834 protein-coding genes, 16 tRNA genes, 8 pseudogenes and 2 riboswitches (2 of these 860 cut by a window edge) are annotated in these 922,746 nt (G+C 56.5%); of the genes and pseudogenes, 429 read left to right on the top strand and 429 right to left on the bottom strand.

The genetic code is table 11. From position 1 onward, the window contains the following. The 4 genes from htpG to HF679_RS12690 all read left to right on the top strand — a co-directional run. On the top strand, window positions 1-443 hold the 3' portion of the coding sequence (htpG, locus tag HF679_RS12705) for a molecular chaperone HtpG (RefSeq protein WP_123755743.1). Its footprint begins 1,432 nt before the window's first position; 443 of the gene's 1,875 nt are visible here — the last part of the coding sequence; its start codon lies beyond the left edge, outside the window; its stop codon occupies window positions 441-443. A gap of 211 nt (window positions 444-654) precedes the next feature. Continuing rightward, entirely contained in the window at window positions 655-1,299 is a 645-nt protein-coding gene (gene adk / locus HF679_RS12700; RefSeq protein WP_123755744.1) for an adenylate kinase, read from the top strand. Between the two features lie 127 nt (window positions 1,300-1,426). Continuing rightward, window positions 1,427-2,389: a ferrochelatase gene (hemH, locus tag HF679_RS12695; RefSeq protein WP_123755745.1), complete on the top strand. Its 963-nt coding sequence runs from the start codon at window positions 1,427-1,429 to the stop codon at window positions 2,387-2,389. A 63-nt stretch (window positions 2,390-2,452) separates the two neighbouring features. After that, window positions 2,453-3,757: an inosine/guanosine kinase gene (locus HF679_RS12690; protein ID WP_123755746.1), complete on the top strand. Its 1,305-nt coding sequence runs from the start codon at window positions 2,453-2,455 to the stop codon at window positions 3,755-3,757. Between the two features lie 106 nt (window positions 3,758-3,863). Here HF679_RS12690 and ybaL read toward each other — a convergent pair whose 3' ends face one another. Further along, window positions 3,864-5,540 (bottom strand): YbaL family putative K(+) efflux transporter, encoded by a 1,677-nt coding sequence (gene ybaL / locus HF679_RS12685; RefSeq protein ID WP_123755747.1) that lies wholly within the window; start codon window positions 5,538-5,540, stop codon window positions 3,864-3,866. A 291-nt stretch (window positions 5,541-5,831) separates the two neighbouring features. Further along, window positions 5,832-7,052, bottom strand: coding sequence for an MFS transporter (locus HF679_RS12680; protein WP_123755748.1), 1,221 nt, complete (start codon window positions 7,050-7,052; stop codon window positions 5,832-5,834). A gap of 163 nt (window positions 7,053-7,215) precedes the next feature. Here HF679_RS12680 and ushA point away from each other — a divergent pair, with 163 nt between their 5' ends. Next, window positions 7,216-8,868, top strand: a complete 1,653-nt coding sequence (gene ushA, locus HF679_RS12675; RefSeq protein ID WP_123755749.1) for a bifunctional UDP-sugar hydrolase/5'-nucleotidase UshA — start codon at window positions 7,216-7,218, stop codon at window positions 8,866-8,868. 482 nt (window positions 8,869-9,350) lie between these two features. On the opposite strand, the gene ybaK is transcribed toward ushA, so the two are convergent. The 7 genes from ybaK to HF679_RS12640 form a co-directional block, all read right to left on the bottom strand. Further along, on the bottom strand, window positions 9,351-9,830 hold the full coding sequence (gene ybaK / locus HF679_RS12670) for a Cys-tRNA(Pro)/Cys-tRNA(Cys) deacylase YbaK (RefSeq protein ID WP_123755750.1): 480 nt from the start codon (window positions 9,828-9,830) through the stop codon (window positions 9,351-9,353). 201 nt (window positions 9,831-10,031) lie between these two features. Further along, the gene (locus tag HF679_RS12665; RefSeq protein ID WP_123755752.1) at window positions 10,032-10,826 is read right to left on the bottom strand and encodes a TraB/GumN family protein; all 795 of its coding nucleotides are present in this window, start codon (window positions 10,824-10,826) and stop codon (window positions 10,032-10,034) included. 51 nt (window positions 10,827-10,877) lie between these two features. Next, the gene (gene copA / locus HF679_RS12660) at window positions 10,878-13,379 is read right to left on the bottom strand and encodes a copper-exporting P-type ATPase CopA (protein WP_187042103.1); all 2,502 of its coding nucleotides are present in this window, start codon (window positions 13,377-13,379) and stop codon (window positions 10,878-10,880) included. Between the two features lie 120 nt (window positions 13,380-13,499). Further along, entirely contained in the window at window positions 13,500-14,213 is a 714-nt protein-coding gene (locus tag HF679_RS12655) for an MgtC/SapB family protein (protein ID WP_123755754.1), read from the bottom strand. A 61-nt stretch (window positions 14,214-14,274) separates the two neighbouring features. Continuing rightward, entirely contained in the window at window positions 14,275-15,294 is a 1,020-nt protein-coding gene (locus HF679_RS12650; protein ID WP_123755755.1) for a nucleoside hydrolase, read from the bottom strand. Next, window positions 15,269-16,300, bottom strand: a complete 1,032-nt coding sequence (locus HF679_RS12645; protein ID WP_123755756.1) for a LacI family DNA-binding transcriptional regulator — start codon at window positions 16,298-16,300, stop codon at window positions 15,269-15,271. The genes HF679_RS12650 and HF679_RS12645 overlap by 26 nt, the downstream gene beginning before the upstream one ends. Window positions 16,301-16,406: 106 nt before the next feature. Then, on the bottom strand, window positions 16,407-17,801 hold the full coding sequence (locus HF679_RS12640; RefSeq protein WP_123755757.1) for an MFS transporter: 1,395 nt from the start codon (window positions 17,799-17,801) through the stop codon (window positions 16,407-16,409). Between the two features lie 294 nt (window positions 17,802-18,095). Here HF679_RS12640 and cueR point away from each other — a divergent pair, with 294 nt between their 5' ends. Then, window positions 18,096-18,506, top strand: coding sequence for a Cu(I)-responsive transcriptional regulator (gene cueR / locus HF679_RS12635; RefSeq protein WP_123755758.1), 411 nt, complete (start codon window positions 18,096-18,098; stop codon window positions 18,504-18,506). Here cueR and HF679_RS12630 read toward each other — a convergent pair. Both HF679_RS12630 and HF679_RS12625 read right to left on the bottom strand, forming a co-directional pair. Continuing rightward, window positions 18,503-18,967, bottom strand: coding sequence for an NfeD family protein (locus HF679_RS12630; protein ID WP_123755759.1), 465 nt, complete (start codon window positions 18,965-18,967; stop codon window positions 18,503-18,505). The genes cueR and HF679_RS12630 overlap by 4 nt on opposite strands. Then, window positions 18,964-19,881 carry an SPFH domain-containing protein gene (locus HF679_RS12625; RefSeq protein ID WP_123755760.1) on the bottom strand — a complete coding sequence of 306 codons (918 nt, stop codon included), beginning with the start codon at window positions 19,879-19,881 and terminating at the stop codon, window positions 18,964-18,966. Before HF679_RS12625 ends, HF679_RS12630 begins: the two co-directional genes overlap by 4 nt. A gap of 139 nt (window positions 19,882-20,020) precedes the next feature. Between HF679_RS12625 and fetA the strand changes: the two genes are divergently transcribed. Further along, entirely contained in the window at window positions 20,021-20,698 is a 678-nt protein-coding gene (gene fetA / locus HF679_RS12620; protein WP_187042102.1) for an iron efflux ABC transporter ATP-binding subunit FetA, read from the top strand. After that, window positions 20,685-21,467 (top strand): iron efflux ABC transporter permease subunit FetB, encoded by a 783-nt coding sequence (gene fetB / locus HF679_RS12615; protein ID WP_123755762.1) that lies wholly within the window; start codon window positions 20,685-20,687, stop codon window positions 21,465-21,467. The genes fetA and fetB overlap by 14 nt, the downstream gene beginning before the upstream one ends. Before the next feature lie 91 nt (window positions 21,468-21,558). On the opposite strand, the gene HF679_RS12610 is transcribed toward fetB, so the two are convergent. From HF679_RS12610 to tesA, 3 genes are all read right to left on the bottom strand, one after another. Beyond that, window positions 21,559-22,413 carry a thioredoxin family protein gene (locus HF679_RS12610; protein ID WP_123755763.1) on the bottom strand — a complete coding sequence of 285 codons (855 nt, stop codon included), beginning with the start codon at window positions 22,411-22,413 and terminating at the stop codon, window positions 21,559-21,561. Between the two features lie 183 nt (window positions 22,414-22,596). Continuing rightward, complete coding sequence (locus HF679_RS12605) at window positions 22,597-23,406, bottom strand: SDR family oxidoreductase (protein ID WP_187042101.1); 810 nt, start codon at window positions 23,404-23,406, stop codon at window positions 22,597-22,599. After that, the gene (gene tesA, locus HF679_RS12600) at window positions 23,396-24,019 is read right to left on the bottom strand and encodes a multifunctional acyl-CoA thioesterase I/protease I/lysophospholipase L1 (RefSeq protein ID WP_187043054.1); all 624 of its coding nucleotides are present in this window, start codon (window positions 24,017-24,019) and stop codon (window positions 23,396-23,398) included. Before tesA ends, HF679_RS12605 begins: the two co-directional genes overlap by 11 nt. Here tesA and ybbA point away from each other — a divergent pair. The 3 genes from ybbA to HF679_RS12585 all read left to right on the top strand — a co-directional run bounded on the left by ybbA (window position 23,990) and on the right by HF679_RS12585 (window position 28,414). After that, window positions 23,990-24,676, top strand: coding sequence for a putative ABC transporter ATP-binding protein YbbA (ybbA, locus tag HF679_RS12595; protein WP_123755766.1), 687 nt, complete (start codon window positions 23,990-23,992; stop codon window positions 24,674-24,676). The two genes, tesA and ybbA, sit on opposite strands and share 30 nt — an antisense overlap. After that, window positions 24,673-27,087: a putative ABC transporter permease subunit YbbP gene (gene ybbP / locus HF679_RS12590; RefSeq protein WP_154143531.1), complete on the top strand. Its 2,415-nt coding sequence runs from the start codon at window positions 24,673-24,675 to the stop codon at window positions 27,085-27,087. Before ybbA ends, ybbP begins: the two co-directional genes overlap by 4 nt. A gap of 181 nt (window positions 27,088-27,268) precedes the next feature. Further along, on the top strand, window positions 27,269-28,414 hold the full coding sequence (locus HF679_RS12585) for a porin (RefSeq protein WP_123755768.1): 1,146 nt from the start codon (window positions 27,269-27,271) through the stop codon (window positions 28,412-28,414). 51 nt (window positions 28,415-28,465) lie between these two features. Here the strand turns inward: HF679_RS12585 and mnmH are convergent, their stop codons facing one another. The 5 genes from mnmH to ppiB form a co-directional block, all read right to left on the bottom strand. Then, window positions 28,466-29,542, bottom strand: a complete 1,077-nt coding sequence (gene mnmH / locus HF679_RS12580) for a tRNA 2-selenouridine(34) synthase MnmH (protein ID WP_123755769.1) — start codon at window positions 29,540-29,542, stop codon at window positions 28,466-28,468. Between the two features lie 161 nt (window positions 29,543-29,703). Next, the gene (gene purK / locus HF679_RS12575; RefSeq protein WP_154143529.1) at window positions 29,704-30,780 is read right to left on the bottom strand and encodes a 5-(carboxyamino)imidazole ribonucleotide synthase; all 1,077 of its coding nucleotides are present in this window, start codon (window positions 30,778-30,780) and stop codon (window positions 29,704-29,706) included. Then, a complete protein-coding gene (purE, locus tag HF679_RS12570; RefSeq protein ID WP_128878885.1) occupies window positions 30,777-31,286 on the bottom strand; it encodes a 5-(carboxyamino)imidazole ribonucleotide mutase in 510 nt (169 codons plus the stop codon). Before purE ends, purK begins: the two co-directional genes overlap by 4 nt. Window positions 31,287-31,405: 119 nt before the next feature. Beyond that, window positions 31,406-32,128 carry a UDP-2,3-diacylglucosamine diphosphatase gene (gene lpxH, locus HF679_RS12565; RefSeq protein ID WP_187042100.1) on the bottom strand — a complete coding sequence of 241 codons (723 nt, stop codon included), beginning with the start codon at window positions 32,126-32,128 and terminating at the stop codon, window positions 31,406-31,408. A 3-nt stretch (window positions 32,129-32,131) separates the two neighbouring features. After that, the gene (ppiB, locus tag HF679_RS12560) at window positions 32,132-32,626 is read right to left on the bottom strand and encodes a peptidylprolyl isomerase B (RefSeq protein ID WP_123755773.1); all 495 of its coding nucleotides are present in this window, start codon (window positions 32,624-32,626) and stop codon (window positions 32,132-32,134) included. Between the two features lie 173 nt (window positions 32,627-32,799). Here ppiB and cysS point away from each other — a divergent pair, with 173 nt between their 5' ends. Further along, on the top strand, window positions 32,800-34,185 hold the full coding sequence (cysS, locus tag HF679_RS12555) for a cysteine--tRNA ligase (protein ID WP_154143528.1): 1,386 nt from the start codon (window positions 32,800-32,802) through the stop codon (window positions 34,183-34,185). Window positions 34,186-34,231: 46 nt separating this feature from the next. Here cysS and ybcJ read toward each other — a convergent pair whose 3' ends face one another. Together ybcJ and folD are read right to left on the bottom strand one after the other, a co-directional pair. After that, window positions 34,232-34,444 carry a ribosome-associated protein YbcJ gene (ybcJ, locus tag HF679_RS12550; protein ID WP_123755775.1) on the bottom strand — a complete coding sequence of 71 codons (213 nt, stop codon included), beginning with the start codon at window positions 34,442-34,444 and terminating at the stop codon, window positions 34,232-34,234. Window position 34,445: 1 nt separating this feature from the next. Beyond that, on the bottom strand, window positions 34,446-35,312 hold the full coding sequence (gene folD, locus HF679_RS12545; RefSeq protein ID WP_123755776.1) for a bifunctional methylenetetrahydrofolate dehydrogenase/methenyltetrahydrofolate cyclohydrolase FolD: 867 nt from the start codon (window positions 35,310-35,312) through the stop codon (window positions 34,446-34,448). Window positions 35,313-35,668: 356 nt separating this feature from the next. Here folD and HF679_RS12540 point away from each other — a divergent pair. Together HF679_RS12540 and HF679_RS12535 are read left to right on the top strand one after the other, a co-directional pair. Continuing rightward, window positions 35,669-35,745: transfer RNA gene (locus HF679_RS12540), tRNA-Arg, on the top strand. A 291-nt stretch (window positions 35,746-36,036) separates the two neighbouring features. Next, complete coding sequence (locus HF679_RS12535) at window positions 36,037-36,462, top strand: hypothetical protein (RefSeq protein ID WP_123755777.1); 426 nt, start codon at window positions 36,037-36,039, stop codon at window positions 36,460-36,462. 328 nt (window positions 36,463-36,790) lie between these two features. Here the strand turns inward: HF679_RS12535 and HF679_RS12530 are convergent, their stop codons facing one another. Next, on the bottom strand, window positions 36,791-37,141 hold the full coding sequence (locus HF679_RS12530) for a DUF1304 domain-containing protein (RefSeq protein ID WP_187042099.1): 351 nt from the start codon (window positions 37,139-37,141) through the stop codon (window positions 36,791-36,793). A gap of 170 nt (window positions 37,142-37,311) precedes the next feature. Here HF679_RS12530 and HF679_RS12525 point away from each other — a divergent pair, with 170 nt between their 5' ends. The 3 genes from HF679_RS12525 (at window position 37,312) to HF679_RS25025 (ending at window position 39,345) form a co-directional block, all read left to right on the top strand. Then, the gene (locus tag HF679_RS12525; protein ID WP_123755779.1) at window positions 37,312-38,598 is read left to right on the top strand and encodes a citrate synthase; all 1,287 of its coding nucleotides are present in this window, start codon (window positions 37,312-37,314) and stop codon (window positions 38,596-38,598) included. 141 nt (window positions 38,599-38,739) lie between these two features. After that, window positions 38,740-38,952: a hypothetical protein gene (locus tag HF679_RS12520; protein WP_123755780.1), complete on the top strand. Its 213-nt coding sequence runs from the start codon at window positions 38,740-38,742 to the stop codon at window positions 38,950-38,952. Window positions 38,953-39,180: 228 nt separating this feature from the next. Then, a complete protein-coding gene (locus tag HF679_RS25025) occupies window positions 39,181-39,345 on the top strand; it encodes a YnfU family zinc-binding protein (protein WP_217426878.1) in 165 nt (54 codons plus the stop codon). 56 nt (window positions 39,346-39,401) lie between these two features. Here HF679_RS25025 and HF679_RS12515 read toward each other — a convergent pair whose 3' ends face one another. Continuing rightward, the gene (locus HF679_RS12515) at window positions 39,402-40,271 is read right to left on the bottom strand and encodes a GNAT family N-acetyltransferase (RefSeq protein WP_123755781.1); all 870 of its coding nucleotides are present in this window, start codon (window positions 40,269-40,271) and stop codon (window positions 39,402-39,404) included. A 399-nt stretch (window positions 40,272-40,670) separates the two neighbouring features. Between HF679_RS12515 and HF679_RS12510 the strand changes: the two genes are divergently transcribed. The 11 genes from HF679_RS12510 to lysS all read left to right on the top strand — a co-directional run bounded on the left by HF679_RS12510 (window position 40,671) and on the right by lysS (window position 56,704). Next, complete coding sequence (locus HF679_RS12510) at window positions 40,671-41,474, top strand: alpha/beta hydrolase (protein WP_154143526.1); 804 nt, start codon at window positions 40,671-40,673, stop codon at window positions 41,472-41,474. Beyond that, window positions 41,462-41,833 carry a RidA family protein gene (locus HF679_RS12505; protein ID WP_123755783.1) on the top strand — a complete coding sequence of 124 codons (372 nt, stop codon included), beginning with the start codon at window positions 41,462-41,464 and terminating at the stop codon, window positions 41,831-41,833. The genes HF679_RS12510 and HF679_RS12505 overlap by 13 nt, the downstream gene beginning before the upstream one ends. A 55-nt stretch (window positions 41,834-41,888) precedes the next feature. Next, window positions 41,889-43,082, top strand: coding sequence for an aromatic amino acid transaminase (locus tag HF679_RS12500; RefSeq protein ID WP_187042098.1), 1,194 nt, complete (start codon window positions 41,889-41,891; stop codon window positions 43,080-43,082). Between the two features lie 11 nt (window positions 43,083-43,093). Next, window positions 43,094-44,503, top strand: a complete 1,410-nt coding sequence (locus tag HF679_RS12495; RefSeq protein ID WP_187042097.1) for an amino acid permease — start codon at window positions 43,094-43,096, stop codon at window positions 44,501-44,503. Between the two features lie 306 nt (window positions 44,504-44,809). Further along, window positions 44,810-45,730, top strand: a complete 921-nt coding sequence (locus tag HF679_RS12490; RefSeq protein ID WP_123755787.1) for a Kdo(2)-lipid IV(A) acyltransferase — start codon at window positions 44,810-44,812, stop codon at window positions 45,728-45,730. Window positions 45,731-45,815: 85 nt separating this feature from the next. After that, window positions 45,816-46,442 carry a CatB-related O-acetyltransferase gene (locus HF679_RS12485; RefSeq protein WP_154143523.1) on the top strand — a complete coding sequence of 209 codons (627 nt, stop codon included), beginning with the start codon at window positions 45,816-45,818 and terminating at the stop codon, window positions 46,440-46,442. 242 nt (window positions 46,443-46,684) lie between these two features. After that, the gene (cadC, locus tag HF679_RS12480) at window positions 46,685-48,247 is read left to right on the top strand and encodes a lysine decarboxylation/transport transcriptional activator CadC (protein ID WP_154143522.1); all 1,563 of its coding nucleotides are present in this window, start codon (window positions 46,685-46,687) and stop codon (window positions 48,245-48,247) included. A gap of 513 nt (window positions 48,248-48,760) precedes the next feature. Further along, window positions 48,761-50,098: a cadaverine/lysine antiporter gene (gene cadB, locus HF679_RS12475; protein WP_123755789.1), complete on the top strand. Its 1,338-nt coding sequence runs from the start codon at window positions 48,761-48,763 to the stop codon at window positions 50,096-50,098. An 82-nt stretch (window positions 50,099-50,180) separates the two neighbouring features. After that, a complete protein-coding gene (cadA, locus tag HF679_RS12470) occupies window positions 50,181-52,328 on the top strand; it encodes a lysine decarboxylase CadA (RefSeq protein WP_123755790.1) in 2,148 nt (715 codons plus the stop codon). A 58-nt stretch (window positions 52,329-52,386) separates the two neighbouring features. After that, a complete protein-coding gene (gene dtpD, locus HF679_RS12465) occupies window positions 52,387-53,850 on the top strand; it encodes a dipeptide permease DtpD (protein WP_123755791.1) in 1,464 nt (487 codons plus the stop codon). A gap of 1,336 nt (window positions 53,851-55,186) precedes the next feature. Then, window positions 55,187-56,704: a lysine--tRNA ligase gene (lysS, locus tag HF679_RS12460; protein ID WP_123755792.1), complete on the top strand. Its 1,518-nt coding sequence runs from the start codon at window positions 55,187-55,189 to the stop codon at window positions 56,702-56,704. Between the two features lie 90 nt (window positions 56,705-56,794). On the opposite strand, the gene HF679_RS12455 is transcribed toward lysS, so the two are convergent. After that, entirely contained in the window at window positions 56,795-57,325 is a 531-nt protein-coding gene (locus HF679_RS12455; protein ID WP_187042096.1) for a phospholipase D family protein, read from the bottom strand. A gap of 550 nt (window positions 57,326-57,875) precedes the next feature. On the opposite strand from HF679_RS12455, the gene HF679_RS12450 reads away from it, so the two are divergent. From HF679_RS12450 to HF679_RS12440, 3 genes are read left to right on the top strand one after another with little or no spacing between them, the layout of a single operon-like run. Further along, window positions 57,876-58,799 (top strand): sugar ABC transporter substrate-binding protein, encoded by a 924-nt coding sequence (locus HF679_RS12450; protein ID WP_123755794.1) that lies wholly within the window; start codon window positions 57,876-57,878, stop codon window positions 58,797-58,799. Window positions 58,800-58,832: 33 nt separating this feature from the next. Next, entirely contained in the window at window positions 58,833-60,317 is a 1,485-nt protein-coding gene (locus tag HF679_RS12445) for a sugar ABC transporter ATP-binding protein (RefSeq protein WP_123755795.1), read from the top strand. A gap of 19 nt (window positions 60,318-60,336) precedes the next feature. Next, the gene (locus HF679_RS12440) at window positions 60,337-61,359 is read left to right on the top strand and encodes an ABC transporter permease (RefSeq protein WP_187043053.1); all 1,023 of its coding nucleotides are present in this window, start codon (window positions 60,337-60,339) and stop codon (window positions 61,357-61,359) included. 54 nt (window positions 61,360-61,413) lie between these two features. Here HF679_RS12440 and HF679_RS12435 read toward each other — a convergent pair whose 3' ends face one another. The 8 genes from HF679_RS12435 to HF679_RS12400 all read right to left on the bottom strand — a co-directional run bounded on the left by HF679_RS12435 (window position 61,414) and on the right by HF679_RS12400 (window position 69,862). Further along, entirely contained in the window at window positions 61,414-63,111 is a 1,698-nt protein-coding gene (locus HF679_RS12435; RefSeq protein WP_123755797.1) for a sensor domain-containing diguanylate cyclase, read from the bottom strand. A gap of 306 nt (window positions 63,112-63,417) precedes the next feature. Next, a complete protein-coding gene (locus HF679_RS12430; RefSeq protein ID WP_187042095.1) occupies window positions 63,418-64,638 on the bottom strand; it encodes a Zn-dependent hydrolase in 1,221 nt (406 codons plus the stop codon). Further along, complete coding sequence (locus tag HF679_RS12425) at window positions 64,635-65,117, bottom strand: L-2-amino-thiazoline-4-carboxylic acid hydrolase (protein WP_123755799.1); 483 nt, start codon at window positions 65,115-65,117, stop codon at window positions 64,635-64,637. The genes HF679_RS12430 and HF679_RS12425 overlap by 4 nt, the downstream gene beginning before the upstream one ends. A gap of 17 nt (window positions 65,118-65,134) precedes the next feature. Then, window positions 65,135-66,292, bottom strand: a complete 1,158-nt coding sequence (locus tag HF679_RS12420) for a branched-chain amino acid ABC transporter substrate-binding protein (RefSeq protein ID WP_123755800.1) — start codon at window positions 66,290-66,292, stop codon at window positions 65,135-65,137. A gap of 27 nt (window positions 66,293-66,319) precedes the next feature. Beyond that, window positions 66,320-67,039 (bottom strand): ABC transporter ATP-binding protein, encoded by a 720-nt coding sequence (locus HF679_RS12415; protein WP_123755801.1) that lies wholly within the window; start codon window positions 67,037-67,039, stop codon window positions 66,320-66,322. Continuing rightward, window positions 67,032-67,799 carry an ABC transporter ATP-binding protein gene (locus HF679_RS12410; RefSeq protein WP_123755802.1) on the bottom strand — a complete coding sequence of 256 codons (768 nt, stop codon included), beginning with the start codon at window positions 67,797-67,799 and terminating at the stop codon, window positions 67,032-67,034. Before HF679_RS12410 ends, HF679_RS12415 begins: the two co-directional genes overlap by 8 nt. Further along, the gene (locus HF679_RS12405; protein ID WP_123755803.1) at window positions 67,796-68,902 is read right to left on the bottom strand and encodes a branched-chain amino acid ABC transporter permease; all 1,107 of its coding nucleotides are present in this window, start codon (window positions 68,900-68,902) and stop codon (window positions 67,796-67,798) included. Before HF679_RS12405 ends, HF679_RS12410 begins: the two co-directional genes overlap by 4 nt. Window positions 68,903-68,911: 9 nt before the next feature. After that, window positions 68,912-69,862 carry a branched-chain amino acid ABC transporter permease gene (locus HF679_RS12400; RefSeq protein WP_187042094.1) on the bottom strand — a complete coding sequence of 317 codons (951 nt, stop codon included), beginning with the start codon at window positions 69,860-69,862 and terminating at the stop codon, window positions 68,912-68,914. Between the two features lie 171 nt (window positions 69,863-70,033). Between HF679_RS12400 and HF679_RS12395 the strand changes: the two genes are divergently transcribed. The 6 genes from HF679_RS12395 to HF679_RS12370 all read left to right on the top strand — a co-directional run bounded on the left by HF679_RS12395 (window position 70,034) and on the right by HF679_RS12370 (window position 77,072). Further along, window positions 70,034-70,963 (top strand): LysR substrate-binding domain-containing protein, encoded by a 930-nt coding sequence (locus HF679_RS12395; protein ID WP_123755805.1) that lies wholly within the window; start codon window positions 70,034-70,036, stop codon window positions 70,961-70,963. Between the two features lie 212 nt (window positions 70,964-71,175). Next, the gene (locus HF679_RS12390) at window positions 71,176-73,056 is read left to right on the top strand and encodes a beta-glucoside-specific PTS transporter subunit IIABC (RefSeq protein ID WP_154143517.1); all 1,881 of its coding nucleotides are present in this window, start codon (window positions 71,176-71,178) and stop codon (window positions 73,054-73,056) included. After that, entirely contained in the window at window positions 73,053-74,477 is a 1,425-nt protein-coding gene (locus tag HF679_RS12385; protein WP_187042093.1) for a glycoside hydrolase family 1 protein, read from the top strand. Before HF679_RS12390 ends, HF679_RS12385 begins: the two co-directional genes overlap by 4 nt. Beyond that, entirely contained in the window at window positions 74,474-75,313 is an 840-nt protein-coding gene (gene licT / locus HF679_RS12380; protein WP_123755808.1) for a BglG family transcription antiterminator LicT, read from the top strand. The genes HF679_RS12385 and licT overlap by 4 nt, the downstream gene beginning before the upstream one ends. Before the next feature lie 150 nt (window positions 75,314-75,463). Next, window positions 75,464-75,802 (top strand): helix-turn-helix domain-containing protein, encoded by a 339-nt coding sequence (locus HF679_RS12375; RefSeq protein WP_123755809.1) that lies wholly within the window; start codon window positions 75,464-75,466, stop codon window positions 75,800-75,802. Then, complete coding sequence (locus tag HF679_RS12370; protein ID WP_187043052.1) at window positions 75,792-77,072, top strand: type II toxin-antitoxin system HipA family toxin; 1,281 nt, start codon at window positions 75,792-75,794, stop codon at window positions 77,070-77,072. The genes HF679_RS12375 and HF679_RS12370 overlap by 11 nt, the downstream gene beginning before the upstream one ends. A gap of 108 nt (window positions 77,073-77,180) precedes the next feature. On the opposite strand, the gene HF679_RS12365 is transcribed toward HF679_RS12370, so the two are convergent. The 5 genes from HF679_RS12365 to HF679_RS12345 form a co-directional block, all read right to left on the bottom strand. Beyond that, window positions 77,181-78,185, bottom strand: a complete 1,005-nt coding sequence (locus HF679_RS12365; RefSeq protein WP_123755811.1) for a LacI family DNA-binding transcriptional regulator — start codon at window positions 78,183-78,185, stop codon at window positions 77,181-77,183. A gap of 30 nt (window positions 78,186-78,215) precedes the next feature. Continuing rightward, window positions 78,216-79,616, bottom strand: coding sequence for a sucrose-6-phosphate hydrolase (locus tag HF679_RS12360; protein WP_123755812.1), 1,401 nt, complete (start codon window positions 79,614-79,616; stop codon window positions 78,216-78,218). After that, complete coding sequence (locus HF679_RS12355; protein WP_123755813.1) at window positions 79,616-80,986, bottom strand: sucrose-specific PTS transporter subunit IIBC; 1,371 nt, start codon at window positions 80,984-80,986, stop codon at window positions 79,616-79,618. Before HF679_RS12355 ends, HF679_RS12360 begins: the two co-directional genes overlap by 1 nt. Before the next feature lie 126 nt (window positions 80,987-81,112). Further along, window positions 81,113-82,630, bottom strand: coding sequence for a carbohydrate porin (locus HF679_RS12350; protein WP_123755814.1), 1,518 nt, complete (start codon window positions 82,628-82,630; stop codon window positions 81,113-81,115). Window positions 82,631-82,796: 166 nt separating this feature from the next. Next, window positions 82,797-83,720: an aminoimidazole riboside kinase gene (locus HF679_RS12345; RefSeq protein ID WP_187042092.1), complete on the bottom strand. Its 924-nt coding sequence runs from the start codon at window positions 83,718-83,720 to the stop codon at window positions 82,797-82,799. Between the two features lie 248 nt (window positions 83,721-83,968). Between HF679_RS12345 and HF679_RS12340 the strand changes: the two genes are divergently transcribed. The 3 genes from HF679_RS12340 (at window position 83,969) to HF679_RS12330 (ending at window position 86,196) form a co-directional block, all read left to right on the top strand. Further along, the gene (locus HF679_RS12340; protein ID WP_123755815.1) at window positions 83,969-84,610 is read left to right on the top strand and encodes a helix-turn-helix domain-containing protein; all 642 of its coding nucleotides are present in this window, start codon (window positions 83,969-83,971) and stop codon (window positions 84,608-84,610) included. A gap of 99 nt (window positions 84,611-84,709) precedes the next feature. Beyond that, complete coding sequence (locus HF679_RS12335) at window positions 84,710-85,054, top strand: DUF3302 domain-containing protein (protein WP_123755816.1); 345 nt, start codon at window positions 84,710-84,712, stop codon at window positions 85,052-85,054. Continuing rightward, complete coding sequence (locus tag HF679_RS12330; RefSeq protein WP_123755817.1) at window positions 85,054-86,196, top strand: HlyD family secretion protein; 1,143 nt, start codon at window positions 85,054-85,056, stop codon at window positions 86,194-86,196. Before HF679_RS12335 ends, HF679_RS12330 begins: the two co-directional genes overlap by 1 nt. A 46-nt stretch (window positions 86,197-86,242) precedes the next feature. Here HF679_RS12330 and HF679_RS12325 read toward each other — a convergent pair whose 3' ends face one another. From HF679_RS12325 to HF679_RS12315, 3 genes are read right to left on the bottom strand one after another with little or no spacing between them, the layout of a single operon-like run. Beyond that, complete coding sequence (locus HF679_RS12325) at window positions 86,243-87,046, bottom strand: ABC transporter ATP-binding protein (RefSeq protein WP_123755818.1); 804 nt, start codon at window positions 87,044-87,046, stop codon at window positions 86,243-86,245. Further along, the gene (locus HF679_RS12320) at window positions 87,043-88,125 is read right to left on the bottom strand and encodes a FecCD family ABC transporter permease (RefSeq protein ID WP_123755819.1); all 1,083 of its coding nucleotides are present in this window, start codon (window positions 88,123-88,125) and stop codon (window positions 87,043-87,045) included. Before HF679_RS12320 ends, HF679_RS12325 begins: the two co-directional genes overlap by 4 nt. A 6-nt stretch (window positions 88,126-88,131) precedes the next feature. Continuing rightward, a complete protein-coding gene (locus HF679_RS12315; RefSeq protein ID WP_187042091.1) occupies window positions 88,132-89,253 on the bottom strand; it encodes an ABC transporter substrate-binding protein in 1,122 nt (373 codons plus the stop codon). A 268-nt stretch (window positions 89,254-89,521) separates the two neighbouring features. Between HF679_RS12315 and HF679_RS12310 the strand changes: the two genes are divergently transcribed. From HF679_RS12310 to HF679_RS12300, 3 genes are all read left to right on the top strand, one after another. Continuing rightward, window positions 89,522-89,944, top strand: a complete 423-nt coding sequence (locus HF679_RS12310) for a hypothetical protein (protein WP_123755821.1) — start codon at window positions 89,522-89,524, stop codon at window positions 89,942-89,944. Between the two features lie 203 nt (window positions 89,945-90,147). Further along, window positions 90,148-90,651: an RcnB family protein gene (locus HF679_RS12305; protein ID WP_123755822.1), complete on the top strand. Its 504-nt coding sequence runs from the start codon at window positions 90,148-90,150 to the stop codon at window positions 90,649-90,651. A 250-nt stretch (window positions 90,652-90,901) separates the two neighbouring features. Further along, a complete protein-coding gene (locus HF679_RS12300) occupies window positions 90,902-91,684 on the top strand; it encodes a hypothetical protein (RefSeq protein WP_123755823.1) in 783 nt (260 codons plus the stop codon). A gap of 62 nt (window positions 91,685-91,746) precedes the next feature. Here the strand turns inward: HF679_RS12300 and HF679_RS12295 are convergent, their stop codons facing one another. Continuing rightward, complete coding sequence (locus HF679_RS12295; RefSeq protein ID WP_123755824.1) at window positions 91,747-92,334, bottom strand: YSC84-related protein; 588 nt, start codon at window positions 92,332-92,334, stop codon at window positions 91,747-91,749. A 535-nt stretch (window positions 92,335-92,869) separates the two neighbouring features. On the opposite strand from HF679_RS12295, the gene HF679_RS12290 reads away from it, so the two are divergent. The 3 genes from HF679_RS12290 (at window position 92,870) to HF679_RS12280 (ending at window position 95,929) form a co-directional block, all read left to right on the top strand. Further along, window positions 92,870-94,048 (top strand): M20 aminoacylase family protein, encoded by a 1,179-nt coding sequence (locus HF679_RS12290; RefSeq protein ID WP_187042090.1) that lies wholly within the window; start codon window positions 92,870-92,872, stop codon window positions 94,046-94,048. A gap of 19 nt (window positions 94,049-94,067) precedes the next feature. After that, window positions 94,068-94,844 (top strand): ABC transporter substrate-binding protein, encoded by a 777-nt coding sequence (locus HF679_RS12285; protein WP_123755826.1) that lies wholly within the window; start codon window positions 94,068-94,070, stop codon window positions 94,842-94,844. A 131-nt stretch (window positions 94,845-94,975) separates the two neighbouring features. Then, complete coding sequence (locus HF679_RS12280) at window positions 94,976-95,929, top strand: aldo/keto reductase (RefSeq protein ID WP_154143513.1); 954 nt, start codon at window positions 94,976-94,978, stop codon at window positions 95,927-95,929. 58 nt (window positions 95,930-95,987) lie between these two features. Here HF679_RS12280 and HF679_RS12275 read toward each other — a convergent pair whose 3' ends face one another. The 4 genes from HF679_RS12275 to HF679_RS12260 form a co-directional block, all read right to left on the bottom strand. Then, on the bottom strand, window positions 95,988-96,779 hold the full coding sequence (locus HF679_RS12275; RefSeq protein ID WP_187042089.1) for a MoaF C-terminal domain-containing protein: 792 nt from the start codon (window positions 96,777-96,779) through the stop codon (window positions 95,988-95,990). Between the two features lie 23 nt (window positions 96,780-96,802). Next, window positions 96,803-97,585, bottom strand: coding sequence for an SDR family NAD(P)-dependent oxidoreductase (locus HF679_RS12270; RefSeq protein ID WP_187042088.1), 783 nt, complete (start codon window positions 97,583-97,585; stop codon window positions 96,803-96,805). A gap of 88 nt (window positions 97,586-97,673) precedes the next feature. Beyond that, entirely contained in the window at window positions 97,674-99,407 is a 1,734-nt protein-coding gene (locus tag HF679_RS12265) for an arylsulfatase (RefSeq protein WP_123755830.1), read from the bottom strand. A 74-nt stretch (window positions 99,408-99,481) separates the two neighbouring features. Next, complete coding sequence (locus HF679_RS12260) at window positions 99,482-100,672, bottom strand: anaerobic sulfatase maturase (RefSeq protein ID WP_187042087.1); 1,191 nt, start codon at window positions 100,670-100,672, stop codon at window positions 99,482-99,484. A 416-nt stretch (window positions 100,673-101,088) separates the two neighbouring features. Between HF679_RS12260 and HF679_RS12255 the strand changes: the two genes are divergently transcribed. The 3 genes from HF679_RS12255 (at window position 101,089) to HF679_RS12245 (ending at window position 104,196) form a co-directional block, all read left to right on the top strand. Continuing rightward, window positions 101,089-101,772 carry a helix-turn-helix transcriptional regulator gene (locus HF679_RS12255; RefSeq protein ID WP_154143509.1) on the top strand — a complete coding sequence of 228 codons (684 nt, stop codon included), beginning with the start codon at window positions 101,089-101,091 and terminating at the stop codon, window positions 101,770-101,772. A 119-nt stretch (window positions 101,773-101,891) separates the two neighbouring features. Further along, window positions 101,892-103,079, top strand: coding sequence for an MFS transporter (locus HF679_RS12250; protein WP_123755833.1), 1,188 nt, complete (start codon window positions 101,892-101,894; stop codon window positions 103,077-103,079). Between the two features lies 1 nt (window position 103,080). Continuing rightward, complete coding sequence (locus HF679_RS12245) at window positions 103,081-104,196, top strand: class II histone deacetylase (RefSeq protein ID WP_123755834.1); 1,116 nt, start codon at window positions 103,081-103,083, stop codon at window positions 104,194-104,196. A 21-nt stretch (window positions 104,197-104,217) separates the two neighbouring features. On the opposite strand, the gene HF679_RS12240 is transcribed toward HF679_RS12245, so the two are convergent. The 4 genes from HF679_RS12240 to HF679_RS12225 all read right to left on the bottom strand — a co-directional run bounded on the left by HF679_RS12240 (window position 104,218) and on the right by HF679_RS12225 (window position 108,151). Then, window positions 104,218-104,805 carry a DUF3156 family protein gene (locus HF679_RS12240; RefSeq protein ID WP_123755835.1) on the bottom strand — a complete coding sequence of 196 codons (588 nt, stop codon included), beginning with the start codon at window positions 104,803-104,805 and terminating at the stop codon, window positions 104,218-104,220. Beyond that, a complete protein-coding gene (locus HF679_RS12235) occupies window positions 104,783-106,282 on the bottom strand; it encodes an APC family permease (RefSeq protein WP_123755836.1) in 1,500 nt (499 codons plus the stop codon). The genes HF679_RS12240 and HF679_RS12235 overlap by 23 nt, the downstream gene beginning before the upstream one ends. A gap of 188 nt (window positions 106,283-106,470) precedes the next feature. Then, window positions 106,471-106,836 carry a cupin domain-containing protein gene (locus tag HF679_RS12230; RefSeq protein ID WP_123755837.1) on the bottom strand — a complete coding sequence of 122 codons (366 nt, stop codon included), beginning with the start codon at window positions 106,834-106,836 and terminating at the stop codon, window positions 106,471-106,473. Between the two features lie 13 nt (window positions 106,837-106,849). After that, window positions 106,850-108,151: an NAD(P)/FAD-dependent oxidoreductase gene (locus tag HF679_RS12225; RefSeq protein ID WP_123755838.1), complete on the bottom strand. Its 1,302-nt coding sequence runs from the start codon at window positions 108,149-108,151 to the stop codon at window positions 106,850-106,852. A 146-nt stretch (window positions 108,152-108,297) separates the two neighbouring features. Here HF679_RS12225 and HF679_RS12220 point away from each other — a divergent pair, with 146 nt between their 5' ends. Next, the gene (locus HF679_RS12220; protein WP_187043013.1) at window positions 108,298-109,791 is read left to right on the top strand and encodes an aldehyde dehydrogenase family protein; all 1,494 of its coding nucleotides are present in this window, start codon (window positions 108,298-108,300) and stop codon (window positions 109,789-109,791) included. Between the two features lie 26 nt (window positions 109,792-109,817). Here HF679_RS12220 and HF679_RS12215 read toward each other — a convergent pair whose 3' ends face one another. The 3 genes from HF679_RS12215 to HF679_RS12210 all read right to left on the bottom strand — a co-directional run bounded on the left by HF679_RS12215 (window position 109,818) and on the right by HF679_RS12210 (window position 112,439). Then, entirely contained in the window at window positions 109,818-110,939 is a 1,122-nt protein-coding gene (locus tag HF679_RS12215) for a fimbrial protein (RefSeq protein ID WP_123755840.1), read from the bottom strand. A 386-nt stretch (window positions 110,940-111,325) separates the two neighbouring features. After that, window positions 111,326-111,562 carry a fimbrial protein gene (locus HF679_RS25020; RefSeq protein WP_410003356.1) on the bottom strand — a complete coding sequence of 79 codons (237 nt, stop codon included), beginning with the start codon at window positions 111,560-111,562 and terminating at the stop codon, window positions 111,326-111,328. Then, window positions 111,540-112,439 (bottom strand): fimbrial protein, encoded by a 900-nt coding sequence (locus HF679_RS12210; protein ID WP_187043012.1) that lies wholly within the window; start codon window positions 112,437-112,439, stop codon window positions 111,540-111,542. The genes HF679_RS25020 and HF679_RS12210 overlap by 23 nt, the downstream gene beginning before the upstream one ends. 654 nt (window positions 112,440-113,093) lie before the next feature. Here HF679_RS12210 and HF679_RS12205 point away from each other — a divergent pair. From HF679_RS12205 to HF679_RS12180, 6 genes are all read left to right on the top strand, one after another. Then, on the top strand, window positions 113,094-114,179 hold the full coding sequence (locus HF679_RS12205) for a YncE family protein (protein WP_187043011.1): 1,086 nt from the start codon (window positions 113,094-113,096) through the stop codon (window positions 114,177-114,179). A 58-nt stretch (window positions 114,180-114,237) separates the two neighbouring features. Next, a complete protein-coding gene (locus tag HF679_RS12200) occupies window positions 114,238-116,436 on the top strand; it encodes a TonB-dependent receptor (protein ID WP_123755843.1) in 2,199 nt (732 codons plus the stop codon). 141 nt (window positions 116,437-116,577) lie between these two features. Continuing rightward, the gene (pheP, locus tag HF679_RS12195; RefSeq protein ID WP_123755844.1) at window positions 116,578-117,954 is read left to right on the top strand and encodes a phenylalanine transporter; all 1,377 of its coding nucleotides are present in this window, start codon (window positions 116,578-116,580) and stop codon (window positions 117,952-117,954) included. 187 nt (window positions 117,955-118,141) lie between these two features. Further along, entirely contained in the window at window positions 118,142-119,347 is a 1,206-nt protein-coding gene (locus HF679_RS12190; RefSeq protein ID WP_187043051.1) for an MFS transporter, read from the top strand. A gap of 15 nt (window positions 119,348-119,362) precedes the next feature. Beyond that, a complete protein-coding gene (locus HF679_RS12185) occupies window positions 119,363-120,391 on the top strand; it encodes a sugar phosphate isomerase/epimerase family protein (protein WP_123755846.1) in 1,029 nt (342 codons plus the stop codon). After that, on the top strand, window positions 120,388-121,539 hold the full coding sequence (locus HF679_RS12180) for a Gfo/Idh/MocA family protein (protein WP_187043010.1): 1,152 nt from the start codon (window positions 120,388-120,390) through the stop codon (window positions 121,537-121,539). The genes HF679_RS12185 and HF679_RS12180 overlap by 4 nt, the downstream gene beginning before the upstream one ends. Window positions 121,540-121,577: 38 nt before the next feature. Here HF679_RS12180 and HF679_RS12175 read toward each other — a convergent pair whose 3' ends face one another. Next, window positions 121,578-121,994 (bottom strand): Exc2 family lipoprotein, encoded by a 417-nt coding sequence (locus HF679_RS12175; protein ID WP_123755848.1) that lies wholly within the window; start codon window positions 121,992-121,994, stop codon window positions 121,578-121,580. 252 nt (window positions 121,995-122,246) lie between these two features. On the opposite strand from HF679_RS12175, the gene HF679_RS12170 reads away from it, so the two are divergent. Then, a complete protein-coding gene (locus HF679_RS12170) occupies window positions 122,247-123,227 on the top strand; it encodes a LacI family DNA-binding transcriptional regulator (RefSeq protein ID WP_123755849.1) in 981 nt (326 codons plus the stop codon). Between the two features lie 3 nt (window positions 123,228-123,230). On the opposite strand, the gene HF679_RS12165 is transcribed toward HF679_RS12170, so the two are convergent. After that, window positions 123,231-124,475: a mechanosensitive ion channel family protein gene (locus HF679_RS12165; protein WP_123755850.1), complete on the bottom strand. Its 1,245-nt coding sequence runs from the start codon at window positions 124,473-124,475 to the stop codon at window positions 123,231-123,233. Window positions 124,476-124,550: 75 nt separating this feature from the next. After that, window positions 124,551-125,978 carry an MFS transporter gene (locus HF679_RS12160; protein ID WP_123755851.1) on the bottom strand — a complete coding sequence of 476 codons (1,428 nt, stop codon included), beginning with the start codon at window positions 125,976-125,978 and terminating at the stop codon, window positions 124,551-124,553. Between the two features lie 109 nt (window positions 125,979-126,087). Between HF679_RS12160 and HF679_RS12155 the strand changes: the two genes are divergently transcribed. Both HF679_RS12155 and HF679_RS12150 read left to right on the top strand, forming a co-directional pair. Next, entirely contained in the window at window positions 126,088-126,966 is an 879-nt protein-coding gene (locus HF679_RS12155; protein ID WP_123755852.1) for a helix-turn-helix transcriptional regulator, read from the top strand. 18 nt (window positions 126,967-126,984) lie between these two features. Continuing rightward, a complete protein-coding gene (locus tag HF679_RS12150; protein WP_123756224.1) occupies window positions 126,985-128,028 on the top strand; it encodes a DUF2157 domain-containing protein in 1,044 nt (347 codons plus the stop codon). Here HF679_RS12150 and nfsB read toward each other — a convergent pair. The 3 genes from nfsB to HF679_RS12135 form a co-directional block, all read right to left on the bottom strand. Continuing rightward, on the bottom strand, window positions 128,025-128,678 hold the full coding sequence (gene nfsB, locus HF679_RS12145; RefSeq protein ID WP_154143501.1) for an oxygen-insensitive NAD(P)H nitroreductase: 654 nt from the start codon (window positions 128,676-128,678) through the stop codon (window positions 128,025-128,027). The two genes, HF679_RS12150 and nfsB, sit on opposite strands and share 4 nt — an antisense overlap. A gap of 120 nt (window positions 128,679-128,798) precedes the next feature. Further along, on the bottom strand, window positions 128,799-129,179 hold the full coding sequence (locus tag HF679_RS12140) for an MmcQ/YjbR family DNA-binding protein (protein WP_187043009.1): 381 nt from the start codon (window positions 129,177-129,179) through the stop codon (window positions 128,799-128,801). After that, a complete protein-coding gene (locus HF679_RS12135; RefSeq protein WP_123755855.1) occupies window positions 129,179-129,760 on the bottom strand; it encodes a TetR/AcrR family transcriptional regulator in 582 nt (193 codons plus the stop codon). The genes HF679_RS12140 and HF679_RS12135 overlap by 1 nt, the downstream gene beginning before the upstream one ends. A gap of 189 nt (window positions 129,761-129,949) precedes the next feature. Between HF679_RS12135 and HF679_RS12130 the strand changes: the two genes are divergently transcribed. From HF679_RS12130 to HF679_RS12120, 3 genes are all read left to right on the top strand, one after another. Next, window positions 129,950-131,050: an MBL fold metallo-hydrolase gene (locus tag HF679_RS12130; protein WP_123755856.1), complete on the top strand. Its 1,101-nt coding sequence runs from the start codon at window positions 129,950-129,952 to the stop codon at window positions 131,048-131,050. A 32-nt stretch (window positions 131,051-131,082) separates the two neighbouring features. Continuing rightward, window positions 131,083-131,424: a RamA family antibiotic efflux transcriptional regulator gene (locus tag HF679_RS12125; protein WP_123755857.1), complete on the top strand. Its 342-nt coding sequence runs from the start codon at window positions 131,083-131,085 to the stop codon at window positions 131,422-131,424. Window positions 131,425-131,545: 121 nt separating this feature from the next. Next, a complete protein-coding gene (locus tag HF679_RS12120) occupies window positions 131,546-133,138 on the top strand; it encodes an alpha/beta hydrolase (RefSeq protein ID WP_154143500.1) in 1,593 nt (530 codons plus the stop codon). On the opposite strand, the gene HF679_RS12115 is transcribed toward HF679_RS12120, so the two are convergent. After that, on the bottom strand, window positions 133,097-133,345 hold the full coding sequence (locus tag HF679_RS12115; protein ID WP_123756225.1) for a DUF1158 domain-containing protein: 249 nt from the start codon (window positions 133,343-133,345) through the stop codon (window positions 133,097-133,099). The genes HF679_RS12120 and HF679_RS12115 overlap by 42 nt on opposite strands. Before the next feature lie 502 nt (window positions 133,346-133,847). On the opposite strand from HF679_RS12115, the gene HF679_RS12110 reads away from it, so the two are divergent. The 3 genes from HF679_RS12110 to HF679_RS12100 are packed head-to-tail and all read left to right on the top strand — an operon-like array spanning window position 133,848 to window position 140,813. Next, entirely contained in the window at window positions 133,848-136,571 is a 2,724-nt protein-coding gene (locus HF679_RS12110; RefSeq protein WP_187043008.1) for a cation-transporting P-type ATPase, read from the top strand. 56 nt (window positions 136,572-136,627) lie between these two features. Beyond that, window positions 136,628-137,707: an efflux RND transporter periplasmic adaptor subunit gene (locus tag HF679_RS12105; RefSeq protein ID WP_187043007.1), complete on the top strand. Its 1,080-nt coding sequence runs from the start codon at window positions 136,628-136,630 to the stop codon at window positions 137,705-137,707. Between the two features lie 13 nt (window positions 137,708-137,720). Beyond that, window positions 137,721-140,813 carry an efflux RND transporter permease subunit gene (locus tag HF679_RS12100; RefSeq protein ID WP_154143499.1) on the top strand — a complete coding sequence of 1,031 codons (3,093 nt, stop codon included), beginning with the start codon at window positions 137,721-137,723 and terminating at the stop codon, window positions 140,811-140,813. 72 nt (window positions 140,814-140,885) lie between these two features. Here HF679_RS12100 and HF679_RS12095 read toward each other — a convergent pair whose 3' ends face one another. Next, complete coding sequence (locus tag HF679_RS12095) at window positions 140,886-141,611, bottom strand: phosphodiester glycosidase family protein (protein ID WP_123755862.1); 726 nt, start codon at window positions 141,609-141,611, stop codon at window positions 140,886-140,888. A gap of 319 nt (window positions 141,612-141,930) precedes the next feature. Between HF679_RS12095 and HF679_RS12090 the strand changes: the two genes are divergently transcribed. Genes HF679_RS12090 through HF679_RS12060 form a run of 7 tightly spaced genes read left to right on the top strand, consistent with a single transcriptional unit; the run spans window position 141,931 to window position 149,971 of the window. Then, window positions 141,931-143,595, top strand: a complete 1,665-nt coding sequence (locus HF679_RS12090) for an ABC transporter substrate-binding protein (RefSeq protein WP_154143498.1) — start codon at window positions 141,931-141,933, stop codon at window positions 143,593-143,595. A gap of 18 nt (window positions 143,596-143,613) precedes the next feature. Continuing rightward, on the top strand, window positions 143,614-144,567 hold the full coding sequence (locus HF679_RS12085) for an ABC transporter permease (protein ID WP_123755864.1): 954 nt from the start codon (window positions 143,614-143,616) through the stop codon (window positions 144,565-144,567). A gap of 2 nt (window positions 144,568-144,569) precedes the next feature. Then, on the top strand, window positions 144,570-145,463 hold the full coding sequence (locus HF679_RS12080) for an ABC transporter permease (protein ID WP_123755865.1): 894 nt from the start codon (window positions 144,570-144,572) through the stop codon (window positions 145,461-145,463). A gap of 3 nt (window positions 145,464-145,466) precedes the next feature. Beyond that, entirely contained in the window at window positions 145,467-146,510 is a 1,044-nt protein-coding gene (locus HF679_RS12075; protein ID WP_123755866.1) for an ABC transporter ATP-binding protein, read from the top strand. Further along, entirely contained in the window at window positions 146,500-147,510 is a 1,011-nt protein-coding gene (locus HF679_RS12070; RefSeq protein ID WP_154143497.1) for an ABC transporter ATP-binding protein, read from the top strand. The genes HF679_RS12075 and HF679_RS12070 overlap by 11 nt, the downstream gene beginning before the upstream one ends. 18 nt (window positions 147,511-147,528) lie before the next feature. Further along, window positions 147,529-148,713 carry an amidase gene (locus HF679_RS12065; protein WP_154143496.1) on the top strand — a complete coding sequence of 395 codons (1,185 nt, stop codon included), beginning with the start codon at window positions 147,529-147,531 and terminating at the stop codon, window positions 148,711-148,713. Next, window positions 148,703-149,971, top strand: coding sequence for a Zn-dependent hydrolase (locus HF679_RS12060; protein ID WP_123755869.1), 1,269 nt, complete (start codon window positions 148,703-148,705; stop codon window positions 149,969-149,971). Before HF679_RS12065 ends, HF679_RS12060 begins: the two co-directional genes overlap by 11 nt. A 306-nt stretch (window positions 149,972-150,277) precedes the next feature. On the opposite strand, the gene HF679_RS12055 is transcribed toward HF679_RS12060, so the two are convergent. Next, window positions 150,278-151,741 (bottom strand): PLP-dependent aminotransferase family protein, encoded by a 1,464-nt coding sequence (locus tag HF679_RS12055; RefSeq protein ID WP_123755870.1) that lies wholly within the window; start codon window positions 151,739-151,741, stop codon window positions 150,278-150,280. Window positions 151,742-151,976: 235 nt separating this feature from the next. Here HF679_RS12055 and HF679_RS12050 point away from each other — a divergent pair, with 235 nt between their 5' ends. Genes HF679_RS12050 through HF679_RS12035 form a run of 4 tightly spaced genes read left to right on the top strand, consistent with a single transcriptional unit; the run spans window position 151,977 to window position 154,951 of the window. Beyond that, window positions 151,977-152,828 carry a transporter substrate-binding domain-containing protein gene (locus tag HF679_RS12050; RefSeq protein WP_123755871.1) on the top strand — a complete coding sequence of 284 codons (852 nt, stop codon included), beginning with the start codon at window positions 151,977-151,979 and terminating at the stop codon, window positions 152,826-152,828. A gap of 47 nt (window positions 152,829-152,875) precedes the next feature. Further along, window positions 152,876-153,517 (top strand): amino acid ABC transporter permease, encoded by a 642-nt coding sequence (locus HF679_RS12045; RefSeq protein ID WP_123755872.1) that lies wholly within the window; start codon window positions 152,876-152,878, stop codon window positions 153,515-153,517. A gap of 14 nt (window positions 153,518-153,531) precedes the next feature. Beyond that, the gene (locus HF679_RS12040) at window positions 153,532-154,197 is read left to right on the top strand and encodes an amino acid ABC transporter permease (protein ID WP_187043006.1); all 666 of its coding nucleotides are present in this window, start codon (window positions 153,532-153,534) and stop codon (window positions 154,195-154,197) included. Further along, complete coding sequence (locus HF679_RS12035; RefSeq protein ID WP_123755874.1) at window positions 154,190-154,951, top strand: amino acid ABC transporter ATP-binding protein; 762 nt, start codon at window positions 154,190-154,192, stop codon at window positions 154,949-154,951. Before HF679_RS12040 ends, HF679_RS12035 begins: the two co-directional genes overlap by 8 nt. Before the next feature lie 324 nt (window positions 154,952-155,275). Here the strand turns inward: HF679_RS12035 and HF679_RS12030 are convergent, their stop codons facing one another. Beyond that, window positions 155,276-156,040, bottom strand: coding sequence for an SDR family NAD(P)-dependent oxidoreductase (locus tag HF679_RS12030; protein ID WP_123755875.1), 765 nt, complete (start codon window positions 156,038-156,040; stop codon window positions 155,276-155,278). Window positions 156,041-156,346: 306 nt separating this feature from the next. Here HF679_RS12030 and HF679_RS12025 point away from each other — a divergent pair, with 306 nt between their 5' ends. Further along, window positions 156,347-157,684 carry an aspartate aminotransferase family protein gene (locus HF679_RS12025; protein ID WP_123755876.1) on the top strand — a complete coding sequence of 446 codons (1,338 nt, stop codon included), beginning with the start codon at window positions 156,347-156,349 and terminating at the stop codon, window positions 157,682-157,684. A 55-nt stretch (window positions 157,685-157,739) separates the two neighbouring features. Here the strand turns inward: HF679_RS12025 and HF679_RS12020 are convergent, their stop codons facing one another. From HF679_RS12020 to HF679_RS12000, 5 genes are all read right to left on the bottom strand, one after another. Continuing rightward, on the bottom strand, window positions 157,740-158,444 hold the full coding sequence (locus tag HF679_RS12020; RefSeq protein WP_123755877.1) for an ABC transporter ATP-binding protein: 705 nt from the start codon (window positions 158,442-158,444) through the stop codon (window positions 157,740-157,742). Beyond that, window positions 158,431-159,267, bottom strand: a complete 837-nt coding sequence (locus HF679_RS12015) for an ABC transporter ATP-binding protein (RefSeq protein WP_187043005.1) — start codon at window positions 159,265-159,267, stop codon at window positions 158,431-158,433. Before HF679_RS12015 ends, HF679_RS12020 begins: the two co-directional genes overlap by 14 nt. Continuing rightward, complete coding sequence (locus tag HF679_RS12010; protein WP_123755879.1) at window positions 159,260-160,093, bottom strand: ABC transporter permease; 834 nt, start codon at window positions 160,091-160,093, stop codon at window positions 159,260-159,262. Before HF679_RS12010 ends, HF679_RS12015 begins: the two co-directional genes overlap by 8 nt. After that, window positions 160,093-161,142: an ABC transporter permease gene (locus HF679_RS12005; protein WP_227540126.1), complete on the bottom strand. Its 1,050-nt coding sequence runs from the start codon at window positions 161,140-161,142 to the stop codon at window positions 160,093-160,095. Before HF679_RS12005 ends, HF679_RS12010 begins: the two co-directional genes overlap by 1 nt. A gap of 160 nt (window positions 161,143-161,302) precedes the next feature. Next, on the bottom strand, window positions 161,303-162,871 hold the full coding sequence (locus HF679_RS12000) for an ABC transporter substrate-binding protein (RefSeq protein WP_123755880.1): 1,569 nt from the start codon (window positions 162,869-162,871) through the stop codon (window positions 161,303-161,305). A 210-nt stretch (window positions 162,872-163,081) separates the two neighbouring features. Between HF679_RS12000 and HF679_RS11995 the strand changes: the two genes are divergently transcribed. Further along, window positions 163,082-163,786: a GNAT family N-acetyltransferase gene (locus HF679_RS11995; protein ID WP_123755881.1), complete on the top strand. Its 705-nt coding sequence runs from the start codon at window positions 163,082-163,084 to the stop codon at window positions 163,784-163,786. 87 nt (window positions 163,787-163,873) lie between these two features. Here HF679_RS11995 and betA read toward each other — a convergent pair whose 3' ends face one another. Genes betA through betI form a run of 3 tightly spaced genes read right to left on the bottom strand, consistent with a single transcriptional unit; the run spans window position 163,874 to window position 167,629 of the window. Then, window positions 163,874-165,538, bottom strand: a complete 1,665-nt coding sequence (gene betA, locus HF679_RS11990) for a choline dehydrogenase (RefSeq protein WP_187043004.1) — start codon at window positions 165,536-165,538, stop codon at window positions 163,874-163,876. A 14-nt stretch (window positions 165,539-165,552) separates the two neighbouring features. Then, window positions 165,553-167,025, bottom strand: a complete 1,473-nt coding sequence (gene betB / locus HF679_RS11985) for a betaine-aldehyde dehydrogenase (protein WP_123755883.1) — start codon at window positions 167,023-167,025, stop codon at window positions 165,553-165,555. A 10-nt stretch (window positions 167,026-167,035) separates the two neighbouring features. Beyond that, entirely contained in the window at window positions 167,036-167,629 is a 594-nt protein-coding gene (gene betI / locus HF679_RS11980) for a transcriptional regulator BetI (protein ID WP_123755884.1), read from the bottom strand. A 128-nt stretch (window positions 167,630-167,757) separates the two neighbouring features. Between betI and HF679_RS11975 the strand changes: the two genes are divergently transcribed. The 3 genes from HF679_RS11975 (at window position 167,758) to HF679_RS11965 (ending at window position 170,699) form a co-directional block, all read left to right on the top strand. Next, complete coding sequence (locus tag HF679_RS11975; protein WP_154143490.1) at window positions 167,758-169,791, top strand: choline transporter; 2,034 nt, start codon at window positions 167,758-167,760, stop codon at window positions 169,789-169,791. Between the two features lie 222 nt (window positions 169,792-170,013). After that, window positions 170,014-170,166, top strand: a complete 153-nt coding sequence (locus tag HF679_RS11970; protein WP_049267697.1) for a Hok/Gef family protein — start codon at window positions 170,014-170,016, stop codon at window positions 170,164-170,166. A gap of 380 nt (window positions 170,167-170,546) precedes the next feature. Continuing rightward, the gene (locus HF679_RS11965; protein ID WP_049267697.1) at window positions 170,547-170,699 is read left to right on the top strand and encodes a Hok/Gef family protein; all 153 of its coding nucleotides are present in this window, start codon (window positions 170,547-170,549) and stop codon (window positions 170,697-170,699) included. A 64-nt stretch (window positions 170,700-170,763) separates the two neighbouring features. Here the strand turns inward: HF679_RS11965 and HF679_RS11960 are convergent, their stop codons facing one another. Genes HF679_RS11960 through HF679_RS11945 form a run of 4 tightly spaced genes read right to left on the bottom strand, consistent with a single transcriptional unit; the run spans window position 170,764 to window position 175,506 of the window. Next, window positions 170,764-172,329: an FGGY family carbohydrate kinase gene (locus tag HF679_RS11960; RefSeq protein WP_187043003.1), complete on the bottom strand. Its 1,566-nt coding sequence runs from the start codon at window positions 172,327-172,329 to the stop codon at window positions 170,764-170,766. Further along, entirely contained in the window at window positions 172,280-173,698 is a 1,419-nt protein-coding gene (locus HF679_RS11955) for an L-fucose/L-arabinose isomerase family protein (protein WP_187043002.1), read from the bottom strand. The genes HF679_RS11960 and HF679_RS11955 overlap by 50 nt, the downstream gene beginning before the upstream one ends. Window positions 173,699-173,729: 31 nt before the next feature. Next, the gene (locus HF679_RS11950) at window positions 173,730-174,683 is read right to left on the bottom strand and encodes a transketolase family protein (protein WP_154143487.1); all 954 of its coding nucleotides are present in this window, start codon (window positions 174,681-174,683) and stop codon (window positions 173,730-173,732) included. Next, window positions 174,676-175,506 carry a transketolase gene (locus tag HF679_RS11945; protein ID WP_154143486.1) on the bottom strand — a complete coding sequence of 277 codons (831 nt, stop codon included), beginning with the start codon at window positions 175,504-175,506 and terminating at the stop codon, window positions 174,676-174,678. The genes HF679_RS11950 and HF679_RS11945 overlap by 8 nt, the downstream gene beginning before the upstream one ends. Window positions 175,507-175,820: 314 nt before the next feature. Between HF679_RS11945 and HF679_RS11940 the strand changes: the two genes are divergently transcribed. Continuing rightward, window positions 175,821-176,774: a sugar-binding transcriptional regulator gene (locus HF679_RS11940; protein ID WP_049267702.1), complete on the top strand. Its 954-nt coding sequence runs from the start codon at window positions 175,821-175,823 to the stop codon at window positions 176,772-176,774. A gap of 90 nt (window positions 176,775-176,864) precedes the next feature. Here HF679_RS11940 and HF679_RS11935 read toward each other — a convergent pair whose 3' ends face one another. From HF679_RS11935 to fepA, 6 genes are all read right to left on the bottom strand, one after another. Beyond that, window positions 176,865-177,953 carry an ABC transporter permease gene (locus HF679_RS11935; protein ID WP_049267704.1) on the bottom strand — a complete coding sequence of 363 codons (1,089 nt, stop codon included), beginning with the start codon at window positions 177,951-177,953 and terminating at the stop codon, window positions 176,865-176,867. Window position 177,954: 1 nt separating this feature from the next. Further along, complete coding sequence (locus HF679_RS11930) at window positions 177,955-179,481, bottom strand: sugar ABC transporter ATP-binding protein (protein WP_187043001.1); 1,527 nt, start codon at window positions 179,479-179,481, stop codon at window positions 177,955-177,957. Next, window positions 179,478-180,089: a DUF2291 family protein gene (locus tag HF679_RS11925; protein WP_154143484.1), complete on the bottom strand. Its 612-nt coding sequence runs from the start codon at window positions 180,087-180,089 to the stop codon at window positions 179,478-179,480. Before HF679_RS11925 ends, HF679_RS11930 begins: the two co-directional genes overlap by 4 nt. 12 nt (window positions 180,090-180,101) lie before the next feature. Then, window positions 180,102-181,043, bottom strand: coding sequence for a D-ribose ABC transporter substrate-binding protein (locus tag HF679_RS11920; protein ID WP_049267707.1), 942 nt, complete (start codon window positions 181,041-181,043; stop codon window positions 180,102-180,104). A 117-nt stretch (window positions 181,044-181,160) separates the two neighbouring features. Beyond that, on the bottom strand, window positions 181,161-181,820 hold the full coding sequence (entD, locus tag HF679_RS11915) for an enterobactin synthase subunit EntD (protein ID WP_187043000.1): 660 nt from the start codon (window positions 181,818-181,820) through the stop codon (window positions 181,161-181,163). 68 nt (window positions 181,821-181,888) lie between these two features. Beyond that, on the bottom strand, window positions 181,889-184,114 hold the full coding sequence (fepA, locus tag HF679_RS11910; RefSeq protein WP_123755897.1) for a siderophore enterobactin receptor FepA: 2,226 nt from the start codon (window positions 184,112-184,114) through the stop codon (window positions 181,889-181,891). A gap of 209 nt (window positions 184,115-184,323) precedes the next feature. Between fepA and fes the strand changes: the two genes are divergently transcribed. The 3 genes from fes (at window position 184,324) to entF (ending at window position 189,771) form a co-directional block, all read left to right on the top strand. Next, window positions 184,324-185,577 (top strand): enterochelin esterase, encoded by a 1,254-nt coding sequence (fes, locus tag HF679_RS11905; protein ID WP_227540131.1) that lies wholly within the window; start codon window positions 184,324-184,326, stop codon window positions 185,575-185,577. Between the two features lie 98 nt (window positions 185,578-185,675). Next, complete coding sequence (locus HF679_RS11900) at window positions 185,676-185,879, top strand: MbtH family protein (RefSeq protein WP_123755899.1); 204 nt, start codon at window positions 185,676-185,678, stop codon at window positions 185,877-185,879. A gap of 10 nt (window positions 185,880-185,889) precedes the next feature. Continuing rightward, entirely contained in the window at window positions 185,890-189,771 is a 3,882-nt protein-coding gene (gene entF, locus HF679_RS11895) for an enterobactin non-ribosomal peptide synthetase EntF (protein ID WP_187042999.1), read from the top strand. Window positions 189,772-189,881: 110 nt separating this feature from the next. Here the strand turns inward: entF and fepC are convergent, their stop codons facing one another. The 3 genes from fepC to fepD are packed head-to-tail and all read right to left on the bottom strand — an operon-like array spanning window position 189,882 to window position 192,669. Then, window positions 189,882-190,676 (bottom strand): iron-enterobactin ABC transporter ATP-binding protein, encoded by a 795-nt coding sequence (gene fepC, locus HF679_RS11890; RefSeq protein WP_154143480.1) that lies wholly within the window; start codon window positions 190,674-190,676, stop codon window positions 189,882-189,884. Beyond that, window positions 190,673-191,665 carry an iron-enterobactin ABC transporter permease gene (gene fepG / locus HF679_RS11885; RefSeq protein WP_187042998.1) on the bottom strand — a complete coding sequence of 331 codons (993 nt, stop codon included), beginning with the start codon at window positions 191,663-191,665 and terminating at the stop codon, window positions 190,673-190,675. The genes fepC and fepG overlap by 4 nt, the downstream gene beginning before the upstream one ends. Continuing rightward, entirely contained in the window at window positions 191,662-192,669 is a 1,008-nt protein-coding gene (gene fepD / locus HF679_RS11880) for a Fe(3+)-siderophore ABC transporter permease (protein WP_123755903.1), read from the bottom strand. The genes fepG and fepD overlap by 4 nt, the downstream gene beginning before the upstream one ends. A 237-nt stretch (window positions 192,670-192,906) precedes the next feature. Here fepD and entS point away from each other — a divergent pair, with 237 nt between their 5' ends. Next, the gene (gene entS / locus HF679_RS11875; protein WP_123755904.1) at window positions 192,907-194,148 is read left to right on the top strand and encodes an enterobactin transporter EntS; all 1,242 of its coding nucleotides are present in this window, start codon (window positions 192,907-192,909) and stop codon (window positions 194,146-194,148) included. Window positions 194,149-194,196: 48 nt separating this feature from the next. On the opposite strand, the gene fepB is transcribed toward entS, so the two are convergent. After that, the gene (gene fepB, locus HF679_RS11870; protein ID WP_154143608.1) at window positions 194,197-195,096 is read right to left on the bottom strand and encodes a Fe2+-enterobactin ABC transporter substrate-binding protein; all 900 of its coding nucleotides are present in this window, start codon (window positions 195,094-195,096) and stop codon (window positions 194,197-194,199) included. A gap of 247 nt (window positions 195,097-195,343) precedes the next feature. Between fepB and entC the strand changes: the two genes are divergently transcribed. From entC to HF679_RS11835, 7 genes are all read left to right on the top strand, one after another. Beyond that, window positions 195,344-196,519, top strand: coding sequence for an isochorismate synthase EntC (gene entC, locus HF679_RS11865; protein WP_123755906.1), 1,176 nt, complete (start codon window positions 195,344-195,346; stop codon window positions 196,517-196,519). A gap of 9 nt (window positions 196,520-196,528) precedes the next feature. After that, window positions 196,529-198,136 (top strand): (2,3-dihydroxybenzoyl)adenylate synthase EntE, encoded by a 1,608-nt coding sequence (gene entE / locus HF679_RS11860; protein WP_123756227.1) that lies wholly within the window; start codon window positions 196,529-196,531, stop codon window positions 198,134-198,136. A 13-nt stretch (window positions 198,137-198,149) separates the two neighbouring features. Continuing rightward, on the top strand, window positions 198,150-199,001 hold the full coding sequence (locus HF679_RS11855; protein WP_123755907.1) for an isochorismatase: 852 nt from the start codon (window positions 198,150-198,152) through the stop codon (window positions 198,999-199,001). Next, on the top strand, window positions 199,001-199,756 hold the full coding sequence (gene entA / locus HF679_RS11850; protein ID WP_123755908.1) for a 2,3-dihydro-2,3-dihydroxybenzoate dehydrogenase EntA: 756 nt from the start codon (window positions 199,001-199,003) through the stop codon (window positions 199,754-199,756). The genes HF679_RS11855 and entA overlap by 1 nt, the downstream gene beginning before the upstream one ends. Beyond that, window positions 199,757-200,170: a proofreading thioesterase EntH gene (gene entH / locus HF679_RS11845; RefSeq protein ID WP_123755909.1), complete on the top strand. Its 414-nt coding sequence runs from the start codon at window positions 199,757-199,759 to the stop codon at window positions 200,168-200,170. A gap of 950 nt (window positions 200,171-201,120) precedes the next feature. Then, the gene (gene cstA, locus HF679_RS11840) at window positions 201,121-203,226 is read left to right on the top strand and encodes a pyruvate/proton symporter CstA (RefSeq protein WP_123755910.1); all 2,106 of its coding nucleotides are present in this window, start codon (window positions 201,121-201,123) and stop codon (window positions 203,224-203,226) included. Between the two features lie 49 nt (window positions 203,227-203,275). Next, entirely contained in the window at window positions 203,276-203,473 is a 198-nt protein-coding gene (locus HF679_RS11835) for a YbdD/YjiX family protein (protein ID WP_032688939.1), read from the top strand. A gap of 9 nt (window positions 203,474-203,482) precedes the next feature. On the opposite strand, the gene HF679_RS11830 is transcribed toward HF679_RS11835, so the two are convergent. Then, a complete protein-coding gene (locus HF679_RS11830) occupies window positions 203,483-204,226 on the bottom strand; it encodes an SDR family NAD(P)-dependent oxidoreductase (RefSeq protein WP_123755911.1) in 744 nt (247 codons plus the stop codon). A 60-nt stretch (window positions 204,227-204,286) separates the two neighbouring features. Continuing rightward, on the bottom strand, window positions 204,287-205,384 hold the full coding sequence (locus HF679_RS11825) for an oxidoreductase (RefSeq protein ID WP_187042997.1): 1,098 nt from the start codon (window positions 205,382-205,384) through the stop codon (window positions 204,287-204,289). A gap of 182 nt (window positions 205,385-205,566) precedes the next feature. On the opposite strand from HF679_RS11825, the gene HF679_RS11820 reads away from it, so the two are divergent. The 4 genes from HF679_RS11820 to HF679_RS11805 are packed head-to-tail and all read left to right on the top strand — an operon-like array spanning window position 205,567 to window position 210,381. Then, entirely contained in the window at window positions 205,567-207,048 is a 1,482-nt protein-coding gene (locus tag HF679_RS11820; protein WP_123755913.1) for a sugar ABC transporter ATP-binding protein, read from the top strand. Then, window positions 207,045-208,043 (top strand): ABC transporter permease, encoded by a 999-nt coding sequence (locus tag HF679_RS11815; RefSeq protein WP_123755914.1) that lies wholly within the window; start codon window positions 207,045-207,047, stop codon window positions 208,041-208,043. The genes HF679_RS11820 and HF679_RS11815 overlap by 4 nt, the downstream gene beginning before the upstream one ends. Window positions 208,044-208,062: 19 nt before the next feature. Beyond that, a complete protein-coding gene (locus HF679_RS11810; RefSeq protein WP_123755915.1) occupies window positions 208,063-209,127 on the top strand; it encodes a sugar ABC transporter substrate-binding protein in 1,065 nt (354 codons plus the stop codon). Window positions 209,128-209,136: 9 nt separating this feature from the next. After that, window positions 209,137-210,381 carry an LVIVD repeat-containing protein gene (locus tag HF679_RS11805; RefSeq protein ID WP_123755916.1) on the top strand — a complete coding sequence of 415 codons (1,245 nt, stop codon included), beginning with the start codon at window positions 209,137-209,139 and terminating at the stop codon, window positions 210,379-210,381. 55 nt (window positions 210,382-210,436) lie between these two features. On the opposite strand, the gene mtnK is transcribed toward HF679_RS11805, so the two are convergent. Beyond that, a complete protein-coding gene (gene mtnK, locus HF679_RS11800) occupies window positions 210,437-211,636 on the bottom strand; it encodes an S-methyl-5-thioribose kinase (RefSeq protein ID WP_123755917.1) in 1,200 nt (399 codons plus the stop codon). A gap of 103 nt (window positions 211,637-211,739) precedes the next feature. Between mtnK and mtnA the strand changes: the two genes are divergently transcribed. Then, on the top strand, window positions 211,740-212,768 hold the full coding sequence (gene mtnA, locus HF679_RS11795; protein WP_123755918.1) for an S-methyl-5-thioribose-1-phosphate isomerase: 1,029 nt from the start codon (window positions 211,740-211,742) through the stop codon (window positions 212,766-212,768). Window positions 212,769-212,866: 98 nt separating this feature from the next. On the opposite strand, the gene HF679_RS11790 is transcribed toward mtnA, so the two are convergent. Both HF679_RS11790 and mtnC read right to left on the bottom strand, forming a co-directional pair. Continuing rightward, on the bottom strand, window positions 212,867-213,409 hold the full coding sequence (locus tag HF679_RS11790) for a 1,2-dihydroxy-3-keto-5-methylthiopentene dioxygenase (RefSeq protein ID WP_123755919.1): 543 nt from the start codon (window positions 213,407-213,409) through the stop codon (window positions 212,867-212,869). Further along, a complete protein-coding gene (gene mtnC, locus HF679_RS11785) occupies window positions 213,406-214,095 on the bottom strand; it encodes an acireductone synthase (protein WP_123755920.1) in 690 nt (229 codons plus the stop codon). Before mtnC ends, HF679_RS11790 begins: the two co-directional genes overlap by 4 nt. Window positions 214,096-214,265: 170 nt before the next feature. Between mtnC and HF679_RS11780 the strand changes: the two genes are divergently transcribed. Continuing rightward, window positions 214,266-215,411, top strand: coding sequence for a pyridoxal phosphate-dependent aminotransferase (locus HF679_RS11780; RefSeq protein ID WP_187043050.1), 1,146 nt, complete (start codon window positions 214,266-214,268; stop codon window positions 215,409-215,411). Here HF679_RS11780 and HF679_RS11775 read toward each other — a convergent pair whose 3' ends face one another. The 4 genes from HF679_RS11775 to dsbG all read right to left on the bottom strand — a co-directional run bounded on the left by HF679_RS11775 (window position 215,412) and on the right by dsbG (window position 219,209). Then, window positions 215,412-216,038, bottom strand: a complete 627-nt coding sequence (locus HF679_RS11775; protein ID WP_123755922.1) for an IbrB-like domain-containing protein — start codon at window positions 216,036-216,038, stop codon at window positions 215,412-215,414. It lies immediately after the preceding gene. Beyond that, entirely contained in the window at window positions 216,023-217,246 is a 1,224-nt protein-coding gene (locus HF679_RS11770; protein WP_123755923.1) for a phosphoadenosine phosphosulfate reductase, read from the bottom strand. Before HF679_RS11770 ends, HF679_RS11775 begins: the two co-directional genes overlap by 16 nt. Window positions 217,247-217,337: 91 nt before the next feature. Beyond that, a complete protein-coding gene (locus HF679_RS11765) occupies window positions 217,338-218,267 on the bottom strand; it encodes a LysR family transcriptional regulator (RefSeq protein ID WP_123755924.1) in 930 nt (309 codons plus the stop codon). A 195-nt stretch (window positions 218,268-218,462) separates the two neighbouring features. After that, window positions 218,463-219,209, bottom strand: coding sequence for a thiol:disulfide interchange protein DsbG (gene dsbG / locus HF679_RS11760; protein ID WP_123755925.1), 747 nt, complete (start codon window positions 219,207-219,209; stop codon window positions 218,463-218,465). 408 nt (window positions 219,210-219,617) lie between these two features. Between dsbG and ahpC the strand changes: the two genes are divergently transcribed. Next, window positions 219,618-220,181, top strand: a complete 564-nt coding sequence (ahpC, locus tag HF679_RS11755) for an alkyl hydroperoxide reductase subunit C (RefSeq protein ID WP_123755926.1) — start codon at window positions 219,618-219,620, stop codon at window positions 220,179-220,181. A 242-nt stretch (window positions 220,182-220,423) separates the two neighbouring features. Next, on the top strand, window positions 220,424-221,989 hold the full coding sequence (ahpF, locus tag HF679_RS11750; protein ID WP_123755927.1) for an alkyl hydroperoxide reductase subunit F: 1,566 nt from the start codon (window positions 220,424-220,426) through the stop codon (window positions 221,987-221,989). An 86-nt stretch (window positions 221,990-222,075) separates the two neighbouring features. Here the strand turns inward: ahpF and uspG are convergent, their stop codons facing one another. From uspG to dcuC, 4 genes are all read right to left on the bottom strand, one after another. Beyond that, a complete protein-coding gene (gene uspG / locus HF679_RS11745) occupies window positions 222,076-222,504 on the bottom strand; it encodes a universal stress protein UspG (protein WP_123755928.1) in 429 nt (142 codons plus the stop codon). Between the two features lie 210 nt (window positions 222,505-222,714). Then, on the bottom strand, window positions 222,715-223,125 hold the full coding sequence (rnk, locus tag HF679_RS11740; RefSeq protein WP_123755929.1) for a nucleoside diphosphate kinase regulator: 411 nt from the start codon (window positions 223,123-223,125) through the stop codon (window positions 222,715-222,717). Window positions 223,126-223,308: 183 nt separating this feature from the next. Further along, window positions 223,309-224,106, bottom strand: a complete 798-nt coding sequence (rna, locus tag HF679_RS11735) for a ribonuclease I (RefSeq protein WP_123755930.1) — start codon at window positions 224,104-224,106, stop codon at window positions 223,309-223,311. Between the two features lie 85 nt (window positions 224,107-224,191). Further along, entirely contained in the window at window positions 224,192-225,562 is a 1,371-nt protein-coding gene (dcuC, locus tag HF679_RS11730) for an anaerobic C4-dicarboxylate transporter DcuC (protein WP_123755931.1), read from the bottom strand. 290 nt (window positions 225,563-225,852) lie between these two features. On the opposite strand from dcuC, the gene pagP reads away from it, so the two are divergent. Both pagP and cspE read left to right on the top strand, forming a co-directional pair. Continuing rightward, window positions 225,853-226,428 carry a lipid IV(A) palmitoyltransferase PagP gene (gene pagP / locus HF679_RS11725; protein ID WP_370453884.1) on the top strand — a complete coding sequence of 192 codons (576 nt, stop codon included), beginning with the start codon at window positions 225,853-225,855 and terminating at the stop codon, window positions 226,426-226,428. A gap of 194 nt (window positions 226,429-226,622) precedes the next feature. Beyond that, complete coding sequence (gene cspE, locus HF679_RS11720) at window positions 226,623-226,832, top strand: transcription antiterminator/RNA stability regulator CspE (protein ID WP_004859511.1); 210 nt, start codon at window positions 226,623-226,625, stop codon at window positions 226,830-226,832. Window positions 226,833-226,889: 57 nt separating this feature from the next. Here cspE and crcB read toward each other — a convergent pair whose 3' ends face one another. Continuing rightward, on the bottom strand, window positions 226,890-227,276 hold the full coding sequence (gene crcB, locus HF679_RS11715; protein ID WP_154143473.1) for a fluoride efflux transporter CrcB: 387 nt from the start codon (window positions 227,274-227,276) through the stop codon (window positions 226,890-226,892). Between the two features lie 82 nt (window positions 227,277-227,358). Between crcB and HF679_RS11710 the strand changes: the two genes are divergently transcribed. Together HF679_RS11710 and tatE are read left to right on the top strand one after the other, a co-directional pair. Then, a complete protein-coding gene (locus HF679_RS11710) occupies window positions 227,359-228,147 on the top strand; it encodes a deaminated glutathione amidase (RefSeq protein ID WP_154143472.1) in 789 nt (262 codons plus the stop codon). 130 nt (window positions 228,148-228,277) lie between these two features. Next, window positions 228,278-228,484, top strand: a complete 207-nt coding sequence (tatE, locus tag HF679_RS11705; protein ID WP_123755934.1) for a twin-arginine translocase subunit TatE — start codon at window positions 228,278-228,280, stop codon at window positions 228,482-228,484. Window positions 228,485-228,715: 231 nt separating this feature from the next. Here tatE and lipA read toward each other — a convergent pair whose 3' ends face one another. The 15 genes from lipA to leuS form a co-directional block, all read right to left on the bottom strand. Then, window positions 228,716-229,681, bottom strand: coding sequence for a lipoyl synthase (gene lipA, locus HF679_RS11700; protein ID WP_123755935.1), 966 nt, complete (start codon window positions 229,679-229,681; stop codon window positions 228,716-228,718). Window positions 229,682-229,851: 170 nt separating this feature from the next. Beyond that, a complete protein-coding gene (locus HF679_RS11695) occupies window positions 229,852-230,820 on the bottom strand; it encodes a YbeF family transcriptional regulator (RefSeq protein WP_123755937.1) in 969 nt (322 codons plus the stop codon). 143 nt (window positions 230,821-230,963) lie between these two features. After that, the gene (gene lipB / locus HF679_RS11690; protein WP_123755938.1) at window positions 230,964-231,605 is read right to left on the bottom strand and encodes a lipoyl(octanoyl) transferase LipB; all 642 of its coding nucleotides are present in this window, start codon (window positions 231,603-231,605) and stop codon (window positions 230,964-230,966) included. A 101-nt stretch (window positions 231,606-231,706) separates the two neighbouring features. Next, complete coding sequence (gene ybeD, locus HF679_RS11685) at window positions 231,707-231,970, bottom strand: DUF493 family protein YbeD (RefSeq protein ID WP_041144576.1); 264 nt, start codon at window positions 231,968-231,970, stop codon at window positions 231,707-231,709. Between the two features lie 113 nt (window positions 231,971-232,083). Further along, a complete protein-coding gene (dacA, locus tag HF679_RS11680) occupies window positions 232,084-233,283 on the bottom strand; it encodes a D-alanyl-D-alanine carboxypeptidase DacA (RefSeq protein ID WP_123755939.1) in 1,200 nt (399 codons plus the stop codon). A 143-nt stretch (window positions 233,284-233,426) separates the two neighbouring features. Further along, window positions 233,427-234,545 carry an endolytic peptidoglycan transglycosylase RlpA gene (rlpA, locus tag HF679_RS11675; protein WP_123755940.1) on the bottom strand — a complete coding sequence of 373 codons (1,119 nt, stop codon included), beginning with the start codon at window positions 234,543-234,545 and terminating at the stop codon, window positions 233,427-233,429. Window positions 234,546-234,555: 10 nt separating this feature from the next. Continuing rightward, window positions 234,556-235,668, bottom strand: a complete 1,113-nt coding sequence (gene mrdB, locus HF679_RS11670; protein ID WP_123755941.1) for a peptidoglycan glycosyltransferase MrdB — start codon at window positions 235,666-235,668, stop codon at window positions 234,556-234,558. Continuing rightward, window positions 235,668-237,569: a peptidoglycan DD-transpeptidase MrdA gene (gene mrdA, locus HF679_RS11665; RefSeq protein ID WP_123755942.1), complete on the bottom strand. Its 1,902-nt coding sequence runs from the start codon at window positions 237,567-237,569 to the stop codon at window positions 235,668-235,670. The genes mrdB and mrdA overlap by 1 nt, the downstream gene beginning before the upstream one ends. A 27-nt stretch (window positions 237,570-237,596) precedes the next feature. Then, on the bottom strand, window positions 237,597-238,064 hold the full coding sequence (rlmH, locus tag HF679_RS11660) for a 23S rRNA (pseudouridine(1915)-N(3))-methyltransferase RlmH (RefSeq protein WP_015584895.1): 468 nt from the start codon (window positions 238,062-238,064) through the stop codon (window positions 237,597-237,599). 3 nt (window positions 238,065-238,067) lie between these two features. Further along, a complete protein-coding gene (gene rsfS, locus HF679_RS11655) occupies window positions 238,068-238,385 on the bottom strand; it encodes a ribosome silencing factor (protein WP_123755943.1) in 318 nt (105 codons plus the stop codon). A gap of 221 nt (window positions 238,386-238,606) precedes the next feature. Continuing rightward, on the bottom strand, window positions 238,607-239,236 hold the full coding sequence (locus HF679_RS11650; protein WP_123756229.1) for an adenosylcobalamin/alpha-ribazole phosphatase: 630 nt from the start codon (window positions 239,234-239,236) through the stop codon (window positions 238,607-238,609). An 85-nt stretch (window positions 239,237-239,321) separates the two neighbouring features. Beyond that, window positions 239,322-239,972, bottom strand: coding sequence for a nicotinate-nucleotide adenylyltransferase (gene nadD / locus HF679_RS11645; protein ID WP_187042996.1), 651 nt, complete (start codon window positions 239,970-239,972; stop codon window positions 239,322-239,324). Next, window positions 239,965-240,996, bottom strand: coding sequence for a DNA polymerase III subunit delta (gene holA, locus HF679_RS11640; protein WP_123755945.1), 1,032 nt, complete (start codon window positions 240,994-240,996; stop codon window positions 239,965-239,967). Before holA ends, nadD begins: the two co-directional genes overlap by 8 nt. Then, window positions 240,996-241,586 (bottom strand): LPS assembly lipoprotein LptE, encoded by a 591-nt coding sequence (gene lptE / locus HF679_RS11635; protein WP_123755946.1) that lies wholly within the window; start codon window positions 241,584-241,586, stop codon window positions 240,996-240,998. The genes holA and lptE overlap by 1 nt, the downstream gene beginning before the upstream one ends. Before the next feature lie 14 nt (window positions 241,587-241,600). Then, window positions 241,601-244,183, bottom strand: a complete 2,583-nt coding sequence (leuS, locus tag HF679_RS11630; protein WP_123755947.1) for a leucine--tRNA ligase — start codon at window positions 244,181-244,183, stop codon at window positions 241,601-241,603. A gap of 220 nt (window positions 244,184-244,403) precedes the next feature. Here leuS and HF679_RS11625 point away from each other — a divergent pair, with 220 nt between their 5' ends. Continuing rightward, window positions 244,404-244,889 (top strand): zinc ribbon-containing protein, encoded by a 486-nt coding sequence (locus HF679_RS11625; RefSeq protein WP_174508387.1) that lies wholly within the window; start codon window positions 244,404-244,406, stop codon window positions 244,887-244,889. A 54-nt stretch (window positions 244,890-244,943) separates the two neighbouring features. On the opposite strand, the gene HF679_RS11620 is transcribed toward HF679_RS11625, so the two are convergent. The 8 genes from HF679_RS11620 to HF679_RS11585 form a co-directional block, all read right to left on the bottom strand. Then, window positions 244,944-245,669, bottom strand: a complete 726-nt coding sequence (locus HF679_RS11620) for an amino acid ABC transporter ATP-binding protein (protein WP_123755948.1) — start codon at window positions 245,667-245,669, stop codon at window positions 244,944-244,946. Beyond that, window positions 245,669-246,343, bottom strand: coding sequence for a glutamate/aspartate ABC transporter permease GltK (gltK, locus tag HF679_RS11615; RefSeq protein WP_123755949.1), 675 nt, complete (start codon window positions 246,341-246,343; stop codon window positions 245,669-245,671). Before gltK ends, HF679_RS11620 begins: the two co-directional genes overlap by 1 nt. 2 nt (window positions 246,344-246,345) lie before the next feature. Next, window positions 246,346-247,086, bottom strand: a complete 741-nt coding sequence (locus HF679_RS11610) for an amino acid ABC transporter permease (protein ID WP_123755950.1) — start codon at window positions 247,084-247,086, stop codon at window positions 246,346-246,348. A 163-nt stretch (window positions 247,087-247,249) separates the two neighbouring features. Continuing rightward, window positions 247,250-248,188, bottom strand: coding sequence for an amino acid ABC transporter substrate-binding protein (locus HF679_RS11605; RefSeq protein ID WP_123756232.1), 939 nt, complete (start codon window positions 248,186-248,188; stop codon window positions 247,250-247,252). Window positions 248,189-248,575: 387 nt separating this feature from the next. After that, on the bottom strand, window positions 248,576-250,114 hold the full coding sequence (lnt, locus tag HF679_RS11600) for an apolipoprotein N-acyltransferase (protein WP_123755951.1): 1,539 nt from the start codon (window positions 250,112-250,114) through the stop codon (window positions 248,576-248,578). Window positions 250,115-250,136: 22 nt separating this feature from the next. Further along, on the bottom strand, window positions 250,137-251,015 hold the full coding sequence (corC, locus tag HF679_RS11595; protein WP_123755952.1) for a CNNM family magnesium/cobalt transport protein CorC: 879 nt from the start codon (window positions 251,013-251,015) through the stop codon (window positions 250,137-250,139). A gap of 100 nt (window positions 251,016-251,115) precedes the next feature. Beyond that, complete coding sequence (ybeY, locus tag HF679_RS11590; protein ID WP_123755953.1) at window positions 251,116-251,583, bottom strand: rRNA maturation RNase YbeY; 468 nt, start codon at window positions 251,581-251,583, stop codon at window positions 251,116-251,118. Then, window positions 251,580-252,626, bottom strand: coding sequence for a PhoH family protein (locus HF679_RS11585; RefSeq protein ID WP_123755954.1), 1,047 nt, complete (start codon window positions 252,624-252,626; stop codon window positions 251,580-251,582). The genes ybeY and HF679_RS11585 overlap by 4 nt, the downstream gene beginning before the upstream one ends. On the opposite strand from HF679_RS11585, the gene HF679_RS11580 reads away from it, so the two are divergent. Next, complete coding sequence (locus HF679_RS11580) at window positions 252,619-252,792, top strand: hypothetical protein (RefSeq protein ID WP_174508389.1); 174 nt, start codon at window positions 252,619-252,621, stop codon at window positions 252,790-252,792. The two genes, HF679_RS11585 and HF679_RS11580, sit on opposite strands and share 8 nt — an antisense overlap. Here the strand turns inward: HF679_RS11580 and miaB are convergent. Then, window positions 252,780-254,213 (bottom strand): tRNA (N6-isopentenyl adenosine(37)-C2)-methylthiotransferase MiaB, encoded by a 1,434-nt coding sequence (miaB, locus tag HF679_RS11575; RefSeq protein WP_123755955.1) that lies wholly within the window; start codon window positions 254,211-254,213, stop codon window positions 252,780-252,782. The two genes, HF679_RS11580 and miaB, sit on opposite strands and share 13 nt — an antisense overlap. Window positions 254,214-254,513: 300 nt before the next feature. Between miaB and ubiF the strand changes: the two genes are divergently transcribed. Further along, window positions 254,514-255,689: a 3-demethoxyubiquinol 3-hydroxylase gene (gene ubiF, locus HF679_RS11570; protein ID WP_123755956.1), complete on the top strand. Its 1,176-nt coding sequence runs from the start codon at window positions 254,514-254,516 to the stop codon at window positions 255,687-255,689. Window positions 255,690-255,789: 100 nt separating this feature from the next. Here the strand turns inward: ubiF and HF679_RS11565 are convergent. The 12 genes from HF679_RS11565 to nagB form a co-directional block, all read right to left on the bottom strand. Next, window positions 255,790-255,864 (bottom strand) — tRNA-Gln (locus tag HF679_RS11565). Between the two features lie 34 nt (window positions 255,865-255,898). Then, window positions 255,899-255,973: transfer RNA gene (locus HF679_RS11560), tRNA-Gln, on the bottom strand. 45 nt (window positions 255,974-256,018) lie between these two features. Continuing rightward, a tRNA-Met gene (locus tag HF679_RS11555) sits at window positions 256,019-256,095 on the bottom strand. Between the two features lie 21 nt (window positions 256,096-256,116). Continuing rightward, a tRNA-Gln gene (locus tag HF679_RS11550) sits at window positions 256,117-256,191 on the bottom strand. 37 nt (window positions 256,192-256,228) lie between these two features. Further along, window positions 256,229-256,303 (bottom strand) — tRNA-Gln (locus tag HF679_RS11545). 109 nt (window positions 256,304-256,412) lie between these two features. Next, window positions 256,413-256,497 (bottom strand) — tRNA-Leu (locus tag HF679_RS11540). Between the two features lie 9 nt (window positions 256,498-256,506). Continuing rightward, window positions 256,507-256,583, bottom strand: a tRNA-Met gene (locus HF679_RS11535). Window positions 256,584-256,809: 226 nt separating this feature from the next. Further along, window positions 256,810-258,474: an asparagine synthase B gene (asnB, locus tag HF679_RS11530; RefSeq protein ID WP_123755957.1), complete on the bottom strand. Its 1,665-nt coding sequence runs from the start codon at window positions 258,472-258,474 to the stop codon at window positions 256,810-256,812. A gap of 279 nt (window positions 258,475-258,753) precedes the next feature. Then, window positions 258,754-259,506: an HAD-IIA family hydrolase gene (locus HF679_RS11525; protein ID WP_187042995.1), complete on the bottom strand. Its 753-nt coding sequence runs from the start codon at window positions 259,504-259,506 to the stop codon at window positions 258,754-258,756. 46 nt (window positions 259,507-259,552) lie between these two features. Continuing rightward, entirely contained in the window at window positions 259,553-260,773 is a 1,221-nt protein-coding gene (locus tag HF679_RS11520; RefSeq protein ID WP_123755959.1) for an N-acetylglucosamine repressor, read from the bottom strand. Between the two features lie 7 nt (window positions 260,774-260,780). Continuing rightward, complete coding sequence (gene nagA / locus HF679_RS11515; RefSeq protein WP_123755960.1) at window positions 260,781-261,929, bottom strand: N-acetylglucosamine-6-phosphate deacetylase; 1,149 nt, start codon at window positions 261,927-261,929, stop codon at window positions 260,781-260,783. Window positions 261,930-262,054: 125 nt separating this feature from the next. Continuing rightward, window positions 262,055-262,855 (bottom strand): glucosamine-6-phosphate deaminase, encoded by an 801-nt coding sequence (gene nagB / locus HF679_RS11510; RefSeq protein ID WP_123755961.1) that lies wholly within the window; start codon window positions 262,853-262,855, stop codon window positions 262,055-262,057. Between the two features lie 312 nt (window positions 262,856-263,167). Here nagB and nagE point away from each other — a divergent pair, with 312 nt between their 5' ends. Continuing rightward, a complete protein-coding gene (gene nagE, locus HF679_RS11505; protein WP_187042994.1) occupies window positions 263,168-265,189 on the top strand; it encodes an N-acetylglucosamine-specific PTS transporter subunit IIBC in 2,022 nt (673 codons plus the stop codon). Window positions 265,190-265,367: 178 nt separating this feature from the next. Further along, window positions 265,368-267,035 (top strand): glutamine--tRNA ligase, encoded by a 1,668-nt coding sequence (gene glnS / locus HF679_RS11500; RefSeq protein ID WP_174508393.1) that lies wholly within the window; start codon window positions 265,368-265,370, stop codon window positions 267,033-267,035. A gap of 129 nt (window positions 267,036-267,164) precedes the next feature. On the opposite strand, the gene HF679_RS11495 is transcribed toward glnS, so the two are convergent. Then, window positions 267,165-267,824, bottom strand: coding sequence for a DUF1345 domain-containing protein (locus tag HF679_RS11495; RefSeq protein WP_154143459.1), 660 nt, complete (start codon window positions 267,822-267,824; stop codon window positions 267,165-267,167). A 227-nt stretch (window positions 267,825-268,051) separates the two neighbouring features. Then, window positions 268,052-268,237 (bottom strand): annotated as a pseudogene (locus HF679_RS24880) (methionine synthase); the annotation flags it as partial. Between the two features lie 64 nt (window positions 268,238-268,301). Here HF679_RS24880 and chiP point away from each other — a divergent pair. Beyond that, window positions 268,302-269,705, top strand: a complete 1,404-nt coding sequence (chiP, locus tag HF679_RS11490) for a chitoporin ChiP (protein ID WP_123755966.1) — start codon at window positions 268,302-268,304, stop codon at window positions 269,703-269,705. Between the two features lie 47 nt (window positions 269,706-269,752). Further along, complete coding sequence (gene chiQ, locus HF679_RS11485) at window positions 269,753-270,085, top strand: ChiQ/YbfN family lipoprotein (RefSeq protein WP_123755967.1); 333 nt, start codon at window positions 269,753-269,755, stop codon at window positions 270,083-270,085. A gap of 73 nt (window positions 270,086-270,158) precedes the next feature. Here chiQ and fur read toward each other — a convergent pair whose 3' ends face one another. From fur to ybfF, 4 genes are all read right to left on the bottom strand, one after another. Continuing rightward, window positions 270,159-270,611, bottom strand: coding sequence for a ferric iron uptake transcriptional regulator (gene fur, locus HF679_RS11480; protein WP_123755968.1), 453 nt, complete (start codon window positions 270,609-270,611; stop codon window positions 270,159-270,161). Window positions 270,612-270,903: 292 nt separating this feature from the next. After that, window positions 270,904-271,434, bottom strand: a complete 531-nt coding sequence (fldA, locus tag HF679_RS11475) for a flavodoxin FldA (RefSeq protein WP_174508395.1) — start codon at window positions 271,432-271,434, stop codon at window positions 270,904-270,906. A 149-nt stretch (window positions 271,435-271,583) separates the two neighbouring features. Then, entirely contained in the window at window positions 271,584-271,877 is a 294-nt protein-coding gene (gene ybfE / locus HF679_RS11470; protein WP_174508396.1) for a LexA regulated protein, read from the bottom strand. A gap of 133 nt (window positions 271,878-272,010) precedes the next feature. Beyond that, window positions 272,011-272,784: an esterase gene (ybfF, locus tag HF679_RS11465; RefSeq protein ID WP_154143458.1), complete on the bottom strand. Its 774-nt coding sequence runs from the start codon at window positions 272,782-272,784 to the stop codon at window positions 272,011-272,013. A 183-nt stretch (window positions 272,785-272,967) separates the two neighbouring features. Here ybfF and seqA point away from each other — a divergent pair, with 183 nt between their 5' ends. Both seqA and pgm read left to right on the top strand, forming a co-directional pair. Continuing rightward, window positions 272,968-273,516 carry a replication initiation negative regulator SeqA gene (gene seqA / locus HF679_RS11460; protein WP_123755971.1) on the top strand — a complete coding sequence of 183 codons (549 nt, stop codon included), beginning with the start codon at window positions 272,968-272,970 and terminating at the stop codon, window positions 273,514-273,516. A 32-nt stretch (window positions 273,517-273,548) separates the two neighbouring features. Further along, window positions 273,549-275,189 carry a phosphoglucomutase (alpha-D-glucose-1,6-bisphosphate-dependent) gene (pgm, locus tag HF679_RS11455; RefSeq protein ID WP_123755972.1) on the top strand — a complete coding sequence of 547 codons (1,641 nt, stop codon included), beginning with the start codon at window positions 273,549-273,551 and terminating at the stop codon, window positions 275,187-275,189. 90 nt (window positions 275,190-275,279) lie between these two features. Here the strand turns inward: pgm and kdpE are convergent, their stop codons facing one another. The 6 genes from kdpE to kdpF form a co-directional block, all read right to left on the bottom strand. After that, window positions 275,280-275,957: a two-component system response regulator KdpE gene (gene kdpE, locus HF679_RS11450; RefSeq protein WP_123756234.1), complete on the bottom strand. Its 678-nt coding sequence runs from the start codon at window positions 275,955-275,957 to the stop codon at window positions 275,280-275,282. Window positions 275,958-276,025: 68 nt separating this feature from the next. Next, on the bottom strand, window positions 276,026-278,713 hold the full coding sequence (kdpD, locus tag HF679_RS11445) for a two-component system sensor histidine kinase KdpD (protein ID WP_187042993.1): 2,688 nt from the start codon (window positions 278,711-278,713) through the stop codon (window positions 276,026-276,028). A gap of 1 nt (window position 278,714) precedes the next feature. Next, window positions 278,715-279,290, bottom strand: coding sequence for a potassium-transporting ATPase subunit KdpC (gene kdpC / locus HF679_RS11440; RefSeq protein WP_123755974.1), 576 nt, complete (start codon window positions 279,288-279,290; stop codon window positions 278,715-278,717). Window positions 279,291-279,300: 10 nt separating this feature from the next. Continuing rightward, window positions 279,301-281,349, bottom strand: coding sequence for a potassium-transporting ATPase subunit KdpB (kdpB, locus tag HF679_RS11435; RefSeq protein ID WP_123755975.1), 2,049 nt, complete (start codon window positions 281,347-281,349; stop codon window positions 279,301-279,303). A gap of 20 nt (window positions 281,350-281,369) precedes the next feature. Further along, complete coding sequence (gene kdpA / locus HF679_RS11430; protein ID WP_187042992.1) at window positions 281,370-283,049, bottom strand: potassium-transporting ATPase subunit KdpA; 1,680 nt, start codon at window positions 283,047-283,049, stop codon at window positions 281,370-281,372. After that, window positions 283,049-283,138, bottom strand: a complete 90-nt coding sequence (gene kdpF, locus HF679_RS11425) for a K(+)-transporting ATPase subunit F (protein ID WP_123755977.1) — start codon at window positions 283,136-283,138, stop codon at window positions 283,049-283,051. Before kdpF ends, kdpA begins: the two co-directional genes overlap by 1 nt. Window positions 283,139-283,447: 309 nt before the next feature. On the opposite strand from kdpF, the gene HF679_RS11420 reads away from it, so the two are divergent. The 3 genes and pseudogenes from HF679_RS11420 (at window position 283,448) to phrB (ending at window position 285,707) form a co-directional block, all read left to right on the top strand. Next, the gene (locus HF679_RS11420) at window positions 283,448-283,654 is read left to right on the top strand and encodes a DUF2517 family protein (protein WP_123755978.1); all 207 of its coding nucleotides are present in this window, start codon (window positions 283,448-283,450) and stop codon (window positions 283,652-283,654) included. A 109-nt stretch (window positions 283,655-283,763) separates the two neighbouring features. Beyond that, window positions 283,764-284,237: pseudogene (locus HF679_RS11415) on the top strand (YbgA family protein); the annotation flags it as partial. A gap of 27 nt (window positions 284,238-284,264) precedes the next feature. Next, entirely contained in the window at window positions 284,265-285,707 is a 1,443-nt protein-coding gene (phrB, locus tag HF679_RS11410; RefSeq protein WP_187042991.1) for a deoxyribodipyrimidine photo-lyase, read from the top strand. Here the strand turns inward: phrB and dtpD (HF679_RS11405) are convergent. Then, window positions 285,679-287,157: a dipeptide permease DtpD gene (gene dtpD, locus HF679_RS11405; RefSeq protein ID WP_154143452.1), complete on the bottom strand. Its 1,479-nt coding sequence runs from the start codon at window positions 287,155-287,157 to the stop codon at window positions 285,679-285,681. The genes phrB and dtpD (HF679_RS11405) overlap by 29 nt on opposite strands. A gap of 270 nt (window positions 287,158-287,427) precedes the next feature. Here dtpD (HF679_RS11405) and HF679_RS11400 point away from each other — a divergent pair, with 270 nt between their 5' ends. From HF679_RS11400 to HF679_RS11355, 10 genes are all read left to right on the top strand, one after another. Continuing rightward, complete coding sequence (locus tag HF679_RS11400; RefSeq protein ID WP_123755982.1) at window positions 287,428-288,171, top strand: type 2 GTP cyclohydrolase I; 744 nt, start codon at window positions 287,428-287,430, stop codon at window positions 288,169-288,171. Between the two features lie 14 nt (window positions 288,172-288,185). Beyond that, complete coding sequence (pxpB, locus tag HF679_RS11395) at window positions 288,186-288,842, top strand: 5-oxoprolinase subunit PxpB (RefSeq protein ID WP_123756235.1); 657 nt, start codon at window positions 288,186-288,188, stop codon at window positions 288,840-288,842. After that, window positions 288,836-289,768, top strand: coding sequence for a 5-oxoprolinase subunit PxpC (pxpC, locus tag HF679_RS11390; protein WP_154143449.1), 933 nt, complete (start codon window positions 288,836-288,838; stop codon window positions 289,766-289,768). Before pxpB ends, pxpC begins: the two co-directional genes overlap by 7 nt. Then, window positions 289,758-290,504, top strand: coding sequence for a 5-oxoprolinase subunit PxpA (pxpA, locus tag HF679_RS11385; RefSeq protein WP_187042990.1), 747 nt, complete (start codon window positions 289,758-289,760; stop codon window positions 290,502-290,504). The genes pxpC and pxpA overlap by 11 nt, the downstream gene beginning before the upstream one ends. 71 nt (window positions 290,505-290,575) lie before the next feature. Then, window positions 290,576-291,301, top strand: coding sequence for a DUF969 domain-containing protein (locus HF679_RS11380; RefSeq protein WP_123755985.1), 726 nt, complete (start codon window positions 290,576-290,578; stop codon window positions 291,299-291,301). Continuing rightward, on the top strand, window positions 291,298-292,293 hold the full coding sequence (locus tag HF679_RS11375) for a DUF979 domain-containing protein (protein ID WP_187042989.1): 996 nt from the start codon (window positions 291,298-291,300) through the stop codon (window positions 292,291-292,293). The genes HF679_RS11380 and HF679_RS11375 overlap by 4 nt, the downstream gene beginning before the upstream one ends. Window positions 292,294-292,302: 9 nt before the next feature. After that, on the top strand, window positions 292,303-292,947 hold the full coding sequence (gene pcp / locus HF679_RS11370) for a pyroglutamyl-peptidase I (protein WP_187042988.1): 645 nt from the start codon (window positions 292,303-292,305) through the stop codon (window positions 292,945-292,947). Window positions 292,948-292,971: 24 nt separating this feature from the next. After that, window positions 292,972-293,763, top strand: a complete 792-nt coding sequence (nei, locus tag HF679_RS11365; protein WP_123755988.1) for an endonuclease VIII — start codon at window positions 292,972-292,974, stop codon at window positions 293,761-293,763. Window positions 293,764-293,970: 207 nt separating this feature from the next. Then, complete coding sequence (locus tag HF679_RS11360) at window positions 293,971-294,309, top strand: type II toxin-antitoxin system RelE/ParE family toxin (RefSeq protein WP_123755989.1); 339 nt, start codon at window positions 293,971-293,973, stop codon at window positions 294,307-294,309. Next, on the top strand, window positions 294,309-294,647 hold the full coding sequence (locus tag HF679_RS11355) for a helix-turn-helix domain-containing protein (protein WP_187042987.1): 339 nt from the start codon (window positions 294,309-294,311) through the stop codon (window positions 294,645-294,647). Before HF679_RS11360 ends, HF679_RS11355 begins: the two co-directional genes overlap by 1 nt. Window positions 294,648-294,814: 167 nt before the next feature. Here HF679_RS11355 and HF679_RS11350 read toward each other — a convergent pair whose 3' ends face one another. Continuing rightward, a complete protein-coding gene (locus HF679_RS11350) occupies window positions 294,815-296,101 on the bottom strand; it encodes a citrate synthase (protein WP_187042986.1) in 1,287 nt (428 codons plus the stop codon). 637 nt (window positions 296,102-296,738) lie between these two features. On the opposite strand from HF679_RS11350, the gene sdhC reads away from it, so the two are divergent. From sdhC to pnuC, 26 genes are all read left to right on the top strand, one after another. After that, window positions 296,739-297,143 (top strand): succinate dehydrogenase cytochrome b556 subunit, encoded by a 405-nt coding sequence (gene sdhC, locus HF679_RS11345; RefSeq protein ID WP_187042985.1) that lies wholly within the window; start codon window positions 296,739-296,741, stop codon window positions 297,141-297,143. After that, window positions 297,137-297,484, top strand: coding sequence for a succinate dehydrogenase membrane anchor subunit (gene sdhD / locus HF679_RS11340; RefSeq protein ID WP_123755993.1), 348 nt, complete (start codon window positions 297,137-297,139; stop codon window positions 297,482-297,484). The genes sdhC and sdhD overlap by 7 nt, the downstream gene beginning before the upstream one ends. Continuing rightward, entirely contained in the window at window positions 297,484-299,250 is a 1,767-nt protein-coding gene (gene sdhA / locus HF679_RS11335) for a succinate dehydrogenase flavoprotein subunit (protein WP_123755994.1), read from the top strand. Before sdhD ends, sdhA begins: the two co-directional genes overlap by 1 nt. A gap of 15 nt (window positions 299,251-299,265) precedes the next feature. Continuing rightward, entirely contained in the window at window positions 299,266-299,982 is a 717-nt protein-coding gene (gene sdhB / locus HF679_RS11330) for a succinate dehydrogenase iron-sulfur subunit SdhB (protein WP_123755995.1), read from the top strand. Between the two features lie 370 nt (window positions 299,983-300,352). Continuing rightward, window positions 300,353-303,160, top strand: a complete 2,808-nt coding sequence (gene sucA, locus HF679_RS11325; protein WP_123755996.1) for a 2-oxoglutarate dehydrogenase E1 component — start codon at window positions 300,353-300,355, stop codon at window positions 303,158-303,160. Between the two features lie 14 nt (window positions 303,161-303,174). Next, window positions 303,175-304,398, top strand: coding sequence for a 2-oxoglutarate dehydrogenase complex dihydrolipoyllysine-residue succinyltransferase (gene odhB / locus HF679_RS11320; protein ID WP_123755997.1), 1,224 nt, complete (start codon window positions 303,175-303,177; stop codon window positions 304,396-304,398). A gap of 116 nt (window positions 304,399-304,514) precedes the next feature. Then, window positions 304,515-305,681 carry an ADP-forming succinate--CoA ligase subunit beta gene (sucC, locus tag HF679_RS11315; RefSeq protein ID WP_123755998.1) on the top strand — a complete coding sequence of 389 codons (1,167 nt, stop codon included), beginning with the start codon at window positions 304,515-304,517 and terminating at the stop codon, window positions 305,679-305,681. Then, the gene (gene sucD / locus HF679_RS11310; protein WP_123755999.1) at window positions 305,681-306,550 is read left to right on the top strand and encodes a succinate--CoA ligase subunit alpha; all 870 of its coding nucleotides are present in this window, start codon (window positions 305,681-305,683) and stop codon (window positions 306,548-306,550) included. Before sucC ends, sucD begins: the two co-directional genes overlap by 1 nt. Before the next feature lie 838 nt (window positions 306,551-307,388). Beyond that, window positions 307,389-308,957, top strand: coding sequence for a cytochrome ubiquinol oxidase subunit I (cydA, locus tag HF679_RS11305; RefSeq protein ID WP_123756000.1), 1,569 nt, complete (start codon window positions 307,389-307,391; stop codon window positions 308,955-308,957). Window positions 308,958-308,972: 15 nt separating this feature from the next. Next, complete coding sequence (cydB, locus tag HF679_RS11300) at window positions 308,973-310,112, top strand: cytochrome d ubiquinol oxidase subunit II (protein ID WP_123756001.1); 1,140 nt, start codon at window positions 308,973-308,975, stop codon at window positions 310,110-310,112. A gap of 15 nt (window positions 310,113-310,127) precedes the next feature. Next, window positions 310,128-310,241, top strand: a complete 114-nt coding sequence (gene cydX, locus HF679_RS11295; protein WP_004100325.1) for a cytochrome bd-I oxidase subunit CydX — start codon at window positions 310,128-310,130, stop codon at window positions 310,239-310,241. Further along, window positions 310,241-310,534: a cyd operon protein YbgE gene (gene ybgE / locus HF679_RS11290; protein WP_123756002.1), complete on the top strand. Its 294-nt coding sequence runs from the start codon at window positions 310,241-310,243 to the stop codon at window positions 310,532-310,534. Before cydX ends, ybgE begins: the two co-directional genes overlap by 1 nt. A 160-nt stretch (window positions 310,535-310,694) precedes the next feature. Then, window positions 310,695-311,099 (top strand): tol-pal system-associated acyl-CoA thioesterase, encoded by a 405-nt coding sequence (ybgC, locus tag HF679_RS11285; RefSeq protein WP_004859689.1) that lies wholly within the window; start codon window positions 310,695-310,697, stop codon window positions 311,097-311,099. After that, on the top strand, window positions 311,096-311,788 hold the full coding sequence (tolQ, locus tag HF679_RS11280; protein ID WP_123756003.1) for a Tol-Pal system protein TolQ: 693 nt from the start codon (window positions 311,096-311,098) through the stop codon (window positions 311,786-311,788). The genes ybgC and tolQ overlap by 4 nt, the downstream gene beginning before the upstream one ends. Before the next feature lie 3 nt (window positions 311,789-311,791). Next, window positions 311,792-312,220 carry a colicin uptake protein TolR gene (tolR, locus tag HF679_RS11275; protein ID WP_123756004.1) on the top strand — a complete coding sequence of 143 codons (429 nt, stop codon included), beginning with the start codon at window positions 311,792-311,794 and terminating at the stop codon, window positions 312,218-312,220. A 103-nt stretch (window positions 312,221-312,323) separates the two neighbouring features. After that, window positions 312,324-313,637 (top strand): cell envelope integrity protein TolA, encoded by a 1,314-nt coding sequence (gene tolA, locus HF679_RS11270; protein WP_187042984.1) that lies wholly within the window; start codon window positions 312,324-312,326, stop codon window positions 313,635-313,637. Window positions 313,638-313,766: 129 nt separating this feature from the next. Then, the gene (gene tolB, locus HF679_RS11265) at window positions 313,767-315,059 is read left to right on the top strand and encodes a Tol-Pal system beta propeller repeat protein TolB (RefSeq protein ID WP_123756006.1); all 1,293 of its coding nucleotides are present in this window, start codon (window positions 313,767-313,769) and stop codon (window positions 315,057-315,059) included. Between the two features lie 34 nt (window positions 315,060-315,093). After that, window positions 315,094-315,618: a peptidoglycan-associated lipoprotein Pal gene (gene pal / locus HF679_RS11260; RefSeq protein ID WP_004859700.1), complete on the top strand. Its 525-nt coding sequence runs from the start codon at window positions 315,094-315,096 to the stop codon at window positions 315,616-315,618. A gap of 9 nt (window positions 315,619-315,627) precedes the next feature. After that, a complete protein-coding gene (gene cpoB / locus HF679_RS11255) occupies window positions 315,628-316,419 on the top strand; it encodes a cell division protein CpoB (protein ID WP_123756007.1) in 792 nt (263 codons plus the stop codon). Window positions 316,420-316,581: 162 nt separating this feature from the next. Next, window positions 316,582-316,657 (top strand) — tRNA-Lys (locus HF679_RS11250). 27 nt (window positions 316,658-316,684) lie between these two features. Then, window positions 316,685-316,760 (top strand) — tRNA-Val (locus tag HF679_RS11245). A gap of 3 nt (window positions 316,761-316,763) precedes the next feature. Beyond that, window positions 316,764-316,839 (top strand) — tRNA-Lys (locus HF679_RS11240). A 47-nt stretch (window positions 316,840-316,886) separates the two neighbouring features. Beyond that, a tRNA-Lys gene (locus HF679_RS11235) sits at window positions 316,887-316,962 on the top strand. 130 nt (window positions 316,963-317,092) lie between these two features. Then, window positions 317,093-317,168, top strand: a tRNA-Lys gene (locus HF679_RS11230). Window positions 317,169-317,388: 220 nt separating this feature from the next. Continuing rightward, window positions 317,389-318,432 carry a quinolinate synthase NadA gene (gene nadA / locus HF679_RS11225; RefSeq protein ID WP_123756008.1) on the top strand — a complete coding sequence of 348 codons (1,044 nt, stop codon included), beginning with the start codon at window positions 317,389-317,391 and terminating at the stop codon, window positions 318,430-318,432. Between the two features lie 36 nt (window positions 318,433-318,468). Then, on the top strand, window positions 318,469-319,188 hold the full coding sequence (gene pnuC, locus HF679_RS11220; protein ID WP_123756009.1) for a nicotinamide riboside transporter PnuC: 720 nt from the start codon (window positions 318,469-318,471) through the stop codon (window positions 319,186-319,188). On the opposite strand, the gene zitB is transcribed toward pnuC, so the two are convergent. After that, entirely contained in the window at window positions 319,185-320,123 is a 939-nt protein-coding gene (zitB, locus tag HF679_RS11215) for a CDF family zinc transporter ZitB (protein ID WP_123756010.1), read from the bottom strand. The two genes, pnuC and zitB, sit on opposite strands and share 4 nt — an antisense overlap. 522 nt (window positions 320,124-320,645) lie before the next feature. On the opposite strand from zitB, the gene aroG reads away from it, so the two are divergent. Next, the gene (aroG, locus tag HF679_RS11210) at window positions 320,646-321,698 is read left to right on the top strand and encodes a 3-deoxy-7-phosphoheptulonate synthase AroG (RefSeq protein WP_123756011.1); all 1,053 of its coding nucleotides are present in this window, start codon (window positions 320,646-320,648) and stop codon (window positions 321,696-321,698) included. A gap of 89 nt (window positions 321,699-321,787) precedes the next feature. On the opposite strand, the gene gpmA is transcribed toward aroG, so the two are convergent. The 7 genes from gpmA to modE all read right to left on the bottom strand — a co-directional run bounded on the left by gpmA (window position 321,788) and on the right by modE (window position 329,596). Beyond that, a complete protein-coding gene (gpmA, locus tag HF679_RS11205) occupies window positions 321,788-322,540 on the bottom strand; it encodes a 2,3-diphosphoglycerate-dependent phosphoglycerate mutase (RefSeq protein WP_123756012.1) in 753 nt (250 codons plus the stop codon). A 257-nt stretch (window positions 322,541-322,797) separates the two neighbouring features. After that, window positions 322,798-323,841, bottom strand: coding sequence for a galactose-1-epimerase (gene galM, locus HF679_RS11200; protein WP_123756013.1), 1,044 nt, complete (start codon window positions 323,839-323,841; stop codon window positions 322,798-322,800). Beyond that, on the bottom strand, window positions 323,835-324,983 hold the full coding sequence (gene galK / locus HF679_RS11195) for a galactokinase (protein WP_123756014.1): 1,149 nt from the start codon (window positions 324,981-324,983) through the stop codon (window positions 323,835-323,837). The genes galM and galK overlap by 7 nt, the downstream gene beginning before the upstream one ends. A 2-nt stretch (window positions 324,984-324,985) precedes the next feature. Further along, window positions 324,986-326,032: a galactose-1-phosphate uridylyltransferase gene (gene galT, locus HF679_RS11190; protein ID WP_123756015.1), complete on the bottom strand. Its 1,047-nt coding sequence runs from the start codon at window positions 326,030-326,032 to the stop codon at window positions 324,986-324,988. Window positions 326,033-326,041: 9 nt separating this feature from the next. Further along, on the bottom strand, window positions 326,042-327,058 hold the full coding sequence (gene galE, locus HF679_RS11185; protein WP_123756016.1) for a UDP-glucose 4-epimerase GalE: 1,017 nt from the start codon (window positions 327,056-327,058) through the stop codon (window positions 326,042-326,044). A gap of 206 nt (window positions 327,059-327,264) precedes the next feature. Continuing rightward, window positions 327,265-328,740 (bottom strand): molybdate ABC transporter ATP-binding protein ModF, encoded by a 1,476-nt coding sequence (modF, locus tag HF679_RS11180; protein ID WP_123756017.1) that lies wholly within the window; start codon window positions 328,738-328,740, stop codon window positions 327,265-327,267. A 67-nt stretch (window positions 328,741-328,807) separates the two neighbouring features. After that, window positions 328,808-329,596, bottom strand: a complete 789-nt coding sequence (gene modE / locus HF679_RS11175; protein WP_123756018.1) for a molybdenum-dependent transcriptional regulator — start codon at window positions 329,594-329,596, stop codon at window positions 328,808-328,810. Window positions 329,597-329,749: 153 nt separating this feature from the next. Here modE and HF679_RS11170 point away from each other — a divergent pair, with 153 nt between their 5' ends. From HF679_RS11170 to modC, 4 genes are all read left to right on the top strand, one after another. Continuing rightward, the gene (locus HF679_RS11170; protein ID WP_123756019.1) at window positions 329,750-329,899 is read left to right on the top strand and encodes an AcrZ family multidrug efflux pump-associated protein; all 150 of its coding nucleotides are present in this window, start codon (window positions 329,750-329,752) and stop codon (window positions 329,897-329,899) included. Between the two features lie 144 nt (window positions 329,900-330,043). Further along, a complete protein-coding gene (gene modA / locus HF679_RS11165) occupies window positions 330,044-330,817 on the top strand; it encodes a molybdate ABC transporter substrate-binding protein (protein ID WP_123756020.1) in 774 nt (257 codons plus the stop codon). Then, the gene (gene modB, locus HF679_RS11160; RefSeq protein ID WP_123756021.1) at window positions 330,817-331,506 is read left to right on the top strand and encodes a molybdate ABC transporter permease subunit; all 690 of its coding nucleotides are present in this window, start codon (window positions 330,817-330,819) and stop codon (window positions 331,504-331,506) included. Before modA ends, modB begins: the two co-directional genes overlap by 1 nt. Before the next feature lie 2 nt (window positions 331,507-331,508). Further along, entirely contained in the window at window positions 331,509-332,567 is a 1,059-nt protein-coding gene (modC, locus tag HF679_RS11155) for a molybdenum ABC transporter ATP-binding protein ModC (RefSeq protein ID WP_123756022.1), read from the top strand. Here modC and HF679_RS11150 read toward each other — a convergent pair whose 3' ends face one another. Next, window positions 332,568-333,386 carry a pyridoxal phosphatase gene (locus HF679_RS11150; protein WP_154143444.1) on the bottom strand — a complete coding sequence of 273 codons (819 nt, stop codon included), beginning with the start codon at window positions 333,384-333,386 and terminating at the stop codon, window positions 332,568-332,570. It abuts the gene before it with no gap. Window positions 333,387-333,769: 383 nt separating this feature from the next. Here HF679_RS11150 and pgl point away from each other — a divergent pair, with 383 nt between their 5' ends. After that, window positions 333,770-334,765 carry a 6-phosphogluconolactonase gene (gene pgl, locus HF679_RS11145; protein ID WP_187042983.1) on the top strand — a complete coding sequence of 332 codons (996 nt, stop codon included), beginning with the start codon at window positions 333,770-333,772 and terminating at the stop codon, window positions 334,763-334,765. A 385-nt stretch (window positions 334,766-335,150) separates the two neighbouring features. On the opposite strand, the gene HF679_RS11140 is transcribed toward pgl, so the two are convergent. The 5 genes from HF679_RS11140 to HF679_RS11120 form a co-directional block, all read right to left on the bottom strand. Continuing rightward, window positions 335,151-335,780 carry an NrsF family protein gene (locus HF679_RS11140; protein WP_187042982.1) on the bottom strand — a complete coding sequence of 210 codons (630 nt, stop codon included), beginning with the start codon at window positions 335,778-335,780 and terminating at the stop codon, window positions 335,151-335,153. After that, on the bottom strand, window positions 335,767-336,324 hold the full coding sequence (locus HF679_RS11135; RefSeq protein ID WP_187042981.1) for an RNA polymerase sigma factor: 558 nt from the start codon (window positions 336,322-336,324) through the stop codon (window positions 335,767-335,769). Before HF679_RS11135 ends, HF679_RS11140 begins: the two co-directional genes overlap by 14 nt. A 16-nt stretch (window positions 336,325-336,340) precedes the next feature. After that, the gene (locus HF679_RS11130; RefSeq protein WP_123756027.1) at window positions 336,341-337,573 is read right to left on the bottom strand and encodes a protein-disulfide reductase DsbD family protein; all 1,233 of its coding nucleotides are present in this window, start codon (window positions 337,571-337,573) and stop codon (window positions 336,341-336,343) included. Window positions 337,574-337,588: 15 nt separating this feature from the next. Then, entirely contained in the window at window positions 337,589-338,161 is a 573-nt protein-coding gene (locus HF679_RS11125) for a peroxiredoxin (protein WP_123756028.1), read from the bottom strand. A 186-nt stretch (window positions 338,162-338,347) separates the two neighbouring features. Next, window positions 338,348-339,631 (bottom strand): putative acyl-CoA thioester hydrolase, encoded by a 1,284-nt coding sequence (locus HF679_RS11120; protein ID WP_187042980.1) that lies wholly within the window; start codon window positions 339,629-339,631, stop codon window positions 338,348-338,350. Between the two features lie 261 nt (window positions 339,632-339,892). Here HF679_RS11120 and hutI point away from each other — a divergent pair, with 261 nt between their 5' ends. The 6 genes from hutI (at window position 339,893) to HF679_RS11090 (ending at window position 347,819) form a co-directional block, all read left to right on the top strand. Beyond that, window positions 339,893-341,236: an imidazolonepropionase gene (gene hutI, locus HF679_RS11115; RefSeq protein ID WP_187042979.1), complete on the top strand. Its 1,344-nt coding sequence runs from the start codon at window positions 339,893-339,895 to the stop codon at window positions 341,234-341,236. Continuing rightward, complete coding sequence (gene hutG, locus HF679_RS11110) at window positions 341,233-342,189, top strand: formimidoylglutamase (RefSeq protein WP_154143441.1); 957 nt, start codon at window positions 341,233-341,235, stop codon at window positions 342,187-342,189. Before hutI ends, hutG begins: the two co-directional genes overlap by 4 nt. Before the next feature lie 56 nt (window positions 342,190-342,245). Next, entirely contained in the window at window positions 342,246-342,971 is a 726-nt protein-coding gene (locus HF679_RS11105; protein ID WP_123756238.1) for a histidine utilization repressor, read from the top strand. A gap of 142 nt (window positions 342,972-343,113) precedes the next feature. Then, window positions 343,114-344,799, top strand: coding sequence for a urocanate hydratase (gene hutU, locus HF679_RS11100; RefSeq protein WP_123756031.1), 1,686 nt, complete (start codon window positions 343,114-343,116; stop codon window positions 344,797-344,799). 1 nt (window position 344,800) lies between these two features. Then, complete coding sequence (hutH, locus tag HF679_RS11095) at window positions 344,801-346,333, top strand: histidine ammonia-lyase (RefSeq protein ID WP_123756032.1); 1,533 nt, start codon at window positions 344,801-344,803, stop codon at window positions 346,331-346,333. 97 nt (window positions 346,334-346,430) lie between these two features. Continuing rightward, window positions 346,431-347,819, top strand: coding sequence for an amino acid permease (locus tag HF679_RS11090; RefSeq protein WP_123756033.1), 1,389 nt, complete (start codon window positions 346,431-346,433; stop codon window positions 347,817-347,819). Window positions 347,820-347,920: 101 nt separating this feature from the next. Here HF679_RS11090 and HF679_RS11085 read toward each other — a convergent pair whose 3' ends face one another. Both HF679_RS11085 and bioA read right to left on the bottom strand, forming a co-directional pair. Further along, entirely contained in the window at window positions 347,921-348,397 is a 477-nt protein-coding gene (locus HF679_RS11085) for a kinase inhibitor (protein ID WP_123756034.1), read from the bottom strand. A gap of 69 nt (window positions 348,398-348,466) precedes the next feature. After that, on the bottom strand, window positions 348,467-349,756 hold the full coding sequence (bioA, locus tag HF679_RS11080; RefSeq protein ID WP_123756239.1) for an adenosylmethionine--8-amino-7-oxononanoate transaminase: 1,290 nt from the start codon (window positions 349,754-349,756) through the stop codon (window positions 348,467-348,469). An 85-nt stretch (window positions 349,757-349,841) separates the two neighbouring features. On the opposite strand from bioA, the gene bioB reads away from it, so the two are divergent. Genes bioB through bioD form a run of 4 tightly spaced genes read left to right on the top strand, consistent with a single transcriptional unit; the run spans window position 349,842 to window position 353,490 of the window. Continuing rightward, the gene (bioB, locus tag HF679_RS11075; RefSeq protein ID WP_123756035.1) at window positions 349,842-350,882 is read left to right on the top strand and encodes a biotin synthase BioB; all 1,041 of its coding nucleotides are present in this window, start codon (window positions 349,842-349,844) and stop codon (window positions 350,880-350,882) included. Continuing rightward, window positions 350,879-352,036, top strand: coding sequence for an 8-amino-7-oxononanoate synthase (gene bioF, locus HF679_RS11070; protein ID WP_187042978.1), 1,158 nt, complete (start codon window positions 350,879-350,881; stop codon window positions 352,034-352,036). Before bioB ends, bioF begins: the two co-directional genes overlap by 4 nt. Further along, the gene (bioC, locus tag HF679_RS11065; protein ID WP_187042977.1) at window positions 352,020-352,775 is read left to right on the top strand and encodes a malonyl-ACP O-methyltransferase BioC; all 756 of its coding nucleotides are present in this window, start codon (window positions 352,020-352,022) and stop codon (window positions 352,773-352,775) included. The genes bioF and bioC overlap by 17 nt, the downstream gene beginning before the upstream one ends. Beyond that, window positions 352,768-353,490 carry a dethiobiotin synthase gene (bioD, locus tag HF679_RS11060; protein ID WP_187042976.1) on the top strand — a complete coding sequence of 241 codons (723 nt, stop codon included), beginning with the start codon at window positions 352,768-352,770 and terminating at the stop codon, window positions 353,488-353,490. The genes bioC and bioD overlap by 8 nt, the downstream gene beginning before the upstream one ends. Here bioD and HF679_RS11055 read toward each other — a convergent pair. After that, window positions 353,432-354,154 (bottom strand): ABC transporter ATP-binding protein, encoded by a 723-nt coding sequence (locus tag HF679_RS11055; protein WP_123756039.1) that lies wholly within the window; start codon window positions 354,152-354,154, stop codon window positions 353,432-353,434. The genes bioD and HF679_RS11055 overlap by 59 nt on opposite strands. A gap of 736 nt (window positions 354,155-354,890) precedes the next feature. Here HF679_RS11055 and uvrB point away from each other — a divergent pair. Next, window positions 354,891-356,912, top strand: coding sequence for an excinuclease ABC subunit UvrB (gene uvrB, locus HF679_RS11050; protein WP_123756040.1), 2,022 nt, complete (start codon window positions 354,891-354,893; stop codon window positions 356,910-356,912). A gap of 218 nt (window positions 356,913-357,130) precedes the next feature. On the opposite strand, the gene pmrB is transcribed toward uvrB, so the two are convergent. The 4 genes from pmrB to yvcK form a co-directional block, all read right to left on the bottom strand. Beyond that, window positions 357,131-358,240 carry a two-component system sensor histidine kinase PmrB gene (gene pmrB, locus HF679_RS11045; RefSeq protein WP_154143438.1) on the bottom strand — a complete coding sequence of 370 codons (1,110 nt, stop codon included), beginning with the start codon at window positions 358,238-358,240 and terminating at the stop codon, window positions 357,131-357,133. A gap of 4 nt (window positions 358,241-358,244) precedes the next feature. Then, window positions 358,245-358,916 (bottom strand): two-component system response regulator PmrA, encoded by a 672-nt coding sequence (gene pmrA, locus HF679_RS11040; protein ID WP_123756042.1) that lies wholly within the window; start codon window positions 358,914-358,916, stop codon window positions 358,245-358,247. Beyond that, a complete protein-coding gene (gene eptA / locus HF679_RS11035) occupies window positions 358,913-360,559 on the bottom strand; it encodes a phosphoethanolamine transferase EptA (protein WP_187042975.1) in 1,647 nt (548 codons plus the stop codon). The genes pmrA and eptA overlap by 4 nt, the downstream gene beginning before the upstream one ends. Before the next feature lie 113 nt (window positions 360,560-360,672). Then, on the bottom strand, window positions 360,673-361,578 hold the full coding sequence (yvcK, locus tag HF679_RS11030) for a uridine diphosphate-N-acetylglucosamine-binding protein YvcK (protein WP_154143435.1): 906 nt from the start codon (window positions 361,576-361,578) through the stop codon (window positions 360,673-360,675). A 210-nt stretch (window positions 361,579-361,788) separates the two neighbouring features. Next, a riboswitch (molybdenum cofactor riboswitch) is annotated at window positions 361,789-361,927 on the top strand. Here yvcK and moaA point away from each other — a divergent pair. The 6 genes from moaA (at window position 361,915) to HF679_RS11000 (ending at window position 365,501) form a co-directional block, all read left to right on the top strand. Further along, complete coding sequence (gene moaA, locus HF679_RS11025) at window positions 361,915-362,904, top strand: GTP 3',8-cyclase MoaA (protein ID WP_123756045.1); 990 nt, start codon at window positions 361,915-361,917, stop codon at window positions 362,902-362,904. It overlaps the preceding riboswitch by 13 nt. 147 nt (window positions 362,905-363,051) lie before the next feature. Then, window positions 363,052-363,564 (top strand): molybdenum cofactor biosynthesis protein B, encoded by a 513-nt coding sequence (moaB, locus tag HF679_RS11020; protein WP_187042974.1) that lies wholly within the window; start codon window positions 363,052-363,054, stop codon window positions 363,562-363,564. Between the two features lie 3 nt (window positions 363,565-363,567). Next, complete coding sequence (gene moaC, locus HF679_RS11015; protein WP_123756047.1) at window positions 363,568-364,056, top strand: cyclic pyranopterin monophosphate synthase MoaC; 489 nt, start codon at window positions 363,568-363,570, stop codon at window positions 364,054-364,056. Further along, the gene (gene moaD, locus HF679_RS11010; RefSeq protein ID WP_123756048.1) at window positions 364,049-364,297 is read left to right on the top strand and encodes a molybdopterin synthase sulfur carrier subunit; all 249 of its coding nucleotides are present in this window, start codon (window positions 364,049-364,051) and stop codon (window positions 364,295-364,297) included. The genes moaC and moaD overlap by 8 nt, the downstream gene beginning before the upstream one ends. Before the next feature lies 1 nt (window position 364,298). After that, complete coding sequence (gene moaE, locus HF679_RS11005; RefSeq protein WP_123756049.1) at window positions 364,299-364,751, top strand: molybdopterin synthase catalytic subunit MoaE; 453 nt, start codon at window positions 364,299-364,301, stop codon at window positions 364,749-364,751. A gap of 45 nt (window positions 364,752-364,796) precedes the next feature. Continuing rightward, on the top strand, window positions 364,797-365,501 hold the full coding sequence (locus tag HF679_RS11000; protein WP_123756050.1) for a Bax inhibitor-1 family protein: 705 nt from the start codon (window positions 364,797-364,799) through the stop codon (window positions 365,499-365,501). A gap of 77 nt (window positions 365,502-365,578) precedes the next feature. Here HF679_RS11000 and clsB read toward each other — a convergent pair whose 3' ends face one another. Together clsB and HF679_RS10990 are read right to left on the bottom strand one after the other, a co-directional pair. Continuing rightward, entirely contained in the window at window positions 365,579-366,817 is a 1,239-nt protein-coding gene (gene clsB, locus HF679_RS10995) for a cardiolipin synthase ClsB (RefSeq protein ID WP_123756051.1), read from the bottom strand. Further along, on the bottom strand, window positions 366,814-367,575 hold the full coding sequence (locus HF679_RS10990) for an endonuclease/exonuclease/phosphatase family protein (protein WP_123756052.1): 762 nt from the start codon (window positions 367,573-367,575) through the stop codon (window positions 366,814-366,816). Before HF679_RS10990 ends, clsB begins: the two co-directional genes overlap by 4 nt. Before the next feature lie 131 nt (window positions 367,576-367,706). Here HF679_RS10990 and HF679_RS10985 point away from each other — a divergent pair, with 131 nt between their 5' ends. After that, window positions 367,707-368,144, top strand: a complete 438-nt coding sequence (locus tag HF679_RS10985; RefSeq protein WP_123756053.1) for a YbhQ family protein — start codon at window positions 367,707-367,709, stop codon at window positions 368,142-368,144. Between the two features lie 47 nt (window positions 368,145-368,191). Here the strand turns inward: HF679_RS10985 and HF679_RS10980 are convergent, their stop codons facing one another. From HF679_RS10980 to cecR, 5 genes are read right to left on the bottom strand one after another with little or no spacing between them, the layout of a single operon-like run. After that, window positions 368,192-369,298, bottom strand: a complete 1,107-nt coding sequence (locus HF679_RS10980; RefSeq protein ID WP_154143434.1) for an ABC transporter permease — start codon at window positions 369,296-369,298, stop codon at window positions 368,192-368,194. A 48-nt stretch (window positions 369,299-369,346) separates the two neighbouring features. Continuing rightward, entirely contained in the window at window positions 369,347-370,480 is a 1,134-nt protein-coding gene (locus HF679_RS10975; RefSeq protein WP_174508437.1) for an ABC transporter permease, read from the bottom strand. Continuing rightward, on the bottom strand, window positions 370,470-372,209 hold the full coding sequence (locus HF679_RS10970; RefSeq protein WP_123756056.1) for an ATP-binding cassette domain-containing protein: 1,740 nt from the start codon (window positions 372,207-372,209) through the stop codon (window positions 370,470-370,472). Before HF679_RS10970 ends, HF679_RS10975 begins: the two co-directional genes overlap by 11 nt. Further along, on the bottom strand, window positions 372,202-373,197 hold the full coding sequence (gene hlyD / locus HF679_RS10965) for a secretion protein HlyD (RefSeq protein ID WP_123756057.1): 996 nt from the start codon (window positions 373,195-373,197) through the stop codon (window positions 372,202-372,204). Before hlyD ends, HF679_RS10970 begins: the two co-directional genes overlap by 8 nt. Beyond that, complete coding sequence (gene cecR, locus HF679_RS10960; RefSeq protein ID WP_123756058.1) at window positions 373,194-373,871, bottom strand: transcriptional regulator CecR; 678 nt, start codon at window positions 373,869-373,871, stop codon at window positions 373,194-373,196. The genes hlyD and cecR overlap by 4 nt, the downstream gene beginning before the upstream one ends. Window positions 373,872-374,155: 284 nt before the next feature. On the opposite strand from cecR, the gene rhlE reads away from it, so the two are divergent. The 3 genes from rhlE to ybiB all read left to right on the top strand — a co-directional run bounded on the left by rhlE (window position 374,156) and on the right by ybiB (window position 378,931). Then, window positions 374,156-375,550, top strand: coding sequence for an ATP-dependent RNA helicase RhlE (gene rhlE / locus HF679_RS10955; protein ID WP_187042973.1), 1,395 nt, complete (start codon window positions 374,156-374,158; stop codon window positions 375,548-375,550). 225 nt (window positions 375,551-375,775) lie between these two features. Beyond that, window positions 375,776-377,920 carry an ATP-dependent DNA helicase DinG gene (dinG, locus tag HF679_RS10950; RefSeq protein WP_187042972.1) on the top strand — a complete coding sequence of 715 codons (2,145 nt, stop codon included), beginning with the start codon at window positions 375,776-375,778 and terminating at the stop codon, window positions 377,918-377,920. 42 nt (window positions 377,921-377,962) lie between these two features. Beyond that, the gene (ybiB, locus tag HF679_RS10945) at window positions 377,963-378,931 is read left to right on the top strand and encodes a DNA-binding protein YbiB (protein ID WP_187042971.1); all 969 of its coding nucleotides are present in this window, start codon (window positions 377,963-377,965) and stop codon (window positions 378,929-378,931) included. 121 nt (window positions 378,932-379,052) lie between these two features. On the opposite strand, the gene ybiJ is transcribed toward ybiB, so the two are convergent. The 6 genes from ybiJ to HF679_RS10915 all read right to left on the bottom strand — a co-directional run bounded on the left by ybiJ (window position 379,053) and on the right by HF679_RS10915 (window position 384,476). After that, entirely contained in the window at window positions 379,053-379,313 is a 261-nt protein-coding gene (gene ybiJ, locus HF679_RS10940) for a DUF1471 family protein YbiJ (RefSeq protein ID WP_123756062.1), read from the bottom strand. Between the two features lie 285 nt (window positions 379,314-379,598). After that, a complete protein-coding gene (locus HF679_RS10935; protein ID WP_123756063.1) occupies window positions 379,599-379,865 on the bottom strand; it encodes a DksA/TraR family C4-type zinc finger protein in 267 nt (88 codons plus the stop codon). Between the two features lie 263 nt (window positions 379,866-380,128). Next, a complete protein-coding gene (gene ybiX / locus HF679_RS10930) occupies window positions 380,129-380,806 on the bottom strand; it encodes a PKHD-type hydroxylase YbiX (protein WP_123756064.1) in 678 nt (225 codons plus the stop codon). 45 nt (window positions 380,807-380,851) lie between these two features. Next, window positions 380,852-383,140, bottom strand: coding sequence for a catecholate siderophore receptor Fiu (locus HF679_RS10925; RefSeq protein WP_187042970.1), 2,289 nt, complete (start codon window positions 383,138-383,140; stop codon window positions 380,852-380,854). Window positions 383,141-383,429: 289 nt separating this feature from the next. Then, window positions 383,430-383,696 carry a YdgH/BhsA/McbA-like domain containing protein gene (locus HF679_RS10920; RefSeq protein ID WP_123756066.1) on the bottom strand — a complete coding sequence of 89 codons (267 nt, stop codon included), beginning with the start codon at window positions 383,694-383,696 and terminating at the stop codon, window positions 383,430-383,432. Between the two features lie 165 nt (window positions 383,697-383,861). Then, on the bottom strand, window positions 383,862-384,476 hold the full coding sequence (locus HF679_RS10915) for a flavin reductase family protein (protein WP_123756067.1): 615 nt from the start codon (window positions 384,474-384,476) through the stop codon (window positions 383,862-383,864). A gap of 95 nt (window positions 384,477-384,571) precedes the next feature. Between HF679_RS10915 and rlmF the strand changes: the two genes are divergently transcribed. Continuing rightward, entirely contained in the window at window positions 384,572-385,486 is a 915-nt protein-coding gene (gene rlmF / locus HF679_RS10910) for a 23S rRNA (adenine(1618)-N(6))-methyltransferase RlmF (protein WP_123756068.1), read from the top strand. 52 nt (window positions 385,487-385,538) lie between these two features. Here the strand turns inward: rlmF and ybiO are convergent, their stop codons facing one another. The 6 genes from ybiO to rhtA form a co-directional block, all read right to left on the bottom strand. Further along, on the bottom strand, window positions 385,539-387,761 hold the full coding sequence (ybiO, locus tag HF679_RS10905; RefSeq protein WP_123756069.1) for a mechanosensitive channel protein: 2,223 nt from the start codon (window positions 387,759-387,761) through the stop codon (window positions 385,539-385,541). 111 nt (window positions 387,762-387,872) lie between these two features. Continuing rightward, on the bottom strand, window positions 387,873-388,595 hold the full coding sequence (gene glnQ, locus HF679_RS10900; RefSeq protein WP_123756070.1) for a glutamine ABC transporter ATP-binding protein GlnQ: 723 nt from the start codon (window positions 388,593-388,595) through the stop codon (window positions 387,873-387,875). After that, entirely contained in the window at window positions 388,592-389,251 is a 660-nt protein-coding gene (gene glnP / locus HF679_RS10895) for a glutamine ABC transporter permease GlnP (protein ID WP_100684049.1), read from the bottom strand. Before glnP ends, glnQ begins: the two co-directional genes overlap by 4 nt. Window positions 389,252-389,400: 149 nt before the next feature. Next, complete coding sequence (gene glnH, locus HF679_RS10890) at window positions 389,401-390,147, bottom strand: glutamine ABC transporter substrate-binding protein GlnH (RefSeq protein WP_123756071.1); 747 nt, start codon at window positions 390,145-390,147, stop codon at window positions 389,401-389,403. A gap of 402 nt (window positions 390,148-390,549) precedes the next feature. Beyond that, window positions 390,550-391,053 carry a DNA starvation/stationary phase protection protein Dps gene (gene dps, locus HF679_RS10885; RefSeq protein WP_123756072.1) on the bottom strand — a complete coding sequence of 168 codons (504 nt, stop codon included), beginning with the start codon at window positions 391,051-391,053 and terminating at the stop codon, window positions 390,550-390,552. A 245-nt stretch (window positions 391,054-391,298) separates the two neighbouring features. Further along, the gene (rhtA, locus tag HF679_RS10880; protein ID WP_123756073.1) at window positions 391,299-392,186 is read right to left on the bottom strand and encodes a threonine/homoserine exporter RhtA; all 888 of its coding nucleotides are present in this window, start codon (window positions 392,184-392,186) and stop codon (window positions 391,299-391,301) included. 353 nt (window positions 392,187-392,539) lie between these two features. Between rhtA and ompX the strand changes: the two genes are divergently transcribed. Further along, on the top strand, window positions 392,540-393,049 hold the full coding sequence (ompX, locus tag HF679_RS10875) for an outer membrane protein OmpX (protein WP_123756074.1): 510 nt from the start codon (window positions 392,540-392,542) through the stop codon (window positions 393,047-393,049). A gap of 90 nt (window positions 393,050-393,139) precedes the next feature. Here ompX and HF679_RS10870 read toward each other — a convergent pair whose 3' ends face one another. Both HF679_RS10870 and mntS read right to left on the bottom strand, forming a co-directional pair. Further along, window positions 393,140-394,717, bottom strand: a complete 1,578-nt coding sequence (locus HF679_RS10870; RefSeq protein WP_187042969.1) for a phosphoethanolamine transferase — start codon at window positions 394,715-394,717, stop codon at window positions 393,140-393,142. Window positions 394,718-394,985: 268 nt separating this feature from the next. Beyond that, window positions 394,986-395,111, bottom strand: a complete 126-nt coding sequence (gene mntS / locus HF679_RS10865) for a manganase accumulation protein MntS (RefSeq protein WP_123756076.1) — start codon at window positions 395,109-395,111, stop codon at window positions 394,986-394,988. Between the two features lie 181 nt (window positions 395,112-395,292). Here mntS and mntR point away from each other — a divergent pair, with 181 nt between their 5' ends. From mntR to HF679_RS10840, 5 genes are all read left to right on the top strand, one after another. Beyond that, a complete protein-coding gene (gene mntR / locus HF679_RS10860) occupies window positions 395,293-395,766 on the top strand; it encodes a manganese-binding transcriptional regulator MntR (RefSeq protein WP_123756077.1) in 474 nt (157 codons plus the stop codon). Next, window positions 395,763-396,875, top strand: coding sequence for an anion transporter (locus HF679_RS10855; protein WP_123756078.1), 1,113 nt, complete (start codon window positions 395,763-395,765; stop codon window positions 396,873-396,875). The genes mntR and HF679_RS10855 overlap by 4 nt, the downstream gene beginning before the upstream one ends. A 107-nt stretch (window positions 396,876-396,982) precedes the next feature. Next, window positions 396,983-398,023, top strand: coding sequence for an aldo/keto reductase (locus HF679_RS10850; protein WP_187042968.1), 1,041 nt, complete (start codon window positions 396,983-396,985; stop codon window positions 398,021-398,023). A gap of 175 nt (window positions 398,024-398,198) precedes the next feature. Beyond that, on the top strand, window positions 398,199-399,575 hold the full coding sequence (locus HF679_RS10845; protein ID WP_123756080.1) for a glycoside hydrolase family 1 protein: 1,377 nt from the start codon (window positions 398,199-398,201) through the stop codon (window positions 399,573-399,575). A gap of 101 nt (window positions 399,576-399,676) precedes the next feature. Beyond that, window positions 399,677-400,393, top strand: coding sequence for a GntR family transcriptional regulator (locus tag HF679_RS10840; RefSeq protein WP_123756081.1), 717 nt, complete (start codon window positions 399,677-399,679; stop codon window positions 400,391-400,393). A gap of 159 nt (window positions 400,394-400,552) precedes the next feature. Here HF679_RS10840 and HF679_RS10835 read toward each other — a convergent pair whose 3' ends face one another. The 4 genes from HF679_RS10835 to HF679_RS10820 all read right to left on the bottom strand — a co-directional run bounded on the left by HF679_RS10835 (window position 400,553) and on the right by HF679_RS10820 (window position 403,422). After that, complete coding sequence (locus HF679_RS10835; RefSeq protein ID WP_123756082.1) at window positions 400,553-400,969, bottom strand: type II toxin-antitoxin system HigA family antitoxin; 417 nt, start codon at window positions 400,967-400,969, stop codon at window positions 400,553-400,555. Beyond that, window positions 400,966-401,277 (bottom strand): type II toxin-antitoxin system HigB family toxin, encoded by a 312-nt coding sequence (locus HF679_RS10830; RefSeq protein WP_123756240.1) that lies wholly within the window; start codon window positions 401,275-401,277, stop codon window positions 400,966-400,968. Before HF679_RS10830 ends, HF679_RS10835 begins: the two co-directional genes overlap by 4 nt. A gap of 245 nt (window positions 401,278-401,522) precedes the next feature. Next, window positions 401,523-402,437 (bottom strand): L,D-transpeptidase, encoded by a 915-nt coding sequence (gene ldtB, locus HF679_RS10825; protein ID WP_123756083.1) that lies wholly within the window; start codon window positions 402,435-402,437, stop codon window positions 401,523-401,525. A gap of 202 nt (window positions 402,438-402,639) precedes the next feature. Next, window positions 402,640-403,422, bottom strand: a complete 783-nt coding sequence (locus HF679_RS10820; protein WP_187042967.1) for a tyrosine-protein phosphatase — start codon at window positions 403,420-403,422, stop codon at window positions 402,640-402,642. A gap of 176 nt (window positions 403,423-403,598) precedes the next feature. Between HF679_RS10820 and HF679_RS10815 the strand changes: the two genes are divergently transcribed. After that, on the top strand, window positions 403,599-405,194 hold the full coding sequence (locus tag HF679_RS10815) for an ABC-F family ATPase (protein WP_123756085.1): 1,596 nt from the start codon (window positions 403,599-403,601) through the stop codon (window positions 405,192-405,194). Window positions 405,195-405,501: 307 nt separating this feature from the next. On the opposite strand, the gene HF679_RS10810 is transcribed toward HF679_RS10815, so the two are convergent. Both HF679_RS10810 and HF679_RS10805 read right to left on the bottom strand, forming a co-directional pair. Next, window positions 405,502-407,868: a TIM-barrel domain-containing protein gene (locus HF679_RS10810; RefSeq protein WP_187042966.1), complete on the bottom strand. Its 2,367-nt coding sequence runs from the start codon at window positions 407,866-407,868 to the stop codon at window positions 405,502-405,504. A gap of 14 nt (window positions 407,869-407,882) precedes the next feature. Then, complete coding sequence (locus tag HF679_RS10805) at window positions 407,883-409,184, bottom strand: MFS transporter (protein WP_123756087.1); 1,302 nt, start codon at window positions 409,182-409,184, stop codon at window positions 407,883-407,885. A gap of 283 nt (window positions 409,185-409,467) precedes the next feature. Here HF679_RS10805 and HF679_RS10800 point away from each other — a divergent pair, with 283 nt between their 5' ends. After that, a complete protein-coding gene (locus HF679_RS10800; RefSeq protein WP_187042965.1) occupies window positions 409,468-410,559 on the top strand; it encodes a LacI family DNA-binding transcriptional regulator in 1,092 nt (363 codons plus the stop codon). On the opposite strand, the gene HF679_RS10795 is transcribed toward HF679_RS10800, so the two are convergent. Together HF679_RS10795 and HF679_RS10790 are read right to left on the bottom strand one after the other, a co-directional pair. Beyond that, window positions 410,556-411,821: a DUF1479 domain-containing protein gene (locus HF679_RS10795; protein ID WP_154143596.1), complete on the bottom strand. Its 1,266-nt coding sequence runs from the start codon at window positions 411,819-411,821 to the stop codon at window positions 410,556-410,558. The two genes, HF679_RS10800 and HF679_RS10795, sit on opposite strands and share 4 nt — an antisense overlap. Window positions 411,822-411,960: 139 nt before the next feature. Further along, a complete protein-coding gene (locus HF679_RS10790) occupies window positions 411,961-412,776 on the bottom strand; it encodes a Cof-type HAD-IIB family hydrolase (RefSeq protein WP_123756088.1) in 816 nt (271 codons plus the stop codon). A 681-nt stretch (window positions 412,777-413,457) separates the two neighbouring features. Here HF679_RS10790 and HF679_RS10785 point away from each other — a divergent pair. Continuing rightward, entirely contained in the window at window positions 413,458-413,607 is a 150-nt protein-coding gene (locus HF679_RS10785; protein ID WP_187042964.1) for a hypothetical protein, read from the top strand. A gap of 39 nt (window positions 413,608-413,646) precedes the next feature. On the opposite strand, the gene HF679_RS10780 is transcribed toward HF679_RS10785, so the two are convergent. The 4 genes from HF679_RS10780 to moeA form a co-directional block, all read right to left on the bottom strand. After that, window positions 413,647-416,079, bottom strand: coding sequence for a formate C-acetyltransferase/glycerol dehydratase family glycyl radical enzyme (locus tag HF679_RS10780; protein WP_187042963.1), 2,433 nt, complete (start codon window positions 416,077-416,079; stop codon window positions 413,647-413,649). A gap of 4 nt (window positions 416,080-416,083) precedes the next feature. Further along, complete coding sequence (locus HF679_RS10775) at window positions 416,084-416,983, bottom strand: glycyl-radical enzyme activating protein (RefSeq protein ID WP_187042962.1); 900 nt, start codon at window positions 416,981-416,983, stop codon at window positions 416,084-416,086. Window positions 416,984-417,137: 154 nt separating this feature from the next. Then, window positions 417,138-417,893, bottom strand: a complete 756-nt coding sequence (gene moeB, locus HF679_RS10770; protein WP_187042961.1) for a molybdopterin-synthase adenylyltransferase MoeB — start codon at window positions 417,891-417,893, stop codon at window positions 417,138-417,140. After that, window positions 417,893-419,128, bottom strand: coding sequence for a molybdopterin molybdotransferase MoeA (moeA, locus tag HF679_RS10765; RefSeq protein ID WP_187042960.1), 1,236 nt, complete (start codon window positions 419,126-419,128; stop codon window positions 417,893-417,895). Before moeA ends, moeB begins: the two co-directional genes overlap by 1 nt. 238 nt (window positions 419,129-419,366) lie before the next feature. Here moeA and iaaA point away from each other — a divergent pair, with 238 nt between their 5' ends. The 5 genes from iaaA (at window position 419,367) to gsiD (ending at window position 425,655) form a co-directional block, all read left to right on the top strand. Next, complete coding sequence (gene iaaA / locus HF679_RS10760) at window positions 419,367-420,308, top strand: beta-aspartyl-peptidase (protein ID WP_123756094.1); 942 nt, start codon at window positions 419,367-419,369, stop codon at window positions 420,306-420,308. A gap of 12 nt (window positions 420,309-420,320) precedes the next feature. Then, window positions 420,321-422,177, top strand: coding sequence for a glutathione ABC transporter ATP-binding protein GsiA (gene gsiA / locus HF679_RS10755; protein WP_154143419.1), 1,857 nt, complete (start codon window positions 420,321-420,323; stop codon window positions 422,175-422,177). A gap of 36 nt (window positions 422,178-422,213) precedes the next feature. After that, window positions 422,214-423,755 carry a glutathione ABC transporter substrate-binding protein GsiB gene (gene gsiB / locus HF679_RS10750; protein WP_123756096.1) on the top strand — a complete coding sequence of 514 codons (1,542 nt, stop codon included), beginning with the start codon at window positions 422,214-422,216 and terminating at the stop codon, window positions 423,753-423,755. A gap of 66 nt (window positions 423,756-423,821) precedes the next feature. Beyond that, complete coding sequence (gsiC, locus tag HF679_RS10745) at window positions 423,822-424,742, top strand: glutathione ABC transporter permease GsiC (protein ID WP_123756097.1); 921 nt, start codon at window positions 423,822-423,824, stop codon at window positions 424,740-424,742. Between the two features lies 1 nt (window position 424,743). Then, window positions 424,744-425,655, top strand: a complete 912-nt coding sequence (gsiD, locus tag HF679_RS10740; protein ID WP_187042959.1) for a glutathione ABC transporter permease GsiD — start codon at window positions 424,744-424,746, stop codon at window positions 425,653-425,655. A 101-nt stretch (window positions 425,656-425,756) separates the two neighbouring features. Here gsiD and rimO read toward each other — a convergent pair whose 3' ends face one another. The 4 genes from rimO to HF679_RS10720 form a co-directional block, all read right to left on the bottom strand. Beyond that, window positions 425,757-427,064, bottom strand: a complete 1,308-nt coding sequence (rimO, locus tag HF679_RS10735; RefSeq protein ID WP_187042958.1) for a 30S ribosomal protein S12 methylthiotransferase RimO — start codon at window positions 427,062-427,064, stop codon at window positions 425,757-425,759. Between the two features lie 198 nt (window positions 427,065-427,262). Beyond that, complete coding sequence (locus HF679_RS10730; protein WP_154143416.1) at window positions 427,263-428,525, bottom strand: anaerobic sulfatase maturase; 1,263 nt, start codon at window positions 428,523-428,525, stop codon at window positions 427,263-427,265. A gap of 76 nt (window positions 428,526-428,601) precedes the next feature. Beyond that, window positions 428,602-430,290, bottom strand: coding sequence for an arylsulfatase (locus HF679_RS10725; protein WP_123756101.1), 1,689 nt, complete (start codon window positions 430,288-430,290; stop codon window positions 428,602-428,604). 432 nt (window positions 430,291-430,722) lie between these two features. Beyond that, window positions 430,723-431,961, bottom strand: coding sequence for an oligosaccharide MFS transporter (locus HF679_RS10720; RefSeq protein WP_123756102.1), 1,239 nt, complete (start codon window positions 431,959-431,961; stop codon window positions 430,723-430,725). A gap of 403 nt (window positions 431,962-432,364) precedes the next feature. Here HF679_RS10720 and HF679_RS10715 point away from each other — a divergent pair, with 403 nt between their 5' ends. Beyond that, complete coding sequence (locus HF679_RS10715; protein ID WP_123756243.1) at window positions 432,365-432,748, top strand: biofilm formation regulator BssR; 384 nt, start codon at window positions 432,365-432,367, stop codon at window positions 432,746-432,748. Between the two features lie 126 nt (window positions 432,749-432,874). Then, entirely contained in the window at window positions 432,875-434,008 is a 1,134-nt protein-coding gene (locus HF679_RS10710; protein ID WP_370462469.1) for a PQQ-dependent sugar dehydrogenase, read from the top strand. Here HF679_RS10710 and HF679_RS10705 read toward each other — a convergent pair. Further along, the gene (locus HF679_RS10705) at window positions 433,969-434,595 is read right to left on the bottom strand and encodes a glutathione S-transferase family protein (protein ID WP_187042957.1); all 627 of its coding nucleotides are present in this window, start codon (window positions 434,593-434,595) and stop codon (window positions 433,969-433,971) included. The genes HF679_RS10710 and HF679_RS10705 overlap by 40 nt on opposite strands. A gap of 486 nt (window positions 434,596-435,081) precedes the next feature. Here HF679_RS10705 and HF679_RS10700 point away from each other — a divergent pair, with 486 nt between their 5' ends. From HF679_RS10700 to HF679_RS10690, 3 genes and pseudogenes are all read left to right on the top strand, one after another. Continuing rightward, window positions 435,082-435,381, top strand: a complete 300-nt coding sequence (locus HF679_RS10700; RefSeq protein ID WP_123756105.1) for a hypothetical protein — start codon at window positions 435,082-435,084, stop codon at window positions 435,379-435,381. 397 nt (window positions 435,382-435,778) lie between these two features. After that, on the top strand, window positions 435,779-435,937 hold the full coding sequence (locus HF679_RS10695) for a hypothetical protein (RefSeq protein WP_154143414.1): 159 nt from the start codon (window positions 435,779-435,781) through the stop codon (window positions 435,935-435,937). A 3-nt stretch (window positions 435,938-435,940) separates the two neighbouring features. Next, a pseudogene (locus tag HF679_RS10690) lies at window positions 435,941-436,249 on the top strand (MliC family protein); the annotation flags it as partial. A gap of 194 nt (window positions 436,250-436,443) precedes the next feature. Here the strand turns inward: HF679_RS10690 and HF679_RS10685 are convergent. Next, window positions 436,444-436,836, bottom strand: a complete 393-nt coding sequence (locus tag HF679_RS10685) for a hypothetical protein (RefSeq protein WP_148060394.1) — start codon at window positions 436,834-436,836, stop codon at window positions 436,444-436,446. 84 nt (window positions 436,837-436,920) lie between these two features. Between HF679_RS10685 and dacC the strand changes: the two genes are divergently transcribed. Next, window positions 436,921-438,123 carry a serine-type D-Ala-D-Ala carboxypeptidase gene (gene dacC / locus HF679_RS10680; protein ID WP_123756107.1) on the top strand — a complete coding sequence of 401 codons (1,203 nt, stop codon included), beginning with the start codon at window positions 436,921-436,923 and terminating at the stop codon, window positions 438,121-438,123. Between the two features lie 28 nt (window positions 438,124-438,151). Here dacC and deoR read toward each other — a convergent pair whose 3' ends face one another. Together deoR and ybjG are read right to left on the bottom strand one after the other, a co-directional pair. Continuing rightward, entirely contained in the window at window positions 438,152-438,910 is a 759-nt protein-coding gene (gene deoR / locus HF679_RS10675) for a DNA-binding transcriptional repressor DeoR (protein WP_123756108.1), read from the bottom strand. A 70-nt stretch (window positions 438,911-438,980) separates the two neighbouring features. Then, window positions 438,981-439,574, bottom strand: coding sequence for an undecaprenyl-diphosphate phosphatase (ybjG, locus tag HF679_RS10670; protein WP_123756109.1), 594 nt, complete (start codon window positions 439,572-439,574; stop codon window positions 438,981-438,983). Between the two features lie 320 nt (window positions 439,575-439,894). On the opposite strand from ybjG, the gene HF679_RS10665 reads away from it, so the two are divergent. Further along, on the top strand, window positions 439,895-441,133 hold the full coding sequence (locus HF679_RS10665; protein WP_123756110.1) for an MFS transporter: 1,239 nt from the start codon (window positions 439,895-439,897) through the stop codon (window positions 441,131-441,133). A 46-nt stretch (window positions 441,134-441,179) separates the two neighbouring features. Here HF679_RS10665 and HF679_RS10660 read toward each other — a convergent pair whose 3' ends face one another. Beyond that, window positions 441,180-441,992, bottom strand: coding sequence for a Cof-type HAD-IIB family hydrolase (locus HF679_RS10660; protein WP_123756111.1), 813 nt, complete (start codon window positions 441,990-441,992; stop codon window positions 441,180-441,182). Next, the gene (locus HF679_RS10655; protein WP_123756112.1) at window positions 441,992-443,194 is read right to left on the bottom strand and encodes an MFS transporter; all 1,203 of its coding nucleotides are present in this window, start codon (window positions 443,192-443,194) and stop codon (window positions 441,992-441,994) included. The genes HF679_RS10660 and HF679_RS10655 overlap by 1 nt, the downstream gene beginning before the upstream one ends. Before the next feature lie 151 nt (window positions 443,195-443,345). Here HF679_RS10655 and HF679_RS10650 point away from each other — a divergent pair, with 151 nt between their 5' ends. Continuing rightward, complete coding sequence (locus HF679_RS10650; protein WP_123756113.1) at window positions 443,346-443,891, top strand: TetR/AcrR family transcriptional regulator; 546 nt, start codon at window positions 443,346-443,348, stop codon at window positions 443,889-443,891. Between the two features lie 12 nt (window positions 443,892-443,903). Here the strand turns inward: HF679_RS10650 and HF679_RS10645 are convergent, their stop codons facing one another. Beyond that, window positions 443,904-444,707 (bottom strand): DUF6216 family protein, encoded by an 804-nt coding sequence (locus HF679_RS10645; protein ID WP_123756114.1) that lies wholly within the window; start codon window positions 444,705-444,707, stop codon window positions 443,904-443,906. A gap of 418 nt (window positions 444,708-445,125) precedes the next feature. Next, window positions 445,126-446,811 carry an aspartate:alanine antiporter gene (locus HF679_RS10640; RefSeq protein ID WP_123756244.1) on the bottom strand — a complete coding sequence of 562 codons (1,686 nt, stop codon included), beginning with the start codon at window positions 446,809-446,811 and terminating at the stop codon, window positions 445,126-445,128. A gap of 265 nt (window positions 446,812-447,076) precedes the next feature. On the opposite strand from HF679_RS10640, the gene HF679_RS10635 reads away from it, so the two are divergent. Continuing rightward, a complete protein-coding gene (locus tag HF679_RS10635; protein ID WP_123756115.1) occupies window positions 447,077-447,460 on the top strand; it encodes an inner membrane protein YbjM in 384 nt (127 codons plus the stop codon). 6 nt (window positions 447,461-447,466) lie between these two features. On the opposite strand, the gene HF679_RS10630 is transcribed toward HF679_RS10635, so the two are convergent. Further along, window positions 447,467-447,730, bottom strand: coding sequence for a GrxA family glutaredoxin (locus HF679_RS10630; RefSeq protein WP_004859945.1), 264 nt, complete (start codon window positions 447,728-447,730; stop codon window positions 447,467-447,469). Window positions 447,731-447,929: 199 nt separating this feature from the next. Between HF679_RS10630 and HF679_RS10625 the strand changes: the two genes are divergently transcribed. The 12 genes from HF679_RS10625 (at window position 447,930) to HF679_RS10570 (ending at window position 459,088) form a co-directional block, all read left to right on the top strand. Further along, on the top strand, window positions 447,930-448,217 hold the full coding sequence (locus HF679_RS10625; RefSeq protein ID WP_123756116.1) for a YbjC family protein: 288 nt from the start codon (window positions 447,930-447,932) through the stop codon (window positions 448,215-448,217). Continuing rightward, window positions 448,201-448,923, top strand: a complete 723-nt coding sequence (nfsA, locus tag HF679_RS10620) for a nitroreductase NfsA (protein WP_154143411.1) — start codon at window positions 448,201-448,203, stop codon at window positions 448,921-448,923. Before HF679_RS10625 ends, nfsA begins: the two co-directional genes overlap by 17 nt. 112 nt (window positions 448,924-449,035) lie before the next feature. Then, on the top strand, window positions 449,036-449,938 hold the full coding sequence (rimK, locus tag HF679_RS10615) for a 30S ribosomal protein S6--L-glutamate ligase (RefSeq protein WP_123756118.1): 903 nt from the start codon (window positions 449,036-449,038) through the stop codon (window positions 449,936-449,938). An 88-nt stretch (window positions 449,939-450,026) separates the two neighbouring features. Next, entirely contained in the window at window positions 450,027-450,506 is a 480-nt protein-coding gene (locus tag HF679_RS10610) for a YbjN domain-containing protein (protein ID WP_123756245.1), read from the top strand. A 349-nt stretch (window positions 450,507-450,855) separates the two neighbouring features. Beyond that, window positions 450,856-451,968 carry a spermidine/putrescine ABC transporter substrate-binding protein PotF gene (potF, locus tag HF679_RS10605; protein WP_123756119.1) on the top strand — a complete coding sequence of 371 codons (1,113 nt, stop codon included), beginning with the start codon at window positions 450,856-450,858 and terminating at the stop codon, window positions 451,966-451,968. A 190-nt stretch (window positions 451,969-452,158) separates the two neighbouring features. Continuing rightward, window positions 452,159-453,292 (top strand): putrescine ABC transporter ATP-binding subunit PotG, encoded by a 1,134-nt coding sequence (gene potG / locus HF679_RS10600; protein WP_123756120.1) that lies wholly within the window; start codon window positions 452,159-452,161, stop codon window positions 453,290-453,292. A 10-nt stretch (window positions 453,293-453,302) separates the two neighbouring features. Next, entirely contained in the window at window positions 453,303-454,256 is a 954-nt protein-coding gene (gene potH / locus HF679_RS10595) for a putrescine ABC transporter permease PotH (RefSeq protein ID WP_123756121.1), read from the top strand. Continuing rightward, window positions 454,253-455,098: a putrescine ABC transporter permease PotI gene (potI, locus tag HF679_RS10590; protein WP_123756122.1), complete on the top strand. Its 846-nt coding sequence runs from the start codon at window positions 454,253-454,255 to the stop codon at window positions 455,096-455,098. The genes potH and potI overlap by 4 nt, the downstream gene beginning before the upstream one ends. 75 nt (window positions 455,099-455,173) lie before the next feature. After that, window positions 455,174-455,647 carry a YbjO family protein gene (locus tag HF679_RS10585; protein ID WP_123756123.1) on the top strand — a complete coding sequence of 158 codons (474 nt, stop codon included), beginning with the start codon at window positions 455,174-455,176 and terminating at the stop codon, window positions 455,645-455,647. Window positions 455,648-455,689: 42 nt separating this feature from the next. Then, the gene (rlmC, locus tag HF679_RS10580; RefSeq protein ID WP_187042956.1) at window positions 455,690-456,820 is read left to right on the top strand and encodes a 23S rRNA (uracil(747)-C(5))-methyltransferase RlmC; all 1,131 of its coding nucleotides are present in this window, start codon (window positions 455,690-455,692) and stop codon (window positions 456,818-456,820) included. A 76-nt stretch (window positions 456,821-456,896) separates the two neighbouring features. Further along, complete coding sequence (locus tag HF679_RS10575) at window positions 456,897-457,613, top strand: response regulator transcription factor (protein WP_123756125.1); 717 nt, start codon at window positions 456,897-456,899, stop codon at window positions 457,611-457,613. Next, window positions 457,610-459,088, top strand: a complete 1,479-nt coding sequence (locus tag HF679_RS10570; RefSeq protein WP_123756126.1) for a sensor histidine kinase — start codon at window positions 457,610-457,612, stop codon at window positions 459,086-459,088. The genes HF679_RS10575 and HF679_RS10570 overlap by 4 nt, the downstream gene beginning before the upstream one ends. 58 nt (window positions 459,089-459,146) lie before the next feature. Here HF679_RS10570 and artJ read toward each other — a convergent pair whose 3' ends face one another. The 6 genes from artJ to HF679_RS10540 form a co-directional block, all read right to left on the bottom strand. Continuing rightward, entirely contained in the window at window positions 459,147-459,878 is a 732-nt protein-coding gene (artJ, locus tag HF679_RS10565; RefSeq protein ID WP_123756127.1) for an arginine ABC transporter substrate-binding protein ArtJ, read from the bottom strand. A 218-nt stretch (window positions 459,879-460,096) separates the two neighbouring features. Then, window positions 460,097-460,765 carry an arginine ABC transporter permease ArtM gene (artM, locus tag HF679_RS10560; protein ID WP_123756128.1) on the bottom strand — a complete coding sequence of 223 codons (669 nt, stop codon included), beginning with the start codon at window positions 460,763-460,765 and terminating at the stop codon, window positions 460,097-460,099. Beyond that, a complete protein-coding gene (gene artQ / locus HF679_RS10555) occupies window positions 460,765-461,481 on the bottom strand; it encodes an arginine ABC transporter permease ArtQ (RefSeq protein WP_032688654.1) in 717 nt (238 codons plus the stop codon). The genes artM and artQ overlap by 1 nt, the downstream gene beginning before the upstream one ends. 6 nt (window positions 461,482-461,487) lie before the next feature. Continuing rightward, window positions 461,488-462,219, bottom strand: a complete 732-nt coding sequence (gene artI, locus HF679_RS10550; RefSeq protein ID WP_123756246.1) for an arginine ABC transporter substrate-binding protein ArtI — start codon at window positions 462,217-462,219, stop codon at window positions 461,488-461,490. 20 nt (window positions 462,220-462,239) lie between these two features. After that, entirely contained in the window at window positions 462,240-462,968 is a 729-nt protein-coding gene (artP, locus tag HF679_RS10545) for an arginine ABC transporter ATP-binding protein ArtP (protein ID WP_123756129.1), read from the bottom strand. Between the two features lie 223 nt (window positions 462,969-463,191). Further along, on the bottom strand, window positions 463,192-463,710 hold the full coding sequence (locus HF679_RS10540) for a lipoprotein (protein WP_123756130.1): 519 nt from the start codon (window positions 463,708-463,710) through the stop codon (window positions 463,192-463,194). A 226-nt stretch (window positions 463,711-463,936) separates the two neighbouring features. On the opposite strand from HF679_RS10540, the gene HF679_RS10535 reads away from it, so the two are divergent. Further along, window positions 463,937-464,881, top strand: coding sequence for a hypothetical protein (locus tag HF679_RS10535; RefSeq protein ID WP_261803003.1), 945 nt, complete (start codon window positions 463,937-463,939; stop codon window positions 464,879-464,881). Window positions 464,882-464,932: 51 nt separating this feature from the next. Here the strand turns inward: HF679_RS10535 and HF679_RS10530 are convergent, their stop codons facing one another. Both HF679_RS10530 and yahO read right to left on the bottom strand, forming a co-directional pair. Next, window positions 464,933-466,120, bottom strand: a complete 1,188-nt coding sequence (locus HF679_RS10530; RefSeq protein WP_123756131.1) for an OmpP1/FadL family transporter — start codon at window positions 466,118-466,120, stop codon at window positions 464,933-464,935. Window positions 466,121-466,424: 304 nt separating this feature from the next. Beyond that, window positions 466,425-466,697, bottom strand: a complete 273-nt coding sequence (yahO, locus tag HF679_RS10525) for a DUF1471 family periplasmic protein YahO (RefSeq protein ID WP_004859987.1) — start codon at window positions 466,695-466,697, stop codon at window positions 466,425-466,427. Window positions 466,698-467,109: 412 nt separating this feature from the next. Here yahO and HF679_RS10520 point away from each other — a divergent pair, with 412 nt between their 5' ends. Beyond that, window positions 467,110-467,940: an N-acetylmuramoyl-L-alanine amidase gene (locus HF679_RS10520; protein WP_123756248.1), complete on the top strand. Its 831-nt coding sequence runs from the start codon at window positions 467,110-467,112 to the stop codon at window positions 467,938-467,940. Window positions 467,941-467,947: 7 nt separating this feature from the next. On the opposite strand, the gene HF679_RS10515 is transcribed toward HF679_RS10520, so the two are convergent. From HF679_RS10515 to poxB, 4 genes are all read right to left on the bottom strand, one after another. Then, the gene (locus HF679_RS10515) at window positions 467,948-468,961 is read right to left on the bottom strand and encodes an NAD-dependent epimerase/dehydratase family protein (protein ID WP_123756132.1); all 1,014 of its coding nucleotides are present in this window, start codon (window positions 468,959-468,961) and stop codon (window positions 467,948-467,950) included. Window positions 468,962-469,057: 96 nt separating this feature from the next. Continuing rightward, complete coding sequence (locus HF679_RS10510; protein ID WP_123756133.1) at window positions 469,058-470,491, bottom strand: SDR family oxidoreductase; 1,434 nt, start codon at window positions 470,489-470,491, stop codon at window positions 469,058-469,060. Window positions 470,492-470,500: 9 nt separating this feature from the next. Then, complete coding sequence (gene ltaE, locus HF679_RS10505; RefSeq protein ID WP_187042955.1) at window positions 470,501-471,502, bottom strand: low-specificity L-threonine aldolase; 1,002 nt, start codon at window positions 471,500-471,502, stop codon at window positions 470,501-470,503. Between the two features lie 150 nt (window positions 471,503-471,652). After that, window positions 471,653-473,371, bottom strand: a complete 1,719-nt coding sequence (gene poxB / locus HF679_RS10500) for a ubiquinone-dependent pyruvate dehydrogenase (protein WP_123756135.1) — start codon at window positions 473,369-473,371, stop codon at window positions 471,653-471,655. A 152-nt stretch (window positions 473,372-473,523) separates the two neighbouring features. Between poxB and HF679_RS10495 the strand changes: the two genes are divergently transcribed. After that, a complete protein-coding gene (locus HF679_RS10495) occupies window positions 473,524-473,958 on the top strand; it encodes a DoxX family protein (RefSeq protein ID WP_123756136.1) in 435 nt (144 codons plus the stop codon). A 72-nt stretch (window positions 473,959-474,030) separates the two neighbouring features. On the opposite strand, the gene hcr is transcribed toward HF679_RS10495, so the two are convergent. The 4 genes from hcr to aqpZ form a co-directional block, all read right to left on the bottom strand. Further along, window positions 474,031-474,999 carry an NADH oxidoreductase gene (hcr, locus tag HF679_RS10490; protein ID WP_123756137.1) on the bottom strand — a complete coding sequence of 323 codons (969 nt, stop codon included), beginning with the start codon at window positions 474,997-474,999 and terminating at the stop codon, window positions 474,031-474,033. Window positions 475,000-475,010: 11 nt separating this feature from the next. Further along, the gene (gene hcp / locus HF679_RS10485) at window positions 475,011-476,663 is read right to left on the bottom strand and encodes a hydroxylamine reductase (protein WP_123756138.1); all 1,653 of its coding nucleotides are present in this window, start codon (window positions 476,661-476,663) and stop codon (window positions 475,011-475,013) included. 210 nt (window positions 476,664-476,873) lie between these two features. Next, window positions 476,874-477,773, bottom strand: a complete 900-nt coding sequence (locus HF679_RS10480; RefSeq protein WP_187042954.1) for a lysine exporter LysO family protein — start codon at window positions 477,771-477,773, stop codon at window positions 476,874-476,876. 129 nt (window positions 477,774-477,902) lie between these two features. After that, entirely contained in the window at window positions 477,903-478,598 is a 696-nt protein-coding gene (gene aqpZ, locus HF679_RS10475) for an aquaporin Z (RefSeq protein WP_123756140.1), read from the bottom strand. 396 nt (window positions 478,599-478,994) lie between these two features. Between aqpZ and HF679_RS10470 the strand changes: the two genes are divergently transcribed. The 3 genes from HF679_RS10470 (at window position 478,995) to macB (ending at window position 483,841) form a co-directional block, all read left to right on the top strand. Then, a complete protein-coding gene (locus HF679_RS10470; protein WP_123756141.1) occupies window positions 478,995-480,653 on the top strand; it encodes an ATP-dependent endonuclease in 1,659 nt (552 codons plus the stop codon). A gap of 129 nt (window positions 480,654-480,782) precedes the next feature. After that, window positions 480,783-481,898: a macrolide transporter subunit MacA gene (gene macA, locus HF679_RS10465; RefSeq protein ID WP_187042953.1), complete on the top strand. Its 1,116-nt coding sequence runs from the start codon at window positions 480,783-480,785 to the stop codon at window positions 481,896-481,898. Further along, the gene (macB, locus tag HF679_RS10460; protein ID WP_154143402.1) at window positions 481,895-483,841 is read left to right on the top strand and encodes a macrolide ABC transporter ATP-binding protein/permease MacB; all 1,947 of its coding nucleotides are present in this window, start codon (window positions 481,895-481,897) and stop codon (window positions 483,839-483,841) included. The genes macA and macB overlap by 4 nt, the downstream gene beginning before the upstream one ends. Before the next feature lie 68 nt (window positions 483,842-483,909). Here macB and cspD read toward each other — a convergent pair whose 3' ends face one another. Further along, the gene (cspD, locus tag HF679_RS10455) at window positions 483,910-484,131 is read right to left on the bottom strand and encodes a cold shock-like protein CspD (RefSeq protein ID WP_123756144.1); all 222 of its coding nucleotides are present in this window, start codon (window positions 484,129-484,131) and stop codon (window positions 483,910-483,912) included. Between the two features lie 325 nt (window positions 484,132-484,456). On the opposite strand from cspD, the gene clpS reads away from it, so the two are divergent. Together clpS and clpA are read left to right on the top strand one after the other, a co-directional pair. Beyond that, the gene (clpS, locus tag HF679_RS10450) at window positions 484,457-484,774 is read left to right on the top strand and encodes an ATP-dependent Clp protease adapter ClpS (protein WP_004860017.1); all 318 of its coding nucleotides are present in this window, start codon (window positions 484,457-484,459) and stop codon (window positions 484,772-484,774) included. Window positions 484,775-484,804: 30 nt separating this feature from the next. Continuing rightward, entirely contained in the window at window positions 484,805-487,084 is a 2,280-nt protein-coding gene (gene clpA, locus HF679_RS10445) for an ATP-dependent Clp protease ATP-binding subunit ClpA (RefSeq protein ID WP_123756145.1), read from the top strand. Between the two features lie 142 nt (window positions 487,085-487,226). Here clpA and HF679_RS10440 read toward each other — a convergent pair whose 3' ends face one another. The 4 genes from HF679_RS10440 to HF679_RS10425 all read right to left on the bottom strand — a co-directional run bounded on the left by HF679_RS10440 (window position 487,227) and on the right by HF679_RS10425 (window position 492,956). Beyond that, a complete protein-coding gene (locus tag HF679_RS10440) occupies window positions 487,227-489,662 on the bottom strand; it encodes a fimbria/pilus outer membrane usher protein (RefSeq protein WP_227540128.1) in 2,436 nt (811 codons plus the stop codon). A gap of 186 nt (window positions 489,663-489,848) precedes the next feature. Next, complete coding sequence (locus HF679_RS10435; protein ID WP_187042952.1) at window positions 489,849-490,505, bottom strand: molecular chaperone; 657 nt, start codon at window positions 490,503-490,505, stop codon at window positions 489,849-489,851. A gap of 109 nt (window positions 490,506-490,614) precedes the next feature. Further along, complete coding sequence (locus HF679_RS10430; RefSeq protein WP_123756148.1) at window positions 490,615-491,145, bottom strand: fimbrial protein; 531 nt, start codon at window positions 491,143-491,145, stop codon at window positions 490,615-490,617. 656 nt (window positions 491,146-491,801) lie between these two features. After that, window positions 491,802-492,956 (bottom strand): fimbrial protein, encoded by a 1,155-nt coding sequence (locus HF679_RS10425; protein WP_123756149.1) that lies wholly within the window; start codon window positions 492,954-492,956, stop codon window positions 491,802-491,804. Window positions 492,957-493,439: 483 nt separating this feature from the next. Between HF679_RS10425 and HF679_RS10420 the strand changes: the two genes are divergently transcribed. Continuing rightward, window positions 493,440-494,204: a transcriptional regulator gene (locus tag HF679_RS10420; protein ID WP_123756150.1), complete on the top strand. Its 765-nt coding sequence runs from the start codon at window positions 493,440-493,442 to the stop codon at window positions 494,202-494,204. Next, on the top strand, window positions 494,201-494,647 hold the full coding sequence (locus HF679_RS10415) for a hypothetical protein (protein WP_123756151.1): 447 nt from the start codon (window positions 494,201-494,203) through the stop codon (window positions 494,645-494,647). The genes HF679_RS10420 and HF679_RS10415 overlap by 4 nt, the downstream gene beginning before the upstream one ends. Before the next feature lie 133 nt (window positions 494,648-494,780). Here the strand turns inward: HF679_RS10415 and infA are convergent, their stop codons facing one another. The 5 genes from infA to trxB all read right to left on the bottom strand — a co-directional run bounded on the left by infA (window position 494,781) and on the right by trxB (window position 500,944). Next, window positions 494,781-494,999 carry a translation initiation factor IF-1 gene (infA, locus tag HF679_RS10410; RefSeq protein ID WP_002211347.1) on the bottom strand — a complete coding sequence of 73 codons (219 nt, stop codon included), beginning with the start codon at window positions 494,997-494,999 and terminating at the stop codon, window positions 494,781-494,783. A gap of 510 nt (window positions 495,000-495,509) precedes the next feature. Further along, window positions 495,510-496,214, bottom strand: coding sequence for a leucyl/phenylalanyl-tRNA--protein transferase (aat, locus tag HF679_RS10405; protein WP_123756152.1), 705 nt, complete (start codon window positions 496,212-496,214; stop codon window positions 495,510-495,512). 158 nt (window positions 496,215-496,372) lie between these two features. Beyond that, the gene (gene cydC / locus HF679_RS10400) at window positions 496,373-498,094 is read right to left on the bottom strand and encodes a heme ABC transporter ATP-binding protein/permease CydC (RefSeq protein WP_123756153.1); all 1,722 of its coding nucleotides are present in this window, start codon (window positions 498,092-498,094) and stop codon (window positions 496,373-496,375) included. After that, entirely contained in the window at window positions 498,095-499,861 is a 1,767-nt protein-coding gene (gene cydD, locus HF679_RS10395; RefSeq protein ID WP_187042951.1) for a heme ABC transporter permease/ATP-binding protein CydD, read from the bottom strand. Between the two features lie 114 nt (window positions 499,862-499,975). Then, window positions 499,976-500,944, bottom strand: coding sequence for a thioredoxin-disulfide reductase (gene trxB / locus HF679_RS10390; protein WP_123756155.1), 969 nt, complete (start codon window positions 500,942-500,944; stop codon window positions 499,976-499,978). A 531-nt stretch (window positions 500,945-501,475) separates the two neighbouring features. On the opposite strand from trxB, the gene lrp reads away from it, so the two are divergent. The 9 genes from lrp to HF679_RS10345 all read left to right on the top strand — a co-directional run bounded on the left by lrp (window position 501,476) and on the right by HF679_RS10345 (window position 515,199). Next, window positions 501,476-501,970 carry a leucine-responsive transcriptional regulator Lrp gene (gene lrp, locus HF679_RS10385; RefSeq protein WP_002439523.1) on the top strand — a complete coding sequence of 165 codons (495 nt, stop codon included), beginning with the start codon at window positions 501,476-501,478 and terminating at the stop codon, window positions 501,968-501,970. 135 nt (window positions 501,971-502,105) lie between these two features. Further along, window positions 502,106-506,176 (top strand): DNA translocase FtsK, encoded by a 4,071-nt coding sequence (ftsK, locus tag HF679_RS10380; RefSeq protein ID WP_187042950.1) that lies wholly within the window; start codon window positions 502,106-502,108, stop codon window positions 506,174-506,176. Window positions 506,177-506,298: 122 nt separating this feature from the next. Beyond that, window positions 506,299-506,910, top strand: a complete 612-nt coding sequence (lolA, locus tag HF679_RS10375) for an outer membrane lipoprotein chaperone LolA (RefSeq protein WP_123756157.1) — start codon at window positions 506,299-506,301, stop codon at window positions 506,908-506,910. Window positions 506,911-506,918: 8 nt separating this feature from the next. Beyond that, on the top strand, window positions 506,919-508,262 hold the full coding sequence (locus HF679_RS10370) for a replication-associated recombination protein A (protein ID WP_123756158.1): 1,344 nt from the start codon (window positions 506,919-506,921) through the stop codon (window positions 508,260-508,262). Window positions 508,263-508,354: 92 nt separating this feature from the next. Beyond that, entirely contained in the window at window positions 508,355-509,647 is a 1,293-nt protein-coding gene (gene serS, locus HF679_RS10365) for a serine--tRNA ligase (protein ID WP_123756159.1), read from the top strand. A gap of 199 nt (window positions 509,648-509,846) precedes the next feature. Next, window positions 509,847-512,285, top strand: coding sequence for a dimethylsulfoxide reductase subunit A (gene dmsA / locus HF679_RS10360; protein ID WP_154143397.1), 2,439 nt, complete (start codon window positions 509,847-509,849; stop codon window positions 512,283-512,285). Window positions 512,286-512,295: 10 nt separating this feature from the next. Further along, the gene (locus HF679_RS10355) at window positions 512,296-512,913 is read left to right on the top strand and encodes a DMSO/selenate family reductase complex B subunit (protein ID WP_123756161.1); all 618 of its coding nucleotides are present in this window, start codon (window positions 512,296-512,298) and stop codon (window positions 512,911-512,913) included. A gap of 1 nt (window position 512,914) precedes the next feature. Beyond that, window positions 512,915-513,778 (top strand): dimethyl sulfoxide reductase anchor subunit family protein, encoded by an 864-nt coding sequence (locus HF679_RS10350; protein ID WP_123756162.1) that lies wholly within the window; start codon window positions 512,915-512,917, stop codon window positions 513,776-513,778. Window positions 513,779-514,050: 272 nt separating this feature from the next. Then, entirely contained in the window at window positions 514,051-515,199 is a 1,149-nt protein-coding gene (locus HF679_RS10345; protein ID WP_123756163.1) for an MFS transporter, read from the top strand. A 120-nt stretch (window positions 515,200-515,319) separates the two neighbouring features. Here HF679_RS10345 and pflA read toward each other — a convergent pair whose 3' ends face one another. The 4 genes from pflA to ycaO form a co-directional block, all read right to left on the bottom strand. Then, on the bottom strand, window positions 515,320-516,060 hold the full coding sequence (gene pflA, locus HF679_RS10340) for a pyruvate formate lyase 1-activating protein (protein WP_123756164.1): 741 nt from the start codon (window positions 516,058-516,060) through the stop codon (window positions 515,320-515,322). A 320-nt stretch (window positions 516,061-516,380) separates the two neighbouring features. Then, window positions 516,381-518,663, bottom strand: coding sequence for a formate C-acetyltransferase (gene pflB, locus HF679_RS10335; protein ID WP_123756165.1), 2,283 nt, complete (start codon window positions 518,661-518,663; stop codon window positions 516,381-516,383). Window positions 518,664-518,714: 51 nt separating this feature from the next. Then, window positions 518,715-519,572 (bottom strand): formate transporter FocA, encoded by an 858-nt coding sequence (focA, locus tag HF679_RS10330; RefSeq protein ID WP_123756166.1) that lies wholly within the window; start codon window positions 519,570-519,572, stop codon window positions 518,715-518,717. A gap of 375 nt (window positions 519,573-519,947) precedes the next feature. Continuing rightward, window positions 519,948-521,708: a 30S ribosomal protein S12 methylthiotransferase accessory factor YcaO gene (gene ycaO / locus HF679_RS10325; RefSeq protein WP_123756249.1), complete on the bottom strand. Its 1,761-nt coding sequence runs from the start codon at window positions 521,706-521,708 to the stop codon at window positions 519,948-519,950. 486 nt (window positions 521,709-522,194) lie between these two features. On the opposite strand from ycaO, the gene serC reads away from it, so the two are divergent. From serC to HF679_RS10265, 12 genes are all read left to right on the top strand, one after another. Beyond that, entirely contained in the window at window positions 522,195-523,283 is a 1,089-nt protein-coding gene (gene serC, locus HF679_RS10320; RefSeq protein WP_123756167.1) for a 3-phosphoserine/phosphohydroxythreonine transaminase, read from the top strand. Window positions 523,284-523,355: 72 nt separating this feature from the next. Then, window positions 523,356-524,639, top strand: coding sequence for a 3-phosphoshikimate 1-carboxyvinyltransferase (gene aroA / locus HF679_RS10315; protein ID WP_123756168.1), 1,284 nt, complete (start codon window positions 523,356-523,358; stop codon window positions 524,637-524,639). A 202-nt stretch (window positions 524,640-524,841) separates the two neighbouring features. Continuing rightward, the gene (gene cmk, locus HF679_RS10310) at window positions 524,842-525,525 is read left to right on the top strand and encodes a (d)CMP kinase (RefSeq protein WP_154143396.1); all 684 of its coding nucleotides are present in this window, start codon (window positions 524,842-524,844) and stop codon (window positions 525,523-525,525) included. A gap of 128 nt (window positions 525,526-525,653) precedes the next feature. After that, the gene (gene rpsA / locus HF679_RS10305; RefSeq protein ID WP_004860074.1) at window positions 525,654-527,327 is read left to right on the top strand and encodes a 30S ribosomal protein S1; all 1,674 of its coding nucleotides are present in this window, start codon (window positions 525,654-525,656) and stop codon (window positions 527,325-527,327) included. Window positions 527,328-527,477: 150 nt separating this feature from the next. Next, window positions 527,478-527,765 (top strand): integration host factor subunit beta, encoded by a 288-nt coding sequence (gene ihfB, locus HF679_RS10300; RefSeq protein WP_004100704.1) that lies wholly within the window; start codon window positions 527,478-527,480, stop codon window positions 527,763-527,765. A 210-nt stretch (window positions 527,766-527,975) separates the two neighbouring features. After that, window positions 527,976-530,240 carry a ComEC family protein gene (locus HF679_RS10295; protein WP_187042949.1) on the top strand — a complete coding sequence of 755 codons (2,265 nt, stop codon included), beginning with the start codon at window positions 527,976-527,978 and terminating at the stop codon, window positions 530,238-530,240. Window positions 530,241-530,276: 36 nt separating this feature from the next. Next, on the top strand, window positions 530,277-532,025 hold the full coding sequence (gene msbA, locus HF679_RS10290) for a lipid A ABC transporter ATP-binding protein/permease MsbA (RefSeq protein ID WP_123756171.1): 1,749 nt from the start codon (window positions 530,277-530,279) through the stop codon (window positions 532,023-532,025). Beyond that, window positions 532,022-533,011, top strand: coding sequence for a tetraacyldisaccharide 4'-kinase (lpxK, locus tag HF679_RS10285; protein ID WP_154143394.1), 990 nt, complete (start codon window positions 532,022-532,024; stop codon window positions 533,009-533,011). Before msbA ends, lpxK begins: the two co-directional genes overlap by 4 nt. Window positions 533,012-533,043: 32 nt before the next feature. Further along, window positions 533,044-534,273 carry a winged helix-turn-helix domain-containing protein gene (locus HF679_RS10280; protein ID WP_187042948.1) on the top strand — a complete coding sequence of 410 codons (1,230 nt, stop codon included), beginning with the start codon at window positions 533,044-533,046 and terminating at the stop codon, window positions 534,271-534,273. A 103-nt stretch (window positions 534,274-534,376) separates the two neighbouring features. Beyond that, the gene (gene ycaR / locus HF679_RS10275; protein ID WP_123756174.1) at window positions 534,377-534,559 is read left to right on the top strand and encodes a protein YcaR; all 183 of its coding nucleotides are present in this window, start codon (window positions 534,377-534,379) and stop codon (window positions 534,557-534,559) included. Next, window positions 534,556-535,302 (top strand): 3-deoxy-manno-octulosonate cytidylyltransferase, encoded by a 747-nt coding sequence (kdsB, locus tag HF679_RS10270; RefSeq protein ID WP_123756175.1) that lies wholly within the window; start codon window positions 534,556-534,558, stop codon window positions 535,300-535,302. The genes ycaR and kdsB overlap by 4 nt, the downstream gene beginning before the upstream one ends. A 139-nt stretch (window positions 535,303-535,441) precedes the next feature. Beyond that, window positions 535,442-536,335 (top strand): YcbJ family phosphotransferase, encoded by an 894-nt coding sequence (locus HF679_RS10265; protein WP_123756176.1) that lies wholly within the window; start codon window positions 535,442-535,444, stop codon window positions 536,333-536,335. Here HF679_RS10265 and elyC read toward each other — a convergent pair. Beyond that, window positions 536,312-537,091: an envelope biogenesis factor ElyC gene (elyC, locus tag HF679_RS10260; protein WP_123756177.1), complete on the bottom strand. Its 780-nt coding sequence runs from the start codon at window positions 537,089-537,091 to the stop codon at window positions 536,312-536,314. The genes HF679_RS10265 and elyC overlap by 24 nt on opposite strands. A 121-nt stretch (window positions 537,092-537,212) precedes the next feature. Here elyC and cmoM point away from each other — a divergent pair, with 121 nt between their 5' ends. The 7 genes from cmoM (at window position 537,213) to HF679_RS10225 (ending at window position 547,818) form a co-directional block, all read left to right on the top strand. After that, complete coding sequence (cmoM, locus tag HF679_RS10255; protein ID WP_123756178.1) at window positions 537,213-537,992, top strand: tRNA uridine 5-oxyacetic acid(34) methyltransferase CmoM; 780 nt, start codon at window positions 537,213-537,215, stop codon at window positions 537,990-537,992. A 3-nt stretch (window positions 537,993-537,995) separates the two neighbouring features. Then, window positions 537,996-539,318, top strand: coding sequence for a chromosome partition protein MukF (mukF, locus tag HF679_RS10250; protein ID WP_032688584.1), 1,323 nt, complete (start codon window positions 537,996-537,998; stop codon window positions 539,316-539,318). Then, on the top strand, window positions 539,299-540,003 hold the full coding sequence (gene mukE / locus HF679_RS10245) for a chromosome partition protein MukE (RefSeq protein WP_123756179.1): 705 nt from the start codon (window positions 539,299-539,301) through the stop codon (window positions 540,001-540,003). The genes mukF and mukE overlap by 20 nt, the downstream gene beginning before the upstream one ends. Beyond that, window positions 540,003-544,451 (top strand): chromosome partition protein MukB, encoded by a 4,449-nt coding sequence (gene mukB / locus HF679_RS10240; RefSeq protein WP_123756180.1) that lies wholly within the window; start codon window positions 540,003-540,005, stop codon window positions 544,449-544,451. Before mukE ends, mukB begins: the two co-directional genes overlap by 1 nt. 183 nt (window positions 544,452-544,634) lie before the next feature. Then, window positions 544,635-546,425 (top strand): L,D-transpeptidase, encoded by a 1,791-nt coding sequence (gene ldtD / locus HF679_RS10235; RefSeq protein ID WP_187042947.1) that lies wholly within the window; start codon window positions 544,635-544,637, stop codon window positions 546,423-546,425. Between the two features lie 180 nt (window positions 546,426-546,605). Further along, window positions 546,606-547,157 carry a YcbK family protein gene (locus HF679_RS10230; RefSeq protein ID WP_123756250.1) on the top strand — a complete coding sequence of 184 codons (552 nt, stop codon included), beginning with the start codon at window positions 546,606-546,608 and terminating at the stop codon, window positions 547,155-547,157. Between the two features lie 13 nt (window positions 547,158-547,170). After that, a complete protein-coding gene (locus HF679_RS10225; RefSeq protein ID WP_123756182.1) occupies window positions 547,171-547,818 on the top strand; it encodes an MBL fold metallo-hydrolase in 648 nt (215 codons plus the stop codon). A gap of 63 nt (window positions 547,819-547,881) precedes the next feature. Here the strand turns inward: HF679_RS10225 and HF679_RS10220 are convergent, their stop codons facing one another. The 4 genes from HF679_RS10220 to pncB form a co-directional block, all read right to left on the bottom strand. After that, window positions 547,882-549,072: an amino acid aminotransferase gene (locus HF679_RS10220; protein ID WP_123756183.1), complete on the bottom strand. Its 1,191-nt coding sequence runs from the start codon at window positions 549,070-549,072 to the stop codon at window positions 547,882-547,884. Between the two features lie 186 nt (window positions 549,073-549,258). Continuing rightward, on the bottom strand, window positions 549,259-550,344 hold the full coding sequence (locus HF679_RS10215) for a porin (protein ID WP_123756184.1): 1,086 nt from the start codon (window positions 550,342-550,344) through the stop codon (window positions 549,259-549,261). A gap of 590 nt (window positions 550,345-550,934) precedes the next feature. Further along, window positions 550,935-552,335: an asparagine--tRNA ligase gene (gene asnS / locus HF679_RS10210; RefSeq protein ID WP_123756185.1), complete on the bottom strand. Its 1,401-nt coding sequence runs from the start codon at window positions 552,333-552,335 to the stop codon at window positions 550,935-550,937. A gap of 166 nt (window positions 552,336-552,501) precedes the next feature. Next, window positions 552,502-553,704: a nicotinate phosphoribosyltransferase gene (pncB, locus tag HF679_RS10205; protein ID WP_123756186.1), complete on the bottom strand. Its 1,203-nt coding sequence runs from the start codon at window positions 553,702-553,704 to the stop codon at window positions 552,502-552,504. Window positions 553,705-554,033: 329 nt separating this feature from the next. On the opposite strand from pncB, the gene pepN reads away from it, so the two are divergent. After that, complete coding sequence (gene pepN / locus HF679_RS10200; protein ID WP_154143382.1) at window positions 554,034-556,649, top strand: aminopeptidase N; 2,616 nt, start codon at window positions 554,034-554,036, stop codon at window positions 556,647-556,649. A 54-nt stretch (window positions 556,650-556,703) separates the two neighbouring features. Here the strand turns inward: pepN and ssuB are convergent, their stop codons facing one another. Genes ssuB through ssuE form a run of 5 tightly spaced genes read right to left on the bottom strand, consistent with a single transcriptional unit; the run spans window position 556,704 to window position 560,950 of the window. Next, window positions 556,704-557,477, bottom strand: a complete 774-nt coding sequence (gene ssuB, locus HF679_RS10195) for an aliphatic sulfonates ABC transporter ATP-binding protein (protein WP_123756188.1) — start codon at window positions 557,475-557,477, stop codon at window positions 556,704-556,706. Next, window positions 557,474-558,265, bottom strand: coding sequence for an aliphatic sulfonate ABC transporter permease SsuC (ssuC, locus tag HF679_RS10190; protein ID WP_123756189.1), 792 nt, complete (start codon window positions 558,263-558,265; stop codon window positions 557,474-557,476). The genes ssuB and ssuC overlap by 4 nt, the downstream gene beginning before the upstream one ends. 12 nt (window positions 558,266-558,277) lie before the next feature. After that, window positions 558,278-559,423 (bottom strand): FMNH2-dependent alkanesulfonate monooxygenase, encoded by a 1,146-nt coding sequence (gene ssuD, locus HF679_RS10185; protein WP_123756190.1) that lies wholly within the window; start codon window positions 559,421-559,423, stop codon window positions 558,278-558,280. Next, on the bottom strand, window positions 559,420-560,382 hold the full coding sequence (locus HF679_RS10180) for a sulfonate ABC transporter substrate-binding protein (RefSeq protein ID WP_187042946.1): 963 nt from the start codon (window positions 560,380-560,382) through the stop codon (window positions 559,420-559,422). Before HF679_RS10180 ends, ssuD begins: the two co-directional genes overlap by 4 nt. Then, entirely contained in the window at window positions 560,375-560,950 is a 576-nt protein-coding gene (gene ssuE, locus HF679_RS10175; RefSeq protein WP_123756192.1) for an NADPH-dependent FMN reductase, read from the bottom strand. The genes HF679_RS10180 and ssuE overlap by 8 nt, the downstream gene beginning before the upstream one ends. Before the next feature lie 250 nt (window positions 560,951-561,200). On the opposite strand from ssuE, the gene pyrD reads away from it, so the two are divergent. Next, a complete protein-coding gene (gene pyrD / locus HF679_RS10170) occupies window positions 561,201-562,211 on the top strand; it encodes a quinone-dependent dihydroorotate dehydrogenase (RefSeq protein WP_123756193.1) in 1,011 nt (336 codons plus the stop codon). A gap of 292 nt (window positions 562,212-562,503) precedes the next feature. Further along, complete coding sequence (zapC, locus tag HF679_RS10165) at window positions 562,504-563,046, top strand: cell division protein ZapC (protein WP_123756194.1); 543 nt, start codon at window positions 562,504-562,506, stop codon at window positions 563,044-563,046. An 11-nt stretch (window positions 563,047-563,057) separates the two neighbouring features. Here the strand turns inward: zapC and HF679_RS10160 are convergent, their stop codons facing one another. Then, window positions 563,058-564,167 carry a YcbX family protein gene (locus tag HF679_RS10160; RefSeq protein ID WP_154143380.1) on the bottom strand — a complete coding sequence of 370 codons (1,110 nt, stop codon included), beginning with the start codon at window positions 564,165-564,167 and terminating at the stop codon, window positions 563,058-563,060. 98 nt (window positions 564,168-564,265) lie between these two features. On the opposite strand from HF679_RS10160, the gene rlmKL reads away from it, so the two are divergent. The 6 genes from rlmKL (at window position 564,266) to rmf (ending at window position 572,187) form a co-directional block, all read left to right on the top strand. Next, window positions 564,266-566,371, top strand: coding sequence for a bifunctional 23S rRNA (guanine(2069)-N(7))-methyltransferase RlmK/23S rRNA (guanine(2445)-N(2))-methyltransferase RlmL (gene rlmKL, locus HF679_RS10155; protein WP_123756196.1), 2,106 nt, complete (start codon window positions 564,266-564,268; stop codon window positions 566,369-566,371). Between the two features lie 12 nt (window positions 566,372-566,383). Beyond that, the gene (locus HF679_RS10150; protein WP_123756197.1) at window positions 566,384-568,291 is read left to right on the top strand and encodes an ABC transporter ATP-binding protein; all 1,908 of its coding nucleotides are present in this window, start codon (window positions 566,384-566,386) and stop codon (window positions 568,289-568,291) included. A 14-nt stretch (window positions 568,292-568,305) separates the two neighbouring features. Further along, window positions 568,306-569,574 (top strand): membrane integrity-associated transporter subunit PqiA, encoded by a 1,269-nt coding sequence (pqiA, locus tag HF679_RS10145; protein WP_123756198.1) that lies wholly within the window; start codon window positions 568,306-568,308, stop codon window positions 569,572-569,574. Further along, window positions 569,564-571,201 (top strand): intermembrane transport protein PqiB, encoded by a 1,638-nt coding sequence (gene pqiB, locus HF679_RS10140; RefSeq protein ID WP_123756199.1) that lies wholly within the window; start codon window positions 569,564-569,566, stop codon window positions 571,199-571,201. Before pqiA ends, pqiB begins: the two co-directional genes overlap by 11 nt. After that, on the top strand, window positions 571,201-571,764 hold the full coding sequence (gene pqiC, locus HF679_RS10135) for a membrane integrity-associated transporter subunit PqiC (RefSeq protein ID WP_154143377.1): 564 nt from the start codon (window positions 571,201-571,203) through the stop codon (window positions 571,762-571,764). Before pqiB ends, pqiC begins: the two co-directional genes overlap by 1 nt. A 255-nt stretch (window positions 571,765-572,019) precedes the next feature. Beyond that, window positions 572,020-572,187, top strand: a complete 168-nt coding sequence (gene rmf / locus HF679_RS10130; protein ID WP_004871568.1) for a ribosome modulation factor — start codon at window positions 572,020-572,022, stop codon at window positions 572,185-572,187. A 67-nt stretch (window positions 572,188-572,254) separates the two neighbouring features. Here the strand turns inward: rmf and fabA are convergent, their stop codons facing one another. Beyond that, window positions 572,255-572,773 carry a bifunctional 3-hydroxydecanoyl-ACP dehydratase/trans-2-decenoyl-ACP isomerase gene (gene fabA / locus HF679_RS10125; protein WP_123756201.1) on the bottom strand — a complete coding sequence of 173 codons (519 nt, stop codon included), beginning with the start codon at window positions 572,771-572,773 and terminating at the stop codon, window positions 572,255-572,257. Between the two features lie 69 nt (window positions 572,774-572,842). Then, window positions 572,843-574,600, bottom strand: coding sequence for a Lon protease family protein (locus tag HF679_RS10120; protein ID WP_187042945.1), 1,758 nt, complete (start codon window positions 574,598-574,600; stop codon window positions 572,843-572,845). A gap of 184 nt (window positions 574,601-574,784) precedes the next feature. Here HF679_RS10120 and matP point away from each other — a divergent pair, with 184 nt between their 5' ends. Beyond that, window positions 574,785-575,237: a macrodomain Ter protein MatP gene (matP, locus tag HF679_RS10115; protein WP_123756203.1), complete on the top strand. Its 453-nt coding sequence runs from the start codon at window positions 574,785-574,787 to the stop codon at window positions 575,235-575,237. A gap of 119 nt (window positions 575,238-575,356) precedes the next feature. Here matP and ompA read toward each other — a convergent pair whose 3' ends face one another. Then, entirely contained in the window at window positions 575,357-576,427 is a 1,071-nt protein-coding gene (gene ompA / locus HF679_RS10110) for a porin OmpA (protein WP_123756251.1), read from the bottom strand. A 352-nt stretch (window positions 576,428-576,779) separates the two neighbouring features. Then, entirely contained in the window at window positions 576,780-577,289 is a 510-nt protein-coding gene (gene sulA / locus HF679_RS10105) for an SOS-induced cell division inhibitor SulA (RefSeq protein ID WP_123756204.1), read from the bottom strand. A 328-nt stretch (window positions 577,290-577,617) separates the two neighbouring features. On the opposite strand from sulA, the gene HF679_RS10100 reads away from it, so the two are divergent. Then, complete coding sequence (locus tag HF679_RS10100) at window positions 577,618-578,241, top strand: TfoX/Sxy family DNA transformation protein (protein ID WP_123756205.1); 624 nt, start codon at window positions 577,618-577,620, stop codon at window positions 578,239-578,241. On the opposite strand, the gene yccS is transcribed toward HF679_RS10100, so the two are convergent. Beyond that, window positions 578,229-580,364: a YccS family putative transporter gene (gene yccS, locus HF679_RS10095; RefSeq protein WP_123756206.1), complete on the bottom strand. Its 2,136-nt coding sequence runs from the start codon at window positions 580,362-580,364 to the stop codon at window positions 578,229-578,231. The genes HF679_RS10100 and yccS overlap by 13 nt on opposite strands. Window positions 580,365-580,381: 17 nt before the next feature. Next, window positions 580,382-580,828, bottom strand: coding sequence for a YccF domain-containing protein (locus HF679_RS10090; RefSeq protein ID WP_123756207.1), 447 nt, complete (start codon window positions 580,826-580,828; stop codon window positions 580,382-580,384). Window positions 580,829-581,075: 247 nt separating this feature from the next. Between HF679_RS10090 and helD the strand changes: the two genes are divergently transcribed. Further along, window positions 581,076-583,130, top strand: a complete 2,055-nt coding sequence (gene helD, locus HF679_RS10085; protein WP_187043048.1) for a DNA helicase IV — start codon at window positions 581,076-581,078, stop codon at window positions 583,128-583,130. Window positions 583,131-583,159: 29 nt separating this feature from the next. Here the strand turns inward: helD and mgsA are convergent, their stop codons facing one another. Beyond that, on the bottom strand, window positions 583,160-583,618 hold the full coding sequence (mgsA, locus tag HF679_RS10080; protein ID WP_123756253.1) for a methylglyoxal synthase: 459 nt from the start codon (window positions 583,616-583,618) through the stop codon (window positions 583,160-583,162). Between the two features lie 154 nt (window positions 583,619-583,772). Here mgsA and HF679_RS10075 point away from each other — a divergent pair, with 154 nt between their 5' ends. Further along, window positions 583,773-584,186: a CoA-binding protein gene (locus tag HF679_RS10075; protein ID WP_154143373.1), complete on the top strand. Its 414-nt coding sequence runs from the start codon at window positions 583,773-583,775 to the stop codon at window positions 584,184-584,186. Between the two features lie 44 nt (window positions 584,187-584,230). On the opposite strand, the gene hspQ is transcribed toward HF679_RS10075, so the two are convergent. After that, on the bottom strand, window positions 584,231-584,548 hold the full coding sequence (hspQ, locus tag HF679_RS10070) for a heat shock protein HspQ (protein ID WP_123753647.1): 318 nt from the start codon (window positions 584,546-584,548) through the stop codon (window positions 584,231-584,233). Between the two features lie 59 nt (window positions 584,549-584,607). After that, entirely contained in the window at window positions 584,608-585,810 is a 1,203-nt protein-coding gene (gene rlmI, locus HF679_RS10065) for a 23S rRNA (cytosine(1962)-C(5))-methyltransferase RlmI (protein WP_123753648.1), read from the bottom strand. 189 nt (window positions 585,811-585,999) lie between these two features. Here rlmI and HF679_RS10060 point away from each other — a divergent pair, with 189 nt between their 5' ends. From HF679_RS10060 to yccX, 3 genes are read left to right on the top strand one after another with little or no spacing between them, the layout of a single operon-like run. Continuing rightward, on the top strand, window positions 586,000-586,554 hold the full coding sequence (locus HF679_RS10060) for a kinase inhibitor (RefSeq protein ID WP_123753649.1): 555 nt from the start codon (window positions 586,000-586,002) through the stop codon (window positions 586,552-586,554). 30 nt (window positions 586,555-586,584) lie between these two features. Then, complete coding sequence (locus HF679_RS10055; RefSeq protein ID WP_187042944.1) at window positions 586,585-587,373, top strand: helix-turn-helix transcriptional regulator; 789 nt, start codon at window positions 586,585-586,587, stop codon at window positions 587,371-587,373. A 51-nt stretch (window positions 587,374-587,424) separates the two neighbouring features. Further along, window positions 587,425-587,706, top strand: coding sequence for an acylphosphatase (yccX, locus tag HF679_RS10050; protein WP_123753651.1), 282 nt, complete (start codon window positions 587,425-587,427; stop codon window positions 587,704-587,706). Here yccX and tusE read toward each other — a convergent pair. Beyond that, window positions 587,703-588,032, bottom strand: coding sequence for a sulfurtransferase TusE (gene tusE / locus HF679_RS10045; protein ID WP_187042943.1), 330 nt, complete (start codon window positions 588,030-588,032; stop codon window positions 587,703-587,705). The two genes, yccX and tusE, sit on opposite strands and share 4 nt — an antisense overlap. Window positions 588,033-588,120: 88 nt before the next feature. Further along, entirely contained in the window at window positions 588,121-588,780 is a 660-nt protein-coding gene (yccA, locus tag HF679_RS10040; protein WP_123753653.1) for an FtsH protease modulator YccA, read from the bottom strand. Window positions 588,781-589,048: 268 nt separating this feature from the next. Between yccA and HF679_RS10035 the strand changes: the two genes are divergently transcribed. Continuing rightward, window positions 589,049-590,677 carry an ABC transporter substrate-binding protein gene (locus tag HF679_RS10035; RefSeq protein ID WP_154143369.1) on the top strand — a complete coding sequence of 543 codons (1,629 nt, stop codon included), beginning with the start codon at window positions 589,049-589,051 and terminating at the stop codon, window positions 590,675-590,677. Window positions 590,678-590,821: 144 nt separating this feature from the next. Further along, window positions 590,822-590,909: transfer RNA gene (locus HF679_RS10030), tRNA-Ser, on the top strand. 135 nt (window positions 590,910-591,044) lie between these two features. Here the strand turns inward: HF679_RS10030 and HF679_RS10025 are convergent. The 3 genes from HF679_RS10025 to HF679_RS10015 are packed head-to-tail and all read right to left on the bottom strand — an operon-like array spanning window position 591,045 to window position 592,996. Continuing rightward, a complete protein-coding gene (locus tag HF679_RS10025) occupies window positions 591,045-592,073 on the bottom strand; it encodes an aldo/keto reductase (RefSeq protein ID WP_154143367.1) in 1,029 nt (342 codons plus the stop codon). A 37-nt stretch (window positions 592,074-592,110) separates the two neighbouring features. Beyond that, entirely contained in the window at window positions 592,111-592,407 is a 297-nt protein-coding gene (locus tag HF679_RS10020) for a YciI family protein (RefSeq protein WP_123753656.1), read from the bottom strand. 13 nt (window positions 592,408-592,420) lie between these two features. After that, window positions 592,421-592,996: an NAD(P)H-dependent oxidoreductase gene (locus HF679_RS10015; RefSeq protein WP_123753657.1), complete on the bottom strand. Its 576-nt coding sequence runs from the start codon at window positions 592,994-592,996 to the stop codon at window positions 592,421-592,423. A gap of 137 nt (window positions 592,997-593,133) precedes the next feature. Here HF679_RS10015 and HF679_RS10010 point away from each other — a divergent pair, with 137 nt between their 5' ends. Together HF679_RS10010 and HF679_RS10005 are read left to right on the top strand one after the other, a co-directional pair. Further along, window positions 593,134-594,042, top strand: coding sequence for a LysR family transcriptional regulator (locus HF679_RS10010; protein ID WP_187042942.1), 909 nt, complete (start codon window positions 593,134-593,136; stop codon window positions 594,040-594,042). Window positions 594,043-594,228: 186 nt separating this feature from the next. Continuing rightward, the gene (locus HF679_RS10005; protein ID WP_187042941.1) at window positions 594,229-594,963 is read left to right on the top strand and encodes an SDR family oxidoreductase; all 735 of its coding nucleotides are present in this window, start codon (window positions 594,229-594,231) and stop codon (window positions 594,961-594,963) included. A 138-nt stretch (window positions 594,964-595,101) separates the two neighbouring features. Here HF679_RS10005 and HF679_RS10000 read toward each other — a convergent pair whose 3' ends face one another. From HF679_RS10000 to HF679_RS09980, 5 genes are all read right to left on the bottom strand, one after another. Then, the gene (locus HF679_RS10000; RefSeq protein WP_123753660.1) at window positions 595,102-595,377 is read right to left on the bottom strand and encodes a putative quinol monooxygenase; all 276 of its coding nucleotides are present in this window, start codon (window positions 595,375-595,377) and stop codon (window positions 595,102-595,104) included. Between the two features lie 18 nt (window positions 595,378-595,395). Next, window positions 595,396-596,634: a cytosine deaminase gene (gene codA / locus HF679_RS09995; RefSeq protein ID WP_187042940.1), complete on the bottom strand. Its 1,239-nt coding sequence runs from the start codon at window positions 596,632-596,634 to the stop codon at window positions 595,396-595,398. Then, entirely contained in the window at window positions 596,631-597,866 is a 1,236-nt protein-coding gene (locus HF679_RS09990) for a PucR family transcriptional regulator (protein WP_187042939.1), read from the bottom strand. The genes codA and HF679_RS09990 overlap by 4 nt, the downstream gene beginning before the upstream one ends. 2 nt (window positions 597,867-597,868) lie before the next feature. After that, entirely contained in the window at window positions 597,869-599,131 is a 1,263-nt protein-coding gene (codB, locus tag HF679_RS09985; protein ID WP_123753663.1) for a cytosine permease, read from the bottom strand. A gap of 195 nt (window positions 599,132-599,326) precedes the next feature. Then, window positions 599,327-599,725 (bottom strand): winged helix-turn-helix transcriptional regulator, encoded by a 399-nt coding sequence (locus HF679_RS09980; protein ID WP_123753664.1) that lies wholly within the window; start codon window positions 599,723-599,725, stop codon window positions 599,327-599,329. 103 nt (window positions 599,726-599,828) lie between these two features. Here HF679_RS09980 and HF679_RS09975 point away from each other — a divergent pair, with 103 nt between their 5' ends. From HF679_RS09975 to HF679_RS09960, 4 genes are all read left to right on the top strand, one after another. After that, window positions 599,829-600,878 carry an NAD(P)-dependent alcohol dehydrogenase gene (locus tag HF679_RS09975; RefSeq protein WP_123753665.1) on the top strand — a complete coding sequence of 350 codons (1,050 nt, stop codon included), beginning with the start codon at window positions 599,829-599,831 and terminating at the stop codon, window positions 600,876-600,878. Between the two features lie 418 nt (window positions 600,879-601,296). After that, window positions 601,297-601,905 (top strand): methylthioribulose 1-phosphate dehydratase, encoded by a 609-nt coding sequence (locus tag HF679_RS09970; protein ID WP_123753666.1) that lies wholly within the window; start codon window positions 601,297-601,299, stop codon window positions 601,903-601,905. Between the two features lie 51 nt (window positions 601,906-601,956). Beyond that, window positions 601,957-603,444 carry an FGGY-family carbohydrate kinase gene (locus tag HF679_RS09965; RefSeq protein ID WP_123753667.1) on the top strand — a complete coding sequence of 496 codons (1,488 nt, stop codon included), beginning with the start codon at window positions 601,957-601,959 and terminating at the stop codon, window positions 603,442-603,444. Between the two features lie 5 nt (window positions 603,445-603,449). Continuing rightward, window positions 603,450-604,478 carry a 2-hydroxyacid dehydrogenase gene (locus tag HF679_RS09960; protein WP_123753668.1) on the top strand — a complete coding sequence of 343 codons (1,029 nt, stop codon included), beginning with the start codon at window positions 603,450-603,452 and terminating at the stop codon, window positions 604,476-604,478. Between the two features lie 40 nt (window positions 604,479-604,518). Here the strand turns inward: HF679_RS09960 and HF679_RS09955 are convergent, their stop codons facing one another. The 5 genes from HF679_RS09955 to HF679_RS09935 are packed head-to-tail and all read right to left on the bottom strand — an operon-like array spanning window position 604,519 to window position 609,986. Further along, complete coding sequence (locus tag HF679_RS09955) at window positions 604,519-605,460, bottom strand: carbohydrate kinase family protein (RefSeq protein ID WP_123753669.1); 942 nt, start codon at window positions 605,458-605,460, stop codon at window positions 604,519-604,521. 11 nt (window positions 605,461-605,471) lie between these two features. Then, window positions 605,472-606,473 (bottom strand): ABC transporter permease, encoded by a 1,002-nt coding sequence (locus HF679_RS09950; RefSeq protein ID WP_123753670.1) that lies wholly within the window; start codon window positions 606,471-606,473, stop codon window positions 605,472-605,474. After that, window positions 606,473-607,459, bottom strand: a complete 987-nt coding sequence (locus tag HF679_RS09945) for an ABC transporter permease (protein WP_123753671.1) — start codon at window positions 607,457-607,459, stop codon at window positions 606,473-606,475. The genes HF679_RS09950 and HF679_RS09945 overlap by 1 nt, the downstream gene beginning before the upstream one ends. Then, window positions 607,456-608,961 (bottom strand): sugar ABC transporter ATP-binding protein, encoded by a 1,506-nt coding sequence (locus tag HF679_RS09940; protein ID WP_154143589.1) that lies wholly within the window; start codon window positions 608,959-608,961, stop codon window positions 607,456-607,458. The genes HF679_RS09945 and HF679_RS09940 overlap by 4 nt, the downstream gene beginning before the upstream one ends. Window positions 608,962-609,005: 44 nt before the next feature. Further along, complete coding sequence (locus HF679_RS09935) at window positions 609,006-609,986, bottom strand: sugar ABC transporter substrate-binding protein (RefSeq protein ID WP_123753673.1); 981 nt, start codon at window positions 609,984-609,986, stop codon at window positions 609,006-609,008. Between the two features lie 415 nt (window positions 609,987-610,401). On the opposite strand from HF679_RS09935, the gene HF679_RS09930 reads away from it, so the two are divergent. After that, window positions 610,402-612,711 (top strand): molybdopterin-dependent oxidoreductase, encoded by a 2,310-nt coding sequence (locus HF679_RS09930; protein WP_187042938.1) that lies wholly within the window; start codon window positions 610,402-610,404, stop codon window positions 612,709-612,711. A 212-nt stretch (window positions 612,712-612,923) separates the two neighbouring features. After that, complete coding sequence (locus HF679_RS09925) at window positions 612,924-613,661, top strand: GIY-YIG nuclease family protein (RefSeq protein WP_123753675.1); 738 nt, start codon at window positions 612,924-612,926, stop codon at window positions 613,659-613,661. Window positions 613,662-614,304: 643 nt separating this feature from the next. On the opposite strand, the gene HF679_RS09920 is transcribed toward HF679_RS09925, so the two are convergent. Together HF679_RS09920 and HF679_RS09915 are read right to left on the bottom strand one after the other, a co-directional pair. After that, window positions 614,305-614,757 carry a GNAT family N-acetyltransferase gene (locus HF679_RS09920; RefSeq protein ID WP_123753677.1) on the bottom strand — a complete coding sequence of 151 codons (453 nt, stop codon included), beginning with the start codon at window positions 614,755-614,757 and terminating at the stop codon, window positions 614,305-614,307. A gap of 152 nt (window positions 614,758-614,909) precedes the next feature. Beyond that, window positions 614,910-615,797 carry a LysR family transcriptional regulator gene (locus tag HF679_RS09915; RefSeq protein ID WP_123753678.1) on the bottom strand — a complete coding sequence of 296 codons (888 nt, stop codon included), beginning with the start codon at window positions 615,795-615,797 and terminating at the stop codon, window positions 614,910-614,912. A 97-nt stretch (window positions 615,798-615,894) separates the two neighbouring features. On the opposite strand from HF679_RS09915, the gene HF679_RS09910 reads away from it, so the two are divergent. Continuing rightward, a complete protein-coding gene (locus HF679_RS09910; protein ID WP_187042937.1) occupies window positions 615,895-616,953 on the top strand; it encodes an SDR family oxidoreductase in 1,059 nt (352 codons plus the stop codon). A 26-nt stretch (window positions 616,954-616,979) separates the two neighbouring features. On the opposite strand, the gene HF679_RS09905 is transcribed toward HF679_RS09910, so the two are convergent. The 3 genes from HF679_RS09905 to cysI all read right to left on the bottom strand — a co-directional run bounded on the left by HF679_RS09905 (window position 616,980) and on the right by cysI (window position 619,888). After that, window positions 616,980-617,543 (bottom strand): RNA polymerase sigma factor, encoded by a 564-nt coding sequence (locus tag HF679_RS09905; RefSeq protein ID WP_123753680.1) that lies wholly within the window; start codon window positions 617,541-617,543, stop codon window positions 616,980-616,982. A gap of 5 nt (window positions 617,544-617,548) precedes the next feature. Continuing rightward, the gene (locus HF679_RS09900) at window positions 617,549-618,034 is read right to left on the bottom strand and encodes a hypothetical protein (protein WP_227540083.1); all 486 of its coding nucleotides are present in this window, start codon (window positions 618,032-618,034) and stop codon (window positions 617,549-617,551) included. 159 nt (window positions 618,035-618,193) lie between these two features. Then, on the bottom strand, window positions 618,194-619,888 hold the full coding sequence (cysI, locus tag HF679_RS09895; RefSeq protein WP_187042936.1) for an assimilatory sulfite reductase (NADPH) hemoprotein subunit: 1,695 nt from the start codon (window positions 619,886-619,888) through the stop codon (window positions 618,194-618,196). A gap of 484 nt (window positions 619,889-620,372) precedes the next feature. Here cysI and HF679_RS09890 point away from each other — a divergent pair, with 484 nt between their 5' ends. Next, a complete protein-coding gene (locus HF679_RS09890; RefSeq protein ID WP_123753682.1) occupies window positions 620,373-620,996 on the top strand; it encodes a TetR/AcrR family transcriptional regulator in 624 nt (207 codons plus the stop codon). 48 nt (window positions 620,997-621,044) lie between these two features. Here HF679_RS09890 and HF679_RS09885 read toward each other — a convergent pair whose 3' ends face one another. The 5 genes from HF679_RS09885 to HF679_RS09865 form a co-directional block, all read right to left on the bottom strand. Continuing rightward, window positions 621,045-621,650 (bottom strand): membrane integrity-associated transporter subunit PqiC, encoded by a 606-nt coding sequence (locus tag HF679_RS09885; RefSeq protein WP_187042935.1) that lies wholly within the window; start codon window positions 621,648-621,650, stop codon window positions 621,045-621,047. Then, complete coding sequence (locus HF679_RS09880) at window positions 621,647-623,281, bottom strand: intermembrane transport protein PqiB (RefSeq protein WP_187042934.1); 1,635 nt, start codon at window positions 623,279-623,281, stop codon at window positions 621,647-621,649. The genes HF679_RS09885 and HF679_RS09880 overlap by 4 nt, the downstream gene beginning before the upstream one ends. Then, window positions 623,278-623,901, bottom strand: coding sequence for a paraquat-inducible protein A (locus tag HF679_RS09875; protein ID WP_123753685.1), 624 nt, complete (start codon window positions 623,899-623,901; stop codon window positions 623,278-623,280). Before HF679_RS09875 ends, HF679_RS09880 begins: the two co-directional genes overlap by 4 nt. Then, a complete protein-coding gene (locus HF679_RS09870) occupies window positions 623,891-624,517 on the bottom strand; it encodes a paraquat-inducible protein A (protein ID WP_187042933.1) in 627 nt (208 codons plus the stop codon). Before HF679_RS09870 ends, HF679_RS09875 begins: the two co-directional genes overlap by 11 nt. Before the next feature lie 87 nt (window positions 624,518-624,604). Beyond that, window positions 624,605-625,267, bottom strand: a complete 663-nt coding sequence (locus HF679_RS09865; RefSeq protein ID WP_123753687.1) for a DUF3313 domain-containing protein — start codon at window positions 625,265-625,267, stop codon at window positions 624,605-624,607. A 359-nt stretch (window positions 625,268-625,626) separates the two neighbouring features. On the opposite strand from HF679_RS09865, the gene HF679_RS09860 reads away from it, so the two are divergent. After that, complete coding sequence (locus HF679_RS09860; RefSeq protein ID WP_154143588.1) at window positions 625,627-625,974, top strand: DUF6404 family protein; 348 nt, start codon at window positions 625,627-625,629, stop codon at window positions 625,972-625,974. Window positions 625,975-626,159: 185 nt separating this feature from the next. Continuing rightward, entirely contained in the window at window positions 626,160-626,639 is a 480-nt protein-coding gene (locus HF679_RS09855; protein WP_123753688.1) for an RrF2 family transcriptional regulator, read from the top strand. Between the two features lie 69 nt (window positions 626,640-626,708). Here the strand turns inward: HF679_RS09855 and oqxB are convergent, their stop codons facing one another. Further along, complete coding sequence (oqxB, locus tag HF679_RS09850; protein ID WP_123753689.1) at window positions 626,709-629,861, bottom strand: multidrug efflux RND transporter permease subunit OqxB; 3,153 nt, start codon at window positions 629,859-629,861, stop codon at window positions 626,709-626,711. A 23-nt stretch (window positions 629,862-629,884) separates the two neighbouring features. After that, window positions 629,885-631,060 (bottom strand): efflux RND transporter periplasmic adaptor subunit, encoded by a 1,176-nt coding sequence (locus HF679_RS09845; protein WP_187042932.1) that lies wholly within the window; start codon window positions 631,058-631,060, stop codon window positions 629,885-629,887. 343 nt (window positions 631,061-631,403) lie between these two features. On the opposite strand from HF679_RS09845, the gene HF679_RS09840 reads away from it, so the two are divergent. From HF679_RS09840 to HF679_RS09805, 8 genes are all read left to right on the top strand, one after another. Next, complete coding sequence (locus HF679_RS09840; protein ID WP_187042931.1) at window positions 631,404-631,763, top strand: helix-turn-helix domain-containing protein; 360 nt, start codon at window positions 631,404-631,406, stop codon at window positions 631,761-631,763. A 350-nt stretch (window positions 631,764-632,113) separates the two neighbouring features. Further along, window positions 632,114-632,932 carry a transporter substrate-binding domain-containing protein gene (locus tag HF679_RS09835; protein WP_174508622.1) on the top strand — a complete coding sequence of 273 codons (819 nt, stop codon included), beginning with the start codon at window positions 632,114-632,116 and terminating at the stop codon, window positions 632,930-632,932. A 10-nt stretch (window positions 632,933-632,942) separates the two neighbouring features. Continuing rightward, the gene (locus HF679_RS09830) at window positions 632,943-633,602 is read left to right on the top strand and encodes an amino acid ABC transporter permease (protein WP_123753693.1); all 660 of its coding nucleotides are present in this window, start codon (window positions 632,943-632,945) and stop codon (window positions 633,600-633,602) included. Continuing rightward, complete coding sequence (locus HF679_RS09825) at window positions 633,599-634,240, top strand: amino acid ABC transporter permease (protein ID WP_123753694.1); 642 nt, start codon at window positions 633,599-633,601, stop codon at window positions 634,238-634,240. Before HF679_RS09830 ends, HF679_RS09825 begins: the two co-directional genes overlap by 4 nt. Window positions 634,241-634,271: 31 nt before the next feature. Then, the gene (locus tag HF679_RS09820; protein ID WP_123753695.1) at window positions 634,272-635,057 is read left to right on the top strand and encodes an amino acid ABC transporter ATP-binding protein; all 786 of its coding nucleotides are present in this window, start codon (window positions 634,272-634,274) and stop codon (window positions 635,055-635,057) included. Then, window positions 635,054-636,301, top strand: a complete 1,248-nt coding sequence (locus tag HF679_RS09815) for a M20 family metallo-hydrolase (protein WP_123753696.1) — start codon at window positions 635,054-635,056, stop codon at window positions 636,299-636,301. The genes HF679_RS09820 and HF679_RS09815 overlap by 4 nt, the downstream gene beginning before the upstream one ends. A gap of 2 nt (window positions 636,302-636,303) precedes the next feature. After that, window positions 636,304-637,005, top strand: coding sequence for a DUF1989 domain-containing protein (locus HF679_RS09810; RefSeq protein WP_174508563.1), 702 nt, complete (start codon window positions 636,304-636,306; stop codon window positions 637,003-637,005). 59 nt (window positions 637,006-637,064) lie between these two features. Continuing rightward, on the top strand, window positions 637,065-637,652 hold the full coding sequence (locus tag HF679_RS09805; protein WP_123753697.1) for a cupin domain-containing protein: 588 nt from the start codon (window positions 637,065-637,067) through the stop codon (window positions 637,650-637,652). 55 nt (window positions 637,653-637,707) lie between these two features. Here HF679_RS09805 and HF679_RS09800 read toward each other — a convergent pair whose 3' ends face one another. Beyond that, window positions 637,708-638,184 carry a nucleoside deaminase gene (locus tag HF679_RS09800; RefSeq protein ID WP_187042930.1) on the bottom strand — a complete coding sequence of 159 codons (477 nt, stop codon included), beginning with the start codon at window positions 638,182-638,184 and terminating at the stop codon, window positions 637,708-637,710. After that, window positions 638,181-639,500: a nucleobase:cation symporter-2 family protein gene (locus HF679_RS09795; protein WP_187042929.1), complete on the bottom strand. Its 1,320-nt coding sequence runs from the start codon at window positions 639,498-639,500 to the stop codon at window positions 638,181-638,183. The genes HF679_RS09800 and HF679_RS09795 overlap by 4 nt, the downstream gene beginning before the upstream one ends. 106 nt (window positions 639,501-639,606) lie before the next feature. Here HF679_RS09795 and HF679_RS09790 point away from each other — a divergent pair, with 106 nt between their 5' ends. Further along, the gene (locus tag HF679_RS09790; RefSeq protein ID WP_123753700.1) at window positions 639,607-640,521 is read left to right on the top strand and encodes a LysR family transcriptional regulator; all 915 of its coding nucleotides are present in this window, start codon (window positions 639,607-639,609) and stop codon (window positions 640,519-640,521) included. 49 nt (window positions 640,522-640,570) lie between these two features. Here HF679_RS09790 and HF679_RS09785 read toward each other — a convergent pair whose 3' ends face one another. Continuing rightward, window positions 640,571-640,783 carry a hypothetical protein gene (locus HF679_RS09785; RefSeq protein WP_154143340.1) on the bottom strand — a complete coding sequence of 71 codons (213 nt, stop codon included), beginning with the start codon at window positions 640,781-640,783 and terminating at the stop codon, window positions 640,571-640,573. Between the two features lie 540 nt (window positions 640,784-641,323). On the opposite strand from HF679_RS09785, the gene HF679_RS09780 reads away from it, so the two are divergent. From HF679_RS09780 to HF679_RS09745, 8 genes are all read left to right on the top strand, one after another. Then, entirely contained in the window at window positions 641,324-642,661 is a 1,338-nt protein-coding gene (locus HF679_RS09780) for a maltoporin (protein ID WP_123753702.1), read from the top strand. Window positions 642,662-642,672: 11 nt separating this feature from the next. After that, window positions 642,673-644,868 (top strand): CBM35 domain-containing protein, encoded by a 2,196-nt coding sequence (locus HF679_RS09775; RefSeq protein ID WP_187042928.1) that lies wholly within the window; start codon window positions 642,673-642,675, stop codon window positions 644,866-644,868. Between the two features lie 146 nt (window positions 644,869-645,014). Further along, complete coding sequence (gene manA, locus HF679_RS09770; protein ID WP_187042927.1) at window positions 645,015-646,184, top strand: mannose-6-phosphate isomerase, class I; 1,170 nt, start codon at window positions 645,015-645,017, stop codon at window positions 646,182-646,184. A 564-nt stretch (window positions 646,185-646,748) separates the two neighbouring features. Continuing rightward, complete coding sequence (locus tag HF679_RS09765) at window positions 646,749-646,952, top strand: hypothetical protein (RefSeq protein ID WP_123753705.1); 204 nt, start codon at window positions 646,749-646,751, stop codon at window positions 646,950-646,952. 12 nt (window positions 646,953-646,964) lie between these two features. Continuing rightward, window positions 646,965-647,360: a hypothetical protein gene (locus HF679_RS09760; protein WP_123753706.1), complete on the top strand. Its 396-nt coding sequence runs from the start codon at window positions 646,965-646,967 to the stop codon at window positions 647,358-647,360. Window positions 647,361-647,464: 104 nt separating this feature from the next. Further along, window positions 647,465-647,746 carry a hypothetical protein gene (locus HF679_RS09755; RefSeq protein ID WP_187042926.1) on the top strand — a complete coding sequence of 94 codons (282 nt, stop codon included), beginning with the start codon at window positions 647,465-647,467 and terminating at the stop codon, window positions 647,744-647,746. A gap of 310 nt (window positions 647,747-648,056) precedes the next feature. Then, window positions 648,057-648,476, top strand: coding sequence for a translesion error-prone DNA polymerase V autoproteolytic subunit (locus HF679_RS09750; RefSeq protein WP_123753708.1), 420 nt, complete (start codon window positions 648,057-648,059; stop codon window positions 648,474-648,476). 2 nt (window positions 648,477-648,478) lie between these two features. Beyond that, a complete protein-coding gene (locus HF679_RS09745; RefSeq protein ID WP_123753709.1) occupies window positions 648,479-649,744 on the top strand; it encodes a Y-family DNA polymerase in 1,266 nt (421 codons plus the stop codon). Between the two features lie 103 nt (window positions 649,745-649,847). Here the strand turns inward: HF679_RS09745 and HF679_RS09740 are convergent, their stop codons facing one another. Further along, complete coding sequence (locus HF679_RS09740) at window positions 649,848-650,339, bottom strand: cold-shock protein (protein ID WP_154143332.1); 492 nt, start codon at window positions 650,337-650,339, stop codon at window positions 649,848-649,850. A gap of 213 nt (window positions 650,340-650,552) precedes the next feature. Next, window positions 650,553-651,092 carry a DUF2058 domain-containing protein gene (locus HF679_RS09735; RefSeq protein ID WP_123753714.1) on the bottom strand — a complete coding sequence of 180 codons (540 nt, stop codon included), beginning with the start codon at window positions 651,090-651,092 and terminating at the stop codon, window positions 650,553-650,555. A 416-nt stretch (window positions 651,093-651,508) separates the two neighbouring features. On the opposite strand from HF679_RS09735, the gene HF679_RS09730 reads away from it, so the two are divergent. The 7 genes from HF679_RS09730 (at window position 651,509) to HF679_RS09700 (ending at window position 657,927) form a co-directional block, all read left to right on the top strand. After that, entirely contained in the window at window positions 651,509-652,525 is a 1,017-nt protein-coding gene (locus tag HF679_RS09730) for an iron ABC transporter substrate-binding protein (RefSeq protein WP_123753715.1), read from the top strand. A 23-nt stretch (window positions 652,526-652,548) separates the two neighbouring features. Then, a complete protein-coding gene (locus tag HF679_RS09725; RefSeq protein ID WP_187042925.1) occupies window positions 652,549-654,123 on the top strand; it encodes an ABC transporter permease in 1,575 nt (524 codons plus the stop codon). Between the two features lies 1 nt (window position 654,124). Further along, window positions 654,125-655,156 (top strand): ABC transporter ATP-binding protein, encoded by a 1,032-nt coding sequence (locus HF679_RS09720; protein WP_187042924.1) that lies wholly within the window; start codon window positions 654,125-654,127, stop codon window positions 655,154-655,156. Window positions 655,157-655,579: 423 nt separating this feature from the next. Next, entirely contained in the window at window positions 655,580-656,632 is a 1,053-nt protein-coding gene (locus HF679_RS09715; protein ID WP_123753718.1) for a DarT ssDNA thymidine ADP-ribosyltransferase family protein, read from the top strand. An 8-nt stretch (window positions 656,633-656,640) separates the two neighbouring features. Next, complete coding sequence (locus HF679_RS09710; protein ID WP_154143326.1) at window positions 656,641-657,354, top strand: DUF6977 family protein; 714 nt, start codon at window positions 656,641-656,643, stop codon at window positions 657,352-657,354. A gap of 14 nt (window positions 657,355-657,368) precedes the next feature. Beyond that, on the top strand, window positions 657,369-657,614 hold the full coding sequence (locus HF679_RS09705) for a hypothetical protein (protein ID WP_154143324.1): 246 nt from the start codon (window positions 657,369-657,371) through the stop codon (window positions 657,612-657,614). Further along, a complete protein-coding gene (locus HF679_RS09700; protein WP_187042923.1) occupies window positions 657,607-657,927 on the top strand; it encodes a hypothetical protein in 321 nt (106 codons plus the stop codon). The genes HF679_RS09705 and HF679_RS09700 overlap by 8 nt, the downstream gene beginning before the upstream one ends. Before the next feature lie 291 nt (window positions 657,928-658,218). Here HF679_RS09700 and HF679_RS09695 read toward each other — a convergent pair whose 3' ends face one another. The 3 genes from HF679_RS09695 to hpxD all read right to left on the bottom strand — a co-directional run bounded on the left by HF679_RS09695 (window position 658,219) and on the right by hpxD (window position 660,805). Next, the gene (locus tag HF679_RS09695; protein WP_227540084.1) at window positions 658,219-658,563 is read right to left on the bottom strand and encodes a hypothetical protein; all 345 of its coding nucleotides are present in this window, start codon (window positions 658,561-658,563) and stop codon (window positions 658,219-658,221) included. 216 nt (window positions 658,564-658,779) lie between these two features. Beyond that, window positions 658,780-659,754 (bottom strand): PDR/VanB family oxidoreductase, encoded by a 975-nt coding sequence (locus tag HF679_RS09690; protein ID WP_123753722.1) that lies wholly within the window; start codon window positions 659,752-659,754, stop codon window positions 658,780-658,782. A gap of 13 nt (window positions 659,755-659,767) precedes the next feature. Beyond that, window positions 659,768-660,805 (bottom strand): molybdenum cofactor-independent xanthine hydroxylase subunit HpxD, encoded by a 1,038-nt coding sequence (gene hpxD, locus HF679_RS09685; RefSeq protein ID WP_123753723.1) that lies wholly within the window; start codon window positions 660,803-660,805, stop codon window positions 659,768-659,770. A 127-nt stretch (window positions 660,806-660,932) separates the two neighbouring features. On the opposite strand from hpxD, the pseudogene hpxR reads away from it, so the two are divergent. Continuing rightward, window positions 660,933-661,881, top strand: a pseudogene (hpxR, locus tag HF679_RS09680) (LysR family hpxDE operon transcriptional regulator HpxR). Between the two features lie 25 nt (window positions 661,882-661,906). Here the strand turns inward: hpxR and hpxO are convergent. Further along, window positions 661,907-662,992: pseudogene (hpxO, locus tag HF679_RS09675) on the bottom strand (FAD-dependent urate hydroxylase HpxO); the annotation flags it as partial. A 12-nt stretch (window positions 662,993-663,004) separates the two neighbouring features. Further along, window positions 663,005-663,346 carry a hypothetical protein gene (locus HF679_RS09670; protein WP_187042920.1) on the bottom strand — a complete coding sequence of 114 codons (342 nt, stop codon included), beginning with the start codon at window positions 663,344-663,346 and terminating at the stop codon, window positions 663,005-663,007. Between the two features lie 50 nt (window positions 663,347-663,396). Here HF679_RS09670 and uraD point away from each other — a divergent pair, with 50 nt between their 5' ends. Both uraD and uraH read left to right on the top strand, forming a co-directional pair. After that, the gene (gene uraD / locus HF679_RS09665; protein WP_123753727.1) at window positions 663,397-663,897 is read left to right on the top strand and encodes a 2-oxo-4-hydroxy-4-carboxy-5-ureidoimidazoline decarboxylase; all 501 of its coding nucleotides are present in this window, start codon (window positions 663,397-663,399) and stop codon (window positions 663,895-663,897) included. Next, window positions 663,894-664,220, top strand: coding sequence for a hydroxyisourate hydrolase (gene uraH / locus HF679_RS09660; RefSeq protein ID WP_123753728.1), 327 nt, complete (start codon window positions 663,894-663,896; stop codon window positions 664,218-664,220). The genes uraD and uraH overlap by 4 nt, the downstream gene beginning before the upstream one ends. Window positions 664,221-664,260: 40 nt before the next feature. On the opposite strand, the gene guaD is transcribed toward uraH, so the two are convergent. Both guaD and HF679_RS09650 read right to left on the bottom strand, forming a co-directional pair. Further along, on the bottom strand, window positions 664,261-665,574 hold the full coding sequence (guaD, locus tag HF679_RS09655) for a guanine deaminase (RefSeq protein WP_187042919.1): 1,314 nt from the start codon (window positions 665,572-665,574) through the stop codon (window positions 664,261-664,263). Window positions 665,575-665,686: 112 nt separating this feature from the next. Next, window positions 665,687-667,180 carry an NCS1 family nucleobase:cation symporter-1 gene (locus HF679_RS09650; RefSeq protein WP_123753730.1) on the bottom strand — a complete coding sequence of 498 codons (1,494 nt, stop codon included), beginning with the start codon at window positions 667,178-667,180 and terminating at the stop codon, window positions 665,687-665,689. Between the two features lie 144 nt (window positions 667,181-667,324). On the opposite strand from HF679_RS09650, the gene HF679_RS09645 reads away from it, so the two are divergent. The 3 genes from HF679_RS09645 to puuE are packed head-to-tail and all read left to right on the top strand — an operon-like array spanning window position 667,325 to window position 669,732. Beyond that, window positions 667,325-668,044: a GntR family transcriptional regulator gene (locus tag HF679_RS09645; RefSeq protein ID WP_123753731.1), complete on the top strand. Its 720-nt coding sequence runs from the start codon at window positions 667,325-667,327 to the stop codon at window positions 668,042-668,044. Further along, window positions 668,041-668,784, top strand: coding sequence for an allantoin racemase (gene hpxA / locus HF679_RS09640; RefSeq protein ID WP_123753732.1), 744 nt, complete (start codon window positions 668,041-668,043; stop codon window positions 668,782-668,784). The genes HF679_RS09645 and hpxA overlap by 4 nt, the downstream gene beginning before the upstream one ends. A 15-nt stretch (window positions 668,785-668,799) precedes the next feature. Continuing rightward, entirely contained in the window at window positions 668,800-669,732 is a 933-nt protein-coding gene (gene puuE, locus HF679_RS09635) for an allantoinase PuuE (RefSeq protein WP_123753733.1), read from the top strand. 884 nt (window positions 669,733-670,616) lie between these two features. On the opposite strand, the gene hpxZ is transcribed toward puuE, so the two are convergent. Genes hpxZ through hpxW form a run of 4 tightly spaced genes read right to left on the bottom strand, consistent with a single transcriptional unit; the run spans window position 670,617 to window position 674,175 of the window. Next, window positions 670,617-671,003 carry an oxalurate catabolism protein HpxZ gene (gene hpxZ / locus HF679_RS09630; protein WP_123753734.1) on the bottom strand — a complete coding sequence of 129 codons (387 nt, stop codon included), beginning with the start codon at window positions 671,001-671,003 and terminating at the stop codon, window positions 670,617-670,619. Further along, the gene (locus tag HF679_RS09625) at window positions 671,000-672,397 is read right to left on the bottom strand and encodes an AtzE family amidohydrolase (RefSeq protein ID WP_187042918.1); all 1,398 of its coding nucleotides are present in this window, start codon (window positions 672,395-672,397) and stop codon (window positions 671,000-671,002) included. Before HF679_RS09625 ends, hpxZ begins: the two co-directional genes overlap by 4 nt. Then, complete coding sequence (hpxX, locus tag HF679_RS09620) at window positions 672,394-672,582, bottom strand: oxalurate catabolism protein HpxX (protein WP_123753736.1); 189 nt, start codon at window positions 672,580-672,582, stop codon at window positions 672,394-672,396. The genes HF679_RS09625 and hpxX overlap by 4 nt, the downstream gene beginning before the upstream one ends. A 9-nt stretch (window positions 672,583-672,591) precedes the next feature. Beyond that, on the bottom strand, window positions 672,592-674,175 hold the full coding sequence (hpxW, locus tag HF679_RS09615) for an oxamate amidohydrolase (RefSeq protein WP_123753737.1): 1,584 nt from the start codon (window positions 674,173-674,175) through the stop codon (window positions 672,592-672,594). 288 nt (window positions 674,176-674,463) lie between these two features. Here hpxW and hpxU point away from each other — a divergent pair, with 288 nt between their 5' ends. From hpxU to HF679_RS09575, 8 genes are all read left to right on the top strand, one after another. Beyond that, the gene (gene hpxU / locus HF679_RS09610; RefSeq protein ID WP_123753738.1) at window positions 674,464-675,303 is read left to right on the top strand and encodes a MurR/RpiR family transcriptional regulator HpxU; all 840 of its coding nucleotides are present in this window, start codon (window positions 674,464-674,466) and stop codon (window positions 675,301-675,303) included. Between the two features lie 213 nt (window positions 675,304-675,516). Continuing rightward, window positions 675,517-676,302 carry a transporter substrate-binding domain-containing protein gene (locus HF679_RS09605; protein WP_187042917.1) on the top strand — a complete coding sequence of 262 codons (786 nt, stop codon included), beginning with the start codon at window positions 675,517-675,519 and terminating at the stop codon, window positions 676,300-676,302. Between the two features lie 9 nt (window positions 676,303-676,311). Then, window positions 676,312-676,977 (top strand): amino acid ABC transporter permease, encoded by a 666-nt coding sequence (locus HF679_RS09600; protein ID WP_123753740.1) that lies wholly within the window; start codon window positions 676,312-676,314, stop codon window positions 676,975-676,977. After that, entirely contained in the window at window positions 676,977-677,633 is a 657-nt protein-coding gene (locus HF679_RS09595) for an amino acid ABC transporter permease (RefSeq protein WP_174510340.1), read from the top strand. Before HF679_RS09600 ends, HF679_RS09595 begins: the two co-directional genes overlap by 1 nt. After that, the gene (locus HF679_RS09590) at window positions 677,614-678,351 is read left to right on the top strand and encodes an amino acid ABC transporter ATP-binding protein (protein WP_123753742.1); all 738 of its coding nucleotides are present in this window, start codon (window positions 677,614-677,616) and stop codon (window positions 678,349-678,351) included. The genes HF679_RS09595 and HF679_RS09590 overlap by 20 nt, the downstream gene beginning before the upstream one ends. Window positions 678,352-678,364: 13 nt before the next feature. Continuing rightward, complete coding sequence (locus HF679_RS09585; RefSeq protein WP_123753743.1) at window positions 678,365-679,606, top strand: pyridoxal-phosphate-dependent aminotransferase family protein; 1,242 nt, start codon at window positions 678,365-678,367, stop codon at window positions 679,604-679,606. Beyond that, window positions 679,603-680,865: an allantoate amidohydrolase gene (hpxK, locus tag HF679_RS09580; RefSeq protein WP_123753744.1), complete on the top strand. Its 1,263-nt coding sequence runs from the start codon at window positions 679,603-679,605 to the stop codon at window positions 680,863-680,865. The genes HF679_RS09585 and hpxK overlap by 4 nt, the downstream gene beginning before the upstream one ends. Window positions 680,866-681,169: 304 nt before the next feature. Further along, entirely contained in the window at window positions 681,170-682,075 is a 906-nt protein-coding gene (locus tag HF679_RS09575) for a GGDEF domain-containing protein (RefSeq protein WP_123755434.1), read from the top strand. A gap of 12 nt (window positions 682,076-682,087) precedes the next feature. Here HF679_RS09575 and HF679_RS09570 read toward each other — a convergent pair whose 3' ends face one another. After that, complete coding sequence (locus HF679_RS09570; protein WP_154143306.1) at window positions 682,088-682,921, bottom strand: AraC family transcriptional regulator; 834 nt, start codon at window positions 682,919-682,921, stop codon at window positions 682,088-682,090. A gap of 252 nt (window positions 682,922-683,173) precedes the next feature. Here HF679_RS09570 and HF679_RS09565 point away from each other — a divergent pair, with 252 nt between their 5' ends. After that, window positions 683,174-683,941, top strand: coding sequence for a phytanoyl-CoA dioxygenase family protein (locus HF679_RS09565; RefSeq protein ID WP_123753746.1), 768 nt, complete (start codon window positions 683,174-683,176; stop codon window positions 683,939-683,941). 134 nt (window positions 683,942-684,075) lie between these two features. Here HF679_RS09565 and HF679_RS09560 read toward each other — a convergent pair whose 3' ends face one another. From HF679_RS09560 to HF679_RS09540, 5 genes are read right to left on the bottom strand one after another with little or no spacing between them, the layout of a single operon-like run. Further along, a complete protein-coding gene (locus tag HF679_RS09560) occupies window positions 684,076-684,417 on the bottom strand; it encodes a PTS fructose-like transporter subunit IIB (RefSeq protein ID WP_123753747.1) in 342 nt (113 codons plus the stop codon). Between the two features lie 15 nt (window positions 684,418-684,432). Next, window positions 684,433-685,308, bottom strand: coding sequence for a [formate-C-acetyltransferase]-activating enzyme (locus HF679_RS09555; RefSeq protein ID WP_123753748.1), 876 nt, complete (start codon window positions 685,306-685,308; stop codon window positions 684,433-684,435). Continuing rightward, the gene (locus HF679_RS09550) at window positions 685,274-687,571 is read right to left on the bottom strand and encodes a formate C-acetyltransferase (protein WP_154143302.1); all 2,298 of its coding nucleotides are present in this window, start codon (window positions 687,569-687,571) and stop codon (window positions 685,274-685,276) included. The genes HF679_RS09555 and HF679_RS09550 overlap by 35 nt, the downstream gene beginning before the upstream one ends. Before the next feature lie 53 nt (window positions 687,572-687,624). Beyond that, on the bottom strand, window positions 687,625-687,945 hold the full coding sequence (locus HF679_RS09545; RefSeq protein ID WP_154143300.1) for a PTS fructose-like transporter subunit IIB: 321 nt from the start codon (window positions 687,943-687,945) through the stop codon (window positions 687,625-687,627). Window positions 687,946-687,965: 20 nt separating this feature from the next. Further along, a complete protein-coding gene (locus HF679_RS09540; protein WP_154143586.1) occupies window positions 687,966-689,042 on the bottom strand; it encodes a PTS fructose transporter subunit EIIC in 1,077 nt (358 codons plus the stop codon). Window positions 689,043-689,352: 310 nt separating this feature from the next. On the opposite strand from HF679_RS09540, the gene ptsP reads away from it, so the two are divergent. After that, window positions 689,353-691,854, top strand: a complete 2,502-nt coding sequence (gene ptsP, locus HF679_RS09535) for a phosphoenolpyruvate--protein phosphotransferase (protein ID WP_123753752.1) — start codon at window positions 689,353-689,355, stop codon at window positions 691,852-691,854. Between the two features lie 87 nt (window positions 691,855-691,941). On the opposite strand, the gene HF679_RS09530 is transcribed toward ptsP, so the two are convergent. Next, on the bottom strand, window positions 691,942-693,027 hold the full coding sequence (locus HF679_RS09530) for a tartrate dehydrogenase (protein ID WP_187042916.1): 1,086 nt from the start codon (window positions 693,025-693,027) through the stop codon (window positions 691,942-691,944). A gap of 82 nt (window positions 693,028-693,109) precedes the next feature. Here HF679_RS09530 and HF679_RS09525 point away from each other — a divergent pair, with 82 nt between their 5' ends. Continuing rightward, a complete protein-coding gene (locus HF679_RS09525; RefSeq protein WP_261803002.1) occupies window positions 693,110-694,099 on the top strand; it encodes a LysR substrate-binding domain-containing protein in 990 nt (329 codons plus the stop codon). Here the strand turns inward: HF679_RS09525 and HF679_RS09520 are convergent. The 4 genes from HF679_RS09520 to puuD form a co-directional block, all read right to left on the bottom strand. Beyond that, on the bottom strand, window positions 694,096-695,376 hold the full coding sequence (locus HF679_RS09520; RefSeq protein WP_187042914.1) for an NAD(P)/FAD-dependent oxidoreductase: 1,281 nt from the start codon (window positions 695,374-695,376) through the stop codon (window positions 694,096-694,098). The genes HF679_RS09525 and HF679_RS09520 overlap by 4 nt on opposite strands. A gap of 2 nt (window positions 695,377-695,378) precedes the next feature. After that, on the bottom strand, window positions 695,379-696,866 hold the full coding sequence (gene puuC, locus HF679_RS09515; protein WP_123753756.1) for an aldehyde dehydrogenase PuuC: 1,488 nt from the start codon (window positions 696,864-696,866) through the stop codon (window positions 695,379-695,381). Between the two features lie 256 nt (window positions 696,867-697,122). Continuing rightward, complete coding sequence (puuR, locus tag HF679_RS09510) at window positions 697,123-697,680, bottom strand: HTH-type transcriptional regulator PuuR (RefSeq protein WP_123753757.1); 558 nt, start codon at window positions 697,678-697,680, stop codon at window positions 697,123-697,125. A 25-nt stretch (window positions 697,681-697,705) separates the two neighbouring features. Then, window positions 697,706-698,458 carry a gamma-glutamyl-gamma-aminobutyrate hydrolase gene (gene puuD, locus HF679_RS09505; RefSeq protein ID WP_174510323.1) on the bottom strand — a complete coding sequence of 251 codons (753 nt, stop codon included), beginning with the start codon at window positions 698,456-698,458 and terminating at the stop codon, window positions 697,706-697,708. Window positions 698,459-698,684: 226 nt separating this feature from the next. Here puuD and HF679_RS09500 point away from each other — a divergent pair, with 226 nt between their 5' ends. After that, a complete protein-coding gene (locus HF679_RS09500) occupies window positions 698,685-700,103 on the top strand; it encodes a glutamine synthetase family protein (protein ID WP_123753759.1) in 1,419 nt (472 codons plus the stop codon). Window positions 700,104-700,457: 354 nt separating this feature from the next. Further along, window positions 700,458-701,849, top strand: a complete 1,392-nt coding sequence (locus HF679_RS09495) for an APC family permease (protein WP_123755435.1) — start codon at window positions 700,458-700,460, stop codon at window positions 701,847-701,849. A gap of 96 nt (window positions 701,850-701,945) precedes the next feature. Here the strand turns inward: HF679_RS09495 and HF679_RS09490 are convergent, their stop codons facing one another. Continuing rightward, window positions 701,946-702,068 carry a small membrane protein gene (locus tag HF679_RS09490; protein WP_187042913.1) on the bottom strand — a complete coding sequence of 41 codons (123 nt, stop codon included), beginning with the start codon at window positions 702,066-702,068 and terminating at the stop codon, window positions 701,946-701,948. Window positions 702,069-702,313: 245 nt separating this feature from the next. Between HF679_RS09490 and HF679_RS09485 the strand changes: the two genes are divergently transcribed. After that, window positions 702,314-702,538, top strand: coding sequence for a hypothetical protein (locus HF679_RS09485; RefSeq protein ID WP_123753762.1), 225 nt, complete (start codon window positions 702,314-702,316; stop codon window positions 702,536-702,538). A 20-nt stretch (window positions 702,539-702,558) separates the two neighbouring features. Here HF679_RS09485 and HF679_RS09480 read toward each other — a convergent pair whose 3' ends face one another. After that, window positions 702,559-703,308, bottom strand: coding sequence for an SDR family oxidoreductase (locus HF679_RS09480; RefSeq protein WP_123753763.1), 750 nt, complete (start codon window positions 703,306-703,308; stop codon window positions 702,559-702,561). A gap of 102 nt (window positions 703,309-703,410) precedes the next feature. On the opposite strand from HF679_RS09480, the gene HF679_RS09475 reads away from it, so the two are divergent. Further along, entirely contained in the window at window positions 703,411-703,770 is a 360-nt protein-coding gene (locus HF679_RS09475) for a winged helix-turn-helix transcriptional regulator (RefSeq protein ID WP_123753764.1), read from the top strand. A 109-nt stretch (window positions 703,771-703,879) separates the two neighbouring features. Next, a complete protein-coding gene (gene agp / locus HF679_RS09470) occupies window positions 703,880-705,127 on the top strand; it encodes a bifunctional glucose-1-phosphatase/inositol phosphatase (RefSeq protein WP_123753765.1) in 1,248 nt (415 codons plus the stop codon). An 80-nt stretch (window positions 705,128-705,207) separates the two neighbouring features. Here the strand turns inward: agp and HF679_RS09465 are convergent, their stop codons facing one another. Both HF679_RS09465 and wrbA read right to left on the bottom strand, forming a co-directional pair. Further along, complete coding sequence (locus HF679_RS09465; RefSeq protein ID WP_123753766.1) at window positions 705,208-705,435, bottom strand: YccJ family protein; 228 nt, start codon at window positions 705,433-705,435, stop codon at window positions 705,208-705,210. 20 nt (window positions 705,436-705,455) lie between these two features. Further along, window positions 705,456-706,052, bottom strand: coding sequence for an NAD(P)H:quinone oxidoreductase (wrbA, locus tag HF679_RS09460; RefSeq protein WP_123753767.1), 597 nt, complete (start codon window positions 706,050-706,052; stop codon window positions 705,456-705,458). Window positions 706,053-706,431: 379 nt separating this feature from the next. On the opposite strand from wrbA, the gene HF679_RS09455 reads away from it, so the two are divergent. After that, window positions 706,432-706,605 carry a general stress protein gene (locus tag HF679_RS09455; protein ID WP_004860412.1) on the top strand — a complete coding sequence of 58 codons (174 nt, stop codon included), beginning with the start codon at window positions 706,432-706,434 and terminating at the stop codon, window positions 706,603-706,605. Between the two features lie 149 nt (window positions 706,606-706,754). Here HF679_RS09455 and rutG read toward each other — a convergent pair whose 3' ends face one another. The 7 genes from rutG to rutA are packed head-to-tail and all read right to left on the bottom strand — an operon-like array spanning window position 706,755 to window position 712,175. Continuing rightward, entirely contained in the window at window positions 706,755-708,074 is a 1,320-nt protein-coding gene (gene rutG, locus HF679_RS09450) for a pyrimidine utilization transport protein G (protein WP_123753768.1), read from the bottom strand. A gap of 21 nt (window positions 708,075-708,095) precedes the next feature. Next, on the bottom strand, window positions 708,096-708,590 hold the full coding sequence (gene rutF / locus HF679_RS09445) for an NADH-dependent FMN reductase RutF (RefSeq protein WP_187042912.1): 495 nt from the start codon (window positions 708,588-708,590) through the stop codon (window positions 708,096-708,098). Window positions 708,591-708,599: 9 nt separating this feature from the next. Further along, the gene (locus tag HF679_RS09440; RefSeq protein WP_154143288.1) at window positions 708,600-709,190 is read right to left on the bottom strand and encodes a malonic semialdehyde reductase; all 591 of its coding nucleotides are present in this window, start codon (window positions 709,188-709,190) and stop codon (window positions 708,600-708,602) included. Window positions 709,191-709,203: 13 nt separating this feature from the next. Further along, window positions 709,204-709,989: a pyrimidine utilization protein D gene (gene rutD, locus HF679_RS09435; protein ID WP_123753771.1), complete on the bottom strand. Its 786-nt coding sequence runs from the start codon at window positions 709,987-709,989 to the stop codon at window positions 709,204-709,206. Continuing rightward, the gene (rutC, locus tag HF679_RS09430) at window positions 709,986-710,381 is read right to left on the bottom strand and encodes a pyrimidine utilization protein C (protein ID WP_123753772.1); all 396 of its coding nucleotides are present in this window, start codon (window positions 710,379-710,381) and stop codon (window positions 709,986-709,988) included. The genes rutD and rutC overlap by 4 nt, the downstream gene beginning before the upstream one ends. Further along, on the bottom strand, window positions 710,374-711,084 hold the full coding sequence (rutB, locus tag HF679_RS09425; RefSeq protein ID WP_123753773.1) for a pyrimidine utilization protein B: 711 nt from the start codon (window positions 711,082-711,084) through the stop codon (window positions 710,374-710,376). The genes rutC and rutB overlap by 8 nt, the downstream gene beginning before the upstream one ends. Next, window positions 711,084-712,175, bottom strand: coding sequence for a pyrimidine utilization protein A (gene rutA, locus HF679_RS09420; protein WP_123753774.1), 1,092 nt, complete (start codon window positions 712,173-712,175; stop codon window positions 711,084-711,086). Before rutA ends, rutB begins: the two co-directional genes overlap by 1 nt. A 284-nt stretch (window positions 712,176-712,459) precedes the next feature. Here rutA and rutR point away from each other — a divergent pair, with 284 nt between their 5' ends. After that, complete coding sequence (rutR, locus tag HF679_RS09415; RefSeq protein ID WP_123753775.1) at window positions 712,460-713,098, top strand: HTH-type transcriptional regulator RutR; 639 nt, start codon at window positions 712,460-712,462, stop codon at window positions 713,096-713,098. Here rutR and HF679_RS09410 read toward each other — a convergent pair. Both HF679_RS09410 and putA read right to left on the bottom strand, forming a co-directional pair. Next, entirely contained in the window at window positions 713,095-713,490 is a 396-nt protein-coding gene (locus HF679_RS09410; protein ID WP_123753776.1) for a lysozyme inhibitor LprI family protein, read from the bottom strand. The genes rutR and HF679_RS09410 overlap by 4 nt on opposite strands. Before the next feature lie 141 nt (window positions 713,491-713,631). Beyond that, window positions 713,632-717,594: a trifunctional transcriptional regulator/proline dehydrogenase/L-glutamate gamma-semialdehyde dehydrogenase gene (putA, locus tag HF679_RS09405; RefSeq protein ID WP_123753777.1), complete on the bottom strand. Its 3,963-nt coding sequence runs from the start codon at window positions 717,592-717,594 to the stop codon at window positions 713,632-713,634. Between the two features lie 423 nt (window positions 717,595-718,017). Here putA and putP point away from each other — a divergent pair, with 423 nt between their 5' ends. Continuing rightward, a complete protein-coding gene (gene putP, locus HF679_RS09400) occupies window positions 718,018-719,526 on the top strand; it encodes a sodium/proline symporter PutP (RefSeq protein ID WP_123753778.1) in 1,509 nt (502 codons plus the stop codon). A 139-nt stretch (window positions 719,527-719,665) separates the two neighbouring features. Further along, window positions 719,666-720,100, top strand: coding sequence for a DUF3574 domain-containing protein (locus HF679_RS09395; RefSeq protein ID WP_123753779.1), 435 nt, complete (start codon window positions 719,666-719,668; stop codon window positions 720,098-720,100). 55 nt (window positions 720,101-720,155) lie between these two features. Here the strand turns inward: HF679_RS09395 and HF679_RS09390 are convergent, their stop codons facing one another. Next, window positions 720,156-721,340, bottom strand: coding sequence for a NupC/NupG family nucleoside CNT transporter (locus HF679_RS09390; protein ID WP_123753780.1), 1,185 nt, complete (start codon window positions 721,338-721,340; stop codon window positions 720,156-720,158). 272 nt (window positions 721,341-721,612) lie between these two features. Here HF679_RS09390 and efeU point away from each other — a divergent pair, with 272 nt between their 5' ends. From efeU to phoH, 4 genes are all read left to right on the top strand, one after another. Continuing rightward, window positions 721,613-722,452 carry an iron uptake transporter permease EfeU gene (gene efeU / locus HF679_RS09385; protein WP_123753781.1) on the top strand — a complete coding sequence of 280 codons (840 nt, stop codon included), beginning with the start codon at window positions 721,613-721,615 and terminating at the stop codon, window positions 722,450-722,452. Between the two features lie 47 nt (window positions 722,453-722,499). Continuing rightward, window positions 722,500-723,627, top strand: a complete 1,128-nt coding sequence (gene efeO / locus HF679_RS09380; protein ID WP_123755436.1) for an iron uptake system protein EfeO — start codon at window positions 722,500-722,502, stop codon at window positions 723,625-723,627. A 4-nt stretch (window positions 723,628-723,631) separates the two neighbouring features. Next, window positions 723,632-724,915, top strand: coding sequence for an iron uptake transporter deferrochelatase/peroxidase subunit (gene efeB, locus HF679_RS09375; protein WP_154143282.1), 1,284 nt, complete (start codon window positions 723,632-723,634; stop codon window positions 724,913-724,915). 511 nt (window positions 724,916-725,426) lie between these two features. Further along, entirely contained in the window at window positions 725,427-726,215 is a 789-nt protein-coding gene (gene phoH, locus HF679_RS09370; protein WP_174510337.1) for a phosphate starvation-inducible protein PhoH, read from the top strand. 86 nt (window positions 726,216-726,301) lie between these two features. Here the strand turns inward: phoH and HF679_RS09365 are convergent, their stop codons facing one another. The 3 genes from HF679_RS09365 to HF679_RS09355 all read right to left on the bottom strand — a co-directional run bounded on the left by HF679_RS09365 (window position 726,302) and on the right by HF679_RS09355 (window position 729,676). Next, window positions 726,302-727,543: an MFS transporter gene (locus tag HF679_RS09365; protein WP_187042911.1), complete on the bottom strand. Its 1,242-nt coding sequence runs from the start codon at window positions 727,541-727,543 to the stop codon at window positions 726,302-726,304. 971 nt (window positions 727,544-728,514) lie between these two features. Further along, window positions 728,515-728,602: transfer RNA gene (locus HF679_RS09360), tRNA-Ser, on the bottom strand. 213 nt (window positions 728,603-728,815) lie between these two features. Beyond that, window positions 728,816-729,676, bottom strand: a complete 861-nt coding sequence (locus HF679_RS09355) for a pirin family protein (protein WP_123753785.1) — start codon at window positions 729,674-729,676, stop codon at window positions 728,816-728,818. A 114-nt stretch (window positions 729,677-729,790) separates the two neighbouring features. On the opposite strand from HF679_RS09355, the gene HF679_RS09350 reads away from it, so the two are divergent. Beyond that, a complete protein-coding gene (locus tag HF679_RS09350) occupies window positions 729,791-730,696 on the top strand; it encodes a LysR family transcriptional regulator (protein ID WP_187042910.1) in 906 nt (301 codons plus the stop codon). A gap of 37 nt (window positions 730,697-730,733) precedes the next feature. Here HF679_RS09350 and HF679_RS09345 read toward each other — a convergent pair whose 3' ends face one another. Together HF679_RS09345 and HF679_RS09340 are read right to left on the bottom strand one after the other, a co-directional pair. After that, the gene (locus HF679_RS09345) at window positions 730,734-732,911 is read right to left on the bottom strand and encodes a TonB-dependent siderophore receptor (RefSeq protein WP_187043047.1); all 2,178 of its coding nucleotides are present in this window, start codon (window positions 732,909-732,911) and stop codon (window positions 730,734-730,736) included. 990 nt (window positions 732,912-733,901) lie between these two features. Next, window positions 733,902-733,989 (bottom strand) — tRNA-Ser (locus HF679_RS09340). A 247-nt stretch (window positions 733,990-734,236) separates the two neighbouring features. Between HF679_RS09340 and ghrA the strand changes: the two genes are divergently transcribed. The 5 genes from ghrA (at window position 734,237) to ymdB (ending at window position 737,912) form a co-directional block, all read left to right on the top strand. Further along, complete coding sequence (gene ghrA, locus HF679_RS09335; protein ID WP_154145270.1) at window positions 734,237-735,175, top strand: glyoxylate/hydroxypyruvate reductase GhrA; 939 nt, start codon at window positions 734,237-734,239, stop codon at window positions 735,173-735,175. Between the two features lie 85 nt (window positions 735,176-735,260). After that, a complete protein-coding gene (locus HF679_RS09330; protein ID WP_154145269.1) occupies window positions 735,261-735,998 on the top strand; it encodes a phosphatase in 738 nt (245 codons plus the stop codon). Between the two features lie 22 nt (window positions 735,999-736,020). After that, window positions 736,021-736,575, top strand: a complete 555-nt coding sequence (locus HF679_RS09325; protein ID WP_123753790.1) for a molecular chaperone — start codon at window positions 736,021-736,023, stop codon at window positions 736,573-736,575. Between the two features lie 91 nt (window positions 736,576-736,666). Continuing rightward, complete coding sequence (locus HF679_RS09320; RefSeq protein ID WP_174510087.1) at window positions 736,667-737,179, top strand: DUF1097 domain-containing protein; 513 nt, start codon at window positions 736,667-736,669, stop codon at window positions 737,177-737,179. 208 nt (window positions 737,180-737,387) lie between these two features. Continuing rightward, window positions 737,388-737,912, top strand: a complete 525-nt coding sequence (gene ymdB / locus HF679_RS09315; protein ID WP_123753792.1) for an O-acetyl-ADP-ribose deacetylase — start codon at window positions 737,388-737,390, stop codon at window positions 737,910-737,912. 73 nt (window positions 737,913-737,985) lie between these two features. Here the strand turns inward: ymdB and mdoC are convergent, their stop codons facing one another. After that, on the bottom strand, window positions 737,986-739,146 hold the full coding sequence (mdoC, locus tag HF679_RS09310) for a glucans biosynthesis protein MdoC (protein WP_123753793.1): 1,161 nt from the start codon (window positions 739,144-739,146) through the stop codon (window positions 737,986-737,988). 251 nt (window positions 739,147-739,397) lie between these two features. On the opposite strand from mdoC, the gene mdoG reads away from it, so the two are divergent. The 3 genes from mdoG to HF679_RS09295 all read left to right on the top strand — a co-directional run bounded on the left by mdoG (window position 739,398) and on the right by HF679_RS09295 (window position 743,767). After that, window positions 739,398-740,951: a glucans biosynthesis protein MdoG gene (gene mdoG / locus HF679_RS09305; RefSeq protein ID WP_187042909.1), complete on the top strand. Its 1,554-nt coding sequence runs from the start codon at window positions 739,398-739,400 to the stop codon at window positions 740,949-740,951. Continuing rightward, window positions 740,944-743,472: a glucans biosynthesis glucosyltransferase MdoH gene (gene mdoH / locus HF679_RS09300; protein ID WP_123753794.1), complete on the top strand. Its 2,529-nt coding sequence runs from the start codon at window positions 740,944-740,946 to the stop codon at window positions 743,470-743,472. Before mdoG ends, mdoH begins: the two co-directional genes overlap by 8 nt. 67 nt (window positions 743,473-743,539) lie before the next feature. After that, window positions 743,540-743,767: a YceK/YidQ family lipoprotein gene (locus tag HF679_RS09295; RefSeq protein WP_123753795.1), complete on the top strand. Its 228-nt coding sequence runs from the start codon at window positions 743,540-743,542 to the stop codon at window positions 743,765-743,767. Here the strand turns inward: HF679_RS09295 and HF679_RS09290 are convergent, their stop codons facing one another. The 3 genes from HF679_RS09290 to HF679_RS09280 all read right to left on the bottom strand — a co-directional run bounded on the left by HF679_RS09290 (window position 743,768) and on the right by HF679_RS09280 (window position 746,573). Continuing rightward, the gene (locus HF679_RS09290) at window positions 743,768-744,154 is read right to left on the bottom strand and encodes a MysB family protein (protein ID WP_004860482.1); all 387 of its coding nucleotides are present in this window, start codon (window positions 744,152-744,154) and stop codon (window positions 743,768-743,770) included. It abuts the gene before it with no gap. 91 nt (window positions 744,155-744,245) lie between these two features. Then, on the bottom strand, window positions 744,246-745,496 hold the full coding sequence (gene mdtG, locus HF679_RS09285; RefSeq protein ID WP_123753796.1) for a multidrug efflux MFS transporter MdtG: 1,251 nt from the start codon (window positions 745,494-745,496) through the stop codon (window positions 744,246-744,248). 156 nt (window positions 745,497-745,652) lie between these two features. After that, entirely contained in the window at window positions 745,653-746,573 is a 921-nt protein-coding gene (locus tag HF679_RS09280; protein ID WP_123753797.1) for a Kdo(2)-lipid IV(A) acyltransferase, read from the bottom strand. A 210-nt stretch (window positions 746,574-746,783) separates the two neighbouring features. Between HF679_RS09280 and HF679_RS09275 the strand changes: the two genes are divergently transcribed. Beyond that, window positions 746,784-747,848 carry a rhodanese-related sulfurtransferase gene (locus HF679_RS09275; protein WP_187042908.1) on the top strand — a complete coding sequence of 355 codons (1,065 nt, stop codon included), beginning with the start codon at window positions 746,784-746,786 and terminating at the stop codon, window positions 747,846-747,848. Here HF679_RS09275 and HF679_RS09270 read toward each other — a convergent pair. From HF679_RS09270 to mdtH, 7 genes are all read right to left on the bottom strand, one after another. Further along, a complete protein-coding gene (locus HF679_RS09270; protein WP_123753799.1) occupies window positions 747,834-747,947 on the bottom strand; it encodes a DUF2770 family protein in 114 nt (37 codons plus the stop codon). The genes HF679_RS09275 and HF679_RS09270 overlap by 15 nt on opposite strands. Window positions 747,948-748,042: 95 nt before the next feature. Further along, window positions 748,043-749,155, bottom strand: coding sequence for an N-methyl-L-tryptophan oxidase (gene solA, locus HF679_RS09265; RefSeq protein WP_123753800.1), 1,113 nt, complete (start codon window positions 749,153-749,155; stop codon window positions 748,043-748,045). A 127-nt stretch (window positions 749,156-749,282) separates the two neighbouring features. Continuing rightward, window positions 749,283-749,537: a biofilm formation regulator BssS gene (bssS, locus tag HF679_RS09260; protein ID WP_123753801.1), complete on the bottom strand. Its 255-nt coding sequence runs from the start codon at window positions 749,535-749,537 to the stop codon at window positions 749,283-749,285. 387 nt (window positions 749,538-749,924) lie between these two features. Then, window positions 749,925-750,176 (bottom strand): DNA damage-inducible protein I, encoded by a 252-nt coding sequence (gene dinI, locus HF679_RS09255; RefSeq protein WP_123753802.1) that lies wholly within the window; start codon window positions 750,174-750,176, stop codon window positions 749,925-749,927. 71 nt (window positions 750,177-750,247) lie between these two features. Beyond that, window positions 750,248-751,294: a dihydroorotase gene (gene pyrC / locus HF679_RS09250; RefSeq protein WP_123753803.1), complete on the bottom strand. Its 1,047-nt coding sequence runs from the start codon at window positions 751,292-751,294 to the stop codon at window positions 750,248-750,250. A 122-nt stretch (window positions 751,295-751,416) separates the two neighbouring features. Continuing rightward, the gene (locus HF679_RS09245; protein WP_123753804.1) at window positions 751,417-751,977 is read right to left on the bottom strand and encodes a lipoprotein; all 561 of its coding nucleotides are present in this window, start codon (window positions 751,975-751,977) and stop codon (window positions 751,417-751,419) included. Between the two features lie 113 nt (window positions 751,978-752,090). Continuing rightward, window positions 752,091-753,299, bottom strand: coding sequence for a multidrug efflux MFS transporter MdtH (gene mdtH / locus HF679_RS09240; RefSeq protein WP_123753805.1), 1,209 nt, complete (start codon window positions 753,297-753,299; stop codon window positions 752,091-752,093). A 229-nt stretch (window positions 753,300-753,528) separates the two neighbouring features. Here mdtH and rimJ point away from each other — a divergent pair, with 229 nt between their 5' ends. From rimJ to murJ, 4 genes are all read left to right on the top strand, one after another. Next, entirely contained in the window at window positions 753,529-754,113 is a 585-nt protein-coding gene (gene rimJ / locus HF679_RS09235; RefSeq protein WP_123753806.1) for a ribosomal protein S5-alanine N-acetyltransferase, read from the top strand. Window positions 754,114-754,122: 9 nt separating this feature from the next. Further along, entirely contained in the window at window positions 754,123-754,770 is a 648-nt protein-coding gene (locus HF679_RS09230; RefSeq protein WP_187042907.1) for a YceH family protein, read from the top strand. Further along, window positions 754,770-755,693 (top strand): Gfo/Idh/MocA family protein, encoded by a 924-nt coding sequence (locus HF679_RS09225; protein ID WP_123753808.1) that lies wholly within the window; start codon window positions 754,770-754,772, stop codon window positions 755,691-755,693. The genes HF679_RS09230 and HF679_RS09225 overlap by 1 nt, the downstream gene beginning before the upstream one ends. Before the next feature lie 112 nt (window positions 755,694-755,805). Then, window positions 755,806-757,341 carry a murein biosynthesis integral membrane protein MurJ gene (murJ, locus tag HF679_RS09220; RefSeq protein WP_123753809.1) on the top strand — a complete coding sequence of 512 codons (1,536 nt, stop codon included), beginning with the start codon at window positions 755,806-755,808 and terminating at the stop codon, window positions 757,339-757,341. A 52-nt stretch (window positions 757,342-757,393) separates the two neighbouring features. On the opposite strand, the gene HF679_RS09215 is transcribed toward murJ, so the two are convergent. Continuing rightward, window positions 757,394-758,608, bottom strand: a complete 1,215-nt coding sequence (locus HF679_RS09215; RefSeq protein WP_154145265.1) for an MFS transporter — start codon at window positions 758,606-758,608, stop codon at window positions 757,394-757,396. A gap of 16 nt (window positions 758,609-758,624) precedes the next feature. Between HF679_RS09215 and HF679_RS09210 the strand changes: the two are divergent. Continuing rightward, window positions 758,625-759,649, top strand: a pseudogene (locus HF679_RS09210) (LysR family transcriptional regulator). Window positions 759,650-759,725: 76 nt separating this feature from the next. Here the strand turns inward: HF679_RS09210 and rne are convergent. Then, complete coding sequence (gene rne, locus HF679_RS09205; protein ID WP_187042906.1) at window positions 759,726-762,926, bottom strand: ribonuclease E; 3,201 nt, start codon at window positions 762,924-762,926, stop codon at window positions 759,726-759,728. 822 nt (window positions 762,927-763,748) lie between these two features. Here rne and rluC point away from each other — a divergent pair. Further along, the gene (rluC, locus tag HF679_RS09200) at window positions 763,749-764,702 is read left to right on the top strand and encodes a 23S rRNA pseudouridine(955/2504/2580) synthase RluC (protein ID WP_187042905.1); all 954 of its coding nucleotides are present in this window, start codon (window positions 763,749-763,751) and stop codon (window positions 764,700-764,702) included. A 34-nt stretch (window positions 764,703-764,736) separates the two neighbouring features. On the opposite strand, the gene HF679_RS09195 is transcribed toward rluC, so the two are convergent. Together HF679_RS09195 and HF679_RS09190 are read right to left on the bottom strand one after the other, a co-directional pair. Further along, complete coding sequence (locus tag HF679_RS09195) at window positions 764,737-765,939, bottom strand: MFS transporter (RefSeq protein ID WP_123753814.1); 1,203 nt, start codon at window positions 765,937-765,939, stop codon at window positions 764,737-764,739. A 163-nt stretch (window positions 765,940-766,102) separates the two neighbouring features. Continuing rightward, on the bottom strand, window positions 766,103-766,687 hold the full coding sequence (locus tag HF679_RS09190) for a Maf family protein (RefSeq protein WP_123753815.1): 585 nt from the start codon (window positions 766,685-766,687) through the stop codon (window positions 766,103-766,105). 141 nt (window positions 766,688-766,828) lie between these two features. Here HF679_RS09190 and yceD point away from each other — a divergent pair, with 141 nt between their 5' ends. From yceD to ltrA, 15 genes are all read left to right on the top strand, one after another. Then, complete coding sequence (yceD, locus tag HF679_RS09185) at window positions 766,829-767,350, top strand: 23S rRNA accumulation protein YceD (protein WP_123753816.1); 522 nt, start codon at window positions 766,829-766,831, stop codon at window positions 767,348-767,350. A gap of 16 nt (window positions 767,351-767,366) precedes the next feature. Beyond that, window positions 767,367-767,540: a 50S ribosomal protein L32 gene (gene rpmF, locus HF679_RS09180; protein ID WP_000290724.1), complete on the top strand. Its 174-nt coding sequence runs from the start codon at window positions 767,367-767,369 to the stop codon at window positions 767,538-767,540. A gap of 142 nt (window positions 767,541-767,682) precedes the next feature. Further along, on the top strand, window positions 767,683-768,780 hold the full coding sequence (plsX, locus tag HF679_RS09175) for a phosphate acyltransferase PlsX (protein WP_123753817.1): 1,098 nt from the start codon (window positions 767,683-767,685) through the stop codon (window positions 768,778-768,780). Between the two features lie 54 nt (window positions 768,781-768,834). After that, a complete protein-coding gene (locus HF679_RS09170) occupies window positions 768,835-769,788 on the top strand; it encodes a beta-ketoacyl-ACP synthase III (protein WP_123753818.1) in 954 nt (317 codons plus the stop codon). Between the two features lie 15 nt (window positions 769,789-769,803). Further along, entirely contained in the window at window positions 769,804-770,733 is a 930-nt protein-coding gene (gene fabD / locus HF679_RS09165; RefSeq protein ID WP_123753819.1) for an ACP S-malonyltransferase, read from the top strand. Between the two features lie 12 nt (window positions 770,734-770,745). Next, window positions 770,746-771,480 carry a 3-oxoacyl-ACP reductase FabG gene (gene fabG / locus HF679_RS09160; RefSeq protein ID WP_123753820.1) on the top strand — a complete coding sequence of 245 codons (735 nt, stop codon included), beginning with the start codon at window positions 770,746-770,748 and terminating at the stop codon, window positions 771,478-771,480. 210 nt (window positions 771,481-771,690) lie between these two features. Then, window positions 771,691-771,927, top strand: coding sequence for an acyl carrier protein (gene acpP, locus HF679_RS09155; protein WP_000103754.1), 237 nt, complete (start codon window positions 771,691-771,693; stop codon window positions 771,925-771,927). 86 nt (window positions 771,928-772,013) lie between these two features. Further along, window positions 772,014-773,255: a beta-ketoacyl-ACP synthase II gene (gene fabF, locus HF679_RS09150; protein ID WP_123753821.1), complete on the top strand. Its 1,242-nt coding sequence runs from the start codon at window positions 772,014-772,016 to the stop codon at window positions 773,253-773,255. A gap of 130 nt (window positions 773,256-773,385) precedes the next feature. Then, complete coding sequence (gene pabC, locus HF679_RS09145; RefSeq protein WP_187042904.1) at window positions 773,386-774,195, top strand: aminodeoxychorismate lyase; 810 nt, start codon at window positions 773,386-773,388, stop codon at window positions 774,193-774,195. Between the two features lie 2 nt (window positions 774,196-774,197). After that, window positions 774,198-775,220, top strand: coding sequence for a cell division protein YceG (yceG, locus tag HF679_RS09140; RefSeq protein WP_187042903.1), 1,023 nt, complete (start codon window positions 774,198-774,200; stop codon window positions 775,218-775,220). Then, window positions 775,210-775,851, top strand: coding sequence for a dTMP kinase (gene tmk, locus HF679_RS09135; protein WP_187042902.1), 642 nt, complete (start codon window positions 775,210-775,212; stop codon window positions 775,849-775,851). The genes yceG and tmk overlap by 11 nt, the downstream gene beginning before the upstream one ends. Next, the gene (holB, locus tag HF679_RS09130; protein ID WP_123753825.1) at window positions 775,848-776,852 is read left to right on the top strand and encodes a DNA polymerase III subunit delta'; all 1,005 of its coding nucleotides are present in this window, start codon (window positions 775,848-775,850) and stop codon (window positions 776,850-776,852) included. The genes tmk and holB overlap by 4 nt, the downstream gene beginning before the upstream one ends. A 10-nt stretch (window positions 776,853-776,862) precedes the next feature. Next, window positions 776,863-777,648 carry a metal-dependent hydrolase gene (locus tag HF679_RS09125; protein ID WP_187042901.1) on the top strand — a complete coding sequence of 262 codons (786 nt, stop codon included), beginning with the start codon at window positions 776,863-776,865 and terminating at the stop codon, window positions 777,646-777,648. 304 nt (window positions 777,649-777,952) lie between these two features. Further along, on the top strand, window positions 777,953-779,386 hold the full coding sequence (ptsG, locus tag HF679_RS09120; RefSeq protein WP_123753827.1) for a PTS glucose transporter subunit IIBC: 1,434 nt from the start codon (window positions 777,953-777,955) through the stop codon (window positions 779,384-779,386). Window positions 779,387-779,974: 588 nt separating this feature from the next. Next, on the top strand, window positions 779,975-781,201 hold the full coding sequence (gene ltrA / locus HF679_RS09115; protein WP_261803000.1) for a group II intron reverse transcriptase/maturase: 1,227 nt from the start codon (window positions 779,975-779,977) through the stop codon (window positions 781,199-781,201). Window positions 781,202-781,351: 150 nt separating this feature from the next. Here the strand turns inward: ltrA and fhuE (HF679_RS09110) are convergent, their stop codons facing one another. After that, window positions 781,352-783,523 (bottom strand): ferric-rhodotorulic acid/ferric-coprogen receptor FhuE, encoded by a 2,172-nt coding sequence (gene fhuE, locus HF679_RS09110; RefSeq protein WP_199733649.1) that lies wholly within the window; start codon window positions 783,521-783,523, stop codon window positions 781,352-781,354. A 358-nt stretch (window positions 783,524-783,881) separates the two neighbouring features. Here fhuE (HF679_RS09110) and hinT point away from each other — a divergent pair, with 358 nt between their 5' ends. The 8 genes from hinT (at window position 783,882) to HF679_RS09070 (ending at window position 790,004) form a co-directional block, all read left to right on the top strand. Then, window positions 783,882-784,238, top strand: a complete 357-nt coding sequence (gene hinT / locus HF679_RS09105) for a purine nucleoside phosphoramidase (RefSeq protein ID WP_123753830.1) — start codon at window positions 783,882-783,884, stop codon at window positions 784,236-784,238. Window positions 784,239-784,241: 3 nt separating this feature from the next. After that, window positions 784,242-784,616 (top strand): YcfL family protein, encoded by a 375-nt coding sequence (locus HF679_RS09100; RefSeq protein ID WP_123753831.1) that lies wholly within the window; start codon window positions 784,242-784,244, stop codon window positions 784,614-784,616. Between the two features lie 21 nt (window positions 784,617-784,637). Further along, window positions 784,638-785,273: a penicillin-binding protein activator LpoB gene (lpoB, locus tag HF679_RS09095; RefSeq protein ID WP_174510096.1), complete on the top strand. Its 636-nt coding sequence runs from the start codon at window positions 784,638-784,640 to the stop codon at window positions 785,271-785,273. Continuing rightward, on the top strand, window positions 785,254-786,072 hold the full coding sequence (gene thiK, locus HF679_RS09090) for a thiamine kinase (protein WP_187042899.1): 819 nt from the start codon (window positions 785,254-785,256) through the stop codon (window positions 786,070-786,072). Before lpoB ends, thiK begins: the two co-directional genes overlap by 20 nt. Window positions 786,073-786,103: 31 nt before the next feature. Next, window positions 786,104-787,114 (top strand): beta-N-acetylhexosaminidase, encoded by a 1,011-nt coding sequence (nagZ, locus tag HF679_RS09085; RefSeq protein WP_154143624.1) that lies wholly within the window; start codon window positions 786,104-786,106, stop codon window positions 787,112-787,114. Between the two features lie 26 nt (window positions 787,115-787,140). After that, window positions 787,141-787,683: an alpha/beta hydrolase YcfP gene (ycfP, locus tag HF679_RS09080; RefSeq protein ID WP_154143625.1), complete on the top strand. Its 543-nt coding sequence runs from the start codon at window positions 787,141-787,143 to the stop codon at window positions 787,681-787,683. A gap of 233 nt (window positions 787,684-787,916) precedes the next feature. Continuing rightward, on the top strand, window positions 787,917-789,221 hold the full coding sequence (locus HF679_RS09075; protein ID WP_174510064.1) for an NAD(P)/FAD-dependent oxidoreductase: 1,305 nt from the start codon (window positions 787,917-787,919) through the stop codon (window positions 789,219-789,221). Window positions 789,222-789,464: 243 nt separating this feature from the next. Beyond that, window positions 789,465-790,004 (top strand): glycine zipper 2TM domain-containing protein, encoded by a 540-nt coding sequence (locus HF679_RS09070; RefSeq protein ID WP_123753837.1) that lies wholly within the window; start codon window positions 789,465-789,467, stop codon window positions 790,002-790,004. Window positions 790,005-790,060: 56 nt separating this feature from the next. On the opposite strand, the gene HF679_RS09065 is transcribed toward HF679_RS09070, so the two are convergent. Further along, the gene (locus tag HF679_RS09065; protein ID WP_187042898.1) at window positions 790,061-792,247 is read right to left on the bottom strand and encodes a TonB-dependent siderophore receptor; all 2,187 of its coding nucleotides are present in this window, start codon (window positions 792,245-792,247) and stop codon (window positions 790,061-790,063) included. A 244-nt stretch (window positions 792,248-792,491) separates the two neighbouring features. Beyond that, window positions 792,492-793,127, bottom strand: coding sequence for a TetR/AcrR family transcriptional regulator (locus HF679_RS09060; protein ID WP_187042897.1), 636 nt, complete (start codon window positions 793,125-793,127; stop codon window positions 792,492-792,494). Between the two features lie 246 nt (window positions 793,128-793,373). Here HF679_RS09060 and bhsA point away from each other — a divergent pair, with 246 nt between their 5' ends. Further along, on the top strand, window positions 793,374-793,631 hold the full coding sequence (bhsA, locus tag HF679_RS09055) for a multiple stress resistance protein BhsA (protein ID WP_123753840.1): 258 nt from the start codon (window positions 793,374-793,376) through the stop codon (window positions 793,629-793,631). A 242-nt stretch (window positions 793,632-793,873) separates the two neighbouring features. Here bhsA and HF679_RS09050 read toward each other — a convergent pair whose 3' ends face one another. Together HF679_RS09050 and mfd are read right to left on the bottom strand one after the other, a co-directional pair. Beyond that, window positions 793,874-794,836 (bottom strand): L,D-transpeptidase family protein, encoded by a 963-nt coding sequence (locus HF679_RS09050; protein WP_187042896.1) that lies wholly within the window; start codon window positions 794,834-794,836, stop codon window positions 793,874-793,876. Window positions 794,837-795,010: 174 nt separating this feature from the next. Then, a complete protein-coding gene (gene mfd / locus HF679_RS09045; protein WP_187042895.1) occupies window positions 795,011-798,457 on the bottom strand; it encodes a transcription-repair coupling factor in 3,447 nt (1,148 codons plus the stop codon). 281 nt (window positions 798,458-798,738) lie between these two features. On the opposite strand from mfd, the gene lolC reads away from it, so the two are divergent. Genes lolC through cobB form a run of 5 tightly spaced genes read left to right on the top strand, consistent with a single transcriptional unit; the run spans window position 798,739 to window position 803,673 of the window. Then, window positions 798,739-799,938 (top strand): lipoprotein-releasing ABC transporter permease subunit LolC, encoded by a 1,200-nt coding sequence (gene lolC / locus HF679_RS09040; protein WP_123753843.1) that lies wholly within the window; start codon window positions 798,739-798,741, stop codon window positions 799,936-799,938. Beyond that, entirely contained in the window at window positions 799,931-800,632 is a 702-nt protein-coding gene (gene lolD, locus HF679_RS09035; protein ID WP_123753844.1) for a lipoprotein-releasing ABC transporter ATP-binding protein LolD, read from the top strand. Before lolC ends, lolD begins: the two co-directional genes overlap by 8 nt. After that, window positions 800,632-801,876 (top strand): lipoprotein-releasing ABC transporter permease subunit LolE, encoded by a 1,245-nt coding sequence (lolE, locus tag HF679_RS09030; protein ID WP_187042894.1) that lies wholly within the window; start codon window positions 800,632-800,634, stop codon window positions 801,874-801,876. Before lolD ends, lolE begins: the two co-directional genes overlap by 1 nt. Before the next feature lie 46 nt (window positions 801,877-801,922). Beyond that, window positions 801,923-802,834 (top strand): N-acetylglucosamine kinase, encoded by a 912-nt coding sequence (gene nagK, locus HF679_RS09025; RefSeq protein WP_187042893.1) that lies wholly within the window; start codon window positions 801,923-801,925, stop codon window positions 802,832-802,834. Between the two features lie 14 nt (window positions 802,835-802,848). Continuing rightward, window positions 802,849-803,673: a Sir2 family NAD+-dependent deacetylase gene (gene cobB / locus HF679_RS09020; RefSeq protein ID WP_123753847.1), complete on the top strand. Its 825-nt coding sequence runs from the start codon at window positions 802,849-802,851 to the stop codon at window positions 803,671-803,673. Window positions 803,674-803,754: 81 nt separating this feature from the next. Here the strand turns inward: cobB and HF679_RS09015 are convergent, their stop codons facing one another. The 3 genes from HF679_RS09015 to HF679_RS09005 form a co-directional block, all read right to left on the bottom strand. Continuing rightward, on the bottom strand, window positions 803,755-804,057 hold the full coding sequence (locus tag HF679_RS09015; protein ID WP_123753848.1) for a pentapeptide MXKDX repeat protein: 303 nt from the start codon (window positions 804,055-804,057) through the stop codon (window positions 803,755-803,757). A 61-nt stretch (window positions 804,058-804,118) separates the two neighbouring features. Then, complete coding sequence (locus HF679_RS09010) at window positions 804,119-804,907, bottom strand: molybdopterin-dependent oxidoreductase (protein WP_154143629.1); 789 nt, start codon at window positions 804,905-804,907, stop codon at window positions 804,119-804,121. A 10-nt stretch (window positions 804,908-804,917) separates the two neighbouring features. Beyond that, window positions 804,918-805,529, bottom strand: coding sequence for a cytochrome b/b6 domain-containing protein (locus HF679_RS09005; RefSeq protein ID WP_187042892.1), 612 nt, complete (start codon window positions 805,527-805,529; stop codon window positions 804,918-804,920). A 313-nt stretch (window positions 805,530-805,842) separates the two neighbouring features. Between HF679_RS09005 and HF679_RS09000 the strand changes: the two genes are divergently transcribed. Beyond that, the gene (locus HF679_RS09000) at window positions 805,843-807,471 is read left to right on the top strand and encodes a long-chain fatty acid--CoA ligase (protein ID WP_187042891.1); all 1,629 of its coding nucleotides are present in this window, start codon (window positions 805,843-805,845) and stop codon (window positions 807,469-807,471) included. A 47-nt stretch (window positions 807,472-807,518) separates the two neighbouring features. Here HF679_RS09000 and potD read toward each other — a convergent pair whose 3' ends face one another. The 4 genes from potD to potA are packed head-to-tail and all read right to left on the bottom strand — an operon-like array spanning window position 807,519 to window position 811,297. After that, window positions 807,519-808,553 carry a spermidine/putrescine ABC transporter substrate-binding protein PotD gene (gene potD, locus HF679_RS08995; RefSeq protein ID WP_123753852.1) on the bottom strand — a complete coding sequence of 345 codons (1,035 nt, stop codon included), beginning with the start codon at window positions 808,551-808,553 and terminating at the stop codon, window positions 807,519-807,521. Beyond that, entirely contained in the window at window positions 808,550-809,341 is a 792-nt protein-coding gene (potC, locus tag HF679_RS08990) for a spermidine/putrescine ABC transporter permease PotC (RefSeq protein ID WP_123753853.1), read from the bottom strand. The genes potD and potC overlap by 4 nt, the downstream gene beginning before the upstream one ends. Continuing rightward, on the bottom strand, window positions 809,338-810,195 hold the full coding sequence (gene potB / locus HF679_RS08985) for a spermidine/putrescine ABC transporter permease PotB (protein ID WP_123753854.1): 858 nt from the start codon (window positions 810,193-810,195) through the stop codon (window positions 809,338-809,340). Before potB ends, potC begins: the two co-directional genes overlap by 4 nt. Then, entirely contained in the window at window positions 810,179-811,297 is a 1,119-nt protein-coding gene (gene potA, locus HF679_RS08980; RefSeq protein WP_123753855.1) for a spermidine/putrescine ABC transporter ATP-binding protein PotA, read from the bottom strand. The genes potB and potA overlap by 17 nt, the downstream gene beginning before the upstream one ends. Window positions 811,298-811,572: 275 nt before the next feature. On the opposite strand from potA, the gene pepT reads away from it, so the two are divergent. After that, on the top strand, window positions 811,573-812,802 hold the full coding sequence (pepT, locus tag HF679_RS08975) for a peptidase T (RefSeq protein WP_123753856.1): 1,230 nt from the start codon (window positions 811,573-811,575) through the stop codon (window positions 812,800-812,802). A 114-nt stretch (window positions 812,803-812,916) separates the two neighbouring features. Here the strand turns inward: pepT and HF679_RS08970 are convergent, their stop codons facing one another. The 4 genes from HF679_RS08970 to HF679_RS08955 form a co-directional block, all read right to left on the bottom strand. Further along, window positions 812,917-814,038 (bottom strand): cupin domain-containing protein, encoded by a 1,122-nt coding sequence (locus HF679_RS08970; protein WP_187042890.1) that lies wholly within the window; start codon window positions 814,036-814,038, stop codon window positions 812,917-812,919. Between the two features lie 122 nt (window positions 814,039-814,160). After that, a complete protein-coding gene (gene phoQ / locus HF679_RS08965) occupies window positions 814,161-815,627 on the bottom strand; it encodes a two-component system sensor histidine kinase PhoQ (RefSeq protein WP_187042889.1) in 1,467 nt (488 codons plus the stop codon). Next, window positions 815,624-816,298 carry a two-component system response regulator PhoP gene (gene phoP / locus HF679_RS08960; RefSeq protein WP_123753859.1) on the bottom strand — a complete coding sequence of 225 codons (675 nt, stop codon included), beginning with the start codon at window positions 816,296-816,298 and terminating at the stop codon, window positions 815,624-815,626. The genes phoQ and phoP overlap by 4 nt, the downstream gene beginning before the upstream one ends. A gap of 180 nt (window positions 816,299-816,478) precedes the next feature. Continuing rightward, window positions 816,479-816,916: a winged helix-turn-helix transcriptional regulator gene (locus tag HF679_RS08955; RefSeq protein ID WP_123753860.1), complete on the bottom strand. Its 438-nt coding sequence runs from the start codon at window positions 816,914-816,916 to the stop codon at window positions 816,479-816,481. 118 nt (window positions 816,917-817,034) lie between these two features. Here HF679_RS08955 and HF679_RS08950 point away from each other — a divergent pair, with 118 nt between their 5' ends. Beyond that, window positions 817,035-818,249: an MFS transporter gene (locus HF679_RS08950; protein WP_154143631.1), complete on the top strand. Its 1,215-nt coding sequence runs from the start codon at window positions 817,035-817,037 to the stop codon at window positions 818,247-818,249. A gap of 116 nt (window positions 818,250-818,365) precedes the next feature. Here the strand turns inward: HF679_RS08950 and purB are convergent, their stop codons facing one another. From purB to rluE, 5 genes are read right to left on the bottom strand one after another with little or no spacing between them, the layout of a single operon-like run. After that, window positions 818,366-819,736 (bottom strand): adenylosuccinate lyase, encoded by a 1,371-nt coding sequence (gene purB, locus HF679_RS08945; protein WP_154143632.1) that lies wholly within the window; start codon window positions 819,734-819,736, stop codon window positions 818,366-818,368. 3 nt (window positions 819,737-819,739) lie between these two features. After that, the gene (gene hflD / locus HF679_RS08940) at window positions 819,740-820,381 is read right to left on the bottom strand and encodes a high frequency lysogenization protein HflD (RefSeq protein WP_187042888.1); all 642 of its coding nucleotides are present in this window, start codon (window positions 820,379-820,381) and stop codon (window positions 819,740-819,742) included. A gap of 60 nt (window positions 820,382-820,441) precedes the next feature. Next, the gene (mnmA, locus tag HF679_RS08935) at window positions 820,442-821,548 is read right to left on the bottom strand and encodes a tRNA 2-thiouridine(34) synthase MnmA (protein WP_148060366.1); all 1,107 of its coding nucleotides are present in this window, start codon (window positions 821,546-821,548) and stop codon (window positions 820,442-820,444) included. Between the two features lie 56 nt (window positions 821,549-821,604). After that, window positions 821,605-822,063, bottom strand: coding sequence for an NUDIX hydrolase (locus HF679_RS08930; protein WP_187042887.1), 459 nt, complete (start codon window positions 822,061-822,063; stop codon window positions 821,605-821,607). A 20-nt stretch (window positions 822,064-822,083) separates the two neighbouring features. After that, window positions 822,084-822,734 (bottom strand): 23S rRNA pseudouridine(2457) synthase RluE, encoded by a 651-nt coding sequence (rluE, locus tag HF679_RS08925; RefSeq protein ID WP_187042886.1) that lies wholly within the window; start codon window positions 822,732-822,734, stop codon window positions 822,084-822,086. Between the two features lie 234 nt (window positions 822,735-822,968). Here rluE and icd point away from each other — a divergent pair, with 234 nt between their 5' ends. The 6 genes from icd (at window position 822,969) to HF679_RS08895 (ending at window position 828,361) form a co-directional block, all read left to right on the top strand. Further along, entirely contained in the window at window positions 822,969-824,219 is a 1,251-nt protein-coding gene (icd, locus tag HF679_RS08920; protein WP_123753867.1) for an NADP-dependent isocitrate dehydrogenase, read from the top strand. Window positions 824,220-824,416: 197 nt separating this feature from the next. Next, window positions 824,417-824,665 carry a DUF4282 domain-containing protein gene (locus HF679_RS08915; protein WP_123753868.1) on the top strand — a complete coding sequence of 83 codons (249 nt, stop codon included), beginning with the start codon at window positions 824,417-824,419 and terminating at the stop codon, window positions 824,663-824,665. A 250-nt stretch (window positions 824,666-824,915) separates the two neighbouring features. Continuing rightward, the gene (locus tag HF679_RS08910; RefSeq protein ID WP_123753869.1) at window positions 824,916-825,653 is read left to right on the top strand and encodes an SDR family NAD(P)-dependent oxidoreductase; all 738 of its coding nucleotides are present in this window, start codon (window positions 824,916-824,918) and stop codon (window positions 825,651-825,653) included. Window positions 825,654-825,666: 13 nt separating this feature from the next. Continuing rightward, window positions 825,667-825,876 (top strand): tautomerase family protein, encoded by a 210-nt coding sequence (locus HF679_RS08905; RefSeq protein ID WP_123753870.1) that lies wholly within the window; start codon window positions 825,667-825,669, stop codon window positions 825,874-825,876. 61 nt (window positions 825,877-825,937) lie between these two features. Beyond that, window positions 825,938-826,870, top strand: coding sequence for a LysR family transcriptional regulator (locus HF679_RS08900; protein WP_187042885.1), 933 nt, complete (start codon window positions 825,938-825,940; stop codon window positions 826,868-826,870). A 120-nt stretch (window positions 826,871-826,990) separates the two neighbouring features. Further along, the gene (locus HF679_RS08895; RefSeq protein WP_261802999.1) at window positions 826,991-828,361 is read left to right on the top strand and encodes an MFS transporter; all 1,371 of its coding nucleotides are present in this window, start codon (window positions 826,991-826,993) and stop codon (window positions 828,359-828,361) included. A gap of 164 nt (window positions 828,362-828,525) precedes the next feature. Here the strand turns inward: HF679_RS08895 and HF679_RS08890 are convergent, their stop codons facing one another. Then, window positions 828,526-829,452, bottom strand: a complete 927-nt coding sequence (locus HF679_RS08890; protein ID WP_187042884.1) for a LysR family transcriptional regulator — start codon at window positions 829,450-829,452, stop codon at window positions 828,526-828,528. A gap of 177 nt (window positions 829,453-829,629) precedes the next feature. Between HF679_RS08890 and HF679_RS08885 the strand changes: the two genes are divergently transcribed. From HF679_RS08885 to HF679_RS08875, 3 genes are all read left to right on the top strand, one after another. Next, window positions 829,630-830,745: a metallophosphoesterase gene (locus HF679_RS08885; RefSeq protein ID WP_227540089.1), complete on the top strand. Its 1,116-nt coding sequence runs from the start codon at window positions 829,630-829,632 to the stop codon at window positions 830,743-830,745. A 129-nt stretch (window positions 830,746-830,874) separates the two neighbouring features. Further along, the gene (locus tag HF679_RS08880) at window positions 830,875-831,714 is read left to right on the top strand and encodes an SDR family oxidoreductase (protein WP_123753874.1); all 840 of its coding nucleotides are present in this window, start codon (window positions 830,875-830,877) and stop codon (window positions 831,712-831,714) included. A 224-nt stretch (window positions 831,715-831,938) separates the two neighbouring features. Next, entirely contained in the window at window positions 831,939-832,676 is a 738-nt protein-coding gene (locus HF679_RS08875; protein ID WP_187042883.1) for a metallophosphoesterase, read from the top strand. Between the two features lie 9 nt (window positions 832,677-832,685). On the opposite strand, the gene HF679_RS08870 is transcribed toward HF679_RS08875, so the two are convergent. Next, window positions 832,686-833,540 carry a LysR family transcriptional regulator gene (locus tag HF679_RS08870; RefSeq protein ID WP_123753876.1) on the bottom strand — a complete coding sequence of 285 codons (855 nt, stop codon included), beginning with the start codon at window positions 833,538-833,540 and terminating at the stop codon, window positions 832,686-832,688. A 99-nt stretch (window positions 833,541-833,639) separates the two neighbouring features. Here HF679_RS08870 and HF679_RS08865 point away from each other — a divergent pair, with 99 nt between their 5' ends. The 3 genes from HF679_RS08865 to HF679_RS08855 all read left to right on the top strand — a co-directional run bounded on the left by HF679_RS08865 (window position 833,640) and on the right by HF679_RS08855 (window position 836,118). Further along, window positions 833,640-834,509, top strand: coding sequence for a DMT family transporter (locus HF679_RS08865; protein ID WP_123753877.1), 870 nt, complete (start codon window positions 833,640-833,642; stop codon window positions 834,507-834,509). A gap of 19 nt (window positions 834,510-834,528) precedes the next feature. After that, a complete protein-coding gene (locus tag HF679_RS08860; RefSeq protein WP_123753878.1) occupies window positions 834,529-835,446 on the top strand; it encodes a M14 family metallocarboxypeptidase in 918 nt (305 codons plus the stop codon). Window positions 835,447-835,587: 141 nt separating this feature from the next. After that, window positions 835,588-836,118, top strand: a complete 531-nt coding sequence (locus HF679_RS08855; protein ID WP_154143635.1) for an anti-virulence regulator CigR family protein — start codon at window positions 835,588-835,590, stop codon at window positions 836,116-836,118. Window positions 836,119-836,187: 69 nt separating this feature from the next. Here HF679_RS08855 and HF679_RS08850 read toward each other — a convergent pair whose 3' ends face one another. Continuing rightward, window positions 836,188-836,934: an SAM-dependent methyltransferase gene (locus HF679_RS08850; protein ID WP_187042882.1), complete on the bottom strand. Its 747-nt coding sequence runs from the start codon at window positions 836,932-836,934 to the stop codon at window positions 836,188-836,190. A gap of 10 nt (window positions 836,935-836,944) precedes the next feature. Further along, window positions 836,945-837,202, bottom strand: a complete 258-nt coding sequence (locus tag HF679_RS08845) for a YjhX family toxin (RefSeq protein WP_123753881.1) — start codon at window positions 837,200-837,202, stop codon at window positions 836,945-836,947. A gap of 438 nt (window positions 837,203-837,640) precedes the next feature. Beyond that, a riboswitch (Fluoride riboswitch) is annotated at window positions 837,641-837,709 on the top strand. Between the two features lie 78 nt (window positions 837,710-837,787). On the opposite strand from HF679_RS08845, the gene HF679_RS08840 reads away from it, so the two are divergent. After that, complete coding sequence (locus HF679_RS08840) at window positions 837,788-838,693, top strand: DHHA2 domain-containing protein (protein ID WP_123753882.1); 906 nt, start codon at window positions 837,788-837,790, stop codon at window positions 838,691-838,693. Window positions 838,694-838,724: 31 nt separating this feature from the next. Here the strand turns inward: HF679_RS08840 and arsC are convergent, their stop codons facing one another. The 6 genes from arsC to HF679_RS08810 all read right to left on the bottom strand — a co-directional run bounded on the left by arsC (window position 838,725) and on the right by HF679_RS08810 (window position 843,859). Further along, window positions 838,725-839,150 carry a glutaredoxin-dependent arsenate reductase gene (gene arsC / locus HF679_RS08835; RefSeq protein WP_123753883.1) on the bottom strand — a complete coding sequence of 142 codons (426 nt, stop codon included), beginning with the start codon at window positions 839,148-839,150 and terminating at the stop codon, window positions 838,725-838,727. Window positions 839,151-839,159: 9 nt separating this feature from the next. After that, the gene (locus HF679_RS08830; RefSeq protein WP_154143637.1) at window positions 839,160-840,452 is read right to left on the bottom strand and encodes an arsenic transporter; all 1,293 of its coding nucleotides are present in this window, start codon (window positions 840,450-840,452) and stop codon (window positions 839,160-839,162) included. Window positions 840,453-840,496: 44 nt separating this feature from the next. Then, window positions 840,497-840,817 carry a metalloregulator ArsR/SmtB family transcription factor gene (locus HF679_RS08825; protein ID WP_123753885.1) on the bottom strand — a complete coding sequence of 107 codons (321 nt, stop codon included), beginning with the start codon at window positions 840,815-840,817 and terminating at the stop codon, window positions 840,497-840,499. 205 nt (window positions 840,818-841,022) lie between these two features. Next, on the bottom strand, window positions 841,023-841,871 hold the full coding sequence (locus tag HF679_RS08820) for an aminoglycoside phosphotransferase family protein (RefSeq protein WP_154143638.1): 849 nt from the start codon (window positions 841,869-841,871) through the stop codon (window positions 841,023-841,025). 52 nt (window positions 841,872-841,923) lie between these two features. After that, window positions 841,924-842,664: an SDR family oxidoreductase gene (locus HF679_RS08815; RefSeq protein ID WP_123755440.1), complete on the bottom strand. Its 741-nt coding sequence runs from the start codon at window positions 842,662-842,664 to the stop codon at window positions 841,924-841,926. A 274-nt stretch (window positions 842,665-842,938) separates the two neighbouring features. Continuing rightward, complete coding sequence (locus HF679_RS08810; protein ID WP_261803015.1) at window positions 842,939-843,859, bottom strand: Abi family protein; 921 nt, start codon at window positions 843,857-843,859, stop codon at window positions 842,939-842,941. A 337-nt stretch (window positions 843,860-844,196) separates the two neighbouring features. On the opposite strand from HF679_RS08810, the gene HF679_RS08805 reads away from it, so the two are divergent. Beyond that, window positions 844,197-845,357, top strand: coding sequence for an IS30 family transposase (locus HF679_RS08805; protein WP_187042672.1), 1,161 nt, complete (start codon window positions 844,197-844,199; stop codon window positions 845,355-845,357). 55 nt (window positions 845,358-845,412) lie between these two features. On the opposite strand, the gene HF679_RS08800 is transcribed toward HF679_RS08805, so the two are convergent. Together HF679_RS08800 and HF679_RS08795 are read right to left on the bottom strand one after the other, a co-directional pair. Beyond that, window positions 845,413-845,865: an NUDIX hydrolase gene (locus HF679_RS08800; protein WP_123753888.1), complete on the bottom strand. Its 453-nt coding sequence runs from the start codon at window positions 845,863-845,865 to the stop codon at window positions 845,413-845,415. Continuing rightward, complete coding sequence (locus tag HF679_RS08795) at window positions 845,862-846,659, bottom strand: AraC family transcriptional regulator (RefSeq protein ID WP_123753889.1); 798 nt, start codon at window positions 846,657-846,659, stop codon at window positions 845,862-845,864. Before HF679_RS08795 ends, HF679_RS08800 begins: the two co-directional genes overlap by 4 nt. A gap of 117 nt (window positions 846,660-846,776) precedes the next feature. Here HF679_RS08795 and HF679_RS08790 point away from each other — a divergent pair, with 117 nt between their 5' ends. Then, entirely contained in the window at window positions 846,777-847,502 is a 726-nt protein-coding gene (locus tag HF679_RS08790; RefSeq protein WP_123753890.1) for a type 1 glutamine amidotransferase, read from the top strand. A gap of 58 nt (window positions 847,503-847,560) precedes the next feature. Here the strand turns inward: HF679_RS08790 and HF679_RS08785 are convergent, their stop codons facing one another. Next, window positions 847,561-848,406 carry an oxidoreductase gene (locus HF679_RS08785; RefSeq protein ID WP_123753891.1) on the bottom strand — a complete coding sequence of 282 codons (846 nt, stop codon included), beginning with the start codon at window positions 848,404-848,406 and terminating at the stop codon, window positions 847,561-847,563. A 105-nt stretch (window positions 848,407-848,511) separates the two neighbouring features. On the opposite strand from HF679_RS08785, the gene HF679_RS08780 reads away from it, so the two are divergent. Next, entirely contained in the window at window positions 848,512-849,432 is a 921-nt protein-coding gene (locus HF679_RS08780) for an AraC family transcriptional regulator (RefSeq protein WP_123753892.1), read from the top strand. Window positions 849,433-849,472: 40 nt separating this feature from the next. On the opposite strand, the gene HF679_RS08775 is transcribed toward HF679_RS08780, so the two are convergent. The 4 genes from HF679_RS08775 to fhuE (HF679_RS08760) all read right to left on the bottom strand — a co-directional run bounded on the left by HF679_RS08775 (window position 849,473) and on the right by fhuE (HF679_RS08760) (window position 853,336). After that, window positions 849,473-849,850, bottom strand: coding sequence for a RidA family protein (locus HF679_RS08775; RefSeq protein WP_123753893.1), 378 nt, complete (start codon window positions 849,848-849,850; stop codon window positions 849,473-849,475). Between the two features lie 82 nt (window positions 849,851-849,932). Beyond that, window positions 849,933-850,334 carry a VOC family protein gene (locus HF679_RS08770; protein ID WP_123753894.1) on the bottom strand — a complete coding sequence of 134 codons (402 nt, stop codon included), beginning with the start codon at window positions 850,332-850,334 and terminating at the stop codon, window positions 849,933-849,935. Between the two features lie 174 nt (window positions 850,335-850,508). Beyond that, window positions 850,509-851,027 (bottom strand): GNAT family N-acetyltransferase, encoded by a 519-nt coding sequence (locus tag HF679_RS08765; RefSeq protein ID WP_227549960.1) that lies wholly within the window; start codon window positions 851,025-851,027, stop codon window positions 850,509-850,511. Window positions 851,028-851,131: 104 nt separating this feature from the next. Then, entirely contained in the window at window positions 851,132-853,336 is a 2,205-nt protein-coding gene (fhuE, locus tag HF679_RS08760) for a ferric-rhodotorulic acid/ferric-coprogen receptor FhuE (RefSeq protein ID WP_187042881.1), read from the bottom strand. 566 nt (window positions 853,337-853,902) lie between these two features. Here fhuE (HF679_RS08760) and HF679_RS08755 point away from each other — a divergent pair. Next, window positions 853,903-854,991 (top strand): YncE family protein, encoded by a 1,089-nt coding sequence (locus HF679_RS08755; RefSeq protein WP_123753896.1) that lies wholly within the window; start codon window positions 853,903-853,905, stop codon window positions 854,989-854,991. Between the two features lie 98 nt (window positions 854,992-855,089). Here HF679_RS08755 and HF679_RS08750 read toward each other — a convergent pair whose 3' ends face one another. Together HF679_RS08750 and HF679_RS08745 are read right to left on the bottom strand one after the other, a co-directional pair. Further along, complete coding sequence (locus HF679_RS08750) at window positions 855,090-856,544, bottom strand: UbiD family decarboxylase (RefSeq protein ID WP_187042880.1); 1,455 nt, start codon at window positions 856,542-856,544, stop codon at window positions 855,090-855,092. A 10-nt stretch (window positions 856,545-856,554) separates the two neighbouring features. Beyond that, on the bottom strand, window positions 856,555-857,133 hold the full coding sequence (locus HF679_RS08745) for a non-oxidative hydroxyarylic acid decarboxylases subunit B (RefSeq protein WP_123753898.1): 579 nt from the start codon (window positions 857,131-857,133) through the stop codon (window positions 856,555-856,557). A 97-nt stretch (window positions 857,134-857,230) separates the two neighbouring features. Between HF679_RS08745 and HF679_RS08740 the strand changes: the two genes are divergently transcribed. Together HF679_RS08740 and HF679_RS08735 are read left to right on the top strand one after the other, a co-directional pair. Continuing rightward, window positions 857,231-857,704, top strand: a complete 474-nt coding sequence (locus HF679_RS08740; RefSeq protein ID WP_123753899.1) for a MarR family winged helix-turn-helix transcriptional regulator — start codon at window positions 857,231-857,233, stop codon at window positions 857,702-857,704. Further along, window positions 857,695-858,708: a GlxA family transcriptional regulator gene (locus HF679_RS08735; protein ID WP_123753900.1), complete on the top strand. Its 1,014-nt coding sequence runs from the start codon at window positions 857,695-857,697 to the stop codon at window positions 858,706-858,708. Before HF679_RS08740 ends, HF679_RS08735 begins: the two co-directional genes overlap by 10 nt. 31 nt (window positions 858,709-858,739) lie before the next feature. Here the strand turns inward: HF679_RS08735 and HF679_RS08730 are convergent, their stop codons facing one another. Then, complete coding sequence (locus HF679_RS08730) at window positions 858,740-860,125, bottom strand: MFS transporter (protein ID WP_123753901.1); 1,386 nt, start codon at window positions 860,123-860,125, stop codon at window positions 858,740-858,742. 265 nt (window positions 860,126-860,390) lie between these two features. Continuing rightward, window positions 860,391-861,308: an aromatic amino acid DMT transporter YddG gene (gene yddG / locus HF679_RS08725; RefSeq protein ID WP_187042879.1), complete on the bottom strand. Its 918-nt coding sequence runs from the start codon at window positions 861,306-861,308 to the stop codon at window positions 860,391-860,393. A 394-nt stretch (window positions 861,309-861,702) separates the two neighbouring features. Between yddG and HF679_RS08720 the strand changes: the two genes are divergently transcribed. From HF679_RS08720 to HF679_RS08705, 4 genes are all read left to right on the top strand, one after another. Next, the gene (locus HF679_RS08720; RefSeq protein ID WP_123753903.1) at window positions 861,703-862,605 is read left to right on the top strand and encodes a dihydrodipicolinate synthase family protein; all 903 of its coding nucleotides are present in this window, start codon (window positions 861,703-861,705) and stop codon (window positions 862,603-862,605) included. A 9-nt stretch (window positions 862,606-862,614) separates the two neighbouring features. Continuing rightward, the gene (locus HF679_RS08715) at window positions 862,615-864,114 is read left to right on the top strand and encodes an aldehyde dehydrogenase (RefSeq protein WP_123753904.1); all 1,500 of its coding nucleotides are present in this window, start codon (window positions 862,615-862,617) and stop codon (window positions 864,112-864,114) included. 236 nt (window positions 864,115-864,350) lie between these two features. Then, window positions 864,351-865,040, top strand: coding sequence for a GntR family transcriptional regulator (locus HF679_RS08710; protein ID WP_123753905.1), 690 nt, complete (start codon window positions 864,351-864,353; stop codon window positions 865,038-865,040). 241 nt (window positions 865,041-865,281) lie between these two features. Beyond that, entirely contained in the window at window positions 865,282-866,601 is a 1,320-nt protein-coding gene (locus HF679_RS08705) for an NAD(P)/FAD-dependent oxidoreductase (protein WP_187042878.1), read from the top strand. Between the two features lie 115 nt (window positions 866,602-866,716). Here the strand turns inward: HF679_RS08705 and asd are convergent, their stop codons facing one another. The 7 genes and pseudogenes from asd to HF679_RS08675 all read right to left on the bottom strand — a co-directional run bounded on the left by asd (window position 866,717) and on the right by HF679_RS08675 (window position 873,962). Next, complete coding sequence (gene asd, locus HF679_RS08700) at window positions 866,717-867,835, bottom strand: aspartate-semialdehyde dehydrogenase (protein ID WP_123755442.1); 1,119 nt, start codon at window positions 867,833-867,835, stop codon at window positions 866,717-866,719. Window positions 867,836-868,218: 383 nt separating this feature from the next. Then, a complete protein-coding gene (locus HF679_RS08695; RefSeq protein WP_123753907.1) occupies window positions 868,219-868,581 on the bottom strand; it encodes a DUF4406 domain-containing protein in 363 nt (120 codons plus the stop codon). Window positions 868,582-868,588: 7 nt separating this feature from the next. Further along, window positions 868,589-868,726: pseudogene (locus HF679_RS24875) on the bottom strand (GDP-mannose pyrophosphatase); the annotation flags it as partial. Between the two features lie 338 nt (window positions 868,727-869,064). Next, window positions 869,065-869,278, bottom strand: a pseudogene (locus HF679_RS08690) (integrase); the annotation flags it as partial. A gap of 173 nt (window positions 869,279-869,451) precedes the next feature. Further along, complete coding sequence (locus HF679_RS08685) at window positions 869,452-871,491, bottom strand: alkyl/aryl-sulfatase (RefSeq protein ID WP_222618231.1); 2,040 nt, start codon at window positions 871,489-871,491, stop codon at window positions 869,452-869,454. Between the two features lie 251 nt (window positions 871,492-871,742). Continuing rightward, window positions 871,743-872,903 (bottom strand): IS30 family transposase, encoded by a 1,161-nt coding sequence (locus tag HF679_RS08680; RefSeq protein ID WP_187042672.1) that lies wholly within the window; start codon window positions 872,901-872,903, stop codon window positions 871,743-871,745. 270 nt (window positions 872,904-873,173) lie between these two features. Further along, window positions 873,174-873,962, bottom strand: coding sequence for an arylamine N-acetyltransferase family protein (locus tag HF679_RS08675; RefSeq protein ID WP_187042877.1), 789 nt, complete (start codon window positions 873,960-873,962; stop codon window positions 873,174-873,176). A 98-nt stretch (window positions 873,963-874,060) separates the two neighbouring features. On the opposite strand from HF679_RS08675, the gene HF679_RS08670 reads away from it, so the two are divergent. Then, window positions 874,061-875,497 carry a PLP-dependent aminotransferase family protein gene (locus tag HF679_RS08670; RefSeq protein WP_187042876.1) on the top strand — a complete coding sequence of 479 codons (1,437 nt, stop codon included), beginning with the start codon at window positions 874,061-874,063 and terminating at the stop codon, window positions 875,495-875,497. A 140-nt stretch (window positions 875,498-875,637) separates the two neighbouring features. On the opposite strand, the gene HF679_RS08665 is transcribed toward HF679_RS08670, so the two are convergent. Beyond that, window positions 875,638-876,546 (bottom strand): LysR substrate-binding domain-containing protein, encoded by a 909-nt coding sequence (locus tag HF679_RS08665; protein ID WP_123753922.1) that lies wholly within the window; start codon window positions 876,544-876,546, stop codon window positions 875,638-875,640. Window positions 876,547-876,711: 165 nt separating this feature from the next. On the opposite strand from HF679_RS08665, the gene HF679_RS08660 reads away from it, so the two are divergent. Genes HF679_RS08660 through HF679_RS08650 form a run of 3 tightly spaced genes read left to right on the top strand, consistent with a single transcriptional unit; the run spans window position 876,712 to window position 878,432 of the window. After that, on the top strand, window positions 876,712-877,242 hold the full coding sequence (locus tag HF679_RS08660; RefSeq protein WP_123753923.1) for a sugar ABC transporter: 531 nt from the start codon (window positions 876,712-876,714) through the stop codon (window positions 877,240-877,242). A 7-nt stretch (window positions 877,243-877,249) separates the two neighbouring features. Next, complete coding sequence (locus tag HF679_RS24980) at window positions 877,250-877,576, top strand: hypothetical protein (protein WP_187042875.1); 327 nt, start codon at window positions 877,250-877,252, stop codon at window positions 877,574-877,576. A 13-nt stretch (window positions 877,577-877,589) separates the two neighbouring features. Then, window positions 877,590-878,432 (top strand): MBL fold metallo-hydrolase, encoded by an 843-nt coding sequence (locus HF679_RS08650; RefSeq protein ID WP_123755444.1) that lies wholly within the window; start codon window positions 877,590-877,592, stop codon window positions 878,430-878,432. A 193-nt stretch (window positions 878,433-878,625) separates the two neighbouring features. On the opposite strand, the gene HF679_RS08645 is transcribed toward HF679_RS08650, so the two are convergent. The 3 genes from HF679_RS08645 to HF679_RS08635 all read right to left on the bottom strand — a co-directional run bounded on the left by HF679_RS08645 (window position 878,626) and on the right by HF679_RS08635 (window position 881,336). Continuing rightward, a complete protein-coding gene (locus HF679_RS08645; RefSeq protein ID WP_123753925.1) occupies window positions 878,626-878,997 on the bottom strand; it encodes a VOC family protein in 372 nt (123 codons plus the stop codon). Window positions 878,998-879,354: 357 nt separating this feature from the next. Continuing rightward, window positions 879,355-880,497 (bottom strand): phytanoyl-CoA dioxygenase family protein, encoded by a 1,143-nt coding sequence (locus tag HF679_RS08640; protein ID WP_123753926.1) that lies wholly within the window; start codon window positions 880,495-880,497, stop codon window positions 879,355-879,357. Window positions 880,498-880,505: 8 nt separating this feature from the next. Continuing rightward, window positions 880,506-881,336 (bottom strand): SDR family oxidoreductase, encoded by an 831-nt coding sequence (locus HF679_RS08635; RefSeq protein ID WP_123753927.1) that lies wholly within the window; start codon window positions 881,334-881,336, stop codon window positions 880,506-880,508. Window positions 881,337-881,449: 113 nt separating this feature from the next. Here HF679_RS08635 and HF679_RS08630 point away from each other — a divergent pair, with 113 nt between their 5' ends. Next, window positions 881,450-882,463, top strand: a complete 1,014-nt coding sequence (locus tag HF679_RS08630) for a LacI family DNA-binding transcriptional regulator (RefSeq protein WP_187042874.1) — start codon at window positions 881,450-881,452, stop codon at window positions 882,461-882,463. A gap of 76 nt (window positions 882,464-882,539) precedes the next feature. Here the strand turns inward: HF679_RS08630 and HF679_RS08625 are convergent, their stop codons facing one another. The 7 genes from HF679_RS08625 to HF679_RS08595 form a co-directional block, all read right to left on the bottom strand. Next, on the bottom strand, window positions 882,540-883,694 hold the full coding sequence (locus HF679_RS08625; RefSeq protein WP_123753929.1) for an MFS transporter: 1,155 nt from the start codon (window positions 883,692-883,694) through the stop codon (window positions 882,540-882,542). 79 nt (window positions 883,695-883,773) lie between these two features. Further along, window positions 883,774-884,376 carry a TetR/AcrR family transcriptional regulator gene (locus HF679_RS08620; protein WP_123753930.1) on the bottom strand — a complete coding sequence of 201 codons (603 nt, stop codon included), beginning with the start codon at window positions 884,374-884,376 and terminating at the stop codon, window positions 883,774-883,776. 166 nt (window positions 884,377-884,542) lie between these two features. Then, complete coding sequence (locus HF679_RS08615; protein ID WP_123753931.1) at window positions 884,543-885,115, bottom strand: TetR/AcrR family transcriptional regulator; 573 nt, start codon at window positions 885,113-885,115, stop codon at window positions 884,543-884,545. A 96-nt stretch (window positions 885,116-885,211) separates the two neighbouring features. Further along, window positions 885,212-886,075, bottom strand: a complete 864-nt coding sequence (locus tag HF679_RS08610) for an arginase family protein (protein ID WP_154143650.1) — start codon at window positions 886,073-886,075, stop codon at window positions 885,212-885,214. Between the two features lie 233 nt (window positions 886,076-886,308). Then, the gene (locus tag HF679_RS08605) at window positions 886,309-887,073 is read right to left on the bottom strand and encodes an inositol monophosphatase family protein (RefSeq protein ID WP_123753933.1); all 765 of its coding nucleotides are present in this window, start codon (window positions 887,071-887,073) and stop codon (window positions 886,309-886,311) included. 9 nt (window positions 887,074-887,082) lie between these two features. Beyond that, window positions 887,083-888,102, bottom strand: a complete 1,020-nt coding sequence (locus HF679_RS08600; protein WP_187042873.1) for a LacI family DNA-binding transcriptional regulator — start codon at window positions 888,100-888,102, stop codon at window positions 887,083-887,085. Next, window positions 888,099-888,869 carry an MBL fold metallo-hydrolase gene (locus HF679_RS08595; protein WP_315970245.1) on the bottom strand — a complete coding sequence of 257 codons (771 nt, stop codon included), beginning with the start codon at window positions 888,867-888,869 and terminating at the stop codon, window positions 888,099-888,101. Before HF679_RS08595 ends, HF679_RS08600 begins: the two co-directional genes overlap by 4 nt. A 160-nt stretch (window positions 888,870-889,029) precedes the next feature. Here HF679_RS08595 and HF679_RS08590 point away from each other — a divergent pair, with 160 nt between their 5' ends. From HF679_RS08590 to HF679_RS08575, 4 genes are all read left to right on the top strand, one after another. Then, the gene (locus tag HF679_RS08590) at window positions 889,030-890,079 is read left to right on the top strand and encodes an ABC transporter ATP-binding protein (protein ID WP_154143652.1); all 1,050 of its coding nucleotides are present in this window, start codon (window positions 889,030-889,032) and stop codon (window positions 890,077-890,079) included. A 29-nt stretch (window positions 890,080-890,108) separates the two neighbouring features. Beyond that, a complete protein-coding gene (locus HF679_RS08585) occupies window positions 890,109-891,248 on the top strand; it encodes an extracellular solute-binding protein (protein ID WP_123753937.1) in 1,140 nt (379 codons plus the stop codon). A 68-nt stretch (window positions 891,249-891,316) separates the two neighbouring features. Then, entirely contained in the window at window positions 891,317-892,150 is an 834-nt protein-coding gene (locus HF679_RS08580) for an ABC transporter permease (RefSeq protein ID WP_187042872.1), read from the top strand. Further along, window positions 892,147-893,007, top strand: a complete 861-nt coding sequence (locus tag HF679_RS08575; protein ID WP_187042871.1) for an ABC transporter permease — start codon at window positions 892,147-892,149, stop codon at window positions 893,005-893,007. The genes HF679_RS08580 and HF679_RS08575 overlap by 4 nt, the downstream gene beginning before the upstream one ends. A gap of 293 nt (window positions 893,008-893,300) precedes the next feature. Here HF679_RS08575 and HF679_RS08570 read toward each other — a convergent pair whose 3' ends face one another. Then, the gene (locus HF679_RS08570; RefSeq protein WP_123753939.1) at window positions 893,301-894,494 is read right to left on the bottom strand and encodes an MFS transporter; all 1,194 of its coding nucleotides are present in this window, start codon (window positions 894,492-894,494) and stop codon (window positions 893,301-893,303) included. A 141-nt stretch (window positions 894,495-894,635) separates the two neighbouring features. Then, a complete protein-coding gene (locus HF679_RS08565) occupies window positions 894,636-895,772 on the bottom strand; it encodes an alpha/beta hydrolase (protein ID WP_123753940.1) in 1,137 nt (378 codons plus the stop codon). A gap of 172 nt (window positions 895,773-895,944) precedes the next feature. Between HF679_RS08565 and HF679_RS08560 the strand changes: the two genes are divergently transcribed. After that, window positions 895,945-896,835 (top strand): LysR family transcriptional regulator, encoded by an 891-nt coding sequence (locus HF679_RS08560; RefSeq protein ID WP_123753941.1) that lies wholly within the window; start codon window positions 895,945-895,947, stop codon window positions 896,833-896,835. Between the two features lie 178 nt (window positions 896,836-897,013). On the opposite strand, the gene HF679_RS08555 is transcribed toward HF679_RS08560, so the two are convergent. Then, a complete protein-coding gene (locus HF679_RS08555; protein ID WP_187042870.1) occupies window positions 897,014-898,189 on the bottom strand; it encodes an MFS transporter in 1,176 nt (391 codons plus the stop codon). Between the two features lie 82 nt (window positions 898,190-898,271). On the opposite strand from HF679_RS08555, the gene HF679_RS08550 reads away from it, so the two are divergent. Beyond that, entirely contained in the window at window positions 898,272-898,772 is a 501-nt protein-coding gene (locus tag HF679_RS08550) for an Lrp/AsnC family transcriptional regulator (protein ID WP_187042869.1), read from the top strand. Window positions 898,773-898,944: 172 nt separating this feature from the next. Beyond that, window positions 898,945-899,502, top strand: a complete 558-nt coding sequence (locus HF679_RS08545; protein WP_261802997.1) for a histidine phosphatase family protein — start codon at window positions 898,945-898,947, stop codon at window positions 899,500-899,502. Between the two features lie 70 nt (window positions 899,503-899,572). Here the strand turns inward: HF679_RS08545 and argC are convergent, their stop codons facing one another. Further along, the gene (gene argC, locus HF679_RS08540; protein ID WP_187042868.1) at window positions 899,573-900,493 is read right to left on the bottom strand and encodes an N-acetyl-gamma-glutamyl-phosphate reductase; all 921 of its coding nucleotides are present in this window, start codon (window positions 900,491-900,493) and stop codon (window positions 899,573-899,575) included. A gap of 112 nt (window positions 900,494-900,605) precedes the next feature. On the opposite strand from argC, the gene HF679_RS08535 reads away from it, so the two are divergent. Then, window positions 900,606-901,493: a LysR family transcriptional regulator gene (locus HF679_RS08535; protein WP_187042867.1), complete on the top strand. Its 888-nt coding sequence runs from the start codon at window positions 900,606-900,608 to the stop codon at window positions 901,491-901,493. A 6-nt stretch (window positions 901,494-901,499) separates the two neighbouring features. On the opposite strand, the gene HF679_RS08530 is transcribed toward HF679_RS08535, so the two are convergent. Beyond that, complete coding sequence (locus tag HF679_RS08530; RefSeq protein ID WP_187042866.1) at window positions 901,500-902,381, bottom strand: LysR family transcriptional regulator ArgP; 882 nt, start codon at window positions 902,379-902,381, stop codon at window positions 901,500-901,502. Window positions 902,382-902,482: 101 nt separating this feature from the next. On the opposite strand from HF679_RS08530, the gene HF679_RS08525 reads away from it, so the two are divergent. Further along, window positions 902,483-903,301, top strand: a complete 819-nt coding sequence (locus HF679_RS08525; RefSeq protein WP_187042865.1) for an arginase family protein — start codon at window positions 902,483-902,485, stop codon at window positions 903,299-903,301. A gap of 12 nt (window positions 903,302-903,313) precedes the next feature. Here HF679_RS08525 and HF679_RS08520 read toward each other — a convergent pair whose 3' ends face one another. Both HF679_RS08520 and HF679_RS08515 read right to left on the bottom strand, forming a co-directional pair. After that, the gene (locus tag HF679_RS08520; RefSeq protein WP_187042864.1) at window positions 903,314-904,357 is read right to left on the bottom strand and encodes a GIY-YIG nuclease family protein; all 1,044 of its coding nucleotides are present in this window, start codon (window positions 904,355-904,357) and stop codon (window positions 903,314-903,316) included. Window positions 904,358-904,544: 187 nt separating this feature from the next. After that, complete coding sequence (locus tag HF679_RS08515) at window positions 904,545-905,882, bottom strand: short-chain fatty acid transporter (protein ID WP_187042863.1); 1,338 nt, start codon at window positions 905,880-905,882, stop codon at window positions 904,545-904,547. A 474-nt stretch (window positions 905,883-906,356) separates the two neighbouring features. Between HF679_RS08515 and HF679_RS08510 the strand changes: the two genes are divergently transcribed. From HF679_RS08510 to HF679_RS08500, 3 genes are all read left to right on the top strand, one after another. Beyond that, window positions 906,357-907,928, top strand: a complete 1,572-nt coding sequence (locus HF679_RS08510) for a sensor domain-containing diguanylate cyclase (RefSeq protein WP_187042862.1) — start codon at window positions 906,357-906,359, stop codon at window positions 907,926-907,928. 120 nt (window positions 907,929-908,048) lie between these two features. Next, window positions 908,049-908,294: a YmjA family protein gene (locus HF679_RS08505; protein ID WP_123753951.1), complete on the top strand. Its 246-nt coding sequence runs from the start codon at window positions 908,049-908,051 to the stop codon at window positions 908,292-908,294. A gap of 28 nt (window positions 908,295-908,322) precedes the next feature. Further along, window positions 908,323-908,931, top strand: a complete 609-nt coding sequence (locus HF679_RS08500; protein WP_123753952.1) for a histidine phosphatase family protein — start codon at window positions 908,323-908,325, stop codon at window positions 908,929-908,931. Between the two features lie 22 nt (window positions 908,932-908,953). Here HF679_RS08500 and HF679_RS08495 read toward each other — a convergent pair whose 3' ends face one another. From HF679_RS08495 to fecI, 9 genes are all read right to left on the bottom strand, one after another. Continuing rightward, window positions 908,954-910,738, bottom strand: a complete 1,785-nt coding sequence (locus tag HF679_RS08495) for a sensor domain-containing diguanylate cyclase (RefSeq protein ID WP_187042861.1) — start codon at window positions 910,736-910,738, stop codon at window positions 908,954-908,956. An 84-nt stretch (window positions 910,739-910,822) separates the two neighbouring features. Continuing rightward, window positions 910,823-912,010 carry an HD domain-containing phosphohydrolase gene (locus tag HF679_RS08490; protein ID WP_154143661.1) on the bottom strand — a complete coding sequence of 396 codons (1,188 nt, stop codon included), beginning with the start codon at window positions 912,008-912,010 and terminating at the stop codon, window positions 910,823-910,825. A 393-nt stretch (window positions 912,011-912,403) separates the two neighbouring features. Then, window positions 912,404-913,171: a Fe(3+) dicitrate ABC transporter ATP-binding protein FecE gene (fecE, locus tag HF679_RS08485; RefSeq protein ID WP_123753955.1), complete on the bottom strand. Its 768-nt coding sequence runs from the start codon at window positions 913,169-913,171 to the stop codon at window positions 912,404-912,406. Then, a complete protein-coding gene (gene fecD / locus HF679_RS08480) occupies window positions 913,172-914,125 on the bottom strand; it encodes a Fe(3+) dicitrate ABC transporter permease subunit FecD (RefSeq protein WP_154143663.1) in 954 nt (317 codons plus the stop codon). Next, complete coding sequence (gene fecC / locus HF679_RS08475) at window positions 914,122-915,120, bottom strand: iron-dicitrate ABC transporter permease FecC (RefSeq protein WP_123753957.1); 999 nt, start codon at window positions 915,118-915,120, stop codon at window positions 914,122-914,124. Before fecC ends, fecD begins: the two co-directional genes overlap by 4 nt. After that, window positions 915,117-916,019, bottom strand: a complete 903-nt coding sequence (locus HF679_RS08470) for a Fe(3+) dicitrate ABC transporter substrate-binding protein FecB (RefSeq protein ID WP_123753958.1) — start codon at window positions 916,017-916,019, stop codon at window positions 915,117-915,119. Before HF679_RS08470 ends, fecC begins: the two co-directional genes overlap by 4 nt. A 91-nt stretch (window positions 916,020-916,110) precedes the next feature. Beyond that, window positions 916,111-918,441, bottom strand: coding sequence for a TonB-dependent Fe(3+) dicitrate receptor FecA (gene fecA, locus HF679_RS08465; RefSeq protein WP_187042860.1), 2,331 nt, complete (start codon window positions 918,439-918,441; stop codon window positions 916,111-916,113). Between the two features lie 97 nt (window positions 918,442-918,538). Further along, the gene (gene fecR, locus HF679_RS08460; protein WP_187042859.1) at window positions 918,539-919,486 is read right to left on the bottom strand and encodes a ferric citrate uptake sigma factor regulator FecR; all 948 of its coding nucleotides are present in this window, start codon (window positions 919,484-919,486) and stop codon (window positions 918,539-918,541) included. Next, complete coding sequence (fecI, locus tag HF679_RS08455; protein ID WP_187042858.1) at window positions 919,483-920,004, bottom strand: ferric citrate uptake sigma factor FecI; 522 nt, start codon at window positions 920,002-920,004, stop codon at window positions 919,483-919,485. Before fecI ends, fecR begins: the two co-directional genes overlap by 4 nt. Window positions 920,005-920,793: 789 nt before the next feature. Here fecI and lpxP point away from each other — a divergent pair. From lpxP to HF679_RS08440, 3 genes are all read left to right on the top strand, one after another. Continuing rightward, on the top strand, window positions 920,794-921,708 hold the full coding sequence (lpxP, locus tag HF679_RS08450) for a kdo(2)-lipid IV(A) palmitoleoyltransferase (protein WP_123753962.1): 915 nt from the start codon (window positions 920,794-920,796) through the stop codon (window positions 921,706-921,708). 91 nt (window positions 921,709-921,799) lie between these two features. Next, window positions 921,800-922,438 (top strand): leucine efflux protein LeuE, encoded by a 639-nt coding sequence (gene leuE, locus HF679_RS08445; protein WP_174508991.1) that lies wholly within the window; start codon window positions 921,800-921,802, stop codon window positions 922,436-922,438. A 126-nt stretch (window positions 922,439-922,564) separates the two neighbouring features. After that, window positions 922,565-922,746 carry the 5' portion of a DUF2534 family protein gene (locus HF679_RS08440; protein WP_123753964.1) on the top strand. The gene runs 82 nt beyond the window's last position, so 182 of the gene's 264 nt are visible here — the first part of the coding sequence; it begins with the start codon at window positions 922,565-922,567; its stop codon lies off the right edge, out of view.

Raw genomic sequence — 922,746 nt, 5'->3', positions numbered from 1 at the left:
AAGCCTTCCAGTCAGTGGCGAAAACCGACGAGTCGCTGGAAAAACTGGCCGATGAGGTGGATGAAAGCACCAAAGAGGCAGAAAAGGCGCTGGAGCCGTTTGTTGACCGCGTGAAAACCCTGCTGGGCGAGCGTGTGAAAGAGGTCCGTCTGACGCACCGTCTTACCGATACCCCGGCTATCGTCACCACTGACGCGGACGAAATGAGCACCCAGATGGCGAAGCTGTTCGCCGCTGCGGGCCAGTCCGCGCCGGAAGTGAAGTACATCTTCGAACTGAACCCGGCGCACCCGCTGGTGAAACGCGCGGCGGATACCCAGGAAGATGCCCGGTTCAGCGAGTGGGTTGAGCTGCTGCTCGATCAGGCCCTGCTGGCGGAGCGCGGTACGCTGGAAGATCCGAACCAGTTTATTCGCCGGATGAATCAGCTGCTGGCATCGTAATCTCCCTGCTGTTTGCCCTCAGCGGCCCCGACTCATCAGAGACGCGGGCCGCTGAGGGCCTCTTCTCAGATCGTCTAAAATCTGCCTTTCAGGCAAAATAAACCCTCCATTAACCGTTTCAGCCGCTCTGCCTTCCTTGAGCCATCTGCGTTCTGGTGGTATGGTTTATCGTTTTTGAAAAATTGAATCGACTTTTGAGGGGATTTTCGTAATGCGTATTATTCTGCTTGGCGCTCCGGGCGCGGGTAAAGGAACTCAGGCTCAGTTCATCATGGAGAAATACGGTATTCCGCAAATCTCTACCGGTGACATGCTGCGCGCTGCTGTGAAATCTGGCTCTGAGCTGGGTAAACAGGCGAAAGACATCATGGACGCAGGCAAGCTGGTAACCGACGAACTGGTTATCGCGCTGGTGAAAGAGCGTATCACTCAGGAAGACTGCCGTAACGGCTTCCTGCTGGACGGTTTCCCGCGCACCATTCCGCAGGCTGACGCTATGAAAGAAGCGGGTATCGCGGTTGATTTCGTACTGGAGTTTGACGTACCGGACGAGCTGATCGTCGATCGCATCATCGGTCGTCGCGTACACGCAGCTTCTGGCCGTGTTTACCACATCAAATTCAATCCGCCGAAGGTGGAAGGCAAAGACGACGTGACCGGTGAAGACCTGAGCACGCGTAAAGATGACCAGGAAGAGACCGTACGTAAGCGCCTGGTGGAATACCATCAGATGACGGCTCCGCTGATCGGTTACTATCAGAAAGAAGCTGAAGCGGGCAACACCCAATACGCGAAAGTCGACGGCACCAAAGCGGTTGCTGAAGTCCGCGTAGAACTGGAAAAAATCCTCGGTTAATCCCGTTGGTTCTCATCCTGCCACGGCGGGATGAGAACACCTCTCATTCTACCTTTTTCTATGATTGGTTCCGTTTAGCGCCATTTCAGCTACAATTGTCAGCGATTCAAATGGTTAAGAGGCGGTAATGCAGCAGACGAAAACAGGTATCTTGTTAGCCAACTTAGGCACTCCCGATGCGCCCACGCCCGATGCGGTGAAGCGCTACCTGCGACAGTTTCTCAGCGACACGCGCGTGGTGGATACGCCTCGTCTGCTGTGGTGGCCGTTACTGCGTGGCGTGATCCTGCCGCTACGTGGACCGCGGGTCGCAAAACTATATCAATCGGTATGGATGGAAGAAGGCTCTCCGCTGCTGGTCTACAGCCGCCGGCAGCAGCAGGCGCTGGCCGCACGTTTACCCGATACGCCGGTGGCCTTAGGCATGAGCTACGGCTCGCCTGCGCTGGAAAGCGCGGTAGATGAACTGCTGGCACAGGGCGTGAACCATATCGTGGTGCTGCCGATGTATCCGCAATACTCCTGTTCCACCGTGGCGGCGGTGTGGGATGAACTGGCGCGCATTCTGGCCAAAAAGCGGGCGGTTCCGGGCGTGTCGTTTATTCGTGATTACGCCGATGACACCAGCTACATCAAGGCGCTGGCGGAAAGCGTTCGTGCCTCGTTCGCGGTGCATGGCGAGCCCGATGTGCTGCTGCTCTCCTATCACGGGATCCCCCAGCGCTTTGCCCATGAAGGGGATGACTACCCGCAGCGCTGTCGCGATACCACGCGTGAACTGGTGTCGGCGCTGGGTCTTTCACCGGACCGCGCCATGATGACCTTCCAGTCGCGCTTTGGCCGCGAACCATGGCTGACGCCCTATACCGACGAGACTTTAAAAATGTTGGGGGAGAAGGGGGTCAAACACATTCAGGTTATCTGTCCGGGCTTTGCTGCCGACTGCCTCGAAACGCTGGAGGAGATTGCGGTACAGAATCAGGAAATCTTCCTGGAGGCTGGCGGGCAGAAATATGAATACATTCCGGCGCTCAATGATAACGACGCGCATATTGAAATGATGGTGGACCTGACGGCGGCATATCGCTGATCGTGCGTGGCGCGGGGAATATGCTATTATTCCTCGCTTGTCCACAGCCACTAAATCACCACTATGAAATTTCCCGGTAAACGCAAATCCAAACACTATTTTCCCGTTAATGCGCGCGATCCGCTGCTGCAACAAATTCAGCCGGAAAATGAATCTAACATCGCCTGGGTGGTGGGTATCGACCAAACGCTGGTCGATATCGAAGCGAAAGTCGATGAGGCGTTTATCCAGCGCTATGGCCTGAGTGCCGGCCACTCTCTGGTGATTGAAGATGACGTCGCCGAAGCGCTGTATCAGGAACTGCTCCGCGATAACCTGATTACCCATCAGTTTGCCGGTGGGACGATCGGCAATACCATGCACAACTATTCTGTGCTGGCGGATGACCGCTCGGTGCTGCTCGGCGTCATGTGCAGCAATATCGAAATCGGCGGCTACGCCTACCGCTATCTGTGCAACACCTCCAGCCGTACCGACCTGAACTACCTGCAAGGCGTGGACGGGGCGATTGGCCGCTGTTTTACTCTGATTAGCGATGCCGGCGAACGCACCTTTGCGATCAGCCCGGGCCACATGAATAAGCTGCGTCCGGAAAGTGTCCCGGAAGCGGTGATTGCTGGCGCCTCCGCGCTGGTGCTGACCTCTTATCTGGTGCGCTGCAAGCCGGGTGAGCCGATGCCGGATGCCACGATGAAAGCCATCGAATATGCCAAAAAGCATGACGTCCCGGTGGTGTTGACGCTGGGCACCAAGTATGTGATTGCCGACAACCCGGAATGGTGGCAACAGTTCCTGACGGAGCACGTCTCCATCCTGGCGATGAACGAAGAAGAGGCGGAAGCATTAACCGGCCTGTCCGATCCGCTGCTGGCCTCCGATAAGGCGCTGGAGTGGGTGGATCTGGTGCTGTGCACTGCGGGGCCTGCGGGCTTGTATATGGCTGGTTTCACCGAAGAGGAAGCCCGGCGTAAAACCCAACATCCGCTGCTGCCAGGGGCGATTGCCGAATTTAACCAGTTTGAATTCAGCCGCGCCATGCGTCATCAGGATTGTGAGAATCCGCTGCGGATCTACTCGCATATTGCGCCCTACATGGGCGGCCCTGAGAAAATCATGAATACCAACGGCGCGGGTGATGGCGCGCTGGCGGCGCTGCTGCATGACATCACGGCTAACAACTATCACCGTAACAACGTTCCGAACTCCAGCAAGCACAAGTGCAAATGGCTGACCTACTCGTCGCTGGCGCAGGTGTGCAAATATGCTAACCGGGTGAGCTATCAGGTCTTAAACCAGCATTCGCCGCGCTTAAGCCGTGGCCTGCCGGAACGGGAAGATAGCCTGGAAGAGGCATACTGGGAACGTTAAGTGCGTTGTCCCCTCGCCGGGCTGGAGGGGAACTACAGGGACAGACATCCTTTGCGCAAGCGCCTCTCCGTTCTGGAGAGGCCTGCTAAGACGCCGTAAACAACCGTTATCCGGTGACCACTTCACCTGCCGGCGGCGTTTCCAGCAGCAGCAGCATCGCGCGGGCGATTTCTCGCTCGCCCATGACCACCTGATTCGCCCCACGTTCGGTAATATAGTCCACTTCATCATCGTAATGGGCGCGGGCAATAATTTCGATGTTCGGGCATTTCTCTCGCGCTGAGGCGACGATCTCTCCGGCCTCATAGCCGTTAGGGATGGTCAGCAGCAGCCAGCGGGCACAATCCAGATGCGCCAGATTCATGATCTCTTCATTGGCGGCATTGCCCAGCACGGCGCGGATACCCCGTGCGCGCAGTTCGTCCACCCGGGTGCGGGAGGTTTCGATCACCACCAGCGGGATCCCCTGGGCCATCAGTTTTTCACCCAGCAGACTCCCGACGCGCCCGAAGCCGACCAGCAGCGCGTGGTTGCATATATCGACCGGAATTTGTTTCTCTTCTTCGAGGACTTCTTCGAGGGTTTGCTCGTCGAGGGTTTCGGTTTTATCGAGGTATTTTTCCAGCAGGGTGAACAGCACCGGGTTGAGCATGATCGAGATAATCGCCCCGGCCAGCACCAGATTTTGCCCGGCCTGCGGCAGCAGATCCAGCGCCATACCAAGCCCGGCCAGAATAAAGGCGAACTCACCGATTTGCGCAAGGCTGGCGGCGATAGTCAGCGCAGTGCGCGGCGAGTGGCCGAACATCCGCACGAGGAAAAAGGCAGCGACAGACTTACCGAAGATAATGATCACCAGGGTTGCCAGGACCGCCAGCGGCTGTTCCAGCAGGATCATCGGGTCGAACAGCATGCCAACGGAGACAAAGAACAGAACCGCAAAGGCATCACGCAGCGGCAGCGTATCGTGCGCGGCGCGGTGGCTGAGTTCGGATTCATTCAGCACCATGCCGGCGAAGAAGGCACCGAGCGCGAAGGAGACGTCGAACAGCTCAACCGCCCCGAAGGCGATGCCGAGCGCCAGGGCCAGCACCGACAGAGTAAACAGTTCGCGGGACCCGGTGGCGGCGCTGCGGGACATAATCCACGGCACCAGACGACGGCCAACCAGCATCATAATGGCGATAAAGGCGATCACTTTCCCGATGGTGATGCTCATATCGACGGCCAGCGAGGCCAGGCCGACGTCGCCTTTTTCTGCCATCCCGGCGACGGCGGGCAGCAGAACGAGGGTCAGCACCATCACTAAATCTTCGACGATCAGCCAGCCGATGGCGATTTGCCCTCGTTGACTGTCAATCAGTTGCCGTTCTTCCAACGCGCGCAGCAGCACCACGGTACTGGCGGTAGAAAGACACAGGCCAAACACGATGCCGGTCATCAACGACCAGCCTAGCACGGCTGACAGCGCCATACCCAACAGCGTTGCCACAGCTATCTGGGCAATCGCGCCGGGAATGGCGATGGACTTTACCGCCATCAAATCCTTTAAAGAGAAGTGCAGCCCGACGCCAAACATCAACAAGATGACGCCCAGCTCGGCCAGTTCTGGCGCTAGCTTGGTATCGGCAACGAAGCCTGGGGTAAAGGGACCGGATAACACACCTGCTAACAGATATCCCACCAGTGGAGAAATACGTAACTTATTGGCAATCATGCCGAATATAAAAGCGAGGACCAGCCCGCCGACAATGGTGGTGATAAGCGGTGTTGCGTGGTGCATTCCGTCTCCTTGTATGTGGTGAGCCAGTCCATTTTCAGGCACTGCATCCATCAGGCGCCTCTGCGTTCGCTTTGAACTAACCCGAATGATTTTGCGTATAAACCTAAAAAACCGAGTAATAGTTTATGACAGTTTTGGCTGTTTTGTTTATGAATAATTGTTGAATTATGCAGAAAAAGGGAATTAGCACGCAAAAAAGCACAGACGGGAAAACGACGGCAGATAATACGCAGAAGTGCTGATGGTATCAGGGATGTTGGCGGCCAAAGTTTCACTTTAGCCGCCGGATATTTAAGATTTATGGCGGTTGTCAGGGAGGAATATCGTCAATATGCCGATAAGTGGCAGGAAAGCGCAGATTTTATAGACCAGTTCGATACTGGTATGGTCCGCTAACAGCCCCAGCACCGCGGCGCCAAGGCCACCCATCCCAAAGGCAAAACCGAAAAACAGACCAGAAACCATGCCGATACGCCCCGGCATCAGCTCCTGAGCGTACACTAAAATAGCGGAAAACGCCGACGCGAGGACAAAACCAATAATCATGGTTAAAATCCCGGTCCATTCCAGCGTGGCATACGGCAAAATAAGGGTAAAGGGCGCGACGCCGAGGATAGAGCCCCAAATAACATATTTACGCCCAATTTTATCGCCGACAGGCCCGCCAATCACCGTGCCTGCCGCGACGGCAAACAGGAAGATAAACAGGTGAATCTGGGCATTCTGGATCGATAATCCGAATTTATGCATCAGATAAAAGGTGTAATAGCTGCTAATGCTCGCCATATAGAAATATTTCGAGAAAATCAGCATCAGCAGGATCCCGACCGCCAGAATCACCTTATTCTTTGGCAGCGGGCTGGCGACGATAGTCTTAGGTTGGCCTTTATTCATTCGGTGCTGCGCGGCATACCAGCGGCTGACTTGCAGCAGTACCACGATAGCCAGCAGCGCGGCCAGAACAAACCAGGCGACGTTGCCTTTGCCGTAGGGAGCGATAATCACCGCCGCCAGCAACGGACCCAGTGAGCTACCGAAGTTACCGCCCACCTGGAACAGCGACTGAGCCAGACCGTGACGGCCACCGGAGGCCATGCGTGCCACGCGCGACGACTCCGGGTGGAACACCGACGAGCCGATACCCACCAGCGCGGCAGCGAGCAGCACCATCCCGAAACTTCCCGCCAGCGCCAGAAGCACCAGGCCGCAGAGCGTGAAGCACATGCCGACGGGCAGCGACCACGGCATCGAGTGTTTATCGGTCCAGTAGCCGACCACCGGCTGCAACAGCGAAGAGGCCAGCTGGAAGGTCAGGGTGATCATGCCGATCTGCACGAAGGTCAGGGAAAATTCCGACTGTAGCAGCGGGTAAAGCGCCAGAATCAGCGACTGGATCATATCGTTAAGCAGATGGGAAAGGCTGATAGCCCCCAGGATGCCAAATGACGTGCGTGCTTTTTGCGGCGCAGCAGCGGGGCCGGATAAGGGTTGGATAGTCTGATTCGTCGCCATAGGTTCACTTAGAGAGTGTTATTGTGGATGCAGGTGTAATTATTATCTGACTAACATACCTGCCCCTAAGGTTTGAAGGAAGTCTCAATTCGGAAAACATATTTGTCAGGGGATGTAACTCGCTATACTTTCAGCACTTGTATATTGAGTCAGGGAGAGAGAGATGCATTTTTTAAAACGGAGCGTGGCGCTGGGGTTACTCGCCGCGCTGTCGCTGGGGAGCTTGTCTGCACAGGCTTACGAGCAGGATAAAACCTATAACATTACCATCCTGCATACCAACGATCACCATGGCCATTTCTGGCGTAGTGACTACGGGGAATATGGTCTGGCCGCGCAAAAAACGCTGGTGGACGGTATTCGCAAAGAGGTTGCGGCTGAGGGTGGCAGCGTTCTGTTGTTATCCGGCGGCGATATTAATACCGGCGTACCTGAGTCGGATCTGCAGGACGCCGAGCCGGATTTTCGCGGCATGAACCTGATTGGCTATGACGCGATGGCGGTGGGGAACCATGAGTTCGATAACCCGCTCAGCGTGCTGCGCCAGCAGGAAAAGTGGTCTAAATTCCCGTTCCTTTCTGCCAACATCTACCAGAAAAGCACCGGCGAGCGGCTGTTCAAACCCTGGGCGCTGTTTAAACGCGGTGGATTGAAAATTGCGGTCATTGGCCTGACTACCGATGATACGGCGAAAATCGGTAACCCGGAGTATTTCACTGATATCGAATTCCGCAAGCCGGCGGATGAAGCCAAACTGGTTATCCAGGAGCTGCAGCAGACTGAAAAACCGGATGTGATCCTGGCGACCACCCACATGGGCCACTATGACAACGGGAATCACGGTTCGAATGCCCCGGGCGATGTCGAAATGGCCCGTAGCCTGCCAGCGGGATCGCTGGCGATGATCGTCGGCGGCCATTCGCAGGATCCGGTCTGTATGGCGTCGGAGAATAAAAAGCAGGTCGATTATGTGCCGGGAACGCCGTGCGCGCCGGACAAGCAGAACGGTATCTGGATCGTTCAGGCCCATGAGTGGGGCAAATACGTAGGCCGCGCGGATTTTGAGTTCCGCAACGGCGAAATGAAGCTGGTGCACTATCAGCTGATCCCGGTCAACCTGAAGAAGAAGGTCACCTACGATAACGGCCAGAGCGAACGCGTGCTCTATACGCCGCAAATTGTCGAGAACCCGCAGATGCTGTCACTGCTGACGCCGTTCCAGAATAAGGGCAAAGCGCAGCTGCAGGTGAAAATCGGCAGCGTCAACGGGCATCTTGAGGGCGATCGCAGCAAGGTTCGTTTTGTGCAGACCAATATGGGACATCTGCTGCTGGCGGCACAAATGGCGCGCAGCAATGCCGATTTCGCCGTAATGAGTGGCGGCGGTATCCGTGATTCCATCGAGGCGGGCGACATCACTTATAAAGATGTGATGAAGGTGCAGCCGTTCGGCAACGTGCTGGTGTATGTCGATATGAACGGCCAGGAAGTGACGCAGTATCTGACGGCGGTGGCGCAGATGAAGCCGGATTCCGGTGCTTATCCGCAGTTCGCCAACGTCAGCTTCGTGGCGAAAGACGGCAAGCTCAATGATTTGAAAATCAAAGGTGAACCGGTCGATCCGGCGAAGACCTACCGTATGGCAACGTTGAGCTTCAACGGGACCGGCGGTGATGGCTATCCGCATATTGATACCAAACCCGGCTACGTCAATACCGGGTTTATCGATGCCGAAGTCCTGAAAGAGTATATTCAGAAGAACTCGCCGCTGGACGCGGCAGCTTATGAGCCGCAAGGCGAGGTGAGCTGGCAGTAACGCCGGAGGCACTCCCCGGTGGCGCTACGCTGACCGGGCTACGGCTTGTGCGGTTTTGGGTTTTGTAGCCCGGACAGGCGCTTGCGCTGCCTCCGGGAATGCCCCGGTGGCGCTGCGCTGACCGGGCTACAGGTCTGTGCGGTTTTGGGTTTTGTCGCCTGGACACGGCGCCTGCGCCGCCTCCGGGAATGCCCCGGTGGCGCTACGTTGACCGGGCTACAGGCCTGTGCGGTTTTGGGTTTTGTCGCCCGGACAGGCGCCTGCGCCGCCTCCGGGAATGCCCCGGTGGCGCTACGTTGACCGGGCTACAGGCCTGTGCGGTTTTGGGTTTTGTAGCCCGGACAGGCGCCTGCGCCGCCTCCGGGAATGCCCCGGTGGCGCTGCGCTGACCGGGCTACAGGTCTGTGCGGTTTTGGGTTTTGTAGCCCGGACAGGCGCTTGCGCCGCCTCCGGGGTTTTCTGATGTATGCGCGGGGGCGAGATTAATCGCGACGGGCGATATCGGCGAAGGTGGCCCCAAGGGTCTTCGCCAGATCACTGGCCGCCAGCTCAATATCCAGCCCGCGTTTGCCGCCGGAAATATAGATGGTGGCAAACTCCTGGGCGGGGGCATCGATTACCGTTGGCAGGCGCTTTTTCTGCCCAAGCGGGCTGATACCGCCCACCAGATAGCCGGTGACGCGCTGGGCGACCATCGGGTCTGCCATATCCACTTTCTTTGCGCCCAGGGCTTTGGCCACCTTTTTTAAATCCAGCTGCCCGGCCACCGGCGTCACCGCCACGGCCAGATGCTTCATATCCCCGTTCACCGCGACCAGCAACGTCTTATATACCTGGTCCGCATTCAGCCCCAGTTTGCGCACCACCTCGTCACCAAAGTTGGTTTCATTGGGGTCGTGATCGTAGCTGTGAATCTTAAAGGCAATCTTGTTTTTTTCGAGTAACTTAACGGCGGGAGTCATATCTGTCCTTCTTACCAACCGATCTCAGGTGCGCTCAGGATACGCCTGTCGAATGTGTAAAAAATAGTACTATCTTGCGCAATAGTATTGGCAGTGATGGTTACTTTGAGCGACAATCGAACGATCCGGAATGTAAATTCCGGGATAATAATAATGATGAAATTCCTCTTTGACGGGCCAATAGAAATATTGGCCATTTTTTTACGTCAGCATATCAGGCAGATTTCCTTCCCCGTATAAATGCAGCGCGCCAACGGCGACGACATAGCGCCCCGGCGGCAGCGCCAGCAGCGTCTCGCGCCACGCCAGGTTGCGCTGGTGCATCAGCACATCGTACAGCGACTGGCTGAAGGTGGTCGGCAAAACGGTGGCACCTTTGGCCGGCGGTTGCTCCAGCCACCAGCCGATCATCACCTGCAGAAGACGGGCGTTAGTGTGCCAATGGGTCAGAGTGTCGTCCAGCAGCGCCAGCCCGCCATCCGGCAGGTCGCGCAACAGCGCAATCTGGCTGTCGGTGCCTTCAAGCTCCATCACCCGCACATGATGCTCGCGCGCCGCCATCAGCAACTGGTAATCAATACCGTAATCCGGGCGCAGTCCCAGCTTCTGAGCCTGCGTTGCCTGCAGGACCATGGCGACCTGCCACAACGGCTGGCTGTCAAACAGCGCCGTCGAAAGCCCCATTTCCGCCGCGCGGGCTTCCAGCTCAACGATCTGTTCCGCGGTTAAGCGCTCCGCAAGGGGAGGACAGACGGGAAGGTCGCTGAAGGGGGTTTCGTTGCCGGAAATATCCGCCTCGACGATGAGCGCGTCGGCCTGGCGAATTTTTTTCAGCAGTCTGGCAGGGGGAGGGGACATGTCGCGGGTGCCCATATGGATACTGCCAACCAGATGCAGATAACGCTTTCCGGGAAGGGTGATATCCAAAGCAGGCCAGGAATAAGACGAGCCGACGGCGGCTCGCCACAGCATTTTTATTCGGTTTAACAGGCCCATACGCGCTCCGTAGTGTGAAGCCTTCATGCTAGCGCGTATGGGTTATAACATCTAGTCTTTCGGTTTAAAGCGCAGCAGACGGTTGGCGTTGCTGACCACGGTAATGGACGACAGCGCCATGGCTGCGCCCGCCACTACCGGGTTGAGCAGAGTACCGGTCAGCGGCCATAAAATCCCGGCAGCAATCGGAATACCCAGCGAGTTGTAAACGAATGCCCCCAGCAGGTTCTGCTTCATGTTGCGCAGCGTGGCTTTCGAAATGGCCAGCGCATCGGCAACGCCGTTCAGACTATGGCGCATCAGGGTAATCGCCGCGGTCTCAATGGCTACATCGCTCCCGCCACCCATCGCAATTCCGACGTCAGCCTGGGCCAGTGCCGGGGCATCGTTGATACCGTCGCCCACCATCGCCACCTGGTGTCCCTGACTTTGCAGACGCTTGATCGCATCGGCTTTACCATCCGGCAGCACACCGGCAATGACCTCGTCAATGCCTGCCTCTTTGGCGATGGCGTTGGCGGTTGTCGGGTTGTCCCCGGTCAGCATTACCAGACGGTAGCCCTGGCGATGCAGGCGAGCCAGCGCGGCGACGCTATCGCTACGCAGCGGGTCACGAATGGCGAACAGCGCAGCAACCTGGCCATCAACCGCCAGCAGTACCGGCGTGGTCCCTTGCGAGGCCTGGGTGGTTATCTCGTGCTCCACCTCGGCGGTGGCAATGTTCTGTTCATTGAGCAGTGCCTGGTTACCCAGCAGCAGCGTGCGATCTTCCGCTGCGCCGCTGACCCCCAGCCCGCGCAGGGTCCGGAAGTTATTGACGATCGGCAGCTGGCTGTCGGCCGCTTTTTCCAGAATCGCCCGGGCCAGTGGGTGGCTGGAACCTTGCTCCAGCGCCGCCGCCAGGCGCAGTGCGGTGGCCTCATCAATGTTGGTAAAGGTTTTCACCGCCACCACCTGCGGTTTACCTTCGGTGAGGGTACCGGTTTTATCAAACACGATAGTATCCAGCTGACTGGCGCGCTGCAGCGCATCGGCGTCGCGGACCAGTACGCCATATTCAGCGGCGCGACCGACCCCGGAGATAATCGACATCGGTGTCGCCAGGCCCAGCGCACAAGGACAGGCGATAATCAGCACCGTGGTAGCAATTACCAGGGTGTAGACAATTTGCGGCGCCGGCCCGAAGAAGTACCAGATGGCCGCGCTGAACAGCGCAATCGCCACCACTGCCGGCACGAACACGGCAGAGATTTTATCCGCCAGCTGGCCGATTTCCGGTTTGCTGCTTTGTGCCTGACGCACCATGCGAATAATACGGGCGAGGGTGGTCTGGCTACCGACGGCGCTGGCGGTAAAGAGCACGCTTCCGTCCTGAACAACCGTACCGGCATGCAGCGTATCGCCGTCCGCTTTCTGTTGGGGGATCGGCTCGCCGGTCAGCATGGCTTCATCCAGCCAGGCTTCGCCCTGACTTATCACTCCATCTACCGGGACGCGGTCGCCGGTGGTCAGGCGCAGGGTCATCCCCGGCTGCACGTCAGCCAGCGGTACGCTTTTTTCGCCTTCTTCGGTGACAACCCGTGCCGACGGTGGCGTCAGGTCGAGCAGTTTTTCCAGCGCTTTGGAGGAGCGCTGGCGGGCGCGGGCCTCCAGCATATGGCCAAGGTTAATCAAACCGATGATCATCGCGCTGGCTTCATAATAGAGATGGCGCGCTTCCATCGGGAACCACTGCGGCCACAGGTTGACGCTCATCGAGTAGAGCCAGGCGACGCCGGTTCCTAGCGCCACCAGCGTATCCATGGTGGCGGTGCCGTTTCTCAGGCTTTTCCACGCGCTGCGATAGAAGTGCCCGCCGGCAAAGACCATCACCGCCAGGGTGACCAGGCCGATAACCAGCCACAGGGAACGGTTATCGTCGGAGACCATCATGTTGTCGCCGATCATCCCCCAGACCATCACCGGGACACCGACCAGCAGCGCGACTATCGCCTGCCAGCGAAAACGTTTCATGGTGGCGATGGCGGTTTCCTGCTGCCGTTCGCGGCGTTCCAGGTCATCTTCGATCGCTTCTGCGCCGTAGCCGGCCTTCTCCACCGCCTTGACTAATTCAGTGGCGGACGCGCTGCCCATAATCAGCGCAGTGCGTTCCGCGAGGTTTACCCGTGCCTGTACCACGCCCGGCACCGCGGCAAGCGCGTTTTGTACCCGGGAGACGCAGCTGGCGCAGCTCATGCCGTTGATCAGCAACTGTTGACTGTCATCTTCATCATGGGCTACCGGAAGCTCAGAAGAGGCCGCTGTCAGTGCTTCCGACGGGGTTATCGATTCCGCCAGCGGTTTAGCCTTTGGGTGGCTGAGCTCCGCGCCGTATCCGGCTTTCTGAATGGTGTCGATTAACGCCTCTGCGCTGGCGCTGCCGGTAATGTGCGCTTCGGTGATGGTCACCTCTGCCTGTTCAACGTCAGGACGTTGCTCCAGGCTCTCTTTAACGCGTTTGACGCAATGACCGCAGCTGAGGCCGTCGAGCGTCAGGTCGATAGTGTTAGACATACTAAATCTCCTGTATAATTACCCGGTCAATGACTGACCGAACCAACCCTTTCATCGAGTATTATGAAGGTTAAACCTTCCAGCAAGGGGAAGGTCAAGGTGTTTATGTGGGGGACGTTTTTAGTGTTCCAGCGCAATCGCGCAGACATGTTCTAGAGAGGAAAGGTTGCTGTACAGTTCGGGTAAGGTCATTTTTCTTCTAATTATTACTTTGAGGTTGACCTCTATTTTTCCTTTTTTTAAATCACGAATCGTGATGGCTTCGATAATATTTTTTTGCTGCGTAATACTCTCTATTAGCGTTTTTAAGCCGGATTTTTCATCAAGAATAATACGGATTTTTACTTTACCGGGTGACTGGTTTTTAGTTTGTAAAAAGATGACGAAATAACTGAGCTTGATTGCCAACAGGAATAATCCTGTGGCGAGAAGGGCATGAAGATAAAAACCCGCGCCGCTGGTAATGCCTACTCCTGCGGAAGCCCATACTATTGCTGCTGTCGTCAGCCCGGATATCGCATCATCATGTCGGTGGAGGATCACGCCCGCGCCGAGAAATCCGACGCCGCTGATGATCTGTGCCGCTAGTCGCATAGGATCGCTGCGGATATTGACAGAGATCTCAGCGTAATATTCTGCTGATTGGATCGAGACGATCGTCAGAACGCAACTGGCTACGGAAATAATCACGCAGGTTTTAAAGCCAACCGGCTTACCTTTTGATTCTCTCTCCAGGCCGATGATTCCACCGAGAATAAAAGCCACACCAATTTTGCATAGCGTAATGAAAATAGATTCTCCCCCACCGGATAAGATGGTCGCTAACGTATTCATTTTTCCTCCATAAAAACCTGCCCGCGAAGCGCATGACATTCCTCTTGCCAATGCCGGAACACTAGGTGTTGTAACGGTGAATATAGTGTTCGAGCAGCGCCAGAAGATGGTTGTTATCGATACTTTCGAGAATGCGTATTGTCGTGCCTTGCGGTTCGGGGATACCTACATCCAGGCGCAGACCATCACGCCCATAGCGGCAGGTCATACCGCGAGTGATGCCTTCCAGAGAGACATCGAGGTAATCTTCTGTCGTCGTCGCCATTGTCGGATCAAGTAACCAGGCAACGGTTAAAACATCATGAATCCAACAACCGGGCAGGTTACGGGTTTGCATTGAGTAGGTGATCCACGGGCGAATGGTCTGGGCCAGGTAGCGGCTAAGTCCGTTTTTTACCGCTGTCAGACGATCCAGATCGCTATGAAGCATTTGTGTTTTCGTGGTGACATCCATCGGCACCAGTATGACAGGTGCACCGCTGGTGAGGACGCAGTGTGCCGCCTCAGGATCCAAACCAAAATTTGTGTCCTTTATATAGCCCGTAACGTTGAACACCCCTCCCATGATCACGATGTTTTTAACCTTATGAACGATTTCGGGATAGAGTTGCAGCGCCATTGCCACATTAGTGAGTGGCCCGGTGGCAATCAGTGTTATCTCACCGGGATAATTGTAGATTAGCTCGCCAATGGCTTGAGGCGCCAGAGGCCGCACGGCATGGCACGTTGGTGGCGGGGGGACGTCTGACCATAGCTGGCGTAAGCCAGAGCGATCCACGCCATGGTCGAGTTTTTCGCGCCAGGGGTGCGGGTCTTCTCTAAGGGCTCGGGCGGCGCCGCGGTAAACCGAAACGGAGATATCTAACTGTTGGACGAGGTCTCTGGCGACGGCGTAGCCGGTTTCTACCGGTGTATTACCTGCCACAATGGTGATCATTTCCAGAGTAATTTGCGGTGCGGCAATCGCCAGCGCCAGTGCCAGACCGTCATCGATATTGGCGCCCGGAACACCGTTTCCCGGATCGCAGTCGATAATCACGCGCATGGATTCATTTTCATCTTGTCTCAGGTTGTACTTCATTTCCCTGGCAGCCACACGACTCTCCCACTTGTAAATAAAACTCAAATTCAACGCGGCGAACCTTGCCATCCCAATTTTTCAGCATGTCGACCGCCGCCCGAGCCATTTTGTCGACGGGCTGGCGGACGGCTGTTAAGGAAGGGACGTTGTAAGCCGATTCTTGTGTTGCATTAAAACAGACCAGCGCTACATCTTGGGGAACACGCAGCCCGTGCTCTGCCAGCGCGCGTAAGCAGCCGAGTGCCTGCTGCTCATTAGTGGCGAACAATGCACGCGGAGGATTACCCTGCAACATACGCTTTGCCGCTTCATAGCCTCCAGCCCGCGTATAGTTGGTCGAAAAAATCCAGGCCGGAGTGACAGCGAGCGACGATTCTTCCAGCGCTAACTGCCATCCCCGAATACGATCCTGGGTGTTGAGCATTTCACGCGGGCCACAGATAATGCCGATATCGCGGTAGCCGTGATCGATAAGATGTTTCGTCACCTGCCAGGCCGCCAGCTGTTCATCCACCTGAATAACGCTGACGTTTAATCCAGCATCGACGCGATCTAACATCACGCAGGGGGTGCCGCTTTGCTCAATCAACTCAATATACGGATGCCGGTCAACGCTGGTATAAATCAGACCGTCGACCTGGCGATTGAGCATATTGTTGATCAGTTCACGCTCACGCCCACTGTTGTCGCCAGCATCCCCCAGCAGGAGAACTTTTCCGTCAGCAAACGCTTCGCGCTGCAGGGCGTGTGCCATGGAGGCAATAAACGGGTTTGAGATATCCGGAGCCACAAGCCCATAGGTTTGCGTGCTCCCCGAAGCCAGAGCGCGGGCGATACCATTGGGTCGGTAACCGGTTTTCTTAATCGCCTGCAATACGCGTTGTCGGGTTGCTTCAGCGACGGGGCGTGGACCGTTATTAATAACGTAACTCACGACGGCGACAGATGTTCCCGCCTCTTTTGCGACATCGGAACGTGTTACGCGTTGTGAATGTGATTGGGTCACGAGGCACCTACCTGGTTGAGTTCAGAGCATTCTCTTTTCCGCACAGCATAAGGTGTTGTAACCCAAAAATCTTCGGTAAAGAGCGCACACCCACCGTTCTCTGCGCTCAAATTGCGTCCTCGGGTAAATTGAGATCCCGTCCGCGCGTTTCTGGGGCGAAAAAGGTGGTCACCAGACCAATGGTGGCCATCAATGAGAAGTAGACTGCAATAGGCCACCAGTGTCCGTAGAACGAGAGCAGCGCCGAGGCCACCAGCGGCGCGGTACCGCCCGACATAATCGAGCCCAACTCTTTGGCGAAGGCCATTTTGGTATAGCGGTTAGTTACGCCAAAAAGCTCAACGCCCCAGGCCGCCTGGACACCGAAAATACCCAACGAAGCGAGTCCCATACCGGTAATTATGGTGGGGATAACAATCCACGGTTCACGGGAGTCGAGGAGCATAAAGGCCGGAAATGCGTAAAGGATCAGTAATAAACAAAACCAACGATAGATGATGCGTCTGCCGAAGCGATCGGAAAGCCAACCCGCCAACGGAATAATGGCAAACCCCAGAATAGACGCGATAAATACCGCCACCGTTGGGACCGATTTATCAACCATCAGAACCTTTGCGACATAGCCAATGATAAAGCCCTGAGCGAGGTAGGAAGGGCCATTTTCGCCGATGCGTAAGCCGACCATCATCCAGAACGCACGGGTACGCCGCCAGAAGCTACGAGTGTCGTGCTGTTTCATTTCCTGGCCGCGGAGCAGCGATTTTTCACGTTCAGCTCTGAGAAGCTCTTTTTGGCGTTCAAAGACCGGTGTTTCACGTATATGGCGGCGAATGAACAGCGCCGTCGCGGCGATGAGAATGCTACAGAGGAAAGGAATGCGCCATCCCCAACTGAGCAAAGCATCTTTGTCCATCTGTAATACGATGAGCCAGACCAGAGAAGCCAGTAAGGTGCCGCTGTTGGAACCGAGAGCAATAATGGAAGAGACCAGACCGCGGCGCTTCACGGGGGCGTATTCACCAAGCATCACGGTGCCGCCGGAAAGTTCTGCTCCGGCCCCTAGCCCTTGAGAGAATCGCAGAATAACCAGGCATGCTGGTGCCCATACGCCAATTTGCGCGTAACTGGGAATTAAGCCGATTAACATAGTTGATAATCCCATCAAGCCGATGGTGATCACCATGACAATTTTACGACCGTGCCGGTCGCCTATCCAGCCAAACAGAAGCGCGCCGATGGGGCGAGCAATAAAACCAACGGAATAAGCGGCAAAGCTGGAGAGAAGCGCCATGACAGGGGTGGCTTGTGGGAAAAATACATCGCCAAAGATAATGCCAGCGGCAAGTCCGTAGAGGGCAAAATCGGCATATTCCATTGTCGTGCCTAACCAGCAGGAAAATGTCGCTCGCCAGAATTCCTGGCGCCCTTCGGGTGTTTCCAGACGCTCTTGGGCAGCCTGCTGGCTGTCAGTCAGGGGAACAGAGGATGAATGTGTGTTCATAAGAACTCCTTGAAGTAAGCTGTCGACAAAAGTCACAGGTTTTAACTTTTTGAATTCTACTCGCGTAGATATTGTATTTTTCGCATAAATTAATAATTCTACCCGCGTAGAATTAAAAGATAAAAGATTCAAAATTGCGAAAACGATCACTTATAACAGGCGATTGTTACAAAAAATGATGCTCCGGACGCGCTACTCAGAAAAGAGGGCGGTTTTCTGAGACGTTGCGTGGTGGGCGATGGAGGGAAGTGGGGTATAATGATGCTCTGTAGGCGGCCAACTGGTGGAGGACATGTGAATATCAGCGATGTGGCAAAAAAAACCGGCTTAACCAGTAAAGCGATTCGCTTTTATGAAGAGAAGGGGCTGGTCACGCCGCCGCTGCGCAGCGATAACGGCTACCGTAGCTACAGCCAACGGCATCTGGATGAACTGACCTTACTGCGCCAGGCGCGGCAGGTTGGGTTTAATCTTGAGGAGTGTCGTGAACTGATCTTTCTGTTTAACGATCCGTCGCGGCATAGTGCCGACGTCAAACGACGGACGCTGGAGAAAGTGGCCGATATCGAGCGGCACATCAGCGAATTGCAAAGTATGCGCAGCCACCTGCTGGCGCTGGCGGAATCCTGCCCCGGCGATGACAGCGCGGATTGCCCGATTATCGACAATCTTTCCGGCTGCTGCCATCGCAAGGCCCAGGCTTAGCCGCGAGGCGTCACGGCGCGGATCCGCAGCGTAATCCCTTCAACGGCCAGCACCTCAATGCGGCTGCCGGCGGCAAGGTCTTCATCGGCGATCACCGGCCATGAGCTGTCGCCGATGCGAACATGACCGCGTCCGTTCACCAAAGCATTCTCCAGCATAAAAGTGCGGCCAATCAGCTGATTTCCTCGCTGATTGAGCTGCGCGTCGGCGGGCTTCTGTCGCGCCACCTGCCTGCGCAGCCAGTGCGACCACAGCCAGGCTGCCAGCATAGTCAGGGTGGCAAACAGCGTCCCTTGCCACTCCCAGCCGAAAGGTAACATCCAGGTCAACAACCCGGTGATCACGCCAGCGACGCCGCTCCACAGCAGATAGCCGTTGCCGCCCAGCATTTCCGCCGCCAGCAACAGCCCGCCGAGGCTCAGCCAGAACAGATGCGGGTGGGCAATAATGAGCGCAATCATGATTTTTTCCGTTCGCCGGACCCTTCTTTGATCAGTTCACTGATCCCGGCAATCGAGCCCATCAGGCTGCTGGCATCAAGCGGCATCATCACCACTTTGCTGTTATCGGCGGAACCAATTTTCTGCAGCGCATCGGTATATTTCTGGGCAACGAAGTAGTTAATGGCCTGGATATCCCCGGAGGCAATCGCCGATGAGACCATCTGCGTCGCGCGGGCTTCCGCTTCGGCGGAACGTTCGCGGGCCTCGGCCTGCAAGAAGGCCGACTGGCGTTCACCTTCCGCCTTAAGGATCTGCGACTGTTTTTCCCCTTCGGCCTTGAGGATTTCCGCCTGGCGTATCCCTTCGGCTTCAAGAATGTAGGCACGTTTGGTACGCTCGGCCTTCATCTGGGCGTTCATCGAGGAGATAAGCTCCGCCGGCGGGCGCACGTCGCGAATTTCGACGCGGGTAATCTTCACGCCCCACGGGTTGGTGGCTTCATCGACAATATGCAGCAGGCGGGTGTTGATGCTGTCGCGCTGGGAGAGCATTTCGTCGAGCTCCATCGAACCGAGGACCGTACGAATGTTGGTCATCGCCAGGTTGATGATGGCGAGCTGCAAATTACTGACCTCATAGGCCGCTTTTGGCGCGTCAATAACCTGAATAAAACAGACGGCATCGATAGTGACGTTGGCGTTATCGCGGGAAATGACCTCCTGCGAGGGAATATCCAGCACCTGTTCCATCATATTAATTTTACGGCCGATGCGGTCCATAAACGGCACCACCAGACTCATGCCTGGCTGTAGCGTCATGGTATAGCGGCCGAAACGCTCGACGGTCCACTGGTAGCCCTGCGGGACAATTTTTACGCCGGCGATCACAATAACCAGTGCGACAAAAATGAGGACTGGGATAAAAATCAGCATCAAAAACCTCCTGTTTTATAGCCTGATGACGCGCCGGGAAAAAAAGCGCATGTTTAAACTGAGTATATCTTTCTCCTCATCCTGGTGAAAGAAAAGTGGAGTAAACTACCAGAGTTTTGCAAACTTAAGTGGATCAATAATGACGGACAATAACGCTATTTTGCGTCTTGAAAATGTGGGTTTTCGCAGCGATGAGACGATCATCCTGAATAATATCAATCTTCAGCTTCGGTCGGGCGAATTTACGCTGATCACCGGACCTTCCGGCTGTGGAAAAAGTACGTTGCTAAAAATTATCGCGTCGTTACTTAGCCCAACGTCGGGGCACCTTTTTTTTAAGGACCGGGATATTACGACGCTCTCCCCGGAAACTTACCGCCAGCAGGTCTCTTATTGCGCCCAGACCCCGGCGCTGTTTGGCGACTCGGTGTATGACAATCTCATATTCCCCTGGCAGATCCGTCAGCAGCAACCGGACCCTGCGGCGCTGATCGCTGATTTACAGCGCTTCGATCTTGCCGCGAATACGCTAGAAAAATCGATCCACGAGCTTTCCGGCGGTGAAAAACAGCGCGTGTCGTTAATCCGTAATCTGCAGTTTCTGCCGCAGATTTTACTGCTGGATGAGGTGACCAGCGCGCTGGATGAAAACAATAAACGCAACGTCAACGATATTATTCATGGTTATGTGAAGGAAAAAAATATGGCGGTGCTGTGGGTCACCCACGATAGCAATGAGATTGCCCATGCCGATGAAGTGATAACCTTGCAGCCGGCGGCGGGTAATGTTCAGGAGGTGAGCCATGAACGGGCATAATATTACCAATGAGTCGCTGGCGCTTTCGATGGTTCTGGTGTTGATCGCTATTATCGTGAGCTATCGGGAAAAGCTGGCGCTGGAAAAAGATATTATCTGGAGCGTGTGTCGGGCGGTGGTCCAGCTGATTATTGTCGGCTACGTTCTGAAATATATTTTTAATGTTAACCACGTACTGCTGACGTTGTTAATGGTGTTGTTTATTTGCTTTAACGCGGCGTGGAATGCGCAAAAGCGCAGTAAATATATTGATAAGGCCTTTATATCGTCATTTATTGCGATTACCACCGGCGCCGGGCTGACGCTGGCGGTGCTGGTCTTTTCGGGGTCGATTACGTTTGTGCCGATGCAGGTGATCCCCATCGCCGGCATGGTGGCCGGCAACGCGATGGTGGCGGTCGGGCTGTGCTACAACAATATGGGCCAGCGCTTTAGCAGCGAGCAGCAGCAAATTCAGGAGAAGCTCAGCCTTGGTGCCACGCCGAAAATGGCGGCGGCAGGGCTAATTCGCGACAGCATTCGCGCCTCGTTGATACCGACGATAGATTCGGCCAAAACGGTTGGGCTGGTGAGTTTGCCCGGCATGATGTCGGGGTTGATTTTTGCCGGGATCGACCCGGTGAAGGCGATTAAGTATCAGATTATGGTGACGTTTATGCTGCTGTCGACCGCCAGTCTTTCGACGATTATCGCCGGGTATCTGACCTACCGGAAGTTCTTCAACGCTCGCCATCAGCTGGTGGTGACGCAGTTGAAAAAAAGTGCATAAGTTACAGCCCCGGAGGCGGTGCCGGGCTACAGGGTAAGATCCGTAGCCCGGTCAGCGAAGCGCCACCGGGGAGACGTGCGGGGCGTGACGATCAGTACAGCAGGGAATAGAGCTGACGACGGTACTTCGCGGCTAACGCGTCGCCGGTACCCAGCGCGGCAAGGATCTCCTGCAGCATTTTACGAACCTGGCCGTCACCGGCGTCCAAATCTTTCTGCAGGTGGCTGAACAGCAGCGCCAGCGCTTCGTCGTTACGACCGACCTGATGCAGCTGCAGTGCCAGTTGGGCCGCCAGGGACGCATCATCGGGATTCTGTTCAACCTGCTGTTGCAGCTGCTGAATTTCCGGGGTGTCCGCGGCCTGTTTCAGTAGTTCAATCTGCGCGACCAGCCCCTGGAAACGGGTGTCCTGATCCTGCATCGGCACGGTTTTCAGCACCGCTTCGGCTTCGTCAGAGCGCTGTAGCTCGATCAGCGTTTCCGCCAGCAGCAGGCCAATCTGGCTATCCTGATTTGACAGCTGCCACGCGTCTTTCAACAGCGGCAGTGCTTCCAGATATTTCTCTTCCTGCATCAGCGCCAGCGCCTGCTGGGCTTTGAGTTCTTCTTCACGCGGCAGGACTTTATCCAGCAGCGCGCGGATGGCCGATTCCGGCTGCGGGCCTTCGAAGCCGTCAACCGGCTGGCCGTTCTGGAACAGGTAAACCGTCGGGATAGAGCGCAGGCCAAACTGAGAGGCGAGCATCTGCTCGGCGTCGCAGTCCACCTTCGCCAGGGTAAACTGACCGTTATATTGCGCGGCCAGTCCTTCCAGAACCGGCGTCAGCTGCTCGCAGTGCTGGCTGCGTGCTGACCAGAAATAAAACAGTACCGGCGCAGTCGTGGATTGTTCCAGCGTCTGGTGCAGGTTAGCTTCGGTGATATTGATAACATTCTGTACTGACATGAGCGCATCTCTTTAGTCGATTTTGGGTATACCCTTCATCCTTCAAGCTGCCTGGGTGTTGGCTGCACCCGTTCACCCCAGTCACTTACCTGTGTAAGCTCCTGGGGATTTACGGCTTTGCCGCCTACAAGCAACTCGAATTATTTTGGGTATATACATGGGGGCGGCAGCCGGAGCTTCAACTCAGCCCTGAATAATTTTGTCCATCATCCGCGTGGGCAGCAGACGCTTAAGCAGCGTCACCGCGTGGGTCACCATGGTGACCGGGTAGCGCAATTTTGGTCTCTCGCTGGTGAAAGCATGGCGCACTTTTTCCACTACCGCTTCCGGGCCGAGGGTAAAGCGTGCGGCGATACCCGGGTTTTCCACCGGCTTGTCGCGTTGGGTCTGGTTCACGTTCGTGGTAAAACGGGTGCTGATGGGGCCGGGCTCAATCAGGCTGACCTTAATGCCGCTGTAGCGCAGTTCCATGCGTAGCGCATCGGACCAGGCTTCCAGCGCATATTTGCTGGCCGCGTAGGCGCCGCGACCGGGGCTGGAGATGATCCCCATCACCGAGGAAGTCATAACAATGCGCCCCTCGCCGTGTGGCTCCATGGCCGGCAGCAGCAGCATCGTCAGCTGATGGGCACCAAAAAAGTTGGCGGAAAACTGCGCTTCCATCTGCTGACGGCTGATGGTGGCGAGCGGGCCATATACCCCGTATCCGGCGTTGTTAAACAGGCCGTACAGACGGTTGTTGGTCAGGGCGATGACCTCTTCGGCGGCGCGCTCCACGCTCTGGGGATCGTCGAGGTCCAGCAGCACACCGGTCAGCCCGAGGGTCTGCATGTGCGCCACGTCTTCCGCTTTGCGGCAGGCGGCCAGCACGTTAAAGCCCTGACGTTTTAAATCGAGCGCGCTTTCAAGACCAATACCGCTGGAACAGCCGGTAACTAAAACCGATTTTTGCATAACTTTACCTGCAAGCGACGCCTGAGGATCAGGAGTCATGATTAACTAAGGGAGCCAACCGGGTTGCCATCCAGTCGGCAATAAAAGGCTGGGCATCACGATTAGGGTGGATCCCGTCATCCTGCATCCATTGTGGTTTCAGATAGACCTCCTCCATAAAAAAGGGCAGCAGAGGAATATCAAACTCTTTGGCCAGGGCCGGATAGATAGCGCCAAAGGCTTCATTATACCGACGGCCATAGTTCGCGGGCAGGCGAATTTGCATCAGCAGCGGCCGGGCGTTGGCGGCTTTGATATCCTGGATAACGGTACGCAAAGTTTGCTCGGTTTGCTGCGGCGGGAAACCGCGCAATCCGTCGTTGCCGCCTAGTTCGACCAGCACCCAGCGTGGTTGATGCTGTTTGAGCAGCGCGGGCAGTCTTGCCAACCCTTGCTGCGACGTGTCGCCGCTGATGCTGGCGTTGATCACCGGCGTTTTGTCCTGCCACTTGTCATTGAGCAGCGCAGGCCATGCGGCGGTGGCCGCCATCCGATAGCCAGCGCTAAGGCTATCGCCAAGCACTAATAGCTTCTCTGCCGCCGTGGCGCGGCAGACAAAAAAAATCAAAAACAGGAAAGGCAAATGCCAGCGGAAAACATACTTGAAGTTCATCATCTTAAGAAGTCCGTCGGTCAGGGAGAGCATCAGCTTTCCATCCTTACCGGAGTTGAGCTGGTTGTCAAACCGGCGCAGACCATCGCCCTGATTGGCGAGTCGGGTTCCGGTAAATCAACGCTGCTGGCCATTCTTGCCGGGCTGGACGATGGCAGCAGCGGTGAAGTCTCCTTATTGGGGCAGCCGCTGCATACTATGGATGAAGAGGCGAGGGCGCGCCTGCGCGCGAAGCATGTCGGCTTTGTCTTCCAATCGTTTATGCTGATCCCAACCCTTAACGCCCTCGAAAACGTTGAACTGCCGGCACTGCTGCGCGGTGAGACCGACAACCAGAGCCGGGGCAGCGCCCAGGCGTTGCTGGAGCAGTTGGGACTGGGCAAACGCCTTCACCATCTTCCGGCGCAGCTCTCTGGTGGCGAGCAGCAGCGGGTCGCGCTGGCCCGTGCCTTTAACGGTCGCCCGGCCCTGCTGTTTGCCGACGAACCGACCGGTAACCTTGACCGCCATACCGGCGACAAAATTGCCGATCTGCTGTTCTCCCTCAATCGCGAACACGGCACCACGCTTATCCTGGTGACCCACGATCCGCTGCTGGCGGCCCGTTGCGATCGACGCCTGCGGCTGGTGGATGGCCAGTTACAGGAGGAAGCATGATTGCCCGCTGGTTCTGGCGCGAATGGCGTTCGCCTTCGCTGCTGATCGTCTGGCTGGCGTTAAGCCTGGCGGTGGCCTGCGTGCTGGCGCTGGGGTCGATAAGCGACAGGATGGAAAAGGGGCTCAGTCAGCAAAGCCGCGAATTTATGGCCGGGGACCGCACGCTACGCAGTTCACGTGAAGTGCCCGCTGCATGGATTGACGAGGCGCGCCGGCTCGGCCTGACCGTCGGCGAGCAGCTCAATTTCGCCACCATGACCTTTGCCGGCAACACGCCGCAGCTGGCGGATGTGAAGGCGGTGGACGATACCTATCCGCTTTACGGCAAGCTGGATACCCAGCCAGCGGGCCTGAAACCGCAGGCCGGCAGCGTGCTGCTGGCGCCGCGTCTGATGGCGCTGCTGAATCTCAAAACCGGCGATACCATCGATGTGGGTGACGCCACGCTGCGGATTTCCGGCGAGGTTATTCAGGAGCCGGATGCCGGGTTTAACCCCTTCCAGATGGCGCCCCGGCTGATGATGAATACCGCCGACGTGGCGAAAACCGGGGCCGTGCAGCCCGGCAGCCGCGTCTCGTGGCGCTATAAGTTTGCCGGGAGCGCGCCGCAGCTGGCGGCCTACGAACAGTGGCTGCTGCCAAAACTGGGGCCGGAACACCGCTGGATTGGCCTCGAACAGGATGACAGCGCCTTAGGCAAATCGCTGGAGCGCTCGCAGCAATTTTTACTGCTGTCGGCACTGCTGACGTTGCTGCTGGCGATTGCCGCAGTGGCGGTGGCCATGAGCCACTACTGCCGCAGCCGTTACGACCTGGTGGCGATCCTCAAAACCCTTGGCGCCGGGCGAGCGCAGCTGCGTAAGCTGATCGTCGGTCAGTGGCTGATGCTGCTGGCGCTGGCGGTGATTACCGGCGGTGCGCTGGGGGTAGGGCTGGAGCAAATCTTGCTGGTGATGCTAAAACCAGTACTGCCGGCTGCACTGCCGCCGGCCAGCGGCTGGCCGTGGCTGTGGGCCATCGGCGCGATGGTGGTGATTTCGCTGCTGGTGGGGCTGCGCCCGTATCGGCTGCTGCTGGCCACCCTGCCGCTGCGGGTATTGCGTCAGGATGTGGTCGCCAACGTCTGGCCGCTGAAGCGCTATATTCCGCTGGTCTGCGTGATTGTGGTGATCCTGCTGGCGTGGCTAATGGGCGGCAGTCCGTTGCTGTGGGCGGTTCTGGCGGGAGCGGTGGTGCTGGCGCTGCTGTGCGGCCTGCTGGGCTGGGGGCTGCTGTGGCTGCTGAAGCGGGTAACGTTGAAGGCGCTGCCGTTACGCCTGGCGGTGAACCGTCTGCTGCGCCAGCCGTGGTCGACCCTGAGCCAGCTGGCGGCGTTCTCGCTGTCGTTTATGTTATTAGCGCTGCTGCTGGTGCTGCGCGGCGATCTACTGGATCGCTGGCAGCAGCAGCTGCCGCCGGAAAGCCCTAACTACTTCCTGATTAACATCGCGCCGGAGCAGGTCGACCCGGTGAAAGCGTTCCTTGCCGGACATCATGTGACGGCCACCGAGTTTTATCCGATTGTACGCGCCCGCCTGACGCAAATTAACGGTCAGTCGGCAGAGGGCAATAAAGACGAAGCGCTGAACCGCGAGCTGAATCTCACCTGGCGCAGCGAGCGGCCGGACCATAACCCACTGGTGGCCGGTACCTGGCCGCCAAAAGCCGGGGAAGTGTCGATTGAAGAGGGGCTGGCGCAGCGGCTGGGCGTGAAGCTCGGCGACAGCGTGACCTTTACCGGCGATACCCAGGATTTCAGCGCCAGGGTAACCAGCGTGCGGAAGGTGGACTGGGAGAGCCTGCGGCCAAACTTCTTCTTTATTTTCCCGCCCGCAGCGCTCGATGGTCAACCGCAGAGCTGGCTGACCAGCTTCCGTTGGGATAACGGCACGACGCTGTTGACCCAGCTTAACCGCGAATTCCCGACCGTCAGCCTGCTGGATATTGGCGCTATTTTGCGTCAGGTGGGCCAGGTGCTGACTCAGGTCAGCCGGGCGCTGGAGGTGATGGTGGTGCTGGTTACCGCCTGCGGCATTCTGTTGCTGCTGGCACAGGTGCAGGTGGGCCTGCGCCAGCGCTATCAGGAGCTGGTGGTCTGGCGGACGTTGGGGGCCGGGAAAACCCTGCTGCGAACCACCTTATGGGCGGAGTTCGCGTTGCTGGGGGTGGTCTCCGGAATTGTCGCCGCCATCGGCGCGGAGGTCGCGCTGGCGATGTTGCAAACGAAGGTGTTTGATTTCCCGTGGACCCCTGACTGGCGGCTGTGGGTAATGCTGCCGCTGTGCGGGGCCTTCCTGCTCTCGCTGTGCGGCGGCTGGCTGGGCTTACGCCTGTTAAAAGGCAAGGCGTTGTTCCGCCAGTTCAGCCACTAATTTCGTGACAGTTTGATGATGCGCCGGCAGAAATGCTGGCGCATTTTTTTTAAGGGCACAAAATGATAAGTGACTGATTTTTAACAGCACTAAACATTAAAAACCCGACAACACGTCATGCCAATTCGCGGTTAATATTCAGCTTGAAACTATAAGGTTGCTTATTACTCAAGGAAAAAGCATGGCACATAAAATAAAAACGCTGGCGATAACGATCGGCGCAACACTGGCGTTAACTTCTTTTGCATCCCAGGCCGAAATTACGCTGCTGAAGCAGGACCCGCAGGCCGGCGATCCGCTGAGCCGCCTGAACTTTACCGTCGGCGGTAGTATTCGTCCGCAGTTCAACATGATGTCTGGCGACGGTGACAAGGGATCCTATAAACGAAACGGCTTTGATGGCGGGACTCGTTTTCGCTTTGCTGCTGACTACTATCTGTTTGATGATATTAGCTGGATCAGCTATTACGAGCTGGGGGTGAATATTCCGGCGCTGTTTGACTGGGATAACCACTACGCGGAAGGCGCCAATGACACCTCACGCCGTATGCTCTATACCGGGCTGAAGAGCGACACCTGGGGGACCTTAACCTACGGCCAGCAAAACAGCATTTATTATGATGTGGTTGGGGCGAAAACCGATATCTGGGATTACGACATGGTGGCCCAGGCGCCGGGGAACGGGATCAACGGCGATTACGATGGCTCCTACCGTTCGCGCAATATGCTGAAGTACAAGAAAAGCGCGGGCGATGTCGATCTCTATGCCTCTTATCTGTTTGAAGATAATGAATATCTGCCGGGAAATGGCCTGCGCTATAAGCGTAAAGGCGGCGGTTCGGTGGGCGTGGATTATCACATCACCAAGGACCTGACCTGGGGTACCGCGTGGAACTACACTCGCGCCGAGATGCGTGACCCGTCAACCTCGGACAACAAAACCTATGACCAGAATATCCTCGGTACCGCGCTGAGCTGGAAACCGGATAACTGGACCTTCTCCTTCGGCGGCGGCTGGTATCAGAACTTTATGACCACCAAGAAAACCGACGTTTATGATTATTTCGCCGGGGATGCCTGGGGGATTGAGTATTTCGCCGGTTATACCATTCCGGTTGGTCAGTACGCGGTGAAAACCATTCAGCCGTACTTTATGGGTGACCGCCTGGAATACGTCAACGGCCGCAACTATCAGCGCATTGATAACGGTCTGGGGATCAGCGTCCAGCTGGATTATGGCTTCCGCGTCGATTACGAACACGTCTTTACGTCCAGCACCGACAACCTGGGAGATATGAACCTGGTGCGTCTACGCTACGACTTCTAAGTCACCCTCTATCCCGGCTGGCGCTGCGCTCAGCCGGGATGCCGGTTTATGCTAGTTATCCAGCCAGGCGGCGACCTCGTGCCAGCTGCCGCGGAAGATAATGTTGCTCGCTTTTTTACTCAGCTGATAGCGATACATCGGATCGTAATACTCGTTCAGCAGCGGAACCAGCCAGGCGAAATGGGCGTCGGTGCTGGCGCTGCGTAACTGCTCCGCCAGCGCCCCGTCGAGCAGGGCGGTAAGCTGGGCAAAACGCTGCAGCCCCAGGCGGCGGCGAATGGCAAACAGACCGTGATGCAGATATTCACTGTATTCCTGCCAGCCTTGCTCCTCTCCATATGCCGCCATAAAGTCACGGTGCATACGGTCAAAATACTCTTCCCGCAGGCGCTCCAGGCGGATATCAAACGGGTCTTCCACTACCGCCAGCGGCGATTGCGCCATCCGGTTACGCATACACTCCGGCAGATGGTTGGCACCAATCATATGGCCTTCATCTTCCAGCACCCACCGACGATGCTGTTCGGCCTTTTTCAGCATCTCGACGGCCAGGTGATTTTCAAAGGTGGCCTGAGCGTACTGCTTGCGCAGGGTACGGCCGAAGGATGAACCGCGATGATGGGCGAGGCCTTCGAGGTCGATGCCGTCGGGCCGGGAGCAAACCAGCTGGGTCTTGCCGTTGCCGGTGCAGCCGCCGATCAACACGATCGGGCGCTGGACCAGTTCTTCGGTGGACTGGATCGCGGCCTGGCGCAGCGCTTTGTAGCCGCCGACAATCAGCGGGTAGTCAATCCCGGCGTCGCGCAACCATTGCTGCACGATGTGCGAGCGCTGGCCGCCGCGGGCGCAGCACAGATAGCCTTGCGGATAACGCAAGCAGGCTTCACGCCAGGCGGCGAGGCGGCTTTCCCGAATCTCGCCATGAACCAACTGATGGCCCAGCGCCAGCGCGGCATCCGCCCCCTGACGTTTATAGCAGGTGCCGACGGCGGCGCGTTCTTCGTCGTTCATCAGCGGCAGGTTAAGCGCCGCAGGCAGCGCGCTTTGCTGGAACTCTACCGGGGCGCGGACGTCAATGAGTGGCGTATCCGCCGTGAGAATGGCGCGGTAATCCGTCCCATTTTTCATGGGTCATCCTTTTGAAGTCAAAACTGAAAGCATTTTTAAAGCAAGGAGGGGATTCTACGCGCCAGATGGCATGCCGGGGAAGGGTGAAGATCAATTCCCCGGCAAATAGCCGTTATCATCCGGGCGGCAGAGGCGTAGCCTGCATTAGCCGCCCGAACGGCTCAGGAGAGCGAGGTGAGCTGAGACTGCGCCCAGAAGATGCCGCTTGCATACTCCGGCGGCAGGATCGGTTTCAGGGCTTCCAGGGTGGCGCTCAGGCGATCGGTGTCGCTGTCGGTCAGGTTCAGGTGCCCGACTTTGCGGCCCGGACGCACTTCTTTGTCGTACCAGTGCAGATGTACCAGCGGCAGCTTCAGCCAGTCGTAGTTCAGATCGGTCCCGATCAGGTTGATCATCACTGAAGGGCTGTTCACCACCGGCGGCGGCAGCGGCAGGTCGGTAATAGCCCGCAGATGCAGCTCGAACTGGCTGATAGACGCGCCGTTCTGCGTCCAGTGGCCGCTGTTGTGCACGCGCGGCGCCAGCTCGTTAATCAGCAGGCCTTCGGCGGTGACAAAGCACTCCATCGCCATCACGCCCACGTAGTTCAGTTCGTTCATGATGGCGGTGAGCATACTTTCCGCCTGGTCCTGCTGGCGGGCATTCGCCTGCGGGAAGGCCACGCTGGTACGCAGAATGCCATCCTGATGCAGGTTGCGGGTCAGCGGGTAGAACACCGTGCTGCCATCGTGAGCGCGGGCGCCCACCAGCGACACTTCGCCAGAAAAGTTGATGCCCTGTTCAACGATGCATTCACCGTAGTTTTCGTCCGGCAGCTGCGCGATGTCGTCTGCACGCAGGCGCCATTGCCCACGTCCGTCGTAACCGCCGACGCGACGTTTCACAATTGCCAGTTCGCCAAGACGCGCAAATACCGCCGGCCATTCATTTTTATCCGCCAGCAGTTGCCACGGCGCAGTGGCCAGCCCCAGCTTATCAAACAGCTGTTTTTGCGTCAGACGGTCGGCGATGATCGGGAAGACGTCGCGGTTAACAAACGCCGGGTGGCGTGCCAGCTCGCGGGTCAGCGCCGTTTCCGGCCAGCGTTCGATTTCAGCGGTGATCACGCTCTGCTGAAACGGCACCGCTTCAGGGTCGGCTTCGAGGCCGACCGGCCAGACGGCGATACCCAGCGGCTCACCGGCCTGGCGCAGCATGCGCCCTAACTGACCGTTGCCGAGGATGCAAACCTGCTTCATGCCGCACCCCGCGGGTCCGGGTTTTCGAGGACTTCATCGGTCTGGGCCTGGCGCCAGGCGCTCAGGCGCTGATGCAGCTCCGCGTCGTGCTGTGCCAGAATCTGCGCGGCCAGCAGGGCGGCATTGGCAGCACCGGCTTTGCCGATGGCAAGCGTACCAACCGGGATCCCGCGCGGCATCTGAACAATAGAGTAGAGGCTGTCGACGCCGCTTAACGCCGCGCTCTGTACCGGGACGCCTAATACCGGCACCAGGGTTTTCGCCGCAATCATGCCCGGCAGATGCGCCGCGCCGCCCGCTCCGGCAATAATCACCTGATAGCCGTTGCTTTCCGCGCCTTCGGCGAAGCTGAACAGTTTATCGGGCGTCCGGTGTGCGGAGACCACTTCAACATGGTACGGAACGTTCAGGGCATCAAGGATTTCTGCGGTAAACTGCATGGTAGCCCAGTCGCTTTTGGACCCCATCACGATGGCGATACGCGCCGAATTATTGCGGGAAGACATGCGTCTTAAAACTCCTGTGGGTGTGCTTCACACTGCTTTAGAGGCCACAGAGAATAACATGATCTTTCGGTAAGGAAAACGGTTGCGTCACCTGAGAAGCGGTGAAAATGCGGCGGAAATTAAAACGGGAACGGGATCAGTTCGACGTCGTCTTTAGTGACTTTGACCATCGAGCCTTCGCTGTGCCAGGCGCCGAGGACAACGCGAAACGCCGGCTGGTCGTTGGCATCTAACGTATGGATCGCCGGGCGGTGCGTATGCCCGTGAATCAGCCACTGTACCCGATGGCGCTGCAGGGTATCGACCACGGCCTGCGGGTTAACGTCCATTATCTCCAGCGATTTGCTGCTGTTGGCGGCTTTGCTGTCGGCGCGCATTCTGGCGGCGATGCGACGACGAATAAACAGCGGCAGGGCCAGAAACAGTCGCTGGATCCACGGCGTATGCACTTTGGCACGGAACGCCAGGTAGCCGGCATCGTCGGTGCACAGTGTGTCGCCATGCATAATCAGGACCTGACGACCGTAGAGGTCAAGCACCTCTTCTTCATCCAGCAGCGTCATGCCGCAGGCGCGCGCGAAGCGCTGGCCGACGAGAAAATCGCGATTGCCGTGAATAAAGTAGCAGGGCACCCCGGACTGGGTTAAGGCATTGATCGCTTCAGCGATCTCCTGATGCAGCGGGTTGGGGTCGTCATCGCCGATCCAGGCTTCAAACAGATCGCCAAGAATATACAGCGCATCCGCCTTGCGGGCTTCACCGGCTAAAAAGCGTAGAAAACCGGCGGTGATCGCCGGTTCTTCTGTTTGCAGATGCAAATCCGCAATAAAAAGTGTCGCCACGAATTATTCGCTAACGGTGACGCTTTTGATCACAACATCTTCTTTCGGCACATCCTGATGCATGCCGCTGCGACCGGTTGCAACTGCTTTGATTTTGTCGACTACGTCCATGCCTTCAACCACTTCGGCAAATACGCAGTAGCCCCAACCCTGCAGGTTTTCACCAGAGAAGTTCAGGAAGTCGTTATCAGCCACGTTGATAAAGAACTGTGCGGTAGCGGAGTGCGGCGCCTGAGTACGGGCCATTGCCAGAGTACCACGGGTGTTTTTCAGACCGTTGTTGGCTTCGTTCTGGATCGGGGACTTGGTGTTTTTCTGCTCCATGCCCGGCTCAAAGCCGCCGCCCTGGATCATGAACCCGTTGATAACACGGTGGAAAATGGTGTTGTTGTAGAAACCTTCGCGGCAGTAGTCCAGGAAGTTTTTAACTGTTTCCGGCGCTTTGTCGTCAAAGGTCTTGATTACGATATCGCCATGATTAGTGTGGAAAGTAACCATTTTTGCATCCTGTTCCGGTGATTGTGGTGCTTAAGCCCGTAATTGGGCATGACATAGGGGGCTGTTATAGCATAACCGCAGGGTTCGATCACCTTGCATTGTGTGCTGCTTCGGGGTTGAATTAAGGTTAGAATACGCGACTTATATCCACACACGTCTACACGGAATCTTCGATGTTAAAAATTTTTAATACACTGACGCGCCAAAAAGAAGAGTTTAAACCTATCCATGCCGGGGAAGTGGGCATGTACGTGTGTGGAATTACCGTTTACGATCTCTGTCATATTGGTCATGGCCGTACTTTCGTCTCTTTTGACGTCGTGGCGCGTTATTTGCGTTTTCTTGGCTATCAGCTGAAGTACGTGCGCAACATTACCGATATCGACGACAAAATCATTAAGCGCGCTAATGAGAATGGCGAAAGCTTTGTGGCGCTGGTCGATCGCATGATTGCTGAAATGCACAAGGATTTCGATGCGCTCAATATTCTGCGTCCGGATCTTGAACCGCGCGCCACCCATCATATCCCCGAGATCATTGAGATCACCGAGCAACTGATTGCCCGTGACCATGCCTATGTGGCGGACAACGGCGACGTGATGTTCTCGGTCCCGACCGATCCGAACTACGGCCAGCTGTCACGCCAGGACCTCGACCAGCTGCAGGCCGGTGCCCGCGTTGATGTGGTTGACGTGAAGCGCAACCCGATGGACTTCGTTCTGTGGAAAATGTCGAAAGAGGGCGAGCCGAGCTGGCCTTCCCCGTGGGGCAACGGTCGTCCGGGCTGGCACATCGAATGTTCAGCGATGAACTGCAAGCAGTTGGGTAACCATTTTGATATCCACGGCGGCGGTTCGGATCTGATGTTCCCGCACCACGAGAACGAAATCGCCCAGTCGACCTGCGCGCATGACGGCGAGTACGTTAACTACTGGATGCACTCCGGGATGGTGATGGTTGACCGCGAGAAGATGTCGAAATCGCTGGGTAACTTCTTCACCGTGCGTGATGTGCTGAAGTATTACGACGCCGAGACCATTCGCTACTTCCTGATGTCCGGCCACTATCGTAGCCAGCTGAACTACAGCGAAGAGAACCTCAAGCAGGCACGTTCGGCGCTGGAGCGTCTGTACACCGCGCTGCGTGGAACCGACCCGTCGGTCGCAGCCAGCGGCGGCGAAGCCTTTGAAGCGCGCTTTATCGAGGCGATGGATGACGATTTCAACACCCCGGAAGCCTACTCCGTGTTGTTTGATATGGCCCGTGAAGTGAACCGCCTGAAGACGGAAGATGCCGCGGCGGCGAACGCCCTGGCCGCGCATATGCGCAAGCTCTCCGGCGTGCTGGGGCTGCTGGAGCAGGAGCCAGATCTGTTCCTGCAAAGCGGCGCTCAGGCTGACGACGGTGAAGTGGCGGAAATCGAACAGCTGATCCAGCAGCGTCTGGATGCGCGTAAAGCGAAAGACTGGGCGGCGGCGGATGCGGCGCGCGATCGTCTGAACGAGATGGGGATCGTGCTGGAAGATGGCCCACAGGGTACCACCTGGCGCCGTAAGTAAGCGCTAAAAAAATGCCCGGCAAGCCGGGCATTTTTATTTTTCAGGTTCAGGCGGTTACGGTCACGCTCTGGCCTTCAAAACTCACCGTCTGGCCGGCGACGATTTTGCAGCGTTTGCGGGTTTCTACCGCACCATCTACTTTCACCAGACCTTCGGCAATGGAAATTTTTGCCTGCGCGCCGCTTTCACTCCAGCCTTCCAGCTTCAGTAAATCGCACAGTTCAACGTGTGGGTGCTTGCCCAGAGAAAAGTTTGCCATCTCAGGCCTCCTGTATGTCGTGATATTCTTCGCACGCCTGCAGCGTGTTCTGAATGAGTGTTGCAACGGTCATCGGGCCGACGCCGCCAGGCACTGGGGTAATGTAAGAGGCGCGCTCTGCGGCGTCTTCGAAGACCACGTCCCCGACCACTTTGCCGCTTTCCAGACGGTTGATACCGACGTCAACAACGATAGCGCCTTCTTTGATCCACTCACCCGGAATAAAGCCTGGTTTACCAACGGCGACGATCAGCAGGTCGGCATTTTCGACGTGCTGGCGCAGGTTTTTGGTAAAACGGTGGGTGACGGTGGTGGTGCAGCCCGCCAGCAGCAGCTCCATGCTCATCGGACGACCCACGATGTTTGACGCCCCGATAACCACGGCGTTCAGGCCGTAGGTGTCGATGTTGTAACGCTCAAGCAGGGTGACGATGCCGCGCGGCGTGCACGGGCGCAGACGCGGGGCGCGCTGGCACAGACGACCGACGTTGTAAGGGTGGAAACCGTCGACGTCTTTGTCCGGGGCAATGCGCTCCAGCACTTTGACGTTGTCGATGCCCGCAGGCAGCGGCAGCTGGACCAGAATACCGTCGATGGTGTTGTCGGCATTCAGGGTATCAATAAGCTCCAGTAATTCCGCCTCGCTGGTGGTTTCCGGGAGATCGTATGAGCGGGAGATAAAACCCACTTCTTCACACGCTTTGCGCTTGCTACCGACATAAATCTGCGATGCCGGGTTGCTGCCGACCAGCACGACGGCTAACCCTGGGGCGCGTTTTCCGGCCGCGGTGCGAGCCTTCACTTTTTCCGCAACCTCAGAGCGTACCTGCTGCGCAATCGTTTTACCGTCAATAATTTTTGCTGCCATCAGAGAGAGGATTCCATCTGTATCGTAACGAAAGGGGGATGCGGATATTTTGTCAGAAGCCAGCCCCGCTGTCAGTCCTCGTTTAAGATTTTATCCCTCTTTGACAGAACAGAAGGCTAAAGACACTCTTTTTATCAGGGGTATTTGGCCGATAAATGGCCTGTTTTGACGGTTTATTGTCGAAAATGGCGAAGAAGTGCTGAAAATCGGCGTTGGCTGAACTTTGACCAACCTTTGCAGTATATCCAGGCAAGTTAGCGTTATCGCGGCAGTATGATGGCAAAAGGCATTGACTCACCGAGCGTTGACCGTATAATTCCAGGCGGTTTCACTCCACGAAACTCCCGCATTTTAATGCGCCCTTAGCTCAGCTGGATAGAGCAACGGCCTTCTAAGCCGTAGGTCACAGGTTCGAACCCTGTAGGGCGTACCATTTAATCTCAATGTTATTGCTAATATTTCCCCACCGAGCTTTTCTCCTTGTGTCGTATGTGTGTCGTATGTGTGTCGTTAACATCAAACATCACCGCAATTTCTCCGGCCTGCATCCTCTACAACCAACCCTGATAACAACCATCGATGTTGCAGAAAAATCTTAATGAAACCCCCTCTGTGGCATGACTTACATCAACGTCTGCCTTTTTCAGATCGCGGATATTCGCTCGCGGATTAACAGGCCATCAGAGCCGACGTCCACAACTGAAAACACGTTAATGAGGGTTGCATGAAAAAGTTAATCGTTATTGCATCAATGGTGTCGGCGCTGGCCGGTTGCTCAAGTGAAGCCTCCCGGATGGCAAATTGTGAGGCGAAGGGGGTTAGCCGGGATGCGTGCTATATCGCAGAACAGAATCGCCAGGCCGCGATCATGAACGCGGCGGAAAAACAGGCCTTAGAAAATGCCCAGGCCATGTATCCACAGAAAGCGCAGGCAGCCAAAAAATCTGTCGCGTTTACAAAACACTATGACGGAATGACGATTAAGCGTGACGCGACGGGCATCCTGACGGTGGACGGCAAGCCTGCCGCGCAGGATGAGGTGAATGCAAAAGCGACGACCTATTCCCAGGGGCTGTACACCATCATTGCCTATACGACCGGCAAAGTGGCGGTGATGAAAGAGGGGCAGTTTTTAGGCTACGCAAAATAGGCTCACCTTCTGGTTATTAAACCGCCTGCGGGCGGTTTTTCTCTGGCTGTTCGCGGCAGTTATCATCCATAAATCGTATTGTTTACTCTCCTTGTGTTAGCTGTTGCCCGCCTGACCGCTGTTTTCCGTAAGATGATAAGCTTAAATCAAATTTTTTGTGAACTATCTCAACGAATTACGGAAAGATCATGCTCATGATAAAAATAAGAATGGTCGTGCCAGGGAGGCAACATATGAACACACCTCTTTCCGTTATTCTGTTCATCCTGCTTGCTTTCGCGGCATTGATTGAATTAGGCATTCTTTAGCACGCCGATCTTGCACCAGGCTAGCGAACGCACAGCGCAATCAGCGCTGCCACCGCAGGCAGCGCCTGCACATACAGTATTTTCCGACTGGCGGTCGCGGCACCGAAGATCCCGGCGACAATCACGCAGATCAGAAAGAAAACCTTAAACTCCAGACCCTGCTCTGCGCCCCACAATCCCCACAACAATCCGGCGGCTAAAAAACCGTTGTACAGCCCCTGATTGGCGGCCATCACCCGGGTATCGCGGGCAAAGTCGGCGCTGAGGTTAAAGGCCTTGCGGCCGGTTTTGCTCTGCCATAAAAACATCTCGAGAATCAGGATGTAGATATGAATGGCGGCGACGATAAAAATAAGCGTATCGGCTAACACGGCGATCCTTACTCAGTGATGATCATATTGATTGGCTAAAACCCGCTTTTTATCACGCTTTTAACCGTTTATATCAAAGAATAGCCGCAGCACTCTGGCTATGTTGGAAATTCGGCCTGAAGAATGGCTTCAGGGTGCTCACGATATGCTGCAGAGGGGGAATTGAAAAGATGGGGACTACGCCAGTAACACTTTCTTTGGATGGGCAGCAGTCCATCCCCCTGAATACAGTGTCCGGAACGCTGGGGCAGGTAGGTCTCGATGCCCGGGCGCTTGCATCGTCAGGAATGTGCAGCTTCGACCCCGGCTTTAGCAATACCGCCGGGTGTGAGTCGGCCATTTCCTATATTGATACCGAAAACAGCATCCTGCTGCACCGGGGTTATCCGGTCGATCAGCTGGCCCGGCAGTGCGACTTCATTGAGGTCGCCTGTATTATGCTGCAAGGGGAGGCGCCGGATGAGGCGAACTATCAAGCCTTCCGGGAGAAAATTACCCGTCATACGCTGGTCCATGAGCAGATGTCGAAAATGTGCAGTGGATTTCGCCGCGATGCCCATCCGATGGCGCTGATGTGCGCCATGGTGGGGGCGCTGGCGGCGTTCTACCATGATGTGCTGGACGTCGAAAATCCGGACCATCGCGCACTGGCTGCCACCCGCCTGCTGTCCAAAATGCCGACCATCGCGGCAATGAGCTATAAGTTTTCTATCGAACAGCCGGCGGTCTACCCGAGGAACGACCTGGCGTACGCCGGGAATTTCCTGCATATGCTGTTTGCGATCCCGGCGGAAAAATACGTTGTGAATCCGGTGATTGAGCAGGCGATGAACCAGATCCTGGTCCTCCATGCCGATCACGGGCAGTGTGCTTCCACCACCACGGTACGGGCGGCGGGCTCCTCCGGAGCTAACCTGTTTGCCTGCGTGGCGGCCGGTCTGGCCTCCATGTGGGGGCCGATGCATGGCGGCGCCAACGAGGCGAGCATGCAGATGCTGGACGCTATCGAGAGCGTGGACCAGGTGCCGGCGTTCATGAGCAAAGCGAAACGGGACCCGCAGGCCTTCCGTCGCCTGGGCTTTGGTAATTCACGTTACAAACATCTCGATCCGCGGGCCGCGATCCTGCGTGAAACCTGCCATCGGGTGCTGGCGGAGCTGGGAATGTCCGATCAGCTGCTGCAGGTGGCGATGGCCCTTGAAGAGGTGGCGCTGACCGATCCGTACTTTATTGAGAACGGCCTGTCGCCGAGCGTCGATTTCTACACCGCGGTGATCCTGAAAGCGATGGGGCTGCCTTCTTCGATGTTTGTGGTCATTACCGCCGTCGGGCGCACTCTGGGCTGGGTTGCGCACTGGAACGAAATGCACGAAGCGCCGTTGAATATCTACCGTCCGCGGCAGATTTACACCGGGGAAGCCCCCCGGGACTACGTCTCGCGCCGCGCGCAAAAATAGCGTCGGTACGCGTTTGCCACAGTCCTGGCGCCGGTGAGGCAGGCGCCAGGGCCGCAAGGGAATTATCGTGTATCGCGGTGATGAACGGCATCATAGCGCCTATAATTTATAGTGGTAGATGGTCGGTTGGAGGTAAATCGCATGATTACGCACCCGGAAGTTCGGCGCTGGGCATCGGTGATGCTGATGTCGGCGCTGCGCGGAGAGATGTCCCAGGAGGAAATATTGACCCAGGTTCATCGGATTTGTGAGAACCATGGTTCAGCATGCCTTGAAGACGTTATCGATGAAATTTTAATTGAAGCAGGCCGGATTGGATCTGGACACAGTGACGGCACCTTGTATAGGCACTGATATAATACATTGATATTGAAAAGATAACGGTCGCCGTTGTGCGACCGGCGTATGGCATGACCGCGCAAAAACGCCTTTCGATCGGAGATGGTACGCGTCTTGTTTCCGCCATCCTCACCATCTCCTGATTTTTTCTCCCTGTTTCGCTGCGCCATCGGCAGTATGGGTTGTGTGTTTTTTAATCAGCCAGTGCTATGATAAACCACACTCAATCAGCGGGTAAGGTCTATGTCATTCTTTGATAACGCAGTGAAGCGTTTTCGTTCCTCTGCAGGGACGACGGTAAGATGTCCGGAATGCCGACATAAATCACGGCATCCGCTCAGCAAGGTTAAAAACGGTGCCGCCCTGATGTGCCCACGTTGTAAATCGTTATTCGTGGTCACGCCCTGACGGATTGACGCCCGGCCGTTCACGCCGCCCGGGCAGCATGAATGGCTGAATGGCGCTCAGGCGTGCGCGAGGGTGGGGAACATCAGTTTACGGTCTTTGAAAATATTCTCTTTTGCTGAATAGATGAACAGAAAATCATCGATCTCTATCTTGTCATATTCACCCGCCCGGTCTTCCTTCGGGGTAAAACCTAAAATAACCTGCCGGGTCTGATCCGAGGCCAGTTCATTCACGATGGTGGACATCGAACTCGTACTGTCACAGAAAATATCAAAGCACAGCAGCGCATGTTCGCTCTGCATCGCTATCGCCACGGCTTTATTTTTCTCCGAGTAATAGATGCAGTGTTTCATAAACGCTGAACAATAAAACATCAACAACCCGAAGTTATTGTGCGCGGTGAGTTGAGAAAACGGATTGGATTTCTGGTAGTAAGATTTAAGAAGTTCAACATCGCCCGCGTTATCCATATCGAGCTTGTGAAAATCCCCGGCGGTCGGCATAACCGGCAGGGTGTACTGGTATTCATCCGTGCGCTCAAACCCAAATCTTGGATAAAAATCAACGGTGGTGGAGTTGGCAAACAGAAAAATCCCGTCGACGCGGTCCTGCCAGTCCGCCAGAATCTGGTTTATTAACTGGCTGGCTAATCCTTTTTCCCGATGGTCGATGGCGGTCATGACGGTGCCAATCTGAATATAGCGCCTGGGCTGGCCTTGCCACTGCAGGTCAATGATATTGGCGGAGGCATTGGCAATGACTTTATTATTATTGTCGACGAAAGCATAAGGAATATAGGATTCAGTCCAGTAGCCTTGCTTGTACCATGCCTTAAAAGAGAGATCAAAGGTCTTAATGGCTAAGTTAATGAAGCTGTTTCTTAAGACATCATCATGGACAAGCTGCTTAACTAATTTATATTTCATTGGTCTGCATCCCATTCTATATATTTTAAGACCCGACATTGCTACGGCCAAATTAATATCAAAATAATGGCTCATTTAAGCTGTTGAGTATGGACGTTTCCCGGTGTTTGCACAATCGGGACACCCTTAGCGGTGTCTCAGGACGTTGACTCGGTCACAGTACGATGGCGTGGAGGAGGTCAACAGCAAGATGTCGGTGGCGAAAAGTGAATGGTGACACCTCATCAGTCCCCTCTCAATGGCCTAATCACCCGGGAAAAGTTTCACTGGTAAAACTTATTCAGGCGAAAAATTAAATTCTATTAACCTTCACGCATTCCACTTTAACCACGCTTGACAATAAATTTTCTCATTGCTAATAGTTAAGCCACATCTTAAATAATAAACAAAGTTTAATATATGAAACTCAGCGTCGGAAGTTATGACAACAGCACCACCGTAGATAATGAAGCGGAAATACTGGCTGACTTTCAGCGGCGGAGTCAGTTGGCTTATCAACGTTGCGAAAATATCATGACTTTTTCTTATGGTGAAAAGGCGCGGGAGCGTATTGACTGGTTTATTTCTCCGAAAGAGAAAGCGGGAACCATTGTATTTATCCACGGTGGCTACTGGCAATCCTGTAATAAAGAGGATTTTGCCTTTATTACCACCGGCCCGCTGGCGCTGGGTTTCGATGTGATGCTGGTGGAATATTCGTTAGCGCCGCAGGCCACGTTGACGATGATCCACCATCAAATTGGCGCGGCGCTGGATGCCATTGCTCGCCAGCCGGGCGTGGCTGGCCCGGTGTATCTCAGCGGTCACTCTGCCGGTGGGCATCTGGCAGCCTGCTGGCAGGCACATCCGGGCGTGGAGGCGGTGCTGGCGATCAGCGGAATTTTTGAACTCGAACCGCTGCTGACCACCGCGGTGAATCACCAATTACAGCTGACGGCGCAGGAAGTGCGCGAGCTTAGCCCTCTGCGCCATGTGCCGGCACAGGCCGCGCCGCTGACGCTGTTTTACGGGAGTCGCGAGCGACCAGAGCTGATAGCACAGAGTGAATACTATGCCCAACAGCTGTGCCAGCAGGGAAGGTCGATCGGGAAAATGGCAATAGAGAATGCCAATCACTACTCCATCCTTGATGCGCTGTTTGCCACTGATGGCGCACTTTTTAGCGTACTTTGCAATTACAGGAAGCCTTTATGCGAGACGTAATTCAGACCGACCTGCCGGATATCGGCCAGCCCTTTTCCTGGGCGACGCGCGGTGGCGGGATGCTTTTTACTGCACACGGCCCGGTCCGCACCGATGGCACCATCGAAACCGGCGCGGCGGAAAAGCAGATCACATTGACCTTTGATAATCTCGCCCGCACGCTTCAGGCGGCCGGGAGTCATAGCGATAATGTATTACAGGTCATTATTTATCTTACCGATGTTAATGATGTGGCAATGCTGGATGATATTTACCGGCGTTATTTCAATGCACCTTATCCGAACCGTTCTACGGTTATTGTGGATAAATTAGTGGTGCCCGGCATGAAAATAGAGATCACCGTCAGCGCGACGGCCTGAAAACAACAATAAATATTCACCTGCTGGCCATAATTAATTATGGCTAAGGATACCTATGTTCTCAGAAATTAAACCATCGACTCCCGATCCTATTATGTCGCTGATGGAAGCGTATTTGCAGGACCGCCATCCGCGAAAAGTGAATTTAGGCATTGGCTTATATTACGACGAGCGCGGGGCGATTCCGCTGATGGGGGCCGTTAAGCAGGCAGAGCAGCGACTGCTTGCTTTGCAGCAGCCACACGGTTACCCGCCGATTGAAGGCAGTGCGCGCTTTGCCAGCCAGATCCAGACGTTGTTGTTGGGGCCAGGCGCTGCGCAGCACGCGCTGGCGACGGTACAAACCGTGGGCGGTTCGGGGGCATTGAAGCTGGCGGCAGACCTGCTCGTGCATTTTTTACAACGGAAAGAGATTTGGGTTTCCGACCCGACCTGGGCCAACCATCAGGCCATTTTTTCCGGCGCGGGGCTTCAGGTCAACCATTACCCCTATTTCGACAACCAGAGCGGCGAATTGCGCTTTGCCGAGATGCTGGCGGCCTTGCAGGCGTTGCCCGCCGGGACGGCGGTGCTGTTACATCCGTGCTGCCATAACCCGACCGGCACCGACCTGAACCCCGGCCAGTGGCAGACCCTGCTGACTATGATGCAGACGCAGCGGCTGTTGCCATTCTTCGATATCGCCTATCAGGGCTTTGGCGCCGGGCTGGAGGAGGACTGCTATGCGCTGAGGCTGGCGCTGGAGAGCGACCTGGATTTTATCGTCGCCAACTCGTTTTCGAAAAACATTGCCCTGTACGGCCAGCGAGTCGGGGGACTGACGGTTCGCTGCGCCAGCGCCAGCGAAGCTGCAAATGTGCAGGGGGCGCTCAAAACCCTGATCCGCCGGAGCTACTCCTGCCCACCGACCCACGGTAGCCGCATTGTTGAAACGATATTAGCCGATACGCAACTGTGTCAGCAGTGGCAGGCGGAGCTCACCACCATGCGCGAGCGGATCCAGCAGATGCGCCAGCGTCTGTCCGCCGGGCTGGAGCAGGGTGCCTCTGCGCTGGACTACCGGCGCATCCGCGATCAGCGTGGCATGTTCAGCTATACCGGCCTCAACGAACGCCAGGTCAGCGAACTGCGTGAACGCTATTCCATTTATCTGGTGGCCCCAGGGCGGATGTGTCTGCCCGGCCTTAATGGTGACAATATTGATTACGTCACCGCCGCGATCCTCGATGTCACCACCGCCCGTCGCTAAGGCAGGAACCGATGAAAGATCGTAAGCGTTTTGATGAGATTGCGCAGCGCCAGGACGGGCTGCAGAAGCAGCTGACCGCCGGGCAGATGTCGATGCTGGCGATTGGCGGCGCGATTGGTACCGGGCTGTTCCTCGGCAGCGCCTATGCGATTCAAATGGCCGGGCCGTCGGTGTTGTTGAGCTACCTGATTGGCGGCGTGATTGCGCTGCTGCTGATGGGCTGTCTGGCGGAAATGACCTCAGAGCATCCGACCCCAGGCTCCTTCGGCGACTATGCCGAGTTTTACCTGAGCCCGCTGTGCGGATTTCTGGTGCGTTACTCCTACTGGTCTTGCGTGGTGCTGGCGGTGGGGACCGAAGTTACCGCGATCGGGATGTATATGCAGTTCTGGTTCCCGGATACGCCGGTCTGGCCGTGGGTGCTGTTGTTCTCTGCCGTGGTTATCGTAATTAATGTCATCGGTGTGAAATGTTTCGGTCAGGTGGAGTATGCGCTCTCGACGGTTAAGGTGCTGGCGATCGTGGCGTTTATCCTGATTGGCCTGGGGATCCTCGCTTTCTCGGCTAACCCGACCTACGGCCTGCACAATTTTACCGCCAGCGGCGGGTTTATGCCGTTCGGGGTGAGCGGCATGTGGTTTGCGACCATTGTCGCTATCTTCAGCTATCTCAGCATCGAAATGATCGCCGTGGCGGCTGGCGAGGCGAAAAACCCGGTAGTGGCGGTGAAGTCGGCGTTTAAAGGGACCATCCTGCGCCTGTTTATCTTCTATATGCTGTCGATCGCGCTGATGCTGGCGATTGTGCCGTGGCGTCAGTCCGGCACCAGCGAAAGCCCCTTCCTGGTGGCGATGAACGTGATTCATCTGCCGTATGCCGGCGGTATTTTTAACTTTATTGTCCTGATTGCGGCGCTCTCGGCGATGAACAGCCAGCTGTATATCACCACCCGCATGATGTTCTCATTGTCGCGGGCCCGCCAGGCACCGGCCGGATTTGGGCGGATCAGCGCGCGTGGGATCCCGGTGAACGCGCTGGCTATCTCGTGCGTCGGGATCATGATCTCCATCGTGCTGAGCGTGCTCTACCCGCAGCAGGCGTTTGCCGCCATGATGTCCATTTCGGTCTATGGCGCCTGTTTCACCTGGCTGATGATCTTTATTACCCATCTGTTCTTCCGTCGTCAGCACCGGCAAACGGCGTTGAAGTTTCGGCTGTGGGGCTATCCCTGGACTCCGCTGCTGGGAGCCAGTCTGATGCTGGCGCTGCTGATCTCCACGGCGTTCACCGATTTCTTCCGCATGACGCTGTGGTTCGGCATTCCGTTTACCGTGCTGCTGATCGGGATCTATTACTATAGCCACCGTTCGCGGACGGTTCTGACGAGCCTGCCCACGGCCGATGCGGATCGGGTGCAGTAAATTCGCCGTTCGCCTCCGTGAGGGGGCGAGCGGATGTTCACGTTGTTGAATGACAGCCACAGAAAATAATTAAGATATTTTTATGTGGCTGGCGATATGCTATTTCACGAATGACTGAATAATTTAATTAATAATAAATTTGTTACACACAACAGAGTATCCTGCGCCCGGTTCAGCGATATAATTTTATTATTATTCGCGACGACAATATTGCCATCGATTAAATAAAACCGCCTCCGCTGTGGGATACCCCGCGTGCGCCATGCCATGTTGTCGTCTTCCTTATATTGAATAAGCAGGAATGCCATGTCGCCTTTACCGCAATTTTCACTCTCTTTTTTTCGCCCGAAATACTGGCTGATATGGCTGGGGGCGGGTCTGCTATGGCTGGCGGTGCAGCTGCCTTATCCGCTCATCTACCGCCTGGGCACGGCGATGGGGCGCCTGGCGATGCGCTTTATGAAGCGTCGCGTCAATATTGCCGAGCGCAATTTCGAGCTGTGCTTTCCTGAGATGAGCGCCGCTCAGCGCCATGAGATGGTGCGGCAAAATTTTGAATCCCTGGGGATGGGGCTGATGGAAACGGGCATGGCGTGGTTCTGGCCTGCCAGCCGCATTGCCCGCTGGACCGAGACCAGCGGCGTCGAAGAAGTGATTAACCTGCAGCAACAAAAGCAGGGGGTGTTGCTGATCGGCGTGCATTTCTTGACCCTCGAGCTGGGGGCGCGGATGTTCGGCATGCATACGCCGGGCGTTGGCGTATACCGTCCCAACGATAACCCGGTGCTTGACTGGTTACAGACCCGCGGGCGGTTACGCTCAAATAAGACCATGCTGGATCGCAAAAACCTGAAAGGGATGGTGCGGGTTCTGAAAGAGGGGGAGATCCTGTGGTACGCGCCGGACCATGACTATGGCCCGGAAAGCAGCGTGTTCGCGCCATTTTTTGGCGTCGAGCAGGCGGCCACCACGACCGGCACCTGGATTCTGGCTAAAATGTCTAAAGCGGCGATCGTCCCTTTTGTTCCGCGCCGCAAACCTAATGGTGGTGGTTATGAATTGATCTCGTTGACGCCAGAATCTACCCCGCCGCTTGAGAGCGCAGAAAGCACGGCCAGCTGGATGAATAAAATTATTGAGCAGTGCATCCTGATGGCGCCAGAGCAATATATGTGGCTTCATCGGCGTTTTAAAACCTGCCCTGATGGTGTCCCTTCACGCTATTAAGTGGTTGTTCCGGCGTCGAATCTTTTAGCTTATGATGATTCACCTGCATGCAGTCATCATATAAAAAGCAAGAAGGAATGCCACGATGGCAGACAAACACTGGGCGATAACCGAACGCCTGCACAAGACGGTCAAGAACCCGAATATAATTATTCATGGGACCCATAGCTACTACAGCGATTTTTGGGATCGGGGCTTTGAACGTTGCGTCGTGCGTCATCTGCATGACGATAGTGCCAGCGAGGAGTGGGGGCCGCTAGGCCACGTCGATAAGCTCATTATCGGCAATTTTGTCTGCATCGCCGCGGAAGTGGTCATCCTGATGGGCGGCAACAGTACCCACCGGCTCGACTGGATCAGCTTCTATCCGTTTACGGCTTCCGTCAAAGAGGCCTATCAGCCTCGCGGCGATACCGTGCTGAAAGATGGCTGCTGGATTGGCATGCGGGCGATGATTATGCCGGGCATCACGATTGGCGAAGGGGCGGTGGTGGCCGCGGGGGCGGTGGTGACTAAAGATGTCCCGCCTTATACGGTGGTGGGGGGCAACCCGGCCTGCGAGATTAAGCGGCGTTTTCCTGAAGCGGATATCGCGCGACTGTTGAAGCTCCGACTCTATGAATTACCCGAAGAGACGTTACTGCAGCTTCAACCGCTGTTATCCAGCCCGGACATTGGCGCGCTGGAACGCGCGGTGGCACAGTATCGATAACCGCACCTTCTGGTGCTATAACGGCACTTCCGCGGCGGTATCGATCGGTAATTCTGAACGGTTTCTTGATAAAATAAACAGGAGTTAATCGGTTGTTGATTGCGATGTCTGGGTATAAAAACTGGATAAGTTAAATAATTGTAGATTGATATAACGCGTTCAAGGTAATGACCCCTATCATTATTAGGTATGGGAAATGTGCTATCATCGCGCCTTTCCCTCTTCGTTTTGGGCGCTTTTTTATGCAACAACCTGTTGTTCGCGTGGGAGAATGGCTGGTTACCCCCTCCGATAACCAAATTAGCCGGAAGGGGCGTCAGCTTACTCTTGAACCGCGTTTAATCGATCTTTTGGTCTTTTTTGCTCGCCATCCTGATGAAGTTCTCAGCCGGGACGAGCTCATTGATAATGTCTGGACCCGTAACGTGGTGACCAGCCACGTCGTAACACAAAGCATTTCTGAGCTCCGTAAGTCGCTGAAAGATGGGGATGATAGTAGCCCCGAATATATTGCGACGGTACCCAAGCGCGGCTATAAGCTCACGGTACCGGTGATCTGGTGTACGGAAGAAGGGGAAGCCCCCGCGCCGGTTATCTCTCCGGCGATGCCTGCTCCGCCGACCGCCACCGCCGCTGCCGCCACGGCTGTGGCGAGTGAACCTGCTGCGCCCGTACTCTCTGACGAGGGGCTGCACAGTCAGCCGACGCCGGTTAAATCAGAAAAACGCCGACGCATCACCACCTTTGGCGTCTGGATCCTGTTCCTGCTGGCTCTCGGGACCTGCGTGGCGTTGGTCGCGCTGTCGACGATGGAGTCGCGACCGCCGGTGACCAAAGCCCGCCTGCTGCTGAACCCGCGTGATATCGATATTCACCTGCTGAAAGGCGGCTCCTGTACTAACTGGGCGTCGCAGCACGCCTATGCGGTGGGCTTAGGCAGCCTGGTGGCGACCTCGCTCAACACCTTCTCGACGTTTATGGTGCATGACAAAACCGACTACAACATCAACGAGCCCAGCAGTTCGGGCAAATCGTTGACCATTGAGTTCGTGAACCAGCGCCACTATCGCGCGCAGCAGTGTTTTATGTCCGTGCAGATGGTCGATAACGCCGACGGCTCGATGATGATGGACAAGCGTTATTTCATCACCAGCGATAACCAGCTGGCGATTCAAAACGATCTGTTGAGCAGCCTGTCGGAAGCGCTTAAGCAGCCCTGGTCCGATCGCATGCAGGCGATGCTGAAACAATATCAGCCCTCGCACAGTACGGCGCTGACTCAGTTCTACGAGTCACATCAACTATTAATGAACGGCGATGTTGATTCATTAGGTAAGGCCAGCGCACTGCTTGACGATGTGACCAAAGACTCACCGGAGTTTTGTTATGCCTATGCCGAAAAAACGCTGGTTGATGTTTTACGCCATTCGCAGCAACCGTTGAATAAAGAACAGCTCAACGCGCTGTATGCTGAAATCTCACGGGTCGGCGAGATGCCGGGGATAAAAAACATGGCGGTATTTTATCAAATTAAAACAGTGGATCTCTTAGGTCAGGGTAAAGTCGACGAGGCGTATGAAGCTATTAATACCGGGATCGATCTGGAAATGTCGTGGGTGAATTACGTGCTGTTAGGCAAAGTCTACGAAATGAAAGGAGAGAACCGGGAAGCAGCCGATGCCTATCTGACCGCGTTTAATTTACGTCCTGGTGAAAACACACTGTACTGGATTGAAAATGCGGTATTCCAGACCTCAGTGACCCGCGTCGTGCCGTATCTCGATAACTTCCTCTCTGCAGAATAGGAGCATATCCCATAAGGCGAATATTGTTGCAGCCAGTTTGGACACGGACAGAGCGAAACCACCGGAGCGTACACGAAGTACGTGAGGATGGTGAGCACTGCCCAGGGCCAAAATGGCAAATAAAATAGTCTAATGGGATAAGTTCTAAGTAAACCCTCATCATGCGCAATATTATGAACATGATGAGGTTAAATTTATGTTTCTTCTGAGAGCTTGAGTTGTTATATCTATTGAGCAATAAAATCCCCTCCAATAACACAATTCCAACATCAAACCCCATCCCTAACTAACTGTTTTTAATCAATGTTTATCTTTTTATGATATCAACGTGTCATCCTGATATGTTGCCATAAAAATGTCAAAATATCATTTGTCTGATGTTTGTAGTTATTTCACTTTATCTTTAGGACTTTTTACCTATGAATCCTTAATCTGGTTGGCAGTTGGTCGGGTCAATTAAAGGTTCTATATCATGATCTGTACCTCCAAAATAAACTTAGGAGAAAAGCAAACATGAGTTCTGCCAAGAAGATAGGGCTATTTGCCTGTACCGGCGTGGTCGCTGGTAATATGATGGGGAGCGGTATTGCACTATTACCTGCGAACCTTGCCAGCATCGGTGGTATTGCTATCTGGGGTTGGGTTATTTCTATTATTGGGGCAATGTCGCTGGCTTATGTATATGCTCGACTGGCAACCAAAAACCCACAGCAGGGTGGCCCAATTGCCTATGCCGGGGAAATATCTCCCGCGTTCGGTTTCCAGACCGGTGTCCTTTATTATCATGCAAACTGGATTGGTAACCTGGCAATCGGTATTACCGCCGTCTCTTATCTTTCGACCTTCTTCCCGATTCTGAATAACCCGATTCCAGCCGGTATCGCGTGTATTGCGATCGTCTGGATATTTACCTTCGTGAATATGCTCGGCGGTACCTGGGTCAGCCGTCTGACCACTATCGGTCTGGTGCTGGTATTAATTCCGGTAGTGATGACTGCGGTTATCGGCTGGCACTGGTTTGATGCCGCTACCTATCAGGCGAACTGGAACACATCCAGCACCCCGGACAGCCACGCGGTTATCAAAAGTATTCTGCTCTGCCTGTGGGCCTTCGTGGGTGTTGAATCCGCGGCCGTTAGTACCGGTATGGTGAAAAACCCGAAACGTACCGTTCCGCTGGCAACCATGCTCGGCACCGCGATGGCGGGTGTGGTTTATATCGCAGCAACTCAGGTTATCGCCGGTATGTACCCTGCAGCTCAGATGGCAGCTTCCGGTGCACCGTTCGCGATCAGTGCTTCGACTATTCTCGGTGGCTGGGCTGCGCCAGTGGTTTCCGCCTTCACCGCCTTTGCTTGTCTGACCTCTCTTGGTTCCTGGATGATGCTGGTGGGCCAGGCCGGTGTACGTGCCGCTAACGACGGTAACTTCCCGAAAGTGTATGGCGAAGTTGATAACAACGGTATCCCGAAAAAAGGCCTGCTGCTGGCCGCGGTGAAAATGACCGCGCTGATGGTGCTGATCACCCTGATGAACTCCAGCGGTGGTAAAGCCTCTGACCTGTTCGGTGAGCTGACCGGTATCGCCGTACTGCTGACCATGCTGCCTTACTTCTACTCCTGCGTTGACCTGATTCGCTTCGAAGGCATCAACATTCGCAACCTTGTCAGCCTGATCTGTTCCGTACTGGGCTGTGCGTTCTGCTTCATCGCCCTGATGGGTGCAAGCTCCTTCGAACTGGCCGGTACCTTTATCGTCAGCCTGATCATCCTGATGTTCTACGGTCGCAAAATGCACCAGCGTCAGCACGAAAATGACAACACTGACAGCTCTGCCGCCAGCGCACATTAATCAGTAACCCCTTTTCCTGGAGCTCCTTCCTGCACCTGTCATCTCGTGACGGGAGGGGCTCTCCATATCTGGAGATTCGACTATGAACGTTATCGCAATCATGAATCACATGGGCGTCTACTTTAAAGAAGAGCCTATCCGTGAACTGCATCGCGCCCTTGAACGCCTGGACTTCCGTATTGTCTATCCGAACGACCGCGAAGATTTACTGAAGCTGATCGAAAATAACGCCCGCCTGTGCGGCGTGATCTTCGACTGGGATAAGTACAATCTCGAACTGTGCGAAGAAATCAGCAAACTGAACGAATATATGCCGCTGTATGCTTTCGCCAATACTTACTCTACCCTGGACGTCAGCCTTAACGATCTGCGTATGCAGGTGCGCTTCTTCGAATATGCACTGGGCGCCGCCGATGATATCGCTGATAAAATCAAACAGAATACCGATGAGTACATCGACACTATTCTGCCGCCGCTGACCAAAGCGCTGTTCAAATATGTGCGTGAAGGCAAATATACCTTCTGTACTCCTGGCCACATGGGCGGTACCGCCTTCCAGAAAAGCCCGGTAGGCAGCATCTTCTATGACTTCTTCGGTTCTAACACCATGAAGTCCGATATCTCGATTTCAGTTTCTGAACTGGGTTCACTGCTGGATCACAGCGGCCCGCACAAAGAAGCGGAAGAGTACATTGCGCGTGTCTTCAACGCAGAACGCAGCTACATGGTGACCAACGGTACTTCAACCGCGAACAAAATCGTCGGTATGTACTCTGCACCAGCCGGCAGCACCGTGCTGATTGACCGTAACTGCCACAAATCGCTGACCCATCTGATGATGATGAGCGACATTACGCCGATTTACTTCCGTCCGACCCGTAACGCTTACGGCATCCTCGGTGGTATTCCGCAGAGCGAATTCCAGCACGCGACTATCGCTAAACGCGTGAAAGAGACGCCGAACGCTACCTGGCCGGTACACGCCGTTATCACCAACTCCACCTATGATGGTCTGCTGTACAACACCGACTTCATCAAGAAAACGCTGGATGTGAAATCCATCCACTTTGACTCCGCCTGGGTGCCTTACACCAACTTCTCGCCAATCTATGCCGGGAAATGCGGGATGAGCGGTGGCCGTGTTGAAGGGAAAGTGATTTACGAAACCCAGTCCACGCACAAACTGCTGGCGGCCTTCTCTCAGGCTTCGATGATTCACGTAAAAGGCGATGTCAACGAAGAGACCTTCAACGAAGCCTATATGATGCACACCACCACTTCTCCGCATTACGGTGTCGTGGCGTCAACAGAAACCGCTGCCGCAATGATGAAAGGCAACGCCGGTAAACGTCTGATTGATGGCTCTATCGAACGTTCTATCAAGTTCCGTAAAGAGATCAAACGTCTGAAAGGCGAGTCTGAAGGCTGGTTCTTCGATGTCTGGCAGCCGGAACATATCGATGGCCCGGAATGCTGGCCGCTGCGCTCCGATAGCGCATGGCACGGTTTCAAAAACATCGATAACGAACACATGTACCTCGACCCGATCAAAGTCACTCTGCTGACTCCGGGGATGAAGAAAGACGGCACCATGGGCGAGTTCGGTATTCCGGCCAGCATCGTGGCGAAATACCTCGACGAACACGGCATCGTGGTTGAGAAAACCGGTCCGTACAACCTGCTGTTCCTGTTCAGCATCGGTATCGACAAAACCAAAGCACTGAGCCTGCTGCGTGCTCTGACCGACTTCAAACGTGCGTTCGACCTGAACCTGCGTGTGAAAAACATGCTGCCGTCACTGTATCGTGAAGATCCTGAGTTCTATGAAAACATGCGTGTTCAGGAACTGGCGCAGAACATTCACAAACTGATCGCGCACCACAACCTGCCGGACCTGATGTTCCGCGCATTCGAAGTGCTGCCGGCCATGGTGGTAACACCGTACGCTGCGTTCCAGAAAGAGCTGCACGGTAAAACTGAAGAAGTGTATCTCGAAGAGATGGTTGGCCGTGTCAATGCCAACATGATCCTGCCGTATCCTCCGGGAGTTCCGCTGGTGATGCCAGGTGAAATGATCACCGAAGAGAGCCGTCCGGTCCTGGAATTCCTGCAGATGCTGTGCGAAATCGGCGCCCACTACCCGGGCTTCGAAACCGACATCCACGGTGCCTATCGTCAGGCGGATGGTCGTTACACCGTTAAAGTGCTGCAAGAAGAAAACAATAAGTAATTGAAGCTCCAAGGGAAGTGGCTTGCCACTTCCCTTTTTTCACGCTGCAGGAGACCTCATGAAAACACCCTCACAACCGCGCGCGATCTATTACATCGTAGCGATCCAAATCTGGGAATACTTCAGCTTTTACGGCATGCGTGCCTTACTCATCCTCTATCTCACCCATCAACTTGGCTTTGATGACAGCCACGCCATCAGTCTGTTCAGTGCTTACGCTTCTCTGGTTTACGTGACCCCCATTCTCGGCGGCTGGCTTGCCGACCGCCTGCTCGGTAATCGCACGGCAGTTATTGCCGGTGCGCTTTTGATGACGCTCGGCCATGTGGTGCTGGGCGTCGAATCCGATGCCACCTGGAGCCTGTACCTCGCGCTGGCGATCATTATCTGCGGCTATGGTCTGTTCAAATCCAACATCAGTTGCCTGCTTGGCGAGATGTACGCCACCGACGATCGTCGACGCGACGGTGGTTTTTCACTGCTGTACGCGGCGGGGAACGTCGGCTCCATCGCGGCGCCGATTGCCTGCGGCCTGACAGCGCAATGGTACGGCTGGCACATCGGCTTTGCGCTGGCGGGGATCGGCATGTTTATCGGGCTGCTGATTTTCCTGAGCGGCCATCGGCATTTCAGCCACACCCGCGGCGTCGATAAACAGGCGCTGTGCGCGGTGAAATTTGTGCTGCCCACCTGGGGCTGGCTGGTGGTGATGCTGTGCGTCGCGCCGGTTTTCTTCACGTTGCTGCTGGAAAACAACTGGTCTGGCTATCTGCTGGCTATCGTCTGCGTGTTTGCCGCCCAGATGGTGGCGCGGATCATGATCTCCTCCCCGGAACACCGCCGGGCGCTGTGGCAAATCGTACTGCTGATGCTGACCGGCACCCTGTTCTGGGTTCTGGCGCAGCAGGGCGGTAGTTCGATCAGCCTGTTTATCGATCGTTTTGTCGATCGTCATCTGTTGAATATTGAAGTGCCGACGGCGTTGTTCCAGTCGGTGAATGCGGTGGCGGTGATGGCCGCAGGGGTGGTGCTGGCATGGCTGATGCGCCCGGAAGGCAGCACCCGCTCGGCGTTTCGCGTCTGGCTGAAGTTTGCTTTTGGTCTGGTGCTGATGGGCTGCGGATTTATGGTGCTGGCCCTCAACGCCCGCCACGGTGCCGCCGATGGGCAGGCCTCAATGGGGCTGATGGTCACCGGGTTGGCGCTGATGGGCTTTGCCGAGCTGTTTATCGACCCGGTGGCGATGGCGCAGATCACCCGTCTGAACATGCCGGGGGTGACCGGCGTGTTGACCGGGATTTATATGCTGGCGACCGGAGCGGTGGCCAACTGGCTGGCGGGGATCGTGGCGCAACAGACCACCGAATCCCAGCTCAGCGAGACGGCGATTACCGCCTGGCAGCATTTCTTCTCGCAAATCGGGGAGTGGACGCTGGGGTGTGTGGCGGTGATTGTCATCCTGGCCTTCGGCGCGGTGTGCAGCGTGGGTAAACGCCGGGTCACCGACGGCGCAAGCCTGTAGACCGGTCAGCGTAGCGCCACCGGGGAACCCTGGGAGCAAACCGGCGGTTGTCCCGGAGGCGGCGCGTAGCGCCTTGTCCGGGCTACCAATAGCGCAAGCCCGTAGCCCGGTCAGTGTAGCGTCACCGGGGAATCCTGGGGGCAAACTTGCCGCTGTCCCGGAGGCGGCGCGTAGCGCCTTGTCCGGGCTACCAATAGCGCAAGCCCGTAGCCCGGTCAGCGTAGCGCCACCGGGAGAATCTTGGGGGCAAACTGGCTGTTGTCCCGGAGGCGGCGCGTTGCGCCTTGTCCGGGCTACCAATAGCGCAAGCCCGTAGCCCGGTCAGCGTAGCGCCACCGGGGGAATCCAGGGGGCAAACAGGCCGTTGTCCCGGAGGCGGCGCGTAGCGCCTTGTCCGGGCTACCAATAGCGCAAGCCCGTAGCCCGGTCAGCGTAGCGCCACCGGGGAATCCTGGGGGCAAACTTGCCGCTGTCCCGGAGGCGGCGCGTAGCGCCTTGTCCGGGCTACCAATAGCGCAAGCCCGTAGCCCGGTCAGCGTAGCGCCACCGGGGGAATCCAGGGGGCAAACAGGCCGTTGTCCCGGAGGCGGCGCGTAGCGCCTTGTCCGGGCTACCAATAGTGCAAGCCCGTAGCCCGGTCAGCGTAGCGCCACCGGGGGAATCCAGGGGGCAAACAGGCCGTTGTCCCGGAGGCGGCGCGTAGCGCCTTGTCCGGGCTACCAATAGCGCAAGCCCGTAGCCCGGTCAGCGTAGCGCCACCGGGGGAATCCAGGGGGCAAACAGGCCGTTGTCCCGGAGGCGGCGCGTAGCGCCTTGTCCGGGCTACCAATAGTGCAAGCCTGTAGCCCGGTCAGCGTAGCGCCACCGGGGAAGCCAGGAGGCAAACCGGCGGTTGTCCCGGAGGCGGCGCGTAGCGCCTTGTCCGGGCTACCAATAGCGCAAGCCCGTAGCCCGGTCAGCGTAGCGCCACCGGGGGAATCCAGGGGGCAAACAGGCCGTTGTCCCGGAGGCGGCGCGTTGCGCCTTGTCCGGGCTACCAATAGTGCCCGGCGAGGCGCTGGCCGATCTGCGTCTTGCATCATTCATCTGTTAGGAGGAGGATATTCTGGCGAGATGGCGAGCCAGTGAATGAAAAAGCTTTAATTCTGTAATTGCTGAGTGATATCAGCCTTAAGTAAAGCCAGGATCGTAAATATTCTATCGTTCGCTCTTTGGCGGTGACGTCAGAGATCGGCGGCGTACTGGTGCAGAGACCCGCACGCACCAGGCTGCGCCGGATAGTGGCCTGGTTCAATTTATCGAAGCAAGATTGAAAGCAGGGTTATGAGGAACCAACATGTCTGAACAACAAGCACAAAGTGCCGATGAGGCAATTGACCTTAATAATGAACTGAAAACCCGCCGTGAAAAGCTGGCTGCGCTGCGTGAGCAGGGTATCCCGTTCCCGAACGATTTTCGTCGTGACCATACGTCTGACCAACTGCACGCTGAATTCGATGGCAAGGATAACGACGCGCTCACCTCGTTAGATATTGAAGTCTCGGTAGCGGGTCGTATGATGACGCGCCGCATCATGGGGAAAGCCTCCTTTGTTACCTTGCAGGACGTCGGTGGCCGCATCCAGCTGTACGTGGCGCGCGACGATCTGCCGGAAGGCATCTACAACGACCAGTTTAAAAAGTGGGACCTTGGCGACATCATCGCCGCCCGCGGTAAGCTGTTTAAAACCCAGACCGGCGAACTCTCCATTCACTGCACCGAACTGCGCCTGCTGACCAAAGCCCTGCGCCCGCTGCCGGATAAATTCCACGGCCTGCAGGATCAGGAAGTTCGCTATCGCCAGCGCTACCTGGATCTGATCGCTAACGACGAATCGCGTCACACCTTTAAAGTCCGTTCGCAAATTCTCGCGACGATGCGCCAGTTCATGGTCGCCCGCGGCTTTATGGAAGTCGAAACCCCGATGATGCAGGTGATCCCCGGCGGGGCGTCTGCTCGTCCGTTCATCACCCATCACAACGCCCTGGATATGGACATGTACCTGCGTATCGCGCCGGAACTGTACCTGAAACGCCTGGTGGTTGGTGGCTTTGAGCGGGTGTTCGAAATCAACCGTAACTTCCGTAACGAAGGGATCTCCGTTCGCCATAATCCAGAATTCACCATGATGGAACTGTACATGGCGTATGCGGATTACAAAGATCTGATCGAACTGACCGAATCGCTGTTCCGTACGCTGGCACAAACCGTGTTGGGTAAAACGCAGGTGCCTTATGGCGATCAGACCTTCGATTTCGGCAAGCCGTTTGAAAAACTGACCATGCGTGAAGCTATCAAGAAATACCGCCCGGAAACCGAAATGGCGGATCTGGATAACTTCGACGCGGCGAAAGCCATCGCCAAATCCATCGGTATTAATGTTGAGAAGAGCTGGGGCCTGGGCCGTATCGTCACCGAGATCTTTGACGAAGTGGCAGAAGCGCACCTGATTCAACCGACCTTTATTACCGAATACCCGGCAGAAGTTTCTCCGCTGGCGCGTCGTAATGACGTTAATCCGGAAATCACCGACCGCTTTGAATTCTTCATTGGCGGACGTGAAATCGGTAACGGCTTTAGCGAGCTGAACGATGCGGAAGACCAGGCGCAACGTTTCCAGGACCAGGTTAACGCGAAAGCGGCCGGTGACGACGAAGCGATGTTCTACGACGAAGACTACGTGACGGCGCTGGAGTATGGTCTGCCGCCGACCGCGGGTCTGGGGATTGGTATCGACCGTATGGTGATGCTGTTTACCAACAGCCACACCATCCGCGACGTGATCCTGTTCCCGGCGATGCGTCCGCAGAAATAAACTGCTCTGAAAGATCACGCCCCTTGCGCACGCATGGCGAGGGGCGTTTCTGAACATCCCCCACGCATAATCCTGCCATCCTGCGCAAAGTTAACCGGCGTAGGCCACTCCCTGATCCCAGCGGGATTGCCAGTGGGCGATAAACTGCCGGGTCAGCGCCTGCTGATGATGGATAACCACGACGTTTTCGCTGTTCTCCGTTTCGGCGGACGGGGCATAGTTAAACGATCCGCTTTCCACGGTGTCGCCATCGGCAATCATCATCTTGTCATGCTGAATGTGATAGTGGCCGTCTACCCGCAGCGCCACGCCGCCCTCAACAACATATTGCATCATGGCCTGGCTGGCCTTCACGCGATTGCGTTTTTTATCGACCACGATCTGCACTTTCACCCCGCGGGCCTCGGCGGCCACCAGCGCGCGGGCAATATCCGGCGCCTGAAACGCGTAGGCGATCATCTGGATCGAGGTGTGGGACTGATTGATGGTTTGCAGCACCAGCGCCCGGGCCGAGCCTTCTGGTGAAAAACCCACTTCAATATCTGGCGCGGCCTGCGCCAGCGCGGGCAGGGCGAGCGCCACGGTCAGGAGGGCGAGCTTAAGCGAAAATCGACGGGACATGGCAGGTTGCCTGCACGAAATAATGACGGAAGCGAGCAGTCTATGCCTCTGCGCCAGCTTTGGGAATCTCACCGTCACGGCGGGGTGAAAATAGTGCCTGACGTTTCAATTAACCCTGTAGTTAATGTGAGAAATCTTGTTTGCTCAAATGCCACCTTCCGGGCGCTGACTTATGCGCAATCTGTAACCTGCCTCTCATTTTTTGCTCGTTTATGCAGCAATGTTAGATATCTGTCAAAGTTCTGTTACCAGGCGGTTTTAAAATTTTCATTTCAGTTATTTAATTATAAAAGTTTCATATTTGATGTTAATGAAACAAAACAACTGAATTGAGGCTGTCGACAAATCGCATGGTTAATGAACTGCTGTTTTAATAATTCATTAAAAATCAACTGAATTTAGCAGTAATCATAAACATGAACAAAAACAGGGCTCTCAGAGGTCGTCCCTCTGTTCCTGGCGTCGATCGGCATCAGAAAGCAACATGACGAAATGAATTTTTCATTTTATCTCAATGCACCGGCATATCACCGAACCCCAAGGATCAACTATGAACATCAAGAAAACGATTGTTGCCTCTTTGTTAATCTGTATGTTGCCCGCCGCCGTGATGGCCAAAGACCTTTCCGTGGGCGTCTCGATGGCGCTTTTCGATGATAACTTCCTGACTATTCTGCGTACCGCGATGCAGAAAGAGATGCAAAAAGAGGGCGTGAAATCGCAGGTTGAAGATGCCAAGGGCGATGTCGCGCAGCAGCTTCAGCAGGTGCAGAACTTCATTGGCCAGGGCGTTGACGCGATCATCGTCAACCCGGTCGATACCAACGCGGTGAAACCGATTATCGACCAGGCCACTAAAGCCGGTATTCCGCTGGTGTTCGTTAACCGTCGTCCACAGGTGCCGCTGACCGACAAAATGGCCTACGTCGGCTCCGATTCAGTGCTGGCCGGTCGTCTGCAGATGGAAGCGCTGGCGAAAGCGATGAACGGTAAAGGCAACGTGGCGATTCTGCTGGGAGACCTGGCTAACGAATCTACCCGCGACCGCACCAAAGGGGTGGAAGAGGTGGTCGCGAAATACCCGGATATTAAAATCGTCCAGAAACAGACCGCCAAGTTTATGCGCAACGATGCCGTGGACGTGGTGAGTAACTGGATGACCAGCGGGGAAGATATTCAGGCCATCGCCTCCAACAACGATGAGATGGCGATCGGTGCCCTGCAGGCGCTGGGCAGTAACCCGAACCACATCCTGATTGCCGGCGTCGACGGCACCCCAGACGCATTACAGATGCTGAAAAACGGCAAGATGATCGCCACTATTTTCCAGGACGCGAAAGGGCAGGGCGAAGGCGCGGTGGATGCGGCGGTGAAACTGGCCAACGGCGAGAAAGTCGAAAAAATCATCGATGTGCCTTACCAGCTGATTACCAAAGAGAATATGTCTGACTTCGTCAGCCGTAACCAAAAATAATCGGGCCGGGAACGGCGGTACGGAGGGTGAAGTATGAACGCTTTTGCACTTGAAGCCGAAGGTATCAGCAAGTTCTTTCCCGGCGTGAAGGCGCTCGACAATGTCTCATTACGCGTGCGCCCGGGAACGGTGCACGCGCTGATGGGGGAGAATGGCGCTGGAAAATCCACGTTGATGAAGTGCCTGATCGGGATCTACCGTCCCGATAAAGGCGCGATTCGGGTGAAAGGCGAGCCGGTGCAGTTCCAGGATACGATGGATGCGCTGCGCTCGGGGATCTCGATGATCCACCAGGAGCTGAATCTGGTGCCGCATATGACGGTGGCGGAAAATATCTGGCTGGGCCGGGAGCCGATGAAATACGGCTTTGTCGACCATCGCCAGCTGACCCGCCAGACCCAGGCGCTGCTCAACAAACTGAATATCCGCCTCTCCGCCGATGCGCTGGTGGGCGACCTGAGCATTGCCGCCCAGCAGATGGTGGAGATTGCCAAAGCGGTGTCGTGGAATGCCGATATCGTGATTATGGATGAACCGACGTCGGCGCTTACCGAAGGGGAAGTGGCCCACCTGTTCACGATCATTCGTGATTTACGCGAGCAGGGCAAAGCCATTATCTACATCAGCCATAAGATGGACGAGATTTTCACCATCACCGATGAAATTAGCGTCTTTCGCGACGGCGCCTGGGTCAGCAGCAAACAGACGGCGGAATTTACCCGCCAGTCGTTAATTACCCAGATGGTGGGCCGCGAATTAACCCAGCTGTTCCCGAAATTCAACAACACCATTGGCGAGGATGTCCTGACGGTTCGGCATCTGTCGCGCAAAGGGTATTTTGATGACATTAACTTCAGCGTCCGGCGGGGGGAGATCCTCGGCGTGGCGGGGCTGGTCGGTGCCGGGCGCAGCGAGGTGATGGAAAGCCTGTTTGGCATGACCCACTTTGACAGCGGCGACGTGCTGATTGATGGCCTGCCGGTCACGATTAGCTCGCCTTCCGTGGCGATTGAAAAAGGGATGGCGCTGCTGACCGAAGACCGCAAAAAATCCGGGCTGTTCCTGGTGCTCTCGGTGATGGAGAACATGAGCATCGTCAATATGCCGGAATATGTTGGCAAGAGCGGGTTCGTCAAACATATGAAGATGGCGGAAGACTGCATGGAACAGATCCGCCGTCTGAATATTAAAACCCCGACTATGGATCAGATTATTAATAACCTCAGCGGCGGCAACCAGCAGAAGGTCCTGATTGCCCGCTGGCTGTTAGCGCAGCCGAAAATATTAATACTCGATGAACCGACCCGCGGCATTGACGTGGGGGCGAAAGCTGAAATTTATCATCTGATTAGCGAGCTGGCGAACCGCGGTGTCGCCGTCATTATGGTCTCTTCAGAACTCCCGGAAATTCTTGGCATGAGTGACCGCGTGATGGTCATGCACGAAGGGCGGATCACCGGCATCCTCAATAAAGACGAGGCCGATCAGGAAACCATTTTGTCGTTGGCATCCCATTGAGGCGTAGAGAATGAGCAATATGAAATTGACCGCAGCACCGGCAACTGAGCGTCCCTCTTTTCTGGGGAATTTGCGCCATAAACTGCCGAAAGATACCGGAATATTTATCGTCATGGTGGCGATTGCCCTGACCTTTGAAATCGCCGGCTGGTTTGTCCGGGACCAGTCCTTCCTGATGAACACCAACCGACTGATTCTGATTGTTCTGCAGGTGGCGATTATCGGGATTATCGCCGTCGGGGTGACGCAGGTCATCATTACCACCGGGATAGACCTTTCCTCCGGGTCGGTGATTGCCCTTGCGGCCGTGGTGGCGGCCAGCCTGGCGCAGACTTCGGATAGCCTGTCGCCGATGTTTCCCGCGCTGGTGAATCTGCCGGCGGTGATCCCGATTTGCGCCGGGATTGGCGTCGGGCTGCTGTGCGGGTTAACCAACGGTTTTCTGGTCACCCGCACCGGTATTCCGCCGTTTATTGCCACCCTCGGGATGATGGTTTCTGCACGTGGTCTGGCGCAGTACTACACCCAGGGAAACCCGATTAGCTTCCTGTCTGACAGCTTTACCTCGATTGGTCAGGGCGCGATGCCGGTGATTATCTTCTTCGTGATTGCCGCCCTGTTTCACATCGCGCTGAAGCACACCCGCTACGGTAAATATGTGTACGCCATCGGCGGCAACATGACCTCGGCAAAAGTGTCCGGCATCAACGTGAATAAGTATCTGGTGATCGTCTATACCATCGCCGGGGCGCTGTCCGGCCTTGCCGGGGTGGTGCTGGCGGCGCGCGTCAGCAGCGGCCAGTCGAGCATGGGCATGTCCTATGAGCTGGACGCCATTGCCGCGGCGGTGATCGGCGGCAGTAGCCTGATGGGCGGAGTCGGGCGAATTACCGGCACCCTGATTGGCGCGATGATCCTCGGCTTAATCAAAAGCGGCTTCACCTTTGTCGGCGTGGATGCTTACGTTCAGGATATTATCAAAGGGATTATTATCGTCGCCGCGGTGACGATCGATATGCGCCGTAACCGCAAGAAGCATTGATCGACCGGGCCGCAGAACCTGGCGTGATGCCGGGTTCTGCGGTTCAGGCGGTACTCAGGGGAGGCCGCAAATCCGGTCGCGGCCGCTGTTTTTGGCTTTATACAACTCGCTGTCGGCCTGCGACAGCAGCTCGGTCAGCGGGCACTGCCAGCCCCGGGAGACCCCGAAACTGGCGGTGACTTTAAAGGTGTGATTCCCGGTGGTATGGAACGTCAGCTTGCGGATTTCCTGCTGAATAGTGCTGGCGTAGCGGGCAACCTCATCCGCGGTTTTGGCTAACAGCAGCACCGCAAACTCTTCTCCCCCAAGACGGCCCACCACGTCCTCCGGGCGGCTGCACTTCTGCAAGGTATTGGCGAGAGCCACCAGCACTTCATCACCCATCGGGTGCCCCCAGTTATCGTTAATCGACTTAAAGCGGTCGACATCCAGCATGATTAACCACGCCGGAAGCGCCTTGCTGGACTGGCTGATGCGGGCATTGGCCTGGTTGGTAAAGGCCCGGCGATTATACAGGTGGGTCAGCGGGTCTTCTTCCGACTCGCGCTGATATTTACGGCTGAGCAGGGCATCTTCATGCAGTTTCTCCCCTAAAGTGCCCAGCGAGGAAAACAGTTCCTGCACCTCTTCGGCGGTGTCGTCATCGATCTGCACATGCAGCTGTTTACCCGCAATCAGCGCCGCGGCGATATCGTTTAAGCGCAGAATCGGTCGTAACACCCGGGAGCGAATGTAGAAAATCATCGCGATGGTCAGGGCATAGATCAACCCAAGCACCACCAGTCGTAACAGGAAACTCCGCAATGCCTGGTGCTCGGTAGCGGTGTAGTGATCTTTCACGCCGGTCATATAGGTATCGAGCAAATTATCGAAGGCGCTGAGGCTGGCGTGGTAGCGGGTGGCAAAACCTTCGGCATCCACGCTGTAGGGCATACCATTATCACTCTCAGTTTTTAGCTGATTAATTAAGGCAATACCCTCTTTTTCGAAGGCGCGGCGCGTGCTATCCAGCTTACTCTGGAAATGCGGCAGATAGGTGGATTCATCGCCCTGGGTTTGCAGGATCCACCAGGCGGTATTGATTCTCTCGATGCCACGGATCAGCGCTTCCCGGTTGGTCTGGGGGATTGGGGTGTCCGTGGCGAGCGGGATCAGCACCTGTGAACCGAGCCGGCCGGTGGCGTCCCGCAATTCCCCGAGCGCCTGGGCGCGCAGGATCGGGCCGAGGGCGCTGGGTTCCAGCAGCAGAAATTCAGAGGTCCGCTCAAACAACGCTTTATGGTAGAAGTCGGTGGCCACCACCATGTCGAGAATGGTGTGGTTGGCGGTATCCGGGTCGCTCAGTACCTGGGTACGGAAAGTACTGGCAAGACGACGGGAATGTTCCAGTTGCTGCACCATATCGGCCATCAGGGCCGGTGACAGCAGGTCTTTTGGGATCGTCTGCAGGTCGCGGTCGGTGATTTTTCGGTGTTCGATAAGCGCCTGCCAGCGTTGTTCTTTTTCTGCCGCCGGGCTAAGCACCAGCTCGTTGACAAAGGCACGCTCGCCGGCGAGGTCGTTGGAGACCTGCAGCACGCGGTAAAAAACGTCAAACTGAATGACGTTGTTATGGGCGCTTTTCCACATCGACCAGGAGCCGGAAAGTAGCCAGAAGGACGTTATGGTGGTTAAAAAAATGGTCGCCAGCGCGGAGCCCCAGATATAGCGCAGGACATTGGACGACGTTGTGGATTTCTTTTTTGTTTTCACACGAACCCGAAGCGTCAGCAGTAAAAAAGAACAAATTGAGCGCGGTTACACGAAATCACCACGGCGAGCGATGGCGCTATGAGCGCTCAGTGACTCTACTATATGTTATCTATTGCCTGATCTTAGCAGAAAATACAGAAATAAATGTGTTTTAGGTCATCGGGTTAAACAATATAACTTATTGTTTTGATTTGGTTATGCTTGATGTTGCCGATCCTTTAGCGCAGGGCCGAGCGTCGTGGTGCAACGGAGTGACGTCATGGCACCGCGTGGCGCCATGACGATAAAGAGACTGGATGGTGACTTTTATGACGCGGCGAGCAGCAGGCTGTGCAGCAGCACGTTGGCCCCTTTCTCTGCCCAGCCGGGCTGAATGTTCTCCGCTTCGTTATGACTCACTCCCTTCTCGCAGGGGATAAAAATCATGCTGGCGGGCGCGACCTTGCTGATATAGCAGGTATCGTGACCGGCGCCGGAGACCATCGGTCTGGCGCTGTAGCCGAGTGCCGCGACCGCCTGTTCGCTACGGGCGAGACACCCGGCATCAAAGGCAATAGGGGCATAATCGAAAATCCGCTCGACGTTTGCCGTCACGCCACGCGCTGCCAGCGCTTCAGCGGCACGATGCAGCTCCCGCTCCATGGCTTCCAGCGCCGGGGTTTGCGGATGGCGAAACTCGACGCTGCATTCCACGCGCCCCGGCACCACGTTGCGCGATCCCGGTATCACCTGCGCCATGCCGATAGTCGCCCGCCCGTCGGGGTTGTGGGCGATGCCGATTTGCTCAACCGCCAGCGCCAGTTCGGCGAAGGCGGTCAGGGCATCGCGGCGGCTGCCCATCGGCGTGGTTCCGGCGTGGGCGGAAAAGCCGTCCAGCGAGACGTTGAACCAGCGTTGACCCATCGCCGCGTGGACGAGGCCGATATCAATGCCTTCCTGTTCCAGGATCGGCCCCTGTTCGATATGCACTTCGTAGCAGGCGTGCAGCGGGAAGGCGGCGGTAGGACGTTCGCCGCGATAGCCGATAGCCTCCAGCGCCGCGCCGACGCTGATGCCGTCGCGGTCTTCACGGGCCAGCGCGTAAGCTTCGCTGAACTGCCCGGCCCAGACCCCGGAGGCGAGCATCGCCGGTGCAAAGCGCGCCCCTTCCTCGTTGGTCCAGTTGACCAGCAGGATATCGCGTTCGGTTTCAACGCCGCGCTCGTTGAGCGTGCGCAGCGCCTCCAGCCCGGCCAGCACGCCGTAAATGCCGTCATAGCGGCCGCCGAGCGGTTGGGAATCGACATGCGAACCGGTCAATACCGGGGCCAGCTGCGGATTTTTACCGGCGCGGCGGATAAACATATTGCCCATGCTATCGACTTCGCAGGGAAAACCGGCCTCCCGCGCCCACTCGCGCAGCAGGTCGCGCGCCTGGCGATCCTCGTCGCTGAGGGTCAGCCGGGTCACGCCGCCGGCCGGGGTGGCGCCAATCCTCGCCATCTCGTTCAGCGTTGACCACAGGCGCTCGCCGTTGACGGTTATCATGGTTTGTCCTTTTTCACGCGATAGCGGAAGTCGCAGCACTTTCCGCCCTGCATAATGGTGGTGGTGCGGGTCAGCTCCACCTCCGGCGCGTAGCCGACGATAAATTTGTCATCGCGGGCGCAGGAGAGCAGGTGACCAATCTCTCCCAGCCCCATCTCGTGATACATCTCGGCGTAACGGCAGCGGTTAACGTTGTAGTTATACTGCTGGTCGTCGGCGTCCAGTACCTTGACCTCCAGGGCGTTGTCTTTCTCCCACAGATATTGCAGGGCGACAAAGCTCTGGATATTCGCGCCGTCAGGCTCCTGGCTGGCAAAGGTTTTTCCCGCCTCAATGGCGGCGTTTTCAATGGCTTCACCGATGACCGCCTGGGCGCGCGCTTTACCTATCTCGCGCACCAGGATGTCGTAAATCGGCTTGATTATTTCAGCTTCAATTTTGCGGCGGGCGAGAATGCCCAGCTCATTATTATCACTCATCACATTGCCTCACTGCGTTACTGCGTTTTTGCGCCACCGAGTACGGTTTGCGGCTGCCATTTACCGTCGACGACTTTGTAAACGGTAAAGCTTGGCGCTTTCAGGTTGCCCTCTTTATCAAAGGCGATTTGTCCGGTGACGCCGGAATAGCTAATGGCACGCAGCGCCGGCAGGTAGTCGGCCGGGTCGACGGAGTCGGCTTTTTCCATGGCGGCGACCAGCACGCGGGTGGCGTCGTAGGCAAACGGCGCGTGCAGCTCGATATGGGTGTGATAGCGCGACTGGTAAGCCTGCTCAAAGGCTTTGCCGCCGGGCATCTGATCGACCGGCAATCCCGGCTCCAGCGCGACCACGCCGTCGCCTTCTTTCTGCGCCAGCTGGAGGAAGGTCTGGCTGACGAAACCGCCCGCGCCCATCAGGGTGGCGTTCATGCCCAGTTGTTTGATGCGGCGCGCCAGCGGAGCGGCCTGGCTATCGACGCCGCCGAAGAAAATCAGATCGGCGTTCTTGCTGCGGATCGCGGTCAGGACGGCGCTGAAGTCGATGGTTTTGTCATCGACATACTGACGGTCAACGATGTTGATACCCTGCGCTTCCAGCGACTTAATAAACTCATCCGCCAGCCCCTGACCGAAGGCGGTACGGTCATCGATAACCGCAATGCGCTTGGCCTTCAGGGTTTGTACCGCGTACTGTCCGGCAAACTGGCCGCCGTCATCGTCGTGGCCCATTACGCGGAAGCTGGTGTCGAAGCCCTGTTTGGTATAGGCGTGCCCGGTCGCAACCGGCGCCACCTGGGCAATCCCGGCATCATGATAGACGCGCGCGGCGGGAATACTGGTGCCGGTGTTCCAGTGACCGACCACGCCGGCGACGCCGCTGTCGACCAGGCGCTGGGCGACGGCAACGGCGGTACGCGGGTCGGACTGATCGTCTTCCGATTGCAGCTTGAAGGTTACCGCCTTGCCGCCGATGGTCGGGTGCTGTTTGTTGATATCGTCAATGGCGAGCTGCGCGCCGTTTTCCAGGTCCTTGCCGATACGCGCGGAAGGGCCGGTCAGCGGGCCTGCCAGGCCTATAATCACGGTTTCTTGCGCCTGCGCCCATACGGCGGATGAGGCAAAACCACTGAGCAGAATAGCGGCGCTGAGCGCACTGATTGTTGCTGTTTTCATTGTTTTTCCCTGAGGCTGGTTGGTGTGTTAAGCGGGCATTTCGCCCAAATAAATCTGTGCAATCCGGTCATCGGCCAGCAGCGTCTGCGACGGACCGCGCTCGACGATGCTGCCGCTGTCCATAACCCAGGCGCTGTCGGTTGCCTCCAGCGCCAGACGGGCGTTCTGCTCAATCAGCAGCAGGGCCACGCCACGCTGGCGCAGGGTGGCAATCACCCGGAAAATGTTCTCTACCATCAACGGCGCCAGACCCATCGACGGTTCGTCGAGGATCAGCAGACGCGGCTGGCTGAGCAGGGCGCGGTTGAGCGCCAGCAGCTGTTGTTCACCGCCGGAAAGCAGTCCGGCCAGCTGATGCTGACGTTCGGCAAGGCGTGGAAAAGCGGCGAAAATATCGCTCATTTCCTGGCGGACCGCCGCGCTATCGCGACGTAGCCAGGCGCCCATTTGCAGGTTTTCCAGCACCGTCATACGGGCAAAGATGCCGCGACCTTCCGGCACCATCACCAGCCCTTCGCGCAGCAGGGCGTCGGCCCGGCGCTGGCGTATCGGCTTGCCATTAAACAGGATGTCGCCGCTAAAGGGTTCCAGCCCGGTAATGGCGCGAACGGTTGAGCTTTTGCCCGCGCCGTTGGCGCCAATAAGCGTGGTTTGCTCGCCTTCTTTAACGCTAAAGGAGACGTCGCGTACCGCCTGGATACCGCCGTAATGGACGGCAAGTTGGTTAACGGTTAATAAATCAGACATGGGCATTGCCTCCCAGCCAGGCGGCGATAACCGCCGGATCGCGGCGGACGGTATCCGGCGTGCCGCTGGTTAAGGTTTTGCCGTAATCCAGCACCATCAGGCGATCGCAGATCCCCATCACCAGCTTGACGTCATGCTCAATCATCAGCAGCGTTTTACCGTCGTTGCGAATCCGCAGCAGCAGTTCGCCAAGCGCCATCTTCTCGGCGGCGTTCATGCCGGCGGCGGGTTCATCCAGCGCCAGCAGGCGCGGTTCGGTAGCCAGCGCACGGGCAATTTCCAGCCGCCGCTGGTGGCCATAGGCAAGGTCGCAGGCGCGGTAGTGGGCGAACTGTGCGATGCCGGTATACTCCAGCCAGTGCCACGCCAGCTCGCGGGTCTGCGCCTCTTCGGCACGGGCGCGTTTATGGCGGGAGAGGGCGGCCCACAGACCATTGCGGGTACGCACGTGGCGGCCCACCATCACGTTTTCCAGCACCGACATCTCGTTGAACAGCCGCACATTCTGAAAGGTACGGGCGATCCCGGCGGCGGTGACCTTCTCGATATTTTTCGGCGAATAGGGCTCTCCGGCGATGGCAAACTCGCCGCTGTCCGCCGGGTACAGCCCGGTAATCAGGTTGAAGCAGGTGGTTTTGCCTGCGCCGTTGGGGCCAATCAGGCCGTAGATTTCGCCGTCATCGATCGTCAGCGACACGTTATCGACCGCCGTCAGGCCGCCGAAGCGCTTGAACATATGGCGCACGCTTAACAGGCTCATGCTTTGGCTCCTTGATGGCGCGCGGGCCAGATGCCCTGCGGGCGTAACAGCATCACCAGCACCAGCGCCAGGCCATAAAATAGCTGGCGCAGAATTTCCGGGTCGATCAGCACCTCGCCAAACAGCGCCTGCTGTAGCGGGGCGGCCTGGCTACGCAGCAGCTCCGGTAGCGCAGTGAGCAGCACCGCGCCGAGGATCACCCCCGGAATGTGGCCCATCCCGCCCAGCACCACCATCGCCAGCACCGCAATCGATTCCTGCAGGGTGAAGGATTCCGGCGAAACGAAGCCCTGAAATGCGCCGAACAACGCCCCGGCGACGCCGCCGAAGGAGGCGCCGATGGCGAAGGCCAGCAGCTTGTAGTTGCGCAGATTAATGCCCATCGCGCGGGCAACGTCTTCATCTTCACGAATGGCGTGCCAGGCACGGCCGATACGTGAGTGCTGCAGGCGCAGACAGACGAAAATAATCGCCACGATGACCAGCATCAGCAGGTAGTACCACAGCCACAGCGCCGGGACTTTAACGCCGAACCAGTGATAGACGCCGCTAAACTTCAGGCCGAACAGATTCAGCGTATCGACCCCGGAAATACCTTTGGCGCCGTTGGTGATGTTGACCGGGCGGTCGAGGTTGCGCATCAGAATGCGGATAATTTCGCCGAACCCGAGGGTGACGATCGCCAGGTAGTCGCCGCGCAGCTTCAGCGTTGGCGCGCCGAGCACGATACCGCAGCCCGCCGCCACCAGCGCGGCGAGCGGAATAATCACCAGCCACGAGGTGTGCAGGCCATCCGGGAACCACTGATTTAAGACCGGGAATACTTCCAGCAGATGCGGCGAGGCCAGCAGTGCTGCCAGATAGGCGCCGACGGCGTAAAAGGCGATAAAGCCCATATCCAGCAGGCCGGTGTAGCCGACCACGATGTTCAGCCCCAGCGCCAGCATGATGTACAGCAGGGCGAAGTCGATGACCCGCACCCAATAGTTACCGCCGAGCTGGCTGGCGACGATGGGGGCGACCAGCAGCGCGCAGATGAACAGGGTCATGCCGGACCAGAAGCGGCGGGAGACGAGAGGGGTATCGAGTTGTGCTGTTGTCATTGTTCTCTCCTAAGCCCGGTGCGCGACGCGTTCGCCGAGCAAACCGGCAGGGCGGAAGACCAGCACCAGAATCAGCACCATAAAGGCAAAGATATCCTGATAGTTGCTGCCGAAGACGCCGTTGGTCAGGTCGCCGAGATAACCGGCGCCCAGGGATTCGATCAGGCCCAGCAGCAGGCCGCCGACCATGGCTCCGCGAATGTTGCCGATGCCGCCGAGTACCGCGGCGGTAAACGCTTTAATGCCGGGCAGAAAGCCCATCGAGAAGCTGGCATTGCCGTAGTTGCTGGCCATCATCACCCCGGCCAGGGCCGCAAACGCGCCGCCAATGGCAAAGGTCAGGGCAATAATGGCGTTGGGGTTAACGCCCATCAGCGTGGCGATACGCGGGTTTTCCGCCACCGCGCGCATGCCGCGGCCCAGGCGGGTAAATTCCACCAGCAGCCACAGGCCGAGCATCACCGCCAGCGCCAGCGCGACGGTGACGATGCCGGTCACGGTGACGATCGCCGGCGGGTGCCCGGCGCTGCCGTGGGTCACGGCGATCGGGTCCATCGGCAGGATCTGCGGGAACATTAGCGGGTTACGGGACCAGACGATCATCGCCACGGTTTGCAGCAGTACCGAAACGCCGATCCCGGAGATCAGCGGCGCCAGGCGCGGCGCGTTGCGCAGGCGACGGTAGGCAAAGCGCTCCACCGCCATGGCCAGCAGGCCGCAGATGATCATTGCCAGCATCAACGCCAGCACCAGTTGCGCCAGCGGCGACAGACCGGGGAAATGGGCATTCAACGCATTCATCCCGGACAGCGTGGTCAACGCGCCGACCATCAGGATATCGCCGTGGGCGAAGTTAATAATCCGCAGAATGCCATACACCATGGTATAGCCGAGGGCGATTAGGGCGTAGATGCTGCCGAGCATGACCCCGTTTATAAGTTGTTGTATGAGAGTGTCCAACTGAATAACCCGACAATGTGCTCAAATTACGGCTACCATCTAATAAATGAATTAAATTGTAAAATACGGATATATTCTTTCTTATGAAGTTTGTGATTATTTGTATCTTTATGATTTTTAATCATATTAAATGAGCGGCAAAAACGTGGACTGCACTAAGAAAATCAACATATGAAAAAAACAGAATCATTGGCGGGGCCGGAACTCACCACCGAAAGCACGTTGACCAACGATCCGCCGCTGCGGGCGGTGCGCGCGTTTGAGGCTATCGCCCGTCTGGGCAGCGTGACGCAGGCCGCCCGGGAGCTGGCTATTTCACCCTCGGCGGTGAGCCATCAGCTGAAAGTGCTGGAGGAGTACCTGCAAATTTCGCTGACCGAAAGGCAGGGCCGGCGGCTGACCCTGAGCCAGCAGGGGCGGGAGTATTACCGCTCGATCCGCGCGGCGTTTAATGTGCTGCGCCAGGCCACCGAGCATCTGGTGGATCAGGTGCAAACTCAGCAGGTGACGATCAGCCTGATCCCGCTGTTCGGGATGGGCTGGTTTATTCCTCGCCTGCCGTCTTTTGTCCACGCCAACCCCCATACCGAAATCAACGTGGTCTATGCCAACCATCGTAACTATCTGAGCGATGCATCGGACATGTCGATTCGTTTTGGCGACGGGCAGTGGGCCGGATATCAGAGCGAAAAGTTGATATCCGGCAGAATGGTGCCGGTATGCAGCCGGGCGTTTATCCGCCTGCACGGGCATATCGATACGCCGGAACAGCTACTGCAGATGCCGTTGCTCCATGACGAGGAGCGCACGACGTGGAACCAGTGGTTTGTTCAGCAGGGGGTGAAACGCCCGCCGCGCTCGACGGGGCCGCTGTTTGAAGATGGCCTGCTGACCCTGGCGGGCGTTCAGGCGGGCCTCGGCTGCGCCCTGATGCGCGAACCGCTGATCGCGCCCTATCTGAACAGCGGCGAGCTGGTGAAAATCATCGACGCCACCATCGAGGATGGCCGGGATTACTACCTTTGCGTGCGCCAGGACAGCGATATGACGGCGAACGCGAAACTCTTGCAGAGCTGGTTACGCCACCAGGCTCTGGGTTGATATTGACTTAAGAATTTACTTAATCCAGTTCACACTTTTGTTCGGTCGCCATTGAAATCGGTAAAGGCCGCTGAGATAATCCGCCGAAATAACCCATTTTTATGATGGCGTGCTACTGCGAAAGCAGGCAAGACCAAAATAGGAATGCTCTCCCGTATATGGGGAGCGTCTCTGTTTTGGTCTTTTTTTTTGCCCCAACACCAGGGAACACTATGAACTATAACGAAACAGCAGAAAAAATCCTCCACGCGGTGGGCGGTGCGGAAAATATCCGTATGCTCACCCACTGCGCAACCCGGCTGCGCATGGAGTTTAACGACCGCGCGCAGGTCAACGATGCACAGATTGGCACCATTCCCGGCGTCATCAGCGTGGTGGAGAAGGGCGGCCAGTTCCAGATTGTCATCGGCAATGAAGTGCAGCAGGTGTACCGCCTGCTCAATAAAGCGCTGCCGGAGAAGAAAAACCCGGCAGGCGGCGATAAAAACGCCAAACCGGCCGGTATCGTCGCGCGCATTATCAGCGTCATTTCCACCACCTTTACCCCGGTTATCCCGGCGATTACCGGCGCGGGGATGATCAAAGCGCTGCTGGCGATCCTCAAACTGACGGGAGCGATCAGCGAAACCAGCTCGACCTGGCAGTTGCTGAATATCATTGCCGACGCCGCCTTCTTCTTCCTGCCGGTGCTGCTGGCCTACGGGGCGTCGCTGAAGTTTGAATGCAACCCGATTCTGGCGATGACCCTCGCCGGCGTGCTGCTGCATCCGGGCATCGGCCAGATGCTGGCGGCCGGTAAAGCGGTCGATTTTGTCGGCATCAACGTGCTGCTTTCCGATTACGCCGGGTCGGTGCTGCCGATCATCCTGACGGTGTGGCTGATGTCGTGGGTGGAGCGCTTTGCCGAAAAAGTGTCGCCTTCGATTATCAAGTTTTTCATCAAGCCGATGCTGATCCTGTTGATCACCGCGCCGCTGGCGCTGGTGGTGGTGGGGCCGGCGGGCATTTTGCTTAACGATCTGGTGGCCGCCGGAGCAGGCGCTATCGACCGCCACGCCAGCTGGTTAATCCCGATGCTGATGGGCACCCTGCAACCCTTCCTGATTATTACCGGTACCGCCTGGGCGATGACGCCGATTGCCACCGGGCAGCTCAGTAAAAATGGCTTCGAAATGATTAACGGCCCGGGGATGCTGGCGTCGAACGTGGCGATGGGCGCGGCGACGCTGTGCGTGGCGCTGAAAACCAAAAATAGCAACCTGCGCCAGCTGGCCTCGTCATCTGGTTTTACCGCGCTGCTGGGGATCACCGAACCGGCGCTGTACGGGGTGCTGCTCAAGTTCCGCCGCGTGATGATTGCCGCGATGATTGGCGGCGGCTGCGCCGGGATGTACGCGGGCTTTAGCGGGCTGGTGCGCTACGCCTTTGTCTCGCCTGGCCTGGCGGCGCTGCCGGCGTTTATCGGTGAAAACCCGATGAACATCGTCCATGCGCTGGTAACCTGCGCGATCTCCATTGTGGTGACCTTTACCCTGACCTGGTTTATCGCCTTTAAAGATGCGCCCGAGGAGCAAGATGCGGCTGAGCCGACGCCGCCGCCTGTCATCAGCCCGAAAAACGATGGCGACATCGAGGTGCTCAGCCCGCTGCGTGGTCAGGTCGTGCCGTTAAGCGACGTGAATGATGACGTTTTTGCCAGCGGCTTGCTGGGGCAAGGGGTCGCGATTCGCCCGCAGGAGGGATGCCTGAAAGCGCCGTTTAACGGCAAGGTGATGATGTTTCTGCCGTCATGCCATGCGGTTGGTTTACAAAGCGAAAGTGGGCTTGAACTGCTGGTGCATATCGGGATTGATACCGTTAACCTCAACGGCCAGCACTTCAGCTCCTCGCTGAAAGTCGGGGATGTGGTGGAAGCCGGGCAGGAGCTGATCCGCTTTGATATCGCCGCCATCGAGCGTGCCGGATACGATGTGATTACCCCGGTGGTGGTGGTCAATGGCGATGAACATTGCCAGCTCAGTGTTACCGCCGCCACACAGGTGAATTATGGCGAGTCGCTGATGGTGCAATCCGCGAAGGAGGCTCAGGCATGATCTACCAACAGCAGGCCCGATTCCCGGACGGTTTTTTGTGGGGAGCTTCGACCTCGGCCTATCAGGTCGAGGGGGCGTGGAACGAAGACGGTAAGGGACCGTCAGTTGTCGATATGCTCAGCCACCCGCCGGGCACGGCGGATTTTCGTGTCGCCAGCGACCACTACCATCGCGTGGAGGAGGATGTTGCTCTGATGGCGCAGATGGGGCTGAAGGCCTACCGCTTTTCGGTGGCCTGGTCGCGGGTGATCCCCGACGGCGACGGCCCGGTTAACCCCGCCGGGCTGGCATTTTACCACCGTCTGATCGACGCGCTGGTCCGCCACCAGATCACGCCGATCGTCACGTTGTACCACTTTGACCTGCCGTGGGCGCTGGAGCTCAAAGGGGGCTGGATGCGTCGCGAGACCGGCGAAGCATTTGTCCGCTATGCCCGGCTGCTGTTCAACGAGTTTGCCGATAAAGTACCGCTGTGGCTGACGATCAACGAACAGAACACCATGATCCTCCACCCAGGCGCAATTGGCGTACCTGCCGATCGGGCGCTGCCGGACAAAAAGGCGCTGTACCAGCATAACCACCATATGATGCTGGCTCAGGCGCAGATCTTTGCCCTGTGCCACCGTGAGTTTCCTGGGCTGCGCATCGGCCCGGCGATCAATACCACCTCGATGTACGCCGGCAGCTGTAAACCGGAAGATGCCATCGCCGCGCATAACTGGGAAACGCTGCGCTGCTGGAGCTTTCTCGATGTTGCGGTGCACGGGCGCTACAACGCCCTGGCGTGGGCCTATCTTGAGGATCGCGGCCTCGCGCCGGAAATGCTGCCGGAAGATGCTTTAATTTTACAGCAGGGGCGCCCTGATTTTATCGCCATCAACTACTACTCGACGGCCACTATCGTGGCCAGCCGGGGAGACGGCAATGATGTCGCGCCCCGCGCCGGCGATCAGCAAATTATGCTGGGGGAAACCGGGGTGTATCGTCCGGCGGAAAATCCGTGGGTCGATAAAACGCCCTACGGCTGGGTGGTGGACCCGGTCGGCCTACGCCTGACGCTGCGCAAAGTGTGCGAGCGCTACGGCCTGCCGATTCTGATCAGCGAAAACGGTATGGGGGCGCCGGATAAGCTGGAGCACGACGGGACGGTGAATGATGATTACCGTATCGCTTTCCTTGCGGCGCATATCGAGCAAATGCGCCTGGCGATTGCCGACGGCGTCGAGCTGATGGGCTACTGCCCGTGGGCGGCAATTGACGTGGTCAGCACGCACCAGGGCTATGCCAAGCGCTACGGGTTTATTTATGTCGACCGCGGCGAGGAGTCGCTGAAGAGTCTGCAAAGGATCCGCAAGCGCAGCTTCTGGTGGTATAAGGATGTCATCAGGCAAAACGGCAACCACCACGAGTCTCAACCATGATTGTTCAGAAGGTGCTCAATAATAGCCTTGTGCTCTCTGCCGACGACGATAACCGGGAGGTTATCGTTATGGGGAAAGGTATTGGCTTTAACAGCCGACCGGGGGATGAGATAGCGGCGGAGAAGATCGAGAAGCTGTTCGTGACCCAGACGCTGGGCACGCGCAGCGGCTATCTGGAGGCGCTGTCGGCGATCCCGGATGAGGTGATCGAAATGGCGGCGATGATTCTCTCCCGTGCCAATATGCAGCTGGCCAGCAAGGTCCGCGAGCAGATTTTCTTTACCCTCGCCGACCACCTGACGTTTGCCATCGAGCGCAGCCGCAAAGGGATCGCCATTCAAAACCGCCTGCTGCCGGAAGTCCGGCGCTTTTACCCGCAGCAGTTCCGCATCGCCAGCGAGGCGGTGACGATTATTCGCCAGCAGTACGCCATTGAACTACCGGAAGAAGAAGCCGGCAATATCGCGTTTCATCTGGTCAACGGCCAGAGCGAGGGCGATGACGTGGCGCAGACCATGCAGTCGGTGAAAATGCTGAAGGATATTTTTAATCTTGTGCAGTATCACTTTAAGCAGGAGATAGACACCGAATCGATTAACTACTCGCGCTTTCTGGTCCATATGCAGTTCTTCCTGCAGCGTTTACAGGAAGGGGAACTGGACGGCGCGCGGGACAGTTTCCTGCTGGTGCAGGTGATTAAGGAGTACCCGGAAGCCTACCGCTGCGCGCTGCTGATCCGCGATTACGTCAAGGCCCAGCTCGATATGACCCTCGGCGGGAACGAGCTGCTGTGGCTCACCGTCCACCTGGTGCGGATCACCGGCCTTGATGCATGAATTTGTTCTATTAATAGTGCGTATTATTAACTTTTGAGTCATTTATAGGACATCATTACATTGTGCCTGCTTCAGTCGGTTGAATTGTGATGTTCTATAAACAGGATATACTTGCAAGATATGCGCTATTAATAAGACAAGAGATTCACCATGGCAAAGCCTTCAGCTCGAACCTACTCCCGTTACAGTCGCGATGCTGCCCGACTGCTGGGTATGATGATCCGTACCGCACGCATCGAATCCAAACTCACCATTGAAGAGCTGGCGGAACGTGCCGGCGTATCGCGCGGGCTCGTCTATCGTGCTGAAGAAGGGGATATGGGATGTGCGATTGGTGCCGTGTTTGAACTGGCGACCATCGTGGGGGTGCCGCTGTTTACACCCGACAGATCGGCTATGTCATTGCATCTCGCAAACGCCGAGAAAACGCTGTCGCTGATGCCACGCGCAGTCCATCACTCAAGGAAAGAGATAAATGATGATTTCTGATAATCATATTGCACAGGTGTATGTCTGGATCTGGTTTCCCGGCGCCACGGAGCCGGTTGTCGCAGGCGTATTAAGCAGGGATAACCATCGTTTTATCTTCAACTACGGTCGCAGTTATCTGGAGCGAAAAGAGGCGATAGCGGTTTATGCGCCGGAACTTCCGCTGGTCAGAGGCGCTATTTTCCCTGCGCCAGGCTTACTGCAGGCGAGTGCGTTACGCGATGCTGCACCTGACGCCTGGGGGCGGAGAGTGATTCTGAACCGGCTGATGGGGGCACAAGGGAGAAATAGCGATCCCAACACGCTGGATGAAATGACCTACTTACTTGAGTCCGGCTCTGACCGGATTGGTGGCCTTGATTTCCAGCGTTCATCGACGGAGTACGTTCCACGTTCGCCGCGAGGGGCATCGCTTGAAGAACTTATGCAGGCCGCGTCGATGGTGGAAAACGGTATACCGTTAACCGTTGATCTTGAACAGGCGTTATTTCATGGTACTTCACTTGGTGGCGCGCGGCCAAAAGCGATGATTGAATTCGGGGAGCGTAAATTTATTGCCAAATTCTCTTCTTCGACGGACACCTATAACGTTGTTAAAGGTGAATATATCGCCATGCGCCTGGCTGCCAGCGTTGGTTTAAATGTTGCACCTGTTCTCTTTCGTCATACAGCCGGTAAAGATGTTCTGCTTATTGAGCGTTTCGATCGCCTGCGAAGCCAGACCGGATGGCAGCGTCGCCTGATGGTTTCTGCGCTGACCATTTTGGGCCTTGATGAGATGATGGCAAGGTATGCAAGCTACGAGGAGCTGACGGATATCATACGCCAGCGTTTTAGCGCACCTAAAGAAACGCTACGGGAACTGTTTGGTCGTCTCGTCTTCAACGTTATTTGCGGCAACACCGACGATCATGCCAGAAATCATGCGGCATTCTGGGATGGTAAAGCGCTTAGCCTGACGCCTGCATATGATATTTGTCCTCAAGGACGCGCAGGCAATGAAGCCACGCAGGCGATGCTGATCGTTGGTGAAAATCGGATGAGTAATCTTGCCGTATGCCTGTCGGCAGCTTCCCGATTTTTGCTGAGTGAACGTGAAGCCACTGAGCTTATTTCGCATTATCTCGAAACGGTCCGTATGAACTGGAAAGCCATTTGCGATGAGGTAGAACTAAGTGAAGTAGATAGAAAACTATTTTGGGGAAGGATGTTCCTCAATCCGTTCATTTTTGAAGGTGCGCCGGAAGTGATGATGGCACTACGCCAGTAGCGTACTCGACGCATTCGATGCCGCGTCAGTTTAACGCGGCAAAGTCAATTATCTGCTAAAGACTCATCTGACGTTTTTCAATGCCATCACTCACATCGCGCGGGTAAATCAACGATGGCGAATTTGCAGCGTCGCCGGCAGGTAGCGCTGTAGCGGCTCGGGCGTATTGCCCTCAATCAGCTGGCTTATCAGATCGTAGCAGTGCCAGGCCAACTGGCGGTTATCCTGCTGCACGGTGTCGATACGCAGCGACAGCGAATCGTACAGATAGTGGTCGTCGAAGCTCGCCAGATGGATCCCGGAATCCAGTAAATGGTGCTGACTCATATAGCGCAGCACCCCTTCCAGCAGGCCGCAGGCCGCAGTGAACAGTGCCTTTGGCGGTCGTCCAAGGCGCGCGCAGAGCGCGGCAAACATCTCGTAGCCGGAGCTGGGATGATAGTTGCCGTTAATCACCCACTCGGGGCGGAGCTCCACCCCGGCGTTCGCCAGCCCTTGGGTAAAACCGGCCAGACGATCGCGCGATGGCGACAGCCGCGGCTGCCCGCCGAGGAACCAGAATTCGTCGCGATGCTGCGGCGCAATGCGCGAAATCAGTTCCGCCGTCGGGCTGACGGAGTCGGTCATCACCAGCGGCAGCGTGCTCTCGCTGGGGCAGCGGTCAAACAGCACCACCGGCAGCTGCTCGCTGAGCTTGAGGTAATCGGCATCGTTGTGCATGCACGAGGCGACAATCAGCCCGTCAACCTGGCGGGCGATCATGTTATTGACCACCATGCTCTCCTGGGCCGGATTTTCATCGGTGCAGGAGATGAGCAACTGAACGCCGGCCTCGCGGCACAGCATTTCCAGTTCGTGGGAGAAAACGGCAAACCCGTAGTTAGTGATTTCAGGGACCACCAGGCCGATGGTATGGCTACGGTTATCCCGCAGCGAGCGGGCGTGAATACTGGGCTGGTAATGTTGTTCGCGGGCGATCGCCAGCACACGGTCGCGGGTTTCCTGCGCCACGCGGAGCTCTTTACCGCGACCGTTCAGCACCAGGCTGGCGGTCGCCTTTGAGACACCCGCCAGCTCGGCGATATCTTTAATAGTAACGCGTTTGGTTTTCATCACGACAGCATGCGCCTGAAAGTAAAACGCTTATACTACCATGCATGACCTCAGCGACCAGTAGCAGAATGTCGCCGGCGTCGCACCGCTGAACACCACTTCCCCTGGATAGCGCGGGAAGAAGCGGCTGCTCATCACCCCCGCACCGTCATTAATAAAGATTTCCACGCTTGAACGGTCGATGAAAATCCGCAACGTCTGAATATCGCCGCGCCAGTAGCGATAGAGCATCTCGTCGCTGACGAGGCTGCGTCGCGCGAGACGAATGCCGTGGGCATCGCGCTCCAGCGTTAACGCGCCGCCGAAATCGATGCTGAACGCCGCGTCGCCGGCGGTTGCCAGTTCGATTTCCATCGGTTCCAGCGGCAGAGGCTGCGGCTGCCAGCCGTGGGCGTCGCCGCGCAGGGCGGTCAGCTCGCGCAGCGGGCGTTGATACAGCGTGCCGTTGTGCCACTCCAGCTCGCGCAGGCAGGTCATCTGATGGATCCAGCCGTTAGCCAGCGTTGGCTGGTGCATCTCTTCGCCATCCGGCACCCCCATCCAGCCGACCAGCACCCGACGGCCATCGGGGGTCTGCATGGTTTGCGGGGCATAAAACTCGAACCCGGCATCCAGCTCGTGCAGCTCACCGTGGCTGAAGCGGGCGCTGGCGTAATCGACATCGCCGGCCATCCACACCGCCGGGTAGCTATTGAGAAAACGTTCCGCCTCGCGGGTGACGCCCTGCGGGCAGCAAATCAGGATCTGCTGGTCGCCGAGGGGAAACAGGTCCGGGCATTCCCACATATAGCCCGCGTCGGTGAGGTGGTTGATCCCGTAGCCCGCGATTTCGCCTTCGTGAGTCCACTGGTGCAGGTCGGGGGAGCTGAACAGCAGCACTTTGCCGTGCTTTTGCCGATCCTGAGCACCCAGCACCATGTACCAGCGGCCCTCGTGCTGCCACACTTTCGGGTCGCGCACGTGCCCGGTGTAGCCCTCCGGCAGCGGCAGCACCGGGCCGAGTTTGCTGAAGGTGCCGTCGGCATTTTCCGTCGCCAGGCACTGCCAGGCGGTCCGGCTGCCGTCGCTGAATTTAACGTTGCCGGTGTAGCACAGGGTCAGCGTCCCGTTGTTATCCACCGCGCTGCCGGAATAGCAGCCGTTACGGTCATACTCTTCGTCGGGCATCAGGGCGATCGGTTCATGCTGCCACTGCAGCAGGTCGGCGGAGCTCCAGTGCGCCCAGCACTTAAAGGTATGGTCGCAGGCGAGGGGGTTCCACTGATAAAACAGGTGGTAGCGACCGTTGAAGGTCACAAAACCGTTGGGATCGTTCATCAGCCCGGTCACCGGCGCATGGTGCCAGCGAGGATAGTGCTCGTCGGCCAGCGCACGCGGCTGGCCTTGCATAACGGCCTGCAAAATCGCAGGCAGCCGTGAGGGAAGTGACATTATTCAGCGTCCGTTTTGTATTTCAGCAGCAGAGAGACGGTAAAGGCAACGCCGAAGGCGATAACCATCCCAATAATGTAGTTCAGCAGCGAACTGGCCTGCACGATCGCCATGCCGGGGATCGCCGTCAGGCCCACCGCCGTCATATAGACATGCATGGATACCACCCAGGCACCGCCCGCCGCGCCGCCGATTAACGCGGCGATAAACGGCTTCACAAAGCGCAGGTTAATCCCGAAAATCGCCGCCTCGGTGATCCCCAGCATCGCAGAAAATGCCGACGGCAGGGTAATGGCTTTGATTTTGGCATCTTTGGTTTTAAACCACACCGCCAGGCAGGCGCCACCCTGAGCGACGTTAGCCATGGCCCAAATCGGCAGCAGGAAGTTCACGCCGATGGCGGGATTGCCCAGCAGCCCGGCCTCGATGGCGTGGAAGCTGTGGTGGATCCCGGTAATAACGATAACCGAATAGAGACCGCCAAACAGCAGCCCTGCCAGCCAGCCGGCATGGGTAATCAACGTGCTGAGAATAAACGAAATGCCGTCACCCAGCGCGCGTCCGGCCGGGCCGATAATCAGCAGGGCGATAAAGCCTGAAATGATCACCGTCAGGAATGGCGTGAGGATGAGATCCAGCGCGTCAGGGATCACCCGGCGCAGCTGCTTCTCGACGATGCTCATAAACCACACCGCCAGCAGCACCGGGAACACCGTCCCCTGGTAGCCGATCATCGCCACTTCCAGACCAAAAAAGTTCATGCTGTGGAAACCCGCCGCGACGCCCCAGGCGTTGGTCAGCGCCGGGTGGGTCAGAATGCCGCCGAGCGTCGCCCCCAGATAGGGGTTACCGCCAAACTCGCGGGCGGCGGTAAAGCCAATCAATATCGGCAGAATAATAAACGCCGCCGAGCTGCACATATCGAGAATAATGTAGATCGCGTTGCTCGGGTCGACCCAGCCGTAGGTTTTGACCATCCCCAGCAGGCCCATCAGCAGGCCGGAGGCGACGATCGCCGGAATGATCGGCACGAAGATATTCGACAGCAGGCGGGCGATGCGCTGGAACGGATTCAGTTTTTTCGCCGCCATGTCGGCGGCTTCCGATTTGCTGGATTCGCCAACCCCAGCCACCTGGATAAAGGCGGCGTAGACTTTATTCACCACCCCGGTGCCGAAAATAATCTGCATCTGTCCGGCGTTACGGAAACAGCCTTTTACCCCTTCGATTTTACCGATGGCCTGCTGATCGGCGAGCGAGTCATCGACCAGCACCAGACGCAGGCGCGTGGCGCAGTGCGCGGCGCTGGCGATATTTTCCTTGCCTCCCAACAGGGGAAGCAGCGAGCGGGAAATGTGTTCAAAATCCATAGTACCCTCTGAATGTATTAGCTATTGTTTCCGTATTCACGGGGGCGCAGTGTCTGCGTCATTATTGTTCCGGGGCGGCGCATGGTGCTCGCTGCCCCGGCTTGCTCTGGTGTCAGGCGTGGTTTATCAGAACCAGGTTTCCATCTGCATACCGAACGACCATTCGCCGCCGGATTTAAAGCCGCTGCTGCCCAGCGAGTCGTCGCTGGCGTAATTATCCAGTTTTTTGCTCCAGTCCATCCACGAGGTGTAGAAACGGATCTCCGGGCGGGTGAAGAAGTCACCGATGTTACCGACCTTGAAGGTCGGGGCGAAGGTGAGTTTATAGAAGCTGCCGTTCACCGCATTACGGTCGTTATAGCCTTCCGGTTTGAGATCCATGTACTGATAGGTGCCTTCGTAAGCGAGGGCGAAGTTCGGGTTGATCTCCTGAATCAGGCGCATGTTGACGGTGGCCCACTGGTAGCTGTCGCCATCGACATAGCGATCCTTACTGCTCTGGGCGAGGATTGCCGGAGCGATAGCCCAGTTTTTGCTGATCGGCGTGGTGCCGTAGCTGGCGAAGCGCCAGGTATTGGCTCCCGGACGCAGGGCGCCGTCGGAACCGATGCTTTTGACCTCAGCCCCCAACCCATGCCCGTAGAGCAGGGCGGTTTTGCTGGTCCCGTCACGCAGGCCGTAGAAACTGTCGTTGTGCAAACCGAGCACCGCATGCACCCCGGTATTTGCCGCGTCCCCTTTCACCAGATTGCCGTTGGTATCTTTGCGATCGTCATTGTCTTTCGCCCGCAAGCCGCTGACCATCATCTGCACCGGCCCGGCGAAGTTGTTCATGGTGACGATGTAGTTCTGGACGCTGTTGCTGGCCTCATCGATATCGCCGAAGTTGCGCCCGTACAGCGAGAGGTTGCTGCGCAGGCTGTCGTTCCACTTCACGTCATAAATCCCGCCGCCGGTCCCGGCGAGGAAGACCACGTCGGAATCGATCCAGTGAATATCGAAGTTGTCGCGGTCGAAGCGTTTCCCGGCCCACAGGGTGGATCCTTTGAACGGGCCTTCGAAGGTGGGCAGGTTGCCCAGCTCGACAAACGCCTGGCGAACGTTGAGATCGCTGGTGCTGGCGGTCCAGTCGTTGTAGGTGGTTTGTCCGTCGGCCACCATCACTTTGAAGCGGGTCGTCGCGCCGTTCTCCAGAGTCTGTTTATGCTCGAGATTCATTTCAACGTAGGTGTCGGCCTGGTTGCCCAAACGGCCGATGGCCCCGCCGGTTTCCCCAGCCGGCGTCATGTAGGCCCCGGACTGGGTGCTGGCGCCGGAGTCGTTCATGATCACCCCGGAACGGGCATAGCCATGGAACTCAAAGCCGCTGGTCTCGGCGGATTTTTTCTCCAGCTTCGCGGTGCGCTGTGCGACCTCCTGGGTGGTGTCCTGGGTTTGTTGCTGTTGCGTGGTCAACTGCTGGACTTTTTTCTCTGCCGACTCGGCGCGGTTTTCCGCCGTTTGTGCGCGGTTTTCTGCATCCTGCAACCGTTTTTCCAGCGCGATTAAACGCGCTTCGATGCTGCTGAGATCGGTCTGCGCATGGGCTGAGCCGGCGCCGGTTAGCAAAGCGATAAGAACTGCGAGTGTGCTTTTTCTGAACATTCTGGTCGCATCCCAAAAGTGAAAATGAAGATTATGTGTTTTTGCTAAACCGGTTTAGGCGCTATGTTAAACGCGATAATTGCGCGCTGTGAATATAATTTGCTAAACCGGTTTAATAATTGTGATGGATGCAACAAAGTGGGCCGCGATGGGCGGCCCGGGGGGATCAAAACTGGCGCTGAAGATCGTGCTGATAAGGCAGGGCGGTCATTGCCCCTTTGGCGGTGGTGGCGAGCGCCCCGCAGGTCTGCGCGAGGGCGATGGTGGGTTCCAGCGCCTCCAGCGTCTGCGGCATCCCATTGGCGGCAAGGCTGGCGAGCAGCCCGGCGACAAACGCATCTCCTGCTCCGGTGGTATCGACGCTGACCACCGGCTTAGCGCTGAAGTGCACCAGCTTCTGCTGGAACACCGCCAGCACGCCGGCTTTTCCCTGGGTGACCAGTAGCAAATCGGGTTGGTAGCGCTGGCTCAGAATCGCGACGCCCTGGGCTAAATCAGGGCTGCCGCTGATCAATTCCAGCTCCTCTTCGGAGAGCTTCACCACATTCGCCAGGCCCAGGGCGCGGTCGAGACAGGCGTGCAGCTGCGCCGGGTCCTGCCACAGGTCCGGGCGGATATTGGGGTCAAAACTGACCCGTCCGCCGGCCTGTTTGATCTGCGCCATCGCCGCGAAGGTGGTGCTGCGGCTGGGTTCGGCACTGAGGGCGATAGAGCAGACGTGCAGCCACTCGTTGGCGGCAAAGGTCGGCAGGTCGTCCGGCTGCAGGAACAGGTCGGCGCTGGGGCGGACCATAAAGGTGAAGCTTCGCTCGCCGCCGGGGTCAAGCTCGACCACCACGGTGGAGGTGCGGTGGTGCTCGTCGAGCCGCATATGGCTGACGTTGACCTGCTCCTGCTGCAGGGTTTGACGCATAAAGCGGCCAAAAGGGTCGTTGCCGACGCGGCCGATAAACCCGCTGTGGCCGCCGAGGCGGGCGATCCCCACCGCCACGTTGGCAGGTGCGCCGCCGGGACATTGCAGCAGGCGACCTTCCGATTCCGGCAGCAGATCCACCACGGCGTCGCCCAGTACCCATACGTTCGTTTTCATATTCATTCCACCTTCTTGCTAAACTTAATTAAAACGGTTTAGCTAATTAAAGCATAGCCCGCCAGCGATCGGAATGCCGGGGCTGATAAAGTGCGAGGCAGGGCAAGAAACGAGCCTCTGGAGGCGATAAAACAAGACGATAGCGGCAGAACTCCAGCTGTGGACTTTTACTGCCTGAGGTTCTTCTGTATATTTTCTACAGCAATGATTTGCCCGCTGCCGGTTGGTAAAGGAGAGCGCACGAAAAGATGACGAGTCGTTTTGGCAATATCCACTCTTTTTACCAGACGCTGGAACTCACGACCCACTTGCCTGAGGTTATCGCCTGTGGTGAGTCTGTGGAACTGGCCGCCGGCGACCGTTTCCAGCCCGCAGAGGGGTTTATCTACTTTGTGCTGGAAGGGAAAATGACCCTCGCCGTTGACGATGAGCAAAACCTGTTGGGGATTGTTATCGAAAATATGCCGCTGGGGTTACTGGAGTACTATTGTCCGTCGGTCAAATTAGTCTATCAGTGCCTGGAAAAATGCCGGTTTACTCAAGTGGCGGTCAGCGACTTTGAACGTATTTTCTTCCACTCGTCACCGCAGTATATGAAAGAGCTGGCGCAGATTCTGGTTTACATGAGCGTCTTCACCCTGGATGCCAGCAACGAAAGGGGCAATCTGTCTGGGTTTCAGACCATCAAATCGATGTTGTCACGCTATTTGTACCGCAGCGAAATTGATACCGGAAAGCGTGAAAGCTTGTCCGCGTTTATTATTAAACGAACGAACCTTTCAAGAAGCTATGTCTATCAGGTGCTGGCGGCGTTGAAAGCGGGGGGATATATTACGGTGAAAAAAGGGCAGCTTATTTCCATTGACCGGAAAATCCCTGAAAAATTCTGATTAATAACTGAGCGGGAAATAACAATTAATTATTTCCTGGTATCACTACGCCTTAATTCAGTTTTCCATTTATTTTTAAATTTTCTCTGGAGTTATTCTATGACCCTGGATTATGTAGCATTGGCTATCCTGGTTGCGGTAGTCCTGATCCTGTTTTACGGGGTAATTGTTATTCATGATATCCCTTATGAAATTGCGAAAAAAAGAAACCATCCGCATCAGGATGCGATTCATTACGCCGGGTGGGTGAGCTTATTTACCCTGCACGTGCTGTGGCCGCTGCTGTGGATTTGGGCCACCCTGTGGCGCGATGACCGGGGCTGGGGCATGAAAAGAATCGAAGAAAACCAGGACGATCTGCATCAGCGCTTAGAAACGGTGCTGGCCCGCCTTGACGGGGTACAGCAGGAATTAACGCTGCTGAAAGAAAAGGAGGCAAAATAATGGAAACGTTAATGCTTCTGACCTATGCCGCGCTGTGTATTGCGATATTTAAAATATTCCACATTCCATTAAATAAATGGACAGTACCGACCGCGGTATTGGGCGGCGTGATACTGATTGGCGGCGTGATTTTTGGTATGAACTATAACGCGCCGTTTACCGAAGTGGGGAATCAGGTTTTTCGTACCGTCCCGATTGTTTCGCAGGTGCGCGGTCGTGTCTTAACGGTGCCGGTGAAAGCCAACCAGATGCTGCATAAAGATGACATCCTGTTTACCATCGACCCGACGCCGTATCAGTCGAAGGTCGATGATCTGGAAGCGCAGGTGAAACAGGCCAGCCAGAACGCGCTGTCGCTGAATTCCGCACTGAACAGCGCGCAGGCCAACCTCAATAAAGCGGTGGCCGAACGTGACCAGGCGCAGCGCGAATATGCGCGTTATCAGGAAGGGCACAACAAAGGCGCCTTCTCCGATCAGATGGTGGATACCCGTCTTCAGACCTGGAAAGCCGATGAGGCCAGCGTTAAAGCCGCCCAGGCTGAAGTGGTGCGGGCGAAGAACGATTTGAACTCGGTTGTGAAGGGGGAGAATACCACCGTCGCCTCGCTGCTGGCGCAACTGCGCAAGGCCCAGTTTAAACTCGACAACACCGTGGTGCGCGCACCTTCCGACGGCTATGTCAGCACCGTTGGCCTGCGTCCTGGCACCATGTCGACCGCGCTGGGACTGGCGCCGGTGATGACGTTTGTGCCGATGGTGGCACCTGCAGATCGACTGTACGTGGCCGCCTTCCGTCAGAACTCGCTGCAGCGCCTGGAAAAAGGCGAAACGGCTGAGCTGATGTTCCCGGCGATCCCGGGCACCGTCTTCCAGGGCGAAGTGGCCGCTGTGCTGCCGGCAATTGGTGAAAGCCAGTTCCAGGGACAGGGAAAACTGCTGACGACCGCGGCGCTAAACACCCAGGGGCGTGCGCTGGTGGTGATGAAGGTCACCGACGATCGCTTCAAAAACTATAAGCTACCGCAAGGGGCGACGGTTGAAGCGGCGGTCTACTCCGACCATATGAAAGAACTGCTGCTGATCAGAAAGATCCTGATCCGCATGAAGAGCTGGGAAAACTATCTCTATCTCGACCATTAATTGACAGACGACGAACGGCCCGGGCGACAAAACCCGGGCCGTTTGCTTATCCCGCCGGGATTGCCAGACCGTCAATAATCACCTGCATGATCCCCTGAGAACAGGGTTCCACACGGCCGCGAACGCCGTACACCGCCGCTAAAATCTCCGGCGTAATCACCTGCGACGGCGGGCCGTCGGCCAGCAGCCGCCCCTCTTTTAACATCACCATATGATCGGCATGCCGCAGGGCAATATTAATATCGTGCACCACCACCAGGGTGGTGATATGCCGACGGCGGGTCTCCTTGCGCACCAGGTCCATCACATGAAACTGGTAATTTAAATCTAATGCGCTCAGGGGCTCATCGAGCAGCAGTAACGCCGGCTGGCGGATCAGCGACTGTGCCAGACCGACGAGCTGTTTCTGCCCGCCGGAAAGCTGATCGAGATAGCTGAGCGCCAGGTGCTCAATGCCCAGCAGGCGCAGCAGGGACATCACTTCTGCCGGGTTATCGGCCTGATGAAGGCCGCCCGCCGCACGCTGGGCGACGATAATCGACTCCAGCACATGCAGATGTACCCCGGCCGGCAAGGTTTGCGGCAGATAGACCACTTTTTCCGCTCGCCGGGCGAACGGCAGCGTCAGCAGGTTTTCCCCGGCCAGCGACAGCTCTCCCGTGGAGGGGCCAAGACCCGCAATGGCCCGCATCAGGGTTGATTTCCCGCTACCGTTAGGGCCGAGCAGGGCGGTGATTTTGCCACGTGGCAGGTGGGGAACCGTGAGGTCGCGGATCACCTGGCGTTTTGGATAACCGGCGTTGAAATGGCCGATCGTCAGCCCGGTTGGTTCTGGAGCATGCTGGCTCATACGTTCCCCCGATGGCGCAAAATAATGCTCAGGAAGAAGGGGACGCCGACCAGCGAGGTCACGATGCCGACCGGAATAATGGCGCCGGGGAGCAGATTTTTTGAGGCCACCGACGCCAGCGAGAGCACCAGTGCCCCGATGCAGGCGCTGGCGGGGAGATAAAACCGATGGTCCTCGCCAAACATCAGGCGCGCGATATGCGGGGCCACGAGTCCGATAAAGCCAATCGGCCCGACGAAGGCCACCGACAGCGCCGACAGAATACTGATGCGCAGCAGCGTGGTCAGCCGCAGGCGACGGACGTGAATACCAAAGCTGACGGCCCGGTCTTCACCGAGGCGCAGCGCGGTCAGTTTCCAGGCGTTGAGCATCGACAGGGGCATCACCACCGCCAGCACCGCCAGCAAAATCCCGACCTTTTGCCACGAGGCGCGATCGATGCTGCCCATGGTCCAGAACACCAGGCCCTGAAGGGTATCTTCGTTGGCGACAAACTGCAGCATCGACACCAGCGCGTTGAAGGTAAAGACCAGCGCGATACCAAACAGAATCACCCCCGAGGTCGCGACCTGGGTCCAGCGGGTGATGCCGTCCAGCAGCAGCGCCGCCAGCAGGGCGAAGATAAAGGCGTTGGCCGAAACAAACCACTGGGCGGGGATGCCGGGAATGCCGATCCCCAGCACGATAGCCAGCGCCGCGCCAAATGCCGCCGCCGAGGAGACCCCGAGGGTGAAAGGGCTGGCGAGGGGATTATTGAGGATGGTCTGCATCTCGGCTCCCGCCAGCCCCAGCGCGAGGCCAACCACCACCGCCATCAGCGCGTAAGGCAGGCGGATATCCCAGACGATCACCTGGGTTCCGGCGCCGGTGCTGCCGGGAGCGGTCAGGGTTTGCCACAGGGTATGCAGCGATATGCCGGACGGCCCGAGGACAAAATCGAGCAACAGGGAAGCGACAATCAACAGCAGCAGCACCAGCATCAGGCCGAGGCGGCGGCGCAGGATGCGGCGATAGTGCGCCATGACGTCATCCGCGTCGATGGTCGCCGTGCGGATACCGGGTTCAGTGGTTGAACTCATGCGGGGTTACTCACCTTGTTTCCAGGAAAAGACGAACGGCAGATCGGGCAGCGTAGTGAAATGGCGCACGATGTAGTGGTAGGTCGCATTCGAATCGAGGGTGCTAAAGGGCTGCGGATAGATATCTTTCGCCAGATACTCCATCCCCACGATATTCCACGGGTGGTTGTAGAAATGATGGTAAACCCCGTAAGCGTGCTGGCCTTTTACCGCCGGGATATTGCTGACGCCGGTGCGTGACAGCAGCGTCTGAGCCTGGGTATTGACCGCTTGCGGGCTGACCTGATAACCCAGCGGCAGCACCTGGCTGTTGCCGCGTTTTGAGCCGGTCATGATGTAAGCGTCGGGCTTCATGCTGATAATTTTTTCCAGCGACACAAAGCCGGAGGCGCCGGGCAGCACCTGTGAGCCAATATTGTTGGCGCCCACCGCCTCGACCAGACCGCCCCAGCCGCTATGCCCGTGGGTGAAGCAGCAGGCATCGCTATTGCCGGCCAGCGCTTCGACAAACACCGTCGCTTTCGGGGTGATAGCCGCCGTTTTCTGCACAATGGCCTGCAGATGCTGGCGGTAGTAGTCGGTATAGGCTTTGGCGTTGCTTTCGCGGTTGAGGACCTGGCCTAGCAGGTCGATACTGGGCGCGGTGTCCCTGGCCGGGTTGATCTCATAATCGACAAACAGCACCGGTATATTCAGCGCCGCCAGCTTGCCGATGATGCCGCTTTCGGTCAGCGCCGGCTTCGCGCGCAACTGGGCAATCATCAGGTCCGGCTGGCGGGAGAGCACGCTTTCCAGGTCGACATTGCCTTTGTCGCTGAACCCCATATCCAGAATGGCGGCCGACTGCGGCCACTTCTGCTTGAGCATTTCCCAGGTGGCAATATCCTGTTTTTTCGCGAGATTATTCCACGCCACCACCCGTTTAAACGGGTTATCGCGGTCCAGCAGCGCCAGCGCCATCAGATCCCGTCCGTCCTGCAAAATAATGCGCTGCGGTTCATGCTGGAGGGTAATGGTTCGGCCGTCGAGGTCGGTGACCGTAAGCGGATACTGACTGGCATAGCTCAGCAAAGGAGTGCCGATGAGTGCGTTGAATAATATGAGCGATCTTACTGATTTCATTGCCATAAATGAGTACCGTTGCGAATTTATAATAGAATGATTTTGATAATTATTCGCGTATGAAAATAAACGGCAGGTATATGGCCATGGATTTTAATGGAATGTTACAAACTTACTGGAAGGTATACGCCCGTACCGGAATGTCGAAAGGTTTAGCCTGAAAACGGGTGAATGCGGCCAGAAATAGTTTTAAGAACTATCCCTAAAGTCATGACCGGAATGTTATGCCATTCTGTAGGTGACTCATAACATTAAGAACGTTAGAGAGGACATGATGAAAAAAGCAATAATTGCATTATCTGCGATTCTGGTAGCAGCCCCGGTTTTTGCTGCGACAACACACGCAACTGATGATACCGTCGCGGCGGCTCATGAACAGGCGAATACCGCCAAGGAAAAACTGCATCAGGCCCAGAACGAGGGCGATGAGCTGAAGCTGAAATCCGAACATGCGGCGCAAGGCAAAAGCGATAGCGTCGGCAGCCAGGTGAGCGAAGGCGCTCAAAAAACCTGGAATAAGACCAAGGAAGGGACGGAAAAGGGCTGGGATAAAACCAAAGAAGGCACGGAAAAAGGCTGGAATAAAACCAAAGCCGCCACCGAAAAAGGGTGGGATGCCACCAAAGACGGTGCAGCTAAAGGCTGGGACGATACCAAAAAGGGCGCTGAAGACTTAAAAAATAAAGTCACTGAATAATCAACGTCTCTGAATCCGTACTGAAGATGTCCCTGATAAAGGCCGCGAAAGCGGCCTTTTTTATTGGCGATCGTTTTTCCCGGCTCGCCGTAGCGGCTATTTTCACGCGAATCCAATCTGCCAGGAATCCTCCTGGATATCCTGATACTCACTATTCCTCCACATTCTGGCGGTAAAAATAAAGCCATATCAGGAGGTGTACTATGAAAAAGATGATTTCTCTGGCCGTCATGTTAGCTTGTGCATTCAGTTCACTGGCCTACGCCGATGGCCCGAATGACAACTATAAACCTGGCCAACAGCAAGAGTGGCAGAAGGGCGACAATCGTGGTGGCCCGGATGCTAATCGCCAGCAGGGGCAGGGTAATAATGGCCCGCAGGGACATGGTGACAACCGCTATCAGGGCGGCGATAACCGTGGCCCGGATCGCGACCAGCATGCCGATAATCGTGGGCAAAGTAAGCCGCATCAGGATCGTCATGAGCAAGACCACTTTGCGTGGAATGGCCATGATTTCCGTAAAGGACAGCCGGCACCGGAACATTACCGCGGCAATGATTATCGGGTGAATGACTGGAACGATCGCGGTCTGCCTGCACCCCCGCAGGGCCAGCACTGGTCCTATATTGACGGCAACTATGTGCTGATTGCGGCGGCAAGCGGCATCATTACCTCGATTCTGGTGAACGGGCTATTGTCGCACTAAGCGAGAGTCAGCCAGTATTTCACGTCATCCCCCAGGGCAGCCTTGTGTTATTTGACGAGGTTGCCCTTTTACAATGTGAGCTTACGCAAGCGGGTATTTTGCCATTTTCCCCGAACGCACCAGAACGATACACATCGCTTATCGTCTGCAGCACCATAATCCACTGAAATAACATTAAATCCCGCCCTGGCCCTTCCCGTTGTCATAAATCGTCTACGCTTCAAATAACCTCTTCGACTCTGGTATATCAATGAAAAATATAGTGGCTTTCAGTGCACTGGCTTTGCTGGCAGGTAATAGCTGGGCGGCGGATAGCGGCGGCAGCGCGGCGCAGGCCAACAACCCGCTTGCCAACATGACCGCATTCAACATGCAGAACTACTATATTGGCGATGTCAGCGGCACAAACAAAGACGCCAATCAGTTCTGGTTCCGATACGCGACCCCCTTTTCTTTAGGGCAGAGCGACTGGTTGCTACGTGCATCGCTGCCGGTCAACACCTATCCTGCTCCTCCGACCGGCGGCCACAAGACCGGCGTTGGCGATCTTAACCTCTTTACGTCCTGGCTCATTGATACCGGCAACCCGGCGGTGAGTTTTGGTTTCGGGCCACAAATTACCGCGCCTACCGCCTCCGATGATGCCGTTGGATCGGGGAAATGGTCCGGTGGTCTGGTCAACGTGCTGTTTGATGCCAGCAGTCCAACCTTCCAGTATGGTTATCTCGCGTCGTGGCAACATAGCTTTGCCGGCGATGATGATCGTAGCGATGTTAATCTGGCTACGTTTCAACCGTTCCTTTTCTACCAATTGGGGGGAGGGACTTACCTTCGCTCTGCGCCGATTTGGGTTTACAACCTTCACAACGATAACTACAGCGTGCCGCTGGGGCTGGGGATTGGCCAGGTGATAAAACACCAAAAAACGGTATACAACTTCTTCATTGAGCCACAGGGTAGCGTTGCCGACCGTGGCCCGGGGCAGCCTCGCTGGCAAATTTTCGCCGGACTTAATCTGCAGTTCCTGAACTAAATGATACCGGTCGCTGGCGCAAGAGGCTGCGTGACAACCTCTTGCGCTGACCATACCGATGATTACTTATTTAGCTCGTCATCTGGCCAGTATTTATAGCCATTGAGCATCGCCTGGGCGGCCAAGCCTTTCTCGGTGATTTCGTACACATTCACCTTCGACGGCAGCGAAGCGGTATCTTTGGCGATGCCGTTGGCCGACGCGGCGACCGGGGCGACGCCTTTATCGTCATATTTGGCGGCCGCGTTAGCATCGGCACCAACGACGTAGCCCTGGGTGATAAAGTGATTCAGCGCCTCTTTATCATGGAATACCAGCACGGTCCGCTGCTGCTTCACGCCCACGCCCAGACCCGCGCCGCCCTGCGCCATTTTCATATAGGTATCTTTGCCGGTGTGGGTATTTTTCACCACGCCATAGCCGCTACCAAATCCGAAGACCAAAATTTTGCTGCTGTTGCTGGAAAATACCGCATAGCCGTCGGAGTGCTGAATATCGCTGCGCGCTTCCGGGTGCAGCGTATAGAGTTTACTCAGCGTTTCACTACGTATTTTCTGGATACTGGCGCGCTGCTGACTGGCAGTGTCGCCCTGTGCGCTACAGCCGGCCATCGCCAGCGCTGATGCAATGATAAGAGCCTGATATTTCATTGTTAAGTTCTACTGTATTCGGCAGGTCATTCATAAAGCGCTGTCATTATCTCTCACTCGCTCACGGGGCCTGCATAACGCCACGGGGCGAGCGCGTCTGTGCATCCTGCAACCATGACGCTGCTTGAGTTCATCCCTGCTAATGACACGCTGATTTAAGACCGATAATCGTAGAGTAAAAACGCGTTAATAATCCAAGTATTAAAAGTTTATATTTAAACTTAGCCTTAACCATGGTCTGTTTAACTGAATATTGCGTGATTTGTGTTGTGGATATTCCGTGATGGCTGGCGGTGTTTTGGCAACTTCATTTCTGACGACGCTGAAAGATAACATGCTGAATAATCATGAGTAAATGCGATGAGGTCGGCTGCAGAAATCAGAAATCCTACTTGCATTAAATAGTTATCCAGATAAGTTAATTGTCTGAACCTGTTCGTTGACGCTACTGCTTCCGACTTTCTCGCTCCCCAGCAACCGTTTGTCTGAAGCCTGATTTATTCAGGACATTTATTCCTTATTCCCGGAGACCGGCATGACCGATTTTGTGATTCCAGAAATTAAAGCCGCTGAAGATGAAATGATTGCGATCCGTCATTATTTACATGCCCATCCGGAATTAAGTCTGGAGGAGTTTAATACCAGCGAGCTGGTGGCGGAAAAACTGGCGGAATGGGGCTACGCGGTCACTCGTGAATTGGGTAAAACCGGAGTGGTGGGCTCATTAACAAAAGGCCAGCCGGGGCGCACGATTGGTCTGCGCGCCGACATGGACGCGCTGCCGATCTTTGAAACCACCGATCTGCCGTGGGCCAGCACCGCTCCTGGAAAAATGCACGCCTGCGGCCATGACGGTCATACCACCATCCTTTTGGCGGCAGCGAAGTATATTGCCTCGCCAGCCTGCCAGTTTAACGGCACCGTGCACCTGATTTTCCAGCCGGCGGAAGAGGCCATCGGCGGGGCGGATCTGATGATTAAAGACGGTCTGTTTGAACGCTTCCCCTGCGATAGCGTTTTCGCGCTGCACAATATGCCGGGGCTGCCGGTCGGCAAGCTGGGCTTCTATGCCGGTAACTTTATGGCCTCGGCGGATACGGTGAAGATAACCATTCACGGCTACGGCGGTCACGGCGCTCACCCGGAACGTGCCATCGACCCGATTGTCGCCGGCTCGGCGCTGGTGATGTCGCTGCAAAGCATTGTTGCCCGCAACGTGCCGCCGGGAGAAACCGCGGTTGTCACCGTCGGGACTTTCCAGGCCGGTATTGCCTCCAACGTCATCCCGGAAAGCGCGGTGATGGAGCTGACCGTGCGCGCGATGAAGCCGGAAGTGCGCGATCTGCTGATTAAACGTATCCATGAGATCGCCGAGTTCACCGCCAAGAGCTATGGCGCAACCAGCGAGGTTGCGGTCTACGACTCTTATCCGGTGCTGACCAATAGCGACGCGGAGACGGCGTTCGCCAAATCGCTGGCGCTGGAGGTCTTTGGCCCCGAGCAGGTGCTGCCTTCGGTGGCGCCGATGAACGCCAGCGAGGATTTCGCCTTTATGCTGCAGGCGCGTCCCGGCTGTTACTTCCTGCTGGGCAACGGCGAGAAGGGCGGTAAAGGGAGCTGCATGGTGCATAACCCTGGCTATGACTTTAACGATGACATTATTACCACCGGCGCGTCATTCTTCGCCCGGTTAGTTGAAACACACTGCCGTTGATCTCTGGAGCTGATAAAAAATGAAAAAATCTCTTCTGCTGTGGGTTGCGCTGATGGCCTCAACATCGGCGCTGGCCGCAGGGCAAAAGGAAATTCGCTTTGGCGTCGATCCCACTTTCGCGCCCTTTGAATGGAAAGACCCGCAGGGCAAGCTGGCGGGGTTTGATATTGATTTAGGCAACGCTATCTGCGCGCAGCTCAAGGCAAAATGCGTGTGGGTCGAAAGCAATTTCGACGGCATTATCCCGGCGCTGAAGGCGCGCAAATTCGACGCGATTCTCTCCGGGATGTATATGACCGAAAAGCGTAAAGAACAGATTGGCTTTACCGATAAACTGTATAACGGCCCGGTGTTCCTCGTGGCGCGCAAAAACACCCTGACGGGCAACACGCCAGAGCAGCTGAAAGGCAAAACCATCGGCGTGGAGCAAGGGTCGGCGCAGGAAACCTACGTCAACCAGCACTGGCGCCCGGCGGGCATCAATATCGTGGCCTATCAGGGAGCTGACAGCGTGGTGCGGGATCTGGAATCCGGGCGTATCGATGGCGCGGTGCTGTCCGGGATGATGGCGGACTATAGCTTCCTGCAGCAGCCTCAGGGCAAAGATTTCGCCTTCGTCGGCGGAAGTTTGCAGGATAATACGCTGTTCGGTGCCGGCGCGGCGATTGGCCTGCGCAAAGAAGACGACGCCCTGCGTCAGGAAATTAACGGCGCGATTGCCACCATTCTGGCCGACGGGACCTATAAAAAACTGTCGGGTAAATATTTTAGCTTTGACGTCTATTCCGGAACATAATGTGGTAATGCGTCCGGCGGGCACGGATTAGCCCGCCTCAAGATTCCTTTTCTTACTATCCCATGATTGTCCTTTCCAGCCCTTGCGGTGTACCGAAGGATGCAGAATATAAGCGATAAGGAGTGAACGGCATGAATACACGTCCCTTGGGCAAAACCGGATTTTCCATCGCCCCGCTGGTCTTTGGCGGCAACGTTTTTGGTTGGACCTGCGATGAGAAAACCAGTTTTGCCATTCTTGATGCTTTCGTTGATCACGGCTTTGACGCCATTGATACCGCCGATGTCTACTCCCGCTGGGTGGATGGCAATCAGGGCGGCGAATCTGAAACCATTATCGGCCGCTGGTTGCAGGCGCGTCCCGGCATGCGCGATAAGGTGAAAATCTTCACCAAAGTGGGGGCTGATTTAGGGCTTCCAGGGCAAAAAGGGCTGAAGAAAGCCTGGATCCAACAGGCTGTGGAAGCATCGCTGCGTCGTCTGAACACCGATTATATCGACCTCTATTTTGCTCACTGGCCGGACCCGGAAACCCCGCTTGCGGAGACGTTAGAGGCGTTTCATGGCCTGCAGCAGAGCGGGAAAATCCGCGCTACCGGCGCGTCCAATCTCGATGCGCTGCAGCTTTCCGCCGCGCTGGAGGTGGCACGCAAAGAGGGGCTGCCGGCCTGGCAGGTGCTGCAACCGGAGTACAATCTTTATCACCGTTCGGCGTTTGAAGGGGCGCTGTGCGACCTGTGCACCACGCGCGATATTGGCGTCGTCACCTACTACAGCCTGGCCTCCGGTTTCTTAACCGGTAAATACCGCCAGCAGTCCGATCTGACGCAAAGCCAGCGCGGCGGCGGCATTGGTAAATATCTCAACCCGCGCGGTATGCGCATTCTCGATACGCTGGACGAGGTGGCCGCCCAGCACAAGGCGAAACCCGCCGAAGTGGCGCTGGCCTGGCTGATGCATCGTGAAGGGGTGAGTGCGCCGATCGCCAGTGCGACCAGCGTGGCTCAGGTGGAAAGCTTTGCCCGTGCGGCACAGCTGACGCTCAACGCCGCGCAGCTGGCGCGTCTGGAAATTGCCAGCGCCTGACCTACGGCACCGGAGCCAGCCGGCTCCGGTGTTTCAACGTCAGTCCCGTTATCGCCGGTTATGACCGATGCGTCGTGACATTGAGGATCTCCGCGCTGGCCCCGACCGGGAAATTACTCAGCGCGGAAAAATCGCTGCCCTGATAGCCGAGGATCTTGCCGTCGGTGCGCATCTGCTGAAGATCGATCAGGATCACCCCTAACGTCGGGATGATTTTTTCCCGCCAGACGAACAGCGTCAGATCGTCTGCCACCTGCACATAATGACAGCGGTCGACATCCGCCAGCCCCTTTTCCACTCCATCCAGACACTGCCAGGCATAGAAATTATCGTTGAGATAAATATGCTCGTAGCGCTCGGTCGGGCTGTAGGTGTACTGGTTGCGCATCCCCACCAGCGCCCCGGTGAACGCCGGCAGCGGCCCCGGCTCGCGGTTCAGACGCGCAAAATGGAAACTCACCTCAACCGCCGTCAGCGGCAGACCCTGCTCGACGCGGCTGAAGGCATCCAGGCGAGCGGCTTGCTCGGTGGGCAGCGCGCCGTAAACCAGGGTGGCGTTGTGCTGCGTCAGATTGCACACCGCGCTGATGCTGGCGTGCTGCCGATCGGGATCGAGAAAGTCGATAAACAGTACGTCGGGGCGCAGGGCGGTGATGCGCCCGGCAACCGGCTGCCCGTTCCAGATAAGGTTGTGTGCATCGGCAATCTGCAGCTGATGGCGGATTCCGTCCGGCAGATAAAAGGTCAGAGATTCCCCGCTGGGTAACGTGGCGACGGGCAACACGTTGCCGTGCGGGGCAAAACCATCGGCCAGGGCGCCGACCTGAATAAATACGGCTTCTGCGGTCATGTGAGTTCCTTTTTGCTTATTGACTAAGGGGAAGAGAACGCCAGGGTCGGGACATCCACCGCGCTGGCGCCGCCGTCGGCAACCAGGGTAGCGCCGCTGATGATCGATGCCTGCGGGGAGCACAGAAACTGACAGGCGAGGGCGATCTCCTGGGCGCTGGCGGGACGGCGCAGCGGCACATCGCGGCACACCTGGCGATAGGCCTGCTCAAGGCTGATGCCCTGAGCGGCCATCAGCGGCTGCATTTCCTCGTCGGCCATCGGCGTGGTGACCCAGCCGGGGCAGATAGCGTTGGCGCGTACCCCCTGCGGGCCATAATCCCTGGCGACTGAGCGCATCAGGCCGATCAGCGCGTGTTTGGCGGTGACGTAGCCGCAGGCCTCGGGACCGGCGGCGAGAGAAGCGATCGAGGCGACAAACAGCACGTTGCCACGACGGGCCATCAGCGACGGCAGGCAGGCGCGGACGCTGGCGAAAGCGCTGTCGAGATTGCTCTCCAGCGCCTGACGCCACTGCTGGTCGCTGGTCTGCGCCGCCGCGCTGTTGCCCATTCCGCCGGCGCAGCACAGCAAGACGTCGATACCGCCCTCTTGCGCGAGAATGGCCGGCAGCAGATGGTGCTGCCAGTCGCTACCGCTGGCGGCATCGCCGGTCAGCGCCAGCGCGCCGGTCTCCTGTGCCAGCGCCTGCAGAGGGGCGAGGCGGCGTCCGATAATAATGACCGTATCGCCCGCCGCCGACATCTGCCGCGCACAGGCGGCGCCGATGCCGGTTCCACCGCCGGTTACCACCACCACTCTAGCCATTCTGTTTCTCCCGTTACCTGCGTTTTTCCTACCTTAAAAAGGGGGCCAGATCCCGGCTATCGTCCGGAAGAACGAGAGCCGGGGTCGTTCAGTTGCCCTGGCTCACAGGAATGGCCTGCGGGGCTGGAACGGCCTCCATGGTCTGGGGATCGACGGCGAGATAGCGGCCGGTTTTGCTGTCAATACCGGCGTAGTCAATCAGCTTGCCGTCGGCGTGGACCACCATGGTGCGTTTGGCAAACGCCGCATAGGCATCGCTCATCGCCTGCACCCGCTGCGGATATTGCGCCGCGACATCGTGGGTCTCCAGCGGGTCGAGTTTAAGATTGAACAGCCCCCATGGCGCATCGCCGGCCTGCGGGAAGGTTTTCACCAGCCGCCGCAGCTTCCAGTCGCCGTCAACCCAGGCGGCCTGGTTATGCAGTTCGACGCCGTAGGAGGAGCGTGGCGGCTGCTGGGTTTCGCCGGTCAGATAGCGCTTAAAGCTGACGCCGACCATCGGCAGCACCGGTTTTTTCGCCAGCGGTTTAGTGGCATCGATACCGGCGAACTCATATAAGGTCGGGGCGACGTCGTACACCGCCATGGTGGAGGTGTCGATCTTACCGTTATGCACAATTCCGGGAGCGGAGATCATAAAGTCGGTGTTGATCCCCCCCTGGCCGCTGGTGGTTTTGTGGTAGCGGGCGTAAGGGGCGTTGCTGACGTTGGCCCAGTGCGGGCCGTAGGAGACGAACGAGCCTTTACGCCCGATGTTCTGGTAGCTGTTGTCGAACTGCTTCCAGAACGACGGTTCCGATTCGTAGTAAAAGCCTTCCGCCGGGTTGGCGCCGTTATCGGTTAAAAAGAGCAGCACGGTGTTTTTATCACGCCCGGTCTGCTTCAGCGTCGCCATCACCGAGCCTATCTGCGCGTCCATATTGGCGATCATCGCCGCGTAGACCTGCATCACTTTGGCGGTGTATTTTTGCTGCTCCGGCGTCAGTGCTTCCCACTCTTTATCGAGATCGAGGCCAGGAAGCGGCGTGTCGTCATGGAGGATCCCCAGCGCCTTCAGGCGGGCAATGCGCTGGCGATAGACCTCGGCGTAGCCCTGTTCATACTGGCCTTTAAAACGTGCGATCCACTCGTCCGGCGCCTGCAGCGGGTCATGGGGCGCGGTAAAGGCCAGCCAGGCGAACACCGGCTGTTCCGACGGGGTCTGTTTGATCCACTCATTCATCTGGCTGGCGTAGGCTTCGCTGGAGTAAAAGTTGTCGGGGAGCGACACGCGCTGGCCGTCGCGGGTGTAGTAGGTGTGGAACGCCTCGACCGTGCCCAGCGGTACCGCGTCGTTAAAATGGCTGGTGCCGCCGCCCATAAAGGCGAACGAGTGGCTAAACCCGCGGTCTTTCGGCGTGGCGCCGGGCACGAAACCGAGGTGCCATTTCCCGGCCATCAGGGTGTTATAGCCGGCATCTTTAAAGCGTTCCGCCATGGTGGTGACGCGGTCGGTGAGGCGCAGCTCGTAGCCCTCTTTACCGATGGTGCTGTCGTACCACCACATGCCGCCCATACCCGCCTGTTGATTGGTATTGCCGGTTAACAACATCGAACGCGCCGGGGCGGACATCGGCGAGGTGTAATACTGGCTCATACGCACGCCCTGTTCGGCCATCGCCTGCAGGTTGGGCGTCGGGATTTCGCCACCAAAGGGGCTGATATCGGAATAGCCCATGTCGTCGGCGATAATAACGATCACGTTGGGGCGTTCGGTTTGCGCACTGTGCGCTGCGCCGGAGAGGATCATGCCCAGGGTGGCGGCCACTGCTGTTTTATTCACTGCGTATTCTCCTGTACTGGCTCGGAAGGTGGCGCACCCGCTAAGCAGACGGCGCGACACGGGAGTGGTATCGGTTAGCCAGCAGGCTGCTGGCTGTCGACAAAGGCGGCTCGCCAGGCCCGCAGGCCGTTCATGTCCCGGGAATACGGGCGCAACGGGGCGAGGATTGCGTTAAAAAAGCGGAAGTAGCCGGCACACAGCCGGTTGTAACCGGCGTCGTTGAGATGGGCGGGACAGCCGCCCTGGCAGACCATATTCACCGGGCAGCTCTGACACTCCCGGCGGCGGCTTTTTTCGCGCCCGAAGGGCAGGTGCGTGGCGCTATCGACCGCCTGGGCCAGCGTCTGTTCGCTGAGCGCGCCGAGGTGATGACGGTCGTTAATCAGATGGTCGCAGGCGTACAGCTGGCCGTCTGGCTCCATCACCAGATTGCTGCCGCAGCGGGCCGCGTGGACGCAGGTGGCGCTGGTATGGGTGAAGTATTGCCCCCACGCCTGTTCGATATTCATCACGAACACCCGCCCCATATCGCAGCGTTTGCGCCACTGATGCCAGACCGCCACCATAAAGCGTCCCCAGTTGTCGGCGCTCAGCTGGTAGCCCTGCTGCAGGGCGTCGCCTTCGCTCATCAGCGGCTGAAATTGCAGATAGCGAGCGCCCAGGCTGACAACGTGGTCGTAAATGGCGGCCGCATGGCGGGTCATCGCGTCATGTACCACCACCAGTAAATTGAATTCCACCTGATGCTGATGCAGCAGGGCGATGCCGCGCAGCGCCGCCGGATAGCTGGCCTGGCCGCGCTTATCCGGGCGGTGCTGGTTTTGCAGCGCTTCGCTACCTTCGAGACTGACGCCAATCGTAAAGCGATGCTCATGAAACAGGCGGCACCACGCATCGTTGATTAGCGTCGCGTTGGTTTGCAGGCTGTTGCTGATCGTCACTCCCGGCGGGGCATACTGCTGCTGTAGCGCCAGCGCTTTTTTATAAAAGCTCAGGCCGGCCAGCAGCGGCTCGCCGCCTTGCCAGACAAAATTGATCTCCCGTGCGCTGGGGGGCTGGGCGGCAATATAGCGGCGAATAAACGACGCCAGCATTGCATCGTCCATTTTTTGCACCGGGGTGTCGCCCTGCGGGTAGTAACAGTAGCGACAGGCGAGATTGCAGGCCGGGCCAATCGGCTTGATCAGAATATGAAAGGGCACCGTTGCCCGGGGTTCAATGGCCAGCGGAATTTGCTGCTGGCGTAGCGCGGCGATATTCAGCATCAATGGCTCCGTATTTATTTTTCCGGCGAACGCTATTATTTGGGCAGCACAAAGCTGCGCTTCCGGGAATGGTTAAGCAGCGGATAAGAAAATATTTATTAGGTATAGAGTAGCGCTTAAAAAAATCACTCGTTCTAAAGGACGAGTTACTGATAAAAAAACGGCGGGAGCAAAACCCTGACGCGGCGAGCGGCCATTAGGTTAATAACTTTTGTTTATGTTTTAATGTAATGTCGATAACAACACGGTATGTGGATTATTAACTCTTTAATTAACAGTGTGTTGAATAATTTTTTGCAACCCATATCACACTGTTAATATGTTAATGATTGTGTTACTTAAATGTGAAATGTATGCTTCATCTATCTGGTCTTCATCCGCGTTTAACGCACTTTCACCTCGACGGGAGGGGAATCATGTCTGCTTTATTAAAAGCCAGTCGTAATGATGCGATAATTGCCCGTTGTTTACAGACTATTTCACAGTTAATTCCACTGTCATCGGCGGTTTTTTATCGGGTTAATCAGCGTTTAACACCCGAAGACTATATTTTGCATAATATTTCGGCCAATACGCATCAACAATATCTGGAATGTTTTCAGCCGCTGGACCCGCTGCTGCCATCCCGCTTTAGCCACCAGGCGATTACCATGGCGGCGATGACGCCGGGGGTGTGCGACCGCCACCGTCACTATTATCACGAGTTTATGCTGCCGAATAACGTCCGCGACATGACGGAAGTCTTTATCCGCCGCGACCGACGCATAATTGCCGGTATCTCCTTAATGCGCGACGCGCCGTTCTCCAGCGAAGAGCGCCTGCGCGCCCAGGCGGTACTGCCGCTGGTGGAGCTGGCTATTCACGACTGTCTCGAGCAGGAAGATGACCTGCCAATGATGCTGACCGCCAAAGAGCGTGAAGTGGTCGGTATGGTGCGCGAAGGGGCCAGTAATAAGCTGATCGCCCGCCAGATGGATATTTCGCTCTCCACCGTGAAAACCCACTTACGCAATATTTTCGCCAAGACCGACGTGGTCAATCGTACCGAGCTCGTTTCCCGAACCTGGATGCCATCCGCTCAGCGCACGCTGCATCTGTAATCTGACTCATCGCATCCCGCGCGCCGCCGTCAATGGCGGTATTTTCCTGATGCCAGACGGTATCACTCCCTGGGCTATTGTCCGGGGGGCGGTTTTTTTTGACTGGAGCACGCATCACGATGTCGAGTACACCCGTTACTGAAAACAGCTTATCCCGGCCGACCGGCCTGGTATTTACCGCTCGCCTGCTGTGCGCCATCGTGATTTTTGCCGCGATTGCGCCGGGGATCCTGATGACCGCTCCGGCGGTGGCCGCGCAGTTAGCCAGCGAGTGGCGACTGTCCCCCGGGCACATCGGCTATCTGTTCTCGGCTGAGCTGGGAGCGATGAGCCTGGCGACCCTCCCGGCATGGTGGTGGATGAGCCGCCTCAACTGGCGCCGCGTGGCGCTGGCGGCCGGAGTGGTGTTTTTGCTGGCGAACCTGGCCTCGGCGGCGGCAAGCCACTATGAAACGCTGCTGCTGGCCCGCTTTATCGCTTCGCTGGCCGGCGGCACGCTGATGATCCTGTGCATCAGTTGCGCGGCGGGCACCGCCAATCCTTCGCGGGTGTATGCCTTCTGGGTGCTGGGCCAGCTGCTGCTGGGAATGGTGGGACTGTTGATCCTCCCCGGTCTGTTTGCCAGTTTCGGTCTGAAGGTGGTGTATCTGATCCTCGCCGCCATCATGCTCTGCTGCCTGCCGCTGGTAGCGGCATTTCCACCGCGCTTTCAGCCGATGTCGGCATCCCGCCGGCAGCCCGCCGTCGCGCCGCTGCGTAAGCTTCTCGCGGTGCTGGCGGTCCTGACCTTTTATATCAGCCTCAGCGCGGTATGGACCTTTATCGGCACCATCGGGAGCGCGGCAGGCCTGACGGCGTCGCAGATTGGCCTGGTCCTGGCGGTGGCGACGGTGTTCGGCATTCTTGGCGCCGGCGGCGCGGCCTTACGCGGCACGCAGCGCCCGGACCGCATGGCGGTCTGGCTGGGCTACGGACTGCTGATCCTCAGCATTGTTCTGCTTATCAGCCACCCGCTGCTGCTGCGCTTCGCGCTGGCGGCGGTGCTGTTCAAATTCACCTGGACCTTTGTCCTGCCGTTTATTCTCGCCCGCGTCGCCGGGCTGGATAACAGCGGCCGCTTGATGAACAGCATCAATCTGGTGATTGGCGGCGGTATGGCCGCCGGTCCGGCGCTGGCCGGGACGCTGCTGCAACATTTTTCCAGCGCCGACGCGCTGCTGGCTGCGGCAGGCGGCTGCGCCTTGCTCTCGGCAGGATTGATTCTGGCGGCTTCGCCCGCCGGAAAGCGTGATCTAACAGGAGGATAGAGTGAAAAGAAAAACCGGTTTCTTCTTTGATGAGCGTTGTTTCTGGCACAGCACCGGCCTGCATGCGGTGACCTTACCGGTCGGGGGCTGGGTACAGCCGCCGGCAGGGGGAGGCCATGCCGAGTCGCCGGAGACTAAGCGGCGAATGAAAAACCTGATGGATGTTTCGGGTCTGACCGCCCAGCTGCAGCTGTACAGCGCGGCGGCCGCGAGCGAGGAGGATCTGCAGCGCATTCATCCGGCCCATTATCTTGAGCGCTTTAAGGCGATCAGCGATAACGGCGGCGGCATGCTGGGGAAAGAGGCACCGCTGGGGCCGGGCAGCTACGAGATAGCCGCGCTGTCTGCCGGGCTGGCCAGCGCCGCGGTAGAGGCGGTATTACGCGGTGAACTGGATAACGCTTACGCGCTGTCGCGGCCGCCGGGACACCACTGCCTGCCTGACCAGTCGATGGGCTTCTGTTTCCTCGCCAATATTCCCATTGCCGTGGAGCGGGCGAAGGCGTTGCATGGCCTGGGCAAAGTGGCGATCCTCGACTGGGATGTGCACCACGGCAACGGGACGCAGCATATCTATCTGCAACGCGACGATGTCCTGACTATTTCGCTGCACCAGGACGGTTGCTTCCCGCCAGGCTATGCCGGGGAAGACGACTGCGGCACCGGCGCGGGCGAAGGCTATAACATCAATATTCCGCTGATGGCCGGCGCAGGAGACGACAGCTGGCGCTATGCGCTGGAGACCATCGTGATCCCGGCGCTGACCCGCTTTGAACCGGAGCTGATTATCGTGGCCTGCGGCTACGATGCGAACGCCATGGACCCGCTGGCGCGGATGCAGCTGCACAGCGACAGCTTCCGCGCGATGACTGAACAGGTACAGGCGGCGGCGGATCGGCTGTGCGACGGTAAGCTGGTGATGGTGCATGAAGGGGGCTACGCCGAATCCTACGTGCCGTTCTGCGGGCTGGCGGTGATGGAAGCGTTGAGCGGCGTGAGAACCGCGGTGGAGGATCCGCTGCTGGAATTTATTCAACAGCAGCAACCGCGTGAAGCATTTAGCGCTTTTCAGCGCCAGGCGCTTGATACCCTGGCGCGTCAGTTTGGCCTGAACTAACGGCCCCACGCTTCTCCGCAATCAGCGCGGAGAAGCGTTCTCCTGCGAACGCTCTTCTGTTGTTAGCGTCTCCTGCATCCACTGATTGACCGCCTGATGCATCATGCTCATGACGCTCAACAGCAGCATGCGCTGCTGCTTTTCGAGGCGCAGATAGCGGCGCAGCGGCGGCATTTTGCAGACCACTTCACTGGCGGCCCACGGCTCAATGCAGCAGCGCCAGCGCTGGTCGTCGAGGGTAAAGGTAAAGCGGCGATAGTCCAGTTCGCTGAGCGTTTGCTGCAAGCGGGGAAAACCGTTGAGATAGCGGGCGAGTTCAGCGGCGGTTTTACTGCCGCGAAAGGTGACCGGCTGGCGTTTCAGCCAGCCGGATTGATGGGCGCGGATCTTCCCCTGAGCGGGCCGGGAGACCGGCCCCTCAACGACAAATTCGCAACTGTGAATGCTCGCCATAAACAGCCGTTTCTGGCGAACGCTGACGGTGACATCGGTGCTGGCGTTAAGGTGCAGTACCGCGCTGCGCTCGCTGAGCTTTTCGCCTGGCCAGCCGGCGAGATCGCGCTGGACTGCATTCATTAACGGCGTGCTAAATGAGGGGACGGAGGACATCGGGCGTCATCTCCCCATGGTTTTGTTTCTCATAGTTGCCGATGGCGCGTTCCACCACCTCTTCGACGGGCACCGGGCGGAATGGGTTAACCCGCTGAACGCACACCGTCCAGAACAGCGCGTAGGCGGCGGTCAGCCCGAGCATGATGCCGAACGGCACCAGCACGTCGCGGCTGTCCATGCCCGGCGGGGTGATGTTGATGATGGCGATAATAATCCCGACGCTGGAGATAATCTGCGGCAGCGGAAACCACGGTGAGCGATAGGCCCGCGGCAGGTCCGGGCGGCGGATACGCAGCAGCACCACCGACAGGGTCACCAGCAGATAGGCCACGCCCCAGGCGCAAACGGCGGCGAGGATCAGCGGAACGATCCGGTCGATATCGCCGTTCAGGTACCAGGCGTGCAGGCAAGGGATCGCCACGCCGATGGCAATGGCGATGACCGGCGTCTTAAAGCGCGGGTGCAGCCAGGTGAGGAAGCGGGGCAGGGCGCCGTCCAGCGCCATCCCGTAGATAATGCGCGGCACGGCGGCCATCAGGGTGTTGATGGTCGCGCAGCCCGCCAGCAGCAGCCCGACGCCGAGCCAGTACTGGCCCGCATGGCCCATCACCCGCTCGGCAAAGGCCGGGATCGCCATCGGCGTATCCAGCAGATGGACGTTGGTCGCCGCATCCAGCACCACGTTTTCGACCTGGCGGTTAATGGCCGCGCCGTAGATAAACATGCAGCTGGCGACGCCGAACAGACCGAGCGCCATGGCGCGCGGAATGGTGCGGTGGGCCTGTTTAATTTCCGGGGCCATCGGCGTGACCAGTTCGCAGCCGACGAACATAAACATCGCCATGCCGATATAGCCGAACAGCCCGGAGAGGTCGCTGACGTTCAGCGGCGTTCCGAACCAGCCGGAAAGGTGGGTCACCGGCGCCATAAAAATACCGCACAGGCCGAAGATGGTCAGGGTGCTCCACATCCCGAAGGTCAGCACCACTTCCACCTTGCCGAAGATCTCCACGCCAATGGCGTTCAGCAGGCCGAACACCACCACCATCCCGACGCCCACCATCCAGGTGTTCTGGTGCACCGCCATCTGGCTGCTGATGGATTCGAAGTTCACCAGCGCCATCACCCCGGCGAGAATGGTTTCTGCGGTTCCGGCAAAAATATGGACGATCAGATAGGCGCACAGCGCGCCGGTGATCGCAAAAAAACGCCCCATCCCACAGGCGATATAGTCATACACCGAACCGGTGGTGGGGATCAGCGTGGCCGCCTCGGCAAAGGTGGTGACCTGTGCCTGCATCATGATAAACGCCAGCAGCACCGCCAGGGCAAAGGTGTCGCCGCCCATGCCAAAACCGCTGGTCACGGTGAGGATCACCGGGCTGGCCATAATCAGCCCGACGGAGCTGGCGAGGGTAGTGGGAAAGCCGACGACGCCGCGTTCGAGATGGCTGGCGAGTCTTTTACTGAACATAGTCAACCTCTGCACAAAATAGGGAAGGGCAGGGAGTGGCGCAAAGCAAGCACCATTCCGGATAGTCATAATTTAGGTTGGCATCCGGCTCAATGAATATCGTCCTGAAGGTGGAGAACGGCGGTTGATTCTGTGATGTAGAGCAGATGCTACTCCCCGCCGCCGTGCGCCGGGGAGTAGCGGGGGCATTAGCGGCTTTCGACGTTGGCCAGGTAGTGCTTAACGAAGCGCGGCGTCAGGATTTTCCACTCCACTTCAGTGCCCTGTTTGACAAACCAGCTGTCGCCCGCCACGAAGCGCTGTGGCTGGCCGCCGGCGACGGTCAGCTCCACTTCGCCTTCGAGGACGGTGGCGTGTTCGGTAAACGGATAGGTCATGGTAAAGCTCCCCTGGGTGGAGGAAAACAGACCGCAGGTAAAGGGGTCCTGCGGTTCACCGTAAATCATGGCGCCCGCTACCTGCGGATCGCCGGCGGTCGGCGTCGCGCCCAGCAGGCTGACGCTGCCGATAGGCTGCAGTTCGGGAACGGGTTGATCGAGTTTAAATGCGTGCATGATGTTCTCCTGGTTAACTCCGGCCTTTCCAGTAACCGGCGGTTTGATGCATCAGTTTTCCGGCGGTGACCAGCAGCGTGCGCAGGCTGTCACGACCGTGGATTGTCGCGTGGGGAATGCTGCTCATCAGGCGGTAGCGATCGGAACCGCCATTGATGCCCTCGGCGAGAATTTTGCACACGATGTGCGAGGGGGTAACGCCGAAGCCGGAGTAACCCTGAACGTAGAAGACGTTATTGTGCTCGCGCAGGGTGCCGATCTGCGGGAACAGGTTGGCGCTGCAGGCCATCGGGCCGCCCCAGGCGAAGTCGATTTTGACATCCTTCAGATAGGGGAAGACCTCCGCCAGCAGGGTGCGGTTCCAGGCGGCGAAATCGTTGGGCGTATACTCAAGATAACGGGTGGCGCTGCCAAACAGCAGGCGGTTTTCCCGGGTAATGCGGTAGTAGTTGATCACCGGGCGAATATCGCTGAAGGCGCCGCGCAGCGGGCTGATGCGTTCAATCAGCGCATCGGACAGCGGCTCGGTCGACACCTGATAGGAGTAGGTCACCAGGGTCTTGTTGTAAATCTCCGGCTCCATATTGTTGAGGAAGCTGTCGCAGGCCCACAGCAGTTTGGCGGCCTTGACGCTGCCCATCGCCGTGCGGACGCGGACCGTTTTACCGTAATCCACCTCAACCACCGGCGAGGATTCGAAAATCTTCACCCCCAGCGAGTGCGCCGCCTGCGCCGACCCCAGCAGCATATTCAGCGAGTGGATCTGCCCGCCGCCCATGTGCTTGAGCGCGCCGCAGTACACGTCGGAGCCGACTACCTGCTGCACGTCGCTGCCGGTATAGAGGGCGATATCTTCATCCGGGGTGGCGGCCTTGAACTCTTTCTCCCACTGGCGCAGCGTCTTCAGCTGACGCTGGTTGTAGGCCAGATAGCCGTAGCCGGGGACGAAGTCGGCGTCGATATTGTATTTTTGAATGCGCTCGCGAATGATCCCCGCGCCAAGGTTAGAGATTTTAAACAGCGTCTCCAGCCCCTCTTTCCCCACATGTTTTTTTACTGCTTCAATGTCGTGACCAATACCGGCCATCACCTGGCCGCCGTTGCGCCCGGTGCCGCCGTAGCCTAAATGGCGGGCTTCCAGCACCACCACGTTGGTGATGCCCTGTTCCGCCAGCTCCAGCGCGGTGTTGATCCCGGAAAAACCGCCGCCAATGATCACCACGTCGGCTTCGATATCGTCCTGCAGCGCCGGAAAATGCAGCTGGTATTTTTTGGTGGCGCCATAGTAGTTCAGCGCATCGATTTTGATATTCATAGCGTTACCCTGTCTCGCCTGGCTAAGGCACCCATCACAGCATGGCGGCGGGGGGCTGAATATCGTCCGAAAGAATGACGTACTTTAGAACGATAGGCTGCGCGAACCGGATGTGGTGGGATGGGGAACATTTTCTGAAACCACGGATGCCACCGATGAGCGACGTAACCTTGCTTGCTGAAGTAACCGCGTTTTTACGCCAACCCCACGGCCAGTTTATTGCCGGGGAAGCCTTGCCGGGCAACGGACCGACGCTGACGGTCGTCAATCCCGCCACCGGTAAAGCGATAGCGAACGTGACATCCGCGAATGCGGATCAGGCGGCCCAGGCGATGGCGAGCGCCAGCCAGGCGTTTGCCGTCTGGCGTGAGATGCCGGCGCTACAGCGCGGCACGCTGCTGCTGAAACTGGCGGACCAGCTGGCAGCGCATCGTGAGGAGCTGGCGCAACTGGAGAGCCTGTGCTCCGGGAAAACCATCTCCCTGGCGCGGATGCTCGAGCTGGATCAATCGGTGGCGTTCCTGCGCTACTTTGCCGGCTGGGCCGGGAAAGTCACCGGGGAAACCCTGGATGTGTCGCTTCCGTCGATGGCCGGCGAGAAGTACACGGCGTTTACCCGTCGCCAGCCGCTGGGCGTGGTGGTGGGGATCGTGCCGTGGAATTTTTCGATCATGATCGCTATCTGGAAGCTGGCGGCGGCGCTGGTGTGCGGCTGCACCATCGTGCTGAAGCCGAGCGAATATACGCCGCTGACCCTGCTGCGGGTGGCGGAGCTGGCCAAAGCGGCAGGGATCCCCGATGGCGTGATCAACGTGGTTAACGGCGCCGGGGGGGATATCGCCCAGCGGCTGATTACCCACCCGGCCTGTGCGAAGGTCAGTTTTACCGGTTCGGTGGTCACCGGCGGGAAGGTCCAGCAGTCGGCGACCGGGGCCGGGAAACGCGTCACTCTGGAGCTGGGGGGTAAAAATGCCGCCTTGTTCCTCGACGATCTCACCCCCGAAGCGATGGCCGACGGCATTATCGAAGCGGGCTATCTCAACCAGGGGCAAATCTGCGCCGCCGCCGAGCGGTTTTATCTGCCGGAAGGCAAGCTGGATGCGGTTCTTGAGCTACTGAAACAGCGACTTTCAGCGCTGCGTCCCGGCTCGCCGCTGGACGAGCAAACGCCAATGGGGCCGCTGGCCAACCGGCAGCAGTTTGAGAAAGTCCTGCAGCTGATTGAGACGGCGCGGCAAGAGGGCGACACCATCGTCTGCGGCGGCGAAGCGCTGCCCGGCGAGGGCTATTTTGTCCTGCCGACGGCGGTGAAGGTGCGTAGCGAAAACAGCACCCTGATGCAGGAAGAGACGTTCGGCCCGGTGTGTAGTTTTATCGGTTACCAGAGCGAAGCGGATGCGCTGTCCCGCATCAACGCCTCGCCGTTTGGCCTCGCCGCCAGCGTCTGGTCGGATAATATCCGCAAGGCGCTGCGCTACTCTGAGGCGATTAACGCCGGGATCGTCTGGGTGAACATGCACACCTTTCTCGACCCGGCGGTGCCGTTCGGCGGCATGAAAGGGTCGGGCACAGGGCGTGAATTCGGTAGCGCGTTTATCGATGATTACACCGAACTGAAATCGGTGATGGTGCGCTACTAATGTGCGGCTGACCTGTTACCGGAGTGTCAGTAATAGTTAACCGTAAACGTGACGCGCCCATCCGCCTTCCCTGAACTAAATGCCGATGATGTCTTAACATAACGCGCAACAAGTGGGTAGGTTATTGTACTGTCGCCCGTTTTAGGCAAATTAACGACAGACGGGCGGTTAAAAGCAAAAGGTTCAGGGGATGGTGTACCGGGCGTACCATGAGCAATCTGTATACCAACACCTCTGGCCGATTCATCGGATGGCGTAATATTAATCACGCCATTTTCTGCATCAAAAATACCGTTCACAGGCGCAAGGCTGATGCTGATCTGGTTATTGGTTGTGGGGGGAATATCACCCGTGGCTAAATTGACCCGACTATAAGCCGAGTGATAGCCCGAAAAAACAGGGCAATCGGTCAGTCTAATCGATGCGTCCACCCACGGTGTGCCATCGGCGGCGGAGAACACTGACGCGCTATGTGTCCCCAGAGGAACTTTGACATCCGGCGTCGTGCAGGTTCTGGCTGAGACATTGATTGAGCCCGATAACTGATAACGTCTGGCGATGATCGGGAAGTTTCCAGCCATATTCGACCCTGCTTCATAGTATTTCACCATGCTCGGGAACGAGGAAGAATCAATGGTGTAATTTCCGGGAGGAGTATTACCTATTTTCATTAATGAAATATCAAAGATGCTGGACATGCCAAAATAAAATGCTTGATTTTCGGTGGTGGTAATTAGATTCTCAAACGCCATCACGGGGGATTCTTTTGTCACGGCTTTTCCGGCATACCACACGGCAATACCAACGCCGGGAATATTGGTTTCATATATTTGGCCGCCGAATGGCGACCCGGACCAGGAAGATAAAGGGAAATTGACTGACTCTAAACCTAACATCCATTTAACACTGCCGCTCTCAGGGGTCGGTGAACTACATTTCAGATGTAATTCAATCGGAGCGGAAATGGTACCGCCATATAACACGGTGCCTAATGGCATGTCGGGTCCGATGGTTATATTATTTGCAATGATGCTTAACGTTTCTTTTTTTTCAGGAATATCCTGCTGACATTGCACTATTGCGTTAGCCCATGGCGAGCACAGCATAGACAATGACAATAAATATTTAATGTGAAAATTAAAACGCATAAAAACTTTATCTCCAGGCTGAATTTTTTGTATTTGATTGCGTTATCTTCAGGTGTTGCGTCATGATGTTTTGGGCAATTTTATAGCTTAATGAATATTATTTTGCGTATGTTAGTGGCTAGAGAGAGAAAATGAAATTGAAGTTTTGTTTTTTATTCTTAATAAATCTTTGGTTAATAGTGAATCCACTATTGGAGGGCGGTTGGTTTTTGTTATTAATCGTATTTTTTTGAATGTTTTTTTACTTCAGACTGGCGCTGGCAGGGGGCGAAGCATGCGATAAATTATGGCAGATGTCTCAGCAGCAGCTCCCGTCAGGTGGTTTGTATCAAAAGTAGTAAAGCAAACAATCAAAAGCTGATCTTTGGCGGTAATTAAACGCTCAGCTATTTATATGCAATGGTAAAAGTGACTTTTCCGTCAGCCTTTCCTGGCCTGAGGCGTTCATTCGTTTGAATATAGCGGGCTGCCAGCGGAAACGTCATGGTGCTACCCGCGCTGGATATATCTTGCTGGTAAGGATTACCAAATGTTACCAGCCGGGATTCCGCGCTAGCCACTGACCCCATTCCTATTTGAATGCCCACGCCGCTGGCTGAATTATCGCCCTCCGCGACGGACATAATGCCGCTGTTGCTGTCGATGGCCGCGGACTGGGGGGGAGAGACTAACGGTATATTTATTTTTGTAGACCGGTTCGCTCAGACTAGCGGTTCCGCCATTATCCAGATTATGGCCTGCGCGATAACCGTAAAAATTGTCGCACCCCGTCATCCGGATGCTGGTATCTTGCCACTCAGTACCCGAGCCCTTTCCGCGAAAATCTCCCACGCTCCAGGTACCCATCTCTACGGCGACATCCGGCGTGGTGCAGCTGGGGGGGGGCACGGTAATACTGCCGGTAAATGGCATTGCCATTGTCGTGACCATGAAACCATCCTGACCGAACAGTTCCGAATAAACGGGAAGTGAGGCTCCGATGATAGTTCCCGGGGTAATCGGCCCGGTTTTGATTAAATACATAATTGATGCGGCATTTACTATGCTGTCACCGTTCCAGATACAATTACTAGAGTTAACACATACTGCTGCTGCGTGCGGAACATCATAAACGGTGTAACCGCTATTTAAAGCAAACCCCACGCCGGGCATGGATGTCTTAAAAACTACCGAGCCGACAGGGACGGGGGGGTTAAAGTCTTCGGCTTTGCCCAGAGTGCCAGCCGATGTTGCCATTTTCTGTAAGGTATAAAACTGGCCCTGCTCAGTACATTTTATGGCTACCTGAATCGGACGGTTGAATACCCCTCGATAAAGTATGGTACCTAGCGGCATATCGGCTGGTGCAGATACTGTGGCATTCAACGCTACAGTACCGATTATCGGTGAAGCTGGTACGGAAAGGTCTGAACGCTGCACCATTTCGCACGAAGCATAGACATTTCCCCCTGCCAGGCAGGCCGTCAGTCCCAGCAAAATTTTGATTCCAGTATTTATCACAGCACAACTCCCTTGTCCGTTGGTGGTTCTTCACCACCTGCTGCGGGGCAGAAACTGCCGCTCTGTTATCCGCGCATTACTACAACTACAGCAGTCTTATATTGGCGTTGAACGTTAACAGCTGTGCCAGAGAAATAAACTGAAATTAACTTTAATTGTATTAACCTGGTGTCGACTCTGCCCGGAGTAAGGTGATGAGCGGTACAATGCAGGTGAGTTTATTTTATCTTTGGTCTTCTTAACTTTTCTTGGGATTGTTTATTTTATTTGAGTTTATGCGGGAAGCATATCTACTTCGCTTTGCCAGATTCCTTATATCACAGGCGTTGGGCTGCGCCTCTGAATAGCGCTAAACCGGCAGTCGACCCCGCGGTAATCTGGCGACAAAACTATCGACATATCATGATGTAAATTAAAAATATTATCGTTTTTACCTCTTAATCAGGGTGATTGCACTTGCCTGAGAGTCGATAATGCGTATAGTTCTCATTCTTCTTTTTGTTTGCAGGCTAGGCATGGACTGACCTGCGCCAGTGACTTGCTCACAGGGAAACAGCGAAGGCACAGGGTGGAGCTCACTCTCGTCAGGCCGGAAAATCATAATATCGGCGCGGAGCTACCACTGGCTCATTGATTTTGTTAAGGATCTCCACAATGAAATACACCATACCGGTATTAGCTCTGGCGATTTCTGCTGTCTTAAGCGGCTGCGCTGCTAACCGCTCCGCCCCTGTCACCCCGCCTGCGGTAGAGAAAACCACCACCACCACCGCCGCACAGCCGCTGAAGCGCGAGCTGGCGGAGGGGCTGTACGAAATGGCGCTCAGCCCGAAGGGCGATGCCCTGTACGTTGCCAGCGCGGAAGGGTTTAAAGATGTGCAGGGCGGGGCGGTGTACAAGCTCGACCCGAAAACCCTGAAGACGATCGGCCTGAGCTACACCGACCTGAAAAACTTTGCGGTACAGATAACGCCAGACGGCAGCACGCTGTTCGTGACGAACTCGCTGGATGGCGGCATCAGCGCCATCGACACCGCTACCGGTAAAGTGAAAAAACGCCTGCTGTTCAGCGAGCGCAATGACAAAGACCTGCCGTACGGCGCGCGCCAGATCCTGCTGCTGGATAACACCCTGTATGCCGGCGCCGTTGCCGATCCGGCGCAAATCTGGGTGGTGGATGCCACCACGCTGAAGCTGAAAACGCGGATTAAAAACACCGGCAAATGGATGACGGGTCTGCACTATTCTGCGCAAACCGGACGTCTGTATGCCGCCAACGGCAGCGGTGAAATTCTGGTGATCAACCCGCGCACTAACCGCATTGAGCAGCGCTGGAAACCGCTCGGCGATAAGCCCGCGTTGTTGCTGAACCTTGCCGAAGACAGCAAGACCGGCCGCCTGTTCGTCACCGACAACTCGAAAGCCAAAACCACCCTGGTGCTGGACATTCATAGCGGCAAGGTGATTAAGCAACTGGACGTGGGCGACTCGCTGGCGGTGCAGTTCAACCCCGTACGCAATGAGATTTATATCTCCCAGCGCGAATCCGGCAAGGTTATCAGCCTCGACGGCACCAGTTATGCCCTGAAGCACAGCTGGGCGATCCCGGCGAACCCGAACAGCCTGCTGCTCTCCGCCGACGGCCAGACGCTGTTTGTCACCGTCAAACAGCCGTTTAACAAAGATCATTCGACCAAAGGCCCGGACAGCGTTGTCCGTATCGACCTGAACGCGAAATAAGAAATTCGGGCCCGGCAGCGGGCCCTTTGTTTTACTTTCCTCACCGATGGGACACATTATGCATACCTCTCACTATCCGGCTTTCCCGCTACGGAAAACGCTGCTGGCGTTAACCATTGGCGCGATCGCCCATTCCGCCACGGCGGCGGAAAACGACGCCGAGCGCAAGAAAACAGAAGAAACGATGGTTGTCCAGGCGGTTCCCGACAGTGATTTTAAATCTGGCGGCGATCTGGCGGTGCCGGCTTATCTCGACGGACAGGTAGCGAACGGCGGTCGTCTTGGGATGCTGGGTGAACAAAACGCGATGGACGTCCCGTTTAGCATCATCGGGTATACCTCTAAGCTGATTCAGGACCAGCAGGCGCACACCATTACCGACGTGGTGAGTAACGATGCCGGGGTCCAGCCGGTACAGGGCTATGGTAACTACGCTGAAACCTACCGTATTCGCGGCCTCAAATTCGATGGCGATGATATGACCCTCAGCGGGCTGGCTGGCGTGGTACCGCGTCAGGTGGTGGATACCGCCATGCTTGAGCGGGTAGAAATTTTTAAGGGGGCGAACTCTCTGCTTAACGGCGCCGCCAGTTCAGGCGTTGGGGGGATGATTAACCTCGAGCCTAAGCGGGCGGAAGATACCCCGACGGCTCACGTCGGTGTGGATTACACCTCTGATTCTCAGGTTGGTGGTTCGCTGGATTTAGGGCGCCGCTTTGGTGACGATAACCAGTTTGGCGCACGGGTAAACCTGGTGCATCGCGAAGGTGAGGCGGCGGTCGAGAATGACAAGCGCAGAACCACCCTGGCCTCTATTGGCCTCGATTATCGCGGCGAACGTCTACGGAGCTCTTTTGATTTTGGTTATCAGAAGAAAACGTTCCATGGCGGTCCGATGGGAATCAACATTTCTGCTGTCGATTTTATCCCGCGCCTCCCGGGTAATACCCATAACTACACGCAAGACTGGGCCTACAGCGATATCGAAAATGAGTTTGGTATGCTGAGAGTGGAGTACGACATTGTCGATAGATGGACGGCCTATGCGTCGCTGGGCGCTCAGCATGCCCATGAGATTGGTTTATACAGCGCGTCTAAGTTGATCGATCGCGAGGGTAACGCCACCGCGGGACGCCTGGATACCAACCGCTACATTGATACCGCCAGCGGTATGGCCGGAATACGCGGGGAGTTTGCTACCGGTTTTGTCTCGCACAAAGTGAACGTCGGCTATTCGGCGAAAACCCAGAACGATAAAACGGCATGGCGGATGTCTAAAGCTGCGGATAACCCGCAGGTAAATATCTACGATACCCAGCAGGTTGCCCCTCCCGCGAACTCATCTTTCGGCGGTGACTATTACGATCCGCTCACCAGCGGTCGTACCCGTTCGCAGGGCTGGTTGCTGAGCGATACGCTGGGCGTGCTGGACGATACGCTCCTGTTTACCGTTGGCGCACGTCATCAAAAAGTGGTGGTGCGTAACTACGACAAAACCACCGGTTTGCAAAGCGATGCGTATGACGACAGCCGCTGGATGCCAACCTATGGGGTGGTCTACAAGCCGTGGGAGGTTATCTCTTTATACGCTAACCATACCGAAGCGCTGCAGCCGGGAAGTAATGCTCCGACCTCCGCGACCAACTATGGTGAAAGTATCGGCATCATTCACTCCAAACAGAATGAAGTCGGGGTGAAGGCTGATTTTGGCCGCATTGGCGGCTCGCTGGCGCTGTTTGAGATTAAAATGCCCTCAGCATTCCTTGATAGCCAGAAACACTATGGCCTTAACGGCGAGCAGCGTAACCGCGGCGTTGAATTTAACGTCTTCGGCGAACCGATGTATGGCCTGCGCCTGAATGCCAGCGCCACCTGGCTGGAAGCCGAGCTGTCGAAAACCAAAGATGGCATCAACGATGGTAAAACCGCGATTGGCGTACCGGGATTCTATGCGGTGCTGGGCGCAGAGTACGACATCAAGCCCATCGATGGCCTGACCGCAACAGCCCGCCTCAACCATTCCGGATCGCAGTACGCCGATCAGGCGAACACCAAGAAGATCGATAGCTTCACCACCCTCGATCTCGGCGTGCGCTATCGCCTGGCGCTGAACGAGAATCAGAACCAGATGACGGTGCGTGCGGGCGTGGATAACGTGACGGATGAGAACTACTGGTCCGGCGCGGATGACAGCGGAACCTATCTGTTCCGTGGCGAACCACGGACGTTCAAAGTGTCGGTAGGCTACGACTTCTAAGTCACTATGCAGGAGCGGGCAGGTCTGCTCGCTCCTCGCTATCGAGTCATCCACGAACGAAGCCAGCGCATCTGTAACTTGAAGTAGGGCCAGCAGAAGTGTAAAAAGGTGCCCCTTCATAAAAACTAACAGGTGACCGACGTGAAAGACGCGTCAACGCAGCCAGATACCGCAGCAGATAGCGGTCCGGCGCTTCATCGCGGTTTACAGAACCGACATATTCAGTTAATTGCTCTGGGCGGTGCCATCGGTACCGGTTTGTTCCTTGGGATTGGTCCGGCGATTCAAATGGCCGGTCCGGCGGTGTTAATTGGCTATGCGGTCGCCGGGATCGTAGCGTTTTTGATCATGCGCCAGCTTGGCGAAATGGTGGTGGAAGAGCCGGTATCCGGATCCTTCGCCCACTTTGCCTATAAATACTGGGGCCCGTTTGCCGGTTTCCTCTCCGGCTGGAACTACTGGGTGATGTTTGTGCTGGTGGGCATGGCGGAGCTGACCGCCGCCGGCATCTATATGCAGTACTGGCTTCCCGATGTCCCCACCTGGGTCTGGGCCGCGGCCTTCTTCGTGATTATCAACGCCGTTAACCTCGTGAACGTCCGCCTGTACGGCGAGGCGGAGTTTTGGTTTGCGTTGATCAAAGTGCTGGCGATTATCGGCATGATCGGTTTTGGCCTGTGGATGCTGTTTGGCGGCCACGGCGGCAGTAAAGCCGGCTTTGATAATCTGTGGCGTCATGGCGGTTTCTTTGCCACCGGCTGGCATGGCCTGGTGATGTCGCTGGCGGTGATTATGTTCTCCTTCGGCGGCCTGGAGCTGATCGGTATTACCGCGGCGGAAGCGCAGAATCCGGAAAAGAGCATTCCGAAGGCGGTCAACCAGGTGGTGTACCGTATTCTGCTGTTTTATATCGGTTCGCTGGTGGTCCTGCTGGCGCTCTACCCGTGGGTAGAGATCAAATCCGACAGCAGCCCGTTTGTGATGATTTTCCACAATCTTGACAGTAACGTGGTGGCTTCTGCACTGAACTTCGTCATCCTGGTGGCATCGCTGTCGGTCTATAACAGCGGCGTTTACTCCAACAGCCGGATGCTGTTCGGCCTGTCGGTTCAGGGCAACGCGCCGAAGTTTCTCGCTCGCGTCAGCAAGCGCGGCGTGCCGGTCAATTCGCTGATCCTCTCCGGGGTGATCACCTCGCTGGTGGTGCTGCTGAACTACCTGCTGCCGCAAAAAGCGCTGGGTCTGCTGATGGCGCTGGTGGTGGCGACGCTGCTGCTGAACTGGATCATGATCTGCATGGCGCACCTGAAATTCCGCGCCGCGCAGCGACGTAAAGGCCGCGAGTCGAAGTTCAAAGCGCTGCTGGCGCCGGGTGGCAACTATCTGTGCATTGCTTTCCTGGCATTGATCCTGGTGCTGATGTGCACCATCGACGGCATGCGCCTGTCGGCCATTCTGCTGCCGGTCTGGATCCTGTTCCTGTTTGTGGTCTTCAAACTGCTGCGCCGTCCGGCGTAATATCTCTTGCCCCGGCATCCGTCGGGGCACTCTGCTTATTATTGTGATCGTCTTCGCGCTTAACGCATATCGCTAAGGATCTTCTTTTTGTAATCGATTACTTTCTATTTCGAGATGTTTTGTAATCGATTACTTTTTTGAGGGTGTGAACATGGTATCCACAAGTGAAGGTCGTGAAAGTGCCTGCGTGCAGCACCGGTTTCTGGTGCCGCGTTTGTCGTTAATGATGTTTATGCAGTTCTTTATCTGGGGAAGCTGGTCGGTGACCCTGGGGCTGGTGATGACCCGCTACGATATGGCGTTGCTGATTGGCGATGCGTTTTCTGCCGGGCCGATTGCCTCGATCCTGTCGCCGTTTGTGCTGGGGATGCTGGTCGACCGCTTCTTTGCTTCGCAGAAGGTGATGGCGGTGATGCACCTGGCGGGCGCGGTGATCCTGTGGTTCGTCCCGCAGGCGCTGGTGGCGCAGAATGGCGCGCTGCTGATCGGCCTGCTGTTTGGCTATACGCTGTGCTATATGCCGACGCTGGCGCTGACCAACAATATCGCCTTCCACAGCCTGAGCAACGTCGATAAGACCTTCCCGGTGGTGCGCGTCTTCGGCACCATCGGCTGGATCGTTGCCGGGATCTGTATCGGGGTCACCGGGATTTCTGACACCACCACTATCTTTAATCTGGCGGCGCTGTGCTCGGTGGTGCTGGCGGTCTATAGCCTGACGCTGCCGCATACCCCAGCACCGGCCAAAGGCATCCCGGTGAAATTTCGCGATCTGTTGTGCGCCGATGCTTTCGCGCTGCTGAAGACGCGCCACTTCTTTATCTTCTCGCTCTGCGCCACGCTGATCTCTATTCCGCTGGGGACCTACTACGCCTATACCGCCTCTTATCTGGCGGATGCGGGCGTGGCGGACGTCAGCACTGCGATGTCGTTTGGTCAGATGTCGGAAATCGCCTTTATGCTGGTGATCCCGCTGCTGTTCCGCCGTCTGGGAGTGAAGTACATGCTGCTGGTCGGGATGGCGGCGTGGTTTGTCCGTTACGCCTTCTTTGCTCTCGGCGTGAGTGAAGAGGGGCGCTTCCTGCTCTATCTCGGCATCCTGCTGCACGGCGTGTGCTATGACTTCTTCTTTGTCGTCGGCTTTATCTATACCGACCGCGTGGCGGGGGACAAGGTCAAAGGCCAGGCGCAAAGCATGATCGTCATGTTTACCTACGGCATCGGCATGCTGCTGGGCTCGCAAATTTCCGGCGCGCTGTATAACCAGCTGGTGGCCGGGCAGACCGTGCCGCAGGCGTGGGTCACCTTCTGGTGGATCCCGGCGGTGGCGGCTGCAGTTATTGCACTGATTTTCCTTTTCTCTTTCCAGTACAACGAGAAAGAGCAGCACTGATTTTAAGGAGGTGGTATGAAAACGATCAAGGGACCGGGGATTTTTCTGGCACAGTTTATCGGGCCGCAGGCGCCGTTTAACACCCTGGACGGGATCGCGGCCTGGGCCGCCGGGTTGGGTTATCAGGCGCTGCAGATCCCGTGTAATCATCCGGCGATTTTTGATGTCGAGCAGGCGGCGGCGAGCCAGATCTACTGCGATGATATTCGCGGGCGGCTGGCGGAGCATGGCCTGACCATCAGCGAGCTGTCCACGCATCTTGAAGGGCAGCTGGTGGCGGTCCATCCGGCCTATGACGCGGCGTTTGACGCATTCGCACCGGCGGCGCTGCGCGGTCAGCCGCAGGCGCGGCAGCAGTGGGCGGTGGAGAAGGTGCGCCAGGCGGCTATCGCCTCGGGGCGCTTAGGTCTGCAGGCCCACGCGACCTTCTCCGGCGCGCTGGCGTGGCCGCAGTTTTATCCCTGGCCGCCGCACAACCCGACGCTGATTGATGAGGCCTTTGATGAACTGGCGCGCCGCTGGCGGCCGCTGCTCGATAGCTTCGATGAGCAGGGGGTCGATCTGTGCTACGAGATCCATCCCGGCGAGGACCTGCACGACGGCGTAACCTTTGAGCGCTTCCTGCAGCGGGTGGATAACCATCCGCGCTGCAATATGCTCTACGATCCCAGCCATTTACACCTGCAGCAGATGGACTATCTGGCCTACATCGACATCTATCATGAGCGGATCAAAGCCTTCCACGTCAAAGATGCTGAATTCCGCCGCGACGGGCGCAGTGGGGTTTACGGCGGCTACCAGAACTGGCTGCAGCGGGCCGGGCGCTTCCGCTCGCCGGGCGACGGGCAGATTGATTTCAAAGGTATTTTCAGCAAGCTCACCGAGTACGATTTCGACGGCTGGGCGGTGCTGGAGTGGGAATGCTGTCTGAAGGATGCTGAAGCCGGGGCGCGTGAGGGCAGCGAGTTTATCCGCCGCCACATCATTCCGGTCTCCGGGCGGGCGTTTGATGATTTTGCCAACGGCAAGGAGGCGCAAGGATGATTCAGGTCGGCATTATTGGCACCGGGTTTATTGGCCCGGCACATATCGAGGCGCTGCGCCGGGTGGGGGATATCGAGGTCGTGGCGCTGTGTGACAGCGACCTGTCTCAGGCGCAGCACAAAGCGCGGCAGCTGAATGTCGCTCATGCTTACGGGCAGGTTGAGGCGCTGCTGGCGCATCCGGGATTGCAGGTGGTGCATAACTGTACGCCGAATCATCTGCACGCGGAGATTAACCGTCAGGTGCTGCGCGCCGGGCTGCATCTGTTCTCGGAAAAGCCGCTGTGTATGCTGCCGGAGGAGGCGCGTGAGCTGGTGTCGCTGGCGGAAAGCGCCGGCGTGGTGCACGGCGTGAGCTTTGTCTACCGCCAGTTTGCCATGGTCCAGCAGGCCGCCAGCATGGTGCGCGAAGGGCAGGTCGGGCGGCTGTTTTCAGCGCACGGCAGCTATTTGCAGGACTGGATGCTGTGGCAAACCGACTACAACTGGCGGGTGGAATCGGCGCTGGGCGGTGCCTCACGGGCGGTGGCGGATATCGGCTCCCACTGGTGCGACACGGTACAGTTCATGACCGGGAAACGCATCACCGAGGTGATGGCGGATCTCTCCATCGTCTGGCCGACGCGCCAGGCGGCGGTTTCGGGCGAAGCAACCTTCAGCCAGCCGGGAGACGATCGGCAGCATGAAGCGCGGCAGGTGGATACCGAAGATATGGGGTCGGTGCTGTTTCGCTTTGAGGACGGCAGCAAAGGCTGCTTTACCGTATCGCAGGTCAGCGCAGGGCGAAAGAACCGCCTGGCGGTGGAGTTAAACGGCAGCCAGTGCTCGCTGGCGTGGGATCAGGAGGTTCCGCAACGCTTGTGGATTGGGCAGCGCGCGCAGCCAAACCAGTTGCTCAGCGACGATCCCGGACTGATGCAGCGCGATGTCGCCGCCAGCGCCCATTTTCCCGGCGGCCATATCGAGGGCTGGCCGGATGCCTTTAAAAATATGATGCTGAGCTTTTATCAGGCGGTGCGTGCCGGGAAGATGCCGGAGGCAGAGCAGCGGCGATTCGCCTCGTTCTATGAGGGGGCGGATGTGATGTACATCATTGACGCCATTCTGCAAAGTCACCAGCAGCAGCGCTGGGTTCGCGTCGCGCGATAGCAGGCAAACGTTGCGCCACCGGGGTGGCGCAGTGGGCGTTATTTCACCCCGAGATAACCATCCAGATAGGCGCCGGAAAGTTCGTTGCCGAACAGCACGGCGTCTTTATTTTCCATCTGATGTTCCCATTTATCGCTGCTGTTGCCGTTAAAGGCGTGCTGCGTCTGGCTCCCCTTGGCGATTTGCTGCTTGATCGCCTCGGCGTTGCTGCGGGCCGCGCTTTCGCTGACGCCGCTGCTCCGATCCTTCTGACCGCGCTGATACGCCTCGGTGAAGGTCGGGAGATTGAGACGATAGTTCTCCTGGCGGTTCACGGCGTAATTGCCGCCGACAAAATCGGAACGGTGGGCAACGAAATAGTAGGCGTGACGCTCTGGTGACGATTTAGACGAGGTACAGCCGGTGAGCGCAATGAGTGAACAGCCGATAGCGAGAAGCGTAATTTTAATCTTCATGGTGGCATCATCCTTAACGTAGTTATTATGTCAGGCCAGGCGGTAAAACAGCACCGTCCCGGCGCTCAGGTTTACGACGCTATCATCGCGCTGACCGCGCCCGGAAAATAGCCCCGATTATTTGTTGTTTTCCCCGTAACGGCTGGCGACAGGTCGCGGTGAACATCGCGATTTCTCCCGCCACGCCTCCATCGACGGCGTATTTATGATAGCCTTCGCACAATAACTTTTATCGCAGGAAATGCAGCCGTTATGTCAATTCAGAAGATTGCTCGCCTGGCGGGGGTGTCGGTGGCCACCGTCTCACGGGTGCTGAATAACAGTGATACCGTGAAACCGAAGAACCGTGAACGCGTGCTGCAGGCGATAAAAGAGAGCAATTATCAGCCGAACCTGCTGGCGCGCCAGCTGCGCACGGCGCGTAGCTACATGATTCTGGTGATGGTGTCGAATATCGCCAACCCTTTCTGCGCGGAAGTGGTGAAGGGGATTGAAGAAGAAGCGGAAAAGCACGGCTACCGCATTCTGCTGTGTAATTCGGGTTCCGATCTGGCGCGCTCCACTTCGGGGCTGAGGCTGCTGTCGGGCAAAGTGGTTGACGGTATTATTACCATGAATGCCCTTGCCAGTCTGCCGGAGCTGACGATGATGATCGGCGAGGCGCCGTGGGTGCAGTGCGCTGAATACGCCGATAGCGGCACGATTTCCTGCGTCGGCATCAACGACATTGATGCGGCGCAAGGGGCGGTCTCACGCCTGGCGGAGAGCGGGCGCCAGCGCATCGCCCTGATCAACCACGATCTGAGCTATCGCTATGCTCGCCTGCGCGAGCGCGGGTACAAAAACGTCCTGCATGTCCGGGGAATGGGCTATCAACAGGTGGCCTATGCCAGCGATCTCAGCGCCGCCGCGGGTAAAGCCGCCATGGAGACGCTGCTGGCTGCGAAAGAGTTGCCGGATGCGGTGTTTGCGGTGGCAGATTCGCTGGCGGCGGGGGCGTTACGCGCGATAGCCCAGGCCGGGCTGCGGGTGCCGGACGATATTGCCGTGATGGGCTTTGATGGCACTGAACTGGCGGAGATGGTCTCGCCGCAGCTGACCACCGTTGAACAGCCGTCCCGCGAGATTGGCCGCGAGGCGGTGACGCTGCTGCTGAAGAAAATCGATAATCCTGATGCCGCTGCCGAGCGGGTGATGATGGACTGGCGCGTCATTGACCGCGCCAGTACCTGATCGTTAGCTTCTGCCCACCGCCACTAACGAGCGGATATCGTTGCCGGTCGGCGACTGGTGGATCCGCAGGCCAAACTCGTCAACCACGGCGAAGATGTGGTCGAAAATATCGGCCTGAATTTCCTCATACTCGGCCCACACAACCGTACTGGTGAAACAGTAAATTTCGATCGGCAGGCCGTCGGCGTCCGGCGCCAGCTGGCGAACCATCATCGTCATATCTTTGCGCAGCCGCGGGTGATTGCGGAGATATTCCTGCAAATAGGCGCGAAAAGTACCGATATTGGTCATCTTACGCAGATTCAGCACCGAACTATCGGCGGCGTGCTGCTGATTCCACTCGCTGATTTCCTGATGGCGAGAATCCATGTAGGGCTTAAGCAGTTTTGCCTGAATTAAGCGCTGCTGCTCCTGTTCATCAAGGAAATGGATGCTGGTGGTATCGATATTCAGGCTGCGCTTAATGCGCCGACCGCCCGAGGCGGACATGCCGCTCCAGTTTTTAAAAGAGTCTGAAACCATCGACCAGGTAGGGATGGTGGTAATGGTGTTATCCCAGTTACGCACCTTCACGGTGGTCAGGCCAATATCAATTACCGCGCCGTCGGCACCGTATTTCGGCATCTCCAGCCAGTCGCCGAGTTTCAGCATGTCGTTGGCGGAGAGCTGAATCCCGGCTACCAGGCCGAGGATCGGGTCTTTAAAGACCAGCATCAGTACCGCGGCCATGGCGCCCAGGCCACTGATCAGAATCGCCGGCGACTGACCAATCAGCAGCGAAATCACCAGAATGCCGATGATGATGGCGCTGACCAGCTTAATCCCCTGGAAGATCCCTTTGAGCGGAAGCTGCGAAGCGGTGGCGAACTTCTGCGATAGATTGAACACCACATCGAGCAGTGAAAAGAAAGAGAGCAGGGCATAGATCATCACCCACAGCTGGGCGGCGGTGGTGACGATATCGGCAGCTTCACTGCCTTTTTGTAGCCACAGTACCGCCTGAACGTTGACGATAATCCCTTGCAGGGTAAAGGCGAGGCGGTGAAACAGTTTGTTCTGAGTGATGATTTGCAGCCACAAATGGCTACTGGCCCGCGCGCGTTTTTCGAAGGCGCGCAGCACCACTTTGTGCAGAATGAAATGAACGACGATCGCCGTCAGTAAAATAATGCCGAAGATAATGACGAGTGAAGTAGTTGCGGTGATTTTGATGCCTAATGCGGCAATTTGCGATATTAATTCCTGCATAACGTCTCCTGTACATCCAGCAGGTATGATGACCGCTGGATGTATATTATGCAAATCAGACGTGATGCGCCGGGTTTACGAGGCCGCTGCCACCGGGTGAACGCTCAGATGGCGGCGCAATCGCAGGGCAATGGCGCCTAATATCAGCATCATTACCACCTCGACGGCCAGGAAGTCGATCAGCGCCTGGGGATAGTTACCGCCGCTGCGCTGAGCGAGGGTTAAAAACAGCGAGCCGAGGATCGCCGGGCCTAACCCCAGCGTTGCCTGCTGGAGGGTGCTCAGAATGGCGCTGCCGGCACCGGCATCGCAGGCGCTGATGTCGCGCATCCCGATACGATAGAAGCTATTAACGATCAGCGCCTGGCCGTAGCCGATAAGCGCGGTTGACGGCACCATCGCCAGCGCGGCGGTGTGCAGGCCGAAGTGTTGAACGGTGGCGATCAGCAGCAACAGACCGGCTATCTGTACCCCCAGCCCGGTCAGCAGAATGCGTCCCATGCTGTAGCGCGCAATCAGCTTCGGCGCGTACAGCGCCGAGACAAAATAGGCGACCCCAAGGGCGATAAAGCTATTGCCCGACTGCCACGGGGACATCCCCAGCCCGGACTGCATGGTCAGCGCCATGCAGAACATAAAGCCGGACCAGGCGCTGAAGAACAGCAGGGCGATCGCCATCCCGAAGCGGATGCTGGTGAGCTTCAGCAAGCGCGGAGGCAGCAGCGGCTGCTCGCCGCGCTGCTGTTTACGCAGCGCGCTCATCCGCATCCAGGCCAGCAGCGGCAGCACCGCCAGCAGCATCAGCTGTAACGTCCAGGGCCAGTGCAGCTCCGGGCCCAGCGCCATCGGAAACAGCAGGCAGCAGAGGATCAGCGCCAGGCTGAAGGTCCCCTGCCAGTCAATGGCGGCGTGGGCCTCGCGGCGGGTTTCCGGCACATAGCGCTGACTAAACGCCAGCACCAGCAGGCAGATCGGGACATTAATAAAGAAGGCGTTACGCCAGCCCAGCCCGGCGATATCCGCCGATACCAGCCAGCCGCCGCCCATCTGCCCGACGATAAAGGCAATCCCGCCGATCCCGCCGTACAGGCTGATGGCGCGGGCATGGGCGGTCCCTTTCAGGGTAACGTGCAGGGTGGCGAGAACCTGCGGCACGATCAGCGCCGCCCCTGCGCCCTGCAGCGTGCGGGCCGCCAGCAGTTCGCTGATGGAGCCCGCGATGCCGCACAGCAGGGAGGCGAGGCCAAACAGCACTACGCCCCACATAAACAGCCGGCGGCGGCCGTAGTTATCTCCTAGCTTGCTGCCCATCGCCAGGCACACAGCAAACGAGACGCCGTACAGCGCCACAATCAGCTCCAGTTGGGTGGCGCTGGCGTCGAGGGAGTGGGTAATCGAATCCAGCGCCACGTTAGTAATTGAGGTGTCGATCAGCGGCAGCATCTGACCGGTCAACAGCAGCAGTAAACCGGCACGGCCGGGTGAAACAGCAGACGAATTCATCGGATCGCTCCATTGCGTCATTCAGCGGATGGTCGTAGCATTACCGATAAATTAAACGGGTACCAGTTCCTGTCTATACTGGTATTGGTACTACCATGCTGGAGGAAATATGACGGGAATGCCGCAACGGGAAGCTCTGTCGATCGCCCCCGATGACAGCCGTAAGCAGCTGGGGGCATTTCTGCGCGCCCGCCGCGAGAGCCTGGATCCGCAGCGGCTTGGCCTGCCGCGGGTCGGACGGCGGCGCACGCCGGGCCTGCGCCGTGAGGAAGTGGCGATGCTGGCGGATGTCGGCGTCACCTGGTACACCTGGCTGGAGCAGGGGCGCGAGGTGAACCCGTCGGAAGCAGTGCTGGTGGGGGTGGCGAACGCCCTGCAGTGCAGCCCGCTGGAAACCCGCCACCTGTTCGTGCTGGCCGGACTGACGCCACCGGAGGCGCCGTCGGCCGTGGTCTGCGATGCCATCAGCCCGGGAACCCGCCGGCTGATTGACAGCCTGATGCCGCAGCCGGCGAGCATCCAGAAACCCAACTTCGATATCGTCGCGTGGAACGACAGCTTTTGCCGCCTGATGGGGATTGATTTCGCTCAGCTTGCCGAAGAAGACCGCAACTGTATTTACCTCTATCTGACCAATGACACCTGGCGCTTCCGCATCGAAAACCGCGATGTGCTGCCGACTTTTGTCTCCTATTTCCGCGCGGCGATGGCCGAGCATCGGGGCGATCCGCTGTGGGAAAATAAACTGGCGCGCTTCTTCGCCGCTTCCGCCGAGTTCGAAGCGCTGTGGCACCAACGTTATGAGGTCCGCGGCGTGGAGAATCAGGTCAAACACTTCAACCATCCGCAGCTCGGGCGTTTCAGCCTGCAGCAGATGTACTGGTATTCCGCCCCGCGTAATGGCGCACGGCTGCTGGTTTACCTGCCGATGGACGAGTCGGGCGAACAGGCGCTGGCCTGGCTGGATAAGCAGGATGCCCTCTACTGATAACCACAGGGAATGCAGATGAACGTAACCAGAAAACAACATCGGGTGATTGCCCGGGCGCTGGATGAGTGGCAGGCCGCCGGGACGTTGAGCGAGGCAGAACACCAGCGGCTGGCGGGCACGTTGCAGGTGACGCCTTTTGACTGGCAGCGCCTGAGCCGCTATGCCTTCTGGACGGCGCTGGCCTGCCTGTTGATTGCGTTGGGCAGTCTGTTTGCCGATAACGAACTGCTGGCGTGGCTGGCCGTGATGTTCCGCGACTCGGCGCTGGCGCGCATCGTGCTGCCGGCGGCAATTGCGCTCGGCTGCTACCTGTGGGGCTTTCGTCGCCAGCGGCGGGAGCAGCACTGGCACTACAGCACCGAGGCGATTCTGTTTGTCGGCGTGGTCTTTACCGCGGTGGCGATTTGGCAACTCGGCGAGCGGCTGGATAACGGCAGCGGCCACATCGCGCCGTTGTTTCTGGTGGGCTGCGCCATTTATGGCGCCATTGGTATCGCGGCCCGCTCCGGGCTGGTGTGGCTGTTTTTTCTGCTGGCGCTGGGTAACTGGTTTGGCGCGGAAACCGGCTACGTATCGGGGTGGGGCGCTTACTGGCTAGGCATGAGCTACCCGCTGCGCTTTGTGCTGTTTGCCGGCGTGATGCTGGCGCTGTGCTGGCTGTTGCGCCACTGGCTGCAGCAGCGTCGGCTGCTGACCGTCAGTAAAGCGATGGGGTTGACCTGGTTGTTTATCGCCCTGTGGATCCTGTCGATTTTCGGCTATCACGACCCCGACCGCTGGTACAGCATTTCTCAGGCGCAGCGGCTGCCGTGGGCGCTGTTATTTGGCATAGCGGCGGGGATCTGTATCTACATCAGTCTGAAAACCGAAGACGCGATGCTGCGCGGATTTGGCCTGACGTTCCTCGGCATTAATCTCTACACCCGCTTTTTCGAGTATTTCTGGGAGAGCATGCACAAGGTGGTGTTCTTCCTGATCCTGGCGGTGTCGCTGGCGATCCTGGGCCGGTATGCAGAAAAAATCTGGCACGCCGGCGAGCGGCGTGCGCGAGAGGGTTAAATCTCGGTGATGGTCGTCGCCTGCGGCAGGCGTGATTTCGGCAGCGCGGCGTTGAAATCTTCGACGCTGTGGTGGCCCACCGGGACGATGACCACGCTGGTGAAACCTTGTTCGGTTAAGCCAAATTCGGCATCGAGGATTGCGGCATCGAAGCCTTCTACCGGCACTGCGTCCAGCCCCAGGGCCGCCACGCCGAGCAGGAAGTTACCGACGTTAAGGTAAACCTGTTTCGCCATCCAGTGATTGTCGTCCTGCAGCTCTTTGCGGTGCATATCGGCAAAGAACACGCGGCCTTTATGGTTCGCGGCTTTGGCTTCCGGGCTGGCGAAACGGCCGTCGGCCTCTTCCTGGTCAACCACGCGGGTCAGCCAGGCATCGTCCATTGCGGTCTTCGCACAGAACACCACCACGTGAGAGGCATCGAGGATTTTGCGTTCGTTGAAGACGTAGGTGCCGCTGGCGGCTTTCGCGACCCGCGCTTTCCCTTCGTCGGTGCTGGCGACAATAAAGTGCCACGGCTGAGAGTTGGTGCTCGACGGGCTGAATTGCAGCAGGGTTTTCAGGCTGCTGGCTTGCGCCTCAGTCAGTTTTTTCGAGGCATCAAAGGCTTTTGTGGAGTGGCGCTTTAAGGCAACGGAGATGATATCCATAACTCTTCCTCACTATTTCATGCTCAAGTTAACCCGTCCCTGACGGAGCGGTTAGTGACAGAAGAGTACAGCGAAGGCGAGGGAATGATAAGAGACAAAAATGCGATAACACTTATCGTGTTAGCCTGAAAATCGCTCCGGGCGCAGCCGTTTCTGATCTCGTTTTGCCAGCTTGTTCACCACCTGATGCCAGGAATCATCAACCAGTTCGGCCAGCAGATTCTCACTGATATCCTCACCGGGCACGACCGTGATCCAGTGCTTTTTATTCATGTGGTAACCCGGCTCAATGCTGCGGTAAATCTGTTGATTGAGCAGGGATTTTTGCGGCTCGGCTTTCAGATTGACCAGCGCACGACCGCGCAGGGTCACGGTGATCATAAAAATGCGCCCGCCAACTTTAAAGACGTCGTACTCCGGGCCAAACGGCCAGCAGTGCTCGGTAAACGGGTAGGCCAGGGCCAGACGATGGGCGCAAGCGTGCAGCGAAGTATTATCCATTACTGTTCTTTCACGTGGAGGGCCAGCCACATGGTTTCAAACCCGAGGGCGATGATTTCAGGCGCCCGTTTCACGTCATGGCTGGCAAATTCAATGGTGGTTTCCGCCAGCGAAAGGAACAGCGCATCGCCAAAGGCGCTGAAGGTTTCGCTCTGAAAGACCGGTTTGATGGAGGTCTGGCACATCTCGTTGAGCTCAGGAAACATCTCTTTGACCTGGTTCCGGGTTTCATCGGTGATGCGCTCGCTCAGCGACATCCGGCGGATCGCTTTGTGCTCCATCGGATGACGGATGCTCCAGTCGATATAGCTGTTCCAGATGTTGCGGGCGTTCTCTTTCGGCCGCTTTTCGTTTGGCGTCAGCTTGCCAATCATCGACTGGACTAAGCCGCTCTTGATGGTGAGGTACAGTTCGTTGAGCAACTCATCCTTGGTGGCGAAATAGCGGAACAGCGTTCCCTCGGCAACCCCGGCGCTGCGAGCAATGGCGGAGGTTGAGGCGGCGATGCCCGACTGGGCAAAGGCGGCGGTTGCGGCCTCCAGTAACGCTTGCTTTTTATCTTCACTCTTAGGACGAGCCACTACAATTTACCTCACATGTGATGAAACCCCGATCTAAGCATGCCTGGACATGGCACTGCAACGGTGTATGTCAAAATTTGAAAATCGTCTTGACGACTTTCGCTGCTTTCCTAATAATGAGTGCTTACTCACTCATAATCAAGTGTTATCACACAACCCTCAGGATAGAGGGTTTCATCTGGTCAGGTTATGAACCGTGTCACTCTAAGCGTGGTCGCCATCATGTTATTAGCCTCAGCAACCGCTTTGCCGTTTGTGTTAAATGCCGGGTTTGGTCGTGCGCCGCAGGGTGCTCAGCTCAGCCTGGTGGAACAGTCGCCGAACTATCGTGACAACCAGTTCCATAATCAGCTGCCCACGCCAGGCTTTACCGGACAGAAAAATATGCTGGCCGCGTGGTGGGAATTTCTGGTCGTTAAACGTGAAAATGCGCGCCCGGCGCAGCCGCTGCCGCTGGTGAAGACCGATCTTGCCAGCCTGCCGGTAGGGCAGGATGTGATGGTGTGGCTCGGCCACTCTTCCTGGTATCTGCAACTGGCCGGGAAGCGGATCCTGATCGACCCGGTCTTCAGCAGCTACGCCGCGCCGTTCTCCTTCCTCAATAAAGCCTTCTCCGGGGACTATCCCTGGCGGGCAGAGAACATGCCGGAGATCGACCTGCTGATTATCTCCCACGATCACTATGATCATCTCGACTACGCCACCATCAAAGCGCTGATGCCGAAAATCAACCGCGTGGTGACGCCGCTTGGCGTCGGCTCGCATCTGCGTTACTGGGGCATGGACGGGGCGAAAATCAGCGAAGCTGACTGGAACGAAGCGGTGCCGGTCAGTGATGAACTGACGGTTCATGTACTGCCGGCGCGTCATTTCTCCGGGCGTGGGCTGAAACGTAATCAGACTCTGTGGGCCAGCTTTATGTTCGTCACCCCGCAGCAGAAGATTTACTACAGCGGCGACAGCGGCTACGGCCCGCATTTTAAAGCCATCGGCGAACAGTTTGGCGCCGTGGATCTGGCGATTCTGGAGAACGGTCAGTACGACCAGGACTGGAAATACATTCATATGATGCCTGACGAAACGGCGCAGGCCGCCGACGATCTGCGCGCTCGCGCGGTATTGCCGGGGCATGCCGGGCGTTTCGTGCTGGCAAAACACAGCTGGGACGACCCGTACATCAAGCTGGCTGCGGCGAGCAAAGACCGACCATGGCGGCTGTTAACGCCGATGCAGGGCGAGCCGGTTTGGGTTGCCGATAACACACAATCATTTCATCGCTGGTGGCAGTAATTGCCAGTGTGCTTCAACGGGGGAGAGAACTGATGACTATTTCAGCTCAAGTCATTGAGACGATTGTCGGCTGGATCGATGACAATCTGCATCAACCGCTGCGTATTGACGATATTGCTCGCCACTCCGGTTATTCGAAATGGCATCTGCAACGTCTCTTTTTACAGTACAAAGGGGAGAGTCTGGGGCGCTATATCCGCGAACGTAAACTGCGGATGGCGGCGCGCGACCTGCGTGACACCGATCAGCGGGTTTATGACATCTGCCTGAAATACGGCTTTGACTCGCAGCAGACGTTTACCCGCATTTTCACCCGCACGTTTCATCAGCCGCCGGGTGCCTACCGCAAAGATAACCACAACAGCGCCCACTAACTGACCGCCGCCGGGTAACCGGCGGAGCGCCAACGGACTTGCCATTACTTGATGTGTTATTGCAAATCATTACCATTTGCATTAGCGTTACTGCTAAATTCTGACAAGAGTAAACCGGGCGATGAAGATGGCATGGAGTGGTCTGCAGGTAGGGGTGAGTGCACGGCCTGCGGCGGCGATCGACGGCGATTCCCCCTCTCTGCAGGGGGAGTTACAGGGAAAATTCGATGCCAGCGGTGAAGTCTGTTTTGACCTGCCGATGTTGGGTGAGAATTACGTCACGGCGACGATTTACGGCGTAACCGACGCCCGGTTGCTGGATGAACATAACCGACGCCTGCGCACGCTGCTGACCGACGGGCCGCCGGACGGCGAGCAGCAGCTGCTGTTTTCTCTGCCGGTGAATCGCCCTTCGGCGTTGGTTTTCCACGGCCAGGAAGGGGCCAGCTGGCGTTTTTGCTGGCGGATGAAAGAGACCACCGCGCTGAGCAAAAGCCAGACCCAGGATCCCATCAGCCCACGTTTGCAGGCGCTGAAGCAGACCCTGGCGACAGGCGGTTCTACCGCGGCTTTCTGGCAGGAGCGTGAGCTTGAAGGTACGCCGATGGTGGAGCCGGTAGAGGCGGGGCACAAGCGGGTCACTTTCCTGTGGCGTGGAGCGAAGAACAATGTCTTCCTGCTGGGATCGCCGGCGGGGGAGCACGACCCGTTATTCCGACTTGGTGGTTCTGACGTCTGGTTTCGCAGCTATGTTGTCCCGGCTGATACGCTGATGCAGTATCAGCTGGCGCCGGATGTGCCGCAGGTTGACGGGGAAGGGGATGAACTTCGGCGAGCGATTCTGATCAGCGCTCAGGCCGATCCGCTCAATCCACACACCGTCAACCATGCCAGCGATCGCTGGGGCCGCCATTCTTTGCTGGCGCTGGATCCGGCGCGCTATTGTACTCCACGGCGGATGGCGCAACCGCTGCGCTACGGCACCCTGACTCGCCACCACCTGCGCAGTGATTTTCTGCAAAATACCCGGGAAGTGCGGATCTATCGGCCACGTCTGCCGCAGCCCGCCCGCTGGACGCTGCTGCTGCTTGATGGCAAAACCTATCAGGATGAATACCGCTTTGCCAACGTGCTGGACAATCTGATTGCCCACCATATGCTGCCGCCGGTGAACGTGGTGTTTATCGATAGCCTCGATCAGGCGCGACGGATGAAGGAGCTGCAGCCGAATCCCTTCTTTGCCGACTTTATGGCCCATGAACTGCTGCCCTGGCTGCGTCAGCAGGGGCTGAACCTGACGCGGCAAAAAACCGTGGTGGCGGGCTCCAGCTACGGCGGGCTGGCGGCGTCGTGGGTGGCGCTGCGCTATCCGCGCCAGTTTGCCAATGTCCTGAGCCTGTCGGGGTCTTACTGGTGGGCGCCAAAAGATGAAGAGGCCTGCTGGTTAACCCGCCAGTATCAACAGTCGCCGCGCTACCCGGTGCGCTTCTGGCTGCAGGCAGGGCGGTTTGAGACCTCAGGGCCTGACGGCGGGGTCTTCAGTCATACCCTCGCGTTTGAGCAGGCGCTGCGTGAAAAAGGCTATCGGGTCAGCTTCCATCCGTCATCCAGCGGCCATGACTATGCGGCCTGGTGCGAGGCGCTGGTGGCCGGGATGCGTGATTTTACCGGCCTAGCGATCCAGAGAAAACCAGCGACGCCAGATCCAACGTAATACCACATACTCGATCGTACCCAGCACCAGGAACCACAGGCAAAAAAGCAGGGTGTAAAACTGGTTGAGATCCATCAGATGGAAGGTATCAACCAGCTTTTGCGCCAGCGTCAGCCCGAGTGAGGGGGCTGGCAGCAGTAAACATGAGAGCAGGGCCAGCAATAAAATACCGGCGGCAGACAGTAGCGTTTCGAGCGGATGCTTCATTATTTTGTTAATCATCAGTTAAAAAACATATTGTCCGGGAAAAGACCGGTTAACGCAATATACTTTCCCTCGTTATTATTTTACGTCATTCGTCGTAGCTCTTATATTATTTATTCCCACCTCTTCGTTAATAATTTGAGTGTTATTTGTAATTAAATTAATAGCATTAAAATGTCAGTTAACGTCATTATCCGGTCATCAGTTTTACAAAAGTATAGGTGCTATATCCCACCAGGGTAGCGATAATGATGGCTAGCAGGATGTACAGTGCCAGGCGGCGTCCGCGGTAGATTCCAAACATATTAACCTCGTTTGATTAGGGTTTAATATTACTCTGCGATATTTGCTATGAAGAATTAACTTATCATAGTTTTTTAATTTTGCGGGAGTTTAAATATTGCACTAAATCACGTTTGTTCGTGTCCGCTTGCGATGTATTTATTCATTGGCCAGAAATGATTTCAGGCTTTCCGAATCACGGAATTTAAAAGGAAAACTTATTTTGACCAAAATGATGAACTCTAATAATACAACACCCGCCGGTGATGCTACGCCTCGGCAGGCGTACCAGCAGAGCGTTGACGAGGTGCTGACCCAGAAAAAAAGCCGCGCTGAGGGCCTGTCTGGCGCCGACGCGGCTGAGCGCCTGAAATCTTTTGGCCCTAACGCCTTACCTGAAAAGAAAAGCAAGCCGGCCTGGCTGCGTTTCCTCGCCCACTTTAACGACGTCCTGATCTTTGTCCTGCTGGCCGCCGCCGTGCTCACGGCCGCGATGGGGCACTGGGTGGATACCCTGGTGATCCTCGGGGTCACGGTGATCAATGCGCTGATTGGCCACGTTCAGGAGAGCAACGCCGAAAAATCGCTGCAGGGTATTCGCAACATGCTGTCGAGCAACGCGCGGGTGCAGCGTAACGGCAAGCACGAAACCCTGCCGACTCGCGAGCTGGTGCCGGGCGATATCGTCATTCTGCGGGCGGGCGACCGCGTGCCGGCGGATATGCGTCTTATCGAAACCCACAACCTGCGGGTGGAAGAAGCGATCCTCACCGGCGAATCGACGGTGGTGGATAAAACCACCGCCGCGCTGCAAGGGGAGCTGCCGCTCGGCGACCGTACCAACATGCTCTTTTCTGGCACCACCATCAGCGCCGGCGGCGGCGTGGGGGTGGTGACCGAGACCGGGCAGGATACCGAGCTTGGGCACATCAACCAGATGATGGCCGGCATCGAGAAGCACCGCACGCCGCTGCTGGTGCAGATGGATAAGCTGGGTAAAGCGATTTTCGTCATTATTCTCGCGATGATGGCCGCCCTGTTTGTCTTCAGCCTGGCGCTGCGCGATATCCCGATGGGCGAGCTGCTGCTGTCGCTGATTAGCCTCGCGGTGGCTGCCGTACCGGAAGGGCTGCCGGCCATTATCTCCATTATCCTCTCGCTGGGCGTTCAGGCGATGGCGCGTAAACACGCCATTATCCGTAAGCTGCCGACGGTCGAAACCCTGGGGGCGATGACCGTGGTCTGCTCGGATAAAACCGGCACCCTGACGATGAACGAAATGACGGTGAAAGCGATTATCACCGCCGACTGCTGCTATCGCGTGGAAGGGAACAGCTACGAGCCGCAGGGCAATATCTATCTCGAGGGCAGCGACGAGCCGGTGCAGATTAAAGCGGGTAGCGTACTGGATACCTATCTGCGCACCATCGACCTGTGTAACGACAGCCAGCTGGTGCAGGACGCGCGCGGCCTGTGGGGGATCACCGGCGGGCCTACCGAAGGGGCGTTAAAAGTACTGGCGGCGAAGGCAAAACTGCCGGCGGTGGTGACGCAGCTGGTGGCGAAAATTCCGTTCGACTCACAGTACAAGTACATGGCGACGCACCAGAAAATCGACCAGCAAGAGCGGGTGTTAATCACCGGCGCGCCGGACGTTATCTTTGCGATGTGCCGCCAGCAGATGACCAAGCAGGGAGTCGCCCCGTTCGAACTGCAGTACTGGGAGAATGAGATTTCTCGTTTCGCCAGCCAGGGGCTGCGCATGGTTGCCGCCGCGTGCAAACCGGCAGTCGCTGGCAGCACCACGTTGACCCATGATGACCTGCGCGAGGGGCTGGTGTTCCTCGGTATTGCCGGGATGATGGATCCGCCGCGTCCGGAGGCCATTGATGCTATCCATGCCTGCCAGACCGCCGGGATCCGCGTGAAGATGATCACCGGCGATCACCCGCAGACGGCGATGAGCATTGGCCAGATGCTGGGGATCACCAACAGCAGCCAGGCGATGACCGGCTATCAGCTGGAGCATATGGATGACCGCGAGCTGGCAAAAGCGGCGGTGGCGTACGACATTTTTGCCCGCACCAGTCCGGAGCATAAACTGCGGTTGGTGAAAGCGCTGCAGGAGAGCGGCGAAGTGGTCGGGATGACCGGTGATGGCGTCAACGATGCCCCGGCGCTGCGCCAGGCCGATGTCGGTATCGCGATGGGCATCAAAGGGACCGAAGTGACCAAAGAGGCCGCCGACATGGTGTTGACGGACGATAACTTCGCCACCATCGCCAGTTCGGTCAAAGAGGGGCGTCGGGTCTACGACAACCTGAAGAAAACGATCCTGTTTATCATGCCCACCAACCTGGCGCAGGGGCTGCTGATTATCATTGCCCTGCTGGCGGGGAACATCATTCCGCTGACGCCGGTATTGATTCTGTGGATGAACATGGCGACCTCCGCCACGCTCTCCTTCGGCCTGGCGTTTGAAGCCGCGGAGCGCAACGTGATGCATCGCCCGCCGCGTAAAACCGGCCAGCACGTGATGGATGCCTTCGCCGTCTGGCGCGTGGCCTTCGTCGGCACCATGATTGCCGTTGCCGCCTTTATTCTTGAGGCCTGGCTTGCGCCGCGCGGCCATAGCCCGGAGTTTATCCGTACCGTGTTGCTGCAGATGCTGGTCACCGCCCAGTGGCTGTACATGATTAACTGCCGCAGCAGCGACAGTTTCTCGCTGAATGTTGGCCTCCTGCGCAACAAAGGGATCTGGATGGTCAGCGGCGTGCTGCTGCTCCTGCAGCTGGCGATTATCTACCTGCCGTTTATGCAGACGATGTTTGGCACCGAGTCGCTGCCGCTGCGCTACTGGCTGATCACCCTGGTCATTGGCCTGGGGATGTTCCTGGTGGTGGAAGTTGAGAAGCGTCTGACCCGCCCGTTACGTAAAACCGTCTGACCTGCCAGCGCCCTCGCCATCCGGGGAGGGCGCTGCACCATCCGCAAGGAATCGCAATGAGAAACATCATGCGCCTGGTCCTGGTGACCGTTGGCCTGGCCGGTTACGCCTTAACGGCGACCGCAGCCCCCGCAACTCCGGTCCGCGCGACCGCTGTCGAACGCCAGTCATATGCGGCTGAGCGCCAGATCCCCGGCCGTATCGAAGCCATTCATGACGTGGACATTCGCGCGCGTACCGAAGGCAGTATTGTGCAGCGCCACTTCCAGGACGGGCAGTACGTCAAACAGGGCGACCGGCTGTTTACCCTCGATGACGCCCAGCCGCGCGCCGCGCTGGCGCTGGCCAACGCCGAGCTGAAAAGCGCCCAGGCGTCATTACGTCAGGCCCAGCAGCTACTAAGCCGCTATCAGCAACTGAAAAATAACCACTCCATTAGCCGTAACGATGTCGATAACGCCCGGATGCAGCGCGATGTTGCCGCTGCCGCCGTTGAGCAGGCCAAAGCCCGCGTGACGACGCAGCAAATCACCCTCGATTACACCCGCATCGACTCCCCGGTGAGCGGGCGCATCGGCCACAGCCGCTTTCACGTTGGCAGCCTGGTGGGACCGGGCAGCGGCACGCTGGTCGACATCGTGCAGCTTGACCCGGTTCGCGTCTCTTTCGCCCTGGATGAGGCTGCGTTTTACAGCAAAGCCGGGCAGCACGCCGATATCAGCGCGATGAAGCAGGCGTGGGTCGCGCAGATTGCCCCCGAGGGGACGCGTGAGGAGGGGGTGTTGACCTCCGTTGATAACCGGATCGACAGCCGCACCGCCAGCGTGGTGCTGCGGGCGGAATTCGCGAATCCGCAGCATCGCCTGCTGCCGGGCGGCAGCGTGTCGGTGATTTTCAGCCCGCGTCAGCCGCAGGAGAGTCTGATGGTGCCGGTGGCGGCCGTCCAGCAGGATGCGCAGGGGTTCTTTAGCTGGGTGGTGACGGATAACGCCACCGTCGCCCAGCGTCGGTTAACGCTCGACGGGCAGCAGGGACAGCAGTTTGTCGTGACGAAAGGGTTGAACGCCGGCGAGCGGGTGGTGACGGAAGGCGCTCAGCGCCTGCGTGACGGCGCCAACGTGCAGCTATTGAATTAGGGAAGGTGAAAGGATGCTGACGTTTTTTATCCGCCGTCCTCGTTTTGCGATGGTGATCGCGCTGCTGCTGACGTTTGTTGGTGCGGTGGCGCTGAAGGTGATTCCGGTTGAGCAATATCCACAAATTACGCCGCCGGTGGTGAATGTTAGCGCCAGCTGGCCTGGCGCCAGCGCGGCGGATGTGGCTGAGGCTATCGCCGCGCCGCTGGAAACCCAGCTCAACGGCGTGGACCATATGCTGTATATGGAATCCACCAGTTCCGATGAGGGTAACTACAGTCTGAGCCTGACCTTTGCGGCCGGTACCGATGCCGATCTGGCGGCCATTGACGTGCAAAACCGCGTCTCCCAGGCGCTGGCGCAGCTGCCTGCCGACGCGCAGCAGAACGGGGTGCAGGTGCGTAAGCGGGCGAGTAACCTGCTGATGGGCGTCAGCCTCTATTCACCGCTGGAAACGCTCTCGCCGCTGTTCGTCAGCAACTATGCCAGCACTCAGGTGCGGGAAGCGCTGGCCCGTCTGCCCGGCGTCGGCGAAGTGCAGATGTTCGGCGCCCGCGACTACAGCATGCGGATCTGGCTGCGGCCAGATCGCATGAACGCTCTCAACGTGACCACCGATGATATCGCCCAGGCGCTGCGTGAGCAGAACGTGCAGGGAGCCGCCGGCCAGGTCGGGACGCCGCCGGTGTTCAACGGTCAGCAACAAACGCTGACCATCAACGGCATCGGGCGACTGAACGATGCGCAAAGCTTTAGCCAGATTATTATCCGCAGCGGCGAACTGGGACAGCTGGTGCGCCTTAGCGACGTGGCGACCATCGAACTGGGGGCGCGCAGCTACAGCTCCGGGGCGCAGCTAAATGGCAAAGACTCTGCCTATCTCGGCATCTACCCGACGCCGACGGCGAACGCCCTGCAGGTGGCGACGGCGGTGCGCGCCGAGCTGACCCGCCTGCACAGTCGTTTCCCGGCCGATATGACCTGGGAGGTGAAATTCGATACCACCCGCTTTGTGGCGGCGACGATCAAAGAGATCGGCGTCTCGCTGGCCCTGACCCTGATGGCGGTCGTGGTGGTGGTCTCGCTGTTCCTGCAGAGCTGGCGGGCCACGCTGATCGTCACCCTGGCGATTCCGGTGTCGCTGATTGGCAGTTTTGCCGTGCTTTATCTGCTGGGCTACAGCGCCAATACCCTGAGCTTATTCGCCATTATTCTGGCTCTGACCATGGTGGTGGATGACGCCATTGTGGTGGTCGAAAGCGTCGAGACAAAGATGGCGGAAGGGTTTGGCCGCCAGGAAGCGACGGCGCAGGCGCTGCGGCAGATCGCCGGGCCGGTGATTGCCACCACCCTGGTCCTGCTGGCGGTGTTTGTGCCGGTGGCGCTGTTACCGGGTATTGTCGGCGAACTGTACCGGCAATTTGCCGTCACCCTGTCGACGGCGGTAACGGTATCGAGCGTGGTGGCGTTGACCCTGACGCCGGCGCTGTGCGCGCTGCTGTTGCGCCCACGACCCGCTCAACCGGCGGCGTTCTGGCGCGGGTTTAATCGTGGTCTTGATCAGGTCCGCGATGGTTATGGCGCGCTGATCGGGCGGATGAACCGTCGTCCGTGGCTGGCGATGATGGCGACGGCCACTGCCGCCGCGGTGGTGGTGTTCAGCTTTATGCATATGCCGAAGGGATTTTTGCCGCAAGAGGATCAGGGTTACTTCTTCGCCAGCGTGCAGCTGCCGGAAGCCGCGTCGCTGGAGCGCACGGAAGCGGTGATGACCCAGGCGCGCGAGCTGCTGCTGGCGAACCCGGCGGTCGAGGATGTGATTCAGGTTTCGGGTTTTAATATCCTTAACGGCACCAGCGCGTCCAATGGCGGGTTTATTTCAGTGATGCTGAAAGCGTGGGATCAGCGGCCGCCGCTGGAGACGGTGATGGACAAGCTGCAGGGCCAGCTGCTGGGAATGCCGGAAGCGACGATCATGACCTTTGCGCCGCCGACGCTGCCGGGGCTGGGGACCGCATCTGGTTTTAATTTACGTATTCTGGCCCAGGGCGGGCAGTCTCCGGCGGAGCTGGAGCAGGTGACCCGTCAGGTGCTGCAGAAAGCCAACCAGCACCCGCAGCTGAACCGGGTGTTCACCACCTGGAGCAGCAACGTGCCGCAGTTGACGCTCAACGTCGATCGCGATCAGGCTGCGCGGCTGGATGTGCCGGTATCGCGGGTCTTCAACAGCCTGCAAACGGCGTTTGGCGGCACCCGCGTCGGTGATTTCAGTATCAACAACCGGGTGTACCATGTGGTGATACAAAACGAGATGCAGTGGCGCGAGCGTGCGTCGCAGATTGGCGAGCTGTTTGTGCGCAGCAACAGCGGCGAGCGTATTCGACTGAGCAATCTGGTGACCATCACGCCCACCGTGGGCGCGCCGTTCATCCAGCAATATAACCAGTTCCCGTCGGTATCCGTCAGCGGTTCGGCGAGTGAGGGCGTCAGCAGCCGCACGGCGATGAACGTGATGGAGCAGATTTTACAGGCCCATCTGCCGCAGGGGTATGACTACGCGTGGAGCGGGATCTCGTGGCAGGAGCAGCAAACCGGGAACCAGGCGGTGTGGATCGTGCTGGCGGCGGTGGCGATGGCGTGGCTGTTCCTCGTGGCGCAGTATGAGAGCTGGACGCTGCCGGCCAGCGTAATGCTGTCGGTGCTGTTCGCCATCGGCGGGGCGCTGTTGTGGCTGTGGCTGGCAGGGTACGCCAACGATGTATACGTGCAGATAGGGCTGATATTGCTCATCGCCCTCGCCGCCAAAAATGCGATTCTGATCGTTGAGTTTGCACGGGCCAGGCGAGAGGAGGGGATGTCGGTGGTCGACGCCGCCCGCGAAGGGGCCACCCGGCGTTTTCGCGCGGTGTTGATGACGGCGGTCTCGTTTATCATCGGGATTGTGCCGATGATGCTCGCCACCGGCGCCGGGGCCCAGAGCCGACGCATTATCGGCACCACCGTTTTCAGCGGCATGCTGGTGGCAACGGTGATTGGCATCGTGTTTATCCCGTCGCTGTTCGTACTGTTCCAACGCCTGCGCGAGTGGGGCCATCGGCGGATGTAGGTGGTGTCACCTGGATTAGCCCGGCCTGCGCTTCGCTGGGCCGGGCTATGATCTAGTGATGGGGCGTTTCGGTTATTTGCGTTCTACCGCGATCAGGGTGACGAACGGGTGGTACTGCCACGGGATGCTGCCGCCTTTCTGGTACATCTTTGAGATGGTGCCGTCGAGATAGAGCATCTGGCGCACGTTGAGGGTTGACTGCGCATAGCAGGCGAAATCATAGAAATTGGTTTCGCGCTCGCTCAGCATAAACACCACTTTGCCCTGGCGGTTAATTCCGACGCCGTTGCGCAGCTTGCGTGAACTGGCGGAAGGCTTCAGCCGCCAGTTGATCTTGCCGTTTTCAATTAACATCGGGCCGGACTGCACGGCGTAGCTAATGGCGGGAGAGGGCTTAAATTTATCGAGGCTGGCGATCCCTGCTTTTTGCCCCTGAAGATAAAATACTCCGCCGGGACGGATAAAAAAGTTACCGCCGCCGGAGGCGCGGTTCAGCGGAACCTTCTGCACCCCTTTTTCGATATACAGCCCCAGCGGCGCGTAGGCCTTATCGTAAATGCCGCCGTTCATCGCCATCTGGATACGATCGGCCTGCGGGCTATCTGCCAGTAACGCACGCAGTGAGCCAAAGGCCTCGCCATCCGCTTTTTTCCAGTACATCACAATACGCTCGCGCTGCGGATTGACGGTATAGCTTTGCAGCGTCAGCGCGGGGTCGGTGAGGGTGCATTTCCCGCTGGCAACGGCGGGCAGAGAGACAAGCAGTAACGGCAGAAGGGCAGAGAAGCGCACGGTCATCGGGTCCTTAAGATCGGCAATAGCCGGCAGTATATCCAGTCCTGAATTAATAACAGGATAAAAATGATGAATTTATTTTATATAAAGTCACGCACCGTGATGATATCGGGTGCAGGAAAATCGGCTGGTGCAATTCTGCAACAGAATTCCCGCTGGCGGTGCAAAAAGATAAGTCAGGTTTATTTTTAAAATAAAATCATTGAGATAATATAAGTCATCCTTATTTTACCCCTTATTTTCTACTTATTTCACGGCAATTCAGATCTGGTATGCATCTTGCCTGTTAAATAACGAATATTTATTTAACAGGGACCATGTGATGCTGATGAAAAAATTATGCTTACGCCAATGCCGTCTCGCCGTCGCGGTCAGCGGGGCGCTGGCGCTGCTTGCCGCGTTACCTGCCCACGCCTCGACGCTGCGGATCGCCATGACCGCGGCCGATATTCCTCTGACCCTCGGCCAGCCCGATCAGGGTTTTGAAGGGAACCGCTTCACCGGAATTCCGCTGTACGATGCCCTCGTGGAGTGGGATCTGTCACAAGGTGAGAAGCCAAGTGGCCTGGTACCCGGCCTGGCGACGGAGTGGCACGTTGACCCGCAAAATCAGAGCCGCTGGATCTTTACCCTGCGTCCGGGCGTCAAGTTTCATGATGGCACTGAGGTCAATCCCGATGCCATTGTCTGGAACGTCGATAAAGTGCTGAACAAAGCCGCGCCGCAATATGCTCCGGGCCAGATTGGCAATACGCTGTCGCGCATGCCGACCCTCACCGGCGCGGAAAAAATTGATGACCACACCGTCGCGCTGACCACCTCGGAACCGGATGCGCTGCTGCCGTACAACATCACCAACTTGTTTATCGTCTCGCCCACCGCCTGGCAGAAACTGTATGACGCGGTACCGGCCAGCACCGGCGATACCGCCGCGCGCAGCAAGCTGGCCTGGACCGAGTTTGCCGCCCATGCGGTGGGCAGCGGCCCGTTCAAAATGGAAAAACTGGTTCCCCGCCAGCAGCTGATCCTCGATAAAAACCCCGACTACTGGAATAAAGATCGCATCCCAAGAGTGGATAAAGTGGTGCTGATCCCTCTGCCGGAGGCCAACGCCCGCACCGCGGCGCTGCTCTCTAAACAGGTTGACTGGATCGAAGCGCCGGCCCCGGATGCGGTGGACCAGATTAAAGCCCAGGGCTTTAAAATCTACGCCAATACCCAGCCGCACCTGTGGCCGTGGCAGTTCTCCTTCGAAGAGGGCTCCCCGTGGAAAGATATTCGGGTGCGCAAGGCCGCCAACCTGTGCCTGAACCGCGCCGAGCTGAAAAGCTACCTTGGCGGTTACATGACCGAAGCCACCGGCGTTTATGAAGCCGACAGCCCGTGGCATGGCAAGCCAACCTTCCAGATCAAATATGACCCGGAAACCGCCCGCAAACTGATGACCGAAGCCGGATTCAGCGCCAGTAAACCGCTGCACGTTACGGTGGCGACCTCAGCCTCCGGCTCCGGGCAGATGCAGCCGCTGCCGATGAACGAATACATCCAGCAGAGCCTGAAAAGCTGCTTCTTTAACGTCGATATCAAAGTGAATGAGTGGAACACCCTGTTCACCAACTGGCGTCTCGGGGCGAAAGATCCCTCGGCGAAAGGGATCGATGCGATCAACGTCAGCGCCGCGGTCAACGATCCCTACTTTGGCCTGATCCGCTTCTCCACCGCCAAAGCCTTCCCGCCGGTCGCCACTAACTGGGGCTATTTCTCCACTCCGGAAACCGAAAAACTGGCCACCGCAGTGAAGCACGCCTTTACCCCGGCGGAGATGGACAAAGCCGCCGGTGAACTGCACGCCGCGCTGGTCGATCAGGTGCCGTTCCTGTTCGTCGCCCACGACGTTGGGCCGCGGGCGATATCTCCGGCGGTCACCGGCGTAGTCCAGCCGCAAAGCTGGTTTATCGACCTCAGTCTGGTGAGCAAGAAAGAGTAATCGTAACGGGAGCTACCGATGATCAATACGCTGCTATATCGCATCCTGCTGGCCATCCCCACCATGCTTGGGGTGGCGGTGATCTGTTTTATGCTGGTGCAGATAGCGCCGGGGGATCCGCTGGTCTCGGTGATGCCGCCGGATGCGTCCGAAGCCCTGCGTCAGACCTTAATGCAGGCCTACGGCTTTGATAAACCGCTGCCGCTGCAGTTTGTCCACTGGCTGTGGCGGGCGCTGCACGGCGACCTGGGGATGTCGGTGGCGACCGGAAGGCCGGTGATCGGCGAAGTGATGACCGCCGTCGGCTACTCGCTGCGCCTGGCGTTGCTGGCGACGGTGATCGGCTTTGTGCTGGGTAGCCTGTTTGGCTTTGTCGCCGGTTACTTCCGCAACAGCATTATTGACCGTCTGGCTTCGGTGCTGTCGGTGTTTGGCGTCAGCGTGCCGCATTACTGGCTGGGGATGCTGCTGGTCATCGTCTTTAGCGTTAAGTTCGCGCTGCTCCCGGCGACCGGCGGCGGGCCGATTGGCGAAGTGGGCTGGCAGTGGGACTGGGAGCACCTGCAGTTTATGTTGCTGCCGGCGATCACGCTGTCGGTGATCCCCACCGGGATTATTGCCCGCACCGTGCGTTCGCAGGTGGCGGACATTCTCAGCCAGGAGTTTATCGTCGGCCTGCGCGCCCGCGGGCTTAACGAGTCGCGGATCTTCCTGCACGTGGTGAAAAACGCCGCGCCAACCGCGCTGGCGGTGATGGGGCTGCAGGTGGGTTATCTGATGGGCGGCTCGATTCTGGTGGAGACGGTCTTCTCCTGGCCCGGCACCGGCCTGCTGCTCAATACCGCCATTTTCCAGCGCGACCTGCCGCTGTTGCAGGGCACCATCTGGGTGCTGGCGCTGTTCTTCGTGGTGCTCAACCTGCTGGTGGATATGCTGCAAACCAGCCTCGACCCGCGCATTAAGAGGAGCTGACGATGGTGGATACTGTGACCCCCAAAAGCATGGCCGTGACGCCCGTTACCCCCGCCAGACAAGGCTACTGGCGCGGCGTTATGCGCCGTTTACTGCGCGACCCCGGCGGCGTCTTCGTCGGGGCCATTATCCTGATCCTGTTGGCGCTGGCGCTGTTTGGCCCGTGGCTGATCGTAAAAGATCCGTATCAGACATCGATGTTTTTACGCCTCAAGCCGATCGGCACCGACGGTTTCCCGCTGGGTTCTGACGAACTCGGGCGCGATATGCTGTCGCGGCTGATCCTCGGCACCCGTCTGTCGCTGTTTATGGGCATTGTGCCGGTGGTCTTCGCCTTCTTTATCGGCGGGGCGATCGGCATTATCGCTGGCTATGCGGGCGGGAAAACCAACACCCTGATTATGCGCACCGTCGACGTCTTCTACGCTTTCCCTTCGGTGCTGCTGGCGATAGCGCTCTCCGGCGCGCTGGGGGCGGGCATTGGTAACGCGCTGCTGTCGCTGACGCTGGTGTTTGTCCCGCAGGTGGCGCGCATCGCTGAGAGCGTCACCGCTCAGGTGCGGCATATGGACTATATCGAGGCCGCCCGGGCCACCGGCGCCAGCGCCTTCACCATCATTCGCGTTCAGGTGCTGGGCAACGTACTGGGGCCGATTTTCGTCTTCTCCACCGGGCTGATTTCGGTGTGCATGATCCTCGCCTCCGGGTTGTCGTTTCTTGGCCTCGGGGTGCGTCCGCCTGAGCCGGAGTGGGGATTGATGCTGAATACCCTGCGCACGGCTATCTACACCCAACCGTGGGTGGCGGCGCTGCCTGGCCTGATGATCTTTATTACCTCCATTTCGTTCAATATCCTCGCGGACCGCCTGCGTGCGGCAATGGCGATTAAGGAGTAAGCGATGCAACCCTTTATCAATACCGACCTCGGCGGGCCGGCCCAGCCGCTGCTGAAGGTCAATAATCTGCTCAAGCACTTTCCCGCCGGCGGCGGCAAAGGCCGCGACGTGGTGCAGGCGGTGGACGACGTCAGTTTTACGGTGCTCAAAGGCGAAACCCTCGGCGTGGTGGGGGAGTCGGGCTGCGGGAAATCGACCACCGCGCGCCTGCTGATGCAGCTCCTGAAACAGGACAGCGGCGAGCTGATCTTTGATGGTCTGGAGGTCGGCTCATCGCGCCTGCCGATGAAAGCGTATCGCCGCCAGGTGCAGATGGTGTTTCAGGATAGCTACGCCTCGCTGAATCCGCGCATGACTATGGAAGAGAGCATTGCCTTCGGCCAGCGGGTGCATGGCGTCAGCGCCAAAGAGGCCAGCGAATATGCCCGCTATCTGCTGGCGCATGTTGGTCTTGAACCGGGGCGTTTTGCTCACCGTTATCCCCATGCGCTCTCCGGCGGCCAGCGTCAGCGCGTGAATATCGCCCGCGCGCTGGCGATGAAGCCCCGGTTGGTGATCCTCGATGAAGCGGTCTCGGCGCTGGATAAATCGGTGGAAGCTCAGGTGCTGCAATTGCTGCAGGAGCTGAAGCGCACCCTCGAGCTGACCTATGTGTTTATCAGCCACGATCTGCACGTGGTGCGCTGGCTGTCGGACCGCATCCTGGTGATGTATCTCGGTGAAGTGGTCGAGATTGGCCCCGCGGAACAGCTGTTTACCGCCTCGGCCCACCCCTATACCCGCGCATTATTAAGCTCGATGCCGTCGATGGACCCGCAGCATCGCACTCTGACCTCGCCATTGAACGGCGATCCGCCAAGCCCGATTTCCCCACCCTCCGGTTGCCGCTTCCATACCCGCTGTCCGCATGCCAGAGCAGTGTGCTCGCAGGTGAAGCCGAAGCTTGAAAACATTGGCGAGGGGCATCAAAGCGCCTGCCTGATGGCGCAACCCGCCTCGCCCTGGCATCAGAACATCGCCATCCAGGAGGTGAGCCATGTCGCATGATGCTTATGTCCACATCCGCGATCTGCGGGTCGAGTTTCGCCGCGATGGTCAGACGGTCAACGCGGTCAACGGCGTCTCTTTCGATGTGCAAAAAGGCGAAGTGATGGCGCTGATTGGCGAATCCGGGTCCGGAAAAAGCGTGACCCTGCGCGCCCTGATGCGCTTGCATCCGCCGAAAAGCAGCGTCCTTTCCGGCATCCTGAAAGTCGGGGAGGAAGAGGTGCTGACCATGAGCGCCTCGCAGCTGCGACGCTACCGTGGCGCGCGCTGCGCGATGATTTTCCAGGAGCCGCTGCTGGCGTTCGACCCGGTCTACACCGTCGGGCAGCAGATTGTTGAAGGCCTGCGTCGTCATGAAGGGCTGTCGCGTCAGGCGGCGCGGGAGCGGGCGCTGGAGGCGTTGCGTCAGGTGCGCATCCCCAGCCCTGAGCGGCGGCTGGATGCCTATCCGCACGAGATGTCCGGCGGGATGCGCCAGCGGGCGATGATTGCCCTCGCGCTCTCCTGTAATCCGCAGCTGCTGCTGGCGGATGAGCCGACCACCGCGCTGGATGCCACGGTGCAAATCCAGATCCTGATCCTGCTGCGCGAGCAGCAAAAGCAGCGCGATCTGTCGATTATCTTTGTGACTCACGACATCGGCGCGGCGGTGGAGATCGCCGACCGGGTGGCGGTGATGTATGCCGGGCGCATCGTCGAGGAGGCGTCGATAGAGGACATTTTATATCGTCCTCGCCACCCATATACCCAGGTGCTGCTGGGCAGCCGCCCGAAAGAGGGGCTGAAGAAGGGCGATGAGCTGCATTGCATTCCCGGCGCGCCACCGGATCTCTCGCAGCTGCCGCCCGGTTGCGCCTTTGCCGAACGCTGCCCGCACGCGCAGCCGGCCTGTACGCAGAGCCAGCCCGCCACCGAACAGGTCGGGCCGCGCCACGTGGTGAGCTGCCATCGCTGGCGGGCGCTGAGCCCGTCCGTTGAACATCGGGCGCTGTACGCCTGAAGCACAGAGGAAACCACTATGCAGGATGATCTTCGCGCCTTTATGCCCTATCCGGCGCATCCGGTGGCCCATGCGTTAAGCGGGCCGCTGAGCGGGATGACCTTTGCGGTCAAAGATTTGTTCGATGTGGCGGGCTACCCGACCGGCGGCGGCAACCCGCATCTGCTGGCGCTGTCTGGAATGAAAAATCGCACCGCGCCGGTGGTGCAGACGTTGCTGGACAACGGCGCGCGCTTTATCGGCAAAACCCACACCAGCGAGCTGGCGTACTCCATGAGCGGGCACAACGTGCATTACGGCACGCCGCGCAACGGTGCCGCGCCGAACCATATTCCCGGCGGCTCGTCGTCGGGGTCGGCGTCGGCGGTGTCGAATGACGCCTGCGATTTTGCTCTCGGCACCGATACCGGCGGGTCGGTGCGCACGCCGGCCAGCTACTGCGGATTGTACGGCCTGCGACCAACCCACGGTCGTCTCTCCCTCGACGGTTGCCAACCGCTGTGCGCCACTATGGATACCTGCGGTTTCTTTGCCCGTTCAGCCGCGGTTTTCTCCGCCGTAGCGGATTGTCTGCTGGGCGAGGCGTCTGTGGATATCGCGAATGTGCAGCTGGCAAGCCACGATGGCCTGTTTTCCCACCTGCCGCTGCGCAGCCTGCAGGCGCTGCAGCCGGTGCGTCAACGAATCAGCCGTGAGTTCGGGCCGGTCACCGCGCTGAGCGCGCCGCTGCCGGACGTGGACGAGATCTATCTCGCCTTTCGCCAGATTCAGGGCTACGAGGCGTGGCAGTCGCAGGGCGAGACCATTGAGCGTTATGGCCTGCAGCTGGGACCGGACGTGCGTGAGCGCTTCTTCTGGGGTAAAGCGGTGACCAGCGCCCAGTTTGAAGCTGCCTGCCAGCAGCGCGAACGTTTTAGCGCCTGGTGGGACCAGCAGCTCGGTGATGCGGTGCTGGTGATGCCGACCGTTCCCGACGGGGCGCCGCTGCTGACGGCGCAGGCGGAAGAGATCGAAGCGGTACGCCGTCTTTCTCACGATCTACTGTTAATTTCGGTGATGACCCGACGGCCGCAGGTGACGCTGCCGGTCGCTCAGGTGGGCGGTTTGCCGCTGGGTATCTCACTTTTAGGGCCGCGCGGCAGCGATCGTCTGCTGGTCGCGCTGGCCAGCGCATTGATGCAAGGAGACCAATATGAGCAGTGATGTCCTTTTTACTCCCGTAACCGAGACCGCCGCCTGCCGTATTAATGGCGAACGTCTGTGGGATTCTCTGATGACGCTGGCGGAAATCGGCGCCACGCCGAAGGGCGGCTGCTGTCGCCTGACCCTGACCGACCTCGACCGTCAGGGGCGGGATCTGGTGATTGGCTGGGCACAAGCGGCCGGGATGCGCGTCACCGTGGATAAAATCGGTAACGTGTTTATGCGCCGGGAAGGGCGTAACCCAGCGCTGCCGCCAGTGGTGTCCGGCAGCCACATTGATACCCAGCCAACCGGCGGTAAATTTGATGGCAACTACGGCGTGCTGGCGGCGCTGGAGGTGGTGCGCACCCTGAACGATCTGGAGATGGAAACCGAGGCGCCGATTGAAGTGGTGTTCTGGACCAACGAAGAGGGGTCGCGCTTTGTGCCGGTGATGATGGGCTCCGGGGTGTTTGCCGGGGTCTTCCCGCTGGAGACGATCTACGCCGCCAGGGATGCAGAAGGTAAAACCGTCGGCGAGGAGCTGGCGCGGATCGGCTATATCGGCAGCGAGACGCCGGGGGATCATCCGATTGGTGCCTACTTCGAAGCGCATATCGAACAGGGGCCGATTCTGGAAGATGAAGAGAAAATTATCGGCATCGTGCAGGGCGTGCTGGGGATCCGCTGGTACGACTGCGTGGTGACCGGCCAGGCCTCCCACGCCGGGCCAACGCCGATGCGTCTGCGCCAGGATGCGCTGCAGGTGGCGACCCGCATTATGCAGGAAGTGGTGGCGATTGCCGGGCGTAGCACCGAGGGGCGCGGCACGGTAGGGATGGTGCAGGTCCATCCGAACAGCCGCAACGTGGTACCGGGTGAGGTGACGTTTTCTATTGATATGCGCAATCTCAGCGATGCGCTGGTGGATGAGATGGATTGCCAGCTGCGGGCTTTTATCGACCGCGTCGAGCAGGAGAGCGGGCTGACGGTGGCGCTGAAAGAGGTGAGCCACTATCCGGCGGCACCGTTCCACCCTGAATGTCAGGCGGCGATTGCCGGGGCTGCGCAGCGTCTGGGGTATCCGGCGCGGGAGATTGTCTCCGGGGCCGGGCATGATGCGGTGTACATGAGCTATCTGGCGCCCACCGGGATGATTTTTATCCCCTGTAAGGACGGTATCAGCCACAACGAAATCGAGTATGCCTCACCGGAGCATGTTACCGCCGGGGCGAACGTGCTGCTGCAGGTGATGCTGCAGTACGCGAAAGCGGTATAGGTGACGCCTGACACCACACCCGGTGGCGCTGCGCTGACCGGGCTACGGGGTCATCGCCGTCTGGGGGTTGGCAACCTGGGCACCATTCCCCGGTGGCGCTGCGCTGACCGGGCTACGGGGTCACCGCCGTCTGGGGGTTGGTAACCTGGGCACCATTCCCCGGTGGCGCTGCGCTGACCGGGCTACGGGGCTGCTGCGGTCTGGGGGGGACACACCCGGAGGCGGGCTACGGGGCTGCCGCCGTCTGGGTTTTGTAGCCCGGACAGGCGCAACGCGCCGCCTCCGGGAGAGGTACTGTGGCGGCCGCTAACCCATCTGCGCCAGCTGCCCGCGCAGCACGTCGACCCCTTGCTCGATGGCGTCGGGGTTAATGGCGTGGAACCCCATGCGGAAGAAGTTACCCGGTGGCGCCTCGCTAAGAAAATGCCGCGCGCCGGGCTCAATCAGCACGCCGGCGTGGGCGGCGCGCCAGGTCAGTTGCTGGGTGTTGATCTGCTCCGGAGTCGCCAACCAGAAGGCGTTGGCATGTTCGCTGCCGGCAATAATCCGGCACTCCGGCATGTAGTGTTGCAGGGCATTATGCAGGCGATCCCAGCGCTGGGCGGAGTCGTAATGGTAGCGCCGCAGATGGGTTTCGTAGTGACCCTGGGCGAGGAAATGGGCCATCTGATATTGAATATTGGTCGGCGGATGACGATACACCAGCCGGCGTAATGCCCGGGCTTCGTCAATCAGGTCCGGGTCGGCGACCATAAAGCCCAGCCGCAGGCCCGGCGACAGCGCTTTTGACAGGCTGCTGACGTATACCACTCTGCCGCTGCGGTCGCTGGCCTTCAGCGCCGGCAGCGGGTTGAGCATAAAGTTACTTTCCGAGTCGTAATCATCCTCAATAATCACCGCGTCGTGGCGGGCGGCATGTTCCAGCAGCTGGCTGCGTCGCGCCTTGCTCATCGCTACGCCGGTCGGCACCTGGTGGCCGGGGGTGACGTAGTAGTAATCGCAAGGGGCGTCGTTAAGGACAATACCTTGTTCATCCACCGGGTGCGGCACAATATCGGTATCGGCGAGCAGGAAGGTGTTGATGGCCTCACGAAAACAGGGATTCTCCACGCCCACGCGGGTCTTCGCTGACATCAGCAGGCGGGTCAGTAGGTACAGCGCATTTTGCGAACCGAGGGTAATCAGGATCTCATCCGGCGCCGCCACAATCCCGCGCTTCGGCAACACCCGGGTGCGGATCTGCTCAATCAGCATCGGCACATCCTGGTCGATATGGTCCACCACCCATGCCGGGTCACGCACGCCGCCGTGCAGCCAGTTGGCCGCCGAACGCCAGGTAGCCAGCGGGAACTGGCGGGTGTCCGGCTGCCCGTAGATAAACGGATAGCGGTAGTTCATCCAGCCCGCCGGTTTGAGAATCGACTCCTGCTGGCTGGGGGTGATCTGCAGTCGCGTGCCCCATCGTGGTGCAGAACTCTCGCGTGGCGGTGCAGTATCCATGGTCGCGGCAGGGGAATGCTGGTAATCCGGATGCAGATAATACCCGCTGCGCGGGCGGCTGATCAGATAGCCCTCGTTCACCAGACTTTCAAACACCAGCGCGGTGGTATTGCGTGATACCCGCAGCTGGCTGGCCAACTGGCGGCAGGAAGGGAGCGGGGTGTCGGCGGAAAAAATCCCGCCCAGAATGGCGTTAATCAGCGTCTCGCGCACCTGCTCCTGCAAACCGCGGTGCGGGTCGAAATCAACGTGTAACAGGTGTCGGATCATGCTCAGCTCCTTACGCAAACGCGTGCTACAGGAACTGGAGCAAATTCCATACCACCCTGAAATTGACTGACACATCCCCGTAGCGAATCTGGCTCTATCGAGAAATTTAAAACCGTCTCTACATTAAAAATGTATTCATCAGCCGCGGACCGGAACGTCCATCGGCACATATTTTGCAAAACCTTTTCATGTTCGGGAATGAACACGTCTGGCGAATTAATTTAGGGGTGGATTGATGAAAAAATCATTAGGTTCAATGTGTCTTGGCGCCGTAATGGCAATGGCCTTTTCTTATCACGCAGTCGCCGCAGATCTTCCGGAAATTGAAAAATCCGGCACCCTGAAAGTCGCGACGGAAGATGATTACGCGCCTTTTAACTTTATGAATAACGGCCAGGCCGATGGCTTCAACAAAGATATGCTAGATGAATTGCGCAAATATGCAAAATTCCATGTTGAGCAAAGTATTTTGCCGTGGACCGGATTATTAGCGGCGGTATCAACCGGCCAGTACGATATGGCGTTAACCGGGGCGGTGATTACCGACGACCGTCTGAAAGTGTTTGATTTCACCCCGCCGTGGGCGTCCGCCCAGCACTATTTTGTCAAACGTGCCGGTGATAATTCGCTGAATACCATTGCCGACCTCAGCGGTAAAAAAGTGGGGGTTCAGGCGGGAAGCGCGCTGCTGGCGCGTCTGCCGGAGCTGAAAGCGATGCTCGAGAAAGGCGGCGGCAAGCTGGGGCCGGTGGTGGAATACCCTTCCTACCCGGAAGCCTACGCCGACCTGGCTAACAAGCGCCTCGATTACGTGATTAACGTGGTCATTTCGGTTAACGACCTCGCAAAAGCCAAACCGAAGGTCTTCGCCAAGGGATTACCGGTGTCTGGTCCTGGCTATATGGCATGGCCGATTCCGAAAAACTCACCGCAGTTGTTGGCCTATATGACCAAATTTATGAACCATATGCGTGAGACCGGCAAGCTCGCCGAGCTGCAGAAAAAATGGTTTGGCGAAACCTACGATGACCTCCCGACAGAGCCGATTACCAACCCGGAACAGTTCCATAAGCTGGCTGGTTTCTGACAAATTGCGGCGGGTAACCGCCGCGTGTTAATGCGAAGGAGGGCCCTATGGACGCAATTTCCTGGCAGTTACTGATTGAAGGCGCATGGACGACCCTCTGGATTTCGGCTATTGCGATTACTTTTGGCGTTATGATCGGCCTGCTGATTGCGCTGGTGCGGATGTTACGCCTGCCGGTTATCGATCAGCTGCTGGTGGTGTATATCAGCCTGGCCCGCGCCACGCCGCTGGTGACGCTGGTGCTGTTTCTGTTTCTCTCGCTGCCTACCGTGGGGATCAACCTCGATAAAAACATGGCGGCTATTGTCGCGCTGACCCTCAACACGTCGGCATTTAACGCGGAAATCTGGCGTAACGCCTTCCGCACTTTCCCTCGTGAGCAGCGCGAAGCGGCAGAGTCCGTGGGGATGGGGCGCTGGGCCTATTTCCGCTACATCATGTTGCCGCAGATGTGGATCGAGAGCCTGCCGGCACTGGTCAACGAAATGTCGTTCCTGATCAAAGGCAGCCCGGCGATCGCGGTGATCGGCGTGGTCGATTTGACCCGCGTGACCAACCGAATTTCATCCGTCACTTACGAACCCTTGTCGCCGATCCTTGCGGCGGGTCTGCTGTACGTCGTGCTTATCGGTACGCTGCTGAAATTGCAAAGCATCGCGGAACGCAAAGCTAAACGCCTGGCGCGATAATCACAGGAGGATCTATGAATCAATGGGCCGTTATCTGGTCAGTGCGCGACAGCTTTATCGCGGGATTGCTCGCCACCCTTGAGCTTTTTATTACGGCGGCCGTTGTTGGATTTATCGCCGGCATCGTCTTGTGCTATTTAACCGAATATCAGAAAAAGACCCTGAACCGGTTAATTATTGGCTTTGTCAGCTTAATGCGAGCTATTCCTTTTCTGATTCTGGCCTATTTGCTCTATTACGGATTACCGGAAGTCGGGATCAATATGGAAGCATGGACCGCCGGGCTGATTGCGTTAATTATCTACCACGGCGCCTATTTCTTTGAAATATTGCGCAGCCAGCGCCGGGTATTTTCCGGGGGCTATATCGAAGCCGCCGTCGCCCAGGGTTTTTCGCGTTATCAAATATTCCGGCGAATTATTTTGCCGAATATCGTCTCATCAGCATTACCGCTACTGGGTAACCAGCTGATTATTTGCCTGAAGGATACGGCTTTTTTGAGCATTATTACCGTTCAGGAGATTACCGCCGCGGCCAACAGCGTCCAGGCGACCTATTTCATCCCGTTTAACGCGTTTATTGTCGCCATTGCGTTGTACTGGGCCGTCAGCATTGTGCTGGAGCTGCTGATCAAACGACTGAGCGCTCTGGGAGCCAAAAGAGGAATGAGTCATGCCTGATACAACGGCTGTGAGTATTAAAAACGTCTCCAAGCAGTTTGATAATATTGAGGTGCTGCGCGACATCAACCTGACGGTTGAAAAGGGGTCAGTGGTGAGTATTTTAGGCTCGTCTGGCTCTGGTAAATCGACGCTTCTGCGCTGTATGAACTGGCTGGAGCAGCCGGACCGCGGCGAGATCCACATCGGCGGCCAGCGTCTGGGGATTGACGAACAAAACGGTAAGGCCATGTCCCACCGCCAGCTGTCAAAGATTCGCGAGCGGGTGGGGATGGTGTTCCAGAGCTTTAACCTGTGGCCGCACCTGAGCGTGCAGCAGAATGTCAGCGAAGCGCTGCTTCGTGTCAAAGGCATGAAGCGCGATGAGGCCAATGCTATCGCCCTGCAGCAGTTGGAAAAGGTGGGGATGGCGCACAAAGCCGATGCCTGGCCGATTACCCTGTCCGGCGGACAGAAACAGCGGGTGGCGATTGCCCGTTCGCTGGCGATGTCGCCGGAGGTGATTCTGTTTGATGAGCCGACGTCGGCGCTGGACCCCGAGCTGGTCAATGAGGTGCTGGGGGTGATGAAGGCGCTGGCGGCAGAGGGATACACCATGGTGGTGGTGACCCACGAAATGGATTTTGCTCGTCAGGTGTCAGATGAAGTGGTGTTTCTTGAAAAAGGATTGCTGATTGAGAAAGCGCCGCCGGAGAAGTTTTTCACCAACCCGGATTCCGAACGCGTCAGACAGTTTTTACAAAGCAGCCGCTAATCAATGCAGTAGCCCGGACAGATGCTTGAGGCACCTGTCCGGGCGACAAAACCCAAAACCGCACAGTCCGTAGCCCGGCCAGCGCAGCGCCACCGGGGTATTCCCGGAGGCGGTGCAAGCGCCTGTCCGGGCTACAAACCCCAAAACCGCACAGTCCGTAGCTCGGTCAGCGCAGCGCCACCGGGGCATTCCCGGAGGCGGCGCAAGCGCCTGTCCGGGCTACAAAACCCAAAACCGCACAGTCCGTAGCCCGGTCAGCGCAGCGCCACCGGGGTATTCCCGGAGGCGGCGCAAGCGCCTGTCCGGGCTACAAACCCTAAAACCTTAATCGCGGTCAATGGCGAACGGCTGCCAGGCCTGACGTACCGGCATCACTTCAACGCGGTTGATATTCATATGGTCCGGCAGGGTGGCGATGTAAAACATCTGTTCGGCAATATCCATCGCGCTCAGCGGGGTGGTGCCGCGATACAGATTATCCGACGCCGCCTGGTCGCCTTTGGTGCGCACCAGGGTAAATTCCGTCTCGGCAATGCCCGGAGCCAGGTCGGTGACGCGCACGCCGGTTCCGAGCAGGTCGCAGCGCAGGTTATAGCTAAACTGCTTCACAAAGGCTTTGCTGGCGCCATATACGTGGCTGCCCGGATAGGGCCACTGGCCAGCGATAGAGCCGATATTGATGATGCTGGCACCGGCGCCGTGGTTAATCAGCGTCGGCAGCAGCGCATGAGTGACGTTCACCAGCCCGGTGACGTTGGTATCGATCATCGTTTTCCAGTCTTCCAGATCGACCTTCTGCGCCGGCAGCGGCGACAGCGCCAGCCCGGCGTTATTGATAAGCGTAGTCACATCGGCAAACTCAGCGGGAAGCGCCGCCACCGCTGCCGCCACCGCGTCGCTGTCGCGGACGTCGAGTTCGATAATATGCACCGGGACTTGCGCGGCGAGCTTATCCTGTAATGTCTTCAGCCGCTCGACACGACGCCCGCTGAGGACCAATGACCAGCCCGCCTCGGCAAAGACCTGTGCTGCCGCTTCTCCAAATCCCGAGGTTGCCCCGGTAATAAACACCACTTTGCTTGTTGTCATCTCATGCTCCTGTGCAGGTTGTCGTCCCACCATATGCTCTAAATAATTCGAGTTGCTTGTAGGCGGCAAGGCCGTAAATCCCCAGGAGCTTACTCAGGTAAGTGACTGGGATGAACGGGGGCAGCCAACACCCAAGCAACTTGAAGTATGACGAGTATAAAAACGCTCACCCGACGGGCACAGAGCCAGTCGCGCTATGGCGATGTGACACGGTGTCACATCATTTTCCTCGCACTGGCTCTATCCGTTTTCCCGCTGTGCAGCCAATGATGAATCCAACAACAACGACATGAGAGAGGGCAGGGTATGAAGCTGGCATTACAGAACGATGTTACGGTAAGCAACGATGAAGTACGCCAACTGGATCGTGCTTATGTCTTTCATTCGTGGTCGATACAGGGCAATGTCAATCCGCTGGTGATTGCCGGGGCTAAAGGCTGCGAGCTGTGGGACTACGAAGGCAATACCTACCTTGATTTCAGCAGCCAGCTGGTCAACGTCAACATCGGCTATCAGCATCCTCGCGTGCTGGCGGCCATGAAAGCGCAGATGGATGAGCTGGTGACCATTGCGCCGGCCACCGCCAACCTGGCGCGCGGCGAAGCGGCCAAACGCATTGTCGAGCTGGCGCCGGAAGGCTTCAGCAAGGTGTTTTTCACCAACGCCGGGGCGGACGCAAACGAGAACGCCATCCGGATGGCGCGGTTGTACACCGGGCGCGATAAAGTGCTGTCGGCCTACCGCTCCTACCACGGCAATACCGGTAGCGCGATTGCCGCCACCGGCGACTGGCGTCGCGTACCGAACGAATATTCACGTGGGCACGTGCACTTCTTTAACCCGTACCTCTATCGCAGCGAATTTAACGCGCTGACGGAAGAGGAAGAGTGTCAGCGTGCGCTGGCCCATCTGCGCAGAATGATCGAGTGTGAAGGCCCGACCGCCATTGCCGCGATTCTGCTGGAGTCGATTCCGGGAACCGCCGGGATCCTGGTGCCGCCTGACGGTTATATGCAAGGCGTGCGGGCACTGGCCGATGAGTTTGGCATCGTGCTGATCCTCGATGAGGTGATGGCCGGGTTTGGGCGTACCGGTAGCTGGTTTGCCTTCGAACAGGACGGCATCGTGCCGGATCTGGTGACCTTCGCCAAAGGGGTGAACGCCGGGTATGTACCGGCAGGCGGGGTGTTGATCAGCGAGCCTATCGCCCGCTACTTTGACGACCATTTCTTTGCCGGGGGGCTGACCTATTCCGGCCACCCGCTGGCGATGGCGGCGATTGTCGCCACCATTGACGCGATGAAAGAAGAGAAAGTGGTGGAGAACGCGGCGACCATCGGTAATGAAGTGCTGCGTCCGGGGCTGGAAGCGCTGGCGGAAAAACACGCGATTATCGGTAATGTGCGCGGCCGTGGTCTGTTCCAGGCGCTGGAACTGGTCAGCAATCGTGAGCAGAAAACGGCGTTAACCGCCGCGGATATGGCGGCGATTAAAGGCGCGTTAACCGAGGCCGGTCTGCTGGCGTTTGTGGTGGAAAACCGTATCCACGTGGTGCCGCCATGCACCATCAGCGCCGAGCAGGTGGCGAAAGGGCTGGCGATTTTTGACAGCGTCTTCACCCGCTTTGCCAGCCTGGCGAAGTAACTTCCGCGCAGTACGATTCCCGGGTAGCGGCGTCAACGCCTTACCCGGGAAAACCTTACCCCATCCGATGTTCACCGTTCACCAGCGCTTCGCGATCGAAGAAGCGCTGAATCACCCCTTGCGCCATAAAGGCCGCCCGGTCTGACATATGGGCAATCACATCGGCATCGTGACTGACCAGCAGATAGGTCATTCCGTGCTCCTGTTTCAAGCGGTTCAGCAGATTCAGAATTTCCGCCTGCACCGACATATCCAGCGCCGAGGTTGGCTCATCCAGTAGCAGGATCTGCGGGCGCAGCAGCAGGGCGCGGGCAATCGCCACGCGCTGACGCTGGCCGCCGGAGAGCTGATGCGGATAACGTTGGACGGCATCCGCCGGCAGCCCTACCTGTTCCAGCGCGGTGGTCACCCGCTGCGTAATCTCGTCGATACCATGAATTTTCAGCGGCTCTGCCAGGGTGCGCCACAGCGTATGATTGGGATGCAGCGACGCGTAGGGATCCTGAAATACCATCTGCACGTTGCGCCGCAATGCCCCCTGAAAACGCACGCCGGGGGTGATGGCCTTATCGAAGAGCTCGACCCGGCCATGCCACTCGCGCTGAAGACCGGCGAGCACCCGTAAAATGGTCGACTTCCCGCAGCCGGAGGCACCGATCAGGCTGAAGGTTTCCCCCGCCTCAACGCTGAAACTGGCGGCTGAAACCGCCGTTTTATCGGCAAAATTGACCTGCAATGCATCGAGATTAACGACTGCCATGTGCCGCCTCCGTAAAATCCAGGGTTCTGTCGAGCGTCGGCAACATCTGGCCATAGGTGCCGGCATCGGGGCGGCAGGTCCAGAGCGTGCGGGTATAGGGATGGGTCGCCTGAGGCAGTTCCCGCGCCGGCATCTCATCCACCTGCATGCCCTGATACATCACCAGCACCCGATGGCAATGTTCCGCCACCAGCGGCAGATCGTGGCTTATTAACAGCATCGCCATTTGCCGCTGTTCGCACTGTTCCACCAGCAGTTCGAGTATCTGATTACGCAATCGGGAGTCGAGCGCCGAGGTGGGTTCGTCGGCAATCAGCACTTTCGGGTTGTTAAGCAGCGCGATGGCGATCATCACCCGCTGGCCCATCCCGCCGGAGAGCTCGCCGGGATAGCGGCTGAGCACCGGGAGATCGAGGCCGACGGCATTTACGGCGGCTTTTACCGCCTCCAGCCGGGCGCGGCGGCTCAGGCGCTGATGCAGCGTTAACGCTTCTTCCAGCTGCGCCTGAATGCTTTGCACCGGGTTCAGCGCATAGCGTGGGTCCTGTAAAATCATGGCGATATCGTTGCCGCGCAGCGCCCGCCAGCCGCGGTCGTTGAGGGTCAGAAGGTCGTGACCCAGCACGTTCAGCGTCTCGGCGCTGACCACTCCCGGCTTGCGTACCAGCCCCATCAGGGCGCGGGCGGTCATGGATTTGCCCGAACCGGACTCGCCCACCAGCGCCAGCCGCTCGTTGCCGAGGCTAAAATTGACGTTATTCACCACCCGGGCGGCAGGGTAGTCGATGCACAGCCCGCGAACGGAGAGTCGGGTATCAGTCATGTTGTGGCTCCAGAACATCGCGCAGGCCGTCGCCCAGCAGGTTAAATGCGAGGCTGGCAATCAGGATCACCGCGCCAGGGGCGGCGGCAATCCACCACTGATCGAAAATGACCTGCATGCCGTCGGCAATCATCGCCCCCCATTCCGCCATCGGCGGACGCGCGCCGAGGCCAAGGAAGCCCAGCCCGGCGGCGGCAAGAATAATCCCCGCCAGGTCCAGCGCCAGCCGCACGATAGCCGAAGGCAGGCACAGCGGCAAAATATGGCCGACCAGCAAGCGCCAGCCGCGAATTCCCATCATTTCGGCGGCGGCCAGATAATCGCTGTGGCGCAGGCGTTGAATTTCGCTGCGTGCCTGACGGGCATAGGCCGGCCAGGTGGTGAGGGCCAGCGCCAGCGCGCCGTTAACCAGCCCCGGCCCGAGCATGGCGACAAAGGCAAAGGCGAGGATCAGGCGCGGCATCGACATCACCACGTCGGTGAAACGCATCAGAACCCGCTCCAGCCAGCCGCCGTAATAGCCGGACAAAATCCCCACCAGCAGACCGACGGGCAGGGTGATAAGGGTGACCAGCGCCACCAGCCCCAGCGCCGGGCGCGCGCCGTAAATCAGACGTGACAGCAGGTCGCGGCCATAGCTGTCGGTGCCGAGCCAGTGCTGCGCTCCCGGCCCCTGCAACCGCGCGGCGGCATCCTGCCAGTTGGGATCGAGCGGCGCCAGCCAGGGGGCGAACAGCGCCACCAGCAGCAGCAACGTGATAATCACCAGCCCGCAAAAGGCGGCGGGGGAGCGACGCAGGCGACGCAAAAACAGATAGGCCGGCATCAGCGCACCCTCGGGTCGGTCAACCGGACCAGCAGGTCGGTGAGGTTATTAATGAAGACAAAACTCGCGCCAATCAGCAAGGTGCCGCCCATGATGGCGGTGGTATCGCCGGCAAACAGCGCGGTGGTCAGGTAGCGGCCAATTCCCGGCCAGGAGAAGACGGTTTCGGTTAGCACCGCCCCTTCGAGCATCGAGGTCCAGGCCAGCGCGATCACCGTCAGCAGGGTGCCACGGATGTTGGGCAGCACGTGGCGCAGCAGAATCGTCATCTCGCTGGCGCCTTTGGCGCGGGCCAGCAGGATGTACTCTTTGTTCATCTCGCTAAGGCAGGCGGAGCGGGTCAGGCGGGTAATGCTGGCCAGCGAATAGTATCCCAGCAGCAGCACCGGCAGAAGCAGGTGGCCGATGGCGTTTATGAACGCGGCTTTATCGCCTGAGAGCCAGGTGTCGATCAGCACGAAGCCGGTCCGGGGCTCGACGGTATATTGATAAATGTCGTCCAGTCGTCCGGGGCCTGGCGTCCATTGCAGCCTGGCGTAGAACAGCGCCAGCATCAGCAGGCCGAGCCAGAAAATGGGCACCGAGTTGCCAATCAGGGTAAAGGTGCGAACCGCCAGATCCCACGGCGACCCCACGTAGCGCGCGCACAGCACGCCGGAGATAACCCCAAGCAGCGCGCCGACGATCAGCGCCAGCGTGGCCAGTTCGAGTGTGGCGGGAAAGGTGGCGAGCAGATCCTGCAGCACCGGCTGGCCGGTGGAGCTGGCAATGCCCAGATCGCCGTGGGCCAGGTTGACCAGGTAGTGCCAGAACTGCACCGGCAGGGCGCGGTCGAGTCCGAGCTGGTGGCGAACCTGATCGTAGGTAGACTGGCTGGCATGATCGCCAACGATTTGCAGCACCCGGTCAACCGGCGACAGCGCCGAGAGCGCAAAGGTCACCAGCAGCAGACCGAGCAGGGTCAGCGCCAGGGTGAACAGCCCCTGAAACAGCGCGAGCAGAGGGCGCGCGCTGCGCCGCTCTGCTCTGGTAGGTAAAACAGCAGACATGGTTATTCCGTCGGTAAAAAATGCAGTGTTATCAGCTGGTGCGATCCGTTGTAGCCCGGTCAGCGTCGCGCCACCGGGAAAACATAAGGTATCGGGCCTGCGTTCCCGGAGGCGGCGCGTTGCGCCTGTCCGGGCTACCTGATCGTACCTGCCCCAGGCGTTACTTGGTTACCCGGTCATACCAGACCATGTCGGCGTTCAGACCCTGCTGATAACCTTTGACGTTATCGCGGACCACGATCTGGGTTTTCCCTTGATCAACGAAGACGTAAGGCGAACTGCGCTGCAACTCTTCCTGCATTTTTTTATACAGATCGAGGCGTTTTGCCGGGTCCGCTTCGGCGACTGCGGCCTGGGTCTCTTTGTTCAGCTGCGGGATCTGCCAGCCGTTCAGGCCGGCGACGGTGCTGGATTTACCATCATTCCATGCGAAGGCGCTGGCGTTGGAGTGGGCGTCGAAGTAGTCAGGGATCCACAGACGAATCGCCGCCTGGTGCTGCTTTGCGCGCACCCGGGCATACACCTGGCTACCGGCGGCCGGCAGCAGATCGATCTTCACGCCGCCCTGAGCAAAGCTGGCCTGCATCGACTGGGCGATGGTGATGAACGGTGGTTTGTTTTCAACATCAAGGGTGAAGTGGGCATCTTTGATCCCGGCTTTGGCGAGGATCGCTTTGGCTTTCTCAGGGTCGAATTTAAACGGATTGTTGTCCAGCGCGCCCGGCAGACCGACCGGCAGGAAGCTCTGATGGACGAAATACTGGCCCTTGAGCAGATCTTTGGTGATGCCGTCGTAATCCACCAGCCAGCGTGCCGCTTCCCACAAGGCCGGGTTTTTCAGCAGCGGGTTGGCGCTGTTGCCGGTGTTGAACGCCAGGTAGTTCTGCTCGGCGGACGGGATACTCAGCACCGTGACGCCCGGTTTGCCCTGCAGAGCCGCTATCTGATCGGCCCCGAGATCGCGGGCAACGTCGGCATCGCCCTGTTGAATCAGCAGGCGGCGGGACGCCGGGTCGGGGACGTTCTTAATAATCACGTTTTTCAGCTTCGGCGCACCGGTCGGCGAGCTGTCGTTGGCTTCCAGCACGATGGCCTGATGCGGTTGATAGACGCGCATTTTGAACGCGCCGCTGCCCGCGGAGTGCATTTTCAGCCAGCTGTTGCCGAAGTCGTTATCTTTGACGTTCGGGGCCACCAGCTTTTCATCGACGATGGAGGCGATCGGCGTGGAGAGGATATTCAGCGCAACCGCCGGGCTGACGTCGGCGGTCCAGTGCAGCTCCAGCGTGTGGTCATCCACCTTTTTCAGCTGGCTGGCGATGTTGTCCGGCTGCCAGCCGAGCACGTTGAGGATAAAGGCCGGGGACTTATTCAGTGTGACCGCGCGGGTGTAAGAGAAAATAATATCTTCCGGGCGCAGCGGGTTGCCGGAGGCAAATTTAGCGTCGGGCTTGAGCTTGATGGTCAGCGTTTTGGCGGCCGGATCTGCCTGCCAGCTTTCCGCCAGAATCGGGGTGATTTTTTCAGGGTTGTCGCGGTCCGGTTGAACCAGGCGCTGATAGAGGCTCGGCACCGTCTGAATACTGGACAGCTCATTGGCTTCCGCCGGGTCGAGGCTGACAATATCGTCGAGTCCCTGGGCAACGACCAGGGTAGTTGGCGGTGTAGCGGCATGGACGCTGGCGGAGAGCGCGGTCAGTACCAGTAAAGGCAGCAGTTTTTTGGTCATGAGCAATCCCTGAAAAATGTTGTTTTGATTATTTATGCTTCGCTACGTTAGGCCGCTTCACTGCCGTCGTAAAGTCAAAATACCGATAAGCTTATGCGGAAAAAGAATAACCAATACGCTTGAGTTATAAACGAAAAAAACGGTGGCGTGGTTTCCGGGCACATTGCAACTTGATATAACTATTTGGTTACCAATCAATGGGGTAAGGTCATGCCGGAAATGAATCAGTATGGTCAGTGGGTGAACGACAGGGTCGCCGACTGGCAAGGCGCCTGCGTCCTGAAGCGTCTGCCGCTGGGCGGGCGTTTTTGTCTGCTGGAACCGCTGGACGTGCGTCGCCACGCCGCCGATCTGTTTGCCGCCTACGCGCTGGGCGATGAGAGCGACTGGACCTGGCTTGCCAGCACACGGCCAGAGAGCCTCGAGGCCACCGCCCACTGGGTCGCCGGGAAAGTGAACGATGACGCGCTGGTGCCGTATGCGGTTATCGACCTGCATACCAGGCGAGCGGTGGGGCTGGTCAGCTATATGGCCATCGACCGCGCGATGGGGACGGTTGAAATCGGCCATGTTACCTGGTCGCGGCAGATGAAAAATACTGCGCTGGGGACGGAAGCGATGTGGCTGTTGCTGCAATACGCCTTCGAGCAGGGCTATCGCCGGCTGGAGTGGAAATGCGATTCGATGAATGTCGCCTCGCGGCGGGCGGCGGAGCGGCTGGGATTCACCTGGGAAGGGTGCCTGCGACAGAAGTTGGTGCGTAAAGGACGCACCCGCGACAGCGATCAGCTATCGATTATCGATAGTGAATGGCCGGCGCGGGATGCGGTGCTGCGCAGGTGGCTGGCCGCAGATAATTTTGATGCCGATGGGCGACAGCTAAAACGGCTGGAAGCGTGTCGCGATTGCGCGTGATTTTCTGGCATTGCCGGGCAAGGCGCCCGGCATGCATATCAGCATGGTTCAGCCGCGTTCAACGTGACGTCGACACCGTCGCCATGCTCAGCGTCGAACCGGCGCGCCATTAGCGACATAATAGGCCGCCGTGCTTTTCGGCAGCGGCTGACGGCCGCGAATGGCGTCGGCCATTTTTTCGCCAATCATGATGGTGGTGGCGTTAAGATTGCCGGTAATAATCTGCGGCATAATCGAGGCGTCGACCACCCGCAGTCCTTCCAGCCCGTGCACCCGGCCTTCACCATCGACCACCGCCATCTCGTCGTAGCCCATTTTGCAGGTGCCGCAGGGGTGGAAGGCGGTCTCCGCGTGGTTGCGCACGAACTCATCCAGTTCAGCATCGCTCTGACAGTCCAGGCCCGGGCTTATCTCCCTACCGCGATATTTATCCAGCGCCGGCTGATTCATGATGTCGCGGGTAATGCGAATCGCGTCGCGGAACTCCTGCCAGTCCTGTTCGCTGGACATATAGTTAAACAGAATCGCCGGATGATCATGCGGGTCGCGCGATTTGAGCCGAACGTGGCCGCGGCTTGGGGATCGCATGGACCCCACGTGGCACTGGAAGCCGTGTTCCTTCACCGCGTTGGAGCCGTTGTAGTTAATCGCTACCGGCAGGAAGTGGTACTGGATGTTCGGCCAGGCGAACTCATCCCGGCTGCGAATAAATCCGCCCGCTTCAAACTGGTTGCTGGCGCCGACGCCGGTGCCACCGAACAGCCACTCGGCGCCGATTTTCGGCTGATTCCACCACTGTAGCGCCGGGTAAAGCGACACCGGCTCTTTGCATTCGTACTGCAGATACATCTCCAGATGATCCTGCAGGTTTTCACCGACGCCGGGCAGGGCGTGGACCAGCGGAATAGCGAACTGACGCAGCAGCTCCGGGTTACCGACCCCGGAGCGTTGCAGGATCTGCGGTGAGGCGATGGCGCCCGCGCAGAGCAGCACTTCTTTATTGGCGGTGGCTGTTGATGGCGCGGTGCTATCGCCCTCCAGCCATTCGACGCCAACGGCGTGCTTGCCGGCGAAAATAATATGATCGGTCAGCGCGTGGGTGCGGATAGTCAGATTAGGACGCTCGCGGGCCTGGTCGAGATAGCCGCGGGCGGTGCTGGCGCGACGCCCCTGCGGCGTCACGGTGCGATCCATCGGGCCAAAGCCCTCTTGCTGATAGCCGTTAAGGTCCTCGGTACGCGGATAACCGGCCTGCACGCCAGCTTCCACCATTGCATGGAACAGCGGATTGTTGTCCTGCTTTGGTGTGCCGACGCTCACCGGGCCATCGCCGCCGTGATAATCGTTGGCGCCGATATCGCGGGTTTCCGCTTTGCGGTAGTAGGGCAGGCAGTCGAGGTAGCTCCACTGGGCCAGCCCCGGCGCGGTGGCCCAGTTGTCGAGATCCATGGCGTTGCCACGGATATAGCACATGCCGTTAATCAACGAGGATCCGCCGAGGCCTTTTCCGCGTCCGCACTCCATGCGGCGGTTGTTCATATGCGGTTCAGGCTCGGTCTCGTAGGCCCAGTTATAACGCCGGCCCTGTAACGGAAAGGCCAGCGCGGCGGGCATCTGGGTGCGGAAGTCGAAACGATAATCCGGGCCGCCTGCTTCCAGCAGCAGGACGGTGGTGTCGGGATCTTCCGTCAGTCGTGTCGCCAGTACGTTGCCGGCGGAACCGGCACCAATAATGATGTAGTCAAATTGCAAAAATGACCTCCTGGTTAAAATATGGATTGAAACTGACCCATCTCAACCTGGATGGATTTTACCTGGGTGTAGTTCTGCAGAGTCTGCACGCCGTTTTCGCGGCCAATGCCGGAGTGCTTGTAGCCGCCAACCGGCATCTCCGCCGGGGATTCACCCCAGCTGTTGATCCAGCAAATACCCGCTTCCAGCTGGTGGATGATGCGGTGGGCGCGGTTGAGATCCGGGGTGACGACACCGGCGGCGAGGCCGTATTCGGTGGCGTTGGCGCGGCGAATCACTTCGGCTTCATCGTCGTAGGTCAGAATCGACATCACCGGGCCGAAGATCTCTTCGCGCACGATGGTCATCCGATCGTGACAGTCGGTAAATACCGTCGGGGCGACCCACGCGCCGTGGTCGAACGCGGCCCCTTTCAGGACATCGCCGCCGCACAGCAGACGGGCGCCTTGCTGTTTGCCGCTCTCGATGTAGCGCAGCACGTTTTCGCGGTGCGGGAAACTCACCAGCGGCCCGAAGTTGGTGCTTTCCTCAAACAGATCGCCGGGGCGAATGCGCGCCACGCGGGCGAGGATTTTCTCTTCAAATGCCGCTTTAAAGCGTGTCGGAATAAACACGCGGGTGCCGTTGGTGCAGACCTGGCCTGAGCTGTAGAAGTTGGCCATCATTGCTATGTCGGCGGCGAGGTCGAGGTTAGCGTCCTCGCAGACGATCAGCGGCGATTTGCCGCCCAGCTCCATGGTCACTTCCTTTAGAGAGGAGGCGGCGGAGTTGGCCATCACTTTTTTGCCGCTGGCGATGCCGCCGGTAAAGGAGATTTTGGCGATATCCGGGTGCTCGGTGAGATACTGCCCGGTTTCAGCGCCGATCCCCGGCAGCACGTTAAACACGCCTTCCGGCAGGCCCGCTTCACGGTAAATTTCCGCCAGCTTCAGGGCGCTGAGCGGGGTGACTTCGCTCGGTTTAAAGATCATCGCGTTACCGGCGGCCAGCGCCGGGGCCGATTTCCATAAGGCTATCTGGATCGGGTAGTTCCAGGCGCCGATCCCGGCGACCACGCCCAGCGGTTCCCGGCGGGTATAGACGAAGGAACTCTCGCGCAGCGGGATCTGGCTGCCTTCCAGCGCCGGGATCAGGCCTGCGTAGTACTCCAGCACGTCAGCGCCGGTGGCGATATCAACGGCGGCGGTTTCGCTCAGCGGTTTGCCGGTGTCGAGGGTTTCCAGACGCGCCAGTTCGTCATTGCGCTGGCGCAGAATATCGACCGCGTTGCGCAGAATGCGCGAGCGTTCCATGGCGCTCATTGCCGCCCAGATTTTTTGCCCTTTCTGGGCGCTTTTTACCGCCCGGTCGACGTCTTCGCGACCGGCGGCCTGGACGACCGCCAGAACTTCCCCGCTGGCGGGGTTGATGGTCTCGAAGGTTTTACCGCTGGTGGCGGAAACATAACCACCGTGGATATAAAGCTGTTGTTCGGCCATTCGGGACATGGGTCCTCCGTTAGTGAGAAGTCGGTGGCAAATACTGGCTGATGAAGTGTTCGGCGAGCGTTTCAGCGCGGGCTTTATCCAGTGGATTACCGCTTAGCGCCGCGCGTAGCCACAGCCCGTCGATCAGCGCGGCAAGACCGTAACCGGCCTCCTGCGCCGCTTCGCGCGGCAGGGCGCGCTGGAATTCATAGACAATGTTCGACAGCAGGCGCCGGCTGCAGACCTGCTGCAGGCGATAGAGCATCGGTTGATGCATGCTGCTGGCCCAAAAGGCGAGCCAGGCTTTCATCGCCGCGTTGCTTATCTGGCTGTCATCGAAGTTGCCCGCTACGATGGCGCGCAACCGCTCCTGTGGAGAGGCTGCGGGCAGGGCGTGCAGGCGGCTCAGTACCGCCTCGCGCAGCTGGCCGGTGATATCACGCATCGTCGCTTCCAGCAGCCCGTTCTTATCCTTGAAATAGTGGCTGATGATGCCGGTGGATACCCCAGCCCGTCGGGCAATCTGCGCGATGGTGGCATCGTGCATTCCCACTTCATTAATGGCGGCCAGCGTGGCGTCAATCAGCTGCCGCTGCCGTATCGGTTGCATCCCCAGTTTGGGCATATTTCAGACTCTATTCATCAGCTTTGTTTATATATTAAAGCGGTTTTTGATTGGACGTTCAATATAAAGTGTGTCTTAATTGTTGCGGATTTTGATTCTAATAGTTGCAAAAACAGTAAGGAGAATGGATGACAGACCTTTCGCCGAGCAGAGAAAAGGACAAAGTCAATCCGGTGGTTTTTTATACTTCCGCGGGACTGATTTTGTTGTTTTCCCTGATGACTCTCTTCTTCAGCGATTTTTCCGCGGCCTGGATTGGCCGTACCCTGAACTGGGTTTCAAAGACTTTTGGCTGGTATTATCTGCTGGCCGCGACGCTGTATATCGTGTTTGTGGTGTGCATTGCCTGCTCGCGCTTCGGGTCGGTGAAGCTCGGGCCGGAGCACTCGAAACCGGAGTTTAGCGTGCTGAGCTGGGCGGCAATGCTGTTTGCCGCCGGGATCGGCATCGACCTGATGTTCTTCTCTGTCGCCGAGCCGGTGACCCAGTATATGCAGCCGCCGGAAGGGGCGGGGCAGACCATGGAGGCGGCGCGCCAGGCGATGGTGTGGACGCTGTTTCATTACGGGCTGACCGGCTGGTCGATGTATGCCCTGATGGGGATGGCGCTGGGATACTTTAGCTATCGTTATAATTTGCCGCTCACCATCCGCTCTGCGCTCTATCCGATCTTCGGCAACAAGATTAATGGTCCTATCGGCCACAGCGTGGATATCGCCGCGGTTATCGGGACGATTTTTGGTATCGCCACCACTCTTGGGATTGGCGTTGTGCAGCTCAACTACGGCCTCAACGTGCTGTTCGATATTCCGGATTCGCTGGGGGCGAAAGCGGCGCTTATCGTGCTGTCGGTGATTATCGCGACTATTTCTGTGACCTCCGGGGTCGATAAAGGCATTCGTATTCTTTCCGAGCTGAATGTGATGCTGGCGCTGGGGTTGATTCTGTTCATCCTGTTTATGGGCGATACCGAGTTTCTGCTCAATGCGCTGGTGCTTAACGTCGGCGACTATGTGAATCGCTTTATGGGCATGACGCTGAACAGTTTCGCCTTCGACCGCCCGGTAGAGTGGATGAACAACTGGACCCTGTTCTTCTGGGCGTGGTGGGTTGCGTGGTCGCCGTTTGTCGGGCTGTTCCTGGCACGTATTTCGCGCGGGCGCACCATCCGTCAGTTCGTGTTGGGGACGCTGATTATTCCGTTCACCTTTACGTTGCTGTGGCTGTCGGTGTTCGGCAACAGTGCGCTGTATGAAATCATCCACGGCAATGCGGCCTTTGCCGCAGAGGCGGTCGCGCATCCGGAGCGCGGCTTCTATAACCTGCTGGCGCAGTATCCGGCGTTTACCTTTAGCGCTTCGGTCGCGACGATCACCGGCCTGCTGTTTTATGTCACCTCCGCCGATTCCGGGGCCTTGGTGCTGGGCAATTTCACCTCGAAGCTGAAGGATATCAACAGCGATGCGCCTAACTGGTTACGGATTTTCTGGTCAGTGGTGATTGGTTTACTGACCCTCGGGATGCTGATGACCAACGGTATTTCCGCCCTGCAGAACGCCACGGTGATTATGGGACTGCCGTTTAGTTTCGTGATCTTTTTCGTGATGGCGGGATTGTATAAGTCATTGAAGGTGGAAGATTATCGCCGCGAGAGCGCCAATCGGGATACTGCCCCACGTCCGCTGGGCGTGCAGGATCGTCTGAGCTGGAAGAAGCGCCTGTCGCGTCTGATGAACTACCCCGGTACGCGCTATACCCGCCAGATGATGGAGACAGTGTGCTTCCCGGCGATGGAAGAGGTGGCGCAGGAGCTGAAGCTGCGCGGCGCTTACGTCGAACTGAAAAGCCTGCCGCCGGAAGAGGGGGACAACCTGGGCCACCTCGATCTGCTGGTTCATATGGGCGATGAGCAGAACTTTGTTTATCAGATCTGGCCGCAGCAGTATTCCATTCCCGGCTTTACCTACCGGGCGCGTAGCGGCAAGTCGACCTACTATCGTCTGGAAACCTTCCTGCTGGAAGGAAGCCAGGGCAATGACCTGATGGACTACAGCAAGGAGCAGGTGATCACCGATATTCTCGATCAGTACGAGCGCCATCTGAACTTTATCCACCTGCATCGCGAAGCGCCGGGCAACAGCGTGACCTTCCCAGGGATGTAGGCCGTCTGAACGTTTTCTGAAAAATGATTTTAGCTGGTTAAATAGACAGTGGTATACGCAGGGAAGCGTATGATGACGGCGGGTGCCTGAGGCTTTCTGAGTTCAGGCTGAGGTGAGGATTCAGAAAGACGAAGCCCCAGGAGATGTTCCCATCAACCTGAGGCCTACAATCCAAACCCAACACGTTGGATAGTAGCCTCTTCTTCGCATGGAGGCAACGAGATGCTGACAAAGTATGCCCTGGTGGCAATCATGGTGTTATGTCTGACGGCACTGGGATTGACGTTAATGGTGCGCGACTCGCTGTGTGAGTTAAGTATCAAAGAGCGTCATATGGAGTTTAAGGCCGTTCTCGCTTACGAAACGAAGAAGTAGCCGGTATGCGGGGAGCAATCCCCGCCTATCCGCAGGCTGGGTAAGGAACCTTCAGGCACCTTTTTTAAGCGTTCTGTCATGGCGCAAAACATCGCTTTTCAGGCCGTATTTCACGGCTCCATTCAGTTCATGAAGACGGGATCTTCTCTGAATTCCAGCCAGTCTGAACGTTTTCTGAAAAATGATTTTAGCTGGTTAAACAGACAGTGGTATGCGCAGGGAAGCGTATGATGACGGCGGGTGCCTGAGGCTTTCTGAGTTCAGGCTGAGGTGAGGATTCAGAAAGACGAAGCCCCAGGAGATGTTCCCATCAACCTGAGGCCTACAATCCAAACCTAGCACGTTGGATAGTAGCCTCTTCTTCGCATGGAGGCAACGAGATGCTGACAAAGTATGCCCTGGTGGCAATCATGGTGTTATGTCTGACGGCACTGGGATTGACGTTAATGGTACGCGACTCGCTGTGTGAGTTAAGTATCAAAGAGCGTCATATGGAGTTTAAGGCCGTTCTCGCTTACGAAACGAAGAAGTAGCCGGTATGCGGGGAGCGATCCCCGCCTATCCGCAGGCTGGGTAAGGAACCTTCAGGCACCTTTTTTATGAAACGAGTTGTGGACGGGTCAACGCTACCGCCGATTGCCACTCTGTCCAGCGTGTGAGCAACCGCTTGTGGCGAATCATATCGGGTTGAAAGCTCAGGTGTTCCGGTAAGTAAGCACGCAGCGCTTGCGTGGGGACCAGCAGCAACACTTTACGAGCCAGCAGTGCAGCCCCTATCGCGGAGAGCTCCGCCACATCACTGCGCATCACGGGGCAACCCAACAGATCGGCCTGATACTGCATTAGCCAGTCATTTTTAGTAGGGCCGCCATCAACCATCAACGCCGTTAAGGCAAAGTCATGATGCTGATGCATTGCCGTGGTCACATCGGCGATCTGATAGGCAATTGATTCCAGCGCGGCACGCACCAGGTGGGCTCGCTTGACGCCCCGACTGAGGCCGCGAATCACCCCTCGCGCATTTTCATCCCACCAGGGGGCTCCCAGCCCGGTGAGAGCTGGCACAAAATAGACACCCAGGGTCGAATCAACGGAAGCCGGGAGCTGTGTTAATTGCCGGGTTAATTCCTGCGGTTCTAACAGATCCAAACCGGTGCTTTCTACCATCCAGGCCACGGCATCGCCGGTGTGGGGGATATTGCCTTCCAGACCATAAACGAGCTGTTCGCCATCATGCCAGGCAACGGTGGTAGCCAGTGTGCTGACGCTGCCCTGAGCTGAATTAACCGGGGCCATCACCGACGTTCCGGTACCGTAGGTTGCTTTCACGCCGCCTGCTGCTCCCAGGCCGTGAGCAAACAGCGCGGCGTGCGAGTCGCCGATCATGGCGAGCAGCGGAATGCCATCGGGAATGCCTTTACACCCTCGGGTATAACCGAAGAGCCCGCTGGAAGGGCGAATAGCAGGCAGCGCCTGGCGCGGGATGGCGAAGATCGCCATCATCTCGTCATCCCACTCTGCGGTGTGCAGATTAAAGAGCTGCGTGCGTGAGGCATTGGAATAATCACAACAGAAAGCCTCACCGCCGGTTAAATGCCATAGCAGCCAGCTGTCGACCGTACCCAGACAAATTTCGCCCCGTTGCGCCAGGGTAACGCCGTCCGGAACCGACTCGAGCAGCCAGCGCATTTTCGAGGCGGAAAAAAGAGGGGCGATGGGCAGGCCGGTTATCGCTTTTATCTGCGCCTCTTTTCCTTGCTGTCGTAAGGACTGGCAGAAGGCAGCTGTCCGCGAACACTGCCAGCTGAGCGCCGCGTGCAGCGCTCGTCCGCTCTCCCGATACCATCCGACGACGGTTTCACGTTGGTTACTGATGGCCAATGCCGCGACATGCTCAGCACCTACTGCGGCGATTGCCTGGGAGACAACGTCAATGGATGCCTCAATCAGCAGTTCCGCAGATTGCTCCACCCAGCCCTCCTGAGGCGTGGCGATGGTCAGGGTTCTGGAAAAAGAAGCCAGTACTTTCCCCTGGCTGTCGAGCGCCACCGCTTTTGCATTAGTGGTGCCCTCATCGAGGGCAATAATAATCTCTTTCCTGGCCACGGTTGCCTCACTGATGAAGATAGGTGTTAACGCCGAGGTAGCGCGTAAAGGCTTCATGCAAAATGTCGGCGCTGGCGGAGTGGTTCATCGCAACATGGTGTTCAAAACCCTGACGACAGATCCACGCCAGCAGGTTTTCTAATTGCGGGACCTCAATCACCGCCCGGCAGCCCACGGTATCCAGCGGGTCATCCACAGAGCGACCTTCACCAACATAGGCTTTAATTTCACCGGTCAGGTCATCGGTGCTCAGGCGGAAGTAGGTCAACGGACCGCTCTTCAGGCGGCCGTGTACGGCGCCGCAGGTATTTTCTTTGCCGACGGTAGTGCCGATGATATCGGCCGTGCCCATGTGTGGGGATTCCAGACTGGAGGCGGCGAAGTTACCGCAGTGAAACAGGACGCACTTATCGCGATCGTCGCCGAAGTTGTTATTCCAGTCGGCGATAGACGCGGGATTCAGGTTAGTGCTGGCCAGCGCATACATCGACAATGCGCCCATCACGTCAACCTCGCAGGCGCTGGGCATCAACTGCCCGGACATGACGCTCATGATTGAGCAGACGTTGATGCCTAGATTTTCCTGCAAGGAGGTCCAGCACTGAATCGCGGTGGTATCGATATCGTTAGCGAGAGCCCATTCGCTGATCACCACGAACAGTTTCGCCATGGTAACCAGTTTATCTGCGGGAATACCGCTGGCATCGGCATTGTCGAGCAACAGCCGGCGCTTTTCATCGACCCGAATATCGTCATCGCGCAGCTGTTTAATACGGGTAAATACTTCGGAAAGGTCCAGCGTTTCAACGGCAATCCCCAGACGCTCGAGCAGCTTTTCGCTGTAGCGAACCGTATTGAACCCTGCGGGACGTGCACCGATAGCGCCGACGCGAACGCCGCGCATGCTGCTGACAACCCGGCATATTTGTTCGAAGCGTTTCAGGTCTTTTTCAAATACTTCGCCGCTTAAGGCGCAGACGTGCTGAGTTGTCAGCGTAAAGGGGATGCCGTATTGCCGCAGGTTGTTGCACAGGGATATTTTGCCGCAGAAACTGTCGCGACGCGTCGCCAGCCCCATTTTATCAAGATTATCCTCTTCGGCCTGCACCAGTACCGGAACGTTCAGCCCGGAAAGGCGTAGTGTTTCTGCGATCGCTTTTTCATCACCAAAGTTGGGCAGGAGTACCACCACGCCGTGAATGTTCTCGCGGTGCGTACGAAACAGTTCTGCGCAGATTTTCGCATCCTGACGCGTTTCAACACCGCCTAACTCCGTTTGCGTGTCATTGAGCAGAATGGTGTTAATACCGAGACGCTCAAACAGCGCTATCGCCTGAGCGCGAGCCTCTGCAACCAGATAGCTCGGGAAAAAACCACGGTTACCAATAATAATGCCCATGGTCAGTTTTTGTGGGATTCGGGACATTGCGTGTTCTCCAGTAAGATGTTCGGTCTTGTTATTTTTTTAGCTGCGCCTGAAGCAGGGCGGTGGCATGTTTTACAATGCCCACGGCATCAATTTCATGGTGTGATCGTGTGGCTGCGCGATCGGCGGCGATCGCATATCCGCCATCCGGGATCCCCAGTCGATGTAACGGAATAGCACATCCCGCTTCCGCAAGGACTTCGGCGACCAGGCTGCCGACGCCGCCGTTAATATTATGTTCTTCGACGCTGACCACGGCGCGATGCGGTTTGAGGATCTCCAGCAGCAGGCCGGTATCACAAGGGCGAATAGACGGTACATTGATAACCGTGGCATCAATACCGTTTTCTGCCAGTTGTGTGGCCGCGGTGACAATTTCATGCACGGTGGATCCCATCGCGACTAACGCCACGTCGCGGCCATGACGCAGCACATCAATCTTGCCAGGCGCAAATCGATAATTCTGGTCATGAAGCTCAGGCAGTGCCTTGCCATCAAGGCGGATGTAGACCGGGCCTACATGGGCCAGGGCATAGTCGATAATCTGCCGGCACTCAACCGGGCAGGAGGGGGCATAGATTTCGATATTGCCAAAGCCGCGGAGCACGGAGATATCATCAATACTATGGTGGGTACTGGCCAGCGGGCCGTAACTGGCGCCGGCGTTGAGGCCAAATAATTTAACATTGGTATTGTTATAGCAAACGTCGACTTTGATTTGCTCATTCGCACGTGAGATCAAAAACGGTGCGGCGTTGCAGGTTACGGCGATTTTTCCGCCGAGTGCCAGGCCAGCGGCGGTGCCTACCAGCGTTTGTTCGGCGATGCCGACGTTTACCAGGCGGCCTGGGTATTTATTGGTAAAGGGTGATATTTTGGCGGTCGAGGTTGAATCGGCAACCACCGGCACCAGGTCTATGCCGCGTTCAACAGCATCAATAAAGGCATTCACCATCACAGTGGCGAGATGTTCGCTATTACTCATCTTTCAACTCCTCCAGCGCCAGTTCGATTTCTTCACCTTTCGGCACTCGATGGTGCCATTCAGGGCGTCCCTGAATAAAAGAGACGCCAGCCCCTTTGGTGGTATTAGCAATGATGACGTGGGGTTTACCGTTAGGTTGTAGGGCTTCCAGGGTGGCGACAACGTCGGCCATTTCGTTGCCATTGCATTGGGTGACTTCCATACCAAAGGCGCGCCATTTTTCATCCAGCGGATCGGTATTCAGAATGTCTTTGGTGGGACCGGCCAGTTGCAGGTTGTTTTTATCATTGATAATAAAAAGGTTATCTAACTGGTAGTGCGCCGCAACCAGCGCCGCTTCCCAGTTACTGCCCTCGGCTAGCTCACCATCCCCGGTGACGACGAAGACCCGACGCTGGCTATTATCTCGCTTTGCCGCCAGCGCAATGCCAACGGCAACGGGGAGTCCATGTCCCAGCGCACCGGTGTTTAATTCAACGCCCGGTGTTTTGTGGCGTACGGGGTGACCCGGCAGATGTGAGTCGGCATGTTGATAGGTGGCAAGCCAGTCTGTGGGAATATACCCGGCTTCAGCCAGCACACAGTAATACCCGCCCACAGCGTGTCCTTTGGACTGAATATAGATATCTCTCTCGTCGCTGTTTTTCTGTTCCGCAGAGCAATTAAGGATGCGGAAGTAGAGGGCGGTCAGCAGCTCAACCTGCGACAGGTCTGCGCCCGTGTGCCCGCCCGCGGGGCTCTCAGCATTCAATACAATGATACGGCGACGAATCGACCGTGCTTTCTTTTCTAAACCCTCGATGGAGAGTGAAAACGGATTCATAGAACACCTCTTGAATGTTGATTCCATTGTGAATAAATATTCAGTCAGGGCGTAAAAAGCGTGCGATGGCTTAGATTGAACCTGGTGGCCGATGAAATTCGCCGTACTTTTAGCGCGATGAATATATATTCAAGACTGATTTAATATTCATGATTGTAAGATATGCCCTGTCAAAAGGTTTGTCTATGGCTTATCCCGGCAATTTTCTAAGAAAAGAGAAAACGATCACATTTGGCGGCGACGCAAAACAGCGGCAGGCTTGTTATCTATTCAATGATGCATAAAAATACGAGGATGAAATTAAGGGGAATGCCATGTCGAAGCAGGATGAACAACGCTTACTGGTGAAGATTGCCACGCTTTACTATAGCGAAAACAAAAAGCAGTCAGAGATAGCGTCGTTGCTGCATCTGTCGCAATCTTTCGTCTCAAGAGCATTGACGCGTTGTCAGAAAGAAGGACTGGTGAAAATCACCGTTGTCCAGCCGACCAATATTTTCGTTGAGCTGGAAAAAGAGATAGAACAACGATTTGGCATTCGTCAGGCGATAGTTGTGGATGTGGGGGAAGGGGCGAGTAACGCGCAAATCAAACATGCGATTGGTAGCGCGGCGGCGCACTATGTTGAAACCCGTCTGCGTCCGGAAGACTTGGTGGGGATCTCTTCCTGGAGCAGCACTATTCGTTGCATGGTGGATGAGATGCATCCGCAAAGCATTCGGGCGGCGGGCGTTATACAGCTGTTAGGTGGTGTCGGGCCAAACGGCAACGTTCAGGCGACCATTCTGACGCAACAGCTGGCGGCCCATCTTGGCTGCCCGGCGTGGCTGTTGCCCTCGCAAAGTATTGAACACTCGGTGGAAGAACGCGCCAGGCTGGTAAACAGTCCTGACGTGGCCGTGGTGGTGGATAAATTTGCCCAGGTTGATGTGGCTATCGTGGGGATCGGTGAACTTGAACCCTCACAGCTGCTGAAAAACTCGGGTAACTACTATAACGAAGAGATGTTGAAGCTACTGGCAAAGCGAGGGGCAGTAGGGGATATATGCCTTCATTATTATGATGCCGCCGGTCAACCAGTATTAAGTCATGAAGAAGATCCGGTGATAGGGATGGAGCTGGAGCAAATTCGCGCCTGTCAGCATGTAATTGCCCTGGCAGGCGGGGCGGAAAAGAGTAATGCGATTCACGGTGCACTGAAAGGGAACTATATCGATGTGCTGATTACCGATTTCTCGACCGCTCGCCGCTTGATTAAATCTTCGTAGCTGTGCCGTTACGACCCTTTCGCAGATTCAGGCCAGAGAAAAACTGACCTGAATCTGTCGAAAGATAGCCCCGTCGCGGTCACTTGCCTTCTATTTTCCTTCTATTGCCGTTTTTTGCGCGACCACCGCTGCCTTTTGCTGCATCCGGTTTTGCATCTGATCGATAATCACCGCCACAATAATCACGATACCTTTAATGACCATCTGCCAGAATTCACTGACCCCCATCATTACCAGCCCGTCGGCGAGAAAGCCGATTACAAAGGCGCCAATAAGCGTGCCCAGAATCGTTCCGCGCCCACCAGCGAGGGAGGTCCCGCCAAGGACGACCGCGGCAATCGCGTTCATTTCAAACGCGGTACCGTTCGCCGGGTGGCTGGCTAATAATTGGGCAGAGACGACGATGCCGGCAATTGCGGCGCACAGTCCGGAGAGGGTATAGACCAGGATTTTAACCTGTTTGACCTTCACGCCGGAGAGTTCAGCCGCACGTTCATTATCGCCAATCGCGTAAACATGGCGGCCAAAAGGCAAGCGCCGGGCGATATAGGCAATAATCAGCGCCAGCACGATCATCATCCAGATGGCCCATGGAATACCAAATAGCGTTCCCGCGCCAATTTCATCAAAACCGGTATTGCCAAGCTGTGGGTTCCCGGCAAGTCCAGGGAAGGTTTGCCCGTCCGAGGTAAGCATTGCCGTGCCCCGCAATACGTACATCGTGCCCAGCGTGCAAATAAAGGGCGCCACATTATAGCGGGTAATTATCCAGCCATTAACGGAACCGATAAGCGCGCCAATCAGCAAAACAATGGGCACGATGACCCAGACGCTGGGGAAGATGGCGATGCCAAACATCGGCAGCACAATCCCTTTCGTGATAAGCCAGCCGGCGATCATGCCGCACAAACCGAGCGTGGCGCCAATCGACAGATCGATCCCGGCGGTAATAATGACAAAGGTGATACCAAGCGCCAGAAAGGCATTGATAGCAATATGCTTAATCATGATCACCATGCTGCCGGCCGATAAAAAGCCCGGAACCGTCATCGTGAAAAAGCCCACAATTAAAAACAAGGCAATGAAGGTACGTAATTTCAATAACAGTAGCAGGATGTTTTCGCGAGAAAGTGATGTCCCACCACGCGGCGACAGGGCCACCGATTGTGTTGTTTTCATATTAAAACCCCTGAGCACTTGCTGAGACCAGCGCGGATTCTTCGGCCCGATCACGGGTAATGTCGGCAGTCAGTTTGCCGCCGGACATCACCAGGATACGGTCGGAGACCGCCATAATTTCTTTGAGATCCGATGTTGAGAAAACCACTGCGATACCTTGTTCAGATAGCTGCACCATCATGCGAAAAACGTCCGCTTTAGCGCCAATATCAATACCGCGAGTTGGTTCATCGAGGAACAGCACCTTTGGATTGGTTAACAGCGAACGGCCAATCACCACTTTCTGTTGGTTCCCTCCGCTCAGAGCCTGGATCTCAACTGCCGGGGAGGAGACTTTAATCGACAAATTGCCAATGGTGCTGGCAACAACGGCTTCCTCTTCTTTGTCTGCGATAGTGAGACCGCGCCTCAGGCGCCGCCACAAACTGGCGATGGTCAGATTATTGGCAACGGAGGAGATGGGAAAGATGCCGGTGCGTTTACGATCTTCAGGCACCAGGCTCATGCCCATCCGTATCCGATCCGCGGGGGTTAAGCGCTGCGGTACGGGCTTACTGTCGAGCCAGAGTTTGCCGAAATAGTTGCGCTCGGTACCCAGCATGCATTCAAACAGTTCGGTGCGTCCGGCGCCCATCAAACCGTAAATTCCGACGATTTCTCCGGCGTGAACTTTAAAACTGACGTCGTTGACTACCGTGTTCCCGGCGGCATTGACGCAGGTAATGTTCTCCGCCTCTAATAACGGTGCTCCGAAGGTGCGATCGGGTGCCAGGAAGTTACTGACAGGGTCGCTGCCCAGCATTTCCCGAACGATCCATGGCACGTCGATATCCGCCACTTTGGCTTCCGACTGGAACTTGCCGTCACGCAGGATGGTGATGACGTCACCAATTGCCATCAGCTCTTCCAGACGATGTGAGATATAAATGATCGAAACTCCCTGGCGGGTGAGTTCACGGATGACGCGAAACAGAATTTCTACTTCGGTTTTACTGAGGGCCGATGTGGGTTCATCGAGGATCAAAATATCCGCATCTTCCGCCAGCGCCTTGGCGATTTCGATTAACTGCTGCTGGCCTACCTTGAGATTGCCGACCAGTTCGCGAGCCGAGATCGGCTGATCCAGACGTTGTAATAACGCTTCCGCTCGCTTCTCCTGTTCAGCTTCGTTAATTGGCGCAAGGCCATTTTGCAGCTCACGGCCGAGAAAAATATTCTCGGCGACGCTGAGGTTTTCAAACAGGTTCAATTCTTGATGAACCATCCCGATACCGTGAGCCGCGGCCTCACGGGTGCTGGCGAAACGTACCGACTGGCCGTTAAGCTGCATCTCTCCCAGACTCGGTTGCTGAACGCCGGCCAGGATTTTCATTAACGTCGACTTGCCTGCGCCATTCTCCCCAATAATGACGTTGACCTTACCTCGCCAGACGTTGTAGTCGACGCTGTCCAGCGCCACGGTGCCCGGGAACAGCATTGATATCCCGCGGGCGCGCAGAATAATGTCATCAGTGGCAGGGGTGCTCATGGCCGTACCTCCTGTTTCAGTTCCAGCGCGGCGGCATCCTGAGGAGTACCGTGATTCAACGTGACCGCAAAACGTACGCTGACCGGTTTGCCCACCCAACTGGCGTCGATTTTCGGTAACTGCTTCGCCGCTTCCCGGTTATAGGCGCGCGAAAGCTGCGCAAATTGCACCTGATTGGTGAAATCTTCAAACTTAAAGCCGCTGGCATCGCGGATAGCGTTACCTTTCATCACCGGACCGGTCTGGATGGTGAGGGGCTGACCATTGATGCTGACGGTGATGTTTTGTTCACGCGGGTTACTGTCGTCGAGCTTCACAATCGGCGTCACGAGATGGATAAAAACACTCTCCTGAGAATTTGCTGATGATGTTAAATGGCTTCCCAGCGTCGCCGCATCAAGCGCGTGTCGGGAGGCTGGATCAATCACTCGGGTTTGCCAGGTTTGTTGCGCGATCTGCTGTGGCGTCTGATTATCGAAGCTGTGCTTCGCATTGGGGTCGGCAGGCAATATTGGCTTGCCGTTTTCATCCAGATCTACCACCGTGCAGGCCGTCAGCAACAGGGCGGCGCACCCGGTTAGCACGCCCCCCCATTGTTTTAAGAACATAACGTCTCCGACTTAATTGCTGAGGTTAAACATGCTGAGTTTGTTGGCATTGGAATCATCAATCAGGATGCAATCCATCAGCTGTTTTTCCTCTTTTTGCGCTTTGCCGTTTTTCAGGAAAAAGTCCGCCTGCTCAACGGCCATTTGCGCTTGCTTCCAGCCAGGTTGCAGTACCGTGGCTTTGATGTTGCCTTTATTGATGATGGAGTCGCGGGTGTAGTCACTGCCGTCGAAGCCGACCACGATGACATCCTTTTTCCCGGCAGCTTTCAGCGCGGCTTCCGCACCGAGCGCCATGGTATCGTTACCCGAAATCACGCCCACGATGTCCGGGTTCGTCTGGAGAATGGCTTCCATTCGGGTGAAGGCTTCGGTCTGGCTCCAGTTAGCGGTCTGCTGGGCGACCATCTTCATATCGCTGTAGTCGTCCAGCACATCGTGGTAACCCTGAGAGCGAACGCTGGCGTTGGTGTCTGACTGACGGCCAAGCAGCTCAACATATTTCCCTTTGCCCCCCAACAGTTTTGCGAATTTCTCCGCGCCGAGCTGTGCTCCCTGGTAGTTATTCGACACGATCTGCGCGACGGCGATGCCGGTTTTGTTGATTTCACGATCGATTAAGAACGCCGGTACCCCAGCGGCTTTGGCTTTCTCAAGCGGGCCAACCGTGGCATCCGCACCGGCGTTATCAAGGATTATCGCTTTGGCCTTACGGGCGATAGCGGTCTCTATCAACTGGTTCTGTTTGTTGACGTCATCATCGTGGGAGGCAATGAGCGTGCTGTAGCCAAGCTCTTTGGCTTTTGCTGCGGCGCCGTCGGCTTCCGCTTTAAAGAACGGATTATCGTGCGAAGGGGTGATGATCGCGATCAGGCCATTATCGGCAGCATACAGCGAGCTGCAAGCCGCTAAGGTCGATGCGAACAGGACAGACTTAACAAAGGTAGATTTCATCTTTTTCTCCACATTGAATATTTATTCAATAATGATTTATTATTCGAGATAACGATAAGTCTGACTCGAGAAGCTGTCTATGCTTTGCGCAGGTAATTTTTTAAAAGGAGAAAAGGATCACGCTTCGTCGGGGGAGAGGGTGCAGGTTATGAGATGTCGATCGATTTGTAACCAGTTGACGGAAATGATGATATTCCCAAGATACGGGAAAACACTCGCCTGTAGCTGTAAACGTAGCGTCGTGGCATCCAGGGAGATAACCTGCGCGGCCTGAAAGTCGGCAAACTTCTGGCTATGGGACGACCACGCCTTAAACCCGCTCTCCTTTGCCGAAAACGCCAGCGTCAGGGCCAGTTCAAAGGGCAGTCCGCTCGCGTTTAGCACCGCGCGCTCCGCCGGGTTGATAATGCTGCTTTCCAGCTCCGACGCCAGAGACGGCGAAAACAGCCGTTCAATATCAACGCCGACCGGACACTCAGAGACCACCGCCAGCGCGCTATGTTCGCAGTGACTGATGCTGCCGTACCACGGCGCGGGCCACAGCGGCTGGCGCTGATCGCCAATCCCAGGGATCGCTTTTACGCCCACTTCCCGCAGGGCGTAAGCTGCGGCGATACGGCCGGCAAGATGCTCGGTCTGCCGTTTACGCACGCCGTTAGCGAGCCGGGCATGGTGAGGGAGCCACAGGAGATCGGTGGCCTGAAACGTCGCCGGATCGAAATCAACCCGCATAAGCGAGTGGCCGGCAAGCTGAATGATTGCGTGTTGGATTTGCATCGAAGGATGTTAACAGATTCCTCCCTCCGCCCTCCATGAGAAGAGGGCGGGGGAGATCAAGCGGACAATCAGAAGTGGGTATTAACGCTCATGTACCAGGTACGACCCGGTTCGTTGAAAGTCTCAGCCCCTGCGCCGTACATATAGCCGGTCGCGCCGCCGGTGGTCTGGGCATTACCGGCACGCCAGTGACGCTTGTCGAAGACGTTATCCACGCCGCCGGTCAGGCTGACATATTTGGTGACGTCCCAGGTCGCGCTCAGGCCGAGGATGCTATACGGGCTAACCTCGTTTTTCTCGCTGCCGGTGACCGGCTGACCTTTGTAGTTATATTTCTTCGGCTGCTGCTTGCCGTACCAGGTGAAGGTCGACTGCACGGAAACGTCTTCCTGAATCTGCCAGCTCAGAGTGGAGTTCAGCGTATATTCCGGAATAATCGACAGACGATCGCCGGTGGTTTTGTTCTTACTCTGCAGCATATAGGTGATGTTGTTGGTCCAGTTCACCGTTTCCGTGACCGGTACGTTCAACGTGCCTTCCAGACCTTCAACAACCGCTTTCGGGACGTTTTCCCATTTGTAGAGATCGGTGCCGCTACCGTTGGTGTAAACCGGCGAATAGCCCGCTTCAATCTTGTTACGGTAGTCGTTGCGGAACCAGGTGACGCCCGCCAGCCAGCCATCGCGTTTAAACTCGAGGCCAACTTCTTTGTTGATGCTGGTTTCTGCTTTCAGGTCTTCATTACCCTGCAGGTAGCAACCGGCCTGGCTCGCGTAGCAACCCTGGCCGCGGCTGTAGAGAATGTAGTTCGGGTTGGTCTGATACAGGCTCGGCGCTTTGTAGGCGCGGGCGATGCCCATTTTCAACGTGAAATCATCCCAAAGCCCCTGGGACAGGTTCAGGGAAGGACTCCAGTTATTGCCGACAATGCTGTGATGATCGAATCGCAGCGCCGGCGTCAACATGGTGGTGTCGGTCAACTCCATGTTGTCTTCAGCAAACAGAGAGAAAATCTCGGCTTTCGAGTACGGGCTACGACCGGTGCTGTCGTAACCTGGGATGGTCCCGCCCATAAAGGTTTGGGTGTTTGACGCCTTATCCTTCATGCGCTGCTGGTTCCATTCGGTGCCCAGCGTCAGGTTCTGATTGACCCACAGATCGAACGGAATGCTGATTTCGCTGTGCAGCATCACGTCGGACAGGTCGATATCAGAGAACTGATTGCTGCTGAAGATCCCCTCGGTTCCCCCGGCCAGACCTTCACCTTTACGTGAGTTGCGGGTATGTTCGTACTGCGCCCAGTTGCTGGTGGTAATACCGTTATCCCAGGCACCGTTCCAGGTCACCGAGTAGGTGTTACGGTAGATACGGTTGGTCTCTTTACCGTAGTTCTCTTTCACCAGGTCGTTGGAGTTGGTGTTCTGCGTATCACCGGAGTAGAGGTTGCCCTGGCGGCTGTAGCCCGCTTCGAACTCCAGGGATTGCATCGGCGCGAAATCCCAGCGCACGACACCGTCGATATTCTTGTTTTTAACCCCTTCGCGCCCGGCGGGCAGGGTATCGGAATAAATGCCGGTACGCTCGGACTGATGGCCCTGGTTGATGTCCCAGGCATCAGCCTGAGTTTTGTCCAGGTTGCCCAACAGGCGGAAGCTGAAATCGCCGCCCAGCGGGCCGCTGAGGCTGAAGTTGGTACGCTTGGTGGAGCCTTCGTCTTTATGCTCCGGGGCGTTCATATAGGTGTTCCATGAACCGTGCCACTCATCGCCACCTTTTTTGGTGATGATGTTGACCACGCCGCCTGCCGCGCCGTTACCGTAGCGGGCGGCGGCCGGGCCACGAATGACCTCGATACGCTCGATCATTTCTGGCGGAACCCAGCTGGTGTCGCCGCGGGTGTCGCGCTCGCCGCGCCAGCCCAGGCGCACGGAGTTACGGCTGGTGACCGGTTTGCCATCAATCAGGATCAGGGTGTTTTCCGGGCCCATGCCGCGAATATCAATCTGACGGTTGTTACCGCGCTGGCCGCTGGTGGAGTTACCGGTCAGGTTGACGCCCGGCATGGTACGAATGATTTCTGAAACGTCGCGGGCCGGTGGACGTTTACGAATTTCATCGGCGGTGATGGTCGAGACGCCAGGCGCCTGCAGGTTTTGTTCGGCGGCAGTCACCACCATGGTTTCTTCGGTGGCCGTTTTTTGGCTATCGAGGGTCTCTTCTGCGCACAGCGGGAAGGCCGCACCGTAAATTCCCAGGTTGACCAGTAAGGTCAATGATTTGATTTTGTTATTCATTTTACGTCCTGCTTTTCGTTGCCGCCTTCCCCTGAAGTCCCATCCCACCGGGAGGGGAGGCCGCAAAAAATGTCGTCAGTTGAGGGCCCAGGCATTCCGTCGCTAACCGAATGACCTTCGCTGACCTGTGTAATTAGAAGTGACTCTCCCAAAGGGCGGTAATACGCTATTGCAAATGCAAATAGTTATCAATAATATTATCAATAAAAATTACGTTTGTTGAGAAAAATCACGATAAACATAGGGTTAATAACGGGATGTTAATAACAGGAAGTGATGAATGGTGGCAGACGCTCTCCGGACCGCAGTCCGAGGCCTGTGATGACCGCTGTTTAGTGACATTCTGGTGGCGGGATCCGGCGGGTGGCGAAGAGACTTCCTCGACCCGGCGAGTGTGGATTTACATCACCGGCGTGACCGACCATCACCAGAATGCCGTACCGCAAACCCTAACGCGTGTGCCTGGCACCGATGCCTGGCGCTGGCAAACGACCCTGTCGCCGACCTGGCGCGGCAGCTACTGCTTTATTCCCTCCGACCGTGAAGACGACTTCGCCCCTGAGATTTTCAACGCCGGCAGCCCGGACCGCATGCTGTTGCGCGAAGGCTGGCGCAAACTGCTGCCGCGGGCGATTGCCGACCCGTTAAACCCCCAAAGCTGGAAGGGCGGGCGCGGCCACGCGGTGTCGGCGCTGGAGCTCCCGCAGGCGCCGGAACAACCCGGCTGGTCGCCGCGCAACACTCCCGCGTCTGCGCCGGTTTGCATTGAATGGCGCAGCGTCAGGCTGGGCAACACCCGGCGGATATGGATTTACACCACCGGCGATGACGCGCCCGAAGAACGCCCGCTGGCGGTGCTGTTGGATGGCCAGTTCTGGGCCGAAAGCATGCCGGTCTGGCCGGCGCTGGCCGGGCTGACACGCGAAGCAAAACTGCCGCCGGCGGTCTACTTGCTGATTGATGTCATTGATAACGAACATCGTGGCCGGGAACTGCCCTGCAATGCGGATTTCTGGCTGGCGGTGCAGGAAGAGTTATTACCCCAGGTGCATCACATCGCCCCTTTCAGCGACCGCGCCGATCGTACCGTGGTCGCCGGGCAGAGCTTTGGCGGTCTGGCGGCGATGTTTGCCGCGCTGTACTGGCCGGAACGCTTTGGCTGCGTCCTGAGTCAGTCGGGATCCTACTGGTGGCCGCATCGCGGCGGCGCCGGAACGGGCCTGCTGATTGAGCGTCTGAGCCAGGGGCAACTTCACCCGCAGGGGCTGCGGATCTGGCTGGAAGCCGGTGAGCGTGAGCCGCTGATTTTTCGCGCCAACCAGGCGCTTTTATCGCAATTACAACACACACAGCAGACGATTTTCTGGCGTCAGGTTGACGGCGGGCACGATGCGCTTTGCTGGCGTGGCGGGCTGACGGCAGGATTAATCCAGCTATGGCAGCCGTTGAGCCGCGACCACTGACAAAGCGCGCTTCAGACTCAACATCATTGCGATGACGCGATGGCGGCAGCCTGCGCCAAAGTACCGTGAAGGATGGCGAGTAGAGACAGGAGTTTGGTATGCAATTCAGCAACCCCTTCGATAATCCGCAAGGGCAGTTTTATATTCTGCGCAACGAACAGCAGCAGTACAGCCTGTGGCCGCACCACTGCGCCCTGCCGCAAGGCTGGACGGTGGTCTGCCCACCGCAGCCCTCAGAGGCATGCCACACCTGGCTGGCCGAGAACTGGACAACCCTCACCCCCGCACACCATGCACGCTAAGGAGTCGAAGATGACCACTCGTTTACCGCTGGTGGCGGCACAGTCCGGGATCTGGATGGCGGAGCGGCTCTCTACGCTGCCCGGTGCATGGAGCGTGGCCCACTATGTTGAACTGCGCGGCAACCTTGACCCGGCGCTGCTGGGACGCGCTATCGTCAGCGGTCTGGCGCAGGCCGATACCCTCAGCATGCGGTTTTGCGAAGATAACGGCGAAGCCTGGCAATGGGTCGATGAGCGCCGTACTTTTGCTGAACCTGATTCTCACGATCTGCGCGATGCGCACGATCCCCATGCCGCCGCGCTGGCGCTAATGCAGGCCGACCTTGGACAGAATCTGCGGGTCGATGGCGGCAATCCCCTGGTGTGTCACCAGCTGATACGGGTGGCGGATGATTGCTGGTACTGGTATCAGCGTTATCACCATTTACTGGTAGATGGCTTCAGTTTCCCAGCGATTACCCGCCAGATCGCCGCGATTTACCGTGCCTGGCAACGTGGAGAAGAGACGCCTGCATCTCCCTTTACGCCTTTCGCCGAGGTGGTGGAAGAGTACCAGCAATACTACGGCAGCGATGCCTGGCAGCGGGATAAACAGTTCTGGATGGCGCAGCGAAAAGCGCTGCCGTCCCCGGCCTCGCTCTCGGCTGCACCGTTGGCTGGACGTGCGACCAGCACCGACATCTGGCGGTTAAAACTGGATGTTGACGCCGGTCTGTTCAGCCGCCTGGCGACCAGCCTGCCGCAGTGCCAGCGTGCCGATCTGGCGCTGGCGCTGACGACCCTGTGGCTCGGTCGCTTATGCAGCCGGATGGATTATGCCGCCGGGTTTATCTTTATGCGGCGTATGGGATCCGCGGCGCTGACCGCCAGCGGCCCGGTGCTTAACGTGCTGCCGCTGGCGGTGCATATCGACGCTCAGGAAACCCTCGCCGAGCTGGCGCTGCGTCTGTCCGCACAGCTGAAAAAAATGCGTCGTCACCAGCGTTACGACGCTGAACAGATTGTCCGCGATAGCGGCAAAGCCGCCGGTGATGAGCCGCTGTTTGGCCCGGTGCTGAACGTTAAAGTCTTTGATTACATTCTGGATATTGATGGCGTTGAGGCCGTGACCCACACCTTAGCGACCGGCCCGGTCAACGATCTCGAACTGGCGCTGTTCCCGGATGAGTCCGGTGGCTTGTCGCTGGAAGTGCTGGCCAATAAAGCCCGCTATGACGAAGCGACGCTGCGCAACCACGTGGCGCGCCTGTCTGCGCTGCTGGCCCAGTTTGCCGCCGATCCGGCGCTGCGCTGCGGTGAAGCCAATATGCTGTCACACGACGAAACGGAACAGCTGGCGCAGGTCAATAATACCGGCGTCGCGCTTCCGGTGACCACGCTGAGTGCGCTGGTCGCGGCGCAGGCGGAGAAAACCCCGGATGCCCCGGCGCTGGTGGATGCCCGCTGGCAGTTTAGCTACCGCGAAATGCGCCAGCAGGTGGTGGCGCTGGCGCAATTGCTGCGTGAACGCGGTGTGAAACCGGGCGATAGCGTGGCGGTGGCGCTGCCGCGATCGGTGTTCCTGACCCTCGCGCTGCACGGTATCGTCGAAGCCGGTGCAGCCTGGCTACCGCTGGATACCGGCTATCCGGACGACCGTCTGCGCATGATGCTGGAGGACGCGCGTCCGACCCTGCTGATTACCTCTGAGGATCAGCTGGCGCGCTTTAGTGATATTCCGGGCCTTGAAAGTCTGTGCTATCAGCAGCCGCTGGCGGCGGGCGATGCCGCGCCGCTGGCGCTGTCACAGGCCGATCACACCGCCTATATCATCTTTACCTCTGGTTCCACCGGGCGCCCGAAAGGGGTGATGGTGGGGCAAACCGCGATCGTCAACCGCTTGCTGTGGATGCAGAATCACTACCCGCTTAGCGCCGACGATGTGGTGGCGCAAAAGACGCCATGCAGCTTCGATGTGTCGGTCTGGGAGTTCTGGTGGCCGTTTATTACCGGCGCGCGGCTGGTGATGGCGGAGCCGGAAGCCCACCGCGATCCGCTGGCGATGCAGCAGTTCTTTGCTCGCTACGGCGTGACCACGACCCACTTCGTACCGTCGATGCTGGCCGCGTTTGTGGCCTCGCTGGATGGCGAAAACGTCGCGACCTGCCGCACGCTCAAGCGCGTCTTCTGCAGCGGCGAAGCGCTGCCGACCGGGCTGTGCCGCGAATGGGAAGCATTGACCGGCGCACCGTTACACAATCTGTATGGCCCGACGGAAGCGGCGGTGGATGTGAGCTGGTATCCGGCCTGTGGCGCGGAACTGGCGGCGGTGACCGGCAACAGCGTGCCTATTGGCTGGCCGGTGTGGAACACCGGGCTGCGCATTCTTGATGCCAGCATGCGTCCGGTTCCTCCTGGCGTGGCGGGCGATTTATACCTGACTGGTATTCAGCTGGCACAGGGATATCTGGGCCGTCCGGATCTGACCGCCTCGCGCTTTATTGCTGACCCGTATGCCGCCGGCGAGCGGATGTACCGGACCGGCGACGTGGCGCGCTGGCTGGAGAACGGCGCGGTGGAGTATCTCGGGCGCAGCGACGATCAGCTGAAAATTCGCGGTCAGCGTATTGAGCTGGGTGAAATCGATCGGGTGATGTCTGCGCTACCGGATGTTGCCCAGGCGGTGGCGAATGCCTGCGTCCTCAATCAGGCGGCAGCAACCGGGGGCGATGCCCGTCAACTGGTGGGATACCTGGTATCCGAGTCCGGGCTGCCGTTGGATACCGCGGGGCTGAAAGCGCGTCTGGCCGAGCAACTGCCGCCGCATATGGTGCCGGTGGTGCTGATTCAGCTGGCGGAACTGCCGCTGAGCGCCAACGGCAAACTGGATCGCAAAGCGCTGCCGCTGCCGACGCTCGGCAACGAACAGCGCGGTCGTCCGCCGGAGGCGGGGATTGAAACCACGGTGGCCCAGGCGTTCAGCCAATTGCTGGGCTGTGAGGTCAACGATATTGACGCCGACTTCTTTGCCCTTGGCGGTCATTCGCTGTTGGCAATGCGCCTGGCGGCGCAGCTCGGCCGTGAACTGGATCGTCAGGTCACTCCAGGGCAGGTGATGGTGGCGTCGACGGTCGGAAAACTGAGCGCGCTGCTGGCTTCCGATCTCAGCGATGAACAGGCCCAGCGCCTGGGCTTCGATGCGATTCTGCCGCTGCGGGTGAGCGACGGACCAACATTGTTCTGTTTCCATCCGGCGTCGGGCTTTGCCTGGCAGTTCAGCGTGCTGGCTCGCTATCTCAGCCCGCGCTGGTCGATTACCGGCATTCAGTCGCCACGACCGGAAGGGCCAATGATGCGCGCGGCCTGTCTGGATGAAGTTTGCGAGCAGCATCTGCAAACGCTGCTGGCACAGCAGCCGCACGGGCCATATTACCTCTTCGGCTATTCCCTTGGAGGAACGCTGGCGCAGGGCATCGCCGCCCGTTTACGCCAGCGCGGCGAAGCGGTGGCCTTCCTCGGTCTGCTGGATACCTGGCCGCCGGAGACGCAGAACTGGGCGGAGAAAGAGGCCAACGGTCTGGATCCGGAAGTGCTGGCGGAGATCGATCGCGAGCGCGAGGTCTTCCTGGCTGCTCAGCAAGGGCAGGCCTCCGGCGAGCTGTTCAGCGTGATCGAGGGCAACTATGCCGATGCGGTACGTCTGCTGACCACCGCGCACAGCGCGAAATTCGACGGCAAGGCCACGCTGTTTGTCGCGGAGAAAACCCGTCAGGAAGGGATGGATCCGCAGGTGGTGTGGGGTCCCTGGGTGGGAGAGCTGGAGGTCTTTAGCCAGAACTGCGCCCACGTGGAGATTATCTCGCCGCAGGCCTTCGAATCGATTGGCCCGGTAGTGCGGGAGATTCTGGGGTAATCCTGAACCGGTTCCCGGATAGCGGCGCCAGCGCCTTATCCGGGCTACCGTATCCACATGCCATCACTGAACGTAGCCCCGGTAAGCGCAACGCAACCGGGGATGTTTGCTTAACGGCGTCCCAGCGGTACGACCAGCGGGGTGTGGGCGACCGGGTCGTCGATGATCGTGCAGCGCAGGCCGTAAATCTGTTCGATTAGCTCAGCAGTAACAATCTCTTTCGGTGCGCCCTCGGCGACGATTTTTCCGTCGCGTAGCGCAATTAAATGGGTCGCGTAGCGGCAGGCCTGGTTGAGGTCGTGCAGCACCGCCGCCAGGGTATATCCCTTCTCGCGATTCAGCTCGCTCAGCAGCTCCAGCAGATCGATCTGATGGCTGATGTCCAGCCAGGTGGTGGGCTCATCCAGCAGCATAATGGCGGTTTCCTGCGCCAGCACCATTGCAATCCATGCCCGCTGCCGCTGTCCCCCGGACAAGGTATCGACGCTCTGTTGTGCCAGCTCGGTAATGCCGGTGGCCTTCATCGCGTTGTTGACCGCCTCATCATCCTCTTTACGCCAGCGGGTAAACATCGGCTGATGCGGATAGCGACCGCGGGCGACCAGTTCCTGCACCGAAATATCGCCAGGCGTAGTGGCATTCTGCGCCAGCAGGCCGATGCGTTTCGCCACTTCTTTACTGGCGTAGCGCTGGATCTGCTCGCCATCGAGATAAACGTGGCCGCTGACCGGGGTCATCAGGCGGCTCAGGGTTCGCAGCAGCGTGGATTTGCCGCAGCCGTTGGGGCCAATAATCGCGGTGAAATGGCCGTCAGGAATGGTAACGTTCAGCGATTCGGCGATGATCTTTTTGCCGTACGCCAGGGTGAGCTGGTCGCCACGCAAACGGGTCGTTTCAGCGGTCATTTTTTGCGGGACTCCTGAATTAACAGCGCGATGAGATAAATGCCGCCGAGACTGACGGTCACGACGCCCACCGGTAATTGATAGGGCATAAACAGACGCTGGGCGCTGTAATCCGCCAGCGCCAGCAGCAGCGCGCCGCAGAGCGCCGATTGGGTTAATCCCCAGCGCGCGGTGCCGCTCAGGCGGCGGGCGATATGCGGCGCCACCAGAGCGATAAACGAAATTGGCCCGGCCAGCGCGGTGGCGGCGGCGGTGAGCACCACCCCTACCAACATCATCAGCAGACGGGAACGTTCAACCCGCACGCCAAGCGCGCAGGCGGTGTCATCGCCCATTTCCAGCAGGCGCATGCGGCGAACGAGCAGCGCGGCACATACCAGCATCAGCATAATCAGCGGCGCGGAAGGCCAGGTTTTACCCCAGGTCAGGCCATTGAGGGAACCGGCATTCCACAGCCCGGCGGAGAGGGCGGTTTCCAGCGAGGCGCGCAGCAGCAGCCAGGTGTTGAAGGCAACCAGCATCGCGCGCACGCCGATACCGATAATAATCAGACGAAATGTTTCAATGCCGTTGCGCCACGCCAGCAGCCAGACCACCAGCGCCGTCAGCACGCCGCCAACCATCGCCGCCAGGGCGATAGCCGTCAGGTTCTGGCCGAACATCACCATCGCCACCAGCACGCCGCTCCAGGCGCCGGTATTGAAACCCATCACATCCGGGCTGCCGAGGGGGTTGCGCATCAGTGACTGAAAAATAGCGCCGCTGACGCCAAGGGCCGCGCCGATAAGCAGCGCCATCAGCACCCGCGGCAGACGCCATTCGGTCACTACCATGGTGATATTGCGCGGCGCATCCCCCAGCAGGGCGGAAACGACCTGATTGATGCTGAGCGGCACCAGACCGCTACCGAGTCCCAAAAGCGAGACGATCAGGCTGGCGGCAAGCAGAATCAGGCAGCTGAGCAGCAGGCGGCGGGAAGGCGTTTTCACATTGCACCTCCACGCGACTGGCGGCGTACCAGCCAGATCAGCACCGGCGCACCGATAAAGGCGCTGACCACCGATACCCGGAGTTCACCGGGGACCAGCAGGCGGCCGAGGACATCGGCAAACAGCAGCAGGGCAGGAGTGGCCAGTAAGGTTACTGGCAGCGACCAGCGATGGTCCGCGCCCACCAACCAGCGTGACATGTGCGGCATCATCAGGCCAATAAAGGCGATGGGGCCAACCACCGCGGTGGCGCTACCGCAAAGCACGGTAATGGCCAGCAGGCCGATAAACTGGGTGCGAGCGACCCGGCTGCCGAGCGCGGTGGCGGTATCGTTACCAAGGCTCAGGCTGTTCAGCGCCCGGCTTAACAGCAGGGTGACGGCGGCGGCGATCAGCACCGGAAGCAGGACGATTTTCAGCGTTTGCAGGGTGCGGATATCCAGCGAGCCGGCCTGCCAGAAACGCAGCTGGTCATAAACTTCAGGGTTGAGTAAGGCAATACCGTTGGAGAGTCCTTCCAGCACGGCTGCCAGCGCCACGCCGGCCAGCGTCAGGCGCACCGGGCTGAGCTGGCCGCCTCCCTGGCTGCCGGTAAAGGCCACCAGCAGCGAAGCACCAAACGCGCCGCAAAATGACATCAGCAGCTGTTCCTGCGGAGAGTGGATACCAAACAGCGCCGCCCCCAGCACGATGGCAAAGCTGGCGCCCGAGTTGACGCCGAGTATGCCGGGGTCGGCCAGTGGGTTACGGGTCAGGGTTTGCATCAGCGAACCCGCCAGGCCCAGCGCGGCGCCTGCCAGCAGCCCCGCCAGGGTTCGCGGCAGTCGGGCATCGAGTACGATGGTGCAGTCGGCGGTGCGGCAGGTACCCGAAAGGGCATCCACAACGACGTGCAATGGAAGCGGTTTGGCCCCGACGAGCAGACTGAGGGCGATAGCCACGGCTAAGACGAGTAACAGACCAGGTACGGCAACGGCGCGCACCCTGGTCACAGGAAACGACATAATTCACATCCCTGATATGATAATGATAGTAATTATCGTTATCGATTCTATTCAGTTATGTTAGCATGGCCGCCCACAAGAATGGTATACGCAAAATCAATCAGAATGCATCGCGGCGCCACACGCACACCTGCCTGGAAGTAACGCTAACCGTATGACCGGGTTAAAAAAGTGCAGCCAACAAAGACGCAGCCTGAAGGATCGCGCGTAGATGGAAAATAATAACAAGGCGCTGTAATGAACCGACAATCCCGGCTGCTGAACCTCAGCCTGCTGAAGACCCACCCGGCGTTTCGCGCCGTCTTTATTGCCCGTTTTATCTCAATCTTATCGCTGGGCCTGCTGGGCGTGGCGATCCCGGTACAAATCCAGATGATGACCCACTCGACCTGGCAGGTAGGGCTGTCGGTCACGTTGACCGGCTGCTCGATGTTTGTCGGTCTGATGGTGGGCGGAGTACTGGCGGATCGCTACGAGCGTAAACGGTTGATTCTGCTGGCGCGTGGCACCTGCGGAATCGGGTTTGTCGGGCTGTGTCTCAACGCGCTGCTGCCTGAACCCTCGCTGATAACGATTTATCTGCTGGGCATCTGGGACGGTTTCTTTGCTTCGCTCGGGGTCACGGCGCTGCTGGCGGCCACACCGGCGTTGGTGGGGCGCGAAAACCTGATGCAGGCCGGGGCGATCACCATGCTGACGGTACGCCTGGGCTCGGTGATTTCGCCGATGATCGGCGGTCTGCTGCTGGCCACCGGCGGCGTGGCCTGGAACTATGGCCTCGCGGCGGCAGGCACCTTTATTACCACCTTGACCCTGCTGCGCCTACCGCTGCTGCCACCGCCGCCGCAGCCGCGAGAGCACCCGCTGAAGTCGCTGCTGGCGGGGCTGAAATTCCTCTTCAATAGTCCGCTGATCGGCGGGATTGCACTGCTCGGCGGCCTGCTGACAATGGCCAGCGCGGTGCGGGTGCTGTATCCGGCGCTGGCCGACGGCTGGCAGATGTCAGCCTCGCAGATCGGCTTTCTGTATGCGGCGATCCCGCTGGGGGCTGCGCTTGGGGCATTGACCAGCGGTCAGCTGGCGCAAACCGCCCGGCCGGGCGCGCTGATGCTGATGACCACGGTCGGCTCATTCGTGGCGATTGCGCTGTTCAGCGTGATGCCGGTCTGGGCGCTGGGGGCACTGTGTCTGGCGCTGTTCGGCTGGCTGAGCGCCATCAGTTCGCTGCTGCAGTACACCCTGATTCAGACCCAGACGCCGGAAGCGATGCTCGGGCGTATTAACGGCCTGTGGACCGCGCAGAACGTCACCGGCGACGCCATTGGCGCGGCCTTGCTGGGCGGGCTGGGGGCGATGATGACCCCGATGGCCTCGGCGAGCGCCAGCGGCTGGGCGTTAGTGATTGTCGGCGTGATATTGATGGGACTGCTGAACGAACTGCGTCGGTTCCAGCGCCCGGAAGCGGTCAGCGAAAGTTAAGTCGATGGAAATATCCCAGCCAGGCGTTGCGCCAGCCGGGAAGGGACGTTAGCCGAACAGAGAAGAGAGACGCTGCAGCACCAGCATGGCGCTGTAGTAATCAAGACGGAAGGTTTCGATACCGAGCGGATAAACGCGCTTGTTCTCTACCGCCGGCAGGTGCGCCAGCAGCGGGTTGCTGTAAATCGCCCCGGCATCTTTCTCGTCACCGGCAAACAGGAACAGGCTCTGGCCGTTGAGTCCCGCCGCTAAATTCTCCCCGCCTAACTGTACGATGTCGTGGCGTTTCCCCTGGCTCTGGCTGGCATGCAGCCCCTCAGGCAGGGTGGCGAGGGTGAAGCCCAGTTGTTCAAGCATCTGGCCCTGGGCAGATGCCGGTGTCCACAGGTTGGCAGTATGGGCGGCGGCGGTATAAACCAACGCGCTTACCGGCTGCGGCGGCAGTTTCATCTGTTGCTTCAGGGTGGCGAGCTGCTTATCAAATTCAGCAATACGCTCGGCGGCCTGCTTCTCCTGGCCGGTGATGTGTCCGAGGTCGGTCAGCAGCGCCTGCCAGCTTTTATCATCGTAGTTAATGATAAGCGTCGGGGCGATGGTCGACAGCTGGTCATACAGCGCCAGCGCAGAATCACCGCCGGTGGCGCTAATCAGGATCAGGTCCGGCATCTGTGACGCCACCGCTTCGGCGCTGGGCTCGCCGATATACAGACGCGTCAGCTTGCGCGCTTTGGCGACGCTGCTCCACTGGCGCAGGAAACCCTGGTCGTCAGCTACGCGGTTGTTTGGCGTGGTGGCGCCGCTGGCGACAACCGGCGCATCGATGGCCAGCAGGGAGCCGGTGAGGGTCACGCTGGTGGAGACGATCCGCAGAGGTTTGCTTTCCAGCGTATGCACGCCGTGGCTATCGGTTATCTGGCGCGGCCAGTCGGCGGCCAGCACTGAGGACATTCCTAAAATGGTCAGCCCGCAGGCCAGCAAGGTACGGCGGCAAAAAGTGGACAAATTCACGAATTCGCATCCTGATTAGGTTGAAATAAATGCGTCTCATTTTCAACTTTGTACCGTGCGGATGCAAGTCTAAGTAGCACAACATGCTGTTTGTATGGTTGACATGCCAGGCAATACCTTTTAGGTTAGCCAACCAAAATATAAATGATAATTATTCGTAATATCTTTATCGTTTTTGGAGGATGATATGGAAACGTCACTGGCCGAGGATGTGCGGGAACAAAAAATGACCCTGTCAGCGGAAAGCTTCTTCTTTATGTCGCCGTACCGCAGTTTCAGTACTGCGGGATGTTTTAGCCGTTTTAACCATTCTGCTGCGGATGGCGCGTCGCTCGACGGCACCTTCCAGCATAAGATGGCGGCTGCATTCCGGGAGGCGAAGGCCGCCGGGATCCGTAAACCGGTGATGGTCGGCGCCATTCCGTTTGATACCCATCAACCGTCTGAGCTGTTTATCCCCGAGCGTTGGGAAAACTTCTCCCGTACCGCAAAGCAACAGTCTGCACGCTACGCGTCGGTTCAGGCGCCGATGGACGTGGTGGAACGCCAGGAAATTCCGCAGCAGGATACCTTTATGGCGATGGTCGAACGCGCTGCCGCGCTGACCGCCACGCCGGAAGTCGACAAGGTCGTCCTGTCGCGACTGATTGATATCACCACCCGCGATCGCGTCGACAGCGGTGCGCTGCTTGAGCGCCTGATCGCGCAAAACCCTGCCAGCTTTAACTTCCACGTGCCGTTATCGGATGGCGGCGTGCTACTGGGCGCCAGCCCGGAGCTGCTGCTGCGTAAAGAAGGCGAGCATTTCAGCTCCCTGCCGCTGGCCGGTTCGGCCCGTCGTCAGCCGGATGATGTACTGGATCGTGAAGCCGGCAACAAACTGCTGGCGTCAGGAAAAGATCGTCATGAGCATGAACTGGTGACCCAGGCGATGAAATCGGTACTGGCACCGCGCTGCCGCGAGCTGTCGCTGCCTGACTCGCCACAGCTGGTCAACACGCCGACTCTGTGGCATCTGGCGACGCCGATTGAAGGCACGGCGCTGGCACAGGAAAACGCGATGTCGCTGGCCTGTCTGTTACACCCGACCCCGGCCCTCAGCGGTTTCCCTCACCTGGTGGCGAAACGCCTGATTGGCGAACTGGAACCGTTTGACCGTCAGCTGTTTGGCGGCATCGTCGGCTGGTGTGATGACGAAGGTAACGGTGAGTGGGTGGTGACGATTCGCTGCGCCCGTCTGCACCAGCGCACGCTGCGTCTGTTCGCTGGCGCAGGGATTGTCCCGGCCTCTTCCCCGCTGGGTGAGTGGCGCGAAACCGGCGTCAAACTGACGACCATGCTGAACGTGTTCGGCTTGAATTAAGAGGCGATGATGATTGAATTTACCCGCTGGCCGGAGAGCTTTGCCGCCCGCTATCGCGAAAAAGGTTACTGGCAGGATCTGCCGCTCACCAATCTGATTACCCGCCACGCCAATAACGACGCTATCGCGATTATCGACGGTGACGCCCGCCACAGCTATCGCCAGTTTAATCAACAGGTGGATAACCTGGCCTCATCGCTCCAGCGCATGGGGTTGAAGCGTGGCGAAACCGCGCTGGTGCAGCTCGGTAACGTCGCCGAGTTCTACATTACATTGTTTGCGCTGCTGCGCATCGGGGTGGCCCCGGTGAATGCGTTGTTCAGCCATCAACGCAGCGAACTTACTGCTTACGCCAGCCAGATCGAGCCGGCGCTGCTGATTGCCGATCGCGAGCATGCGCTGTTTGCCGACGACCAGTTTCTGAACGGTTTTGTGGATCAACATGCATCGGTGCGGGTGGTACTGCTACGTAACGATCGTGGCGAATACGATCTGGCGGCGGCGATCGCCCAGCCGGCGGATAACTTTATTGCCAACCCCACGCCTGCCGATGAAGTGGCCTTTTTCCAGCTCTCCGGCGGCAGCACCGGCACGCCCAAGCTGATCCCGCGCACCCATAACGACTACGACTACAGCATCCGCCGCAGCAACGAAATTTGCGGCATCAGCGCCGGGACACGCTACCTGAATGCGTTGCCCGCCGCCCATAACTACGCGATGAGCTCGCCGGGTTCCCTTGGGGTGTTTCTCGCCGGCGGTCAGGTGATCCTGGCCAACGATCCCAGCGCCACGCTGTGTTTCCCGCTGATTGAGCAGCACCAGATCAACGTGGCATCGCTGGTGCCACCGGCGGTTAGCCTGTGGTTACAGGCGATCCGCGAAGGGGCCGGCAACCAGCAACTGCGTTCGCTGGAGCTGCTGCAGGTCGGTGGCGCGCGCCTGTCGGCGACGCTGGCGGCGCGGATCCAGACCGAGATTGGTTGCCTGCTGCAGCAGGTTTTCGGCATGGCGGAAGGGCTGGTGAACTACACCCGTCTCAACGACAGCCAGGAGCGCATCATCAATACCCAGGGCTGCCCGATGTGCCCGGACGATGAAGTCTGGGTGGCGGATGCCGAGGGTAACCCGCTGCCGCGCGGTGAAGTGGGCCGTCTGATGACCCGCGGGCCGTACACCTTCCGCGGGTATTACAAAAGCCCGCAGCACAATGCCGATGCCTTTGATGCGGACGGTTTCTACTGCTCCGGGGATCTGATCTCGATCGACGAGGACGGGTACATCACCGTGCAGGGACGTGAGAAAGATCAGATCAACCGCGGCGGCGAAAAGATCGCGGCAGAAGAGGTGGAAAACCTGCTGCTGCGCCACCCGGAGGTGATCCATGCCGCGCTGGTCAGCATGGAAGATAACCTGCTGGGCGAGAAGAGCTGCGCCTGGCTGGTGGTCAAATCCCCGCTGCGCGCGGTGGCGGTGCGCCGCTTCCTGCGTGAGCAGGGGGTCGCAGAATTTAAACTTCCGGATCGCGTGGAGTGCGTAGATGCGCTGCCGCTGACGCCGGTGGGCAAAGTCGATAAAAAACAATTACGTCAGCAACTGGCCGAACGCAAGCCGGGCTGAAGGAGAAGACAGAATGGCCATCCCTAAATTACAGGCTTACGCATTGCCGGAAGCGAACGATATCCCGGCAAACAAAGTGGACTGGCGCTTTGAGCCGTCCCGAGCCGCGCTGCTGATCCACGATATGCAGGAGTATTTCCTCAATTTCTGGGGCGAAGACAGCGCCATGATGGCGAAAGTGGTCGCCAATATTGCCGCCCTGCGTGACTTCTGCAAACAGAACGATATTCCGGTGTTCTACACCGCCCAGCCGAAAGACCAGAGCGATGAAGATCGCGCGCTGCTCAATGATATGTGGGGACCGGGCCTGACCCGTTCACCGGAGCAGCAGCAGGTGATTGCGGCACTGGCGCCGGATGAAGACGACACCGTGCTGGTCAAGTGGCGCTACAGTGCGTTTCATCGTTCGCCGCTGGAGGCAATCTTAAAAGAGAGCGGCCGCGATCAGCTGATCATTACCGGCGTCTATGCCCATATCGGCTGTATGACTACCGCCACCGACGCCTTTATGCGGGATATTAAACCGTTCTTCGTTGCCGATGCGCTGGCTGACTTTAGCCGTGAAGAGCACCTGATGTCGCTGAAGTATGTGGCCGGTCGCTGCGGTCGGGTGCTGATGACCGAAGAGCTGCTGCCGCTGCCGACGTCGAAAGCGGCGCTGCGGGCGCTGATTCTGCCGTTGCTGGATGAGTCCGATGAACCGATGGACGATGAAAACCTGATCGACTACGGGCTGGATTCGGTGCGCATGATGGCGCTGGCCGCGCGCTGGCGTAGAGTGCACGGCGACATCGACTTCGTGATGCTGGCGAAAAAACCGACCCTTGATGCCTGGTGGGCGCTGCTCAGCCGTGAGGTGAAATAATGGCCGCGCTGGATTTTCAGGGACAGACCGTGTGGGTGACCGGCGCCGGTAAAGGCATTGGTTACGCCACGGCGCTGGCATTCACCGAGGCCGGGGCTAACGTCACCGGCTTTGACCTTGCTTTTGAGGGGCAGGACTACCCGTTTGCCACCCAGATGCTGGATGTCGCGAATGCGCAGCAGGTGGCTGAGGTGTGCGGACGACTGCTGGCGGAGATCGCCCGGCTCGATGTGCTGGTCAATGCGGCGGGCATTTTGCGCATGGGGGCTACCGACGAGCTGAGCCAGGAAGCGTGGCAGCAGACCTTTGCGGTCAACGTCGGCGGCGCCTTTAACCTGTTCCAGCAGACGATGGCGCAGTTCCGTCGTCAGCAGGGCGGGGCGATTGTTACCGTGGCTTCCGATGCGGCGCATACGCCGCGCATCGGGATGAGCGCCTATGGCGCCTCAAAGGCGGCGTTGAAAAGCCTGGCGCTGACCGTCGGCCTGGAGCTGGCGGGATCCGGCGTCCGCTGTAATCTGGTCTCTCCGGGCTCCACCGATACCGATATGCAGCGCACGCTGTGGGTCAGCGATGATGCCGAGCAGAGCCGTATTCGCGGGTTTGGTGAGCAGTTTAAGCTCGGGATCCCGTTGGGCAAAATTGCCCGCCCGCAGGAGATTGCCAGCACCATCCTGTTCCTCGCTTCCGCTCACGCCAGCCATATCACGTTGCAGGATATCGTGGTCGATGGCGGCTCGACGTTGGGGGCATAAATGGCCTGGAAACGTCAGCTGACGCTGGAGGCGCTGAATGCGACCAGTGAAAATACGATGGTGGCGCATCTGGGGATTATCTATACCCGCCTGGAAGACGGGTTGATTGAGGCGGAGATGCCGGTGGATGCCCGCACCCATCAGCCGTTTGGTCTGCTGCACGGCGGAGCGTCCGCGGCGCTGGCGGAGACGCTCGGGTCAATGGCCGGCTGGCTGATGACCGAAGAGGGTCAGTGCGTGGTCGGCACCGAGCTGAATGCCACCCACCATCGGGCGGTATCCAGCGGTCGCGTGCGCGGCGAGTGCCGTCCGCTGCATCTCGGGCGGCAGAGCCAGAGCTGGGAAATTGCGGTGTTCGATGAACGCGGCCGCCGCTGCTGTACCTGCCGATTGGGCACCGCCGTACTGGGTTGATTCCCCGGTGGCGCTACGCTGACCGGGCTACGGGTCACCGCTGTCTGAGGGAGGGTGGCCCGAACATCCACCCAATGAACATACTCTGCGGTTGATCTCCCGGTGGCGCTGCGCTGACCGGGCTACGGGGCACCGCTGTCTGAGGGAGGGTGGCCCGAACATCCACCCAATGAACATACTCTGCGGTTGATCTCCCGGTGGCGCTGCGCTGACCGGGCTACGGGTCACCGCTGTCTGAGGGACGGTGGCCCGGACATCCACTCAATGAACATACTCTGCGGTTGATCTCCCGGTGGCGCTACGCTGACCGGGCTATGGGTCACCGCTGTCTGAGGGCGGGTGGCCCGGACATCCACTCAATGAACATACTCTGCGGTTGATCTCCCGGTGGCGCTACGCTGACCGGGCTACGGGCCACAGCTGTCTGAGGGACGGTGGCCCGGACATGCACCCAATGAACATACTCTGCGGCTGATTCCCGGTGGCGCTGCGCTGACCGGGCTACGGGTCACCGCTGTCTGAGGGAGGGTGGCCCGGACATGCACCCAATGAACATATTCTGCGGCTGATTCCCCGGTGGCGCTGTGCTGACCGGGCTACGGGTCACCGCTGTCTGAGGGCGGGTGGCCCGGACATGCACCCAATGAACATACTCTGCGGCTGATTCCCGGTGGCGCTGCGCTGACCGGGCTACGGGGTCACCGCTGTCTGAGGGCGGGTAGCCCGGACAAGGCGCGTCGAGCGCCGCCTCCGGGAATCAACCATGATGCAGTTGCAGATTATCCTCCCCTGTTTACATTCATTTTCCTGCCAGAAGTGATCTCGCTAGCAATGTGAGATAAATCCTTGTCTCTGCACGACATCTGTATGGTTTCAACGTTGTTAAACTCCGGGTTGTGTTCTAGAAACAAAATGTAACATTCTGATTACTCTACCGGTGGAACGCTACGATGAATAATTCAGGGAAATATTTCTTCTGGGCATTGCTCTCCGTTGTTGGAGCCTTTGCTCTTGGCTACATCGCCTTAAACCGAGGCGAACAGATCAATGCGCTATGGATTGTCGTCGCGGCTGTCTGCATTTATCTGATTGCCTATCGCTTCTATGGTCTCTACATCGCCAAAAACGTGCTGGCGGTTGACCCCACGCGCATGACGCCTGCGGTGCGGCATAACGACGGTCTCGACTATGTCCCGACCGATAAGAAAGTGCTGTTCGGTCACCATTTTGCGGCGATTGCCGGGGCCGGGCCGCTGGTGGGACCGGTGCTGGCGGCGCAGATGGGCTACCTGCCGGGGATGATCTGGATCCTCGCCGGGGTAGTGCTGGCCGGTGCAGTACAGGACTTTATGGTACTGTTTGTCTCCACCCGCCGTGACGGCCGTTCCCTTGGGGAGCTGGTGAAAGAGGAGATGGGACCGACCGCCGGGGTACTGGCGCTGGTGGCCTGCTTTATGATCATGGTGATTATCCTCGCGGTACTGGCGATGATCGTCGTTAAAGCGCTGACTCACAGCCCGTGGGGCACCTATACCGTCGCCTTCACCATCCCGCTGGCGATTTTTATGGGGGTCTACATTCGCTACCTGCGTCCGGGACGCATTGGTGAAGTGTCGGTGATTGGCCTGGTGATGCTGGTGTTCGCGATTGTCTCCGGCGGATGGGTTGCGGAAAGCCCGACCTGGGCACCGTGGTTTGATTACACCGGCGTCCAGCTGACCTGGATTCTGGTGGGCTACGGCTTTATTGCCGCCGTGCTTCCGGTGTGGCTGCTGCTGGCTCCGCGCGATTACCTCTCTACCTTCCTGAAAATCGGCACCATTGTCGGGCTGGCGATCGGGATTCTGATCATGCGCCCGACCCTGACTATGCCTGCCCTTACCAAATTTATTGATGGTACCGGCCCGGTGTGGTCCGGCAGCATGTTCCCGTTCCTGTTTATTACCATCGCCTGCGGCGCGGTATCCGGCTTCCACGCCCTGATCTCCTCCGGCACCACGCCGAAAATGCTGGCCAACGAAGGCCAGGCCTGCTTCATCGGCTACGGCGGTATGCTGATGGAATCCTTCGTCGCCATCATGGCACTGGTGGCTGCCTGTATTATCGACCCGGGCGTTTACTTCGCCATGAACAGCCCGATGGCGGTGCTGGCACCGGCGGGCACTACCGATGTGGTGGCGTCTGCTGCGCAGGTGGTCAGCAGCTGGGGCTTTAGCATCACCCCGGATACGCTACGCCAGATAGCCAGCGATGTGGGTGAGCAGTCGATTATCTCGCGCGCCGGTGGCGCACCGACGCTGGCGGTGGGGATGGCCTACATCCTGCACGGCTCGTTGGGCGGGTTGATGGATGTCGCCTTCTGGTATCACTTCGCGATTCTGTTCGAAGCGCTGTTTATCCTGACCGCGGTTGACGCCGGTACGCGTGCGGCGCGCTTTATGCTGCAGGACTTGCTGGGTGTCATAAGTCCGGGGCTGAAGAAAACCAACTCGCTGCCGGCGAACCTGCTGGCGACCGGGCTGTGCGTGCTGGCCTGGGGCTACTTCCTGCATCAAGGGGTGGTTGACCCGTTAGGCGGCATTAACACCCTGTGGCCGCTGTTTGGTATCGCCAACCAGATGCTGGCGGGGATGGCGTTGATGCTGTGCGCAGTGGTACTGTTTAAGATGAAGCGCGAGCGCTATGCGTGGGTGGCACTCCTGCCGACGAGCTGGCTGTTGATTTGTACCCTGACCGCCGGCTGGCAGAAGTCGTTTAGCACCGACACCAAAGTGGGCTTCCTGGCGATTGCCAATAAGTTCCAGGCGATGATCGACAGCGGCAATATTCCGCCGCAGTACACCGAATCGCAGCTGGCACAGCTGGTGTTTAACAACCGTCTGGACGCCGGCCTCACCATCTTCTTTATGGTGGTTGTGGTGGTGCTGGCACTGTTCTCGATCAAAACCGCGCTGGCGGCGTTGAAAGAGAACAAACCGACGGCGAAAGAGACGCCGTACGAGCCATTGCCTGCCGATGCGCAAACGCTGGGCACTCAGACCAAGAGCGCACATTAAGATGTTGCCCCTTTCCGTTCGCGGAAAGGGGCCGTTAAGAGAGACCACTATGTTTGATACGCTTTCAAAAGCCGGGAAGTACCTGGGCCAGGCGGCGAAAATGATGATTGGCGTGCCCGATTACGATAATTATGTCGAGCATATTCGCCAGACCCATCCTGAGCAGACGCCGATGACCTATGAAGAGTTTTTCCGCGAGCGCCAGGATGCCCGATACGGCGGCAAAGGGGGGGCGAAGTGTTGCTAAGCCACCCTCTCAGGCATTAAGTCCCCCATCGACATCCAGACCGGTGCCGGAAATTTGCCCGGCGGCCGGGCTGGCCAGAAATGTCACCGCGGCGGCGACATCGTCCGCCTGTCCATACTTCCCTAACGCAATCATCTGACGCTGTGACTCAGCCTGTTCACCGTGGGCGGGATTCATATCGCTGTCGGTTGGGCCTGGATGTACGAGGTTAACGGTAATGCCGCGCGGGCCGAGGTCACGGGCGAGGCCGCGGGTCAGCGAATTGAGGGCGGACTTGGTCATGGCGTAGACCGCAATTCCCGGTGAGGCCACGCGGTTAGCGAGACAGCTGCCAATGTTAATAATCCGCCCGCCGTCGGGCAGATGCGGCAGTGCCGCCTGAGTCGCGACGACGACGCCACGGATATTGACGTTGATCAGCGCATCGATATCTTCCAGAGACAGCGACTCCAGCGGGCCGCCGCGGGCGATCCCGGCGTTGTTCACCAGAATATCCAGCCCGCCAAGGGTGGCAACCGTCTGGGCGACGGCCTGCTGAATCGCCTGAGCGTTGGCGCTGTCGGCCTGAATCGCCGCGCCCTGGCGGCCAAGGGCGACGATCTCGTCGGCCACTTCCTGCGCTTTCCCGGCGGACTTTTCATAAGTAATCACCACATCGGCACCCGCCTGCGCCAGTGATAACGCAATCGCACGACCGATGCCGCGACTGGCTCCGGTGACCAACGCCTTTTTACCCGTTAAATCGATCTGCATGATGACCTCGTACAATGAGTGGGAGAACCATCATTAGGTATAGAGCGAGTTCGCGCGGCGTCAATGTACCTGTCTGCGGAGGTTTTCCACTTTCTCAAAGGCCGCCGCCAGCCGCTGTGCACTGAGCGCCACCGGCAGGAAGTGAATTGACTCCACCGGGCGCAGGGTATGCGCAATCACCTTGTCCAGCTCATCCCGGTTGTGGATATCCACGTCCAGCTCCGCCAGGGTGGTGGGCAGGTTGAAGCGACGGTAAGCATTCACCAACTGAGCCAGAACCTCGTCCTGATCCAGCAGGGCGCTCTGCACCAGAATGCCGTAGGCGACTTTGGTGCCATGGAGGAACTTCTCGGTCTGCGGCAGTACCGTCAGGCCGTTATGTACCGCGTGCGCGGCGGCAACGCGGGTATAGCGCTCGCCTAAACCGCCGACCATTCCGCCTCCGGCAATGATGGCATCGGTCACATCGCGAAACGCCTGCGACAGTTCGCCGCGCTGCTGGTCCGCCAGGGCGGTTTCGCTGTTTTCCAGCAGCACGTCGCGGATCGCCAGCGCAGCGTTAATCCCAAGGCGCACGGTCAGCGGTAGGGTGTCTGGTTTCGGTGCGAGGACCACCGCTTCGTACCATTTCGCCAGGGTATCGCCGATGCCTGCCAGCAGATATTCCGCCGGGGCATTGAGGATAATCTCCGGCTCCACCAGTACCAGGAAGTTGGCATCGTCGAAGATTTCAAACTGCAGCGCCTGGCCGGCATCGTTGTACCACACCGACAGCGGGGTCCAGGCGGCGCAGGTGGCGGCGATGGTCGGGATGGCCACCACCGGCAGGCCCAGGCGTCGGGCCAGCGCTTTGACGGTATCGAGCAGCGCGCCGCCGCCGATGCCAATCACCACGCGACGATCGTTGCCGGCCTCATCGACCAGACGCGCGACGTCGCTTTCGCTGCAGTGCCCTTTAAACAGCACCTTTTTGGCCCCTTCGGCGTGAAATGCCGCCGGCAGGAAGGATTCCGCACCGGCGATGGCGCGTTCACCGTAGATCCAGATTGCCCGGGAGAGCTGCTCGTCGCTGAAAAAATCGTGCAGCCGGGCGAGGCTACCGGGATGGGAGAAATAGTTGGCCGGGCCGGGTACCACACGGATATCGCTGTTGCTCATGAACGCTGTCCTTATTTCGTTTTGCTAACCTGATGTTATGTCTGGACATCCGGATGGCTAATATTATTTCGTTTTATCTTATGCCTTTTACGCAGTTGTCAGTCAAGGGCAGCTGTGAAAAATTCGTTAAATCAGAACATTAATGACAAAGGTTGCGGGGGACGGCAGTGAATCGTCTGGAGATGAACAGCATTAACCTGGCCTTTTCCGGCTTCAGGGCGCTCAGTCAGGTCGCCTTCACTCTGCGGGGCGGGTCGGTGCATGCCTTGACCGGCGCCAACGGCGCGGGGAAATCGACGCTGATGGCGGTGCTGTGCGGTACGCACGCCCATTATGAGGGTGAGATTGTTATCAATAACCAGCCGGTGAGCATTCGCTCCCCACGGGATGCGAAGCTGCTGGGCATTCACCTGGTGCAGCAAGAGGTGGATGTGGCGCTGGTGCCGGGCCTGACCATTGCGGAAAACATCATGCTGGATCGTCTGGCGGAGCCGGGGTTGCGTTTTCGCTGGCGTCGGGTGCGCGAGCAGGCGCGTGAAGCGCTGGCTCAGCTGGATATCAGCCTCGACGTGCGCCGCACTATCGAGAGCTGCACCCTGGCAGAGAAGCAGCAAATCCTGCTGGCCCGCGCGCTGTCGCATCATTGCCGCTTTTTGATTCTTGATGAACCCACCGCACCGCTGGACCAGCATGAAAGTGAGCGCTTGTTCACGGTGGTGCGTCGCCTGCAACAGCAGGGGATTGGCGTGGTGTTTATCTCCCATCGCATTCACGAACTGAAAGCGATCTGCGACACCCTGACGGTCCTGCGCGACGGCAAGCTGATTGAAAGCGGCCCGATGGCGGATCTCAGCGGGGAGCAGATCGTCGAGAAGATGCTCGGCCACGAACTGCAGGATATTTTCCCGCCGCCGCGCCCGCCCCACAGCGAAGAGATTCTGCTGCAGGTCGAGGGGCTGCACGACGAGGGGTTGCTGCAGGATATTTCACTGCGTCTGCGCAAGGGCGAAATCCTTGGCATCGCGGGCTTAGCCGGGGCCGGGAAAACCGAACTGTGCAAAGCGCTGTTTGGCGCCAGTAAAAGTCGTTTGAACCACGGCGAGCTGAACAGCCAGCCATGGCGGCCGCGTGACCCGGCGGATTCGGTGATGCGCGGGCTGGCGCTGGTGCCGGAAGAGCGGCGCAAAGAGGGCATTTTTATCGATGAACCGATCGGCATGAACCTCGCGGTCAGCGCCGATCGCAGCTTTTCGCGCTGGAGCCTGTTCGGGCATCGCCAGGCGTGGCGCTGGGCGGAGGAGGTGATCGCCCGCGTGGGTATTCGCACCACCGGCCCGGCCCAGACCCTGCGCCGCCTCTCCGGCGGGAATCAGCAGAAGGTGGCGATCGGCAAATGGCTGCGCGGCAGCGCCAACGTCCTGATCTTCGACGAGCCGACCAAAGGCGTCGATGTGAAAGCAAAAACCGACCTGTTCACCCTGATCGACGGGCTGGCACGAGAGGGAAAAGGGGTGATCTACGCCTCGGGTGAATTCTCAGAGCTGGTGGGGTTGTGCGACCGTATTTGCGTGTTGTGGGACGGGCGCATCGTGGCAGAAATACCGGGCGCTGAAGCCCGGGAAGAGACACTTCTTTATTACTCCACCGGAGGAGCAGCAGCGTGAGTAAGGCCCTGGCAGTGAACGCGACGGTATCGGGCCGTCAGCGGTTTTTTGATTTTCTTTATAAGTGGGGCATGTTGCTGACCGTGGTGCTGCTGATTGCGGTGTTTGGCCTCGCGTCGGACAACTTCCTCGACCCGTTCAACATCATTAACATTTTGCGCTCCATCGCCATCGTGACGGTGATTGCGATCGGCGTGTCCATTTCGCTGACCATCGGCGGTTTTGACCTGTCGGTGGGGTCGACCGCCTCTCTGGCCAACGCGTTGGTGATTTCGCTGTTTGTCTGGCACGGCTTCGGCACCACGGAAGCGATTGTGGTCACCCTCGCGCTCTGTACGTTGGTGGGGCTGTTTAACGCCTTTTTAATCGTCATTCTGCGCATTCCCGACATGCTCGCCACCCTTGCCAGCCTGTTTGTTATCCAGGGCGTGGCGATGACCTACAGCTACGGCGGCTCGATCACCGAGAACATGGTGTTGCCGAGCGGCGATATGGCGGAAGGGACCATTCCGGCGGCCTTTGGCGCGCTGGGGCAGGTTCCGACGATTGTCATTGTCATGCTGGTGGTGACCGTGATTGCCCAACTGGCGCTCTCTTTCACCACCCACGGGCGCAGGATGTACGCTATTGGCGGCAATCCTGAGGCCGCGCGTCTCTCCGGCCTGCGCATTACCCGCTACAAAGTGGCGGCCTACGTGATCGCCTCGTTGCTGGCGGGACTGGGCGGCATTTTACTGGCATCGCGTATCGGATCTTCTCAGGTGAACGCCGGCGGCGGTTACCTGATGGATGCGGTGGCGGCGGCGTGGATCGGCTTTTCGCTGGCGGGCTCCGGCAAACCGAACGCGCTGGGTACGCTGGTGGGGGCGGTGATTCTTGGCGTCCTCTCCAACGGCCTGGTGATGCTGTCGGTGCCGTACTACGCGATGGACATTATTAAAGGGCTGGTGCTGGCTGGCGCGCTAGCACTGACCTACTTTCAGCGCCGCACATAAAAATGACAGGGTAAACACCATGAAAAAGATAACGTATTCACTCATCGCATTGGGGTTGTTCAACTCTGCGGCGGCCTTTGCTGAAACCCCGACGCCGGTCCCGGCGGCCATTGCCGGGCATGAAGGGCCGATTCGTATCGCGGTCATTCGCAATCTTGGCTCCGACGATAACACCACTCAGTTTGTCTCCGGGGCGATTCAGGAGGGCAAAAAGCTCGGTTTTAAAATGAGCACCTTCCTCAGCAACGGCGATGACGCCAAATTCCAGGACTTCGTGAATCAGGCGATTAGCCAGAAATACGACGGCATTATTCTCTCTCAGGGGCGCGATCCGTACTCTACCGCGCTGGTGAAAAAGGCGGTGGATGCCGGTATCAAAGTGGCGGTTTTCGACACCGCCGTCAGCGGTGAGATCCCGGGTGTGACCGTCACCCAGCAGGATGATGCTTCGCTGACCGATCTCTCCTTCGGCCAGCTGGTGAAGGATTTCAACGGCAAAGCCAACATTATCAAACTGTGGGTGGCCGGTTTCCCGCCGATGGAGCGCCGCCAGGCTGCTTACCAGACTTTGCTCAAGCAAAACCCGGGAATTAAAGAGCTGGAGTCGATCGGCGCGGTCTCTTCCGACGTGCAGGGCGATACCGCCAATAAAGTCGGCGCCATTTTAGCCAAGTACCCGAAAGGCAAAATCGATGCGATCTGGGGCACCTGGGATGCGTTTAGCCAGGGGGCCTATAAGGCGCTGAAAGAGAACGGCCGCACCGAAATCAAACTCTACAGCATCGACATCTCGAATCAGGACTTGCAGCTGATGCGTGAAGCCGGCAGCCCATGGAAGGTCAGCGTCGCGGTGGATCCGAAGCTTATCGGGGCCACAAACGTGCGGCTTATCGCCAACAAAATTGCCGGCGAGCCGACCCCTGCGACCTATGACTTCAAAGCGGCGGCGATTCCGCAGGCGCTGCTGGCGGCGCAGCCAGGGGCGGTTAACGTGGCCTCGCTGGGCAAAATTATTCCGGGCTGGGGTCAGACCGAAGACTTTATCGCCCCGTGGTTCGCCACGCTGGAAGCAAAAAACAAATAAGGAGCAGGTATGGCGACGGCACTCCCGCGCCCCGATTACAGCCGCAATATGCGGCTGATTGGGCATAGCGATCAGGGGGGACGCCCGGACGGCGTCCAGCTAATGGTACACCGTGGTTTTGCCTATATCGGCCATATGGTGTCGCAGGGGTTTTCGGTGGTAGATGTGCGCGACCCGTGCCATCCGCAGACGGTGAACTACATTGCCGCGCCGCCGGGAACCTGGAACGTCCATTTGCAGGCCCATGACGATCTTCTGCTGGTGATCAACGCCCGGGATCTGTTCGCCGATACCCGCTTTGCCGACGAAAAAGTGTATTACACCCGTTCGGTGGGGGAAACGGTAAGCGATGTGCAGGATCGCGGCTGGAGCGCCGGGCTGCGGGTGTTTGATATCTCCCGTCCTGATAAGCCGCGCGAAATTGGTTTTCTGTCGCTCGACGGGATCGGTATCCACCGGATCTGGTACGTTGGCGGCCGTTGGGCCTATGTTTCTGCGCTGATCGACGGTTTTAGCGACTACATCTTCCTGACTATCGACATGGCGGATCCGCGTAAGCCGGAAGTGGCCGGGCGCTGGTGGCTGCCGGGGATGCATCAGGCGGCGGGAGAGACGGCGGAGTGGCCGGAGGGCAAGCGTTACGCGCTGCATCACGCCATTATCGCCGGGGATACCGCATACGGTAGCTGGCGCGACGGCGGCCTGACGCTGCTCGACGTCAAGGACCGCACTCAGCCGAAGCTGATTAGCCACCGTAACTGGAGCCCGCCGTTTGGTGGCGGGACCCATACGGCGCTGCCGCTGCCGGACCGCGATCTGCTGGTGGTGCTGGATGAGGCGGTGCTGGATAACCAGCAGGATGGCGAGAAGCTGATCTGGCTGTTTGATATCCGTGAGCCGGCCAACCCGGTGAGTATTTCTACCTTCCCGCAGCCGCAGGAGACCGATTATGTGGCGAAAGGGGCCCATTTTGGCCCGCATAACCTGCATGAAAACCGCCCCGGTAGCTTTGTCAGCTCAACGTTGATTTTCGCCACTTATCAGAACGCTGGCGTGCGGGCCTATGATATTTCGGACCCTTACCGGCCGGTGGAAACCGGGGCGCTGGTACCTGCTGCACCGGCGACCATGATGGATACGCGTCCGGGACGCCCGCAGGTGATTCAGTCCTGCGATGTGTTTGTGGATGCCCAAGGGATTATTTACAGCACCGATTATAACGGCGGGCTGTCGGTGATTGAGTATCAGGGATAGTCGCGGCACGGTTGCCCCGGTAAGCCGCGTGCCACCGGGGAGCGTGTTGTCGGGCTTAGCCGTACTGACGAATGCGGGCGATCAGATCCTCGGCGTTCTCAATGCGATCGGCAATGACGATCAGCGCTTTACCGAGGGTGATGGCGTGGCGCAGGCAGTCGTGGCGCATGGCCGGATCCTGGATGGTTTCGATGTCGGCCACGTGGGAAAGGCCGACGCTACGGCGAATCAGCTCGCTGCCGCAGAAGCCAATGGCGTCGTGCCAGACTTTTTTCAGGAACAGGCTGGCGTAGCCGGGGCAGGAGAGGGCCGCGTCGCGGGTTTGCTCCGTCGCCAGGGACTGGAAGCGCTCGGCGAAAGTGTTCCACAGTACCTGAATATCGCGCAGACGCTGTTCGCGGGCCGCGTCGGCATCGCGGATCCCCAGGTGTCCCGGCAGCCCGCAATAGTTGAGCAGCAGGTTGCCAATGGCGGTGCCGATATCGAAGCCGATCGGGCCGAAAAAGCCGAATTCCGCGTCGATGGCTTTAAAGCTGCCCTCGGCGACAAAAATGGATCCGCTGTGAATATCGCCGTGTAGCAGGGCTTCGGCGTGAGAGAAGAAGCGATGCTTCAGCGACGCTACCGCCAGTTTGAGCTGCACGTCGTCGCGCAGGGCGGCCACGTCGGCCTCCAGCTCGGACGGATAGTTATTACGCTCGTGAATCTGGTACGGGTCGTTGAAGAACAGATCCTCGGTGATTTCGCACATCTCCGGGTTCGTAAACCGGGCGACCTGCGCTTTTTTATCATGCGGATGCAGATAGAAATCGCTGGTATGGAACAGCACCTGAGCAAGGTATTCACCCAGCTGGCTTGCGGCCTGCGGGTAGTCGACGTTACGAATTAATTCGCCGCGCCAGATCCGGTGATCGGAGAGATCTTCCATCACCATGACCGCCAGTTCTGGATCGAAATGGTGGATTTTCACCGTGTGCTGCGGGCTGTGCTGGTAGTGCTCCACCAGCGTTTGCGCTTCGAGGCGGGCGCGGTCGAGGGTCAGCGGCCAGGATTCGCCGACGCAGCGAACGTACGGCAGGGCCTGTTTCACTACGATGCGGCTCACGCCGTGGAGATCGTAAATCTTAAAGACCAGGTTGAGGTTGCCGTCCCCCACTTCCTGCGCGGACACCAGCTCCGACGGGTTATCGATGCCGCCAAATTGTTGTGCGTAAGCCACGGCATCGCCGGGGGTGAAGGTATGGTATTGCGACATTGCCTCGATCCTCAAAAGTTCTGATTAAGCCGTTCAGACGTCTATACTTCTGGAATTCATCCTGACACAATGTGATACAACAACGCAACAGGGATTTAACGATATGCAGACACTACAGACCACCAGCCTGCGGGTAAGCGAAAATCAGCTTTTTATTCTTGATCAGCAGGCCTTGCCGCAGGAAAAACGCTGGCTGGCGGCGGATAACGTTTCGTTGCTGGTGGACCATATTCACGCGCTGCGGGTGCGCGGGGCGCCGCTGATCGGGCTTTCTGCCAGCCTGCTGCTGGCCCTGCTTGCCGGGCGCGGCCTGAGTCAGGCGGAGCTCGGGCAGGCGCTGGAAACGTTGCGTGCGGCGCGCCCGACGGCGGTGAACCTGATGAACAATCTCGACCGCATGAAGCTGGCGCTGGCGCAGGACAACTATATCCAGGCGCTGGAAGATGAAGCCCTGCGCCTGATCGCCGAAGATAAGCAGCTGTGCGCCCGGATTGCCGAAACCGGCTGCGCGTTGGTGAAACCGGGCAGCCGCCTGCTGACCCATTGTAATACCGGCGGGCTGGCTACCGCAGGGGTCGGGACGGCGCTGGGGGTGATTGCCCTGGCCCATCAGCGCGGGCAGGTTGAAATGGTCTGGGTCGATGAGACGCGCCCGCTGTTACAGGGTGGTCGCCTGACCGCCTGGGAGCTGGGTGAACTGGGCGTGCCGTATCAGCTGATTACCGATTCGATGGCCGCCAGCCTGATGGCAAAAGGGCAGGTTGATGCGGTATGGGTCGGTGCCGACCGGATTGCCGCCAACGGAGATGTGGCGAATAAAATCGGCACCTATTCGCTGGCGGTTCTGGCGAAGTATCACGGTATCCCGTTCTATGTCGCGGCGCCGCAGACCACCCTCGATCGTCATTGCCCAAGCGGTGAGGCCATTCCGATTGAGCAGCGTGCGGCAGCGGAAGTGACCGGTGTCGCCGGCAGCTTCGGGGCCGTGCAGTGGGCGCCGGAGAATGCGCCGGTTTACAACCCGGCGTTTGATGTGACCCCGGCGGCGCTGATTGATGGCTGGGTGCTCGACAGCGGCGTGGTGACGCCTGATGCGGTCGCGGCCGGGGCTTTTGCGCCGTCGGATCGCTGATCGCCCGTGGCCCGTATTTGAGAAACAGAGTCGCGCAAGGTGATGGCAGCGATGTGACCGCTGCCAGAATGATCGTCGATGTTCAGTGGGCGAGGGGATTACGCCAGACGCGGGTAGGCATCGGCAATATCATTGCCGGTAAATTGCGCTACCCAGCCTTCCGGGTTATCAAAAATGCGGATCGCGGTGAAGTCAGGCTCTGAACCCATATCAAACCAGTGCGGCGTGTCGGCCGGCACGGAAATCAAATCGTTCTTTTCACACAGCACCTGAAACACTTCATTGCCGATATGCAGGCAGAACAGTCCGGCACCTTCCACAAAGAAGCGGACTTCATCTTCGCCGTGGGTGTGTTCGTTGAGGAACTTCGCGCGCAGCGCCTCTTTTTGCGGGTTGTCCGCGCGCAGGCTGATGACGTCCCAGCTCTGATAGCCTTTCTCCGCGACCAGCCTGGCGATGGCGTGCTGATAGGCTTCCAGCACCGTTTCCGCCGTCGGGGAGGTGCCTAAATCACGGTCGGCCTGCCAGCGTTCGAAGCGAACGCCTTTGGCGTTAAGCTGCTGCTGGATTTCATCACCATTCACGCTGTGCCAGAGAGGCGTACTGGCGTCGTGGTCAGAATAAATCGTTAATGCGCTCATGCGGGGATCTGCTCCGGGTGAATGTCGTCAAAACGCTGAACCTGCGGATGGTGGCTGGCCGCATCGCGGTCGCCGCGCACCAGCTGAATGGTCCGAAAACCGGCGGCTTCTGCGGCATCCAGCTCCTGATGAATATCGGAGAGGAACAGGATATTCGCCGGATGCTGCCCCAGCTGTTCAGCAATATTACGGTAGGATTGCGTCTCGCGCTTGGCCCCTACCAGGGTATCGAAATAGCCAGTGAACAGATGAGTAATATCACCTTCATCGCTATAGCCAAATAACAATTTCTGCGCGGCGACCGAGCCTGAGGAATATATATATAAATCAATTCCCTGTGACTTCCATTTCTCCAGCGCCGGCAGGACGTCCGGGTAGAGATGGCCGGTAAAGTCACCGTTGACGTAGCCTTCGCGCCAGATAATGCCCTGCAGCGCTTTCAGCGCCGTCGATTTGCGGTCCTGGTCCATAAAGGCGAACAGCGTCTCGATGAGCTGCGCGGTGCTGGCGGCGGGCTCGCTGATTTCTGTACGCAGATTATCGAGGATCGTCTTCACCGGGTCGGCGTATTGCTGGGCGGTGACAAAGCCTGCCAGCCGCTCGCGGGCGTACGGGAACAGAACGTTATGGACAAAGGAAATGTCGCTGGTGGTGCCTTCTATGTCAGTCACGATAGCGCGGATCATGGTCTCTCCAGAGTGGGCGGCACGCCGTGCTGTGGGCTACGTCAGGCGATAACCGATATAACATTAGCATTTAGACGTCTAAGCGTCTTGATTGCCAAATATTAACATCGTGTTATAGTGGCTTCAACAACAGCATTACAACTGGTCATCACATAATGAGCAATAAGCCACTGATTCCTGAAAGTAAACTCCCTTCCCTGGGAACCACTATTTTTACGCAGATGAGCGCTCTGGCGCAGCAGCATCAGGCGATTAATTTGTCACAGGGATTCCCGGATTTCGACGGGCCGCGCTACCTGCAGGAGCGCCTGGCGCACCATGTTGCACAGGGGGCGAACCAGTATGCGCCGATGACCGGCGTCCCGGCGCTGCGCGAGGCGATTGCCGATAAAACCGCAGAGCTGTATGGCTATCGCCCGGATGCGAACAGCGATATTACCGTTACCGCTGGAGCCACCGAAGCGCTGTATGCGGCGATCACCGCGCTGGTGCGTCGTGGCGATGAGGTGATCTGTTTTGACCCTAGCTACGACAGCTACGCCCCGGCGGTGGAGCTATCCGGCGGGGTGTTGAAACGCATTGCCCTGCAGCCGCCACATTTTCGCGTGGACTGGTCACAGTTTGCCGCCGCGTTGAGCGAGCGGACCCGGCTGGTGATCCTCAATACCCCGCACAACCCGTCGGCGACGGTGTGGCAGCGCGAGGATTTCACGGCGCTATGGCAGGCGATAGCTGAGCATGAGATCTATGTGATTAGCGACGAGGTGTACGAGCACATCTGTTTTGCGCCGGACGGACATGCCAGCGTGCTGGCACATCCTCAGCTGCGCGAGCGGGCGGTGGCGGTGTCGTCATTCGGTAAAACCTTCCACATGACCGGCTGGAAAGTGGGCTATTGCGTGGCCCCTGCGGCGATAAGCGCCGAGCTGCGCAAAGTGCATCAGTATCTGACCTTCGCGGTGAATACGCCTGCCCAACTGGCGATCGCCGATATGCTGCGTAATGAGCCTGAGCATTATCGCCAGCTCCCGACGTTCTATGGTGAACGCCGTGACCTGTTTGTGGAAGCGCTGCGCGCCAGTCGTCTGGAGATTTTACCCTGCGAGGGCACCTACTTCCTGCTGGCCGATTACAGCGCCATTTCCGATCTCGATGATGTGAGCTTCTGTCGCTGGCTGACGACCGAGGTGGGCGTGGCGGCCATTCCGCTGTCGGTATTCTGCGCCGATCCGTTCCCGCACAAGCTGATACGTCTGTGTTTTGCCAAACAGCCGGCGACCCTGCTGGCAGCCGCAGAACGCCTGTGCCAGCTGTAGTTATTTGACGGTCCACGCCTGAGAAAATTGCCGGTCGCCGAACAGTTCCACCAGACCGTTAATTTGCTTCAGGCGTAACACTTCATCTGCATCCATCCCCAGCTCCTGACTGATTTTATCGTCCGACCAGCCGAGTTTCGCCAGCTCCTGGACGATGTCTGACATCGCATGGATCTGATGGCGGCCCCGGGCGCGGTTATGGCGAATGGTCGAGGCCATTAAAGCATCACGTCTGGAGCCGCTGCTCTCCAGGCAGGCGATCGGGATATAACCATTGAGCTGTTGTTTTAACGGCGTTTTACCTTTAGCCAGTTCATGACGGTGGAATCCATCCACAATGGTGTAACGCGTATCATCCTTCCTGAGCACCACGACAGGCTGGGTAAACCCGTCCGATTGCAGAGACGTCAGCAGCAGGCGCTTTTCCGGCGGCGCCAGGTTGTTAGGGTTGTAATCGTTAGGTGAAATGCTCTCTTGTTTTACCCATAACACACAGTCAACGGGGTGCGATTTGAACGGGCTGTGATGGTGTAAAAGCTGACGGAAGGCGTTCAGCGCCTCGATGCGATCGGCTTCCGGCAAGGTGTTCAGGTAGTGGTCAAGGTCATGCATTATTTGTTGTCGCATAGGATCCCCCATTGTTGGCGTTTTTGGTTGATGCGTTCGCGGTAACGCTGGTAGTGGCTGGATTTTGTCGGGCTGAAGGAGAGCATGCGGCACCAGTAATCGTTATTCAGCAGGACCTTGCAGATGCGCCGCCACGAGGGGATATCTTTGCTGCCGATATCCGCCTGCTGGAAGTCTGGAATGTCCGTCATCCCTTGCTTTTGATACCAGTGCAGGTAGACGGCGATTTTATTGCGGTAATGTTCGGCGGTTTTTTCCGGCATGCTGTCGAGTAAAAACAGGGCGTAGCTTTTCCAGCTATGATGCGCCGGCTTATCCAGTTTGCGATACCCATAAAACTGATTGTCCTGACCGGCGTAGACCCCGCCACAGCCCACGCCATTTACCCGCTGACACATGCTCGCCCAGCGGGCTGGTTCCAGGACGTGATACAGCCAGAGCCCCTGGCGCTGTTCCGGGCCGAAAGGCTCGCAGATGCGCATGTAGCGAATTGGGACGCCTGCCTGATACATCAGATCGTACAGCGGGTTATAGGCGAGCCCGCTTTTGGCAAACCAGGTCCAGATATCTGCGGTTTTCCAGTCATACAGTGGATAGGCATACCAGGCGTGACCACCCGGCGCCGCGGTGGTCCAGGGTTTATCGTCGGCGAAACGCTGCTTGCGCCGCGAGGAAATGGTCATAAACCGGTTAAGAGATTCATCTGCCCGAATCCCGATCAATACCATGGCCGGTCGACTGTGTGAAAACCAGTCGGCGAATTCGCGGACGAAGGATTCAAAACTCATTCCCTGGTAGTAGAACGAGAAAAAGCGTGGGTCGGTAATGGCGTGCGGCGGCGGCTGCCGCACCCAGTCGGCCCCTGGCTCCCAGCATTGCCACTCCGGGGCGAACTGGCTGAGTGAGTTCTGGGTGGTTAACGGCAGGGCAACCCAATAAAATTGCTCAATGACATCCTGATACTCAAGGCGCAGCGCTTCGCAGTGGGCAATGGTGCAGGAGAACTGCGCCTCCCAGTCGATAAACAGCACGCTGATTTTACGCCCGGTTTGCCGGGCGTGGAGTGCGGCCAGGTGCAACATCGTGGTGGAATCTTTACCACCAGAAAAAGAGACGCAGATACGCTGGAAATTATCCATTATCCAGTCAATACGTTGCTGCGTGGCTTGCAGTACGGATTCCGGTAACGGACGTTTTATTAAGGTCACGGTTATCATTCCTTGAGTACGATTAACTGTTCTATTTACTTTTTTGCTTACTGTTCTGTTTCATCAGAAAATACTGGCTCTTGTCTTACTGTTATTTATTTGGTTGGTTTATCAGTTGTTGTTTATTTATTTTTGCTGTGTTTGTTTTTATCAGCGATGTGAAGGGCTGCGTATTCATCCGGTTCCGGCTGTAAATGATGTAAGTCATCAGCGAAGGTACTGTTACAGGCAGCACTTTCAGATTCAGGTTGAAAAGTGGATGTTCGAAAACTGTTTTTGGAATAAACCCGATCAAATCGCTATGGTTGATCATGTCGATGATTGCCATCAACGAGTCGCTGCGAAAGGCGATGGTGCGTGGTGGAAATAATTTTTTTGTTTGCGAATGGAATATTTTTACGCCGGGATCATTGGTGATATAGCTTGTGAAGTTTGCGTCGCGAACCGCCTTCGCGGAGGTCATTTCTGCAGCCCTTGGGTGGTTCTGACGGCACACGAGCGCCATTTCAATCTCCTGAAAAGGCTGGCACAGGGTCTCCGGACTTGCATGCGGAGATAACGTCAGTATCAGGTCCGCTTTGCGCTGTGAAAGTAACGTTTCTACCGTTTCGCCCATTAGTTGCAGGTCGTGGTGCTCCACCTGCAAAGTGGGAAACTGATACAGAGCTCTGATTAGCCGAGATGATTCAGGTGTAATAAAGAGCTGTGGACTATAGATAACAAAGCGCTTTCTTAAGTCGATATCGCCGGCGTGGTTGAGCGTCTGTTCAAGTTGGTACAGGTTTTTTTCAAGCCGGGCATACAGTCTGGTGGCAGTATCGGTGGGCGCAATCCCTTTCCCGCTGCGAATAAAAAGAGGGTCATTGAACTGATTACGCAGTCGCTGTAAAGACTGACTAACCGCCGAGGGGGTAATAAACAGGGTTTCCGCCGCCCGGCTGATGCTCAGATGCCGATAGACGCAGGCAAAAATAATTAATAAGTTAAGGTCGAATTTTTTAAGGCCATACAGATTCGCCATGGCTAATATCCATATTCAGTCGTGGTGTTAAGTGTTAAGTGTTATTTATTATTTGTATTTTATTGGTTTCAATAATTGTTTGTGTGAATTAATCATGGCGCTAGCGATAACTGATAGCAAATGTATCTGACTCGCGCCTAATTAGCCAGGCTCTTTTAGCATAAGAGCCTGGCGGGGCATGATATTTAAGGTGGACTATTTATCTCCCATGATAGCCGGTAATTTATCGGCTTCAGGCAATCCGACCACCTGTTGCAACATATTATCTTTATTCATGTAGTAAATCGCCGGCGTAGCATTGGCCCCGAGCTGATCCATGAGCTGTTGGTTATCGCTGACGACCTTCATCTTCTCCGAGGAAAGATTGCCGGGGATATCAATTTTCACCTTGCCGCCGGACTGCTCGTAGTCATGCCAGGTTTTTGCCGGGTCAGGGGTAGCCAGAATCGCGGCAGCGGTCGCCTGGCTTTCTGGTTTGATAACGCCGACTAACAGGGTACGGATCTGAACTTTACCTGACTCGACCCACGGGCGGGCCTGTTGCCAGAACTGCAGGCAGTAGGGACAGAAAGGATCGGCAAAGACATACAGGATAACCGGCGCCTCTTTTTTCCCTTCCAGCAACCAGCTGGCGGCTTCCATTTTCTTCCACATGGCCTGTCCTGCCGGGGTGTAGAGTTCTTTCTGGAACAGCTGCTCACTGAGGTTGGTGCCGTTTTCGTCGTACATGTAGCCGGAAATAGCATGCTTGCCGTCTGGCGTCAGGTAGATGGCGACGCCCATGTCCTGGTATTTCCCCAGCCAGCCTTTCACTCCACCCGGCGCCTCGAAGGGTTTGATAATGGTGATACCCTGTTTTTCTATCGCTTTTACGGGTGCCGGAAGATCTTCTGCCTGGCTAAAAAGGGGTAAAAAACTCAGAAAAAGCAGACGCTTAAACATAATTATTCCTTGTTAAATCAATGCGTAAGGTGAAGGCATGGTGCAGCCTATTACAGTTATAGGTAAGACCTGCTGATGGGCCGATTGCCCTTTGAATCTACGGATGGTGTAATCGGCCTGCTGTTACATTAAGGTTAATGTAGAGCGCAACGCATAGCCAGCTTGTCTGGCACTGAACCTACCTGCGGGTATTTCAGGTAACGGGGCCGCCTGAATAAGGTGGCCTTTTTACGTTCAGGGCTGTGGGATGCAAAAGTAGCGAAAAGTGGCGTTCATCGCGACAGGTTCACAAAGTTGTCTTGTTGCGGTTGTTAGATATCGCTTATTGATTTGATAATGCAAACGCATTGGTCGAATCAGGAAAAGTTCGTTAACTTAGACCTCAACGAAAACACGGAGGAAGTATAGATGTCCTTGATTAACACTAAGATCAAACCTTTTAAAAACCAGGCATTCAAAAACGGTGAGTTCATCGAAGTCACTGAGAAAGACACCGAAGGCCGTTGGAGCGTATTCTTCTTCTATCCGGCTGACTTCACCTTCGTATGTCCGACCGAGCTGGGCGACGTTGCTGACCATTACGAAGAACTGCAGAAACTGGGCGTAGACGTGTATTCCGTTTCTACCGACACCCATTTCACCCACAAAGCATGGCACAGCAGCTCTGACACCATCGCAAAAATCAAATATGCGATGATCGGTGACCCGACTGGCGCCCTGACCCGTAACTTCGAAAACATGCGTGAAGATGAAGGCCTGGCTGACCGTGCCACCTTCGTTGTTGACCCGCAGGGTATCATCCAGGCCATCGAAGTTACCGCTGAAGGTATCGGCCGTGACGCTTCTGACCTGCTGCGTAAAATCAAAGCGGCTCAGTACGTTGCTTCTCACCCAGGCGAAGTCTGCCCGGCGAAATGGAAAGAAGGCGAAGCGACGCTGGCTCCATCTCTGGACCTGGTTGGCAAAATCTAAAATTGCCATGTCTTTCACGCCATGGCGGCGTTGGCGTCACCTGGTCACCCCGGTCACTTACTTGAGTAAGCTCCGGGGATTCTCAGGCTAGCCGCCTTGCCCTGACGGGAAATTCAAAGGAAATTCGTTTTATTCAACGGGTGCATCGCTGTGCCCGTTTTTTCAAATACCATGATGCAAGCCGCATTCAGGTTGTCTTATAAGGCAGCTTGCATGATGACGTTTTTAGAGAGGGAAGAACCATGCTCGATACCAACATGAAAACCCAGCTTAAGGCCTACCTTGAGAAACTGACTAAGCCGGTTGAGCTGATTGCCACACTGGATGACAGCGCCAAATCGGCGGAAATCAAGGAACTGCTGGTTGAAATCGCCGAACTGTCGGAAAAAGTGACCTTCAAAGAAGACAACAGCTTGCCTGTCCGCAAGCCTTCTTTCCTGATCGCTAATCCTGGCTCGCTTCAGGGACCGCGTTTTGCCGGCTCGCCGCTGGGACACGAGTTCACCTCTCTGGTGCTGGCGCTGCTGTGGACCGGCGGTCATCCTTCGAAAGAGACCCAGTCTCTGCTGGAGCAGATTAGCGCGCTGGACGGTGATTTCGAGTTCGAAACCTACTACTCGCTCTCCTGCCACAACTGCCCGGACGTGGTGCAGGCGCTGAACCTGATGGCGGTGCTGAACCCGCGTATTAAGCATACCGCGATTGACGGCGGCACCTTCCAGAATGAGATAACCGATCGCAACGTCATGGGCGTGCCGGCGGTGTACCTCAACGGCAATGAGTTTGGTCAGGGTCGTATGACGCTGGCGGAAATTGTTGCGAAGGTCGATACCGGCGCGGAAAAACGGGCGGCAGAAGAGCTGAACAAACGTGATGCCTATGACGTGCTGATTGTTGGTTCTGGCCCGTCAGGTGCCGCTGCTGCGGTCTACTCTGCACGTAAAGGTATTCGTACCGGTCTGATGGGTGAGCGTTTCGGTGGCCAGGTGCTGGATACCGTCGATATCGAAAACTATATCTCGGTACCGAAAACGGAAGGGCAGAAGCTGGCCGGGGCGTTAAAAGCCCACGTTAACGACTATAACGTCGATGTGATTGACTCTCAGAGCGCGGCAAAACTGATCCCGGCAGCAGTTGAAGGCGGCCTGCATCAGGTTGAAACCGCCTCGGGCGCAGTGCTGCAAGCGCGCAGCGTGATCATTGCCACCGGTGCGAAATGGCGTAACATGAACGTGCCGGGTGAAGACCAGTATCGTACCAAAGGGGTGACCTATTGCCCGCACTGCGACGGCCCGCTGTTTAAAGGTAAGCGTGTGGCGGTCATCGGCGGCGGTAACTCCGGCGTTGAAGCGGCCATCGATCTGGCCGGGCTGGTTGAGCACGTTACGCTGCTGGAGTTCGCTCCGGAGATGAAAGCGGATCAGGTGCTGCAGGATAAAGTCCGCAGCCTGAAAAATGTCGATATCATTCTGAATGCGCAGACCACGGAAGTGACCGGCGACGGCAGCAAAGTCACCGGACTGCAGTATCGCGACCGGGTGAGCGGCGATGAACACCACGTGGCGCTGGCGGGGATTTTCGTGCAGATCGGACTGTTGCCGAACACCACCTGGCTGGAAGGCACCATTGAACGCAATCGGATGGGTGAAATTATCATCGATGCGAAATGCGAAACTAACGTCAAAGGCGTGTTTGCTGCGGGCGACTGCACCACCGTGCCGTACAAACAGATTATTATCGCCGCGGGCGAAGGGGCGAAAGCATCCCTGAGCTCCTTTGATTATCTGATTCGCACCAAAACAGCATAAAAAAAAGCGTAAGACTATACCTGCATATCAAAGAGGCTACCCATGGGTAGCCTCTTTTCTTTTCTTTCTGGTCAGCGCGGAGACGCTTATCTGACCACCATCACCGGAATATGGGCGTGGCGAATAACGCTCGAGGCATTAGAGCCGAGCAGATGGGTACTGATTGACGGATTGCGGGAACCAATCACCACCACATCGGCTTTAATTTCGTTCGCCAGCTCGTTCACCATATCGCGCACGTTGCCAAAACGGACGTGCATTTTTATCCGCGAAGGGTCGATGCTGAAATGACCGGCCATAGTTTTCAGCCGGGTCTCCGCCTCGTGCTGTAAATGCTCTTCAAAGCGACGCAGATCGGCGGTAAAGCGGCTCATCGTGAAGCTGGACGACCCGGGTAATACGTGGAGCAGGTGAATAATTCCGTCCTGCTGGGCCAAAAACTCCGCGTGGCGGACGGCCTTGTCGCTCAACTCCATCTCAAAAACATCAACCGGCATAATGATAGTGTTATACATATGCATTCCTCCTTGTTCGACTGTTTCTATATCAACACATTATACAAGCTTATAGTGTCATTCAGGTCGCAAAACTGTCGGCTCAGGCGCAAAGGGGCGTAAAATTTTGTCAGGCGTCAGTAGGGGCAAGGAGAGGGGCAGAAACGAGAGGCAGAAAGAGGATGCAGGGCATCCTCTGAATAAAGCGTAATGCTTCAGGCAGCGGAGGAATTAACGATGAAACTCACCGGCGGCTTCTGGCTGGTACAGCAGCTCGAGCACCTCAAGGTGTGCCGCGGCGCCACCTGGTAATTCCCAGTGAATGGTGCTGCCGACTTTCAGCCCGAGCAGCGCTGCGCCGACGGGGGCGAGCACCGAAAGCTGAGTGGCGCTATCGGTGACCTGCGAAGGAAACACCAATGTCCGCACGCGTTCTTCACCGCTGGTCAAATCACGGAATCTGACTTTGCTGTTCATACTGACAACATCGTGCGGCATCGCCGCCGGTGCCAGCATCTGTGCGCGATCCAGTTCGTCGTTCAGCGCGTCTGCGACCGGGGAATTGGCATAAGCCGGCTGCTCCAGCAGCTTGTCGATGCGTTCGGCATCAAGCTCATTAATGATGATTGCGGGTCTGGTCATCGCATACTCCATGTTATCCAGGAACCTGTCCGTAAAAGAAAACCCTCACCGAAAAGGGCAAGGGTTAATGTCTTCCCATCATACTGAGACTTGTCGGTAGTTTGAAGTGATTAAACGCACATTAACTCACGTTCAGTGTGAGGTGATGCTGACATTTATCCGTTCAGGTTACCCGCGCTGCGGTCAGTTACCGGCTTTATCTATAATAAACTGCTGGCCGCAATTCCCCGGGTGTGGCTGGGGCAGGAAGGCGTCGGCAGAGAGGGGCTGGTTGATGGCGGTCGCTTTGATGGCGATTTGTATTTCGGTCAGATAGGACGGATTGCCGTTACAGGTTAGTTTGAATGCTTTGACGCTTTGCTTACCGTAGGTCTGGGCGATTGCCGCATAGAAGTCGTCACGGCTGACCTTTTGCCCGTAGTGTTTCACCAGGAAAGCGCCCAGCGAACTGCGTTTCACGTCTTCATCAAGGCGCACCATGGTCCCGAAGTAGCTATCGGGGTCGAAACCAAAACAGACGCCGTGTTTGGCGTATTCGTACCGCTCAAGGCACGAGTTGCCGCCAGCACCGGGCATCACGCTATTGAGTTTGTTGGCCATCTCCAGCGACAAGCCGGTCTCGGCGGCCTGGCATTTTTTACTGCCTTTCACTTCCGGCATATTGGGCACCGGGCGCGTGGCACAACCAAAACGCATCCAGCGTCGCTCGTCAACCCCACGGGCCGCAACGGATTTCGGTAGCCCCGGCCAGAGACCGTGAACCGTCAAGAAATCGGCTTTGTTGGGCAGCTCCTGCTGCAAACGGCACTCTTCTGGTTCGCTGCGGTTGCGGTCATGCATGCTCTGGCAGAACCCCGTTTGCCATGACAAAGCCAGCACGTAGCGGTCAAAATCGCCATATTGCGTTGCGGTGAGCGGTTCAGCACCGGCCTGGGTTGCCGTTAATAAGAGGGCAAGGGCGGCGAATTCCTTCCTGAACATGTTTATTCCTGGTGGTGGATGACAATGATTTACAGGAAAATATTAAAGCACAAAAAAGGCGCCTGCTGGCGCCTTTTCGCGTTTATTACATGGCGCTGCCGGGGACCAGCACTTCGGTGGCGATAATCACCACTATCAGCCCGACGATCACCGGAACGGAGGTGCGTTTCACCACTTCAAACGGCGATATTTTCGCCATGCCGGCCACCGCTACCACGACACCAGAAACCGGTGAAATCGTGCGGCCGAGGTTGGAGGCCTGCAGCATCGGAATCGACAGGTAGGCCGGGTTGATGCCCGACGAGTGGGCCAGCTTGGGGATCATCTCCACGAAGGCGTAGAACGGGGCGTTACCAGAACCGGTGGTCATGGCTGCAAGCATGGTGAGGATCACCAGCACCAGCATCAGAATAATGCTCGCCGAACCAAACGAGGTGGCAATGGAAATCAGGCTGTTAATAAAGCCGATGGTGCTCAGCCCCTGGGCGAAGACCCCAGCGGCGACTAACAGCATGACCACGCCGGCAAACGCATCGGCCATCCCACGGTAGGCGACTTCCAGCCCCGCGAAGACGTTTTGCGTATTGAAACCGCGGAAGAATTCCAGCACCGCCGCCAGCAGCATGCAGATTACCAGAATGGCGATAATATGCAGCTCCGGACCCCATTTGCCGTCAAAAATCAGCACGCCGATAATCGGCGTAAACGGCAGCAGGGCATAGAAGGAAGGGGCGGTGGTGGTGATTTCATTCACATCGAGCATTTCATGAACGACGTTCTCTTTTTTATCCAGATAGCGCTGCCAGAAGAAGTGGGCGATGGCCATGCTGATAATCGCGACGATGGAAATTGGCAGGGTGGTTTTAAATGCGAAGTCGATTAACGGCATTTCCGCCGCTTTGGCGGCCAGCACTACGTCACCAGAGGTCGGCGAGAGAATAATCGCGGCCGGCGAGGCGCAAATGGCGGCGGCGGCGCCACGACTGATCCCGACGTTAACCATGACCGGGAACAGGGTTGCCATCAGCAATACGCCAAGGCCGGTGGCCGATGAGACGGCCAGCGACATCAGGCAGGCCACGAAGTAGGCCGCAATCATCAGCAGATAGGGAGAGTTAATGTAGCGCAGCGGTTTTGAGGCCAGCTTGACCACCATGTCGTTGGCGCCAATATGGGTCATATAGGTGGCAAATCCGCAGAGCATCATGATCATCATGCCGAGATCGCCGCCACGGCTCATCAACAGGATTTTGACGTATTCGATAATATCCGTGGCGGAATAACCGGTGCTTTTTGTCTCACCCGGTAAAATCTTATGTCCCATCAACGCGCTGACGATCAGCAGTGTCAAACCGCCAACAAACAGCACGCCGGTGGCGGAGTACCCTTTGATGATATAGCGGGCCACCCCCACAATGACCACAATCCCAATGAGGATTTCAACTAGCGTAAGCATTATTTACCCCTAAGCCCTTAACCAAAAGAATCTGCTAATAAATAAACTGAAGAAAAAATTAAGTGAGCGAATGTGCCGAAAAAATGGGCTAAACATGCTGATGCAAATCAATAAATCGATGAGAACCCGGTGCTCATCAACGAAGGGGAGGCGATCATCACAAAATGCGAAAAACGAATGCGGGGGTTTTCTCGAGGCAAAAACAGGAATTTGCCTGGTTTCGTTAAGGTAATATCAAGTTTACACTTGTTATCTTTGTGAGCTCTAGCATAGACATTGGTAATAAAATAGTGTTGAAACAACGTCAGATCGTACCGTTTTTCCTCGTTCTCCTTGGGATCTTGCTCTCTTGCCGCGCGGCGAATGCGTCGTTTAGTTCGACGATTAGCGACGGGTACACCACCTTAAGCAATAACGTGGCGCAAACCTGGCAGGAACCTGAGCACTACGATCTGTATGTTCCCGCGATCACCTGGCATGCCCGCTTCGCTTACGACAAAGAAAAAACCGATAAGTACAACGAACGTCCCTGGGGGGCGGGGTTTGGTGTAACGCGTTGGGATGACAAAGGTAACTGGCATGGCCTGTACCTGATGGCGTTTAAAGACTCATATAACAAATGGGAGCCCATCGGCGGCTACGGCTGGGAAAAAACCTGGCGCCCGTTGGCGGACGAAAACTTCCATCTGGGCCTCGGCTACACGCTGGGCGTGACGGCACGAGACAACTGGAACTACATTCCAATCCCGGTAATATTACCTTTGGCATCAATTGGTTATGGCCCTGCTACTTTCCAGATGACCTATATCCCCGGCACCTATAATAACGGCAACGTTTACTTCGCGTGGGCCCGTATTCAGTTTTAAATCTGGCATAACTTAGCAGTAAAAGAGATAAACCGTCACTCCTGTGCAAAAACAACAACTAAGGCGTGGCCCACTAAAAAAGATAGCGACTTTTGTCACTTTTTAACAAAGTTAGGCTGGACAAAAGGCACTGCAATTGGTGTACTGGTGTCCGACACAGATTAGTGTCTTTTTTTCATATAAAGGTAATTTTGATGTCTAAGATTAAAGGTAACGTTAAGTGGTTTAATGAGTCCAAAGGATTCGGTTTCATTACTCCGGAAGATGGCAGCAAAGATGTATTCGTACATTTCTCTGCAATCCAGTCCAACGGTTTCAAAACTCTGGCTGAAGGTCAGCGTGTAGAGTTCGAAATCACTAACGGTGCCAAAGGCCCTTCTGCTGCAAACGTAAACGCTATCTAAGCATTGCGTCAGTAGAATATAAAAACCCGCTTTTAGCGGGTTTTTTTTTGCCTGTTGTCAGCGACTGGCGTGGGAAAAGATCCAGAATGCCGCCGCGGTCATGGCAAATGAGCCTAATAAATTGACCACGATATTGAGCAGCGCCCAGCTGAAGCGGCCCTGTTGCAGCAGGAACACGACTTCTGCGGAGAAGGTAGAAAAGGTGGTCAGCCCGCCGCAGAATCCGGTGGTGATCAGCAGCTTCCACATCGGGTCAATGTCGGTCAGGCGGTTAAACCATGCCAGCCCGGCACCAATGATAAACGCGCCCAGAAGGTTCGCCGTCAGCGTACCGATGGGAATCGCATGATGCATTGGATTGAACTTCATACCTAGCCACCAGCGCAACACGCTGCCGGTGCCGCCACCAACAAAAACGGCTAAAAGTAGTTGTGACACACTCATTCCCTGCTAATTAGTTAATATAGGAACGAGTGTAGCGCGCACACTGCGTGGCTGGCTACGAAATACCTGAGGGGAGACAACGATGTTGGCTGCTGCTGGACAATTTGCCGTCACGCCGGACTGGAAAACCAATGCGCAAACCTGCGTAGAGTTGATGAAGCAGGCGGCCGGGCAGGGCGTATCCATGCTGGTTTTACCGGAAGCATTACTGGCTCGTGACGATAGCGATCCTGATTTGTCGGTTAAATCGGCACAGGAGATCGATGGGGGCTTTCTGCAGCAGCTGTGCGAGGAGAGCCGAAACAACGCGCTCACCACGGTGCTGACGGTGCATGTCCCTTCTGGTGAAGGACGAGCAACCAACACGCTGGTGGCGATACGTCAGGGTGAGGTTATCGCGCAGTACCAGAAGCTCCATCTCTATGATGCCTTTTCGATGCAGGAGTCGCGTCTTGTCGATGCGGGCCAGCAGATCCCTCCGCTGATTGAGGTTGACGGGATGCGGGTTGGCCTGATGACCTGCTACGATCTACGCTTCCCTGAGCTGGCGTTAGCGTTGGCGCTGAAGGGGGCAGACGTGCTGGTATTACCGACGGCGTGGGTGCGTGGGCCGATGAAAGAGCATCACTGGACTACGCTACTGGCGGCCAGGGCGCTGGATACGACCTGTTACCTGGTGGCGGCAGGAGAGTGCGGCACCCGTAATATCGGCCAAAGCCGGATTGTCGACCCGTTGGGGATGACGCTCGCAGGGGCGACGGACCGGCCGCAGATGATTGTCGCCGAGCTGTCTGGCGAGGTGCTCCGCCAGGTACGCGAACGTTTGCCGGTCTTAATGAACCGGCGCTTTGCGCCACCGCAATTATTGTGACGTTTTTTTAAACAAGGCTTGATTCACCTTGTTACAGATTGCTATTGTGTCCGCGCGTCAAATAGCCGTTAATTGTTCGCGTGTATGATGGCGTATTCGCAGCGTGTATTAGAGAAGAAGGTTGTAAGCTATGGGTGAGATTAGTATTACCAAACTGCTGGTGGTCGCAGCACTGATTATCTTAGTGTTTGGTACCAAAAAATTACGTACGCTGGGTGGAGACCTGGGTTCCGCTATCAAAGGCTTCAAAAAAGCCATGAATGATGACGATGATAGTGCGAAAAAAACCAGTGCGGAAGCAGAAGCTCCGGCACAGAAACTCTCTCATAAAGAGTAATTAAAGGCGCGTTCCCCGACGACGGGAAGGTGTAACCGTCAGGCATGAGCCTGAACGTCAGAAGAGGCTGCAGCGCAAACCGCTGTGGCCTTTTTTATGGCCGCGTGTCGGTAAAGATGAAGGCTGAAGGCCCAAAAATGCAACCAGGTGTTACAGGGAGGCGGTAAACGGGAAGGGGAAGACAGACCGCTGCGCGAAAGGCTTCACGCAGCGGTAAGGACGCGGTGAAGGTTACTTCACTTCCATCCCTTTGGCTTGCAGGTCGGCGTGGTAGGAAGAGCGCACGAACGGGCCACAGGCCGCATGGGTGAAGCCCATTGCCAGCGCTTCGGCTTTCATCTCTTCAAACTCATCCGGGCTGACGTAACGCTGAACCGGCAGGTGGTGACGGCTCGGCTGCAGGTACTGACCCAGGGTGAGCATGGTAACGCCATGACGGCGCAGGTCACGCATGACCTCGATGATCTCTTCGTTGGTTTCGCCAAGACCCACCATCAGGCCTGATTTGGTCGGGATCTCCGGGTGCGCTTCTTTAAAACGCTCCAGCAGTTTCAGCGACCAGTTGTAATCAGCGCCCGGACGCACCTGACGATACAGACGCGGCACGTTTTCCAGGTTGTGGTTAAACACGTCTGGCGGCGTCACGGTGAGGATATCCAACGCACGATCCATACGGCCACGGAAGTCAGGGACCAGAGTCTCAATCTTGATCGTCGGGTTTTTCTCACGGATCGCGCTGATGCAATCGGCAAAGTGCTGAGCACCACCATCGCGCAGGTCATCGCGGTCAACGGAGGTTACAACGACATAGCGCAGCGCCATGTCGGCGATGGTTTGCGCCAGTTTCTGCGGTTCATTGGCATCCGGTGTAACCGGGCGGCCGTGGGCGACGTCGCAGAACGGGCAACGGCGGGTACAAATCGCGCCGAGGATCATAAAGGTTGCGGTACCGTGGTTGAAGCACTCCGCCAGGTTTGGGCAAGATGCTTCTTCGCACACGGAGTGCAGGCCGTTCTTACGCATCGCTGCTTTGATACCCTGGATACGGGATGAGTCAGCCGGAAGTTTGATTTTCATCCATTCCGGTTTTCTGAGCAGAGCTTCACGCTCAGTTGCCACGTTTTTCACCGGGATAAGGGCCATTTTATCGGCGTCGCGGTACTTAACACCGCGTTCCATCACAATGGGTTTACTCATAGCGTGCGTGTTCCAGTTGCGAGTCACGAAAGAAAGCGAATCAATTCAAGGAAATGTTGTATTTATCAACTATTTTTGAATTAAGGACAGGCAGTATATCATCGAAACGGGACAGAAAGCAGCCTGCCCGTTCGGCAAATTGTAAAATAGTTGTTGTTTTCTGCTTCCCCTCACGGGTTTTCCTGGCGGAACGCCTGACGGACCGTCTCGATAATGTCATTCAGCAACGATTCCTGGGCGCTGAGCCGGTTGTAATGCAGCGAGACATCAATACGTTCCTGCTGCAGGCGTGGGTAGTCGATCGCCACAAGCGGCCAGGTCTGCGACATCATGGCAAACATGCGTTCCGGCATCAGGCCAAGCATATCGCTGTGGCCGATCATAGCCGCCTGGGTAAACAGATTGTAACTACTGAAGCCACAGCGGCGATCCCCCAGATGCTCCTGCAACTGACGGTGGATGGCGGGGTAACGCTGGCCTTCCGGCAGGATCAGCGCAAACTCATAGCGCTGCAGGTTCTCATCGCTCAACGGCATCTGCAGAACCGGATGTCCCTCCCGGCAGTACATCACCAGTCGATCCTGAAACAGCAGATGATGGGCGATAAGCTGGCCGCTGTGGGCAAAGCTGTCGATCAGTAGATCAACCTGACGTTGATTCAGCTGGCTGGTGGCATCGGTAATGGCGACGTTATGCAGCAGCACTTGCGGAAAGTGCTGTTTCAGCACCTTAGCGATATCGGGAAGGATTAAGGCCCCGATGTTCGGCGAGGTCGCCACGGTAATGACGCGTTGCTGATGGGCGCTGCCGGCCAAATCCAGCGCGCTCAGGAACGACTCCATCCCCTGACTGATGTACTGGTGAAGGTGGGTGGCGTAAGCCGTGGGCGTGACGCCCTGACCTTTACGGATAAACAGCGGGTCGGGGAAGAGGGTGCGAAGTTTGTTAATCGACTGGCTGATGGCTGAGGGGGTGATATTCAGGACTTTTGCGGCATTAACGATGCCCTTATGAACATACACCGCTTCAAAAATAGTCAGCAGGTTCAGATCCACATTGCGTAATACACGCAGTACCTGGCGGTCGTGATGTCGCTCCTGCGGTATGGGTAATTCGGGTGAAGGCTTATTATTGTCCACTCAGTGATTCCTGTGATCGTGCATAGCGCAAGTATAGCGGTCAGTCGCTCGGTCGTGAGTGGCATTTAATTGCAAATATAATGACTTAACGAGAAATGATGGCAGGATATTGCGCCCCGGAGGGCGCAAAGAGAGAAAAATGATTACGCGGTCACAAACTCATGTGGCGGATGGTCGAGCAAGGCCAGCAGGCTGGTTACCAGATGGGGGGCCACCATTGACGGTGTGATATCGGGCTGCCACTGACGCATCTGCGCCATCTCCATGCCGGCATATCCGCAGGGGTTGATGCGCTGGAACGGTGCCAGGTCCATGGCGATATTCAACGCCAGGCCATGGAATGAGCATCCCTTACGGATGCGTAAGCCAAGCGAACAGATTTTTTGCTCACCGACATAGACGCCAGGGGCATCAGCGCGCGGATGTGATGCTATCTGGTACTCCGCGAGGGTGTTAACGACGGTTTGCTCCAGCAGCGTCACCAGCTCGCGTACGCCAAGCTTGCGGCGCTTGAGATTCAGCAGGACGTACATCACCTGCTGTCCCGGCCCGTGATAGGTGACCTGACCGCCGCGGTCGCTTTGAATCACCGGGATATCACCGGGAACCAGAACGTGTTCGGCTTTTCCTGCCTGGCCCTGGGTAAAGACCGGGTGATGTTCTACCAGCCAGATTTCATCCAGGGTTGTCTCATCGCGGATGTCGGTAAAGTCATGCATTGCCTGCGAGACAGGTTCATAAGGTTGCAGGCCAAGTTGACGGATAAGGATTTTATTATGCTGCAAAACAACGTCTCCGCAGAGAGAGAAGTGACTTAAGGAGGCGAGTATATCACAGCAGGGCGGGAGAGAGATGACCCGGCGCCAGGGCCGGGTCAGGGAATGGATTACAGCACCATCCGGACGATTTCAATGTTGCCCAGCTCTTCGTACAGGGTTTCGACCTGCTCGATATGGGTCGCGTTGATGGTGATAGAGACCGAGTGGTAGTTACCCTTGCTGCTCGGTTTTACTTGCGGAGAGTAATCACCAGGCGCATGGCGCTGTACCACTTCCACCACCTGATCAACCAGCTCAGGCAACGCCTGCCCCATTACTTTGTAAGTAAATGGAGTAGGGAATTCAAGCAGTTCGTTAAGTTTGGTTTTCATGTCAGCTCCGGTGTTACGACAAAAAATAATAACTCCCACGTGGGTGGGAGTTATCAGGTTACTTTGATGATTAGTATATGGGGATGTAAATCACACTTTCAAGTGTTCGATTTTTAACCAAACCAGTGATGGAACATTAACTTAATGTAATCAATCATTTTGCCGAAGAAATTGCCTTCCGGAATTTCCTGCAGGACCACCAGCGGGCGTTGATCGATGGTTTTACCATCCAGCTGGAAGTTAATGGTGCCGACCACCTGGTTTTTCTGCAGCGGCGCGTGCAGTTCGGTGTTGTTCAGAACATAGCTGGCTTTCAGGTCTTTCATGCGTCCGCGTGGGATAGTCAGATAAACATCTTTATCAACACCCAGCGAAGCACGATCGCTGTCGCCAAACCAGGCTGGCTCGGAAGAGAACTCTTTACCGGCTTTCAGCGGGTTAACCGTTTCAAAGAAGCGGAAGCCCCAGGTCAGCAGTTTTTTGCTTTCGGATTCACGGCCTTTAAAGGTACGACCGCCCATCACCGCGGAGATCAGACGCATCTGGCCTTCGGTGGCGGATGCCACGAGGTTATAGCCTGCTTTGTCGGTATGGCCGGTTTTAATGCCGTCAACGTTCAGGCTGTTATCCCACAGCAGACCGTTACGGTTCATCTGACGGATACCGTTAAAGGTGAACTCTTTTTCTTTATAGATGGTGTATTCGTTCGGCACGTCGCGGATCAGCGCCTGACCAATCAACGCCATATCGCGCGCGGAGCTGTACTGGCCCTCAGCGTCAAGACCATGAACGGTCTGGAAGTGGCTGTTTTTCAGGCCCAGCGCGTTGACGTAGCTGTTCATCAGGCTGACAAACGCATCCTGGCTGCCGGCAACATAGTCGGCCATCGCCACGCAGGCGTCGTTACCGGACTGCAGGTTGATACCACGGATCAGCTGAGATACCGGGACCTGCATACCAGGCTTGAGGAACATCAGCGAGGAGCCTTTAAACACCGGGTTACCGGTCGCCCACGCATCGTTACCGACGGTGACCAGATCGGATTCTTTAAATTTACCCGCTTTCATGGCCTGGCCGATAACGTAGCTGGTCATCATTTTGGTCAGACTGGCCGGGTCACGACGGGCATCGGCATTATTCTCTGCCAGCACTTTGCCTGAGTTGTAATCGATAAGGACCCAGGACTCTGCATCAATCTGCGGTGCGCCTGGGATCATGGTTTTGAGGTTCAGGTCATCGGCGTGGGCAGCGGAGGAGAGCGCCGCAACGGAGAGGGCCGTAGCGAGTAAACGTGCGGTGAAAGAGGTCTTCATGGTCTGAACAACGGCATCCGTGATCGAGTTTAAAAAAGTGCCTTACTATAACAAATGCTCTGTGGGCCTTCATCCGAGATTGCGCATGACTTTGTTAATGACTTTTTCATGCGCATAACAATCCGGAGAGCGACCCCGCGTGTTTAGTTGGCGTGAGTAATAAATGATTGCAGCTGGGCTTCGCTTTGCAGACGCTGTTGTACGGTGCTGGCCTGCGCTTTGCTGGCGAACGGGCCTAACTGAATGCGCCATACCGCACCGTTCTGCATCACGCGGCCAGGAACGGAAAACTGCTGGCTGAGACGCTGCTGATACTGCTGTGCGCGAGCCTGATCGCTGACGGCACCAACCTGAACGACAAAGTCGCCGCTGGCGCTGGCCGTCGATGCGACCGCTGCGGTCGTCGCCGTCGCCGCGGCGGCGGCTGCCGGAGCTGGCGTGACGCTACCCTGAACAGAGCCTGGTGCGGTAACCGGTGCGGTTTGCACCGCCGGTTCGCTGCTTTCCAGTACGCCGTTGTTCAGCGGTGTCGGCGCGCCAAGGAAGCCGCTGCTGTTCACCGGCGCACCCATATTGTCTTCCGGTTTAAGCGTAGAGTTGCTGATGGCGCGCACATTGTCCTGGTTTGCCGGGTCGGTTGTGACAGCGCCGCCGCCACCGTCCAGGTCAGGACGGGCAGGTAATGCATAGGTTTGTTTGGCGACGGTAGTACAGGCCATGCCCGGCCCCGAGAGCGATCCGTCTGGTGCGACGATGATCGGATCGATACGCACTTTGGTGTTGTTCGAGGTATTCAGTCGATCGGCGGAGGCGCGTGAGAGCGAAATGACGCGATCGTTGCCGTACGGGCCACGATCGTTAATGCGCACCACGATCATCCGACCGTTGGCCGTGTTGGTGACCCGCACGTAGCTCGGGATCGGCAACGTAGGGTGCGCGGCGGTGAGCTGTGTCGGATCGAACGCCTCGCCGGAAGCGGTCAGGTTGCTGTTGGGTTCCGCGTCATAAATGGCGGCCAGACCGGTCTGCGTAAAGTTAGACGGATCCTGGACGATTTTATAACTTTTCCCATCGCGCTCGTAATCCTGATTCGCCGTGGCATTGGGCGTTTCATAGTGCGGATCGGCACCGCTGATTTCCACGCTTGGGCCATTACAAACCGGCGGCTGTGGCGTGCTGACCGTTTTCTGTTGAACGTCTTCACCCGAACATGCCGCCAGCAGCCCTGCTGCTATGCAGATCCCCAGCCATTGCTTACGCATCGCAAACCCCTTAAACGCTTTTCGACAACATTTTTCTGTGGGTGTGGATCGACATTACGATACCAAACCCGGCCATCAATACGATCAGGGCGGAGCCCCCGTAGCTGACCAGCGGCAACGGTACCCCCACCACTGGTAAAATACCACTCACCATACCAATATTTACGAAGACATAAACGAATAAAATCAACATTAAACCACCGGCCATGACGCGCCCGAAGGTGGTTTGCGCCTGGGCGGCAATCCACAGCCCGCGCATGATCAGCAGGATGTAGAGCGCCAGCAGAACCAGAACGCCAATCAGGCCAAGCTCTTCGGCAAGGACCGCAAAGATAAAGTCGGTATGGCGCTCTGGCAGAAACTCCAGCTGTGACTGGGTGCCGTGCAGCCAGCCTTTGCCGCGTAGCCCGCCGGAACCGATGGCGATCTTCGACTGGATGATGTGATAACCGGCGCCCAGCGGATCGGTTTCCGGGTCGAGCAGCATCATCACACGCTGACGCTGATAATCATGCATCAGGAAGAACCACAGAATCGGAATGAACGCCGCAACCAGCACCACCGCCACGCCAATCAGACGCCAGCTCAGGCCGGACAGGAACAGCACGAACAGGCCCGACAGGGCGACCAGGATCGAGGTTCCGAGGTCAGGCTGCGCGGCCACCAGCAGCGTCGGCAGGAAAATCAGCACCAGCGCGATGGCGGTGTTTTTCAGCGACGGCGGGCAGACGTCTCGGTTGATAAAGCGCGCGACCATCAGCGGCACCGCGATTTTGGCGATTTCCGAGGGCTGGAAGCGAACGATGCCGAGGTCCAGCCAGCGCTGTGCGCCTTTGGAGATAGCGCCGAAGGCATCAACCGCCACCAGCAGGATAATACAGAAGATATAGAGGTACGGCGCCCAGCCTTCATACACCCGCGGTGGGATTTGCGCCATGACGATCATGATAACAATCCCCATGGCGATCTGGCCGATCTTACGCTCCATCATGCCCATATCCTGACCGCTGGCGCTCCAGATAACCAGCGCGCTGTAGGTCAGCAGCGCCAGCAGAATAAGGAGCATGGTGGGGTCGAGATGGATTTTATCCCATAGCGATTTTTTGTTCGGATTATCGGTCATTATTGATCCTCGCCCGCCGTCGCCGCCGGGCTTTCGCTCGGCAGGTTTGTGTTGTTGTCACCCAGCATTATGTGGTCGAGAATTTGGCGCATGATGGTACCGACCGCCGGGCCAGCACCGCCGTTCTCAAGAATAATGGCAACCGCAACTTCGGGGTTGTTATAGGGGGCAAACGCCGTCATGAGTTTATGGTCACGCAGACGTTCGGCGATTCTGTGCGCATTATAGGTTTCGTTGGCTTTCAGGCCAAAGACCTGCGCAGTACCGGATTTAGCGGCAATTTTATAGGGCGCGTTGGCGAAGTATTTATGGGCGGTACCGTTGCCACGGTTGGCCACGCCGAACATCCCGTCCTTGGCGATCTCCCAAAAACCGGAGTGAATATCGCCGACCGGTGGTTCGTGCGGCTGCACCCATGGCACCTGCTTGCCATCTTCGACCGTGCTTTGCAGCAGGTGCGGCACTTTGACCACACCGTCGTTAATCAGGATCATCAGCGCTTTGTTCATCTGAATCGGGGTGGCAGTCCAGTAGCCCTGACCGATACCGACCGGAATGGTGTCGCCCTGGTACCAGGGTTTTTTAAAGCGTTTCAGCTTCCATTCACGGGTGGGCATATTCCCGGAACGCTCTTCCGACAGGTCAATCCCGGTGTAGTGGCCGTAACCGAATTTGCTCATCCACTCAGAGAGACGGTCGATGCCCATGTCATAGGCCACCTGATAGAAATAGGTATCCGCAGACTCTTCGAGCGCTTTGGTCACGTTCAGATGGCCGTGGCCCCATTTTTTCCAGTCGCGATAGCGTTTGTCAGAACCCGGCAACTGCCACCAGCCCGGATCGAACAGGCTGGTATTGCGGGTGATGACGTTAGCGCTAAGTGCCGATACCGCCACGTAAGGTTTTACCGTCGATGCTGGCGGATAGACCCCTTGGGTCGCGCGGTTGACCAGCGGGGTGTTGGGGTCGTTCAGCAGCCCGGAGTAGTCTTTGCTGGAGATGCCGTCAACGAACAGGTTCGGGTCGTAGCTCGGCGTGGAGACCAGCGCGAGGATGCTGCCGGTACGCGGGTCGGTGACGACCACCGCAGCACGGCTGCCGGCGAGCAGCGTCTCAATATACTGTTGCAGCTTGAGGTCGAGGGTCAGGTAGATATCGCGCCCGGCCTGCGGCGGCACCTCTTTGAGCTGGCGGATGACGCGGCCACGGTTGTTAACCTCGACCTCTTCATACCCGGTCTGGCCGTGCAGCACGTCTTCATAGTAGCGTTCGATCCCCAGCTTGCCGATATCATGGGTTGAGGCATAGTTGGCCAGCTTGCCCTCTTTATCCAGGCGGTCGACGTCTTTATCGTTAATTTTGGAGACGTAGCCAATCACGTGGGTCAGGGCGGAGTTATAGGGATAATAACGGCGTTTGTAGCCTTTGACTTCTACGCCCGGGAAACGGTACTGGTTGACCGCAAAGCGAGCCACCTGGACTTCGCTGAGGTTGACCTTAACGGGAATAGAGGTGAAGCGGTGAGAACGTGCGCGCTCTTTCTTGAAGTTGGCGACATCGTCATCGGTCAGGTCGATGACGTCGCGCAGCGCGTCCAGCGTTTGCTGCACGTTATCGACTTTTTCCGGCATCATCTCCAGCTGGTAGATAGTGCGGTTCAACGCCAGGGGAGTACCGTTGCGATCGTAGATAATACCGCGGCTCGGCGGGATCGGGACCAGCTTAATACGGTTTTCGTTTGAGCGTGTTTGATAGTCGGTATAACGAACGATCTGCACGTTATAAAGGTTGGCAACCAGTATGCCGGTAAGCAGCAAAATCCCCAAAAAAGCGACCAGCGCCCGGCGCACAAACAGCGAGGATTCAGCCGAATAGTCGCGGAAAGAATTCTGTAATTTCATTCGCTGCTTAGTCTACCCTGGTCATCATTATTCACGGTGGTAAGGGTGGTTGGTGGTAATGCTCCACGCCCGATACAGGCTCTCAGCGACCAGTACACGAACCAGTGGATGAGGCAACGTGAGCGTAGAGAGCGACCAACTCTGTTCCGCGGCGGCTTTGCAGGCCGGGGAGAGTCCTTCCGGACCGCCGATCAGCAGACTGACATCGCGGCCATCCTGTTTCCAGCGTTCCAGTTCGCGCGCCAGCTGCGGGGTATCCCATGGCTTGCCCGGAATATCCAGGGTCACGATACGGTTTTTTCCCGCGGCCGCCAGCATCATTTCCCCCTCTTTATCGAGGATGCGCTTGATATCGGCATTTTTACCGCGTTTGCCAGCAGGAATTTCCAGCAGCTCGAACGGCATATCTTTTGGAAAACGACGCAAATATTCACTAAAGCCGGTCTGAACCCAGTCCGGCATTTTGGTGCCAACGGCCACCAGTTGCAGCTTCACGCATTAACTCCAGAGTTTTTCCAGCTCGTACAAATGACGGCTCTCTTCCTGCATGACGTGAACCATGACGTCGCCAAGGTCGACAACAATCCAGTCGGCGGCGCTTTCGCCTTCAACGCCGAGCGGCAGCATACCTGCAGCGCGGGATTCTTGTACCACGTGATCGGCAATCGACATGACATGGCGCGTGGACGTGCCGGTGCAAATAATCATGCAATCTGTAATGCTGGATTTGCCATGTACATCAATGGCAACGATGTCCTGACCTTTCAGGTCATCAATTTTGTCGATAACAAAATCCTGGAGTGCTTTACCCTGCAAGAGTTCCCCCTGGGTGAGTGAAGAGTGATAATTGTAAACAGCCTGACAGTATACCCGATCTTACTTGAATGTCGGGATAAATGTCGGTTGCCAGGCGCTGGAGGCGGCTATCATCCCATCCATCGCCCGCGATTGCATCGCCATTTTTGTAAAACAATTTCTGCAAACATCGTTTAGCGGATGCGTTCAGGCTGCGGAGAATAACAGTCTGCTCTGACCTGTCAATGGTCTGCACGGAATTCTTCTTCGCCCGCCCAGACGGCCTGGCTATTTAGTACCCGCAGGGTGACAAAATCAGAGTGCAGGTCGAGCGCGCTCCACGCCCCATGCTCGATTGGGAAATGCCACATCGCCTGCGCGGGGAGCTTCATTAAGGTGGTCATTAGCAGGCTAAGGGCACCTTTATGACCGACGATCAGCAGATGGTCAAGATGGGCGTAGTGGGGCAGCTGTGCGGCGAAGGCGGCAATGCGCCGGGAAAACGACGGGAAGTCCTCGCCGTGAGTCGGTGCCGCATGCTGCCAGTCCGCGCACCACGCGGCGTAGTTTTCTGCGTCTTCGTGCTGTAAATCCCGGTGGTGGCGCATTTCCCAGTCGCCGAAAAACATTTCGTTGAGCTCGGGGACAATCTGGCGCGGGATCTCCCGGCTACCGAGCAGCAGATCGGCGGTATGCTGGGTTCGTTCCAGCGCGCTACAGAGTACGCGAGCGAACGGCACGGCCTGCAGCAAGCTACCGAGGGTCTGCGCCTGGCGCTGACCGCGCGCGGTTAACGGGGTCGGAGCGTGTCCGCTGTACAGGCCGGCGACGTTGGCCTCGGTTTCGCCATGACGAACTAACCATAATCTCACGGTATACAGGCCTTCTGGCAATGCGAATGAGGGTGGGTAAGAGAGTATAAGCCCCCGGCTGCACTGGGGACGCATGAATCAAGGTCTAGCAATAGAGCTTGTGCTGATGAATATAGTCCAGCACCGCAGCCGGCAGCATGTCGGCGCAGGATTCACCGCGCTCAAGGCGCTGGCGAATAAGGGTGGCGGAGATATCAAACCACGGGGTTTCAGCCAGATAGATTGCCCCGGCAGGGCGGTTGTGCAGCTGTTCTACATCGTGAGTTAAATGGTGATCCAGCCAGCGCTGATCCGCTTCCTGCTTCATCACCAGCGGGTAGCCCGGGCGACGGCAAACGATCAGATGGGCATTATCCAGAATGGTGGCGTAGTTGTGCCAGGTCGGGAAGGTGAGCAGCGAATCCTGGCCGATAATAAACGCCAGCGGTTGCTCCGGCCCCTGTTCCTGTCGCCACTCGGCCAGCGTCAGCGCGGTAAACGATGGCGTCTGGCGCTGAAGCTCACGTTCATCGAGGACGAATAAGGGTTTATCGGCGATAGCCAGTTCCAGCATCTGTTTACGCTGGGCGCTGCTGGCCTCAGGCTGCGGGCGATGCGGCGGGACATTATTCGGCACAATAATGACTTTCCCCAGCCCGATCTGGTTCGCCAGAATTTCAACCGGTTTAAGGTGACCATAATGCACCGGATCGAAGGTGCCGCCGTACATTGCCTGCAACTGAGTCATATCAACCATCAATAAACACGTCTGCCAGCGCTTTATGGCAGAGCAACAAAGAAAGGCTTTCTAATTCCGGCCAGATGTCGCTGCCGTAATCCTGCTTAAAGGTGATCTCCGCCCGAGCCAGCAGGGTGACGGCCTGGCGCAGCTGGTCCGGGCTGAGGCGCGCAAGCGCATCGCTCAACAGCTGACGACGGTTTTGCCACACCCGGTGTTTATCAAACAGGCTGCGCAGCGGCGTATGGGCCGACTGGCGTTTCAGGTTGACCAGCAGCAGCAGTTCGCGCTGGAGCGTGCGCAGCAGAATCGCCGGCTCGCTGCCTTCCAGACGTAGCTGTTGCAGGATATGCAGCACCCGTTTGCTCTTGCCGGCCAGCAGCGCATCAACCCAGTGATAAGGGGTAAAGTGGGCGGCGTCGTTGACCGCCTGCTCGACGCGAGGCAGCGTGAGCTTGCCGTCCGGCCACAGCAGAGAGAGGCGTTCCAGCGCCTGTGCCAGCGCCAGCAGGTTACCTTCGTAGCAGTAACACAGCAGCTGGCTGGCCGCGTCATCAAGCTGCAAATTATGCTGTTTGGCACGCGCCGCCAGCCAGCGTGGCAGCTGGGCGTATTCGGGCGTTTGGCAACTGATCTGCACCGCCCGGCTGGCGAGCGCCGTTACCCAGGCGGCATTCTCCTGGGCTTTGGTCAGCTTGTTCCCGCGTACTATCAACAGCAGATCGTCATGCAGCATGCCGACCAGGGTGGCAAGCTGTTCGTTGATCGCTGCATTGGGGCCATTTTCCGGCAGCACCAGCAGCAGCGTTTGCCGGCTGGCGAACAGGCTCATCGCCTGGCTGAGTGAGAACAAGGCAGGCCAGTCGGTGCTGGCGTCGATGGTCGCGCTATGGTGTTCGGTAAAGCCCTGGCTGGCAGCGGCTTCGCGAATCGCGTCCTGACTTTCCTGCAGCAGCAGTGGATCGCTGCCGAGTAATAAATAGGCCGCGCGCAGCCCTTCGGAGAGCTGCGCGCGGAGTTGTTCTGGGTACAACCGAATCATCAGTTACCCAGCGTGGTGGAGACGCGATTGCCAGACGTTGAGGTTGCCGGAGACGGCGTGACCGTCGTCTCTCCCTCTTTCGTCGCTTCGACATCAGCAACATGGACGCTTGGCAGCTTACGGATCAGCTGTTCAGCGGCTTTGTCGTACATCTCCTGGATGATCATATCCTGCTCGGCATCTTTCGCTAACGCCGCCTGCGGGTTATCGAAGAACGAACGGTAGACCTTGGTGGAGATCGGATAAATATCATGACCTGGGATCAGCACACTGGCCTGCACCGTCATCACCATCTGGTATTCAGCAGTACGACCGTCCTGGAAAATAGAGGCCGTATCTTTCTGAATGGACGATGAATCCAGACGCAGGGAAGGGATGTCCTTACGCAGCGTGGTGCCATCGATCAGCTCTACGCCGTTCAGACGCAACTGATTACGCACGGCGCGACTTAACGGACCGTTCGGATCGCTCGACTGAAAGATCATGCTCTTCATCGCGGTGGGAACCTGCGTAGTACTACGCAGATGCCAGCCGCAACCAGCGGTGATTAACACCGCCAGAGATACCAACAATGTTGCCAGATAGCGCACGCTTCCTCCTGTGCTTAGCCAACGACCAGATTGAGCAGTTTACCCGGGACGTAGATCACTTTACGTACGGTTACGCCATCGAGGTACTTCGCGACCAGGTGTTCCTGACCCGCACGTTCACGAACCTGCTCTTCGGTTGCATCGACAGGCACGGTAATTTTACCACGGACTTTACCATTGACCTGAACCACCACCAGCGTGGTGTTTTCAACCATGGCGCTCTCATCGGCTACCGGCCACGGCGCGTTGTCGATATCGCCTTCGCCGCCCAGTTCCTGCCACAGCGTGAAGCTCGCGTGCGGGGTGAACGGGTTGAGCATACGCACGACAGCCAACAGAGCTTCACGCATCAGCGCGCGATCCTGTTCGTTTTCCTGCGGTGCTTTCGCCAGTTTGTTCATCAGCTCCATGATCGCGGCGATCGCGGTGTTGAAGGTCTGACGACGGCCGATATCATCGGTCACTTTAGCGATGGTTTTATGGACATCGCGACGCAGCGCCTGCTGATCTTCGCTCAGGCTGGCCGCATCCAGTGCAACGGTCGGGCCCTGGTTTGCGTGTTCATAGGCCAGTTTCCAGACACGTTTCAGGAAGCGGTTAGCCCCTTCAACGCCGGACTCTTGCCACTCGAGAGTCATGTCTGCCGGTGAGGCGAACATCATGAACAGACGCACGGTATCCGCGCCGTAACGTTCAACCATCACCTGCGGGTCGATGCCGTTATTCTTCGACTTGGACATCTTGCTCATGCCGGTATACACCAGCTCGCGGCCCTGTGGGTCGAACGCTTTCACGATACGGCCTTTTTCGTCACGCTCGACGGTCGCATCAACCGGGGAGACCCAGTTACGCTCGCCGTTTTCGCCAACGTAGTAGAAGGCGTCAGCCAGTACCATCCCCTGACACAGCAGCTGTTTTGCCGGCTCGTCGGAGTTCACCATGCCCGCATCACGCATCAGTTTGTGGAAGAAGCGGAAGTACAGCAGGTGCATGATCGCGTGTTCGATCCCGCCGATATAGATATCAACCGGCAGCCAGTAGTTGGCGGCTTTTGGATCCAGCATCCCGTCGTCGTACTGCGGGCAGGTATAGCGCGCGTAGTACCAGGAGGATTCCATAAAGGTATCGAAGGTGTCGGTTTCACGCAGCGCAGGCTGACCGTTGACGGTGGTTTTTGCCCACTCCGGGTCGGCCTTAATCGGGCTGGTGATGCCGTCCATAACCACATCTTCCGGCAGAATAACCGGCAGCTGATCGGCTGGCGTTGGCATCACGGTGCCATCTTCCAGGGTCACCATCGGAATCGGCGCGCCCCAGTAACGCTGACGGGAAACACCCCAGTCGCGCAGACGGTAGTTAATTTTGCGCTCGCCAACGCCCATTGCCGCCAGTTTGTCGGCGATAGCGTTGAAACCCGCTTCATAGCTCAGGCCATCGAACTCGCCGGAGTTAAACAGAACGCCTTTTTCGGTCAGCGCCTGCTCGGACAGGTCCGGTTCAGAACCGTCGGCAGCCAGGATAACCGGCTTGATGTTCAGGCCGTACTTGCTGGCAAACTCGTAGTCACGTTGATCGTGGCCTGGAACCGCCATGACTGCGCCGGTACCGTACTCCATCAGGACGAAGTTGGCAGCCCACACCGGGATGGCTTCACCGGTCAGCGGGTGAATGGCTTTAAAGCCGGTATCGACACCTTTTTTCTCCATCGTCGCCATTTCAGCTTCTGCGACTTTGGTGTTACGGCACTCTTCGATAAACGCCGCCAGTTCCGGGTTGCTCGCCGCCGCCTGTTGCGCCAGCGGGTGACCTGCCGCAACGGCCAGGTAGGTACAACCCATGAAGGTATCCGGACGGGTGGTGTAGACGGTCAGCTTGTCGGCATAGTCGTTAACGTTGAAGGAGATTTCTACCCCTTCAGAACGGCCGATCCAGTTACGCTGCATGGTTTTTACGGTGTCTGGCCAGTGATCCAGGGTATCCAGATCGTTGAGCAGCTCATCCGCATAGGCGGTGATTTTGATAAACCACTGCGGGATCTCTTTACGTTCAACTTTGGTATCGCAGCGCCAGCAGCAGCCGTCGATAACCTGTTCGTTGGCCAGTACGGTCTGGTCGTTCGGGCACCAGTTCACCGCAGAAGTCTTCTTGTACACCAGGCCTTTTTTATACAGCTCGGTGAAGAACTGCTGTTCCCAACGATAGTATTCCGGGGTGCAGGTCGCCACTTCACGGCTCCAGTCATAACCGAAGCCCAGCTTTTTCAGCTGGTTTTTCATGTAGGCAATGTTGTCGTAGGTCCACGGTGCCGGCGCGGTGTTGTTTTTCACCGCCGCGCCTTCAGCCGGCAGGCCAAACGCATCCCAGCCGATAGGCTGCAGTACGTTTTTGCCCAGCATACGCTGGTAGCGGGCAATGACGTCGCCGATGGTATAGTTACGCACGTGGCCCATGTGTAGTCGACCAGAAGGATAAGGAAGCATCGACAGGCAGTAATACTTCTCTTTGCTCTCGTCTTCAGTTACTTCAAATGTACGATGATCGTCCCAATGAAGCTGGACTTTCGATTCTATCTCTTCCGGGCGGTATTGCTCTTGCATGGCAGCCAGTGGTCCTGTTTTCAAACCGCTACAAAGTGTAGCCAATGGATGTGTTATCAGATCGCCATAGCATAGCCCAAACGCCCACGTCAAAACAGCCTTTCGCACATTAACATCGGCAAAAGCGGCACAGACTATTTAGCGACTCTGTGGGCTAACTGGCAAAGCAGATGACAAATAAGGTCTATTATTAGAAGAAGTTAACCACACCGGAGGCGAAATGATGAACAAGGTTGCTCAATTCTACCGTGAACTGGTGTCGACGCTCAGTGAGCGGCTACGCAATGGAGAGCGCGATATCGACGCCCTGGTAGAACAGGCGCGGGCGAAAATTAGCGAGTCGGGTGAGTTAACGCACCGCGAAATAGAGACCCTGACCAAAGCGGTCAGACGTGACCTGGAAGAGTTCGCCCGCAGCTACGAAGAGAGTCAGGATGAGCTGACGGATAGCGTCTTTATGCGGGTGATAAAAGAGAGCCTGTGGCAGGAACTGGCGGATATTACCGATAAAACCCAGCTGGAATGGCGCGAGGTGTTCCAGGATCTGAATCATCACGGGGTCTACCATAGCGGAGAAGTCGTGGGGCTGGGGAATCTGGTGTGCGAGCACTGTCATTATCATCTGGCGGTCTATACCCCGGATGTGCTGCCACGCTGCCCGAAATGCGGCCATGACCAGTTCCAGCGCCGTCCTTTTGAACCCTGATTAAGCTGGTAGCAGGCGCGCACCGAGCGATGCGCGCCTGGGATGGTTCTAAGATTAATGCAGGATTTTTGCGAGGAAGTCTTTGGCACGATCGGATTGCGGGTTGGCGAAGAACGCCTCTTTGTCCGAGTCTTCGACAATCTTGCCTTCATCCATAAAGATTACCCGGTTGGCCACCTTGCGGGCAAAGCCCATTTCGTGGGTCACCACCATCATCGTCATGCCTTCGTTCGCCAGTTCGACCATGACATCGAGCACTTCGTTGATCATCTCCGGATCCAGCGCTGAGGTTGGTTCGTCAAACAGCATGGCGATCGGATCCATACACAGCGCACGGGCGATCGCCACGCGTTGCTGCTGGCCGCCGGAGAGCTGGGCCGGGAATTTATCGGCATGGGCGGACAGGCCCACACGCTCCAGCAATTTCAGGCCTTTGGTCCGCGAGGCCGCTTTGTCGCGGTTAAGCACTTTGACCTGCGCCAGAGTCAGGTTGTCGATGATCGACAGATGTGGAAACAGCTCAAAGTGCTGGAACACCATCCCGACGCGGGAGCGCAGCTTAGCGAGGTTGGTTTTCTTATCGTTCACTTTGGTGCCATCCACGGTGATCTCGCCCTGTTGGATCGGTTCGAGGCCGTTGACGGTTTTAATCAGCGTCGATTTACCCGAGCCGGACGGCCCGCAAACCACCACCACTTCACCTTTCTTCACTTCCGTGGAGCAATCGGTCAGCACCTGAAAGTGACCATACCATTTTGAAACGTTTTTCAGGGTAATCATTACACAGTCCTTTTCTTCAACCAGCTGACCAACAGCGATGCGCTGAGACTAATGACAAAATACACGGCACCTGCGAACAGGATCATCTCGACCTGCGTTCCGTCGCGCTCGCCGATGGTGGAGGCAGTACGGAAGAAGTCGGCCAGGCTCAGGACGTAGACCAGTGAGGTATCCTGGAACAGGACAATCCCCTGCGTCAGCAGCAACGGCACCATGGCGCGAAACGCCTGCGGCAAAATAATCAGCTTCATGGATTGCCAGTGGGTCATACCCAGCGCCAGCGCGGCGCTGGACTGGCCGCGGGAGATGCTCTGGATACCCGCGCGGATAATTTCCGAATAGTACGCCGCCTCAAACATCGAGAAGGCCACCATCGCGGAAATCAGCCGGATATCGCTCTTCGGCGACAGGCCAAGTACGTTCTGCAGGAAGCCGGGAACGATCAGGTAGAACCACAGCAGGACCATGACCAGCGGGATCGAACGGAACACGTTGACGTAGGTTTTCGCGAACCAGGAGAGCGGCAGGAAGCTCGACAGGCGCATGACCGCCAGCAGGGTCCCCCAGACGATACCGATAATAATCGCGGTGACGGTGATTTTCAGGGTAATAACCAGCCCGGCCAGCAGGTAGGGCATGGAGGGAACGATAGAACTCCAGTCAAAATCGTACATGATTATTTCCCCCCCAAATTGCCCGGCAGGCGGACCTTACGTTCAACCACATACATTATCAGCATAATCACGGCGTTAATCAGCACGTAAGCGAGGGTAATCGCCGTAAAGGATTCCCACGCGTGAGCGGAGTAATCCAGCAGCTTACCCGCCTGCGCTGCCATATCCGCCAGCCCGATGGTTGAGGCGATGGCCGAGTTTTTCACCAGGTTCATCATCTCGGAGGTCATCGGCGGCACGATGACGCGGTAAGCGTTGGGCAGCAGTACATAACGATAGGTCTGCGGCAGCGTCAGGCCCATTGCCAGGCCGGCATTTTTCTGCCCGCGCGGCAGCGACTGAATCGCGGCGCGAACCTGTTCACAGACGCGAGCGGCGGTAAACAGCCCCAGGCACAGCATAGAAGAGACAAAGAACTGAATATTGGGATCCAGTTCGGACTTGAACCACATGCCGATATCTTCCGGCAGGAGCTCAGGCACGACCAGATACCAGGTGAAGAACTGGACGATCAACGGTACGTTACGGAACAGTTCAACGTAGCAGGTGCCGATGCTGGATAACCAGCGGTTGGGGACGGTACGTAAAATACCGAACAGCGAGCCGACGAGGAAAGCGATGACCCAGGCGCTAATCGACAAGGCGATAGTGACCTGAAAGCCGCTCCATAGCCAGCCCAGATAGGTGGTGTTGCCGAACGGGGCCTGTTGCAGGAATATTCCCCAGTTCCAGTCTATTGACATAAATGACTCCTGGAAAAAAAAGGGTAGCATCGCTACCCTCGAAGATTATTGTTCAGCTTGTTTCGGTATTCGCGGCGGCTGGGGAACGACCAGCCACCGTATAGTCTGTCCGTGCTGTCACAACAATCGGAAGGGCAAGTCGCTTTGCCCCTTGTTTTTTTAATTAGTTAAGAGCTTTGTCATTTGGTGATTTGAACAGCGCCTTCATGTCGTCGGAGAGGTCAAAGTTGATGTTCATCCCTTTTGGTGGGATTGGATTTTTAAACCAGGTATCAAACCACTTCGCCGCTTCCCCTGAGGTTTGCGCTTGCGCAATGGTATCGTCTAACAGTTTTTTGAATTCCGGGTCGTTTTTACGCAGCATGCAGCCGTAAGCTTCATGGGATTGCGGCGTGCCGAGAATTTCCCAGTTGTCCGGTTTCTTCGCCTTCGCGCGCTCGCCGGCCAACAGTGCATCATCCATCATAAAGGCCACAGCACGACCGCTTTCCAGGGTACGGAAGGAGTCACCGTGATCTTTCGCGCCGATGATGCGCATGTTCATTTTCTGCTCGTCGTTCAGCTTATGCAGCAGAATTTCTGAGGTGGTACCGGAGGTGACGACGACGGCCTTGCCTTTCAGATCGGCGAAGTCTTTAATCGGGCCGCCTTTTTTCACCAGCAGACGCGTACCGACAACGAAGATGCTGTCGCTGAAGGCCGCTTGTTTCTGGCGTTCCAGGTTGTTAGTGGTAGAACCGCACTCAAAATCGAAGGTGCCGTTTTGCAGCAGCGGAATACGGTTTTGCGAGGTAATCGGGATCAGTTTGACTTCCAGATTTGGTTTGTTCAGTTTTTTCTTAATGGCATCAACGATGACGTTGGAGTAATCCTGAGAGTAACCCACCACTTTCTGCTGGTTATCGTAGTAGGAGAACGGTACCGATGATTCACGGTGGCCGACGACGATAACATCGTTTTTAGCGATTTTTTCAAGGGTAGGCATCTGCTGTTGTGCAGGCGCTTGCCCTGCATCAGCGGCTGGTTTTGCCTCTTCCGCATGTGCCAGGCCGGCGGTCATACCCATGACCAGCATTGCTGTGGTCAGTTTACGTAATTGCATATCCAACTCCTTATCCGCAGCGTCAGCGACGCTTTTGATACCCATTGTGAATGTGTGTGTGCGTTATTATTGCTGCGATATTTGTGTGCAGCATTTGTATGTGTTTGTTAGCATTTAGTTTGGCTTAATGTAAAGATTTTGCTGTGATATTGTTTATTTTTGCGAACTACTCCGCACCATTTAAAGGCAAAAATCGGCCATTGCACCAAACTAGTGCCGGGTCAGTATTGTGCTGGTGCAACCGGGTTATACCAGTACACGATGGCGTGGTGACCTGAGTTTATTAAGCAAGGGGCGTGCCAGATTACGGCGAGGAAGAGATTTGCCCCGGTGACGAATGTCGACTGGGGCTAACAGCGCAGAGGTTACAGTTTCAGGTAAGAATACCTATCGGCGACGTTGACGCAGACTCATGATCAGGGCGCCAAAACCGAGGAGCGCGGTGAGCGCCCACAGTGGCCAGTTGCCGGTACGCGCATACGGCGTCAGACCGCTGGTCGGCGTGACTTTGGTGGTCAGTACCGCACGGGTGAACTGCGGGATCATGTCCTGAATTTCACCCCGTGGCCCAATTACCGCCGTAATGCCGTTATTGGTGCTGCGCAGCAGGGGACGAGCCAGCTCGAGGGCGCGCATCCGTGCCATCTGGAAGTGTTGCCACGGGCCGATGGACTTACCAAACCAGGCGTCGTTTGAGATGGTCAGCAGGTAGTCGGTGTCCGGGCGGAAATTATCGCGCACCTGTTCACCGAGAATAATCTCGTAGCAGATAGCGGCCGTCAGCTTCATGTTATGCGCCACCAGCTGCGGCTGGACGTACGGGCCACGGCTGAATGAGGACATCGGCAGATCGAAGAACGGCGCCAGCGGGCGCAGAATAGACTCCAGCGGCACGAACTCGCCAAACGGCACCAGGTGATTCTTGTTGTAGCGGTCCTTGGAGTCGTAGCTGTACGGGTTGTCTTTGCCGAGGGTGATGATGGTGTTGTAGGTATCGTAACGGTTTTGCTTATTCAGACGGGCGTCGACGATACCGGTGATCAGCGAGCTGTTTTTGGCGCGCAGCAGGTCGTCCATCATGCTGAGGAAATGCTGCTGGTTAATTTCCAGATCCGGAATGGCTGACTCCGGCCAGATGATCAACTGGGATGACCCCATATGCGGCTGCGTCAGGTCGAGATAGGTTTTCAGCGTGTTGACCAGCTGGTTTTCATCCCATTTCAGGGCCTGAGGAATATCCCCCTGTACTAACGAGACCTGCATGGCACGTTCCGGCAGCAGCTGATACCACTGGATATAGCGCAGCGGGAAGGGCAGGGCGAACAGCACCACGGCGGCAATCAACGGCTTAAGGTTGCGCTGCACCAGCGCCAGTACCAGCAGACCGCTCACCACCATTAACAGGAAGTTAATGGCCTCCACGCCCATCACCGGCGCCAGCCCTTTCAGCGGGCCGTCAATCTGGCTGTAGCCAAACTGTAGCCACGGGAAACCGGTCAATACCCAGCCGCGCAGGAATTCGGTAATCTGCCACACCACCGGTGCGGCAATCGCGAGGCGCAGCCAGTTGGTTTTCGGCCACAGGCGCGACAGCAGCCCGGCGAACAGCCCGGTATACAGCGACATATACGCCGCCAGCAGCACCACCAGGAAGACGTTGACCGGGCCGGGCATACCGCCAAACTGCGCAATGCTGACATACACCCAGTTGATGCCGGAGCCGAATAGCCCCATACCCCAGAAAAAGCCGATCGAGGCGCTTTGCAACGGACGACGGTTCAGGGTCAGTCCCTGCAGACCGATTAACGAGACAATCGCCGCGGGCCAGATGTCATAAGGAGAAAAAGCCAGCGTTCCGCTGGCTCCGAATAATAGCGCCAGCAGCAGACGTACGCGCTGGCGTTCGATAAGAGAGGCAAATACCATTTAGGCTAATCGTCCCGTGTAATTAGTCTTCCAGCTTCGGCTGCGGTGCGTCATCAGGAAGTTTGACATGAACCTGGATGATACGTCGGCTGTCGGCCATAGCGACCTTGAATTGGTAACCATCAATGTCAACCGACTCGCCACGTGCTGGCAGATGCCCAAAGGCCTGCATCACCAGCCCACCAATGGTGTCGACTTCTTCATCGCTGAAATGGGTACCATAGGCTTTATTGAAGTCTTCAATCGGAGCCAGGGCGCGCACCGTCCAGGTGTGGCGGCTCAGTTGACGAAAATCGATATCTTCTTCTTCATCGTATTCGTCTTCGATTTCACCGACGATCAGTTCGAGAATGTCCTCAATGGTCACCAGACCAGAGACGCCACCGAACTCATCGATCACGATCGCCATATGATAGCGTTGGGAGCGAAACTCCTTCAGCATGCGGTCAACCCGCTTGCTTTCAGGCACGACAACCGCCGGGCGTAACACTTTTTCCATGCTGAACGCTTCAGAGTCACTGCGCATAAACGGCAGTAAATCTTTGGCCATCAGAATCCCTTCAATGTGATCTTTATCTTCGCTGATCACCGGGAAACGCGAGTGGGCGGATTCGATGATCACATCGAGGCATTCGTCCAGCGTCTGGTTGCGTTTCAGGGTAATCATCTGCGAGCGAGGGATCATGATATCGCGGACGCGTTGGTCGGCGATGTCCATTACCCCTTCGAGCATATCGCGAGTATCTTCGTCGATAAGGTCGTTTTGCCCGGAATCACGGATCAGCTCCAGCAGTTCATCACGGTTTTTTGGTTCGCCGTGAAAAAGCTGGCTGAGTAACAGGGAGAAGAATCCCTTTTTGCTGTTTACTGTGTCACTACTGTGTGAATTGTCGTCGCTCATGGCGTCGTGTGGGTTCTCATGTTAGTTAAATGTCGCTCGTCGCGCGTATGCTCAGCGCCGGACGGCACGGGTGCTGCTCGCCGGTCAGACCGGCGGCAGGTTATTCCTTCTCGGCAATGTACGGATCCTCATAGCCCAGAGCAAGCATTATCTCTGTTTCGAGGGCTTCCATCTCTTCCGCTTCTTCATCAATGATATGGTCATAGCCCAGCAGATGCAGACTGCCGTGGATAACCATGTGCGCCCAGTGCGCTTCCAGCGGTTTCTCCTGCTCTTTGGCTTCCTGTTCAACCACCTGACGGCAGATGATCAGATCGCCCAGCAGCGGCAGTTCGATCCCCGGCGGCGCTTCAAACGGGAAGGACAGCACGTTAGTGGGCTTATCCTTGCCGCGATAGGTCAGATTCAGCTCGTGGCTTTCGGCTTCGTCAACCAGGCGAATCGTCACTTCTGACTCTTCCTGGAACTGAGGGATCACCGCGTCGACCCAGTGTTGGAACCGGGCTTCATCCGGCAATCCGCTGTTATCTTCGCAAGCCAGCTGTAAATCGAGAATAACCTGACTCATTTTTGCTCCTGTTCCTGGGCTTCGCGTTTGCGCTCGGCGGCCTGTTCTGCTCTACGTTTTTGATCGGCTTCTTCCCATGCTTCATACGCATTGACGATACGGGCAACCACCGGATGGCGGACCACGTCTTCGCTGTGGAAGAAATTGAAACTGATTTCATCGACTTCGGCCAACACTTCAATGGCGTGGCGCAGGCCGGATTTGGTGCTGCGCGGCAGGTCAATCTGCGTGACGTCGCCGGTGATCACCGCTTTAGAGTTAAAACCGATACGGGTCAGGAACATTTTCATCTGTTCGATGGTGGTGTTCTGGCTTTCATCGAGAATAATAAAGGCGTCGTTCAGCGTACGGCCGCGCATATAGGCCAGCGGGGCGACTTCGATAACGTTACGCTCAATCAGCTTTTCGACTTTCTCGAAGCCAAGCATTTCGAACAGCGCATCGTACAGTGGGCGCAGGTACGGATCGACTTTCTGGCTCAGGTCACCGGGCAGGAAGCCCAGTTTTTCCCCGGCTTCCACGGCAGGGCGGGTCAGCAGAATACGGCGCACGTCCTGACGCTCAAGCGCGTCGACCGCCGCGGCCACTGCCAGATAGGTTTTCCCGGTCCCGGCCGGGCCGACGCCGAAGGTAATATCATGGTCGAGAATATTGGCGATGTACTGCGCCTGATTTGGCGTACGCGGCTTGATGACGCCACGTTTGGTCTTGATATTGATAGCCTTGCCATAGTCCGGCACGCTCTCAGCGCTTTGCTCCAGCACCCGGGCTTCTTTGATGGCCAGGTGGATCTGTTCCGGCTCAATATCCTGAATTTGGCCGCGCATAGGGGCGGTATCGACGTACAGGCTGCGTAAAATATCGGCCGCGGCGTTTACGCAGATCATGCGGCCGGTCAGTTTGAAGTGATTGTCACGACGATTAATTTCGATGCCCAGACGGCGCTCCAGTTGTTTGATGTTGTCATCAAACGGGCCGCACAGCCCCAACAGGCGTGCGTTATCCGCGGGCTCGAGGGTAATTTCACGGGTTTCTATGTTCAAGCTGTTCCTCTTTACACGTTTTGCCGGACGGCGAACGTCTCCGGCCAGTAAGGAAATTATTCACGTCATGGAAAAATGGCGCAAGCATTGCGATAAATATTGGGCCAGGGAGAGGAAAAACAAGGCCCGCCAGGTCTGGCAGGCCTCTGCGGATCACGGCTGGTAAGTGCTCACGCCAAGATCGTTTTCTTTGCGGGTACGGGCGATAACGGATTCCGGAGATTCCACGATACGCAGCCCCATTTCCTCTTCAGTACGCACAATTTTGCCGCGCAGCGAATTGGTGTAGACGTCCACGATTTCGACATCGACAAACTTGCCCACCATATCCGGGGAGCCTTCGAAGTTGACCACGCGGTTATTCTCGGTGCGCCCGGAAAGCTCCATGATGCTCTTACGCGAGGTGCCTTCCACCAGAATGCGCTGGGTGGTGCCGAGCATGCGTCGGCTCCAGGCCATGGCCTGCTGGTTGATGCGTTCCTGAAGAATGTACAGGCGCTGCTTTTTAACCTCATCCGGTACGTCGTCAACCATATCGGCAGCCGGCGTACCCGGACGTGCGGAGAAGATAAAGCTGTAGCTCACGTCCATATTAACGTCAGAAATGACCTTCATGGTCTTTTCGAAATCGTCGTTGGTTTCACCCGGGAAGCCGACGATAAAGTCGGAACTTATCTGGATGTCCGGGCGGGCGTCGTACAGCTTGCGGATGATGGCTTTATATTCCAGTACCGTGTGCGTACGGCCCATCATATTCAGTACCCGGTCAGAACCGCTTTGTACCGGCAGGTGCAGGAAGCTCACCAGCTCAGGCGTATCGCGATAAACATCGATAATGTCATCGGTGAACTCGATCGGGTGGCTGGTGGTAAAGCGGATGCGGTCAATGCCGTCGATCGCCGCTACCAGACGCAGCAGGTCGGCAAAGTTGCCGGTGGTGCCGTCGTAGTTCTCCCCGCGCCAGGCGTTAACGTTCTGGCCCAGCAAGTTGACTTCACGGACGCCCTGAGCCGCCAGTTGGGCGACTTCAAACAGGATATCGTCCGAGGGACGGCTGACTTCTTCCCCGCGGGTGTAAGGCACCACGCAGTAAGTACAGTATTTGTTGCAGCCTTCCATGATGGAGACAAAGGCGGTTGGGCCTTCGGCTTTCGGTTCCGGCAGGCGGTCGAATTTTTCGATTTCCGGGAAGCTGACGTCGATGATTGGCTTACGATGATCGCGCATGCCGCGAATCGTGTCGATCATTTCCGGCAGACGGTGCAGAGTCTGCGGGCCAAAAATAATATCGACGTAATGCGCGCGCTGGCGAATGAGTTTCCCTTCCTGAGACGCCACGCAGCCGCCAATGCCGATGATGACATCCGGGCGTTTGGCCTTAATCAGCTTCCAGCGTCCCAACTGGTGGAAGACTTTTTCCTGTGCCTTCTCACGAATTGAGCAGGTATTGAGCAGCAGCACATCCGCTTCTTCAGCCACTTCGGTCAGTTGATACCCGTGCGTGGCATCCAGCAGGTCGGCCATCTTTGATGAATCGTATTCGTTCATCTGACAGCCCCAGGTTTTAATATGGAGTTTTTTTGTCATCGACTTGCTCATGCTTAATGATAGAAATTCAAAATGACGGGTACGTATACTTTTTATTCTGTGAATGTCGAATTGCAGGAAGGCGGCAAGTCCGGAAAGCCACAGCAGTAGAGAAAACGTTCTCACTGAGGCCGGCGGGTGCTGCCAACACGTCTGCAATTTGAAAGACGACGAGTAAGCCCGAATTGCAGGACGGCTATTGTAATGCTTTGGTCGCGCCCTGACCAGTACGAGCGTTATCACCGCAAGGTGACGGAAAATCCGGTAAACTGAGCGGATTCTGGTTTAAGGATAATCACCATGACAATTCATGCAACAGATGTCGCCATTGTCGGTGGCGGAATGGTGGGCGGCGCCCTGGCGTTGGGGCTGGCTCAACACGGGTTTACGGTGACGGTCATTGAGCCGTCGACACCGCCGGCATTTGACGCTTCAGCAGCGCCGGATGTGCGTATTTCTGCCATCGGCGCCTCATCGGTGGCGTTGCTCAAAAGCCTCGGCGTCTGGGAGGCGATGCGGGCGATGCGCGTGCATGCCTATCGTCGTCTCGAGACCTGGGAGTGGGAATCCGCCCATGTGACGTTTGATGCCGCGGAGCTAAAGCTGCCGGAGCTGGGCTACATGGTTGAAAACAACGTACTGCAGCTCGCCTTGTGGCAGGCGCTGGAGGCGCATCAGCAGGTCACGTTGCGGGTAGGGGCTGCGTTACAGGCGATACAGCGCGAGCCTACGGGCACGACGCTGCGTCTGAGCGATGGCAGCGAGTGCGCGGCGGCGCTGGTGATCGGTGCGGATGGCGCAAATTCGCAGGTACGTCAGCTGGCGGGCATTGGCGTGCAGGCGTGGCAGTATCAGCAATCCTGCATGCTCATCAGCGTGCAGTGTGCCAACGACCCCGGCGACAGCACCTGGCAACAGTTTACGCCAACGGGTCCACGGGCCTTTCTGCCGCTGTTTGACCACTGGGCGTCGCTGGTGTGGTACGACACGCCCGCGCGCATTCGCCAGCTGCAGGCCATGAGCATGCCGCAGCTACAGCAGGAGATTATGCGTCATTTCCCTTCGCGACTTGGGCAGGTGACGCCGCTTAACGCCGGGGCATTTCCACTGACCCGCCGCCATGCGATGCAGTATGTGCAGCCGGGGCTGGCGCTGGTGGGGGATGCGGCGCATACCATTCATCCGCTGGCAGGACAGGGCGTTAATCTGGGCTATCGGGACGTCGATGCGCTGTTGGACGTGCTGGCTGAGGCGAAAAGCCACGGCGAGACGTGGGCGGGGTTATCCGTGCTTGAGCGTTATCAGGCGCGACGTCGGGCAGATAATTTAATGATGCAGTCGGGGATGGATCTGTTCTACGCCGGCTTCAGCAACGATCTGGCGCCTGTACGGGTGCTGCGTAATATCGGTTTAATGGCTGCGGCGCGCGCTGGCGTCGTTAAGCGTCGGGCACTGAAGTATGCGCTAGGGTTGTGATCCCGAGCCCCCGGCTGGCGTTGTGCGCCGTCGGGGCTCGCTAAAATCACCGACCGTAGAAAGCAAAAAAGCCCGCCGAAGCGAGCTTTTTTACAATAAGTGGCTGGGGTACGAGGATTCGAACCTCGGAATGCTGGTATCAGAAACCAGAGCCTTACCGCTTGGCGATACCCCAACGGGTGCGCTCACATGTGAACGACTTTTTAAATTGGCTGGGGTACGAGGATTCGAACCTCGGAATGCTGGTATCAGAAACCAGAGCCTTACCGCTTGGCGATACCCCAACAATTTTTTTAGATTTATCGAACTGAATCAATAAATACTTTATATGGTGGCTACGACGGGATTCGAACCTGTGACCCCATCATTATGAGTGATGTGCTCTAACCAGCTGAGCTACGTAGCCAGATACTATCATATTCTTCGATGGCTGGGGTACCTGGATTCGAACCAGGGAATGCCGGTATCAAAAACCGGTGCCTTACCGCTTGGCGATACCCCAATGACCGTCGCGGTGAACCGCAAATATCGAAGAAATATGGCTGGGGTACCTGGATTCGAACCAGGGAATGCCGGTATCAAAAACCGGTGCCTTACCGCTTGGCGATACCCCAACAGAAAATCTTGTACTGCCAGGAAGTGGTATCTACAAACTTATTGCCGGTAGCCTTATGGCTATCTTACAACCAGGAGATACCCCATCCGTGCAACGCTTTGGGTGAATGGTGCGGGAGGCGAGACTTGAACTCGCACACCTTGCGGCGCCAGAACCTAAATCTGGTGCGTCTACCAATTTCGCCACTCCCGCAAAAAAAGATGGTGGCTACGACGGGATTCGAACCTGTGACCCCATCATTATGAGTGATGTGCTCTAACCAGCTGAGCTACGTAGCCATCTTTTTTTCGCGTTACCTTATCGGCGTTGCGGGGCGCATTATGCGTATTGGGCCTGCGAGCGTCAACCCCTTTTTCACGGAAAATCGCCGGAATGTGACTGTTTGGTTAGGTTGCGAACAGCGTGATGCAATAATCGGCAATTATTAGTTATTTCTCGTTTTTTACGCGAAAAAAAACCATAAAAAAAACGGACCCCTGAGGGTCCGTTGTCGATGCAAAATGCTTATTTATAGGCTGACTGGTGAACGCCGACGGCGCGTCCTGATGGATCGTTCATGGTTTTGAACGCTTCGTCCCATTCAATCGCTTTAGCGGAAGAACAGGCTACGGACGGACCACCCGGTACACATTCCGCGGCGCTAGGAACCGGGAACAGCTCTTCAAAGATTTCGCGGTACAGGTACGCCTCTTTTGATGACGGCGTGTTGTACGGGAAACGGAAGCTGGCGGTTTCCAGCTGCTGGTCAGTGACCTGTTTCGCCGCAACTTCTTTCAGCGTATCGATCCAGCTGTAACCTACGCCGTCAGAGAACTGCTCTTTCTGGCGCCAGGCGACGCTGGCCGGCAGGTAGGATTCAAAGCATTCACGCAGAATATGCTTTTCCATTTTGCCGTTGCCGCACATTTTATCCTGCGGGTTGATGCGCATCGCCACATCAAGGAACTGCTTGTCCAGGAACGGTACGCGGGCTTCCACACCCCAGGCCGACATTGCTTTGTTGGCACGTGCGCAGTCAAACATATGCAGCGACTGCAGTTTACGCACGGTCTCTTCATGCAGCTCTTTGGCGTTCGGGGCTTTGTGGAAATAGAGATAGCCACCGAACACTTCATCAGAACCTTCGCCGGACAGCACCATTTTGATGCCCATGGCTTTGATTTTACGCGACATCAAATACATCGGCGTGGAGGCGCGGATGGTGGTCACATCATAGGTCTCGATGTGATAGATAACGTCACGGATGGCATCAAGGCCTTCCTGCACGGTGAAGTGAATTTCGTGGTGCACGGTTCCCAAATGGTTTGCCACTTCCTGCGCGGCTTTCAGGTCTGGTGAACCCTGCAGGCCGACGGCGAAGGAGTGCAGCTGCGGCCACCAGGCTTCGCTGCGTTCCTGATCTTCAACCCGGCGTGCGGCAAATTTTTTGGTGATAGCAGAAATCACCGATGAATCCAGACCGCCAGACAGCAGCACGCCGTATGGAACGTCGGACATCAGGTGGCTTTTCACCGACTCTTCCAGCGCCTGGCGCAGTTCGTTTTTATCGGTGACGTTGTCTTTTACCGCGTCATAGTCAAACCAGTCGCGCTGATAGTACTCACGGATTTCACCGTCTTTGCTCCACAGGTAGCTGCCTGCCGGGAACTCTTTAATGGTGCGGCAAACCGGCACCAGCGCTTTCATTTCAGAAGCAACGTAGAAGTTACCGTGTTCGTCGTGGCCCATATACAGCGGAATAATACCGATATGGTCGCGGCCAATCAGGTAGGCGTCCTGCTCACTGTCGTACAGTGCGAAGGCGAACATCCCCTGCAGATCGTCGAGGAATGCCGGACCTTTTTCCTGATACAGCGCGAGGATCACTTCACAGTCGGAGCCGGTCTGGAAGGTGTAGCGGTCGCCGTATTCTGCACGCAGCGCCTGGTGGTTGTAGATTTCACCGTTGACCGCCAGGGCATGGGTTTTTTGTTGGTTGTACAGCGGCTGGGCGCCGGCGTTAACGTCGACGATAGACAGACGCTCATGGACCAGAATCGCTTTGTCACTGGCGTACACACCAGACCAGTCAGGGCCGCGGTGGCGCATCAGGCGGGAAAGTTCCAGTGCCTTTTTACGCAGTTCGACCGCGTCAGTTTTAATATCCAGTACGCCGAAAATTGAACACATAACCTTCTCCATTACCCTATCGTGTTGTGATGTTGTGCAGACGTCGTCTTACTGCGATGTCTTAGTGCATGGATAAGAAAATGCCGCAAAGGAGAGAGGGGCGCAAGGGATTTAGGGTCACTAAAAGAAAAAACGCAATGACGATTGTTGAATAGTAAAAAAAGCACATCTTTTGAGCTTGTTTATTGATGAATCCTCAGTGATGCGCCTTTTTTATTAGATATGGATGCTTTTCGGTGGGGTATAAATGAAAAACCACGTCCTGAGACGTGGTTTTTTTCAGAAAACATCAATTTCGGCGACGGAGGGATAGATCCACGACGGCCGGAACGGCAGGCTGTCGATATCGTCGAGGGTCGAGACGCCAGAGAGCACCAGGATTGTCTCCAGGCCCGCCTGGAAGCCCGCCAGGATATCGGTCCGTAAGTTATCGCCGACGATGACCGTCTGCTCGGAGTGCGCCTGCATTTTATTCAGCGCAGAGCGGATAATCCACGGGCTGGGTTTGCCCACGTAGAAGGGTTTGCGCCCGGAGATTTTCTCAATACCGGCACAGAGCGCGCCGCAGGCCGGGTAGAAACCGCGCCCGTGCGTATCCGGGTTGGTGGCAATAAAACGCGCGCCGTTAGCGACGAAGAAGGCCGCTTTATGCATCATCTCCCAGTTAAAGGAGCGGGTCTCACCGACGATAACAAAGTCCGGATTAACATCGGTAATGGTGAAGCCGGCTTTATACAGTTCGTGGATCAGCGCGCCTTCTCCGACGACGTAGGCTTTCTTGCCTTCCTGACGGCGCAGGAAATCCGCCGTCGCCATCGCGGAGGTGTAAAAGGTGCTATCCGGTACATCGATCCCGGCGGTCGCGAAGCGGTTTGCCAGATCCTGCCCGGTCTGGGAAGGGTAGTTGGTCAACATCACCAACGGCATCCCTTTATCGAGGATACGTTTGATAAATTCAGCCGCGCCCGGTACGGCCACGTTGTCGTGCATCAGCACGCCGTCAATATCACAGATTACGTTTTGAATGGTCATCGACTGTCCGACATCATTAAAAGAAAGGCGAAACTATATAGCTGCATTAGCTTTCCAGCAAACGCTGGAGCAGAATACCGTTGAGCATGGCGCGTTTCACCAGCGCAAAAGCGCCGATGGCAGAACGGTGATCCAGTGTGGAACGCACCACCGGTAGATTTTTGCGAAACGCCTTCAACGCCTGGGCATTAATACAGCCTTCAATGGCAGGTAGCAGCACTTTCTCCGCTTCGACAATCTCGCCGGCGATCACCACTTTTTGCGGGTTAAACAGGTTAATCGCAATCGCGATGGTTTTCCCGAGGTGGCGCCCGACGTGTTCGACCACTTCACAAGCCAGCGCATCGCCCTTATTGGCGGCTTTGCAGATGGTTTTGATCGAGCAGTCATCGATGGTCAGCCGGCTCTGGTAACCCTGTTCGAGCAGGTGATGCACGCGATGCTCGATGGCAGCATTTGCCGCCACGGTTTCCAGGCAGCCGAAATTGCCGCAGTGGCAGCGCTCGCCGAGCGGGTCGACCTGGATATGGCCGATTTCACCAACGTTGCCGTTACGGCCGATAAAAATACGGCCATTGGAGATAATCCCCGCGCCGGTCCCGCGGTGCACGCGCACCAGAATTGAGTCTTCGCAGTCCTGGCTTGCACCAAAATAGTGTTCTGCCAGCGCCAGACTACGGATGTCGTGCCCCACAAAGCAGGTAACTTTAAAACGTTTTTCTAACGCCTCGACCAGCCCCCAGTTCTCCACCGGAATGTGCGGCATGTAGCGGATCACGCCGCTTTCCGGGTCAACCAGACCAGGAAGAATCACCGAAATGGCGATAAGCTCGCGGATTTTGCGCTGACAGCGTTCAATAAAGGCAGCAATGATGTTGAGCAGGGCATGTTCCAGGGTTTCCTGGGTGCGCTCCGGCAGCGGGAAGTGTTCTTCTTCCAGCGTCTTACTGCTCAGATCGTACAGGGTCAGGGTGGCGTCATGGCGGCCAAGACGTACCCCGATCGCGTGGAAATTGCGGGTTTCCGCAATAATAGAGATGGCGCGGCGGCCTCCGGTGGAGGCCTGCTGATCGACTTCTTTGATCAGTCCGCGTTCAATCAGTTGACGCGTGATTTTGGTCACGCTGGCAGGGGCAAGCTGGCTTTGTTCCGCGATCTGAATGCGCGAGATAGGGCCGTGCTGGTCAATGAGCCGGTACACGGCCGCGCTGTTCAGCTGTTTTACGAGATCAACGTTACCAATTTGAGCATGTCCGCCTGCTGTCATACTTTACTTACTCAGTGACGACCTCGTTACCATTAACGATGGTCTTGATGATTTTATAATCGCGGGTAAAGGCGGTCAGGTTAGCGACCATTCCCGGTGCGATGCTGCCGAGCTGCTGTTCTACGCCAATCGCGCGCGCAGGGTAGAGGGTTGCCATCCGCAACACTTCGTCCAGCGCAATACCGCAATGTTCGACGAGGTTCCGGACACCTTCAATCATGGTCAGTGAAGACCCGCTGAGGGTTCCGTTTTCATCTACGCACAGCCCATTCCGGTAGTATATTGTTTTACCAGCAAAAATGAACTGCTCAATCTCTGCACCCGCCGGGGCGGTGGCATCGGTGACCAGACACAGCTTGTCACCCTTGAGGCGTTTGGCATTTCGCACGTTAGCATAATCGACGTGCATCCCGTCGACGATAATACCGCAGTAGACGTCCGGCTCGTCGAAAATCGCGCCTGCCAGGCCCGGTTCACGCCCGGTAATATACGGCATAGCATTATACAGGTGCGTGGCGAAGGTGATGCCAGCGCGGAAGCCTGCTTTTGCCTCTTTCAATGTGGCGTTGGAATGCCCGGCGGAAACGACGATCCCGGCCGCGACCAGCTGGCGAATCACTTCGCTACCGACGCGCTCAGGCGCAAGCGTCACCTTGGTAATCACATCGGCGTTTTCACACAGGAAATCGACCAGCGCCGCATCCGGTTTGCGAACATAATCCGGGTTGTGCGTGCCTTTCTTCACCATGTTCAGCCACGGGCCTTCGAGGTGCAGGCCCAGCGCCTGGTTCGGATGTTTTTGCAGGTATTCGCGCATCACGCGCACGCCCTGTTTCATCAGCTCGTCGCTGGAGGTGATCAGCGTCGGCAGATAGCTGGTGCAGCCAGAACGTTCGTTGGCTTTTTGCATGATTTCCAGCGTGTCGACAGTGACCGCATCAGGGCTGTCGTTAAACTGCACGCCGCCGCAGCCATTCAGCTGGACGTCGATAAAACCGGGGGCAAGAATGGCGCCATTGACCGAGCGTTGCTCAATCCCAGACGGTAAATCAGCCAGTGAACAGATACGTTCGATAAGGCCATCAGCGATAACAATCGCATGGTCATCCAAAATTTCATGACCGGTATAAATCCGGCCTTGGGTTAATGCATACATTACGACCCCCGGTTCACGCACGCTCCTGCCGCTGGCTTCTCCAGGCCAGGCCTGGGTAGCGCGAGGGGAGCGGGCGCATCAAAAAAATGAAATGTCCCGCGGACAGGCCGCAGGACCAGACTACCTTACAGCCCTTTGACGTTTTCGGCTTCTAATTCATTGAAGTATTTCAACGTCTTCACTTTCAGCTCCATGGTGGACGGCTCGTCGCAGACCACAACCGCTTTCGGGTGCAGCTGCAGACAGGTGATGGTCCACATATGGTTGACGTTGCCTTCTACCGCCGCCTGCAGCGCCAGCGCTTTCTGATGGCCCAGCACCAGAATCATCACTTCTTCGGCATCCAGCAGAGTACCCACGCCAACGGTGAGGGCGTATTTTGGTACCAGATCAACGTCGCCGTCGAAGAAGCGGGAGTTTGCCACGCGGGTGTCATGGGTCAGGGTTTTAATACGGGTACGAGAAGCCAGAGAAGAAGCCGGTTCGTTGAACGCGATGTGTCCGTCGTTGCCTACGCCGCCCATAAACAGGTTAATTTTGCCGTAAGAGCGGATTTTTTCTTCATAACGACGGCATTCTGCATCGATATCTGGCGCGTTACCATTCAGAAGGTTAATGTTTTCCGCCGGAATATCAACGTGATCAAAGAAGTTGCGATGCATGAAGCTATGATAGCTTTCCGGATGCTCTTTCGGCAGACCAACGTATTCGTCCATGTTGAAGGTGACAACATGTTTGAAGCTGACCTGGCCTGATTTGTGCATCTCAACCAGCGCTTTGTAAGCGGTCAGAGGGGTGCCACCGGTAGGCAGACCAAGGACAAACGGACGGTCTGCTGTCGGTTTGAACGCATTGATGCGATTAACGATATGGCGAGCGGCCCATTTGCCGACTTGTTCAGCGGTTACCAGGGGGATCAGTCTCATTCTTCACCTCTATAGTTAAATTAGAACCTGGCGGATTGGCGCCAGCATACTATTAAGAGTATTGCAGTCTCTACGCCGACCGGGGTCAATCCGTGTTGATTTTTTGAATGATAAAATAAGTTTTCGAAGTTAGCCAGTCATCGGGAGGGGTTAATACGATATTTGGTGATTATAGTCACAAAAAATACGTAATTAATTTGCGATACGAATTAATTTTCAACACACTTTACCAGTAAGTTAAAAATCTGACCTGGTTACACAATAAAAAAATGGCTTTACACGAGCCTTACGGGGTCTAATAGGGGGAATAAAGTGAGCATTCTAGGCTATTTACAAAAGGTTGGTCGCGCACTGATGGTGCCGGTCGCCACGCTGCCAGCGGCAGCGATCTTAATGGGTGTCGGTTACTGGATTGACCCGGTTAGCTGGGGTGGCGACAACGCTCTTGCGGCGCTGTTCATCAAGTCCGGTTCTGCCATCATCGACAACATGTCTGTACTGTTCGCCATTGGTGTGGCTTACGGTATGTCCAAAGATAAAGATGGTGCTGCGGCACTGACCGGTTTTGTGGGCTTCCTCGTGTTGACCACGCTTTGTTCTCCTGCTGCGGTCGCGATGATCCAGAAGATCCCTGCGGACCAGGTTCCTGCTGCTTTCGGTAAAATCAGCAACCAGTTCGTCGGTATCCTTGTCGGTATTATCTCCGCCGAACTGTACAACCGCTTCAGCGGCGTTGAACTGCCGAAAGCGCTGTCGTTCTTCAGCGGCCGTCGTCTGGTGCCAATCCTCACCTCGTTTGTGATGATTGTCGTCGCGTTCATCCTGATGTATGTCTGGCCGGTCATTTTTGATGGTCTGGTAAACTTCGGTGAGCACATCCAGAAACTCGGTTCTGCGGGCGCAGGTATCTATGCGTTCTTCAACCGTCTGCTGATCCCGGTTGGTCTGCACCACGCGCTGAACTCCGTATTCTGGTTTGACGTGGCAGGTATCAACGATATTCCTAACTTCCTCGGTGGCGCACAGTCTATCGCGGCGGGTAAAGCGGAAATCGGTATCACTGGTCGTTATCAGGCGGGCTTCTTCCCGATCATGATGTTCGGTCTGCCGGGTGCGGCGCTGGCTATCTATCACTGCGCGCGTCCTGAGAATAAAGCGAAAGTGCTGGGTATTATGATGGCGGGTGCATTTGCTGCCTTCTTTACTGGTATCACCGAACCGCTGGAATTCTCCTTCATGTTCGTGGCGCCGGTGCTGTATTTCATCCACGCCGTACTGACGGGGATCTCCGTATTCATCGCGGCGAGCATGCACTGGATTGCCGGTTTCGGCTTCAGCGCCGGTCTGGTGGATATGTTCCTGTCCACCCGTAACCCGCTGGCAACTCACTGGTACATGCTGATCCCGCAGGGTCTGGTGTTCTTCGTGATTTACTACGTGGTGTTCCGCTTCACCATCACTAAATTCAACCTGATGACCCCGGGTCGTGAACTGGCGGTTGCCGGCAGCGAAGCGGATGGTCAGGATGTGAATGTGAGCGGTGATAAAGAGCAGGATGTTGCAGGTCTGGCGCGTCAGTACATTGCCGCTGTCGGCGGTTCTGACAACCTGACCGGTATCGACGCCTGTATCACCCGTCTGCGTCTGAACGTTAAAGACTCCGCATTAGTGAATGAAGCACTGGCGAAAAAACTGGGGGCTTCTGGCGTGATTCGCCTGAACAAAACCAGCGTCCAGATCATCGTTGGCTTCGTCGCTGAAAAAATTGCTAACGCCATGAAGACCACCGGTCCGGTTGCAGCAGCAGCAGCCACGGCAAGCGCACCCGCAGCGACGGCTGCCGCAAAACCGCAGGCCGTAGCGAATGCCAAAACCATCGAGGCGCTGGTATCGCCAATTACCGGTGATATTGTGGCGCTGGAGCAGGTACCTGATGAAGCCTTCGCCAGCAAAGCCGTCGGCGACGGTGTGGCGGTGAAACCGACGGATAAAACCGTGGTTGCGCCAGCGGCAGGGACAGTGGTTAAGATCTTCAATACCAACCACGCGTTCTGTCTGGAAACCGAAAACGGCGCGGAAATTGTTGTCCACATGGGCATCGATACCGTCGCGCTGGAAGGCAAAGGCTTCAAACGCCTGGTCGAAGAGGGTGCGGAAGTCAAAGCCGGCCAGCCAGTTCTGGAAATGGATCTCGACTTCCTGAATGCCAATGCACGCTCAATGATCAGCCCGGTCGTCTGCAGCAACAGCGACGATTACAGCGCGCTGGTGATTCTGGCGACCGGTAAGGTTATCGCTGGCCAGACGCCACTGTATGAGATTAAAGGCAAGTAAGGCTCCTGAGTAGAGTTTATGCCTGAGCGGCGGGGGGAAACCTCCGCCGCTTTTTTTTACAGCAAATGACCCCATAATCATCTTCAGACAGCGATTTTGCGTAACTAATAGTTGTCACTACGTCCTGCTTGTAAGATCATGTGCCGTTATACGTTGTTTACGCTTTGAGGAACCCACGATGAGTGAGGCAGAAGCCCGCCCGACTAACTTTATTCGTCAGATCATTGATGAAGATCTGGCTACTGGTAAGCACACCACCGTTCACACGCGTTTCCCACCGGAACCGAACGGTTATCTGCACATTGGCCATGCAAAATCTATTTGCCTGAACTTCGGTATTGCTCAGGATTATCAAGGCCAATGCAATCTGCGTTTCGATGACACCAACCCGGTGAAAGAAGATATCGAATACGTTGAGTCGATTAAAAACGACGTGCAGTGGTTAGGTTTCCACTGGTCCGGGGAAGTTTGCTACTCGTCTGATTATTTTGATCAACTGCACCAGTATGCCGTTGAGCTGATTAACAAAGGCCTGGCCTACGTTGACGAACTGTCGGCGGATGAAATTCGCGAATACCGCGGTTCGCTGAAAGCGCCGGGCAAAAACAGCCCGTACCGCGATCGCAGCGTGGAAGAGAACCTGGCGCTGTTTGAAAAAATGCGTACCGGTGGTTTTGAAGAGGGTAAAGCCTGCCTGCGTGCGAAAATCGATATGGCATCGCCGTTTATCGTGATGCGCGATCCGGTGCTGTACCGAATTAAATTCGCCGATCACCACCAGACCGGCAGCAAGTGGTGCATCTACCCGATGTACGACTTTACGCACTGCATCAGCGATGCGCTGGAAGGCATTACCCACTCGCTGTGTACTCTGGAGTTCCAGGACAACCGTCGCCTGTATGACTGGGTGCTGGACAACATCAGCATCCCGGTTCACCCGCGTCAGTATGAATTCTCGCGCCTGAATCTCGAATATACCGTGATGTCCAAGCGTAAGCTGAACCAGCTGGTGACCGAGAAGCACGTTGAAGGCTGGGACGACCCGCGTATGCCGACCATTTCCGGTCTGCGTCGCCGCGGCTATACCGCCGAGTCCATCCGCGAGTTTTGCAAGCGCATTGGCGTGACCAAGCAAGACAACACCATTGAGATGGCGTCGCTGGAATCCTGCATTCGCGAAGATCTCAACGAAAACGCCCCGCGTGCGATGGCGGTGATCGATCCGGTTAAACTGGTTATCGAAAACTACCCGCAGGGCGGCAGCGAAATGGTGACGATGCCGAATCATCCGAACAAGCCGGAGATGGGCAGCCGTGACGTTCCGTTCAGCGCCGAGATCTGGATTGACCGCGCCGACTTCCGTGAAGAAGCCAACAAGCAGTACAAGCGTCTGGTGCTGGGCAAAGAAGTGCGCCTGCGCAATGCCTACGTGATCAAAGCCGAACGCGTAGAGAAGGATGCCGAAGGTACCATCACCACCATCTTCTGTACCTACGACGCCGATACGCTGAGCAAAGATCCTGCCGATGGCCGTAAGGTGAAAGGCGTGATCCACTGGGTCAGCGCAGCACACGCGCTGCCGGTTGAAATCCGTCTCTACGATCGTCTATTCAGCGTGCCGAACCCGGGCGCAGAAGACGATTTCCTGACGGTTATGAACCCGGAATCGCTGGTGATTAAGCACGGCTTCGCGGAGCCGAGCCTGGCGGAAGCACAGGCCAGCAAAGCCTATCAGTTCGAGCGTGAAGGTTATTTCTGCCTCGATAGCCGTTATGCTACCGCGACCCATCTGGTGTTTAACCGCACCGTGGGCCTGCGTGATACCTGGGCAAAAATCGGCGCATAAATCCGCGTCGCATATCGCCATCAAAAACGCCGCGCTAAGCGGCGTTTTTTTATCTCACCTGTCACGACCTCTTTGCTGACAGTAGCCGCTCAGGCGTTGTCTGGCGCATCCTGCCGGCCATTTCCGTCGCTAGCTTAATAATCCGGCCCCGACATTTACCGATAGACCAAGAATAATGAGATTAAAGATGAATGAGATAACCGACTGGAGCAGGGTTATTTTACGCATGTCGGTGGTCCCCGTAGCGACATCTGCGGTTTGCGAGGCGACGGCGATAGTGAAGGAGTAGTAGAGAAAATCCCAATAACCCGGCGCGTCGGGCTTTTCTGCAAAAATCATCGGGGTGACCTCATCGCTGAGGGTCAGGTAATGCCGGTGCGCGTAATGCATGGCGAAAGAGCTGGGTAATAAAGTCCAGGAGGCAATCAGGGTGGTTGCCGTCAGCACCAGGTGCAGTACCCGGGTGCCACCGGTCAGCGCTTTCAGGGTGGAAAGCTCGCTGAGGATGGTAATGATGCTGGCCGAACAGGCGAGTATCATCAGGGTTAATACCAGAGTCGCGCTCTGGTCCTGTCGTCTGGCGATACGCGGTATGTCGCTGACTTTGGTTGACAGCATTCGCAACCACATAAACAGCAAATACAGCCACGCCAGCACGTTCCAGCTAATCAACGCGCGCTGAATCATCCCCAATCCTCGCGGCAGTAAGAAATAGCTTATTAGCGCCGCGCAAACCGCCAGCAGCAGCCAGAATCGCCCCTGAAAATAGCTCGTTAACTCAAAACGCATGGTATGAATAACTTTTATAAGACAGTGATGAGATTAACTGTAGAGCATTGAATTTCGAAGGGAGGAGGGGACGGCAAATATTCCCGCTAATGCGACGCTCAAGAAAGCAGGTTTGGTTATTTTCGTGATGCGAATTAATCTTGTTTGCAGCTGGTTGAATTTCGCGTCTGGTCTGTCGGCGATAGTGGCGTGAAAAACCGTTGTAAGCGCTTTCATTTTCTATTTTATCCTGATTTTGCAAACACTTCCGCGATAAAAGTATGACGTCTAATATTGTAACAAAAAGAAATAGAATATGTGCGCTTTGTCATAATCTTAAGCTTTGGTCGGCGAAAGAGATTGATAATTCGCGTCACGAAAAATAGTCTATCAATAGTGGTCAGGCGGATTTTTACCGCTCCACTTTTTAGCAGTCTTATTTATTTTTTCGCGGTTTGCCCTTGGCACCGCTTTTAAAACGTCAAAGAGGATATGCACATGCGTACGTTTAGTGGCAAACGTAGTACGCTGGCGTTGGCTATTGCCGCCGTCACCGCGATGTCGAGCTGGATCGTTGTTCCGCAGGCCAGCGCAGCAGGATTTATTGATGATTCCACATTAACCGGCGGTATCTATTACTGGCAGCGTGAGCGTGACCGTAAAGATGTGACCGACGGCGATCAGTACAAAACCAACCTTTCTCACTCCACCTGGAACGCCAACCTCGACTTCCAGTCCGGCTATGCTGCCGATATGTTCGGTCTTGACGTGGCGGCCTTCACCGCCATCGAAATGGCGGAAAGCAGCGAAAGCGGACACCCGAACGAAATTGCCTTCTCTTCACGAAATAAAACGTATGACGAAGATTACTCTGGCGATAAGAGCGGGATCAGCCTGTATAAGGCTGCGGCGAAATTTAAATACGGCCCGGTATGGGCGCGTGCTGGTTATATCCAGCCAACCGGGCAAACGCTGCTGGCTCCGCACTGGAGCTTTATGCCAGGTACTTACCAGGGTGCTGAAGCCGGGGCCAACTTTGATTACGGTGACGCCGGTGCGCTGAGTTTCTCCTACATGTGGACGAACGAATACAAAGCGCCATGGCACATCGAAATGGATGAGTTCTATCAGAACGACAAGAAAACCAAAGTCGATTATCTGCACTCGCTGGGCGCCAAATACGATTTCAAAAATGACCTCGTGCTGGAAGCGGCGTTTGGCCAGGCTGAAGGCTATATCGACCAGTATTTTGCCAAAGCCAGCTACAAATTTGACATTGCCGGCACGCCGTTAAACACCAGCTACCAGTTCTACGGTACGCGTGACAAAGTCAGCAACGGCGGCAGCAACGATATTTACGACGGCACCGCCTGGCTGCAGGCATTGACCTTCGGTTACAAGGTCGCTGACGTGCTCGATCTGCGTCTGGAAGGGACCTGGGTGAAAGCCGACGGCCAGCAGGGTTACTTCCTGCAGCGTATGACCCCGACCTATGCGTCGTCCAACGGTCGTCTTGATGTGTGGTGGGATAACCGCTCTGACTTCAACGCCAACGGCGAAAAAGCGGTGTTCTTCGGCGCGATGTATGACATGAAAAACTGGAACATGCCGGGCTGGGCGTTTGGCGCATCATACGTTTACGCCTGGGATGCTAAGCCGGGCAGAATGTCCACGCCGGACGCTTATTACAACGCGGACACCCGTCTGGAAGAGTCAGCCTACAGCCTGGATGCCATGTACACCGTCCAGGACGGACGCGCCAAAGGCACGCTGTTCAAACTGCACTTCACGCAATACGACAACCACACCGATATCCCGAGCTGGAGCGGTGGTTATGGCAACATCTTCCAGGATGAGCGTGACGTGAAATTCATGGTTATTGCCCCGTTCACTATTTTCTGATGCCGTCGCGGCAGGCCTGAACCTGCCGCAACTCTGAGAGGTTAATGATGAAAAAACTATTGCTCATCGCGATAATGGCATCAGGGCTGGTAGCCTGTACGCAGTCTCCCGCGCCAAAAGAAGATGCAAAACTGAAAGATGCCTACAGCGCCTGCATTAATACCGCAGAAGGCAACCCGGACAAGGTCCAGGCCTGCCAGAGCGTGCTGGATGTGCTGAAAGAAGATAAGCAGCATCAGCAGTTCGCAAATCAGGAAAGCGTGCGCGTCCTCGATTACCAGCAGTGTATTCTGGCGACCCGCACCGGCAACGATCAGGCCGTGAAGGCGCGTTGCGACCAGATCTGGAAAGAGATCCGCAGCAACAATACTAAACCCTGATAGCCTTCAGCCATCAGCGCATAAAAAAAGCCAACCGTCAGGTTGGCTTTTTGCTGTTTGCGCGGCGGGAAACTTATTTTTCCACCGCGTCGTGTGCATGCTCATCTTCGCGGCAGTCGCCTTCTGCACAGTGGCCGTACAGGTACAGGCTGTGGTTGGTCAGACGGATGCCGTGACGGGTAGCGATCTCACGCTGGCGCGCTTCAATAGAGTCATCACTGAACTCGATCACTTTGCCACAATCGAGGCAAATAAGATGATCGTGATGATGCTGCTGCGTCAGTTCGAAAACAGATTTACCGCCTTCGAAATTATGGCGGGTAACAATGCCAGCATCATCAAACTGGTTCAGTACGCGGTATACGGTAGCCAGACCAATTTCTTCACCCATGTCGATCAGGCGTTTGTATAAATCTTCCGCACTGACGTGATGGTTATCCGGTTCCTGTAAAACTTCCAGGATTTTTAATCGTGGAAGTGTGACTTTCAGGCCAGCCTTCTTTAATGCGGTATTGTTGTCAGTCATGCGGAATCTGTCCTGTTGCTAATCGATCTACTTCCATCAGCGGAAGTAATACAGAGAATCACCCGATGTAATGCGTCTCATTATAGAACTGCCATGTTGAAATGAAAACCGCAAGCATCGTGCCTTGTATGCTGTTAAAAACGAGGTGCCAGTTACAAACTGCGTCACCTGACCTCATCGAATCAGAGGACATTGTACAGATATGTGGTTAAAAGTTAAAAACTTGTAGCTATTAGTTTTATTGCTTTTACCTATCAAATCGGCGAAACCATAAGGTAACGCAGTTTGATCATTATGCGTTTTTGATTTCTTCGAGGTGCAGCTCTTCAGAAACCTGCTTCACCCACTGAGAGACACGTTCGTTGGTCAATTCAGGCTGGCGATCTTCATCGATAGCCAGACCGACGAAATGGTCGTCATCCGCCAGGCCTTTAGAGGCTTCAAAATGGTAGCCCGCCGTCGGCCAGTGACCCACGATAGTGGCGCCGCGCGGCTCGATAATGTCGCGAATGGTGCCTAATGCATCACAGAAATATTCTGCATAGTCTTCCTGGTCGCCGCAGCCAAACAGTGCAGCCAGTTTACCGTTGAAGTCGACCTCTTCCAGCGTCGGGAAGAAATCGTCCCAGTCGCACTGCGCTTCACCGTAGTACCAGGTAGGAATGCCGAGCAGCAGAATGTCGTAGGCTTCCAGATCTTCTTTGCTGCTCTTGGCAATGTCGTGAACATCAGCAACATCTTTACCAAGCTGCTTCTGAATCATTTTTGCAATATTCTCGGTGTTGCCCGTGTCGCTGCCAAAAAAGATGCCGATGATTGCCATGAGTAAAATAACCTCTTGAAACTTAATAATGTGGTAGTGGCGTAATGCCCGCAGATAACGGCAATCATAGCAGAACAGGCGAGGGCGCGGAAACAGCAATCACGCCCGACTGCACACTCTGCTACATGAAAGCGTTTTTTTGAGGATTTTCAGGCTTTATCCTGGCGATGCAGGGCAGCCAGCTGAGTCATGAGTATCTCTTCGATCAAATCGCTGCGGTTCATATTGCGTGCTTCCGCCAGCTCATTGAGTGCGTCTACTGCCTCCGCGTTGAGTTTTAGCTCAACACGCTTCAGCCCGCGAACTTTATCGCGTTTGAGCTGATTACGTTTGTTGATGCGCAGTTGTTCATCGCGCGCAAGCGGATTGGTCTTTGGTCTTCCCGGGCGCCGCTCGGTTGCGAACAAATCTAATGTCGTACGGTCCGTTTGTTCTTTTGCCATGATTCTGAGTGACTTCGGGGAAACAGGTTGTCGGGCTATAGCCGACACAGATAGCGCGCCATAATACATCAGGCGAACCGCTGCGCCAACGACCGCGGGCATTCTGCTGCGCGGTCGGGCAGTTTTTAGCCAGTTAGGCCTGTCGTGTGCTCAGATAGCGGCGAATTGCGCGCAAAACGGCCTCCGGTTTCTCGGCATGGACCCAGTGGCCGGCCCCGGCAATCACATGCGCCCGCGCCTGCGGGAACTGGGCGAGCAGGGTGTCACGATAGGCATCGGTGACGTAAGGTGAATTCCCGCCGGGGATAAACAGCGCCGGATGCGGCCACGCCGGAATAGGTTCCCAGCCGACAATATGCGGGTACTGCTCCCATAGCACCGGCACGTTAAAGCGCCACTGACCATCGACGAAGGATTTCAGCAGGAACTGAATCACGCCTTCTTCCTGCAGATGTTCGCGCATCACGGCGGCTGCCTGCTGGCGAGAGGTCGCGGCGGCTTCGGTGACGGCGTTAATGGCGGCAAAAATTTCGTCGTGGCGACGCACGTGGTAATCCACAGGGGCAATATCGATAGCGACCAGGCCATCAATGCGATCGGCGGCTACGGCGCTGAGCGCCATCACCGCTTTACCACCCATCGAATGACCAATAAACGTGGCTTTCTCAATCTGCCGATCGTCCAGCGTATCGATCAGATCCTGCGCCATCGCCGCATAGCTCATCTCTGGCGAACGAGGGGAAAGCCCATGATTGCGCATATCAACCTGCACAACATCGTGGTCGCTGACCAGATCGCGAGCGAGGATCCCGAGGTTGTCGAGACTGCCGAACAGGCCGTGGACGAGGATGACAGGAGAATTATTGTGCGGATTTTGTGCAGATTGCGCGCGGCTATTTAATTTCATGGCAAAGTTCTTTTTTTCGCTTCGTCGGGTTAGGGTATTATGTTGGACATTCTGCCATCCGGCTGCAAGACCCAGAGCTATCTGAGTTTTACCGCCATCCTGGTTTGACGCTATTCGCGGTCAGGATTTGTCCTTATAATCCTGACAACTTGTATTCAGAATAAGATATCGCACTGGATTAAGATGAAAACAATTGAAGTTGATGATGATCTCTATCGCTATATTGCCAGCCACACCCAGCATATTGGTGAGAGTGCATCCGACATTTTACGGCGCATGCTGAAATTTTCCGCCGCTTCCCAGACTACCGCACCGATCGCGAAAGCGGCTCCGGCACCGTCAGCGACCCCTGTCGTTGAGGTTAAACCCGCGAACCCGGCGAAAGATAAAGTCCGCGCCATGCGCGAGCTGCTGTTATCAGATGAGTACGCCGAACAAAAACGTGCGGTTAACCGTTTTATGTTGATCCTGACGACGCTCTATTCTCTCGACAATAAAGCGTTTTCCGAGGCGACCGAGTCTCTGCACGGACGTACCCGCGTCTACTTTGCAGAAGATTCACGGATCCTGCTGAAAAGCGGCAACCAGACCAAGCCGAAACAGGTTCCGGGTACGCCGTGGTGGGTCATCACCAATACCAATACCGGCCGCAAATGCAGCATGATTGAACACATCATGCAGTCGATGCAGTTCCCTGCGGAATTAATTGAGAAAGTCTGCGGCACGATCTAGTTTTATTCACCTTGCATCAGAAGGATCAGGCAATGGCAATCGATAAGCGTGCGGGGCAACCTGCACAACAGAGTGATTTGATTAACGTCGCTCAGTTGACCGCGCAGTACTATGTACTGAAGCCGGAAGTGGGCAATGCGGAGCATGCAGTGAAGTTCGGGACCTCAGGCCATCGCGGCAGTGCGGCTCGCCATAACTTCAATGAGCAGCACATTCTGGCGATCGCTCAGGCGATTGCGGAAGATCGCGCGAAGAACGGTATCACCGGTCCATGCTACGTTGGTAAAGACACCCACGCGCTCTCTGAACCTGCTTTCATTTCCGTACTGGAAGTGCTGGCGGCGAACGGTGTTGATGTTATCGTGCAGGAAAACAACGGTTTCACCCCGACACCGGCTATTTCCAACGCTATTCTGGTGCACAATAAAAAAGGTGGCCCGCTGGCGGATGGCATCGTGATTACGCCGTCCCACAACCCGCCGGAAGATGGTGGTATCAAATACAATCCGCCAAACGGTGGCCCGGCTGATACCAACGTCACCAAAGTGGTTGAGAACCGTGCCAACGAACTGCTGGCTGCCGGCCTGCAGGGCGTCAAACGTATCTCTCTCGACGCGGCGCTGGCATCTGGTCATGTGCAAGAGCAGGACCTGGTGCAGCCGTTTATCGAAGGGCTGGCGGATATCGTCGATATGGCGGCAATCCAGAAAGCTGGCCTGAAGCTCGGCGTCGATCCGCTCGGCGGCTCCGGTATCGAATACTGGAAACGCATCGCAGAATTCTACAAGCTTGATCTGACCATCGTTAACGATCATGTCGATCAAACCTTCCGCTTCATGCACCTCGATAAAGACGGCGCTATCCGTATGGACTGCTCCTCTGAGTGTGCAATGGCGGGCCTGCTGGCGCTGCGCGATAAGTTCGATCTGGCCTTTGCCAACGATCCGGATTATGACCGCCACGGTATCGTGACGCCGGCTGGTCTGATGAACCCGAACCACTATCTGGCGGTGGCGATCAACTACCTGTTCCAGCACCGTCCGCAGTGGGGACAGGATGTGGCCGTCGGTAAAACGCTGGTCTCTTCCGCGATGATCGACCGGGTGGTAAACGACCTGGGCCGCAAGCTGGTGGAAGTGCCGGTTGGCTTCAAATGGTTTGTTGACGGTCTGTTCGACGGCAGCTTCGGCTTCGGCGGCGAAGAGAGCGCCGGTGCATCGTTCCTGCGCTTCGATGGTACGCCGTGGTCGACCGACAAAGACGGGATTATCATGTGCCTGCTGGCCGCTGAAATCACCGCGGTCACCGGTAAAAACCCGCAGCAGCACTATGACGAACTGGCTGCCCGCTTCGGCGCGCCGAGCTACAACCGTCTGCAGGCATCGGCAACCTCCGCACAGAAAGCGGCGCTGTCGAAACTGTCGCCGGAAATGGTCAGCGCCAGCCAGCTGGCAGGCGACCCGATCACCGCCCGCCTGACTGCGGCACCGGGTAACGGCGCCTCGATTGGCGGTCTGAAAGTGATGACCGACAACGGCTGGTTTGCCGCGCGTCCGTCAGGTACCGAAGATGCCTATAAGATTTACTGCGAGAGCTTCCTTGGCGAAGCCCACCGCAAGCAGATCGAGAAAGAAGCGGTTGAGATCGTCAGCGAAGTGCTGAAAAACGCCTGAGTCAGGTGACAATCTGGCGCATGGGTTAAGCGGCAGATCGTGATAAAAGGGTTCCATGATCTTCATGGAGCCCTTTTTTGTTGTACCGGGTTACGGCATAAAGCGATAACCGATGCCGGTTTCGGTCAGCAGATGCTGCGGGCGCGCCGGATCGACCTCCAGCTTTTGCCGCAGGTGCCCCATATAAATACGTAAATAGTGGCTGTGCTCCACCGCATTCGGTCCCCACACCTGATTGAGCAGGTGACGCTGGGTGAGCACTTTGCCGGGATTACTCAGCAGGGCGGTCAGCAGCCGAAACTCAATGGGGGTCAGGTGGATCTCTTCTTCGCCGCGAACAATTCGCCGGGCCGGAATATCGACCTGGATATCCGCGAAACGCACTACCGGCTCATCCGCCTGTGTCCCGCCGTGGCGGCGCAACGCCACCCGTAGCCGGGCCTGCAGCTCACCAATACCAAAAGGTTTACTGAGATAGTCATCGGCCCCGGCATCCAGCGCCGCGATTTTATCGTGCTCCTCGGTGCGGGCCGACAGCACCAGAATCGGCATCTGGCTCCACTGGCGCACCTCACGGATAAATTCATTGCCGTCGCCATCGGGCAGGCCAAGGTCAAGGATCGTTAAATCAGGTTTGCGGGTAGCGGCTTCAATCAGGCCCCGTTGCAGGGTATCGGCTTCAAATACGCGCATGCCGTCGGCTTCCAGCGCGGTGCGCAGAAAGCGGCGGATGGCATGTTCATCTTCGATAATGAGTACGTTAATCACCAGTTCTTCCCGTTCAGACAGATAAGCGATACTGCGCCTGAAACGCCCAGGATAAACACGCTGCCGGGTCAGGCAGCGCCATGCCACTCATCCAGCGCCGGGGGCGTTTCTCGCGGCAGTGTAACACGGAAGCAGGCGCCGCCTTCTGGTCGCGTGTAGGCGCTGATGGTTCCACCGTGCACTTCGACAATTGCCCGGCAGATGGCCAGCCCCAGCCCAACGCCCGGGATCGCCGACTCCTTATGCCCGCGGGCGAACTTATCAAAGATAGCCTGTTCCTTGCCGCTCGGGATCCCAGGGCCGTTATCCCACACGCTCAACAGCAGTTGGTTGTCATCGGCCTGCGCGCTGATGCCGATCTGCGCCTGGGAACCGGCATATTTCCAGGCATTCTCCAGCAGGTTGATCAACACCCGTTCAAACAGCGGGCCATCGACGTGAACCAACAGCAGCGGGTCGGGTAGCGCCAGCTGAATATGTTGCCCGCCAAGGCCCGGCTCCAGCATCCGTAAGGCGCTGCCAATCACCTCTTCGAGGGTCAGCCACTCTTTATTCAGGTTAAAGCCGCCGGACTGGATGCGCGCCATATCCAGCAGATTGTTCACCAGCCGGGTAGTGTTGAGCACGTGCTGACGAATTTCATTGGCCTGGGGCGCATGTTTCGAGCCTTCGCTGGCAAGGTCGAGGGTCAGGATCTCCGCCTGGCCGAACAGCACGGTCAGCGGGGTACGTAAATCATGGGAGAGGGCCGCCAGCAGCGAGTTACGCAGGCTTTCCCGCTCGCTGTTGAGGCGCGCTTGCTCCTCGCTGGCGGTCAGCGTCAGGCGCTCCAACGCGCTGGCGACCAGCAGCGTAAAGGTCTCCAGCAGGCGCTGCTGTTCGGGGATCATCAACTGACGCAGGTTATCCGGTTCAACCACCAGCAACCCCCAGGTACGGGTGGCGCTTTTCAGCGGTAAAATTTGATAGGGAACGCCGGGCAGCGTGTCGGTACCGGCTCCGGCCGGCTGGCCCTTATCGAAGCTCCAGTGGGCGATGGCATCATCCCACGAGGTCAGGCCGGGCTGCTGGGTCAGCGGATGCAGCTTGCCGCTGGCGTCGGGCAACAGTAGCTGGCCGCGGGCCTGAAAGGTCGAGGCGATAAAGCGCTCGCTGGTGGCGGCAATATCATCCTCGCTGCGCCCGACCGCCAGCGCTTTTGACATCTCATACAGATGACGGGTGCGCTGCTCGCGGTAGCGCGCCACGCGCGCCTGGTAGCGGACGCCGGCGGTGAGATTCCCGATCAGCAGGCCGACGGTCAGCATCACCCCGAAGGTCAGCAGGTATTGCACATCGGAGACCGCAAGGGTACCGCGCGGCGAGACAAAGAACAGGTCGAAGCTGACCACGTTGATCACCGTCGCCAGCACCGACGGCCAGCGGCCGTACAGCAGGGCGATGATCACCACGCCGAGCAGATAGAGCATTACCAGGTTGGCGGCTTCGAAACCAACCAGCCATTGCATCGCCACCAACGTAATCACTGCGCATAGCGCGAGTGCTACAAAGCAGCCCTGGATCTGCAGGCGCCACTTTTCCATGGTGGTTCGGGTATCGTTCGCCCGTGCGGGCAGAGGGGCGCTTTTTTCATCGAGGGCGATGACCACCAGATCGAGGTCTGGCGCGTAGCGCGCAAGGCGGTCGGCAAACCCGGTACGGCTCCACCAGCGGCGCTTGCCCTGGCGACCGATGACGATTTTGCCGAGGTTATGTTCCCGGGCGTAGTGCAGCACCGCCTTTTCTTCATGCGGGTCGGAGAGGGTTGCCGTTTCCGCCCCCAGCTCCTGTGCGAGCCGCAGGGCCGCGAGGATCGCCCGGCGTTTGGCTTCCGGCAGGCGGTGCAGGGACGGGGTTTCGACGTACACCGCGTGCCAGATGCTGCCGAGTCGGGCGGCCAGACGCGCGGCGGCGCGCACCAGCTTTTCACTGCCGGTGTTGTGGCCGATGCACAGCAAAATGGTATCGCGGGTATGCCAGACTTTCTCCTGGCCCTGGTGGTCGCGCCAGGCGCGCATCTGCTCATCTACCCGGTCGGCGGTGCGCCGCAAAGCCAGCTCGCGCAGGGCGATCAGATTTCCTTTGCGGAAAAAGTTCTCGATAGCCCGCTCGGCCTGGCCGCCAATATAGACCTTGCCCTCGTTCAGGCGCTGGCGGAGATCGTCGGGAGGCAGGTCGACCAGCACCACGTCGTCGGCGGCATCAAAGAAAGGATCGGGGACGGTTTCGCGCACCTGCACGCCGGTAATGCCGCTGACGACATCGTTCAGGCTCTCCAGGTGCTGGACATTTACCGTGGTAAAGACGTCGATCCCGGCATCAAGCAGCTCTTCGACATCCTGCCAGCGTTTGGGGTGGCGCGATCCCGGGGCGTTGCTGTGCGCCAGTTCATCGACGAGGATCAGCGCCGGGCGGCGTGCCAGCGCGGCGTCGAGATCGAACTCGTGGACGTAGCGCCCACGATGCGAAAGGCGGCGCTGGGGGAGGGTGCTGAGCCCCTCAAGCATCGCCGCGGTTTCTTTGCGCCCGTGGGTTTCCGCCACGCCGATCAGAATATCCAGCCCCTGAGCGCGGAGCCGCTGCGCTTCAGCTAACATGGCCCAGGTTTTTCCGACCCCGGCACAGGCGCCAAAGAACACTTTTAGCTTGCCACGATGCGGCTCGCCGGTATGTTGCAACAGGCGGTCCGGGTCAGGGCGCAGCGGCTCGTCACTCATGTTACTTATCCTTCAGGGCATCCAGTGCCATATTCAGTTGCACTATATTTACCACAGGTTGACCGAGAAAACTGACCAGCGGTTTTTCGGTTGCTTCATTGACCATTCGGGTCAACTGTTCAGCGCTGAGGCCGCGGGCTTTGGCGATGCGCGGCACCTGCCAGAGCGCCGCCGGCGGCGTAAGATGACTATCCAGCCCGCTCGCCGACGCGGTGACCAGCTCTACCGGAACGCGTGGGTCAGCATCCGGATTGGCCTGACGCAGCGCGGCGACGCGCTCGCTGATAGCCTTATCCATCGCCGGGTTACTGGCGGCGAGGTTACTCCCGCCGGAGGCCAGCGGATTATCCGGCGTCTCTGCCGTTGCCGACGGGCGTCCCTGGAAATAGCCCGCGTCGGTAAAGTTCTGGCCAATCAGGCTGGAGCCGCGCACTTCACCGGCGATGCGGATCAACGAACCGTTAGCCTGCTGGGGGAACCACCACTGCCCGAGCGCGGTGGTCAGCAGGGGATAGACGCCGCCGGTGATCAGCATTAACAGAATAAATAGCACAAGTGCCGGTCGAATCAATGTCATGGTCATTTCCTCACAGCAGCCCGGTCAGGGTCAGTAACAGATCGATAGCTTTGATGCCGATAAACGGTACCAGCAACCCGCCGAGGCCATAGACCCACAGGTTGCGTCGCAGCATGGCCGACGCGGACAGCGGGCGATAGCTCACCCCCTTCAGCGCCAGCGGGATCAGGAAGACGATAATCAGCGCGTTAAAGATAACCGCGCTCAGAATGGCCGACGCCGGCGAGTGCAGGTGCATGACGTTCAGCATCGCGAGCTGCGGGTAAACCGCGGCAAAGGCGGCCGGGATAATGGCGAAATACTTCGCCACGTCGTTGGCGATACTGAAGGTGGTTAACGAACCACGGGTCATCAGCATCTGCTTACCGATATGGACCACTTCAATCAGCTTGGTCGGGTTCGAGTCGAGGTCCACCATGTTGCCGGCCTCTTTCGCCGCCTGGGTACCGGAGTTCATCGCTACCGCCACATCCGCCTGCGCCAGCGCCGGGGCGTCATTGGTGCCGTCGCCGGTCATCGCTACCAGTCGGCCTTCGGACTGATACTGGCGAATCAGCGCCAGTTTTGCCTCCGGAGTCGCTTCGGCAAGGAAGTCATCGACGCCCGCTTCGGCGGCAATCGCCGCGGCGGTCAGGCGGTTATCACCGGTGATCATCACCGTTTTGATGCCCATCTTACGCAGTTGAGCAAAGCGCTCTTTAATCCCGCCTTTGACGATGTCTTTCAGCGAAATGACCCCCAGCACGCGTTCACCTTCGGCCACCACCAGCGGCGTCGCCCCCAGACGGGCAACTTCCTCCACCTGCTTATCAACATCCGCCGGAAAGTGCCCGCCATTGGCCTCAACGTGGCGGCGAATGGCATCGACGGAGCCTTTACGGATCATGCGGCTATCGATGTTAATACCGCTCATGCGGGTCTGGGCAGTGAAGGGGACAAAGGTCGCGTGCAGCGACTGCAGATCCCGTTCACGCAGGTTAAAGCGCTGTTTCGCCAGTATCACGATGCTGCGACCTTCCGGTGTCTCATCCGCCAGCGAGGAGAGCTGAGCGGCATCGGCGAGGGTTTTTTCTTCTACTCCCTGAGCCGGCAGGAAGGCCGAGGCCTGGCGGTTACCGAGGGTAATGGTGCCGGTTTTATCCAGCAGCAGTACGTCGACGTCACCCGCCGCCTCCACCGCCCGCCCGCTGGTGGCGATAACGTTGGCGCCCAGCATACGGCTCATCCCGGCGACACCGATGGCGGAAAGCAGACCGCCGATGGTGGTAGGGATCAGGCACACCAGCAGGGCGACCAGCACCGTGACGCTGACCGCGCTTCCGCTCCAGGCCGAGAACGGCCAGATGGTGGCGGTGGCGAGCAGGAACACCAGCGTCAGGGCGATCAACAGGATCGTCAGCGCAATTTCGTTGGGGGTTTTACGGCGTTGCGCGCCTTCCACCATGGCGATCATCCGGTCGAGGAAAGTTTCCCCTGGATTGACGCTACAGCGGATCACCAACCAGTCGGAGAGAATGCGCGTCCCGCCGGTCACCGAGGCAAAGTCGCCGCCGGATTCGCGGATCACCGGCGCGGACTCACCGGTAATGGCGCTTTCGTCCACCGAGGCGCCGCCTTCAATGACTTCACCATCACAAGGGATGATATCGCCGGCTTCCACCAGCACGATGTCGCCTTTGCGTAAATCATCGGCCGGAATATGGTCGATGGGGGCGTCATGCTGCGGCGCGCGCAGCTTACGGGCAAAGGAGGTCTTTTTGACCCCTTTGAGGCTATTGGCCTGGGCTTTACTGCGGCCCTCGGCCATGGCTTCGGCGAAGTTGGCGAACAGCACGGTAAACCACAGCCAGATACTCACGGCGGCAGTAAACCCGGCGCTGCCGGTGAGATGCCCGCTGGCCATCGCCACCGCCAGCAGGGTGGTGATCAGGCTGCCGATCCAGACGATGAACATCACCGGGTTGCGCCACTGAACCATCGGGCTGAGTTTTTTCACTGCGTCCAGCAGCGCCTGGCGCACCAGCGTCGGTTCCAGCAGGGCTAATTGCTTGCGACTCATAACAGATTGCTCCGCATCACTTACAGTAAGGAAAAGTGTTCCGCCAACGGGCCGAGCGCCAGTGCGGGAATAAAGGTCAGGGCGCCGACCAACAGCACGGTGCCAATCAGCAGACCGACAAACAGCACATCGTGGGTGGCGAGGGTACCGGCGCCGGTGGGCTGGATTTTCTTCTTCACCAATGACCCGGCGATCACCATCACCGGCACGATGACGCCAAACCGACCGACCAGCATGCAAAATGCCAGCAGCAGGTTCCAGAACGGCGTAGCCGCGCCGAGACCGGCAAAGGCGCTACCGTTGTTGTTGGCGGCGGAGGTCACGGCGTACAGCACTTCGCTGAAGCCGTGAGGGCCGGGATTGAACATCCCCGCGCGTCCGGCGTCGGTCATCATCGCCAGCGCGGTGCCCAGCAGGACCAGCGTTGGGGTCACCAGAATCGCCAGAGCGATCATCTTCATCTCACGCACGTCGATCTTCTTACCGAGATACTCCGGCGTACGGCCGATCATCAGCCCGGCGATAAACACCGCCAGCATGACAAACAGCAGCATGCCGTACAGCCCGGAGCCCACGCCGCCGAAGACCACTTCGCCGATCTGCATCAACCACATCGGGACCATGCCGCCGAGGGCGGTAAACGAGTCATGCATGGCGTTCACCGCGCCACAGGAGGCGGCGGTGGTGATAACCGCAAACAGGCTGCTGGTTAAGATGCCAAAGCGACTCTCTTTACCTTCCATATTGATGCTGCTGTCCGCGCCCAGCGTCAGCAAGTGCGGGTTACCCTGGGTTTCCGCCCACATCACCACCGCCACGCAGACGATAAAGATCAGGGTCATGGCCCACAAAATCGCATGTCCCTGGCGGCGATCGCCGACCACGTCGCCAAAGGCAAAGCACAGCGCCGCGGGGATCAAGAAGATCGCCAGCATCTGCACCATGTTGCTCAGCGCGGTGGGGTTCTCAAACGGGTGGGCGGAGTTGGCATTAAAGAAACCGCCGCCGTTGGTGCCGAGCATTTTTATCGCTTCCTGCGAGGCGACCGGCCCCATGGGCAGCGACTGATGCAGGCCCTCGATCGAGGTGAAAGCCTGATACGGCAGCAAGTTCTGCGGCACACCTTGCTGAATAAAGAACACAGCAATCAGCAGAGCGATCGGCAACAGCAGCCACAGGGTGATGCGGGTGAGATCGACCCAGGCGTTGCCCAGGGTCGTGACCTGCTGACGAGACCAGGCGCGAGTAAAGGCAAAAATCACCGCGATGCCGGTCGCCGCTGAGAGGAAGTTCTGCACCGTCAGCCCGACCATCTGGCTGAGGTAGCTCATGGTGCTTTCCCCGGCGTAGGCCTGCCAGTTGGTATTGCTGATAAAGCTCACTGCGGTGTTCAGCGCCAGATCCCAGGAGAGCCCGGGCAGATGCTGCGGGTTGAACGGCAGCGACCCCTGACACAACAACAGAACGAACAGCACCAACAGCCCGAGCGCATTGAACAGCAAAATGGCCAGCAGATACTGGCACCAGTTCATCTCCTGGGTATTGATACCGGCAACCCGCCATATTCCACGTTCAACACCGACAAGACCCGGGAGCGGGGTATCGTTGATCATCCTGGCCAGCAGCGTCCCCGTGGGGCGTGCCAGCACCATCAGCAGTAAAAGAAAACTGGCGATAAGTAAAAATCCTTGTGCGGCCATCAGAATGCCTCCGCATTTATCAAGGCGTAGACCAAATAAGCCAGCAACAGGAATACCAGCGTAACGCCAGCAATGACGCCTGCACTCACAATCCACCTCCGGGTGTCTTTACGATTTACCCGGAGGATAGAAATTTTGGTGCAAAGATTTTGCAAAAATCAGAATCGGCGGTGTAAAAAAAATATAAAAATCGCAAAAACCACAATTTAACCAATGGTTAGTATTAATTTAACTGTTTCGTAACTTATTTACCGGATGAATGTAAATAAAGGCTAAATCGTCAGCTTTTAGTGGTCGGATGAGTAGTAAAATTACAAGCAAAGCGGTATTATTTTAGCCAGAAAGACATTGTAACTTTACCGGCGTCGATTGCCGGCCTGACAAAGGGGAGAGAAATTATGACGTTGTACAAAAATTATCCTGCTCACGTAATCTTTTTACGTCGTGCCTTCGCCGTTGTGGCTGGCGTAGCGGCATTTCCGCTGATGCTGTTCTGGAAAGATCGCGCCCGCTATTACAGCTGGCTGCACCGCGTCTGGGCGAAAACCAGCGAGCAGCCGGTGTGGATGGCCCAGGCTGAAAAAGCCGCCGCTGATTTTTACTGATCGTCTCTGCCAGACACCACGACCGCCGGTTTTCCGGCGGTTTTTTTTATCGCTTCTGATCTACACTTATGGCGTGCAACCCTAAGGAGCCGCAATGAGTGAGAGTTGGTTAGAGGACGATGATAAAACCCGTTTGTACACCCTGCATGAACTGGATACGCTGCATCGTGAGGGCCTGACCCGCGGCAAGCTGATCGACTTCCACAGTCGCTATAAACTTATCCTGCTGGCCCATTCACAGCCTGAATACCGCAAAATCGGCCCGTTTGTTGCCGATATCGCACAATGGCCGTCGCTGGAGGCCTTTTTTGTCGCCTACCGTGAACGTCTGGTGAGCCTGCTGGCGCACCCCTCAACCCGCCGCAATCATACTAACGTGCTGATGCATGTTCAGGGCTATTTCCGTGAGCATTTGAGCGCGGCGCAAAAGCAGGAGCTGGTCGCCTTGATCGATGACTATCGCCTGGGCCGACAGCCTCTGCTTGCGCCGGTGCGCCTCCTGCAACACTATATGACTGAATTTCCTGATACTTACCTTGCCGGGCAGCGTTATTTTAACCCCTGGCCGGAAGCATCGGTTTAACACGACGTCACTGATTGCAGGAGTTTTATGGCCACTCATCTGGTCTGGTTTCGCGCGGACTTACGTATCCATGACAACCTCGCGCTGGCTGCAGCCTGTCGCGATCCCCACGCGACGGTGCTGGCGCTGTTTATCGCCACGCCGGAACAATGGCGCCAGCATGGCATGGCGCCGCGTCAGGCGGCTTTTATCGCTCAGCACCTGCACAGTCTGCAGCTGGCACTGGCCGAACGCGGTATTCCGCTTGAGGTGATTGAGGCTGACGACTTCGCTGCCAGCGGCGAACGGCTGGCGGAATACTGCGCGCAGCGGCAGGTGAGCCACTTGTTTTATAACTACCAGTACGAAATTAATGAGCGGCAGCGCGATGCGCAGGTGGAAAAAAGGCTGAGCGGCCTGGTGTGTCAGGGATTTGACGATGCGCTGCTGCTGCCTCCCGGCAGCGTGTTGACCGGCAATCGCGAGATGTACAAGGTCTTTACGCCATTCAAAAATGCCTTCCTGCGCCGGCTGCGCGAGGCGCTACCGGAATGCGTGGCCGCGCCAAGAGTTCGTCCCGACGGGCCATTGCAACCAACATCGCTGCCGGAGATCCGCTACCCGCAGCAGGCGTTTGATGCACAGCTGTTTGCCGCCGACGAAAAAACGGCCATTGCCCGGCTACGCACTTTCTGCCAGCAGCAGGTCGCCGATTATGACCAGCAGCGTGATTTTCCCGCTCGGGAAGGCACCAGCCGGCTGTCGCCCTGTCTGGCCGCTGGCGTGCTTTCTCCGCGTCAGTGCCTGCATCGTCTGCTGGTGGAACAGCCCGCCGCGCTCGACGGTGGGGCGGGGGCAGTGTGGCTGAACGAGCTCATCTGGCGTGAGTTTTACCGCCATTTAATGGTGTTCCACCCACGGCTATGCAAAGGTCGACCGTTTATCGCGTGGACCGATAAGGTCGCGTGGCGGGACGATGAGCAGGGGCTACAGGCGTGGCAAAACGGCCAGACCGGTTTTCCGATTGTCGATGCCGCCATGCGTCAGCTCAACGCCACGGGCTGGATGCATAATCGCTTGCGGATGATTGTCGCCAGTTTTCTGGTGAAGGACCTGCGCGTCGACTGGCGCGCGGGCGAGCGCTATTTTATCAACCAGTTGATTGATGGCGACCTGGCGGCCAATAACGGCGGCTGGCAATGGGCCGCGTCGACCGGCACCGATGCCGCGCCCTATTTTCGAATTTTTAATCCCACCACGCAGGGGGAGAAGTTTGATAAGGCGGGAGCGTTTATTCGTCAATGGCTGCCCGAGCTGGCGGGCGTGCCGGAGAAAGCGCTGCATCAGCCGTGGCTGTGGGCCGATAAGCACGGCGTGACGCTGGCGTATCCGCGCCCGCTGGTCGATCACAAGCAGGCGCGGCTGGAGACGCTGGCAGCCTGGGAGGCCGCCAGCAAAGGGTCTACTCCACCGCCAGCGCGCGAGTCTTAACGCGCAGGGCAGAGTACAGCCAGATAACCAGCACCAGGCCGACGCAGGCTAAGGCGCCCCAGGTGATCTGGCTGAAAACATGAATGTAGGCATCAATGGCGTAACCGGCCGCACCAGCTTCATCAAAGGACCCCTGGGCGGTCTGGTCAGCAATCACTCCCGCCAGATAGTTGGCGATAGCGCCGGACAGCAGCATATAGATGCCGGTCAGCACGCCGGTCACGCCGGGGATCTCGATGCGGGTGATTTGCGCCATCGCCACCGGGTCGATAAACAGTTCGGCAAAGCCCATCACCGCCAGACCCAGCACCATTAACGGCATCGATGACTGGCCGTAGGTCGCTGACCAGCGGGCGCTTAAGGTCAGAATGCAGAATCCGGCGCTCATCAGGCCGAGACCGAGCGCAAACTTACCCCAGATCCGCACGGTTCTGTTCCCGCTAACCGTCTCTTTCACCAGCCACGCCAGCACCATTCCGCAGAGCATCACCGCGAAGGCGTTCACCGACTGGAACATCGCCGTCGGCACTTCGTAGCTCATGACATGACGATTAACGAAGCGGTCGATATACAGGCTGATAGAGCTGCCACCCTGCTGCGCGAAGGCCCAGAACAGCAGGCTGAAGCCGGTCAGGACAATAATCAGCCGCAGATCGCTGCGTTGTTTCGCCGTTTCTGCCCGGCGATAAATTCGGGCCAGCACCAGCAGACCAATGACGGTGGCGACAATCAGCGCATAGACCGACCACTCTTTCCAGAACAGAACGGTAATCAGCAGGGGCGCGGCGACCAGCAGCACCAGCAACCAGCCCCAGTTCGGCAGCAGAAAGTGGCGCGCGCGCAGGGCTGCGCGATTGACGCCGGCGGTATGACGGAAATGGCGACCGCCGCAGAGGAAAATCACCAGCCCGGCAATCATCCCGATGGCGGCGAGGGCGAAGCCCATGGCCCAGCTGTACTCTTCCTGCACATAGCCACAGGCGATTGGGGCGACGATCGAACCGATATTGCCCGCGGCGTACATCAGCGAGAAGCCGCCATCGCGGCGCGGATCGGTCGGTTCATACAGTTCGCCCAGCAGGCAGCTGACGTTGGACTTAAACAAGCCGTAACCGCAGACGATGATCGCCAGCGACAGATAGAGGAAGGTCGGGGCAATTTCGCTGGCGCCCAGCACCAGATGGCCGATCGCCATCAACAGGGCGCCGAGCATCACCGCCATCCGGTTGCCGAGCAGCTTGTCGGCCAAAAAACCGCCGAGAATTGGCGTGACGTAAACCAGCGAGCAATAGGCGCTGAACAGGGCGTAGGCGTGGTTATCGTCATACTTGAGCTGATTGGTGAGATATAAAATCAGCAGCGCCCGCATGCCATAGAAACTGAAATACTCCCAGATTTGCAGCGCGACAACGTAATAAATCGCCCGCGGCTGCGATGATTGTCTGTTCATGTAACGTTTAATTCCTGCCAAAAAAAGAAAGTCGATCTTTCTGCATGAATAGCGATTTCGTAGTGATATTCATGGCTTACCAGGCTTTCTGATTATTTAATATGCTTTAATAGTGCATAAATATACACGAATGCGTTATGGGGTGGGTAGACAAATTGCGGGTTTACGCTAAAAGTCAACATAGCGCGGGTTGCACAGGTGCTATCGACGACCTCCGCGGATCCCGTTATGTTATGCCTGTGCACACGATGATGACCTGATGGAGCGACAATGAAAAATAGCGAACTGGAACAACTGATTAACGAAAAGCTTAACAGCGCGACATTCAGCGACTACGGGCCAAACGGCCTGCAGGTCGAGGGGCGTGAAACGGTGCAAAAGATTGTCACTGGCGTGACCGCCAGCCAGGCGCTGCTGGATGAAGCCGTGCGCCTGCAGGCGGATGCGGTGATTGTCCATCATGGTTACTTCTGGAAGGGTGAATCGCCGATCGTTCGCGGCATGAAACGCCAGCGTCTGAAAACGCTGCTGGCGAATGATATCAACCTCTATAGCTGGCATTTGCCGCTGGACGCCCATCCGGAGCTGGGCAATAACGCCCAGCTGGCGCAACTTCTCGGTATCAATATCATGGGCGAAATTGAACCGCTGGTGCCGTGGGGCGAACTGTCGATGCCGGTTTCCGGGCTGGAGCTGGCCTCGTGGATTGAGGCGCGCCTGGGGCGTAAACCGCTGTGGTGCGGCGATACCGGGCCGGATAAAGTCGCGCGGGTTGCCTGGTGCACCGGCGGCGGCCAGGGCTTTATTGATAGCGCCGCCCGTTTCGGGGTCGATGCCTTTATCACCGGTGAAGTGTCGGAACAAACCATTCACTCCGCCCGCGAGCAGTCCCTGCATTTTTATGCCGCCGGGCACCATGCCACCGAACGCGGCGGTATTCGCGCCTTAAGCGAATGGCTGTCGGAAAACAGCGATCTGGATGTGACCTTTATTGATATCCCTAACCCGGCCTGATGAGAGAGAAAAAAGTGCAGCGAGCGCGTTGTTATATGTTAGGCGAAACCGCCGTCGTCCTCGAACTTGAACCTCCGGTGACGCTGGAGAGCCAAAAGCGCATCTGGCGCCTGGCCCAGCGACTGGCGGATCATGAAGAGGCGCTGGATGCGATTCCGGGGATGAACAATATCACCGTCGTCCTGCGTCATCCGCAGACGATGGCGTGGGATGCGATTGAGCAGCTGCAACGCTGGTGGGAAGAGAGCGAAGCGCTGGAGCCGGAGTCCCGGGAGATGACGATCCCGGTGATCTACGGTGGCGAAGACGGGCCAGATTTAGCAGAAGTGGCGCGCCACTGCGGACTGAGTGAGAAACAGGTGGTTGAACTGCACTCCTCAGTCGAATACGTGGTGTGGTTCCTCGGCTTCCAGCCGGGATTCCCCTATTTGGGCGGACTGCCTGAACAGCTGGCGACGCCGCGTCGGGCGGAGCCGCGGCTGCTGGTTCCGGCAGGATCTGTGGGGATCGGTGGCGTGCAAACCGGGGTTTATCCTCTGGCCACCCCTGGCGGCTGGCAGCTGCTGGGCCGCACGCCGCTGGCGCTGTTTGACCCCAGGCGACAGGAGCCGGTGCTGCTACGTTCCGGCGATAAAGTTCGCTTTGTACCGCAAAAGGAGGGGGTATGTTGAAGATGATCCGCGCCGGCATGTATTCGTCAATACAGGACGGCGGGCGCGAAGGACAACGACAGTCGGGGATCAGCCTCTGCGGCGCTCTGGATACTCCCTCACTGGTGACCGCCAACCTGCTGGTGGGGAATGACCCCAACATGGCTGCGCTGGAGATCACGCTCGGTCAGGTGGATATCCAGTTCGAACGTGACTGCTGGTTTGCGTTAACCGGTGCCGCCTGTGAGGCGCTGCTTGACGATAAACCGGTGTGGGTGGGCTGGCGAATGGCGGCGAAGGCCGGCCAGCATCTGGTATTGAAAACTCCGCAGTACGGTATCCGTAGCTACCTGGCGGTGGCCGGCGGCATCGATGTGCCGGTGGTGCTGGGGTCACGCAGTACCGATCTGAAAGTGGGCATTGGCGGCTTCGAAGGGCGACGCCTGCAGGATGGCGACCGGCTGAAGCTGGGTAAAACGTCCCGCCAGTTCAAGGCGGCGCGCGGCGTTAAACAGCTGCCGCTGAGTAACCGTATCCGTGCGTTACCGGGGCCAGAATACCAGGAGTTTGATACGGCGTCTCAGGGGTCGTTCTGGCGTTCACCCTGGCAGTTGAGCCCCCAGAGTAACCGGATGGGCTACCGTCTTCAGGGCCAGCCGCTCAAACGCACCACCGATCGCGAGATGCTCTCGCATGGCCTGCTGCCGGGCGTGGTGCAGGTTCCGCACAACGGTCAGCCGATCGTGCTGATGAACGATGCGCAGACCACCGGGGGCTATCCGCGTATTGCCTGCATTATCGACGCCGATATGTACCAGCTGGCGCAAATTCCGCTGGGGCAGCCGATTCATTTTGTCCCCTGCACTCTGGAAGAGGCACTGAAAACGCGTGCTGACCAGCAGCGTTATCTGGAACAACTGGCGTGGAGGCTGAGCGATGATCATTGATTTAAATGCCGATCTGGGAGAGGGCTGCGCGAACGACAGCGCGTTGTTACAGCTGGTCTCCTCGGCCAACATCGCCTGCGGCTTCCACGCCGGCGATGCGATGCTGATGCATCAGTGTGTCCGTGAGGCGTTGAAAAACGGCGTCGCCGTCGGCGCCCACCCCAGTTTTCCCGACCGGGAAAACTTTGGCCGCACGGCGATGCAGCTGCCGCCGGAAACGGTTTATGCCCAGACGCTGTATCAGATTGGCGCGCTGGCGGCGATCGTCCGCGCTGAAGGCGGCGAGCTGAAACACGTCAAGCCGCACGGCATGCTCTACAACCAGGCGGCGAAAGAGGTGCCGCTGGCCGAGGCGATAGCCCGAGCCGTGCGCGATTTTGACCCCGCGCTGATCCTGGTGGGGCTGGCGGGCAGCGAGCTGATTCGCGCGGGCCAGCACTACCAGTTGACCACGCGACAGGAGGTATTTGCCGATCGCGGATATCAGGCCGATGGCAGTCTGGTGCCGCGTTCGCAGTCCGGCGCGCTGATCGACAGCGAAGAGCTGGCGCTGGCGCAGACTCTGGAAATGGTCCAGCACAACCGGGTACGCAGCATCACCGGGGAATGGGCGCCGGTGATTGCGCAAACCGTCTGTCTGCATGGCGATGGCGCACACGCGCTGGATTTTGCCCGTCGTCTACGGGCAGCGTTTGCCGGACGCAACATTCAGGTCAGCGCGGAAACAACAGCATAAAACAATAATTATTAAGTCGTTAACAACACAACCAACACAACAACCAACACAACAACCAACAGGACGTTATTATGGGAGACGCAATATCTCTCTGGCCACTGATCGGCATTGCCGTGATTGTGGTCGGGTTTATTCTACGTTTTAATCCGGTGCTCGTGGTCATTGTCGCCGGGATCGTCACCGGTGTGGCGGCGCATATGCCGCTCGCTACCATTCTGGAAAAGCTGGGGGAGGGGTTTCTCAACACCCGTAACCTGCCGTTTATTCTGCTGCTACCGCTGGCGGTTATCGGCCTGCTGGAACGACACGGTCTGAAAGAACGCGCCCAGGCGTGGATCGCGAAGATCCACAGCGCCACCGCCGGACGCCTGCTGATCGTTTATCTGTTTGTCCGTGAAGCGACCGCCGCGCTGGGCTTAACCAGCCTGGGGGGCCACCCGCAGATGGTACGTCCGCTGCTGGCGCCGATGGCGGAAGGGGCGGCGGAAAAAACCTTTGGTCCACTGCCCGGTAGCGTGCGCTACCGCCTGCGGGCGATGTCGGCGGCGACCGACAACGTTGGCCTGTTCTTCGGTGAGGATATTTTTGTCGCCTTCGGGGCGATCATCTTCATGCACAACTTTATGCTGGAATCCGGCGGCATCCAGACCGAACCGCTGCACATTGCGCTGTGGGGGATCCCGACCGCCATTTGCGCCTTCCTGATCCATGCCGCCCGTCTGTGGCGCCTCGATCGTCATCTTCAGCGTGAACTGGATAAGGTTAACGCCGGGCAGGCGAAAGGCGGTGCGGTATGAATTTCCAACAAACCTGGCTTTACTGGCTGGCAGGACTGGTGCTGCTGGCGGTCGCGGTGATGTCATGGCGCGACAAAAGCAACCCTCGTCGCCTGACCACCGGCCTGTTCTGGGGGCTGTATGGCGTGCTGTTCCTGCTGGGCGACTGGACCTGGCAACTGGTGGGCGATAAGCGCACCGTTCATATCGCCGTCGGCGTGGCGGTGGTGGTGCTGGCGCTGATTGCCGGCTTTGGCGGCGTGCGGCTGGGCAGCTATCACCAGCGCACTCAGGAAGAGCGCAGCGCCAGCGCGGTCCGTCTGGGCAACCGCTTGTTTTATCCGGCGCTGGCCATCCCGGTGGTCACGGTGGTTGGCGTCCTGCTGTTTAACAATATCCCATCGTGGCAGCACTGGGTGTTTGGCCCTGGCAACCATGCCACGCTGATTACGCTGTTCTCGATGACTGCCGGCACGCTGATTGGTCTGATTATGGCGATCCGCATGACCCATGAGCGAGTGACGCAACCGCTGCAGGAGGCGCGTCGTCTGCTCGATTCGGTCGGCTGGGCCTTTATCCTGCCGCAGATCCTCGCGGTGCTGGGATTGCTGTTTACCTCGGCCGGAGTGGGCAGCAGCATTGCCTGGCTGACCGAACACTACCTTGCGGTGGATAGCCGCTTTATCGCGGTGGTGGTCTATACCCTCGGCATGGCGCTACTGACGATGGTGATGGGCAATGCTTTCGCGGCGTTCCCGATTGTCACGGCGGGTATCGGTATTCCGATTCTGGTGCTCCAGCACGGCGGTAACCCGGCGGTGATGGCGGCTATCGGGATGTTCTCTGGTTACTGCGGCACCCTGATGACGCCGATGGCGGCCAACTTCAATATCGTGCCGGCGGCCCTGCTGGAGCTGCCGGATAAAAACGCGGTCATTAAGGCGCAGATCCCAACCGGCATACTGCTGCTGATCGTTAACGTATTCTTACTTTATTTCCTGATGTTCCTGTAAGGAGGGGAGATGGCGGGCGTATTAATTACCGGATTTGAACCGTTTGGCGGCGAGGCCGTTAACCCTTCGTGGGAGGTGGTTCGCCAGTTGGATGGCGTCACCATTGCCGGCGAGCCCGTGGTGGCGCTGCAGCTGCCCTGCGTCTTTGGCGAGGCGCTGACGGTGCTGAACGCCGCGTTAGCGGCCCAGCAACCGCGGCTGACGATTGCCGTAGGGCAGGCGGGTGGTCGTGTCGACATTACCGTCGAACGGGTGGCGATCAACGTCGATGATGCGCGCATCCCGGACAATAAAGGCCAGCAGCCTATCGATGAGCCGATCGTCGCTGACGGCCCGGCGGCGTGGTTCAGCAGCCTGCCGGTCAAAGCCATTGTCGCGGCGCTGCGCGAGCAGGGGATCCCGGCGTCGGTGTCGCAAACGGCGGGGACCTTCGTCTGCAACCATGTGATGTATGGCCTGCTGGATGCGCTCCAGGGCAAAGCCGGAACCAAAGGCGGTTTTATCCATATTCCGTATCTGCCGGAACAGGCGGCAGCCCACCCCGGTGAGGCGAGCATGGCGGTCGGGACGGTACGGGCGGCGCTGGAGACGGCAATCGTCGTCTCGCTCCAGCAGGATGGTGATGTGAAAGCGGTCGGTGGGGCAACCCACTAACCGGCAGAACAAAAGGACAAGATGATGCCGGAAGGTCCGGAGATCCGCCGGGCGGCGGATAGCCTGGAGAGGGCGATCAAAGGCAAACCGCTGACCGAGGTGTGGTTTGCCTTTGCCGCGTTACAGGAATATCAGTCGCAGCTGGTGGGCCAGCGGGTGACGCACATAGAAACCCGGGGGAAAGCCCTGCTGACGCACTTTTCCGGCGGATTGACGCTGTACAGCCACAATCAGTTGTACGGCGTCTGGCGCGTGGTGGAGGCCGGAGAACAGCCGGTGACTCAGCGGGTGCTGCGGGTCAGGTTGCAGACTGCAGAGAAGGCGATATTGCTCTACAGCGCGTCAGATATCGCTCTGCTGACGCCCGGGCAGCTTGCGGTGCATCCGTTTTTACTGCGGGTAGGGCCTGACGTGCTGGATATGCGCTTAACGGCGGACGCCGTCAAAGCGCGTTTACTGTCGACCGCCTTTCGCCGCCGACAGTTTGCCGGGTTATTTCTGGATCAGGCGTTTCTGGCCGGGCTGGGAAATTACCTGCGGGTCGAGATCCTCTGGCAGGTCGGTCTGACCGGGCGGCATCATGCCGCTGAACTGGACTCGCGGCAGCTCGACGAGCTGGCTCACGCGTTGCTGGATATTCCTCGTTTGTCCTATCGCACTCGCGGCGTGGTGGATGAGCAAAAGCATCATGGCGCGCTGTTTCGCTTCCGGGTTTTCCATCGGGAAGGGGAAGCCTGCGAGCGCTGCGGCGGCATCATTGAGAAGACGATGCAGTCGTCACGGCCATTTTACTGGTGCCCAGGCTGTCAGCATTAAGCACTTTTTGCCAATAAAAAACGCGCCCCAAACCCTGGCCAATGGACACTATCTGGCTGGACATTCCCTTTACCGGCAAAAGTACCCGTACAGCATTTTCTGGAAGCGTTGCGTTGAGTAAGCTTGGTGGTATTTTGACCGGTTCCACTTGCGTTTAAGCGTTGTATGTATAATATTTTATACAAAAATAGGGGCGGGGGCACAAGGATGGCCGAGAAAGACATTGTATGGCGCGGAACATCGCTTGATGATCTAAAGGCATTTCCTGATGACGTCAAACGGGATGCCGGTCATGAGCTGGGAAAGGTTCAGTGCGGCTTACAGCCTACAGACTATAAACCTGTAAGCACCTGGGGCATAGGGGTTATCGAAATCAGGCTTACTGGTGAGGATGGTGAGTATCGCGTCGTCTACGTTGCCAAGTTTGATGAAGCCATTTACGTGCTTCATGCTTTCGACAAAAAGACCCAACAGACAAGCCCCAGAGACGTCAATATTATTAAAGCCCGCTATAAAGCAGTATTAGCGGAACGGAGGAAGATGTAATGACCGATAAAATCGACACGAAAACACGTCATGTGACCCGTGCCGGCGGAAATATTTTTGCTGATCTCGGGTTTGAGCCAGCCGAGGCAGCTGCGCTGAAAGCTAAATCACAAGGTGAGATTGAGCGAACAAAGGCGATGAAAGAAGTCTTGATGGTTGAGATTGCTACGTGGATGAAGGAGGGGGGGCTCAAGCAGGGAAAAGCCGCCCAGATTTTGCACGTATCCCGTCCTCGGGTTTCCGATGTAGTGAACAAAAAAACAGAGAAATTCACCATTGATGCGCTTGTCGGGATGGTTATCACCATTGGTAAAAAAGTTAAGCTCGTTGTTGAGTAATAAATATCCCGCTTAGGTGTAATGTCTGTCAGTTAAGATTTTGAAGAGAAACGCATGTGGAAGATGTCTTACCCTTCGGCCTGGCAACATAAAACTCTCAGCCAAAGATCCCGACGACCAATAAAAAACGCGCCCGGAGGCGCGTTTTTTTATCGGTCGATCCGGACTCAGCCTTTGGCCACGTCGGATTTGAAATCGCGTTTTTCGTAGCCGGTATACAGCTGACGCGGACGCGCGATTTTCATACCGTCGCTGTGCATTTCGTTCCAGTGTGCAATCCAGCCCACGGTACGCGCCATCGCGAAGATAACGGTAAACATGGAGGACGGAATGCCCATCGCTTTCAGGATGATACCGGAGTAGAAATCGACGTTCGGGTAGAGTTTCTTCTCGATGAAGTACGGGTCGTTGAGCGCAATGTGCTCAAGCTCCATGGCCACTTCCAGCAGATCGTCTTTGGTGCCCAGTTCTTTCAGTACTTCATGGCAGGTTTCACGCATAACGGTGGCGCGCGGGTCGTAGTTTTTGTACACGCGGTGGCCAAAGCCCATCAGGCGGAAAGAGTCGTTCTTGTCTTTCGCGCGGCGGACAAATTCCGGAATGTGCTCAACGGAACTGATCTCTTCCAGCATCTTCAGTGCAGCTTCGTTCGCGCCACCGTGCGCCGGTCCCCACAGGGAGGCGATGCCCGCAGCGATACAGGCGAACGGGTTCGCGCCAGATGAGCCTGCGGTACGGACGGTAGAGGTCGATGCGTTCTGTTCGTGGTCAGCGTGCAGGATCAGAATACGGTCCATAGCGCGTTCCAGTACCGGGTTAACCTCATAGGTTTCACACGGTGTGGAGAACATCATATTCAGGAAGTTGCCCGCGTAGGAGAGGTCGTTGCGCGGATAGACGAAAGGCTGGCCGATTGAATATTTGTAACACATGGCTGCCATTGTCGGCATTTTAGACAGCAGACGGAACGCGGCGATATCACGGTGACGTGGATTATTGACATCCAGGGAGTCGTGATAGAACGCGGCCAGCGCACCGGTAATACCGCACATCACCGCCATCGGGTGAGAGTCGCGACGGAACGCGTGGAACAGACGGGTGATCTGCTCGTGAATCATGGTGTGGCGGGTAACGATAGTCTTGAATTCGTCGTACTGCTGCTGGTTCGGTTTTTCACCGTTCAGCAGGATGTAACACACTTCGAGGTAGTTGGACTCGGTCGCTAACTGATCGATCGGGAAACCACGGTGGAGCAGGATACCTTCATCACCGTCGATAAAAGTGATTTTAGATTCACAAGATGCGGTTGAAGTGAAACCAGGGTCAAAGGTGAAAACCCCTTTTGAACCAAGACTACGAATATCAATTACATCCTGACCGAGCGTGCCCTTTAGCACATCTAGTTCGATAGCAGTATCACCGCCTATGGTGATTTTTGCTTTAGTATCAGACATTTATGGTCTCCTTAGCGCCTTTATTGCTTAAGACTGCCTGGGGTGGATTTGCCTTCGGCCCGCGTCTGCTTACGTTACCAGTTTGTTATGTTGCACACAGCTCTGCGTCAGCGAAATGGGCAGGGTACAGAGCAAAGGCGCTTGATGGTACGTCTTCAGTCTACGACGAAATAGCAGCAAATCAGCGTTTTAGCAGTCCGAATTTGAAAATCTGTATACCACTAATAACTGTCCTGATTACATCGGTCAATACCAACACACTGTTGCATAACTTATTCTCAGGTGAAAGAGTGACCCCATAACTTTTGAGCATTATTGCATTTATCTGGTAATGGTTGTAACAAGAATGTTTAATATTTGTCAAATCAGGTGATTAAATTTTAAAATAATGTTGTTATCGTGACCTTGATCACTGTTCGGGACAAAACCCGACAAACTATATGTAGGTTAATTGTAATGATTTTGTGAACGTCCTATACTGCGGCCAGGTCTCCGGAACACCCTGCAATCCCGAGCCACCCAGCGTTGTCTGGTCACGTTTTAGCTCTTAATTAAGGGTTTAATCATGACCACAGGTTATAGAAAGGACGCTGTCTGACCCGCAAGCAGACCGGAGGAAGGAAACAATAAGAACAGCATGTGGGCGTTATTCATGGTAAGAAATGTGAAAAAACAAAGACCTGTCAATCTGGATTTGCAAACGATCCGGTTCCCAATCACTGCGATAGCGTCCATTCTCCATCGCGTTTCCGGTGTGATCACCTTCGTGGCGGTCGGAATACTGCTTTGGTTGCTGGGCACCAGCCTTTCCTCTCCCGAAGGTTTCCTCGTGGCGTCATCCATCATGGGTAGCTTCTTCGTGAAGTTTATCATGTGGGGCATTCTGACCGCGCTGGCATACCACGCCGTTGTGGGCATTCGCCACCTGATGATGGATTTTGGTTATCTGGAAGAAACCCTCGAAGTAGGGACACGCTCCGCTAAGATTTCTTTTGTTATTACTGTCGTGCTTTCACTTCTCGCAGGAGTCCTCGTATGGTAAGCAACGCCTCTGCACTGGGACGTAACGGCGTACATGACTTCATTCTGGTCCGTGCTACCGCCATCGTTCTGACCCTTTACATCATCTATATGGTCGGCTTTTTTGCCATCTCAGGTGACATTACATGGGAAGTCTGGACGGGCTTTTTCTCCTCCGCGTTCACTAAAGTCTTCACCCTGCTGGCTCTGATCTCCATTTTGATTCACGCGTGGATTGGGATGTGGCAGGTATTGACGGACTACGTTAAACCACTGGCTGTGCGCTTAGTTCTGCAACTGGTTATCGTTGCGGCGCTGGTGGCTTACGTTCTTTATGGATTTGTTGTGGTGTGGGGTGTGTGATGAAATTGCCAGTCAGAGAATTTGATGCAGTTGTGATTGGTGCTGGTGGCGCAGGTATGCGCGCGGCACTGCAGATTTCCCAGAGCGGCCAGACCTGTGCGCTGCTCTCCAAAGTGTTCCCGACTCGTTCCCATACCGTTTCTGCGCAGGGTGGCATCACCGTGGCGCTCGGTAATACCCATGAAGATAACTGGGAATGGCACATGTACGACACCGTGAAAGGGTCGGACTATATTGGCGACCAGGACGCCATCGAATATATGTGCAAAACCGGTCCGGAAGCGATTCTTGAACTGGACCATATGGGCCTGCCGTTCTCACGTCTTGATGACGGTACCATTTATCAGCGTCCGTTTGGCGGCCAGTCGAAGAACTTCGGCGGCGAGCAGGCGGCACGTACTGCGGCGGCGGCTGACCGTACCGGTCACGCACTGCTGCACACGCTGTACCAGCAGAACCTGAAAAACCACACCACGATTTTCTCCGAGTGGTATGCCCTGGACCTGGTGAAGAACGCCGATGGCGCCGTGGTAGGTTGTACCGCGCTGTGTATTGAAACCGGCGAAGTGGTTTACTTCAAAGCCCGTGCAACGGTCCTGGCGACCGGCGGCGCAGGCCGTATCTATCAATCCACCACCAACGCCCACATCAATACCGGTGACGGCGTCGGGATGGCTATCCGTGCCGGCGTTCCGGTACAGGATATGGAAATGTGGCAGTTCCACCCGACCGGTATCGCCGGCGCCGGGGTTCTGGTCACCGAAGGCTGCCGTGGTGAAGGCGGCTATCTGCTGAATAAACACGGCGAGCGCTTCATGGAGCGTTATGCGCCGAATGCTAAAGACCTGGCGGGTCGTGACGTGGTGGCGCGTTCCATCATGATCGAAATCCGTGAAGGTCGTGGCTGCGATGGTCCGTGGGGCCCGCATGCGAAACTGAAACTTGACCATCTGGGTAAAGAAGTTCTGGAATCTCGCCTGCCGGGTATCCTTGAGCTCTCCCGTACCTTCGCCCACGTTGACCCGGTGAAAGAGCCGATTCCGGTTATCCCAACCTGCCACTATATGATGGGCGGTATTCCGACCAAAGTGAGCGGCCAGGCATTGACCGTCAACGAGCAGGGTGAAGATGTGGTGATTCCGGGTCTGTTCGCGGTTGGTGAAATCGCCTGCGTATCGGTCCACGGTGCAAACCGTCTGGGCGGCAACTCGCTGCTTGACCTGGTGGTGTTTGGTCGTGCGGTGGGTCTGCATCTGCAGGAATCTATCGCCGAGCAGGGCGTTCTGCGTGACGCGACGGAAGAAGAGATCGATGCATCTCTGGAACGTCTGAACCGCTGGAACGGCAACCGTAACGGCGAAGACCCGGTCGAAATCCGCAAAGCGCTGCAGGAATGTATGCAGCACAACTTCTCGGTATTCCGTGAAGGGGATGCGATGGCGAAGGGCCTTGAGCAGCTGAAAGCAATCCGCGAGCGCCTGAAAAACGCCCGTCTGGATGACACATCCAGCGAGTTCAATACCCAGCGCGTTGAGTGTCTGGAGCTGGATAACCTGATGGAAACCGCTTACGCCACTGCGGTGTCGGCAAACTTCCGTACCGAGAGCCGTGGCGCGCATAGCCGCTTCGACTTCCCGGAGCGCGATGACGAAAACTGGCTGTGCCATTCCCTGTATCTGCCAGAGTCGGAATCCATGACGCGTCGTAGCGTCAACATGGAACCGAAACTGCGTCCGGCATTCCCGCCGAAGATTCGTACTTATTAATGCGGAGACAGGAATATGAAACTCGAGTTTTCAGTTTATCGTTATAACCCGGACGTAGACGATGCTCCGCATATGCAGGATTACACCCTGGAAGCGGAAGAAGGTCGTGACATGATGCTGCTCGATGCTCTGATGCAGCTGAAAGAAAAAGACCCGTCGCTCTCTTTCCGTCGTTCCTGCCGTGAAGGGGTTTGTGGCTCCGACGGTCTGAACATGAACGGCAAAAACGGTCTGGCGTGTATCACGCCGATCTCCGCGCTGAATCAGCCGGGTAAGAAGATTGTCATCCGTCCGCTGCCCGGTTTACCGGTAATCCGCGATTTGGTTGTGGACATGGGGCAATTCTATGCACAATATGAGAAGATTAAGCCTTACTTGTTGAATAATGGGCAAAATCCTCCGGCCCGCGAGCACCTGCAGAAGCCAGAGCAGCGTGAAAAACTCGATGGCCTGTACGAGTGTATTCTGTGCGCATGTTGTTCAACGTCTTGCCCGTCGTTCTGGTGGAACCCGGACAAGTTTATCGGCCCGGCTGGTCTGCTGGCAGCGTATCGTTTCCTGATCGACAGCCGCGATACCGAAACCGACAGCCGCCTGGAAGGGTTGAGCGATGCTTTCAGCGTATTCCGCTGTCACAGCATTATGAACTGCGTCAGTGTATGTCCGAAGGGGCTGAACCCGACGCGCGCCATCGGCCATATTAAGTCGATGCTGCTGCAGCGTAGTGCGTAAGTAACAAGGTTTGTCCCGGATGGCGCTATCGCTATCCGGGCTACCACTAACCCTCTCCCAATGAGGAGAGGGGACAGGTAGCAGGAAATCTTTAAAAACCGCCAAATATGTACCAGTAATCAAGGCGTTCAGAGCGAGGTAAGACGGCAACTGAGCGCATCCCGGGTAGCATAGTGAACTATGTGACCGGGGTAAGCGAAGGCAGCCAACGCAACCGCAGCCTGAACGCAGAAGATTAATGGCAGTTTTTAAAGGTTCCTTAGCGGAAGAAACCACAATTCGTCCGCGACAAGTGAACCCCGGCACGTACAATTATTGTGCGTGGTAGTTTCTACGGCGAAATAAGCATATAAATGCTTAAGGGATCACGATGCAGAACGGCGCAATGAAAGCCTGGCTGGACTCTTCTTACCTCTCTGGTTCGAACCAGAGCTGGATAGAACAGCTCTATGAAGACTTCTTAACCGATCCTGACTCTGTTGACGCCAACTGGCGTTCTATGTTCCAGCAGTTACCTGGCACCGGAGTCAAACCGGATCAATTTCATTCGAAAACGCGTGATTATTTCCGTCGACTGGCGAAGGATGCCTCACGTTACACTTCTTCGATTTCCGACCCTGATACCAATGTGAAGCAGGTTAAAGTCCTGCAGCTCATCAACGCATATCGCTTCCGTGGTCACCAGCATGCGAATCTCGATCCGCTGGGACTGTGGAAACAAGACAGAGTAGCGGATCTCGATCCTGCCTACCACGATCTGACTGAGGCCGATTTCCAGGAAAGCTATAACGTAGGTTCTTTTGCCATCGGTAAAGACACGATGAAGCTGGGCGATCTGATCGCCGCGCTTAAGCAAACCTACTGCGGCGCAATCGGCGCAGAATACATGCATATCACCTCTACTGAAGAAAAACGCTGGATCCAGCAGCGCATCGAATCAGTAGCAGGGAAAGCCAGCTTTACCGCTGACGAGAAAAAACGCTTCCTGACCGAGCTGACCGCTGCGGAAGGGCTGGAACGTTATCTCGGCGCGAAATTCCCGGGTGCTAAACGCTTCTCGCTGGAAGGCGGCGATGCGCTGATCCCGATGCTCAAAGAGATGATTCGCCACGCAGGCAAGAGCGGTACCCGTGAAGTGGTTCTGGGTATGGCGCACCGTGGTCGTCTGAACGTGCTGGTCAACGTGCTGGGTAAACGCCCGCAGGAGCTGTTTGACGAATTCGCGGGTAAACATAAAGAACACCTCGGCACCGGTGACGTGAAGTACCATATGGGCTTCTCTTCCGACATGGAGACCGAAGGTGGCCTGGTGCACCTTGCACTGGCGTTTAACCCGTCACACCTCGAAATCGTCAGCCCGGTGGTTATCGGTTCCGTCCGCGCTCGTCTGGATCGCCTCGACGAACCAAGCAGCAATAAAGTTCTGCCGATTACTATCCACGGTGATGCCGCGGTGACCGGTCAGGGCGTGGTTCAGGAAACCCTGAACATGTCCAAGGCTCGTGGTTACGAAGTTGGCGGTACCGTGCGTATCGTTATCAACAACCAGGTGGGCTTTACTACCTCGAACCCGCTGGATGCGCGCTCTACGCCATACTGCACCGACATCGGTAAAATGGTTCAGGCACCGATCTTCCACGTCAACGCGGATGACCCGGAAGCGGTCGCTTTCGTTACCCGTCTGGCGCTGGATTTCCGTAATACCTTCAAACGCGATGTCTTCATCGACCTGGTGTGCTACCGCCGTCACGGCCATAACGAAGCCGATGAGCCGAGTGCAACCCAGCCGCTGATGTATCAGAAAATCAAAAAGCATCCGACGCCGCGCAAAATCTACGCCGACAAACTTGAGCAGGATAAAGTGTCGACGCTGGAAGATGCCACCGAACAGGTTAACCTCTACCGTGATGCGCTGGATGCCGGCGAATGCGTGGTCGAGGAGTGGCGCCCGATGAACCTGCACTCCTTCACCTGGTCGCCGTACCTCAACCACGAATGGGATGAGAACTACCCGAGCACCGTAGAGATGAAACGTCTGCAGGAGCTGGCCAAACGCATCAGCACCGTGCCGGACAGCATCGAAATGCAGTCTCGCGTAGCGAAGATTTATGGCGATCGTCAGGCAATGGCTGCCGGTGAGAAGCTGTTCGACTGGGGCGCTGCGGAAAACCTGGCTTACGCCACGCTGGTTGATGAAGGGATCCCCATCCGTCTGTCCGGTGAAGACTCCGGTCGCGGTACCTTCTTCCACCGCCACTCGGTCATTCATAACCAGGTGAACGGTTCGACCTACACCCCGCTGCAGCATGTGCATAACAGCCAGGAACATTTCAAAGTCTGGGACTCCGTGCTGTCTGAAGAAGCGGTCCTGGCCTTCGAATACGGCTACGCTACTGCAGAACCGCGCACGCTGACCATCTGGGAAGCGCAGTTCGGTGACTTTGCCAACGGCGCTCAGGTGGTTATCGACCAGTTCATCAGCTCCGGTGAGCAGAAATGGGGCCGTATGTGCGGTCTGGTAATGCTGCTGCCGCACGGTTACGAAGGTCAGGGCCCGGAGCACTCCTCCGCGCGTCTGGAACGTTATCTGCAACTGTGCGCTGAACAAAACATGCAGGTCTGCGTCCCGTCAACGCCAGCTCAGGTTTACCACATGCTGCGTCGTCAGGCGCTGCGCGGTATGCGCCGTCCGCTGGTGGTGATGTCGCCGAAATCTCTGCTGCGTCACCCGCTGGCAGTTTCCAGCCTTGACGAACTGGCGAACGGCACCTTCCAGCCGGCTATCGGTGAGATCGACGATCTCGACCCGAAAGGCGTGAAGCGTGTTGTGCTGTGCTCTGGTAAGGTTTACTACGACCTGCTGGAACAACGCCGTAAGAACGACCAAAAAGATGTCGCTATCGTGCGCGTAGAGCAGCTCTATCCGTTCCCGCATCAGGCGGTACAGGAAGCGCTGAAGCCTTATGCTCACGTCCATGACTTTGTCTGGTGTCAGGAAGAACCGCTCAACCAGGGCGCGTGGTACTGCAGCCAGCATCACTTCCGTGAAGTGATTCCATTTGGGGCCTCTCTGCGTTACGCAGGCCGCCCGGCCTCTGCCTCTCCGGCAGTAGGGTATATGTCCGTTCACCAGAAACAGCAACAAGATCTGGTCAATGACGCGCTGAACGTCGATTAATTAAAGGATACATAATGAGTAGCGTAGATATTCTGGTTCCCGATCTGCCTGAGTCCGTCGCTGATGCGACCGTTGCGACCTGGCATAAAAAACCGGGCGATAGCGTCCAGCGTGATGAAGTGCTGGTAGAAATCGAAACTGACAAAGTGGTACTGGAAGTACCGGCTTCAGCGGATGGCATTCTGGATGCAGTACTGGAAGATGAAGGCGCAACCGTGCTTTCTCGCCAGATCCTTGGTCGCCTGCGTGAAGGCAACAGCGCGGGTAAAGAGTCCGCCGCGAAAGCCGATGCGAAAGAGTCCACCCCGGCTCAGCGTCAACAGGCGTCTCTGGAAGAGCAGAGCAACGATGCCCTCAGCCCGGCGATCCGTCGCCTGCTGGCTGAGCACAGCCTCGATGCTAACGCGATCAAAGGCACCGGTGTTGGCGGTCGTCTGACCCGTGAAGATGTTGAGAAGCATCTGGCAGCTGCACCGGCGAAAGCTGAAGCGAAAGCACCGGCAGCCGCAGCGGCCGCTCCGGTTGCACAGCTGGGCCACCGTTCAGAAAAACGTGTTCCGATGACCCGTCTGCGCAAACGCGTTGCCGAGCGTCTGCTGGAAGCGAAAAACTCTACCGCCATGCTGACGACCTTCAACGAAGTCAACATGAAGCCGATTATGGATCTGCGTAAGCAGTACGGCGATGCCTTCGAAAAACGTCACGGTATCCGTCTGGGCTTTATGTCCTTCTACGTGAAAGCCGTGGTTGAAGCGCTGAAACGCTACCCGGAAGTGAACGCGTCCATCGATGGCGATGACGTGGTTTACCACAACTACTTCGACGTCAGCATGGCTGTGTCCACGCCGCGCGGTCTGGTAACACCGGTTCTGCGTGATGTTGACCTGCTGGGCATGGCGGACATCGAAAAGAATATTAAAGAGCTGGCAGTGAAAGGCCGTGACGGCAAGCTGACTGTAGATGACCTGATCGGCGGTAATTTCACCATTACCAACGGCGGCGTCTTCGGTTCTCTGATGTCCACGCCAATCATCAACCCACCGCAGAGCGCCATTCTGGGTATGCATGCCATTAAAGATCGCCCGATGGCGGTCAATGGCAAGGTAGAAATTCTGCCGATGATGTACCTGGCACTCTCCTACGACCACCGTCTGATTGACGGACGTGAATCGGTAGGCTTCCTGGTTGCTATTAAAGAACTGCTGGAAGACCCGACTCGTCTGCTGCTGGACGTGTAGTGATAATGGCCCGGAAGCGTTCAGCTCACCGGGCCAATAAAAACATCATCAGCGCTGTGGGCCTGCGGGCTTTACAGACTACATGATAACGATTACCTGAAGGATGGACTGAACACATGAACTTACATGAATATCAGGCAAAACAACTGTTTGCCCGCTATGGCTTACCGGCGCCGGTGGGTTATGCCTGTACTACTCCGCGTGAAGCAGAAGAGGCTGCATCAAAAATCGGTGCGGGTCCGTGGGTAGTGAAATGTCAGGTTCACGCTGGTGGCCGCGGTAAAGCGGGCGGTGTGAAAGTAGTTAACAGTAAAGAAGACATTCGCGCCTTTGCCGAGCATTGGCTGGGTAAACGTCTGGTGACCTACCAGACAGATGCTAACGGTCAGCCGGTTAACCAGATCCTGGTTGAAGCAGCGACTGATATCGCGAAAGAGCTGTATCTCGGTGCTGTTGTTGACCGTAGCTCCCGTCGCGTGGTGTTCATGGCCTCCACCGAAGGTGGCGTGGAAATCGAAAAAGTAGCGGAAGAAACGCCGCACCTGATCCACAAAATTGCCATCGATCCGCTGGCCGGCCCAATGCCGTACCAGGGTCGTGAGCTGGCGTTCAAACTGGGTCTGGAAGGTAAACAGGTTCAGCAGTTCACCAAAATCTTCATGGGTCTGGCGAACATTTTCCTGGAACGCGACCTGGCGCTGATCGAAATCAACCCGCTGGTTATCACCAAGCAGGGCGACCTGATCTGCCTCGATGGCAAATTGGGCGCTGACGGCAACGCACTGTTCCGCCAGCCGGATCTGCGTGAAATGCGCGACCAGTCTCAGGAAGATCCGCGTGAAGCTCAGGCTGCACAGTGGGAACTGAACTACGTTGCACTCGACGGCAACATCGGTTGCATGGTTAACGGCGCTGGCCTGGCGATGGGTACCATGGACATCGTTAAGCTGCACGGCGGCGAACCGGCTAACTTCCTCGACGTTGGCGGCGGCGCAACCAAAGAGCGCGTAACCGAAGCGTTCAAAATCATCCTCTCTGACGACAACGTTAAAGCGGTTCTGGTTAACATTTTCGGCGGTATCGTTCGCTGTGACCTGATTGCTGATGGCATCATCGGCGCGGTCGAAGAAGTGGGCGTTAACGTACCGGTTGTCGTACGTCTGGAAGGTAACAACGCCGAACTGGGCGCGAGAAAACTGGCTGACAGCGGCCTGAATATTATTGCAGCGAAAAGTCTGACGGACGCAGCACAGCAGGTTGTTGCCGCAGTGGAGGGGAAATAATGTCAGTTTTAATTAATAAAGATACCAAGGTTATCTGCCAGGGCTTCACCGGTAGCCAGGGTTCATTCCACTCTGAACAAGCGATTGCTTACGGTACTCAGATGGTTGGCGGCGTGACGCCAGGCAAAGGCGGCACCACGCATCTGGGCCTGCCGGTGTTCAACACCGTGCGCGAAGCCGTTGAAGCGACCGGCGCGACGGCGACCGTTATCTACGTTCCGGCTCCGTTCTGTAAAGACTCTATCCTGGAAGCGATCGACGCGGGCATCAAGCTGATCATCACCATCACCGAAGGTATCCCGACTCTGGATATGCTGACGGTGAAAGTGAAGCTGGATGAAGCTGGCGTGCGGATGATCGGTCCGAACTGCCCAGGTGTTATCACCCCGGGCGAGTGCAAAATCGGTATCATGCCGGGCCACATTCACAAGCCGGGTAAAGTGGGTATCGTTTCCCGTTCCGGTACGCTGACCTATGAAGCGGTTAAGCAGACCACTGACTATGGCTTCGGCCAGTCTACCTGCGTCGGTATCGGCGGTGACCCGATCCCAGGCTCTAACTTCATCGACATCCTGAAAATGTTCCAGGAAGACCCGCAGACCGAAGCGATCGTCATGATCGGTGAAATCGGCGGCAGCGCTGAAGAAGAAGCTGCAGCTTACATTAAAGATCACGTGACTAAGCCGGTTGTCGGCTACATCGCGGGCGTTACCGCGCCGAAAGGCAAGCGTATGGGCCACGCAGGCGCCATCATCGCTGGCGGTAAAGGTACGGCGGATGAGAAATTCGCAGCGCTGGAAGCAGCGGGTGTGAAAACCGTACGCAGCCTGGCTGATATCGGCGAAGCGCTGAAAGCCATCATCAAGTAAACCCTCTCTGCTCGTTGTGAGCAGTTAAATGTCCGATTTCGACATGGTTGGCCACCGTCAGGTGGCCTTTTTTATGCCTGCGATTCCCCGCATCAGCCATCGTGACAGCAGCATTCACCTGATGGTTTTATCGTTCTTCCCTGAGAAACCCTCTCTATTGTATTGATTTATCACCTTATTTTTATAATTATCGTGCGATTATTTCCAGGCGGGGGAGGGCAGGGTTCTCACGACTATTTTTGCTGAAAAAAGTAAAAGATAAAAATGATGACTTAATTGATGCTGTCTATTAGGCAAATTACTGTGAGGCGTCTAACATTATTCAGATCGGCGTTTTTTTTACGAAATTCGCCTTAACGTTAAAACATATTACCTGCACTTCTCATATCTCTCTTTTTGGTAACTATTGTTGGCATGTTTTAAACATGTATTTAACATTAGTTTCACCATTATTCTTTGTTGGGATACATAATTAACATGCATGAAAAAAATTGATTTATATCAAGACTTAAAGCTTGGAAAAAATCCCAAAAAATCGTTAAATTGTCGCCAATCAAATTGGCCTAAACCGGGCAAATTCGCTATATATTGATCACTGTCGTAAATGTAAAACGGATTCAATAAAATCCTGTTTATTGTAAGGTTATTGCGGCGTAATATATTGGGGAATCAATTGGGTTTTTCGTTAACGTATTTGTAACCTTTGCGAGGAGCTGTTTCATCTGGTGACGAAACGGTAACGAAGCGGGAAGCAAGTTATTTTGTATTGGGGCATGCGTATGAGCTTACTGCGGTGGGTTCATTCTCGGAGTCTTCATGCGATGAGCAAGGAGTCATGATGTTAGATATAGTCGAACTGTCGCGCTTACAGTTTGCCTTGACCGCGATGTACCACTTCCTTTTTGTGCCACTGACGCTCGGTATGGCGTTCCTGCTGGCCATCATGGAAACGGTTTACGTCCTTTCCGGCAAACAGATTTATAAAGATATGACCAAGTTCTGGGGCAAGTTGTTTGGTATCAACTTTGCGCTGGGTGTGGCAACCGGTTTGACCATGGAGTTCCAGTTCGGGACAAACTGGTCGTATTACTCTCACTACGTGGGCGATATCTTCGGTGCGCCGCTGGCGATTGAAGGTCTGATGGCCTTCTTCCTGGAATCTACCTTTGTCGGCCTGTTCTTCTTCGGCTGGGATCGTCTGGGTAAAGTGCAGCACATGGCGGTAACCTGGCTGGTCGCGCTGGGCTCCAACATGTCAGCATTGTGGATCCTCGTCGCTAACGGGTGGATGCAAAACCCGATCGCATCAGACTTCAACTTCGAAACCATGCGCATGGAAATGGTCAGCTTCTCCGAGCTGGTCCTGAACCCTGTTGCCCAGGTGAAATTTGTTCACACGGTAGCCTCCGGTTATGTCTGCGGCGCGATGTTCATTCTTGGCATCAGCTCCTACTACATGCTGCGCGGTCGTGACTTCGCCTTTGCTAAACGCTCCTTTGCTATCGCAGCCAGCTTCGGTATGGCCGCTATTCTCTCCGTTATTGTCCTCGGCGATGAATCCGGTTACGAAATGGGCGACGTGCAAAAAACCAAACTGGCGGCTATCGAAGCTGAATGGGAAACGCAGCCGGCTCCGGCGGCCTTTACCCTGTTTGGTATTCCTGACCAGGATGCACAGACTAACCACTTCGCAATTCAGATCCCTTACGCGCTGGGCATTATTGCCACCCGTTCGGTTGATAAGCCGGTTATCGGTCTGAAGGACCTGATGGCACAGCACGAAGAGCGTATCCGTAACGGGATGAAAGCTTACAGTCTGCTGGAAGAGCTGCGTGCTGGCTCCACCGATCAGGCGGTTCGCGATCAGTTCAACAACGTGAAGAAAGATTTGGGCTACGGTCTGCTGCTGAAACGCTATACCCCGAACGTTGCCGACGCGACGGAAGCACAAATCCAGCAGGCAACCAAAGATTCTATTCCACGCGTTGCGCCGCTGTACTTCGCATTCCGTATCATGGTTGCTTGCGGCATCCTGATGCTGGGGATCATTGCGGCTTCCTTCTGGACGGTGCTTCGTAATCAGATTGGCGAGAAGAAATGGCTGCTGCGCATCGCGCTGTATGCTATTCCGCTGCCATGGATCGCTATCGAATCCGGTTGGTTCGTGGCGGAATACGGCCGTCAGCCGTGGGCGATAGGTGAAGTGTTGCCGACTGCGGTGGCAAACTCGTCGCTGAGCGTGGGCGATCTGCTCTTCTCGATGCTGCTGATTTGTGGTCTGTACACCCTGTTCCTGGTGGCTGAATTGTACCTGATGTTCAAATTCGCACGCCGTGGACCAAGCAGCCTGAAAACTGGTCGCTACCACTTTGAGCAGTCTTCCACGACTACTCAGCCGGCACGCTAAGACAGGAGTCGTGAAATGATCGATTATGAAGTATTACGTTTAATCTGGTGGCTGCTGATCGGCGTACTGTTGATTGGTTTTGCCGTCACCGATGGTTTCGACATGGGGGTGGGCATGCTCACCCGCTTCCTCGGTCGCAATGACACCGAACGTCGAATCATGATTAACTCCATCGCCCCGCACTGGGACGGAAACCAGGTGTGGCTGATCACCGCGGGCGGCGCGCTGTTTGCCGCCTGGCCGACGGTGTACGCTGCGGCGTTCTCCGGCTTCTATGTGGCGATGATCCTGGTGCTGGCTTCCTTGTTCTTCCGTCCGGTAGGTTTTGACTATCGTTCGAAGATTGAAGACACCCGCTGGCGTAACATGTGGGACTGGGGCATTTTCATCGGTAGCTTTGTACCGCCGCTGGTGATTGGTGTCGCATTCGGTAACCTGCTGCAGGGCGTACCGTTCCACATGGACGAGTATATGCGCCTGTACTACACCGGTAACTTCTTCCAGCTGCTGAACCCGTTTGGTCTGCTGGCCGGTATTGTTAGCGTGGCGATGATCCTGACCCAGGGCGCGACCTATCTGCAGATGCGTACCGTAGGCGAACTGCACCTGCGTGCCCGCGTCACCTCTCAGGTTGCGGCGCTGGTTACCCTGGTGTGCTTCCTGCTGGCAGGGGTGTGGGTGGTTTACGGTATCGATGGTTACGTAGTGACCACCGCTATCGATCACTCTGCGCCGTCTAACCCGCTGACCAAAGAAGTTGCGCGTCAGGCTGGTGCATGGCTGGTTAACTTCCAGAACATGCCGGCACTGTGGATTATCCCGGCGCTGGGCGTAGTACTGCCGCTGCTGACCATTGTGACTTCACGTCTGGAAAAAGGCGCGCTGGCGTTTGTCTTCTCTTCCGTGACCCTGGCGTGCATCATCCTGACCTGTGGGATTGCGATGTTCCCGTTCATCATGCCGTCCAGCACAATGATGAACGTTAGTCTGACCATGTGGGATGCAACCTCCAGCCAGCTGACGTTGAACGTGATGACCTACGCGGCGATTGTCTTCGTGCCGATTATTCTGGCGTACACCACCTGGTGTTACTGGAAAATGTTTGGCCGCATCACTCGCGAAGACATCGAAAAGAACACCCACTCGCTGTACTAAGGTAAGGAGCTATAAATGTGGTATTTCGCATGGATTTTGGGAACGCTTCTTGCCTGTGCTTTTGGCGTGATTACTGCGTTAGCGCTTGAGCACGTTGAAGCGACCAAAGCAGGTAAAGAAGAACATTGATGAGTAAAATTATCGCAATGATGTATGCGGTAATGGACAAGCGCCCGTTAAGGGCGCTTTCCTTATTGATGGCTCTGCTGCTGGCAGGGTGCATCATGTGGGATCCGTCGCGCTTCGCGGCGAAAACCAGTTCACTGGAGATCTGGCACGGGTTCCTGCTGATGTGGGCCGTGTGCGCCGGGGTTATCCACGGTGTGGGTTTCAGCCCGCGAGCCGTCCACTGGAAAGGGATTTTTTGTCCACTTATCGCTGATATTGTCCTCATTACAGGGCTGTTTTTCTTCTTCTTTTGAAAGAGAAGAGAATAAGAGAACTCTGTTATCCTCATGGGCTTGCATAAGCCCATAAAAATTTACTCGCTGTTTACTTTCTCCCATTCCCAACCACGTTCCCCGCGCGTATAGTAGCGAAGTTTGAAAGCACTACTCTTTTTTTGCATTACCGGGATGTAAAGTGAATACAACGCTGTTTCGATGGCCGGTACGTGTCTACTATGAAGACACCGATGCCGGTGGTGTGGTTTACCACGCCAGCTACGTCGCTTTTTATGAAAGAGCACGCACAGAGATGCTGCGCCACCATCACTTCAGTCAGCAGGTTCTGCTGGCTGAACGAGTTGCCTTCGTGGTTCGCAAAATGACGCTGGAATATTTTGCGCCCGCCAGACTCGACGATATGCTCGAAATCCAGACAGAAATCACCTCAATGCGAGGCACCTCTTTGGTTTTCACGCAGCGAATCGTCAACGCAGAGAATACAGTTTTGAATGAAGCTGAAGTTCTCATTGTGTGCGTTGATCCACTCTTAATGAAGCCTCGTGCGCTTCCCAAGTCTATTGTCGCGGAGTTTAAGCAGTGACTGACATGAATATCCTTGATTTGTTCCTGAAGGCGAGCCTTCTGGTTAAACTTATCATGTTGATTTTGATTGGTTTTTCTATCGCTTCCTGGGCTATCATTATTCAGAGAACGCGTATCCTCAATACGGCAAGCCGCGAAGCGGAAGCTTTTGAAGACAAATTCTGGTCGGGCATCGAGCTGTCTCGCCTGTATCAGGAAAGCCAGGGGCGTCGCGATAACCTGGTGGGGTCTGAACAGATTTTTTACAGCGGTTTCAAGGAGTTCGCCCGTTTGCATCGCGCAAACAGCCATGCGCCTGAAGCCGTGGTTGAGGGCGCGTCGCGTGCGATGCGTATCTCTATGAACCGCGAGCTGGAAACCCTGGAAACGCATATTCCGTTCCTCGGAACCGTCGGCTCCATCAGCCCGTATATCGGTCTGTTCGGTACCGTCTGGGGGATCATGCACGCCTTTATTGCACTCGGTGCGGTAAAACAGGCGACACTGCAGATGGTTGCACCAGGTATCGCGGAAGCGCTTATCGCGACGGCAATCGGCCTGTTTGCGGCAATCCCGGCGGTCATGGCCTATAACCGTTTGAACCAGCGCGTGAACAAACTTGAACTGAACTACGACAACTTTATGGAAGAGTTCACCGCGATTCTGCACCGTCAGGCGTTTACCAGCAGCGAAAGCAATAAGGGGTAAGCCATGGCCAGAGCACGTGGACGCGGACGTCGCGAACTGAAGTCCGAGATCAACATCGTTCCGCTGCTGGATGTCCTGTTGGTGCTGTTGCTGATTTTTATGGCGACCGCACCGATCATTACGCAGAGCGTAGAGGTCGACCTGCCGGATGCGACGGAATCACAAGCGGTTAAAAGCAATGATGAGCCGCCGGTGATCGTTGAGGTTTCCGGCATCGGGCAGTACAGCGTAAAAGTGGGCCCGGAAACGCTGTCGCAGCTGCCGCCAGAGCAGGTTATTGCTGAAGCGAAACGCCGACTCGACGCGAACGAGAAAACGGTGTTCCTGATCGGCGGTGCGAAAGACGTCCCTTACGATGAAATTATTAAAGCGCTTAACCTGTTGCATAGCGCAGGGGTTAAATCGGTTGGCTTAATGACCAAGCCTATTTAATCGCTTCAGATATGTGCGCCCGTGAGGCCGTTGGCGGCGAGAGTAACTGGCTCGCTGCCGGCGAGCATAGCGGGTACAGGCGAACAGTTTTTGGGAACCGATAGTGTCAAAGGCAACCGAACAAAACGACAAGCTTAAACGAGCGATCATAGTTTCAGTCGCGCTGCACATCATTCTGATCGCGCTGCTGATCTGGAGTTCGTTCGATGAGCATCTGGATACCTCTGCCGGTGGCGGCGGGGGTTCTTCCATTGATGCGGTGATGGTTGATCCTGGGGCGGTCGTGAATAACTACAACCGTCAGCAGCAGCAGCAGGCCAGTTCGCGTCGTGCCGCTGAGCAGCGCGAAAAGCAGGCTCAGCTGCAGGCGGAAGAACTGCGTGAAAAGCAGGCCGCAGAGCAAGAGCGTCTGAAGCAGCTTGAGCAGGATCGTCTGCAGGCGCAGGAAGCCGCTAAAGAAGCGAAAGAACAGCAGAAGCAGGCTGAAGAAGCCGCGGAGAAAGCGGCTGCTGCCGCGAAAGCCAAAGCAGATTCTCAGGCCAAAGAAGCGCAGGAAGCTGCAGCAAAAGCTGCCGCTGATGCGAAGGCGAAAGCGGATGCTCAGGCGAAAGTAGCGGAAGCTGCGGCAGCCAAAGCCGCCGCTGATGCGAAGAAACAGGCTGAAGCCGAAGCGGCGAAAGCCGCTGCAGATGCTCAGAAGAAAGCGGAAGCCGTAGCAGCGAAAGCCGCCGCGGACGCCGCGAAAAAAGCGCAGCAGCAGGCTGAGAAGCAAGCTAAGCAGGAAGCTGCTAAGCAGGCAGCAGCCGAGAAAGCCGCGGCTGAAAAAGCCGCCGCCCAGAAGGCAGCCTCTGAGAAAGCGGCCGCAGATAAAGCCGCCGCCGCCGAGAAAGCCGCAGCGGAAAAAGCAGAAAAAGCCGCAGCAGCTAAAGCTGCAGCAGCGGAAAAAGCGGCCGCAGATAAAGCAGCTAAGGCCGCCGCAGCGAAAGCAGCAGCAGCGAAAAAAGCGGCTGCCGCGAAAGATGCTGATGGCGTCGACGACCTACTGGGTGACCTGAGTTCAGGTAAGAATGCGCCGAAAGGCGGCAGTGCAAAAGGTCAGGGGCAACCTGCCAATGCGGCAGGAACATCAGGCAGTAATGGTGGGGCTTCCGGGGCTGATATTAGCGCCTATGCATCGCAAATTCGAAATGCCATTCAAAGCAAATTGTATGGTGCGGACCTGTATGCTGGTAAGTCTTGCGTGTTGCATATTAAGCTGGGATCAGATGGTCAACTGCTTGATGTTCAACAGGAAGGTGGGGATCCGGCGCTTTGCCAGGCTGCGGTGACAGCTGCGAAGACGGCGCGAATTCCTAAACCGCCTAGCCAGGCTGTTTATGAGAAAATTAAAGATGCCAAACTAGACTTTAAACTGTAATGATTTTCCCCGTGCAAGCGGGGCAAAACAATCTATGGTAGTCACTGGGTTTTGGTAGTTTTGTATATTTGAGTTTGTTAACATTCTGCTAAATTATCGTGGGCTTTCCGCCCGGATAAGGGAGATATGATGAAGCAGGCATTACGAGTAGCATTTGGTTTTTTAATGCTGTGGGCGGCAGTGCTGCACGCAGAAGTACGTATCGAGATCACCCAAGGGGTGGACTCGGCACGCCCGATCGGCGTTGTGCCGTTCCAGTGGGCTGGGCCGGGTGCTGCGCCTGAAGATATTGGCGGTGTCGTGGCGGCTGACCTGCGTAACAGCGGTAAGTTCAACCCACTGGATCGCTCGCGTCTGCCTCAGCAACCGGGTACTGCACAAGAAGTGCAGCCGGCGGCATGGTCTGCGCTGGGTATCGATGCAGTCGTGGTTGGTCAGGTGACTGGTAACCCGGATGGCTCGTACAACGTAGCGTACCAGCTGGTCGATACCGGCGGTGCTCCGGGGACGATTCTGGCGCAAAACTCTTATAAGGTCACTAAACAGTACCTGCGCTATGCGGCTCACACCGCCAGCGACGCGGTATTTGAGAAGCTGACTTCTATTAAGGGTGCGTTCCGTACTCGTATTGCCTACGTGGTGCAGACCAACGGCGGCCAGTTCCCGTACGAACTGCGCGTCTCTGACTACGATGGCTACAACCAGTTCACCGTTCACCGTTCACCGCAGCCGCTGATGTCTCCGGCATGGTCTCCGGACGGTTCTAAACTGGCTTACGTGACCTTCGAAAGCGGTCGTTCAGCGCTGGTTGTGCAGACGCTGGCTAACGGCGCGGTGCGTCAGATTGCCTCTTTCCCGCAGCATAACGGGGCACCGGCCTTCTCGCCGGACGGTTCTAAACTGGCATTTGCGCTGTCAAAAACCGGTAGCCTGCAGCTGTATGTGATGGAACTGGGCTCTGGTCAGATTCGTCAGATCACCACCGGTCGCAGCAACAACACCGAACCAACCTGGTTCCCGGACAGCCAAAACCTGGCCTTTACGTCTGACCAGGCCGGTCGTCCGCAGGTGTACAAAGTCAGCATCGGCGGCGGTACTCCGCAGCGTATCTCCTGGGAAGGTTCTCAGAACCAGGATGCGGATGTCAGCAGCGATGGTAAATTTATGGTAATGGTGAGCTCGGCCAGCGGTCAGCAGCACATTGCCAAACAAGATCTGGTAGCGGGTGGCGTACAAGTTTTGTCGTCAACGTTCCTGGATGAAACGCCAAGTCTGGCACCTAACGGCACTATGGTAATCTACAGCTCTTCTCAGGGGATGGGATCCGTGCTGAATCTGGTTTCTACAGATGGGCGTTTCAAAGCGCGTCTTCCGGCGACTGATGGACAGGTCAAATTCCCTGCCTGGTCTCCGTATCTGTGATAATAAATAATTGATTATTAAAGGAATCAAAGAAATGCAACTGAACAAAGTGCTGAAAGGGCTGATGATCGCTCTGCCGGTTATGGCAATCGCGGCGTGTTCTTCTAACAAGAATGCCAGCAACGACCAGAGCGGTGAAGGCATGTTGGGTGCCGGCACTGGTATGGATGCTAACGCTAACGGTGGCAACATGTCTTCCGAAGAGCAAGCTCGTCTGCAAATGCAGCAGCTGCAGCAGAACAACATCGTTTACTTCGATCTGGACAAGTACGATATCCGTTCTGACTTCGCTGCAATGCTGGATGCGCACGCTAACTTCCTGCGTAGCAACCCATCCTATAAAGTGACTGTTGAAGGTCACGCGGATGAGCGCGGTACTCCGGAATACAACATCGCTCTGGGTGAGCGTCGTGCTAACGCCGTTAAGATGTATCTGCAGGGCAAAGGTGTTTCCGCCGACCAGATCTCCATCGTTTCTTACGGTAAAGAAAAACCTGCAGTACTGGGTCACGACGAAGCGGCTTACGCTAAAAACCGTCGCGCCGTACTGGTTTACTAAGAGAATTGCATGAGCAGTAACTTCAGACATCATCTGTTGAGTCTGTCGTTACTGGTTGGCATAGCGGCCCCCTGGGCCGCTTTTGCTCAGGCGCCAATCAGTAGTGTCGGCTCTGGCTCGGTCGAAGACCGCGTCACTCAGCTCGAGCGTATTTCTAACGCTCACAGCCAGCTTTTAACCCAACTTCAACAACAGCTCTCCGATAACCAAAATGATATTGATTCCCTGCGCGGTCAGATTCAGGAAAGCCAGTATCAGTTGAATCAGGTTGTTGAACGCCAGAAACAAATCCTGCTACAAATCGACGCGCTTGGTAGCGGCGGTGCAGCAGCAGGTGCCCAGACCTCATCGTCTGCGGGTGATCAGGGCGCAGCAGCAGCTACAGCGGCGCCAGCAGCCTCCTCAGGCGCTCCGGCGTCGAGCGGTGATGCCAATACTGATTACAACGCGGCGATTGCGCTGGTGAAGGATCCTTCGCGCCAGGATGACGCGATGGCGGCATTTCAGACTTTCGTTAAACAGTACCCGGATTCAACATATCAGCCGAACGCCAACTACTGGCTCGGTCAGTTGAATTACAATAAGGGGAAAAAGGACGATGCCGCGTACTATTTTGCTTCCGTGGTGAAAAATTACCCGAAATCCCCTAAAGCGCCAGATGCGATGTTTAAGGTTGGCGTGATCATGCAGGACAAAGGGGATACGGCGAAGGCAAAAGCCGTCTACCAGCAGGTCGTGAGTAAATTTCCCGGCACCGATGGTGCAAAACAAGCTCAGAAACGTCTTAACGCGCTGGGATGATTATGGCATGACCAGAAATCGCATTATTTCTGGTCTTGTCGCGTGAATCCTAAGCAGTCAGATGTTTTTTATCGAAATACTTGTTGCGCTGAATTCTTAAATCAGTAATATATGCCGCCGTTGCCAAGGGATATCGAACAAGCCTGAAGCGGCAAAAAAAGTGGGTCGTTAGCTCAGTTGGTAGAGCAGTTGACTTTTAATCAATTGGTCGCAGGTTCGAATCCTGCACGACCCACCACTAATTAGCAGTATCCAGCGTAGTATCGGGTGATTAGCTCAGCTGGGAGAGCACCTCCCTTACAAGGAGGGGGTCGGCGGTTCGATCCCGTCATCACCCACCACTCGGGTCGTTAGCTCAGTTGGTAGAGCAGTTGACTTTTAATCAATTGGTCGCAGGTTCGAATCCTGCACGACCCACCAATTTTTGATTGGTGACGAGTGAAGAATAATTCAGGTTGTACCCGAGCGGGTCGTTAGCTCAGTTGGTAGAGCAGTTGACTTTTAATCAATTGGTCGCAGGTTCGAATCCTGCACGACCCACCAATTTAACATCGAATGTTGATGTTAAACGTGAAGGATAACGTTGCACAGCAACGGCCCGTAGGGCGAGGCAAAGCCGAGTCATCCTGCACGACCCACCATCCTGAATAATTAAAGCATCAAATCCCGAAAGGGGTCGTTAGCTCAGTTGGTAGAGCAGTTGACTTTTAATCAATTGGTCGCAGGTTCGAATCCTGCACGACCCACCAATGTAAAAAGGCGCCCTAAAGGCGCCTTTTTGCTATGCGCCGCTTTCTCCCGTCACATGCTTATCCTCCTGCCGTAGCCTCTGGCTGACAGCAAATTCCACACGACATTTTCTGTACAATCCGTTATCTTGTTTAGCATATAAAACACCACAACCGTCGCTATGCCGTCTTCTGGCATATTAACGGTTTTTTCGTTAAGCCAGTAAAACGAGATTGCAAGATGAGCGTAATGTTTGACCCTGAAACGGCGATTTATCCTTTTCCGCCCAAACCGTTGCCACTCAGCCGCGACGAAAAACACTTTTATCGTGAAAAGATTAAACGTCTGCTGCGTGAACGTGATGCGGTCATGGTTGCCCACTATTATACCGACCCGGAAATTCAGCAACTGGCAGAGGAGACCGGCGGGTGCATCTCTGACTCGCTGGAGATGGCCCGGTTCGGCGCCCGTCACCAGGCATCAACGCTGTTGGTCGCCGGAGTTCGCTTTATGGGAGAGACGGCAAAAATCCTCAGCCCGGAAAAAACGATCCTGATGCCAACCTTACATGCCGAGTGTTCACTGGATCTCGGCTGTCCGATTGAGGAGTTTTCCGCGTTTTGCGATGCGCACCCGGACCGCACCGTCGTGGTCTACGCCAATACCTCCGCGGCGGTCAAAGCACGCGCCGATTGGGTGGTGACCTCAAGCATTGCGGTGGAACTGATTGAGCATCTTGATAGTTTGGGCGAAAAAATTATTTGGGCGCCGGACCGTCATCTGGGTAATTACGTGCAAAAACAGACCGGTGCCGACGTACTGTGCTGGCAGGGCGCCTGTATTGTGCATGATGAGTTTAAAACCCAGGCGCTGACGCGGATGAAAGCGTTGTATCCCGATGCCGCTATTCTGGTGCACCCGGAGTCACCGCAGTCGATCGTGGATATGGCGGACGCGGTAGGTTCGACCAGCCAGCTGATTAACGCCGCGAAAACCCTGCCGCAGCGCCAGCTCATTGTGGCTACCGACCGCGGGATCTTCTACAAAATGCAGCAGGCCGTCCCGGATAAAGAACTGCTGGAAGCGCCGACGGCAGGTGAGGGGGCAACCTGTCGCAGCTGCGCCCACTGTCCGTGGATGGCAATGAACGGCCTGAAAGCCATTGCTGAAGGGCTGGAGCGTGGGGGCAAGGAGCATGAAATCCATGTGGATGAAACGCTGCGCGCCGGTGCATTAATTCCGCTTAACAGAATGTTGGATTTTGCCGCTACACTACGGGGATAGGGGTTTAACACATCATCAATACGGTTCGGGGAAAATATGGACTTTTTTAGTACACAGAACATCCTGGTGCACATACCCATCGGTGCCGGGGGATACGACTTATCATGGATTGAAGCGGTCGGTACGGTTGCCGGGCTGCTGTGTATCTGGCTGGCGAGCCTGGAAAAGATCAGCAACTATGCTTTCGGGCTGATCAACGTCACCCTGTTTGCCATTATTTTCTTCCAGATTCAGCTGTATGCCAGCCTGCTGCTGCAGGTGTTTTTCTTCGCGGCCAACGTGTACGGCTGGTACGCCTGGTCCCGTCAGACCAGCAATCATGAAGCCGAGCTGCAGATTCGCTGGCTGCCTTTGCCGAAGGCGCTGGGCTGGCTGACGGCCTGCGTTGTGGCCATTGGCTTGATGACGGTATTCATTAACCCGGTCTTCGCGTTCCTGACGCGGATTGCGGTCACGCTGATGCAGGGGCTGGGGCTGCAGGTTACGATGCCGGATCTACAGCCGGACGCCTTCCCGTTCTGGGACTCCTGCATGATGGTACTGTCGATTGCGGCAATGATTTTAATGACCCGCAAATATGTCGAGAACTGGCTACTGTGGGTGATCATCAACATCATCAGCGTGGTGATCTTTGCGCTTCAGGGCGTCTACGCGATGTCGCTGGAATACCTGCTGCTGACCTTCATTGCCCTCAACGGTAGCCGGATGTGGATGAACAGCGCGCGTGAGCGAGGTTCTCACGCGTTTTCTCGTTAGTGATGGTGGTGATGCTCATGCCCGGCGTGCGTCATGTTAAGACGGCATTCCGGGCCGCTGCAGGGCTGATACTCCATCTGCACGGTCACATGCTCAATCGCATATTTGTGATGTAAAAACTCCTGAATGCGGTTCAGCAAGGCGTCGTGATCGTGCGGGGGAACCACCTGAACATGCAGTGTCATCACCGTTTTTTCGCCAACCAGCCAGACGTGAACATGATGAACGTCGCGGACTTCAGCAACGGAGCGGCGTAAATCCCGCTTCAGCCCCTCGACATCCAGCGAGCGCGGCGCCCCTTCCAGCAGTTCGTTCATACTTTCCTGCAACAGCCGCCAGGCGCTGCGCAGCACCAGACACGACACCAGCACCGACAGTATCGGGTCAATCGGCGTCCAGCCGGTGGTGATAATCACGATGGCGGCGACGATGGCCCCGACCGACCCCAGCAGGTCGCCCAGAACGTGTAGTGCGGCGGCGCGCACGTTGAGATTTCGCTCCTCGCTACCGCGATGGAGGATCCAGAATGCCAGGATATTTGCCAGCAAGCCGGCCACGGCGATCACCATCATGGCGGTGCCCGCTACCGGCTGCGGATGGTTGAAACGCTGAATCGCTTCCCAGACAATCAGGATGGTGATCGCCACCAGCGCAATAGCGTTAACGAAAGCCGCCAGAGTGGTCAGGCGCAACCAGCCGAAGGTATGGCGGGTGTTGGGAGGGCGACTGGCGAAGCGCACTGCCAGCAGCGCAAACAGCAGGGCGGCTGAATCGGTCAGCATATGACCGGCATCGGCCAGCAGCGCCAGAGAACCAGAAACGACGCCGCCAATGGCTTCAATAATCATAAAGCCGGCGGTGACGATGAAAGCCTGAAGCAGACGTTTTTCGTTACCGTTATCCGTGGTCTGCGAAGGGGTATGAGCGTGGGCCATCGAAGCATCCTGTCATTATGTTATCAGTGAGTATCCGATCTGCTGACAGATTAGCGGTAATTATGCGTCGATTCCATCAGCCCGTACTATCCCCTTCATTCTTCACGTTGCTTGGGTGTTGGCTGTATCCGTTCACCCCAGTCACTTACTTGAGTAAGTTCCTGAGGATTCACGGCCTTGTCGCCTACAAGCAGCTCGAATTATTTTGGGTATATCGGTGATGCGTGGCGGGCTTTCCGAACAGTCTGGCACGATAAAATAGTGAAAACAGCGGGCCAGGAAGCATGATTGTGTGATGACGTTAAATAGGCGATATATAATATTTATTCACGCGTCATTTGTAGTGTTTGTTACTGATTATGCGCTTTGTTTTTCGCTAATTCTTACTGTTTGTATTGTTTTTTTCTATTTAATCAGTGAATTAATGTGCTGACTGTAAAATCCAGTTTACACTTTTCTGGCGGCGAGTTAGATTGAAAGCATTGCACTCAATTGATTAAGTATGGCAACGCTGGAAATAAAATGAATTATCAGAACGACGATTTACGTATTAAAGAGATCAACGAATTATTACCTCCCGTTGCGCTCCTGGAAAAATTCCCCGCTACCGAAAATGCTGCTAACACCGTGGCACACGCACGCAAAGCGATCCATCAGATCCTGAAAGGCAATGACGATCGTTTGCTGGTGGTGATTGGCCCATGCTCAATTCACGATCCCGCCGCGGCGAAAGAGTATGCGGAACGCCTGCTGGCGCTTCGGGAAGAGCTGAAAGGCGAACTGGAAGTCGTAATGCGCGTCTACTTTGAAAAGCCGCGTACCACGGTGGGCTGGAAAGGGCTGATTAACGATCCGCATATGGATAACAGCTTCCGCATCAACGACGGTCTGCGTATTGCTCGTAAGCTGCTGCTGGAGATTAACGACAGCGGCCTGCCTGCGGCGGGTGAGTTCCTCGATATGATCACCCCGCAGTACGTTGCCGACCTGATGAGCTGGGGCGCCATCGGCGCGCGTACCACCGAATCTCAGGTGCATCGTGAACTCTCTTCAGGCCTGTCCTGCCCGGTTGGTTTTAAAAACGGTACGGACGGCACGATTAAGGTCGCTATCGACGCGATTAACGCCGCCGGTGCGCCGCACTGCTTCCTGTCGGTGACCAAATGGGGTCACTCAGCGATTGTGAACACCAGCGGGAACAGTGATTGCCATATCATCCTGCGCGGCGGTAAAGAGCCGAACTACAGCGCGAAGCATGTGGCTGAAGTGAAAGTCGGGCTGGCAAAAGCCGGTCTGCCATCGCAGATCATGATCGATTTCAGCCACGCGAACTCCAGCAAGCAGTTTAAAAAGCAGATGGAAGTGGGGGCGGACGTTTGCCAGCAGGTTGCCAACGGCGAACAGGCGATTATGGGTGTGATGATTGAAAGCCACCTGGTGGAAGGCAGCCAGAGCCTGGAAAGCGGTGAGCCGCTGACCTACGGCAAAAGCGTCACCGACGCCTGTATTGGCTGGGAAGATACCGATACCATCCTGCGCCAGCTGGCGGAAGCGGTAAAAGCCCGTCGCGGTTAATCGTTTTGACTATCGCCCGGCGGCAATAACGGCGGGCAAATAAAAAAGCGTGGACGAATCCACGCTTTTTTTATGGGAGCCAGCGACGATTACTTCGCTTTACCCTGGTTTGCTACCGCAGCGGCTTTAGCGGCGATTTCATCCGCGTTGCCCAGATAGTAGTGTTTGATCGGTTTGAAGTTTTCGTCGAACTCATAAACCAGCGGTACGCCGGTCGGGATGTTCAGTTCGAGGATTTCGTCTTCGCCCATGTTGTCCAGGTATTTAACCAGGGCACGCAGGGAGTTACCGTGAGCGGCGATAATCACGCGCTCACCGCTTTTCAGACGCGGCAGAATGGTTTCGTTCCAGTACGGTACGACGCGCTCGATGGTCAGCGCCAGGCTCTCAGTGACCGGCAGCTCTTTATCGGTCAGTTTCGCGTAACGCGGATCGTGACCCGGGAAACGCTCATCGTCTTTGGTCAGTTCTGGCGGGGTGATGGCAAAGCCACGTCGCCACTGTTTAACCTGCTCATCACCGTATTTTTCTGCGGTTTCTGCTTTGTTCAGACCCTGCAGCGCACCGTAGTGACGTTCGTTCAGCTTCCAGGACTTCTCAACCGGCAGCCAGGCCTGATCCAGTTCATCCAGCACGTTCCACAGGGTGTGGATGGCACGTTTCAGCACCGAGGTATAAGCAAAATCGAAGCTGAAGCCTTCATCTTTCAGCAGTTTACCAGCGGCTTTTGCTTCACCAACGCCTTTCTCAGACAGATCAACATCGTACCAACCGGTGAAACGGTTTTCGTTGTTCCATTGGCTTTCGCCGTGACGGACCAGTACCAGCTTAGTTACAGCCATACACTTACTCCTCAATACACGCCATCCTCCGCGCCGCCTGAGGCGACCCGAAAACGGTAGTGCATATGTTTATTGATTGATAACTATTCTCATTATATTGCCGTCATTTGCATCACGGCAACGCTTATCCCTAACCATAGCGAAAATAGTGGCTCAGTGTAAGATCCTTGTAAATCGACGGTTATGTTTTTGTCGGTAAGTGGCGTATTTTTCAACGAAAAGGCCAAAAAAAAGCCCTCCAACAGGAGGGCGGGGGATTATCCGGCGATAAACTGATATTCCGTCAGGCTGACATACTCCTCGCCCGGGCGTAACACGCAGTCGGGTTGCGGCCATTCCGGATGGTTAGGTGAGTCCGGCAGGAATTCACTTTCCAGCGCCAGGCCTTGCCAGTCAGCGTAGGGTTGCTCCGTTCGCGACGGGGTGCCACCCAGGTAGTTGCCGGAATAAAACTGCAGCGCCGGGGCGGAGGTATACACCGTCATCTGCAGTTTTTGATCCTGTGACCAGACATGGGCTGCCGCCTTGCGAGCATCGCCTTTCGCCTGCAGCAGGAAGGCGTGATCGTAGCCCTTCACCTTGCGCTGATCTTCATCGCGCAGGAAATCGTCCGCCACCGCTTTCGGCGTGCGGAAATCAAAGCTGGTCAGGGTCACATTCCGCAACGTGCCGCCGGGAATGCCGTCGCTCTCAACCGGCAGATAGCTGTCGGCGAAAATTTGCAGCAGGTGGTTGCGCACGTCGGTTTGCCCGCCGTCGAGGTTGAAATAGACGTGGTTGGTCAGGTTAACCGGGCAGGGCTGGTCAACCGTGGCACGATACTCGATAGCAATGCGGTTATCTTCCGTAAGACGATAGTGCGCGGTAGCCGTCAGGTTGCCCGGGAACCCCTGATCGCCGTCATCGGAGGTTATAGCAAACAGCACCTGATGTTCATCGGCGCTGACGATTTGCCAGCGACGCTTGTCAAAGCCGTCAGGCCCGCCGTGCAGCTGATGTCCGGCCTCGTTAGAGGGGATCAGATTGACGGTCTGACCATCAAGGCTAAAGCGGCTGTTGGCGATACGGTTGGCATAGCGGCCCACGGAGGCGCCAAGATAAGCCGCCTGACGGGTGTAATCTTCCGGCACAGCACAGCCGAGCAGCGCTTCACGGACTTCGCCATCGGCCAGGGGGACCTGCGCGGAGAGCAACGTGGCGCCCCAGTCCATCAGGGTAACGACCATCCCGCCAGTATTGCGCAGGACGATCAGATTCCACGGCTGCCCGTCGGGCGCCCGGTCTGTTGTCTGGTTTAGCACTGGCCGGCCCCCTGAGATGGTTTGCACACGTAGAAGGTCTCTTTAATGCCGGTTTTGGCTTCATACTGCTGCGCCACGGCCTGCTGAACGGTCGCCACCAGATCTTCCGGCACCAGCGCCACGATGCAGCCGCCAAATCCGCCGCCGGTCATGCGTACGCCGCCTTTATCACCGATGGTGGCTTTAACGATGTCTACCAGGGTGTCAATTTGCGGCACGGTAATTTCAAAGTCATCGCGCATTGAGGCATGCGATTCGGCCATCAGCTCGCCCATGCGCTTCAGATCGCCTTTTTCCAGCGCGGTAGCGGCTTCGAGCGTGCGGGCGTTTTCAGTCAGCACGTGGCGGACGCGTTTTGCCACCACCGGGTCCAGTTCACTGGCGACGGCATTGAATTCGGCAAGGGTGACGTCACGCAGCGCCGGCTGCTGGAAGAAACGCGCGCCGGTTTCACACTGCTCGCGGCGGGTGTTGTATTCGCTACCCACGAGGGTGCGTTTAAAATTACTGTTGATGATCACCACCGCGACGCCTTTCGGCATGGAGACGGCTTTGGTGCCTAACGTACGGCAGTCGAGCAGCAGGGCGTGATCTTTCTTACCCAGCGCGGAGATCAGCTGGTCCATGATGCCGCAGTTGCAGCCCACGAACTGGTTCTCTGCTTCCTGGCCGTTGAGGGCGATTTGCGCGCCGTCCAGCGGCAGATGGTACAGCTGCTGGAACACGGTTCCGACCGCCACTTCCAGCGATGCGGAGGAGCTTAAGCCCGCCCCCTGTGGGACGTTGCCGCTGATGACCAGATCCGCACCGTTGAACTGGTTGTTACGCTGTTGCAGATGTTTCACGACGCCGCGGACGTAGTTTGACCACTGCTGGCTGTCGTGGCTGACGATTGGCTTATCCAGGGAGAATTCGTCGGTCTGATTATCGTAATCAGCGGCAATCACCCGCACGATACGGTCCGTACGCGGCGCACAGCTGATCACCGTCTGGTAATCAATGGCGCAGGGCAGCACGAAGCCGTCGTTGTAGTCGGTGTGTTCGCCGATCAGGTTGACGCGCCCCGGCGCCTGAATGACGTGGGTGGCAGGGTAGCCAAATTTTTCAGCAAACAGGGCTTGGGTGGTTTCTTTCAGACTCATTGTTATTCTCCGGATTCGCGAAAATGGACGTCGCTGACTGCCCGCAGGCTCCCGGCGGCTTGTTCTGCCGTCAGGTCACGCTGGGTTTCGGCCAGCATTTCGTAGCCGACCATAAATTTGCGCACCGTCGCAGAGCGCAACAGCGGCGGATAAAAGTGAGCGTGCAGCTGCCAGTGATGATTGTCTTCGCCCGTAAACGGCGCGCCGTGCCAGCCCATGGAATAGGGGAATGAGCACTGGAACAGGTTGTCGTAGCGGCTGGTCAGCTTTTTCAGCGCCAGCGCCAGATCGCTGCGCTGCGCTGGGGTTAAATCGGTCAGACGCAACACGTGCGCTTTCGGCAGCAGCAGCGTCTCAAATGGCCACGCGGCCCAGTAAGGCACCACCGCCAGCCAGTGTTCAGTTTCCACCACCGTCCGGCTGCCGTCGGCTAATTCACGCTGCACGTAATCCACCAGCATCGGTGAACCTTGTTCAGCGAAGTAGGCTTTTTGCAGACGATCTTCGCGTTCGGCCTCATTTGGCAGGAAGCTGTTGGCCCAGACCTGGCCGTGCGGGTGCGGGTTGGAGCAGCCCATCGCCGCGCCTTTATTTTCAAACACCTGCACCCACGGGTAGCGTTCGCCCAACTCGGCGGTCTGTTCCTGCCACGTTTTAACCACGCCTTCCAGCGCCTCTACGCTCAGCTCAGGCAGCGTTTTGCTGTGATCTGGCGAGAAGCAGATGACCCGACTGGTGCCACGAGCACTCTGGCAACGCATCAGCGGATCGTCGCTTTCAGGTGCATCGGGGGTATCGGTCATCAATGCCGCAAAGTCATTGGTAAACACGTAGGTACCGGTGTAATTCGGGTTAGTGTCGCCGGTGACGCGGGTATTCCCCGGGCACAGGAAACAATCCGGATCGTGCGCCGGCAAGGTCAGCTTTGCCGGCGTTTCCTGCGCCCCTTGCCAGGGGCGCTTGGCGCGATGCGGTGATACCAGAATCCACTGCCCGGTTAACGGGTTATAACGACGATGCGGATGGTCGACGGGGTTAAATACGCTCATGACGGTTCCTTAGTCTGGGTAACCCTGAGGATGACGGGACTGCCAGTGCCAGGTGTCCTGCGCCATCTCGTCAAGGTTGCGCGTAACGCGCCAGTTAAGCTCGCGGTCGGCCTTTTCGGCATCCGCCCAGTAGGCCGGGAGGTCGCCATCGCGGCGCGGCGCGAAGTGGTAATTAACAGATTTGCCGCAGGCTTTGCTGAAGGCATTGATCACGTCCAGGACGCTGCTGCCGACGCCTGCGCCGAGGTTATAAATGTGTACGCCTGCACGGTCCGCCAGTTTTTCCATCGCGGCAACGTGGCCGTCAGCCAGGTCCATGACGTGGATATAGTCACGCACGCCGGTACCATCTGGCGTCGGATAATCGTTGCCGAACACCGCCAGAGAATCGCGACGACCGACCGCCACCTGGGCGATGTACGGCATCAGGTTGTTCGGGATACCCTGCGGATCTTCACCCATGTCGCCCGACGGATGCGCGCCGACCGGGTTGAAATAACGCAGCAGCGCAATGCTCCACTCCGGCTGGGCTTTTTGCAGATCGGCCAGGATTTGCTCGACCATCAGTTTGCTTTTGCCGTACGGGCTTTGCGGCGTACCGGTCGGGAAGCTTTCGACATACGGGATCTTTGGCTGGTCGCCGTAGACGGTGGCAGAGGAGCTGAAGATGAAGTTCTTCACGCCAGCGGCGCGCATGGCGGAAACTAATTTGAGTGTACCGGTGACATTATTGTCGTAGTATTCCAGCGGCTTCGCGACGGATTCGCCGACGGCTTTCAGCCCCGCGAAGTGGATCACCGCTTCAATCGCGTGATCGTGCAGAATTTCGGTCATCAGCGCTTCATTACGAATATCGCCTTCGACAAAGGTGGCCGTTTTCCCGCCAAGACGTTCAATGACCGGCAGGACGCTGCGCTTGCTGTTGCAGAGATTGTCGAGAATAACCACATCGTGTCCCTGCAGTAGCAGCTGAACGCAGGTATGACTTCCAATGTAACCGCTACCACCTGTAACCAGTACTTTCATGATTCGCTCCAATAGGCTTATCGTGTGAGATGAAGATAGCATACCAAAGAAGTCAAAAGTGTGACACAGGCCAAATTGGTGGAATCGTTTACACTAAAATACACAATACTAATATTTGATATTTTATTGTTTAAAAACAGCGTGGTGAGAAGGTTTTTAGACGTTTTTCTGAAAATTAAACGGGGCCCGCAGACCCCGGTATTGCCTTAATCAGTGAGTGGACCGACCTGGTAAGTGTAACCGTCTCCACTACTGACAAACGCCAGACGATGGGTAATGCAGTCCGGCGCATCCTCGGCGTGGTGGGAGACAAACAGCAGCTGGGTGGCGCCTTCACTAATCAGCACATCGACAAAACGACGCACCAGCTGGCGGTTGAGCGGATCCAGTCCCTGCAGCGGCTCGTCAAGAATCAGCACCGTCGGGTGTTTCACCAGCGCCCGGACGATCAGCGCCAGCCGCTGCTGTCCCCAGGAGAGGCTATGGAACGGTGCATCGGCGGTGCGCTTATCGATACCCAGAATATCCAGCCAGTTCTGCACCAGCTTGTGCTGCTTATCTGAAACCGCCTGGTAAATGCCGATAGAGTCAAAATAGCCCGACAGAATCACATTACGCACCGTGGTACTGACGCGGTACTCAAGATGCAGGCTGCTGCTGACATAGCCGATATGCTTTTTAATATCCCAGATGGTTTCACCGCTGCCGCGGCGGCGACCAAACAGGGAGAGATCGTTGCTGTAGCCCTGCGGGTGATCGCCGGTGACCAGGCTCAGCAGGGTCGATTTGCCAGCGCCGTTAGGGCCGACGATCTGCCAGTGTTCGCCGGGGTTAACCGTCCAGCTCAAATGGTCGATGATCGGCCGATCGTTATACGACACCACGCCATCTTTCAGCACGATAAGCGGCGCGTCGGCATCCAGGGCGTGACGGGCGGCCGGGGCATCCGGCTCAGGCAGGGTCATGCCATCCAGTTTTTCACTGTGCGCCAGCTGGGCAATCAGCGCCTGTTGCAGCAGGCGCTGCTTTTCACCGGTTTCGGTCAGGGTGCAGTCTGCCAGCACGCCGGCAAACTGGATAAACGACGGAATTTCATCGAAGCGATTGAGCACCAGCACCAGGGTGATCCCTTCGCCATTCAGCGTCTCGAGCAGCCCGGCCAGCTGCTGGCGGGAGGCGACGTCCAGGCCATCAAAGGGTTCATCGAGGATCAGCAGATCGGGCTGCGCCATCAGGGCCTGACACAGCAGCGTTTTGCGTGTTTCCCCGGTGGAGAGGTATTTAAAGCGGCGCTGGAGCAGGCCGGAGATGCCAAACAGCCCGGCAAGGTGCGCGCAACGCCCGGCATCTTTAACCTCTTCCTGGATGATCTCCTGGGTCGTGCGGCCGGTGTCTTCTTCGCCAGGGCCGAGCAAATCGGTATTGTTGCGCTGCCATTCGTCGCTGACCAGTTTCTGTAGCTGCTCAAACGACAGGCGGGTAATGCGGGAAAAGCGGCTTTCACGCTGGCCGGAGAGCAGAGTGAGCTCGCCGGAGAGCGCCCGGGCCAGCGCGGATTTCCCGCTGCCGTTGCTGCCGACGAAAGCCCAGCTTTCACCAGCGTTGACGCTGAGGTGTTCGATAGCGAGCGTTTTAGTATCGCTCAGGCGAAATATGCCTTGCGAAATTTGCAATGATGACATTGTGTATCCCATTTTTTGCAGCGAATTGTCACAGGGATACGACGTCACGGGGCTGATGTCAATGCCGTCAGCATAACGTGGCGAGAATGATACGATCGGCATTGAAATATGCTATCGCATCAGCACCTTCTTCCAGCTCTTCGGTTTGATCCCGCGGTAAGGTTGCGCACAAACTCTGGCCGTCAGCCAGCGTCATCAGCACTTCGCACTGTTCCGGACCATACTCGATGTGGCCAATGCGCCCGGCGAGCTGGTTATCGGCCGCACCGGCGAGCGCCGGATCCCGGGTGATGCCCACCCACGGGGCTTTCAGCAGCACCAGCACCTCCTGGCCCTCGTCCAGCCCGAGACGTTCAGCGCTTTGGGCGGTGATGGCGACTTTCAGGCGGGTCTGGCGGTCGGCAAGCAGTACCTCGACGTGCTGCTGCACCTGCTGGTGGTCGCGGCCGGTAATGGTGCCGAACCACTGATTACGGGCGCTGGTCTGCAACGAGAAGCGCGAAATAGCGGCCAGCAGACTGTCGAGGGGCAAGGCGTCATCGTCGCTCAGCACGTCGAAGGCTTTCTGCTGAATCTGCGCCAGCAGGTCATACAGCTGGATCAACCGTTGGCCGTAGCGCGTCAGCACCGCGCCGCCGCCGCCTTTGCCGCCGGTGGCTCTGTCGACCAGGCTCTGTTCGCTGAGCTGATTCATCTCATTGATGGCATCCCAGGCGCTTTTATAGCTGATGCCGGCATTTTTGGCCCCCTGGCTGATAGACCCGGTGATATCGATTTGTTTTAACAGGGCGATACGGCGGGGATCGGCGAACAGGCGTTGCTGTAATTTGAGGGTCAGAAGAATTTCGGCCTGCATAATAGTATCCTGGCAAAAAAGAGTATTGTGACCGATAGCGGTCATCTTGCAAGATACATCTGTCACCGTTACCGGTCTGCCACCGCACAAATGGGGCGTGTTTTTCCCGCTGAAATGGTTACAATTAGATATTCGTACTTTCTGGAGCCAACTATGTTAGAGCTATTGAAAAGTCTGGTATTTGCCGTTGTGATGGTCCCGGTGGTGATGGCCATCATTCTGGGCCTGATTTACGGCCTGGGCGAAGTGTTCAACATCTTCTCCGGCGTCGGTCACAAAGATCGCGGCCAGCAAAATCACTGATTTCCCAACGCCCGGTTCTCCGGGCGTTTTTCTTTTCTTCCTCTCCTTTGATCCTTCTCCTGTTTTTACCGCCAATTGCCGCTGGGAAAACCCTGATCTTATCGTTATATTACTTTCTACATAACGAACTCAGGGGAATTGCAGATGGCAGGTCAATGGTTACGTCTTTTTGCTGGAGCGACATTAACGCTCTCTGTGGCAGGTCACGCGCTGGCGGATGAAGGAAAAATCACGGTGTTTGCTGCCGCGTCGTTAACCAATGCGATGCAGGACATTGCGAAAGCCTATAAGAAAGAGAAAAACGTGGAGGTCGTCTCCTCGTTTGCCTCTTCCTCGACGCTGGCACGACAAATCGAAGCGGGCGCGCCTGCGGACCTGTTTATTTCTGCGGACCAGAAATGGATGGATTACGCGGTTGAGAAAAAAGCGATAGATACCGCTACCCGCGAAACGCTGCTGGGCAACAGCCTGGTGGTGGTCGCACCAAAAGCCAGCGCGCAGGGTGATATCACCATCAACAACAGCACCGACTGGACCAGCCTGCTGAAAGGCGGTCGTCTGGCGGTCGGCGATCCGGAGCACGTCCCGGCAGGTATCTACGCCAAAGAGGCGCTGCAGAAACTGGGTGCCTGGGAGACGCTGTCCCCGAAACTGGCGCCGGCTGAAGACGTACGCGGCGCGCTGGCGCTGGTGGAACGTAACGAAGCCCCGCTGGGGATTGTGTACGGTTCCGATGCGGTCGCGAGCAAAGGGGTGAAAGTGGTCGGGACGTTCCCGGAAGATTCCCACAAGAAAGTTGAATATCCGCTGGCAATCGTTGACGGGCATAAAAACGCAACCGTCACCGGCTTTTACGACTATCTGAAAGGGCCGCAAGCGGCTGCCATCTTTAAACAATACGGCTTCACCACCCGCTAATGTTCTTAAGCGATCCCGAATGGCAGGCGGTACTGCTGAGCCTGAAAGTCTCATCCCTGGCGGTGGTGTTAAGCCTGCCTTTTGGCATCTTTATCTCCTGGCTGCTGGTGCGGCGCAATTTCCCCGGAAAGGCGCTGCTCGACAGCATTATCCACCTGCCGCTGGTGCTGCCGCCGGTGGTGGTGGGCTACCTGCTGTTGATTGCCATGGGACGACGCGGTTTTATCGGCAGCTGGCTGTATGACTGGTTCGGCCTGACCTTTGCCTTTAGCTGGCGCGGGGCAGTGCTGGCGGCGGCGGTGATGTCGTTTCCGCTGATGGTGCGGGCCATTCGTCTGGCGCTGGAAGGCGTGGACGTGAAGCTGGAACAGGCAGCGCGTACCCTCGGCGCTGGACGCTGGCGGGTCTTTTTCACCATTACGCTACCGCTGACGCTGCCGGGCATTATTGTTGGCACGGTGCTGGCCTTTGCCCGTTCGCTGGGGGAGTTTGGCGCCACCATCACTTTTGTCTCCAACATTCCCGGCGAGACGCGAACCATTCCTTCCGCGATGTACACCTTGATTCAAACGCCGGGCGGCGAAGGCGCCGCGGCGCGCCTGTGTCTGATCTCCATCGTCCTGGCGTTGATCTCGCTGTTAGTCTCTGAATGGCTGGCGCGTCTCAGCCGGGCGCGGACGGGGAAATAACCATGCTGGAACTTAACTTTACCCAGACGCTGGGGACCCACTGCCTGAGCATCAATGAAACGCTGCCCGCCAGCGGGATCACCGCTATTTTTGGCGTTTCCGGTGCGGGGAAAACCTCGCTGATAAACGCCATCAGCGGCCTGACCCGGCCACAGAAAGGGCGGATCGTACTGAACGGCAGGGTGCTGAACGATGCTGAAAAACGGATCTGCCTGGCGCCGGAAAAACGACGCATCGGCTATGTCTTCCAGGATGCGCGGCTGTTTCCGCACTACAAGGTGCGCGGCAATCTGAAGTACGGCATGGCGAAAAGCATGGCCGGTCAGTTTGATAAGCTGGTGGCGCTGCTCGGTATAGAAGCGCTGCTGGATCGCCTGCCGGGCAGCCTGTCCGGCGGAGAAAAGCAGCGGGTGGCCATTGGCCGGGCGTTACTGACCGCCCCGGAACTGCTGCTGCTGGATGAGCCGCTGGCGTCGCTGGATATTCCACGTAAACGCGAGCTGCTGCCTTATCTCCAGCGGCTGGCCCGTGAAATTCATATCCCGATGCTATACGTCAGCCATTCGCTGGATGAGATTCAGCATCTGGCGGATAACGTGCTGGTACTGGAAGCGGGGAGTGTAAAAGCGTTTGGCGATCTGGAAACGGTGTGGAGCAGCAGCGTGATGCACCCCTGGCTGCCGGCGGATCAACAGAGCACGATCCTCAACGTGGCGGTGGTCGCCCAGCATCCGCAGTATGCGATGACCGCGCTGGCCCTCGGCGAGCAGCAGATATGGGTGAACCACCTTGACCGGCCTCTCGGGGAAGCGACGCGCATCCGTATTCAGGCGTCAGATGTGTCGCTGGTGCTGGCACAGCCGCAGCAGACCAGCATTCGCAACATTCTGTCGGCGCGGGTGGTGCAGTGCATCGATGCCCACGGGCAGATTGAGGTGCAGCTCGATGTCAGCGGCCGCACGCTGTGGGCGCGCATCAGCCCGTGGGCCAGAGATGACCTGGGGGTGGCGCCAGGTCAATCGCTGTATGCGCAAATTAAAAGTGTGTCGATTGCCGCCTGATTACAGCAGGTGGCGGTTGATGTAGTCGGCAATGCTGCTGCTTTCGTTGTCGCCAATGACTACATTGGCGCGCGTTTTGACCTCTTCGACCGCATTGCCCATCGCCACCCCGGTGCCGACGGCTTCCAGCATGCTCAGGTCATTAAAGTTGTCGCCAAAGGCGACGACGTCCTGCATCGACAGTCCCTGGGCGGCGACCCATTGCGCCAGGCGCTTGCCTTTGCTGTTGCCGGCGCGGGCGATATCCACCTGATCGTGCCACGACCATTCGCACTCCAGCCCCAGGGTTTTACCGACCTCCAGCGCGAACTGCTGCAGTTTCGCAATATCTTCGTCGGTCAGAGCAAACTTCCACACGGCCTGCACGTCGCGCGCCGCCTGGGCCAGAGAGTCGACCTGAGTGAAGACCGGGCGCTGCTCGACGGGCAGAGACTGCGCCCAGTTAGTCGTGCGAATCACGTGTCCGGTTGGGCGTTCATACAGCATGGCGTCGTCAACGTACATCAGGCCATGAATATCGTGAGTCGCCAGCATCTCGGTCAGGCTCAGGGCTTTATCTACCGGCATCGGATCGGACTGCAAAACCTTTTTTGCATGATAATCATACAAATAAGTGCCATTACAACAAATTGCAGGTGTATCCAGAGCCAGTGCCTGATAAAAAGGATGAATCGCAACGTGATGTCGACCTGTGACGACGATCACCTGGTACCCCGCAGCTCTGGCGCGCGCCAGCGCTTCCAGTGAGGCGGGCAGGATAGTTTTGTGAGAGGTGAGTAGGGTGCCGTCTAAATCCAGTGCAATCACGCGTGAAGTCATGTGTGGTTTCCGGTTAATGGTGACAAGTAAGCAGGCCATGATGGTACACCGCTCTGCTTCAGGGGCAAATTTTTCAGCATCGACCGTTAAATGAGTTATACATTGCATCCATTCAGCAGACAGATGAATGCGTTGATGAACAAAAATGCATACCCTAAATAATTCGAGTTGCATGAAGGCGGCGACGCAGGGAATCCCCAGGAGCTTACTAAAGTAAGTGACTGGGGTGAACGAGGACAAATTCGTCAGGAACGAATTTGAACGCAGTTTACTGCGCCCGTAAGGGCGAGGCCCAGGGATGGGCCGAGTATTGCCAACGCACATGTAACTTGAAGTATGACGGGTATTTACGTTTTCCATGTGCAGTGAGGAAAGGAGCAGTCATGAAACAAACCGTTTATACCGCCAGCCCGGAAAGCCAGCAGATTCATGTCTGGAGTCTGGATCACGAGGGTAACCTGAAGCTTGTGCAGGTGGTGGATGCCCCAGGCCAGGTTCAGCCGATGGTGGTAAGCCCGAATAAAGAGTATCTCTATGTTGGCGTGCGTCCGGAGTTTCGCGTTCTGGCTTACCGCATTGCGCCTGATAACGGTGCGCTGACTTTCGCGGGTGAAGCGGCTCTGCCGGGCAGTCCGACGCATATTTCGACCGATCATCAGGGGCGTTTTATCTTCAGCGCCTCCTACAACGCCGGTTGCGTGAGCGTGACGCCGCTGATCGACGGCCTGCCGGGTGAAACCGTCGCGGTGGTGGAAGGTCTGGAAGGGTGCCACTCGGCCAATATCTCTCCGGATAACCGCACCCTGTGGGTTCCGGCGCTGAAGCAGGATCGTATCTGCCTGTTTACCCTCAGCGATGATGGATTCCTGGCCGCGCAGGATCCGGCGGAAGTGACGACCGTTGAAGGGGCTGGCCCGCGCCATATGGTGTTCCACCCGAATCAACAGTACGGCTACTGCGTGAATGAGCTGAACAGCTCCGTCGATGTCTGGGAGTTGAAAGATCCGCACGGCAAGATTGAGTGCGTCCAGACGCTGGATATGATGCCTGCTGGCTTTAGCGATGTGCGCTGGGCTGCGGACATTCATCTGACCCCGGATGGCCGTCATCTGTATGCCTGTGACCGTACTGCCAGCATTATTACCGTCTTCAGCGTGTCCGAAGATGGCAGCGTATTGTCCATCGAGGGTTACCAGCCGACCGAAGCGCAACCGCGCGGGTTCAACCTTGATCACAGCGGTAAATATCTGATCGCCGCGGGGCAGAAATCGCACCATATTGCGGTCTATGAGATCGCCGGTGAGCAGGGGCTGCTGACAGAGAAAGGGCGTTATGCCGTCGGTCAGGGCCCAATGTGGGTGGTGGTTAACGCGTATTAACCGGTTGACAGAATACCCTTCAGCGGGCTGTTCCGTTCACGATGGGTCCGGCATCTTTTCTTAACGCCGTTGCGGGTGAACGGCCTGGGGGGCGTTTCGCTCGCCCCCCAGGACCCCCGGCATTGCGCTGAAAATTGCCGCTTCGCGGTGTGCTCCACTCCGGCTTCATCTGGCGGACCGGGCTGGACTCGACATCCCTGTCTCGACCTGCCCTCTGGCCACCGTCCTGGTGGCCAGTCCTGGATGCGCACCTGCGTTCCCGCCAATTTTCTTTATGCGCCAACCCCCTCGCTGTCAGCTCGTAGCCAACAACATTTCCCGCACGGCGGTGGGATCGAGTAAACATTGCGGAGTCAATGACCCCCAGGACCCCATACCCATTGCGCTATGTCAGTGAGACCCAGCGTTTCCCAACCAGCACCGTCAGCGCCACTATCGTCACTATCGCCGCCAGGTGCATCACAAAATCCATCGCGTGCAGATGCACCGGATGACAAAACGCCAGCAGGCTGACCGCCATGCAGGCGATCCCCAGCCCGGCGGTCGCCAGGCTGCGTACCGGATGCAGCGAGCGGCTACGGCGCAGGCTGGCAATCATCAACACCATCATCGGCACGCTGACCACCAGCAAAAAGGTAAAACAGGTGACGCTGTCGCTCTCAGCCACCGGCTGTGACGGATGCGGAATGCTGCTAAGGCTCAACCCCAGCCACAGCAGCCCAATCGGCAGCAGCGCTTTCCAGCTTAGCGCGCGGCGACCGGCGATGCTGAGGGTAAAGGCGCTGCGGATGGCCAGCGTACCGAGCAGAAAGGCCAGCAGCAGCTGAAATACCGCCATCAGGGCCCTGGGCTGCGACCAGTCGGTCGGACTACGCTGCACCAGGAAACTGGCGGCAACCGCGCACGGCAGCGCCACCGCCAGCCAGCGCAGCACGCGCCATCCGGTCGAACGCAGTCGTTTAACCGGCCGCATCTCGCGACTCAGTTTTTCAATTAACAGGTCATGATCGGTCATGATGAGCTCCAAAACGGCGCAGATTTTTCAGCGCCCGGTGCAGCAGTGACTTCACCGCGGCGACACTCAGATTGTTATGCGCAGCGGCCTCCGTCAGGCTCATTTCGCGCAGATGGACATGCTCCACGATGGCTCTCTGGCGCGACGGAAGCTGGCGTAAATAGCCGGCCAGCTCTTCCCGACGTTCTCGCCGCTGGCCATCCGGGGCGGCCGATGGCTCCGGCAGACTCTCTTCGGGGATCTCCCATTGCTGGTAGCGACCCCGTCGGCGCAGGGCATCCACGGCCCGCGCCGAAATAATCGCCATCAACCACGGTAAAAACGGGAACGCCGGATCGTAGGTATGGCGTACCCGATGCACCGTCAACAGCACATCCTGAATGACATCCTCGACCAACGCCTCATCGGCGACACGCTTGCGAACCTGCGAGTGAATCACCGGCACCAGCGCTTTTAACAGTCGGGTATAGGCGAGCCGGTCGCCCGCCTGGGCCTGCTCCATTAGCGCGGGCCAGCTGTCGCGCGCGCTATCGTTTGTTTCCATAATCCGCCCTGTGCGTTTAGGCTTTTTTGCCGGTGGCCTGCTGTAACGCGTTGACGACAATGCCCGGCGTCAGGACCTGCGGCAGCACCTTCGGCGGTCCGCCGTCGGCAGGGTAGACCACGTACAGCGGCAGGCCACCCTGACCAAACTGGTTCAGCGCGTCATCAACATCCGGATTAAATTTAGTCGAATCTGCCACCATATACAGCGTCCCGGTTTGTGCCAGCGCCGCTTTGACCGCCTGGGTCGAGAGCGAAGTTTTTTCATTCACCTGACAGGTGATGCACCAGGAGGCGGTGAAGTTCACAAAGATAGCCTTACCGTGCCCGCGCTGGGTCGCCACGGCCTGCGGCGTCCATTTTTGTGCCGCAACGTCGGCGTCAGCGACGGCCTCGGTCGAAACCGCACCGGGATGCATCAGGCCTGCCAGCGGGGCAACCACGGCGATAGCAAGCAGCGCGGTCACGGCAAACAGCGACCTGTGCCCTTTGCCCTGGAAGCGTCGCCGCTGGGCGATGCCATACAGCCAGGCGGCGAAGCTCAGCACCACGGACACCGCCAGCAATGTCGCCAGCGCGCCGCTACCGGCCTGCTGCGCAAGGACCCAGACCAGCCAGGCGTAGGCGCCAAACATCGGAAACGCCAGCGCGCGTTTGAGGGTATCCATCCACGCCCCCGGCCGCGGCAGACGCGACGCCAGCGCCGGAAACAGCGAGACCAGGGTGAAGGGGGCGGAAAACCCCAGCGCCAGGGCGAAGAAAACCACCAGCGCCGTAGCCGGAGGCTGCACCAGCGCATAGCCAATCGCGCTGGCCATAAACGGCGCAGCGCAGGGGGTTGCCACCACGATAGCCAGCGCGCCGGTCATCGCCGAGCGGAAAAACGCCCCGCGACCGATATCCAGCGCGCCGACCCGCTGTGCCGCCAGTCCAACCTCGAATACTCCCAGCAGGTTGAGCGCCGCGCTGAGGATCACCAGCGACAGCAGGGCAATCACCAGCGGCGACTGCAGCTGGAAACCCCAGCCGACGGCCGCACCACCCGCGCGGGCGGCCAGCAGAATACCGGCCAGCAGCATCATGGTGACGATCACGCCGAGTAAAAACGCCAGCCCTTCACGCCGCGCGCTGGCGGCATTGTCCGAATGACGCAGAAGACCGAGCGCTTTCAGGGAGATCACCGGAAAAACGCAGGGCATAAAGTTGAGTATGATGCCGCCAATAAAGGCGGCCAGCATGGCGGTGAGCATGGCTGGCCTCTGGGCTTAGTGAGTTTGCGGATGCGCGGTGTCGTACTGTTTGACCGCCGCCAGGGTTTTCTCGATATGGCTGTCCGGGTTTCTGTCGGTATAGCTCAGCAGAATATTGCCGTCCGGGGCGATGACGTACGACGTGCGGTCGGAAAGGGTTTTGCCCTTCATCTCCATCAGCGTCTGATACTGCGCCGCTACTTTGGCTCCCGGGTCGGCAGCGACGGCGAACTTATCGCGGCACTCCAGGCGCGAGAAGTCGCTCACCTGGTCGGTGTTTCCGGCGGTGACGCCGATGACGGTGGCGCCCATTTTGGTGAACGAATCGGTGGCTTCAGCAAAATCGTGGGCCTCGATGGTGCAGCCTGCGCTAAATGCCGCCGGGAAGAAATAGAGCACCACCGGTCCTTTTTTCAGGGCCTGCTGCAGGGAGAAGGTTATCGGCTTGCCGGCCAGCGCCCCTTGTAGTTCAAAGGCCGGGGCTTTGGCGCCGACGGGCAGCGCCGCGCTTGCGTTAAATGCGGTGGCGGAGAGGCCCAGCGCGGCGGTCAGGGTCAGGGTTCGGGCAAGGTTTTTGAACATTTTCATTATCAGCTCCAGCGATGTCAGGGCGTTATGGTCAGGTGACTCTGATAGTCAGTTCGCCACAGCAGCACCAAAAGTTTCGCTGGATGAAAAAAAATTTAGCGCGGAGCAACCGCCAGGCGGTGCGATGTAGACAGGGGAAGAGTGGGGAGGGCAAAAAAAGGGGGGATAATCTCCCCCCGTTAACGCTTACTGCTTCGGCTCGGCAACGATCACGCTACCCACGCCGCGGTTGTTGTATTCCCACATGCGGTTGAAGCTGTTGTCGTTGAGATTGCGCTGCACAGCGCCTTTCTCGTCTGCCGCGCCGGTGTTGCCGCTAAATGCGCGGTTCGATACCGTTGCATCGGCCCACGGTCTGGCGACGTTGAAGCCTTCGTTGATCGCGCTGTCGCGGATAACAACCTGACCATTGGTGTTGCCGTCGACGTCCAGAGAGCGGCCCAGTTGCGCTACGCCGTCACCGGAAGCGGTAAAGCGGCTGTTTACGGAGAGGAAGCCATAGGTCACGCTCTTCAGGGTTGCCGGCGCAAAGACGTAGGCTTCTTTCTGCGTGCGGGAATTGACGACGCGGAACTCGGTGTTATCAAACACCACCGCACCGCGGCCAGCAACGATATCGACATCGCCTTCAATGTAGCTGTTGCTCACCAGCGTGCGGGTCTGGCGATCGTTCTGCAGACGGTTCTGCACGCCGCTGTTGGTGACGAAGAAGGTGTTCTGACGACCGAGGATGTTGACCTTGTTAACCTGCACCTGGTCACCGTCGCTGCGCAGGGCAACAGCCTGGTGAGTTCCGGCATCGACGCTGTCGCCCAGGTTGTTGGCGATGGTCAGATTCTGCAACTGCAGGCCGTTGTTCTGCGACCAGAATACCGCCGAGCACATCACGCCGACGGTGGCCGCGCGTTTGCTCTGGCAGCTGTCAAACATGTACCACGCCGGTTTGCCTGGCATATATTTACCGGCCGGGTTGACCAGGTGGCGCCAGGTGTTCAGGTCCATCTCGGAATCAATGGCCTGGCTGATTTTCACGTCCATCGGTTTTTCGCCGGTACCGTACAGGGTCAGCGCGCCAGGGGCGGCCGGAACATAGACGGTGCCCGCGTAGTCGCCCGGCAGAATCGCAATATACTGGCGACGATCGGAGTGGCGTGCGATAGCGGCATCTACCGCGGCCTGGATGGTGGTATGGGTTACGCCCTGGCCGCCAGCCGGGCCGACCACGAAGTCAGGCTGTGCCGGTGTGCTGATAGCCGATGGGGTCCACGCCGCAGCATTCGGATCCAGAGACTGGAAATAGCTGGCCTGGGTGAAGTTCTTCGCTTCATCGGCGGTTAATACCGGGCGAGAGGCGGTACCCGGCGCAGCCTGCGTCGAAGGCTGTTGGTCGGCAGGGGTAGAACTACAGGCGGACAACGTCACGCCGAAGGCCAGTGCCAGCGTCAGGCGAGATACTGAGAATGTGTTCATGTTTCTCCGGGCAAGAATCAATGATTAAGAGCCTGTTCTATTAGACTCTTAGACCTGTCATCACTCCAGGCTGCCTCGCTGTTGGCGCGTGTTGATGTTTCGCCTCGAAGCAACCCGAATTATGGGGGCGCTATTATACAAAAAATCATTCAGGCGCGTCAGTTGGCAAGCCGTAAATGACGGGTATAACCGCCTTTAAAACCTGCTTTTTATACTAAGTTAAGCGAAACGGGAAGACGCAGCGTGAAAAAGTTAGTGTAAATGGTTGAGATTCTCCGGGCTTCCCTCGTGTTTGGTCACAAAAAAATAACAATTACCCCGGCGTTGATTGACATTCCCTGCGGAATGAAAATAAATGTCTATACAACCCATGACAAGTTGACCGGTATGACTGAAGCCACTTCCGAACGCGTTATCTGGCGAAATGCTCGTCTCGCCACCCTGAATCCTCACGACTCGCAACCTTACGGCTTGCGGGATCACCACGTGCTGCTGGTGCGCGATGGCCGGATTGAAGCCATTGTGCCTGAACATGTCGCCCCGGCAGGGCGGAGCATCGATCTGGGCGGCAGATTGCTGACTCCGGGGCTGATTGACTGCCATACCCATCTGGTGTTCGGCGGCAGCCGGGCGCAGGAGTGGGAGCAGCGGCTGAACGGCGTCTCTTACCAGACGATCAGCGCCAACGGCGGCGGCATTAACGCCACGGTGCGCGCCACCCGCGACAGCAGCGAAGAACAGTTGCTGGTACTGGCCCAGCAGCGGCTGGACCGCCTGCTGCGCGAAGGGGTGACCACGCTGGAGATCAAGTCCGGCTACGGGCTGGATCTGGAAAACGAACGCAAAATGCTGCGGGTCGCGCGCCGGCTCGGCGAAAACAATGGGCTGGAGCTGTCGCCAACGCTGCTGTCCGCCCACGCCACGCCGCCGGAATATAAAGACCGCCCGGACGACTACATTACGCTGGTGTGTGAAACCCTGCTGCCGACGCTGTGGGAAGAGGGGCTGTTTGAAAGCGTGGACGTGTTCTGTGAAAACGTCGGCTTCAGCCCGCAGCAAACCGAACGCGTTTTCCAGGCCGCCCAGGCGCGCGGCATTCCGGTTCGCGGGCACGTGGAACAGCTCTCCTCCCTTGGCGGAGCGCAGCTGGTGAGCCGCTATCGTGGCCTCTCTGCCGACCATATTGAGTATCTGACGGAAGAGGGCGTCGCGGCCATGAGCCGCAGCGCGACGGTGGCGGTGCTGCTGCCCGGCGCGTTCTATTTCCTCAATGAAACCCGCAAACCGCCGGTCGAACTGCTGCGGCAGTATCGGGTCCCGATGGCGGTGGCGACCGATTACAATCCGGGCACCAGCCCGTTCGCCAGCCTGCATCTGGCGATGAATATGGCCTGCGTGAAGTTTGGCCTGACGCCGGAAGAGGCGTGGGCGGGGGTTACCCGTCATGCCGCGCAGGCGCTGGGGCGTCACCACAGCCACGGCCAGCTGGCGGAGGGGTTTGTCGCCAACTTTGCCATCTGGGACGCCGAACATCCGGTGGAGATGGTGTATGAACCCGGACGCAGCCCGCTGTGGCATCGCGTTGTACGAGGAGAGATGCAATGACGTTGTGGCAACCTACCCCCGCAGATATCTGGCAAGGGCGTGACGATAGCGCGGAAGCCGCCAATGCGCTGCGCCTGTTTCAGACCATCGTGCGCGCCGAAGCCTTTACGCCCGCCGCGCTGGCAGGGGATATCGCCCTGTTGGGATTCGCCTGCGATGCAGGTGTGCGACGCAATCGCGGGCGCACTGGCGCGGAAAAAGGGCCGGAGGCTTTACGGCGGGCGCTGGCGAATATGGCCAGCCATCACGGTCATGAGCGCTGCGTGGATATGGGCACCATTAGCGTTGCGGGCGATGCGCTGGAGGCGGCCCAGCAGGCGTTGCGCGAAGCGGTAACGGCCTGCCAGCAAGCCGGCAAGCGCACGCTGGTGCTGGGGGGCGGGCATGAAACCGCCTTCGCTCATGGGGCCGGGGTGCTGGATGCTTTTCCGGGAGAAAAAGTCGGGATCATCAACCTCGATGCGCACCTGGATTTACGCGTGAGCGAGCAGGCCAGCTCGGGAACGCCGTTCCGCCAGCTGGCGCTGACCTGCGAGGCGCAGCAGCGAGGTTTTCACTATACCTGCATTGGCGTCAGCCGGGCGGCGAATACCCAGGCGCTGTGGGACGAAGCCGCGCGCCGTCAGGTGCAGGTGATTGAAGACCTCGAGGTGCTGGAGGCCTTTGAATCACGCGTGATGCCGGAAATCGCGCGCAATATTGCGCACTACGACAGGCTCTATCTGACCATCGACCTGGACGTGCTCCCGGCGCGCGAGATGCCGGCGGTATCGGCGCCTGCCGCGCTGGGCGTGCCGCTGGCGACGCTGCTGCGGATCGTCGAACCGCTGTGTCGCAGCGGCAAGCTACAGGCGGTGGATCTGGTGGAATTTAATCCGCAGTTTGACATCGACAGCCAGGGCGCCCGCGCGGCGGCCAGGCTGGCATGGCAAATCGCCCATTGGTGGCGCTGACGATTCAGTATATTGTGATCGTTTTGCCGCCCATTGCGAATAAGGAAAGCCAGGCTATGTTTTCATCACAACCTCGAACCGCGCCTGCCCCGTTCTATGAAAAGGTTAAGCAGGCGATCAGCGAAAAGATTCAGCGTGGCGTCTGGCGTCCTCATGACCGGATCCCCTCCGAGGCGGAGCTGGTGGCGCAGTTTGGCTTTAGCCGCATGACCATCAATCGGGCGCTGCGTGAACTCACGGATGAAGGTTTACTGGTCCGCTTGCAGGGGGTGGGCACTTTTGTGGCGGAGCCGAAGGGGCAGTCTGCGCTGTTTGAAGTCCGCAGCATCGCCGACGAAATCGCGGCGCGTCACCATCAGCACCGCTGCGAGGTGCTGCTGCTGGAGGAGACCGAGGCGGATCTGGTTCAGTCGGCGGCGCTGAACGTCGCCGAGGGGACGCGGATTTTCCATTCGCTGATGGTCCATTTCGAAAATGATATCCCGGTGCAGATCGAGGACCGCTGCGTGAACGCGGCGGTGGTCCCGGCGTATCTCCATCAGGACTATACCCTGACTACCCCGCATGATTATCTGTCGCTGATTGCGCCGCTAACCGAAGGCGAGCACATTGTCGAAGCGGTGCAGGCCAGCGCACGAGAGTGCGAGCTGCTGCATATCCATGCCCACGATCCCTGCCTGTTGATCCGCCGTCGCACCTGGTCTACCACCCACATCGTCTCCCACGCCCGTCTCCTGTTCCCAGGCAGTCGTTACCGGCTGCAGGGTCATTTTGGCTCCTGATAATACCCGGCGTCAGTAAAACGTGATTGCTGACGCAATATAGCAAAATTGTATCATTTCTGTTAAATCCTGGCTTGCGCATGCTTGTATAGACAAGTATATGTATCTACATCAACAACGTTCATTGTCAGGAGAACCCCCGATGTCGCAAAGCAAATATCGCCAGCAAGACGTACGTGCACCGCGAGGCACAACGTTGAATGCCCGGAGCTGGTTGACCGAAGCCCCGCTGCGCATGTTAATGAATAACCTTGATCCCGATGTTGCCGAGAACCCGCATGAACTGGTGGTCTACGGCGGCATTGGTCGCGCGGCGCGCAACTGGGAATGCTATGACGCTATCGTGAAGGCGCTGAAAAACCTGGAGAGCGATGAGACACTGCTGGTGCAGTCCGGCAAGCCGGTTGGCGTTTTTAAAACCCATGAAAACTCACCGCGCGTGCTGATTGCCAACTCCAACCTGGTACCGCACTGGGCAACCTGGGAACATTTCAACGAGCTGGACGCGAAAGGTCTGGCGATGTATGGCCAGATGACCGCCGGCAGCTGGATCTATATCGGCAGCCAGGGCATCGTGCAGGGCACCTATGAAACCTTCGTCGAAGCGGGCCGTCAGCATTATCAGGGCAGCCTCAAAGGGCGCTGGGTGCTGACCGCTGGTCTGGGCGGCATGGGTGGCGCGCAGCCGCTGGCGGCGACCCTTGCCGGCGCTTGCTCCCTGAACATCGAATGCCAGCAGAGCCGTATCGATTTCCGTCTGCGTACCCGCTACGTCGACGAGCAGGCGACCTCGCTGGATGATGCGCTGGCGCGTATCAAAAAATACACCGCAGAAGGCCGGGCTATCTCCATCGCGCTGTGCGGCAACGCCGCCGAAATCGTGCCGGAGATGGTGAAACGCGGCGTGCGCCCGGATATGGTCACCGACCAGACCAGCGCCCACGACCCGCTGCACGGCTATCTGCCGAAGGGCTGGAGCTGGGAAGAGTATCAGGAAAAAGCGGTCTCCGATCCGCAGGGCACCATTGAAGCGGCTAAACGCGCGATGGCTGACCACGTTCAGGCGATGCTGGCCTTCCATGAGATGGGCGTCCCGACCTTCGACTACGGTAACAACATTCGCCAGATGGCCCAGGAGATGGGCGTGGCAAACGCGTTCGATTTCCCAGGCTTCGTCCCGGCCTATATTCGCCCGCTGTTCTGCCGCGGCATCGGCCCGTTCCGTTGGGTGGCGCTCTCCGGCGATCCGCAGGATATCTATAAAACCGATGCCAAAGTGAAAGAGATCATCAGCGACGATCAGCATCTGCACCACTGGCTGGATATGGCGCGCGAGCGTATTAGTTTCCAGGGGCTGCCGGCGCGTATTTGCTGGGTGGGACTGGAGTGGCGGCAGAAGCTGGGGCTGGCCTTTAACGAAATGGTGCGCAGCGGTGAAGTCTCCGCGCCGATTGTCATTGGCCGTGACCACCTGGATTCCGGCTCGGTAGCCAGCCCGAACCGCGAAACCGAATCGATGCGTGACGGATCGGACGCGGTGTCCGACTGGCCGCTGCTGAATGCGCTGTTGAATACCGCCAGCGGCGCGACCTGGGTGTCACTGCACCACGGTGGCGGCGTAGGCATGGGCTTCTCCCAGCACTCCGGGATGGTTATCGTCTGTGACGGTACCGATGACGCCGCCGCGCGTATCGCCCGCGTGCTGCATAACGACCCGGCGACCGGGGTGATGCGCCATGCGGATGCCGGTTACGACATCGCTATCGAGTGCGCAGCAGAACAAGGACTAAATCTTCCTATGGTGGCAGCAACGCAGGGGCAACGCTGAAATGAAAAACTTAACACTGATTCCTGGTCAACTGAGTCTGGCGCAGCTGCGCGAGGTGTATCTCCAGCCGCTGACGCTGACCCTGGATGAACGCGCGTTTGCCGCGATCGATGAAAGCGTGGCCTGCGTCAACGCGATTCTGGCCGAAGGGCGCACGGCCTACGGCATTAACACCGGCTTTGGCCTGCTGGCGCAAACGCGGATTTCGACGGACGACCTGGAAAACCTGCAGCGCTCGCTGGTGTTGTCCCACGCGGCGGGGATTGGCGAACCGCTGGATGATGAGATGGCGCGCCTGATTATGGTGCTGAAGATCAACAGCCTCTCCCGCGGCTTCTCCGGTATTCGTCTGAGCGTGATTCAGGCCTTGATTCAGCTGGTGAACAAAGGCGTTACGCCGTGGATCCCGGCGAAAGGCTCGGTCGGCGCTTCCGGTGACCTGGCGCCGCTGGCTCACATGTCGCTGACCCTGTTAGGCGAAGGCAAAGCGCGGGTTGATGGCGAGTGGATGCCCGCTCGTCAGGCGCTGGAAAAAGTCGGCCTGGCGCCGATTACCCTTGCGGCAAAAGAGGGGCTGGCGCTGCTCAACGGCACTCAGGCGTCAACGGCGTTTGCGCTGCGTGGCCTGTTTGAAGCGGAAGACCTGTTTGCCGGGGCGGTGGTGTGCGGTGCGTTAACAACCGAAGCTGCGCTGGGCTCCCGTCGTCCGTTTGACCCGCGTATCCACGACGCACGCGGCCAACGCGGGCAGATTGATGCGGCGGCGCTGTATCGCCACGTGCTGACCGAGGACAGCGAGATTTCCCGCTCGCACCATAACTGTACCAAAGTTCAGGACCCGTACTCTCTGCGCTGTCAGCCGCAGGTGATGGGCGCCTGCCTGACCCAGATTCGCCAGGCCGCCGAGGTTCTGCTGGTTGAAGCCAACGCGGTCTCCGATAACCCGCTGGTCTTTGCCAGTGAAAACGAGGTTATCTCTGGCGGCAACTTCCACGCCGAACCGGTGGCGATGGCCGCGGACAATCTCGCACTGGCGATCGCTGAAATCGGGTCGCTGTCAGAGCGCCGTATTGCGCTGATGATGGACAGCCATATGTCACAGCTGCCGCCGTTCCTCGTCAAAAATGGTGGCGTGAACTCCGGCTTTATGATTGCCCAGGTTACCGCCGCGGCGCTGGCCAGCGAGAACAAAGCGCTGTCGCATCCGCACAGTGTCGACAGCCTGCCGACTTCGGCAAACCAGGAAGATCACGTCTCAATGGCACCGGCTGCCGGGCGTCGTCTGTGGGCGATGGCTGAAAACACCCGCGGCGTGCTGGCCGTCGAGTGGCTGGCCGCGGTGCAGGGGCTGGATATGCGCGAAGGACTGGCCAGCAGCCCGCTGCTGGAAGAGGCCCGCCATCTGCTGCGTGAACGGGTCTCGCATTACACCCAGGATCGTTTCTTCGCGCCGGACATTGAACAGGCTATCGCCCTGCTGGCGGCACGCCACCTGACCCGACTGCTTCCTGCCATCTTGCCTGGTCAGATCTGACCCTTCGTATTTCTGTACCCGCGTCGGGGGGATAACGTCCCCCGACCGTCCTACACGCATATTTGTCGTCATACAAAAATTATCAGGACACTCGCATATGCAACAACAACCATCGCCACAAAAGCCACACCTGCTGCGCGGGCTGAATGCCCGACATATTCGTTTTATCGCGCTGGGTTCCGCTATCGGGACCGGGCTGTTTTATGGTTCTTCGGCCGCGATCAAAGCCGCGGGACCGGCGGTACTGCTGGCCTATCTGATCGGCGGCCTGGCGGTATTTATCGTCATGCGTGCGCTGGGGGAAATGGCGGTACGCCAGCCGGTTTCCGGCTCCTTCGGTAGCTATGCCCGGCAGTATCTCGGGCCGCTGGCCGGGTTTATTACCGGCTGGACCTACACCTTCGAGATGGTGATCGTCGCCCTGGCGGACGTCACCGCGTTTGGTATCTACATGGGGCTGTGGTACCCCGATGTACCGCGCTGGATTTGGGTGCTGAGCATTATCTTCTTCATCGGCGCGATGAACCTGTGCCACGTGCGCATTTTCGGCGAAATGGAGTTTTGGCTGTCGCTGGTGAAAGTGGTGGCGATTATCGCGATGATCGTCGCGGGCGGCGGCATCATCTTCTTTGGTTTTGGCAACAGCTTCCCGGCTACCGGGCTGGAAAACCTGTGGAGCCACGGCGGTTTTGCCCCGAACGGCTGGCAGGGGATAATCGCCTCGCTTGGGATCGTGATGTTCGCCTTTGGCGGCGTTGAGATTATCGGCGTCACCGCCGCCGAAGCGCAGAACCCGAAGAAGGTGATCCCGCAGGCCATCAATACCATCCCGCTGCGTATCGTGTTGTTCTACGTCTGCACGCTGGCGATCCTGATGGCGATTTTCCCGTGGAACAGCTTCGGTGAGCAGGGCAGTCCTTTCGTCCTGATTTTTAGCGGCCTGGGGATCCCAGCGGCGGCGACCATTCTGAATATCATCGTCATCAGCGCCAGTATTTCGGCGATTAACAGCGATATCTTTGGCGCCGGTCGCATGATGTACGGCATGGCCAAAGAGGGGATGGCGCCGAAAAGCTTCCTGCGCATTGCCAGCAACGGCGTGCCGTGGATGACGGTGGTGGTGATGGGCGTGGCGCTGCTGGCGGCGGTGGTGCTGAACTACCTGATGCCGGAGCAGGTGTTCGTGCTGATTGCCTCCCTGGCGGCATTTGCCACGGTGTGGGTGTGGTTGATGATCCTGCTGTCGCACTTCGCTATGCGTCGCGGTTTGTCGGCGCAAGAGCGTCAGCAGATTGAGTTCCCGGTGCCGTTCTGGCCGGTGGCGCCGCTGCTGACGCTGCTGTTTATGGGGATCGTGATCGCGGTGCTGGGGATGGTGGAAGAGACGCGGATTGCGCTGATCGCCGGCCTGGTGTGGCTGGGGCTGCTGACCGCGGTATGGTTTGCGCGGGTGCGCAAAAATGCCGTGCTGGCGGTAACAGAGTAGTCATCGTTTGGGTTTTCCCGGGTTGCGGCTGACGCCTTACCCGGGTTACCAAATTGCACCAACCTGTCCCGGATAAGGCGTTTACGCCGCCATCCGGGGGGTTAGCTAAACAGGGCGGTAATCGATGAGCTGCCCAATGAATGGAAATGGACGTTAAAGCCAACCATCGCGCCGCTGGCGCCTTCATCGACATCAATTTTATCAACATCCAGCGCGTGGACGGTAAAGATATAGCGGTGGGTCTCACCCTTCGGTGGCGCCGCGCCGCCGTAGCCTGCCTGACCGAAATCGGTACGGGTCTGAATCGCTTCTTCGGGCAGTTCCGCCTGACCTGAACCGGCACCCTGCGGCAAAACGCGGGTATCAGCAGGAAGGTTGGCCACAATCCAGTGCCACCAGCCGGAGCCGGTCGGCGCATCCGGGTCAAAGCAGGTCACCACGAAGCTTTTGGTTCCCTCAGGGACTTCGTCCCACGCCAGATGGGGTGAAATATTGTCGCCATCGTAGCCCATGCCGTTGAATACATGACGATTGGGCAGCTTTGCGCCATCCAGCAAATCATGACTGATTAATTTCATCGCCTCTCCTCAGGTTAATCTACTGATTAGCAAAGAAGTGTAGCGCGTGTGGCGCAGCATTACCGTCCCTTATTCGCTAAAAAATATTTCTTCCTGAACCGCAGCGTTAACCGCCTGCGTCAGGCGACTCAATTGTTCTGGCGTAATGATGTACGGCGGCATCAGGTAAATCAGGCGACCGAACGGGCGGACCCACACTCCTTGCTCGACGAAGAACCGCTGCAGCGCCGCCATGTTGACCGGGCGGCGGGTCTCCACCACCCCGATGGCGCCCAGCACCCGGACATCGGCCACCAGCGGTGATTCCCGCGCCGGGGCCAGCTCGGCGTTGAGCTGTGTTTCAATGGCCGCCACCTGCTGCTGCCACTCGCCGGTCTGGAGGATGCTCAGGCTTTCAGCCGCCACCGCGCAGGCCAGCGGGTTGCCCATAAACGTCGGGCCGTGCATAAAGCAGCCCGCTTCACCATTGCTGATGGTCTCCGCGACGTCCCGGGTGGTCAGGGTGGCCGACAGCGTCATGGTCCCGCCGGTCAGCGCTTTGCCGAGACACAGAATATCCGCCGCGATTCCCGCATGTTCGCAGGCAAACAGCTTGCCGGTGCGGCCAAATCCGGTGGCGATCTCATCGGCAATCAACAGGATGCCTTCACGGTCGCACATCTGACGAATGCGCTTCAGCCACTGCGGGTGGTACATCCGCATTCCGCCCGCCCCCTGGACGATCGGTTCGAGGATCACCGCCGCAATCTCTTCACGATGGGCCGCCATCAGCCGGGCAAACGCCACCATATCCCGCTCATCCCACTCGCCGTCAAAGCGGCTCTGCGGCGCCGGGGCGAACAGGTTATCCGGCAGATAACCCTGCCACAGGCTGTGCATGGAGTTGTCCGGATCGCAGACCGACATCGCGCCGAAGGTATCGCCGTGGTAGCCGTTGCGGAACGTCAGAAAACGCTGGCGCGGCTGGCCTTTCGCCTGCCAGTACTGAAGGGCCATTTTCATCGCCACTTCCACCGCCACCGAGCCGGAGTCGGCGAGGAACACGCACTCCAGCGATGCCGGGGTCATCGCCACCAGCTGACGGCACAGCGCGACCGCCGAAGGGTGGGTGATACCGCCAAACATCACGTGTGACATTTGGTCAATCTGCGCTTTCATCGCCGCGTTCAGGCGCGGGTGATTGTAGCCGTGGATCGCCGCCCACCACGACGACATGCCGTCAACCAACTGCTCACCGCTGGCGAGGGACAGCTCGCAGCCGTGAGCAGCCACCACCGGATAAACCGGCAAAGGGGAGGTCATGGAGGTGTAGGGGTGCCAAATGTGGCGCCGATCGAAGGCGAGATCGTCCGTTGTCATAAGCGACTTGTAAACCATTCTGAAAACATTTAGGTTTACGAGTATAAACCGAACCGACAATTAACAAAACCCTTTGGAGAGGCCAATGGCTCACCACGCACGCTGGACAATGTCGCAAGTTACTGAGTTATTTAACAAACCATTACTGGACCTGCTGTTTGAAGCGCAGCAAATCCACCGTCAGAACTTCGACCCGCGTCAGGTTCAGGTCAGCACGTTGCTGTCGATTAAAACCGGCGCCTGCCCGGAAGACTGTAAATATTGCCCGCAGAGCGCGCGCTACAAAACCGGGCTGGAATCTGAGCGCCTGATGGAAGTGGAGCAGGTGCTGGAATCGGCGCGTCAGGCGAAAAACGCCGGCTCAACCCGTTTTTGTATGGGGGCCGCCTGGAAAAACCCGCACGAGCGCGATATGCCGTATCTCGAGCAGATGGTCAAAGGGGTCAAGGCGATGGGGCTGGAGTCCTGCATGACCCTCGGCACCCTGACCGATAACCAGGCGCAGCGTCTGGCGGGAGCCGGTCTGGATTACTACAACCACAACCTGGATACCTCGCCGGAATTCTACGGCAACATCATCACCACCCGTACTTACCAGGAGCGTCTGGATACCCTCGACAAAGTGCGCGATGCCGGGATTAAGGTCTGTTCAGGCGGGATCGTCGGCCTGGGCGAAACGGAGAAAGACCGCGCCGGGCTGCTGTTGCAGCTGGCAAACCTGCCGACGGCGCCGGAAAGCGTGCCTATCAACATGCTGGTCAAGGTCAAGGGTACGCCGCTGGCCGATAACGACGACGTCGATGCCTTTGATTTTATCCGCACCATCGCGGTGGCGCGGATCATGATGCCATCCTCCTATGTGCGACTGTCCGCCGGCCGTGAGCAGATGAGCGAGCAGACCCAGGCGATGTGCTTTATGGCCGGCGCCAACTCGATTTTCTACGGCTGCAAGCTGCTGACCACGCCGAACCCGGAAGAGGACAAAGACCTGCAGCTGTTCCGTAAGCTCGGGCTTAACCCGCAGCAAACGGCGGTGCTGGAAGGCGATAACGAACAGCAGCAGCGCCTTGAGCAGGTATTACGTACCCCGGACACTGAGGAATATTACAACGCGGCGGCGCTATGAGCTGGCAGCAACGCATTGATCAGGCGCTGAGCGAGCGACGGGAGGCGGATGCCTTTCGCCGCCGTCAGCCGGTGGAGCAGGGGGCCGGACGCTGGCTGACCCGCGACGGCCAGCGCTGGCTCAATTTCTCCAGCAATGATTATCTCGGGCTGAGCCAACACCCGGAAATTATCGCCGCCTGGCAGCAGGGGGCAACGCGCTACGGTGTCGGCAGCGGCGGCTCCGGCCACGTCAGCGGCTACAGCGAGGCGCATCGCCAGCTGGAAACATCGCTGGCGGAGTGGCTGGGCTATCCGCGCGCGCTGCTGTTTATCTCCGGGTTTGCCGCCAATCAGGCGCTGATTGCCGCGCTGCTCGGCAAGGACGACCGCACGGTGGCGGACCGGCTGAGCCATGCTTCCCTGCTGGAGGCCGCGAGCCTCAGTCCGGCGGCGCTGCGGCGTTTTGCGCACAACGACGTGCAGCAGCTGAGCGAACTGCTGGGCAAGCCGCTGGCGGGACAACAGCTGGTGGTGACGGAAGGGGTATTCAGTATGGATGGCGACAGCGCTCCGCTCGCCGCCATTGCCGAGGCTACCCGGGTCGCTGACGGCTGGCTGCTGGTGGATGATGCCCACGGCATAGGCGTGGTGGGCGAGGAGGGGCGCGGCAGCTGCCATGTGCAGAACGTTCGCCCTGAACTGCTGGTGGTGACCTTCGGTAAAGCCTTTGGCGTCAGCGGTGCGGCGGTGCTGTGCGACGACGCGTTGGCAGACTATCTGCTGCAGTTTGCTCGTCACCTGATCTACAGCACCGCGATGCCGCCGGCTCAGGCGGTGGCGCTGAGCGCCGCGCTGGCGGTGATCCGCAGCGATGATGGTCAGCAGCGGCGGGAAAAACTGGCGCGTCATGTGGCGCAGTTCCGCGACGGCATGGCCACATTCCCGGGGACGCTGAGCGCATCACGTAGCGCGATTCAACCGCTGATCGTCGGCGATAACGGCCGGGCATTACGGCTGGCGGCGCGTCTGCGCGATCAGGGTTGTTGGGCAACGGCCATTCGTCCGCCGACGGTACCGGCGGGGAGCGCGCGTCTGCGCCTGACGCTGACCGCCGCGCACGACGCCACTGACATCAGCCGTCTGCTGGAGGTGCTGCATGGCGAGAGTCAATAAACACGCGGTTGCCGCGGCCTTTGGCCGGGCGGCCAGCCACTATTCGCAACACGACGCGCTCCAGCGGATCAGCGCCGCGCGCCTGCTGCACCAGCTCAACGAGCGGGCCTTTGCCACGGTGCTGGATGCCGGCTGCGGCCCTGGCAGCATGAGCCGCTACTGGCGTGAGGCCGGAAGCGAGGTCACCGCGCTGGATCTTTCGGCTGAGATGCTGGCCCAGGCGCGGCGTGACCAGTGCGCCGATCGTTACGTGGAGGGCGATATCGAATCGCTGCCGCTGCCCGATGCCTGCGTCGATCTGGCGTGGAGCAACCTGGCGGTGCAGTGGTGCGACAGCCTGGCCGACGCCATTGACGAGCTGTGCCGGGTGGTGCGCCCCGGCGGCAAGGTGGCGTTTACCACGCTGCTGTCCGGTTCGCTGCCGGAACTGAATCAGGCCTGGCGCGCCATCGATAGCCACCCGCATGCCAATCGCTTTCTCAGCGAACAGGCGGTGCGCGAGGCGCTGACCGGGCGGCGGGCCGTCGGGCAGGTCCACGAGATCGGCCTGCCGTTTGCCGATGCTCTGAGCGCGATGCGCTCGCTGAAAGGGATCGGCGCCACGCATCTGCATCAGGGGCGCCATGCGCCACCGCTGAGCCGGGGAAAACTGCGTCAGCTGCAGCTGGCCTGGCCACAACAGCAGGGCCAGTGCCCGCTGACGTACCATCTTTTTACAGGAGTCATTGAACGTGACTAAACGTTTTTTCGTCACCGGAACCGACACTGAAGTCGGGAAAACCATCTCCAGCTGCGCCTTGTTGCAGGCGGCGAATCTGTCGGGTCTGAAAAGCGCGGGCTATAAGCCGGTGGCGTCCGGAAGCGAGCTGACGGCGCAGGGGTTGCGTAACGAAGATGCCCTGGCGTTGCAGCGCAACAGCGCCGTGGCGCTGAGCTACGCCCAGGTGAATCCGCTGACCTTCGAGGAGCCGACGTCACCGCATATCGTGAGCGCAGATGAGGGGCGGCCGATTACGGCCGGGGCGCTGTCTGCCGGATTGCGCGAGCTGGAAAATCTTGCCGAATGGGTGCTGGTGGAAGGCGCTGGCGGCTGGTTCACGCCGCTATCCCCCACGTTGAGCTTTGCCGACTGGGTGCGCGATGAGCAACTGCCGGTCATTCTGGTGGTCGGCATCAAACTGGGGTGCATCAACCATGCGCTGCTCACCGCCCTGGCGGTACGCCAGGCGGGGCTGCCGCTGGTCGGCTGGATCGCCAACGATATCCAGCCGCCGGGCAGGCGCCATGTCGAGTATCTGGCGACCCTGAAACGCCTGCTGCCGACGCCATTTTTGGGGGAGATCCCATGGCTTTCGGACGCCGCGCAGCGCGACGACCTCGGGCAGTATATTGACCTTAACGCGCTGGATCAGGCGTCATCCATTGCGCCAGCAGTGGTTCATCCAGCTGAATAACGCTGCCTTGCGCCACGTTACGCCCGCGGTGTAGCAGGCAAAAGCGATCAGCCACCCGGCGAATAAACGGCAGGTGCTGCTCTGCGAGCAGCACCGTTAAGCCGATATCGCGGTTCAGACGCACCAGTAAATCCCCCAGTTTATGCATGAAGTGCTGGCCGCTGCCGCGTGATGGTTCATCCAGGATCAGCAGGCGCGGCTGGACGATCAGCGCTCTGGCCAGCGCCAGCTGATACTGGTCATCTTCGGTCAGCATCGCGCCTTTATGCTGGCGCTGGCCGTACAGGTCGGGGAATAAATCGTAAATCTCACCTTTCACCACCGCACCAGGATTGCCGCCGGCAGCCAGCGCAATATGCAGATTATCTTCCACGCTGAGCTGCGAAAAAATTCGCTTGTCCTGCGGCACATAGCCGATGCCGATAATCGCCCGGGATTGCGCGGAGAGCGGCGTGATATCGCAGGGCGGCGAACCGATCTCCTGCCAGGTCATACTGCCGCTGGCCACCGGGAGATGGCCGGTAATACAGTTAATGAGCGTGGTTTTCCCCATTCCCTGAAGTCCCATCACACAGGTGCACTCGCCGGACCGTAGTTCAAGGTCGACATTCCATAGTGTGTGCTGGCTTCCGTAGTACTGATTGACTGCGCGTAGACTCAACATAGACGTTTTCTCCTTTTCGGGGATAGTGAGCGACATGAAGATTCTGCAAATCTCTTGCCAGGAAAAAGATGTTCCGGTTTTTTCTGTCAGAACAGGTATCACAGGCCATGACGGCGGTGGGGCAACGAGACGGTTGCACTTTCCCGGTGCTAAAGCGCATGAAAAATGGTGCAGAAAGCAACAAAAAGGCAGGCCTCTTTAGCTGATAAATATCAAAAATAATTCGATAATTTTTTTTAGGCGCTGGTTTTTGACGGTCGGTCGATTTCGGCGGGGTGGCAGTGGTCAAGGCCTGCAGACACTTATCCACTATTCCTGTGGATAACCTTGTGTATTAGAGTTAGAGAACTTGCGGTAAGCTAGAGATTACGCGGCCTGCGGCTGAATTGGCGCGAAACCCATCTTTTGTTTAATATCATTAAAAATCAATTGGTTGAATAAAAGCAATGGCTGTAAGGAAAGTGTCACCTGCTGCCATAAAAGATTCATTACCTTGCTTGACAAATGTTAAATGATAAATTTTTCTGGGGATAACCCTACTGTCTGGCGGATTATTCTGCAAGATGGTCAGCTTTCACCCCAAAATGAGTCACCTTCCCGCCACGGTGAGCATAAACAATAATGTGATACTGTTTTTATGTACAGTATTATTTATTGGCAAAAGCTGGCGTGAAGGGTAGAATTAAACACCTGCCGCATACCACCAGGCGTCCCATCCTTCTTCAGGGCCAGATATATGAGTAAAACGTTCACGCTGCATTCCCCATTCCGTCCCTCTGGTGACCAGCCGGAAGCCATCCGGCGTCTGGAAGAGGGGCTGGAAGATGGCCTGGCGCATCAAACCCTGCTGGGGGTGACCGGGTCGGGTAAGACCTTCACCATCGCTAACGTTATTGCCGATCTCCAGCGCCCGACCATGGTGCTGGCGCCGAACAAAACCCTGGCAGCGCAGCTGTACGGTGAAATGAAAGAGTTCTTCCCGGAAAACGCGGTGGAGTATTTCGTCTCCTACTACGACTATTATCAGCCTGAAGCCTACGTGCCGAGCTCCGACACCTTCATTGAGAAAGACGCATCGGTGAACGAACACATCGAGCAGATGCGTCTCTCGGCGACCAAGGCGCTGCTTGAGCGGCGCGATGTCGTGGTGGTGGCGTCGGTGTCGGCCATTTACGGTCTGGGCGATCCTGATCTCTACCTGAAGATGATGCTGCACCTGACCACCGGGATGCTCATCGACCAGCGGGCGATTTTGCGTCGCCTGGCAGAGCTGCAGTACACCCGCAACGATCAGGCCTTCCAGCGCGGTACCTTCCGGGTGCGTGGCGAGGTGATTGACGTCTTCCCGGCGGAATCAGACGACGTTGCGTTGCGGATCGAACTGTTTGACGAAGAGGTCGAGCGACTGTCGCTGTTCGACCCGCTGACCGGCCAGGTTGAATCCACCATCCCGCGCTTTACCATCTACCCGAAAACGCACTACGTTACGCCGCGTGAGCGCATTGTGCAGGCGATGGAAGAGATCAAAGTCGAGCTGGCGGAAAGGCGCAAAGTGCTGCTGGACAACAATAAGCTGCTGGAAGAGCAGCGGCTGTCGCAGCGCACGCAGTTTGACCTCGAGATGATGAACGAGCTAGGGTACTGCTCCGGCATCGAAAACTACTCGCGCTATCTCTCCGGGCGTGGTCCGGGCGAGCCACCGCCAACGCTGTTCGATTACCTGCCGGCGGACGGTTTGCTGGTTATCGATGAATCCCACGTCACCATCCCGCAAATTGGCGGCATGTATCGTGGGGACCGGGCGCGTAAAGAGACCCTCGTGGAGTACGGCTTCCGACTGCCTTCCGCGCTGGATAACCGCCCGATGAAATTTGAAGAGTTTGAGGCGCTGGCGCCGCAGACTATCTATGTGTCGGCAACGCCTGGGCCGTACGAGCTGGAAAAATCCGGCGATGAAGTGGTCGATCAGGTGGTACGTCCGACCGGGTTGCTGGATCCCATTATTGAAGTGCGTCCGGTGGCCACCCAGGTCGATGACCTGCTGTCAGAAATTCGTACCCGCGTGGTCATCAATGAACGTGTGCTGGTGACCACCCTGACCAAACGCATGGCGGAAGACCTGACGGAGTATCTCGAAGAGCACGGCGAGCGCGTGCGCTACCTGCACTCGGATATCGACACCGTGGAGCGCATGGAAATCATCCGCGACCTGCGGCTGGGCGAGTTTGATGTGCTGGTGGGGATTAACCTGCTGCGTGAAGGGCTGGATATGCCGGAAGTCTCACTGGTGGCGATCCTCGATGCCGACAAAGAAGGTTTCCTGCGTTCCGAGCGCTCGCTGATTCAGACCATTGGCCGTGCGGCGCGTAATATCAACGGTAAAGCGATTCTGTATGGCGACAAGATCACCGCCTCGATGGCGAAAGCTATCAGCGAGACGGAGCGTCGTCGTGAGAAGCAGCAGCGCTATAACGAAGAGCACGGTATTACCCCGCAGGGGCTGAATAAAAAAGTGGTCGATATTCTGGCGCTGGGCAGCAACATCGCCAAAACCAAAGCCAAAGGGCGCGGCAAATCACGTTCGCCGGTGGAGGCAGATACCCCGGAAGTGGTGCTGACGCCGAAAGCGCTCCAGCAGAAAATTCACGAGCTGGAAGGGCTGATGATGCAGCACGCGCAGAACCTCGAGTTCGAAGAGGCGGCGCAGATTCGCGACCAGCTGCATCAGCTGCGCGAGCTGTTTATTGCCGCTTCGTAACCTGGATTGCGGAAATTACCGTGCCGGAGCGGCAGTACAGCGTGACGGCGCGCTGATTTTTTATCTTTCGTCCGCATTTAATCGTTGGCTTAATGTCAGCTTAATCTTGCCAGGCGACACTATCCCCATTCTGATGAGGATAGTGTCATGCAAAAATTAAACATCCGTGAGTATCTGGCCGTGACCTGCGCGTTTATCGTGGTGGTCGCCTTTTTCCATCAGTGGGTTTTGACCTTCTGACGCGACAGCGCGGGAAACTGGATCCAGCCCCGTACGCCAGGGCCCGGCTGGCGGTTATGTAAAAAGAACTGGGCATCGTGCAGCTGGACGATGCGCGTCACAATACTTAACCCCAGGCCAATCCCGCCATAGCGGCTGTCCATGCGGACAAACGCTTTGCTCAGCTCACCGCTTTTCGCTTCATCAATCCCCGGCCCCTGATCTTCCACCGCAATAACCGGCGTGGCGCCTGCCTGAATTGAGATTTTGACCACCGATTGTATCGGGCTGTAGCGATGGGCGTTTTCCACCAGGTTACGCAGTGCCACCCGCAGCAACGTCGCGTCACCGGAGACAATCACATCCTCACAACCACTTTCAGACAGGCAGACAACCTCCAGCGTTTGCTGGCGTTGTGCGAGCATGGTTTCCAGCTCGTCGCGCACCGGTTCGATCACATCTTCGCGCAGCGCGACACGCTGATAGCTACCGGCGGAAAACGACTGGCCGACACGGGCCAGCTGTAGCAGCTGCGAAATGCTGTTGGTCATCAGATCCAGACGCTGGATCAGCGGCGTCACCTCGACGTTGTGCGCCCTGGACATCAGCTCAAGGTGCAGGCGCAGACCGGCTAACGGCGTGCGTAGCTCATGGGCGACATCGGCGGTGAACAGCCGCTCGCGGTCGAGCGTCAGGTTCAGTCGGGACACCAGCTGATTGATGGCCGTCGTCACCGCCGTTACTTCCGGGACCGATTCCGTCAGGGTGATGGGCTGCAGGTTGTCCGGGGTGCGGCTTTCGAGCTCACTTTGCAGCGTCGACAGCGGACGGGTAATTTTTCTCACCGCCAGCATGCTGATGTACAGCGCCAGGCCGACGATCAGCAGGCTGGGGATCAGTAAGCTGGCAACCGCCTCCCGCACTTCGTGCTCGACGTGCTTCTGATTGTTATGTCCTTCGATGGCGCTCGCCACCAGCAGCTGGATCTGCTCTTTGCTTTCATGCCACAGCCAGAAGACGCTGATCAGCTGGCACACGACCAGAATGGCGCCAATGGTCAGCAGCAGGCGATGACGCATCGTCCAGTTTTCACTTGCGAACAGTGCCATGGCGTTATTCCGTCTCTGATTGATTCACCAGCATATAGCCAAATCCCCGGACCGTGCGAATACGGGCCTTGCCGACTTTATCGCGCAGGTTATGGATATGCACTTCCAGCGTGTTGGTGGCCGGCTCGTTGTCCCAGCTGTAGATATCGTTGTAGAGAATTTCGCGGTGCACCGGGCTACCCGCTTTCATCATCAGGCGTGAGAGCAGGGCGTACTCTTTCGGCGTCAGGTCCAGCGCATTGTCGCCCAGCCAGACCTGGCGACGGGTGATATTCAGCCGCAGATCGCCGACGGACATCTCATTGTCGCCCTGGTTATTATGGCGGCGGAGCAGGGCGCGGATGCGGGCATTCAGCTCTTCCAGGGCGAAGGGTTTCACCAGATAATCATCCGCCCCGGTATCAAGACCGCTAATCCGATCGTCGACGGTGTCGCGGGCGGTGAGGATCAGCACCGGCTGAGTGAATTTTTCCCGGCGCATGCGCGCCAGGAAGTGCAGGCCGTCTTCATCCGGCAGGCCCAGGTCCAGCACGATCAAGCTGTAGTGGTTGCTGGCGAGAGACAGCGCGGCCTCATGGGCGGTGGCGACGCCATCACAGACGTACCCCTCGCTTTGCATCGCCAGAATCAATCCCTGTAACAGGAGTGCGTCGTCTTCAATGACTAAGATTTTCATCTACCGGCCTCGCTTCTGCATGGCGTTAAAATATCGTCAGCTGCCCGGTACTCGTGGGTATTGACCCCCAGTAAACCGAGCAGGGTGGAGAACAGATTATCCTGAGAATAAGGCTCCGTTTTGGCTTTCTGCTGCAGACACTGGCTGGAGACGCCATAGCGCTGCTGGTAATCCGCTGACAGCCAGATCAGCATCGGCACATGTTTTTGCGTCTCCGGGGCGATGGACCACGGCAGTCCGTGTAAATAGACCCCATCTTCGCCGAGCGACTCACCGTGGTCGGAGAGATACACCAGGCTGGTGGTGAATTTATCCTGCTTTGACTGCAATAATTTGATGGCTTTATCCACCACATAATCGACATATAAGATCGTGTTGTCGTAAGTATTGGTCAACTGCTGCTGAGTACAACTCTGGATTTCGTTGGTTTCGCAGGTTGGGGTAAATTTCTTGAATTCAGCAGGATAGCGATTGTAGTACGTCGGGCCATGGCTGCCGATAGTGTGCAGCACGATAATGCCATCCTGTTGCAAATTATCGATGTAGCTTTCCAGATTATGGAACAGCACCTCATCGTAACATTCGCCATCGATGCACTGCCCGGTCAGGTTCAGGTCGGTGACATTCTGATGCGGTACGCGGTCGCAGGCACCCTTACAGCCGCCGTCATTGTCGTTCCACAGCACCTGAACGCCGGCGCGTTGCAGGATATCCAGTACGCCTTCCTGATGGTGCGCCAGTTCTTCATCATAATGGGCGCGCGGCATATTGGAGAACATGCAGGGCACCGACACCGCGGTGGCGGTTCCGCATGAGGTGGTATTGGTGAAGTAGGCCACATCGTCTTGTTTCAGGCGCGGGTTGGTTTCGCGATCGTAGCCGCCGAGGGAGAAGTTCTGCGCCCGGGAGGTTTCGCCGAGCACCAGAATGGTTAAATTCTTGCGCGGTCCGTGACGCATTTCCGCTTTCTGGGTCGCATCTTCGCCAATTTTCACCAGCGGCAAATTGTCCATTTTGTTGTGGAAATACCACGAGTTAATCGCCACGATGCTGTTCGACGGGCTCAGTGATTTCACTAACTCTTTGTTGTTGCGAAAGACCGAGGCGTAATCTTTATAAAACAGCGCCGCGACCACCAGAATCAGCAGCGCAGAGACGGCGATGTTCAGCAGGCGCATCAGGATCCCACGCCACGCGGTCTTCGGCTTCGCCACTTTTACCCACCAGGCCAGCGCAACCATCAGAACGCCGGACAGCCCCAGCGTCAGAACCATCCTGCCGGACATCAGGGCAAAGCTTTCCGCCGGGGTGGTATCCAGAATGTTGGTGATCATGGCGCGATCGATAATCACCCCGAAGGTCCAGATAAAATACTGAGCCGAGGCGCTGAGCAGAATGAACAGGCTGATAACCAGCCGGTCGAGCTTAAGGAAAGAGGCCAGCGTGGTAAGGATATTCATCACGCTGAACGCGACCACCGGCATGCTGAGGAACACCAGCCAGTTATGCAGGCTGTTGACCGGCAGCAGCGTGAAGACCTGGCGATAGAACGCGAGGTTCAGCAGCAGCCCGATATACAGCGCAAAGAGAATCAGATAAAGCGTACGGCTCATGACCGGCCGACGTAACGGGAGTAGCGACATGGCAACAATCCTGGGACTAAGATAGTGGCCATGGTGACAGCGTTAATTTAAGACAACCTTAAGATTTTAAGATAACGGCGGCGGTTCTGCCGTCGCCGTTACGTCGTCATGCCTTAGCCGATGGCCTGAATGGCTTCCTCCAGCGCGCTACGCAGGCGCGCCCGGTCATGGCGATAGGGAACATCAACCGCGTCCAGTCGCGTCTGCACGATGGTGCGGTTTTCAAGACCGCTGATATCGGTATTCTGCCCGACGATCAGCGCATCGATCACCTGCTTGCCGATATAGTGCTCCATAATCCCGACGCGATCCGCCAGGGTCAAACTGGCGGCCGGGCTGTGCTCTTTGCCTAGGTTGTCGATAAACACCATCGCCGCGGGGGTGCGGCGCAGGGCCTGGGCCATCTCATCCAGCAGAAGAATAGGCAGCAGGCTGGTGTAGAAACTGCCCGGCCCAATCAGGATTAAATCAGCTTGCGCAATGGCCTGCACCGCTTCACGGGTGGTGGGCACCGGCGGGGAGAGCATCAGCTCTCGCGGGACGCAGGGCAGCTGGTCAATATTGACCTCGCCGTAAACTTCATGGCCTTCATGGTCAATGGCCATCAAATCCACCGGTTGTTCCGACATCGGGATCAAAAAGGCGTCTACTTTCAGCAGATTTCTGATCAAATTGATGGCCTCTAAAGGCCGCACGCTCAGGTGGTCGAGCGCCTTTAACATCAGGTTTCCGAGGTTATGACCAGAAAGTTCACCATTACCGGCAAAACGATACTCAAACATCGCCGACGCGATGCTGGGTTCGGCGATCAACTGGTTAATGCAGTTGCGCATATCCCCCCAGGCAATACCGCCCTCGGAGCGACGAATACGACCCGTCGAACCGCCGTTATCGGTGGTCGTGACAATACCGGTCAGGCGTGAACCGAGCGAGGAGAGCGACGACATCACCCGGCCCAGACCGTGCCCGCCGCCCAGTGCCACCACGCGATCGAGATCGGCGAACGTACGAGTACGCATAGAGATTCCTTAATAGCGATTAAACGGGCTCACAGTAACCGATCTACCCCTAAAAGACGATGGGCGGATCCTGACAAACTGACCGATATCAATGCAAAAGCCTGGTTTTTGGCTATTCTGTAACGAAAATGCACGATCGTATCGATATATACATAATTATATAACGAAATGGAAAATGGCGAAACCGTCGTATCCGCGCTACTATCGGCATTAACCTGTTAACACTCTAGCCCCTGTACCTGTGTCGCAAGATATGGTGCTTTGGCCGTGACGGCTCCGTCTGTCACCAGGGCGTGGAAAGAAATGACCGCGTCTCCCGTATTTGGAAAGGTGTATATGGCTTCCCAGCTTACCGACGCGTTTGCGCGTAAGTTTTATTACTTGCGCCTGTCAATTACCGACGTGTGTAACTTTCGTTGCACCTACTGCCTGCCGGATGGCTACAAGCCCGGCGCGGTCACCAATAAAGGCTTTCTCAGCGTAGACGAAGTGCGTCGCGTGACGCGTGCCTTTTCGGCTCTCGGCACCGAGAAAGTGCGCCTGACCGGCGGCGAACCGTCGTTACGTCGTGATTTCGCCGACATTATTGCCGCCGTACGTGAAAACAGCGCCATTCGCCAGATTGCGGTCACCACCAACGGCTACCGCCTGGCCCGTGACGTGCAGCAGTGGCGTGATGCCGGGCTGACGGCGATTAACGTCAGCGTCGATAGCCTCGATGCGCGTCAGTTCCATGCCATTACCGGGCAGGATAAATTTCAGCAGGTGATGGACGGTATCGACGCCGCCTTCGCCGCCGGTTTCGAAAAAGTGAAGGTCAATACCGTGCTGATGCGCGATGTGAACCATCATCAGCTCGACACCTTCCTGGCGTGGATCCAACCGCGCCGCATCCAGCTGCGCTTTATTGAACTGATGGAAACCGGCGAGGGCAGCGACCTGTTTCGCCGTCACCATATCTCCGGCATGGTCCTGCGCGATGAGCTGCTGCGCCGCGGCTGGATCCACCAGATTAGCCAGCGCAGCGATGGCCCGGCGCAGGTCTTCTGCCACCCGGACTACGCCGGTGAAATTGGCCTCATCATGCCGTACGAGAAAGATTTCTGCGCCACCTGCAACCGGCTTCGCGTCTCTTCGGTGGGTAAACTGCATCTGTGTCTGTTTGGCGACGGTGGCGTGGATTTACGCGATCTGCTTGCCGAAGACCAGCAGCAGGCGGCGCTGGAAACACGCATTTCTGAAGCCTTAACCCATAAAAAACAAACCCATTTCCTGCATCAGGGCAACACCGGTATTACGCAAAACCTGTCGTATATTGGCGGATAATTGATTCTATACCCTAAATAATTCGAGTTGCAGGAAGGCGGCGACGCAGGGAATCCCCAGGAGCTTACTCAGGTAAGTGACTGGGGTGAACGAGGAAAGCCAACGCTCATGCAACTTGAAGTATGACGGGAATAAAGGAGCAAACAGATGAGTCAGACCAGCGCTGAGTTTACCCCGACCCGCATTGCTATTCTCACCGTATCCAGCTGCCGTGGCGAAGAGGACGACACCTCTGGCCACTGGCTGCGTGACGCGGCGCAGGAGGCGGGCCACCACATCGCCGATAAGGCCATCGTGAAAGAGAACCGCTACGCCATTCGCGCCCAGGTGTCGGCGTGGATCGCCAGCGATGACGTCCAGGTGGTGCTGATTAACGGCGGGACCGGTTTTACCGATGGCGATCAGGCGCCGGAAGCGCTCCGGCCGCTGTTCGATCGCGAAGTGGAAGGGTTTGGCGAAGTATTCCGCATGCTCTCCTTTGAGGAGATTGGCACCTCGACCCTGCAATCCCGGGCCATTGCCGGGGTGGCGAACCGGACCCTGATTTTTGCTATGCCGGGTTCAACCAAAGCCTGTCGTACCGCGTGGGACAACATCATTGCCCCGCAGCTGGATGCGCGCACGCGCCCGTGCAACTTTATCTCTCATCTTAAGAAATAAGCTATGTCACAACTGACGCATATTAACGCCGCTGGCGAAGCGCACATGGTGGACGTCTCCGCCAAAGCGGAAACCGTACGTGAAGCCCGGGCTGAAGCCTGGGTCGAAATGCAGCCGGCGACGCTGGCGATGATTATCGACGGCAGCCACCACAAAGGCGATGTTTTCGCCACCGCCCGTATTGCCGGTATTCAGGCCGCCAAACGGACCTGGGAGCTGATCCCGCTGTGCCATCCGCTGATGCTGAGCAAGGTTGAAGTCAACCTGCAGGCGCTGCCGGAACAGAACCGGGTGCGCATCGAGACGCTGTGCCGCCTGACCGGGAAAACCGGGGTTGAGATGGAGGCGCTGACCGCGGCCTCCGTTGCGGCGCTGACGATTTACGATATGTGCAAAGCGGTGCAAAAAGATATGGTCATTGGCCCGGTGCGCCTGCTGGCGAAAAGCGGCGGCAAATCCGGTGATTTCAAGGCGGACGAGACCCATGATTAAGGTTCTGTTTTTTGCTCAGGTGCGCGAACTGGTCGGTACCGATGCGCTGACGCTTGAGGCGGACGCGCCACTGACGGTGGAGGCTATTCGCCAACAGCTCGCCAGCCAGGGCGATCGCTGGGCGCTGGCGCTGGAAGCGGGCAAGCTGCTGGCGGCGGTCAATCAGACGTTGACCAACTTTGACCATCCGGTGGCTCCCGGTGACGAAGTCGCATTCTTCCCACCGGTCACAGGGGGTTAAGATGACGCAGACCCGCATTGTCGTCAGCCCAGCACGCTTTTGCGTGGGTGACGAATACCCGTGGCTGGCCGAGCGCGATGAAGACGGCGCGGTGGTGACCTTTACCGGCAAAGTGCGTAACCACAATCTTGGCGATAGCGTGAAGGCGCTGACCCTCGAGCACTATCCGGGGATGACGGAAAAGTCGCTGGCGGAGATCGTCGAACTGGCGCGGGAGCGCTGGTCGCTGGGCCGGGTGACGGTGATTCACCGCATCGGCGAAATGTGGCCGGGCGAAGAAATTGTGTTTGTCGGCGTGACCAGCGCCCACCGCAGCAGCGCCTTTGAGGCCGGGGAGTTCATTATGGACTACCTGAAAACCCGGGCGCCGTTCTGGAAGCGTGAAGCGACGCCGGAAGGCGAACGTTGGGTGGATGCCCGCGATAGCGATCGTCAGGCGGCAGAGCGCTGGTAGTGTGATACGCTTAATCAGAGATACCGTGTTAATCAGGAGATAGTCATGGACAGATTCCCACGTTCAGATTCCATCGTTCAGGTGCGAAGCGGCCTGCAAACCTATATGGCTCAGGTTTACGGCTGGATGACGGTCGGCCTGCTGCTGACCGCCTTTATTGCCTGGTTTGCCGCCAATACCCCGGCGGTGAGAATGTTTATTTTCTCCAGCCAACTGGTCATTATCGGGTTGGTTATTGCCCAGCTGGCGCTGGTCTTCGTGCTCTCCGGGATGGTACAGCGGCTGAGTGCTGGGGTAATGACCACGCTGTTTATGCTCTATTCGGCGTTGACCGGGCTGACGCTATCCAGCATTTTTCTGGTCTACACCTACTCGTCGATTGCCAGCACCTTTGTGATCAGCGGCGGGATGTTTGGCATCATGAGCCTGTACGGCTATACCACCAAACGCGATCTCAGCGGCTTCGGCAACATGCTGTTTATGGGCTTGATTGGTATTGTTCTGGCGTCACTGGTTAACTTCTGGCTGAAGAGTGAAGCTTTGATGTGGGTGATTACCTATATCGGGGTGATTGTCTTTGTCGGCCTGACCGCCTATGACACCCAGAAGCTGAAAAACATCGGCGAGCAGATCGATACCCGCGACGGTTCAACGCTGCGCAAATACGCCATACTCGGCGCCCTGACGCTGTATCTGGACTTTATCAACCTGTTCCTGATGCTGTTGCGTATTTTCGGCAACCGCCGTTAAGAAACCCCATCACCATTATCAGCCCCGGGACGCATTGCGTTACCGGGGCGATATCTCCTGCACGCCGTTGCCTGCAATTACACTTCCTGATTTTGTGCGTCCAGCCGATCCTGAGTTTCAATTTCCGGCTGAACCGGCGGGTTGACCCGCGCCAGCTGCGGCGTATGGGCTGGCAGCCAGCCGACCCAGGCCGGGAAGTGACGTAAAAAGTGGAAGGCAATCACGCTCTGACCCAGATTCCACCAGCTGCGGGTGGGCAGCATCGATTTATCCACCTGCTTGCAGTCCTGGGCGATAAGCCCGTCAAGATTGTCGCGCAGGGTCTGATTGAACTCGCGATCGTGGATAATCAGGTTCGCTTCGAGATTTAACGACAGGCTCAGCGGGTCGAGATTGCTGGAGCCGACGGTGGCCCAGTGATCGTCCGCGAGGGCCACTTTGCCGTGCAGCGGGCGGCGGCGGTACTCAAATATCTGCACGCCCCCTTTGACCAGATAGCGATACAGCAGGCGGGCGCCGACTTTAACAATGGGAATATCCGGCTCGCCCTGCACAATCAGCTTCACCCGCACGCCGCGGCGGGCGGCATTGCGCATCGCATGCAGCAGCCGGTAGCCGGGGAAAAAGTAGGCATTGGCGATGATCACTTCCCGGCGGGCGCTGGTCAGCATCTTCAGATAATGCCGTTCAATATCATCGCGATGTTCATGATTATCCCGCCAGACAAACAGCGCCTGGGCCTCACCGGGGCTGCGGTTAACTTCCGGCGGGTGTCGGCGGCGCAGCCAGCGGCGGCGGGTTGAGGCGTTGTCAGGCAGGTTTTCCAGCTCAAACTGCAGAATATCCAGAACCACTGGCCCTTCGACCTGCACGGCGTAATCTTGTTTTGCTTCCGGGCCATAATCGGTCATGTGTTCGGCGGAGTAGTTAATGCCCCCGACAAAGGCCGTCGTTTCATCAATCACCACGATTTTGCGATGCATGCGGCGAAACAGATTGGTGCGCATGCCGAGCAGCCGCGGGCGCGGATCGTAGTAGCGAAATATCACGCCGGCGGCGCTCAGTTCATCGACGAAACTGGCGCTTAGGTCGGGTGAGCCGTAGCCGTCGAGCAGCACTTCCACCTGGATCCCGCGCCGGGCGGCCTGCAGCAGCGCCGCGTGGAGCTGCCAGCCGACATCATCTTCAAACCAGATAAAGGTTTCGAGGATCACTTTGCGCTGCGCGCGGGCAATGGCGGCGAACAGGGCCGGATAGTAGTTATCGCCATTCTCCAGTAAACGGATGCGGTTTCCTTCCTGCCAACGGCATTTCATAGCTGAATCTCCACGCTCAGCGGAGCATGATCCGACAGGCGACGCCAGGGATGACGCGCCAGGGCGGTTGGTTGGCTGGCGCGGGTATTTTTCACGTAGATCCGATCCAGGCGCAGCAGCGGAAACCCGGCCGGGAAGGTTCTCGCCGGGCGACCGCGGGCGCGGGTGAAGATCTCCTCCAGCCCGGCCTGGGCCTTCAGCGGGTGGTTAGCCTGCTGGCGCCAGTCGTTAAAGTCTCCGGCCACCACTACCGGTTCTGCGGCGGGCAGGCGATTAACCCGCCCGGCGAGCATCGCCAGCTGGGCGCGGCGCTGCCGGGCGCTCAGGCCCAGGTGCACGCACAGCAGGTGCAGCGCCACGGTGCTTTCCGGTACCACGATCCGGCAGTACAGCAGGCCGCGCTTTTCGCTGTCGCCCACGGAAATATCGATATTTTCATGATATTCGATGGGAAAGCGGGAGAGGACAGCGTTGCCGTGGTGCCCTTGCGGGTAGACCGCATTGCGCCCGTAGGCGTAGTCGCTCCACAGCGAGTCGGCCAGGAATTCATAATGGGGATCGTCCGGCCAGTTATCGACATTCTGCGGGTGAACGGTATGCTCCCCGGTAACTTCCTGCAGACACACGATGTCGGCGCTGACGCTTCTGACGGCGTCACGCAGCTCCGGCAGCATGAAGCGTCGGTTAAACGTCGTGAACCCTTTATGAATGTTAAGGGTCAGTACATTGAACGACCATCCGTGCGATTTCTCGACCATATTTCTCCAGTCAATGTCACTTTCCTGAATGAAATAGTGTAGTAGGTGTCACAAAAAGATGCGGTGTTACGGAATTTTCCGTAAAGTGCGGTACTCTGAGCTATAGATAAAGATCCTTCAGGAGAGAAGCCATGAAGTGGCAACAACGTGTACGCGTCGCAACTGGACTCAGTTGCTGGCAGATTATGTTGCATCTACTGGTCGTGGCAGTACTGGTGATGGGTTGGATGAGTGGCGTGCTGGTGCACGTCGGATTAGGGCTGTGCGTGCTGTATGGCGTCACGTTACTGTCGATGCTGTTTTTACAGCGTCACCATGATTCACGCTGGCGTGACGTCGGTGACTTCCTTGAGGAGCTCACCACCACCTGGTACTTTGGCGTGGCGGTGATCGTGCTGTGGCTGCTGTCCCGCGTGCTGCATAACAATCTGCTGCTGGCCGTGGCTGGCCTGGCGATTCTGGCAGGTCCGGCGGTGGTATCCCTGCTGGCGAAAGATAAAAGTCGTTACCCTAAAGCCTTCGGACTGCATCAGGGTAGCAACGCCGTGAATCCGCATAAACACAGATAACCTGTGGCTGAGACAGCCTGAACGATGACGGGGAGCCCCTCAAGCGTTCAGGCTATCTTCCGGCGAAACATCGCATACGCCGCCGACCCGGTGGTGGCGGCAATCACCAGCAACGGCCACAAACTTCCCCACACAATATCCAGACTCGCATCCTTCAGATATATCTGCTTGGTAATATCGGTAAAGTGACGAATCGGGTTTATCCAGGTCACGTCCTGCAGCCACTGCGGCATATTCTCCACCGGCGAAACGTAACCGGAGAGCAAAATCGCCGGCATCATAAAGACGAAGACGCCGATAAAGGCCTGCTGCTGCGTTGAGCACAGGGATGAAATCAGCAGCCCGAAGCCCACCAGCGACAGCCCGTAAACCACCATCGTAAAGTAGAACAGCATCAGCGACCCGGCGAAGGGGATTTGATAGGCCCAGATGCCAATCGCCAGCACGATGGTGGCCTGCAGCGTAGCGACGATCAGCGCCGGTACCGCTTTACCGACGAAAATTTGCCAGGTGGCCAGCGGCGACACCAGCAGCTGATCGAGGGTACCTTGCTCGCGCTCGCGGGCGACCGACAGCGACGTGACGATCATCACCCCGATGGTGGTGATCATGGCGATCAGCGACGGCACCACGAACCACTTGTAGTCGAGGTTCGGGTTGTACCAGTTGCGGACGATCAGCTCGCTGTTGTTTGGTTTCGCTTTCCCTTCCAGCAACTCCTGCTGGTAGTTTTTGACGATCTGCTGCAGATAGTTAGCGGCGATCTGCGCGCTGTTCGAGTTGCGCCCGTCGAGCAGCAGCTGGAGCGGTGCGGTCTGGTTGGTGTCGAGGTCGCGTGAGAAATCCGCCGGGAAGCGGATCAGCAATAACGCTTTTTGCTCATCGATGGTCGGGCGGATCTCCTGCGGGCTTTTCAGCAGCAGCACGTGGGTGAATGCCTTGGCCCGGGCGAAACGCTGGGTCAGCTCCACCGCATGACGACCGTTGTCTTCGTTGTAGATGGCAATGGTGGCGTTGGTGACTTCCAGGGTGGCGGCGAAGGGAAACAGCAGCACCTGAAGCAGGACCGGCATAATCAAAATCGCCCGCGTCTGCGGCTCGCGCAGTAGCGATTGCAGTTCTTTGCGGATTAAGGTCCATAGGCGATGGAACATAGTCAGTCTCCCTGTAAACGGCCTGTTATTTCAGGTTGGCGCGTCATGTTAATCCAGGCGTCGTTTGGTCTTCAGCCACGTCAGGCCGATAAACATTACCGCCGAAGCAATTAAAAACAGCGTGTTCACCAGCAGCACCACCGGAATATTGCCCGCCAGAAACAGACTTTGCAGGGTGCTGACAAAATAGCGTGCCGGGATCACGTAGGTCACCGCGCGGATCACCGCCGGCATACTGTCGATCTGGAAAATAAACCCCGAGAGCATAATCGACGGCAGAAAGGCGGCGTTGAGCGCCACCTGCGCGGCGTTAAACTGGTTGCGGGTGATGGTCGAAATCAACAAGCCCATTCCCAACGTGCTGAGTAAAAACAGGCTGGTTATCAAAAACAGGATCACCAGCGAACCGCGAAACGGCACGCCGAGAATAAAGACCGCCACCAGCATGCACAGCAGCATCGCCAGCATGCCAAGGAAATAGTAGGGGATCAGCTTACATAGCAGCAGTTCGGCGCGGGTGATCTCGGTCGACAGCAGCGCCTCCATGGTGCCGCGCTCCCATTCGCGCGCCACCACCAGCGAGGTCAGAATCGCGCCGACCACCGTCATAATGATGGTAATCGCCCCGGGAATAATAAAGTGCTGGCTGATGGCAGCCGGGTTGAACCAGTAGCGCATCTGGACATCAATCAGCGGTTCAAAGGTTTCACCGCGATCCTCTGCCCGCTGCTGCTGCCAGATTTGCCAGATGCCCTCGATGTAGCCCTGAGCAAAGTTGGCGGTATTGGGCTCGCTGCCATCGGTAATCAACTGAATCGGAGCATCGTCGCCGGGGCGCGCCATCTTCTGGTCGAAATCGACCGGGATAACCACCAGGCCGCGAATTTTCCCCGCCTGCATCAGCTGAATGAGCTGCTGACGATTGTCGCTGACCGTGGCGTCAATATAGGGCGAGCCGGTCATGGTGTGCACGAAATCCAGCGCCTCTTCGCTGCGCTGCTCCAGCAGAACGCCGACTTTCAGCTTGCTGGAGTCGAGGTTAATACCGTAGCCAAAAATAAACAGCAGCAGCAGGGGGATGACCACTGCAATCAGCCAGCTGCTGGGGTCGCGAATAATCTGTCGCGTCTCTTTGACACACAGGGCGCGGACGCGTCGCCATGACAGGATCTTAGCGCTCACGAGCATGCTCCTTATCCCAATCGTGAATCAGGGTGATAAACGCCTGTTCCATGGTGGGATCGGGCTGTTCATCGTTCGCCGCCAGCGCCTTCAGGGCATCCGGCGTGCCGCTGGCGATCAGTTTGCCGTGGTACACCAGGCCAATGCGATCGCAATACTCGGCCTCGTCCATAAAGTGGGTGGTGACCATCACCGTGACCCCTTTATCCACCATGCTATTAATATGCAGCCAGAATTCACGGCGGGTGATGGGGTCAACGCCGGATGTCGGCTCATCGAGAAACAGAATATCCGGCTCATGCATCAGCGAGCAGGCCAGCGCCAGACGTTGCTTATAACCGAGCGGCAGCTCATCGGCGGCATGGCTGGCGATGCTTTGCAGCCCAAAGGCGTCGCTCATGCGGGCGATTTTCTCGTTCTGCGCCCGGCCTCGCAGGCCGTACACGCCGGAGAAGAAACGCAGGTTTTGCTCCACGGTCAGGTTGCCGTACAGCGAAAACTTCTGCGCCATATAGCCCAGGTGCTGGCGCGCCTTGCCGGAGCCGACTTTCAGATCCATCCCCAGCACCAGCGCCTTGCCGGAGGTCGGAACCAGCAGGCCGCACATCATCTTGAAGGTGGTGGATTTTCCGGCGCCGTTGGGGCCGAGCAGGCCGAAAATTTCCCCGCGCTTGACGCTGAAATCGACGTGGTCGGTGGCGGCAAAGTCGCCAAATTTTTTGGTCAGGCTTTGGGCTTCGATGACCGTCTCATCATGGTTGCCCTCGACGCGGTGGATTATCTCCCCCAGCGGCGATTCGGCGGTGGCGGCGCCGCCCAGCAGATCGATAAAGGCATCTTCAAAGCGCGGGATGGTTTCGGCTATTTCCAGCGCCGGCATCTGGCTGTTGTGCTGTACTTCGTCAATGGTGGCCTCTTTTTTGAGGATCAGCCGTACCGATTTCCCCTGAATAACGCCATCGCTGATCTGCGGCAGCTTCAGCGCGCGCTGCAGCAGGCGACGGTTGTTCTCTTCGCGACTGGAAACGAGGAAGCTGCGCCCGGCCATGGTCTGGGTCAAGGCTTTCGGCTCGCCCTGGTACAGTAGCTGGCCTTCGTTCATCAGCAGCACGTCGCGGCACTGCTCCGCTTCATCAAGGTAGGAGGTGCTCCAGAGGATCAGCATCCCGTCCCCCGCCAGTTCGTGCACCATTTGCCACAGCTCGCGGCGAGAGATTGGGTCAACGCCGACGCCGGGTTCATCGAGCAGCAGCACCTTCGGCTCGCCCACCAGGGTACAGGCGAGGCCCAGTTTCTGCTTCATGCCGCCGGACAGTTTCCCCGCCAGCCGGTCGGTAAAGGGGCCGAGGGAGGTAAACTCCAGCAGCCGGGCGAAGGTCTGTTTGCGCGCCTCGCCGGTGACGCTGCGCAGATCGGCATACAGCGTGAGGTTTTCCATTACCGTCAGGTCTTCATACAGGCCGAATTTCTGCGGCATGTAGCCGAGTATCGCGTGCAGCGCGCTGTCGTCGGCAATCGGATCGAAACCGAGCACCCTGGCGCTGCCGCCGTCGGCCTTCAACAGGCCAGCCAGCATGCGCATCAGGGTGGTTTTCCCCGCGCCGTCAGGGCCTACCAGCCCGGTCACGTAGCCGGCGTGAATGGTGCAGTTAAGCGGCGCCACGGCGGGGCGGTCCATGCCGGCAAAACGACGGGTCAGCCCGCTGAGGGTGATAACATCCTCATTCATGTCCGTTCCCGTTGCTGAAGGTGATGGTAACCGGCATCCCCTGGCGCAGCGAATCATCGGCATCGGCCACGATAATACGCAGACGATAGACGAGGTCGGTACGTAAATCCGGCGTCTCTACGGTCTTCGGCGTAAATTCAGCCGTCGGTGAGACGAAGCCAATTTTGCCGTGCCAGGGCTGGTTCGGGCGGCTATCGGTGTACAGCAGCACTTCACGTCCGGGCGTCGCCTGGCCGAGATTTTTTTCATCGATGTAGGCGCGAACCCACACCGGATGGGTTAACGACAGCGTCATGACCGTCCCGCCGGCGCTGAGCATGCTGCCCGGCTCGACGGCGCGGGTCATCAGCATGCCATCGGACGGGGCGACGAGCGTGGTGTCGTGCAGATCGAGCTTCGCCTGCGCTAAGGCCGCCTGCGCCTGCTCAAGGCTGGCTTTGGCCTGGGCAATTTCCTGCGGGCGGTTACCGGCGCGATACTGACGCAGTTTGTCCTGAGCAGACTTCAGCGTCGCCTGCGCCTGGTCGCGGGAGGAGCGTGCGTTTTCAAGATCGTTCACCGAGATAGCGCTGCTCTGGCGCAACCCCAACTGGCGCTGATAGAAGTTTTGCGCGTAGTCATAGGCGGCCTGCGCCTGTTTAACCGCGGCGGCGGCCTGGGCTATCTCTTCCGCCCGGTAGCCCGCCATCATCAGGTCGTATTGCGCCTGGGCGGTGGAGACATTGGCCTGCGCCTGCTGTAAGGCGTTTTCATAGGGGGCGCGATCCAACTGGCCCAGCGTCTGCCCGGCCTGAATCTTATCGCCCTCATCAACGTCCAGCGACGCCAGCCGTCCGCCAACGCGGAAGCTCATGTTGACGGTCCGAATATCGACGTTGCCATACAGGGTCAGCTCCCGATGCTGACTGCTTTGATACCACCACCAGCCGCCGCCGCATGCGGCGATCAGCAGCAAAACTAACAACACGATAACGACGGGTTTTTTCATGATCCCAGACTCCTTTGCGATAACCCTTGCAGAACAAAATCAATGTGGCAGGCGACAACCTGGTAAATTTGCTCAGTTTTTTCTTCGTCGAACTGCGCCCATCCGGTGCGCAGCAAAATGGTTTCCCGCCCGAGACGGAACGCGAGAATTTCCCCCAGCAGCGCGTGGGTGTGGAGGATCATTTGTGTGTCATCGGCGTCCAGACCGGTAAACGCGGCGATTAAACGGGTCAGGTAGCGGTGAAGCGGGGCGATCACCTGGCTGTGGATCAGCTGATAGGCCGGGGTCGGCGAGAGCTGCTCGCGAGAGATGAATTTGCTGAGATTCACCGTGTCGTCCTGGGTCAGCAGTAAAATCATGTTCTGGCAGGCACGCAGGATCAGCCCGCGAATGGCGGCCTTATCCGGTGACGGGGTATTCAGCAGCGCTTCTGCCGCATCGGCATGAGGGTGAAAATTATGGCTGATGAAATCGGCAATCCACTGCGCGCAGGCGAGATACAGGTCATCTTTCGAGCCGAAATAGTAGGGGATCGCGGCGATATTTTGCCCGGCCTGCGCGGCAATATCGCGGGTGGTTGCATGCTGACCGTATTCACCAAACTGGGCGATCGCGGCGGCAATCAACTGGCTTTTGGCTTGTTCGCCTTTGGTGGTTGCAGGTGTCGTATTCATCGCGGCGTTAAAGAATTAATCAATCGATTGATTAAGAATATATCCGGTTCGCGGAACTGTCCAGAATGGTGAATACTCTCTGTGACGTTCTGTGACATCCGACGTTGCCGGGCAGGGGGACGAGGATTATCCGGCGGAAAAACCCCGAGGGGATATTTTATGCGCTACGTCACAAAACCTGCTAGACTGCGCCCCTTCATGGCATTGTGGTTTTTGCCATCTCTTATTGCAATAATCTCCCCGAAAACTACGCCTGTCATGGGCCGGGGCGGTTTGGAGTTGTTATGTCTTTTGATTCCCTTGGCCTGAACCCTGATATCCTGCGCGCCGTCGCTGAACAAGGTTACCTTGAGCCAACCCCAATTCAGCAGCAGGCGATCCCTGCGGTGTTGCAGGGTCGCGATCTGATGGCCAGCGCCCAGACCGGCACCGGCAAAACGGCGGGCTTTACGCTGCCGCTGCTGCAGCATCTGATCCAGAAAGAGCCGCATGCCAAAGGCCGTCGCCCGGTGCGTGCGCTGATCCTCACGCCAACCCGTGAGCTGGCGGCCCAGATCGGCGAAAACGTTCGCGATTACAGCAAGTACCTGAATATCCGTTCGCTGGTGGTCTTCGGCGGCGTGAGCATTAACCCGCAGATGATGAAACTGCGCAGCGGCGTGGATGTGCTGGTGGCGACCCCTGGGCGCCTGCTGGATCTTGAACATCAGAATGCTGTCAGCCTTGATAAGGTTGAGGTGCTGGTACTGGACGAAGCCGACCGCATGCTGGACATGGGCTTTATCCACGATATCCGTCGCGTGCTGGCGAAGCTGCCGGCTAAACGACAGAACCTGCTGTTCTCCGCGACCTTCTCTGACGACATTAAAGCCCTGGCGGAAAAGCTGCTGCATAACCCGCTGGAGATCGAAGTCGCTCGCCGCAACACCGCTTCCGAGCAGGTGACGCAGCACGTGCATTTCGTTGATAAGAAGCGCAAGCGGGAACTGCTGTCACAGATGATCGGCGAAGGTAACTGGCAGCAGGTGCTGGTCTTTACCCGTACCAAGCACGGTGCCAACCATCTGGCAGAGCAGCTGAATAAAGACGGCATTCGCAGCGCGGCCATTCATGGTAATAAAAGCCAGGGCGCCCGTACTCGTGCCTTAGCCGACTTTAAATCCGGCAGCATTCGCGTGCTGGTGGCCACCGATATCGCCGCGCGCGGTCTGGATATCGAAGAGCTGCCGCACGTAGTGAACTACGAGCTGCCGAACGTACCGGAAGATTATGTTCACCGTATCGGTCGTACCGGTCGTGCTGCTGCCACCGGCGAAGCGCTGTCGCTGGTCTGCGTCGACGAGCATAAGCTGCTGCACGACATCGAACGTCTGCTGAAAAAAGAGATCCCACGTATCGCGGTTGCAGGTTATGCGCCGGACCCGTCGATCAAAGCCGAGCCGATTCAAAACGGTCGCCAGCAACGTGGCGGCGGCGGTGGTCGTGGTCAGAGCCAGGGTCGCGGCGGTCAGGGGCAGGGGCGTAACGCTCAGGGCCGCAGCCAGCAGTCTGCTCCACGTCGTCAGGAAGGCGATGCGCCGAAAGCCGGAGCCAGACCTTCCCGTCGTATCGGTGATGCGAAACCGACCGGCGAACAGCAGCGTCGCCGTCGTCCGCGTAAACCCGCAGCGGCTGAATAACGGTATCTCCCGCGGTTATGTCACCGGGTTGTAGTCTGGTGATATAACTTCCCCCGGATGGTGGTCATCACGCCGTCATCCGGGGCGTTTTCCTGCTTGCCCTGCGATTCGCGCCCGGGCGTTATCAATTCCCGAGCCTCATTCCACATTACGCAGAAAGAAATTCCTCCCGGCCGGCAAAAAGTGTCACAATAGTGGCTGTTTATACAGTATTCAGGTTTTCTCATGGCTTTGACCACTGCGCTAAAAACGCAAATCGCCGCCTGGTATAAGGCGCTTCAGGAACAGATTCCGGACTTTATTCCCCGTCCACCGCAGCGGCAGATGATTGCTGATGTGGCGAAAACGCTCACCGGGGAAGAAGGACGACACCTGGCAATTGAAGCCCCCACCGGCGTCGGGAAAACCCTGTCCTATCTGATCCCCGGGATTGCTATCGCCCGTGAGGAGCAGAAAACGCTGGTGGTCAGTACCGCCAACGTGGCGCTGCAGGATCAGATCTACAGCAAAGATCTGCCGCTACTGCGTAAAATCATCCCTGATCTGCGTTTTACCGCCGCCTTTGGGCGCGGGCGCTACGTGTGTCCGCGAAACCTGACGGCGCTGGCCAGCACCGAACCCACCCAGCAGGACCTGCTGGCGTTTCTGGATGATGACCTGACGCCGAAGAATCAGGCCGAGCAGGTGCTGTGCGCAACGCTGAAAAGCGACCTCGATAGCTACCGTTGGGACGGCCTGCGCGATCATACCGATAAACCCGTCGACGATGCGCTGTGGAGCCGTCTGAGCACCGATAAGGCCAGCTGCCTGAACCGCAACTGTCACTACTACCGCGAATGTCCGTTTTTCGTCGCCCGGCGCGAAATCCAGGAAGCGGAAGTGGTGGTGGCGAACCATGCGCTGGTGATGGCGGCGATGGAGAGCGAAGCGGTGCTGCCGGAGCCGAAAAACCTGCTGCTGGTGCTCGATGAAGGCCATCATCTCCCGGACGTCGCCCGCGATGCGCTGGAGATGAGCGCCGAGATGACCGCCCCGTGGTATCGGCTGCAGCTGGACCTGTTCAGCAAGCTGGTGGCGACCTGCATGGAGCAGTTCCGCCCTAAAACTACGCCACCGCTGGCGAACCCCGAGCGGCTGACCAGCCACTGCGAAGAGCTGTATGAGCTGATCGCCTCGCTGAACAACATTCTTGCGCTGTATCTGCCCGCCGGTCAGGAAGCCGAGCATCGCTTCCCGATGGGCGAACTGCCGCAGGAGGTGATGGACATTTGCCAGCGGCTGGCAAAACTCACCGACATGCTGCGCGGGCTGGCGGAGCTGTTCCTCACCGATCTCGGCGAGAAAACCGGCAGCCACGATGTGGTCCGTCTGCACCGGGTACTGTTGCAGATGAACCGCGCGCTGGGGATGTTTGAAAGCCAGAGCAAGCTGTGGCGGCTGGCGTCTCTGGCCCAGTCTTCCGGCGCGCCGGTGACGAAATGGGTCACGCGCGATATGCGTGACGGGCAGGCGCATATCTGGTTCCACTGCGTGGGTATTCGCGTCAGCGACCAGCTCGAAAGATTGCTGTGGCGCAGCGTGCCGCATATTGTCGTCACCTCCGCGACGCTGCGCTCGTTAAACAGTTTTTCTCGTCTGCAGGAGATGAGCGGTCTGAAGGAGAAAGCGGGCGACCGCTTTGTGGCGTTGGACTCCCCCTTCAACCACGTCGAGCAGGGCAAAATCATTATCCCGCAGATGCACTACGAGCCGCTGATCGATACCGAAGAGCAGCATATCGCCGAAATGGCGGCCTATTTCCGCGAACAGGTCGAGAGTAAAAAACACCTCGGGATGCTGGTGCTGTTTGCCAGCGGCCGGGCGATGCAACGTTTTCTGGAACACGTCACCGACCTGCGTTTGCTACTGTTGGTACAGGGTGACAAACCGCGTTACCGGCTGGTGGAACTGCACCGCAAGCGGGTTGAAGGCGGCGAGCGCAGCGTGCTGGTGGGGCTTCAGTCCTTTGCCGAAGGGCTGGATCTCAAAGGTGAGTTGCTCAGCCAGGTGCATATTCATAAAATCGCGTTTCCGCCGATCGACAGCCCGGTGGTGATTACCGAAGGGGAATGGCTCAAGAGCCTGAATCGCTACCCGTTCGAGGTGCAAAGTCTGCCCAGCGCCTCTTTCAATCTGATCCAGCAGGTCGGGCGCCTTATCCGCAGCCATAGCTGTTGGGGCGAAGTGGTGATTTATGACAAGCGTTTGTTGACCAAAAATTATGGTAAGCGTCTACTGAATGCATTGCCCGTTTTTCCAATAGAACAGCCTGCCGTCCCTGAGGTTACCGTCAATACGAAAGCCAAACAGACCCGCCGTAAACGGCGATAATAATGCGATGTCGGCGATGTGAGCAGCTAACAGGAGTCTTCGATGGACTACAGCAAGATCATTAAAGAAGTCGGGCGCGGGAAAAATCACGCGCGTGACCTGGATGTGGATACTGCCCGCGCGCTTTACTCGCGAATGCTCGACGGCGACGTGGCCGAGCTGGAGCTGGGCGGGATTTTAATCGCCCTGCGCATTAAAGGCGAAGGCGAAGCAGAAATGAAAGGCTTCTACGAAGCCATGCAGCAGAAGACCTTGCGTCTGACGCCGCCCGTCGCCAGGCCGATGCCGATTGTCATCCCCAGCTATAACGGCGCGCGTAAACAGGCCAACCTGACGCCGCTGCTGGCGGTGCTGCTGCATAAGCTCGGCTTCCCGGTGGTGGTCCATGGCGTCAGCCACGATCCAACCCGGGTACTGAGCGAGACGATTTTTGAGCTGATGGGCATTCCGGCAACGATACATGCCGGCCAGGCGCAGGCCCGGCTGGACAGTCACGAGCCGGTCTATATTCCGGTCGGCGCATTTTGCCCACCACTGGAGAAGCAGCTGGCCCTGCGCTGGCGGATGGGGGTACGTAACAGTGCGCATACTCTGGCGAAACTGGCGACGCCGTTTGCCGAAGATGCGGCGCTGCGTCTGTCGAGCGTCTCGCATCCGGAGTATGTCGGCCGGGTAGCCGCCTTTTTTGCCGAGACCGGCGGCCGGGCGTTATTGATGCACGGTACGGAGGGTGAGGTGTATGCCAACCCGCAGCGTTGTCCGCAGATTAGCCTGATTGCGGGAGCGCAAACGCAGGTCTTGTATGAACGGCAAACAGAGGTCGCGGAGGCGCCTGTGGCCCTCCCGGAATCAAAAGACCCGCAGGTGACCGCTCGCTGGATTGAGCGCTGCATGACGGGGAGCGAACCGCTGCCGTCGTCGCTGCGTATTCAGCTGGCATGCTGCCTGGTTGCGACTGGCGAAGTAGCCACGCTTGAGCAGGGGCTGGCGAAGGTCGCAGAGCACTGGTAGCTCGCGGGTCGCTTGTTGGTCGCTTGTGGATAGCACGCAAAAAAAAGCCCGTCCGGTGGCGCGGACGGGCAAACAAGGGTATTTCAAGGGTTTTTTCAGGGGGTAATACAGTGGCTCGCGCTTATTTATAGATAACCGCGGTACCGCTCAATTTGTTGTTGGTGTTCGCAGAAGTGATGCTGTAGCCGGTTGCGCCAGCAGCACTTGCTTTCTCAGCCAGTTTTGCTTCCAGACCGTCCAGCGTCGTTGCGCCTTCCGCAGAAACCACACCAATTTTGTTCATGCTTTCAGCCTGAGCCGACGTTACCGGCTGAGCGGCAAAAGCACCAAAGGACAGGGCAGACAGGGCAATAGCAGCGGCAGCATATTTAATGGTTTTCATAGTCAATCTCTCGCAGGTTATTTTGTTAAGGGGACGATGTTCCGTCGATGTGATAAGTATCACGTTTTTTTGCGAGATATAAAATCGAAGGAAATTAACAGTCTCCATCAATTTTTTTGAACCATTATTAATTTATTGAATATTAATAAATTATTTGTCGCCGAAGTCAACGCAAGGGCGATAGCGGCGTGGAGAAAGTTTGAAGGGCACGGATTGCTACTTTATTCGCCAAAAAACGTGCGCGAAAAGATAACGCCTTCTGCGGTAATGAACGGTAAAGGAGAGTCAGCGAAGCTGGCTGTCCTTGGATCCTCTGCGATTATATCCTGAAAATGTATTGTTATGTAAATCTTTATCCTGTTGGCACTTCACGCAGAATCTGACCCCAGGGATCGCCTTACGGCGGGCCTCCGGAATCGGCTCTCCGCATTCATCACAAAATTTGTGGCTCTCGCCGCTGGGAAGCGCATTTCTCGCCCGCGCGACCGCATCGTCGATGGTACTGTCGATTTGATCCTGTACTGCGCCGTCGTTTGCCCAGCCTGATGCCATGCTGCACCTCCATTCAGCGTTACTTAGTAGACTATTTTATTTGCCATTTTGGGCCTGGGCAGTACTCACAAAGATTTATCTTTGAACGCCCTTCAGGGCGGCCCGAAGGGTGAGCGAAGCGAATACAATCCTCACGTACTGCGTGTACGCTCCGGTTGTTCCGCGCTGTCCGTGCTCAAACTGGCTGCAACAATGTACGTCTACTGGGATGGGATATGAATATCAGTATAGAAAACCGGGCGCAGAAAAAGCATCGATAAAGGTCAGATTTCTGACCATTCCCGCAGCAGGTTGTGATAGAGGTTGAGCAGCGACAGCACTTCGTCACTTTCGCCGTGGCGGCTTTTCAGGGTTTGTATATTGCGATCCAGTTCGAACAGCATGCCGCGCCGTTTGTCGTCGCGAATCATCGACTGCACCCACAGAAAGGAGGCCACGCGCACGCCCTGAGTGACCGGCATGACCGAGTGCAGGCTGCTGGAAGGGTAGAGCACCAGATCGCCGGCCGGCAGTTTGACCGAATGCTGACCATAGGTGTCGTTAATCACCAGTTCGCCGCCTTCATAGCTCTCCGGGGCGCTCAGGAACAGCGTGGCGGAAAGATCGGTGCGCATCCAGCCGTTCTGCGCGTGGCTGCGTACCGCGCCGTCAACGTGAAAACCGTAGGTTTCACTCTGCTGGTAGCGGTTAAACAGCGGGCTGGAGATCGTTTTTGGCAACGCCGCGGCGAAAAACAACGCGCTGCGATTTAGCGCCGCCAGCACGTGGTTCTGCAGTTCGTCATACAGCGGGCTGCGGGTATCCACCTGCTGGTTTTTCTTCACCTGCGCGCCCTGATCGCCGGTAGTGGCGCGACCGTCTACCCATTCGGCCTGCTGCAAGCGCTGGTTAAACGCGGCAACGTCCTGCGGGCTGAGGACGGCGGGAATATGGTACATCATCTTTGGTTCTCCAGAGAAAACGGGGCGTTAACGCCCCGTATCGGATCAGAAATGCACATTGGCGGTCAGCAGGAACGTGCGTGGCTCGCCCGGGTGATAACGGTAGCCGCTCTTGTTGATGGAAGCGACGTAATTGGTATCAAACAGGTTATAGACGTTCAGCTGCAGATCGACGTTACGGTTGATGCGATAGCCAACTTTGGCATCGGCCACCCAATAACCTTCGGTGTGGGACGGCGTCCCGACGGCACCATCGCTTCCGCGACGCATGCTGCCAACGTAACGTGCGCCTGCGCCAAGCGCAATCGCATCGGTGGCCTGGTACTGGCTCCAGACGGTAAAGGCGTGCTCCGGGGTATACGGTAACGCGCTGGTGCCATCCTGGGCCACGTCGGACCCTTCGCTGATGCTGGCGCGCTGCTGGGTATAGCCGCCGATGACCTGCCAGTCCGGGGTAATATTCCCGGCCAGCGACAGTTCATAGCCTTCAACCCGCTTCTTACCATACTGCGAGTAAGTACCGTCGTCGTTTTGCTCGACTTCATTCTCAATGTCGGTACGGAAAATCGCCGCCGTCAGCAGCAGGCGCTTATCCAACAGCTCCCACTTGGTGCCCACTTCGCTGGTTTTCGCTTTCTGCGGCTTGAAGTCGGTACGGTTGGCACTGTTGCCGGTACCGCTCTGTGCCAGGGCGAAGTTGTTGCCGCCCGGCGGTTGCTGCGAGATGGCGTAGTTGACGTAGATGTTGCCGTTATCGGTCAGGTGATACAGCGCCCCGGTTTTCCAGTTAACCAGGTTGCCGCTGGTGGACGTATCGACGGTGGTAACCGGGGTATTTTTCGCCACGCCGGTCGGGCAGGCTATGGCGCCACGGCCGGTACCGCCACACAGGCTTGAGCTATCGTATTTGGTCTGGTAGCTGTCCAGACGGATGCCGCCGTTAATCTCGAAATCACGGGTAATCTGCAGCGTGTCGAAGGCATATACGCCGAAGGTATCGGTCTGCCCGTTGGCATTGGCGCCGCTGTGGTTCAGGCCACCCACGGAAACGCCGCTGTTCGGATGGTAGATATTCACCGGTGGCGCGGTAATCGGGTAAACCCCGTAGTTGACCTGGGTTTCGCGGGTGAACTCGATGCCGGTGCTCACGTCGTGCTCCACCGTGCCGGTGTAGAAGGTCGAGGTCAGGTTGGTCTGGTTGGTGACGATTTTATTGCTGACGTCTTTGGTGTTCATGTTACGCGACCAGGTCCAGGTACCCACGTCATTTGGATTCGGCTGGGTGATATTGGACGCGCCGCCCATGATGGCGGTCATCAGGTAATCCTGCTTCACGCGTGACCAGCGGGTGGTATTGCGGATCGTGGTCGTGTCGTTCAGATCGTGCTCGAAGCGCATGGTCACGGTATCGGTGGTGGAGTCGTCGTAATCGGAATCCGTACCGTAGAAATTGCTGGTGGCAACTTTACCGGAGCTGTTGAGGGCGGCGGTGCCAGCGGACGGCGCGGAATATCCCGGCAGGCCAATAGTCGGGATGCCGCCGTCAGGCGTATTGTGCTGGGTGACATGCAGGTAGTTAAGATACAGGCGCGTCCCGGTGTCGAGGCCAAAGGCGATCGATGGCGCGACGCCGTAACGCTCATTTTCGACACGATCCCGTCCGGCATCGTGGTTTTTCTCACCCATCAAATTCAGGCGCACGGCGCTGGTTTCACCAATTTCCTGGTTGATATCCAGCGTACCGCGGCGTGACCAGGCGCTACCTGCGCTGACGGAAGCATCAATGCCGGAGGACAGGCGTGGCTGTTTGCTGATCATATTGATCGAGCCGGTTGGGGCGCTGCGTCCGTAGTCGGAACCGGACGGGCCTTTGATCACTTCAACCTGTTCGGTGTTGAAGGTGTCGCGGGTAACGCTGCCGATATCGCGAATACCGTCAACGTAAATGCTGTTAGAGGTGTCGGCCCCGCGCATGTAGATCGCATCACCGGTCGATGAGTTACCGTTTTCACCGGCATAGAAGGCCCCGACCCCCGGGACGTTTTTCAGCGCATCGGTCAGGTTGGTCACGCCCTGATCTTTCATTACCTGCTCGGAGACCACCGTGACCGTACGAGTTGTATCAACGATCGGGCGGGAAAACTTGGGATCGGCGGATTGTGTCGGGGCATATAACGACGGGGTTTGTGCTTCAACAACCAGCGTTTCGCCGGCGTTTTGTTCAGAGCTGTCGGCTGCCAGCACCTGACCTGTTGGAGAAAGGCTAAGACACAGGCCGGTGAAAATTGTCAGCGAGTTAAAGCTACTGAACGGTAGCTGATGTTTTTTATCCATTTTCAATGAGCAACTTATTGTTTTAATTAGTCATTATGACCACTGGCAAAGCGATGCTTCGTGGCGTCCACTGCAGGTGATTTGTTAAAATAACAATGCGTTTGATAATGATTTTGATAACTATTATCAAATGACGGCGAATTTTTATCACTCATTAATAGAAAAATAAACACATTTATTTACATGAACTGCATTTTTTCTACATAAACAGAGATAATGAGCCATGGCGGGGCTTGTGGCGGTATGGAAGGGCCAGCGAGCGGGGCGGGCTGGCCCGTAAACATGAGCATTACTTATAGATGATGGCGGTACCCGACATCTTATTGCTGCTGTTGGCGGCGTTGATGCGCCAGGCGACAGCCCCTTGTTCCCGGGCCTTTTCCGCCAGTTTCGCTTCTAAATCATCGAGATTGCTGGCGCCGGAAGCCGACACGCTACCGACCGGGCGTAACGGGCCGCTCTCGTCGCTGAGCGACGGTGGGGGCGTCCCGGCATGGGCAATAAAAGAGAGAGTGACAAAGACGAGGGGGATGAGTAACAGCGGATGTCTTTTCATGAGCATATCCTCATTAACAGCATGGGACATACCTTAAGTTTAGGTCTTTCTGGCAGGAGCGGTGGGATAAATCAGCGAAACCAAAGGTTTTTTTAGGGATCAGGCGGGCAGAAAAACCAGCCGCCCGACTGGCCGGCCGGGCTGCTGGGATCGGGCGCCCAGGCGTTAGCGGGCGTCCGGGCGGATCAGATCGAAGCGCAGGCTCTCATCAATCGTGTAGTAGGCGCTCGGCCCACCGGCGCGCAGAATCGGCCGGGCCTTCGCGGTCTGATAAATACCATTTTCCAGTAGGGCATCGTCGATATGCACCGCCACGACTTCACCCAAAACCAGCCAGCTATCGACAGCGTCCCCGTCGGCGGTGGTCAGGCGAATGCATTGCGATAGCCGGCATTCGAAGTTCACCGGGCTTTCCGCGACCCGGGGCGCGGCGACGAGGCGACTGGCTGCGGGGGTTAATCCGCCACGCGCAAACTCATCTTCGCTACGCGGAATGCTGGCAGAGGTCTCGTTCATGGCTTCCGCCAGCTCGCGGGTCGCCAGGTTCCAGACAAATTCTTTGGTTTCGACAATATTCTGTACACTGTCTTTCCATCCGCTGCTGGCAAAGCCAATAATCGGTGGCCGATAGTTAAAGCAGTTAAAGAAGCTGTAGGGGGCAAGATTGCGCTGCCCTGCGGCGTCCAGAGAAGAAATCCAGCCGATGGGCCGTGGTCCGATAATCGCGTTTAGCGGGTCGTGCGGCAGGCCATGTCCCTGTGAAGGTTGATAGAAATACATAGAACACCCGTAACCGAAGAGTAGATATCCAGACTCCCTTATTTACCGCGCCGCCGTCAACGGGTATCTTACGCGGCTGTTCAAAGGAGATTGCCATGAAAGCCCAGAAACCGGGATTACACCCGCGTAACCGTCACCATCAACGTTATGACTTGCCCGTGCTATGCCAGGCTCACCCCGAGCTGCAAGGCTTTATCACCCTGAATCCGGTGGGCGAGCAGACCATTGATTTTGCCAATCCGCTGGCGGTGAAGGCGCTGAATAAGGCGCTGCTGGCGCACTTTTACGCGGTGAAACACTGGGATATTCCGGACGGCTTTTTATGCCCACCGGTGCCGGGAAGGGCGGATTATATCCATCATCTGGCCGACCTGCTGGCGCTGGATAGCGGCACGATCCCTGAGAATGCCAGTATCCTGGACGTCGGGACCGGTGCAAACTTAATCTATCCGCTGATTGGCGTGCACGAGTACGGCTGGCGCTTTACCGGCAGCGAAATCAGCCAGGAAGCGCTCTCCAGCGCGCAGGCGATCATCAGCGCCAACCCTGGGCTCAGCCGTCAAATCCGTCTGCGTCGGCAGAAAGAGAGCGGCGCAATCTTTAGCGGAATTATTCATAAAAACGAGACCTTCGAGGCGACGTTATGCAACCCGCCGTTCCACGACTCAGCCGCCAGCGCCCAGGCCGGCGGTGAGCGCAAGCGCCGTAACCTTGGGCTGGGAACGGATAGCGTGTTGAACTTCGGCGGCCAGCAGCAGGAGCTGTGGTGTGAAGGCGGCGAAGTGGCGTTCATCACCCAGATGATCCGCGAAAGCCAGGCCTTTGGCCGCCAGGTGAAATGGTTTACCTCGCTGGTTTCACGCGGCGATAACCTGCCGCCGCTGTACCGTGCGCTGACCGAGGTTGGGGCGGTGAAGGTGGTGAAAAAAGAGATGGCCCAGGGGCAGAAGCAGAGCCGCTTTATCGCCTGGACCTTTATGGATGAGGCTAAACGCCGCCGTCCACTGTAATACTGGTCTGCGAGCCAGCGCGAATGGTCAGCCCCGGTGGGCTGACACCACATTATGTTGGCTCTGAGGGCATCGGCGGTGCCCCGGGGGCGGAAATCGCGGCGGGCATCGGCAGCACCTGATAGGTTTGCACCGGTGCGCGAACCCCCGCCAGGTCGAAGTGCTTTTTCACCTGGGTGTCGAGGGCGAAGCGGACCGTCCACTGCTTCAACGGCAGGGTGGTGAAGGTAACCCGCAGCGTAAACGCCGTATTGCTCAGGCCGACCAGCCCGGCATAGGACGGCTCGCCGATCACCAGTCCACGAATCTCCTCCTGATCCATCACATCCGCCACCGCCGCTTTCAATGCCTGCGCGGCTTTATCCAGATCTTCCTGTCTGTCGACGTCGTAGTTGGCAACCACCGAACCAATACCGCGCACGAAGTTGGCGAAGGTGGTGATCGAAGACCACGGGATAATATGGTACGCGCCGGTATCCTGACGCACGCCGACGGACCGAATCGACATCCTCTCCACGGTACCGGTTAACGGACCGATAGTTACCAGATCCCCGGTGTTCATACCGTTCTCAAACTGGATAAAAATGCCGGTGATAATATCTTTCACCAGCGTCTGGGCGCCGAAGGAGATGGCCAGACCCAGCGCACCGGCGCCGGCCAGCAGCGGAGCAATATTGACCCCCACTTCCGACAGCAGGATCATCACCGTAATGGTGCTGATGATCACCGCCAGCGCATTGCGAAACAGCGTCAACAGCGTACGGGCGCGAGCGCCGGGCAGCGGGCGACCGTGAATATCGGAAGCCAGACGGTTCTCAATCAGGCTGGCAAGCAGCGTCCATCCGATGGCAGAGAAGAAGAGGATCAGCGCGATGCGGATCAGCACATCCACCGCTTTCTGCCCGGCACCGTGCTGCATCCAGTTCCAGAAATCGAACAGACCCCAGGCGCTCAACAGCAGCATCACGGCGACGCAGACCACCAGGATACGGGCGGCCTTTAGCGAAACCGAGATCCAGCCGTTGAGCCGTTTTTGCAGTTCCGGATAAAGGCGCTGCGTCTGCGCCGACAGGGTGATGGTTTTGGCAATCCAGCGCGACAAAATGCCGGAGAGCAGCGCCGCGGCGCCGATGATAGCCAGGCTGCGCACCGTCGCCCCCATCATAAATTTCAGGCTGTTGCCGGGGTCAAAGAGCGAAAAGAAAAACAGCACGATAAAGTAGGCGCAGGCCAGCCAGTGCCAGACCAGCGCAAAAGCGCGGATGAACAGGCTGAAGAAGGCCAGCGAGCGGTCCGCCAGCTGGATAAGCCCCAGGGTAATCATCTTTTTATTGTGGAAAATCAGGTACAGCGCCCACAGGGTGATGCACAGCATGATGACCACGTTCGCCAGCGCCCCGACCTGCACATTGACCTGGTTGGAGATAATCGGCACCGCCACGATCAGACCGTAGCCGATCAGGCTGCTGAGCGCGCTCAGGCGCAGGTTCCAGTATTTTGCCCCCTCATCGCTTATCGCAAAGGGCCGAAGCTCCGCCACCCGCGGGCAGAATATCAGCCGCAGAATGGCTTTAAAGAACTCAATCAGGGCGAAGGCGTTGAGAAACAGGCTTTGCTGGAAGGCGATGGTCCGGTTGCCACCGTTAAAACGGTCGCTGAGCATCTGGCCGACAAACAGCGTCAGCGCCAGCAGCAGCAGGTCGAAGATAAAGGCCCCGGCGATGGTTGCCGGGAGGTGCAGCCAGTTGCTGCGGTCGTGGTTTTTACGCCGTCCCCATTGGCCCATTTTGCGATACAGCGGCAGGGCCGCCAGCCGCACCAGCCACCAGAAGGCAAACACCAGCGAGGCCAGCAGCAGGAAGTAGCCGGCGGCGTTGCGGAAGGTGTCGGCATGGAAGGGTTTGTGGGTAGAGGCGGTGATATTGCGCCACAGCTGCGAGAACCGCGAAGCAAAGCGCTCTCCGTACTCGCGGCTGACCTGGGTAACGTTTTCCAGCACCGTGCGCTCATCGGTCACCTCCGGCGGCGTCAGCGCCGGGGTCGTGGCCGGTGGCGGAGTGGCGGCTGCGGAACGGAGCTGGTCAATCAGCTCTTTACGTGCGCTTTCATTTTCCAGCACGTCAGCCAGTGCCGCATAGGCCGCTTTTTTGGTCTCAAGGTCGGGTTCGCTGCTGGCTGATGATTGTTCAGCGGTGGCCGTTGGAAGGCCTGGCAACGTGGCTGCCGACAGCGGGGCGGCAAACAGCGAGGCGAGCAGTAACAGGATCCACGGCACGGGAGACTCCTTTCTTCTTCAAAACGATTAAGTATAGAAGTTGAAAAGCAGGTTATCGGCGTGAGAGAAATCTGGAAAGCGGCTCCCCAGGGTGGGGAGCCGTTGGAGACATCAGGCTACGTGCTGCAGGAACTCGCGCAGACGCGGGCTCGGCGGGTTCTTCACCAGCACCTGCGGATCGCCATCTTCGGCAATGCGCCCTTTATCGATAAAGATCAGTCGCGATGCCACTTTCTCAGCAAAACCGATTTCGTGGGTCACGATCACCATGGTCATGCCTTCCTCGGCCAGATCCTGCATCACCTTCAGTACTTCGTGGCGCAGTTCCGGATCGAGGGCGGAGGTTGGTTCATCGAACAGCATCATTTTTGGCTTCACCGCGAGGGCGCGGGCGATGGCCACGCGCTGCTGCTGCCCGCCCGAGAGCTCGGAAGGGTAGTGGTGAGCGCGCTCAGCGAGACCGACTTTCTCCAGCAAATCTTTCGCCAGTTTTTCGGCGGCCTCTTTGTTGGCGCCACGCACGCGCAGCGGCCCGAACATGACGTTCTCCAGCGCGGTCAGGTGTGGGAACAGGTAAAACTGCTGGAATACCATGCCCGCTTCCTGACGAATCAGGCGCTCGTCGACTTTCGGGTCATTAACCTTCAGGCCGTCGACAATCAGTTCGCCGCTGGTGATCTCTTCCAGCTTGTTGATGCAGCGCAGCAGGGTTGATTTACCGGAACCGGACGGCCCGATAATCACCACCACTTCGCCTTTGCTGATCTTCAGATCGATATCGTGCAGCACCTTGGTCGGGCCAAAGTGCTTGGAAACATTTTTAAATTCAATCACAGGATTTTCATCCTTCTTTCAAGACGACGCAGAATAAAGCTCAACACCAGGGTGATGATCAGATAAATCACGGCAACGGCGCTCCAGATCTCCAGCGCGCGGAAGTTACCGGCAATAATCTCCTGGCCCTGGCGGGTCAGTTCAGCCACGCCGATGACGATAAACAGCGAGGTATCTTTGATGCTGATGATCCACTGGTTACCCAGCGGCGGCAGCATACGGCGCAGCGCCAGCGGCAGAATCACGTGGCGGATGGTTTCGCGACGGGACAGGCCGAGGGCCAGGCCAGCTTCACGGAAGCCTTTGTGAATAGAGAGCACCGCCCCGCGGGTGATTTCTGCGATATAGGCACCGGAGTTGATCATGATCGTCACAACCGCCGCCGAGAACGGGTCAATACGTAAATCATTAAACGCCATTGGCAAGGCGAAGTAGATAAACATGACCTGGACGACGATGGGGGTGCCGCGGATGATCTCAATGAAGACTAACGCTACGTGGTTGGCAATCCAGCCGCCAAAGCAGCGGGCGAAACCGGCGACGAGGCCGATAATCAAGCCGCCAGCCAGGCCGAGGACGGAGATCCACAGCGTCATTTTGGCGCCTTCCAGCAAAATTGGAATGGCGGGCCAGATGGCACTCCAGTCAAACTGCATAATGTGTTCCTGTTACCGTGTCGAACAACAGAGGTCACCCTCTGTGAAAAAATGACTCAGGTCTGCGGTGAGAGGATGCCCGGATAACGGATTGTGGCGATATCCGGGGAGTCAAACCTCAGCAGACCTGTAAGAAGAGATGCTGATTATTATTTTGGCTCAGTACCGAACCATTTTTTATAAATTTCGTTGTAGGTGCCGTTTTCACGCAGTGTTTTCAGCGCGCCGTTCACCTTTTCACGCAGTTCGTCGCTGCCTTTCGGGAAAGCGATACCGTAGTCCTGGGCTTCCAGAGAGCTTCCGACAGCTTTGAATTTGCCCTGGCCTGCGGTTTTGATGAAGTAGAGGATGTTCGGGGTGTCATGCAGGACCGCATCGGCACGTCCGGTACCTAACTCCATATAGGCGTTATCGATGTTCGGGAACTGACGCAGGTCTTTGGTCTTGATGTTGGCTTTGGCATAGTCAACGGAACCGGTGCCGCCTTTAACCGCGACCACTTTGCCGTTCAGGTCTTTTACATCTTTGATGTCGTTGTTGTCGGCTTTCACCATCACCAGCAGACCGCTCTTATAGTAGCCATCGGAGAATTCGATCGCTTTCTTGCGTTCTTCAGTAATGGTAATACCCGCCAGCGCGAGGTCGATGTTTTTGGTTTGCAGCGCCGGGATGATGCCGCTGAAATCCATTGGCTTCAGGGTGTAGTCCAGTTTCAGCTCTTTAGCGATCGCGGCCCACAGGTCAACGTCGAAGCCGACGTATTTATCACCTTGTTTAAATTCAAACGGTACAAACGCCGTATCGGTTGCAACAATCAGTTGCTTTTCAGCGGCCTGGGAAGAAACCGCAAAAGCCAGGGTCAGTGCAGCCAGTGAAACTTTAAATACAGACTTCATAGCATTTCCTTTTATATCCACGGGACGATCCCCTGCGAGAACGGGTAACCATATGAAAAAATCGTGCCAGTTTTACAACTTGTTGTTTTATAACAAACGAGGCGAATCCTGTTGCACGATTTAGGGTAAAGGGAACGGTAAGTGCACCGTTATGGGGCGTCGTTTTGGTGCGTCATTAACGCATCGTTTAACAAGTGCATTTTTAACGCAAACACCAGGTGGAAACAATCTTGCCGTAACGATTGTGTGAGGTAATTATTACAATTGATTTACCTTAGCGCACATTTTGCTCAATGTTGTGCACTAAAATGGTGCGCTTAACGGCGGAGGGGATAAAAAGGCGAATATCTGAGGATAATCTGAAAAAAAGCCGCCAGCGATGCTGACGGCGACAGGCGAGGATCAGGCGATATTGGCTTCGATGAACCACAGGAATTTATCCAGATCGCGGGATGCCGCAGTGAAGATATCGGCAGTGTCTTCGTCTTTGGTCTCTGCGATGGCTTTACGCACGTCATTAGCCACAATTGCGTAGCGATCGGCCAGCTCTTTCAGGTGATCCTGAACGGTGTGGATATCCAGCGGATAGCTTTTCAGCGGGGTCTGGCTGTTAATCACCTGGGTGGTGCCCAGCGCGACGCCGCCAAGCTGCACGGCACGTTCCGCCATGGTATCGAGATGCTCCGTCAGCGCGGTGCGGAAACCGTCGAGCATTTCATGGACGGCGATAAAGTTGGCGCCGCGCATATTCCAGTGAGCCTGTTTGGTAATCAGCGACAGGTCGATGAACTGGACGACCTGACGATTGAGCAGCTCGATGGTGGCCTTCTTCTCCTGATCTGCCACATCGTTGCGGGTATAGAGCAGGTTGGATGCTTTCGTTTTAACCAGTTTTGCAGTCGTCATCGTGTCATTCCTCTTGATATTTATACTCGTCATACATCAATTTTGCATTGACCGGAGTAAGTGTAGTCGGTCACTGATGGGACTCATTATAACAACGGATTGGGCAACGCGGAGGGTGGTAGTCTCTATCGGTTTGATAGCGTAGGGTTGTTGACTGTTTTGTAAGTTATATAAAATCAATGAGTTAAATTTGAATATTGCCGCTCTGCATGGCACCTGTGGCCATGCGGAGCGGTCATGCAGAACTAGCTGATATCGACCTTTTCGATTTTGCTGTCCCGACGCATGGTTAAGGTGGAACCCATCGAGGCGAGGATAATCGCCCCCAGCGCCAGGGTTTGCGTTACCGTCAGCGTTTCGCCGAGGAATACCATTCCGGAGAGGGCGGCGAGGGCCGGTTCCAGGCTCATTAAGGTGCCGAAGGTTCGGGTAGGCATGCGGGTGAGGGCGATCATCTCCAGCGAGTAAGGCAGTGCCGTAGAGAGCACCGCGATAGCCAGACCCAGCGGCAGCAGCGCCCACTGGAACAGCGTATCGCTGGCCTGGATCATGCCGAGCGGCACAAAAATCACCGACGCAATCAGCGAGCCCATCGCTACCGTGGCCGGGCCGTGTTCTTCCCCGGCGCGCTGCCCGGTCAGGATATAGACCGCCCAGCAGGACCCGGCGCCGAGCGCCAGCAATGCACCGATCAGATCGATCTGGGCGACATCCTGCCCCAGCGGCAGCAGAAACCACAGCCCCAGCACCGCCAGAACCACCCACACGAAATCGAGCGGACGACGCGAGCCAAATAGCGCGACCGCCAGCGGGCCGGTAAACTCCAGCGCCACCGCAATCCCCAGCGGAATACGTTGGATGGACAAATAGAAGAGGTAGTTCATCGCCCCTAGCGAGAGACCGTAGAAGAGCAACGGCAGGCGTTGCTCTGCGGTGAAGCGCAGACGCCAGGGCTTAAAGACGATAGCCAGAATCAGCGTGCCCAGCGCCAGACGCAGCGCGGTGACACCCGGCGCTCCGACGAGCGGGAACAGTGATTTTGCTAACGATGCGCCGCTCTGAATCGAAACCATCGCGACTATAATGACTAATATCGGCAGCCATGCCGGTACTTTGCGGGACGAGCCGGGCATCCTTTCTCCTGTCAGGGTTTGTCAAATGAGGTAAAGGTTCCAGTGTAAATGATGAACCCTTCCACGGTTTAGCTATTGTTGAAAAAAACGCAGACGAGATGCGTACAATACAGCGCAACGAGTAGATTAAACGACTAGTAGATTAGGAATTATCTGGATGCACGCCCTGTGAGTAATGCGCGTTAATAGCAGGGTCTTCGATTAAAATGGTTGTTTTCCAGATTGTTACAGAATTGCGGAAACTTTTGGTTACAGGAAAAGCACTGTTAGACAGTGTAAAGTGAAAAGAGTTTCTCGAAAGTTTTTGATATATTTAAAACTTAGGACTTATTAGAAACACATTTGAGGTGGTTATGAATAAAATTGCACGTTTTTCAGCACTGGCTGTTGTACTGGCAGCATCCGTAGGTACTGCTTTCGCTGCAACTTCTACCGTTACCGGTGGTTATGCACAGAGCGACATGCAGGGTGAAGCCAACAAAGCAGGCGGTTTCAACCTGAAGTACCGTTACGAGCAAGACAATAGCCCGCTGGGTGTTATCGGTTCCTTCACCTACACTGAAAAAGATCGTACCGAAGGCGGCGTTTACCAGAAAGGCCAGTACTACGGTATCACTGCAGGTCCGGCTTACCGTCTGAACGACTGGGCTAGCATCTACGGTGTTGTTGGTCTTGGCCACGGTAAATTCCAGGACAACAGCTACCCGAACAAGCACGACATGAGCGACTACGGTTTCTCCTACGGTGCTGGTATGCAGTTCAACCCGATCGAAAACGTTGCACTGGACTTCTCCTACGAGCAGTCTCGTATTCGTAACGTTGACGTTGGTACCTGGATCGCTGGCGTTGGTTACAGCTTCTAATCACTTCGGTGATATAAAAAATCCGCCTCACAGGGGCGGATTTTTTTTGCCTGAAATCTGGCTGCCGCTGACGGGCAGCGGCGGGCGGCGTTAGTGAATGGTGAAGGCGTCGGTGCCCAGATGGCTGTACTCCACCTTCTGCAGCTGGAAGTTGGTGATAAAGGTTGGCCCGGCACGCTGTTCAGAGATAAAGCGATAGCGCGGGGTAATCTCCTTGGCGCTGATCCCGGTCCACTGCGAGAAGAAGGCGAGGAAATCGTTGGCAGAACGCTGTGCCTTAATGACCTTATGCGCTTTATCATCGCTGGATAACACCATAAACGGCACCTGGAAGTTTTGCTGATACTTATCGTCGTGCGCCAGGTACTGCACCTCTTTGCCACGCTCCTTAAAGGCCAGACCGTGGTCGGAGAAATAGGTCATCGAGAAGCTATCGCCAGAATTTTGCAGTTGATGATAGAGCTTGCCCAGCAGCGAATCGGTTTGCGTCATGCTGTAGAGGTAGCAGGAGGTCTCTTTCGACTGCACGAAGACGGTATATTTGCCCTTGGTACGGTCGCAGGCCTGCGGATGCGAACCCATCAAATGCAGGACGATCAGCTGCGGCTGGGTGCGCTGCACCGAGAGCACCTGTTCGGTCAGCTTTAAGAGCTGCTCATCCTGGGTATTTTTATTGGCTTCAAAATCGCCGTTTTTGAGGAACTGTACCTCATCCGCACGTTTGGCGATGCTGGCGATCGCCGTATCGTATTCGCCAATCTGACCCTGATTGGAAAACCACCACGTCTGAAAGCCTGCGCGGTTCGCCAGGGTAACAAAGTTATCCTGATACAGCGGTTTCCCGTCGACGACCCGATTGAGCGTCAACCCAAGGGATTTTTGCGTCGAGCCGCTGGCGGCAATGTAGTCATTAAACAGATAGCCATTCACCGAACTGGCAAACGGCGTATTGTCCCAGTGCCCGCCAAAGGCCCCGAGCGCATCACGGCGCGCGCTTTCCCCGATCACCACCACATAGAGATGGTATTTGGGTTTGACCGCCATCACGTGCCAGCTGTCTTTCATGTTGGCCAGCTGCGCCATGCGCGACTGCTCATCCAGCACTTCATTATTATTAACCACCACGTCTTTCACGAAGCGAAAGGCAGGGTAGCCGGTATCGATCACTTTAAACACGCCGCCCCAGGCCAGGTTCTGCACCGGCTGAAGGAAGAAAATGGCGATACTGAACAGCACGCCGAGTATTTCTACTTTATTCAGGCGTTTGCGCTCTTCCGGTTTACGGCGCACGGCAATCACGCCGAGTGCAAGAATAAAGACCCCCAACAGGTAGTTGTACCAGGGGAAGATGGTCAGAATTTCCGTCGACTCTTCGACGTTGGTGGCGTGCAGCGCCAGCAGCGTATTGAAGTTAGGCGCGCCGTAGGCCTGCCCGAAAGGGTAGTAGAGGGCGGCGAGCAGGGAATAGCATCCCACCACGACTTTTTGCGCGCGCGGGAACGTGCGCCACAGCAGATGTAGCACGCATGTAAATGCGACGGTATAGAGCAGACTAAATTCGTAGCCGAGGGCCAGGTTAATTAGCAGAGACTGTAAAAAATAAAATCCTGTCCATGGATTGGGGACTAAGCCCCGGGCGACCAGCGTTTCTTTCAGGGTGACATTCATAGTTAATAATCAAAAAGACGCCATGTGCATCCCCTGGCATCAAGGGGTAAAACCTGCTGGACAGTGCCTGAAGAGGGTCTCTGTGAGCCGCAGTAGTGGCAGGGCTGACAAACGATAGGGCTTGCAAATGATAAGGTCAACCAGGCATAACGGATTGTTTTGAGAGAAAGCTTACAAAACTTGAAAAAAGTGGCGGGATTGAGGTGAAACGAGCCAGTATGACGGCCAATTATGACGGAAAAATGAAGCGGCGTGCCGCGACGCCGCGTTACTGGTTGGGTTTTTGCTGACGATTTTTGCCGTTCATCATGTCGCACAGCATGTTAATCAGCATTAAGCGAACCTTGAAAGGGGAATGAGTAAACACGTGTAAACACCTCTTAAATTCGTTCATGGGACCTCCTGTAGTTTCGCCCTTCGCTCCTTGAAGGATGCCTGCATTACATACAGATATAGCACAGGCTATATCTTATAGCTATGGCTAAAACGTTAATTTTTTGTGCTACGGGCCCAATCATTTACAATGGGGATCTTTTGAGATGATGCTTGATGCGTCACTGGTATGAGGAAGCACAATGAACCGTCGCGCGGGTAAACCTATAACAAAAAAAGTGACGCAGCTTGTTAATGTCGAAGAACACGTTGAAGGGTTCCGCCAGGTGCGCGAAGCCCACCGTCGGGAGCTGATCGATGACTATGTTGAGCTGATTTCCGACCTGATTCGCGAAGTGGGTGAAGCCCGTCAGGTGGATATGGCCGCACGTCTGGGGGTATCGCAGCCAACGGTCGCGAAAATGCTCAAACGGCTGGCGACCGTCGGCCTGATCGAGCAGATCCCATGGCGCGGCGTATTCTTAACCCCGGAAGGCGAGAAGCTGGCCCACGAGAGCCGCGAGCGTCACCAGATCGTTGAGAATTTCCTGCTGGTGCTCGGCGTCAGCCCGGAGATCGCCCGCCGCGATGCCGAAGGGATGGAGCATCACGTCAGTGAAGAAACCCTGGTGGCATTTCATCAGTTCACCCTGAAACACGGCTCGCAAGGCGAATGAACCTGCCCTTTGTTCAGTCGCTGGCGCGCGACCGCTTTTTACATCTGCTGCTGATCGTTGCCTGTGTCTTAAGCTTTTTCGTGCCCTTTGCGCCGAAAAGCTGGCCCCAGGCGATCGACTGGCACACGATTATCACGCTCAGCGGGCTGATGCTGCTGACCAAAGGGATTGAGCTCAGCGGTTATTTTGATGTGCTGGGCCGCAAAATGGCGCGCCGGTTTGCCACCGAGCGACAGCTGGCGCTGTTTATGGTGCTGGCGGCGGCGCTGCTCTCGACCTTTCTGACCAACGATGTGGCGCTGTTTATCGTCGTACCGCTCACGCTCACCCTGAAGAAGTGGTGTGCGATCCCGGTAAACCGGCTGATTATTTTTGAGGCGCTGGCGGTCAACGCCGGCTCGCTGTTAACGCCGATCGGCAATCCGCAAAATATCCTGTTATGGGGACGCTCGGGCCTGAGCTTCCCGGCCTTTATCGGGCAGATGCTGCCGCTGGCGGCGGCAATGATGTTGACTCTGCTGGCGTTGTGCTGGTGCTGTTTTTCCGCGACCCGACTGCATTTTCAAAGCTCGGACCGGACGCCGTCGTGGCAGCCAAAGCTGGTATGGGGCTGCCTGGCGTTTTATCTGATTTTCCTGGCAGCATTAGAAATGAAGCTTGAACTGTGGGGACTGGGGCTGATTGTCCTCGGTTTCCTGGTGCTGGCGCGTGCGGTGATTATCCACGTCGACTGGTCGCTGCTGCTGGTCTTTATGGTGATGTTTATCGACGTGCACCTGCTGACTCAGCTGCCGGCTCTGCACCAGCTCCTGAGCGGCGTCGGCCAGCTGTCTGCGGGCGGTCTGTGGCTGACGTCTATCGGGCTGTCGCAGTTTATCAGCAACGTCCCGTCCACCATTTTGCTGCTCAACTATGTTCCCCCTTCAACGCTGCTGGCCTGGGCGGTTAACGTCGGCGGCTTTGGGCTGCTGCCCGGCTCGCTGGCGAATCTTATCGCGCTGCGGATGGCCTCGGACCGGCGGATCTGGTGGCGTTTCCACCTTTATTCTCTGCCGATGCTGCTGTGGGCCGCGCTGGTGGGGTATCTCCTGCTGCTCTGCGTTGCCTGATGTTCAGAGAATTGGGCAAGAAACAGACAGAATCACCACATTCGCACTCTCCCGCTGTGGCGTATAACTAACACGCTGAGCGTAAACATCCTGATGAGGAGAGTGCAATGCGTTATCAAAAACTAGGAAACACCGGTCTGTTTGTCTCGGAGCTGTGCCTGGGCACCATGACCTTTGGCGGCGAAGGCGGCATGTGGGGCAAAATTGGTCAACTGCGCCAGGCCGAAGCCGAACAGCTGGTGGGCAGCGCGCTGGATGCAGGCATTAACTTTTTTGATACGGCAGACGTCTATTCTGAAGGCCGTTCGGAAATGTTAACCGGCCAGGCGCTGAAAAACCTCAAAATCCCCCGCGAGAACGTGGTGGTGGCGACCAAAGTCTTTGGTGAAACCGGCACCGCCGGCGTCAATTCCCGCGGCAGCTCTCGCTATCACATTATGAACAGCGTCAAAGAGAGCCTGCGGCGGCTGCAGCTCGATCACATCGACCTGTATCAACTGCACGGCTTTGATCCGGCGACACCTGTCGAAGAGACGCTGTATGCCCTGGATAATCTGGTGCAGCAGGGGCACGTGCGCTATATCGGCGTGTCGAACTGGGCGGCCTGGCAAATCGTCAAAGCGTTGGGGATTTCCGAACGGCTGGGGCTGTCGCGCTTTGCCTCGCTGCAGGCCTACTACACGATTGCCGGGCGCGATCTGGAGCGCGAACTGGTGCCGATGATGCAGAGCGAAGGGCTTGGGCTGATGGTCTGGAGCCCGCTGGCCGGCGGTCTGCTTAGCGGCAAGTACGATCGCGACGGGCAGGGGGAAGACGGCGGTCGTCGCCAGACCTTTGATTTCCCGCCGGTGGAAAAAGAGCGGGCGTTTGACTGCATCGATGTGATGCGGGAAATCGCCGGGGCCAAAGGCGTGTCGGTGGCCCAGGTTGCCCTTGCCTGGCTGCTGCACCAGCCGGCGGTCAGCAGCGTGATTATCGGTGCCAAACGGCGCGAACAGCTGGCGGATAATCTCGCCGCGGTCGATATTCGTCTGAGCCAGGAGGAGCTGGCACAGCTCGATGCCGTCAGCGCGTTGCCGCGGGAATATCCGGGCTGGATGCTGGAGCGTCAGGGCGAATATCGCCGCGATCAGCTCGCGCAACAATAAACGACCGCCGCGCCCCCGCCGGGCGCGACAGATCGCACGCCGGATCGGTTTACGCCGATCCGGCGTTTTTGTTTGCGCCGTTCACAAAAAACGATCCTTTATTTGCCAGCCCTGAGGATTTCGGTTATATGACTAGTCATGAAATTTAAATGACTAGTCATATGAGGGGCGAGAGATGAACAAAGCACTGCCGGCGGATTTTTTGTGGGGTAACTCGGTCTCCAGCATGCAAACGGAAGGGGCATGGAATGAAGGCGGCAAGGGAATGTCGGTGTACGACATTCGCGAGCCTGCGGAATTCGCCTCTGACTGGAAAGTGGCTACCGACTCTTATCATCGTTACCGGGAAGATTTCGATCTGATGCAGGACCTTGGCATGAACTGCTACCGCTTCCAGATTGCCTGGAGCCGGGTGTGTCCTGAGGGCGATGGTGAGTTTAATGAGGAGGGGATCGCCTTCTACCATCAGTTTATCGACGAGCTGATCGCCCGCGGTATTGAGCCGATGATCTGCCTGTATCACTTCGATATGCCGCTGTCGCTGGCGGAGCGCTATAACGGTTTCGCCGATCGCCGGGTGATGGAGGCGTTCATCCGTTACGGGCGGAAGATGATCGAGTGCTACGGCGATAAGGTGAAGTACTGGCTGACCTTTAACGAGCAGAATCTCTACCATATGCCAGAGGCGTTTCTCATCACCGGCTACCTGCGCGGCGAGAAAACCCTGCGCGAGCTGTACCAGATTCAGCACCATGTGATGATGGCCCACGTGCAGGTGACGGACTATCTGCATCAGGCGAAGCCGCAGTGCCTGATGGGCGGCATGCTGGCGCATGCCCAGGTCTATCCGGCGACCTGTAAACCGCGGGATGTGCTCTGCGCTCAGCAACTGGATGAGTTCTTCAACCAGAACCTGCTACGCGCTTTCGCCGGGGAAGGCTACAGCCCGGAAGTGATGCACTTTGTGGCAAAAGAGGGATTTAGCGACATCTATCGCGAAGACGATCTGGCGCTGATGGCGACGGTGAAAGTCGACTACCTGGCTTTCAGCTACTATGCCAGCCGCACTCTCGACAGCGATCCGCTGCCTGCGGGAACGCCGGTGAATTATTACATGCTGTCCGGCGACAAGCCCAATCCGTGGCTGAAAGCGACGGAATGGAACTGGCAGATCGACCCGCTCGGTTTCCGGATGATCATTACCCGCTACTACAACGACTGGCGGTTACCGGTGTTCCCGATTGAAAATGGTATCGGCGTGATTGAGTCCTGGGATGGCGAAACGCCGGTGGCTGATGATTATCGCATTGCCTATCACCGCGATCACATTAACGCGATGAAAGAGGCGATGTTTGAAGATGGCGCCGAAGTCATCGGCTATCTGGGATGGGGACTAATTGATATCCTCAGCTCGCAGGGCGATATGCGCAAGCGCTACGGCGTTGTGTACGTGAACCGCGAGAACCATGACCTGAAAGACCTCAAGCGGGTGCCGAAGAAAAGCTATGCCTGGTTAAAACAGGCGATTCGTAGCCAGGGTCAGGAGATGTAGAGGCAGAGCGACGGGCAGGCATTTGGTGTATGCTTAGGCCTGCCTTTGTTCGCCAGAGAACAGAGAAAGACCAGTAAAAACAATCAATAAAAGGACGGGGAATGACGGCGAAGTATCTTGCGATCGCGCGGGAAATTAAGAAGCGAATCATCAGCCAGCAGTATCCCGCCAGCGCCCCGTTACCCGACCAGTTTGCGCTGGCTGCGGAGTTTAACACCAGCAGGATGACCATCCAGCAGGCCATCCGCCAACTGATCGTCGAAGGGCTTATCTATACCCGCAAGGGGCAGGGGACCTTCGTGCGCAAGAACTTTCTCCAGCTTTCGCAGTGGGAGTTGCCGGGGAGCGACTACTTTGGTGCCACCAAAACCTGGGAGCATCTGGGCGAGGTGACCAGCCAGATCATCCGCTTTGAGCTGCGCTTTGCCACGGAAAAGGAGCAAAGCTCGCTGCTGATCGATGCCGATGCGCCGGTCTATGATTTTGTCCGCTTGCGGGTGCTGAATGGCGAACCGATATCGCTGGATATGACGGTGATGCCGGTGGCGCTGGTTCCGGGGCTGAATAAAACGCATCTGGAAAGCTCGGTGTTTCGCTACGTACAGGAGACGCTGGGACTGAAGCTGATGGGGTCGCATCGGGTGGTGCGGGCCATGAAGCCGGATGCGCTGGATCAGCAGTATCTCTGTTGTACTGAGAGCGACCCGGTGTTGGGCGTCGAGCAGGTTATCTATCTGGAAGACGGGACGCCGCTAGAATACGCCCACTGCCATTACCGCTACGATCATGGCGGGATTATTCTGGTCAACAACGGGTAGCAAAGGGCGGGCATCAGGCCTGATGTTGCCGTTTACCATGGGGTTTTGGCGGCGGGTTCCGCAGCCTGCTCTTTTCGCGGAGCAGGCGTGCGATATTATGTCTTCGCGGGACGCACTCTCGCCCTGTCCAGGGCGAGGGCTTACAGTGGTTTTATCTGGTTAATCGACAAACATCGAAACGGGGATTTTAAATCGGTTAGCCAGCGCCCTCATATGATCCAGAGTCAGACTCCGCTCGCCGCTGAGTACTCGGCTGACCAGCGATTTTTTGCCAATTTCGTTCTCAAAATCAGACTGCGATAGGCCATGCTGCTCCATGAGAACCCGCAGCAGAGAGACGCCATGTTTACCCGCTGTGATTCGGGCGTTGTACTCTTCGAATTCCGGGGCGGAATTTTCATAGGCATCGATTTTAGCCGTCAGCATGTCGACAAGCGGGCTGTCAGGTTCGTTTTCCAGCAGGTACTCAACCAGCCGGACCGCTTCGTCATAGTCCTTGCGGGAAGTACTCCCCCCGAGCAAAGGAACAATGCTGGCCAGATCATTCGCGGCTTTGATTGCTTCGCTGAAAATCATTCTTTGTGCTCCCGATAATATCTGGTGAGTCGGTCATATTCTGGGTGGGTGGCGATATGCTTAACAAATATTTTGCCTCGTTCAAAATCAGCAAAAAATATCATCCGTAAGTGATTACCGCCGATATTGATAACCCACCATTTCTCCCTGTATTTCATGCGATCCAGACTGGCAAAGTACTTTTTTAGCTCATCCGGGCTGTCCACAATGAGCCGCTTCAACGTCCGGTAAGTATCGTCCAACGCGGTCGCATCATTTGGATATTGTCTCGCAGCTTCCTCAAAAGGGGCTCTTGATACAACATGCACGTCCCTACCTCCCGTTTCCATTATGGAAACAGTATACGGCACTTTGCATAAAGTTGACAATATGGAAACTCAAATGGTGGTGGAACAATCCCTGGCCCACGGGGAAGAGCAGATTATGGCAGAGGCTTCGCGCTGTACATCTACCATTAAAAAAGGGTTCATGATTAACATGAACCCTTTTTATATCAGCCAGCGGATGGGCATTGGTTGCCAGACCCACCTTTTTCAGGCTGATGCACTAAGGCTTAGTTCAGACGAATCGGCATACCTGAACGATTCTGGACCGCCTGCTCAACCACATTTTGATCGACATCAGGCTGGCCGGTGACCGCTTTAATTTCTTTGGTCAGCGTGATCGGTACCACTTCGCCGTCCTGGAACTGTGCTTCCGTGGTGGACAGTGGATTATGGACTTCCACATAGCGGCTGCCGTCTGGCTCGGTGGTTGCTTTTACCGGCTCATCGATAAATTCAACGCGGGTGTTGACCGGCACGTTTTCAAACAGGAATTTGATGTCTTCGTTACGCAGACGAACGCAGCCGTGGCTCACGCGCAGACCGATACCAAAGTTGGCGTTGGTACCATGAATGGCGTACAGACGACCGATGTACAGAGCGTACAGACCCATCGGGTTGTCCGGACCGGCAGGGACAACGGCTGGCAGCGGGTTACCGTCAGCCGCGTATTCCGCGTGCATTTTCGCCGTCGGGGTCCAGGTCGGGCCTGCTTTCTTACGTTCTACTTTGGTGACCCATTTGATCGGCGTATCTTTGCCCAGCTGGCCGATACCGATCGGCAGTACGATCACGGTATTGGTGCCTTTCGGGTAGTAGTAAAGACGCATTTCCGCGCTGTTGATCACGATGCCTTCATGGACGGTGTCCGGCAGGATCAGCTGCTGCGGGATATTCAGAACGGTACCGCCTTTCGGCAGGTAGGTGTCCACGCCCGGGTTTGCTTCCAGCATGTTGGACAGCCCCATCTGGTATTTCGCGGCGAAATACTCCAGCGGCTGTTTATTGTTTTCAGGAACCGTAATGACCTGGTTCTGACCAATCAGTCGGCTACCGTCGGTCGGTAGCGGATAAGTCACTGCGGAGGCAGTGTTGCAAAAGCCGACGAGAGCGAAGGCTGCCGCTAAAAGTGTCGATATTTTCATATTCGTTATGTCGTGTGCAGTGTCAAAGCCACACAGGCCTTTGTCAGATTATTCAGCTAATAGATGGGAGCGCATTATATGTGCATTCCCGCCAACAGGGAAATCAGATGTGTACGAAATCACACTTTTTTGCCGGTTGTTTCAAGTCTCGTGCGCAGGCCTTATCAATCCTGAGATCGCGTGATGCGATAAAACAGGATGACTATCCCTCCAAAAGCCTTGAGCACAGCGCCTCGCGAGCCTGTGGCGTCAGTTGATACTCCTGCTCCAGCCAGAGGTCGACACTAGCATAACGCTCATGAATGGCTGACAGCGCCGCCGCGAGATAGGACTCGCGCACCGCGATGATATCCGTCAGATTCTGCCGCCCCTGGGCGTTCAGTTCAGCGCCGAGCGTCTCACACAGATGGGCTTCAACCTGGCTTAGCATGCCGTGGGTCAGCAGATACTCCTCCATCACGGTATGGCTATCGCAGCCGAGGGCAAACAGCGTCAGGGCGCAGCCTACGCCGGTGCGGTCTTTCCCCACCGCGCAGTGCTGCAGCAGCGCCCCCTCGAACGGCTGCATTAGCCAACCGGTCAACTGGTGGTAGGCCGCGTTGTTGAACGGCAGATGACGATAGAGTTGCAGCATAAACTGTTCGCCGTTCATGGCATTCAGCGTGGCGGCATTTAGCTCTGTCACTTTGGCATCAACATACGGTGTGAGCGGGTTCGCGGGCGCGTTGAGGTAGCTGGCGCGATCATTGAGTTTATCGGGGCTGCGCTGGGCTTCGTGCGGATCGCGGTAATCAATAATCTGAGTCAGCGGCAGGGTGTCCAGATGCTCAAGGTCTTCGGCGGTCAGCATATGCAACGAGCCGGAGCGCAGTAATTTTCCCTGGCGCAGACGGCGACCGTCGACGGTGGACACACCGCCGAGATCGCGAAAGTTGATCCCGCCCTGGAGCGATAAGAATGCCGGATGGCGCGAGTATGTCGTCATAGGTTCCTTCCAGATTGAGGGAAAAATCAGGTTTCAGGCACAAGATTGGGGCAATATTACAGAGACCGTACCACAGACTGTGCTTATGATTTTATGGCAAACCGTGAAAAGTGATGGTTTTGCTGGCATAATGTCCGATGTATCACACTTCTCATTCTCTTTTTCAGGATAACCCCGTGCTAGTATCCAGCAACGTCACCATGCAGTTTGGCAGTAAGCCGCTGTTCGAAAACATCTCCGTCAAATTTGGCGGCGGCAACCGTTACGGCCTGATTGGCGCTAACGGTAGCGGTAAATCCACCTTTATGAAGATCCTCGGTGGCGACCTTGAGTCGACGCTGGGCAACGTCTCCCTCGATCCGAATGAGCGTATCGGTAAACTGCGTCAGGACCAATTCGCCTTTGAAGAATTCACCGTGCTGGATACGGTCATCATGGGCCACGGCGAGCTGTGGGAAGTGAAGCAGGAACGCGACCGCATCTATTCTCTGGCTGAAATGACCGAAGAAGATGGCTATAAAGTGGCCGATCTGGAAGTCACTTACGGCGAAATGGACGGCTATTCTGCTGAAGCCCGCGCCGGCGAACTGCTGTTGGGGGTCGGGATCCCGGTCGAACAACATTACGGCCCAATGAGCGAAGTCGCGCCAGGCTGGAAGCTGCGTGTGCTGCTGGCACAGGCGCTGTTTTCTAACCCGGATATTCTGCTGCTCGATGAACCGACGAACAACCTCGACATCGACACCATCCGCTGGCTGGAGCAGGTGCTGAACGAGCGTGACAGCACCATGATTATCATCTCGCACGACCGTCACTTCCTGAACATGGTCTGCACCCATATGGCGGATCTCGACTACGGTGAACTGCGCGTCTATCCGGGCAACTACGACGAGTACATGACCGCCGCGACCCAGGCACGCGAACGCCTGCTGGCCGATAACGCCAAGAAAAAAGCGCAAATCGCTGACCTGCAATCCTTCGTCAGCCGCTTTAGCGCCAACGCCTCTAAATCTCGCCAGGCGACTTCACGTGCCCGCCAGATTGACAAAATTAAGCTGGATGAAGTGAAAGCCTCCAGCCGTCAAAACCCGTTCATTCGTTTTGAGCAGGATAAGAAGCTGTTCCGTAATGCGCTGGAAGTGGAAGCGCTGTCGAAAGGCTTTGAAAACGGCCCGCTGTTCAAAGGGGTTAATCTGCTGCTGGAAGTCGGTGAGAAACTGGCGGTCCTCGGGACCAACGGCGTGGGTAAATCTACCCTGCTGAAAACCCTGGTGGGCGAGCTGGAAGCCACCAGCGGCAGCGTCAAATGGTCTGAAAATGCGCACATTGGCTACTACGCGCAGGATCACGAGTACGAATTCGACAACGACATGACGGTCTTTGACTGGATGAGCCAGTGGAAGCAGGAAGGCGATGACGAGCAGGCGGTGCGTAGCATCCTCGGTCGTCTGCTGTTCAGCCAGGACGATATCAAAAAGCCGGCCAAAGTGCTGTCCGGTGGTGAGAAAGGTCGCATGCTGTTCGGTAAGCTGATGATGCAAAAACCGAACATTCTGGTGATGGATGAACCAACCAACCACCTGGATATGGAATCGATCGAATCGCTGAACATGGCGCTGGAGATGTATCAGGGCACCCTGATCTTCGTCTCTCACGACCGTGAGTTCGTCAGCTCGCTGGCCACCCGCGTGATTGAAATTACGCCGGAACGGGTGATCGACTTCACCGGTAACTACGAAGATTATCTGCGTAGCAAAGGCATCGACAACTAATGTCAGCCTCCCCGGCGCGCCTGCGTGCCGGGGATATTCTTTCCCGCCTGTTGTTCAACCTTCCCGCAACCAGCCCGCATTGCCATCATATTTCCATCTTTACTGCACAATGCTGTGAATTAATAGCAACCTGATGTGGCATCACGGCGCAACCGTATCCCCGGTGCTGTGACGCTGAACAGGGAGGCGTGCAATGATTATTATTTTGACCGTGCTGATTCTGGTGCTGTGCTGCGTGGTGATTGGTTTTCTGATTGCTGCCGTCTAAGGCGTGGTGCCCCTCCCGAACGGGAAGGGCACGGGGAGGTTATGCCGGACGCCATTCGCTGGCGGCTTCACCGTTGATCAGCAACTGGCGCGTTTCACCCGCTGGCAGGGTAACGTTCAATGCCTGCCACGCCGGACGATAATGACCGCGCGGGGTGACCTTCAGGTTTATCGTCTGGCTGTCGCAGACCATGTCCCATGTCAGCCACAGCGCATTACCCTCCTGATAGCCCCAGCTTTCGCCGTCGTCTTCAAACAGCAGCCCGCTGGCGGTACCGACGCCTTTGAGCGGGAACAGCTTCAGCTCGCGGCTGTCATCCTGCGCGGCGTTGACGTGGGTGATGCGCGCGCTGAGCGGCAGACCGGCGCCGGCGCGTACCAGCAGCGGCAGTTTTTCCAGCGGCGCGTCCAGGGTGATCCACTGGCCGCCGGCGAACCACTCGCCACGATAAAAATCGTACCAGCCGGTGGCATTGTCCGGCAGCCATACCCGGCGCTGACGCTGGCCTGGCTCCACTACGCTGGCGACCAGAATGTCGCGGCCCAGCAGGAAGTCGTCACACTCTTCAAAGGTCTGCGGGTCGTGCTCATGGTCGAGGAAGGTCGGGCGCAGCATCGGTTCATCGTCGGCATGGGCCTGCCACAACAGGGTGTACAGATAGGGCAGCAGGCGATAGCGCAGCTCAATCGCGCTGCGTATCGCCGGCGTCACTGCCGGATACATCCAGGCTTCGTTGACCGTCCGATCATCGTTCCATGAGTGGATCGTAAAGCGCGGGTGCATCACCCCGTTCTGGACCCAGCGCACGAACAGCTCGGCATCCGGTTTATCACCGGAGAATCCTCCGACGTCATGACCCACGTTATACAGGCCGGAGAGGCTCATCCCCAGCCCCATACGGGTGTTATAGCGCAGGGTATCCCAGTTGGTCCGGTTGTCGCCGCTCCAGGTCTGCACGTAGCGCTGCATCCCGGCACAGCCGGATCGGGAGATCAGGTACGGGCGCTTGTCCGGGGCGAAACGCTGTTGGGCTTCCATCGAGGCGCGCATCATCAGCAGCGGCATCACCGGGCGGATATGTTTGATGGCGATGGTTTGACCAAAGCCGTGACAGCGCGCTTCGCCGTCCCAGACCTCAAATTCGTTGTTATCGTTCCAGGTGGAGTCGATACCCATCTCCAGCAGCTGGCGGGTCACACCCTCCTGCCACCAGGCGACGGCTTGCGGGTTGGTGAAATCGAGATGCGAACCTTCGTCATCCCAGAAGCTGGAGCGTTCTGGCGCATCGATTTCGGAATCGCGGATAAATAATCCTTTTTCCGCCACTTCGCCATAGCGCGGGTGGTCCTGAAGCAGGCAGGGCTTAATGTTGGCAGCGAGCTTAATTCCGGCGTCATGGAAACGCTGGCTCATCACCGTGGGCTGCGGCACCTTGTCATAGTTCCAGTTAAAGACGTAGCGCTTGCCGTTGATCGAGGTGTAGCCGGAAGAGAGCTGGAACGAGTCGCAGGGGATCGCGTGCTCCTCGCACAGGCGGATAAAGTTCATCAGCTGGTTTTGCGCATCCGGCGCATCGGTGTAATGCATGGTGGAACCGCTGTAGCCGAGGCTCCATTTCGGCCCGAACAGTGTTTTACCGGTCAGGCGGACAAAGGCCTTGGTGACGTCGAGGGCGCGGCGGCCGGTAAACAGGTAGTAATCGATGTCGCCGGCTTCCGCCTGCCAGCGGCGGTAGGCGGTGTGATAGTTATCAATTTCGTTGCCCAGATCCAGCCAGCAGCTGCTCAGGTTGTCGTAGAACAGGCCGTAGCTGATGTCGCTGCGCTGGGTGAGGGTAAAGGGAACGTGCTTATACAGCGGGTCGGTGCTGACCGCGTTATAGCCCATCGCATCGAGGTTGCGCATCTCGTAGCGTTTGCCGTTGCGCTGCAGATCGCCGGCCTTTTCGCCCAGCCCGTAAAAGCGCTCGTCTTTGCGGCGGCTCAGGTAGTGCGCCACGCCGTCGCCGTGGGTATTGAGTAAATAGGCGCTGGTCGTGCGGTCGCTCACCAGCGGCTGCCACTCGCCGTCATCGTGGCGATAGCTCCATTCCAGCCACAGCGGCTGGTGGACGGTGACGCGCAGGTGTTCGGTGGCGATAGTCAGGCTGTCGTCGTGCTGCTCAAGGGTCCAGGCGGGAAGGCTAAAGCCGCTCAGGTCATCGCGCTGACGCCCTTCCCACGGTACATCCTGCTGCGGCGCAATGCTCCAGGTGCGGTCCAGCGCCAGCCCGCCTTTGCGTTTCAGCTGCACGCGGAACAGGCTCTCTTCCAGCACATACAGGCACAGCGTGTGCTGCCCGTCGATAGTCAGCTCAACGTGATGGGCAAGCTGTTGATGTAAGGTCCAATGTTTAAGCGTTTTCATCTTTATATCCACTCTCAGGCGCGTTTGGCGCGACGTTCTGCAATAAATGTCACCAGGAAGATGGCGCCAATCAGGTCAAAGAAGCCCATGGCGATAAACAGCGGGTTGAAGCCGATTTTGTCGGCGGTCACCCCGATTAATAGCGAGAACAGGAAGCTGGCAATCCAGGCGGCGGAACCACGCATGCCGTTGACGGTGGCCATCTGGCCTTTATCAAATGATTCCACCACCAGCGCGCTGAGCATGCAGGAGATGATCTGGTGGCCGAAGCCGCCGATGGAGATCAGCACGATGGTGATATACGGGTCGCGGGTAATGGCGACGAGGGCCAGCGAAATCATCAGGAAGGCGCCGGTGACCGAGCTGGCGACCACCGAGTTCACCCGGGTGCAGCCGAACCAGCGGGTATACAGTTTCGTCAGATAGCCACTGGCGACGCTGCCGAGGTCGGCGGCGAGGAACGGCAGCCAGGCGAACATGGCGATCTGTTTCAGATCCATCCCGTGCTCTTTCGCCAGATAGAGCGGCACCCAGAAGCTCAATACGGCCCAGGCCGGTTCCGCCATAAAGGCCGGGATGGCGATCCCATAGAAGCGCTTATTTTTCGAGACGGTTTTCAGAGCGGTGAAAAAGGGCAGCTTCACCGCCGGTGGCTCATTATCCTGGCGAATAAACTCGAGTTCGCTCTTGCTGAGGTTAGGGTGCTTATCAGGGTTGTTGTAAAACACCCACCACAGCACCACCCACAGCAGGGCCAACACCCCGGTGAACATAAACGCCCCTTGCCAGCCGAAGGAGGCGTGAGCGAAGTAGATAATCGGCGGTGCCAGCATGGCGCCGATGGAGAACCCGACGCCAGCCCAGCCGGCCGCAATCGGACGCTCAGATTTCGGGAACCATTCGCCGATGGTTTTGGCGTTGGCCGGCGTGGCCGCGGCCTCCGCGCCCCCCATAAAGAAGCGTAAAATCGCCAGGTGCAGCCAGTTGCCCGCCCCGGCGTGGGCGATGCAGGCAATGGCCCACAGGGTGGCACAGATCATAAAGCCGAGCTTCAGGCCGATCACGTCGATCAGCCAACCGCACAGCGGCTGGAACAGGGTATAGGCCAGCTGAAACGCGCCGACGATCCAGGAGTACTGCTCGGTGGTAATGCCCAGAGTATCTTTCAGTTCCGGGGCAATGATCCCCAGCGAGTTGCGGGTGATGTAGTTGACGGTGACGCCGAGTAAAAACAGGACCAGCATCCACCAGCGTAAATTTTTGACCACCCGGCGAGATTTGCTGGCGGCCATATCGTTGTTGAGGCCTTGGCTCATAGAACTCTCCACAAGATTTTTTATGTAGGGGGCATGACCCACTCACTCCCGGAGTTGTCACACCAATTCTTGTAATTTATTGAATAATATTGTTTTATTTATATCCTTGTCCGCGTGACTAGTATGGAAGTTATCGGACCAATTCAGGTTAAGATAGAATACAGGTGGGCAGTAGCGTTATTTATGAAAGCTTTTTCATAAGGTGGCGAAATGCTCACAGCAGAGCCAAACCTTTGCTTGATAGACTGGGTTTTCCGCCCATGAAAATTCTTTCATTTTGAAGATGGAGCTGGATCACAAAATGGATAAAAAGCTAAAAATTGCCGATATCGCCGCCCGCACCGGCATGTCGGCGAGCACCGTCTCCCGGGTGCTGGCCGGCAAAGCCAACACCAGTGAAAAGGCCCGACAGGCGGTGCTGACCTGCGCGCGCGAGATGGGGGTAATGGACGGCATTGCCGCCGGGCGCATGCTGCTCAATAGCCTGGTGGTCTTTGCACCGCCGCGGGCGTTTGATGAACGTTCGGATATCTACTATTACCGGGTGATCCAGAGTATTCACCAGGCGCTGGGTGCCCATGAAGTGCGGCTGCGAACCTGCGCGCTGGAAGAAAACGACAGCGATGCCAACCTGTTCCTGGCCCGCATGAACGAACCCGAAACCGAGGCGGCGATCCTGCTGGGCATTGACGATCCGCATATTCACGATCTGGCGGCGGATCTGGCGAAACCCTGCGTATTGATCAACTGCCGCGATGAAGGGATGCGCCTGGCGTCGATTGCGCCGGATCACCGGTTGATCGGCCAGTTTGCCGCGCAGTATCTGTTCGAAATGGGCCACCGGGCGGTGCTGAATGTGATGTGCCTGCGCCGCTATACCATGGAACTGCGGCTGGCCGGTATTAAAGCGGCCTGGCGCGGGCGCAATATGCGCTTTGCCGACGGGCGGGATCTGCTCACCGTCGCCAGCTTTAGCGCCAAAGATACCGAGGCTCGGGTAGAGGAGTGGCTCGATGCCCAGGCGGGTAAGCCGCTGCCGACGGCGTTTCTGGTCGGCGGCGATTTCATGGTCGCCGGCACGGTCAACGCGTTGCAAAAGCGCGGATTACGGGTGCCACAGGATATTTCGGTGATGAGCATCGACGGGTTTAACCTGGCGGCGATTCAGGATGTACCGCTGACTGCGGTGCACGTTCCGCGAGATGAACTGGGGATTGAAGCGGTGCACATGCTGCAACAGCGGCTGATCCGCCCGGATGCGCCGCGTGGATCGTTGCTGTTGCACGGCACGTTGGTGGTGCGCGATTCGGTACGGCGGATACGCTCTGGTAACCGCCATACCGCGGTGGTGCAGGCCGGGCTGTATGACGACTAGACGTCGATGCCCAGCGCTCGTTTCCCGTGGATGTTCAGGTCGGCGAGGGTAAAACGCTCCTGCCAGTCGGCTTCGTAATCTTCACGGGGGAAGTCCCCCGGCGATGCGCCGTTTTCCAGAGCCACTTTAACTTTGTGCGCGTAGGCGAGGTTTTTCTCACACATCGGCGCGGCGGGAATGTACATCACGTTGCCCCAGCCCTGCTGGTTTTCCACCGGCGCCACCGAGTGGATGACATCGCAGTGCCACCAGACCGAATCGCCGGCGTTGAGCGCCGGAATGGAGCTGAGCGCTTTGATCAGCAGCGGGTGCCATTTCTCTGAAATGGGCAGCACTTTGCCCGGCGCCACGCCGCACAGCTCATCGTCCGGGACGTCGTCCAGCAGCGGGCGCAGCAGGACAAAGGCCATCGCTTCCGGAATCGGCACCACGTGCAGCAGTCCCTGATCGGGGATCATGTCGGAGAGGGCGGTCCAGCCCTGGAAGGTCCGGAAGACCGAGCATTTGGTGGTGTTATCGACGGTGTACTCTTCCACTTCGGTACGGTGCGCCGCATCCCACGGGTCGTAAGCGTCAATATTGCCGTTGAAGACGCTGGCAAAGACCTGCTGGTAGGCCGGGAGTAACCAGCGTTCCAGCGCGCCGGAATCGGTGTGCGCACCCAACCCCTTCGAGGTCGTGCCCGGCGGACGACGGCGGATACGGTCCGGGTAGATCACGCTGACGTCCGGGTCGAACCACTGCTTGCCGTCGTGGTTAAAGGTCCACAGGCGGTTCAGGAAGGATTGCACCGCCGCCATCTCATCACTTTGTCGCGCCTGCATCTGCGCCTGCGACCAGTAAATCGGGTAAATCTCGGGGCGGGAAGCGTCGAGCGAGCCGAAGAAGGTGTCACCAGGGCCTTTATAAACATCATCGAAATGGTTGCGGTCGAGATATTCCAGCATCGAATTATCCCAGGCCAGCGCCCGCTCGCGTGCGAAGTGGCCTTTGATCACCGCGCAGCCGCGACGCTTAACCGCCTCGCGTTGGGCGTCGCTGACCTGGCCCTGAGCAATGTCGCTGAATGGGATCACCGGCCAGACATCCTCGCCGCGGGCTTTCAGCGTGTCGATCTCTTCGAGACGGGCCGCGATCCGCGCGCTCAGCCGGTCGAATACCGCCTGGACATCGCCGATCTGCGCGCGCAGATGCTGTTTCATGTGTCGAATCGCCGTTTTGTGGTCGGCGGGTAATGTTTCGTGGGTATAGATAGCAGCCATGGTGACCTCACTCATCTTTCATTCGAAAGTATTTAATCTTACAAACGATAATTTAAGTTAAAATAAAGTTAATGCAAGTTTAAAAAGTAGAGTGGGCGCACAAAATGGAAAAGCCGGGGCAGGGCGCCCCGGTTAGCGGTCAGTCGCTGAAGGGAGAGGTCCGGTCGAGAACGGCCTGAATAACCTTCAGCGCCCCGTGATGATTGTTGTCATCGGTGGCGTATGACGAGATGGCTTTGATGCTGTCTGCGGCATTGCCCATGGCGAAAGCGTATTTCACCAGCTTCAGCATTTCCGCATCGTTGCCGCTGTCGCCAATGGCGACGCACTCCTGCGGCGAGATCTGCCAGCGCTTAAGCAGACGGCTGATGCCGTTGGCTTTGTGCAGGCCGGGGATAATTAAATCGACAAAGCCGAAACCGCTGGTGACGGGCTTCATGATGCCGTCCAGCGAGACATGCAGTTTATCGATAAGCTGCGGGATTTCGCTATCCGGCAGGTTAAGGGAGAACTTGAACAGCGTGTCGTCAATGGCCTGGTAATCGCTGATGCGCTGCAGGCGGTGGTAGTGCTTTGACATCAATGCGACAAACGACTCTGGGGCTTTATCGCTGACGTAGGCGCTCTCCAGGCCGCAGGCAACGAAGTTGAGCTGACGGTCTTTCAGCAGTTCGCCAATCACCACCTGGGATTCGTGACGGGTCAGTTCGCCGTGGAACAGCTGTTTGCCGTGTTCGTACACCAGCGCGCCGTTCTCGGCGACAAACGAGATCTGCTCGCGGATTTCCGGGAAAAATGAGATCAGCTGGTAGTACTGGTTGCCGCTGGCGACAACAAATTCAATACCTTGCTGCTGAAGTTGCGCGAACTGCGCAAGAAAACGCGGGCGATCGTACTGCTTGGCGTCATTGAGAAAAGTTCCGTCCATATCAGTGACGATAACTTTAACGGTCATAACAAAGGCTCCTGGCTAACTTCGACCAGCAACATTCTAATTACAATGTGACCTGAAGCACAAATTTATTTCGAATGAAAGTCATTAACACCCCGCAGGCGCAGCCGATCAATGTGGGCTGGGTGCGGGGTTATTCCCGGAGGCGGCGTGACCGCCGGTCCGGGCTACGACGGAGCGGGGCGATGGGGGCTGGGTGCGGGGGGTTAATCCCGGAGGCGGCGTGACCGCCTGTCCGGGCTACGGCGGAGTGGGGTGATGGGGTTGGGTGTGGGAGTTATTCCCGGAGGCGGCGTGACCGCCTGTCCGGGCTACGGCGGAGCGGGGCGATGGGGCTGGTGCGGGGGTTAATCCCGGAGGCGGCGTGACCGCCGGTCCGGGCTACGACGGAGCGGGGCGATGAGGCTGGGTGCGGGGGTTAATCCCGGAGGCGGCGTGACCGCCTGTCCGGGCTACGACGGAGCGGGGCGATGGGGGCTGGGTGCGGGGGGTTAATCCCGGAGGCGGCGTGACCGCCTGTCCGGGCTACGGCGGAGTGGGGTGATGGGGTTGGGTGTGGGAGTTATTCCCGGAGGCGGCGTGACCGCCTGTCCGGGCTACGGCGGAGCGGGGCGATGGGGCTGGTGCGGGGGTTAATCCCGGAGGCGGCGTGACCGCCTGTCCGGGCTACGACGGAGCGGGGCGATGAGGCTGGGTGCGGGGGTTAATCCCGGAGGCGGCGTGACCGCCTGTCCGGGCTACGACGGAGCGGGCAATGTGGGCTGGGTGCGGGGGTTATTCCCGGAGGCGGTGCTGAGCACCTGTCCGGGCTACGGGGCTTGTGCCTGGGTGTAGCCCGGACAAGGCGCAGCGCGCCGCCTCCGGGGAGGTGCCTTACAGCGTATGCTCGGTGCGGGCGATGATATCGTCCTGGGCATCCGGCGACAGGGCGGTGAAGAAGGCAGAATACCCGGCGACGCGGACCACTAAATCGCGATACTGGTCGGGGTGTTTCTTCGCTTCCAGCAGCGTTTCGCGCGACACGATGTTGTACTGGATATGCCAGCCTTTATGCACCTCGAAGAAGGTGCGCAGCAGCACCATCAGCTTCTGCTTATCGGACTCGTTCTCCAGCGTCGCGGGGTTCAGCTTCTGGTTAAGCAGCACGCCGCCGAGGATCGAACCGGTAGGCAGCTTGCCGACCGAGCTGATTACTGCCGTTGGCCCCAAATGGTCGGTCCCGGACGCCGGGCTGGCCCCTTCCGCCAGCGGTGAATGCGCCTTACGCCCGTCCGGCGTCGCCATGGTCTGGGCACCAAACGGCACGTTAGCAGAGATAGACGACGTCCCGGCATAGTAGGTGCCGCCAATCGGCCCCCGGCCATAACGCGGGTTGTGATACTGCTTCAGCTCATCGATGTAGGTCTGGTAGGCGCGCGCCAGCAGGGTGTCCACGCTGTCATCATCGTTACCGTATTTTGGTGCGCCGTTAATTAAACGCTGACGCAGCTGCTCGTGGGTCAGGCCGTCGAAATCTTCCGCCAGCGCTTTCGCCAGCTGCTGTTGGCCGATGGCTCCCTGCTCGAACACCAGTTTCTTGACCGCCACCAGACTGTTGCCGAGGTTGGCGATCCCGACCTGCAGGCCGGAAACCCAGTCGTATTTCGCGCCGCCCTGCTTAATGCTTTTCGCCCGCTCGATGCAGTCATCCACCAGCGCCGAGCAGAGAATGTCATGGACGTTCTCTTCCAGCATGGTATCCACGACATACTCAATTTCGATCGATTTGCGGGTGTAGTAACGAATTTGCGTATCCCATGCCGCCATCACTTCGTCGAAGTCAGTGAAGTTGCCTGCGGACAGGGCTTTCGCCTGCGGCAGGAACACCTCGCCGCTGGTGGCGTCGCGACCGCCTTCCATCGCCGCCAGCATCACCCGGGCGAAGTTGATAAAGCTCATGCCGGTGCAGCGATAGCCCCACTTGCCGCCGACCGCGGTTTCGATGCAGCCGATGGCCGCGTAGTCGTAGGCGTCCTGCGGCTCGATGCCGAGCTTGATGAATTCCGGGATCACGATTTCGTCGTTATTAAACGCCGGCATCCCGAAGCCGCAGCGAATTACCTGGACGCAGGCGTCGAGGAAGTCGTTACTCATCCCGGCGTGATAGCGCACGCTGAGGTTCGGCTGAGTGGAACGCAGGCGACCGCAGGATTCCAGAATCGCATAGGAGAGCGGGTTCACCGCGTCCTGCGGGGCACCGTTAATCAGGTTTTGTCCGCCGATGGTGACGTTCTGATACAGCGGGCTGCCCGCCGAGGCTTTCGAGTGCGAGCCGGAGCGGATTTTGTTCACTTCCAGCAGCTTCAGCCAGCAGCTATGCAGCAGTTCAATGGCCTGCTCGCGCTCCAGCGATTGCTGCAGCTCGACGTCGCGACGGTAGAACGGATAGAGATACTGGTCCATACGGCCAAAGGAGACCGAGTGGCCGTTGGATTCAATCTGCAGGATCAGCTGGATGAAGTAGCACAGCTGCAGCGCCTGCCAGAACGTTTTCGGCGGCTCGTGGGCGATATGGTCGCAGTTTTCCGCCATCGCCAGCAGCTCGTCCCGGCGGGTGGCGCGCGTCTCGGTCGCCGCCATCGTCCGCGCCAGTTCGGCAAAGCGCTTGCTGTGCTGGCTTACCGCCTCCAGCACGATATCAATGGCTTTCAGGAACTGTTCGCCGTGCAAATCTTCCAGCACGGTGAGGTTGATGCGTGAACGGCGCTCGGCCACCTTGGCGCGCATCCCGTCGAGGCCTTTTTCCAGCAGCAGCGCATAGTTAACCGCCAGGTGCGCATCGCCGGAGGTCATATTGCCTTCGGCTTTAATAATGCCGGTCGCCAGCAGCGCTTTTTGCTCATCGGTAAACATTCCGTAGCAGCGATCCTGGACGGTTTGCCCACGCCACCACGGGCAGATTTCATGCAGTACCTGCTTGTTCTCTTCACTGACCGCAAAACCGGCGCCAGGACGATCGGCGAGGTCATCGATCTCTTTTTCGATCCAGCTGACGGTATATTCCGGGAAGATTGGCGCGGCGCGGACTTCGCTGGCCTGGTTGCCAACGATCAGTTCGTCGTGCTTGATCCAGATAGTGCGCTCGGCCAGGTGATGGGCCAGCGCCAGCGCGCGACGCACCGGGATCGGCTTATCCAGATGCTGCTGATAAGCGGTGGTGTAATGCTGCGCCCGCTCGGTGCACACCGGCGGCTTAACGATATGTACCAGTGCCATTTTGTGCGCCTGAATGCGTGCGCTCAGCGTATCAAGTTTCAGGGTGGTCATGGGGTTATCCTCGTAAAGTAGCCGTTAAACCTTTGCTCTGAGCATAGTGCTGCGCGAAGGCGAGCAGCTCGGGGTCAGCAAGCGGTTTATCCGGAGCGGTATAGGGCTGGTTGAGTAACTGATATTTGTTCATCCCCAGCGTGTGGTACGGCAGGAAATGAATCTCCGCGACCTGCAGACGGTCGGCGGCAAAATCGGTGATGGCGGTAATGGCGGCTTCATCGGCGTTGAACCCCTGAATCAGCGGGACGCGAATGATAATTTTCTTGCCGGCCTGCGCCACCCGTTGCAGGTTATCGAGCACCCGTCGTGCGCTGCCGTCGGTCCACTGGTTGAAGATGGCTTCGTTGACATGTTTCAGGTCAGCGAGAAACAGATCGGTCCACGGCAGCGAAGGGGCAATGTATTTCCACGGCACGTGCAGGCAGGTTTCAACTGCGGTATGGATCCCGGCTTCATGGCTGGCCTGCAACAGCTGCTGCGCCAGTTCAGGATTCATAAACGGTTCGCCGCCGGAGAGGGTGATCCCGCCGCCGCTGCGATCGTAAAAGGGTTTATCGCGCAGCACGGTTGCCATAATCTCCGCCACGCTCTTCTCTTCGCCGCAGACGCTGAGGGCGGTGGTCGGGCAGCATTCGCGCAGCCGGGTATAATGGTCATCGGTGAGCTTTTCGCGATGGATAATCAGACCGTCGAGAGTGCGGGTAATCACTTCCGGCGCGGCCTGCTGGCACAGGTCACAGCCGTCGAGGCACAAGCGCGCGTCGTACAGCAGGTCGGCGCTGCGGGCGCGGCTTTCCGGATTCTGGCACCAGCGGCAACCCAACGAACAGCCTTTCAGGAAGACGACGGTGCGAATCCCTGGACCGTCATGGGTAGAATAGCGCTGAATGTTGAAGATCATGATTTACCCTCTTTTTGCATATGAAGATTAAATTACTTTCGAATGAAAGTGGCATTGATGCAAATCAACAAGCAGAAGAGATCTCATCAGGAAGAAGAGGGAAAGGCGGATCCGGTCACAGATTATCCGGCGGCGGGCGCCGCCGGTTAGTAGATTAGTGGCGAGCGCACACTTCGCACTGCGGGTCACGCAGCAGCTTCATTTCGCGAAACTGGCAGGTCATTGCATCGTACATCACTATTTTACCCGCCGCCGGCGTGCCGTAGTGGGTGAGCACTTTGATTGCTTCCATCGCCTGTAGCGTGCCGATAACCCCAACCAGCGGCGCCATCACCCCTGCCTCAACGCAGGTGAGGGCGTTTTCACCAAACAGGCGGCTCAGGCAGCGATAGCACGGCTCGTCCTCCTGCCAGGTAAAGACGCTGATCTGGCCTTCCATGCGGATGGCAGCACCGGACACCAGCGGTGTTTTGTGCAGGAAACAGCCGGCGTTCAGCTGGTTACGAATAGCGACATTATCGGTGCAGTCGAGCACCAGGTCGTGGACGGCGATCTGCGCCCGCAAGCTCTCTTCGTCCAGCAGGGCATTCACTGGGGTGAGCTGAACATGGGGGTTAATACGCGCCAGCGCGTCGCGCGCGGAATCGACTTTCGGCTGGCCGATGGTGGCATCGCTGTGCAGCGTCTGACGCTGTAAATTGGAGAGCGCGACGGTATCGAAATCCAGCAGCGTCAGTTGGCCGACGCCCGCTGCGGCCAGATACTGCGCGGCGGCGCAGCCGAGTCCGCCGAGGCCGACCACCAGCACCCGCGAGGCCTTCAGCTGCTCCTGACCGTCAAAATCAAACCCGCGCAGGATGATTTGTCGGTTGTAGCGCAGCATCTCCTCATCGCTCAGCTCGACGCCCATTACAGTCCCCCGAACAGATGGTTGAAGGGCTCGACTTCCACCCATTCCCCGGCTTCAACATGGCCGCGTTCACGTTCGAGCACAATAAAACAGTTGCCGAGGCTGAAAGAGCTGAAAATATGCGAACCCTGGTGACCGGTAGAGCTGACCACCAGTTCACCATCCGGAGTGCGCTGGAGCACGCCGCGCTGGAAGTCGAGGCGTCCCGGTGATTTTTTCAAGCGGGCGGCGGCGCGTACGCGCAGGCGGGTAGGCTGAACCTGGCCGTGATTGCCGCTCAGCTTCGCCAGCAGCGGCTGCACCAGCTGGTAGAAGGTCAGGGTCGCGGAAACCGGGTTTCCAGGCAGACCGCAGAACCAGCTGGTGTTCAGTTTACCGAAGGCAAAAGGTTTGCCCGGTTTGATAGCCAGCTTCCAGAAGCCAATTTCACCCAGCTCTTCAAGGATGGTTTTGGTGTAATCCGCTTCCCCGACGGAGACGCCGCCGGAGCTAATCACCACGTCGGCCTGCTGGTCCGCCTCGATAAAGGCGGCGCGCAGCTTGTCCGGATCGTCAGGGATAATGCCAAGGTTAATGACCTCACACCCCAGCTGTTGCAGCATCAGGTGCACGGCCAGGCGGTTGGTATCGTAGATTTGCCCGTCGCCAAGCGGCTGGCCCGGCAGCTGGAGTTCGTCCCCGGTTGAGAACACCGCGACGCGCACTTGGCGTACCACTTCGACTTGCGCAATCCCCAGTGACGCCAGGACCGGCAGTTCGGCGACGGTTAAACGGGTCCCCGCCGGGAACACCACGGCGCCGGCGGCGATGTCTTCCCCGCGCAGGCGAATGTTCTGTCCGGCTTTCACCGGTGCAAGGAAACGCACGCCGTCGTCGGTCTGTTCGGTCTCTTCCTGCATCACCACCGCATCGCAGCCTGGCGGGATCGGCGCGCCGGTCATAATGCGGATGCAGCTTCCGGCAGGCCACGGCGCGTGAAAAGGCTGCCCGGCGAAGGCTTTACCCGCCACCGGCAGCGCGGCGCCGTCGGCGAGGTCGGCCAGTCGCACGGCATAGCCATCCATCGCCGAGTTATCAAAGCCAGGAACGTCCAGCGGCGAGCTAAGATCATGGGCAGTCACGCGGGAAAAGGCCTGCAACAGCGGTACGGTTTCCAACGCACTCAGCGGCGTAATTCGATTGAGCATTTCTGTCAGGGCTGTGTCGAGGGGCATCAGTCCGGCGTTAAAATCCATGGGGCTCTCCTGCGGGTAAAACTACGAAAGGGGCATTATGCCAGAAAAGCGTTGCCGTCCATACGGCTTCACCGTTTGTGCTAACACCTGCGGATGCGCTTTCTATATTCCAAAATTGTATAGGACTGTCAGCACGATAATGATATTTATACATAAAATTATCCATGGACACTCTTTGCCACTCAGTGGTGGTTTACAGGATGTCAGGTTAAGACACACATCGTTAAGGGATCGCTGAATGGGCAAGGCGGTGATAGCAATTCATGGCGGAGCGGGCGCATTGACGCGCGCGACCATGACACCGGAGCGCGAGCGGCAGTATGTGGCGGCGCTCTCAGAGATTGTCGACAGCGGGCAAAAAATGCTGGCAGCAGGGGCCAGCGCGCTGGATACGGTGACCGAAGCGGTGCGGCTGCTGGAAGAGTGTCCGCTGTTTAATGCCGGGATCGGCTCGGTCTTTACCCGCGACGCCACCCACGAACTGGACGCCTGCGTGATGGACGGCAACCAGCTGCAGGTTGGGGCGGTCGCCGGGGTCAAACATCTGCGTAACCCGGTGCTGGCGGCGCGTCTGGTGCTTGAGCGTAGCCCGCACGTGCTGCTGATTGGCGAAGGGGCCGAGGCGTTTGCCGCCTCCCACGGAATGGCGCAGGTCGACAACGATCTGTTTTCGACCACCGAGCGGCGGCTGCAGCTCCAGCAGGCCCAGAGTGACGATGTCATCGTGCTCGATCACCACGCCGCGCCGCTGGATGAGCGGCAAAAAATGGGCACCGTCGGTGCCGTGGCGTTGGATCTGAACGGTAATCTGGCCGCCGCGACCTCGACCGGCGGCATGACCAATAAACTGCCCGGCCGCGTTGGCGACAGCCCGCTGCCGGGGGCCGGGTGCTATGCCAATAACGCCAGCGTGGCGGTCTCCTGTACCGGCACCGGCGAGGTGTTCATCCGTGCGATGGCGGCCTACGATATCGCCGCGCTGATGGAGTATGGCAACCTCAGCCTGTTCGACGCCTGCGAGCGGGTGGTGATGGAAAAACTGCCGGCGCTTGGCGGCAGCGGCGGGCTGATTGCCATCGACAGAGAAGGCAACGTGGTGCTGCCGTTTAACAGCGAAGGCATGTATCGGGCCTGGTGCTATGCCGGCGATACGCCGACAATTGGGATCTATCGGGAATAAGGAGGACGCGCGTTGCCACATAGTCAAGATATCGACGCCAGTGACGTTCTGGTGGTACGCGATCTGAACGTGGCGTTTCGCCAGGAGCAGGCGACCTTTGCTGCGGTGCAACACCTTTCGTTCACCCTGCGGCGCGGCGAGACCTTAGCCATCGTCGGGGAGTCTGGTTCAGGCAAATCGGTGACCGCGCTGGCGCTGATGCGTCTGCTCGACCAGGCGGCGAGCCAGGTCAGCAGCGAGGCGCTGAGGCTGCGTCGTCGCAACGGCCAGGTCATCGCCCTCGACGCGCTGTCCGACGCCGGGATGCGCAGCGTGCGCGGGGCCGACATGGCGATGATTTTCCAGGAGCCAATGACCTCGCTGAACCCGGTGTTTACCGTCGGGGAGCAGATCGCCGAATCCCTGCGACTACACCAGGGATTAGGGCGTGAGGCGGCGCTGCGGGAAGCGAAGAAAATGCTCGATCAGGTACGCATTCCCGAAGCAGAAACGATGCTCTCGCGCTATCCGCATCAGCTATCCGGCGGGATGCGCCAGCGGGTGATGATCGCGATGGCGCTGTCGTGCCGCCCGGCGGTGCTGATCGCCGATGAACCGACCACCGCGCTGGATGTCACCATCCAGGCACAGATTCTGCAGCTCATCGCCGTACTGCAAAAAGAGATGGCGATGGGGGTAATTTTTATCACCCACGATATGGGCGTGGTGGCCGATATCGCCGACCGGGTGCTGGTGATGTACCGCGGTGAAGCGGTAGAGAGCGGCAGCGTGGAGGAGATTTTCCGCGCGCCGCAGCATCCGTATACCCAGGCGCTGCTGGCGGCGGTACCGCGGTTGGGGGCGATGCGCGGCAGCGTGCTGCCGCGCCGTTTCCCGCTGCTCGCGCAAGAACCGTCGGAAGAGGAACAACAGAACACGGTGGGGAGCGGCGAGCCGATTCTCAAAGTGCGCGACCTGGTGGCGCGCTTTCCGCTGCGCAGCGGCATTCTGAACCGCATCACCCGGGAAGTTCACGCGGTGGAAAAGGTCAGCTTCGATTTGTGGCCGGGGGAAACCCTGTCGTTGGTCGGCGAGTCCGGCTGCGGCAAGTCAACCACCGGGCGCGCGTTATTGCGGCTGGTGGCGACGCAGGGCGGTTCGATCGTCTTTAACGGTGAGCGCATCGATACCCTGGCCAACAGCAAGCTGCAGGCGCTGCGCCGCGATATCCAGTTTATTTTCCAGGATCCGTTCGCCTCGCTCGACCCGCGACAAACCATCGGCTATTCGATTATGGAGCCGCTGCGGATCCACGGCATGCTTGAGGGCGAGGCCGCACGTCAGCGCGTCAGCTGGCTGCTGGAGCGCGTTGGCCTGCAGCCGGAACACGCCTGGCGTTATCCGCATGAGTTTTCCGGCGGCCAGCGTCAGCGGGTTTGCATCGCCCGCGCGCTGGCGCTCAACCCGAAAGTGGTGATTGCCGATGAAGCAGTCTCGGCGCTTGATGTGTCGATCCGCGCGCAGATTATTAATCTGATGCTCGATTTACAGCGCGAAATGGGCATCGCCTTCCTGTTTATTTCGCACGATATGGCGGTGGTTGAACGCATCAGCCACCGCGTAGCGGTGATGTATCGTGGGCGCATCGTTGAGATTGGCCCACGTCGCGCCGTGTTTGAAAACCCGCAGCATCCTTATACCCGCAAACTGATGGCCGCCGTACCGGTGGCCGACCCGGCGCATCGTCATCCGCAGCGCGTGCTGCTGTCTGACGAACTGCCGGGCAATATTTACAAGCGCGGGGAAGAGGTCATCAGCACGCCGTTACAACAGGTGGGACCGGGGCATTATGTCGCCAGGGAACCCGTCGCCGACGTGCTGGGAAGATAACAACGACACTAACAAAACAGTATTCAGGAGAACAACATGACACAACGCGTATTACGCAAAGGGTTGTTGGCGCTGGGCATCGTGTCGGCGCTGGCTGCAAGCCCGGCCTTTGCCGCCAAAGATGTCGTCGTGGCGGTCGGTTCTAACTTTACGACCCTTGATCCTTATGACGCCAATGACACCCTGTCACAGGCGGTCGCAAAGTCTTTTTATCAAGGCCTGTTTGGTCTTGATAAGGAGATGAAGCTGCAGAACGTGCTGGCGGAAAGCTACACGATTTCGCCGGACGGCCTGGTCTACACCATCAAGCTGCATTCGGGCGTCAAGTTCCAGGACGGCAGCGATTTTAATGCCGATGCGGTGAAGGCCAACCTCGACCGCGCCAGCAACCCGGACAACCACCTCAAACGCTACAACCTGTATAAAAATATCGCCAGCACCGACGTCGTTGACCCGACGACGGTGAAGATCACCCTTAAGCAGCCTTTCTCAGCGTTCATCAACATCCTGGCCCACCCGGCAACGGCGATGATCTCCCCGGCGGCGCTGAAAAAATACGGCAAGGAGATTGGCTTCCATCCGGTAGGGACCGGGCCGTATAAGCTCGACACCTGGAATCAGACCGATTTTGTCAAAGTGACGAAATTTGCCGGTTACTGGCAGCCAGGCCTGCCGAAGCTGGACTCGATCACCTGGCGTCCGGTGGTGGATAACAATACCCGTGCGGCGATGCTGCAAACCGGCGAGGCGCAGTTTGCCTTCCCGATCCCCTACGAGCAGGCCCCGCTGCTGGAGAAAAACAGCAAGCTGGAGCTGGTGGCCAGCCCGTCAATCATGCAGCGCTACATCAGCATGAACGTCACGCAAAAGCCGTTCGATAACCCGAAAGTGCGGGAAGCGATCAACTACGCCATCAACCGCCAGGCGCTGGTGAAAGTCGCCTTTGCGGGTTACGCCACCCCGGCGACCGGCGTTGTGCCGCCGTCGATTGCCTATGCCGAGAGCTTTAAACCGTGGCCGTACGATCCGGCGAAAGCTCGCGAACTGCTGAAAGAGGCCGGTTACCCTAACGGTTTCAGCACCACTCTGTGGTCGTCGCATAACCACAGCACCGCGCAGAAAGTGCTGCAGTTTACCCAACAGCAGCTGGCGCAGGTGGGGATTAAGGCGCAGCTGACGGCGATGGATGCTGGCCAGCGTGCGGCGGAAGTGGAAGGCAAAGGGCAGAAAGAGAGCGGGGTGCGGATGTTCTACACCGGCTGGTCCGCCTCAACGGGCGAAGCCGACTGGGCGCTGTCGCCGCTGTTTGCTTCGCAAAACTGGCCGCCAACCCTGTTCAACACCGCCTTCTATGGCAATCCGCAGGTGGATAAAGACCTCAGCGACGCCCTGAAAACCACCGACGTGCAGGAAAAAACGCGGCTCTACAAAGCGGCGCAGGAGACTATCTGGAAAGAGTCGCCGTGGGTACCGCTGGTGGTCGAAAAACTGGTCTCGGCCCATAGCAAGACCCTCAGTGGTTTCTATATTCAGCCGGATACCGGATTTAGCTTTGAACAGGCGGATTTAGCACAGTGATGGTATCTACCCTGACCCTCTCCCACGTCGGGAGAGGGATGCAGACCTGCAGGCAAAGGGGGGATGATGCTCAACTATGTGCTTAAGCGCCTGCTGGGCCTGATCCCAACCCTGCTGATTGTGGCGGTGCTGGTGTTTTTGTTCGTGCATATGCTGCCCGGCGATCCGGCGCGGCTGATTGCCGGTCCGGAGGCCGACGCGCAGGTGGTGGCGATGGTGCGCCAGCAGTTGGGGCTTGACCAGCCGCTGCATGTGCAGTTCTGGCACTACATCACCAGCGTGCTGCAGGGCGATTTTGGCACCTCGATGGCGTCGCGTCGCCCGGTCAGCAGCGAAATCGCCAGCCGCTTTATGCCGACGCTGTGGCTGACGCTCGCCAGCATGAGCTGGGCGGTGATCTTTGGCATGGCGGCGGGGATTGTGGCCGCCGTGTGGCGGAATCGCTGGCCCGACCGGCTGGGGATGGCGCTGGCGGTCACCGGGATCTCATTTCCGGCCTTTGCGCTGGGGATGCTGCTGATGCAGGTGTTCTCGGTGGAGCTGGGCTGGTTGCCGACGGTAGGCGCCGATAGCTGGCGACACTATATTCTGCCTTCGCTGACGTTGGGGGCGGCGGTGGCGGCGGTGATGGCGCGGTTTACCCGGGCCTCGTTTGTCGATGTTCTGCATGAAGACTATATGCGCACCGCCCGCGCCAAAGGGGTGAGCGAGACGCTGGTGGTGCTCAAACATGGTCTGCGCAACGCCATGATCCCGGTCGTCACCATGATGGGGCTGCAGTTCGGCTTTCTGCTCGGAGGTTCGATTGTGGTCGAGAAGGTCTTTAACTGGCCAGGTCTCGGGCGGTTGCTGGTGGATTCGGTGGAGATGCGCGATTATCCGGTGATTCAGGCGGAAGTTCTCCTCTTTTCGCTGGAGTTTATTCTTATCAATTTAGTGGTGGATGTGCTGTATGCCGCCATTAACCCGGCTATCAGGTACAAGTAAGGTGCGATTGCTCAACTGGAGAAGGCAGGCGGTTATCAACGCGATGCCGGGCATCAGGCCCGGACACATCCGCACGCCGTGGCGCGAGTTCTGGCGGCGATTTCGTCGTCAGCCGGTGGCGATGGGGGCGGGGGTATTTGTCCTGCTGCTGATTATGCTTGCGCTGGTGGCACCGTGGATCGTGCCGTTCGATGCGGAAAACTATTTCGATTATGACCGGCTCAATGACGGCCCGTCGATGATCCACTGGTTTGGCGTGGATTCGTTAGGGCGGGATATCTTTAGCCGGGTGCTGGTCGGCGCGCGGATTTCACTGGCGGCCGGGGTGCTGGCGGTGCTGATCGGCGCGGTGATTGGCACCGTGCTCGGTTTACTGGCCGGGTATTACGAAGGCTGGTGGGACCGCATCATCATGCGCATCTGCGATGTGCTGTTCGCGTTCCCTGGGATCCTGCTGGCGATTGCGGTGGTGGCGGTGATGGGCAGCGGCATGTCAAACGTGATCATTGCGGTGGCGATCTTCTCGATCCCGGCCTTTGCCCGACTGGTGCGCGGGAATACCCTGGTGCTCAAGCAGCAGACCTTTATCGAGTCGGCACGCAGCATTGGCGCCAGCGATATGACGATCCTGTTCAGCCATATTTTGCCCGGCACGGTATCGTCGATCGTGGTCTATTTCACCATGCGTATCGGGGTATCGATTATCTCCGCCGCCAGTCTTTCTTTCCTCGGACTGGGGGCGCAGCCGCCGACGCCGGAGTGGGGGGCGATGCTCAACGAAGCGCGCGCGGATATGGTAATGGCACCGCACGTGGCGCTGTTTCCGGCGATTGCGATTTTCCTGACGGTGCTGGCGTTTAATCTGCTGGGAGACGGCCTGCGCGATGCGCTGGATCCGAAGATAAAGGGATAAGGTAGAATTCCCCGGTGGCGTTGTCGCTTACCGGGGCTACAGACTGACACCCGGATCAGGCGCGTTAGCGCCGCAATCCGGGATAAGCTCAGAGAGAGGACTTAAACCCGGCTGCCCCACAGGTCGTATTCGTCGGCGTGTTCAACTTTCACACGCACCACGTCGCCTGGTTTGACCTTGGTTTCGCCGTTCAGGTAGACCGCGCCGTCGATTTCCGGGGCATCGGCCATGCTGCGGCCAATCGCGCCTTCTTCGTCAACTTCGTCGATCAGCACCATCACTTCACGGCCCACTTTTTCCTGCAGGCGTTCGGCGGAAATCTGCTGCTGAAGCTGCATAAAGCGGTTCCAGCGCTCTTCTTTTACCTCTTCCGGGACCTGATCCGCCAGTTCGTTGGCGGTGGCGCCTTCAACCGGGCTGTATTTGAAGCAGCCGACGCGATCGAGGCGGGCATCTTTCAGGAAGTCGAGCAGCATCTGGAAATCTTCTTCGGTTTCACCCGGGAAGCCGACGATAAAGGTCGAACGCAGGGTCAGGTCCGGGCAGATTTCACGCCACTGCTTGATGCGCGCCAGCTGACGGTCCGCAGAACCCGGGCGTTTCATCAGTTTCAGAATACGCGGGCTGGCGTGCTGCAGCGGGATATCCAGGTACGGCAGAATTTTGCCGGCGGCCATTAACGGGATCACGTCATCCACGTGCGGGTACGGATAGACGTAGTGCAGGCGCACCCAGATCCCCAGCTTCGCCAGCTCTTCACACAGGCTGACCATGCTGGTTTTGACCGGCATGCCGTCGTGGAAGCCGGTGCGATGTTTAACATCGACGCCGTAAGCAGACGTATCCTGGGAGATGACCAGCAGCTCTTTAACGCCGGCATCGGCCAGGCGTTTGGCTTCGGAAAGCACTTCGCCAATCGGACGGCTGACCAGGTCGCCACGCATCGACGGGATAATGCAGAAGGTGCAGCGGTGGTTACAGCCTTCGGAAATTTTCAGATAGGCGTAATGACGCGGCGTCAGCTTCACGCCCTGTTCCGGCACCAGGCTCAGGAACGGGTTGTGCTTTGGCTTAGGCGTGTAGTGGTGAACATGCTCCAGAACCTGCTCGTAGCTGTGCGGGCCGGTGATCTCAAGCACTTTCGGATGCACTTCACGAATCTGATCTTCTTTAGCGCCCAGGCAACCGGTAACGATAACTTTGCCGTTTTCTTTTAACGCTTCACCGATGGTTTCCAGCGATTCCTGGACCGCGCTGTCGATAAAGCCGCAGGTGTTGACGATAACCATATCGGCATTGTCGTAGCTGGGAACCACTTCATAACCTTCGGTACGCAGTTCGGTCAGAATGCGCTCGGAGTCCACGAGGTTTTTCGGGCACCCTAATGAGATAAATCCAATTTTGGCCATTTTTTATACTATTCATTGCTCGGAATGGCGCGATTATACCTATGCCTTGATTGTCGTTTCTAGCCCCCTATGAGCGGCAAAAGACGAATAAAGACGTAACCTCACAGCAGATAACAAGAAAGCCGCTGCAATAATAGTCAGCGCGCGGCTAAAAGCGCGGCGCGATGCGGGGATCGCTGCCGCGTGGGTGGCCGGGAGCTATTTCAGCATGGCGGCGATTTTCTCCAGCGTCGGGGTGACCGACGCGTAAAAGTGGCGAAAGCCCGGGCACAGATAGTTGAGGCCCTCTTCACCATCCGGGGCGCGCACGATGCGATTTTTCGGGCACTCTCCCCAGCACAGATTCAGATGCGGGCAGGATTTGCAGTAGGCGGGCAGGGTCTCTTTTTTGCCCATACCGAATACTTTTTGCCGTTCAGAAAAGACCATATGCGCCAGTTTGTGGGCGCGGATGTTCCCCAGTTTGTACTCGGGGTAGACGTAGTGATCGCAGGAATAGACGTCGCCGTTTTTCTCAATGGCCAGCGCTTTGCCGCAAAACGGTGCGGTGATGCACAACTGAGAAGGCAGTCCCATGGTTTGTACCACCGCGGTTTCAAACAGATTAACCTGTACGCGGCCTAAATCGTGGGTGACCCAGTCATCAAAGGTTGCGGTCAGAAAATGGCCCCAGTCCTCCGGGTCAACGGACCAGTCGGTGACGATGGAGTCGAGATCCCCCGGTTTAGCCCGCCGGCTGCCGGTCAGCGGAATGGTGTCGTCCTGCCAGAACTGCGGGGCCGTGGTTTTAAACTCCGCCGCCTCCACGCAGGGGGTGAACTGAATATAGGTCGCCCCAAGTTCCTGAGTCAGGAACCGGTAGACCTCGTGGGGAAAACGGGCATTGACACGGTTGATCACCGCCAGCGCGTTGAAAGGCACCTGATGACGCTTGAGGGCGGCAATGCCTTCCATCACTTTATCAAAGGTGGGCTTGCCGCTGCGGGTTACGCGAAAACGGTCATGGAGCTCGCGCGGGCCATCAATGGAGACCCCCACAAGGAAGTTATGCGCTTTTAAAAACGCCGCCCACTGGTCGTTGATCAACACGCCATTGGTCTGCAGATCGTTCTCAATACGCTGATGTTTTGGCTGATATTTCTTTTGCAGCGCCACCACCTTATGGAAAAAATCCAGCCCCATCAGGGTCGGTTCTCCCCCTTGCCAGGAGAAGATGATCTCCTCGCCATCCTGGCTTTGAATATACTGGCGGATAAAGTTTTCCAGAACCTCGTCGCTCATCCCCCTATCGTGCGGCTGGTGCAGCAGCTGCTCTTTGTGCAGATAAAAGCAGTACTGGCAGTCAAGATTACAGGTTGAACCGCTGGGTTTCGCCATCACGTGGTAGCGCCGTTTATAGGCGGGAAGATATCGCCCTTCATTCTGTAACGGCGTCAGAGGGATCTCGGTGCTTTTTTTCATCAACCCTAACCTGTGTCATGGAGCGTCTGAAGTAAAAAAGGCCCGGGGAGCGAACGCCGCGGGCCGGACCGTGATGTTAGTTACCGGTAGGCATGCTTAGCTGGAAACCTTCGTTCTGCAGCTGATCGCGCACGTTTTTGAAACGCTCATACTGAGATAGCGTGATCGGGCCATTGTAGGTTTCGCTCTGCGCTTTACGCGGCGGATACTGGACATAGGTTTTCATCAGATTTGAGATGGCCTCATTGAAGGTCACCAGCGTCCAGGTGTGCTCGGTATAGTTGTTCATAAAGATGTCGTAACGTTCCTGCGGATCCTGCCAGAGGTCAAAAATCTGCGGCACGGTGGCGACATAAGACTCCGGTCCTTTCCATCCGAGGTTCGCGTCAACCGCCAGGCCGCCGGTTTTGGCGCCGTCGTCGCCGCGCAGGTTAAATACCGCCTTATAGTGCCCGACGCGTGCGGCCCCCGGGGTCAGTTCGTTTTCCGTAAAGTAGAACCATGACGTCCGTGGATCTTTGCCGGTACCGAACAGCACCGGGGAGATGTCGTAACTGTCAAAGATAATGGGCTGACCGGCGCGGTCCTTGTCCGGAAGTTTAATACCGGCTACGGAAGCAAAGGTGGCCATCAGATCCAGGCCCCCGACGATGTCGTAGTTGCGGCTATGGTCTTTAATTTTCCCAGGCCACCAGGCAATAGCCGGAACGCGACTGCCGCCTTCACGATCGGTGCCCTTGGTACCACGGAACGGCGTGTAGCCGGCGTCAGGATAGACATCCTGCCAGGCGCCGTTATCAGTGGTCCAGATCACGAGGGTGTCTTTATCGAGGCCCAGTTCACGCAGCTTATCCATGATGTGGCCGACGCGGGCGTCCATCTCTACCATCGAATCCGCATACTTGCTCTTCGACATCGATTTACCAATGTAATCAGGATCGGGCATGTTCGGCTGGTGGTTCTTCATGAAGTTAATGCTCATAAAGAACGGTTCCGTCGATTTGGCATTGGCCGTCAGGTAATCCAGCGAGGCTTTTTCGACGTAGCGATCGTAGAACGGAATGCCGATCACCCCTTCTTTGCCATCGATCACCGGGGTGTTGACGTACTGGCCGTTGATTTTGAAGTCTTCGGTCGGGGCTTCACCGGCTTTCCCTGAGAGGGCACCGCGGGTGACGCGAGCAAACATGTCACGCAATTTCGGGTCCATATCCGGGAACCACGTGGGGTCGGCGTAGGTGTAAGCATTGAGGTGATACAGGCCGACATACTTCATTTCGTCGTAGCCCTGGGCATTGGGCAGGGCATAGTCGGCTTCGCCGAGGTGCCATTTACCGGTGAAGAAGGTTTTGTATCCGCCGGTTTTCAGCACCGATGCCAGGGTCCACTCTTCTTTCGGCAGGCCGCCGCCCTGGCCCTGGAAGGCCACGGTGGTCATCCCGCTGCGGTTAGGGATCCGTCCGGTTTGCATGGCGGCACGGCCAGGGGTACTGCTGGGCTGACCATAAAAGTCAAAGAAGGTCATCCCTTCATCGGCCATTCGGTCGAGGTTGGGGGTCGGCATACCGCGACCTTCGCCCCCGCCATACACGCCGAGATCGCCGTAGCCGGTATCGTCTGAGACGATCAAAATGATGTTAGGTTTCTTTGCTGATTCACCGTTTTGGGCCGTACTGTTTTGATCGGCGGCCCGCACAGCGCCATAGGGTAAGAGAGAGCCGGCGGCGAACGCCAGCACCCCTATACCCTTATATGTTTTATTCATGTTTTTCCCCACCACAGTTGCATTTGATAATGAGTATTATTTAACGCTGTCCGGGATGCCTAAGATGAATCAGTTCAATACCCCAACGTAGCCATGAAATAATCGGCATCTTATTTAGTGTCCGGGCAAACGTTGTAAGTGAAGTTGATATTGATAAAAAATGCCAGGACCCCCGGTTACCCCCTGGACGAGAACAGACCAAAGTGCTTCAGGCCTTGTCCTGTGCGGATTTGGCGGGTTTTTATAGCGGGATGGAGGGTAAAATAAACGCTGGAATTGGAATTAATTCAGGAAAACGAAGCGTTATAATAAGCGTATTTTTTTGTCATCAAATATTTCGTCATTAATAAATGCCGAGCGATTTCAGCCGCATTGAATAATATTTTTAAATTATCAACAACGGCCCCGGGAGGGTTTCCCGGGGCCTGATAGTCAGGAAGAGGTGACGTTGCCTGCCGGTGCAGCGCCGGGGGCGGTGGGCTCGCGCTTGTCCCGCAAGGTGAAAATCGAGATCAGGGTAAACAGACCGGCGATGCTGCCGAGAATGTAATAGGTATGGGCGAAACCGATGGTGTCGTACAGGTAACCCGCCAGCGGTGAGTAAATCGCGGTGGCAATAGAGGCCACGAAAAGCACCAGCAAATAGACCGTCGAGGAGAGTTTATGGTCGAAGTTGGCGGCGATAAATTTGAATACCGACACCAGGATCAGCGGTTTTTCCAGCGCGTGCATCATTTTCACCGCGCCGATCCATACCGGGCCAAGCGGGATGGCGGAACCCACGATGCGCACAGACATAATCAGTCCGGCAATAATCAGCGCCCACTTAGCCCCGGTGCGGTTAACAAACCACGGCATCAGGCATAAAAAGAGCGTTTCGCCACAGACCTGAATCGACGCCAGAATACCGTACCAGCGGTTGCCTTCTTCCGGGGTAGGGAACTGGAGTGAAAAGTACTGGGCAAACTGCTGATCGTAGGTGTCGTAAATCTGGGTGACGAACAGGGTGAAGATCAGCAGCATCCAGAACTGACCATTTTTCGCCAGCTCCAGCGCATGGGAGACCTTCAGCGCGCTGGTTTTTTGGATCTCCTCCTCGGTGAGCTCGATTTTGGTCAGCATAAAACAGATGGCGGCAATAACGATGGCAATACTGGCCAGCCAGAAGGCGAGGTTCGGGTTGCTGTCGATATACTTGCCGACAATCCAGGCGGCGGCGGCCCAGCCCAGCGACCCCCACATCCGCACCCGGCCATATTCAAAGTGATAGCGGCGAGAGATTTTGTCGATATACGAATCGATCACCCCGCAGCCGGAGTTAAAAATCATCCCCAGGTAGATACCGCCCAGTAAGGCACCCAGCCAGAAGCTATGGACCAGCAGCGGAGCGTACAGATAGATAAAGAACGGCCCGACCGGCAACAGCATGGCCAGCAGGATCCAGATAAGCCGCTTTTTCAGGCCAAATTTGTCGGCAATAAAGCCGAAAAACGGCTGCATCAGCAGGGCGATAAAGGCGTTAACGGAGTACAGCAGACCGGTTTTGGTGGCGCTGATCCCAAGATGCTGGGTGGTCCAGATAACAAAGAACGCCATGGTCGATGACCAGGCGAATAAATAGAGGAAATCGAAAAGACTCAACAAGACGTAGTTTCTTTTGCCGGGCGTCATGATTTCAGTTCCTTCAGGCGGATCGCGGTTATGTTACAGCCCTAAGCTGTAGGGTGTGTTTTTTATTAAGTGTTATACGTAATACATTTGCGATGCTGATATGACACCCGGAAAAGAATTTGATCAATTTCTATGGTGTTAATTTGTGATGTAACCGGCAATAAATAGCATTTTAATGATTTTTACGTAGTCATCATCCCTCTTGATTGCATGTGTTACGTATAACATTTTTTGTTTTATTGGCGTATCTTAACGGCGCAGTGGCGTGCGACAGAGGATAACCATCTTTTTAACATTGTAAATGATGTTAATTAACCGGAATGATTGACCTCGCGCATCTTTCTGCGCAAAAAATAACCATATTATGATCGTGAACATGGACAACAACAGAGGAGGAACCATGATGAACGTTGACAGACGCTACCGTAACCTTCTGAATAAGCTGAGTAATGCCAGTATCGATCTTGATGCTTATTTGCAGCTACGCAAAGCGAAGGGCTATATGTCAGTCAGCGAAAATGAGCATCTGCGGGATAACTTGTTTGAACTCTGCCGTGAAATGCGTGAATACGGAGCGCAATTGCGGGATGCCCTCGCGCCGGAAGAGAAGGATGCCTTCCGTTCTGCGGGTGAAGCCGTCGCCTCTGCGGCGATCTGCTTGATGAGCGGGCGCCATGACTGCCCGTCGTATATCGCGGTGAACGTCGAGATGCTGGAACGCTACCTGGCAGCGTTGTCGCTGAATATTCATAAACTGAATAAGTTGGCGGCAGCAAGCCACGCCTGATCGTCAGGGGGAGTTGAGCTCCCCCTGTTTAATGTTATGTAAAAATCCCTTCCTGATGCGCCTCGCTGGCTACCCTTATCGAATTGCTGACAAAAGGAGTATGCCATGCGCCAGACCGTTATTCTGATGACGATAGCCACGCTCTGCTTTCCCGCGGTGACCCTCGCCGAAAAGGTCCGCGTCGAGGTATTGCAAAATCAACTGGATCACCCGTGGGCGCTGGCATTTCTGCCCGATGACCGGGGAATGCTCATTACCCTGCGCGGCGGCGAACTGAAGCGCTGGCGCCAGGGCGAGGGGCTTTCAGCGGCGATATCCGGAGTGCCGCAGGTGTGGGCCAACGGCCAGGGCGGACTGCTGGATGTCGCGCTGGCCCCCGATTTTGCCCAATCCCGGCGGGTGTGGCTCAGTTATGCCGAAGCCGGAGAAGAGGGCAAAGCCGGCACCGCTGTCGGGTATGGCCGCCTGAGTGACGATGAGCGGCGGCTGGAAAATTTTCGCGTGGTATTCCGCCAGCAGCCGAAGCTCTCCACCGGCAACCATTTTGGCGGACGGTTGGTGTTTGACGGCAAGGGCTATCTGTTTATTGGACTGGGGGAAAATAACCAGCGAGCCACGGCGCAGGATCTGGACAAGCTACAGGGTAAGGTGGTGCGCCTGACCGAAGACGGTCGCGTGCCGGACGATAATCCGTTTGTCGGCAGAGCCGGTGCCAGAGCCGAGATCTGGTCTTATGGTATTCGCAACCCGCAGGGGATGGCGATGAACCCGTGGAGTCATACCCTGTGGCTGAATGAACACGGGCCGCGCGGCGGCGATGAGATCAACATTCCACAGAAAGGGAAAAATTACGGCTGGCCGCTGGCGACGCACGGGGTTAACTACAGCGGCCTGGCGATTCCTGAAGCGCAGGGCACCGCAGTTGCCGGCACCGAAGCGCCGCTGTTTGTCTGGAAACAGTCCCCGGCGGTGAGCGGGATGGCATTTTACGATGCGCAGACCTTCCCCCAGTGGCGCAATAAGCTGTTTATCGGGGCGTTGAAGGATCAGTCGTTGATTGTGCTGCGGGTGAACGGCGAAAAGGTGCATGAAGAGGCGCGCCTGCTCGGCGATCGCGGTAAACGTATTCGCGATGTGCGCGTCGGACCCGACGGCTATCTGTATCTTTTAACCGACGAGTCCAACGGCGAACTGCTGAAGGTCAGTCCGGCCACCCAGGATCAGGTTACCGGGATCACCACCACATCGCGCCATGCCTGACGCTCGTACAGCTGCTGGTACCAGCGCTGCAGGTGCGGGCGCGGCTGCCAGCTGTCGACGATCGACAGCAGGTTGTAGACAAAGGGGGCCACGGCAATGTCGCCGAGACCAAACTGCTCGCCGGACAGCCAGGCGGTGGTCGCCAGTTCATCATCGAGGATAGCAAACAGCTCTTCACAGGCGGCAATGGCGGCAGCGATAGCCGCCGGGTCACGTTTCTCCACCGGCGTTCGCACCAGCCCCATCAGCACCGGACGGTGGGCCGGAGAAAGCGAACCGTTCGCCCAGTCCATCCATTTGTCGCTCCGGGTACGCTGCAGGGGAGAGGCGACCCACAGACGTTCCTGACCATATTCCGCCGCCAGATAGCGAATAATGGCATTCGATTCCCACAGTACCAGGCCGTTAGCGTCATCTTTCAGGAGCGGCACCAGGCCATTCGGGTTCATCGCCAGAAACTCAGGGTCGTGGTTGAGACCAAATTCCAGCCCGGCGGGGATCTGCTGATAAGGAAGTTCCAGCTCTGCCAGCACCCAGCGCACTTTTTTCACATTCGTCGAATTATTTCTGCCCCACAGCGTAATCATATCGGTTCCTGTCTGTTATTGAGCCAACATTGCAGCATGGTGAACCGCCATGTTGGAATAAAGCGCATATTCCGGCAAGTGCTTTTATTTGCCTGTCACGGCGCAACCCGCGCGAACCCTGGGTGTATGGGGCGATACGACCTCGCTTGAGATGGCGAGTATGGCCATGACTGTGGGACTGGCTCATCTCCTTTTTATTTATCCGGGTATCTCGTCATGTCGCCAATAAATGCAAAAGCAATAAGAACAGGCGCAATTTTGAATATTTAAAATAAAATCAAAATCGACTATTCACACTTAACTTTTTTGTTTAACAATATTTGCTGAGCTTATGATTACCTGGATAATATTTTTGGTCGTTGAAACTTGACAGGGATATTAAGGTTGTTCGTTATGACGCTCAGGTTGTTAATTTAAACGACGCCTTATCCAAATAACGCCGGGGCCTGAAAATATCAGGTCGGCATTAATGAAAGAGATGATTTTATGAATAAAACAATTCTGGCTGTAGTTCTCGCGATTGTCGCGGCCCCTACCTTTGCTGGTTCGCATCCGATTGCTCGTACCACCGCGGTCGCGACCTCCGATCACCCCGTCGCCGTGGCGACCGCAACCAGCGGTAATGGCAGCCATCCGGTTGCACGTGGCGCTGCCGTGGCCTCTGCTGACCACCCGGTTGCTGTTGCTGCAGCTACCGGCGATAACGGTAACCATCCGATTGCCCGTACCACCGTGGTCGCGAATTCTGACCATCCTGTTGCCGCTGCGGCAGTGACCGGAAATTAAGATCTTCCCCGGCAGCGATGTCGGGGATAATTCTGGCCCGTCAACCACCCGCGGCCATGCCAGCCCGCCATGTTGTCACCGCCCTCAAATCTGACTGTCGAACCCGAACGTCAGCATTTCTCTGTTTTGATATCACACTTGCGAACCTGCGCGATTTTATTTCCCCAGGCGTCCGACCAGCCTGCAGGGATAATTTATTTCACCCTGATATCGCTCCAATTTTAAACATAATAGCGCCTGAGTCTGTCTGGCATCTTATGTTAGTTTTCGCTGTGGTGGACACCCATGTTCGACGGCATGTTGCGTCAGTTGGCTCGCAGGGGGCATAAGCACCACGCATTAAAACTGGCTCTTCGTCACTGACGGGAGGCAAAGTCAAAACAATCAGGGGCAGAGTATGAAGTTGGGTTTTTTGGCCGGGGCAGTATTAGCAACGTGGTTATCTTTAACCTATCCAACAGAAATGAGAGCGGTGTTTGACAAGTTAACGACGGTATTTGATCAGATTGTGAAACCCGCAGCGACCCATTCGTCCGAGATGGTGACTCCAGAGTAAAAAATGAAAAAGATTATCTGTGTTTTACTTCCGGCTTTGCTGTCTGGATGCAGTTACTACCATCAGTTAGTTGAACAAGGCCAAACCAAAACGCTGGAATATCAGTGCGATGAAACCGCGCTGTTTTTGTGGGAGAACGACACCAAAAAACAGGTCTCTCTGGTGGTCGATGGCGAACCGTTGATCCTCGATGAAGGGTTATCCGCTTCTGGCAAACGCTATTCCGATGGGGTGTATGTGTACTGGGCTGAAGGGGAGCAGGCGACGCTGTATCGACGCGACCGGACGATCCTGCATAACTGTGTTTTACGACCTGAAGCGCAACAGGAGTCTCTCTTTAAGGGGGATTTTTTGAACTGGAATAAAAACCAACCGCCATCAGAATAACCATCGGCCCCGCCCGGGGCCGTGATGCATCTGATCAGTAGAGATAAGCGAACGGCCGTGAGGGATGACCCGGCCACAAAAAATTAAAAATAGCGCTGACGGGTACCAGCGCTGAATGCTTACTGCCCAAACCAGAAAAAACGCGTCCCCAACAGTGGACGACGAAATACTAGAGAATCGGCTGAATAAACGCATCTGCCAAAACGTTTTTTATTAAACGTCCGGGTGGGGAAGTCGCCAGGGGAACGGCGGGGATATGGCGGCAAATAGCGGCCCGGAAGCCAACGTGGCGCCTGAATAAGCAACAATGCCGGTTTCGGCACAAAAGTCAGATGTGCTATGGTATGGGAAGTAAGGTATTGTATTGATTTTATACAATTATTTATCATCGTGGCATAATAACGATAATTTTTAGCCATCATGATCAAAAAAAATGCGCTGTTTTCAGCAGGGAGCGGGGTTATTGCGTAAACTTTAAAAACTTTACCAACTCGCTGTTTCTTTAAGGTCATTTGTACGCTTTACTCACCGGCTGCTGCCGTGCCGGAAGGGTTTTGCGGCATATTTTGTTTGGAAAGGATACTTGGGTGGTTCTTATGACGCGTGATGCTTTTTCCCTACGCGGCCTCGTGGCAGGCTGCGCTCTCCTCGTTCTGGTGGCGCCTGCGGTGCAGGCTGCGGAACAACTCCCTGATGCCCCGTCAATTGATGCTCGTGCCTGGGTTCTGATGGACTATGCCAGCGGCAAAGTGCTCAGCGAAGGCAATGCCGATGAAAAACTCGACCCGGCGAGTCTGACCAAGATCATGACCAGCTATGTGGTCGGGCAGGCGCTGAAGGCGGGCAAAATTAAGTCTACCGATATGGTAACCGTCGGGCGTGATGCCTGGGCGACCGGTAACCCGGCGCTGCGCGGTTCGTCGGTGATGTTCCTCAAGCCGGGCATGCAGGTCTCGGTTGAAGACCTCAATAAAGGGGTCATCATTCAGTCCGGTAACGATGCCAGCATCGCGATCGCTGACTATGTGGCGGGGAGCCAGGACGCCTTTGTCAGCCTGATGAACGGCTACGCGCAGAAAATGGGGCTGACCAATACCACCTTTATGACCGTCCACGGCCTCGATGCGCCAGGCCAGTTCAGTACCGCGCGTGATATGGCGCTGCTGACCAAAGCGATGATCCATGACGTTCCTGAAGAGTACGCCATCCATAAAGAAAAAGAGTTCACGTTCAATAAAATTCGCCAGCCGAACCGCAACCGTCTGCTGTGGAGCTCAAATCTGAACGCCGATGGCGTGAAGACCGGAACCACCGCCGGTGCCGGCTATAACCTGGTCTCTTCGGCAACTCAGGGCGACATGCGACTGATTGCCGTGGTGCTCGGCACGAAGACCGACCGTATTCGCTTTAATGAATCGGAAAAGCTGCTGACCTGGGGCTTCCGCTTCTATGAAACGGTAACGCCGATTAAACCGGATGCCACCTTTATCACCCAGCGGGTCTGGTTTGGTGACAGCAGTGAAGCCAAGCTGGGAGCCGGTGAAGCCGGTTCGATTACGCTGCCACGAGGCCAGCTGAAAAACCTGAAGGCCAGCTATACCCTGAAGGATCCACAGCTGACGGCGCCGCTGACTAAAGGGCAGGTGGTCGGGACTATCGACTTTAAGCTTAACGACAAAACGATCGAACAGCGTCCGCTGATCGTGATGGAAGCCGTTAATGAAGGCGGTTTCTTCAGCCGGATGATGGACTTCGTGCTGATGAAACTGCACGGCTGGTTCGGTAGCTGGTTCTCGTAACCGACAGGCCGCGCCCTGCGGGGCGCGGTCAGTACAGCAGTGAAATCTGTTTTTCTTTTGCCAGTGCCAGCAGGTCGTCATCCGGACAGACATCGCTGGCAATGACGTCAAAACTCGCCAGATCCCCCATCCGCGCCGGCCTGACCTTACCAAACTTACTGTGATCGACCACCAGCACATGATAGCGCGCGCTGCGCATCGCCCATTGCTTTACCGGCAGTTCTTCGAGGTTATAGCAGGTGGCGCCCTGTTCACAGTCGATCCCGGCGGCCGAATAATAGGCGATATCCGGGCACAGATGGCTGAGGGTATCCTGCAGGCTTAGGGGCTTAAAAATCGCGTTGCTGGCGTGAAATTCCCCGCCACATAATATCGCCCGGCACTGCGGTTTCTCCTGCAGCGCCAGAAAGGTGTTCAGCGAATAGCAGACGCCGGTAAAGGGCAGGGCGTTATCGATGGCGTCGATAATCCACGGGGTCGTGGTACCGCAGTCAAAAAAGGCCATCTGATGGGCTTTCAGCAGAGCGGCGGCATGGCGGGCGGCGCGGCGTTTTTCATCCACGAGGCGGGTTTTCTGGTCGCTGAGCAGGTAATGGGTTGCGCTGCGTGGCTCGAGAACAATATAGCCCCCTAATAACACCACCGGGCCATTATGGCCGTTCAGGTCGCGACGAATGGTCATCTCTGACACGCCCAGTAGCGCTGCGGCCTCTTTTAAATGAAGCTTATCGCTGCGCTTGAGCGCCTGAATGAGCTGGCTGATACGTTCATCACGACGTGTTTCCATATACCCTCTAAGCTGAAATCGCCCTGCACTGGCAGGGCGTTAGTGGGCAATTTTACCTGTCGGGAGAGGGTTAGTCACGTACCCAGCCTTTACGAATTGGCAGGGAGAAGCACAGGCGGTATGCCTGCTCGAGGTAGCGATAAAGCCCCTGACCAGCAACCTGCCACAGCAGCCCGGCGGCCAGACAACCACACATCCCGGTGAGCAGACCGCCCACCATATCCAGCGGCCAGTGCACGCCGAGATAGACCCGTGACCAGGCGATTGCAACGGCGGTGGCCATTAACGCGACGCCAGACCACAGGCGATGCCAGAACAAAAAGGCCAGCGCGAAGGTAAAACTGATGGTGCCGTGGTTGCTGGGGAAGGAGTTGTTCGGCGCATGATGTAAAAACTGGTAGCCGGCACCGGCAACAAACGGACGGTCATGAGGGAACAGATGGCCAAATATCCACGAGAGGCTCAGACTGATTGCCAGCGCCAGCGCCACTTTAGATACCAGCTGCCGCTGATTCGGCCCCCAGAGCCACAGCGCCGCCGCCAGCAATGGCACCAGCAAAATCACCTCTTTGGCGATGAAGGTCGCTATTTCGATAGCCCATGCCGGGGAGGCAGGCGTGGCGTTAATTAAGGCGAACAGCGCGTCGTTGATATTTTCCAGCATACGTTCAGGCTCTTGTATCCGATAGCAATAAGCCGCCCACCTTAAGCAGCGGTGGCGATGAGGTAAAGCAGTATTGTCTTAATTGTCAGCAAGTTACAGGAAGAGTGGTGAGGCCGTTTCTTCGCGTACGCGCAGCAGCGATGAGTATATCGCCTGTAACCTAATTGAAATATAAACGAAATAAAGAGAGGTTGAGATAAAACTGGCGGGCCGGCGTGGAAGGGGCTTTGCGCTATTTTGCATTGTCACTCACAATTCACTATCTCCTCAGCACGACTTTCATTAAACTTTGCGCGATTTTTTTTTAAATAAGAGATTGCATGCAGAATTATTCGCTTTCAGGTCGGCGCCTCGGACGGCAGGCGCTGCTATTCCCGTTGTGCCTGGTGTTATACGAATTCTCCACCTATATCGGCAACGATATGATTCAGCCGGGGATGCTGTCGGTGGTGGAAGAGTTCCAGGCCGGCAATGAATGGGTGCCTACCTCAATGACCGCCTATCTCGCCGGCGGCATGTTTTTACAGTGGCTGTTAGGGCCGCTGTCGGATCGTATCGGGCGTCGTCCGGTGATGCTCACCGGGGTGGTGTGGTTTATCGTGACCTGCCTGGCTACCCTGCTGGCGCAAACCATTGAACAATTTACGCTGCTGCGCTTTTTACAGGGCATCAGCCTGTGCTTTATTGGCGCCGTGGGCTACGCCGCGATTCAGGAGTCATTTGAGGAGGCGATGTGTATCAAAATCACCGCCCTGATGGCTAACGTAGCGTTGATTGCGCCGCTGCTCGGCCCGCTGGTGGGGGCTGCATGGGTGCATATTCTGCCGTGGGAGATGATGTTCGTGCTGTTTGCCGTGCTGGCGGCCATTGCGTTTTTCGGTCTTCAGCGGGCGATGCCGGAAACCGCCACCCGCATGGGCGAGAAGCTATCGATGAAAGAACTGGGGCGCGACTATGCCCTGGTGCTGAAGAATCTGCGCTTTGTCGCCGGCTCCCTGGCGATTGGTTTCGTGAGCCTGCCGTTGCTGGCATGGATTGCGCAGTCACCGGTAATTATTATCAGCGGCGAACAGGCCACCAGCTATGAATACGGGCTGCTGCAGGTGCCGATTTTCGGCGCCCTGATTGCCGGTAATCTGGTGCTGGCGCGGCTGACGTCGAAGCGCACGGTGCGATCGCTGATTATTCTCGGCGGCTGGCCGATTTCGCTCGGTCTGCTGCTGGCTGCGGCGGCAACGGTGGTGTCGAGCCATGCCTACCTGTGGATGACCGCCGGACTGAGCGTTTACGCCTTCGGGATTGGTCTGGCAAACGCCGGGCTGGTTCGTCTGACGCTGTTTGCCAGCGATATGAGTAAGGGGACGGTGTCAGCGGCGATGGGGATGCTGCAGATGCTGATTTTTACCGTCGGGATTGAAGTCAGCAAGCATGCCTATGCGCTGGGCGGCAGCGGCGTGTTCAGCCTGTTTAATCTGCTCAGCGGCGTGCTGTGGCTGGCGATGATTGTCTATTTCCTCAAAGACAAAAGCGTAGGAAACGCCAGCGACCCGCAGGCCTGACGTTTCTGGATAATTTCGGGGGCGCGGCGCTGCCCCCGGAACTAGATCAGGCAAACGGCGCTTCGCGATTCAGCACTTTGTCGATGATATGCAGCACACCTTCTTCGTTGTTATGCGGGGCATCGTAGTCCGCCACGGCCTTCACCGGGGCCGCCGCGTTAGCCATCGCAAAGCCAAATCCAGCATGCTGCAACATTTCAATGTCGTTTCCGCTGTCGCCAAACGCCACCACTTCGTGATCCTCAATACCCCAGCGCTGTTGCAGGATGCGCAGACCGTTGGCTTTATGGATGCCGGGAATAATCAGGTCGATGCTGCCGAAACCGGTCGCCACGGCGGTCACCATGTCGCCTAAGGCGGCATGCAGCTGCGGCTGAATGGTCGGGATCAGGCTGTCGGGGACGTTGAGTCCGAACTTCAGAATAACGTCATCGATATGGTTAAAATCATCCACCAGCTGCAGGCGATGGTAATACTTCGCCGCCACCGCTTTCAGCTCGTCGTTATACCTGTTGAGGGTCCAGGCGCTGCGTTTGCCGCAGGCGATGATCTCAATATCCGGCAGCGTCTGCAGATAATCGATCACCGTGTGGAAATGATCTTTCGGCATCTGGCAGTTAAAGACGTCGTCACCGGCGTTGACCACCCAGCCGCCATTTTCGGCGACGAAGGCGATTTCATGGGCGATGTCGGGGAAAAACGAAATCAGCTGGTAATACTGGTTGCCGCTGGCTACCACAAAACGAATATTCTGCTCGCGCATCCGCTGATACTGGCTCAGGAAGCGCTGGCGATTGTAGGTTTTGGCATCGCTTAAGAAGGTGCCGTCCATGTCTACCGCAATCAGTTTGATACTCATCAGCTGTTCTCCATGACAGGTTCATGTTGTGGTTTTGCCACCGCTTTCGCAACCAGCGCCGCCACCATCACCAGACCCAGCACCACCATCATGGCGCTGCGCAGGCCGAAATGTTCGCCGAGGAAGCCGAGCAGCGGCGGCCCGACGAGAAAGGCGAGGTAGCCGGTTATCGCCACCACGCTGACGCGCTTCGGCGCATCGGGGCCGGTATCACTGGCGGCGGAAATCGTCAGCGGGAAGCCAAGCGACGCCCCCAGTCCCCACAGCAGCACTGAAATTCCGGCCACCCATGGGTTATCGACGAAAATAATCAGGCCGATACCCAGGGCGCCCATCACCGCGCTGGCACGTACTACCGTGACCCGGCTGTAGCGGTCGATGAACCAGCCGCCGGTGAAGCGACCGATGGTCATGCCGAGGGTAAAGCCGGCGTAAATCAAGGAGCCAGAGGTTGGGCTGAAGCCGTGACCATCGACCATCAGCAGCGGCAGCCAGTCGTTGGCGGAACCTTCTGCAAAGGCCATCGCCAGCACCACCACGCCAATCAGCAGCAGCTGCACGTCACGCCATACCGGCAACCCTTTTTCTTCATGATGGGCGCTTTCGGCGGCGTTCTGCCCGGTGCCGTCAGGAATGGCGCGGATCGCGATAGCGATAGGGGCGATAGCCACCAGCGCTGCCAGCAGAATATGCGGTGCGGCAGGCAGACCAAAACCGGTCACCGCCATCCCCACGCCGGCGCCAAACAGCGTACCGAAGCTGTAAAAGCCGTGCATCATCGGCAGGACGGTTTTATTCATTTCCCGTTCGACGGCGGCGCCTTCGACGTTAATCGCCACTTCCGCAGAACCGAAGCTGGCACCAAAAATGGCCAGCCCGATGGCAAACAGGGGGGCCGAGGTAAGCCACAGGGCCAGGCTGAGGACCATCATGCCCACGACCGCACAGGACATGGTGGTCCGAATGACTTTGCGGGTTCCGAAGCGCTTAACCAGCCACGCCGAGCACAGAATGCCGCTCATCGAACCAATGGAGAGGCCAAATAACACGATGCCCATTTCCGCCGTCGACAGCGTGAGCAGGTCGCGGATCGCCGGCGTACGAGTGGCCCATGACGCCATCAGTAATCCGGGAATAAAAAAGAACATAAAGAGTGCCCACAGCCGAAGCTGTAAGGCTCTGCGGGAGGTTTGCGCGGTCATTCGTCCATGCCAGTGAATGAGAAGATGAAGACAACAGTAACAAGGTTGTGTACATTTGTACATATTCTTCAGGATGTCTGTTTAGGACAACGTCCGGCATTCGGAGAACGGAATAGCTGCTTATGTATAAACGCGATGAATGAGGAAAACTATGGCCCGTCGACCGAACGATCCGCTGCGCCGGGAGCGTATTTTGCAGGCGACGCTGGAGACTATCGCTACCCACGGGATCCATGCGGTTACGCACCGTAAAATCGCCAGCTGCGCGGAGGTCCCGTTAGGCTCGCTGACCTACTATTTCAGCGGTATCGACGCGCTGATTGAAGAGGCATTTCGCATTTTTACTCGCGATATGTCGGAGCAGTATCAGCAATTTTTTGCCTCGGTCAGCAATCGCGAAGAGGCCTGCGACGCCATTGCCGAGCTGATTTTCAGCGCCCAGGTTACCACCGCGCGGAACATGGAGCTGATGTATCAGCTCTATGCGTTCTGCAGCAGCCAGCCGGCGTTAAAGGCGGTGATGCAGCATTGGATGCGGCGCAGTCAGCAAACTCTGGAGCAGTGGTTTGATCCGCCCACCGCCCGCGGACTGGATGCGTTTATTGAAGGCATGACCCTGCATTTCGTCACGGATAGTGCGCCGCTTACTAAACCGGCGATCCGCCTGATGGTCGGACGAATCGCCGGAGAGGGGTGAGGTGTAGGGGGGTTAGCGATTACCTCTGTTTTCCAGTTCCTGATAGATAGCGTAACAGCCCGTCGCGGTGAAATCACCCAGGACGCAATGAATGGCTTTTTTCTGTTCAAGCAAAATAAAGTGCCGGACTTTATTTGTGTAGTGAATCGTTAATATGAATCCTGACAACAGCCACAGCAGCATGAATTCAATAATAAATATGACGGGATAAATCAACATTCTCTCTTTTTTAAACTTTTTAATTGATTCATCCAAATAGTCTTTGCCTTCTGATGTAGTGAGCAGGCGGCACAGATCGTGATGGTATTCCCGACCAAGGCGGTCGCTGGCATTGTTCGCGAGGGCGTTATTGGTTTTACAGTCTTGTACTGAAAGAGTCCATTTTGGCGAAGAAAATACCGTCGCTTCCATTGCCGTGGTTTTAGAAACATAAAAGCGATCGCCAGACTTTTTCCAAATCAACAGCGCCGAGTCAGGCGGTGCGTTAAAGATTTGAATTAGTGCCGGAACCGAATACCACAAGGACCATGAAAAAATAATGGCAAAGAGCACGGTGATTAGTTTCTCGGGATAGCCTACCGAGGGCAATTTTTTCAATGGAATGGCGATGGCAAAGAAATTCAAAACGAATGGCGGAACGCCCGCAGTTTTTAAAACGATGCTGTGGCCTTTCTTATATTTGAAAATACCGTTGATCGCTTTGTACAGTGGCCGGGACAAAAAGGCGATAATGGTCAGGATCGCGACGGTCGTGCTTAGTGGTGCACTGGAGAACTCGGATGACAACATCGCAAAGTCAGGGCTGAAATCGGACATCAACATCTCCTGTGATAAAAATTCCTTGTTGGTATGAAATGACTTTCGGGCAAACCGCCAGAAATAGCTAGCGAGTTTCCATATTGTTTGCTGATTTGGATGTTTCGCCGGGAGCAGTTGCGTCGTTCAACAGACAATTAACAGGCGATGAAGAGGGGGGCAGAACAACAATGGTTGGTTGAGGCATGGGGAAAACCCAGCAAGACGCTAGTTGATGTTGTGTGTTCTCACCGAACGGCCGTAACGCCATGATTTTAAAAACACGGATTTCAGGCAACAAAAAACCCATCAACCTTGAACCGAAGTGGCGGGGTTGATGGGCTCCACAAAATGGGGACATCAAAGAAAAGCAGTGGCACTACTTATGACTGACGCCCGAGAGAAAAGTTCTGCCTCTATCCATTTTTTTCTTAAATTTTTACTGAAGCCCTGGCCAGATGATGACGATCAGCGTCCCTGCCAGGGTTAACAGCACGTTGGCGATGGCGTAGGTCCCCGCGTAGCCCAGCGCCGGAATGTTGCTGCGCGCGGTGTCGCTGATAATCTCCATCGCCGGGGCGCAGGTACGGGCCCCCATCATGGCGCCAAACAGCATCGCGCGGTTCATACGCAGCACATAGGCGCCAAACAGGAAACAAATCACCACCGGTACCAGGCTGACGATCAGGCCCGCCGCCAGCATCTGGCCGCCAACGGCGCCCAGGCCGTGGCCAATCCCGGCGCCGGCGCTCAGGCCGACCCCGGCCATAAAGACCATCAGGCCGAACTCCTTCACCATATTCAGCGCGCCCTGCGGGATATAGCCGAAGGTCGGATGGTTGGCCCGCAGGAAACCGAGCATAATCCCGGCAAACAGCAGCCCCGCCGCATTACCAATCCCGAAGCTGAAAGAGCTGAACTGGAAGGTAATCATCCCGATCATCAGGCCGACGATAAAGAAGGCGCAGAAGGCCAGCAGGTCGGTCACCTGGCTGTGAATAGAGATAAAGCCGATACGATCGGCCACGGTTTTGACGCGTCGCGCATCGCCGCTGACCTGTAAAACGTCGCCCTTGTTAAGCACCACGTTGTCGTCGATTGGCATTTCAATCTGGCTACGGATAACGCGGTTTAAGAAACAGCCGTGGTCGGTCAGCTTCAGCTGCGCCAGACGGCGACCTACGGCATTGTGGTTTTTAACCACGATCTCTTCGGTGACGATGCGCATATCCAGCAGGTCACGGTCGAAAACCTCTTTACCGTTACGGAAGCTCGGATCCAGACGTGCGTGGGCGTCCGGGTAGCCTACCAGCGCGATATCATCGCCCATTTGCAGGACCGCATCGCCGTCCGGGTTAGCCAGAATGCCGTTGCGACGAATTCGCTCGATATAGCAGCCGGTTTGGCGGTAGATCCCCAGCTCACGCAGATTTTTACCATCGGCCCAGGCCACCAGCTCCGGGCCGACGCGGTAGGCGCGGATCACCGGCAGATAGACTTTACGTTTGGAGTCGGTATCCAGCCCGCGCTCACGGGCAATCTGCTGGGCGCTGGTCTGCAGATCCTGATGCTGCAGCTTCGGCATATAGCGGGCGCCGACGATCAGGCTGACGAGACCAATCAGGTAGGTCAGCGCATAGCCGAGGCTCAAGTGGTCGAGAGAGAGCGCCAGCCGATCGCTGGGCATCCCTAAGTGGCGCAGGGTATCGCCGGCGCCTACCAGCACCGGGGTTGAGGTCATGGCACCTGCCAGCATCCCCGCCGTCAGGCCGATGTCCCAGCCAAACAGTTTACCCAGCCCCATCGCCAGCAGCATCGCGCTGCCGACCATCACCAGGGCGAGCATCAGATAGTTTTTCCCGTCGCGGAAAAAGATAGAAAAAAAGTTGGGGCCTGCTTCCACGCCAACGCAAAAAATAAACAGCATAAAGCCCAGATTCAGCGCATCAGTGTTAATACTGAAATGCTGCTGGCCTAATAATAATGAAACCACTAAAACGCCAATAGAATTACCAAGTTGTACCGAACCCAGGCGCAGTTTTCCGAGGCAAAGCCCCAGCGCAAGTACAACGAATAATAACAGGATGTAATTCCCGTTTAACAAATCTGCGACGTTTATATTCACGAAAGCCAACTTCTCATTTACTAGTAAGTTGTTGAAGGAAATGGTTATTTAGTCTAAGGTTGGCCAGTGTTCGTGACGTTCCGAACCTTGTTCCGGCATCCCGGTATAACCACTAAAAATGAGTCGCTAGTTTAATCCTTCCTGGATGCTGCGGCTAGTCACAATCGTTTTTAGGTGAGTGGGTGCAAAAAAGGCATGGATTGCCAGAATGCTTTATCTGACTGGATGTAATGAAGTGGGTTAGAGGCAGAATCAGGAGGATGGTGTGAAATCTGAGCGCGCCTGGATCGGTATTACTTGCGGGTTCTTTCTGTTTATCGTGGTCTGTTTATTTCTGTTACTGCATATGAACGGAGTCTTTCGTGCTGCCGGCAATTCTGAAGTCGGACTGCTGTTCTTTTTGCTGCCCGGTGCGGCTGCCAGTAGCCTTTCTCCAGGACGACGGGTGATCCTACCGGTGGTGGGCGCTATTCTGGCGGCTCCAGTCTGTCTGCTGGCAATGCGGCTTTTTTTTGTGGCACAACGGACATTCTGGCAACAGCTGGCGTGGTTGTTTAGTGCGGTGTTCTGGTGTGCGCTGGGCGCGCTGTGCTTTATGTTTATCTGCGCCTGGTTAGATTCCAGGCGCAAGCACTCGTCAAGAGAATGAGTCGGCTCAGGCAAACAGGCCGAGATTCTCTTTTGCCCAGGCTTCAAAATCAGTGCAGCCGCCGATGTGTTTCTGATCGACAAAAATCTGCGGAACGGTCTCAACGGGTTTACCCACGGTCTTTTCCAGATCGCTCTTACTGATGCCTTCAGCGTGAATATCAACGTAGCGATAGTTAAAATCATCGCGTTCATTGGTCAGTTTTTCAGCCAGCTCTTTGGCACGAACGCAATAAGGGCAACCGGGACGACCAAAAATAACCGTAAACATGCTTTTTCTCCTTAACTCTCTGCCGGATGGCGAATACTGACTATGATGACCTGTTCCGGCGGTGAGTAAAAGAAGGTTCTGCCTTTTTCTCCGATGGTTTAAGGCTATGTTTGATAAATGTCGGTTCTGTTAAATGACTATACTGTCCCCGCTGTGCGGCTTCAGACGCCGAACAGCCTACATTGACCGGAGGAGAGTTATGCGATCGCCCGCCGCCTTGCCAAAAAGCGTCCTGGTGATAGAGATTATCGGTATTGTGCTGTTGACCCTGGCCTGGCTTTCGCTCAACCAGTATCTGCAACTGCCGGCGCCGTTTTCCAGTCCCACGGCAGCCCTGCTGATGATTTTTGCCGGGATCCTGCTGATGCTGCCTGCGGCCATTGCGCTGATGTGGCGTATGGCAAGGATCGTGGCGCCACAGCTGACGCAAACTCAAAAACCACCTTCTTCACCCGACAGAGAAAAACGAGATGACGCCGACCATTGATCTGCTGCGGAGCCACCGCTCCATTCGCCACTTTACCGATGCGCCCATCAGCGACGAACAGCGTGCCGCCATCATCGCCAGCGCACAGGGGGCATCCAGCTCCAGCTTTTTACAATGCAGCTCGATTATTCGCGTGACCGACCCGCAGCTTCGCGAGCAGCTAGTGACCCTAAGCGGCGGCCAGCAGCATGTGGCCCGTGCAGCGGAATTCTGGGTATTTTGTGCCGATTTTAGCCGTCACCTGGAGATCTGCCCGGATGCTCAGTTAGGTCTGGCAGAGCAGCTGCTGCTGGGGGCGGTAGATACCGCGATGCTGGCGCAAAACGCGCTGGTTGCCGCCGAGTCGTTAGGGCTGGGCGGCGTCTACATTGGCGGGATCCGTAACAGTATTGACGCGGTGACCGAGCTGTTGAAGCTGCCGCAGCACGTGCTGCCGCTGTTTGGCCTGTGCCTCGGCTGGCCTGCCGATAACCCGGATGTGAAGCCGCGTATGCCGGCGGCGATGCTGGTGCATGAAAATAGCTGGCAGCCGTTGGATGAAACCGTGCTGGCAGAATATGATGAGCAGATGGCACAGTATTATCTGTCACGTGGCAGCAATACGCGTCGCGATACCTGGAGCGACCATATTCGCCGCACTATTATTAAAGAAAGCCGCCCGTTTATTCTGGATTACCTGCATAAGCAGGGGTGGGCAACGCGCTGATTGCGTGTACACTGCTGCCTGCTTAGCGCCTCAAGAGTCAGAGGCCGGGCGGTGGTGGCGTAATTAATACAGTGAAGGCCCGCCGGAGCGGGTCTTTTTGCAGAGGTGCAGGGTGAAAATTGCCATATTATCCCGGGATGGAACGCTCTATTCATGTCGTCGCCTACGTGAAGCCGCGCAGAAGCGCGGTCACCAGGTGGAAATCCTCGATCCGCTTTCTTGTTATATGAACGTCAGTCCGGTGGCATCATCGATCCACTATAAAGGCCGCCAGCTCCCGCATTTCGATGCCGTGATCCCACGGATCGGTTCCGCCATTACCTATTACGGTACCGCGGCGCTGCGCCAGTTTGAACTGTTAGGCAGCTACCCGCTCAATGAGTCGGTGGCGATTACCCGCGCCCGCGACAAACTGCGCTCGTTACAGCTGCTGGCACGCCAGGGGATCGATCTTCCCCTGACCGGGATCGCCCACTCCCCGGATGATACCAGTGACCTGATCGCCATGGTGGGCGGTGCGCCCCTGGTCGTCAAACTGGTGGAAGGCACGCAGGGGATCGGCGTGGTGCTGGCAGAGACGCGCCAGGCGGCCGAAAGCGTGATTGATGCCTTCCGGGGTCTGAACGCGCATATTCTGGTTCAGGAGTATATTGCCGAGGCAAAAGGGCGGGATATTCGCTGCCTGGTGGTGGGCAATGAAGTGGTGGCGGCGATTGAGCGACGGGCAAAAGAGGGCGATTTCCGCTCTAACCTGCACCGTGGTGGGGTGGCAACGGTCGCCATTATCAGCGAGCAGGAGCGGGCGATGGCCATCAAAGCGGCGCAGACCCTCGGTCTGGACGTTGCCGGGGTCGATATCTTACGCGCAACCCGCGGGCCGCTGGTGATGGAGGTCAACGCCTCACCGGGTCTGGAAGGGGTTGAAACGACCACCGGCATCGATATTGCCGGGCGGATGATCGCCTGGATCGAGCGCCAGGCCACGCCTGAATTTTGTCTGAAAATGGGTGGATAATCGTCCGCGCTGACACTTTCGTGGTATGCCGCGTATTTTTTGCGTAAGCTATGGCGTCGTTTTTACACAGCAAGAGGTCACAGGTCATATGGATTCACTGGTCGTTCCGGGTCTGGATACGCTACGTCATTGGCTCGATGAGCTAGGCATTAGCTTTTTTGAGTGTGATTCCTGCCAGGCTTTGCACCTGCCGCATATGCAGAATTTCGAAGGCATTTTCGATGCCAAAATCGATCTGGTAGACAACGTGGTGCTCTTTTCGGCCCTCGCGGAAGTGAAGCCGTCGGCGCTGCTGCCGCTGTCTGCCGATCTGTCGGCGATCAACGCCAGTTCGTTAACCGTCAAAGCATTCCTCGATATCCAGGATGATAACCTGCCTAAGCTGGTAGTGTGCCAGGCGTTATCCGTCGGCGTTGGCATTACCGTTGAGCAATTTGGCTGGTTCTTCCGCCAGAGCGAAGAGCAAATATCAATGGTGATCCTCGAAGCGGCCGCCAACCAGGTGCTCTTTAAAGCCGAAGAAGAAGAGTACCCCGCTGAAGAAGTTCAGCACCATTTTCTTCACTAAACCTGTCGATGAATAGCGCAGCCACTACCACAGTGGCTGTGTATTACGCGCTTTTATTCTGCTGTTAACCTTTCCTTAAAGAATTTTTCACCGCCATTCTGCCGCTTTTGGCTTATCACGTAGACCGTTATTGCATAAAAAATTGATAAAAGGCGTTATTTTACCTGGGCTATAGCCTCTTATTCTGGCTACAGTTATTCTGGCGATGCTTCCAGTTGCGGGCAACCATTCCGGGAGAGGTCCTCTCTCCTTTTCTTAGGCAATGAAAAAACATGCACGATTATTGCATGCAGACAAGTGCGTATATTAAGCCCGCTTGTTAACGGGCATTTGAGAAGGAATAAGAGATATGACCGCCTTTGGTAAAAAATGGTTAACAGGTCTGGTTACGGGTGCGTTGATGGCCGTCTCTGCCGGTTCACTCGCAGCGGAACAGAAAACCCTACATGTTTATAACTGGTCTGATTATATCGCGCCGGACACGGTAGCCGATTTCGAAAAAGAGACCGGTATTAAAGTGGTGTATGACGTTTTTGATTCCAACGAAGTGTTGGAAGGCAAGCTGATGGCCGGCAGCACCGGTTTTGACCTGGTCGTACCGTCGGCGAGTTTCCTTGAGCGCCAGCTGGCTGCCGGCGTTTTCCAGCCGCTGGACAAGAGTAAGCTGCCGAACTGGAAAAATCTCGACCCGGAAGTGCTGAAGCTGGTGGCTAAGCACGACCCGGAAAATAAATACGCGATGCCGTATCTGTGGGCGACAACCGGGATCGGCTACAACGTCGATAAAGTGAAAGCCGTGTTGGGTAAAGATGCCCCGCTGGATAGCTGGGATCTGGTCCTCAAGCCTGAGAACCTCGAAAAGCTGAAAAGCTGCGGCGTCTCCTTCCTCGATGCACCGGAAGAGATTTTTGCGACGGTCCTGAACTATCTGGGCAAAGATCCTAACAGCACAAAAGCCAATGACTACACCGGGCCGGCAACCGACCTGCTGCTTAAGCTGCGGCCGAATATTCGCTACTTCCACTCCTCGCAATACATCAACGACCTGGCTAACGGCGATATCTGCGTCGCTATCGGCTGGGCGGGCGACGTCTGGCAGGCGGCAAACCGGGCGAAAGAGGCGAAGAATGGCGTGAACGTCTCCTACTTTATCCCGAAAGAAGGGGCGCTGGCCTTCTTTGACGTCTTTGCAATGCCTGCGGACGCCAAGAATAAAGATGAAGCTTATCAGTTCCTTAACTATCTGATGCGTCCGGAAGTTATCGCCAAAATCAGCGACCAGGTGTACTACGCGAACGGTAACAAAGCGTCGACTCCGCTGGTGAGCGAAACGATCCGTAACAACCCGGCTATCTACCCGCCGGCGGATGTGTTTGCCAAGCTGTTCACCCTGAAAGTTCAGGATCCGAAAATCGACCGCGTGCGTACCCGTGCGTGGACGAAAGTGAAAAGCGGCAAATAAAGCCTGATGGCCCGGTTCGCCGGGCCTGAACAGATCTTACCCGGCCGGGAGATTGCACTCCCCGGTCGGTGTAAACGCTGATGCAACGTGCAGCGAATGTATGCACCAGGATGGTGCGCCTGCACTGTAAAGTAGAATGTATGGCAACCGGGCCATACGGTGGTTAGCTTTTTTGCCGGAGAGCACCCGAGTGAATGACGCAATTTCCCGCCCACAGGCGAAAACCCCCAAAGCGCTGACCCCGCTGCTGGAAATCCGTAATCTGACGAAATCCTTTGATGGCCAACATGCCGTCGATGACGTCAATCTCACCATTTATAAAGGCGAAATTTTCGCACTGCTGGGCGCATCTGGCTGTGGTAAATCAACGCTGCTGCGCATGCTGGCAGGCTTTGAAGAACCGACGGCCGGCCAAATTATGCTTGATGGCGTCGACCTGTCTCGCGTACCGCCTTATCAGCGGCCGATCAATATGATGTTTCAGTCCTACGCCCTGTTCCCCCATATGACGGTGGAGCAGAACATCGCGTTCGGCCTGAAGCAGGACAAACTGCCGAAAGCCGAAATCACCAGCAGAGTGCAGGAGATGCTCGCGCTGGTGCATATGCAGGAGTTTGCCAAACGTAAACCGCACCAGCTGTCCGGCGGGCAGCGCCAGCGTGTTGCGCTGGCGCGCAGCCTGGCGAAGCGGCCAAAACTGCTGCTGCTCGACGAACCGATGGGCGCGCTGGATAAAAAACTGCGTGACCGCATGCAGTTGGAAGTGGTGGATATTCTCGAGCGTGTCGGCGCGACCTGCGTGATGGTGACTCACGATCAGGAAGAGGCGATGACCATGGCCGGGCGTATCGCCATTATGAACCGCGGTAAGTTCGTGCAAATCGGCGAGCCGGAAGAGATCTATGAACATCCGACAACCCGCTATAGCGCGGAGTTTATCGGTTCGGTCAACGTGTTTGAAGGACTGGTGAAAGAGCGGTTGGAAGATGGCCTGGTGTTGAACTCGCCGGGGCTGACCCATCCGCTGAAGGTCGATCCTGATGCGTCGGTTATTGATAATGTTCCGGTGTGGGTGGCCCTGCGTCCGGAAAAAATCATGCTCTGCGATGAGCCGCCGGCGGATGGCTATAACTTCGCGGTGGGGGAGGTGATTTATATTGCCTACCTCGGCGATCTCTCTATCTACCACGTACGCCTGAAAAGCGGGCAGATGATCAGCGCGCAGTTACAGAATGAACACCGTCATCGTAAAGGGTCGCCGACCTGGGGTGATGAAGTTCGTTTGTGCTGGGATGCCGACAGCTGCGTTGTTCTGACGGTGTAAGGAGAGGGCGATGAGTACATTAGAACCACCGGCCGGGGCCAAAAAACCGGGCGGTTTTGCGCTCTGGCTCGCGCGTCTGCAGATGGCCCATGGCCGCAAGCTGGTGATCGCGCTGCCGTATCTGTGGCTGATCCTGCTGTTTCTGCTGCCGTTCCTGATCGTATTTAAAATCAGCCTCGCAGAGATGGCGCGAGCGATCCCGCCCTACACCGATCTGTGGGAGTGGGCGGAAGGCCAGCTGACGTTAACGTTGAACCTCGGCAACTTCCTGCAGCTGACCGACGATCCGCTCTATTTCGAAGCCTATCTGCAGTCGCTGCAGGTGGCGGGCATCTCGACGTTCTGCTGTCTGTTACTGGGCTATCCGCTGGCATGGGCGGTGGCGCACAGCAAACCATCCACGCGAAATATTCTGCTGCTGCTGGTGATCCTGCCGTCGTGGACCTCATTCCTGATCCGCGTGTATGCGTGGATGGGGCTGTTGAAAAGCAACGGCGTGCTGAATAATTTTCTGCTGTGGCTTGGGGTTATCGACCAGCCTCTGGAGATCCTGCATACCAATCTCGCGGTGTATATCGGCATTGTTTACGCCTATCTGCCGTTTATGGTGCTGCCTATTTATACCGCGTTGACGCGTATCGACTACTCGCTGGTGGAGGCTTCGCTGGATCTGGGTGCGCGACCGCTGAAAACCTTCTTCCAGGTGATCGTCCCGCTGACCAAAGGCGGGATTATCGCCGGGTCGATGCTGGTGTTTATCCCGGCGGTAGGGGAGTTTGTGATCCCGGAACTGTTAGGCGGGCCGGACAGCATTATGATCGGGCGCGTCCTGTGGCAGGAGTTCTTTAATAACCGCGACTGGCCGGTGGCCTCGGCGGTGGCGATTGTGATGTTGCTGCTGTTGATCGTGCCGATCATGTGGTTCCACAAGCATCAGCAAAAACAGATAGGGGAACACGGATGAATGATTTGCCGGTAGTACGTTCGCCATGGCGAATTTTAATCCTCGTGATCGGCTTTACGTTTTTGTATGCCCCGATGTTGATGCTGGTGATCTACTCATTCAACAGTTCGAAGCTGGTGACGGTGTGGGCCGGGTGGTCAACGCGCTGGTACAGCGAGCTGTTCCATGATGATGCGATGATGAGCGCCGTCGGGCTGAGTCTGACCATCGCCACCTGCGCGGCAACGGCGGCGGTGGTGCTGGGGACCATTGCGGCCGTGGTGATGGTGCGTTTTGGCCGCTTCCGCGGATCAACCGGCTTTGCGTTTATGATTACCGCGCCGCTGGTTATGCCTGATGTGATCACCGGGCTGTCGCTGCTGCTGCTGTTTGTGGCGTTGGGGCACGCAATCGGCTGGCCGTCGGATCGCGGGATGCTGACCATCTGGCTGGCGCACGTGACCTTCTGTACCGCCTACGTGGCGGTGGTCATTTCGTCACGGCTGCGTGAACTGGACCACTCTATTGAAGAAGCGGCGATGGATTTGGGCGCGCCGCCGCTGAAGGTCTTTTTCATCATCACGCTGCCGATGATTATGCCGGCGGTGATCTCCGGCTGGCTGCTGGCCTTTACCTTGTCGCTGGACGATCTGGTTATTGCCAGCTTTGTCTCCGGCCCGGGCGCCACCACCTTACCAATGCTGGTCTTCTCCAGCGTGCGGATGGGGGTGAACCCGGAAATCAACGCCCTGGCGACGTTAATCCTCGCGGTGGTCGGGGTTGTTGGTTTTATCGCCTGGTATTTGATGGCCCGCGCAGAAAAGCAGCGAGTACGCGATATCCAGCGTGCAAGACGCAGCTGAACCCCCTAAAATCTACGGTAAAACTGGTATCGGCGTCGTGATAGTGCGACGCCGTTTTCATGGAAGACGTTTCCGTTGGGATTGTTTACTAAAGCACGTTCCTCTCATGCACGCCTGAACGTTCCTGCCCTGGTGCAGGTGGCGGCGTTCGCCATTATTTTGATTCGTGGCGTTGACCTGCTGATGATCTTCAACCAGTTGGGGGTCAGCGGCATCGAAGAGTTTATTCGCCGCAGCGTCCAGACCTGGAACCTGACGCTGGTGTTTCTCTCCAGCCTGCTGCTGGTGTTCATCGAGATATGGTGCGCCTTCTCGCTGGTGAAGGGGCGCAATCTGGCGCGCTGGATCTTCCTGCTGACGCAAATCATTGTCACCGGCTACCTGTGGGCGGCTTCGCTGGGGTATGGCTACCCGGAACTGTTCAGTATTGCCGGCGAGTCAAAGCGGGAAATATTCCGTTCTCTGGTGATGCAGAAACTGCCTGATTACCTGGTATTGCTGCTGCTGTTTGTCCCGACTTCGTGCCGACGGTTTTTCCGACTACAATAACGATGATACAATCCCCGCCCCTGTTTTTTTGAAGGTCTTTTTATGCACTGCGCACTCTATGACGCGGGCCGCTGTCGCTCCTGTCAGTGGCTGGAACTGCCGTTAACACAACAACTCGCCAGTAAAATGGCCGACCTCAGGACGTTGTTAGCGGACTTCCCGGTAGCGCAATGGGATATGCCGGTTTCCGGCCCGGAGGCTGGTTTTCGCAACAAAGCCAAAATGGTAGTCAGCGGCAGCGTTGAACGCCCGCTGCTGGGCATGCTGCACCGCGACGGCACCCCCGAAGACCTGACCGACTGCCCGCTCTATCCGCCCCATTTTGCACCGGTGTTTAGTGTATTAAAGCCGTTTATTGCCCGGGCCGGGTTAACCCCCTACAACGTCGCCCGCAAGCGTGGCGAGCTGAAGTATCTGCTGCTGACCGAAAGCCAGCTGGATGGCGGAATGATGCTGCGTTTTGTCCTGCGTTCGACGGCAAAACTGGAGCAGCTTCGCGCCGCGCTACCCTGGCTGCAGGCGCAGCTGCCGCAGCTGAAGGTGATTACCGCCAATATTCAGCCGGTGCATATGGCCATTATGGAAGGCGAGCAGGAAATTCTGCTCGGCGAGCAGCCCGCGCTGGCGGAAAACTTTAACGGCGTTCCGCTGTGGATCCGCCCGCAGAGCTTCTTTCAAACCAACCCGGCCGTTGCCAGCCAGCTGTATGCCACCGCCCGTGACTGGGTGCGCCAGCTGCCGGTGAAGCATATGTGGGATCTGTTCTGCGGCGTAGGCGGCTTTGGCCTGCACTGTGCTACGGCGCAAATGCGGCTGACGGGCATTGAAATTGCGCCGGAAGCCATTGCCAGCGCGCGGCAATCTGCCGCTGAACTGGGGCTGACGAACCTCCATTTTCAGGCGCTGGACTCGACGCAGTTTGCCACCGCCGAGGGCGATATTCCGGACCTGGTGCTGGTGAACCCACCACGTCGCGGTATCGGCCGCGAGCTGTGCGACTATTTAGGCCGGATGGCGCCCCCGTATATTATCTACTCAAGCTGCAACGCCCGGACAATGGCGAAAGATTTCGCGCTGCTGCCCGGTTATCGGGTTGAGCGGGTGCAGCTGTTCGATATGTTCCCTCACACCGCACACTATGAAGTGCTGACGCTACTGGTCCGCGAAGTTTAAACAAAATGTGAACTCTCCTGCAGGCGTAAATCGAGTAAGCTTGGCGAATAACGAGTGAGATGAGCGGAGCGAGACGATGGCAAAGAAAATTCTGTTGGTCGAAGATGACGACGATATCGCCACTTTGCTGCGCCTGAATTTGCAGGATGAAGGGTTTCAGATTGTCCACGAGGCCGATGGCGCCCAGGCGCTGGTGCAGCTCGAAAAGAGCAGCTGGGATGCGGTGATCCTTGACCTGATGCTGCCCCATGTCGACGGTCTGGAGATCTGCCGCCGCATTCGCCAGATGACCCGCTACCTGCCGGTGATTATCATCAGCGCCCGCGCCAGTGAGACCCACCGCGTGCTGGGGCTGGAGATGGGGGCGGACGACTACCTGGCCAAGCCGTTTTCAATCATCGAACTGGTGGCGCGGGTTAAGGCGCTGTTTCGCCGCCAGGAGGCGATGGGACAGAATCTGCTGATGGACGCCGGGCGCATTGAGTGTCACGGCCTGAGCATCGATCCGCTGGCGCGGGAGGTCAGGCTACGCGGCGAACCGGTAGACCTAACCCCGCGCGAATTCGACCTGCTGTACTACTTCGCCCGCCACCCCGGCGAAGTCTTTTCCCGTCTGGCCCTGCTCGATCACGTATGGGGCTATCAGCACGAAGGCTATGAGCATACGGTCAATACCCACATCAACCGCCTGCGCAGCAAAATCGAACACGATCCGGCCGAGCCGGAAATTATTCTGACGGTCTGGGGCAAGGGCTATAAATTTGCGCCGGCTCGTCAAGGAGCGGGGCAATGATGCGTCGACTGAGCCTGAGTCAGCGTCTGGCACTGGTTTTTACCTCGCTGCTGTTGCTGTGTGCCGCGGCGGTCTGCGTAGTGCAGTTGTACAGCAGTGCGCAATACGGTAATGCGATGGTGCAGCGGCTTTCCGCCGGACTGGCCCAGCAAATCGTGGCCCGCGAACCGCTTCTCGATGCGCAGGGGCAGGTCAACCGTCAGGCGCTGAAGCCGCTTTTTGACCGGCTGATGGTTTTTAACCCCAGCGTAGAGCTGTACCTGATTTCTGCCGACGGTGAACTGCTGGCCGATGCCGCGCCTCCCGGCCATATCAAACGCCAGCGAGTGGCGATCGAACCGATACAGGCGTTTCTGTCCGGCGGCACCTGGCCGGTGTACGGCGACGATCCGCGCAGCCCGGATCAGCAGAAAGTCTTCAGCGTCGCGCCGCTGAACGTTGACGGTCAGCTTCGTGGCTATCTCTATATCATTCTGCAAGGGGAAACCTTTAATGAACTGGCGGCTAACGCCTGGCAGAAGACGCTGGGCAGCCTGCTGGTCTGGACCTTGCTGCTGGTGGCGCTGTTTGGCCTGCTGGCCGGCGGGCTTGCCTGGTACTGGGTCACGCGTCCGGTGCGTCAGTTGACCGCCCAGGTGGTCATCCCTGAAGAAGACAGCATCGGGGCGATCAAATTACTGGCGGCGCAAACTCCCGATCCGCATCCGGGAAATGAAGTGGCGATTTTGCATAACCGCTTTATCGACCTCGCCCGACAGATCGCCGGGCAGTGGGATCGTCTGGCCGACAGCGATCGCCAGCGTCGGGAGTTTGTGGCTAATATCTCCCACGACCTGCGGACGCCGCTGACGTCGCTGCTGGGATACCTTGAGACTCTGACGCTGAAAGCCGACCGGCTCAGCGCGGAAGAACGTCGGCGTTACCTTGATATCGCGCTGCGCCAGGGAAATAAAGTCCGCTATCTCTCGTCGCAGCTGTTTGAACTGGCGCGGCTGGAACACGGCGGTATTAAACCGCAGCCGGAGAAATTTTACCTGGCAGAGCTGGTCCAGGACGTGGCGCAGAAGTTCGATCTGTCGATTGCCACCCGCAATATTCGTCTGCAGCTGGGGCTGGCCAGCGGTTTGCCGCCGGTGGTTGCGGATTTGTCGATGATGGAACGGGTGCTGACCAACCTGCTGGATAACGCTATTCGCCACACCCCGGACGGGGGCAGCATCAGCCTGACGGCGCGCCAGCAGGGTACGGAAATGGTGGTGGAAGTGACGGACAGCGGGCCGGGCGTTGCCGGTGAGCTACGGGCCACATTGTTTGAACGGCCTTCGGTGCTGGAACCCGGACAGAGTCGCGGAACGCGAGGCGGGTTAGGGCTGATGATTGTCCGGCGTATGCTGCAACTGCACGGCGGCGATATTCATCTGTTGGAGGTTACGACAGGAGCCAGCTTCCGCTTCACCCTGCCGCTGCGTCAGTAGCGGGGAAGTTTCCCCGCGCGGCATAACGGGCTACAGCAGTAGCCCGTTCGGCGGAGGATTATTCCGGGAACCACTGGTTGCTGATTTTCTGATAGGTACCGTCGGCTTTAATCGCTTTCAGCGCGCTGTTCAGTTTCTCCAGCAGGGCTTTGTTATCCGGACGTACCGCAATGCCAAGACCGGTGCCGAAGTATTGCGGGTCGGTCACTTTTGGCGTTGCCACGCCCAGCTGCGGGTTGGTCTTTAGCCACTCATTAACCACCGCAGTGTCACCGAACACCCCATCGATACGGCCATTTTTCAGGTCGATAATCGCATTTTGATAGCTGTCATAGGCGACGGTTTTGACTTCCGGATGTTTGTCCTGCAGGTATTTCTGGTGCGTGGTGCCGTTCTCCATACCAATACGTTTGCCTTTCAGGTCAGCAAAGGAGTGGTAGGCATCTTTTTTGGCGATAACCAGCGCCGAGTTTGCGTAGTACGGTTCGGTAAACGCCACCTGCTTGCTACGCTCCGGGGTAATGTCCATGCCGGAAATCACCGCGTCATATTTTTTAAATTTCAGCGCCGGGATCAGGCTATCGAACGCATGGTTGGTAAAGGTGCAGTCGGCCTGCATCTGCTTGCACAGCGCTTTCGCCAGGTCGAGATCGAAACCGACGATCTGATTATTGGCATCCATGGATTCAAACGGCGGATAGGTGGCGGATACGCCAAAGCTGATTTTTTCCGCGGCAGCGGCGCCAAAGGCGAAAGAGGAAAGCAGTGCAGCCAAAACTAACTTTTTCATCGTGGAACTCCCGTCGGTCAATCTTATGATGTTGTGCCGTGTCTGCGGCTGATTTTCACAATGCCATTAAATGAATTTATATTCAATAATTATGTATAATTATTTTTTATGGGATGTGAAAAACGGGCGGTGATGAGACCAGCCCGTTTTTAAGTATATTAATTATGCATTGATGAACGGCGGTGAACCCGCCGTTCGGATGCCCTTAGCGCCGGGCATTAATTACGCCGTTCAAAGGCCAGCGCTTTGCGTTCCAGCAATCGCATCATCAGGGTCAGCAGACCGTTGACGACGAGATAGACAATACCGGCCGCGCCGAACACCATCACATCGTAGGTTCGTCCGTACAGCAGCTGACCGTGGCCCATCACTTCCATTAAGGTAATGGTGTACGCCAGCGAGGTGCTTTTGAAAACCAGCACGACTTCGTTGGAATACGAGGACAGCGCGCGTTTAAACGCGTACGGCAGCAGGATCGCCAGGGTGTCTTTCTTGCTCATGCCCAACGCGCTGCAGGATTGCCACTGGCCGTCAGGAATCGCGCGAATCGCGCCATAAAACAGCTGGGTGGTATAAGCCGCGCTGTTGAGGGACAGAGCAATCAGCGCGCACAGCCACGGTTCAGAAATCAGATGCCACAGTACCGGGTAGTTCTGCAATGACGGGAACTGCCCTGGGCCGTAGTAAATCAGGAAGATCTGCACCAGCAGCGGCGTACCGGTAAACAACGTGATGTAAGCGCGAACGATCCACACCAGCACCGGCGTTTTCAGCGTCAGCACGATGGTGAAGATCAGCGACAGGATCAGCGCAACGACGATGGAGGCCACCGTCAGCGTCAGGCTGGTATGCAGCCCTTTCAGCAGTTCGGGTAAATAATCAAGCATCAGCCTGGTCTCCGTTCGAAGCGCGTCGCACGTTGGTCAATACGTTTGAGAATGTACTGACTGAGCAGGGTGATAACCAGATAGATGGCCGCCGCGATGATATACCAGTTGAAAGGCTCCTGGGTGCGGGTGGCGATACTTTTGGTTTGCAGCATCAGATCGTTCACGCTGATTAAGCTCACCAGCGCGGTATCTTTCAGCAGCACCAGCCACTGGTTGCCCAGACCCGGCAGCGCATGGCGCCACATCTGCGGCATCACCAGACGGAAGAAGATTGCCCCTTTGGACAATCCCAGCGCCTGGCCAGACTCCCACTGTCCCTGAGGGACCGCTTTCAGCGCGCCGCGCAGGGTTTGCGAAGCGTAAGCCGCGTACAGCAAGGAGAGGGCAATGGCACCGCAGAGGAACGGACTGACGTCGAAGTTCTCAATCTGCATCTGCACCGGGATCTGCACGAACCCGAGATTGATCGTAAAACCGTCTGACAGGGTGAGCAGCAGCTGCGAAGAGCCGAAATAGATGAACAGGACCACCAGAATTTCCGGTAGTCCGCGCAGGACGGTGACCACGCCGGTTGCGAGCCATGCCAGCGGGCGCCATTTTACTGACTCCAGCACGGCAAACAGCATCGCCAGCACAAGGCCGATGATGAGCGCGCAAACGGCAAGGCCGACGGTCATCCCGGCGGCACTTGCTAATGGAAAAATTTCATTCATTTAGCGTTACTTCTGAAACCATTTGCTATAGATGGTCTGGTAAGTCCCATCTTTTTTCACTTTTTCCAGCGCAGCGTTAAATTTCTGCTGCAGCTCGGTATTGCCCTGGCGAAGCGCGATGCCGAGGCCGGTACCGAAGTAGTCTTTATCGGTGACTTTATCACCCACCGCGGCCAGCTTCGGATTGCTCTTCAGCCATTCGGTGACGACGGCGTTGTCGCCAAACACTGCGTCAATACGGCCATTTTGCAGATCCAGCTTGGCATTCTGGTAGCTGTCGTATGGCACGGTGGTGATTTCCGGGTGTTTGTCGTTAATGAATTTCTGGTGGGTGGTGCCGTTCTGCACGCCGACTTTCTTGCCTTTCAGCTGGTCGATGCTGGTAAATTTACCCTGCTGGCCGACGAACAGCGCAGAGTTTTCATAGTAAGGGGTCGTGAACAGCACCTGTTTTTCACGCTCAGGCGTGATATCCATCCCGGCCATGACCGCGTCGAAACGACGGAACTTAAGGCTTGGGATCAGGCTGTCGAACGCCTGGTTGGTAAAGGTACAGGTGGCGTCAATTTCTTTACACAGCGCGTTTGCCAGATCGACGTCAAAGCCGACAATTTTATTGTTGGCATCGATCGATTCAAACGGAGGGTAGGACGCCTCGGTGGCGAAACGAATGGTCTGGGCGGCAGTAGCTGAAAGGCTCATGCTTGCCAGGATCGCGGCAATCAGTACTTTTTTCATCGTCATTTCCCCGAAAAACATCAATGTGAAAGATAGTTTTTAAACGCGTCGGTCTGCGGATGCGTAAAGCAGCTGGCATCCCCTTGTTCAACGATATGGCCATTTTCCATGTACACCACCCGGCTCGCGGTCTTACGCGCCACTTCCACTTCGTGGGTGACGATAACCTGGGTAATGCCGGTGCCGGCCAGCTCACGAATAATGCTGACGATCTGGGCGGTGATTTCCGGATCGAGTGCCGCCGTTGGTTCGTCAAACAGCAGAACCTGAGGTTCCATCATCAGCGCCCGCGCAATGGCGACGCGCTGCTGCTGCCCGCCGGAGAGATGCAGCGGGTAGCGATCGCTGTAAGGTTTGAGGCGAAGACGTTCCAGCAGCTTCTCGGCGCGAGCCAGAGCCTGATCTTTGCTTAAGCCCAGCACGCGGCAGGGGGCTTCGATCAGATTTTGCTGCACGGTCAGGTGCGGCCACAGATTGTACTGTTGGAAGACCATACCGACGTTCTGGCGCAGCTCACGGATGGCTTTGTCAGAAGGCGCTTTAGTAAAGTCAAAGTGGTTACCGGCGATATGTAATGTACCGGAACGCGGCATTTCCAGCAGGTTGAGTACGCGAAGCAGCGAGCTTTTCCCGGCGCCACTGGGGCCGAGCAGCACCAGCGTTTCCCCCTGCGGGCAATCCAGCGTGATGTCGAACAGCGCCTGATGCGCGCCGTAGAAGCAGTTAATGCCGTTTAGTTTAATACTCATCTGGGCTGTCTGATACAAATAGCTATTGAGGCCGCAAATACTACCTTTGACAGAATAGTTATGCAATATTTATGCGTTAAAAGTTAAATGTAAACCACATTTACCTCTAAACTTAGCACAAAATAGGGGTTCGTGGGGTGGGGAGGAACAAATGTCGGCATAACCTGGAGAAATACCGACATTTTACCGGGGTTATCGTTTCAGCGGCGTGGCTTCCACCCCCTTATCCGCGTTTTTCCAGACTCTGTTGCAGCGATCCGGCCGGAGCATGCGAGTTTATGCCGAGATAGCGCACGTCATCGACGGCCCAGCACTGTCCTTCCTGAATCATCAGCACTTCATCCTGCCAGCTTTGGCTACCCTGTTTTAAATCGACGCGCAGCGGGATATTGCGGGCGTCGCGGTTAGGAATAGTCGAAGCACTGGCTACCGTAGCGCTATCTGCCGGCGTGGCGGAACTTGAGAAAGGATTAGACTGGAGCAGGGAACTGCGCGCCGGGTCCTGACGGGCGCTATCCAGCAGCTTCGCCAGATCGTCGCTCAGATAAGGACGCAACGCCGTCAGATCGTTATTACGGTGCTGGATCTGATAATCGTAAAATTTCTGTGCCACGGCATCTGGCCCACCCTCAATGCAGGCGCCGCTACGGGTGCCGTTATCTTTATAGGCTGGTGTCACGGTGGTACAGGCACTCAGCGCGAGCGCGCAAGGGAGAATAAATGCAACGAGTTTGTAGCGCATGATGATTTCCTTATAAGCTCACTACGTTATTAGTTTCTGTTCAAGCATAGCTTACTGCTTCCAGGATGTGCTTGACTCTAAGAGCTCAGGTTATGTCTTTGCAGGAAAAGGTAAACCACGGATCGCGCATTAACGTTGACGGATATTTATCTCCGCGATGTGCAATGGTCGGCATGTTTAACCGTTCATCGCAGAATATTTTTTTTTGCATAAAAGTAAACTGTACGTGCGGTTTAAATGCTCAATAATATATATTGAAGTTTGCTATGTTTATAGCAATACACATATTTATGTTGGGTTGACAATGATTAAAAATATACTAGCGAATGCTAAGGCTAAGCTCTGGGTAAAGTTTTTGCCGTATTTCATTAAAAACGATGATAATGCCGGCGATCCGTATGATTACTACGCCGTCTATTTTGCTGACGTTAATCGATGCCGCTACCGCCTGGTCAGGTATAATGGCCGTCACGCTACCCTCGAATATTTAGATCCCCAGCCAGATGACTGCGAGCTACGAAATAAATTTTCGCTGTCACAATTGCTGGAGATGGAAAGTGAAATCGTCAGCTATAAAAAATATGGCAAAATAACGCTTAACTCTATATTTGTTTATGCCATTAATCACTATTTGCACCTTATCGATATCAAAACGTTTCTCTTGCGCGGGAAAGGCGCGCTGGTCTCCACCTTCTTCAGAGAACGTGAGTTAAAAAGCCGGGAACGTGTTTTTTTACTCGGCCTGATCGTCAACGAGTTTGTGAAGCGTCGCCCGTCGAGGCCTGTTGCAGGTCTTACCATTGATGAAGTGATTGAGCTTCTGTATGGCAAGCTGTGGTACAAGCATATCCGCAATGAGCAGTTCAGATATAAAGTGACGCTGCTGATTGAATCCCTGGTGCTGTCAGGGGATCTGGCGGTTGAAAACCAACGCTATACCGTTCAGGGCAACGCCATCACTACCCTGGTTGAATTTGAAAAAGATGAGCGCCGTTCGCAGCAGCAGGACAAAATGCAGCGCAATATGATCCGTCTGATGCTGGTCATCACCGTCGCCACCGTTTTTATTACCCTGGCATTACTCGGCCTGGCTGGGGTGATTGATTTACATAAAATCTGGCAGGATATTTTGCAGATTAAGCCGGTGCGTTTTTTATTTAAATTGATCTAGCAGGAAGAATGCAGAGCCTGGCGCGGTGAACGCCCCAGACTCTGTAGTGAATTAAAACTGATAGCTGTAGTTCATGCTCGCAAACCACAGGTACGGATGGTCATAATCACCGGCAACAATCTCTGGTGTTTTCACATGTCCCGACTGCATATGCAGGTAAGATACCGCCACGCCAATGTTGCTTGATGGGGTAATCTGGTACTGCGCCCCGGTGGCAAAACGCCACTCATCACCCGTCGGTAATGACAGTGCCACATCGCTTTGCGAGTTGTAGACCGTACTGTCGAAGCCGACGCCTGCGTTCAGACGCCAGAGCGGCGTAGGGCGATACTGAACCCCGAGCGCGGTGTGCCAGGAATCTTTCAGGCGGTTCTGCTTGTCGCTCTGCTGTCCGGCGACGGTAATTTGCGGGCTGCCGAACTGGCTCCAGTCCTGCCAGCCTAAATCACCCATCACCGACCACTGATTGTTGATGTCATGCACCAGGCTTAACATAATTTGCTGCGGAGCGCGGACCTGGGCCGATATTGGCAGGTCGTAAGAGGTATTCGGTAGGTTAGGGAAACGGGCTTTCCCATCAATATCAAAGTCGTAGTCGGTCTTGCTGGTCCAGGTGATCCCGGCGCGGGTTTGATCGGTTAACTGCATCAACAGACCGAGGCGATAGCTCATCGCCCAGTCGTAATCTTTGTCTTTCTGATCGCTGCCATCAACGTTGCGGGTCAGGGAGAGATAGCCGTAGTTCAGGTTGGCGGAGGCGCCGATAGACAGACGGTCGTTGAGCTTATAGGCCAGCGACGGACTCAGGGTCATCGCCACCATGGTGCTCTTTTTAATCAGGCGGTCGCCGGCCCAGTCGCCAAAATCGATACCTAAGCCGTAGTTGCCGTATAAACCGATGCCGGCATATAAATCATCATTAATTTTTTGCGAATAGAAACCACTGGCATTAGGAAACAGGTTCATCACATTTCCCGGACTGCTTCTGCCATCTTCATCTTTTAGCTGATAGGAAATATCGCCGCCCATCACCTGCATGCCCCCGGTGAACATATGGTCCGGCAGACGGGTCATCCCGGCAGGGTTGGTGACGATAGTGGAAGCATCCTGCGCCCGTGCGGCCTGTCCTGCGCCTGCAAGACCGACATCTTCGGTGCCTATTTCATAAAAATAGAGCGCACTGGCGTGCGAAAAACTGGAACAGAGTAATCCAGAGATAAGTAATGCGACTTTTTTCATTTGCCACCTGCAATGTTGTTAATTTATGTCTCGTTTTTATACCCGGTAAGTATAGTCAACACCTCTTTCTGCGGAAGAAATTCTTTTGCGAAACAATATTGCCTTCAGCGATATAAGAATAATTTCGTAAATGATTAGAAGTAATGACCTGGATATGCGAGTGTTTATTGTGCGGAGGTGGTTATTTGATAATAAAAAGAAGGGTTTGTAAATTTAAACGCTATCTAAAAATAAATCTTGTCAGAACCGTAGATGGAACATTATCACCAGTCGATGATAATGCTCCTTCAGAGATCAAAACTAATTATTTTTTCTTATAAATATTGGCAGAAACGTGAAGTTTCTTGTCGGTGTTGCCAGAAGACAGAACCACAACATCCGCGCCTTTTTCTTCAGCTTTCTTCAGCAGCTCTGCACGCGCATCGCTAGGAGCAGTCTGGCCTGTAGAGGAAATGGTACCCACTTTCTGATACTGGGTTTGCACTTTCGCGAAATCTTCTTTAGATAAGATTTCTGCAGAGAATGCGTTTGCGGTTAAAAACAATGCTGCACCTGCCACTAAAGCTGCATATTTCATATTTTTTATCTCCATTGTTTAACTTGCTATCATCATGCTCTTGTTTTAACTAACCAATGAGCGGCACCAGATTGAATCAAGTGAATTTTTTTTTCAAGCTAAATACTACAAAAATATGACCTCTAACTTGTGAACTCATAAGGAAAAGATGAGCTCAGGGCATTGATTTACGTTGTCAATTCTGCTGAAAGGTGTTGAGACTCTACTTATGCTCGTTTTTAACGAAAGATAGTATAAATTTATCTTATATAAATTGCCGTATACAAAACCAAAAAGGTGTCGGAAGACATCGCCGGGGGGATGGTCTATTATGCGATAAGCCGCATACTGAATCTGAATCAGGCGGTCGCTTGTTGACATGAAGGATCTGATTGATGGCTTTATCTACTGTAAGCGGGGCGTTCGCCTCTTGATGAAACGTTCCGGGCTTATCGCGCTTTTGCTGTTGCTGCTCGCCGGCTGCAGCTCTGAGAAAGGAATTATCGACCGCGATGGTTATCAACTGGATACGCGCCACCCGGCACAGGCCGCTTATCCGCGAGTGAAGGTGTTGGTCATCCATTATACCGCGGATGATTTTGACGTTTCGCTCGCGACCTTAACCGACGAGCAGGTCAGCTCTCATTATTTAATCCCCCAACAGCCACCGCTGTATCAAGGTAAGCCGCGCATCTGGCAGCTGGTACCTGAAGAAGATTTAGCCTGGCATGCGGGAGTGAGCTTCTGGCGCGGCAGCACGCGGATTAACGATACTTCAATCGGTATTGAGCTGGAAAACCGCGGCTGGCAACAGGTCGCCGGGGTGAAAAGCTTTACGCCGTTTAATCCTGCGCAAATTAATGCGCTCGTTCCTCTGGCGAAAGACATTATTTCTCGCTATCACATCAGCCCCCAGAATGTGGTTGCTCATGCCGATATTGCCCCACAACGCAAAGACGATCCCGGGCCGCTGTTCCCGTGGCGGCAGCTGGCGCAGCAGGGGATCGGTGCCTGGCCGGATGCCGACCGGGTGAGTTTCTACCTGCACGGCCGTCCGTCAAATGAACCTGTCGATAGCGCCGCACTGCTGGATTTACTGGCCCGATACGGCTACCAGGTGACGCCGGAGATGACACCGGCGCAGCAGCAACGGGTGATTATGGTCTTCCAGATGCATTTCCGCCCGGCCCGCTGGGACGGCGTCGCCGACGCCGAAACCCAGGCTATCGCCGAAGCGCTGCTGGAGAAATACGGTCAGGGATAGGGCGCGGTCAGCGGTGTAATTTACCGTGGTCTTTGAGCCAGGCTGCGGTACGGACAATCCCGTCATCCAACGTCACCACCGGCTGATAGCCTAGCTCTTCCTGAGCGCGGGTGATATCCAGGGTAAAATCAAAGTTCAGCTTCGAGACGCCGTAGTGGGTAAAGGCCGGCTCTTTGGCGGACTTATTGCCAAAATGCTCCATGCTGCGGGCGATGATATCCAGCATCGGGTAGGGCACCGAGCGAATCCGGCATTTGATCCCCAGTTCATCAATCAGCTTTTGCACGATGGTATGCAGCGGACGCGGCTCGCCGTTGGTGATGTTCCACGCCCGGGCGGAAGGCAGATGGTCGCAGTGCGGCTGGCTGGCCAGCCACATGGCATGCACGGCATTTTCGTAATAGGTCATATCCACCAGCGCATTGCCGCCCCGTGGCAGCAGGACGCTGCCATAGTGCTGCATCATCTGCGCCAGGCGCGGAATAAACACTTTATCATGGGCGCCAAACAGGCTTTGCGGGCGCAGAATTGTAAATCGGGTGTTGGGGTTGGCCTGCGCCAGCAGGTTGATCACCTCTTCACTGGCGGCTTTGCTGCGGGCAAACTCGTTGGCAAAACGCTGGGGACGAAAGTCTTCCTGTACGGCGCGGTGATGGTGATAGTCGAAGTACAGCGACGGCGAGGAGATATGCACGAAATTGCGTACTCCCCAGGCAACGGCCCATTCGCCAAGGCGGCGGGTGGCCCGAACATTCGCGAGGTCGAAGGCTTGCTGTGTACCCCAGGGCGAGGTAAAGCTTGAGCAGTGCCACAGGGTGTCGATACCGGCGAGCATCACTTTGGCCTGAGAAGAGACCAGCTCGGTTAAATCTGCCGGTACAAACTCGGCGCCCATTTTGCTCAGCAGACGACCCATCGCTTCGTTACGCCCGGTCGCTCTGACGCTGATGCCTTTGTTACGCAGATATTCCACCGCGTTGCGGCCTAATCCGCTGGTCGCACCGGTAACCAGTACCTTCATATCAACCTACTGTCCCAGAAAAGAATTTCGTGCGCATTTTTCCGTGATTCTCCTCATGATGCAATGAGAATGATGAAAGAATCCAATACATACTGCCTATTTGTCTGTGATTTGTTCTGCCAGCCGGGCAATGCGCCGTGCCATGCCGCGAAAGATAAACAGATGGGCAGGGATCATCAGCAGCCAGTAGAACAGCCCAGGCATCCCATGCGGATGCCACCAGGCCCGCACATCCAGGGTACGGTGATCGCCTTGATCGCTGAGGGTAAAGCTCAGACGGCCCAGCCCCGGCGCTTTCATGCCAAATAATAAGGTTAGCTGCTTTTCTGGTTCGACGATAATCACCTTCCAGCTGTCAACGCCATCGCCGGTGCGCAGCTCGGCACGTTCCGGGCGACCTTTCGCCAGCCGATGGCCCACCAGCAGGTCCATGGCGCCGCGGATCTTCCACAGGATATTGCCAAAGAAGTAGCCCTCTTTGCCGCCGATTTGATTAACGACCTGCCAGATGGCTGCCGCACTGGCGTGGGTACGGACGGTACAGCCCGCCTGTTTCGGGTAGTAGCCATATTCCGGCCGCCAACGGGCAAAGGCCTGGGCGTCATAACCCCAGTCGCTGGAGTTCGCGAGCTGCTGTTCCTCTTTTAAGGTACGGCGCACGGCCTCATCGAAAGGGATCAAGGGCTGCGGGATCAGCGTGCGCAGGGCGCGATCGTCGGCGAGCAAATCGTGTTTCAGCCCCTGAATTAAGGCCCGGGCGATGGTGGGCGGAACGGAGGTGATCACGTTGAGAAACCACACCGAAATCCAGCGGGTCGGGAAGGGGATCGGGATCAGCAGACGGTGCTTGCCGCTCACCGCCATAAAACGGCTGAACTGCTGTTGGTAGCTTAAGATTTCCGGGCCAGCGGCCTCCAGCACGCGATGTTCGCTGGCCGGATGGTGGAGCAGCTGTACCAGATAGTAGAGCAGATTTTCCAGCGCGATCGGCGTCGTGCGCGAGCGGACCCAGCGCGGTGGCGTCAGGATCGGCAGGTTATAAACCATATCGCGCATGACTTCGAACGCGGCGGAGCCGGCACCGATAATAATACCGGCGCGTAATTCGGTGATCGGCACCCCGGACTCGCGCAGAATATCGGCGGTGATTTGCCGGGCACGCAGATGATCCGATTGTTCCGCTTCTGGCGCCTGCAGGGAGCTGAGAAAAATCAGCTGGCGAACCGGCGCGGCGCGCAGGGCATCGCGAACATTCAGCGCCACCCGGCGCTCATGGGCAATAAAATCGCCGCCTTCGCCCATCCCGTGCACCAGATAGTAAACGGTATCCGCCTGCGCCAGCAGGGCAGCGAGCCCCTGCGGCTGATTCAGGTCGAGCGAAAAGCAGCTGACGCCAGGCAGGTTTAGTCTCTGTAACCTGTCGATATGGCGTGCCGCCGCCAGGACCGGGTAACCTTGCTGACTGAGCGCCTCTACCAGATGCTGGCCGATATAACCGCTGGCGCCGAGCACCAGAATTCGTTGCGACACGCCGACTCCTTAGCGTTGTAAAAATGCCTGCCAGTGGCTGACGACATCCGTGAGCTGCTGGCGATTAACGTCGAGATGCATCACCAGACGCACCATCGGCGAGGCGTTAATCAGGACACCACGTTCCTGCATAAACGCGCCTAACGCCTGCGCATGCTCTTCGCCCACGCGGACAAACAGCATGTTGGTGTCATGGCGAGTGACGTCGGCACCAATGGCGCTGAGCTGCCCGGCCATCCACGCCGCGTTGTCATGATCTTCTTTGAGCCGTTGCACGTTGTTTTGCAGGGCATACAGGCCCGCCGCCGCCAGAATACCGGCCTGACGCATACCGCCGCCGACCATTTTCCGCCAGCGGGTGGCGCGACGAATATAGTCATGGCTCCCTACCAGCAGTGAACCGACCGGCGTGCCCAGTCCTTTGGAGAGGCAGATGGTAAAGGAGTCACAATATTGCGTGATGTCGCGCAGTTCACAGCCGTATTCAACCACCGCGTTGAAGATTCGCGCACCGTCGACGTGCAACGCGAGGTTGTGTTCGCGGGTGAATTCCCAGGCGGATTTAAGGTAGTCGCGCGGCAGCACTTTCCCGTTATGGGTGTTTTCCAGGCTGAGCAGACGGGTCGGAGCAAAGTGGATATCGTCGGGCTTAATTTTCGCTGCGACTTTATCCAGCGGTAACGAGCCGTCGGCCGCGGCGTCAATGGGCTGCGGCTGAATGCTGCCGAGAACCGCCGCGCCGCCCGCTTCATACAGGTAGTTATGCGCGCCCTGGCCGACGATATACTCCTCGCCACGCTGACAGTGGCTGAGCAGGCCGACGAGGTTGGCCTGGGTACCGGTTGGCAGGAACAGCGCGGCCTCTTTGCCGGCAAGTTCGGCGGCATAACGCTGGAGTTCATTGACGGTTGGGTCGTCGCCATAAACATCGTCTCCGACCGGTGCGGCCATCATCGCTTCTCGCATGGCGAGTCCTGGGCGGGTTACGGTATCACTGCGTAAATCTATCACGGCATTTCCTTCTGGGTGCGTCATCCTGCAGGGATTCGCTGCGGGCGCCTCAATTGACACCGACGACACCCTTGCGGCTGTCGTCGGCGTTATCAGGCTGACCACATGACGATGTCAGGCATGATGGTGGGGATAAACCAAAAGACTGTTTTACCTGAGCCAGTTGGTTTTCGCCAGTTCGATCACTTCATCACCGCGTCCGCTGATGATGGCGCGCAGCATATACAGGCTGAAACCTTTGGCCTGTTCCAGTTTGATCTGCGGCGGGATCGCCAGCTCTTCTTTGGCGACGACGACATCGACCAGCACCGGGCCATCGGTGCTGAAGGCGGTCTGCAAGGCCGCATCTACCTCGCTGGCTTTCTCGACGCGGATCCCGGTGATCCCGCAGGCCTCGGCAATGCGCGCGAAGTTGGTGTCGTGCAGCTCGGTGCCGTCGGTCAGGTAGCCCCCGGCCTTCATTTCCATCGCCACGAAGCCCAGCACGCTGTTGTTGAAGATGACAATTTTCACCGGCAGCTTCATTTGCGCCAGCGAGAGGAAGTCGCCCATCAACATGCTGAAGCCGCCATCGCCGCACATGGCCACCACCTGCCGTTCCGGCGCCGTGGCTTTGGCCCCAATCGCCTGCGGCATCGCATTGGCCATCGAGCCGTGGGTAAATGAGCCGATCAGCCGGCGCTTGCCGTTCATTTTCAGATAGCGCGCGGCCCAGACGGTGGGCGTCCCGACATCGCAGGTGAAAATGGCGTCGTCGGCGGCGAAATGGCTGATCTGCTGCGCCAGGTACTGCGGATGGATCGCTTTTTCGCTCGGCTTCGCCAGATCGTCGAGGCCCTTACGCGCGTCGCGATAGTGCTCAAGGGCGGTATTGAGGAACTGACGGTCGGTTTTCTCCTCCAGGTGCGGCAGCAGCGCGCTGAGGGTAGATTTAATATCGCCGACCAGCGCCATATCGATCTTACTGTGGGCGCCGATGCTGCCGGGGTTGATATCGATCTGGATAATTTTGGCGTCGGTGGGGTAGAAGGGGCGATAAGGGAACTGTGTACCGAGCAGCAGCAGGGTATCGGCGTTCATCATGGTATGGAAGCCGGAGGAGAAACCAATCAGCCCGGTCATCCCGACATCATAGGGGTTATCGTACTCAACGTGTTCTTTGCCGCGCAGGGCGTGGACAATCGGGGCTTTTAATTTTTCCGCCAGCGCCAGCAGTTCGGCGTGGGCCCCGGCGCAGCCGCTGCCGCACATCAGCGCGATGTTACTGGAGTAGCGCAGCACCTGGGCCAGCTTTTTGATCTCCTCTTCCGCAGGGACAACCCGCGGAAGCGGTGCCGGGTACCAGTGGGTGCTGGCGCTTTCCGGCGCCGCTTTCAGAGCAACATCGCCGGGTAACACCACCACCGAAACGCCGCGATTGATCACCGCTTTGCGCATGGCGATGGCCAGCACCTGCGGGATCTGCTCTGGCGTCGAGACCAGCTCGCAATAATGGCTGCATTCGCGAAACAGTTCCTGCGGATGGGTTTCCTGGAAATAGCCGCTGCCGATTTCACTGGAGGGAATATGGGCGGCGATCGCCAGCACCGGGACGTGGTTGCGATGGCAGTCAAAGAGGCCGTTGATCAGATGGAGGTTGCCAGGACCGCAGGAGCCAGCGCACACCGCCAGTTCGCCGGTGAGCTGCGCTTCCGCACCCGCGGCAAAAGCGGCAACTTCTTCATGACGGGTAGGCATCCAGGCGATGGTGCCCATTCGATTGAGACTGTCGCTCAGCCCGTTGAGGGAGTCGCCGGTGACGCCCCAAATACGTTTGACGCCTGCCTGTTCCAGCGTTTTTGCTATGTATGCCGCCACGGTCTGTTTCATGGTTCTCCATCTCCTTTTTGTGATAACGCTTACAAGCTTAGATGAAACTGACCGTTCTGCGCCCTGATCCCCCTCATTTTCCGCTGGTGTTATTCCGCACAAATTCCGCATACTCTGTGAACACGAAAAAGGGTAAACAGGAATCATTTCAAATGGTTAAATCACTGTTAAATACTGTTAATAAAATGCTATCGCATGAGGATGCCGGCAAACTCTTGTTACGACTTGCCGTCGGCGGACTGATGCTTTTTCACGGGTTGCATAAGCTGTTTGATGGCGTGGGCGGGATCAGCGCGATGCTGGTCGCCAAAGGATTACCGGGATTTATTGCGTACGGCGTGCTGGTGGGAGAAGTGGTGGTGCCGTGCCTGCTGATCCTTGGGATCCTGACGCGTCCGGCGGCGCTGGTGCTGGCCTTTACCATGGTGGTGGCATGGCTGATGGTGGGAACCGGCAAAACCTTTATGCTGGATGCGGTAGGGGCCTGGGCGATTGAGAGCCTGGTCTATTTCTTTATTGGTGCACTGGCGATTGCCTGTCTTGGGGCGGGGCGCTATTCGCTGGCGGGAAATTCGGTCTGGCGCTAAAAATCGCCAGATGTGATGTAAACAACATATCCGGCCTGCCGCGGCGGGCACAGGCCGGATAAGAACACAGGATTACGCCAGGACCAGGTCACCCTGCGGGTGGCAGGAGCACGCCAGCACGTAGCCTTCGGCGATTTCCGCGTCGCTGAGCGTCATGGTGCTGTTGACCGTGTAATCCCCGGAGACCACTTTGGTTTTGCAGCAGCCGCAAACGCCCGCGCGGCAGGCGGCGACAACCGGGACGCGGTTGCTTTCCATTGCTTCCAGCAGCGTGGTGCCAACCGGTGCATAAAACGACATCGCCGGCTGGAGCTTCGTAAACGTCAGCCCTTCGCTGGCCGCTTCCGCTACCGGCGTAAAGAACTTCTCTTTATAAAACCGCGTTACGCCCAGCGCTTTCACTTCCCGCTCAACCCACTCCATGTAAGGCGCCGGTCCGCAGGTCATCACGGTACGTGAAGCGAGATCCGGCACGCTTTGCAGTAACTCCGTCGTCAGGCGACCGGCGACAAAACCGTGGGGGGCGTTGTTTTCCGCCACCAGCGTCAGCGGATACTGACGCCATTCGTCGGCAAAAATCACATCCTGCGGCGAGCGGACATTATAAATCACCTGTACATCGGCCTGCGGGCGATAGGCTGCCAGCCAGCGACGCATTGACATGATCGGCGTTACGCCACAGCCGGCCGCCAGCATCAGGAACTTGTCATCCGCTTTATCATCACAGGTAAAATCACCCATCGCATCGGACAGCCAGAGGTAGTCGCCGCGCTTCAGGTCGCGGGTCAGCCACTGTGAGCCGGTACCGTCATCAATACGGCGAACGGTCAGCGTAATATATTCGCTCACCCCCGGCGTTGAAGAGAGGGTGTAGGCGCGCAGGGTGTCCGCCGACTGGCGCACGCTGACCAGAGCGTACTGCCCGGCACGATACGGATAGTAGTCGTGGCACAGCAGCGAGAGGGTCCACACATCCGGCGTCTCCTGCTGGATATGATGAACCTGCATCCGCCACGGGCATTGATGGGTTGGCATGGTCATGGCTTAACTCCTTACGCGCTCAGCAACTGCTGCATATCTTGTTCGACGGTGGTGACCGAACGCAGACCAAATTTCTCATTGAGAATGGCCAGCAGGTCCGGGGTGAAGAAGCCCGGCGCGGTTGGCCCGGTGACGATATTCTTCACGCCCAGAGACAGCAGGGTCAGCAGGATGACAATGGCTTTCTGCTCAAACCAGGAGAGCACCAGCGACAGCGGCAGGTCGTTGACGCCGCAGCCCAGTTTTTCGGCCAGGGTGACCGCCAGAATAATCGCCGAGTAGGCGTCGTTGCACTGACCGGCATCCACCAGACGCGGCAGCCCTTCGATATCGCCGAAATCCAGTTTATTGAAGCGGTATTTACCGCAGGCCAGGGTCAGGATCAGGCAGTCGTCAGGGACGCTGGTGGCGAAATCGGTAAAGTAGTTACGTTCGCCGCGCGCGCCGTCGCAGCCGCCGACCAGGAAGATGTGACGCAGTTTTTCGCGGCTCACCAGGTCAATCAGCGTGTCTGCTGCACCGAGCAACGTCTGACGGCCAAAGCCGACGGTAATCAGGTGCGGAATTTCGCTGTACGGGAAGCCTGCCATCTGCTGTGCCTGAGTGATAACCGGTGCGAAGTCGTCGCCTTCAAGGTGGCTCACGCCCGGCCAGCCGACGATGCTGCGGGTCCAGATACGGTCATCGTATGCCCCTACGGTAGGGTCGATGATGCAGTTGGAGGTCATCACGATAGGTCCAGGGAAGCGGGCGAACTCCACCTGCTGGTTCTGCCAGCCGCTGCCGTAGTTACCGATCAGATGTTTGAATTTGCGCAGTTCCGGGTAACCGTGAGCCGGCAGCATCTCGCCGTGGGTGTAGACGTTAACGCCGGTGCCTTCGGTCTGTTCCAGTAGGTTGTACAGATCTTTCAGGTCATGGCCGGAGATCAGGATGCACTTACCTTCCGTCGCTTTCACGTTGACCTGAGTCGGGGTCGGGTGGCCGTATTTGGTGGTTTCACCGGCATCCAGAATGCTCATCACTTTGAAGTTCATCTGGCCGATTTCCATCGAACACGCCAGCAGCGCCTCCAGATCGGCAGGCCAGGTGCCGAGCCATGCCATGATTTTGTGGTACTGAGCGTAGATGTCGTTGTCATACTGGCCGAGCACGTGGGCGTGTTCCATATAGGCTGCCGCGCCTTTCAGGCCGTACAGGCACAGCAGGCGCAGGCCGAGAATGTTCTCGCCAATCGCCGCTTTGTCTTTGTTCGGGGTAAATTCCGCCGCCTGACGCTGCAGGTCGCCGAGGTCGTCGCTGACCAACTGCAGATCGGCCATCGGGTTGTCGACGCTGGCACCGGGCGCAATCTGCTGGCACTGCGCCTTGAGCGCGTCACGCATGGCGATAGCTTCGCGCGCATAGCCAATGATTCGCGGGGAATCGAAGTTGACGTTGGTCAGGGTGGAGAAAAATGCCCGTGGGGCAAAGTTATCAATATCATGATCGATGATGCCATATTCACGCGCCTTCAACGCCCATGCGGACAGGCCTTGCAAAGAGGCAATCAGCAGATCCTGGAGATCGGAGGTTTCTGCTGTTTTTCCGCACATACCCTGCGCGTAAGAGCAGCCGTTCCCTGCCGGAGTACGGATGGTTTGTTCACATTGCACACAAAACATGGTCACACCTTTTAAAGTTATATTTTAGATACATGTTTAAGGTTATGCCTGTCACCGAAGGGATAAAAGGTATTTCTAATGCAATTTAAAGGGAGATTGATTTAACGCAAATTTGCCGGGGTCTGGCGGCGGAAAGTCATCGCGGTGGTCTGAAAACCACGCCGTCTATCCAGGGGATAACAGGCGTGGTCAGCCGCGAGCAATACGAGATCAGGCGGAGAAAAGGGCGATCAGCACCGGCACCAGCAGGCTTAGTACAAACCCGTGAACGATGGCGGCAGGGACGATATCGACGCCTGCGGAACGTTGCAGTACCGGCAGGGTGAAGTCCATTGAGGTGGCACCGCACAGCCCTAATGCCGTTGAGCGACTGCGACGTACCAGACCGGGGATTAGCATAATAGCCAGCAGTTCGCGGGCGAGGTCGTTAAAGAAAGCCGCGCTGCCGATCACCGGGCCGTAGGATTCGGTTAACAGGATCCCGGAGAGTGAATACCAGCCGAAGCCGGAGGCCATTGCCAGGCCGGTCTTCAGCGGCAGGTCGAGAATAAAGGCGTTAATGACCCCTGCGATCATTGAGCTGGCCGCCACCATCACCGCCACAATCATTCCGCGCCGGTTAAGCACTATCTGGCGCAGGGTCATTCCATTATTTCGCAGCTGAATACCAATCAGGAACAGCAGGAAGATCAGCGTATATTCGCTGGCCTCGACAGCGTGCTGTAAAAATGACAAACCGCTCAGACCAATGAGGAAACCAATAAACACCACGCCGCACAGTTGCAGGGATTCCATTGCCATTGCGACCCGGGACGGTAATTTCCCCTGGCGGTGCGGGTGGCGCCACGGCATTTTCTGTTCCAGCCACAGCAGCGCCGCAATATTGCACAGCAGGATCACCACGACGCTGACCGCAGCATAATGGAGTATCGACAGCAGGTTGCTGGATAAATTGTCGAGGAAGGCGAGGCTGATCCCCATGAAAAAGAGGATGACGTAAACAATCCAGCTCAACAACCGTGTAATCAGTTTCAGTGCCGAGGGGTGACGCAGAGGAATAAGGTAGCCGATAACCAGCGGCAGAAGAATGATTAATAATCCCGAAAACATGAACGGTCTGGTCCTTGCAGAGTGAGAATAGCGCCACTGACACTACCCAAATCACCGAACCGAGTAAAGATGCGTCAAAAAAAAGAAAAGCCCGGCATTGCCGGGCCTCTCAGGAAATCAAACTGGTGATTAATCGCGTTTTTCCAGCAGAGTACGATACAGTACGCCACCCAGAATACCGCCGATGATTGGCATCACCCAGAACAGCCACAGCTGCTGCAGCGCCCAACCGCCCTGGAAAATAGCGACCGCGGTGCTACGTGCCGGGTTAACGGAGGTGTTGGTGACCGGAATGCTGATCAGGTGGATTAGAGTCAGTGCCAGACCAATCGCGATAGGTGCGAAGCCAGCCGGTGCGTTTTTATCCGTTGCGCCATGAATGACCAGCAGGAAGCCGCAGGTCAGGACGATTTCGATAACAATCGCGGAAAGCATGGAGTAACCGCCCGGTGAGTGCTCGCCGAAGCCGTTCGAAGCGAAACCGCTGGCAGCAACATCAAAGCCGGCTTTACCGCTGGCAACGACATACAGGACGGCTGCCGCAATGATACCGCCAACCACCTGAGCGATAATATAACCAATCACGTCTTTCGCCGGGAAACGACCGCCGGCCCACAGACCTAAGGTGACCGCCGGGTTGAAGTGGCCGCCGGAAATATGACCAACAGCATACGCCATGGTTAATACAGTTAAACCGAAGGCCAGTGCGACGCCGGCAAAACCAATTCCCAGTTCCGGGAAGGCTGCTGCGAGAACGGCGCTACCGCAACCGCCAAACACAAGCCAGAATGTCCCAAAGCATTCCGCTGCTAATTTTCTAAACATAACCACCTCAAAAAAATAATGTAAACGAGCACGAATTTTCGTGCCGATCTTTATTTATCGACGCAAAGGATGAAGATAAAAATAAAGCGACGCTATTCTATGAACAATCGTCATCCTGCGGCTAGCCAAATAACTAAATATAATTTGATTTAGGGCAATGTGATCGTAATCCTTTTGCCAGTGGTCATTCAAGAAAAGTGTAGAACAAAAATAATAAAGATAACCACTTTACAGCATGAATTATTTTTAAAGCGGATAGCATGGTGAATAATCATATCCCGGTCCTATTATGGACTTTACGTCGCATCGCGATGCTGGTGAACAGTGTCATGTTCAGGCATGTGTCGCTATACTGCTGATAACTGAAGGAGAAAGTGGCTACTGAGCGGAGGGGATATGCATCTTGAGCGGGTAGAGATCGTCGGTTTTCGCGGTATCAATCGGTTATCGTTGATGCTGGAGCAAAATAACGTTCTGATCGGCGAAAATGCCTGGGGTAAATCCAGCCTGCTGGATGCGCTGACGCTACTGTTGTCGCCAGAATTCGAGCTGTACCATTTTGTGCGCGATGATTTTTGGTTCCCGCCGGGTGATGTGCAGGGACGTGAGCACCATCTGCATATTATTTTAACCTTCCGTGAGAACGAACCGGGCCACCACCGGGTGCGCCGTTTCCGTCCGCTTAACGACTGCTGGGTGCCCTGCGAAGATGGCTACCAGCGTATTTTCTATCGGCTGGAAGGTGAGCTGACGGAAGATGGTAGCGTGATGACGCTGCGCAGCTTTATCAACGGCAAAGGCGAAGCGCTGGAGCTGGACGATATCGATGAGATGGTGCGGCATCTGGTGCGGCTGATGCCGGTGTTGCGCCTGCGCGATGCGCGTTTTATGCGCCGCATTCATAACGACAGCGTGCCGCATTCGCCGCAAATTGAGATAACCGCCCGACAGCTGGACTTTCTCTCCCGCGAGCTGGTGAATCACCCGCAAAACTTAACCGACAGCCAGATTCGCCAGGGGTTATCGGCCATGGTGCAGCTACTGGAACACTACTTTGCCGAGCAGAGCAGCGCCCAGTCCCGCCACCGGCTGATGCGCCGGCACTCCCATGATGAACAACGCAGCTGGCGTTATCTGGACATTATCAACCGGATGATTGATAAACCCGGCGGCCGCAGCCATCGGGTGATTCTGCTGGGGCTGTTTTCAACCTTGTTACAGGCCAAAGGGACGGTACGGCTTGACCGCGATGCGCGCCCTTTATTGCTGATCGAAGACCCGGAAACCCGCCTGCATCCGATCATGCTGTCGGTGGCCTGGCATCTCCTGAATTTGCTGCCGTTGCAGCAGGTCACCACCACCAATTCCGGTGAACTGCTGTCGCTGACGCCGGTAGAGCACGTTTGTCGACTGGTGCGCGAGTCCTCGCGCGTCTCGGCCTGGCGGCTCGGACCGGGTGGCATGAACGCCGAAGACAGCCGACGCATTGCGTTTCATATCCGCTTTAATCGCGCCTCATCGCTGTTTGCCCGCTGTTGGCTGCTGGTGGAAGGGGAGACCGAGACCTGGGTGATCAACGAACTGGCCCGGCAGTGCGGGCACCATTTCGACGCCGAAGGGGTCAAGGTCATTGAGTTTGCCCAGTCGGGCCTCAAGCCGCTGATTAAGTTTGCCCGCCGGATGGGCATTCAGTGGCACGTGCTGGTCGATGGCGACGAAGCTGGGAAAAAATATGCCGCCACGGTGCGCAGCCTGCTCAACGACGATCGCGATCTGGAACGCGACCATCTGACCGTGCTGCCGGCGCTGGATATGGAACACTTTATGTACCGCCAGGGCTTTAACGATGTTTATCATCGGGTAGCGCAACTGCCGCCGAACGTGCCGATGAACATGCGCCGAGTGATCACCAAAGCGATTCATCGCTCGTCGAAACCGGATCTGGCGATTGAAGTGGCAATGGAAGCCGGGCGTCGCGGCATCGAGTCGGTGCCTACGCTGTTGAAAAAAATGTTTTCCCGTGTGCTGTGGCTGGCGCGGGGTCGCGCCGACTAAGCGCCTGGCCCATTAGGCCTGGCGCTAACGCACGGAATTATCCGCTTTAGCCAAATTCCGCGTTATGTTTGCGCGCGCTGCGGATAGAATTGGCATCTTGCTCTGCGGGTAAATACATCAGGAATAGTTATGAAGCTTAATGGAAAGCGCAGGAAACTCTGGTGGCTGCTGGCCGTCGTCGTACTGGCCGTGGCCGTTTGGGGATGGCGGATACTGAATGCGCCGTTACCGCAGTATCAGACGCTGGTGGTGCGCCAGGGGGATTTACAGCAGAGCGTGCTGGCGACCGGTAAGCTGGACGCCCTGCGTAAGGTCGATGTCGGGGCACAGGTGAGCGGGCAGTTGAAAACGCTGCGGGTGAATATCGGCGACAAAGTCCAGAAAGATCAGCTGCTGGGGGTGATTGATCCCGAGCAGGCAGAAAACCAAATTAAAGAAGTCGACGCCACGCTGATGGAGCTTCGCGCCCAGCTCAATCAGGCGCGCGCAGAGCGCAAACTGGCGGCGGTCACCTTAGCGCGTCAGCAGCAGCTGGCCCAGCGTCAACTGGTATCACGCCAGGAGCTCGATACCGCGGCCACGGATTTGGCGGTGAAAGAGGCGCAAATCGGCACCATCGAGGCGCAGATTAAGCGCAATCAGGCAACCTTAGATACCGCAAAAACCAACCTCGACTACACGCGCATCCTGGCGCCGATGTCCGGCGAAGTGACGCAAATTACCACCCTGCAAGGGCAAACGGTGATCGCTGCGCAGCAGGCGCCGAACATCCTGACGCTGGCTGACCTCAGTACCATGCTGGTGAAAGCCCAGGTCTCTGAAGCCGATGTGATTCACCTTCGTCCCGGGCAGAAAGCGTGGTTTACGGTGCTTGGCGATCCGCTGACCCGTTATGAAGGACGCCTGAAAGATATCCTGCCGACCCCGGAAAAGGTCAATGACGCTATTTTTTACTACGCCCGCTTTGAAGTGCCGAACCCGCAGGGCATTCTGCGTCTGGAGATGACGGCTCAGGTGCATATCCAGATGGCGGAAGTGAAAAATGTCATCACCATCCCGCTTAGCGCGCTGGGCGATGCCGTCGGCGATAACCGGTACAACGTGCGTCTGCTGCGTACCGGCGAGGTCAAAGAGCGTGAAGTGACGATTGGCGCGCGCAACGATACCGATGTTGCGGTGGTGAAAGGGCTGGATGAGGGTGATGAAGTGATCACCGGCGAAAGCCATGCCGGGACCGCAAAATGACGGCATTGCTGGAACTGCGTGATATCCGTCGCAGCTACCTTTCCGGTGACGGCAGCGTGGAGGTGTTGAAAGGCGTCACGCTGAACATTGCCGCCGGTGAAATGGTCGCCATCGTCGGGGCCTCCGGCTCGGGTAAATCGACCTTAATGAATATCCTCGGCTGCCTCGATAAACCGACCAGCGGCACCTATCGCGTGGCCGGGACGGACGTTGCGTTGCTGAGCGGTGACGAACTGGCCCGGCTGCGTCGGGAGCATTTTGGTTTTATCTTCCAGCGTTACCATCTGCTGTCGCACCTGACGGCGGCACAGAACGTTGAAGTTCCGGCGGTTTACGCCGGTACGGAACGGCGGGCGCGTCTGGAGCGGGCGCGCGAGCTGCTGGTGCGGCTGGGCCTTGGCGATCGGGCGGAGTATCAGCCTTCGCAGCTCTCCGGCGGCCAGCAGCAGCGCGTCAGTATTGCCCGGGCGCTCATGAACGGCGGCGAGGTGATTCTGGCCGATGAACCCACCGGCGCGCTGGACAGCCGCTCGGGGGAAGAGGTGATGGCGATCCTCCATCAGCTGAAATCCCAGGGACATACGGTGATCATCGTCACCCACGATCCGTTAGTCGCGGCGCAGGCTGAACGGATCATCGAGATCCACGATGGCGAAATTGTGCGTAACCCGCCTGCGAAGGAAACAACCGGCGGCGGCGTGCTGCGTCAGGCGAAGCGGGCGGAGCCTTCTCCGTGGCGCCAGTTCACCAGCGGATTTCGTGAGGCGCTGGTGATGGCCTGGCGGGCGATGGCGGCGAACAAAATGCGCACGCTGCTGACCATGCTCGGCATTATCATCGGTATCGCGTCTGTGGTGTCGATTGTGGTGGTCGGGGATGCGGCGAAGCAGATGGTGCTGGCCGATATTCGCGCCATTGGCACCAACACCATTGATGTCTATCCCGGCAAAGATTTCGGCGATGACGACCCTCGCTACCAGCAGGCGCTGAAGTATGACGACCTGCTGGCAATTCAAAAGCAGCCCTGGGTGAGCTCTGCGACGCCGGCGGTGTCAAAAAGCCTGCGCCTGCGTGCCGACAACGTTGACGTTGCCGCCAGCGCGGAAGGGGTAGGGCCACAGTATTTTAACGTTTACGGCATGACCTTCAGCGAAGGCAACACCTTCAACGAGCTGCAGCTTAACAGCCGGGCGCAGGTGGTGGTGCTGGATAGCAACACCCGTCGTCAGTTGTTCCCGCATAAAGCACGTGTCGTCGGCGAAATCATTCTGGTGGGCAATATGCCAGCCACCATCGTTGGTGTAGCGGATGAGAAGCAGTCGATGTTTGGCAGCAGTAAAATTCTGCGGGTGTGGCTGCCGTACTCCACCATGGCCGGCAGAGTGATGGGACAATCGTGGCTGAACTCCATTACCGTGCGCGTACGTGAAGGCTATGACAGTGCGACCGCCGAACAGCAGCTGCTGCGTCTGCTGGAGCTCCGTCACGGCAAAAAAGATGTTTTTACCTGGAATATGGACAGCATCTTGAAAACGGCGGAGCGGACCACACATACATTACAGCTGTTTCTGACCCTGGTGGCGGTGATTGCGCTGGTGGTGGGCGGTATCGGAGTCATGAACATCATGCTGGTATCGGTGACCGAGCGGACCCGTGAAATTGGTATTCGGATGGCGGTCGGGGCGCGGGCCAGCGATGTGCTGCAGCAGTTTTTGATCGAAGCGGTGTTGGTCTGCCTGGTCGGCGGCGCGCTGGGCGTGACGTTATCGTTGATGATCGCCTTCATTCTGCAGCTGTTTTTGCCCGGCTGGGAGATCGGTTTTTCGCCGCTGGCGCTGGTCACCGCCTTTTTATGTTCGACGTTGACCGGCGTACTGTTTGGCTGGCTTCCGGCTCGCAATGCCGCGCGACTTGATCCGGTGGATGCGCTGGCCCGCGAGTAGAAACAAAAAAATGCCAGTCAGAAGGACTGGCATTTTACTGGCGGGATGTACACAATGAAGCGAAAGCGTTATGCAGCCACTTCGGCTTCCACAGGAACAATCACGCTGGCGTGATTGCCTTTCGGCCCCTGGTGAACATCAAACCGAACGGCTTGTCCGGCTTTTAGCGTTCTGTAACCATCCATCTGGATGGTGGAGTAATGGGCGAAAATGTCTTCGCCGCCGCCCTCAGGGCAGATAAAACCGAACCCTTTGGCATTGTTGAACCACTTAACAGTACCCATTTCCATACTTCGACATCCTTCGTAATTCTTTATAAGTAAGATGGAATGAACCGGTAGTGGAGTGACGAGTTGTTCAAATGCTCGCCAACTCTCGCTAGTACAATTTAGAGAAATACGGAAATGCGTCAAGCGATTGACGGTAGTGGAAGGCGAAAAATGCGTCAAAATTTGAAGCAGTTAACGCTATTGCCGGGGAATGTGACAGACATCGCGGATGGAAGTAATAGATGATAGTTATCTATGATCTATTGTAGATTTGTGATGTGCATAGCCACTGGTCATCAACAGGCCGCCGCCTGTTGGCAACAGCAACCATTGATGAACATTGACGATGAGTAAGAGAGATTGGCTGGATTTCGATCAGCTGGTAGAAGACGAAGTTCGTAATGAACTTAAACCACCATCTATGTATAAAGTGATATTGCTCAATGATGACTACACTCCAATGGAGTTTGTTATTGACGTGTTACAAAAATTCTTTTCTTATGATGTAGAACGTGCAACGCAACTGATGCTGACGGTTCACTATCAAGGTAAAGCGATTTGTGGTGTATTTACTGCAGAAGTCGCGGAAACCAAAGTCGCGATGGTGAACGAATACGCGAAGGAGAACGAGCATCCATTGCTGTGTACGCTAGAGAAAGCCTGAAGACAGGCATGAAAATTGGGGGAGGTGCCTATGCTCAATCAAGAACTGGAACTCAGTTTAAATATGGCTTTCGCCAGAGCGCGCGAGCACCGTCATGAGTTCATGACCGTCGAGCACTTGTTGCTGGCGCTGCTCAGCAACCCTTCGGCCCGCGAGGCGTTAGAAGCCTGCTCCGTGGACCTGGTGGCGCTGCGTCAGGAACTCGAAGCCTTCATCGAACAGACCACACCCGTACTGCCCGCCACGGAAGAAGAGCGCGACACTCAGCCGACGCTGAGTTTCCAGCGTGTGCTGCAACGCGCGGTCTTCCACGTCCAATCCTCTGGCCGCAGTGAAGTCACCGGCGCCAACGTTCTGGTCGCGATTTTCAGCGAACAGGAATCGCAGGCGGCCTATCTGCTGCGTAAACACGAAGTCAGCCGTCTCGACATCGTTAACTTCATTTCTCACGGTACACGCAAAGACGAGCCGAGCCAGCCTTCCGATAACAGCGGAAGCCAGCCCAGCAATGAAGAGCAAGCAGGCGGGGAGGATCGTATGGAAAACTTCACCACCAATCTCAATCAGCTTGCTCGCGTCGGCGGAATCGATCCGTTGATCGGCCGCGAAAAAGAGCTGGAGCGTGCGATTCAGGTTCTGTGCCGTCGCCGGAAAAATAACCCGCTGCTGGTGGGCGAATCCGGGGTCGGTAAAACCGCCATTGCCGAAGGGCTTGCCTGGCGTATTGTGCAAGGCGACGTGCCAGAGATTATGGCCGATTGCACCATCTACTCGCTGGATATTGGCTCTCTGCTGGCGGGGACAAAATACCGCGGTGATTTTGAAAAACGTTTCAAAGCGCTGCTTAAACAGCTTGAACAGGATACCAACAGCATTCTGTTTATTGACGAAATCCACACCATTATCGGTGCGGGTGCGGCTTCTGGTGGCCAGGTCGATGCGGCCAACCTGATTAAACCGCTGCTCTCCAGCGGCAAAATTCGGGTGATGGGCTCAACCACTTACCAGGAATTCAGCAACATCTTCGAAAAAGACCGTGCTCTGGCGCGTCGCTTCCAGAAGATTGATATTACCGAACCTTCTGTGGAAGAGACGGTGCAGATCATCAACGGCCTGAAACCGAAGTACGAAGCGCACCACGATGTGCGTTACACCGCGAAAGCGGTACGTGCGGCGGTCGAGCTGGCGGTGAAATACATTAACGACCGCCATCTGCCGGACAAGGCTATCGACGTGATCGACGAGGCCGGGGCGCGGGCGCGTTTAATGCCAGCCAGCAAGCGTAAGAAAACCGTCAACGTGGCGGATATCGAGTCGGTGGTGGCACGCATTGCCCGTATTCCTGAGAAGAGCGTCTCGCAGAGCGATCGCGATACGCTGAAAAATCTCGGCGACCGTCTGAAAATGCTGGTCTTTGGTCAGGGTAAAGCGATTGAAGCCTTGACTGAGGCCATCAAGATGGCGCGTGCGGGCCTGGGCCACGAGCACAAACCTGTTGGTTCATTCCTCTTCGCCGGGCCGACCGGGGTCGGGAAAACTGAGGTGACCGTGCAGCTGGCGAAAGCGCTGGGTATTGAGCTGCTGCGTTTTGATATGTCCGAATATATGGAACGTCATACCGTCAGCCGCCTGATTGGCGCGCCTCCGGGCTACGTCGGTTTCGATCAGGGCGGGTTGCTGACCGATGCGGTGATTAAGCATCCGCATGCGGTGCTGCTGCTTGATGAGATCGAAAAAGCGCACCCGGACGTCTTTAACCTGCTGCTGCAGGTGATGGATAACGGCACGCTGACCGACAATAACGGCCGTAAGGCGGACTTCCGTAACGTGGTGCTGGTGATGACCACCAACGCCGGGGTGCGTGAGACCGAACGTAAATCGATCGGCCTTATCCAGCAGGATAACAGCCCGGATGCGATGGATGAGATCAAAAAGATCTTTACGCCGGAATTCCGCAACCGTCTCGACAACATTATCTGGTTCGATCATCTCTCTACGACGGTGATCCATCAGGTGGTGGATAAGTTTATCGTCGAGCTGCAGGTTCAGCTGGATCAGAAAGGCGTCTCGCTGGAAGTGAGCCAGGAAGCACGAGACTGGCTGGCAGAAAAAGGCTACGACCGGGCAATGGGCGCACGTCCAATGGCGCGTGTTATCCAGGATAACCTGAAAAAACCGCTGGCTAACGAGCTGCTGTTTGGTTCGCTGGTTGATGGTGGGCAGGTGACCGTCGCGCTGGATAAAGACAAAGGTGCGTTGACCTATAACTTCCAGAGCGCGCAGAAACATAAACCGGAAACGGCACACTAAGTTCTACCGTGTGGTTATCGGCAAAAGGGTCCATGGTAAACATGGACCCTTTTTTATTGATACCGGCTGAAAATATTCTTACTGGTCAGCTTCCGGGAGTGCCAGCGCCTGGTACGGGGTGAGTTCTACATCGTCGTTATTGTTATCCTTCCAGCGGCAGAACTGTCGGGATTGACACCATTGTGACCAGCGAGCGGCACTGCGCCGTTATCTGTTGAGTGACAACGTTTCCCGTTCCGCTTTCCGGTATCCGATAATCAACCTGACATTGTTCGCTGCGGCCTTCTCCCCACTTAAGCGTTATGTTCCCTTGCAGAGGTCCTACCAGGGCGTACAGCTGGCCAGCCTGGCCGACGTAGCCCGCAAGTGTCCCCTCGCTGTCGGTAGCTTGTGCGCCAAATGGTACTGGTTGCCCGTTGTGCTGTGTCAGATTCAGTATCAGGGTATTTCCCTGGCGGACGCCGTACTCCAGCTTCACTACCGCCCCGGAATAAGGAGCCACTTTTTGTCGGGTGGTACTTAACTCGACGCCATCCGCGGCGCCTTTAAGATCAACGCTGACATCATTGAACTGGTAAGGATTAAGGTTGGGGACCAGCGCATAGCCCCGGCTGTCTACCCGAATTCCAGGCAAGGAGCTGATACCGGCGCCTTCCGCGCCTTTTGCTTCAACGATGGCAAAGGTATCGCTGGTATAAGATGTGGCGCTGAGTCCACCGCTGTGGGCAACCAGGGTACCGTTCAACCCTAACGAAGTACTGATGTAGTGTCGGCCCTTGCTGGCGGTGGCAGATAGCGACGACCACGGGCCTCGATACTGGCCTGACAGCGTACCGGCATTGCCGTTGGCACTGTGATGACTGGTATCGACCCCGTAACTAAACTGCTGATTTTCGCCTGCGCTGCCGAACAGCGACAGTTGCTCACCGTATTTTCCCTGGGCGTCACGGGTCAGACTGCTGCGCAGGTACGGCGTATTCCGTTTGCTATTATCCCCCAGCGGCATATTGAGACTCAGCAGCCAGGTGTTTTCAAATTTGCCGCTGCTGTTACGCCCGCGGGTTGCCGACAGCCCCCAGGAGAGCTTGCCAGTACTGATGTTATACCCCAGTTGGTATTGCTGGTCGTGGCCCTCGCGCCCCCAATAGTTCTGCACGGATCCGCTCAGATAGACCTGCCCTAAGCGCTCACCCAGCCGTTGGTTAAAGGTCAGGGTGGCCCGGTTGCGCGGACGAATAAGACGGTCTGGTGTGGTAGCCCGCTCACGCAGCTGCATCGCATCCTGAATACTGAGATAGCTCTGGGTCGAAAAACGGTAGGTGGCTAAAGAAAAGTTGCTGCCTGTTTCGGGGATATATTTGCTGTAGCTCAGACGATAGCTCTGCCCCTGCATGTTTTCTCCTCTCGGGGCCTTAAAGTTCGTGTGCGTGGCATCCGCCGACACGGCACCAATGATCGTGCCAACCGCCAGACCACCCTGGGCGGCATAATAGTCAGGCGCCATCTGCGCGCCGGTATAAGCGGTAAGTTGATTGGTCAGCCCCTGCTGCCAGGTGATTTCACCGAAGCCCGGTTTGTTGTTGAGTACATCGTTACGCAGTTTCCCTGCGGTAAAGCTGTAGCGCCAGCTTCCCGGGCGCAGCAGCTGGGCGACTGCCGCGTAGGGTACTTCGAATCGTTGCTGCTGGCCGTCAGCCTCTTTTACGGTGACATTCAGCGAGCCGCCATATCCCGTCGGGTAGAGATCATTAATGACAAATTCGCCCGGTGTGACGGTGGTTTCATAGATAACCTGGCCATTCTGACTGACGCTCACCAGCGCGTTTGTCCGGGCTATGCCACGTATTTCCGGCGCATAACCGCGCAGGGATTCTGGGAGCATTCGGTCATCGCTGGTCAGCGACACGCCGGTAAATGGAACGGTGTCGAACAGTTGGCCCTGGGTGTTACTCTCACCCATCAGCAGTCGACCCCGCAGGAAGGGGATGTCACGCTGTAGGTAGGTATTGATGGCGTCGTATTGGCCTGACTGATGCTCCTGCCAGCTGTAGCTGCCATTGTGCCGCAGATACCAGCCGCCAAGGTTGAACCCGGCATTTATCAGCCCGTAGGCCTGCTGATAATCGCGGCCATAGGACGATGTGCGCCAGGCTCCGAGGTTATAACCCAGTATCGCCGCCGTCACGCCCTGGTCCCACTGGGCGTAGGGCACCGTGCCGCGGGCCGTACGCTGCACGAGGATCTGTGGCAGCGTCAGGTTCAGTCGCTGACGGCCGCTGTCATAATCGCGGGTGGCATCAGGCAGTCGGGTTGCCAGGTTCTGACAATCACCCGTTTCTGCTGGTTTAAGGGTATCGTCAGCCAGGGGCAGGGACCGCAGCAGACTTTCCGGCGCACAGAGTAGGGTGCCGCCGTCCGGAAGCGCCCGGAAGGTAATATTTTCCTTGCTAAAAAATTCACCGTTCAGCCAGATTTCGGTTTCGTGTACGCCTGGCATCGCTGCGGCGCCGTAACGAAAACGCGTCAGGTCAAGCTGATCGGGATTCTGAAGATTCAGAAACGATGGGTCAAACTCCATCGTGTCGTCCGCACTAGCAAAAGATGACAGCGCTAAGGTAATGGCTGCCAGAAGTGGATGCAGTGCGGGAAAATGAGTGTTGTCGCGCCTGGGCTTTTGGGCTGGGTTCTTCTCCGCCATCCTCCGGCTCCTTGTCTCTTTTATTGTTATGTTACGGCCCTGTTGTCCTGAGCCTGTTGCGGTAATCTATTTTGGCGAATGCTGGCGTATCGCCCCGTAATCATTGACGCTTCGCCAGCTGCTCACTGTGCCGGCCTGGCTGCCCTTGGCGGTAAATGTTCGATGGCTAAACGGCGGTACGGTATCGGCTTCTGTCACAACCCTGCGGCCATCAAGCGTGGTTTCGACATCCACCAGATTGATATTCCAGGGGGTGTCGTTGGTGGCGGTCAGACGGTTACCCGAACTTTTCCAGCGCAGAGTACTGGCGGCCGCTTCCGGGGTCCCTTGCAGACCGGCAGGGCGGAAAAGTAGTTTTATCCGGGTACGAAACGCCATCTGCAGGAAGCTTTTACTTTCTTCGCCTTTAAGTTTTGGCGGGACTTCCAGCGCGTTAAACCACAGCAGCGATTCACGGTCCGCCGCTAAACCGCTGCCGGTGTAACGAATACGTACTGACTGGCTTTTGCCGGAATCAATGCGGTTAACGGGGGGCGTCAATACAAACGGAACCTTCATCAGGTCCGGAGAAACATCAGCATGGCCATCATCAATCCAGCTCTGCAGCAGAACAGGTTCTTTGCCCTGGTTACTTATCTGTACCGTCACCTCACGTTCGGACTGCGGATAGATGACCCGAGTGGATGAAATGGTCGTAGCCGCCAAGGCTGATGTGCAGAGCATGGTGGAAAGCCCTACGGCCATAAGGGGAAAAACTGAGGAACGTATTGCCATCTGCGGTACTCCATGACCGTAGAATAAAGAGGCGGGACAGGCCCGCCTGAGGGAGAACTTATTTGTACTGAAGGTTGTAAACTACGCTTGCGGACACGGCACCAGCCTTCGCCACGCCGGTTGCATAGTAACGGGCGGTATACGGCAGAGTGGCGGTACCGCCTTTAACAGAGAGATAGCCAGCATCGGTAATCTGCTCCGTGCTACCGGCTTTAATCACGTTCCCGGTAGTACCGTCTAACAGCTGAACGTCCACGTTTTCAGCATCGCCGGTGTTGATCAGGCGACCATCGGCGTTGACGTTGGTGCCGGCTTCAAAGAAGGCTGAAGCAGTTTCCAGAGTACCGGTGCAACCGCTCAACGCCATGGTAAACTGAGTTTCACCCGCGGTTTTGGCGGCAGCATTTAATGAACCTGCAGACGCTGTTGGCAGGGTCACGGTATTGCTTGCGGCCCCGCCACTGATGGAAGGCGTACAGGTGTTTGCTGTTACAGTACCTTCAAAGGTGATGGTACCGGTGTTAGCCATCGTCTGGGCGGTGAATCCGACCATTGCTGTAATAGCCAGAGAGAGGATTGTTTTTTTCATACTGCTTTCCTTGTTTTAGGTTGTGTTTAATCCGAAATAACCCGGGGTGTTTGTAATTTAATGTGTGAGAGGGGGCTGAATAGATGGATATACTCTCTCCCTTTCTGAATTTATTTCGTGGCAATTATGCTGTCATGTCCGCAAGGAATGAAAATCGGTAGATGGAATCAATGGTTCTAAAAGTAACAGGTGCTGACTATTAAGCGAAAAGCAAAACAAACAAAACAAGTAAAAGTTTATAAAATACATGCGGATAGTGGCTATTGATTCATTAGAAAATAACAATCAAAATGATAGTGATGGCATTGGTTATATATTTATCAGATTATTAATAAGGATTTATAAAGGTTAGAAGCTTAACGGCGCAGGAAGAGTGGGCGTGTTTATTTATGCTGGGCTTCATTACTAATTTCATTATTGATGAGAGTAATGTTTGTTTCTCTGCTGGAAGGGAATATTCAGATATTGACCCGAGGCGTACCTGCGCTACTTCACTGGGTACTATTTCCCCAGTTATTCAGGATAGTGACATTTTTAGAATGTACAGGGTTGGGTAAGGGGGAGAGGGTAAGCGCAGGTTGTCTTTTACAATATTTATCTGGCAGGTTGTTTTTTTGTGAGGTTAGGCTCTTTGGCGCAGGGCCTGCCGCTTTTTATTACTTGTACTGAACCGTGAAAGTAACTTTCCCGTTCGCCGTTCCCCCGGTGATACGCTCGCCGGTCTGAACATAGCGAGCGGCCAGTGGAATTGACATACTGGTAAAGCCATTTACAGGCAAATTTGCTGAATATCCACGATTGAACCGTATGAAATTTGATGCCGCGCTGGTCAATGAACCTATTCCTATCTGGATCCCCACGCCACCAGCAGACGACTCCCCGGCATCAACGGCCATAATGCCACTGGTATTGTCTATAATCGTCGTGAGCGGTGTCAGTTTGAAGGTATATTGATTCTGCGTAGCGGGTCCATTCGAGGAAACTGCGCCGCCATTGACCTGAGTATGCCCGGCATAATAACCATGAAACTGGCCGCATCCGGTCATGCGAATTGACGCATCCTGCCACTCCGTACCCGAGCCTTTTCCCGCAAACTGGGACGCGTCCCATGTCCCCATCATGACCTTAACATCCGGTGTCGTACAGGTTGGTGCTGTCACCGTAACGGAACCTTTCAGAGACGACTTTTGCACAACAACCATGCTATCGGCCTGGCCGTAGAGTCGTTCAAAGGACGGCAGCGATTCTCCGTTAATCATCCCTGGGGTTACCGGCCCACTGGCGGTTTTAATGAGCAACACACTCAGAGTATATTCTGCACCAATGACCTCACCTGTGCTGACAGCGCCCACGAAAGAGCAATTTATGGAATCTGAACAGGATGCAGCAGATACAAGATCATTCCCTTGGGCACCGGTGTTAAATGCTACTCCTACTCCGGGTAATGAGGTGGTATAGACTCGTGAACCTGAAGGTATCAGCGTCGCTGGAACGTTAAAATCATCCACGGAACCGATATCAGCTCCAGAATCGATGACCTTTAGCTGTCTGTAAAATGCTCCACTCTGCGTACAAATAATGCTTACCCGCCATATTGCCTGGAAAGCGCCGCGATATAACACCGTCCCTACCGGCAGGTCTGCCGGGGCTGATATCGAGGCGGCCAGGGGTACTACGCTGATGGCCGGGGCAGTTAGTGAGGGTTTACCTTCTGCGGGTTCACCTATTTGACAGGAAGCCAGCGCATTTCTGCCTGCCAGACCGGCTATCATAATGGCAAATGCTGTCAGAACGTCCATTCTGCGATTCATCAAGGCTCCTTTTGCAGTTATTCATGATAATTATGCAGTTTTACTGGACAGGGATGAAAGTCGGTTAAAGGAATCAATGCTTCCAAAGCAACAGGTGCTGACTATTGAACGGTAAAATAAAATAAAATAAAATAAAATAAACAAAACAAATAAAAGCCATGCGTATTCAGTTTGATAGGCTGCTGGTCAGGGTTTTGAAGTCCGGAAATCAAAGTGCCAAAAGTGACGCGTAATGTGTATTTATCAGATAATGCAGAAAAATAAACCCATAAGAATGGCATGTTGATTTTTAGTTTCTTTTTGTTGTGTTGGTTTCGTTTTAATGAAAATCTGAAAAATTTATTTTTGCAGCCTGAACAAGGAATGGCGTATGGAAACAGGCTTGTTTTTTTTATAAGGTAGTGCATACAAATAAGTCTATTTTACGCTGAGTTTTAAAAGCAACAATAATTCAACATGATTATTTCATAACAGGCGCAGCTGATGGTTAAGCAGTATTTAATTGATGATCAAATTATCTTTTCGCCAGCAGAACAAAAACTCCTGTCGGTGGCGAGCGGAAAGGGAAAAGTAATGCACGGCAACGTCTCTCGCTGCCTTGAACTGCTCATTATGCATCAGGGAACGGTGATTCCTCAAAATGAACTGGTTTTGTACGGTTGGGGAAAGGATGTCAGTGCTTCAGTCACCACGGCAGCATATTATCAGTGCTTTGTTAATCTTAGAAAAAATCTAAAAGAGCTGGATTACACTTATGAGTTAGTGGTTACACTCAGAAAAGTGGGAGTCAAAATAGATTCAGGGGTTAACATTAGCCTCCTTGGGCAGGAGGATGAATCACCTCGTGACGTCAGTGACGAAGATAAAACACACGATGACTTACTTTGCGTATCAAATCCGGTTGTCAGAAAGGAAAAAGCACCCGTATCGAAAGTAAAAGCATTCGTCATGGCTTCTTTTGCGACAGTGCTGGCAGTTTTGATCTATTTGGTTACCCTGACTCCGGCTGAGGGGATAGAAGGGTTCGTCCAAATTAAAAATTACCCAGCCTGTTATCGCTACAACACCAAAAACGTCGACAACAGCACTCCCACGCAGTTTATGATTGAGCAAAAAAACACCTGCGATGGAGAGAGAAATTACTACATCTCATACTTCTCCACCTCACCACGATTAAGTTACTTCTCTTGTGGGAAGGAAAGTTCGTCATTTTGTGAATCCGTCACTCATATACTTTATTTAAAATGAAAAAATACCTGATTGCGTTGTCTTTTTTAATGTTTCTGCTGTCGCCTGCTGCGGTATCTGCTCAGGGGATTACTTGCAATGTACATCATCAACTCATTCACCATGGTGACACCATAACCTCTGGCTATCACTTTTCGATGGAAAACGGTAAGGGTGTACTTAAGGTCCATGGCAGGATTGAAAGCGATGGGAAGAGAAATGTGATTAGCAGAAACATCATCTTTGACTATCAGCTGGAGAACGGCATGTATCATGCGAAAAGCAAAGATTTGCGCCTGATTCCTGTGGATGATGTACCCGATACGCTGTTGGCCAAACACTATCCCGCTTTTTTTTACCAGCCCGATAAAGAGATCACGTTTTCGCTCACCAAGGTGAGAAATGGGTCCTGGCTCATTAGTTTTGTCTCTACACCGCTGTTTTACTGCAACAAAGCGGCGTAATCGACAGGCGGGTATTCCGGTGCGCGTGAGTTTACGGTCGGGGGAATTGATGCGGTTTTAGTCGGATGCAGAAATGAAAAGGCCGGGAATTATCCCGGCCTTCAGCATCTGACGCCACGAGGGCGGAAAACTATCAGCGACTACGGAAGACAATGCGGCCTTTGCTCAGGTCGTACGGGGTCAGCTCAACAGTCACTTTGTCGCCCGTCAGAATGCGGATGTAGTTCTTACGCATTTTACCGGAAATATGCGCAGTTACCACGTGACCGTTTTCCAGTTCTACGCGGAACATTGTGTTAGGCAACGTGTCAAGTACGGTGCCCTGCATTTCAATATTGTCTTCTTTGGCCATCTAGTCCTCTGGGGTATCACTACCGTAGTTTTGAACCGGCAAGATAATGCCGAAGTTCAGCGAGTAAGTAAAGTTTTACGTTATACCCGGCATACTTCAAATTGCATGAGCATTGGCTGTCCTCGTTCACCACAGTCACTTTCTTCGGTAAGCTTCTGCGGATTCCCTGCGTCGCCGTCTGCCTGCAAATCAAATTATTTAGGGTATAGACGTTTATCTTTCTGGCTGTCTTCGCTTACGCGGTCACATAGTTATTGATGCTGCCAGGGGCTTAACGTTGCCAACCCGACGCATCCTAAATTGTTCAGGATATAAATTTCTGAAGTAGTTTTGGCGCATTGCCCGTAATCCACACGGAAAAGCCGTATGACAGGCGCAAACGTAAAGGGGGAGTGACAGAACGATGGGCGTTATCTGACTCTTATGATTCCCAAACGGCGGCGGGGCAACAGGCAGAAGCTACTCTACGGCGCAATTATACCATCATGGTGAAAAATGTGCTGAAAACATTTACTCGTGGCCGGCAAATAGCACCCTCGGTACCCAAAACCGCGCAGGCAGGCGGCGGGTACGCAATTCGGCCAGACGGTCAAGGTAATCACGGCGGGGGATTTCGACGGCCCCCAGCGATGCCGTATGATTATTCAGCACCTGGCAGTCAATCAATTTACCGCCGTCGCGGCTAAATGACTGGCAGAAAATCAGTAACGCCGTTTTTGAGGCATTTTCTGCATGGCTGAACATCGACTCACCACAAAACAACGCCCCCTGAGCCACGCCATACATGCCGCCCACCAGGGTGTCGTCTTGCCAGACTTCAATCGAGTGCGCATGGCCCAGCTCATGGAGCTGGTGATAGGCCTTAACGATGCCGGGGGTGATCCACGTGCCTTCGTCACGGTTCTCGGCGCAACCTTCAATGACCTGGCCAAATGCATGGTTGAGCGTGACGCGATAGGGAGAGCGTTGGTGAAAACGCTTCATGCTGCGGCTGAGGTGAAACTGTTCTGGCCACAGGACCGCGCGGGGATCGGGAGACCACCATAAAATAGGATCGCCCGGAGAGAACCAGGGGAAAATGCCGTGCTGATAGGCCATCAACAGGCGTGACGGGCTGAGATCGCCGCCGAGCGCCAGCAGGCCATTCGGTTCGCGCAGGGCGCCTTCCGGGGAAGGGAAGGCAATGGACTGACGGGAGAGCTGAACCAGACGCATTTTAACCTCAATACGCACCAGGCAATTGTCCAATAGACTCGTGGCGTTTCAGCTAGCCACCACCGTTGTCGTTTCAGGCTAACGGCTGGCACAAGGGCACCATGTCGGTGCCCTGAAACGCCTAAAGTATATACGCAAAACGAGGGGAAATATCCCGTCTACAGACGCTGTTTAAACTGGTAATAACGCCCTTGTTTCGCCAGCAGTTCTGCGTGATTACCTTGCTCAATAATCTTCCCGTTGTCCATGATAATTATCTGATTAAAACGTGCCAGTCCGCGCAGACGGTGGGTAACCATCAGGACGGTTTTTTCACGCATCACGTCACTCAGTAAATCAAGGATTTGGCTTTCTGTTGTCGCATCAAGCCCTTCGGTGGGCTCATCAAGCAGCATCAGCGGCGCATCATGCAGCAGGGCACGGGCGATGGCCAGCCGGCGTAGCTCGCCGCCGGAAAGTTGACGACCGCCTTCACCCAACCAGGCATTGAGGCCGCTGTCTTCCAGCAGTTTCTCCAGACCCACGCGTTCCAGGGTGCTGGTGAGCTGAGCATCGCTGGCGCCAGGGGCGGCCAGCAGCAGGTTGTCGCGCAGCGTGGCGCTGAACAGATGCACCCGCTGAGGAACAACGCTCATCGCCCGACGCAGGGAAGCTTCATTGATGTGCGTTAACGGTTGACCGTTAAGCAGGATCTCACCCTGCGCCGGATCCCAGGCGCGGGTCAGAAGTTGCAACAGTGTCGATTTGCCGCAGCCGGTACGCCCCAGAATCGCGATATGCTCGCCTGCCTTGACCTGCAACGAGACGGTATCCAGCGCCGGAGCCGGCTGTTGCGGATAGCTAAAGGTGACCTTATCCAGGGTCAGCGCAACCCGCTCAGGCGCTTGTTCCGCACCAGGCACGAAAGTGACTTCTGGCTGTTGTTCGGTAATTTGCGTGATCCGACGAGCGGAAGCAATGACCTGACCAAGATGCTGAAACGCGCCGGTGACCGGGGCCAGCGCTTCAAATGCGGCCAGGGCGCAAAAAACAAACAGGGCGATCAGCGCGCCAGGCTGGCTGTTTCCGCCAACCCCGGCAGAGGCCAGCCACAGCATGGCAATCACCGCGATACCGCCAATCAGCAGCATCAACGCCTGCGACAGGGCAGTGAGATCCGCCTGGCGACGTTGTGCTTCCTGCCAGCGCTGTTCGGTCTTTTCCATCTGCGCCCGGTAGCGGTCACTGGCGCTGAACAGCATCAGCTCTGCCTGGCCTTGTAACCAGGAGGTCAACTGCTGGCGATATTGTCCGCGCTGCTGGGTGATATGTTCACCCGTCGGTTTTCCGGCGCGATAAAACAGCGGCGGCAAAATAACCAGCGTTAACAGCATGATCCCGCCCAGAGTCAGCGCCAGCGTGACGTCGAGAATACTCAGGCCAGCGGTAACCACCAGAATGACAACCAGCGCGCCAACCAGCGGGGAGATCACCCGCAAGTAGAGGTGGTCCAGCGTATCGACGTCGGCAACCACCCGGTTAAGGAGTTCACCCTGACGAAAACGCGCCAGCCCGGCAGGGGAGAGCGGCAGCAGTTTGCTGAAGGTGAATACCCGCAGATGTTGCAGCACGCGGAAGGTGGCGTCATGGCTGACAAGACGCTCAAAATAGCGACCGGCGGTACGCAGAATTGCCGCACCACGCACGCCTGCGGCCGGGAGCATATAGTTGAAGCTGTAGATGCCGGCGACTCCCACTACGGCACTGGCGGATAAGAACCAGCCCGAAAGCGTCAGCAGGCCAATGCTGGCCAGCAGGGTGATAATCGCCAGGACTACGCCGATCGTCAGCAGCCAGATATGCCGCTTGTACAACGCCAGATAAGGCAGTAATGCACGCATTTAAATCTCCTCCTGACGGTGGGCTAGCAGGGTCGCAAAATGACCCTCGGCGGCGGCCAACTGAGCATAGGTACCCTGTTCGACAATCTGACCATCCCGCATCACCCAAATCGCATCCCAATCGGCGAGACCTTCCAACTGGTGGGTGACCATCAGCGTGGTTTGTTGCGACGAGGCGTTAAACAACGCCTGCATCACCCGCTGCTCGCTATGGGCATCGAGGCTGGCTGCAGGTTCATCTAATAGCAGCAGACGGCAGGGCACCAGCAGCGCGCGCGCCACGGCAATGCGCTGTGCCTGGCCGACGGACAGGCGACCGGCCTGATCGCCGACCGGCGTGTGAATGCCTTGCGGCAGCTGAGAGACAAATTCACTGACCCAGGCTTTATCCAGCGCTAGCTGAAGCTGTGCGTCGGTGGCTTCTGGCCAGGCCAGCAGCACGTTTTCACGCAGGGTTGCCGCCGGGAGTTGAGGGTTCTGGCCCACCCAACTGAGCAGGCGATGCCAGCGGCTGGCGTCGAGGTCGCGCAGTTCAATACCGTTGACCAGCAGCGAACCTTCGTAAGGAAGAAAACCGGTTAGGGTGTTGAGGAGTGAGCTTTTCCCCGAACCACTTTGGCCCACCAGTACCACGCGCTTGCCGGCTGGAAGCGTAAAGTTGATCGGACCCGCCAGCGTTTTTCCTTCCGGGGACTTAATCAACAAATCATGCGCTTCAAGGCGAATCAGCTCATTGTCACTGAGCACTTTTTCACCTTTTTTATCCTGTGCCAGCGGCGTTTCCATAAACGTCTTCAGGCTGTCCGCGGCGCCAATGGCCTGCGCTTTGGCGTGGTAGAAGGTGCCCAAATCACGCAGCGGCTGGAAAAACTCCGGCGCCAGGATCAGGGTCAGGAAACCCGACATCAAGGTCACCCCGACGCCATAATGGCCGAAATTCAGCTCGCCGAGATAGGAGAAGCCGAAATAGACCGCCACCAGCGCAATAGAGAGGGAGGTGAAAAACTCCAGCACGCCCGACGAGAGAAAGGCGAGGCGTAACACTTCCATCGTCCGCTGGCGGAAATCCTGGGATGCTTCACGAATATTGTCGGTTTCTGCTTCACCGCGGTGAAACAGTCGCAGCGTCTCCATGCCGCGCAGGCGGTCGAGGAAATGGCCGCTTAACCGGGCCAGCGCCAGAAAGTTACGGCGGTTGGCATCAGCCGCGCCCATGCCGACCATCGCCATAAACAGCGGGATCAGCGGTGCGGTACCAAGCAGAATCAGTGCGGCTGCCCAGTTAATCGGGAAAATAGTCAGGACAATCAGCAACGGTACGCAGGCCGCCAGCGTCATCTGCGGCAGATAGCGCGCGTAGTAGTCGTGCATATCATCGATTTGCTCAAGAATGAGCGTCGCCCAGCTTCCTGCTGGTTTGCCCTGAATCCATGCCGGGCCCGCCTGCTGTAAGCGATCGAGCACCTGGCGGCGGATTTCGCAACGAATATGCTGTCCGGCCATGAACCCCACTCGTTCGCGGAACCACACCACCCAGGCACGGAGAATAAAAATTAATGCCAGCACAATAAACGGCAGCACCAGCGCCGTTGCCGGAATATTCTCCATGATCATACGATGAAGGATCCGCGCCAGCAGCCAGGCCTGGCCGACGAGCAGCAGACCGCTAATGACCCCCAAGGCACGGGAAATCATCAACCAGCGACGGGAGAGAATGCTTTGATTTTTTAACCAACGTGTTAACTCTTGCTGACGGGTTTTATTCATTGCGCACTTTGCAGGTGTAGTTATGAGGTTTTTAGGCTGGGCAATGTTACAACGAGGAAAAAATAAAGGCGACTTTTCGTCGCCTTCTTTACCTTTGTTACTGACTTGTAAAGATTATTTGCACGCGTCGGCTAAACCATCAAGATAACGCTCGGCATCCAGTGCCGCCATGCATCCGGTACCGGCAGAGGTGATCGCCTGACGATAGATGTGGTCCATCACATCGCCTGCGGCGAAGACGCCCGGAACGCTGGTCTGGGTGGCGTTGCCGTGGATCCCAGACTGTACTTTGATATAGCCGTTTTCCAGCGCCAGCTGACCTTCAAAGATGGCGGTGTTAGGGCTGTGGCCGATAGCAACAAACAGACCGGCAACGTCCAGAGACTCGATATTGTCGCTATTTTGTGTGTCGCGCAGGCGCAGACCGCTCACGCCCATTTGATCGCCGGTAACCTCTTCCAGGGTACGATGGGTGTGCAGCACGATGTTGCCGTTTGCCACTTTATCCATCAGGCGATTAATGAGGATTTTTTCGGCGCGGAACGAATCACGACGGTGAATCAGATGGACTTCGGAGGCGATGTTAGACAGATACAGCGCTTCTTCAACCGCGGTGTTGCCGCCGCCGATCACGGCGACTTTCTGGTTACGGTAGAAGAAACCGTCACAGGTTGCACAGGCGGATACGCCGCGGCCTTTGAACGCTTCTTCCGATGGCAGTCCCAGATAACGTGCAGACGCGCCGGTGGCGATAATTAAGGCGTCACAGGTGTATTCACCGCTGTCACCCACCAGACGGAAAGGGCGGTTCTGCAGATCGACGCTGTTGATATGGTCGAAAATAATTTCGGTATCAAACTTTGTTGCATGCTCATGCATGCGTTCCATCAGCAGCGGGCCGGTCAGATCGTTCGGATCGCCAGGCCAGTTTTCCACTTCTGTCGTGGTGGTCAACTGACCCCCTTTTTCCATGCCGGTAATCAGCACTGGTTGCAGGTTTGCGCGCGCTGCGTAGACGGCAGCGGTATATCCCGCAGGTCCAGAACCAAGAATAAGCAGTTTACTGTGTTTGGTCGTGCCCATGAGATCCCCATAATTTATTGGCATACATTGGGCTGGATTGTAGGGAATTTGTTGTCGTAAAAAAAGAGCACAGCGATTTTGTTAACGATGTGTGCAATAGAAGTAGCCGATGAATTGGTGATTTTACGAACGAGGAATATAACTAATTCTACTGTCAGCGGGACAATTATAAGATGAAAACATGAGAATCAACGGGGGGGTATAATGAATATCTGGCATCTTGTACTAAAAATCGATGTTTTGCTTTGACAATCCCCTGTGCTTTTGCGAAAACATTCATGGAAGAAAAAAAAGTGTTTCGCGTGTGGCGAATTTTCATGCACGCAAATGCCATTTTTATCCGGGTTAGCGAAATCTACGCATGGTGTGGACAGACGCCATGCGTGATGTTGGTGACTGCCGTCAGGCAACGGGCTTCTCACGTACCCCTGGGTTACTCAATGTCGTAAAGGGTAATAACAGGATGGACTCGGGCAGTGAAGGCTCTGAGTCGGAACAGGAGTAGGGAAGGAATACAGAGAGACAATAATAATGGTAGATAGCAAGAAGCGCCCTGGCAAAGATCTCGACCGCATCGATCGTAATATTTTGAATGAGCTGCAAAAAGACGGGCGTATTTCAAACGTCGAGCTTTCTAAACGGGTGGGACTTTCACCGACGCCTTGCCTTGAGCGCGTGCGTCGACTGGAAAGACAGGGTTTTATTCAGGGCTATACGGCGCTGCTCAACCCGCATTATCTGGATGCATCACTTCTGGTATTTGTTGAGATTACTCTGAATCGTGGCGCGCCGGATGTGTTTGAGCAATTTAACTCCGCTGTGCAAAAACTTGAAGAAATTCAAGAGTGTCATCTGGTTTCCGGTGATTTCGACTATCTGTTGAAAACCCGTGTACCGGATATGTCAGCGTATCGCAAATTACTGGGCGAAACCCTGCTGCGCCTGCCGGGTGTAAACGACACCCGTACCTATGTGGTAATGGAAGAAGTCAAGCAAAGCAATCGTCTGGTTATTAAGACGCGCTAACACGGAACAGGTGCAAACTCGTCGCAGTTTGATTACACTCCTGTTAATCCATACAGCAACAGTGCCGGGGAGACCCGGCACTGTTGTCCGTTTTAGCAGCAGGCAGGAAACAGCCTGATACCTGGAGAGCCTTTTTTGAGCCAGGAATACACCGAAGACAAAGAAGTCAAACTGACAAAGTTAAGCAGCGGGCGCCGACTCCTTGAGGCGTTACTCATCCTTTGCTCTCTGTTTGCCATCTGGCTGATGGCAGCATTACTGAGCTTTAATCCCTCGGATCCTAGCTGGTCACAAACGGCCTGGCACGAACCCATTCACAACATAGGCGGCATACCCGGCGCCTGGCTTGCCGATACGCTATTTTTCATCTTTGGCGTGATGGCTTACACCATTCCGGTGATCATCATCGGCGGATGCTGGTTTGCCTGGCGTAACCAGACGAACGACGAGTACATCGACTATTTCGCCGTCTCGTTACGGCTGATTGGCGCACTGGCGCTGATCCTCACCTCCTGCGGTCTGGCGTCAATCAATGCCGATGATATCTGGTATTTCGCGTCCGGTGGCGTTATCGGCAGCTTGCTGAGCACCACCCTGCAACCGTTGCTGCACAGCAGCGGCGGCACGATCGCACTGCTGTGTATCTGGGCGGCGGGTTTAACGCTGTTTACCGGCTGGTCATGGGTGAGCATCGCCGAAAAACTCGGCGGCGCTATCCTTTCTATCCTTACCTTCGCCAGCAACCGTACCCGTCGCGACGACACCTGGGTGGATGAGGACGAATACGAAGATGATGAAGATGACGTCGACGACGACGCGAAACCGCAAGGGTCGCGCCGCGCACGTATTTTACGCAGCGCCTTAGCGCGTCGGCAGCGTCTGGCAGAAAAATTCTCTAACCCGATGGGGCGCAAGACCGATGCTGCGCTGTTCTCCGGCAAGCGCATGGACGATGCCGAAGAAGAGGTGCAGTTCAGCGCGAAGGGCGCTCCCGTTGCGGCTGATGATGTGCTCTTCTCCGGTTCCAGCGCAGCACGTCCGGCAGATGCTGACGATGTCCTGTTCTCTGGCGCCAGCGCAACGCGTCCTGGTGATTTTGACCCGTACGACCCGTTGCTGAATGGCCACAATATTGCCGACCCGCTGACCTCTGCAGCCGCCGCGACCGCGGCACCGCAGGCGTGGGCCGAGTCAGAGGCCGGCCTTGCGCCGCAAACGGCGTATCAACCGGAAGCGGTACAGCCGCCGGTTTATCAGCCAGATCCGACTTACCCGCAGCATCAGGCTTATCAGCGTGAGCAGGCGCCGGTACAGCAGCCGGTGTATCAGCCGGAGCCGACTTATCCGCAGCATCAGGTCTATCAGCCTGAGCAGGCGCCGGTACAGCAGCCGGTGTATCAGCCGGAGCCGACTTACCCGCAGCATCAGGCCTACCAGCCTGAGCAGGCGCCGATACAGCAGCCGGTGTATCAGCCAGAACCGACGTACCCGCAGCATCAGGCCTACCAGCCTGAGCAGGCACCGGTACAGCAGCCGGTGTATCAGCCGGAGCCGACTTATCCGCAGCATCAGGCCTATCAGCCTGAGCAGGCACCGGTACAGCAGCCGGCGTATCAGCCAGAGCCGCCGGTTTCTTCTGCGCCTGCGGTTGAGCCTGAAGCGCCGCAGGAGGATGTGAAACCGCAGCGTCCGCCGATGTACTATTTCGAAGAAGTCGAAGAGAAGCGGGCGCGTGAGCGCGAACAGCTGGCCGCCTGGTATCAGCCGATTCCTGAGCCAGCCAGCCCGGTCGCCACTCGGCCGATAACGTCAGCGCCGGCCCCGGCACCTGCCGCTGAGGCTGCGGCTGTCAGCGCACTTGCTGCCGGCGTGCATCAGGCCACCGGCCCGGCAGCCACGGCGGCAACGGTAGCCGCTGCTTCTGTGGCATCTTCTGCCGCACCGCTGTTCAGTCCGGCATCCGGTGGGCCGCGCGTGCAGGTGAAAGAAGGGATTGGTCCAAAACTGCCGCGTCCTAACCATGTCCGCGTTCCGACACGCCGTGAGCTGGCATCCTACGGCATTAAACTCCCGTCGCAGCGCATGGCTGAAGAACAGGCCCGTAAAGCCGAGTTCGACCAGAATTATGATGATGAACCGTTAACGGACGAAGAAGTCGATGCGTTGGAGCAGGACGAGCTGGCTCGCCAGTTTGCCGCGACCCAGCAGCAGCGCTACGGGGAAGTCTACGCATCGGATGAAGACGACGATGACGGTGCTGCTGAAGCCGAGCTGGCCCGCCAGTTTGCGGCTTCTCAGCAGCAGCGTTATAGCAGCGAACAGCCGCAGGGCGCGACGCCGTTCACCCCGGCAGATTATGATTTTTCACCGATGAAAGCGCTGGTTGACGACACGCCGAAAGCGCCGCTGTTTACCCCGACGCCAGAAGCGCAACCGCCGGTACAGCAGCATAATCAGCAGCACTACCAGCAGCCGGTGACGCCGCCGCCAGCGATGCAGCCTCAGGTTTCTCAACCGGTGCATCAGCAGCCAGTGCATCAACAGCAGGTACACCAGCCGGTGCAGCATCCGCAGATGGCGCCGCAGGTTCATCCTGCAGCCCAAAGCTATCAGCCGCAGCAGCAGGCACATGCGCCTTCGCAGAGCACCGCTCAGCCGCCGCAGGAGAGCCTGATTCACCCGCTGCTGATGCGTAATGGCAACAGCCATCCGGTGCCGCGTCCGACGACGCCGCTGCCTTCTCTGGATCTGCTGACGCCACCGCCAGCCGAGATCGAACCGGTTGATACGTTTGCACTTGAGCAAATGGCGCGTCTGGTGGAAGCCCGTCTGGCCGATTTCCGCATCAAGGCCGATGTTGTGAACTACTCTCCGGGTCCGGTGATCACTCGCTTCGAGCTGAATCTGGCGCCTGGCGTGAAGGCCGCGCGTATTTCAAACCTGTCACGGGATCTGGCGCGATCGCTCTCTACCGTCGCGGTTCGCGTCGTGGAAGTCATTCCGGGCAAACCGTACGTTGGCCTGGAGCTGCCGAATAAAAAGCGTCAGACCGTCTACCTGCGTGAAGTGCTGGACTGCACGAAATTCCGCGATAACCCATCGCCGCTGACCGTGGTGTTGGGGAAAGATATCGCCGGCGATCCGGTGGTGGCCGATCTGGCGAAAATGCCGCACCTGCTGGTTGCCGGTACCACCGGTTCCGGTAAATCGGTCGGTGTGAACGCTATGATCCTCAGCATGCTCTATAAAGCGCAGCCGGAAGATGTGCGTTTCATCATGATCGACCCGAAAATGCTTGAACTGTCGGTCTATGAAGGTATCCCGCATCTGTTAACCGAAGTGGTCACGGACATGAAAGACGCCGCCAACGCCTTGCGCTGGAGCGTGAACGAGATGGAACGTCGCTACAAGCTGATGTCGGCGCTCGGCGTGCGTAACCTCGCGGGTTACAACGAGAAAATCGCCGAAGCGGCGCGGATGGGACGTCCGATCCCGGATCCGTACTGGAAACCGGGCGACAGCATGGATGCCGTGCATCCGGTGCTTGAAAAGCTGCCGTATATCGTGGTTCTGGTGGATGAATTCGCCGACCTGATGATGACCGTCGGCAAGAAGGTAGAAGAGCTGATCGCACGTCTGGCGCAGAAAGCGCGTGCCGCGGGTATTCACCTGGTGCTGGCAACGCAGCGTCCGTCCGTCGATGTGATCACGGGCCTGATCAAAGCGAACATCCCGACGCGTATCGCCTTCACCGTGTCGAGTAAAATTGACTCGCGTACCATCCTCGATCAGGGTGGGGCCGAATCGCTGCTGGGCATGGGGGATATGCTCTACTCCGGGCCGAACTCCACCATGCCGGTTCGTGTGCATGGCGCGTTTGTACGCGACCAGGAAGTTCACGCGGTAGTCCAGGACTGGAAAGCTCGCGGACGTCCGCAGTATGTCGACGGCATCACGTCGGATAGCGAAAGCGAAGGCGGCGGCGGTGGTTTTGACGGATCGGAAGAGCTGGATCCGTTGTTCGATCAGGCGGTGAACTTCGTGACTGAAAAGCGTAAAGCGTCGATTTCCGGCGTGCAGCGTCAGTTCCGTATCGGTTACAACCGCGCAGCCCGTATCATCGAGCAAATGGAAGCGCAGGGTATCGTCAGCGAACAGGGCCATAACGGCAACCGTGAAGTGCTGGCGCCGCCTCCCTTCGAGTAAGTGCAAAGTTGGGTAAATAAGCGCAAAATCAGCATTGTCTTCTGTCCCGCCGCCTCAGGCGGTCCTAAATTAGGGGCAGAAGAGGCTCCCGCGTCGGGAGTGACGCACATTAAGGAATAACAATGAAAAAACTCGCAATCACCTGTGCATTACTGTCTGGCTTTATGGTCAGCCAGGTTTGGGCGGATGCCGCCAGTGATTTGAAAGGCCGCCTCGATAAGGTGAGCAGTTTCCACGCCAGCTTCACGCAAAAAGTGACGGATGGTAGCGGTAATGCGGTTCAGGACGGGCAGGGCGACCTGTGGGTGAAACGCCCTAATCTCTTTAACTGGCACATGACTCAGCCAGATGAAAGTATCCTGGTCTCCGACGGCAAAACGCTGTGGTTCTATAACCCGTTTGTTGAGCAGGCGACGGTGACCTGGCTGAAAGACGCCACCAGCAACACGCCGTTTATGCTGATTGCCCGTAACCAGGCGAACGACTGGCAGCAGTACAATATCAAGCAAAATGGCGATGATTTTGTTCTGACCCCGAAAAGCGGTAGCGGCAACCTGAAGCAGTTCACAATCAATGTGGGCCGTGACGGCACCATTCACCAGTTCAGCGCGGTAGAGCAGGATGACCAGCGCAGCAGCTACCAGCTGAAAGCACAGCAAAATGGTGCGATCGATGCATCTAAGTTCACGTTTACACCGCCGAACGGGGTGACAGTGGACGATCAACGTAAATAGAGGCGAATGTGAGCAATCTGTCGCTCGATTTTTCCGACAATGCGTTTCAACCTCTGGCCGCCCGTATGCGGCCAGAAAATTTAGCGCAGTACATCGGCCAGCAGCATCTGCTGGCGCCGGGGAAACCCTTGCCGCGAGCGATTGAAGCCGGGCATCTGCATTCGATGATCCTGTGGGGGCCGCCAGGCACCGGGAAAACCACCCTGGCTGAAGTGATTGCTCGCTATGCCAGCGCCGACGTCGAACGCCTGTCGGCGGTGACCTCCGGGGTGAAAGAGATCCGCGAAGCGATCGAGCGTGCCAGGCAAAACCGCAATGCCGGACGCCGCACCATTCTGTTTGTCGACGAAGTCCATCGTTTCAATAAAAGCCAGCAGGATGCGTTTCTGCCGCATATTGAAGACGGCACCATCACCTTTATCGGTGCGACGACGGAAAACCCCTCTTTTGAACTCAATTCCGCACTGTTATCCCGGGCGCGTGTCTATCTGCTGAAATCGTTAACCAGCGATGATATTGAGCAGGTATTAACCCAGGCGATGAACGATAAGGAGCGCGGTTACGGTGGGCAAAACATCGTTCTGCCGGACGAGACCCGCCAGGCGATTGCCGGGCTGGTGAACGGCGATGCGCGGCGGGCGCTCAATACGCTTGAGATGATGGCCGATATGGCCGAGACCGACGCCTCCGGTAACCGGGTGCTACAAGCGGCACTCCTGACCGAAATTGCCGGTGAGCGCAGCGCCCGCTTTGATAATAAAGGCGACCGTTTCTACGATTTGATCTCCGCGCTGCATAAGTCTGTACGCGGCAGTTCACCGGATGCCGCGCTGTACTGGTACGCGCGAATTATTACCGCCGGTGGCGATCCGCTGTATGTTGCCCGTCGTCTGTTAGCGATTGCATCGGAAGACGTTGGCAATGCCGATCCGCGCGGCATGCAGGTGGCGATTGCTGCCTGGGATTGCTTTACTCGCGTGGGGCCGGCAGAAGGTGAGCGCGCCATTGCCCAGGCGATTGTGTACCTGGCCTGTGCCCCGAAAAGCAACGCAGTTTATACCGCCTTTAAAGCCGCTATGGCCGATGCCCGCGAGCGTCCCGACTACGATGTACCGGTGCATCTGCGCAACGCGCCAACCCGTCTGATGAAGGACATGGGGTATGGGCAAGAGTATCGTTACGCCCATGATGAGCCGAACGCTTATGCCGCCGGAGAAGCCTATTTCCCGCAGGAAATGGCCCAAACCCGTTATTATCAGCCTACAAATCGGGGGCTGGAGGGTAAAATTGGCGAAAAGCTCGCCTGGCTTACCGAACAGGATCAAAATAGCCCCATAAAACGCTACCGCTAACTGAGACGTTGCGGTAAGGTTATCAAGATATTCCGGTGGTCGTAGTCTGCGGCCACTTTTTCTTTTATTAATTCGATAAGCACAGGATAAGCATGCTCGATCCCAATCTGCTGCGTACCGAGCCAGACGCAGTCGCTGAAAAACTGGCACGCCGGGGCTTTAAGCTGGATGTAGATAAACTGCGCGCTCTGGAAGAGCGTCGTAAAGTTCTGCAGGTTGAAACTGAAAACCTGCAGGCGGAGCGTAACTCCCGATCGAAATCCATTGGCCAGGCGAAAGCGCGCGGGGAAGATATCGAGCCATTACGCCTGGAAGTGAACAAACTTGGCGAACAGCTGGATGCGGCGAAAGCCGAACTGGACGTGTTGCTGGCGGAAATCCGCGATATCGCCTTGACCATTCCGAACGTGCCGCACGACGACGTTCCGCAGGGTAAAAGTGAAGAAGACAACGTTGAAGTCAGCCGCTGGGGCACCCCTCGCGAGTTCGCTTTCGACGTCCGCGATCACGTCACCCTGGGCGAAATGCACGGTGGGCTGGACTTTGCTGCAGCCGTTAAGCTGACCGGTTCCCGTTTTGTGGTCATGAAAGGGCAGCTGGCGCGTCTGCATCGTGCACTGGCACAGTTCATGCTGGATCTGCACACCGAGCAGCATGGCTATAGCGAAAACTACGTCCCGTATCTGGTCAACCAGGAAACGCTGTACGGTACCGGTCAGCTGCCGAAATTCGCCGGCGATCTGTTCCACACGCGTCCGCTGGAAGAAGAAGCTGACAGTAGTAATTACGCGTTGATCCCAACGGCTGAAGTGCCGCTGACCAACCTGGTTCGCGATGCGATCATCGACGAAGACGATCTGCCGATCAAAATGACCGCCCACACGCCGTGCTTCCGTTCTGAAGCGGGATCCTACGGTCGTGATACCCGTGGTCTGATCCGTATGCACCAGTTCGACAAAGTTGAAATGGTGCAGATCGTACGCCCGGAAGATTCCATGGCTGCGCTCGAAGAGATGACCGGCCATGCGGAGAAAGTTCTGCAGCTGCTGGGTCTGCCGTACCGTAAAGTGGCGTTGTGCACCGGTGACATGGGCTTCAGCGCCTGTAAAACCTATGACCTCGAAGTCTGGGTGCCGGCGCAGAACACCTACCGTGAAATCTCCTCCTGCTCCAACGTCTGGGACTTCCAGGCGCGCCGTATGCAGGCTCGTTGCCGCAGCAAATCAGACAAGAAAACGCGTCTGGTTCACACGCTGAACGGCTCCGGACTGGCGGTAGGTCGTACCCTGGTGGCGGTGATGGAAAACTATCAGCAGCCAGATGGCCGTATTGAAATTCCGGAAGTTCTGCGCCCTTATATGCGCGGCCTTGAATTTATCGGCTAAATTTTACCGCTCTCTCAAAAGCGCCTTCGGGCGCTTTTTTTTTACCCCCTTCTTGATGCCGGGCAATAATCCCCCCGGTGAATGCCCGCATACTCCCTCAGTGTTAATCCAGCATAAAAAACTATAATAAACTTATTTCGTTATATAAATATCTATATAGCGATTGTCAGTGAACTGTGAGCAATCAAAGCGAGTATCCATGAAAATTAAAGCCCCCGATGCTTTACTGGCTGCCGAAGTAAGCCGGCGTGGTTTAATGAAAACCACGGCCATTGGCGGTCTGGCAATGGCCAGCAGTGCATTTACTTTACCCTTTACACGTATTGCCCACGCTGCCAACGCGCTGGCCCCCGTCAATGAGACGGTAACCTGGAGCGCGTGTACCGTGAACTGTGGTAGCCGTTGTCCGCTGCGGATGCATGTGGTTGATGGTGAAATCAAATACGTTGAAACCGACAATACCGGTGACGATAACTATGACGGCCTGCATCAGGTGCGCGCCTGCCTGCGCGGGCGTTCAATGCGTCGTCGGGTCTATAACCCCGATCGTCTGAAATACCCGATGAAGCGCGTCGGTAAGCGTGGTGAAGGTAAATTCGAGCGCATTAGCTGGGAAGAAGCCTTCGATACGATTGCCGGCAATATGCAGCGCCTGATTAAAGACTACGGAAACGAGTCAATCTATCTGAACTACGGCACCGGCACCCTCGGCGGCACCATGACCCGTTCCTGGCCACCGGGAAAAACGCTCATCGCACGTCTGATGAACTGCTGCGGCGGGTATCTCAACCATTATGGTGATTACTCGTCGGCGCAAATTGCCGCGGGGCTGAATTACACCTACGGTGGCTGGGCCGATGGCAACAGTCCATCGGATATTGAAAACAGCCAGCTAGTGGTGCTGTTTGGTAATAACCCTGGCGAAACGCGCATGAGCGGTGGCGGGGTGACCTACTATCTGGAACAGGCGCGGCAGAAATCCAATGCCCGGATGATCATCGTCGATCCGCGTTATACCGATACCGGTGCGGGCCGCGAAGATGAGTGGATCCCGATTCGTCCCGGTACCGATGCCGCGCTGATCTCCGCGCTGGCCTGGGTCATGATTACCGAAAACCGTGTCGATCAGCCATTCCTCGATAAATACTGTGTCGGCTATGACGAAAAAACGTTACCTGCCGATGCGCCAGCTAACGGCCACTACAAGGCCTATATTCTTGGCCAGGGTAGCGACGGTATTGCCAAAACCCCGCAGTGGGCCTCGACGATCACCGGTATTCCGGTCGATCGTATCGTGCAGCTGGCTCGCGAAATTGCGACTGCCAAACCGGCGTATATCAGCCAGGGATGGGGACCGCAGCGTCATGCCAATGGTGAAATTGCCACCCGCGCGATTTCAATGCTGGCGATTCTGACCGGTAACGTCGGGATCAATGGCGGCAACAGCGGCGCGCGTGAAGGCTCCTACGACCTGCCGTTTGAGCGTATGCCAACGTTTGAAAACCCGGTTGAAACCAGCATTTCAATGTTTATGTGGACCGACGCGATTGAACGGGGTCCGGAAATGACCGCGCTGCGCGACGGTGTCCGCGGCAAAGACAAGCTGGATGTGCCGATCAAAATGATCTGGAACTATGCCGGCAACTGCCTGATTAACCAGCACTCTGATATCAACCGCACGCATGAAATCCTGCAGGATGACAAGAAGTGCGAAATGATCGTGGTGATCGACTGCCACATGACCTCATCGGCAAAATATGCCGATATTCTGCTGCCCGACTGCACCGCTTCCGAGCAGATGGACTTCGCGCTGGATGCCTCCTGCGGCAACATGTCGTACGTGATCTTCACCGACCAGGTGATTAAACCGCGGTTTGAATGCAAGACCATTTATGACATGACCGCCGAGCTGGCAAAACGCATGGGCGTGGAGCAGAAGTTTACCGAAGGCCGTACCCAGGAAGGGTGGATGCGCCATCTGCATGAGCTGTCCCGCAAGGCGATCCCGGATTTGCCGGACTTCGACACCTTCCGCAAACAGGGGATTTACAAACAGCGCGACCCGGAAGGGCATCACGTTGCCTATAAAGCCTTCCGTGACGATCCGCAGGCCAATCCGCTGACCACCCCATCGGGCAAAATTGAGATCTACTCGCAGGCGCTGGCCAACATCGCCGCGACCTGGGAGCTGCCTGAGGGCGATGTGATCGACCCGCTGCCGATTTACACCCCCGGTTTTGAAAACTATAACGATCCGCTGATCGCGAAATTCCCGCTGCAGTTAACCGGTTTTCACTATAAATCACGAGTGCACTCGACCTATGGCAACGTTGATGTGCTGAAGGCAGCCTGTCGCCAGGAAATGTGGATCAACCCGCTCGATGCGAAGAAACGTGGCATCACCAACGGCGATCGTATTCGTATTTTCAACGATCGTGGTGAAGTGCATATCGAAGCCAAAGTGACGCCGCGCATGATGCCTGGCGTGGTCGCATTGGGCGAGGGCGCCTGGTATAACCCGGACGCAGGACGTGTGGATCAGGCGGGGAGCATCAACGTGCTCACCACCCAACGGCCATCGCCTTTGGCGAAAGGCAATCCATCGCACACTAACCTGGTCCAGGTCGAAAAGCTGTAAGGAATAACCGATGACAACTCAATACGGATTTTTTATCGATTCTGCTCGTTGTACCGGTTGTAAAACCTGCGAGCTGGCTTGTAAAGACTTCAAAAACTTAACGCCTGACGTCAGCTTCCGCCGTATTTATGAGTACGCGGGCGGCGACTGGCAGGAGGACAATGGCGTCTGGCATCAGGACGTCTTTGCCTATTACTTATCCATTGCCTGTAACCATTGTGAAGATCCGGCCTGCACCAAAGTCTGTCCGAGTGGCGCCATGCACAAGCGCGATGACGGGTTTGTCGTCGTCGATGAAGATGTGTGTATTGGCTGCCGCTACTGCCACATGGCCTGTCCGTACGGTGCGCCGCAGTACAACGCGGCGAAAGGACACATGACCAAGTGTGATGGCTGCTATGAACGTGTCGCCGACGGCAAAAAGCCGATCTGCGTCGAATCCTGCCCGCTGCGCGCGCTGGACTTTGGTCCGATTGAAGAGCTGCGTAAAAAACACGGTGAGCTGGCTGCGGTAGCTCCGCTGCCATCAGCTCATTTTACGAAACCCAGTATTGTCATCAAACCGAACGCTAACAGTCGTCCGTGCGGTGATACAACCGGCTATCTGGCCAACCCGAAGGAGGTGTGAGATGGGAAGTGGATGGCATGAATGGCCGCTGATGATCTTCACGGTCTTTGGACAGTGCGTCGCCGGGGGTTTTATCGTCCTGGCACTGGCGTTGATGAAAGGTGATTTATCGCGCGAGCAGCAACAGCGCGTAGTGCTGAGCATGTTCGGTTTATGGGTGCTGATGGGGATTGGCTTTATCGCCTCCACAATGCATCTGGGATCGCCCATGCGGGCCTTTAACTCGCTTAACCGCATCGGTGCCTCGTCACTGAGTAACGAAATTGCGAGCGGTGCGCTCTTCTTCGCCGTAGGCGGTATTGGCTGGCTGCTGGCAGTGATGAAAAAGCTGCCGGTCGGCTTGCGTAACCTCTGGCTGGTGGCGACGATGGTGCTGGGCGTTATCTTCGTCTGGATGATGGTGCGGGTGTACAACACCATTGATACCGTCCCGACCTGGTATAGCGTCTGGACGCCGCTGAGCTTCTTCCTGACGCTGTTAATCGGGGGGCCGCTGCTTGGGTATCTGCTGCTGCGCGTCGCTGGCGTTGACGGCTGGGCAATGCGTCTGCTGCCGGTTATCACCTTGCTGGCGCTGGTGGCGAGCGTCATCGTCGCCCTGATGCAAGGCAGCGAGCTGTCGACGATCCACAGCTCCATTCAGCAGGCTTCGGCGCTGGTACCGGATTACGGCTCGCTGATGGCCTGGCGTGTGGTGGCGTTAGCGCTGGCGCTGGCATGCTGGGTGATCCCGCTGCTTAAAGGCTATCAACCGGCGGTGCCGCTGTTAAGCCTGGCATTCGTACTGGTGCTGGTTGGTGAGATGCTCGGGCGTGGTGTGTTCTATGGTCTGCATATGACCGTCGGTATGGCGATCGCCAGCTGATATTGCTATTACGCCAGGGCGTCCTGCTCTGGCGTAATTAAAAAGTGCGATTGATTCATGAAATTTTTCTACTGATATTCCCGCCGTTATTTTCCAATAAATTAATAAAAACAATGGAATAATATAAAGAATAATTCTGTTGCCGTTCCGCTGGATAAAAAACTTCTATCGTTGCTCGTGAAACCGCGTCCCGCCTGATTTCTGGCGGATTGACAATGTTTTTTGCAGTGGCATGATGCGCACGAAATCTAAACTTCCTCACGGTTATACCCATGTCCATCTACACCCGGCCGGTGCAAATGTTGCTCTGCGGCCTGCTTCTTTTGACGCTGGCGATAGCGGTTTTAAACACCCTCGTCCCGCTTTGGCTCGCCCATGAAAATATGCCGACATGGCAGGTTGGTATGGTCGGTTCATCCTATTTCACCGGTAACCTGGTCGGTACGCTGCTGGCTGGATGGGTGATTAAGCGTCTTGGGTTTAACCGGAGCTATTATCTGGCTTCCCTGATTTTTGCGGTGGGCTGCGTGGGGCTGGGGATCACTATTGGTTTCTGGACCTGGCTAAGCTGGCGTTTTATCGCCGGCGTTGGCTGCGCGATGATTTGGGTGGTGGTGGAAAGTGCGCTGGTGTGTAGCGGAACGTCGCGTAGCCGCGGCCGTCTGCTCGCCGCCTATATGATGGTTTACTACGTGGGGACCGTGCTGGGCCAGCTGATGGTCAGCAAACTGCCGACGGACCTGATGAGCGTATTGCCGTGGGTCACCGCGATGGCACTGGCGGCGATCCTGCCTCTGCTGTTTACCCGTGTGGTTAATCAAAGCGATGAACCGCATGAGCCGGCTCGTATCTGGCCGATGCTCAGACTGCGTCAGGCGCGCCATGGCGTTAATGGCTGCATTATATCGGGGATCGTGCTGGGGTCGCTGTATGGCCTGATGCCGTTGTGGTTGAACCATCAGGGCGTGAGTGACGCCGGGATTGGTTTCTGGATGGCGGTAATGGTCAGCGCAGGGATCCTTGGCCAATGGCCAATTGGCCGCATGGCTGACCGCTACGGCCGTTTGCTGGTGCTGCGGGTACAGGTCTTTATCGTCATTCTGGGCTGCCTGGCAATGCTGAGCGGTGCCGCGATGGCGCCGGCGTTATTCATTCTTGGCGCCTCGGGCTTCACGCTCTATCCGGTGGCGATGGCGTGGGCCTGTGAAAAAGTCGAACGCCATCAGCTGGTGGCGATGAACCAGGCGTTGCTGATGAGCTATACCATCGGGAGCCTGCTTGGGCCAACCCTCACCGCGATGCTGATGCAGAGCTTCTCCGACAATCTGCTGTTTATTATGATTGCCAGCGTGTCGTTTATTTATCTGCTGACGCTGCTGCGCAAAGCCGGTCATCATCCGACCCCGGTGGCTCACGCCTGATTACAGCTGAAATATTGCCGGTAGGCGTTATACGTTTGCTGGCAAGAGTAGAAGGAAGAAGAGGGGCGCTTCCGGGGCAACGTTGATGCAGCCCCGGAAATGGCTAAAACGGCAGGGGAGTTAGTACATCACCTTGTGGCCATACTGCTCCAGAATGCCTTTCACCCGATCCATCGTCTCTTTCTTCGGCGGATGCACGCCATCAAGCTTGTACTCTTCACCCATCGCAACCCATTTATGTTTGCCTAACTCGTGATAAGGCAGCAGCTCGATTTTTTCGACGTTGCCCATGTCGCGGGTAAACTCACCTAGGCGATGGGCGGAGTCATCATCATCTGACCAGCCTGGCACCACGACGTAGCGGATCCAGACTTTGACATTTTTGTTCGACAGATAGCGGGCAAATTCCAGGGTACGATGGTTCGACACGCCAACCAGATTCTGGTGGATCTCATCGTTCATCTGCTTGAGGTCGAGCATGACCAGGTCGGTGACTTCCAGCAGTTCATCAATGACCGGATCGTAGCGGCGGACGAAGCCGTTAGTATCCAGACAGGTATGAATGCCTTCTTTCTGACAGGCGCGGAACCAGTCGCGCACAAACTCGGCCTGCAGAATGGCTTCACCGCCGGATGCCGTGACGCCGCCGCCGGAAGCATTCATAAAGTGGCGATAGGTCACCACCTCTTTCATCAGGCTTTCGACGGTGACTTCGGTACCGCCGTGGGTATCCCAGGTGTCACGGTTATGGCAATACAGGCAGCGCATCAGGCAGCCCTGGAAGAAGGTAATAAAGCGGATCCCTGGGCCATCGACGGTGCCACAGGATTCAAAGGAGTGAATACGGCCAATAGTTGACATTGCGGTGATATCTCCAGATTCGGCCCGTCCGGGGCCTGTGATGCACAGCTCAAACCGGCTGTGTTTAGTCTGTTTTGGCGGTTATCCATTGAGTATAGATAACGGACAAAAGAGACAGGGGTAGGTGCTAAAAAGGCCCCACTGACGTGGAGCCTTTATTATACGCTTTTTACTTTGCGATTTCAGTCAGTACCCATCGTCTTTCAGGCTGTATCTTTGTTGGCTTCGTTCACTCACCCGAATCACTTACTTGAGTAAGCTCATCGGGATTCGTGCACTTGCCGCCGCGATGCAACCCGAAATCCAGTGGGTAGCACCAATTACATGGTCTGAGTGAAGGTACGGGTAATAACGTCCTGCTGCTGTTCTTTAGTCAGGGAGTTAAAACGTACTGCGTAGCCAGATACACGGATGGTCAGCTGCGGATATTTTTCCGGGTTTTCCATCGCGTCGAGCAGCATTTCGCGGTTCATAACGTTGACGTTCAGGTGCTGACCGCCTTCGATTGACGCTTCGTGGTGGAAGTAACCATCCATCAGGCCAGCCAGGTTGGTTTTACGAACTTCGTCGTCTTTACCCAGTGCGTTCGGAACGATAGAGAAGGTATAAGAAATACCATCTTTTGCGTAAGCAAACGGCAGTTTAGCAACGGAGGTCAGAGAGGCAACAGCACCTTTCTGGTCACGGCCGTGCATCGGGTTAGCACCTGGTCCGAACGGTGCGCCAGCGCGACGACCATCTGGGGTGTTACCGGTTTTCTTACCATAAACCACGTTAGAGGTGATGGTCAGAACGGACTGAGTCGGGATAGCGTTGCGATAGGTGGTCAGTTTCTGAATTTTCTTCATGAAACGTTCAACCAGGTCAACTGCCATGTCATCAACGCGAGAGTCGTTGTTACCAAACTGCGGGTATTCGCCTTCGATTTCGAAGTCAATCGCCAGACCGTCTTCGTCACGAATCGGTTTAACTTTCGCATATTTGATAGCAGACAGGGAGTCAGCCGCAACGGACAGACCTGCGATACCACATGCCATGGTGCGAACAACATCACGGTCGTGCAGTGCCATCAGGGAAGCTTCGTAGCTGTACTTATCATGCATGTAGTGGATGATGTTCAGCGCGGTGACGTACTGTTTAGCCAGCCAGTCCATGAAGTGATCCATGCGATCCATCACTTCGTCGAAGTTCAGGACGTCGCCTTTGATCGGTTCAGATTTAGGACCAACCTGCATTTTCAGTTTTTCATCAACGCCGCCGTTGATAGCGTACAGCATGGTTTTCGCGAGGTTTGCACGCGCACCGAAGAACTGCATTTGCTTACCAACAACCATCGGGCTTACGCAGCAAGCGATAGCATAGTCGTCGTTGTTGAAGTCCGGACGCATCAGGTCATCGTTCTCATACTGCAGAGAAGAGGTATCGATGGACACTTTCGCGGCGAATTTTTTGAAGCTCAGTGGCAGTTTTTCAGACCACAGAATAGTGATGTTCGGCTCCGGAGACGGCCCCATGGTGTACAGGGTGTTCAGGAAGCGGAAGCTGTTTTTGGTAACCAGAGTACGGCCATCAACGCCCATACCACCGATAGATTCAGTTGCCCAAATCGGGTCACCGGAGAACAGTTCATCATATTCAGGAGTACGCAGGAAACGAACCATACGCAGTTTCATGACCAGGTGGTCAATCATTTCCTGAGCGTCTTGCTCGGTGATTTTACCGGCTTTCAGGTCACGTTCGATGAAGATATCCAGGAAGCTGGAAGTACGACCGAAGGACATTGCCGCGCCGTTCTGAGATTTAACGGCAGCCAGGTAACCGAAGTAGGTCCACTGGATTGCTTCTTGTGCAGTTTTTGCCGGCGCAGAGATATCGCAGCCATATTTTGCTGCCATTTCTTTGATCTGACCCAGAGCACGATACTGCTCGGAGATCTCTTCACGCAGACGGATGGTCGCTTCCAGATCTTCGCCATTTTCCAGTCTTTCTTGCAGAGACAGGAACTGAGCGTATTTGTCTTTCATCAGGAAGTCGATACCGTACAGCGCAACGCGACGGTAGTCACCGATGATACGGCCACGGCCATACGCATCTGGCAGACCGGTTAGAACACCGGATTTACGGCAGTTCAGGATGTCTTTGGTGTAAACATCAAAAACGCCCTGGTTGTGAGTTTTACGGTATTCAGTAAAGATTTTTTTCAGCATCGGGTCCAGTTCGCGATTGTACGCTTTGCAGGAACCTTCAACCATTTTGATGCCACCGAACGGGATAATCGCACGTTTCAGCGGAGCTTCAGTTTGCAGACCAACGATTTTCTCGAGGGCTTTTTCAATGTAGCCAGCGTCATGAGAAGTGATGGTGGATGCAAGGGAAGTGTCGAAATCAACAGGCGCGTGAGTGCGGTTTTCCTGTTTAACACCTTCCATTACGTTGTCCCACAGCTTGGTTGTCGCGTCAGTTGCGCCAGCCAGGAAGGACTCGTCACCTTCATACGGGGTGTAGTTTTTCTGGATAAAGTCACGTACGTTGACTTCTTTCTGCCAGTCACCTTTCGCAAAACCTTCCCAGGCTGTGGCTAACTTTTCATTAAGCTCGGACATGTAACACCTACCTTCTTAAGTGGATTTTTTATTTACTGCCTGAAACGACCCTTAGTGATGGTCGTCGCCACGCAGGTAAATGACCCAGTATGTCAACCCAACCAGCAGACCACCGCCGATAATGTTCCCGATAGTTACCGGAATCAGGTTATCAGTAATGAAGTTCATGACGGTCAGGTGAGAGAAATTTTCCGGAGCTGAACCGATAGCGGTCCAAAATTCCGGGCTTGCAAAGTCGCGGATTACGATACCCATCGGGATCATAAACATATTAGCGATACTGTGCTCAAAGCCGCTGGCAACGAACATGGCGACGGGTAATACCATAATCATGGCTTTATCCATCAGGCTGCGACCGGAGTAGCTCATCCACACCGCCAGACAGACCATCAGGTTCGCCAGGATACCCAGGCACACGGCTTCAATAAATGTATGATGCATTTTATGGTCAGCGGTTTGCAGGACGTTGAGGCCCCATCCACCGTTGGCGGCCATATACTCGCCAGACAACCACATGAGCAATACAAACAACAATGCGCCTATCAGGTTACCAACATAGACGTTGAGCCAGTTTCTTGCCAGTTGACCCCAGGTAATTCGTCCGCTGGCTTTTGCCACGACGATAAGTACGGTAGAGGTAAACAGGTCAGCACCGCAAATAACACAAAGAATCAGGCCCAGGGAGAAACAGACCCCACCGATCAACTTGGCAATCCCGAAAGGCATTGCGGCTGTGCCGGTTGTCGCAGTGATATAGAAGACAAAAGCGATTGAGATGAACACACCAGCGGTAATCGCCAGATAAAACGTCTTCATCGGGTGCTTTGTCGCTTTATAGACACCTGCTTCTTCGGCAACTTTCGCCATGGCAGCAGGGAGTAAAAGATCAAAAGGGTTGTCAGCTTTCACACTAACTCTCTCTTTATAAAAGTTGGCGGTGAGATACTAACAAAGCATTATAGAAGGGAATTTGATGTAGATCATATCCTACCGGAACTATAAGCCCTTTATATGTATGGTTTTGTGATTTATTGATATTAAATATTTGATCTTTATTGAAAAAATAAATTTTAAAATTTACAACTTATGTTGATTTTTTTCATTTTTGGGGGCGGGTGACGGTTAATTAAAATGGGGTACTTTTATTAAAATTAACAACCGTAATTTAAAGCGTGAAAAAAATTTACGACAAATTAACGTTGCGTCCACAATTCTGCGCGGTTGCCTGTGAAGCTGTAAAAACGGGGCCATTTACGGCCCCGCTGATGTCCTGCACGCTAGCGTTTATTTATGCCAGAAGGCCGCTTTTGCGCGCTGCAGTTTTTCGTATGCCTGCAGTAAAGACTGATGGGCCGGGAAGGCCTTGAGATCGCTATCAACCGGCTGCAGGCCGTAGAACGGTGCTTCACCGCTCAGCGCCGCGCTGGCGGCTTCAACCGCGTCAGCCCCGTACATGCGCACAAAGGCATTCAGGTACTGCAGAGGTTGACGCTCGTCTTCCTGACTGAGCAGCAACAGCGTCTGCAGGCAGCGATAGTAGTTGGCGCGTTCAGCACTGAAGATGGAGGCATTGAATTCAATGGTCCATTCAGTCCAGATTAACGCCTGGTCCAGATCGCCGCCGGCCAGTGCCAGCATAGCTTTCAGTTCACCAATACGTAGGGTGTACCAGCCGTTGTCTTTACCCGTTGCCAGGCCCAGCAGCTCGCGTACGCGGGTAAAGTCATCGTTCCCCTCGTCGTCCAGCTGTTCGATCAGCGCCAGATAATCTTCTTTTTCCCACTCACTGCCTGGTAGCGAAAGGATCGTGTCGCGCAGATGGCTGCCCATGCTGTTATTCGCCAGCCACAGATCTTCTGCCGGATAAATGTCGGACATTCCCGGCACGATGATACGGCAGGCGTAGACGCTCAGGTGCTCGTAGTCGGCGATATATACGTCTTTATCTTCTTCTTTGAAGATGGCCATCAGGGTGGCGAACTCTTGCTCCGTCGTACCGGAGAAGCTCCAGTCGACAAACGGATAGTCGGCATCCTGCTTGAACATATCCCAGGAGATCAAACCGCTGGAATCAATGAAGTGGGTTTCAAGGTTGGCATGTTCGGCCACTTCTTCATCATCGAAGGTTGGCGGCGTGAAGACGTCGAGGTCCTTCAGGCTGCGGCCTTGCAGCAGTTCGGTAACGGTACGCTCCAGGGCGACACCGAAGTCCGGGTGGGCACCGAAAGAGGCGAAGCAGGTGCCGTTCGCCGGGTTAAACAGCACCACGCAGATAACCGGATATTTGCCGCCCAGCGAGCCATCGTAAGCAAAGATAGGGAAACCTTCTGCTTCCAGCTTGGCGATAGATTCCACCACGCCCGGATAGCGCGCCATTACCTCGGCAGGGATTTCCGGCAGGCTGATGCTTTCGGCAATGATACGGTTTTTAATGTGACGCTCGAAGACTTCTGACAGCGCCTGGACGCGGGCTTCATTCGCGGTGTTGCCCGCTGACATCCCGTTTGATACATACAAGTTGCCGACGATATTCATTGGAATATAGACGGTTTCGCCATCGGACTGGCGGGTGAACGGCAGGCCGCATACCCCGCGATCGTCGTTACCGGACTGCAGATCGACCAGCATGCTGGCCGTCAGTTGATCGTCAGGATCGTAGAAGGCGCGCAGGCGCGGATCCAGCAGGCCTTCCGGTACTTCGTCATCTTCGGTCAGCGGGAACCATTTTTCATTCGGATAGTGGACGAACGGCCCGTTGGCGATGGTTTCGCCTAACCAGAAGTCAGCGAAAAAGTAGTTGGTGGACAGGCGTTCAAAATATTCGCCCAACGCTGAGGCCAGCGCCGCTTTTTTAGTTGCCCCTTTGCCGTTGGTGAAGCACAGCGAGCAGGCTTTATCGCGGATATGGACGGACCACACGTGCGGTACCGGATTCAGCCATGAGGCCTCTTCAATATCAAATCCGAGGTCGAGCAACTTTTGCTGGAAGCGCGCGATGGAGTCTTCCAGGGCGGCGTCTTTTCCGGGTATAAATGTTTGAGTCATGGCGATCACTTTTATCGTACGTAAAGCGCGCAATGATACGGCTTTTAGATGACAGGCGCTATCTCGTTGCGCAGAGGAATGCATCACTGCTTTCTTATCGTTCGATCGGCTCAATTTCCAGGGGAAGGATAAATGCAGCAGGGTTGAAGGCAGAGGCGGTAATTCCAGCGCAATGGCAGCAATTATGTCGGTTTTATGACGTCAAGATGGCAGATTCTTTTGTGTGACGGGGAACGCATTTCACCCCTGGCCAGTTTTACCCATTGCGGTGCGTGTCACTGAATGATAAAACCGATATATACATCCTCTTTCCAACCGCCTCTTTGCTGGCTCAGTCTGCTTACCCTGGTTGCTACTCTCAGCGCCTGGTCACGCCCGGACCTGTCATCTTGACGCGTGTGGAATAGATGTGGTGCACCGATACAGGGATTACTGATAGCCCGCGGCGGTTCGCGAGCAAATAACATAGCAACGTGGTGAGGGGAAATGGCTCAGGTCTATAACTTTAGTTCGGGCCCGGCAATGCTGCCGGCGGAAGTTCTCAAACTGGCGCAGCAAGAACTGTGCAACTGGCAGGGGCTGGGTACGTCGGTGATGGAGATCAGCCACCGTGGTAAAGAGTTTATCCAGGTGGCCGAGACGGCGGAACAGGATTTTCGCGATCTGCTCAATATCCCTTCCAACTATAAAGTTTTATTCTGCCACGGCGGCGGTCGCGGGCAGTTCGCCGGTGTTCCGCTGAACCTGCTCGGTGATAAAACCACCGCTGACTATGTTGATGCCGGCTACTGGGCCGCCAGCGCAATCAAAGAAGCGAAGAAATATTGTTCACCGAACAGCATTGACGCCAAAGTGACGGTTGATGGCCTGCGCGCGGTGAAACCGATGAGCGAATGGCAACTGACGCCGGGTGCAGCCTACCTGCACTATTGCCCGAACGAAACCATCGATGGCATCGCGATTAATGAAACGCCCAATTTTGCCGACGACGTGGTTGTTGCGGCGGACTTCTCCTCCACCATTCTGTCTTCCCCTATCGATGTCAGCCGTTACGGCGTGATCTACGCGGGCGCGCAGAAAAACATCGGTCCGGCAGGCCTGACGCTGGTGATTGTGCGTGAAGATCTGCTGGGTAAAGCCAGCATCGCGTGTCCTTCGATCCTTGACTACTCCGTGCTGGATGCCAACGACTCGATGTTCAACACCCCGCCGACCTTTGCCTGGTACCTGGCGGGCCTGGTGTTCAAATGGCTGAAAGAGCAGGGCGGTGTTGCCGTTATGGACAACATCAACCAGCAAAAAGCCGATTTACTCTACGGTGTCATCGATAACAGCGGCTTCTATCGTAACGACGTCGCCGCGGCTAACCGCTCGCGGATGAACGTGCCGTTCCAGCTGGCTGACAGCGCGCTGGATAAGCTGTTCCTTGAAGAGTCCTTCGCTGCAGGTCTGCATGCGCTGAAAGGCCACCGCGTGGTTGGCGGGATGCGTGCTTCTATCTATAACGCGATGCCGCTGGCGGGCGTGAAGGCACTGACCGACTTTATGCAGGACTTTGAACGCCGCCACGGCTGATCACCGTTCTGCTTTTCATCCCCGCAGCCGGTCTGCGGGGTTTTTATTCTGTTTGTTTGAGAGTTGAGTTTGATGGAATCCCTGACGTTACAACCCATTGCGCGAGTGGATGGCACCGTAAACCTGCCTGGGTCAAAAAGTGTCTCTAACCGCGCTTTGCTGCTGGCGGCATTAGCCCGTGGCACCACGGTGCTGACCAACCTGCTGGACAGCGACGATGTACGCCACATGCTGAATGCCCTGAGCGCCCTGGGAGTTCATTACACCCTGTCTTCTGACCGTACCCGTTGTGACGTTGTCGGTAACGCGGGTCCGCTGCAGGCCGGTAATGCCCTCGAGCTGTTCCTCGGTAACGCCGGAACCGCCATGCGTCCGCTGGCGGCGGCGCTGTGTCTGGGTAGCAACGATATCGTGCTGACCGGCGAACCGCGCATGAAAGAACGCCCGATTGGTCACCTGGTCGATGCCCTTCGCCAGGGCGGCGCACAAATTGATTATCTGGAGCAGGAAAACTACCCGCCTCTGCGTCTGCGCGGCGGTTTTGCCGGCGGCCAGGTGGAAGTGGACGGCAGCGTCTCCAGCCAGTTCCTGACCGCGCTGCTGATGGCGGCTCCGCTGGCGCCGCAGGATACTGTTATCGCCATTAAAGGCGAACTGGTGTCAAAACCGTATATCGATATCACGCTGCATCTGATGAAAACCTTCGGCGTTGAGGTCGAAAACCAGGCCTACCAGCGTTTCGTGGTTAAAGGCAATCAGCAGTACCAGTCGCCGGGTGATTACCTGGTTGAAGGGGATGCCTCATCGGCATCGTACTTCCTCGCTGCAGGCGCGATTAAAGGCGGCACGGTGAAAGTGACCGGTATTGGCCGTAACAGCGTTCAGGGCGATATTCGTTTTGCTGACGTGCTGGAAAAAATGGGCGCTACCGTTACCTGGGGCGACGATTTTATTGCCTGTACCCACGGCGAACTGAACGCCATCGATATGGATATGAACCATATTCCGGATGCGGCAATGACCATCGCCACCGCGGCGCTGTTCGCAAAAGGGACCACCACGCTGCGTAATATCTATAACTGGCGCGTCAAAGAGACCGACCGTCTGTTTGCGATGGCAACTGAACTGCGTAAAGTGGGCGCTGAAGTGGAAGAGGGCGAGGATTACATCCGCATTACGCCTCCGCTGACGCTGCAGTTTGCGGAGATTGGCACCTATAACGATCACCGTATGGCAATGTGCTTCTCGCTGGTGGCGCTTTCCGATACGCCGGTGACGATTCTCGACCCGAAGTGTACGGCGAAAACCTTCCCGGATTACTTCGAGCAGCTGGCGCGAATCAGCACCCTGGCGTAATGCGCTTCGGTAAGACGTAAAACAAAAAGTAAAACATTGTCATCTCCCGGGCTGATATTCCATCAGCCCGCTATAATTGCGCAATTCTTCTGCGATCCTTTTCTGGTAGTCCGTAATTTGCAAGCAATGCTCACTTTCCCGCGTATAGATGCGTATAATGCGCGGCGTTTACATTCTATGCGCCTTGCTGAAGGAGAAAAAGATGACGGCAACGATTCCGGTAATCACCATTGATGGGCCTGGCGGTGCGGGTAAGGGCACATTGTGCAAGGCAATGGCAGAAGCGCTGGGCTGGCATCTGCTGGATTCCGGTGCCATCTATCGCGTGCTGGCACTCGCCGCGCTGCATCACCATGTAGATGTTGAATCTGAAGAGGCGCTGGTGCCGCTGGCCGCGCATCTGGACGTGCGTTTTATCTCTACTGACGGCAGTCTCGAAGTGGTGCTTGAAGGCGAAGACGTCAGCGCTGAGATCCGTACTCAGGAAGTCGCCAATACCGCCTCGAAAGTGGCGGCGTTTCCACGCGTGCGCGAAGCCTTATTGCGTCGCCAGCGTGCGTTCCGCGAATTGCCGGGCCTGATTGCCGACGGACGCGACATGGGAACCGTAGTATTTCCCGATGCGCCAGTGAAAATTTTCCTTGATGCATCCGCTGAAGAGCGCGCCCATCGGCGCATGCTGCAGTTGCAGGATAAGGGCTTTAGTGTTAACTTTGAACGTCTTTTGTCCGAGATAAAAGAGCGTGACGATCGCGACCGAAATCGCAGCGTGGCGCCGCTTGTCCCGGCTGCTGATGCGTTAGTTCTCGATTCTACTGAACTAAACATTGAGCAAGTAATTGAAAAAGCGCTACACTATGCGCGCGAAAAACTGGCAGTCGCCTGATCGTTAAGCGACACGGCCTCCGAATTATAGCAGTACCCCCGCAGCAATGGAGTGTTAGCGGGTATGTTAAACAACCCCATCCGGCACGGAGCCAGGTGGACGTTAAATATGAAACCTGAAGATTAAACATGACTGAATCTTTTGCTCAACTATTTGAAGAATCCTTAAAAACAATCGAAACCCGTCCGGGTTCCATCGTTCGTGGTGTTGTTGTTGCTATCGACAAAGATATCGTACTGGTTGACGCCGGTCTGAAATCTGAGTCTGCCATTCCGGCAGAGCAGTTCAAAAACGCCCAGGGCGAGCTGGAAATCCAGGTTGGTGACGAAGTTGACGTTGCTCTGGATGCAGTAGAAGACGGCTTCGGTGAAACCCTGCTGTCCCGTGAGAAAGCTAAACGTCACGAAGCTTGGATCACGCTGGAAAAAGCTTACGAAGAAGCTGAAACTGTAGTCGGTGTCATCAACGGCAAAGTTAAAGGTGGCTTCACTGTTGAGCTGAATGGTATTCGCGCGTTCCTGCCAGGCTCCCTGGTTGACGTTCGTCCAGTTCGCGACACGCTGCACCTGGAAGGCAAAGAGCTTGAGTTCAAAGTAATCAAGCTGGACCAGAAGCGTAACAACGTTGTTGTTTCCCGTCGTGCTGTTATCGAATCCGAAAACAGTGCAGAACGCGATCAGCTGCTGGAAAACCTGCAGGAAGGCATGGAAGTCAAAGGTATCGTTAAGAACCTCACTGACTACGGCGCATTCGTTGATCTGGGCGGCGTTGACGGCCTGCTGCACATCACCGACATGGCGTGGAAACGCGTTAAGCACCCGAGCGAAATCGTAAACGTTGGCGACGAAATCACTGTTAAAGTGCTGAAGTTCGACCGCGAGCGTACTCGTGTATCTCTGGGCCTGAAACAGCTGGGCGAAGATCCGTGGGTAGCTATCGCTAAGCGTTATCCGGAAGGTACCAAACTGACCGGTCGCGTGACCAACCTGACCGACTACGGCTGCTTCGTTGAAATCGAAGAAGGCGTTGAAGGCCTGGTTCACGTATCCGAAATGGATTGGACCAACAAAAACATCCACCCGTCCAAAGTTGTTAACGTTGGCGACGTAGTGGAAGTTATGGTTCTGGATATCGACGAAGAACGTCGTCGTATCTCCCTGGGTCTGAAGCAGTGCAAAAACAACCCGTGGCAGCAGTTTGCGGAAACCCACAACAAGGGCGACCGTGTTGAAGGTAAAATCAAGTCTATCACTGACTTCGGTATCTTCATCGGCCTGGACGGCGGCATCGACGGCCTGGTTCACCTGTCTGACATCTCCTGGAACGTTGCAGGCGAAGAAGCAGTACGTGAATACAAAAAAGGCGACGAAATCGCAGCAGTTGTTCTGCAGGTTGACGCAGAGCGTGAGCGTATCTCTCTGGGCGTTAAACAGCTCGCAGAAGATCCGTTCAACAACTGGGTTGCACTGAACAAGAAAGGCGCAATCGTAAACGGTAAAGTCACTGCAGTTGACGCTAAAGGCGCAACCGTAGAACTGGCTGACGGCGTTGAAGGTTACCTGCGCGCTTCTGAAGCTTCCCGCGACCGCGTTGAAGATGCAACTCTGGTTCTGAGCGTTGGCGACGACGTTGAAGCTAAGTTCACCGGCGTTGATCGTAAAAACCGCGCAATCAGCCTGTCTGTTCGTGCTAAAGACGAAGCTGATGAGAAAGATGCAATCGCAACTGTTAACAAACAGGAAGATGCAAACTTCTCTAACAACGCAATGGCTGAAGCTTTCAAAGCAGCTAAAGGCGAGTAATCTTAGTCATTCAGGTTACAACAACCTGAATTATGACGAGTTTACTTGACAGATTGCAGGATTCGTCCTGTAATCATGCACAAAGGGCGGCTACGGCCGCCCTTGTTTAAAGCAGTTAGCTAATTTGCCTTGAAGGAAACCGGAGGAATAATGACCAAGTCCGAATTGATAGAACGACTTGCCAGCCAGCAATCTCACATTCCTGCGAAAGCGGTTGAAGATGCTGTTAAAGAGATGCTGGAGCATATGGCCTCAACGCTTGCTCAAGGTGAGCGCATTGAAATCCGCGGTTTCGGCAGCTTCTCTTTGCACTATCGAGCACCTCGCACCGGGCGTAACCCGAAAACTGGCGATAAAGTCGAACTGGAAGGTAAGTACGTTCCGCACTTTAAGCCTGGGAAAGAACTACGCGACCGCGCCAATATTTACGAAGAGTAAGTCTCGCCAGACGGCGACCACGTACTCCGAAGATAAAAAAAGCACCTCACTGGTGCTTTTTTTATGCCCGCAATTTGCTGCTCCTCGCAGTTTATTCTCCGCTTTGCAGCACTCCGACCAATTCTGTGGAAACCGCAATCCATAGCCGATGGACGACAGCTGACGCTCTCCCGCATTCACGCAATACTTCCCGCTAACAGGGAGGTCTCCATGCGTTTATCACAGCTGGCAGGGTGCGTCATTGCCGGAATATTTCCGCTGTTGGTACTGCCGGTGCTGCCGACGCTGAGCACCATTCAGGGATGTATCCTCGGGGCCATCGCGATCTCGTTTTCCCGCTATGTCGTCTTACGCTACCTGGCGCTGACCATCCTCTTTTTTGCCTGGGGCGCGCTGAGCGCCCATCAGGCACTCTGGCCAACCCGCGCATTGGCCGGTAGCCACCCGTCGGTTGAGATAACGCTGACCGCGACCGACGCCGGGACAACCCATCAGGGGGTTATCACCCACCTGAACGGGCAGCGGCTGTTTCCGGCCCCGGGGATTACGCTGTATGGCAATCCTCTTCCCATTGCGCCTTGTGCCGGGCAGCGCTGGAAGATGGCGGTCCGGCTTCGTCCGGTCCATAGCCAGCTTAACGCCGGAGGCTTTGACAGCCAGCGCTACGCGCTATCGCAGCATCGTTCTCTGAGCGGCCGCTTTACCTCTGCACAAGCGCTCGACCCTGAATGCAGCTATCGGGCGCGCTTTCTGGCCTCGCTGGGTCATACTCTCGCGGCATTCCCCTGGCAGCCAGTGATCCTCGGCCTCGGGATGGGGGAGCGCCTGGTGATCCCCGGGGATATCAAACGCCTGATGCAAGAGACCGGAACCTCCCATCTGATGGCGATCTCTGGTTTGCATATCGCGCTAGGTGCGCTGCTGGGTGGGCTGGCAGTACGTGGCCTGCAGTTCTTTTTCCCCTGCCGATGGATCAACTGGAAAACGCCGTTACTCGCGGGACTGATCTGTGCCCTCGGTTACGCCTGGTTGACCGGCATGCAGCCGCCGGCCCTGCGGACCTGTATTGCGCTGGGCACGGCGGTCGCTTTGCGATTATCCGGCAAGCGCTGGTCGCCCTGGCAGGTGTGGTTATGCTGTATTGGCGCGATTCTGCTTGCCGACCCGCTGGCGGTGTTATCGGATAGCCTGTGGCTTTCGGTATTTGCAGTCGCAACGCTGATTTTCTGGTATCAGGTTGTGCCCGTGTCGTTGCACAACTGGCGTTGGCCGTTGCGGCAGCTACTGGCATTAAGTCACCTGCAGCTGGGCCTGATGTTTTTACTGCTGCCCATTCAGATTGTTATTTTCCATGGCATCAGCCTGACCTCCTGGTTGGCTAATCTTATTGCCGTGCCGCTGGTTACCTTTGTTATCGTTCCCTGCATTCTGCTGGCCATGTTGCTGCATCTCAGTGGTCCCACGTTTCTCGAGATGGCGTTGTGGCCGCTGGCTGACCGTCTGCTGGCCGGATTATTCTGGTTTTTACGGCTGTTACCGTCAGGGTGGCTGAGCCTGGATTTCCGCTGGGCCGGGGTGAGCCTGCTGCCCTGGCTGTGGCTCCTTATCTGGCGCTTTCATGCCTGGCGTTCGCTCCCGGCGCTGTGCCTCAGCAGCACCGTGCTGTTGAGCTGGCCGTTATGGCGCCCGTTGCCGCAGGGGGAGTGGCGGGTCACGATGCTTGATGTCGGGCAGGGGCTGGCGCTGGTTATTGAACGTGAAGGGGCGGCGATTCTCTATGATACCGGGTTGGCCTGGCCCGGTGGCGATAGTGGGCAGCAGATTATTATCCCGTGGTTGCGCTGGCATAACCTGCGTCCTGAGGGGATTATTTTGAGTCATGAACACCTCGATCATCGCGGCGGTCTGAATTCGTTGTTGCAGGCCTGGCCCAGCCTGTGGATCCGCAGTCCGCTTGGCTGGCAGGGGCATCTCCCGTGCCGGCGAGGCGAAAGCTGGCGCTGGCAGGGATTGACCTTCCGCGCACTCTGGCCGCTCCCGGAGGCAAACACGACGGGCAATAATCGCTCCTGCGTGGTGCGCATTGACGATGGCAAACACAGCATTCTGTTAACCGGAGATATTGAAATTCCAGCAGAACGCGCGATGATGAGTCACTACTGGCAGCATCTTGCGTCTACACTTATCCAGGTCCCGCATCATGGCAGCAATACGTCGTCTTCCCTCGCGCTGTTGCAGCGGGTGGGCGGGGCGGCGGCGCTGGCGTCGGTGTCGCGATACAATGCCTGGCGCATGCCAGCGGATAAGGTTGTGCAGCGCTACCGGCAGCAAGGTTACCGGTGGTTCGATACGCCCCATCAGGGGCAAATAACGGTTATTTTTTCCGCAGAAAGCTGGCAAATCCACGGCTTACGAGATCAACTTTTACCGCGTTGGTATCATCAGTGGTTTGGCGAGACCGTGGATAACGGGTAGAATATGCGGCTATTTCAACATAAGCTGGTTTATTGAATGCAGAACGATAAAGATCTCTCCACGTGGCAGACCTTCCGCCGACTCTGGCCGATTATAGCGCCATTTAAACCCGGACTGATCGTCGCGGCAGTTGCGTTAGTCTTTAACGCAGCTAGTGATACTTTCATGTTATCGCTTCTTAAACCGTTATTGGATGATGGTTTTGGTAAAACGGATCGCTCAGTGCTGCTATGGATGCCGCTGGTGGTGATCGGCCTGATGGTGCTACGTGGTGTCACCAGCTACATTTCAAGCTATTGTATCTCCTGGGTTTCCGGAAAAGTGGTTATGACGATGCGTCGTCGTCTGTTCAGCCATATGATGGGAATGCCGGTCTCGTTCTTCGATAAGCAGTCCACGGGGACGTTGCTGTCACGTATTACCTATGACTCCGAACAGGTGGCGTCATCCTCTTCCAGCGCGTTGATTACCGTGGTGCGTGAAGGCGCCTCGATCATCGGTCTGTTTGTGATGATGTTCTATTACAGCTGGCAGCTGTCGCTGATCCTCATCGTGCTGGCGCCTATCGTCTCCATCGCGATTCGTGTGGTCTCCAAGCGTTTTCGTAATATCAGTAAAAATATGCAGAATACGATGGGGCAGGTGACCACCAGCGCTGAGCAGATGCTGAAAGGCCATAAAGAAGTGCTGATGTTTGGCGGCCAGGGCGTAGAAACCAAGCGTTTTGATAAGGTCAGCAACAAGATGCGTTTGCAGGGGATGAAAATGGTCTCCGCCTCGTCAATCTCTGATCCCATCATTCAGCTGATTGCCTCGCTGGCACTGGCGTTTGTCCTCTATGCGGCGAGCTTCCCAAGCGTGATGGAAACGTTGACCGCCGGTACGATCACCGTGGTGTTCTCTTCGATGATTGCCCTGATGCGTCCGCTGAAATCACTGACTAACGTCAACGCCCAGTTCCAGCGCGGTATGGCGGCCTGTCAGACGCTGTTTGCTATCCTCGATTCCGAGCAGGAAAAAGACGAAGGTAAGCTGGTGATTGAGCGTGCGAAGGGCAACCTTGAGTTCAACAATGTCACCTTCACCTACCCAGGGCGTGAAACGCCGGCTCTGCGCAATATCGACCTGAACATTCAGGAAGGTAAAACGGTTGCTCTGGTCGGGCGTTCCGGGTCGGGCAAATCGACCATCGCCAGCCTGATTACCCGCTTTTATGATATCGATGAAGGCCAGATTAAGCTGGATGGTCACGATCTGCGTGAATATACCCTGGCCTCTCTGCGTAATCAGGTGGCGCTGGTGTCACAAAACGTCCATCTGTTCAACGATACCGTGGCGAACAACATCGCCTACGCCCGTACGGACGAGTACAGCCGCGAGCAGATTGAAGAAGCCGCGCGGATGGCCTATGCGATGGACTTTATCAGCAAAATGGATAACGGCCTTGATACCGTTATTGGTGAGAATGGCGTCCTGCTCTCCGGCGGTCAGCGCCAGCGTATTGCCATCGCGCGAGCGCTGCTGCGTAACAGCCCGATTCTGATCCTCGACGAAGCAACCTCGGCGCTGGATACCGAATCTGAACGCGCCATCCAGGCGGCACTGGACGAACTGCAAAAAAACCGCACTTCGCTGGTGATTGCGCACCGCCTGTCTACCATCGAGCAAGCCGACGAAATCGTCGTGGTAGAAGATGGCCGCATCGTAGAACGTGGCAGCCATGCCGATCTGCTGGAGCATCGTGGCGTCTATGCCCAACTGCATAAGATGCAGTTTGGCCAATGATTGCCCGAATCTGGTCCGGTGAGTCGCCGTTATGGCGGCTGTTGCTCCCGCTCTCCTGGCTGTATGGCCTGGTGAGTGGGCTGATTCGCCTCAGCTACCGGCTGGGGCTGAAGAAAGCCTGGCGCGCGCCGGTACCAGTGGTGGTTGTCGGTAACCTGACCGCCGGGGGCAACGGTAAGACCCCGGTGGTTATCTGGCTGGTGGAACAACTCCAGCAGCGCGGCATTCGCGTTGGCGTGGTGTCCCGCGGCTATGGCGGGAAAGCGGCAAGCTATCCGTTGCTGCTGGGCGCCAGCACCAGTACCGCCGAAGCCGGTGACGAACCGGTGCTGATTTTCCAACGAACCGGAGCGCCGGTTGCCGTCTCGCCGGTTCGCAGCGATGCGGTACGCGCTCTGCTTGCAGCCCACGACCTCCAGCTCATTGTTACCGATGACGGCCTGCAGCACTATAAGCTGGCGCGGGACAAAGAAATCGTGGTGATTGACGGCGTGCGTCGTTTTGGCAATGGCTGGTGGCTACCGGCCGGGCCGATGCGCGAACGCGCATCACGCCTGCAGAGCGTCGACGCCATCATCGTGAACGGCGGCGTGGCGCGAACGGGTGAAATCCCGATGCAATTGCGTCCGGGGCTGGCGGTGAATTTACTCAGCGGTGAACGGCGTGATGTGGCCTCATTCGACAATGTTGTCGCTATGGCCGGAATCGGTCATCCTCCGCGGTTCTTCGCCACCCTGGAAAGCTGCGGCGTACAGCCGGTGAACACCGTGGCGCTGGCAGATCATCAGGCGCTGACCCAGGCGAGCGTTTCCGCTCTCGTGACGGCACAGCAAACGCTGCTGATGACTGAAAAAGACGCGGTGAAATGCCGCGGTTTTGCCGACGCGAACTGGTGGTATTTACCCGTCGACGCCATAATGGCGGATGAACGCGCTCAGCAACTGCTGACGGAACTGGTCGCGCTGGCGCAACGTAAGCCTCAATAACGCTGTGCCGGAGTCCTTCACGGAGAACCTGCATGTCGGTATTACAACTTTCACTTAAAGATGCCCGCCATCTCCATCTTGCGGCGCAGGGGTTACTGAAAACGCCCCGGCGCCGTGCTCGTGCCAGCGATATTCTTCCCACCATCCAGCAGATGTCACTGCTGCAAATCGATACCATCAACGTCGTCGCCCGCAGCCCCTATCTGGTGCTTTTTAGTCGTCTCGGTAGCTATTCGCCAGCCTGGCTGGAAGAGGCGCTGCGCAGCGGCGAGCTGATGGAGTACTGGGCCCATGAGGCCTGCTTTTTACCCCGCAGCGATTTTGCCCTGGTACGCCACCGCATGCTGACGCCGGATAATATGGGCTGGAAGTACCACAAAGGATGGATGGCTGAACACGCCACCGATATTCAACAGCTGCTGGAGCATATTACCCAGAATGGCCCGGTACGTTCCGCCGATTTTGAACACCCGCGCAAAGGTACCAGCGGCTGGTGGGAGTGGAAACCGCATAAACGTCATCTGGAAGGGCTGTTTACCGCCGGGAAAGTCATGGTTGTCGAACGCCGCAATTTCCAGCGGGTGTACGATCTGACGCATCGGGTGATGCCGCTCTGGGATGATGCGCGCGACGCGCTGTCGCAGGCCGACGCCGAAGCACTGATGCTGCGTAATAGCGCCCGCAGCCTCGGTATCTTCCGTCCCCAGTGGCTGGCCGATTACTACCGGCTGCGTCAGCCCGAATTGCCGGCGCTGCTCAAGCGCTGGCAGGACGAGGGGCTGGTGACGCCGGTGAACGTTGAAGAACTCGGTGAAATGTGGCTGCATCACGATGCGCGAGCGCAGCTTGAATCCGCGCCCGCAGGCAAACTCACCGCCAGTCATAGCGCCGTGCTCTCACCGTTTGACCCGGTGGTCTGGGACCGTAAACGCGCCGAACAGCTATTCAATTTCAGCTACCGTCTTGAGTGCTATACCCCAGCGCCTAAACGTCAGTATGGCTACTTTGTGCTACCGCTGCTGCATCAGGGCAAACTGGTGGGCAGAATGGACAGCAAAGTGCATCGTAAAACCGGGGTACTGGAAATTATCTCGCTGTGGCTGGAAGAGGGGGTTAAGGTTAGCGGCGGGCTGGAAAAAGGGCTGATACGTGCAATAGAAGCCTTTGCCCGCTGGCAGTCGGTGCAGCACATCACTCTGGGTCGTCTGCCGCCGGGGCTGTTTGCTGACCGGCGTCAGGGCTGGGAAATCGCTTCAGCCTGACCCCCTGGCGATGGCTCGCGTAGCCATTGCCGCAAACGGATCCCTGAGCTTGTCATCATGTGATATGCTGCTGCGGAATCTATTCGGTCCATCAGGAGGAATTATGGATCACCGTTTATTAGAAATCATCGCCTGTCCTGTCTGCAACGGTAAACTCTACTACAGCCAGGATAAGCAAGAGCTGATCTGTAAAATTGACAGCCTGGCCTTTCCGCTGCGTGACGGCATTCCCGTCTTGCTGGAAACCGAAGCCCGCGCATTAGCCGTCGGAGAGAGCCACTCATGAGTTTCGTGGTCATTATTCCTGCCCGTTTTGCCTCCACACGTTTGCCCGGAAAACCGTTACAGGACATCAACGGTAAGCCGATGATCGTGCACGTGCTCGAACGCGCGCGTGAGTCCGGGGCCGACCGGATTATCGTCGCGACGGACCATGATGAAGTGGCGCGTGCGGTAGAAGCCGCCGGTGGCGAAGTGTGCATGACGCGCGCTGACCATCAGTCCGGCACTGAACGTCTGGCCGAAGTCGTTGAGAAATGTGGCTTCAGTGACGACACCATCATCGTCAATATTCAGGGTGATGAGCCGATGATCCCGCCGGCGATTGTGCGCCAGGTGGCGGCGAATCTGGCGGCTAATACCTGCGGTATGGCGACGCTGGCGGTGCCGATTCATGATGCCGACGAAGCTTTTAACCCTAATGCGGTGAAGGTGGTGATGGATGCGCAGGGCTATGCGCTCTATTTCTCCCGCGCCACGATCCCATGGGATCGCGATCGTTTTGCGCAGTCCCGCGAAACCATCGGCGATTCACTGCTGCGTCATATCGGGATTTACGGGTATCGCGCGGGCTTTATCCGTCGCTACGTCAGCTGGGCGCCTGGTCCGCTGGAGCAGATCGAAATGCTGGAGCAGCTGCGGGTGCTGTGGTACGGCGAAAAAATCCATGTTGCGGTAGCCGAAGTGGTTCCCGGCACCGGTGTCGATACGCCGGAAGATCTGGCCCGCGTTCGCGCAGAGCTACGATAATCTCCTCATCCCCTCCATCGCGAGGGGATATCCTCACGCTGTTTTTCCATACTATTTGCCCCAAATTTGATCTTACCCGATGACATCCCTGCGGCTGGCGCTCATTATGAAACCAGTAGTATTCACAGGGGTAATCTGAATGGAACAGTTGCGAACCGAACTGAGCCACCTGCTGGGTGAAAAACTCAGCCGCGTGGAGTGTGTCAGCGAGAAGCCCTTGTCGGCGCTATGGTCGCTCTACGATGCACAAGGAAATCCGTTACCGCTGCTGGCGAGGAGCTTCACCACCCCCGGCATTGCCCGTCAGCTGGCCTGGAAAATCTCGATGCTTGCGCGCAGCGGCACCGCGCGGATGCCGGTGGTGTACGGCGTGTTAACCCATGAGGAACATCCCGGGCCCGATGTGCTGTTGATTGAACGACTGCGCGGCGTGTCCGTGGAGGCGCCAGCCCGGACGCCGCAACGCTGGGAACAGCTGCAGGAGCAGATCGTGGAAGCCCTGCTGGCCTGGCATCGGCATGACAGCGGCGGCTGCGTTGGCATGGTCGACAGCACCCAGGAAAACCTGTGGTCGAACTGGTATCGCCAACGGGTAGAGATGCTATGGAGTACGCTAAACCTGTATCAGGACACCGGCCTGACGATGCAGGACAAACGGATCCTGTTCCGCTCCCGGGAGTGCCTGCCGGCGCTATTTGAAGATTTCAGCGATAACTGCGTGCTGGTGCACGGGAGCTTCACGCTGCGCAGTATGTTGAAAGACGCGCGTAGCGATCAGCTGCTGGCAATGGTCGGGCCGGGCATGATGCTCTGGGCGCCCCGCGAGTACGAACTGTTCCGGCTGTCGGACGGCGGGCAGGGGGAGCAACTGCTGTGGCACTATCTGCGCCGCGCACCGGTGTCGGAATCATTCGTCTGGCGGCGCTGGCTGTATCTGCTGTGGGATGAAGTGGACAACCTGGTCAACACCGGGCGCTTTGACCGCACCCGGTTTGATCTGGCTGCTAAATCACTCCTGCCCTGGCTCGCCTGACACCCCTTTTAGCCACTGCCAGAGGCGCCCCAGCGTTTCGTAACCGACGCGATCGCTGTGCATCAGCCATACCGGCGACGGGATCGCGCGCTCCCACGGGTTAAGCGGCGATTCAATCGCCAGCTGATTAGCCGGCGCCGGCAGTGGATTAAGCCCGGCATGGCGGAAGAAAATCATCGCTCTGGGCAAATGCGACGCGGAGGTCACCAGCAGGAAAGGGGCATCGCCGATGGCCTGTTTGACCGCAGCGGCTTCCTCTTCCGTATCTTTCGGGCTATCGAGAACCATTATTTCGCTGCGCGGGACGCCAAGGCTTTGCGCCACCCTGGCGCCGGCCTCAGCGGTGCTGACCGGGTTGGTTTTCGCCGCAGCGCCGGTAAAGATCATCTTCGCCCCCGGATTTTCCTGCCACAGCCGGATCCCTTCAGCCAGGCGCGGCAGGCTGTTATTGATCAGGTTAGAGCTGGGCGCCCAGTCCGGATTCCAGGTATATCCGCCACCGAGTACCACCACATACTGAACCCGTTCGCTGTCGCGCCATGTTGGGTACTTGTCCTCGATCGGTTTGAGTAAACCATCGGCCACCGGTTGCAGGCTGAGCGCAACCAACAGCAGCCAGCCAACGCTGACGCACACTTTACCGGTTCGCTGGAAACGGCTGAACCACAGCAGGGCGATGCCTGCGGCAATCAGCAACAGCAGCAAGGGAAGCGGCAGCATCATGCCGCCTAAATACTTTTTCAGAGTAAAAAGCATGCCAGGTGGTTCCTTTTTTAACCATATAACCAAAGTTATGCCCGGATCTTATAACAGATCGCTACATTCTCCGCGTGGGTATGACAAAATAGCGGTTTTGTTTTGGCAGGTGGAGTCGCCGGTGAAGGATCGTAATTTCGATGACATGGCTGAAAAGTTTTCGCGCAATATCTACGGCACCACCAAGGGCGAACTGCGCCAGGCGATCCTCTGGCAGGATCTCCACCCGTTACTGAGCCAGCTTGGCCCTGGGCCGCTTCGGGTGCTCGATGCGGGCGGCGGGGAAGGCCAGACGGCGGTCAAAGTGGCGGAAATGGGTCATCATGTGACGTTATGCGATCTCTCTGGCGAAATGGTGGCTCGCGCCCGTCAGGCGGCTGTCGATAAAGGTGTGATCGACAACATGCATTTTGTACAATGCGCAGCTCAGGATATTGCGCAGCATTTGGAAAGCCCGGTCGATCTGGTACTGTTTCATGCGGTACTGGAGTGGGTGGCTGAACCGCAGGAGATGCTGCGCGTGCTGTGGTCCGTTGTCAGACCCGGCGGTGCATTGTCGCTAATGTTCTACAATGCTAACGGTCTGCTGATGCACAATATGGTGGTCGGAAACTTCGACTACGTACAGCTAGGTATGCCGAAAAAGAAAAAACGCACGTTGTCGCCGGACTATCCGCGCTCACCGCAGCAGGTTTATGGCTGGCTGGAAGAGCAGGGCTGGCACATTACCGGGAAAACCGGCGTGCGGGTGTTTCATGATTATCTGCGTGAAAAACGCAAACAGCGCGACGATTTTGCGGCGCTGCTGGAGCTGGAGACGCGCTACTGTCGCCAGGAGCCGTATATCAGCCTGGGTCGCTACATTCATGTCACAGCGCTTAAGCCGCAGATGCAAGGATAAACTATGAGTGAATTTTCCCAGACAGTCCCCGAACTGGTTGCCTGGGCCAGAAAAAATGATTTTTCTATTTCGCTGCCGGTGGACAGACTCTCTTTTCTGCTGGCGGTTGCTACGCTGAACGGCGAGCGGCTCGAAGGGGAAATGACTGAGGGAGAACTGGTGGATGCGTTCCGCCACGTCAGTGATGCGTTTGAGCAGACCAGCGAAACCATCAGCCAGCGCGCCAATAACGCGATCAACGATATGGTGCGCCAGCGTCTGCTGAACCGCTTTACCAGCGAAATTACGGAAGGTAATGCGATTTATCGCCTGACGCCGTTGGGTATCGGCATTACCGACTACTATATTCGCCAACGCGAATTTTCTACTCTGCGCCTGTCGATGCAGCTGTCGATCGTTGCCGGTGAGCTTAAGCGCGCCGCCGATTCTGCTGAAGAGGGCGGCGATGAGTTTCACTGGCATCGCAACGTCTTTGCGCCGCTGAAATACTCGGTGGCTGAGATTTTCGACAGTATCGACCTGACGCAGCGCATCATGGATGAGCAGCAGCAGCTGGTCAAAGATGATATTGCTCAGCTGCTGAATAAAGACTGGCGTGCGGCGATCTCCAGCTGTGAACTGCTGCTGTCAGAAACCTCAGGCACGCTGCGTGAGCTGCAGGATACGCTGGACGCTGCGGGCGACAAGCTTCAGGCAAACCTGTTGAGAATTCAGGACGCGACAATCGCGCGCGATGATTTGCATTTTGTTGACCGTCTGGTTTTCGATCTGCAAAGCAAACTCGACCGCATCGTCAGCTGGGGCCAACAGGCTATCGACCTGTGGATCGGCTACGATCGTCACGTCCACAAATTTATCCGTACCGCCATCGATATGGATAAAAACCGCGTGTTCGCCCAGCGTCTGCGCCAGTCGATTCAAACCTACTTTGATGCACCGTGGGCATTGACCCACGCCAGCGCCGATCGTCTGCTGGATATGCGTGATGAAGAGATGGCGCTGCGCGACGAAGAGGTCACCGGGGAACTTCCGGCCGATCTAGAGTACGAAGAGTTTAACGAAATTCGCGAACAGCTTGCCGCGCTGATTGAAGCGCAGCTGGTGGTCTATAAAGACAAAGGTGTGCCGCTGGACCTGGGTCTGGTGGTGCGCGAATATCTGGCGCAGTATCCGCGGGCTCGCCATTTTGATGTGGCGCGAATCGTTGTTGACCAGGCCGTTCGCCTGGGCGTCGCACAAGCAGATTTCACCGGACTGCCGGCAAAATGGCAGCCGATTAATGATTACGGAGCCAAGGTACAGGCGCATGTCATCGACAAATATTGAACAAGTGATGCCAGTTAAACTGGCGCAGGCGTTGGGCAATCCGTTATTTCCGGCGCTGGATAGCGCCTTGCGTGCAGGCCGCCATGTGGGTCTGGACGAGCTGGATAATCACGCATTTTTGATGGATTTCCAGGACTACCTGGAAGAATTTTACGCTCGCTATAACGTTGAGCTGATTCGCGCGCCGGAAGGGTTTTTCTATCTGCGCCCGCGTTCCACCACGCTGATCCCGCGTTCGGTGCTGTCCGAACTGGATATGATGGTGGGCAAAATTCTTTGCTATCTCTACCTCAGCCCGGAACGTCTGGCCAATGAAGGGATCTTTACCCAACAGGAGCTGTACGATGAGCTGCTGAGCCTGGCCGACGAAGCCAAGCTGCTGAAACTGGTGAACAACCGCTCCACCGGGTCGGATCTCGACCGCCAGAAGCTGCAGGAAAAAGTCCGCGCTTCGCTTAACCGTCTGCGCCGTCTGGGCATGGTCTGGTTTATGGGCCATGACAGCAGCAAATTCCGCATTACCGAATCGGTGTTCCGCTTTGGCGCTGACGTGCGCGTGGGCGACGATCCGCGCGAAGCGCAGCTGCGCATGATTCGCGATGGCGAAGCGATGGCGCTGGAAAATCATCTGCAGCTTCATGACGAAAATGAAGAGCATCAGCCGGATAGCGGGGAGGAAGAGTAATGATTGAACGCGGTAAATTTCGCTCGCTAACGCTGGTTAACTGGAACGGCTTTTTTGCCCGAACCTTCGATCTGGATGAGCTGGTCACGACCCTCTCCGGCGGTAACGGGGCCGGGAAATCAACCACCATGGCGGCCTTCGTCACAGCGTTGATCCCTGACCTGACCCTGCTGCACTTCCGTAACACCACCGAGGCCGGCGCCACCAGCGGTTCGCGCGATAAAGGCCTGCACGGTAAGCTGCGTGCCGGGGTTTGTTATTCGGTGCTGGACGTTATCAACTCCCATCATCAGCGCGTGGTCGTGGGCGTGCGCCTGCAGCAGATCGCCGGTCGCGATCGTAAAGTGGATATCAAGCCCTTCGCGATCCAGGGGCTGCCGATGGCGATTCAGCCGACCCAGCTGCTGACCGAGACCCTGAACGAACGCCAGGCGCGTGTTCTGAGCCTCAATGAGCTGAAAGAAAAGCTCGAAGCGATGGAAGGGGTGCAGTTCAAGCAGTTCAACTCGATCACCGATTATCACTCGCTGATGTTCGATCTGGGCGTCGTCGCCCGTCGTTTACGCTCGGCCTCGGATCGTAGTAAATACTATCGCCTGATTGAAGCCTCGCTGTATGGCGGCATCTCCAACACCATTACCCGCTCGCTGCGCGACTATCTGTTGCCGGAAAACAGCGGCGTGCGTAAGGCGTTCCAGGACATGGAAGCCGCGCTGCGTGAAAACCGCATGACCCTTGAAGCGATCCGGGTGACGCAGTCCGATCGTGATCTGTTTAAACACCTGATCAGCGAAGCGACGAACTACGTGGCGGCGGACTACATGCGTCACGCCAACGAACGTCGGGTGCATCTGGACAAAGCGCTGGAGTACCGTCGCGACCTGTTTACCTCACGGGCGCAGCTGGCGGCAGAGCAGTATAAGCACGTCGATATGGCCCGCGAACTGCAGGAGCATAACGGCGCAGAGGGCGATCTGGAAGCTGATTATCAGGCGGCCAGCGACCATCTGAATCTGGTGCAAACCGCGCTGCGCCAGCAGGAAAAAATCGAGCGCTATGAAGCGGACCTCGAAGAGCTGCAGATTCGTCTTGAAGAGCAGAATGAAGTGGTCGCAGAAGCGACCGATCTGCAGGAAGAGAACGAAGCCCGCGCAGAAGCCGCTGAACTGGAAGTGGATGAGCTGAAAAGCCAGCTTGCCGACTATCAGCAGGCGCTGGACGTGCAGCAGACCCGGGCAATTCAGTACAACCAGGCGCTGCAGGCGCTAGAGCGTGCGAAAGCGCTGTGCCATTTGCCGGATTTAACGCCGGAAAGCGCTGGCGAATGGCTGGAAACCTTCCAGGCGAAAGAGCAAGAAGCGACGGAGAAAATGCTGTCGCTGGAACAAAAAATGAGCGTCGCGCAAACGGCGCACGGTCAGTTTGAACAGGCTTATCAGCTGGTCGCGGCGATTAACGGCCCACTGGCGCGTAATGAAGCCTGGGACATCGCGCGGGAACTGCTGCGTGATGGCGTGAATCAGCGACATCATGCCGAGCAAGCGCAAGGGCTGCGGAGTCGCCTGACCGAGCTGGAACAGCGCCTGCGCGAACAGCAGGATGCCGAACGTCAGCTGAGCGATTTCTGCAAGCGCCAGGGTAAACGCTACGACTTTGACGAGCTGGAAGCCCTGCATCAGGAGCTGGAAGCGCGTATTGCGTCGTTGTCCGATAGCGTCTCTTCCGCCAGCGAACAGCGCATGAACCTGCGCCAGGAGCTGGAACAGCTGCAGTCGCGCACCCAGTCTCTGCTGCGTCGTGCGCCGGTCTGGCTGGCGGCACAGAACAGCCTCAACCAGCTCTGCGAGCAGAGCGGCGAACAGTTTGAATCGAGCCAGGACGTCACCGAATATCTGCAGCAGCTGCTGGAGCGCGAGCGCGAAGCGATTGTTGAGCGTGACGAAGTTGGCGCACGTAAACGGGCCATTGACGAAGAGATCGAACGTCTCAGTCAGCCGGGCGGTTCTGAAGACCCGCGTCTTAATGCGCTGGCGGAACGTTTTGGCGGCGTGCTGTTGTCGGAAATTTATGACGATGTCAGCCTCGAAGATGCCCCGTACTTCTCCGCGCTGTACGGCCCGTCGCGCCATGCGATCGTGGTGCCGGATCTGTCGCAGATCACCGAACATCTTGAAGGGCTGGAAGATTGCCCGGAAGATCTCTATCTGATCGAGGGCGATCCGCAGTCATTCGATGACAGCGTATTCAGCGTCGATGAGATGGAAAAAGCGGTGGTGGTGAAGGTCGCCGATCGTCAATGGCGTTATTCACGCTTCCCGACGCTGCCGCTGTTCGGCCGCGCCGCACGTGAAAGCCGTATCGAGAGCCTGCACGCCGAACGTGAAGATTTGTCCGAGCGTTTTGCGACCCTCTCTTTTGATGTTCAGAAAACGCAGCGTCAGCATCAGGCTTTCAGCCGCTTTATCGGCAGTCATCTGGCGGTCGCCTTTGAAGACGATCCGGAAGAAGAAATCCGCAAGCTCAACAGCCGCCGTGGCGAGCTGGAGCGCGCGCTGACGACGCACGAAAGTGATAACCAGCAGAACCGGGTACAGTTTGAACAGGCGAAAGAGGGCGTCTCGGCCCTTAACCGTCTGCTGCCGCGTCTTAGCCTGTTGGCGGACGATACCCTGGCTGACCGGGTGGACGAAATTCAGGAACGTCTGGATGAAGCCCAGGAAGCCGCGCGCTTTATTCAGCAGCATGGTAATCAACTGGCGAAGCTGGAGCCGATCGTTTCGGTACTGCAAAGCGATCCGGAACAGTTTGAACAGCTGAAAGAAGACTATCTCTATTCGCAGCAGACGCAGCGTGATGCGCGTCAGCAGGCGTTTGCGCTGAGCGAAGTGGTGCAGCGTCGCGCCCACTTCAGCTACTCCGACTCGGCGGAAATGCTGAGCGGCAACAGCGATCTGAACGAAAAACTGCGCCAGCGTCTGGAGCAGGCCGAAACGGAACGTAGCCGCGCCCGTGAGGCAATGCGTAGCCATTCTGCGCAGCTGAACCAGTACAATCAGGTGCTGGCTTCGCTGAAAAGCTCTTATGACACCAAAAAAGAGCTGCTGGGCGATCTGTATAAAGAGCTGCAGGAGATCGGCGTTCGTGCCGATAGCGGTGCGGAAGAACGCGCCCGTTCGCGTCGCGATGAGCTGCATACGCAGTTAAGCAACAACCGCGCCCGCCGTAATCAGCTGGAGAAAGCGTTGACCTTCTGCGAAGCGGAAATGGACAACCTGACCCGCAAACTGCGTAAGCTTGAGCGTGACTACTGCGAAATGCGTGAGCAGGTGGTGAGCGCCAAAGCGGGCTGGTGTGCGGTCATGCGCCTGGTGAAAGACAACGGCGTCGAACGTCGCCTGCACCGTCGCGAGCTGGCCTATCTCTCTGCTGATGAACTGCGTTCGATGTCGGATAAAGCCCTCGGTGCGCTGCGTCTGGCGGTGTCGGATAACGAACACCTGCGCGATGTGCTGCGCGTCTCGGAAGATCCAAAACGTCCTGAACGTAAAATTCAGTTCTTTGTCGCCGTTTATCAGCATCTGCGCGAGCGTATCCGTCAGGATATTATTCGTACCGATGACCCGGTTGAAGCGATTGAACAGATGGAGATCGAGCTTAACCGTCTGACCGAAGAGCTGACTAACCGCGAACAGAAGCTGGCTATTAGCTCCCGCAGCGTTGCCAACATTATTCGTAAGACCATCCAGCGCGAGCAGAACCGTATCCGTATGCTCAACCAGGGTCTGCAGAGCGTCTCCTTCGGGCAGGTCAACAGCGTGCGGCTGAATGTCAACGTGCGGGAAACCCACTCGACGCTGCTTGACGTGTTGTCTGAACAGCATGAACAGCATCAGGACTTGTTTAACAGCAACCGTCTGACCTTCTCCGAAGCGCTGGCGAAACTGTATCAACGCCTGAATCCGCAGATTGATATGGGGCAGCGCACGCCGCAGACCATCGGCGAAGAGCTGCTCGACTACCGCAACTATCTGGAGATGGAAGTGGAAGTCAACCGTGGTTCCGACGGCTGGCTGCGTGCGGAATCCGGCGCGCTGTCGACCGGGGAAGCGATCGGTACCGGGATGTCAATTCTGGTGATGGTTGTGCAGAGCTGGGAAGACGAGTCTCGCCGCCTGCGCGGAAAAGACCTGTCGCCATGCCGCCTGCTGTTCCTCGATGAAGCGGCGCGTCTCGATGCCCGCTCTATCGCCACGCTGTTTGAGCTGTGCGAACGCCTCGAGATGCAGCTGATCATCGCGGCGCCGGAAAACATCAGTCCGGAAAAAGGCACCACCTACAAACTCGTGCGTAAAGTGTTTAATAATCACGAACACGTCCACGTGGTCGGGCTGCGCGGTTTTGCCGCCCAACTGCCGGAAACACTGCCGGGAACGGCGGATGCTTCCTGAGAGGGATGATTGATAGCTAGAAGGGCGACATGATGTCGCCCTTTTTGTTGTCGGATCTGCTACCGTAACGTTGTATAATCTTTAAACTTCTTTACATTTGGGAAGGCAAAAGCGCTTTCGCCTTCATATACTGAGAGTAAGCCCTAATTTGTGGGCAGCAATGTGTCAACAGGGGGGCAAGGGATGTTGCTAAAGAAACGGTATGGTTGTTCATTGTCAGCGCTGAGTTTGAGCCTGGCACTGGCATTTGCTCCACTGTTCAATGCCCAGGCCGAAGAGCCTGAAGTCGTACCAACGGACAGCTCCGCGACCTTAGGAGAGCTGTCTTCTGCGCTAAGCCAGAGCGTCGGCCAGTCGGCGGCGGTGGCCAAAATGGCCGGTGAGCAGCCTCAGGCTGCCGGAGCCGTAGAGAAAAGTCGCGCTGATATCACAGCCCTGCTACCAGCGGGCTACCAGCCGGTGTTTATGAATCCGCTGGTGGCGCTGTATGCGGCCAGGGACATGAAACCGATGTGGGAGAACCGCGAGGCGGTTCAGGCCTTCCAGCAGCAGCTGGCCGAGGTCGCCATCGCCGGGTTTCAACCGCAGTTCACCACCTGGGTGAGCCTGCTGACCGATCCGGCAGTCAACGGTATGGCACGCGATGTCGTGCTGTCTGACGCCATGATGGGCTACCTGCATTTTATCAGCGGCATTCCGGTACAGGGGAATCGCTGGCTGTATGGCACCAAACCGTACACGATGGCGACGCCGCCGCTGTCGGTGATTAATCAGTGGCAGCTAGCGCTGGATAACGGCGCGCTGGTGCCGTTTATTGCCGGACTGACGCCAACGCACCCGCAATATGAGGCGATGCACCGCGCGCTGCTGTCGCTGGTGGCGGATTCGCGTCCGTGGCCGCAGTTGACCGGCACGGCCTCGCTGCGACCGGGTGAGTGGAGCAACGATATTGGCGCGCTGCGTGAAATTTTACAGCGCAACGGCATGCTCGACGATGCCGCTAACATTGCCCTGCCGGGGGATGTCGTCAGCCCGTCGGCGGTGAAGAAAGGGAAAGCCGCGGCACGCGGGGTCTATGATCGCCCGCTTGTCGACGCGGTGAAGCGTTTTCAGGCCTGGCAGGGACTGGGTGCCGATGGCGTTATTGGTCAATCCACACGCGACTGGTTGAATGTCTCGGCGGCGCAACGCGCCGGGGTGCTGGCGTTAAATATTCAACGCTTACGCTTGCTGCCGGGCAAACTGTCGACCGGTATCATGGTGAATATCCCGGCATTCTCACTGGTCTACTACCAGGATGGCAGCCAGGTTCTGGCATCGCGGGTTATCGTCGGTCGTCCGGATCGTAAAACGCCGATGATGAGCAGCGCGCTGAATAACGTGGTGGTTAACCCGCCGTGGAACGTTCCGCCGACGCTGGCGCGCAAAGATATTCTGCCGAAGGTGCGTAACGACCCCGGTTATCTTGAACAGCACGGTTATACCGTGATGCGCGGCTGGAACAGCAAAGAGGCGATCGATCCGTACCGGGTTGACTGGTCGACGATCACCGAAAACAATCTGCCGTTCCGCTTCCAGCAGGCGCCAGGCGCGCGTAATTCACTGGGTCGCTATAAGTTCAACATGCCAAGCTCCGATGCCATCTATCTGCATGATACGCCGAACCATAACCTGTTCCAGAAAGATGTCCGGGCGTTAAGCTCCGGCTGCGTGCGGGTGAATAAAGCCTCTGAACTGGCGAATATGCTGTTGCAGGATGCGGGCTGGAACGATACGCGGATTTCCGATGCGTTGAAGCAGGGCGACACCCGTTATGTGAATATCCGTCAAAATATTCCGGTCAATCTTTACTATTTAACCGCGTTCGTCGGGGCCGATGGCCGCATGCAATATCGTACAGATATTTACAATTACGATCTCACCGCGCGATCTGGCGCACAAATTCTGCCAAAAGCGGAACAATTAATCAGGTAAATGAAGTAGTTCAACAAAATTTGTTGTCCTAACTCTCGGTGGAAACAGGCTCTGTGCGTCTGCAGGGCCTGTATTTACTGGGGTTAGGCTACCTTGACGTTGGCAATAATGCCCGGTAAGGTGCCTTTCGTGCGCCAGAAGTGCATATATTCGATTCATTTACTTGTAGACCTGATTATCATGGACAAATTTGACGCTAATCGCCGCAAACTGCTGGCGTTAGGCGGGGCTGCGCTCGGTGCTGCAGCCATCCTGCCTGCGCCGGCATTTGCCACCCTCTCGACCCCCCGACCGCGTATTCTGACGTTGAATAACCTGCATACTGGTGAATCACTCAAGGCGGAGTTTTTCGATGGCAGAGGCTATATTCAGGATGAATTAGCAAGACTTAATCATTTCTTCCGCGATTTCCGCGCGAATAAAATTAAGACTATCGATCCGAGTTTGTTTGATCACCTCTATCGTCTGCAGGGATTACTTGGCACGAATAAACCTGTCCAGCTCATCTCTGGCTATCGTTCACTCGATACCAATGACGAGCTTCGCGCACGAAGCCGTGGTGTGGCTAAACATAGCTATCACACCAAGGGACAGGCCATGGATTTTCATATTGAAGGCATTTCGTTAAGCAATGTTCGCAAAGCGGCATTATCTATGGGCGCAGGTGGTGTAGGATACTACCCACGTAGCAATTTTGTGCATATTGATACCGGTCCGGTCAGGCACTGGTAACGAAAGGAGCATCATGAACTATCGTATTATTCCGGTCACCGCGTTCGCTCAGAACTGTTCTTTAATCTGGTGTGAACAAACCCGGCTCGCCGCATTGGTCGATCCGGGCGGCGACGCCGAGCGAATCAAACAGGAAGTGGCCGCAGCGGGCGTTAGCCTGATGCAGATTTTGCTCACCCACGGTCATCTCGACCACGTTGGTGCGGCGGCTGAACTGGCACAGCATTATGGTGTGCCGGTTATCGGCCCGGAAAAAGAAGATGAGTTCTGGCTGGAAGGGCTGCCAGCGCAAAGCCGGATGTTCGGTCTGGAAGATTGCCAGCCGCTGCAGCCGGACCGCTGGCTCAATGAAGGCGATGTGGTCAGCGTAGGGAATGTCTCTCTGCAGGTACTGCACTGCCCGGGGCATACGCCTGGACACGTTGTCTTTTTTGATGATGCTTCACGCTTGCTGATTTCCGGCGATGTGATTTTTAAAGGGGGAGTCGGGCGCAGCGATTTCCCACGCGGCGATCATGGGCAGCTGATTGATGCGATTAAACGTAAATTATTGCCGTTAGGTGATGATGTGACGTTTATTCCTGGTCACGGTCCGATATCGACGCTGGGCTATGAGCGTCTGCACAACCCCTTCCTGCAGGATGAAATGCCGGTCTGGTAATTTATCGTGTGGGGAATGTAATAAAGGCCGCGTCAGCGGCCTTTATTTTTTCTGCCGGCGAGATTACAGCACGGCGACGATCGCTTCACACAGCGGCGCCATGTTATCTGGCGTCATGCCCGCCACGTTGATACGCCCGGAAGCCACGGCGTAGATGCCGAACTCTTCACGCAGACGCAGTACCTGCTCTTTGGTCAGGCCGCTAAACGAGAACATGCCGTTTTGCTTGATGATGAAAGAGAAGTCACGGCTGGCGCCTTTTTCCTGCAGCGTATTAACAAACAGCAGACGCATGCGCTGAATGCGCTGGCGCATATCGGTCAGCTCTTGTTCCCAGATTGCACGCAGTGCGTCATTGCTGAGGATTGTGGCGACCACGGAAGCACCGTGAGCCGGCGGATTGGAGTAGTTGGCGCGGATCACCGACTTCATCTGGCTGAACGCGCGGTCAACGGTATCGGCATCGGCAGCCACCAGCGTACAGGCACCGACACGCTCGTTATACAGACCGAAGTTCTTCGAGTAGGAGCTGGCAACCAGCAGCTCTTTATGCAGCGCAACGAATGCACGCAGACCTTCAGCATCTTCTTCCAGACCACGGGCAAAGCCCTGGTAGGCGAAATCGAACAGCGGCAGCCAGCCTTTTTCGACGGACATCTGTGCCAGCTGTTGCCACTGATCCAGCGTCGGGTCGATACCGGTTGGGTTATGGCAGCAACCGTGGAACAGAACCACGTCACCCGCCTGGGCTTCACTGAGGCTTGCCAGCAGACCGTCAAAATCCAGCGCGTGGTTGGCCGCATCGTAATAGGTGTATTCACATACTTCGAGGCCGGCGGAGTTGAACACGCTCTTGTGGTTCGGCCAGCTTGGGTTGCTTACCCAGACGCGTTTTGCCGAGGTATTTTTGGCCAGGAAGTCTGCGGCAACGCGCAGAGCGCCGGTGCCACCTGGCGTCTGAGCGGTACGTGCGCGCTTATCGCTGACGATCGGGCTACCTTTACCAAACAGCAGCTCCTGAGTGCAGCGGCCAAACTCCGGAATACCGTCGATACCCAGATAGTTTTTCGTGGTTTCATTTTCCAGCAGGTATTGCTCTGCTTTTTTGACACTGGTCAGGACCGGGGTTTTACCCGTTTCATCTTTGTAAACACCAATTCCGAGGTTAATTTTAGTCGGACGGTCATCGGCACGAAACAGATCGGCCAGGCCTAAAATGGGGTCAGCAGGGGCGGCAGTAATGTTCTCAAACATGACGAGGTTCCATTGTGATTACTGAGGGAATTTCGCTATCAGGGTAACGGGAGATTTACAAATTGCCAACCGTTTGCGACAAAAAGCGAGAAGGTTTTCGAAAGTTACGATCTTTATCTTACTAAATGAGAAAAGCAGGACCGAAGTCCTGCTTTTTAGGCATATCACGAAGGGGTGTACTGCAGATTAGAACTGGTAAACGATACCAACAGCTGCCTGGTCGTCGGTAGCAACGCCAGCAGTTTTGGTGTAATCGTTGTCGTCCAGCAGGTTGAATTTGTATGCTGCGTAGACGTTCATGTTCTTGTTGAAGTAGTACCAGGTACCCAGTTCAACGTATTTAACCAGGTCAGCATCGCCGCCGGAGAAGCCAGCACGGCCCTGCAGGTCTTTACCTTTGGTCTGTACGTAACCAACGGACGGACGCAGACCGAAGTCGAACTGGTACTGAGCAACGGCTTCAAAGTTCTGAGTTTTGCCGGCGAAGTAGTTACCCTGGTTTTCCGGGGTCATGTTGTAAGTCTGGGAGTACATCACTGCAGCGTAGACGTTGTTCGCATCATACTTCGCAGAAGTTGCCCATGCTTCAGCTTTGTCGCCGTTGCCATCAGCTTTCTGATCTACGCTACGGTTAGAGCTGGAGTAGCCAGCAGACAGCGCGATACCGTTGTCAAACGCGTAGGTTGCGGAGGTGCTGACGCCGTCGCCGTTCTGTTTGTGAACGTTACGAGTGCTTGCGTCGTTTTTGCCCTGGTACTGCAGCGCGAAGCTCAGGCCGTCAACCAGACCGAAGAAGTCAGAGTTACGATAGGTTGCAACGCCGTTGGTACGGCCAGTCATGAAGTTGTCGGTGTAGTTCCAGCCGTCGCCGCCCCACTCAACCAGCATATCGGTTGCAGCTTCAACGTCGTAGATCGCACCGTAGTTACGACCGTAGTCGAATGAACCGTATTCACCCGCTTTCAGACCAGCGAATGCCAGACGAGTTTTAGTCCCCTGGGAACCTTCAACGTTGGACGCGTCCATGTTGTATTCCCACTGGCCGTAACCGGTCAGCTGGTCGTTGATCTGGGTTTCGCCTTTCAGGCCGATACGAGCGTAGGTGGTGTCTTCGCTGCTGGTGTCACCGTTGGTGGTCCAGACGTGCTCGCCAACCATTTTGCCGTAGAAATCCAGTTTGTTGCCGTTTTTGTTATAGATTTCTGCAGCATTCGCTGCGCCGGCTACCAGCAGGGCAGGAATTACCACTGCCAGAATATTGCGCTTCATCATTATTTATTACCCTCATTAATATTTTTATATGAACACTTGCCACTGCCGCCAATACATTCTGTCAATAAAAACTTACAGAACCATTGATGATAGTTTGGTGTCTGAAGGCATCTTTCCATCCGCGCCAGCGTTTCGCTAGCCGGAAAATGCTACCAATGTCGCATATGAGTAACAATAAGAAAGAGTATGTAACAAAATGTGTTTTTTAGGGAACTTTGTGAACTCAATCAAAATTCCGTTCCACTTTGTGCGTTAAATCGCCAACATATATATATCTATATGAATTAATTATGATTAATTTAGATAAAGCCGCGATTGTGCATTTTATGGCTGCATTTCGCTTTTTTTTCGCTCAGCGTTTGTCTTTGCATCTCGTGCTGCGGGAGGTTAAAAAATGAACAAAATTATCAGATGTTTCACCGAGAAATGAACATAAGATGCGATTTATCCTTACTCAGGGAGTCGTAATAGTGAGTAACATAAATGTGACGCGGAAGGGTTGATGTTTAGATTAATTAAGATTCGTTAACAAATCTTGACATAAAAAAAGGCCAGCATACGCTGGCCTTTCGGGTAATAAGGAAAAACAATCAGAATGTGGCGCTACGCGGGGTCCGCGGGAACGCAATCACATCACGCACGTTCTGTACGCCGGTGACATAGGCGATCAGACGCTCAAAGCCCAGACCGAAGCCAGAGTGCGGAACGGTGCCATAACGACGCAGATCGCGGTACCACCAGTAGTCTTCTTTATTCAGGCCCATTTCTGCCATGCGGGCATCCAGCACGTCCAGACGCTCTTCACGCTGAGAACCGCCGATGATTTCGCCGATACCCGGAGCCAGAACATCCATTGCCGCGACGGTTTTACCGTCTTCGTTAAGGCGCATATAGAACGCCTTGATGTCTTTCGGGTAGTTTTTGACGACGACCGGTGCTTTGAAGTGCTCTTCTGCCAGATAGCGCTCATGCTCGGAAGAGAGGTCTACGCCCCAGTACACCGGGTTTTCAAACTGCTTGCCGCAGTTTTCCAGAATGGTGACAGCATCGGTGTAATCGACCTGGGCGAAATCGGCATCAATAAAGCGTTCCAGACGCGATACGGCTTCTTTATCTACGCGCTCGGCGAAGAATTTCATATCGTCGGCACGCTCTTCCAGCACCGCTTTGAAGACATACTTCAGCATGGCTTCCGCCAGGCCGGCAACGTCGTTCAGGTTAGCGAAGGCCACTTCCGGCTCCAGCATCCAGAACTCCGCAAGGTGGCGGCTGGTGTTGGAGTTTTCGGCGCGGAAAGTCGGGCCGAAGGTGTAGATTTTGGACAGCGCGCAGGCATACGTTTCACCGTTCAGCTGGCCGGATACGGTCAGGAACGACTCTTTGCCGAAGAAGTCTTTATCGAAATCCACTTTGCCCTGATCGTTGCGCGGCAGGTTTTCCAGATCCAGGGTGGAAACGCGGAACATTTCGCCGGCACCTTCGGTATCGGATGCGGTGATCAGCGGCGTCGATACCCAGAAGAAACCTTGCTCGTCAAAGAAACGATGCAGTGCTTGCGCCAGGGTATGACGAACACGGGCAACGGCGCCAATCAGGTTGGTACGCGGGCGCAGGTGCGCGACTTCACGCAGGTACTCAATGCTGTGGCGCTTAGCGGCCATCGGATAGGTATCCGGATCTTCGACCCAGCCGGTCACTTCTACGCTGCTGGCCTGAATTTCGAAGCTCTGGCCCTGGCCCTGAGATGCCACGACTTTACCGGTGACGATGACCGAACAGCCGGTAGTCAGACGCAGCACTTCCTGATTGTAATTGGGCAGAGAATTACTAATGACGGCCTGTACAGGATCAAAGCAGGAACCGTCATAGACGGCCAGGAAGGAAAAGCCAGCTTTTGAATCTCGGCGAGTACGCACCCATCCGCGCACGGTGACTTCGCTGTCAACGGCAACACGGCCCTGGAGTACGTCGGCTACAGGCACAACGCTCATAATAGTCTCTCTATTCGTAGTCCAATAAAAAAAATCTGTATCCCCCGGTGATGGGGGGATATCTATGTTACCTGTCATCTTCCATCAGACAAGTAGATTTCGCACCGCGAAGGGGAGAATTCGGAAATAAATAAAGGAAAGGAGCCAGAACGGCTCCTTATGATGATTAACTGGCCTTTTTCACCGGCGGTAGATCGAAGGCTTTACGCAGCGCCCGGACAAAGGCTTTATCGTGGCAGATGGTTTTGCCGGGGCTGTCAGAGAGTTTGGCGACGGGCTTACCGTTACACTCCACGAGCTTGATGACGATATTGAGCGGTTTCACCTGAGGAATGTCGCAGGTTAAGCGCGTACCAATTCCGAAGCTGAGATTAACCCGTGACGCGAAGTGGCGATATAAATCCACCGCTTTGGCCAGATCGAGATTATCGGAGAACACCAGCACTTTACTCAGCGGGTCGATCCCCAGCTTGTGGTAGTGCGCGATGGCTTTCTCTCCCCACTCAACCGGATCGCCGGAATCATGGCGCAGGCCCTGATAGCGGGTGGCAAACTCCGGGCCGAAATCTCGCAGGAACGCATCCATGGTAATGCAGTCGGTCAGGGCGATCCCCAACTGGTCGGGGTACTCTTCCAGCCATGCGGCCAGTGCCGCGCGCTGGCTGCTGGCGAGGTTAGGGCTAATTTGCTGATGCGCCTGGAACCATTCGTGTGCCTGGGTGCCCATGGGCGTCAGATTCAGACGGCGGGCCAGATCGTAGTTGCTGGTGCCGACAAACCACGGCTCCTGCTGCAGGCGTTCAACGATGGCCTGCTGCACCTCACGCGAGAAACGGCGGCGGGTGCCGAAGTCCATCAGGCGGAAGCCGCTGAGATCGAGGTCGGCGGTCATCTGCCTGAAATCGGCCAGCTTGTGTTCGAGCGTGTCCAACGCCAAATCGACGCTGATTTCCGGCGAGCGATAATGGTGAACCAGCTCGCTGATCACTGCCAGCAACGGGACTTCCCACATGATCACTTCACGCCACGGGCCGGACAGGCGAATATTCAACTTGCCGTTGTCATTGCTGACGCTGACCTGGCTCGGGTCGTAACGGAAGTCACGCAGCCAGTCGAGGTAATCCTGAGAAAAGAACGGCAGGGTAGACAACCAGTGATATTCATCGTCCTGCAGCGTCAGGTCACGCATGGTCTCAACCTGCTCGCGGATCGCATCGGCATAGATACCAAGCAGATCGTCGCCGCGGCAGCGGAACTCCGCCGCAACATGCACATCTTCGTAGCGGTGGAAGACAGCCTGCTGCATATGCAGCTTGTAGGCATCCGTATCAAGCAGCGAGTGCAGTACAGGAGAAGTGAATTGTGTCATGGTGCGCAGTAGCGTCCTCTCACTGGAGCGTTTCCATCAAAACCGAAGCAGAAAAAAGGAGGCGGAGTATACCTTTATTACCCGACTCTGTCCCGCAGTGGCGATCGATGGCGACGCTGGCGGTCATTTGCGAGGCCTAGTTTAATATATTGAACAGGGATCACACCACAAGCTTTATAGCGGGTCGAGTGCATTTCGTGCCTCTAATGTTATCGATATGTAGCAATTTTCGTGTTTGGCATTGAAAAGATGAAGATTCTGCGTAGCGCGATCTACACAACAGGAATAGACTGGGTTTGACACTTTATGGAACATGCTAAAGGTTTTTTATGACACAACAGCCCCAAGCCAAATACCGCCACGATTACCGTGCGCCGGATTATCTGATTAGCGATATCGATTTGACCTTTGACCTGGATGCCGAGAAAACCGTTGTTACGGCAGAGAGTAAAGTCTCCCGTCACGCGGCGGCGTCTGATGTGCCGTTGCGTCTGGATGGCGAAGACCTGACGCTGGTCTCCCTGAACGTGGATGGCCAGCCGTGGAGCCACTATAAAGAAGAAAATAACCAACTGGTGATCGAAGGATTACCGGAACATTTCACCCTGACTATCGTCAATGAAATCAGCCCGGCGGCCAATACCGCGCTGGAAGGCCTGTATCAGTCCGGCGAAGCGCTGTGCACCCAATGTGAAGCCGAAGGGTTCCGACATATTACCTGGTATCTGGATCGCCCGGATGTCCTGGCGCGTTTCACCACCAAAATTATCGCCGATAAAGCGAAGTATCCGTACCTGCTCTCCAACGGCAACCGCGTTGCGCAGGGGGAACTGGAACAGGGGCGTCACTGGATCCAGTGGCAGGACCCGTTCCCGAAACCGTGCTATCTGTTTGCGCTGGTGGCCGGCGATTTCGACGTGCTGCGCGATACCTTCAAAACCCGCTCCGGGCGTGAAGTGGCGCTGGAGCTGTTCGTTGACCGCGGCAACCTCGATCGCGCGCCGTGGGCGATGACGTCGCTGAAAAACTCCATGAAATGGGACGAAACCCGTTTCGGCCTCGAGTACGACCTCGACATCTATATGATTGTCGCCGTCGACTTCTTCAATATGGGCGCCATGGAGAACAAAGGACTGAACGTCTTTAACTCCAAATACGTGCTGGCCCGTACCGATACCGCGACCGATAAAGACTACCTCGATATCGAACGGGTGATTGGCCACGAATATTTCCATAACTGGACCGGTAACCGCGTCACCTGTCGCGACTGGTTCCAGTTGAGCCTCAAAGAGGGGCTGACCGTCTTCCGCGATCAGGAGTTCAGCTCCGACCTCGGTTCACGTGCAGTCAACCGGATTAGTAACGTTCGCACCATGCGCGGCATGCAGTTCGCTGAAGATGCCAGCCCGATGGCCCATCCTATCCGCCCGGATATGGTCATTGAGATGAACAACTTCTACACCCTGACGGTATATGAAAAAGGGGCGGAAGTGATCCGCATGCTGCACACCTTGTTGGGCGAAGCCAACTTCCAGAAAGGGATGCAGCTGTACTTCGAACGTCATGACGGCAGCGCCGCCACCTGCGACGACTTTGTCCAGGCGATGGAAGATGCGTCCAATGTCGACCTGTCCCATTTCCGTCGCTGGTACAGCCAGTCCGGTACGCCGGTGGTGAGCGTCCATGATGACTACAACCCGGAAACCGAACAGTATACTTTGACCATCAGCCAGCGTACTCCGCCGACCGCGGAACAGCCGGAAAAACAGCCGCTGCACATTCCGTTCGACATCGAACTGTATGACAACGAAGGCAAGGTGATCCCGCTGCAGAAGGGCGGTCATCCGGTGCATCATGTGCTGAACGTGACCCAGGCCGAGCAGACGTTTGTGTTCGACAACGTCTACTTCCAGCCGGTACCGGCGCTGCTGTGCGAATTTTCCGCTCCGGTGAAGCTGGAGTATAAATGGAGCGATCAACAGCTGACGTTCCTGATGCGCCATGCGCGTAACGACTTCTCCCGCTGGGATGCTGCGCAGAGCCTGCTGGCAACCTACATCAAGCTGAACGTCAATCGCCATCAGCAGGGTCAGCCGCTGTCGCTGCCGATTCATGTGGCCGACGCGTTCCGCGCGATCCTGCTGGATGAGAAGATTGACCCGGCGCTGGCGGCAGAAATTCTGACGCTGCCTTCCGCCAACGAAATCGCGGAATTGTTTGCCATCATCGATCCGATCGCCATTGCGGCGGTACGGGAAGCGCTGACCCGCACGCTGGCGAAAGAGCTGGCGGACGAGTTCCTGGCAATCTACAACGCCAACAAGCTCGCGAGCTATCGCGTGGAACATGCCGATATCGGCAAACGTTCACTGCGCAATACCTGCCTACGTTACCTGGCGTTCGGCGACGTTGAGCTGGCAAACAAACTGGTCGTCGCGCAGTATCATCAGGCGGACAATATGACCGACGCGCTGGCGGCACTGTCGGCGGCGGTGGCGGCGGAACTGCCGTGCCGCGATGCGCTGATGCAGGAGTATGACGATAAGTGGCATCAGGACGGTCTGGTGATGGATAAATGGTTTATCCTGCAGTCCACCAGCCCGGCGGCGAATGTCGTGGAAACGGTGCGCGGCCTGCTGAATCACCGCTCCTTCAGCATCAGCAACCCGAACCGCGTTCGTTCGCTGATTGGCGCCTTTGCCGGCAGCAACCCGGCGGCGTTCCATGCGGAAGACGGCAGCGGCTACCAGTTCCTGGTTGAAATGCTGACTGAACTCAACAGCCGTAACCCGCAGGTGGCGTCTCGCCTGATTGAGCCGTTGATTCGTCTGAAACGTTACGATGCCAAACGTCAGGCGCTGATGCGTGGGGCGCTGGAGCAGCTGAAAGGTCTGGAGAATCTCTCCGGGGATCTGTTCGAAAAAATCAGTAAAGCACTGGCGTAACGGTCAGGGGATCCCCGGTACGCGCAGCGCGACCGGGGAGATCAAAAACGGTGGTTAACCGTGATTCAATAAGCGCGGCGCAGACTCGCTCTTGCCGCGCTGCATAACCCGGTCCAGCACCTCGGCTTCCAGCTCGGCCAGGCGCGCCGAACCGGTCCGCCGTGGACGTGGAATATCCACCACTAAATCCAGCCCAATTTTACCGTCTTCAATCAACAGCACCCGGTCGGCCATCGCCACCGCTTCGCTGACGTCATGCGTCACCAGCAGCACGGTGAAGCCATGTTGTTCCCACAACGACACAATCAAATCCTGCATTTCCAGGCGGGTTAACGCATCCAGCGCCCCCAGCGGCTCGTCGAGCAGCAGCAGGCCCGGACGGTGAATCAAGGCGCGGGCCAACGCCACCCGCTGCTTTTGCCCGCCGGAGAGCGCCGCCGGCCAGTCGCCGGCACGGCTTTCCAGACCCACGCTGGCCAATGCCTGGCGGGCCGCGTCGTGCCAGGCGCCTTTCAGGCCCAGTCCGACGTTGTCGATCACCGTTTTCCATGGCAGCAATCGCGCATCCTGAAACATCATTCGCGTATCGTCCTGGATCTGCGCCAGCGGGGTGGCACCGGCCAGCAGTTCGCCATCATTGGGCTTTTCCAGCCCGGCGAGCAGACGCAGCAGGGTGCTTTTGCCGCCGCCGCTGCGCCCGACTACCGCGACAAATTGCCCGGTAGGAATATGTAAATCCAGCGCGTTCAGAATGGTATTGTCGCCGTAGCGCTTACTTACGCCGTTCAGTAACAGCGGGATCCCTGGGTTGAGACGGGCTGTGGTCATGCGTTGGCCTCCTGAAGATGATAAGCCGGGTTCCAGCGTAACCACACGCGCTCCAGCAGCTGTGCGCTGACGTCGGCCAGTTTGCCAAGAATGGCGTAAAGAATGATGGCTACCACCACCACATCGGTTTGTAAAAACTCGCGGGCGTTCATGGCCAGATAACCAATGCCGGCGTTGGCGGAGATGGTTTCGGCCACGATCAGCGTCAGCCACATCAGGCCAAGGGCGAAGCGGATCCCGACCATGATGGAGGGCAGGGCGCCTGGCAGAATCACATGGCGGAAGAGGGCAAAGCCGGATAAGCCGTAGCTCCGCGCCATCTCCAGCAGCCCACGGTCGATGTTACGAATGCCGTGCCAGGTGTTGATGTAAATAGGGAACATGGTCCCCAGCGCGACGAGGAAAATTTTGGCGCTTTCGTCAATGCCGAACCATAAAATCACCAGCGGAATCAGGGCCAGATGCGGCACATTGCGCAGCATCTGAATCGAGGTATCCAGCAGACGTTCGCCCCAGCGCGAGAGGCCACTGATCAGCCCGAGCACCAGCCCGATAGAGCCGCCGATGGCAAAGCCCAGCAGCGCACGCCATGAGCTGATAGCCAGATGCTGCCACAGCTCGCCGCTGGCGGAGAGCGTCCAGAAGGCTTTCAGGACCCCCTCCGGAGAGGGGAGAATGCGGGTGGATAACCAGCCGACCGACGACGCGAGTTGCCAGATGATGACGGTTCCCACCGGCAGCAGCCAGGGAGCAACCCGCATCAGCAGTTTTTGCGCAGACCTTGCCATGATGTGTGCTCCTTAGCTTTGCGCGACTTTACGCGGGATAAACTCATTGGCGACCGCTTCGCCCTGTTGGCGCAGGCTCTGCGGTTGCGGAACCGACGGAATATTGACATCCAGCAGCGGGAACAGCAGCTCCCCGACGCGATAAGCTTCTTCAAGATGCGGGTAGCCGGAGAAGATAAAGCTATCGATACCCAGTGCCGCGTATTCATTGATGCGCTCGGCCACGGTGGCCGCATCGCCCACCAGCGCGGTTCCGGCGCCGCCACGTGCCAGCCCGACGCCAGCCCACAGGTTGGGGCTGATTTCCAGTTTGTCACGCTGACCGTTATGCAACGCCGCCATCCGCTGTTGGCCGACCGAGTCGGTTTTGGCGAAGGCCGCCTGCGCGCGGGCAATGGTCTCATCATCAAGATGCGAAATGAGGCTGTCAGCCGCCTGCCAGGCCTCTTCATTGGTTTCCCGGACAATCACATGCAGACGGATCCCGAAGCGGACCTGGCGACCATGACGCGCGGCTTTTTCCCGCACCTGGGCAATTTTTTCCGCCACCTGCTCCGGCGGTTCTCCCCAGGTCAGATAGAGGTCGACCTGTTCCGCCGCCAGATCCTGCGCGACGTCAGAGGATCCGCCGAAGTAGAGCGGCGGCCGCGGCTGCTGGATCGGGGGAAACAGCAGCTTCGCGCCGCGCACCCGCTGGTGATTACCGTTATAAGTGACCGTTTCTCCCTCCATCAGGCGGCGCCAGATATGGGTAAATTCCGCGGAGGCTTCATAGCGCTCGGTATGGTCGAGGAATACCCCGTCGCCGGCCAGCTCCTGCGGATCGCTACCTGTTACCAGGTTAAACAACGCCCGGCCGTTGGACAGGCGGTCGAGCGTTGCGGCCTGGCGAGCGGCAACCGTCGGGGACATCACGCTGGGGCGCAGGGCCACGAGAAACTTCAGCCGTTGCGTCACCGGGATCATCGAGGCGGCAACCAGCCAGGCATCTTCGCAGGAGCGGCCGGTCGGGATCAGCACGCCGGTAAACCCAAGACGGTCGGCGGTTTGTGCGATCTGTTGCAGATAACCATGATCTACCGGACGAGCGCCTTCGTCAGTGCCAAGATAGCGGCCATCGCCGTGGGTCGGTAAAAACCAGAACATATTTAAACTCATGATTTTGCTCCTTGCGCCACGGCGGGCTGCCAGATTCGGGTGCGGATATCGACTTTTTTCGGTACCAGTTTGTTCTCATAGAACAGGTCGGCGGTTTGCTGCTGGCGAGCGGCCGTTTCGGCACTGACCGGGGTAATGGTGGTGGGCGGGCGATGGTCAAGATAGCTGGCGATCACCGCTTCCGGCACACCCATGGTTTTCGCCAGTAAGGTAATGCTTTGCGGGCGCTGGCTCAGGGTCAGGGCATCCGCCTGGCTGAATGTTTCCAGTACGCCGGTAATAAAGGCCGGGTTTTTGTCGGCATAGGGGCGCGCTGCGAGATAGAAAGAGCCGGTTTGTTTCAGGTCGCTGCCATCTTTCAACACCCGGGCGTGGGTTTGCTGCAGCGCCGCAGAGTAGTACGGATCCCAGATAGCCCAGGCATCCACGTTGCCCTGCTGGAACGCCGCTCGAGCGTCGGCAGGAGCCAGATAGACCGGTTGAATATCGCTGATTTTCAGGCCAGCTTGCTGTAGGGCCCGCAGCAGCAGGTTGTGGGAGCTGGAACCTTTCTGGAACGCGACTTTACGTCCCTTGAGTTCCGCCACGCTTTTTATCGGACTGTCCTGGGCCACCAGAATCACTTCCGCTTTGGGCTTCGGCGGTTCGGCACCGATGTAAACCAGATCGGCTCCGGCGGCCTGGGCAAATATCGGCGGAATGTCACCGGTACTGCCCAGATCGATGCTGCCGACATTTAACGCTTCGAGCATCTGCGGTCCCGCCGGGAATTCCACCCAGGAGATGGTGGTATGCGGATAGCGTTTTTCCAGCAGCTGGTGGCTTTTGGCCAGCACCATGCTGACGCTGCCTTTTTGGTAGCCGATGCGCAGCGCGTCAGGCGCGCTTTCCGCCGCGTGGCTCAGGGCAGAAAACGTCAGTAACCCGCTGAGGGTCAGGGTTCGCAGGATTTTACGCATGCTCCACCCCGCGAATGCTCTTGAGGCCAGGGGCCCGGCTGGCGGTGCGGTGCAGCGCTTGCCAGAATGTTTCCAGCGCCTGATCGAGGCGGCCCTGCAGGTTGGGCGTAAACTGCGGCTTGTGCTGATAGTCGGTAATCTGGCTATCGTCAGCAAAGACGCCGTGGAGGATCTCCTGGGCTTTCAGGGCGTTGAGAACCGGCTTCAGGGCATAATCCACCGCCAGCATATGGGCGATAGTGCCGCCGGTGGCCAGCGGCAGGACGATTTTCCCCTCCAGCGCCCGCTCCGGAAGCAGGTCGAGCAGGGTCTTCAGGGCGCCGGAAAACGATGCTTTATAGACCGGGGTGGCGATAATCAGCCCGTCAGCGCCGGACAGTTGTTCGTTAAGGGTCTGCAGCGCCGGGCTATCGAAACGGGCATAAAGCAGGTCTTCCGGGGCAAAGTTTTGCAGGTGCCAGTGGCAAACTTCAACATCAGCCGCGGAGAGTGTTGCTCTGGCATATTCCAGAAGCGCACTGGAACGGGAAGGGTAGCGCGGGCTGCCCGCAAGTGTAATGACACGCATCGTCTCTCTCCTTATAACTAAATGTTTGCATTTATCTATAATTGATAACATTTGCGTGCAGTGTGACAGAGGCGATTTATTTCCCTAAATGATTTTTCCACCCTTGTTTTGTCAGAATTTGCATAATGGAAGGGAAGAGAAGAAAACGTTTGCGTCGGATGCGAGATTTTTTGTTGTAGGTCAATTCCCTTTCAGGCGCCGATCGAACATAATACGCCCCCGGTTTGCCACCGGGAATCCAGGAGAGTTCATGTACTACCCCTTCGTTCGTAAAGCCCTTTTTCAGCTCGATCCTGAGCGCGCTCATGAAGTTACTTTTCAACAATTACGCCGAGTATCAGGTACGCCGCTGGAAATGCTGGTTCGCCAGAAGGTGCCGACCAAACCGGTTACCTGCATGGGTCTCACATTTAAGAATCCGCTGGGTCTGGCCGCAGGGCTGGATAAGAATGGCGAGTGCATCGACGCGCTCGGTGCCATGGGGTTCGGCTCTATTGAAATTGGCACCGTGACGCCACGCCCGCAACCGGGCAACGACAAGCCGAGGATCTTCCGTCTGGTCGATGCGGAAGGTTTGATCAACCGCATGGGCTTTAATAACCACGGCGTTGATAACCTGGTTGAGAACGTCAAAAAGGCGCATTTTGACGGTATCCTCGGCATTAATATCGGCAAGAATAAAGATACGCCGGTCGAGCAGGGTAAAGATGATTATCTGATTTGTATGGAAAAAATCTATCCCTATGCCGGTTATATCGCCATTAATATCTCCTCGCCGAATACGCCAGGGCTGCGAACCTTACAATATGGTGAGGCCCTCGACGATCTGCTTTCCGGTATTAAAAATAAGCAACTGGAGCTTCAGCAGAAGCATCAAAAATATGTTCCAGTAGCGGTGAAGATCGCGCCGGATCTTTCTCTCGAAGAATTGATCCAGGTCGCCGATAGTTTAGTTCGTCATAATATTGATGGCGTCATCGCGACCAATACCACCCTCGATCGTTCGCTGGTACAGGGAATGAAATTCTGTGATGAAACCGGCGGTCTTAGCGGTCGTCCGTTGCAGCTGAAGAGTACAGAAATTATCCGTATGCTGGCGGCGGAATTAAATGGTCGGTTACCTATTATCGGTGTCGGCGGGATTGATTCGGTGATCGCCGCGCGGGAAAAAATGGCTGCGGGGGCGAGTCTGGTCCAGATTTATTCCGGGTTTATTTTTAAAGGGCCCCCCCTGATTAAAGAAATTGTTACCCATATCTAATCTTTTCCCCCTCTGATCCCACCCAGGGCTTTATTTCCGGCCCTGGTTGTTTTATATTCCTTCATTGTTGCTTATTTAGACATTTTAGTCTTTTCTTAATTTTGGAAATAATTTTGTTGCAGGATGCCATGAATTTATAGCCAAAATAATTCGAGTTGCAGGAAGGCGGCGACGCAGGGCATCCCCAGGAGCTTACTGAAGTAAGTGACTGGGGTGAACGAATACAGCCAACGTTTATGCAACTTGAAGTATGACGGATATAGGGCTGGACGCAAAAGAGGATTGGTAGACGATGCGAATTAAACCTGACGATAACTGGCGTTGGTATTACGATGAAGAGCACGATCGTATGATGCTCGATTTGGCCAATGGTATGTTGTTCCGTTCGCGTTTTGCGCGTCGGATGTTAACCCCGGACGCCTTCGCGCCGTCCGGATTCTGCGTTGACGATGCTGCGCTTTATTTTTCCTTCGAAGAGAAATGTCGCGATATAGAATTATCGAAAGAGCAGCGCGCGGAATTAGTCCTTAATGCGCTGGTCGCGATTCGCTTCCTGAAACCGCAAATGCCGAAAAGCTGGCATTTCACTTCTCATGACGCCAGCTGGCAGCCGGTCACCGGTGATGCCGCCAGCGCCTGGCTCAGCGATACCGGGCAACAGGTGAATTTGCTGGTGGTTGAACCCGGGGAAAATGCGGCCCTGTGTTTGCTGGCCCAGCCGGGAGTGACGGTCGCAGGACGTATTTTGCAGCTTGGTGATGTGATTAAAATTATGAACGACCGACTGCAACCGGCATCAGGTGCCGCCAGCTACAGTCTGGGTCAGGCGGTGTAAACAGCCGTTGGCTAAGGCGCCAGCCGTAAAGCAGTTTTAGGTACGCAGCTACAGCACAGAATGGTGCCATCTGCCGCCACCGCGTTTTTCTTCAGCGGGCTGACTTCACCTTCTTCCAGCCGGATACGGCAGCTGCCACAGATGCCGGCCCGACAGGAGTAGGGAATGCGAATGCCCTTTTGCTCCAGTTGCTCCAGCAGGACCTGCTGCGTATTGCCGTTAAAACTCTGCCCCTGCCATGCGATCTCCACCACGGAATCCTGCTGCGAATCTACCGCCAGCGTCTCGTCGCTCTCGCCTGCGCCGTAGGCTTTTGCCGGACCACGCGTTAACACTTCCACTTCATCGCCAACCCGCACGACGCCGCTGTTGCGGGCGATCAGGTTCTGACCGAAATCGACGTCGCCGTTATCCAGCGCGGTACGGAAGCGCTGCAGGGTGGCCAGCGGTTCGCCGGAGGGGTGTTTTTGCCCACGTTCCGGGCTGACGGTGGTCAGCACGCAGCGGCTGCAGGGCTTTGCTACCTCAAACACCACCTCGCCGATACGAATCACTTTCCAGCTGTCTTCTTCCCAGGCCGCGGCGCCGGTCACCACCAGATTTGGGCGAAACTGTTCCATGCATACGCTGGCCGGGCAGCGGCTTTGCAGATCGCGCAATGAGGCTTCATTGGTTAATAAATAGGGAAAGCCGTCGGCGAAGGTCAGGGGAACCGCGTCATGGCGCTTCACCCGTCGGGTCAGCTGTGGCCCTAACCAGCGGAGCTGCACGTCACGATTAAAGAAGCCGCTGAGCCACTGGTTCACCGAGGCGGGCGCGATCAGCGCGGTGAAGTGGTTCCCCCACACTTCGGTCGGCTCGCCCTGAGGGGCAAAATCCGCAAAGCGGATAACCGCGCTGCTGCCGTCGGCCGCCGCCAGGTGAATCCCGTCGTGCAAAGGCGAGGGGGTAAACTTGACCATCTGAGGAAACTGGCGGGCAGTAATAAAGGTGCCATCGGTTTCCGTCACCATGAAGGCACGATCGAAGGCCAGACCGCTGATATCGGCAAACGCGTGCGTCAGGCCAATTCCACGCATGGATTTGACGGGATGAATAAAAAGTCGCGATAGCGTTAGCATGCGCTGCCTCCAGGCTTAAAAATAAGCCTTTAACTTTATGACATGGGGCGCATATTGGCTATAATGCGCAACAATTTTCTTTTAGTAAAAGTGACGATATGAATTCTCTGTTTGCCAGTACGGCTCGTGGCCTTGAAGAGCTGTTAAAAACTGAACTGGAAGGGCTTGGCGCGCTGGACTGCCAGGTAGTCCAGGGCGGTGTCCATTTTCAGGGAGATACGCGAGTACGCTATCAAAGCCTGATGTGGAGCCGGCTGGCTTCGCGCATCATGATGCCGCTGGGCCAGTGTAGCGTGTACAGCGATTTGGATCTGTACCTCGGCGTGCAGTCCATTCCATGGACGGAGATTTTCACCCCAGACGCCACTTTTGCCGTCCATTTTAGCGGGCTGAACGACGAGATTCGTAACAGCCAGTACGGCGCGTTAAAGGTCAAAGATGCGATCGTTGACAGCTTCACGCGTAAAAATCTGCCGCGTCCAAACGTCGATCGTGAACAACCCGATCTGCGCATTAACGTCTGGCTGAATAAAGAGACCGCGCACATCTCGCTGGATCTCAGCGGAGAAGGCCTGCATCTTCGCGGCTACCGCGATGGTACCGGCATGGCGCCGATCAAAGAAACCCTGGCGGCGGCGATTGTTATGCGTTCTGGCTGGGTTCAGGGTACGCCGCTGCTCGATCCGATGTGTGGCTCCGGTACGCTGCTGATTGAAGCCGCGATGCTGGCAACCGATCGCGCGCCGGGTCTGCATCGTGGACACTGGGGCTTTAACGGCTGGTTGCAGCACGATGACGAGGTGTGGAAAGAAGTCAAAGCCGAAGCGCAGACCCGCGCCCGTAAAGGGCTGGCTGCCTATGAGTCACGTTTTTACGGCTCTGACGTGGATGCCCGTGTGATTGAGCGTGCGCGCAGCAACGCCCGTCGCGCCGGGGTAGGCGAGCTGATCGCTTTCGAAGCCAAAGATGTGGCCCAGTTGAGCAATCCGCTGCCGAAAGGCCCTTACGGGACCGTTATCAGCAACCCGCCATACGGCGAACGTCTGGAAAGCGAGCCGGCGCTGATTGCCCTGCACAGTCTGCTTGGTCGGGCGATGAAAACGCAGTTTGGCGGCTGGAACCTGTCACTGTTCAGCGCCTCGCCGGAGCTGCTCAGCTGCCTGCAGCTGCGTGCGGACAAACAGTTTAAAGCGAAAAACGGCCCGCTGGATTGCGTGCAGAAAAACTACCATCTGGCGGAAACCGATGGCAGCAGCGTGGCATCCATGGCGGATGATTTCGCCAACCGCCTGCGTAAAAACCTGAAGAAATTTGAGAAATGGGCACGTCAGGAAGGGATCGAATGCTACCGCCTGTATGATGCCGATCTGCCGGAATACAACGTGGCGATCGACCGCTACGCCGATTGGGTGGTGGTGCAGGAATACGCGCCGCCGAAAACGGTTGATGCGCACAAAGCGCGCCAGCGTCTGTTTGACATCATCGCGGCGACGATCTCCGTGCTGGGCATTGCGCCGAACAAGCTGGTGCTGAAAACCCGTGAACGGCAGAAAGGTAAGAATCAGTACCAAAAAATGGCCGAGAAGGGCGATTTCCTGGAAGTTCAGGAGTATAACGCCCGTCTGTGGGTCAACCTGACGGATTATCTCGATACCGGCCTGTTCCTTGACCACCGTATCGCCCGTCGCCTGCTGGGCCAGATGAGCAAAGGGAAAGACTTCCTGAACCTCTTCGCCTACACCGGCAGCGCCAGCGTCCACGCCGGCCTCGGCGGCGCACGTTCCACCACCACCGTGGATATGTCCCGCACCTATCTTGAATGGGCGGAGCGCAACTTGCGCCTCAACGGGCTGACCGGGCGTGCGCATCGTCTGATGCAGGCCGACGTGCTGGGCTGGCTGCGCGAAAGCGATGAACAGTTCGATCTGATCTTTATCGATCCGCCGACGTTCTCCAACTCCAAACGTATGGATGATGCCTTCGACGTGCAGCGCGATCACCTGCGTCTGATGACGGATCTTAAACGTCTGCTGCGCAAAGGCGGCACCATTATGTTCTCGAACAACAAACGCGGTTTCCGTATGGATCATGACGGACTGGCACAGCTGGGGCTGAAGGCGCAAGAAATTACGCAAAAAACGCTGTCTCAGGATTTCGCCCGTAACCGTCAGATTCACAACTGCTGGCTGATTACCGCAGCCTGAAAGGAATAAAGAATGTCATTAATTAGTATGCATGGTGCCTGGCTCTCCTTTAGCGACTCACCGCTGCTGGATAACGCCGAGTTGCATATCGAAGATAACGAGCGCGTCTGTCTGGTCGGGCGCAACGGTGCGGGCAAATCCACCCTGATGAAGATCCTCAACCGGGAGCAGGGGCTGGACGATGGACGGATCATCTATGAGCAGGATCTGGTTGTGGCTCGTTTGCAGCAGGATCCGCCGCGCAATATTGCCGGTACGGTATACGACTTTGTGGCGGAAGGGATCGCCGAGCAGGCGGCTTATCTGAAGGGATACCATGATGTCTCTCGCCTGGTGATGACCGATCCAAGCACCAAAAATTTAAACGAGCTGGCGCGCCTGCAGGATCTGCTGGATAACCTGGGCTTGTGGCAGCTTGAAAACCGTATTAACGAGGTGCTGGAACAGCTGGGTCTGGATGCGAACGCCGAGCTGGCGTCTCTTTCCGGCGGCTGGTTACGTAAAGCCGCTCTCGGGCGTGCGCTGGTCAGCGGCCCGCGCGTGCTGCTGCTGGATGAACCGACCAACCACCTGGATATCGAAACCATTGACTGGCTGGAAGGCTTCCTCAAGACCTTCAAAGGAACCATCATTTTCATCTCGCACGACCGTTCCTTCATTCGCAATATGGCCACCCGTATCGTCGATCTCGATCGCGGTAAGCTGGTGACCTATCCGGGCAGCTACGATCAGTATCTGCTGGAGAAAGAAGAAGCCCTGCGTGTTGAAGAGCTGCAAAACGCCGAGTTTGACCGCAAGCTGGCCCAGGAAGAAGTGTGGATTCGCCAGGGCATTAAAGCGCGTCGTACCCGTAACGAAGGTCGCGTTCGCGCCCTGAAAGCGATGCGTCGTGAACGTGGCGAGCGTCGCGAAGTGATGGGCAGCGCGAAGATGCAGGTCGAAGAGGCGGCTCGTTCAGGCAAAATCGTCTTCGAAATGGAAGATGTTAACTACCAGATTGACGGTAAGGTGCTGGTCAAAGATTTCACGGCGCAAATCCAGCGCGGTGACAAAATTGCGCTGATCGGTCCTAACGGGTGTGGGAAAACCACGCTGTTGAAACTGATGCTCGGTCAGCTGAAGGCTGATAGCGGCCGGGTTCATGTCGGCACCAAGCTGGAAGTGGCCTACTTCGATCAGCACCGCGCCGAGCTGGATCCGGATAAAACCGTGATGGATAACCTGGCCGAAGGCAAACAGGAAGTGCTGGTGAACGGTAAGCCGCGCCATGTGCTGGGCTATTTGCAGGACTTCCTGTTCCATCCAAAACGCGCAATGACGCCGGTCCGGGCGCTGTCTGGCGGGGAACGTAACCGACTGCTGCTGGCACGTCTGTTCCTCAAGCCAAGCAACCTGTTGATTCTCGATGAACCGACAAACGATCTGGATGTGGAAACGCTGGAACTGCTGGAAGAGCTAGTCGATGGCTATCAGGGCAGCGTAATGCTGGTCAGCCACGACCGTCAGTTTGTCGATAACACCGTTACCGAGTGCTGGATCTTCGAAGGCGGCGGAAAAATTGGTCAGTATGTCGGCGGATATCATGATGCGCGCGGTCAACAATCGCAGCATCTGGCGCTAAAACAGACTGCTGCTAAAAAATCTGCAGAAGTTGCTCAATCGAAAGCAGAAAGTGTCAAACGTGCGCCTAACAAACTAAGCTATAACCTGCAGCGCGAACTGGAACAGTTGCCACAACGACTTGAAGAACTGGAAACCCAACTGCAGAGTCTGCAGGAGCAGGTTGCCGATCCTTCTTTCTTTGGCCAGTCCCATGACCATACGCAGCAAGTGCTGGCTCAGCTGGCCGAAGCGGAACAGGCGCTGGAAACGGCCTTTGAACGCTGGGAATATCTCGAAGGATTAAAAAACGGCGCCTGAGCTGAGGAGTTTTCATGTGCGATCATCATCATGCTGCGCGGCATATCCTGTGCCCACAATGTGATTTGCTGGTGGCTTTGCCGCAGCTGGAGCATCGCCAGAAAGCCGCGTGTCCGCGTTGCGGTACGACGCTGACAACCACGTGGGACGCGCCTCGGCAGCGTCCCACGGCCTATGCGCTGGTGGCGCTGTTTATGCTGCTGCTGGCGAACCTGTTTCCCTTCGTCGATATGAGCGTTGGCGGTCTGCGCAGCGAGATTAAGCTGCTGGAAATTCCTGACGTTCTGTTCAGCGAAGATTACGCCAGCCTGGGCACCTTCTTTCTCCTCTTTGTGCAGCTGGTGCCGGCGTTTTGCCTGGTGACGATTCTGTTACTGGTCAACCGGGTGCATCTGCCGGCGCGGCTCAAGGCGTTTCTGGCGCGGATTCTGTTCCATCTTAAGACCTGGGGAATGGCAGAGATTTTCCTCGCCGGCGTGCTGGTGAGCTTTGTCAAACTGATGGCCTATGGCGATATTGGCGTGGGGCTAAGCTTTGTGCCCTGGTGTTTGTTCTGTATGCTCCAGCTGCGGGCGCTGCAATGCGTCGACCGACGCTGGCTATGGGATGACATTGCACCGATGCCCGCCCTCAGACAGCCGCTGAAAATTGGCCAGACGGGGATCCGCCAGGGTCTGCGTTCCTGTTCGTGCTGTACGGCCATTTTGCCTGCTGATGAGGCGGTTTGTCCGCGCTGTCAGACTAAAGGGACGGCCCGGCGTAAGCATAGTCTGCAGTGGACCATGGCTCTGCTGATCACCTCTTTCGTCCTGTATCTCCCGGCAAATATTCTGCCGATCATGATCACCGATTTGCTCGGGGATAAGCTACCCTCCACGATTATGGCTGGGGTGATATTGCTCTGGAGCGAAGGATCGTACCCGGTGGCATTGGTGATTTTTATTGCCAGTATTATGGTCCCGACGCTAAAAATGATGGCGATTGCCTGGCTCTGTTGGAACGCCAATGGCAACGGCCAACGTGACTCAGAGCGCATGCACCTGATTTATGAAGTAGTGGAGTTTGTTGGCCGTTGGTCAATGATTGATGTTTTTGTCATCGCGGTACTCTCGGCGCTGGTGCGCATGGGAGGGTTGATGAGTATCTATCCTGCGATCGGGGCGGTGATGTTTGCGCTCGTTGTTGTCATGACAATGTTCTCAGCCATGACCTTTGACCCTCGTTTGTTGTGGGACCGTGAACCAGATTCAAGCCATGAGGAAATGCAGCAGCATGGAAAATAAGAGCGGAGAAGCAAAGGTGCAAAAGGTGAAGAACTGGTCACCCGTGTGGATCTTCCCCATCGTCACTGTGCTAATCGGCGCGTGGATCCTTTTTTATCACTACAGCCATCAAGGGCCGGAAGTGACGCTGATCACCACCAACGCGGAAGGTATAGAAGGGGGAAAAACCCGGATTAAAAGCCGTAGCGTGGACGTCGGGGTGGTGGAAAGCGCTATCCTGACGGATGACCTGACGCACGTTGAGATTAAGGCGCGCCTCAATTCCGGCATGAAAAAGCTCCTGCATACAGATTCGGTCTTTTGGGTCGTGAAGCCGCAGGTTGGGCGTGAAGGGATCAGCGGCCTGGGGACCTTACTTTCCGGTGCCTATATTGAGCTTCAACCGGGCACCAAAGGCGGCGATTCCGCACAATATCCGCTGCTGGATTCACCGCCGCTGGCGTCACCGGATGCAAAAGGTATTCGGGTGCTGCTGGAAAGCGATAAAGCCGGACAGCTCTCTCCGGGCGACCCGGTGCTGTTCCGTGGCTATCGCGTCGGTTCGGTGGAAACCAGCACCTTCGACCCGCAAAAACGCAGCATCACCTATCAGCTGTTTATCAACGCGCCTAACGATCGTCTGGTAACGACCAACGTGCGCTTCTGGAAAGACAGCGGCATTGCGGTCGACTTAACCTCGGCGGGGATGCGGGTAGAAATGGGGTCATTAGCAACCCTGTTTGGCGGCGGCGTCAGCTTTGATATCCCGGAAGGGCTCGACCTCGGTGAGCCGGCGGCCAATAAAACCGGCTATCATCTTTTTGACGATCAAAAGAGCATTCAGGATTCGATCTATACCCAGCACATCGATTACGTGATGTTCTTTAAAGATTCCGTACGCGGTCTGCAACCTGGAGCACCTGTAGAGTTCCGTGGGATACGTTTAGGTACCGTCGGTAAAGTTCCGTTCTTTATTCCGGGCTTACATCAGCGTCTGAATGATGACTATCGCATTCCGGTGGAGATTCGAATTGAACCGCAGCGCTTGATCAATCAACTGGGCGGGGATCCTAACATTCGCACTCATATCGACGATCTGATCAATCGCGGATTACGCGGATCGCTGAAAACCGGTAACCTGGTGACCGGCGCACTGTACATCGATCTCGATTTCTATCAGAAAGCACCGCCGCGTGGCAAAATTCTGGAGTTTGGCGGTTATCCAATCATTCCTACCATTAGCGGTGGCCTGGCCCAGATCCAGCAGCGCCTGATGGAGGCTCTGGATAAGATCAACAATCTACCGATTAACCCGCTGCTGGAGCAAGCGACCAGCACGCTGGCGCAGAGTGAAAAAACCATGCAGCGTGTTCAGACGACACTGGATAGCCTGAATAAGATTGCGGCAAGCCCGTCAATGCAGCAGCTGCCGGGAGATATGCAGAATACGTTGCGTGAACTCAACCGGAGTATGCAGGGCTTCCAGCCTGGTTCTGCGGCATACAACAAGATGGTTGCGGATATGCAGCGACTGGATCAGGTTCTTCGCGAACTGCAACCCGTACTGAAAACGCTCAATGATAAGAGCAACGCGCTGGTATTTGAGGCCAAGGATAAAAAAGATCCTCAGCCGAAGGGAGCGAAATAATGAAAAAATGGTTAGTGGTTGCCGCGGCATGTGCGCTGGCGGCGTGCAGCAGCAGTGGGGAAAATAAAACCTACTATCAGCTTCCGGTTGCACAGGGTGGCGCGCAAAGCGCCGCTCACCAAAGCAAAAACCTGCTGTGGGTTGAGCAGGTGAGCATCCCGGATTATCTGGCGGGCAACGGCGTGGTCTATCAGACGACGGACGTGCAGTATGTGATTGCGAGCAATAATCTGTGGGCGAGCCCGCTTGATCAGCAGCTGCGAACCACGCTGGTGGCCAATTTGAGTAATCAACTGCCGGGTTGGGTGGTTTCTTCGCAGCCTCTGGGCAGCGACCAGGATACCCTCAACGTGGCAATAAATGGTTTCCATGGGCGTTACGATGGACGGGTGATTGTCAGCGGGGAGTGGTTGCTGAAGCATCAGGGACAGCTGATCAAGCGTCCGTTCAATATCGAACTGAAGCAGCAGCAGGACGGTTATGACGCGATGGTGAAGACGATGGCGCAGGCCTGGTCTCAGGAAGCGACGGCAATTGCCAGTGAGCTGAATCGCTTGCCATAAGTAAAATGAATACAGATTTAAAGCCGCGGAGGTCGAAAAACACCCGCGGCTTTTTTATTTGCCTTGTCAGGCCGTTACTTGTGCCGGTTCACATTTTTTGTACAAATGAACTTTCATATAGCTCACAATTATGACAATGGCGTGAATTTTGCGCATTGACGTTACCTCTGATTCGCGGTATTCGTTAACCGTGGTTGCATATTTAGTGACCACTGTTTTCTTTTCCACCAGATCAAATAATGAGGGAAACGAGGCATGAAGAGACAAAAACGAGATCGCCTGGAACGGGCACATCAACGTGGATATCAGGCCGGCATCACCGGTAGATCGAAAGAAATGTGTCCCTACCAGACCTTGAACCAAAGGTCCTACTGGCTAGGAGGCTGGCGAGAAGCCATGGAGGACAGGGTACAAACTGCCTGACTGTCTCTTTAAAAAAAGAAGCCTCCGCCGAGCGGGGGCTTCGCCTTTTATAACTTATCTCTGCTTATTAGAACGCAGATGTGTCCTGGAACAGGCCCACTTTCAGATCGTTTGCGGTGTAGATCAGACGACCATCAACCAGCACTTCGCCATCCGCCAGGCCCATGATCAGACGACGGTTAACGACACGTTTGAAGTGAATACGGTAGGTCACTTTCTTCGCCGTTGGCAGAACCTGGCCGGTGAATTTGACTTCGCCTACGCCCAGCGCGCGGCCTTTGCCTTCGCCGCCGAGCCAGCCCAGATAAAAACCAACCAGCTGCCACATGGCATCCAGACCCAGACAGCCAGGCATCACCGGATCGCCAATAAAGTGGCAACCGAAGAACCACAGGTCCGGGTTGATATCGAGTTCTGCCTCAACAAAACCTTTATCGTAGTTACCACCGGTTTCGGTCATTTTGATGACGCGGTCCATCATCAGCATATTTGGCGCTGGTAACTGCGGGCCTTTCGCGCCAAACAGTTCACCACGGCCAGAGGCAAGAAGATCTTCTTTTGTATAGGATTCGCGTTTATCTACCATGTTTTCAGTAAGCCTTATTTTGAGTTCGGGACGCAGGATAGCTAACACGTGTAAGCTGAACAAGTCCGATCAGTTCGAACCTGAACCGCCTAACCAGCGTAGCGGCCACGGAAAACGGTGGCGACTCTCTTGCTGCGTCGCCTGTGCAATCCGTTCCTGAATGGTTTGCCGTAACGTTTGCCCTTCGCCATCCCATAGCAACTGGGTCAAAATGGGTATTGCTTCAGTGACATCTTCGACTGCCCAGATGAAAAACTGCTCATCGGCGACGGCCTGCTGGAGCTCTGCGGACAGGCTCAGATGGCGGACGTTCGCTGCAGGAATGATCACACCCTGTTTGCCGGTCAGCTCGCGCTGCTGGCAAATGGTAAAGAAGCCTTCGACTTTTTCATTGAGCCCGCCAACCGGCTGTACGCGACCAAACTGGTCTACGGAACCGGTGATGGCGATGCTTTGATTGATAGGGACTCCTGCCAGTGCGCTGATTAAGGCGCACAGCTCGGCCATTGAGGCGCTGTCGCCGTCCACTTCACTGTAGGATTGTTCGAAGGTCAGTGAGGCGCTGAAAGGCAGCTGTTGTTCGAGCTCCAGCTCGGACATCAGAAACGCCTGCATGATCATCATGCCTTTGGCATGAATATTACCGCCCAGCTCCGCCTTGCGCTCCACGTCGATAAACTCACCGTCACCGATGTGTACGACGCAGCTAATGCGCGATGGCTCACCAAATGCGCGAGGATGGCCCGGGAATTCGATAACCGACAGGGCGTTGATCTGACCAATGCATTCGCCTTCGGTTTCAATCAGGATCTGTTCCTGCAGGATTTCATCCTGGATACGCTCGGCAAGATAGCCTTCACGCCACTCACGGCGTGCCAGCATGGTTTGCATCTCTTCGGCGGTGATCTGCTCACCTTCACAGAAGGCGGCGGCCTCACGCAGCTGACGAGCGATCCATTGCGGACACAGCGGCAGCATCTCCTGGTCACCGGTATAGCGGGCTGCTTCCTGAATCAGTAGGGGCCAGGCGTCCGCCGCCAGGCCAGGCAGCTCGAGCTGCTGCGCATTTTTCCAGACCCACTGACACCATTGCTTCAGGGTGTCTTCATCAGCAATTTGCAGGTTGTCTTCGTACTCGCTGTAAATCGCCTGCGCAGAGAGCTCAGGCTCCATCTCCTGGAAATCAGCCAGTGATTCACGCTCACCAACCAGAATGACCTTCAGGTTGAGCGGCATTGAGGGAATGCTGACCGGCAGAGGACGGGACTCGTCAATGGACAGCCAGTCAAAGCGCTGGCGAATAACCATGCTTTTCAGGCGCATCCACAGCAGTGGCTGTGCCAGTAATGCACGCAGAGAAATAATTAAGACGCCGCCATTTGTGCGATGCACCAGGCCCGGCTGCAGCGAGATTTCGCCGTTAAATTGCCGTACGCAGCCAAACAGCTGCTCTGCTTCGACCCAATCGGCAGTTTCAACCGGGGCGGTGCTGGCAAAATTATCGTCAGCGTGCGTTGCCGGTGTCAGGGTGACGTTTCCGCCGTTGACCTGGTAGCGAACGCCGTACAGTGGGTCCGTCGGTTCAAACAGCGTGCGGGTTTCTGTCGCCAGCCATTGCAGGTATTCCGCTTCTTCAGGGGCTTTAACCAGCATGAATGGCGAGATGGTCGGGGTCACAAGAAGTTGTTCCAGACCATAGAATAAACGGGGCTGCAGCTTGCCTGCGAGGGATTCCTCAGCATGGGCTAAATCAGCTTGTGCAAACAGCGCCTGATAACTTTCCGTATCAGGAGCAAGGTCTTTTCGGGTCAGTTTCGTAATGGTCAAAGTCGCTGTTTTTAGTCAGATGTAAAGCGCGCGATTATACCTTATGCTGCGTCCGAGCACACGGAGGATTACATGTGCAGTGATGATAAGCGGGTTACCTGCATCACGAATGATGATTTATTCTCAGCACATCGGGAAAAAACTGATATCCTGAAATGAGTTACACGGTCACATTGAGATCGCAATGAAATATCAACAACTGGAAAATCTTGAAAGCGGCTGGAAATGGAATTATCTGGTAAAGAAGCACCGGGAAGGTGAGCTGATTACCCGCCATATTGAAGCCAGCGCAGCAAAAGCCGCGGTCGATGTCTTACTGACGCTCGAAAATGAACCGGTTCTGGTGCATACCTGGATTGAGCAGCATATGAATCCGGAATTAACCAACCGCATGAAGCAGACTATCCGGGCGCGTCGCAAGCGTCACTTTAACGCGGAGCATCAACATACGCGCAAAAAGTCGATCGACCTGGAGTTTATCGTCTGGCAGCGTCTGGCTGGGTTAGCGCATCGACGTGGCAAAACATTGTCAGAAACCATCGTGCAGTTGATCGAGGACGCGGAGCATAAAGAGAAATATGCCAGCAAAATGTCCAGCCTGAAGCACGATTTGCAGGTACTGCTCGGTAAAGAGTGATGTTAAGGGTAGGGTGTGCTCGTGTCGTGTCGTGTCGTGGCGGGTGGCCGTTTACTTCGATACCTGAATTTAGCGTAAAAAAAACCCCGCATCAGCGGGGTTTTTTATAGGTAGTAATCTTAAGCCTGCGGCTGAGATACTACGTCTTTGTAACCTTTAACTTCGATCTCTACGCGACGATCTGGGCCCAGGCAGTCGATCAGTGCAGCGCGAGCTTTCACGTTGTCACAGGTATTGCCGGTAACCGGGTTGGATTCACCCATGCCACGTGCGGAGATTTTGCCAGCCGGGATACCTTTAGAAACCAGGTAATCAACAACAGACTGAGCACGTTTCTCGGACAGCTGCTGGTTGTAAGCGTCAGAACCGATACGGTCGGTATAGCCCAGAACCACTGCAGAACCGTCTTTCGGATCCATGTTGCTCAGCTGGGTGTACAGCTGATCCAGAGCCTGCTGACCTTCCGGTTTCAGGGTAGATTTGTTGAAGTTGAACAGTACGTCAGACTTCAGGGTGAAGTGTTTGGTAGTAACTTCTGGAGCCGGAGCCGGAGCCGGAGCTACAACTGGAGCTACATCGTCCTGACCGAAACGGTAGGAAACACCCAGGCTCAGCATGCCGTTATCCGGACGCGCGCCAACGGTACCTGCATCACCGATGTTGTTAACCCACTGGTATTCCAGACGAGTAGCGATGTCACGAGTAACAGCCCACTCTAAACCACCAGCAAATACCGGGGATACGCCAGTGTCGTGTTCGCTGCGGGAAACGCCGGTAGAACCGTAGTTGCCATCAGCGTCTGCACGCCAAACCATACCACCCAGACGGGTATAGATATCCAGATCGTCAGTGATCGGGTAACCCAGTTTAGCGGTCAGCTGAACGCCCTGAGCTTTGAATGCGCCGTTGTCTACGCTGCCTTTGTATGCAACGCGACCCAGCCAGTCATAACCCATTTCAAAACCGAGGTACGGGTTAACCTGGTAACCACCGAACGCACCAGCACCAAGCTGGCTGTTATGGGTAGGACCATTGTTGCCCTGGAAACCGTTACCGTAGAAACCGGTATCGTGAAACTGGGACCAACCCAGTTTACCACCTGCATACCAGGTGTTATCTTTCGGTGCGGCCTGCGCTACGGTAGCGAAGCCAGCCAGTGCCACTGCAATCGCGATAGCTGTCTTTTTCATTTTTTGCGCCTCATTATCATCCAAAATTCGCCATGAAGGTACAAAAGACCTCACGGTTAAATCCTTCACCCGGGGCGTGACTTGTTGTTAACTATGCTGATACATGCAGCGTAAGCCGATCACCCCTGGCGATGTAAAGTCTACAACTTAGTTCGAAACTTACAAGTGTGAACTCCGTCAGGCATATGAAAAAAAAGGGTTGTATACACAATATTTAACAAATATGGTTGATTTTCGTTCGGTAAAAAAAGCTGCGAAACCGCATCAGACAGGCATTCCAGCAAAAATGGCCCTGTTCAGAGTATGGGATTGGTGTGATCAAAAAAAATTCTAGGATTCATCCTAATTTGGCTTAATGATACAAATTAGAGTGAATTTTTAGCCCGCTGTGTTGTCTGCCACCCAGGTTCATATTCCCAACAGGGCGCATGATGAAACCCATAGCATGGCCTTCCTCTGCAGCAACGACCAGACGTTCATGTTCTTCTGCAGTGAGCTCATCTGACAACCAGCCAATGACGACACTGTAATTGCCGGTACGGAGCGCGCGGATCATCGATTCTACGGTGTTGCACGGCGACAGTTGGCTGATCTGCATAACCTTGGTTAGCGGTAAACCGGAAGACTGTACCCACTCGCGGCTCAGTTTCTGTTTCGGCGTGAGCCAGAGCTGCCAGCGAGACTGCTGCCCCAACTGCTGTAATAAAGGTAGCAGGAGTAATTGCGTCATCATAGGCTGATCTTCGCGGTAGACAATTTCACTAATCAGCCCGCTGGCTGGTTGTTCGGTGACGTCTTGCGAATGGCGACGTACGGAAGCAGAAGTCAGTGATGAACGGTTTGCGTAAGCTGAAGTGAACATAGTCTATCCCGCCTGTGAGTTACTGTATGAATGTACAGTATATCTACCTGAAGAAAAGATCAACCTCATTTATCATTTTTGTGGTTGAAAATCGTACATGTGTCCTGACGCGATCTTACCGGGCGATGCAGGCTTCAGGGAACGGGGAGATTCTTCATGGCATCCTCTATTTTTGGCGATAATTTTCTGAAAGCCCCTCGCAAAACGATACGTTAATTGAACAGAATCTAAAAATCATCTTGCTGCAATAAACGAAGTCACTTATTTTCAGTATTAACGGTTCCGTTAAAAAATAAATTCCATTCACATGATTAACAAAGGAATAATCATGAAGAAAATCACACATCAACGGTTCCATCAATTTCAAGAATGTTTATCATCACTCGGGAAAATACGTTGCCGGCCGCTTTTTGGTGGTTATAGTCTGGCGATAGAAAATACTGTTTTTGCCATGGCAACAGAGGGTGAAGTCTACCTCAAACTCTGTGAGCAAAGCGCGGGCTATCATGTAGTAAAGGCTGCCCCTCTTTTGATTATGCGAAAAAACGGTCGCCCGGTTTTATTGAAATATTATCAAATTGATGAAGCGCTTTGGCGTGACAGTAAAATGTTGCTCAAACTATCCGTGTTTTCATTGCAAACCGCGCGAAATGAAAAAAACCAGCTGCGTGCAACAGGGCGGTTGAAAGACCTGCCAAATATAAATTTCCAAATGGAGCTAATGCTAATTCATGTCGGCGTAACCGATGAGCAGACGCTGCGGAATTTGGGGGCTCAGGACGTCTGGCTAAAATTGCGCGAATCAAATAAAGCCCTCTCTCTGAATTTTCTTTATGCATTAGAGGGCGCGATTGTCGGTGTGCATGCTGCAGCGCTCCCGGCGCAACGTCGGCGGGAGCTTGCAGAATGGGCTGGCGGCCAGCACCGTGATATCCAGGGCTACTCCGGTTGAACCGCAACCTGTTTTTGTAAGCGGCATATTTCCGGCAACAGCGCCAGCAGCAGGCCAACCTGCTGGAGCACCAGCGGCTCTTTACTGTCAGGCTGGGGCTCAAGATGCTGGATCCGGGTCTGCAAACTATTGAGCGCCTGCTGCACCCGATGTTCGTCGGAAGGCCTGTGGTGCAGCGCATCATCAACGTAGCAGACGGCATCATCAAGCAGCGCCAGAATATCCGGGGTAGTGAGTTTCTCCCGGTGTGCGCCCAGAGCGGAAATGTAGCTGGTAAACGTATGGTTCAGGCACAACAGACGGAATGCGGTTTCGCGCAGTGCGGCGTCAGCCCGTGGCTCTGTGGACAGGTTAGATACCACTGAGGCAAGTTCGCCATCCCGACTATGGGCATCGCGACGCGCGACACGATATGCCAGACGATTGTCGCGTCCCTGGTGATACTGCTCAAGAATGGCATCCAGGTAGCGGCAGTTGGCGTTGATTGCCTGAGCCAGCACGCGTGGTAGATTACGGAACTTCCAGTCAGGCCAGATGAAGCTCACTGCCGCCCAGGCGATAGCACAGCCCATTAACGTATCGAAGATACGCGGTAACGCGACTTCGAATCCTTCGCCCAACAGATTAAAACAGAGCAGGACCAGCAGGGTGATAAACATGGTCGCGTGGGCATACTGCACATTGCGAAAAGCGAAGAACAGGACACCAGTCAGGACAATCAACAGCAGTTGGCCTTCCACGGAGGGCACCAGCAGTAATAAAGGCAGGCCGATGGCGACGCCAATCAGGGTGCCGATAATCCTCAGGGCGAGCCGGTGTCGCGTGGCGTTATAGTTTGGCTGACAGACAAACAGGCTGGTCAGAAGTATCCAGTAGCCGTGATTCAGCCCGGTAAACTGAATAAACGCATAGCCTGCACAGAGCACCAGCGACATTCGCACCGCGTGGCGGAACAACGCGGATTCAGGCGACATATTACGACGCAGGCGCAGCCATATATCGCTGAAGCCGCTTAGCCTGTCGTCCAGCAGCAAACTTTCGGTATTGCTGTTGGAAGGTGCGATGGTTTGCGCTGACTCAATGGTCGCCAGCTGGGCGTCGATCGCCCGTAAATTATTAAGCAGAAAGCCCAGCGCCTTGATTTGCTCGGCCGGGGCGCCACTGGCACGTACGCGATCGAGGGCGGAATCAAGATGCATAAAGGCACGTTCGAAATGGGCATCGTGCTGATAGGGCTCACGTAACAAAATAGCGCGGGATAATTTCTGACACGCCTGGGCCTGCATCGACAGCATTCGCTGAAAGCGGAACATCACATCGCTATAGCGGAAATGGTCGCGCAGCGTTTGATACTGGATATGGGAGGAGCTGGCACGTTCGTGAATATCCTGGGCCACGAAGTAGTACTGCAACGTCCGGCGAGTACCGCGTTGGCCACGGTCGCCCCGCAGACGAGTCAGCAGCGAGGCTTTTGTCTGATTCAGGGTGGTGACCAACTGGCCATTCGCAATGGCTAGATCGTATAACGGCGCCTGACTTTCATCTTCGATATCGGGGTCAAACAGGCGAGATTTGAGTTCCAGATAGCGCGCCAGTTGCTCATAACTACGTGCCAGATTGTCCTGGAGAGGACGAATCGGGAAAATAATATGTCCGGCGAGCGTCAGCACGTTGTACCAGACGGCACCGGTCAACAAAAACAGAGGCTGCAGGTACCAGCGGTCGTAGAGCGTGGTCCCCAGCATGGTATAGATGGCAATCAGCAACGCGCCAAATGCGATAGTGGCGTAACGCTGCCCCAGACCGCCGAGCAGAATAAATCCCGTCGTCGAGACCGTTAAGCCGAGCGCAAACAGCCACGGCCACGGAAAAAGCAGTTCCACCGACGCAGATGCAATAAAAAAGCACACCAGCGTAATGGCCAGATTGCGCAGTCGGCCGGTCAAACGGTCATCGAGGTCAGTCAGGGCTGCAGCAACCACTCCCAGCGTCAGAGGAATGGTGAGTTTAACTTCGCCAAGCCACCACGGAACGGCGGTTGTGCCGCAAAGTGCGATAAAAATCCTGGCGTTATATAGCCAGGTGCTGTTCCATGTATAACGACGTAGCAAGGGGCTAAGCATGGGGTTCTTCCGTCCGGTTACTGAAAGCGACGGCGCGCATTGGCTTCACGCGCAGCGCGGGCAGTTTCGACGGAAACCACTCTGCGTCCTACCGGCCACAGTGCAATGGCGGCGATTTTAAAATTGGCGATACCAACCGGGATCCCGATGATGGTCACACATTGTGCGATGCCGCTAAAGATATGCATCAGGCAAAGCCACCAGCCAAAGAAGATAAACCACAGAATATTTAACAGCGTACCGCCGGTGTTGAGCAGCGCGCTTTTTCTTTGCGGTTCCAGTTCATCAACATGAATCGCTTCATTGCCATAAGGCAGAAGCGACAGTCGGGTAATTTCCCAGCAGGAGCGGGTTAACGGCAGCGTGAAGATCAGAATGATGCTGACCAGTGTTGCCAGCAGCCAGCCCAGGGTGGTTGCGAAACCACCAAGGATAAAGTTCAAAATATTCAGAATGGTACGCATAAACCCTCAGTTCAGTCCTGGAGATAATATCCCCGTCATACTTCAGGCTGCCTGTGCGCTGGCGATGCTCGCTTACCTGAACGACTGACCTGAGTACGCTCATCGGGGTTCGCCCACCTGCCGCTGTGCTGCAACTTGCAGTATGCCGGGTATAAGACCCGACCATTGTAACGTTTTTTACGCTGGAGCACCTCGTCGCAGGCGGTTAAACTTGAAAACATCCAACCTGATTGATATTCGGCATTATATGGAACTTAAAGCGACAACATTAGGCAAGCGCATGGCACAGCATCCTTACGACAGGGTGCAACTGCTCAACGCCGGAGTAAAGGTATCTGGTGATAACCATGAATATATCATACCTTTCAATCAGTTATTGTCCATTCATTGCAAGCGAGGCCTGGTGTGGGGCGAGCTGGAGTTCGTTCTGCCGGACAGCAAAGTGGTGCGTTTGCACGGAACCGAATGGAATGAGACGCAACGTTTCTTTCATCACCTGAATACGTTCTGGCAGCAGTGGAGTTCGGAAATGAGCAACATTTCCGCCGATGTTCTTCGCCAGCTGCTGGTGGATGCGGGTCGCGCCAGCGCAGAAGGCAAATGGTTGACCCGTCAACAGGTTGTTGAAGTACAGGGAAAAATTCGTCGGGCGCTCGCCGGGCTGCCGATGCCGACCAGCCGCCTCGATGCTTTTGATAACTGCCGTGAGCTATGGCAGGAGTGCCAGGGCTGGCTGGCCGATACTGAAACCGCGCGCCTTGCCCATAACCAGACGTTTACTCAGGCGATGCTGGAACAGTACAGCGGCTTTTTTGCCGGGATAGAATCCTCACCGCTTAACCCGGCGCAGGCCAGAGCGGTGGTAAACGGCGAGCGCTCGCTGTTGGTACTGGCCGGTGCCGGAAGCGGAAAAACGTCGGTCCTGGTTGCCCGCGCCGGCTGGTTGCTGACGCGAGGCGAAGCCGCTCCCGACCAGATCCTGCTGCTGGCGTTTGGTCGCCAGGCCGCCCAGGAAATGGACGAGCGCATCCGCGAGCGGTTGAGCTCTGACGATATTACAGCACGCACCTTTCACTCGCTGGCGCTGCATATTATTCAGCAAGGCAGCAAAAAAGTGCCCGCCATCAGCAAGCTGGAGAGCGATAGCTCCGCGCGTCAGACCTTGCTGTTAAAAAACTGGCGTCTGCAGTGCCAGGAGAAAAAAGCACAGGCAAAAGGCTGGCGCCAGTGGCTGGAAGAAGAGATGGACTGGCAGGTGCCGGACGGCGAATTCTGGCAGGACAAGAAAATACAACGGCGGATGGCCAGCCGCCTCGATCGCTGGGTCAGTTTGATGCGCATGCACGGAGGTTCGCAAGCCGAGATGATCGCCGGGGCGCCAGAAGCGGTGCGCGATCTGTTCGGCAAGCGCGTTAAGCTGATGGCACCGCTGCTGAAAGCGTGGAAAACGGCGCTGAAAGAGGAAAATGCGGTCGACTTTTCCGGGCTGATACACCAGGCAGTGAATATTCTGGATAAAGGTCGGTTTGTTAGTCCGTGGAAGCACATCCTGGTGGATGAGTTTCAGGATATCTCGCCCCAGCGTGCCGCGCTGCTTGCCGCTTTACGCCGCCAGAATGCCCAGACCACACTGTTTGCCGTTGGCGACGACTGGCAGGCCATTTACCGCTTTAGCGGAGCGCAGCTTTCTCTGACAACGGCCTTCAACCACTATTTTGGTGAGGGTGATTGCTGCGCGCTGGATACCACCTACCGGTTTAACGGTCGCATTGGCGAGGTGGCGAACGGCTTTATCCAGCAAAACCCGCACCAGATGAGTAAACCGTTGAACAGCCTGACTGCCGGAGATAAAAAGGCGGTGACCCTGCTGGCAGACGACAAGCTCGACGATCTGCTGGATAAGCTCAGCGGCTATGCAAAGCCGGAACAGCGGATCCTATTGTTGGCCCGTTACCATCACCTGAAGCCCGAGGCGCTGGAAAAAGCCGCCACGCGCTGGCCGCATCTGCAGCTTGATTTCATGACTATTCATGCCAGCAAAGGCCAGCAGGCGGATTACGTGATTATTCTGGGGCTTCAGGAGGGCGACGATGCGTTTCCGGCACCAGCCCGCGAATCGATCATGGAGCAGGCGTTATTGCCGCAGCCGGAGGATTTCCCTGATGCCGAAGAACGACGTCTGTTGTATGTCGCGATGACGCGCGCGCGGCTGCGCGTCTGGCTGCTGTTCAACAAAGCCCAGCCTTCACCTTTCGTCGAAATGTTAGAAGCGCTTGATGTGCCGGTGGCGAGAAAACCGTAAGAAGCTGGCGGACTCGCCGCCAGCCGGACTTACTTAAGACGTTCGGCGAGGTAACGTTGATAATCCGGGATCAGGATATCGAGCGGCTCATTGAAGGTCGGCGACAGAATAATAAAGTCGGCCGTTGACGCATTGGTAGCGACAGGGATGTTCCAGACCGTCGCCAGGCGCAGCAGCGCTTTCACGTCCGGATCGTGCGGTACCGCGTTGAGCGGGTCCCAGAAGAAAATCAGCACATCGATTTTCCCTTCCGAGATCAGCGCGCCAACCTGCTGATCGCCGCCCATCGGGCCGCTCAGCATCGCGTTTACCTCAAGCCCGGTCGCCCGGGAAATCAGGTTACCGGTGGTGCCGGTTGCATAGAGTTCGTGCTGGGCCAGCAGCGGCTGGTGGCGCGTAACCCATTTCATCAGCATATCTTTACAGTGATCGTGAGCAACCAGCGCGATATGTTTGCGTGCCGGTAACGTACGTGTCGTCAGTTCCATAATTTCATTCCACATTTTGACCTGCAGACAGATTACTGGAAGTGACTGCTGCTGCAAGCGTCTGGGCGAAAAATTTTGACGCATCCGTAAGTTAGGATGGATGGCCCGTTCGCCTGGATTAGCTTACACTTGGGCTAAATAGCGGGAGGATAAAATGAAAGAGAACGATATCGCAGCCATTCTGAACTCAACACAGACGATTGCGCTGGTGGGAGCGAGTAACAAACCCGACCGGCCCAGCTATCGGGTGATGAAATACCTTCTGGAGCAGGGGTATCACGTGATCCCGGTTTCACCGAAAGTCGCCGGCACCACGCTACTGGGACAGCAAGGCTATGCTACGCTCGGCGACGTGCCGGAGAAGGTGGATATGGTTGATGTATTCCGTAACTCAGATGCTGCCCTGGGCGTCGCGCAAGAGGCCATCGCGATTGGCGCCAAAACCCTGTGGTTACAGCTGGGCGTCATTAACGAGCAGGCTGCCGTGCTGGCGCGTGAGGCGGGACTAAACGTGGTGATGGATCGCTGCCCGGCGATTGAAATTCCGCGCCTGGGTTTGTCGAAGTAAATAAAAACCCCGCCACGGCGGGGTTTTTTCATGTTAGCGACATCTTAGTTACGTAGCCGCGGCGCCTGCAGCTGCTGGCGAATTGTTCTGGCCAGTTCGTCCATGGACGGCTGCTCCGGATGTTCATCGCTGGTTTCGCTGCTCAACTGCGCTTCCGCAAGATAAGTGTGGATCGGCTGTCCGTCCTCATCTTCCATCACCACATGATACCAGGGAGATGCGCGCAGTTCGTCATTGGCGGCAATTTCGTCCTCTTCAGGCTCGGAGAGCGAGTATTGTGGATCGATATCAACCACCACGCCAAGATAGCCCAATAGCGTATGGCGGACCTGTTGCCCGATACCGAATTTGCTGGCAATCATAAGCACCTCCTGGGAAACGTCATTACCTGCTATATGCGGGCAAGGTTTCACTTTTCAAGTTACATGACGCGACAGGCAAACCCTTTCAGATACAGCCCTTCCGGGTAGGTTGCAATCACCGGGTGATCGGCAGCCTGACGGAACTGTTCTATAAATTGTACATCACGTCCGGCGTCAATTGCGGCATCGGCGATGATTTTCTGAAATAAATCGGTCGCCATCAAACCGGAACAGGAGAAGGTCAGCAGAATGCCGCCGGGATTCAACAGTTGAATCGCCAACATGTTGATATCTTTATAGCCACGGCAGGCGCCCATCAGCTGGTTTTTGTTCTCGACGAACTTTGGCGGGTCCATGACAATCACGTCAAACTTCTCACCCTGATCGCGATATTTACGCAGCAGTTTAAATACGTCGTCGCGGACAAATTCGGCTTTGGCAAGGTCCAGTTTGTTGAGCTCAACGTTTTGCTTCGCAACGTCCAGTGCCTCCTGGGAGGTGTCAACGCTAATCACTTGACGGCAGCCGCCCATCAGCGCGGAGACGGCGAAACCGCCGGTATAAGAGAAGCAGTTCAGCACGCGTTTATCGGCGACGTAGCGACGGGTTGCCAGTCGGCTGTCGCGTTGATCGAGGTAGTAGCCGGTTTTGTGGCCGCCCTGAATATCGACCAGCAGCTGCATGCCGTGCTCGGTGATCGGCAGTAACGCAGGTGGCAGATCACCGGTGACCAGGCCCTGTGCCAGTTCCAGACCTTCTTTTTTACGCACCGCGACATCGCTACGATCGTAAATCGAGCAGTCCGGGAACAGGGTCTGCAGTGCGCTAACGATGGCGGCGCGCTGATATTCGGCACCGGCACTTAACAGCTGCAGGACGAAGAAGTTACCGAAACGGTCAATTGTGACGCCCGGCAGTCCGTCAGACTCGCCGGCGATCAGGCGGTAGCTGTCGAGGCCGTCGCGGGCGGCCAGCCATTCGCGCCAGGTTTGCGCTTGCTGCAGGCGACGTTCGAAAAAGGCGGTATCAATCGTTTCCTGACGATCGAAACTCCAGACGCGCGCGCGAATCTGCGATGACGGCGACCAGGCGCCACGGGCCAGCCATTTTCCCTGCGAGTCGACGATGTCGATGGTTTCGCCGGAACGGGCTTTACCTTCCATACGGGCAATGGCGCCGGAGAACACCCAGGGATGGCGACGCAGCAGGGATTTTTCGCGTCCTTTGGATAACACTAAGCGGGGGAAAATGGAATCTGTCATGGGGCTACCTTTAAGCAACGGGAATGTCGGCACCGAAAAATGGCGCGTAGGTTAGCACAAGTGGCTGGCGCAAGCATCTTTCCAGCGGGGCGACAGCTGAGCGTTTCGGCACAAAATGCAGACGCTTCGGCACAATAAAAAACCGCGGTCGATCTTACAGTGTTTCCTCACCCAATGGAGGACAATACGATGAAAACAAGATCCCGGCTCGCAGCAATGTTGATAGTGGCTATTAGTACCAGCGCAGCGGCAGCCTCATTTCGCGTCACCAGCAGCGATATGCGGGAGGGCGATGGCCTGGCGGTAACGCAGTTGTTTCAGGGCTTTGGCTGTTCTGGTGGCAATATTTCGCCTCAACTGGCCTGGGAAAATGCGCCATCAGGCACCCGCAGTTTCGCGATAACCGCCTACGACCCGGATGCGCCAAGCGGCAGCGGCTGGTGGCACTGGACGGTGGTGAATATCCCCGCGACGGTTTCCCACCTGTCTGCTGGTGCCGGAGATAAAAATAACGCTAAACTGCCTGCTGGTGCGGTGCAGGGACGAAATGACTTTGGTTACGCCGGGTTTGGCGGCGCTTGTCCTCCGGCTGGTGATAAACCTCACCGTTACCGTTTTACGGTGTGGGCACTGGATACGCCAGCGTTACCCATTGATGCACAGGCCAGCGGCGCGTTAGTCGGGTTTATGGTTCGCAGCCATGTTATTGCCAGCGCGCAGCTGACGGCAATGTCGGGGCGCTAAACGACAGACAGCGGGTTACAGAGAGTCCAGATGCACAATATTCACTTTCAGCATAATGCATTGTCGGCGGCGGAAATTACCTCCCGTCGGCTCTATAAACTGCACCGCGTCAGGCTGTTCTCGCCGGCGCTGTGTCGGGTGAATCGTGGGAGCAAGATCATCGTGCAGGGCGCCAGCCAGATGCTGGCGACACCGCAGCAGCTGATCATCCTGCCCGCTGACATCGAACTCGAAGTGATTAATCAGCCGGAGAATGGCTTATTTTGTTCCGATTTGCTCTCTTTGACGCCTGAGCTGTTGGCCGATTTTAAAGCGCGATATCTGAATGAGCCGCCGCCTGGTCGACTAACTTCCCTGTGCGCGCCGGTCACGCCGGAACTATCGTTTATGTGGCAGAACGTCCTGCAGGCGGTTCGCGGCGGCTTATCGACGGAGCTGCAACATCACCAGGCGATGGGGTTGCTGCTGGCGTTGCAGCAGGCGGGGTACGCCGGGCCGTTACTGCATGAGCGGCAACAGGATCTGACGGGCCAGGTGCGGCAAATTATTATGCTGTCACCGGCGGACGAGTGGAGCGTGCCTCGGGTGGCGAAGATGCTGTTTCTCGGCGAATCGACGTTACGCCGCCGTTTACAACTGGAGTCGCAAAGCTTTCGCCTGATTGTTGAGGAGGTGCGTATGGCTTTCGCATTAGGCCAGCTGCAATCGACCTCGCTGCCCATCGGCGAGATCGCACGCAACAGCGGCTATCAGTCCGGTTCTCGTTTTACCGCACGCTTTCGTCAGCATTACGGCCTGTTGCCGAAGCATGTGCGTTAGCAAAAGTTTGCTATTCTCAGCATCAAAGGTAGCCACAAAAGGAGAGCAATCATGGCGACAATCTGCACCATGGCGTGGGTCTATGGTTCCGTTCAGGGCGTGGGGTTTCGCTACTCGACGCAGCGGGAAGCGCTACGCTTAGGGCTGACGGGTTACGCGCGTAATCTTGACGATGGCAGTGTGGAAGTGCTGGCCTGCGGCGAAGAGGAGCAGGTGGCGGCGTTAATTACGTGGCTACAGGCGGGCGGACCGCGTAGTGCGCGGGTTGACAGGGTGAATACGGAACCTCATCAACCCACCAGAGAATGGCAAAAGTTTGCCATTCTGTATTAGATGCATTTCACCGGTTTAGGCAGGCCGGCAACTTTAGTCGCCTGTTTGGCCGGGCCTTTCGGGAACAGACGGTAGAGATAGCGGCTGTTGCCTTTCTCTTCGCCAAACTTATTGGCCATCGCCTTCACCAGCATGCGTATAGCCGGTGAGGTGTTGAATTCCAGATAAAAATCACGCACGAAGCGCACCACTTCCCAGTGTTCGACGGAGAGGGTAATGCCCTCCTGTTCGGCGATAACCACCGCCATTGCCTCGTTCCACTGCGTGGTATCTTTCAGATAGCCTTCGCTATCGGTCTCTATTTCATTGCCTTCAAAGATAAACATAATTCTTCACATACCGTTCAGACTGGCGGCAGTTTAGCAAAAAATAAGGCCCCGCATAAGCAGGGCCTGTGAACTACGGTAGGAGAGGTTAGTCTCTGCTTGCGAAGCCAAGGATGCTCAGCAGGCTGATGAAGATGTTGTACAGCGACACGTAAAGGCTCACGGTAGCGCGGATATAGTTGGTCTCGCCGCCGCGGATGATGTTGCTGGTTTCAAACAGGATTGCGCCTGAAGAAATCAGGATAAACACCGCGCTGATTGCCAGGTGCAGAGCCGGCAACTGCAGGAAGATGTTCGCCACCATCCCGATAAGCACCACCACCACGCCAGCCATCAGCATACCGCCGAGGAAGGACATGTCTTTACGCGTGGTCAGCACGTAGGCCGAGCAGCAGAAGAACACCAGTGCGGTACCGCCCAGCGCCAGGCCGATCAGATCGCCCATGCCCGCGGACAAATAGGCATTCAGCATCGGGCCAAGGATATATCCCAGGAAGCCGGTAAAGGCGAACGCCGCCAGAATCCCGGTCGGTTTGTTGGCCAGTTTATAGGTCAGGAACATCAGACCATACATCCCGACCAGCGTCAGAATCAGCCCCGGAGAGGGCAACATCAGTACCGTACTGGCCGTCGCTGTGATAGCGGAAAATGCCAGTGTCAGACTGAGGAGGAAATAGGTGTTCCGCAGAACTTTGTGCGTGCTGAGCAGCGATGAACGGTCACGCGACGACGTAATTATACGATCCATGAGTCACTCTCTTATGACAGATGTAATTAATAACGAAGCATAAAAAAACCACGCCAGAAGCCATAGTGCTTTTACCCATCTTTACTTTGCCTCACAGCGCAATGTCATAGCATTTTATTCTAATAAATGATGCTAAGGCGGTGCGTTTGTGCGTTTGGCATCAGGAACCAGATCGGAATCTGATAGGTTACTGAAAAATATTGCGTTATTGCCATTCTGTGGCTAAGTGTGGAGAGGGTACAAACGAAGCGTAATAAAGGCAAGGGATATGAAATCACAAAAATACAATCACATCACACAAGCATTACTGGCTATCGGTTTACTCTGCTCGACGGCAACGGCTTTCGCCGCCCAGGTGCCACCGGGTACGGTGCTGGCAGAAAAGCAGGAGCTGGTCAGAAATAACGGCAGCGAACCGGCATCACTGGACCCGCATAAAGTCGAAAGCGATGTTGAGTTTAATATCATCAGCGATCTGTTTGAGGGGCTGGTCAGCGTCTCGCCGCAAGGTGAGATCCAGCCGCGGCTGGCGGAGAAGTGGGATAATAAAGATAACACCGTCTGGACCTTCCATTTACGCCCAGGCATCACCTGGTCGGACGGCACCGCCATCACCGCGCAGGACATTGTCTGGAGCTGGCAACGCCTGGTATCGCCGCTGACCGCGTCGCCGTACGCCAGCTATCCCGGCAATATGCACATCGTGAATGCGCAGGAGATTGCCGAGGGGAAAAAAGCGCCGGAAACGCTGGGCGTGAAAGCGATTGATGATGCCACTTTTGAAGTGACGTTGACGCAGCCGAACGCCGCGTTTCTGGCGATGCTGGCGCACCCTTCGCTGGTGCCGATTGATAAAGTGCTGGTGAACCGTTTTGGCGAGCAGTGGACCAAACCGCAGCATATGGTGACCAGCGGTCCTTATAAGCTGTCCGCGTGGGTGGTCAACGAGCGCATCGTCGCTGAGCGCAACCCGCGCTATTGGGATAACGCGCATACCGTTATCAACAAAGTGACCTATCTGCCGATTCATTCGGAAGCGGCCGACGTTAACCGTTATAAAGCCGGTGAAATCGACATTGTCTATACGGTGCCGATCAACCAGTTTGCCCAGCTTAAAAAAACCATGGGCGATCAGCTGGACGTATCACCGCAGCTGGCGACCTATTACTACGAGTTCAATACGACCAAAGCGCCGTTTAACGATCCGCGTGTGCGCCTGGCGCTGAATATGGCGCTGGATAAAGACATCATCGCGGAAAAAGTGCTGGGGCAGGGGCAGCGCCCGGCCTGGGTGATCAGCCAGCCTGATATTGGTGGCGTAAAACTGCAAAACCCGGATTACGCCAGCTGGCCGCGGGATAAACGGATTGCCGAGGCTAAAAAGCTGCTGAGTGAGGCCGGGTACAACGATTCGCATCCGCTGGTGTTTAATCTGCTGTACAACACGTCTGAATCGCACCAGCGGGTGGCGATTGCCGCCAGTTCGATGTGGAAGAAAAACCTCGGCGTGGAAGCGAAGCTGCAAAACCAGGAGTGGAAGACCATGCTCGATACCATGCACACGCATACTTTTGATGCGGTGCGCTACGCGTGGATTGCCGATTACGATGATGCGGCTACCTTCCTGAATAACTTCCGCACCGGCGACAGTGAAAATACCAGCCAGTACAGCAATCCTGCCTATGATGAAGCGTTGAAGAACGCCGCCAAAGCGCCGGATGTTGTCGCCCGTGGCAAGTACTATCAGCAGGCAGAGGATTTGCTTGGGAAAGATGTGCCCGCAATCCCGGTCTATCACTATGTCAGAACGCACCTGGTGAAGCCGTGGGTGGGCGGATTTACACCGGATAAGCTGGGGTACTACTTCACGAAAGATATGTATATCAAAAAACATTGACCGTAGCTGGCCCGATTGACGTCGTTTTTTTATGCAATGTGCCTATATTTCAGACGAATAACGCATTTTTGTTTGTTTTTGCGGCAGTTGAACAAAATCGGGCTTTACAGCCTACGCAGAGGTGTTTATAGTGCGCCCCATACCGGAAGCGTGGCCGAGCGGTTGAAGGCACCGGTCTTGAAAACCGGCGACCCGAAAGGGTTCTAGAGTTCGAATCTCTACGCTTCCGCCAAATATAAAACCCCAGGATAGTTAATATCCTGGGGTTTTTTCATTTCTGCCGTTCCCCGCATGCCATTGCTTTCGGCTAAGTGCCCCATTAGGCTATTTTATTTGCCATTTTGGCCCTGGGCAGTGCTCACCATCCTCACGTACTGCGCGTCCACACCTGTTTTGCGTCTTTGGTTCGCAGAGTGTTTTGCGCCATGATCCCGGTCAGCGCATGCGGTTGGTAGCACGCTTCCAGATACTGGATATCCTCGGGACTCAGCTGCAGATCAACCGCGTCTGTCGCGCCGTCAATGTGCTGTTTTCGGGTCGCGCCGACGACCGGCGCAGTCGCTTTGGTCAGCAGCCATGCGAGAGAAACCGCGGTCATCGAAACCTGATATCGTTCGGCAAGTTCCGCCACACGGTCAATGATCTTGCGATCCAGATCCGCCGTTGCGTCATATTTCCCTTTGGCATAATCATCCTCAGCGGCTCGTAGGGTTTGAGTCTCAGCCTGACGCGCAAGACGACCACTGGCCAGCGCACTGTAGGGCGTCATCGCAATTCTGTCCTCAGCGCATAATCCGAAAAGCTCCCGCTCATCTTCACGCATAATCAGGTTGTAGTGGCTCTGTACGGCAACAAACGGGGTCAGTCCATGGCGTGCGGCAAGGGCGTTTGCTTTAGCCAACTGCCATGCATAGCAGTTGGATATACCGATGGCGCGGATCTTACCGGCGCTAATGGCCTCATGCAGCGCTTCAAGCACCTCAATAACCGGCGTGTTGTAATCCCAGATGTGATAGATATAAAGATCGATATAGTCCATGCCGAGATTGCGCAGGCTCTGATTAAGCGACTGCGCAATGGCCTGTTTACCGCTGACGCCGTTAGCAATCTGTTCGGACGTACGGGGCAGGAACTTAGTGGCGACCACCACGTCTTGACGTTTTGCCATGTCACGCAGCGCCTTGCCAACGTACCTCTCGCTGGAACCGTTCTGATAGGCAATGGCGGTATCGTAGAAATTGATGCCTCGCTCAAGACCATAGCGAATAATGTCGCGGCTTTCTGCTTCGCCCAACGTCCAGCGATGCTGGCCCGTCGACGGGTCGCCAAACCCCATGCACCCCATACAAATACGGGATACCGTTAAGTCACTTTTACCAAGCCGGGTATATTGCATTGTCATTTACTCCGTCTTATCAGTTTCAGGAATGAGCTTATGATTGCTGAAGCTGATGCAGGTTTTCCGCAACCATTGCGGGCACAAACTCCCGGATGTCATACGTCGCCAGGTCGGGGTAATAGGGATCCTCTTCCAGGATCGCCATCAGGGCACCGCGACTCTCCGTGTTGGCCATAATGACCCCGGATCTTTCGCGGTCGATATAAGGCCCGACGACCACAAATGCACCGGTCGAGAAATGATGCTGGAACCACTGCACATGCCCGGGGAATAATGAATTATGCTGTTCTGGCGAGAGCGCATCGCTGACCGTTATGGTGATGATAAACATTGTCTTGTTCTCCTTAACCAGCCACATTCGTGTCAGCAGATAAGGTGCTCAGCATGGCGACCAGGCGAGAGGCGTGGTCTTGAGCAAGGGCTTTCTGTTGGGCGATTTTAGCTGTATCCCTGTCGGCATAGCTGATACCGCAGGTATAAACCGGTTGTTGCCATTGCAGATTGCAAAGCCTGGCCGTGGTTTCGAACGGGACGAGGTAATCTTCGATGTTGTGTTCAAAGAAGCCATCTGCTGAATACAGTGCCTGTGGCGCGCCTGTGGTGAATGACAGGATCAGTTTTTTACCACCCAGTTTTGCCGTTGAACCATGGGCGAAACCATGAACAAAAACCTCGTCCAGCCAGCACTTCATGAGCCCAGGGAGACCATACCAGGAAAAAGGGAACTGCCAGACAATCACATCTGCCTTCAGCAGGCTTTCCTGCTCCGCGCTGATGTTGATTTTGCCGTCAGGATATAACCCGTCCAGCCGGCGTATTTCAGCGTCAGGCAGGGCAGTCGCCACTTCGTCCAGAATGGTGGCATTCGCCACGGAGTGGTTCAGGTCTGGATGCCCGGAAACAATCAGGATATTTTTCATTTTCAATGTGTTAATTAGCCGTTGTTGATCTTGGATCCAGTATAGGGCGACGACATTGTTTTTTTTAGAGCAGTAATGCCTTAATCACTTTTAGCCTGTAGCTAATAATTGACCGGCCATTGCTTGAGGATGATCCTATGAATAACGCCATTTATAATCAGATACGTATCTTTCAAAGCATTGCGCGTGAAGGCAGTATCTCGGCGGCGGCCAGGAAACTTGAAATTACTCCGCCATCGGTCAGCAATGCCCTCAAGCTTTTAGAACAGCACATCGGGCATCCTCTTTTCCTGCGCACTACCCGGCGCATTGAGCTGACAGAAACCGGACAACAGCTGCTGGAGCAAACCACAGCGGCGGTGGATTCGCTGGAAAAGTCGCTGGAAAGTATCCGCGATCAGAATCAGGAACCGTCGGGCCTGGTGCGGATTACGCTCTCGCGTTTCGCCTATCTGTTGATTTTAAAGCCCGCGATGGCTGCATTCTGCCGTGAATACCCAGGTATTCAGCTTGAGGTATCGGTCTACGATGGCACCGTGAACATCATCGACGACCGTTTTGATCTGGGGATTCGCTTTGGCGATATTCTGGAGGGCGGGGTGGTGGCGCGTCCTTTAATGAAACCGTTTCGTGAAGGACTGTATGCTTCGGCAGCCTATCTTGCCGAATATGGCATGCCTGTGGTGCCGGCCGATCTCCGCCAGCACCGGCTTATCGGCTATCGCTTCATCACCAATAACCGCATCCTCCCTCTGATCCTGAATGACAACGGAGAACAACTGACCGTTGAAATGCCCGGCCAGCTTATCAGCAACGATATTGACGTCATGGCCGACGGTATCCGCAACGGGCTGGGGATTGGTCGCTTATTTGAACCTATTCACCGATTACAGCCAGACAGGGAGACGTTTCTTCCCGTTATGGAGCGTTACTGGAGAACGTATCCGCCGGTTTATCTCTATTACCCGAAAAGCGCGGGCAAAATGAAAAGAGTGAAGGCCCTCATTGAATTTCTAATCGCTCATACAGAAGATCCGAAAGAATGAGTGGCTCTCTCGTTTCTGGATAACGTTGTATCGACCCGTTGAGCTAACAGCCAGAAGCGGACATTGCTCACCCCCAGGAACACGATACAAAGCGCCCGCGCTAAATGGCACTAACGGGAAGATGTTACCCCACCGCCCCATGCTATATATCCCTCGCAGATACCGATCGCGGAAAGGGAGCAAACCATGCTGAAGGGTAAAAGAGCCGTTATCACTGGTGGGGGCGGGGGATTTGGTCAGGCGCTGTGCGTGTGGTTAGCGCGAGAAGGGGTCGAGGTGGATTTTTGCGCCCGGCGCGTTGCTGATATTGAAAAAACCTGCAGCATCATCACTGCTGAAGGTGGTCACGCAAAAGGGTATATCTGTGATTTAACCCAGCCGGAATCTATTTCTCAATTTGCTTCCCGGCTCTTACATTCAGAGCAGCCCATCGATATTTTGATCCTTAATGCTGCTCAGTGGTTGTCAGGGACAATAGACCAACAACCGGACACTGAAATCATCAATACCATCAGTTCAGGCCTGACAGGTTCAATTTTACTCACCCAGGCATTGCTTCCAGGATTAAGGCGCTCAGACGGTGCTGATATCGTTTCAATTATATCGGTATGCGGTATCGCGAATTTCACAGACTCCATTGCCCATCCTGCTTTTTTTGCCAGCAAAAACGGGCTTAGCGGCTTTACAACGACGCTGTCGAAACAATTATCCAAAGAAAATATCCGGGTAACCGGTTTGTATCCACCGGATTTTGAACTGACCGGGCTGGATGCGCTTGTTGATGAGCAATGCAGAATGGGGGAGCGTTTAATGAATGGCCGTTCTGTCTGGGAAACGATTCGTTTTGTGCTGACGCAACCTCGAAGCTGCCACATTGGTACGATCTACTTCCAGGGGCCAACGCGCGAAGATTTGCAATAACAGGGTCTGAATCTGGCGGTGTTCAACCGAACGCTCCCTGACTATTGCCGGGGGCTATTTAGTGCCAGAGGCGGAAATCAGCGACAGGTGAAAAAAGCCGCCACGGGCGGCTTGTTGAAAAGGATATCAGCGGGGCGGCTATTCAACCGTTGAGATTTCATATTCCCGGGCGATCGCGCGGGTTTCTTTTCCCCAGACTGAAGCCCTGGTTCTTGTCTGATGAGCGTCAAAGGTCGTCTGGTTGCTAAAAAGCTCTTCGACTTTCCAGATCAAAGGATCCACCGTTTCCGTAACCTCGAATGACACGCATCCGCTTTCTTCCTTTGTCAGTTTCTTGTGTTGCGGAAGGTACTGGCGCACAAGCTCCGCCTCGTCGGCATCTTTACACACTAAACGACCCGTCAGCTTAATCATTAGCATCCCTTTATTTATTCAGTTTGAATAGCAAACCTGCTCCGGCTGGCGTTGCATAATGATGTTGCCGTGACGAATGGAGGTCAGCACTTTAGCCTGGCGGCATACCGCATCATAATCATTTTCTGCATCAAGGATCAGCAGGTTCGCCGGACGCCCCTCGGCAATACCGTAGTTATCGCCCAGGCACAGTGCCCGGGCGCTGTTATCGGTAATAAGGTCGAGACAGCGCTGCAAATCTTCATACCCCAGCATATGGCAGATATGCAGCCCGGCATCCAGGATGCGCATAATGTTGCCGTTGCCCAGCGGGTACCACGGATCCTGAATGGAGTCCTGCGCAAAGCAAACGTTGATCCCGGCGCGCTCCAGTTCCGCCACCCGCGTCACGCCGCGGCGTTTTGGCCAGGTATCGAAGCGCCCCTGCAGGTGAATGCTTTCGGTCGGGCAGGAGATAAAGTTGATGCCCGACGCCTTTAACAGTCGGAACAGCTTCGAGCAGTAGGCATTATCGTAGGAGCCCATGGCGCAGGTATGGCTGGCGGTAACCTGCGCGCCCATGCCGCGAACCCGGGCCTCTTCTGCCAGGACTTCCAGGAAGCGCGACTGCGGGTCGTCGATTTCATCGCAGTGGACATCCACCAGACAGCCGTGGCGCTGGGCCAGGTCCATCAGAAAGACCAGCGAGCTGACTCCCTTATCGCGGGTGTTTTCGTAATGTGGAATACCGCCCACCACGTCGGCGCCCATCTCAATGGCGCGGGTCATCAGCTCGCGCCCGCCGGGGAAGGATTCGATGCCCTCCTGCGGGAAAGCCACGATTTGCAGGTCGATAAGATGGGCCGCCTCTTTTTTCACCTGCAGCATCGCTTCAAGGGCCGTCAGAGACGGATCGGTGACATCAATATGTGTGCGCACGTGCTGCACGCCGTTATCGCGCAGCATGCCGATCGTCTTCAGCGCGCGCTGGCGCGTATCTTCCACCGTGACGCTCGCTTTACGCTGGCTCCAGCGGGTAATGCCCTCAAACAGCGTACCGCTCATATTCCACTCCGGCTCGCCCGCCGTCAGGGTGGCATCAAGATGAATATGCGGCTCGACAAACGGCGGGATAACCAGTTTTTGCTGGGCGTCGATATCGCAGGCGTTGGTCGCCTGGGCTGCGGTTTGCGCCACGATGCTCTTAATCACACCATCCTGTAAATCAAGTGTATACAGTGCTGTTTTATGGCGCAGGCGCGCGTTGATAATTTTCATGGTTGTTCCCGTAAATGGTTTTGCGACATACGCCAGATCGCTAAGGCGACAGAGGCGTTGAGATGAAATTGCGAATGACTGACCGGATAGCGGGTCAGTTTTTCAATGCGTTGGATGCGCTGATGCAACGTGTTGCGGTGAATACCCAAGCGCTCAGCGGCCCTGACCACGTTGCCGTTCTCCTGAAGCAGCGTTTCCAGCGTCTCCAGTAGTAGCCACGGGCTTTTGCGGTCAGGTTCGATCAGGCAGCCGAGGGTGTCATGCATAAAATCGCTCAGCAGCGTAGGATCGCTGACGGCGGAAAGCAGTTTGATAAAGCCCAGTTGCTGATAGTCACTGATACGCTGGGCCGGGCGCAGGTTATCGCTGAGATCCAGCGCCTGACGCGCCTGCGAGAGCGCGCGCTGGTATCCCTGTAGCTGCTGCACCGGCGCGGAAAGGCCGCACAGCAGCGACAGCCCGTCGTTGCCTTGCGCCAGCGCGAGCAGCCACTGTTCTAACCATTTTTTCTGCTGATAAAACTCACCTTCCTCATCCGGCAGCAGGAACAGAAACATATTGCTGCGCTCCACCAGCGGGAAAGGGTTGCCCTGTTGGTTGAGCTGCTGCTGCAATCTCTGACGCACAGTGCGGCGGGCCTGCTGTAGCCAGGCTTCGGCCTGCTCAGGTGGCGACTGACGAAACAGCCGCTGTATTCCCTCCAGGCGCAGCGCCGCGACCCGCAGCGGACGGGTAAAATCCAGCTGCTGGTGGAGCGCGCGCTGATGCAGGATTTGCAGGTCGGGATAATCGCCAGTGAGCAGCTGCATCAGAATATCGCGCTGTGATTGCAGGGCATTCTCGCTACGTACCAACGCGGTGCCGATGCGTTCCGTCACAATCACCATCTTCAGCAGATAGGGTTGCTCGATCAGCGGTATGCCGAGTTCGTCGGCGAGGGCGATCAGCCGCGGCGGGATCGCCTGAATATAGGCGTCGCCGGTGAGGATCACCATCCCGGCGATCCCGCGCTGCTTGCCCTCCATCAGCAAATGGATCAGGTTGTCCTCATCGCGGGGATGGTTGATCCCGGTGATAAACACCAGTTCCCCGCCCATAATCCACTCGGCGATATTTTCATTTTCCGCCAAGTAGTACCAGCGAACCGCCAGCTGTAGCCCCTGTTTGCCTGCCCGCAGGCGCATGGCGGAAAGGCCGTCAAGGGCGAGGATTTCGCTGACCGTCAGGCTCATGGTTACTGCTCCGCAACGGAATCAGCGGCGGGCTGACGTTTGCTCAGACGCGTCAGGGCGATGTAGACCAGCGCAGAAACGGTAATGCCCACCAGCGGCGCAATCCACGGCGACAGATAAGCCACCACCGCGCCCACGGCGTAGGCGCCAAGCCCCAGCCAGTTAAAACGCGGCAAACGGGCGGTTTGCAGCAGAGGGTAACGGCCGCCGCGATAAAACCAATAGTCGGCGAGGATCACGCCGCCGATAGGCGGAATAATGCTGCCCAGTAGCACCAGGAAAGGGATCAGCATTTCGTACATACCGCCAATTGCCAGCAGAATACCGACGCCAGCGGCGGCGACGGTCAGCGTACGGCGGCGCTCGCTGCGCAGCAGGTGGCAGGCGGCGGCAGAAACGTTATAGATTGTCGGGCCCTGAATCGTCAGCAGGTTGAGGCACAGCATCACCACCGCGGCGACGGAAAGCCCCTGCAAAATCAGTACCTCGACGATATCGGCCTGCTGATAGACGATGGCGCACCAGGCCCCGGCGACAATCATCAGCCCGTTACCGACGAGGAAGCTGCTCATGCTGGCGATGATGGCGGTGCGGCTGGAATTAGCCAGCCGGGTCCAGTTCGTCGCCTGGGTGGCGCCGCTGGCGAAGGTGCCGAACACCATGGTGATGGCGGCCGACCAGGTCATGGTTTCGCTCGGTTCTATTTGGGTCATCGCCTGCCAGCCACCGGCGTGATGGGCGGCAAGGTACATCGACACCACCAGCAGAATAAACATCAGCGGCACCGAAATACGCGACAGCGCGTCCAGCCCCTTATAGCCCACCAGCGCGGTCACGCAGAACAGGATCCCGAACAGGATCATCAGCGGAATGGTCGCAACCTCGGGCAGGGCGAGGATTTTGACCAGCGAGATAGCGACCGTTGCCGTCCCCCAGGCGTACCAGCCCAGTTCGGCGAAGCCGAGAATAAAATCAGCGAGCTTGCTGCCGATTTCTCCGAAGCAAAAACGCCCCATTAGCACGGTATTCAGCCCGCTCCGAGCGGCAATCCAGCCGAGCGATGCGGCGTACAGGGCCAGCAGAAAGTTACCGATAACCGCAATCCACAGCAGGTTTACGATGGAAAAAGAGACGCCAAGCTTGCCGCCTGCGAACATCGTGCCGGTAAAAAAGGTGAAGCTGAACAGAACCATGGAGATCGAAAATACGCCCTTGCGTCCGGTCGCAGGCGCTTCGACGAGCGGAAAATCATTGCTGTTTGACATAGTGGAACCTCTGAGTGGCTATCCGAATGGCGATGCAGAGGGGTAGCAAGAGGTATGCCAATAAAATCGGGGCAGGGTTAACACAATGCGATGTGCACTATGCACATAAAAAACCATTAACCCGCAGGCGTTTGCCAGAATAGTGTGCACAGTGCAAAGTTTTGCACTGCCGTGGAGCAGTGCCGAAGGGTATTTTCAGGACGACGCGCTTTTTTCCGCAGCCGCCCGGTAATGCGCTTCCATCTCATCCAGCGCGGCCTGATTTTCCAGTCCCCACTGATACATCTGTTCAATCGGCTGGGCGAAGGTTTTGCCCAACTCGGTCAGCGCATATTCCACCTTTGGCGGCACCACCGGATACACATGGCGACTAATCAAGCCGCGCATCTCCAGCTCGCGCAGGGTCTGGATCAGCATCTTTTTTGAAATCCCCTGCAGGCTGCGCTGCAGTTCAGCGGTGCGGCAGCGATGATTCGGCCAGTGCCACAGCGCGTGCAGCACCATGGAGGACCACTTTAGTGAAAAAAGATCCATCAACCTGCGCGGGGCTGAATCGGCATAGAAATAGAGTTTCCCCTCGACGATAACAGGCATTTTTGCTCCTCTCTTTTTATGGTCACCAAATGGTAACTACTACCAATATGGAAACCTCATGTCTATAGTGTGCGGCCTTTTTACAGCCAGACCTGAGGTAAAGATGAAGATTCGTGGAATGATGGCCACCGCTGCCGACCAGCCGCTGCGGGTGGGGGAAATGTCCCTGCGCGACGTTCAGGATAACGATGTGCTGATCGATATTCTCTACTGCGGCGTGTGCCACTCCGATCTGCATATGGCGCGCAATGAATGGGGCGTCAGCCAGTACCCGCTGGTCCCGGGTCACGAGATTGTGGGTCGGGTTCGCCAGAGCGGCAAGGCGGCAACGCGCTTTACGCCGGGCCAGCTGGTGGGGGTGGGCGTCATGGTCGACTCCTGCGGTCAGTGCGCCTTTTGCCAGCAGCATGAAGAGCAATATTGCGACAGCGGCTTTACGCCGACCTATAACGGCACTGACCGCTATACCGGCGAGCTGACTTGCGGCGGCTATGCGCAGAATATCGTCGTTGACCAGCGCTTTGTGGTGAGCGTGCCGGAGAATCTTGACCCGGCCGGTGTCGCGCCGCTGCTGTGTGCCGGCGTTACCGTGTGGTCGCCGCTGCGCTACTTCGACGTCAAGCCGGGAGACCGGGTCGGGGTGATCGGTCTGGGCGGCCTGGGGCATATGGCGGTCAAGCTGGCCAGCGCGCTGGGGGCGGAGGTCACGCTGTTTACCACTTCGCCGGAAAAAGGCGAAGACGCGCGGCGTCTGGGGGCAAGCCGGGTGGTGATTTCCCGCGATAGCGCACAGATGGCGGCCTGTGCCACCAGCCTCGACATCATTCTTGATTGCGTCGCCGCCCCGCACGACCTGGACCCCTATCTGGCGGCCCTGAAAACCAACGGCCGACTGGTGCTGGTGGGGATCCCCGACAGTCCTCACCCCGCGCCGGATGTCACGCCGCTGGTGTTCCGTCGCCTTAGCATCAGCGGCACCTCCATCGGCAGCATCCAGGAGACCCAGCAGATGCTGGATTTCTGCGGCCAGCACAACATTACCGCTGATATCGAGATGATTCGCGGCGAGGAGGTTGAAGCGGCGTTCAGCCGGATGCTGAAAGGGGAGGTGAAATACCGCTTTGTGATTGATATGGCCGCCACGGCGCTCTAACCGCCACTGCGCCCGATTTCTGCGGGCGCATCCTGTTTCTTTCTTGCAGAACGATCCTCCACGTTACCGGCAGCCTATAGCGGGTAATGTTGGTGTCATGAAAACACCTGGTTGTATCGTTGTTGAAATTGCTAATTTCATATGCATTTCTGATATAACCATTATCAATGTCGGTCTTTCCTGAAATATTGTTCGCGCCAGCGAGCGGTGTTAGTATCGGGTGAATAGCCATTTAGACGGCTAAAGAACCTTTCGTCAGGCTATTTCATTGGCCATTCTGGACATGGGCTGAGTTCACGCTCCGCACGTACTCCCTGTACGTTCCGGGTGTTGCGCGCTGACCGCGACCACACTGCCTGCAACATAACGCCTGGCCGTAAAGGTTCTCAAATCAACATCGCTAAACTAAGGAACTGCTATGTGGCAAGAAAGACTCGCGCAACTGGTCACCACCTGTCATTGGATCGGCGCGAAAGGCTGGGCACCGGCCACCGGCGGCAATATGTCGGTGCGTCAGGATGAGACCTGGTGCTGGCTCAGCGAGTCAGGACGCGATAAGGGCAGCCTGACGACGGAAGATTTCCTCCAGGTTGAGATCGCCAGCAATACCGCGCCTTCCGGGCGCAAACCTTCCGCGGAAACCGGTCTGCACACCCTGGTGTATCGCCTGTTCCCGGAGGCCAACGTGGTGCTGCACGTACATACCGTCAACGCCACCGTACTGTCGCGCATTGAAAAAAGCGGCACCCTGGCGCTGCAGGGCTATGAAATGCAAAAAACCCTCACCGGCCAGCACAGCCATCTCGATACCGTACCGGTGGCAATTTTCGATAACGACCAGGATATCGATGCCCTGGCGGCGCGCATTGAAGATTACGCCCAGACCAACCCGCTGCGTTACGGTTTCCTGCTGCGCGGCCACGGTTTGACCTGCTGGGGTAAAGATATTAATGAGGCCCGTCGCCAGCTGGAAGGGCTGGAGTTTTTGTTCGAGTGCGAGCTGATGCGCCGCCGCTACGAGCCGTGACCAGAGCCAGCACGATTAGGTTCTAAATCTCTCTCCACCAACGGGTCAGTCATGGATTTTTATCTCGGAATCGATATCGGCACCTCGCGCGTCAAAGCGGTGCTGTTTGATGAATATTTTCAGGCGTGCGCCAGCGCGGCGCAGAATACCGGCCCGCGGCTGTCGGCCAACGGGTACGCCGAACAGGACATGGCCCAACTGTGGCAATCGGTGGTGACGATCCTGCGTGACATAGCCCAGCACCCGGCGCTGCAAAACGGGCGTTTACGCGCGATTGGCCTGGCCGGGCAGGGCGAAGGCGTCTGGCTCAGCGACGCCGAAGGTGAACCGGTCGGGCCGGGAATGTTGTGGAGCGATACCCGCAGCCGCGAGCTGATGAGCGAACTGCTCAGTCGCCCTGGTTTTGACCGCCGTTTCTTCGACGATACCGGTACCCACCTGCAGCCCTGCAATACCAGCATGCAGCTGTGCTGGCTGAAACATCATCAGCCGGAGCGGCTGGCGGCGGCCCGTTATCTGTTTTTCGCTAAAGACTGGATCCGCTTTCGTCTCACCGGCGTCGCGGCGCTGGATCTCACCGATGCCAGCACCTCTTTGCTCAATCAGCAGAGCGGGACGTTATCCACGGTGGTGCTGAATGACATGGGTCTCGCGGATTTAGCGCATCTGTTCCCGCCGCTGCTGGCGCCGGATGCCCAGGCCGGTACGCTGCGTGAAGAGGTCGCCTTGCTGACCGGGCTTCCCGTTGCCACCCCGGTGGCGGCTGGCGCGCTTGACGTGTGCAGCGCGGCCCTCGGCTGCGGCGCGGTGAACGACGGTGATATCTACACCATTCTTGGCACCACCTGCTGCACCGGGATCGTCTGCCACGGTCGTCAGACGGTCAACGAGGGGACGCGTTACGTCACCCATACCGAAGCGGGCCGCTTCATTAATCTGTTTCCGATGCAGGCCGGGACGCCGAACATCGACTGGCTCCAGCAGCAGATTTCGCTAAACCCGGATTTACAGCAGCTGGAGCAGAGCATCGCCAGCGTTGAGCCGGGCAGCGGCGGGGTGTTCTGGCAGCCCTATCTTAACGGCGAACGCGCACCGTTCTTTAGCCCCGAGGCGCGGGCCGGTTATTTCGGTATCAGCCAGCACACCACCCGCGCAGAGCTACAGCGGGCGGTGTTTGAAGGGCTGGCATACGCCATCGTCGACTCGCTTCAGGGCTACCCGCAGGGCGGTGAACTGTATCTGACCGGCGGCGGCGCGGCTTCAGCCACCTGGCTGCAAATCATTGCCGACTGTACCGGCAGAACGGTGGTCTCCAGCACGTTCAACGAGCTGAGCGCGCGCGGTGCGGCGATTCTGGCAGCGCGCAGCGTCGATGCCCTGAGCCATTACCCGGCGCTGGAGCAGACCCGCTATCAGCCCAATCCGCAGGCGCATCACCGTTACGCCGCACTCTACCCGGTTTATCGCCTGCTGCGCGAGCAGATGCTCCCGGTCTGGCAGGCCCGCCACGAGGCGCTTCACGCTCTTTCTCAGGAATAACGCACATGAAAATTGTTTTTACCGCCGAACACGCCGGCGATCTCAGCGCATTTCAGCAACTCGGTGAACTGCGGGTGGAAGGCTGGGCGCTGGGCAAGCCGAAGCTAAGCGCTGGCCAGCTGATCGATCTGGCCCACGACGCCGACGTGCTGGTGACCAGCTATGATGATGTGACGGAGGAGGTGATAGCCGCCTGTCCGCGTTTGAAGGTCATCGCCTGCACCCGCGCCAATCCGGTGAATATTGATACCAAAGCCGCCCAGGCGCGCAATATCCGGGTGCTCTATACGCCGGGCCGCAACGCCGACGCCGCCGCAGAACTGACGCTGGGGCTGATGCTGAGCCTGGCGCGACACATTCCGCAATCCTACGCCGCGCTAAAGCGTGGTGAATTCACTAACGCCGAGAACGCCGCGCACTCTACCCAGAGCGGGCTGCGCCGCGATGTCGTGTGGGACGTCAGCCCGGAAAGCCCTTATGAAGTGTTTAAAGGCAGCGAACTGCGTAATAAAACCCTGGGGCTGATCGGCTACGGCAATATTGGCCGCCGGGTGGCGCGTATTGCCCGTGCCTTTGGCATGGCGGTGCTGGTGGTGGATCCGTTTGTCGCCGCCGAGGATATCAACGAGCCGGGATTACAGAAAACGACGCTTGAGGCGCTGTTCCGTGAGGCCGACATCGTCAGCCTGCATTTGAGCAGCGGCCCGCACAGCGATGGCCTGGTTAACGCGCCATTGCTCAAGAGCATGAAGCCGGGGGCGCTGCTGATTAACACCTCCCGCGCCGCGGTGGTAGATGAAGAGGCGTTGATTCAGGCGCTGCGCCACGGCCCGCTGGGCGGCGCGGGGCTGGATGTGTACCATCGGGAACCGCTGTGGCGCGACCATCCGTTTGTCACCGAGTTTGATAACGTGATTATCACCCCGCATATTGCCGGGGCGACGCGGGAGAGCATCGCGAAGCATACCGCGATGATTGCCGCCGACCTCCAGCGCTATGTTGCCGGGGAGCCGCTGCTTTATCAGTGGCGCTAAGCCGTTTCTGCCGCCGCGAGATGCGGCGGCGATGCTGCTATCAGCGGCGGTTTGCCGCCATAAACGCCTGAGTCTGTTCCCAGTCAACCACCCCCGCATCCGAACCCATCCCGGTCGCCACCAGCGCGGCGACGGCAGAAGCCACCTCACACGCCGCTTTGACGCTTAACCCACGGGCCAGCGCGGCAATAAAGCCGCCGCAGTAGCTGTCGCCGCAGCCGGTGGTGTCGACAGCATCGACTCTGAATGGCGCAATATGCTCAACCGCGCCATCGCGGGTCAGCAGCCAGGAGCCGTTCTCGCCATCTTTCAGAATGCAGGTCCCGACGCCAAGCCCGAAGAAGAAACGGGCGATCGCTTCCGGCTGCGTCTGCCCGGAGAGATACGCGGCTTCCTCAAGGGAAGGCATAAAGTAGTCCACCGAAGGCAGCAGCGGGCGCAGCAGATCCAGGGTGTGCTCATCGGGGGCAATGAGATCGAAGCTGGTGGTCACGCCGCGGGCTTTCGCCGCCTGCAGCAGAAGCGCGCTTTGCCCGTTGTCCATCGCCGCCAGCAGGCCGGTGCCGCCGTGGTGCAGGAAGCGACAATCAAGAATATCGGCGAACTGCTCTTCACTGACGAAAAGGGCATCGGAAGCCCCCCGGCAGTGCAGCGCCGGGCGCTCGCCATTGGGACGAATGGGCAGGATCGTCGCTGACGTTTCCTTCAGCGTCGTGCGCTGGATCAGCGAGCAGTCGATACCCAGCCGGGCATAGCTGGCGAGGATAAAATCGGCTTTTTCGTCTTCGCCCAGGCAGGCCACCGCAGCGGTACGGATCCCCAGCCTGGCCGCGTTAATATTGGCCCCGGCGGCGGTGCCGGCGGGGTTCAGGCGGATCTGTTCGATAAAGGCCACCCCGCCGCGCGGCGGGATGTCGCTAACCGGGCGTCCGGCGATATCAAGAATAGTCAGGCCGACAAAGACGGCGTCAAAAGTTGCCATACGTGCTCCACTTAACGATGCGTTTGACGCAGACGCGCCTGCCAGAAGGAGAGGGCCAGCGCCACCACCAGAATCACGCCCACCAGCGCATCTTTCACCAGGTAGTTCAGCCCCATCAGGTTCAGGCCGTTATCAATAATCGCGAGGAACAGCACGCCGCCGAGGGTGCCGGCGATGCTGACCCGGCCTAGCCGGTTAAAGGCGGTGCCGATAAATACCGCGGCGATAGCGTCCATCAGATAGGCCTGGCCAGCCAGCGGCGTAAACTGGCGCAGGTTGGCGGAGAGGATCACGCCGCCGACGGCGCACAGCGCGGAGGCCGCCACCAGCACCCACAGCATGGTCCGGCGGTCGCGGATCCCGGCGATACGCGCCGCTTCGCCGTTCTGGCCGATCGCGCGAACGTATTTGCCGAACAGCGTTCGTTCGGTAATCAGCCAGGTCGCCAGCCACAGCACCAGCACAATCACCACCGGCGTGGGAATACCGGCGATAGTGCCGACCGCCAGATCGTGATACTCCGGCGCCATCCGGCGATAAGAGATGGAGCCGCCGCCGTCGGTATAGATGCGCTCGGCGCTGCTGGCGATAAACCAGGTGCCGAGGGTGGCGAGGAACGGACGGATCTGGCAGATAAGGATCAGGAAGGCGTTCAGCAGGCCGATAATCACCCCGCCGAGCAGCGCGCAGCCCACAGCTGCTTGCCACGGCAGGTGCCAGGTTTTGAGCGCCACCAGCGCAAAGGCCGCGCCGAAATCCAGCGCCACGCCGACGGAGAGGTCAATCGCCCCGGCGCTGACGATAAGGGTCATCGCCATCGCCACAATCAACAGAATGGCGCTGCCCTGCAGCAGGTTGGCCCAGTTATCGAAGGTCAAAAATACCGGGTTGGCCCAGCCGAACAGGGCAATCGCCAGCAGGGTAATGACGCCGAATCCTGCCCGCGACAGCCACGCCAGCGGGCTGCTGGCGGTTTGCCCCGTTGATGGGGTCTTGAGCGTCAACTGGCTCATCAGTTGCCTCCTTTATGTCTGACCGCCGACGCCGCCAGCACCACGAGGATCAGGCCGCCTTTGATAGCCCCCATCCAGAAAATATTCACCCCCAGCAGACCCAGCCCGTTGGAGAGGGCGTTGACCAGCACCGCACCGAGCAGCGCGCCCCAGATGGTGACCACCCGACGGCGCGAGAACGCCGCGCCGATAAAGGTGGCGAGGACGGTTTCCAGCAGCAATGGCGTCGCCGTGCCGCTGGAGCTGCCGGAGCCCTGGCTGAGCAGCGGCATGATCGCCAGTCCGGCGGCGATCCCCGCCAGCAGCCAGACAATAATGGTCAAACGGCGCACGTTGAGTCCGCTCATCTGCGCCATATCGCGGTTGCCGCCAACCGCCTGTAAATGCTGGCCGAAGCGGGAGTGATGCAGCAGAAACTGGAACAGCGCGAAGACCGCCAGCAGATAGATCAGCGGCCACGGGATGCCGAACAGGTCGTTATCGCGAAAGGCCACCATCAGCGGGTCATTGACCGCGATACGTCGCTGGCCGGTCAGCAGGTCGGTCAGCCCGGTGAAGGCCACCGAGGTCGACAGGGTCGCCAGCAGCGGCGGCAGACCCGCCACCAGCACCAGCGTGGCGTTGACCGCGCCGCAGGCCAGACTGACGGCAATCAGCAGTAACAACAGCAGCAGGTAAGGGGTGTTCCACTCCGCCATGCCGAGGCTCAGCAGCGCCACGCCAAGCACCGCAATGGCGGGCAGCGACAGGTCAATCCCGCCGGAAACCACATCATCGCCGCCGACGGCTATCACGCACACCAGACCGAAGCAGAGGATCGCCAGCGGCACGCTCTGCACCAGCATCATGCTGATATTCTGCCAGCTTAAAAAGAAGGGCGACTGGAGGCTGAGCCACACCAGCAGCGCAAAAAAGAGAATCAGGGGGAATTTTTCGATAAGCGTCGTGAGGCCCGGAAGGGGGCGACGCTGGATGCCTGCACTCATACCTGTTGTTCCTGTCCACCGTTAATCGTCACCAGTAACGCGTCCAGCGTTAGTCCCTGGGTCGGGAGATTGGCTACCAGCTCGCCGCGCCACATCACCAGGATGCGGTCGCACAGGCCCAATAATTCTGGTGCGTCGCTGGAAGAGACCAGCACGCCGCGACCGCGGTCCGCCAGCTCGCGGGTGCGCTGATAAATATCGCTACGCGCGCCGATATCCACCCCGAGGGTGGGTTCATCGAGAATGAACAGCCGCGCGTCGGTGCCCAGCCAGCGGGCGAGAATCGCCTTTTGCTGGTTGCCGCCGCTCATCAAGCGCACCGGCAGTTCCGGGCGGCCTGGGCGGATGGAGAGCTGGTCAATCCAGCTGCGCGCTTTTTCCAGCGCTCGGCCGCGACGTTCCCAGCCGAAGGTGGCGGTGTCCGGCAGCGAGGCAAGATTAATATTATCGGCGGTGGAGAAGGGGAGGATCAGCCCCTGATGGCGGCGGTCGCGCGGGACCAGCGCCAGCCCGGCGCGGGTGGCCTGATACGGCGTGCGCAGCCGTTTCAGCTGGCCGTCGATGCTGATTGTGCCGTTGCGGGGGCGGCGCAGTCCGTAAAGGAGATCGACCAGCACGTCGCGCCCTGCGCCCAGCAGCCCGGCGACGCCGACAATCTCGCCTGGCTGAATATCAAAGGTAATATCGTTTAATTGCTGGCCGTCGCTAAGGTGGCGCACGGAGAGCACCGGGGCAGCAGCATCGACTTCCTGAGCGCTGCTCTGGCGCGGGGTATACAGCTGCTCAATATCGCGACCGACCATCATTTTTATCAGTGCGTCGGTATTTTGCAGCAGCTCCCGGTCAGGGTAACCGACGACCTCGCCGTTGCGCAGCACCGTGCCGCGATCGCACAGGGCAGCGATTTCGTTGAGATAGTGAGAAATATAGAGAATCGCGATCCCCTGTTCCCGCAGACGCAGGATCGCCGAGGAGACCAGGCTGGCCTCCTGCGCTTCCAGCGGGGCGGTGGGCTCATCGAACACCACCAGCTTTGCGGCGCCATCGATCAATGCCCGGGCTATCTGCACCAGCTTGCGTTCGGCGAGGCTGAGGTCGCGGATCAGGCGACGTGGGTTGATGTCCAGCTGCCAGCTGTCGCGGAAAAACGCGGCGGTGGCGGCATTCATGCGCCGCCGGTCCAGCGCGCCCCAGCGGGTGCGGTACTCCTGACCCAGAAACACCGATTCCGCGACGGTAAAGTGCGGGATCAGGTTCAGCTCCTGGTGAATCACGCGGATGCCCAGGGCTTCGATCGCCGCAGGATTGCCGAGCGGCAGAGGCGCGCCGTCGAGGGTGGCGTTGCCGCTATCGGCCTGGTACACACCGGCGAGGATCTTTATGAGCGTGGATTTTCCCGCGCCGTTCTCGCCGATCAGGCCGTGAATTTCACCGGGGTTCAGAAGCAGCGTGACCGCATTTAATGCAGTCACGTTGGCAAAGGTTTTGCTGATCTGGTTCATCGCCAGACCAGCGGCGGGATGGACCCCGCCGGAGGATTGAGTTATCACTGCAGTTCGCCATATCCCAGCTGTTTGTAGACCGCTTTCGCCTCCTGCGGACCTTTCACCGGAACCACCGGAATAAAGGTCTGCACCGGCAGCTTCTGTTTGTCGAAGTAGCGGGCGACGTTATCGGCGGAGGTCTGGCCAATCAGATGCGGCTGCTGGGCGACGTTGGCAACGAACGGGCTGCCCGGTTCGGCCATGATTTCCAGCGTTTCCGGGCCGGCATCAATGGCGGTGACCTTAACGTCTTTATCGCGCCCGGTCTCTTCCAGCGCCTGGACGATACCGATAGCCGGCTGATCCCAGCAGGCAACGTGGATGGCGTCGAGTTTACCTTTCGGGTACTGGCTCAGCAGTTCGAGGGTTTTCTTACGCGCATCTTCCGGCGAGTTGGCAAATTGTTCCGCCAGCTCTGGCTGAATAATATGAATGTCCGGGTAATCCTTAAGGACATATTTCCACTGGTCGTAACGAATGCCGCAAATACGCAGGGAACTGGAGAATGCGTTAAATACCGCAACGTTACCTTTGCCGCCTAACTCATCGGCCATATAACGACCAATGGTTGACCCAAGGGTGTAGTTATCGGAGGTGGTGTTATTGACGGAGTATTTTGATACATGGTCAACGGTAAATACCGGAATGCCCGCATCGCGCAGCGCTTTGAATTTTGGCTCAACGGCGCTATCGCCCAGAATGCTAATTACCGCATCGACTTTACGCGACAGTAAAATATCGTGGTTGTTGGCATGAACCTGGTTATCACGGCCGCCGTCGACGCCGATCACTTTGCCACCCAGTTTCTCGACTTCTTCGGTGGCGCCTTTATAGGCTTCACGATCCCAGAAGTGCTGGGTGCCGACAACGGCGACGCCGATGGTTTTTCCCTGAAGTGATAAGGCCTCTGCCGCCAGGGCGTTTACGGAGGCGAGCGAGAGCAGACCCAGCGCGATGGGCAATAATTTCATTTTCTGCGACATTCTTATTATGGTCCTGTGATGGAGGAGGCAGCGGAGCAGTAGCATGACAATAATCGCCACTCAACCTCAAATACAAAAAATATATAAGCTATATCAACAATGTTATATCGAAGAAATGTCTGAGGAAAACTTAAATTTGTCACCTGCAACCTGAAAATATTTCATGATGCGGATTAATCCATCTTTAATTTGTGGATTTAAATCGCTTGCATGCCTTATTAATTCAAATAAAAATTGCGCTTTAATTATAATTATTCTGTCGCTGTAATATATCGCACCCAGGAATAATACAGAGTTGTTCTGCGTGAATAATCCTTCCTGTGTAGCAGATTATAGGGTGATGCATGGGTTATTCCCATGATTATCACCATTTATTATGGCGATGGTTATCGGGCGAGAAAAGAAAACAGGCGCTATGAGAAAACAACACAATCTGACCGTGATGCACTGGGGAACCTGGCAGGTCGAGGCCCGCGACGGCAAAATTGACGCAGTGACCCCGGTGCCGTGGGATAAAAAACCCTCCCGCATCGGTCAGTCGCTCCCCGATGCGGTCACCAGCAAGACGCGAATTCGCCGTCCGGCGGTGCGTGCTGGCTACTTACAGCATGGCCCGGCGTCGCGCGAGGGGCGCGGCAAAGAGCCGTTTGTTGAAGTGAGCTGGGAGGTGGCGCTCGACCTGCTGGCCCGCGAGCTGAACTCGGTCAAAACGCGTTGCGGCAACGAGGCGATTTTCGGCGGCTCCTACGGTTGGGCCAGCGCCGGGCGTTTTCACCATGCCCAAAGCCAGCTGCACCGTTTTCTCAAATCCTTTGGCGGCTACACCGCCAGCACCAACACCTACAGCAGCGCGGCGGGCGAGCGTATTCTTCCGCATGTCCTCGGGCCGCTGAGCCCGCTGCACCGTCAGCATACCCATTTCTCCGAGCTGGCGCGGGAGTGCCAGCTGTTTGTGGCGATTGGCGGCCTGCCGCTGCGTAATTCGCAGGTCAGCGGCGGCGGCGCCAACGACCATATGCTGAAGTACTGGCTGGAGAAGATGCAGGAGCAGGGGACGCGCTTTGTGAATATCAGCCCGGTGCGCAATGACCTGAGCGCCGTCGAGAGCGCCGAGTGGCTTGCTGTGCGGCCGGGGACGGATACCGCGCTGCTGCTGGCGCTCTGTTACGTTCTGATTAACGAATCCCTGTACGACAGCGGTTTTGTCGCCAGCCACACGGTGGGTTTTGCACCGTATCGCGCCTACCTGATGGGGGAGAGCGACGGTGTGGCAAAAACACCGGCATGGGCGGCAGCGATCACCGGCATTGATGCGCAGCAGATTACCGCGCTGGCGCGTGAGATGGCCAGCCAGCGCACGATGGTGAATATTTCGTGGTCGATACAGCGCGCGCGCCAGGGCGAGCAGGCCTACTGGGCGACGGTGGCGCTCACCGCGCTGCTGGGGCAAATCGGTACCCCGGGCGGCGGGCTGGGGTTTGGCTATGCCTGTACCAATCTGGCGGGGGCGGCGCGTAAAGCGTTTTCCGGGCCGCGACTGCCTGCCGGCAAAAATGCGGTGAACAGCGTGATCCCGGTGGCGAGGCTTTCCGATATGCTGCTGCATCCGGGGGAAGCCTATGAGTTTGATGGCCAGCATCTGCGCTATCCCGATATTCGCCTGGTCTACTGGGCCGGCGGCAATGCGTTTCATCACCATCAGGATATCAACCGTCTGTGTGAAGCCTGGCGGCGGCCGGAAACGGTGGTGGTGCACGAGCAGTACTGGACCGCGCAGGCCAAGTTTTCCGATATCGTTCTGCCGGTCACCACCTCGCTGGAGCGGGAAGATATCGGCAGCGGCGGCCACGACGGGTTTATGATTGCCATGAGCGCGCAAATCCCGCCGGTGGGCGAAGCGCGCGATGATTACGCTATCTTCTGTGACCTGGCCGAACGGCTGGGCTGCGGCGAGAGTTTTAGCGAAGGGCGCGATGCCGGGCAGTGGCTGCGGCAGATCTACGAAGAGTCGCGTCCGCGAGCGCAGGAAGAGGGGATTGAGCTGCCGTCGTTTGAGGCGTTCTGGCAGCAAGGGGTACTGGAGTACAGCGCGCCGGAGAAGCCGCAGATATTCCTGGCGGACTTCCGGGCCGATCCGCAGCGTTATCCGCTTTCCACACCGTCCGGCAAGATCGAGCTGTTCTCCGAAACGATTGCCGGTTTTGGCTATCGTGAATGCCCCGGCCACCCGTGGTGGGACGAGCAGGAGGCTGCCTGGCAACGGCAGGAAGCGGCGCGCTGGCCGCTGCATCTGCTCTCCAGCCAGCCGCGCACCCGCCTGCATAGCCAGTACGATCACGGCAGCGTCAGCCGGGCAACCAAAATCCAGGGCCGCGAGCCGCTGTGGATGCACCCGCAGGATGCGCAGGCGCGGGAGATCGGCGAAGGCAGCGTGGTGAAGGTGTATAACGCGCGCGGCGCGATCCTGGCCGGCGTGCACCTGAGCGAACAGATTTTGCCGGGGGTGGTGCAGATGTCGACCGGCGCCTGGTACGATCCTCTGGACCCCAATGAAAAGGGGTCGCTGGATAAACATGGCAACCCTAACGTATTAACCGAAGATCGCGGCAGTTCTCGGCTGGGTCAGGGCTGTAGCGCGCAAAGCTGCTGGGTGGAGATTGAACCGTGGCGCGAGGCGCTGCTGCCGGTGACCGCCTTCGATCCGCCTGTGTTTGTCAGGCCGTAGAGGGGAAGGACTGAGCGCTGATGAGAGGATTGCTCGTCGGCGCTTCGTATGTGCCAGGAGCGGAGATTGCTGACAGCAAACTTTGTTAAACTACGGTCAGAAGTTCAGCATGGATATACCCTAAATAATTCGAGTTACCGAAAAGCTAAAGTTCATGAAACTTGAAATATGAGGGGTATAATGCTTTTACTCTCCCCATATGGAACCCTAACATGAATCGTTTAACTGAGATTGGTTTTATCAAAGCAGGATTCTGGCAAATTATAGATGGCAGCCTGAAGTATCATCTCGATGGCAGATTTACAGATGTTAAGAACAACCTATATGCATTTGTTTGTGATGGTGAAGTAAAGTACGTTGGTAAAACCACTCGTTTACTACGCAACAGGATGTACCATTATTCACGTCCTGGTTCTTCCCAATCTACGAATATTAAAAATAACGCTAACATCATTGATATGCTGTCTAACAATATTGCCGTTGATATCTTAGTACTTCCAGATTCAGGACTGATGCACTACGGACAGTTTCACTTGAATCTTGCTGCTGGTCTTGAGGATTCAATTATTAGCGTCATTCGTCCTGAATGGAATGGCATCCAGAGGCCAGTACTGAATAGTGATGAGGTAGTATCAACTGAATCTGAAATCATCACACATAGTAGTAATAAAAAATTCACTTTCAACATGACCGATACGTACTGGCATAGAGGGTTCTTCAATGTGCCAGTGGTGAGTTCTCAAAACTTTGGTAAAGATGGTGAGAACATCATGATTGTTCTTAGTGATGGTGTGTCTACCATCACTGCAATGATTAACCGAACAGCCAATCAGTCTGGTTCACCCCGCATCATGGGGGGCGTTGAGCTGAAACAGTATTTTCAACGCAATTACGCAATTGGTGATGTTGTCCCTTTCGAGTTGATCACGCAAAACATGATGAAACTATAGTTTCATTTTTTGATGGCGAAATACCGTAAAGACGATATTAATGTATGGAAACCACTTAGCGTCTTTTCATTGCTAATAAATAAATAATAAACAGAGGTGCGGAAAATAATATGCAGAATAAATATACAAAAATGAACATCCTACACGCAGAACTTCTCTCCCCAAGGTACTTATCCCAGAAATCCTTAGACATTATTTTAAACGCCATATTTTCTGAAGCATAATAAGCAAAAGGGTAGGTGATAGCGCTGAATACGAGATACGCAACCGCATACGGCATAAAAGGGATATATGGTGGGAAAATGTGCCCGTCATACATATCACGAACGATAAAATAGATCAGATAGCCCTGGCCACACCACCCCCATAAACAATGTCGTAGATAGTATCTTAAAGTCATCCTTGAGGAACCCGCCATAGATTGCTTTGTTTTTGTACGATAGCAAGATTATCATACAACGGCACTTAAAGGATGGGGAAAAGCACCCCGAAAAGAAGCAAAGGAGTCAGTATAGCGTGCCGGTTGTTATTAACTGATGGCCTATCACGGCGGAAACGAAATCCAATAGAGAAGAAATTCCGGCGATCTCTGAACGGAGGCGATAAGCTCGATGCGTTGAAGACATTGCAATCACGTTCGTTATTAACACAACGCTTTTGAGAAACAGACGGCTTCTTCTCTGCCGACGTACGGACCATAATTCTCAATACGGACATAGCCATTTTTCTCGTAAAACTGTACCGCCCGCAGGTTGATATGCCGGGTTTCCAGCCTCAGCTCGCGATATCCCATTTCTGTGGCGGCGGCTTCGAGGTAAGTGAGCAAGGCGTTCCCCACGCCCGGCACACTACGGTCGGAAAACATTCTTTTCACCTCGGCTATATTTTGCGCGAATGGCCGGATAGCACCGCATCCTATCGCATCGCCATGCGCATTCTTTGCCAGTATCCATAACGCGTTATCATCATTCATGGCATCAATGGTGAAATGACTTTTGCCGTTATCGCCCGTAATCGTGGCCAGCTCTGCCGATAGCATTTCAATTAAGCGATGGGATTCTGAAGAAAAGGGATCTGATTTCTCTACAGTTATCATGGTTATATCCTACAAAAAGGTGATGTTCGGCATAAATAGCCCTGCGGTTTCATCAGCAGTCCCGGCAGCAAAAGTATCACTGGTCCAGGGCCGTCGGGTTGTGTCGTCGTCGGTGAGCACATTGCGCTCGGGAAGTACATCATCTGGGAACCTCAGCGCCCCTCCGTTATGCCAGCCAGCACGCCTTCAATTACGTTGATAATGCTCCTGACTCGCTGGGGAATGAAGCGGGCGTCGGGATAGACCGCGTAGAGGAAGCGATCGGGAAGCCGGTAGGCGGGGAGAACCGGAACCAGTCTGCCGGTCTGCAACGCTCTGGCGGCGAGGGGCCGCTGCATGCCGCCGATACCGATGCCGGACTCAATCGCCTGTAGCAGCGCATCGCTGGTGTTGGCCCGAAACACGGTATTCACTTTTACCTCGAGGGTTTCATCGCCCGACACTAACCGCAGCGGCGCCTCCCGTGCGATGCCGCTGAAGCGCACGTGTGGATGTACCGCCAGTTCGCTGACCGAATGAAGCGGTTGACAACCGGGGGCAGCATAAAGCGGGGTTTCAATCCGTGCCAGCGCCCGTGCCGCATGCGTTTGTGGAGGCTCATGGCTGAGCCGCAGCGCGACATCGACCCCTTCGGTGACCAGATCGGCGATGCGGTCATCCAGTGACAGCGTCAGGTGTAAGTCCGGGTGCATCTGCTGCAGCGTCAGCAGGTGCGGCAGCATGAGCTGGCCGAGGCCGCTGGGGAGCTGCAGGTGCACCGTGCCTTGCCATTGTGGGTCGGCAGGGTTCAGGCGTCTTTCTGCTTCCCGCATGGCGTCCAGCAGCAGGGTCATATCGCGGCGATAGATTTCCCCTTGCGCCGTCAGCGCCATCGCCCGGGTGGTTCGGTGCAGCAGGACCACGCCCAGTTCCTCCTCAAGCGCGGCGATTTGCTGACTGACGGCAGACTGCTTGATACCGCTCTGGCGGGCGGCGGCGGAGAAGGAGCCCGCTTCGGCAACGCGTAAGAAAGTGGCAATGGCGTTGAGCTTATTATTCATTTAATGATTCTGCTTATAAGTACCATCAGTTTCATGGGATATGTGTAGAAAAAATAATAGATCACACTGTGTCTGTCACCCTTTCTGGAGAGTCACCATGAATAAGATGCTGCCACAAAACGTCGCGCTGGTTGCCGGTGCCAGCGGAATTGTCGGACGACAGTTGGTCACCACGCTGCTGCGCAATCGGTGGCAGGTTATTGGCCTGAGCCGCCAGGCGTCCTCCCATCGCGATAATATTCCGTTGGTTAACGTCGATTTGCTGGATGCGCAGCATAGCGTGCAGATGCTGCAACCGCTGAAGAATGTCAGCCATATTTTTTACAGTGCCTGGGTGAACGCCGCCAACTGGACCGAGATGGTGGAACCGAACGTCACCATGCTGCGCAATCTGGTCAGCAATATAGAGAAAACCTCGCCGCTGCAGACGGTAAGCTTAATGCAGGGCTACAAAGTCTATGGCGCCCATCTGGGGCCGTTCAAAACGCCGGCGCGTGAAAGCGATCCCGGCGTCCCCGGCGCGGAATTTAACGCCGCCCAGCTCAGCTGGCTCAGCGAGTTTCAGCGGGGAAAAACCTGGCACTGGAATGCCATCAGGCCGGGTGTCGTGGGCAGCGCGGTACCGGGCAATACCATGAATCTCGCGCTGAGCATCGCCCTGTACGCCTCGCTGTGTAAAGCGCAGGGGCTACCGCTGCGCTTTCCCGGATCGGAACACACCTGGCACAGCATGGTTGATTATACGGATGGCGGGTTGCTGGCCGAGGCGACGCTGTGGGCGGCAACCGCGCAGAGCGCTGAGAATCAGGCCTTTAACGTCAATAACGGCGATCTGTGGCGCTGGAGCGAGCTGTGGCCGCTCATCGCCCGCTGGTTTGATCTTGAGTGTGCGCCGCCGGTCAGGCTGTCATTTCAGCAGTTGTTTCGCGACTACCGGGCAGAATGGCGCGAGCTTGCCGGGGAAGGGGGGCTGGTGGAAGCGGATATCCTGCGGCTGAGCGACGGGACCTTTGCTGATTTTGTCTTTGGCTGGCATTACGACATGTTCGGCGACGGCAGCAAGCTGCGTCGGGCGGGTTTCACCCGAATGCAGGCCACCGACGAAATGTTCTTTGAGCTGTTTGCGCAGCTGAGGGCCGCGCGGGTTATTCCTTGACGGCGGGTGCCGGCGTGGCCCGGGATTTACTCCCCAATGAGCTCATCATAAAGCGTACGCAGGCGAGTGCGCAGGTAGAGCACGGCCTTGTGTTTACGCGACAGCAGCGCCTGAACGCTGACGCCGGTTTCCTCCGCCAGCGCTTTAAAGCTGTAGCCTTCAAGCTCGGTTTTCTCGAACACCTCGCGTTGGGCTGCGGGCAGTTCCGACAGCGCCTGATCCAGTTCTGCCCAAATCATTTCGCTCAGCCGGGCCTCTTCCGGCGACTGTGGGACCCCAAACAGGGTCTCCGCCAGTTCGTCTTCGGGAAACGACTCATCGTCTTCGCCATCGGTAAACCAGGTCGACAGCGGGAGTTCACGTTTTTTCCGCGACCGGTCGGTCATCTCATTGCGCGCGGCGCGGAACAGCCAGGCGGCGACGTTCTCCACCGGCTGTTCCACTTTCATCAGCTGATACGTGACCTCCTGCAGGATATCGTCCGCATCATCGCGCACCGCCGTGCGGCCGCGAATAAATGCCGATAACTTAACTCTGCAGGCTACAAGGGCCGAGACCAGCGGGGAGTCTTTCGCTTTTTCAGCGCTCATACCGCTTACTCGGTACCCGCGGGTTTCTGCGGATTTGTCTCGTCCGACTGCGGCTGGGCAGTGGTTTTAGCGTCCTGAGACTCGCGCTGGCCGTCCCGTGGCCACTCTCCGTCGCGATGACGGGCGAAGCCGTGCCAGCGGTGCTCATGATGACAGCCGCCAGCGCGACGATGCTGCATAAACTGCTCGCGCTGTTCCGGGGTCATCTGCATCCAGCGTTCATGCATCCGCCGACGGGCGCCAAACATTCCCGGGCGCATGCCCAGTCCGCCAAATAAGATCCGGCACAGCACCAGCAGACCCAGCGCCTGCCAGAAACCAATACTCTTTACGCCAATCAGGGCGGGAAGCACCGCGTTCCACAGGGACATCACCAGTAACCCCAGCGCCACCACCAGCACCACGCCAATCACGATCGGCTTCGCCATACTGCGCCCGCCAAACCCGCGACCGTGTCCCCAACCCTGTCTACGCATATCAAAATCTCTCATGGCTTTCACTCCTCAGTGAATCACTAAAAATAGCTTCTGCTGAGGTAGACGAATGAGGCGCGGAAATATTGTCGGGAAAATAATATTTTTTCGCCTGCCCCATTGAGAACCGCCGCTGGCGGTTCCCCCATTTTAATAATGACGATAAATTTTGATATGTTAATCCTGACGGTAAAAGTCAATGGTTGAATTAACCACGGGCTTAATAATACCCTGGCGAATGATGAAGTCACCAAATGCTTCATGACCTTCACGATTGTTCGCCCATAGGGTAATCAATGATTCCAGCTCTGCAATGATACTTTCTGTTTGTTCATTTTCGAGATAAAGCCGGGGGATTCTCGTTCCTTCGCGATTGCCACCGATGTACACGTCATAGCGGTCCAGGGCTCTTCCCACCAACCCTATTTCTGCAAGCATGGCTCTGCCGCAGCCATTTGGACATCCGGTTACCCTGAATATTATGGATTCTGAAGACAGTTGATTGTGTAGCAGGATTGCATCGAGCTTATCAATCATGCCTGGCAAGACACGCTCAGCTTCAGCCATTGCCAACGGACAGGTCGGATATGAGACGCAGGCCATAGACTGTTTGCGTTGTAGCGAAATGTTATTATCAATTAATCCGTACTGGCGTGCGAGCGCATCTATTTTCTCTTTATCCTCTGCGGATACTCCGGCAATGATAATATTTTGATTGGGCGTGAGTCTGAAATCGCCGTCATGAATCTGTGCAATAGCGGCGAGGCCTGATTTTAACGGCTTTTCCGGCGTGTCGATCAATCGTCCGCTGGGCACAAAAAGTGTCAGATGGAATTTATTATCCGTCCCATTTACCCAACCAATTCGATCGCCACGCTCGGTGAACTGGTATGGCCTTATTGTCTGAAACGTAAATCCGACTCGTCGTTCTACTTCTGTTTTGAATACATCTACACCGACCCGGTCGAGCGTATATTTTGTTTTGGCATTGCGACGATTTTTCCTGTCACCCCAATCACGTTGAGTAGAGACGATCGCCTCTGCAACAGATAATGTCTTTTCCAGCGGTATAAACCCTAACTCACTTGCAAGGCGAGGGTAGGTGCTTTTGTCGCCATGCGTCATGGCCAGGCCACCACCGACCAGGACATTAAATCCTTGCAATTCACCGTCGGCACCAATTGCGATAAAGTTCAGATCATTGGCATGCAGATCAACATCATTTTGTGGGGGAATGACAACGGCCGTTTTGAATTTTCTCGGCAGGTAACTATTACCAAGTATTGTTTCTTCTTCCGGGTGTTTCACTTTTTCGCCATCAAGCCAAACTTCGGCATAGGCATTGGTTTTCGGTAACAGGTGTTCAGATATTTTCTTTGCCCACTCATATGCTTGAATATGAATAGCGGACTCTACCGGATTCGAGGTACACAGTACGTTGCGGTTGACATCACCAGCAGTTGCTCGGGAATCGAGACCTAAATGATGGAGCAGTTTGTGCACGGGTTTGATGTTTTTTTTCAATACACCGTGAAGCTGCAAAGCCTGCCTGTTGGTAATTCGAATGCTGCCATATTGCGTGTGTTTTGAGGCAAAATCATCGATCCCGGACCACTGCTGCGGCGTAATAATCCCCCCAGGAAGGCGGACTCGCAACATCACGGTATGCAGAGGTTCAAGCATCTGCGCAACACGTTCTGAACGGATATCCCGATCGTCCTGCTGATACATGCCATGGAAACGGATTAATTGAAAATTATCGCCAATAAATCCACCGGTGATATCATTGGATAAATCTTCGGTTAATGTTCCTCTTAGTAACTGACTTTTCGATTTTAGACGCTCATTATCTGATAATTTATCATTGCTCATATTATTTATTCCTGGGGCGAAATTTCTTATTTGAAGTTGAAATTTAAGCGTTTAAAGGAAATGTTGATATGAACAGTTATTCGTTATTTGTTGATAGCAGTCAGATATGTCATTTAAATATATAAAATAACCAAATCGTATTGTGATGGGTTTGAAGAGTACGGTGCGCTATGTAGATATTCATTTTTATAGTGATAAAAACAGACTCTGAGATTTCCACATGGAATAGCGTAGTTTCACCCGAAAGGAAAAAGGGGGTAAGCATGCGCGGGTGGAGCAATAATTCTTTCTCATCAGTACCTACATGCTTCTGGCAGAAAATCCACCTGGATCCGATTCACATCCAGATACATCATTGCCTGTCCACAGGTCACACTCCGGGCTCCCGAACGGGGCATTTAACGCCCCGGCATGGCATAATAAACCCATACTGTACGGTGTAGTTATGTTTAAGCATCGCTTTAAAACCAGCTAAGGGTTCAACATGAAGGTACTGACGCAAGCGCGCCGCCAGGGGATCGTGGCCGCCGCCGCGGAGGTGTTTATGGAGATAGGCTACGAACGCGCTTCCATGGATGAAGTAGCCAGACGTGCCGGTGGCTCCAAGGCCACGCTCTATAAATACTTCGCTTCAAAAGAGGCGCTGTTTGAAACGGTCGTGCGCAACTGTAGCGCCCGCTTTCTTACCGAAGCGGCAAACGGGCTCGCTCAACCGGAAAACCAGCACTTATCTCTGGAACAGAAACTCATCCGCTTTGGTCAGGATATGCTGCGGGTAGTGACGTGCGATAATCAGGCCCTGCAAATCTATCGCGTCGTGCTGGGCGAAGCCGCGCATTCCGATATCGGTCAGCTGTTTCTGGAATCCGGCATCCGCCAAAGCATGGAGGCGCTGGCTCAGGAAATGAAAGCGGCAATGGAACGTGGTGAACTGGCGCCATCGGACCCGATGCTGCGCGCCATCCAGTTTACTTCACTGATCAAAGCGGAAAGCGAGATCCTGTTTTTCATGCGTCAGATGCCTGATTTCACGCAGGAAAAAGTCAATGATATGGTCATGAATGGCGTGAGGATGTTTCTTGATGGCGCCGTTAAAAAGCCGGCGTGACCGGCATATGCCGACCGGATTCGCGGCCGCGAACCCGGTTTACGCCCGCTAGCCCCGGCGACACGCGGCGCTGCCGGTTGCCATCCACTGGGCTGCGGTCTCTGCGGTCTGGGTTGCCAGGCGCTCAACCACGTCTTGCCAGGCGGCAAACATCTGTGCCGGATCGCCGGAGACGCTTTGCGAAAGGTGGCTTCGGCACACCAGCCGGCGATTCTCATTTCCTTGCGATGTCGATAAGCTCCAGTCAGCATCCAGACTGACGGCATTGCCGGGCCAGCTGTCAAAACGGCGAATCTGCAACAGCACCCGCACCACTGGTTTGCTGTCATCGCGCGCGAGCCCTGCCACATCCTCGGTGTTGAGTTGCTGCGTCATCGCGAGGGACAGCGCCGTCTGTAGCTCATCGCCCAACGGACTTAACCAGCGATCGTTGTCCAGAACCACCATGCGACTGTCGCTCTGGCGGACCACCACTTGTTGGCTATCCAGCTGGGCCGGAACCCCGACGGGCAGCAGCGCCATCACAAACCCTGGCGGGTCGACGACCCGGGAAACGGGATCAGGGCTGACCAGGGTGTGGTAACGCACCTGGGGAGATGAGCAGCCAGCCAGCGTGCAGATGATGCCGATCACCAGACACAAAACCGTTCTCATGGCTGCTCTCCTGCTTTACGTGAACGGGGTTCGTCCAGCGACGCGTCTGCCGCGCGGCCTTGCAATAACGACTCCGGGCGGCGGTCCAGCTGGTTTGTCAGGCCACGCACCGCCCGTAGCGTTCGGGTGGTTTCCTGTAAAGACTGCAACAGGTTAATCATCAGGGGTGAATCTTCCGCCAGCAGGTTGTGCACGTCTTGCGTCGTTCGCTGCGTTTGTTGCATCAGGTGGTTGGCGGCTGGCAGAGACTGGCTGTTTACCATGCGCAACGTTTTATTCAGTTCTAGCAGCGTGTTGTTCATGTTATTTCCGATTTGATCCAGAGGCATTTTGTTGATTTTTCTGGCGATATCGGTGAGCTGATCCTGCAGGATGGTCAGCCCGCCATTGACGGTCGGCAGTTCAACCGGGCGCTTTGTTGCGTCAAATTTCACTTTCGGCGCATCCGGTATGAAATCAAGTGAGATATAAAGTTGCCCCGTCAGCAGGCTGCTGGAGGTGGCCTGCGCCCGCAGTCCATGCGCGATCATTTCGCGGGTGAAAATGACCGTATTGAGGTCGGTGTCGCCCGTCGGTTTGGGGAGTTTTTCGAGCACGTGGCCCATCCGCGAGGGATAGACCTCAATATCCACGATGGTCGGAAAGCGGTATCCCTCGGGGTTAAAGTCGAGCTCAACGGAGGCGACACGTCCAATCCGCACGCTGGAAAACTCAACCGGGGCGCCCACGTTCAGGCCATGCAAGGTGTGTTCAAAACGCAGCTGAAAACGCACCGGCGGCCCGTCCGCAGGCGCCATCGCGGTTTCTTCATCCGCTGCCAGTTTGTAACGGGTTTGCTTGTGGATCACGCCCTGGGTGGGGTTCTCCGGGCTGGAGAAGGCGATGCCCCCGGCCATAATGGCGGCAACGGTCTGGGTTTTAAGCTGAAAACCATCGCTGCCGACCGACAGATCCACGCCGCTGGCATTCCAGAATCGCGAATCGGCGGTGACCAGGCGGTCATAGGGGGCATCAATAAAGACGTTGAGATCGATCCCTTTGCCGTCTTTACGCAGTTGGTAAGAGGTTATCCGCCCGACCGGAATGCGGCGATAGTAAACCGGCGCGTTAATATCCAGCGAGCCAAGGTCGTCGGCTTCCAGCATAAACTGGCTGCCGGCCATGTCGTTGACGATAGCCGGCGGCGTTTCCATACCGGTGAACCGGTATCTGTTCTCCTCGGATTTCCCCCGGTCCGCGCCGATGTAAGCCCCTGACAACAGGGTATCAATGCCGCTCACGCCGCTTATTCCGACCCGTGGCCTCACCACCCAGAATCGGGTGTCGGCGCGCGCCAGATTCTGCGCGTTTCGGGCAAGAGTGACCCGCACCAGCACCTGGCTGTTATCGGGGCTGAGGGTTATCTCCTTAACGATGCCGACGGTGACATCTTTATATTTCACCGCGGTTTTACCGGCTTCGAGGCCGGCGGCGCTACGAAAGGCAATCACAACTTCAGGGCCGATGGTTAAGCGCGCTTGGATAACCATCGACATCGCGACAACAAACGCAATAACGGGGAGCAACCAGATCAGGGCATTGCGCCAGCGCCCGTAATAAAAAAGAGGGGTACCCGAAACAGGACGCTTCATTGCTTGTCTTCCCATAGCGTTTTTGGTTCAACACTCAGCGCACACAGCATGGTCAGGACGACCACCAGGGCGAAAAACAGGATCCCGATACGAGGTTCGGCTTCACTCAGCGGACGAAACCGCAGCAGGCAACACACCACGGCAACGACAACCACATCCAGCATTGACCAGCAACCAATCCACTCGGTCAGCCGGTACAGCCGGGTCCGTTCGCGTCTGGCCCAATAACTCTGGCGGGACGCGGAGATCAGCAGGACACCCAATGACAAAAATTTCAGACACGGCACCATGACGCTGGCAATAAAGATGATCGCCGCGATGCCCCATGAGCCGCTGTGCCAGAAGGCCACAATGCCGGAAAGGATGGTGCTTTCGCTGCCATGGCCGAGCAGCGTGGTGTACATCACCGGCAAAATATTGGCGGGCAGATACAGGATCACAGAGGTTAACAGCAGCGCCCAGCTGAGATGTCGGCGTCCAGGCTGGCGGTGGGGCAGCGTCGTCTGACAGCGCGGACATTTCCGGTCATCGCCGGACGCCGTGTCGTCAGCACACACCAGCCCGCAGAGCATGCAGCGACACAGTAGCATCTGGCGGGCAAAAGGGGCCTTATTGGTCATGGTTTTGCTCCTCGTACGACAGCAGATCCCACAGCGGATGCAGATCGTGACTGTTGATGAAGACCACCAGCACGCAGGAGAGGGCCAGCGCCCAACCGCCAGGGCCTATGGAGACATCCAGCAGTGACGACAGCTTGATCCCGGCAATCAGAAATCCCAGCATGCCAACTTCCACCATGCTCCAGGGATGCAGCCATTTGAGCACCCGCATGGTGCCGATAAACGCCGGTGCCGGACGGGCGAAATGGGCAAAGCTCAGCAGCCATGCCATTAGCATGACCTGTAAGAAGGGCGCGATCAGCAGCAGAAAAACGCTACCGATAGCCATCGCGGGAGAACTGTCGCCGGCAGTCAGTGCCCAGGCCACATTCCACAACGTGGCATCGTTCACCATCCCGTGAAACCCAACCGAGAGCACCGGAAAAAGCGCGGCGATCGCTAAAGCCACGGCCGCTGTTATCATCAGCGGCAGCAGATGGCCAGGCACACGCCGGTGACCACGCCATAGCACGGCGTGACAACGCTGGCAGAGGGCAATTTCGCCCGACATGCAGGGCAATGTCTGGTAGACACTATCGCAATGCGGGCAGATAGTCAGATGCGGGAATATCTTCATAGCACCGGGTCGCCAGGAGATAACTGATAGGGAAAATGACAGCCGGTTTTGCCTGAGCGTTTCCGGCTGCATGTGTTGTCTGGGAGGCTACCTGAGCAACTCCGCCAGCTCTTCTGCGCCTTTTTCAATACCCACTTCAGCGGCGCTCAGGGAGCCGATGCTGGCAGAGACGTTCATGGCATTCGGATACTGCCGGGCGACGTACGCTTTCAACAGATCGTGGCTGTTGGCGTCATAAATTTCGACGGCATAATCCACCGAACCGCTCATCAGTCCCTGGCCTCCGCGTATCGATTGCACGATGTTGTAAGGCCCGCCCGCCAGATCGAATTTAGTAAAGGTACCCACCACCTGAGGCGTGGTGTCCGCGCCCGTCAGGGTCAACTTCAGCCGTAGGGTGTTGGCAGCAGGGGCGGAGACCTCTTTAAAGCGAGGGCTTAATGCTTTGCTGAACTGTTCCTGCATGTGGTTGGCGAGCAGCTGGCGATCGGCCTGCGCCATATCATCAAACTGCCCATCGTGGCCCTGATAAATTTTTACCGGGTCAATAATAATGCTGTCGTACTTGCGCCAGTCGACGAGAGGCGAATAACGATAGGGCATGCGATCGGCATTATCATCGGTATTCGCGGTCAGCTTTGACGATGAATCGATACCGCTGTAACGCACCGGTTCTTTTCCAGCACACCCCACCAACAGCAGCGGAACAGCGATAGCCGCCAGCCCACCGATTTGCCTTAACGTCTTCATGTGCAGATCCTTTCGTTGTGGTTAAGGGCCGCGTACCGGCAAGCCCGCAATAGACACCCTGATGTTCACTGTTATGTGAACTGTACGGTTTAGTTTTGATCGCATGCATAAGCGTGTCAACTTAATTGTTTGCTGAAACTATTCCGTCTGGAATGAACGCGGGGGAGGGCAATCGTGGGCGTTCAGGGTGAAGAGTCATCCGCAGAGGGCTTTACAGTAGACAGAACGTCAGCGGAATTAGCTAAAATGGACCACCAACTGGCTATTTCAGTGAAAAGCACTTTCTTAAGCGTTAACATCAATGGATATTCCGCGATGCTCATTTCATCGCCGGTGACAGACAGGAAAGGATGCAAAACATGGCCTTTGAAGAGAAGAAACAAAAAGCGATTGCGTTGATGCAAGAGAAAAATATGTGGCGCAGCAACTATGCGCCACCGCTGTTGCGTCTGCTGTGGAATGCCGGATGGAAAATGCCGCCGCCGCCGTTTGCGCCGTTCTGGCTGAACATGGTGTTTTTTGCTGGCTGGTTTGGCCCGGTATGGGGACTTCTGATGTGGTTTAGCGGCTGGCGAGATCAGGGGCATAGCGTGACTTATGCCCTGTACCTCAGCGCCTGTTCCGGGATGTTATTCGGCTTTTTTATGGCGCTATTCCACGCCTGGCGTAAACGCGCGAACAACCTGCCGGACTGGAAGCAGCTTTAGCGCGCCACCGCGGCTAAGGAATACCCTGAGTGGTCACAAATATGGCACGGAAAGCTTGTTTTACGCCGCATCCCCGCAGTAGATAGCTTCAAAATAATGACCATGTTTGTTATATTGTTGCTTATTGATTATTCACCTCTGCGGTGCCAAAAAGAACAAGATTCACCGCGACCCAGGAAGACAACATGTTAGATTACCGCTTCCCGACAGCTTTGCAGATGGTTCTTAGCGTAGCGATGGCGGAGGAGATGGGTGAACGTTCGACGAGTTCGATTCTGGCCTACGGCCTGGAAGCCAACCCGAGCTTAATCCGCAAACTCATGGTACCGCTGACCCGTGACGGAATTATTGTCTCCACGCTGGGCCGTAACGGTTCTATTCATCTTGGCCGCCCGGCAGAAAGCATCACCCTGCGTGATATCTACATCTCGGTTATCGAAGATAAAAAACTGTGGGCATCCCGGCCCGATGTGCCGGCACGTTGCGTGGTGAGCGCTAACGCCTGCTGGTATTTCAAATCTATTGCCGATGAAGCAGAGCAGGCCTCGCTGGATGTGCTGGCTCGTCATACCGTGGCCAGCGCGCTGGCCAAAGTCAAAAAGGGCGATACCAGCGGATGCGTCGCGGTGCCTGAACTGGATACCCGCGATAAAAAAGCCCGCTAGCGTGGCTTTAGCGTAAAAAAAACCGCCTTCAGCACATGCCTGAAGGCGGTTTTTTATTGCCTGCGGGATTTAACCCGGCAAAATCCCGGCCTCTGGTTTTCTACGCGCGACGAGCTTGCGCAGCGCGACGTAAAACACCGGGGTCAGGAACAGACCAAACAGCGTGACCCCAAGCATCCCGGAGAACACCGTAATCCCGGTCACGCCGCGCACTTCGGCTCCGGCGCCGTGGCCGAGGATCAGCGGAATGGTCCCGGCAATAAAGGCGATAGAGGTCATTACAATCGGGCGCAAACGCAGGCGACAGGCCTCCAGCGCCGACTCCATAATGCCTTTCCCCTGGATTTCCAGCTCACGCGCAAACTCAACGATCAGAATCGCGTTTTTACAGGCCAGCCCCATCAACACCACCAGCCCGACCTGCACGAAGACGTTATTATCGCCCCCGGTTAGCCACACGCCAAACAGGGCGGAGAGCAGGGTCATCGGCACGATGAGGATCACCGCCAGCGGCAGGGTCCAGCTCTCATACAGCGCCGCCAGCACCAGGAAGGCCAGCAGTACCGCCACCGGGAAGACAATCAGCGCGGTATTCCCCTGGGTCGCCTGCTGGAAACTCAGGTCGGTCCATTCAATATTCATCCCGTTTGGCAGCAGCTGTTTCGACATCTCGGCTACCTGCGTCATCGCCTGGGCTGATGAGAGCACGCGAGGGTCGGCATCGCCAATCAGGTCCGCCGCCGGATAGCCGTTATAACGGATCACCGGGTCCGGCCCGTAGGTGGTGCTGATATTGACCATACTGCCAATCGGCACCATTTCGCCCTGGCTATTGCGCGTGCGCAGATTCGCAATATCCTCCACGCTGTCGCGGAACGGCCCGTCGGCCTGCGCCATCACGCGCCAGGTGCGGCCAAACTGGTTAAAGTCGTTCACATAGGACGATCCCAGATAGGTTTGCAGCGTGCCGAACAGATCGGTCAGCGACACCCCCTGGGCTTTGGCCTTATCGCGATCGACCTGCACCTCCAGCTGCGGCACGTTGGCCTGATAGGTCGAAATCGGGAAATGCATTCCCGGCGTCTGCATGATCGCCCCGGACAGAGTATTTACCGCCGTTTGCAGGGTGCCGTAGCCTAATCCGCCGCGGTCCTGAATATACAGCGAGTAGCCGGACCCCTGGCCTAACCCGAGAATCGGCGGCGGCAGGATCGAGAAGCCGAAGCCCTGCTGGATCTGCGCGATTTTGGCGTTGATCTCGGCGTTAATCTCCGCCGCCGTATGCTTGCGCTGATCGAACGGTTTCAGGCCAAAAAATACCGTGCCGGTGTTCGGGGTGTTGGTGAACTGCAGCGCGTTCAGCCCGGGAAACGCCACCGCGTAATCCACGCCTTCGGTATTCATCCCGATTTCGCTCATCTGGCGGATCACCGCATCGGTGCGCGACAGCGACGAGCCTTCCGGCATTTTGACGCCGCCGATCAGGTAGAGCTTATCCTGGGTCGGAATAAACCCGCCGGGGACGGCTTTAAACATCACGCCGGCGGCGCACAGCAGCAGCACATACACGACAAACACCGCGCCACGACGTCCCAGAGTTTTACCCACCAGCGCCTGGTAGCCGTGCGAACTGCGCAGGAAGAAGCGGTTGAACGGGCGGAACAGCCAGCCGAGCAGACGGTCGATCAGCCGGGTAGGGAGGTCCTTCGGCGCCCCGTGCGGTTTCAGCAGCAGGGCGGCCAGCGCCGGGGAGAGCGTCAGCGAGTTAATGGCGGAGATCACCGTCGAAATGGCGATGGTCACCGCAAACTGCTTATAGAACTGCCCGGTAACGCCGGAGAGAAACGCCATCGGCACGAACACCGCGCACAGCACCAGCGCGATAGCGATAATCGGCCCGGAGACTTCACGCATCGCCTGGTGCGCCGCCTGCAGCGGGGCCAGCCCCTCTTCGATATTACGCTCGACGTTTTCCACCACCACAATCGCATCGTCCACCACGATCCCAATGGCGAGGACCAGGCCAAACAGGCTCAGGGTATTCAGCGAGAAGCCAAGCAGATAGAGCACGCTGAACGTCCCGACCACCGACACCGGTACCGCAATCAGCGGGATGATCGAGGCGCGCCAGGTCTGCAGGAACAGGATAACTACCAGCACCACCAGCACCACCGCTTCGAGCAGGGTTTGCACCACCGCGCGAATCGAGTCGCGGACAAATACCGTAGGGTCATACGGGGCGGCCCATTTCATATCTTCCGGGAAGCGCGTGGACAGCTCGTCCATTTTGGCGCGTACCGCATTAGATAAGTCGATGGCGTTGGCCCCCGGCGACTGGAAGATACCGATCCCGACCGCGTCTTTATTATTCAGCTGGGAGCGCAGGGCGTAGCTGCCCGATCCCATTTCGATGCGCGCGACATCGCGCAGACGCACCAGCGAACCGTCCTGGGCCGTTTTAAGAATAATGTTGCCGAACTCTTCTTCGGTATGCAGACGGCCCTGGGCGTTAATCGAGATCAGGAAATCGCTCTCTTTCGGCAGCGGTTCGGCGCCCAGTTGCCCGGCGGATACCTGAACGTTTTGTTCCTGCATCGCGGTGACCACGTCCGAGGCGGTCAGCCCGCGCGCCGCTACTTTATTGGGATCTAACCACACGCGCATGGCGTATTCGCCGGAGCCGAAAATCTGGATCTGCCCGACGCCCGGCAGGCGCGCCAGCTCATCTTTCACCTTCAGCGTGGCGTAGTTGCGCATATACAGCGAGTCGTACTTGCCGTTTGGCGAGAACAGATGGACCACCAGGGTCAACGTCGGCGACTGCTTCTGGGTGGTGATCCCCAGACGACGAACGTCTTCCGGCAGGCGCGCTTCGGCCTGCGAAACCCGGTTCTGCACCTGAACCTGCGCCTGGTCAGGGTCGGTACCCGGACGGAAGGTCACGGTGGTGACCAGCACGCCATCGGAGCCGGCGACGGATTTCATGTACATCATGTTTTCAACGCCGTTGATTGCTTCTTCCAGCGGCGTCGCCACGGTTTCGGCGATCACTTTCGGATTGGCGCCGGGGTATTCGGCGCGCACCTGCACGCTGGGCGGCACGACGTCAGGGTATTCACTGACCGGCAGCAGTGGAATCGCAATGAGCCCGGTAATAAAAATCAAAATCGACAGCACCGCGGCAAAAATCGGCCTGTCGATAAAAAAGCGGGAAAAGTCCATGCGTTGGATTCTCTGGTAAGGGATCAGTTAAGGGCAGGGCTGGTGGTCATTGCGACGGTTTTCGCGTCTACCGGCATGCCCGGCATAAACACTTTTTGTAAACCGTCGACGATGACTTTATCGCCCGGGTTCAGCCCCTGCTGGACGATGCGTAACCCGGCAGCCAGGCGGCCCGGCTTGATATCGCGGCGCTGTGCTTTGCCCTCTTTATCCACGATGTAAACGTATTTGCGGTCCTGATCGGTAAGCACCGCTTTGTCGTCTATCAGCGTGGCTTTGAATTCGGCGCTGCCCGGCAGACGCACGCGGGCAAATAATCCCGGCGTAAACAGCCGCTGGGCGTTATCCAACAGCGCGCGCATGCGGATCGTGCCGGTGCTCGGCGTTAACTGATTATCGAGAAAGTCGACTTTTCCCTGATGGGGGTAACCGTCCTCGCCAACCAGGCCAATCTCCACCGGCAGCGCCAGATGGTTACTGGCGGCACCCTGGCCGCTGCGGGCAAGGTTTTGATAGTGAAGATAGGTCGACTCGTCCACGTCAAAGTAGACGTAGACCGTCTTCTGCGAGACCACGGTGGTGAGTACGCTGGCGCTGTCGCCCGCCGTCACGAGGTTGCCGCTGGTGATCAGCGCCCGGCTGGCCCGGCCATCGATGGGGGCGGTCACCTTGGTAAAGTCCTGGTTCAGCTGGGCAGCATCTACCGCTGCCTGCGCGGCGCGAATATCGGCCTGGGCCTGGGTGGCGGCGGAACGGCGCTGTTCCCACTCTTCACGGGATACCACGTTGGTATTGATGAGTTTATCGGTGCGATTGGCCTCGCTGCGCGCCAGGCTGGCCTGGGTTTTGGCTCTGGCCAGCGTGGCCTGCGCCTGCTCCAGCGCGGCGCGATAGGTGCGGTCATCGATAGTGAACAGCACTTCGCCTTTTTTCACTTCCTGGCCGTCGGTGTAGTTCACTTTCTCGATGTAACCAGAGACGCGCGGGCGGAGCTGCACGCTCTCCACCGCTTCAATCCGCCCGTTAAAACTATCCCACTGGCTAATGGATTTCACCACCACGTCGGCGGCGCTGACCACAGGGGCCGGGGGGGCGGCGTTCTGCGCGACGCTGTTGTCGCAGCTGGCAAGCAGCAGTGCGATGAGTGCGCCCCCTGTTAAGCGCAGAGGAAAGTTAACCCAGTATTTTTGCAGGCTCATTATTTTTATTCCGGTGATTATTGCCGCCGGGCAAGACATAGCGAAGCACGCTACGCCACTTCCTGTGTCCGGTCGGCCTGAGGTCATTTGTGCCGTTCATCGCCACAAAACTGTAACAGTTACGAATACACTATCACGGCGATTGTAGGAAGGTGACAGACTAAGTGCAATAATAATTGTTTCACTTTAAGTGCTGTTTTTTTGCCGACGCTGTCAGGTTTGTCACACATCGGCAGACCGGGGATTTTAGTGCAACAATAAAACTTGCAATTAACGCGAAAAACAGCCACTTTTAAATGCAATAAATAGAAATACTTTTATGCTGTGCACAAGGGGATCCAACATGAGCACCGGCACTTTTATGCATGATTTACTCGACTGGATTGATAACCACATTGAAAGCCGCCTCGATATTGACACGGTCTCCAGGCGGGCAGGGTACTCAAAATGGCACCTGCAGCGGATCTTCAAAGCGCATACCGGCCACGCCATTGCCGAATACATCCGCGCCCGCAAGCTGCAAAAATCACTGGAGCGCTTAACCGACAGCGACGAGCCGATCCTGAACGTGGCCATCGCGCTGGGCTTTGATTCCCAGCAGTCCTTCAACCGCAGCTTCAAGCGCCAGTACGGCCAGGCCCCGGGCGTCTGGCGCCGTAATCTGGCCGCCGCCGCGACGAACCCGGCCTGCCAGCACCGCTGATATCCGTGCATTCAGGGGATCAAAAGCGCTCGGGGTGAAGGCCGTGCGCGCTTTCTGGAGGCATTGATCCGATCCTCGCCGGCGGCTTAGACCTGTGCAACTGCACCGTTAGCGTGCAGCCTCAGCATTGAATGTGTGCAGGGCGTTGCTTTGCGCCCGTTTTTTCATTCCTGCCCATCCTCATTTTTATTGTTGATTATCAAACTGTTATTTTTTTAACCGACCAATGTCCCTCATTGGCATGTTTCATGCTCTTATCATTCTGTTCAAGTTACTTGACTAACGTTCAAACAACTTTCAGAGAGCGAACCATGAAACCGACCCGTTTTTCCGTATCTGCCTGTGGGGCAATGTTGCTATCCGCCAGCCTGTTTTCGTCTGCCGCCTTTAGCGCCGATCTTCTGCAACGCGTGAAGGAGGCGAAAGTCATCACCGTGGCGACCGAAGCGCGATATGCCCCGTTTGAATATGTTGATAACGGCAAAATCGTCGGCTACGACGTGGATTTGATGAACCATATCCTAGAAAAGTCGCTGCCTGGGGTGAAGGTTAAACAGCTGGATCTGCCTTTCCAGGGCATTCTCCCGGGGCTGGATGCCGGGAAGTTCGATTTTGTCGTCACGGCGGTGACCGTGAACAAGCAGCGGATGGGGCATTTTGCCTTTACGGCCCCGATTGCGGAATCCACGGTTGCGCTGCTGAAACGGGCCGATGATAGCGCCATTAAGACCCCGGCAGACCTCAGCGGCAAAGTGATTGGCTCCCAGGCCGGTTCGGGCCAGCTCCAGGTATTGCAGTCCTTCGACAGCGCGCTGCGGGCGGAAGGTAAACCAGGCATTAAAGAGATCAAACAGTACGTCGCTTTCGATGAAGCCTACGCTGACCTGGCGTCTCATCGTCTGGACGGCGTCGCCCAGTCCCTCTCAAACCTTGGGCCGCTGATCAAAACGCGCCCTGGGGTCTTCGCCACCTTACCGGAGATGATCGGTCCACAGACCTACTTCGGCTGGGTAGGGCGCAAAGACGCGGATAGCGCCTCGCTGGTGAAAGTGATCAGCGACGGGATCGTCGAGGCCAACCGCGACGGCACGATGAAAGCGCTGCAACAAAAATGGTTCGGCTTCACCATGACCATTCCGGCAAGCGACATGCCTGCCCCGGCGCTGTGAGTCGTTGACGATGACGGATTTCATCACCAGCTTTGTCCGCTGGCTCCCGGTTCTGCTGGAGGGGGCATTAACGACGGCAACGCTGTGCCTGACGGCGATGGCGGCCGGATTTTTAGTGGGGACGGGCGTCTGGCGCCTGTCGATAAGTTCGTCACGGCTGTATCGCTGTGTGGCCCATGGCTGGGTCAGCCTGTTTCGCGGCACGCCGGTGCTGGCTCAGCTGTTGCTGTGCTTTTATCTGCCCTCCTGGTTCGGGCTGGATATTCCCGGTTTTGTGGCGGCGGCGCTTGCCCTGACGCTCAATACGGCTGCCTACCAGTCGCAGATCCTGAAAAGCGGCTTTGCCAGCCTGGCCCAAGGCCAGCTGGAGGCGGCGGCTATCTGCGGCCTCACGCCGGCGCAAATTCTATGGCGCATTCAGATACCGCAGGTGGTGCGCGCCACGTTGCCTTCATTGATCTCTGAACTGATTGATGTGGTGAAGGCCTCGGCGGTGGTGTCGGTGATTGCCTTGACTGACCTGATGCGCGTGGGGCAGCAGCTGGCTTCTTCGACCTACCAGCCGCTGCAGGTGTACCTCGCCGTCGCGCTGGTCTATCTGCTGCTTACCAGCTTGCTGGCCCTGCTCGGGCGTCAGGCGGAGCGTCACTGGCAGAGGGAACAACGATGAGTGAATTGATGCAGTATCTGCCCGAGTATCTACAGGCCCTCGGCGTCACGTTATGGCTGAGCCTGTGCGCCGCCTGCGGCGGCATGGTGGTCGGATTTATGATGCACAGCTTGTGCCGTCACCACGCGGTGGCCTTTCGTCTGTGGCGCACCTACGTCTGGGTCATTCGCGGCACGCCGTTCCTGGCGCAGCTGGCGGTTATCTATTTTGGACTGCCGTCGGTCGGCATCATGCTCAGCGCCGTCGAGGCGACGATCCTCTCGCTGATGCTCTATAGCGCAGCCTACTTTAGCGAAATCTTTCGGGCGGCGTGGAACAGCATCCCGTCCGGACAGCGGGAAGCGGCGCTGGCGAACAATATCTCTTCGTTCCGCTGCTTCTGGCATATCCAGACGCCGCAGGCCCTGCGCTTTGCCCTGCCGCTGCTCGGTAACCAGTTTATTTTGACCATCAAAGAGAGCGCGATCGCCTCGGTCATAACGGTTCCGGAATTGACCATGACCACGAGTCAGATTGTCGCCAATACCTATAGCTACGTTCTGCCTTACACCCTGCTGATTATCAGCTACTGGCTGCTGGCCCAGGGAGTAAGCCTGAGCGTCAAAACGCTAAGCCACGTCCTGAGAACCGGAGAATAACGTGAGCAATACATCCGCACCTGTACTTGAAATGCGACATGTAGGCAAGTCATTCGCCGACCATGTGGTTCTGCATGATTTCAATCTGAGCGTCCACCACGGGGAGATCGTCACGCTGATCGGACCCTCGGGGTCCGGGAAGACGACCGCCCTGCGCTGCATGAATTTTCTGGAAGCCTACGATCGCGGGGAGGTGCTGATCAAAGGGCAGCTCCTTGGCTATTCCGGCACCCAGCGAGGCCCGTCCTGCATTGACAGCGCCAGCCTGATTGCGGAAGTCCGTAAGCCGCTGGCCATGGTCTTTCAGCAGTTCAATCTCTGGCCGCATATGACGGTGCTGGAGAACGTCACCGCGCCGTTGGTACTGGGGAAAAAAATGCCCCGCCATGAGGCAAAGCAGGCAGCCCTGGCCGCGCTTGCCCGGGTGGGGATGGCGCAAAAAGCCGGCGACTGGCCGGTACGCCTGTCCGGCGGGCAGCAGCAGCGGGTCGGCATTGCCCGCGCGCTGGCGCTGAACCCGGAACTGCTGCTGCTGGATGAGCCCACCTCGGCGCTTGACCCGGAACGTGTCGAAGAGGTGCTCGACGTCATCCGCGACCTGGCCGGGCAGGGGATGACCATGGTGATGGTGACCCATGAAATGGCCTTCGCCGCCCATATCTCTTCGCGGCTGGTATTTATGGCCGACGGACAGATTATCGAAAGCGGGACGCCGCGGCAGATGTTCACCCGTCCCCAGAGCGAGCGGTTGCGTAGCTTCCTTGCGCCGCTGTTTCGCCGTCCCTTACAAACCGAAGAGCTGGAGAAATTAGCATGATGGAAGCCAGCTTACAGGTTGCTCAGCATCTCGATGACGCGTGGCTGCAACAGCAGCTGGCGGAGCTCGCCGGGTTTGGCAGACTGGCCAACGGCGGCGTGGATCGCCAGGCGCTGAGCGACGTGGAACTTGATGCGCGGGCCTGGCTTATCGGCCTCGCGCGTGAACTCGGCTGCGAGATCTACGGCGACGCGGCGGCAAACCTGTTTTTCCGCCGCCCCGGACGCAGGGCTTTACCACCGGTCGGCACCGGCAGCCATATCGATACCCAACCCTGCGGCGGCAACTACGATGGTTGCTACGGGGTGATCGCCGGGCTGGCATGCCTGAAAGCGCTCAATGACGCCCAGGTAGTCACCGAACGTTCGGTCGAGGTGGTTATCTGGACCAACGAAGAGGGAACCCGCTTCGCGCCCGGCGCGATGGGATCCAGTGCTTTTGTCGAACCCGCGCGGCTGGTCGGCTATCTGGCGGCTATTGGGGAAGATGGCGTGCCCTTTAACGAGGCGTTAGCGCGCCACCAGCAGCGTTTCCCGGAGATAGCGCCGCGGCCAGATCGTGAGCTGGCCTGCTTTGTCGAACTGCATATCGAACAGGGACCGGTTCTGGAGGCTCAGGATTTATCGCTGGCGGTGGTGCAGGGTATCCAGGGCGTGCGCTGGTATCAGGTGACCTGTCAGGGGGTATCGGCCCATGCGGGAACCACGCCGATGGGCCTGCGTCAGGATGCGATGAGCCTCGCGCGGGAGCTGGTGAGCCACATTGAACGGACGATGGGCGATACCGACGATGCGCAGCTGCGCATGACCTTCGGCCGCTGGCAGGTCACTCCTAACGCCATCAACACCATTCCCTCGCAGGTGAGCTTTACCCTGGATTTCCGCCATCCCGCGGATGAGACCCTGCGCCGGCTCGATGCCCTGATGGCCGGGCTGACCAGCGAACGGGTGACCGTCGATACGCTGTTAGCCAAAGCGCCGGTGGCTTTTGACGCGTCAATGAATCAGGTGTTAACCAACGCCGCAAATGCGCTGGATACAGCCCATATGGCGCTGCTGTCCGGAGCCTTTCATGACGCGATGTATCTGGCGGAGCACTGTCCCACCAGCATGTTATTTGTCCCCAGCCATCAAGGCATTAGCCATAACCCGGCTGAATTTACCGAACCACGCTCGTTGGCCGCAGGCGCTCGTACATTAGCCTGCGCCCTGACCGAGCTTTCCGCTACTTTTGAAGGAGTTTAACCATGACCACGACGACCCATTATCCCGCTTGCTGTGACCACGACAATGGCGACGCCCTCGGCGTGAACCCGACGGCGACCACTCCGATCTCGCCGGATGGCGCGCCGGTGATTAACGAACTCTACACCATCCCACCGCGCTGCGGTCGTGCGGTGCTGCTGAAAAAAGGTCAGGTGATCCGCATCATCAACACCCCGGGGAGCCAGGTGTGCGATACCTGGTTTTTCAATCACGCCGATCTGAGCGAGTTTGCCTCGATGGAGCACACCCGTGCGTTCATCGACAAAATCATCCCCCAGCCGGGCGATGTGCTGGCAACCAACCACCGCCGGGCCATCGCCACGCTGCTGACCGATACCTCGCCGGGCGTGCATGACACGATGATCGCCGCCTGCGACCTCTACCGTTACAGTAATATGGGGATCACGGAGTACCACGATAGCTGCGCCGACAACCTGCGGATGGCGCTGCAGGCGATTGGGCTGCGCGCCCGCGAAGTGCCCCAGCCGCTGAACCTGTGGATGAATACGCCGGTCAATCCGGACTACACCATTTCCTGGTTGCCTACGGTCAGTAAAGCGGGTGATTATGTAGAGATTCGTGCTGAACTGGACTGCGTGGCGGTGATGTCCGCGTGCCCTCAGGATATCGTGCCGATCAACGGCTGTTCGCCACAAGAGGTCCAGTTCATCGTGATGGCGTGATGGATAATGTCCGGGCCCGCCGCAAGCGGGCCTGTTGCGGGATTGAATGAAACTCATACATGAAAAATACGACTGAACTGAAATCTTCGGGAACGCGTCTCGGCATGCGCTTGCGCCATGCCAGGCTGGTGCAGGAAATGACGCTTAAGCAGCTGGCGCAGAAGGTGGGGTGCTCGGAAAGTTTGCTGTCGAAGCTTGAGAATGAAGCGGCAAGTCCGTCGCTGGCGATGCTGCATCGGTTAGCCAAAGCGCTGGACACCAGCATTGCTGACCTGATGGCGGAGGACTGGGTGGCTGATGCGCCGATCCTGAAGCCCGAACAGCGCCAGCGTAAGCGCTTCCTGCAACGTAACAAAAAGGGCGGCATTGAGCTGGAGAACCTCACCTGGCACCACAAAGGCGGGCTGCTGCAGGGCAATATTCATATTATTGAGCCCGGCGTGGAGAGCGATGGCCTGATTGAACACCATGGCGAAGAAATGGGCTATGTGCTGGAAGGCGAAGTGGAGCTGCGGCTCGGCGACGACGTATGGCGCCTGACGCAGGGGGATTCCTTCTATTTTCCAAGCCAGGTTCCCCACGGGTACCGTAATGTGGGCAGCGTGGTGGCGAAAGTTCTGTGGGTAAACACCCCCGTCACCTTCTGATATGCCCCGGTTGTTATTCAAAGCATGCCACCCGCTCCCAACACTCGTCGCAGCTTTAGCGCGTCAGCCAGAACTCGCGTTGTAAGGCCAGAGTTTCTTCTTCGATCTCTGCCACCGGCCCGAGCAGCGAAATCGCTTTCTGCCCGTGGCTGAAGATCCAGGAGGCCGGAACTCTCATCGTCGGGTTTTCCTGATGGCTGCCGGTGCAGGCCAGCAGCTGTTCTTCACTCATGCCGTAAACCACTCTGCCAATATTGGCCCAGTAAATGGTACCCGCGCACATGCAGCAGGGCTCAACCGCCGTGTAGAGCGTGCATTGCCAGAGATACTCCGCCGGGTAGTTGCTGGCGGCGATGCGCGCCAGCGTCGACTCCGCATGGTTAACGGTATCAATGTTGCACTGGGTAAGCAGCACAGTGTGGCCATCCGGCGCCACCAGTACCGCGCCGAAAGGGTGTTTGCCGAGGGCAATTGCCCGGCGGCCCACCTCGTTGGAAAGTCTGAGAAACTGAATATCACCAGGGGTAATCAAAGTGCTGTCTCCGTGTCAGATGGGCGGCGATGAAGTAAGGCATTCAGCAGGACGGCGGTGAAGCCGCCGATAAAAATCCCGCTGTCCATAAACAGTTTTACCGAGGGCGGAAGGTGCTGGAACAGGGCCGGGAAGGCTACAGGCAGCACGCCAACCGCTATGGATACCGAGACGATCAGGACATTTTTCTCATCGTTAAAATCGACGGCTTTTAACTCCCGCACGCCGGCCGCCAGGGTCATCCCAAACATCAGTACCGCCACGCCGCCGAGCACCGGGCTGGGAATGATCGCCACGATGGCGCCGAGCTTGGGAAACAGACCCAGGGCCACCAGAATCAGCCCCGCGGCGATCAGGATGCTGCGGCTGGTGACCCTGGTCAGCATCAGCAGACCGGCATTTTGAGAAAAGGCGTTGTAGGGGAAGCTGTTCAGGCACCCGCCGACCAGGGTCGATAGCCCGTCGGCGCGGATCGCGTCAGCCAGACGCCGGGAGGTGGTGGGTTGGCCAATCAGCTTATCGATCAGCAGAATATTGCCCGTGGTCTCGGTCATTACGATCAACATCGACAGGCACAGCACCACAATCGGCGCGAGCGAAAACTGCGGCATCCCAAAGGCGAACGGCAGGCTGAAGCCGACCCAGGAGGCCTGCGTCACGGCGTCGAAATGGCTTAAGCCGCACAGCCAGGCTCCCAGCGTGCCGATCAGCAGCCCGAACAGGATACTGAAGTTACGCATCACGCCGCGGGTATTGCAATAAAACAGCAGGGTCACGACGAGGGTGGCAAAGCCGAGCAGCAAATTACGCGGCTGGGCAAAATCGGGCGCATCCGGGATCCCGCCTCCCAACCAGATTGCCGCGGCCGGCATCAGTGAAATACCAATCAGCGCGATGACGCAGCCAATCACCAGCGGCGGGAAAAAGCGCACCAGGCGGCTAAATATCGGGGCCACCAGCAGCGTGAACAGGCCGCAGGCGATCACCGAACCGAAGATAGTGGCGATGCCGTACTGCTGCCCGATCATCAACATCGGCGCCAGCACGATAAAAGAACATCCCTGGATCAGCGGCAAGCGACTGCCGAAACGGCCAATCCCGATCGCCTGTAAAAGCGTGGCCAGCCCCGAAGTCAGCAGGCAGGCATTGATCAGGGTAATCGTTTCGCTACTGCTCAGCTTCAACACGGCCGCCAGAATCAGCGGGACGGTGACGGTGCCGGCATACATCACCAGGACGTGCTGGAGTCCAAGAGAGGCAATGCGTTTTACGCTAAGCGAGTGGGTGGTGCTGTGGTTTTCTAAAACGGTAGCCATGGTAATCCCCTGAAAATACGCGAAGGAAGAGGCCGCCACTATATGTGGGGAAACGTGATATAAGTTAGTCAGCTGTTTTCAGTTTTATTGAAATCTGGGGAGCAAAATGCGCTATTCATTGGAGCAACTTATGGTCTTCGAGCAGGTTGCCCGCTCCGGCTCGTTTTCTGCTGCCGCACGGGTACTGAAGCGATCGCAGTCGTCGGTGAATATGGCGATGAGCAATCTTGAAGACGAATTTAATGTCCGCTTATTCGAGCGCTCGCCGCGCCAGGTCACGCTGACCGGGGAGGGCGCGGTGCTACGCGAATACATCAAAACCGTGCTCGAACAGTGCAACGTGCTGGAGCAGCGGGTCGGTGCCTACAATGTGCAGACCGAAGCCAGCCTGACCCTGGCGATCGAAGTGCCTTACCCGACTATCGCCCCGGTTTTATATGAATTTGCTATGACTTTTCCTCAGGTTGATATCCATATCCGCGAGCCGCATCAGGGGGATGTGACGGGGCTGGTGAGCAGAGGCGAGGTGGACGCCGGGATCGTGATTTCCCGCAGAATTGACGGCGATCGGCTGCAGTTCGTCCAGTTAGGCAAGGTTATTATGGTGCACGTGGTCAGCGCCTCGCACCCGCTGGCGAGCCAGGGCCCGGTCTCTTTCGCCGATCTGCATCGCTGGCGCCATATTACCTTTGGTCCCCAGCAACAGCACATTGCCACCACCGAATACCTCGGCAGCCCGATGCTGTGGCGCGTCGAAAGCTATAACGCGATGATCGCCGCCGCCAGCGCGGGACTCGGCTGGGCCTCCCTCCCGCGGTTGTTTGTCGAAAAAGAGCTTAACGAAGGTCAGCTGGTTGAGCTGCGACAGCAGGAGTATCCCCACACCGACTGGGTGGTCGGGGTCGATTTGCTGTGGTCGAAGCACCAACGGTTGGGAAAATCGCTGCACTGGCTACGGGATCGGCTTATCCAGCATAAAATCTTCGAGCAGGATAATAGCGGCAACCGCACCACGTTATAGCCCCGCGCGCGCTAACCCCAGCGACAGTCTCTGTCACATCGCATGTGCATCATTTTTGCTGTTTAGCCGTTTTTGTTGGCGGACAGCTGTCGGTGCCCTGCATGATGACTTTTTCATTTTGCGTGTCGGTTCCATAGATGCAAATTTTACCCTCATCGGTCTGGACTTCTTCCTTGAGTGGTAAAATAACGTCCTGAGCAATGGCACTGCATGACATCGCCGCAATGAAAGCGAGGGTTGGCACGGCTAACGTTCGTTTCATCGGTTTTCTCCTGAGGTCAATCTCATCTTGAGATCTTCTGCATAATCATCGTGTAAGGGGATATCTGCTTTTATGGTGGTGTGACGACTTCTGACCAGAGCGTGTGACCACGCTCTGCAACAACAACGCCTTTCTCTTTCTGGTCTGGACTATAGCTATTACCTGACACAACGGAAAGCGCTTTCCGTTTGTGGGGAAATTAATTGTGATTAGGATCACCAGAAATCATCAATTGCCGACAATCTGATGTGGATGTACTGGATTAATGGCGGCGATCCCATCATTGGATACATCGTTTCCGTTGCCATCCGCTTTGTGCCATCTCTGGCCTCGTGAATATGCTATTTCGCTGCTATCCATAACCTCTTTAAGCATTTTTGTGTGACTTAAATCACTAATAAATCCTTTTTTATCTCGGATCTGTGATTTGGTCCGGTAAATGTGGAAAGCGCTTTCCGTTAAGGGATGTACATTCCCTTTTTTGATCCGTACATTTCCACTGCAACGTTAAGCAGTGCAAATAATAAACAAAGGGATCATATGAGAAAGCTAATTAAATCAATACCTCTGTCCTTGATCGCCGTAACGGTAATGAGCAGCTACGCCAGCGCAGATGATAAATACGACTTTCAGCTGCATGGTTACATGCGTTCCGGGATTCTGGCTAACAGCGACGGAAACCGTTCCAACTCTGTGGGGTTAATGCCGGATGGCAAATGGCGTCTTGGTAACGAAGAAGACACCAAAATTGAACTGATTCCGACGGTGACGCTGAAATCAGATACCGGCGCGGTGGCCCGTATTCAGGCCAACCTGACGCACCAGACCAAATGTACCGCCGACTGGAACTGTCGCGATGACGACGGGCATGACGTTCAGTTCCGTGAAGGGTTTGCTGAACTCAGCAACCTCGATTTTGCTCCGGATATCACCTTCTGGGCCGGTAAGCGCTACAGCAGCTCCAACACCTCCAGCCACCAGTTTGACTGGGAGTACATCCAGTACAACGGAACCGGCGGTGGTTTCGACAATATGGACCTCGGGTTCGCCCGTTTTGATGCCGGGGTTTATGCCTTCTCGCCAACGGATGAAACCGATGCCTATCCGGTTGATCAGGGCGACAAGGGTTACCCGGATGATTACTCCCTCAACCTGTGGTTCAAGAAAATTGGGGGCACCGGTCTGGACCTCGAATTTATCGGTCACCATATGAACCGCAACGAAAACCATCCGACGTCGGCAGAAAAGGGCTACGGCTTTACCGGGGTATACAACTTTGATGGTTTCTATGGCCTGACCGGCGGATATTCCCGCATTGCCTTCCAGTACGGCAAAGGGCTTGCGGCGGCTGACTCGCTGGGTAAAAACGGCTGGGGCTGGGCGAACCTTGAAGATACCCAATCCTGGCGGGTGGTGCTCGATAACCTGGCGACGATGGGCGATCTGGAAATCTCCACCTTCGCGTTCTACCAGAAAGACAAGAATTACCGCTGGTGGACCAGCGATGAAAATGGCTGGGGGCGCTCCATGTGGGTCGCCGGGATTCGACCTTATCACCAGATCACCAGGAACTTCGCCATGCAGTACGAGCTGGGTTATGAGTATCTCGACGACAAAAACTACATGGGGGTTGATGGCAAAGGTAAGGGCGGGCTGACCAAAGTGACCATCGCGCCAACGCTGACCTTTGATTCCGGGTTCTGGGCCCGTCCGCAGCTGCGCTTCTTCGTCACTTATGCCAAGTGGGATAAGGGCGTATCTGATGCGCTTGATGGTAGCTACAACTGGAGCACCGGCAGCATCACCTCGGGCAGTTATACCCGCTCGGGTAGTTCTGACACCCTGAATTTTGGTATTCAGGCTGAAGTCTGGTTCTAAGGAGAAGAACGATGTTTATCCCCGTAAAAAAAATCCTGTTGGTTTCACTGCTGTCAGCGCTGGGATGCGCTGGCGCAATGGCGGCGGAACAGTCCCATTTTGAGCACTTCATCACCCGTGATGGGGCGCAACTGAAGGATGGCAATCACGTCTTCCGCTTTGCCGGGATCCATGCCCCGGAACTGCACCGCATCGAAGATGATGCACGCGGAACCTGTAAAGCCGACCCCCGAGGATGGGGGCAGTACTTCAAGTGGCCCACCGCAGAAGAGCAGGAAAACTGGATCAAGGCGATGGTGAAAACGGGCGCGAAGGCACAGCGGGTTTATGTGCTCTCCGTGCAGCAGGAAAATGACAAAGCCTGCGGTCGCGAAACGCATATCCTTGCGCCCGAAACGCCTGACGGCATGCCACGGCTGAACGAAACGGCGATGAAAGTGTACGACAACATGATCGCCGAAGCGGACAAGCAGGGCTTAAGGCTGATTCTGCCGTTTATCGACCACTGGTGGTGGTGGGGCGGGCGTGAACAGCTGGCGGCGTTTTACCATGAAAAACCAGAAGATTTTTACCGTACAGACAGCAAAACGTATCAAGCATATCAGGACATCATCCGTCAGGTGATCACGCGCGTTAACAGCATTACGGGCCGTCACTATTACGATGAAAAAGCCATTATGGCCTGGGAAACGGGTAACGAGCTGGAAGATACCAATGCGAGCTTCCTTAAAGAGACCGCAGCCTGGATCCGTAAATGGGCTCCGCATCAGCTGATTGTCGACGGGACCTATAAAAAGATTAATGATTTTTCCATCAACGATCCCAACGTCGACATTGTCAGTAACCACTATTACACCAACGCGGGCAACAACCATCCCGACCAGGTACGCAAAGATCTGGAGGCCATCGGCGGTAAAAAGGTTTACCTGGTTGGCGAGTTTGGTCTGCTGGACCACAACGAGCTGAACAACATCATGCAGTCTATCGTGCATACCGATGTTAACGGGGCGCAGGCGGCTGGCGGCTTTATCTGGGGGTTCCGCGGCCATCGTCATGACGGCGGGTTCTACTGGCACAAAGAGTATACCGGCCACTATAGCTACCATCTGCCGGGCTTCCCGGTAGAAGGCAAAGCTAACCAGGAAATGGAGGTGGTCAATCTGGTTCGCAATGCGTCCGCGCAGATGGCCGGCCTGAGCGCAGCGCCTGCGCTTCCCGTTCCGAAAGCTCCGAAGCTGAGAGCGACGGATTCGCCTTTTGCCATCAACTGGATGGGGGCGCCGGTCGGTCGTTATTACGATATTGAACGAGCCACCAGCGCGAAAGGGCCGTGGAAGATCGTCGGCAAGGATGTCTCTGACGGCGTCAATGAGTGGGACCCGTCAAAAATGGCGCTCTTCCGTGATGATTACAGCAGCCTGCAATTAGGGAAAACCTACTACTACCGCGTCATTGCGAAGAACGAAAGCGGTGCATCAGCGCCTTCTAACGTCATCAGCGTTAAGCATACTCAGGAAAACCTGGCGCCGGTGGTGACGCTGGGCGCTGCCCTGACCACCACGCAGGATAAAGGGGTGCCGCTCGTTGCCACATGGCGTGATGACGAGCTCCCCGCGCGTCACGTCACGGTGGCGTGGAGTACCGGCGGCAACGACAAGGCACACGTGTGTGACAGCAGCAAAGCAGAAACCCGGGCCTGGTTCTCAGCCCCAGGCGAGTATGACCTGACCTTTACCGCCAACGATGGCCTGCTGAAAGCGAGTAAAACCGTGAAGGTGTCGGTCACCGAGCCTGCCGGCAAGCTGCCTGCCGATTATTGCAAATTCAGCGGCGAGGTGCTGGATGTTAAGCAGGGTGAACTAAACGTCGTGAAAAGCAGTGAAAACCAGCTGGCTATTGCTGACGATGGCTTCCTGGGTCCTTTTGCCAATGATGGCGATAAGGTGACGTGGAAGGTGAATGCCCCCTGGGAAGGCAAATATGTCCTGCATGTGAAGTTCAATGGGAAGTGGGGCGGTAAGAAAAACTCCTTCGTGGTTAACGATGGGTCGCCGATTGGTATTGAATTCCCGCAGACGGATGAAAAAGGCCAGCAGATCGTCGTGCCTGTCACCCTGAAGGCCGGTGAAAACGTGGTGAGCTTCGGTAAGTTTTCTGGCGACTGGGGCTATATGTTTATTCAATCTATTGCCGTGACCGCTGAGTAATGGCTTTGGCTGCGCCCATTGGGCGCAGCATTTTTTACAGGAGGGGTTATGACCCGGTACCCATTGCAAGATAACGCCCCGCTCTGGTTTTCAGAACGGGCATGCCGTTCTCACTTCACTCCCGATGTATTGATTAAGGTCACCCTATGACTCAGGTATTTTATCGTCTGCGTAATAACATCAAGAATTATGCCTGGGGCAGCCGGACCGCCCTGAACACGTTATTTCATGTGCCAAACCCTGACGATCAGCCACAGGCCGAGATGTGGATGGGAACGCATCCGGCGGGATGTTCCGAGGTGGAGTGTGGGCAAAGCGCCCGGTCGTTGCAGACCTTAATTGCAGAAGATTTGACCGCTATGCTGGGCGAACGCGCCGCCACGCGCTTCGGGCAGCTCCCGTTTTTGCTGAAGTTTCTTGCCGCCGACAGCGCGCTGTCTATTCAGGTACATCCCAATAAAATGCAGGCGGAAGAGGGGTTTTCCCGGCAGGGGAACCAACCGGGAGAGGCCTATAACGACGACAATCATAAGCCTGAGCTGGTGTATGCCCTGACGCCATTTATGGCCATGAATGGCTTTCGCCCGTATCAGGAGATTGTGAATCATTTCCTGCGGCTCAATGCGCCCGAGCTGACCGGCGCGCTGACCGAACTGCGCAGCAATATGACCGCCGACGGGCTGATGCCCTTTTTCCTCAGCCTGATGCAGTTGGATCCGGCGCAGCGCGAAAGCGTGCTGGCCCGCTTGTCCGCATGCATTGATAGCGGGGGACTCAACCATCTGAACCCGTTTATTAGCCGGCTTCAGCGCGACTATCCGGGCGATATCGGCATCCTGGCGCCGCTGTTTTTGCACTGCATTACGCTTAACCCCGGTGAAGCGATGTTCCTGTGGGCCGGCACGTTGCACGCCTACGTGAGCGGCACCGCGGTTGAAGTGATGGCCTGCTCCGATAATGTGCTCCGGGCCGGGCTGACGCCAAAAAATATCAATCTGGCGGAGCTGGTAAAATGCACGGTATTTACGCAGACGCAGGCCGAGAGTCTTAAAATGTGCGCCGGGAACGTCGATGTGACGCATCGCTACCCGATCCCTGTGGAGGATTTTCAGTTCAGCGTTATCGACCGCTGTCAGCAGAAAATCATCCCCGTCACCAGCGCGCAAATACTGCTGGTATTACAAGGTTCGGCGACTCTGTGCCACCCTTGCGGTGAAACGCTTTCGCTCTCTGCCGGACAGTCCGCTTTTATCCCGTTTTCGGCGCAGGGATATCAACTGACTCAGGAGGGGAAATGCTGCCTCGTGAGTTATTAACGACGGCGTGAATCTGCCAGTATTTATTTTAGCCCTCAGCCTTCATTCTTAACTCTCCATCGTTATCCCTCATTCCGGGCAGGCTTGCCCGGCTTTGGCCACACTGCCGTAGGCGGTGCTGGCCTGTTTTTTAATCGTGTTATATCAATAACCGCGAATAGCGATCGTGGCGGTGATTAATAATAGGCTGCATTTAATTAGCGTGGTAAATACCTTGAGCTTATAGGATTCGTCTTAAATAAATGTGGTGAAAAGCTTTTTTAGTGGGGATTATTAAGAAAATGTAATGATTCCTACGACCAGCGTCAAAAGATATTTAAAGCATTAAAATAAAAATAACAAAATAAGCGATGGAATATTATAAAGTTAATAACAAAAATGCGTCATTCACTTTAAGTGTATTTAAAACAATGAGTTAAAACAGAGCTTTCAGCCAGGTCTGACCTCTTTTCTTGTTTTGCTATGTCAAATAAGATGCGGTTGTCCAACACAGTCTGTTGAATAAATTTGCCGGGTTTGCAACGGCATCGGTCAGGTTAAAAATAAAATAAGACAGGGTTAAAAATGAAAAAGAGAGCAATCGCAGTGATGGGGGTGATGGTCAGTTCATTATTTCTTTCGGGGTGTGTCATCGCACCGGCGAAGGAGGGGCATCATCACCATCATGCCGACAAGATGATTACACGCGACGGGGTTTCTTTGCCGGATTGCGAAACCTTACCTGATGCCAGTCAGGCCGATAATGGCTCACGTTGTTGGTACCGTTGAAAGGGTCAGTAGATGAAAGCGAAATATATTATCGGTGTGGCGCTGGTCGCCGGTTCATTGTTTCAGCCGGTATTTGCGATCAGCGAAGCTTATCGCGCACAGCTGGAACGTTCAGGATGTACTCAAGTCAGTGAAGCGAACGGGACATGCCATGTCGGGCATGCCTCTCACCAGTATCAGGACGCGGATAACCATAAGCGCAACGCCAGACGCGAGGCCGCGGAGGATATTGCGCACGATCTCGATGCTAATATTGCCGGGATGTATCAGGGGCAGGCCGTAGATTTTATGCAAGAAGAAGGCTGGCATTCCATCAATGATGAACATACCCGTTGGAAAAAATCAGGCTTCACGGTGGCGTTTGATATGACCACCTCCGGGAGACTGGCCGGGGTTACGGTGCAATAAAAACGACACAGTCGTGAATGATGGCACAGGGATGTGATATCCCGACAGTGTATCTAACGTGAGTATTTATACCCGAACGATCACCAGTATATTGAGAAAATATCATGTCTGAGGAAGTGAAGATAAAAAGAACGCTTCTCGGGAAAATATTTCTATGGCTGCTTATTGCATTTTGTATCTGGTTTATCTATTTCACCCTGGATGAAGGGGTATTCCTTTTTAGTGAAATGAATAATGGTGTGTCAATTGAAATGTTTTCAACAGAGCTTTCTATCGTGCTAGTGATTACGGTGGTGCTATTTATTTTGGGGGCGGCGATCGGTTTTCTGGCGTGGCTGACGCGACCGACGGCAGATCAGGAATCCCGGGATCATTTCTGGTCGTGAACCATACTGACGCTGTTTAAGGGGATGGCGCAGCGTGAATACAGGGCGCGGATCGATCCCGCGCCGTGATGATGAGGCGATACCATAACGATAATCCTGCTAACCCGGTTAGCAGGATGATTCGGGTTGGCGGCCCCGTCGCTTACTTCCTCAGCAGTCAGTCAGACCCCCGTGCAGCATTAAGAATTTTCTCGCCAATAGCATCAATATGTTACGTCTGTCTGGGAAATTGATAGCCGCAGCCTATATTGACCTGCCGACCTGATAAAACTACTGTATATATAATCAGTATTTATGTGGTGGGTTTATCATGAAGTTTTACACGCCAGCCGAGTTACACCAGATGGCTCCGCTCCCCTTATTCAGTGACGTTGTACAGTGCGGCTTTCCCAGCCCGGCGCAGGATTATGTCGAAAAACGCATCGACTTAAACGATCTGTTGATTAGCCACCCCAGCGCGACCTATTTCGTGAAAGCCGCCGGGGACAGCATGATCGACGGGGGCATCGGGGAGGGCGATCTGCTGATCGTCGACAGTTCACGCAAGGCCGCGCACGGTGACATTGTGATCGCCGCGGTCGACGGAGAGTTTACGGTCAAAAAGCTGCAATTGTGGCCGCTGGTACAGCTTAACCCGATGAACAGCGCCTATTCCCCGATCCTCGTTGGCAGCGAAGAGACCCTCAATGTCTTTGGCGTCGTCACCTACATCATTAAATCTGCAGGCTGAATATGTTTGCGCTCTGTGATGTTAACGCGTTTTATGCCAGTTGCGAGACGGCCTTCAGGCCGGACTTAAGCGGCCGACCGGTGGTGGTATTGTCAAATAACGATGGCTGCGTGATCGCCCGATCGGCCGAAGCGAAGCCGTTTGTGAAGATGGGCGAGCCGTACTTTAAACAAAAAGAGCAGCTTCGTCGGCACGGCGTGATCTGCTTTAGCAGCAATTACGAGCTCTACGCGGACATGTCGAATCGGGTCATGACGACGCTGGAAGAGCTGTCTCCGCGCTGTGAAATTTACAGCATCGATGAGGCTTTTTGCGATCTGACCGGGGTGCGCAACTGCCGCGATCTCAGTGACTTTGGCCGGGAAATTCGCGAAACGATAGGGCGCAGAACTCATCTCACCATCGGCGTCGGTATTGCCCAGACCAAAACTCTGGCCAAGCTGGCCAACCATGCAGCAAAACAGTGGCAGCAGCAAACGGGCGGCGTGGTGGATTTATCGAACCGGGAGCGGCAGAGAAAATTGATGGCTCGCCTGCCCGTCGGGGAAGTGTGGGGCGTCGGCCGCCGCATCAGCACAAAGCTCGAGACCATGGGCATAAAAACCGTCCTGCAGCTCGCGGATACCGATATTCGTTTTATCCGCAAACATTTCAACGTGATCCTGGAGCGGACGGTGAGAGAGCTGCGCGGCGAGCCTTGTCTGGCACTGGAAGAGTTTGTGCCGCTGAAGCAGGAGATTATCTGCAGCCGATCGTTTGGCAGCTATATTACGGCGTATCCCGATATGCACCAGGCGATATGCAGCTACGCCGCGCGTGCCGCCGAGAAGCTGCGCGCCGAGCATCAGTACTGCCGGTTTATTTCGGTGTTTATCAAAACCAGCCCCTTTGCGCATAACAGCCCCTATTACAGCAACAGCGCGTCGGTGAAGCTGCTCACGCCGACGCAGGACAGCCGGGATATTATTGCGGCGGCCATCCGCTCGCTGGATGCGGTCTGGAAAGAGGGGCATCGCTACCAGAAAGCCGGGGTTATGCTGGGGGATTTTTACAGCCAGGGGATTGCCCAGCTCAATCTTTTCGACGACAACGCACCGCGCAAGAACAGCGAGAAACTAATGGCGGTGCTGGACGATCTGAATGCGAAGAACGGAAGAGGCGCGCTCTATTTTGCCGGGCAGGGGATACAGACCGGATGGCAGATGAAACGCGATATGCTTTCTCCGCGCTACACTACCCGCTACAGCGATCTGCTGCGGGTGCGCTGATAAGGCTGTGCTGTGATGGTGGTGGAGAGGGGGCGCGGTGTCTGAAGGCTCGTTATGTCGCCATCCGGCGCAGGACGCGCCCGGGATGGCGGCACAGAAACCATTAACGGTTTAAGTTTTTGAGCAGCTTGACGGTCTCTTCGATGTCAATCTCATCTTCCGAGAAGATAAGAGTCGTGCCCTGGAAGGTGGTGATCGCCAGCTTTTTCAGCGAGCGCATCTCCCCCGGTTTCGCGGCGGATTTCGGTCTGATATTGCCCATCAGCATCCCTACCGACAGCACCGCATTCTCTTTATCAACGGAGGCATCGGCCGGAACTTCTTCGCTGTACACGAGGTAAGATTTGATCGAGGTGATCTTCAGGCGCTCGCCGGCAATATAGAGATTTTTGCTCTCCGGGACGACCTTCACCGCATAAGCGGACAGGCCTTTATTATTGGTGGTGGGTTCAAAGGTCACCGCCGCATCTTTCTTAATCAGGTCAGGGTTGGCGACCTTAATCACATGAAAATAACGGTTATCACCGTTTTCATCTTTGATAAATCCAAAACCTTTATCTTTAAACCAGGTTGTGATCGTGCCATTCATCGCCATTATCGCCTACTTAATCGTTTATCTACTCAGTTTTTGCAGCGCGCAGTGTAAAGCACAATGCCTGCGCAGACCACGCCTTTGGCTTAAGTCTGGACGATAAATTTGTGCTGCGCGAGTGGCTAACGGCGAAGAGAGGTGCCGTCAGCCGTTGTATCGTGGATTTTGACCCGCCGGGTTTACTATATGGCTGGCAGAGCGCACAGCCATCACCTGTTACCACATCAAATCATCAGGAATTTTAAAATCAGCGTACGGATCGTCTTCGTCCTGCGCTTCCTGAGTCAGGTCGCTATTGAACACAATGCTGCTGGCGTCACGCTGGGCAATCTTATCGGCCACGCTGGCAGGGATAATCGCGTATACGTTATCGCCATTGGCGTCAGTGGTCAGGCGCGCGATAGCAAGCCGGCCATTGGTGAGCTGCGCCTGGGTCAGCTTGTCCACCGTCATCTGCTTGATTAAGTTACCGTCGGTGAAGTTAAACGTAATATTGCCCTTTGAAATGGTGATGCGGTTCATTTCAATAAGCTGTTTTACCTGCGCTTTATACTCTTTTGATAACGTCGCCTGCTTTTGTTGTTCACTCAGCAGCTTGTCGCGTTCCTGCTGCGACTGCTTATTTTCAGCGACCGCCGCACGGGCCTCACGGGCCTGAACGCGTGATTTCTTCGCCGTTCTCTGGACCTTAGCCGCCTTCTTACTGGTGACTAATCCCGCTTTGAGCATCTGTTCTTGTAAAGTAAGTTTTGTCATCGTCGTTTCTGAACCCGTTGAATAATGCAGGGGATTATACCTGCAATTTTGACGACTGTAACAGGTTCCAGCCCACGAACCTGCATGGTGGCTGCCTGCCAGGCCTGTCGATCGCGTCCATATCCCTGGAGGACAGGATGGTGCAAAATTGCGCATGCACAGCGATAATTGTTATCGCGATCATATTTTTCCATTTTGGCGAGCATAAATAAGAAGGCCTTAAGGTTATTTTAATCTTTCCTTTTTCTTATTTTGAAATAAAGCATTTTCAGATAATCAAATTATTAAGCGCGGTATATTTAACTGTTTTCTTTTTATGGGAATTGTTTTCATTATCATTCCCATTTCGCTGTGTTTTAATCCTTTTCGGCCAGGCTATCGGCGGCCATTTATTCAAACATACTAAGGATTAGCATATGAATTTTCGCCTGTCGTCCTACTGTTCCGTCGCGCTTGTCGCCTCATCGTTATACCTTGCCCCTCAGGCCATGGCGGCTGACAACGCTGAAGGCATCGTGGTGTATAACGCCCAGCATGAAAACCTGGTCAAGTCGTGGGTGGATGGTTTCACCAAAGAAACCGGCATCAAAGTGACCCTGCGTAACGGTGGCGACAGCGAGCTTGGGAATCAGCTGGTGCAGGAAGGGAGCGCGTCGCCAGCCGATGTTTTCCTGACGGAAAACTCCCCGTCGATGGTGCTGGTCGATAACGCGAAATTGTTTGCTCCGCTTGATGCCGACACCTTAAAACAGGTCGCGCCAGAATATCGTCCTGCCCACGGCCGCTGGATTGGTATCGCGGCACGCAGTACCGTTTTTGTCTATAACCCGGAAAAAATCAGCGAGTCTCAGCTGCCTCATTCGCTGATGGATCTGGCGAAACCGGAATGGAAAGGGCGCTGGGCTGCATCCCCGTCAGGTGCCGACTTCCAGGCTATCGTCAGCGCGATGCTCGCGCTGAAAGGCGAGCAAGCCACGCTCGACTGGCTCAAAGCGATGAAAGCGAATTTCGTGGCCTATAAAGGCAACAGCACGGTCATGAAAGCCGTCAACGCCGGGCAGATTGATGGTGGCGTGATCTACCACTATTACCGCTTTGTCGATCAGGCAAAAACCGGTGAAAACAGCAAAAACACCAAGCTGTATTACTTCAAACATCAGGATCCGGGCGCCTTTGTCAGCATCTCCGGCGGTGGTGTCCTGGCGTCCAGTAAACATAAAGAGCAGGCGCAGGCCTTTATTAAATGGATCACCGGTAAGCAGGGTCAGGATGAGCTGAGAACCAACAACGCATTTGAATATGCCGTGGGCGTAAATGCCGCATCGAATCCGAAACTGACGCCGCTGAACGAACTGGATGCGCCGAAAGTTGAACCTTCTTCGCTGAACAGTAAAAAAGTTATCGACCTGATGACGCAAGCTGGCCTGCTGTGATCCCCCGGTGAAGTGAATACCTTATGTCTGGTCTGAGTCTTACACTCGGAAATAAAGTTCGACGCCTGCCTGAGCGCAGGCGTCCTGCGTTTCCGATGGTTGCATTAGCGATCCTGATTTCATTGTTGTCGCTCCTGCCGTTAGGTTTTGTTATCGCCGTGGGCATGGATACCGGCTGGGACACCATCAAGGCGCTGGTCTTTCGCCCGCGCGTGGGGGAGCTGCTCGGCAATACGCTGTGGCTGAGTGTCTTAACCGTCCCGACCTGCATTGCGCTTGGCGTCACGCTGGCCTGGCTGACCGAACGCACGACCCTGGCAGGGCGGCAGATATGGTCGGCGCTGGCGGTGGCTCCGCTGGCGATCCCGGCGTTTGTCCAGAGCTACGCCTGGATCAGCGCGGTGCCGTCACTGCATGGTCTTTCCTCCGGCGTGTTCCTCTCGGTGCTGGCCTACTACCCATTTATCTATATGCCGGTGGCGGCGGTGCTTCGCCGTCTGGACCCGACGCTGGAAGATGTCGCGGCCTCGCTGGGCACGCCGCCGTGGAAGGTCTTTTTCCGGGTGGTATTACCCCAGCTTAAACTGGCGATTTGCGGCGGCGCGCTGCTGGTGGCGCTGCATCTGCTGGCGGAATACGGCCTCTACGCAATGATCCGCTTCGATACCTTTACGACCGCGATTTATGACCAGTTCCAGTCCACCTTCAGCGGTCCGGCGGCGAATATGCTGGCCGGCGTGCTGGCGCTGTGCTGCCTGGCTTTTTTAATGCTGGAGAGTGCCGCCAGAGGAAAAGCGCGTTATGCCCGGATTGGCGCCGGGGCAGCGCGGGAGCAGAAACGCAAAAAACTGAACCTGGCGACCGCCGTTGCCGCCCAGGCGCTGCTGCTGGCACTGGTCCTGCTGGCGCTCGGCGTACCGCTGATCGTGCTGGGGCGCTGGCTGTGGCTGGGAGGCATGGCTAACTGGATGAACGCCGACCTGTGGTCTTCCTTCCGCCAGACGCTGATGCTCGGCGCCAGCGGGGCGCTCCTGACCACCGCCTGCGGGATCCCGATTGCCTGGCTGGGGATCCGCTATCCACGCCGGATATTTCGTCTGCTGGAAGGCTGCAATTACCTGACCAGCTCGCTACCCGGCATTGTCACCGCCCTGGCGCTGGTGACCATCACTATCCACTACGCGCGGCCGATCTATCAAACCGAAGTCACGCTGTTTCTGGCCTACCTGCTGATGTTCATGCCCCGGGCGCTGATTAACCTCCGTGCCGGGATCGCCCAGGCGCCGGTGGAGCTGGAAAATGTGGCGCGCAGCCTTGGAAGAAGTCCCGCCCGGGCGCTATGGAGCATCACGCTGCGTCTCGCCGCGCCGGGAGCGACGGCCGGGGCGGCGTTGGTATTCCTCGGGGTCAGTAACGAACTGACCGCCACGCTGCTGCTTTCCCCGCTGGGAACCCGCACGCTCTCCACCGGGTTTTGGGCGTTAACCAGCGAGATCGATTATGTCGCGGCGGCACCCTATGCCCTGCTGATGATTGCGATTTCGCTGCCGTTGACCGCTCTCCTTTACCACCAGTCGAAAAAAATGGCAGGTCTGTAACATGCTGGAATTAACCGCTGTCTCAAAATCTTTTGCCGATGCGCAAGTGCTGGATAACCTTTTCCTGACGGTGGCCGGCGGAAGCCGCACCGCCATCGTGGGCCCTTCGGGATCTGGAAAAACCACGCTACTGCGGATCCTGGCCGGGTTTGAAACACCTGATTCCGGGCGCATCGTGATGCAGGGGCGAACGCTCTCTGGCGACGGGGTCTTTGTTCCCGCTCATCAGCGCGGGATCGGGTTTGTGCCGCAGGAAGGGGCGCTGTTTCCTCATCTTAATGTCGCGGACAACATTGCCTGGGGACTGGACTGCAGCCGGCAGGAAAAACGCCGTCGGGTGGCGGCCCTGATGGAGATGGTGTCGTTGGACGCCCAGCTGGCAACCCACTGGCCGCATCACATCTCCGGCGGTCAGCAGCAGCGCGTTGCGTTGGCCCGGGCGCTGGCGCAGCAGCCATCGCTGATGTTGTTGGATGAACCTTTTTCCGCGCTGGATACCGGACTGCGCGCCACCACCCGTAAGGCGACGGCGGATTTACTCGCCGAGGCGGGCGTCGCCGCGATCCTGGTGACGCACGATCAGAATGAAGCCCTGTCGTTTGCCAGCCAGGTTGCGGTGATGCGTCAGGGGCGCTTTACCCAGGTTGGCAGCCCGTTTGAGGTCTATTCCCGGCCCGCCGATGAAGCCACCGCGCTGTTTCTCGGCGATGCGGTGATCCTGCCGGCGGCGCTTTACAACGGGCGGGCGCGGTGCGTTATTGGTGAACTGCGTACCGATAATGAGATGGCCAGAGGGACAGGGCGGGTCATGCTACGTCCGGAACAGCTGGTGATGACGCCTTGCCAGATGAATGAAAGCGACATCCGCATTCTCGACGTCGATTTTTCCGGACAGCTGTCGATCCTGACGCTGGCGGTTGCGCAGCAGTCTGAGACGCTACAGTTGAAAACCGTCAGTCGTGCCGAATGGATACCGGGCTGCCGGGTACGCATCGAGGTCACCGGTAAAGGACGGGTATTCATAAACGAATAGCGTTAGGATTTTTCTTGGGTTAATTATTCTGCCGATGCTCATCGGGTAAATGATTGATATTGTTTTATGTCGCAATAGCGCCGAAAGGCGCTATTTATGAATTAAAAAGCGCGATTCTCATCCTGTGGCAGGGCGTCTGTGACAGGCGCCACCGCTTGAGTTCCCTGAGGGGATAGATTATCGTGAGGAACCGGCCATTCATTCGCCGCCCAGTCCGTCCGGACTGCTGAATATACCCTAAATAATTCGTCAGATAAGTGACCGGGGGAAACGGGAGTAGCCAACACCCAGGCAACTTGAAGTATGACGGGTATAACAACAAAACCAATAAGACAATACTCATTTGCCCTCATAACTGAGGGGCGTGATGCTATGACACACAATAAATAGTCTAATGGAACAGGCTCTACTGTAGAGGTTTATATGTGGACTGTAATTGGCATTTTTTTAGTCCTCGCGTTTATCGGTAATTTAATCAAGAAAAAAGAACCGCCAGCTACTAAATCAGGTAGCCGGACGGCAGAACCGATCGTTGATGTTGAAAAGAGAAAAGCCCATAGTCGCCAGCTTGAACGCGTCATACCGCCGGTCGCGCCGCCGTCACTGTTTGATAATCGCCCCCGGGAACCGCAGTCGTCACGCCCGTTAATCAGCGGCGTTAATCATGCCGCCCCCTGTATTACGATGACCGACGCGTTGAATATGATTATGCATATCAACGGCTTTAAAGAATATATGCTCACGCGCTATGCAATAACCGGCGATACCCATCTGGCGCCAGCCTATACCTCGGATCTGCATAATGAATTTATGCAGCAGGTGGCGAATAAACCATTTTATGCGATTCAGGCGTTTAACTGGGCGAGGGCGATTGATTTCAGCGGGGTGAAACGGCGGAATATTGCCGCGCTTTATCACTTTAGTCATCTGACGAATCTGAAAAATATATTTCAGTCAGGAATAATGACCCGACAGCAGCTTGATGAAGGGCAAAATAGTTTTCATTATAACGACGAATTACGGCTGGAAGGGATGCGCAATTCTATTTCCCTGTCGTTAGGTCAGGTGAATAAAAAAATGCTCTACAAATATTCCCAGGCGCTGCGGGATCATGACTGGGTTATCCTGAAAATCAAAAAAGAGTTAATTAGCGGACCAACCCAACCCTCTTTCGATCATCAGACATTGCTTAACCAAACCGTTTTTTGCCACAGTAATGCGGCTTCAAGCGGGGTGAGGTCGATAAGCGTGGAGCAGCGTCAGAAACATCAGGCCTTTCAGGCGATGTTTAGCAGCAACACTAATGAAGATTCTGGCGATCGGCCCTATGATATTCAGGCGGAAATTTTGTATTGTGGGGCGATCCCGGTGTGGTTTATTAGCGAGGTTATTTTCTACTCTGCGGAGAATGTTCCCTCATGGTTACGCGATTGTCCGGTGAAGATCGTGGTTGACCCTTCCCATTTTGCTTTTTAGGTGACTTTATGGCCGTGCGCCCCGTATTTATCCCGACCTCAACAGGGGCGGCTCTGGTGGAGATCGTCAATGTGGATTTCAACTGGTCGCCAGGCCTTGCGGTCAGCCAAAAACAAAAATCCATCGCCGCACTGCATGAAGGCTATCGCGTGGACCACCCGGAGGCCAGAATCCTTGAGGTCTCCAGCAAATCGCCAGAGACGCTGGGCGTGCAGCTCAGCGCCTTTAACATGGGTGTCCAAAGCAACGGCGGGCAGTTTATCAGCGTCGAATCGCTGTTCCAGTCATCAAAAGTGTTTACCGATAACGGGCCGTTTCGCGAGCTGATGCGCCTGTCGCCGAAAGAGGCCAAGCGCGCGGAAGTGCTAAAAACATCGGGCCGGCTGGACCACTTTTCATTTCAGCCAAATGAAGCGCGCGAGGCTATTATCTGGCCGTTAGAGCCGAAAACCGCCTTTTACGACTGGCTGTATCTCAACGCGCTACAACATTCCCCCTGCAAAGAACAGGTGCTGGAATACACGGCTTTTACCGATATCGAATTTAATCCCGAGAAGTCGGTGAACTGCCAGGCCTATTCCGTCGCGCTCTGGTGTGCGCTGCGTCAACGCAAGATGTTGGCCACCACGATCCCGGCGCGCGATGCGTTTATCGAACTGCTCGAACAGTTCACGATCTACAACACCAGCGACGGCGATCTGCGCAATATGCGTCTTTTCTAAGACCGGGAGAGATTATGGTAAGGCGACTACCCGCCGGCGACAGCAACCTGCCGGCACCGACCGCGACGGATACCTTTGCCGACATCCCCGATGAACGCAAACGGGTGATCCGTGACGAGGTGATGCAGGACTACTTTGAACGCATGGCGGCGGTGAAAAAACAGCTGGATGTCATGACCGTGGCGCAGCGCGAGATGTTCAACCGCAGCCTGGCGGAAAACCTGGCGTTAGTGGTGAAAGGAGATGCCGCCAATGAGTGAAAATAAAATTCTGGCCGCCGTGGCCGAATCACTTAAGCAGACGCACAACGCGGTCAATCAGGCTAACAATACCCTTGGGGTCATCGCCCGGGAGTTTCTGTATCGCTCGATGCTGGAACGAGAACTGTCGTCCGAGCTGATTGCGATGGAAGCGGCCATGAAAGGGGTGCAGGAGAGCATTCGCCGTCAGCAGGAACTGGATGCGACCCTGGCGAAAATGGACCCCAAAAGCCGCATTGATTATAAAGCCCTCCTCGAAGAGAACCGGGCCAGAATCGAAGCGCTGCTGAATGATAAACTGCCCCGCAGGTGAGCTGCGCGATGAACCAAAAAAAAGCCAGCCAATTCCTGGCTGGCAAATACTCGGATATACCCGTCATACTTCAAGCTGCATATGCGTTGGCTACACCCGCTCACCCCAGTCACTTACTTCAGTAAGCTCCTGGGGACTCACGGCTTTGCCGCCTTTATGCAACCTGAATTATTTAGGGTGCAGATACACATTTATGTTTGATGTTCAGCGTTGTGCCTGAACACCTTTCTGGATACTGCGGCACGCACGGCAATATCCAGAAAGCTGGTCAGTGTGGCGGCATTGCCGCCGTTATTCTTCGGGCAGCAGCTTTTTGCAGTGGTAAATAAAGGCGCTGGAACGCTGAGTCAGTGCCTCAATCTCCCGCGGTTTCATGCCATTGCGTAAATAGGCAATGATCAATTCCCGGTCGGCCGCAACATGAGCCCGGCAGTTATAGCGCGAGGCCGCTTGCTGGTCTTTTTTCCGCTGCAATAAGGCGACGATCTCCTGCTGCTTTTGCCTGGCCTGGCGGGCGACCTCGTGGTCATCGCATCGCGCCATGTCGGCCCACAACGCCAGCGCGCGCCGTAATAATCCCTGTTCCTGCAGGCGCTGAGCCTGAACCTGCATCTCTTGTGCTCTACTTATCATCATGATGACACCGGCCTGTGTAGTGAGGGTTAATTTGTCATACAAATATGATGGTAACAGAATTAGAAATGAAATGAATAATTTTTATGTTAATCATGAATAGATGGAATGTTTTTGCAGGGCGTTGATTTTACGTGGGTTGATACGCAGGTCGGGCGCTGCCTGGCGCACATTCTGCGGTGTCATCAGGCAGCGGGGGAGCAGGGGCGGTAACGTCGGTTATAAATCAATCACTAAATTTGCCGAGCGGCTGCGGGAGCAGCACAGGGCGATATGCTGCGCGCTGGCGGATTTCTCCGCGTCTGACTGCACCGTATCGCGATGATCGGCCTGGCCCGCCACCACCGGCGTCAGGCAGGCGCCGCACAGGCCCATCTCGCACGAAAGCGGGACGGCCACGCCGTTGTCCTGCAATACCTGGGCGATAGTTTTATGGCCCGGCACTGGCCATGTTTCCCCGGAGGAGGCCAGAGTGATGGTGAAAGTATCGTCTCCGTCGGCTCCGGTGACGGGCGTTGGCGGCTGGAAGGCTTCGCTGTGGATCTGCGCCTCGGGCCAGTTTTTTTCCGTCGCACACTGGCGGGCGGCTGCCATAAAGCCCGCCGGGCCACAGAGATACAGATGGTGGTCGGCGTGGCCTTCGCCGAGGGTACAGCTGAGTCCGGTGCGCGGGCTGCCTCCCTCGTCTGAGCAGTGGATCGTGCAGCGTTCATCGCCGAAAGTCGCCATCATTTCCGTCGTAAATGCCGCATGATCGCGACTTTTCACAAAGTAATGCAGTGCAAAAGGGATACCCGCCGCGTGCAGATGCAGCGCCATGGTATACAGCGGGGTGATGCCAATCCCCGCCGCCAGCAGCGTCACCCGGCCCGCGGGCTGCAGGGCAAACAGGTTACGCGGCGGCGAGATCAGCAGCGTCTGGCCCGGACGCAGCGTCTCATGGATATAGCGCGACCCACCGCGAGAGGCGCGATCCTGCGCCACGCAGATCAGATAGCTGTCGCATACGCCATCGTTATGCGCACCGGTCAGCGAGTACTGGCGGATTATCCCGCAGGGCAGATGCACATCGATATGCGCCCCAGGCTGCCAGCCGGGAAGCGGCTGGCGGTTCTGCGCCACCAGCCTGATGGCGAGGCTTTTATCCCCCTGGCGCCACAGGCCATCCACCACCATCTTCAGGACGTCACTCATGATGCTCCTCCACTTACACCAGGAAAAACTCACCAAAGCCCATTTTCTTCAGGCCGCGGCGATAGGCGATGGAACTGCGATCGGCAGGAATATGCGCCTCCAGCGTCAGGTCCAGCGGCAGCCTTTCCGGGCGCTGGGTTTCGACCATCAGTCGGTCTTCCTCGAACACCCGCAGGTTGAAGGCATGGACATCGGCGACCGGCACGTGCAGGTCAAAATTGCGCGCAATCGGCGCAAACATCCGGGTTACCCGCGACGATACCGGCGAGGCGGCATTCATGATCACCAGCCGGGCATCGCCGGGGAAGTGGATCGTCAGGGTGGCGGTAAACGGCAGGTGCATTTCGAAATGGCGTAGCCACTGGAAGCCATCCGGTGCGCGAAACTCAGAGCTGGCCGGGTAGTTGCCGACGGAACTCCAGTAATCGGCAATAAAGCCAAACGGCGTCTCCTGCGGGTTGTAGGTCGGCACCACCTGATTATCCGGGTCCGCAAAGGTGTCGGTGTGGATCCAGGCGAAGTGGGCGACGTCAAGAAACCCCTCGACCTGACGCCCGGCGAAGCCGTTGACCTCAAAAGCCGGGCAGGTGATCTGCTGAAAGCCTTCGTCGTGCCAGTGGGGCATCGTCGGCAGCGGCATCGGGTTTTCCGGGTCGAAGGCCAGGCAGGTCCAGATAAGGCCGTAGCGCTCTTCCACCGCGTAGCTGGTGAGATGGAGCTTGGCCGGGATCGGCTGGTCGGGGCTGGAAGGAATGCGGTTGCAGCGCCCGTCTTCGCCAAAGCGCAGACCGTGGTAGGGGCAGACAATCCCTTCCTCATCATGGAAGCCGAGGGTCAGCGGCACGCCGCGGTGCGGACAGACGTCGCGAGCCACCACGACCTGGCCCTTGATGCGATAGATAACCAACTGTTCGTCCAGCAGGATGGCTTTTACCGGCGCGGCGCCAATATCCTCGGCGCGGGCCACCGGATGCCAGCAGCGGGCGAGGCGCAGCCAGTCTTGCGGGTCAAACGTGCAATGGGCGGGTGGGGTCGGCGTGGGTCTGTTCATGGTTGTCCTTCCTGCTCACAAAAATAGAATTGTTTAATTGTTGTGAGTTAATTGTTGTCATATTAGGGTGTTGACATCCATCAGCATTAATTCACTAATGCGTTGCAAAAAAGTGTACAGGTGAGGCATGAGTCCATTTTCGCGGTTTGCACTCTATTTTGCCGAGGTGGCCCGCAGCGGTAGCCTGCGGCGGGCGGCTGAAAAATTGCACATCTCGGCATCGGCGATTAATCGCCAGATCCTGCAGGCGGAGGAGGCCTTCGGCACCCCGTTGTTTGAGCGCCTGCCGGAAGGGCTGCGGATGACCACCGCCGGCGAACTGCTGTATGACAACCTGCTGCGCTGGCAAAAAGAGTTTCACCTGACCCGGCAAAAGTTTGATGAATTACAGGGGCTGAAGCGCGGCACGGTCAGCGTCGGCATGGTACAGGCGCTGGCCGAGGGGAGCTTTGCCGCGGCGCTGGCCGATATCATCAGCAACTGGGAGTGGCTGGAGCTGGTGCTGCAGGTGGCCGACAGCCATACGGTCAGCGAGAAGGTGCGCCAGGCCGACCTCGATTTTGGCCTGATTCTGGATCCGGAAGGGCAGGCGGGGCTCAGCGTTCTGGCGTTTGTTGAACTGGAGATGGGGGTTGTGATGCGCCCGGACCATCCGCTGGCCGGGGCGGCGGCGCTGTCGTTAGGCGAGCTCAGCCAGGAGCGCCATATCGTGCCCGGCGCGCCGCTGATCGTGCACGAACGCGTCGGGATGCTGTATCGCCACTACGATTTTATTCCGGCGAACGGCATCAGCTGTAACGACATCCGGCTGATCAAATCGCTGGTGCTTAAAGGCAGCGGGGTGGCGGTGCTGAGCCGGCTGGATGTGCTGGACGAGGTGAGAAACGGCCAGCTGACGTTTATTCCGCTGCGCAATAAGCTGCTGCGTCCCCTGACGCTGGCGCTGTGTTCGGCGCTATCGCGCCAGCTGTCGCGTCCGGCACAAATGGCGATTCAAAAATTGACGGCGGTGATGGAGGAGATGCAGAGCGTCTAGCCCAGCGGGCCGCCCTGAATGGTGTCGCACAGACCGTTGATGATCCGCTCGCCGGTCTCCTCTTTCAGCTCCTGATACCACGCCTGGGTCAGGGCCATATCTTTGCCGTGGGTGATATCGCAGCGTTTGCGTGCTTTCAGCACCAGGTCGCGCACCCGCTCGCAGCGCAGGGCTTCGTACTGCTGAAGCGCCACGGTAATATCCTGGTGCGTGCGGAACATGTCGCCAAGCACCACCGCGTCCTCCATCGCCGCGCAGCCGCCCTGACCAATATCCGGCGTGGTGCTGTGAGCGGCATCGCCGAGCAGCGCCACCTTGCCGTGCACCAGGCGGTCGAAAGGCTCAATATCATGGATTTCAATGCGGTTGGTGGTGTGCGGATCCAGCGCCGCAATCAGCCGCTGCACCGGCGGCGCCCAGCCGGCGAAGTAGCGGGAGAGATCGCCGCGCAGGGTGTCGCGGTCTTCCGCCAGACCCAGCGGCAGCGGCACATCAAAGAAGAAATAGAAGCGGCCGTTTGCCACCGGCATCAACGACACGCGTTTGCCTTCGCCGACGAAGGTGGTCCACTGGTTGGCCGGGGCAATCTGCTCATCGATCGTCACCAGGCCATTCCAGTTCACATAGCCGGCATAGCGGCGCTCGGGGGTATAGCCCAGTACGTACGGACGCAGCGCCGAGTGGCTGCCATCGGCGGCAATAAGGAAATCGCCGTGGGCTGTGGTGCCGTCGGTAAACCAGACCGTCACCCCGCTGGCGTCTTCCTCAGCCCGGACAACCCGTTTCCCGAACTGCACGGCGTCGCGCCCCCAGAAGTCGAGCATCTCCCCTTGCAGTTCGCTGCGGGCGATCGGGCTGGGGCGACCGCCGGTGCGCTCCACCAGCGGCGCAAGGCTAAAGCGCGTCAGGGTTTCGCCGTCGCGACTGGCGTTATAGGCTAAATAGTGCATCGGACCGCCGTAGGTATCGATGATGTCCCCCATGCCCAGGCTTTGCATACACTTCACGCCGTTGGGCCAGATAGAGATTGCCGCCCCGACCGGTTTAATCTCTTTGACCGCTTCAAACACCTCGCACTCAATTCCCGCGTTCTTCAGCGCGACGGCCGCGCTCAGGCCGCCAATACCGGCGCCGATGACTAATGCTTTCATGCTCTTCTCCATTTATTGCGTCGTAAAGGAGGTGAGCAAATTGCGTACCAGCTTGACGAACCCGCGCGGGCGGGGCCAGAGAAGGGATTGACCCAGCCAGTGCACTTCGCTGGTGCGTTCTTGCGTGGCAATTGCCATTTTATGAATCAAAAATTTCTGATTGTCGCTGACGGTATCGAATGTTTCACCGTCAGCCACGGTGGCGCGAACGAATATTGCGCTATATTTATCGCTATGGTGTTGATAATTTGAATGTAATGCCGTGCGGGAAGCTGAGCGGCGGCGAGGGCGCGACTCTGGCCTGCTTTGTGCACTGTGCAGACGGCGTTTTAAACAATCCGCTGGAATGGTCATGTCCGATAATAATAATGACCGCTCGCTGTGGCGGCGGTTAAGGAGTCACGATGATTGCGCTTCACCATTTTAATCAACTTTCGCCGCAGGACGCCGGGAGCCTGCTGGCGCCCTGCGTCGCACTCGACGCCTGGGTGACGGCGCTGGTACAGGCCCGACCCTATGCCGATCTCCCGGCGCTGCTGGCGATGGCCGAACAGCAGGCCGCGCAGTGGGGGGAAGCGGAACTGGACCAGGCGCTGAGCGCCCATCCGCGCATCGGCGAGAAGCCTGCCGGGGAGCGCGCACATGCCGCGCTGTCCCGCCAGGAGCAGGCGGCGGTGAACGACAAGGACGCCACGCTGGCCGAGGCCTTGAAAGCCGGAAATGCCCGCTATGAAGCGCGCTTCGGTCGGGTCTTCCTGATCCGCGCGAAGGGCCGCAGCGGCGAGGCGATCCTGCAGGCGCTCACGCAGCGCCTGACCCACAGCGAGGCAGAGGAAGTGCAGGTTGCGCTGGCGCAGTTGCGTGAGATTACGCTCTTAAGACTGACGGGAGTCATCGGCGAATGAATACGTTAAGTACCCATATTCTGGATATTTCTACCGGACAACCGGCCCAAGGGGTGGCGGTGCATCTGATGCTCGGCGGGCAATCTATTGCCAGCGGGATAACCGACGAAAATGGCCGCATTGCGACGCTGGCCCCCGGCATGCTGGTGGCCGGGCGCTATCGGCTGGTGGCGGAAATCGGCGACTGGTTTACCCACAGCGGTCGGGAAACGTTGTATCTGCGGGCGCAGATTGACTTTGCGATTAGCGCCGGGTCGGACACGCATTTCCATTTACCGTTCGTGATTGCCCCGGGCGGTTGGTCCACCTACCGGGGAAGTTAAACCCGCGCGGCCCGGCAGCGCTGCCGGGCTGGCTATCTCCTTACGTCTCGCTGCGCCAGACGCACTCGCCATTGACCCAGGTCTGGCGAATGTTGCGCTCATCGCCCAGCGTCATCAGCACGAACAGCCGTTCGTAAATATCCTGGCAGCGGGACATTCGCAGCCGCTGCAGCGGGGTCACCGTCAGGTCGATCGCCACAAAATCCGCCTCTTTGCCCGGCTGGAAGTTGCCAATCTTGTCGTCGAGACGCAGCGCCCGGGCGCCTCCCAGCGTCGCGTGGTAAAAGGCTTCGCACGAACGCAGGCGATAGCTTTGCAGCTGCGCCACTTTGTAGGCCTCGCCCAGGGTACGCAGCATGCTGAAGGTGGTGCCGGCGCCCACGTCGCTGCCGATGCCGATACGCACCTTGTGCTGCCAGCTGGCGGGTAAGCGGAACAGGCCGCTGCCGAGAAACAGGTTGGAGGTCGGGCAAAAGGCCACCGCCGAGCCGGTGTCGTGCAGGCACTGCCACTCTTTTTCCGCCAGATGGATCCCGTGAGCAAAGACGCTGCGCTCACCGGTCAGGCCGTAGTGATGGTAGACGTCAAGATAGTGCTCGTGCTCCGGCCACAGGCTGTTCACCCATGCCACTTCCGTGAGGTTTTCGCTGAGGTGGGTATGCAGCCAGGTATCCGGGAACTCCTCGCGCAGCTGCTGAACCGCCGCCAGCAGCTCCGGGGTTGAGGTTGGCGCAAAGCGCGGGGTGATGGCGTAACCGAGGCGGCCGCGATGGTGCCAGCGCTGGATCAGCTCGCGGGTTTGCCGGTAGCTCTGCTCTGCCGTTTCGCTCAGATAATCTGGCGCATGGCGGTCCATCATCACTTTCCCGGCCAGCAGGCGCATATTCAGCCGCAGGGCTTCAGTAAACAGCGCATCGACCGATTCAGGATGCAGCGTACAAAACACCAGCGCGGTGGTGGTGCCGTGGCTCAGCAGCTGGTTGATAAAAAACTGCGCGATGTCGGCGGCGTACTCCTCGTCGCTGAACTGGCTCTCGACCGGGAAGGTGTAGGTGGTCAGCCACTCCAGCAGCTGTTCGCCAAACGCGCCAATCATCTCGGTTTGCGGGTAGTGCACGTGGGCATCGACAAAGCCGGGCAGCAGCAGCTGTCCGCGCAGGTCGAGGTAGCCTTTTTGCCCGTCGAGGTGAGCTTCCCCCTCCTGCCAGGGCAGCAGGGCCTGAATTTTGCCCTCGTGGATAAACAGGACACCGTCATCAAGATAACGCCCATGGCGCGCGATATCGTCGGCGCTGTCGGCGGGGTGGGCGATGTCGAAAAAAGCGCCGCGCACGGCGGAGTGGTATTCAATCATAAAGACAACTTTTCCTTTATCCACAATAGAGGGGCAGGATTGTTGAGCAAAATCGATGCCAGTTTGCTGGTCAGGAAGCGCCGCGGCGAACCCCCGCGGCAACGGTGGCGGGTTACTCTTTCTGGGCCAGCGGGCGAGAGGTCAGGTGTGAGGTCACATTTACGCGATCCTCGCGGGCAATCCAGCGATAAGCCGAACCGCTCAGCAGCACGCCGATAAACCAGCTGAAGTTGGCCACTTCATGCAGCGCCGGGATAAAGCTGATCACGAGGCCGATCGCCACGGACGGGAGCAGCGCGGCAATGGCCTTGGGGTTAAAGCCGTTGCGATACCAGTAGCGGCCACTCGGGGTCGCGTTGAACAGATCGTCGACGGAAACCTGCCCGCGTTTGATCAAATAGAAATCGACAATCAGGATGCCGAACAGCGGGCCAATAAACGCCCCTAAGACATCGAGGGTGTAGTGGATAAGCTCCGGCGAGTTGAACAGGTTCCACGGGGTCAGCAGAATCGAGCCGACCGCGGCGATCATCCCCCCGGTGCGGAAGCTGATTTTCTGCGGCGAGCAGTTGGAGAAATCGAACGCCGGGGAGACGAAGTTAGCGACAATATTGATGCCGATAGTGGCGGTAATCATCGTCAGCAGGCCAATGGCCACTGCCAGATCGTTGCCGACGCGGCTGACGGTTTCAATCGGGTCGGTGATCATGCGGCCAAACAGCGACTGGGTGCCGGAAACAATCACCACGGTGACGATCGAAAACAGCAGGAAGTTAAACGGCAGGCCCCAGCGGTTACCGCGGCGGATCTCGCCCATGCTTTTGCCGTAGCGCGAGAAGTCGCCGAAGTTAAGCAGTGGGCCGGAGAAGTAGGAGACCACCAGCGCGGTGGCGGTGATCATCTGCCAGGTCTGCTCCCCGGTGGTCAGCGATTTACTGGCGAGGGTAAAGGAGATCCCGTCAAAACCGGTCTTGTATACAATCCACCCCGCCAGCGCCAGCATCACCACGTAGACCGCCGGCCCGGCGATATCGATAAAGCGCTTGATGGCGCTCATCCCGTGCCAGAACACCATCGCCTGCAGTAGCCACATGGTGGCGAAACAGAGCCAGCCGAGGTGCGACAGGCCAAGGAAGGAGGCCTCGGTTAAGCTCGCCAGGCCAGGCCAGAATTTGAGCATGACCAGCATCAGCGCGTTGGCCGCCAGATAGGTCTGAATGCCGTACCAGGCGAAGGCGATCAGGCCGCGGATCACCGCCGGAATATTGGCGCCAAAGACGCCAAAGGCCTGGCGGCAGATCACCGCATAGGGCACGCCGGCCATCTGGCTTGGCTTAGCCACCAGGTTGGCGCACAGCTGCACAATGCAAATCCCTACCAGCAGGCACAGCAGCACCTGCCAGCTTGCCAGCCCGAGCGTAAAGAAGCTCGCCGCCACCACGTAGCCTCCCATGCTATGGACGTCCGACATCCAGAACGAAAATATGTTGTACCAGCTCCAGTTCTGGTCGCGGGTCGGCGCCAGATCCTCATTACAAAGCCGTGGACTGTAGCCGGCGGTGGAATCAGCGGCCGTATTCTGCTGGGTATGTTGACTGTTTGGCATGAAACCTGCTCCTGTGAATGAAACCCCTGATTAGGGTGTTGAGGATGCTGTTGCAGGATCCAGGCCAGAATAGTTAATTTTGTATACAAGAATTTTATTTCATGTATACGATTAGATATCGAAAGGTAAATTTGGAGCGGGTGAATGCGTAATGAACATCGTCAGCAGGCCGCGGCAGCGCTGCATGACAAGGACGAAACCATCTATCAGTCCCTGATGACCGCAATTGTGGAACATCAGCTACCGCCGGGCAGTAAATTGCCGGAAGAGGCGCTGGCGGAGGTCTTCGGCGTGAGCCGGACCGGGATCCGTAAAGTGCTGCAACGACTCGCTACTGTGCAAATGGTCACCATCACGCCCAAACGTGGTGCACAGGTCGCCAGTCCGACGGTCGAAGAGGCCCAGGCCATCTTCCGTACCCGCATGCTGCTGGAGGTCGCCAACCTGCCGGACGTGATCGCCCACTGCCAGCCGCCGCATCTGGCGGCGCTGGAGGCCATCACGTTGCAGGAGCAGCAGGCGCATGACGTCTACGACGGCCCGGCGGCAATCCGTTACTCCGCCGAGTTTCATATTCAGCTGCAGGCGATTTCCGGCAACCCGGTGCTCACCGAGATGGTGACTCGCCTGAGCCAGCGCTCTTCATTAGCGATCGCCACATGGGGAGCGCCATGGCGCCAGGGGTGTCGGTGCAACGATCACGAGCGGATCATTCAGTTGCTGCGAGAGAAGGCGTTGGCGCCCCTGAGCGACGCGCTAACGCACCATTTTGAACATATTGTCGCCAGCCTGTGCTTTGAGCGCGATGGCGAGTCGCTGCCGGATTTCGCCCGCCTCTTCGCCGGAAATAAGGAGCTGTCATGAGCGCTATGTGTATACAAGTGATTAACCCCAACACTAACGCCGGGATGACGGAAACCATCGCCCGCGCGGCCAGAGCCGTGGCGGCGCCGGGAACCGAAATCCTGGCGGTGTCGTCGCGGGAAGGGGTGCCGTCGATCGAAGGTCACTTTGATGAGGCCATTGCCGCCATCGGCGTGCTGGAACAGATTCAGGCCGGCCGCCAGCAGGGGGTTTCGGGGCACGTTATCGCCTGTTTCGGCGATCCGGGGCTGCTGGCGGCCCGCGAACTGGCGCAGGGGCCGGTGATCGGCATTGCCGAAGCGGCGATGCATATGGCGACGCTGGTCGCCACGCGCTTTTCCATCGTCACCACGCTGCCGCGAACGCTGATTATTGCCCGTCACCTGCTGCATCAATATGGTTTTTACGACCGTTGTGCCGGACTGCACGCCATCGACCTGCCGGTCCTGGCGCTGGAGGACGGCAGCGGTCTGGCGCAGGAAAAAGTGCGCCAGCGCTGTATTCAGGCGCTACGGGAAGACGGCTGCGGCGCGATCGTGCTGGGCTGCGGCGGCATGGCGACGCTGGCCCAGGAACTGACGCACGAGCTGCAGGTTCCGGTGATCGACGGCGTCAGCGCGGCGGTGAAGATGGTGGAGTCGCTGGTGTCGTTGGGGCTGTCGACCAGCAAACGGGGCGACCTGGCGTTTCCGGAAGCCAAAACGCTGAGCGGGCCATTTCAGGTATTCAATTCGTTTTAACGGTAAGGGGTGGAGATGACGTTTTCCGATCAGCATTACCCGCGGGATCTGCGGGGTTACGCCGGGCAGCCGCCGCATGCGCAGTGGCCGGGACAGGCACGGATTGCGGTGCAGTTCGTGCTCAATTATGAGGAAGGAGCGGAGAACCATGTGCTGCATGGCGACGCCGGTTCCGAGCAGTTTCTCTCGGATATTATCGGGGCCGCCAGCTATCCCGATCGCCATATGTCGATGGACTCGCTGTACGAGTACGGTAGCCGCGCCGGGTTCTGGCGCATTCACCAGGAGTTCAGCCGTCGCGGGCTGCCGTTGACGGTGTTTGGCGTGGCAATGGCCCTCGCGCGTCACCCCGAGATCGTCGCCGCCATCAAAGCCGCCGATTATGACGTGGTGAGCCACGGCTGGCGCTGGATCCACTACCAGCATATGGATATCGATAGCGAACGCGAGCATCTGCACAAAGCGGTGCATGTGCTGACCGACCTGTTCGGCAAACCACCGACGGGCTGGTATACCGGGCGCGACAGTCCCAACACCCGTCAGCTGGTGGTGGAGCACGGCGGTTTTGCTTATGACAGCGACTATTACGGCGATGATTTGCCGTTCTGGAGCGAGGTGGCCTGCAGCGATGGTTCACGCAAGCCGCACCTGATCGTGCCCTATACCCTCGATGCCAACGATATGCGCTTCGCCACCGCCCAGGGGTTTAATACCGCCGAGCAGTTTTATACCTACCTGAAAGACAGTTTCGATGTGCTGTACGAAGAGGGGGAACAGGCGCCGAAGATGATGTCGGTGGGGATGCATTGCCGCCTGTTGGGCCGACCGGGACGCTTCCGGGCGCTGCAGCGTTTCCTCGATTACGTGCAGCAGCACGATCGGGTGTGGGTGTGCACCCGCCAGCAGATCGCCGATCACTGGCGCGACGTGCACCCGTACCAGCCATAGTCGACAGTTCCCGGGCTACAACATCGCCGTGTAGCCCGGTCAGCGCAGCGCCACCGGGAGCCGTGCCAGCCGACGCGTCTTCCCGGAGGCGGCGCGTGGCGCCTGTCCGGGCTACGGGGCGACAGCATCGCGGCATGTAGCCCGGTCAGCGCAGCGCCACCGGGAGCCGTGCCAGCCGATACATTTTCCCGGAGGCGGCGCGTGGCGCCTGTCCGGGCTACGGGGCGACAACATCGGCGTGTAGCCCGGTCAGCGTAGCGCCACCGGGAGCCGTGCCAGCCGATGCATCTTCCCGGAGGCGGCGCATAGCGCCTGTCCGGGCTACGGGGCGACAGAATCGCGGCGGGTAGCCCGGTCAGCGCAGCGCCACCGGGAACCGTGCCAGCCGACGCATCTTCCCGGAGGCGGCGCATAGCGCCTGTCCGGGCTACGGGGCGACAACATCGCGGCATGTAGCCCGGTCAGCGTAGCGCCACCGGGAGCCGTGCCAACCGATACATTTTCCCGGAGGCGGCGCGTGGCGCCTGTCCGGGCTACGGGGCGACAACATCGCGGCATGTAGCCCGGTCAGCGTAGCGCCACCGGGAGCCGTGCCAGCCGATACATTTTCCCGGAGGCGGCGCGTGGCGCCTGTCCGGGCTACGGGCGACAGCATCGCGGCGGGTAGCCCGGTCAGCGCAGCGCCACCGGGAACCGTGCCAGCCGATGCATCTTCCCGGAGGCGGCGCATGGCGCCTGTCCGGGCTACAGGGCGACAGCATCGCGGCGGGTAGCCCGGTCAGCGTAGCGCCACCGGGAGCCGTGCCAGCCGATACATTTTCCCGGAGGCGGCGCCTGGCACCTGTCCGGGCTACGGGGAGACAACATCGCGGTGGGCGGCGGCATTAACTCATCAGGCTGACCTGGGCGGCGACAATCCGCCAGCCGAAAGGAAAGCGCACCCAGGTTTGCTGCTGGCGGCCGATACGCTCGCTGCCGTCGCGGGTAAACTCGGTGCTGCATACCGCGTAATCCTCGCCGAAGGTCACGATCTCGGTGTGGCGCAATTCACGCTGCAACCCCGCCGACGGGCGCGCGGCGCGAAAGGCGCGGATTTCGTCGATGCCGTAGAGATTCTCCCCGGCCCCCAGGCGCACCGTGCGTTTGTCATGCCAGAACAGCTCATCCAGCACCGCAATATTGTTGCTGACCAGCGCCTCTTCATAACGATAAAACGCCGCCGTGACCTCGGCCAGCACCAACGGGCGGTTAATATTATCCTGATTCATCATGCTGCTATCTCCGCAGGATGGGCCTCGGTAAGGCCCATCGCTTCCAGAACATGCGCCGCGCGCAGGCAGGCCTGCTCATTAAACGGCGCGGCAATCAACTGCACGCCAATGGGCTGCCCGCTGGCCGTGCGCAACGGCACCGTCACCACCGGCAGGCCGAGGAACGAAATCGGCTGGGTGAGCATGCCCATACTGGCGCGCACCGGCAGCGACTGGCCATTGATCGCCATGGTTTGCTGACCGATCAGGGTCGCGCTGCATGGGGTTGCCGGGGCGATGAGCACCTCGGCGTGATCGAACAGCGCGGCCATCGCCTCCCGGGCATGACGACGAAAACGCTGCGCCTGAAGATACCAGGCCGAAGGGATCATCGCCCCGGCCAGCAGCCGCTCCCGGGAGTGCGGCTCAAAGCGTGCCGGCTCGCGGCGCAGGGCGGGGAGATACTGATTGCCTCCTTCACTGGCGCTGATAATAAAGGCCGCAGAACGGGAAAGCTCGGCCTCAGAGAACTGCAGCTCCTGATCCGCGCCGAGGGCCTGCGCCACCTGCGCCACGGCGGCGCGGGCGTCGCTGTCGCACCAGGTGGTGAAGTAGCCGCCGAGCACCGCGCAGCGCAGCCCGTTCAGCCCGCGTTCGAGCAACGGGCTGGCAGGCGCCACGGCGCGATCGGCCTGGGCATCATCGTCAGGATCCAGCCCCTGTAAAGCGTCATACACTGCCGCCAGATCGCCGACGTGACGGGCAAACGGGCCGATGTGATCGAGGCTGGCGACAAACGGATGGCTGCCCGCCCGCGACAGGCGGCCAAAGGTCGGCTTCAGGCCAAAGATCCCGCACAACGAGGCGGGAACGCGGATTGAGCCGTTGGTGTCGGTGCCCAGCGCAAAGTGGACCAGCCCGGCGGCCACCGCCGCCGCTGAACCACCGGACGAGCCGCCGGCGATGCGCTGCAGATCGTGGGGGTTATGGGTAGCGCCATAGTGGCTGTTTTCGGTGGTAAAACCGTAGGCGTAGGCGTCCATATTGACCATGCCGCTGAGCAGGCCGCCCGCCGCCTGAATCTGACGCACCGCCCAGCCGTCGGCGCTGGCCGCCGGACGGTCGCTGAACAGCTGCGCGCCGGCCAGGGTGGTTTCGCCGGCGACATCAAACAGGTTTTTGACCGCGTAGGGAATACCGGCCAGCGGCGGCAGCGGCTGCTTGTCCCGGCGCAGAGCGTCAATGCGGTCGGCTTCGGCGAGCATCCGGCTTTCGGTGACCTGGGTCCAGGCGTTGATCTGCGGGTTCACCCGCGCAATGTCGTCGAGGCTGCTGCGGGCAATCTCTCTGGCGCTCAGTTCGCCCGCGGCCAGCGCGCGCTGGACTCCGGCAATGGTCATCTGATTGAGCTTCATGCTTTGTACACTCCGGCAATCTCCTGGCGCTCCGCCAGCGGGTAGGCCATCAGCGGTTCGGCCATCGCGGCAATGCGGCTGAACTGCAGTTGCAGCTCGTCGCGGCGTTGCGCATCCAGTTCGAGGCCGAGGATCTGTTCCATCTGCGCCAGCCAGGCGCTCCAGTCAGTCATGGGTTGCGGCATGGGTTTCTCCTAATAACCGGCGGCGGAGCCGTTGCTGCGGGGATCGGATGCCCCTTCAAACAGGCCGTTGGGATGACGCACGATGGCGCCCGCATGGCCCATGGCTTCGCTGTAATCGGCCAGCACGTCAACCTCGTGGCCCAGCGCCCGCAGACGGTTGATGGTGTCAGGGGAGAAGCGGCCCTCCAGCTTCAGCGAGTCAGAGGTCTGCCCCCAGGTGCGGCCCAGCAGCCAGCGCGGACGTGAAATACTCTCCTGCAACGGTACTCCCTGCAGGATGTAGCGGGTGAAGATGGCGGCCTGGGTTTGCGGCTGCCCGTCTCCGCCCATGGAGCCATAGACCATCACCCGACCATCGTTAAGGCGGGCGGCGGCGGGGTTGAGGGTATGGAACGGCTGCTTGCCGGGCGCCAGCGCCAGCAGGTGCGCGGGGTCGAGACTGAACGAGGCGCCGCGGTTTTGCCAGACGATCCCGCTCTCCGGTAGCACCACGCCGCTGCCAAACTCGTGATAGAGACTCTGAATAAAGGAGACCGCCAGCCCGCTGCTGTCGATAACCCCCATCCAGACGGTATCGCCGGGGCCTTTGCCGGCACCCCAGGGGGCGGCCTGCTGGTCGTCAACCTTCGCCGCCAGTTGCTGCAGCGCCTGCGGTGCAAGCAGGCTCTGGATATCCACGTCCAGATGGCGCGGGTCGGTGATATGGGCATCGCGCAGGCCAAAGGCCAGCTTGGTCGCTTCGACAATCCGGTGGACGGTCTGCGCGTCGTCGGTGTCGCTCATCGCCAGCTGGTCGGTGATCCCGAGGATCGCCAGCGAGACCAGCCCCTGCGTCGGCGGAGCCAGATTCCACAGTTCGCCCTGTTGATGCGACAGTTTCAGCGGCGCCGGGCGGCGGGCGCGGTGCTGCTGTAAATCGCCAAGGGTGATGGGCAGACCATGTTGCGCCATGCCCTGGGCCAGACGGGTTGCCAGCGGGCCACGGTAAAAGCTGTCGAGGCCGTCGTCGACCAGCTGCTGTAACGTCGCCGCCAGCGCGGGCTGACGAAAGCGGCTGCCGGTTTCCGGCGGCTGCCCGTTGACCAGAAAGGTCTCCGCAAATCCCGGCAGGTGCTGAAGCTCAGCCAGTTTGCTGATGGTGGCGCCGGACTGCGAGGCGGTCACCGGCGTGCCGTCGGCGGCATAGCCGATGGCATCCGCCAGCAGACGGGCCAACGGCAGCGCACCACCGGTCAGGGACTTTGATACCTTCAACGCTTCATCCCAGCCGCTAACGGTTCCGGCAACGGTCAGCGCCGCCTGCGGCCCACGGTGCGGAATATGCGCCAGTCCGGCGTAGGCCTCCGGCGTCGCCAGCGATCCCGCCGCGCCGCTGGCGTCAATGGCGATCGGTTCGCCGTCCGGCGGCACGATCAGCCAGAATCCATCGCCGCCCAGCCCGTTCATATGCGGGTAGACCACCGCAATGGTGGCGGCAGCGGCGACCATCGCCTCTATTGCGCTTCCGCCTTCGCGCAGGACGGCAACCGCGCTTTGGCTGGCCAGATGATGGGGGGCAACCGCCATCCCGTGGGCGGATACATGACTCTGCATGGGTTTTCCTCGTAATCGAATCGTAAGGTCAGGTTTGCAAAAGCTGTTCCACTTTGAGCGTAAAGTTTCAGCGCCCCGGGGAAACCCTATTTTTAGTAAACTGGCATGCATTGTGAAAGGGCTTGCATGTATATAACCTTCATCTTTCAAGTTGCCTGGGTGTTGGCCGCACCCGTTCACCCCAGTCACTTACCTGAGTAAGCTCCTGGGGATTTACGGCTTTGCCGCCTACAAGCAACTCGAATTATTTTGGGTATAGTTTGATGAAACAAAAGTTACAGAGGTTTTATGGAGCAACTAGATGAACGCCTGAAGGGACAATATGCGTCACTGTCGCCTCAGGAACAGCGGGTCGCCGATTTTATCTTCGACCATTTTGATGACCTGATCAGCTATAACAGCGCCGAGCTGGCGCAGCTGAGCGGGGTCTCAAAGGCGACGGTCAGCCGCCTGTTTAAGCGGCTGGGCTACGACAAATATAAGGATATGCGCGACGAGCTGCGCACCCTGCGCCAGAGCGGTATGCCGCTGACCGACCAGCGCGACGCGGTGCAGGGTAACACGTTGCTGGCGCGGCATTATAAGCAGGAGATGGCCAACCTGACCCAGTGGGTCAACACGCTCGACGCGCAGCAGTTTGCCGAGGCGATAAGCGCGATGGTCAACGCCCGGCGGATTATCATCATCGGGATGCGTAACTCCTGGCCGGTGGCGCTGCACCTGCGCCAGCAGCTGCTCCAGGCGCGCGGGCAGGTGCAGGTACTGCCGCAGCCGGGGCAGAGTTTAAGCGAAGAGCTGGTGGATCTGTCGCCGGACGATCTGGTGGTGATGGTGGCCTTTCGCCGCCGCCCGCGCATCATTCGCCCGCTGTTACAGCAGTTGCAGCAGCGCGGTATTCCGCTGCTGCTGATGTGCGAACCGCAGGCCTACAGCCTGTTCCCGCTGTCCAGCTGGCAGCTGTGCGCGCCGCTGGACAGCGTGTCGGCCTATGACAGCTACGGGGCGGTGAACAGTTTAATCAACCTGCTGGCGAATGCTTTTCTGCATGAAATTCTCGATAAAGGCCGTCCGCGGATCCACGATATTGCCACCCTGTATCAGCAGCTGGATGAGCTTGAGCAACGATAATGGGGCCTCAGGCTGGTGCTTTGCCTTTTTTTAGTGCAATAAAACGGTGAGAAAATAACAGCGCTTTTATCACCGTTTTTCGCTATCTCTTGTTTATGCTCTCTTTTATTCCGCCCGGCGCGGCAGGGCCACGGGTTGTTGTATCTGGCACATTAGTTGCAAAAGTTTATTTAAAGAATCTTTTGTTTCATACTAACGTAACGGGTAAACACCATGAAAAAACTGCTGATCGCCCTGGCCGGGGCCGCTTGTCTGTTCACCAACATCACCGCGGCGAAAGCCGACCAGCTGCAGGATATTGAAAAGCGCGGGGTGATCCGCATTGCGGTTCCGCAGGATTTCCCGCCGTTCGGTTCGGTGGGGACCGATCTGCAGCCGCAAGGCTATGACATCGATATGGCGCGTTATCTGGCAAAACAGATGAAGCTCAAGTTGCAACTGGTGCCGGTGACCAGCGCCAACCGGGTGCCGTATCTGCAAACCGATAAAGTGGATCTGGTTATCTCCAGCCTCGGGAAAAACGCCGAGCGTGAGAAGGTGATTGATTTCAGCCGCGCCTACGCACCGTTCTTCCTCGGCGTGTTTGGCCCGAAAGGGGCGGAAGTGAAGGATGTGGCGGCGCTGAGCGGCAAAACCATCGGCGTGACCCGTGGCGCGGTGGAAGATATGGTGCTGACCGGCATCGCCCCGAAAGAGGTGCAGATTAAACGCTACGAAGACAACAACACCACGCTGTCGGCATATCTCTCCGGGCAGGTGCAGTACGTCGCGACCGGTAACCTGGTGGTAGCGGCGATCTCCCGCCAAAACCCGGCAAAAGCACCGGTAGCGAGCTTTATGCTGAAAGATTCACCGTGCGTGATTGGCCTGAAAAAGAATGAACCGGCGCTGAAAGAGAAAGTGGACGCCTTGATTGAGCAAGGCGTGAAGGATGGCACCCTGAATGCCCTCTCTCAACAGTGGCTGAAAGCTCCGCTGCCCGCCGACTTTGCTGCATAAGGTCTGTGCATGACGGAACAACTTCATTTTTCTGAGCTCTGGCCGCACTGGCCGGAGCTGCTGGCCGGGCTGTGGGTGACCATTCAGCTGACGGTGCTGGCTACCGCCGGCGGCCTGACCATCGGCATCTTTGGGGCCGCTATTCGGAGCGGGCGTCCATCATGGTTCAGCCGCATCTGGGGCGGCTATGTGGAGCTGATTCGCAACACGCCGTTTGTGGTTCAGCTGTTCTTTATTGTCTTCGGGCTGCCGAATCTTGGGCTCAAAATGACCGCCGGCGAAGCGGCGCTGCTGGCGATGGTGATTAACCTTGGAGCCTACAGCACCGAGATCGTGCGCGCCGGCATTCAGGTGACGCCGAAAGGGCAGTGGGAGGCCGGTCGAGTGCTCGGGCTGAGCCGCACCCAGACCTTTATCCGCGTGGTGCTGCCCCCGGCGTTGCAGCGCATTTATCCGGCGCTGGTGAGCCAGTGCATTATCGTGATGCTGGGATCGTCGGTGGTGTCGCAGGTCTCTTATGAAGAGCTGACCTTTGCCGCCAACCTGATTCAGTCGCGGACGTTCCTGAGCTTTGAGGTCTATCTGGTGACCACGGGGATCTACCTGGTGTTGTCGATAACAATGCGTCAGCTGCTGATGGCAGCGGGGCGAAAATGGTTGAGGGTACAGGCATGATGACCACTTTTACCGACTGGGACATTATCCGTAACCTGCTGCTGGCAGGACGCTGGACGGTGCTGCTGTCGCTGGTGGCGTTTATCGGCGGCGCGCTGGTGACTCTGCCGCTGCTGCTGCTGCGCCTGACCGGCGGGCGTCAGGTGAAGCGCCTGATCCGTGGCTATATCGAGCTGTTTCAGGGCACGCCGCTGCTGATGCAGCTGTTTCTGGCCTTCTTCGGCGTGGCGCTGTTCGGCATCGACGTGTCGCCGTGGACCGCCGCCTCGCTGGCCCTGACGTTTTACACCAGCGCCTTCTTGCTTGATATCTGGTACGGCAGCATTCGCGCACTGCCGAAAGGCCAGTGGGAAGCATCGCGCTGCCTGGGCCTCAGTTTTGGCCAGACCCTGTTTCGCGTCGTGGCGCCCCAGGCGTTACGGATTGCGATTGCCCCGACCGTCGGCTTTGCGGTGCAGGTGGTGAAGGGCACCGCGCTGGCGTCGATTATCGGTTTTGTCGAACTGACCAAAGCCGGCACCATGCTGACTAACGTCACTTATCAGCCGTTTAAAGTCTTTGCGCTGGTGGCGCTGGGCTATTTCGTTCTGTGTTACCCGCTGTCCCGCTACAGCCGCTATCTGGAGAATAAATTCAATGCCTCTCATCACCATTAATCAGATGCAGAAGTACTACGGCGACAACCACGTGCTGAAAGGTGTCGATCTGGACATTGATATGGGCGAGGTCATTTCGATTATCGGCCGCAGCGGCTCGGGGAAAAGCACGCTGCTGCGCTGCATCAACGGGCTGGAAGGGTACCAGGAAGGCAGCATTAAGCTCGGCGGCATGACCATCACCGATCGTGACTCGCAGGCGCGGGAGATCAGCCGCTCCGTCGGGATGGTCTTCCAGAATTTTAACCTGTTCCCGCACATGACCGCCCTCGAAAACGTGATGCTGGCGCCGCGGCGGGTGCTGAAGAAAAGCGCCGCCGAATGCCGGGAACTGGCGCAGCGGATGCTGGAGAAAGTGGGGCTGGGGGACCGGATCGATTATTACCCCTCCAGCCTCTCCGGCGGCCAGCAGCAGCGCGTGGCGATTGCCCGGGCGCTGGCTATGTCGCCCAAAGTTTTACTCTGTGACGAGATTACCTCGGCGCTGGACCCGGAACTGGTGGGCGAAGTGCTCAAAGTTCTGGAGCAGCTGGCGGCGGAAGGCATGACGCTGATTCTCGTCACCCATGAAATGAATTTCGCCCGTGAAGTGGGTGACCGCGTGGTGTTTATGCATCAGGGGCGCGTCTGGGAGCAGGGCGACAGCAAGACGCTGTTTGCCAACCCGCAGACCAGCGAGCTGAAGCAGTTTATCTCCTCCGTGCGCGGTCTCAATTAATAAGGACTAAAAGATGGATATCACTCAGTTTTCGCAAATCAACCCGCCGTCACGTCTGCTGATGGGGCCGGGGCCAATCAACGCCGACCCGCGGGTGCTGCGCGCGATGGCAAGCCAGCTGATCGGCCAGTATGACCCGGCGATGACCCACTATATGAATGAAGTGATGGCGCTCTATCGCGGCGTCTTTCGTACCGAAAACCGCTGGACGATGCTGGTGGACGGCACCTCGCGCGCGGGGATCGAAGCGATCCTGGTTTCGGCGATCCGCCCCGGCGACAAGGTGCTGGTGCCGGTATTCGGTCGTTTTGGTCATCTGCTGTGCGAAATTGCCCGCCGCTGCCGCGCCGAAGTGCACACCATTGAGGTGCCGTGGGGCGAGGTCTTTACCGCGGATCAGGTTGAAGAAGCGATCAAGCGCGTTCGTCCGCGTCTGCTGCTGACGGTGCAGGGCGACACCTCCACCACCATGCTCCAGCCGTTGGCCGAACTGGGGGCGATTTGCCGCCGTTACGACGTGCTGTTTTACACCGACGCCACCGCCTCGCTGGGGGGCAACCCCCTCGAGAGCGACGCCTGGGGGCTGGATGCAGTCTCGGCAGGGATGCAGAAATGCCTCGGCGGGCCGTCCGGTACCTCGCCGATCACCCTGAGCGAGCGCATGGAAGAGGCGATCCGCCGTCGCAAATGCGTTGAAGCGGGCATTCGTACCGATGCTCATCAGGATGGCGTCGACGAGATGGTGTACTCCAACTATTTCGACCTCGGCATGGTGATGGATTACTGGGGGCCGGAGCGCCTGAACCATCACACCGAGGCGACCTCGGCGCTGTTTGCCGCCCGGGAGTGCGCGCGGCTGATCCTGCAGGAAGGGCTGGATAACGGCATTGCCCGGCACAAGCTCCACGGCGATGCGTTGCTCAAGGGCATTCAGGCAATGGGGCTCGATACCTTCGGCGACCTGAAGCATAAAATGAACAACGTGCTCGGGGTGGTTATTCCGCAGGGCATCAACGGCGACCAGGTCCGTAAGCTGATGCTGGAAGACTTTGGTATTGAGATTGGCACCTCGTTCGGCCCGCTGCATGGCAAAGTGTGGCGTATCGGCACCATGGGCTACAACGCACGCAAAGATTGCGTGATGACCACGCTCAGCGCGCTGGAGTCGGTGCTGAACCACCTGAAATTCGCCACCACCCAGGGCGCCGCCATGCAGGCCGCGTGGGATCACTATCGCCGCGAGAGTGCGCTATGAGTCCATTGCCACGCCAGCAGGCGGAGATGACGGAAGCGGCGGAGCGGGTGATGGCCCGTGCCGATGAACTGGCGGCGATCAGCGCCACCGCGCAGGGGCTGACCCGGGTGTATCTCTCCCCGGAGCATCTGCAGGCCAATCAACAGGTGGCCCGCTGGATGACGCAGGCGGGAATGACCGTCTGGCAGGACAGCGTCGGCAACATTTGCGGGCGTTACGAAGGGGCGCAGGAAGGGGCGCCGGCGATCCTGCTGGGGTCGCATCTGGATACGGTGCGTAATGCCGGGCGCTATGACGGCATGCTGGGAGTGCTGACGGCGATCGCCGTGGTGGAAGACCTGCACCGGCAGGGACAGCGGCTGGCGAAAGCCATTGAGATTATCGGCTTCGGCGATGAAGAGGGAACACGCTTTGGCATCACGCTGCTCGGCAGCCGTGGCCTGACCGGGACGTGGCCGGAGGGCTGGCTGGCACAGTGCGATGCGGATGGCATCAGCGTGGCGCAGGCGATGGTTCAGGCCGGTCTCGACCCGGCCCGCATCCGCCAGGCCGAACGTCCGGTCGGAGACATTAGCGCCTACCTTGAGCTGCATATTGAGCAAGGCCCCTGCCTGGAACAGGCCGGATTGGCGCTCGGCGTGGTGGAGGCCATCAACGGCGCCCGCCGCCTGAACTGCCGCTTTACCGGCGAGGCGGGGCACGCGGGTACGGTGCCGATGCTCCATCGGCGGGATGCGCTGGCCGCCGCCGCCGAGTGGATGGTGCTGATTGAAACCATGACCCGGCAGCAGGCCGGCAATCTGGTGGCGACGGTCGGGACGCTGCGCTGCGCGCCCGGCGCGGTGAACGTGATCCCCGGCGAGGTGACCCTGACGCTGGATATTCGCGGGCCGCAGGATGGCCCACTGGATGCGCTGCTCAATGCGTTGCTGGAGGAAGCTCAGGCGATTGCCGCCCGGCGCCAGCTGCAATTCAGCGCCGACGAGTTTTACCGCATCGCGGCTACCGCCTGCGACCGGCACTTACAGGCGGTGCTGGCGACGGCGGTGCATGAGGTGCAGGGGATCTCGCTCTCCCTGCCGAGCGGCGCCGGACACGACGCGATCGCCATCGGCGAGCGCTGGCCGGTGGGGATGCTGTTTGTGCGCTGCAAAGGCGGCGTCAGCCATCATCCGGCGGAGTCGGTGACGCAACCGGACGTTGCGCTCGCCATCGAGGCATTGCATCGCGCGGTGTGGCGACTGGCTGTAGGGGAGTAACGCGCCGACAGGCCTGACGGCCGCGCCCGTTGGCGCTTTTCAGTAAAAATTAGCACAAAATGCTAAAAATGCGGGGGGCGAACTCTATACCATCCGCCGCACTGACCTCGTCGCCATGGATTGGTAGCACGTTGGAAAAATTCCGCGGGGTCAGTCTATTCTCTTCGCCACATCCTTATGATCCCTTGAAATCAAACCAGATTTTTCTTTAACCCTCAGAAAATTATCATTTTTATTCGACGAATATCACCGGGCTGCTATGCTACCTGTTGAAAAAATTTTGATACCGCCGAGAGACATGCCGATGTTGAACTCAGAAAAGAATATCAATATAAAAACCCAGCCCGTCAGCCACCACACCAACCTTCTCCCGGCGTTGCTGGTGATCGTCGCCGTTGCCGCGCTATGTATTACTATTTCGACACCATTAGGGCCCTGGGACATGATTTTTGCCAAAGCCGGGTTGTATATCGATTTGCTGGCGCTGCTGTTTTTGGTCTTTATGTTGTGGATCTCGTCGAAAGTCAGAATGAGCCATGTGGCGGTGAACTGGGTGCGCTACGGGCTGCTGCTGTGGATAGCCGGGGGCACCTTTGATTTAATGGATGAAATGTTCGTTCAGCCGCGGTGGATGGGCTACTACTGCGAAGATCTGCTACGGCTGTCGGGGATGTTATTGACCACGATTGGCATCTACAAAATCATCGAACGGATTAACGTCCTGTACGTCGACGCACGCTCCCAGTCATTAAAAGATGAGCTGACCCAGCTGCCGAACCGACGCTTCTTTATCGATACGATCCGCGAAAAGCAGGGCCACAGCCCGGTGGCTTTGATGATCCTCGATATCGATTTCTTCAAGAAAATTAACGACACCTACGGCCATCTGGTGGGCGATGAGGTGCTGTTCGCGCTCGGTAAGCAGCTGTCGAAGCTCACCAGCGACACGGTGTTGCCGGCGAGGATCGGCGGCGAGGAGTTTGCCATTATCGTTGACGGCATGCCCGCCGATGAGGTGGCCCAGCTCGCAGAGTCCATTCTGCTCAATGTCCGTTCCATTCTGATTAATCACGATTATCCGCTGTCGGTGAGCATTGGCGTCGGGATGCGTGAAAAAGATGAACCCCAGGATGCGTTTATTAAGAAAGTGGATGAGGCACTGTACGCCGCGAAGCACAACGGGCGTGGCCGGGTAGAGTGGGCCGCTTAAAATGGCCTTGTCTTACCCCTGCTGTGCGCTGCGGCAGTGGCGGCGGTATTCCGACGGCGAGCGCTCGGTGTAGCGCTTGAATACCCGGCAGAAATAGTTGCTGTCGACAAATCCGCAGTTATGGGCAATCTCTTTGACCTTGAGATCGTAGCCGCGCAGCAGCTTTTTCGCCTTTTCCAGGCGCACGCTGGTGAGGAATTCATTGAAGCCGACGGAGCCTGATTTCTGGAAAATATGCGACAGGTAGTTCGGCGTAATATGAAAGCGCTTTGCTACCGATTCGCGGGTTAAAGGCTGGCTGAGGTGTTCTTCAAGATAATCCTGCACCGCCATAAACAGGTCGCGACTGCGGCTGACCCGCATCTCCAGCCCCACCAGTTGCTCAAGGCAGTGGCTCAACAGCGCCGAGACCACCAGCCTGGCCGTTACCGGGTCCGGTTGCAGGCAGATTTCATTAAGCGACAGCAGCAGATAGGAGCCGACCCGTGGCCCCAGACGAGCGACGTTCTGCTTTTCCGTCCGTAGCTGTTTGCCGTCCCAGTGCTGCAGACAGAATCCCAGCTTCTGGCGGCCAAACAGAATGCTGAGCGTCGATGCCGGCCCGCTCCATTCCGGCAGCGTCCATTTCCCGGCCTGCACATACAGAACCTGCGAGGCGGAGAGCATCGACTCCGACAGCGGCAGTCCGTTCTCCTTTAGCTCACCCTCGAGCACAATTTCCAGCCGCGGAAAGGGGACTTTCAGCGCCAGCGCCGGCTCGGAGATATCCGGGTCGGGGAAGCGGGCATGCAGATTATCTTTCTGATTTACCAAACGATTTAAAATATCTGCCAGATCGTCAATCATCCTGTGGGCCTTAGCGTGGAGCAATTATCTTGTTGATTATCATCTATTTTATAACAGCTGAACGATCACGATGCGCTATTTACATCATGGATCGCATCGCGTAGGGCGGTCCGGGTGATAGATTTTGAGGCGTGTCACACTTTTCCCTGCCGTGTACGCGTGTCCAGTTTTTCGTAGTTTTGCCTTCATGTTTTCCGCCCCGCCGCAGCTTAAAGTTGGTTCTGTGTTATCGATACGTTAAGGAATGTAAATATGGAACAACAATCTGCGGTTTATCTGAATGCGCTGGGGGCGAACATCGAGCTGTCCCCGAAGATGAAAGAAGAGCTGGATACCCTGGGCTATACCGTGGTGCATAACGTCGCGGACCCGGAGTGGCTGGCAGCGATGCGCGAGTTGATTGATACCATCGTCGAGAAAGAGGGCGACAATCTGGCGATCGAGCATCATCAGGAGGCGACGGCGACGCGCATTGCCAACCTGATTAACAAAGGGGTGATTTGGGAAAAAGTCTGGTCGCATCCGCTGATCCTCTCCGCCTGCCAGTATGTTTTTCAGGGCGATTTTAAAGTCTCCAGCCTGAACGCCAGGGAGGCGTTGTTTAACGGCGGCCATCAGCCGCTGCATGCGGACTGGAAGAAACCTCGCCCGGATTTTCCGAAAGTGCATCTGGTGAATACCATCTGGGCTATCGACGATTTAAGCGCGGAAAATGGCGCGCCGCGCATTATTCCCGGCACGCATCACCGTCCGGAGCTGCCGGAAGAGGTGCTGGACGATCCGGAGTTAACGCACCCTGACGAGGTGGTATTTGCCGCCCCGGCGGGCAGCGTGATGATTTATAACGCCCACGCCTGGCATGGCGGGACCCGCAACCGGGTTGGCAGCCGACGCCGGGTGTTGCACGGGTTGTACATCGACCGGGAAGATACCGCGCAGCAGGATCAGCAGCGCTGGCTAACGCCGCAGACCGCGAGCCGCCTGACGCCAGCGCAAAAATGGCTGCTGGGCGTGGAGTAAATTTGAGGTTGCCGTTTGGTGTTATTCCCCGGAGGCGGCAGGCCAGCATCGTTTGCGGTCGTGTAGCCCGGACAGGTGCGCAGCACCGCCTCCGGGGAAAACTGAAGATGCCCGAAGAAGGATTCCCCCCGCGTTCAGGGGATGTCGATATAAACCACCGGCTTTTTCATAATGCACTTCACCGCCTCGATAATCAGCTGCGGCTGCAACAGGAAGGTTTTGATACTGGTCTTAATGGTGCGGATGCCGTGAAAACGCTTTGCGTCGTCGATTTCAATATCCGTCACCAGCAGGACGACATCGACATGGGCGATATCGTCAGCCGTGATTTTGTTCTCTACCCCTAACGCGCCCTGGGTCTCGATTTTGATATGCCACTTTTCAAGATGGCCCACCTTTTCCAGACGCTCGGCCGCCATGTAGGTGTGCGCGACGCCGCTGACGCAGGCCGTTACGGCAACGATATTGACATCCATCGTATCCTCCTGGCGTTATCCGCCGATGGTCACCTGAAAACCGGACTGTTCAGCCAGCACCCTGAAGGGGTGGATCTCAGACGCTTGTGGAGCGCGAACCTGCGACAGTGCCCCGATTTTTCCCAGTAACTGGTATTTGGCTTCGCCGTATTGATGGAACGGCAGAAGATGAATTTCCGGCAGCTTAAAGGGGGCCAGAAACGCCAGAATCTGGCGGAAATTCTCTTCGTTGAGGGTATACCCCGGAATTAACGGCACCCGAGGAATGACCTGAATATTCGCCGCGACCAGCCGGGTGAAATTATCCCGCACCCGCTGCATATTTATCTGCAGTACCGTTTGAGCCTGGACGGCATCCATAATTTTCAGATCGAACAGCACTTCATCGCAGGTTTGCGCCAGCGGGAAAAAACGGCTGAACGCCGCGTCGCCCGCGGTTTCAATGGCGGTGCGGATCCCCCATTCGCGCAGCCGGCGCAGCAGACGCGTGGCAAATTCAGCCTGCATCAGCACTTCACCGCCCGACAGGGTCACGCCGCCGCCGGAAGCGCGGAAGAAGACCTCATCTTTCAGCACCTCTTTAAGCAGATTATCCAGGGTGACGTCGCGGCCAATCTGCTCCCAGGCGCCGGTGGGGCATTCGACCACATCCTGCTGGCAATGGGCGCAGTGCAGGCACTTGCTCTCCCGACGCACGATCTGGATTTTGGGCGAGATCGACTCCGGGTTGGCGCACCACGGGCAGGCGTGCGGGCAGCCCTTAAAGAACACGACGGTGCGGATCCCCTGACCGTCGTTCAGCGAGTAGCGCTGGATGTTAAAAATGCGCGCCCTGTCGGCGCGCGTGGCCATCACCTCACAGCTGATGCGCGGTGCGACGGATAATGTCATCCTGAATCTCCTGCGACAGCTCGACGAAAAAGGCGCTGTAGCCCGCGACGCGCACCACCAGACCGGCAAAATCCTGCGGACGCTGCTGAGCTTCGCGCAGCGTATCGGCGTTGACCACGTTGAACTGAATATGCTGCAGCTTGAGCCGGGTGAAGGCCTGTAAAAAATCCGCCAGCTTGTTGAGCCCGCTATCTCCGGCCAGCGTCGCCGGCGTGAACTTAACGTTCAGCAGCGTTCCGTTGGAGAGCAGGGTGTTATCCAGTTTGCTGACCGATTTCAGCACCGCCGTCGGCCCGAGGGCATCCTGACCGACCATCGGCGACAGCCCGCCGTCCGCCAGCTGTTCCCCGGCCAGGCGTCCGTCCGGCGTCGCGCCGACCACCGAGCCCAGCGGCACGTGGGCAGAGACGGTGTAGGAACCTGGGGTAAAGCGACCGCCGCGCGGATTCTCATAGCGCTCCACCTCTTTACAGTAAAAACGCAGCAGATCGGCGCTGATGTTGTCCACCTCGTCGATATCGTTCCCGTACTTTTCAAAGCGGTTGATCAGCCGGGCGCGAATTTTGTCGCCCTCCGGCGTCTGGAAGTTGGCTTTCAGCACCGCCACCAGCTCGGCGAAGCTCAGGCGTTTTTGCTCAAACACCATCCCGTTGAGGGCGTGCAGCGAGTCGCTCAGGTTGGCAATGCCGATGCCCTGCACACCGGAGAAGTTATAGCGCGCGCCGCCTTCGGTAATGTCTTTGCCATGCGGCACGCAATCCTCGACGAACGAGGAGAGCAGCGGTACCGGCGCCCAGTCGCGGTGGCCGATATCGCAGATATTGCTGCCTTCAACCATCAGCCTGATGTAGTAGCGGATCTTGTCGCGGATCTGCGTCATCAGCCCGTCCCGGCTGACGTCCGGATTGCTTTCGTTTTCCAGCATCACGATTTCCATCACCTTCAGCAGGTTGAACATCGCGATATCGTGCAGGCCGTACGTCCGTCCGGGGATCGACAGCTCCACGCAGCCGACCACCGCGTAATCCCGCGCGTCTTCCAGCGACACGCCGCGGTTGAGGAACGCCGGGATCACCACTTCATCGTTGAAGATTTGCGGAATACCGGTGCCCAGACGGATGGTCTCGGCGGTTTTGCGCAGGAAAGGGCGGTCAATCAGCTCGTTGACCCGCACGCCGAGGTTCGGCTGCGGCAGACGAACGTTCTGATAGGCGTCGAGGGACAAAAAGGAGAGGATATTCACCGCGCTGCGCCCGGTTTCGGTGAGGCCGCCGAGCAGGGCGGTATAGCCGGTGGGGAAGCCGGCGAAATATCGCGCGCTGCTGGTGGATCGCAGCAGGACGATATCGTTGCACTTCACCCACAGTGACTCGAGCAACTCCTGCAGGCACTGCGGATCCTGGCCGCGATTCAGCGATGCCTGATAATAGGGCAGCATGTACTGGTCAAAGCGCCCCAGGGAAATCGAGCTGGCGTTAGATTCGTACTGCAAAATGATGTTCATATACCAGAACAGCTGGCAGGCCTGAGGGAAATCTTCCGGGCGGTGCAGGGCGTTATGGCGGGAAATCGTGGCAATGGTTTCCAGCTCTTTGCGCCGCACCGGGTCAACGCAGGCGGCGGCCATCTCGTCAGCCAGGGTCGCATAGCGCAGAATATGGCGCTGGGCGGCCTGCAGCAGGATCAGCACCGCCTCGTAGAACGTGTTTTGCGGCTGCTGAGTGTGGAGGGCGTCAATCTCCGCCACCAGTGCGGCGAGGCCATTGTCCAGCAGGCGCGGGTAGTCGATGATGATATGCCCCTGGCCCTTATCGGTCTGGTTGACGCTAAAAATCTGCGTGCTGATGGCGCGTTTAACCTCATCGGTCATCTGCTGGTTGATAAAGTCCTTCATTGAGCGCTTTTCCCAGTACGGGAACAGCTCTTCACGATAGATGCGTTTGTCTTCTTCGCTAATGTTGAAGCGGTCCTGCGGGCGGGTCGGGAATTGATCCAGCTCTTTAAGCAGCCAGTAGGGGTCCATCTCCGGAGAGATAATACCGGCGCGCGGCTTCACGGTGCGGTTACCGGCGATCAGTTCATCATCACGAATCGAAATCTGCACATGGTCGAGGATCCAGGCGGTCGCTTTGGCCCGGCGGATCATCACCGGTTGTCCTTCCGTTTGCTGATGGCTGGCGGTATAGAGCAGGGCGCGCTCGAGGGAGATCTCCCGCGGCTGGGCGAACAGACGGTCTTTCAGGCGTTGAGTGCGATTGGTCATGACAAACTCCATGTTATTCAGGCGGGGCACAAACCGTGCCCCGCGTGTTTCATTCAGGCTTTCTGGGCAAGATGGCTGTCGATTTTGTTCATAATGGCGTCGGCCCGTTTCACCGCGTCGCTGATGTTGACGCGCACGATGGTTTTACCGGCGAAGCGCTCTTCGAACTTGATACCGATATCTTTGGTGAGGATCACGATATCGGCGCCGGCGACGTCTTCGTCGGTCAGTTCGTTCTCAATCCCGATAGAGCCCTGCGTTTCGACTTTGACCTGCCAGCCCTTGGTTTTGGCGGCGCTTTCCAGCGACTCGGCGGCCATATAGGTATGGGCAACGCCAGACGGGCAAGCGGTAACGGCGATAATTTTGGTCATACAATATTCCTTCCCGTGTATCAGTTAATTTCGAAATCAAGATCTATCTCGTCGTCGGCTTTCGCGGCGGACGCTTTCTTTCTGGCGAGGGCTTTGAGCAGGATGACGCAGCCCGCGCTGACTACGGCCCCCACCAGCAGGCCCGCAATAAAGCCGCCTTTGCCCTGTACCACCGGCAGGACAATCAGCCCACCCCAGCCGGCGTAACACTGTGCGCCGAGCAGCGCCGCGGTCACGCAGCCTGCGGCGGCACCAATCATATTGGCGGGGATCACCCGCAGCGGGTCAGCGGCGGCAAAAGGAATGGCGCCTTCGGTGACGCCCACGCATCCCATCACCAGCGCGGCTTTACCGGTTTCGCGTTCTTCAGCGGAGAAGTATTTGCGGCCAATCAGCGTCGCCAGACCCATGCCCAGCGGCGGAACGGCGATACCGACGGCGGCGATGGCGACCACGCTGTAGACGCCCTGTGAGACGCAGATCAGCATGAAGGCGTAGGCCACTTTGTTAACCGGGCCGCCCATGTCGAAGGCCAGCATCAGTCCCATAATGACGGCCAGCACGATGATGCTGCCTTCGCGCATTCCCTGCAGCCACCCGGTCAGGCTGGCGGTCAGCGCGCCAATCGGCTCACCGAGGCCCCACATCATGATCCCGGCGGTAATAAAGGTGCCGATAATGGGAATAACGAAGATTGGCATCACCGAGCGCAGCACTTTGTGCACCGGGATTTTTTTCAGGTAGTAGACCACCAGGCCGCCAATCAGCCCGGCAATCAGCGCGCCGAAGAAACCGGCGCCAAAGCTGTTGCCGACCCAGGCGCCGATGGCGCAGGGGGCCAGCGCCGCGCGGTCGGCGATGGAGTAGCCGATGTAGGCCGCCAGAAACGGTACCATCAGCGTCAGGCCGGCCACGCCGATATCAAACAGTTTTTTGAGGTTAGGATCGGAGACCGCGTCGGGTACCGCCCCCTTGCCATACAACATCACGGAGACCGCCAGCAGGATCCCCCCGGACACGACAAATGGGATCATGTGCGAGACCCCGGTCATCAGGTGCTGGCGTGTATTTTTTAGTATTTGCACCAGTTCGTTCATCATTTTTCTCCTGAGCGCTGTGTGGCCCGTGGCTGAGTTGATGCATCAACCTTAGAAAAAGGGCGACGCTTAAAACAGTAGAGAAAAAGTGCATTTACTGGATATTTGTAAGGTGAGCGGAAAATTGCGATCCACCTCAAATCTTAGTCTTGCTGGGGTATTGAATCATTTTGAGACGCGATTTGTGATGGCGGGCATAAAAACGAACGAAGCATACAATTGTCCAGTAATTGCCAGTTTTGTCGTGTAGTGACTGGCAAAGACATTCTTTACCTTTTGAATAACTCACGCATTGCTCAGGAGGAAGGCGATGGCTCTGGTAATTGAATTCATTTGTGATTTGCCCAATGGCGTCCATGCGCGACCGGCAAGTCTGGTTGAAACGCTGTGCAACAAGTTTTCGTCTTCGGTCGAATGGGTCAATACCCGCAGCGACGGGCGCGGCAATGCTAAAAGCGCGCTGGCGATTATCGGCACGAATACCATCAAAGGGGATGGCTGCCAGCTGATTATTGAGGGTCAGGACCAGCAGCAGGCGTTCGATGCGCTGTCGGCGTTTATGCGTGATGAATTTCCGCACTGCGATACGCCGCTGCCGACGGCGGACAAGGTGGATATCCAGCCGGTGCCGCAATCGCTGTCGGGTCTGAATCCAACCCTGTTCCACGCGTTACCGGTCTGCGCCGGCAGCGCCGGGGGCGTGCTCACGCACCTGAAATCGCTGGATCTGCGCGATACCGGGACGTTGCCTGCGGCGGGGAGCATCGAGCAGGAGCAGGCGTTGCTCGATAACGGCCTGACGCTGCTGGTCAAAAATATCGAGTTTCGGCTGCTGGACAACGACGGAACCGCCAGCGCGATCCTCGACGCGCATCGCTCTCTGGCCACCGACGCCTCCCTGCGCCAGCATCTGCTGGGCGGGCTGCTGACCGGCCTGAGCTGTGCCGAGGCGATCGTTGCCACTGGCGAACATTTTTGCGCGCAGTTCAGCGCCTCCGGGAACGCTTATCTGCAGGAGCGGGTACTGGACGTTCGCGATGTCTGCTTCCAGCTGCTGCAGCACATCTATGGCGAATCGCGCTTTCCGGCGCCGGGCAAACTGACGCAAGCCGCCGTGTGCCTTGCCGATGAGTTAACCCCCAGCCAGTTTCTGGAGCTGGATAAAACGCTGCTCAAAGGCCTGCTGCTGCGCAGCGGCGGCACCACTTCACATACGGTGATCCTCGCGCGGTCGTTCAATATTCCGACCCTGGTGGGGGTGGATATGGCGGCGCTGTTGCCGTGGGTTGACCGGCCGGTGCAGATCGACGGCAACGCCGGCCTGGTGGTGGTGCAGCCGGACGAGGCGGTGGCGCGCTACTATCGGCAGGAAGCCTGGGTGCAGGATCAGATACGCCAGCAGCAGCAGGCCTGGCTGGATAAAGCGGGCCGCACCGAAGACGGCATACGCGTAGAAGTGGCGGCGAATATCGCCCACTCTGTCGAGGCCGCGTCGGCGTTCGGTCACGGCGCGCAGGCGGTGGGGCTGTTCCGCACCGAAATGCTGTATATGGATCGCCCGAGCGCGCCGTCGGAAAACGAGCTCTACAATATTTTTTGCCAGGCGCTGGAGCCGGCCAACGGACGCAGCATTATCATTCGCACCATGGATATCGGCGGCGATAAGCCCGTGTCCTACCTTAATATTCCGGCGGAGAACAACCCGTTCCTCGGCTACCGGGCGGTGCGGATCTATGAAGAGTATCAGGCGCTGTTCCGTACCCAGCTGCGGGCGATTTTGCGCGCGTCGGCGCACGGTTCGCTGAAGATCATGATCCCAATGATTTCCTCAATGGAGGAGATTTTATGGGTGAAGGAGCAGCTGGCGGATGCCAAACAGTCGCTACGCAGCGAACACATTCCGTTTGATGAGACGATCCCGTTCGGGATTATGCTCGAAGTGCCGTCGGTGATGTTTATCATCGACCAGTGCTGTGAAGAGATTGATTTCTTTAGCATCGGCAGCAACGACCTGACCCAGTATCTGCTGGCGGTGGATCGCGATAACGCCAGGGTGACGCGTCACTATAACAGCCTCAATCCGGCATTTTTACGCGCGCTGGATTATGCGGTTCAGGCGGTGCATCGCCAGGGGAAATGGATCGGCCTGTGCGGCGAGCTGGGGGCCAAAGGGTCGGTGCTGCCGCTGCTGGTGGGGCTGGGGCTGGACGAACTGAGCATGAGCGCACCGTCGATCCCGGCCACCAAAGCGCGTCTGGCACAGCTCGATAGCCGCGCCTGTCGGCAGTTGCTGAATCAGGCGATGCAGTGTCGCACCTCGCTGGAGGTGGAGCATCTGCTGGCCCAGTTCCGCATGACCCAGCAGGATGCGCCGCTGATTACCCCCCAGTGCATTACGCTGAACAGCGACTGGCGCAGCAAAGAGGAGGTGATCAAAGGCATGACCGATAACCTGCTGTTGGCCGGGCGCTGCCGTTACCCACGCAAGCTGGAGGCCGACCTGTGGGCCCGCGAGGCGGTGTTCTCCACCGGTTTAGGTTTTAGTTTTGCCATCCCGCACAGCAAGTCGGAGCATATCGAGCAGTCGACCATCAGCGTGGCGCGTCTGGCGCAGCCGGTGGCGTGGGGCGATGACGAGGCGCAGTTTGTGATTATGCTGACCCTCAACAAGCATTCCGCTGGCGACCAGCATATGCGGATCTTCTCGCGGCTGGCGCGACGCATTATGCACGAAGCGTTCCGGCAATCGCTGGTGACCGCCGAAAGCAGCGAGGCGATTGCCGCGCTGCTGCAGCGGGAGCTGGAGCTGTAACCCGGGCGTCCTCCCCGGTGGCGCTGCGCTGACCGGGCTACGGGCTTGCGGTAGCCCGGACAGGCGCAACGCGCCGGGGGATTTTCCTTACCGGCCGAGCGCCTGGCAAATTGCGGCGCCCACCTGCTGGGTGGAGGCGCTGCCCTGCATATCCGGCGTTTTCGGTCCGCTGGCGATGGTCTGCTCAATCGCCGCCAGAATACCGTCATGGGCGGCCCGATAACGCGCATCTCCGTTGCCGAGGAAATCGAGCATCATCGCCCCGGCCCAGATGGTGGCGATGGGGTTGGCGATATTTTTACCGTAGATATCCGGCGCCGAGCCGTGAACCGCTTCAAACAGCGACGGGAAGGTGCGCTCCGGATTGAGGTTTGCCGACGGGGCAATCCCGATGGTGCCGGTACAGGCCGGGCCGAGGTCGGAGAGGATATCGCCGAACAGGTTTGAGGCAACCACTACGTCAAAACGCTCCGGCTGTAGCACAAAGCGGGCGCACAGAATATCAATATGCTGCTTGTCCCACTGTACCTGCGGATAGTGCTGAGCCATGGCTTCAACCCGCGAGTCCCAGAATGGCATGCTGATGGCGAGGCCGTTGGATTTGGTCGCCGATGTTAACGTCTTGCGCGGGCGACTTTGCGCCAGCTCAAAGGCGTAGCGCAGGATCCGGTCCACGCCGCGGCGGGTAAACACCGACTCCTGAATCACCACTTCATGCTCGGTCCCAGGATTAACATGCCCGCCGAGGGCGGAATATTCCCCTTCGGTATTCTCGCGCACTACGTAAAAATCGATATCGCCGGGCTGCTTACCTGCCAACGGGCAGGGAACCCCAGGGAACAGACGCACCGGGCGCAGGTTGACGTACTGGTCGAACTCGCGGCGGAACTTCAGCAGCGAACCCCACAGGGAGATGTGATCCGGCACAATATCCGGCCAGCCGACCGCGCCGAAATAGATCGCATCGAACGGTTTCAGTTGCGCCTGCCAGTCGTCGGGCATCATTTTTCCGTGCCGGGCGTAGTAATCGCAGCTGGCCCATTCAATGTGCTCGAAGCTTAACGCCAGCCCCCAGCATTCGGCAGCGGCCTGCAGTACGCGAATGCCCTCAGGCAGCACTTCTTTACCGATGCCATCGCCGGGGATGGCGGCAATACGTAGGGTTTTATTCATCGTTGTTCTCAGTTTGCGGTAAGGAAAATTGACTTCACCGCTATCCTATAATTGACTGATTCATAATTAATCCCGTCAACTGGTGAAACATAAAACACGAATCATGAATAATCTGCCGCTGCTGAACGATTTACGCGTCTTTATGCTGGTCGCCCGTCGCGCCGGTTTTGCCGCCGCCGCCGAAGAGCTGGGCGTTTCGCCGGCGTTTGTCAGCAAGCGGGTGTCGTTGCTGGAGCAAACGCTTAATGTCCAACTGCTGCACCGCACCACCCGCCGGGTCGCCATCACCGAAGAGGGGGAGCGTATCTACGAATGGGGGCAGCGCATTTTGCAGGATGTCGACCAGATGATGGATGAGCTCTCGGACGTGCGGCAGGTGCCGCAGGGGACGCTGCGGATTATCAGCAGCTTTGGCTTTGGCCGCCGGGTGGTCGCTCCGGCGCTGTCTGAGCTGGCCCAGCGCTATCCGCAACTGGAGATCCGTTTTGATGTCGCCGACCGGCTGGTGGACTTAGCCAATGAGGGGGTCGATCTGGATATCCGCGTGGGGGACGATATCGCTCCCCATCTGATTGCCCGCAAGCTGGCCACCAATCACCGTATTCTCTGCGCCTCACCGGAATTTGTGGCCCGTCATTCCCGGCCAAAGCAGCTGAGCGACCTTGCCGCGCTGCCTTGCCTGGTGATCAAAGAACGCGACCGGCCCTTTGGCGTCTGGCAGCTGCACGATAAAGAGGGGGAGCACGCGATTAAAGTGACCGGGCCGCTGTCGTCGAACCACGGCGAAATCGTCCACCAGTGGTGTCTGGAGGGCCAGGGGATCGCGCTGCGATCGTGGTGGGACGTCAGGGAGAATATCGCCAGCGGCAATCTGCTGCATCTGCTGCCGGAGTATTATCAGCCCGCCAGCATCTGGGCGGTGTACGTGTCGCGGCTGGCGACCTCGGCGAAAATTCGCATCTGCGTGGAGTTTTTGCGCCACTACTTTCAGCAGCATTTCCCCCAGAGCCTGCCGGAACAGGAGAGAGAGGCAAGGTTGCCGACGGCGGGCGCCGTCGGCAGAGGGGATTAAACGCCCAGCCGGTCGCGCAGGCTGTAGTAGGCCGCGCCCATGGCGGTAAACGGAATGCGCAAACTGCGCCCACCGGGGAACGGATAGTGCGGCAGGTTGGCAAAGGCGTCGAAGCGCTCGGCATCCCCGCGCAGCAGCTCGGAAATCAGCCGTCCGGCGAGGTGGGTACAGGTCACGCCGTGCCCGCTGTAGCCCTGCATGTAATAGATGTTGTTATCGAGGCGGCCAAACTGCGGCATCCTCGAGAGCGTCAGCAGGAAGTTGCCGGTCCAGCGGTAGTCGATTTTCACCCCTTGCAGCTGCGGGAAGGTTTTCAGCAGCTTCGGCATAATCAGGCGCTCGACGTCGTCCGGGTCACGGGCGCCGTAGACCACGCCGCCGCCGTATAGCAGGCGGTTGTCGCCGGTCAGGCGGTAGTAATCCAGCAGATAGTTACAATCTTCGACGCAGTAGTTTTTCGGGATCAGCGAGCGCGCGACCTCCTTCGAAAGCGGTTCGGTGGTGACGACCTGGGTGCCGCACGGCATGCTGCGTTTGGCCAGTTCTGGCTCGACTTTATCGCCAAGGTAGGCGTTGCCGGCGACGATCACGTAGCGGGCGGTGACCTGGCCTTTGGCGGTGGTCACCACCGCCGGGCTGGTGTGCTGGATGCGGGTGACCGGTGACTGCTCGTACACCCGGCCGCCGTTAAGGCGAATGGCATCTGCTTCGCCGATGGCCAGATTGAGCGGATGAATATGGCCGCCGCTATGGTCGAGCAGGGCGCCGGTGTAGCGGTCGCTGTTAACTTCCTGGCGGATGGCGCTGGCGTCCAGCAGCTCCAGCTGCTGATTACCGTAGCGCTCCCAGTTCGCTTTCTGCTCTTCCAGGGTTTCCAGCTGTTTGTGGTTCATCGCCACAAACAGGCCGCCGGGGCGGTAGTCGCACTGGATCTGGTAGCGCTGGATGCGCTCGCGAATAATATTGCCGCCTTCGAACATCATGCTGCCGAGCATGCGGGCCGCGTCGGGGCCGTAGGTTTTTTCAATCACGTCGATATCGCGGCTGTAGGAGTTGACCAGCTGGCCGCCGTTGCGCCCGCTGGCGCCGAAGCCAATGCGCGCGCTTTCCAGCAGCACCACGTCGTAGCCCATTTCGGCCAGATGGAGGGCCGAAGAGAGGCCGGTATAGCCGCCGCCGATAACGCAGACATCGCAGCTGATGGATTCGCTCAGCGTCGGAAAGGGTTCGTAGCTGTTGGCGCTGGCGGCGTAATAACTGGTGGTATGTTCGGTCATGATTAAGACTCCAGAGTCATCCATATCGTTTTCAGTTCGGTGAATTTTTCCAGCGCGTGCAGCGACTTATCTCGTCCGTTGCCGCTCTGCTTATACCCGCCAAACGGCACGGTCATGTCACCATCGTTATAGTTGTTCACAAACACGGAGCCGGCTTTCAGACGGCGGCTCATCCGGTGGGCGCGGGAAAGATCGCGGGTCCAGACCGCGGCGCCCAGGCCGTAATCGCTGTCATTAGCGAGGCGCAGGGCTTCCTCTTCCGAGGTGAAGCGGGTTACCACCAATACCGGGCCAAAAATCTCCTCGCGGCTCAGCGGGGACGTCGGGTCAACGTCGACGAAAATCGTCGGGCCGACGGCGGCGGGCCACGGATTTTTGCGCCCGTCCAGCAGCAGGGTGCTGTGACTTTCTCCGACGCGGATGAAGCTGTGCACGCTGTCGGCATGGGTGTTATCGATCAGCATTCCCATGGTGGTCTCGGGATCCAGCGGGTTGCCCGGCTGCCAGAGGCGCGCCTGCTCCTGCAGGCGGCGCAGGAACTCGTCGGCGATGCTCGCTTCGACCAGCAGACGGGTGCCGGCGATGCAGACCTGGCCCTGGTTGTAGAAGATGCCGCCGGCGGTGGCGTTAACCGCTTTTTGCAGGTCCGGGCAGTCGGCAAAGACGATGTTGGCGCTCTTGCCGCCCGCTTCCAGCCAGACGCGTTTCATGTTGCTGTCGCCGGCATCTTTTAACAGCTGTTTGCCGGTCCGGGTGGAGCCGGTAAAGGTCAGCACTTCGACGTCGGGGTGTAGCGACAGGGCCTGGCCCGCTTCGTGGCCGTAGCCGCTGATCACGTTCAGCACGCCATCCGGCAGGCCGGCCTCTTTCGCCAGTCCGGCCAGACGCAGGGCGGTCAGCGGGGATTTTTCTGACGGTTTGAGGATCACGCTGTTGCCGGTTGCCAGCGCCGGGCCAAGCTTCCAGCAGGCCAGCAGCAGAGGGAAGTTCCATGGCACCACGGCGGCAATGACGCCAACCGGTTCGCGGACGATCATCGCCAGTTCATTAGCGCCGGTGGGGGCCACTTCGCCATACACTTTGTCGATGGCTTCGGCGTACCAGCGGATGGCGCGGGCGGCGCCGGGAATATCGTCACGCAGGCTGTGGCGGATCGGCTTCCCGGTATCGAGGGTTTCCAACAGCGCCAGCTCTTCACGATGAAGCTCCATCAGGTCCGCCAGCTTGTTGAGCACGGCTTTGCGTTGCGCCGGCGAGGCCTGGGACCAGTCTCCGCGATCGAACACGCGACGGGCGGCCTGCACGGCGAGTTCGACGTCGGCCTTTTTGCCCCGGGCAACGTGCGCCAGGGTCTGCTGTGCGGCGGGGTCGATGGTTTCAAACGTGGTATTATCGACAGCAGAGCAATAGTCGCCATTAATAAATAACCGCGTTTCAATCTCCATGCTTTTCGCTTTATCCTGCCACCAGGCCAGATGTTTGAAATCCATATAAGACTCCTTAATCACATAATCGAATTGTAGGCATGCCGGACCGTGCGGGGCGCAGGGCGTCCCCGGGGTCAGATACCGTTATTGCGCGTTTTATTCGCGCCTGTGTATTAGTCGGGCCCGCAGGAAATAAGCCGCCGCGCGACGCAGCAGAATCGTTGCGCAGCAGCATATTTGCGTGTTCTTCGCGCCGCGGGAAAAAGGCTTCCGACGGCGCTGGCCTGAAGAAAGCCTGAGATAGTCTCAGGCTAAAAAATCAGAATGTGGTGGGAGTATGGGCACTGATAATTCGGCAGACGCCTGCCGAGGTATTGCTGAAACTGTGCGGTATGCCGGTATTAATGGCATAGCTCTGTCCAGCCACCAGATGATACGACTGGCCGTTCATCTCCAGTACGACTTCACCTTCCAGTATGGTGCCTATTTCCTCACCCTGATGTTTGATCCTCTCCCCGGTCGTGGTTCCAGGCTGGTAAGTTTCAAAAATCATCGCCAGCGTACGGTTCGGATTTCCATTGTGGACCAGCTTCATCGAAACCCCCTGACTGCCGATTTCGATAAGGTCATCCTGATTAATCACCACCTGGGGTTCATCAGGTTTTTCTGGTTCAGAAAAGAATTCCGAGAGCGACAGCCCATAAACTTTCAGCAGCTTTTGCAGCGTACTGATGGCAGGACTGACTTTGTCCTGTTCTATGGTGCTGATGGCACTATGTGTTAACCCAGACAGTTCGGCGGCACGACGTTGTGAGAGACCCAGCTGTTGGCGGATCGCTGACAGACGTTTTCCTGGCGCCAGGCCGTCATCGCTCATATTTGCATTTCCTTAACTGTAATGGTCAGAGCCGCTGCTTTTCAGCCATGTGGTTCTGACAGGCGGTGATAAAACCTTCAAACAACAAACGCGAGAGGGCGTATTCGCTACTGTTCCATTCTGGGTGCCATTGCACGCCCAGCGCGAAAGGGTGGTCATTGACGCTGACCGCCTCAGCCAGCCCATCCGAAGAACGAGCTTCGACGCGCAGACGTGAGCTTACGGTGCGTGCGCCCTGCCCATGTAGCGAGTTTACCCAAAACGTGTTGCAGCCCGGTATTAACTGAGAAAGTAATCCTCCTTCCTGAACCAGTACTTCGTGAGAGGGGGCATATTGTTGCTCAACCGGCAGCTCCGGATCTTCGCGATGCTCAAGGAGCTCCGGCTGCTCGAAAAGACGACGATACAGAGTCCCTCCGGTGGCGACAACCAGTTCCTGTAACCCACGGCAGATGGCGAAAATGGGGATGCGCCTTTCGAGCGCGGCGTTAATCAATGCCATGCTCAGAAGATCACGCCCGGGATCGGCGTCAGGCTCATCGCCGTTTTCACCATAAAGGTGCGGCTGCACATTGCTAGGGCTGCCTGGCAGGTAGATGCCATCCAGTTTCGGTAACAACGCGGCAAGCATTTCCGGCTCGGCCAGCGCGTGCGGCAGGGCAATCGGCAACCCTCCGGCGTTAATAATGGCATTCAGGTACTTTTCTTGCAGAGTCTGGGTCTGGTGACCCTTCAGCCTGTTCCTGCACATCACGACACCAATAACTGGTCTGTACATTATATTTTCCATGATCGCCCTCACAAAGTGGACTAAATAATGACCGTTTAGCGTGCCAAATGGCCATATCGTTCAATATTTTCTCAATCTAGCAGCGCAAATAGCCGTTTGCAAACTTAATTTAACATTTGACAAACATTTTGTTTGCATACACATTCGAATGGTGGACATTATATTTAACGGCAAGATAGCCAGCGGTCCGAAACCAACACAACGGCGGTGAATGATGGAAACCAATATTGTAGAAGTTGAGAATTTTGTTCAGCAGTCAGAAGAGAGACGGGGCAGCGCATTCACTCATGAGGTGAAGCGCTACCTTGAACGTTATCCCGAGACGCAGTATGTCGATGTGTTGCTGACCGACCTGAACGGCTGCTTCCGTGGCAAACGTATTCCGGTCTCGAGCCTGAGCAAACTGGAAAAAGGCTGCTACTTCCCGGCGTCGGTTTTTGCCATGGATATTCTCGGCAATGTGGTGGAAGAGGCCGGTCTTGGCCAGGATATGGGCGAGCCGGATCGTTCCTGCATCCCGGTGCCGGGGACCTTAACCCCGTCGGCTGCCGATCCGCAATCTATCGCTCAGGTACAGCTGACGATGGTGGATGAAGATGGCGCTCCCTTTGACGTTGAGCCGCGGAACGTACTTAACCGCCTCTGGCAGCAGTTGCGCCAGCGCGGATTGTTCCCCGTGGTAGCGGTAGAGCTGGAGTTCTATTTACTGGATCGTAAACGTGATGCCGAAGGCTATCTACAGCCACCTTGCGCGCCGGGCACCGGCGATCGCAACACCCAGAGCCAGGTCTACTCGGTGGACAACCTCAACCACTTCGCTGACGTGCTCAATGACATCGATGAACTGGCCCAGCTGCAGCTGATTCCGGCCGATGGCGCGGTGGCCGAAGCCTCACCGGGTCAGTTTGAAATCAACCTGCACCATACCGATAACGTGCTCGATGCCTGCGATGATGCGCTGGCGTTAAAACGCCTCGTGCGTTTGATGGCCGAGAAGCATAAGATGCATGCCACTTTTATGGCCAAGCCTTATGAAGAGCACGCGGGCAGCGGGATGCACATCCATATCAGCATGCAAAACCACCGTGGCGAAAACGTGCTGGCGGACGCCGACGGCGAGGATTCTGCGCTGTTGAAACGCGCGCTGGCCGGGATGATTGACCTGATGCCGTCGTCGATGGCGCTGTTGGCGCCGAACGTTAACTCGTGGCGTCGTTTCCAGCCGGGGATGTATGTCCCGACTCAGGCCTCCTGGGGGCATAACAACCGCACCGTGGCGCTGCGGATCCCGTGCGGCGATCGTCAGAACCACCGCGTGGAGTATCGCGTGGCGGGAGCGGATGCCAACCCGTATCTGGTGATGGCGGCGATTTTCGCCGGCATATTGCACGGGCTGGACAATACGCTGCCGCTGCAGGAAGAAGTGGAAGGCAATGGCCTGGAGCAGGAAGGGCTGCCGTTCCCGATCCGTCAAAGCGATGCGCTGTGGGAGTTTATGCAAAACGATAGCCTGCGCGCGCGGCTGGGTGAGCGTTTCTGCCACGTTTATCACGCCTGTAAGAATGATGAATTAATGCAGTTTGAACGGCTTATCACCGAAACCGAAATTGAGTGGATGTTGAAAAACGCCTGATGGTTGCCCCGCAAGGGGCCGCTACCGTCGAGCGATAAAGTTGCATCATACGGCCTGAGCGGAGCCTGGTCGGACGTTTTTGCTGGAAGTCCAGCGATTTCCCGGATGTCGCGTAAAGGAGCGCAGGCGATACCGGGCTTCAGTTAACGACACAGTGTGTGACGAGGAAAGAGATGATGCCGATGTTCAAATATCCGCAGGGAGAAGGGGGCCATGAAGGCCGCAAGATGTCCGAATCAACCGCCGCTCGTCGGTCTGTCCTGAACGATTTTTTATGCCTTACCCCCCTGTTAAGCAGGTTTGTCACCCGATCATTGTGCGCACAAACCAACGTTTGCATGGGGGGGGATGCTCATGGTTGCTAACACCTCGCTCGATGTGTCGTCTGCCGCCGGCAAACCCGGCCTGCGCAAGTCGCTCAAGCTGTGGCAAGTGGTGGTAATGGGGTTGGCCTATCTCACCCCGATGTCGGTATTTGATACCTTCGGGATTGTGTCCGGCATCAGCAACGGCCACGTGCCCGCTTCCTATCTTCTGGCGCTGGCCGGAGTGCTGTTTACCGCGATCAGCTACGGTAAGCTGGTGCGGCAGTTCCCGGAGGCCGGGTCGGCGTACACCTACGCGCAGAAGTCGATCAGTCCTCACGTCGGCTTTATGGTGGGCTGGTCATCGCTGCTCGATTACCTGTTCTTACCGATGATTAACGTCTTACTGGCGAAGATCTATCTGTCGGCGCTGTTCCCGGAAGTGCCGCCGTGGATCTGGGTGGTGGGGTTTGTCGTGATTCTGACGGCGGCGAATCTTAAAAGCGTTAACCTGGTGGCGAACTTTAATACTCTGTTTGTGCTGGTGCAGATTGCGATCATGGTGGTGTTTATCTTCCTGGTGGTGCAGGGGCTGCACAAAGGGGAAGGGGTTGGCACCGTATGGTCGTTGCAGCCGTTTATCAGCCAGAACGCGCATCTGATCCCGATTATTACCGGGGCGACGATCGTCTGCTTCTCGTTCCTTGGTTTTGACGCGGTGACGACGCTGTCAGAAGAGACCCCGGACGCCGCGCGGACGATCCCGAAAGCGATTTTCCTGACGGCGGTGTACGGCGGGATTATCTTTATCGTCGCCTCGTTCTTTATGCAGCTCTTTTTCCCTGATATCAGCCGCTTTAAGGACCCGGATGCAGCGCTGCCGGAAATTGCGCTGTATGTCGGCGGCAAGCTGTTCCAGTCAATTTTCCTGTGCACTACCTTCGTGAATACCCTGGCGTCGGGCCTGGCGTCGCATGCCAGCGTGTCGCGTCTGCTGTACGTTATGGGGCGGGATAACGTCTTCCCGGAACGTATTTTCGGCTATGTGCATCCGAAGTGGCGGACGCCGGCGCTGAACGTGCTGATGGTCGGGGTAGTGGCGCTGTCGGCGCTGTTCTTCGACCTGGTGACCGCGACGGCGCTGATCAACTTCGGCGCGCTGGTGGCCTTTACCTTCGTTAATCTGTCGGTGTTCAACCACTTCTGGCGGCGCAAGGGCTATAACAAAACGTGGAAGGATCGCCTGCATTATCTGATTCTGCCGCTGATCGGCGCTGCGACGGTGGCGGTGCTGTGGATCAACCTTGAGGCGACATCGTTAACGCTGGGGCTGGTATGGGGCGCGGTGGGGCTGCTGTATTTGACCTATTTAACCCGTCGTTTCCGTCAGCCGCCGCCGCAATTCGATGCGGCGAAAGCCGAGCGGGCATGGGAATCGTAGCCGTTCAGGCTGCTCGGAAGTCAAAGCCGGCATAGTGCCTGAGGCTGGTCACTAAGGTGTCCAGCCTTTTTTGTACGTTGTGACCATCTGAGCGGGCTACTTTCTCTTTTTATGGAAAGGGAGCTGACTGGCGCGGCGTTCTTTGATGTATGACACCAGACTGTAAAGCGCAACCCCCAGCAAAATGACCGCGACAACAATGAGAATAATACCGGACATAAGCGATCCTGGGCTTGAGTGGAAAACATGAACTCTATAAATTTGCCGCCACGATAGCATCAGGATGTGTCTGAAATGTGACATATTGCAGTGATAAATTCGACGTAAATCAGGGTGATATGGTTTTTGTGACTAGCGAACCCGCCGATTTTCTCGCTGAGAAACAATCCGTTAACTGATTTTACAGACGTAAGACCTTCAGGCTGTTACCCTGTACCTGAGTGAGAATTATCTGAGAACAATGCATGTGTAATAGACCTATCGTCGGCCTGCTTGGGCTGACCTTGATCCTGACCTCCTTTACCACTGTGGCAGAGTCAGAGAACCAGCAAACCCGCGAACGGGTTATGGACCAGGTATTAAAACCCTGTGAAGGCAAAAAAGCCGGCGACAAAGTGGTGATGATCGATCGCCGCGGCGGACAGCATGAAGCTATCTGCACCCTGGCGGCGGTCCCGCTGCCGGAGTAACGCCCGCCGCCGTCACGGGATCAGAGATTTTTCGTCCCGCCATCCACCAGGAGCTCGCTGCCAACCACGTAGCCGGACTCATCCGATGCCAGGTACAGCGCGGCTTTGGCCAGCTCCTGCGGGGTGCCCATGCGTCCGACCGGCACCAGGTTCTTGATCTCCTCCTGCAGGGCGCTCATGGCCTCAGCGCTGAGGCCCAGCTTATCCAGCGCCGGGGTGCGAACCGGGCCGGGGCTCAGGCCATTCACGCGAATGCCGCGCGGCAGCAGTTCCGCCGACAGGGTGCGCGCCAGCGACAGCAGCCCGGCTTTACTGGCGGCGTAAGCGCTGCTGGTTGGCAAGCCGATATGGGCGCTGACCGATCCGCACAGAATCACCGACGCGGGGTTGGCGAGCAGCGGCAGCAAGGCCTGCAGTAAGAAGAACGGCCCTTTGAGGTTAACGTTCATCAGCCGATCCCACTCCTCCTCGCGCCATTCACCAAAGTTACCGTGGGTCACGTCACCGGCGTTGATAAACACGGCATCCAGCCGCGGCCAGCGTGCGCTCAGGGTCTCCGCCAGCTGGCGCTGCCCGGCGGCGTCACCGGCATCAGCCGCAATAACCCATGCGTTTTCTCCCAGCAGCGCCTGCGCCTGTTCGCGCGCCGCATGCTGGCGGCCGGTGACCGCGACCTGCGCCCCTTCGGCAATAAATTCCTGCGCGGTGGCGAGGCCGATGCCGCTGGTGCCCCCGGTAATCAGCGTATATTTTCCTGCTAAACGTCCCATGATGATGCTCCTGATTGAGTCTCTGGAAATGGGACTATAAAAGCTTTAGTATCCAAAGGATACCAGGTACCAATTGGATACTAACGAGGCAAAAGGTGTGCTATGGCGAAGACCGCGGCGAGCGTCGATGAAAAAAATTTCGGGCACTCATCTTGCCCGATGACCGACTTTGTTAATCTGATTGCCGGGAAGTGGGCGATCCCGATCCTCTACCGGCTGATCGTCCTCAATGCGCCGGTGCGCTTCGGCGAACTGCTGCGGGCGGCGGCGCCCATCACGCAAAAAGAGCTGACCCGTCAGCTCCGCTTGTTCGAGCAGCGCGGGCTGGTGTCGCGCTGCGTCTATGCCGAAATCCCCCCTCGGGTGGAGTATCAGATAACCGAGCTGGGGCTGTCGATGCGCAGCGCGTTACAGCCGCTGGCGGAGTGGATGAGCCAGCACGGTCATCTGCTGAGGCGTTAAAGTGGGCAGATAAAAATTTCTCCCGGTGCCTCAGTTTGCGAGCGCCGAGGCGGAAAAATGTCATGAATTTGCCACAATAGAAGCGATGAAAATGACTGAGGATAAAGGGATGAGAAAGAGTCTACTCGCAGGTATCGTGGTCCAGGCGCTGGTGTTGTCCGCCGCGGCCCAGGCGCAGGACGCGGTGGCACCGCAGGGTTATCAGCTGCAGCAGGTGTTGATCATGAGCCGTCACAACCTGCGCGCGCCGCTGGCCAATAACGGCAGCGTACTGGAACAGTCGACGCCAAAATCGTGGCCGGAGTGGGATGTTCCCGGCGGTCAGTTGACCACCAAAGGCGGGGTGCTCGAAGTGTACATGGGGCACTATATGCGTGAATGGCTGGCCCAGCAGGGGCTGGTGACCAGCGGTGAGTGCCCGCCGGACAACGCGGTTTACGCTTACGCCAACAGCCTGCAACGGACCGTCGCCACCGCCCAGTTCTTTATCACCGGCGCCTTTCCCGGCTGCGGCGTGACGGTTCATCACCAGCCGCAAATGGGCACCATGGACCCGACGTTTAACCCGGTGATCACCGAAGATTCCGCCGCCTTCAGCGAAAAAGCGGTACAGGCGATGACCAAAGAGCGCCAGGGCATGCAGCTGACCGACAGCTACAAGCTGCTCGAGGAAATGACGGATTACCAAAATTCCCCCTCCTGCAAAGAGAAGCAGGTGTGTGAGTTAAGCGCCGCGAAAGATACTTTCAGCGCGAAATACCAACAGGAGCCGGGGGTTTCCGGGCCGCTGAAAGTGGGTAACTCGCTGGTCGACGCCTTCACGTTGCAGTATTACGAAGGTTTCCCGCTGGACCAGGTGGCATGGGGAGAGATCAAAAGCGATAAGCAGTGGCAGGTGCTGTCGAAGCTGAAAAACGGCTATCAGGACAGCCTGTTCACCTCGCCAGAGGTGGCGCGCAATGTAGCTAAACCGTTGGTGAAATATATCGATAAGGCGCTGGTCGGCGATGCGCAGCAGGCGGCCAAAGTGACGCTGCTGGTGGGGCACGATTCCAATATCGCCTCTCTGCTGACCGCGCTGGACTTCAAGCCTTATCAGCTGCATAACCAGTACGAACGTACCCCCATCGGCGGCAAAATCGTCTTCCAGCGCTGGCATGACAGCGGCAGCAACCGCGAGCTGATGAAAATTGAGTACGTCTATCAAAGCACCTCGCAGCTGCGCAATGCTGAACCGTTAACCCTGCAATCACCACCGCAACGGGTGACCCTGGCGCTTAACGGCTGCCCGGTGGATGCCGACGGGTTCTGCCCGATGACAACCTTTAAGCAGGTGATGAACGAGGCGGCAAAATAGGCATAAAAAAACCGGAGGGCCTGCTGGCCGCTCCGGTTCTCAGTACTGGCGTCCCGGTAGCGATACCGGGGCGTTCTGCGTCAGACGTTTTTACGCTCGATGGTTTGTTCGCCCCAGAACAGCGCGTCTTTGTCCGTTTTGGCGAAGGCCAAAGAGAGCACTTCGTCGCTGCCTTCTTCCCAGATTTTTTCTGCTAGCTTTTCATCGTATTTGGCTAATTCGAAAATCGCCTCGGCGATCTCGATAGAGGTATTACGTAAACTTGCCCATTCGCCCACATGGTGGGTCTTCGCTTCTTGAGTTGGCATGCACATCCTCCTGCTGAAGGTTAGCCGTGTAATTTAACTGCCAGTCCTGCGACGTGTTCACCTTGATAGCGGGCAATCGCCAGCTCTTCCTGACTTGGCTGACGTGAACCGTCGCCGCCGGCGATGGTGGTCGCGCCATACGGCGTACCGCCGCGAACCGCCGACACATCAAAGAGTTCCTGCGCGCCGTAGCCGATTGGCACAATCACCATCCCGTGATGGGCCAGGGTCGTCCAGGTGGAGGTAATGGTTTGTTCTTGCCCGCCACCGGTACCGGTGGAGCAGAAGACGCTGGCCAGTTTGCCGTACAGTGCACCCGATGCCCACAGGCCACCGGTCTGATCGAGGAAGGTGCGCATCTGTCCGGACATATTGCCGAAACGTGTTGGGGTACCAAAGATGATGGCGTCGTACTCTGCCAGTTCCTGCGGCGTGGCGACGGGCGCATTCTGCGTTTTCCCGCCTGCTTTGGCAAACGCCTCTGCTTGCATAGTTTCCGGCACGCGCTTCACGACCACGTCAACGCCATCGACTTTGTTCGCCCCTTCGGCGACGGCATGAGCCATGGTTTCGATGTGTCCATACATTGAATAATAAAGCACCAGAATTTTAGCCATTTGCATCACTCCTCGGTTGCGTATGAGACCAGCCAATCGACTGGCTACCTTTAAAGATAAGGCGTCTGGCTAAGAGTGCAAATCTAACAATCATTTATTTGATTTATAACAAAATTGCAAAAAGTGGGTTGTCGCAAAAAGAAACATCTTTGCCGGACGGCTTTTCGTGAGCCATAAGAAACGCTTAGCGTGACGCGGGCGGGGGAGGGTCTGTTTTACCCCGGCAGGTATTGCAAAATGTTTCTATTTACCAGGCGAATGCGTTTCATTCACTACGCTTAACAGTACGCAGCACCACAATGGCCATGCCCTATGCTGCGCTGCAGGGCCAGGCGCTGCCGGTAATGCAAGATGATGTCTAACCAAGTGGAGGTCAGTGATGGCAAACCATCGTGGCGGTTCCGGCAACTTTGCCGAGGATCGTGAAAGAGCATCAGAAGCAGGTCGCAAAGGTGGCCAGCATAGCGGGGGGAACTTCAAAAACGATCCTCAACGCGCGTCGGAAGCTGGCAAAAAAGGAGGGAAAAACAGTCACGGCAACCGTCATAGCTGACGAGCAGGCTGACTGTTTGTGATGTGGCGTTAATCTCCTGGGCACCCGCCATATCCTCCCCGCCGCCGGTCTCTACCGGCGGTTTTTTTATGCCTGTATACGGGGCGAACGGCACGGTGGGTACCGTCGCCCCGGTGCACAGAGAGGGATTACACAGGCACGTTGGACTGCGCCGTCTCCGGTGCGCGACGGTTAAGCAGGGCGTGGAGCAGGATGGCGCCAAAGGTGGCCGTCCCGATACCGCCGAGGGTAAAGCCGCCGAGGGAGAGGGCAAAATCGCCGGCGCCGAGCACCAGCGTGACCGCCACCATAATCAGGTTGCTGTTGAGGCTCAAATCCACCCGGTGCTGGATCCAGATACGCGCGCCGGCCACCGCAATCAGGCCGAACACCACGATCGACGCTCCACCGATCACCGGTCCGGGAATGGTGTGGATCAGGGCGCCAAACTTCGGCGAGAAGCCGAGCAGGATCGCAATCACCGCCGCCGCCACGAACACCAGCGTGGAGTAGACTTTGGTCACCGCCATCACCCCGATGTTTTCCGCGTAGGTGGTCACCCCGCTGCCGCCAACCGCGCCGGAAAGCATGGTTGCCAGCCCGTCACCGACGAACGCCCGCCCCATGTACGGGTCCATATTGCGCCCGGTCATTCCGGCGACCGCCTTCAGGTGCCCGAGGTTTTCCGCCACCAGGATCACCGCCACCGGGGCGATCAGCATCATCGCCGGACCGCTAAAGGTCGGGGCGGTGAAGTGCGGCATGCCGAACCACGCGGCCTGTTCCAGCAGGCTAAAATCGAGCGGCTTGCCCAGTCCAAACACGTTCGCCAGCAGCGCGTACAGCGCGCAGGCTACGATCAGGCCGACGAGGATCAGCAGACGCTGCACCATTCCGCGGGTAAACACCGCCACCAGCCCGATGCACAGCACGGTCAGCACCGCCATCCAGCCATCGAAGGCCGTGGCCGAGACGCTGCGCACGGCGATGGGCGCGAGGTTCAGGCCGATCGCCATTACCACCGCGCCGGTCACCACCGGCGGCATCAGCCGTTCGATCCAGCGGGTGCCGACTTTCATCACCACCAGGCCAATCAGGGTATACACCAGGCCGCAGGCGATGATCCCGCCGAGCGCGACGCTAAGATTCGGGTTCAGCCCCTGACCGTTAAAGCCGGTCACGGCGATCACCACCCCAATGAAGGCGGCGCTGGAGCCAAGATAGCTGGGCACCCGGCCGCCGGTGACCACGAAAAACAGCAGGGTCCCGACGCCGGAGAGCAAGATCGCGAGGTTCGGATCCAGCCCCATCAGAATCGGCATCAGCACCGTGGCGCCAAACATCGCCACCGCGTGCTGGACGCCCATCACCATCGTCTGCCCGAAGGAAAGCCGTTCATCGGGGGCCACAACGCCGGACGCGGCGGAGGGGGAGGTCAACTGCCAGCGAGGAAAATCGAAAAGTGCCATGATGATATCCCGGGTTTGAGGTTAACAGGCTGGACGCATGAGCGTGTGGTAGCCGCGGTTGAACCACATCAGCCCGCGCGGCTCTGGGTGTCTGACTATATCGGCGACTTCGCAGAACAAAATATCGTGGGTGCCGACGCTGACTATCTGGCTGATACGGCAGTCGAAGCTGACCAGCGCATCGACCAGCCGTGGACAGCCGGTAAGGCCGGTTTGCCATGCGGCGGCGGCAAAGCGCTCTGCCATCGGGGTTTTGCCGCCAAAGACGTTAGATAACGACTCCTGCCCGGCCGCCAGCGTGTTGACGCACAGCGCCTGATGCTGATTGAAGGTCGGCCACACCGAGGCCGAGCGGTTCAGGCACACCAGCAGGGTCGGCGGCGTATCGGTGACGCTGCAGACCGCGCTGGCGGTAAACCCGGCGCGTCCCGCCGGACCGTCGGTGGTAATAATGTTGACCGCCGCGCCGACCTGCGCCATGGCGTCACGAAAATGCTGTTTATCCGCTACGGACATGAGGGCTCCTTACGCCAGCTGGCAGGCATCATCAAACGAAAGACGCGGCAGGCGGCCATACAGCTTGCCGGCGTCGCCATAGCCGATATTGATCAGCAGGTTGCTCTGCCAGCCGCTGTCGGCGAAGAATGCCGCATCGACCTTCTGGCGATCGAATCCCGACATCGGGCCGGTATCCAGCCCGAGGGCGCGGCAGGCGAAAATCAGATACGCCGCCTGCAGCGAGCTGTTGCGAAAGGCGGTCTCCTCTGCCAGCTGCGGGCTGGAGGTGAACCAGCTGCGGGCGTCGCCGTGGGGAAACAGCTCGGGCAGGCGATCGTAGAAGGCGCTGTCCCAGGCGACGATCGCCGTCACCGGGGCGGTCATGGTTTTTTCGAGGTTACCGCTGGAGAGCGTCGGGCGCAGCAGCGCTTTGCCTTCCGGGGTGCGGACAAACAGGATCCGCGCCGGGGAGCAGTTGGCGGAGGTCGGCCCCATTTTCATCAGGTCGTAAATGTCGCGCAGTACCTCATCAGTGACCGGTTGATCCAGCCAGCCGTTATGGGTTCTGGCGTGAGTGAACAGGGTGTCCAGCGCGTTCTGGCTAATGCTTTCGCTCATAGATTTTCCTTAATTACGGGGCCAGCATCGCGGCCAGTCCGTCGCATAAAATGGGGTTGAAGGTCCCGGCATCGGTCACGTTACAGGCGTGTCCTCCCCAGGCCATCTCCACCTGCTGGCTGTTCGGTATCGCTGCCGCCAGGGTTCGGGAACAGGAGGCGGGAACCAGCAAATCGTCATTGGCGCTGATGATCAGCGCCGGGCAGGCAAGCTGGGCCGCCCGGCGTGAAAAATCGGCCTCTTTTAGCGCATGCAGGCGCTTTAGCAGGTTGTCTTTACCCTGGAAATGGCTGAGGGCCAGCGCATCTTCCGCTTCCAGCCTCGGCATGCGGGCGGCCATCCATTCTGCCGGGTAGAGGAACAGCGGCTGGGCTTCGACCCACGCCTGGGCGCCGCCGGCGTGCAGCAGGCGTTCGCGCACCTGGAAGCAGCGGCGGGTATGCGGCGAGAGGCTCAGCCAGGCGTTAACCAGCACCAGCGCGCTGACCGCCTGCGGAAAGTCGAGCGCCAGCTGGAGCCCAATCAGGCCGCCCAGGGCGTGGCCGACGAAGGCAAAGCGGGTGATGCCCGCCGCCTGCAGCGCTTGCTTAAGCTCCAGCGCCATCGCCGCCATGCTGTAACCGGCGGGCAGCGGGCCGGCATTTTCGCCGGTGCCGTTCTGGTCATAACTCACCAGCTGATACCGCTCCGCCAGCACCGCGCGCTGCGGGAGCCAGTAGCTGCCCGCGCCGCCTAAACCCGCGCTTAGCACCACCACCGGTGCGCTATCGAAAGGGGCTGGGGAGATATTCAGTTTCATAAGGCTGGTTTCCCGATGTGGGCGACGGTAGCGATTTCGACCAGCGCCTCAGGCTTGACCAGCCCGCACTGGATACAAAAACGCGCCGGTTTATCGCCGGGGAAAAACTCAGCGTAGACTTCGTTAATCGCGGCGTAGTTTTTCCAGTCGGTGATAAAGATGCTGTTGAACGTCACATCCTCCATACTGCCACCCGCCGTTTCGATCACCGTTTTGATGGTGTCGAGGACGTGGCGGGTTTGCGCCTTTGGGTCGCCGGGATAAACCACATTATTTTGTTTATCAAACGGCAGCGTGCCGGAGACATAGACCACCCCGTCGGCCAGGGTGCCGGGGACAAAAGGGGCAATCGGCGTGGTGGTGCCGGGCGGTATAATGACCTGTTTAGGCATAACGTTTCTCCTCCGGGAATGAGAGCGGGGCGGCGGGCTCCAGCGCCTCGCAGAAGCTGGCGACATCGCTGACCCAGCCGAAAAAGGTTTCGATATTGAACAATGCGGCCTGCTGGGCGAAGGCCGGGCCTGCCTGGTGAGTGGCGTCTTCCAGCACGATGCCGAAATACTCAAGGAAGAAGCCGTCGCGCAGGGTCGATTCCACGCAGACGTTGGTGGCAATCCCAGTAAACACCAGGTGGCGAATGCCGCGACTGCGCAGGATGCTGTCGAGCGGGGTGTTGAAAAAGCCGCTGTAGCGCGGTTTCGGTAGCACCACATCGCCGGGCTGCGGTTGCAGTTGATCGACCAGCTGGTAGTCCCAGCCGCCTTTCGCCAGCAGTTTGCCCTGCAGCTCCGGGCGGTTGCGCATGGTCTTCAGGGCGTTCGATTTATGGTAGTTCGGCGAACCGGGACCGCCGGCTTCGACGTACTGTTCGTCCCAGCCGTTCTGGAACCAGATAATCAGCATGCCGGCGGCGCGGGCTGCGGCAACGGCGGTATTGATATTGTCGATCACCGGCCGGGTGGCGGAGACGTCAAACCCGGCGAGGTCGAGGTAGCCGCCCTGGCTGGCATAGGCGTTTTGCATATCGACGACGATCAGCGCGCTGTTCTGCGCCGGGAAGGTCAGGGATTCCGGACGGGCGGGAAGGGTAATCATCAGGCAACCTCGCGGGTAACGGTGGAAACAGCGTCGCGGCAACGCATCAGCGGCTGGATACGCTCGCCAAAGGCTTCAATGCCGAGCAGGAAATCGTCAAAGGTGAGCAGCACACCATCGGTGCCCGGCACCGTCGCCACCTCGTCGAGCATGCGGGCGACATTGGCGTAGGAGCCGACCAGCGTGCCCATGTTGATATTGACCGCTGAGGTCGGGTCCGCCATCTGGCGCACGTTGGTGTCGCTGCCGGAACGGGTGTCTTTCTGGCTCTGTTCGGTGAGCCAGGCCAGGGCGTCGTCATCGGCACCGGCTTTGTAGTGTTCCCATTTGGCGCGCGCCGCCTCGTCGGTTTCGTCGGCGATAATCATAAACAGGACGTACGAGCCGACGTCGCGACCGGTTTTTTCTGCCGCCTGCATCATGCGTGCCGCGGTAGGGGCAAAGGCGGTGGGGGTGTTCACCCCTTTGCCGAAGCAGAAGTTGTAGTCGGCGTATTGTGCGGAGAAGGCCATGCCCGCGTCGCTCTGTCCGGCGCAGATCACCTTCATCGGCTGTGACGGCTGCGGGCTGACCCGGCAGTCGTTCATGGTGAAGTAGTCACCTTTAAAGTCGCTGTGCCCGGTACCCCAGAGGTCGCGCAGCACCTGGACATATTCGGTGAGATACTCGTAGCGACGAGAGAAGTATTCGTCGCCGGGCCAGATGCCCATCTGATCGTATTCCGGTTTTTGCCAGCCGGTCACCAGATTGACCCCGAAGCGTCCGCCGGAGATGGAATCGATGGTGGAGGCCATGCGCGCAACGATCGCCGGGGGCAGGGTGAGGGTGGCGGCGGTGGCATAGATCTGGATCCGCGAGGTCACCGCCGCCAGTCCGGCCATCAAGGTGAAGGATTCGAGGTTGTGATCCCAGAATTCGGTTTTGCCGCCGAAGCCGCGCAGCTTGATCATCGACAGTGCGAAATCAAAGTGGTAGTGCTCGGCTTTCTGAACGATCGCTTTATTCAGCTCAAAGGTCGGCATGTACTGCGGAGCGTGGGTGGAGATCAGCCAGCCGTTATTACCAATCGGAACGAAGACACCAATTTTCATACGTACCTCTCTGCAGTCGGGGAAGAAGAAGGCGCGTGGTGCTGCATCCTGCATCTCCCTGGTCACCTCGCCTGAAAGATAAAGCAAACTCGATGCCAGTTTTTCAAAAACCAATGTTATTAATGTGTTGCGCGTTGGTTGCTGAATGTGTCGATTGAAAAAGTGGACTGAATGGTCAAAAAGAGTGCACGAAAAAACGGCAGTCATGCGCAATTGGGGTGCATAACGTCGTGTCGGCGTTGGGCTTTTGCTATGCTGAGGGCGTTGATTACAGGAGATGACCTATGGCGCAGGGCGCTGTGAAAAAAACCGGCAAGCGGGTACAGGCGGTGAACGCCAAAAAAGAGGCGATCCTGGCCGCAGCACTGGACGCGTTTTCACAATTTGGTATTCACGGGACGCGGCTTGAGCAGGTGGCTGACCTGGCGGGGGTATCAAAGACCAATCTGCTCTATTACTACCCGTCGAAAGAGGCGCTGTATGTCGCGGTGCTGCAACAGATCCTGACTATCTGGCTGGCGCCGCTGCGGGCGTTTCGTGAGGATATCAGCCCGCTGGTGGCGATCCGAGAATATATCCGCCTGAAGCTGGAGGTTTCCCGCGATTATCCGCAGGCCTCGCGGTTGTTCTGTCTGGAGATGTTGCAGGGCGCGCCGTTGCTGATGGGCGAGCTGACCGGGGATCTGAAAACCCTGGTGGATGAAAAGTCGGCGATTGTCTCCGGCTGGGTCGAGAGCGGCAAACTGGCGCCGGTGGATCCGCAGCACCTGATCTTTATGATCTGGGCCACCACGCAGCATTACGCCGATTTTGCCACCCAGATTGAGGCGGTAACCGGCGCAACGTTACGCGACGAGGCCTTTTTTCAACAAACCGTGGATAACGTTCAGCGGATGATCATTGAAGGGATCCGTGTACGTTAATTGGCCGGGGGCAGCGGGCAGCTCTGATCGCCATCTTCGCACTGCAGGAGCGAGGCGAGGAACGACTCACGCTCGACGGTTTTATCCGCCATGCATTGATTGAGCAACATCGGCTGGGCGCTGCCGCCATCCGCTGCGGAGACGAGGAACGCGCAGTCGTCGTTGCGCAGCGCAATCCAGGCCAGCTGCGCCTTTTTCAACATCTCCTGCTGCTTGCCTGAGGCCCGCTTCAGCGCTTCCTGATAGGTTTGATTGAGTTTTTGATCGTCTGCCTGATACTGCGCCGCCGTACACTGGTTCATTTCCGCTTGCGTGCTGGCGCTGGCGCATTCGTCCGCCAGCGCCTGTCCGCTTGCCAGCAGGGCGGCAAGGGCAATTACAGTACGTTTCATTGGTTTTCTCCCATAAAAAAAGCTCCCGTCGGGGAGCTTTAATTAAGCACAGCTTTGGCCTGGTGTCATTAGCTGTCGTGGGCTTCCCCGGTGGCGCTGCGCTGTCCGGGCTACGTCGCCCGGACAGGTGCGGAAACGGGCTTAGCCAATCGTCATCAGGCTGGCGTTACCACCTGCCGCAGCGGTATTGACGCTCAGCGAGCGTTCAATATAGAGGCGTTCCAGCAGCAGGTTGGTTTCACCGCGCGCAAAGCCCTGCACCGAGATGATGGCGCCATCGCGCGCCGCCACCTGTTCGCACAGCTCGCGCAGCTGGTCGGAATCGCCGTGGTAGATCACCGCGTCGAAGGCCTGGGTGGTCAGCGTCTCTGGTTTGGCAAAATGGATGCGATCGCTGACGTCACGCGGCAGCTTCTTCGCCAGCTCACGCTGCAGGGCGCTATCCGGCCACAGGATTTCAGACCCCACGGCGGTGACCGCCGCCAGCTGAATCAGCGCATCCTGCTCGTTATCCGCGATGCACAACACGCGGTCGCGCGGAATAAAGGTCAGGGTGTTGCGCTCGCCGGTTGGACCCGGCAGCAGGCGCTGGGTCCCGGCCTGGGCCAGCTCGCTGTACTGCTGGCACAGGGCCTGCAGTTCCGGACGACCGGCTGCCCACTGCTGCAGGGCGGTCAGCGGTTTTTCCAGCAGGGTTTTCAGCTGTGCATCCAGCGGACGTTCAGCATCCTGACGGGCGAGGGTGGTCCCCACCGCGTTTTGCGGACGGCTGGAGAGCAGACGATACAGATACAGCGGGCCGCCGGCTTTCGGACCGGTTCCCGACAGACCTTCGCCACCGAACGGCTGGACGCCAACCACCGCGCCAACCATGTTGCGGTTGACGTACAGGTTGCCGACTTTCGCACTGCCGGTGACCTGGGCAATGGTCTCGTCGATACGGGTATGTACGCCGAGGGTCAGACCGTAGTTCGAGGCGTTAATCTGCTCGACCAGCTTATCCAGTTCATTACGGTTGTAGCGAACCACGTGCAGCACCGGGCCAAAGACCTCTTTTTTCAGCTCATCAAAGCTGTCCAGCTCGATCAGCGTCGGCTGGATAAAGGTCCCGCTTTGCCACTCCTGCGCATCGTCGCTGTTTTCACGCACCGCCTGGAAGACGGTACGCCCTTTGGCGCGCAGGGTCTGAATATGACGTTCAATATTCTCTTTGGCTTCGGCATCAATCACCGGGCCAATATCGGTGGTCAGACGGCCCGGGTTGCCCATCCGGCACTCGCCCATCGCGCCGCGCAGCATGGTCAGGGTATGGTCGGCTATCTCTTCTTGCAGGCAGAGGATACGCAGGGCGGAGCAACGCTGTCCGGCGCTATCAAATGCCGAGGCCAGCACATCGACCACCACCTGTTCGGTCAGGGCGGAGGAGTCGACGATCATGGCGTTCATCCCGCCGGTTTCGGCAATCAGCGGCGTCGGGCGGCCCTGAGCATCGAGGCGGCTGGCGATGTTGCGCTGCAGCAGGGTTGCGACTTCGGTGGAGCCGGTAAACATCACGCCACGCACGCGCTCATCGCTGGTCAGTGCAGCGCCGACGGTTTCCCCGCGGCCCGGCAGCAGCTGAATGACGCCCGGCGGCACGCCGGCTTCCAGCAGGATCGCCACGCCCTGAGCGGCAATCAGCGGCGTCTGCTCGGCCGGTTTGGCCAGCACGCTGTTACCTGCTGCCAGAGCGGCAGCAATCTGGCCGGTGAAAATGGCCAGCGGGAAGTTCCACGGGCTAATACATACCACCGGGCCCAGCGGACGGTGGGTTTCATTGTCAAAATCATCACGAACCTGGCCGGCGTAGTAGTGCAGGAAGTCGACCGCTTCGCGCACTTCGGCGATGGCGTTACTGAAGGTTTTACCTGCTTCACGCACCAGAATGCCGATCAGCGTCTGGGTCTGGCCTTCCATCAGGATCGCGGCACGTTCGAGGATCGCGGCGCGTTCCTGCGGCGGCGTCGCAAACCAGATCGGCGCGTTATTGACCGCGCTGGTGAGCGCCAGCTCGACCTCTTCCGGACGGGTTTCACGCACGTGACCGACGATATCTTTCGGCTCGGCTGGGTTCACCACGGGCTGCAGTTCCCCTTCAATCACCGGATGTTCCAGCGCCGGCAGGGCCTGCCATTTGTGCAGCGCGCTGTTCAGCAGCGAAGAGGAGAGGGAGGCCAGGCGGTGTTCGTTCGCCAGATCGAGCCCGGCGGAGTTGATGCGGCCTTTGCCGTAGAGATCGCGCGGCAGCGGGATTTTCGGGTGTGGCAGGCCGGTCTGGCCCTCTTGCTGCGCCAGTTTCTCCACCGCGCTGACCGGGTCGGCAACCAGCTCATCGAGCGGCAGGGTGGTGTCGGCGATGCGGTTGACGAAGGAGGTGTTGGCGCCGTTTTCCAGCAGACGACGCACCAGGTACGCCAGCAGCGTTTCGTGGGTGCCGACCGGAGCATAAATGCGGCACGGACGGTTCAGTTTGCCGTCGGCCACTTTACCAACCACCTGCTCATACAGCGGTTCGCCCATGCCGTGCAGGCACTGGAACTCATACTGACCCGGGTAGTAGTTTTGTCCCGCCAGTTGGTAGATAGCCGCCAGGGTATGGGCGTTATGGGTGGCGAACTGCGGGTAGATCAGGCTCGGGACCGCCAGCAGCTTTTTGGCGCAGGCGAGGTAGGAGACGTCGGTATACACTTTGCGGGTATAGACCGGGTAGCCTTCGAGGCCGTCCATCTGCGCACGTTTGATTTCGCTGTCCCAGTAAGCCCCTTTCACCAGACGGATCATCAGGCGACGGCGGCTGCGGGTCGCGAGGTCGATCAGCGAATCGATGACAAACGGGCAGCGTTTCTGATAGGCCTGAATCACGAAGCCGATGCCGTTCCAGCCAGCCAGTTCCGGTTCAAAGCACAGTTTTTCCAGCAGATCGAGCGAGATCTCCAGACGATCCGCTTCTTCGGCATCGATGTTGATCCCGATATCGTACTGGCGGGCCAGCAGGGTCAGTGATTTCAGACGCGGGTAGAGTTCGTCCATCACCCGGTCGTACTGCGCGCGGCTGTAGCGCGGATGCAGTGCGGAAAGCTTGATGGAAATCCCCGGGCCTTCATAAATGCCCCGTCCGTTGGAGGCTTTGCCAATCGCGTGGATCGCCTGCTGGTAGGAGACCATGTAGGCCTGCGCATCGGCGGCGGTGAGCGCCGCTTCACCCAGCATGTCGTAGGAGTAACGGAATCCTTTCTCTTCCAGCTTGCGGGCGTTGGCCAGCGCTTCGGCAATGGTTTCGCCGGTGACGAACTGCTCGCCCATCAGGCGCATCGCCATATCGACGCCTTTGCGAATCAGCGGCTCGCCGCTTTTACCGATAATCCGGTTCAGCGAGCGCGAGAGGCTGGTTTCATTGTGGGTCGAGACCAGCTTGCCGGTAAACAGCAGACCCCAGGTGGCGGCGTTGACGAACAGCGACGGGCTGCGGCCGATATGCGACTGCCAGTTACCGTTGCTGATTTTGTCGCGGATCAGGGCGTCACGGGTGGCTTTATCCGGAATACGCAGCAGCGCTTCCGCCAGACACATCAGCGCGACCCCTTCCTGTGAAGAGAGGGAGAACTCCTGCAGCAGGCTTTGCACCATCCCCGCGCGGCCGCTGGCCGTTTTCTGATTACGCAGTTTTTCCGCCAGCTGGTACGCCAGCTTGTGTGCTTGCTCGCCCAGAGGCTGTGGCAGACGGGCCTGCTCTAACAGCATCGGTACGGCGTCGGTTTCTGCCCAGCGATACGCGGCGGTGATCGACGCCCGGGAAACGGACTGCGGCAGGATCTGTTCGGCAAATTCCAGGAACGGCTGATAAGGCTCATCCGCCGGGCTGCCGGCTTCGTCGCTTTCATTGGCGGCACCGGAGAGCAGCGCCGGTAACTCAGGCAGCGTCTCGTCGTTTTCCAGTTTTTCCAGGTAATTGAAGATGGCCTGCTTAATCAGCCAGTGCGGCGTGCGGTCAATACGGCTTGCGGCAAACTTAATGCGTTCGCGCGTCGCGTCGTCAAGCTTAACACCCATGGTGGTGGTGCCCATGCTTATCACTCCTGTAATGAATCGTTGTTCTTTTTTCGGTTACGCGAAAATATCTACCATGTTGCAACTTTGTGCAACCTTGTTAATCGTGATTTGTGTCGCACGGCGAGAAATGGGCTGGTTGTTAAATCTAATGGTGTGCATTGCCAAAAATTAACATTTGTCCAATAGGGGATTTGTATGCGTGAGTTAACAGTTTCACCAGGTGCAACCAATAAAAATGTGAGAGAGTGCAACCTATGGCGAAATGAAGTTTGGTCACGATAAAAATTAGTGTAAATGCTGTGTTAAATCGTTTGTGAAATGCAGTTGCTTCCGTCAGGATACGGTCGCCCAATACAACCAATGTGCCATTACCCCGTTCCGGTAGTGGAATAAAATGACAAAGCAGGACGTTGTCGACAAAAAAACTGGAGATTTTACATGGCTATCAGCACCCCCATGTTGGTGACTTTTATTATTTATATTTGCGGCATGGTACTTATCGGTTTTATTGCCTGGCGTTCGACGAAAAACTTTGATGATTATATTCTCGGTGGCCGTAGTCTTGGTCCATTCGTGACCGCGCTGTCTGCTGGTGCTTCTGATATGAGCGGCTGGCTGCTGATGGGTCTGCCGGGGGCGATATTTCTCTCCGGTATTTCCGAAAGCTGGATTGCCATCGGCCTGACCCTCGGCGCATGGATTAACTGGAAGCTGGTTGCCGGTCGCCTGCGTGTTCACACCGAAGTGAATAATAACGCGCTGACCTTACCGGATTATTTCACCGGTCGTTTTGAAGATAAAAGCCGGGTGCTGCGTATTATTTCCGCGCTGGTTATTCTGCTGTTCTTCACCATCTATTGTGCCTCCGGGATTGTGGCGGGTGCCCGTCTGTTCGAAAGCACTTTCGGTATGAGCTATGAAACGGCGTTGTGGGCCGGTGCGGCCGCCACCATTATTTATACCTTTGTCGGTGGCTTCCTTGCGGTGAGCTGGACCGATACCGTGCAGGCCAGCCTGATGATTTTCGCGCTGATCCTGACGCCGGTGATGGTGATTATTTCCGTTGGCGGTTTCGACACCTCGCTGGAAGTGATTAAGCAGAAGAGCATTGAAAACGTCGATATGCTCAAAGGGCTGAACTTTGTGGCGATTATCTCGCTGATGGGCTGGGGCCTGGGCTATTTCGGCCAGCCGCATATTCTGGCGCGCTTTATGGCGGCGGACTCCCACCACAGTATCGTCCACGCACGTCGTATCAGCATGACCTGGATGATCCTGTGTCTGGCGGGTGCGGTTGCGGTCGGTTTCTTCGGTATTGCCTGGTTCAACAACAACCCGGCGCTGGCAGGGGCGGTCAACCAGAACTCCGAGCGCGTGTTCATTGAACTGGCACAACTGCTGTTTAACCCGTGGATTGCCGGGATCCTGCTGTCAGCCATTCTGGCGGCGGTGATGTCGACCCTGAGCTGCCAGCTGCTGGTGTGCTCCAGCGCGATTACGGAAGACCTGTATAAAGCGTTCCTGCGTAAAAACGCCGGTCAGAAAGAGCTGGTATGGGTTGGACGGACCATGGTGCTGGTGGTGGCGCTGATCGCCATCGCGCTGGCGGCGAACCCGAACAACCGCGTACTGGGTCTGGTGAGCTACGCGTGGGCAGGCTTCGGGGCGGCATTTGGTCCGGTGGTCCTGTTCTCGGTGATGTGGTCACGTATGACGCGTAACGGCGCTCTGGCCGGGATGGTGATCGGCGCGCTGACCGTGATTGTCTGGAAACAGTTCGGCTGGCTGGGGCTGTACGAAATCATTCCTGGCTTTATCTTCGGTAGCCTCGGGATTGTCCTCTTCAGCCTGTTGGATAAAGCTCCTTCGGCGTCGATGCAGAAGCGTTTTGCCGAAGCGGATGCGCATTATCACTCCGCGCCGCCGGCAGGTACCGTCGCAGAGTAAACCCCGCTTTCTCTTCAAGCCCGCGTCCAGCGGGCTTTTTTGATCCTGTTGCTGCCCGGGTGTGAGCGGCGTCTTCCTCTTGCTAATTCGCTGAAAATACGCTGATATCGTGGCACAAAAAAACAATGAGGATAGCAAAATGACGTTCAGACAGGGTGCTATGGTGCTGGTGATAGCAGGGCTGCTTGGCGGCTGTGTGGCTCCGGCGAAGAACAGTGCACCGGTTCCGGCCAGCGCGGCCTGCCCGGCGGATAATGCCATGGTGCAGACCACGCTCTATTTCGGTTTAAGTCGTCCGGCGGGGAAAGATATTACCGCCCAGGAGTGGCAGCAGTTTGTTGACCGGGACGTAACGCCGCGCTTTCGTGACGGCTTAACGGTGTTTGATGCCCGTGGCCAGTGGCTGGGCAATGACGGCAGCGTGGCCCGCGAGCAGAGTAAAGCGCTGATGCTGATTCACGGTAAAGACGGCAAGAGCGAAGAGGGGATTGAAGCGCTGCGTAACCTCTATAAATCACGCTTTGCTCAGGAGTCGGTGATGCGGGTCGACCAGCCGGTCTGCGTTCACTTCTGATACTGTGAGGGAAAATCCCGGCTGGCGTTGCGCTTAGCCGGGATAGTTCAGGTACTTACAGCACCAGTCCGGCAAAGCTGGCGGACAGCAGGCTCACCAGAGTAGCGCCGTACACCAGACGCAGGCCGAAGCGGGAAACAATATTCCCTTGCTGCTCGTTCAGCCCTTTAATGGCGCCGGCAATGATGCCAATGGAGGCAAAGTTGGCGAACGAGACCAGGAACACCGAAAGGATCCCCAGCCCGCGCGGCGTCATGCTGGCGGCAATTTTTTGTAGCTCAATCATTGCCACGAACTCATTGGCCACCAGTTTGGTTGCCATAATACTGCCGGCGTTCAGCGCATCGCTCAGCGGAATACCGATAAGCCAGGCCAGCGGATAAAAGACATAGCCGAGGATCTGCTGGAAGCTAAGACCAAACAGCGTGGCAAACAGGGCATTAATGGCGCTGATGATGGCAATAAAGCCAATCAGCATGGCCAGAATAATCATCGCCACTTTGAAGCCGGCGAGAATATATTCCCCGAGCATTTCAAAGAAGCTTTGCGATTCGTGCAGCTTCTCGAGCTTAATTTCTTCTTCGCTGCCCGGACGCGTCGGGTTAATAATCGACAGCACAATAAAGGTGCTGAACATATTCAGGATCAGCGCGGCGACCACATATTTCGCATCGAGCATGCTCATATACGCGCCGACGATGGAAAGCGACACTGTCGACATCGCGGTGGCGGCCATGGTGAACAAGCGGCGCGAGGAGAGGTCGCCCAGCACGCCTTTGTAGGCGATGAAATTCTCGGACTGCCCGAGGATCAGCGAGCTGACGGCGTTAAAGGATTCGAGTTTCCCCATGCCGTTAACTTTCGACAGCAGGGTGCCAATCAGGCGAATAAAGATTGGCAGGATGCGCCAGTGCTGGAGGATACCGATCAGCGCAGAAATAAAGACAATCGGACACAGCACGCCGAGGAAAATAAAGGCCATGCCTTTTTCGCTCATGCCGCCAAATACAAAGTTGGTGCCCTCGGCGGCAAAGCCGAGTAAAGAGGTGAAGAAGCTGGAGATATTTTTCACTATCCACAGGCCGCTTTCGGCGTGGAGGAAAAAGAATGCCAGGGCAATTTCAATGATAATTAACTGGATAATATAGCGGATGCGGATTTTTTGTCGGTCATAGCTGACCAGCCAGGCAAGGCCAAGGATAACCACCAGCGCCAGCAGGAAGTGCAAAAATTGTGTCATGTTATTCATTTCGCAGGTCAATAAGGCCGCTATTTAGCCACAGCCGTTACGCCCGGTAAATATCTAAGCGGAAAAATCCACCGTGACGATGGTATGTTGTCGGCGCAGACAAATAATCCCATAAGTAATTATTTTGTAGCGATTAATTTACAACTCGATACCATTCGCTCTACATTTCGCTTGTGTTTCTGCTTATTGTAATGATAATCACTATCAGAAATATTTACCTATCTTTGCATCCACTGACGGCGATTCACATTTAAGGTGTCGGCATGTTTGTCCCATTTCTCATTATGTTACGCGAAGGGCTGGAAGCAGCGCTGATTGTCAGCCTGATTGCCAGCTATCTCAAACGCACCCAGCGCGGCAACTGGATTGGCGTGATGTGGATCGGCGTTATCCTCGCCGCAGCACTCTGTCTGGGCCTCGGCATCTTTATCAACGAAACCACCGGTGAATTTCCGCAGCGTGAACAGGAGCTGTTCGAAGGCATCGTCGCGCTGGTGGCGGTGTGCATCCTGACCTGGATGGTGTTCTGGATGCGCAAGGTGTCGCGCAACGTTAAGCAACAGCTGGAACAGGCGGTGGATAACGCGCTGCAGCGCGGCAATAACCACGGCTGGGCGCTGGTCATGATGGTCTTTTTCGCCGTAGCGCGGGAAGGGCTGGAGTCGGTGTTCTTCCTGCTGGCAGCCTTTCAGCAGGATGTCGGGATCTGGCCGCCGATCGGCGCGATGCTCGGACTGGCGACCGCCATTGTCCTTGGTTTCCTGCTGTACTGGGGCGGCATTCGCCTGAATCTCGGCGCGTTCTTCAAGTGGACCAGCCTGTTTATTCTGCTGGTGGCGGCGGGTCTGGCTGCCGGGGCGATTCGCGCCTTCCATGAAGCCGGGCTGTGGAACCATTTCCAGGACGTCGCGTTCGATCTGAGCGGCGTGCTGTCAACGCACACCCTGTTCGGGACGCTGCTCGAAGGGATCTTCGGATACCAGGAGACGCCGACCGTCAGCGAAGTGGCTGTGTACTTTATCTATTTGATTCCGGCGTTGGTGCTGTTTGCCCTGCCGCCGCGTAGCAATACAGCAACCTCGCGCACGGCTCCCCTAAAATAGAGCTCCGCAGGATATTGGGTTACACCTACTTACCGAAAGGGATGATCATCATGATTCATTTTCGCCGTAGTGCGCTGCAGCTTGCCGTCGCAGCGTTGTTCAGCTCTGCCTTTTACGCTCAGGCTGCGGATATCCCGCAGGTAAAAGTCACCGTTAATGATAAACAGTGTGAGCCAATGAACGTGACCGTGAAAGCGGGTAAAACACAGTTCATTATTCAGAACCACAGCCAGAAAGCGCTGGAGTGGGAGATCCTCAAGGGCGTGATGGTGGTGGAAGAGCGCGAGAATATTGCGCCGGGCTTCACCCAAAAGCTGACGGCGAACCTGCAGCCGGGCGAATATGACATGACCTGCGGCCTGCTGACAAACCCGAAAGGCAAGCTGATTGTTACCGGCGAGGCCACCAAAGACGCGGCTAAAGCCGATGCGGTCCTGAGCCTGGGCGAGGCGATCACCGCCTATAAAGCCTATGTCACCGCCGAAACCGCTGCGCTGGTCAGCGGCACCAAAGCCTTTACCGATGCAGTGAAAGCGGGCGATATCGAAAAAGCCAAAGCACTGTATGCGCCGACGCGTCAGCATTATGAGCGCATCGAGCCTATCGCCGAGCTGTTCTCCGACCTTGACGGCAGCATTGATGCCCGTGAAGACGATTATGAGAAGAAGGCGGAAGACCCGAAATTTACCGGCTTCCACCGTCTGGAAAAAGCCCTGTTTGGCGACAACAGCGTCAAAGGGATGGAGCAGTATGCCACCCAGCTGAACGACGACGTGCTGGAGCTGCAAAAACGCATCAGCGAGCTGGCGTTCCCGCCGTCTAAAGTGGTGGGCGGCGCGGCTGGCCTGATCGAAGAAGTGGCGGCCAGCAAAATCAGCGGGGAAGAAGATCGCTACAGCCACACTGACCTGTGGGACTTCCAGGCCAACATCGACGGCGCGCAGAAGATTGTTGACCTGCTGCGTCCGCAGCTGCAAAAAGAGAACAGTACGCTGCTGGCGAAAATTGATGCTAACTTCAAGAAAGTTGACGGCATTCTCAGCAAATACCGCACCAAAGACGGCTTCGAAACCTATGACAAGCTGACCGATGCGGACCGTAATGCGCTGAAAGGGCCGATTACCACTCTGGCGGAAGATCTGGCGCAGCTGCGTGGGATCCTCGGTCTGGACTAAGTCGATGGCAGAACAGAAGCAATTCGACGTGGATGAACCTTCACGTCGTCAATTATTAAAAGGGATCGGCGCGCTGGGTGGCGCGCTGGCCATTGCCGGCGGCTGTCCGGTGGCGCACGCGGCGAAGGGAGGCAGCGCGCCGGGCGTGCTCTCTCCTGACGCACGGGCCGAGGTGCAGCCTTTTTACGGGCAGCACCAGGCGGGCGTACTGACGCCGCAGCAGGCCTCGATGATGCTGGTGGCCTTTGATGTACTGGCCAGCGATAAAGCAGACCTTGAACGGCTGTTTCGTCTGCTGACCCAGCGCATTGCCTTTCTGACCAAAGGTGGCCCGGCGCCGGATACGCCGAATCCGCGTCTGCCGCCGATGGACTCGGGGATCCTCGGACCGTGGATCTCGCCGGACAACCTGACGGTGACCGTGTCGCTGGGCCATTCGCTGTTTGACCAGCGTTACGGGCTGGCGAACCACGCGCCGAAAAAGCTGCAACCGATGACGCGTTTCCCCAACGATTCGCTGGACGCCGCGCTCTGTCATGGCGATCTGCTGCTGCAAATCTGTGCCAATACTCAGGATACGGTGATCCACGCGCTGCGCGATGTGATTAAGCACACCCCGGATCTGCTGAGCGTGCGCTGGAAGCGTGAAGGGTTTATCTCCAGTAGCGCCGCGCAGAGTAAAGGCAAAGAGACGCCGGTAAACCTGCTGGGCTTTAAGGACGGCACCGCAAACCCGGTCAGCACCGATAAGGCGCTGATGGATGAAGTGGTGTGGGTCACCGCCGGCCAGGGTGAGCCCGTGTGGGCCACCGGCGGCAGCTATCAGGCGGCGCGTATCATCCAGTTCCATGTGGAGTTCTGGGATCGTACTCCGCTGAAGGAGCAGCAGACCATTTTCGGCCGGGACAAGCACAGCGGCGCGCCGCTGGGGATGCAGCACGAGCACGATGTACCTGATTACAGTAAAGATCCGAACGGCGATACTATCGCCCTGGATAGCCATATTCGACTGGCAAATCCGCGCACGCCGCAAACGCAGTCGAGCCTGATGATGCGCCGTGGCTACAGCTATTCATTAGGGGTGACCAACTCCGGTCAGCTGGATATGGGATTGTTGTTTGTCTGCTATCAGCACGACCTCGAGAAGGGGTTCCTGACGGTGCAAAAACGTCTGAATGGCGAGGCGCTGGAGGAGTATGTCAAACCAATTGGCGGCGGCTATTTCTTTGTGTTGCCGGGGGTTATCGACAGCCAGCACTACCTGGGGCAATCTCTGCTTGAAGCCTGATCGCTCTGCCCGTAGGGGCAGGGCGTTTTCTGCTGTTTTTCCATTCTTTTTTTGTATTTCCTGCCTTGTGTTATTTTTCTGTAATCTAAATGACGGAAACTCTCTTCAGCTGTTTGGGGAATTACTGTTGCGTTTGTGTAAAAAAATAGTTGCATCTTAGATGTTTTTTGATGTAATTATTACAGACGCGGTAGTTCCCGGCAGTGATGTCGTTTCACTATGGAGATCGCGAATGGTAGGGTCCCGTACCGGACAAAGCAAAACAACACACCGTACTCTTCAGCGCGGAGGGAAAACCTCCGGCAGCGACTTCGTCACCGTAAATTCACCCCTTTCCACCACGACAGAACATCCGAACCCTGACAGGGTACGCGGTGCGCGTAGCCGTGACTCATCGTCAATTCAACAGGCAAGCAATGGCTTAAAAGGAAGCCAAACCTCAATCGTTTGTGCGCATAGTCGCGTCGATGGTGACGCGTGTGATGTAAACCAACAACGCAAGGTGCTATCCATGGGAAGACAAAAAGCAGTGACCAAAGCTCGTCGTGAAGCAAAACGTGTGCTGAGACGCGATTCACGCAGTCATAAGCAACGCGAAGAAGAATCGGTCACATCGCTGGTGCACATGAGTGGCGTAGAAGCAATTGGCATGGCGCGGGATAGCCGTGATACTTCCCCAATTGAAGCACGCAATGATGCTCAGGCGCATTATTTGAATGCCATAGACAATAAACAGCTGATTTTTGCCACGGGCGAAGCCGGGTGCGGTAAGACCTGGATTAGCGCCGCGAAAGCAGCCGAAGCCCTGGTCCACAAAGATGTGGACAGGATTATTGTTACCCGTCCCGTTCTGCAGGCCGACGAAGACCTCGGCTTCTTACCGGGAGATATCGCCGAGAAGTTTGCTCCCTATTTCCGTCCGGTTTATGACGTTCTGGTCAGGAGATTGGGCGCTTCCTTTATGCAGTACTGCCTGCGACCGGAAATTGGCAAGGTGGAAATCGCGCCGTTCGCCTATATGCGCGGACGTACATTTGAAAATGCCGTGGTGATTCTGGACGAGGCCCAGAACGTGACGGCTGCGCAAATGAAAATGTTTTTGACCCGCCTCGGGGAGAACGTCACGGTCATCGTCAATGGCGACATTACCCAGTGTGATTTACCGTCTGGTGTGAAGTCTGGCCTGGTCGATGCGCTGGCACGTTTTGAGGAAGACGAGATGATCGGTGTCGTGCGCTTTACCGCCGATGATTGCGTCCGTTCGATGCTCTGCCAGCGAACGCTGAAAGCTTACTACTAGCGGCTAATTAGTGTGCAAAGCCCGGGGAAACCCGGGCTTTGTTATTTTGCGGTCCGCGTGAACCATCTTTTGCTCAGTATCGTGGGTTAGCCAATGGCGCCCAGCGCATCGTCATTCCCCTGGCTTTTCGGCAACAGGAACAGAGTGGCGAAAATATCCAGCAGGTACAGCAGGGCCAGCAGGGTGATGGCGGCGGTAAATGACCAGTGGCTGACGAACAGACCGATCACCAGAGGACCAAAGCCACCGACGCCCCGACCGAGGTTAAACAGGACGTTCTGCGCCGTTGCGCGGACCTGCAGCGGGTAGGTATCCGAGATCAGCGCGCCGTAACCGCCGATCATCCCGTTGACGAACATACCCATTAACGCCCCGGTAAACAGCATAACGGTAGGGTCACGCAGTTGGGCGTAGATAATCACCATCACGACCGCACCGGCCTGATAAATCAGGAAGATTTTCCAGCGTGCGAAACGGTCCGCCAGCACGCCAAACAACCAGATGCCGAAGGTCATCCCTACCACGGTGACGGCGGTCCAAACGCCCGATTTGGTCAGCGAAAAACCAAAGTTCGACGACAGATAGCTCGGCATCCAGATCATCAGGCCGTAGTAACCAAAATTCTGTACCGAGCACAGAATAAAGATGCCGAGACTGGCCTTCGAGGTGGCGCGATCGGAGAACAACATTTTGATTCGCGACGAGAATGAGAGCTGCTGGGTGGTATCGATATCTTTGGTAAACGCATCCGGTTCGCCCATGCCGCGGCGGATGGCAAATGACACCAGCGCCGGCAGCAGGCCGACGAGGAACATCCCGCGCCAGCCGATAATATCCAGCAGCAGCGGGGTGATAAAGGCGGCCAGCAGAACGCCCAATTGCCAGCCGATGCCCACCCAGGCAGACGCCCGGTTGCGTTTGTGTGCCGGCCAGACTTCGGCGATCAGCGCCATGCCAATGCCGAATTCACCGCCTAACCCCATTCCCGCCAGCGTGCGATAGGCCAGCAGATCCCAGTAGCCCTGGGCGACGGCGCACAGGCCGGTAAAGACCGAGAACATCAGAATGGTGAAAGTCAGGACGCGAATACGGCCGAGACGATCGCTCAGGTGGCCGAAGATAATCCCGCCCAGCACCGCCCCGATCAGCGTCCAGGTCACCAGGGAGCCGGCCTGCGAGGTACTGAGGGCGAGTGAAACGCTGATGGCCGGTAACATAAAGCCGAGGATCAGCAGATCAAAGCCGTCCATTGCATAGCCGCTGATGGCGGCGACCATGGCTTTTGCCGGGGTAACGCCGCGTTTAGTTTGTGGAGAAGAGAACGTCATGTTCAGGCCTTTGGCAGTCAATTTGGCGGCAAGTATAGATTTGTCAACGAATGCGATCTACACGGCAAAGGGGGCGTTGCGGGCGGTGTGGATGGCATTAACTTTATGTTTTTATGGTTACGATGGAGTAAATGACTGGGTTTTTGTTTTAAGTATTAGTGGTCATGCTTAATGGGTAAATAGCGATGACGTAATATGCTGACGATAAAAAACGGCGATTGTCGGATTTTTGCTTCGCGGGGCTGGGGCTGCTGGTCACCCGGACGAGGCATCCGGTCTGTCCAACTGGTGTTGGTAGCCCGGGCGAGGCATTTATGCCGACCCCGGGAGAAACGCGCACCGTGCTGACAGGATGACTGGTGCAACAGCGAAGGTAGCCCGGGCGTGGCGTACAGTCTGTCCAACTGGTGTTAGTAGCCCGGGCGAGGCATTTATGCCGACCCCGGGAGAAACGCTCACCATGCTGACAGAATGACTGGTGCAACATGCGAAAAAAAGCCCGTGACTGCGTACGAGCTCTTCTTAAAATATGGCGGTGAGGGGGGGATTGACTCGCTTCGCTCGCCCTATGGGCAGCCCGCTCACAGGCTCGCGGTCTGTCCAACTGGCTGACGCCAGTTGTCGAACCCCGGTCGGGGCTTCTCATCCCCCCTGGTGGGGTGCAACATGCGAAAAAAAAGCCCGTACTTGCGTACGGGCTCTTCTTAAAATATGGCGGTGAGGGGGGGATTGACTCGCTTCGCTCGCCGTTACTCGGCCCATCCCTGGGCCTCGCCCCTTCGGGGCCAACGCAGGCGTTGTTCAAAAATGCTCCCGGCATTTTTGTGCGGGCAGCCCGCTCACAGGCTCGCGGTCTGTCCAACTGGCTGATGCCAGTTGTCGAACCCCGGTCGGGGCTTCTCATCCCCCCCTGGTGGGGTGCAACATGCGAAAAAAAAGCCCGTACTTTCGTACGAGCTCTTCTTAAAATATGGCGGTGAGGGGGGGATTCGAACCCCCGATACGTTGCCGTATACACACTTTCCAGGCGTGCTCCTTCAGCCACTCGGACACCTCACCATATTGTTTCGCTGCTCACCTTGGGTGGGCAACGGGGCGCTACTATAGGGAGTTGCGCTAAAACGGTCAAGCAGTATTTATTCTTTCTTTACCGTTCGGTCAAGCAATGAACACTGCCCCACCGAAAACCGGCGGGGCAGTGATTTTAACGCAGAGAATCAAGCTGTTTGCCATGCTTTAACACTACGCTGGCAGGCCAGTAAGGTGCTGATGTCAGATCTGGCCGAAGCGCCCGCTGTTAAAATCGCTAACGGCTTCGGCGATCTGCTGCCGGGTATTCATCACAAACGGACCGTAACCCACAATGGGCTCCTGTAACGGCTCGCCGGCCAGCAGCAGCACTTTGGCATTCGTCGTTGCCTGGAGATGAATCGCTTCTCCCTGCTGGCTCAATACGACCAGCTGTCCTTCACGTGCCTGCTCGGCACCGTTGACCGCAATCTCACCTTCAAGGACCACTAATGCGCTGCTCCAGCCGTCAGGCTGACGGAGCGTAATGTCATGGCCCTGATTCAGCTGCATATCCCAGACGTTCAGCGGCGAGAAAGTATGCGCAGGACCAGACACTTCACCATAGCTGCCGGCGATAACCCGGATATTTCCCGCGCCGTCCGGCAGGGCGACGTCAGGGATAACATCCGCAGTAATGCTCTGATAGCCCGGATGAGCCATTTTGTCTTTGGCTGGCAGATTGACCCACAGCTGGATCATCTTCAGTTCGCCGCCGGTGCGGGTAAACTCCGCCGAATGAAACTCTTCATGCAGAATGCCGGCACCCGCGGTCATCCACTGCACATCGCCCGGGCCAATGACCCCACCTTTACCCGTCGAGTCACGGTGCTCAACTTCACCGGCATAGACGATGGTGACGGTTTCAAACCCACGGTGCGGATGTTCGCCAACCCCACGTCTGCCAGTTCCCGCCGGGAAGTGGTGCGGACCAGCATAGTCAAGCAGCAGGAACGGGCTTAACGGTTCGCCATGAGTCTGGTAAGAGAACAGCGAGCGGACCGGGAAGCCATCCCCCACCCAATGCTGGGCCGGTGCGGTGTAGACGCCTGTAATCTGTTTCATGGTGCTCTCCTGTGTTGCGATTTCTGATGACCATAAGCGTATATGCGCGGCCAATAAAGCGGTAGATAGCAAAAATAGCCTATACTGTTCTGAAAATGGAACAATGGAGGAAGGATGCTGGATCTCAATGACTTAGCCTGGTTTGTCCAGGTCGTCGATCATGAAGGATTCGCCGCGGCGGGCAGGGCGCTCGATCAGCCGAAATCAAAATTGAGCCGTCGGATCGCCCAGTTGGAAGAGCGGCTTGGCGTACGGCTGATTCATCGCACGACCCGCCAGTTCGTGGTCACCGAAGTGGGGCAGACTTTCTATCAGCACTGCAAAGCGATGCTGATAGAGGCCGAAGCGGCGCAGCAGGCGGTGGAGACGCTGCGTTCAGAACCTCGCGGCAGCGTCAAGCTCACCTGTCCGGTGACCTTACTCCATGCCCACGTCGGGCCGATGCTGGCGCGATTTATGCTGCGCTACCCCGGCGTCAATGTGCAGCTGGAGGCCACCAACCGGCGGGTGGACGTTGTTGGCGAAGGGATTGATGTGGCGATCCGCGTGCGTCCGCGACCGTTTGACGATAGCGATCTGGTGATGCGGGTGCTGGCCGACCGCGGGCAACGGCTGGTGGCAAGCCCGGCGTGTATTGCGCGAATGGGGCGGCCGCAGGCGCCATCGCAACTGAGCACGTGGCCGGGGTTGAGTCTCGATGCCGGAAAGCATCAACATAAATGGCAACTGAGCGGGCCCGAGGGGGCAAGGGCGGAAGTCTATTTTGCGCCGCGGATGGTCACGACGGATATGCTGGCATTGCGCGAAGCGGCGATAGCCGGCGTGGGGGTGGTGCAGCTTCCTTTATTAATGGTGCGCGATCAGCTGGCGGCCGGGACGCTGGAGGTGGTGCTGGATACGTGGCAGCCGCAGCGGGAAGTCATTCATGCGGTATTTGCCTCGCGCCGTGGCTTGCTGCCGTCGGTAAGGGCGCTGGTGGATTTTCTCAGTGAGGAATATCAGCGGATGGAAGAGGACTGATGTTTCCGTGCCCGTTGGGGCACGGAAATGACCTCAATTAAAACGACATGGTGACCCCAGCGTAATAAGCACGGCCCGGTTCATTATAGGTAGAAGCACCTTCATTCTCGCGGTAAACACGTTTATCAAACAGGTTGTTGATACCGGCATTGGCGCGCAGACTTTTTGTGATGTCATAATTGACGTTTAAACCGACGATGGAATAAGGACTAATTTCTTTCTGGGAGAGTCCATTCCTGCTTTCAAGGGTGGTTTCAGCATACTGGCGTGGTTTCTGGCGACCATATTGCGTCCAGTTAATGTCGGTACTCAGGTCCTGAGTCACTTGCCATTCCAGTTGGGAGTTGATGGTAAATTCCGGGATGACGGACAGCGGATTACCTGTTTTTTTGCTTTCAGAACGGAACATGTAGGTCGCGTTGGTGCGCCATTCCAGCGTATCGGCAATCAGAGGAATGGCCAGGTTACCCTCGAGCCCTTCAACGATGGCTTTACCGCCGTTCTCCCACTGCAATACGTTATAGGTGCCATTGCTATAAATAGCAGACGTTCCTGACACGATTTTATTCTTATAATCATTGCGGAAGTAGGTAATACCGGCAGTGTAGCCTGCATGGCTGAATTCTATTCCAACTTCTTTGTTGACGCTAATTTCAGGATCGAGGTTATCGTTACCGAGTAAATAGCACTGGCTCAGACCAATCGGGCAGCCGTTGCCACGGGTGGACAGGAGATAGCCTGGCGTTGATTGATAAAGGTTGGGCGCTTTAAATGCGCGCGCGATACCGGATTTTAAGACGAAATATTCGCCCAGCCCTTGCGACATATTCAGGCTGGGGCTCCAGTTAGCACCGAATTGATCGTGATAATCAAAGCGCAGGCCCGGAATAATCTCGGTGCTGTCGGTTGCCGCAATATTATCTTCGAAATAGAGCGAGCTGATGGTGGCGGAGTTTTTGCTGCTGCGTTGGGAAGGATCGCCTGAGCTACCTGGCAAATAAAAGTCTGTGTTTGCGGATTGCATGGAGGCGGGATCGTTGAGCTCATCGCGGTTCCATTCCGCCCCCAGGGTCACCGTTTGATCAACCAGCAGCTGCAGAGGGAAGTTTATTTCCCCGCCCGCGCGATAACTTTCCAGACGGCTGGTCGAATTCTCATCGCTATTAATCATGCCTTCGGTACTGCCGCCGGTACCTTCTTTTAAGCGCGTGTTATTGGTTTTTTCATAGTTAAAGTTAAGCCTGGACGTCCCCCAGTCCCAGATACCGTTATGGGTGATACCGTAGTTTTGACGGTATAAGCGGTTTGTTTCACTGCCATATAACGATTCAACCAGACCGTTCGCGCTGCTATTACTATTGCTGTTTTGAGTATCACCAGCGTAGATATTTCCCTGACGGCTGTAGTCATAGGAGAAATCAACGATCTGGGTTGGCGTCACTTTCCAGGACAGCACACCGCTGATGTCTTTATTACGCACGCCTTCACGGCCCGCGGCATAGGAGCCGTTTTGTGCGGTATTGATGTCAAAGGCATCGGCATCGGTGCGGTTGAGGTTGCCGTACAGACGCATCGTCAGCGCGTCGCCTGCCAACGGGCCACTGAGGTTGAAGTTAGCGCGACGGGTGTCGCCTTCTTTGCTGTTTTCAGGCTGGTTGGTGTAGAGAGAGAGTGAACCGTGCCAATCGTTGGTAGGGCGCTTGGTGATGATATTCACCACACCACCGGCTGCACCTGAACCATAACGGGCGGCTGCCGGGCCACGAATCACTTCAATACGTTCCACCATTTCCGCCGGCACCCAGTTGGTATCGCCGCGAGAATCACGTTCGCCACGCCAGTTGTAGCGAACGGAGTTACGAGAACTCACCGGCACACCATCGATCAGCACCAGGGTGTTTTCCGGCCCCATGCCGCGAATATCGATTTGGCGGTTGTTACCGCGGCTGCCGCTGGCACCGTTGCCGGTCAGGTTGACGCCGGGCATTTTACGGATGATGTCAGAAAGATCGTTCACCGGAGGGCTTTTTTGAATGTCTTCTGCTGTGATAATCGAGACGCCTGGTTGCTGTTTTAGCTCCTGTTCAGCGGTGACCAGCATGACTTCATCATCAGCGAGATTTTCTGTCGGTTCGGCAGCCAAAGCAGGAGTGGACAGTAAGCTGGCAAAAAGCAGCGTTATCGGACGCTTTCTACCATAAAAAGTAACATTCATTTTCATTATCTCCATAATATGCAGGAATAAGGCGCAGATGCGGATGATAATGAGATTGATTATCATTGTATATTGCGTGCGGTGTTTCTCCTTTTTTTCTACATTGTTCGTCAATTTTTGGTTTTTGTGTAAGAGGATGTAAAAATTTGCCGCTGGGGATGTCGATGCTGAGAGGAATGTGATCTGGCGCGCTGTTATTCATAACACATTGATAAATAAGGCTAGTAACACCTTTTAACAATGTGGTTATTTTTTGTGCTCACGGTTTGGCTCTAAACGCAACTCCTGTGGCAGCGAAAAATAAGGAGAAATGGTGTTATTCGCAATACAAATATTTACATTCAATATCATCCGAAAATGCAATTTCAGACTATGCGAATGTCATCAGGCGATTCATTACATCAGCCGGTGTTGTAACGCTTTGTTAACAAATATTGCGTCATCTGCCAGAGAGTGGATGGCAGCGTGGGGATGCAACGGCGAGGGTAGCGATAGTAGCCCGGGTGAGGCATTTATGCCGACCCCCGGGAGAAGCGCACACCGTGCTGACAGGATGATGGGTGCAACAGCGATGGTAGCCCGGGCGTGGCGTACGGTCTGTCCAACTGATGTTAGTAGCCCGGGCGAGGCATTTATGCCGACCCCCGGGAGAAGCGCGCACCATGCTGACAGGATGGCAGGTGCAACATGCGAAAAAAAAGCCCGTACTTTCGTATGAGCTCTTCTTAAAATATGGCGGTGAGGGGGGGATTGACTCGCTTCGCTCGCCGTTACTCGGCCCATCCCTGGGCCTCGCCCCTTCGGGGCCAACGCAGGCGTTGTTCAAAAATGCTCCCGGCATTTTTGTGCGGGCAGCCCGCTCGCAGGCTCGCGGTCTGTCCAACTGGCGATGCCAGTTGTCGAACCCCGGTCGGGGCTTCTCATCCCCCCTGGTGGGTTGCAACATGCGAAAAAAAAGCCCGTACTTGCGTACGAGCTCTTCTTTGAAGATGGCGGTGAGGGGGGGATTCGAACCCCCGATACGTTGCCGTATACACACTTTCCAGGCGTGCTCCTTCAGCCACTCGGACACCTCACCATATTGTCGTTCCCGTTGCTGCTGGGAACGGGCGCTAATTTAGGGAAATACGTATCTCTCGTCAATCAACTTTTTCAAAAAAACGCGCGTTTAGCCAAACTTCGCGCAACTTGCGTTTTAAATGCGCGACAATCGATTTTTTTGTCACCACTCTCTTTTTACTCGATAGAAAAATGAAATTTGTTATGCTGACAAACCAATAGAAAACAACAAATAAAACACGACGCGTCAGCTATCAGGAGCCACGATGGACATTATTTATTATCACCCGACATTTGATACCGCTTACTGGATTGCAGAGCTGGAAAAACAGCTGCCAGGCGCGCGCGTCCGCGAATGGAAATCCGGCGACAACCAGCATGCCGATTACGCGCTGGTCTGGCACCCGCCGGTAGAAATGCTTAAAGGGCGGGATCTAAAAGCGGTCTTTGCCCTTGGGGCGGGTGTCGACTCGATCCTCAGTAAACTGCGCGAGCACCCGGAAATGCTGCCGATGTCGATCCCGCTTTTCCGCCTCGAAGACACCGGAATGGGTCAGCAGATGCAGGAGTACGCGGTCAGCCAGGTATTGCACTGGTTCCGTCGCTTTGATGACTATCAGGACTTAAAGCAACAAGCGCGCTGGCAACCGCTGGACGACTATCCGCGAGACACCTTTACTATCGGGATTATGGGTGCGGGCGTACTCGGTGCGAAAGTCGCCGAAGCGCTGCAGGTATGGGGCTTCCCGCTGCGTAGCTGGAGCCGCAGCCGCAAAGCCTGGCCGCAGGTGCAAAGTTTTGCCGGAGCAGAAGAACTAGGGGCGTTTCTCGGCGAAACGCGGGTGTTGATCAACCTGCTGCCGAACACGGCGGAAACCGCCGGGATTATTAACCAGCAGCTGTTGGCGCAGCTTCCGGATAACAGCTATGTTCTCAATCTGGCGCGTGGCGTTCACGTTGTTGAAGATGACCTGCTAGCGGCGCTGAATAGCGGCAAGCTCAAAGGGGCGATGCTGGATGTCTTTAGCCGTGAACCGTTACCGGCAACAAGCCCGCTGTGGGCGCACCCTCGGGTAGCCATGACCCCGCACGTGGCCGCGGTCACGCGTCCGCTGGAAGCCATTACCTATATTGCCGGCACCATCGGCCAGCTGGAGCGGGGCGAAACGGTAAGCGGGCAGGTCGATCGCCAGCGCGGATACTAAGACATAACCCCGCTGCGGCGGGGTTTTTGCTAATCATAGGCCCTGATTCCTGCTATCCTTGCCACAAACAGAGAAGGAGAATGTGATGTATCCTGTTGACCTGCACATGCATACCGTCGCCAGTACCCACGCCTACAGTACCCTGCACGATTATATTGCTGAAGCAAAGCGCAAAGGGATCAAACTTTTCGCCATTACCGACCACGGTCCGGACATGGCCGACGCGCCGCACTACTGGCATTTCGTCAATATGCGCATCTGGCCGCGAATGGTGGACGGCGTCGGCATTTTGCGCGGCATTGAAGCCAACATTAAAAATACCCAGGGCGAAATTGACTGCACCGGGCCGATGCTGTCGTCGCTGGATCTGTTCATCGCCGGTTTTCATGAACCAGTGTTCCCGCCGCAGGATAAAGCGACCCATACTGAAGCGATGATTGCTACCATGGCCAGCGGCGCGGTACACATTATCAGCCATCCGGGTAACCCGAAATTCCCCGTCGATATCCCGGCCATCGCCGCGGCTGCGGCAAAATATCAGGTGGCGCTGGAAATCAATAACTCATCCTTTGTCTCCTCGCGCGTGGGCAGTGAAGATAACTGCCGGGCCATTGCCGCCGCGGTCCGCGATGCTGGCGGTTGGGTGGCGCTGGGATCTGATTCGCACACCGCCTTTACCCTCGGCGAATTTTCTGCGTGTCGTAAGATCCTTGATGAAGTGGGCTTCCCTGAGGATCGGATCCTTAACGTTTCTCCACGTCGGCTGCTGAATTTCCTTGAGTCTCGCGGGATGCCGGCAATCCCTGAATTTGCCGACCTTTAATGTGAATAACTGGAATAATTGAATGAACGAGTTTTCAATCCTCTGCCGCGTACTGGGCTCTTTGTACTATCGCCAACCTCAGGATCCGCTGCTGGTGCCGCTGTTTACCCTGATTCGTGAAGGGAAACTGGCGGCAAGCTGGCCGCTGGAACAGGATGAGCTGCTGGAACGCCTGCAAAAAAGCTGCGATGTACAACCGCTGGCCGCGGACTATAACGCACTGTTTGTCGGGGACGAATGCAGCGTTCCACCGTACCGCAGCGCCTGGGTTGAAGGGGCGAGTGAAGCCGAAGTGCGTGGTTTCCTGAGCGCTCACGGCATCCCGACCGGAGAAGGCAAAGCCGACCATATCGGTTCCCTGCTGCTGGCTGCCTCCTGGCTGGAAGATCACGCAACCGAAGACGAAAGCGAAGTCCTGGAAACCCTGTTCGCAGACTACATTCTGCCATGGTGCGGGACCTTCCTCGGGAAAGTCGAAGCCCATGCGGAGACGCCGTTCTGGCGCACCATGGCCCTGCTGACGCGCGAAGCGATCTCTGCGATGTGGGATGAGTTAGAAGAAGAAACTGAAGAGTAATATGTGATTTAAATCACATATTAATTGCAAGTGAAAATGGTTGCTTGCATATAACGTGCTTCAGGTCTCATTTGAGCGGTGCGTATCTGGTATGATACGCGCCATGAACATACTTCTCGCAATTGCAATAACGACAGGCATTCTCTCCGGTCTCTGGGGATGGGTGGCGGTCGCGCTTGGCCTGCTGAGCTGGGCGGGTTTCCTGGGCTGCACGGCCTATTTCGCCTGCCCGCAGGGCGGTCTGAAAGGGCTGCTGATCTCCACCTGTACGGTGATGAGCGGGGTGGTGTGGGCGCTGGTCATTATCTACGGCAGCGCGCTGGCGCCGCATCTTGAGATCCTGGGTTATATGATGACCGGCGTTGTCGCCTTCCTGATGTGTATTCAGGCGCGCAAGCTGCTGCTCTCTTTTGTCCCCGGCACCTTTATTGGCGCTTGTGCCACCTTTGCCGGCAACGGTGACTGGCGAGTGGTGGTGCCTTCTCTGGCTCTGGGACTGGTCTTTGGCTACGCGATGAAAAATTGTGGGCTGTGGCTGGCTGCGCGAGCGCAGAAGAATAAAGCCCCTTTAGTGAATGAAACGCCCGACCGGGCGCGATCTTAACGACCCGCAATACCCAAACAGGACCTCAGGTCCTGTTTTGCTTTCTACACGTTTACCCCGTTTGCCGTGCGGTCAGTCCGCCTCATTCTCTTGCCGTGCTGCGCTGGTCGATTGCCCGTGGTCGTATACACAGACTTTCGTCCTGGGGACTATCGTGCCATATTAGCCACAATGCATTATGTAAAGACGTAAGCCGACAGGAGGCAAAATGACGGTTAAACCTGAGGTGATTCTCGGTGATATCACCACGCTGGAGGTCGATGTTATCGTCAATGCCGCTAACCCTTCACTGCTGGGTGGTGGTGGCGTCGATGGCGCCATTCATCGCGCTGCCGGGCCTGAACTTCTTGCCGCCTGCAAGGTGGTCCGCCAACAGCAAGGGGAGTGTCCCCCGGGCCACGCGGTGATTACTACGGCGGGTCAGCTGCCAGCCAGCGCGGTTATTCATGCGGTTGGGCCGGTCTGGCACGGAGGCGAACAGCATGAGGCGCAGATCCTCGCCGATGCTTACCGCAACAGCCTGCTGCTGGCATCAGCCAACAGCTATCGGTCGATTGCTTTCCCGGCGATCGGTACCGGGGTGTACGGTTATCCAAAACAGGCCGCGGCAGAAATTGCGGTGCAGACGGTGAATGCCTTTCTGGTCCGTTATAACCCGCTGGAGCGGGTCTTTTTCGTCTGCTTTGATGATGAAACCGCGGAGATTTACCGTCGGTTATTGCAGCCGCAGTAATCACGGCGAAAGGGGAGTGCCGCTCGTTCACTGCCAGATATAAGCAGGTGAACGAGCGGGCATGCGCATTGAGTTAGCTGGCAGAAACCTGCGGTTTAGCGGGTTTGGTCTGGAACTTCCCCGAGAAGAGAAAGCGTAGCAGGGGGATGCGCAGGTGAATTTCATACAGCACCACGGCAATACCCACCACAAAGATTAAGCCAGTCACAAAGCCGAGCGCGTTCGATTTTATCGCCGGGGCAATCCAGGCGCCGTAGAGCAGGGTCAGCGGATGGTGCACCAGATAAATGAACAGTGAGGCATTCACAAAATAGGTCACGCGTGCCGACTGAAAGTTCAGCAGGCGGTGGCCAAGCGAAAACACCACGTTGACCATCCACAGTCCCAGCACCATGGTGATGACATATTCGACTTCGTACATCCAGCCGTCACCGGAGCCATACTGCTGATTCAGGCGATAGGCAATAAAGCCCAGCAGAGCACCCGCGAAGCACCACGGCGATGGGGTGGTGAACATCGCTTTTAAGCGCGTATTGATAAACACCTGGGCGCCAAGAATAAAGAACGGCAGATAAAACAGGGTCTGCATAACGATAAAGTTAAACAGGCCATTGCTCAGCACCGGCGCGTAAACCACCAGCAGGGTGCGGCGGATCAGGGCGTAAAGCACGCCGAGCGCGAGGAAAATCATCGACAGCTGGCCTAATGTGACAGTGTCACCAAAAGTGTGACCATCCCCGGAACGACGGCCAGTCAGCCATTTAAACAGCACTACCCCAAGGGTTGTCAGGACCACCAGCACCAGCAAAAACCACAGGTGCGAGATCAATTCCCACGCCAGGGTATTAAACTTGTCATAGCCCGAAAGCGTATGCCAGTTGTCGGCCTTGCCGTTCACGTACTGCAACATGATGAACTGCGGGAGCGTCAGCAGCGGAATCGCCGTGAGCATCGGGATACCGACGCGTTCCACGCGCACTTTCCACCATTTTTTGAGCGGATAGCGCAGGAACAGCATGTAGGAGAAATAGCCGGAAATAACAAAGAAGACCTGCATGCGGAACGCATGGATAAAGTCGTTGAACAACGTCAGCCACCAGGACGGCTCGACGCTATTCACATGCCAGCTGTGGCTGGAGTAAATCAGCGATATATGAAAAGGGATCCCCAGCAGCATGAGCCATGCGCGGATGCTATCGAAGAAGTATTCACGTTGTGCTGGCGCGTTATTCATACAATATCACTACATTCTCAGACAATTCGTCTTATCACTCAAGGTGATAACGTTTAAATTCCCAGCAACCCTACATCAACTCAGGGTATCTGTCTCCAGGATAAGTACGCAAAGTACAAAAGTGGAGTTAACAGTCTGTTACCTGCACCGCTGAGATGAACAAAGCAGGGATTATGTTGTCGGATTGCCTGAATTACCATTAAAATAGATCGGATCGATTTAAGCACACAAAGGGGGAAGTGCTTACTTATATGAAACTTAAACCACAGATGATGAAAATGCGCTGGTTAAGCGCAGCCGTAATGTTGTCCCTGTGTACTTCATCTGCATGGGCGTTTAGCATTGATGACGTTGCAAAAGAGGCCAAAGCGTTAGCCGGGAAAGGCTATGAAGCCCCTAAGAGCAACCTGCCCTCCGTTTTCCGCGATATGAAATACGCGGACTATCAGCAAATTCAGTTTAATCACGACAAGGCTTACTGGAACAATCAAAAGACGCCGTTCAAGCTTGAGTTTTATCATCAGGGTATGTACTTCGACACGCCGGTGACCATCAATGAAGTCACCGTGAACAGCGTGCGTAAGATTAAATATAGCCCGGATTACTTCAATTTTGGCAGCGTCCAGCATGATAAAGATACGGTGAAAGACCTCGGCTTCGCCGGCTTCAAAGTACTGTACCCGATCAACAGCAAAGATAAGAACGACGAAATTGTCAGCATGCTCGGCGCCAGTTACTTCCGCGTTCTCGGTCAGGGCCAGGTGTATGGATTATCCGCTCGCGGTCTGGCTATCGATACCGCGCTGCCTTCCGGCGAAGAATTCCCGCGTTTCCGTGAGTTCTGGATTGAACGTCCAAAAGCTACGGATAAGCGCCTGACAATTTATGCGCTGCTGGACTCTCCGCGAGCCACCGGCGCCTACCGCTTTGTGATCATGCCGGGCCGCGATACCGTGGTTGACGTGCAGTCCAAGGTGTATCTGCGCGACAAGGTTGGCAAACTGGGTGTGGCGCCGCTGACCAGTATGTTCCTGTTTGGCCCTAACCAGCCTTCTGCTGCGTCTAACTTCCGTCCGGAGCTGCACGATTCCAACGGTCTGTCGATTCTTGCCGGCAACGGCGAGTGGATCTGGCGTCCGCTGAATAATCCAAAACATCTGGCCGTCAGCAGCTATGCGATGGAAAACCCGCAGGGCTTTGGTCTGCTGCAGCGTGGCCGCCAGTTCTCCCGCTTTGAAGACCTCGACGATCGTTACGATCTCCGCCCGAGCGCGTGGATCACCCCGAAAGGCGACTGGGGCAAAGGGAAAATCGAGCTGGTTGAAATCCCGACCAATGACGAAACCAACGATAACATCGTGACCTACTGGACGCCGGATCAGCTGCCGGAACCGGGTAAAGAGATGAACTTCAAATACTCGATTACCTTCAGTCGCGATGAAGACAAATTGCATGCGCCGGATAACGCCTATGTGATGCAGACTCGCCGTTCCACCGGCGATGTGAAGCAGTCAAACCTGATCCGTCAGCCGGATGGCACCATTGCGTTTATCGTTGATTTCACCGGCGCTGACATGAAAAAAATGCCGTCAGACACGCCGGTAACGGCGCAGGCGAGCATCGGTGATAACGCGGAGATCGTTGAGAATACCGTGCGTTACAACCCGGTGACGAAGGGCTGGCGTATGGTTCTGCGCGTGAAAGTCAAAGATCCGAAGAAAACCACGGAAATGCGCGCTGCACTGGTCAATGCTGATCAGCCGCTGAGCGAAACCTGGAGCTATCAGCTGCCTGCCAATGAATAAGATAACGAAGTACATTGACGCATTGCCGCTGTCCGATGCTGAAAAAGCGGCGCTTCCGGATACCAGCCTGCAGGCGGTACACCAGGCGCTGGATGCGGAGCATCATACTTTTGCTCGTGAAGACGATTCCCCACTGGGGTCCGTTAAATCACGCCTGGAACACAGCTGGCCAGACTCCGTGGCCGCTGACCAGTTGATAAAAGATGATGAAGGCCGCACGCAGTTACAGGCAATGCCGAAAGCTAAGCGCTCCTCGATGTTCCCGGACCCGTGGCGCACCAACCCGGTGGGCCGCTTCTGGGATCGTCTGCGTGGCCGCGACGTGACCCCGCGCTATCTCTCTCGCCTGACCAAGGAAGAGCAGGAGAGCGAGCAGAAGTGGCGTACCGTCGGCACCCTTCGTCGTTACACTCTGCTGCTGCTGACTCTGGCGCAGACCGTCGTCGCGACCTGGTATATGAAAACCATTCTGCCGTATCAGGGCTGGGCGTTAATCAACCCGGCAGATATGGTCGGGCAGAACCTGTGGGTCTCCTTTATGCAGCTGTTGCCATACATGCTGCAAACCGGGATTCTGATCCTCTTCGCCGTGCTGTTCTGCTGGGTTTCGGCAGGCTTCTGGACGGCGTTGATGGGCTTCCTGCAGCTGCTGATGGGGCGAGATAAATACAGTATTTCCGCCTCTACCGTCGGTGATGAACCGCTGAATCCTGAGCACCGCACCGCGCTGATCATGCCGATCTGTAACGAAGACGTCGATCGCGTCTTCGCCGGGCTGCGAGCGACCTGGGAATCGGTGAAGGCCACGGGCCAACAGCAGCACTTTGACGTCTATATCCTCAGCGATAGCTACAACCCGGATATCTGTGTTGCTGAGCAGAAAGCGTGGATGGAACTGATTGCCGAAGTGCAGGGCGAAGGGCAGATTTTCTACCGCCGTCGTCGTCGTCGTGTGAAGCGTAAAAGCGGGAACATCGATGACTTCTGCCGCCGCTGGGGTAGCCAGTACAGCTACATGGTGGTGCTGGACGCTGACTCGGTGATGACCGGTGAGTGTCTGACCGGGCTGGTGCGTTTGATGGAAGCGAACCCGAATGCCGGGATCATCCAGTCCTCGCCGCGCGCCTCCGGAATGGACACCCTGTATGCGCGTTGCCAGCAGTTTGCGACTCGCGTCTACGGTCCGCTGTTTACCGCAGGGCTGCATTTCTGGCAGCTGGGTGAATCGCACTACTGGGGTCACAACGCCATTATCCGCGTGAAGCCGTTTATCGAGCACTGCGCGCTGGCGCCGTTGCCGGGCGAAGGCTCCTTTGCCGGGTCGATTCTGTCGCATGACTTCGTCGAAGCGGCGCTGATGCGTCGTGCCGGCTGGGGCGTGTGGATCGCTTACGATCTGCCGGGTTCTTATGAAGAGCTGCCGCCAAACCTGCTGGATGAACTGAAGCGTGACCGCCGCTGGTGTCACGGTAACCTGATGAACTTCCGCCTGTTCCTGGTGAAAGGTATGCACCCGGTACACCGTGCGGTGTTCCTGACCGGCGTGATGTCCTATCTGTCGGCGCCGCTGTGGTTCATGTTCCTTGCCCTGTCCACCGCGCTACAGGTCGTTCATGCGTTGACGGAGCCGCAGTACTTCCTGCAGCCGCGTCAGCTGTTCCCGGTCTGGCCGCAGTGGCGTCCGGAACTGGCGATTGCGCTGTTTGCCTCGACGATGGTGCTGCTGTTCCTGCCGAAACTGCTGAGTATTATTCTGGTGTGGTGCAAAGGCTCGAAAGAGTATGGCGGATTTTTCCGTGTGACCCTTTCTCTGCTGCTGGAAGTGCTGTTTTCCGTGCTGCTGGCGCCGGTGCGTATGCTGTTCCACACCGTGTTTGTGGTCAGCGCGTTCCTCGGCTGGGAAGTGGTCTGGAACTCTCCGCAGCGTGATGACGACTCCACGCCGTGGGGTGAAGCCTTCATGCGCCATGGTTCGCAGCTACTGCTGGGTCTGGTGTGGGCGGTTGGTATGGCCTGGCTGGATCTGCGTTTCCTGTTCTGGCTGGCACCGATTGTCTTCTCGCTGATCCTGTCGCCGTTTGTCTCGGTGATCTCCAGCCGGGCGACCGTGGGACTGCGTACCAAACGCTGGAAGCTGTTCCTGATCCCGGAAGAGTATTCGCCGCCGCAGGTGCTGAAAGATACCGATGCTTACCTGACCCTGAACCGTCAGCGTTCGCTGGATGATGGCTTTATGCATGCCGTGTTTAACCCATCGTTTAACGCGCTAGCGACAGCGATGGCAACGGCACGTCACCGTCACGGACATATTCTGGATATCGCCCGTGAGCGTCACGTTGAGCAGGCGTTGAACGAAACGCCGGATAAGCTCAATCGCGATCGCCGTCTGGTGTTGCTGAGCGACCCGGTCACTCTGTCTCGTCTACACTATCGCGTGTGGGCAGCACCGGAGAAATACTCTTCGTGGGTGAGCGCGTATCAGCAGACGACACTCAACCCGCTGGCGTTGAAGACCAAGTAAGCCGTTTGTTAAGGAAAAATACCGGCAATAGTGCCGGTATTTTTTTATCTGAGAATTGAGGGTAGAGATGAGAGTGTTACTGATTGTCGCCATGACGCTGCTGCTTAGCGGTTGCGGCAGCATTATTAGCCGTACGGTGCCAGGACAGGGGCACGGAAATCAGTATTACCCCGGCGTGCAATGGGACGTCCGTGATTCATCATGGCGCTATATCACCATTCTCGACCTGCCGTTTTCGCTGGTCTTCGATACGCTGCTGCTGCCACTGGATGCCAGTCACGGCCCGTATAACTGATCAGCGCTCGTCCCATTCGTCGGCGGCAGTCTGACCCTCTTCGGTGTCCAGAGAGGGTTCCAGCTGGAATTCGCCTTCGTCCCATTCATGCAGTGTATTCTCTTCCAGCCACTCCTGACGCAGTTCTATCTCGTCATAATCACCGTCAAACACGCTCTGCGCCGCCTCGCCGCTTAACATGGGCAGGCATTCACCTTCTTCATCTTCGTCGGCAAAAAATTCAGCCTGCCAGGCGATATCGCCATCCTGCAAAACGTACTTCTGAATATTCAACTGCTCAACGTTGGCACTCTCCTCGTCGCTATCCGGATTATTGACAAGGAACTCTTCACGGGCCGCATCGATAGCTTCTTCGAGCGTGGCGTAGAAAATCGAATCCTTTGGCATGGCTAACCCCCTAAGAAGAATGAAAAATGGACACGATTCAATCTATAGAAGGCAGTCAGCAATGCGTCAAGGGGATGGCCCCATGTTGAACTTAATTTACCGAACTGTCGCGGGTATCGGTACGTGGCGCCGAGTTATCGCGGTTGGGACGTCGCAAGCTGAAGGTGGAATAAAGAGCATTGAACAGCACCACGGCGGCCGTCACCAGGAATACCGAGCGGAAACCGTAGCTGGCGGAGACCGAGGCGCCGATCAACGGGCCGGTGACGTTGCCAATATCGCGGAACGACTGGTTATAACTGAAGATCCGCCCGGCGATCTGGCTGGTGGAGTTGTAGACCAGCAGCGTCTGCACCGCAGGCAGCAGCGCACCGTCGGCGGCACCCAGCAGGAAGCGCAATATCCCGAGCTGTAGCGGCGTCTGGACGAACGACATCGGGATCAGCAGCAGTACAGAGACCAGTAAAGCAACGATGAGGATTTTTTCCGGACCGATACGATCGCCGAGCTTGCCGAGCCTGGGCGCGCTGATCAGTGCCGCAACGCCGGGCACGGAGGCGATCATGCCGCTGATAAAGGCAATATTGCCAACATCTCCCGCCAGGTCACGCACGTAGAGCGTCAGAATCGGGGCAATTGACCCGGTGGCTACCTGAATAATCATGGTGGTCACGAACAGGCTGAGGACCAGCTTTGGGCTCTTCAGGGAGGAGAACACCGCTCGGGCGTTGAGCATCTCTTTTTTTGCCACCGGTACAAACTGTTCACGGATGAGCAGCAGCGTCAGGATAAAGCAGATGAGTAACACGCTGGCGGTGAGGAAAAAGACCATGCGCAGGCCCCAATGGTCAGCGAGAAATCCGCCCGCCAGTGGGCCGAGCAGGGCGCCACTGACTGCACCAGTTGAAAGCGTGCCCAGCGCCCAGCCGCTCTTCTGACGGGGAATTTGGGTGGCAATAAGCGCATTGGCATTCGGAATAAACCCGCCCAGCAGCCCCAGCAAGGCCCGCAGCACCATAAACTGCCAGATATTTTGCGCCAGCCCCATCAACATCATGACGATAGCCATCCCCAGGGCCGATCGCAGCAGCATGATTTTACGTCCTTTGCGGTCGGCCAGTCCGCCCCAGAAGGGGGACGCGACGGCTGAGAATAAGAACGTAATGCTGAACACTAACCCTGACCACATATTCAGGGCACTGTGGCCGGTGACGCCGAGCTGCTCGACATAGAGCGGGAGAAAGGGCATGACCAGGCTGAAGGCGGCGCCAGTCAAGAAACAGCCAAACCAGGTAACAGTGAGATTTCGCTTCCAGTTAATCGGGGTATCTGCAGACAACATAGGCTTCCGGTGGCCTGCGAGGCAGGTCAGAAAAGTGGAAATATGAGCCTGCTAATTATGCGCCTGAGAAATGATCATCGCAATAAAGGCGAGTGATTAAAAGCGGGGGAAAGGGGGGCTCCTCCGGCAGGCTGATGCCACCGGAGGGAGGGCAACTTAGTAGCGTGAAGGCATACCAGGCGGACGAGTTTTAAAGCGGCGATGCAGCCACATATACTGCTCCGGCGCCATCAGAATGCACTTTTCGACGATATGGTTCATCCACGCCGCGGTGGTTTCAGCGTCATCCAACGGTGGGTCGCATTCCGGCGGCAGGATAATCAGTTCATAACCCTGGCCATTGGGCTTGCGGCGCGGAACGAAAGGCACGATGCAGGCTTTCGACATTTTCGCCAGCATCCAGGTCCCGGAGGTGGTGGCGGCCTGGTCGACGGCGAAAAACGGTACAAAGACGCTGGCGGTAGGGCCGTAGTCGTGATCGGGGGCATACCAGATGACGTCACCTTTCTTCAGCGCACGGATCATGCCCTTCAGATCTTTACGGTCGATCATGTCTTTGTTGGAACGCAGGCGTCCCCAGGTTTGTAGCCAGTCGATGACCGGGTTGTCATTCGGCCGGTAGACGCCGATGCCGGGTTCATTCATGCCAAACATTCGGGCCCCCATTTCCAGGGTCAGAAAGTGGATGCCGATCAGCAGAATTCCGCGATGCTGGGCCTGTACCGCTCTGATATGCTCGACCCCGATAGAGTCGGTCCAGCGGGCGATACGGTGGGCCGGCCAGAACCAGGCCATCCCGGTTTCCATTAATCCCATGCCGACGGATTCAAAGTTTTGCACCACCATCTGGTGACGCTCTTCTTGCGTTTTGTCCGGGAAGCACAATTCCAGGTTGCGGTAGGCGATTTTAGCGCGACGTTTCATAAAGCGCAGTGCCATGCGGCCAATAGCGGTGCCAAGGCGGTAAATCAGCGGATAGGGCAGTTGGACAACCAACCACAGCAGACCAATACCTGACCACAGTGGCCAGTAACGCGGATGCAGCAACGCCACAGAGAATTTAGGTAAATGGGTCATCTCATACCTGTTCAAGTAAGCAACTCGTTCTATTATCGCATTATTTAGTGCATCAGCCAAAACGACTGTCCCAGGTGGCATTTATTGTTAAACGGCAACCCAGGGGCGTGAGGGAAATGTAGCGCAAAATGAGGGGATGTAAATTTTGGTTGTTTGCTATATGATGCCGGCCGTTTATTTTACTCATTTCCTATGCCGAGCAGGTACACCATGCCAGTGTTACACAACCGCATTTCAAATGAGACGTTAAAAGCGCAGATGTTAGCCGAGAGCGAACCGCGTACGACGATCTCGTTTTATAAATATTTCACCATCGTAGATCCGAAAGCGACGCGCGATGCACTGTGGATTGCCCTCACCCGATTAAACGTCTTTGGCCGCATCTATCTGGCCCATGAAGGGATCAACGCCCAAATTAGCGTGCCGGAAAGCCAGGTGAATGCCCTGCGTGAGTTTCTCTACGCCTTCGACCCGGCGCTGGATGGCCTGCGGATGAACATTGCCCTGGACGACGACGGTAAATCCTTCTGGGTACTGCGGCTGAAGGTCCGTGATCGCATCGTGGCGGATGGTATCGACGATCCGACGTTCGATGCCTCAGACGTGGGCGATTATCTGAAGGCCGCAGAAGTGAATGCGATGCTGGACGATCCTGACGCGGTCTTTATCGATATGCGGAACCACTACGAGTATGAAGTCGGTCATTTTGAGCAGGCGCTTGAAATTCCGACGGACACCTTCCGCGATCAGCTGCCAAAAGCGGTTGAGATGATGCAGGACCATAAAGATAAAAAGATTGTGATGTACTGCACCGGCGGGATTCGCTGCGAAAAAGCCAGTGCCTGGATGAAGCATAACGGCTTCAGCAAAGTCTGGCATATCGAAGGCGGGATCATTGAATATGCACGCCGTGCCCGCGAGCAGGGGTTGCCGGTCCGTTTTATTGGCAAAAACTTTGTATTTGACGAACGTATGGGTGAGCGCATTTCCGATGATGTGATTGCGCACTGCCACCAGTGCGGCACGCCGTGCGACAGCCATACTAACTGCCTGAACGACGGCTGCCATCTGCTGTTTATCCAGTGCCCGAGCTGCGCCGAAAAATTTGCCGGCTGCTGTAGCGAGGCGTGCATGGAAGAGCATAAGCTCCCGGAAGAAGAGCAGCGTCAGCTGCGTGCCGGGCGGGAAAATGGCAACAAGATTTTCAATAAATCACGCGGTCGTCTGAATACCAAACTGGGGATCCCAGACCCTGACCTGTCAGAAAAACCATAACCAGATGAGATCGATGATCGCCAGCAGAAGCCACAGCGCGAGGTAAATCATAAAGTGCTCGCGGACGTTGTTGACCAGTAATTCATACAGGCGACGCATAATCTCTCTCGGTATTCCATGGCCTCTGTTGAGGCCGTTTTTTTATCTGTGATGTCCAGGCCGCGTCTACACGGCCTGAAAAGCCTGCAGTCTGACTAAAAGCGTGACAGTGAGAAGGGCGTCAGATCAAAGGCCGGCGTCTCTCCACGGGCAAACTGGGTGGCAATCTCACCCAATACCGGCGCAAATTTGAAACCGTGGCCGCTTAGCCCGCTAATCAGCAGGGTATCCGGGTGGCCGGGCAGGGTATCAATAATAAAATCTTCATCTACCGTATTGTCGTACGTGCAGGAAGCGCCGTGCAGGCAGCCGCCAATGCCGGGCAGGACATTTCGCAGGAAATTAAACGATTCAGAGCCATCGGTAGCCACGGCGCCAAACGGCGTACGCTCTTCCGGCGCGGAGATCGGCTGGCCGCCGTTGTGCTTGCCAATCTTCAGTTCATTATCTTCCGCCGGGAAACCATAGAACTGATCGCCGTTCGGCAGCTCGCCGGTAAAGGCCGGGAAGTTGTTTTTGCTGCTGTAGCGCCCGTCAGCCTGGAACCAGGCAAAGATTTTACGCACCGGCTGGATCGGCAGGTTGGGCAGCAGACGAGTCACCCAGGTCCCGGCGCTGACCAGCAGCTTTTTACCGTGGTAGGTGCCGTCAGCGGTCTCGATGGATACGCCATCTGCATGGTGATGGATGGCGGTTACCGGGCAGTTGAACAGCTGTGCGCAGCCGGCTTCACGCGCCAGGCGGATCCAGGTTTTGATCGCCAGCTCGCTGCGTAACACACCGGAGGCGGGTTCGAAGATGCCGCGGTAATCTTGCGGTACGCGAATTTCAGGCCAGCGGGCCATGATCGCCTGGGCATCGAGTTCCTCGGTTTCCAGCTGAAAGGTGCGGGCGCTGTGGGCGGCGTTAGCGAGGAACGTCGAGTCTGCCGGGCCCAGGTTAATGACCCCGGTGCGTTCGAACACCGCTTCGCCGCTGCTGGCGGCGAACTCATCCCACAATGTCTGGGCGCGCAGGACCAACGGGACATATCTTTCACCTTCGCCATAGGCGTGACGGATAAGGCGCGTATTACCGTGATGGCTGCCTTCCTGGTGCGGCGGCTGGTGCGCGTCGGTCATCAGCACGTTAAGTCCCGCCTGGCGGGCATAATAGCCAGCGGCAGCACCCGTTGAGCCGCTACCGATAATGATGAGGTCGTATTGCATGATATGTTCCGGTTTTTTGTTTTAATAAGCAGGGTAATTAACCGTCTGCACTTATACAAGCGCGAAAATAAATCAGGCACCCGACGGGTGCCTGTTTAGTGAGTGTATTTTGTGTGCGGCATAATCTTTAATGCCTGCGGTACTCGTTTGCCTGGTATTCACCTGATTCAATCTTGGCAATACCTGCTTCCAGAATAGAGATAAATTGACGTGCGACTTCCGTGGTGAGCCATAGCGTCTGGCCAATTTCAGCTTCGTGACTGCTTTCTTGAGTGGGGTTTTGGTAGTGCAGGCGCAACATCATGGCATCGTAGCTATCAACGGTGCTGATGTCCCATCCGACGAGGGGATGGGTCTGGATGACTTCATTATTCTTTTCCATCATAACCCCTTATTCACATGTTAAAAGACAACAATTCTCGAGGTTTAATGCATGTTTTTTGAAGCAAGTTAATTATATCAGGAGTTAAGAATAAACTCGAGAAATTAACGTAAACAGAGCGAACACTCCTCTGTTTGCCGCTTTTTTGCACAAATATAGTGTCGTGAAGGGTTATTTTTAAAGGAAATAATCATGAGAGGAATGAAAAGTCTGAATTTTACCGGGATAAAAAAAGCCGGGGCGACCCGGCAAAAAAAGCACAATGAGGGAGCAAATGTTATTTGCTGTACCTGTCACGCTTCAGACAACCTTGATACGAGCACGAGATTAACTCACGCTGAGCACGCGCGTGAAACACGTATGCGGCTTCAGGTTGCCGAAAGGGCATCAGGATATGTCATGGATAAACCAGTCATCGGCGCTTTCCCAGGTCTCTTGCAGGATTTCGCTTATCCGGTCTTTATCTTCTTTGAGGCCACCAATCACAGACAGATTGTTGCTGGCGGCAAAGCGCACGGTGACCTGGCTTGGGTTAGTCGGGAATTGTTGTTCAATGCGTCGGGAGAGTTCATTGTTTAGCGCTTCTAAGGCGCCGTTGGGTAAGGCTGTAGTTTTGGCGATAGACACTTCAATACGCATGATTGCCCCCTGTGTAATATACTGTTTATTTATACAGTATGCATTTGGCGTTTACAACAGGGGGCACCATTTTATTTTTTCATCGTCCAGCGCACGGTTTCACCGGCAAGGAACGGCACCAGCGTATCGCCCGAAAGCGCGATGCTCTCGACGACGGTGCTCTCTTCGCGCACCAGTTCAACGAAGGTCTCATTGACCGGCAGGCCGTAGAAGCGCGGGCCATTCAGCGAACAGAATGCCTCAAAGTGCTGCAGGGCATTCATCTCTTCAAATACCGTCGCGTAGCTGCCCAGAGCCGTCGGGGCATTGAAGCAACCGGCACAGCCGCAGCTGGCTTCTTTACGATGACGGGCGTGTGGCGCCGAATCCGTGCCGAGGAATGCGCGGGTAAAGCCGCTGGCGACCAGTTCACGCAGCGCCTGCTGGTGAATATTACGTTTCAGAATGGGCAGGCAGTAAAGATGCGGACGCACGCCGCCAACCAGCATGTGGTTACGGTTGAACATCAGGTGCTGCGGGGTAATGGTGGCGGCCAGCAGGTCATTACCATCCCGAACGTACTCGGCGGCGTCCTTGGTGGTGATGTGTTCAAACACCACTTTAAGACCCGGTAAGCGCTGGCGCAGAGGTTCCATCACCGTTTCGATAAAGCGCGCTTCGCGATCGAAGATATCGATCTCCGCGTGGGTCACTTCACCGTGAACCAGCAGCGGCATGCCCAGTTTCTCCATGCGCTCAAGCACCGGCATAATCGCATCGATGCTGGTGACGCCGTGGCTGGAGTTGGTGGTGGCATTGGCCGGGTAAAGCTTGGCTGCGGTGAACACGCCCGCGTGGAAGCCGCGCTCCAGCTCTGCCGGATCGAGCGTATCGGTGAGATAACAGGTCATCAGCGGCGTGAAATCGTGCCCGGCCGGTACCGCATCAAGGATGCGCTGGCGATAGCTGATGGCGGCCTCGACGGTGGTGACAGGCGGTACCAGATTCGGCATCACGATCGCCCGGCCATAAAACTCACTGGTGTAAGGCACGACGGTCTTCAGCATATCGTCATCGCGCAGATGAATATGCCAGTCGTCAGGGCGGCGGATTTTCAATACCTGGGGTTGTGCTGTCATGGAGAGCTCCGGCTAATAGGGTCAGTCATCAGGGCTGTTTTTGCCGGGCACTAAGGATAAGCGTAAACGTTTCCCTTTGCATCAATTTCTGTAAAAAAACGGGCGCTAATGCGCCCGGAGTGTTAATTGGTGAACGGGATGATAATTTCCCCAGGCTTCACTTCTATGCCTTTGGCGTATTTTTTCGCCAGCGCCTCGCCGGTGCTGGCATCTTCGCGCAGGACGTAGGCGGGTTGCTGGTTAAAGTAGCTGCGCAGAGATTGATTCAGATAGGGGATTAGCGTCTGCACCACGGACTGCAGCTTGTCGGGCGATACTTTGGCATCAACCACTTCCATCTCCTGCAGGAAGATAGCCCCTTTCTCTTTATTAAAGACCGGCAGCGCTTTCAGTTTCAGGTCGATGGTGGCCTTCTGGTTGCCAAACAATGAGTTCAGATCCAGATTGGCGATACCGCTCAGGGTGATTTTATTGGGTTCTTCACGGCCGATGGCGCTGGTCAGATTGTGTAATTCAATGTGTGCATCCGCCACGCCGGGCAGGCCGATATCCTTGGCGAAGTGGTTACGTTTCTGCAGCGCCTGGTTAATTTCCTGCTCGCTCACCGAGTACTGCGTGAGCTGATTACAGCCGCTCAGAAGGCCGCTAACCATGAGCGCGGCCACGATAAACATCTTTTTCATTGGTTTCCTTAACGGTCGTGCCATGCGCTTATCCTGACATAAAGCAGCATGGCCTGCCAGTGCCGAAAGGAACAGCAGAACAGGCTGAAAATGCACTTCAGCCTGAATGTTGGTCAGGTCCGGGGCTCCAGCATACCGGATGTGGAGCGTTTCTGGCTGAACTGCCACCACAAGGCAATGAAGGTAATAAAGCCGATAATCCCCAGCATCAACCACGGCAGTTCCGGTTGATTCAGCGCTTTTCCGGAGTCGAACAGCCAGCCGCCGCCGGCGTAGCCAAAGGCGCCGCCGAAGGCCAGACCCAGCCGGCTAAACCCCATATAGCTGCCGCGTGCGCGGGCGTCAGCCAGCGATGCGCCGAGGGTCTCACGAGCCGGCTCTGCGATGATCGAGCCAATATAGAACAGGCAAATCAGGGTAAACAGCTGTTGTAAATTGCTGGTCAGGCCAATCGGCAGCATGGCGGCGGTCATCACCAGCAATCCGGCCATCAGCCGGTGCTCCAGGCGAAAACGCTGTTCGCTCCAGCGGGCGATGGGGTAGAGCAGGGTCAGAGATATCGCCGCTTCAATGGCATACATCCATTTCACCGCGGTAGGCGAGCCGGCGATATCATTGACCATAATCGGCAGCATCAGCATCACCTGAACGGCCAGCATGTAGTAGCCGGTGAGCGTCAGCACGTAGGTCACAAAGCGTTTATCGCGCAGCACCCGGCCGAGCCCTTCGCGTACCGGCGTTTTCACCGTCGATAGTTTCCACGCCGGGAGATACCAGGCGTTGAAGGCGGCGCAGGCAATAAACATTGCCGCTCCCACGCTACACACCAGGCGGAAGTCGTATTGCAACAGCCAGCTGCCGAGCAGGGCGCCGATCACCGCCCCGGCGCTATCCTGCATCATCAGGATGGAGAAGAAGCGCCCGCGCTGATGCGGACGTACCAGCTTGACCACCAGCGCCGCACGCGGCGGATCGAACAGGGTGCCGCCCAGGCCGGAGAGAATACAGGAGAGCCACAGCACCCACGGTTCATGGGCGACGGCCATCGCTGCGAAGCCGGCCGCGCGCATCAGCATGCCGGTGACGATCATCGGTTTGGCACCAAAGCGATCGGCGACCGCCCCGCCAAAAATGCCCAATCCCTGTTGGACTAACTGGCGCAGACCGAGGGCAATGCCGACCATCAACGCGGCCCAGCCCATCTGATCGACAAAGCGAATGGAAATGAGTGGAAAGACGACAAAAAAGCCAAGCACCACCAGCATGTTGTCGACTAACAGGAAATATTTACCCAGGTTCCTTGCCTGCGATACGCGGGACATTTCCCCTCCTGGGAAAATAAAGAGTTGCCCGGATAGTGTGCGGGGAAGCGGCAGACTTTCCCAGCTTCCCGGTGACAATATTTTTTTATCAAAATGCAAGATCGATAGAGTCTATTCATCGAAAAGTGGAGATGGTGCAGAAAATGGTATGTTGCTGTTTTCACACAATCGTTCAGGACAGGTATAGTGAAGGGAGCAGGGTAATCAGTCAGGGGAACAGGAGAAGGGAATGTTTGGCTATCGCAGTAACGTGCCAAAGGTGCGTTTGACGACGGACAGGCTGGTAGTGCGGCTGGTATACGATCGTGACGCCTGGCGTCTGGCCGATTATTACGCGGAGAATAAAGGGTTCTTAAAACCCTGGGAGCCAGTGCGCGATGACAGCCACTGCTACCCCTCTGGCTGGCAGGCGCGCTTGTCGATGATCTCTGAGTTTCACAAGCAGGGGACAGCCTTCTATTTTGCGCTGCTCGATCCGGAAGAAAAAGAGATCATCGGTGTGGCGAATTTTTCCAATGTGGTTCGCGGGTCATTTCATGCCTGCTACCTCGGCTACTCGATTGGCGAGAAATGGCAGGGGCAGGGGCTGATGTTTGAAGCATTGACCTCGGCGATTCGTTATATGCAGCGCACGCAGCATATCCATCGCATTATGGCCAACTACATGCCACATAATCAGCGCAGCGGCGGTTTACTGGCGCGTCTCGGTTTTGAAAAAGAGGGTTATGCCAAAAATTACCTGCTCATTGATGGGCAGTGGCGTGACCATGTACTGACGGCGTTAACGACACCGGACTGGACTCCGGGTCGCTAAGGAGAAAGCATGAAATATCAGTTAACCGCACATGAAGCGCGCGTGATTGGGTGTTTGCTGGAAAAGCAGGTGACCACGCCAGAGCAGTACCCGCTGTCGGTAAATGCGGTGGTGACCGCCTGTAATCAGAAAACCAACCGTGAACCGGTGATGTCGCTCAGTGAAAGTGACATTCAGGATCTGCTGGATACCTTAGTGAAACGCCACTATCTGCGCACGGTCAGCGGGTTTGGCAATCGAGTCACTAAATATGAACAGCGCTTCTGCAATTCTGAATTTGGCGATCTGAAGCTGACGTCGGCGGAAGTGGCGGTGGTCACAACGTTGTTGCTGCGCGGCGCACAAACGCCGGGCGAGCTGCGCAGCCGCGCCCAGCGGATGCATGACTTTAGCGATATGGCTGAAGTTGAAGGGGTGCTTGAGACGCTGGCCAACCGCGACGACGGCCCCTTCGTGGCGCGCCTGCCCCGTGAGCCAGGGAAGCGTGAATCCCGCTATATGCACCTGTTCTGTGACGACATGGACTCGCTGATTACCGCCGTGGAGGCCGTCTCGCCACCGGCGGACGATCTGGTCAGCAGAGTGGCGGTACTGGAAGATGAAGTGGCTGAACTCAAAGCCCGGCTGGACTCATTGCTGGCACATTTGGGAGATTAATCGTGACGACATTACGTGTTGGCGTGGTGGGGCTGGGAGGCATTGCGCAAAAGGCCTGGCTACCGGTGCTCGGCGCCGCGGATGGCTGGACGCTGCAGGCCGCCTGGTCGCCAGGCAAAGAAAAGGCGCTGCGTGTTTGCGATACCTGGCGGATCCCCTATGCGCAATCGCTGGAGCAGCTGGCGGCGCAGTGTGATGCGGTCTTTGTCCATACTTCGACGGCCTCACATTTTGAGGTGGTCAGCCGTCTGCTGAACGCCGGGGTGCACGTCTGTGTCGATAAACCGCTGGCCGATAAACTGAACGAGGCGGAGTCGCTAGTTGAGCTGGCCGCGCGTCGTAAGCTGACGCTGATGGTAGGGTTTAACCGCCGTTTCGCACCACTCTATCGCGAACTGAAAGCCCAACTGGGCAGCGGCGCGTCGTTGCGGATGGATAAACATCGCGCCGACAGCGTGGGCCACGATCTGCGTTTCACACTGCTGGATGATTATCTGCATGTGGTGGATACCGCGTTGTGGCTGGCGGGCGGCAACGCGCGCCTGAGCGGCGGTACACTGCAGACGACGGCCCAGGGTGAGATGCTCTATGCCGAGCACCATTTCAGCGCCGGACAGCTCGAAGTGACCACCAGCATGCACCGGCGTGCCGGCAGCCAGCGGGAGTGGGTGCAGGCCGTTACCGATGGCGGGCTGTATGAAGTCCGCGATATGCGTGAATGGCAGGAAGAGCGTGGGCAGGGTGTGGTGCAGCGCCCGGTGCCGGGCTGGCAGACCACGCTGGAGCAACGCGGTTTTGTCGGCTGCGCCCGGCATTTTATCGAATGCGTGCAAAATCAGACGGTTCCCGAAACCTCGGGCGAACAGGCTTTGCTGGCCCAGCGCATCGTTGAAAAACTCTGGCGCGAGGCGATGAGTGAATAATTGGTTGTAACAACTGGGAGTAGTAATTCATCACGAACCCGGTAGACTATCGCCACTTTCCAGCGCCCGCCATTGCGGGCGTTTTACTTCAGGGTTGTGGAATAACACGTTAATGAACCTATTAAAATCACTGGCGGCAGTCAGTTCGATGACGATGTTCTCGCGCGTTCTCGGGTTTGCGCGTGATGCGATCGTCGCCCGAATTTTTGGCGCCGGGATGGCGACGGATGCCTTTTTCGTGGCGTTCAAATTACCCAATTTACTGCGGCGTATTTTTGCAGAAGGGGCATTCTCTCAGGCATTTGTCCCGATTCTGGCGGAGTATAAGAGCAAGCAGGGCGAAGATGCGACCCGGGTGTTTGTGGCCTATGTTTCTGGCCTGCTGACGCTGGTGCTGGCGCTAGTGACCGTGCTGGGTATGCTGGCAGCGCCCTGGGTTATCACCGTGACCGCGCCGGGCTTTGCCGACAGTCCTGATAAATTTGCATTGACCACCCAACTACTGCGGATCACGTTCCCGTATATTCTGCTGATTTCGCTGGCCTCATTGGCCGGGGCGATCCTCAATACCTGGAACCGCTTCTCCGTTCCGGCGTTTGCTCCGACGTTCCTCAACGTCAGCATGATTGGCTTTGCGCTGTTCGCCGCCCCGTATTTCCATCCGCCAATGCTGGCGATGGCCTGGGCGGTGACCGTCGGCGGCGTGCTGCAGCTGGCCTATCAGCTGCCGCACCTGAAAAAAATCGGCATGCTGGTCCTGCCGCGTATCAGCCTCAAAGATGCGGGGGCGATACGAGTAGTAAAACAGATGGGGCCGGCGATCCTCGGCGTCTCTGTCAGCCAGATTTCTTTAATTATTAACACCATTTTTGCTTCATTCCTGGTGTCGGGCTCCGTGTCGTGGATGTATTACGCCGACCGTCTGATGGAGTTCCCGTCCGGAGTGCTGGGCGTGGCGCTAGGGACGATTCTGCTGCCGTCGCTGTCAAAAAGCTTCGCCAGCGGTAACCATGATGAGTATTGCCGCCTGATGGACTGGGGCCTGCGCCTGTGTTTCCTGCTGGCGTTGCCGAGCGCGGTGGCGCTGGGGATCCTCGCCAAGCCGTTGACCGTGGCGCTGTTCCAGTACGGGAAATTCAGCGCCTTTGATGCCGCGATGACCCAGCGCGCGCTGGTGGCTTATTCCGTCGGGCTGATGGGATTGATCGTGGTTAAGGTGCTGGCGCCGGGGTTCTACTCGCGTCAGGACATCAAAACCCCGGTGAAGATCGCCATCGTGACGCTGATAATGACCCAGGTGATGAACCTGATCTTTATCGGGCCGTTAAAGCATGCGGGTCTGTCGCTGTCTATCGGCCTGGCGGCCTGTCTTAACGCCGGTTTGCTCTACTGGCAGTTGCGTAAGCAGAAGATTTTCACCCCGCAGCCGGGCTGGTTCTCGTTCCTGCTGCGTCTGGTAGTGGCGGTGCTGGTGATGTCCGCGGCGCTGCTCGGCATGATGTATCTGATGCCTGAATGGTCGCTGGGGTCAATGCCGTACCGTCTGCTGCGTCTGATGGCGGTGGTGGTGGTGGGCGTGGTGGCTTATTTCGCCACCTTGCTGCTGCTGGGCTTCAGAATCAAAGAGTTTGCCCGACGCACCGCCTGAAACGATGCGTCAGAGTGAAAGAGACCCGTTCCGCTTTGCGGAGCGGGTTTTTTTATGGGTTTACCCGCTGAGCGGCAGCCAGACTGGCGCTTTCACGCAGGCGGATGGCGAGGGCGATGGCGCCGGTCACCACGGCCAGAATCACCACGCCGTTCCAGCCAGCCAGCACGTACAGCTTACTGCCAAGGACTGAACCGAGCGACATGCCGATAAATACGCCGGTGAACAGCAGGGCGTTCAGTCGGCCGCGGGCCTGTGGTTCCAGGCTGTACACCAGGTTCTGGTGCGCCACCAGGCTGGACTGCAGGCCAAGGTCAAAACCGATAGCCGAAAGCCCGATCAATATCAACTGGCCATGCGGCGGCAATGCCGGCATCAGGAGCATCAGGGCAAACGAGACGGTCACCAGCCCGGCACCCAGTTGGGTCACTCTGCCGGCGCCATATTTATCGGCCAGCCCGCCGGCCAGCGGTGCGGCTAACGCCCCGGCGGCCCCGGCGATACCGAATCCTCCGGCGACGGCGCTACCCATCTGATAATGTTCGAGCAGCATCACCGCCAGGGTTGACCAGAAGGCGCTAAAGGCGATAGATAAAAAGCCTTGAGCCACGGCGGCGCGACGCAGGGCGGGGTAGCGTCGCCAGAGGTGCGCCATCGATGCCATCAGTTGCGGATAGCTCAGGGTAGAGTGGATCGCAAAGCGGGGCAGAATGCGCCACATCAGCAACCCAATAAGCGCGATGCTTACCGCCGCGGCCTGATACATCACGCGCCAGCCGAACAGCGCCCCGACGAGGCCACTGACGGTCCTTGAGAGTAAAATCCCCAGCAGCAGGCCGGTCATCACCGTGCCAACCATTTTCCCCTGTTTTCCCGCCGGCGCGAGAATCGCCGCGGCCGGGACAATATCCTGCGCCATCGTGGCGGCCATACCGATCAGCAGGCTGACCACCAGCAGTGAGGTCAGTTGCCCCGTCAGGCTGCACAGCAGTAGCAATACCGCCAGCGCCGCGCTTTTCATCAGGATCAGCGTCCGTCGATCGTGACGGTCGCCGAGCGGCAGCAGGAACAGAATGCCCAGCGCGTAGCCCGCCTGAGTCAGGGTCGGGACCAGCCCCATCCCTTCAACGCTGAGATGCAGATTGGCTCCCATTAAGGGCAGCAGGGGCTGAGCGTAATAAATGGACGCGACGCTAAAGCCAGCGCCAAGGGCGAGTATGAAAATAATCCAGCCTGCCTCGCGGGAGGATAACGGCGTTGGAGTCATGATGAAGTCCTCGTAGATGAGATGGCGCTATTGTTCCCTGAATACGGCTGGCGCGGTAGATAGCGTGGTGGTAAAACGGTTATACGTAGAACGTATAGAGAAAAGACGATGAAAAAGTCGGAGCGTATAGATCGGATTGAACTGATGCGGACCTTTATTCGCATTGTTGAGGCTGGTTCGCTTTCCGCAGCGGCGCTACTGTTGGAGACGACTCAGGCGACGGTGAGCCGCCGCCTGCAGTCGCTGGAAGGGATGCTCGGCAGCAAGCTGATCCTGCGCACCACCCATGCGATGAAACTGACCGAAGATGGCGAGCGTTGCTACCAGCACGCGCGGCAGGTGATGGATGCGTGGCTGGCTCTGGAAGATGATTTGAGTATTGCGGACGACCGGCCGGTGGGCATCTTGCGGGTGCGAGCGCCTCATGCCTTCGGCCAGCAGCAGCTATTAGATCCGTTGGTCAGCTTTTTGCAACGTTATCCGCAGCTGGCGGTGGAGTGGATGCTCAACGACAAAACCGTCGACTTCCTCAGTGACAATATCGATTGCGCGATTCGCGTGGGCGCGGAAGTTGACCCGGCGACGGTGTCGGTGTTGTTAGCAGAAGTCCCGCGCAGTCTGGTGGTTTCGCCCGCGCTGCTGGCGCGTTATCCGGCATTAACCCGGCCCGAGGATCTGTCACAGCTGCCGTGGGTTGCTATCAGCACGTTCTACCAGCATGAAGTGAAGCTGCAGCAGGAGGATGGCCAGGAACTGACGTTTGGCATTGTCCCCTGTCTGAGTACCGATAGCGTGTACGTGGCGCGCAATACCGCGCTGGCGGGGTTGGGGGTGGCAATCGTGTCTAGCTGGGCGGTGGCCGAGGATATTGCCGCCGGGCGGCTGGTTGAGCCGTTTGCCTCGTGGCGGGCGGCTTCACTGCCGGTACATCTGGTCTATCCTTGGGCACGTTATTATCCAACCCGCCTGCGGAAATTTCTCGATCTGATGCGGGAGGTGATGCCGCAGGTGGCCGGGATGAAACGGCCAGAAGGAGAATAATGGTAAATAAAATAGCCTGTAGGGTAGGCGCAAAAAAAAACCGGCCCGAAGGCCGGTTTTACAGGTGATGTCGCGCTTACTCGACAGGCTGTGGACGGGTTGGTTCCGCCGTTGCCTGGTGGGTCGCGCTGTGACCGCCTGCGGCACCTTTGCCACCGAAGTCAAAGGACGGGCGAACCCAGTCGCTGTGACGCGGTGCTTCTGGCTCATACGCCGGAGCCGGTGCGCGGGTCATCGGTGCCGTAGCATGGTGGTTGGCAACGCTCGCCACGGAGGCGACCGGCGCGGCTTTAACAACCGGGGGGGCTTCAACAACCGGGGCTGCTTCAACAACCGGGGCTGCTTCAACAACCGGAGCGGCTTCGACAACCGGAGCGGCTTCAACAACCGGAGCTGCTTCGACAACCGGAGCGGCTTCGACAACCGGAGCTTCTTCAACAACCGGGGCTGCTTCGACAACCGGAGCTGCTTCGACAACTGGAGTTGCTTCAACAACCGGAGCTGCTTCAACAACCGGGGCTGTTTCGACAACCGGGGCTGTTTCGACAACCGGGGCTGTTTCGACAACCGGAGTTGCTTCAACAACTGGGGCTGCTTCAACAACCGGAGCTGGTTCAACAACCGTGGCGGCTGCGACAGGGGCAATAGCCTCAGCAACGACTTCAGCAACCTGCTGCTCTTCCTGCTGATCCTGCGGACGAACCACCGGGTAGCGGATCCACACTTTACCTGAAGCCATTTCCGGGGATGAGCAGGCAACCGTCAGCGGCATGGCTGACTGGGTCGGGTAACGCTCATCGCGGTAACGACGACGACGCTGGCCGCTGACGCGCAGATGGCGCGGCGAACGACGTGAGCGGCGCGGCATCCCGTTGGATTCACGTGCTTCGTTGCTATCGTCATGCTCAGCGTGGTTTTCGACAACGGCTGGCAGGTCGACTTTCGCCAGAGCGGTGCGCGGAGCAGCGACTTCCGGTTGGGCAACGGCAGCGGTTTCAACAACCTGTTCAACCGTTTCAGCCGCAGCTGACTCGATGCGAACCTTCTGGGCTAACTGACGCGGTTTACGACGCGACAGGGTCTGAACACGCTCTTCCTGCTCGGTTTCCGGCTGAACAACCGGCTCGTCACGGGTTTGCGCTTTCGCTTCCTGGGATACCTGACGCTTATCGTCGTTACGACGACGGTTACGCTCGCGACGCGGTTGCTGCTCATCGCGGGTTTTGCCTTTATCAGCATCGTCGGCCGTCGCTACACGAGATTCACGCTGCTCGACGTTCTGCTGCGGTTTCTCGCGACGGTTACGGCGGTTTTCCTCGCGGGATTCACGCGGCTCACGACCTTCGCCATTTTCTGCGCGGTTGTCACGGTTATCGCGGTTGTCACGATTATCGCGGTTATCACGACGATCGTTGCGATCGCGGCGGTTGTTGGAACGCGGTTTACGGCGTTCCTGCTGACGTTCTGGTTTCTCTTCAGCTTTCTTCTCAACCTGCTGCGGTTCAGCCGGTTTGGCTTCTTCCGCGCCGGAGAAGATGTTTTTCAGGGCGCCGAAGAAACGCGAGAGCAGGCCAGGCTGAGCTGGTGCGGCAACGGTAGCAGACGCGGCGGCAGCTTTTGCAGCAACCGGAGCATCAACAGGCGCTGCTGGTTCTGGCGCTGGCGGGACGTCTGGCATCACGAAGGTCGCCAGGGCCGGTTGCTCAGGACGTTTACGCTCTGCCGGTTCTTCATCGGCTGGCAACGCCATCTCTTCTTCGTGCAGTTTCGGCAGCAGATAGCTCAGGGTTGAGGTCTCTTCGCCTTTACGGACGCGTAGAACAGAGTAGTGCGGCGTTTCCATCTGATCGTTCGGCACGATGATCACGCGAACGTCGCCCTGACGGGTTTCGATGGCGCTCACAGCGGCACGCTTTTCGTTCAGCAGGTAGGACGCAATCGGCACCGGCACGATAGCGTGAACTTCCTGGGTATTCTCTTTCAGCGCTTCTTCTTCAATCAGACGCAGGATAGAGAGCGACAGCGATTCGTTGTCACGCACGGTACCGGTACCGCTACAGCGCGGGCAGACGTGGTGGCTGGATTCACCCAGTGACGGGCTCAGACGCTGACGTGACATCTCCAGCAGACCGAAGCGGGAAATGTGGCTGATCTGAATGCGTGCACGGTCCTGGCGGACGGCTTCGCGCAGACGATTTTCAACCGCACGCTGGTGGCGAACCGGGGTCATGTCGATAAAGTCGATAACGATCAGACCGCCAAGGTCACGCAGACGCAGCTGACGGGCAATCTCATCGGCCGCTTCCAGGTTGGTGTTAAACGCTGTCTCTTCGATGTCGCCGCCGCGGGTTGCGCGAGCGGAGTTGATATCGATAGCGGTCAATGCTTCGGTGCTGTCGATAACGATAGAGCCGCCGGAAGGCAGGCGCACTTCACGCTGGAAAGCGGATTCGATCTGCGATTCGATCTGGTAATGGCTGAACAGCGGGATTTCACCGGTGTACAGTTTAATTTTGCTGCTGAAATCCGGACGACCCAGCGCGGCAATGTGCTGGCGAGCCAGCTCAAGCACTTTCGGGTTATCGATCAGGATTTCGCCGATGTCCTGGCGCAGGTAGTCACGGAATGCGCGCACGATGACGTTGCTTTCCTGGTGGATCAGGAACGGCGCCGGGCGGCTTTCTGCGGCTTTCTGGATAGCTTCCCAGTGTTTCAGGCGGAAGCTCAGGTCCCACTGCAGGGCTTCGGCTGATTTGCCGACGCCTGCGGTACGTACGATAAGCCCCATCCCGTCTGGCAGCTCAAGGCTGGCCAGCGCTTCTTTCAGTTCAGTACGGTCATCACCCTCGATACGGCGTGAGATACCGCCAGCGCGTGGGTTATTCGGCATCAGAACCAGATAGCTTCCCGCCAGGCTGATAAAGGTAGTGAGCGCAGCACCTTTGTTGCCACGTTCTTCTTTATCTATCTGAACAATGACTTCCTGACCTTCACGCAGCACATCCTTTATGTTCGGACGACCATGAGAATTGTAATTGGCAGGGAAGTATTCGCGGGCGATTTCTTTGAGGGGGAGGAAACCATGACGCTCGGCACCGTAATCGACAAATGCCGCTTCAAGGCTAGGTTCAATACGGGTAATTTTGCCTTTGTAGATGTTCGCTTTTTTCTGTTCGTGCCCGGGGCTTTCGATATCCAGGTCGTACAGGCGCTGCCCATCAACAAGGGCGACGCGCAACTCTTCCTGCTGAGTTGCGTTGATTAACATTCTTTTCATCGTAACTTACTCATTATTCTTACATTGACGACTAAGCTGCGGGCAGAGTATTGCCTTGCCGGGGAAAACCGATGGCCTCGTGTCTGTTTCACGTCGCCAACCTCACGGTTGTCGCGCGCTTAAGAGGCGCAGAGTGTCGGTCGCCTGTATTTCAAACGGAAACACAGCGCAATTAGCAGGGGAACAGCCTGGGATGTATCACCAGAGAAGATTCCATTTATACGCGTCACTTTTCAGGTTGCTTCTGCGTCGGCTATGCTCGTTCACCCCTGCCACTGACGAGGTCAGTATCGGGGTTTCTCTTCTTTCGCCGCCTTGACGCATCCTGAATTACGTTGCGTATATCTCGTCGTCTTTCACGTTGCAGAGGTAGTGGCTTAACCCGCTTATCTCAATCAGTGGACTGAGAAGAGCACCCGGGAATACCCGGAGTCGACGCCTTCCTGCGACGTGAAATCCATAGAGGCCTGTACCGGTAAGGACTGCAACCCGCAGCCCGCTAACTGTCTGAAAGATCAATACGTCTTACGCCATTGCTGCGTGGATGATCGGTCAGACAAAATTGGTCATTCCGCTAATTTCTTGTTCTAACAAGATTCAACACGGAAAACAGCATCATTATTCCATTGCTAAGCTTGTTATAGCAAGTTGACTTTTACCTTTTATCACCCGGTTACTCACAGTTTTTTCACCAGCTCATTGAGATTGTTCTAATAACAAACAAAACGACGATGAAGCATCCACTCGAAACCGGATAATGATAAATATAAGCATATAAAAATGAGTGGCGCTAATGCGTCGGGCTATTTAGAATCGCGCACCATGAAAACTGAGACTCCAAGCGTAAAAATGATTGCCATTACCGCCGATGAAGCGGGGCAACGTATCGATAACTTTTTGCGTACGCAGCTGAAGGGCGTACCGAAGAGCATGATTTATCGCATCTTGCGTAAAGGCGAGGTGCGGGTGAATAAAAAACGCGTTAAGCCGGAATACAAACTGGAAGCGGGCGACGAGGTTCGGGTCCCACCGGTTCGGGTCGCCGAGCGTGAAGATGAAGCGATCTCTCCGCATCTGCAGAAGGTCGCCGCGCTGGCGGACGTGATTCTGTATGAAGATGACCATATTCTGGTGCTCAATAAGCCCTCCGGAACCGCGGTACACGGCGGCAGCGGTCTGAGCTTCGGCGTGATTGAAGGCCTGCGAGCCCTGCGCCCGGAAGCGCGCTTCCTTGAACTGGTGCATCGCCTTGACCGTGATACCTCCGGCGTGCTGCTGGTGGCGAAGAAACGTTCTGCACTGCGTTCGCTGCATGAACAGCTGCGCGAAAAAGGCATGCAAAAAGATTACCTGGCGCTGGTGCGCGGGGAGTGGCAGTCGCACACCAAAGTGGTGCAGGCGCCGCTGCTGAAAAATATCCTGCAAAGCGGTGAACGTATTGTCCGCGTCAGCCAGGAAGGTAAGCCGTCAGAGACCCGCTTTAAGATTGAAGAGCGCTATACCCATGCGACGCTGGTACGCTGTAGCCCGGTGACCGGGCGTACCCACCAGATCCGTGTGCATACGCAGTACGCGGGCCACCCGATCGCCTTTGACGATCGCTATGGTGACCGTGAGTTCGATAAGCAGTTAGCGGGTACCGGCCTCAACCGTCTGTTCCTGCACGCCGCCGCGCTGAAATTTACCCATCCGGGAACGGGCGAGGAAATGCGCGTCGAGGCCCCGCTTGATGGCCAGCTCAAGCGCTGTCTGCAGGTGCTGCGTAAAACCAAGTAATTCTCCCGGCGGGCCGTCGGTCCGCCGCTGCAGGCTACGGCGTCGTTTCGTTAAGACTAACGGCGACGCTCTTTTCTTTAATCGGTAAGTTCACCAGCGCCGCCAGCAGGGCCAGAGCGATATCCGCATACCATACCCAATCCAGATTACCGTTGTGCTCCATCGCCAGTCCGCCAAGCCAGGCACCGAAAAAAGCGCCAATCTGATGGCTGAACAGGGTGAAGCCAAACAGGGTCGCCAGATAGCGCGTGCCGAACAGCTTCCCGATGATCCCGGCGGTCGGCGGCACGGTCGCAAGCCAGGTAAAGCCAATCGCCGCGGCGAAAATATAAAAGTCGAGTACGCTTTTGTCGGAAACCAGGAACAGACCAATCAGCACCGCACGTGAGGCATACAGCACGGCGAGGATATATTTCATCGGAAAATGCTTGCCGAGATAGCCCGCGAAGATACTGCCGGCAATATTACATAGACCAATCAGCGACAGGCTGACCGCCGAGACCGAGGCTTCGTGCCCACACAGCGTGACTTCACCTGGGAGATGGGTAGTCAAAAAGGCTACATGGAAGCCGCAGGTGAGAAATCCGGTATGCAACAGCAGGTAGCTACGATTGCGAAACGCCGCATGGATCTGCTGCTTCAGCCCTGGTTCAGGTACGCTGGCGTATGAGGTATCGGCCTTTTTCACGCTATCCCGGCACAGCAACCACGAGGGGAACAGCGTCGCCAGCGCCGCCATCGCCAGAAAGATCAGCCCGGAAGCCATGCCGCGCAGGCTGACGATCAGCTGCACCAGCGGCGCAAAAATAAATTGCCCCATAGAGCCGCCGGCGTTAATCAGCCCGCTGGCCATCGAACCTTTATCGGTCGGCAAACGCCCGGCGACGATACCGATCAGGACGGAAAAGCTGCCTGCGGCCGCACCCGCCGGGCTGAGCAGGCCCTGGGCCAGGGTCAGCGAGGAGAAGGAGGTCGCCCACAGCGTCGCCAGCTGCCCGAGGGCTATCAGCAGAGCGCCGATCACCAACACACCCAGCGCGCCGCGTTTGTCGGCCCAGGCGCCAAACAGCGGCTGAAATGCGCCCCACATCAGTTGACCAATCGCCAGCGCCATACTGATTTCGGCGATATTCATGGTGGTTTCGCCCATCAGCGGATGGACGAACAGGCCGACGGTCTGACGAATGCCCATGGTGATGAGCAATATCAGGCTGGCGAGCGCAATAGGTAGCCACATCCTGGCGGCGGCAGGTTTTGCTGAAAGTGAGTCCACGATGAGTTTTGGTCGGCAAAGGGGGAATAAATGGAGAGTACTGGCAGCGCGCTGAAAAAGCTATGACGAAAAAGTGATGACCGGCAGCAGGGCCAGAGCGGCGACTCCGGCCCGAAAAAGGGAGGGACTAGCTTAACAGCGGGTTACAGCCTTCCCGACGCAGCATCTGGCACAGCGCAATCAGCGGCAGGCCCACGAGGGTATTGGGATCGCGCCCCTCAAGGCGTTCAAACAGCGTAATACCGAGTCCTTCACTTTTAAAACTTCCGGCACAGTGCAGCGGGTTCTCTTTGCGGACGTAATGGTCGATCTCCTGATCGCTTAAATGGCGAAAATGGACATCAAAGGGTTCACACTCGGTCTGTAAATGACCGTTCGCTGAATTATAGAGTGCCAGCCCGGTATAGAAGGTAACAATCGTCCCGCTCGCGGCACGCAGCTGGCGTCTGGCATTCTCCTCGGTGTGGGGTTTGCCGGTGATCTCACCGTCCAGAACGCAGACCTGGTCAGAGCCTATAATTAAGTGATTCGGGTAACGTGCGGCCAGAGCCTGGGCTTTCGCCTGTGCCAGACGAACCACCAGCTGGCGAGCAGGTTCGCCGGGATGTGGGGTTTCATCGACATCAGGCGCCGCGCAGTCAAACGGCATCGCCAGCTTTTCCATCAGCATGCGTCGCCAGGGCGATGTCGACGCCAGGATAATCTCAGACATATTTTTTCATCCACATATAGCGCTTCGAAGAGCATCATTTTAAACTATGGGCCGCAATGTGTGCGAATAAATGGCGAAAGGCAACCTGAGGCTGCCTTTTTCTTTGACTCTATGACATTACAAAGTTAATATGCGCGCCCTATGCAAAAGGTAAAATTACCCCTGACTCTTGATCCGGTCCGCACGGCTCAAAAACGCCTCGATTACGAAGGTATTTATGCCCGTGATCAGGTTGAACGTGTAGCCGATTCTGTAGTCAGCGTGGACAGCGATGTGGAATGCAGCATGTCGTTCGCTATTGATAATCAGCGCCTTGCCGTTATTACCGGTGATGCAAAGGTGTCAGTAACCCTCGAATGTCAGCGTTGCGGGAAACCGTTCCCCCGTCATGTCCACATAACGTATTGTTTCAGCCCGATCAAAAATGATGAGCAGGCTGAGGCACTCCCGGAAGCGTATGAGCCGATTGAGGTTAACGAATTCGGTGAAATCGACCTGCAAGCGATGGTCGAGGATGAAATCATTCTCTCCTTGCCTGTAGTTCCGGTGCATGATTCTGAACACTGTGAAGTGTCCGACGCGGACATGGTGTTTGGTGAACTGCCTGAAGAGGCACAAAAACCAAATCCATTTGCCGTATTAGCCAGCTTAAAGCATAAGTAATTGAGGAGTAAGGTCCATGGCCGTACAACAGAATAAACCAACCCGTTCCAAACGTGGCATGCGTCGTTCCCATGACGCTCTGACCGCAGTCACCAGCCTGTCTGTAGACAAAACTTCTGGTGAGAAACACCTGCGTCACCACATCACTGCCGACGGTTTCTACCGCGGTCGCAAGGTCATCGCTAAGTAATCACGCACTACTCCATGGATTTTCGTGACAAGAAAGCGCAAGCGACTTGTTGTGTAAAAGACAAAGAGTAAAAGCGTGATGAAGCTTAGCGAGGATATCCCCAGGCAACTGGGGAATAACCGAAGCGGGCAGCGACGATACCTTGACACGTCTAACCCTGGCGTTAGATGTCATGGGGGGCGATTTTGGCCCCACCGTGACAGTGCCTGCAGCACTGCAGGCACTGAACTCTAATTCGCAACTCACACTTCTTTTAGTCGGCGATCCCGACACCATCACGCCATTACTTGCCAAAGCTGATTTCGAACAACGTTCGCGACTGCAGGTCATCCCTGCGCAGTCAGTTATTGCTAGTGATGCGCGGCCCGCACAAGCGATCCGCAGCAGTCGCGGAAGCTCAATGCGCGTGGCGCTGGAGTTAGTAAAAGAAGGCCGGGCGCAAGCTTGTGTCAGCGCGGGGAATACCGGTGCGCTGATGGGATTGGCAAAATTATTACTCAAGCCCATTGAGGGGATTGAGCGTCCGGCGCTGGTGACGGTTCTGCCGCATCAGCAGAAGGGCAAAACGGTGGTGCTGGATTTAGGCGCCAACGTCGATTGTGATAGCACGATGCTGGTGCAGTTTGCAGTGATGGGGGCGGTGCTGGCAGAAGAAGTGGTCGGAATTGAGAATCCTCGCGTCGCGCTGCTGAATATCGGCGAAGAAGAGATGAAAGGGCTCAGCAGCATCCGCGATGCTGCCGCAGTGTTGAAAACGCTGCCGTCACTTAACTATATCGGCTATCTTGAAGCTAACGAATTATTGACGGGCAAAACCGATGTACTGGTTTGTGATGGATTCACGGGCAACGTCACATTAAAAACTATGGAAGGTGTTGTCAGAATGTTCCTTTCGCTGCTGAAATCGCAGGGTGAGGGCAAAAAACGGTCGTGGTGGCTGCTGTTATTGAAGCGTTGGTTACAAAAGAGCCTGGCCAGGCGATTCAGTCACCTCAACCCCGACCAGTATAATGGCGCCTGTCTGTTAGGATTGCGCGGTTCCGTGATTAAGAGTCATGGTGCTGCCAATCAGCGCGCCTTCAGCGTGGCGATAGAGCAGGCAGTGCAGGCGGTGCAGCGGCAGATTCCTCAGCGGATTGCCGCTCGCCTGGAATCTTTATACCCAGCTGGTTTTGAACTGCCCACGGGCGACAGCAACGGCAACTCCCGTCAGCAAAGCGGGACGAGCCTGCAAGACTGACGCACCAGCGGTTCGAACAAGGCGGGTATATTACCCTAGAGTGACTGAGCGTACATGTATACGAAGATTATTGGTACCGGCAGCTATCTGCCCGAGCAAGTGCGTACTAACGCCGACCTGGAGAAAATGGTAGATACGTCTGACGAGTGGATTGTCACCCGTACGGGTATCCGTGAACGTCGTATTGCTGCACCGAATGAAACCGTTGCTACGCTGGGTTTTGAAGCGGCAAAAAATGCGCTGGAGATGGCGGGCGTTTCGCCGGAGCAAATTGGTCTGATCATTGTTGCGACCACCTCCGGGACTCACGCGTTTCCAAGTTCAGCCTGTCAGATTCAGTCTATGCTGGGTATTAATGGTTGCCCGGCCTTCGACGTTGCAGCAGCCTGCGCAGGGTTTACCTATGCGCTGAGCATTGCCGATCAATATGTCAAAAACGGGTCAGTCGATTATGCGCTGGTGATTGGCGCTGACGTTCTGGCTCGTACCTGCGATCCAACCGATCGCGGGACGATCATCATCTTTGGTGATGGTGCGGGTGCCGTAGTGCTGGGCGCGTCTGAAGAGCCGGGCATTATCTCTACTCATCTGCATGCAGATGGTCGTTACGGCCAGCTGTTGACGCTGCCAAACGCCGATCGCGTGGATCCGGAAAACCCGATCTATCTGACCATGGCTGGCAACGAAGTATTTAAAGTGGCAGTGACCGAGCTGGCGCGCATTGTTGATGAGACGCTGGCAGCGAACAATCTCGAACGCTCCGCGCTGGACTGGCTGGTGCCGCATCAGGCGAACCTGCGCATCATCAGCGCGACGGCGAAAAAACTGGGAATGTCGATCGATAATGTGGTTGTGACGCTTGACCGTCACGGCAACACTTCTGCGGCTTCCGTTCCTTGTGCGCTGGATGAAGCGGTACGCGATGGCCGCATTCAACGTGGTCAGCTGATTCTGCTGGAAGCCTTTGGTGGCGGTTTCACCTGGGGTTCCGCGCTGGTTCGTTTTTAGTATAAGGATTTAGACATGACGCAATTTGCTTTTGTGTTCCCGGGACAGGGTTCTCAGACCGTCGGTATGTTGTCTGACATGGCAGCAACCTCTCCGGTTATTGAAGAGACATTTCGCGAAGCCTCTGCGGCGTTGGGCTACGATCTGTGGGCGCTGGTTCAGCAGGGCCCGGCAGAAGAACTGAACAAAACCTGGCAGACTCAGCCTGCACTGTTGACCGCTTCCGTGGCGCTGTATCGTGCCTGGCAGCAGCAGGGCGGCAAAGCCCCGGCACTGCTGGCTGGTCACAGCCTCGGTGAATACTCCGCGCTGGTTTGCGCCGGGGTGATTGATTTTGCTGATGCCGTGCGTCTGGTTGAGCTGCGCGGTAAATTCATGCAGGAAGCGGTACCGGAAGGCACCGGCGCGATGTCCGCCATTATCGGCCTTGACGATGCGTCCATTGCGAAAGCCTGTGAAGAGTCTGCTGAAGGGCAGGTGGTTTCTCCTGTAAACTTCAACTCTCCGGGTCAGGTGGTCATTGCCGGCAACAAAGAAGCCGTTGAGCGTGCTGGCGCTGCCTGTAAAGCGGCGGGCGCTAAACGTGCGCTGCCGCTGCCGGTGAGCGTGCCTTCCCACTGTGCGCTGATGAAACCAGCGGCAGAGAAACTGGCGCTTGAACTGCAGAAAATCACCTTCAACGCACCGGTTATTGCCGTTGTGAACAACGTTGATGTGAAATGTGAAACGGCACCTGATGCGATTCGTGACGCTTTGATTCGCCAGCTGTACAGCCCGGTTCAGTGGACCAAAACCGTTGAGTTTATGGCATCCCAGGGCGTAGAGCACCTGTATGAAGTCGGTCCGGGTAAAGTCCTCACCGGTCTGACTAAACGTATTGTTGACACCCTGACCGCTTCCGCGCTTAACGAGCCTGCAGCGATGTCTGCGGCGCTTGAGCAATAAAAGAGGAATACCATGAGTTTTGAAGGAAAAGTCGCGCTGGTTACCGGTGCAAGTCGCGGTATTGGCCGCGCAATCGCAGAGACCCTCGTCGCCCGTGGCGCGAAAGTGATTGGTACTGCCACCAGCGAGAGCGGTGCGCAGGCGATCAGCGATTATTTAGGTGCTAATGGTAAAGGTCTGTTGTTGAATGTGACCGATCCAGCATCTATCGAATCTGTTCTGGGAAATATTCGCGCAGAGTTTGGTGAAGTTGATATCCTGGTTAACAATGCCGGTATTACTCGTGATAACCTGTTAATGCGGATGAAAGATGACGAGTGGAACGATATTATCGAAACCAACCTGTCATCAGTTTTCCGTCTGTCAAAAGCAGTAATGCGCGCTATGATGAAAAAGCGTCATGGCCGCATTATTACTATCGGTTCTGTGGTCGGTACCATGGGAAATGCTGGTCAGGCCAACTACGCTGCGGCGAAAGCGGGTCTGATTGGTTTTAGTAAATCGCTGGCACGTGAAGTCGCGTCCCGCGGTATTACGGTTAACGTTGTTGCTCCGGGCTTTATTGAAACGGACATGACGCGTGCGCTGTCTGATGATCAGCGTGCGGGTATTCTGGCGCAAGTTCCGGCGGGTCGCCTCGGCGATGCAAAAGAAATCGCCAGTGCGGTTGCATTCTTAGCTTCTGACGAAGCAGGTTACATCTCTGGTGAAACCCTGCACGTCAACGGCGGAATGTACATGGTCTGACCGAGATTTGCACAAAACGTTCAGGAACCGCGCAGTCTGTGCGATCCCTCATACTGTTTTGTGCAAAATGATTTGCGTTCTGAGGGCAAACGGCCTCAAAATAGCGTAAAATCGTGGTAAGACCTGCCGGGATTTAGTTGCAAATTTTTCAACATTTTATACACTACGAAAACCATCGCGAAAGCGAGTTTTGATAGGAAATTTAAGAGTATGAGCACTATCGAAGAACGCGTTAAGAAAATTATCGGCGAACAGCTGGGCGTTAAGCAGGAAGAAGTTACCAACAATGCTTCCTTCGTTGAAGACCTGGGCGCTGATTCTCTTGACACCGTTGAGCTGGTAATGGCTCTGGAAGAAGAGTTTGATACTGAGATTCCGGACGAAGAAGCTGAGAAAATCACCACTGTTCAGGCTGCCATTGATTACATCAACGGTCACCAGGCGTAAGTGAACATCTCCAGGCGGTCATTCGACCGCCTGAGTTTTATCTTTTTGTCCCACAAGAATCTATTTTCCCTCCCTGGAGGACAACCGTGTCTAAGCGTCGTGTAGTTGTGACCGGACTGGGCATGTTGTCTCCTGTCGGCAATACCGTAGAGTCTACCTGGAAAGCTCTCCTTGCCGGTCAGAGTGGCATCAGCCTGATCGACCATTTCGATACTAGCGCCTATGCAACAAAATTTGCTGGCTTAGTAAAGGATTTTAACTGTGATGACATTATCTCGCGCAAAGAACAGCGCAAGATGGATGCCTTCATTCAATATGGAATTGTCGCTGGCGTTCAGGCCATGCAGGATTCTGGTCTTGAAGTAACGGAAGAGAACGCAACCCGCATCGGTGCCGCTATTGGTTCTGGTATTGGCGGCCTCGGCCTGATCGAAGAAAACCATAGTTCTTTAACGAACGGTGGCCCTCGTAAGATTAGCCCGTTCTTTGTACCGTCTACAATTGTTAACATGGTGGCCGGGCATCTGACCATCATGTTTGGTCTGCGTGGACCAAGTATCTCTATCGCGACAGCTTGTACTTCAGGCGTACACAACATTGGTCAGGCCGCGCGTATCATTGCGTATGGCGATGCTGACGCAATGGTGGCCGGTGGTGCAGAAAAAGCCAGTACCCCGCTTGGCGTGGGTGGCTTTGGTGCTGCACGTGCGCTCTCTACCCACAACGAAAACCCACAGGCTGCGAGCCGTCCGTGGGACAAAGATCGCGACGGTTTTGTACTGGGCGATGGCGCGGGTATGGTGGTGCTGGAAGAGTACGAGCACGCGAAAAAACGCGGCGCGAAAATCTACGCAGAAATCGTCGGCTTTGGCATGAGCAGCGATGCTTACCATATGACCTCTCCGCCGGAGAACGGCGCGGGTGCCGCGCTGGCGATGGTTAACGCTATCCGCGATGCCGGAATTGAAGCGGGTCAAATCGCTTACGTCAATGCACACGGTACTTCCACGCCGGCTGGCGATAAAGCAGAAGCGCAGGCTGTTAAGTCTGTCTTCGGTGATGCAGCAAGCCGCGTGATGGTCAGCTCAACTAAATCAATGACCGGGCACCTGCTGGGCGCCGCCGGGGCAGTAGAATCTATCTACTCCATTCTGGCGCTGCGCGATGGCGTGGTTCCGCCGACCATCAACCTGGATAATCCGGATGACGGTTGTGATCTGGACTTCGTGCCACACGAAGCGCGTCAGGTTGCCGGTATGGAATACACCCTGTGTAACTCCTTCGGTTTTGGTGGGACTAACGGGTCGCTGATCTTTAAAAAGGTCTAAGCGTCTCGCTTACTCCGCTGACTTCTCTCAGGCCTGCATTTTATGCAGGCCTTCTTTTTTCTTCAGCTTTCTCTGCTTGTCCCACGACATTCATCCTGAGACACTGACAGGCCATCGATAAGGAGCCGCTATGTTCTTGATTAATGGCATTGAACAGGACACCCTGGCCGCCAGTGACCGGGCCGTACAGTTTGGCGACGGCTGCTTTACCACCGCGCGTATTGTCGGGAATCAGGTACACATGCTGCCCGCTCATCTGCGACGTTTACAGCAGGCCTGCGAAAAACTGCTGATCCCCTACACGCAATGGCAAACGCTGGAAGCGGAAATGCAGCAACTCGCTCGTGTGCAGCAAAGCGGCGTGCTGAAAGTCATTCTGACCCGTGGTGCCGGCGGTCGCGGCTATAGCGGTACGGCATGTCAGGCGCCGACGCGTATTCTGAGCGTTTCGCCTTACCCGGCACACTATTCCCGTTGGCAAGAGACCGGCATTACCCTGGCGCTTAGCCCGATTCGGCTGGGACGTAACCCGGCGCTGGCCGGGCTAAAGCACCTGAACCGGCTGGAGCAGGTGCTGATCCGGTCTCATCTTGAGCAGACGGAAGCCGATGAGGCGCTGGTTCTTGACAGCGACGGGTGGCTTACGGAATGCTGTGCCGCGAATCTGTTCTGGCGCAAGGGGACGACGGTTTTTACACCGCGCCTCGATCAGGCGGGAGTCGACGGCATTATGCGCCAACACTGTATGGCGCAGCTGGCACAATCTCCGTTTCGCGTTGTCGAAGTCACAGCGGAGCCCGATGCGTTGCGGGAGGCTGACGAAGTGCTGATTTGCAACGCGCTGATGCCGCTGGTACCGGTTCGTCGCTGGGACGACACATGTTGGTCCTCGCGAGAGCTTTATCATTTTTTAGCCCCACTGTGTGAGCTGTCTGGTTAGTCATGAAGAAAATGTTACGTTTTATCCTGTTGTTGGTGGTGGTGCTGGGCATCGCTGCTGGCGCGGGCATCTGGAAGGTTCGCCAGCTGGCGAGCAGCACGCTGTTGATTAAAGAAGAGACCATCTTCACCCTGGAGGCCGGCACCGGACGCATGGCGTTAGGGGAACAGCTCTATAGCGACAAGGTGATTAACCGACCACGCGTATTCCAGTGGTTGCTGCGCCTGGAGCCTGAACTATCCCACTTTAAAGCCGGTACTTACCGCCTCACGCCATCCATGACGGTGCGCGAGATGCTGCAGCTGTTGGGCAGCGGCAAAGAGGCGCAGTTCCCGCTGCGTTTCGTCGAGGGGATGCGGGTCAGCGACTATCTGCGCCAGCTTCGCGATGCGCCTTATGTCAAACATACGCTGGCCGACGACAGCTACGCGACGGTCGCCAAAGCGCTGGATCTTGAACATGCGGACTGGGTTGAAGGCTGGTTCTGGCCGGACACCTGGATGTATACCGCCAATACCAGCGATGTCGCGATCCTCAAACGTGCGCATCAGAAAATGGTTACTCAGGTCAATAAGGCCTGGGAAGGGCGGATGGATAATCTGCCGTACAAAGATCAGAATCAGCTGCTGACGATGGCATCGATCATTGAGAAAGAGACGGCGGTTGCGGAAGAGCGCGACCGCGTGGCGTCGGTGTTTATTAACCGTCTGCGGATTGGCATGCGGTTGCAGACCGACCCGACGGTGATCTACGGGATGGGTGAGAGCTATAATGGCAAGCTGAGCCGCAAAGATCTTGAAACGCCGACGGCTTACAATACCTATGTGATCGCCGGCATGCCGCCAGGGCCTATCGCCGCACCGGGAGAGGCATCGCTGAACGCTGCGGCCCACCCGGCGAAGTCGCCGTATCTCTATTTTGTTGCCGATGGCAAAGGCGGGCATACGTTTAATACTAATCTGGCCAGCCACAACCGCTCGGTACAGGATTATCTGAAAGTACTTAAGGAAAAAAATGCGCAGTAATTATATTGTCATCGAGGGCCTGGAAGGCGCGGGAAAGACCACGGCACGCAATCTGGTCGTGGAGGCGCTGCAACAATCGGGCATCAGCGATCTGGTGTTTACCCGGGAACCGGGCGGGACCATTCTCGCTGAAAAACTGCGCAGCCTGGTACTGGATATCCAGTCAACCGGCGATGAAGTCATTAATGACAAAGCCGAAGTGCTGATGTTTTATGCCGCCCGCGTACAACTGGTGGAGACGGTGATTAAGCCAGCGCTGGCCAGCGGACAGTGGGTGATTGGCGACCGTCACGACCTGTCGACCCAGGCCTATCAGGGCGGTGGTCGTGGTATTGACCAGACCATGCTCGCCACTCTGCGTGACGCAGTGCTGGGGGATTTCCGTCCGAACCTGACGCTGTACCTGGATGTGACGCCGGAAGTCGGGCTGAAACGCGCACGTGCCCGCGGCGACCTCGACCGTATTGAACAGGAGTCGCTGGATTTCTTCAACCGTACCCGGGCGCGTTATCTCGAGCTGGCGGCGCAGGACCCGACGATTCGTACCATTGACGCCACGCAGCCGCTGGACGCTGTCGCCCGTGATATCCACGCGCTCATCAGCCAGTGGGTGGCGGAGCAACGCGCATGAAATGGTACCCGTGGTTACGCCCGTCATTTGAGCAATTAGTCGCCAGCTATCAGGCTGGACGGGGTCACCATGCGTTACTGCTTCAGGCACTGCCTGGCATGGGAGGCGATGCGCTGATCTACGCGCTGTGTCGTTATCTGATGTGCCGACAGCCGGAAGGGAACAAAAGCTGCGGACATTGCCATAGCTGCCAGCTGATGCAGGCGGGCACGCACCCCGATTACTATACCCTCGCGCCGGAAAAGGGCAAAAGCGCCCTCGGGATCGACGCCGTGCGTGACGTCAACGAAAAGCTGTATGAGCGCTCGCGTCTGGGCGGCGCCAAGGTGGTGTGGATCGCTGACGCCGCGCAGTTAACCGATGCTGCGGCTAACGCCTTGTTAAAAACCCTGGAAGAGCCGCCGGAGAATACCTGGTTTTTCCTGGTCAGCCAGGAGCCTGCGCGCCTGCTGGCGACGCTGCGTAGCCGCTGTCGTCTGTATCACCTGATGCCGCCGGCGGAATCCTATGGGCTGGCGTGGCTGGAGCGAGAGGTGTCCTTGCCGCAGGAGGCGCTGCTTTCGGCACTGCGCCTGAGCGCCAATGCGCCTGCCGCCGCGCTGGATCTGCTGCAGGAGAGCCACTGGGCTGCCCGCCAGCAGCTGATCGCCGCCCTGGAAAATGTCTTAACCAGCGGCGACTGGCTGTCACTGCTGTCTATCCTGAATCACGAACAGGCTGCAGTTCGTCTGCACTGGCTGGCATCGCTGCTGCTGGATGCACAAAAACGGCAACAGGGCATCACCCAGGTGAGCAACCCTGATGCCTGGGCGCTGGTCAACCAACTTGCCCGGACGCTGCCTGCCGCTCGTTTACAGGCCATTGCGCGCGATGTCAGTACCTGCCGCGATCGGCTGCTGAACGTCGTCGGCGTCAACCGCGAACTGCTGCTTACCGAGCGCCTTCTGCGCTGGGAACATTACCTGCAACCCGGGACGGTACTGCCCGTATCCCACCTCTGAGCGAGACATTATGTTTTTAGTCGACTCCCACTGCCATCTGGATGGTCTGGATTATCAAACGCTGCATAAAGACGTGGACGATGTGCTGGCAAAAGCCGCCGCGCGTGACGTGAAGTTTTTCCTCGCCGTGGCCACGACCCTGCCGGGCTACCGCGGCATGCGCGAGCTGGTCGGGCCGCGTGACAACGTGGTTTTCTCCTGTGGCGTTCACCCGCTTAATCAGGACGAGGAGTACGACGTCGACGAACTGCGTCAGCTGGCGGCGGAAGAGGGCGTTGTCGCTATGGGCGAGACCGGGCTGGATTATTTTTACACGCCGGAAACAAAACCCCGCCAGCAGGCCTCTTTCCGCGACCATATTCGCATTGGCCGCGACCTCAATAAACCGGTCATCGTTCATACCCGTGACGCCCGTGCCGATACCCTGGCTATTTTGCAGGAAGAAAAGGTGACGGATTGCGGTGGCGTACTACACTGTTTCACTGAGGACAGGGAGACCGCGGGTAAATTGCTGGATATGGGCTTCTATATCTCGTTTTCCGGCATCGTGACGTTCCGTAATGCCGAGCAGCTACGCGATGCTGCGCGCTATGTGCCGCTCGATCGCCTGCTGGTGGAAACCGATTCGCCGTACCTGGCGCCGGTTCCGCATCGTGGCAAAGAGAACCAGCCGGCCATGGTACGCGACGTTGCGGAGTACATGGCGGTGCTGAAGGGCGTTTCGCTCGAACAGCTGGCACAACAGACCACAGAGAACTTTGCCAGCCTGTTCCACATTGACCCCTCCCGGCTGTAACCTGTCGATCTTTCTATTATTTTAAGGCTCGTAATTAATACGCAAAGCGAGTAAAGTTCACCGCCACAAAACAGGCGGTGAATGGCTTTTTGCAACATCCAGATACAGCTTATGTAAGATGGTGTAAATTTTTCAGCGCTGACTGATTGAAACGTGATAGCCGTCAAACAATCTTTTCGGTAATTATTTTACTCTGTGTAATAAATAAAGGGCGCTTAGATGTCCTGTCCACGGCACGGTTCTCCCCCCGGGCCAATGCGTGAAAGCGTAAAAAAGTACCAAATACTCAGGAGCACTCTCAATTATGTTTAAGAATGCATTTGCTAACCTGCAGAAGGTCGGTAAATCGCTGATGCTGCCGGTTTCCGTACTGCCTATCGCAGGTATCCTGCTGGGCGTCGGTTCCGCAAACTTCAGCTGGCTGCCAGCCGTTGTTTCTCACGTCATGGCAGAAGCGGGCGGTTCAGTCTTCGCTAATATGCCGTTGATCTTCGCTATCGGTGTGGCGCTTGGCTTCACCAATAACGACGGCGTTTCTGCGCTGGCTTCCGTTGTGGCTTACGGCATCATGGTGAAAACCATGGCAGTCGTTGCACCGCTGGTTCTGCATTTACCTGCTGAAGAAATTGCGGCCAAACACCTGGCAGATACTGGTGTACTTGGCGGTATTATCTCTGGTGCTATTGCAGCCTACATGTTCAACCGCTTCTATCGCATCAAGCTGCCAGAGTATCTGGGCTTCTTCGCGGGCAAGCGTTTTGTTCCGATTATCTCCGGTCTGGCCGCTATTTTCACCGGCGTGATCCTCTCCTTCATTTGGCCACCGATCGGTAGTGCTATTCAGACCTTCTCTCAGTGGGCTGCGTATCAGAACCCGGTTGTGGCATTCGGTATCTACGGCTTCATCGAACGCTGCCTGGTACCGTTTGGTCTGCACCACATCTGGAACGTTCCTTTCCAGATGCAGATTGGTGAATACACCAACGCCGCAGGCCAGGTCTTCCACGGCGATATCCCGCGCTACATGGCAGGTGACCCGACTGCAGGTAAACTGTCTGGCGGCTTCCTGTTCAAAATGTACGGTCTGCCGGCTGCCGCTATCGCTATCTGGCACTCCGCTAAACCGGAAAACCGCGCGAAAGTGGGCGGTATCATGATCTCCGCAGCGCTGACCTCGTTCCTGACCGGTATCACCGAGCCGATCGAGTTCTCCTTCATGTTCGTTGCGCCGATCCTGTACATCATCCACGCAATTCTTGCAGGTCTGGCATTCCCGATCTGTATCCTGCTGGGTATGCGTGACGGCACATCGTTCTCGCACGGTCTGATCGACTTCATCGTTCTGTCCGGTAACAGCAGCAAACTGTGGCTGTTCCCAATCGTCGGTATCTGCTACGCCATCGTTTACTACGTTGTTTTCCGCGTGCTGATTAAAGCACTGGATCTGAAAACGCCGGGCCGTGAAGATTCGACTGAAGACAGCAAAGTCGGTGCGACCAGCGAAATGGCGCCAGCACTGATTGCCGCCTTCGGTGGTAAAGAAAACATTACTAACCTCGACGCATGTATTACCCGTCTGCGTGTCAGCGTTGCTGACGTAGCAAAAGTTGATCAGGCTGGCCTGAAAAAACTGGGTGCTGCAGGTGTGGTTGTTGCAGGTTCAGGTGTTCAGGCTATCTTCGGGACTAAATCCGATAACCTGAAAACTGAAATGGATGAGTACATCCGCAGCAACTAAGTGGTAATGTGGGGAGACTAAGGCAGCCGAATGGCTGCCTTTTTTATGTGTGCCGGGCATGTCCGACAGCTCGGGGGTGAAAGTCCCCTGTCCAGCCTGATGGTGGCGAAGGACTAGCGAAACGCAAGGGCGTCATCGTGAGGTGGGGTCTGAAGGAAGCATGGAGCAAAACCATGACCTGACGAACAGAAACCTGATACAAGGCTCATCCGATCGGCAGAGCGAGCATATGATCGCGAAGGCCATAGCCATCAAGGGTCGTATGAGTAAATCAGGCAGGTGTGTGGTGAAGGCGGTCGGACTTACCCCGGGAGGTCTGTATAGCGTCCTGCATTCAGGACTGAGTGCATCGTGAGATGCGCTGATCGTTATGCAGAAGTCAGCAGAGGGCATAGTAGGGAAAACCCGAAGGCCCGAACAGTAATGAGCGGTGGATCCCACCAGAGGTTCTGAACGGTCATGCAGCAGAAAACGCAATGCGACCCCGATGAGAGCAGAAGGGGTGAAGCCCCGAGTCCTGCCCCGTCAGGGGCTGAAACCGCGCAGACACCGCAGGAACGGGAAAGCCCGTCGTCCGGGGATAGCCTTATGGAGGTTATCCTCAACCAGGAAAATCTGAAACAGGCGCTGAAGAGAGTGAAAGCCAACAAAGGCGCGCCGGGTGTGGACGGAATAAGCGTGAGCGAACTTCCTGAGCATCTGAAACGTCAGTGGCCGGAACTTCGGAGCAGTCTGCTGGCTGGCAGATATAAGCCTCAGCCAGTCCGCAGGGTGGACATACCGAAACCCGGGGGAGGCACCCGACAACTGGGTATCCCGACGGTAACGGACAGGTTCATCCAGCAGGCGGTGATGCAGGTGCTGCAAAGCCAGTGGGATCCGACCTTCAGCGACAACAGCTATGGGTTCCGCCCCGGGAGGTCAGCACATCAGGCAGTGAAGCGGGCAAAGACGTATGTGGAAGAAGGCCGCCACTGGGTGGTGGACATTGATCTTGAAAAGTTCTTTGACCGGGTAAACCACGATGTGCTGATGAGCCGGGTGGCAAAGCGGATAAAGGATAAGCGGGTGCTACAGCTAGTCCGGGCCTTCCTGAATGCAGGAGTTATGCAGGCAGGTCTGGTCAGCCCGCAGACAGAAGGGACACCGCAGGGTGGTCCGCTGTCGCCGCTGCTGTCGAATGTGTTGCTGGATGAACTGGATCGCGAGCTTGAAAAGCGAGGTCTGAAGCATGTCCGCTACGCAGACGACAGCAATATCTACGTCAGAAGTGAAAGAGCCGGTAAACGAGTGAAGGAAAGCGTCACACTCTGGCTGGAGAAGAAGCTGAAACTGAAGGTAAACGAGCGGAAGAGCGCGGTGTCCCCACCGGGCGAACGTAAGTTTCTGGGTTACAGCATCAGCGCCGGCAAAGGGAGAGCGTGGGTTCTCATCGCTCCGGAATCGATGAGACGGGCGAAATCCTGCCTGAAAGGAATAACGGGGCGAAGCCGGGGTCGTAGTCTGGAACAGGTCATCGGCGAGCTCAGGTCGTATCTGACGGGATGGAGGAACTACTACAGTCTGAATGAGCTGCCGTCGCTGACGCGCAGCCTGCTGAGCTGGGTAAGAAGGAGACTGCGCAGTCTGCTGTGGAAACAGTGGAAGAAAGGACGAACGCGCTATAACGAGCTCAGAATAAGGGGTGTAAGTAAGGACCTTGCCGCCCAGACCGTAGGTAGCTGCCACAAGCAATGGCGGGTCAGTCAATCGCCAGCGTTGTGCATAGCCCTGCCAAATAAGTTGTTCAGAGAAATGGGCCTGCCAGATATATAAGACAGGCGACGATAAACATAGCTGAACCGCCGTATACGGACCCGTACGTACGGTGGTGTGGGAGGAGGCTGATCGTGAGATCAGCTCCTATCCCTATTGCCTGAAATAAAGTGGAGACCCGGGCGCGATGTCGGCCCGGGAGAGGGAAGGTTAGAAATCGTAGCTGGCTGACACCGAGACGTTCAACGGGGCGCCGTACACCAGGTAGGAGCCGACATAGTCGTAGTACTCTTTATCAAACAGGTTGTTGATATTCGCCTGCAGAGCAAAGTTTTTGGTCACCTGATAGCGGCTGAAGAGATTCACCAGGCCGTAGCTGCCTTGATCAATGTAATCCCGACCGTTTGGCCCGCCGCTCACATCATTCCAGATCTTGCTTTGCCAGTTAACCCCACCACCGACGGTCAGCTCCGGCATCATCGGCAACTGATAACGGGTGAACAGCTTCATGGTGGTGCGCGGCTGGTCAGAACTCACCGCATTACCGCTCTTGTCTTCGGCGACATAGCGGGTCGCGCCAAAGGTGAGCTGCCAGTTATCGGTCAGCGCGCCGTTCAACTCGAACTCCACCCCTTTACTGACCACGCCATCCAGCGACTCATAGATAGACTCGCCGCTCGGCAGGTAGGTATAGGTATTGTTGGCCACGTTATCCTGCTCGATGCGGAAGATAGCCAGCGAGGTGGTCAGGCGGGTGTTAAACCAGTCGGCTTTGACGCCAGCTTCGTAGCTTTTCCCGGTTGTCGGGTCGAGATAACGACCGTTGGCATCACGCTTATCCTGCGGCTGGAAAATCGAGGTGTAGCTCGCATAGGCCGACCAGGCGTCGTTGATGTCATACACCACGCCGGCATACGGGGTCACGTCATCTTTGGTGCTCTCGAGACGCGTCTGCGGCGAACCGGCAGGGTTATAACGAATGTTATAGCTGGTATAGCGGGCGCCAAGGATAAGGTGCAGCGGGTCGGCCAGCGAGAAGCGGGCCGAGGTATAGGCCGATGACTGACGAATGTCGTCCTTGCTGTATAGCTGCCAGTCGGTCCACTGCGGGTCGGCAATATTGCTGTTCCAGTTACGGAAGCTGCCGACATCAACCATCCCGTACAGCGAATCCGGGAGCGAGTTATCGTAGTGGTTGCGCTGACGGCTGAGGCTGCCGCCGATCATCATTTCGTGCTGGCGGCCAAACAGGTCAAAGCCCCCGCGCAGGAAGGCATCAACCGCGTCCTGTTTACGTTCGCCGCGGTTCCAGCCGCCGTATCCCACCATGCCATTTCCGGTGTCCTTATCCGGGTAACCGTACATGTACATCATTTTGGTATCGAAGTTTGTCTCGGTGTGCATACCGTTAATGTGCGCTTCCCAGCCGTTATCGAAGCGCTGGGTGAAGTTAGCGAACACCTTTTTGCTGTCTTTATCGGAGTATGCCCAGTTCGGCGCAACGGTATCGCTACGGTTGTAATGGGTTTTGCTGCCATCGCTATACCAGGTCGGCAGTCCGCCCCAGGTTGGGTCTTCGGTGGTGCTTTCCTGATACTCATAGCCCAGTGACAGGGTGGTGCTGTCGGTGAGGTCGGCATCTACCACGCCGTAGAGGAATTTCTTGCGGTAGTGATAGTTGTCGACCCAGGAGTCGTTATCCTGGTAGCCGGCAATCATGCGTCCACGCACGTTGCCTGATTCGACCAGAGGCGCCTGCAGATCCAGCACATAGCGCTGCTTGTCCCAGCTGCCGTAGCTGGCGGAGACATTCCCTTTGAACTCACGGCTATCGGCGTGTTTACGCACCATATTGACGTAGGCCGATGGGTTGCCGGAGCCGCTCATCAGGCCGGTGGCGCCGCGCACCACTTCGATACGGTCATAAATCGCGGTATCGGTGGTGGTATCGCCAAAGTTCCATACTTCGCTGATGGAGGTCGGGAGGTCGTCGTAGGCGTAGTTACTGACAAAAAAACCGCGGGAATAAAAGACCGTACGGTCGCTATCCTGCACCTGCTGCGTGATCCCGGTGGTGTTGCTCAGCACCTGGCCGATGGTCTGCAGGTTTTGATCTTCCATGCGTTGCTGGCTGATGACGCTGACGGATTGCGGGATATCCCGCGGCACTAACAGCAGTTTGGTGCCGGTAGTGGTGGTTTTGACGCTGTAATCCTGCTGCTGCGCCTCAGCGCTGGTGTCCGCTGTGCCTTCTACAATAATAGTATCTTCAGTGTTGTCGGCGGCGGAACTGAGGGAGGGGTGCAGCGCCAGCGCAATGCCGACAGCCAGCAGGGAAGGCGCGAGGCGCCATTCCCCGGAATGGAGAGTGGGAGACATCATGAACCCTTAATCGAATGGTTATTGTTATGCGCCGGGGCTCTGCGGCCACGGTCATCGTTGTGTTAAAGCGCACTGCATTCTTAATGAATACAAATGAGAAATATACGCATTAGTATTTAATGTGTAAACAAGCGTAAGAAAAGTTCTCAACAACGCGCGTCAGCACGCCAGCTGAAAGGTCATCACCCACGATATGCTTAATCCGCCAGCAGCCAGCGGCGTTGTGGCATAAGAAAAAGCGCAATCAGGTTGAAAGAGAGGGAGTAACTCGCTCATACTCTTAGGCGAATCCTGTGCATCCGCGTTTATCTGCAGAGGCAGGCCAGAGCACGGTATAAAAATTTATAAGGAATCAGTCATGGCAGAAGAAACGATTTTTAGCAAAATCATTCGCCGGGAGATCCCGTCGGATATGGTTTATCAGGACGAACTGGTGACCGCATTTCGCGATATTTCCCCTCAGGCGCCAACCCACATTCTGATCATCCCCAATATCCTGATTCCGACCGTCAACGATGTGACCACTGAACATGAACTGGCGCTGGGCCGCATGATGACCGTTGCCGCGAAAATTGCGCGTGACGAGGGTCTGGCCGACGACGGCTATCGCCTGATCGTCAACTGCAACCGCCACGGTGGTCAGGAAGTTTACCATATCCACATGCACCTGCTGGGCGGTCGCCCGCTGGGTCCGATGCTGGCACACAAAGGTTAATCGATGCGCGCAGCTCATTTCGGCACACTTCTGGCGGCGGTACTCCTGGCCGGGTGCGGTTCACATGCGGAAATCCCGGTAGGTGAACAGCAGACGCTGGTGATGGAATCCAACGTGCTGGCGGCGGGTATCAGCGCCGATCCACCGTCGGTCACCGCGTCTGAGATTCAGGCCACCGCCACCTCCCGGCTGTTTAATGAACGGTCGGAGCCGATCGTCGTGCATTACCGCTTCTTCTGGTATGACGCACGAGGGCTGGAAATGCATCCGCTGGAGCCGGCTCGTAGCATCACGGTGCCAGCACGCTCTTCCGTCACCTTATACGGCAGCGCAAATCTTCTGGGGGCGCACAAAGCCCGCCTTTATCTTTATCTGTAAGGGGTAATTGTAATGATTAAAATGTGTCGCTATGCGTTAATCACAGCACTGGCGATATTCCTTGCTGGGTGCGTCGGGCAACGTCAAGAGCCCGCTCCCGTCGAGGAGGCGCAGCCGAAGCCTGAGCAACCCGCTCAGCCTCAGCCAACGGTTCCGACGGTACCGTCCGTGCCGACTATTCCTGAACAGCCGGGGCCGATTGAACACGAGCAGCAACCGGCACAGCCGGCACCGCGGGTGCGTCATTACGACTGGAATGCCGCGGTTCAACCGCTGGCGGCGCAAATGCTGCAGGCCGGTGGCGTCAATGCCGGGAGCATTCTGCTGGTCGACAGCGTGAATAACCGTACCAACGGTTCCCTCAACGCTGCCGACGCCACCAGCGCACTGCGCAATGCCCTGAGCGGCAATGGCAAATTTACCCTGGTCTCCGCGCAGCAACTGAACGTGGCAAAACAGCAGCTTGGTTTGTCGCCGCAGGATAGCCTTGGCAGCCGCAGTAAAGCGATGGGCATTGCCCGCACCGTCGGCGCGCAGTACGTGCTGTACTCTAACGCCACCGGCAACGTCAATTCGCCGGAGCTGAAAATGCAGCTGATGCTGGTGCAAACTGGCGAGATTATTTGGTCAGGTAAAGGTGCAGTTCAGCAACAATAAACTAACGCGCGACGAGGTACTGTCGCGCTATTTTCCCCGCTATTCACCTGTCGCCGACCCGGGCCAGCAAGGCCTGAGCGGCGGCAGTTGTATTATCAGCGATGGCGTCAAACGGCTGGTGCTTCGCCAGCCGCACGACCCTGAAGCCCCCGCCAGCGACTTCCTTCGTCAGTACCGCACGCTGTCTCGCCTGCCGGTGACCATCGTTCCTGCGCCGCGTTTTTATTCGCCGAACTGGATGGTGGTGGATTATTGCGCGGGCGAGATAAAAAGCGCGCTGCCGGGCAGTCCGCAGCTGGCAGGATTACTGTATCATCTGCACCAGCAACCGCGTCTGGGCTGGCGCATCGCGCTGGCGCCACTGCTTACGCGCTACTGGCAGCAAGGCGATAGCGCGCGGCGGACGCCATTCTGGCTGCGCTGGCATCGACGTTTGCTGCGGCGCGGTGAGCCTCGTCCTCTGCGTCTGGCGCCGTTACATATGGACGTGCACGCCGGCAATATCGTCCACGCCGGAACGACCTTGCGGCTGATCGACTGGGAATATGCAGGCGATGGCGATATCGCGCTGGAGCTGGCGGCGGTATGGATCGCCCCTGAGGTGCATCGCCAGCTGGTGCGCGATTATGCCCGGCTGGCGCGTATTGATGAGCGCCAGCTGTGGCGACAGGTTCAACGTTGGCGCCCGTGGGTCATCTTATTGATGGCGGGCTGGTATGAGCGTCGTTGGCAGCAGACCGGCGACCGGCAATTTATCACGCTGGCAGATGAAACATGGTGTCAGTTAGACAAAGAATAAACGGATAAGAGAGGTCAGTGTGGGTCCGGTAATGTTGGATGTCGAAGGGTTTGAACTGGATGCAGAAGAGCGCGAGATTCTGGCGCATCCACTGGTAGGCGGCTTGATTTTGTTCACCCGCAACTACCACGATCCGGCGCAGCTGCGGGAACTGGTGCGCCAGATCCGCGAGGCTTCACGCAACCATCTGGTGGTCGCGGTCGATCAGGAAGGGGGCCGCGTTCAGCGCTTTCGTGAAGGCTTTACCCGTCTGCCTGCCGCGCAATCTTTTGCCGCGCTGCTGGGGATGGAAGCCGGTGGCGCCCTGGCGACCGAGGCCGGTTGGTTAATGGCCAGCGAAATGATTGCGATGGACATTGATATCAGCTTTGCGCCGGTGCTGGACGTCGGGCATATCAGCGCCGCCATTGGCGAGCGGTCCTATCATGAGGATCCGCAGAAAGCGTTGGCCATTGCCCGTCACTTTATTGACGGGATGCACGACGCGGGCATGAAAACCACCGGCAAACACTTCCCGGGACACGGCGCGGTGACCGCCGATTCCCATAAAGAGACGCCGCGTGACCCGCGCGCAGAAGCGGAGATCCGAGCTAAAGATATGGCGGTATTTCGCACCCTGGTGGCGGAAAACCGCCTCGATGCCATTATGCCGGCACACGTTATCTACAGCGACGTCGACCCTCGCCCGGCCAGCGGTTCGGCACACTGGCTGAAGACGGTATTGCGCGGCGAGCTGGGGTTTGACGGGGTGATTTTCTCGGACGACCTGTCGATGGAAGGCGCGGCGATTATGGGCAGCTATGCTGAACGCGGGCAGGCTTCTCTGGATGCCGGTTGCGATATGATCCTGGTCTGCAATAATCGTAAGGGTGCGGTCAGCGTGCTGGATAACCTGTCGCCGATCAAAGCAGAGCGTGTTACGAAATTGTATCATAAAGGTTCATTTACCCGTCAGGAGTTAAGGGATTCTGCCCGTTGGAAGACGGTTAATGCGCAGCTGGAACAGCTCCACGCGCGTTGGCAAGAGGCGAAGTCTGCGTAATTGACCTGAAGTCTGGTGAGGATGCGATGATTATCTATTTACACGGTTTTGACTCAAACAGCCCCGGCAACCATGAAAAGGTGCTCCAGCTGCAGTTTATCGATCCCGATGTGCGCCTGATAAGTTACAGCACGCGGCACCCGAAACATGATATGCAGCATTTGTTAAAAGAGGTCGACAAAATGCTGCAGCTCAATACCGACGACCGGCCGCTGATTTGCGGTGTCGGGTTGGGCGGTTACTGGGCTGAGCGGATCGGCTTTCTGTGCGATATCCGTCAGGCGGTTTTCAACCCTAATCTGTTTCCGGCTGAAAACATGGAAGGCAAGATTGACCGGCCTGAAGAGTACGCGGATATCGGCACCAAATGCGTGAACAACTTCCGCGAAAAAAATCGCGACCGTTGCCTGGTGATCCTCTCTCGTCAGGATGAGGCGCTGGACAGCCAGCGTTCCGCCGACCTGCTGCATCACTACTATGAGATAATCTGGGATAACGAGCAGACCCATAAATTCAAAAATATCTCACCGCATCTGCAGCGTATAAAAGCCTTTAAGACCCTCGGCTGACCCCTCCCCACAACCCGTTGTATGACCATACAGCGGGTTTTTTTATGCCATTTTTATTGCCCGCTCAAAAAACATGCGGTAAAACTTGATGCATATCAATTTTGGTATGACCAATGACCCGTTCATGGTATTCTCAATATCGCTGAATGGTTTCACTGCTGTAACTTGTTGTTAAATAAGAGCTATTTTTATAACTTTTAATTAACAATTGGTTAATAATTTTAGGGGGTCTCGTGACTACACCATTGAAAAGAATCGTCATCGTAGGTGGCGGCGCTGGCGGGCTGGAACTGGCGACTCAGCTGGGGAGAAAGCTGGGACGTCATAAAAAAGCGAAAATCACGCTGGTCGATCGTAACCATAGCCATTTATGGAAGCCGTTGCTGCATGAAGTGGCGACCGGTTCACTCGATGAAGGTGTCGATGCGCTGAGCTACCTGGCTCATGCCCGCAATCACGGCTTCCAGTTCCAGCTGGGTTCGGTGGCGGATATCAATCGTGAAGCCAAAACCATTACCTTGTCGGAATTACGTGACGAGAAGGGCGATCTGCTGGTGGCGGAACGTAAGCTGCCGTATGACACCCTGGTGATGGCGCTGGGCAGTACCTCCAACGATTTCAACACTCCGGGCGTCAAAGAAAACTGCATTTTCCTTGATAACCCGCACCAGGCGCGTCGTTTCCATCAGGAAATGCTGAACCTGTTCCTGAAGTACTCCGCCAACCTGGGTGCTAACGGTAAAGTGAATATCGCTATCGTCGGCGGCGGGGCGACCGGCGTTGAGCTGTCTGCTGAGCTGCATAATGCGGTGAAACAGCTGCACAGCTACGGGTACAAAGGGCTGACCAACGAAGCGCTGAACGTGACGCTGGTGGAAGCCGGCGAGCGTATTCTGCCGGCGTTGCCGCCGCGTATTTCCGGCGCGGCGCATAGCGAACTGACCAAGCTTGGCGTGCGCGTGCTGACCAAAACCATGGTAACCAGCGCCGACGCCAACGGCCTGCACACCAAAGATGGCGAGTTTATCGATGCCGACCTGATGGTCTGGGCTGCGGGGATCAAAGCGCCTGATTTTATGAAAGAGATCGGCGGTCTGGAAACCAACCGTATTAACCAGCTGGTGGTGCAGCCAACCCTGCAGACCACGCTGGACCCGGACATCTATGCCATCGGCGACTGTGCCTCCTGCGAGCGCCCGGAAGGTGGATTCGTACCTCCACGTGCGCAGGCTGCGCATCAGATGGCTACCTGCGCGCTGAACAATATTCTGGCGCAGATGAAAGACAAGCCGCTGAAATCCTACGTCTATAAAGACCATGGTTCCCTGGTGTCGCTCTCCAACTATTCGACGGTCGGCAGCCTGATGGGTAACCTGATGCGCGGTTCGATGATGGTGGAAGGGCGTATCGCGCGCTTCGTCTACATCTCGCTGTACCGCATGCACCAGATTGCGCTGCACGGGTACTGCAAAACCGGGCTGATGATGCTGGTAGGGCGTATCAACCGTATTATTCGCCCGCGTCTGAAACTGCACTAATGTCCTGAAGTCTCAGCGTCCGGAGCAGGCCCACAGGTCTGTCCGGAGCGATAACCCGGCGAAGCGTCGATGCGCCGGGTTATTTCCAGAATATCCATCTGCTTTGCTCGCTATATCGTCTCAGATTCCTCTGAATCCCCGCTATTTGCCGCTGCTTCTCGCATTTTTCATCCGCTTTCTCATTTGCAAGGTTCCCTGCGCGATCGCAAAATTAGGGTTATCAGCAACAAGGGAGGATGTCCCGTGAATAAATCAATGTTGGCGGGTATAGGGATTGGCGTCGCTGCCGCGCTGGGCGTAGCAGCCGTCGCTGGTCTGAACGTGTTAGATCGCGGCCCGCAATATGCCCAGGTGGTTTCCAGCACCCCCATTAAAGAGACGGTGAAAACCCCGCGTCAGGAGTGTCGTAACGTCACCGTGACCCACCGTCGTCCGGTGCAGGATGAAAACCGCATTGCCGGTTCGGTGCTGGGCGCCGTGGCGGGTGGTGTCATCGGTCACCAGTTTGGTGGCGGTCGCGGTCGTAGCGTGGCGACCGTCGCGGGCGCGCTGGGTGGCGGCTATGCCGGCAACCAGATCCAGGGCGCGATGCAGGAAGGCGATACCTACACCACAACGCAGCAGCGCTGCAAAACGGTGTACGATAAGTCGGATAAAATGCTGGGTTACGACGTCACTTATAAAATTGGTGGTCAGCAGGGCAAAATCCGCATGGATCGCGATCCCGGCACGCAAATTCCGTTGGACAACAACGGCCAGTTAATTCTGAACAATAAAGCGTAAAAAAGATGCCATTCACCATAAGCCCCCCATCCGTTCAGGCTGGGGGGCTTTTTTTATCAGAAGCTCAGGGCGTAGTTCAGACCAAAGGTGCGTCCGCGTCCTTTGTACTCATACAGTGAACTGCTGCCGTAGGTCGGGCTATACAGCAGCGGCGCTCGTTGACCCCAGATGGTGACATAATCTTCATTCAGCAGGTTCTCAATGCTGAAGGTCAGCTTGCCCAGCGGCAGTTCATAGCTGCCGATAAAGTCGACGGTATTGTAGCCATCCAGCTTGTTGCCGCTGGCATCACTCAGATCGAAGACCTGCTGAGTCTGTACGCGCAGTGACCACGGATCCGGCGCCCAGCCGACCCAGGCGGTGGCTTTCGATGGTGAGGCGAGGGTGACATCCCATTTCTGCCAGCTGCCGTCCGTCTTCACCTGTGATTTCAGGACGTTGAAGTTCGCACCGGTACTCCAGTCGCTCTGCGGGAAGGCATAGTCGACCGCGCCTTCCACCCCGTAAATGCGTCGCTTGTCAGACTGCACGTCGATGGTCATATCGGTGCGGTTAACGACGATAGTTTTGTCTGAGGTGGAATAATACGCCGCCAGCTGCGTGCGCAGGTTATCGCCGGTGTAGCGCCAGCCCAGCTCGTAGGAGTTGACCTTGATCCCCTGCAGCGGCGAGTCGCCGACGTTGACGCTCGACAGCAGCGGGTAGTTGCCGTTTACCGCCGCGCCATATTTACCGATGCCGTAGTATTTCCCCGGATCCGGAAGCTCGACCCCTTGCGAGAAATTAAACCAGGTCTGCTGGCGGTCGGTGAGGTGGGCAACAATCCCGGCGTTAAACAGGAAGTTATCGTAATCGGTTTTGCCGCCTGGAATGGCATCGGCCGAGTTGACTTTGCCGTTGGCCACGTCCTGCTGCTGGGCATAGCCGACAAAATCGTTGACCCGGTTCTCCGTCCACTGGTAGCGCACGCCGCCGCTCAGGGTGAAGATCTCATTGAGGTCATAACTGCTTTGCAGGAACGGCGCCAGGTTGGTGATGCTGTAGCCCGGATAGCGGCCGGTGGTGTAAATCGCGTCGTTGTGCAGGCCGCCGGATGCCATCGAGGTGTTAAGGTCGAAGAACATCTGGTTGGCGTTGAAGGTCTCGTGATCGGCATCCAGCCCCCAGGTCAGGTCCCAGCCGTCAAGCGGTTGGCTGTTGAGGGTGATTTTCGCCCCGTACTGATCGGTATCCTGTTTTGAGGAGGAGAAGCTGCTGACCTGGCCTTTGCTGAGGGTCGGGAAGGGGTAGAAGCTCAGCGACTCGTCGCGGTAGTAGATCTGGCTGACCAGGTTCTGGCCGTAGAAATCGGCGTCGGAGTATTGCAGGCTAATCAGATGACGTTCGGTACCGGGAACGCGGTCGGAGTCCAGCCCGTTGGTGGTGTAGGCCTTCCCGTCGCCGGTGACCGCCGACATATTTTTGCCAAGATAGAGGCCGTAATCGTCGCCCTGGCTTCTGTAGTATTGCGTCACCAGCTGCAGCTGGCGGTTTTCGTCGATGTTAATCGTCCCGGTGCCCATGACATCCAGGCGGTCAGAATGCTGCAGGCCGGTCTGGGTGTTATCGAGGATCAGCGCATCGTTGTTGCCGTCATACCAACCACCGAAGCGCTGATAGGCGACCGATAAACGCCCGGAAGCGTGATCGGTTCCGCCGCTGACCGCCGCCACCACCCGTTCGTCATGGTCGTTGCTGTTGGCAAAACCGGTTTTACCGCCGAGCTCCAGATCCACCTGGCGCTCCTGCTGGCCTTTTTTGGTGACGATATTGATCAGGCCGCCGGTACTGCCGCCGCCGTACAGAGAGGTGGCGCCAGAAATCACTTCAATGTGTTCAATATTGAACGGGTCGATAGAATCCAACTGGCGGCTGTCGGTACGAGATGAATTAAGGCGCACGCCGTCAATCAGTACCACGATGGCCCGGCCACGCATGTTCATGCCGTAGTTGGTGCGTCCCTGGCTGCTGACGTCAATGCCGGGGATCAGTTGGGCCAGAACGTCTTTAAACTCCTTGCCGCCCTGCACCTGCTGTTCAATTTCCTGACCTTCGATAACCCAGGTGGTTTGCGCCATTTCGGCGACGGTGCGATGGGTTCGGTTGGCACTCACGATAATGTTTTCTTCATCGACCTGAGCGGCAAACGCGGGCAGGGCAGTAGCCAGCAGCAGTGGGTTAAGCACCCAGAGACGCGTGTTCATTCGCATTCCTTTTATGAGTAATTACAGCGTTGTTTTTGTTATTCCGGGGCAGACGCGCCGGTGGTTACAGACTGAAATATTTTGAAAAGCAAATGCGAATTTTGCACACATTGATTATCGTTATCAATATCATTTACAACAAAATAACGACTTAATAATATGAAAACATTAATAAAAATAAGGTTAAAGCTGGAGGGGAGAACGTGAAGGCCCGGTGGCGAGTGTCACCGGGTGGCAGCGCAGATTAGTGCTGAAGGATTTGCGGCCACAGCCGCAATGTGGTGTCGGCGATGCGCATCAGTTTCTCGAAGTCGGCGCCTTCGCGCGCGCTGATAGACATCCCTTGTAAAACGCAGTTTAAAAACTGCGCCAGCTGCTGGACGTCACCATTTTCCGCAAGCTCGCCGCGCAGCTGACGCTGCTGCAGAAACTGGGCCAGGGTCTGCTCCTGCTTCGCATGGCGCGATTTGATGGTGTTGGCGATATCGGTTGATGAGGCCGCCAGCGCCGCAGAGGTGTTGATCATAAAACAGCCCGCCGGCGTATCTTTGCTGGTAAAGCAGGTCGCGATGGCGGTGAAGTAGTCGCGCAACGCCTGGTCGACAGATTTATCCTCGTCAAACAGCACCGCTTCGTGCCGGGCGGCGAAACGCGAAATGTAACGGTCGAGTACCGCCAGGAATAACCCTTCTTTGTTGACGAACTCCGCATACAGCGTCGGCGCCTTTGCCCCGGTCGCTTCTACAAGATCGGCAAGAGAAGTTGCCTCGTAGCCGTGCTGCCAGAAAAGTGCCATGGCCTTATCCAGCGCCGCTTCCTTGTCGAACACTTTTGGTCGGCCACGGCTTTTTTTTGTGCAACTTCGAACGTCAGTTGTCATGGTGCCGCTGTACCTATGTTGGTTTGTTGAGTGGGCATTATAAAAATAAACGCCGCAACCTACCAGCGCCGAACCCGCAAAAATAAATAATTCATATATATATGAATTTTAAGTTGTTTATAAATAAATAAACGATCGTTATAAAAATGATTTGACGTGTGATATGGATCACATTAATATTTACCTATCGATCGTTAAGTTAATTCTTGCGACCCTACTAAAATCATCTGCATAGGTATAATAATCATGAAAACCATCAAAACTCTGACGCTGGCCGCTGTGCTGAGCTCTCTCTCTTTCGCCAGTTTTGCTGCTGTTGAAGTGCAATCCGCTCCAGCTAACCAACACAAAATTGGTACCGTTTCCGCGACCGCTGGCACCAACTTAGGTTCTCTGGAAGATCAGCTGGCACAAAAAGCGGAAGAAATGGGCGCTACCTCTTTCCGTATCACTTCCGTCACGGGCCCGAACACCCTGCACGGAACAGCTGTTATCTATAAATAAGTTTGTGTTACCCCTGTCATGCCACTGACAACACGCGAGCCTGACCCCTTTATCAGCTCGCGAGCAGTACGCTGTAAGATGTTCCTTGCTATGCCACAGACGTGAGGCGGTCTTCACCCCTTTATGAGACCGCTGCATGTCGACCTTTCGCGTTATCTTGTTTGTTAGATATCCATAAAAAAACCGCCTGTCAGGTTACCTGCAGGCGGTTTTTTTTATGTCGGTAATCCGACCGATTGCCCTTACATTGCTTGCTCGTGCGCCACATGGTGGCGGGTCACGTTAATCGGCATGCCTGAGCGCAGTTCCATGGCGTGGTTCATGACGTCCTGGTTGGTCGCTGGTGACTGCTTAAAGCTCTCCATTGTGCTGTTCAGAACGATCGGCAGGGTTTGCGGATCGTCATCCAGATGTTTGGACAGCGGTTGATGGATCTCCACCAGACGCGTGCCGTCCGGCTCAACGGAGGCCTTAATCGGCGTGTTGATGATGTTGACTCTGGTGCCCGGGGTAATCTTGTCAAACAGCGTTTTGATGTCATCATCGCGCAGACGGATGCAGCCGGAGCTGACGCGCATGCCAATACCAAAATCAGCATTGGTACCATGCAGCAAATAGACACCGCCGTAGGCCGCGAGGCGAATGGCGTGATGTCCCATCGGGTTTTCCGGCCCGGCAGGCACCACGGCAGGGAGGTCTATCCCCATCGCTTTATAGCGGGCCCGAATGTTGGCGGTTGGCGTCCAGGTCGGGTTGGCGCGCTTGTCGGAAACGGTGGTGACCATGGTGGGCGTAATCGTATCGCCCCCCAGTTGGCCGATACCGATAGGGTAGACGGTAACCTCGTTTTTACCCGGTGGGTAATAATAGAGGCGCAGCTCGGCGAGATTGATCACCAGCCCTTCACGCGGCGCATCGGGTAACAGGGTCTGTAGCGGAATGGTCAGGACGCTCCCGGCCCGCGGCACAAATGGGTCGACGCCAGGATTGGCCTGCAGCAAGGCCAGGAATCCGACGTTGTAGCGCTTGGCGATAGCCTCCAGTGAACCGCCGTTATTCTGCACGACGTAAAACTGGTTCTGCCCCACGACGCGGCTGCCCGCCGGCGGTAGCGGCCAGGTATTGGCGCGGGCGGGCAGCGCCATGACGACGGCGACGGCCATCGCTGCCAGCCAGAGAGATAAACGCGATACGGAAATAGTCATAATAAATAAGTGGTTATTTTTTATGCGGAAACAGACGGGAATTATCGCGTGGGTGAATGTGGGGAAACCCTGGTATATTGCAAAACATTTGTAAAGGTTGCCGGGGATGACAGAAACCGGCGGCCAAAGGGCAGGGATACGGCGTGCGTTACCGTATCCCTGAGGTGATTACGCTTATGCTGCGGCGTTCTCTTCGAGCTGGCGCATAAACTGACGTACCCACTCCATACGGGTTTTACGTTCGCCCAGGTCCTGCATAAACTTCAGGCGGGTCGGCCCGTCGAGGCGGAAATGCTGCGGCTGCTTCTGCAACAGACCAATCAGCCATACCGGGTTGACGTTGTTCTTTTCATTGAACTCAATCACGCCGCCTTTCTCGTTGCCTTCCAGCTTACGGATGCCGAGCTTCTGCGCCTGTTGTCGCAGGCGAGCGATGTCCAGCAGGTTTCTCGCCGCATCCGGCAGCAGGCCAAAACGATCGATCAGCTCGACTTTAATCTCTTCCAGATCGTGCTCATGCCTGGCGCTGGCAATCCGTTTGTAGAACGACAGGCGGGTATTGACGTCAGGAATAAAATCATCCGGCAGCAAGGCCGGCATCCGCAGCTCGACTTCGGTCTGCTGGCTGGTGAGATCCTCAAGGGAAGGCTCACGCCCGGCTTTCAGCGCATCGACGGCATTTTCCAGCAGCTCCATATACAGCGAGAAGCCGATGGTGGTCATCTGTCCGCTCTGATCTTCGCCCAGCAGTTCCCCGGCCCCGCGGATCTCAAGATCATGGGTGGCCAGTGCGAAGCCGGCCCCGAGATCTTCCAGCGAGGCGATGGCTTCGAGGCGCTTTTGCGCATCGGTGGTCATGGCTTTCGGATGCGGCGTCAGCAGCCAGGCATAAGCCTGGTGATGCGAACGCCCGACGCGCCCGCGCAGCTGGTGCAGCTGTGCCAGACCGAAGTGGTCAGCCCGCTCAATGATAATGGTGTTGGCGGTCGGGATATCGATCCCGGTTTCGATAATGGTGGTACACACCAGCACGTTGAACCGCTGGTGGTGGAAATCGTTCATGACGCGCTCCAGCTCGCGCTCGCGCATCTGCCCGTGACCAATGGCAATGCGCGCTTCCGGCACCAGCTCCGCCAGACGGTCGGCGGCTTTCTGGATGTTTTCCACGTCATTGTAGAGGTAGTACACCTGGCCGCCGCGCAGCACTTCACGCAGGATAGCCTCGCGCACCACCAGCGAGTCGTACTCGCGCACGAAGGTCTTCACCGCCAGGCGACGGGCCGGCGGAGTGGCGATAATGGAAAGATCGCGCATTCCGCTCATCGCCATATTCAGGGTTCGCGGAATTGGCGTGGCGGTCAGGGTCAGGATATCGACATCGGCGCGCATGGCTTTGATGCGCTCCTTGTGACGGACCCCGAAGCGGTGCTCTTCATCGACGATCAGCAGCCCAAGATCGCGCAGTTTGACCTCATTTTGCAGCAGCTTGTGCGTTCCGATAAGAATATCGATTTTGCCTTCCGCCGCCTGCTCAAGGATCTGCGCCTGCTCTTTTGCGCTACGAAAACGCGATAGCATTTCGATGCGAACCGGCCAGTTGGCGAAACGGTCGCAGAAGTTATCGAAGTGCTGCTGAGCGAGCAGGGTGGTCGGCACCAGCACCGCGACCTGCTTGTGGTTCTCAACCGCCAGGAAGGCGGCGCGCATCGCCACTTCGGTTTTACCGAAGCCAACGTCGCCGCACACCAGGCGATCCATGGCCAGCGGCTGGCACATATCGCTGAGCACGGCGTTGATGGCCTGCGCCTGATCCGGAGTGGTTTCAAAGGGGAAACCGTCGCAAAACAGCTGATACTGTTCGCGATCGTGTTTGAAGGCAAAACCGGATTTTGCGGCACGCTGGGCGTAGATATCGAGCAGTTCCGCTGCCACATCGCGGACTTTTTCCGCCGCTTTCTGTCGCGCACGGGTCCAGGCATCGCCGCCGAGTTTATGCAGCGGCGCGTTCTCTTCCGCGCCGCCCGCGTAACGGCTGATCAGGTGCAGAGAAGAGACCGGCACGTACAGCCTGGCATCATTGGCATAGATGAGCATCAGATACTCAGCGGTGATGCCGCCCGCCTCCAGGGTGGTCATTCCGGCATAGCGGCCTACGCCATGCTCGAGGTGCACCACCGGTTGGCCTTCATGCAGCTCTGCCAGGTTGCGGATTAAGGTATCGGGGTTGATGGTGCGCCGGGAATCCTGACGGCGACGCGCCACGCGCTCGCCCAGCAGGTCGCTTTCGCAAATCAGCGCCAGCGAATGTTGCCCATCGATAAACCCGTGCTCAGCCGCGCCAATCATCAGATAGCGGCCGTTGCCGCTCGCCTCTTCCAGCCGCAGAATATGTTTCGGGGCGATTTTGATGCGCGCCAGTACTTCGCCGAGGGCTTCACGGCGGCCTTCACTTTCTACCGAGAAGATCACCGGGCCATCAAAAGATTCGAGGAAGCGGCGCAGATTATCCAGCGGCGCTTTGCTCTGCGCCTGGATGGAGAGGTCCGGCAGCGTCTGATAACCGAGGTTGGTGTTGGCGGCTTTCTCGGCCAGGCGCTCGGTTTTGAGCTGCACGCGCGGCCACTTTTTCAGCTCGCTGAACAGCTCATCGACCCGCAGCCACAGTAGTTCTGGCGGCAGCAACGGGCGCATAGGATCAACGCCGCGGCTCTCGAAGCGCGCGCGGGTTTCATTTTGAAAACGCTCGGCGCTGGCTTCCAGATCGCCAGTGTTGACCACCAGGGCGTTCGCCGGGAAGTAGCTAAACAGCGGCGGCAGCGGTTCATTGAAGAACAGCGGCTGCCAGTATTCGATCCCGGTCGGCAGCGTGCCTTTGCTGACCTGCTGATAGATGTGTTCGGCATCGCGTTTCACTTCAAAACGATCGCGCCACTGGCTGCGGAACAGCTCGATGGCGGTCTGATCGGTCGGGAATTCGTGGGCAGGCAGCAGATTGATGGCCTGCACTTCTTCCAGCGTGCGCTGGCTGTCGACGTCGAACAGGCGCAGGCTGTCAATTTCATCATCGAAGAAGTCGAGACGATAGGGCTGTTCGCTACCCATCGGGAACAGGTCAAGCAGGGCGCCGCGAGTAGCATACTCGCCGTGCTCCATCACCTGATCCACATGGCGGTAGCCGGCGCTGTCCAGCTGCGTACGCAGACCATCGCGCGACAGGCGCTGGCCTTTTTTCATCACCAGCGCATGCCCGTGCAGGAAGCTGTGCGGACAGACGCGCTGCATCAGGGTGCTGACCGGCACGATCAGCACGCCGCGTTGCATAGTGGGTAACTGGTAAAGGGTGGCGAGGCGGGAAGAGATAATATCCTGATGCGGCGAGAAGCTGTCGTACGGGAGGGTTTCCCAGTCCGCCAGGCCGATCACCATGCTGTCGGTAAACTGGCGGATTTCATCATTCAGACGCAGGGCATTTTGCATATCCGGGGCGACGAGTATCACCGGTCCGGCGTGGCGTTCGGCCATTTCCGCCACCAGAGTGGCGCAGGCCGCACCGGTTAATTCGCCGAGGTGCCGCTGATCGCCGGGCTTCACCGGCAGTGCGTATCGATAGTGTTGAGACATAGCTGTTATCAGGATCCCTTCGTGATTCGCTCTATGTGGATACCGTACATTCAATGATGATGATTATCCGTGATTGACCCGCATTCGCCAACCCGATTGACGGCAGGCGAGGGCATCCAGGGGAAAGATTCTGATAGATAAGCGCGGAGGAATCAAATATCCAGTTGATTTTTCATTGTTTTTTCTTCTCTCTGCGACAAAAACTTACCGTTTCAGTGATTTACGCGTTGGGTGATGACATATATACTCGTGCATCGGCTATCAGCAACCAGATGGATTACATGTACCAACCTGCCGCACTTTTTATTGGCCTGCGCTACATGCGCGGCCGTGCAGCCGACCGCTTCGGTCGTTTCGTCTCCTGGCTATCCACCATCGGCATCACGCTCGGTGTGATGGCGCTGGTCACCGTGCTATCGGTTATGAACGGCTTTGAGCGCGAGCTGCAGAACAACATCCTGGGGCTGATGCCGCAGGCCATCCTCAGCGCCCAACAGGGCTCGGTGAATCCTCAGCAACTGCCGGAAAGCGCTGTCAAATTACAGGGCGTAACCCGCGTGGCGCCGATCACCACCGGCGATGTGGTGCTGCAAAGCGCCCGCAGCGTCGCGGTGGGCGTGATGCTGGGCATCGACCCGGCACAAAAAGATCCGCTCACCCCGTTCCTCGTTAACGTCAAGCAAAGCGATCTCACCGCCGGGAAATATAACGTGATCCTCGGCGAACAGCTGGCGGGCCAGCTCGGGGTGAATCGCGGCGATCAGATCCGCGTGATGGTGCCTTCTGCCAGCCAGTTTACGCCAATGGGGCGGGTGCCCAGCCAGCGGCTGTTTAACGTCATCGGAACCTTCGCCGCCAATAGCGAAGTGGATGGCTACCAGATGCTGACCAATATCGACGATGCCTCGCGCCTGATGCGCTATCCACTGGGGAATATTACCGGCTGGCGCCTGTGGCTCAGCCAGCCGCTGCAGGTCGATACCCTCAGTCAGCAGACGCTGCCGCAGGGAACCAAGTGGCAGGACTGGCGCGAGCGTAAAGGCGAGCTGTTCCAGGCCGTGCGCATGGAAAAAAACATGATGGGGCTGCTGCTGAGCCTGATCGTTGCCGTGGCGGCGTTTAACATCATCACTTCTTTAGGGATGATGGTGATGGAGAAACAAAGCGAAGTGGCGATCCTGCAAACGCTGGGGCTCACGCCGCGGCAGATCATGGTGGTCTTTATGGTCCAGGGCGCCAGCGCCGGGATCGTCGGCGCGCTGCTGGGAGCGATCCTCGGCGTGCTGCTTGCCAGTCAGTTAAATAATTTAATGCCGGTGATCGGCGCGTTCCTGGATGGCGCGGCGCTGCCGGTGGCTATCGAACCGTTACAGGTCACGATTATCGCCCTGGTCGCCATGGTGCTGGCATTGTTGTCTACGTTGTATCCTTCCTGGCGCGCTGCCGCCACTCAACCCGCTGAGGCTTTACGTTATGAATAATATCCTGCTGCAATGCGACAATCTGTGCAAACGCTATCAGGAAGGCAACGTGCAAACGGACGTATTGCACAATGTCAGCTTCAGCATTAATGAAGGGGAGATGATGGCGATTGTCGGGACTTCGGGCTCCGGCAAAAGTACCTTGCTGCATCTGCTCGGCGGGCTGGACACGCCAACCTCCGGCGACGTGGTGTTCTCCGGGCAGTCGATGAGCCAGCTTTCAGCCGCCGCCCGTGCCGACCTGCGTAACCGCGAGCTGGGCTTTATCTACCAGTTCCACCATCTGTTACCTGATTTCACCGCCCTCGAAAACGTGGCGATGCCGCTGCTGATCGGCAAACAGAAGGCTTCGGATATCGAGCGCCAGGCAAAAGCGATGCTGCACGCGGTAGGGCTCGAACACCGTAGCCACCACCGCCCGTCTGAGCTTTCCGGCGGCGAACGTCAGCGCGTGGCCATCGCCCGTGCGCTGGTGAACAAACCGCGTCTGGTGCTGGCGGATGAACCGACCGGTAACCTCGATGCGCGCAATGCTGACAGTATTTTCCAGCTGCTGGGAGAACTGAACGTTGCCCAGCGCACTGCGTTCCTGGTGGTGACCCACGATCTGCAACTGGCACAGCGTATGAACCGCCAGCTGGAGATGCGCGACGGGCGCCTGAACGCGGAACTGACCCTGATGGGGGCCAGGTAATGACTGCTCCGTTATCGTTATTGATTGCCCTGCGTTTTAGCCGCGGTCGGCGACGTGGCGGCATGGTGTCGCTGATTTCGGTGATTTCGACCATCGGCATTGCTCTCGGGGTGGCGGTATTAATCGTCGGCCTCAGCGCGATGAACGGCTTTGAACGTGAGCTGAATAACCGCATTCTGGCGGTGGTGCCTCATGGCGAAATTGAGCCGGTCAAACAGCCCTGGACCAACTGGAACGAAGCGCTGGCGAAAGTTGAGAAGGTGAAGGGCATCGTGGCCGCCGCCCCTTACATCAACTTTACCGGGCTGGTGGAGAGCGGCAGCAACATGCGCGCGATCCAGGTGAAGGGCGTTGATCCACAACAGGAGAGCCGCCTGAGTTCGCTGCCGCAATATATCCAGAATAACGCCTGGGCCAGCTTTAAAGCCGGCGAGCAGCAGGTGATTCTGGGCAAAGGGGTTGCGGATGCGCTGCACGTGAAGCAGGGCGACTGGGTGTCGATTATGATCCCCAATTCCGACTCCGAACATCAGCTCCTGCAACCTAAACGCGTCCGCTTGCATGTGACCGGGATTTTGCAGTTAAGCGGTCAGCTCGATCACAGTTTTGCGATGATCCCGATGAGCGATGCCCAACAGTACCTGGATATGGGTAGCAGCGTCACCGGGATTGCGATTAAAGTCACCGATGTCTTCCACGCCAATACGCTGGTGCGTGACGCGGGGGAAGTGACCAACAGCTACGTTTACATCAAGAGCTGGATCGGGACGTACGGCTATATGTATCGTGATATTCAGATGATCCGCGCCATTATGTACCTTGCGATGGTGCTGGTGATCGGCGTGGCCTGCTTTAACATCGTCTCGACCCTGGTGATGGCGGTGAAAGATAAAAGCAGCGATATTGCGGTCCTGCGCACGTTGGGGGCCAAAGACGGCCTGATCCGCGCCATCTTTGTCTGGTATGGTTTACTTGCCGGTTCGGTCGGGAGCCTGATTGGGGTGGCGATCGGCGTGGTTGGCGCGCTGAAGCTGACATCGGTGATTAACGGGATCGAATATCTGATTGGGCACAAATTCCTGTCCGGCGACATCTATTTTATTGACTTCCTGCCGTCTGAACTGCACTGGCTGGACGTCGTTTACGTGCTGGTGACGGCACTGTTGCTGAGTTTGCTGGCCAGCTGGTATCCCGCCCGCCGCGCCAGCCGCATTGACCCGGCGAGGGTGCTGAGTGGCCAGTAATTTATCGTCATAACCGGCTTTGCTGGTTAACAAGAGGAATTGCTGAATGTACTACGGATTTGACATTGGCGGCAGCAAGATAGCACTGGGTGTCTTCGATCAAGAGCGGCGACTGCGTTGGGAAAAGCGCGTTGCCACACCAAAAACAGGTTATGAGGATTTTCAGCAGGCGGTGGAGTCGCTGGTACGTGAAGCGGACAGCCGTTTTGACTGTGAGGGAACGGTGGGCATTGGTATTCCGGGAATGCCGGAAACGGCGGACGGCACGCTGTACGCCGCCAACGTTCCCGCCGCCAGCGGCCAGCCGCTTCGTGCCGACCTCAGCGCTCGTCTCGGGCGCGAGGTTCGTCTGGACAACGACGCTAACTGTTTTGCCCTCTCAGAAGCCTGGGACGACGAGTTCACGCAATATCCGCTGGTGATGGGGCTGATCCTCGGCACCGGCGTTGGCGGTGGACTGGTACTCAACGGTAAATCGATTACCGGACATAGTTATATCACCGGCGAATTTGGCCATATCCGCCTGCCGGTTGATGCCCTCGAGGTGGTGGGGCGTGATTTCCCGCTCACCCGCTGCGGCTGCGGCCAACTGGGCTGCATTGAAAATTATCTTTCCGGCCGCGGTTTCGCCTGGCTGTATGAACACTTTTATCAACACGCCTTAACTTCCCCCGAGATCGTCGCCCAGTGGCAACAGGGCGAGGCGCGGGCGCGTGAGCACGTCGAGCGCTATCTTGACCTGCTGGCGGTCTGTCTGGGGAATATTTTAACCATTGTCGACCCGGATTTGCTGGTGCTTGGCGGTGGGTTGTCTAACTTTACAGCAATAAGCGAAGGGCTGGCGCAGCGCCTGCCGCGTCATTTACTGCCGGTTGCCAGGGTGCCGCGAATTGAACGCGCGCGTCATGGCGATGCTGGGGGTATGCGCGGTGCGGCCTTCCTTCATTTGACTCGTTAACCACAGGGGTAGCTATGTTGTCGCGCCGCTTACACCGATTGAGCCGTTTTCGCCGTAACAAACGTCGCTTGCGTGAACGTCTGCGCCAGCGGATTTTCTTTAAAGAGGATAAGACGGCGGTGGATACAATGGATAAACCTAAGGTTGTGGTGCTGACCGGCGCTGGGATTTCGGCGGAGTCCGGTATAAAAACCTTCCGTGCTGCCGATGGCTTGTGGGAAGAGCACCGGGTTGAAGATGTGGCGACGCCGGAAGGTTTCGCCCGTGACCCCGCGCTGGTGCAGGCGTTTTACAACGCCCGTCGCCGACAACTGCAAGGCCCCGATATTGTTCCAAATGCGGCGCATCAGGCGTTGGCGAAACTGGAATCGGCGTTGGGCGACAACTTCCTGCTGGTGACGCAGAACATTGATAACCTGCACGAACGCGCCGGGAATCAGCGGGTGATCCACATGCATGGTGAGTTACTCAAAGTCCGCTGTTCGTGGAGCGGGCAGGTGCTGGAGTGGACCGGGGACGTCACCGCAGAGGACAAGTGCCACTGCTGTCAGTTCCCGGCGCCGCTGCGCCCGCACGTGGTCTGGTTTGGCGAGATGCCGCTGGGGATGGATGACATCTACAGCGCGCTGGCCGATGCCGATATCTTTATTGCCATCGGCACCTCCGGGCATGTCTATCCGGCGGCCGGTTTCGTCCACGAAGCCCGTCTGCAGGGAGCGCATACGGTGGAGCTAAACCTTGAACCGAGCCAGGTGGGCAGCGAATTTGCTGAAAAACACTACGGGCTGGCGAGTGAAGTGGTTCCGGCATTTATTGAGCAACTGCTAAAGGATCTGTAAGCGCCGGGGCCTTACCCGATAATAAAAAGCGATTGCCTGGGTGGGCAATCGCTTTGATCCTGGCGTCGGGCGTGACGAGAATTAGTGACTCATGGCGTCTTTGGCCATTTTGTCTTTCGACATTGAATCTTTGGCCATACCGTCTTTGCTCATCGTGTCTTTATGCATGCTGTCCTTCGACATGCCATCTTTCTTCATCCCGTCTTTGGCCATGCCGTCCTTCGACATACACTCTTTTTTCATGCTGTCTTTGGTACAGTCATGGGACATTTTGCCCATACTGTCTTTCGCCATATTGTCCTTGGCCATATTGTCAGCCGCGTTGGCGCCGGCCATTCCAAACAGCAAAGCAGAGCACATCAGCAGGGTATTGAGCTTTTTCATTTCGTCATTCCTTCATGAGTGTATACGTTCTGGATCAATCACAGATGATGACCACAGTGAATTAGCTACCGCCGAACCAGTTATAGCCCTGGTCCTCCCAGTAACCGCCGGGGTAGCGATTGGTGATTTCAATAGCCAAAATATGTTTGGGGTTTTTATAGCCCAGCTTGGTAGGGATCCTTATCTTCATCGGGAAGCCATATTTGCGAGGCAAAATCTGACCGTCGTAGGTTAATGCCATCAGGGTCTGCGGGTGGAGGGCGGTTGCCATATCAATACTGGTGTAGTAATCATCCGCGCAGCGGAAGCTGACGTAGCTGGCATTCAGGTCCGCCCCGATCGTTTTGAGAAACAGGGCAAAGGGTACGCCGCCCCATTTACCAATGGCACTCCATCCTTCCACACAAATATGCCGCGTAACCTGGCTGACCTGCGCCATGTTATGCAGTTCGGCAAGGCTCCAGGCACGTTTATCGCTCACGCGCCCGGTGACTTCCAGACGATAATCGCTGCCATCGATCGTCGGCGCCTGATCCTCGCTATAAAACGCATTAAACGGGAAGGGGCGCGTTATCATGCTTTCGGGATATACCGGCGCGAGATCATCAGGGTTAAATAACCATTGTTGAACACGATCGTTAAATCGGGAAATACGGCTCAGGGTATTTTCGACCGAACTGTTATTACTGATGTCGCATCCGGTCAACATCATTAAACCGCCGAGGGTTAAGCCCTGTTTTAAAAAACGACGACGGCCTTCGGCAGACAGTTGTTTATTTATTTCCCGACTGGCGTCCTGGATAATGATGTTCTTATCGGCAGTCGGCAGTGATTTATCACGTTGGCTCATCAGAGACCTCTTATCGTCCACGGAGCATGGCGAGTAATGTTTTCGGTACTAACAGCACCATGATCAGATGAATCACCACAAAACCCACTAGCGCCGACATTGCCAGAAAATGGATAACGCGGGCGTTGTCATAACCGCCAAGTAATTCTCTCAGCAGGGGAAACTGCACCGATTTCCAGATAACCAGGCCAGATAGCGTCAGAATAATGCTATCGACCATCACGAACAGATAAGCCAGTTTCTGGACGTGGTTATATTGTCCGGCATGGTCATGGGCCAGCTTACCGCGCAGGGCCGAAAGTAAATCCTGCACCAGGCCTCGCGGCGACAGCGGCCAGAACTGGCGTGTTAATCGCCCGCTGCTGATATTCAGTGCCAAATACGCCAGGCCGTTCAACGCAAATAGCCACATAGCGAAGAAATGCCATTGTAATGCCCCGCCAAGCCAGCCGCCGAGGGTAATAATATCCGGAATGTCGAAAGCAAATAGTGGCGATGCGTTATAAATACGCCAGCCGCTGGTGACCATTATTAATATCGCGAGGGCATTCACCCAGTGACATATTCTTAACCATAAAGGATGAATGGTCGCGGGCTTAACCTGAAACGTTGGCGTGTTCATTGTTATATTCCCGGTCAGTGCGTTAAAAACAGTGTGGCTCAAAAGTGGTCCCCGATGTATCACAAAACCTTAAATTAATTGTGATAATTCCCGCCGGAAACTTATCCGCTGTCTGACCGGTTTCACCCGACCGGTTGCCAGTCGTAAGCTGTTGTAAAAAACCAGCTTCCATCACATTCCCCAGCGCCAGAGGGCAATTGTTGTGCGTCAACGCTAAATTTTGCACATCTCTTTTGGTCGGTTCTGCGGGTTGTTGCCAGATTTAGTGGTAGCCCAACACACAACATAATCAGCCAGTCGCGGAGTATCATTCATGCATCCATCGATGATGTATCAGGATTTAACGACCCGAGCGCTACTCGAACATGCCGCGCGCTATCACACCGATACCGGTATTGTCTCGGTCGGGACGTTAGCAGGACGGGAGTACAGCAGCTGGGGGCAGGTAGCGGAGAGTGCGCGGCGTCTGGCCAGTGCCATGCAGCGCCTGGGGATAACGCAAGGTGCCCGCTGCGGCACGCTGGCGTGGAATAATCGCCGGCATCTGGAAATCTATTTTGGCGTCAGCGCCGGCGGGTGGGTGACGCACACTATCAACCCGCGTCTGTCCGTTGAGCATCTGGTGTTTATCATCAATGATGCTGCCGACGAGGTCCTGTTTTTCGACTATACCTTCCTGCCGCTGATCGCCGCGCTGCGTCCACACTTACCGACGGTGAAACATTTTGTTGTGCTGGAACCGCGCAACGAGGCGGCGCTTGCCACCGTGGACTCGCTGCTGTTCTTTGATGACCTGCTCGCCGAGGCGGACCCACAGTATCGCTGGCCCGATCTCAGCGAGCAGTCGCCCGCCTCGCTGTGCTACACCTCGGGAACGACGGGAAAGCCGAAAGGGGTGCTGAACACCCATCGTTCGCTGGTGCTGCATGCCCTCAGCGGCAATCAGCCAGATGCCGCCGGTATTTCGGCGCAGGATTCGCTGTTGCCGGTGGTGCCGATGTTCCACGTCAATGCCTGGGGAACGCCGTTTATCGCCGCCATGGTGGGGGCGCGACTGGTGCTGCCGGGGCCGAATCTTGATGGCGAAAGCCTGCTGCGGTTGCTGAGTGAAGAGCAGGTCAGCGTGGCGTTCGGCGTCCCGGTGATCTGGGCCGGCCTGCTGGCGGCGCTGCGCAAATCGGAGATTCGCTTGCCGCATTTTAAACGCTCTTTTGTTGGCGGCTCGGCTTTGCCGCCGTCGATGATTGAGGTGTTCCGCCGCGATTATGATATTGAGTTGATCCACGCCTGGGGCATGACGGAAACCTCGCCGATCGGCACGATCAACACGCCGTTAAGCAAACACAAGGCGTTGCCTCAGGCGGCGCAGGATAAGCTGGGTCACGGCCAGGGGCGGGCGATCTTTGGCATCGAGCTGCGGGTGGTGGATGTGGACGGCCAACCGCTGCCCGACGACGGTGAGACTCAGGGATATTTGCAGGTGCGCGGCCACTGGGTGGTCGCCAGTTATTATGGCCGCCCGGAGAGCGCCATGACCCCGGACGGCTGGTTCGATACCGGCGATATTGGCACGCTCAATCAAAATGGCTATCTGGTGATTCAGGATCGGGCGAAAGATATTATTAAGTCCGGCGGCGAGTGGATCTCCACGGTAGAGCTGGAGAACATTGCCATCGCTCACCCGGCGATTCGCAGCGCGGCGGCGATTGCGGCGCAGCATCCACGTTGGGATGAGCGGCCGGTAGTGCTGTGCGTCAGGGAGGAGGGCAGCGAGATCGAAGAGCATGAGCTGTTGGCCTGGTATCAGCAGCGAATACCGAAATGGCAGCTTCCGGACCGGATTCTGTTTATTGACAGCCTGCCGGTGAGCGCCACCGGTAAGGTACTGAAGAATCAGCTGCGGGCCGAGTTCGGTCAGATTCTGATGGGCGACGAAGCATAAATAAAAACGCCCCGGCGTTCAGGCCGGGGCGGCGTTGCGGCGGCGGATTAACGGCCCGCTTTCAGCTTCTGGTAATACTCTTCATACAGCGTGCTGGCGCTGCCGACATCATTCTGCCATTCGCCTTTGGCGATGGTTTCGGCATCTGGATACAGCGATTTGTCGTTGGCGACTTCCGGGCTCAGCATCTTGCGCGCCGCCAGGTTAGGCGTCGGGTAGCCGATGGTCTCCGCGACCTGTTTAGCCACTTCCGGGCGCAGCAGGAAGTTGATCAGCTTCAGCGCGCCGTCGACGTTTTTCGCATTGGCCGGAATAGCCAGGCTATCCATCCAGAAGATCCCGCCTTCTTTCGGCCAGACCACTTCCAGCGGCGTGCCGGCCTGACGAGCCACCCAGGCTGAGCCGTTCCACACCATCCCGAGATTCACTTCGCCTTCCATGTACGGGTTGGCCGGGTTATCGGAGTTGAACGCCGCGACGTTAGGCATCAGCTTTTTCAGCTCCTGGTAGGCCGCTTCAATCTCTTTCGGGTCGGTGGTGTTGCCGGAATAGCCCAGTTTGCGCAGGGCAATCTGGAACACTTCACGCGCATCATCGGTCAGCAGCAGGCTGCTTTTGTAATCCGGCTTCCACAGGTCGGCCCAGCTGGTGACGGTTTTCGGGTCGATGGCATCGCTGTTGACGCCAATAGCGGTGGCGCCCCAGATGTAGGGAATCGAGTAATCGTTGCCTGGGTCGAACGGTTTATTGAGCATTTCAGGGTCGAGATTGCCGAAGTTGCTCAGCTTGCTCTTGTCGATCTTCTGCAGCATGCCCTCTTTACGCATCTTATCGACGAAGTAGGTGGACGGAACCACCAGGTCGTAAGCGCCGTCTTTGTAGGTTTTGAGCTTGGCGTACATGGTTTCATTCGACTCGTAGGTCGAATAGATAACCTTGATCCCGGTCTCTTTGGTGAACTGCTCCAGCAGTCCCGGCGGCACGTATTCGGTCCAGTTGTAGAAGTAGAGCGTTTTGCTGTCATCGGCGTGCGCAGCACCCATTCCGAGCACCAGCGCCGCGGCGGCGAGCATTTTTTTCATTTCGATGTCCCCTGAGATTTCGTTTTATCACGAGCAACAATCTGGCTGGCAACGACCATAACCAGAGAAAGCAGTAACAGAATGGTCGCCAGCGCGTTCACCTCCGGTGAGACGCCCACTTTGACCATTGAGTAAATCTTAAGCGGCAGAATTTCATACCCCGGCCCGGTAACGAACGAAGAGACCACTACGTCATCCATCGACAGCGTAAAGCTGAGCAGCCAGCCCGCCGCCACCGCCGGCATCGCCAGCGGCAGAATGATTTTGCGCAGGATCGTCAGCTCACTGGCGCCGAGATCTTTCGCCGCTTCCAGCATCCGCACGTCAAAGCCTTTGAGGCGCGAATAGACCGTCACCACTACGAAAGGCAGGCAGAAGGTGATGTGCGAGAACAGCAGCGACCAGAAGCCAAGTTGAATGCCGATCAGCATAAACAGCACCAGCAGCGAGATCGCCATGACAATATCCGGCGACATCATCACCACAAACAGCATCCCGCTGACGAACGGCTTGCCGCGAAAGCGATAGCGATACAGCGCCACGGCGGTCAATGAGCCGATAAGCGTCGCAAAAGTCGCCGACAGCACCGCCATGGTCAGCGAATGCTGGGCCGCCTGCAACAGGCTATCGTTGTTCATCAGCAGGCCATACCATTTGCTGGTGAAGCCCTGCCAGTTGATGCCGAAACGCGAACTGTTAAACGAATTGACGATCAGAATAATGATCGGAATATAAAGATAAGCATAGATGGCGGTCATAAAGCCGCCGCGCAGCAGTCGACCGATCATTCGAGTTCCACCTTCTTATTCAACAGGCTTGCTGCCCGCCAGTAAACCAGCAGCATCAGGCCCATCACCAGGGTCAGCGTAATGCTGGTGGCGGCGCCAAACGGCCAGTCGCGAATATTCAGGAACTGGCTCTTAATGACGTTACCGATCAGCAGGTTCTTCGCGCCCCCCATCAGGTCTGAGACGTAGAACAGCCCCATTGCCGGCAGCATCACCAGCAGGCAGCCGGCAATAATGCCCGGCATGGTCAGCGGAATGATAATGCGGATAAAGGTTTGCAGCTTGCTGGCGCCGAGATCTTTCGCCGCTTCCAGCAGCGGGCGATCCAGCTTCTCAATGCTGGAGTAGAGCGGCATCACCATAAACGGCAGCAGAATGTAGACCAGGCCGATGATAACCGCCGACGGGGTGTACATGATGCGCAGCGGCGTATCGATGACCCCCAGCCACAGCAGGAACTCGTTGAGATAGCCTTTGGTACTGAGGAAGATTTTCAGCCCGTAGATGCGGATCAGTGAGTTGGTCCAGAACGGCACAATCAGCAGAAACAGCAGCAGCGGACGCACTTTCTCCGGCAGCCGGGCCAGAAACCAGGCGAAGGGATAGCCCAGCGCCAGGCAGGCCAGCGTCGCCAGCAGCGCCATATTCAGCGAGTGCAGCAGCACATCGTAATAGAGCGGATCCAGCAGGCGCGTATAGTTATCCAGCGTAAAGACCATTTTGACGAAACTGGCGTCGTCGCGGGTCAGGAAGCTGGTGGCGATGATCATCAGGTTGGGCAGGAAGACAAACAGCACCAGCCAGCCGACGATCGTGGCGATCACCACATTCTGGAATTTACTGGTGTTCTTCATCGGCCAGCACAACCTCCCAGCTCTCTACCCAGTTAATGGCCATTTTTTGGTCCAGCGGGTGGTCAAAATCGGGGTCGTCTTCATTAAAGAATTCGCTGACCATCACCATTTTGCCGTTTTCCAGTTCGACAACCGATTCCAGGGTCATCCCTTTGTAGTTGCGCTCGCGGATATAGCCGATCAAACCGTCGGCGTCGTTGCTGTGGTGAACTTCATCGACCCGCAGGTCTTCCGGTCGCAGCAGGACGTTGAGCCGCTGGCCCTTCTCGACGGGGAAATTGACGTAGATGTTGCATTCCCGGCCTTCGACGCTGGCGCGCACACGCTGCGCGTCAAGGCGTTCAATGACCGTGGCGTTGAAGAGGTTGATTTCGCCGATGAAGCTGGCGACGAACAGGTTTTTCGGTTCTTCGTAAATTTCACGCGGCGTGCCGTCCTGTTCTATCTTCCCGTCGCGCATGACCACGATGCGGTCGGACATGGTCAATGCCTCTTCCTGATCGTGGGTGACAAACACGAAGGTGATACCGAGCTTACGCTGGAGCGCTTTCAGCTCGTTTTGCATCTGCTTGCGCAGTTTGTAATCCAACGCCGACAGTGACTCATCGAGCAGCAACAGCCGCGGTTTATTGACGACGGCCCGGGCGATGGCGACACGCTGCTGCTGGCCGCCGGAGAGCTGATGGGGTTTACGTTGGGCAAACTCTTCGAGCTGCACCATCCGCAGCGCCTCGATGACGCGAGGGGGGATGTCTGCCGCCGGCGTTTTCTGCATACGCAGACCAAAGGCGACGTTTTCGAAGACGCTCATGTGGGGAAACAGGGCGTAGCTTTGAAAGACGGTATTGACGTGGCGGTCTTCCGCCGGAACATGGGTGATATCCTGGTCTTCGAGGTGAATTCGCCCGGTGTCGACATTTTCTAACCCGGCGATAAGACGAAGAACGGTGGTTTTACCGCAGCCAGAGGGGCCAAGCAGGGTGAGAAATTCACCATTGTTGATGGTCAGGTTGAGATCGGCGATGACCATTTTTCCATCAAAGCTTTTGCCAATTCCCGCCAGCTGCACCAGCGGAGAAAGCGAACGCGGTTGTATATTCAATTTTTGACTCTGTCCCGTGTAGACGCAACGAAATACGGGTCGTTGCGGGGTTTGTGGTTAACCACCTTTGGCGCTGCACATGATTATTTAAGGGCCAACATTCTACGGCAAACGTTAACGATAGCCAAACCTTGTCGCATACAGAAGCATGACCTTTACAACTTTACGCCGGTTAAGGTATTAAATTCTTATTTGCCGGGTTAAAAATGACCTGACGCAATATTTGTCTTTTCGGGCTTATGAATAATGTTGTCACAAAAGAAGAGGGTGGCTACATGGATAAATTGCTTGAGCGTTTCTTACAATACGTTTCTCTGGACACACAGTCGAAGCCTGGCGTGCGTCAGGTACCAAGCACGGAAGGGCAGTGGAAGCTGTTACGCCTGCTACAAAAGCAGCTGGAAGAGATGGGGCTGGCCAACGTAACGCTGAGTGACAAAGGGACGGTAATGGGAACGCTTCCGGCAAACGTCGCCGGCGATATTCCAGCCATCGGCTTTATTTCTCACGTTGATACGGCACCTGATTTCAGCGGCAAGAATGTGAACCCGCAGATTGTCGAAAACTACCGCGGCGGCGACATCGCGCTGGGGATTGGCGATGAAGTGCTGTCGCCGGTGATGTTCCCGGTGCTGCATCAGCTGCTGGGGCATACGTTGATTACCACCGACGGCAAAACATTACTTGGCGCCGACGATAAAGCTGGTATCGCCGAAATTATGACTGCTTTGGCTACGCTAAAGGCCAAACAGATCCCCCACGGTGATATCCGCGTGGCCTTTACGCCGGACGAAGAGGTGGGCAAAGGGGCGAAGCATTTTGACGTTGCGGCCTTTGATGCCCGCTGGGCCTATACCGTTGACGGCGGCGGCGTGGGCGAGCTGGAGTGTGAAAACTTCAATGCGGCGTCGGTGACCATCAAGATTGTCGGCAACAATGTCCATCCGGGGACCGCAAAAGGGGTGATGGTGAATGCGCTGTCGCTGGCGGCCCGCATCCATGCTGAAGTCCCGGCCGATGAGGCACCCGAAACCACCGAAGGTTATGAAGGGTTTTACCACCTGGCGAATATCAAAGGCACGGTTGACCGCGCGGAGATGCATTACATCATCCGTGATTTTGACCGCAAGCAGTTTGAAGCCCGCAAACGCAAGATGATGGAAATTGCCAAAAAGGTCGGCAAAGGGCTGCACCCGGATTGCTATATTGAGCTGGTGATTGAGGACAGCTACTACAATATGCATGAAAAAGTGATAGCCCATCCGCATGTGGTTGAAATTGCTCGTCAGGCGATGGTGGATTGCGATATTGAACCGCAGATGAAGCCGATTCGCGGCGGTACCGACGGCGCCCAGCTGTCGTTTATGGGGTTACCTTGCCCGAACCTGTTCACCGGTGGCTACAACTACCACGGTAAGCATGAGTTCGTGACCCTGGAGGGCATGGAGAAAGCGGTGCAGGTGATTGTTCGTATTGCCGAGCTAACGGCAAAACGCGGCGCCTGATCTTCGCAGAATCCCGGAAAGCATTGCGCTTATCCGGGCGACCCGCTACTTATCCCCGTCTGTAGCCCGGCCAGGGCGCAACGTGCCGTCAGCCGGGACGGGGATAGCGTAGATTTAGTCTTCGAAGAACCAGTATCCGCTGTTGACCAGCGCGGCCAGCATGGCGAGGAACGACGGGTCTTCCAGCGCATCGCCAAAATGCTGGGCATGCAATGACAGATGCGTCGCCAGGGCGTCCAGCGCCGGGCGGTGCGGAGAGTTGATTTTCTCGCCGTTGACGAAGACCTCGCCATCAATGCGCAGCACCCGCAGCCCGCCGAGACGTACCAGACGATCGCCTTGCTGCAGCGCGTCGTAAATCTCATCCGGCTGATACGGTGGCTCTGCAGGGGCGACGTCCAGTTCATGACGCGACTGGGTAATAAACTCGCCAAACCACTGTTTGAAATGTTCTGGCTGGTTGATCAGATCCAGCATCATGTCCCGCAAACGATCCAGCTCTGACGGCAGAATATCCGCAGGATGATCGCGCGCCGGCACGTCCGGGTCGGCGTAACGCTGGCTGCCCAGTTCACGCTGCAGAATATAATCGGCAAAACCGCTGAACAGCTCACGGGCGTTAGGCGAGCGATAGCCCACGGAATAGTTGAGCGAGTTTTCCAGCGAATAGCCTTCGTGCGGGAATCCTGGCGGGATATAGAGAATATCGCCCGGCTCCATCTCTTCATCGATGATGGCGTCGAAGGGATCGACCTGCAGCAGGTCCGGATGCGGGCAGTGCTGCTTCATCGGCACCTTCTCGCCCACGCGCCAGCGACGACGCCCGGTTCCCTGGATGATAAACACATCGTACTGATCGAGGTGCGGGCCTACGCCACCGCCGGGTACGGAGAACGAGATCATCAGATCGTCGATTCGCCAGTCGGGCAGGGCGCGGAACGGATGCATCAGCGCAGCCGTAGGTTCATGCCAGTTGTTTACCGCCTGAACCAGCAGCGACCAGTTGTTTTCGCTCAGGTGATCGTAGCTTTCGAAGGGACCATGGCTGACCTGCCATTTTCCATCCTGATGGCTGACCAGGCGGCTGTCGACTTCGCTTTCCATCGCCAGACCGGCCAGCTCGTCCGGGCTAATCGGATCGATGAAATTGGCAAACCCGCGTTTCAGTAGCACCGGGCGCTTTTGCCAGTAGCGTTCGATAAAGTCAGGCCAGTTAAGCGTTAATTGATAATCCATTTTATTTATTCCACAGCAGGTGTTTGTTTGGGATTATACACGCCATCCTTCAAACTGCCTCTTTGTTGACGGCGATTGTCCTGCGCAGTCACAGAGTTCAGTAACCTCAGCTGCACAGCGGGTCAACTTTGGCTATCGTCCGGCAGCTGGCGACCAAAAATCACTTCCATGCAGGCACCGCCGAGCAGGCTCTCACTGGCAATAATCTCACCGTTGTACTGCAGGACAATATCACGGGCCACGGAGAGTCCGACCCCTTGTCCTGGCCGCAGCGTATCGGCGCGCTGGCCCCTGTCAAACACGCTGTCCCGCAGGCTCATCGGGATGCCGGGGCCGTCATCTTCCACCAGAATATGCAGATGATGGTCGTTGGTCTGACGCACGGACACCTCGACAAACTCCAGACAATATTTACAGGCGTTATCCAGCACGTTGCCCATCACTTCCATAAAGTCATTCTGTTCGCCGACGAAGCTGGTTTCCGGCGAGATATCGAGGGTGATATTAACCCCTTTACGCTGATAAACCTTATTGAGGGCCGATGTCAGCTTGTCGAGCAGCGGGGCCACCGGGTGCAGTTCACGGCTCAGGAGCGTACTGTCGCTGCGCATGCTGGCGCGGTGGAGATAGTAACCAATTTGCTGCGAGATACGGCTGATCTGCTCGAGCATCACCGGCTCTGCCTCTGTGACATCGAGCTTCTGGCTGCGCAGAGAGCGTAGCGTGCTTTGCAGCACCGCCAACGGCGTTTTCAGGCTGTGGGTGAGGTCGGTTAAGGTGGTGCGATATTTGTCATAACGGTCGCGCTCGCTTTTCAGCAAGCGGTTAAGGTTGCTGACCAGGCGGGTCAGTTCGCGGGTGGTGTTCGGGTTGAGCATCTCGCGGTGGTGCTCTTCGAGTTCTCGCACCTCTTTTGCCAGCGACTCAATCGGCCGCAGGCTCCACCAGGCGGCTACCCACAGCAGCGGGATCACCAGCAGCAGGTTGGCGACCAGCACGTAGATAAACCAGCTCCACACCATGTAGGAACGCTTCAGTTCGACCGGGATGGTATCGACCACCACGATACTCAACTGCGGCATCTTATCGGTCGCCGGATAGATATTGATCGCCACCGAGTGGGTCATTTCTGAATCGTCGTCCTGCTGGCGCAGCTCATCCAGCTGCTCCTGGACTTCCTGATTGTTACGCAGCAACTTGCTGCTGCTGTCGACGTCGGATTCGATTTCGTGGAAGCCGTTGCTTTTGAGCCATTCGGGCTGAATACGTTTGGCCAGCCACCCGACATCGCGCTGCATCCACAGCAGGTTGCCTTTGACGTCATAAATTAAGGTGACCGTCGGGCTCTGCATATTGAGATTTTCGGGGATATCAACATCGATGCGGCCGTCTTCCCACTTGGCCAGCATATAGAACAGGTTGCTTTCCCCGCGCAGCAGACGGAAGGTGGTTTTATCGAAGCTGACGCTGTAGCCCACCAGCGCGACCATACCGTAAGCCAGTGAGAGCACCAGCACCACGGCAGCTGTCGCCAGTAAAAAGCGAACGCGTAAAGACAGCGGCAAAATATGCCGTAGCGGGCCTTTCATCCGCGGAGTTCGAATAAATAACCCTGGCCGCGTACCGTCGTAATTACATCATTCGGGTGTTGCGCCTGGATTTTTTTCCGCAGTCGTCCCATCAGGACATCGATGGTGTGGCTTTCGCGCAGCTCGGCGTCGGGATAGAGCTGGAGCATCAGGGAATCTTTACTGACCACTTTTCCGCGGTTGCGGATCAGGGTTTCCATGATGGTGTATTCAAACGCGGTCAGTTTGATCGGCTGGTCGTTAATCGACAGTTCGCGACGTGACAGATCGACCTGGAAAGGCGGCAGAGAGATGACCTGCGATGCCAGGCCGCTGTTACGGCGCAGCAGCGCCTGCATGCGCGCGGCAACTTCTTCAATGTGGAATGGCTTGGTGACGTAATCATCCGCCCCGGCGCTCAGCACTTCGACCTTATCCTGCCAGCCTTCGCGGGCGGTGAGCACTAGCACCGGCACCGACACATCATGGCTCCGCCAGCGGCGAATCAGGGACAGACCGTCTTCATCCGGCAGACCAAGGTCGACGATGGCGATATCCGGCACATGTTCACCGAGATAATAGTCTGCTTCTTTTGCATCTTCCGCGGCATCTACCTGGTGTCCCAGCTCCTGCAGCTGAACTTTCAGGTGATGGCGCAGCAGAGCGTTGTCCTCAACCACGAGTACGCGCATGCCAGTTCTCCCTTTCATTTTTGATTTGAATAGTTTAGCGCTAATTATACACGTTGAATATAAACAGCTGTTAAATAACGAATTTCAATTAACGCTCCGCGTGTTTCCCTGCTGAAATGCCATTTTGCTACCAGGTCATTGATATGCTGGCGGAATACGTGAAACAGGCGGTGTCGACCGTCATTCGTCTGCCTGCACCTTGCATACTTCGGTTGCTGAAGGTAGCAGCGGAGTGCCGTCCTCAGCAACCGGCGCCATTAGCGGAACCGCCTGCCGGGTGCGCTTATCGATCAGCACAGAATGAGGCTCGCCGCTGGCGAAAAGATAGTGCTCTCCCCACTGGCGCAGTGCGACCACGAGGGGAAACAGGCATTCTCCTTTTGCTGTCAGGACGTACTCCTGATAAGCGCTGCCATCCGAGGCCGCCTGGGTCCTGAGGATGCCGGCATCAACCAGCTTATGCAGGCGGTCGGAGAGAATATTGCGCGCCATTCCCAGGCTGCGCTGAAAGTCGCTAAAGCGGCTCATGCCATCAAAAGCGTCGCGCACGATCAGCAGCGACCAGCGGTCGCCGATAATATCCACGCTGCGGGCGACGGGACAGGGTTCGTTTTTCATTATTTTACTCGGCACAATGCGCGCTCCTCGCTGTCATGAATCTGGTTGCATTTTAAAACTACATGCTCTAGCCTTCAACCAGTTTTGTTTTGAAACCAGGTTGCCGGAGCAGAGAATCATGAAAACATCCATCGTACCGCTTTCACCTTCCGGCCCGGTCGTGGCTATGCCCACCGGCCTGGTTTGGTTGTTCGCTATCGCCAGTGGCCTCAGTGTAGCAAACGTCTATTACGCCCAACCGTTGCTTGATGGGCTGGCGCGGGAGTTTGCTATCAGCGCCGCCTCCGTCGGAGGCGTGATAACGGCAACCCAGATCGGCTGCGCTCTGGCGCTACTGCTGCTGGTGCCGCTTGGCGATCGGCTGAATCGCCGTCGGCTGATGGGCACGCAGCTGATCCTGCTGATCGGCGCGCTGATTACGGTAAGCGCGGCATCTTCTGCGGCGATGCTGCTGGGCAGCATGCTGGCGGTGGGACTGCTGGGCACCGCGATGACGCAGGGCCTGATCGCCTATGCCGCCAGCGCAGCCAGACCGCACGAGCAGGGGCGGGTGGTCGGTGCCGCGCAGAGCGGCGTATTTATCGGGCTGCTGCTGGCTCGGGTATTCTCTGGCGGCATCAGCGACCTCTTCGGCTGGCGCGGGGTCTATCTGTTCGCCGCTCTGCTGATGCTGAGCATCGCCGTTCCGCTGTGGCGACGGTTGCCGGTGCTCACGGTAGCAAAGAGTACGCTGAGCTATCCGCAACTGCTGGCATCGATGCTGACCCTGCTGCGTCAGGAGAAAATCCTTCAGGTTCGCGGCGTGCTGGCGCTGCTGATGTTCGCCGCCTTCAATATTTTCTGGTGTGCGCTGGTGCTGCCGCTGAGCGCGCCGCCTTATGATTTTTCCCACACTGCTATTGGTGCTTTGGGGCTGGTTGGGGTGATCGGGGCACTGGCTGCCGGGCATGCCGGAAAGTGGACTGACATGGGCTACGGGCAACGTACCAGCGCCGCGGCGTTGGTGATACTGCTACTTGCCTGGTGGCCGCTGTCGCTGATGGCGTGGTCGCCGGTAGCGTTGCTGATCGGGATCGTGCTGCTGGATTTGGGGGGACAGGCGCTGCATGTGACTAATCAGAGTATGATTTTTCGTACCCGACCCGAAGCCCACAGCCGGCTCGTGGGACTCTATATGTTGTTTTATGCTGTTGGCAGCGGACTGGGTGCTGCCGGTACGACGGCGGTTTACGCCGTTGCCGGATGGCAAGGGGTGTGCGTGCTGGGGGCGGCCGTCAGCCTGCTGGCGCTCATTTTCTGGTTTGCAACCCGCCGCGTGGCGTCTGGCAAATAAACAGGCAGGCGTTCTATAGAAAAAACAGGGGAAGGGTTCCATCCAGATGTCGGGGGACGCTGGCGCCGGACAAATTTGTAAAACCCTCTTCCCTTGCGGAAAGAGGGTTGTGGGGCTTACTTCAGCTCGTCAACCATCGTGGTAGCGCGGCCGATGTAGTTGGCCGGGGTCATCGCTTTCAGACGCACTTTTTCCGCGTCCGGCAGCGGCAGGCTGTCGATGAACTGCTGCATTCCTTCGGCATCAACGCGTTTGCCACGGGTCAGCTCTTTCAGTTTCTCGTACGGTTTTTCGATCCCATAGCGGCGCATCACGGTCTGGATCGGCTCGGCCAGAACTTCCCAGTTGTGATCCAGTTCGTCCAGCAGACGATCGCCGTTCAGCTCCAGCTTGCTAACGCCTTTCAGAGTGGACTGGTAGGCAATCAACGCATAGCCGATACCGACGCCGAGGTTACGCAGTACGGTGGAGTCCGTCAGGTCACGCTGCCAGCGGGAGACCGGCAGTTTGCTGGCCAGGTGCTGCATCATGGCGTTAGCCAGACCGAGGTTACCTTCGGAGTTTTCGAAGTCGATCGGGTTAACTTTGTGCGGCATGGTGGAAGAACCGATTTCGCCGGCGATGGTTTTCTGTTTGAAGTGGTTCAGGGCGATGTAACCCCACACGTCACGATCGAAATCGATCAGAATGGTGTTGAAACGCGCGATGCAGTCAAACAGTTCGGCAATGTAATCGTGCGGCTCGATCTGGGTGGTGTACGGGTTCCATTCGATGCCCAGCGAAGTGACAAACTCTTCGCTGAACTGGTGCCAGTCAACTTCCGGATAGGCGGCGATGTGGGCGTTATAGTTACCGACCGCGCCGTTGATTTTGCCCAGGATTTCCACCTGGTTCAGCTGGCGATACTGGCGCTCCATGCGGTAAGCGACGTTCGCCATCTCTTTACCCATAGTAGACGGCGTTGCCGGCTGGCCGTGAGTACGGGACAGCAGCGGGACGTCGCGGTACTGAACCGCCAGCGCTTTAATCGCGTCAATCAGCTGGCGCCAGTAAGGCAGCACCACTTCGTCACGCGCGGTTTTCAGCATCAGCGCATGGGAGAGGTTGTTAATGTCTTCGGAGGTGCAGGCGAAGTGGATGAACTCGGACACCGCGTGCAGTTCAGCGATATCGGCCACTTTTTCCTTGAGGAAATATTCGACGGCTTTCACATCATGGTTAGTGGTGCGTTCGATGGTTTTGATGCGCTGAGCATCTTCCACGCTGAAGTCGGCAACGATTTTATCAAGGTAACCGTTTGCGTCGGCAGCAAAAGCAGGAACTTCCTTGATCGCTGCGTGCGCGGCTAACTTTTGCAGCCAACGTACTTCAACCTGTACACGAAATTTCAGCAAACCGAATTCGCTGAAAATTCCGCGCAGCGCGCTGACTTTATCGCCGTAGCGTCCATCGACAGGGGAAACGGCGGTCAGTGAGGATAATTCCATAGATCACAACTCCGGGGTTAAATGAGCAAGAATTTGTTTTGCCTGGTTAACCAGACGATTACGAGAAAACATAAGCTGCATGCGGCCACCGCCGACCTGATGCCAGAGCACGGCGGCGCGAATGCCTGCCAGCAGAGAGGCGCGAACTTTCGCCTGAACCTGCGGGCTTTGCAACACGGCCGGTGAGCCGGTTACCTGAATACGTGGGCCTAACGGACTGATCACATCAACATAAATCCCGGCCATGGCGCTGAGCAACGTTTCTGACTGCAGGTCGAAATGTTCCAGCTGGCGGCGCAGGCCGGAAATACGGTTGCCGAGGGTGTCCATCGCCCCTTTGCTACAGTCAAGCTTACGCTCCAGCACCATCAGGCTCAATGTGTAGCGGGTCAGTTCTGCATTGAGGCCCTGACGACTGCCGCTATTGAGTACGCCGAGCATGGTTTCCAGCCCGAGGCGAAGATTAGCTTCACTGCCACCGTACACTGCCAGCGTGGAGTTCGGGTTGAGATCGATAATGCTGTTCAGTGAAACGTGCAGGGCATCGCTGTCGCAATGGCCCTGATGCGCCAGCTGCTGTACCAGACGGGCGGCCTGGCAAATACCGGCTAGCGCCAATGTGATGTCATAATAATTCTTCGCCACACATACTCCTTGTAAACCGTCGGCGACGGACTCTGCCGCACCGGCGGTAAAAACGGTCTGTCAGGACTGCAGCGGCAGACGCTGCTCGATCACGCCACCACCGAGGCACACTTCACCACGATAGAAGACCGCGGACTGGCCAGGCGTAACGGCCGCAACCGGCTCGTCAAAGATAACTTCAATGCGCTCGTCATCCAGGGCATTCACCGTGCATGGGATGTCGGTCTGACGATAACGGGTTTTCACCGTGCAGCGCAGGGTACCGGTAACCGGCTGGCGGTCAACCCAGTGCAGCTGTTGAGCTATCAGGCCTTTTGACATCAGACGCGGGTGGTCGTGGCCTTGTGCCACCACCAGAATATTGTTTTCGACGTCTTTATCGACAACGTACCACGGATCTTCGCTGCCTTCTTTGGTCCCGCCGATACCGAGGCCTTTACGCTGCCCCAGGGTGTGGTACATCAGACCCTGGTGCTCGCCGATTTCGTCGCCATCAACGGTGACGATTTTGCCTGGCTGGGCCGGGAGGTAGCGACCGAGGAACTCGCGGAATTTACGTTCACCGATAAAGCAGATCCCGGTGGAGTCTTTTTTCTTCGCGGTGATAAGGTCAAGATCTTCGGCGATTTTACGCACCTGCGGCTTTTCCAGCTCACCTACCGGGAACAGGCTTTGGGCGATCTGTTCGTGGCCGAGGGTGTAGAGGAAGTAGCTCTGATCTTTGTTGCCATCCAGGCCGCGCAGCAGCTGGCTTTTACCGTCGACATCGGCACGGCGCACGTAGTGGCCGGTGGCAATATAGTCGGCGCCGAGATCTTCGGCAGCAAACTCCAGGAAGGCTTTAAATTTGATCTCTTTGTTGCACAGAATATCCGGGTTCGGCGTGCGCCCGGCTTTATATTCGGCCAGGAACAGTTCAAACACGTTGTCCCAGTATTCTGCGGCAAAGTTTACGGTATGAAGCTCAATCCCGAGCTTATCGCAGACGGCTTGCGCGTCGGCGAGATCGGCAGCGGCGGTGCAGTATTCCTCACCATCGTCTTCCTCCCAGTTCTTCATGAACAGGCCTTCTACCTTATAACCTTGCTGAAGCAGCAACCAGGCAGAAACAGAGGAATCGACGCCGCCGGACATGCCGACGATCACTTTTTTTTGGCTTTCTGACATTGGAATATTCACCACATTGAACTTCAAGGCGGCATATTCTAGCACGCACTAGCGGCTCAGGCACCCCCCAGGAGCGGCCAGTTAAACGCACCAATCAGTGACAGCGGCTGACGCGGGTCCTGTTGATAGCTGCGGATGCTCTCGGCAACCAGTTGGGAGCGCAGATTTGGCGCGTTGAGGATCTCCTCCGCGCTCAGCCACAGGCAGCGGTCGATATCGCTGTCGTGAGGTTCAGTGGCGCACATATCGTTAAGTTCAATGGCGAACAGAAAGCGCAAAAACGGCGTTTTGTCGGGGGCTATCCACTGATGCATGCGGATAAAGTGCTGCGGCGTTGCGCGAATACCGGTCTCTTCCCACAGCTCGCGTTCGGCGGCCTGGAGCAACGTTTCATCGGCTTCGAGGTGACCGGCGGGCTGGTTCCACAGCGCTTTACCGTTGATGGTTTCCTCAACGATCAGAAATTTGTCCTGCGCATGGACGATGCAGGCGACGGTGACGTGCGGTTTAAACATGCGGTGGGTTCCTTTTGTGATTACTCAACCTGGCGCCACTCACCGTTAGCGATACCATCGAGCGTGTAGCCACCCATGGCATAACGAATCAGGCGCAGCGTGGGATATCCCACGTGAGCGGTCATGCGGCGAACCTGACGGTTGCGCCCTTCATAGAGGGTGATCTTCAGCCAACTGGTGGGAATCGCTTTACGTTCGCGGATGGGCGGGTTTCGCGCCCACAGCCAGGCGGGTTCCGCCACCCGTTCGATACCGGCGGGCAGGGTGGGGCCATCGTTGAGGGGGACGCCATCGCGCAGCGCGCTCAGGGCCTGGTCTGTTGGCTGGCCCTCAACCTGGACATAGTAAATTTTGCCGGTGCGTTTGCCCGGCTGGGTCAGCTGCGCCTGCAGTGCGCCATCGTTGGTGAGCACCAGTAGCCCCTCGCTGTCGCGGTCAAGGCGACCCGCAGCATAGACGCCGGCGGCCGGAACAAAATCTTTTAGGGTGCTGCGTCCGGCTTCGTCTGTAAATTGCGGCAACACATCGTAGGGTTTATTAAACAAGATGACGCGTTTTGGCTGGTGTTCTTTACGTTGTCTGGCACTTTGTTGTGAGCTGAATCGCTCAACGCGATGTTTTCTAAATGAAGTTTTCTGCATGGTATTTTCAGATCCTGGCAATTGCCGCATTATAGCCTAATTACGAATGCCTTTCATGGACGCAAACATTCAGGTAGTATTGACATGCTCATCACAATTTTTTAACAAAAATATTGCTCAAACTGATTCGCGCTACTAGAAGGCGGCACGGACGCGAATCTCCGGTTAGCGGGATGACCCGGTGGCGGGAGTGGGCGGATAAAGCCAACGCTCGGTTAGTGTGAAAAGGAAGAGCAGAACCAGAAGCGCTCGAAGGAGAGGTTAATGGAAAGCAAAGTAGTAGTTCCGGCGGAAGGTCAGAAAATCACCCTGCAAGATGGCAAACTGAATGTCCCTAACAACCCGATCATCCCGTTTATCGAGGGTGATGGTATCGGTGTTGATGTGACCCCAGCGATGCTGAAAGTGGTGGATGCCGCCGTTGAGAAAGCCTATAAAGGCGAGCGTAAAATTTCCTGGATGGAAATTTACACCGGCGAAAAATCGACCCAGGTTTATGGCCAGGACGTCTGGCTGCCTGCCGAAACTCTTGATCTGATTCGTGACTATCGTGTTGCTATCAAAGGCCCTCTGACGACGCCAGTTGGCGGCGGTATTCGTTCTCTGAACGTTGCGCTGCGCCAGGAACTGGACCTCTACGTCTGCCTGCGTCCAGTACGTTACTACCAGGGCACCCCGAGCCCGGTTAAACATCCTGAACTGACCGACATGGTTATCTTCCGTGAAAACTCCGAAGATATCTATGCAGGTATCGAGTGGAAAGCAGACTCTGCTGACGCTGAAAAAGTTATCAAATTCCTGCGTGATGAGATGGGCGTGAAGAAAATTCGCTTCCCGGAACATTGCGGTATCGGCATCAAGCCGTGCTCTGAAGAAGGCACCAAGCGCCTGGTTCGTGCGGCTATCGAATACGCTATCACTAACGATCGCGATTCGCTGACTCTGGTACACAAAGGCAACATCATGAAGTTCACCGAAGGCGCGTTCAAAGACTGGGGTTACCAGCTGATTCGCGAAGAGTTCGGTGGCGAACTGATTGACGGCGGCCCGTGGCAGAAGATCAAAAACCCGAACACCGGTAAAGAAATCATCATCAAAGACGTTATCGCTGACGCCTTCCTGCAGCAGATCCTGCTGCGTCCGGCTGAGTACGATGTCATTGCATGTATGAACCTGAACGGTGACTACATCTCTGATGCTCTGGCGGCACAGGTTGGTGGTATCGGTATCGCTCCGGGCGCAAACATCGGTGACGAATGTGCACTGTTCGAAGCGACCCACGGTACTGCACCGAAATACGCAGGTCAGGATAAGGTGAACCCAGGTTCTATTATTCTGTCCGCTGAGATGATGCTGCGCCATATGCAGTGGTTCGAAGCCGCAGACCTGATCGTTAAAGGCACCGAAGGCGCTATCGCCGCTAAGACTGTGACCTATGACTTTGAACGTCTGATGGAAGGCGCTAAACTGCTGAAATGTAGCGAGTTTGGCGACGCGATCATCGCGAACATGTAATCCAGTCTCTGGGTTAAACAATAACGGGAGCCGATTGGGTTCCCGTTTTTTTTGCCTTTAAATCGTCGCCTGCCGGTAGACGTACACCGTCTCACTTCTGAAAACTCATTGTTCAAATAATAAATATTTACATTTTGAAATGTGTTTCGTATATTCATTTTTCTTTTGGATGAAGTTTATTTTTTACAGGAGTTAAAATGAAAGATCTTTTGGGTTTTGACCATTTAATTACCCCTAAAGTACTCGTGTTTCTGTATTGGCTGTTAATGGTCCTTATAATCGTCGGCGGCGTTTTTTCGATGTTTAACGGGCAGTTCATCGCCGGTTTTTTTGGCACCATTTTCAGTTTGATCGGTTGTCGCGTCACTTTTGAACTCATCATGATTGCTTTCAAGAATAATGAGTATCTGCGCCGTATTGCTGAGAATATCGAACAGCCAAAGTAATAGTTTTCCAGCTTTAAGAGTAATCCCTTTAACAGGGCGATGCGTATTCTCGCCCTGTTATCGAAAGGGGGAGGTGTTATTTTTTCGGCAAATATATTCTGTCATTTTATTTATGAAATAAATGTACGGAATATTTCGTTTATCTCATTTATTCCATGATGTCATTACTGATGTCATCCCGCAGCCGTTCAACCTCCTGTCTCCCGCCATTATAGTTTCCCTTAAGTCATAACTAACCCAGGAAACTACAATGAAAACGAAAACAGTCGTCGTCACCGGTGCATCAAGTGGTATTGGTTTTGCTATCGCTCAGGCCTTTGTACAGCGAGGTGACAATGTGGTGGCGAATGCTCCTACACGTCAGGGGCTGGAAAAGGCCGCACAGGCGTTAGGCTCGCCGGATAATTTGCTGCTGGTTGCCGGTGATATTTCGCTGCCAGAAACTGCAGAAGCGCTGTTTACGCAGGCGGAGGCCCGTTTTGGTCGGGTTGATGTGCTGGTCAATAATGCCGGCGTATTTATCTCCAGACCGATCGCCGACTATACGCCCGACGATGTCGAAACGATGCTGGCGGTGAATATGAAAGGTTTCTTCTACACCTCCCAGCGCGCAGCACAGCATATGCGCGCCCAGGGTGGCGGCCATATCATTGCCATTACCGCGGCGATTGCCATGCAGCCTAATGTGAATGTTCCCGCGCTGCTGCCGATCATGGTCAAAGGCGGGCTTAATCATGCCGTAAAAGGCCTGGCGCTGGAGCTGGCTGATGCCGGGATTATGGTCAATGCGATTGCTCCCGGTATTATTTCCACCCCGATGCATTCACAAGACCCGCAGACGCTGGAAGCCCTGAAAACGATGGCGCCAACCCGGCTGGTCGGTGACGTGCAGGATATGGTGAACGCCGTGATGTATTTAACGGATTCGCGTTTTGTCACCGGTAGCGTGATGGTGGTGGACGGCGGCGCCACCTCGGGCAAATGGTAATTTGGAGGACGCGATGCCTTACATTAATATCAAAGTGACGGATGAAAAGGTCACCGCCCAGCAGAAACGCCAGTTAATCGAAGGCGCCACTGTGCTGCTTGAGCAGGTGCTGAATAAACCTCGGGCGACGACCTATGTCGTGATTGACGAAATCAGCACCGACAATTGGGGCGTCGGAGGGGAAACGGTCAGCGCACTGCGTCAGCGCGCAGAGCAGCGTTGACCCCGGGATTTCGTATATCATAGCGATGTTTACTGCCCGCCAATAAGGACTCTGGACCACTATGCCGCAGCGTTTGAACGACATCATGATTAGCAGCATCGATTTGTTTTGTCTTGCTGCCGAGCACCAGAGCTTTACCCTGGCGGCGCAGGCCGCCGGGATCTCGCCTGCGGCGGTGAGCAAGACCATTATGCGGCTCGAGGAGCGTCTGGGTATTCCGCTCTTTATCCGCAGCACCCGGCAGGTGAGGTTGACTGACGCCGGCAGGCAGTACGCGGCGCAGTGTCGTGCGGCGATGGAGCTGCTGCATCATGCTGAGCTTGAGGCGACTGGCGAACAGCAAACACCATCGGGTTCCGTGCGTATCAGTCTGCCAGCGGCATACGCGCACTGGCGGCTGTTCCCATTAATCCCACCGTTCCAGCAGCGTTACCCGCAGATCGATCTGGCGTTTCATATCAGCACGCACAGCGTCAATTTTGCGCGCGAAGATTATGATTTGGCGATTCGGGGGAGCGAACTGGATGATTCAACATTAATCGCCCGCAAGCTGGAAGACGCCGGGCTGGTGATGGTTGCTTCCCCAGACTACCTCCAGCAGCACCCGCCGATCGCGTCGGTGCAGGATCTCGCGTTACATCAGTGTATTCGGTTTGTGTTGCCCGGTACGGGGCGTCCTGCGCCGTGGCTGATACGTACTGACGGGGAACAACAGGAGATCCACCTGAAGGGCAGTCTGCTCTGTTCGGAAGACTATCTGGCCGGTGTGTCTCTGGCCAAAAATGGTGCCGGGATCTACCAAATCTATCGTTATGTTGTGGCGGATGCACTCGCTCGCGGTGAACTGTGCGAAGTCTTACCGGCGGTGAATGGCGCGACACAGCCATTCTACCTGGTCTATCCCCAGACACAGCATATGCCGCATCGGATCCGCGTTTTGGTTGAATTCATCGTGGAGAATCTTCGCCAGGGCGCACGGGCAGGAAATCAGTAACGTGTATCCAGGGATATCTGAAATAGCCTGTTGATGACATGGCCTATCCTGGCCCGAAATACATAACCCACCGAACAGCAACAACGCCTTTATTCGGTTATTTTAATTGAATTAAATTCAATGAAGCATCTGTTATGGCTAAACAATTACGGCCAGTTTGTCGTGTATAGTTTAATTCCGCTCAACGTTATCATCAATGATCTTCATATCTACCGGCGCAGCGATGGCAGGATGGGTCGTGATGAGCAATCGCGTAATTCACTCTATGTTTTATACACGGGAGATGTTTCAGCAATGAACTGTCAGACTGAAAGTATTAACGACGCAAAAGTTATTCCCCCATCGGGTCTGTTGCCCGCAATGCTCGCGCTAGGCGCTGGTGGACTCTGTATCGGTACCGGTGAATTTGCCCCGATGAGCCTGTTGCCTGATTTGGCTGCGGGTACCTCAGTGTCGATACCGGCAGCTGGCGCGTACATCAGTTCCTATGCCGCCGGAGTGGTTATCGGTGCGCCTTTACTCGCGGTGATGGCCGCGCGCTGGCCGCGCAAAACCCTGCTGATCATTTTATTAATCATCGCGGTAGCAGGTTACACATTAAGCGCGGTGGCATGGGATTATTCCTCTTTGATGGTGGCCCGGTTTATCTCCGGCCTGCCACACGGTGCCTGGTATGGTGTCGCGGCATTGGTTGCGGCCTCAATGGTGCCAGAAAATCAGAAAGCACAATATATCGCCTATGTGATGCTTGGCCTCGGGGTGGCGAATGTTGCCGGGGTCCCTCTGGTCACATGGGCCGGGCAGGCGCTTGGGTGGCGGATGTCGTTCACCTTCGTCTGTATTGGAATTGTGCTTACAGGGCTGATGGTGTCGGCTTTTATTCCCAAAATCCCACCGGAGAAAAGTGCATCCCCCCTTAAAGAATTAAGCGCGCTGCGCAGCCCGCAGGTTTTAATGGCGTTTGGGGTGGCCTCAGTGGGGTTCGCCGGCATGTTTGCGGTCTACAGCTTTATTACGCCAGCGCTTACCGAAGTGAGCGGCTTCGATCTCAAACAGGTTCCCTGGATACTTGTGCTATGGGGTTTAGGCATGGTCACCGGCAATATTGTGGGAGGGCGACTGGCTGACCGGGCTCTGATTCCATCGATCTATGGCATGATTATCTGGAATATCGTCTTCCTTGCGGTATTTGCCGTTGTCGCACAATGGAAAGTTTCGACTTTAATTACCATCTTTTTGCTTGGTAATGGCTTTGCCCTGGTTCCGGCGCTGCAGGCCCACATGATGAACATTGCCGGAGAAGCGCAAACCCTGGCGTCATCCTTAACACATAGCGCATTTAATATTTCAAATGCACTGGGTGCCGCGTTCGGCGCGCTTGCGATTTCATGCGGAGGATCCTGGGTATCGACAGGGTGGGTCGGGGTTTGTTTTTCACTCATCGGCCTGGTTCTTATGTTTTTATCCGTCAGAGTGACGAATAAAAAATAAACGTGAATGACTTCTTTAATCATGATGACTAACTGCCGTGAATAATGAAATGCGAAGTTGTACTGCGAGGTAATATTATGCGTGTTGCTGAAGTGATGAATAACCATCCAGGGGCTATATTAAGTGATGATGAGGTGGGTCCGGTGGCCCACCTCAAACCCGTGTCAGGTGAGATCGTTGTACGCCGATTTCAACACTTCGATAAATTCCTTCAGTCCTTGAGGCACCTGACGGTGTCCCGGATAATACAGATGCAAAGCGGGTTCCATCGGTGACCAGTCAGGCAGCACAATGTGCAGTTCCCCCCTCTTAATATATTCGGCGACCCGTTCTTCCAGGCAATACATAATACCAACATCTTTTAATGCCAGCTCGATACCGAGGGTGGTTTCGTTGACACAGACCTGCCCTGGTACTTCGATCGTCCTGTGGTCATCACCTTTTTCAAAATCCCAGCGATAAATGACCCCTTGCCCGGTTCTAATTTGAATGCAGTTATGCGATTTCAAATCTTCAGGTATCACCGGCGTCTGTTTACGGTAAAGATAGCGGGGCGAGGCGACCGCAACCCATCTGAGCTCTGGTCCTAATTTAACGGCAACGAAATCCTCGGGTACCGTGCCGCCAAAGCGAATCCCGGCATCAAAGCCCGCCGAGACGATATCGACCATTTTGTCATCGACCGCGACTTCAACTTCGACGTCTGGATAGCTCTGGACAAATTTTGGTAAAAGCCGCGACACGATTAACCTTGCGCCGTCAGCCAGCACGTTGATACGTAATCTGCCAACGGGCCGGTCACGCATCAGGTTGATTTCATCCAGTGCCTCACCAATTTCATTGAACCCAATCTCTAAGCGTCTGGCGAGATTAGCGCCCGCATCGGTTGGAGCGACCGTTCTGCTTGTTCGGTTGAGCAGACGCACGCCTAACCTGGCTTCCAGATTACGCACCGAATGGCTAAGCGCGGAGGTGGTGATGCCCAGCTCAACGGCGGCTTGGGTAAAACTTCGCAACCTCTCAACCGTTCTGAAGGCATTTAGATCAGCGAGGTCACTACGTGATAGTTTTGCTATAGGTCTTACAGGCATACGAAATTCTCATCAACCGTGAATATAGCTCATTGCAATATTGCATTTAATTCAACAATTATTGCCATAATTAAGTGTTATTTTTAGTTTAATTCAACAATCTTGTCTACGGCCGGTGTCACATCCGATTTGATTGATGAGAAGCTCTCAATGTTCATCACATAAGGAATGCTTTGCGTGTTTCATCTTTGGACTTTACTCCCGGCACTCTATATTGGGGTCAGGCTGGTTTACCCTCGTCAGATCTCGTGGTTATTGCGATGCCTGATATTTATCGCGCTTGCCATGGTTGCCGATTTTCATCTTCTCAGCAGGATGCTATTTGGCACGATGTTTTCACCGGAACTGCCGCAATCGGTGATGACGTTTTTAGGCTGGGGTTTCGGCTGTATCGTCATCCTGTTCGTTCTGCTTATTGTTCGTGATGTTTTGATGCTTGCTCGTTATCTGATAACGCGGCATCGATATGCGTCTTTGAAAGTCGATGGGGCGCTGGTCATTATCGCGGCGCTGCTTTCCGGCATTGGGGTGTACGAATCGTTAAAAGTGCCTGACGTTCGTGAAGTAAAGGTCGTTATTCCGGGGTTGTCGAAAGAGTATGACGGCTATCGCGTTGTCCAGCTTACCGATCTCCATGTTAGTCGTCTCCTGACAGGGGCGTGGTTGCGTCAGGTTGTTGAGAAAACAAATGCCTTAAATGCTGACCTGATATTGCTTACCGGAGATATGATTGACGGCACCGTAGCCAACAGAAAAAATGATGTCAGCTCGCTTGCTCTGCTGAACGCTCATGACGGTGTATATGCCGTTACCGGTAATCACGAATATTATTTTGATGCAGACGCATGGACCACTGAATTTACCCGTCTGGGTTTGCATTTTCTGAACAATCAACACCTCGTGCTTTCACGAAACGGTGCGCGATTAGTTATTGCGGGTATTACTGACGATGTGGCCGCCGAATATGGCAGTGCGCCGCCGGATTTATCTTCAGCCCTTTCAGGTACCGCCCCATCCGATAAAATCATACTGATGAGTCACCGTCCAGGACATGCCCGGGAAAGCGCCGACGCCGGGGTGTCATTGCAATTGTCAGGTCATACTCACGGGGGGATGATCTACGGCCTCGATAAGATAATTGCGCCCGCCAATAACGGTTACGTCTCCGGGCATTATCAGGTCAACGCGATGTCTTTATATGTGAGTAACGGAACCGGGCTCTGGAATGGCTTCCCGTTAAGACTAGGCAAACCAGCGGAAATAACATTGCTGACATTAGATTCAGAAGGATGAATTTAATTCAATAAGGCATCTGACTGACGTAAACAACGTTATGCCGGTCTTCGGTTATAGTTCGGATAGCCTTGAATAAACAAGGTTATCCGAAAAGTTGGGAAAATGAATATCGCCTGGAGGTGAAAAATGACGAATCCCGTGATCGCAAAAGGGCGTACGGCCGTGATAACTGGTGCAGCAAAAGGAATTGGCGCAGCGGCAGCAAAACGATTATCCCGGGAAGGGATGAACCTGTGTCTTTTCGATCGAGATGAGCAGGCTCTGCAGGCATTATCCAACACGCTGGAAACGGAAGTCCGTCTGGTCGCCGGGGATGTCAGACATCCCGAGGATATTCAAAAGCTGCTTAATATCACCCTGCGCGAATTCGCTGATATCGCCTTGTTGATGAATAATGCCGGAATTTCGCACCCTGTTGGACCGTGGGGCGATCCTGATGACTGGCGGATCCAGCTCGAAGGTAATCTGCTGTCTGTTATTAATGTTCAGCATATCTTCGTGCCGGCGATGTTATCGCTAAATAAGCGTAGCGCGATCGTGAATCTCGGCTCTAAACAAGGCATCACGACGCCGCCAGGCAACAATGCTTATAACGTTTCAAAAGCCGGCGTCAAAATTGTTACCGAGCAGCTTGCGCATGACTTATTAAAAGAGTGCGGAAACAGGATTTCGGCGCATTTGCTGGTGCCGGGCTACACCTGGACACCGATGAACTTCCCTGGGATGAACGAGAATACTGATATTCAGCCAACCGGCACGTGGACCTCTGAGCAAGTCATTGACTATTTTGTCGAACGTTTCTCTGACGGTGATTTTTATATTATCTGTCCGGATGCGGCAGTGACGCCGGAAATGGACGCGAAGCGCATTACCTGGGCCTATCAGGATATTATTCAAAACCGGCCCGCGTTGTCTCGCTGGCATCCCGACTGGAAAGCGGCGTTTGAAACCTTTATGAAGTCCTGAACCTCTCAGGCCGATGTCGTCAGCTTCGTGAAGGAAATGACCATCGTTGGCGCTAATTTCTAGCAGGTCAACTAAGCTGATGCCGTACACGCTTTTACCTACCCGAAAGCCGATGTACCTGGAAAGATGGAGTATATGTCATTGGGCATTCTGCCAGATTGCCGCCACCTTACAAGACAGTCTGGTCTGACACAGCGAACATTGCCGCGGGGTAACAGGGGTTTATGCTGATAGCACAGGTTTCAGATATTCATGCGTCACCGGACAATGAACACCTGCTTCGGTTTGACCGGGTGTTGACATGGCTTGCCCATGTGCGGCCGGATGCCCTGGTGCTAAGCGGCGACCTGACGGACGATCGCTGGCTGGAAGGCTATCAACAGATCGCGGCCCGTCTGGAGCAGCTAGATTATCCTTCGCTGATCCTGCCGGGCAACGCTGACGATCGTCAATTGATGCGCGCCACATGGGGTGAAAGTCGATGGACGCAGGATGCATCCACGAGGGCGTTACATGCTGTTCATCAGGCCGGGGCATTGCGCCTGATTGGACTCGATTCGACGGTCGAGGGGGAAGATTATGGCGATCTGAGCGAGCATGGCGCGTGGCTGGATAGCCAGCTCCATCACGCAGGCGACTCCCCGGTGCTGCTGTTTACCCATCATCACCTGTTCCCATCGGGCATCCCGACTCTGGACCCGTTGATGTGCAGGGGGCTAAGCGAGCTGGAGCACGTGATAAGAAACTCGCCAGCCAGTCTGCTGGCCATTTCTGCCGGGCACGTGCACCGACCGGTAGTGGGTACTTTTGCGGGTGTGCCGGCGTATATCTGCGGCTCCGTTTGTCCGGCAAATCCCGTATGGTTTGGAACCGTCAACGTGCCGCCGGTCAGCGATCCGCCGACGCTGATGCTTCACCGCTATATCGACAACGTGCTGACGAGCCATCACGTCGGCGTATAGCTGGCGCGTTTACCGTTGCAGCTGAAGCTTTATCTCATTGACCAGCAGCGGATTGAGCGTTGCGCTGGCCGCATTTTCCCGGGAGATCACGACGACCTCCAGCGACGGTAACGCCGGGAGTTTCTCCGAATGGATGATGTGCAAATGCTGCGGGACGCTGCAGCGCGTCAGTACCGCGACCGCCATTCCACTTTCGACAACGGCAATCTGACCAGCAACATAGGGACTGCTGTAGGCGATTCGGTACCCCGAAGGTAACTGTTCAAGCGCGGCCAGTACCTTTTTCCGCGCTTCGCTGCCATATTCATAAACGGCAACAGGCAAGGGGTGATCCTCCTTGATGAGCGTGCTTTTTATCCCCGTCCATACTAGCTGTTCGCTGAACAGCAGCTCGCCGCGCCCGGAGATATCCCGGGTGACAATCGCCACATCCAGCATCCCGGACTCGATTTTCGGAATGAGGGTCAGGGAAGGCTCGCAGAAAAGCGATATCTCAATCGCCGGATATTTTTCCCCGAAGGCCTTCAGCACCTGGGGCAGGTAGCGCACGGCGTAGTCATCGGGGATCCCGAGGCTGATTTTCCCCTGCACGTTCGACCCCGTCAGGCTCTGCATAGCTTCGGAGTAAACTCCCAGCAGGCGCTGGGCATGGAGCAACAACTCCTGACCTGCGGGCGTCAGGGTAAGCCGTCTGACCTCGCGATTGAACACCTTGCGGCCCAGCGTCTCCTCGATTTTTTTGATGTGCATACTGATTGCCGATTGAGAGCGGCACAGCGACGAGGTGGCTTCCGTCATCGAACCTGTGCGGGCCACGGTGATAAAGGTCTTTAGCCAGCTAATTTCCAGATGGGGTTCGGTCATATCACCTATCCGATTATCGAATGCTAATGCAGTGTATTATTCATTTTACGGGTAATCTTCTGCCGGGTAAATTCGCCTTACGGCTAATTGAGGTGAAATATGGGCAACGTCAGAGCTTATCTCGCCATCCAGGCATGTACGGTTTTGTTCGGTTTATCGGCGCTGATGGGGGAGCAAATCCAGAGTGATATTACGGCGGTAGTATTGGGAAGAGGGGCGTTCGCACTGCTTTTTCTCGGCGCGTTGCTGTGCCTGTTCGACAGGTCGCGCACATATATTCCCTGGCGCGACAGAAGCAAGCTGCTGCTGAATGGCGCATTGCTGGCTGGCCACTGGTTTTGCTTTTTTATGGGCGTTAAAGCCGGGGGCGTGGCGATCGGCACGCTCGGTTTTGCGACATTCCCCGCTTTTGTCATTATGATTGAGGCGGTGCTGTCGCATAAGAAACCGGCGCTTTTCGATATGTTATTGGTGACGATGATCGTTGCTGGCGTCTACATACTTGCGCCGATGCGGACTGAAAATGCCGGCAGCCTGACGGGGCTACTCTGGGCGCTAGGATCGGGGTTTATCCATGCGCTGGTGATTATATTTAATCGCTACCTGCGCATTCGGGCATCGGCAATACAGTCCTCCTGGTGGCAGTGCGCGGGCTGCGCGCTGGTGACGCTTCCCGGCGGGCTCGCGGGCCTGGTTCACAGCAGCGGCCACGATCTGGTTTTCATTGGTTTACTGGGCATTCTGTGTACTGGCCTGGCATACTGGATGCTGACCTGGGGCTTGCGCACGCTGCAGGCGAGTACCGTATCGATGATGATTGTGCTGGAGCCGGTGTATGCTGTGCTGCTGGCCTGGATTTTCTTGCATCAGCAACCCGGCGGGCAAACCCTGATGGGAGCGGTGTTAATTATTGGCGCGTCGGTATTATCCGTCTGGTTGCCGGCGCGTCGTCGCGGCTTAACGAATTAATTCTTCTGTAGAGTGAAATATGACAACTGAACCGTTTTATCCCATCGGTACGCCAGGGCAGCCCTGGTCCGAGACTGAAAAGCAGTTGTGGCGAGAGCGCCAGACCCGCGTCAGATACTATAAAAATGATGTCCTTGACGTTCTGCACTCGCTCAATGACCGCTACGATCTTGTTCAGTATGGCGAGCTACATTATGGCGATGACCACTATCCGTTAATGGCGGCCAGGTCTAAAGCGTGGGATCCCAGCCTGCCTGTGGCGCTGATTACCGGCGGTGTCCACGGTTACGAAACCAGCGGCGTTCTGGGCGCGCTGGAATTTTTATCCCATTATCAGAACGACTATTCCGACGCGGTTAATCTGCTGGTTATCCCCTGTGTCAGCCCCTGGGCGTACGAGCGTGTTGCCCGCTGGAACTACCATGCGGTGGATCCCAACCGGCAGTTTTTCCCGGAAGGTAAAGCGGAAGAGTCGTTAACGTTGATGGCATTTATCGCGCAGATACCAGAACGCATCCTGGTGCACGTCGATTTGCATGAAACGACGGACAGCGATGAAAGTGAGTTCAGCCCGGCGCTGGCCGCCAGAGATGGCCGACAGTACGAGCCAGAATGCGTGCCGGATGGTTATTATCTGGTCAGCGATACGCGCAACTCCAGGCTGGACTTCCAGAGCGCAATTATCTCCGCTGTGGAAGCGGTGACGCATATTGCCCCGGCAGACCAGAAAGGCAGCATGCTGGGTTATCCGGTGGTGACTCACGGGGTGGTTGAGTATGACAACGGCGCCTGGCATTTATGCGCCAGCATGACCAACGCGCCCTTTACCACGACCACGGAAGTCTATCCCGACAGCGCATCGACTACGCCGCAGGAGTGCACCCGGGCGCAGGTTGTCACGCTCCACCGGGCTATCGAATTCGCGATATCACAGTGAATGTACTGGCCGGGAGCCTGTCCAGGCTATCCCGGCTATCTATGTCCGCGACGTGTTTAAAATTCAGAAAGCATGAGATTGTTAAGGGTATTGCCTTAACCTATATTCTCATCGTGTACTTCACCTCACGGAATAAACAGAATGCTAAAGCGTCGAACCCTCAAAACCGCGCTTGCGGCTATGATCTCCCTCGCCGTGCTGGCCGCGCCGGTTTATGCAAACCCAGGCAACGGCAACGGCAACGGCAACGGCAATGGGCACGGTAATAGTGGCAACAGCGGTAATCACGGCAATAATGGTAACAAGGGCAATAATGGTAACAATGCCAGTAACGGCCAGGAGAAGGGCAAGTCGAATGCCGATCACGGTAGCCGTAAAAACTATGGCAAACCGGACCACGTTGACTCCGATATCAGCTTCACCCGCGCGCGTTCGCTTGCGGTGAATTACGGCCTCGTCGGATATAAAACGCTGCCGCCGGGTATTGCAAAAAATCTGGTACGCGGTAAGCCGTTACCTCCGGGAATTGCCAAAAAAACCTTACCAGCGTCGATGATCAACGATTTGCCTTATTATCCGGGTTACGAATGGCGCGCCGTTGGCGATGACCTGGTGCTGATTGCGTTGAGCACCGCCATTGTGACCTCAATCATCAACGGTGTTTTCGATTAAACCAGCCGCATTACGATAAGCCCCGCGGTTGCGGGGCTTAGTTGTTGAGCACTATCACGCCATCTGAGATTACCGCTGCATTAAGGCAAAAACACCCCAGCCGAAATACTCCCTCGTCCAGCGGACATGACGCTCCGGCGCGGTCGTTAACGTCGTACGCACCTCCGGTGCAAAGTCATCTTCTGGATGTTGCTCCAGCCAGCGGCGCATCGTGAGCCATTTAGCTGCTTCGTATCGGTCCCAGCCCTCCTGATCTGCCAGCACCATCTCCACCAGGTCATAACCCTGCTCGTCAAACGTGGCGACAAGGTCGGGAAGGGGCAGGAAATCGGCCACGGTGCTGACGCCACAGGCTTTGGCGATCGCATTTGTCGCGGGGATCTGTCGCCAGTAAGGCTCGCCGATAAGCAGGATCCCGCCGGGCTTGAGGCTCTTTGACAGCAGTTCAATGGTCCCGGCGACGCCGTTAGCAATCCAGGTCGCGCCGATGCAGGCCGCCACATCACATTTCTCATCAGCAACGTAACCGGCGGCGTCGTGATGGATAAAATGCACCTGTCCGCTGACGCCAAGTTCCTCCGCGCGCTGCTTCGCCTGGGCGGTGAAGAGGGGGCTCAGGTCGATGCCGACGCCGTGAATACCATGATCGCGCGCCCAGGTGCAGAGCATCTCGCCCGAGCCGCTGCCGAGATCGAGAATGCGTGCATCCGGCGGCATGCGTAACACGCGGCCCAGCGTGGCGTACTTTTCTGGTGTGAACGGGTTATGGATCCGGTGTTCACTTTCGCTAACGGTAAAAATACGTGGGATATCCATTATCCTCTCCTTAACGGTTATCGGGCTGAGCGCGAACCTGGCTCAATCCGGTGGTATTGATGCGGTAGGGCTGACCATTCACGGACTTAATCAGCTTTTTGGTTCTGAGTTTTTTGAAGACGGCGAGCGTGCAGTCGGAGAGCAGCAGCCCTTCGCGGCTGTAGCATTCAACGGAAGTGACGCGGCCAGATACATCGCGGACGTGCGTAATACGTCCACCTTTGGCGAGTACGTGTAAGGTACGTTGTTCCTGACGGGATAAATTCATACTGGAAAACCTGTTTCATCATCATGTGCAAAACGTGCAAACACACAGCGGTGTCCGCATTCGATTTCAGCGCAGTGATAATCAGTCCGGCCTGAAAAGGTCGGGGGAGCTGATTATCAGATGATGACATTCTCCAGCATCAAAGCCTCGGGTTGAGTTGAAAGATATTTACGCGATGAATAGTAACACACAGTTTTTACCAGTGTATTCGGGAGGGGAAAAGTGTGACCTGGTTCAACAACTGCGACATCATCAACCCCCGGCCCATACTGACTCTTGCGATATGGTCTTTGCCAACAAGTTGCTTTACCTCGTCGTGGGTGAACTTACCTTATAAGACCTGCGTGTACTGGTGGTTCTGACGCTTAAAAAATAGCGATAAACCGGGGGTTATCAGCCAACATGGCGGCTGACAGGCCGGTTTTTCTGACCTATACTTGCCTGCAAGGTGATGGCGTTCCACCTTTCCCAACCGCCCCGTTCGGGGCTGATGACGCCTGATATGACTCTTGATTTCCAGGAGGTATGTCAGGCCGTTGAAAATCCTTTCCGGCCTGTGTACTTCCCTTAAGCGGGGATACACCATTGATTAATGTATTTGGTCACCTAAACCCAGACAGCGATGCTATCTGCACTGCCACCGTGACGGCGGACTGGCTGAACCGCTGCGGTCGTCCGGCCCGGGCGTGGCGGCCCGGAGAGGCGAACCCTGAAACGCGCTTTATTTTTGACGCGGCCGGGCTGGCCCTGCCACCGCTCCTTGATATTCCCCTGATTGATGAACCGGTATGGCTGGTGGATTTTACCGAACCGGCGCAGGGGCCTGCAGACCTTCAGCAGAGCAATATCATCGGCGTTATCGACCATCACCGCCTGGGCGGGCTGGTCACGCAGCTGCCGCCGGAAGTGTGGGTTAAACCGGTTGGGAGCAGCGCAACGGTACTCTGGCTGCTGATGGATCCAGAGATGCGCCGCACGATACGCCCGGCGCACGCGATCCTGCTGCTTGGCGCGTTGCTCAGCGACACCGTCAATCTGCGCTCACCCACGACCACCGAAGATGACATCCGTATCGCCACTGAGCTTTGCGCCCTGGCGGGAGTAGCGCGTGAGTCGTTTGTTCACCAGCTGCTGGCTGCCAAAACCGATATCAGCGGACAGTCTGCCGGGCAGTTGCTCAATAAGGACCTCAAGGCGTTTTCGCTCGCCGGTACCGATGTGCGGATTGCGCAACTGGAGGTGGGGTCACCCGAGCAGGTCGCTCCTTTACTGGCAGAGCTGCAAAGCGCGATGGCGCAGATGGCGGTAACCACCGGCGCCGGGCTGATCGTCCTGATGGTGACCGATATCCGTGAATGCAGCTCCACACTCTATTTTGCCGGGCCGGAGGGAAACAACGTGGGTTCATGTGACCAACCGGGCATGGTCAGCCGGAAGAAGCAGCTGCTGCCGTGGCTTGACCACTTCCTCAGCCAACGCCGGAGTCAGTGAGTAGCCTATGTGGTGCGGACTGCTGGAGCGTTCATTTAACCCGCTTCCCCGTGTGGTCCACCACGGCTTCGCCATCCTCTTTGGCAAACGCGCCTTGCTGGCCTTCGGGAAGAATATCCAGCACCCTTTCCGAGGGACGGCAAAGGCGGGTGCCAAGGGGAGTGACAACCACAGGGCGATTCATCAGTATCGGGTGCTGAAGCATAAAATCGATCAGCTGCGCTTCGGAAAACGTATCTTCATCAAGTCCCAGCTGTTCATAAGGCTCGACATTCTTACGCAGCAGCTCCCGTGCGGTGATACCCATATCGGCAATCAGCGTAACCAACTCGTTGCGTGTCGGCGGCGTTTCAAGGTACAGGATCACTTCCGGCTCCACGCCGCTGTTGCGGATTAATGCCAACGTGTTACGCGAGGTACCGCAGGCCGGGTTGTGATAGATAATAATGTTGCTCATTTCAGTATCTCACGACAAAGTGACAGAGAGCCGCCAGGCCAGCGCGGCCAGGGTAACAAACAGCACCGGCAGGGTCATGATGATGCCGGTGCGGAAGTAATATCCCCAGGTGATAGTCATATTTTTCTGTGCCAGCACATGCAGCCACAGCAGGGTGGCCAGGCTGCCAATCGGGGTAATTTTCGGGCCTAAATCGCAGCCGACGATATTGGCAAAAATCATCGCGTCTTTGATGACCCCCGTCGCCGTGCTGCCGTCAATCGACAGTGCGCCAATCAGAACCGTCGGCATATTGTTCATCACCGACGACATCAGCGCGGTGAGAAAACCGGTGCCAAACGTTGCGGCCCATAACCCCTTGTCGGCCAGATGGTTCAGCACCCAGGACAGATGCTCCGTCAGCCCGGCATTGCGAAGTCCATACACCACCAGGTACATGCCCAGCGAGAAAACCACGATCTGCCAGGGCGCACCGCGCAGGACTTTCCCGGTATTAATAACATGGCCTTTCTTCGCCACCGCCATAAGCACCGCCGCGCCGGTGGCGGCTATCGCGCTGACGGGGATCCCCAGCGGTTCCAGAATAAAGAAGCCCACCAACAGGAATAACAGGACTACCCAGCCCGCCCTGAACGTTGCCGGATCCTTGATCGCACTGGCCGGCGTTTTCAGCAGCGTAACGTCATACGTTGCAGGGATATCCTTGCGAAAGAACAGATGCAGCATGATCAGCGTGGCGGCAATGGCGGCCAGGTTCACCGGGACCATCACGGAGGCATACCGGGTGAAGCCCAGATTGAAGAAATCTGCCGAGACGATATTCACGAGGTTAGAGACAATCAGTGGCAAACTGGCGGTGTCTGCGATAAAGCCCGCCGCGATAACAAAGGCCAGCGTGGTCCCGGTGCTGAATCCCAGCGCGAGCAGCATGGCGATGACAATCGGCGTCAGGATCAACGCCGCACCGTCATTGGCAAACAGCGCAGCAACGGCAGCACCGAGCAGCACTATCCAGGTAAACAACAGCCGGCCTCGTCCGTTTCCCCAGCGGGCGACGTGCAGCGCGGCCCATTCGAAGAAACCGGACTCATCAAGCAGCAGGCTGATAATGATCACCGCGATAAATGCCGCCGTCGCGTTCCAGACGATATTCCAGACGACGGGGATATCCCCAACGTGGATGACCCCGGTGGCCAACGCCAGCGCGGCTCCAATACTTGCACTCCAGCCGATACTGAGGCCTCTGGGCTGCCAGATAACCAGCACCAGAGTCAGTAAAAAGAGGCTTGCGGCCAAAAACATGTCGGGCTCCAGTATATATGATTATGTGTATGTGATTAACCTGCTTAGCAGGAGCTACAGGCCGATGTTGCCAACCGCTCGCGCACATCTTCCCGCAGGCATTGCCAGGCGGTTGCGATCACCTCCGCGGCCCATGCCGGCATATGGGGGGACAGGCGATAGTGGATCCATTTACCTTCCCGACGGTCGAGCACCAGCCCGGACTCACGAAGAATCGCCATGTGTCGCGATATTTTGGGTTGTGACTCGGCAGTGACCGCGCAGATGTCGCAGACACAAAGCTCTCCGGATTCCCGGAGAAGCATGATAATAGCCAGACGTGTTTCATCGGCCAGAATTTTGAAAAGCTGAACAGGTTGTAGCATTTCTCACTCCGCTCCCTTTAGTATTCACATATGGTAAATCATATATGATGAGTTTGAAATCACCTTTTGGTTGAAAGGGTAGGGTGAATATCGGGCAGGCTGCTACAGCGAGCGAAAGGACACGCACGAGGCGTTTTTACGCCCCTTTGGCGCAATGTCGCCTGGCGGGCTCGCGATGGGCGGTGAATTCACAGTGGGGCGAGGTTTACCGGTCCAGCTCAACAAGAGCCAGCTCTGCGACGTGGCATTGAATTGAAATGGGGGCGTTAATATCGAGTGACCATGTTGCAGAAAGCCCACACCACGCGATTATCCACATCAGCAGTCGTTCTCTGTCTAACTCCGCCATCTCGCTGACGATCTCCAGCCGCTGTTTAAATATGTCGGGCACCACGGCCGTTCGCGGAAGCGGATTGCTCAGGTCAGGGTTGGTGAAAATGTTGGCGTAATCAAATCCGCGCTCACCTTTAATCCCTTTTGGATCAATCGCCAGCCAGCCCGACGGGCCAAAATCGAGAACATTTTCATGATGTAAATCACCATGTAAAACGACTTCATCCTGCGAGGTTGCTAGCAACGCGTCCGCGATGTCGGCACTTCGGGTCAGGATTCCACCGTGTGTTCGCGCCGCTGGTTTGAGCGGGCGAAACCAGTCATGAAGAGACTCAAGCTGTGGTAACGGTTTCTTGCGGGGGCGATGTAGCTGATTGGCGGTCCGACACATTATGCGGCAGGCTTCGGCGTCGTGGCCGTCTCTGGACATCATGGACAGCGAGGCGGAACCCGTTGCGCGTTGCAAAAGAATCGCGCCCTTTTCATGATGAATAACCCGGGCTGCGCCATTCCCTTCCCACCACGCCATCAGCGCACAGCCGAGCCGTTCAGACTCATCGTGGGTGATTTTGAGCATGGCCTTCAAGCCATCAGCAGCCATTTTTACCGGGAGAAGCTGGGATGTATGCGTGGCAAGCGGCGGGCCATCCGGGATGAGCTTCCAGCGCTCCAGCCAGTATGCGAGCTCACCGTTATTCGTTATTGCTTCCTGGATGGTCATAAAATATCCCTGTCGTCTCTAAAAACGTATTGTGGCCGGGGAAGGTGGCTCTCTAGTAATGCACAAGCCCGCCATCTACGGCGTACTGGCTGCCGGTTACGTAGGATGCATCATCAGAAAGCAGAAAGAGTGCAACAGCAGCGGCTTCTTCAGCTGTTCCTGCCCTGCCAAGAGGGACCTGGCTGACAACAAAATCCTCAAACTGCTGGCGTGATTCTTCCGGCATAAAATGTCTGAAGTTCGTTTCAATCGGGCCGGGGACCAGGGTATTGGCTCGAATACCGCGTACGGCCAGCGCTGCGGCCCAGCTTTTAACCATTGCGACAACGGCGCCTTTAGTTGCTGCATAGAGGCCTGTCATTGCGGCACCTTCATAAACCGAAGAAGATGAGGTTACAAGAACAGATGCTCCTGAATTGAGTGAGCCGGAGAGCGCGGCCAGCTGCAGCATGGGACCACGGACGTTAGTATTCATCATGTTGTTGAAAGCATCAGCCGTCACCGATTCCGGAGAACCGACCTCCGCAAAGCCGGCATTAAGCCATAGCCCGTCAAGCGAGCCCCAACGGCTGATCTCTGTTTGCAGCTTATTGATATCCGCTTCGCTGGCAGCATCACTTTTGAGGATAAGTGATGTCTCAGGTAGCAGGCTGCGGGCATGTTCAAGCCGTTCTTCATTTAGCCCAGTGATGGCCACATGACCGCCCTCACTGACAATACGCTGCGCACCTGCGAATCCCATGCCGCTGGTACCGCCCGTGATAAGTATGCGTTTACCCTGAAATCTGCTCATGATTACCCCGTCGGTGTCTTTCGAATCATCACTTACCTTACGAAGATAGCTATCGGTCGTCATCTGTTTCATCACGCAACAGTGCCATTACTGTTTTCTATGTCTGAGTCTGGCATTTAACTGACCGCTGTGAAGATCTGCTTTGAGCGAGGAATGGAAGTTGGATTGCCATATGTAGTCTAGATGTAAATAATATGGTTATGCGGGAAACTTTTAAAGCCCCAATGCTAAAACAACATATCTATAATTTAGTCTGACAATCCATGATATCAGTTTAAATATTGAAGTTGAGAATGACCGTTTCTTTGCCCGCGTTACTGAATGAAAATGGGAAAAGGCTTTTTCCCTCAATATGGCGGAGTAAATCCCTTTTTAAACGTCTTAACGATATTTCCTTAGAAATCCGTCCGGTAAGGTAAAAATCAAGCGATTCTTTACGACAAATTGCTCGAGCCATGCCTTCGATGCCAGATTCATGCAACATTTCTGCGCGCTCACGACTAATTCCATTAATGAAGAAGACTATATCATCGATTATTGCTGTCAGCATTTTGATTGCGGCGACACTATTTCCTACAGAAGCGTGTTTCCAGATAGGTTCATGGTGTGCAACTCTATTTCTCAACTCTTTGATAGGTAATGATTTATTATGAACACCTCCATGTCGGCGCTCTGATGGCAATAAATTTGGAAAAACCATCGGTTCTAAATGTGGCCATAATCGATCAGATGTATTGAGATCATGATAGTTTTTCTCAAACATGCCAACCCAAAAGCCAAGCATCAGTTCTGCAACAATTGCATCTGCATGCTGAGGCTTATGACCACTGCTCAACTTTTCTTTTGCTTGTTTCAGCATGCTTTCATGCCGTGATGTCCATACCTTTTTGTTCTGACGGCTTCCGCTGCTTATGCCTTTTCGATAGAAATTATTTGACAAATGAGGGTATTGAGTCATGAAGGAGTTAAAATAATCATGTCCAGCCAGCTTCGTTAAAGGATCAAACCAAGCAGGGTTGTTAAAGTGGGAAGAGGCTGCATTATGAATGCCGTTTCTCAAGGTTACCTCAAGGCATTGCAAGAGGGGAAAAAGTGCAGCGCCTACGCGTTTGTTCCAGACATAGGCTCCGATGCACTCTCCAAGAGTGGCATTGTTTGTTAGAGCAACGTACGATTTAAGTCGAGCCTTAGATATGTAGGCTTCAATTGCGAGATTGTTGTGTAGTTGCGAAGTCCCCCCTCTACTGGTACAGTTTACCGTAATGAACGCGTATGTTATTCCCTGTACTTACATAATACATATGCAGAATGCGGTCAGATACATGAATTTAGTAGTGTGTTTGCCCGACAACAAAAGCGCCTTTTGGCGCTTTTGTTGTTTCTATAGCCAGCATCTTCACCAGAAGTTGTTGCATCGGTTGAATGTCTGCTCCTGGCACGGAGCGGACGATCTAACTCAGCTAAAGGTCCGCCATGCACTGTGAGTTCAACGGGTCGTTGCAACGCTATCCTTAATCAAGGGGGACGTTGCCATGAAACGAAGAACGCGCATTAACTACACGCCAGAACAGAAAGCGATTATCTGGGACCGGTATAAGCAAGGTGATTCCCTGCATGATATCGCCAGAATGTTCGACAGATATCATTCTTCTATTATGCCCACTATCCACCAGACTGGTGGATATCGTCCCCCTGTCCGAAAGCGGCATCCGTTAGCTCTTTCACTTGATGAAAGAGAGGAAATATCCAGAGCGCTGGTAGAAAAAATCAGCATCAGAGCGATCGCAAACAAGCTATCGAGAGCACCTTCAACGATTAGCCGCGAGATCAAGAGGCACGGTGGTGCAAAACAATACCGTGCATCAAAAGCGGATACTGCTGCGTGGGAAAATGGTCTGAGACCAAAACCTTGCAAGCTAATTGAAAGACCCACACTGTGTAAAATCATCGCAGAGAAGATGCATCAGGACTGGTCGCCGGAACAAATCGCCGGTTGGCTGAAACGCTGTTATCCGGATAATCAGGGAATGCACGTGTCACATGAAACGATATATAAAACGCTTTTTATACAAACCCGGGGGGCATTAAAAAAAGAGCTGCAGCAATGCCTCAGAAGCGGAAGAGCGGTTCGTAGATCCCGAACGTCATCACTTAAAGGGAAAGGATTAGGGAAAATCCCGAATGCGATACCTATCAGCGAAAGGCCACCGGAAGCCGCAGACAGAGCCATACCTGGTCACTGGGAAGGTGATCTGATCCAGGGCTCGAAAAACTCCTATATCGTCACCCTCGTAGAACGGCATTCCCGCTTTGTTATGCTAACCAAAATCAGAGACAACAAGACCATAACGGTTATATCTGCGCTCATCAGACAAGCCCGGGAATTACCTGTTGAGCTTTATAAAACACTAACATGGGATCGGGGGGCTGAAATGACCAGCCACACCCGATTTACTGTAGCGACAGACATTCAGATTTATTTTTGTGATCCTCAATCTCCCTGGCAACGTGGCTCAAACGAAAATACGAACAGGTTGCTCAGACAATATTTTCCAAAGGGAACTGACTTATCGGTTCACAGCCAACAACGACTAAACAGTATTGCCAAGCAGCTCAACGAGAGGCCGAGAAAAACGCTAGACTATGAATCACCCGCAGAGCGGTTCAATCAATGTGTTGCGTCCATCAGTTGAACTCACAACGAAGAACGGACCTTCACATTCAGTTTGAATGAACATGGATTGCTGATTAACTGCCTCTGTTACCTTCCCTAAGAGATTCTGAATAATTCTGGTGCAGCATTGCCACCAGAGGCATCAGATGATTTTCTGTCAGGGGGGCCAGTAACAGAGATTTCGAACCGTCAGTGGGATACCAGATAACTTCTTCTATCTCCGCCGCTGGCTGAATATCGCTGGCAGTCAGGACGCTGTGATAAATTTCAGCAATAACGACGCGTCCTGGCTCGTTTATCGCCTTGTCCGTGAAACGCCCAACGTAGCTAAAGTCCTGGCCCATCAGGTTAAGATTCAGCTCCTCTTGCAGCTCTCTCGTTAGGGCTGCGACGGGGGATTCATTCGGTTCCATTTTACCGCCTGGCTGAATAAAGTGGGTCGTGCCACGCTTCCTGACCAGCAGACAACGCCCGGATTCGTCAGTAAGAATGGCAGCTGCAATGCAAATATCTTGATTGTTGCTCATGGTTCTCTCTTTAGGGTAACTGGGTGAGTAAAATCGCGCGGCGTTGCATCTAAAATGGAGCGAAAAGCAGCAGTAAATGCGGCTGGACATGAGAAACCCAGCTGGTAAGCAACCTGTTTAATTGGGATGCCATTCGCCAGAAGATCTAACGAGGCACAAATTCTGGCTCTCTGCTTCCAGGCTCTGTAACTAAAGCCAGTATCTTTAATAAATAATCGTGAAAATGTACGTTCAGACACAGCCGCGATATAAGCAAGCTCACTCAGCGATGCGTCCCAGCGCTGATTAACCAGTAACTCTCTTGCGGCACTGAATAATCTCTCATCATGCGGCATTGGAAGCTCTGTCGTTAAGGGGGGAGCCTCGCTGAGAATTTCCAGAAGCAACAGCGCCATTTTCCGTTGACTCGGTCTGTTGTAGTCCTCACTGAATAGCCCGGCTATCAGCTCTTTCACCAGTGCCGTAGCTGTAATCACATGCACCTGATTACTCTTCATAAAGTTCGAGCATTCTTCGATGAGGCTGCTGCTGAAATAGATGGTCCGTAGGTCGGTTTGTGAAAGCAGGTGATAGCTATGGATTTGAAGAGGCGGTAGCCATAATGCACGCTGAGGAGGTATTACCCAGCGGTCATTCTCTGTTTCAACCAGCATAACACCTCTGGTGGCAAACAGTAGCTGTCCCTCAACATGATGATGTGGAGGATCCGCCTCTCCACGTTGATAGCTTATCGCTGTGCTTGACCAACCTGTTGCTGCATCATGTCTTGGCGCCTTATCTATACTACCTGGCATTTCAGATTTAGCCCCTGCAATTATGATCGAAGTTGGAATCACCCGCAGTATAGCCTTAATGGATGAATGAGTGATTTTTAATTCAAATTATCATAGAGATTACAGGAACATATCCTAATGCGAGTCCACTTTATCGTACATGAAAGTTTCGAAGCTCCAGGGGCTTATGAAACATGGGCAAGAAAGCAAGGTCATGATGTGACGTACTCACGTGTGTACGCAGGTGAGGTGCTGCCAGCAGACGCCGAGGGCATCGATTTCCTTATCGTCATGGGCGGTCCGCAAGATCCAGTGACTACCCTGAAAGCATGCCCGCACTTTGATTCCAAAGGTGAACAGGCGTTGATTGTTGCTGCAATTCAAACGGGTAAGGCCGTGATCGGTATCTGCCTCGGCTCACAGCTCATCGGTGAAGCGTTGGGTGCGCCATTCGCTCACAGCCCTGAAAAAGAGATTGGTAAATTCCCGATCACACTGACTGAAGACGGCAGCAAGGATGCGATGTTCTCTCATTTTACGAAAACGCTTGAAGTCGGTCACTGGCATAACGACATGCCCGGTCTGACACCGGAAGCAAAAATTATCGCTTATAGCGAAGGTTGTCCGCGCCAGATCGTTTCATACTCAGAGCGTGTCTTTGGTTTTCAGTGCCACATGGAGCTTACATTGGACGTTGTTGAACTGCTGATCGCCAATTCTGAACAAGAGCTGAGCGGTGCCGCAAAATACCGTTTCGTTAATACTCCTGAAGAACTCCGGGCGCATGATTACAATGAAATGAATCAGGTGCTTTTTGGATTCCTGGATAAGCTGGAAGCACATTACAAAGCAGTTCAAGAATGACGTTATGCCCGGTGATGCGAATTACCGGGCATAATGGGCTATCTCAAGTACTCTCTGCTTAAGCCTGAGAATCGCTATCCGTTGAACGTGTCAGTGTTTCCCATTGCTCAATTTCTTTCTCTAACGCCGCGAGTTTTTGCCGCACTAAACTCAATGCATCGCTGCCTAACAATAAATGTGTGGGTGGGTTGTGGCTCTCAATGATCGCCAGCATGGCGCGGGCGGCCTTCACGGGATCGCCCAACTGCTTGCCGCTTTTTTCCATCCGCGCCTGCCGAATGGGTTCGAACAGGGCATCGTAGTCCGGGATGCTGCGAGCGCTGCGTACCATTGAGCGCCCGGCCCAGTCGGTGCGAAACGAGCCGGGCGCCACGGCGGTCACGTGGATATTGAACGGGGCCAGCTCTTTGCTTAACGTTTCCGATATGCCTTCCAGCGCAAATTTGCTGCCGCAGTAGTAGCTGATGCCGGGCAGGGTAATAAAACTGCCCATCGAGGTGATATTAATAATATGGCCGCGACGGCGCTGGCGCATGCCCGGTAATACGGCTTTGATCATTGCGACTGCGCCAAACACATTCACTTCAAACTGCTGGCGCATCTCTGCGAGCGTGGATTCTTCCATGATGCCTTCATGGCCGTAACCGGCATTGTTCACCAGCACATCAACCGGACCGATGGTCGACTCAACTTCAGCGACCACCTCCGCAATTCGCTCAGCATCCGTAACATCCAGTAAGCGGCCAAAAGCCCGATGCGCATCGAGCGCTTCGAAAGCCTGCTTTGCGTTGTGGTTACGCACGGTCCCGATGACCTGATGTCCCGCGGCGAGTGCTTCCTGCGCCAGCGCCTGGCCAAAGCCGCTGCTGACACCGGTGATTAAAATCGTTTTGACAGATGGCATAAAAAGAACTCCCATGAACAGTGAAGGTTGCATGGTATTCTCTGTATTGCCGTATTTTGAGGCCAAATCTTCTCTTTTTATTGCCTGATTTTATGAGGTGCTGTGATGTCCGGGATGATGACCTTGATGAAAGCACTGGCCGTGCAGGAGGGGTACAACCTGACGGCGTTGCCTGATGTGCGGATCTTGCGCGCCGACCGGCCGCTTGCCAGAACCCCCGTGCTGTACGATCCGGGGATCGTGATTGTCTGCCAGGGCAGCAAACGCGGCTATTTCGGCCAGCAGACCTATCTATATGATGAGCAGCACTACCTGGCGGTTTCGGTACCGGTGCCGTTTGTGATGGAAACCGACGCTTCGGCGGAACACCCGTTGCTGGCGATCTATATGCATCTGAATTTTCAGCTTGCCGCTGAACTGATGTTGCAAATTGAGCAGCATGGCGCCCCGCAGCCTCCTGCTGTGCCGCAAAGCATGATGTCGAGCCCGATGGACGACGCGGTAAAAACGGCGGTGCTGCGCTTGCTTGAAGTTCTGAACAACCCGCTTGAGGCAGCGATCCTCGGTCCTGCGCGGGTGCGCGAACTCTATTTCCGCGTCCTGACGGGCGAGCAGGGCAATGCGATGCGTGCCGCGCTGGCCTTGCAGGGGCAGTTCGGCAAAATCGGTAAAGTGCTACAGCACATCCATGCCCTCTACGCTGAGCCGTTAACGTTGACGCAGCTGGCGATGGAAGCCGGCATGAGTGTGCCGACGTTCCATAGCCATTTCAAAGCGATAACCCGGATGCCGCCGATGCAGTATGTGAAGTCGGTCCGCCTGCACCAGGCGCGGATGCTGATGGTGCGCCAGCAGATCACCGCCAGCGCCGCCAGTTACGCCGTCGGTTATGAAAGCCCGTCTCAATTTAATCGCGAGTTTAAACGCTTATTTGGCCTGCCGCCGGCGGAGGAGATAAAACGCATGCAGCGTCATTTCGCCGTTCCGCCAGCCCAGCAAGCGTCGGTATTTATTTCATCGCATTAAGCGCCGGGCCCATCAGGCTATAAGGCTGATCAGCCATGAATCAGAGGGCAAATACCGTTTCGATCTCAATCTTGAGGTCGGGTGAAAAGAGGCGGCTGATTTCCACCAGCGAACTGGCAGGCAAGTGATCGCCGTAATGTCGGTAGAGCACCTCGCGCAGCGCGTTGATCTCTTCAAAAGAGGTAATGAAAATGGTCACTTTAATCAGGGACGAGAAATCAGCTCCCTCGGCGCTGACGATTTTCCGAATCTGACTGAATATTTCCTCTGCCTGTTCAGCGATACCTGATTGCTGTGCGGGCGTGCCAAATGCGGTTAGCCCTGAAATATACAGCGTGTCGCCATGTCTCACTGAGTGAATGTAGGGGGCTTTTACCTCACCTAATTCAGGATAATTTTTGCGAATCACCTTATTCATTATGGGTTCCTTAATGGGGCTGAACAGAAATCAATCCTCGAATACATTGCAGGTCTGGTGATGAGTGAAAGGGGTTGGCGCTTTAGCTTTGCTTGTTTTGGTACAGATCCCAGCGGTTGCCAAAGATGTCTTCAAATACAACCACCGTGCCGTACTCCTCTTCGCGTGGCTCCTCGCAAAACGTAACCCCTTTTGCTTTCATGGCGTTGTAGTCGCGCCAGAAATCATCGGTTTGCAGGAACAGAAATACCCGTCCGCCGCACTGATTGCCGATGAAGCTTTCCTGCCTGTCGTTGGAGGCGCGGGCCAAAAGCAGGTTGCAATCGCTTTGCGGATTCGGGGTCACCACCACCCAGCGCTTCCCTGGTTGCGGCGTATCCTCAACGAGGGTAAAGCCCAGCTTGTTGGTGTAATACTCAATGGCGCGATCGTAGTCATCAACCACGACGGCCACATACCCCATGCATCGCTTCTGCGTTCTCATTTCCTGCTCCGTGAAGTGGTCAACATAAATGTCTGGAAGATCCTTTTTAGCATAAACAAAACGGTTTCACCGCCTGGAATGGTTTACAGAATCGACGTCCATTTTTGGGATGTGGGAGAGTGCGGGCAGGGCGGCGGGTCTGCACTGGGCGAGAAGCGGAACTTGTCATGGTTATTACTCTGTCATGGCCTTGAAGTTCAAACGCATCGCTACGCGCCGTGCTGGATTGAAACCCATTTTAACTTCCTCTGCTTTCTGGATCATCAGGTGCGGCGGACACGATTGTCCTTCCACAATCTCAAAACCTAACGCTGCGTAAAATTTGGCATTAAAGGCGGCCATATTATCTGTCGTGAGTGTGGCGCCGGCCAGGCCGCGTTGCTGCCCATGAACCAGGATCGCTTGCATTAATAATCTGCCTGTTCCGCGACGCTGCCAGTCAGGATGCACATCAATTTCAGCAATGTGCATCCATATGTTTTCATAATTACCAGCAACGAACCCTACAGGGGTTAAATCAGCCGCAAAGGCTGCAAGCAGCAGGCCATCTCGGCTGAAATCATGAAATTCCTTTAGGCTATTTGCGACAGCCTGACCCGTTACCGCACCTGCTTCACGAAGTGTTTCAAACGCCGCTAATTCAATGGCGCGGAGTGAAGAAAAATGTTCAGGCTTCGCAGCACTTATCGTCATGTCCAAAAATCCGTTCTCCATTTTTCTTTTTTAGTTTCAATACTGCTATGCGCGAGGAGCAAACACTCGCTGTTCAAACGACTCCTCGCTGCAGGTTTCTTTTATCAGAATTGATACGCAACGGTCACTGAAACATTACGCGGCTCACCGTAGACATAGCCACTCATATAGGTGTAGTACGTCCGGTCAAACAGGTTATTCACGTTAGCCTGTACCGAGACCTGTTTATTAACCTGATATTGGGCAAACAGGCTAGCCAGTGGATAACTGCCCTGGTAAACCCGCTGGGTGCTGCCATCGGGGGCGGTAACATCCTCAAACACACGGTTTCGCCAGTTGATTCCCCCGCCAATGGTCAGCGCCTGGAGCATCGGCAGGCGATAACGGGTAAACAATTTCAGGTCGGTCTGAGGCTGATCCGGGTTATAGCGACCCTCCGAATCACGTGCGACATAGCGGGTCGCGCCAAAGGTCATTTGCAGGTTATCGGTGAGTGCACCGTTCAGCTCAAACTCGGCTCCTTTGCTGCGGGCCCCTTTGGTTGGCGCGTAAGCCTGCTCGCTGCTGTTATTGACAAAACTGCCATCAACGGCCTGACCAACATTATTTTGTTCTATGCGGAAGACCGCCACGGTTGCGGTGAGGCGGCCGTCAAACCAGGCCGATTTCAGACCAGTTTCATAGCTTTTCCCCGTGACAGGGGCCAGATATTTTCCACTGCTGTCGCGATAGGTCTGCGGTTGGAAGATAGAGGTGTAGCTGGCATAAGCAGACCAGGTGTCATTGATGTCATACACCGCGCCAGCGTAGGGAGTGATGTTGTTTTTTTCCATATTGCCGCTCGTCCCATCGGTGCTGTACCTGGTATAACGCGCACCGACAATGAGCGACAGCGGGTCGCTCAGGGAGAAACGCACCGCGGTGTAGGCCGATTTCTGGCGCACTACGTCATCCGCGTTCTGATACCAGTCACCCCATGTTGGTTCGGCAATATTGCCATTCCAGTGATTGTTGAAGATGCCGATATCGCTGGTGGCAATATCACCGGCATCTTCATCCGTGATGCCGTTGCTACTGTTGGTCACATTATGCTGGCGGCTGTAGCTCATACCCGCCATCAACTGATGCTCACGCCCGAACAGCTCAAACGGACCGCTGGCGTAACCATCCACGGAGGTCAGTTCACGCTTGCCCCGGTCCATGCTGCCAAAACCATCGGCACCTTCGCCGGTGTCCTGATCCGGGTATGACAAATAGCCCACATAAAGTAGCTTATCGCTGAAGGTGTTTTCAGCATGGGTACCGTTCAGGCGGAACGTCCAGCCGTTATCAAAGTTATGTGTCAGGTCGGCATACACTTTGCGCGCGGTTGTATGATAGTAGGTCCAGTCGGCGGCTGAATTCAGGCTGCGCGAGTAATGGGTCAGGGCGCCATTGCTGTAGAACACCGGGTTGCCACCCCAGGTGGGATCGTTGGTATCGGCATCCTGATAATCGTAGCCAAGCGATAACGTGGTGTTATCGGTAATATCCGCATCCACCACGCCATAGAAGAATTTGGTGTTTTTACTATACCGATCCAGCCAGCTGTCCTGATTCTGGTAACCGGCAATGACGCGGCCGCGCACCGATCCTGATGCATTTAATGGGGTGGACACATCGGCGACATAACGCTGTTTATTCCAGCTGCCGTAACTGGCGCTGAATGAACTGGTAAACGCTTTGCTGTCAGCATGCTTACGCACCATATTGACGGAGGCTGCCGGGCTACCCGCTCCGGTCATCAGGCCCGTGGCGCCACGAACCACCTCGATACGGTCATAAATTGCCGTGTCTGAAGCCGCATCGCCATAGTTCCAGGCATCACCCACCGTGGTAGGAATACCGTCAAAGGTAAAGTTGCTCAGTTGAAATCCACGCGAGAAGTAGTAGGTTCGCTCACTGTCAATCGCATTACTGGTGATGCCCGTGGTGTTATTGAGAACGTCATTGACCGTCTGCAGTTGCTGATCCTGCATACGTTGCTGAGTGATCACGCTGACGGACTGCGGAACATCGCGCGGTGTCAGCAGTAGTTTTGTCCCTGCACGTGTGGTTTTCACCTGGTAATCGGTCTTGTCCTGAGCTGCCGTGGCGTCGCTATCAGCATTGGCATTCACGACCATGACTTCCGGCGTTTGCGTTTCCTCTGCCGCCAGGGACGGGTTGAGGAAGGCGTGTATCGCCATGGTCAGAAATGAGATGGTGAAGGTTTTACGCAGGCGTGGCTCGGCCGAACCCGCACAGATTTCTCTGCGATCCAAAAACATAGTATTTCCCGCCAAAAAGAGTGTTGTTGTGTCAATTCTTATTTTTAAGTGCAGCGCTACGCGTTCTCGTCTGGCCAACCCAATGAACGCATCAGCGCAGAGCGGTTTCGTAGCGGCGCGATTTCTCACGCAAGTTTTGCGGGGGGATGTCACAGCGACGGCATGTGCCCAAATATTTTTGTATTACGCACGATGCTGCGGCATTTAATGCTAAGAACCGCACTTGTTGAGAAAGCCAATGATAATCATTTGCTTTAAAAAAACTAAAAATGTCTCATTTAATTGTGTAACCAGTTATGTAAATTACTGTAAATCAATATATAGCAGTGAAATCGACACGTTGGTTGTCGATGTTCAGACTTTTATCGCCGTGAATTCATTGCCAAATTTGGCCGTTTTCAGCTTAAAAAACGTGTTTATGCTGTGAATTGGCAGGGCACAGGAATCTGTGGTTTTCCGCACATTTGCGTCATTTTGGTTAATGCGTATTATTCTCATTCTCTCTTCGGTCCTCCGGTTAAGGCAGCCACCTACCGGGATCCCTTTTTCCATCGATGGAGTTAAGAATGAAATTGTTTTTCAGCCCGCGTCAGGTTCCCCTTGCCGCTGCGATCATCGCCGCCATTAGCCTGACGGCTTGCCAGGCACCGGCCAAAAAAGCAGAAGTGCCTGCCGGCGTAGTGAAGCCAGTCAATACGCAGTTGACTCAGCGTGTACTGGGGGATGGCCTGTATGAACTGGCTTATTCTCCTGCGGAGAAGGCGTTGTATGTCGCCAGTGCTCAGGGCTTTAAAAACGTCAATGGCGGTATGATTTACCGCCTCGACCCCGTGACTCTGGAGACTCAGGCTGAAACCCACACCGATCTGAAAAACTTTGGTATGGCGATGACAGACGACGGTCGCGTCTTCTACACCACCAATTCGCTGGACGGCGGCGTGTCGCAAGTTGATGCGCAGAGCGGCAAGGTGCAGAAACGCCTGATGCTGGGCGGCAAGAAAGACAAAGATGGCGATGTGCCAGGTGCACGTGAAATGCTGTTGCAGGGAGACGAATTATTCGTGGGTCGCGTAGCCGATCCTGGATTTATCTCGGTGGTGGATACCAAAACGTTCACCTTGAAAACGACCATCAAGAATGCCGGTAAATGGGTAACGGGCTTGATTTACTCCCCGGTAACCGAACGCGTTTATGCCGCTAATGGTGCGGGTGAAATTTTGGTCATTAACCCACGGACCTACAAAATTGAACGGCGCTGGACGGCAGGTGATGGAAAGGAATATCTGTTCCTGAATATGGCGGAAGATCCGTCTACAGGTCGCCTGTTCGTCACCGACGACTCTAAAGGCAAGGCCACTCTGGTCTTCGACGAACACACTGGCAAAGTAATCAAACGTCTTCCGGGCGATGCGCTGGGTATTAAGTTCAACAGTAAACGTAATGAGATCTATATATCTCAGCGCGAGTCGAAGAAAGTGCTGCAGCTTGATGCTACCACTTATGCCGTGAAAAACAGCTGGTCCTTCGACACCAATCCGAACAGCCTGCTGGTCTCGGCGGATGGTCAAACGCTGTATGTCTCGCTGAAGCAGGCATTTAATGAAGATAGCTCCACACAGGGCAAAGATAGCGTGGCGCGCATTGCACTTAAGTAAGCGCTGCTGAGCGTAGCAGCGCATTGAATTGCGCTGCTTGCGCTAAAACTGCGGTCGTACCCCTGGTTTTACCTCAGGGGTCGTTGATTCAGTCGACATTACCAGTTTTCCAGCACTCGCCGGCGAACGTCTTCGGGATAACCTTGCTCAAATGACGCATGCAGATGTCGGGTGGCCTGGAGTGTATCGAACACCACTTTGGCCCCTTTACCTGCGACATACTCTTGTTCTTCATAGCACTGTGGCAGACGAATGACGCGTTGATCATCGAACACCACGCGGCGCCCAACCGGGTGGACGCGGGTTGAGAGCGCCCATACCACTTCCCGGAGGTTGGTGGGGTCGAAATCATCGTCCACCACGTAGACTTTTGGAATAAAGACCATCGCGTCGGTACGGAACAGCACGTCGCCGATACGCTGGGACAGTTCGTGACTGGTGACCCCAGGCAAGCGTTCATGCCAGTCCTGCGGTACCACCACCAGCAGCCAGTGCACCGTGGAGTCTTCCGGGATCCAGGCGGTTTTGATCGGTAGCCCGGCGTCACGCAGATGTGTTAACGCGTCAGCGGCAAGACCCATCGCCCACAGGGTATGAGACTCATCCGTCGGGCGGCCGGTAATGGACATTGGCCAGATGGGATCGTCCCTATGGGTGATGGTCTCCACGTGGAAGGTTGGCTGCGCCGATGATCCTTCGCCCAGATAACCGCCATATTCACCATATGGGCCTTCCTGACAATCCCGGTGGATGGAGACATGCCCTTCGATAACAATTTCCGCCGTGGCAGGCACGTCCAGATCAATACTGACGGCTTTCACGACGGGAACCGGTGCGCCAGCCAGCGTGCCGATATAATCGGCTTCGTCAGCATGCGCCGGGATCGGAATGCCCGAGACGCAGGAGATGGCCGAAGCAGGCCCCTGAACCAGCGCATACGGCATTGGTTTGCCAGCGTTTACCCACTCGGTCCAGATCTGCCCGATATGCTGGCTGGGCACAATCAACCCCACCATGCGCTTGCCGTCAACCTTCATCACCCGCGCGATCGACCAGTTAATCCACTTGCCGTCCAGCGATTTAACAATCAGCGTGCCCCAGGTGTTGGCATAGCGGCCGCCGTCTTTATCATGGGCAAAGGGGATGGGGAAGCTGTCCAGCGTGGCATCATCTCCGCGCAAGATGTTTTGCTGGCAAGGCGCGGCAGCAGAATCAACCCGCACGGGCGGAATGCCGGGCTGGCTGCGTGCCGCCGAGAGCGCCTCAATAATTTGTGGTCCGCTGGATCCCGGAGCCAGCCCCAAAGACATGGCGACGCGGGCATAAGGCATATCGGCACGTGAGGAGAGACTGGCCGGGGCGCCAAACAGGCGAAAACCGGGAGCAACGCCCGCCACCTTATGGAACAGGGGCGCCGGAGACTGGATTTCATAACTGCGGCGGGTGATGGCACTGGGTTCGAAATCGCCGTCAACTTCGCGGGTGACATGCATGATGTCGCCCATGTCATCAAGCGCATCAATAAAACTTCTTAAATCATCATAATACTTCATGCGGCACTCCTCAGGCCGAAGGGGAAGACGAGTGGGGCTGGCCCCAGCGTTTTGTTAAATCGTTATCGAGGCCAAACTGATCCAGAATGCGCGACACGCAGTGATTGATGATGTCATCAGTGGTGGCTGGTTTGTTGTAGAAGGCGGGCATCGGCGGCAACATTATGGCGCCCATGCGCGTCAGGGCGAGCATGTTCTCCAGATGGATGGTGTTAAGCGGCGATTCGCGCGGTACCAGCACCAGCTTGCGTTGCTCTTTGAGCGTGACGTCCGCTGCCCGGGCAATCAGCCCGTCGCCGTAGCCGCAGCGGATGGCGGCCAGCGTTTTCATGCTGCAGGGGACCACAATCATGCCATCGACGCGAAAAGAGCCGCTGGAGATGGCCGCCGCCTGATCGTGTTCACTGTAAGTCTTCGAGGCGAGAGCGATAACGTCCTGTACACTGTAGGGCGTTTCAAGTTGAATCGTGGCACGTGCCCATTTGGAAATGATCAGATGCGTTTCAACGTCGAGCTCTTTGAGCGCGGCCAGAACGCGAATACCAATTGCAGCGCCGGTAGCGCCAGTCATGCCTACGACAAGCTTCATGAGGGTTCCTTTTAATCGAACCTTTGAGTTATAGTTTTAGTTCAAACTGTTTGTGCTCGAACTATAGTTTTATCGTTTTCAGGAGTCAATACAGCCGATGTCAGAAAATCACGATCTCATTGTTGCCGCGCCGCTCTGGCCACACGGAGACAGTTCGCTAATGCATTTGATGCGTCGGGCAGGGCAGCACTCATCGATGTGCTGGACACAGTGCGTCGATACCGGGTTATCGGCGGTGCAGTACGCCATACTGGTGGTATTAGCCGAAGAGACCACCTGCGATCAGCAAACGCTGGGTAACCGGGCAGGGTTTGATAAAGCGACCGGCACCTATGTGATCGACCGTATGACCAAAAGCGGGTTGCTGGATGTCCAGATCGATCCGCAAAACCGCCGCCGCAAGCTGGTGAGGATGACCGCGAGCGGCGAAGCGATGCTCGCCCAGATGATTGAGCAGGCAAAAAGCGCGGAAAAGATGATTACGGCAGGGCTGGATGCGCAGGATATCAGCGATCTGAAACGCCTGCTGAGCAAGCTGGGTGGACTGAAGGAGCATGATGAATGCCTTTGACCCACGTTGAGCCGAAACCAGATTTGACCATCGGCTTTTTGCTGATGCGTCAGTTTACCCTGGCATCCGTTGCCGGGCTGGTGGAGTCTTTGCGTTTTGCGGCGGATGAATCCTTCTCCAGCCGACAGATTTTTTGTCGCTGGGAGTGGATGACCTGCGACGACGGGCCGGTAACGGCCAGCTGCGGGCTGCCTGTCTCGCCGACGGCAAAGCTGGATTTCACAAAAGCGTGGGACTACTTCGTGGTGGCGGGTGGGTTGCTCGAAGAGACGCGTCATTCGCCAGAATGGTTATTGCAGGCGCTGCGCGAACTGCATGCGCGAAACATACCTATCATCACCCTGTGCAGCGGGGCGTTTGTGGCGGGCAACGCGGGCCTGCTGGACGGGCGTCGCTGCGCAATCCACTTCACGACCCGCGATGAATTCCGGATGCGCTTTCCAAAAGCTATTCCGGTGATCGACAAGACTTACATTAAAGACGGCGGGATTATCTCGTGTCCCGGCGGCACGGCCATTGACCTCGCGGCGGATCTCATCCGTCAGCACTGCGGGGTGGTGCGCTCCCAAAAGGTGCTTAAATATCTGCTGGTCGATAACGCCACGCAGTCGACCGCCAGGACCCGGCACAACGCCCCGCTCAACGCGCCGGACGTCTATGAAAACGAGCTGATCGGCAAGGTGATTGGGTTTATGCAGCATCACCTTGATTCGCCGATCCCGCTGGGAGAGGTCGCGGATTTCGCGGGTATCACCTTCCGCCAGCTAAACCTGATGTTTACCCGCTGTACCGGCCATTCGGCGGCGGTGTACTGGCGCAGCATGCGCCTCGAACAGGCGCGTAAGCTGATGGCGGATTCGAGTAACAGCATCAATGCCATCGCGACCGCTACCGGATTTTCGGATGCTTCACATCTGATTTCATGGTTCCGTAAACAGTATGGCGAAACGCCGAGCGCATTCCGCAAGCGGCGCAGGGAAGTTGAAAAACTGGTGAAGAAATAGAAAAGGGCTGCATCGTGCAGCCCTTTGCGTCTCAGAGACTCTGCCGTTTTGGCATCGATGCCTGCATGGTCATCTTTTCACGCGGACGATCGTCGTCCAGAGAGGAAGCATCTTCCAGGCTGCGGGCGTTGGTCTCCGGCGCCAGGAACCACGACACCACCAGGCCAAAGAAGGTGATTGCCGCCGCGATATACATCGTCGGGCCGATGCCAATGCTCTGCAGAGAAACCGGCACCAGCCAGGTACCGACCGCCGCCCCAATTCGCGACAGCGATGTGCCGACGCCCACCGCGCCGGCGCGTATCTCCGTGGGGAAAATTTCGTTTGGATAGACCAGCTGCAACACCTGTGCGCCGCCAATAAACAGCGCGTACAGCCCGAACATCAACAGGATCGCCGCAGACGGCCCATCGCGCAGCAAACCTAACAGCAGCAGCGCCAGCCCCGACCACAGGAAGCTATGCAGCAAGAGTTTACGACGCCCGAGGGTATTCACCAGGCGGGTGGCAATGATGCAGCCCACCACGAACAGCAGGGTGATGGCCACCGACCCGTAGGAGGCCCAGCCGCCGGTCAGGTGCAGCGCATCCAGCACCTTCGGTGCAAAGGCGTAGACGGCAAATACCGGAATGACGGAGCAGGTCCAGAAGATCGTGACGAACGCCATACGCTTGCCGTAGCCGGAGTGGAGCAGGTTGGCGAAAGAGAGATTCTTGCTTTCAGCCTGCGCGGGTAAGTTGTCCAGGCCAAACTCAGGGCCATAAACGCGGCGAATAACCGCTTCGGCCTCGGCGTGTCGGCCTTTGCTTATCAGCCAGCGCGGGGACTCCGGGGTGCCCATGCGCACAATGAACAGCAGGGCGCCAATGATGGCAGTGCTGGCCAGGGTCAGGCGCCAGGCATCAGGGCCGCCAAAATTCAGCAGCGCTTCACCGATCAGATAAGCTGCGGCTGCACCTGCGAACCATAAGATGGTCAGCGTAGCGAGGCACGGCCCGCGATTTTTCTTCGGCAGAAACTCCACCAGGAAGGCGGTGGCGACCGGGTATTCAATCCCCACGGCAACCCCGTTCATAAAGCGCAGCGCAAACAGCATTTCGCCACTTTGTACCCAGTATTGTGCCACGGAGCAGACGACGAACAGCGTCGGGCCAACGAAATAGAGAACGCGACGTCCAAGACGGTCAGTCAGAGCGCCGCCAATAAAGCCGCCAAAGAAGATGCCGATCAACGCCGAAGCGGCAATCAGACCTTCCCAGAAAGCGCTGAGGCCCAGGGCAGGGGAGACTTTCATCATGGCAATGCCGATGATGCTCAGCACATAGCCATCAACAAAGGATCCCCCGCCTGAACGCACGGTCAGCAGCCGATGGAAGCGGTTAAGTGGAACGTCTTCTACAGAAATAGTATTTGACATGGTTACTCCGGTCTTTCTCCGATGACGTTGAATTAACTGTGGTAACACGCCTTATTTACGATGGCGACGTATTACAGACACGCGAAACCGGTGCCGTTATTCAAACGATCGCAGAATAAATGTAGGTCAGGTAAAAAAGTTAAAATGTTATCCAGCGCAGAGATAGCGATCTGGATAAATCAATAAATAGTCATTTGTGGTAATTCATGGCAAATACTCCTCCGGTGCAGGATAGTCGGATAAGATGTTTTTTATTATCGGGTGCTTACTTACTTTCAGTTACTACAGATTCATTTTTTGGCGCCACGCTGCGGGTAGACCGCCAGCAGATTAACGAGCCCAGGCTCACCATGGCGGTGCCCTGCCAGAAGGCGAGGGTCAGCTGTGAATTCAGCATAAAGGCGGCCAGTACCGCCGAGATGATCGGGATGAAGTACGAAGCAGCAGCCAGCACGGTCACATTGCCGTGTAAAATCCCGACGTTCCAGGCCGCGTAACCAAAGCCCATCGCGATGGCGGCCAGCACCAGGCTAATCCCCGCGTGCCAGGAAAGCACAAACTCCGGTTGCGGTGCTAACAGATATTTCAGCCATAATGTCAGGGCGGTTAAAATAAAGAACAGGGTAATGCCGTTATTGCCGTTGGCGATAATTTTGGTTACCACACAATATATTGCCCAAATAATCGCGCCGCTAAAGGCCAGACCGTAACTGAGCGGGTTTTCCATAATGTTGCTGGTCATCTCACTGAACGCGAAGCCTTTATCGCCGCCCAATACCAGGCATATTCCGGCAACAGCTAAAATAACCCCCAGAATAATAAGCGGGCTGGTCTTTTGGCGGTTGACGATAACCGCCAGTAAAATGGTCATGCTCGGCCAGAGATAGTTCACCATTCCGACCTCGATGGCCTGGCGGCCCGAGTGGGTGAAGCCCAGCGAGAGCGACAGACAGAGCTCGTAGCACACAAACAGGATGCTGCCGACGATCAGGTAGAGTGGCGGAAACTTCCGCAGTTTCGGAAAGCCAATGGTGAACAGCAGCAGAATGGCGCTACAGGTGTAGATCAACGCCGCGCCTCCCACCGGGCCAAAACCCTCACTCACGCTTTTAATCAGCCCAACAATCGCGCTCCACAGGAGGATTGCTATGAGTCCGATGAGCGTCGCTTTCTTCTGGGGCATACCCTGTACCTCTGTTTACATTAAGTTCACAACTGAGTCGTCTGACGTGGCGTTCTGTTAATGGCTAGTTAAATCCTGCCTTAAAACTATGCCTCCAGATGAACGCTGTAAATACGTTCTGATGGGTAATTACACCGGAATGTGATCGCTATCTGAAATCATGTAGAAAATAACTACGACGAAAATGTATTTATAAGTAATTGATAATAAATGATTAAAATTACATCTCTCGTATAAATATCCTACTATTTGGTATTTACGTTGTATTTTCTGTGTATACAAAAAATATTCAACCATTGACCTCTTTCACAACCACGTGCAAATTTTTAACAAACGCAGCCTGGTGGGCTGCTGAACAGACTGTCATGGTCGTGAATTCCCCCTGGAGGTTATCGTGTTGACATTTGAAGGTATCTACACCCCGGCAATTACCCCTTACGCAGCCGATGGCAGCATTGATTTCACTCGTTTTTCCGAGGTACTGGAGTCGCTGATTGAAGGCCGCGTACACGGCATCATCATTGGAGGTTCGACTGGTGAATACTACGCCCAGAGTCCGGAAGAGCGTAAGGCGCTGGCCGAGCACGCACGTCAGGTCATTGGCAACCGTCTGCCGCTGATTGTCGGCACCGGCGCCATCCGCACCGAGGACGCGGTGGATTACGCAAAGCATGCCCGGGAAATTAAAGCCGACGCGATCCTGGTTACCTCTCCGCCCTACGCGTTGCCGACCGAACTGGAAAACGCCCATCATGCGTTGACGGTCGATAAAGCCGCGCAGCTGCCGATCATGCTGTACAACTACCCGGGCCGCATGGGCATCACCATGGGGGAGACCTACTTCCGCGAAGTGAGCCGCTCGTCCAACATCGTGGCCATCAAAGAGAGCTCGGGGGATTTCAATAACCTGCACCTGCTGGCCTGCAAATTCCCGAACATTGCGCTCTCCTGCGGCTGGGACGACCAGGCGCTGGAGTTCTTTGCATGGGGCGCGCGCAGCTGGGTGTGTGCCGGCTCCAACTTTATTCCACGTGAACACGTGGCGCTGTATGAAGCCTGCGTGGTGGAAAAAGACTTCGAAAAAGGGCGCAAGATCATGGCCGCCATGATGCCGCTGATGAACTTCCTCGACGGTGGCAAGTTTGTGCAGTCCATCCGTTACGGCTGCGAGCTGAACGGTCTGACTTCCGGTCAGGTCCGCGCCCCGCTGCAAAACCTCGATGAAGACGAGAAAGCGCAGCTGAAAGCGGTGATTGCCGATGTGAAACGGAACGTGGCTGCGGTCACGGTGGTGTAAGGGGGCAGAATGAAACAGCTTCAGACGCTTAATGACGTCACGCGCCTTGCGCACGATCTCCCGCTTCCTGACAAGGCGTTTATCAACGGCCGTTTTGCCGCCGCGCGTTCCGGTAACACGCTGACGACGTACAATCCGGCGACCGGTGAGGCCATCGTCAATATCGCAGCCTGTGATATTGACGACGTTAACGCGGCGGTAAGCGCCGCAAGAACGGCCTTTGAGGCCGGTAGCTGGAGCAAGCTGGCGCCGGGCGAGCGTAAGTCCGTGCTGCTTAAGCTGGCGGCGCTGATGGAACAGGAGCTTGAGTCGCTGGCGGTGCTGGAAAGCCTCGACAGCGGCAAACCGGTTAGCGAGTGTCTGGCCGTGGACGTGCCGGAGACTATCCATGTGCTGAAGTGGCATGCGGAAGCGATCGACAAGCTTTACGATCACACGGCGCCGGCCGGTAACGCCATGGCGCTGGTGGTGCGTGAGCCAATTGGCGTGGTGGGCTGCGTCCTGCCCTGGAACTTCCCGCTGTTGATGCTCGCCTGGAAAATTGGTCCGGCGCTGGCGGCAGGCTGTTCGGTGGTGGTGAAACCGGCTGAGCAGACCTCTCTGACCTCGTTGCGGGTGGCGGAGCTGGCGTTTGCGGCAGGCGTACCGGCGGGCGTGCTGAATATTGTCACCGGTACCGGGCAAGCGGTGGGCGAGCCGATAGGTTTGCATGCCGATATCGATATGGTGAGCTTCACCGGCTCCACGGCAACCGGACGCCGTTTTCTGCATTATGCGGCGGAGTCCAATCTTAAAAAGGTGGTGCTGGAGTGCGGCGGCAAAAACCCGGCGCTGGTCTTTAATGATGCCGATGATATTGCTGCGGTAGCCGGACACGTACTTAACGGCGCATTCTGGAACATGGGCGAGAACTGTTCTGCCACCTCGCGTCTGCTGGTACAGGAAGAGGTAAAAGAAGCGCTGCTGGCGGAGATGGCGAAGCAGATAGGCGGCTGGACGATGGGCAACCCGCTCGATCCGCACAACCGGCTTGGCACGATGGTTTCCCCGGAACACTTCAGCAAGGTGAGCAGCTACCTCGACACGGCGCGTCAGGAAGGCTTGCGCGTACTGCATGGCGGTGACACGGAGCAGGGCGCTTACGTGCAGCCGACGGTAATCGACGGCGTCACCCCTGAAAGCGCGCTGTTCAGGGAGGAGATTTTTGGACCGGTGCTGTGCGTGACCACCTTTAAAACCGAAGCCGAAGCCATTGTGCTGGCGAATGACACGCCGTATGGCCTGGCAGCGTCGGTCTATACCAGCAAGCTTAATCGCGCGATCCGCGTATCCCGCGCGATTCGCGCCGGAACTGTGACCGTGAACTGCTTTGGGGAAGGGGATGCCACCACGCCTTTTGGCGGCTATAAGCAGTCCGGCTTTGGTGGGCGTGATAAATCGGTGTTTGCCCTCGATCAGTACACCGAACTGAAGACCATCTGGATTGATGTTGCAGAACACGACGCCTGAAGCCGGATCCAACGGCCTGGAAGCGAGAATGCCTTTCTGATTCTGTCTTCTGGTGGCGGCGAGCCTTAAGAGAACGCAGGGACGCATCTTCTCTCACCGGCAGAACACCGCCTTTTTCACCCGCGTGTCAGCAGTGAAATGGGCAGAACGTGATCCCGGCGGTGGATAATTTTTGCTGTAACGCCCCTTTATCTGTAGGTTAAGCAGCATAACAGGTTGATATTCAGGAGGCGGTAATGGGAACGGGGAAGGCAGCGCTGTATGAGGATCTCAAGCGGCACATCTTAACGATGGAACTCGATCCGGATGAGCTGCTGGATGAAGCCAGCCTGACCGCGCAATACGGCCTGTCACGCACGCCGGTGCGCGAAGTATTTCAGCGCCTGGCGGGTGAAGGCTATCTTGAGATTGTCGAAAAGCGCGGCGTTCGCGTTATCCCCATGAGCCATGCGACGCTGCGTAACTTTTTCCTGGTGGCGCCAATGATCTACGCGGCCACCGGACGTCTTGCGGTACAACACTACAAGCCGGCGCAGTTAAAGGCGCTGAAAGAGACGCAAAAGCGCTTTCGCAAAGCGGTACACAGCCATGATGCAGAAGCGCTGGCGCTGGAGAACAACCGCTTTCACGAAATTATGGGCGAGATGGCGGCCAACCCCTATCTGCAGCCGAGCCTTGGGCGTTTGCTGATTGACCATTGCCGCATAGGTCATACTTTTTTCCGGCCGCGGAATGAGGATATGGAGCGACGTCTGCAGCTTTCTGCCGATCATCACGATGCTTTTATTGCCGCACTGGAGGCGCGCGATGAGCAGGCCGTGGTGGATTTAGTGTTTGAACACTGGGAGCTGTCGCGGGAAAACATGGAGATGTTTATTGCCCCTCAGGGATTGAAAGCCGATGAGCGTGTGCAGTCTCCCGAGTAACCCCTCATAAACACCAGCCTGCAGGCATCCGCCTGTAGGATTTAACAGTACCAGAAACAGCCTTATCGCCGCACGTGCGGGGGCTTTCGCACGTCTGAATTAACCTTGATTTAACTAAATTTATACTTGTTGTATACATGAGATATACATCACGTATTCATTTTTTTAGCCTGGCTAACATAATCCCGGCCTCGCATTTCAAGCGAACAAGCAAACATGACAGCGTACCGGAGTAATTAACGTGCAAAAGATCACCTCTCTTCCTGCCGATGACGCCCTGCCAGGGTGGTATCACACCAGTCCATCGCGCACCCCGCGTCCTGCCCATGTGGGGCAAAAGCATGCGCGTTGGGCAATCGTTGGTGCCGGGTTAACCGGGCTTGCTGCGGCGCGTCAGATGGCGCTTAACTTCCCTGATGATGAAATCGTGTTGATTGAAGCGCAGGAGGTGGGGTTTGGTCCTTCCGGGCGTAACGCCGGTTTTGCTATCGACGTGCCGCATGACATTGGCGCGAAGGACTATATCGGCGATGTGAAAACCGCCAACCTGATACTCAAGCTCAACACCCTGGGGCAGGACTACCTGCGCGCTATCGTGAAGGAACAGGGGATCGCCTGTCAGATGTCCGAGTCCGGAAAATACCAGGCGGCGGTGGGCGAGCAGGGCGTGGCGATTCTGGAGGCCTATCGCCGTGGGCTGGAGAAGATTGGCCGTGAAACGCAGATGATTGCAGGCAGAGATCTCCCGGAACATATCGGCACCTCGTACTATAAACAGGCGCTCTATATTCCGGGGACCATTCTGCTCCAGCCGTCTGCGCTGGTAAAAGGGTTGGCAAACAGTCTGCCTTCGAACGTGACGCTTTACGAACATACGCCGATCGCTTCCATTGATTACGGCGATAAAATCACGCTGGTGCATGATAACGGCTGCATCACAGCAGATAAGCTGATCCTGGCGAATAACGCTTTTGCATCGCACTTTGGCTTCCTGCGCGGACGGCTGTTGCCCACCTTCCTGTACGGCAGCCTGACCCGTCCGCTGACGACCGACGAGCAATCCTTGCTGGGCGGCAAGCCGGTGTGGGGCGTGATCCCGGCGCATCCGTTTGGCAGCACCGTGCGCCGCACGATGGATAACCGCATTCTGATGCGTAATAGCTTTAGCTTCCACCCGGATGGCCGCCCGCGGGAGTATCACCTGAAGAACTTTATTGCCCGGCACCGTAAATCTTTTGAGCGGCGCTTCCCCACGCTTAATCAGGTCGATTTTGAATATTCCTGGAGCGGGGCCATTTGTCTGTCAGAAAATCATGAAGGCTTCTTCGGCCAGCTGGCCCACAACGTCTACGGTGCACTGTGCTGTAACGGCCTGGGGATCACGCGCGGCACGGCCACGGGCAAACTGCTGGCGGATATGATTGCGGGCGAAAACAATGAATTAATTCAGTTTCTCAAGTCATCACCAGGGCCAAATAAAACGCCGCCGGAGCCGTTTTTGTCGATTGGCGTCAATTCGGTGTTGAAATGGGGACAATACAGAGCAGGGCTTGAGGTATAGCCTTTACCTCATTGATAACACAATGGTTTATGCGCTAACAGGGTTGCTGAAGCAACCCTGAAACAACATCACAAAAGCACCTGCCAGGTAGATGCTTTTGGCCAACTAATATGCGTTAGACTTTGCCAAGCAGAATATTCAACATGCGGCGTAATGGTTCCGCCGCTCCCCACAATAGCTGATCGCCAACCGTCAGAACCGAGTAGACAGGGTCATTGTTTAGCGCCATTTTCTTGTAACGGCCAATACCAACCTGAAGCGAACCGCTGATATGAGCCGGGGTCAATTTACTGACACTTTCATCCTTGGTATTGGGCACATAGTTAACCCAGGGGTGGGAATGCGTGATTAACTGTGCAAATTCTTCTTCGCTAACTTCACGCTTGAGCTTCAGGGTTATTGCAGCACTATGGCAGCGGATCACGCCGACACGAATACACAAACCATTTACCGGGATCGTACCAGGAGCAAGACCCAGAATTTTGTTTGTTTCTGCCTCACCTTTCCATTCTTCACGGCTATTACCATTCCCTAAATCGCTGTCAATCCATGGAATGATGCTACCCATTAACGGTGCGCCGAAATGGTGGATGGGCATGTCAGCACTTTTAATCAGTTCACTGACCTTATTGACTAACGGAAGCACGGAACCTGAAGATGCCAGTTCATCGGAGGTTAAATGCTGACTTATAAATGCGCTTTGAGCGATTAATTCCCTAACATATTGAGCTCCTGCACCGGATGCAGACTGATAGGTCATCACACTCATCCATTCGATCAAGTCAGCCTGTATCAACCCTGCTAGTCCCATCAGGCTCAGCGTGATGGAACAGTTGCCGCCGACAAAAAGTTTAATTCCCTCTTTGACTGCGCGATCAATAGTGGGGCGATTGACGGGGTCGAGAATAATGCAGGCGTTGTCATCCATCCGTAGCGCAGAGGCCGCGTCAATCCAGTAGCCTTTCCAGCCTTGATTAATTAAAGCTGGGTATATTGCTTTAGTATAATCACCCCCCTGGCAGGTTATGATGATATCCATTTCGGCCAGGGCACTTATGGAATTAGCATCCTTGAGTGTGTAGCTGACGCCGCCAATGACGGGCCCGGCGGCACCGGCACTTGAAGTACTGTAAAAATGAGCAGAAATATGGTCGAAGTCGTTCTCTTCGACCATTCGCTGCAACAAAACAGAACCCACCATACCTCGCCAACCAACAATGCCAACCTGCTTCATGTTCTTAGCCTTAATAACGTTATGAGAATGCTCGTTTTTTAGAAATACTTTATATCGCATTCCAAAATGAAGGTCATTACGAATGACATCAAATCCCTTCATTATTAAAATGTTTCATATGGTATCAGCGATTTTTATACCTGGCTCATAGAATAACGATACTAGCCATCTAATATAAAAAACAAAATAAATTGAGTCGATGCTTAACGATATAAGTATTAAAAGGAAAGGATACGCACCAATGAAACCGAATGCGTGTCTCTCAGATACACACTTTTGGTAACAAAGGGACTTCCCTTCCAAATTCGTATGACTCATCATTATTTACCACGGCGGGCATACTTTATACTGCCTGCAAAATTGCAGATAGTTGAACTACAAAATCATGCCAGGGGAATGTCTTCAAGACTGGTATAAATGACTAGTCCATGTTTTCGTGCTATTTCAATATCCATATCAGCCCCTTTAGAAGCACCTTCAATTCGGTAAATGGCATCACATTTAGTGATAAGCCGGTGCGCAACCGGATAGATCATGGACTCGCCTATCTCATCGTCGATAGATTCAGAACCTGCAGATCTCGCCAGGGGTAATGCCAGCCATTCGCCGATAACGGGAATGTGTCCTCGCTGGTATACCGCCAGCGCTGCAGTTTCCAGTCGAGCGAGATTAGCATCGATCAGTTCTTGCTTCCCTTCAGTTCCGCTACGGTATGGGCCAGCAATCAGAATGAGTTGTTTAGTCATGAGAACCTCATAAAACGCCTTTCAGGGCTACGTGATAAAGTAACATGATGGTTTTACCATCAACAATTAGACCACTTTCTACAGCGGCATGATTTGTATCGAGGGGAAGCTCCAGCACGTCGATATCTTCACCTTCCGCTTTTATGCGGCTTTTTCAGGCCACACCATCAGTTAAAAATCTTTTACTTTCAACGAAATATCTTTGTTTATCTTTCATAAAAACAGGAAAGCGAAACTGACACTGCCAGTCACCGTTTTGTCGCCGAATCTCAACGTCTATTTTTTAGCACATATCCGTTACCGGAAAAGATCTGGCTTTGACGATCCGTACTTATGCACGTTTTTTCGCATTATGGCCCCTGAGCACGATGAGGTAACATCATAAACGGCGGTATCGTGCATAATCAAGATCATTCGTGCATTAAAATGAAAAGTTACATGCTCACCAGTCAACGGAGATAACTCATCCTTGAACATCTTCTGGTCGATGGACGGGTAACGGACTGTGCTTTCCAGTTTCTTATTGCCCAACAGAAGTTGCATTACCCGGATACGCTTGATTTTCTTGTATATCAGGTAAGATTTTGTTCTTCTTCTGGAATATGTGCTGATTAGTTCCGACCCGAGGCCGAAACAAGAAGTCTGTACTATGCAAATTGCCAGGGTTTATCAATGCAGCAACAGCTTCTCTTGTCCCTTATGAGCGAGGAGCGGAAGGTGGCAACGTTTTATTTATACATCGTCGACGTATTGAACAACGGAGAGAAGAACAGCGAAGATATATCAACGAAAATGCTGACATTGGAAATGTAGTAGTCAAAAAAACGGGTAGTTTCTACCACCCGTTTTTAATATACCGCTTTACGAGGATTACTTAATCTGATTTGCCTGTTGCAGTGGCAGCACCAGGTTCATGTCGTTCTTAATGTTAGTATCAAAAGTGGAGGCAATCTGTTTCAGAACGTCGCGATCGCCGTCGATCTTCGCCTTACCGTTTGTGATTAAATCATCAATTTTCTCTTTACCGGCAACAACAGCGATAAGATCAACTTTCGAAATCTGAAGGTTAACATCCGCTTTCTGAGCCGGCATATCGTCAGTCAGTTCAACATAGTTCAGCACACCGTTATGCAGGTCGAGCAGGAACTTGTCGCCATCCATATTCAGAGCAATGGTATGGTTACCCAGTTTCTCTGCTTTAATCTGATCGGAAATCATACTGATGTAAGACATCAGCAGTTTTGGTGGCAGGTTAGCAATAACTTCCGGAGACGCGGTGCTTAACTTATTCGGTACACTACCGCCCACACGCAGTTCATGTGCGCCTGACAGATAAAGGTTACGCGTCAGCGCTGTTTCTTCCTGATAACCAATTTGCTCCAGGGCATCAGCCATCAGATAGTTTGCATTTTTGTTCGATGCATCATAAGAAACTATGTTGTTCAGCAGATCGACTGCGAAACGATAGTCGCCCTCTTTATAGCTCTGAACAGCCAGATCAACGACCTTGCTTTCACCACCCATTGCTTTCACGTAACGCTTACCACGTTCAGCGTCAGGATATTTCGCCAACTCAGCAGCGTTGCCACTGAACCAACCCAGATTTTTAATGTAGGTAGATTTCAGGTTGTTGCGCGTGTTGCCGTAGTAAGGACGGTTATCCCACTTGTTGAACACTTTTTCTGGCAGTTTTGCATTTTCAGCAATATCGTCAGGACGATAGCCATAGTTGGCGTAACGGATAGTGGTGTTGTAAAGAGACTGATAGGCATCACGCTGGTCTTTCAGGTACTCAACCACGTTCTCGTTGCCCCAAACAGGCCAGGTATGTGGGCCGAACTGAACTTCAACCTCATTACCCCAACGTGCGATGGCGTCATTAATGTAAGATGCCCACTCACTTGCATCACGTGTCTTAGCACCACGCAGGGTGTAGATGTTGTGTTGCAGATGGTTAACTTCTTCCGCCATAGACAGTGCTTTCCACTGTGGGATATATACCACCATTTCCGCTGGTGCTTCGGCACCTGGCGTCAGATAGAAGACAAAATCCACACCATCAATAGTTGCTTTCTCACCATCTTTGGTAATGAAGTGGTTAGGGATTGCCAGGGAGGATGCGCCATTCGCCAGAACAGGGCCGAGCGCCGCAGTGATGGTACCAGTAGGATCCTGCTTGAGGACGTTACCGTATTGATAGCCGGCACGACGTGCCATGATGTTACCTGCCATCACGTTCTCACTGACGGCCTCCTCAACAAAACCTTCTGGGGCGTAGTAAGGAATTTTACCGCTCTTAATGTCTTCTGGTGTTGCAAGACCCGCAGCGTAGATACCCGCAAAACCACCAAAGTGGTCAGCATGGCTGTGAGAGATAATGACGCCTTTCAGTGGCTTTTTACCACGCTCTTTTTCATACAGTTCAATAGATTTTTTGAAAGAGTCGACCGAGTATTCAACGTCATACAAAACGATGCCGCTTTTGGTTTCGATAATGGTCAGGTTGGAAATGTCCTGCCCACGAACCTGATAAATGTGGTCGGATACTTTGTACAGTCCGCCACGGTTTACCAACTGTGCATGACGCCACAGGCTTGGGTTTACCGATGCTGGTGCTTCTTTGTTCTGCATAAAGTTCATGCCGGTCGCGCTGATGACGCCCGGAATATCACCGTTATTGAGCAACGGAGCAATGAAACCTTTATCTACGTTTTCGAAATCGGTTTTGCTGGCAAAATCGAGCTGCTTATAAACGGCTTCATTTTTAGTTTTGGTCACATCAGTAGCAGGCTTGCTCTCAGCAGAAAACTGGTAATCAGCAGCTAAAACAGACCCTGAAATCATTAATCCCGCACATAACAGTGCCAACGGCTTTATTTTCATCATGTTGAATTTCTCTTTAGTATCCATAAGGTGATACATTTTTGACCTTGAAAACGAAACATAGTGATTTGAACCAATTACCGAAAAGAATAGTCCCAAATGGGATTTGTGGTAGAAAAATAACGTTCATTAATAAAGTTGTTGGAGTTAAGCGGAGTAACAGGCTGATTTATCTAGGTAAATAAAATTTACGCGATGTTTTTCGATACTCGTTATCAGTCCTGAGTTTGAGTTGAATGCTTACTAACATCACTTACCGTCCGCTTTTGGCTGTGAGTTCAACTGATGGACGCAACACATTGATTGAACCGCTCTGCGGGTGATTCATAGTCTAGCGTTTTTCTCGGCCTCTCGTTGAGCTGCTTGGCAATACTGTTTAGTCGTTGTTGGCTGTGAACCGATAAGTCAGTTCCCTTTGGAAAATATTGTCTGAGCAACCTGTTCGTATTTTCGTTTGAGCCACGTTGCCAGGGAGATTGAGGATCACAAAAATAAATCTGAATGTCTGTCGCTACAGTAAATCGGGTGTGGCTGGTCATTTCAGCCCCCCGATCCCATGTTAGTGTTTTATAAAGCTCAACAGGTAATTCCCGGGCTTGTCTGATGAGCGCAGATATAACCGTTATGGTCTTGTTGTCTCTGATTTTGGTTAGCATAACAAAGCGGGAATGCCGTTCTACGAGGGTGACGATATAGGAGTTTTTCGAGCCCTGGATCAGATCACCTTCCCAGTGACCAGGTATGGCTCTGTCTGCGGCTTCCGGTGGCCTTTCGCTGATAGGTATCGCATTCGGGATTTTCCCTAATCCTTTCCCTTTAAGTGATGACGTTCGGGATCTACGAACCGCTCTTCCGCTTCTGAGGCATTGCTGCAGCTCTTTTTTTAATGCCCCCCGGGTTTGTATAAAAAGCGTTTTATATATCGTTTCATGTGACACGTGCATTCCCTGATTATCCGGATAACAGCGTTTCAGCCAACCGGCGATTTGTTCCGGCGACCAGTCCTGATGCATCTTCTCTGCGATGATTTTACACAGTGTGGGTCTTTCAATTAGCTTGCAAGGTTTTGGTCTCAGACCATTTTCCCACGCAGCAGTATCCGCTTTTGATGCACGGTATTGTTTTGCACCACCGTGCCTCTTGATCTCGCGGCTAATCGTTGAAGGTGCTCTCGATAGCTTGTTTGCGATCGCTCTGATGCTGATTTTTTCTACCAGCGCTCTGGATATTTCCTCTCTTTCATCAAGTGAAAGAGCTAACGGATGCCGCTTTCGGACAGGGGGACGATATCCACCAGTCTGGTGGATAGTGGGCATAATAGAAGAATGATATCTGTCGAACATTCTGGCGATATCATGCAGGGAATCACCTTGCTTATACCGGTCCCAGATAATCGCTTTCTGTTCTGGCGTGTAGTTAATGCGCGTTCTTCGTTTCATGGCAACGTCCCCCTTGATTAAGGATAGCGTTGCAACGACCCGTTGAACTCACAGCACTAAGCGGACACTGTGAGTGGGTCAGACGATAATCTGTGAGCGAAGAGCAGGCATTGATTACTTGCTCAATGAATGGTCAATTAGCATCGGTGTTGCAACTGAAATAAAACTAAATCCGGACTCTCATTTGTGAATGACGAGTCTGCGACAGGCGTGCCAGCCAGCCCTCTGTATATTTCATTAGACTAAAAAGAGGGAAGGCTGTGCTCAGGATTAACCCGTCTTCCTGATGGATTGCGGTACAGGCAGGGCAAATCGATTTTCCAGGGCGAGGGCAATACCGTCTTCCGTCAGTTGTTGCGTTTCGATACCCTCTGCGGTGATCGTCTTCAGCAAATTACCTAGCAAAATCAGGCGACCCTCGGGGGCGTGCTGCACGATCAGTAACTTCTGCACAAAGATGGCATCAGGATGGGTGGAATTGAGGTAGTTGGCTGGGACGAAATCAATCCACTCCTGGGGGGACAGATCAAAACTGTATTGATTAGCCCATGCACCCTCCACCTTCGCTTGTAGCAGGTACTCGTTATTAACGTCACGGATAAGTCGAAAAGTGTCGAAATCCTGTTCGATATCGGTATCTGTCATGTCTATGGCGAGCGGCGCGCGAATGCCATAGCTGCCGAACCCCAGGTCGCAAAGCCACAGGCGGTCATCAACTTCAGCAATTAATGCCATATGCGTTTTAGGTCGGCGTGCCGGGTAGAACATCGGGCGAGCGGCAACGAAACGGTAGGTAATACCTAAAGCGTCCAGTGCCATGGCAAATAGCCCATTAACCTCATAGCAGTATCCACCACGGCCTCGGTGTAGCAGTTTATCTGCAATGTCTTCGGGTACCAGGGATACGACTTTGCCAGCCTGTACATCCAGATTCTCGAAGGGTACCGAAAAGAGTTGATGGCGCATGAGCGCGTGCAGCGTGGCGGTATCGGCGGCTGCATGCCCGGTGTAGTTTATGCGACGGAAATAAGCAGAAAGATCGAAGTTATCGCTATGCATAATGCCTCCTTGATTGAGCGGGTTCGGCACCACTATAGAAGGGCCACATCATTGTCTGTATAGTCAGATCTATCGAAAATCAGACTGTACAGTTCGCAATGTCCGCTCCACGTCTGTTGTCCCCACATTACCGCCGCATTGCTGAAATGCTGCGCCTTACCCTTGCATCAGGTGTATTGCGAGTCGGCGACAGGATGATCTCCGCGCGTAAACTGGCCGAACGAGAGCAGGTTAGCCTCCCAACGGCACTGGAAGCACTCCGTTGTCTCGAGGCCGAGGGCCTGATTGTTGCGCGTCCGCGTTCGGGCTACTTCGTTTGCCAGATAAACACATCTCAGAACATGCCGTCTTCCCAGGATTTACCTGGCCCAGTCCCCGTGACAATGTCAGCATTAGCCCGTTCACTATTTAGTAGCTCAGAAGCCCGTCTGGTGCCGCTTGGTGCAGCGCTGCCCGATCCAATATGGTTGCCAACAAACACGCTACAGCGGGCGCTACAGACTGCAACCCGTCGCCTGGACGCGCACGGGCAGAGCTACAGCCTGCCGCCGGGAAGGGCAGACCTGCGCAGAAATATAGCCGTACGCGCTGCACAGTGGGGAGCCCGTTTTGGTTCGGATGATCTCGTCATCACGGCTGGAGCGACGCAGGCACTGCGTCTGGCTCTGCGGGCTGTAAGTCAGCCTGGTGATGTAGTGGCAATTGAACAACCTGCCTACTTCGGTACGCTCCTGCTGCTTGAGGACTTAGGCCTCAAGGCATTGCAAATTCCCACGGATCCTGCTGAAGGCTTGTTGCTGGCATCTCTGGATGAAGCTATTCAGCGCCACCGTCCTGCCGCCGTGCTGGCTTCGCCCACGGTGCAAAACCCACTCGGCGCCAGTATGCCCGTCACCCGCAAGCAGCAACTTGTTGCTCTGATTGAACGTGCAGGCATCCCTTTAATCGAGGACGATGTGTATGGTGATCTGGCCGGTGAAGGGCAGCGTCCTCCGGCCTGCAAGGCGTTCGACCAGAGCGGGAGTGTGATCTACTGCAGTTCATTATCCAAAACCCTTGCCCCAGGCTGGAGAATAGGGTGGGTTGCGGCAGGACGCTATCACACTCAGGTATTGCATGCTCGCATGGCCGGGGACTGGGCTGGCGCACCGCTGCTTGAGGCTGCCGCGAGCGATATACTGGCAAGTGGGGATTACGAGCGTCATTTGCGACGCTTGAAGTTCCGGATCTCAGAGGGGGTACAAGCCGTTATCGCCCGGGTCAAGGCCAGCTTCCCGCAGGGCACTCGTGTTACCGTGCCGACAGCCGGTTTCTTGTTGTGGATAGAACTCCCGCATCCGCTGAATTCATTGGTGGTACACCGTCGCGCGTTGGCGCTCGGCATTGGTGTCAGTCCTGGCCTCCTGTTTTCTCCAGGGGCTGAGTTTCAGAACTTCCTGCGGTTAAATTGTGCGAATGAACCCTCGTCCACGCTGCTCAATGCCGTTGAAAAGATCGGTGCGCTTTGTCATGAACTGGCAGGTCAGCGCAAATAACGAATGCCTGCCTAAGTCCAGACTTAAAGAATATAAACATGGGACTGTGGGGCCGCACTACTATAGGCCAGGAAAAACGCCATACGATGAATCACCCGCACATCCATCGGTTGAACTCACAGCGAGGAGCGGACGGAATGTCATCGTTCAGCATTGGGGCTGGTGAGAGTATTAATTTCAGCAAGCAGCCAGCGTTCAAAACTTTCCAGCGCAGCCTCATTGATCCCCGTTTCCGTCGGTTTTACTAAACAGAATTTTTTGCTCAGGCATCCTGAGGCTGGCCAGGGCGAAACTAGCATACCGCAACGTAATTCATTCTCGACATACATACGTGGAACCAATGCTACGCCTTGTCCTGCGATGACCGCAGCGATAGCCATTTCATGTAGATCGTAGCGCACACCCTGAGCCGGATTATCGAGGTGTATTTCACATTCCCGGGCATAGTGATGCCATGCATCAGGGTTCTGTCTACGGTGAATACGCGGAAGTTCGTTTAACTGTCGATTGACGTCATTATTTGTTAGCAGTGCGGGATTGCAAACCGGCAGCAGATTTTCCTGAAACAGAAATTGCATACGCATGCCTGCCCATGCGGAATGTTCAAAATGAATGACGGCGTCAAAGCCACTTCCAGGCAAAATGAACGGATCCGTTCTCGCCGCAATATTTAACGTTATGTCCGGGAACAAATAATGAAAGCCGCTCAGGCGGGGAATAAGCCAACGGCAGGAAAAGGTCGGCAGGACGGCGATATCCAGACTCCTGCTGCCCTCAGGCATGCCAATGATGTACTGCGTATCTCTTTCGAGCCGTTCGAGCGTTTCACGCACGCAATGCGCATAGCGCGCACCGACAGGGTTAAGCTTTACCCGGCTTCCCATACGGTCAAACAGTTTACAGTTCAGCAACGCTTCAAGACGCGCAATTTGACGGCTAATCGCCCCTTCCGTTAACGATAACTCCTCTGCGGCCCGGACGAAATTACCGTGTCTTGCGGCGGCATCAAAAGCATGCAGAGACGCACTGCTGGGTATTTTTTTGCGCATAAATGTGTTCCTTACTCAGTGCCTACAACATGCTCTCATTGACTTAATGTCACTGACTCGTGACATATTATCGTTTTTAAGCGGGATAACCAGCCTGTAGCATGATGAAAAATCATTGAGCAAATAGTATTTGCTTGCGTGTATCACTCATGTGGAGATGGGCTGATGTTCTATACCGTGGAATGCTCTTATAACGACCCTGAAAGCGAAGCAGAATGGAATGCCTTTTACAGCCAGCAAAAACTACCCGCATTGATATCTGTTGCTGGTTTCACAACCTCTCAACGCTTTCGCGCCGTCAAACCCGGCTGTCCTGTTTACCTTGCCATTCACACTATTAATGATGCGGATATTCTCAGCAGTGAGGATTACCGTTTAAAAGGTGGTGGTAATTTCTCTCGCTGGCAGGGTTGCATTACTGACTGGCATCGTAACCTCTACGGAGGTGAAAGCCTTGCTCCAGCGATCTCTTCTGATGAAATTCTGCTATTGAGCGCAATGCCAATAGACTTTGTAGAGACAGAACTGGGATATCGGAGTCTGGAGATGCAGGCGGTGGGGCTGGATAAGTGCCCTGACTATCGCATTGCATATGTCTTGCCTGTGGAGATGGCCTCGCTGTTTACAGATATGTCTGGTGTGCATCTCTACCAGCCTCTGACACCGCAGTTGCTGAGTTCTGAAGAAGGGAAGTGATAACATCATGCCTAATCTTACTTTTTATATTTCTGAAAAACATTCTGACAAGTTTCAAAACCTTGATGATTTTACCAATAAATGCAGCGCTCTCTGCTGTGACATTCTCGGTGCAGAACCCAAAAACGTGCATATCATTTTTGTCGACGTTAAGCCGGGATGCGGTCAACCGGTCTATGCCGAGCTCTTTTATCGTCTGACAACATTGCGAACCCATGAAGTCATGGAGAACTTTATGCGAGAACTGGATTTTGCAACTCAACAGGACTCTGGTCTGATGGCTCGTATTCGCTGTTTTGGCTCCCTGGACGAACACCTGTTCGCCCGCAACTAATCCCGAGGTAATGATGAGCCATCCCTTTCCTTTTCGTCAAATTGGAGATTTTCAAATAACAGCGCTGAGTGACGGCAATATGACAGCCAGTCTGGATTTACTCTCAGGCATTGAAAGAGCTGATGCGCACGTTATTCAATGCAGTGCCGGAATCAGTGAACCCGGTAATATCCATATAAACTGTTACCTTATTCGCGGCCAGGGACGAATTATTCTGGTTGATGCAGGCACAGGCCCGCTGAACAACATGGCGGGACAACTCAACGCAAACCTTGCAGCAGTGGGTGTCAGCCCTGACGACGTCGATACTGTTTTATTAACACACTGTCATCCGGATCATATTGGAGGCCTGCTGGATTCGGAGAAACAGCCCGTTTTTAAACACGCGGAAATTCTTCTTCATCCTCTCGAAGCGCAACACTGGCAGGATGATGAAAAACTCAACATAGCGAATGAGCGCGGGCAACGTAATTTTTGGCTGGTCCGTCAAACCTTAGACGCTTATGCCCGGCAGGTGCGTTTTTTTAACGGCGACAAAATAGCAGACGGTATTCTGCCGGTATGGCTACCGGGTCATACGCCCGGGCATACCGGTTTTCGCATCAATGCGGATGATAAATGTTTATTAATATGGGGAGACATTGTCCATTATCCTCATATTCAGTCAGCGCAACCGGCAGTTTCTATTTTATTTGACACAGATCCAGCTCTGGCTGAGGAAACAAGAAAGATAATGATGGAAAAAGCCGTCAGCGAAAAACTGATCGTTGCGGGCATGCACTTAGGTCAGGCGGGGTTTGCCAGCGTTCTCAGGACAGGCAATGGATACTGCATTTCCTACTCTGAAAAAGCCTGACGGGGCTGTCACTGGTTAAAGGGCTGTAAGCCTTGATGCAGGCGCAGGAGATCACTTGTTATCCTGTGCGCAAACCCCTGCACAGTTGACAAGAACCTTCGGAAGATCGGCGGAAGTAATGAATCACTGACCTGCTCGCTGTTAGTTCGGTCGCCATTTGCTGGCGACCGATTTGCGCAAATACTACCTTTAGTTACTTCCTCAGAATCTGTCCAACGTCTATCCGATTTCCATCCGGATCAGCGAAAACAAATGCCCGAATGCCGTATTCTTTATCCTGTAGGCCTTTGATAATTTTGGCACCGATATTCTGACATTGGGAATAAAATGCATTTGCGTCATCTACAAGAAGGTGCGCGACTGGAAAGGAAGGTGCTTTGTGGTGTGGTTGCAGAGTCAAATGTAGCTCAGCGTCTTCACGCTTTAATATCATGAAGCCCACAGGGTCTCCATTTGTAAAAACAGCATTGAAATTCAGTCCATTGATGTAGAACTCGCTGGAAATTTTGATGTTTTTTACTGGTATTACGGCTGCTATACGACCAAATATAACGGGATGCGGCATGATCAACCTCGTGGTTGTTAATCAATAGCATAGCGATGGGCGGTGCCGTAGCTAAGCAACTGGGCGGTGCCAGGTTGTTGATAAAATTATGATATTTTTTTCATAAATGGAAATAAAATTTTTAAGTGCAGTAAAAAATACTTATGCGCTAACTATCTGTTGCGATATTAACGTCCGTTTATGGCACTTAACTGACCGCTGCCCTGGACGGTTTTGAACGAGGCGCGAAAGTAAGAACATACTCTTCCAACCAGCTACACTGCAAACCAGCCCACCGCATTTGATAATCCAGGGAAGCATTGGCATGGCGCAATCCACAAGTGAGGAAATTACGCCATGCCTGCCACTGATGTGCAGCTATGCTTTTCTCTTGCTCTCGTGATTTGCCAGTTGCCGAATAAACTCTTCAGCCGTGCAACCTTGTTGTAACGCTTCAAGCAACAGCTGCTGCTGTGTTTTTGGCACCAGACCACCCAGCGGCGGATCGGTATCAAGATTGGTCGGGAAGGAATAGCCTTCACCGCTTGCTGCCACAACCGCTTGTAACTGCTCATCAGTTAATGGTTTCTTCCGCAAAATGGGATAAATCGCCTCCATGACTTTGACGTGATTCACTTTTTCCATTGTTTTGCCAAATGCGGATGAGACCTGCAGCAAATTAGCCGTACGCACATGGTCCTGCGTAACGTTATTCCCCGCAGCATGGAACAGGGCCGGATTGAAGAATAACCCGTCGCCTTTTTTCAGTGGCAACTGAATGGCATGCTGCTGGAAAAATTCAATAAAACGCGGATCGCGCCATGCCAGATATCCTTCGGCATATTGCTGCGACCACGGTAAAAGCTGCGTCGGTCCTGACTCTACCGGCATATCGCTATGGGCGACCGCCCCCTGAAGCGTCAGGTATTGCGACAGAATCTGCAGAGGCAACGGGAAGCGGGCGACCACCTCATTAATCTGGAAACCGAGATGGTAATCCCGATGCGGCTGTTGCGCTTTGCCGCCAGGGCGGACCTGATTCACCTGTGCCGTGATTTCATAGCCGGGGCCAACCCAGGCTTCGCAAATCAGGGCCAGTAAAGGATTGCTGTAGTAGTCGACGAAGGCATCGGCATCACGCTCAGCGACTTTTTGCAGCGCGTTCCAGATACGTCCATTGCTGCCGGCTTTGGCAAAGTGATCGCCACCGCCACCGTCTGCCGCTTCACTGACGAGAATATCGTCAAACACCTTATTGCTGCTGTCTATGGCAGAGACATCGCGGTATAAGCCCTGAACCACGAATACGCCTGGCCCGCCTGACAGTGCGCGATGCAGTTCACCCAGCATGGTTTGACGATCTGCTCTGGCTGCTGCAAGCAGATCATCATGATAATAGATCAGTACGTTTTTATCGGTGGAACGCGCCAGCGGGAAATCGTCCTTACGCAAGGTTTGCGCGCATAGCGTGGCGAACTTATCGAGAGAAATATGGCTGTCATTAATATAGGGCGTATTCATTTTTTACCTCACAGCGTCAGGGCATGTGGTGGCTGAAAACCGCCGTTGTCACCGCAACCGACCACGCTTTGATCAAAATCGATCACCGCGCCTGTCATCATTCCCGACTCCTCTGAAAGGAGAAATGCTACGCCACGCGCGACCTCGTCAGGCTTCAGCAATCGGCCAAAAGGCTGGGCCTGCTCAGCTCTGGCAAGCCAGTTTTCTTCAGCATCATGATATTGCCGCTGGATGTCGTGTTCATGCGGCGTGTCCATCCAGCCAATGTTGAGGCCGTTTACTCGTATCCGGTTGCGCATAACGCTGAAGGCCACATTTTTTGTCAGCGTAACCAGGGCGCCTTTAGATGCCGCGTAGGCGGTCAGGAAGCTCTGGCCGCCGTGGGAAGTCATGGTAATGATATTAACAATGCTGCCTTCTACGCCCCTGGCAATCATCAGTTTGATCGCCGCCTGCATCAGAAAAAAGGGCGCGCGAGTGTTGACCGCCATGATAGCGTCAAATAATTCCGGAGAGGTATCAAGGATGGTGCCACGGTCGGACATGCCTGCACAGTTCACCAGTCCGTGCAGCGTGCCAAACGCCGATTCTGCGGCTCCTACCACTTTTGTGCAGGCTTCTGGCGAGCTGATATCCGCTTCGACAAATATCACTTCGCATCCGGCATGGCTAAGGGTTTCCGCCTGTTCGCGCCCGGCTTTCGCGTTACGACCGCAAATTACGATGCCCCGCGCCCCGCGCTCTACCAGCAGGCGGGCAACCGCTGCGCCGAGCCCCTGGGTTCCGCCGGTAACGACGAACACTTTGTTGTTAAAACCACCGCTTTTACTCATGTCCATTTGCTGTCCTTTCTTATTGAGGAGAGATCGGGTTTGTCCGCTTGCTTACCCTGACCTTAGCAGTTACATTCAGTTAACAATATGGATACATAACCTCAAAAAGACCTCAATTTATGACCAGGTCATTTTCCATCAAACAAATCGCAGCCCAGTCTGGCGTCAGTAAAGCCACGGTTGACAGAGCGCTGCACCAGCGCGGCAGCGTGAGTCCCCGCACAGCCCGACGCATTGCGCAGGCAATCAGCGATCTGGAATTACAACAGCGCACCAGCCTTGCAAGCGGCCGCACGTTGCCGATCGACCTGGTGATGCACACGCCGGAACGCTTCAGTTCACTGACCGTCGCGGCGCTGCTCAGTCAAATTAAAACCTTTTCACCGTTTCGCCTGACGCTACGCTGCCACATTTTTGAAGAGATCACCCCTGAGGAGTTGCAGCGTGAGCTGCGTCGCTGCGGCAATGACAGCTACGGCGTGTTGCTTAAAGCCAGCGATCATCCGTTGCTTGAAATCACGATTGCGGAACTGGCGGAACTTAACGTTCCGGTGGTCACGCTGGTCACTGACCTGCCGCACAGCAGACGTATCCGTTACGTGGGAATGGATAATGCGGGGGCGGGGAGAACAGCTGCATGGCTGCTGTCGCGATGGCTTTTGAAAGAAGCGCAAACGGTCGCAGTCGTGCTCAGCAGTAAGGATTTTCGCGGCGAAGAACAGCGCATGGCAGGCTTCATCCAGGCGCTAAGCGAGCGGGCGCCGTATCTGAAGACCATCGCCGTCAGTGAAGGATACGGTATCGATACGCTGACTTTTACGCAGATGCGCAAAGCGCTGGAACAGGACCATTCAATCCAGTCTGTTTACAGCGTGGGTGGGGGAAACCGCGCTATTTTGCGGGCTTTTGCAGCGATGCAACGAGAGATAAAAGTCTTTATTGGCCACGATCTGGATGAGGAGAACCGCAGTCTGCTGGCTGCTGAAGAAATGGATGCGGTGATTGATCATGACCTGTGTGAAGACGCACGCTCAGCATTTAGCGCGATCCTGCGTTTCCATGGCTTTTTGCCGGAAGCAGAGAATGAAATAGCGTCATCGCGTGTCATTGTTGTCACACCTTATAATATTTAAATTAACTGGTTGTTTATAAAGGAATTCGACGCCCCGTGATTTTTTATAAGCGGGGCGTTTTTATCTTCAGAACCTATTAAATCCAGCCTTGTTTACTACGACGGATATAAGGTAATACGGATAATAAAGCCAGAACCGCTAACACCAGTCCAATCCATAAAGCTGAACGTAAACCGAATCCAGATGAAATTGCCATTCCACCTAAATAAGAACCGCCACCTAATCCAATATTGATAACGGAAGTATGAACGGCATTGACCATTGGCCCTGGATGCGCCACGCTGACAATTCTTGCCATCATTGCCGGATTCATTGGTACGCCTGACAAACCGATGAGTATGACAGCCAGAATAGCAATTGCCTGATATTGAACAAATAGCGCCATGCCGAGCAAAGAAATACTCAATATGGTTAAGCCGACAACCATAACAGCTAAACTATGGCGATATGCAAGACGTCCCGTTATCATATTCCCAATGATGTTGGCTAGCCCATAAAGCATCAGAATGAAGGGAACCGTCTGCATTGTAAATTCACTGACATCAGTCAGTACGGGAACAAAATAACTGAATGCCGCAAAACTTGCGCCTAAAATTAAACAACTGGTTGCACAGGCTTTCCAATAGGCTTTATTTTTAAATGCCTTAATCTCTTCAGCCATCTTGATAGCACCGCTGCCGTTCATATGTGGCAATAAGCGTACTAATGCTAACAGGCATATGAAAACCAGGACCGCGACCAACCCAAAACTCATTTTCCAGCCCCAGTGCTGGTCAATTATTGTCGCGATAGGTACACCAAAGACATTGGATACCATAAAACCTGCTATCACTATTGATGCGGCACGAGGGCGATTTTCTACAGTTACAAGAGCCATACTTGTCGCGAGAGAAAGACTTAAACACCCGGCACACAAAATACCGGTCACGATTCGAATAGCAACTAACACATTGTAATCAGAAACAAAGACGCTTAATCCTTGTACGATAACATATAACCCTAACAGCCATAATAACGTTGAACGATAGGGGGCTTTAAACTTAAGAAAGGCGTAGGTTAAAACCGGGCCTCCTAGCATTACACCGAATGCATAATATGAAATCAAATGCCCGACTTCGCCGACTGTAACACCAAATGCTTCAGATAGCGTGGTCATCATACCCGCCACCATTAACTCTGCTGTACCTAATGAAAAAATGGCTAACCCTAAAATATATACGACTAATGGCATGGTTTTTTATTTTCTCCTTGTATTGGAATGATCGTTACAAAAATGGGTGCAAGTAAGCAATGACCTATTGCACTTAAATTTATAAATTGATTAACAGACCAGCGACGACATCTTCGAGGATTTTTCTATCTGAAATGTTTTTATTCAGTACACGTAAACCGTAATAGCCTGCCATAAAGCCTCTCGCCATTTCGACGGCTGATGCTTTATTGTTTAGTTCGCCGCTTCGTTGACCTTCGATGAATACCGTCACCAGCGTTTGTTCTAAATGCTGACGATATTCATTATTCAGGCTTGCAACGGCTTCATCTTTACTGCCCATCTCCAGGGCTGAAAATAAGACCATCGCATCGTGCTGCTCTGGCTGAGAAAGATCTTCGGCAATACCCCAGAGCAGAAGGGTATGCAATCGCTCTTTTACCAGACCTGGTTGTGTGAGAATGGTTAACTGTGCTGACATAGTTTGTTCGTGGCTGCGCAACAAAGCTTGCTCGTACAGGGCTTGCTTGCTTCCAAAGGCATTGTATAGGCTTCCCCGCCCTAATCCCGTACCATTGCATAAATCTTGCGCAGAGGTGCCTGCATAACCATTGGCGCTGAAAACAGCGACGGCAGCATCAATGACATCCTGATCTTCGAACTTTCGTGGACGACCTGGAAAGGTTGGTTTTTCAGCACTCATAGGGATGTGGGACTTGAAATGAGTTGAGGCGGCATAGTATTGATTATGGAACGATCAGTCAAATAATTTTCATAAAAAAATCAGCGGTGATGCGCCGACAGATTTTCTTATGAGAAGCAGACATTTGCGATTTGTGGGCTAGCGTTTTGACCAAACCTGCGTGGCATTATTTCAATAATTTTGACATAAGCTCAAAAAACCCAGGCAGGTCACGGCTAAAAGAGAAGGACGCGTTTATGGCTTTGCGGGCGATTAAACCATCGATAAAGGCAAAAAGGATAATCGTGGTTTCCTCCAGGCTAATGTCCCGGCGAAACTCTCCCGCAGCAATACCGTCTGCGATAATCCCTGCAATACTTTGCCGCATGATGGTATCACTGGAAATATACGTTTTTTGCAATTCAGGGTTCCGCGCAGACTCCGCGATGATTTCAACCCACAGTTGATGCGTGACTGGGTATCCTACATCGCTGATGCACGAAGTCACTTGCTCGCAAAGGCGGTCGAAATAAGTGCCGTCAGATGGCGCATTATGGGCTGTTAACGCCGAACTCTGCTCTTCAAGAACGATAGCCTTGATGAGGTCATCCTTGCTTTTGAAATACGTGTACATCGCTCCCTGACTGATGCCAGCCCGGGTAGAAATTTCACGCACGCTGGTCGCACTAAAGCCTTTTTCAGCAAAGCAGGCAGCAGCAGCGGTAATCAGCTTATGGTAGGTTTCGGTTTTCTTTAACATGTCGTCTATGATGTTTAATCCTGTGCCCGGACTTTAACGCTGTTTTCTTCCTGGAGCCAGAGTTGAACTCCGTCGTCTGGCTCCCGGAATCAGATGTTACTTCATCAGCGGTAGCGCACTGAGCATATTCTTGAGGTTCAGCATATCCCACGGCAGATGTTCAGCAATCGTCAGGCCGACTGGTGCGGCTTTTGAAGTAGCCTGAGCTATCAGGTTGAGTACATCTTCAATAGTCAGTTTGCCTTCTGCCACATCACCAAAGTCGTGCTCTCCTCTGCCAGGCCTGGCGAAAAGAACAGAACGGAAAAGTGACGGATCGAGAACGTCCAGATCCAGGTGTATCGCCAGATACTCAATACTTTCCCTCTCAATCCATTCCATGACGTCTTTCCCGTCTTTTTTGACTTGTTCAGGGCCGATAGCCGCAATGTGATGACGAGCAAGATATTCAGCTTCATAAGCCAATGGATCGTGAATACCTGCAATCATTATTTTTGAGGGATTGAGCCTGGTGGTGACGTGAGCAACTAAATCTTTATCACCCGTTCCAATGAGTGCGCCAAGAACATGGGCATGGGCGTTTGGATATTGTTGAGCCGTCTGCACGTCAGGGTGAGAGTCGATCCAGAGCACACCCAGTTTATCACCGTATTTATTGAGCAGATGTGAAAACGGAGCCAGCGACACCAGGCAATCGCCACCAAACACGACAATGGAATCGGGATCATGTTTCTCAATCAGAGAAGCTGCATCGTTGAGCTGCCTGATAATTTGAGGTTTAGCGGTAATGCCATCCACTTCGGCCTGCGGCGCCGTTGTGGGCTCATCGACCGCAACAGACTCAACAGGGCCATCCGATTCGGGGGAAAGATACGAGAGGAGAAGCGACCCAAGGTGATAGGGGGGATTATTACCACCTTGCCATTGAGGAAATAAAAGTCTGAGCGTTTTGCTGGTCATAGTTTGCCTTTGCATGTTTTGACAACGGACTGATTTGAGTAAATCATAACCCGATAATGAATGAACGTTCATTCATTTTTGTGTAATCAGCGTTCTTTGGCAAGCTGCACGGCACGTTAAGTTAATGGCAAGGAGCAAAGTCATTTTTCAGGCCAGTTTCAGGCTATGTCCGCTTCCTGGCACGGAGCAGACATGACTGGCCTTGCAGATTGACGGCTGACTGACGCGAGCGTTTAGTGGCTCACCAGCAGGGTTGAAAGACGCGCCTGCACATCGGCACACCCGGCCAGCACCAGATTGCCGTTTACCAGGCCATTATCGGCAAGAAAGGCATTGCTGGTACCGCCCGCTTCAACAATGATCAACATTCCCGCCAGCGCGTCCCAGCTGTTCATGTGCTCCTCGTAATAGGCATGCACCTGCCCGGTAGCAACGTGGGCGAGCATCAGCGCCCCGGCACCAAAGCGGCGATACTCCATGCCGGCATTGAGCACGTGGGCAAGGGTGCGGGTATAGTTTTCCACCGGCGCGCGGCTGGAGCGGCCCATACCGATAACTACCGTTTCTGGATCCGGCTCGCGGAGCGTCAGACGCTGGTCGTTAAGAAACGCCCCTTCACCACGGCGGGCGAAGAAAAATTCATGACGATCCGGGGCGTAGATAATTCCCAGCTCCGTTGTGTTCTCGCGAACGTAAGCCAGTGAGATGCACCAGTAATCCATCCCCTGAATATAATTGGTCGTCCCGTCGATAGGATCCAGCACCCAGGTACCGTGTTCACCGGTCTGCAGCCCGCTCTCTTCCCCGAGAAAGCCATCCTTTGGACAGTGGGCGTTCAGCCAGTGTTTGATCTCTTGTTCCACATACAGATCGGCGTGTGAAACAAAATCCTGACGCGCTTTTTTATCCACCTGTAATCCGGCATTACGTAATGCCTGTGCTTCTGCGCCCAGCTGGCGAATCAATGCGCATAGTGACTGGTGTTGTTGTTCGGTCATAGCCTGCTCTTATTGAGGTAATGGCGACGTGCGCCGGGAAATGAGTTGCACATCCACCCAGGTGGTTCGCGAGGGTTGCAACGGATCGTCGGCGCGTTCCAGCAGGCGGGTTAATGCCTGACGGGAAATCTCCTCGACGTCCTGGTGCAGGGTGGTGAGCTGGTAACTGTATTGCGCCGTTTGCGGCGTATTGTCAAAACCGATGAGCTGAAAATCGCCCGGACTGTGCCTGCCGCGCTGGCGCATCCCGTCAAGAAAACCGCAGGCGAGCTGCGCATTGGCACAGAAGATGCCCTCAAGAGTCTCATCCGCCCCGACGGCGGCCTGAAACCCACCGTCGTAGCCTTCGATGGGGGCGATAATCGATTGCAGATTGCGGGCGGTGTCGACACCTAAGGTCTGTAGCGCCTGATAAAAAGCATCGCCGCGCATGCGACCGGCCCAGGTGGAGTGCGCGGTATTGAGCCAGCCGAAACGACGACAGCCGTTGCGCACCAGCTGCCCGGCGGCGAGGGTTGCGCCGTAGACGTTGTCCGAGCAGACGTAATCCACTAAGGGGATATCCGGCTGGCGGTTGATACCCACCACCGGGATCTGCTGCGACACGCACTCGTTCACCAGTGATTCCGGGGGCTGACCCGAGGTCACGATCGCCCCGGACACCCGAAACTGGGCAAAACGACGCAGCGTGTGGGCCAGATCCTTTTCGCTGTGAATTTCACTCACCAGCGCCTGAAAACCACACCGCTGGATCTCGCTCAGCAGGGCATCCAGCAGGCTACTGCGAAACGGGTCGCTGATGCGCGAGACAATCACGCCGACCAGATGACTGCGGCGACGGTTTAACCCTTGCGCGAGAAAGTTAACCTGATAACCAAGCTCCGTTGCCGCGCGCAGGACTCGCTCCCGGGTGGCGGGAGAGATACTGCCGTTGTTGCTTAGTGCTCGTGAGACCACCGCCCGTGAGACGCCCGCCCGGTAGGCGACATCCTGCGCGGTAACGCTCTGTTTACGGGAGACGGAACTCATGCCGGGCGTTCCTCGCTGGAAATCACGGGGGTGTTAAGCGTGCATTGCAGACCGTCATAGCTGACGAACAACCCGTTGCCGGGCTGGCAAGCGCGCTTGAGGTCATGCACTATCGCGTCGTTACAATGATAGAGCCCCAGTGCCGGGAGATTCAGGCGCTGAAACAGCGCCAGGCAGGAGGGAAAATCACCGTGGGATGCATCATCGCTGAGTGCCGTCAGTGACGCACATTCCTGGAAAGCGAGACCGGCCCCCTCCATCAGTGCCACAGATTCTGGCGTTGGGCGACCGTCGCCGCTGTAAAACAACGTCTGCTCACCCTGGGTGATACGAATGGCGCGGTTGGCGAGTTCATGCCGGGTTTCGGCGGTCTGGATATGCCAGTCGTGCCACGTCCATGCGTCGGTGGTGTCGCGCCAGTCGAGATCAAAACACAGCGTGGTCTGCGGCCAGTTGGCGAGCGTGGCCAGTTGCATCAGCACGGGGCGCTGCTGCGGCTGACTGTAAATAATCAACGCTTTCTGGCGCGAGAAGCTGTGCCAGTGATTCAGCAGCGCCGTCAGCCCGGTACAGTGGTCCGGGTGGACGTGGGTAAAATAGACGACGTCGATATCATTGACGTCGCCTCCACGTTGCCACAATGCCCGTGGAATCGTGGGACCGCAGTCAATTAACCATTGTCGGTTCTTCTCATCGATTATCCGCAGCGCGGAGGTATTTTGTTCGCGGGAGAAGGCGCTACCGCACCCAAGCACATCTATTTTCATGTTCTCACCAAAAATGTTTGATGCTTAATTAAATTGTCACAAATACCCGACAAAGTAGGCTCACATAATGTCGAGTCAACATTGCATTTTTTTTACATTCAAATGAACACGTGTTCATTGCAGTAAAAAAAGTCAACACAGCGATTTTTGGGTAATAAAAATGAGTTATTTACGGATAGCCGGGATTAAAATTAGCTATGGCGAAAAGGTGGTGTTGCATAATATCGATCTGCATGTCGAGAAAGGCGAGATGATTGCCCTTTTGGGGCCGTCCGGCTGCGGAAAAACCACGCTTCTCAATGCGCTTTGCGGGTTTATTGCGGTAAAACACGGAGAGATTACCGTTGCCGGCCGTGATATTACCCATAGTGCGCCGGAGCAGCGCAATATCACCATGGTATTTCAAAGCTACGCCCTGTGGCCGCATCTGACGGTCGCGCGCAATATTGGCTATGGGTTGAAACTGCGCAAATGGCGTCGTGACGATATTGACCGCCGCGTTGCGGAACTGCTCAGCATCGTTAATCTGACCGGTCTGGCAGATGTGAAGGTCACCGAGCTTTCCGGCGGGCAGCGGCAACGTGTTGCGCTGGCGCGGGCGCTGGCCATTGAGCCGGACGTGCTGGTGCTGGATGAACCCCTGTCGAACCTTGATGCCAAAGTGCGTCTCAACGTGCGCCATGAAATTAAATCCCTGCAAAAGCGCCTCGGGTTTACCTCATTAATTGTGACCCACGATCAGCAGGAAGCGCTGGTTATGGCCGACCGTATTGCGGTGTTAAATAATGGCCACATAGAGCAAATAGGGACGCCGGAAGATATTTACCAGCGACCGGCAACGCCATTCGTTGCTGATTTCATGGGCGCGGACAATAAAATCAACGTTAATGACTTCTTCGCCAAAGAGAATATTTCCCCGAGTGCGCAAGGGGAATCTTATGCCGATGATTTCCGTGACTGCACCCTTTATTTTCGTAGCGCCGATGCAGCACTTTGTGCATTAACCGACCGCGCGCCGGAGGCGGGGATAACCCTTAATGGCGTGGTCGAGCAAAGTGCTTTTCTCGGTAATTTATACCGCCATAGCGTGCGCTGTCGTGAGCGCGTATTGCTGGCGGATTCAACCCAGTGCTGGCCGGCGCAGTCATCCGTGCGGCTGCACGTTCCGGCTGCTGCTTTACATATTTTTCCATCGTCTCAAGCAAGTTGACTTCATCGTGTTCATTTTGGGGATAGACCATGTTTACTAAAACGAAAGCTGCGGTAGTGACGGCATTGTTTCTAAGCTACGGCGTGCAGGCCGATACCATTCTGAACGTTGCCACAGCAGGCGATCAGAATATGGTGGATTACGTAAAAACCTGGCTGGGGCCGAAGTTTGAAGCGGCGCATCCAGGCGTGAAAGTGCAGGTGGTGGGCACGGGGCCAGGAGATGCTGGCTCGAATAAAATCATCGAGAAACTGAGCGCGCAAAAAGAGAGTGGAGCGAAGACCTGGGATATAGATGTGGCAGTCGTTCATCAGAAAGCCGGTGGTGAACTCGTGGAAAAGGGGCTGCTGGAGAAATATCGCCAGCAGATTAGCACCGGCAGCATGGTGAGCGCGGATAACGCGAAAAATGCCCTCGGCGTGAATGTCGATGGCTACGTGATGCCGATGTTCTTAAGCCAGACCGCCATCGCCTGGAACAGCGAAGCCATCAAAACGCCTCCGACGTCTTATGACGAGCTGGTGAGCTGGGCGCAGAAAAACCCGCAGGCTTTCGGCTATAACGGCATCAAAAACGGCATGTCCGGAGTGAGTTTTGTGGTGGGCTGGATGTACGCCTACGGTACGGACGCCGGACGTCTGTCTGCGCTGCCTTACGACAAAGGCGTGGAGAAAAACTGGAGCCAGGCGTACGAGAAGCTGAAGGCCTTCAATAAGAACGTGACCTTTACCCCAGGCAATGCCGGTACGCTCGATATGCTCAGCCGCGGGGAGATCACCATGGGGCCGGTGTGGGTGGATATGTTCTACAGCTGGAAAGACCAGGGCAAGCTGCCGCCGTCAATCAAACTGGCGCTGCTGTCGCCGGGTATGCCTGGGCAACCGATGTACTACGTAACCCCGGCGAAGGCGGCAAACCCGCAGCTGGCGCGTGAGTTTATCGAGCTGGCAACCAGCCCGGAGGTGCAGGCACAGGGGATCGTAAAACAGTTTAACTGGTATCCAGGTATCGATGCGGAGCACGTGAAGCCGAAGCTGGATCCGGCAACCTGGCAGAAGCTGTTCGCGGAAATATCCCCGCAAGCGCTGGCGGATCACGGCAAAAGCTTCCCGATCGCCCCTTACTTTGACGACATAAAAGAAGGCTACGAAAGCCAGGTCGCCAATTAATTATCGCTCATGCTCAGGTTCAGCATGACGCCGTCCTGAGCGTTTCTTTTTCTGATGTCAGGTTTGCTATGCGCCGTTCGTTGAAATATCTGTTACTGGTAGTCCCCGCCGCGCTGATGATCGGCGTGCTCTTTTTGTACCCGCTTGGGTTCTCACTGATTGCCGCGTTTACCAACGATGCGGGGCAACTGACCCTGGCCCATTTCACTAAGGTTTATACCCTCTATTCCAGCGACATCGCCTTTACGGTGGTGATTGTGCTGATCTCCGTGGTGCTGCTGGCCGCCATTTCCATCACGCTCTCGGCGGTCATCACGTTGTCACCCTGTCGGCCAATTGTGCGCATGCTGGGGTTCTTGTATCGCCTGCCGCTGTTTATCCCGTTTATTGTGGCAGCACAGATGATGCGCACCTTTCTGGCCAAAAACGGCCTGATGAACAATGCGCTGGTGGCCACCGATCTGTTTACGCCGATGGAGACGATTTCCTGGCTGGGCTGGAAAGGGATCATCATTACCTTTGTCTGGAAACAGCTGGCGTTCGCCACGCTGCTTATCTGCGGCGCAATGGCGGCGCTGGAGCAGTCGCAAATCCTGGCCGCACGAAATCTCGGGGCCTCGCGCCCGGGCATTCTGTTCGACATTATTCTGCCGCAGGTGCTGCCTGCTATCGGCGTGGCGCTGGTGCTCTCCACCGTGACCATGATGTCGGTGCTGTCCGTGCCGTTGATGATTGGCGTCGGCACGCCGACGATGATGACCGTGGACATGGCGTTTCGCGTCAACTCTTACGGCGACTACGCGGTGGCCAATGCGCTGGGCGTGGTGTCACTGCTGATTTGTGGCGCTCTGTCGTGGTTCTACCTGCGCCACAGCCTGCAACAGAAGGGGAGTGACTTATGAAAGAGGTGAGTATGACTTTGCCGAAAACGTGGCTGGCGAAAGGGCGTCGAAAACTGAGCGCCAGTCTGCCGCTCCAGACGCTGCTGTTGATTTTTATGCTGCTGGCGATGTTTGGCCCGCTGCTGAACTTGCTTATCTGGACGGTAGCAGAGAGCTGGTTTTTCCCCCATGCGTTGCCGAGCCAATGGGGGTTGAAATACTGGTATCAGGTGTTCAGCCCCTACAGTGATGTATCCGGCTCGATGCTGACCAGCGTGCTCATTGCAGTATTGTCGGTAGTGGTGTGCCTGGTGATTTCAGTGCCGGCAGGTTATGCGCTTTCACGGCGGGGGATGCCGCTGCGGGTGCTGTTCATGCTGCTGTTTTTGATTCCGCAGGCGTTTCCGAATCTGACGGTGTACATGAATATCGCCCGGCTTTTCTACCAGTGGGGGCTAAACGGTACGATTGCCGGCGTGGTGCTGGTGCACAGCATGCACGGCCTGATGTACTCAGTATGGATCTGCGTGGCGGCCTTTTCCGCCGTAGACCCGCTGCTGGCGAGGGCATCGCGTAACCTCGGCGCCGGGCCGATTTACACCTTCTGGCATATTGTGCTGCCGCAGGCCTCGCCGGGCATTATTGCCGCCAGTATTTTTGTCTTCCTCGAATCGCTGGATGAATTTACCGGTACGTTTTTCGTTGGCGCACCGGACATCAGCACGCTACCGCTGCTGCTGTACAACGCCAGTATGTCGGGGAATTATCAGGTGTCGTCCATTACGGCCCTGATTCTGCTGGTGCCGTCGCTGGTGTTTATGCTGGTCATCCATAAGTTTATGCGCCCGGACATGCTGTCGAAGCTGGGTAAAGGGTGAGGGGGGCGTATCGCGCTTCTGAAGCCAGCTATGACGAATCTTCCCCTCGGTTGCGATGCGCCTCAAACCAGGCGTATTGCAGGTTGTTGCAGGGAATCACCGTGCTTATACTTCGCCACTCCTGCTGATGGCTGCATTGCTACATAGCAATAATTGATTTATGCGAGCAATGCCTGCATTTAGCACCCGGCGGCCAGGCTAAATGGGCTGAAGGTCCGCTATGGGTGAGAGCTGACATTCGGCTCTCTGCCGTTTGTCATGACAGAGAGCACGCCAGAAATGAAGGGGTAGTTCTAGTTCGCTTTACTGTTTTGTCGGGATGTGACAAGCGTCATCGCTGCCGCCCCCAGGAGTAAGAAACCGCTCAAGCCAAAAGCACTACGCCATCCCAGAGTGTCGAACACTAACCCTCCTGCCGTTGAACCCAGTGCAATCGAGAGCTGGATCACCGCAACCATTAGGCCACCACCTGCCTCTGCATCTTCGGGTAACGCCCGCGCAATCCATGTCCACCATCCCGTTGGCGCAGCCGTTGCCAGTAGTCCCCACAGGCTCAGCAACACGGCAACAGCCCAGATGCTGTGTCCAACCAGCAGTAACGCGCCGGCAATCGCTGCCATAAGCAGGGGTATCATGATTAAGGTCTGATAAAACCTTGCGTTCAGGAATATTGATACGGCCAGTGTGCCGACAAAACCCGCCACGCCTATTGCGAGCAAAATCAGAGAGAGACCAGAAGGACCTACGCGGGTCACGGTTTCAAGAAAGGGGCGCACGTAGGTAAATAAGGCAAACTGCCCTATGAAGAAGAGCCCGCAGGCCAGAAGTCCCGTAGGGACAAGGGTGATGCGGAACAGACGATGCACAGATCTCTGGGATTTTTGTTTTTTATCGCTTTCCATCGATGGCAGGCTGATCCACTGCCAGATGAACGCGGCTATAGCCAGGGGAACGAGGCATAAAAAAGCCCCGCGCCAGCCCACTGTCGTCCCCAGATAGCTGCCAAGCGGTGCCGCGACAACGGTAGCCAGCGCATTCCCACCGTTAAAAATCGCCAGCGCGCGGGGAACCTGACGCTGCGGAACGAGCCGAATGGCGGTTGCAGCCGACATGGACCAGAATCCACCAATGGCCACCCCAATCAGGGCTCTCCCCAGCATATAAACCGGATAGCTGGGTGCCAGGGCGATGACTATCCCCGATATGGCCATTAAAACCGTCAGCCCCTGCAGGAGATATTTTCGGTTCAGATCTCCGGCAACATGAGAGATAGTCAGGCTGGTCATGACCGCCAGTGCGCCAGAGATTGCAATCCCCTGGCCAGCCAGCCCTTCGGTAATGTGTAGATCACTGGCAATAAGCGTAAGCAGGCTGACCGGCATAAACTCGGAAGCGATCAGCACAAACACGCAAAGCGTCATGGCAAACACGCCTCCCCACTGCGCATGGTTTTTTTCGTAAGGTGGTTTTAGTCTTAATGTGGACATTATCAGATCCCTTAATATCAAATCGGCCAGATTCAGGCGCAGTCCGGACAGACGTCATTCAGGGAATCACGTCAAAACATGGGTGAAAATGATGCGCAGGCTATTTACAGCCGCCTGCATATATCAGGCGGCTTGGGACGATTATCTTAGGTTGGTTTTGAAAAACTGCTCAAATTTAGTAAACGGAATCTTACCCGCAACGTTGTCATACAGATCAACATGATTTGCCCCCGGAACAATTACCAGCTCTTTCTCGTTGCTGCCGATCGCCTTAAAGGCATCTTCAGCAAAATAGCGTGAATGGGCTTTTTCACCGGTCACGATAAGCGTAGGGATAGTCACTTCATTGGCGTAACTCAGCAGCGGCATATTCATAAATGACAGCGGCATCGTCGCATTCCAGGCCCCGGTTGAGTTGACCGAGCGCGCATGGAAACCACGCGGCATGCGATAATAATCAAAGAATTCTTTCAGAACCGGATTGGGATTGGCGGGTAATGTTTCTGGTAGAATACGTTTCGACGTACTGACGTTCCCCTTTTCATCAACATAAATGTCATGCCCGCCGGGCGCGAAAGCTCCGTTCTTCGCATCTTCCCAGCGCTGTGCATTCAGATACTGTAATACGGCGCGACGATCCGCAGTGGTATAACGGTCTTTACCATCACCCACGCCATGCCCCATCGCACGGCTCATGTCATACATCACGCTGGTCGCCACCGCTTTCACGCGGGTATCCATCGCGGCGTCGTTTAAGGCCATCCCGCCCCAGCCGCAGATACCCAGTAACCCGATACGATTTCGATCGACCTCTTTTTGCAGGCCCAGGAAATCAACAGCCGCGCTGAAATCCTCGGTGTTGATATCCGGAGAGGCAACGTTACGCGGATAGCCACCGCTTTCCCCCGTATATGAAGGGTCAAAAGCCAGGGTAACAAACCCCTGCTCAGCCAACGTCTGCGCATACAGACCGCTGGACTGCTCTTTCACCGCGCCGAAAGGCCCGCTGACGGCAATGGCCGCCAGTTTGCGCTCGCCGCGATCCTTTGGAATGTAGAGATCACCGACCAGGGTGATCCCGAAGCGGTTCTGAAAGGTCACTTTACGATGATTCACTTTCGTACTTTCAGCGAAGGTTTTATCCCATTTCTCGACCAGAGAAACTGGCGCGTTCGGATTGGTTGTATCGGCATAGCTCATCGTTGTGACTCCACTTAATGATGCGCAGAGCAGCATGGCTGGTATCGCGGTTGTCAGTTTTTTGGTGAAGGCAGTCATCAAAATCCCCTCATAAAGCGTGATAGGTACAGGTTTCATACGGACAACACTGCTGTGCTTTGTTGCAATGCGGGCATTATAGTGAGCAGAAACAGTGCTTATTAGAGGGGTAAAATTGCTAGAATTAATACCATATTGTTATAAATGGTGATGCGATAGCGAGGGAAACGTGATGGCGAAACGGGAAAACTATAATGATTTATACCTGTTCATGCAGGTGGTGCGGGAAGGGAGTTTTACCGCTGCGGCGCAACGACTCGGCCTGGCACAATCAGGTATAAGCCGTTCTGTACGCGAACTTGAAGAAAGACTGCGCGTTCAGCTTCTGGCACGTACCACACGCAGGCTATCGCTCACCCATGCTGGCGAACAACTCTACCGGACCATTGAGTCAGGATTCGACGCTTTAGATATGGGGCTCGCCACGCTGGCCCATTATCGCCAGTCCCCGTCAGGTACGGTACGGATTAATGCCAGTCAGCACGCTATTGATAAACTGCTCCTGCCAAAGCTTGCGGTGTTTAAGCAACGCTACCCAGACATCCGGCTGGAACTCATCAGCGAAAGCCGGTTTGTCGATATTATTGCCGAAAGATTCGATGCCGGTGTACGTCTCGGGCCGGAAGTTGGCGGTGGCATGATAGCGGTCCGTATATCCCCCGACATGGAGATGGCCATTGTCGGTACGCCAGAACACTTTCGCCGCTATGGCTTTCCGCAAGTCCCGACAGATTTAGCGGTTCATCCGTGCATCGCTTATCAATTTGGCGATGGGAGCCTCTATACATGGGAACTGCAACAGGATGGTAAAAAAATAACGCATCAGCCGCAGGGACAATGGGCTTTCGCTGACAGCTATATGGAAGCCAAAGCCGCCAGACTGGGACTGGGGCTGGCTTATGTTCCGGAAGAACTGGTGTCCGATGATTTAGAGCAGGGCTCGCTCATCAGAGTTTTACAACGCTACAGTCAACGCCTGGAAGGCTCATTTCTCTATTATCCGCACCGCAATGTGTCTCCCGGTCTGCGAGCGGTTATCGATACACTGAGAATTTATGAATGAAGACCAGGCTGTATCCGTGCCAGGGTAGCTGGTGTGCTCCTGGCACAGGGGCTGACGGAAGTGACGACTCTGAAGGTCTGCTGTGAGCTGTGAGTTCAACGGGTCGTTGCAACTCACAGCACAAAGCGGACGTCATGTTTTACCAGACAGCCTTAAATCAGGTGTCGCCATTTACTCATCAACATGAACTCGCTCGCAGAGCAAACCCCTTACGGGCGCTTAGCCATGCGAGAAACGCTAATCCGAGTGCGATAAACGACAGGATTGCCCCCGCCCAGTTTGGCGAAACCAGACCAAAACCGGCAGCAATAGTGGCTCCGCCAGCCCATGCGCCTAAGGCATTTCCCAGATTAAACATGCCGATATTCACGGAAGCGGCCATCGTAGGGGCTCCGGCCTGGCTGGCGCGATCCATGACCAGTTTCTGAATGGGTGAGACGGTAGCAAAACCGAATGCGGCCATCAGGAATACCGACGCGCCGGCAATGAACGGGTTTTCAACGCCAGTCCAGAAGACGAGCAGGACAATCCCTTGTGCAGTCAGCGTGACGAACAGAGTGCCAAACAGCGAGCGATCTGCGAAGCGTCCGCCTATCCAGTTGCCGACTGCCAGTCCCAGGCCAAAAAGAACCATTAACCATGCAATGCCCGCATCTGAGAAACCTGCCAGCCTGGTCATCATCGGCGCGATGTAGGTGATTGAGGTAAAAAATGCCGCCGGACCAAAGACCGTAATGCCCATAACCAATAGAACCTGAGGGTCAACAAAAGCACGGAGTTCCGTCCGTAACGCTATGGATTTTCCCTTTTCGATAGGTGGCACAAGCAGGGCGATAGCGGCGATCGTAAGCAGGCCTATACCGGCAATCACCCAGAAGACAAGCCGCCAGTTGAAGGCCTGAGCGAGCCAGGTTCCAGCGGGTACGCCAACCAGATTGGCCAGCGTCAGCCCGGAAAACATAAAGGCAATAGCGCTGGCCTGGCGACCTGGTGCAACCAGCGAGGCCGCGATAATGGATCCAATACCGAAGAAGGCGCCGTGATTAAAGGAGGTGATGATACGGCCTGTAACGGCAACAGCCAGTGACGGTGCTGTCGCGGTAACGAGATTACCGAGGGTAAAAATTATCGCCAGCGTTATCAGCATGGTCTTGCGAGGTATTCGCGCGCCCAACACCGTCATAAGCGGCGCGCCGACAAAAACACCCAGCGCATAGGACGTGGCCATAGTACCGGCTGATGGGATACTGACGGCGAAATCATCGGCTAGCTGGGGGAGAATTCCGGCGATAACGAATTCGGTCAGACCGATACCGAATGCGCCGACGGCGAGTGCTAAAAGTGCGATGGGCATGGAAACTCCAGTTGCTGTTCTTGCTGAATTTTATTAGGTGAAATAAATTATATTCATACTTTTATTCAGTCAGGAAAGGCTTGTGAGCGCATTTGATAAAGAAAAAGATGGTATTAGGCAGGCAAGACATAAACCTGCTGAACTCGACGCAATTGACCGAAAAATATTAGGTGCGCTGGCAGAGGATGCCGGTCGCAGTTACTCCGAACTGAGTGAGATTGTGAACCTATCGGCGCCGGCGGTGCACGATCGTGTAAAGCGGCTAAAACGTGATGGCGTCATAAAAAGGACGGTGGCGATACTCGACGGCTGCCGGCTTGGCAGAACATTGCTGACGTTTCTTGTGGTGGATACCAGCAGCTATCAGGCGACGCGCGCGCTGCTGCAATTTACCAACCGACGGGAAGTTGAAGAACTACATACCGTAGCAGGTGACGGATGCGTACTGATTAAGGTTCGTGCCGCAGATACCGAATCGCTGGAAAATTTTCTGATGGAAATTCAAAGCGTGGATGGGGTGCGATCGGTGCGAAGTTATATTGCACTCTCTACCTTTTTAGAACGTGGGCCATCGCCGGACTGAATCACGGGGCGCGCATAATATTTCAGTTATACCGACGGAGGGGTCATTAAAGGCGAGCGTGCTGGTTCCATGGACAGCCATAACACAGTCACACAGGCCTGTTTTCCTGGCGTAGACCGCATGATATCAACACGTTAATCTGGGTGTAATTTAGGGGGGACGGAGAAGGTATATGGAAATTATTTTAATGCGTCATGGAAAACCCAGCTTCATTGGCAATTCGAAAGTGACCAGCCGTGAAATGACCGACTGGATTACACAATATAACCTCTCTGAGATTGGCCGTGATACGCCGCCAGAATCAAGCGTTGCATTGGCTTTCAACGCATTACGGGTCATCAGTAGCCCTCTGCCGAGAGCCATTTCATCACTCAATGCCTTGGGCTGGCATGCGGGTTTAAGCGATGACATGTTCCGGGAAGCAGACCTGCCGGTCTACTTTATTCCTGGGGTGCGGTTATATCCTGCGCATTGGGCAATATTATTTCGCATGATGTGGCTCTGCGGCATGTCCCGCGAGGTAGAAAGCCTGGCGATGGCGAAAAGGCGTGCCGACCAGGCCGCCGATATACTGATAGGTATGGTGCATAAATATAACGGCCCGGTATTGCTCATGGGCCACGGTATAATGAACCGACTAATCGCGAGAGCCCTTATATCGAAAGGCTGGAAAGCGCATCGCCGTGCCGGAAACACTTACTGGAATGCCGGTGTTTATCACATTGAGTGAATGAATAGCGTGTTGCGTCCGCCCCAGGCATGGCGCGGACATTCACCCTCATGCCACTCTCACTGTACTATTAACGAACCTCAATCATCAGATCCAGATTCTGCACGGCGGCGCCGGAGGCCCCTTTGCCCAGGTTATCGAAGACTGCGGTCAGCAGTATTTGCCCGTTGTCGGGGTTTGAAAACACACCTAATTCCATGTCGTTGGTGCCATTCAATCGTTCAGGATTGAGGCGCTGCGCGTCGTCGGCGCTGAGGGATTCCAGCACCCTGACGTGGCGGCTCTCGCGGTAATGCTGCGTGAGGCAGGCATGTATCGTGGCGGCATCGGCGTTTTTTGCCAGCAGGTGCTGTTGTAACGGCACGCTCAGGACGATCCCCTGGCGATAGGCGCCGTAGGCGGGCAGGAAGAAGGGCGGGGCAGAGAGCCCGGCGTAACGCGCGATTTCCGGCACGTGTTTATGCTTCAGGCCCAGGCCATACACCTGAAACGTTGGCCCGGCAGTGTCCTCGCTTTCGTAACTATCCACCGCCGCCCGGCCACCGCCGGAATAGCCGGAAACCGCATGAATGCAGACCGGGTAATCGGCGGGCAGCAGTCCGGCGTTCACCAGCGGGAACAGCAGACCAATCGCACCGGTAGGATAACAGCCGGGATTGGTCACTCGCTTTGACGCTCTGATGCGATCCGCCTGGTCGGCGCTCAACTCCGGAAAACCATAGGCCCAGCCGGGGGTGACCCGGTGCGCTGAACTGGCATCGATCACCCGGACATGCGGGTTTGCAATCATCGCCACCGACTCGCGCGCCGCCTCATCCGGCAGACACAGGATCGCAATATCGCAGCCGTTCAACATCTCAGCCCGCAGGCGCTTGTCTTTACGCTGCGCAACCGGCAGCGTCATGAGGCTGATGTCTGACCGGTGGCGCAGACGATCGTGGATTTGCAAGCCTGTCGTACCCTGCTCGCCATCAATAAACAGGTGGGTCATCGTTCTCTCCTGGGATCGGATCGTCGGTGAAAACCATGATGTTGTGCCAGCTTTCAGAATTGGTAAAGTTGAATTACTCTAACGTCAAATTCAGTTTTTCTGAGGTACGTGTATGCGTGAGATTAACCTCGATCAGCTCCGCACCCTGATGACCATAGCCGAGACCGGCTCGTTCAACGAGGCCGCCCAACGCCTGCATCTGTCGCCGCCGACGGTTAGCCTGCATATCTCTGAACTGGAACAGCGGGTGGGGGCGAAACTGCTGTCCCGCGCCCGCGGGAATGTCAGGCCCACGGCGATTGGGGAAAATCTGGTCGCCCATGCGCGTCGCCTGCTGGCGGATGCCGCCTATGTGCTCGACGATATCTCACGCCAGGCCAGAGGGCTGACCGGGCGCGTCAGATTTGGTGCGTCGACCGGCGCGATCGCCAATCTGCTGCCGCGGGCGATTGAAAAACTGGCGCAGTCGCACCCCGGTATCGATGTCCACATCGCGGTGCTCACGTCGCATCAGACCCTTGAGCAGTTGAAATCCGGGGCGCTTGATATCGGTATTGTGGCGCTGCCGCAACCGCGCTGCGCCGGTCTGAATATTGAGACCTGGCGCCGGGACCCGGTTGTCGCTTTCCTGCCGCAAAACTGGCCGACGCCGGAGGTGGTGACGCCGGAGTGGTTGAGCGAAAAACCCCTGATTTTGAACGGTTCGGGCACCCATTTATCGCAGCTGACCGGGAACTGGTTTGCCGACTCGGGCCATCGGCCAACGCCGCGGATTACCCTCGACTACAACGATGCGATCAAAAGCCTGGTGGGGGCAGGGTATGGCGCGACCTTGTTACCGCTGGAATCGGGGACGCCCGCCTCAGCGGATAGCCGTATCGTCACTCGCGCCTTAAAACCGGCGCTATGGCGAGAATTAGGCCTGGCTTATCGGCAGAACGACAACGAACAATCTACGCAGCACTTGCTCAGGGTACTGCGTGAACTGACTCAGGCCTGACGAGATCTAGGCATAAAGTTCCTGCCGCGCAGCGGCGTGGACGCACTCGCTCAGCTGTTCTAATAATGTGAGTTTCAGGCTCCAGCGATGCCAGTAAAGGCGAGTATCAACGCAATGATCCGCGGCGACGTCGACGAGGCGGCCCTGTTCACACAGCGGCGCCGAGAGATGTTCGGGGAGCATTCCCCAGCCCAGTCCGCGTGAAACGGCGAGAAGATAGGCGGAGGTCGAAGGGATAAATTGCGCAGGCGGCGTAATATCCGAGGAGAACAAGCTCTGAATAAATTTGTTCTGCAGGTCATCCTTATGATTAAACATAATCACCGGCGCATTTCTTAATGCGGCTTCGCTGACGCCGTCGCGAAAATAGGCCTGATAATACTCGGGCGAGGCGTAGGCTTTATATTTCATGGTGCCGAGATACTCCACTTTGCATCCCTGAAGCAGAGCGTCATCGGCGCTCACCGCAGCCATCACTTCCCCGCTCTGGAGCAATGTGGCGGAAAAGTCCTGATCTTCGATGCGGATATCCACCACGATGCCATATTCGCGAAAAGCGCAGGAGATGGCGGTTAAAAACCAGCCGTCAACGGAATCGGCGTTCACCGCCACCACGGCTTTGCCCTGATGTTTTTTCTCCTGAACGGAGAAAAAGTCATTTTCCAGAAACTCTATTTTTTCCGCATAGCGGTAAAGCTCTCTCCCCGATTGCGTTGGCCGACACGGGCTGCCTCTGACGATAAGCACCTGGCCCATCTCTTCCTCAAGCGCCCGAATTCTCTGGCTCACGGCGGAAGGGGTGATATGCAACTTTCTGGACGCCATCTCAAAACTGCCGCCGCGGATGATTTCCATAAACGTTTCTAAGAACGAGTAATTTAATTTCATATTAAGTAAAACTTACGTATCGTGATTTTAATTAATTTGCCTTACTTTTAAATATTCATCAACCTGTCTGCGGTGAATATCTGACAACACAGGACGGCATAATGACGACAACACTTACCTGTTTTCAGGGACGGGCGGGCGACCATAACGATCTGGCGATGCCGGGGGCCCGTTCGCTGGCCGATTATCTTTCCCGCATCACGCATTTACCGCCGGTCGGGATTGCTGAACCGGAGCCGGCGCTGAACCGCGGCTGGTCAACCGAACTCCAGGCGGCTTTACCGGCATTAAAAGAGATGCAAAACCATCTGGCGGCCATTTACGCCGCTGGTGGGCGTTCGCTCGCCGCGACCAGCCGCTGCGCGGTTTCGCTGGCGACTTTGCCGGTGGTGGCACAGCATCATCCCGAGGCCTGCGTGGTATGGTTTGATGCCCATGCCGACCTCAACACGCCGGCGTCCAGCGCGTCGGGATATCTGGGGGGATTAGCGTTATCAGGCCCGGCAGGCCTGTGGCAGTCCGGGCTCGGTGATGGTCTGGCGCTGGGGTCGATTATTCTGGTGGGGCAGCGCGATCTTGATCCCTTTGAAAAGCAGCTGATCGCCGAGCAGGCTATCACCTGTATTCCCTTCGCCGACGGTTACCTTGAGCGATTGCGCGAGGCCATTAACCAGCGTCCGGTTTATATGCATCTCGATTGCGACGTTCTCGAACCGGGTATTGTGCCGACCGACTATAACCATCCGGGCGGCATGGGGCTTAACGATCTGCAACAGGCCTGCGCGGTGCTGGCAGAGTCAGAGGTGATCGGCGTGGAAATTGCCGAGTTTCAGAATGCCTGGGATCGGCAGTCAGAACCGGTTTCGCCTGCTGAGCTCATCCGCGCGCTACGGCCAGCCATCGACAGGCTGCTGGGGTAATGTGAGAAGGCGTTAGCTTACCTGGTTCATCCAGCGATAAATTGCATCCAGTTGGTTAATCCTGGCGCGGAGCGTCTGTTCATCAGCGCTACTTAAGGTAAATGATGACCAGATGGTTAAATGAGGCGACACTTGCATGGTCCGCAGCTGGTGGTCGCCATCTTTTTTGATAACGGTGACCGCTTGCTGGCTGCGCTTTTGATAATGATGAGCTTTATCCAGGCACTCCAGCGCTTCATTTAATACGTCTTGCCATTGCCCGGCGGTTAATTCACTCAGCGTGAAGGATTTGCCGCCGATATATTTCTCTTTGATCTCAGGTCTCGAGGCAACCTGCCAGGCATCCCGGGCAAATGTCATCGACACTTCATTTGCCGGGTCCAGCTCCTGGATAACGTCTAACAACCGGGGCGTTGATAATTCTGACTGGATAAGCCGCGAGATTGGCCAGTTCCTGTACATGAGCCCTTCAAGATTCACCCCGATCCGGGCAATGTTGTCCTGTGGCCGCAACGAGATATTCCACTGGACGCCCTCATGGCCATCGCTCATGCCAAAAAACGGCTTATTCAGCTGACCAAAAGGCCGGCCTTTTATTCCCAGGATAGTGCAAAAAGATTGCAGCAAAGCGCTGTATTCGGCGGCATCATGCCGGGTGGTGAAGGTGTGCTGCGGCCTTTTTGTCTTTTTGGTTTTCATCTCAGGATTCTGTATTGCAGAAGGGGCTACGTCGGCGAGAGTGATGGTTTTTATGTCTTGCTGCGACTCAAGGATCGACACGATGGCTTTACAGGCATCGTCAGCGCCGAGATTAAAAAACTCTCTTCGCTTCTGGCGTAATGGCGTGAGCTTGTGATGAATCAGGCTCTCAAATTTCTGGCAATCATTTACCGCGAACGAATAGGCCACGGACCAAATAAAATCGCCGGTGGAGCTTTTATTTATTTCCTGGCAGCGGGCAACGGGGTCTCGGGTGGTCATGCCAATTTTGCAGACCGGTAAGTCAATATCCGCAACCTCGAGGATATAAACGTAGCCACTGAGTGTATTCGTCATGGTATTCCGTGTTAATCGCGCGTTATATTCGCCTGGGTTTTTATTGCGCAATATAATACAGCGTATTTTTGGCAAGTAAAAAGCCTTCATGAGTGGTTAGCGGTAAACAACAAACACGAGCGCGCGGTGCGACGCTGGTGTTTGCTGCTCATTATGACTAGAGGATGACTACCGGTTTACGCCGTTGTTAGCCCAGATGGGGCCAGAGCAATATGGCCGCCATATAAACGACTCCCACCCACATCATCATGACCACGGTGTAGCCCATAATGCTCTGTAATTTCAGTCTGGAAATGGCCAGCGCTGGCAGCAGCCAGAACGGTTGAACCAGATCATTCCAGGCATTCCCCAACATCACGGACATCGATGTCTGGGCCAGCGATGCCTGCATCGATTGCGCCGCGTCAATCATAAAGGGTCCTTGCACCACCCAGTGGCCGCCGCCGGAAGGGGCAAAGAAATTAATAAAGAAGGAGCTGATCAGCCCCCAGAACGGCAATGTCTCCGGCGTTGAGATCTGGACAAACAGTTCCGCAATGGTTTTTACCAGCCCTGAAGCCGCCATAATTGCCATGATCCCGGCATAAAACGGGAACTGCAGAATAATGCCGCCAATCGTGCGAATACCTTCGTTGAGTTTCTCGACATAATTGAGTGGCGTCCCCAGCAAGATCACGCCGAGGAAAAGAATAAAGTAATTGATAATGTTCAGGTCCAGTACGCCGCCGCTGACAAAATGCCCGACCACATACACCATTCCTACCGTACCGATGGTGTAGCTGGTGAGCTTGCTGTGGTTTAACTTTGCCGCGAAAGTGGCGTGACCCGTCAGATCGTCATGCCCACTGCTTGTGGGGGCGACCGGCGCTTCTGGTTCATGGTATTCGGCGATCTTTTCCCCCTGGTGCGGATGGAGTGACGCATTGAGCAGGGGCAGGGTCACGAGCAGCACGGCGGTGGTCAGCAGCATCGGCAGTGAAAATATCGTTTCACTCAATGAAATAATGCCCATTTGCGCTTCCAGGGCGTGATTCTGCGTCGATATCAGCAGCGGGATAGTGGCGGAAAATCCCAGGCCATAAAAAGTGAATCCACTGTATGCCGCCGCAATAATCAATGGGTAATGGACGCCCGGAATACTGCGGGCCAGCTTTTTGGCAATAATGCTGCCAATCACCAGCCCGAATCCCCAGTTCAGATAGCTACCGATGGAGCCGACCAGGGTAGCAACAATAATCGCCGTACGTGGAGTATGCACGTGGCTGACGATCCGGTTAAGAAAGCGGTCCACCAACGGGGCGGCGGCTAAAACGTAACCCATCGCCAGAATCACCGCCATTTGCGTGGTGAAACTTAATAACTGCCAGAAACCGTTGCCCCAGTCCATGGTGGTCTGCAAGGGCGAACGGCCCTCGATCACAAAAGCCAGCGCCATGGTCAGCAGGGTTAACAGAATGGCAAAGACAAAAGGATCGGGCAGATAGCGGCGCATCAGTTCTGTGAAAAAGTGGGTGATTTTACTCATGTGTATTTACCGGATTACCCGGAGGCTCCTTGCAATATCAGATGTTTTTATCTGCCAGGCAGGTCTGTCGGAAAGCAGCCTGGGTGGCAGTGCGCATGGCATTTCTTGTTGTGTTGCGAGTTGCGGTTGCGATGAGTCCACGTGCGATGACGTCAGTCATGCATTTTCAGAGAGAGGGTGACTGACGCAGACCGGCGCCTGAGCGCTGAGCCCGGCGTTAACCTGTAGGGTAATGGGCTCACAACCGCTACTGACAATAGGAGGGCGGGAGAGCGGCGGTCAATGGCGATAATCGAAAATACGTGCGATTATCGCCCGTTATCGACGGTTTCGCTGAAATCTGTGATCCGACTGGGACAATGTGAACGCGATGACCGGTTCGTGCTATTCGCCGCTGAGGGCAGATAAGATCGGTTTATCTTCCCGGCGCAAAAGCTGATAAAATAAGGAAAACTTCTACAACCGTGAAGGCTTATGCTCAGGAAAAAATTGCATCTGCGCACTCTGATGTTGATGTTGTCAGTCGGAGGGATCCTGCTGACTTCTCTGCTGCTGCTCAGTGCCTTGACGCTTTTCCAGAAGGGTAACATCGAAGACCGTTTACTCGAGAATAACCTTGCATACGCCCGCAAGCTGGCCGACACCACGGACCGCTACCTGGTGACCGCACAACGCGAACTGGCCTACAGCGCGAGTCAGATAAAAGGCCTTACCGATACGCAATACCTGAGAAACGAAGTCGACCGACTGCGCCTGCAGTCCGGTTTTTTCAACTCGGTGGTGATTGTGAACGCCCATGCGGTGATCGCCGCCGCCTCCCCTGAAAGCCTCGGGCTGATAGGGGTGAAACTCCATTCGAATGCCAGCCTGAAAGCCATTGTGGAAAAGAAACTCTTTATCTCTGAGCCGTTCATCTCGGCTGCCGGCAACTATGTGGTGTTTGTCTCTCAGCCCTTATTTAATCAGGCCGGCGAGTACATCGGATTTATTGGCGGCAGTATCTATCTGCAAAAAGAAAGTATGCTCAGCGACATCCTCAGCATGCATTTTTATGACAAATCCACCGATGTCAGCGTGATTAATAATGACGGTAAGATAATCTTCAATCGTGACCCGAAATTAGTCGGGGGTGGCTATCAGTCGGTCCCCGGACTGCAGGAGCAGGTGGTCAGGGAACAGAGCGGGCATTTTTTTGGCGATGATAAACGCGGCGGCAGCCTGGTGGGTTATGCCAGCCTGAAGCAGGCCGACTGGAAGGTGGTCATTTCGGGCGCCTCGGAAAGCGTGTCGCGTATTCTGATGCAGACGGTGGTCAATGCCTTCTGGTTTACTCTGGCTATCGTCCTGTTAACGATCACGGTGGTGACGCTGTTTGCTGCCCGCATCTCCTCCCCACTTGAGAAGCTGGCGGAGTTTACCCAAACCAACGACAGCGAAGCCACCCTGAAAAAACTAACGCACATCAGCGTGTGGTACAAAGAGGCGGAGCGTCTTAAAGAAGCCCTTAGCCTGCATCTGCAGACCATGACCCGCAGGGTCAATGCCCTCAGCGATGAAACCATGACCGACCCGCTGACCGGGTTGTATAACCGCCGGGGGTTTAACGCGCTGATTAAACAGTTAGACCCGTCGACGGAGCAGTGCATCATCGCCATTGATATCGATCATTTCAAAACCATTAATGACCGGTATGGGCACGACGGCGGCGATGCGGTACTGGTGACATTCGCTGATACCTTACGCCGGCTCTCTACTCGCGGTCAGATTATCAGCCGCTTTGGGGGCGAAGAGTTTATCGTGTTACTGCCGGAAACCGCAGTGGCCGAGGCGGCCGTGGTGGCCGAACATATCCGTGCCGCGATCGAAAATGCCGACTTCCCGCATGGCGAAAAGGTCACTATTTCGCTCGGCGTCGCCGGATTCAATGACAACGGTAATGACGTTTACGCCGTCCTGCGTAAAGCGGATCTCGCCCTGTATGAAGCCAAGCGCAAGGGGCGAAATACCGTTGTCGTCAGTCAGGCCCAGAGGCTGTTCGACGTCTGAAGCGTCAGCACGTGCAGGCCAGGCTTGCAGAGAGCACAGAAAAAAAGAGACAAGAATGCTATTATCGACGGCTGATAATAGAGGCTGTTATGCACACCGGCATTAAACCAGGGGCTAGTTATGAATAATGAAATACCACTCAAATATTATGACATCGTCGACGAGTATTCGACGGAGACCGCCAACCCGGTCAGCGAGGCGGAACGTGACTCCCTGGCGCGTTATTTTCAGCTGCTGATCACCCGGCTGATGAATAACGAAGAGATCGACGAGGCGGCGCAGCATGAGATGGCCCTTGAAGCGACCGTTGACGCCGGGCGTATCGATGATATCGCGAACTTCCTCAATCAGTGGGGCAATGAGTAGCCGCTAACGGGCCACATCAGCGTAACCAATGAAAATCCTGTTGGTCAGACATGGCGAAACGGCATGGAACCGCGTCAATCGCCTCCAGGGCCAGCTTGATAGCCCGGTAACCGAGCGCGGGCGCGCTCAAATCGCGGCGCTGGTCGGCGCACTGGGTGATGAAAAGATAGAGCAAATTATCTCATCCCCCTCTGGCCGTGCCGTGGCGGCGGCCAGACAGCTCGCCGATCACTTTTCCTGCCCGACGCGCCTTGATGCCCGCTTGAATGAACGGGGATTTGGCGTGTTGGAGGGGAAGATTTACGCCCAGTTAAACCCGGACGAACAACGGCTGTTTGACCGTATCTACTCCGCGGATCCTGACGTGACGCCGCGGCACGGCGAGTCGCTCACGGCAGCGGCCAGCAGAACTCTGGCGGCGCTGCTGGCGATTGGCGCGTCGGCCGAGCGCTGCGTCTGCGTGGTGTCCCACGGACATGTGATTCAGGCGGTTATCTCCTGCCTGAATCACGCCGGTCCCGAACGCTTTCAACACTATGCCCATCCCAACGGCAGCTACTCGATCCTCGACTATGCCGAAGGAAAGCTCTCACTGGTGAAATGGGGCATCGCCACCCACCTGCTAAAACAGCGATAAACGAGTTATCGCCGTCTGGCCGTTATCCCGCTTCCAACATGCCAAAGCTGACGATGCGCGAGCGGCCCTGTTCTTTAGCCCGGTACAGCGCCGCATCGGCGGCCCGCAGCAGGCTATCGCTCTGGGCATGCTGCGGGAAGCTGGCAATGCCAATGGAGACGTCTACCTGACCAAGATCGGTCGGACCATAGCGCAACGTCAGGCTGCGCACGTGGTTGTAAATCTCCTGGGCGCAGGCCCGGGCTGACTCTTCATTGCTGCCGCCCAGCAGCACCAGAAACTCTTCTCCGCCGTAGCGGAACGCCATACCAATATCGCGGACTTCACGTTGAATAATCGCGGCCACGTTTTTGATCACCAGATCGCCGGCTTCATGGCCGTATTGATCGTTGATCGCTTTGAAATGATCGATATCGATCATCAGGCAGCTCAACGGGGTATGGTTATTCACCGCAAGGCTGATTTGCGTATGCAATGCATCATCCAGATGGTGGCGGTTGCGTAGCCCGGTGAGCGAGTCGAACAGCGCCTTTTCCAGCAGCGCGCTGCGTAAGCGCTGGTTCGCCAGGGCCAGGCCCAGCGCTTCGGCCATCAGTTCCAGATAGGCGCGAGACGGGGCGGATTCAGCGGTCACTTTGCTAAACGTCAGCAGGCCGATGGCTTCCCCCTGGGCAATTAACGGGACGCACAGCGACTGGCCGACAGACGACGCATGCAGGTGGTCGCAGGCGACATCAGGCTCGCCGTTCACCGGCGGATGGCTCTGGCCACGCCGCACCGCCCAGCAGTTGTCGGGATAAAATACCTCGGGTTCATCCGGTGGAGAGAGCCACTGGGCGGCACAACGTAGTTGCCAGGGATCGGTCTCCAGAATATACAGCCGTCCCGGAATGCCTGGCGCCACGTTAGGGGCAAACAGCTCCGCGACTTTAACCACATCGTCGAAGGACTCGCAGCCCTGCAGACGTTGCGTCATCCGCGCCAGCAGCTCCCTGATGGCCCAGTCGGCATCGCGCTCTTGCTCCAGACGCTGACGCGCCAGGCCGTTTTCACGGAAGATGCGGATCGCCTGCGCCATATCGCCAATCTCATCGATCTGAGAAAACTGGGGCGCTTCGACGGCATAATCCTGCGAGGCAAGCCGCTGCACCACATCGCTTAAGCGAACGACCGGGTACAACACCCGCCGCTGCAGGATAAAACCCAGCACAAACAGAAACATCAATGCTGTCAGGGCGACCATCACCTCTGATAGCGTGCGCCAGGTATGCGATTTTTCCGTCGCCTCGACGATAGCGTTGTTAGCCCGTCCCTCGAGCATCAAGCGAAAGTGATCGATCTGGGTCTGAACCCGATCCAGTTCCTGTTCAAAGGTGTCGCCGTAGAGCAGGGCGATCGCCTCTTTATCTGCGCCCCGGTCGATGCTGGCGAGCGCGCTCTGTTCTTCGTCGCGAAGCTCATCGGCAATCTGTAGCCCGTCGCGCAACAGCGCCAGCTCCTGGGCGGTGGCGCCCTGATCTTTCAGTTTCGTCAGGCGCTGCTCGATGGTGGCAAGCTCCCGCGCTTTCTGGCGATACTCCTGCAACACTTCCGGGTCTTTGTTGATAACGAACGCGCGAGCGAGGCCGGAGAGGGCCCAGGTGTCGGTTTCCACCGCTTCGGTTAAGCGATCGAATTGTTGCATCTGTTGAACGGCCTGGCGTTCACTTTTTTCTGCGTTGGAAGCCATCAGCATGGCAATGCCGGAGGTAATAGTCAGGCACACGGTGATCCCGTACGCCCAGTTGGTCATGGTGGCGATTCTCACCGGAAATTCCTTGCGTGCAGATGAATAAAAAATGATGTTATTGCTTATTATAGACCCCCGACCCGTCAACTCGCGGGCAGGGGATTAGCGGCGCTGTTTCCTGATGATATCGCGATGCAGTTCCGCTGCATGCTGGCGTAAGGTGCAGAAGACATCCTTATCCAGCGCGCCCTTTATAACATCATTTTCGATCAGCTGTAATGCATCCTGGTAGCTCATGGCGACGCGGTAGGGACGGTCTTCCGTCAGGGCGGTGAAAATATCGGCGACGGCGATAATGCGGTCGGGCAGATGCAGATAATCCTCATTCAGGTGCAGGGGATAGCCACTGCCATCCAGTTTTTCATGATGGTTTGAGGCCCAGTTAATAATTTCGCCGAGTTCGCTAAAGGCGCTGAGCATCGCCCCGGTCATGTAGCTATGTTCGCGAACCTGCAGGAGCTCATCGCGGGTTAACTCGCCCTGTTTTTCCAGAATTGCCAGCGGGGTATAAATTTTACCGATATCGTGCAGATAGCCCGCCACTTCGATTTTTTTACACTCAATTTCCGGCAGCTGCATACAGGTGGCGAGCTGGCGGGATATTTCCCCAACCATAATGCTGTGGCTGGCGGTGAAACTGCTGTAGGTATCGACAATTTTGGCAATTAATAAGCAAAAATCTTTCAGGCCATCAATATCGATGTACAGGTCGTTAATCGGCCCAATGATTTCCAGCATGCGCTGGATATGTCCGGGATGAAGGTGCAACCAGAAATGCTCTTTCTCTGCGAGTTGACACAGGGTCTGGCAGAGCGTGGGGTCAATCTGATAATACAGCGCGCGGAACGCCTCGACGATCGCCCCCGATTGCCGCTCGGTGGTGATATTGCTGGTGGATAACAGACGTTCAAACGCATCGGCAAAAAAGACGATGTGCTCTTCGAGGCTGCCTTTATAGTCGGGGCTAAAATGGTGGTGGCGAATGATCGGCAGCAGCGGCGCGAGGGAGGATAACCCCTCAAGCATTTCCGCCCCCCGGTGCTGGTGGGGATCTTCAATATTATCAATATCATTGAGGGTGGTGACGACCCGCTTGTCGCCGAGCACCCCAATATCGTGAAGCAATGCGGCACAGAAGATCGTCTGCTGCTGCGGACGCGGCAGCTTTAAGGCCAGCGACAGTTCGAGGGCAATTAAGGCCGTGCGCTGCATATGCAGTTGCAATACCGGGTTGATAACCTGGATAACGCGCGTAGTAAGTATTAACGCTGATTTTAAGGCGAGACGCATCGTTTTGCTCCCTTCGCGAGCCCCGGAGAAATAGCTTGATTCTGGTTGTCGGTATCCTGATAACGTCGCTGTCGTGCAGGATAAAATGACAGATGAGTGAATACCAGAGTATGTACATTTTCACCCACGCCCAATACCGACACGCATTGTGCCAAAACACGTGTCATGGCGAAAAATCTGTAATGGCCGCTAGTTAATCATTTTGTCCATAAAAAGAAAATAAACAGCGGAAGGCCGCGGTATTAATTTAGCGTCACTTTGATACATATCTATTTTCGCGATAAGCCCTTAGCTATTTTAGAACAGAACTGGCGATCGCTGCACAGAGAATAGCCATTTCAGATTCTTCGTGGTTCACACGGATAATTAGCATGGCCGGGCGACACCAGCTGGTTATTTCACCACGCACATTGGGTGTTGGGAAATCGGGTCAGGGTGGACTTCGGCATCCAGGCTGAAAACGTCGCGCAGCATGGCGGGCGTCAGGACACTCTCGGGCGAACCCTGGGCTTGCACTTTGCCGCTATTCAGTACCACCAGATGATCGCAGTAACGGCTTGCCTGATTCAGGTCATGCAACACGGTGACGACCGTTTTGCCAGCCTGCTGCAACTGGCGCATTAGCTTCATCAGTTCCACCTGATGGTTGATGTCCAGCCAGGTGGTCGGCTCATCCAGCAACACCAGCGGAGTATCCTGGGCGAGGATCAGCGCCAGAAAGGCTCGCTGTCGCTGGCCCCCAGACAATGCGCTGAGCTGCTGTTCTGCAAACGACGCCATGCCGGTTCGCTCAAGAGCGTCGCTGACAAGTCGCCGGTCGCTCTCCGAGAGTCGTCCCCACAGCGGCAGCCACGGGCTGCGGCCATAGCCGACCAGCTCACGGACGGTGATCCCCTCAGGTGTCAGATGCTGCTGGGGCAGTAGCGCCAGATGGCGAGCCAGCTGCCGGGCGCTCAAGGCCGTCAGCGGCCGTTCACCCAGCCAGATCTCGCCTGTCGTAGGAGCCAGTAAGCGTGAAAAACACTTCAGTAACGTCGATTTACCGCAGCCGTTCGGCCCCAGCAGGGCGGTGATTTTCCCGGCAGGAAGCGTCAGATTGAGCCCGTTCAGGATCGGTTTGGCGCCATACCCGGCACGCAGATTTTCCGTTCTTAGTTCCATTTAACGCATTCTCACAAGTAACCAGATAAACCACGGGGCGCCGATAATGGCGGTTAACACACCGGCCGGAAGCTCCATCGGGGGATGGATCGTCCGTGCCAGCAGATCCGCCAGCAGCAGAACCAGCCCGCCCACCAGGGCGGAGAAGGGCAGCACATAGCGATGGCTGCCCCCGGTCAGGCGGCGGACCAGATGCGGCACCACCAGGCTGACAAAGGCTATCGGGCCGCACACCGCGACGCTTACCGCGGCCAGCGCCACTGCCAGCGCCAGGCCGTAGCCGTTGAGCCTGCGGATATTCACCCCCAGGGTTCCGGCGCGTTCGTTGCCCAGCGCCAGCAGGTCGAGGTCACGACTGAACAGCAGGCTCAGCGGCAGCAACAGTGCCAGAAGCGGCAGGGCCACCATGACGAAGGCGCTGTCACGCGCCCACAGGCTGCCCGTCAGCCATAACAGCGCGTTGTTGATCTCCTGAGGCTGCGACAGCAACAGGTAATCGGTGATGCTGGCCCAGCACGCGGAGAGCGCGACCCCGGTTAGCGCCAGGCGCATCGGGCGAGTGAACCCTGCCAGGGCGATCAGCATCAGCATTGCCGCCATGCCGCCGATAAAGGCCAGCACCGGCAGCCACAACAGCGGCAGCGACGGCAGGAAAGCGAGTGTCGCAACCGAGGTCAGGCTGGCCGCGTGATTGACGCCAAGAATATCCGGCGAGGCCAGCGGATTGCGGACGATCCCCTGAATCAATACCCCGGAGACGGCCAACGCCGCGCCGATAATCAGCGCCAGCACCACGCGCGGCAGGCGATATTGCGTGAGGACATAATGATATTCGCTGCCGCTGCGCCAGCCGTCGAGCAGGGCATGCCAGGGCAGGGCAATCGCCCCCATCCGCAGCGACAGCACGGCTAAGATAATCAGCAACAGCAGCAGGCTGAACAGCCGATGTTTCATCCCCGCCTCCTGACCAGCCAGACAAAGCACGGCGCGCCAGCCAGCGCCAGCACCACCCCGGCCGGCAGTTCGCCGGGCCAGGCCAGAGCGCGGGCGATCACATCGGCCAGTAGCATAAACATCGCCCCGAGCACCACGCTCATCGGGAGCAGGAGCCGGTGATCGTGACCGACCCACAGACGGGCCAGGTGCGGCATCAGCAGGCCGATAAACGCCACCGGACCGGCAACGCTCACGCAGGCGCCGGTCAGCAGCAGTACCGCCGCGTGAATCAGCAGCCGCAGACGCGGCAGGTTTATGCCCAGCGAATGGGCGGCGGTATCGCTGACGTTGAGCAAGTTCAATGAATGGGCGAAGAGGCAGACCAGCGGAATAATCAGCAGCGTAAAGGGAAACAGCTGCCAGAATTCTGCCCAGCGCACATGCGATACGCCCCCGGCCAGCCAGTATAAAATGCCGTAGGCGTGATCTTCCGTCAGCAGCAGGGTGATGCGGGTGAGCGCCATGCACAGCGCCGACAGCGCGATCCCGGCCAGAATCAGGCGGTTGCGATCCAGCTCATGGCGCCAGCCGCCGCCGGCGGTCATCACCAGCAGCCAGCTGATACCGCCGCCGCAGGCCGCGATAAACGCCAGTGAGTAGCCGGCCAACGGTGCCGGGCTGAACGCGCTGGTCAGGGACATCGCCAGCGCCGCGCCGCTGTTAATCCCGAGCAGCGACGGCGAGGCCAGGGGATTATGGGTCAGCGTTTGCAGCAGGGTTCCGCACAGCGCCAGGCTGGCGCCCAGCAGCAGTGCCACCAGGCTGCGCGGCAGCCGAATATTCAGCACCAGCGCCTGGGGCAGAGACGGCGAGTCGGGGGCGAGCAACGCGCGTAGCGCATCCAGCGGCGTAATCGGGATCGCGGAATAGCAAAACAGGCTCAGCCAGAACAGACCGGCCAGCATCAATAGCGGCGTAAACCAGCGCAACAGGACACCACGAGAAGGCTTCATTGCGGCACGTCAACCGCCTGGTGGTGAACCATTTTTACCATGTCGCTGGCAATGCGTTCGGCGGCAAAAATACCGCGCATCCGCGCCCAGCTGTTGCTGTCCACGGCGACGACCTGATGCTGTTGCTGCGCCTGCAGCATCTGCCATAGCGGGTCCTGCTGCCATTTGCGCACGATGCTTTCTGCCCGGTAGTGGGCCACCAACAGCCATTGCGGGTTGATCGCCAGCAGTTGCTCGAGGTTGATGGTCGCCATCGGCGCGCCGTTGATGGCCTGCGGCACCGTTAGCCCCAGCGCAACCAGCACGCTGCCGGTATAGGTGTCGCGGGAGTGGAGCGTAAACTGCTGCTCGCGGGAGGTGCCAAACAGGACGTTTGCCCCCGCCGGGAGCTGACGGGCAAAATCGGCCATCCGCTGATGATGCAGCGCCAGACGCTGCGTCATGGCGGTTTCCTGGCCAATCACCTTGCCGATAATGGCCGCTGAATGCAGGTTTTCCTGGTAGGTTTCGTTACGGGATTTCAGTAACAGCACCGGGGCAATCTGCCGCAACGCGCCATAGATACCGCGGTGGCGGCTACTGTCGGCAATGATCAGGTCCGGGTGCAGGGCGCTGATGGCTTCCAGCGAGGGCTGCGCGCGGGTGCCGACCGATTGCCACGGTTTCAGGTGCGCGCGGACTTCCGGCAAAATACGCGACGGGTCGTTATCGTCGGCAATCCCAACGGGCGAGACGTCCACCGCCGCCAGCGCATCGGCGAAGGAGAGTTCCAGCACCACGATACGCTGAGGAGTGCGCTCGAAGGTTACGGTTCCGTGTTCATCCTGAACCGTGACGGCGAAAACCGGGCCGCTGAACACCAGCAGCATAGCGATGAAAAGACGCAAAACGGACGGCATACGAGCTCCTGTAAATGACAAGGCCCGGCAGATGCCGGGCAAGCAACAACACCCCGCAGCGCCGCGATATTACGGCGCTGCGGCTGGCGGATCAGAACTTCATTGATCCTTGCAGATACACCGTGCGCGGCTGACCGGCATAAAGACCTTTGTTGTTATCGTCGTAAGAGCGGGTGTAATAGTCGTGGTCGAAGATATTCTTCACCCCCAGCGCGAGGTTGAGATTGGCCATCTGTGGGCCAAAGTCGTAGCCGACGCGCGCCCCCCACAGCATATAGCCGGGGATCCGCCCGGTGCTGCCGTCGGCGCTCTCTTCCACGGTATTGGCGTTATCAGCAAACTGGCTGGACTGGAAATCGCTGTTGAGGTTAAAGGTCCACTGGCCCGGCTTGTAGTCCACGCCAAGGGTTCCTTTATGCTTCGGTGAAAACGGTACCTGGTTGCCGTAGGTGTCACCTTTTTCCCGAATAACGGCGTTGACGTAGGCGTAGCTGGCGTAGACCGACAGGTTTTCCAGGCGTGGGTTGAGATCCCCAAGATCGTAGCGCGTCTGGGTTTCCAGGCCGCTGTGCCGGGTTTTGCCGCGGGCGGTCACGGTATCGTTGGTCTGGTTGGAGTCGTACTGATTATTAAAGTTAATCAGGAACAGCCCCATTTCGGCGCTTAACGCGCCGTTGTCGTAGCGGGTACCGAGCTCCCAGGTGCGGGCTTTTTCCGGTTCCACATTGCCGCTTTGCACAGCCTTGCCAATTTGGCTGTACTGTACGGTTCCGAACGATCCTTCGGTGTTGGCATAAAGATTCCAGCTGTCGTTGAGGTGATACAGCACGTTCAGGGCCGGCAGCGGTGCGTTGTAGCTGACCTGCTCGTGGGTGCCTTTGAGGTTATTGTCCTGGTAGGATTCGATGTGCTCAAACCGCATTCCGGGGGTGATGGTCCAGTCGCCAATATCAATACGATCGTCGATGTACCAGGCGTGCGCTTCGGTACCAGAGCGTGTATCGCGATCGTAGGGGCTGGCGGTGGTCGGCAGCTCGCCGCTGGCGGTGGTGGTGTAGTAGCGCATTTCGTGAGTGGCTTCATTCACGTAGCGGTAACCGACGCCGACTTCATGGGCGGAAGGGCCAATCATAAAGCTCTGGCTGTAGCGCGGTTCGATGCCGCGTACCCAGTATTCACGTGGGGAGAGGGTAGTGCGTTTTCCTTGATCCAGATAGCCGCTGCGCAGGGTGTGAGTGTAGAAACCCTGAATGTTGAATTTATGCTGGGCATCCGGCTGATACTGATAGCCGAGACTGGCGAGCTGGCGGCGTCCCCAGAAGCGGTCATTGGGACGGGTAGATTGCCAGCGGTCGGCGTTATAGTCGGCGCGTGAGAGGCCGCCGGGCATGTCCGCTTCGCCGTCGTAGTATTGCAGCAGGCTGTTAAAGGTATGCACTTCGTTTGGCGCATATTTGCTTTTCAGCATCACGTCATCGATCCGGGTGGCGCTGTGTTCGCGCCAGTCGCTGCCGCGGGTGCCGGAATAAAGCAGGGCGCTGCCGAAACCGTTGTCCGCGGTGCCGCCGATCATCAGGTTGTGCGTCTCTTTCGGATTGTTTTGCGAAGAGGTCGGGCTGAGCTGACCTTCAATGCTGGCCGCCATACCAAAATCCTGCGGAATGGCGCGGGTCACGAAGTTCACCACGCCGCCGACGCTCTGCGGCCCGTAGCGCACCGCGCCGCCGCCGCGTACCACATCGATAGCATCCATATTGCCGAGCGACACAGGGGCCAGCGACAGCTGCGGCTGACCGTAAGGAGCGAACGGTACCGGAATGCCGTCCATCAGTACCGTGGAGCGGCTGGCAAGGCGCGGGTTGAGGCCGCGAATACCGAAGTTCATCGCCAGATCGTGGCTGCCGGTCCCGTTGTTCTCCGGGGCGTTAACGCCTGGGATACGGTTCAGTACCTCGCGCATGGTGGTGGCCCCGGTTTTGGCGAAATCATCCCGACGGATAACGTCGCGGGCGCCGGCGTGCTCAAACACATCGTTTTCCCGAGCGTCGCCCAGCCAGTCGCCGACCACCGTCAGCGTCGATTCCGTGCTGACCGGCGCGGGCTCGAGGGTCCAGGCATTATTACCCAACGATTTCAGCTGCAGGCCGCTGCCGTCGAGCAGGGTTTGCAGACCCTCTTCAACGTCATAGCTGCCGTGCAGCCCGTTGCTGTGTTTACCTCGCGTCAGGCTGGCATCCGCCGATAAGGCGATGCCACTGCGCGCGGCGTATTGATTCAGTGCGTTGTCTAAATCCCCGGCAGCAATGTCAAACTGAGCAGCGGCAAATACCGGTGCCACGGCCAGCGCCGCGAGCGGCAGCAGGCTTAAACGGATGGCCATCACCAGAGGCATCGGTTTGCGTAAAACGCGGAAAGGCGTCATGTGTTCTCCATGATCGTTTTTGGTTGTCTTCATCTGTTAAGTCGAACGAGGAGATGAAAAGGGACAATGGAGAATGAGAATTTTTTGTATTTTTTTCTCAGGCGGCGATAACGGTGACCCAGTAGCGGGTGGCGAACTGCAGTTTCACCGGCAGCGTTTGGGCGATGATGTGCAAAATCACGTCGGTATTGCCCAGCGGGAAGGTGCCGCTCAGCCGTAAATCGCCGACCGCAGGATCGCAGCGCAGAATGCCGGGTCGATAGCGGGAGAGGGTGGCGATGACCTCGCGCAGCGGCCGGTCGCGGAAGCTGAGCACCCCTTCGGTCCAGCTCTCTTCGCTGCGGTTTACCGGCTGCAGCGAGGAGAAACTCTCGCGGGTAAAGCGTTGGCTTTCACCGGCGTGAATAATGGTGTTCAGGCCGTTGGGCAATACGACTTCTACCGCGTGCTGTTGCACCGTCAGGCGTGTCTCAGCGGTAAACTGACGGACGATAAACTCGGTCCCCAGCGCGGTGAGTAAACCGTCGCGAGTCTGCACGCGAAACGGTCGCTGCTGTTTATCGCGCGCGGTGGTAATGGCAATTTCGCCGTAGCGCAACTGGACCAGCCGCTGGCGGGCATCAAAGCGGACATCGGCGGCGCTGTCGGTATTCAGCGTGAGCAGGGTGCCATCATCGAGGGTATGGCGCAGCGGCATGCCTTTCGCCGTACGGTAATCGGCACGGTACCCGCTGGCCAGCTCGCTGTTCCAGATCTGCCAGCCGCTGCCGCCGGCAATCAGCAGCATCACCCCTTTCAGGACCTGACGGCGAGTCAGGCGGCTGTCGTTGAGGGTGCGGCTGGCAAGCGTGCCGGGGAGTTGCCCCATCTGCTGGCGCAGATTCTCCACCTGCTGCCACGCCCACTGGTGGTCGCGATCCTGTTCATACCATTGCTGCCAGCGCGCCTCCTGCTGCGGATTCGCCCGGCCGTCGCTCAATACCGCGTACCAGTGTGAAGCCGAACGTAGCGCCTGACGACGGGACTCGCTTAATGACGTGTTCACAGGCCGTTCTCCAGGCGGAACAGCAGGCAGTGTTCGGTGGCTTTGGCGATATATTTTTTGATAGAGCTGACTGAGACCCCCAGTCGAACGGCAATCTCGGCGTAGGTCAGGCCTTCAAGCTGCGACAGCAAAAAGGCCTCGCGGGCTTTGCGGCTCAGGCCATCGAGCATGGCATCTATCTGCTGTAATGTTTCGAGCTGGCTTTGCTGTAATTCCGGGGGCGGGGCCAGTTCCTCAGGTAGCTGGGCCATCATCTCCAGCCAGGCGCGTTCCAGGGCATTACGGCGGAACAGATCGATCATCACCCGTTTTGCCACGGTGCAGAGAAAGGATTTCGGATCGCGGATGGTGGCTAACGCCTCGCCACTCATTAACCGTAAGAATGTATCCTGGGCAACGTCGTCAGCGTCATGGGCAGATTGCAGCTTCCGGGTAAGCCATGTTTTCAGCCAACCGTGATGGGCCTGGTAAAGCGACGCAAGCGTCAAAGGTGTGCTGGTGGCGGAAAGCTGAGACATGACCGGGTTCGAGGCAAGTTATCAATAAGGTTTATGTTAATATGAGAATGGTTCTCATTTCAATTGAAATGCGGCTAAAAAGGCGCTAACGGGCAATAATTTCAATAAGTGATTGTTGCGATTGATGAATTGATCTGCATTCGGTGTATCAGACTATGAAGTGGGCCGCCAGCAGGGCATCCTCGCTGGTTTAAGGTAAAGAACGATAATTATTCGTTATAATCGAGTAAAGGATCGTTTATTTTGTGAGAGTAAAAAGCATAAGCATAATTTATAAAATTGAGGGGATTCTTATTTCATAGATAAAAAAGGAATGAAAAGATCCGCGCCCTGAAATTTTCAAATGAAATTGCGGCGACAATAGCCAGTAGCTATATTCCGCAGCTATTTTATGACCACCCTTTATTGTTTTAATGATCTGGCGCATCGACAACGGTGAGGGCGGGCGGTCTCTGCCGCTAGCCTAGTCATAGCGGGGCCTGCGGTAGCGGACGATCGCAGAAGATGCAAGTTGATTTAATAATGTGCAATCAGATTAACGACATAATTAGCGAATAAAGTATTGGCACGGTAAATAATTGTAATCAACGCTTCTTTTTTATTTTACATTCTGTTACAGTTGTGGCGTTATTATGCTTTTTTCACGCCAGCGGCGTTTTTTACTTGCCCGAGTGAATTTAGCCGGATTACTATTGTCATAGTTGCTATACGTACCGCCTAACGACTGATGAAGGGACTTCGTTTTTTCCTTAAGCGTTACCCCATTTATAGACGTTTACAGGAAAAATCATGCCTTGCGCTTTTAATAAAAGTCTACTTCACCCTCGCAACTGGGGGACCTGGTTTGGCCTCGCCATACTCTGGTTAATCGTGCAATTACCCTATCCACTTCTCCATACTATTGGTACCAGCGCGGGTAAGGCCTCACGCCGTTTTCTCAAGCGCCGGGAACATATTGCCCGACGCAATCTTGAACTGTGTTTCCCGGACATGTCCGCCGAAGCACGAGAAAAAATGATTGAACAGAACTTCATGTCGCTGGGTATGGGACTTATCGAAACCGGTATGGCCTGGTTCTGGAGCGACGAGCGGGTCAAAAAATGGTTTGACGTTGAAGGCTTCGATAATCTCAGCAAAGCGCTGAGTGCCGGGCAGGGCGTGATGGTGGTTGGCGTACACTTTATGTCGCTGGAACTTGGCGGTCGTACTATGGGACTGTGTCGGCCAATGATGGCGACCTATCGTCCGCACAACAGCCCGCTGATGGAGTGGGTACAGACCCGCGGACGGTTGCGTTCGAATAAAGCGATGATCGATCGGCGTAATTTGTCTGGCCTGGTGCATGCGCTGAAAGCCGGCGAAGCGGTATGGTTTGCCCCGGATCAGGACTACGGCCCGAAAGGCAGCGTGTTTGCGCCGTTCTTCTCTGTCCCGCAGGCGGCGACCACTAACGGTACCTATGTGCTCTCTCGCCTGTCAGGCGCGAAGATGCTGAGCATCAGCATGGTGCGCAAAGCCGACAGAAAAGGCTACACCTTATATATCAGCGATGTGCTGAACGATTATCCTGGTGAAGATAAACAGGATGCCGCCAGCTATATCAATAAAGTGATCGAAAAAGAGATTCTGCGCGCACCGGAGCAATATCTGTGGGTGCACCGCCGTTTCAAAACGCGTCCGCTGGGTGAAGGTTCACTCTACTAATTCAACAAGCACGGTAAGCGCTTTCAAAATCGCAGCAGTTGCGTTAACGTGAGCGCGATCATGTTTTTTGTTGAAAGCGAAGGAGTGCAGCGTGTTCGCTGAGTTTGGTGTACTGAATTATTTAACCTACCTGGTCGGGGCTATTTTTATCATCCTGGTTCCCGGCCCTAATACCTTTTTTGTTCTGAAGACCGGGATTGCTCACGGCGTAAAGAAAGGCTATCTGGCGGCGGCCGGGGTGTTCATTGGTGATGCGGTACTGATGATGCTGGCTTTTGCCGGCGTCGCGACACTGATTAAGACCACGCCGGTGTTATTTAATATCGTTCGCTATCTGGGGGCGATTTACCTGCTGTGGCTTGGTGGCAAAATGTTGTACGCCGTGCTGACCCAGCGGGACGGGCATGCCGACACCAGTGCCGAGCCGGGGAGCGCGATCCTGAAACGCTCGCTGACGTTGAGCCTGACTAATCCGAAAGCCATCCTCTTCTATGTCTCGTTTTTCGTGCAGTTTATTGACGTGAGCGCGAAAACGCCGGGACTGGCATTCTTTATTCTGGCGCTGACGCTGGAGATCATTAGCTTTATGTATATGAGCTTCCTGATCCTCTCCGGTTCGTTCGTGACGCGCTATGTGAAAACGAAAACCAAGCTGGCTAAAATCGGTAACAGTCTGATTGGCCTTGTTTTCGTCGGCTTTGCCGCGCGGCTGGCGACGCTGCAATCCTGATCGGCAGGCCGGTAACCATTCCGGCCAGCCAGTGGTAATCACTGCGTTGTAACAAAAACCCTTCAATTTTTATTGCATTGATGTTACATATACAGCCGATTATCGGTCAGTCAAAAGGGAACCCGGATGATTCTGCAAAAACTCATCAGCAATAAAAACAGCAAGAAATTCTTCTTGTCGATAGGGATTGTGTTTGCCATCGCGCTTACCGTGGTTGGGCGTGCGACGTTCGGCGGCGTGGTCAGCGAATACAATATGCCGTATTCGGAGTGGACGGTGTCGATGTTCTTCCTGCAAGGGGCGATGGT

The sequence above is a fragment of the Enterobacter sp. JUb54 genome, assembly GCF_014298075.1.
Classification (GTDB): Bacteria; Pseudomonadota; Gammaproteobacteria; order Enterobacterales; family Enterobacteriaceae; genus Klebsiella; species Klebsiella lignicola.
Note: the sequence above shows the minus strand (reverse complement) of the source record. Positions and strands in the feature narration are given on the sequence as shown.

Excerpts from the sequence above, each read along its gene's own strand:
- ycaO (WP_123756249.1), bottom strand. The coding sequence starts at position 521,708 with ATGACTCAAACATTTATACCCGGAAAAGACGCCGCCCTGGAAGACTCC.
- kdpB (WP_123755975.1), bottom strand. The coding sequence starts at position 281,349 with ATGAGTCGCAAGCAATTAGCCCTGCTGGAACCGACGCTGGTGCGCCAG.
- HF679_RS08635 (WP_123753927.1), bottom strand. The coding sequence starts at position 881,336 with ATGGACATGAGTAAAAGCGGTGGTTTTAACAACAAAGTGTTCGTCGTT.
- uspG (WP_123755928.1), bottom strand. The coding sequence starts at position 222,504 with ATGTATAACACTATCATTATGCCGGTTGATGTTTTTGAGATGGAGTTG.
- HF679_RS09495 (WP_123755435.1), top strand. The coding sequence starts at position 700,458 with ATGGTTGCTAACACCTCGCTCGATGTGTCGTCTGCCGCCGGCAAACCC.
- HF679_RS11400 (WP_123755982.1), top strand. The coding sequence starts at position 287,428 with ATGAAAAATAGCGAACTGGAACAACTGATTAACGAAAAGCTTAACAGC.
- moaA (WP_123756045.1), top strand. The coding sequence starts at position 361,915 with ATGGCTTCCCAGCTTACCGACGCGTTTGCGCGTAAGTTTTATTACTTG.
- HF679_RS09330 (WP_154145269.1), top strand. The coding sequence starts at position 735,261 with ATGTATCCTGTTGACCTGCACATGCATACCGTCGCCAGTACCCACGCC.
- HF679_RS09820 (WP_123753695.1), top strand. The coding sequence starts at position 634,272 with ATGCGACATGTAGGCAAGTCATTCGCCGACCATGTGGTTCTGCATGAT.
- ptsP (WP_123753752.1), top strand. The coding sequence starts at position 689,353 with ATGGCTCTGGTAATTGAATTCATTTGTGATTTGCCCAATGGCGTCCAT.
- msbA (WP_123756171.1), top strand. The coding sequence starts at position 530,277 with ATGCAGAACGATAAAGATCTCTCCACGTGGCAGACCTTCCGCCGACTC.
- wrbA (WP_123753767.1), bottom strand. The coding sequence starts at position 706,052 with ATGGCTAAAATTCTGGTGCTTTATTATTCAATGTATGGACACATCGAA.
- mdoH (WP_123753794.1), top strand. The coding sequence starts at position 740,944 with ATGAATAAGATAACGAAGTACATTGACGCATTGCCGCTGTCCGATGCT.
- HF679_RS09910 (WP_187042937.1), top strand. The coding sequence starts at position 615,895 with ATGAATAAGATGCTGCCACAAAACGTCGCGCTGGTTGCCGGTGCCAGC.
- licT (WP_123755808.1), top strand. The coding sequence starts at position 74,474 with ATGATTGTTCAGAAGGTGCTCAATAATAGCCTTGTGCTCTCTGCCGAC.
- cstA (WP_123755910.1), top strand. The coding sequence starts at position 201,121 with ATGAATAATTCAGGGAAATATTTCTTCTGGGCATTGCTCTCCGTTGTT.
- phoP (WP_123753859.1), bottom strand. The coding sequence starts at position 816,298 with ATGCGCGTACTCGTGGTTGAGGACAACGCTCTGCTGCGCCATCACCTG.
- HF679_RS08675 (WP_187042877.1), bottom strand. The coding sequence starts at position 873,962 with ATGCATAGCGATAACTTCGATCTTTCTGCTTATTTCCGTCGCATAAAC.
- HF679_RS08890 (WP_187042884.1), bottom strand. The coding sequence starts at position 829,452 with ATGCCTGTAAGACCTATAGCAAAACTATCACGTAGTGACCTCGCTGAT.
- HF679_RS12170 (WP_123755849.1), top strand. The coding sequence starts at position 122,247 with ATGTCAATTCAGAAGATTGCTCGCCTGGCGGGGGTGTCGGTGGCCACC.
- HF679_RS09645 (WP_123753731.1), top strand. The coding sequence starts at position 667,325 with ATGCGTAATGAACATCGTCAGCAGGCCGCGGCAGCGCTGCATGACAAG.
- rluC (WP_187042905.1), top strand. The coding sequence starts at position 763,749 with ATGAAAACTGAGACTCCAAGCGTAAAAATGATTGCCATTACCGCCGAT.
- HF679_RS08665 (WP_123753922.1), bottom strand. The coding sequence starts at position 876,546 with ATGCGCAAAAAAATACCCAGCAGTGCGTCTCTGCATGCTTTTGATGCC.
- HF679_RS12275 (WP_187042089.1), bottom strand. The coding sequence starts at position 96,779 with ATGACCGCAGAAGCCGTATTTATTCAGGTCGGCGCCCTGGCCGATGGT.
- HF679_RS09905 (WP_123753680.1), bottom strand. The coding sequence starts at position 617,543 with ATGAGCGCTGAAAAAGCGAAAGACTCCCCGCTGGTCTCGGCCCTTGTA.
- putP (WP_123753778.1), top strand. The coding sequence starts at position 718,018 with ATGGCTATCAGCACCCCCATGTTGGTGACTTTTATTATTTATATTTGC.
- mdtH (WP_123753805.1), bottom strand. The coding sequence starts at position 753,299 with ATGTCCCGCGTATCGCAGGCAAGGAACCTGGGTAAATATTTCCTGTTA.
- sulA (WP_123756204.1), bottom strand. The coding sequence starts at position 577,289 with ATGTTCACTTCAGCTTACGCAAACCGTTCATCACTGACTTCTGCTTCC.
- galT (WP_123756015.1), bottom strand. The coding sequence starts at position 326,032 with ATGAGCGTATTTAACCCCGTCGACCATCCGCATCGTCGTTATAACCCG.
- entF (WP_187042999.1), top strand. The coding sequence starts at position 185,890 with ATGACCACTCGTTTACCGCTGGTGGCGGCACAGTCCGGGATCTGGATG.
- HF679_RS10715 (WP_123756243.1), top strand. The coding sequence starts at position 432,365 with ATGAACGTTGACAGACGCTACCGTAACCTTCTGAATAAGCTGAGTAAT.
- HF679_RS08630 (WP_187042874.1), top strand. The coding sequence starts at position 881,450 with ATGACCAGGTCATTTTCCATCAAACAAATCGCAGCCCAGTCTGGCGTC.
- pgl (WP_187042983.1), top strand. The coding sequence starts at position 333,770 with ATGAAACAAACCGTTTATACCGCCAGCCCGGAAAGCCAGCAGATTCAT.
- pmrB (WP_154143438.1), bottom strand. The coding sequence starts at position 358,240 with ATGGCACTGTTCGCAAGTGAAAACTGGACGATGCGTCATCGCCTGCTG.
- HF679_RS10000 (WP_123753660.1), bottom strand. The coding sequence starts at position 595,377 with ATGATTAAGCTGACGGGTCGTTTAGTGTGTAAAGATGCCGACGAGGCG.
- HF679_RS09195 (WP_123753814.1), bottom strand. The coding sequence starts at position 765,939 with ATGTGGCTACCTATTGCGCTCGCCAGCCTGATATTGCTCATCACCATG.
- HF679_RS08685 (WP_222618231.1), bottom strand. The coding sequence starts at position 871,491 with ATGGATACTAAAGAGAAATTCAACATGATGAAAATAAAGCCGTTGGCA.
- HF679_RS12255 (WP_154143509.1), top strand. The coding sequence starts at position 101,089 with ATGTCTGCTTTATTAAAAGCCAGTCGTAATGATGCGATAATTGCCCGT.
- HF679_RS11125 (WP_123756028.1), bottom strand. The coding sequence starts at position 338,161 with ATGAAAATGTTCAAAAACCTTGCCCGAACCCTGACCCTGACCGCCGCG.
- cobB (WP_123753847.1), top strand. The coding sequence starts at position 802,849 with ATGTTGTCGCGCCGCTTACACCGATTGAGCCGTTTTCGCCGTAACAAA.
- HF679_RS10495 (WP_123756136.1), top strand. The coding sequence starts at position 473,524 with ATGGTTAAATCACTGTTAAATACTGTTAATAAAATGCTATCGCATGAG.
- HF679_RS11855 (WP_123755907.1), top strand. The coding sequence starts at position 198,150 with ATGGCCATCCCTAAATTACAGGCTTACGCATTGCCGGAAGCGAACGAT.
- HF679_RS08845 (WP_123753881.1), bottom strand. The coding sequence starts at position 837,202 with ATGAATTTATCCCGTCAGGAACAACGTACCTTACACGTACTCGCCAAA.
- HF679_RS10160 (WP_154143380.1), bottom strand. The coding sequence starts at position 564,167 with ATGCTAACGCTATCGCGACTTTTTATTCATCCCGTCAAATCCATGCGT.
- rlmC (WP_187042956.1), top strand. The coding sequence starts at position 455,690 with ATGCACTGCGCACTCTATGACGCGGGCCGCTGTCGCTCCTGTCAGTGG.
- HF679_RS10630 (WP_004859945.1), bottom strand. The coding sequence starts at position 447,730 with ATGTTTACGGTTATTTTTGGTCGTCCCGGTTGCCCTTATTGCGTTCGT.
- pqiC (WP_154143377.1), top strand. The coding sequence starts at position 571,201 with ATGAAAAAATGGTTAGTGGTTGCCGCGGCATGTGCGCTGGCGGCGTGC.
- aroA (WP_123756168.1), top strand. The coding sequence starts at position 523,356 with ATGGAATCCCTGACGTTACAACCCATTGCGCGAGTGGATGGCACCGTA.
- arsC (WP_123753883.1), bottom strand. The coding sequence starts at position 839,150 with ATGAGCAACATTATTATCTATCACAACCCGGCCTGCGGTACCTCGCGT.
- HF679_RS09245 (WP_123753804.1), bottom strand. The coding sequence starts at position 751,977 with ATGAAAAAGATGTTTATCGTGGCCGCGCTCATGGTTAGCGGCCTTCTG.
- clpS (WP_004860017.1), top strand. The coding sequence starts at position 484,457 with ATGAGTAAGAGAGATTGGCTGGATTTCGATCAGCTGGTAGAAGACGAA.
- HF679_RS08535 (WP_187042867.1), top strand. The coding sequence starts at position 900,606 with ATGCGTGAGATTAACCTCGATCAGCTCCGCACCCTGATGACCATAGCC.
- HF679_RS12235 (WP_123755836.1), bottom strand. The coding sequence starts at position 106,282 with ATGTTCAGTAAAAGACTCGCCAGCCATCTCGAACGCGGCGTCGTCGGC.
- zapC (WP_123756194.1), top strand. The coding sequence starts at position 562,504 with ATGCGAATTAAACCTGACGATAACTGGCGTTGGTATTACGATGAAGAG.
- HF679_RS12060 (WP_123755869.1), top strand. The coding sequence starts at position 148,703 with ATGAGCAGTGATGTCCTTTTTACTCCCGTAACCGAGACCGCCGCCTGC.
- HF679_RS08570 (WP_123753939.1), bottom strand. The coding sequence starts at position 894,494 with ATGTCCACATTAAGACTAAAACCACCTTACGAAAAAAACCATGCGCAG.
- entC (WP_123755906.1), top strand. The coding sequence starts at position 195,344 with ATGGAAACGTCACTGGCCGAGGATGTGCGGGAACAAAAAATGACCCTG.
- HF679_RS09670 (WP_187042920.1), bottom strand. The coding sequence starts at position 663,346 with ATGACCATTCCAGCGGATTGTTTAAAACGCCGTCTGCACAGTGCACAA.
- mnmH (WP_123755769.1), bottom strand. The coding sequence starts at position 29,542 with ATGAAAAATGGGACGGATTACCGCGCCATTCTCACGGCGGATACGCCA.
- HF679_RS12070 (WP_154143497.1), top strand. The coding sequence starts at position 146,500 with ATGTCGCATGATGCTTATGTCCACATCCGCGATCTGCGGGTCGAGTTT.
- chiP (WP_123755966.1), top strand. The coding sequence starts at position 268,302 with ATGCGTACGTTTAGTGGCAAACGTAGTACGCTGGCGTTGGCTATTGCC.
- fabD (WP_123753819.1), top strand. The coding sequence starts at position 769,804 with ATGACGCAATTTGCTTTTGTGTTCCCGGGACAGGGTTCTCAGACCGTC.
- HF679_RS12105 (WP_187043007.1), top strand. The coding sequence starts at position 136,628 with ATGAGAAACATCATGCGCCTGGTCCTGGTGACCGTTGGCCTGGCCGGT.
- HF679_RS10970 (WP_123756056.1), bottom strand. The coding sequence starts at position 372,209 with ATGAATGAGGATGTTATCACCCTCAGCGGGCTGACCCGTCGTTTTGCC.
- HF679_RS10230 (WP_123756250.1), top strand. The coding sequence starts at position 546,606 with ATGGACAAATTTGACGCTAATCGCCGCAAACTGCTGGCGTTAGGCGGG.
- HF679_RS09980 (WP_123753664.1), bottom strand. The coding sequence starts at position 599,725 with ATGCCTGTTATCGTCGAGGGGAAACTCTATTTCTATGCCGATTCAGCC.
- HF679_RS10915 (WP_123756067.1), bottom strand. The coding sequence starts at position 384,476 with ATGTATTTCTATCAACCTTCACAGGGACATGGCCTGCCGCACGACCCG.
- helD (WP_187043048.1), top strand. The coding sequence starts at position 581,076 with ATGGAACTTAAAGCGACAACATTAGGCAAGCGCATGGCACAGCATCCT.
- miaB (WP_123755955.1), bottom strand. The coding sequence starts at position 254,213 with ATGACAAAAAAACTCCATATTAAAACCTGGGGCTGTCAGATGAACGAA.
- HF679_RS12445 (WP_123755795.1), top strand. The coding sequence starts at position 58,833 with ATGAACGCTTTTGCACTTGAAGCCGAAGGTATCAGCAAGTTCTTTCCC.
- HF679_RS11520 (WP_123755959.1), bottom strand. The coding sequence starts at position 260,773 with ATGACAGCAGGCGGACATGCTCAAATTGGTAACGTTGATCTCGTAAAA.
- dcuC (WP_123755931.1), bottom strand. The coding sequence starts at position 225,562 with ATGCTTACGCTAGTTGAAATCCTCATTGGGATTGTGGTCATTGTGGGG.
- entD (WP_187043000.1), bottom strand. The coding sequence starts at position 181,820 with ATGCAAATCCAACACGCAATCATTCAGCTTGCCGGCCACTCGCTTATG.
- HF679_RS08800 (WP_123753888.1), bottom strand. The coding sequence starts at position 845,865 with ATGAGCAACAATCAAGATATTTGCATTGCAGCTGCCATTCTTACTGAC.
- corC (WP_123755952.1), bottom strand. The coding sequence starts at position 251,015 with ATGAGCGACGACAATTCACACAGTAGTGACACAGTAAACAGCAAAAAG.
- HF679_RS11055 (WP_123756039.1), bottom strand. The coding sequence starts at position 354,154 with ATGTTGAGTCTACGCGCAGTCAATCAGTACTACGGAAGCCAGCACACA.
- HF679_RS08970 (WP_187042890.1), bottom strand. The coding sequence starts at position 814,038 with ATGGATTATCAATTAACGCTTAACTGGCCTGACTTTATCGAACGCTAC.
- ybfE (WP_174508396.1), bottom strand. The coding sequence starts at position 271,877 with ATGGCAAAAGAACAAACGGACCGTACGACATTAGATTTGTTCGCAACC.
- HF679_RS09490 (WP_187042913.1), bottom strand. The coding sequence starts at position 702,068 with ATGTCCGGTATTATTCTCATTGTTGTCGCGGTCATTTTGCTGGGGGTT.
- fldA (WP_174508395.1), bottom strand. The coding sequence starts at position 271,434 with ATGGCAATCATCGGCATCTTTTTTGGCAGCGACACGGGCAACACCGAG.
- HF679_RS11940 (WP_049267702.1), top strand. The coding sequence starts at position 175,821 with ATGTCGAAGCAGGATGAACAACGCTTACTGGTGAAGATTGCCACGCTT.
- HF679_RS10425 (WP_123756149.1), bottom strand. The coding sequence starts at position 492,956 with ATGAATCGCAGAATGGACGTTCTGACAGCATTTGCCATTATGATAGCC.
- HF679_RS11610 (WP_123755950.1), bottom strand. The coding sequence starts at position 247,086 with ATGTCAATAGACTGGAACTGGGGAATATTCCTGCAACAGGCCCCGTTC.
- HF679_RS12515 (WP_123755781.1), bottom strand. The coding sequence starts at position 40,271 with ATGAAATATAAATTAGTTAAGCAGCTTGTCCATGATGATGTCTTAAGA.
- HF679_RS08470 (WP_123753958.1), bottom strand. The coding sequence starts at position 916,019 with ATGCCGTCCGTTTTGCGTCTTTTCATCGCTATGCTGCTGGTGTTCAGC.
- HF679_RS10345 (WP_123756163.1), top strand. The coding sequence starts at position 514,051 with ATGTCCATCTACACCCGGCCGGTGCAAATGTTGCTCTGCGGCCTGCTT.
- HF679_RS09600 (WP_123753740.1), top strand. The coding sequence starts at position 676,312 with ATGACGGAACAACTTCATTTTTCTGAGCTCTGGCCGCACTGGCCGGAG.
- HF679_RS11355 (WP_187042987.1), top strand. The coding sequence starts at position 294,309 with ATGACCGATAAAATCGACACGAAAACACGTCATGTGACCCGTGCCGGC.
- HF679_RS10650 (WP_123756113.1), top strand. The coding sequence starts at position 443,346 with ATGGCCCGTCGACCGAACGATCCGCTGCGCCGGGAGCGTATTTTGCAG.
- HF679_RS11935 (WP_049267704.1), bottom strand. The coding sequence starts at position 177,953 with ATGAAAACAACACAATCGGTGGCCCTGTCGCCGCGTGGTGGGACATCA.
- oqxB (WP_123753689.1), bottom strand. The coding sequence starts at position 629,861 with ATGGACTTTTCCCGCTTTTTTATCGACAGGCCGATTTTTGCCGCGGTG.
- seqA (WP_123755971.1), top strand. The coding sequence starts at position 272,968 with ATGAAAACAATTGAAGTTGATGATGATCTCTATCGCTATATTGCCAGC.
- HF679_RS09855 (WP_123753688.1), top strand. The coding sequence starts at position 626,160 with ATGTTAGATTACCGCTTCCCGACAGCTTTGCAGATGGTTCTTAGCGTA.
- HF679_RS11960 (WP_187043003.1), bottom strand. The coding sequence starts at position 172,329 with ATGAAGCCTTTACGCGCTACCTCGGCGTTAACACCTATCTTCATCAGT.
- HF679_RS12485 (WP_154143523.1), top strand. The coding sequence starts at position 45,816 with ATGGCAGACAAACACTGGGCGATAACCGAACGCCTGCACAAGACGGTC.
- HF679_RS10845 (WP_123756080.1), top strand. The coding sequence starts at position 398,199 with ATGAACAAAGCACTGCCGGCGGATTTTTTGTGGGGTAACTCGGTCTCC.
- HF679_RS12340 (WP_123755815.1), top strand. The coding sequence starts at position 83,969 with ATGACGAGTCGTTTTGGCAATATCCACTCTTTTTACCAGACGCTGGAA.
- aat (WP_123756152.1), bottom strand. The coding sequence starts at position 496,214 with ATGCGTCTGGTTCAGCTCTCCCGTCAGTCCATTGCCTTCCCTTCCCCG.
- HF679_RS08770 (WP_123753894.1), bottom strand. The coding sequence starts at position 850,334 with ATGAGAACGCAGAAGCGATGCATGGGGTATGTGGCCGTCGTGGTTGAT.
- moaC (WP_123756047.1), top strand. The coding sequence starts at position 363,568 with ATGTCACAACTGACGCATATTAACGCCGCTGGCGAAGCGCACATGGTG.
- efeU (WP_123753781.1), top strand. The coding sequence starts at position 721,613 with ATGTTTGTCCCATTTCTCATTATGTTACGCGAAGGGCTGGAAGCAGCG.
- guaD (WP_187042919.1), bottom strand. The coding sequence starts at position 665,574 with ATGATTGAATACCACTCCGCCGTGCGCGGCGCTTTTTTCGACATCGCC.
- HF679_RS08510 (WP_187042862.1), top strand. The coding sequence starts at position 906,357 with ATGCTCAGGAAAAAATTGCATCTGCGCACTCTGATGTTGATGTTGTCA.
- tesA (WP_187043054.1), bottom strand. The coding sequence starts at position 24,019 with ATGAACTTCAAGTATGTTTTCCGCTGGCATTTGCCTTTCCTGTTTTTG.
- HF679_RS12500 (WP_187042098.1), top strand. The coding sequence starts at position 41,889 with ATGTTCTCAGAAATTAAACCATCGACTCCCGATCCTATTATGTCGCTG.
- kdsB (WP_123756175.1), top strand. The coding sequence starts at position 534,556 with ATGAGTTTCGTGGTCATTATTCCTGCCCGTTTTGCCTCCACACGTTTG.
- HF679_RS12440 (WP_187043053.1), top strand. The coding sequence starts at position 60,337 with ATGAAATTGACCGCAGCACCGGCAACTGAGCGTCCCTCTTTTCTGGGG.
- HF679_RS09875 (WP_123753685.1), bottom strand. The coding sequence starts at position 623,901 with ATGACCAATAAGGCCCCTTTTGCCCGCCAGATGCTACTGTGTCGCTGC.
- codA (WP_187042940.1), bottom strand. The coding sequence starts at position 596,634 with ATGAAAATTATCAACGCGCGCCTGCGCCATAAAACAGCACTGTATACA.
- HF679_RS10850 (WP_187042968.1), top strand. The coding sequence starts at position 396,983 with ATGCGTTATCAAAAACTAGGAAACACCGGTCTGTTTGTCTCGGAGCTG.
- rlmKL (WP_123756196.1), top strand. The coding sequence starts at position 564,266 with ATGAATTCTCTGTTTGCCAGTACGGCTCGTGGCCTTGAAGAGCTGTTA.
- HF679_RS09900 (WP_227540083.1), bottom strand. The coding sequence starts at position 618,034 with ATGAGAGATTTTGATATGCGTAGACAGGGTTGGGGACACGGTCGCGGG.
- HF679_RS08590 (WP_154143652.1), top strand. The coding sequence starts at position 889,030 with ATGAGTTATTTACGGATAGCCGGGATTAAAATTAGCTATGGCGAAAAG.
- fecC (WP_123753957.1), bottom strand. The coding sequence starts at position 915,120 with ATGAAGCCTTCTCGTGGTGTCCTGTTGCGCTGGTTTACGCCGCTATTG.
- HF679_RS25025 (WP_217426878.1), top strand. The coding sequence starts at position 39,181 with ATGTCATTCTTTGATAACGCAGTGAAGCGTTTTCGTTCCTCTGCAGGG.
- fabG (WP_123753820.1), top strand. The coding sequence starts at position 770,746 with ATGAGTTTTGAAGGAAAAGTCGCGCTGGTTACCGGTGCAAGTCGCGGT.
- HF679_RS09550 (WP_154143302.1), bottom strand. The coding sequence starts at position 687,571 with ATGACCAATCGCACTCAACGCCTGAAAGACCGTCTGTTCGCCCAGCCG.
- hpxW (WP_123753737.1), bottom strand. The coding sequence starts at position 674,175 with ATGCAGAGTCATGTATCCGCCCACGGGATGGCGGTTGCCCCCCATCAT.
- HF679_RS10060 (WP_123753649.1), top strand. The coding sequence starts at position 586,000 with ATGAAAACAAGATCCCGGCTCGCAGCAATGTTGATAGTGGCTATTAGT.
- potB (WP_123753854.1), bottom strand. The coding sequence starts at position 810,195 with ATGAAGAACACCAGTAAATTCCAGAATGTGGTGATCGCCACGATCGTC.
- HF679_RS12225 (WP_123755838.1), bottom strand. The coding sequence starts at position 108,151 with ATGAATATCAAAATCGATGCGCTGAACTACTATGGCGCCACCAAAAAA.
- artI (WP_123756246.1), bottom strand. The coding sequence starts at position 462,219 with ATGAAAAAAGTACTGATTGCCGCGATCCTGGCAAGCATGAGCCTTTCA.
- nagB (WP_123755961.1), bottom strand. The coding sequence starts at position 262,855 with ATGAGACTGATCCCCCTGGTAACCGCTGAACAAGTCGGCAAATGGGCC.
- HF679_RS11085 (WP_123756034.1), bottom strand. The coding sequence starts at position 348,397 with ATGAAATTAATCAGTCATGATTTGCTGGATGGCGCAAAGCTGCCCAAT.
- moaB (WP_187042974.1), top strand. The coding sequence starts at position 363,052 with ATGAGTCAGACCAGCGCTGAGTTTACCCCGACCCGCATTGCTATTCTC.
- ghrA (WP_154145270.1), top strand. The coding sequence starts at position 734,237 with ATGGACATTATTTATTATCACCCGACATTTGATACCGCTTACTGGATT.
- artM (WP_123756128.1), bottom strand. The coding sequence starts at position 460,765 with ATGCTTGATTATTTACCCGAACTGCTGAAAGGGCTGCATACCAGCCTG.
- hlyD (WP_123756057.1), bottom strand. The coding sequence starts at position 373,197 with ATGAAAAAACCCGTCGTTATCGTGTTGTTAGTTTTGCTGCTGATCGCC.
- sucD (WP_123755999.1), top strand. The coding sequence starts at position 305,681 with ATGTCAGTTTTAATTAATAAAGATACCAAGGTTATCTGCCAGGGCTTC.
- mukF (WP_032688584.1), top strand. The coding sequence starts at position 537,996 with ATGAGTGAATTTTCCCAGACAGTCCCCGAACTGGTTGCCTGGGCCAGA.
- HF679_RS10015 (WP_123753657.1), bottom strand. The coding sequence starts at position 592,996 with ATGAAAAATATCCTGATTGTTTCCGGGCATCCAGACCTGAACCACTCC.
- fepD (WP_123755903.1), bottom strand. The coding sequence starts at position 192,669 with ATGTCGTTTCCTGTGACCAGGGTGCGCGCCGTTGCCGTACCTGGTCTG.
- rlmF (WP_123756068.1), top strand. The coding sequence starts at position 384,572 with ATGAAAGCCCAGAAACCGGGATTACACCCGCGTAACCGTCACCATCAA.
- HF679_RS09805 (WP_123753697.1), top strand. The coding sequence starts at position 637,065 with ATGAAAAATACGACTGAACTGAAATCTTCGGGAACGCGTCTCGGCATG.
- HF679_RS10100 (WP_123756205.1), top strand. The coding sequence starts at position 577,618 with ATGAAGAAAATCACACATCAACGGTTCCATCAATTTCAAGAATGTTTA.
- HF679_RS10795 (WP_154143596.1), bottom strand. The coding sequence starts at position 411,821 with ATGGCTGCTATCTATACCCACGAAACATTACCCGCCGACCACAAAACG.
- ybgE (WP_123756002.1), top strand. The coding sequence starts at position 310,241 with ATGAGTAAAATTATCGCAATGATGTATGCGGTAATGGACAAGCGCCCG.
- HF679_RS10295 (WP_187042949.1), top strand. The coding sequence starts at position 527,976 with ATGCGTTTATCACAGCTGGCAGGGTGCGTCATTGCCGGAATATTTCCG.
- HF679_RS10010 (WP_187042942.1), top strand. The coding sequence starts at position 593,134 with ATGAATAACGCCATTTATAATCAGATACGTATCTTTCAAAGCATTGCG.
- bioB (WP_123756035.1), top strand. The coding sequence starts at position 349,842 with ATGGCTCACCACGCACGCTGGACAATGTCGCAAGTTACTGAGTTATTT.
- HF679_RS10820 (WP_187042967.1), bottom strand. The coding sequence starts at position 403,422 with ATGACGACATACTCGCGCCATCCGGCATTCTTATCGCTCCAGGGCGGG.
- HF679_RS09830 (WP_123753693.1), top strand. The coding sequence starts at position 632,943 with ATGACGGATTTCATCACCAGCTTTGTCCGCTGGCTCCCGGTTCTGCTG.
- lysS (WP_123755792.1), top strand. The coding sequence starts at position 55,187 with ATGTCTGAACAACAAGCACAAAGTGCCGATGAGGCAATTGACCTTAAT.
- holB (WP_123753825.1), top strand. The coding sequence starts at position 775,848 with ATGAAATGGTACCCGTGGTTACGCCCGTCATTTGAGCAATTAGTCGCC.
- HF679_RS10005 (WP_187042941.1), top strand. The coding sequence starts at position 594,229 with ATGCTGAAGGGTAAAAGAGCCGTTATCACTGGTGGGGGCGGGGGATTT.
- HF679_RS09440 (WP_154143288.1), bottom strand. The coding sequence starts at position 709,190 with ATGAGCGAAAGCATTAGCCAGAACGCGCTGGACACCCTGTTCACTCAC.
- HF679_RS12385 (WP_187042093.1), top strand. The coding sequence starts at position 73,053 with ATGATCTACCAACAGCAGGCCCGATTCCCGGACGGTTTTTTGTGGGGA.
- HF679_RS09870 (WP_187042933.1), bottom strand. The coding sequence starts at position 624,517 with ATGAAGATATTCCCGCATCTGACTATCTGCCCGCATTGCGATAGTGTC.
- HF679_RS10480 (WP_187042954.1), bottom strand. The coding sequence starts at position 477,773 with ATGTTTTCGGGATTATTAATCATTCTTCTGCCGCTGGTTATCGGCTAC.
- HF679_RS10090 (WP_123756207.1), bottom strand. The coding sequence starts at position 580,828 with ATGCGTACCATTCTGAATATTTTGAACTTTATCCTTGGTGGTTTCGCA.
- potC (WP_123753853.1), bottom strand. The coding sequence starts at position 809,341 with ATGATCGGTCGACTGCTGCGCGGCGGCTTTATGACCGCCATCTATGCT.
- HF679_RS11930 (WP_187043001.1), bottom strand. The coding sequence starts at position 179,481 with ATGAGCACCCCTGCCACTGATGACATTATTCTGCGCGCCCGCGGGATA.
- HF679_RS09730 (WP_123753715.1), top strand. The coding sequence starts at position 651,509 with ATGAATTTTCGCCTGTCGTCCTACTGTTCCGTCGCGCTTGTCGCCTCA.
- fhuE (WP_187042881.1), bottom strand. The coding sequence starts at position 853,336 with ATGTTTTTGGATCGCAGAGAAATCTGTGCGGGTTCGGCCGAGCCACGC.
- yahO (WP_004859987.1), bottom strand. The coding sequence starts at position 466,697 with ATGAAATATGCAGCTTTAGTGGCAGGTGCAGCATTGTTTTTAACCGCA.
- HF679_RS11350 (WP_187042986.1), bottom strand. The coding sequence starts at position 296,101 with ATGTCTGATACTAAAGCAAAAATCACCATAGGCGGTGATACTGCTATC.
- ahpF (WP_123755927.1), top strand. The coding sequence starts at position 220,424 with ATGCTCGATACCAACATGAAAACCCAGCTTAAGGCCTACCTTGAGAAA.
- HF679_RS10265 (WP_123756176.1), top strand. The coding sequence starts at position 535,442 with ATGGAACAGTTGCGAACCGAACTGAGCCACCTGCTGGGTGAAAAACTC.
- ycaR (WP_123756174.1), top strand. The coding sequence starts at position 534,377 with ATGGATCACCGTTTATTAGAAATCATCGCCTGTCCTGTCTGCAACGGT.
- HF679_RS09945 (WP_123753671.1), bottom strand. The coding sequence starts at position 607,459 with ATGAGTGCAGGCATCCAGCGTCGCCCCCTTCCGGGCCTCACGACGCTT.
- HF679_RS08820 (WP_154143638.1), bottom strand. The coding sequence starts at position 841,871 with ATGACCATCCAGGAAGCAATAACGAATAACGGTGAGCTCGCATACTGG.
- hpxU (WP_123753738.1), top strand. The coding sequence starts at position 674,464 with ATGGAGCAACTAGATGAACGCCTGAAGGGACAATATGCGTCACTGTCG.
- HF679_RS12285 (WP_123755826.1), top strand. The coding sequence starts at position 94,068 with ATGAAAAAATCTCTTCTGCTGTGGGTTGCGCTGATGGCCTCAACATCG.
- HF679_RS09270 (WP_123753799.1), bottom strand. The coding sequence starts at position 747,947 with ATGCGTCGCCTGTATGAATTACTGGTCAACAACGTCCGCGAGCACTTT.
- HF679_RS09000 (WP_187042891.1), top strand. The coding sequence starts at position 805,843 with ATGCATCCATCGATGATGTATCAGGATTTAACGACCCGAGCGCTACTC.
- macA (WP_187042953.1), top strand. The coding sequence starts at position 480,783 with ATGAAGCTTAATGGAAAGCGCAGGAAACTCTGGTGGCTGCTGGCCGTC.
- ldtB (WP_123756083.1), bottom strand. The coding sequence starts at position 402,437 with ATGAAAATATCGACACTTTTAGCGGCAGCCTTCGCTCTCGTCGGCTTT.
- ybfF (WP_154143458.1), bottom strand. The coding sequence starts at position 272,784 with ATGAAATTAAATAGCCGCGCGCAATCTGCACAAAATCCGCACAATAAT.
- HF679_RS12330 (WP_123755817.1), top strand. The coding sequence starts at position 85,054 with ATGGAAACGTTAATGCTTCTGACCTATGCCGCGCTGTGTATTGCGATA.
- potH (WP_123756121.1), top strand. The coding sequence starts at position 453,303 with ATGAGTACATTAGAACCACCGGCCGGGGCCAAAAAACCGGGCGGTTTT.
- rne (WP_187042906.1), bottom strand. The coding sequence starts at position 762,926 with ATGAAAAGAATGTTAATCAACGCAACTCAGCAGGAAGAGTTGCGCGTC.
- HF679_RS12130 (WP_123755856.1), top strand. The coding sequence starts at position 129,950 with ATGAACCGTGTCACTCTAAGCGTGGTCGCCATCATGTTATTAGCCTCA.
- nfsA (WP_154143411.1), top strand. The coding sequence starts at position 448,201 with ATGACGCCGACCATTGATCTGCTGCGGAGCCACCGCTCCATTCGCCAC.
- fur (WP_123755968.1), bottom strand. The coding sequence starts at position 270,611 with ATGACTGACAACAATACCGCATTAAAGAAGGCTGGCCTGAAAGTCACA.
- HF679_RS10790 (WP_123756088.1), bottom strand. The coding sequence starts at position 412,776 with ATGACCGTTAAAGTTATCGTCACTGATATGGACGGAACTTTTCTCAAT.
- ybcJ (WP_123755775.1), bottom strand. The coding sequence starts at position 34,444 with ATGGCAAACTTTTCTCTGGGCAAGCACCCACACGTTGAACTGTGCGAT.
- HF679_RS08825 (WP_123753885.1), bottom strand. The coding sequence starts at position 840,817 with ATGCTACAACCTGTTCAGCTTTTCAAAATTCTGGCCGATGAAACACGT.
- HF679_RS12390 (WP_154143517.1), top strand. The coding sequence starts at position 71,176 with ATGAACTATAACGAAACAGCAGAAAAAATCCTCCACGCGGTGGGCGGT.
- HF679_RS08910 (WP_123753869.1), top strand. The coding sequence starts at position 824,916 with ATGAAAACGAAAACAGTCGTCGTCACCGGTGCATCAAGTGGTATTGGT.
- ubiF (WP_123755956.1), top strand. The coding sequence starts at position 254,514 with ATGACAATTCATGCAACAGATGTCGCCATTGTCGGTGGCGGAATGGTG.
- HF679_RS12100 (WP_154143499.1), top strand. The coding sequence starts at position 137,721 with ATGCTGACGTTTTTTATCCGCCGTCCTCGTTTTGCGATGGTGATCGCG.
- bssS (WP_123753801.1), bottom strand. The coding sequence starts at position 749,537 with ATGGAAAAGAATAATGAAGTCATCCAGACCCATCCCCTCGTCGGATGG.
- mdtG (WP_123753796.1), bottom strand. The coding sequence starts at position 745,496 with ATGTTGTCTGCAGATACCCCGATTAACTGGAAGCGAAATCTCACTGTT.
- HF679_RS12490 (WP_123755787.1), top strand. The coding sequence starts at position 44,810 with ATGTCGCCTTTACCGCAATTTTCACTCTCTTTTTTTCGCCCGAAATAC.
- HF679_RS09710 (WP_154143326.1), top strand. The coding sequence starts at position 656,641 with ATGGCCGTGCGCCCCGTATTTATCCCGACCTCAACAGGGGCGGCTCTG.
- ymdB (WP_123753792.1), top strand. The coding sequence starts at position 737,388 with ATGACGGTTAAACCTGAGGTGATTCTCGGTGATATCACCACGCTGGAG.
- HF679_RS08790 (WP_123753890.1), top strand. The coding sequence starts at position 846,777 with ATGCGAGTCCACTTTATCGTACATGAAAGTTTCGAAGCTCCAGGGGCT.
- sdhC (WP_187042985.1), top strand. The coding sequence starts at position 296,739 with ATGTGGGCGTTATTCATGGTAAGAAATGTGAAAAAACAAAGACCTGTC.
- pflA (WP_123756164.1), bottom strand. The coding sequence starts at position 516,060 with ATGTCAACTATTGGCCGTATTCACTCCTTTGAATCCTGTGGCACCGTC.
- HF679_RS08775 (WP_123753893.1), bottom strand. The coding sequence starts at position 849,850 with ATGAATAAGGTGATTCGCAAAAATTATCCTGAATTAGGTGAGGTAAAA.
- HF679_RS09890 (WP_123753682.1), top strand. The coding sequence starts at position 620,373 with ATGAAGGTACTGACGCAAGCGCGCCGCCAGGGGATCGTGGCCGCCGCC.
- purB (WP_154143632.1), bottom strand. The coding sequence starts at position 819,736 with ATGGAATTATCCTCACTGACCGCCGTTTCCCCTGTCGATGGACGCTAC.
- gpmA (WP_123756012.1), bottom strand. The coding sequence starts at position 322,540 with ATGGCTGTAACTAAGCTGGTACTGGTCCGTCACGGCGAAAGCCAATGG.
- ssuC (WP_123756189.1), bottom strand. The coding sequence starts at position 558,265 with ATGGCAAGGTCTGCGCAAAAACTGCTGATGCGGGTTGCTCCCTGGCTG.
- HF679_RS12055 (WP_123755870.1), bottom strand. The coding sequence starts at position 151,741 with ATGATCCGACACCTGTTACACGTTGATTTCGACCCGCACCGCGGTTTG.
- trxB (WP_123756155.1), bottom strand. The coding sequence starts at position 500,944 with ATGGGCACGACCAAACACAGTAAACTGCTTATTCTTGGTTCTGGACCT.
- pflB (WP_123756165.1), bottom strand. The coding sequence starts at position 518,663 with ATGTCCGAGCTTAATGAAAAGTTAGCCACAGCCTGGGAAGGTTTTGCG.
- clsB (WP_123756051.1), bottom strand. The coding sequence starts at position 366,817 with ATGAAATGCCGTTGGCAGGAAGGAAACCGCATCCGTTTACTGGAGAAT.
- rpmF (WP_000290724.1), top strand. The coding sequence starts at position 767,367 with ATGGCCGTACAACAGAATAAACCAACCCGTTCCAAACGTGGCATGCGT.
- HF679_RS09715 (WP_123753718.1), top strand. The coding sequence starts at position 655,580 with ATGTGGACTGTAATTGGCATTTTTTTAGTCCTCGCGTTTATCGGTAAT.
- ihfB (WP_004100704.1), top strand. The coding sequence starts at position 527,478 with ATGACCAAGTCCGAATTGATAGAACGACTTGCCAGCCAGCAATCTCAC.
- HF679_RS10440 (WP_227540128.1), bottom strand. The coding sequence starts at position 489,662 with ATGGAGTTTGACCCATCGTTTCTGAATCTTCAGAATCCCGATCAGCTT.
- HF679_RS08715 (WP_123753904.1), top strand. The coding sequence starts at position 862,615 with ATGAAACAGCTTCAGACGCTTAATGACGTCACGCGCCTTGCGCACGAT.
- HF679_RS08865 (WP_123753877.1), top strand. The coding sequence starts at position 833,640 with ATGGGCAACGTCAGAGCTTATCTCGCCATCCAGGCATGTACGGTTTTG.
- HF679_RS08880 (WP_123753874.1), top strand. The coding sequence starts at position 830,875 with ATGACGAATCCCGTGATCGCAAAAGGGCGTACGGCCGTGATAACTGGT.
- HF679_RS08580 (WP_187042872.1), top strand. The coding sequence starts at position 891,317 with ATGCGCCGTTCGTTGAAATATCTGTTACTGGTAGTCCCCGCCGCGCTG.
- HF679_RS09605 (WP_187042917.1), top strand. The coding sequence starts at position 675,517 with ATGAAAAAACTGCTGATCGCCCTGGCCGGGGCCGCTTGTCTGTTCACC.
- HF679_RS09925 (WP_123753675.1), top strand. The coding sequence starts at position 612,924 with ATGAATCGTTTAACTGAGATTGGTTTTATCAAAGCAGGATTCTGGCAA.
- rpsA (WP_004860074.1), top strand. The coding sequence starts at position 525,654 with ATGACTGAATCTTTTGCTCAACTATTTGAAGAATCCTTAAAAACAATC.
- HF679_RS09745 (WP_123753709.1), top strand. The coding sequence starts at position 648,479 with ATGTTTGCGCTCTGTGATGTTAACGCGTTTTATGCCAGTTGCGAGACG.
- HF679_RS08750 (WP_187042880.1), bottom strand. The coding sequence starts at position 856,544 with ATGAAGTATTATGATGATTTAAGAAGTTTTATTGATGCGCTTGATGAC.
- lolE (WP_187042894.1), top strand. The coding sequence starts at position 800,632 with ATGACTGCTCCGTTATCGTTATTGATTGCCCTGCGTTTTAGCCGCGGT.
- hemH (WP_123755745.1), top strand. The coding sequence starts at position 1,427 with ATGCAGCAGACGAAAACAGGTATCTTGTTAGCCAACTTAGGCACTCCC.
- HF679_RS10035 (WP_154143369.1), top strand. The coding sequence starts at position 589,049 with ATGAAATCACAAAAATACAATCACATCACACAAGCATTACTGGCTATC.
- HF679_RS08830 (WP_154143637.1), bottom strand. The coding sequence starts at position 840,452 with ATGTTTTTGGCCGCAAGCCTCTTTTTACTGACTCTGGTGCTGGTTATC.
- HF679_RS10355 (WP_123756161.1), top strand. The coding sequence starts at position 512,296 with ATGACAACTCAATACGGATTTTTTATCGATTCTGCTCGTTGTACCGGT.
- galK (WP_123756014.1), bottom strand. The coding sequence starts at position 324,983 with ATGAGTCTGAAAGAAACCACCCAAGCCCTGTTTGCTGAAAAATTTGGC.
- putA (WP_123753777.1), bottom strand. The coding sequence starts at position 717,594 with ATGGGCACCACCACCATGGGTGTTAAGCTTGACGACGCGACGCGCGAA.
- HF679_RS12010 (WP_123755879.1), bottom strand. The coding sequence starts at position 160,093 with ATGCCGGCCTATCTGTTTTTGCGTCGCCTGCGTCGCTCCCCCGCCGCC.
- HF679_RS08745 (WP_123753898.1), bottom strand. The coding sequence starts at position 857,133 with ATGAAGCTTGTCGTAGGCATGACTGGCGCTACCGGCGCTGCAATTGGT.
- HF679_RS12240 (WP_123755835.1), bottom strand. The coding sequence starts at position 104,805 with ATGTCCTCCGTCCCCTCATTTAGCACGCCGTTAATGAATGCAGTCCAG.
- dacA (WP_123755939.1), bottom strand. The coding sequence starts at position 233,283 with ATGAAGACCTCTTTCACCGCACGTTTACTCGCTACGGCCCTCTCCGTT.
- gsiC (WP_123756097.1), top strand. The coding sequence starts at position 423,822 with ATGCTCAACTATGTGCTTAAGCGCCTGCTGGGCCTGATCCCAACCCTG.
- nfsB (WP_154143501.1), bottom strand. The coding sequence starts at position 128,678 with ATGGATATCATCTCCGTTGCCTTAAAGCGCCACTCCACAAAAGCCTTT.
- HF679_RS08490 (WP_154143661.1), bottom strand. The coding sequence starts at position 912,010 with ATGCGTCTCGCCTTAAAATCAGCGTTAATACTTACTACGCGCGTTATC.
- moeB (WP_187042961.1), bottom strand. The coding sequence starts at position 417,893 with ATGGGCGTCGAGCTGAGCGATGAGGAGATGCTGCGCTACAACCGACAA.
- HF679_RS09950 (WP_123753670.1), bottom strand. The coding sequence starts at position 606,473 with ATGAGCCAGTTGACGCTCAAGACCCCATCAACGGGGCAAACCGCCAGC.
- HF679_RS12510 (WP_154143526.1), top strand. The coding sequence starts at position 40,671 with ATGAAACTCAGCGTCGGAAGTTATGACAACAGCACCACCGTAGATAAT.
- HF679_RS09100 (WP_123753831.1), top strand. The coding sequence starts at position 784,242 with ATGCGCGCAGCTCATTTCGGCACACTTCTGGCGGCGGTACTCCTGGCC.
- hcp (WP_123756138.1), bottom strand. The coding sequence starts at position 476,663 with ATGTTTTGTGTGCAATGTGAACAAACCATCCGTACTCCGGCAGGGAAC.
- HF679_RS10415 (WP_123756151.1), top strand. The coding sequence starts at position 494,201 with ATGAAAAAATACCTGATTGCGTTGTCTTTTTTAATGTTTCTGCTGTCG.
- cadA (WP_123755790.1), top strand. The coding sequence starts at position 50,181 with ATGAACGTTATCGCAATCATGAATCACATGGGCGTCTACTTTAAAGAA.
- HF679_RS08520 (WP_187042864.1), bottom strand. The coding sequence starts at position 904,357 with ATGACGAATACACTCAGTGGCTACGTTTATATCCTCGAGGTTGCGGAT.
- mtnC (WP_123755920.1), bottom strand. The coding sequence starts at position 214,095 with ATGATCCGCGCTATCGTGACTGACATAGAAGGCACCACCAGCGACATT.
- rutB (WP_123753773.1), bottom strand. The coding sequence starts at position 711,084 with ATGATTACCCTTCCCGCCCGTCCGGAATCCCTGACCTTCCCGGCGCAG.
- HF679_RS09295 (WP_123753795.1), top strand. The coding sequence starts at position 743,540 with ATGAGAGTGTTACTGATTGTCGCCATGACGCTGCTGCTTAGCGGTTGC.
- HF679_RS11775 (WP_123755922.1), bottom strand. The coding sequence starts at position 216,038 with ATGCGACAACAAATAATGCATGACCTTGACCACTACCTGAACACCTTG.
- gltK (WP_123755949.1), bottom strand. The coding sequence starts at position 246,343 with ATGTACGATTTTGACTGGAGTTCTATCGTTCCCTCCATGCCCTACCTG.
- HF679_RS12690 (WP_123755746.1), top strand. The coding sequence starts at position 2,453 with ATGAAATTTCCCGGTAAACGCAAATCCAAACACTATTTTCCCGTTAAT.
- HF679_RS08605 (WP_123753933.1), bottom strand. The coding sequence starts at position 887,073 with ATGACCGAACAACAACACCAGTCACTATGCGCATTGATTCGCCAGCTG.
- HF679_RS12410 (WP_123755802.1), bottom strand. The coding sequence starts at position 67,799 with ATGAGCCTGTTAAGCGTGCGCCATATGTTCAAGCGCTTCGGCGGCCTG.
- HF679_RS08740 (WP_123753899.1), top strand. The coding sequence starts at position 857,231 with ATGTCAGAAAATCACGATCTCATTGTTGCCGCGCCGCTCTGGCCACAC.
- manA (WP_187042927.1), top strand. The coding sequence starts at position 645,015 with ATGACTCAGGTATTTTATCGTCTGCGTAATAACATCAAGAATTATGCC.
- cydC (WP_123756153.1), bottom strand. The coding sequence starts at position 498,094 with ATGCGTGCATTACTGCCTTATCTGGCGTTGTACAAGCGGCATATCTGG.
- HF679_RS10020 (WP_123753656.1), bottom strand. The coding sequence starts at position 592,407 with ATGTTTATCATCACCATAACGGTCAGCGATGCGCTCTCGCCAGAACAG.
- HF679_RS11525 (WP_187042995.1), bottom strand. The coding sequence starts at position 259,506 with ATGACCATTCAAAACGTAATCTGTGATATTGACGGCGTGCTGATGCAC.
- HF679_RS10985 (WP_123756053.1), top strand. The coding sequence starts at position 367,707 with ATGAAGTGGCAACAACGTGTACGCGTCGCAACTGGACTCAGTTGCTGG.
- HF679_RS09065 (WP_187042898.1), bottom strand. The coding sequence starts at position 792,247 with ATGAACACGCGTCTCTGGGTGCTTAACCCACTGCTGCTGGCTACTGCC.
- modA (WP_123756020.1), top strand. The coding sequence starts at position 330,044 with ATGGCAGGTCAATGGTTACGTCTTTTTGCTGGAGCGACATTAACGCTC.
- ptsG (WP_123753827.1), top strand. The coding sequence starts at position 777,953 with ATGTTTAAGAATGCATTTGCTAACCTGCAGAAGGTCGGTAAATCGCTG.
- tusE (WP_187042943.1), bottom strand. The coding sequence starts at position 588,032 with ATGTTTATCTTTGAAGGCAATGAAATAGAGACCGATAGCGAAGGCTAT.
- codB (WP_123753663.1), bottom strand. The coding sequence starts at position 599,131 with ATGTCAAACAGCAATGATTTTCCGCTCGTCGAAGCGCCTGCGACCGGA.
- nadA (WP_123756008.1), top strand. The coding sequence starts at position 317,389 with ATGAGCGTAATGTTTGACCCTGAAACGGCGATTTATCCTTTTCCGCCC.
- ybiX (WP_123756064.1), bottom strand. The coding sequence starts at position 380,806 with ATGATGTACCATATTCCCGCCGTCCTCAGCCCGCAGGACGTTGCCGCG.
- cpoB (WP_123756007.1), top strand. The coding sequence starts at position 315,628 with ATGAGCAGTAACTTCAGACATCATCTGTTGAGTCTGTCGTTACTGGTT.
- nagZ (WP_154143624.1), top strand. The coding sequence starts at position 786,104 with ATGTTGGATGTCGAAGGGTTTGAACTGGATGCAGAAGAGCGCGAGATT.
- HF679_RS08855 (WP_154143635.1), top strand. The coding sequence starts at position 835,588 with ATGCTAAAGCGTCGAACCCTCAAAACCGCGCTTGCGGCTATGATCTCC.
- HF679_RS12200 (WP_123755843.1), top strand. The coding sequence starts at position 114,238 with ATGCATACCTCTCACTATCCGGCTTTCCCGCTACGGAAAACGCTGCTG.
- HF679_RS08905 (WP_123753870.1), top strand. The coding sequence starts at position 825,667 with ATGCCTTACATTAATATCAAAGTGACGGATGAAAAGGTCACCGCCCAG.
- solA (WP_123753800.1), bottom strand. The coding sequence starts at position 749,155 with ATGCAATACGACCTCATCATTATCGGTAGCGGCTCAACGGGTGCTGCC.
- rlpA (WP_123755940.1), bottom strand. The coding sequence starts at position 234,545 with ATGCGTAAGCAATGGCTGGGGATCTGCATAGCAGCAGGGCTGCTGGCG.
- serS (WP_123756159.1), top strand. The coding sequence starts at position 508,355 with ATGCTCGATCCCAATCTGCTGCGTACCGAGCCAGACGCAGTCGCTGAA.
- ybaK (WP_123755750.1), bottom strand. The coding sequence starts at position 9,830 with ATGACTCCCGCCGTTAAGTTACTCGAAAAAAACAAGATTGCCTTTAAG.
- HF679_RS12525 (WP_123755779.1), top strand. The coding sequence starts at position 37,312 with ATGGGGACTACGCCAGTAACACTTTCTTTGGATGGGCAGCAGTCCATC.
- HF679_RS09725 (WP_187042925.1), top strand. The coding sequence starts at position 652,549 with ATGTCTGGTCTGAGTCTTACACTCGGAAATAAAGTTCGACGCCTGCCT.
- HF679_RS11090 (WP_123756033.1), top strand. The coding sequence starts at position 346,431 with ATGCAACAACAACCATCGCCACAAAAGCCACACCTGCTGCGCGGGCTG.
- HF679_RS12355 (WP_123755813.1), bottom strand. The coding sequence starts at position 80,986 with ATGGATTTTGAACACATTTCCCGCTCGCTGCTTCCCCTGTTGGGAGGC.
- HF679_RS12335 (WP_123755816.1), top strand. The coding sequence starts at position 84,710 with ATGACCCTGGATTATGTAGCATTGGCTATCCTGGTTGCGGTAGTCCTG.
- argC (WP_187042868.1), bottom strand. The coding sequence starts at position 900,493 with ATGACCCACCTGTTTATTGATGGCGAGCAGGGTACGACAGGCTTGCAA.
- HF679_RS09015 (WP_123753848.1), bottom strand. The coding sequence starts at position 804,057 with ATGAAAAAGCTCAATACCCTGCTGATGTGCTCTGCTTTGCTGTTTGGA.
- rutC (WP_123753772.1), bottom strand. The coding sequence starts at position 710,381 with ATGCCTAAACAGGTCATTATACCGCCCGGCACCACCACGCCGATTGCC.
- HF679_RS09320 (WP_174510087.1), top strand. The coding sequence starts at position 736,667 with ATGATACGCGCCATGAACATACTTCTCGCAATTGCAATAACGACAGGC.
- HF679_RS10925 (WP_187042970.1), bottom strand. The coding sequence starts at position 383,140 with ATGGATAAAAAACATCAGCTACCGTTCAGTAGCTTTAACTCGCTGACA.
- HF679_RS12360 (WP_123755812.1), bottom strand. The coding sequence starts at position 79,616 with ATGTCACTTCCCTCACGGCTGCCTGCGATTTTGCAGGCCGTTATGCAA.
- HF679_RS12085 (WP_123755864.1), top strand. The coding sequence starts at position 143,614 with ATGATCAATACGCTGCTATATCGCATCCTGCTGGCCATCCCCACCATG.
- lolA (WP_123756157.1), top strand. The coding sequence starts at position 506,299 with ATGAAAAAACTCGCAATCACCTGTGCATTACTGTCTGGCTTTATGGTC.
- HF679_RS09455 (WP_004860412.1), top strand. The coding sequence starts at position 706,432 with ATGGCAAACCATCGTGGCGGTTCCGGCAACTTTGCCGAGGATCGTGAA.
- HF679_RS11170 (WP_123756019.1), top strand. The coding sequence starts at position 329,750 with ATGTTAGAGCTATTGAAAAGTCTGGTATTTGCCGTTGTGATGGTCCCG.
- HF679_RS09930 (WP_187042938.1), top strand. The coding sequence starts at position 610,402 with ATGAGAAAACAACACAATCTGACCGTGATGCACTGGGGAACCTGGCAG.
- HF679_RS12125 (WP_123755857.1), top strand. The coding sequence starts at position 131,083 with ATGACTATTTCAGCTCAAGTCATTGAGACGATTGTCGGCTGGATCGAT.
- poxB (WP_123756135.1), bottom strand. The coding sequence starts at position 473,371 with ATGAAACAGACCGTGGCGGCATACATAGCAAAAACGCTGGAACAGGCA.
- HF679_RS09565 (WP_123753746.1), top strand. The coding sequence starts at position 683,174 with ATGGAACAACAATCTGCGGTTTATCTGAATGCGCTGGGGGCGAACATC.
- HF679_RS08625 (WP_123753929.1), bottom strand. The coding sequence starts at position 883,694 with ATGCCATTAGTCGTATATATTTTAGGGTTAGCCATTTTTTCATTAGGT.
- ssuB (WP_123756188.1), bottom strand. The coding sequence starts at position 557,477 with ATGACCACAGCCCGTCTCAACCCAGGGATCCCGCTGTTACTGAACGGC.
- folD (WP_123755776.1), bottom strand. The coding sequence starts at position 35,312 with ATGGCAGCAAAAATTATTGACGGTAAAACGATTGCGCAGCAGGTACGC.
- HF679_RS08915 (WP_123753868.1), top strand. The coding sequence starts at position 824,417 with ATGAAAGATCTTTTGGGTTTTGACCATTTAATTACCCCTAAAGTACTC.
- ssuE (WP_123756192.1), bottom strand. The coding sequence starts at position 560,950 with ATGCGTGTCATTACACTTGCGGGCAGCCCGCGCTACCCTTCCCGTTCC.
- tmk (WP_187042902.1), top strand. The coding sequence starts at position 775,210 with ATGCGCAGTAATTATATTGTCATCGAGGGCCTGGAAGGCGCGGGAAAG.
- HF679_RS09190 (WP_123753815.1), bottom strand. The coding sequence starts at position 766,687 with ATGTCTGAGATTATCCTGGCGTCGACATCGCCCTGGCGACGCATGCTG.
- HF679_RS12425 (WP_123755799.1), bottom strand. The coding sequence starts at position 65,117 with ATGAGTGATAATAATGAGCTGGGCATTCTCGCCCGCCGCAAAATTGAA.
- uvrB (WP_123756040.1), top strand. The coding sequence starts at position 354,891 with ATGAGTAAAACGTTCACGCTGCATTCCCCATTCCGTCCCTCTGGTGAC.
- potF (WP_123756119.1), top strand. The coding sequence starts at position 450,856 with ATGACCGCCTTTGGTAAAAAATGGTTAACAGGTCTGGTTACGGGTGCG.
- HF679_RS12325 (WP_123755818.1), bottom strand. The coding sequence starts at position 87,046 with ATGAGCCAGCATGCTCCAGAACCAACCGGGCTGACGATCGGCCATTTC.
- HF679_RS24980 (WP_187042875.1), top strand. The coding sequence starts at position 877,250 with ATGCCTAATCTTACTTTTTATATTTCTGAAAAACATTCTGACAAGTTT.
- HF679_RS08780 (WP_123753892.1), top strand. The coding sequence starts at position 848,512 with ATGTCCGGGATGATGACCTTGATGAAAGCACTGGCCGTGCAGGAGGGG.
- HF679_RS09845 (WP_187042932.1), bottom strand. The coding sequence starts at position 631,060 with ATGAGCCTGCAAAAATACTGGGTTAACTTTCCTCTGCGCTTAACAGGG.
- hcr (WP_123756137.1), bottom strand. The coding sequence starts at position 474,999 with ATGACCATGCCAACCCATCAATGCCCGTGGCGGATGCAGGTTCATCAT.
- HF679_RS09480 (WP_123753763.1), bottom strand. The coding sequence starts at position 703,308 with ATGGGACGTTTAGCAGGAAAATATACGCTGATTACCGGGGGCACCAGC.
- HF679_RS08640 (WP_123753926.1), bottom strand. The coding sequence starts at position 880,497 with ATGAATACGCCCTATATTAATGACAGCCATATTTCTCTCGATAAGTTC.
- cspD (WP_123756144.1), bottom strand. The coding sequence starts at position 484,131 with ATGGAAATGGGTACTGTTAAGTGGTTCAACAATGCCAAAGGGTTCGGT.
- HF679_RS09695 (WP_227540084.1), bottom strand. The coding sequence starts at position 658,563 with ATGATGATAAGTAGAGCACAAGAGATGCAGGTTCAGGCTCAGCGCCTG.
- rhlE (WP_187042973.1), top strand. The coding sequence starts at position 374,156 with ATGTCTTTTGATTCCCTTGGCCTGAACCCTGATATCCTGCGCGCCGTC.
- tatE (WP_123755934.1), top strand. The coding sequence starts at position 228,278 with ATGGGTGAGATTAGTATTACCAAACTGCTGGTGGTCGCAGCACTGATT.
- phoH (WP_174510337.1), top strand. The coding sequence starts at position 725,427 with ATGGGAAGACAAAAAGCAGTGACCAAAGCTCGTCGTGAAGCAAAACGT.
- HF679_RS11975 (WP_154143490.1), top strand. The coding sequence starts at position 167,758 with ATGACAGACCTTTCGCCGAGCAGAGAAAAGGACAAAGTCAATCCGGTG.
- HF679_RS08545 (WP_261802997.1), top strand. The coding sequence starts at position 898,945 with ATGGAAATTATTTTAATGCGTCATGGAAAACCCAGCTTCATTGGCAAT.
- dmsA (WP_154143397.1), top strand. The coding sequence starts at position 509,847 with ATGAAAATTAAAGCCCCCGATGCTTTACTGGCTGCCGAAGTAAGCCGG.
- rna (WP_123755930.1), bottom strand. The coding sequence starts at position 224,106 with ATGTTCAGGAAGGAATTCGCCGCCCTTGCCCTCTTATTAACGGCAACC.
- HF679_RS11830 (WP_123755911.1), bottom strand. The coding sequence starts at position 204,226 with ATGCAGATCGATTTAACGGGTAAAAAGGCGTTGGTCACCGGAGCCAGT.
- HF679_RS12535 (WP_123755777.1), top strand. The coding sequence starts at position 36,037 with ATGAAAAAGTTAATCGTTATTGCATCAATGGTGTCGGCGCTGGCCGGT.
- HF679_RS08500 (WP_123753952.1), top strand. The coding sequence starts at position 908,323 with ATGAAAATCCTGTTGGTCAGACATGGCGAAACGGCATGGAACCGCGTC.
- rutG (WP_123753768.1), bottom strand. The coding sequence starts at position 708,074 with ATGGCACTTTTCGATTTTCCTCGCTGGCAGTTGACCTCCCCCTCCGCC.
- HF679_RS08585 (WP_123753937.1), top strand. The coding sequence starts at position 890,109 with ATGTTTACTAAAACGAAAGCTGCGGTAGTGACGGCATTGTTTCTAAGC.
- HF679_RS10730 (WP_154143416.1), bottom strand. The coding sequence starts at position 428,525 with ATGAAAAAAAGCACCGAGATCCCTCTGACGCCGTTACAGAATGAAGGG.
- HF679_RS12000 (WP_123755880.1), bottom strand. The coding sequence starts at position 162,871 with ATGACCAAAAAACTGCTGCCTTTACTGGTACTGACCGCGCTCTCCGCC.
- HF679_RS11825 (WP_187042997.1), bottom strand. The coding sequence starts at position 205,384 with ATGAGCAACAGCGATATCCGTGTGGTACCCGGCCCGGCCAACTATTTC.
- HF679_RS08710 (WP_123753905.1), top strand. The coding sequence starts at position 864,351 with ATGGGAACGGGGAAGGCAGCGCTGTATGAGGATCTCAAGCGGCACATC.
- HF679_RS08595 (WP_315970245.1), bottom strand. The coding sequence starts at position 888,869 with ATGAAAATAGATGTGCTTGGGTGCGGTAGCGCCTTCTCCCGCGAACAA.
- lrp (WP_002439523.1), top strand. The coding sequence starts at position 501,476 with ATGGTAGATAGCAAGAAGCGCCCTGGCAAAGATCTCGACCGCATCGAT.
- sucA (WP_123755996.1), top strand. The coding sequence starts at position 300,353 with ATGCAGAACGGCGCAATGAAAGCCTGGCTGGACTCTTCTTACCTCTCT.
- HF679_RS08875 (WP_187042883.1), top strand. The coding sequence starts at position 831,939 with ATGCTGATAGCACAGGTTTCAGATATTCATGCGTCACCGGACAATGAA.
- fepB (WP_154143608.1), bottom strand. The coding sequence starts at position 195,096 with ATGTCCTCAGTGCTGGCCGCCGACTGGCCGCGCCAGATAACCGATAGC.
- HF679_RS09790 (WP_123753700.1), top strand. The coding sequence starts at position 639,607 with ATGCGCTATTCATTGGAGCAACTTATGGTCTTCGAGCAGGTTGCCCGC.
- HF679_RS10280 (WP_187042948.1), top strand. The coding sequence starts at position 533,044 with ATGTCGGTATTACAACTTTCACTTAAAGATGCCCGCCATCTCCATCTT.
- HF679_RS11360 (WP_123755989.1), top strand. The coding sequence starts at position 293,971 with ATGGCCGAGAAAGACATTGTATGGCGCGGAACATCGCTTGATGATCTA.
- dtpD (WP_123755791.1), top strand. The coding sequence starts at position 52,387 with ATGAAAACACCCTCACAACCGCGCGCGATCTATTACATCGTAGCGATC.
- HF679_RS09815 (WP_123753696.1), top strand. The coding sequence starts at position 635,054 with ATGATGGAAGCCAGCTTACAGGTTGCTCAGCATCTCGATGACGCGTGG.
- HF679_RS10075 (WP_154143373.1), top strand. The coding sequence starts at position 583,773 with ATGAAAGAGAACGATATCGCAGCCATTCTGAACTCAACACAGACGATT.
- HF679_RS12300 (WP_123755823.1), top strand. The coding sequence starts at position 90,902 with ATGAAAAATATAGTGGCTTTCAGTGCACTGGCTTTGCTGGCAGGTAAT.
- HF679_RS09865 (WP_123753687.1), bottom strand. The coding sequence starts at position 625,267 with ATGAAGACGTTAAGGCAAATCGGTGGGCTGGCGGCTATCGCTGTTCCG.
- mrdA (WP_123755942.1), bottom strand. The coding sequence starts at position 237,569 with ATGAAATTACAGAATTCTTTCCGCGACTATTCGGCTGAATCCTCGCTG.
- mrdB (WP_123755941.1), bottom strand. The coding sequence starts at position 235,668 with ATGACCGATAATCCGAACAAAAAATCGCTATGGGATAAAATCCATCTC.
- chiQ (WP_123755967.1), top strand. The coding sequence starts at position 269,753 with ATGAAAAAACTATTGCTCATCGCGATAATGGCATCAGGGCTGGTAGCC.
- HF679_RS12350 (WP_123755814.1), bottom strand. The coding sequence starts at position 82,630 with ATGTTCAGAAAAAGCACACTCGCAGTTCTTATCGCTTTGCTAACCGGC.
- modB (WP_123756021.1), top strand. The coding sequence starts at position 330,817 with ATGTTCTTAAGCGATCCCGAATGGCAGGCGGTACTGCTGAGCCTGAAA.
- hpxX (WP_123753736.1), bottom strand. The coding sequence starts at position 672,582 with ATGCCGCAACCCATGACTGACTGGAGCGCCTGGCTGGCGCAGATGGAA.
- HF679_RS08575 (WP_187042871.1), top strand. The coding sequence starts at position 892,147 with ATGAAAGAGGTGAGTATGACTTTGCCGAAAACGTGGCTGGCGAAAGGG.
- HF679_RS12075 (WP_123755866.1), top strand. The coding sequence starts at position 145,467 with ATGCAACCCTTTATCAATACCGACCTCGGCGGGCCGGCCCAGCCGCTG.
- HF679_RS09810 (WP_174508563.1), top strand. The coding sequence starts at position 636,304 with ATGACCACGACGACCCATTATCCCGCTTGCTGTGACCACGACAATGGC.
- phrB (WP_187042991.1), top strand. The coding sequence starts at position 284,265 with ATGGCCACTCATCTGGTCTGGTTTCGCGCGGACTTACGTATCCATGAC.
- potI (WP_123756122.1), top strand. The coding sequence starts at position 454,253 with ATGAATGATTTGCCGGTAGTACGTTCGCCATGGCGAATTTTAATCCTC.
- rhtA (WP_123756073.1), bottom strand. The coding sequence starts at position 392,186 with ATGCCCGGCTCGTCCCGCAAAGTACCGGCATGGCTGCCGATATTAGTC.
- entE (WP_123756227.1), top strand. The coding sequence starts at position 196,529 with ATGATTGAATTTACCCGCTGGCCGGAGAGCTTTGCCGCCCGCTATCGC.
- HF679_RS12270 (WP_187042088.1), bottom strand. The coding sequence starts at position 97,585 with ATGGCTAGAGTGGTGGTGGTAACCGGCGGTGGAACCGGCATCGGCGCC.
- HF679_RS12430 (WP_187042095.1), bottom strand. The coding sequence starts at position 64,638 with ATGATAACCGTCAACGGCGAGCGCCTGTGGTCAACGCTGAACGAGATG.
- HF679_RS12505 (WP_123755783.1), top strand. The coding sequence starts at position 41,462 with ATGCGAGACGTAATTCAGACCGACCTGCCGGATATCGGCCAGCCCTTT.
- mdoG (WP_187042909.1), top strand. The coding sequence starts at position 739,398 with ATGAAACTTAAACCACAGATGATGAAAATGCGCTGGTTAAGCGCAGCC.
- HF679_RS11835 (WP_032688939.1), top strand. The coding sequence starts at position 203,276 with ATGTTTGATACGCTTTCAAAAGCCGGGAAGTACCTGGGCCAGGCGGCG.
- HF679_RS10835 (WP_123756082.1), bottom strand. The coding sequence starts at position 400,969 with ATGATTTTCAGCGAAGCAATCAAAGCCGCGAATGATCTGGCCAGCATT.
- HF679_RS11625 (WP_174508387.1), top strand. The coding sequence starts at position 244,404 with ATGATGAACAAGGTTGCTCAATTCTACCGTGAACTGGTGTCGACGCTC.
- yccX (WP_123753651.1), top strand. The coding sequence starts at position 587,425 with ATGGCGACAATCTGCACCATGGCGTGGGTCTATGGTTCCGTTCAGGGC.
- bioC (WP_187042977.1), top strand. The coding sequence starts at position 352,020 with ATGGCGAGAGTCAATAAACACGCGGTTGCCGCGGCCTTTGGCCGGGCG.
- hpxZ (WP_123753734.1), bottom strand. The coding sequence starts at position 671,003 with ATGATGAATCAGGATAATATTAACCGCCCGTTGGTGCTGGCCGAGGTC.
- HF679_RS12045 (WP_123755872.1), top strand. The coding sequence starts at position 152,876 with ATGGACGCAATTTCCTGGCAGTTACTGATTGAAGGCGCATGGACGACC.
- puuR (WP_123753757.1), bottom strand. The coding sequence starts at position 697,680 with ATGAGCGATGACGGCCTGGCGCCAGGAAAACGTCTGTCAGCGATCCGC.
- ldtD (WP_187042947.1), top strand. The coding sequence starts at position 544,635 with ATGTTGCTAAAGAAACGGTATGGTTGTTCATTGTCAGCGCTGAGTTTG.
- HF679_RS09585 (WP_123753743.1), top strand. The coding sequence starts at position 678,365 with ATGGATATCACTCAGTTTTCGCAAATCAACCCGCCGTCACGTCTGCTG.
- HF679_RS11580 (WP_174508389.1), top strand. The coding sequence starts at position 252,619 with ATGTTCAAGCTGTTCCTCTTTACACGTTTTGCCGGACGGCGAACGTCT.
- pcp (WP_187042988.1), top strand. The coding sequence starts at position 292,303 with ATGGCGGGCGTATTAATTACCGGATTTGAACCGTTTGGCGGCGAGGCC.
- icd (WP_123753867.1), top strand. The coding sequence starts at position 822,969 with ATGGAAAGCAAAGTAGTAGTTCCGGCGGAAGGTCAGAAAATCACCCTG.
- HF679_RS10810 (WP_187042966.1), bottom strand. The coding sequence starts at position 407,868 with ATGAAAACGCTTAAACATTGGACCTTACATCAACAGCTTGCCCATCAC.
- HF679_RS08900 (WP_187042885.1), top strand. The coding sequence starts at position 825,938 with ATGCCGCAGCGTTTGAACGACATCATGATTAGCAGCATCGATTTGTTT.
- cadB (WP_123755789.1), top strand. The coding sequence starts at position 48,761 with ATGAGTTCTGCCAAGAAGATAGGGCTATTTGCCTGTACCGGCGTGGTC.
- kdpA (WP_187042992.1), bottom strand. The coding sequence starts at position 283,049 with ATGGCCGCACAAGGATTTTTACTTATCGCCAGTTTTCTTTTACTGCTG.
- betI (WP_123755884.1), bottom strand. The coding sequence starts at position 167,629 with ATGCCCAAACTGGGGATGCAACCGATACGGCAGCGGCAGCTGATTGAC.
- HF679_RS11955 (WP_187043002.1), bottom strand. The coding sequence starts at position 173,698 with ATGTCCCGAATCCCACAAAAACTGACCATGGGCATTATTATTGGTAAC.
- modC (WP_123756022.1), top strand. The coding sequence starts at position 331,509 with ATGCTGGAACTTAACTTTACCCAGACGCTGGGGACCCACTGCCTGAGC.
- rutA (WP_123753774.1), bottom strand. The coding sequence starts at position 712,175 with ATGAAAATTGGTGTCTTCGTTCCGATTGGTAATAACGGCTGGCTGATC.
- HF679_RS12495 (WP_187042097.1), top strand. The coding sequence starts at position 43,094 with ATGAAAGATCGTAAGCGTTTTGATGAGATTGCGCAGCGCCAGGACGGG.
- fabA (WP_123756201.1), bottom strand. The coding sequence starts at position 572,773 with ATGGTAGATAAACGCGAATCCTATACAAAAGAAGATCTTCTTGCCTCT.
- yceD (WP_123753816.1), top strand. The coding sequence starts at position 766,829 with ATGCAAAAGGTAAAATTACCCCTGACTCTTGATCCGGTCCGCACGGCT.
- HF679_RS08660 (WP_123753923.1), top strand. The coding sequence starts at position 876,712 with ATGTTCTATACCGTGGAATGCTCTTATAACGACCCTGAAAGCGAAGCA.
- HF679_RS10430 (WP_123756148.1), bottom strand. The coding sequence starts at position 491,145 with ATGAAAAAAACAATCCTCTCTCTGGCTATTACAGCAATGGTCGGATTC.
- rmf (WP_004871568.1), top strand. The coding sequence starts at position 572,020 with ATGAAGAGACAAAAACGAGATCGCCTGGAACGGGCACATCAACGTGGA.
- HF679_RS12405 (WP_123755803.1), bottom strand. The coding sequence starts at position 68,902 with ATGACAACAGCACAACTCGATACCCCTCTCGTCTCCCGCCGCTTCTGG.
- HF679_RS09575 (WP_123755434.1), top strand. The coding sequence starts at position 681,170 with ATGTTGAACTCAGAAAAGAATATCAATATAAAAACCCAGCCCGTCAGC.
- HF679_RS12025 (WP_123755876.1), top strand. The coding sequence starts at position 156,347 with ATGAAGCTGGCATTACAGAACGATGTTACGGTAAGCAACGATGAAGTA.
- rutF (WP_187042912.1), bottom strand. The coding sequence starts at position 708,590 with ATGTCCGTAGCGGATAAACAGCATTTTCGTGACGCCATGGCGCAGGTC.
- HF679_RS12120 (WP_154143500.1), top strand. The coding sequence starts at position 131,546 with ATGAAGATGGCATGGAGTGGTCTGCAGGTAGGGGTGAGTGCACGGCCT.
- HF679_RS11810 (WP_123755915.1), top strand. The coding sequence starts at position 208,063 with ATGAAAAAGATAACGTATTCACTCATCGCATTGGGGTTGTTCAACTCT.
- HF679_RS12030 (WP_123755875.1), bottom strand. The coding sequence starts at position 156,040 with ATGACAACAAGCAAAGTGGTGTTTATTACCGGGGCAACCTCGGGATTT.
- modF (WP_123756017.1), bottom strand. The coding sequence starts at position 328,740 with ATGTCATCATTGCAAATTTCGCAAGGCATATTTCGCCTGAGCGATACT.
- HF679_RS10705 (WP_187042957.1), bottom strand. The coding sequence starts at position 434,595 with ATGATTACGCTGTGGGGCAGAAATAATTCGACGAATGTGAAAAAAGTG.
- HF679_RS08860 (WP_123753878.1), top strand. The coding sequence starts at position 834,529 with ATGACAACTGAACCGTTTTATCCCATCGGTACGCCAGGGCAGCCCTGG.
- HF679_RS08505 (WP_123753951.1), top strand. The coding sequence starts at position 908,049 with ATGAATAATGAAATACCACTCAAATATTATGACATCGTCGACGAGTAT.
- HF679_RS10710 (WP_370462469.1), top strand. The coding sequence starts at position 432,875 with ATGACGATAGCCACGCTCTGCTTTCCCGCGGTGACCCTCGCCGAAAAG.
- HF679_RS08645 (WP_123753925.1), bottom strand. The coding sequence starts at position 878,997 with ATGCCGCATCCCGTTATATTTGGTCGTATAGCAGCCGTAATACCAGTA.
- HF679_RS12250 (WP_123755833.1), top strand. The coding sequence starts at position 101,892 with ATGTCGAGTACACCCGTTACTGAAAACAGCTTATCCCGGCCGACCGGC.
- HF679_RS08895 (WP_261802999.1), top strand. The coding sequence starts at position 826,991 with ATGAAGCATCTGTTATGGCTAAACAATTACGGCCAGTTTGTCGTGTAT.
- lpxP (WP_123753962.1), top strand. The coding sequence starts at position 920,794 with ATGCCTTGCGCTTTTAATAAAAGTCTACTTCACCCTCGCAACTGGGGG.
- HF679_RS12050 (WP_123755871.1), top strand. The coding sequence starts at position 151,977 with ATGAAAAAATCATTAGGTTCAATGTGTCTTGGCGCCGTAATGGCAATG.
- HF679_RS10785 (WP_187042964.1), top strand. The coding sequence starts at position 413,458 with ATGAGGCTGGGTGCGGGGGTTAATCCCGGAGGCGGCGTGACCGCCTGT.
- HF679_RS09005 (WP_187042892.1), bottom strand. The coding sequence starts at position 805,529 with ATGAACACGCCAACGTTTCAGGTTAAGCCCGCGACCATTCATCCTTTA.
- ahpC (WP_123755926.1), top strand. The coding sequence starts at position 219,618 with ATGTCCTTGATTAACACTAAGATCAAACCTTTTAAAAACCAGGCATTC.
- HF679_RS09720 (WP_187042924.1), top strand. The coding sequence starts at position 654,125 with ATGCTGGAATTAACCGCTGTCTCAAAATCTTTTGCCGATGCGCAAGTG.
- pqiB (WP_123756199.1), top strand. The coding sequence starts at position 569,564 with ATGGAAAATAAGAGCGGAGAAGCAAAGGTGCAAAAGGTGAAGAACTGG.
- HF679_RS11000 (WP_123756050.1), top strand. The coding sequence starts at position 364,797 with ATGGACAGATTCCCACGTTCAGATTCCATCGTTCAGGTGCGAAGCGGC.
- HF679_RS08555 (WP_187042870.1), bottom strand. The coding sequence starts at position 898,189 with ATGCCCATCGCACTTTTAGCACTCGCCGTCGGCGCATTCGGTATCGGT.
- puuE (WP_123753733.1), top strand. The coding sequence starts at position 668,800 with ATGACGTTTTCCGATCAGCATTACCCGCGGGATCTGCGGGGTTACGCC.
- HF679_RS09920 (WP_123753677.1), bottom strand. The coding sequence starts at position 614,757 with ATGATAACTGTAGAGAAATCAGATCCCTTTTCTTCAGAATCCCATCGC.
- dtpD (WP_154143452.1), bottom strand. The coding sequence starts at position 287,157 with ATGAACAGACAATCATCGCAGCCGCGGGCGATTTATTACGTTGTCGCG.
- fetA (WP_187042102.1), top strand. The coding sequence starts at position 20,021 with ATGACGGACAATAACGCTATTTTGCGTCTTGAAAATGTGGGTTTTCGC.
- ybeD (WP_041144576.1), bottom strand. The coding sequence starts at position 231,970 with ATGAAAACCAAACTTAACGAACTGCTTGAATTCCCTACTCCATTTACT.
- pal (WP_004859700.1), top strand. The coding sequence starts at position 315,094 with ATGCAACTGAACAAAGTGCTGAAAGGGCTGATGATCGCTCTGCCGGTT.
- HF679_RS12665 (WP_123755752.1), bottom strand. The coding sequence starts at position 10,826 with ATGGGCCTGTTAAACCGAATAAAAATGCTGTGGCGAGCCGCCGTCGGC.
- HF679_RS09700 (WP_187042923.1), top strand. The coding sequence starts at position 657,607 with ATGAGTGAAAATAAAATTCTGGCCGCCGTGGCCGAATCACTTAAGCAG.
- mgsA (WP_123756253.1), bottom strand. The coding sequence starts at position 583,618 with ATGGAACTGACGACACGTACGTTACCGGCACGCAAACATATCGCGCTG.
- HF679_RS12455 (WP_187042096.1), bottom strand. The coding sequence starts at position 57,325 with ATGTCCCGTCGATTTTCGCTTAAGCTCGCCCTCCTGACCGTGGCGCTC.
- eptA (WP_187042975.1), bottom strand. The coding sequence starts at position 360,559 with ATGTCGCTACTCCCGTTACGTCGGCCGGTCATGAGCCGTACGCTTTAT.
- HF679_RS09780 (WP_123753702.1), top strand. The coding sequence starts at position 641,324 with ATGAGAAAGCTAATTAAATCAATACCTCTGTCCTTGATCGCCGTAACG.
- HF679_RS08620 (WP_123753930.1), bottom strand. The coding sequence starts at position 884,376 with ATGAGTGCTGAAAAACCAACCTTTCCAGGTCGTCCACGAAAGTTCGAA.
- mntS (WP_123756076.1), bottom strand. The coding sequence starts at position 395,111 with ATGAACGAATTTAAGAGGTGTTTACACGTGTTTACTCATTCCCCTTTC.
- rimO (WP_187042958.1), bottom strand. The coding sequence starts at position 427,064 with ATGGCCAAAATTGGATTTATCTCATTAGGGTGCCCGAAAAACCTCGTG.
- HF679_RS12315 (WP_187042091.1), bottom strand. The coding sequence starts at position 89,253 with ATGGCAATGAAATCAGTAAGATCGCTCATATTATTCAACGCACTCATC.
- HF679_RS10225 (WP_123756182.1), top strand. The coding sequence starts at position 547,171 with ATGAACTATCGTATTATTCCGGTCACCGCGTTCGCTCAGAACTGTTCT.
- HF679_RS08615 (WP_123753931.1), bottom strand. The coding sequence starts at position 885,115 with ATGTTAAAGAAAACCGAAACCTACCATAAGCTGATTACCGCTGCTGCT.
- HF679_RS10685 (WP_148060394.1), bottom strand. The coding sequence starts at position 436,836 with ATGACCTTAAAGAAACAGCGAGTTGGTAAAGTTTTTAAAGTTTACGCA.
- HF679_RS09885 (WP_187042935.1), bottom strand. The coding sequence starts at position 621,650 with ATGAGAACGGTTTTGTGTCTGGTGATCGGCATCATCTGCACGCTGGCT.
- HF679_RS09990 (WP_187042939.1), bottom strand. The coding sequence starts at position 597,866 with ATGAGCCTGACGGTCAGCGAAATCCTCGCCCTTGACGGCCTTTCCGCC.
- cydX (WP_004100325.1), top strand. The coding sequence starts at position 310,128 with ATGTGGTATTTCGCATGGATTTTGGGAACGCTTCTTGCCTGTGCTTTT.
- rutD (WP_123753771.1), bottom strand. The coding sequence starts at position 709,989 with ATGAAACTGAATATCTCCCCAGCCCCTTTCGATAGCGCACCGGTGGTG.
- leuS (WP_123755947.1), bottom strand. The coding sequence starts at position 244,183 with ATGCAAGAGCAATACCGCCCGGAAGAGATAGAATCGAAAGTCCAGCTT.
- nagA (WP_123755960.1), bottom strand. The coding sequence starts at position 261,929 with ATGTATGCATTAACCCAAGGCCGGATTTATACCGGTCATGAAATTTTG.
- mukB (WP_123756180.1), top strand. The coding sequence starts at position 540,003 with ATGATTGAACGCGGTAAATTTCGCTCGCTAACGCTGGTTAACTGGAAC.
- HF679_RS12320 (WP_123755819.1), bottom strand. The coding sequence starts at position 88,125 with ATGAGTTCAACCACTGAACCCGGTATCCGCACGGCGACCATCGACGCG.
- mntR (WP_123756077.1), top strand. The coding sequence starts at position 395,293 with ATGAACCGTCGCGCGGGTAAACCTATAACAAAAAAAGTGACGCAGCTT.
- HF679_RS10660 (WP_123756111.1), bottom strand. The coding sequence starts at position 441,992 with ATGAGTATCAAACTGATTGCGGTAGACATGGACGGCACCTTCTTAAGC.
- HF679_RS10520 (WP_123756248.1), top strand. The coding sequence starts at position 467,110 with ATGAAACGTTCCGGGCTTATCGCGCTTTTGCTGTTGCTGCTCGCCGGC.
- HF679_RS10700 (WP_123756105.1), top strand. The coding sequence starts at position 435,082 with ATGAATAAAACAATTCTGGCTGTAGTTCTCGCGATTGTCGCGGCCCCT.
- pnuC (WP_123756009.1), top strand. The coding sequence starts at position 318,469 with ATGGACTTTTTTAGTACACAGAACATCCTGGTGCACATACCCATCGGT.
- nadD (WP_187042996.1), bottom strand. The coding sequence starts at position 239,972 with ATGGTTGATATGACTCAGTTGCAGGCAATGTACGGCGGCACCTTCGAT.
- HF679_RS09595 (WP_174510340.1), top strand. The coding sequence starts at position 676,977 with ATGACCACTTTTACCGACTGGGACATTATCCGTAACCTGCTGCTGGCA.
- fecE (WP_123753955.1), bottom strand. The coding sequence starts at position 913,171 with ATGGAACTAAGAACGGAAAATCTGCGTGCCGGGTATGGCGCCAAACCG.
- crcB (WP_154143473.1), bottom strand. The coding sequence starts at position 227,276 with ATGAGTGTGTCACAACTACTTTTAGCCGTTTTTGTTGGTGGCGGCACC.
- HF679_RS12090 (WP_154143498.1), top strand. The coding sequence starts at position 141,931 with ATGCTGATGAAAAAATTATGCTTACGCCAATGCCGTCTCGCCGTCGCG.
- hinT (WP_123753830.1), top strand. The coding sequence starts at position 783,882 with ATGGCAGAAGAAACGATTTTTAGCAAAATCATTCGCCGGGAGATCCCG.
- HF679_RS09940 (WP_154143589.1), bottom strand. The coding sequence starts at position 608,961 with ATGAACCAGATCAGCAAAACCTTTGCCAACGTGACTGCATTAAATGCG.
- sdhB (WP_123755995.1), top strand. The coding sequence starts at position 299,266 with ATGAAACTCGAGTTTTCAGTTTATCGTTATAACCCGGACGTAGACGAT.
- yceG (WP_187042903.1), top strand. The coding sequence starts at position 774,198 with ATGAAGAAAATGTTACGTTTTATCCTGTTGTTGGTGGTGGTGCTGGGC.
- HF679_RS09760 (WP_123753706.1), top strand. The coding sequence starts at position 646,965 with ATGAAAGCGAAATATATTATCGGTGTGGCGCTGGTCGCCGGTTCATTG.
- HF679_RS10055 (WP_187042944.1), top strand. The coding sequence starts at position 586,585 with ATGCACAATATTCACTTTCAGCATAATGCATTGTCGGCGGCGGAAATT.
- HF679_RS12215 (WP_123755840.1), bottom strand. The coding sequence starts at position 110,939 with ATGCGTTTTAATTTTCACATTAAATATTTATTGTCATTGTCTATGCTG.
- bioA (WP_123756239.1), bottom strand. The coding sequence starts at position 349,756 with ATGACAACGGACGATCTCGCCTTCGATCGGCGCCACATTTGGCACCCC.
- HF679_RS09915 (WP_123753678.1), bottom strand. The coding sequence starts at position 615,797 with ATGAATAATAAGCTCAACGCCATTGCCACTTTCTTACGCGTTGCCGAA.
- fecA (WP_187042860.1), bottom strand. The coding sequence starts at position 918,441 with ATGACGCCTTTCCGCGTTTTACGCAAACCGATGCCTCTGGTGATGGCC.
- HF679_RS08565 (WP_123753940.1), bottom strand. The coding sequence starts at position 895,772 with ATGACTGCCTTCACCAAAAAACTGACAACCGCGATACCAGCCATGCTG.
- hpxD (WP_123753723.1), bottom strand. The coding sequence starts at position 660,805 with ATGAACAGACCCACGCCGACCCCACCCGCCCATTGCACGTTTGACCCG.
- HF679_RS10645 (WP_123756114.1), bottom strand. The coding sequence starts at position 444,707 with ATGTCCGATTTCAGCCCTGACTTTGCGATGTTGTCATCCGAGTTCTCC.
- HF679_RS12160 (WP_123755851.1), bottom strand. The coding sequence starts at position 125,978 with ATGAATTCGTCTGCTGTTTCACCCGGCCGTGCCGGTTTACTGCTGCTG.
- fecI (WP_187042858.1), bottom strand. The coding sequence starts at position 920,004 with ATGTCTCAGCTTTCCGCCACCAGCACACCTTTGACGCTTGCGTCGCTT.
- nagK (WP_187042893.1), top strand. The coding sequence starts at position 801,923 with ATGTACTACGGATTTGACATTGGCGGCAGCAAGATAGCACTGGGTGTC.
- pqiA (WP_123756198.1), top strand. The coding sequence starts at position 568,306 with ATGTGCGATCATCATCATGCTGCGCGGCATATCCTGTGCCCACAATGT.
- HF679_RS11140 (WP_187042982.1), bottom strand. The coding sequence starts at position 335,780 with ATGACCGATCATGACCTGTTAATTGAAAAACTGAGTCGCGAGATGCGG.
- HF679_RS12150 (WP_123756224.1), top strand. The coding sequence starts at position 126,985 with ATGAACGTAACCAGAAAACAACATCGGGTGATTGCCCGGGCGCTGGAT.
- HF679_RS08755 (WP_123753896.1), top strand. The coding sequence starts at position 853,903 with ATGAAATTGTTTTTCAGCCCGCGTCAGGTTCCCCTTGCCGCTGCGATC.
- HF679_RS10025 (WP_154143367.1), bottom strand. The coding sequence starts at position 592,073 with ATGCAATATACCCGGCTTGGTAAAAGTGACTTAACGGTATCCCGTATT.
- HF679_RS11620 (WP_123755948.1), bottom strand. The coding sequence starts at position 245,669 with ATGATTACCCTGAAAAACGTTTCAAAATGGTATGGTCACTTTCAGGTG.
- glnH (WP_123756071.1), bottom strand. The coding sequence starts at position 390,147 with ATGAAGTCTGTATTTAAAGTTTCACTGGCTGCACTGACCCTGGCTTTT.
- adk (WP_123755744.1), top strand. The coding sequence starts at position 655 with ATGCGTATTATTCTGCTTGGCGCTCCGGGCGCGGGTAAAGGAACTCAG.
- HF679_RS08850 (WP_187042882.1), bottom strand. The coding sequence starts at position 836,934 with ATGGATATCCCACGTATTTTTACCGTTAGCGAAAGTGAACACCGGATC.
- moeA (WP_187042960.1), bottom strand. The coding sequence starts at position 419,128 with ATGGATTTTAACGCCGGACTGATGCCCCTCGACACAGCCCTGACAGAA.
- HF679_RS12450 (WP_123755794.1), top strand. The coding sequence starts at position 57,876 with ATGAACATCAAGAAAACGATTGTTGCCTCTTTGTTAATCTGTATGTTG.
- HF679_RS08600 (WP_187042873.1), bottom strand. The coding sequence starts at position 888,102 with ATGAGTTCCGTCTCCCGTAAACAGAGCGTTACCGCGCAGGATGTCGCC.
- HF679_RS09775 (WP_187042928.1), top strand. The coding sequence starts at position 642,673 with ATGTTTATCCCCGTAAAAAAAATCCTGTTGGTTTCACTGCTGTCAGCG.
- ssuD (WP_123756190.1), bottom strand. The coding sequence starts at position 559,423 with ATGAGTTTAAATATGTTCTGGTTTTTACCGACCCACGGCGATGGCCGC.
- moaE (WP_123756049.1), top strand. The coding sequence starts at position 364,299 with ATGACGCAGACCCGCATTGTCGTCAGCCCAGCACGCTTTTGCGTGGGT.
- HF679_RS12280 (WP_154143513.1), top strand. The coding sequence starts at position 94,976 with ATGAATACACGTCCCTTGGGCAAAACCGGATTTTCCATCGCCCCGCTG.
- HF679_RS11950 (WP_154143487.1), bottom strand. The coding sequence starts at position 174,683 with ATGAGTAATAGCGAACATCTCGCCACTGTGATGGTGAATGCCTTTATT.
- fepC (WP_154143480.1), bottom strand. The coding sequence starts at position 190,676 with ATGACCGCTGAAACGACCCGTTTGCGTGGCGACCAGCTCACCCTGGCG.
- HF679_RS10805 (WP_123756087.1), bottom strand. The coding sequence starts at position 409,184 with ATGAGCCAAGGCCTCAACAACGATATGGCCGCCAGCAAATCTCGCCGG.
- artP (WP_123756129.1), bottom strand. The coding sequence starts at position 462,968 with ATGAGTATTAAACTAAACGGCATTAACTGCTTCTACGGCGCGCATCAG.
- yccS (WP_123756206.1), bottom strand. The coding sequence starts at position 580,364 with ATGCTTAGCCCCTTGCTACGTCGTTATACATGGAACAGCACCTGGCTA.
- HF679_RS12370 (WP_187043052.1), top strand. The coding sequence starts at position 75,792 with ATGATTTCTGATAATCATATTGCACAGGTGTATGTCTGGATCTGGTTT.
- HF679_RS08695 (WP_123753907.1), bottom strand. The coding sequence starts at position 868,581 with ATGACTAAACAACTCATTCTGATTGCTGGCCCATACCGTAGCGGAACT.
- HF679_RS10780 (WP_187042963.1), bottom strand. The coding sequence starts at position 416,079 with ATGACCACCCTGAAACTTGATACGCTGAGCGCACGCATTCAGGCGCAC.
- HF679_RS08650 (WP_123755444.1), top strand. The coding sequence starts at position 877,590 with ATGAGCCATCCCTTTCCTTTTCGTCAAATTGGAGATTTTCAAATAACA.
- HF679_RS12585 (WP_123755768.1), top strand. The coding sequence starts at position 27,269 with ATGGCACATAAAATAAAAACGCTGGCGATAACGATCGGCGCAACACTG.
- HF679_RS10990 (WP_123756052.1), bottom strand. The coding sequence starts at position 367,575 with ATGGTCGAGAAATCGCACGGATGGTCGTTCAATGTACTGACCCTTAAC.
- ppiB (WP_123755773.1), bottom strand. The coding sequence starts at position 32,626 with ATGGTTACTTTCCACACTAATCATGGCGATATCGTAATCAAGACCTTT.
- HF679_RS09280 (WP_123753797.1), bottom strand. The coding sequence starts at position 746,573 with ATGACCCATTTACCTAAATTCTCTGTGGCGTTGCTGCATCCGCGTTAC.
- rutR (WP_123753775.1), top strand. The coding sequence starts at position 712,460 with ATGGCGCAGGGCGCTGTGAAAAAAACCGGCAAGCGGGTACAGGCGGTG.
- HF679_RS12080 (WP_123755865.1), top strand. The coding sequence starts at position 144,570 with ATGGTGGATACTGTGACCCCCAAAAGCATGGCCGTGACGCCCGTTACC.
- asnS (WP_123756185.1), bottom strand. The coding sequence starts at position 552,335 with ATGAGCGTTGTGCCTGTAGCCGACGTACTCCAGGGCCGTGTTGCCGTT.
- HF679_RS12185 (WP_123755846.1), top strand. The coding sequence starts at position 119,363 with ATGAAAACGATCAAGGGACCGGGGATTTTTCTGGCACAGTTTATCGGG.
- entS (WP_123755904.1), top strand. The coding sequence starts at position 192,907 with ATGAACCGACAATCCCGGCTGCTGAACCTCAGCCTGCTGAAGACCCAC.
- hutI (WP_187042979.1), top strand. The coding sequence starts at position 339,893 with ATGGTTGAGATTCTCCGGGCTTCCCTCGTGTTTGGTCACAAAAAAATA.
- HF679_RS11605 (WP_123756232.1), bottom strand. The coding sequence starts at position 248,188 with ATGCAATTACGTAAACTGACCACAGCAATGCTGGTCATGGGTATGACC.
- ushA (WP_123755749.1), top strand. The coding sequence starts at position 7,216 with ATGCATTTTTTAAAACGGAGCGTGGCGCTGGGGTTACTCGCCGCGCTG.
- HF679_RS09755 (WP_187042926.1), top strand. The coding sequence starts at position 647,465 with ATGTCTGAGGAAGTGAAGATAAAAAGAACGCTTCTCGGGAAAATATTT.
- pabC (WP_187042904.1), top strand. The coding sequence starts at position 773,386 with ATGTTCTTGATTAATGGCATTGAACAGGACACCCTGGCCGCCAGTGAC.
- nei (WP_123755988.1), top strand. The coding sequence starts at position 292,972 with ATGCCGGAAGGTCCGGAGATCCGCCGGGCGGCGGATAGCCTGGAGAGG.
- HF679_RS09880 (WP_187042934.1), bottom strand. The coding sequence starts at position 623,281 with ATGAAGCGTCCTGTTTCGGGTACCCCTCTTTTTTATTACGGGCGCTGG.
- HF679_RS09975 (WP_123753665.1), top strand. The coding sequence starts at position 599,829 with ATGAAGATTCGTGGAATGATGGCCACCGCTGCCGACCAGCCGCTGCGG.
- HF679_RS10515 (WP_123756132.1), bottom strand. The coding sequence starts at position 468,961 with ATGAAGGTACTGGTTACCGGTGCGACCAGCGGATTAGGCCGCAACGCG.
- HF679_RS09795 (WP_187042929.1), bottom strand. The coding sequence starts at position 639,500 with ATGGCTACCGTTTTAGAAAACCACAGCACCACCCACTCGCTTAGCGTA.
- lpoB (WP_174510096.1), top strand. The coding sequence starts at position 784,638 with ATGTGTCGCTATGCGTTAATCACAGCACTGGCGATATTCCTTGCTGGG.
- HF679_RS08795 (WP_123753889.1), bottom strand. The coding sequence starts at position 846,659 with ATGCCAGGTAGTATAGATAAGGCGCCAAGACATGATGCAGCAACAGGT.
- uraD (WP_123753727.1), top strand. The coding sequence starts at position 663,397 with ATGATTGCGCTTCACCATTTTAATCAACTTTCGCCGCAGGACGCCGGG.
- HF679_RS09835 (WP_174508622.1), top strand. The coding sequence starts at position 632,114 with ATGTTGCTATCCGCCAGCCTGTTTTCGTCTGCCGCCTTTAGCGCCGAT.
- macB (WP_154143402.1), top strand. The coding sequence starts at position 481,895 with ATGACGGCATTGCTGGAACTGCGTGATATCCGTCGCAGCTACCTTTCC.
- elyC (WP_123756177.1), bottom strand. The coding sequence starts at position 537,091 with ATGCTTTTTACTCTGAAAAAGTATTTAGGCGGCATGATGCTGCCGCTT.
- HF679_RS09540 (WP_154143586.1), bottom strand. The coding sequence starts at position 689,042 with ATGAACGAACTGGTGCAAATACTAAAAAATACACGCCAGCACCTGATG.
- HF679_RS10870 (WP_187042969.1), bottom strand. The coding sequence starts at position 394,717 with ATGAATGTCACCCTGAAAGAAACGCTGGTCGCCCGGGGCTTAGTCCCC.
- fhuE (WP_199733649.1), bottom strand. The coding sequence starts at position 783,523 with ATGATGTCTCCCACTCTCCATTCCGGGGAATGGCGCCTCGCGCCTTCC.
- HF679_RS12205 (WP_187043011.1), top strand. The coding sequence starts at position 113,094 with ATGAAATACACCATACCGGTATTAGCTCTGGCGATTTCTGCTGTCTTA.
- HF679_RS11495 (WP_154143459.1), bottom strand. The coding sequence starts at position 267,824 with ATGCGTTTTGAGTTAACGAGCTATTTTCAGGGGCGATTCTGGCTGCTG.
- HF679_RS08950 (WP_154143631.1), top strand. The coding sequence starts at position 817,035 with ATGAAAACATCCATCGTACCGCTTTCACCTTCCGGCCCGGTCGTGGCT.
- fetB (WP_123755762.1), top strand. The coding sequence starts at position 20,685 with ATGAACGGGCATAATATTACCAATGAGTCGCTGGCGCTTTCGATGGTT.
- entH (WP_123755909.1), top strand. The coding sequence starts at position 199,757 with ATGGCCTGGAAACGTCAGCTGACGCTGGAGGCGCTGAATGCGACCAGT.
- HF679_RS12395 (WP_123755805.1), top strand. The coding sequence starts at position 70,034 with ATGAAAAAAACAGAATCATTGGCGGGGCCGGAACTCACCACCGAAAGC.
- HF679_RS09395 (WP_123753779.1), top strand. The coding sequence starts at position 719,666 with ATGACGTTCAGACAGGGTGCTATGGTGCTGGTGATAGCAGGGCTGCTT.
- HF679_RS10920 (WP_123756066.1), bottom strand. The coding sequence starts at position 383,696 with ATGAAAAGACATCCGCTGTTACTCATCCCCCTCGTCTTTGTCACTCTC.
- HF679_RS10800 (WP_187042965.1), top strand. The coding sequence starts at position 409,468 with ATGGAGCTGGATCACAAAATGGATAAAAAGCTAAAAATTGCCGATATC.
- HF679_RS09290 (WP_004860482.1), bottom strand. The coding sequence starts at position 744,154 with ATGCCAAAGGATTCGATTTTCTACGCCACGCTCGAAGAAGCTATCGAT.
- hutG (WP_154143441.1), top strand. The coding sequence starts at position 341,233 with ATGACGTTGTGGCAACCTACCCCCGCAGATATCTGGCAAGGGCGTGAC.
- rnk (WP_123755929.1), bottom strand. The coding sequence starts at position 223,125 with ATGACCAGACCCGCAATCATCATTAATGAGCTTGATGCCGAACGCATC.
- ybaL (WP_123755747.1), bottom strand. The coding sequence starts at position 5,540 with ATGCACCACGCAACACCGCTTATCACCACCATTGTCGGCGGGCTGGTC.
- HF679_RS12605 (WP_187042101.1), bottom strand. The coding sequence starts at position 23,406 with ATGACTCCTGATCCTCAGGCGTCGCTTGCAGGTAAAGTTATGCAAAAA.
- HF679_RS10665 (WP_123756110.1), top strand. The coding sequence starts at position 439,895 with ATGCAGAATTATTCGCTTTCAGGTCGGCGCCTCGGACGGCAGGCGCTG.
- ybbA (WP_123755766.1), top strand. The coding sequence starts at position 23,990 with ATGCCAGCGGAAAACATACTTGAAGTTCATCATCTTAAGAAGTCCGTC.
- HF679_RS11970 (WP_049267697.1), top strand. The coding sequence starts at position 170,014 with ATGCTGACAAAGTATGCCCTGGTGGCAATCATGGTGTTATGTCTGACG.
- lipA (WP_123755935.1), bottom strand. The coding sequence starts at position 229,681 with ATGAGTAAACCCATTGTGATGGAACGCGGTGTTAAGTACCGCGACGCC.
- galE (WP_123756016.1), bottom strand. The coding sequence starts at position 327,058 with ATGAAAGTACTGGTTACAGGTGGTAGCGGTTACATTGGAAGTCATACC.
- HF679_RS09555 (WP_123753748.1), bottom strand. The coding sequence starts at position 685,308 with ATGACATTATCCGTCGCACCGCGCATCAGCTGTGAGGTGATGGCCACG.
- HF679_RS09785 (WP_154143340.1), bottom strand. The coding sequence starts at position 640,783 with ATGAAACGAACGTTAGCCGTGCCAACCCTCGCTTTCATTGCGGCGATG.
- puuD (WP_174510323.1), bottom strand. The coding sequence starts at position 698,458 with ATGTACAGACCAGTTATTGGTGTCGTGATGTGCAGGAACAGGCTGAAG.
- HF679_RS08530 (WP_187042866.1), bottom strand. The coding sequence starts at position 902,381 with ATGAAATTAAATTACTCGTTCTTAGAAACGTTTATGGAAATCATCCGC.
- deoR (WP_123756108.1), bottom strand. The coding sequence starts at position 438,910 with ATGGAAACACGTCGTGATGAACGTATCAGCCAGCTCATTCAGGCGCTC.
- glnP (WP_100684049.1), bottom strand. The coding sequence starts at position 389,251 with ATGCAGTTTGACTGGAGTGCCATCTGGCCCGCCATTCCAATTTTGCTG.
- yddG (WP_187042879.1), bottom strand. The coding sequence starts at position 861,308 with ATGCCCCAGAAGAAAGCGACGCTCATCGGACTCATAGCAATCCTCCTG.
- copA (WP_187042103.1), bottom strand. The coding sequence starts at position 13,379 with ATGTCTAACACTATCGACCTGACGCTCGACGGCCTCAGCTGCGGTCAT.
- HF679_RS12175 (WP_123755848.1), bottom strand. The coding sequence starts at position 121,994 with ATGAAGATTAAAATTACGCTTCTCGCTATCGGCTGTTCACTCATTGCG.
- ycfP (WP_154143625.1), top strand. The coding sequence starts at position 787,141 with ATGATTATCTATTTACACGGTTTTGACTCAAACAGCCCCGGCAACCAT.
- HF679_RS11375 (WP_187042989.1), top strand. The coding sequence starts at position 291,298 with ATGAATTTCCAACAAACCTGGCTTTACTGGCTGGCAGGACTGGTGCTG.
- HF679_RS12035 (WP_123755874.1), top strand. The coding sequence starts at position 154,190 with ATGCCTGATACAACGGCTGTGAGTATTAAAAACGTCTCCAAGCAGTTT.
- pmrA (WP_123756042.1), bottom strand. The coding sequence starts at position 358,916 with ATGAAAATCTTAGTCATTGAAGACGACGCACTCCTGTTACAGGGATTG.
- ltrA (WP_261803000.1), top strand. The coding sequence starts at position 779,975 with ATGGAGGTTATCCTCAACCAGGAAAATCTGAAACAGGCGCTGAAGAGA.
- HF679_RS12260 (WP_187042087.1), bottom strand. The coding sequence starts at position 100,672 with ATGCTGAATATCGCCGCGCTACGCCAGCAGCAAATTCCGCTGGCCATT.
- HF679_RS09390 (WP_123753780.1), bottom strand. The coding sequence starts at position 721,340 with ATGACACAATTTTTGCACTTCCTGCTGGCGCTGGTGGTTATCCTTGGC.
- HF679_RS10935 (WP_123756063.1), bottom strand. The coding sequence starts at position 379,865 with ATGGCATCAGGCTGGGCAAACGACGGCGCAGTACAGGATCAAATCGAC.
- HF679_RS09705 (WP_154143324.1), top strand. The coding sequence starts at position 657,369 with ATGGTAAGGCGACTACCCGCCGGCGACAGCAACCTGCCGGCACCGACC.
- HF679_RS09825 (WP_123753694.1), top strand. The coding sequence starts at position 633,599 with ATGAGTGAATTGATGCAGTATCTGCCCGAGTATCTACAGGCCCTCGGC.
- HF679_RS12065 (WP_154143496.1), top strand. The coding sequence starts at position 147,529 with ATGCAGGATGATCTTCGCGCCTTTATGCCCTATCCGGCGCATCCGGTG.
- agp (WP_123753765.1), top strand. The coding sequence starts at position 703,880 with ATGAGAAAGAGTCTACTCGCAGGTATCGTGGTCCAGGCGCTGGTGTTG.
- pxpC (WP_154143449.1), top strand. The coding sequence starts at position 288,836 with ATGTTGAAGATGATCCGCGCCGGCATGTATTCGTCAATACAGGACGGC.
- HF679_RS12095 (WP_123755862.1), bottom strand. The coding sequence starts at position 141,611 with ATGACCGTGCGCTTCTCTGCCCTTCTGCCGTTACTGCTTGTCTCTCTG.
- HF679_RS12680 (WP_123755748.1), bottom strand. The coding sequence starts at position 7,052 with ATGGCGACGAATCAGACTATCCAACCCTTATCCGGCCCCGCTGCTGCG.
- HF679_RS12375 (WP_123755809.1), top strand. The coding sequence starts at position 75,464 with ATGGCAAAGCCTTCAGCTCGAACCTACTCCCGTTACAGTCGCGATGCT.
- matP (WP_123756203.1), top strand. The coding sequence starts at position 574,785 with ATGAAATATCAACAACTGGAAAATCTTGAAAGCGGCTGGAAATGGAAT.
- cspE (WP_004859511.1), top strand. The coding sequence starts at position 226,623 with ATGTCTAAGATTAAAGGTAACGTTAAGTGGTTTAATGAGTCCAAAGGA.
- HF679_RS08525 (WP_187042865.1), top strand. The coding sequence starts at position 902,483 with ATGACGACAACACTTACCTGTTTTCAGGGACGGGCGGGCGACCATAAC.
- HF679_RS11765 (WP_123755924.1), bottom strand. The coding sequence starts at position 218,267 with ATGGCGAATCTGTATGGCCTTAAAAAATTCGACCTTAACTTATTAATT.
- mukE (WP_123756179.1), top strand. The coding sequence starts at position 539,299 with ATGTCATCGACAAATATTGAACAAGTGATGCCAGTTAAACTGGCGCAG.
- dsbG (WP_123755925.1), bottom strand. The coding sequence starts at position 219,209 with ATGTTTAAGCGTCTGCTTTTTCTGAGTTTTTTACCCCTTTTTAGCCAG.
- HF679_RS12020 (WP_123755877.1), bottom strand. The coding sequence starts at position 158,444 with ATGGCAGTCGTTAATCTCGATGCATTGCAGGTCAATTTTGCCGATAAA.
- HF679_RS12040 (WP_187043006.1), top strand. The coding sequence starts at position 153,532 with ATGAATCAATGGGCCGTTATCTGGTCAGTGCGCGACAGCTTTATCGCG.
- ybiJ (WP_123756062.1), bottom strand. The coding sequence starts at position 379,313 with ATGAAAACCATTAAATATGCTGCCGCTGCTATTGCCCTGTCTGCCCTG.
- HF679_RS09010 (WP_154143629.1), bottom strand. The coding sequence starts at position 804,907 with ATGAGCCAACGTGATAAATCACTGCCGACTGCCGATAAGAACATCATT.
- mdoC (WP_123753793.1), bottom strand. The coding sequence starts at position 739,146 with ATGAATAACGCGCCAGCACAACGTGAATACTTCTTCGATAGCATCCGC.
- HF679_RS11995 (WP_123755881.1), top strand. The coding sequence starts at position 163,082 with ATGCCGGAAATGAATCAGTATGGTCAGTGGGTGAACGACAGGGTCGCC.
- HF679_RS09570 (WP_154143306.1), bottom strand. The coding sequence starts at position 682,921 with ATGATTGACGATCTGGCAGATATTTTAAATCGTTTGGTAAATCAGAAA.
- HF679_RS09345 (WP_187043047.1), bottom strand. The coding sequence starts at position 732,911 with ATGAATGTTACTTTTTATGGTAGAAAGCGTCCGATAACGCTGCTTTTT.
- pncB (WP_123756186.1), bottom strand. The coding sequence starts at position 553,704 with ATGACACAATTCACTTCTCCTGTACTGCACTCGCTGCTTGATACGGAT.
- lolC (WP_123753843.1), top strand. The coding sequence starts at position 798,739 with ATGTACCAACCTGCCGCACTTTTTATTGGCCTGCGCTACATGCGCGGC.
- HF679_RS10625 (WP_123756116.1), top strand. The coding sequence starts at position 447,930 with ATGCGATCGCCCGCCGCCTTGCCAAAAAGCGTCCTGGTGATAGAGATT.
- pyrC (WP_123753803.1), bottom strand. The coding sequence starts at position 751,294 with ATGACAGCACAACCCCAGGTATTGAAAATCCGCCGCCCTGACGACTGG.
- HF679_RS12140 (WP_187043009.1), bottom strand. The coding sequence starts at position 129,179 with ATGGATAATACTTCGCTGCACGCTTGCGCCCATCGTCTGGCCCTGGCC.
- mfd (WP_187042895.1), bottom strand. The coding sequence starts at position 798,457 with ATGTCTCAACACTATCGATACGCACTGCCGGTGAAGCCCGGCGATCAG.
- HF679_RS09410 (WP_123753776.1), bottom strand. The coding sequence starts at position 713,490 with ATGAAACGTACTGTAATTGCCCTTGCCGCCCTGCTGGCAAGCGGACAG.
- efeB (WP_154143282.1), top strand. The coding sequence starts at position 723,632 with ATGGCAGAACAGAAGCAATTCGACGTGGATGAACCTTCACGTCGTCAA.
- HF679_RS12420 (WP_123755800.1), bottom strand. The coding sequence starts at position 66,292 with ATGAAAACAGCAACAATCAGTGCGCTCAGCGCCGCTATTCTGCTCAGT.
- HF679_RS11120 (WP_187042980.1), bottom strand. The coding sequence starts at position 339,631 with ATGAACACATTCTCAGTATCTCGCCTGACGCTGGCACTGGCCTTCGGC.
- potD (WP_123753852.1), bottom strand. The coding sequence starts at position 808,553 with ATGAAAAAAATGCTCGCCGCCGCGGCGCTGGTGCTCGGAATGGGTGCT.
- HF679_RS08680 (WP_187042672.1), bottom strand. The coding sequence starts at position 872,903 with ATGAAACGAAGAACGCGCATTAACTACACGCCAGAACAGAAAGCGATT.
- HF679_RS12630 (WP_123755759.1), bottom strand. The coding sequence starts at position 18,967 with ATGATTGCGCTCATTATTGCCCACCCGCATCTGTTCTGGCTGAGCCTC.
- rimJ (WP_123753806.1), top strand. The coding sequence starts at position 753,529 with ATGTTTGGCTATCGCAGTAACGTGCCAAAGGTGCGTTTGACGACGGAC.
- aroG (WP_123756011.1), top strand. The coding sequence starts at position 320,646 with ATGAATTATCAGAACGACGATTTACGTATTAAAGAGATCAACGAATTA.
- artJ (WP_123756127.1), bottom strand. The coding sequence starts at position 459,878 with ATGAAAAAGTTAGTTTTGGCTGCACTGCTTTCCTCTTTCGCCTTTGGC.
- HF679_RS08730 (WP_123753901.1), bottom strand. The coding sequence starts at position 860,125 with ATGTCAAATACTATTTCTGTAGAAGACGTTCCACTTAACCGCTTCCAT.
- asnB (WP_123755957.1), bottom strand. The coding sequence starts at position 258,474 with ATGTGTTCAATTTTCGGCGTACTGGATATTAAAACTGACGCGGTCGAA.
- HF679_RS11900 (WP_123755899.1), top strand. The coding sequence starts at position 185,676 with ATGCAATTCAGCAACCCCTTCGATAATCCGCAAGGGCAGTTTTATATT.
- tolR (WP_123756004.1), top strand. The coding sequence starts at position 311,792 with ATGGCCAGAGCACGTGGACGCGGACGTCGCGAACTGAAGTCCGAGATC.
- HF679_RS09050 (WP_187042896.1), bottom strand. The coding sequence starts at position 794,836 with ATGACTATTTCCGTATCGCGTTTATCTCTCTGGCTGGCAGCGATGGCC.
- cydD (WP_187042951.1), bottom strand. The coding sequence starts at position 499,861 with ATGAATAAAACCCGTCAGCAAGAGTTAACACGTTGGTTAAAAAATCAA.
- purE (WP_128878885.1), bottom strand. The coding sequence starts at position 31,286 with ATGTCTTCCCGCAATAATTCGGCGCGTATCGCCATCGTGATGGGGTCC.
- HF679_RS08870 (WP_123753876.1), bottom strand. The coding sequence starts at position 833,540 with ATGACCGAACCCCATCTGGAAATTAGCTGGCTAAAGACCTTTATCACC.
- infA (WP_002211347.1), bottom strand. The coding sequence starts at position 494,999 with ATGGCCAAAGAAGACAATATTGAAATGCAGGGCACCGTACTTGACACG.
- HF679_RS09520 (WP_187042914.1), bottom strand. The coding sequence starts at position 695,376 with ATGACCGAACATACCACCAGTTATTACGCCGCCAGCGCCAACAGCTAC.
- sdhD (WP_123755993.1), top strand. The coding sequence starts at position 297,137 with ATGGTAAGCAACGCCTCTGCACTGGGACGTAACGGCGTACATGACTTC.
- fecD (WP_154143663.1), bottom strand. The coding sequence starts at position 914,125 with ATGAAACATCGGCTGTTCAGCCTGCTGCTGTTGCTGATTATCTTAGCC.
- HF679_RS09690 (WP_123753722.1), bottom strand. The coding sequence starts at position 659,754 with ATGAGTGACGTCCTGAAGATGGTGGTGGATGGCCTGTGGCGCCAGGGG.
- mtnA (WP_123755918.1), top strand. The coding sequence starts at position 211,740 with ATGCAGACACTACAGACCACCAGCCTGCGGGTAAGCGAAAATCAGCTT.
- HF679_RS09365 (WP_187042911.1), bottom strand. The coding sequence starts at position 727,543 with ATGACGTTCTCTTCTCCACAAACTAAACGCGGCGTTACCCCGGCAAAA.
- HF679_RS09170 (WP_123753818.1), top strand. The coding sequence starts at position 768,835 with ATGTATACGAAGATTATTGGTACCGGCAGCTATCTGCCCGAGCAAGTG.
- holA (WP_123755945.1), bottom strand. The coding sequence starts at position 240,996 with ATGATTCGGTTGTACCCAGAACAACTCCGCGCGCAGCTCTCCGAAGGG.
- HF679_RS11820 (WP_123755913.1), top strand. The coding sequence starts at position 205,567 with ATGAACAGCATTAACCTGGCCTTTTCCGGCTTCAGGGCGCTCAGTCAG.
- HF679_RS10575 (WP_123756125.1), top strand. The coding sequence starts at position 456,897 with ATGGCAAAGAAAATTCTGTTGGTCGAAGATGACGACGATATCGCCACT.
- HF679_RS10980 (WP_154143434.1), bottom strand. The coding sequence starts at position 369,298 with ATGTTCCATCGCCTATGGACCTTAATCCGCAAAGAACTGCAATCGCTA.
- cadC (WP_154143522.1), top strand. The coding sequence starts at position 46,685 with ATGCAACAACCTGTTGTTCGCGTGGGAGAATGGCTGGTTACCCCCTCC.
- HF679_RS12520 (WP_123755780.1), top strand. The coding sequence starts at position 38,740 with ATGATTACGCACCCGGAAGTTCGGCGCTGGGCATCGGTGATGCTGATG.
- puuC (WP_123753756.1), bottom strand. The coding sequence starts at position 696,866 with ATGGATTTCAAACATCTGGCCTGGTGGCAGGATAAAGCGAAAAGCATG.
- lnt (WP_123755951.1), bottom strand. The coding sequence starts at position 250,114 with ATGGTATTTGCCTCTCTTATCGAACGCCAGCGCGTACGTCTGCTGCTG.
- pepN (WP_154143382.1), top strand. The coding sequence starts at position 554,034 with ATGACACAACAGCCCCAAGCCAAATACCGCCACGATTACCGTGCGCCG.
- lolD (WP_123753844.1), top strand. The coding sequence starts at position 799,931 with ATGAATAATATCCTGCTGCAATGCGACAATCTGTGCAAACGCTATCAG.
- dacC (WP_123756107.1), top strand. The coding sequence starts at position 436,921 with ATGACGCGTGATGCTTTTTCCCTACGCGGCCTCGTGGCAGGCTGCGCT.
- fepA (WP_123755897.1), bottom strand. The coding sequence starts at position 184,114 with ATGAATAACAAAATCAAATCATTGACCTTACTGGTCAACCTGGGAATT.
- HF679_RS11965 (WP_049267697.1), top strand. The coding sequence starts at position 170,547 with ATGCTGACAAAGTATGCCCTGGTGGCAATCATGGTGTTATGTCTGACG.
- phoQ (WP_187042889.1), bottom strand. The coding sequence starts at position 815,627 with ATGAAAGGCCCGCTACGGCATATTTTGCCGCTGTCTTTACGCGTTCGC.
- uraH (WP_123753728.1), top strand. The coding sequence starts at position 663,894 with ATGAATACGTTAAGTACCCATATTCTGGATATTTCTACCGGACAACCG.
- HF679_RS10350 (WP_123756162.1), top strand. The coding sequence starts at position 512,915 with ATGGGAAGTGGATGGCATGAATGGCCGCTGATGATCTTCACGGTCTTT.
- gsiB (WP_123756096.1), top strand. The coding sequence starts at position 422,214 with ATGACACAACGCGTATTACGCAAAGGGTTGTTGGCGCTGGGCATCGTG.
- HF679_RS09965 (WP_123753667.1), top strand. The coding sequence starts at position 601,957 with ATGGATTTTTATCTCGGAATCGATATCGGCACCTCGCGCGTCAAAGCG.
- sucC (WP_123755998.1), top strand. The coding sequence starts at position 304,515 with ATGAACTTACATGAATATCAGGCAAAACAACTGTTTGCCCGCTATGGC.
- ompX (WP_123756074.1), top strand. The coding sequence starts at position 392,540 with ATGAATAAAATTGCACGTTTTTCAGCACTGGCTGTTGTACTGGCAGCA.
- HF679_RS09500 (WP_123753759.1), top strand. The coding sequence starts at position 698,685 with ATGGAAACCAATATTGTAGAAGTTGAGAATTTTGTTCAGCAGTCAGAA.
- HF679_RS12640 (WP_123755757.1), bottom strand. The coding sequence starts at position 17,801 with ATGAACACACATTCATCCTCTGTTCCCCTGACTGACAGCCAGCAGGCT.
- HF679_RS09350 (WP_187042910.1), top strand. The coding sequence starts at position 729,791 with ATGCTGGATCTCAATGACTTAGCCTGGTTTGTCCAGGTCGTCGATCAT.
- betB (WP_123755883.1), bottom strand. The coding sequence starts at position 167,025 with ATGTCCCGAATGGCCGAACAACAGCTTTATATCCACGGTGGTTATGTT.
- pepT (WP_123753856.1), top strand. The coding sequence starts at position 811,573 with ATGGATAAATTGCTTGAGCGTTTCTTACAATACGTTTCTCTGGACACA.
- HF679_RS08815 (WP_123755440.1), bottom strand. The coding sequence starts at position 842,664 with ATGAGCAGATTTCAGGGTAAACGCATACTTATCACGGGCGGTACCAGC.
- HF679_RS10220 (WP_123756183.1), bottom strand. The coding sequence starts at position 549,072 with ATGTTTGAGAACATTACTGCCGCCCCTGCTGACCCCATTTTAGGCCTG.
- artQ (WP_032688654.1), bottom strand. The coding sequence starts at position 461,481 with ATGAATGAAATTTTTCCATTAGCAAGTGCCGCCGGGATGACCGTCGGC.
- HF679_RS11710 (WP_154143472.1), top strand. The coding sequence starts at position 227,359 with ATGTTGGCTGCTGCTGGACAATTTGCCGTCACGCCGGACTGGAAAACC.
- HF679_RS10695 (WP_154143414.1), top strand. The coding sequence starts at position 435,779 with ATGAAGTTGGGTTTTTTGGCCGGGGCAGTATTAGCAACGTGGTTATCT.
- HF679_RS09740 (WP_154143332.1), bottom strand. The coding sequence starts at position 650,339 with ATGGCGATGAATGGCACGATCACAACCTGGTTTAAAGATAAAGGTTTT.
- HF679_RS09060 (WP_187042897.1), bottom strand. The coding sequence starts at position 793,127 with ATGACAACTGACGTTCGAAGTTGCACAAAAAAAAGCCGTGGCCGACCA.
- cydA (WP_123756000.1), top strand. The coding sequence starts at position 307,389 with ATGTTAGATATAGTCGAACTGTCGCGCTTACAGTTTGCCTTGACCGCG.
- HF679_RS09475 (WP_123753764.1), top strand. The coding sequence starts at position 703,411 with ATGGCGAAGACCGCGGCGAGCGTCGATGAAAAAAATTTCGGGCACTCA.
- HF679_RS10180 (WP_187042946.1), bottom strand. The coding sequence starts at position 560,382 with ATGCGTAAAATCCTGCGAACCCTGACCCTCAGCGGGTTACTGACGTTT.
- ybbP (WP_154143531.1), top strand. The coding sequence starts at position 24,673 with ATGATTGCCCGCTGGTTCTGGCGCGAATGGCGTTCGCCTTCGCTGCTG.
- cecR (WP_123756058.1), bottom strand. The coding sequence starts at position 373,871 with ATGAATACGACACCTGCAACCACCAAAGGCGAACAAGCCAAAAGCCAG.
- HF679_RS11945 (WP_154143486.1), bottom strand. The coding sequence starts at position 175,506 with ATGAATCCGTTTTCACTCTCCATCGAGGGTTTAGAAAAGAAAGCACGG.
- HF679_RS12155 (WP_123755852.1), top strand. The coding sequence starts at position 126,088 with ATGACGGGAATGCCGCAACGGGAAGCTCTGTCGATCGCCCCCGATGAC.
- HF679_RS12015 (WP_187043005.1), bottom strand. The coding sequence starts at position 159,267 with ATGACTGATACCCGACTCTCCGTTCGCGGGCTGTGCATCGACTACCCT.
- yccA (WP_123753653.1), bottom strand. The coding sequence starts at position 588,780 with ATGGATCGTATAATTACGTCGTCGCGTGACCGTTCATCGCTGCTCAGC.
- HF679_RS10150 (WP_123756197.1), top strand. The coding sequence starts at position 566,384 with ATGTCATTAATTAGTATGCATGGTGCCTGGCTCTCCTTTAGCGACTCA.
- HF679_RS09230 (WP_187042907.1), top strand. The coding sequence starts at position 754,123 with ATGAAATATCAGTTAACCGCACATGAAGCGCGCGTGATTGGGTGTTTG.
- HF679_RS10840 (WP_123756081.1), top strand. The coding sequence starts at position 399,677 with ATGACGGCGAAGTATCTTGCGATCGCGCGGGAAATTAAGAAGCGAATC.
- HF679_RS10540 (WP_123756130.1), bottom strand. The coding sequence starts at position 463,710 with ATGCGCTACAAACTCGTTGCATTTATTCTCCCTTGCGCGCTCGCGCTG.
- HF679_RS09560 (WP_123753747.1), bottom strand. The coding sequence starts at position 684,417 with ATGGATGTCAATATCGTTGCCGTAACGGCCTGCGTCAGCGGCGTCGCG.
- HF679_RS25020 (WP_410003356.1), bottom strand. The coding sequence starts at position 111,562 with ATGTCCGTCGCGGAGGGCGATAATTCAGCCAGCGGCGTGGGCATTCAA.
- ybiB (WP_187042971.1), top strand. The coding sequence starts at position 377,963 with ATGGACTACAGCAAGATCATTAAAGAAGTCGGGCGCGGGAAAAATCAC.
- HF679_RS12415 (WP_123755801.1), bottom strand. The coding sequence starts at position 67,039 with ATGTCTGATTTATTAACCGTTAACCAACTTGCCGTCCATTACGGCGGT.
- HF679_RS10720 (WP_123756102.1), bottom strand. The coding sequence starts at position 431,961 with ATGACGCCCGGCAAAAGAAACTACGTCTTGTTGAGTCTTTTCGATTTC.
- glnS (WP_174508393.1), top strand. The coding sequence starts at position 265,368 with ATGAGTGAGGCAGAAGCCCGCCCGACTAACTTTATTCGTCAGATCATT.
- HF679_RS10215 (WP_123756184.1), bottom strand. The coding sequence starts at position 550,344 with ATGATGAAGCGCAATATTCTGGCAGTGGTAATTCCTGCCCTGCTGGTA.
- HF679_RS08670 (WP_187042876.1), top strand. The coding sequence starts at position 874,061 with ATGTCCGCTCCACGTCTGTTGTCCCCACATTACCGCCGCATTGCTGAA.
- acpP (WP_000103754.1), top strand. The coding sequence starts at position 771,691 with ATGAGCACTATCGAAGAACGCGTTAAGAAAATTATCGGCGAACAGCTG.
- HF679_RS12180 (WP_187043010.1), top strand. The coding sequence starts at position 120,388 with ATGATTCAGGTCGGCATTATTGGCACCGGGTTTATTGGCCCGGCACAT.
- HF679_RS09325 (WP_123753790.1), top strand. The coding sequence starts at position 736,021 with ATGAACGAGTTTTCAATCCTCTGCCGCGTACTGGGCTCTTTGTACTAT.
- HF679_RS12230 (WP_123755837.1), bottom strand. The coding sequence starts at position 106,836 with ATGCACGCATTTAAACTCGATCAACCCGTTCCCGAACTGCAGCCTATC.
- rluE (WP_187042886.1), bottom strand. The coding sequence starts at position 822,734 with ATGCGGCAATTGCCAGGATCTGAAAATACCATGCAGAAAACTTCATTT.
- moaD (WP_123756048.1), top strand. The coding sequence starts at position 364,049 with ATGATTAAGGTTCTGTTTTTTGCTCAGGTGCGCGAACTGGTCGGTACC.
- HF679_RS11380 (WP_123755985.1), top strand. The coding sequence starts at position 290,576 with ATGGGAGACGCAATATCTCTCTGGCCACTGATCGGCATTGCCGTGATT.
- murJ (WP_123753809.1), top strand. The coding sequence starts at position 755,806 with ATGAACCTATTAAAATCACTGGCGGCAGTCAGTTCGATGACGATGTTC.
- hspQ (WP_123753647.1), bottom strand. The coding sequence starts at position 584,548 with ATGATTGCCAGCAAATTCGGTATCGGGCAACAGGTCCGCCATACGCTA.
- kdpD (WP_187042993.1), bottom strand. The coding sequence starts at position 278,713 with ATGAGTGACGAGCCGCTGCGCCCTGACCCGGACCGCCTGTTGCAACAT.
- HF679_RS08765 (WP_227549960.1), bottom strand. The coding sequence starts at position 851,027 with ATGACGATAAGTGCTGCGAAGCCTGAACATTTTTCTTCACTCCGCGCC.
- HF679_RS09465 (WP_123753766.1), bottom strand. The coding sequence starts at position 705,435 with ATGCCAACTCAAGAAGCGAAGACCCACCATGTGGGCGAATGGGCAAGT.
- HF679_RS08735 (WP_123753900.1), top strand. The coding sequence starts at position 857,695 with ATGCCTTTGACCCACGTTGAGCCGAAACCAGATTTGACCATCGGCTTT.
- bioF (WP_187042978.1), top strand. The coding sequence starts at position 350,879 with ATGAGCTGGCAGCAACGCATTGATCAGGCGCTGAGCGAGCGACGGGAG.
- kdpC (WP_123755974.1), bottom strand. The coding sequence starts at position 279,290 with ATGACATTGATTCGACCGGCACTTGTGCTATTTATTCTGTTAATGCTG.
- HF679_RS08930 (WP_187042887.1), bottom strand. The coding sequence starts at position 822,063 with ATGTTTAAACCGCACGTCACCGTCGCCTGCATCGTCCATGCGCAGGAC.
- HF679_RS09530 (WP_187042916.1), bottom strand. The coding sequence starts at position 693,027 with ATGAATAAAACCCTACGTATTGCCGCCATCCCCGGCGATGGCATCGGT.
- pyrD (WP_123756193.1), top strand. The coding sequence starts at position 561,201 with ATGTACTACCCCTTCGTTCGTAAAGCCCTTTTTCAGCTCGATCCTGAG.
- HF679_RS09125 (WP_187042901.1), top strand. The coding sequence starts at position 776,863 with ATGTTTTTAGTCGACTCCCACTGCCATCTGGATGGTCTGGATTATCAA.
- HF679_RS09970 (WP_123753666.1), top strand. The coding sequence starts at position 601,297 with ATGTGGCAAGAAAGACTCGCGCAACTGGTCACCACCTGTCATTGGATC.
- asd (WP_123755442.1), bottom strand. The coding sequence starts at position 867,835 with ATGAAGCAGGTTGGCATTGTTGGTTGGCGAGGTATGGTGGGTTCTGTT.
- entA (WP_123755908.1), top strand. The coding sequence starts at position 199,001 with ATGGCCGCGCTGGATTTTCAGGGACAGACCGTGTGGGTGACCGGCGCC.
- HF679_RS11135 (WP_187042981.1), bottom strand. The coding sequence starts at position 336,324 with ATGGAAACAAACGATAGCGCGCGCGACAGCTGGCCCGCGCTAATGGAG.
- HF679_RS10570 (WP_123756126.1), top strand. The coding sequence starts at position 457,610 with ATGATGCGTCGACTGAGCCTGAGTCAGCGTCTGGCACTGGTTTTTACC.
- odhB (WP_123755997.1), top strand. The coding sequence starts at position 303,175 with ATGAGTAGCGTAGATATTCTGGTTCCCGATCTGCCTGAGTCCGTCGCT.
- HF679_RS09840 (WP_187042931.1), top strand. The coding sequence starts at position 631,404 with ATGAGCACCGGCACTTTTATGCATGATTTACTCGACTGGATTGATAAC.
- HF679_RS09960 (WP_123753668.1), top strand. The coding sequence starts at position 603,450 with ATGAAAATTGTTTTTACCGCCGAACACGCCGGCGATCTCAGCGCATTT.
- modE (WP_123756018.1), bottom strand. The coding sequence starts at position 329,596 with ATGCAGGCCGAAATTCTTCTGACCCTCAAATTACAGCAACGCCTGTTC.
- HF679_RS12365 (WP_123755811.1), bottom strand. The coding sequence starts at position 78,185 with ATGAAAACCAAACGCGTTACTATTAAAGATATCGCCGAGCTGGCGGGT.
- dinG (WP_187042972.1), top strand. The coding sequence starts at position 375,776 with ATGGCTTTGACCACTGCGCTAAAAACGCAAATCGCCGCCTGGTATAAG.
- HF679_RS08785 (WP_123753891.1), bottom strand. The coding sequence starts at position 848,406 with ATGCCATCTGTCAAAACGATTTTAATCACCGGTGTCAGCAGCGGCTTT.
- dinI (WP_123753802.1), bottom strand. The coding sequence starts at position 750,176 with ATGCGTATTGAAGTGTCTATCGCCAAAACTACAGCCTTACCCAACGGC.
- HF679_RS08515 (WP_187042863.1), bottom strand. The coding sequence starts at position 905,882 with ATGAGTAAAATCACCCACTTTTTCACAGAACTGATGCGCCGCTATCTG.
- HF679_RS08560 (WP_123753941.1), top strand. The coding sequence starts at position 895,945 with ATGGCGAAACGGGAAAACTATAATGATTTATACCTGTTCATGCAGGTG.
- HF679_RS09215 (WP_154145265.1), bottom strand. The coding sequence starts at position 758,608 with ATGACTCCAACGCCGTTATCCTCCCGCGAGGCAGGCTGGATTATTTTC.
- HF679_RS10530 (WP_123756131.1), bottom strand. The coding sequence starts at position 466,120 with ATGAAAAAAGTCGCATTACTTATCTCTGGATTACTCTGTTCCAGTTTT.
- HF679_RS12655 (WP_123755754.1), bottom strand. The coding sequence starts at position 14,213 with ATGAATACGTTAGCGACCATCTTATCCGGTGGGGGAGAATCTATTTTC.
- ybeY (WP_123755953.1), bottom strand. The coding sequence starts at position 251,583 with ATGAGTCAGGTTATTCTCGATTTACAGCTGGCTTGCGAAGATAACAGC.
- cmk (WP_154143396.1), top strand. The coding sequence starts at position 524,842 with ATGACGGCAACGATTCCGGTAATCACCATTGATGGGCCTGGCGGTGCG.
- HF679_RS09545 (WP_154143300.1), bottom strand. The coding sequence starts at position 687,945 with ATGACCAAAATTATCGCCGTTACCGCTTGCCCGTCTGGCGTTGCCCAT.
- HF679_RS09750 (WP_123753708.1), top strand. The coding sequence starts at position 648,057 with ATGAAGTTTTACACGCCAGCCGAGTTACACCAGATGGCTCCGCTCCCC.
- HF679_RS09860 (WP_154143588.1), top strand. The coding sequence starts at position 625,627 with ATGGCCTTTGAAGAGAAGAAACAAAAAGCGATTGCGTTGATGCAAGAG.
- HF679_RS12650 (WP_123755755.1), bottom strand. The coding sequence starts at position 15,294 with ATGAAGTACAACCTGAGACAAGATGAAAATGAATCCATGCGCGTGATT.
- hpxA (WP_123753732.1), top strand. The coding sequence starts at position 668,041 with ATGAGCGCTATGTGTATACAAGTGATTAACCCCAACACTAACGCCGGG.
- HF679_RS08805 (WP_187042672.1), top strand. The coding sequence starts at position 844,197 with ATGAAACGAAGAACGCGCATTAACTACACGCCAGAACAGAAAGCGATT.
- HF679_RS10435 (WP_187042952.1), bottom strand. The coding sequence starts at position 490,505 with ATGCTCTGCACATCAGCCTTGGCGGCTACGACCATTTCATCCACTCGG.
- bhsA (WP_123753840.1), top strand. The coding sequence starts at position 793,374 with ATGAAAACCATCAAAACTCTGACGCTGGCCGCTGTGCTGAGCTCTCTC.
- HF679_RS10610 (WP_123756245.1), top strand. The coding sequence starts at position 450,027 with ATGGATTCACTGGTCGTTCCGGGTCTGGATACGCTACGTCATTGGCTC.
- hpxK (WP_123753744.1), top strand. The coding sequence starts at position 679,603 with ATGAGTCCATTGCCACGCCAGCAGGCGGAGATGACGGAAGCGGCGGAG.
- hutH (WP_123756032.1), top strand. The coding sequence starts at position 344,801 with ATGAAAAACTTAACACTGATTCCTGGTCAACTGAGTCTGGCGCAGCTG.
- HF679_RS08955 (WP_123753860.1), bottom strand. The coding sequence starts at position 816,916 with ATGAAAAACGAACCCTGTCCCGTCGCCCGCAGCGTGGATATTATCGGC.
- clpA (WP_123756145.1), top strand. The coding sequence starts at position 484,805 with ATGCTCAATCAAGAACTGGAACTCAGTTTAAATATGGCTTTCGCCAGA.
- HF679_RS09650 (WP_123753730.1), bottom strand. The coding sequence starts at position 667,180 with ATGCCAAACAGTCAACATACCCAGCAGAATACGGCCGCTGATTCCACC.
- HF679_RS11105 (WP_123756238.1), top strand. The coding sequence starts at position 342,246 with ATGTTTTCATCACAACCTCGAACCGCGCCTGCCCCGTTCTATGAAAAG.
- HF679_RS10655 (WP_123756112.1), bottom strand. The coding sequence starts at position 443,194 with ATGACCGCGCAAACCTCCCGCAGAGCCTTACAGCTTCGGCTGTGGGCA.
- HF679_RS11805 (WP_123755916.1), top strand. The coding sequence starts at position 209,137 with ATGGCGACGGCACTCCCGCGCCCCGATTACAGCCGCAATATGCGGCTG.
- HF679_RS10420 (WP_123756150.1), top strand. The coding sequence starts at position 493,440 with ATGGTTAAGCAGTATTTAATTGATGATCAAATTATCTTTTCGCCAGCA.
- HF679_RS08610 (WP_154143650.1), bottom strand. The coding sequence starts at position 886,075 with ATGACCAGCAAAACGCTCAGACTTTTATTTCCTCAATGGCAAGGTGGT.
- HF679_RS12005 (WP_227540126.1), bottom strand. The coding sequence starts at position 161,142 with ATGTCTGCTGTTTTACCTACCAGAGCAGAGCGGCGCAGCGCGCGCCCT.
- HF679_RS09955 (WP_123753669.1), bottom strand. The coding sequence starts at position 605,460 with ATGGCAACTTTTGACGCCGTCTTTGTCGGCCTGACTATTCTTGATATC.
- HF679_RS11150 (WP_154143444.1), bottom strand. The coding sequence starts at position 333,386 with ATGACTTCACGCGTGATTGCACTGGATTTAGACGGCACCCTACTCACC.
- HF679_RS09735 (WP_123753714.1), bottom strand. The coding sequence starts at position 651,092 with ATGACAAAACTTACTTTACAAGAACAGATGCTCAAAGCGGGATTAGTC.
- HF679_RS12295 (WP_123755824.1), bottom strand. The coding sequence starts at position 92,334 with ATGAAATATCAGGCTCTTATCATTGCATCAGCGCTGGCGATGGCCGGC.
- HF679_RS10470 (WP_123756141.1), top strand. The coding sequence starts at position 478,995 with ATGCATCTTGAGCGGGTAGAGATCGTCGGTTTTCGCGGTATCAATCGG.
- HF679_RS12310 (WP_123755821.1), top strand. The coding sequence starts at position 89,522 with ATGAAAAAAGCAATAATTGCATTATCTGCGATTCTGGTAGCAGCCCCG.
- hutU (WP_123756031.1), top strand. The coding sequence starts at position 343,114 with ATGTCGCAAAGCAAATATCGCCAGCAAGACGTACGTGCACCGCGAGGC.
- purK (WP_154143529.1), bottom strand. The coding sequence starts at position 30,780 with ATGAAGCAGGTTTGCATCCTCGGCAACGGTCAGTTAGGGCGCATGCTG.
- HF679_RS11420 (WP_123755978.1), top strand. The coding sequence starts at position 283,448 with ATGACGTTGTACAAAAATTATCCTGCTCACGTAATCTTTTTACGTCGT.
- HF679_RS10775 (WP_187042962.1), bottom strand. The coding sequence starts at position 416,983 with ATGATCTTCAACATTCAGCGCTATTCTACCCATGACGGTCCAGGGATT.
- cysS (WP_154143528.1), top strand. The coding sequence starts at position 32,800 with ATGTTAAAAATTTTTAATACACTGACGCGCCAAAAAGAAGAGTTTAAA.
- HF679_RS10725 (WP_123756101.1), bottom strand. The coding sequence starts at position 430,290 with ATGAATAAAACATATAAGGGTATAGGGGTGCTGGCGTTCGCCGCCGGC.
- tolB (WP_123756006.1), top strand. The coding sequence starts at position 313,767 with ATGAAGCAGGCATTACGAGTAGCATTTGGTTTTTTAATGCTGTGGGCG.
- serC (WP_123756167.1), top strand. The coding sequence starts at position 522,195 with ATGGCTCAGGTCTATAACTTTAGTTCGGGCCCGGCAATGCTGCCGGCG.
- iaaA (WP_123756094.1), top strand. The coding sequence starts at position 419,367 with ATGGGCAAGGCGGTGATAGCAATTCATGGCGGAGCGGGCGCATTGACG.
- HF679_RS12290 (WP_187042090.1), top strand. The coding sequence starts at position 92,870 with ATGACCGATTTTGTGATTCCAGAAATTAAAGCCGCTGAAGATGAAATG.
- HF679_RS12610 (WP_123755763.1), bottom strand. The coding sequence starts at position 22,413 with ATGTCAGTACAGAATGTTATCAATATCACCGAAGCTAACCTGCACCAG.
- cysI (WP_187042936.1), bottom strand. The coding sequence starts at position 619,888 with ATGAGCAATGATAAATTATCAGATAATGAGCGTCTAAAATCGAAAAGT.
- pgm (WP_123755972.1), top strand. The coding sequence starts at position 273,549 with ATGGCAATCGATAAGCGTGCGGGGCAACCTGCACAACAGAGTGATTTG.
- HF679_RS09765 (WP_123753705.1), top strand. The coding sequence starts at position 646,749 with ATGAAAAAGAGAGCAATCGCAGTGATGGGGGTGATGGTCAGTTCATTA.
- HF679_RS09275 (WP_187042908.1), top strand. The coding sequence starts at position 746,784 with ATGCCAGTGTTACACAACCGCATTTCAAATGAGACGTTAAAAGCGCAG.
- HF679_RS09485 (WP_123753762.1), top strand. The coding sequence starts at position 702,314 with ATGTGTAATAGACCTATCGTCGGCCTGCTTGGGCTGACCTTGATCCTG.
- HF679_RS11130 (WP_123756027.1), bottom strand. The coding sequence starts at position 337,573 with ATGCTCACCGCCATGCTGGCCGCCTTTATTGGCGGCATCATACTCAAC.
- yvcK (WP_154143435.1), bottom strand. The coding sequence starts at position 361,578 with ATGCGTACTCGTACGTTCGCCGATCTCGATCGCGTGGTGGCACTGGGC.
- HF679_RS11790 (WP_123755919.1), bottom strand. The coding sequence starts at position 213,409 with ATGAGCGCATTAACGATTTATTCTGACCACGACGCCAGTACGCCTCTC.
- ybjG (WP_123756109.1), bottom strand. The coding sequence starts at position 439,574 with ATGCTGGAAAATATCAACGACGCGCTGTTCGCCTTAATTAACGCCACG.
- mnmA (WP_148060366.1), bottom strand. The coding sequence starts at position 821,548 with ATGTCAGAAAGCCAAAAAAAAGTGATCGTCGGCATGTCCGGCGGCGTC.
- HF679_RS12220 (WP_187043013.1), top strand. The coding sequence starts at position 108,298 with ATGCCACCGATGAGCGACGTAACCTTGCTTGCTGAAGTAACCGCGTTT.
- HF679_RS10855 (WP_123756078.1), top strand. The coding sequence starts at position 395,763 with ATGAACCTGCCCTTTGTTCAGTCGCTGGCGCGCGACCGCTTTTTACAT.
- HF679_RS12305 (WP_123755822.1), top strand. The coding sequence starts at position 90,148 with ATGAAAAAGATGATTTCTCTGGCCGTCATGTTAGCTTGTGCATTCAGT.
- ompA (WP_123756251.1), bottom strand. The coding sequence starts at position 576,427 with ATGAAAAAGACAGCTATCGCGATTGCAGTGGCACTGGCTGGCTTCGCT.
- lpxK (WP_154143394.1), top strand. The coding sequence starts at position 532,022 with ATGATTGCCCGAATCTGGTCCGGTGAGTCGCCGTTATGGCGGCTGTTG.
- HF679_RS11925 (WP_154143484.1), bottom strand. The coding sequence starts at position 180,089 with ATGTTCTTAAAACAATGGGGGGGCGTGCTAACCGGGTGCGCCGCCCTG.
- HF679_RS09625 (WP_187042918.1), bottom strand. The coding sequence starts at position 672,397 with ATGAAGCTCAATCAGATGACCATTGCCGGAGTCCAGCGCGCGCTGGCC.
- dps (WP_123756072.1), bottom strand. The coding sequence starts at position 391,053 with ATGACGACTGCAAAACTGGTTAAAACGAAAGCATCCAACCTGCTCTAT.
- HF679_RS12115 (WP_123756225.1), bottom strand. The coding sequence starts at position 133,345 with ATGAAGCATCCGCTCGAAACGCTACTGTCTGCCGCCGGTATTTTATTG.
- HF679_RS12625 (WP_123755760.1), bottom strand. The coding sequence starts at position 19,881 with ATGCTGATTTTTATCCCAGTCCTCATTTTTGTCGCACTGGTTATTGTG.
- aqpZ (WP_123756140.1), bottom strand. The coding sequence starts at position 478,598 with ATGTTTAGAAAATTAGCAGCGGAATGCTTTGGGACATTCTGGCTTGTG.
- cydB (WP_123756001.1), top strand. The coding sequence starts at position 308,973 with ATGATCGATTATGAAGTATTACGTTTAATCTGGTGGCTGCTGATCGGC.
- HF679_RS09355 (WP_123753785.1), bottom strand. The coding sequence starts at position 729,676 with ATGAAACAGATTACAGGCGTCTACACCGCACCGGCCCAGCATTGGGTG.
- zitB (WP_123756010.1), bottom strand. The coding sequence starts at position 320,123 with ATGGCCCACGCTCATACCCCTTCGCAGACCACGGATAACGGTAACGAA.
- sdhA (WP_123755994.1), top strand. The coding sequence starts at position 297,484 with ATGAAATTGCCAGTCAGAGAATTTGATGCAGTTGTGATTGGTGCTGGT.
- rlmI (WP_123753648.1), bottom strand. The coding sequence starts at position 585,810 with ATGACAGATTCCATTTTCCCCCGCTTAGTGTTATCCAAAGGACGCGAA.
- mtnK (WP_123755917.1), bottom strand. The coding sequence starts at position 211,636 with ATGTCGCAATACCATACCTTCACCCCCGGCGATGCCGTGGCTTACGCA.
- HF679_RS12165 (WP_123755850.1), bottom strand. The coding sequence starts at position 124,475 with ATGCAGGAATTAATATCGCAAATTGCCGCATTAGGCATCAAAATCACC.
- HF679_RS12345 (WP_187042092.1), bottom strand. The coding sequence starts at position 83,720 with ATGAAAACGAACGTATGGGTACTGGGCGACGCCGTGGTGGATCTGCTG.
- HF679_RS11920 (WP_049267707.1), bottom strand. The coding sequence starts at position 181,043 with ATGAAATCTACCTTTGTTAAGTCTGTCCTGTTCGCATCGACCTTAGCG.
- pxpA (WP_187042990.1), top strand. The coding sequence starts at position 289,758 with ATGATCATTGATTTAAATGCCGATCTGGGAGAGGGCTGCGCGAACGAC.
- HF679_RS09935 (WP_123753673.1), bottom strand. The coding sequence starts at position 609,986 with ATGTCGCAGAAAATGAAATTATTGCCCATCGCGCTGGGTCTGCTCTCG.
- HF679_RS09590 (WP_123753742.1), top strand. The coding sequence starts at position 677,614 with ATGCCTCTCATCACCATTAATCAGATGCAGAAGTACTACGGCGACAAC.